Origin of the sequence: Amycolatopsis endophytica (genome assembly GCF_013410405.1) — a bacterium.
GTDB lineage: Bacteria > Actinomycetota > Actinomycetes > Mycobacteriales > Pseudonocardiaceae > Amycolatopsis_E > Amycolatopsis_E endophytica.
Genome location: NZ_JACCFK010000001.1, coordinates 3,553,658 through 4,462,710 on the forward strand (window position 1 = coordinate 3,553,658; position 909,053 = coordinate 4,462,710).

At 71.2% G+C, this 909,053-nt stretch carries 881 protein-coding genes, 3 tRNA genes, 7 pseudogenes and 1 riboswitch (2 of these 892 running past the window's edge); of the genes and pseudogenes, 504 read left to right on the top strand and 387 right to left on the bottom strand.

The annotated features are described in order from the left end of the window. The 3 genes in view from paaC to paaE are tightly spaced (at most 1 nt apart) and all read left to right on the top strand, a layout consistent with a single transcriptional unit that may run on beyond the window. Positions 1-334, top strand: partial view of a 1,2-phenylacetyl-CoA epoxidase subunit PaaC gene (gene paaC / locus HNR02_RS17600; protein ID WP_179774232.1) — the 3' end only. The gene continues 551 nt to the left of window position 1, outside the view; 334 of the gene's 885 nt are visible here — the last part of the coding sequence; its start codon lies beyond the left edge, outside the window; its stop codon occupies positions 332-334. After that, complete coding sequence (paaD, locus tag HNR02_RS17605) at positions 328-819, top strand: 1,2-phenylacetyl-CoA epoxidase subunit PaaD (protein ID WP_179774233.1); 492 nt, start codon at positions 328-330, stop codon at positions 817-819. The genes paaC and paaD overlap by 7 nt, the downstream gene beginning before the upstream one ends. A 1-nt stretch (position 820) precedes the next feature. Continuing rightward, positions 821-1,903: a 1,2-phenylacetyl-CoA epoxidase subunit PaaE gene (gene paaE / locus HNR02_RS17610; RefSeq protein WP_179774234.1), complete on the top strand. Its 1,083-nt coding sequence runs from the start codon at positions 821-823 to the stop codon at positions 1,901-1,903. On the opposite strand, the gene HNR02_RS17615 is transcribed toward paaE, so the two are convergent. Next, entirely contained in the window at positions 1,881-2,099 is a 219-nt protein-coding gene (locus tag HNR02_RS17615) for a hypothetical protein (protein ID WP_179774235.1), read from the bottom strand. The two genes, paaE and HNR02_RS17615, sit on opposite strands and share 23 nt — an antisense overlap. A 168-nt stretch (positions 2,100-2,267) precedes the next feature. Here HNR02_RS17615 and HNR02_RS17620 point away from each other — a divergent pair, with 168 nt between their 5' ends. Together HNR02_RS17620 and HNR02_RS17625 are read left to right on the top strand one after the other, a co-directional pair. Beyond that, a complete protein-coding gene (locus tag HNR02_RS17620) occupies positions 2,268-3,566 on the top strand; it encodes an MFS transporter (RefSeq protein WP_179774236.1) in 1,299 nt (432 codons plus the stop codon). Between the two features lie 2 nt (positions 3,567-3,568). Beyond that, on the top strand, positions 3,569-3,934 hold the full coding sequence (locus HNR02_RS17625; protein WP_179774237.1) for an Hsp15 family ribosome-associated heat shock protein: 366 nt from the start codon (positions 3,569-3,571) through the stop codon (positions 3,932-3,934). A 21-nt stretch (positions 3,935-3,955) separates the two neighbouring features. Here HNR02_RS17625 and HNR02_RS17630 read toward each other — a convergent pair whose 3' ends face one another. Further along, a complete protein-coding gene (locus HNR02_RS17630) occupies positions 3,956-4,354 on the bottom strand; it encodes a DnaJ family domain-containing protein (protein WP_179774238.1) in 399 nt (132 codons plus the stop codon). A 74-nt stretch (positions 4,355-4,428) separates the two neighbouring features. On the opposite strand from HNR02_RS17630, the gene HNR02_RS17635 reads away from it, so the two are divergent. After that, entirely contained in the window at positions 4,429-5,232 is an 804-nt protein-coding gene (locus HNR02_RS17635) for an acyl-CoA thioesterase (RefSeq protein ID WP_179774239.1), read from the top strand. A 74-nt stretch (positions 5,233-5,306) separates the two neighbouring features. On the opposite strand, the gene HNR02_RS17640 is transcribed toward HNR02_RS17635, so the two are convergent. The 6 genes from HNR02_RS17640 to HNR02_RS36490 all read right to left on the bottom strand — a co-directional run bounded on the left by HNR02_RS17640 (position 5,307) and on the right by HNR02_RS36490 (position 11,681). Further along, entirely contained in the window at positions 5,307-5,480 is a 174-nt protein-coding gene (locus HNR02_RS17640; protein WP_179774240.1) for a hypothetical protein, read from the bottom strand. A gap of 138 nt (positions 5,481-5,618) precedes the next feature. Continuing rightward, positions 5,619-5,951, bottom strand: a complete 333-nt coding sequence (locus HNR02_RS17645; protein WP_179774241.1) for a YnfA family protein — start codon at positions 5,949-5,951, stop codon at positions 5,619-5,621. 176 nt (positions 5,952-6,127) lie between these two features. Beyond that, complete coding sequence (locus HNR02_RS17650; RefSeq protein ID WP_179774242.1) at positions 6,128-7,861, bottom strand: pyruvate dehydrogenase; 1,734 nt, start codon at positions 7,859-7,861, stop codon at positions 6,128-6,130. Between the two features lie 133 nt (positions 7,862-7,994). Then, on the bottom strand, positions 7,995-8,669 hold the full coding sequence (locus tag HNR02_RS17655) for a FadR/GntR family transcriptional regulator (protein ID WP_179774243.1): 675 nt from the start codon (positions 8,667-8,669) through the stop codon (positions 7,995-7,997). Between the two features lie 64 nt (positions 8,670-8,733). After that, positions 8,734-9,372, bottom strand: coding sequence for a DUF6226 family protein (locus HNR02_RS17660; RefSeq protein ID WP_312861042.1), 639 nt, complete (start codon positions 9,370-9,372; stop codon positions 8,734-8,736). Between the two features lie 23 nt (positions 9,373-9,395). Continuing rightward, a complete protein-coding gene (locus HNR02_RS36490) occupies positions 9,396-11,681 on the bottom strand; it encodes an ATP-binding protein (protein WP_179774244.1) in 2,286 nt (761 codons plus the stop codon). Positions 11,682-11,803: 122 nt separating this feature from the next. Between HNR02_RS36490 and ku the strand changes: the two genes are divergently transcribed. After that, positions 11,804-12,661 carry a non-homologous end joining protein Ku gene (gene ku, locus HNR02_RS17670; RefSeq protein WP_179774245.1) on the top strand — a complete coding sequence of 286 codons (858 nt, stop codon included), beginning with the start codon at positions 11,804-11,806 and terminating at the stop codon, positions 12,659-12,661. Positions 12,662-12,755: 94 nt separating this feature from the next. Beyond that, the gene (locus HNR02_RS17675; protein ID WP_179774246.1) at positions 12,756-12,959 is read left to right on the top strand and encodes a hypothetical protein; all 204 of its coding nucleotides are present in this window, start codon (positions 12,756-12,758) and stop codon (positions 12,957-12,959) included. Here the strand turns inward: HNR02_RS17675 and HNR02_RS17680 are convergent, their stop codons facing one another. Both HNR02_RS17680 and HNR02_RS17685 read right to left on the bottom strand, forming a co-directional pair. Further along, positions 12,960-13,850, bottom strand: coding sequence for a 2-hydroxyacid dehydrogenase (locus tag HNR02_RS17680; RefSeq protein ID WP_179774247.1), 891 nt, complete (start codon positions 13,848-13,850; stop codon positions 12,960-12,962). Further along, positions 13,847-15,136, bottom strand: coding sequence for an MFS transporter (locus HNR02_RS17685; RefSeq protein WP_179774248.1), 1,290 nt, complete (start codon positions 15,134-15,136; stop codon positions 13,847-13,849). The genes HNR02_RS17680 and HNR02_RS17685 overlap by 4 nt, the downstream gene beginning before the upstream one ends. Positions 15,137-15,231: 95 nt before the next feature. Here HNR02_RS17685 and HNR02_RS17690 point away from each other — a divergent pair, with 95 nt between their 5' ends. Then, positions 15,232-15,972: an IclR family transcriptional regulator gene (locus HNR02_RS17690; RefSeq protein WP_179774249.1), complete on the top strand. Its 741-nt coding sequence runs from the start codon at positions 15,232-15,234 to the stop codon at positions 15,970-15,972. A 198-nt stretch (positions 15,973-16,170) separates the two neighbouring features. Then, positions 16,171-17,919, top strand: a complete 1,749-nt coding sequence (locus HNR02_RS17695) for a proline--tRNA ligase (protein ID WP_179774250.1) — start codon at positions 16,171-16,173, stop codon at positions 17,917-17,919. A 15-nt stretch (positions 17,920-17,934) separates the two neighbouring features. Here HNR02_RS17695 and HNR02_RS17700 read toward each other — a convergent pair whose 3' ends face one another. Beyond that, positions 17,935-18,636 carry an HAD family hydrolase gene (locus HNR02_RS17700; RefSeq protein ID WP_179774251.1) on the bottom strand — a complete coding sequence of 234 codons (702 nt, stop codon included), beginning with the start codon at positions 18,634-18,636 and terminating at the stop codon, positions 17,935-17,937. Between the two features lie 108 nt (positions 18,637-18,744). Here HNR02_RS17700 and HNR02_RS17705 point away from each other — a divergent pair, with 108 nt between their 5' ends. After that, on the top strand, positions 18,745-19,794 hold the full coding sequence (locus HNR02_RS17705; RefSeq protein ID WP_179774252.1) for an ABC transporter permease: 1,050 nt from the start codon (positions 18,745-18,747) through the stop codon (positions 19,792-19,794). Here the strand turns inward: HNR02_RS17705 and HNR02_RS17710 are convergent. After that, a complete protein-coding gene (locus HNR02_RS17710; protein ID WP_179774253.1) occupies positions 19,775-20,185 on the bottom strand; it encodes a secondary thiamine-phosphate synthase enzyme YjbQ in 411 nt (136 codons plus the stop codon). The genes HNR02_RS17705 and HNR02_RS17710 overlap by 20 nt on opposite strands. 89 nt (positions 20,186-20,274) lie before the next feature. Between HNR02_RS17710 and HNR02_RS17715 the strand changes: the two genes are divergently transcribed. After that, positions 20,275-21,369 (top strand): LLM class flavin-dependent oxidoreductase, encoded by a 1,095-nt coding sequence (locus HNR02_RS17715; RefSeq protein ID WP_179774254.1) that lies wholly within the window; start codon positions 20,275-20,277, stop codon positions 21,367-21,369. Beyond that, the gene (locus HNR02_RS17720) at positions 21,366-22,727 is read left to right on the top strand and encodes an NtaA/DmoA family FMN-dependent monooxygenase (protein ID WP_179774255.1); all 1,362 of its coding nucleotides are present in this window, start codon (positions 21,366-21,368) and stop codon (positions 22,725-22,727) included. Before HNR02_RS17715 ends, HNR02_RS17720 begins: the two co-directional genes overlap by 4 nt. Here HNR02_RS17720 and HNR02_RS35505 read toward each other — a convergent pair. Beyond that, on the bottom strand, positions 22,724-23,587 hold the full coding sequence (locus HNR02_RS35505) for a histone-like nucleoid-structuring protein Lsr2 (protein WP_179774256.1): 864 nt from the start codon (positions 23,585-23,587) through the stop codon (positions 22,724-22,726). The genes HNR02_RS17720 and HNR02_RS35505 overlap by 4 nt on opposite strands. 83 nt (positions 23,588-23,670) lie before the next feature. Here HNR02_RS35505 and HNR02_RS17730 point away from each other — a divergent pair, with 83 nt between their 5' ends. Continuing rightward, on the top strand, positions 23,671-25,065 hold the full coding sequence (locus HNR02_RS17730) for a dihydrolipoyl dehydrogenase family protein (RefSeq protein ID WP_179774257.1): 1,395 nt from the start codon (positions 23,671-23,673) through the stop codon (positions 25,063-25,065). Here HNR02_RS17730 and HNR02_RS17735 read toward each other — a convergent pair. Further along, complete coding sequence (locus tag HNR02_RS17735) at positions 25,062-26,411, bottom strand: hypothetical protein (RefSeq protein WP_179774258.1); 1,350 nt, start codon at positions 26,409-26,411, stop codon at positions 25,062-25,064. The genes HNR02_RS17730 and HNR02_RS17735 overlap by 4 nt on opposite strands. Before the next feature lie 310 nt (positions 26,412-26,721). On the opposite strand from HNR02_RS17735, the gene HNR02_RS17740 reads away from it, so the two are divergent. Further along, the gene (locus tag HNR02_RS17740; RefSeq protein WP_179774259.1) at positions 26,722-27,213 is read left to right on the top strand and encodes a DUF3145 domain-containing protein; all 492 of its coding nucleotides are present in this window, start codon (positions 26,722-26,724) and stop codon (positions 27,211-27,213) included. A 141-nt stretch (positions 27,214-27,354) separates the two neighbouring features. Then, positions 27,355-27,939: a hypothetical protein gene (locus HNR02_RS17745; RefSeq protein ID WP_179775979.1), complete on the top strand. Its 585-nt coding sequence runs from the start codon at positions 27,355-27,357 to the stop codon at positions 27,937-27,939. Positions 27,940-27,990: 51 nt separating this feature from the next. Here the strand turns inward: HNR02_RS17745 and HNR02_RS17750 are convergent, their stop codons facing one another. From HNR02_RS17750 to HNR02_RS17770, 5 genes are all read right to left on the bottom strand, one after another. Continuing rightward, positions 27,991-29,238 (bottom strand): beta-ketoacyl-[acyl-carrier-protein] synthase family protein, encoded by a 1,248-nt coding sequence (locus HNR02_RS17750; protein ID WP_179774260.1) that lies wholly within the window; start codon positions 29,236-29,238, stop codon positions 27,991-27,993. A gap of 44 nt (positions 29,239-29,282) precedes the next feature. Beyond that, positions 29,283-29,528: an acyl carrier protein gene (locus HNR02_RS17755; protein WP_179774261.1), complete on the bottom strand. Its 246-nt coding sequence runs from the start codon at positions 29,526-29,528 to the stop codon at positions 29,283-29,285. A 62-nt stretch (positions 29,529-29,590) separates the two neighbouring features. After that, the gene (locus tag HNR02_RS17760) at positions 29,591-30,568 is read right to left on the bottom strand and encodes a beta-ketoacyl-ACP synthase III (RefSeq protein WP_179774262.1); all 978 of its coding nucleotides are present in this window, start codon (positions 30,566-30,568) and stop codon (positions 29,591-29,593) included. Then, entirely contained in the window at positions 30,565-31,425 is an 861-nt protein-coding gene (locus tag HNR02_RS17765; RefSeq protein ID WP_218913948.1) for an ACP S-malonyltransferase, read from the bottom strand. Before HNR02_RS17765 ends, HNR02_RS17760 begins: the two co-directional genes overlap by 4 nt. Before the next feature lie 201 nt (positions 31,426-31,626). After that, complete coding sequence (locus tag HNR02_RS17770; protein ID WP_179774264.1) at positions 31,627-32,838, bottom strand: PucR family transcriptional regulator; 1,212 nt, start codon at positions 32,836-32,838, stop codon at positions 31,627-31,629. Positions 32,839-33,304: 466 nt separating this feature from the next. Between HNR02_RS17770 and HNR02_RS17775 the strand changes: the two genes are divergently transcribed. Beyond that, the gene (locus HNR02_RS17775) at positions 33,305-33,934 is read left to right on the top strand and encodes a nicotinamide mononucleotide transporter family protein (RefSeq protein WP_179774265.1); all 630 of its coding nucleotides are present in this window, start codon (positions 33,305-33,307) and stop codon (positions 33,932-33,934) included. Here the strand turns inward: HNR02_RS17775 and HNR02_RS17780 are convergent. Both HNR02_RS17780 and aceE read right to left on the bottom strand, forming a co-directional pair. Continuing rightward, on the bottom strand, positions 33,915-35,528 hold the full coding sequence (locus tag HNR02_RS17780) for an L-lactate permease (RefSeq protein WP_179774266.1): 1,614 nt from the start codon (positions 35,526-35,528) through the stop codon (positions 33,915-33,917). The genes HNR02_RS17775 and HNR02_RS17780 overlap by 20 nt on opposite strands. 638 nt (positions 35,529-36,166) lie before the next feature. After that, entirely contained in the window at positions 36,167-38,977 is a 2,811-nt protein-coding gene (gene aceE / locus HNR02_RS17785; protein ID WP_179774267.1) for a pyruvate dehydrogenase (acetyl-transferring), homodimeric type, read from the bottom strand. A 370-nt stretch (positions 38,978-39,347) separates the two neighbouring features. Here aceE and HNR02_RS17790 point away from each other — a divergent pair, with 370 nt between their 5' ends. The 5 genes from HNR02_RS17790 (at position 39,348) to HNR02_RS17810 (ending at position 42,426) form a co-directional block, all read left to right on the top strand. Continuing rightward, entirely contained in the window at positions 39,348-39,779 is a 432-nt protein-coding gene (locus HNR02_RS17790) for a DUF3052 domain-containing protein (RefSeq protein WP_179774268.1), read from the top strand. A gap of 61 nt (positions 39,780-39,840) precedes the next feature. Beyond that, positions 39,841-40,305: a peroxiredoxin gene (locus HNR02_RS17795; protein ID WP_179774269.1), complete on the top strand. Its 465-nt coding sequence runs from the start codon at positions 39,841-39,843 to the stop codon at positions 40,303-40,305. 41 nt (positions 40,306-40,346) lie between these two features. Next, a tRNA-Val gene (locus HNR02_RS17800) sits at positions 40,347-40,418 on the top strand. A gap of 300 nt (positions 40,419-40,718) precedes the next feature. Next, complete coding sequence (locus HNR02_RS17805; RefSeq protein ID WP_179774270.1) at positions 40,719-41,480, top strand: SAM-dependent methyltransferase; 762 nt, start codon at positions 40,719-40,721, stop codon at positions 41,478-41,480. A gap of 16 nt (positions 41,481-41,496) precedes the next feature. Then, positions 41,497-42,426, top strand: a complete 930-nt coding sequence (locus tag HNR02_RS17810; RefSeq protein ID WP_179774271.1) for an ADP-ribosylglycohydrolase family protein — start codon at positions 41,497-41,499, stop codon at positions 42,424-42,426. Here HNR02_RS17810 and HNR02_RS17815 read toward each other — a convergent pair. The 6 genes from HNR02_RS17815 to HNR02_RS17840 all read right to left on the bottom strand — a co-directional run bounded on the left by HNR02_RS17815 (position 42,365) and on the right by HNR02_RS17840 (position 48,494). Beyond that, complete coding sequence (locus tag HNR02_RS17815) at positions 42,365-43,213, bottom strand: alpha/beta fold hydrolase (RefSeq protein ID WP_312861043.1); 849 nt, start codon at positions 43,211-43,213, stop codon at positions 42,365-42,367. The genes HNR02_RS17810 and HNR02_RS17815 overlap by 62 nt on opposite strands. After that, entirely contained in the window at positions 43,210-44,367 is a 1,158-nt protein-coding gene (locus HNR02_RS17820; protein ID WP_179774272.1) for a macrolide family glycosyltransferase, read from the bottom strand. The genes HNR02_RS17815 and HNR02_RS17820 overlap by 4 nt, the downstream gene beginning before the upstream one ends. Continuing rightward, positions 44,364-45,257: an alpha/beta fold hydrolase gene (locus HNR02_RS17825; RefSeq protein ID WP_179774273.1), complete on the bottom strand. Its 894-nt coding sequence runs from the start codon at positions 45,255-45,257 to the stop codon at positions 44,364-44,366. Before HNR02_RS17825 ends, HNR02_RS17820 begins: the two co-directional genes overlap by 4 nt. A gap of 206 nt (positions 45,258-45,463) precedes the next feature. After that, positions 45,464-46,279, bottom strand: a complete 816-nt coding sequence (locus tag HNR02_RS17830) for a carbohydrate ABC transporter permease (RefSeq protein WP_179774274.1) — start codon at positions 46,277-46,279, stop codon at positions 45,464-45,466. Next, entirely contained in the window at positions 46,279-47,211 is a 933-nt protein-coding gene (locus HNR02_RS17835) for a carbohydrate ABC transporter permease (protein ID WP_179774275.1), read from the bottom strand. The genes HNR02_RS17830 and HNR02_RS17835 overlap by 1 nt, the downstream gene beginning before the upstream one ends. Beyond that, positions 47,208-48,494: an extracellular solute-binding protein gene (locus tag HNR02_RS17840; protein WP_179774276.1), complete on the bottom strand. Its 1,287-nt coding sequence runs from the start codon at positions 48,492-48,494 to the stop codon at positions 47,208-47,210. Before HNR02_RS17840 ends, HNR02_RS17835 begins: the two co-directional genes overlap by 4 nt. A 142-nt stretch (positions 48,495-48,636) precedes the next feature. Between HNR02_RS17840 and HNR02_RS17845 the strand changes: the two genes are divergently transcribed. Both HNR02_RS17845 and HNR02_RS17850 read left to right on the top strand, forming a co-directional pair. Beyond that, the gene (locus HNR02_RS17845; RefSeq protein WP_179774277.1) at positions 48,637-49,671 is read left to right on the top strand and encodes a LacI family DNA-binding transcriptional regulator; all 1,035 of its coding nucleotides are present in this window, start codon (positions 48,637-48,639) and stop codon (positions 49,669-49,671) included. Beyond that, positions 49,668-51,962, top strand: coding sequence for a beta-xylosidase/alpha-l-arabinosidase (locus HNR02_RS17850; RefSeq protein WP_179774278.1), 2,295 nt, complete (start codon positions 49,668-49,670; stop codon positions 51,960-51,962). Before HNR02_RS17845 ends, HNR02_RS17850 begins: the two co-directional genes overlap by 4 nt. A 184-nt stretch (positions 51,963-52,146) precedes the next feature. Here the strand turns inward: HNR02_RS17850 and HNR02_RS17855 are convergent, their stop codons facing one another. The 6 genes and pseudogenes from HNR02_RS17855 to HNR02_RS17875 form a co-directional block, all read right to left on the bottom strand. Then, the gene (locus HNR02_RS17855; protein ID WP_312861044.1) at positions 52,147-52,404 is read right to left on the bottom strand and encodes a hypothetical protein; all 258 of its coding nucleotides are present in this window, start codon (positions 52,402-52,404) and stop codon (positions 52,147-52,149) included. Positions 52,405-52,426: 22 nt separating this feature from the next. Continuing rightward, positions 52,427-52,537, bottom strand: a pseudogene (locus tag HNR02_RS36495) (histidine kinase); the annotation flags it as partial. A gap of 29 nt (positions 52,538-52,566) precedes the next feature. Further along, positions 52,567-53,745, bottom strand: a complete 1,179-nt coding sequence (locus HNR02_RS17860) for an aminotransferase class V-fold PLP-dependent enzyme (protein WP_179775981.1) — start codon at positions 53,743-53,745, stop codon at positions 52,567-52,569. Positions 53,746-53,750: 5 nt separating this feature from the next. Continuing rightward, positions 53,751-54,662, bottom strand: coding sequence for an asparaginase (locus HNR02_RS17865; protein ID WP_179775982.1), 912 nt, complete (start codon positions 54,660-54,662; stop codon positions 53,751-53,753). A 57-nt stretch (positions 54,663-54,719) separates the two neighbouring features. Continuing rightward, positions 54,720-55,481 carry an SDR family oxidoreductase gene (locus HNR02_RS17870; protein ID WP_179774279.1) on the bottom strand — a complete coding sequence of 254 codons (762 nt, stop codon included), beginning with the start codon at positions 55,479-55,481 and terminating at the stop codon, positions 54,720-54,722. 58 nt (positions 55,482-55,539) lie between these two features. Beyond that, positions 55,540-56,112, bottom strand: coding sequence for a TetR/AcrR family transcriptional regulator (locus HNR02_RS17875; RefSeq protein ID WP_179774280.1), 573 nt, complete (start codon positions 56,110-56,112; stop codon positions 55,540-55,542). 147 nt (positions 56,113-56,259) lie between these two features. On the opposite strand from HNR02_RS17875, the gene dnaE reads away from it, so the two are divergent. Further along, the gene (gene dnaE, locus HNR02_RS17880) at positions 56,260-59,835 is read left to right on the top strand and encodes a DNA polymerase III subunit alpha (RefSeq protein WP_179774281.1); all 3,576 of its coding nucleotides are present in this window, start codon (positions 56,260-56,262) and stop codon (positions 59,833-59,835) included. Between the two features lie 764 nt (positions 59,836-60,599). Beyond that, entirely contained in the window at positions 60,600-61,778 is a 1,179-nt protein-coding gene (locus tag HNR02_RS17885) for a low temperature requirement protein A (RefSeq protein WP_179774282.1), read from the top strand. On the opposite strand, the gene HNR02_RS17890 is transcribed toward HNR02_RS17885, so the two are convergent. From HNR02_RS17890 to HNR02_RS17900, 3 genes are all read right to left on the bottom strand, one after another. Continuing rightward, entirely contained in the window at positions 61,768-62,523 is a 756-nt protein-coding gene (locus HNR02_RS17890) for an SIR2 family NAD-dependent protein deacylase (RefSeq protein ID WP_179774283.1), read from the bottom strand. The two genes, HNR02_RS17885 and HNR02_RS17890, sit on opposite strands and share 11 nt — an antisense overlap. A 40-nt stretch (positions 62,524-62,563) precedes the next feature. Further along, complete coding sequence (locus HNR02_RS17895; protein ID WP_179774284.1) at positions 62,564-63,787, bottom strand: L,D-transpeptidase; 1,224 nt, start codon at positions 63,785-63,787, stop codon at positions 62,564-62,566. A gap of 124 nt (positions 63,788-63,911) precedes the next feature. Then, positions 63,912-64,781, bottom strand: coding sequence for a patatin-like phospholipase family protein (locus HNR02_RS17900; protein WP_179774285.1), 870 nt, complete (start codon positions 64,779-64,781; stop codon positions 63,912-63,914). Between the two features lie 154 nt (positions 64,782-64,935). Here HNR02_RS17900 and HNR02_RS17905 point away from each other — a divergent pair, with 154 nt between their 5' ends. Both HNR02_RS17905 and HNR02_RS17910 read left to right on the top strand, forming a co-directional pair. Beyond that, positions 64,936-66,858 carry an acyl-CoA dehydrogenase family protein gene (locus HNR02_RS17905; RefSeq protein ID WP_179774286.1) on the top strand — a complete coding sequence of 641 codons (1,923 nt, stop codon included), beginning with the start codon at positions 64,936-64,938 and terminating at the stop codon, positions 66,856-66,858. A gap of 19 nt (positions 66,859-66,877) precedes the next feature. Further along, entirely contained in the window at positions 66,878-67,585 is a 708-nt protein-coding gene (locus HNR02_RS17910; protein ID WP_179774287.1) for a copper homeostasis protein CutC, read from the top strand. A gap of 49 nt (positions 67,586-67,634) precedes the next feature. On the opposite strand, the gene HNR02_RS17915 is transcribed toward HNR02_RS17910, so the two are convergent. The 4 genes from HNR02_RS17915 to HNR02_RS17930 form a co-directional block, all read right to left on the bottom strand. Then, positions 67,635-68,300, bottom strand: a complete 666-nt coding sequence (locus HNR02_RS17915) for a DedA family protein (protein ID WP_179774288.1) — start codon at positions 68,298-68,300, stop codon at positions 67,635-67,637. Between the two features lie 101 nt (positions 68,301-68,401). Beyond that, positions 68,402-69,403, bottom strand: a complete 1,002-nt coding sequence (lipA, locus tag HNR02_RS17920) for a lipoyl synthase (protein WP_179774289.1) — start codon at positions 69,401-69,403, stop codon at positions 68,402-68,404. 36 nt (positions 69,404-69,439) lie between these two features. After that, a complete protein-coding gene (locus tag HNR02_RS17925) occupies positions 69,440-70,384 on the bottom strand; it encodes an oxidoreductase (RefSeq protein WP_179774290.1) in 945 nt (314 codons plus the stop codon). A gap of 20 nt (positions 70,385-70,404) precedes the next feature. After that, positions 70,405-70,899: a TetR/AcrR family transcriptional regulator gene (locus HNR02_RS17930; protein WP_179774291.1), complete on the bottom strand. Its 495-nt coding sequence runs from the start codon at positions 70,897-70,899 to the stop codon at positions 70,405-70,407. Between the two features lie 128 nt (positions 70,900-71,027). On the opposite strand from HNR02_RS17930, the gene HNR02_RS17935 reads away from it, so the two are divergent. Together HNR02_RS17935 and HNR02_RS17940 are read left to right on the top strand one after the other, a co-directional pair. Further along, positions 71,028-71,621 (top strand): TetR/AcrR family transcriptional regulator, encoded by a 594-nt coding sequence (locus tag HNR02_RS17935; RefSeq protein WP_179774292.1) that lies wholly within the window; start codon positions 71,028-71,030, stop codon positions 71,619-71,621. A 13-nt stretch (positions 71,622-71,634) separates the two neighbouring features. Then, entirely contained in the window at positions 71,635-72,567 is a 933-nt protein-coding gene (locus HNR02_RS17940; protein WP_179774293.1) for an LLM class F420-dependent oxidoreductase, read from the top strand. 22 nt (positions 72,568-72,589) lie between these two features. Here HNR02_RS17940 and lipB read toward each other — a convergent pair whose 3' ends face one another. The 5 genes from lipB to lpdA form a co-directional block, all read right to left on the bottom strand. Further along, positions 72,590-73,333, bottom strand: a complete 744-nt coding sequence (lipB, locus tag HNR02_RS17945) for a lipoyl(octanoyl) transferase LipB (RefSeq protein ID WP_376772878.1) — start codon at positions 73,331-73,333, stop codon at positions 72,590-72,592. A gap of 10 nt (positions 73,334-73,343) precedes the next feature. Next, positions 73,344-73,976, bottom strand: a complete 633-nt coding sequence (locus HNR02_RS17950; protein ID WP_179774295.1) for a phosphatase PAP2 family protein — start codon at positions 73,974-73,976, stop codon at positions 73,344-73,346. After that, positions 73,973-74,854, bottom strand: coding sequence for a TIGR01777 family oxidoreductase (locus HNR02_RS17955; protein ID WP_179774296.1), 882 nt, complete (start codon positions 74,852-74,854; stop codon positions 73,973-73,975). The genes HNR02_RS17950 and HNR02_RS17955 overlap by 4 nt, the downstream gene beginning before the upstream one ends. A 101-nt stretch (positions 74,855-74,955) precedes the next feature. Then, positions 74,956-76,704 carry a 2-oxoglutarate dehydrogenase, E2 component, dihydrolipoamide succinyltransferase gene (gene sucB / locus HNR02_RS17960; protein ID WP_179774297.1) on the bottom strand — a complete coding sequence of 583 codons (1,749 nt, stop codon included), beginning with the start codon at positions 76,702-76,704 and terminating at the stop codon, positions 74,956-74,958. 40 nt (positions 76,705-76,744) lie between these two features. After that, positions 76,745-78,118 (bottom strand): dihydrolipoyl dehydrogenase, encoded by a 1,374-nt coding sequence (gene lpdA / locus HNR02_RS17965; protein WP_179774298.1) that lies wholly within the window; start codon positions 78,116-78,118, stop codon positions 76,745-76,747. Positions 78,119-78,256: 138 nt separating this feature from the next. Here lpdA and HNR02_RS17970 point away from each other — a divergent pair, with 138 nt between their 5' ends. Next, the gene (locus HNR02_RS17970; protein WP_179774299.1) at positions 78,257-78,598 is read left to right on the top strand and encodes an oxidoreductase; all 342 of its coding nucleotides are present in this window, start codon (positions 78,257-78,259) and stop codon (positions 78,596-78,598) included. A gap of 4 nt (positions 78,599-78,602) precedes the next feature. Here the strand turns inward: HNR02_RS17970 and HNR02_RS17975 are convergent, their stop codons facing one another. Beyond that, positions 78,603-79,628: an NAD(P)-dependent alcohol dehydrogenase gene (locus HNR02_RS17975; protein WP_179774300.1), complete on the bottom strand. Its 1,026-nt coding sequence runs from the start codon at positions 79,626-79,628 to the stop codon at positions 78,603-78,605. 76 nt (positions 79,629-79,704) lie between these two features. Between HNR02_RS17975 and HNR02_RS17980 the strand changes: the two genes are divergently transcribed. Further along, positions 79,705-80,286 carry a TetR/AcrR family transcriptional regulator gene (locus HNR02_RS17980; protein ID WP_179774301.1) on the top strand — a complete coding sequence of 194 codons (582 nt, stop codon included), beginning with the start codon at positions 79,705-79,707 and terminating at the stop codon, positions 80,284-80,286. A gap of 80 nt (positions 80,287-80,366) precedes the next feature. Here the strand turns inward: HNR02_RS17980 and HNR02_RS17985 are convergent, their stop codons facing one another. Beyond that, complete coding sequence (locus tag HNR02_RS17985; RefSeq protein WP_179774302.1) at positions 80,367-81,872, bottom strand: leucyl aminopeptidase; 1,506 nt, start codon at positions 81,870-81,872, stop codon at positions 80,367-80,369. 100 nt (positions 81,873-81,972) lie between these two features. Here HNR02_RS17985 and HNR02_RS17990 point away from each other — a divergent pair, with 100 nt between their 5' ends. Beyond that, entirely contained in the window at positions 81,973-82,950 is a 978-nt protein-coding gene (locus HNR02_RS17990) for a hypothetical protein (protein ID WP_179774303.1), read from the top strand. Here the strand turns inward: HNR02_RS17990 and HNR02_RS17995 are convergent. Continuing rightward, positions 82,919-83,227, bottom strand: a complete 309-nt coding sequence (locus HNR02_RS17995; protein ID WP_376772879.1) for a hypothetical protein — start codon at positions 83,225-83,227, stop codon at positions 82,919-82,921. The genes HNR02_RS17990 and HNR02_RS17995 overlap by 32 nt on opposite strands. Positions 83,228-83,287: 60 nt before the next feature. Between HNR02_RS17995 and HNR02_RS18000 the strand changes: the two genes are divergently transcribed. Further along, positions 83,288-84,391, top strand: a complete 1,104-nt coding sequence (locus tag HNR02_RS18000) for a branched-chain amino acid aminotransferase (protein ID WP_179774304.1) — start codon at positions 83,288-83,290, stop codon at positions 84,389-84,391. Positions 84,392-84,445: 54 nt separating this feature from the next. On the opposite strand, the gene HNR02_RS18005 is transcribed toward HNR02_RS18000, so the two are convergent. The 4 genes from HNR02_RS18005 to HNR02_RS18020 all read right to left on the bottom strand — a co-directional run bounded on the left by HNR02_RS18005 (position 84,446) and on the right by HNR02_RS18020 (position 88,028). After that, entirely contained in the window at positions 84,446-85,171 is a 726-nt protein-coding gene (locus HNR02_RS18005) for a MerR family transcriptional regulator (protein WP_179774305.1), read from the bottom strand. Between the two features lie 72 nt (positions 85,172-85,243). Then, positions 85,244-86,287, bottom strand: a complete 1,044-nt coding sequence (gene cobT, locus HNR02_RS18010) for a nicotinate-nucleotide--dimethylbenzimidazole phosphoribosyltransferase (protein ID WP_179774306.1) — start codon at positions 86,285-86,287, stop codon at positions 85,244-85,246. A gap of 23 nt (positions 86,288-86,310) precedes the next feature. Beyond that, positions 86,311-87,300: an aldo/keto reductase family protein gene (locus HNR02_RS18015; protein WP_179774307.1), complete on the bottom strand. Its 990-nt coding sequence runs from the start codon at positions 87,298-87,300 to the stop codon at positions 86,311-86,313. A gap of 71 nt (positions 87,301-87,371) precedes the next feature. Then, positions 87,372-88,028, bottom strand: a complete 657-nt coding sequence (locus HNR02_RS18020) for a DUF3043 domain-containing protein (RefSeq protein WP_179774308.1) — start codon at positions 88,026-88,028, stop codon at positions 87,372-87,374. Between the two features lie 173 nt (positions 88,029-88,201). Between HNR02_RS18020 and HNR02_RS18025 the strand changes: the two genes are divergently transcribed. Continuing rightward, positions 88,202-88,576: a HesB/IscA family protein gene (locus tag HNR02_RS18025; RefSeq protein WP_179774309.1), complete on the top strand. Its 375-nt coding sequence runs from the start codon at positions 88,202-88,204 to the stop codon at positions 88,574-88,576. Positions 88,577-88,640: 64 nt separating this feature from the next. Here the strand turns inward: HNR02_RS18025 and HNR02_RS18030 are convergent, their stop codons facing one another. Further along, positions 88,641-88,811, bottom strand: coding sequence for a hypothetical protein (locus HNR02_RS18030; RefSeq protein ID WP_179774310.1), 171 nt, complete (start codon positions 88,809-88,811; stop codon positions 88,641-88,643). 138 nt (positions 88,812-88,949) lie between these two features. On the opposite strand from HNR02_RS18030, the gene HNR02_RS18035 reads away from it, so the two are divergent. Beyond that, positions 88,950-89,939: a carbohydrate kinase family protein gene (locus HNR02_RS18035; protein ID WP_179774311.1), complete on the top strand. Its 990-nt coding sequence runs from the start codon at positions 88,950-88,952 to the stop codon at positions 89,937-89,939. 597 nt (positions 89,940-90,536) lie between these two features. Here HNR02_RS18035 and HNR02_RS18040 read toward each other — a convergent pair. From HNR02_RS18040 to asnB, 4 genes are all read right to left on the bottom strand, one after another. Further along, on the bottom strand, positions 90,537-90,935 hold the full coding sequence (locus HNR02_RS18040; RefSeq protein WP_179774312.1) for an Rv0361 family membrane protein: 399 nt from the start codon (positions 90,933-90,935) through the stop codon (positions 90,537-90,539). After that, the gene (locus HNR02_RS18045) at positions 90,932-91,624 is read right to left on the bottom strand and encodes a hypothetical protein (RefSeq protein ID WP_179774313.1); all 693 of its coding nucleotides are present in this window, start codon (positions 91,622-91,624) and stop codon (positions 90,932-90,934) included. Before HNR02_RS18045 ends, HNR02_RS18040 begins: the two co-directional genes overlap by 4 nt. A 9-nt stretch (positions 91,625-91,633) precedes the next feature. Continuing rightward, positions 91,634-92,575 carry a hypothetical protein gene (locus HNR02_RS18050; RefSeq protein ID WP_179774314.1) on the bottom strand — a complete coding sequence of 314 codons (942 nt, stop codon included), beginning with the start codon at positions 92,573-92,575 and terminating at the stop codon, positions 91,634-91,636. Positions 92,576-92,679: 104 nt separating this feature from the next. After that, on the bottom strand, positions 92,680-94,614 hold the full coding sequence (gene asnB, locus HNR02_RS18055) for an asparagine synthase (glutamine-hydrolyzing) (protein WP_179774315.1): 1,935 nt from the start codon (positions 94,612-94,614) through the stop codon (positions 92,680-92,682). Between the two features lie 166 nt (positions 94,615-94,780). Here asnB and ctaC point away from each other — a divergent pair, with 166 nt between their 5' ends. Together ctaC and HNR02_RS18065 are read left to right on the top strand one after the other, a co-directional pair. Continuing rightward, complete coding sequence (gene ctaC, locus HNR02_RS18060; protein WP_179774316.1) at positions 94,781-95,722, top strand: aa3-type cytochrome oxidase subunit II; 942 nt, start codon at positions 94,781-94,783, stop codon at positions 95,720-95,722. 55 nt (positions 95,723-95,777) lie between these two features. Then, complete coding sequence (locus HNR02_RS18065; protein WP_179774317.1) at positions 95,778-96,197, top strand: cytochrome c oxidase subunit 4; 420 nt, start codon at positions 95,778-95,780, stop codon at positions 96,195-96,197. Between the two features lie 62 nt (positions 96,198-96,259). Here the strand turns inward: HNR02_RS18065 and trpD are convergent, their stop codons facing one another. The 3 genes from trpD to HNR02_RS18080 are packed head-to-tail and all read right to left on the bottom strand — an operon-like array spanning position 96,260 to position 98,225. Then, on the bottom strand, positions 96,260-97,285 hold the full coding sequence (trpD, locus tag HNR02_RS18070) for an anthranilate phosphoribosyltransferase (RefSeq protein ID WP_179774318.1): 1,026 nt from the start codon (positions 97,283-97,285) through the stop codon (positions 96,260-96,262). Between the two features lie 56 nt (positions 97,286-97,341). After that, a complete protein-coding gene (locus HNR02_RS18075; protein WP_179774319.1) occupies positions 97,342-97,752 on the bottom strand; it encodes a response regulator in 411 nt (136 codons plus the stop codon). A gap of 41 nt (positions 97,753-97,793) precedes the next feature. Next, positions 97,794-98,225: a hypothetical protein gene (locus HNR02_RS18080; RefSeq protein WP_179774320.1), complete on the bottom strand. Its 432-nt coding sequence runs from the start codon at positions 98,223-98,225 to the stop codon at positions 97,794-97,796. Positions 98,226-98,321: 96 nt separating this feature from the next. Between HNR02_RS18080 and ctaE the strand changes: the two genes are divergently transcribed. Genes ctaE through qcrB form a run of 4 tightly spaced genes read left to right on the top strand, consistent with a single transcriptional unit; the run spans position 98,322 to position 102,636 of the window. Continuing rightward, entirely contained in the window at positions 98,322-98,951 is a 630-nt protein-coding gene (gene ctaE / locus HNR02_RS18085; RefSeq protein WP_179774321.1) for an aa3-type cytochrome oxidase subunit III, read from the top strand. A 42-nt stretch (positions 98,952-98,993) separates the two neighbouring features. Beyond that, the gene (gene qcrC, locus HNR02_RS18090; RefSeq protein ID WP_179774322.1) at positions 98,994-99,812 is read left to right on the top strand and encodes a cytochrome bc1 complex diheme cytochrome c subunit; all 819 of its coding nucleotides are present in this window, start codon (positions 98,994-98,996) and stop codon (positions 99,810-99,812) included. Continuing rightward, positions 99,809-100,966, top strand: a complete 1,158-nt coding sequence (gene qcrA / locus HNR02_RS18095; RefSeq protein ID WP_179774323.1) for a cytochrome bc1 complex Rieske iron-sulfur subunit — start codon at positions 99,809-99,811, stop codon at positions 100,964-100,966. Before qcrC ends, qcrA begins: the two co-directional genes overlap by 4 nt. After that, positions 100,963-102,636 carry a cytochrome bc1 complex cytochrome b subunit gene (gene qcrB / locus HNR02_RS18100; RefSeq protein WP_179774324.1) on the top strand — a complete coding sequence of 558 codons (1,674 nt, stop codon included), beginning with the start codon at positions 100,963-100,965 and terminating at the stop codon, positions 102,634-102,636. Before qcrA ends, qcrB begins: the two co-directional genes overlap by 4 nt. A gap of 58 nt (positions 102,637-102,694) precedes the next feature. Here qcrB and HNR02_RS18105 read toward each other — a convergent pair whose 3' ends face one another. Together HNR02_RS18105 and HNR02_RS18110 are read right to left on the bottom strand one after the other, a co-directional pair. Then, positions 102,695-102,982 carry an Lrp/AsnC family transcriptional regulator gene (locus tag HNR02_RS18105; RefSeq protein WP_179774325.1) on the bottom strand — a complete coding sequence of 96 codons (288 nt, stop codon included), beginning with the start codon at positions 102,980-102,982 and terminating at the stop codon, positions 102,695-102,697. Positions 102,983-103,035: 53 nt separating this feature from the next. After that, positions 103,036-104,745 (bottom strand): DEDD exonuclease domain-containing protein, encoded by a 1,710-nt coding sequence (locus tag HNR02_RS18110; protein ID WP_179774326.1) that lies wholly within the window; start codon positions 104,743-104,745, stop codon positions 103,036-103,038. A gap of 81 nt (positions 104,746-104,826) precedes the next feature. Here HNR02_RS18110 and HNR02_RS18115 point away from each other — a divergent pair, with 81 nt between their 5' ends. The 4 genes from HNR02_RS18115 to HNR02_RS18130 all read left to right on the top strand — a co-directional run bounded on the left by HNR02_RS18115 (position 104,827) and on the right by HNR02_RS18130 (position 109,601). After that, positions 104,827-106,197, top strand: coding sequence for an NYN domain-containing protein (locus HNR02_RS18115; protein WP_179774327.1), 1,371 nt, complete (start codon positions 104,827-104,829; stop codon positions 106,195-106,197). Positions 106,198-106,343: 146 nt separating this feature from the next. After that, complete coding sequence (locus HNR02_RS18120) at positions 106,344-106,574, top strand: hypothetical protein (RefSeq protein ID WP_179774328.1); 231 nt, start codon at positions 106,344-106,346, stop codon at positions 106,572-106,574. Between the two features lie 507 nt (positions 106,575-107,081). Next, positions 107,082-108,137: a C40 family peptidase gene (locus tag HNR02_RS18125; RefSeq protein ID WP_179774329.1), complete on the top strand. Its 1,056-nt coding sequence runs from the start codon at positions 107,082-107,084 to the stop codon at positions 108,135-108,137. A 309-nt stretch (positions 108,138-108,446) separates the two neighbouring features. Next, entirely contained in the window at positions 108,447-109,601 is a 1,155-nt protein-coding gene (locus tag HNR02_RS18130) for a glycosyltransferase family 4 protein (RefSeq protein ID WP_179774330.1), read from the top strand. Here the strand turns inward: HNR02_RS18130 and HNR02_RS18135 are convergent. Then, positions 109,588-110,217 carry a nucleoside/nucleotide kinase family protein gene (locus tag HNR02_RS18135; protein WP_179774331.1) on the bottom strand — a complete coding sequence of 210 codons (630 nt, stop codon included), beginning with the start codon at positions 110,215-110,217 and terminating at the stop codon, positions 109,588-109,590. The genes HNR02_RS18130 and HNR02_RS18135 overlap by 14 nt on opposite strands. Before the next feature lie 87 nt (positions 110,218-110,304). Here HNR02_RS18135 and HNR02_RS18140 point away from each other — a divergent pair, with 87 nt between their 5' ends. From HNR02_RS18140 to HNR02_RS18170, 8 genes are all read left to right on the top strand, one after another. Further along, complete coding sequence (locus HNR02_RS18140; RefSeq protein WP_179774332.1) at positions 110,305-111,525, top strand: cytochrome P450 family protein; 1,221 nt, start codon at positions 110,305-110,307, stop codon at positions 111,523-111,525. Between the two features lie 58 nt (positions 111,526-111,583). Then, positions 111,584-112,165: a MerR family transcriptional regulator gene (locus tag HNR02_RS18145; RefSeq protein WP_179774333.1), complete on the top strand. Its 582-nt coding sequence runs from the start codon at positions 111,584-111,586 to the stop codon at positions 112,163-112,165. 45 nt (positions 112,166-112,210) lie between these two features. Then, positions 112,211-113,491 (top strand): adenosylmethionine--8-amino-7-oxononanoate transaminase, encoded by a 1,281-nt coding sequence (locus tag HNR02_RS18150; RefSeq protein ID WP_179774334.1) that lies wholly within the window; start codon positions 112,211-112,213, stop codon positions 113,489-113,491. Between the two features lie 315 nt (positions 113,492-113,806). Continuing rightward, complete coding sequence (locus HNR02_RS18155; protein WP_179774335.1) at positions 113,807-116,110, top strand: SulP family inorganic anion transporter; 2,304 nt, start codon at positions 113,807-113,809, stop codon at positions 116,108-116,110. Between the two features lie 50 nt (positions 116,111-116,160). Beyond that, positions 116,161-116,877 carry a dethiobiotin synthase gene (bioD, locus tag HNR02_RS18160; protein WP_179774336.1) on the top strand — a complete coding sequence of 239 codons (717 nt, stop codon included), beginning with the start codon at positions 116,161-116,163 and terminating at the stop codon, positions 116,875-116,877. A gap of 75 nt (positions 116,878-116,952) precedes the next feature. Beyond that, entirely contained in the window at positions 116,953-117,969 is a 1,017-nt protein-coding gene (gene bioB, locus HNR02_RS18165; RefSeq protein ID WP_179775984.1) for a biotin synthase BioB, read from the top strand. Further along, positions 117,966-118,166, top strand: coding sequence for a biotin synthase auxiliary protein BsaP (gene bsaP / locus HNR02_RS35510; RefSeq protein ID WP_312861045.1), 201 nt, complete (start codon positions 117,966-117,968; stop codon positions 118,164-118,166). The genes bioB and bsaP overlap by 4 nt, the downstream gene beginning before the upstream one ends. A gap of 40 nt (positions 118,167-118,206) precedes the next feature. Next, positions 118,207-118,803 carry a DUF2567 domain-containing protein gene (locus tag HNR02_RS18170; protein ID WP_179774337.1) on the top strand — a complete coding sequence of 199 codons (597 nt, stop codon included), beginning with the start codon at positions 118,207-118,209 and terminating at the stop codon, positions 118,801-118,803. A 73-nt stretch (positions 118,804-118,876) separates the two neighbouring features. Here HNR02_RS18170 and HNR02_RS18175 read toward each other — a convergent pair whose 3' ends face one another. The 3 genes from HNR02_RS18175 to HNR02_RS18185 form a co-directional block, all read right to left on the bottom strand. Next, a complete protein-coding gene (locus HNR02_RS18175; RefSeq protein WP_218902951.1) occupies positions 118,877-119,140 on the bottom strand; it encodes a WhiB family transcriptional regulator in 264 nt (87 codons plus the stop codon). Between the two features lie 242 nt (positions 119,141-119,382). Then, on the bottom strand, positions 119,383-120,096 hold the full coding sequence (locus HNR02_RS18180; protein ID WP_179774338.1) for an LON peptidase substrate-binding domain-containing protein: 714 nt from the start codon (positions 120,094-120,096) through the stop codon (positions 119,383-119,385). Between the two features lie 44 nt (positions 120,097-120,140). Beyond that, positions 120,141-120,812: an NUDIX hydrolase gene (locus HNR02_RS18185; RefSeq protein WP_218913969.1), complete on the bottom strand. Its 672-nt coding sequence runs from the start codon at positions 120,810-120,812 to the stop codon at positions 120,141-120,143. Positions 120,813-120,889: 77 nt separating this feature from the next. Between HNR02_RS18185 and nadA the strand changes: the two genes are divergently transcribed. From nadA to HNR02_RS18205, 4 genes are read left to right on the top strand one after another with little or no spacing between them, the layout of a single operon-like run. After that, positions 120,890-121,900, top strand: coding sequence for a quinolinate synthase NadA (nadA, locus tag HNR02_RS18190; RefSeq protein ID WP_179774340.1), 1,011 nt, complete (start codon positions 120,890-120,892; stop codon positions 121,898-121,900). After that, positions 121,897-123,534 carry an L-aspartate oxidase gene (locus HNR02_RS18195; RefSeq protein ID WP_179774341.1) on the top strand — a complete coding sequence of 546 codons (1,638 nt, stop codon included), beginning with the start codon at positions 121,897-121,899 and terminating at the stop codon, positions 123,532-123,534. Before nadA ends, HNR02_RS18195 begins: the two co-directional genes overlap by 4 nt. Beyond that, positions 123,531-124,379, top strand: a complete 849-nt coding sequence (gene nadC / locus HNR02_RS18200) for a carboxylating nicotinate-nucleotide diphosphorylase (protein ID WP_179774342.1) — start codon at positions 123,531-123,533, stop codon at positions 124,377-124,379. Before HNR02_RS18195 ends, nadC begins: the two co-directional genes overlap by 4 nt. 26 nt (positions 124,380-124,405) lie before the next feature. Next, entirely contained in the window at positions 124,406-125,686 is a 1,281-nt protein-coding gene (locus HNR02_RS18205; protein ID WP_179774343.1) for a sensor histidine kinase, read from the top strand. Positions 125,687-125,769: 83 nt separating this feature from the next. On the opposite strand, the gene HNR02_RS18210 is transcribed toward HNR02_RS18205, so the two are convergent. After that, on the bottom strand, positions 125,770-126,837 hold the full coding sequence (locus HNR02_RS18210; protein WP_179774344.1) for a dihydrofolate reductase family protein: 1,068 nt from the start codon (positions 126,835-126,837) through the stop codon (positions 125,770-125,772). A gap of 96 nt (positions 126,838-126,933) precedes the next feature. On the opposite strand from HNR02_RS18210, the gene HNR02_RS18215 reads away from it, so the two are divergent. Beyond that, positions 126,934-127,974: an ROK family transcriptional regulator gene (locus tag HNR02_RS18215; RefSeq protein ID WP_179774345.1), complete on the top strand. Its 1,041-nt coding sequence runs from the start codon at positions 126,934-126,936 to the stop codon at positions 127,972-127,974. Here HNR02_RS18215 and HNR02_RS18220 read toward each other — a convergent pair. Next, positions 127,971-128,669 (bottom strand): S1 family peptidase, encoded by a 699-nt coding sequence (locus HNR02_RS18220; protein ID WP_179774346.1) that lies wholly within the window; start codon positions 128,667-128,669, stop codon positions 127,971-127,973. The genes HNR02_RS18215 and HNR02_RS18220 overlap by 4 nt on opposite strands. Before the next feature lie 166 nt (positions 128,670-128,835). After that, the gene (locus HNR02_RS18225) at positions 128,836-129,912 is read right to left on the bottom strand and encodes a type VII secretion protein EccE (RefSeq protein WP_179774347.1); all 1,077 of its coding nucleotides are present in this window, start codon (positions 129,910-129,912) and stop codon (positions 128,836-128,838) included. Between the two features lie 84 nt (positions 129,913-129,996). Here HNR02_RS18225 and HNR02_RS18230 point away from each other — a divergent pair, with 84 nt between their 5' ends. Continuing rightward, positions 129,997-130,632 (top strand): LuxR C-terminal-related transcriptional regulator, encoded by a 636-nt coding sequence (locus HNR02_RS18230; RefSeq protein ID WP_179774348.1) that lies wholly within the window; start codon positions 129,997-129,999, stop codon positions 130,630-130,632. On the opposite strand, the gene HNR02_RS18235 is transcribed toward HNR02_RS18230, so the two are convergent. Continuing rightward, a complete protein-coding gene (locus HNR02_RS18235; RefSeq protein WP_179774349.1) occupies positions 130,629-131,423 on the bottom strand; it encodes a carbon-nitrogen hydrolase family protein in 795 nt (264 codons plus the stop codon). The two genes, HNR02_RS18230 and HNR02_RS18235, sit on opposite strands and share 4 nt — an antisense overlap. Positions 131,424-131,472: 49 nt before the next feature. Here HNR02_RS18235 and hisD point away from each other — a divergent pair, with 49 nt between their 5' ends. The 4 genes from hisD to HNR02_RS18255 are packed head-to-tail and all read left to right on the top strand — an operon-like array spanning position 131,473 to position 134,643. Further along, on the top strand, positions 131,473-132,798 hold the full coding sequence (gene hisD / locus HNR02_RS18240; protein ID WP_179774350.1) for a histidinol dehydrogenase: 1,326 nt from the start codon (positions 131,473-131,475) through the stop codon (positions 132,796-132,798). Further along, the gene (locus HNR02_RS18245; RefSeq protein ID WP_179774351.1) at positions 132,795-133,892 is read left to right on the top strand and encodes a histidinol-phosphate transaminase; all 1,098 of its coding nucleotides are present in this window, start codon (positions 132,795-132,797) and stop codon (positions 133,890-133,892) included. The genes hisD and HNR02_RS18245 overlap by 4 nt, the downstream gene beginning before the upstream one ends. Continuing rightward, a complete protein-coding gene (gene hisB, locus HNR02_RS18250; RefSeq protein ID WP_179774352.1) occupies positions 133,889-134,488 on the top strand; it encodes an imidazoleglycerol-phosphate dehydratase HisB in 600 nt (199 codons plus the stop codon). Before HNR02_RS18245 ends, hisB begins: the two co-directional genes overlap by 4 nt. Next, the gene (locus tag HNR02_RS18255; protein ID WP_179774353.1) at positions 134,485-134,643 is read left to right on the top strand and encodes a CG2302 family histidine operon protein; all 159 of its coding nucleotides are present in this window, start codon (positions 134,485-134,487) and stop codon (positions 134,641-134,643) included. The genes hisB and HNR02_RS18255 overlap by 4 nt, the downstream gene beginning before the upstream one ends. Positions 134,644-134,807: 164 nt before the next feature. On the opposite strand, the gene HNR02_RS18260 is transcribed toward HNR02_RS18255, so the two are convergent. Further along, positions 134,808-136,985, bottom strand: a complete 2,178-nt coding sequence (locus HNR02_RS18260; protein ID WP_179774354.1) for an MMPL family transporter — start codon at positions 136,983-136,985, stop codon at positions 134,808-134,810. A gap of 184 nt (positions 136,986-137,169) precedes the next feature. Between HNR02_RS18260 and HNR02_RS18265 the strand changes: the two genes are divergently transcribed. After that, on the top strand, positions 137,170-137,754 hold the full coding sequence (locus tag HNR02_RS18265) for a TetR/AcrR family transcriptional regulator (protein ID WP_179774355.1): 585 nt from the start codon (positions 137,170-137,172) through the stop codon (positions 137,752-137,754). A 112-nt stretch (positions 137,755-137,866) separates the two neighbouring features. Here the strand turns inward: HNR02_RS18265 and HNR02_RS18270 are convergent, their stop codons facing one another. Further along, a complete protein-coding gene (locus HNR02_RS18270; protein ID WP_179774356.1) occupies positions 137,867-138,286 on the bottom strand; it encodes a GNAT family N-acetyltransferase in 420 nt (139 codons plus the stop codon). Positions 138,287-138,457: 171 nt separating this feature from the next. Between HNR02_RS18270 and HNR02_RS18275 the strand changes: the two genes are divergently transcribed. Next, positions 138,458-138,868 carry a DUF2695 domain-containing protein gene (locus tag HNR02_RS18275; protein WP_179774357.1) on the top strand — a complete coding sequence of 137 codons (411 nt, stop codon included), beginning with the start codon at positions 138,458-138,460 and terminating at the stop codon, positions 138,866-138,868. A 78-nt stretch (positions 138,869-138,946) separates the two neighbouring features. On the opposite strand, the gene soxR is transcribed toward HNR02_RS18275, so the two are convergent. After that, a complete protein-coding gene (gene soxR, locus HNR02_RS18280) occupies positions 138,947-139,408 on the bottom strand; it encodes a redox-sensitive transcriptional activator SoxR (protein WP_179774358.1) in 462 nt (153 codons plus the stop codon). Positions 139,409-139,681: 273 nt separating this feature from the next. Then, positions 139,682-139,996 (bottom strand): hypothetical protein, encoded by a 315-nt coding sequence (locus tag HNR02_RS18285; RefSeq protein WP_246338593.1) that lies wholly within the window; start codon positions 139,994-139,996, stop codon positions 139,682-139,684. 227 nt (positions 139,997-140,223) lie between these two features. On the opposite strand from HNR02_RS18285, the gene hisH reads away from it, so the two are divergent. Both hisH and priA read left to right on the top strand, forming a co-directional pair. Further along, positions 140,224-140,853: an imidazole glycerol phosphate synthase subunit HisH gene (hisH, locus tag HNR02_RS18290; protein WP_179774359.1), complete on the top strand. Its 630-nt coding sequence runs from the start codon at positions 140,224-140,226 to the stop codon at positions 140,851-140,853. A 35-nt stretch (positions 140,854-140,888) separates the two neighbouring features. Beyond that, positions 140,889-141,629 (top strand): bifunctional 1-(5-phosphoribosyl)-5-((5-phosphoribosylamino)methylideneamino)imidazole-4-carboxamide isomerase/phosphoribosylanthranilate isomerase PriA, encoded by a 741-nt coding sequence (gene priA / locus HNR02_RS18295; protein ID WP_179774360.1) that lies wholly within the window; start codon positions 140,889-140,891, stop codon positions 141,627-141,629. Here the strand turns inward: priA and HNR02_RS18300 are convergent. Then, positions 141,613-141,993, bottom strand: a complete 381-nt coding sequence (locus HNR02_RS18300; RefSeq protein WP_179774361.1) for a PPOX class F420-dependent oxidoreductase — start codon at positions 141,991-141,993, stop codon at positions 141,613-141,615. The genes priA and HNR02_RS18300 overlap by 17 nt on opposite strands. Before the next feature lie 19 nt (positions 141,994-142,012). Then, positions 142,013-142,870: a DMT family transporter gene (locus HNR02_RS18305; RefSeq protein ID WP_179774362.1), complete on the bottom strand. Its 858-nt coding sequence runs from the start codon at positions 142,868-142,870 to the stop codon at positions 142,013-142,015. A gap of 43 nt (positions 142,871-142,913) precedes the next feature. On the opposite strand from HNR02_RS18305, the gene hisF reads away from it, so the two are divergent. Together hisF and hisI are read left to right on the top strand one after the other, a co-directional pair. Continuing rightward, complete coding sequence (hisF, locus tag HNR02_RS18310; RefSeq protein WP_179774363.1) at positions 142,914-143,687, top strand: imidazole glycerol phosphate synthase subunit HisF; 774 nt, start codon at positions 142,914-142,916, stop codon at positions 143,685-143,687. Then, a complete protein-coding gene (gene hisI, locus HNR02_RS18315; RefSeq protein WP_179774364.1) occupies positions 143,684-144,037 on the top strand; it encodes a phosphoribosyl-AMP cyclohydrolase in 354 nt (117 codons plus the stop codon). The genes hisF and hisI overlap by 4 nt, the downstream gene beginning before the upstream one ends. Here the strand turns inward: hisI and HNR02_RS18320 are convergent. Further along, on the bottom strand, positions 144,034-144,648 hold the full coding sequence (locus HNR02_RS18320) for a TetR/AcrR family transcriptional regulator (RefSeq protein ID WP_179774365.1): 615 nt from the start codon (positions 144,646-144,648) through the stop codon (positions 144,034-144,036). The genes hisI and HNR02_RS18320 overlap by 4 nt on opposite strands. Positions 144,649-144,743: 95 nt before the next feature. Here HNR02_RS18320 and HNR02_RS18325 point away from each other — a divergent pair, with 95 nt between their 5' ends. From HNR02_RS18325 to HNR02_RS18375, 11 genes are all read left to right on the top strand, one after another. Beyond that, positions 144,744-146,306: an anthranilate synthase component I gene (locus tag HNR02_RS18325; protein WP_179774366.1), complete on the top strand. Its 1,563-nt coding sequence runs from the start codon at positions 144,744-144,746 to the stop codon at positions 146,304-146,306. Continuing rightward, on the top strand, positions 146,284-146,835 hold the full coding sequence (locus HNR02_RS18330) for a Trp biosynthesis-associated membrane protein (RefSeq protein ID WP_179774367.1): 552 nt from the start codon (positions 146,284-146,286) through the stop codon (positions 146,833-146,835). Before HNR02_RS18325 ends, HNR02_RS18330 begins: the two co-directional genes overlap by 23 nt. A 148-nt stretch (positions 146,836-146,983) precedes the next feature. After that, the gene (gene trpC / locus HNR02_RS18335) at positions 146,984-147,793 is read left to right on the top strand and encodes an indole-3-glycerol phosphate synthase TrpC (RefSeq protein ID WP_179774368.1); all 810 of its coding nucleotides are present in this window, start codon (positions 146,984-146,986) and stop codon (positions 147,791-147,793) included. Then, positions 147,790-149,010, top strand: coding sequence for a tryptophan synthase subunit beta (trpB, locus tag HNR02_RS18340; RefSeq protein ID WP_218902958.1), 1,221 nt, complete (start codon positions 147,790-147,792; stop codon positions 149,008-149,010). Before trpC ends, trpB begins: the two co-directional genes overlap by 4 nt. Then, positions 149,007-149,795, top strand: a complete 789-nt coding sequence (gene trpA, locus HNR02_RS18345) for a tryptophan synthase subunit alpha (RefSeq protein ID WP_179774370.1) — start codon at positions 149,007-149,009, stop codon at positions 149,793-149,795. The genes trpB and trpA overlap by 4 nt, the downstream gene beginning before the upstream one ends. Before the next feature lie 92 nt (positions 149,796-149,887). After that, the gene (locus HNR02_RS18350; protein WP_179774371.1) at positions 149,888-150,223 is read left to right on the top strand and encodes a hypothetical protein; all 336 of its coding nucleotides are present in this window, start codon (positions 149,888-149,890) and stop codon (positions 150,221-150,223) included. A gap of 175 nt (positions 150,224-150,398) precedes the next feature. Then, positions 150,399-151,076: an MOSC domain-containing protein gene (locus HNR02_RS18355; RefSeq protein WP_179775987.1), complete on the top strand. Its 678-nt coding sequence runs from the start codon at positions 150,399-150,401 to the stop codon at positions 151,074-151,076. A gap of 104 nt (positions 151,077-151,180) precedes the next feature. Beyond that, on the top strand, positions 151,181-151,741 hold the full coding sequence (locus tag HNR02_RS18360) for a Uma2 family endonuclease (RefSeq protein WP_179774372.1): 561 nt from the start codon (positions 151,181-151,183) through the stop codon (positions 151,739-151,741). A gap of 22 nt (positions 151,742-151,763) precedes the next feature. Next, positions 151,764-151,931: a hypothetical protein gene (locus tag HNR02_RS18365; protein ID WP_179774373.1), complete on the top strand. Its 168-nt coding sequence runs from the start codon at positions 151,764-151,766 to the stop codon at positions 151,929-151,931. Between the two features lie 37 nt (positions 151,932-151,968). After that, positions 151,969-152,910 (top strand): prolipoprotein diacylglyceryl transferase, encoded by a 942-nt coding sequence (gene lgt / locus HNR02_RS18370; protein WP_312861046.1) that lies wholly within the window; start codon positions 151,969-151,971, stop codon positions 152,908-152,910. A gap of 26 nt (positions 152,911-152,936) precedes the next feature. After that, entirely contained in the window at positions 152,937-153,206 is a 270-nt protein-coding gene (locus HNR02_RS18375; RefSeq protein ID WP_179774374.1) for a hypothetical protein, read from the top strand. Here HNR02_RS18375 and HNR02_RS18380 read toward each other — a convergent pair. Genes HNR02_RS18380 through HNR02_RS18400 form a run of 5 tightly spaced genes read right to left on the bottom strand, consistent with a single transcriptional unit; the run spans position 153,199 to position 157,786 of the window. Further along, positions 153,199-154,266 carry an NAD(P)H-dependent amine dehydrogenase family protein gene (locus tag HNR02_RS18380; protein WP_179774375.1) on the bottom strand — a complete coding sequence of 356 codons (1,068 nt, stop codon included), beginning with the start codon at positions 154,264-154,266 and terminating at the stop codon, positions 153,199-153,201. The two genes, HNR02_RS18375 and HNR02_RS18380, sit on opposite strands and share 8 nt — an antisense overlap. Further along, complete coding sequence (locus HNR02_RS18385) at positions 154,263-155,045, bottom strand: SDR family oxidoreductase (RefSeq protein ID WP_179774376.1); 783 nt, start codon at positions 155,043-155,045, stop codon at positions 154,263-154,265. Before HNR02_RS18385 ends, HNR02_RS18380 begins: the two co-directional genes overlap by 4 nt. Positions 155,046-155,065: 20 nt before the next feature. Beyond that, a complete protein-coding gene (locus HNR02_RS18390) occupies positions 155,066-155,842 on the bottom strand; it encodes an ABC transporter ATP-binding protein (protein WP_179774377.1) in 777 nt (258 codons plus the stop codon). After that, positions 155,839-156,870 (bottom strand): FecCD family ABC transporter permease, encoded by a 1,032-nt coding sequence (locus HNR02_RS18395; protein WP_179774378.1) that lies wholly within the window; start codon positions 156,868-156,870, stop codon positions 155,839-155,841. The genes HNR02_RS18390 and HNR02_RS18395 overlap by 4 nt, the downstream gene beginning before the upstream one ends. Continuing rightward, positions 156,863-157,786 (bottom strand): ABC transporter substrate-binding protein, encoded by a 924-nt coding sequence (locus tag HNR02_RS18400; protein WP_179774379.1) that lies wholly within the window; start codon positions 157,784-157,786, stop codon positions 156,863-156,865. Before HNR02_RS18400 ends, HNR02_RS18395 begins: the two co-directional genes overlap by 8 nt. Before the next feature lie 532 nt (positions 157,787-158,318). Here HNR02_RS18400 and gltB point away from each other — a divergent pair. The 5 genes from gltB to HNR02_RS18425 all read left to right on the top strand — a co-directional run bounded on the left by gltB (position 158,319) and on the right by HNR02_RS18425 (position 169,187). Further along, positions 158,319-162,893 (top strand): glutamate synthase large subunit, encoded by a 4,575-nt coding sequence (gltB, locus tag HNR02_RS18405; RefSeq protein ID WP_179774380.1) that lies wholly within the window; start codon positions 158,319-158,321, stop codon positions 162,891-162,893. Further along, the gene (locus HNR02_RS18410) at positions 162,886-164,394 is read left to right on the top strand and encodes a glutamate synthase subunit beta (protein ID WP_179774381.1); all 1,509 of its coding nucleotides are present in this window, start codon (positions 162,886-162,888) and stop codon (positions 164,392-164,394) included. Before gltB ends, HNR02_RS18410 begins: the two co-directional genes overlap by 8 nt. A gap of 114 nt (positions 164,395-164,508) precedes the next feature. Then, positions 164,509-165,438: a trypsin-like serine peptidase gene (locus HNR02_RS18415; RefSeq protein ID WP_179774382.1), complete on the top strand. Its 930-nt coding sequence runs from the start codon at positions 164,509-164,511 to the stop codon at positions 165,436-165,438. A gap of 125 nt (positions 165,439-165,563) precedes the next feature. Continuing rightward, positions 165,564-167,726 (top strand): MMPL family transporter, encoded by a 2,163-nt coding sequence (locus HNR02_RS18420; protein ID WP_179774383.1) that lies wholly within the window; start codon positions 165,564-165,566, stop codon positions 167,724-167,726. Between the two features lie 69 nt (positions 167,727-167,795). Then, the gene (locus tag HNR02_RS18425; protein ID WP_179774384.1) at positions 167,796-169,187 is read left to right on the top strand and encodes a class II 3-deoxy-7-phosphoheptulonate synthase; all 1,392 of its coding nucleotides are present in this window, start codon (positions 167,796-167,798) and stop codon (positions 169,185-169,187) included. 540 nt (positions 169,188-169,727) lie between these two features. On the opposite strand, the gene HNR02_RS18430 is transcribed toward HNR02_RS18425, so the two are convergent. The 3 genes from HNR02_RS18430 to pknB all read right to left on the bottom strand — a co-directional run bounded on the left by HNR02_RS18430 (position 169,728) and on the right by pknB (position 173,822). Beyond that, complete coding sequence (locus tag HNR02_RS18430) at positions 169,728-170,318, bottom strand: 2'-5' RNA ligase family protein (protein WP_179774385.1); 591 nt, start codon at positions 170,316-170,318, stop codon at positions 169,728-169,730. A gap of 32 nt (positions 170,319-170,350) precedes the next feature. Next, positions 170,351-171,670: a wax ester/triacylglycerol synthase family O-acyltransferase gene (locus tag HNR02_RS18435; protein WP_179774386.1), complete on the bottom strand. Its 1,320-nt coding sequence runs from the start codon at positions 171,668-171,670 to the stop codon at positions 170,351-170,353. Between the two features lie 166 nt (positions 171,671-171,836). Further along, positions 171,837-173,822 (bottom strand): Stk1 family PASTA domain-containing Ser/Thr kinase, encoded by a 1,986-nt coding sequence (gene pknB, locus HNR02_RS18440; protein WP_179774387.1) that lies wholly within the window; start codon positions 173,820-173,822, stop codon positions 171,837-171,839. Between the two features lie 124 nt (positions 173,823-173,946). On the opposite strand from pknB, the gene HNR02_RS18445 reads away from it, so the two are divergent. Further along, entirely contained in the window at positions 173,947-174,315 is a 369-nt protein-coding gene (locus HNR02_RS18445; RefSeq protein WP_179774388.1) for an Rv2175c family DNA-binding protein, read from the top strand. Positions 174,316-174,348: 33 nt separating this feature from the next. Here HNR02_RS18445 and HNR02_RS18450 read toward each other — a convergent pair whose 3' ends face one another. Further along, positions 174,349-175,128: an LLM class F420-dependent oxidoreductase gene (locus tag HNR02_RS18450; RefSeq protein WP_179774389.1), complete on the bottom strand. Its 780-nt coding sequence runs from the start codon at positions 175,126-175,128 to the stop codon at positions 174,349-174,351. A 108-nt stretch (positions 175,129-175,236) separates the two neighbouring features. Beyond that, positions 175,237-176,307, bottom strand: a complete 1,071-nt coding sequence (locus HNR02_RS18455) for a polyprenyl synthetase family protein (protein ID WP_179774390.1) — start codon at positions 176,305-176,307, stop codon at positions 175,237-175,239. Positions 176,308-176,386: 79 nt separating this feature from the next. Here HNR02_RS18455 and HNR02_RS18460 point away from each other — a divergent pair, with 79 nt between their 5' ends. Together HNR02_RS18460 and HNR02_RS18465 are read left to right on the top strand one after the other, a co-directional pair. Further along, positions 176,387-177,181, top strand: a complete 795-nt coding sequence (locus HNR02_RS18460) for a PIG-L family deacetylase (RefSeq protein ID WP_179774391.1) — start codon at positions 176,387-176,389, stop codon at positions 177,179-177,181. Between the two features lie 3 nt (positions 177,182-177,184). After that, on the top strand, positions 177,185-177,910 hold the full coding sequence (locus HNR02_RS18465) for a helix-turn-helix transcriptional regulator (protein ID WP_179774392.1): 726 nt from the start codon (positions 177,185-177,187) through the stop codon (positions 177,908-177,910). Here the strand turns inward: HNR02_RS18465 and HNR02_RS18470 are convergent. Next, on the bottom strand, positions 177,907-178,464 hold the full coding sequence (locus HNR02_RS18470; protein WP_179774393.1) for a helix-turn-helix domain-containing protein: 558 nt from the start codon (positions 178,462-178,464) through the stop codon (positions 177,907-177,909). The genes HNR02_RS18465 and HNR02_RS18470 overlap by 4 nt on opposite strands. 70 nt (positions 178,465-178,534) lie before the next feature. Between HNR02_RS18470 and HNR02_RS18475 the strand changes: the two genes are divergently transcribed. Continuing rightward, complete coding sequence (locus HNR02_RS18475) at positions 178,535-179,197, top strand: AzlC family ABC transporter permease (RefSeq protein ID WP_179774394.1); 663 nt, start codon at positions 178,535-178,537, stop codon at positions 179,195-179,197. Further along, positions 179,194-179,511, top strand: a complete 318-nt coding sequence (locus HNR02_RS18480) for a branched-chain amino acid transport AzlD family protein (protein ID WP_179774395.1) — start codon at positions 179,194-179,196, stop codon at positions 179,509-179,511. The genes HNR02_RS18475 and HNR02_RS18480 overlap by 4 nt, the downstream gene beginning before the upstream one ends. Here HNR02_RS18480 and HNR02_RS36500 read toward each other — a convergent pair. After that, the gene (locus HNR02_RS36500) at positions 179,508-180,260 is read right to left on the bottom strand and encodes a group II truncated hemoglobin (RefSeq protein ID WP_179774396.1); all 753 of its coding nucleotides are present in this window, start codon (positions 180,258-180,260) and stop codon (positions 179,508-179,510) included. The genes HNR02_RS18480 and HNR02_RS36500 overlap by 4 nt on opposite strands. A 53-nt stretch (positions 180,261-180,313) precedes the next feature. Here HNR02_RS36500 and HNR02_RS18490 point away from each other — a divergent pair, with 53 nt between their 5' ends. Then, a complete protein-coding gene (locus tag HNR02_RS18490) occupies positions 180,314-180,658 on the top strand; it encodes a winged helix-turn-helix transcriptional regulator (protein WP_179774397.1) in 345 nt (114 codons plus the stop codon). On the opposite strand, the gene HNR02_RS18495 is transcribed toward HNR02_RS18490, so the two are convergent. Continuing rightward, the gene (locus HNR02_RS18495) at positions 180,655-181,506 is read right to left on the bottom strand and encodes a LysR family transcriptional regulator (protein ID WP_179775989.1); all 852 of its coding nucleotides are present in this window, start codon (positions 181,504-181,506) and stop codon (positions 180,655-180,657) included. The genes HNR02_RS18490 and HNR02_RS18495 overlap by 4 nt on opposite strands. 81 nt (positions 181,507-181,587) lie before the next feature. Between HNR02_RS18495 and HNR02_RS18500 the strand changes: the two genes are divergently transcribed. The 4 genes from HNR02_RS18500 (at position 181,588) to HNR02_RS18515 (ending at position 186,427) form a co-directional block, all read left to right on the top strand. Continuing rightward, positions 181,588-182,589, top strand: a complete 1,002-nt coding sequence (locus tag HNR02_RS18500; protein ID WP_179774398.1) for a bile acid:sodium symporter family protein — start codon at positions 181,588-181,590, stop codon at positions 182,587-182,589. Positions 182,590-182,649: 60 nt separating this feature from the next. Then, the gene (locus HNR02_RS18505; RefSeq protein WP_179774399.1) at positions 182,650-183,534 is read left to right on the top strand and encodes a methylenetetrahydrofolate reductase; all 885 of its coding nucleotides are present in this window, start codon (positions 182,650-182,652) and stop codon (positions 183,532-183,534) included. Positions 183,535-183,564: 30 nt separating this feature from the next. After that, positions 183,565-185,226 carry a DUF885 domain-containing protein gene (locus HNR02_RS18510; RefSeq protein WP_179774400.1) on the top strand — a complete coding sequence of 554 codons (1,662 nt, stop codon included), beginning with the start codon at positions 183,565-183,567 and terminating at the stop codon, positions 185,224-185,226. A 307-nt stretch (positions 185,227-185,533) separates the two neighbouring features. Next, positions 185,534-186,427, top strand: a complete 894-nt coding sequence (locus HNR02_RS18515) for a DMT family transporter (protein WP_179774401.1) — start codon at positions 185,534-185,536, stop codon at positions 186,425-186,427. On the opposite strand, the gene HNR02_RS18520 is transcribed toward HNR02_RS18515, so the two are convergent. Both HNR02_RS18520 and HNR02_RS18525 read right to left on the bottom strand, forming a co-directional pair. After that, entirely contained in the window at positions 186,412-186,981 is a 570-nt protein-coding gene (locus tag HNR02_RS18520; RefSeq protein WP_179774402.1) for a GNAT family N-acetyltransferase, read from the bottom strand. The two genes, HNR02_RS18515 and HNR02_RS18520, sit on opposite strands and share 16 nt — an antisense overlap. Then, entirely contained in the window at positions 186,978-187,478 is a 501-nt protein-coding gene (locus HNR02_RS18525) for a YbaK/EbsC family protein (protein ID WP_179774403.1), read from the bottom strand. The genes HNR02_RS18520 and HNR02_RS18525 overlap by 4 nt, the downstream gene beginning before the upstream one ends. A 157-nt stretch (positions 187,479-187,635) precedes the next feature. On the opposite strand from HNR02_RS18525, the gene HNR02_RS18530 reads away from it, so the two are divergent. From HNR02_RS18530 to HNR02_RS18550, 5 genes are all read left to right on the top strand, one after another. Then, positions 187,636-188,217, top strand: a complete 582-nt coding sequence (locus tag HNR02_RS18530) for a DUF5134 domain-containing protein (RefSeq protein ID WP_179774404.1) — start codon at positions 187,636-187,638, stop codon at positions 188,215-188,217. A gap of 554 nt (positions 188,218-188,771) precedes the next feature. After that, the gene (locus HNR02_RS18535; protein WP_179774405.1) at positions 188,772-189,278 is read left to right on the top strand and encodes an SAV_6107 family HEPN domain-containing protein; all 507 of its coding nucleotides are present in this window, start codon (positions 188,772-188,774) and stop codon (positions 189,276-189,278) included. Beyond that, positions 189,278-190,042 (top strand): maleylpyruvate isomerase N-terminal domain-containing protein, encoded by a 765-nt coding sequence (locus tag HNR02_RS18540; RefSeq protein WP_179774406.1) that lies wholly within the window; start codon positions 189,278-189,280, stop codon positions 190,040-190,042. The genes HNR02_RS18535 and HNR02_RS18540 overlap by 1 nt, the downstream gene beginning before the upstream one ends. 39 nt (positions 190,043-190,081) lie before the next feature. Then, positions 190,082-190,816: a VOC family protein gene (locus tag HNR02_RS18545; protein WP_179774407.1), complete on the top strand. Its 735-nt coding sequence runs from the start codon at positions 190,082-190,084 to the stop codon at positions 190,814-190,816. Positions 190,817-190,910: 94 nt separating this feature from the next. Then, a complete protein-coding gene (locus tag HNR02_RS18550) occupies positions 190,911-192,014 on the top strand; it encodes a GNAT family N-acetyltransferase (protein WP_179774408.1) in 1,104 nt (367 codons plus the stop codon). A gap of 285 nt (positions 192,015-192,299) precedes the next feature. Here the strand turns inward: HNR02_RS18550 and def are convergent, their stop codons facing one another. Continuing rightward, on the bottom strand, positions 192,300-192,800 hold the full coding sequence (def, locus tag HNR02_RS18555) for a peptide deformylase (RefSeq protein WP_179774409.1): 501 nt from the start codon (positions 192,798-192,800) through the stop codon (positions 192,300-192,302). Positions 192,801-192,869: 69 nt separating this feature from the next. Beyond that, positions 192,870-197,489 carry an ATP-dependent helicase gene (locus HNR02_RS18560; RefSeq protein ID WP_179774410.1) on the bottom strand — a complete coding sequence of 1,540 codons (4,620 nt, stop codon included), beginning with the start codon at positions 197,487-197,489 and terminating at the stop codon, positions 192,870-192,872. Between the two features lie 111 nt (positions 197,490-197,600). Here HNR02_RS18560 and HNR02_RS18565 point away from each other — a divergent pair, with 111 nt between their 5' ends. Then, positions 197,601-199,454 carry an Hsp70 family protein gene (locus tag HNR02_RS18565; protein WP_179774411.1) on the top strand — a complete coding sequence of 618 codons (1,854 nt, stop codon included), beginning with the start codon at positions 197,601-197,603 and terminating at the stop codon, positions 199,452-199,454. Here the strand turns inward: HNR02_RS18565 and HNR02_RS36155 are convergent, their stop codons facing one another. Further along, on the bottom strand, positions 199,455-199,580 hold the full coding sequence (locus HNR02_RS36155; protein ID WP_281377242.1) for a hypothetical protein: 126 nt from the start codon (positions 199,578-199,580) through the stop codon (positions 199,455-199,457). Positions 199,581-199,622: 42 nt separating this feature from the next. Between HNR02_RS36155 and HNR02_RS18570 the strand changes: the two genes are divergently transcribed. From HNR02_RS18570 to HNR02_RS18585, 4 genes are all read left to right on the top strand, one after another. Further along, a complete protein-coding gene (locus tag HNR02_RS18570; RefSeq protein ID WP_179774412.1) occupies positions 199,623-199,817 on the top strand; it encodes a DUF3046 domain-containing protein in 195 nt (64 codons plus the stop codon). Positions 199,818-200,024: 207 nt separating this feature from the next. Beyond that, positions 200,025-201,065: a recombinase RecA gene (gene recA, locus HNR02_RS18575; RefSeq protein WP_179774413.1), complete on the top strand. Its 1,041-nt coding sequence runs from the start codon at positions 200,025-200,027 to the stop codon at positions 201,063-201,065. Between the two features lie 3 nt (positions 201,066-201,068). Next, positions 201,069-201,605, top strand: coding sequence for a regulatory protein RecX (locus tag HNR02_RS18580; protein WP_179774414.1), 537 nt, complete (start codon positions 201,069-201,071; stop codon positions 201,603-201,605). 631 nt (positions 201,606-202,236) lie between these two features. Next, positions 202,237-202,530 (top strand): hypothetical protein, encoded by a 294-nt coding sequence (locus tag HNR02_RS18585; RefSeq protein ID WP_179774415.1) that lies wholly within the window; start codon positions 202,237-202,239, stop codon positions 202,528-202,530. 260 nt (positions 202,531-202,790) lie between these two features. Here the strand turns inward: HNR02_RS18585 and eda are convergent, their stop codons facing one another. Beyond that, on the bottom strand, positions 202,791-203,414 hold the full coding sequence (eda, locus tag HNR02_RS18590) for a bifunctional 4-hydroxy-2-oxoglutarate aldolase/2-dehydro-3-deoxy-phosphogluconate aldolase (protein WP_179774416.1): 624 nt from the start codon (positions 203,412-203,414) through the stop codon (positions 202,791-202,793). 8 nt (positions 203,415-203,422) lie between these two features. After that, the gene (gene edd, locus HNR02_RS18595) at positions 203,423-205,291 is read right to left on the bottom strand and encodes a phosphogluconate dehydratase (protein WP_179774417.1); all 1,869 of its coding nucleotides are present in this window, start codon (positions 205,289-205,291) and stop codon (positions 203,423-203,425) included. Positions 205,292-205,527: 236 nt separating this feature from the next. On the opposite strand from edd, the gene HNR02_RS18600 reads away from it, so the two are divergent. Genes HNR02_RS18600 through HNR02_RS18615 form a run of 4 tightly spaced genes read left to right on the top strand, consistent with a single transcriptional unit; the run spans position 205,528 to position 209,300 of the window. Then, positions 205,528-205,818 carry an Rv0250c family protein gene (locus tag HNR02_RS18600; RefSeq protein ID WP_179774418.1) on the top strand — a complete coding sequence of 97 codons (291 nt, stop codon included), beginning with the start codon at positions 205,528-205,530 and terminating at the stop codon, positions 205,816-205,818. Then, the gene (sdhC, locus tag HNR02_RS18605) at positions 205,815-206,615 is read left to right on the top strand and encodes a succinate dehydrogenase subunit SdhC (RefSeq protein WP_179774419.1); all 801 of its coding nucleotides are present in this window, start codon (positions 205,815-205,817) and stop codon (positions 206,613-206,615) included. Before HNR02_RS18600 ends, sdhC begins: the two co-directional genes overlap by 4 nt. A 19-nt stretch (positions 206,616-206,634) precedes the next feature. Then, on the top strand, positions 206,635-208,548 hold the full coding sequence (locus tag HNR02_RS18610) for a fumarate reductase/succinate dehydrogenase flavoprotein subunit (RefSeq protein ID WP_179774420.1): 1,914 nt from the start codon (positions 206,635-206,637) through the stop codon (positions 208,546-208,548). Beyond that, entirely contained in the window at positions 208,545-209,300 is a 756-nt protein-coding gene (locus HNR02_RS18615; protein ID WP_179774421.1) for a succinate dehydrogenase/fumarate reductase iron-sulfur subunit, read from the top strand. Before HNR02_RS18610 ends, HNR02_RS18615 begins: the two co-directional genes overlap by 4 nt. Here HNR02_RS18615 and HNR02_RS18620 read toward each other — a convergent pair. Continuing rightward, a complete protein-coding gene (locus HNR02_RS18620) occupies positions 209,197-210,462 on the bottom strand; it encodes an ROK family transcriptional regulator (protein WP_179774422.1) in 1,266 nt (421 codons plus the stop codon). The two genes, HNR02_RS18615 and HNR02_RS18620, sit on opposite strands and share 104 nt — an antisense overlap. A gap of 77 nt (positions 210,463-210,539) precedes the next feature. Here HNR02_RS18620 and HNR02_RS18625 point away from each other — a divergent pair, with 77 nt between their 5' ends. From HNR02_RS18625 to ggh, 5 genes are read left to right on the top strand one after another with little or no spacing between them, the layout of a single operon-like run. Continuing rightward, entirely contained in the window at positions 210,540-211,859 is a 1,320-nt protein-coding gene (locus HNR02_RS18625) for an ABC transporter substrate-binding protein (RefSeq protein WP_179774423.1), read from the top strand. Between the two features lies 1 nt (position 211,860). Further along, complete coding sequence (locus tag HNR02_RS18630) at positions 211,861-212,727, top strand: carbohydrate ABC transporter permease (protein ID WP_179774424.1); 867 nt, start codon at positions 211,861-211,863, stop codon at positions 212,725-212,727. Then, positions 212,724-213,569 (top strand): carbohydrate ABC transporter permease, encoded by an 846-nt coding sequence (locus HNR02_RS18635; RefSeq protein WP_179774425.1) that lies wholly within the window; start codon positions 212,724-212,726, stop codon positions 213,567-213,569. The genes HNR02_RS18630 and HNR02_RS18635 overlap by 4 nt, the downstream gene beginning before the upstream one ends. A gap of 9 nt (positions 213,570-213,578) precedes the next feature. After that, on the top strand, positions 213,579-214,646 hold the full coding sequence (locus tag HNR02_RS18640; RefSeq protein WP_179774426.1) for an ABC transporter ATP-binding protein: 1,068 nt from the start codon (positions 213,579-213,581) through the stop codon (positions 214,644-214,646). Continuing rightward, the gene (ggh, locus tag HNR02_RS18645) at positions 214,647-216,026 is read left to right on the top strand and encodes a glucosylglycerate hydrolase (protein WP_179774427.1); all 1,380 of its coding nucleotides are present in this window, start codon (positions 214,647-214,649) and stop codon (positions 216,024-216,026) included. Positions 216,027-216,084: 58 nt separating this feature from the next. Here ggh and HNR02_RS18650 read toward each other — a convergent pair whose 3' ends face one another. The 4 genes from HNR02_RS18650 to HNR02_RS18665 form a co-directional block, all read right to left on the bottom strand. Then, on the bottom strand, positions 216,085-216,945 hold the full coding sequence (locus tag HNR02_RS18650; RefSeq protein ID WP_179774428.1) for an amino acid ABC transporter permease: 861 nt from the start codon (positions 216,943-216,945) through the stop codon (positions 216,085-216,087). Next, entirely contained in the window at positions 216,942-217,589 is a 648-nt protein-coding gene (locus HNR02_RS18655) for an amino acid ABC transporter permease (RefSeq protein ID WP_179774429.1), read from the bottom strand. The genes HNR02_RS18650 and HNR02_RS18655 overlap by 4 nt, the downstream gene beginning before the upstream one ends. 85 nt (positions 217,590-217,674) lie before the next feature. Continuing rightward, positions 217,675-218,586, bottom strand: a complete 912-nt coding sequence (locus HNR02_RS18660) for a glutamate ABC transporter substrate-binding protein (protein ID WP_179774430.1) — start codon at positions 218,584-218,586, stop codon at positions 217,675-217,677. 54 nt (positions 218,587-218,640) lie between these two features. Next, on the bottom strand, positions 218,641-219,369 hold the full coding sequence (locus tag HNR02_RS18665) for an amino acid ABC transporter ATP-binding protein (RefSeq protein WP_179775990.1): 729 nt from the start codon (positions 219,367-219,369) through the stop codon (positions 218,641-218,643). Between the two features lie 254 nt (positions 219,370-219,623). Between HNR02_RS18665 and HNR02_RS18670 the strand changes: the two genes are divergently transcribed. The 3 genes from HNR02_RS18670 to HNR02_RS18680 all read left to right on the top strand — a co-directional run bounded on the left by HNR02_RS18670 (position 219,624) and on the right by HNR02_RS18680 (position 221,875). Beyond that, a complete protein-coding gene (locus tag HNR02_RS18670; protein ID WP_179774431.1) occupies positions 219,624-219,860 on the top strand; it encodes a hypothetical protein in 237 nt (78 codons plus the stop codon). A gap of 78 nt (positions 219,861-219,938) precedes the next feature. Continuing rightward, positions 219,939-221,423, top strand: coding sequence for a tRNA (N6-isopentenyl adenosine(37)-C2)-methylthiotransferase MiaB (gene miaB / locus HNR02_RS18675; RefSeq protein WP_179774432.1), 1,485 nt, complete (start codon positions 219,939-219,941; stop codon positions 221,421-221,423). Further along, positions 221,420-221,875: an Rv2732c family membrane protein gene (locus tag HNR02_RS18680; protein ID WP_312861047.1), complete on the top strand. Its 456-nt coding sequence runs from the start codon at positions 221,420-221,422 to the stop codon at positions 221,873-221,875. Before miaB ends, HNR02_RS18680 begins: the two co-directional genes overlap by 4 nt. Here HNR02_RS18680 and HNR02_RS18685 read toward each other — a convergent pair. Further along, on the bottom strand, positions 221,762-222,754 hold the full coding sequence (locus tag HNR02_RS18685; RefSeq protein WP_179774434.1) for a LysR family transcriptional regulator: 993 nt from the start codon (positions 222,752-222,754) through the stop codon (positions 221,762-221,764). The genes HNR02_RS18680 and HNR02_RS18685 overlap by 114 nt on opposite strands. Before the next feature lie 260 nt (positions 222,755-223,014). Here HNR02_RS18685 and HNR02_RS18690 point away from each other — a divergent pair, with 260 nt between their 5' ends. After that, positions 223,015-224,217 (top strand): MFS transporter, encoded by a 1,203-nt coding sequence (locus HNR02_RS18690; protein ID WP_218902973.1) that lies wholly within the window; start codon positions 223,015-223,017, stop codon positions 224,215-224,217. A gap of 143 nt (positions 224,218-224,360) precedes the next feature. After that, positions 224,361-224,723 carry a DinB family protein gene (locus HNR02_RS18695; protein WP_179774435.1) on the top strand — a complete coding sequence of 121 codons (363 nt, stop codon included), beginning with the start codon at positions 224,361-224,363 and terminating at the stop codon, positions 224,721-224,723. Between the two features lie 41 nt (positions 224,724-224,764). On the opposite strand, the gene HNR02_RS18700 is transcribed toward HNR02_RS18695, so the two are convergent. Then, positions 224,765-226,072, bottom strand: a complete 1,308-nt coding sequence (locus HNR02_RS18700) for a DUF349 domain-containing protein (protein ID WP_179774436.1) — start codon at positions 226,070-226,072, stop codon at positions 224,765-224,767. Positions 226,073-226,319: 247 nt separating this feature from the next. Between HNR02_RS18700 and HNR02_RS18705 the strand changes: the two genes are divergently transcribed. Genes HNR02_RS18705 through dapF form a run of 3 tightly spaced genes read left to right on the top strand, consistent with a single transcriptional unit; the run spans position 226,320 to position 228,727 of the window. Beyond that, a complete protein-coding gene (locus HNR02_RS18705) occupies positions 226,320-227,000 on the top strand; it encodes a class III extradiol ring-cleavage dioxygenase family protein (RefSeq protein ID WP_179774437.1) in 681 nt (226 codons plus the stop codon). Beyond that, complete coding sequence (gene miaA / locus HNR02_RS18710; protein WP_179774438.1) at positions 226,997-227,896, top strand: tRNA (adenosine(37)-N6)-dimethylallyltransferase MiaA; 900 nt, start codon at positions 226,997-226,999, stop codon at positions 227,894-227,896. The genes HNR02_RS18705 and miaA overlap by 4 nt, the downstream gene beginning before the upstream one ends. Before the next feature lie 9 nt (positions 227,897-227,905). Then, positions 227,906-228,727 carry a diaminopimelate epimerase gene (gene dapF / locus HNR02_RS18715; RefSeq protein WP_179774439.1) on the top strand — a complete coding sequence of 274 codons (822 nt, stop codon included), beginning with the start codon at positions 227,906-227,908 and terminating at the stop codon, positions 228,725-228,727. On the opposite strand, the gene HNR02_RS18720 is transcribed toward dapF, so the two are convergent. Then, on the bottom strand, positions 228,633-229,952 hold the full coding sequence (locus tag HNR02_RS18720) for an MFS transporter (protein ID WP_179774440.1): 1,320 nt from the start codon (positions 229,950-229,952) through the stop codon (positions 228,633-228,635). The two genes, dapF and HNR02_RS18720, sit on opposite strands and share 95 nt — an antisense overlap. Positions 229,953-230,054: 102 nt before the next feature. Between HNR02_RS18720 and HNR02_RS18725 the strand changes: the two genes are divergently transcribed. From HNR02_RS18725 to HNR02_RS18735, 3 genes are read left to right on the top strand one after another with little or no spacing between them, the layout of a single operon-like run. Beyond that, complete coding sequence (locus tag HNR02_RS18725) at positions 230,055-230,510, top strand: ArsR/SmtB family transcription factor (RefSeq protein ID WP_179775992.1); 456 nt, start codon at positions 230,055-230,057, stop codon at positions 230,508-230,510. Between the two features lie 43 nt (positions 230,511-230,553). Next, positions 230,554-231,993 carry a GTPase HflX gene (hflX, locus tag HNR02_RS18730; RefSeq protein ID WP_179774441.1) on the top strand — a complete coding sequence of 480 codons (1,440 nt, stop codon included), beginning with the start codon at positions 230,554-230,556 and terminating at the stop codon, positions 231,991-231,993. A gap of 19 nt (positions 231,994-232,012) precedes the next feature. Then, entirely contained in the window at positions 232,013-233,029 is a 1,017-nt protein-coding gene (locus HNR02_RS18735; RefSeq protein WP_376772882.1) for an SdiA-regulated/phytase-like domain-containing protein, read from the top strand. A gap of 95 nt (positions 233,030-233,124) precedes the next feature. On the opposite strand, the gene lexA is transcribed toward HNR02_RS18735, so the two are convergent. After that, positions 233,125-233,826 (bottom strand): transcriptional repressor LexA, encoded by a 702-nt coding sequence (gene lexA / locus HNR02_RS18740; RefSeq protein ID WP_312861048.1) that lies wholly within the window; start codon positions 233,824-233,826, stop codon positions 233,125-233,127. 242 nt (positions 233,827-234,068) lie between these two features. Here lexA and HNR02_RS18745 point away from each other — a divergent pair, with 242 nt between their 5' ends. From HNR02_RS18745 to HNR02_RS18755, 3 genes are all read left to right on the top strand, one after another. Continuing rightward, positions 234,069-234,533 carry a LysM peptidoglycan-binding domain-containing protein gene (locus HNR02_RS18745; RefSeq protein WP_179774442.1) on the top strand — a complete coding sequence of 155 codons (465 nt, stop codon included), beginning with the start codon at positions 234,069-234,071 and terminating at the stop codon, positions 234,531-234,533. A 259-nt stretch (positions 234,534-234,792) separates the two neighbouring features. Next, entirely contained in the window at positions 234,793-235,275 is a 483-nt protein-coding gene (gene nrdR, locus HNR02_RS18750; protein ID WP_179774443.1) for a transcriptional regulator NrdR, read from the top strand. 29 nt (positions 235,276-235,304) lie between these two features. Then, positions 235,305-238,124 carry a vitamin B12-dependent ribonucleotide reductase gene (locus tag HNR02_RS18755; RefSeq protein ID WP_179774444.1) on the top strand — a complete coding sequence of 940 codons (2,820 nt, stop codon included), beginning with the start codon at positions 235,305-235,307 and terminating at the stop codon, positions 238,122-238,124. On the opposite strand, the gene HNR02_RS18760 is transcribed toward HNR02_RS18755, so the two are convergent. Together HNR02_RS18760 and HNR02_RS18765 are read right to left on the bottom strand one after the other, a co-directional pair. Next, positions 238,082-238,945 (bottom strand): saccharopine dehydrogenase family protein, encoded by an 864-nt coding sequence (locus HNR02_RS18760; RefSeq protein WP_179774445.1) that lies wholly within the window; start codon positions 238,943-238,945, stop codon positions 238,082-238,084. The two genes, HNR02_RS18755 and HNR02_RS18760, sit on opposite strands and share 43 nt — an antisense overlap. Continuing rightward, positions 238,911-239,225 carry an NAD(P)H-binding protein gene (locus tag HNR02_RS18765; RefSeq protein WP_179774446.1) on the bottom strand — a complete coding sequence of 105 codons (315 nt, stop codon included), beginning with the start codon at positions 239,223-239,225 and terminating at the stop codon, positions 238,911-238,913. The genes HNR02_RS18760 and HNR02_RS18765 overlap by 35 nt, the downstream gene beginning before the upstream one ends. 101 nt (positions 239,226-239,326) lie before the next feature. On the opposite strand from HNR02_RS18765, the gene HNR02_RS18770 reads away from it, so the two are divergent. Next, positions 239,327-240,265: an AraC family transcriptional regulator gene (locus HNR02_RS18770; RefSeq protein WP_179774447.1), complete on the top strand. Its 939-nt coding sequence runs from the start codon at positions 239,327-239,329 to the stop codon at positions 240,263-240,265. 454 nt (positions 240,266-240,719) lie between these two features. Then, positions 240,720-241,478, top strand: coding sequence for an SDR family oxidoreductase (locus HNR02_RS18775; protein WP_179775995.1), 759 nt, complete (start codon positions 240,720-240,722; stop codon positions 241,476-241,478). A gap of 59 nt (positions 241,479-241,537) precedes the next feature. Here HNR02_RS18775 and HNR02_RS18780 read toward each other — a convergent pair whose 3' ends face one another. After that, entirely contained in the window at positions 241,538-242,137 is a 600-nt protein-coding gene (locus HNR02_RS18780; RefSeq protein ID WP_376772883.1) for a LysR substrate-binding domain-containing protein, read from the bottom strand. A gap of 56 nt (positions 242,138-242,193) precedes the next feature. Here HNR02_RS18780 and HNR02_RS18785 point away from each other — a divergent pair, with 56 nt between their 5' ends. Beyond that, complete coding sequence (locus tag HNR02_RS18785; RefSeq protein ID WP_179774448.1) at positions 242,194-242,616, top strand: hypothetical protein; 423 nt, start codon at positions 242,194-242,196, stop codon at positions 242,614-242,616. On the opposite strand, the gene HNR02_RS18790 is transcribed toward HNR02_RS18785, so the two are convergent. After that, positions 242,565-244,571, bottom strand: coding sequence for a prolyl oligopeptidase family serine peptidase (locus HNR02_RS18790; protein ID WP_179774449.1), 2,007 nt, complete (start codon positions 244,569-244,571; stop codon positions 242,565-242,567). The two genes, HNR02_RS18785 and HNR02_RS18790, sit on opposite strands and share 52 nt — an antisense overlap. A gap of 120 nt (positions 244,572-244,691) precedes the next feature. On the opposite strand from HNR02_RS18790, the gene HNR02_RS18795 reads away from it, so the two are divergent. After that, complete coding sequence (locus HNR02_RS18795; RefSeq protein ID WP_179774450.1) at positions 244,692-245,120, top strand: CBS domain-containing protein; 429 nt, start codon at positions 244,692-244,694, stop codon at positions 245,118-245,120. Here HNR02_RS18795 and HNR02_RS18800 read toward each other — a convergent pair. Beyond that, positions 245,111-246,160 carry a DUF2293 domain-containing protein gene (locus HNR02_RS18800; protein WP_179774451.1) on the bottom strand — a complete coding sequence of 350 codons (1,050 nt, stop codon included), beginning with the start codon at positions 246,158-246,160 and terminating at the stop codon, positions 245,111-245,113. The two genes, HNR02_RS18795 and HNR02_RS18800, sit on opposite strands and share 10 nt — an antisense overlap. 43 nt (positions 246,161-246,203) lie before the next feature. After that, positions 246,204-247,133, bottom strand: a complete 930-nt coding sequence (locus HNR02_RS18805; RefSeq protein ID WP_179774452.1) for a serine hydrolase — start codon at positions 247,131-247,133, stop codon at positions 246,204-246,206. 262 nt (positions 247,134-247,395) lie between these two features. Between HNR02_RS18805 and HNR02_RS18810 the strand changes: the two genes are divergently transcribed. Continuing rightward, complete coding sequence (locus HNR02_RS18810) at positions 247,396-248,469, top strand: DUF4192 domain-containing protein (RefSeq protein WP_179774453.1); 1,074 nt, start codon at positions 247,396-247,398, stop codon at positions 248,467-248,469. A gap of 487 nt (positions 248,470-248,956) precedes the next feature. Here the strand turns inward: HNR02_RS18810 and galE are convergent, their stop codons facing one another. From galE to HNR02_RS18825, 3 genes are all read right to left on the bottom strand, one after another. After that, complete coding sequence (gene galE / locus HNR02_RS18815) at positions 248,957-249,946, bottom strand: UDP-glucose 4-epimerase GalE (protein ID WP_179774454.1); 990 nt, start codon at positions 249,944-249,946, stop codon at positions 248,957-248,959. Between the two features lie 94 nt (positions 249,947-250,040). Continuing rightward, positions 250,041-251,213 (bottom strand): galactokinase, encoded by a 1,173-nt coding sequence (galK, locus tag HNR02_RS18820; protein ID WP_179774455.1) that lies wholly within the window; start codon positions 251,211-251,213, stop codon positions 250,041-250,043. After that, a complete protein-coding gene (locus HNR02_RS18825; RefSeq protein ID WP_179774456.1) occupies positions 251,210-251,905 on the bottom strand; it encodes an iron-dependent transcriptional repressor DtxR in 696 nt (231 codons plus the stop codon). Before HNR02_RS18825 ends, galK begins: the two co-directional genes overlap by 4 nt. A gap of 104 nt (positions 251,906-252,009) precedes the next feature. Between HNR02_RS18825 and HNR02_RS18830 the strand changes: the two genes are divergently transcribed. Together HNR02_RS18830 and HNR02_RS18835 are read left to right on the top strand one after the other, a co-directional pair. Beyond that, positions 252,010-253,179, top strand: a complete 1,170-nt coding sequence (locus tag HNR02_RS18830; protein ID WP_179774457.1) for an acetoin utilization protein AcuC — start codon at positions 252,010-252,012, stop codon at positions 253,177-253,179. A 29-nt stretch (positions 253,180-253,208) separates the two neighbouring features. Next, complete coding sequence (locus tag HNR02_RS18835) at positions 253,209-256,133, top strand: bifunctional acetate--CoA ligase family protein/GNAT family N-acetyltransferase (protein WP_246338594.1); 2,925 nt, start codon at positions 253,209-253,211, stop codon at positions 256,131-256,133. 137 nt (positions 256,134-256,270) lie between these two features. Here the strand turns inward: HNR02_RS18835 and HNR02_RS18840 are convergent, their stop codons facing one another. Genes HNR02_RS18840 through HNR02_RS18850 form a run of 3 tightly spaced genes read right to left on the bottom strand, consistent with a single transcriptional unit; the run spans position 256,271 to position 260,026 of the window. Beyond that, on the bottom strand, positions 256,271-257,791 hold the full coding sequence (locus tag HNR02_RS18840) for a long-chain-fatty-acid--CoA ligase (protein ID WP_179774458.1): 1,521 nt from the start codon (positions 257,789-257,791) through the stop codon (positions 256,271-256,273). Continuing rightward, the gene (locus HNR02_RS18845) at positions 257,788-258,834 is read right to left on the bottom strand and encodes an acyl-CoA dehydrogenase family protein (protein WP_179774459.1); all 1,047 of its coding nucleotides are present in this window, start codon (positions 258,832-258,834) and stop codon (positions 257,788-257,790) included. The genes HNR02_RS18840 and HNR02_RS18845 overlap by 4 nt, the downstream gene beginning before the upstream one ends. Positions 258,835-258,844: 10 nt before the next feature. Beyond that, complete coding sequence (locus tag HNR02_RS18850; protein WP_179774460.1) at positions 258,845-260,026, bottom strand: acyl-CoA dehydrogenase family protein; 1,182 nt, start codon at positions 260,024-260,026, stop codon at positions 258,845-258,847. Between the two features lie 104 nt (positions 260,027-260,130). Here HNR02_RS18850 and HNR02_RS18855 point away from each other — a divergent pair, with 104 nt between their 5' ends. The 14 genes from HNR02_RS18855 (at position 260,131) to HNR02_RS18920 (ending at position 273,313) form a co-directional block, all read left to right on the top strand. Next, the gene (locus tag HNR02_RS18855; RefSeq protein ID WP_179774461.1) at positions 260,131-260,322 is read left to right on the top strand and encodes a ferredoxin; all 192 of its coding nucleotides are present in this window, start codon (positions 260,131-260,133) and stop codon (positions 260,320-260,322) included. Between the two features lie 53 nt (positions 260,323-260,375). Further along, positions 260,376-261,266: a 3-oxoacyl-ACP reductase gene (locus HNR02_RS18860; protein WP_179774462.1), complete on the top strand. Its 891-nt coding sequence runs from the start codon at positions 260,376-260,378 to the stop codon at positions 261,264-261,266. After that, complete coding sequence (locus HNR02_RS18865; RefSeq protein WP_179774463.1) at positions 261,263-262,777, top strand: aldehyde dehydrogenase family protein; 1,515 nt, start codon at positions 261,263-261,265, stop codon at positions 262,775-262,777. The genes HNR02_RS18860 and HNR02_RS18865 overlap by 4 nt, the downstream gene beginning before the upstream one ends. After that, entirely contained in the window at positions 262,777-263,532 is a 756-nt protein-coding gene (locus HNR02_RS18870) for a glucose 1-dehydrogenase (RefSeq protein ID WP_179774464.1), read from the top strand. The genes HNR02_RS18865 and HNR02_RS18870 overlap by 1 nt, the downstream gene beginning before the upstream one ends. Before the next feature lie 160 nt (positions 263,533-263,692). Then, on the top strand, positions 263,693-264,487 hold the full coding sequence (locus HNR02_RS18875) for an MlaE family ABC transporter permease (RefSeq protein WP_179774465.1): 795 nt from the start codon (positions 263,693-263,695) through the stop codon (positions 264,485-264,487). Beyond that, positions 264,487-265,353: an MlaE family ABC transporter permease gene (locus tag HNR02_RS18880; RefSeq protein ID WP_179774466.1), complete on the top strand. Its 867-nt coding sequence runs from the start codon at positions 264,487-264,489 to the stop codon at positions 265,351-265,353. The genes HNR02_RS18875 and HNR02_RS18880 overlap by 1 nt, the downstream gene beginning before the upstream one ends. Continuing rightward, positions 265,350-266,672: an MCE family protein gene (locus HNR02_RS18885; RefSeq protein WP_179774467.1), complete on the top strand. Its 1,323-nt coding sequence runs from the start codon at positions 265,350-265,352 to the stop codon at positions 266,670-266,672. The genes HNR02_RS18880 and HNR02_RS18885 overlap by 4 nt, the downstream gene beginning before the upstream one ends. Next, entirely contained in the window at positions 266,669-267,712 is a 1,044-nt protein-coding gene (locus tag HNR02_RS18890; protein WP_179774468.1) for an MCE family protein, read from the top strand. The genes HNR02_RS18885 and HNR02_RS18890 overlap by 4 nt, the downstream gene beginning before the upstream one ends. After that, positions 267,709-268,740: an MCE family protein gene (locus HNR02_RS18895; protein ID WP_179774469.1), complete on the top strand. Its 1,032-nt coding sequence runs from the start codon at positions 267,709-267,711 to the stop codon at positions 268,738-268,740. The genes HNR02_RS18890 and HNR02_RS18895 overlap by 4 nt, the downstream gene beginning before the upstream one ends. After that, positions 268,737-269,924 (top strand): MCE family protein, encoded by a 1,188-nt coding sequence (locus HNR02_RS18900; protein WP_179774470.1) that lies wholly within the window; start codon positions 268,737-268,739, stop codon positions 269,922-269,924. Before HNR02_RS18895 ends, HNR02_RS18900 begins: the two co-directional genes overlap by 4 nt. Beyond that, entirely contained in the window at positions 269,921-271,096 is a 1,176-nt protein-coding gene (locus HNR02_RS18905; RefSeq protein ID WP_179774471.1) for an MCE family protein, read from the top strand. The genes HNR02_RS18900 and HNR02_RS18905 overlap by 4 nt, the downstream gene beginning before the upstream one ends. Beyond that, positions 271,093-272,334, top strand: a complete 1,242-nt coding sequence (locus tag HNR02_RS18910; RefSeq protein ID WP_179774472.1) for an MCE family protein — start codon at positions 271,093-271,095, stop codon at positions 272,332-272,334. Before HNR02_RS18905 ends, HNR02_RS18910 begins: the two co-directional genes overlap by 4 nt. Then, a complete protein-coding gene (locus tag HNR02_RS18915) occupies positions 272,331-272,816 on the top strand; it encodes a hypothetical protein (RefSeq protein WP_179774473.1) in 486 nt (161 codons plus the stop codon). Before HNR02_RS18910 ends, HNR02_RS18915 begins: the two co-directional genes overlap by 4 nt. After that, on the top strand, positions 272,813-273,313 hold the full coding sequence (locus HNR02_RS18920; protein ID WP_179774474.1) for a hypothetical protein: 501 nt from the start codon (positions 272,813-272,815) through the stop codon (positions 273,311-273,313). The genes HNR02_RS18915 and HNR02_RS18920 overlap by 4 nt, the downstream gene beginning before the upstream one ends. Positions 273,314-274,103: 790 nt before the next feature. On the opposite strand, the gene HNR02_RS18925 is transcribed toward HNR02_RS18920, so the two are convergent. The 3 genes from HNR02_RS18925 to HNR02_RS18935 are packed head-to-tail and all read right to left on the bottom strand — an operon-like array spanning position 274,104 to position 277,702. Continuing rightward, positions 274,104-275,030, bottom strand: a complete 927-nt coding sequence (locus HNR02_RS18925; RefSeq protein ID WP_179774475.1) for an anti-sigma factor RsbA family regulatory protein — start codon at positions 275,028-275,030, stop codon at positions 274,104-274,106. Then, the gene (locus tag HNR02_RS18930) at positions 275,027-275,872 is read right to left on the bottom strand and encodes an MEDS domain-containing protein (RefSeq protein WP_179774476.1); all 846 of its coding nucleotides are present in this window, start codon (positions 275,870-275,872) and stop codon (positions 275,027-275,029) included. The genes HNR02_RS18925 and HNR02_RS18930 overlap by 4 nt, the downstream gene beginning before the upstream one ends. A gap of 33 nt (positions 275,873-275,905) precedes the next feature. Further along, positions 275,906-277,702: an AMP-dependent synthetase/ligase gene (locus HNR02_RS18935; protein WP_179774477.1), complete on the bottom strand. Its 1,797-nt coding sequence runs from the start codon at positions 277,700-277,702 to the stop codon at positions 275,906-275,908. Between the two features lie 113 nt (positions 277,703-277,815). Between HNR02_RS18935 and HNR02_RS18940 the strand changes: the two genes are divergently transcribed. Genes HNR02_RS18940 through HNR02_RS18970 form a run of 7 tightly spaced genes read left to right on the top strand, consistent with a single transcriptional unit; the run spans position 277,816 to position 282,880 of the window. After that, entirely contained in the window at positions 277,816-278,217 is a 402-nt protein-coding gene (locus HNR02_RS18940) for a polyketide cyclase / dehydrase and lipid transport (protein ID WP_179774478.1), read from the top strand. Between the two features lie 20 nt (positions 278,218-278,237). Continuing rightward, positions 278,238-279,029 carry a metallophosphoesterase family protein gene (locus HNR02_RS18945; protein ID WP_179774479.1) on the top strand — a complete coding sequence of 264 codons (792 nt, stop codon included), beginning with the start codon at positions 278,238-278,240 and terminating at the stop codon, positions 279,027-279,029. Between the two features lie 39 nt (positions 279,030-279,068). Continuing rightward, a complete protein-coding gene (locus HNR02_RS18950; RefSeq protein ID WP_179774480.1) occupies positions 279,069-279,512 on the top strand; it encodes an SRPBCC family protein in 444 nt (147 codons plus the stop codon). Positions 279,513-279,525: 13 nt separating this feature from the next. Further along, the gene (locus HNR02_RS18955) at positions 279,526-280,668 is read left to right on the top strand and encodes an ArsA family ATPase (RefSeq protein WP_179774481.1); all 1,143 of its coding nucleotides are present in this window, start codon (positions 279,526-279,528) and stop codon (positions 280,666-280,668) included. Beyond that, entirely contained in the window at positions 280,665-281,048 is a 384-nt protein-coding gene (locus HNR02_RS18960; RefSeq protein WP_179774482.1) for a hypothetical protein, read from the top strand. Before HNR02_RS18955 ends, HNR02_RS18960 begins: the two co-directional genes overlap by 4 nt. A 14-nt stretch (positions 281,049-281,062) precedes the next feature. Then, positions 281,063-281,998: an ROK family protein gene (locus tag HNR02_RS18965; RefSeq protein ID WP_179775998.1), complete on the top strand. Its 936-nt coding sequence runs from the start codon at positions 281,063-281,065 to the stop codon at positions 281,996-281,998. Between the two features lie 12 nt (positions 281,999-282,010). After that, on the top strand, positions 282,011-282,880 hold the full coding sequence (locus HNR02_RS18970; RefSeq protein ID WP_179774483.1) for an NUDIX hydrolase: 870 nt from the start codon (positions 282,011-282,013) through the stop codon (positions 282,878-282,880). 84 nt (positions 282,881-282,964) lie between these two features. On the opposite strand, the gene HNR02_RS36505 is transcribed toward HNR02_RS18970, so the two are convergent. After that, the gene (locus HNR02_RS36505) at positions 282,965-283,735 is read right to left on the bottom strand and encodes an IclR family transcriptional regulator (RefSeq protein ID WP_179774484.1); all 771 of its coding nucleotides are present in this window, start codon (positions 283,733-283,735) and stop codon (positions 282,965-282,967) included. Between the two features lie 102 nt (positions 283,736-283,837). On the opposite strand from HNR02_RS36505, the gene HNR02_RS18980 reads away from it, so the two are divergent. Further along, complete coding sequence (locus tag HNR02_RS18980; RefSeq protein ID WP_179774485.1) at positions 283,838-285,385, top strand: SLC13 family permease; 1,548 nt, start codon at positions 283,838-283,840, stop codon at positions 285,383-285,385. Between the two features lie 14 nt (positions 285,386-285,399). Then, positions 285,400-287,217, top strand: coding sequence for an MmgE/PrpD family protein (locus tag HNR02_RS18985; protein WP_179774486.1), 1,818 nt, complete (start codon positions 285,400-285,402; stop codon positions 287,215-287,217). Positions 287,218-287,297: 80 nt separating this feature from the next. On the opposite strand, the gene mftR is transcribed toward HNR02_RS18985, so the two are convergent. Continuing rightward, positions 287,298-287,894 carry a mycofactocin system transcriptional regulator MftR gene (mftR, locus tag HNR02_RS18990; RefSeq protein WP_179774487.1) on the bottom strand — a complete coding sequence of 199 codons (597 nt, stop codon included), beginning with the start codon at positions 287,892-287,894 and terminating at the stop codon, positions 287,298-287,300. A gap of 87 nt (positions 287,895-287,981) precedes the next feature. Here mftR and mftA point away from each other — a divergent pair, with 87 nt between their 5' ends. From mftA to HNR02_RS19035, 9 genes are read left to right on the top strand one after another with little or no spacing between them, the layout of a single operon-like run. Continuing rightward, positions 287,982-288,086: a mycofactocin precursor MftA gene (mftA, locus tag HNR02_RS18995; RefSeq protein WP_179774488.1), complete on the top strand. Its 105-nt coding sequence runs from the start codon at positions 287,982-287,984 to the stop codon at positions 288,084-288,086. Beyond that, the gene (gene mftB / locus HNR02_RS19000) at positions 288,071-288,355 is read left to right on the top strand and encodes a mycofactocin biosynthesis chaperone MftB (protein ID WP_179774489.1); all 285 of its coding nucleotides are present in this window, start codon (positions 288,071-288,073) and stop codon (positions 288,353-288,355) included. Before mftA ends, mftB begins: the two co-directional genes overlap by 16 nt. 21 nt (positions 288,356-288,376) lie before the next feature. Continuing rightward, the gene (gene mftC / locus HNR02_RS19005; protein WP_179774490.1) at positions 288,377-289,579 is read left to right on the top strand and encodes a mycofactocin radical SAM maturase; all 1,203 of its coding nucleotides are present in this window, start codon (positions 288,377-288,379) and stop codon (positions 289,577-289,579) included. Next, complete coding sequence (locus tag HNR02_RS19010; protein ID WP_179774491.1) at positions 289,576-291,384, top strand: mycofactocin system FadH/OYE family oxidoreductase 1; 1,809 nt, start codon at positions 289,576-289,578, stop codon at positions 291,382-291,384. Before mftC ends, HNR02_RS19010 begins: the two co-directional genes overlap by 4 nt. Beyond that, positions 291,381-293,309, top strand: coding sequence for a mycofactocin system FadH/OYE family oxidoreductase 2 (locus HNR02_RS19015; RefSeq protein WP_179774492.1), 1,929 nt, complete (start codon positions 291,381-291,383; stop codon positions 293,307-293,309). The genes HNR02_RS19010 and HNR02_RS19015 overlap by 4 nt, the downstream gene beginning before the upstream one ends. A gap of 38 nt (positions 293,310-293,347) precedes the next feature. Further along, positions 293,348-294,133 carry a mycofactocin-coupled SDR family oxidoreductase gene (locus HNR02_RS19020; protein ID WP_179774493.1) on the top strand — a complete coding sequence of 262 codons (786 nt, stop codon included), beginning with the start codon at positions 293,348-293,350 and terminating at the stop codon, positions 294,131-294,133. Further along, positions 294,130-295,491 (top strand): mycofactocin biosynthesis glycosyltransferase MftF, encoded by a 1,362-nt coding sequence (mftF, locus tag HNR02_RS19025; RefSeq protein WP_179774494.1) that lies wholly within the window; start codon positions 294,130-294,132, stop codon positions 295,489-295,491. Before HNR02_RS19020 ends, mftF begins: the two co-directional genes overlap by 4 nt. Next, complete coding sequence (mftE, locus tag HNR02_RS19030; protein ID WP_179774495.1) at positions 295,488-296,165, top strand: mycofactocin biosynthesis peptidyl-dipeptidase MftE; 678 nt, start codon at positions 295,488-295,490, stop codon at positions 296,163-296,165. The genes mftF and mftE overlap by 4 nt, the downstream gene beginning before the upstream one ends. A gap of 41 nt (positions 296,166-296,206) precedes the next feature. Then, complete coding sequence (locus HNR02_RS19035; RefSeq protein WP_179774496.1) at positions 296,207-297,319, top strand: NDMA-dependent alcohol dehydrogenase; 1,113 nt, start codon at positions 296,207-296,209, stop codon at positions 297,317-297,319. Between the two features lie 36 nt (positions 297,320-297,355). Here the strand turns inward: HNR02_RS19035 and HNR02_RS19040 are convergent, their stop codons facing one another. Then, positions 297,356-298,732, bottom strand: coding sequence for a tetratricopeptide repeat protein (locus tag HNR02_RS19040; RefSeq protein WP_179774497.1), 1,377 nt, complete (start codon positions 298,730-298,732; stop codon positions 297,356-297,358). A 233-nt stretch (positions 298,733-298,965) separates the two neighbouring features. On the opposite strand from HNR02_RS19040, the gene HNR02_RS19045 reads away from it, so the two are divergent. The 3 genes from HNR02_RS19045 (at position 298,966) to HNR02_RS19055 (ending at position 303,083) form a co-directional block, all read left to right on the top strand. After that, positions 298,966-301,290 carry a molybdopterin cofactor-binding domain-containing protein gene (locus HNR02_RS19045; RefSeq protein ID WP_179774498.1) on the top strand — a complete coding sequence of 775 codons (2,325 nt, stop codon included), beginning with the start codon at positions 298,966-298,968 and terminating at the stop codon, positions 301,288-301,290. 10 nt (positions 301,291-301,300) lie between these two features. Next, on the top strand, positions 301,301-301,777 hold the full coding sequence (locus HNR02_RS19050; RefSeq protein WP_179774499.1) for a (2Fe-2S)-binding protein: 477 nt from the start codon (positions 301,301-301,303) through the stop codon (positions 301,775-301,777). A gap of 112 nt (positions 301,778-301,889) precedes the next feature. Beyond that, a complete protein-coding gene (locus HNR02_RS19055) occupies positions 301,890-303,083 on the top strand; it encodes a PucR family transcriptional regulator (RefSeq protein WP_179774500.1) in 1,194 nt (397 codons plus the stop codon). On the opposite strand, the gene HNR02_RS19060 is transcribed toward HNR02_RS19055, so the two are convergent. Continuing rightward, a complete protein-coding gene (locus HNR02_RS19060; RefSeq protein WP_179774501.1) occupies positions 303,080-303,340 on the bottom strand; it encodes a DUF4235 domain-containing protein in 261 nt (86 codons plus the stop codon). The two genes, HNR02_RS19055 and HNR02_RS19060, sit on opposite strands and share 4 nt — an antisense overlap. 135 nt (positions 303,341-303,475) lie before the next feature. Here HNR02_RS19060 and HNR02_RS19065 point away from each other — a divergent pair, with 135 nt between their 5' ends. From HNR02_RS19065 to HNR02_RS19085, 5 genes are all read left to right on the top strand, one after another. Next, the gene (locus HNR02_RS19065) at positions 303,476-303,838 is read left to right on the top strand and encodes a cold-shock protein (protein ID WP_179774502.1); all 363 of its coding nucleotides are present in this window, start codon (positions 303,476-303,478) and stop codon (positions 303,836-303,838) included. A 37-nt stretch (positions 303,839-303,875) separates the two neighbouring features. Further along, positions 303,876-305,066, top strand: a complete 1,191-nt coding sequence (locus HNR02_RS19070; protein WP_179774503.1) for a zinc-dependent alcohol dehydrogenase — start codon at positions 303,876-303,878, stop codon at positions 305,064-305,066. Positions 305,067-305,203: 137 nt separating this feature from the next. Further along, positions 305,204-305,881: a PAS and ANTAR domain-containing protein gene (locus tag HNR02_RS19075; protein WP_179774504.1), complete on the top strand. Its 678-nt coding sequence runs from the start codon at positions 305,204-305,206 to the stop codon at positions 305,879-305,881. A gap of 54 nt (positions 305,882-305,935) precedes the next feature. Continuing rightward, the gene (locus HNR02_RS19080) at positions 305,936-306,400 is read left to right on the top strand and encodes an SRPBCC family protein (RefSeq protein WP_179774505.1); all 465 of its coding nucleotides are present in this window, start codon (positions 305,936-305,938) and stop codon (positions 306,398-306,400) included. After that, a complete protein-coding gene (locus tag HNR02_RS19085) occupies positions 306,400-307,032 on the top strand; it encodes a UdgX family uracil-DNA binding protein (protein ID WP_179774506.1) in 633 nt (210 codons plus the stop codon). The genes HNR02_RS19080 and HNR02_RS19085 overlap by 1 nt, the downstream gene beginning before the upstream one ends. 545 nt (positions 307,033-307,577) lie before the next feature. Here the strand turns inward: HNR02_RS19085 and HNR02_RS19090 are convergent. From HNR02_RS19090 to HNR02_RS19110, 5 genes are read right to left on the bottom strand one after another with little or no spacing between them, the layout of a single operon-like run. Next, the gene (locus HNR02_RS19090) at positions 307,578-308,141 is read right to left on the bottom strand and encodes a hemerythrin domain-containing protein (protein ID WP_179774507.1); all 564 of its coding nucleotides are present in this window, start codon (positions 308,139-308,141) and stop codon (positions 307,578-307,580) included. Positions 308,142-308,175: 34 nt separating this feature from the next. After that, a complete protein-coding gene (locus HNR02_RS19095; RefSeq protein WP_179774508.1) occupies positions 308,176-309,453 on the bottom strand; it encodes a cytochrome P450 in 1,278 nt (425 codons plus the stop codon). Next, positions 309,450-310,352: an alpha/beta hydrolase gene (locus HNR02_RS19100; RefSeq protein WP_179774509.1), complete on the bottom strand. Its 903-nt coding sequence runs from the start codon at positions 310,350-310,352 to the stop codon at positions 309,450-309,452. Before HNR02_RS19100 ends, HNR02_RS19095 begins: the two co-directional genes overlap by 4 nt. A 35-nt stretch (positions 310,353-310,387) precedes the next feature. Further along, entirely contained in the window at positions 310,388-312,412 is a 2,025-nt protein-coding gene (locus HNR02_RS19105; RefSeq protein ID WP_179774510.1) for a CocE/NonD family hydrolase, read from the bottom strand. 6 nt (positions 312,413-312,418) lie between these two features. Further along, complete coding sequence (locus tag HNR02_RS19110) at positions 312,419-313,702, bottom strand: ATP-grasp domain-containing protein (RefSeq protein ID WP_179774511.1); 1,284 nt, start codon at positions 313,700-313,702, stop codon at positions 312,419-312,421. A 65-nt stretch (positions 313,703-313,767) separates the two neighbouring features. Between HNR02_RS19110 and HNR02_RS19115 the strand changes: the two genes are divergently transcribed. The 4 genes from HNR02_RS19115 to HNR02_RS19130 all read left to right on the top strand — a co-directional run bounded on the left by HNR02_RS19115 (position 313,768) and on the right by HNR02_RS19130 (position 318,653). After that, positions 313,768-314,823, top strand: a complete 1,056-nt coding sequence (locus HNR02_RS19115; protein ID WP_179774512.1) for a DNA polymerase ligase N-terminal domain-containing protein — start codon at positions 313,768-313,770, stop codon at positions 314,821-314,823. A gap of 242 nt (positions 314,824-315,065) precedes the next feature. Beyond that, a complete protein-coding gene (locus tag HNR02_RS19120) occupies positions 315,066-316,556 on the top strand; it encodes an FAD-dependent oxidoreductase (RefSeq protein WP_179774513.1) in 1,491 nt (496 codons plus the stop codon). Then, positions 316,481-317,626: a carboxylate-amine ligase gene (locus HNR02_RS19125; RefSeq protein ID WP_179774514.1), complete on the top strand. Its 1,146-nt coding sequence runs from the start codon at positions 316,481-316,483 to the stop codon at positions 317,624-317,626. Before HNR02_RS19120 ends, HNR02_RS19125 begins: the two co-directional genes overlap by 76 nt. Positions 317,627-317,666: 40 nt before the next feature. Continuing rightward, positions 317,667-318,653, top strand: a complete 987-nt coding sequence (locus HNR02_RS19130; protein WP_179775999.1) for an iron-containing redox enzyme family protein — start codon at positions 317,667-317,669, stop codon at positions 318,651-318,653. Here the strand turns inward: HNR02_RS19130 and HNR02_RS19135 are convergent. The 4 genes from HNR02_RS19135 to HNR02_RS19150 are packed head-to-tail and all read right to left on the bottom strand — an operon-like array spanning position 318,643 to position 320,722. Beyond that, positions 318,643-318,846, bottom strand: a complete 204-nt coding sequence (locus HNR02_RS19135; RefSeq protein ID WP_312861049.1) for a CDGSH iron-sulfur domain-containing protein — start codon at positions 318,844-318,846, stop codon at positions 318,643-318,645. The genes HNR02_RS19130 and HNR02_RS19135 overlap by 11 nt on opposite strands. Then, positions 318,824-319,474: a HemK2/MTQ2 family protein methyltransferase gene (locus HNR02_RS19140; RefSeq protein WP_218914013.1), complete on the bottom strand. Its 651-nt coding sequence runs from the start codon at positions 319,472-319,474 to the stop codon at positions 318,824-318,826. Before HNR02_RS19140 ends, HNR02_RS19135 begins: the two co-directional genes overlap by 23 nt. A 37-nt stretch (positions 319,475-319,511) precedes the next feature. After that, a complete protein-coding gene (locus tag HNR02_RS19145; protein WP_179774515.1) occupies positions 319,512-320,522 on the bottom strand; it encodes a DNA topoisomerase IB in 1,011 nt (336 codons plus the stop codon). Positions 320,523-320,527: 5 nt separating this feature from the next. Next, positions 320,528-320,722, bottom strand: a complete 195-nt coding sequence (locus tag HNR02_RS19150) for a DUF2795 domain-containing protein (protein ID WP_179774516.1) — start codon at positions 320,720-320,722, stop codon at positions 320,528-320,530. Between the two features lie 85 nt (positions 320,723-320,807). Here HNR02_RS19150 and HNR02_RS19155 point away from each other — a divergent pair, with 85 nt between their 5' ends. The 3 genes from HNR02_RS19155 to HNR02_RS19165 are packed head-to-tail and all read left to right on the top strand — an operon-like array spanning position 320,808 to position 322,896. After that, complete coding sequence (locus HNR02_RS19155; protein ID WP_179774517.1) at positions 320,808-321,383, top strand: TetR/AcrR family transcriptional regulator; 576 nt, start codon at positions 320,808-320,810, stop codon at positions 321,381-321,383. A 28-nt stretch (positions 321,384-321,411) separates the two neighbouring features. After that, the gene (locus HNR02_RS19160) at positions 321,412-322,167 is read left to right on the top strand and encodes a DUF427 domain-containing protein (protein WP_179774518.1); all 756 of its coding nucleotides are present in this window, start codon (positions 321,412-321,414) and stop codon (positions 322,165-322,167) included. An 18-nt stretch (positions 322,168-322,185) separates the two neighbouring features. Further along, the gene (locus tag HNR02_RS19165) at positions 322,186-322,896 is read left to right on the top strand and encodes an MBL fold metallo-hydrolase (RefSeq protein ID WP_179774519.1); all 711 of its coding nucleotides are present in this window, start codon (positions 322,186-322,188) and stop codon (positions 322,894-322,896) included. Here HNR02_RS19165 and HNR02_RS19170 read toward each other — a convergent pair. From HNR02_RS19170 to HNR02_RS19180, 3 genes are read right to left on the bottom strand one after another with little or no spacing between them, the layout of a single operon-like run. Further along, the gene (locus HNR02_RS19170) at positions 322,893-324,005 is read right to left on the bottom strand and encodes a glycerate kinase (protein WP_179774520.1); all 1,113 of its coding nucleotides are present in this window, start codon (positions 324,003-324,005) and stop codon (positions 322,893-322,895) included. The two genes, HNR02_RS19165 and HNR02_RS19170, sit on opposite strands and share 4 nt — an antisense overlap. Continuing rightward, a complete protein-coding gene (locus HNR02_RS19175) occupies positions 324,002-324,484 on the bottom strand; it encodes a hypothetical protein (protein WP_179774521.1) in 483 nt (160 codons plus the stop codon). Before HNR02_RS19175 ends, HNR02_RS19170 begins: the two co-directional genes overlap by 4 nt. Further along, positions 324,481-325,251 carry an alpha/beta hydrolase gene (locus HNR02_RS19180; RefSeq protein WP_179774522.1) on the bottom strand — a complete coding sequence of 257 codons (771 nt, stop codon included), beginning with the start codon at positions 325,249-325,251 and terminating at the stop codon, positions 324,481-324,483. The genes HNR02_RS19175 and HNR02_RS19180 overlap by 4 nt, the downstream gene beginning before the upstream one ends. Positions 325,252-325,447: 196 nt before the next feature. On the opposite strand from HNR02_RS19180, the gene HNR02_RS19185 reads away from it, so the two are divergent. Together HNR02_RS19185 and HNR02_RS19190 are read left to right on the top strand one after the other, a co-directional pair. Then, complete coding sequence (locus HNR02_RS19185; protein ID WP_179774523.1) at positions 325,448-326,209, top strand: lysophospholipid acyltransferase family protein; 762 nt, start codon at positions 325,448-325,450, stop codon at positions 326,207-326,209. A gap of 57 nt (positions 326,210-326,266) precedes the next feature. Beyond that, entirely contained in the window at positions 326,267-326,767 is a 501-nt protein-coding gene (locus tag HNR02_RS19190; protein WP_179774524.1) for a polyadenylate-specific 3'-exoribonuclease AS, read from the top strand. Positions 326,768-327,227: 460 nt separating this feature from the next. On the opposite strand, the gene HNR02_RS19195 is transcribed toward HNR02_RS19190, so the two are convergent. Next, a complete protein-coding gene (locus tag HNR02_RS19195) occupies positions 327,228-328,313 on the bottom strand; it encodes a 3-deoxy-7-phosphoheptulonate synthase (protein WP_179774525.1) in 1,086 nt (361 codons plus the stop codon). A gap of 256 nt (positions 328,314-328,569) precedes the next feature. Between HNR02_RS19195 and HNR02_RS19200 the strand changes: the two genes are divergently transcribed. The 5 genes from HNR02_RS19200 (at position 328,570) to tesB (ending at position 334,226) form a co-directional block, all read left to right on the top strand. Continuing rightward, positions 328,570-329,595, top strand: a complete 1,026-nt coding sequence (locus tag HNR02_RS19200; protein ID WP_179774526.1) for a 6-phosphofructokinase — start codon at positions 328,570-328,572, stop codon at positions 329,593-329,595. Between the two features lie 137 nt (positions 329,596-329,732). Continuing rightward, positions 329,733-330,926, top strand: coding sequence for a glycoside hydrolase family 18 protein (locus tag HNR02_RS19205; RefSeq protein WP_179774527.1), 1,194 nt, complete (start codon positions 329,733-329,735; stop codon positions 330,924-330,926). Positions 330,927-330,997: 71 nt separating this feature from the next. After that, entirely contained in the window at positions 330,998-331,666 is a 669-nt protein-coding gene (locus HNR02_RS19210; protein ID WP_179774528.1) for a DUF2461 domain-containing protein, read from the top strand. Between the two features lie 171 nt (positions 331,667-331,837). Further along, positions 331,838-333,262 carry a pyruvate kinase gene (gene pyk, locus HNR02_RS19215; protein WP_179774529.1) on the top strand — a complete coding sequence of 475 codons (1,425 nt, stop codon included), beginning with the start codon at positions 331,838-331,840 and terminating at the stop codon, positions 333,260-333,262. A 46-nt stretch (positions 333,263-333,308) separates the two neighbouring features. Next, on the top strand, positions 333,309-334,226 hold the full coding sequence (gene tesB / locus HNR02_RS19220; RefSeq protein WP_179774530.1) for an acyl-CoA thioesterase II: 918 nt from the start codon (positions 333,309-333,311) through the stop codon (positions 334,224-334,226). Positions 334,227-334,274: 48 nt separating this feature from the next. On the opposite strand, the gene HNR02_RS19225 is transcribed toward tesB, so the two are convergent. Next, positions 334,275-334,640: a hypothetical protein gene (locus HNR02_RS19225; RefSeq protein ID WP_179774531.1), complete on the bottom strand. Its 366-nt coding sequence runs from the start codon at positions 334,638-334,640 to the stop codon at positions 334,275-334,277. Positions 334,641-334,835: 195 nt separating this feature from the next. Between HNR02_RS19225 and HNR02_RS19230 the strand changes: the two genes are divergently transcribed. The 4 genes from HNR02_RS19230 (at position 334,836) to HNR02_RS19245 (ending at position 339,367) form a co-directional block, all read left to right on the top strand. Next, positions 334,836-335,687, top strand: coding sequence for a helix-turn-helix domain-containing protein (locus HNR02_RS19230; RefSeq protein WP_179774532.1), 852 nt, complete (start codon positions 334,836-334,838; stop codon positions 335,685-335,687). 55 nt (positions 335,688-335,742) lie between these two features. Then, complete coding sequence (locus tag HNR02_RS19235) at positions 335,743-335,943, top strand: DUF397 domain-containing protein (protein ID WP_179774533.1); 201 nt, start codon at positions 335,743-335,745, stop codon at positions 335,941-335,943. Between the two features lie 158 nt (positions 335,944-336,101). Then, a complete protein-coding gene (locus HNR02_RS19240) occupies positions 336,102-336,272 on the top strand; it encodes a hypothetical protein (protein ID WP_179774534.1) in 171 nt (56 codons plus the stop codon). 62 nt (positions 336,273-336,334) lie between these two features. Next, positions 336,335-339,367, top strand: a complete 3,033-nt coding sequence (locus HNR02_RS19245; protein WP_179774535.1) for a helix-turn-helix transcriptional regulator — start codon at positions 336,335-336,337, stop codon at positions 339,365-339,367. Positions 339,368-339,640: 273 nt separating this feature from the next. Here the strand turns inward: HNR02_RS19245 and HNR02_RS19250 are convergent, their stop codons facing one another. Then, positions 339,641-341,251: a succinic semialdehyde dehydrogenase gene (locus HNR02_RS19250; RefSeq protein WP_179774536.1), complete on the bottom strand. Its 1,611-nt coding sequence runs from the start codon at positions 341,249-341,251 to the stop codon at positions 339,641-339,643. A 374-nt stretch (positions 341,252-341,625) separates the two neighbouring features. Continuing rightward, a complete protein-coding gene (locus tag HNR02_RS19255) occupies positions 341,626-342,225 on the bottom strand; it encodes a TetR/AcrR family transcriptional regulator (protein ID WP_179774537.1) in 600 nt (199 codons plus the stop codon). Positions 342,226-342,317: 92 nt separating this feature from the next. On the opposite strand from HNR02_RS19255, the gene HNR02_RS19260 reads away from it, so the two are divergent. From HNR02_RS19260 to HNR02_RS19290, 7 genes are all read left to right on the top strand, one after another. After that, entirely contained in the window at positions 342,318-343,463 is a 1,146-nt protein-coding gene (locus HNR02_RS19260; RefSeq protein WP_179774538.1) for an acyl-CoA dehydrogenase family protein, read from the top strand. Then, complete coding sequence (locus HNR02_RS19265) at positions 343,463-344,605, top strand: CaiB/BaiF CoA transferase family protein (RefSeq protein ID WP_179774539.1); 1,143 nt, start codon at positions 343,463-343,465, stop codon at positions 344,603-344,605. Before HNR02_RS19260 ends, HNR02_RS19265 begins: the two co-directional genes overlap by 1 nt. A gap of 272 nt (positions 344,606-344,877) precedes the next feature. Beyond that, positions 344,878-345,045 carry a hypothetical protein gene (locus HNR02_RS19270; protein WP_179774540.1) on the top strand — a complete coding sequence of 56 codons (168 nt, stop codon included), beginning with the start codon at positions 344,878-344,880 and terminating at the stop codon, positions 345,043-345,045. A gap of 301 nt (positions 345,046-345,346) precedes the next feature. Then, entirely contained in the window at positions 345,347-345,829 is a 483-nt protein-coding gene (locus HNR02_RS19275; RefSeq protein WP_179774541.1) for a helix-turn-helix transcriptional regulator, read from the top strand. Positions 345,830-345,965: 136 nt separating this feature from the next. Next, the gene (locus HNR02_RS19280; RefSeq protein ID WP_179774542.1) at positions 345,966-346,847 is read left to right on the top strand and encodes a lysozyme family protein; all 882 of its coding nucleotides are present in this window, start codon (positions 345,966-345,968) and stop codon (positions 346,845-346,847) included. A gap of 23 nt (positions 346,848-346,870) precedes the next feature. Beyond that, the gene (locus HNR02_RS19285) at positions 346,871-347,257 is read left to right on the top strand and encodes a hypothetical protein (protein ID WP_179774543.1); all 387 of its coding nucleotides are present in this window, start codon (positions 346,871-346,873) and stop codon (positions 347,255-347,257) included. A 13-nt stretch (positions 347,258-347,270) separates the two neighbouring features. Next, the gene (locus HNR02_RS19290) at positions 347,271-347,627 is read left to right on the top strand and encodes a DUF3817 domain-containing protein (protein ID WP_179774544.1); all 357 of its coding nucleotides are present in this window, start codon (positions 347,271-347,273) and stop codon (positions 347,625-347,627) included. A gap of 169 nt (positions 347,628-347,796) precedes the next feature. On the opposite strand, the gene HNR02_RS19295 is transcribed toward HNR02_RS19290, so the two are convergent. The 5 genes from HNR02_RS19295 to HNR02_RS19315 are packed head-to-tail and all read right to left on the bottom strand — an operon-like array spanning position 347,797 to position 352,166. After that, positions 347,797-348,636 carry a spermidine synthase gene (locus HNR02_RS19295; protein ID WP_218902979.1) on the bottom strand — a complete coding sequence of 280 codons (840 nt, stop codon included), beginning with the start codon at positions 348,634-348,636 and terminating at the stop codon, positions 347,797-347,799. Continuing rightward, a complete protein-coding gene (gene speD, locus HNR02_RS19300; RefSeq protein ID WP_179774545.1) occupies positions 348,617-348,997 on the bottom strand; it encodes an adenosylmethionine decarboxylase in 381 nt (126 codons plus the stop codon). The genes HNR02_RS19295 and speD overlap by 20 nt, the downstream gene beginning before the upstream one ends. Then, positions 348,987-350,135 (bottom strand): type III PLP-dependent enzyme, encoded by a 1,149-nt coding sequence (locus HNR02_RS19305; RefSeq protein ID WP_179774546.1) that lies wholly within the window; start codon positions 350,133-350,135, stop codon positions 348,987-348,989. The genes speD and HNR02_RS19305 overlap by 11 nt, the downstream gene beginning before the upstream one ends. A 12-nt stretch (positions 350,136-350,147) precedes the next feature. Then, on the bottom strand, positions 350,148-351,746 hold the full coding sequence (locus tag HNR02_RS19310; protein WP_179774547.1) for a monocarboxylic acid transporter: 1,599 nt from the start codon (positions 351,744-351,746) through the stop codon (positions 350,148-350,150). Between the two features lie 3 nt (positions 351,747-351,749). Beyond that, positions 351,750-352,166, bottom strand: coding sequence for a DUF485 domain-containing protein (locus HNR02_RS19315; protein ID WP_179774548.1), 417 nt, complete (start codon positions 352,164-352,166; stop codon positions 351,750-351,752). Positions 352,167-353,095: 929 nt separating this feature from the next. Between HNR02_RS19315 and HNR02_RS19320 the strand changes: the two genes are divergently transcribed. From HNR02_RS19320 to HNR02_RS19355, 8 genes are all read left to right on the top strand, one after another. Then, on the top strand, positions 353,096-357,226 hold the full coding sequence (locus HNR02_RS19320) for a sensor histidine kinase (protein WP_218914019.1): 4,131 nt from the start codon (positions 353,096-353,098) through the stop codon (positions 357,224-357,226). Beyond that, entirely contained in the window at positions 357,223-357,663 is a 441-nt protein-coding gene (locus HNR02_RS19325) for a roadblock/LC7 domain-containing protein (RefSeq protein WP_179774549.1), read from the top strand. Before HNR02_RS19320 ends, HNR02_RS19325 begins: the two co-directional genes overlap by 4 nt. Before the next feature lie 7 nt (positions 357,664-357,670). Then, positions 357,671-358,357: a DUF742 domain-containing protein gene (locus tag HNR02_RS19330; protein ID WP_179774550.1), complete on the top strand. Its 687-nt coding sequence runs from the start codon at positions 357,671-357,673 to the stop codon at positions 358,355-358,357. After that, positions 358,338-358,949 (top strand): GTP-binding protein, encoded by a 612-nt coding sequence (locus HNR02_RS19335; protein WP_179774551.1) that lies wholly within the window; start codon positions 358,338-358,340, stop codon positions 358,947-358,949. Before HNR02_RS19330 ends, HNR02_RS19335 begins: the two co-directional genes overlap by 20 nt. Before the next feature lie 166 nt (positions 358,950-359,115). Further along, positions 359,116-362,352, top strand: coding sequence for a fused isobutyryl-CoA mutase/GTPase IcmF (icmF, locus tag HNR02_RS19340; RefSeq protein WP_179774552.1), 3,237 nt, complete (start codon positions 359,116-359,118; stop codon positions 362,350-362,352). A gap of 65 nt (positions 362,353-362,417) precedes the next feature. Further along, positions 362,418-362,951: a hypothetical protein gene (locus tag HNR02_RS19345; protein ID WP_179774553.1), complete on the top strand. Its 534-nt coding sequence runs from the start codon at positions 362,418-362,420 to the stop codon at positions 362,949-362,951. Positions 362,952-362,981: 30 nt separating this feature from the next. Beyond that, positions 362,982-363,812, top strand: a complete 831-nt coding sequence (locus HNR02_RS19350; RefSeq protein WP_179774554.1) for an LLM class F420-dependent oxidoreductase — start codon at positions 362,982-362,984, stop codon at positions 363,810-363,812. After that, positions 363,809-364,621: an LLM class F420-dependent oxidoreductase gene (locus HNR02_RS19355; RefSeq protein WP_179774555.1), complete on the top strand. Its 813-nt coding sequence runs from the start codon at positions 363,809-363,811 to the stop codon at positions 364,619-364,621. Before HNR02_RS19350 ends, HNR02_RS19355 begins: the two co-directional genes overlap by 4 nt. On the opposite strand, the gene HNR02_RS19360 is transcribed toward HNR02_RS19355, so the two are convergent. Next, positions 364,611-365,525, bottom strand: a complete 915-nt coding sequence (locus HNR02_RS19360) for a serine hydrolase (protein WP_246338595.1) — start codon at positions 365,523-365,525, stop codon at positions 364,611-364,613. The genes HNR02_RS19355 and HNR02_RS19360 overlap by 11 nt on opposite strands. Before the next feature lie 128 nt (positions 365,526-365,653). Further along, positions 365,654-366,289 carry a cholesterol catabolism transcriptional regulator KstR gene (gene kstR, locus HNR02_RS19365; protein ID WP_179774556.1) on the bottom strand — a complete coding sequence of 212 codons (636 nt, stop codon included), beginning with the start codon at positions 366,287-366,289 and terminating at the stop codon, positions 365,654-365,656. Between the two features lie 117 nt (positions 366,290-366,406). Here kstR and HNR02_RS19370 point away from each other — a divergent pair, with 117 nt between their 5' ends. Genes HNR02_RS19370 through HNR02_RS19380 form a run of 3 tightly spaced genes read left to right on the top strand, consistent with a single transcriptional unit; the run spans position 366,407 to position 372,304 of the window. Then, positions 366,407-368,392, top strand: coding sequence for an acyl-CoA dehydrogenase family protein (locus HNR02_RS19370; RefSeq protein ID WP_179774557.1), 1,986 nt, complete (start codon positions 366,407-366,409; stop codon positions 368,390-368,392). Positions 368,393-368,423: 31 nt separating this feature from the next. Beyond that, the gene (locus tag HNR02_RS19375; RefSeq protein ID WP_179774558.1) at positions 368,424-371,162 is read left to right on the top strand and encodes an SCO1167/SCO6262 family helicase; all 2,739 of its coding nucleotides are present in this window, start codon (positions 368,424-368,426) and stop codon (positions 371,160-371,162) included. Then, the gene (locus tag HNR02_RS19380) at positions 371,159-372,304 is read left to right on the top strand and encodes an SWIM zinc finger family protein (protein WP_179774559.1); all 1,146 of its coding nucleotides are present in this window, start codon (positions 371,159-371,161) and stop codon (positions 372,302-372,304) included. The genes HNR02_RS19375 and HNR02_RS19380 overlap by 4 nt, the downstream gene beginning before the upstream one ends. 15 nt (positions 372,305-372,319) lie before the next feature. Here the strand turns inward: HNR02_RS19380 and HNR02_RS19385 are convergent, their stop codons facing one another. Next, positions 372,320-373,561, bottom strand: coding sequence for an alpha/beta hydrolase (locus tag HNR02_RS19385; protein ID WP_179774560.1), 1,242 nt, complete (start codon positions 373,559-373,561; stop codon positions 372,320-372,322). A gap of 38 nt (positions 373,562-373,599) precedes the next feature. On the opposite strand from HNR02_RS19385, the gene HNR02_RS19390 reads away from it, so the two are divergent. From HNR02_RS19390 to HNR02_RS19420, 7 genes are all read left to right on the top strand, one after another. Beyond that, on the top strand, positions 373,600-374,997 hold the full coding sequence (locus HNR02_RS19390; RefSeq protein ID WP_179774561.1) for a WS/DGAT/MGAT family O-acyltransferase: 1,398 nt from the start codon (positions 373,600-373,602) through the stop codon (positions 374,995-374,997). Positions 374,998-375,054: 57 nt separating this feature from the next. Then, positions 375,055-376,080 carry an acyl-CoA dehydrogenase family protein gene (locus HNR02_RS19395; protein WP_179774562.1) on the top strand — a complete coding sequence of 342 codons (1,026 nt, stop codon included), beginning with the start codon at positions 375,055-375,057 and terminating at the stop codon, positions 376,078-376,080. Beyond that, positions 376,080-377,222, top strand: coding sequence for an acyl-CoA dehydrogenase family protein (locus HNR02_RS19400; protein WP_179774563.1), 1,143 nt, complete (start codon positions 376,080-376,082; stop codon positions 377,220-377,222). Before HNR02_RS19395 ends, HNR02_RS19400 begins: the two co-directional genes overlap by 1 nt. Beyond that, positions 377,219-378,085 (top strand): bifunctional MaoC family dehydratase N-terminal/OB-fold nucleic acid binding domain-containing protein, encoded by an 867-nt coding sequence (locus HNR02_RS19405; protein ID WP_179774564.1) that lies wholly within the window; start codon positions 377,219-377,221, stop codon positions 378,083-378,085. Before HNR02_RS19400 ends, HNR02_RS19405 begins: the two co-directional genes overlap by 4 nt. Next, positions 378,082-378,468, top strand: coding sequence for a MaoC family dehydratase (locus tag HNR02_RS19410; RefSeq protein ID WP_179774565.1), 387 nt, complete (start codon positions 378,082-378,084; stop codon positions 378,466-378,468). Before HNR02_RS19405 ends, HNR02_RS19410 begins: the two co-directional genes overlap by 4 nt. Beyond that, positions 378,465-379,634, top strand: a complete 1,170-nt coding sequence (locus tag HNR02_RS19415; protein ID WP_179774566.1) for a lipid-transfer protein — start codon at positions 378,465-378,467, stop codon at positions 379,632-379,634. The genes HNR02_RS19410 and HNR02_RS19415 overlap by 4 nt, the downstream gene beginning before the upstream one ends. Positions 379,635-379,918: 284 nt before the next feature. Beyond that, entirely contained in the window at positions 379,919-380,467 is a 549-nt protein-coding gene (locus tag HNR02_RS19420; RefSeq protein ID WP_179774567.1) for a DUF5134 domain-containing protein, read from the top strand. Here HNR02_RS19420 and chsH3 read toward each other — a convergent pair. From chsH3 to kstD, 5 genes are read right to left on the bottom strand one after another with little or no spacing between them, the layout of a single operon-like run. Then, positions 380,454-381,317 carry an enoyl-CoA hydratase ChsH3 gene (gene chsH3, locus HNR02_RS19425; protein WP_179774568.1) on the bottom strand — a complete coding sequence of 288 codons (864 nt, stop codon included), beginning with the start codon at positions 381,315-381,317 and terminating at the stop codon, positions 380,454-380,456. The genes HNR02_RS19420 and chsH3 overlap by 14 nt on opposite strands. An 11-nt stretch (positions 381,318-381,328) precedes the next feature. Then, complete coding sequence (locus HNR02_RS19430) at positions 381,329-382,342, bottom strand: ferredoxin--NADP reductase (protein ID WP_179774569.1); 1,014 nt, start codon at positions 382,340-382,342, stop codon at positions 381,329-381,331. Beyond that, the gene (locus tag HNR02_RS19435; RefSeq protein WP_179774570.1) at positions 382,332-382,598 is read right to left on the bottom strand and encodes a hypothetical protein; all 267 of its coding nucleotides are present in this window, start codon (positions 382,596-382,598) and stop codon (positions 382,332-382,334) included. The genes HNR02_RS19430 and HNR02_RS19435 overlap by 11 nt, the downstream gene beginning before the upstream one ends. After that, positions 382,595-383,731, bottom strand: coding sequence for a 3-ketosteroid-9-alpha-monooxygenase, oxygenase component (locus HNR02_RS19440; RefSeq protein ID WP_376772887.1), 1,137 nt, complete (start codon positions 383,729-383,731; stop codon positions 382,595-382,597). The genes HNR02_RS19435 and HNR02_RS19440 overlap by 4 nt, the downstream gene beginning before the upstream one ends. Next, a complete protein-coding gene (kstD, locus tag HNR02_RS19445) occupies positions 383,728-385,395 on the bottom strand; it encodes a 3-oxosteroid 1-dehydrogenase (protein WP_179774571.1) in 1,668 nt (555 codons plus the stop codon). Before kstD ends, HNR02_RS19440 begins: the two co-directional genes overlap by 4 nt. Positions 385,396-385,495: 100 nt before the next feature. On the opposite strand from kstD, the pseudogene HNR02_RS19450 reads away from it, so the two are divergent. The 5 genes and pseudogenes from HNR02_RS19450 (at position 385,496) to hsaB (ending at position 390,607) form a co-directional block, all read left to right on the top strand. Beyond that, positions 385,496-387,104: pseudogene (locus HNR02_RS19450) on the top strand (FAD-binding protein). 43 nt (positions 387,105-387,147) lie between these two features. After that, positions 387,148-388,326 carry a 3-hydroxy-9,10-secoandrosta-1,3,5(10)-triene-9,17-dione monooxygenase oxygenase subunit gene (gene hsaA, locus HNR02_RS19455; protein ID WP_179774573.1) on the top strand — a complete coding sequence of 393 codons (1,179 nt, stop codon included), beginning with the start codon at positions 387,148-387,150 and terminating at the stop codon, positions 388,324-388,326. A gap of 1 nt (position 388,327) precedes the next feature. Further along, entirely contained in the window at positions 388,328-389,173 is an 846-nt protein-coding gene (hsaD, locus tag HNR02_RS19460) for a 4,5:9,10-diseco-3-hydroxy-5,9,17-trioxoandrosta-1(10),2-diene-4-oate hydrolase (RefSeq protein WP_179774574.1), read from the top strand. 1 nt (position 389,174) lies between these two features. After that, a complete protein-coding gene (hsaC, locus tag HNR02_RS19465; RefSeq protein WP_179774575.1) occupies positions 389,175-390,080 on the top strand; it encodes an iron-dependent extradiol dioxygenase HsaC in 906 nt (301 codons plus the stop codon). After that, positions 390,077-390,607: a 3-hydroxy-9,10-secoandrosta-1,3,5(10)-triene-9,17-dione monooxygenase reductase subunit gene (hsaB, locus tag HNR02_RS19470; RefSeq protein WP_179774576.1), complete on the top strand. Its 531-nt coding sequence runs from the start codon at positions 390,077-390,079 to the stop codon at positions 390,605-390,607. The genes hsaC and hsaB overlap by 4 nt, the downstream gene beginning before the upstream one ends. Here the strand turns inward: hsaB and HNR02_RS19475 are convergent. Further along, positions 390,576-391,958: an MFS transporter gene (locus tag HNR02_RS19475; RefSeq protein ID WP_179774577.1), complete on the bottom strand. Its 1,383-nt coding sequence runs from the start codon at positions 391,956-391,958 to the stop codon at positions 390,576-390,578. The two genes, hsaB and HNR02_RS19475, sit on opposite strands and share 32 nt — an antisense overlap. 128 nt (positions 391,959-392,086) lie before the next feature. On the opposite strand from HNR02_RS19475, the gene HNR02_RS19480 reads away from it, so the two are divergent. Genes HNR02_RS19480 through HNR02_RS19490 form a run of 3 tightly spaced genes read left to right on the top strand, consistent with a single transcriptional unit; the run spans position 392,087 to position 394,930 of the window. Further along, complete coding sequence (locus HNR02_RS19480) at positions 392,087-392,476, top strand: RidA family protein (RefSeq protein ID WP_179774578.1); 390 nt, start codon at positions 392,087-392,089, stop codon at positions 392,474-392,476. Positions 392,477-392,513: 37 nt separating this feature from the next. Beyond that, positions 392,514-393,713: a M20 metallopeptidase family protein gene (locus HNR02_RS19485; RefSeq protein ID WP_179774579.1), complete on the top strand. Its 1,200-nt coding sequence runs from the start codon at positions 392,514-392,516 to the stop codon at positions 393,711-393,713. Next, positions 393,710-394,930 carry a metal-dependent hydrolase family protein gene (locus HNR02_RS19490; RefSeq protein WP_179774580.1) on the top strand — a complete coding sequence of 407 codons (1,221 nt, stop codon included), beginning with the start codon at positions 393,710-393,712 and terminating at the stop codon, positions 394,928-394,930. Before HNR02_RS19485 ends, HNR02_RS19490 begins: the two co-directional genes overlap by 4 nt. A 224-nt stretch (positions 394,931-395,154) precedes the next feature. On the opposite strand, the gene HNR02_RS19495 is transcribed toward HNR02_RS19490, so the two are convergent. Then, entirely contained in the window at positions 395,155-395,958 is an 804-nt protein-coding gene (locus HNR02_RS19495; RefSeq protein ID WP_179774581.1) for an alpha/beta fold hydrolase, read from the bottom strand. Positions 395,959-396,186: 228 nt separating this feature from the next. Next, positions 396,187-397,032 carry an SDR family oxidoreductase gene (locus HNR02_RS19500; RefSeq protein WP_179774582.1) on the bottom strand — a complete coding sequence of 282 codons (846 nt, stop codon included), beginning with the start codon at positions 397,030-397,032 and terminating at the stop codon, positions 396,187-396,189. A gap of 82 nt (positions 397,033-397,114) precedes the next feature. Here HNR02_RS19500 and HNR02_RS19505 point away from each other — a divergent pair, with 82 nt between their 5' ends. Beyond that, positions 397,115-397,522, top strand: a complete 408-nt coding sequence (locus HNR02_RS19505; RefSeq protein WP_179774583.1) for a winged helix-turn-helix transcriptional regulator — start codon at positions 397,115-397,117, stop codon at positions 397,520-397,522. Between the two features lie 11 nt (positions 397,523-397,533). Here HNR02_RS19505 and HNR02_RS19510 read toward each other — a convergent pair whose 3' ends face one another. Next, complete coding sequence (locus HNR02_RS19510) at positions 397,534-398,394, bottom strand: LysR family transcriptional regulator (protein WP_179774584.1); 861 nt, start codon at positions 398,392-398,394, stop codon at positions 397,534-397,536. Between the two features lie 90 nt (positions 398,395-398,484). On the opposite strand from HNR02_RS19510, the gene HNR02_RS19515 reads away from it, so the two are divergent. Then, on the top strand, positions 398,485-399,330 hold the full coding sequence (locus tag HNR02_RS19515) for a TIGR03620 family F420-dependent LLM class oxidoreductase (RefSeq protein ID WP_179774585.1): 846 nt from the start codon (positions 398,485-398,487) through the stop codon (positions 399,328-399,330). Here the strand turns inward: HNR02_RS19515 and HNR02_RS19520 are convergent. Both HNR02_RS19520 and HNR02_RS19525 read right to left on the bottom strand, forming a co-directional pair. Then, complete coding sequence (locus HNR02_RS19520) at positions 399,327-400,052, bottom strand: class I SAM-dependent methyltransferase (RefSeq protein ID WP_179774586.1); 726 nt, start codon at positions 400,050-400,052, stop codon at positions 399,327-399,329. The genes HNR02_RS19515 and HNR02_RS19520 overlap by 4 nt on opposite strands. Positions 400,053-400,410: 358 nt before the next feature. Continuing rightward, positions 400,411-401,574 (bottom strand): steroid 3-ketoacyl-CoA thiolase, encoded by a 1,164-nt coding sequence (locus HNR02_RS19525; protein ID WP_179774587.1) that lies wholly within the window; start codon positions 401,572-401,574, stop codon positions 400,411-400,413. Positions 401,575-401,814: 240 nt separating this feature from the next. On the opposite strand from HNR02_RS19525, the gene HNR02_RS19530 reads away from it, so the two are divergent. Next, a complete protein-coding gene (locus HNR02_RS19530) occupies positions 401,815-403,041 on the top strand; it encodes a cytochrome P450 (protein ID WP_179774588.1) in 1,227 nt (408 codons plus the stop codon). 640 nt (positions 403,042-403,681) lie between these two features. Here HNR02_RS19530 and HNR02_RS19535 read toward each other — a convergent pair. Genes HNR02_RS19535 through HNR02_RS19545 form a run of 3 tightly spaced genes read right to left on the bottom strand, consistent with a single transcriptional unit; the run spans position 403,682 to position 406,864 of the window. Next, complete coding sequence (locus tag HNR02_RS19535; RefSeq protein ID WP_179774589.1) at positions 403,682-404,842, bottom strand: thiolase family protein; 1,161 nt, start codon at positions 404,840-404,842, stop codon at positions 403,682-403,684. Next, the gene (locus HNR02_RS19540) at positions 404,843-405,892 is read right to left on the bottom strand and encodes a thiolase family protein (RefSeq protein WP_179774590.1); all 1,050 of its coding nucleotides are present in this window, start codon (positions 405,890-405,892) and stop codon (positions 404,843-404,845) included. A gap of 12 nt (positions 405,893-405,904) precedes the next feature. Beyond that, the gene (locus HNR02_RS19545; RefSeq protein WP_179776006.1) at positions 405,905-406,864 is read right to left on the bottom strand and encodes a Zn-ribbon domain-containing OB-fold protein; all 960 of its coding nucleotides are present in this window, start codon (positions 406,862-406,864) and stop codon (positions 405,905-405,907) included. 87 nt (positions 406,865-406,951) lie between these two features. Here HNR02_RS19545 and HNR02_RS19550 point away from each other — a divergent pair, with 87 nt between their 5' ends. Further along, positions 406,952-408,505, top strand: a complete 1,554-nt coding sequence (locus HNR02_RS19550; protein WP_179774591.1) for an acyl-CoA synthetase — start codon at positions 406,952-406,954, stop codon at positions 408,503-408,505. 60 nt (positions 408,506-408,565) lie between these two features. Here HNR02_RS19550 and HNR02_RS19555 read toward each other — a convergent pair whose 3' ends face one another. After that, complete coding sequence (locus tag HNR02_RS19555) at positions 408,566-409,354, bottom strand: crotonase/enoyl-CoA hydratase family protein (protein WP_179774592.1); 789 nt, start codon at positions 409,352-409,354, stop codon at positions 408,566-408,568. A gap of 67 nt (positions 409,355-409,421) precedes the next feature. Between HNR02_RS19555 and HNR02_RS19560 the strand changes: the two genes are divergently transcribed. Next, on the top strand, positions 409,422-411,038 hold the full coding sequence (locus HNR02_RS19560; RefSeq protein ID WP_179774593.1) for an acyl-CoA synthetase: 1,617 nt from the start codon (positions 409,422-409,424) through the stop codon (positions 411,036-411,038). An 11-nt stretch (positions 411,039-411,049) separates the two neighbouring features. After that, the gene (locus HNR02_RS19565; RefSeq protein ID WP_179774594.1) at positions 411,050-412,156 is read left to right on the top strand and encodes an NAD(P)H-dependent flavin oxidoreductase; all 1,107 of its coding nucleotides are present in this window, start codon (positions 411,050-411,052) and stop codon (positions 412,154-412,156) included. On the opposite strand, the gene HNR02_RS19570 is transcribed toward HNR02_RS19565, so the two are convergent. Genes HNR02_RS19570 through HNR02_RS19580 form a run of 3 tightly spaced genes read right to left on the bottom strand, consistent with a single transcriptional unit; the run spans position 412,117 to position 415,451 of the window. Then, entirely contained in the window at positions 412,117-413,361 is a 1,245-nt protein-coding gene (locus tag HNR02_RS19570) for an APC family permease (RefSeq protein ID WP_179774595.1), read from the bottom strand. The genes HNR02_RS19565 and HNR02_RS19570 overlap by 40 nt on opposite strands. A gap of 10 nt (positions 413,362-413,371) precedes the next feature. Continuing rightward, positions 413,372-413,887, bottom strand: coding sequence for a RipA family octameric membrane protein (locus HNR02_RS19575; RefSeq protein ID WP_179774596.1), 516 nt, complete (start codon positions 413,885-413,887; stop codon positions 413,372-413,374). Positions 413,888-413,894: 7 nt separating this feature from the next. Then, the gene (locus HNR02_RS19580; protein ID WP_179774597.1) at positions 413,895-415,451 is read right to left on the bottom strand and encodes a hypothetical protein; all 1,557 of its coding nucleotides are present in this window, start codon (positions 415,449-415,451) and stop codon (positions 413,895-413,897) included. A gap of 59 nt (positions 415,452-415,510) precedes the next feature. Here HNR02_RS19580 and HNR02_RS19585 point away from each other — a divergent pair, with 59 nt between their 5' ends. Further along, positions 415,511-416,026 (top strand): hypothetical protein, encoded by a 516-nt coding sequence (locus HNR02_RS19585; protein ID WP_246338596.1) that lies wholly within the window; start codon positions 415,511-415,513, stop codon positions 416,024-416,026. Positions 416,027-416,043: 17 nt separating this feature from the next. Further along, positions 416,044-416,481 (top strand): SRPBCC family protein, encoded by a 438-nt coding sequence (locus tag HNR02_RS19590; RefSeq protein WP_179774598.1) that lies wholly within the window; start codon positions 416,044-416,046, stop codon positions 416,479-416,481. 38 nt (positions 416,482-416,519) lie between these two features. On the opposite strand, the gene HNR02_RS19595 is transcribed toward HNR02_RS19590, so the two are convergent. The 4 genes from HNR02_RS19595 to HNR02_RS19610 form a co-directional block, all read right to left on the bottom strand. Continuing rightward, the gene (locus HNR02_RS19595) at positions 416,520-418,181 is read right to left on the bottom strand and encodes a fumarate hydratase (protein ID WP_179774599.1); all 1,662 of its coding nucleotides are present in this window, start codon (positions 418,179-418,181) and stop codon (positions 416,520-416,522) included. Positions 418,182-418,699: 518 nt separating this feature from the next. Then, positions 418,700-419,728 carry a sigma-70 family RNA polymerase sigma factor gene (locus HNR02_RS19600; protein WP_179774600.1) on the bottom strand — a complete coding sequence of 343 codons (1,029 nt, stop codon included), beginning with the start codon at positions 419,726-419,728 and terminating at the stop codon, positions 418,700-418,702. A 242-nt stretch (positions 419,729-419,970) separates the two neighbouring features. Continuing rightward, on the bottom strand, positions 419,971-420,396 hold the full coding sequence (dtd, locus tag HNR02_RS19605) for a D-aminoacyl-tRNA deacylase (protein ID WP_179774601.1): 426 nt from the start codon (positions 420,394-420,396) through the stop codon (positions 419,971-419,973). Next, positions 420,393-421,874, bottom strand: coding sequence for a DUF7782 domain-containing protein (locus HNR02_RS19610; protein WP_376772889.1), 1,482 nt, complete (start codon positions 421,872-421,874; stop codon positions 420,393-420,395). Before HNR02_RS19610 ends, dtd begins: the two co-directional genes overlap by 4 nt. A 49-nt stretch (positions 421,875-421,923) precedes the next feature. Between HNR02_RS19610 and HNR02_RS19615 the strand changes: the two genes are divergently transcribed. The 4 genes from HNR02_RS19615 to HNR02_RS19630 all read left to right on the top strand — a co-directional run bounded on the left by HNR02_RS19615 (position 421,924) and on the right by HNR02_RS19630 (position 425,259). Next, positions 421,924-423,207: an amidohydrolase gene (locus tag HNR02_RS19615; RefSeq protein WP_179774603.1), complete on the top strand. Its 1,284-nt coding sequence runs from the start codon at positions 421,924-421,926 to the stop codon at positions 423,205-423,207. Next, positions 423,204-423,749, top strand: a complete 546-nt coding sequence (locus HNR02_RS19620; protein ID WP_179774604.1) for a DinB family protein — start codon at positions 423,204-423,206, stop codon at positions 423,747-423,749. The genes HNR02_RS19615 and HNR02_RS19620 overlap by 4 nt, the downstream gene beginning before the upstream one ends. A 14-nt stretch (positions 423,750-423,763) precedes the next feature. Then, entirely contained in the window at positions 423,764-424,870 is a 1,107-nt protein-coding gene (locus HNR02_RS19625) for a M20 family metallopeptidase (protein ID WP_179774605.1), read from the top strand. A 62-nt stretch (positions 424,871-424,932) separates the two neighbouring features. After that, on the top strand, positions 424,933-425,259 hold the full coding sequence (locus HNR02_RS19630) for a DUF3099 domain-containing protein (protein WP_179774606.1): 327 nt from the start codon (positions 424,933-424,935) through the stop codon (positions 425,257-425,259). Between the two features lie 619 nt (positions 425,260-425,878). On the opposite strand, the gene HNR02_RS19635 is transcribed toward HNR02_RS19630, so the two are convergent. The 4 genes and pseudogenes from HNR02_RS19635 to HNR02_RS36510 form a co-directional block, all read right to left on the bottom strand. Then, complete coding sequence (locus HNR02_RS19635; protein WP_179774607.1) at positions 425,879-426,739, bottom strand: carbohydrate kinase family protein; 861 nt, start codon at positions 426,737-426,739, stop codon at positions 425,879-425,881. Then, positions 426,736-427,641 (bottom strand): pseudouridine-5'-phosphate glycosidase, encoded by a 906-nt coding sequence (locus HNR02_RS19640; RefSeq protein WP_179774608.1) that lies wholly within the window; start codon positions 427,639-427,641, stop codon positions 426,736-426,738. The genes HNR02_RS19635 and HNR02_RS19640 overlap by 4 nt, the downstream gene beginning before the upstream one ends. Before the next feature lie 24 nt (positions 427,642-427,665). After that, the gene (locus tag HNR02_RS19645; RefSeq protein WP_179774609.1) at positions 427,666-428,163 is read right to left on the bottom strand and encodes a nitroreductase/quinone reductase family protein; all 498 of its coding nucleotides are present in this window, start codon (positions 428,161-428,163) and stop codon (positions 427,666-427,668) included. A gap of 273 nt (positions 428,164-428,436) precedes the next feature. Then, positions 428,437-428,637 (bottom strand): annotated as a pseudogene (locus HNR02_RS36510) (tautomerase family protein); the annotation flags it as partial. Here HNR02_RS36510 and HNR02_RS19655 point away from each other — a divergent pair. After that, positions 428,628-428,882, top strand: coding sequence for a DUF3039 domain-containing protein (locus tag HNR02_RS19655; protein ID WP_179774610.1), 255 nt, complete (start codon positions 428,628-428,630; stop codon positions 428,880-428,882). The pseudogene HNR02_RS36510 and the gene HNR02_RS19655 overlap by 10 nt on opposite strands. Here HNR02_RS19655 and HNR02_RS19660 read toward each other — a convergent pair. After that, positions 428,843-429,946, bottom strand: coding sequence for a YihY/virulence factor BrkB family protein (locus HNR02_RS19660; RefSeq protein WP_179774611.1), 1,104 nt, complete (start codon positions 429,944-429,946; stop codon positions 428,843-428,845). The two genes, HNR02_RS19655 and HNR02_RS19660, sit on opposite strands and share 40 nt — an antisense overlap. Positions 429,947-430,158: 212 nt before the next feature. Between HNR02_RS19660 and HNR02_RS19665 the strand changes: the two genes are divergently transcribed. Further along, positions 430,159-431,922, top strand: coding sequence for a DEAD/DEAH box helicase (locus HNR02_RS19665; protein WP_179774612.1), 1,764 nt, complete (start codon positions 430,159-430,161; stop codon positions 431,920-431,922). Here the strand turns inward: HNR02_RS19665 and HNR02_RS19670 are convergent. Further along, complete coding sequence (locus HNR02_RS19670) at positions 431,903-433,228, bottom strand: PepSY-associated TM helix domain-containing protein (protein WP_179774613.1); 1,326 nt, start codon at positions 433,226-433,228, stop codon at positions 431,903-431,905. The genes HNR02_RS19665 and HNR02_RS19670 overlap by 20 nt on opposite strands. 145 nt (positions 433,229-433,373) lie before the next feature. After that, entirely contained in the window at positions 433,374-433,556 is a 183-nt protein-coding gene (locus tag HNR02_RS19675; RefSeq protein ID WP_017983718.1) for a DUF7455 domain-containing protein, read from the bottom strand. 413 nt (positions 433,557-433,969) lie between these two features. Between HNR02_RS19675 and HNR02_RS19680 the strand changes: the two genes are divergently transcribed. Both HNR02_RS19680 and HNR02_RS19685 read left to right on the top strand, forming a co-directional pair. After that, complete coding sequence (locus HNR02_RS19680; protein ID WP_179774614.1) at positions 433,970-434,125, top strand: hypothetical protein; 156 nt, start codon at positions 433,970-433,972, stop codon at positions 434,123-434,125. After that, positions 434,113-434,760 carry a DUF6885 family protein gene (locus HNR02_RS19685; RefSeq protein WP_312861053.1) on the top strand — a complete coding sequence of 216 codons (648 nt, stop codon included), beginning with the start codon at positions 434,113-434,115 and terminating at the stop codon, positions 434,758-434,760. The genes HNR02_RS19680 and HNR02_RS19685 overlap by 13 nt, the downstream gene beginning before the upstream one ends. Here HNR02_RS19685 and HNR02_RS19690 read toward each other — a convergent pair. From HNR02_RS19690 to ppgK, 3 genes are all read right to left on the bottom strand, one after another. Continuing rightward, the gene (locus tag HNR02_RS19690; RefSeq protein ID WP_179774615.1) at positions 434,750-436,189 is read right to left on the bottom strand and encodes an amino acid permease; all 1,440 of its coding nucleotides are present in this window, start codon (positions 436,187-436,189) and stop codon (positions 434,750-434,752) included. The two genes, HNR02_RS19685 and HNR02_RS19690, sit on opposite strands and share 11 nt — an antisense overlap. A 241-nt stretch (positions 436,190-436,430) precedes the next feature. Then, entirely contained in the window at positions 436,431-437,840 is a 1,410-nt protein-coding gene (locus HNR02_RS35535; RefSeq protein WP_376772892.1) for an RNA polymerase sigma factor, read from the bottom strand. A 188-nt stretch (positions 437,841-438,028) separates the two neighbouring features. Further along, positions 438,029-438,790 (bottom strand): polyphosphate--glucose phosphotransferase, encoded by a 762-nt coding sequence (gene ppgK / locus HNR02_RS19700; protein WP_179774617.1) that lies wholly within the window; start codon positions 438,788-438,790, stop codon positions 438,029-438,031. Between the two features lie 64 nt (positions 438,791-438,854). Here ppgK and HNR02_RS19705 point away from each other — a divergent pair, with 64 nt between their 5' ends. Next, complete coding sequence (locus HNR02_RS19705; protein ID WP_179774618.1) at positions 438,855-439,673, top strand: inositol monophosphatase family protein; 819 nt, start codon at positions 438,855-438,857, stop codon at positions 439,671-439,673. A gap of 142 nt (positions 439,674-439,815) precedes the next feature. On the opposite strand, the gene cei is transcribed toward HNR02_RS19705, so the two are convergent. Beyond that, on the bottom strand, positions 439,816-440,493 hold the full coding sequence (cei, locus tag HNR02_RS19710) for an envelope integrity protein Cei (RefSeq protein WP_179774619.1): 678 nt from the start codon (positions 440,491-440,493) through the stop codon (positions 439,816-439,818). Between the two features lie 392 nt (positions 440,494-440,885). On the opposite strand from cei, the gene HNR02_RS19715 reads away from it, so the two are divergent. Then, positions 440,886-441,194 (top strand): DUF4193 domain-containing protein, encoded by a 309-nt coding sequence (locus HNR02_RS19715; protein WP_179774620.1) that lies wholly within the window; start codon positions 440,886-440,888, stop codon positions 441,192-441,194. Positions 441,195-441,210: 16 nt separating this feature from the next. On the opposite strand, the gene HNR02_RS19720 is transcribed toward HNR02_RS19715, so the two are convergent. After that, entirely contained in the window at positions 441,211-441,711 is a 501-nt protein-coding gene (locus HNR02_RS19720) for a DUF3093 domain-containing protein (protein ID WP_179774621.1), read from the bottom strand. 24 nt (positions 441,712-441,735) lie between these two features. Between HNR02_RS19720 and dut the strand changes: the two genes are divergently transcribed. Next, complete coding sequence (gene dut / locus HNR02_RS19725) at positions 441,736-442,218, top strand: dUTP diphosphatase (RefSeq protein ID WP_179774622.1); 483 nt, start codon at positions 441,736-441,738, stop codon at positions 442,216-442,218. After that, a complete protein-coding gene (locus HNR02_RS19730) occupies positions 442,218-442,865 on the top strand; it encodes a DUF3710 domain-containing protein (RefSeq protein WP_179774623.1) in 648 nt (215 codons plus the stop codon). The genes dut and HNR02_RS19730 overlap by 1 nt, the downstream gene beginning before the upstream one ends. Before the next feature lie 51 nt (positions 442,866-442,916). Here the strand turns inward: HNR02_RS19730 and HNR02_RS19735 are convergent, their stop codons facing one another. Then, positions 442,917-443,636, bottom strand: a complete 720-nt coding sequence (locus HNR02_RS19735) for an alpha/beta fold hydrolase (RefSeq protein WP_179776009.1) — start codon at positions 443,634-443,636, stop codon at positions 442,917-442,919. 115 nt (positions 443,637-443,751) lie between these two features. Between HNR02_RS19735 and HNR02_RS19740 the strand changes: the two genes are divergently transcribed. Beyond that, positions 443,752-444,129, top strand: a complete 378-nt coding sequence (locus HNR02_RS19740) for an OB-fold nucleic acid binding domain-containing protein (protein ID WP_179774624.1) — start codon at positions 443,752-443,754, stop codon at positions 444,127-444,129. A gap of 12 nt (positions 444,130-444,141) precedes the next feature. Then, the gene (locus HNR02_RS19745) at positions 444,142-444,903 is read left to right on the top strand and encodes a DUF3159 domain-containing protein (RefSeq protein ID WP_376772893.1); all 762 of its coding nucleotides are present in this window, start codon (positions 444,142-444,144) and stop codon (positions 444,901-444,903) included. A 538-nt stretch (positions 444,904-445,441) separates the two neighbouring features. Here the strand turns inward: HNR02_RS19745 and HNR02_RS19750 are convergent. Further along, a complete protein-coding gene (locus HNR02_RS19750; RefSeq protein WP_179774625.1) occupies positions 445,442-446,098 on the bottom strand; it encodes a potassium channel family protein in 657 nt (218 codons plus the stop codon). Beyond that, entirely contained in the window at positions 446,098-446,763 is a 666-nt protein-coding gene (locus HNR02_RS19755; RefSeq protein WP_179776011.1) for a potassium channel family protein, read from the bottom strand. The genes HNR02_RS19750 and HNR02_RS19755 overlap by 1 nt, the downstream gene beginning before the upstream one ends. A gap of 104 nt (positions 446,764-446,867) precedes the next feature. On the opposite strand from HNR02_RS19755, the gene HNR02_RS19760 reads away from it, so the two are divergent. The 4 genes from HNR02_RS19760 to dxs all read left to right on the top strand — a co-directional run bounded on the left by HNR02_RS19760 (position 446,868) and on the right by dxs (position 453,480). Then, complete coding sequence (locus tag HNR02_RS19760) at positions 446,868-448,898, top strand: APC family permease (RefSeq protein WP_179774626.1); 2,031 nt, start codon at positions 446,868-446,870, stop codon at positions 448,896-448,898. Then, positions 448,895-450,085 carry a class I SAM-dependent RNA methyltransferase gene (locus tag HNR02_RS19765; RefSeq protein WP_179774627.1) on the top strand — a complete coding sequence of 397 codons (1,191 nt, stop codon included), beginning with the start codon at positions 448,895-448,897 and terminating at the stop codon, positions 450,083-450,085. Before HNR02_RS19760 ends, HNR02_RS19765 begins: the two co-directional genes overlap by 4 nt. A gap of 40 nt (positions 450,086-450,125) precedes the next feature. Further along, positions 450,126-451,286, top strand: coding sequence for a DUF2786 domain-containing protein (locus HNR02_RS19770; RefSeq protein WP_179774628.1), 1,161 nt, complete (start codon positions 450,126-450,128; stop codon positions 451,284-451,286). 283 nt (positions 451,287-451,569) lie between these two features. Continuing rightward, positions 451,570-453,480: a 1-deoxy-D-xylulose-5-phosphate synthase gene (dxs, locus tag HNR02_RS19775; RefSeq protein ID WP_179774629.1), complete on the top strand. Its 1,911-nt coding sequence runs from the start codon at positions 451,570-451,572 to the stop codon at positions 453,478-453,480. A gap of 319 nt (positions 453,481-453,799) precedes the next feature. On the opposite strand, the gene HNR02_RS19780 is transcribed toward dxs, so the two are convergent. Together HNR02_RS19780 and HNR02_RS19785 are read right to left on the bottom strand one after the other, a co-directional pair. Beyond that, positions 453,800-454,435: a formylglycine-generating enzyme family protein gene (locus tag HNR02_RS19780; protein WP_312861054.1), complete on the bottom strand. Its 636-nt coding sequence runs from the start codon at positions 454,433-454,435 to the stop codon at positions 453,800-453,802. A gap of 11 nt (positions 454,436-454,446) precedes the next feature. Then, complete coding sequence (locus tag HNR02_RS19785; RefSeq protein WP_179774630.1) at positions 454,447-455,331, bottom strand: NAD(P)H-binding protein; 885 nt, start codon at positions 455,329-455,331, stop codon at positions 454,447-454,449. A 69-nt stretch (positions 455,332-455,400) separates the two neighbouring features. On the opposite strand from HNR02_RS19785, the gene HNR02_RS19790 reads away from it, so the two are divergent. Continuing rightward, a complete protein-coding gene (locus tag HNR02_RS19790) occupies positions 455,401-456,210 on the top strand; it encodes a LysR family transcriptional regulator (protein WP_179774631.1) in 810 nt (269 codons plus the stop codon). Here the strand turns inward: HNR02_RS19790 and HNR02_RS19795 are convergent. The 6 genes from HNR02_RS19795 to HNR02_RS19820 all read right to left on the bottom strand — a co-directional run bounded on the left by HNR02_RS19795 (position 456,197) and on the right by HNR02_RS19820 (position 461,142). Next, entirely contained in the window at positions 456,197-457,819 is a 1,623-nt protein-coding gene (locus HNR02_RS19795) for a purine-cytosine permease family protein (RefSeq protein ID WP_179774632.1), read from the bottom strand. The genes HNR02_RS19790 and HNR02_RS19795 overlap by 14 nt on opposite strands. Positions 457,820-457,877: 58 nt before the next feature. After that, positions 457,878-459,101 carry an NAD(P)/FAD-dependent oxidoreductase gene (locus tag HNR02_RS19800; RefSeq protein ID WP_179774633.1) on the bottom strand — a complete coding sequence of 408 codons (1,224 nt, stop codon included), beginning with the start codon at positions 459,099-459,101 and terminating at the stop codon, positions 457,878-457,880. After that, positions 459,094-459,312 (bottom strand): ferredoxin, encoded by a 219-nt coding sequence (locus HNR02_RS19805; protein WP_179774634.1) that lies wholly within the window; start codon positions 459,310-459,312, stop codon positions 459,094-459,096. Before HNR02_RS19805 ends, HNR02_RS19800 begins: the two co-directional genes overlap by 8 nt. Continuing rightward, the gene (locus HNR02_RS19810) at positions 459,309-459,881 is read right to left on the bottom strand and encodes a ferric reductase-like transmembrane domain-containing protein (protein ID WP_179776013.1); all 573 of its coding nucleotides are present in this window, start codon (positions 459,879-459,881) and stop codon (positions 459,309-459,311) included. The genes HNR02_RS19805 and HNR02_RS19810 overlap by 4 nt, the downstream gene beginning before the upstream one ends. A 36-nt stretch (positions 459,882-459,917) precedes the next feature. Further along, on the bottom strand, positions 459,918-460,568 hold the full coding sequence (locus HNR02_RS19815) for a DUF4142 domain-containing protein (RefSeq protein ID WP_246338599.1): 651 nt from the start codon (positions 460,566-460,568) through the stop codon (positions 459,918-459,920). 61 nt (positions 460,569-460,629) lie between these two features. Next, on the bottom strand, positions 460,630-461,142 hold the full coding sequence (locus HNR02_RS19820) for a hypothetical protein (protein ID WP_179774635.1): 513 nt from the start codon (positions 461,140-461,142) through the stop codon (positions 460,630-460,632). Positions 461,143-461,301: 159 nt separating this feature from the next. Here HNR02_RS19820 and HNR02_RS19825 point away from each other — a divergent pair, with 159 nt between their 5' ends. The 9 genes from HNR02_RS19825 (at position 461,302) to HNR02_RS19865 (ending at position 469,765) form a co-directional block, all read left to right on the top strand. Further along, on the top strand, positions 461,302-461,853 hold the full coding sequence (locus HNR02_RS19825) for a sigma-70 family RNA polymerase sigma factor (protein WP_179774636.1): 552 nt from the start codon (positions 461,302-461,304) through the stop codon (positions 461,851-461,853). Next, positions 461,850-462,548 (top strand): anti-sigma factor family protein, encoded by a 699-nt coding sequence (locus HNR02_RS19830; protein WP_179774637.1) that lies wholly within the window; start codon positions 461,850-461,852, stop codon positions 462,546-462,548. Before HNR02_RS19825 ends, HNR02_RS19830 begins: the two co-directional genes overlap by 4 nt. A 136-nt stretch (positions 462,549-462,684) precedes the next feature. Further along, a complete protein-coding gene (locus HNR02_RS19835) occupies positions 462,685-464,094 on the top strand; it encodes a DUF1996 domain-containing protein (protein WP_179774638.1) in 1,410 nt (469 codons plus the stop codon). A gap of 74 nt (positions 464,095-464,168) precedes the next feature. Beyond that, complete coding sequence (locus tag HNR02_RS19840; protein ID WP_179774639.1) at positions 464,169-465,074, top strand: SCO0930 family lipoprotein; 906 nt, start codon at positions 464,169-464,171, stop codon at positions 465,072-465,074. Positions 465,075-465,099: 25 nt separating this feature from the next. Next, positions 465,100-465,651 carry a sigma-70 family RNA polymerase sigma factor gene (locus tag HNR02_RS19845; protein WP_179774640.1) on the top strand — a complete coding sequence of 184 codons (552 nt, stop codon included), beginning with the start codon at positions 465,100-465,102 and terminating at the stop codon, positions 465,649-465,651. After that, positions 465,648-466,325, top strand: a complete 678-nt coding sequence (locus HNR02_RS19850) for an anti-sigma factor family protein (RefSeq protein ID WP_179774641.1) — start codon at positions 465,648-465,650, stop codon at positions 466,323-466,325. The genes HNR02_RS19845 and HNR02_RS19850 overlap by 4 nt, the downstream gene beginning before the upstream one ends. A gap of 796 nt (positions 466,326-467,121) precedes the next feature. Further along, positions 467,122-467,799, top strand: a complete 678-nt coding sequence (locus tag HNR02_RS19855) for a response regulator transcription factor (protein WP_179774642.1) — start codon at positions 467,122-467,124, stop codon at positions 467,797-467,799. Then, positions 467,796-468,938, top strand: a complete 1,143-nt coding sequence (locus HNR02_RS19860; protein ID WP_179774643.1) for a sensor histidine kinase — start codon at positions 467,796-467,798, stop codon at positions 468,936-468,938. The genes HNR02_RS19855 and HNR02_RS19860 overlap by 4 nt, the downstream gene beginning before the upstream one ends. A gap of 14 nt (positions 468,939-468,952) precedes the next feature. After that, the gene (locus HNR02_RS19865; protein ID WP_179774644.1) at positions 468,953-469,765 is read left to right on the top strand and encodes an aldo/keto reductase; all 813 of its coding nucleotides are present in this window, start codon (positions 468,953-468,955) and stop codon (positions 469,763-469,765) included. Between the two features lie 6 nt (positions 469,766-469,771). On the opposite strand, the gene HNR02_RS19870 is transcribed toward HNR02_RS19865, so the two are convergent. The 6 genes from HNR02_RS19870 to HNR02_RS19895 form a co-directional block, all read right to left on the bottom strand. Further along, positions 469,772-470,080: a hypothetical protein gene (locus HNR02_RS19870; RefSeq protein WP_179774645.1), complete on the bottom strand. Its 309-nt coding sequence runs from the start codon at positions 470,078-470,080 to the stop codon at positions 469,772-469,774. Positions 470,081-470,150: 70 nt separating this feature from the next. Further along, positions 470,151-472,259, bottom strand: coding sequence for a 3-hydroxyacyl-CoA dehydrogenase NAD-binding domain-containing protein (locus HNR02_RS19875; RefSeq protein ID WP_179774646.1), 2,109 nt, complete (start codon positions 472,257-472,259; stop codon positions 470,151-470,153). Then, on the bottom strand, positions 472,256-473,446 hold the full coding sequence (locus HNR02_RS19880) for a thiolase family protein (protein ID WP_179776015.1): 1,191 nt from the start codon (positions 473,444-473,446) through the stop codon (positions 472,256-472,258). The genes HNR02_RS19875 and HNR02_RS19880 overlap by 4 nt, the downstream gene beginning before the upstream one ends. Positions 473,447-474,244: 798 nt before the next feature. Continuing rightward, a complete protein-coding gene (locus HNR02_RS19885; protein ID WP_179774647.1) occupies positions 474,245-475,468 on the bottom strand; it encodes a ribonuclease D in 1,224 nt (407 codons plus the stop codon). A gap of 89 nt (positions 475,469-475,557) precedes the next feature. Further along, positions 475,558-476,211, bottom strand: a complete 654-nt coding sequence (locus tag HNR02_RS19890; RefSeq protein WP_017983672.1) for a response regulator — start codon at positions 476,209-476,211, stop codon at positions 475,558-475,560. Positions 476,212-476,764: 553 nt separating this feature from the next. After that, complete coding sequence (locus HNR02_RS19895; protein ID WP_179774648.1) at positions 476,765-477,328, bottom strand: DUF3000 domain-containing protein; 564 nt, start codon at positions 477,326-477,328, stop codon at positions 476,765-476,767. 87 nt (positions 477,329-477,415) lie between these two features. Between HNR02_RS19895 and hemE the strand changes: the two genes are divergently transcribed. The 4 genes from hemE to HNR02_RS19915 are packed head-to-tail and all read left to right on the top strand — an operon-like array spanning position 477,416 to position 481,923. Further along, complete coding sequence (gene hemE / locus HNR02_RS19900; protein WP_179774649.1) at positions 477,416-478,495, top strand: uroporphyrinogen decarboxylase; 1,080 nt, start codon at positions 477,416-477,418, stop codon at positions 478,493-478,495. Then, on the top strand, positions 478,495-479,862 hold the full coding sequence (gene hemG, locus HNR02_RS19905) for a protoporphyrinogen oxidase (RefSeq protein ID WP_179774650.1): 1,368 nt from the start codon (positions 478,495-478,497) through the stop codon (positions 479,860-479,862). The genes hemE and hemG overlap by 1 nt, the downstream gene beginning before the upstream one ends. A 33-nt stretch (positions 479,863-479,895) precedes the next feature. Further along, complete coding sequence (hemQ, locus tag HNR02_RS19910; RefSeq protein WP_179774651.1) at positions 479,896-480,588, top strand: hydrogen peroxide-dependent heme synthase; 693 nt, start codon at positions 479,896-479,898, stop codon at positions 480,586-480,588. Beyond that, positions 480,589-481,923 carry a CoA transferase gene (locus HNR02_RS19915; protein WP_179774652.1) on the top strand — a complete coding sequence of 445 codons (1,335 nt, stop codon included), beginning with the start codon at positions 480,589-480,591 and terminating at the stop codon, positions 481,921-481,923. Positions 481,924-482,327: 404 nt separating this feature from the next. On the opposite strand, the gene msrB is transcribed toward HNR02_RS19915, so the two are convergent. From msrB to HNR02_RS19935, 4 genes are read right to left on the bottom strand one after another with little or no spacing between them, the layout of a single operon-like run. Next, positions 482,328-482,750, bottom strand: a complete 423-nt coding sequence (gene msrB, locus HNR02_RS19920) for a peptide-methionine (R)-S-oxide reductase MsrB (protein WP_179774653.1) — start codon at positions 482,748-482,750, stop codon at positions 482,328-482,330. 22 nt (positions 482,751-482,772) lie between these two features. Beyond that, complete coding sequence (locus HNR02_RS19925; protein WP_179774654.1) at positions 482,773-483,063, bottom strand: hypothetical protein; 291 nt, start codon at positions 483,061-483,063, stop codon at positions 482,773-482,775. Positions 483,064-483,078: 15 nt separating this feature from the next. After that, positions 483,079-484,638 (bottom strand): serine/threonine-protein kinase, encoded by a 1,560-nt coding sequence (locus HNR02_RS19930; protein ID WP_179776016.1) that lies wholly within the window; start codon positions 484,636-484,638, stop codon positions 483,079-483,081. 19 nt (positions 484,639-484,657) lie between these two features. Next, complete coding sequence (locus tag HNR02_RS19935; RefSeq protein ID WP_312861055.1) at positions 484,658-485,386, bottom strand: TVP38/TMEM64 family protein; 729 nt, start codon at positions 485,384-485,386, stop codon at positions 484,658-484,660. Positions 485,387-485,440: 54 nt separating this feature from the next. Between HNR02_RS19935 and ligD the strand changes: the two genes are divergently transcribed. Together ligD and HNR02_RS19945 are read left to right on the top strand one after the other, a co-directional pair. After that, the gene (gene ligD, locus HNR02_RS19940) at positions 485,441-486,448 is read left to right on the top strand and encodes a non-homologous end-joining DNA ligase (protein WP_179774656.1); all 1,008 of its coding nucleotides are present in this window, start codon (positions 485,441-485,443) and stop codon (positions 486,446-486,448) included. Positions 486,449-486,484: 36 nt separating this feature from the next. Next, positions 486,485-487,477 carry an LLM class flavin-dependent oxidoreductase gene (locus HNR02_RS19945; RefSeq protein WP_179774657.1) on the top strand — a complete coding sequence of 331 codons (993 nt, stop codon included), beginning with the start codon at positions 486,485-486,487 and terminating at the stop codon, positions 487,475-487,477. 104 nt (positions 487,478-487,581) lie between these two features. Here the strand turns inward: HNR02_RS19945 and HNR02_RS19950 are convergent, their stop codons facing one another. The 5 genes from HNR02_RS19950 to HNR02_RS19970 form a co-directional block, all read right to left on the bottom strand. Further along, positions 487,582-488,766: a glycosyltransferase 87 family protein gene (locus HNR02_RS19950; RefSeq protein WP_312861056.1), complete on the bottom strand. Its 1,185-nt coding sequence runs from the start codon at positions 488,764-488,766 to the stop codon at positions 487,582-487,584. Positions 488,767-488,930: 164 nt separating this feature from the next. Further along, complete coding sequence (locus tag HNR02_RS19955) at positions 488,931-490,448, bottom strand: alpha/beta fold hydrolase (RefSeq protein WP_179774658.1); 1,518 nt, start codon at positions 490,446-490,448, stop codon at positions 488,931-488,933. A 74-nt stretch (positions 490,449-490,522) separates the two neighbouring features. Continuing rightward, complete coding sequence (locus HNR02_RS19960; protein ID WP_179774659.1) at positions 490,523-491,200, bottom strand: hypothetical protein; 678 nt, start codon at positions 491,198-491,200, stop codon at positions 490,523-490,525. A 21-nt stretch (positions 491,201-491,221) separates the two neighbouring features. Continuing rightward, entirely contained in the window at positions 491,222-492,295 is a 1,074-nt protein-coding gene (locus HNR02_RS19965; RefSeq protein ID WP_179774660.1) for an ATP-dependent DNA ligase, read from the bottom strand. Further along, on the bottom strand, positions 492,295-493,062 hold the full coding sequence (locus HNR02_RS19970; protein WP_179774661.1) for a pyrimidine reductase family protein: 768 nt from the start codon (positions 493,060-493,062) through the stop codon (positions 492,295-492,297). Before HNR02_RS19970 ends, HNR02_RS19965 begins: the two co-directional genes overlap by 1 nt. A gap of 109 nt (positions 493,063-493,171) precedes the next feature. On the opposite strand from HNR02_RS19970, the gene zapE reads away from it, so the two are divergent. Beyond that, a complete protein-coding gene (zapE, locus tag HNR02_RS19975) occupies positions 493,172-494,200 on the top strand; it encodes a cell division protein ZapE (protein ID WP_179774662.1) in 1,029 nt (342 codons plus the stop codon). Here the strand turns inward: zapE and HNR02_RS19980 are convergent. The 3 genes from HNR02_RS19980 to rocD form a co-directional block, all read right to left on the bottom strand. Then, entirely contained in the window at positions 494,103-494,738 is a 636-nt protein-coding gene (locus HNR02_RS19980) for a phosphatase PAP2 family protein (protein WP_179774663.1), read from the bottom strand. The two genes, zapE and HNR02_RS19980, sit on opposite strands and share 98 nt — an antisense overlap. A 3-nt stretch (positions 494,739-494,741) precedes the next feature. Beyond that, on the bottom strand, positions 494,742-496,115 hold the full coding sequence (locus tag HNR02_RS19985) for a DUF2252 domain-containing protein (protein WP_179774664.1): 1,374 nt from the start codon (positions 496,113-496,115) through the stop codon (positions 494,742-494,744). A gap of 211 nt (positions 496,116-496,326) precedes the next feature. Next, positions 496,327-497,532: an ornithine--oxo-acid transaminase gene (gene rocD, locus HNR02_RS19990; RefSeq protein ID WP_179774665.1), complete on the bottom strand. Its 1,206-nt coding sequence runs from the start codon at positions 497,530-497,532 to the stop codon at positions 496,327-496,329. Between the two features lie 122 nt (positions 497,533-497,654). Here rocD and HNR02_RS19995 point away from each other — a divergent pair, with 122 nt between their 5' ends. The 6 genes from HNR02_RS19995 to HNR02_RS20020 all read left to right on the top strand — a co-directional run bounded on the left by HNR02_RS19995 (position 497,655) and on the right by HNR02_RS20020 (position 506,723). Next, positions 497,655-499,781, top strand: coding sequence for a S9 family peptidase (locus HNR02_RS19995; protein WP_179774666.1), 2,127 nt, complete (start codon positions 497,655-497,657; stop codon positions 499,779-499,781). Further along, a complete protein-coding gene (locus HNR02_RS20000; RefSeq protein ID WP_179774667.1) occupies positions 499,778-500,728 on the top strand; it encodes an LLM class F420-dependent oxidoreductase in 951 nt (316 codons plus the stop codon). Before HNR02_RS19995 ends, HNR02_RS20000 begins: the two co-directional genes overlap by 4 nt. 178 nt (positions 500,729-500,906) lie before the next feature. Then, positions 500,907-502,358 (top strand): pyridoxal-dependent decarboxylase, encoded by a 1,452-nt coding sequence (locus HNR02_RS20005; RefSeq protein ID WP_312861057.1) that lies wholly within the window; start codon positions 500,907-500,909, stop codon positions 502,356-502,358. After that, positions 502,355-503,635 carry a lysine N(6)-hydroxylase/L-ornithine N(5)-oxygenase family protein gene (locus tag HNR02_RS20010; RefSeq protein ID WP_179774668.1) on the top strand — a complete coding sequence of 427 codons (1,281 nt, stop codon included), beginning with the start codon at positions 502,355-502,357 and terminating at the stop codon, positions 503,633-503,635. The genes HNR02_RS20005 and HNR02_RS20010 overlap by 4 nt, the downstream gene beginning before the upstream one ends. A 53-nt stretch (positions 503,636-503,688) precedes the next feature. Further along, on the top strand, positions 503,689-505,401 hold the full coding sequence (locus HNR02_RS20015; protein WP_218914051.1) for an IucA/IucC family protein: 1,713 nt from the start codon (positions 503,689-503,691) through the stop codon (positions 505,399-505,401). Further along, complete coding sequence (locus tag HNR02_RS20020; RefSeq protein ID WP_312861058.1) at positions 505,395-506,723, top strand: type I glutamate--ammonia ligase; 1,329 nt, start codon at positions 505,395-505,397, stop codon at positions 506,721-506,723. The genes HNR02_RS20015 and HNR02_RS20020 overlap by 7 nt, the downstream gene beginning before the upstream one ends. On the opposite strand, the gene HNR02_RS20025 is transcribed toward HNR02_RS20020, so the two are convergent. The 3 genes from HNR02_RS20025 to HNR02_RS20035 form a co-directional block, all read right to left on the bottom strand. Further along, positions 506,683-507,921, bottom strand: coding sequence for a glycosyltransferase family 87 protein (locus HNR02_RS20025; protein ID WP_179774671.1), 1,239 nt, complete (start codon positions 507,919-507,921; stop codon positions 506,683-506,685). The two genes, HNR02_RS20020 and HNR02_RS20025, sit on opposite strands and share 41 nt — an antisense overlap. A gap of 252 nt (positions 507,922-508,173) precedes the next feature. Further along, a tRNA-Ser gene (locus HNR02_RS20030) sits at positions 508,174-508,248 on the bottom strand. A 123-nt stretch (positions 508,249-508,371) separates the two neighbouring features. Further along, the gene (locus HNR02_RS20035; protein ID WP_179774672.1) at positions 508,372-509,265 is read right to left on the bottom strand and encodes an MBL fold metallo-hydrolase; all 894 of its coding nucleotides are present in this window, start codon (positions 509,263-509,265) and stop codon (positions 508,372-508,374) included. A gap of 145 nt (positions 509,266-509,410) precedes the next feature. On the opposite strand from HNR02_RS20035, the gene HNR02_RS20040 reads away from it, so the two are divergent. The 8 genes from HNR02_RS20040 to HNR02_RS20075 are packed head-to-tail and all read left to right on the top strand — an operon-like array spanning position 509,411 to position 517,085. Next, positions 509,411-510,766: an MFS transporter gene (locus HNR02_RS20040; protein WP_179774673.1), complete on the top strand. Its 1,356-nt coding sequence runs from the start codon at positions 509,411-509,413 to the stop codon at positions 510,764-510,766. Beyond that, positions 510,763-511,299 (top strand): VOC family protein, encoded by a 537-nt coding sequence (locus tag HNR02_RS20045; RefSeq protein ID WP_179774674.1) that lies wholly within the window; start codon positions 510,763-510,765, stop codon positions 511,297-511,299. The genes HNR02_RS20040 and HNR02_RS20045 overlap by 4 nt, the downstream gene beginning before the upstream one ends. After that, positions 511,296-512,066, top strand: a complete 771-nt coding sequence (locus HNR02_RS20050; protein ID WP_179774675.1) for an SDR family NAD(P)-dependent oxidoreductase — start codon at positions 511,296-511,298, stop codon at positions 512,064-512,066. Before HNR02_RS20045 ends, HNR02_RS20050 begins: the two co-directional genes overlap by 4 nt. Continuing rightward, positions 512,063-513,349, top strand: coding sequence for a beta-keto acid cleavage family enzyme (locus HNR02_RS35085; protein WP_218903002.1), 1,287 nt, complete (start codon positions 512,063-512,065; stop codon positions 513,347-513,349). The genes HNR02_RS20050 and HNR02_RS35085 overlap by 4 nt, the downstream gene beginning before the upstream one ends. Further along, a complete protein-coding gene (locus HNR02_RS20065) occupies positions 513,343-513,744 on the top strand; it encodes a hypothetical protein (RefSeq protein WP_179774676.1) in 402 nt (133 codons plus the stop codon). Before HNR02_RS35085 ends, HNR02_RS20065 begins: the two co-directional genes overlap by 7 nt. Continuing rightward, a complete protein-coding gene (locus HNR02_RS35090; RefSeq protein ID WP_218903004.1) occupies positions 513,741-514,628 on the top strand; it encodes a beta-keto acid cleavage family enzyme in 888 nt (295 codons plus the stop codon). The genes HNR02_RS20065 and HNR02_RS35090 overlap by 4 nt, the downstream gene beginning before the upstream one ends. Further along, complete coding sequence (locus tag HNR02_RS20070) at positions 514,625-516,328, top strand: IlvD/Edd family dehydratase (RefSeq protein ID WP_376772895.1); 1,704 nt, start codon at positions 514,625-514,627, stop codon at positions 516,326-516,328. The genes HNR02_RS35090 and HNR02_RS20070 overlap by 4 nt, the downstream gene beginning before the upstream one ends. 13 nt (positions 516,329-516,341) lie before the next feature. Then, positions 516,342-517,085 carry an SDR family oxidoreductase gene (locus tag HNR02_RS20075; RefSeq protein WP_179774678.1) on the top strand — a complete coding sequence of 248 codons (744 nt, stop codon included), beginning with the start codon at positions 516,342-516,344 and terminating at the stop codon, positions 517,083-517,085. Here HNR02_RS20075 and HNR02_RS20080 read toward each other — a convergent pair. Then, positions 517,082-517,864, bottom strand: coding sequence for an IclR family transcriptional regulator (locus tag HNR02_RS20080; RefSeq protein ID WP_179774679.1), 783 nt, complete (start codon positions 517,862-517,864; stop codon positions 517,082-517,084). The two genes, HNR02_RS20075 and HNR02_RS20080, sit on opposite strands and share 4 nt — an antisense overlap. 64 nt (positions 517,865-517,928) lie before the next feature. Between HNR02_RS20080 and HNR02_RS20085 the strand changes: the two genes are divergently transcribed. The 3 genes from HNR02_RS20085 to HNR02_RS20095 all read left to right on the top strand — a co-directional run bounded on the left by HNR02_RS20085 (position 517,929) and on the right by HNR02_RS20095 (position 521,476). After that, positions 517,929-518,807 (top strand): acetaldehyde dehydrogenase (acetylating), encoded by an 879-nt coding sequence (locus HNR02_RS20085; protein ID WP_179774680.1) that lies wholly within the window; start codon positions 517,929-517,931, stop codon positions 518,805-518,807. Continuing rightward, positions 518,804-519,814, top strand: coding sequence for a 4-hydroxy-2-oxovalerate aldolase (dmpG, locus tag HNR02_RS20090; RefSeq protein ID WP_179774681.1), 1,011 nt, complete (start codon positions 518,804-518,806; stop codon positions 519,812-519,814). Before HNR02_RS20085 ends, dmpG begins: the two co-directional genes overlap by 4 nt. 555 nt (positions 519,815-520,369) lie before the next feature. Then, positions 520,370-521,476, top strand: a complete 1,107-nt coding sequence (locus HNR02_RS20095) for an alpha/beta hydrolase (RefSeq protein WP_179774682.1) — start codon at positions 520,370-520,372, stop codon at positions 521,474-521,476. Between the two features lie 13 nt (positions 521,477-521,489). Here HNR02_RS20095 and HNR02_RS20100 read toward each other — a convergent pair whose 3' ends face one another. The 6 genes from HNR02_RS20100 to hxlA all read right to left on the bottom strand — a co-directional run bounded on the left by HNR02_RS20100 (position 521,490) and on the right by hxlA (position 526,568). Continuing rightward, entirely contained in the window at positions 521,490-522,065 is a 576-nt protein-coding gene (locus tag HNR02_RS20100) for a TetR/AcrR family transcriptional regulator (RefSeq protein WP_179774683.1), read from the bottom strand. A 1,272-nt stretch (positions 522,066-523,337) separates the two neighbouring features. Next, positions 523,338-523,796 carry a hypothetical protein gene (locus tag HNR02_RS20105; RefSeq protein WP_179774684.1) on the bottom strand — a complete coding sequence of 153 codons (459 nt, stop codon included), beginning with the start codon at positions 523,794-523,796 and terminating at the stop codon, positions 523,338-523,340. 484 nt (positions 523,797-524,280) lie between these two features. Then, a tRNA-Pro gene (locus HNR02_RS20110) sits at positions 524,281-524,354 on the bottom strand. 378 nt (positions 524,355-524,732) lie between these two features. After that, the gene (locus HNR02_RS20115; protein ID WP_179774685.1) at positions 524,733-525,347 is read right to left on the bottom strand and encodes a GPR1/FUN34/YaaH family transporter; all 615 of its coding nucleotides are present in this window, start codon (positions 525,345-525,347) and stop codon (positions 524,733-524,735) included. Positions 525,348-525,526: 179 nt separating this feature from the next. After that, a complete protein-coding gene (locus HNR02_RS20120) occupies positions 525,527-525,820 on the bottom strand; it encodes a hypothetical protein (protein WP_179774686.1) in 294 nt (97 codons plus the stop codon). A gap of 118 nt (positions 525,821-525,938) precedes the next feature. Beyond that, a complete protein-coding gene (hxlA, locus tag HNR02_RS20125; RefSeq protein ID WP_312861059.1) occupies positions 525,939-526,568 on the bottom strand; it encodes a 3-hexulose-6-phosphate synthase in 630 nt (209 codons plus the stop codon). Positions 526,569-527,081: 513 nt separating this feature from the next. Between hxlA and pqqB the strand changes: the two genes are divergently transcribed. From pqqB to HNR02_RS20165, 8 genes are all read left to right on the top strand, one after another. Further along, positions 527,082-528,065, top strand: a complete 984-nt coding sequence (gene pqqB / locus HNR02_RS20130) for a pyrroloquinoline quinone biosynthesis protein PqqB (protein WP_218903006.1) — start codon at positions 527,082-527,084, stop codon at positions 528,063-528,065. Then, on the top strand, positions 528,062-528,757 hold the full coding sequence (gene pqqC, locus HNR02_RS20135; RefSeq protein ID WP_179774688.1) for a pyrroloquinoline-quinone synthase PqqC: 696 nt from the start codon (positions 528,062-528,064) through the stop codon (positions 528,755-528,757). Before pqqB ends, pqqC begins: the two co-directional genes overlap by 4 nt. Further along, complete coding sequence (gene pqqD, locus HNR02_RS20140) at positions 528,757-529,032, top strand: pyrroloquinoline quinone biosynthesis peptide chaperone PqqD (RefSeq protein WP_179774689.1); 276 nt, start codon at positions 528,757-528,759, stop codon at positions 529,030-529,032. Before pqqC ends, pqqD begins: the two co-directional genes overlap by 1 nt. A 5-nt stretch (positions 529,033-529,037) precedes the next feature. After that, on the top strand, positions 529,038-530,150 hold the full coding sequence (pqqE, locus tag HNR02_RS20145; protein ID WP_179776021.1) for a pyrroloquinoline quinone biosynthesis protein PqqE: 1,113 nt from the start codon (positions 529,038-529,040) through the stop codon (positions 530,148-530,150). A gap of 25 nt (positions 530,151-530,175) precedes the next feature. After that, positions 530,176-532,689, top strand: coding sequence for an aminopeptidase N (gene pepN, locus HNR02_RS20150; protein WP_246338603.1), 2,514 nt, complete (start codon positions 530,176-530,178; stop codon positions 532,687-532,689). Between the two features lie 478 nt (positions 532,690-533,167). Next, positions 533,168-534,205, top strand: coding sequence for a LysR substrate-binding domain-containing protein (locus HNR02_RS20155; RefSeq protein ID WP_312861060.1), 1,038 nt, complete (start codon positions 533,168-533,170; stop codon positions 534,203-534,205). Between the two features lie 63 nt (positions 534,206-534,268). Beyond that, entirely contained in the window at positions 534,269-535,246 is a 978-nt protein-coding gene (locus tag HNR02_RS20160; RefSeq protein ID WP_179774691.1) for a class I fructose-bisphosphate aldolase, read from the top strand. 132 nt (positions 535,247-535,378) lie between these two features. Then, positions 535,379-536,422 (top strand): fructose-bisphosphatase class II, encoded by a 1,044-nt coding sequence (locus HNR02_RS20165; RefSeq protein ID WP_179774692.1) that lies wholly within the window; start codon positions 535,379-535,381, stop codon positions 536,420-536,422. A 65-nt stretch (positions 536,423-536,487) separates the two neighbouring features. Here the strand turns inward: HNR02_RS20165 and HNR02_RS20170 are convergent, their stop codons facing one another. Next, positions 536,488-536,955, bottom strand: a complete 468-nt coding sequence (locus HNR02_RS20170) for a ribose-5-phosphate isomerase (protein WP_179774693.1) — start codon at positions 536,953-536,955, stop codon at positions 536,488-536,490. A gap of 469 nt (positions 536,956-537,424) precedes the next feature. Between HNR02_RS20170 and HNR02_RS37005 the strand changes: the two genes are divergently transcribed. From HNR02_RS37005 to HNR02_RS20195, 6 genes are all read left to right on the top strand, one after another. After that, positions 537,425-537,499: a pyrroloquinoline quinone precursor peptide PqqA gene (locus tag HNR02_RS37005; RefSeq protein ID WP_491307209.1), complete on the top strand. Its 75-nt coding sequence runs from the start codon at positions 537,425-537,427 to the stop codon at positions 537,497-537,499. A gap of 199 nt (positions 537,500-537,698) precedes the next feature. Beyond that, entirely contained in the window at positions 537,699-538,250 is a 552-nt protein-coding gene (locus tag HNR02_RS20175) for a manganese efflux pump MntP (protein WP_312861061.1), read from the top strand. A 56-nt stretch (positions 538,251-538,306) separates the two neighbouring features. Continuing rightward, a complete protein-coding gene (gene katG / locus HNR02_RS20180; RefSeq protein WP_179774694.1) occupies positions 538,307-540,529 on the top strand; it encodes a catalase/peroxidase HPI in 2,223 nt (740 codons plus the stop codon). 296 nt (positions 540,530-540,825) lie between these two features. Further along, positions 540,826-541,281, top strand: a complete 456-nt coding sequence (locus tag HNR02_RS20185; RefSeq protein ID WP_179774695.1) for an MSMEG_3727 family PQQ-associated protein — start codon at positions 540,826-540,828, stop codon at positions 541,279-541,281. A 16-nt stretch (positions 541,282-541,297) separates the two neighbouring features. Further along, entirely contained in the window at positions 541,298-542,980 is a 1,683-nt protein-coding gene (locus HNR02_RS20190) for a PQQ-dependent dehydrogenase, methanol/ethanol family (protein WP_179774696.1), read from the top strand. Between the two features lie 219 nt (positions 542,981-543,199). Further along, a complete protein-coding gene (locus HNR02_RS20195) occupies positions 543,200-543,406 on the top strand; it encodes a recombination activating protein 1 (protein WP_179774697.1) in 207 nt (68 codons plus the stop codon). 58 nt (positions 543,407-543,464) lie between these two features. Here the strand turns inward: HNR02_RS20195 and HNR02_RS20200 are convergent, their stop codons facing one another. Further along, positions 543,465-544,859 (bottom strand): DNA-binding protein, encoded by a 1,395-nt coding sequence (locus HNR02_RS20200; protein WP_179774698.1) that lies wholly within the window; start codon positions 544,857-544,859, stop codon positions 543,465-543,467. Positions 544,860-545,271: 412 nt separating this feature from the next. On the opposite strand from HNR02_RS20200, the gene HNR02_RS20205 reads away from it, so the two are divergent. Further along, positions 545,272-546,711: a DNA-binding protein gene (locus HNR02_RS20205; RefSeq protein WP_179774699.1), complete on the top strand. Its 1,440-nt coding sequence runs from the start codon at positions 545,272-545,274 to the stop codon at positions 546,709-546,711. A 51-nt stretch (positions 546,712-546,762) separates the two neighbouring features. Here HNR02_RS20205 and rpe read toward each other — a convergent pair whose 3' ends face one another. After that, on the bottom strand, positions 546,763-547,443 hold the full coding sequence (gene rpe / locus HNR02_RS20210; RefSeq protein WP_179776024.1) for a ribulose-phosphate 3-epimerase: 681 nt from the start codon (positions 547,441-547,443) through the stop codon (positions 546,763-546,765). 173 nt (positions 547,444-547,616) lie between these two features. Between rpe and HNR02_RS20215 the strand changes: the two genes are divergently transcribed. The 8 genes from HNR02_RS20215 to HNR02_RS20250 all read left to right on the top strand — a co-directional run bounded on the left by HNR02_RS20215 (position 547,617) and on the right by HNR02_RS20250 (position 555,098). After that, entirely contained in the window at positions 547,617-547,748 is a 132-nt protein-coding gene (locus HNR02_RS20215; RefSeq protein WP_246338604.1) for an orotidine 5'-phosphate decarboxylase / HUMPS family protein, read from the top strand. 32 nt (positions 547,749-547,780) lie between these two features. Further along, the gene (locus tag HNR02_RS20220) at positions 547,781-548,071 is read left to right on the top strand and encodes a transposase (RefSeq protein WP_179774700.1); all 291 of its coding nucleotides are present in this window, start codon (positions 547,781-547,783) and stop codon (positions 548,069-548,071) included. Positions 548,072-548,079: 8 nt separating this feature from the next. Continuing rightward, entirely contained in the window at positions 548,080-548,961 is an 882-nt protein-coding gene (locus HNR02_RS20225; protein WP_179776025.1) for an IS3 family transposase, read from the top strand. A 51-nt stretch (positions 548,962-549,012) separates the two neighbouring features. Further along, positions 549,013-549,537 (top strand): orotidine 5'-phosphate decarboxylase / HUMPS family protein, encoded by a 525-nt coding sequence (locus HNR02_RS20230; protein WP_312861063.1) that lies wholly within the window; start codon positions 549,013-549,015, stop codon positions 549,535-549,537. Between the two features lie 102 nt (positions 549,538-549,639). Next, positions 549,640-551,757, top strand: coding sequence for a transketolase (tkt, locus tag HNR02_RS20235; RefSeq protein ID WP_218903008.1), 2,118 nt, complete (start codon positions 549,640-549,642; stop codon positions 551,755-551,757). A gap of 264 nt (positions 551,758-552,021) precedes the next feature. After that, complete coding sequence (gene hxlB / locus HNR02_RS20240) at positions 552,022-552,609, top strand: 6-phospho-3-hexuloisomerase (RefSeq protein ID WP_179774703.1); 588 nt, start codon at positions 552,022-552,024, stop codon at positions 552,607-552,609. A gap of 71 nt (positions 552,610-552,680) precedes the next feature. Further along, complete coding sequence (locus HNR02_RS20245) at positions 552,681-553,661, top strand: fructose-bisphosphatase class II family protein (RefSeq protein ID WP_179774704.1); 981 nt, start codon at positions 552,681-552,683, stop codon at positions 553,659-553,661. 54 nt (positions 553,662-553,715) lie between these two features. Beyond that, positions 553,716-555,098, top strand: a complete 1,383-nt coding sequence (locus HNR02_RS20250; RefSeq protein ID WP_179774705.1) for an ATP-dependent 6-phosphofructokinase — start codon at positions 553,716-553,718, stop codon at positions 555,096-555,098. Between the two features lie 60 nt (positions 555,099-555,158). Here HNR02_RS20250 and HNR02_RS20255 read toward each other — a convergent pair whose 3' ends face one another. The 4 genes from HNR02_RS20255 to HNR02_RS35545 all read right to left on the bottom strand — a co-directional run bounded on the left by HNR02_RS20255 (position 555,159) and on the right by HNR02_RS35545 (position 558,187). After that, on the bottom strand, positions 555,159-555,662 hold the full coding sequence (locus tag HNR02_RS20255) for an HD domain-containing protein (RefSeq protein ID WP_312861064.1): 504 nt from the start codon (positions 555,660-555,662) through the stop codon (positions 555,159-555,161). A gap of 145 nt (positions 555,663-555,807) precedes the next feature. Further along, entirely contained in the window at positions 555,808-556,695 is an 888-nt protein-coding gene (locus tag HNR02_RS20260; RefSeq protein ID WP_179774706.1) for a helix-turn-helix transcriptional regulator, read from the bottom strand. Between the two features lie 62 nt (positions 556,696-556,757). Then, positions 556,758-557,561 carry an SDR family oxidoreductase gene (locus tag HNR02_RS20265; protein WP_179774707.1) on the bottom strand — a complete coding sequence of 268 codons (804 nt, stop codon included), beginning with the start codon at positions 557,559-557,561 and terminating at the stop codon, positions 556,758-556,760. Positions 557,562-557,695: 134 nt separating this feature from the next. Further along, positions 557,696-558,187, bottom strand: a complete 492-nt coding sequence (locus tag HNR02_RS35545) for a GNAT family N-acetyltransferase (RefSeq protein WP_179774708.1) — start codon at positions 558,185-558,187, stop codon at positions 557,696-557,698. A 171-nt stretch (positions 558,188-558,358) separates the two neighbouring features. On the opposite strand from HNR02_RS35545, the gene HNR02_RS20275 reads away from it, so the two are divergent. Next, the gene (locus HNR02_RS20275) at positions 558,359-558,934 is read left to right on the top strand and encodes a GNAT family N-acetyltransferase (protein ID WP_179774709.1); all 576 of its coding nucleotides are present in this window, start codon (positions 558,359-558,361) and stop codon (positions 558,932-558,934) included. A 20-nt stretch (positions 558,935-558,954) separates the two neighbouring features. On the opposite strand, the gene HNR02_RS20280 is transcribed toward HNR02_RS20275, so the two are convergent. Together HNR02_RS20280 and HNR02_RS20285 are read right to left on the bottom strand one after the other, a co-directional pair. After that, positions 558,955-559,866, bottom strand: a complete 912-nt coding sequence (locus HNR02_RS20280; protein WP_312861065.1) for an aldo/keto reductase — start codon at positions 559,864-559,866, stop codon at positions 558,955-558,957. A 19-nt stretch (positions 559,867-559,885) separates the two neighbouring features. Beyond that, positions 559,886-560,731, bottom strand: coding sequence for a helix-turn-helix domain-containing protein (locus HNR02_RS20285; protein WP_179774710.1), 846 nt, complete (start codon positions 560,729-560,731; stop codon positions 559,886-559,888). 87 nt (positions 560,732-560,818) lie between these two features. Here HNR02_RS20285 and HNR02_RS20290 point away from each other — a divergent pair, with 87 nt between their 5' ends. The 10 genes from HNR02_RS20290 to HNR02_RS20335 all read left to right on the top strand — a co-directional run bounded on the left by HNR02_RS20290 (position 560,819) and on the right by HNR02_RS20335 (position 571,494). After that, positions 560,819-561,625, top strand: a complete 807-nt coding sequence (locus HNR02_RS20290) for an SDR family NAD(P)-dependent oxidoreductase (RefSeq protein WP_179774711.1) — start codon at positions 560,819-560,821, stop codon at positions 561,623-561,625. Positions 561,626-561,672: 47 nt separating this feature from the next. Next, positions 561,673-562,692, top strand: a complete 1,020-nt coding sequence (locus HNR02_RS20295) for a LacI family DNA-binding transcriptional regulator (RefSeq protein ID WP_179774712.1) — start codon at positions 561,673-561,675, stop codon at positions 562,690-562,692. Between the two features lie 94 nt (positions 562,693-562,786). Next, positions 562,787-563,572 carry a cyclase family protein gene (locus HNR02_RS20300; protein ID WP_179774713.1) on the top strand — a complete coding sequence of 262 codons (786 nt, stop codon included), beginning with the start codon at positions 562,787-562,789 and terminating at the stop codon, positions 563,570-563,572. Then, on the top strand, positions 563,572-564,378 hold the full coding sequence (locus tag HNR02_RS20305) for an enoyl-CoA hydratase/isomerase family protein (RefSeq protein ID WP_218903011.1): 807 nt from the start codon (positions 563,572-563,574) through the stop codon (positions 564,376-564,378). The genes HNR02_RS20300 and HNR02_RS20305 overlap by 1 nt, the downstream gene beginning before the upstream one ends. 33 nt (positions 564,379-564,411) lie before the next feature. Continuing rightward, positions 564,412-566,739: a xanthine dehydrogenase family protein molybdopterin-binding subunit gene (locus HNR02_RS20310; protein ID WP_179774714.1), complete on the top strand. Its 2,328-nt coding sequence runs from the start codon at positions 564,412-564,414 to the stop codon at positions 566,737-566,739. Beyond that, positions 566,736-567,563, top strand: coding sequence for an FAD binding domain-containing protein (locus HNR02_RS20315; RefSeq protein ID WP_179774715.1), 828 nt, complete (start codon positions 566,736-566,738; stop codon positions 567,561-567,563). The genes HNR02_RS20310 and HNR02_RS20315 overlap by 4 nt, the downstream gene beginning before the upstream one ends. Continuing rightward, on the top strand, positions 567,560-568,036 hold the full coding sequence (locus HNR02_RS20320; protein ID WP_312861066.1) for a (2Fe-2S)-binding protein: 477 nt from the start codon (positions 567,560-567,562) through the stop codon (positions 568,034-568,036). Before HNR02_RS20315 ends, HNR02_RS20320 begins: the two co-directional genes overlap by 4 nt. A gap of 68 nt (positions 568,037-568,104) precedes the next feature. Beyond that, on the top strand, positions 568,105-569,424 hold the full coding sequence (locus tag HNR02_RS20325) for an MFS transporter (RefSeq protein ID WP_179774717.1): 1,320 nt from the start codon (positions 568,105-568,107) through the stop codon (positions 569,422-569,424). Positions 569,425-569,519: 95 nt separating this feature from the next. Beyond that, positions 569,520-570,077, top strand: coding sequence for a hypothetical protein (locus HNR02_RS20330; protein ID WP_179774718.1), 558 nt, complete (start codon positions 569,520-569,522; stop codon positions 570,075-570,077). A 1-nt stretch (position 570,078) separates the two neighbouring features. Then, positions 570,079-571,494, top strand: a complete 1,416-nt coding sequence (locus HNR02_RS20335) for a dihydrolipoyl dehydrogenase family protein (RefSeq protein WP_179774719.1) — start codon at positions 570,079-570,081, stop codon at positions 571,492-571,494. Positions 571,495-571,560: 66 nt separating this feature from the next. Here the strand turns inward: HNR02_RS20335 and HNR02_RS20340 are convergent, their stop codons facing one another. Continuing rightward, the gene (locus tag HNR02_RS20340) at positions 571,561-573,864 is read right to left on the bottom strand and encodes a hydantoinase B/oxoprolinase family protein (protein ID WP_179774720.1); all 2,304 of its coding nucleotides are present in this window, start codon (positions 573,862-573,864) and stop codon (positions 571,561-571,563) included. Then, entirely contained in the window at positions 573,861-575,978 is a 2,118-nt protein-coding gene (locus HNR02_RS20345; protein ID WP_179774721.1) for a hydantoinase/oxoprolinase family protein, read from the bottom strand. Before HNR02_RS20345 ends, HNR02_RS20340 begins: the two co-directional genes overlap by 4 nt. A gap of 198 nt (positions 575,979-576,176) precedes the next feature. Here HNR02_RS20345 and HNR02_RS20350 point away from each other — a divergent pair, with 198 nt between their 5' ends. The 13 genes from HNR02_RS20350 to HNR02_RS20410 all read left to right on the top strand — a co-directional run bounded on the left by HNR02_RS20350 (position 576,177) and on the right by HNR02_RS20410 (position 590,425). Further along, positions 576,177-577,715 (top strand): FAD-dependent monooxygenase, encoded by a 1,539-nt coding sequence (locus HNR02_RS20350; RefSeq protein ID WP_179774722.1) that lies wholly within the window; start codon positions 576,177-576,179, stop codon positions 577,713-577,715. Next, positions 577,712-579,430, top strand: a complete 1,719-nt coding sequence (locus HNR02_RS20355) for a (2,3-dihydroxybenzoyl)adenylate synthase (RefSeq protein ID WP_179774723.1) — start codon at positions 577,712-577,714, stop codon at positions 579,428-579,430. The genes HNR02_RS20350 and HNR02_RS20355 overlap by 4 nt, the downstream gene beginning before the upstream one ends. Next, positions 579,427-580,185 (top strand): maleate cis-trans isomerase family protein, encoded by a 759-nt coding sequence (locus HNR02_RS20360; RefSeq protein ID WP_179774724.1) that lies wholly within the window; start codon positions 579,427-579,429, stop codon positions 580,183-580,185. The genes HNR02_RS20355 and HNR02_RS20360 overlap by 4 nt, the downstream gene beginning before the upstream one ends. 37 nt (positions 580,186-580,222) lie before the next feature. Beyond that, entirely contained in the window at positions 580,223-581,002 is a 780-nt protein-coding gene (locus tag HNR02_RS20365; RefSeq protein WP_312861067.1) for a TetR/AcrR family transcriptional regulator, read from the top strand. Between the two features lie 173 nt (positions 581,003-581,175). Next, the gene (locus HNR02_RS20370; protein WP_179774726.1) at positions 581,176-581,817 is read left to right on the top strand and encodes a VOC family protein; all 642 of its coding nucleotides are present in this window, start codon (positions 581,176-581,178) and stop codon (positions 581,815-581,817) included. Then, positions 581,814-582,062, top strand: coding sequence for a hypothetical protein (locus tag HNR02_RS20375; RefSeq protein ID WP_179774727.1), 249 nt, complete (start codon positions 581,814-581,816; stop codon positions 582,060-582,062). Before HNR02_RS20370 ends, HNR02_RS20375 begins: the two co-directional genes overlap by 4 nt. Then, positions 582,059-583,309: an alpha/beta hydrolase gene (locus HNR02_RS20380; RefSeq protein WP_179774728.1), complete on the top strand. Its 1,251-nt coding sequence runs from the start codon at positions 582,059-582,061 to the stop codon at positions 583,307-583,309. The genes HNR02_RS20375 and HNR02_RS20380 overlap by 4 nt, the downstream gene beginning before the upstream one ends. Positions 583,310-583,494: 185 nt before the next feature. Beyond that, positions 583,495-584,940 (top strand): amidohydrolase family protein, encoded by a 1,446-nt coding sequence (locus HNR02_RS20385; RefSeq protein WP_179774729.1) that lies wholly within the window; start codon positions 583,495-583,497, stop codon positions 584,938-584,940. 25 nt (positions 584,941-584,965) lie between these two features. Beyond that, complete coding sequence (locus tag HNR02_RS36515; protein WP_179774730.1) at positions 584,966-586,171, top strand: PucR family transcriptional regulator; 1,206 nt, start codon at positions 584,966-584,968, stop codon at positions 586,169-586,171. Between the two features lie 113 nt (positions 586,172-586,284). Then, on the top strand, positions 586,285-587,322 hold the full coding sequence (locus tag HNR02_RS20395; protein ID WP_218903012.1) for a dipeptidase: 1,038 nt from the start codon (positions 586,285-586,287) through the stop codon (positions 587,320-587,322). Beyond that, positions 587,315-588,592 carry an NAD(P)/FAD-dependent oxidoreductase gene (locus tag HNR02_RS20400; RefSeq protein WP_179774732.1) on the top strand — a complete coding sequence of 426 codons (1,278 nt, stop codon included), beginning with the start codon at positions 587,315-587,317 and terminating at the stop codon, positions 588,590-588,592. Before HNR02_RS20395 ends, HNR02_RS20400 begins: the two co-directional genes overlap by 8 nt. Continuing rightward, positions 588,582-588,980 (top strand): RidA family protein, encoded by a 399-nt coding sequence (locus HNR02_RS20405; protein WP_179774733.1) that lies wholly within the window; start codon positions 588,582-588,584, stop codon positions 588,978-588,980. The genes HNR02_RS20400 and HNR02_RS20405 overlap by 11 nt, the downstream gene beginning before the upstream one ends. Before the next feature lie 11 nt (positions 588,981-588,991). Next, the gene (locus HNR02_RS20410; RefSeq protein ID WP_179774734.1) at positions 588,992-590,425 is read left to right on the top strand and encodes a serine hydrolase domain-containing protein; all 1,434 of its coding nucleotides are present in this window, start codon (positions 588,992-588,994) and stop codon (positions 590,423-590,425) included. A 57-nt stretch (positions 590,426-590,482) separates the two neighbouring features. Here HNR02_RS20410 and HNR02_RS20415 read toward each other — a convergent pair whose 3' ends face one another. Further along, positions 590,483-590,764 (bottom strand): hypothetical protein, encoded by a 282-nt coding sequence (locus tag HNR02_RS20415; protein WP_179774735.1) that lies wholly within the window; start codon positions 590,762-590,764, stop codon positions 590,483-590,485. A gap of 236 nt (positions 590,765-591,000) precedes the next feature. Between HNR02_RS20415 and HNR02_RS20420 the strand changes: the two genes are divergently transcribed. Together HNR02_RS20420 and HNR02_RS20425 are read left to right on the top strand one after the other, a co-directional pair. Continuing rightward, positions 591,001-592,581 carry a linalool dehydratase/isomerase domain-containing protein gene (locus HNR02_RS20420; RefSeq protein WP_179774736.1) on the top strand — a complete coding sequence of 527 codons (1,581 nt, stop codon included), beginning with the start codon at positions 591,001-591,003 and terminating at the stop codon, positions 592,579-592,581. A 17-nt stretch (positions 592,582-592,598) separates the two neighbouring features. Then, positions 592,599-593,141, top strand: a complete 543-nt coding sequence (locus HNR02_RS20425) for an SCO family protein (RefSeq protein ID WP_179774737.1) — start codon at positions 592,599-592,601, stop codon at positions 593,139-593,141. On the opposite strand, the gene HNR02_RS20430 is transcribed toward HNR02_RS20425, so the two are convergent. The 6 genes from HNR02_RS20430 to HNR02_RS20455 form a co-directional block, all read right to left on the bottom strand. Further along, positions 593,107-594,327 (bottom strand): MFS transporter, encoded by a 1,221-nt coding sequence (locus tag HNR02_RS20430; protein WP_179774738.1) that lies wholly within the window; start codon positions 594,325-594,327, stop codon positions 593,107-593,109. The genes HNR02_RS20425 and HNR02_RS20430 overlap by 35 nt on opposite strands. Continuing rightward, positions 594,317-595,546, bottom strand: coding sequence for an ATP-grasp domain-containing protein (locus HNR02_RS20435; protein WP_179774739.1), 1,230 nt, complete (start codon positions 595,544-595,546; stop codon positions 594,317-594,319). The genes HNR02_RS20430 and HNR02_RS20435 overlap by 11 nt, the downstream gene beginning before the upstream one ends. Positions 595,547-595,595: 49 nt before the next feature. Beyond that, complete coding sequence (locus HNR02_RS20440; protein WP_179774740.1) at positions 595,596-595,985, bottom strand: hypothetical protein; 390 nt, start codon at positions 595,983-595,985, stop codon at positions 595,596-595,598. A 126-nt stretch (positions 595,986-596,111) separates the two neighbouring features. Continuing rightward, positions 596,112-596,366 carry a ferritin family protein gene (locus HNR02_RS35095; protein WP_218903013.1) on the bottom strand — a complete coding sequence of 85 codons (255 nt, stop codon included), beginning with the start codon at positions 596,364-596,366 and terminating at the stop codon, positions 596,112-596,114. A 40-nt stretch (positions 596,367-596,406) separates the two neighbouring features. Then, a complete protein-coding gene (locus HNR02_RS20450; RefSeq protein WP_179774741.1) occupies positions 596,407-597,363 on the bottom strand; it encodes an SDR family oxidoreductase in 957 nt (318 codons plus the stop codon). Between the two features lie 13 nt (positions 597,364-597,376). Beyond that, positions 597,377-598,576 (bottom strand): oxygenase MpaB family protein, encoded by a 1,200-nt coding sequence (locus tag HNR02_RS20455; protein WP_179774742.1) that lies wholly within the window; start codon positions 598,574-598,576, stop codon positions 597,377-597,379. Positions 598,577-598,690: 114 nt separating this feature from the next. On the opposite strand from HNR02_RS20455, the gene HNR02_RS20460 reads away from it, so the two are divergent. Continuing rightward, positions 598,691-599,350 carry a TetR/AcrR family transcriptional regulator gene (locus HNR02_RS20460; RefSeq protein ID WP_179774743.1) on the top strand — a complete coding sequence of 220 codons (660 nt, stop codon included), beginning with the start codon at positions 598,691-598,693 and terminating at the stop codon, positions 599,348-599,350. Here the strand turns inward: HNR02_RS20460 and HNR02_RS20465 are convergent. The 6 genes and pseudogenes from HNR02_RS20465 to pdhA form a co-directional block, all read right to left on the bottom strand. Next, on the bottom strand, positions 599,319-600,671 hold the full coding sequence (locus HNR02_RS20465) for an MFS transporter (protein WP_246338605.1): 1,353 nt from the start codon (positions 600,669-600,671) through the stop codon (positions 599,319-599,321). The genes HNR02_RS20460 and HNR02_RS20465 overlap by 32 nt on opposite strands. Beyond that, a complete protein-coding gene (gene thiD, locus HNR02_RS20470) occupies positions 600,668-602,140 on the bottom strand; it encodes a bifunctional hydroxymethylpyrimidine kinase/phosphomethylpyrimidine kinase (RefSeq protein WP_179774744.1) in 1,473 nt (490 codons plus the stop codon). Before thiD ends, HNR02_RS20465 begins: the two co-directional genes overlap by 4 nt. 23 nt (positions 602,141-602,163) lie before the next feature. Further along, positions 602,164-603,072, bottom strand: a pseudogene (lipA, locus tag HNR02_RS20475) (lipoyl synthase); the annotation flags it as partial. Between the two features lie 85 nt (positions 603,073-603,157). Beyond that, on the bottom strand, positions 603,158-604,300 hold the full coding sequence (locus HNR02_RS20480) for a dihydrolipoamide acetyltransferase family protein (protein WP_179774746.1): 1,143 nt from the start codon (positions 604,298-604,300) through the stop codon (positions 603,158-603,160). A 10-nt stretch (positions 604,301-604,310) separates the two neighbouring features. Beyond that, on the bottom strand, positions 604,311-605,303 hold the full coding sequence (locus HNR02_RS20485; protein WP_179774747.1) for an alpha-ketoacid dehydrogenase subunit beta: 993 nt from the start codon (positions 605,301-605,303) through the stop codon (positions 604,311-604,313). Further along, positions 605,300-606,361: a pyruvate dehydrogenase (acetyl-transferring) E1 component subunit alpha gene (gene pdhA / locus HNR02_RS20490; RefSeq protein ID WP_179774748.1), complete on the bottom strand. Its 1,062-nt coding sequence runs from the start codon at positions 606,359-606,361 to the stop codon at positions 605,300-605,302. The genes HNR02_RS20485 and pdhA overlap by 4 nt, the downstream gene beginning before the upstream one ends. Positions 606,362-606,444: 83 nt before the next feature. Here pdhA and HNR02_RS20495 point away from each other — a divergent pair, with 83 nt between their 5' ends. Next, a complete protein-coding gene (locus HNR02_RS20495) occupies positions 606,445-607,032 on the top strand; it encodes a TetR/AcrR family transcriptional regulator (RefSeq protein ID WP_179774749.1) in 588 nt (195 codons plus the stop codon). Positions 607,033-607,083: 51 nt separating this feature from the next. Here HNR02_RS20495 and HNR02_RS20500 read toward each other — a convergent pair whose 3' ends face one another. Both HNR02_RS20500 and HNR02_RS20505 read right to left on the bottom strand, forming a co-directional pair. Next, on the bottom strand, positions 607,084-609,012 hold the full coding sequence (locus tag HNR02_RS20500; protein WP_179774750.1) for a LamG-like jellyroll fold domain-containing protein: 1,929 nt from the start codon (positions 609,010-609,012) through the stop codon (positions 607,084-607,086). A gap of 136 nt (positions 609,013-609,148) precedes the next feature. Continuing rightward, on the bottom strand, positions 609,149-609,529 hold the full coding sequence (locus tag HNR02_RS20505) for a hypothetical protein (RefSeq protein WP_179774751.1): 381 nt from the start codon (positions 609,527-609,529) through the stop codon (positions 609,149-609,151). A 190-nt stretch (positions 609,530-609,719) separates the two neighbouring features. Between HNR02_RS20505 and HNR02_RS20510 the strand changes: the two genes are divergently transcribed. Further along, positions 609,720-610,298 carry a TetR family transcriptional regulator gene (locus HNR02_RS20510; protein ID WP_179774752.1) on the top strand — a complete coding sequence of 193 codons (579 nt, stop codon included), beginning with the start codon at positions 609,720-609,722 and terminating at the stop codon, positions 610,296-610,298. A 4-nt stretch (positions 610,299-610,302) separates the two neighbouring features. On the opposite strand, the gene HNR02_RS20515 is transcribed toward HNR02_RS20510, so the two are convergent. The 5 genes from HNR02_RS20515 to HNR02_RS20535 form a co-directional block, all read right to left on the bottom strand. After that, the gene (locus tag HNR02_RS20515; protein WP_179774753.1) at positions 610,303-611,373 is read right to left on the bottom strand and encodes a saccharopine dehydrogenase NADP-binding domain-containing protein; all 1,071 of its coding nucleotides are present in this window, start codon (positions 611,371-611,373) and stop codon (positions 610,303-610,305) included. 106 nt (positions 611,374-611,479) lie between these two features. Beyond that, a complete protein-coding gene (locus HNR02_RS20520) occupies positions 611,480-612,100 on the bottom strand; it encodes a PIN domain-containing protein (protein ID WP_179774754.1) in 621 nt (206 codons plus the stop codon). Then, entirely contained in the window at positions 612,097-612,939 is an 843-nt protein-coding gene (locus HNR02_RS20525) for an ImmA/IrrE family metallo-endopeptidase (RefSeq protein WP_179774755.1), read from the bottom strand. Before HNR02_RS20525 ends, HNR02_RS20520 begins: the two co-directional genes overlap by 4 nt. Continuing rightward, a complete protein-coding gene (locus HNR02_RS20530; RefSeq protein ID WP_179774756.1) occupies positions 612,936-613,292 on the bottom strand; it encodes a helix-turn-helix domain-containing protein in 357 nt (118 codons plus the stop codon). The genes HNR02_RS20525 and HNR02_RS20530 overlap by 4 nt, the downstream gene beginning before the upstream one ends. 111 nt (positions 613,293-613,403) lie before the next feature. Then, positions 613,404-614,318, bottom strand: coding sequence for a LysR family transcriptional regulator (locus HNR02_RS20535; protein WP_179774757.1), 915 nt, complete (start codon positions 614,316-614,318; stop codon positions 613,404-613,406). Between the two features lie 108 nt (positions 614,319-614,426). Between HNR02_RS20535 and HNR02_RS20540 the strand changes: the two genes are divergently transcribed. Genes HNR02_RS20540 through HNR02_RS20555 form a run of 5 tightly spaced genes read left to right on the top strand, consistent with a single transcriptional unit; the run spans position 614,427 to position 620,498 of the window. After that, positions 614,427-615,746, top strand: coding sequence for an MFS transporter (locus tag HNR02_RS20540; RefSeq protein ID WP_179774758.1), 1,320 nt, complete (start codon positions 614,427-614,429; stop codon positions 615,744-615,746). An 11-nt stretch (positions 615,747-615,757) separates the two neighbouring features. Then, entirely contained in the window at positions 615,758-617,407 is a 1,650-nt protein-coding gene (locus HNR02_RS20545; RefSeq protein ID WP_179774759.1) for an amidohydrolase, read from the top strand. A 53-nt stretch (positions 617,408-617,460) separates the two neighbouring features. After that, a complete protein-coding gene (locus tag HNR02_RS35100) occupies positions 617,461-617,967 on the top strand; it encodes a PadR family transcriptional regulator (RefSeq protein WP_218903015.1) in 507 nt (168 codons plus the stop codon). Continuing rightward, positions 617,964-618,698, top strand: a complete 735-nt coding sequence (locus tag HNR02_RS35105; RefSeq protein ID WP_312861068.1) for an ABC transporter ATP-binding protein — start codon at positions 617,964-617,966, stop codon at positions 618,696-618,698. Before HNR02_RS35100 ends, HNR02_RS35105 begins: the two co-directional genes overlap by 4 nt. 3 nt (positions 618,699-618,701) lie before the next feature. Beyond that, a complete protein-coding gene (locus HNR02_RS20555; RefSeq protein WP_179774761.1) occupies positions 618,702-620,498 on the top strand; it encodes an FtsX-like permease family protein in 1,797 nt (598 codons plus the stop codon). Positions 620,499-620,506: 8 nt separating this feature from the next. Here the strand turns inward: HNR02_RS20555 and HNR02_RS20560 are convergent, their stop codons facing one another. From HNR02_RS20560 to HNR02_RS20570, 3 genes are all read right to left on the bottom strand, one after another. Next, the gene (locus HNR02_RS20560; protein ID WP_179774762.1) at positions 620,507-621,154 is read right to left on the bottom strand and encodes a DUF4097 family beta strand repeat-containing protein; all 648 of its coding nucleotides are present in this window, start codon (positions 621,152-621,154) and stop codon (positions 620,507-620,509) included. 97 nt (positions 621,155-621,251) lie between these two features. Next, positions 621,252-622,286 carry an aldo/keto reductase gene (locus tag HNR02_RS20565; protein WP_179774763.1) on the bottom strand — a complete coding sequence of 345 codons (1,035 nt, stop codon included), beginning with the start codon at positions 622,284-622,286 and terminating at the stop codon, positions 621,252-621,254. Between the two features lie 59 nt (positions 622,287-622,345). Then, a complete protein-coding gene (locus tag HNR02_RS20570) occupies positions 622,346-622,768 on the bottom strand; it encodes a VOC family protein (RefSeq protein WP_179774764.1) in 423 nt (140 codons plus the stop codon). A 90-nt stretch (positions 622,769-622,858) separates the two neighbouring features. Between HNR02_RS20570 and HNR02_RS20575 the strand changes: the two genes are divergently transcribed. After that, positions 622,859-623,794 (top strand): helix-turn-helix transcriptional regulator, encoded by a 936-nt coding sequence (locus tag HNR02_RS20575; RefSeq protein ID WP_179774765.1) that lies wholly within the window; start codon positions 622,859-622,861, stop codon positions 623,792-623,794. Here HNR02_RS20575 and HNR02_RS20580 read toward each other — a convergent pair. Genes HNR02_RS20580 through HNR02_RS20590 form a run of 3 tightly spaced genes read right to left on the bottom strand, consistent with a single transcriptional unit; the run spans position 623,788 to position 627,099 of the window. Then, the gene (locus tag HNR02_RS20580) at positions 623,788-625,464 is read right to left on the bottom strand and encodes a CocE/NonD family hydrolase (protein WP_312861069.1); all 1,677 of its coding nucleotides are present in this window, start codon (positions 625,462-625,464) and stop codon (positions 623,788-623,790) included. The genes HNR02_RS20575 and HNR02_RS20580 overlap by 7 nt on opposite strands. A gap of 17 nt (positions 625,465-625,481) precedes the next feature. Then, positions 625,482-626,201 carry an ABC transporter permease gene (locus HNR02_RS20585; protein WP_179774766.1) on the bottom strand — a complete coding sequence of 240 codons (720 nt, stop codon included), beginning with the start codon at positions 626,199-626,201 and terminating at the stop codon, positions 625,482-625,484. A gap of 22 nt (positions 626,202-626,223) precedes the next feature. After that, on the bottom strand, positions 626,224-627,099 hold the full coding sequence (locus HNR02_RS20590; protein ID WP_179774767.1) for an ABC transporter ATP-binding protein: 876 nt from the start codon (positions 627,097-627,099) through the stop codon (positions 626,224-626,226). Positions 627,100-627,267: 168 nt separating this feature from the next. Here HNR02_RS20590 and HNR02_RS20595 point away from each other — a divergent pair, with 168 nt between their 5' ends. Together HNR02_RS20595 and HNR02_RS20600 are read left to right on the top strand one after the other, a co-directional pair. After that, positions 627,268-628,371, top strand: a complete 1,104-nt coding sequence (locus HNR02_RS20595; RefSeq protein WP_179776031.1) for a sensor histidine kinase — start codon at positions 627,268-627,270, stop codon at positions 628,369-628,371. Then, positions 628,368-628,970 (top strand): response regulator transcription factor, encoded by a 603-nt coding sequence (locus HNR02_RS20600; protein ID WP_179774768.1) that lies wholly within the window; start codon positions 628,368-628,370, stop codon positions 628,968-628,970. Before HNR02_RS20595 ends, HNR02_RS20600 begins: the two co-directional genes overlap by 4 nt. A gap of 5 nt (positions 628,971-628,975) precedes the next feature. Here the strand turns inward: HNR02_RS20600 and HNR02_RS20605 are convergent, their stop codons facing one another. The 4 genes from HNR02_RS20605 to HNR02_RS20620 form a co-directional block, all read right to left on the bottom strand. Continuing rightward, on the bottom strand, positions 628,976-630,514 hold the full coding sequence (locus tag HNR02_RS20605; protein ID WP_312861070.1) for an AfsR/SARP family transcriptional regulator: 1,539 nt from the start codon (positions 630,512-630,514) through the stop codon (positions 628,976-628,978). A 150-nt stretch (positions 630,515-630,664) separates the two neighbouring features. Next, positions 630,665-631,051 carry a hypothetical protein gene (locus tag HNR02_RS20610; RefSeq protein WP_179774769.1) on the bottom strand — a complete coding sequence of 129 codons (387 nt, stop codon included), beginning with the start codon at positions 631,049-631,051 and terminating at the stop codon, positions 630,665-630,667. Between the two features lie 92 nt (positions 631,052-631,143). After that, positions 631,144-631,812 carry a DNA alkylation repair protein gene (locus HNR02_RS20615; protein ID WP_179774770.1) on the bottom strand — a complete coding sequence of 223 codons (669 nt, stop codon included), beginning with the start codon at positions 631,810-631,812 and terminating at the stop codon, positions 631,144-631,146. Between the two features lie 676 nt (positions 631,813-632,488). Then, entirely contained in the window at positions 632,489-633,505 is a 1,017-nt protein-coding gene (locus tag HNR02_RS20620) for an NAD(P)-dependent alcohol dehydrogenase (protein ID WP_179774771.1), read from the bottom strand. A 105-nt stretch (positions 633,506-633,610) separates the two neighbouring features. Here HNR02_RS20620 and HNR02_RS20625 point away from each other — a divergent pair, with 105 nt between their 5' ends. Together HNR02_RS20625 and rho are read left to right on the top strand one after the other, a co-directional pair. Then, on the top strand, positions 633,611-634,189 hold the full coding sequence (locus HNR02_RS20625; RefSeq protein ID WP_312861071.1) for a TetR family transcriptional regulator: 579 nt from the start codon (positions 633,611-633,613) through the stop codon (positions 634,187-634,189). Positions 634,190-634,392: 203 nt separating this feature from the next. Then, the gene (rho, locus tag HNR02_RS20630) at positions 634,393-635,460 is read left to right on the top strand and encodes a transcription termination factor Rho (protein WP_179774772.1); all 1,068 of its coding nucleotides are present in this window, start codon (positions 634,393-634,395) and stop codon (positions 635,458-635,460) included. Between the two features lie 9 nt (positions 635,461-635,469). Here rho and HNR02_RS20635 read toward each other — a convergent pair whose 3' ends face one another. From HNR02_RS20635 to HNR02_RS20645, 3 genes are read right to left on the bottom strand one after another with little or no spacing between them, the layout of a single operon-like run. Continuing rightward, entirely contained in the window at positions 635,470-636,372 is a 903-nt protein-coding gene (locus HNR02_RS20635) for an alpha/beta fold hydrolase (RefSeq protein WP_179774773.1), read from the bottom strand. Continuing rightward, positions 636,359-637,741 carry a flavin monoamine oxidase family protein gene (locus tag HNR02_RS20640; protein ID WP_179774774.1) on the bottom strand — a complete coding sequence of 461 codons (1,383 nt, stop codon included), beginning with the start codon at positions 637,739-637,741 and terminating at the stop codon, positions 636,359-636,361. The genes HNR02_RS20635 and HNR02_RS20640 overlap by 14 nt, the downstream gene beginning before the upstream one ends. Then, a complete protein-coding gene (locus HNR02_RS20645) occupies positions 637,738-638,175 on the bottom strand; it encodes a nuclear transport factor 2 family protein (protein WP_179774775.1) in 438 nt (145 codons plus the stop codon). Before HNR02_RS20645 ends, HNR02_RS20640 begins: the two co-directional genes overlap by 4 nt. 157 nt (positions 638,176-638,332) lie before the next feature. Here HNR02_RS20645 and HNR02_RS20650 point away from each other — a divergent pair, with 157 nt between their 5' ends. Then, a complete protein-coding gene (locus HNR02_RS20650) occupies positions 638,333-638,965 on the top strand; it encodes a TetR/AcrR family transcriptional regulator (protein ID WP_179774776.1) in 633 nt (210 codons plus the stop codon). On the opposite strand, the gene HNR02_RS20655 is transcribed toward HNR02_RS20650, so the two are convergent. The 4 genes from HNR02_RS20655 to HNR02_RS20670 form a co-directional block, all read right to left on the bottom strand. Beyond that, the gene (locus tag HNR02_RS20655) at positions 638,921-639,343 is read right to left on the bottom strand and encodes a hypothetical protein (protein ID WP_179774777.1); all 423 of its coding nucleotides are present in this window, start codon (positions 639,341-639,343) and stop codon (positions 638,921-638,923) included. The two genes, HNR02_RS20650 and HNR02_RS20655, sit on opposite strands and share 45 nt — an antisense overlap. 89 nt (positions 639,344-639,432) lie before the next feature. Next, a complete protein-coding gene (locus HNR02_RS20660) occupies positions 639,433-639,867 on the bottom strand; it encodes an MmcQ/YjbR family DNA-binding protein (RefSeq protein ID WP_179774778.1) in 435 nt (144 codons plus the stop codon). A 29-nt stretch (positions 639,868-639,896) separates the two neighbouring features. Continuing rightward, positions 639,897-640,286: a VOC family protein gene (locus tag HNR02_RS20665; protein WP_179774779.1), complete on the bottom strand. Its 390-nt coding sequence runs from the start codon at positions 640,284-640,286 to the stop codon at positions 639,897-639,899. 307 nt (positions 640,287-640,593) lie between these two features. Then, positions 640,594-641,490 (bottom strand): LysR family transcriptional regulator, encoded by an 897-nt coding sequence (locus HNR02_RS20670; RefSeq protein WP_179774780.1) that lies wholly within the window; start codon positions 641,488-641,490, stop codon positions 640,594-640,596. 138 nt (positions 641,491-641,628) lie between these two features. On the opposite strand from HNR02_RS20670, the gene HNR02_RS20675 reads away from it, so the two are divergent. Beyond that, a complete protein-coding gene (locus tag HNR02_RS20675; RefSeq protein WP_179776034.1) occupies positions 641,629-643,044 on the top strand; it encodes an MFS transporter in 1,416 nt (471 codons plus the stop codon). 4 nt (positions 643,045-643,048) lie between these two features. Here the strand turns inward: HNR02_RS20675 and HNR02_RS20680 are convergent, their stop codons facing one another. Both HNR02_RS20680 and HNR02_RS20685 read right to left on the bottom strand, forming a co-directional pair. After that, positions 643,049-644,131 carry a winged helix DNA-binding domain-containing protein gene (locus HNR02_RS20680; protein WP_179774781.1) on the bottom strand — a complete coding sequence of 361 codons (1,083 nt, stop codon included), beginning with the start codon at positions 644,129-644,131 and terminating at the stop codon, positions 643,049-643,051. Between the two features lie 41 nt (positions 644,132-644,172). Then, complete coding sequence (locus tag HNR02_RS20685; RefSeq protein WP_179774782.1) at positions 644,173-644,706, bottom strand: permease-like cell division protein FtsX; 534 nt, start codon at positions 644,704-644,706, stop codon at positions 644,173-644,175. Between the two features lie 202 nt (positions 644,707-644,908). Between HNR02_RS20685 and HNR02_RS20690 the strand changes: the two genes are divergently transcribed. The 13 genes and pseudogenes from HNR02_RS20690 to HNR02_RS20750 all read left to right on the top strand — a co-directional run bounded on the left by HNR02_RS20690 (position 644,909) and on the right by HNR02_RS20750 (position 656,376). Further along, on the top strand, positions 644,909-645,235 hold the full coding sequence (locus HNR02_RS20690; RefSeq protein WP_179774783.1) for a hypothetical protein: 327 nt from the start codon (positions 644,909-644,911) through the stop codon (positions 645,233-645,235). Positions 645,236-645,439: 204 nt separating this feature from the next. Next, a pseudogene (locus tag HNR02_RS20695) lies at positions 645,440-645,765 on the top strand (iron chelate uptake ABC transporter family permease subunit); the annotation flags it as partial. 572 nt (positions 645,766-646,337) lie between these two features. Further along, positions 646,338-647,318: a substrate-binding domain-containing protein gene (locus HNR02_RS20700; protein ID WP_179774784.1), complete on the top strand. Its 981-nt coding sequence runs from the start codon at positions 646,338-646,340 to the stop codon at positions 647,316-647,318. Positions 647,319-647,359: 41 nt separating this feature from the next. Then, the gene (locus tag HNR02_RS20705; RefSeq protein WP_312861072.1) at positions 647,360-648,841 is read left to right on the top strand and encodes a sugar ABC transporter ATP-binding protein; all 1,482 of its coding nucleotides are present in this window, start codon (positions 647,360-647,362) and stop codon (positions 648,839-648,841) included. Between the two features lie 17 nt (positions 648,842-648,858). Then, positions 648,859-649,857 (top strand): ABC transporter permease, encoded by a 999-nt coding sequence (locus tag HNR02_RS20710; RefSeq protein ID WP_179774786.1) that lies wholly within the window; start codon positions 648,859-648,861, stop codon positions 649,855-649,857. After that, positions 649,857-650,900 carry a zinc-dependent alcohol dehydrogenase family protein gene (locus tag HNR02_RS20715; protein ID WP_179774787.1) on the top strand — a complete coding sequence of 348 codons (1,044 nt, stop codon included), beginning with the start codon at positions 649,857-649,859 and terminating at the stop codon, positions 650,898-650,900. The genes HNR02_RS20710 and HNR02_RS20715 overlap by 1 nt, the downstream gene beginning before the upstream one ends. Then, a complete protein-coding gene (locus HNR02_RS20720) occupies positions 650,897-651,784 on the top strand; it encodes a DUF4380 domain-containing protein (RefSeq protein ID WP_179774788.1) in 888 nt (295 codons plus the stop codon). Before HNR02_RS20715 ends, HNR02_RS20720 begins: the two co-directional genes overlap by 4 nt. Then, the gene (locus tag HNR02_RS20725; protein ID WP_179774789.1) at positions 651,781-652,500 is read left to right on the top strand and encodes an SDR family NAD(P)-dependent oxidoreductase; all 720 of its coding nucleotides are present in this window, start codon (positions 651,781-651,783) and stop codon (positions 652,498-652,500) included. Before HNR02_RS20720 ends, HNR02_RS20725 begins: the two co-directional genes overlap by 4 nt. 16 nt (positions 652,501-652,516) lie before the next feature. Then, positions 652,517-653,230, top strand: coding sequence for a FadR/GntR family transcriptional regulator (locus HNR02_RS20730; RefSeq protein WP_179774790.1), 714 nt, complete (start codon positions 652,517-652,519; stop codon positions 653,228-653,230). Then, positions 653,227-654,372: a galactonate dehydratase gene (dgoD, locus tag HNR02_RS20735; RefSeq protein ID WP_179774791.1), complete on the top strand. Its 1,146-nt coding sequence runs from the start codon at positions 653,227-653,229 to the stop codon at positions 654,370-654,372. Before HNR02_RS20730 ends, dgoD begins: the two co-directional genes overlap by 4 nt. Beyond that, the gene (locus tag HNR02_RS20740; RefSeq protein WP_179774792.1) at positions 654,366-655,181 is read left to right on the top strand and encodes an SMP-30/gluconolactonase/LRE family protein; all 816 of its coding nucleotides are present in this window, start codon (positions 654,366-654,368) and stop codon (positions 655,179-655,181) included. The genes dgoD and HNR02_RS20740 overlap by 7 nt, the downstream gene beginning before the upstream one ends. A 336-nt stretch (positions 655,182-655,517) precedes the next feature. Next, entirely contained in the window at positions 655,518-655,958 is a 441-nt protein-coding gene (locus tag HNR02_RS20745) for a helix-turn-helix transcriptional regulator (protein ID WP_179774793.1), read from the top strand. A 10-nt stretch (positions 655,959-655,968) separates the two neighbouring features. Then, complete coding sequence (locus tag HNR02_RS20750; RefSeq protein ID WP_179774794.1) at positions 655,969-656,376, top strand: VOC family protein; 408 nt, start codon at positions 655,969-655,971, stop codon at positions 656,374-656,376. A gap of 208 nt (positions 656,377-656,584) precedes the next feature. Here HNR02_RS20750 and msrA read toward each other — a convergent pair whose 3' ends face one another. Then, positions 656,585-657,106: a peptide-methionine (S)-S-oxide reductase MsrA gene (msrA, locus tag HNR02_RS20755; protein WP_179774795.1), complete on the bottom strand. Its 522-nt coding sequence runs from the start codon at positions 657,104-657,106 to the stop codon at positions 656,585-656,587. A 489-nt stretch (positions 657,107-657,595) separates the two neighbouring features. Here msrA and HNR02_RS20760 point away from each other — a divergent pair, with 489 nt between their 5' ends. Genes HNR02_RS20760 through HNR02_RS20785 form a run of 6 tightly spaced genes read left to right on the top strand, consistent with a single transcriptional unit; the run spans position 657,596 to position 662,623 of the window. Continuing rightward, positions 657,596-658,363 (top strand): SDR family oxidoreductase, encoded by a 768-nt coding sequence (locus HNR02_RS20760; RefSeq protein ID WP_179774796.1) that lies wholly within the window; start codon positions 657,596-657,598, stop codon positions 658,361-658,363. Continuing rightward, positions 658,360-659,268, top strand: a complete 909-nt coding sequence (locus tag HNR02_RS20765) for an SDR family oxidoreductase (protein ID WP_179774797.1) — start codon at positions 658,360-658,362, stop codon at positions 659,266-659,268. Before HNR02_RS20760 ends, HNR02_RS20765 begins: the two co-directional genes overlap by 4 nt. Beyond that, positions 659,268-660,008: an enoyl-CoA hydratase family protein gene (locus tag HNR02_RS20770; RefSeq protein ID WP_179774798.1), complete on the top strand. Its 741-nt coding sequence runs from the start codon at positions 659,268-659,270 to the stop codon at positions 660,006-660,008. The genes HNR02_RS20765 and HNR02_RS20770 overlap by 1 nt, the downstream gene beginning before the upstream one ends. Then, positions 659,998-660,855 (top strand): CoA transferase subunit A, encoded by an 858-nt coding sequence (locus HNR02_RS20775; RefSeq protein WP_179774799.1) that lies wholly within the window; start codon positions 659,998-660,000, stop codon positions 660,853-660,855. Before HNR02_RS20770 ends, HNR02_RS20775 begins: the two co-directional genes overlap by 11 nt. After that, positions 660,852-661,574 (top strand): CoA-transferase subunit beta, encoded by a 723-nt coding sequence (locus HNR02_RS20780; RefSeq protein WP_179774800.1) that lies wholly within the window; start codon positions 660,852-660,854, stop codon positions 661,572-661,574. Before HNR02_RS20775 ends, HNR02_RS20780 begins: the two co-directional genes overlap by 4 nt. A 2-nt stretch (positions 661,575-661,576) precedes the next feature. Further along, on the top strand, positions 661,577-662,623 hold the full coding sequence (locus HNR02_RS20785) for an NAD(P)H-dependent flavin oxidoreductase (protein ID WP_179776035.1): 1,047 nt from the start codon (positions 661,577-661,579) through the stop codon (positions 662,621-662,623). Here the strand turns inward: HNR02_RS20785 and HNR02_RS20790 are convergent, their stop codons facing one another. The 3 genes from HNR02_RS20790 to HNR02_RS20800 form a co-directional block, all read right to left on the bottom strand. After that, complete coding sequence (locus HNR02_RS20790) at positions 662,624-663,775, bottom strand: acetyl-CoA C-acetyltransferase (protein WP_179774801.1); 1,152 nt, start codon at positions 663,773-663,775, stop codon at positions 662,624-662,626. Between the two features lie 115 nt (positions 663,776-663,890). Continuing rightward, on the bottom strand, positions 663,891-664,661 hold the full coding sequence (locus HNR02_RS20795) for an SDR family oxidoreductase (protein WP_312861073.1): 771 nt from the start codon (positions 664,659-664,661) through the stop codon (positions 663,891-663,893). Continuing rightward, positions 664,658-665,800 (bottom strand): acyl-CoA dehydrogenase family protein, encoded by a 1,143-nt coding sequence (locus tag HNR02_RS20800; protein ID WP_179774803.1) that lies wholly within the window; start codon positions 665,798-665,800, stop codon positions 664,658-664,660. The genes HNR02_RS20795 and HNR02_RS20800 overlap by 4 nt, the downstream gene beginning before the upstream one ends. Positions 665,801-665,882: 82 nt before the next feature. Here HNR02_RS20800 and HNR02_RS20805 point away from each other — a divergent pair, with 82 nt between their 5' ends. The 12 genes from HNR02_RS20805 to HNR02_RS20860 all read left to right on the top strand — a co-directional run bounded on the left by HNR02_RS20805 (position 665,883) and on the right by HNR02_RS20860 (position 679,344). Then, positions 665,883-667,415, top strand: coding sequence for a FadD3 family acyl-CoA ligase (locus HNR02_RS20805; RefSeq protein WP_179774804.1), 1,533 nt, complete (start codon positions 665,883-665,885; stop codon positions 667,413-667,415). After that, positions 667,408-668,250, top strand: a complete 843-nt coding sequence (locus tag HNR02_RS20810; RefSeq protein WP_179774805.1) for an enoyl-CoA hydratase — start codon at positions 667,408-667,410, stop codon at positions 668,248-668,250. The genes HNR02_RS20805 and HNR02_RS20810 overlap by 8 nt, the downstream gene beginning before the upstream one ends. Then, a complete protein-coding gene (locus tag HNR02_RS20815) occupies positions 668,250-669,380 on the top strand; it encodes an acyl-CoA dehydrogenase family protein (RefSeq protein ID WP_179774806.1) in 1,131 nt (376 codons plus the stop codon). Before HNR02_RS20810 ends, HNR02_RS20815 begins: the two co-directional genes overlap by 1 nt. Further along, positions 669,377-670,282 carry an acyl-CoA dehydrogenase family protein gene (locus HNR02_RS20820; protein ID WP_179774807.1) on the top strand — a complete coding sequence of 302 codons (906 nt, stop codon included), beginning with the start codon at positions 669,377-669,379 and terminating at the stop codon, positions 670,280-670,282. Before HNR02_RS20815 ends, HNR02_RS20820 begins: the two co-directional genes overlap by 4 nt. 14 nt (positions 670,283-670,296) lie before the next feature. Beyond that, positions 670,297-671,292 (top strand): acyl-CoA dehydrogenase family protein, encoded by a 996-nt coding sequence (locus tag HNR02_RS20825; RefSeq protein WP_246338606.1) that lies wholly within the window; start codon positions 670,297-670,299, stop codon positions 671,290-671,292. A gap of 123 nt (positions 671,293-671,415) precedes the next feature. Next, on the top strand, positions 671,416-672,333 hold the full coding sequence (locus tag HNR02_RS20830; RefSeq protein WP_179774809.1) for an AurF N-oxygenase family protein: 918 nt from the start codon (positions 671,416-671,418) through the stop codon (positions 672,331-672,333). Positions 672,334-672,336: 3 nt separating this feature from the next. Next, a complete protein-coding gene (locus HNR02_RS20835) occupies positions 672,337-673,815 on the top strand; it encodes an FAD-dependent oxidoreductase (protein WP_179774810.1) in 1,479 nt (492 codons plus the stop codon). 77 nt (positions 673,816-673,892) lie between these two features. Further along, positions 673,893-674,315 carry a hypothetical protein gene (locus HNR02_RS20840; protein ID WP_179774811.1) on the top strand — a complete coding sequence of 141 codons (423 nt, stop codon included), beginning with the start codon at positions 673,893-673,895 and terminating at the stop codon, positions 674,313-674,315. A gap of 106 nt (positions 674,316-674,421) precedes the next feature. Continuing rightward, positions 674,422-675,285: an SAM-dependent methyltransferase gene (locus HNR02_RS20845; RefSeq protein WP_179774812.1), complete on the top strand. Its 864-nt coding sequence runs from the start codon at positions 674,422-674,424 to the stop codon at positions 675,283-675,285. A gap of 234 nt (positions 675,286-675,519) precedes the next feature. Beyond that, a complete protein-coding gene (locus HNR02_RS20850) occupies positions 675,520-678,087 on the top strand; it encodes an ABC transporter permease family protein (protein ID WP_312861074.1) in 2,568 nt (855 codons plus the stop codon). Continuing rightward, positions 678,074-678,745, top strand: a complete 672-nt coding sequence (locus HNR02_RS20855; RefSeq protein ID WP_179774813.1) for an ABC transporter ATP-binding protein — start codon at positions 678,074-678,076, stop codon at positions 678,743-678,745. Before HNR02_RS20850 ends, HNR02_RS20855 begins: the two co-directional genes overlap by 14 nt. Next, positions 678,745-679,344 (top strand): ATP-binding cassette domain-containing protein, encoded by a 600-nt coding sequence (locus HNR02_RS20860; RefSeq protein ID WP_179774814.1) that lies wholly within the window; start codon positions 678,745-678,747, stop codon positions 679,342-679,344. Before HNR02_RS20855 ends, HNR02_RS20860 begins: the two co-directional genes overlap by 1 nt. Here HNR02_RS20860 and HNR02_RS20865 read toward each other — a convergent pair whose 3' ends face one another. Next, on the bottom strand, positions 679,345-680,172 hold the full coding sequence (locus tag HNR02_RS20865; protein ID WP_179774815.1) for an LLM class flavin-dependent oxidoreductase: 828 nt from the start codon (positions 680,170-680,172) through the stop codon (positions 679,345-679,347). 9 nt (positions 680,173-680,181) lie between these two features. After that, positions 680,182-681,078 (bottom strand): SDR family oxidoreductase, encoded by an 897-nt coding sequence (locus HNR02_RS20870; protein WP_179774816.1) that lies wholly within the window; start codon positions 681,076-681,078, stop codon positions 680,182-680,184. 123 nt (positions 681,079-681,201) lie between these two features. Here HNR02_RS20870 and HNR02_RS20875 point away from each other — a divergent pair, with 123 nt between their 5' ends. Continuing rightward, complete coding sequence (locus HNR02_RS20875) at positions 681,202-682,098, top strand: LysR family transcriptional regulator (protein ID WP_179774817.1); 897 nt, start codon at positions 681,202-681,204, stop codon at positions 682,096-682,098. A 4-nt stretch (positions 682,099-682,102) separates the two neighbouring features. On the opposite strand, the gene HNR02_RS20880 is transcribed toward HNR02_RS20875, so the two are convergent. After that, entirely contained in the window at positions 682,103-683,104 is a 1,002-nt protein-coding gene (locus HNR02_RS20880) for an LLM class flavin-dependent oxidoreductase (protein WP_179774818.1), read from the bottom strand. A gap of 45 nt (positions 683,105-683,149) precedes the next feature. Next, positions 683,150-683,530 (bottom strand): STAS domain-containing protein, encoded by a 381-nt coding sequence (locus tag HNR02_RS20885; protein ID WP_246338607.1) that lies wholly within the window; start codon positions 683,528-683,530, stop codon positions 683,150-683,152. A gap of 254 nt (positions 683,531-683,784) precedes the next feature. On the opposite strand from HNR02_RS20885, the gene HNR02_RS20890 reads away from it, so the two are divergent. The 3 genes from HNR02_RS20890 to HNR02_RS20900 all read left to right on the top strand — a co-directional run bounded on the left by HNR02_RS20890 (position 683,785) and on the right by HNR02_RS20900 (position 687,613). Further along, entirely contained in the window at positions 683,785-685,599 is a 1,815-nt protein-coding gene (locus HNR02_RS20890; RefSeq protein ID WP_179774819.1) for a helix-turn-helix domain-containing protein, read from the top strand. A 66-nt stretch (positions 685,600-685,665) separates the two neighbouring features. Continuing rightward, complete coding sequence (locus tag HNR02_RS20895; RefSeq protein WP_179774820.1) at positions 685,666-686,589, top strand: hydroxymethylglutaryl-CoA lyase; 924 nt, start codon at positions 685,666-685,668, stop codon at positions 686,587-686,589. 34 nt (positions 686,590-686,623) lie between these two features. Continuing rightward, a complete protein-coding gene (locus HNR02_RS20900; RefSeq protein WP_179774821.1) occupies positions 686,624-687,613 on the top strand; it encodes an SDR family NAD(P)-dependent oxidoreductase in 990 nt (329 codons plus the stop codon). A 677-nt stretch (positions 687,614-688,290) separates the two neighbouring features. Here the strand turns inward: HNR02_RS20900 and HNR02_RS20905 are convergent. Continuing rightward, entirely contained in the window at positions 688,291-690,108 is a 1,818-nt protein-coding gene (locus tag HNR02_RS20905; protein ID WP_179774822.1) for a flavin-containing monooxygenase, read from the bottom strand. A gap of 151 nt (positions 690,109-690,259) precedes the next feature. Here HNR02_RS20905 and HNR02_RS20910 point away from each other — a divergent pair, with 151 nt between their 5' ends. Together HNR02_RS20910 and HNR02_RS20915 are read left to right on the top strand one after the other, a co-directional pair. Further along, on the top strand, positions 690,260-691,432 hold the full coding sequence (locus tag HNR02_RS20910) for a helix-turn-helix domain-containing protein (protein ID WP_179774823.1): 1,173 nt from the start codon (positions 690,260-690,262) through the stop codon (positions 691,430-691,432). 69 nt (positions 691,433-691,501) lie between these two features. Then, positions 691,502-692,239, top strand: a complete 738-nt coding sequence (locus HNR02_RS20915; protein ID WP_179774824.1) for a class I SAM-dependent DNA methyltransferase — start codon at positions 691,502-691,504, stop codon at positions 692,237-692,239. A 1-nt stretch (position 692,240) separates the two neighbouring features. On the opposite strand, the gene HNR02_RS20920 is transcribed toward HNR02_RS20915, so the two are convergent. After that, entirely contained in the window at positions 692,241-692,465 is a 225-nt protein-coding gene (locus HNR02_RS20920; RefSeq protein WP_179774825.1) for a hypothetical protein, read from the bottom strand. Positions 692,466-692,646: 181 nt separating this feature from the next. Here HNR02_RS20920 and HNR02_RS20925 point away from each other — a divergent pair, with 181 nt between their 5' ends. Continuing rightward, on the top strand, positions 692,647-693,513 hold the full coding sequence (locus tag HNR02_RS20925; RefSeq protein ID WP_179774826.1) for an SMP-30/gluconolactonase/LRE family protein: 867 nt from the start codon (positions 692,647-692,649) through the stop codon (positions 693,511-693,513). Positions 693,514-693,818: 305 nt separating this feature from the next. After that, complete coding sequence (locus HNR02_RS20930) at positions 693,819-694,544, top strand: TSUP family transporter (RefSeq protein ID WP_179774827.1); 726 nt, start codon at positions 693,819-693,821, stop codon at positions 694,542-694,544. Positions 694,545-694,569: 25 nt separating this feature from the next. Here the strand turns inward: HNR02_RS20930 and HNR02_RS20935 are convergent, their stop codons facing one another. After that, a complete protein-coding gene (locus HNR02_RS20935; RefSeq protein ID WP_179774828.1) occupies positions 694,570-694,983 on the bottom strand; it encodes an SRPBCC family protein in 414 nt (137 codons plus the stop codon). 33 nt (positions 694,984-695,016) lie between these two features. Beyond that, on the bottom strand, positions 695,017-695,385 hold the full coding sequence (locus HNR02_RS20940) for a YchJ family protein (RefSeq protein WP_179774829.1): 369 nt from the start codon (positions 695,383-695,385) through the stop codon (positions 695,017-695,019). Positions 695,386-695,510: 125 nt separating this feature from the next. Here HNR02_RS20940 and HNR02_RS20945 point away from each other — a divergent pair, with 125 nt between their 5' ends. The 3 genes from HNR02_RS20945 to fcs all read left to right on the top strand — a co-directional run bounded on the left by HNR02_RS20945 (position 695,511) and on the right by fcs (position 699,218). Beyond that, positions 695,511-696,710 (top strand): cytochrome P450, encoded by a 1,200-nt coding sequence (locus tag HNR02_RS20945; RefSeq protein WP_312861075.1) that lies wholly within the window; start codon positions 695,511-695,513, stop codon positions 696,708-696,710. 176 nt (positions 696,711-696,886) lie between these two features. Next, the gene (locus HNR02_RS20950) at positions 696,887-697,750 is read left to right on the top strand and encodes a p-hydroxycinnamoyl CoA hydratase/lyase (protein WP_179774830.1); all 864 of its coding nucleotides are present in this window, start codon (positions 696,887-696,889) and stop codon (positions 697,748-697,750) included. Positions 697,751-697,754: 4 nt separating this feature from the next. Next, entirely contained in the window at positions 697,755-699,218 is a 1,464-nt protein-coding gene (gene fcs, locus HNR02_RS20955; protein ID WP_179774831.1) for a feruloyl-CoA synthase, read from the top strand. Here the strand turns inward: fcs and HNR02_RS20960 are convergent. Beyond that, positions 699,209-699,676, bottom strand: coding sequence for a MarR family winged helix-turn-helix transcriptional regulator (locus HNR02_RS20960; RefSeq protein WP_312861076.1), 468 nt, complete (start codon positions 699,674-699,676; stop codon positions 699,209-699,211). The genes fcs and HNR02_RS20960 overlap by 10 nt on opposite strands. 448 nt (positions 699,677-700,124) lie before the next feature. Between HNR02_RS20960 and HNR02_RS20965 the strand changes: the two genes are divergently transcribed. Continuing rightward, positions 700,125-701,219, top strand: a complete 1,095-nt coding sequence (locus HNR02_RS20965; protein ID WP_312861077.1) for a tryptophan dimethylallyltransferase family protein — start codon at positions 700,125-700,127, stop codon at positions 701,217-701,219. Positions 701,220-701,238: 19 nt separating this feature from the next. Then, on the top strand, positions 701,239-702,624 hold the full coding sequence (locus HNR02_RS20970) for a tryptophanase (protein ID WP_179774832.1): 1,386 nt from the start codon (positions 701,239-701,241) through the stop codon (positions 702,622-702,624). A gap of 359 nt (positions 702,625-702,983) precedes the next feature. On the opposite strand, the gene HNR02_RS20975 is transcribed toward HNR02_RS20970, so the two are convergent. The 5 genes from HNR02_RS20975 to HNR02_RS20995 form a co-directional block, all read right to left on the bottom strand. Further along, positions 702,984-703,583: a GTP-binding protein gene (locus HNR02_RS20975; RefSeq protein WP_179774833.1), complete on the bottom strand. Its 600-nt coding sequence runs from the start codon at positions 703,581-703,583 to the stop codon at positions 702,984-702,986. Next, positions 703,564-703,929 (bottom strand): DUF742 domain-containing protein, encoded by a 366-nt coding sequence (locus HNR02_RS20980; RefSeq protein ID WP_179774834.1) that lies wholly within the window; start codon positions 703,927-703,929, stop codon positions 703,564-703,566. Before HNR02_RS20980 ends, HNR02_RS20975 begins: the two co-directional genes overlap by 20 nt. Further along, entirely contained in the window at positions 703,929-704,354 is a 426-nt protein-coding gene (locus HNR02_RS20985; RefSeq protein ID WP_179774835.1) for a roadblock/LC7 domain-containing protein, read from the bottom strand. Before HNR02_RS20985 ends, HNR02_RS20980 begins: the two co-directional genes overlap by 1 nt. 21 nt (positions 704,355-704,375) lie before the next feature. Then, positions 704,376-706,811, bottom strand: coding sequence for a sensor histidine kinase (locus tag HNR02_RS20990; protein WP_179774836.1), 2,436 nt, complete (start codon positions 706,809-706,811; stop codon positions 704,376-704,378). Positions 706,812-707,232: 421 nt separating this feature from the next. Next, positions 707,233-709,200, bottom strand: coding sequence for a phosphocholine-specific phospholipase C (locus tag HNR02_RS20995; protein ID WP_179774837.1), 1,968 nt, complete (start codon positions 709,198-709,200; stop codon positions 707,233-707,235). A 118-nt stretch (positions 709,201-709,318) separates the two neighbouring features. Here HNR02_RS20995 and HNR02_RS21000 point away from each other — a divergent pair, with 118 nt between their 5' ends. Beyond that, positions 709,319-710,032 carry a siderophore-interacting protein gene (locus HNR02_RS21000; RefSeq protein ID WP_179774838.1) on the top strand — a complete coding sequence of 238 codons (714 nt, stop codon included), beginning with the start codon at positions 709,319-709,321 and terminating at the stop codon, positions 710,030-710,032. Between the two features lie 170 nt (positions 710,033-710,202). On the opposite strand, the gene HNR02_RS21005 is transcribed toward HNR02_RS21000, so the two are convergent. The 5 genes from HNR02_RS21005 to HNR02_RS21025 form a co-directional block, all read right to left on the bottom strand. After that, positions 710,203-710,958: a hydroxypyruvate isomerase family protein gene (locus HNR02_RS21005; RefSeq protein WP_179774839.1), complete on the bottom strand. Its 756-nt coding sequence runs from the start codon at positions 710,956-710,958 to the stop codon at positions 710,203-710,205. Positions 710,959-710,961: 3 nt separating this feature from the next. Next, complete coding sequence (locus HNR02_RS21010) at positions 710,962-712,485, bottom strand: long-chain-fatty-acid--CoA ligase (protein WP_179774840.1); 1,524 nt, start codon at positions 712,483-712,485, stop codon at positions 710,962-710,964. A 158-nt stretch (positions 712,486-712,643) separates the two neighbouring features. Next, complete coding sequence (locus tag HNR02_RS21015) at positions 712,644-713,189, bottom strand: GNAT family N-acetyltransferase (protein ID WP_179774841.1); 546 nt, start codon at positions 713,187-713,189, stop codon at positions 712,644-712,646. Continuing rightward, positions 713,149-713,601 (bottom strand): hypothetical protein, encoded by a 453-nt coding sequence (locus HNR02_RS21020; RefSeq protein WP_179774842.1) that lies wholly within the window; start codon positions 713,599-713,601, stop codon positions 713,149-713,151. The genes HNR02_RS21015 and HNR02_RS21020 overlap by 41 nt, the downstream gene beginning before the upstream one ends. A gap of 110 nt (positions 713,602-713,711) precedes the next feature. Next, entirely contained in the window at positions 713,712-714,161 is a 450-nt protein-coding gene (locus HNR02_RS21025) for a MarR family winged helix-turn-helix transcriptional regulator (RefSeq protein WP_179774843.1), read from the bottom strand. A gap of 75 nt (positions 714,162-714,236) precedes the next feature. Here HNR02_RS21025 and HNR02_RS21030 point away from each other — a divergent pair, with 75 nt between their 5' ends. Next, on the top strand, positions 714,237-715,322 hold the full coding sequence (locus HNR02_RS21030; RefSeq protein ID WP_179774844.1) for an epoxide hydrolase family protein: 1,086 nt from the start codon (positions 714,237-714,239) through the stop codon (positions 715,320-715,322). Between the two features lie 309 nt (positions 715,323-715,631). Continuing rightward, positions 715,632-716,663, top strand: coding sequence for a phosphotransferase family protein (locus HNR02_RS21035; RefSeq protein ID WP_179774845.1), 1,032 nt, complete (start codon positions 715,632-715,634; stop codon positions 716,661-716,663). A 103-nt stretch (positions 716,664-716,766) separates the two neighbouring features. Here the strand turns inward: HNR02_RS21035 and HNR02_RS21040 are convergent, their stop codons facing one another. Further along, positions 716,767-717,270 carry a universal stress protein gene (locus HNR02_RS21040; protein ID WP_312861078.1) on the bottom strand — a complete coding sequence of 168 codons (504 nt, stop codon included), beginning with the start codon at positions 717,268-717,270 and terminating at the stop codon, positions 716,767-716,769. 132 nt (positions 717,271-717,402) lie between these two features. Between HNR02_RS21040 and ilvA the strand changes: the two genes are divergently transcribed. Further along, a complete protein-coding gene (gene ilvA, locus HNR02_RS21045) occupies positions 717,403-718,620 on the top strand; it encodes a threonine ammonia-lyase IlvA (RefSeq protein WP_218914081.1) in 1,218 nt (405 codons plus the stop codon). Here the strand turns inward: ilvA and HNR02_RS21050 are convergent. Then, entirely contained in the window at positions 718,604-719,455 is an 852-nt protein-coding gene (locus tag HNR02_RS21050) for an SDR family oxidoreductase (protein WP_179774846.1), read from the bottom strand. The genes ilvA and HNR02_RS21050 overlap by 17 nt on opposite strands. A 146-nt stretch (positions 719,456-719,601) precedes the next feature. Between HNR02_RS21050 and HNR02_RS21055 the strand changes: the two genes are divergently transcribed. After that, a complete protein-coding gene (locus tag HNR02_RS21055; protein ID WP_218914082.1) occupies positions 719,602-720,129 on the top strand; it encodes a TetR/AcrR family transcriptional regulator in 528 nt (175 codons plus the stop codon). Between the two features lie 197 nt (positions 720,130-720,326). On the opposite strand, the gene HNR02_RS21060 is transcribed toward HNR02_RS21055, so the two are convergent. Further along, on the bottom strand, positions 720,327-720,956 hold the full coding sequence (locus HNR02_RS21060; protein WP_179774848.1) for a TetR/AcrR family transcriptional regulator: 630 nt from the start codon (positions 720,954-720,956) through the stop codon (positions 720,327-720,329). Between the two features lie 39 nt (positions 720,957-720,995). Further along, positions 720,996-721,547 carry a TetR/AcrR family transcriptional regulator gene (locus HNR02_RS21065; protein ID WP_179774849.1) on the bottom strand — a complete coding sequence of 184 codons (552 nt, stop codon included), beginning with the start codon at positions 721,545-721,547 and terminating at the stop codon, positions 720,996-720,998. 78 nt (positions 721,548-721,625) lie between these two features. On the opposite strand from HNR02_RS21065, the gene HNR02_RS21070 reads away from it, so the two are divergent. Genes HNR02_RS21070 through HNR02_RS21080 form a run of 3 tightly spaced genes read left to right on the top strand, consistent with a single transcriptional unit; the run spans position 721,626 to position 724,136 of the window. Continuing rightward, positions 721,626-722,852, top strand: coding sequence for an MFS transporter (locus tag HNR02_RS21070; RefSeq protein ID WP_179774850.1), 1,227 nt, complete (start codon positions 721,626-721,628; stop codon positions 722,850-722,852). An 8-nt stretch (positions 722,853-722,860) separates the two neighbouring features. Further along, positions 722,861-723,304: a DUF4396 domain-containing protein gene (locus HNR02_RS21075; protein WP_312861079.1), complete on the top strand. Its 444-nt coding sequence runs from the start codon at positions 722,861-722,863 to the stop codon at positions 723,302-723,304. Between the two features lie 25 nt (positions 723,305-723,329). Beyond that, the gene (locus HNR02_RS21080; RefSeq protein WP_179774852.1) at positions 723,330-724,136 is read left to right on the top strand and encodes a methyltransferase domain-containing protein; all 807 of its coding nucleotides are present in this window, start codon (positions 723,330-723,332) and stop codon (positions 724,134-724,136) included. 35 nt (positions 724,137-724,171) lie between these two features. Here HNR02_RS21080 and HNR02_RS21085 read toward each other — a convergent pair whose 3' ends face one another. Further along, a complete protein-coding gene (locus HNR02_RS21085) occupies positions 724,172-724,969 on the bottom strand; it encodes a hypothetical protein (RefSeq protein ID WP_179774853.1) in 798 nt (265 codons plus the stop codon). 169 nt (positions 724,970-725,138) lie between these two features. Here HNR02_RS21085 and HNR02_RS21090 point away from each other — a divergent pair, with 169 nt between their 5' ends. The 5 genes from HNR02_RS21090 to HNR02_RS21110 all read left to right on the top strand — a co-directional run bounded on the left by HNR02_RS21090 (position 725,139) and on the right by HNR02_RS21110 (position 730,131). Then, entirely contained in the window at positions 725,139-725,876 is a 738-nt protein-coding gene (locus HNR02_RS21090) for a polyprenol monophosphomannose synthase (RefSeq protein ID WP_179774854.1), read from the top strand. Between the two features lie 80 nt (positions 725,877-725,956). Next, a complete protein-coding gene (locus HNR02_RS21095) occupies positions 725,957-726,472 on the top strand; it encodes a hypothetical protein (protein WP_179774855.1) in 516 nt (171 codons plus the stop codon). Positions 726,473-726,609: 137 nt separating this feature from the next. Further along, on the top strand, positions 726,610-728,646 hold the full coding sequence (locus tag HNR02_RS21100) for a S9 family peptidase (RefSeq protein WP_179774856.1): 2,037 nt from the start codon (positions 726,610-726,612) through the stop codon (positions 728,644-728,646). Between the two features lie 64 nt (positions 728,647-728,710). Further along, positions 728,711-729,727, top strand: a complete 1,017-nt coding sequence (locus HNR02_RS21105; protein ID WP_179774857.1) for a manganese catalase — start codon at positions 728,711-728,713, stop codon at positions 729,725-729,727. A gap of 152 nt (positions 729,728-729,879) precedes the next feature. Continuing rightward, complete coding sequence (locus HNR02_RS21110) at positions 729,880-730,131, top strand: hypothetical protein (protein WP_179774858.1); 252 nt, start codon at positions 729,880-729,882, stop codon at positions 730,129-730,131. Between the two features lie 57 nt (positions 730,132-730,188). Here the strand turns inward: HNR02_RS21110 and HNR02_RS21115 are convergent, their stop codons facing one another. After that, positions 730,189-730,932: an ANTAR domain-containing response regulator gene (locus HNR02_RS21115; protein ID WP_179774859.1), complete on the bottom strand. Its 744-nt coding sequence runs from the start codon at positions 730,930-730,932 to the stop codon at positions 730,189-730,191. Next, entirely contained in the window at positions 730,929-731,903 is a 975-nt protein-coding gene (locus HNR02_RS21120; protein WP_179776043.1) for a class I SAM-dependent methyltransferase, read from the bottom strand. Before HNR02_RS21120 ends, HNR02_RS21115 begins: the two co-directional genes overlap by 4 nt. Before the next feature lie 45 nt (positions 731,904-731,948). Here HNR02_RS21120 and HNR02_RS21125 point away from each other — a divergent pair, with 45 nt between their 5' ends. Next, entirely contained in the window at positions 731,949-732,539 is a 591-nt protein-coding gene (locus HNR02_RS21125) for a phosphoribosylanthranilate isomerase (RefSeq protein WP_179774860.1), read from the top strand. A 19-nt stretch (positions 732,540-732,558) separates the two neighbouring features. Here HNR02_RS21125 and HNR02_RS21130 read toward each other — a convergent pair whose 3' ends face one another. From HNR02_RS21130 to HNR02_RS21165, 8 genes are all read right to left on the bottom strand, one after another. Next, entirely contained in the window at positions 732,559-732,849 is a 291-nt protein-coding gene (locus HNR02_RS21130; RefSeq protein ID WP_179774861.1) for a hypothetical protein, read from the bottom strand. A gap of 83 nt (positions 732,850-732,932) precedes the next feature. Next, the gene (locus HNR02_RS21135) at positions 732,933-733,133 is read right to left on the bottom strand and encodes a PspC domain-containing protein (protein WP_179774862.1); all 201 of its coding nucleotides are present in this window, start codon (positions 733,131-733,133) and stop codon (positions 732,933-732,935) included. Positions 733,134-733,232: 99 nt separating this feature from the next. Continuing rightward, on the bottom strand, positions 733,233-733,613 hold the full coding sequence (locus tag HNR02_RS21140) for a hypothetical protein (RefSeq protein WP_179774863.1): 381 nt from the start codon (positions 733,611-733,613) through the stop codon (positions 733,233-733,235). A 39-nt stretch (positions 733,614-733,652) separates the two neighbouring features. Continuing rightward, positions 733,653-734,456 (bottom strand): MHYT domain-containing protein, encoded by an 804-nt coding sequence (locus tag HNR02_RS21145; RefSeq protein ID WP_179774864.1) that lies wholly within the window; start codon positions 734,454-734,456, stop codon positions 733,653-733,655. Beyond that, positions 734,453-735,055, bottom strand: coding sequence for a GTP-binding protein (locus tag HNR02_RS21150; RefSeq protein WP_312861080.1), 603 nt, complete (start codon positions 735,053-735,055; stop codon positions 734,453-734,455). The genes HNR02_RS21145 and HNR02_RS21150 overlap by 4 nt, the downstream gene beginning before the upstream one ends. Further along, entirely contained in the window at positions 735,036-735,422 is a 387-nt protein-coding gene (locus HNR02_RS21155) for a DUF742 domain-containing protein (protein ID WP_179774865.1), read from the bottom strand. Before HNR02_RS21155 ends, HNR02_RS21150 begins: the two co-directional genes overlap by 20 nt. Continuing rightward, entirely contained in the window at positions 735,419-735,826 is a 408-nt protein-coding gene (locus HNR02_RS21160; protein WP_179774866.1) for a roadblock/LC7 domain-containing protein, read from the bottom strand. The genes HNR02_RS21155 and HNR02_RS21160 overlap by 4 nt, the downstream gene beginning before the upstream one ends. Beyond that, entirely contained in the window at positions 735,823-738,132 is a 2,310-nt protein-coding gene (locus HNR02_RS21165) for a sensor histidine kinase (protein ID WP_246338608.1), read from the bottom strand. The genes HNR02_RS21160 and HNR02_RS21165 overlap by 4 nt, the downstream gene beginning before the upstream one ends. A 366-nt stretch (positions 738,133-738,498) precedes the next feature. Between HNR02_RS21165 and HNR02_RS21170 the strand changes: the two genes are divergently transcribed. Continuing rightward, positions 738,499-740,016 (top strand): carboxylesterase/lipase family protein, encoded by a 1,518-nt coding sequence (locus HNR02_RS21170; protein WP_179774867.1) that lies wholly within the window; start codon positions 738,499-738,501, stop codon positions 740,014-740,016. 63 nt (positions 740,017-740,079) lie between these two features. Here HNR02_RS21170 and HNR02_RS21175 read toward each other — a convergent pair whose 3' ends face one another. Continuing rightward, positions 740,080-741,324 (bottom strand): DUF6801 domain-containing protein, encoded by a 1,245-nt coding sequence (locus HNR02_RS21175; RefSeq protein WP_246338609.1) that lies wholly within the window; start codon positions 741,322-741,324, stop codon positions 740,080-740,082. 333 nt (positions 741,325-741,657) lie between these two features. On the opposite strand from HNR02_RS21175, the gene HNR02_RS21180 reads away from it, so the two are divergent. The 11 genes from HNR02_RS21180 (at position 741,658) to HNR02_RS21230 (ending at position 753,488) form a co-directional block, all read left to right on the top strand. After that, complete coding sequence (locus HNR02_RS21180; protein ID WP_179774869.1) at positions 741,658-743,721, top strand: AMP-binding protein; 2,064 nt, start codon at positions 741,658-741,660, stop codon at positions 743,719-743,721. Between the two features lie 144 nt (positions 743,722-743,865). Beyond that, positions 743,866-745,062: a DUF6801 domain-containing protein gene (locus tag HNR02_RS21185; RefSeq protein WP_179774870.1), complete on the top strand. Its 1,197-nt coding sequence runs from the start codon at positions 743,866-743,868 to the stop codon at positions 745,060-745,062. Then, a complete protein-coding gene (locus HNR02_RS21190) occupies positions 745,062-745,844 on the top strand; it encodes an MlaE family ABC transporter permease (protein ID WP_179774871.1) in 783 nt (260 codons plus the stop codon). The genes HNR02_RS21185 and HNR02_RS21190 overlap by 1 nt, the downstream gene beginning before the upstream one ends. A 52-nt stretch (positions 745,845-745,896) precedes the next feature. Continuing rightward, entirely contained in the window at positions 745,897-746,691 is a 795-nt protein-coding gene (locus HNR02_RS21195) for an MlaE family ABC transporter permease (RefSeq protein WP_179776046.1), read from the top strand. Continuing rightward, complete coding sequence (locus HNR02_RS21200) at positions 746,688-747,869, top strand: MCE family protein (RefSeq protein WP_179774872.1); 1,182 nt, start codon at positions 746,688-746,690, stop codon at positions 747,867-747,869. Before HNR02_RS21195 ends, HNR02_RS21200 begins: the two co-directional genes overlap by 4 nt. Next, complete coding sequence (locus tag HNR02_RS21205) at positions 747,866-748,870, top strand: MCE family protein (protein ID WP_179774873.1); 1,005 nt, start codon at positions 747,866-747,868, stop codon at positions 748,868-748,870. Before HNR02_RS21200 ends, HNR02_RS21205 begins: the two co-directional genes overlap by 4 nt. After that, entirely contained in the window at positions 748,867-749,859 is a 993-nt protein-coding gene (locus tag HNR02_RS21210; RefSeq protein WP_179774874.1) for an MCE family protein, read from the top strand. The genes HNR02_RS21205 and HNR02_RS21210 overlap by 4 nt, the downstream gene beginning before the upstream one ends. Then, the gene (locus tag HNR02_RS21215; protein ID WP_179774875.1) at positions 749,859-750,857 is read left to right on the top strand and encodes an MCE family protein; all 999 of its coding nucleotides are present in this window, start codon (positions 749,859-749,861) and stop codon (positions 750,855-750,857) included. Before HNR02_RS21210 ends, HNR02_RS21215 begins: the two co-directional genes overlap by 1 nt. Then, positions 750,857-751,879, top strand: coding sequence for an MCE family protein (locus HNR02_RS21220; RefSeq protein ID WP_179774876.1), 1,023 nt, complete (start codon positions 750,857-750,859; stop codon positions 751,877-751,879). Before HNR02_RS21215 ends, HNR02_RS21220 begins: the two co-directional genes overlap by 1 nt. Continuing rightward, complete coding sequence (locus tag HNR02_RS21225) at positions 751,880-752,932, top strand: MCE family protein (RefSeq protein ID WP_179774877.1); 1,053 nt, start codon at positions 751,880-751,882, stop codon at positions 752,930-752,932. A 10-nt stretch (positions 752,933-752,942) separates the two neighbouring features. Beyond that, a complete protein-coding gene (locus HNR02_RS21230; RefSeq protein ID WP_179774878.1) occupies positions 752,943-753,488 on the top strand; it encodes a hypothetical protein in 546 nt (181 codons plus the stop codon). A 569-nt stretch (positions 753,489-754,057) separates the two neighbouring features. Here HNR02_RS21230 and HNR02_RS21235 read toward each other — a convergent pair. The 9 genes from HNR02_RS21235 to dinB all read right to left on the bottom strand — a co-directional run bounded on the left by HNR02_RS21235 (position 754,058) and on the right by dinB (position 764,338). Next, a complete protein-coding gene (locus tag HNR02_RS21235) occupies positions 754,058-755,365 on the bottom strand; it encodes a PucR family transcriptional regulator (protein ID WP_179774879.1) in 1,308 nt (435 codons plus the stop codon). A gap of 189 nt (positions 755,366-755,554) precedes the next feature. After that, positions 755,555-756,751 carry a PucR family transcriptional regulator gene (locus HNR02_RS21240; protein ID WP_179776047.1) on the bottom strand — a complete coding sequence of 399 codons (1,197 nt, stop codon included), beginning with the start codon at positions 756,749-756,751 and terminating at the stop codon, positions 755,555-755,557. A 257-nt stretch (positions 756,752-757,008) separates the two neighbouring features. After that, entirely contained in the window at positions 757,009-758,724 is a 1,716-nt protein-coding gene (locus tag HNR02_RS21245) for an aminotransferase class V-fold PLP-dependent enzyme (protein WP_179774880.1), read from the bottom strand. After that, complete coding sequence (locus HNR02_RS21250) at positions 758,724-759,488, bottom strand: amino acid ABC transporter ATP-binding protein (RefSeq protein ID WP_179774881.1); 765 nt, start codon at positions 759,486-759,488, stop codon at positions 758,724-758,726. Before HNR02_RS21250 ends, HNR02_RS21245 begins: the two co-directional genes overlap by 1 nt. 1 nt (position 759,489) lies before the next feature. After that, on the bottom strand, positions 759,490-760,401 hold the full coding sequence (locus HNR02_RS21255) for an amino acid ABC transporter permease (protein WP_179774882.1): 912 nt from the start codon (positions 760,399-760,401) through the stop codon (positions 759,490-759,492). Continuing rightward, complete coding sequence (locus tag HNR02_RS21260; protein WP_179774883.1) at positions 760,388-761,332, bottom strand: ABC transporter substrate-binding protein; 945 nt, start codon at positions 761,330-761,332, stop codon at positions 760,388-760,390. Before HNR02_RS21260 ends, HNR02_RS21255 begins: the two co-directional genes overlap by 14 nt. Positions 761,333-761,411: 79 nt before the next feature. Then, positions 761,412-762,197: a polysaccharide deacetylase family protein gene (locus HNR02_RS21265; RefSeq protein ID WP_179774884.1), complete on the bottom strand. Its 786-nt coding sequence runs from the start codon at positions 762,195-762,197 to the stop codon at positions 761,412-761,414. A 108-nt stretch (positions 762,198-762,305) separates the two neighbouring features. After that, entirely contained in the window at positions 762,306-763,079 is a 774-nt protein-coding gene (locus HNR02_RS21270; RefSeq protein ID WP_179774885.1) for a phosphotransferase, read from the bottom strand. Between the two features lie 62 nt (positions 763,080-763,141). Further along, positions 763,142-764,338, bottom strand: a complete 1,197-nt coding sequence (gene dinB / locus HNR02_RS21275) for a DNA polymerase IV (RefSeq protein ID WP_179774886.1) — start codon at positions 764,336-764,338, stop codon at positions 763,142-763,144. Between the two features lie 51 nt (positions 764,339-764,389). Here dinB and HNR02_RS21280 point away from each other — a divergent pair, with 51 nt between their 5' ends. The 3 genes from HNR02_RS21280 to trxA are packed head-to-tail and all read left to right on the top strand — an operon-like array spanning position 764,390 to position 765,734. Further along, the gene (locus HNR02_RS21280; protein ID WP_179774887.1) at positions 764,390-764,962 is read left to right on the top strand and encodes a DinB family protein; all 573 of its coding nucleotides are present in this window, start codon (positions 764,390-764,392) and stop codon (positions 764,960-764,962) included. Between the two features lie 29 nt (positions 764,963-764,991). Further along, on the top strand, positions 764,992-765,387 hold the full coding sequence (locus HNR02_RS21285) for a MerR family transcriptional regulator (protein ID WP_179774888.1): 396 nt from the start codon (positions 764,992-764,994) through the stop codon (positions 765,385-765,387). Then, positions 765,387-765,734, top strand: a complete 348-nt coding sequence (trxA, locus tag HNR02_RS21290; RefSeq protein ID WP_179774889.1) for a thioredoxin — start codon at positions 765,387-765,389, stop codon at positions 765,732-765,734. Before HNR02_RS21285 ends, trxA begins: the two co-directional genes overlap by 1 nt. Before the next feature lie 130 nt (positions 765,735-765,864). Here trxA and HNR02_RS21295 read toward each other — a convergent pair whose 3' ends face one another. Beyond that, positions 765,865-766,299, bottom strand: a complete 435-nt coding sequence (locus HNR02_RS21295) for a limonene-1,2-epoxide hydrolase family protein (protein WP_179774890.1) — start codon at positions 766,297-766,299, stop codon at positions 765,865-765,867. 16 nt (positions 766,300-766,315) lie between these two features. After that, positions 766,316-767,248, bottom strand: a complete 933-nt coding sequence (locus HNR02_RS21300; protein WP_179774891.1) for a TauD/TfdA dioxygenase family protein — start codon at positions 767,246-767,248, stop codon at positions 766,316-766,318. A gap of 205 nt (positions 767,249-767,453) precedes the next feature. On the opposite strand from HNR02_RS21300, the gene HNR02_RS21305 reads away from it, so the two are divergent. From HNR02_RS21305 to HNR02_RS21320, 4 genes are all read left to right on the top strand, one after another. Next, positions 767,454-769,112 (top strand): NAD(P)/FAD-dependent oxidoreductase, encoded by a 1,659-nt coding sequence (locus HNR02_RS21305; protein ID WP_179774892.1) that lies wholly within the window; start codon positions 767,454-767,456, stop codon positions 769,110-769,112. Further along, a complete protein-coding gene (locus tag HNR02_RS21310) occupies positions 769,109-770,533 on the top strand; it encodes an ATP-binding protein (RefSeq protein ID WP_179774893.1) in 1,425 nt (474 codons plus the stop codon). The genes HNR02_RS21305 and HNR02_RS21310 overlap by 4 nt, the downstream gene beginning before the upstream one ends. Positions 770,534-770,790: 257 nt before the next feature. Then, positions 770,791-772,032 carry a sensor histidine kinase gene (locus tag HNR02_RS21315; protein WP_179774894.1) on the top strand — a complete coding sequence of 414 codons (1,242 nt, stop codon included), beginning with the start codon at positions 770,791-770,793 and terminating at the stop codon, positions 772,030-772,032. Then, positions 772,017-772,664: a response regulator transcription factor gene (locus HNR02_RS21320; RefSeq protein ID WP_179774895.1), complete on the top strand. Its 648-nt coding sequence runs from the start codon at positions 772,017-772,019 to the stop codon at positions 772,662-772,664. The genes HNR02_RS21315 and HNR02_RS21320 overlap by 16 nt, the downstream gene beginning before the upstream one ends. A gap of 88 nt (positions 772,665-772,752) precedes the next feature. Here the strand turns inward: HNR02_RS21320 and HNR02_RS21325 are convergent, their stop codons facing one another. The 4 genes from HNR02_RS21325 to HNR02_RS21340 all read right to left on the bottom strand — a co-directional run bounded on the left by HNR02_RS21325 (position 772,753) and on the right by HNR02_RS21340 (position 777,071). Then, a complete protein-coding gene (locus tag HNR02_RS21325) occupies positions 772,753-773,196 on the bottom strand; it encodes an ATP-binding protein (protein ID WP_179774896.1) in 444 nt (147 codons plus the stop codon). An 83-nt stretch (positions 773,197-773,279) separates the two neighbouring features. Further along, a complete protein-coding gene (locus HNR02_RS21330) occupies positions 773,280-775,439 on the bottom strand; it encodes an ATP-binding SpoIIE family protein phosphatase (RefSeq protein WP_179774897.1) in 2,160 nt (719 codons plus the stop codon). An 85-nt stretch (positions 775,440-775,524) separates the two neighbouring features. Further along, positions 775,525-776,559, bottom strand: a complete 1,035-nt coding sequence (locus HNR02_RS21335) for an LCP family protein (RefSeq protein ID WP_179774898.1) — start codon at positions 776,557-776,559, stop codon at positions 775,525-775,527. Next, positions 776,556-777,071: a SigE family RNA polymerase sigma factor gene (locus HNR02_RS21340; protein ID WP_179774899.1), complete on the bottom strand. Its 516-nt coding sequence runs from the start codon at positions 777,069-777,071 to the stop codon at positions 776,556-776,558. Before HNR02_RS21340 ends, HNR02_RS21335 begins: the two co-directional genes overlap by 4 nt. 103 nt (positions 777,072-777,174) lie before the next feature. On the opposite strand from HNR02_RS21340, the gene HNR02_RS21345 reads away from it, so the two are divergent. After that, entirely contained in the window at positions 777,175-777,939 is a 765-nt protein-coding gene (locus tag HNR02_RS21345; RefSeq protein WP_179774900.1) for a metallophosphoesterase, read from the top strand. A gap of 23 nt (positions 777,940-777,962) precedes the next feature. Here HNR02_RS21345 and HNR02_RS21350 read toward each other — a convergent pair whose 3' ends face one another. Next, positions 777,963-778,190 (bottom strand): hypothetical protein, encoded by a 228-nt coding sequence (locus tag HNR02_RS21350; protein WP_179774901.1) that lies wholly within the window; start codon positions 778,188-778,190, stop codon positions 777,963-777,965. Between the two features lie 167 nt (positions 778,191-778,357). Between HNR02_RS21350 and HNR02_RS21355 the strand changes: the two genes are divergently transcribed. From HNR02_RS21355 to HNR02_RS21365, 3 genes are read left to right on the top strand one after another with little or no spacing between them, the layout of a single operon-like run. Beyond that, positions 778,358-780,595: a xanthine dehydrogenase family protein molybdopterin-binding subunit gene (locus HNR02_RS21355; protein ID WP_179774902.1), complete on the top strand. Its 2,238-nt coding sequence runs from the start codon at positions 778,358-778,360 to the stop codon at positions 780,593-780,595. 1 nt (position 780,596) lies between these two features. Next, positions 780,597-781,067: a (2Fe-2S)-binding protein gene (locus HNR02_RS21360; RefSeq protein ID WP_179774903.1), complete on the top strand. Its 471-nt coding sequence runs from the start codon at positions 780,597-780,599 to the stop codon at positions 781,065-781,067. Further along, positions 781,064-781,879 (top strand): FAD binding domain-containing protein, encoded by an 816-nt coding sequence (locus HNR02_RS21365; protein ID WP_179776048.1) that lies wholly within the window; start codon positions 781,064-781,066, stop codon positions 781,877-781,879. The genes HNR02_RS21360 and HNR02_RS21365 overlap by 4 nt, the downstream gene beginning before the upstream one ends. A gap of 211 nt (positions 781,880-782,090) precedes the next feature. Here HNR02_RS21365 and rraA read toward each other — a convergent pair whose 3' ends face one another. Both rraA and HNR02_RS35560 read right to left on the bottom strand, forming a co-directional pair. Next, on the bottom strand, positions 782,091-782,558 hold the full coding sequence (gene rraA / locus HNR02_RS21370) for a ribonuclease E activity regulator RraA (RefSeq protein ID WP_179774904.1): 468 nt from the start codon (positions 782,556-782,558) through the stop codon (positions 782,091-782,093). Beyond that, positions 782,555-782,854 carry an ArsR/SmtB family transcription factor gene (locus tag HNR02_RS35560; protein WP_179774905.1) on the bottom strand — a complete coding sequence of 100 codons (300 nt, stop codon included), beginning with the start codon at positions 782,852-782,854 and terminating at the stop codon, positions 782,555-782,557. The genes rraA and HNR02_RS35560 overlap by 4 nt, the downstream gene beginning before the upstream one ends. Before the next feature lie 48 nt (positions 782,855-782,902). Here HNR02_RS35560 and HNR02_RS21380 point away from each other — a divergent pair, with 48 nt between their 5' ends. Next, on the top strand, positions 782,903-783,502 hold the full coding sequence (locus HNR02_RS21380) for an HAD family hydrolase (RefSeq protein ID WP_179774906.1): 600 nt from the start codon (positions 782,903-782,905) through the stop codon (positions 783,500-783,502). A 163-nt stretch (positions 783,503-783,665) separates the two neighbouring features. Next, positions 783,666-784,343 (top strand): annotated as a pseudogene (locus HNR02_RS36520) (TCP-1/cpn60 chaperonin family protein); the annotation flags it as partial. Between the two features lie 192 nt (positions 784,344-784,535). Here HNR02_RS36520 and HNR02_RS21390 read toward each other — a convergent pair. Together HNR02_RS21390 and HNR02_RS21395 are read right to left on the bottom strand one after the other, a co-directional pair. After that, positions 784,536-785,267: a ferredoxin reductase gene (locus HNR02_RS21390; RefSeq protein WP_179774907.1), complete on the bottom strand. Its 732-nt coding sequence runs from the start codon at positions 785,265-785,267 to the stop codon at positions 784,536-784,538. Between the two features lie 4 nt (positions 785,268-785,271). After that, entirely contained in the window at positions 785,272-785,871 is a 600-nt protein-coding gene (locus HNR02_RS21395) for a sulfite oxidase-like oxidoreductase (RefSeq protein ID WP_179774908.1), read from the bottom strand. Between the two features lie 88 nt (positions 785,872-785,959). On the opposite strand from HNR02_RS21395, the gene HNR02_RS21400 reads away from it, so the two are divergent. Further along, positions 785,960-786,802, top strand: coding sequence for an LLM class F420-dependent oxidoreductase (locus HNR02_RS21400; protein ID WP_179774909.1), 843 nt, complete (start codon positions 785,960-785,962; stop codon positions 786,800-786,802). A 29-nt stretch (positions 786,803-786,831) separates the two neighbouring features. Here HNR02_RS21400 and HNR02_RS21405 read toward each other — a convergent pair whose 3' ends face one another. Beyond that, on the bottom strand, positions 786,832-787,341 hold the full coding sequence (locus HNR02_RS21405; protein WP_179774910.1) for a CGNR zinc finger domain-containing protein: 510 nt from the start codon (positions 787,339-787,341) through the stop codon (positions 786,832-786,834). Positions 787,342-787,400: 59 nt separating this feature from the next. On the opposite strand from HNR02_RS21405, the gene HNR02_RS21410 reads away from it, so the two are divergent. After that, positions 787,401-788,594: an MFS transporter gene (locus tag HNR02_RS21410; RefSeq protein ID WP_179774911.1), complete on the top strand. Its 1,194-nt coding sequence runs from the start codon at positions 787,401-787,403 to the stop codon at positions 788,592-788,594. A gap of 11 nt (positions 788,595-788,605) precedes the next feature. Continuing rightward, complete coding sequence (locus HNR02_RS21415) at positions 788,606-789,382, top strand: sulfite exporter TauE/SafE family protein (RefSeq protein ID WP_179774912.1); 777 nt, start codon at positions 788,606-788,608, stop codon at positions 789,380-789,382. A 6-nt stretch (positions 789,383-789,388) separates the two neighbouring features. Here the strand turns inward: HNR02_RS21415 and HNR02_RS21420 are convergent, their stop codons facing one another. After that, positions 789,389-790,672, bottom strand: coding sequence for an Nramp family divalent metal transporter (locus tag HNR02_RS21420; RefSeq protein WP_179774913.1), 1,284 nt, complete (start codon positions 790,670-790,672; stop codon positions 789,389-789,391). A 384-nt stretch (positions 790,673-791,056) separates the two neighbouring features. Further along, positions 791,057-791,237: riboswitch (cobalamin riboswitch) on the top strand. 50 nt (positions 791,238-791,287) lie between these two features. Between HNR02_RS21420 and HNR02_RS21425 the strand changes: the two genes are divergently transcribed. Both HNR02_RS21425 and HNR02_RS21430 read left to right on the top strand, forming a co-directional pair. Then, complete coding sequence (locus HNR02_RS21425; RefSeq protein WP_312861082.1) at positions 791,288-792,286, top strand: ABC transporter substrate-binding protein; 999 nt, start codon at positions 791,288-791,290, stop codon at positions 792,284-792,286. Continuing rightward, on the top strand, positions 792,283-793,311 hold the full coding sequence (locus HNR02_RS21430; RefSeq protein WP_179774914.1) for a FecCD family ABC transporter permease: 1,029 nt from the start codon (positions 792,283-792,285) through the stop codon (positions 793,309-793,311). The genes HNR02_RS21425 and HNR02_RS21430 overlap by 4 nt, the downstream gene beginning before the upstream one ends. A gap of 4 nt (positions 793,312-793,315) precedes the next feature. Here the strand turns inward: HNR02_RS21430 and HNR02_RS21435 are convergent, their stop codons facing one another. The 5 genes from HNR02_RS21435 to HNR02_RS21455 form a co-directional block, all read right to left on the bottom strand. Next, positions 793,316-793,549 (bottom strand): hypothetical protein, encoded by a 234-nt coding sequence (locus HNR02_RS21435; RefSeq protein WP_179774915.1) that lies wholly within the window; start codon positions 793,547-793,549, stop codon positions 793,316-793,318. Positions 793,550-793,909: 360 nt separating this feature from the next. Beyond that, entirely contained in the window at positions 793,910-794,866 is a 957-nt protein-coding gene (locus tag HNR02_RS21440) for a hypothetical protein (protein WP_179774916.1), read from the bottom strand. A gap of 91 nt (positions 794,867-794,957) precedes the next feature. Beyond that, positions 794,958-796,343 (bottom strand): vWA domain-containing protein, encoded by a 1,386-nt coding sequence (locus HNR02_RS21445; RefSeq protein WP_179774917.1) that lies wholly within the window; start codon positions 796,341-796,343, stop codon positions 794,958-794,960. Beyond that, positions 796,340-797,215 carry an AAA family ATPase gene (locus tag HNR02_RS21450; protein WP_179774918.1) on the bottom strand — a complete coding sequence of 292 codons (876 nt, stop codon included), beginning with the start codon at positions 797,213-797,215 and terminating at the stop codon, positions 796,340-796,342. Before HNR02_RS21450 ends, HNR02_RS21445 begins: the two co-directional genes overlap by 4 nt. A gap of 100 nt (positions 797,216-797,315) precedes the next feature. Beyond that, positions 797,316-798,080 carry a maleylpyruvate isomerase family mycothiol-dependent enzyme gene (locus tag HNR02_RS21455; protein ID WP_179774919.1) on the bottom strand — a complete coding sequence of 255 codons (765 nt, stop codon included), beginning with the start codon at positions 798,078-798,080 and terminating at the stop codon, positions 797,316-797,318. A 390-nt stretch (positions 798,081-798,470) separates the two neighbouring features. Between HNR02_RS21455 and HNR02_RS21460 the strand changes: the two genes are divergently transcribed. Next, positions 798,471-798,857, top strand: coding sequence for an STAS domain-containing protein (locus HNR02_RS21460; RefSeq protein WP_179774920.1), 387 nt, complete (start codon positions 798,471-798,473; stop codon positions 798,855-798,857). An 18-nt stretch (positions 798,858-798,875) separates the two neighbouring features. On the opposite strand, the gene HNR02_RS21465 is transcribed toward HNR02_RS21460, so the two are convergent. Then, positions 798,876-799,595, bottom strand: a complete 720-nt coding sequence (locus tag HNR02_RS21465) for a TetR/AcrR family transcriptional regulator (RefSeq protein ID WP_179774921.1) — start codon at positions 799,593-799,595, stop codon at positions 798,876-798,878. Positions 799,596-799,668: 73 nt separating this feature from the next. Between HNR02_RS21465 and HNR02_RS21470 the strand changes: the two genes are divergently transcribed. Then, entirely contained in the window at positions 799,669-801,162 is a 1,494-nt protein-coding gene (locus HNR02_RS21470) for an FAD-dependent monooxygenase (RefSeq protein ID WP_179774922.1), read from the top strand. A gap of 24 nt (positions 801,163-801,186) precedes the next feature. Continuing rightward, entirely contained in the window at positions 801,187-801,756 is a 570-nt protein-coding gene (locus tag HNR02_RS21475; protein ID WP_312861083.1) for a hypothetical protein, read from the top strand. Here the strand turns inward: HNR02_RS21475 and HNR02_RS35110 are convergent. The 6 genes from HNR02_RS35110 to HNR02_RS21500 are packed head-to-tail and all read right to left on the bottom strand — an operon-like array spanning position 801,721 to position 807,873. Further along, complete coding sequence (locus HNR02_RS35110) at positions 801,721-802,935, bottom strand: M20 family metallopeptidase (RefSeq protein WP_312861084.1); 1,215 nt, start codon at positions 802,933-802,935, stop codon at positions 801,721-801,723. The two genes, HNR02_RS21475 and HNR02_RS35110, sit on opposite strands and share 36 nt — an antisense overlap. Further along, positions 802,932-803,939, bottom strand: coding sequence for a ketopantoate reductase family protein (locus HNR02_RS35115; RefSeq protein ID WP_218903022.1), 1,008 nt, complete (start codon positions 803,937-803,939; stop codon positions 802,932-802,934). The genes HNR02_RS35110 and HNR02_RS35115 overlap by 4 nt, the downstream gene beginning before the upstream one ends. Continuing rightward, positions 803,926-804,690 (bottom strand): SDR family NAD(P)-dependent oxidoreductase, encoded by a 765-nt coding sequence (locus HNR02_RS21485; protein WP_179774923.1) that lies wholly within the window; start codon positions 804,688-804,690, stop codon positions 803,926-803,928. Before HNR02_RS21485 ends, HNR02_RS35115 begins: the two co-directional genes overlap by 14 nt. After that, positions 804,690-805,976: an MFS transporter gene (locus HNR02_RS21490; RefSeq protein WP_179774924.1), complete on the bottom strand. Its 1,287-nt coding sequence runs from the start codon at positions 805,974-805,976 to the stop codon at positions 804,690-804,692. The genes HNR02_RS21485 and HNR02_RS21490 overlap by 1 nt, the downstream gene beginning before the upstream one ends. Next, on the bottom strand, positions 805,973-806,869 hold the full coding sequence (locus tag HNR02_RS21495) for a polysaccharide deacetylase family protein (RefSeq protein WP_179774925.1): 897 nt from the start codon (positions 806,867-806,869) through the stop codon (positions 805,973-805,975). Before HNR02_RS21495 ends, HNR02_RS21490 begins: the two co-directional genes overlap by 4 nt. Then, positions 806,866-807,873, bottom strand: a complete 1,008-nt coding sequence (locus HNR02_RS21500) for an Lrp/AsnC family transcriptional regulator (protein ID WP_179774926.1) — start codon at positions 807,871-807,873, stop codon at positions 806,866-806,868. Before HNR02_RS21500 ends, HNR02_RS21495 begins: the two co-directional genes overlap by 4 nt. A gap of 200 nt (positions 807,874-808,073) precedes the next feature. Here HNR02_RS21500 and HNR02_RS21505 point away from each other — a divergent pair, with 200 nt between their 5' ends. The 4 genes from HNR02_RS21505 (at position 808,074) to bdeA (ending at position 812,921) form a co-directional block, all read left to right on the top strand. Continuing rightward, complete coding sequence (locus HNR02_RS21505) at positions 808,074-808,454, top strand: anti-sigma factor antagonist (RefSeq protein WP_179774927.1); 381 nt, start codon at positions 808,074-808,076, stop codon at positions 808,452-808,454. A gap of 73 nt (positions 808,455-808,527) precedes the next feature. After that, complete coding sequence (locus HNR02_RS21510; protein ID WP_179774928.1) at positions 808,528-809,370, top strand: SAM-dependent methyltransferase; 843 nt, start codon at positions 808,528-808,530, stop codon at positions 809,368-809,370. A gap of 103 nt (positions 809,371-809,473) precedes the next feature. Further along, on the top strand, positions 809,474-811,969 hold the full coding sequence (locus HNR02_RS21515) for a helix-turn-helix transcriptional regulator (RefSeq protein ID WP_179774929.1): 2,496 nt from the start codon (positions 809,474-809,476) through the stop codon (positions 811,967-811,969). A gap of 82 nt (positions 811,970-812,051) precedes the next feature. Next, positions 812,052-812,921 (top strand): bis(hydroxyethyl) terephthalate hydrolase, encoded by an 870-nt coding sequence (bdeA, locus tag HNR02_RS21520; protein ID WP_179774930.1) that lies wholly within the window; start codon positions 812,052-812,054, stop codon positions 812,919-812,921. A gap of 20 nt (positions 812,922-812,941) precedes the next feature. On the opposite strand, the gene HNR02_RS21525 is transcribed toward bdeA, so the two are convergent. Both HNR02_RS21525 and HNR02_RS36525 read right to left on the bottom strand, forming a co-directional pair. Next, positions 812,942-813,103: a hypothetical protein gene (locus tag HNR02_RS21525; RefSeq protein ID WP_179774931.1), complete on the bottom strand. Its 162-nt coding sequence runs from the start codon at positions 813,101-813,103 to the stop codon at positions 812,942-812,944. A 28-nt stretch (positions 813,104-813,131) separates the two neighbouring features. Further along, positions 813,132-813,872, bottom strand: a complete 741-nt coding sequence (locus HNR02_RS36525) for an IclR family transcriptional regulator (protein WP_179774932.1) — start codon at positions 813,870-813,872, stop codon at positions 813,132-813,134. 88 nt (positions 813,873-813,960) lie between these two features. Between HNR02_RS36525 and HNR02_RS21535 the strand changes: the two genes are divergently transcribed. Both HNR02_RS21535 and dhaL read left to right on the top strand, forming a co-directional pair. Then, a complete protein-coding gene (locus HNR02_RS21535) occupies positions 813,961-814,959 on the top strand; it encodes a dihydroxyacetone kinase subunit DhaK (RefSeq protein WP_179774933.1) in 999 nt (332 codons plus the stop codon). A gap of 11 nt (positions 814,960-814,970) precedes the next feature. After that, on the top strand, positions 814,971-815,567 hold the full coding sequence (gene dhaL / locus HNR02_RS21540) for a dihydroxyacetone kinase subunit DhaL (RefSeq protein ID WP_179774934.1): 597 nt from the start codon (positions 814,971-814,973) through the stop codon (positions 815,565-815,567). Positions 815,568-815,578: 11 nt separating this feature from the next. Here dhaL and HNR02_RS21545 read toward each other — a convergent pair whose 3' ends face one another. The 3 genes from HNR02_RS21545 to HNR02_RS21555 all read right to left on the bottom strand — a co-directional run bounded on the left by HNR02_RS21545 (position 815,579) and on the right by HNR02_RS21555 (position 818,007). Further along, a complete protein-coding gene (locus HNR02_RS21545; protein WP_179774935.1) occupies positions 815,579-816,676 on the bottom strand; it encodes an MAB_1171c family putative transporter in 1,098 nt (365 codons plus the stop codon). 271 nt (positions 816,677-816,947) lie between these two features. Continuing rightward, complete coding sequence (locus HNR02_RS21550; protein WP_179774936.1) at positions 816,948-817,442, bottom strand: hypothetical protein; 495 nt, start codon at positions 817,440-817,442, stop codon at positions 816,948-816,950. Between the two features lie 103 nt (positions 817,443-817,545). Continuing rightward, positions 817,546-818,007: a hypothetical protein gene (locus tag HNR02_RS21555; protein WP_179774937.1), complete on the bottom strand. Its 462-nt coding sequence runs from the start codon at positions 818,005-818,007 to the stop codon at positions 817,546-817,548. 345 nt (positions 818,008-818,352) lie between these two features. Between HNR02_RS21555 and HNR02_RS21560 the strand changes: the two genes are divergently transcribed. Beyond that, positions 818,353-819,450: a Gfo/Idh/MocA family protein gene (locus HNR02_RS21560; RefSeq protein ID WP_312861085.1), complete on the top strand. Its 1,098-nt coding sequence runs from the start codon at positions 818,353-818,355 to the stop codon at positions 819,448-819,450. 49 nt (positions 819,451-819,499) lie between these two features. Continuing rightward, the gene (locus tag HNR02_RS21565; RefSeq protein ID WP_179774938.1) at positions 819,500-820,756 is read left to right on the top strand and encodes an ROK family protein; all 1,257 of its coding nucleotides are present in this window, start codon (positions 819,500-819,502) and stop codon (positions 820,754-820,756) included. Between the two features lie 58 nt (positions 820,757-820,814). On the opposite strand, the gene HNR02_RS21570 is transcribed toward HNR02_RS21565, so the two are convergent. Beyond that, positions 820,815-821,015: a cold-shock protein gene (locus HNR02_RS21570; RefSeq protein WP_179774939.1), complete on the bottom strand. Its 201-nt coding sequence runs from the start codon at positions 821,013-821,015 to the stop codon at positions 820,815-820,817. 32 nt (positions 821,016-821,047) lie between these two features. Beyond that, positions 821,048-821,251: a hypothetical protein gene (locus HNR02_RS21575; RefSeq protein ID WP_179774940.1), complete on the bottom strand. Its 204-nt coding sequence runs from the start codon at positions 821,249-821,251 to the stop codon at positions 821,048-821,050. A gap of 501 nt (positions 821,252-821,752) precedes the next feature. Here HNR02_RS21575 and HNR02_RS21580 point away from each other — a divergent pair. Together HNR02_RS21580 and HNR02_RS21585 are read left to right on the top strand one after the other, a co-directional pair. Continuing rightward, positions 821,753-821,995, top strand: a complete 243-nt coding sequence (locus HNR02_RS21580; protein ID WP_179774941.1) for a DUF2630 family protein — start codon at positions 821,753-821,755, stop codon at positions 821,993-821,995. Between the two features lie 71 nt (positions 821,996-822,066). Then, positions 822,067-822,678: an FMN reductase gene (locus HNR02_RS21585; RefSeq protein WP_179774942.1), complete on the top strand. Its 612-nt coding sequence runs from the start codon at positions 822,067-822,069 to the stop codon at positions 822,676-822,678. Here the strand turns inward: HNR02_RS21585 and HNR02_RS21590 are convergent. The 4 genes from HNR02_RS21590 to HNR02_RS21605 are packed head-to-tail and all read right to left on the bottom strand — an operon-like array spanning position 822,662 to position 827,015. After that, positions 822,662-823,822: an acyl-CoA dehydrogenase family protein gene (locus HNR02_RS21590; RefSeq protein ID WP_179774943.1), complete on the bottom strand. Its 1,161-nt coding sequence runs from the start codon at positions 823,820-823,822 to the stop codon at positions 822,662-822,664. The genes HNR02_RS21585 and HNR02_RS21590 overlap by 17 nt on opposite strands. 13 nt (positions 823,823-823,835) lie before the next feature. Then, positions 823,836-825,329, bottom strand: a complete 1,494-nt coding sequence (locus HNR02_RS21595; RefSeq protein WP_179774944.1) for a 3-hydroxyacyl-CoA dehydrogenase — start codon at positions 825,327-825,329, stop codon at positions 823,836-823,838. After that, positions 825,326-826,081 carry a CoA-transferase subunit beta gene (locus HNR02_RS21600; protein ID WP_179774945.1) on the bottom strand — a complete coding sequence of 252 codons (756 nt, stop codon included), beginning with the start codon at positions 826,079-826,081 and terminating at the stop codon, positions 825,326-825,328. Before HNR02_RS21600 ends, HNR02_RS21595 begins: the two co-directional genes overlap by 4 nt. 1 nt (position 826,082) lies before the next feature. Next, complete coding sequence (locus tag HNR02_RS21605; protein ID WP_179774946.1) at positions 826,083-827,015, bottom strand: CoA transferase subunit A; 933 nt, start codon at positions 827,013-827,015, stop codon at positions 826,083-826,085. Between the two features lie 106 nt (positions 827,016-827,121). Between HNR02_RS21605 and HNR02_RS21610 the strand changes: the two genes are divergently transcribed. From HNR02_RS21610 to HNR02_RS21630, 5 genes are all read left to right on the top strand, one after another. Next, the gene (locus HNR02_RS21610; RefSeq protein WP_179774947.1) at positions 827,122-828,018 is read left to right on the top strand and encodes a LysR substrate-binding domain-containing protein; all 897 of its coding nucleotides are present in this window, start codon (positions 827,122-827,124) and stop codon (positions 828,016-828,018) included. 380 nt (positions 828,019-828,398) lie between these two features. After that, positions 828,399-829,706, top strand: coding sequence for an MFS transporter (locus tag HNR02_RS21615; protein ID WP_179774948.1), 1,308 nt, complete (start codon positions 828,399-828,401; stop codon positions 829,704-829,706). 14 nt (positions 829,707-829,720) lie between these two features. Further along, positions 829,721-830,179: a MaoC family dehydratase gene (locus tag HNR02_RS21620; protein WP_179774949.1), complete on the top strand. Its 459-nt coding sequence runs from the start codon at positions 829,721-829,723 to the stop codon at positions 830,177-830,179. A gap of 18 nt (positions 830,180-830,197) precedes the next feature. Beyond that, positions 830,198-830,653 (top strand): GNAT family N-acetyltransferase, encoded by a 456-nt coding sequence (locus tag HNR02_RS21625; protein WP_179774950.1) that lies wholly within the window; start codon positions 830,198-830,200, stop codon positions 830,651-830,653. A 123-nt stretch (positions 830,654-830,776) separates the two neighbouring features. Continuing rightward, positions 830,777-831,292, top strand: coding sequence for a lytic polysaccharide monooxygenase auxiliary activity family 9 protein (locus HNR02_RS21630; protein WP_179774951.1), 516 nt, complete (start codon positions 830,777-830,779; stop codon positions 831,290-831,292). Between the two features lie 49 nt (positions 831,293-831,341). On the opposite strand, the gene HNR02_RS21635 is transcribed toward HNR02_RS21630, so the two are convergent. Together HNR02_RS21635 and HNR02_RS21640 are read right to left on the bottom strand one after the other, a co-directional pair. Beyond that, positions 831,342-832,637 carry an enolase C-terminal domain-like protein gene (locus tag HNR02_RS21635; RefSeq protein ID WP_179774952.1) on the bottom strand — a complete coding sequence of 432 codons (1,296 nt, stop codon included), beginning with the start codon at positions 832,635-832,637 and terminating at the stop codon, positions 831,342-831,344. 101 nt (positions 832,638-832,738) lie between these two features. Beyond that, entirely contained in the window at positions 832,739-833,305 is a 567-nt protein-coding gene (locus HNR02_RS21640; protein ID WP_246338613.1) for a TetR/AcrR family transcriptional regulator, read from the bottom strand. Positions 833,306-833,375: 70 nt separating this feature from the next. Here HNR02_RS21640 and HNR02_RS21645 point away from each other — a divergent pair, with 70 nt between their 5' ends. After that, positions 833,376-833,837 carry a cupin domain-containing protein gene (locus HNR02_RS21645; protein ID WP_179774954.1) on the top strand — a complete coding sequence of 154 codons (462 nt, stop codon included), beginning with the start codon at positions 833,376-833,378 and terminating at the stop codon, positions 833,835-833,837. On the opposite strand, the gene HNR02_RS35120 is transcribed toward HNR02_RS21645, so the two are convergent. Beyond that, on the bottom strand, positions 833,830-834,177 hold the full coding sequence (locus HNR02_RS35120; RefSeq protein ID WP_218903024.1) for a Rossmann-fold NAD(P)-binding domain-containing protein: 348 nt from the start codon (positions 834,175-834,177) through the stop codon (positions 833,830-833,832). The genes HNR02_RS21645 and HNR02_RS35120 overlap by 8 nt on opposite strands. Next, positions 834,168-834,578, bottom strand: a complete 411-nt coding sequence (locus HNR02_RS35125) for an SDR family NAD(P)-dependent oxidoreductase (RefSeq protein WP_218903026.1) — start codon at positions 834,576-834,578, stop codon at positions 834,168-834,170. Before HNR02_RS35125 ends, HNR02_RS35120 begins: the two co-directional genes overlap by 10 nt. Before the next feature lie 23 nt (positions 834,579-834,601). On the opposite strand from HNR02_RS35125, the pseudogene HNR02_RS21655 reads away from it, so the two are divergent. Continuing rightward, positions 834,602-835,108: pseudogene (locus HNR02_RS21655) on the top strand (TetR family transcriptional regulator); the annotation flags it as partial. A 50-nt stretch (positions 835,109-835,158) separates the two neighbouring features. Here the strand turns inward: HNR02_RS21655 and HNR02_RS21660 are convergent. Then, a complete protein-coding gene (locus HNR02_RS21660; protein WP_179774955.1) occupies positions 835,159-835,893 on the bottom strand; it encodes an IclR family transcriptional regulator in 735 nt (244 codons plus the stop codon). A 139-nt stretch (positions 835,894-836,032) separates the two neighbouring features. Between HNR02_RS21660 and HNR02_RS21665 the strand changes: the two genes are divergently transcribed. From HNR02_RS21665 to HNR02_RS21710, 10 genes are all read left to right on the top strand, one after another. Beyond that, positions 836,033-836,326, top strand: coding sequence for an MSMEG_0570 family nitrogen starvation response protein (locus tag HNR02_RS21665; RefSeq protein WP_218903029.1), 294 nt, complete (start codon positions 836,033-836,035; stop codon positions 836,324-836,326). Beyond that, positions 836,323-837,636, top strand: a complete 1,314-nt coding sequence (locus HNR02_RS21670; protein ID WP_179774957.1) for an MSMEG_0569 family flavin-dependent oxidoreductase — start codon at positions 836,323-836,325, stop codon at positions 837,634-837,636. The genes HNR02_RS21665 and HNR02_RS21670 overlap by 4 nt, the downstream gene beginning before the upstream one ends. Then, positions 837,636-838,454: an amidohydrolase family protein gene (locus HNR02_RS21675; protein WP_179774958.1), complete on the top strand. Its 819-nt coding sequence runs from the start codon at positions 837,636-837,638 to the stop codon at positions 838,452-838,454. The genes HNR02_RS21670 and HNR02_RS21675 overlap by 1 nt, the downstream gene beginning before the upstream one ends. Positions 838,455-838,496: 42 nt before the next feature. Then, positions 838,497-839,009, top strand: coding sequence for an MSMEG_0572/Sll0783 family nitrogen starvation response protein (locus tag HNR02_RS21680; RefSeq protein WP_179774959.1), 513 nt, complete (start codon positions 838,497-838,499; stop codon positions 839,007-839,009). A gap of 31 nt (positions 839,010-839,040) precedes the next feature. Further along, positions 839,041-840,102 (top strand): MSMEG_0568 family radical SAM protein, encoded by a 1,062-nt coding sequence (locus HNR02_RS21685; protein ID WP_312861086.1) that lies wholly within the window; start codon positions 839,041-839,043, stop codon positions 840,100-840,102. Positions 840,103-840,106: 4 nt separating this feature from the next. Then, complete coding sequence (locus tag HNR02_RS21690) at positions 840,107-841,474, top strand: MSMEG_0567/sll0787 family protein (protein ID WP_179774961.1); 1,368 nt, start codon at positions 840,107-840,109, stop codon at positions 841,472-841,474. After that, a complete protein-coding gene (locus HNR02_RS21695) occupies positions 841,471-842,331 on the top strand; it encodes a carbon-nitrogen hydrolase family protein (RefSeq protein ID WP_179774962.1) in 861 nt (286 codons plus the stop codon). The genes HNR02_RS21690 and HNR02_RS21695 overlap by 4 nt, the downstream gene beginning before the upstream one ends. A gap of 4 nt (positions 842,332-842,335) precedes the next feature. Continuing rightward, on the top strand, positions 842,336-843,169 hold the full coding sequence (locus HNR02_RS21700) for a carbon-nitrogen hydrolase family protein (RefSeq protein ID WP_179774963.1): 834 nt from the start codon (positions 842,336-842,338) through the stop codon (positions 843,167-843,169). Then, on the top strand, positions 843,166-844,227 hold the full coding sequence (locus HNR02_RS21705; protein WP_179774964.1) for an MSMEG_0565 family glycosyltransferase: 1,062 nt from the start codon (positions 843,166-843,168) through the stop codon (positions 844,225-844,227). Before HNR02_RS21700 ends, HNR02_RS21705 begins: the two co-directional genes overlap by 4 nt. A gap of 204 nt (positions 844,228-844,431) precedes the next feature. Continuing rightward, entirely contained in the window at positions 844,432-849,918 is a 5,487-nt protein-coding gene (locus tag HNR02_RS21710) for an ATP-binding protein (protein ID WP_179774965.1), read from the top strand. A 55-nt stretch (positions 849,919-849,973) separates the two neighbouring features. On the opposite strand, the gene HNR02_RS21715 is transcribed toward HNR02_RS21710, so the two are convergent. Then, the gene (locus HNR02_RS21715) at positions 849,974-851,224 is read right to left on the bottom strand and encodes an alpha/beta fold hydrolase (protein WP_312861087.1); all 1,251 of its coding nucleotides are present in this window, start codon (positions 851,222-851,224) and stop codon (positions 849,974-849,976) included. A gap of 347 nt (positions 851,225-851,571) precedes the next feature. Between HNR02_RS21715 and HNR02_RS21720 the strand changes: the two genes are divergently transcribed. After that, a complete protein-coding gene (locus tag HNR02_RS21720) occupies positions 851,572-851,994 on the top strand; it encodes a hypothetical protein (RefSeq protein ID WP_179774966.1) in 423 nt (140 codons plus the stop codon). Positions 851,995-852,063: 69 nt separating this feature from the next. On the opposite strand, the gene HNR02_RS21725 is transcribed toward HNR02_RS21720, so the two are convergent. Both HNR02_RS21725 and HNR02_RS21730 read right to left on the bottom strand, forming a co-directional pair. Next, entirely contained in the window at positions 852,064-852,360 is a 297-nt protein-coding gene (locus tag HNR02_RS21725; protein ID WP_179774967.1) for a MoaD/ThiS family protein, read from the bottom strand. Continuing rightward, a complete protein-coding gene (locus HNR02_RS21730; RefSeq protein WP_179774968.1) occupies positions 852,357-853,472 on the bottom strand; it encodes a WD40/YVTN/BNR-like repeat-containing protein in 1,116 nt (371 codons plus the stop codon). The genes HNR02_RS21725 and HNR02_RS21730 overlap by 4 nt, the downstream gene beginning before the upstream one ends. A 125-nt stretch (positions 853,473-853,597) precedes the next feature. Here HNR02_RS21730 and HNR02_RS21735 point away from each other — a divergent pair, with 125 nt between their 5' ends. Then, positions 853,598-853,888: a 4a-hydroxytetrahydrobiopterin dehydratase gene (locus HNR02_RS21735; protein ID WP_179774969.1), complete on the top strand. Its 291-nt coding sequence runs from the start codon at positions 853,598-853,600 to the stop codon at positions 853,886-853,888. Positions 853,889-853,890: 2 nt separating this feature from the next. Here HNR02_RS21735 and HNR02_RS21740 read toward each other — a convergent pair whose 3' ends face one another. Further along, positions 853,891-854,718 carry an SDR family oxidoreductase gene (locus tag HNR02_RS21740; RefSeq protein ID WP_179774970.1) on the bottom strand — a complete coding sequence of 276 codons (828 nt, stop codon included), beginning with the start codon at positions 854,716-854,718 and terminating at the stop codon, positions 853,891-853,893. 29 nt (positions 854,719-854,747) lie between these two features. Continuing rightward, on the bottom strand, positions 854,748-855,917 hold the full coding sequence (locus HNR02_RS21745) for a S1C family serine protease (protein WP_179774971.1): 1,170 nt from the start codon (positions 855,915-855,917) through the stop codon (positions 854,748-854,750). A gap of 119 nt (positions 855,918-856,036) precedes the next feature. Between HNR02_RS21745 and HNR02_RS21750 the strand changes: the two genes are divergently transcribed. The 4 genes from HNR02_RS21750 to HNR02_RS21765 are packed head-to-tail and all read left to right on the top strand — an operon-like array spanning position 856,037 to position 858,378. Then, complete coding sequence (locus HNR02_RS21750; RefSeq protein ID WP_179774972.1) at positions 856,037-856,468, top strand: MltG/YceG/YrrL family protein; 432 nt, start codon at positions 856,037-856,039, stop codon at positions 856,466-856,468. Further along, positions 856,465-857,697 carry an NRAMP family divalent metal transporter gene (locus tag HNR02_RS21755; RefSeq protein WP_179774973.1) on the top strand — a complete coding sequence of 411 codons (1,233 nt, stop codon included), beginning with the start codon at positions 856,465-856,467 and terminating at the stop codon, positions 857,695-857,697. The genes HNR02_RS21750 and HNR02_RS21755 overlap by 4 nt, the downstream gene beginning before the upstream one ends. After that, entirely contained in the window at positions 857,694-858,089 is a 396-nt protein-coding gene (locus HNR02_RS21760; RefSeq protein WP_179774974.1) for a hypothetical protein, read from the top strand. Before HNR02_RS21755 ends, HNR02_RS21760 begins: the two co-directional genes overlap by 4 nt. Continuing rightward, positions 858,076-858,378 (top strand): PRC-barrel domain-containing protein, encoded by a 303-nt coding sequence (locus tag HNR02_RS21765; protein WP_179774975.1) that lies wholly within the window; start codon positions 858,076-858,078, stop codon positions 858,376-858,378. Before HNR02_RS21760 ends, HNR02_RS21765 begins: the two co-directional genes overlap by 14 nt. A gap of 412 nt (positions 858,379-858,790) precedes the next feature. Here HNR02_RS21765 and HNR02_RS21770 read toward each other — a convergent pair whose 3' ends face one another. The 7 genes from HNR02_RS21770 to HNR02_RS21800 all read right to left on the bottom strand — a co-directional run bounded on the left by HNR02_RS21770 (position 858,791) and on the right by HNR02_RS21800 (position 866,142). After that, complete coding sequence (locus HNR02_RS21770) at positions 858,791-860,020, bottom strand: styrene monooxygenase/indole monooxygenase family protein (protein ID WP_179774976.1); 1,230 nt, start codon at positions 860,018-860,020, stop codon at positions 858,791-858,793. Continuing rightward, positions 860,013-860,627, bottom strand: a complete 615-nt coding sequence (locus HNR02_RS21775; RefSeq protein ID WP_179774977.1) for a GTP-binding protein — start codon at positions 860,625-860,627, stop codon at positions 860,013-860,015. Before HNR02_RS21775 ends, HNR02_RS21770 begins: the two co-directional genes overlap by 8 nt. Next, on the bottom strand, positions 860,602-860,982 hold the full coding sequence (locus HNR02_RS21780; protein ID WP_179774978.1) for a DUF742 domain-containing protein: 381 nt from the start codon (positions 860,980-860,982) through the stop codon (positions 860,602-860,604). Before HNR02_RS21780 ends, HNR02_RS21775 begins: the two co-directional genes overlap by 26 nt. Before the next feature lie 25 nt (positions 860,983-861,007). Further along, a complete protein-coding gene (locus tag HNR02_RS21785) occupies positions 861,008-861,439 on the bottom strand; it encodes a roadblock/LC7 domain-containing protein (RefSeq protein WP_179774979.1) in 432 nt (143 codons plus the stop codon). Continuing rightward, the gene (locus HNR02_RS21790) at positions 861,436-862,665 is read right to left on the bottom strand and encodes a sensor histidine kinase (RefSeq protein ID WP_179774980.1); all 1,230 of its coding nucleotides are present in this window, start codon (positions 862,663-862,665) and stop codon (positions 861,436-861,438) included. Before HNR02_RS21790 ends, HNR02_RS21785 begins: the two co-directional genes overlap by 4 nt. Before the next feature lie 229 nt (positions 862,666-862,894). After that, positions 862,895-863,677, bottom strand: a complete 783-nt coding sequence (locus HNR02_RS21795; RefSeq protein ID WP_179774981.1) for an MSCRAMM family protein — start codon at positions 863,675-863,677, stop codon at positions 862,895-862,897. Further along, entirely contained in the window at positions 863,674-866,142 is a 2,469-nt protein-coding gene (locus HNR02_RS21800) for an MFS transporter (protein ID WP_312861154.1), read from the bottom strand. Before HNR02_RS21800 ends, HNR02_RS21795 begins: the two co-directional genes overlap by 4 nt. 712 nt (positions 866,143-866,854) lie before the next feature. Here HNR02_RS21800 and HNR02_RS21805 point away from each other — a divergent pair. After that, a complete protein-coding gene (locus tag HNR02_RS21805) occupies positions 866,855-867,643 on the top strand; it encodes an isocitrate lyase/PEP mutase family protein (RefSeq protein ID WP_179774982.1) in 789 nt (262 codons plus the stop codon). Here the strand turns inward: HNR02_RS21805 and HNR02_RS21810 are convergent. Next, on the bottom strand, positions 867,600-868,805 hold the full coding sequence (locus HNR02_RS21810; protein ID WP_179774983.1) for an MFS transporter: 1,206 nt from the start codon (positions 868,803-868,805) through the stop codon (positions 867,600-867,602). The two genes, HNR02_RS21805 and HNR02_RS21810, sit on opposite strands and share 44 nt — an antisense overlap. Positions 868,806-868,894: 89 nt before the next feature. On the opposite strand from HNR02_RS21810, the gene HNR02_RS21815 reads away from it, so the two are divergent. Further along, positions 868,895-869,791, top strand: a complete 897-nt coding sequence (locus HNR02_RS21815; protein WP_179774984.1) for a LysR family transcriptional regulator — start codon at positions 868,895-868,897, stop codon at positions 869,789-869,791. Between the two features lie 101 nt (positions 869,792-869,892). On the opposite strand, the gene HNR02_RS21820 is transcribed toward HNR02_RS21815, so the two are convergent. The 5 genes from HNR02_RS21820 to HNR02_RS21840 form a co-directional block, all read right to left on the bottom strand. Further along, entirely contained in the window at positions 869,893-870,168 is a 276-nt protein-coding gene (locus tag HNR02_RS21820) for a hypothetical protein (protein ID WP_179774985.1), read from the bottom strand. Positions 870,169-870,258: 90 nt separating this feature from the next. After that, positions 870,259-872,193, bottom strand: coding sequence for an aconitate hydratase (locus HNR02_RS21825; RefSeq protein ID WP_179774986.1), 1,935 nt, complete (start codon positions 872,191-872,193; stop codon positions 870,259-870,261). Between the two features lie 10 nt (positions 872,194-872,203). Then, positions 872,204-873,508 (bottom strand): NAD(P)/FAD-dependent oxidoreductase, encoded by a 1,305-nt coding sequence (locus HNR02_RS21830; RefSeq protein ID WP_179774987.1) that lies wholly within the window; start codon positions 873,506-873,508, stop codon positions 872,204-872,206. After that, positions 873,501-873,725: a hypothetical protein gene (locus HNR02_RS21835; protein ID WP_179774988.1), complete on the bottom strand. Its 225-nt coding sequence runs from the start codon at positions 873,723-873,725 to the stop codon at positions 873,501-873,503. Before HNR02_RS21835 ends, HNR02_RS21830 begins: the two co-directional genes overlap by 8 nt. Before the next feature lie 4 nt (positions 873,726-873,729). Next, complete coding sequence (locus HNR02_RS21840) at positions 873,730-874,284, bottom strand: hypothetical protein (protein ID WP_179774989.1); 555 nt, start codon at positions 874,282-874,284, stop codon at positions 873,730-873,732. A gap of 78 nt (positions 874,285-874,362) precedes the next feature. On the opposite strand from HNR02_RS21840, the gene HNR02_RS21845 reads away from it, so the two are divergent. Both HNR02_RS21845 and HNR02_RS21850 read left to right on the top strand, forming a co-directional pair. Next, a complete protein-coding gene (locus tag HNR02_RS21845; protein ID WP_179774990.1) occupies positions 874,363-874,572 on the top strand; it encodes a hypothetical protein in 210 nt (69 codons plus the stop codon). A 99-nt stretch (positions 874,573-874,671) separates the two neighbouring features. Further along, complete coding sequence (locus HNR02_RS21850; RefSeq protein WP_179774991.1) at positions 874,672-875,163, top strand: glutathione peroxidase; 492 nt, start codon at positions 874,672-874,674, stop codon at positions 875,161-875,163. A gap of 367 nt (positions 875,164-875,530) precedes the next feature. Here the strand turns inward: HNR02_RS21850 and HNR02_RS21855 are convergent, their stop codons facing one another. Continuing rightward, positions 875,531-876,070, bottom strand: a complete 540-nt coding sequence (locus tag HNR02_RS21855) for a MarR family winged helix-turn-helix transcriptional regulator (protein WP_179774992.1) — start codon at positions 876,068-876,070, stop codon at positions 875,531-875,533. 148 nt (positions 876,071-876,218) lie between these two features. Between HNR02_RS21855 and HNR02_RS21860 the strand changes: the two genes are divergently transcribed. From HNR02_RS21860 to HNR02_RS21880, 5 genes are all read left to right on the top strand, one after another. Next, positions 876,219-877,181 (top strand): MBL fold metallo-hydrolase, encoded by a 963-nt coding sequence (locus HNR02_RS21860; protein ID WP_179774993.1) that lies wholly within the window; start codon positions 876,219-876,221, stop codon positions 877,179-877,181. A 13-nt stretch (positions 877,182-877,194) separates the two neighbouring features. Continuing rightward, positions 877,195-878,787 carry an FAD-dependent monooxygenase gene (locus HNR02_RS21865; protein WP_246339146.1) on the top strand — a complete coding sequence of 531 codons (1,593 nt, stop codon included), beginning with the start codon at positions 877,195-877,197 and terminating at the stop codon, positions 878,785-878,787. An 11-nt stretch (positions 878,788-878,798) separates the two neighbouring features. Further along, positions 878,799-879,647: an SDR family oxidoreductase gene (locus HNR02_RS21870; RefSeq protein WP_179774995.1), complete on the top strand. Its 849-nt coding sequence runs from the start codon at positions 878,799-878,801 to the stop codon at positions 879,645-879,647. Between the two features lie 107 nt (positions 879,648-879,754). Beyond that, on the top strand, positions 879,755-880,027 hold the full coding sequence (locus HNR02_RS21875) for a helix-turn-helix domain-containing protein (protein ID WP_179774996.1): 273 nt from the start codon (positions 879,755-879,757) through the stop codon (positions 880,025-880,027). Then, positions 880,027-881,877 (top strand): Na+/H+ antiporter, encoded by a 1,851-nt coding sequence (locus tag HNR02_RS21880; RefSeq protein ID WP_179774997.1) that lies wholly within the window; start codon positions 880,027-880,029, stop codon positions 881,875-881,877. The genes HNR02_RS21875 and HNR02_RS21880 overlap by 1 nt, the downstream gene beginning before the upstream one ends. 9 nt (positions 881,878-881,886) lie before the next feature. Here HNR02_RS21880 and HNR02_RS21885 read toward each other — a convergent pair whose 3' ends face one another. Further along, on the bottom strand, positions 881,887-883,347 hold the full coding sequence (locus HNR02_RS21885; RefSeq protein WP_179774998.1) for a benzaldehyde dehydrogenase: 1,461 nt from the start codon (positions 883,345-883,347) through the stop codon (positions 881,887-881,889). A 253-nt stretch (positions 883,348-883,600) separates the two neighbouring features. Beyond that, on the bottom strand, positions 883,601-884,395 hold the full coding sequence (locus HNR02_RS21890) for an ArsR/SmtB family transcription factor (RefSeq protein ID WP_179774999.1): 795 nt from the start codon (positions 884,393-884,395) through the stop codon (positions 883,601-883,603). 121 nt (positions 884,396-884,516) lie between these two features. On the opposite strand from HNR02_RS21890, the gene HNR02_RS21895 reads away from it, so the two are divergent. From HNR02_RS21895 to HNR02_RS21960, 14 genes are all read left to right on the top strand, one after another. Continuing rightward, positions 884,517-886,274: an intein-containing Rv2578c family radical SAM protein gene (locus HNR02_RS21895; protein ID WP_179775000.1), complete on the top strand. Its 1,758-nt coding sequence runs from the start codon at positions 884,517-884,519 to the stop codon at positions 886,272-886,274. A 107-nt stretch (positions 886,275-886,381) separates the two neighbouring features. Next, positions 886,382-888,151 (top strand): aspartate--tRNA ligase, encoded by a 1,770-nt coding sequence (gene aspS / locus HNR02_RS21900; protein ID WP_179775001.1) that lies wholly within the window; start codon positions 886,382-886,384, stop codon positions 888,149-888,151. Between the two features lie 3 nt (positions 888,152-888,154). Next, positions 888,155-889,108, top strand: coding sequence for a DUF389 domain-containing protein (locus tag HNR02_RS21905; protein WP_179775002.1), 954 nt, complete (start codon positions 888,155-888,157; stop codon positions 889,106-889,108). 32 nt (positions 889,109-889,140) lie between these two features. After that, positions 889,141-890,337, top strand: coding sequence for a phosphotransferase (locus HNR02_RS21910; protein WP_179775003.1), 1,197 nt, complete (start codon positions 889,141-889,143; stop codon positions 890,335-890,337). 92 nt (positions 890,338-890,429) lie between these two features. Beyond that, positions 890,430-891,293, top strand: a complete 864-nt coding sequence (locus HNR02_RS21915; RefSeq protein WP_376772904.1) for an SGNH/GDSL hydrolase family protein — start codon at positions 890,430-890,432, stop codon at positions 891,291-891,293. A 445-nt stretch (positions 891,294-891,738) separates the two neighbouring features. Beyond that, positions 891,739-893,103: a replication-associated recombination protein A gene (locus HNR02_RS21920; RefSeq protein ID WP_179775004.1), complete on the top strand. Its 1,365-nt coding sequence runs from the start codon at positions 891,739-891,741 to the stop codon at positions 893,101-893,103. A gap of 18 nt (positions 893,104-893,121) precedes the next feature. After that, positions 893,122-893,985: an NAD(P)-dependent oxidoreductase gene (locus HNR02_RS21925; RefSeq protein ID WP_179775005.1), complete on the top strand. Its 864-nt coding sequence runs from the start codon at positions 893,122-893,124 to the stop codon at positions 893,983-893,985. A gap of 56 nt (positions 893,986-894,041) precedes the next feature. Continuing rightward, positions 894,042-894,440, top strand: coding sequence for a DUF948 domain-containing protein (locus HNR02_RS21930; RefSeq protein WP_179775006.1), 399 nt, complete (start codon positions 894,042-894,044; stop codon positions 894,438-894,440). Continuing rightward, the gene (locus tag HNR02_RS21935; RefSeq protein WP_179775007.1) at positions 894,437-894,736 is read left to right on the top strand and encodes a hypothetical protein; all 300 of its coding nucleotides are present in this window, start codon (positions 894,437-894,439) and stop codon (positions 894,734-894,736) included. Before HNR02_RS21930 ends, HNR02_RS21935 begins: the two co-directional genes overlap by 4 nt. 92 nt (positions 894,737-894,828) lie before the next feature. Continuing rightward, positions 894,829-897,489: an alanine--tRNA ligase gene (gene alaS / locus HNR02_RS21940; RefSeq protein WP_179775008.1), complete on the top strand. Its 2,661-nt coding sequence runs from the start codon at positions 894,829-894,831 to the stop codon at positions 897,487-897,489. Next, positions 897,486-897,977: a Holliday junction resolvase RuvX gene (ruvX, locus tag HNR02_RS21945; protein WP_179775009.1), complete on the top strand. Its 492-nt coding sequence runs from the start codon at positions 897,486-897,488 to the stop codon at positions 897,975-897,977. Before alaS ends, ruvX begins: the two co-directional genes overlap by 4 nt. Further along, on the top strand, positions 897,974-899,740 hold the full coding sequence (gene mltG, locus HNR02_RS21950; RefSeq protein WP_312861088.1) for an endolytic transglycosylase MltG: 1,767 nt from the start codon (positions 897,974-897,976) through the stop codon (positions 899,738-899,740). The genes ruvX and mltG overlap by 4 nt, the downstream gene beginning before the upstream one ends. Further along, positions 899,730-900,578, top strand: coding sequence for a shikimate dehydrogenase (locus HNR02_RS21955; protein WP_179775010.1), 849 nt, complete (start codon positions 899,730-899,732; stop codon positions 900,576-900,578). The genes mltG and HNR02_RS21955 overlap by 11 nt, the downstream gene beginning before the upstream one ends. 10 nt (positions 900,579-900,588) lie before the next feature. Continuing rightward, entirely contained in the window at positions 900,589-901,530 is a 942-nt protein-coding gene (locus HNR02_RS21960; protein ID WP_179775011.1) for a D-2-hydroxyacid dehydrogenase family protein, read from the top strand. Between the two features lie 120 nt (positions 901,531-901,650). Here the strand turns inward: HNR02_RS21960 and HNR02_RS21965 are convergent, their stop codons facing one another. The 4 genes from HNR02_RS21965 to HNR02_RS21980 are packed head-to-tail and all read right to left on the bottom strand — an operon-like array spanning position 901,651 to position 904,795. Next, positions 901,651-902,466 carry a serine hydrolase domain-containing protein gene (locus HNR02_RS21965; RefSeq protein ID WP_179775012.1) on the bottom strand — a complete coding sequence of 272 codons (816 nt, stop codon included), beginning with the start codon at positions 902,464-902,466 and terminating at the stop codon, positions 901,651-901,653. 52 nt (positions 902,467-902,518) lie between these two features. Continuing rightward, positions 902,519-902,785: an HPr family phosphocarrier protein gene (locus HNR02_RS21970; RefSeq protein ID WP_179775013.1), complete on the bottom strand. Its 267-nt coding sequence runs from the start codon at positions 902,783-902,785 to the stop codon at positions 902,519-902,521. A gap of 13 nt (positions 902,786-902,798) precedes the next feature. Further along, positions 902,799-903,986: a PTS transporter subunit EIIC gene (locus HNR02_RS21975; RefSeq protein ID WP_179776056.1), complete on the bottom strand. Its 1,188-nt coding sequence runs from the start codon at positions 903,984-903,986 to the stop codon at positions 902,799-902,801. A 41-nt stretch (positions 903,987-904,027) separates the two neighbouring features. After that, positions 904,028-904,795, bottom strand: coding sequence for a GntR family transcriptional regulator (locus HNR02_RS21980; protein WP_179775014.1), 768 nt, complete (start codon positions 904,793-904,795; stop codon positions 904,028-904,030). Positions 904,796-904,959: 164 nt separating this feature from the next. Between HNR02_RS21980 and HNR02_RS21985 the strand changes: the two genes are divergently transcribed. Next, complete coding sequence (locus HNR02_RS21985; RefSeq protein WP_179775015.1) at positions 904,960-905,196, top strand: PTS sugar transporter subunit IIB; 237 nt, start codon at positions 904,960-904,962, stop codon at positions 905,194-905,196. Beyond that, positions 905,193-905,645 carry a PTS sugar transporter subunit IIA gene (locus HNR02_RS21990; RefSeq protein ID WP_179775016.1) on the top strand — a complete coding sequence of 151 codons (453 nt, stop codon included), beginning with the start codon at positions 905,193-905,195 and terminating at the stop codon, positions 905,643-905,645. Before HNR02_RS21985 ends, HNR02_RS21990 begins: the two co-directional genes overlap by 4 nt. Positions 905,646-905,690: 45 nt before the next feature. Here the strand turns inward: HNR02_RS21990 and HNR02_RS21995 are convergent, their stop codons facing one another. Next, positions 905,691-906,119 carry a Rieske (2Fe-2S) protein gene (locus HNR02_RS21995; protein WP_179775017.1) on the bottom strand — a complete coding sequence of 143 codons (429 nt, stop codon included), beginning with the start codon at positions 906,117-906,119 and terminating at the stop codon, positions 905,691-905,693. A gap of 115 nt (positions 906,120-906,234) precedes the next feature. Here HNR02_RS21995 and HNR02_RS22000 point away from each other — a divergent pair, with 115 nt between their 5' ends. The 4 genes from HNR02_RS22000 to HNR02_RS22015 form a co-directional block, all read left to right on the top strand. Then, positions 906,235-906,624 (top strand): hypothetical protein, encoded by a 390-nt coding sequence (locus HNR02_RS22000; RefSeq protein ID WP_179775018.1) that lies wholly within the window; start codon positions 906,235-906,237, stop codon positions 906,622-906,624. After that, a complete protein-coding gene (locus HNR02_RS22005) occupies positions 906,621-907,133 on the top strand; it encodes a sigma-70 family RNA polymerase sigma factor (RefSeq protein ID WP_179775019.1) in 513 nt (170 codons plus the stop codon). The genes HNR02_RS22000 and HNR02_RS22005 overlap by 4 nt, the downstream gene beginning before the upstream one ends. Beyond that, complete coding sequence (locus tag HNR02_RS22010; RefSeq protein WP_376772906.1) at positions 907,130-907,765, top strand: anti-sigma factor family protein; 636 nt, start codon at positions 907,130-907,132, stop codon at positions 907,763-907,765. Before HNR02_RS22005 ends, HNR02_RS22010 begins: the two co-directional genes overlap by 4 nt. A 736-nt stretch (positions 907,766-908,501) precedes the next feature. Next, on the top strand, positions 908,502-909,053 hold the 5' portion of the coding sequence (locus HNR02_RS22015) for a prepilin peptidase (RefSeq protein ID WP_179775020.1). Its footprint extends 24 nt past the window's final position; the window shows 552 of its 576 coding nt (coding positions 1-552); it begins with the start codon at positions 908,502-908,504; its stop codon lies beyond the right edge, outside the window.

The window sequence follows — 909,053 nt, forward strand, 5'->3', positions numbered from 1 at the left end:
GCGGCTCGGCGACGGCACCGCGTTCTCGCATGAGCGGATGCAGGCCGGGCTGGATGGCATCTGGCCGTTCGTGGCCGAGCTGTTCGTGCCGCACGAGATCGAATCGCGGCTGGTCACGGCGGGTGTCGCGGTGGATCCGAGCGCGGTGCGCGAGGAGTTCGACGGCGTGCTGGAGCAGGTGTTCACCGCCGGAACCCTGACGCGGCCGGAGATCGCCGGGAAGGCCGGGGTGAACGGGCAGACCGGGCGCGGCGGCAGGCACACCGAAGCCATGGGGTACCTGCTGGCCGAACTGCAAAGCGTTGCGCGCGCGCACCCGGAGGCGACGTGGTGAGCGCCCGAGCCGTCGCGGAAACCGTCCGCGATCCCGAGCTGCCGATGCTGACGCTGGCCGACCTCGGAGTGCTGCGTGAGGTGTCCGAATCCGACGGTGCGGTGACAGTGTCGATCACGCCCACCTACACCGGCTGCCCGGCGATGGACACCATGCGCGACGACCTGGTGCACGCGTTGCGGGGCGCCGGGTACCGGCGGGTCGAGGTCCGCACCGTGCTGCACCCCGCCTGGAGCACCGACTGGATCAGCGAGCGGGGCCGCCGGGCGCTGGCCGAAGCCGGGATCGCGCCGCCCGGCAGCGCGCCGCGGCAGGAGTCCGGGCCGATCCCGTTGACGCTGGGCCCGACGGTGCGGCGGGTGACCTGCCCGCGCTGCGGATCGGCGGACACCGAGCTGGTGTCGCGGTTCGGCGCCACTGCCTGCAAGTCGCTGCGGCGGTGCGCTTCCTGCGACGAACCCTTCGAGCACGTCAAGGAGATCTGAGGTGACCGCGAGCACCAAATCCCGGCTGCGGGGCGACTTCCACACGCTCACCGTGGCCGAGGTGACGCCCCTGTGCGACGACGCCGTCGCGGTCACCTTCGCCGTGCCGGACGAGCTGGCCGACTCGTACGCGTTCCGGGCCGGGCAGTCGCTGACGCTGCGCCGCACGATCGACGGGCGTGAGGAGCGCCGGTCGTACTCGATCTGCTCACCCGAGGGCAGCGCGCCCCGCATCGGCGTGCGCGAGGTGCCGGACGGGTTGTTCTCGTCGTGGCTCGTGCGGGACGTCCGGCCCGGTGACGAGATCGAGGTCGGGACCCCTGCCGGGAACTTCACGCCGGACCCGTCGGCGGCCGGGCACCACGTGCTGATCGCCGCGGGCTCCGGGATCACGCCGGTGCTGTCGATCGCGTCGACGGTCCTGCGCGACCCGGATGCGGCGGTCACCGTGCTCTACGGCAACCGCCGCACGGACACCGTGATGTTCGCCGACGAGCTGGCCGACCTCAAGGACCGTTACCCGGCGCGGCTCGAACTGGTGCACGTGCTGTCCCGCGAGCCGCGCGAGGCCGAGCTGTTCACCGGGCGGCTCGACGGCGACAAACTCACGGCGCTGCTGGCCCTGTTCCCGGACGTGTCCGCGATCGGGCACTGGTGGCTGTGCGGTCCGTTCGGGATGGTCACGGTCGCCCAGGAACGGCTGCGGGCCGCCGGGGTGACCGCCGAGCGGATCCACCAGGAGCTGTTCTATGTGGACGACGTGCCGCCGGAACCGGTGCGGCACGAGGAGAAGGCGCTCGACGGGGTCCTCAGCCAGGCGACGATCGTCCTCGACGGACGGTCCACGACCCTCGCCGTGCCGCGTGACGCGCCGGTCCTCGACAGCGCCCAGAAGGCACGGCCGGACCTGCCGTTCGCGTGCAAGGGCGGCGTATGCGGCACCTGCCGCGCGAAGGTCACCAGCGGCAAGGTCGACATGCGGCGCAACTTCGCGCTGGAGGAGAGCGAGGTCGAACAGGGATTCGTGCTGACCTGTCAGTCGTTGCCGGTGTCGGACGAGCTCATGGTCGACTTCGACGTGTGATCGGCATCGCCTTCGTCGCGGCGGCCAGTGAGCCGGCCGCGGCGAAGGCGAGCACGATCGCGAGCACGCCGGACAACCACACCGACATCGCGACGGCCAGGTACACCTGGACCGCCGCGGTCACCGCGAACACCGCCGTCAGGACGAGCCAGAGCGGACGGTCGGTGACCGGTGTCTTGGACTGTCCGAAACCCACTGCGAAACCCCTCCCGCGTACTTCGGATACCCCTGGTATCGCCTTCGGAGTCCCGCGGGTTACCGCCGGATGGATTCCGTGAGCTTGTCAACATTTGCCAGTTGGCATTCGTGACGCCGTTCACCCGGCCGGGCGGAGTGGTTCACCCGGCTCGTGCAGAATCATGCCGTGACTGTCACCGCCGAAGCATCGCCGGGTGCGCGCAAAGCCGTGCTGAGCTGGGCGTTGTGGGACTGGGGAGCGTCCGCGTTCAGCGCCGTCATCCTCACCTTCGTCTTCACCGTCTACCTCACCGACGGTGTCGCTTCCGACACGGAAAGCGGATCGCAAGCGCTTGGCGTCGCGTTGACGATCGCGGGTGTCGCGGTCGCGTTGCTGGCGCCGGTCACCGGACAGCGCAGTGACGTCGGCGGCAGGCGGAAGCTGTGGCTCGGCGTGCACAGCGCGATCGCGATCGTCTGCACGGCGGGACTCTTCTTCGTCAAGGACGAGCCCTCCTACCTGCTCGCCGGACTGGTCCTGCTCGCGGTCGGCAGCGTGTTCTTCGAGTTCGCCGAGGTCAACTACAACGCGATGCTCGTGCAGGTGTCGACGCCGAAGACGATGGGCCGCGTGTCCGGGTTCGGCTGGGGCATGGGCTACTTCGGCAGCGTCATCGCGCTGGCGATCGTGTTGTTCGCGTTCGTGCAGCCCGACGTCGGCCTGTTCGGGGTGACTGGCGAGGGCGGACTGAACATCCGCGCGGTGGCGTTGTTCGTGGCGGTGTGGTTCGCCGTGTTCGCGCTCCCGGTGCTGCTGTTCGTGCCGGAGAATCCGCCGGTAAGGCAGCGGGAGAAGTCCAGCTTCTTCAGCGGCTACGCCGTGCTGGCCCGCAGGCTGGTGACCTTGTGGCGCACCGACCGGCGGACGCTGTGGTTCCTCGCCGCGAGCGCCCTCTACCGCGACGGGCTGACCGCGATCTTCACCTTCGGCGGCGTGGTCGCGGCCGGGACGTTCGGGTTCAGCCAGACCGAGGTGGTGCTGTTCGCCATCGCGGCGAACGTGACGGCCGGGATCGGCGCGGTGAGCGGCGGACGCCTCGACGACAAGCTGGGCCCGAAAACGGTGATCGTGACGTCGCTGGCCGCGCTGGTGGTGATCGGGGTGGCGTTGTGCGCGCTGCCCGGCAAGGCGACGTTCTGGGTGTGCGGGCTGTGCCTGTCGGTGTTCCTGGGGCCGGCGCAGGCGGCGAGCCGTACCTTCCTGGCGCGGATCGTCGAACCGGAACGTGAGGGCGAGGCGTTCGGCCTGTACGCCACGACGGGCCGCGCGGTCAGCTTCCTGGGGCCGCTGGCGTTCAGCGGGTTCATCGCGATCTTCGACAGCCAGCGCGCGGGCATGGCCGGGATCGTGCTGATCCTGGCCGCCGGGCTGGCCGCGATCCTGCCGGTCAAGGCGCCGGAGCGCTCGGCCGGGCATGATGGATGACCATGGAGTCCACGCGCGTGGACCGCTGGCTGTGGGCGGTCCGGCTGACGAAGACCCGCTCCGACGCGGCGGCCGTGTGCCGGGGCGGGCACGTCCGGGTCAACGACCGGCCCGCGAAGCCCGCGACGAGCGTCCACCCCGGTGACACGGTCCGGGCCCGGGTGCACGACCGGACGCGGATCGTCGAGGTGGTGCGGGTGATCCAGAAACGGGTCGGCGCCGCCGACGCCGCGACGTGCTACATCGACCGGACGCCGGCGCCACCCCCGGAAGCCGCGGTCCCGGTCGCCCGGCGCGAGCGCGGAGCGGGCCGGCCGACGAAACGGGACCGGCGCATGCTGGACCGGCTGCGCGAGCAGGGCTGGTGACCGTCCGGAGTGGAACGCGGGTCAGGACCGGGCCTCGCGCCACTCGCGGACGATGTGCTCCACGTCGAACGGAGCGAGGTTCAGCGGCGGGCCGGGTGGGGGACGGCGGATAGCGGCCACGATCTCGGCGTTGATGTCGTCCAGGATGCGCCGCACCTCGGTTTCGGTGGCGGCTTCGGCGGCCGCCGCGCGCGCCTCGGTGGCCTTCTTGCGCAGGGCCAGCGACGGCGGCAGGTACCTGACGTTCTCGCGCGCCAGCTTGTCCCGCAACCAGGCGTTGTCGTCATGCGGCTTCTGCAGCCACTTCAGTGGTTTCCCCGCGCCGGGCAGGTTCTCGAACTCGCCGCGTTCGGCCGCCTCGCGGATCTGCTTGTCGACCCAGGTTTCGAAGCTCACGCCAGTGGGCTTGCGCTCGGTCACGGCGGACCTCCTCCCGCTGTGATACCTGTCTACCACCGCCTGCTCCCGGGCACTTCCTGTACTACCGTGCGGTAATGCACGCCGTCACGGACGAACCGGTGGACGAGCCCACGCTGGCCGACCTGCTCGACCTCGAAGAGATCGACCGCGACCTCTACCGCGCCAACGTGGTCTTCGACGACCCCCTCCCGCTCTACGGCGGCCAGGTCGCCGCGCAGGCGCTCGCGGCCGCCGGCCGGACCGTCCCCGAGGAACGGCTGCCGCACTCACTGCACGGCTACTTCCTCCGCCCGGGCGACGCGACGCGGCCGACGATCTTCCACGTCGACCGCGACCGCGACGGCGGTTCCTACTCCGCCCGCCGGGTCGTCGCCGTGCAGAACGGCGAGGTCATCTTCAACATGTCGGCCTCCTTCCACCGGCGGGAGGAGGGCGTGGACCGCGAGGCCCACCCCGAGCGCCCCGAGGGCGACCCGGAGGCGTTGCCGCGCGGAGGCATGCCGCGACTGTTCTCGATGGAGGGCAGCCTGCCCGAGCAGCCCTACCCGGGTGGTGAGTGGCCGACGCGGTTCTGGGGGCGCTGCACACTGAAACTGCCCGACGACCCGCTGACGCACGCCTGCGTGCTGACCTACCTGTCGGACATCTCCTCCGGCGTCGCCGCCTTCGGCACCGAGGACGCCGGATCCGGGTCGAGCCTCGACCACGCCGTGTGGTTCCACCGCACCGGGCGCCTGGACGAGTGGGTGCAGCTGGACCTGGTGCCGCAGACGGTCGCGGGCGGCCGTGGCTGGTACACCGGCACGCTGCGGACGCGCGACGGGATGCTGCTCGCGAGCATCGCTCAGGAATGCCTGTTCCGGAACCGGAGGCGGTGACCAGAGTCCGGCCCCGGCTGCCCGCCCGGAAGCGCCCCCCATGCGGCATTGATGGCGTCTGACGCTACGGCGCGTCAGGAGGGGGAGAAGTGGTCGTCGTCCTCCTGGTGGGGCGGGTGTTCGGTCGGGGCACCCTCCTGCTCGGCCTGTTCGGCCGGCCTGGTGAGCTTGGCGTCGCGTGCGGCTTCCTTCGCCTCGGCGAGAGCCTGCTTCGATTCGGCCAGCGGATCGTTCCTGTCGTCCGGCACGGGGGCCTCCCTTCGCTGCGGTCCGGTCCCGGCTACCACTTCCCGCGAGGGGCAAACCCGTTCCGCGGCGGCCGTGGGCGCTCGATGGGGCCGGGCGGCGTTGTGCCGTGAGCGGGTCGCCGGAGACGGTCAGCTTCGTCAGCCGCGCGGGGCGTACATGATCACCGCGACACCCGCGAGGCAGATGAGGGCGCCGATGACGTCGAACCGGTCGGGCCGGTAGCCGTCCGCGACCATGCCCCAGGCCAGCGACCCGGCGACGAACACGCCCCCGTACGCGGCGAGGATGCGCCCGAAGTTCGCGTCCGGCTGCAGGGTGGCGACGAACCCGTACAGCCCGAGCGCGATCACCCCGGCGCCGATCCAGATCCACCCGCGGTGCTCACGGACCCCCTGCCAGACGAGCCACGCCCCACCGATCTCGGCGATCGCCGCCAGCACGAACAGCCCGATCGAACGCAGAACCAGCACGGCCCGACCCTACGTTGGTCCGGGGCCGGAGGGGGTGTCGTGGGTGGAGTGGGGCGGGGCTGCGTTGCCCTGATCCTGCGGTGGCCGGGGCCAGTCGACTTCCGTGAACCCAGGCGCGGACGCGGTGCAGTGGAGCGAGGCGAGGCACCCGTGCCGTGACCGTGGGGCCGGGCGGGTCAGGGCCGGGGGATGTTGCGGAGGTTGCTGCGGGCCAGCTCCACCATCTTGCCGACGCCGCCGTTCAGCACCGTCTTGCTCGCGGCCAGCGCGAAGCCCCGGAGCATCTCGCTGGTGATCTTGGGTGGGATGGACATCGCGTTCGGGTCGGTGGTCAACTCGACCAGCGCCGGGCCCGGTTGCTCGAACGCCTTGGTCAGGGCGGCGCGGATCTCGGCCGGATGGTCGACCCGGGTCGCGGGGATCCCGCACGCCGCGGCGATCGCGCTGAAATCGACCGGCGTGTGGTCCGTGCCGTAGGAGGGCAGGCCGTCCACCAGCATCTCCAGCTTCACCATGCCCAGCGAGGCGTTGTTGAACAACACGACCTTCACCGGCACGTCGTAGAGCGACAACGTCAGCAGATCACCCATCAGCATGGCCAGTCCGCCGTCGCCGGAGAGGGCGACCACCTGGCGGCCAGGGGAGGACAGGGCGGCGCCGATCGCGTGCGGCAGCGCGTTGGCCATGCTGCCGTGGCGGAATGAGCCGATCACGCGCCGCCGTCCGTTCGGGGTCAGGTACCGGGCGGCCCACACGTTGCCCATCCCGGTGTCCACAGTGAACACCGCGTCGTCCGAGGCGACCTCGTCGAGCACCGCCGCGGCGTACTCCGGATGGATCGGGGTGTGCCGCTCGATGTCACGCGTGTAGGCGTCGACCACCTTTTCCAGGCTCCGCGCGTGCTCGCGCAACATGCGGTCCACAAAGGACCTGTCGGTGCGCTGCCGCAGCCGGGGGAGCACCGCGGCCAGTGTCTCCTTCACCGAGCCGTGCACGGCCAGGTCGAGCGGCGTCCGGCGACCCAGGTGCGCCGGGTTCGTGTCGATCTGGACCGTGTGTGCCTGTGGCAGGAAACCGTCGTAGGGGAAATCGGTGCCCAGCAGCACCACCAGGTCCGCCTCGTGCATCGCGTCGTAGCACGCCCCGTACCCGAGCAACCCGCTCATCCCGACGTCGTAGGGGTTGTCGAACTGGATCCACTCCTTGCCGCCCAGCGAATGGCCCACCGGCGCGTGCAGCCGCGCGGCCAGCGCCATCACCTCGTCGTGGGCGTCCCGGCACCCCGCCCCGGCGAACAACATCACCTTCTCGCCGCTGTCGAGCACGTCGGCCAGCTCGGCGATCCGCGCCTCCCGCGGCACCACCGGAGACGGCTCGACCAGGTGCACGGTCTCCACCCCGGACCCGGTGGCACGCCGCTCCGACACGTCACCCGGGATGCTCAGCACCGACACGCCGCCCCGCCCGACCGCGGTCTGCATCGCGATCCGCAGCAGCCTCGGCATCTGGTCGGCCTGCGACACCAGTTCGCTGAAATGGCTGCACTCGGCGAACAGCTGCTCCGGGTGCGTCTCCTGGAAGAACCCGGTGCCGATCTGGGCCGACGGGATGTGCGAGGCGATCGCGAGTACCGGCGCGCCGCTGCGGTGCGCGTCGTACAGCCCGTTGATCAGGTGCAGGTTGCCCGGCCCGCAACTGCCCGCGCACACCGCGAGCCGCCCGGTGATCTGTGCCTCCGCGGCCGCGGCGAACGCCGCCGTCTCCTCGTGGCGCACGTGCACCCACTCGATGCCCGGTGTGCGCCGCACCGCGTCCACGACCGGGTTCAGGCTGTCGCCGACGATCCCGTAGATGCGCCGCACGCCGCAGTCCCGCAGGATCCGCACCATCTGCTCGGCCACCGTCGCCATGTCCCCACCCCTTCTCCGTCTCGGTCCCAGCGTCCTCTCGGATCGGCCCGCACGTCCACCCGACTTCACTCGTTACGGGCAGAAATCGCGTTTCTCACAAATGGTGGAACTCGGCCACTCGTGTGATTCCGGCTCAGCCATCCGGTTCCAGGCGGCCGCGAACCTCGTCGAAGTGGCGGCGCACGGCGTCGGCGATCACCGCGGGATCGCCCGCGGCGAGTGCGTCCACGATCAGCTGGTGCTTGGCCACCAGCGCGTCCGCCGGAGTCCGCGGAGCGCCGATCAGGACCTCGGTCTGCCGGTACACGGCCCAGAACAGGCGGATCAGCTCGGCGGCCAGCTCGTTGCCCGCGGCGGTGCACAGCAGCTCGTGGAACTCGCCGTCGGCCGCGGCGGAGACGGCCGGATCGGCCATCCGGCGTACGCAGTCGGCGAGACGGTCCAGGAGCGCGTCGTCCCGCTGCCGCGCGAGCTTGCACGTCAGCTCGGTTTCCAGGATCTGGCGGACCTCCAGCAGGTCACGCAGCCCGCGCAGGTCCTCGCGCGAGCGGGCGCGCGTGCGGAACAGCAGCGACGGGCTGAGCGCGGTCATGCTCGCCGCGCCGACGAACGTGCCGTAGCCGTGGCGGATCTCCACGATGCCCAGCGCCTGCAGGGTGCGCAGCGCCTCGCGCAGCGAGTTGCGGGCCACGTCGAACTCCTCCACCAGCCGCGGCTCCGGCGGCAGGGGATCGCCCGGTTCGAGCCCGCGGCGCTCGATCAGCTCGACGATGGAGTCGGCCAGCTCCTGGCCGCGTGGTGTTCGCACTCCTGCCACCCTCCGAAGTCCTGAGACCGTCGAGCATACGACGTCCGACGTCGGACGATGTGGCTCAGCGCAGCCAGGACCTTCCCGCGAACACCTCGGTGTGCCCGGGCAACCGCACCTCCTCACCGGCGGCGAGACGACGGCACGACTCCATCACCGAGCGGTGGTTCCGGCTGTTCGAGCTGCTGCCGCCGTCCGGGTGCCACTGCGCGTTCCAGCCGTCCCCTCGCAGCACCACGAACGGCCCACCGACCACGGCCGCGATCTTCCCGTCGATCGCTCCGAGCAGACCGGCCGAGCCGTGGTCGCAGGCGTCGCACACGCAGTCCTGCCGGAACACCACCACATCCGGCCGCACGACGCTGACCTGCAGCAGCGCGACCGTCCCCTCCTGTGCGGACAACGGCGCGTCCTGCTGGAGAAGCAGCAGGGGCAGCGTTCCCGGCCGGTCCGAGGTGATCCGGACGCCGCGGTCGAACTCGCCGTAGCGCTCGTCGCGGTCCAGCGGCGCCGGCGCGAGCGGGTCCACCTCGACTCCCGGCAGCCCGCGAAGCTGCTCGGTCCACGCGTGCGCGCGGGCGTGCACGATGTCGTAGCGCTCGGGAGACGTGACCCGCGAGTACTCCTCGTCCCTGACCTCGCCCATCCCACCGTGCGGATCCGGCCACGACGGCATGCCGAGGCGGCCGTCGGCCGCCGCCACCCCGGCCCGCAGTTCCGCCGTGGTCAGGTCTCGTTCGCGGTGACCCAGGCCGCGATCTGGCTGCGGGAGGTGAACCCCATCTTGGCGAGGATGTGCTCGACGTGTGTTTCCGCCGTGCGCTGGGAGATCACGAGCTGACCGGCGATCTGCCGGTTGCTCAGCCCCTTCGCCACGAGACCGGCGATCTCCGACTCGCGGGCGGTGAGCGGGTGGCGTGCCCCGGTCTCCGGCGCGGGTTGTGCCCGCCGCTCGTCCAGGGCGAACGCCACCGCCTTCTCGAAGCTCATCGCCGCGCCGCGCGCGTGTTCCTGTTCGAACGCGGCCCGGCCCAGTGCCTCGCGCGCGGGGAGCGCGGCGCGCGTTTCGGAAACCTGCTGCAACGCGGGTTCGATACGTCCCGCGCCGGACAGCCGCCACGCGGTCGCGGCGGCGCCAAGCAGCCGTGCGGCGTGGTTGAACCGCCGTTCCGCGGTCGCGCACCAGGCGAGCGTTTCCAGGCTCAGCGCGATCCCGGAGGGGTCCCCGGCCGGTTCGCGCAGGCGGATCGCGTCGCGTTGCAGGCGTTTCGCGCGCTGAAGGTCGCCGCGCTGCCACACGGCCAGCCCCAGCACCCACAGCGCGAGCGCGGTGTACCAGGGTGGGTTGCCGTGCGCCGCGCACAGTTCGACCGCCTGCTCGCCCGCCTTCTCGGCGTCCGGCTGGCCGACCACGAACCGGGCCAGCGCGAGGTAGGGCAGGATCTGCAGGGCGAGCCCGTCGTCACCGAGTCCGCCGCACGCGTCGTGAGCCTGTTCGAGCAGTTCGCAGGCCCGTTCCGGATCGCCGAGGAAGTAGCGGCTGACACCCTCGCACACCAGCAGCTCGGCGTCGATCACCGGATCCCCGAGCGCGGCGGCGATCGTGCGGTACTCCCGCAGCCGCCCCGCGAACCCGCGGCGCACGCCCAGCCAGGTGCTGGTGAGCAGCGAGGCGTGCAGCGCGCGGGCCCGTTCCGCCGACGGTTTCCCGTTCCGCGCGAGCACCCGGTTCAGCCAGCGGCTGCCCTCCACGAGGTGGCCGCCCGCGATCCAGAACACCGACAGGTTCCCGGCGATTTCCAGCGCGGGACGCGGATCGGGTTCCTCGAGCCAGGATTCCAGCGCGGCCCGCAGGTTCGGGTGTTCGGCCTGCAGCCGCGTGATCCAGTCCTGCTGCCGCCCGGTGATCTTCTCCTCGGCGAAGCGCCGGGCGAGATCGCGGTAGTAGTCCCGGTGCCTGCGGGCGGGTTCGTCCGGTGCCCGGTCGGCGGCGAGCCTGGCCGTGCCGAACTCCGCCAGCGTCTCCAGCATCCGGTAGCGGGCACTGTGGCCGTAGGTTTCCCGGTCCCGCACCAGAACCGATTTGTCGACCAGACCGGCGAGCAGGCCCAGCACCTCCTCGGCCTCGATGCCGTCGCCGGCGCACACGTACTCCGCGGCGGGCAGGTCGAACCCGCCGCGGAACGTCGAAAGCCGCTCCCACAACCGCTGTTCGGCGGGCAGGCACAGCTGGTAACTCCAGTCGACCAGCGCCTCCAGGCCCTGCTGGCGAGGCGGCGCGGTGCGGGATGCCTCGGCGAGCAGCGCGAAGCGGTCGGCGAGGCGGTCGTTCAGGTCGGTCAGCGACAGCGTCCGCAACCACACCGCCGCCAGTTCGATCGCCAGCGGCAGCCCTTCGATGCGACGGCAGATGGTGCCGATCAGCGATTCGTTGCCCGCGTTGAGCTCGAACCCCGGCGACACCGCGGCGGCCCGGTCGGCGAACAGCGACATCGCGTCCCAGCCGTTCGACCCCTCGGCGGCCCCCGGCCGCTCGGGCAGGGTGAGCGGTTCCACCGGCAGCAGGTGCTCGCCCTCGACGGACAGGCGCTGACGGCTGGTGGCCAGCACCCGCAGCCCGCTCGTCGCCGCGAGCAGCTTGCCGAGCAGGGTCGCGCACGCGTCGGTGAGGTGCTCGCAGTTGTCCAGCACCAGCAGCACCTGCCGGTCGCCGAGGAACTGGGCGAGCCGGTCGGCGGGTTCGACGGCCTCGTCGCGCAGACCGAGCGCGGTGGCGACGGTCTGCGGCAACAGCACCGGATCGTCCAGCGCGGCCAGCTCGGCGAACCGCACCCCGTCCGGGAAAGCGCGTTTCAGCCCCACCGCCGCCCGCACCGCGAGGCGCGTCTTGCCGACCCCGCCGAGCCCGGTGAGCGTCACCAGGCGCGCGGTGGACAACAACCGCCGGATGTCCGAGAGCTCCTGTCGGCGGCCGACGAAACTCGTGAGCTCGTTCGGAAGGGTGCCCGCCACCGGAACAGCGTAGTTCGCTTCGCCGGTGATCGGGTGCGGCCAGTTGGCCGCCTGGTGGCGGGCCCTGTTCTCGCGTAACGTCTGACCTGCGGTTATGTCGGCAGGAGCGGAGGGCCCCGGCGATGCGATCGATGTGGAAGGGCTCGGTGTCGTTCGGGCTGGTCACGATCCCGATCAGCCTCTACGCGGCCACCGAGAACAAGAACGTGTCCCTGCGCCAGGTACACGTCAGCGACGGCGGCCGCATTCAGTACAAGCGGTTCTGCACGATCGACGGCGAAGAGGTGCCCTACGCCGACATCGCGAAGGGCTACGAGACCGGCGACGGCGAGATGGTCGTGCTGACCGACGAGGACCTCAAGGACCTGCCGCTGTCCAGCTCCAACGTCATCGACGTGCTGGAGTTCGTGCCGCTGGAGGCCATCGACCCGCTGCACTTCGACCGCCACTACTACCTGGAGCCGCAGAAGGCCGCGGTCAAGCCCTACGTCCTGCTGCGCGACGCGCTGCACAAGTCCGGCAACGTGGCCATCGCCAAGGTCGCCCTGCGCCAGCGGGAGACGCTCGCCCTGCTGCGCGTGCACGCCGACGTCATGGTGATGACCACGATGCTGTGGCCGGACGAGGTGCGCACCCCCGACTTCGGCTTCCTCGGCGACGAGCTGCCGCAGGTCCGGCCGCAGGAGCTGAGCATGGCCGGGTCCCTCATCGATTCGCTGACCGAGCCGGTGTTCGACCCGGGCAAGTACACCGACTCCTACCGCGAGGCGCTGGAGTCCGTCATCGACGCCAAGATCGCGGGCAGGAAGACCACGAAACCGAAGGGCCGCTCGCCCCAGAGCGACGTCGTCGATCTGATGGCGGCGCTGGAAGCGAGCGTCAGCGAGGCGAAGAAGGCCCGCAAACCCGCCAAGGGCGCGGCGGCCAGGAAACCGGCCGGGACCTCGGCGCGGAGCCGCCGCCCGACCAAGAGCGCCTGAGCTCACACCGACACGCCGGGGACCTCCTCCCACGTTCCGGTGAAGCGCGGTGGTACCAAGGTGCCGCAACGCGAATCTTCGGAAGGTGTCAGACATGGAGTGCCCCACCTGCGCACTGGATCTCGACCACTGCCACGGCACCCTCGTCCTGCACGTGAACTCGCTGGCCGAGTGCACCGAACCGGACTGCGCCGACACCGATCTGGTGCGGCACAGCCTCACGGTCCGGTGCGAGGAGGTCGACGGCGGCTGCGTCTGCACGGCCGACTACGTCGTCGAGTACGCGCAGGCGTCCTGATCAACGCACCACGTTGACCAGCGGTTCGCCACGGATGAAGCGCGCCAGCTGCTCTCCGGCCAGCCGTACCGCCCGCGGGTGGAACGAGTTCGATCCGCCCGCCACGTGCGGCGTGATGATCGCCCCCGGCAGGCGCCACAGCGGGTGTCCCGGCGGCAACGGCTCCGGGTCCACCACGTCGAGGGCGGCCCGCAGGCGGCCGTCCGCGACCTCCTTCGTGAGCGCCGCGGTGTCGATCGCCGTGCCGCGTCCGACGTTCACCACCAGCGCGTCGTTCGGCAGCGCGGCGAGTTCGCGCGCGCCGATCAGACCGCGCGTAGCCGGGTTGTCCGGCAGGACCAGCACGACGATGCTCGCACCGGGCAGCAGGCCGGGCAGCTCGTCGATCCCGTGCACGCCTTCCCGTGCGGTGCTCGCCACGCGCACCACGTCGGCTTCCCCGGCCTCCAGGTACCGCTCGACGGCCCGGCCGATCGAGCCGTAACCGACCAGCAGGACGCGTTCGTCGGCGAGCGAGCGGGTGTGCACGCGGTCCCAGGATCCGGCGCGCTGCTGCCCGATCCAGCGGGGCAGATCGCGTTGCGCGGCCAGGATCAGCGCGAGCGCGTGCTCGGCGACGCTGAGATCGTGCAGGCCGCGTCCGCTGGCCAGCGTGACGCCGTCCGGGATCAGCGGCAGCAGACTGTCCACGCCCGCGGACAGCGACTGCACCGCCTTGAGCGACGGCATCTTCGCGATGAGCCGCGGTGGTTCGGGGCCGCGGTCGTAGGGCAGGACGTAGAACTCGACCGCGGAGACGTCCGGCGGGGTGCCGGTGCCGTCGTAGAACGCGGCCTCCACACCGTCCGGGACGGCGATGTCGGACCAGGGCAGCAGTACTCGGGGTGTCATGGGGTCTTCTTCTCCGGAGGACGGACGGCGAACAGGACGACCGCCGAGGCGGCCATCGTGCCCGCCAGCATCAGGAACGCCGCGGCGTCGGTGCCGGTGGCGGTGCGCAACCAGCCCACCAGATAGGTGCCGAGGAAGCCACCGAGCGCGCCGGCCGCGTTGACCAGCGCCACCGCGACGCTCGCGGTGCGGCGCGGCAGCAGCTCCGGGATCATCGCGAAGAACGGGCCGTACGGCGCGTACATCGCGATGCCGGCGAGCACCAGCAGCGCGAACGACAGCCAGAACGCGTCGTGCCCGGCCAGGTAGGAGCCGTAGAAGGTGACCGCCCCGGCGAGCAGCCAGGGCCACACGTAGCGAATGCGCCGGTTCGCGCGGTCCGAGCCACGCGAGTTGAGCAGCATCGCGACCACGGCGAACGCGTAGGGGACCGCGGACAGCAGCCCGGTCGCGCCGATCCCGGCCGACAAGCCCGCCTTCACGATCGAGGGCAGCCAGAACACGAACCCGTAGACGCCGATGCTCCACAGCAGGTACTGCGCGGACAGGACCAGCACGTCACGGGACCGCAGCGCGTCGAGCAGCGGGTGCCGCGTACCGGTCGGCGGGGCCAGTCCGGCCTGCTCGGCGGCGATCGCGGTGTCCACGGCGTTGCGTTCGGCCGGTGCGAGCCAGGGTGCGTCGGCGGGCCGGTCGCGGACCTGCGCACGGAAGTAGAACGCCCAGATCAGCGCGGGAACGCCCTCGATGATGAACATGCCGCGCCAGCTGGTCGCCTCGATCAGGTAGCCGGACGCCGCGGACAGCCACATGACGGTGACCGGGTTGCCGAGGATGAGGAAGGCGTTGGCGCGACCGCGCTCGGCTTTGGTGAACCAGCGGGCGAGCAGGACCACGAGCGCGGGCAGCACCGCCGCCTCGACCGCGCCGAGCAGGAAGCGGACCACGATCAGCAGCGGAACGGAGCTGAGCAGCCCCTGCAGCGTCGCGAGCGCGCCCCAGGCGAGCACCGACCAGAAGATCAGGTCGCGCACGCTGCGGCGGTCGGCGTAGAGCACACCCGGCACCTGCAGCAGGAAGTACCCGGCGAAGAACGAGGCCGCGATGAGTCCCGATGTCGAACTCGTGATGCCGAGGTCTTCGGACATGCCGCCCGCCGCTGCGATCGAGAAGTTCGAGCGGTCGAGGTAGGCGAGGCTGTAGGTGACGAAGACGATGGGGATCAGGCGCATCCAGCGCTGTCTGCCCAGGGTCGCCGCCGTCCCGGTCACTGGCGGGCTCTCCATCGCGGCCTCCTTGCCGTTCTTTCCGTCATGTGGAAAGATTTTCCGTATCGTGGTCGAGTGTGGAGGGTTCACCGGGAGGCGTCAAGAGGCCGTGGATGGCTGACATGGTGGGCAAGGCTTTGCGGGTGCTGTCCCTGCTCGGGGAGCACCCGGACGGTGTCGGGCTGTCCGAGCTGGCGCGGCGCGCGGGCTACCCGGTGAGCACGACGCACCGGCTGCTGAGTTCCTTGCAGGAGCAGGGTTTCGCGCGCAGCGACCCGGATTCGAAGCGGTACGCGCTGGGGGTGCGGCTGTTCGAGCTGGGGCAGCGGGTGTCGCATGCGCGCGGGTTCGCCGGGGTCGCGTTGCCGGTGCTGCGGGTGCTGACGGAGCAGACCGGCGAACCGACGCTGATGGCGGTGCTCGACGGGCACGAGCAGGTGTACGTGCATTCGGTGCACGGGCCGCGGCAGATCCAGATCCGCGGCGAACCGGGCAGGCGCGGGCCGCTGCACTGCACGTCGATGGGCAAATGCCTGGTGGCGTTCGGGCCGTCGCGGCAGGCGCTGGTGGAGTCGCTGGAGCTGACCGCGCTCGCGCCGCGGACGATCACCTCCCGCGCGGAGTTCGCGCGGGAGATCGACACGGTGCGCGCTCGCGGCTACGCGGTGGCCGACGAGGAGCACGAAACCGGCATCCGGGCGGTCGGGGTGCCCGTGCTGGGACCGGACGGCGTCGCGATCGCCGCGTTGTCGACCGCCGCCCCGGCTTACCGGATCTCCGTGGCCGAACTGGAGTCCTTCGTGCCCGCCCTCCGTGCGGCGGCCCGCGAACTGGGCGCGGTCCTCCCGCGCTGACCCCGCGCGAACGTGGGACTCGCGCGCGGGAACGTGGGACTCGCCGGCGCAGAACTGGTTGTCCTTGTCGTCCTCAGTGCCGAGGGCGCCGCCGACGGTTCCGGGCTCCGCGATAACCGGTTGAAGGTCCAGCCACCCCGTTGACTACCCTGGTCACACCGTGTACCGGCGAACTCGCCCACTTCGAGGAGCACCCCAGTGATCACCAGGATGTCGTCGTTGTTCCTTCGCACCCTGCGTGAGGATCCGGCCGACGCCGAGGTTCCCAGCCACAAGCTCCTGGTGCGGGCGGGCTACGTCCGCCGGGTCGCACCGGGCGGCTACTCGTGGCTGCCGCTGGGCCTGCGGGTGCTGCGCAACATCGAGAACGTCGTGCGCGAGGAGATGGCCGCGATCGGCGGGCAGGAGATCCTGTTCCCCGCGCTGCTGCCGAAGGAGCCCTACGAGGAGACCGGCCGCTGGACCGAGTACGGCGACGGCCTGTTCCGCCTCAAGGACCGCAAGGGCGGCGACTACCTGCTCGGCCCGACGCACGAGGAGCTGTTCGCCCTCACCGTCAAGGGCGAGTACAGCTCGTACAAGGACTTCCCGGTCATCCTGTTCCAGGTCCAGACCAAGTACCGCGACGAGGCGCGTCCCCGCGCCGGAATCCTGCGCGGCCGCGAGTTCGTCATGAAGGACTCCTACTCCTTCGATCTCGACGACGAGGGCCTGGCGCGCTCCTACCAGCTGCACCGCGACGCCTATATCAAGATCTTCGACCGCCTCGGCCTGAAGTACGTGATCGTCGCGGCCACCTCCGGCGCGATGGGCGGTTCGGCGTCCGAGGAGTTCCTCGCCGTCGCCGCGACCGGTGAGGACACCTACGTCCGCAGCACCGGTTCGAACTACGCCGCGAACGTCGAGGCCGTCGTCACCCCGGCGCCGCCCGCGCGGTCCGTCGAGGATCAGCCCGCCGCGCAGGTGCACCACACGCCGGACACGCCGACGATCCAGACGCTGGTCGACTTCCTCAACAACACGGACTCCGGCCGCACCTTCACCGCCGCGGACACGCTCAAGAACGTGATGGTGAAGACCCGTGGGCCGGGCGAGAAGGAGTGGCGGATCCTCGGCATCGGGCTGCCGGGTGACCGCGAGGTCGACGAGAAACGCCTGGAGGCCGCGCTGGAGCCGGCCGAGGTCGCGCTGCTCGACGAGGCCGACTTCGCCGCCAACCCGTTCCTCGTCAAGGGCTACATCGGCCCGAAGGCGTTGCTGGACAACGGGGTTCGCTACCTCGTCGACCCGCGCGTGGTCACCGGCACGGCCTGGGTCACCGGCGCCGACAAAGCCGACCACCACGTCGTCGACCTCGTCGCGGGCCGCGACTTCCAGCCGGACGGCACCATCGAGGCCGCCGAGGTGCGCGAGGGCGACGCGTCCCCGGACGGTCAGGGCACCCTGGTCGCCGCGCGCGGCATCGAGATCGGTCACATCTTCCAGCTGGGCCGCAAGTACACCGACACCTTCGAGGTCGACGCGCTGGGCGCCGACTCGAAGCCGGTCCGCGTCACCATGGGCTCCTACGGCATCGGGGTGTCCCGCCTGGTCGCGGCCATCGCCGAGCAGAGCCACGACGAGCTGGGCCTGGTGTGGCCACGCGAGGTGACGCCGTTCGACGTGCACGTCGTGATCGCGGGCAAGGACGAGTCGATCGCGGCGGGCGCCGAGAAGCTGGCCGCGGACCTCGACGCCGCCGGGGTGAGCGTGCTGCTGGACGACCGCAAGTCCACCCCGGGCGTCAAGTTCGCCGACGCGGAACTGGTCGGCGTGCCGACGATTCTGGTCGTCGGGCGCGGGCTGGCGAAGGGCGTGGTCGAGGTCAAGGACCGCCGCTCGGGTGACCGCGAGGAAATCGCGGTGGACGCGGTGGTCGACCACCTGGTGAAGCTCGTCCGCGGCTGATCAGCCGAACACTGATCAACCGAAAACGGCGGAGAGCACGAGATCCGTGTCGCTGAGGTCGCGCAGCACCACCTGTGCCCCGGCGTCGCGGAGGGCTTCTTCGTCGAAGCGGCCCGTCGCGACGCCGACCGCGACGGCGTCGTGGGCGCGCGCCGCGTCGATGTCGTGTGGCGTGTCGCCGATGACGATCACCGACGTGGGCTCGAACGGGCTGCCGTGTGCGGCGTGCGCGCGGTCCACCGCGAACGCGACCAGGTCCGGCCGGTACGCGGACAGGTTGCCGTAGCCGCCGATCTCGAAATCCAGGTGCGTGTGCAGCCCGAACGCGGACAGCTTGTGCCACGCGACCTCGCGCAGGTTCCCGGTCACGAGTGACTGCAGCGCTCCGCCCGCGGTCGCCACGCCCGCCAGTGCCGCCGCGGCGCCGGGCAACGCCAGTCCCCGCTTGCCGAGTTCCGGCAGCGCCGTCTCCGACACCGCGGTCAGCGCTGTCCACATCCGCTGGATCAGTTCCTCGGTCGGCTCGATCCCGTGCAGCGTCAGCACTTCCGCGGTGATCGCGCGCTCGGTGCGGCCGAAGAAGTCCGGCATCTCCGTCATCGCCAGACCGGTCACCTCGGCGAGCACCTGCCGGTACCAGCCGCGGCCCGCGCCGCGCAGGTCGATCAGTGTCTGGTCGATGTCCCACAGCACCAGCCGGTGCGCGCTGTCCGTCACGTCCGCGACGCTACCAAGACCATTATTCATCAATCGTTGACTTCGAGCGCCGCGCGGCGCTACCGTGACCCCTGAATTCAACATTGGAAGAATTTCTGGGAGGCCCCCATGTCCGGCGCGACATCCCCACGACTGCCGGTAGCCGGGCTCGCCGCGCTGGCCGGCGCGCTGATCGCGGTGGTGCTCGGACTGCTCACCGTCGGTGTCCAGGCGTCGGTCGAGCCGGACGGGCTGCCCGTCGCGGTCACGGTGCCCGGCAACGCCCCGCCCCAGCTGCGGTCCGTCGCCGAGCAGGTGTCCGGCCAGGGCGGCGAGGCGTTGAGTTGGCAGGTCACCTCACCCGGGGAAGCCAGACGGCTCCTGGCGGACAAGGACGTCTACGGCGTACTGGAACTCGCGCCGGGACGGGTCGGTGTCGTCGTGTCGGGCGCGATCAACCCGAGCGGAACCCAGATCGTGCAGCAGGCCCTGACCGGGGCCGGGCAGGCGGTCGCGACCGCGATGGCCCGGGCGAGTGGCACCCCCGCCGCACCGGTGGGCGTGGAGACACTCCACCCGGCGAGCCCCGCCGGGCGCACCGCACCGCTCGCGATGAGCATCATCGCGTGGATCGGCAGCCTGGCCGCCGGTGCGCTGCTGGTACTGCTCGCCGGGCGCACCGGCCGACGGCTCGGCGCGGCGGCCCGCCTCGCGCAGGTGGCCGCGACCGCGGTGCTGATGACCGCCGTCGCGGCGGGGTTCGTGGCGCTGTGGGAGTCGTCGCTGCCGCTGGGCTGGGACGTGCTCGGCTACCTGATGCTGATCGTGGCGGCGTTCGCCTCGGTGCAGGCCGCGTTGCTGCGGCTGATGGGCATCCGGGCGATGGCGATCCTCGCACCGCTGTACCTGCTCGCCCCCGCCGTGGCCGGGCAGGTACCGGAGTTGCTGAACCCGGCCTACCGGACGCTGCTCTGGTCGTGGACGCCGTTCCGGTTCTCCACCGAGGGCATGCGCAGCCTGCTGCAGGGCACACCGGGCGCACCGGACGTGACCACCGGTCTGTGGGTGCTGAGCGCGATGCTCGTGGCGGGCCTGGTGGTGCTGCTCTGGCCGGGCCGCCGTCAGCGGCCTGCCGCGGTACCCCCCCCGCGCCGGAGCTTCAGCCGGCCAGGTAGCTGAAGCGGACGTGCCGGACCGGGTTGTCGATGTTGGTGTCCACCAGGCAGACCGACTGCCAGGTGCCCAGCGCCGGTGCCCCGTCCAGCACCGGCACGCTCGCGTACGGCGGGACCAGCCCCGGCAGCACGTGGTCGCGTCCGTGGCCCTTGCTGCCGTGCTGGTGCCGCCACCGGTCGTCCCGCGGCAGCAGCTCGTCCAGCGCCGTGAGCAGGTCGTCGTCGCTGCCCGCGCCGGTCTCCAGGATCGCCAGGCCCGCCGTGGCGTGCGGCACGAAGACGTGCAGCAGCCCGTCGGCCGCCTCCGCCTCGGCCAGGAACTCCTGGATCTGGCTGGTCAGGTCGTGCACGACGGCGCGGCCGCCGGTCTTCACCTCGATCTCCGTGGAGTACATGCGTCCACCGTAAGCGTCCCAACGGGTGGTACGCGAAATAGCGCGCGCCACCCGGTCGCTGGAGAAGGTGGAGCCGAAAGGAGCGAGGCATGGTTCATCTCGCGGTGGCACTCGACGGCGCGGGCTGGCACCCGGCGGCGTGGCGGGAGCCCGATGCGCGTCCGGACGAGCTGTTCCACCCCCGGTACTGGGGCGACCTGGCAACGGAAGCCGAACGCGGCCTGCTGGACTTCGTGACGATCGAGGACTCGTTCGGGCCGGGGCCCGACCGCACCGACCGGGTGCGGGGGCGGCTGGACGCGGTGCTGATCGCCTCCCGCGTCGCGCCCCTGACCCGGCACCTCGGGTTCGTGCCCACGGCGATCGCCACGCACACCGAGCCGTTCCACCTGTCCAAGGCGATCGCCACCCTCGACTACGTGTCGCAGGGCCGCGCCGGGGTGCGGGTCCGCATCGCGAGCGACCCCGCGGACGCGCGGCACTTCGGCCGCCGCGAGTTCCCCGTCCCGCTGCCCGACCTGGCCGAGGAGGCGGGCGACTGGGTCGAGGTCGTGCGGCGCCTGTGGGACAGCTGGGAGGACGACGCCGAGATCCGCGACGCCGCCACCGGCCGGTTCGTCGACCGCGACAAGCTGCACTACATCGACTTCACGGGGCGGTTCTTCGGCGTCAAGGGCCCGTCGATCACCCCGCGCCCGCCGCAGGGCCAGCCCCCGGTCGCGGTGCTTTCGCACGTGCCCGAGATCCACCGGCTCGCCGCCCGCGCGGCCGATCTGGTGTTCCTCACCCCGCACGACACCGGTCAGGCGGGCGCGCTCGCCAGGGAACTCGGTGATCTGCTCGTGTTCGCCGATGTCGAGGTCGTCCTCGACGAGACCGAGCAGGCCGCCCGCGACCGCCGGGCCCGCCTGGACGACCTCGCCGAGCATAGCTCGGACGCGCTGGTCTTCACCGGGACACCGGCGCAGCTGGCCGATCACCTGCTCGCCTGGCGCGACGCGGGCCTGTCCGGCTTCCGGCTGCGGCCCGCCGCGCTGCCGCACGACCTGACCGCGATCACCCGTGCCCTCGTGCCGGAACTGCAACAGCGCGGCGCGTTCCGCCGTGAGTACGAGTCCACCACGCTGCGGGGCCTGCTCGGCCTCGACCGTCCCGTGAGCCGTTACGCAGGAGCGACGCGATGAAGCAGATCCACCTCGCCGCGCACTTCCCCGGCGTCAACAACACCACCGTCTGGAGCGACCCGCGGGCGGGCAGCCACATCGAGTTCTCCTCGTTCGTGCACCTGGCACGGACCGCGGAGCGCGCCAAGTTCGATTTCTTCTTCCTCGCCGAGGGCCTGCGGCTGCGCGAGCACGCTGGCCGGATCTACGACCTCGACGTGGTCGGCCGTCCGGACACGTTCACCGTGCTGGCCGCGCTCGCCGCCGTCACCGGCCGCCTGGGCCTCACCGGCACCATCAACTCGACCTTCAACGAGCCCTACGAGGTGGCCCGCCAGTTCGCGAGCCTCGACCACCTGTCCGAGGGTCGCGCCGGGTGGAACGTGGTGACCTCGTGGGACGCCTTCACCGGGGAGAACTTCCGCCGCGGCGGCTACCTGCCCGAGGACCAGCGCTACCAGCGGGCGAAACTGTTCCTGCAGGCGGCTTCCGAGCTGTTCGATTCCTGGGACGGCGGCGCTGTGGTGGCGGACAAGCCGTCGGGAACGTTCCTGCGCGATGCACGGGCGGGCGCCTTCGAGCACCACGACGCGCAGTTCGACATCGCGGGCCGCTTCACCGTGCCGCGCTCGCCGCAGGGCAGGCCGGTGATCCTGCAAGCCGGTGACTCCGAGGAGGGCCGTGAGTTCGCCGCCGCCACCGCGGACGCGATCTTCACCCGACACGGCACGCTCGACGCGGGGCGCAAGTTCTACGCCGACGTGAAGCGGCGCCTGCCCGCCTACGGCCGCGAGCCGCACCAGCTGCTGGTCCTGCCCGCGGCGACGTTCGTGCTCGGCGACACCGACGCCGAGGCCGAGGAACTGGCCGGAATCGTGCGCTACCAGCAGGTCAGCGGGCAGACGGCGATCAAGTTCCTGGAACAGGTGTGGAACCGGGACCTGTCGGGCTTCGACCCGGAGGGCCCGCTGCCCGACGTCGAGCCGGTGACCGGGACCCAGCTCGCGAAGGGCCGCGCGCAGACCCGCATGTACCGCGACCCGGTGGAGACCGTGCGGCAGTGGCGGGAACTGGCCGAGGCGAAGAACCTCTCGATCCGTGACCTGGTGGTCGAGGTCAGCGGACGGCAGACCTTCGTCGGCTCGCCGTCGTCAGTCGCCGAGGCGATCAACACCTACGTGCAGGAGGACGCGAGCGACGGGTTCATCCTCGTCCCGCACATCACGCCGGGCGGGCTCGACGAGTTCGCCGACAAGGTGGTGCCGCTGCTGCAGGACCGGGGCGTCTTCCGGACCGAGTACAGCGGCACCACCCTGCGCGACCACCTCGGGATCGACCGATCCGCGGATGTGGCGGCGGCGGAACGGAAAGCGCGCTAGTTCCCGGCCGCGGAGAACACCACCGGCGGCGCCTTGCGCACCGATTTGCGGGGCGCCTTCTCCGCCGGGGCGGCCTTCCTCGCGGCCGGTTTGCCGGTGGGCTCGTCAGCCGCGGACTTGGCGCGCGACGGCTTCGACGCGGGCTTGGTGGTCTTGCTCGAGGGTTTGGCGCCGGTGGTCCCGGCCGCCGTGGTGCCCGCGGCTTTGGTGGCACCGGATTTGGCGGCGGCCTTGGCGGAACCGGACTTCGCGGCGCCGGAGGCAGCCCGCTTGGCGGGGCCGGCCTTCACTGCGCCGGACTTGGTCGCGGCGGACTTGCCGGTCCGGGCCTTGGCGGCGGTCTTGGTCGTGCCGGCCTTGGTGGCGGCCGCCGACTTCGCGGGCTTGCCGGAGGTCCGCTTCGCGGGCGCCGGCTTCGCCGTGGCCCTGGCGGCCGCGGCGGGCTTGGCCACCTTCCCGGCCGCGCCGGATTTGGCGGTCTTGGCCGTGCCGGTGGCCTTCGCCGTGGCCTTCGCCCGGGTGGTCTTCCCGCCCGCCGCGGGCTTCGCGGCGGTGGTGGCCCTGGCCGCCGTGCCCTTGGCCCCGGCCGACTTCGCCTTGCCCGCCGCCGGTTTCGCCGTCGCGGTGGCGGAAGGGCGGCGTGTCCGCTTCGGCGGGGTGAGGCGCCGCGGCGGGCGCTTGCGGCCACCGGTGCGGCGGCCCGCCCCGGCGTAGGTACCCAGCAGCTCCCGCAGGCCGTCCGCGTTGGAGTCGGAGAGGTCGATGTCGTACTCGACGCCGTCCAGGCCGAACCGCACCGTCTCCGCGGCCGGCTCGCCGTTCAGGTCGTCCAGTAGTTGCACCGCGGTGTTCTTCGCCACCGATAACCTCCAGTACCTCAGATTTGCCGCCGAGAATACCTGTCCCACTTGCGCGGGGCGCCGGGCTGGTGTGCGCTGTGCGCATGTCCGAAGAGACTTTTGACGTCATCGTGATCGGTGGCGGACCGGTGGGGGAGAACGCGGCGGACCGGGCCGTCCGGGGAGGTCTGTCCGCGGCGCTGGTGGAGCAGGAACTGTTCGGCGGCGAGTGCTCCTACTGGGCCTGCGTGCCGAGCAAAGCCTTGCTGCGACCGGGAAACGCGCTCGCCGCGGCCCGGCGGCTGCCCGGTGTCCCGGTGGGGGATGCCCTCGACCCGAAGGCGGTGTTCGAGCGACGTGACGCGTTCACTGGCAAGGGTGACGACAGCGGCCAGGTCGAGTGGGCACGGGGTGCGGGCATCGAGACCGTCCGCGGTCGCGGTCGCATCACGGGTGAGCGCGAGATCACTGTGGACGGCGGCCGGGTGCTGCGCGCGCGGCACGCGGTCGTGGTCTGTACCGGCAGCGTGCCGAAGACGCCGCCGATCCCGGGGCTGGACGAGGTGCCGGTCTGGGGATCGCGCGAGGCCACGTCGAGCAGCACCGTGCCGGGACGGCTGGCGATCGTCGGCGGCGGTGTGGTCGGGGTCGAGATGGCGCAGACCTACGCCCGGCTCGGTGCGCGGGTCGACCTGATCCTCACCGGCCCGCGACCGCTGCCGCGGTACCCGGACTTCGCCGGTGACGCCGTCGCCGAGGGGCTGCGGGCCGACGGGGTGCGGCTGCACGCCGGTTCGGGTCTCGAACGTGCCTCCGAAGTGGACGGAGCGGCCCGGCTGGAGCTGCGTGGCGGCGAGGTCGTCACAGCGGACAAGGTGCTGGTCGCGACCGGGCGGCGGCCCGCGACCGACGACATCGGCCTGGAGGTCGTCGGGCTCGCCCCCGGCAAGCCGCTCACCGTGGACGACAGTGGTCTGGTGTCCGAAGTGGACGGCGAATGGCTGTACGCGGCGGGCGACGTCACCGGCCGCGCGCTGCTGACGCACCAGGGCAAGTACGCGGCACGCGTGGTGGGCGACGTGATCGCCGCCCGCGCGGGCGGCACACCCGTCGACACCCGGCCGTGGGGCAAGCACAGCAGCACCGCCGACCACGTCGCGGTGCCGCAGGTCGTGTTCACCGACCCGGAGGTCGCCTCGGTCGGGCTGACCGAACCCGAGCAGGGCGCGCCGCACCGCGTCGTCGACATCGACATCGCCGTCGCGGGGTCGTCGCTGCACGCGGACGGGTACCGGGGCAAGGCCAGGATGATCGTCGACACCGACCGGGAGGTGCTGGTCGGCGTCACGTTCGTCGGCCAGGACATCGCGGAGCTGCTGCACTCGGCGACGATCGCCGTCGTGGGCGAGGTGCACCTCGGGCGCCTGTGGCACGCGGTCCCGTCGTTCCCGACGATCAGCGAGGTGTGGCTGCGCCTGCTGGAGGAGTACGGACTCTAGGAAATCCGCACACCCAGCGCGGCGCCCGCGGCGCGGAGCAGGGTGGGGTCGTCCGGCGCGGAGGGGCCGTCGAGGTGGGCGGCCAGGACGAGCCGCACGGCCGCGCCCGAGATCGCGCTCTGGTAGGCGGCCCCGTCGACGTCCGGTTCGCGCGGCCACTGGTGGGTTTCGGTCGCGAGATCGCTGATCCCGCCGCTGCCGGGGGTGTCGGCGAGCTGCTTGAACGCGGTGGCCTGCTCGTCGCTGGCGAAGGTCAGGACCGCGACCGACACGGCGACGGGACGGCCGTCCACCGTCGCCTCGAAGCTGCCGCGTTCCATTCCGGCGCAGCCGGTGACCTGGAGTTGTGCCTGCAGGTCACCGTAGGCGCGGGCCGCGCAGGTGCGTTCGGAGCCGGACGCGCGCTTGGTGAACTGGACCCCCGCCACGGCCTGCGGCACGGGCGTGGCCGCGGTGGTGGTCGGCGGCGCGGAGACCGATTCGTCGTCCCCGCCGCCGACCGACAGCACCACCACGGCGACGATCAGCACGAACACCACGGCGATCGCCGTGACCGGGCGCCAGGGGATGGACGTCGACGCCGGAACCGGCGCGGCCAGGGCGGGTGCGGCCGCCGAGATCCTGGGGACCGGCATGGTCATCTCGGCGGGCGGCACGATCGGCGGCACCGTGACCGGTGTGGCCGGGCGGTGCCTGCGCGGCCGTGGTTTCACCGGCGGGAGCTTCACCGTTGCCGACTCCTCGGTGGCGGTGAACCCTTCCGCGGCCAGCAGGTCGCCGGTGAGGTGCGCGTCCGGGGCGAGCATGCCGATCAGCGCGTGTGCCTGGGCCGGGCTGCACGGCCACGGAGCGGGCGTCAGCGAGGCGATCGCCGCGAGGAGGTTGTTCTGCGTCGGGAACAGGACGCGGACGTGACCGGCGAGGTCGGCCGGTGGCTGCTCGATCTCCTCGACGAACGGGCCGACGGCGATGACCGTGGCGATCGGCAGGTGCTCGGGCACGTCCGGGCGCAGCCGTTCGGTGACGGCCTCGGCCAGGGCGAGGGCTTCGGTCGCGGGGTTGACGGTGGTTCCGTCGGCGACGAGCGGCCAGCCGTCCGCCTTCCACTGCCCGGTCAGGGGCGCTTCGAGCCGGATCGCCGGGTCGGGCAGGTCGACGCCGATGACGACCAGGACGAGCTTCGGCAGCACGACGACCGCCTCGACCGGCGGACGGCCCGGTAGGGGACGGGCACCGGCGAGCGCGACACCGCCCGCGAACTCGTCCCCGCGACCCAGTGCGGCCAGCGCGGCCCGCACGTCCTCGGCCACGCGCGAGGGCTGTGGTTCCAGCCGGATCAGCCGCACCCCGCACCTTCCCAGTCGTGTCCGCGTTGCGGCCATACGCTAGCGTGCCGCCCCTCCATCGTGTGAAAATCTCCCGCGATTCGTGTGCACGCGGTGATCGATCGTGATCACCACCACGCGTCGGCATGACCTCGTCGGGCCTGCCGGGTCAAGGGAACGCGCCGATCACCGGTGAAACTTCTGAGGTTCCTGTGGCGAAACAGCACGGTCGGGGTGCACAATGTGGTCACGTCATGGAGGCGCACGGCAGGGACCGGTGCTCGCGAGGTCGTAGGGGAAGACGCCCCTCGTCGAGTAGCGGAGGTCAGCAGTGAGCACCCGTGGCGTGGTTTACGTCCACTCGTCGCCGTCTGCGGTGTGCCCGCACGTCGAGTGGGCGATTTCGGGCACCCTGGGTACCCGAGTGGATCTGAAGTGGACGGCGCAACCCGCCGCCCCGGGGCAGCTCCGCGCCGAGTGCACGTGGAGCGCGCCCGCCGGAACCGGCGCCAAGCTGGCGGCCGGTCTGAAGGCGTGGCCGATGCTGCGCTTCGAGGTGACCGAAGAGCCGAGCACCGGCGTCGACGGCGAACGGTACTGCTACGTGCCCGGACTGGGCCTCTGGCACGGCCGCACGAGCGCCAACGGAGACATCGTCGTGGGCGAGGACCAGCTGCGCACGCTCGTCGCCACGTGCCGCGCGGGGGAGCAGCTGGCGCACAAGCTGGACGAACTGCTGGCCGCCAGCTGGGACGAGGCACTGGAACCGTTCCGGCACGCGGGCGATGGCGCGCCGGTGACGTGGCTGCACCGGGTGGGCTGAGCTCGCGCCGGGGCGCGGTGCCGGAACCCGTCGCCGCTCTGGCGCGGCCCCCGGAGCGCTCCCGCCGAGCACCCGGCCCGCCCGCGTGGACCGCCCCGGGCGAGCCGTAACGATCACTACTACGCTGCCGATGTGACAGCCATGTCGCCGCCTCCCGTGGTCCGGCCGCGATGGCTCGCGCCGGTCGTCATCGTGGTGGTGTCGATCATGGTCGGTGGCGGGCTGCTCGCCCGTGAGCTCTACCGGCTGCCCGAATCCGCGCCGGACGCGATTCTGGCGCAGTCCGCCGCGCCGCGTCCGATCGAGCAGCAGCCAGGTCCGGGCACGGTCGAGTTGACGCCGGACGCCGCGGCACACCCGCAGAACACCGCGGTCCGCGCGGTGATGCAGGCATACTTCGATTCCATCAACAACCGCGACTACGACCTCTGGAAAACCGCCGTCACCCGCGAGCGCCAGCAGGCCAAGCCGGAAAGCACCTGGCTCAAGGACTACGACAGCACCCGCGACGGCAGCATCCTCGTCTACCGGATCGACGCCGTCCCGGACAAGCAGCTGCGGGTCCTCGTCGGCTTCACCAGCACCCAGGACCCGGCGGACGCGCCGCCCGAACTGCCCGAAGCCTGCGTGCACTGGCGACTCGTCCTGCCGCTGACCCTCGAATCCTCGGCGTGGAAGGTCGACGCCGCCAGCGGGTCCACCACCCCCGAACTGTCCCGCTGCTGACCACAAAAAAAGAACCCCGGCCGGAGCCGGGGTCCGTCACGAGAAATCAACTCACGCGGCGGTGAACAGCAGCGCGGTGTTGTGCCCGCCGAAACCGAACGAGTTGCTCAGCGCCGCGGTCAGCTCCACCTTGCGCGGCTCACCGGCCACCACGTCGAGCCCGACCTTCGGGTCGAGGTTCTCCAGGTTCAGCGTCGGCGGCACCAGCCCGTGGTGGATCGCGAGCAGCGTCAGGATGCCCTCGACCGCCCCCGCCCCACCGACGAGGTGACCCATGGCCGACTTCGGCGCGGTCACCACCGGGTGCTCACCCACGGCCTTGCGGATCGCCGCGGCCTCGCCGATGTCGCCGACGACCGTCGACGTTGCGTGCGCGTTGACGTGCCCGACGTCGGCCGACGTCAGGCCCGCCATCGTCATCGCGTTGGCCATCGCGGCGATCTGCCCGATGCCCTCCGGGTGGTTGCCGGTGATGTGGTGCGCGTCCGAGGTGATGCCGTAACCGGCCAGACGACCGTAGATCCTGGCGCCGCGGGCCTTCGCCCGGTCGGCCCGCTCCAGCACGACCACGCCCGAGCCCTCACCGAGCACGAACCCGTCGCGGTCGGCGTCGAACGGCCGCGACGCGCGCTCCGGCTCGTCGTTGCGCGTCGACACCGTCCGGGCCTGCGCGAACCCGGCCACGGTGATCGGGTGGATGCACGATTCGGCACCACCCGCCACCACGACGTCGGCCCGGCCGTTCTGGATCATCTGGTAGCCGTTGGCGATGCCCTCGGCACCGGAGGCACACGCCGAAGCAGGCGAGTGCACCCCGGCCCTGGCCTTGAGGTCGATGCCCACGTGCGCGGCGGGACCGTTCGGCATGAGCATCGGCACGGTCAGCGGCGACACCTTCCGGATGCCGTGCTCCTCGAGCAGATCGTCCATCGCCAGCAGCGTCAGCGGCCCGCCGATGCCGGTGCCGATGGACACGCCGAGCCGTTCCGGATCGACGTCGGTGTGCTCGTCGCTGGGCTGCTCGAAACCGGCGTCCGCCCACGCCTGCCGGGCGGCGATGAGCGCGATCTGCTCACACCGGTCCAGCCTGCGTGCCTGCACGCGCGGCAGCACCTCCGCCGGATCCTCGGCGAGCGTGGCGCCGATCTTGACCGGCAGGTCGAACTTCTCGACCCAGTCGGCCTCGATCCGCCGGATGCCGCTGCGACCGGCGAGAATGCCCTCCCACGTGGACGCGACGTCCCCGCCGAGAGGCGTCGTCGCGCCGATCCCGGTGATCACGACGTCGATGTTGCTCATGAGGAGTCTCCCCGAGGTTCAGACGAAGGTGTTCGGGCTTCTGCTTACTTGGCGTTGGCCGCGACGTAGTCCACGGCGTCGCCGACGGTCTTGAGGTTGGCCAGCTCGTCGTCCGGGATCTTGACCCCGAACTTGTCCTCGGCCTGCACGGCGATCTCCACCATCGACAGCGAGTCGATGTCCAGGTCGTCGACGAAGGACTTCTCCGAGCTCACGTCGTCCTGCGCGACACCCGCGACCTCCTCGACGATCTCCGCGAGGCCGCTGAGGATCTCCTGCTTGTCCGCCACGATGGTTGTTCCCTTCTGGTGGTTGGTACCGGCAGGCTCCGCGCCTGCCGGCGATAGTGGTATCACGGGCAGATGACGACCTGTCCGGCGTAGGACAGGCCCGCGCCGAATCCGACCATCAGCACCACGTCACCGGAGTTGACGGTGCCCGCTTTCCGCATGTGGTCCAGCGCCATCGGGATGGACGCCGACGAGGTGTTGCCGGAGAACACGATGTCGTCGGCGACGACGAGGTCTTCCCTGGCGCCCTTGGCCTTGAGGCGCTTGGCGATCGCGTCCACGATGCGCAGGTTGGCCTGATGCGGGATGAGCACGTCGATGTCCGACAGCTCCAGCCCGGCCAGTTCGACCGCCTGCATCGCGATCGGCGCGATCCGCGTGGTCGCCCACCGGAAGACCGACTGGCCCTCCTGGTAGATGAACTTGTGGTCGCGCATGTAGATCGTGTCGGCCAGATCGCCCGCGCTGCCCCACGCGACGGGGCCGATCCCGGGTTCCGCGGACGGGCCGACCACCGCCGCGCCCGCGCCGTCGGCGAAGATGATCGCGTTCGCCCGGTCCACCGGGTCGACCACGTCGGTCAGCTTCTCCGCGCCGATCACCAGCACCTTGCCCGCCGAACCGGAGCGGATCAGGTCGGAGGCGACGCCGAGGCCGTAGCAGAACCCGGCGCATGCCGCGTTGATGTCGAACGCGCCAGCCGCCTTCACGCCGATCCGGTCGGCGACCTGGCCCGCCGCGTTCGGGATGGGCGAGGGCATCGTGCAGTTCGGCACGACCACGGTGTCCACTTCGGTCGGATCGAGGCCGGCGTCGGCCAGCGCCGCGGTGCCCGCCTTGACGGCCATGTCGACCAGCAGCTCGTCCTTCTCGGCGAAGCGGCGCTCGACGATGCCGACCCGCTCGCGGATCCACTGGTCGTTGGTGTCCATGATCTGGGACAGATCGTCGTTGGTGACCACGCGGTCCGGCTGGTAGCTGCCGACGCCCAGCACTCGCGTGGCAGCCGGACCCTGCTTCTGGCGCAACACCTTGGTCACAGGATCTCCTTCGCGGCAGGCAGGTCTGCGGGGGTCTTGAGCGCGACGGTCCGGGTGACGGAGCCCTTGAGCTGGCGCTTGACCAGACCGGTGAGCGTGCCCGCCGGCGGCAGTTCAACCGTTTCGGTGACGCCGAGCGCCACGAGCCCGTCCATCGTCAGATCCCAGCGGACGGGGCTGGTGACCTGCCGGACCAGCCGCTCCAGGTACTCGGTGCCGCTGGTGACGACCGCGCCGTCGGCGTTGGACAGCAGCGGGCGCACCGGGTCCTTCGGCGTGATCGACGCGGCGTGCGCGCGCAGGGCCTCCTCGGCGGGGGCCATGTAGCGGGTGTGGAAGGCGCCCGCGACCTTCAGTGCCCGGACCTTCGTGCCTTCCAGCGGTTCGGCCACGATGCGCTCGATGGCGTCCTTCGCGCCGGAGGCGACGATCTGGCCCGCACCGTTGCGGTTGGCCGCGGTCAGGCCCTGGCCCTCCAGCCACGAGACCACGTCGTCCGGGTCGCCCAGCATCACCGCGGCCATGCTGGTCGGCTCGATCGCGCACGCCTTCGCCATCTCGGCGCCGCGCACCGCGGCCAGCGCCACGGCGTCCTCGGGGGTGAGCACCCCGGCCGCCGCGGCGGCTGCCAGCTCACCGACGGAGTGCCCGGCGACCGGCGTGTCCGCGGGCAGATCGCCGAGTTCGTCGAAGGCCAGCAGCGAGAGCGCGACGATCAGCGGTTGCGTGATCGCGGTGTCCTGGATGGTCTCGGCGTCGGCCTCGGTCCCGAGATGGACCAGGTCGAGCCCGGTGCGCTCGGACCAGCGCGCGAGCTTGTCGCGGGTGCCGTCGAGTTCGAGCCACGGGGAGAACATGCCGGGCGCTTGGGAGCCCTGTCCGGGAGCGAGCACTGCTGTCACGCCCTCTAGGGAACATGCTGCTCCGGCGTGGCCGGGATGTTGCTGTTCACCAAGTCCGAGCGGTGATCTTGTAGGTGGTCTACAAAAATGACGCCCGCAAGCCCGCGTACAGCGCTGATGTGTTGTCGGTTCCGGGCAGCCGCGAAGTGAAACCGGTCACCACAGGCCGCGGGCACGGGCCAGACGGCCGACGGTCAGAGCCACGCGCAGCACCAGCGCGTCGCGGGGCTCGGTCGCGTTGCGGCCGGTCAGCTCCGCCGCCCGGCGCAGCCGGTACCGCACGGTGTTGGGGTGCACGAACAGCTTCTTCGCGCACGTCTCCAGCACACCGCCGGACTCCAGGTACTCGTCGACCGTCTGCAGCATCGTCGGCCCGGCGGTCTCCAGCGGCTGGGCGATCTCCTCGATCAGCAGCCGCTCGGCCTCGGCGTCGCCGGAGAGGGCGCGTTCGGGGAGCAGGTCCGAAGAGCGGACCGGACGGGGCGCGCCGGGCCAGCCGACGACCGCGCGCAGTCCGGACAGCGCTTCGGCCGCGCTGCGGTGCGCCTCGGCCAGGCCGTGCACCGTCGGCCCGGCCACGACCGGTCCCTCGCCGAACGCGCCGGCCAGTTTGCCGAGCACGTCCTTCTCCTTGGCGTCGCCGTCCGTCGGGCCGCCCGCGACCACGATCAGCCGGGACCCCTGGACGCTCAGCAGCACCGGACGGCTCAGCCGCGCGGCCAGCCGCCGCACCTCGAACACGACCGTCGGCGGGTCGTCCGAGGGCGGGGCACCGGCCAGCACCGTCGCCATCGCGGAGGGCTCCCACCCCAGCGCCGCGGCACGGGACAGCACGGCCTCCTCGGCGTCCCCGCGCACGATGCCGTCCACGACGAGCGCCTCCAGCCGCGCGTCCCACGCGCCGCGCGCCTCGGCGGCGGCCGCGTAGGAGTTGGCCGTGGCGAAGGCGATCTCGCGGCCGTAGCGCAGAATGCCCTCGATCAGCGCGGCCTGCTCGGCGTCGGTGACCGCGAACTCCGGCAGCTGCTCCTCGAACACCTCGATCGCCAGCCGCACCAGGCCGACGGCCTGGCGGAGGCTGATCCAGCGCGACAGGTCCTCCGGCGCGCCGCGGAAGGCGTCGGTGGTGAGCTTGAGAGCTTCCTGCGAATCGCGCAGCCAGTCGACGAACCCGGCCGCGCCGGTCTGGGTGATGAGCAGGATGCTCGCCCGCTGCTCGGCGGGCAGTCTCCCGAACCAGGGCAGCCGCTGCTCCATCGCGGCGACGCTCGCCGAGGCGAGCCGTCCCGAGGCGCGCTCCAGCCTGCGCAGCGTCTTCGCCGAAAGGCCGTGGTGCTTGGCAGGCCGCCTGCCGCTCGTCGTCGTCATCGCGGCCTTGACTGTAGAGACTGTTTCGGAATCGGCTGGCGTGGCGGTGCGAGTAGCAGAACCTGAGACAGCCCCTCGCTGTGGGATCGCCTCCTCATGAACGCCAGTTCACCACGTCGGCGCTGTCCTCGCGAGGAAACTGCCCACCCGTCGCCCGCCGCCACCCTCAACGGACGCGCTCCGCGCGACTCCGCCGATGGAAACCTGCGGCGGTGCGAGCTGGGTGCGTGGCGCAAGAGCCTTGAGTAAACGCGAGGCCGCCCGGCGCATCGCGGTTCTCGCAGCGCCGGGCGGCCTCATCTCCCCGGTCCCCACCGGTACGTCCACTATGGACCTTGTGGATCTTTTTCCGCCAGTGTTCTCACCCGATCGTGCAAGCAATGTCCGGGAGGTGTAGCGGGTCTCACTGCGGGTGAAGGAATGGGACTCGCGTCTGGCAGGTTGTGTCGTCAGACGGGAGGGCGCCATGCACGTTCTGTTGCAGCACGGTTTGTCCGTTTTCGGACAGTGGATCTCCATCGCGGAGCTGGTCGGGCAGCTGTGCGCGCTGGCCGTGGTGTTTCTGGCGCAGCGGCGCACGCTGTGGACGTGGCCGGTGCAGGTCGGTGCGACGGTCCTGCTGTTCGCCGTCTACGCCTCCGCTCATCTGGGCGGCCTCGCGGCCCGGCAGGTCGCGATCCTGCTGATCTCGGTCTACGGCTGGTGGTCCTGGACGCGGCGCCGCGATCCGGTGTACGGCGTCGTGGTGCGGGGCGGCCGGACGGTCGAGCGGATCATGATGGCCGCGGCCTTGGTCGCCGGCACCGTGGCGATGGCCCTGGTGCTCGACGCGCTGGGCGCGTCCTGGGCGCCGTGGCCGGACGCGGCGATTTTCGTCGGCACGCTCGTGGCCTTCGCCGCGCAGGGGCGCGGCCTGGTCGAGTTCTGGCTGGTGTGGCTGGTGGTCGACGCGATCGGCGTGCCGCTGCAGATCTCCTCGGGCCTGTACTTCTCCGCGGCGATCTACCTCGTGTTCGCCGTCCTGGTGGTGCACGGCTGGTGGAGCTGGCACCGTGCCGCCGTCGCGCGCCCGGAACTCACGGCAGCATCCCGCTGAGGAAGCTCGCCTGCGCGGCCACGATCAGGCACATCACGAACAGCAGACCCAGACTCCACGGCAGCACCTTCCGCAACAGCGTGCCTTCTTCACCGGGCAGCATCGCGGCGGCGCAGGCGATGCTGAGGTTCTGCGGCGAGATCATCTTGCCGAGGACGCCGCCCGAGGAGTTGGCCGCCGCGAGCAGTTCGGCCGGCAGGCCCGCCTGGTGTGCCGCGGTCACCTGGAGCGCGCCGAACAGGGCGTTGGCCGAGGTGTCGGATCCGGACACGGCCACGCCGAACCAGCCGAGCACCGGCGACAGGAACGCCAGGCCCGCACCGGCCCCGGCGATGAAGTAGCCGATCGTCGTCGCCTGACCGGACAGGTTCATCACGTACGCCAGCGCGAGCACGCTCGTGACGGTGAGGATCGCGAAGCGCAACTCGTGCACCGTGCCGCCCCATTCGCGAACCGCGTCGCGGGCCTTGAACCTGAGGAAGATCGCCGTGAGGATGCCCGCGATGAGCACGAGCGTCCCGCCGGTGTTGAGGAACGGCAGCGAGAAGGTGTTGCCGGACACCGGTTTGCCCGAGGAGCTCGCGACCGACAGCGCGGGCCAGTCGAACTTCCAGGTGGCGGCGTCCAGCAGGCGCTTGACCGGCGGGAGCTGGCCGAGCGAGAAGATGACGATGATCAGCCCGTAGGGCAGGTAGGCGCGGAAGACCTCGCCGCGGTCCTCGGGCCGGTCCATCGTTTCGGTGGCGACGCCGGTGAGCACGGAGGCCCGGACCTCTTCGCGGGCTGGTTTGCGTGCCGCCGGCAGCGCGACGAGCGCGGCGGCACCGGCGAGCGCCGCACCGATGTCGGCGAGCTGGGCCGAGACGAAGTTGGCGGCGGCGAACTGCACCACCCCGAACGCCGCCCCGCACACCAGCGCGGGCATCCAGGTCTCCCGCAGCCCGCGGCGCCCGTCGACGATGATGACCAGCAGCAGCGGCACGAACAACGCGAGGATCGGCGTCTGACGTCCCACGATCGACGACACGGTGTCCAGCGGAAGCCCGGTGACCTGGGCGAGGGTCACGACCGGCGTCCCCATGGCGCCGAACGCGACGGGCGCCGTGTTCGCGACGAGTGCCACGACCGCGGCCCGGACCGGGGTGAAGCCGAGCGCCACCAGCATCACCGAGCTGATCGCCACGGGCGCGCCGAACCCCGCCAGTGCTTCCATGAGGGCACCGAAGCAGAACGCGATGATCAACGCCTGGATGCGCGGATCGTCCGACACCCGGCCGAATGATCGCCGCAGCACGTCGAAATGTCCCGTGCGCACCGTGATGCGATAGATCCAGAGTGCGTTGACGACGATCCACATGATGGGGAAGAGACCGAACGCCGCGCCCTGGAACCCGCTGGAGATCGCCTGGCCGACGGGCATCCCGTAGACCGCGACGGCCACGATGAGGGCGACGAGTAGGCCGATCAGCCCGGCTTGGTGTGCCTTCATGCGGACGACGCCGAGCAGGACGAGAACGGTCGCCAGAGGAAGCGCGGCGAACAGGGCGGACAAGCCGAGTGACCCGGCGAGCGGGGCGAGTTCCTGCACGAACATGCCGACCTCGATTCCACATCGCGGAAGTCATCTTCCGCCCGAGTGGGGAGGGATGATCCACTTCCAGCTCACGCAGGTCAAGCGCCCCGTTCCACTGATCGAGACACCCCGCCCCGCGCCCGCGCCCGCCAACACGCCGCCCGGAGCGGCCAACACGCCGCCCGGAGCGGCCAACACGCCGCCCGGAGCGGCCAACACGCCGCGGCGCGCGGCGTGTTGGCCGCTCCCGCTGGCGTGTTGGCCCTTCCGGTCACCGTGTTTGCCCCTCCGGGACAGCACCCGGCAACGCCACGCAACCCACCAGCCGCCCAGTCCTCCCCCGCACCCCGATCCCCAGCCCAGTTCTGCGGCCGATCAGGCGGTGTCAAGGCACGCTTTCCCGCCTTGACACCGCCTGCTCGGCCGGAGAAACAATGAAAAATCGGGGCGGCCCCAATCGACTGCGAGCTTGCGAGCCCGGCGCTTGAGAAACGCGCGCAGCGCAAAAACCCGCGTAGCGCCTACCGAACCGCCCGCCCCCCAACGCCGGTGCGCGGTTCGACGGCCCGGCGCACAACGCGCACCCACACCCACGCCCGATGACCATGCGCGAAGGCCACCCGCGCGAAACACGCGGGTGGCCTTCGGAACCGCTCGGATCAGGCGTTGCCGGCGTCGCTCAGCTGCGGGCCTGCCGCGGACACGTCGTCGATCCGGTACTTCCGCGCCGCTTCCACGACCTTGTCCTGCGGCACCTCGCCGCGCTTGGCGAGCGCCGCCAGCGTGGCGACCGTGATGGACTCGGCGTCCACCAGGAAGTGCCGTCGCGCCGCGGGACGCGTGTCGGAGAACCCGAACCCGTCCGTGCCCAGGGTGAGCATGTCGGATGGCACCCACGGGCGGATCAGGTCCGGCACCGCGCGCATCCAGTCCGACACCGCCACGACCGGGCCGGTCGCGCCGGACAGGGCCTCCGTGACGTACGGGACGCGCGGCGAGTCGGCCGGGTGCAGCAGGTTGTCCCGGTCGATCTCCACCGCCTCGCGGCGCAGCTCCGACCACGACGTCGCCGACCACACGGCCGCGCGCACGCCCCACTCCTCGGCCAGCATCGTCTGCGCCTTGAGCGCGTCCGGCATCGTGACGCCGGAGACCAGGATCTGCGCCTCCGGCCCATTGCCCGAGGGGGCCTCGGCGTACCGGTACAGGCCCTTGAGCAGCCCGTTCACGTCGAGGTTCGCCGGCTCGGCCGGCTGCCGGTACGGCTCGTTGTAGATCGTCAGGTAGTAGAAGACGTTCTCGCCGTTGCCGTCCGGGCCGCCTTCGCCGTACATCCGGCGCAGGCCGTCGCGGACGATGTGCGCGATCTCGAACGACCACGCCGGGTCGTAGGCCACCACGGCCGGGTTGGTGTGCGCCAGCAGCAGCGAATGCCCGTCGGCGTGCTGCAGGCCCTCACCGGTCAGCGTGGTGCGGCCCGCGGTGGCGCCCAGCACGAACCCGCGCGCCATCTGGTCGGCCGCCGCGTACAGGCCGTCGCCGGTGCGCTGGAACCCGAACATCGAGTAGAAGATGTACATCGGGATCATCGGCTCGCCGTGCGTGGCGTAGGACGTGCCCACCGCCGTGAACGACGCCGTCGACCCGGCCTCGTTGATGCCCTCGTGCAGCAGCTGCCCGTGCTCGGACTCCTTGTACGCCAGCATCAGGTTGGCGTCCACCGACGTGTAGCTCTGCCCGTGCGGGTTGTAGATCTTCGCCGTCGGGAACATCGAGTCCAGGCCGAACGTGCGGGCCTCGTCCGGGATGATCGGCACGATCCGGTTGCCGATCTCGGAGTCCTTGGCCAGCTCGCGCACCAGCCGGACGAACGCCATGGTGGTGGCGACCTCTTGCTTGCCCGAGCCCTTGCGGACGGCCTCGTACACCTTGTCGCCGGGCAGCACGAGCGGCTTGGCGCGGTTGGCGCGCCGCTCCGGCAGGAACCCGCCCAGCGCGCGACGGCGGCCGATCAGGTACTCGATCTCCGGCGAGTTCGCGCCCGGGTGGTAGTACGGCGGCAGCTTCGGGTCGCGCTCCAGCTCCTCGTCGCTGATCGGGATGCGCTGCGCGTCCCGGAACAGCTTCAGGTCGTCGAGGGTGAGCTTCTTCATCTGGTGCGTGGCGTTGCGGCCCTCGAACGCCGGGCCCAGGCCGTAACCCTTGATGGTGTGGGCCAGGATGACCGTCGGCTGGCCGTGGTGCTCCATCGCCGCCTTGTAGGCCGCGTACACCTTGCGGTAGTCGTGCCCGCCGCGCTTGAGGTTCCAGATGTCGGCGTCGGTGAGGTCCTTGACCAGCTCCTTCGTGCGCGGGTCGCGGCCGAAGAAGTGCTCGCGCACGAAGGCCCCGTCGTTGGCCTTGTACGTCTGGTAGTCGCCGTCCGGCGTGACGTTCATCAGGTTGACCAGCGCGCCGTCGCGGTCGGCGTGCAGCAGCGAGTCCCACTCGCGGCCCCAGATGACCTTGATCACGTTCCAGCCCGCGCCGCGGAAGTAGGCTTCGAGCTCCTGGATGATCTTGCCGTTGCCGCGCACCGGCCCGTCCAGCCGCTGCAGGTTGCAGTTGATGACGAAGGTGAGGTTGTCCAGCCCCTCACCGGCGGCCACGTGGATGAGGCCACGCGATTCGGCCTCGTCCATCTCGCCGTCGCCGAGGAACGCCCACACGTGCTGGTCGCTGGTGTCCTTGATGCCGCGGTCGCGCAGGTACCGGTTGAACCGGGCCTGGTAGATCGCGTTCATCGGGCCGAGGCCCATCGACACGGTCGGGTTCTCCCAGAACTCCGGCATCAGCCGCGGGTGCGGGTACGACGGCAGGCCGCCGCCCTCGCCCGCGTGCGACAGCTCCTGGCGGAACCCGTCCATCTGCTGCTCGGACAGCCTGCCCTCGAGGTAGGCGCGGGCGTACATGCCGGGGGAGGCGTGGCCCTGGAAGAAGACCTGGTCACCGCCGCCGGAGTGGTCCTTGCCGCGGAAGAAGTGGTTGAACCCGACCTCGTAGAGCGCGGCGGAGGACGCGTAGGTGGAGATGTGCCCGCCGACGCTCACTCCGGGACGCTGGGCCCGGTGCACCATGATGGCCGCGTTCCACCGGATGTAGGCCCGGTAGCGGCGCTCGATCTCCTCGTCGCCGGGGAACCACGGCTCGTTCTCGGTGGGGATGGTGTTGACGAAGTCCGTCGCGGTCAGCGGCGGGACACCGACGTTGCGCTCACGGGCGCGCTCCAGGATCCGCAGCATCAGGTAGCGGGCGCGCTGCTGGCCACCACGGGCGAGTGCCTCGTCGAAGGAGTCCAGCCATTCGGAGGTCTCCTCGGGGTCGATGTCGGGCAGGTGCGCCGCCAGCCCGTCACGGATGACGCGGACCCGGGCCGGGGCCCGATCGGTGCCGGCACCGGTGCCTGCGGTCTGGTCGTTCTGGGGGGCCAAGGGATCTCCTCGCCGTTCTCACTTCGCGTGCGGGACACGGATGCCTCTGGGTCGCCGTGCCCTCTCTGTCATGGTCGTCCTGTCGGGGGCTTCCCGTCATCGCTACTGAGCGGTAACGTTCACCTCTGTCCGCGCGCGCGTGCGCGCGCGTAATGCCCACCCTAGGCCAGACGGGCTCGCGCGGGTGCCGCCGAGGGTCGGTTTGCGGTCGCGAACACCTGCCGCCGGGCCCTACGCTGCGCTACGAGTTGACAGAGATCCGGTGTGGACGGTTGCGCCGGAGGCTCCGGGCGTGTTCGCTAGCCCCATCCGTATGTCGAGAGCGCGCGGCACCCTGCCGTTCGCGTCGTGAGTTGGAGGAGTGACTGCAGTGGTCGCCGCTGGAGACGCTGAGTACAGCAGCGTCGCCGAGAGGCTTGGCATCAAGCCGGACATGACGGTTCAGGAGATCGGCTGGGACGAGGACGTCGACGACGACCTGCGTGCCGCGGTCGAAGAACATATCGGCGGCGATCTCCTCGACGAGGACGCCGACGAGGTCATCGACGTCGTCCTGCTGTGGTGGCGGGAGGACGACGGAGACCTGGTCGACGCGATCATGGACGCGCGGTCGCCGCTCGACGAGAACGGCATCATCTGGGTCCTGACCCCCAAGACCGGGCAGCCCGGGCACGTGGAGCCCAGTGAGATCGCCGAGGCCGTGCCCACGGTCGGGCTCGCGCAGACCTCCAACATCAGCGTCGGCGCCAACTGGGCCGGCACGAAGCTGGTGCCGCCGAAGTCGAAGTCGAAGCAGCGCTGACCGGCCGCACGATAGGGTGGGCTGGGGACAAGCAAACGTGGCGATGCGGAAAGGTGCTTCGATGGCGGTCGAGGTCGGTTCAGCTGCACCGGATTTCACCCTGAACGACTACAACAAGCAGCCGGTGAAGCTGTCGTCCTTCCAGGGTGACAAGCCGGTCCTGCTGGTGTTCTACCCGTTCGCGTTCAGCGGGATCTGCCAGGGCGAGCTGTGCCAGCTGCGCGACGAGTTCGCCGAGTACGACGGCCAGGGCGTCCAGGTGCTCGGTGTGTCCGTCGACACACCGTTCTCGCTCAAGGCGTGGGCCGAGCAGCAGGGCTACCAGTTCCCGCTGCTGTCGGACTTCTGGCCGCACGGTGAGGTCGCCAAGCTCTACGGCGTCTTCAACGAGGGCGCCGGGCTGGCCAACCGCGGCACCTTCCTGATCGACAAGACCGGCGTGGTGCGCTACGCCGAGGTCAACCAGCCGGGCGAACCGCGTGACCAGCTCGCCTGGAAGCGCGCGGTGGCCGAGCTGCCGCAGTGATCTCTTCGGCCGGTGGTGGCCCTCGTGCCGCCACCGGCTGAGGGCGCATAGCTCAGCGGAAGAGCACCTCCCTTACAAGGAGGGGGTCGCAGGTTCGAACCCTGCTGCGCCCACCCGTGTCATCGCGTCCCGTGGAAGGACGTTGGGCGTTCGGACGAGTTCGCGCGCGGCTCGTCGTGGGAACGTGAGGAACGTGCCGTCCGAGCCTGGTCCGTTCGATCCGCATCCCGTGCGCAGGGCGCGGCTCGAAGCGATCCTGTGGACCGCCGTCGGTCACCGGGCTGGTCGCCGCGGCGTTGTGGGTGCGCTATCTCCGCGTTCTGCGCCGGAGTCCGGGGCGTTCCGGTACCGTGCGACGACGCTCGTCACGGAAATCACGTGCGTTCGCGGGCGAAAATCGACAGGCTCACGTCGTGAACCGTGACCTGATCTCGCGCCTCGCCCATGCCGACCATCCCATCGCCGCGCCGCTCGGTGATGAGGCGGTCGCCGCCCTGCTCGACCGGGCTCTGCCGCGCGACGGCGCGACCATGCTGGATCTCGGGTGCGGCGGTGGGGAGTGGCTGCTCCGCGCCCTCGCCGTCCGGCCGGAGGCGCGGGCCGAAGGTGTCGACCTCGCCGAGCCCGCCCTCGATCATGCCCGTCGCGAAGCCGGCAGGCGAGGCGTGGGCGACCGGCTCGTCCTCCACCGGCAGGACGTCTCCGCCTTCACCGCCGCCGAACCGTTCGACCTGGTGCTCTGCGTCGGCTCCACGCACGCGTTCGGCGGTCTGCTCCCGGCCCTCGCCGCGGCACGACGGCTGCTCGCGCCGGGCGGGCGGGTGATCGTCGGCGACGGGTACTGGGAATGTGAGCCGTCCCCGGAGGCGGTCGAGATGCTCGGCGACTTCGCCGACCTGGCCACGACCGTCGACGCGCTCACCACCGACGGCTGGATCCCGCTCTACGGGCACCTCAGCACCCGCCAGGAACTCGACGACTACGAGTGGTCCTGGACCGGCTCGCTCGCCGCGCAAGCACTCGACCAGCCCGACGTGCTCGCCGTCGCGACCGAGCACCGGAACGGCTGGCTGCGCGGCTACCGCGACTGCTTCGGGTTCCTCACCCTGACCCTCGCCGACGGGTCGCGATCCCCGGAAGCCGCACCCGGCCGGCTGGACGCGCCGCTCCCGTGAATGAGATCGTGTCACCGTGCGGGAACGAGTGCTGTCGACCTTGGCGGGCCTGGCGATCGGCGACGCATTGGGCATGCCCACCGAGGGCAAGGCGCCACACGACATCACCCCGGTCACGAACTTCCAGGCCGCGCGGGGAATGCCGGCAGGAGGAGTGACCGACGACACGCAACAGGCCGTGATCATGGCCCGCCTCCTGATCGGCAACGACGGGCGCATCGACCCGCGCCGCCTCGCGGACGAACTCCTCGACTGGGAGCGGGACCTGCGAAGCCGCGGGATCCGGGGACTGCTGGGCCCGTCGACACGGGCCGCGGTGACCGCGGTGGCGGCAGGTGAACCGTTGGAGAAGGCCGGTCGCCACGGAACCACGAACGGCGCCGCCATGCGCATCGCGCCGGTGGGCATCGTGAACCCACCCGAGCTGCCGCTGCTCGTCGACCGGGTGGTGGAGGCCAGCTGGGTCACGCACAACACCGGCGTCGCGCTCGCGGGGGCGGCCGCGGTCGCCGCGGCGGTGAGCGCGGGGATCGGCGGAGCGAGCCGGGAGGAGGCGACGGACTGCGCCATCGAGGCCGCGGAACTGGCGGCGCGGAGGGGAAACTGGGTCGCCGCGGGGGACGTCGCCGCGCGGATCAGGTGGGCGCGCACGATGAACCCGGCCGACATCGCGAGTCTGATCGGAACCAGCGTCGCCACCCAGGAGTCGGTGCCCGCCGCCTTCGCGGTGCTCGCGCACAATCCCGACCCGTGGGAAGCGTGCCGCGTCGCGGCGAGCCTCGGTGGGGACACCGACACGATCGCGTCCATGGCGGGCGCGATCGCCGGGGCGTGTCACGGCGCGGGGGCGTTTCCGGAGGAGGCGGTCCGGACCGTGACCGAGGTCAACGAGCTTCCGCTGCCGGAGCTGGCCGACGGGTTGCTGAAACTTCGCGCCAGAAACTGACGAGCGCCTCGGCCGTCTCGTGTGGACGGTCGAGTTGCACGCAGTGACCGGCGCCCGCGATCCCGGCCGCGTCCCGGCCGAAGCGTCTGGCCAGCCGCTGGTACTGCTCGTGCGAGCCGGTGAAGGCGTCGTCCATGCCGTGCACGAACAGCAGCGGCACACCGGAACCGGCCAGCTCCCCGAGACCCGTCCGCGGCCCGCACAGCATCCGCGGGAAACCGATGAGATGACCGGTGCGCGTCGTCGACAGCCGCGTGGTCATCAGGTCCAGCCGCTCCGGTTGCTCCCGGGCCCAGTGCTCGATGAGGTTGCCGAGCCCGGCCGCGCCCCCGGCGGACACCGCCTCCGCGCACCAGGTGAGGAAAGCGGTTTCTTTGTCCGATCCGGACAACAGGCTGCCCAGCGGCGCAAGGCTGTGCACGGCCCGTGGGTCGATCACGGCAGCGGTGTGTGCGACCGCGGCTCCCGCGCAGTGCGCGACGACGTGCGCCGGCTCGCCTTCGCCGATTTCGCCGATCACCGCGAGCAGGTCGTGGGCCATCGCGGACAGTGTGTAGGCGCTCGGATCGTCGGAGCCGGGGCTTTCGTGCTGGCCGTGGTGATCCACCGCCCAGGCCGCGTACCCGGCGTCGGCGAGCAGCGGCAGCAGCGGCGCGAAGTCCTCTTTGGACCCCAGGTACCCGGCGACGAGGACCACCGGCTCGCCGGTCCCGGCCCGGTGGGCGGCGAACCGGCCCCGGTCGGTCTCCAGCATGACAGTCCCGGCCGTGAAGGACGCGGTGGTCACAGCGGCGCCCCTTCCCGGATCGCGGCCTTCTCGATGACGTCGGCGGCCTCCACCGCACCACCGCAGGCCCGCACGGTCTCCCTCATGGCCTGGACGTTCGCCTCGATGCCGGGATCGGACGACACCGCCAGCACCGCGTTGTGCAGCGTCTGGGCGGTCACCTCCGCGCGGTCGAGCGTGACGCCCAGCCCCAGTTCGGTGAGCCGCGCCGCGTTGAGCCGCTGCTCGGCCATCTGCGGGACCGCGACCATCGGCACGCCGTGGTACAGCGACTCCAGCAGGCTGCCCATCCCGGCGTGCGTGACGAACGCCGACGCCGACGCGAGCACGTCGAGCTGCGGCACCATGGGGGCGACCTCGACGCCGTCCGGAACCGGCCCGAGCGCGGCCGGGTCGACGTGCCGTCCGATCGCCAGCACCGTGTGCCAGCCCAGGCCCGCGGTCATGTCCAGGCAGGCGCGGAAGAAGTCCGGCTGGTCGGTGAAGCACGAGCCGAGCGAGATCAGCAGCACCGGTTTGCCCGACGGCGGCCGCCACGTGCCCTGGAACGCCCGGTCGCCCAGTGCGGGACCGGCGAACGTGTGTTCCGCGCCGAGCAGCTCCGGGGACATCTGGAACGCCCGCGGCACGAACACGACCTTCGGATCGGTCGTCCCCTGGAAGTCCTCGACCGTGCAGCCAAGGCCGTTGGCGTCGAGGAACCGCTGGAACCGCTGGTACACCGGCAGTTCCGCCACCGTCTCCACGCCGAACGCGACACGTTCCCAGCCGGGGAACAAGGCGTGTGTCGGGGACAGCTGCACCATCGGCAGGCCGAGCTTGCGGGCCAGGATCTTTCCGGCGAAGGCGACGAAATCGTAGGCCACGACGTCCGGTGGGTCATCGGCGAACGCGGCTTCCAGCACCGGGAGGGCGGCCTCGGCGTCCCGGTGGTACATCTCCACACCCGCCATCAGGTCCTCCGGCGGCGGTCCGGCGTCGCGAACTCCGGGCAGCACAACGGGTTCCGCCCCGGCCGCGCGCACCTGCGGTGCGAAATCCTCGCCCACCGCGTAGCTGACGCGACAGCCGCGGGACACCAGCTCGGTCACCACGGCGAGCGTGGGGTTGACGTGCCCGTGGTCCGGGGCGTTGACGAACAGGACGTGACTCATCGCGCCACCCCGCACACGACGTGCTCGACCGGCCCGCAGTACGGCAGGCCGGACAGCGGCCGCCCCCCGAAGAAGCGCAAGGCCAGGTCGACGACCTCGGTGGGCCGCTCCAGGTGCACCAGGTGGTCCGCGCCGTAGATCGTGGTGAACCGCGCGTCGGCGCACCGGGCCGCGGCCTCGCGGCTCAGCCGTGGCGTGGTCAGCGGATCGTGCTCACCGGTCGTCACCAGCACCGGGACCGGCAGGACGGCGGCGTCGTCACCGGGGTGGTCCAGCAGGCGCCGCGTGTTGTCCAGGTACTTGCCGACGTCGGCCTCGCTCATCGTCTCGACCAGGCCGCGCAGGCACCGCCGGACCGCGGCCTGACGGCGCACGCCGGGCTCGCGGCTCAGCATCAGGTCCAGCACTTCGGCGGTGAACTCCTCGTGCCGTCCCTGCTCGGCCAGTTCGACGCTGCGGGCGATGCGGGTGCGCAGGCGGCCGGTCACGTGGGTCATCGTGCCCACCAGCATGAGGCGGCTGATCCGGTCCGGCCGCAGCTGGGCCCACCGGTGCGCGACGCCGCTGCCGTAGGAGGCGCCGACCATGTGCACCGGTCCGGGCGCGACCTGGTCGAGCAGGTGGTCCAGCGCGCCGGCGAGGAAGTCGACCCCGTACTCCGGCGGCAGCCGGTCCGCGGCGCCCCAGCCGGGCAGGTCGACGGTGATCACGTCGGTCTCGGCGAGCAGGTCGCGTTCGATGCGGCCCCACGCGTCCATGTGCTGGAAAGCGCCGCCCACCAGGACGATCGGCTCTTCTCTGACGCCCGGTCCGCGGACGATCCGCCCCTGGAAGGCGAACCCCCCGAAAGTGAGCGGGACGATCTCGTGCCGGGTGGTCGTTGCCGTCACAGCGAAGGTTCCTCGGGGTGTGGGGGTTTGGGGCCCGCCACGTAACCACGTCGCCGCCCGTGGGCGCGCCACGGAAACTCCATCGAGCCAAGATCTCCACACGCCCGAGTGACCATCGCCGGGAGCGGCCAACACGGTGACCGGGACGGCCAACACGGTGCCCGGAGCGGCCAACACGGTGCCCGGAGCGGCCGACACGCCGTCGGCTACTTGCCGAAACCTGCCGTCAGGCCGCTGACCAGCTGGCGGCGGCCGAGGATGTACAGCGCCAGCACCGGCAGCGTCGACAGCACGACCGCCGCCAGCACGGCCGGGATGTTGACCCGGAACTGGCCCTGGAACGACCACAGCGCGAGCGGCAGCACGCGCTGGTCCGCGCTCTGCGTGAGGATCAGCGGGAACAGGAACCCGTTCCACACGTTGAGCCCGTCGTACACCGCGACCGTCACCACGGCGGGGCGGGTCATCGGCAGCACGAGGCTGAACAGCATCCGCCAGTCGCCCGCGCCGTCCACCCGCATGGACTCGAACAGTTCGTTCGGCACGTCGCGCAGGAAGTTCGCCAGGATCACCACCGACAGCGGGATCGCGAACGCGACCGACGGCAGGATGATCGCCAGCAGCGTGTCGTACAGCTTGGCACGTGTGATCAGGTAGTAGATGGGGATGATGGTGGCCTGCAGGGGGATCGCCAGTCCCAGCAGAAAACCGCGGTACGTCAGCCGGGAGAACCAGGAAGTCCCGCGCACCACGTAGTAGGCCGCCATGAGCGACACCGCGACCGCGATCGCCACGGTCGCCGTCGTCACCACGACGCTGTTGAGGAAATAGCGCCAGAAGTCGTTGGCCAGCACCCGTTCGTAGGCGCTCGCGGTCGGCGCCGGTATCGACAGCGGGTTCGCGTCGTAGAACCCGCGCTGGTTGCGCAGGCTCGTGACCACCACGTAGTAGACCGGCACCAGCACGATCGCCAGCCACACGATCCCGGCCAGGCCGCCCGCGTAGTTGGGACGCGTCCGCATCAGGCTCCCTCCAGCTGACTGCCCCGCCGGAAACTGGACAGCTTCGACAGTCCCAGTGACAACGCGAGCCCGGCCACCACCAGCAGCACGGCCAGCGTGCTCGCCCGCCCCATGTCGTTGCCGGAGAACCCGGACAGGTACATGTCCAGCGGCAGCAGGCGGGTCGCGTCGCCCGGACCGCCGCCGGTGAGCACGAACACGAGGTCGAAGTAGGTCAGCGAACCGACCGTCATCAGCGTCGACGACGTGATGATCGTGTACCGCAGCTGCGGCAGTGTGATGTGGAAGAACTGCCGCACCGGCCCGGCGCCGTCCAGCTGTGCCGCCTCGTACAGCGACACCGGGATCTGCCGCACACCGCCCTGGTAGAGCAGCGTGTGGAACGGCACGAACTGCCAGGCGATCACGAAGATCACGACATACAGCGCGAGCGTCGGATCGCCGAGCCAGTCCTGCGACAGGACGTCGAGGCCGAACGCGCGGCTCATCCCGAAGTTCGGGTCCAGCAGCGCCTTGAACGCGATCGCGATGGCCGCCGCGGACAGCAGCATCGGCAGGAAGTACAGCACCCCGAGCACCGCGCGGAACCGGCCGCGCCGCGCGATCAGCACGCCGAGCAACAGCGAGATCGGCGTCTGCACCAGCCAGCTGAGCACCATGACCTGCACCGACAGCCAGATCGCGTGGTAGGTGGCCGGATCGGCGAGCGCGAGCGCCCAGTTGTCCAGGCCCGTCCACGACGGGTCGCCGATGCCGTCCCACTCCATGAAGCTCAGCACCGCGACCCCGCCGAGCGGCACGATCGCGAACACCGCGAAGAACGCCAGCGCGGGTACCGCCATCAGCGGGCTCGGCCCGGAGCGGCGACGCGGACGGCCGGGCGCCGGCGTGCGTGCCGGCGCCCGGTCCCGCGCCTGAAGGACGGTGCTCACTGCCCGATCGTCGCGTTCATGTTGGCGGAGAACTGTTCCGGCGTGATCTGCTTGAGGAACAGCTGCTCCAGGTTGGTCAGCAGCGTGTCGGCCTGGCCGGGGGACAGGGCCTGGTCCCAGGACAGCTGGAAGTTCGGCGCGCCGCTGGCCATCTCGTAGATCGAGGTCAGGTACTCCGGGTCCTCGGTCCGGGCGATCTTGTCCTCGATGCCGGTCAGCGGGGGCACCGAACCGCCGGCGAGCAGCGAGTCGACGTAGGTGTCGTTCATCAGGTCCTCGCGCAGGTACCGCAGCGCGGCCTGCTTCTGCTCGTCGCTCGCGGTGGCCGAAACCGACCAGTAGTTGGCGGGGTTGCCGACGATGTTCGCCGGGTCGCCCTTGCCGCCGGTGACGGTGGGGAAGCTGGTCCAGCCGAGCTTGCCGCCGGTGATGAACTCCGGATCGGCCTGCTTGATCGTCGGGAACGCCCACGACCCCATCAGGTACATGGCGGCCTTGCCGGTGAACAGCAGCGCGGTGTCGGCGTTGCTGTCGGTGGCGATCGAGTTGAAGCCGTGCACGAACCCGCCCGCGTCGACGAGCTGCTGGATCATCGTGTTGGCCTGGATGATCGCCGGATCCGACCACGCGCCGGGCTTGTTCTCGGCGACGGCGTTGAACACCTCCGGCCCGCCGAGCCGGTCGACGAGGTACTCCTCCCACATCAGCTGCGGCCACTTGCTCTGCCCGCCCATGGAGAACGGTGCGATTCCGGCGGCGTTGAACCGCGGCACCAGTGCCATCAGGTCGTCCCAGGTCTTCGGCGGCTGCGCGCCGATCTGGTCGAACAGTTCCTTGTTGTAGAACAGGACGACCGGCTGCATGCCGTTGTTCGGGACGGCGTAGGTCTTGCCGTCGAGCACGCCGGTGCGCGCCACCGAGGGCAGGAACCGGTTCACGAAGGCCGGGTCGTTCGCGGCCTCCTGGGACAGGTCCATGATCTTGCCGGAGTCCACCCAGGACTGGAGCAGGCCGCCGCTCCAGCTGAAGACCAGGGTGGGGGCCTCGCCCGCGCCGATCGCGGTGCGGATCTTCTGCTTGTACGCGTCGTTGCCGAAGTACTGGGCCTCGATCCCGGCCGAGTCGAACGACGTGCGGAACGTCTGCTCGTCGCCGCCGGTGAGCGACCACGCCGTGGCGCCGCCGCCACCGGTGGGACCGCTGGACCCGCAGGCGGTGGTGAAGGAGAGAACCGCGGCCAGTCCGGCCGCGATCACGGCCGTGCGCCGCTTGACCAGTGTCATGATGCGCCTTCCCCATCGAAGGTCCGAAAATTTTCGGAAACACTCTGGTGTGTGTCGGAAGATATGCTGCGGCGACACCCAGGTCAAGAGGTGTTTTCATAGCTTTGACCGGGTTATAGTCGGCTGAAACTTTTCGGCAAAGATGGTGGAGGTTTCGGTGTCGGCGGGTTCTCAGCGGGCGACGCTCGCGATGGTGGCGGAGGCCGCCGGGGTTTCGATGCCGACCGTTTCCAAGGTGCTCAACGGCCGCGGTGACGTGGCGGCGGCGACCCGCGAGCGGGTGCAGGACGTCATCAGGGAGCTGGGCTACCTCCCGCAGCCCGGCCGACGGCCGGTCACCCCGGCGCGCGTGGTGGACCTGGTGTTCGACGATCTGGTCAGCCCGTACTCGCTCGAAGTGCTGCGTGGCGTCACCGAGGCGGGTGTCGAAACCGCGGTCGACGTGGTGGTCGGGCGCCTGCCGGACCACGGCGACGACGACTGGGCCCGCCGCCTGCGCGTCGCGGGCCGCGAGGGCCTGATCGTGGTCACTTCGGAGCTGACCCGCGCCCAGGTGGAGGGCTTCGCCCGCGCCGGGCTGCCGCTCGTGGTGATCGATCCGCTGAACCTGCCGCGCGTCGAGGTCACCAGTGTCGGCGCGACCAACTGGAACGGCGGGGTCGCCGCGACCGAGCACCTGCTGCGGCTGGGACACCGCCGCATCGCCTACGCCGGCGGGCCGGTGCAAGCCTCGTGCAGCCAGGCCCGTCAGCACGGGTACCGCGCGGCGCTGGAGAACGCCGGGATCGCGGTGGATCCGGAGCTGATCCTGCACGGCGCGTTCGGTTACCCGGACGGCCTGGAGATGGGCGGGCGCCTGCTCGACCTGCGGCAGCCGCCGACCGCCGTGTTCGCCGGAAGCGACGCGACCGCGCTCGGGGTCATGGAGGCGGCGCGGCGGCGCGGGCTGCGCGTGCCCGAGGACCTGTCGGTGGTCGGCTTCGACGACACGATGCTGGCCGAGCTGGCCACCCCGGCGCTGACCACCGTACGGCAACCGTTGCAGGACATGGGCCGCGTCGCCCTGCGGACCCTGTTGCGGCTGGCCGCGGGCGAAACCCTCGACTCACATCACGTGGAGCTGGCCACCCATCTGGTGGTGCGCGATTCGACGACGAACCTGCAAGGAGCACCATGACGCACCCGACCTGGCATGACCGCGCCCTGCCCGCCGAGCGACGGGCCGCGGCCCTGCTGGCGGAGATGACACTCGACGAGAAGGTGGCGCAGCTGGGCAGCGCGTGGCCGGGCAACGAGCAGCTCAACGGCAACGTCGCGCCGATGCAGGACGTGTTCGCGCGGGGCGCGGTCGCCTTCGCGCAGGCGCGGGAAAACGGGATCGGCCACCTGACCAGGGTGTTCGGCACGACGCCGGTCAGCGCGGAAGAGGGCGCGGCCCGCATCGTGGCGTTGCAGCGGGAGATCGTGGAGGAGACCCGGCTGGGAATTCCCGCGCTGGTGCACGAGGAATGCCTGACCGGCTTCACCACCTACGGCGCCACGGTCTACCCGGCGGCGCTGGCGTGGGCCGCGACGTTCGACGAGGACCTGGTCGAGCGGATGGCGTCGGCGATCGCGGACGACATGCGGGCGGTCGGCGTGCACCAGGGTCTGTCGCCGGTGCTGGACGTCGTGCGGGACTACCGGTGGGGCCGGGTCGAGGAGACCCTGGGTGAGGATCCGTATCTCGTCTCGATGCTCGGCGCCGCGTATGTGAAGGGCTTGGAGCGCAACGGAATCGTCGCCACGCTCAAGCACTTCGCCGGGTATTCGGCGTCGCGGGCGGCGCGTAACCACGCGCCGGTGTCGATCGGTCCGCGTGAGCTGCGGGACGTGATCCTGCCGCCGTTCGAGACCGCGATCCGTGAGGGCGGGGCGCGGGCGGTGATGAACGCCTACGTCGACGTCGACGGGGTGCCCGCGGCCGCGAACCCGGCTCTGCTGACCGGAATCCTGCGTGACGAGTGGGGTTTCGAAGGCGTGGTGGTGTCCGACTACTGGGCCATCGCGTTCCTCAAGAGCATGCACCGGGTCGCCGACGGGACCGGCCACGCCGGGGCGCTGGCCCTGGCCGCCGGCGTCGACGTCGAGCTGCCGGACACCCTCTGCTACGGCAAGGAACTCGTCGAACTGGTGCGGTCGGGCGAGGTACCGGAGTCCCTGGTGGACCGTGCGGTGGGACGGCTGCTGCGGCAGAAGGCCGAGCTGGGCCTGCTCGACGCGGACTGGGCGCCGCGGGCGGATCCGGTGGACCTGGACTCGCCGCGCAACCGGGCGATCGCGCGGGAGGTGGCGGAGAAGTCGGTGGTGCTGCTGAGCAACGACGGCACGCTTCCGCTGGCGGCGCGGCGGATCGCGGTGGTCGGGCCGTGCGCGGACGATCCGCTGGCGTTCATGGGCTGCTACTCCTACCCCAACCACGTCCTGCCGCGGTACCCGGAGTTCGGGATCGGTGTCGAGGCGCCGTCGCTGGTGGCTTCGTTGCGGGACGAACTGCCGGACGCCGTGATCACCTCGGCCGCCGGGTGCCCGATTCGCGACGAGGACCGGTCCGGGTTCGCCGAAGCGGTCGACGCCGCGCGTGGCGCCGACGTGTGCGTCGCGGTGGTCGGCGACCGGGCGGGCCTGTTCGGCGAGGGCACGTCCGGCGAGGGATGTGACGCGCCGGACCTGCGGCTGCCGGGCGTGCAGGACGAACTGCTGGCTTCGTTGCTGGAGACGGGAACACCGGTGGTGGTCGTCGTGGTGTCGGGGCGGCCGTACGCGCTGGGGGACCACGCCGGGGCGGCGGCCCTGGTGCAGGCGTTCATGCCGGGTGAGGAGGGCGGTCCCGCGCTGGCGGGTGTCCTTTCCGGACGGACGAACCCGGGCGGCCGCCTTCCGGTGCAGGTGCCGCGGATGGCCGGCGCGCAGCCGAGCACCTACCTGCACCCGCCGCTGGGCGGCAACAGCGAGGGGATCAGCAACCTCGACCCGAGCCCGCTGTTCCCGTTCGGGCACGGCATTTCCTACACGAGCTTCGACTACACGGACCTGACGCTGAGCGCGGAGGAGATCCCGACCGACGGCTCGGTGGAGATTTCGGTGCGCGTGCGCAATGCCGGGGGACGCGCGGGCGACGAGGTGGTGCAGCTGTACGTCAACGACGTGCAGGCGCAGGTGACCCGCCCGGTGAAGCAGCTGGCCGGGTTCGCCCGGGTGACGCTCGAACCGGACGAGGCGACCACGGTGACCTTCACGCTGCACGCCGACCGGCTCGCGTTCACCGGAATCGAACTGCGGCGGATCGTCGAACCGGGCACGATCGAGGTCTTCGTGGGCCGCTCCGCGGACGACCTGCCGTGCCGGGGCGCGTTCGAGCTGACCGGCCCGGTGCGGGAGGCAGGTCGCGACCGGGTGCTGACCACTCCGGTCAGCCTCCAGGCGTGACCAACCGCGACGGCGCCAGCAGTGCGTTGCCGGTGTCGGCCAGGCGCACCGCGGCGACCAGGTGCCCGGGGTGACGTCCTTGAGCAGGAACCCAATGGCACCGGCGGGATCTTCGCCCGCACCCGGAACCCGTCGCCGTGCTTGAGCGCGTGGGTGAGCGCCTCCTGGATGATCCGCTACGCCGTCAGGTCCACGCTGGAGGGTAGCGGCCGGGGCTCGCCGAAACCCGGAGCTCCACCGGCAGCCCGGAGAACGCGATCCGGTCGATCAGCGGGCTCAGCCTGCTCAGGCGGGGCTGCGGCGACAGGTCCGCCTGCTCGTCACCGTCGGCCGGTGGCGCGAGCACGTCGAGCAGGTTCCGCAGCTCGGTCATGGTGTCCCGGCCCGCCGTCTCGATCGTCTCCAGCGCCGTCGCCGCCTGCCCGGGTTCCGTCGCGAGCACCCCGCGGGCGGCCCCGGACCACCATCACGCTCACGTTGTGGCTGACGATGTCGTGCAGCTCCCGCGCGATCCTGGCGCGCTCGGCATGACCCCGCGGCAGGTCACGGTGCTGCCCGGAGCGCGGCGCGGACACCGATCGCGACGGTGCTGCACAACGAGTAGCTACGCCAGCTTCTCCACGACGTCCACGAGCGCGCGCAGCTCGTCCTCGGTGTTGTAGTAGTGCACGGACGACCGCACCATGTCCGGCAGGTGCCGCACCTCCTGGTCGTACTGGTAGGAGGTGCGGTGCGACACCGAGGTGTTGATCCGGGACGCGGACAGGCGGTTCCTGACGTCTGTCGCGTCCGCCCCGGCGACGCTGAACGTGACGATCCCGCACTTGCGCTCGCCCTGGTCGTGCACGGTGACACCGGGGATCCGCGCCAGGTCCGCGCGCAGCCGGGCGGCGAGCGTGGTCACCCGCTCCTCGATCGCGGGCAGCCCGATCGCCAGGGCGTAGTCGACCGCGGCGCCGAGGCCGAGCACGAGACCGTGGTTGCGTTCCCACGTCTCGAACCGGCGGCCGTCGGGCGCCACTTCGTAGGCGTCCGGAGCGGTCCAGGTGGCCGAGTGCAGATCGAGCATCGCGGGCTCGATCCGCTCACGCAGCCTCGGGTGGGTGTAGAGGAAACCGGTGCCGCGCGGGCCGCGCACGTACTTGCGGCCGGTGCCGGAAAGCGCGTCACAGCGCAAGCGCCGCACGTCCAGGTCCAGCTGGCCCGCCGACTGGCAGGCGTCGAGCAGGAACGGGATCCCGGCCCGCTCGGCGATCGCGCCCACCTCCTCGGCGGGATTGACCAGCCCACCCTGTGTCGGCACATGCGTGATCGCGATCAGCCTGACGGTGCCGTCCAGGCGGCGTTCCAGATCGGCGACGTCCAGCTGCCCGCTCTCGTCGTCCCCGACGACCTCGACCACGGCACCGGTCCGACGCGCGATCTGCAGGTAGGCGATCGCGTTGCTGGCGTACTCCGAGCGGCAGGTCAGGATCTTCTCGCCGGGGGAGAACCGCAGCGCGTAGAACACCGCCTGCCAGGAGCGGGTGGCGCTGTCGGTCACCGAGATGTCCCCGGCTTCGGCACCGAGGAACCGGGCGACCGAGTGGTACACACCCTGTATGCGGTCCGTGTGCGCGGCCGCGGTCTCGTAACCGCCCCGCCGCGACTCTTCGCGGAGGTAGTCCAGTACGGCATCGGTGACCTGGGCCGGGGGCAGGGCCGAGCCGGCGTTGTTGAGGTGGATGACCTCGCCCGTGCCCGGCGTGTCGCGGCGGAACCTCTCGACGTCTTCTTCGCGCAGTGTCGTCACAGACCGACCATATGGGGCACGTTCAGGGCAGGACACCGCTTTACGACCTCGTCCCAGTCGTGCCCGTGCGCCGCGCGGCGCAGTGCCGCGAGCGTGGCGGGCATGCGGGCGCGCGCGGAGCCGTCGGCGATCTTGAGCGCGACCGTGGTGCCGTCGGGCAGGACCGCGATCTGCACGGCCTCGGCGCCGTCCTTCGCGATCAGCCCGGGCACGGCCCGCATGAGCTGGGTGACGTCGCGGTTCGGGCCCGCCAGCATCTCCGGATGCTTGCGGATCGCTTCCGCCACGCGGTGTTCCGGGGTCCCGTGCGGCGCGGTGGCCACCCGCCGCACGGCACGGGCCAGGCCACGCAGGGAGATCGCGAACAGCGGCGCGCCGCACCCGTCGACCGCGGTGTGCGCGACCGGTTCCCCGGCCAGTTCCGCGACGGTCGCGGCGAGCGCCTGCTGCAGGGGATGGGCCGGATCGCGGTAGTCGTGGGTGGACCAGCCGTTGAGCTTCGCGGTCGCCAGCATCGCCGCGTGCTTGCCGGAGCAGCAGTGCGCCAGACGGCGCGGGGCGCGGCCCTCGGCGATCCAGACGTCGTGCAGCACCGGGTCGTGCGGGAGGTGCGCCGGGCACTGCAGGTCGTCCTCGGAGAGGTCGCCGAGGATCGCGCGAGCCCCGGCGAGGTGGAATTCCTCGGCGGAATGGCTCGCGGCGGCCAGCGCTAGCAGATCGGGGGGCAGATCGAGGCCGAGCCGGACCATGCCGGCGGCCTGCATGAGCTTCGCCGTCGAGCGCGGGTAGCCCGGCTCGTCGACCTCGCCGCCCGCTTCGAGCACCTCGCCGTCGGGGCCGAGCACGACCCGCGATCCGAAGTGGACGCTTTCGACGAGCCCGTCGCGGACAACCTGCACCAGGGGGATCACCACGCTCCCGAGGCTCGCCGCGTGGGTTCCGCCCTGTCAACCGGACGCTCGTCACTACACCGTTTTGATTACCCCGCCGTCGGCGAGGTAATCGGCGCCGGTGAGGTTGCCCGAGCGGGGTGAGGCCAGGAAGGTCACCAGCGCGGCCGTCTCCTCGGGCTCGGTCAGCCGCCCGGTCGTGATGCCCATCGCGGCGGGCACCTCGGCGAGGAACTCCGTCAGCGGCAGCCCCGCCGCCGCGGCCAGTTCGCCCGCGTAGCCGTCCTTGTCGCGCCAGTTCTGCGTTCGGGTCGGGCCAGGGGAGACCGTCAGCGCGCGCAGGCCCCGCGAGCCGAACTCCTCTGCCAGCGCCTTGGTGAGGTTCGTCAGCGCGGCCTTCGCCGTGCCGTAGTCGACCGGCTGGAAGGCCGCGCGGGCTCCGATCGACGAGATGTTGATCACCACGCCCCGTCGGCGCAGCAGGCCGGGCAGCAGGGCACGCGTGACCCGCACGGTGGAGAACAGGTTGACTTCGTAGGTGTGCCGCCACGCTTCGTCGTCGACTTCCAGGAATCCTGCGGCGCGCATGCTGCTCTGCGCCACTCCGCCGAGGTTGTTGACCAGGATGTCCACCTCCCCGGCGCGCTCGGCCAGCAGTGCCACTCCTTCGGGTGTCGTGAGGTCGGTCGCGACGCCGATTCCGGGCCCGTCGTGCACGGTGCGTGCCGCCGCGAACACGGTGACGCCCTCGGCGGTCAGCGCTTCGGTGATCGCCCGCCCGATCCCCTTGCTCGCCCCGGTGACGACGGCGGTCTTCCCACTCAGCTGCAGGTCCATGTGACCAGCCTTTCTTGAATCAGAGTTACAAAATTAGAGCAGCGCAAAGCGCCGCGGATCAGAGTGTGCGCAAAGCGGTGCCGGCCAGAGTGGCGAGCCGCCCCGGATCCGGGTCGGCCTTCGCGAGCACCCGGATGCCGTTGAGCGTGGCGAGGAGGAAGGACGCCAGTGCCGCGGCGTCGGCCGATCGGTCGATCTCCCCCGCGCGCTGACCCTCCTCGATGGTGCCGCGCAGCGCCGCCTCCTGTCGCTCGAAGGTGCGACGGACCAGGTGGTTGACCGCCTCGTCGGCGTCGCCGAACTCGGTGGCGGCATTGGCGATCATGCAGCCACGCCCGTCTTTCCGCGCCGAATCGACGACCAGTTCGATCGCGGTCCGCAGGCGTTCGACGGCCGGGCCCGGCCCGTCCAGGACCTCGATCAGGCGGACCGTCTCCCGCTCGTAGTAGCGCCGCAGCGCCCGCTCGTAGAGGGCGTGCTTGCTGGTGAACGCGTTGTACAGGCTGCCGCGTCCGATGCCCATCGCGTCGACCAGCCGCTGCGGCGTGGTGTTCGCGAACCCGTGGGTCCAGAACACCTCCATCGCCCTGTCCACCGCCACGTCGACGTCGAAGGTCTTCGTCCTCGCCATGCCGCGACCGTAGCGCATACTGGAACTGGAGATCAAATAAACCTCGCTCGGCACGCCTGCGTTTTTCTGTCGGTGCCGCGAGTTAGGCTGACCCTCCAGGCCGGGAGTCCGCGCGCGGACTGTGCGCAACAGGGGAGGTTTTTGCTGGTGTCGAACGATTCCTTCGTCCACCTGCATGTGCACACCGAGTACTCGATGCTCGATGGTGCGGCGAAGATCGCTCCGTTGTTCGCGGAGGCGGCGCGTCTGGAGATGCCCGCGGTCGGGATGACCGACCACGGGAACATGTACGGCGCGGACGAGTTCTACCAGCAGTCGCGCAAGGCGGGCCTGAAACCGATCATCGGCATCGAGGCCTACATCGCGCCGGAGTCGCGGTTCCACAAGAAGCCGGTGTTCTGGGGGCAGGCGTCCCAGCGGGGCAGTGACGAGTTCGGTGAGGGTGGCGACGTCTCGGGTGGTGGCGCCTACACCCACATGACGATGTTGGCGGAGAACGCGACGGGGTTGCGGAACCTGTTCAAGCTGTCGTCGCTGGCGAGCACGCAGGGTTACTACCGCAAGCCGCGGATGGACCGCGAGATCATCGCGGAGAACGCGGAGGGCATCATCGCCACCACGGGCTGCCCGTCGGGTGAGGTGCAGACCCGGCTGCGGCTGGGGCAGAAGGCCGAGGCGATCCAGGCGGCGTCGGACTACAAGGACATCTTCGGGGCGGACAACTTCTTCCTGGAGCTGATGGACCACGGCCTGCCGATCGAGCGGTCGGTGCGCGAGGGCCTGCTGGAGATCGGCAAGCTGCTCGGGTTGAAGCCGTTGGCGACCAACGACTCGCACTACGTGACCAAGGATCAGGCGGATTCGCATTCGGCGTTGCTGTGTGTGCAGTCGGGCAAGACGCTGAACGACCCGAACCGGTTCAAGTTCGACGGGAACGGTTATTACCTGAAATCGGCCGCGGAGATGCGGGAGTACTGGGACACCGAGGTGCCCGGGGCCGCGGACTCCACCCTGCTGATCGCGGAGCGGGTCGAATCGTACGAGGACGTCTACACCCACAAGGACCGGATGCCGGTCTTCACGGTGCCGGACGGTCATGACGAGGCGTCCTGGCTGCGTGCCGAGGTCGACCGCGGCCTGGCCTGGCGGTTCCCGGAGGGCGCGCCGGAGGGCTACCGCGAGCGGCTCGACATGGAGCTCGAGGTCATCATCGGCAAGGGCTTCCCGGCCTACTTCCTCGTCGTCGCCGACCTCATCAACTACGCCCGCAAGGTCGGCATCCGCGTCGGCCCCGGCCGTGGTTCCGCGGCGGGTTCGCTGGTCGCCTACGTCCTCGGTATCACGAACCTGGACCCGATCCCGCAGAAGCTGCTGTTCGAGCGGTTCCTCAACCCCGAGCGCGTCTCGATGCCCGACATCGACATCGACTTCGACGACCGCCGCCGCGGCGAGATGATCCGCTACGTCACCGACAAGTACGGCGCGGACAAGGTCGCCCAGGTCATCACCTTCGGCACGATCAAGACGAAGGCGGCGATCAAGGACTCGGCGCGCGTGCACTTCGGCCAGCCGGGGTACGCGATCGCGGACAAGATCTCCAAGGCGCTGCCCCCGCCGATCATGGCCAAGGACATCCCGCTGTCGGGCATCGTGGACCCGCAGCACGAGCGCTACGGCGAGGCGGCCGAGGTCCGCACGCTGGTGGAGACCGACGAAGAGGTCTCGACGATCTTCACCACCGCCCGTGGCCTGGAGGGCCTGATCCGCAACGCGGGTGTGCACGCGTGCGCGGTCATCATGTCCAGCGAGCCGCTGATGGAAGCGATCCCGTTGTGGCAGCGGGACGACGGGTCGATCATCACCGGATGGGACTACCCGTCCTGTGAGGCCATCGGCCTGTTGAAGATGGACTTCCTCGGTCTGCGCAACCTCACCGTCATCGGTGACGCGATCGACAACATCAAGGCCAACCGTGGCGTCGACATCGACCTCGACACCCTCGGCGTGGACGATCCGGAGACCTACAAACTGCTCGCCCGCGGTGACACGCTCGGCGTGTTCCAGCTGGACGGCGGGCCGATGCGTGACCTGCTGCGGCGTATGCAGCCCACGGTGTTCGACGACATCGTCGCGGTCGGCGCGCTCTACCGCCCCGGCCCGATGGGCATGAACGCGCACAACGACTACGCCGACCGGAAGAACAACCGGCAGCAGGTCAAGCCGATCCACCCGGAGCTCGAAGATCCCCTGAAGGAGATCCTGGCCGACACCTACGGCCTGATCGTCTACCAGGAACAGATCATGCACATCGGCCAGAAGGTCGCCGGCTACTCGATGGGCCGGGCCGACGTGCTGCGCCGCGCGATGGGCAAGAAGAAGAAGGAGGTCCTCGACAAGGAGTTCGAGGGCTTCCACGGTGGCATGAAGGAGAACGGGTTCTCCGACGAGGCGATCCAGGCGCTGTGGGACACGATCCTCCCGTTCGCCGGGTACGCGTTCAACAAGAGCCACGCGGCCGCCTACGGTCTGGTGTCGTACTGGACGGCGTACCTCAAGGCGAACTACACCGCGGAGTACATGGCCGCGTTGCTGACGTCGGTCGGTGACAACAAGGACAAGTCGGCGGTGTACCTGTCGGAGTGCCGCCGGCTGGGGATCAAGGTGCTGCCGCCGGACGTGAACGAGTCGGGCCAGCGGTTCGCCGCGGTCGGCAACGACATCCGCTTCGGGATGGGCGCGGTCCGCAACGTGGGCGCGAACGTGGTGGAGTCGATCATCAAGACCCGCCAGGAGAAGGGCAAGTACTCCTCGTTCACCGATTTCCTGGACAAGTCCGAGCTGGTGGCCTGCAACAAGCGGGTCATCGAATCGCTGATCAAGGCGGGCGGTTTCGACTCGCTGGGCAACACCCGTCTGTCGCTGATCCAGGTGCACGAAGACGCGGTGGATGCGGTGGTGCCGCTCAAGCGCCAGGAGGCGATGGGGCAGTTCGACCTGTTCGGCGCGTTCGGCGGGGAGGACGAGGCCGCGGAGGCCGCGCCGTCGTCGTCGCCGCTGGCGCATTTGAAGTTCGGTGAGGAGGAGTGGCCGCGCAAGCAGCTGCTCGCCTACGAGCGGGAGATGCTGGGCCTGTACGTGTCGGCGCACCCGCTGGACGGGGCCGAGCGGATCCTGCGCAAGCACGCGCCGCGCCCGATCGCGGCGATCCTGGACAACCCGCCCAAGGAGGGCGAGCTGATCGTGTCCGGGTTGATCACGTCGCTGGAGCGGCGGGTCAACAAGAAGGGCGAGCCCTGGGCGATTTGTACCGTGGAGGACATGGACGCTTCCCTGGAGGTGTTGTTCTTCCCCAAGTCCTATGCCATGTTCCAGGCTGATTTGATCGAGGACAACGCTGTGCTGGTCAAGGGCAGGGTCAACTGGCGCGAAGACAAGATGTCCGTCTTCGGCGGCGGCCTGGTACCGCTGGATCTCTCCGAAATCGGCAACGGCGAGGACGAGCCGCCGCTGGTGTTGAAGTGCACGGCGGAGCGCCTGGACAAGAGCGTGGTCGGCGAGCTGAAATCGACGCTGCTCGCCCACCGCGGCGACACCCCGGTGCGCCTGAAGCTGGTCGGCACCAAGCGCGAAACGACGTTCGCCCTCTACGACTACCCGGTCAAGGTCAGCTCCATGCTGATGGGTGAACTCAAAGGCATCCCCGGCATCACCGCCGGCACCTAACTCCCACCCGCGCCCGGAACGTGGAACTACGCTCCGGACGCCGAGTCCCCTCACGCATCGCGCTCCGCGCGGCGCGCCTCCCGGCACACACCCGCCACCCGGCAACGAAAGCCCCCGCCTCCCGAACCACATCCCTCCCGCAACGCCGGGGCGCGCCAGCGCCCACGGCCCAGGGCGTAGCGAAGCGAAGCCCGGCGCCCTCAGCCGCGCGCAGCGCAAACACCCGCGTAGCGAGAACCCCCGCGAGCGTGGAACTCGCGCGCGGGAACGCAGAACTCGCGTGCAAGCCGAGCGCAACAAGCCCTCACCGGAGAGCATGAACAAGTGACACGGGCGTGGCGCGGTGGGTCGTGTCGGGTATGGCCTCACCGTCGGCGTCAGGATCACCGACGCGCGTGCCCGGCGAGCACGCGCGTCGAACGATCAACTACTCAGTGCGACAACTACTGCTCCATACGAGTGAGAGTTTTGCGCAGGAGCTGGATCTACGCAGAGCGACCGGGTAAACCTTGTCTTGCCTTCACGGCGCGGTATCAGCTACGGACAGTGGCGATGCGGAGCGGGTTCCGGGGATGGGGACCGTGCTCCGGGCTCTCGAGAACGGACACTCAGGGTCACTCTCGCGCTGGTGTCGTCGGCGTCCGCGGGGGATCGTGCGGCGGCAGGGAGGCACCACGCGGTGGGCCCGGACGAGGGGGAGCCGGGCCCATCCGCCGTATGTGCTGGGATGGGGCGGGCAGCAGCCGAGTGGGAGGGGATGCGGCATGTCCGTGGCGCCGTCGGACCGCCGGTACCGGGTCTGGTACCGGCCGATGCTCTCACGCGACCGTGATGAGCGGCATCGCGTGGCGACGCCGCTGGAGTTGTTGTTCGACCTGTGTTTCGTCGTCGCAGTGGGGCAGGCGGCGTCCGAACTGCACCACCAGCTGGCGGAGAACCACGTCGGCCACGGTGTGCTGAGTTTCCTGCTGGTGTTCTTCGCGATCTGGTGGGGCTGGGTCAACTTCACCTGGTTCGCGTCCGCGTTCGACACCGACGACGGCCCGTACCGCCTGCTCACGCTGGTGCAGATCGGCGGCGCGCTGGTGGTCGCCGCGGGCATCGGCAAGGCGTTCCACGACGATTTCACCGTCATCGTGATCGGCTACGTGCTGATGCGGCTGGCGATGGTCGCGCAGTGGCTGCGTGCCGCGGTCACGGCACCGGAGCACCGGCCGACGGCGCGGCGCTACGCGCTCGGCATCACGGTCGTCCAGGTGTGCTGGATCGCGTGGCTCGCGCTGCCGGAATCGTGGTTCCTGGTGGGTTTCCTCGTGCTCGCGGTGGCCGAGATCGCGGTGCCGGTCTGGGCCGAGGTGCCGACGCCGACGAACTGGCACCGGCACCACATCGCCGAGCGGTACGGGTTGTTCACGCTGATCGTGCTCGGCGAGACGGTGCTCGGCGCCACCACCGCGGTCAAGGAGGCGATCGACTCCGGGCACGACGTGCTGAACCTGGTCTTCGTCGCGGCGGCGGGCCTGGTGCTCGTGTTCGCGATGTGGTGGCTGTACTTCGACCAGCCGGGCCACGAGCGGCTGGCGCAGTTCCGGTACGGGTACGTGTGGGGTTTCGGCCACTACCTGATCTTCACGTCGGCGGCGGCCGTCGGGGTCGGTATCGAGGTGGCGATCGACCACGAGATCCACGCGGGGCATGCACCGGACCTGGTGGCCGCGCTCGCCACGACGCTGCCGGTGGCCGTCTTCCTGCTCTCCGTGTGGCTCCTGCACGTCGGCCCGCGCAACGAATGCCGCCCGATCGCCGTCGGTTTCCCGCTCGCCGCACTGCTGGTACTGGCGTCCTCGTTCACGCCCGTGCCGGTCTACGTGACGGCGCTGCTCGCGGCGGCCCTGGTGGCCACGACCGTGATCGCGGGCCACGGCGAACCGGTCAGCGACTGACCAGCGACGGCAGCACCTCGCCCAGCGGATCGCGCACCACCACCGTGGCCAGGTCGTCGTAGGGCGTCTCGGAGGCGTTGGCGATGATCACCGGCGCTCCGGCGCCCGCCGCGATCTCCACCAGCCCCGCGGCCGGGTGCACGGTCAGGGAACTGCCCAGCGCCAGCATCAGATCGCAGGACACGGCCGCCGCCTGGGCCCGCTCGATCACCACCGGGTCGAGCATCTGCCCGAACGACACGGTGGCCGACTTGAGGATCCCGCCGCAGATCTCGCATTCCGGATCGGACTCACCGGCCCGCACCCGGTCGAGTGTTTCCTGCATGTCGCGCCGGTCGTCGCAGGACAGGCAGAGCGTGTCGGCCATGGTGCCGTGCAGCTCCACCACCCGGTGCTCGCCGGAGCCGGCCTTCTGGTGCAGTCCGTCGATGTTCTGCGTGAGGATCGCTTCGAGCCTGCCCTGCCGCTCCAGTTCGACCAGCGCCAGGTGCGCGGAGTTCGGGTGCGCCCACCACCCGGGGTGGTCCAGCCGCGCCTGCCAGGACAGTTCACGCACCTCGCGGCTGGCCACGTAGTCGTCGATGTGCGACAGCTTCTCCGCGGCCGGGTTCTTCGTCCACACCCCCTGCGGCCCCCGGAAGTCCGGGATGCCCGACTCGGTGGAGATGCCGGCGCCGGTGAGCGCGACGATCCGGGACGCGCCGTCCACGAGCCGTCGCGCGTGATCGAGTTCCGGGGCAGTCATGACACCATCATCGTGCCCCGGAACCGCGATCACCACACCGTCACTTCAGCGCGCTGCCCTGCTGCCACTTGTCCCAGGACAGCGCCCAGTCGCCGTAGAGGTCCCACACCGGCAGCTGCTGGCCGCCCGAGTTGGTCACCTCGACGACGTCGCCGAGACCCATGTTCTTGAAGAACCACTCGGCGTTGGCCGCGTTGAGGTTGATGCAGCCGTGCGACACGTTCGAACTGCCCTGCGCGCCGACGCTGTTCGGGTTCTCGTGCACGAACTCGCCGTCGTTGGAGATGCGCGCCGACCACTTCTCCTCGGAGCGGTACCAGTTCGGATCGCCCTGGCAGACACCGTAGGTGCAGGAGTCCATGGTGTAGTTCTCGTCCTTGAACGAGATGACGTGCGGGCCGAGGTGCGTCGGTGTGGAGTCCTTGCCCATCGAGATCGGCATGGTCTTCACCACCGAGCCGTTGTGGTAGATGTCCATCTGCTCGGTGTTGCCGTCGGCCTTGGCGATCCAGGAATCGTGCACGTGGTAGGTCTCCGTGCGGTCTTCCGCGCCGTAGACGCCGTTGCCGAAATCGACGCCGTAGATCTTCGCGGAAACGGTCAGCGTGGTGCCCGGCTGCCAGTACTCCTTGGGCCGGTAATGCACGTTCTTGTCGTCGATCCAGTACCAGCTGCCCTGCTGCGGCGGATTCGACGTCACCGACAGCTGCTTTTCCACGTCCGCCTTGTTCTTCACCGCGTAGGTGAACTGGAAGACGATCGGCTGGCCGACTCCGACACCGGTCTGGGCGACCGCGGACGGCGCCGGGATCATGTTCGGGTTGGCCTGCTTGGACGGCGAGAGCGTGGTGACCTCGCCCTGCTGGTCGACGGTCTTGCCGCCGCTGTCGGCGCCGTGCGCGTCGACCGAGTAGGTGCTGCCGTAGCCCAGCGGCTCCGACGAGGTCCAGGTGGTCCTGTCGGCCGAGAAGTCGCCCTTGACCGTGGTGTGCTTGGCGGTGTTCTGCACCGTCACGTCGGTCAGGGTGCCGTTGCTCGCCTTGACGACGATCGGCGTGGCGGGGCTGATGTTCCGGGCGTTCGCGGGATCGATCGAGACGGTCACGGCGGGTGCCTGGCTGGAACCCGCCGCGCGCGCCGTGTCGCTGTTGTTCGAATTGCCCGAATCGCCGGAACTGCACGCCGGGAGAAAGAGTGCCACGGCGAGCAGTCCGGCCGCGATCGGCGCTCTGCGGGACGAACGGAAAGTCTTTTTGACTGTCATGTGGTCTCTTTGTCGGAAATCGTCTGGGCGAGGGGGAAGGATCAAAACTACCGCGCCCGGATAGACGTGGTGCCACCCGGTTTGTTGTCCGGAAGTGGTCGGCGTCACCACTGTTTTCCCCGCGTCACACGACCTTCACGCCGGGGCCGCCGTACAGGCCGGGCCCGTCGACCGCCAGCGTGGCGAGGTAGGTCCGCGCCGCCTCGTAGGAGGAGTTCGTCAGCTCTTCCGTGCGGCTGAAGTCCAGCGGGCTCAGGCGGACCGGGCGCGGTCCGGGCAGGTAGACCACCGGGACCTCGGCGGCCGCGAACGGGGCCTCCAGCACGGCCTGGTTCCGCATGCTCACCATCGCCGTGTACATCAGCACCTCGGCGAACGTGCGCGGTGGCGACGGGATCTGGCCGGGGAACGCGCAGTCCAGCACCACCAGCGAGTTCGCGCCGAGCGCGAGCGCCTGCCGCATCGGCACGTTCGCGACCAGCCCGCCGTCGTAGAGCAGGTGACCCTCGTGCTCGATCGGTGGGTAGATCCCCGGGATCGCCGCGCTGGCCAGCAGCGGCGGTCGCAGGTCGCCGGAGGTGAACAGGCGTGCTTCGGCCGTGTCGACGTCGGTCGCGACGACACCCAGCGGCAGCGCGAGGTCTTCGAACTTCGTGCCGGGACCGAGGTGCTCGTCGACGATCGCGGCCAGGCCGGAATTGGGGAACAGGTGGGTCTTGGCGTGCCGCAGCGTGCGGACCTGGCTGAGCACGCCGCCCGGGAAGGCCTCGTGCCGGGTCAGGTGCGTCCACGTCTTGCGCAGCCGCTCGCCGGCGTCGTCCGGGTCGAGCGCGAGCACGGCGCCGTTGAGCGAACCCACGGACGTGCCCGTCACGACGCCGGGCCGGATCCCGGCCTCGCCGAGCGCGCGCAGCATGCCGACCTGCATCGCGCCGAGACTGCCGCCCCCGCCGAGCACGAACCCGACCGGCTCCGGAAGGTCCACCCCGCCCATCGGACCACCTCCACTCGCATGGTGCTCCGCGCCGCGGGGCGCCGCCATCGGAAACACCGGTGGCATTCACCACCCCGGACGAGGGGGTTCCCTTCGCGCTACCGGTGAGTAACACTGGTCACAATGACTTGACGTCGCACCGTGGAGGTGTTCGGTGGTTGATCAGCCGAAGGTGACGGAGAAGGAAGCACGAGCGGTCGCCGAGGAGGCCAGGGAGAGCGGCTGGCGCAAGCCGTCGTTCGCCAAGGAGCTCTACCTCGGCCGCTTCTCCCTCGACCTCATCCACCCCCACCCGCGAGCCGAACCGGCGGCAGACGCGAAGGCCGAGCAGTTCCTCACCCGCCTGCGCGAGTACGCCGAAACGCTCGACGGCACCGTCATCGAGCGTGAGGCACGCATCCCCGACGAGTACGTCAAGGGACTGACCGAGCTGGGCTGCTTCGGGATCAAAATCCCCGTCGAGTACGGCGGGCTCGGGCTGACGCAGGTGGCCTACAACCGCGCGCTGGCGCTGCTCGGCTCGGTGCACCCGACGCTCGGCGTGCTGCTGTCCGCGCACCAGTCGATCGGCGTGCCCGAACCGCTCAAACTGGCCGGCACGCCCGAGCAGAAGGCGAAGTTCCTGCCGCGCTGCGCGAAGGGCGCGGTCACCGCGTTCCTGCTCACCGAGCCCGACGTCGGCTCCGACCCGGCGCGCCTGGCGACCACGGCGACACCCACCGAGGACGGCTACCTGCTCGACGGCGTGAAGCTGTGGACCACCAACGGTGTCGTGGCCGAACTGGTCGTGGTGATGGCCCGGGTGCCGGGCGGCGAGGGGCGCCGCGGCGGGATCACCGCCTTCATCGTCGAGATGGATTCACCCGGCATCACCGTCGAACGCCGCAACTCGTTCATGGGGCTGCGCGGGATCGAGAACGGGGTCACCCGGTTCCACCAGGTCAAGGTGCCCGCCGACGCGGTCGTCGGCGGTGAGGGCAAGGGTCTCAAGATCGCGCTCGCGACGCTGAACACCGGGCGGCTGTCCATCCCGTCGATGTGCGCGGGCGCGGGCAAGTGGTGCCTCAAGATCGCGCGCGAGTGGTCCGCGGCGCGGGTGCAGTGGGGCAAGCCGATCGCCGGGCACGAGGCCGTGGCGAACAAGATGTCGTTCATCGCCGCGACGACGTACGCCCTGGAGAGCGTGCAGGAGCTGTCCGGGCACATGAGCGACGAGGGCCGCAACGACATCCGCATCGAGGCCGCGCTCGCGAAGCTGTGGGCCAGCGAAATGTCCTGCCGGATCGCCGACGAGCTGATGCAGATCCGCGGCGGCCGCGGCTACGAGACCGCCCAGTCGCTGGCGGCGCGCGGCGAGCGGGCGGTCGGCGTCGAACAACTGGTGCGGGACCTGCGGATCAACCGCATCTTCGAAGGCTCGACCGAAATCATGCACCTGCTCATCGCGCGCGAGGCGGTCGACGCGCACCTGGCCGCCGCCGGGGCGCTCGCGGACCTGGAGGCGGACCTGCCCGCCAAGGCGAAAGCGGCCGCGAAGGCCAGCGGGTTCTACGCGAAGTGGCTCCCGCAGCTGGTGACCGGGCGCGGCCAGGTGCCGACGTCGTTCGGCGAGTTCGGGGCGCTCGCCCCGCATCTGCGCTACGTCGAGCGCACGGCCCGCAAGCTGGCGCGGTCGACGTTCTACGGCATGGCGCGGTGGCAGGCCGGGCTGGAGCGGCGGCAGGGGTTCCTGGGCCGGATCGTCGACATCGGCGCCGAGCTGTTCGCGATGTCCGCCGCGTGCGTGCGCGCGGAGATGCAGCGCGAGGACGACCCGTACGAGGGTGCGGCCGCCTACGAGCTGGCCGACGTGTTCTGCCGCCAGGCGCGGGTGCGGATCGAGATGCTGTTCGACGGCCTGTGGCGCAACACCGACGACGCCGACCGCCGGATCACCGGCCGCATCATGGACGGTGCCTACACCTGGCTGGAGGAGGGCGTCCTGGACCCGAGCGAGGGCACCGGGCCGTGGATCGCGGACTGGCGGGCGGGCGCGTCCACGGAGGACGACGTCGCACGGCGGTACGCGACGGGCTGAGCCGTGGTACCACTGGGCGGTGACCTTCGTGGAGCTGAGCACGGACACTGTGGACGGTGCGATCGCGGCGGACCGGCTCGGCGCGGACCGCGTCGAGCTGTGCGCCGCGGGAGCGCTGGGCGGGTTGACTCCGGGGCCTGGCCTGCTCGCCGCGACCCTGGCGCGCTGCACGCGCGCCGGGGTGCACGTGCTGATCCGCCCGCGGGACGGCGGTTTCCGCTACGCGCCTGCCGAAGTGGACGCCATGCTCGCCGACGTCCGGCACGCCGTCGCGGCCGGGGCGGCGGGTGTGGTGGCCGGGGCGCTCACCGGTGCGGGCACGGTGGACCGGGTCGTGGTGGGCGAGCTGGTGGCGGCGGCTTCCGGACGTGAGGTGACCTTCCACCGCGCGATCGACGTGTGCGCGGACCCGCTGGAGGCGGTGGAGGAGCTGGCCTCGCTGGGCGTGCGGCGGGTGCTGACTTCCGGCCGGGCGCCCACGGCGCTGGAAGGCGCCCCGGTGCTCTCGCGGCTGCGGGAGGCGGCCGGTGACCGCCTGACGATCATGGCGTGCGGCGGGATCCGGCCGCACAACGTGCGGGAGGTGCTGGAGGCGACGGGCGTGCGGGACGTGCACGCGGCGCCCCGCCGCCCGGCCGAGCGGGTCGCCGCCGGCCCGGTGGACTTCGGCGGGCACGCGACCCTGGACGTGGAGGCGGCCAAGGAGCTGATCGCCGCCACCCGCTGACCGCGCGAGTCCCACGTTCCCGAGCGCGAGTTCCCCGTTCCGGCTCGGGCTACTCGGCGTTGCTCGCCTCGGAGGGTTCCTGCGCAACCTCGGCGGTCTTGCCCATGGTCTTCTTGCGCTTCCACCGCAGCAGGAAGAACAGCCCCACCGCGACCAGCACCCCGATCACGATCAGGCCGCCGGTGTTGAGGATCCCCTCGATGCGCTTGGCCGCCTCACCGAGTGCGGCGCCCAGGCTGATGTGCAGCAGCGACCAGCTGATCGCCCCGGCCGCCGCCGCGGGCAGGAACTTCCGGAACTCCAGACCGGACGTCCCGGCCGCCGCGGGAGTCAGTGTCCGGATCACCGGCAGGAACCGGGCGAAGAACACCGCCCACGCGCCACGCCGGTGCAGCACGTCGGTCGCCTTGTCCCACGCTTCCGTGCCGTACTTCTGGATCAGCTTGGTCTCGCGCAGCCGTGGCCCGAACCTTCGCCCGATCGCGTAGCCCAGCGAGTCGCCGAGCGTGGCGCACACCGCCACCACCGCCCACAGGATCAGGAACCGCGGCGCGGTGTTCGCGGTGGTGGCGGCCACCAGCAGACCCGACTCGCCGGGCGCGATGAACCCCAGCCCGATGGTGCACTCGGCGAACACGAGCGCGCCGGTCGCGCCGACCAGTGCCGGCTGCGGCAGTGCTTGCAGCCACTCCAGGATGTCGGTTACCAGCGCCACGTGCGAATCCCCTTGTCCGTTATGCCCCTGCTGACCCCTTCAAACTACCGTGCACGGTATCGGGCCCGCGGTGCACTTTCGTCAGGGGAATTCCCCGACTTTCAGCGCGTCAGCAGGCTGCTCGCCTCCTGCGCGGCGGGCCCGGCCTCGGCCAGGTGCGACAGGTTCTCCGGCAGCGCCTCGCCGCGGTGCCGCTTCGTCTGCGCGTACAGGCGGCCGGCGCGGTAGGACGAACGGACCAGCGGCCCGGCCATCACCCCGGCGAAACCGAGGGCCTCGGCGGCCTTCGAGTGCTCGACGAACTCCTCCGGCTTGACCCACCGGTCCACCGGGTGGTGGCGCACCGACGGGCGCAGGTACTGGGTGATCGTGAGGATCTCGCAGCCCGCGTCCACCAGGTCGCGCATCGCGGGCTCGACCTCCTCGGGGGTTTCCCCCATGCCGAGGATCAGGTTCGACTTGGTGACCAGCCCGGCCTCGCGGGCACGGGTGATGACCTCCAGCGACCGCGCGTAGCGGAAGCCGGGGCGGATGCGCTTGAAGATCCGCGGCACGGTCTCCACGTTGTGCGCGAGCACCTCGGGCGCGGAGCCGAACACCTCGGCCAGCTGGGCGGGGTCGGCGTTGAAGTCCGGGATCAGCAGCTCGACGCCGGTGCCCGGGTTCATCGCGTGGATCTGGCGGACGGTCTCGGCGTACAGCCAGGCGCCGCCGTCTTCGAGGTCGTCACGGGCGACGCCGGTGACGGTCGAGTAACGCAGGCCCATCGCCTGGACACTCTCCGCGACGCGGCGCGGTTCCGCACGGTCCAGGTCGGCGGGCTTGCCGGTGTCGATCTGGCAGAAGTCGCAGCGGCGGGTGCACTGGTCACCGCCGATGAGGAACGTCGCCTCGCGGTCCTCCCAGCATTCGTAGATGTTGGGGCAGCCCGCCTCTTCGCAGACCGTGTGCAGGCCCTCCCGGCGCACCAGGCCCTTGAGTTCCGTGAACTCCGGCCCCATCTTCGCGCGGGTCTTGATCCAGGACGGCTTCTTCTCGATCGGGGTTTCACTGTTGCGGACCTCGAGCCGCAGCAGCTTCCGACCTTCAGGCACAACAGTCACGCGCCCCACACTACGCCCCCGAAAAGGGCAAACGACCTACGCGGGGTCGGGGGTCACACCGGTCATCTTGGCCGCCAGCTCCCACAGCTTCCGGCCCGTTTCGCGGTCCAGCGCCGGGCGCAGTGGCGGCACCACGGTGGGGTTGCCGCGCACCCCGGCGAAGTGGCGCGGCCCGATGTAGTCGCCGCCGTTCACGCCGGATGCGGTGGCCGCGACCAGCGACGGCAGCGCACCTGTCCGGACGCCCTGCGCGATGAGCAGATCGCCGAGGAAGGTCACGCCGCCGACGATGCCGCGCACGACGGCGTTGCGCTGGTTGCGGGCCATGGTCGGGTTCAGGTTCGTGGACGTGTAGCCGGGGTGGGCGGCCACGCTGATCACGTCCGCACCGGCCGCCCGCAGACGCCGGTCCAGTTCGAGCGCGAAGATCTGGTTGGCGATCTTCGACTGACCGTACGCGACCGCCGGGTTGTAGCGGCGGTGCTCGAAGTTCGGGTCGTCGAAGTCGACGCGGGCGCCGATGGCGGCGAGGCTGGACAGCGTCACGACGCGGGCGTCCGTGCCGCGGCGCAGCGCGGGCATCAGCAGCCAGGTCAGCGCCGCGTGGCCGAGGAAGTTCGTGCCGAACTGCAACTCGAAGCCGTCCGCCGTGCGGGACTCCGGGGCGGCCATCAGGCCGGCGTTGTTGATCAGGACGTCGAGCGTGCCGCCGGTGACCGCCTCGGCGCGTGCCACCGCCGCGCGCACGGAGGTGAGGTCGGCGAGGTCCAGTGAAATCAGCTCGGGGGCGGTGGCCGCCCGCGCGGACACGGTGCGCAGCGCCTGCTCGCCACGTTCGGGATCGCGGCACGCGATGAGCACACGCGCGCCCCGGCCCGCGAGCACGAGCGCGGTTTGCAGACCGAGGCCGGAGTTCGCGCCGGTGACCAGCACCGTGCGGCCCGTCTGATCGGGAATGTCGGCCTCGGTCCAGTTTTTCATGTTCGCGATATTAGGGAGGGTCAGGCGCTCGGGGCCAGCATCCGCAGCAGACGGTTGATCGGCCGTTCCGGACGCAGGCGCGGCCCGTCCGTCAACAGCGCCTCGAACGCGGCGCCGACCTTGGTGATCTCCCCGGACGGCTCGCCGGGCTCGGCCAGCCCCGCCGAGACGGCGAGCATCGCCTGCTCGGCGCGGTGCGCGGCCCTCAGCGCCGGGTACTCGTCCCGGTGCGCGGAGACCACCTCGTAGAGGACGCGGTTGCGCCGGACGGCAGCGGTGAAGGCCCGCTTGACGGCGTCGACGTGGTCGTCACCCTCGGCCTCGGCCCGCAGATGCCCGCTCAGCGTCCGGGTCCAGTTGTAGTGCAGGGCGAGCACGACGTTCTCACGCGTTCCGAAGACTTCCGCGGCTCCGGCGATGCTCTCGAAGGGCAGCGGTCCCCGCGGATCGCGGGCCGCCGCGGTCAGGACGGCGTCCAGGATGTCGCGCCGTCGGTAGAAGTCGTTCCAGCTCATGGGTCCTCCCCACTTGTGACCCTGGCCATACTCCGAGTTTGCAGCATACCGTCGGTATGGCGCCGACACGACGAACATACCACGGGTATGGAAAGGTGAACCGGCGTACGCTTGTGAGCGTGGTGACAATGCGGTCCAGGCGTCTCGACTATTCGGAATCCACCCGGTCGGCCCTGGTGAACAGTGCGGTGGACCTGTTCACCAAACGGGGCTACGCGAGCACTTCGCTGGACGAGATCGCCAAGCGCGCGCGGGTCACCAAGGGTGCGCTCTATCACCATTTCACTGGAAAACAGGCGTTGTTCGAGGCGGCCTTCGAGAAGGTCGAGAGCCAGGTCTTCGGGCGCCTGGAAGAGATCATGGGCGGCAGCGGCACGCCGTGGGACCGCGCGCTGGCCGGGCTGCGCGAGTTCATCTCCAGCTGCCTCGACCCGGCCTACCAGCGGATCGCGATCCACGAGGCGCCGGTGGTGATGGGCTGGGAGCGCTGGCGCGAGGCCGAGGACAGGGCGAGCTTCGGGCTGATCCGCCTCAGCCTGGAGGACCTCATCGAGGCGGGCGAGCTGGACGAGGTGCCGGTCGAGATCACCGCGCGGCTGCTGTTCGGGGCCCTGCACAGCGCGGCCACCGAGATCGCCGGCTCACCGGACCCGAAGAAGGTCGGCTCGCAGATCGAAGCGGTGATCGTGCAGCTCCTGCACCGGGTTCGGCGCACGCCATAGCTAGGCTGGTCCTGTGGACTTGAGGATCTTCACCGAACCCCAGCAGGGCGCGAGCTACGACGACCTCCTCCGCGTCGCCAAGGCGACCGAGGACAACGGCTTCGACGCCTTCTTCCGTTCCGACCACTTCCTGAGCATGGGCTCCGCCTCCGGGCTGCCCGGCCCGACCGACGCCTGGGTCACCCTGGGCGCGCTGGCCCGCGAGACCTCCCGCATCCGGCTCGGCACCCTGGTGACCGCCGCGACGTTCCGGCACCCGTCGGTCCTGGCGATCTCGGTCGCGCAGGTCGACCAGATGTCCGGCGGCCGCGTGGACTTCGGTCTCGGCTCCGGCTGGTACGACGCCGAGCACCGCGCCTACGGCATCCCGATGCCGGAGATCAAGGAGCGCTTCGACCTCTACGCCGAGCAGCTGGCGGTCATCACCGGCCTGTGGGAGACCCCCGAGGGCGAGAAGTTCTCCTTCGACGGCAAGCACTACCAGCTCGCCGAGGCGCCCGCGCTGCCCAAGCCGGCCCAGTCCCCGCGCCCGCCGGTGATCATCGGCGGGGCCGGAAAGAAGCGCACCCCGGCGCTGGCGGCGCGCTTCGCCAACGAGTTCAACCTGCCGTTCACCGACGCGGCCACCGCGTCCGCGCAGTTCGAGCGCGTCGCGGACGCGTGCCGGGAGATCGGGCGCGAGCCGGGCGAGATCGTCCGGTCGGTCGCCCAGGTGGTCGCGATCGGCAAGGACGAGGCCGAGTTCGCGCGCCGTGCCGAGGCGATCGGCCGCGAGCCGTCCGAGGTCCGCGAGAACGGCCTGGCAGGCACGCCCGCCGAGGTGGTCGACAAGATCGGCCGCTACCGCGAGGCCACCGGCATCACCCGGCTGTACCTGCAGGTGCTGGACCTGTCCGATCTGGACCACCTGGAGCTGATCGCCTCCGAGATCGCCCCGCAGCTGTGACCGCGCGCCCTCCGGCTCTGGTTCAGGGCCGGAGGGCGAAGGTCACGCCGGGCGCGGACGGCGTGGCGTCCTCGCGGCGCAGCCAGCGGTCCTCGGAGACCGGCAGCTCCCCGTCCAGCGCGGCCAGGACGGCGTCGCGGGCCAGCGGCAGCGCTTCGGCGACCGGCACGTCCCGGTCCAGCTCCTGGGACAGCGAAGTCGTGCCGACGTCCCGGATACCGCACGGGATGATCTTGTCGAACGCCGACAGGTCGGCGTTGCAGTTCAGCTCGAAGCCGTGCATGGTCACGCCGCGCTGCACGCGGATGCCGATGGCGGCGATCTTGCGCTCGGGCCCGCGTTCGTCGGCGGGCACCCACACGCCGCTGCGGCCCTCGACCCGTCCGGTGTAGACGCCGAACTGGTCGCACACCTTGATCAGCGCCTCCTCCAGCCGCCGCACGTAGTGCACGACGTCGATCGGGTCGCCCAGCTTGACGATCGGGTAGCCGACCAGCTGACCGGGGCCGTGCCAGGTGATCTTGCCGCCGCGGTCGACGTCGACGACCGGCGTGCCGTCGGTGGGCCGGTCGTCGTCCTCGGTGCGCTTGCCCGCCGTGTACACCGACGGGTGCTCCAGCAGCAGCAGTGTGTCCGGCGCCTCCGAGCAGTCCGCCCGCGCGTTCACCAGCTCCCGCTGCAACTCCCAGGCTTGCAGGTAGTCGATGGTCCCGACGTTCTTGACGCTGACGGGACTGCTGGTGGCGCGGCAGGACTGTGGACTCACGACTGGCACACTACGCCGACCGCGGCGCCGAAGGCACGGGCTGTGGCGGGAGCAACCGCACCGCCCACGCCGTGAGAAAACCCACCCCCAGCACGCCGAGGACGGCGCCGACGGTGTCGCTGACCCAGTGCACCCCGAGCACCACGCGGCTCGCCGCGCACAGCACGGTCGCGACCGAGAAGAACGCCACGACCCACTTCGTCAGCTTCGGCGCCAGCCACACGCACAGCAGCGCCGCCGCGAGCCCGGTGCTGGAAATCGACACGACGTGCCCGCTCGGATAGCTGAACTCCGGGTACTCGCGTGGCCGGTCGCGCACGAACAGCGGCTTGAACACGACGCTCACCAGCCGGGTCATCGCCAGCACCGCCAGCACTCGCAGCGTGACCCCGGCCTGGAACCGCAGCCCGCGGCGCCAGCACACGACGATCGCGACGGCCAGTGCGATCGCGAACGCCGCCGGGACCACCGGGCCGAAAACGTCGCTGACGACCTGCGCGATCTCACCCGGCGTGTGCCGCCACCAGCCCTGCACCATCCCGGCGACGGCCAGGTCGACGGCGAACGGCGGCCGGGCCACGGCCACGCCCAGTCCGATGAACAGGACGAACAACGCGCCGCCGAGCGGGATCCACCGGGTCAAAGGGCGACCGCCAGCGCGCCGTCGAGATCGGTGTGGACGAACGTGAACCCGGCCTTCTCCAGCACGGCGGGCACCGCGCGCTGCGAGATCAGCGCCATCTCGTCGGCCACCTCACCGAGCGCGGCCCGCAGCGCGAAGCCGGGCACCCACCACGGTGCGGGCCGCCGCAGGACCCGGCCGAGCGCCTTCGTGAACTCGGCGTTGGTGGCCGGTTCCGGCGCGCACAGGTTGACCGGACCGGACAGCGTTTCGTGCTCGACGAGGAACCGCACCGCGGAAATGTGATCACGCAGGCTGATCCACGGCATGTACTGCCTGCCGTCGCCCAGCCTGCCACCGAGGCCCAGTGAAAAGAGCGGCTTGAGCGGGCCGAGCAGCCCGCCCCGGCCGCTGAGCACCAGGCCGGTGCGCAGGTTCACCACGCGCAGCCCGGCCTCCGCCGCGGGCGCGGTCGCGTCCTCCCACGAGCCGCACAGGCCGGCCAGGAACCCGTTGCCCCGCGGCGCGGACTCGGTGACGACCTCGTCGCCGGTGTCGCCGTAGTAGGTGATCCCGGAGGCGTTGACGAGGCTGGGGATGCGGTACTCGGCGACCGCCTCGGCGAGCACCTCGGTCGGTTCGACGCGGCTGTCGCGGATCATCTGCTTGCGGGCCGCGCTCCACCGCAGACCCATCGGCGAACCACACAGGTTGACCACAACGGAGACGTCCTCGAACGCGCGGTCGTCGATCCGGCCCGCCGGCGGATCCCACGAGTGCTCGTCCGCGGCACGGGCGTCGCGGCGCACGAGACGGCGCACGTCGTGCCCCGAGTCGCGCAGCGCGGCGACGAGCGCCGAGCCGAGGAGCCCGCTGGAACCGGCGATCAGTACACGCATACCCCGATCGTTGCTCACGCCGCCGGATCGCGCACGCTGCCCCCGCCGAACACGCGAGTGCCCCGCCTCCAGGACGGAGGCGGGGCACCCGGGCCGGCTTCTTACAGACCCAGCTCGTCCTCGAAGTGGCCCTCTTCCAGGCGGTTCTTGATGGTGGTCAGGAACCGGCCCGCGTCGGCGCCGTCGATCAGGCGGTGGTCGTAGGTCAGCGCCAGGTAGGCCATCGACCGGATGGCGATGGTGTCCTGCCCCTCGGCGTCGGTGACCACGACCGGCCGCTTCACCACCGCGCCGACGCCCAGGATCCCGGACTGCGGCTGGTTGATGATCGGCGTGTCGAACAGGGCGCCGTTGCTGCCCAGGTTGGTCACCGTGAAGGTGCCGCCCGACAGCTCGTCCGGCTTGATCTTGTTCGCGCGGGTGCGGCCCGCGACATCCGCGATCGCCCTGGCGAGACCGGCCAGGTTCAGCTCACCGGCCTTGTGGATGACCGGCGAGAGCAGGCCACGGTCGGTGTCCACCGCGACGGCGAGGTGCTCTTCGCCGAAGTAGGTGATCTCCTTGGACTCCTCGTTGAGGTAGGCGTTGATGTTCGGGTGCGCCTTGAGCGCCTCCACCGTCGCCTTGGCGAAGAACGGCAGGAACGTGAGCTTGACGCCCTCACGCTCGGCGAACGCGCCCTTGGCCTGCTGGCGGAGCCGGGCGACCTTGGTGACGTCGACCTCGAACACCTGCGTGAGCTGCGCCGAACCCTGCAGCGACTCGCGCGTGCGCTGCGCGATGACCTGGCGGATCCGCGTCGCCTTCTGCGTCGTGCCACGCAGCGCGGCCAGCTCCGGCGACGGGGCCGCGGGGGCCTTGGCGGCGCTCGGGGCCGCGGCGGCCGGGGCCTGGGCCGCGGGAGCCTGGGCGGCCGGGGCGCTCTGCTTCTGCTTCGCCTCGGCCGCCGCCAGCACGTCCTGCTTGCGGATGCGGCCACCGACACCGCTGCCGGTCACCGACGCCAGGTCGATGCCGTGCTCGCTGGCGAGCTTGCGCACCAGCGGGGTGACGTAGGGACCGCTGCCGTTGCCGTCGCCCGCGGGCTGCGCCTCGGGCTGCTTCGGAGCCGGGGCCTGCGCGGCCGGAGCCGGGGCGGGCTCGGGCTTCGGTTCCGGCTTCGGCTCGGGCTTGGGCTCCGGGGCCTTCTGCTGCTCCGGCTGCGGGGCCGGCTGCTGTGGCGCGGGCGCCGGTGCCGCGCTCGCGTCACCGATCACGGCCAGCGTGCCGCCGACCTCGACGGTCTCGTCCTCCTGCGCGCTGATCTCCAGCAGCGTGCCCGCGATCGGCGAGGGAACCTCGGTGTCGACCTTGTCGGTCGAGATCTCCAGCAGCGGCTCGTCCACCTCGACCTTGTCGCCCACGGCCTTGAGCCAGCGGGTGACGGTGCCCTCGGTGACGCTCTCGCCCAGTTCCGGCAGCGTGACCGGCGTGCCCTGGGCGGATCCGCTGGGCGCGGGCTGCGCCTCCTGCTGCGGCGCGGCCTGCTGCTGCTGCGGCTCGGGCTGCGGCTCCGGCTGGGACTGCTGCGCGGGCTCCTCGGCGGGCGCGGGCGCGGCGGAACCCCCGCCCGAACCGTCGTCGATCACGGCGAGTTCGCCGCCGACCTCGACGGTCTCGTCCTCCTGTGCCGTGATCTTCTGCAGCGTGCCCGCGACCGGCGACGGTACCTCGGTGTCGACCTTGTCGGTCGAAATCTCCAGCAAAGGCTCGTCGACCGCGACCGTGTCGCCTTCCTGCTTCAGCCACCGGGTGACGGTGCCCTCGGTAACGCTCTCCCCGAGCTCCGGCAGTGTGACGGAGAAGGCCATCGTGAATTGACTCCCTTGAATCTTGTCGGCTGCGGTCCGGTCAGCTGTGCACGTGCAGTGGCTTGCCGGCCAGGGCAAGGTGTGCTTCGCCGAGGGCCTCGGTCTGGGTCGGGTGGGCGTGGATCAGCGGAGCGACATCCTCCGGGAAGGCTTCCCAGTTGTAGATCAGCTGGGCCTCGCCGATCAGTTCGCCGACCCGGTCGCCGACCAGGTGCAGGCCCACCACCGGCCCGTCCGGCGCCTTGATCACCTTGATCGCGCCGGAAGTCTTGAGAATCTGGCTCTTGCCGTTGCCCGCGAGGTCGTAGGTGACCGTCTGCACGTCGTTGCCGTGGCGCTCCTTCGCCGCCGCCTCGGTCAGGCCGACGGAGGCGACCTCCGGGTGGCTGTAGGTGACGCGCGGGATGCCGGCCTCGTCGATCGCCTTCGGGTGCAGCCCGGCGATCTCCTCGGCCACGAAGATGCCCTGCTGGAAACCGCGGTGCGCGAGCTGCAGGCCGGGCACGATGTCGCCGACCGCGTACACGTTCGGGAGGTTGGTGCGCAGGCGCTCGTCGGTGAGGACGAAACCGCGCTCCATCCGCACGCCGGACTCCTCGTAGCCGTGGCCGGCGGTGTTGGGGCCGCGGCCGACGGCGACCAGCAGCAGGTCCGCCTCCAGCGTCTCGCCCGACTCCAGTGCGACGCTGACGCCGTTGTCGTCCTGCTTGGCGCCGGTGAACTTCACGCCGGTCTTGAAGCCGATCTTGCGGCGCCGGAACGCGCGCTCCAGCTGCTTCGAGGCGAACTCGTCCTCGTTCGGCACGAGCCGCGGCAGCGCCTCGACGATCGTGACGTCGACGCCGAAGGAGGCCCACACGCTGGCGAACTCGACGCCGATGACGCCGCCGCCGAGCACGACGACCTTCTCCGGGATCCAGTCGAGGCTCAGCGCCTCGTCGCTGGCGATGATCCGGCCGCCCAGTTCGAGGCCGGGCAGGGTCCTGGAGTAGGAACCGGTGGCCAGGATCAGGTTCTTGCCCGTGTAGCGGGTGCCGTCGACCTCGACCGTGGTGCCGCCGACGAACGTGCCGGTGCCCTCGACGAGCGTGACCTTGTGGGCCTTCGCCAGGCCCTGCAGTCCCTTGTAGAGGCGGCTGACGACGCCGTCCTTGTACTTGTGGACGCCGGCGATGTCGACGCCCTCCAGCGTGGTCTTCACGCCGAACTGCTCACCGTCGCGGGCGCTGTCGGCGACCTCCGCGGCGTGGAGCAGGGCCTTCGTCGGGATGCAGCCGCGGTGCAGGCACGTCCCGCCCAGCTTGTCCTTCTCGATCAGGATGACGGACTGGCCCAGCTCCGCGGCGCGGAAAGCCGCGGCGTAGCCGCCGGATCCGCCACCGAGGATCACCAGGTCGGCGCCAGCGTCGCTCACGTCACTTACTCCTCGTTTTACGTCCAAACCCTCATCATCTTGTCACTAAGGAGTCAGGCCCTGCGAGGTAGCCGGGTGTGTTAATCGGCGCACTTCTGATCGCCGGGATAATGGCGGGGGAGGGCAGGACGGGATGAGGTGGTCGAGGTGGGATTGTTCGACGGTCTGAAGCGCAGACGCGGTGCCGGGAAGCCCGGCACGCTGCGCAGTGCCAGTGACGCCGACCTGCGGCATCTGGAGGGCTGGGCGGCCGCGCGACGCGGCGTCGAGGCGTTCGTCGAGCCACGCACGACGGTCACCGAGACCACCGTCGTCCTGATCGCGCACGACGGCGAATGGACCCGCCGCCGGATCGGCAGCCTGGACGCCGCGCAGCAGTTCGGGCGCAAGCAGTCGATCCCGGTTTACGAGGTCGCGAAAGTCGGTTACCCCCAGCGCATGCGCGAATACACGCAGCGCCGGAAGCGGCAGCAGAGCTGACTGCTCAGTCCAGATCGGACAGGTCGAGGACGAAGCGGTGGTGGACGTCGCCCCGGTCGAGTCGTTCCAGCGCGCCGGTCACCCGCGCCGAGGGCAGGACCTCGACGTCGGCGGTGATGCCGTGCGCGGCGCAGAAGGCGAGCATAGCGGCGGTCGCGGGACGGCCGCCACTGCCGGCGGAGCTGAGCTTCTTGCGCCCCACCAGCAGGTCGAGGGTGTTCACGGTGACCGGTCCGAGGTGCCCGAGATGGCTGAGCGTCCCGTCCATCGCGACCAGCCGGAGGTAGGGGCCGAGGTCGTGGGGCGCGGAGATGGTGTCGATCACGACGTCGAACTTCTCCCGCGCGCCCGCCATCCCCTCCGCGCCGGTGGAGACGATCAGATCGTGCGCGCCGAGCAGGCGGGCGTCGGCCGCCTTGTCCGCCGACCGGCTGATCACCGTGGTCTCGGCGCCGAGCGCCACCGCGAACTTGACCGCGAGGTGGCCCAGCCCGCCCAGTCCCGCCACCGCGACCCGGCTGCCCGGCCCGGCGCCCAGTGCACGCAGGGGTTCCCAGACGGTGATCCCGGCGCACAGCAGTGGTGCCGCCCCCGCGGGGTCGAGGCCGCGGGGGAGCGGGTAGGCGAACCGGTCGCGGACGACGTATTCGCGGGAGTAAGCGCCCAACGTCGTCGAGCCGTCGTGGCGGTCGGTGCCGCCGTAGGTGAGGGTCGGGAACTCGTGGCAGAAGTTCTCCTGGCCCGCCAGGCACATGGCGCACGCGCCGCAGGAGTCGACGATGTTGCCCACCGCGACCGGGTCCCCGATCGCGAAACCGGTGACCTCGGGGCCGGTCTCGGTCACCACGCCGGTGAACTCGTGCCCCGGCACCAGTGGAGCGTCGGCTGAGCGGATGGCGTGCAGGTCGGTGTGGCACACGCCGCAGTAGTCCACCCGGATCGCGAGATCGTCCGGACGCAGCGCCCGCCGTTCGAGCGGTGCCCGCCGTAGCTCCCCGCCGACCGCTTGCCATCCCGTCGTCGTGCGCATGACGCCTCCTTCAAACAGACTGTTCGGTTTGTTTCGACGGTAACAGACCGAACAGTCTGTTTGCTAGAGTTCGGCCATGGCTGAGCTGACGTCCCGCGGTGTCGCGACCCGGCAGCGCATCCTCGACGAGGCGACACGGGAGTTCGCCGAACACGGGATAGCCGGCGCGCGCGTCGAGCGGATCGTGGCGGCGGCACGCACCAACAAGGCCCAGCTCTACGCCTACTTCGGCAGCAAGGACGGGCTGTTCGACGCGATCTTCTCCGCGTCACTGGAGCGGATCGTCAACGTCGTCCCGATCGACGCGGGCGACCTCGCCGACTGGGCCGTGCGGCTCTACGACGAGTACCTCCGCCGCCCCGACCTCATCCGGCTCGCGACCTGGGCGCGCCTGGAGCGCCGCCCGGCGGGCCACCTCGTCGGCGACGCCGACCGCCTCGACGACCACAAACTGCGCGTCATCGCCGAAGCGCAGGCCGCGGGCACGGTGATCCCGGGCGAGCCGTTCGACGTCATGGCGCTGGTGATCGCCCTGTCCATGGCGTGGTCGCCGGTGAGCAACGTCTACGCCGCGACGGCCGACGAACCCGGCGACGTCCACGACCGCCGCCGGGCTCTCCTCCGCGACACCGTCCGCCGCGCCGTGACTCCCGCTTAGTACCCGGACGTTCCCCAATGTGGCATTGGTGGCGTTCAACGCTACGAACGCCACATTGGGGAAGTCGGCTCAGGCCCGGCTCAGCCGTGGTCGGCGATGTCCGCCAGGACGGCGGCGATGGTGCGGACCGGGACGCCGGTGCCGCCCTTGCCGGTGTAACCCCACGGGCCGCCGGTGTTGAACGACGGGCCCGCGATGTCGATGTGCGCCCACGGCAGGCCCTCGGCGACGAACTCGCGCAGGAAGATGCCCGCGGCGAGCATGCCGCCCCAGCGGTGCCCGGTCACGTTGGCCAAATCGGCCAGGCGTGAGTCGAGGTCGCCGCGCAGCTCGTCCGGCAGCGGCATCGCCCAGCCGCCCTCGCCGGTCGCTCGCGCGATCTCCGCGACCCGGTCGCGGAAGGCGTCGGAGCCCATGATCCCGGCGGTCCGGTTGCCCAGCGCCACGACCTGCGCGCCGGTGAGCGTCGAGGTCTCGATCAGGTAGTCCGGGCCGTCCTCGGCCGCGCGCACCATCGCGTCGGCCAGCACCAGGCGGCCCTCGGCGTCGGTGTTGAGCACCTCGACGGTCTTGCCGCCGTACATGCTCAGCACATCACCCGGCCGGTACGAGGTGCCCGAGGGCAGGTTCTCGGCGAGCGGGATGCTGGCGGTCACCTCGAGCGGGTACTTGAGCTTCGCCGCCAGCACGACCGACGCGAGCACCGCGGCCGCGCCGGACATGTCCGAGGTCATGTGGTCCATGTTCGCGGCGGGCTTGATCGAGATGCCGCCCGAGTCGAACGTGATGCCCTTGCCCACCAGCGCGATCTTCTTCGACGCCTTCGGGCCCCGGTACGACACGCGCACCAGCCGCGGCGGGCGCGACGAGCCGCCGCCGACGCCGAGGATGCCGCCGAAGCCCTTGCGCTTGAGCTGCTTCTCGTCCAGTACCTCGAAGTCGAGGTCGTGCGCCTCGGCCAGCTTGCGGGCCCGCTCGGCGAAGGAAGCCGGGAACAGGTCGTTCGGCGGGGTGTTGATCAGGTCGCGCGCGGTGATCACGGCCTCGGCGATCGCGGTGGCGGCCTTCATCGTGGCGGTGTGGGCGCGCTTGGTGCCCGCCGGCGGGATGGCGAAGTCGACCGCGGCCAGCGGCGCGTCACCCGGCTCCGACTTGTACTCGGTGAACTTGTAGGCGCCCAGCGCGGTGCCCTCCACCGCGGCCTGCAGGTCCACAGCGGACAGTGTGGACACCGCCCGCGCGGTGCCGGCCAGCGCGCGGCCCGCGGCACCCGCGGCGCGGCGCACCTGCTCGGCGGTCACGGTGCCGTCCTCGGCCGCCTTGCCCAGTCCGACCGCCAGCACCACGCCGGCGTTGAGCTTGCCCAGCGTGGGCAGCTTCACGATCTCCTCGGCCTTGCCGCTCGCGCCCAGAGTCGCCAGCACGTCGGCCAGCGTGCCGTCGAAGACCTCGTCGACGGCCTCGGCGCCCGGCGCCAGCGACACCGCCTTGTCGCCCTGCAGCGTCCCGACCACGACGACCTCCGCGCGGCTCTTGCCGAGCGCGGCGCCGGTGTTTTCGATCAGGGCGAACTTCGGCACGGTCACTGGTGGCTCCTCGCGCATCTGTCGGTCGTTCCCGCCGGGTCGAGTACCCGGCCGGTTCGTGAGCCATGCTAATGACGATCGGACCCGGCAGGAGAGGCAGGTGGTGGGCGTGCGGCTGGCGGCGGGGCTGCTGATCGCGCTGGCCGTGGGTGCGCGGGCGGGCGGCTGGTGGCTGCTCGGCGGCGCCGCGGTGGCGGGGCTGCTGGCGTGGTGCGCGCCGGAGACCCCCGCGCTGCGGCCGAACCCGGCCCGGCTCGCGGCGGCGACGCGGCTGGTGTCGCGCCTGGCGCTGGTACCGCTGTGCGGGTCGGTGTTCGCCGCCTACCTGTTCCCGCGGCAGCCGCTCGTGGCCGCCGCCGTGGTGCTGGTGATCACCGCCGCCGACGCCGCGGGCCTGCGGCTCGCGCGCTACGCCCGCGCGTGGCTGCTCGGCATCCTGCTGGTGGCCGGGGCCGGGTTCGTTGCGCTGTGCTTCGCGATCGAACCGGCCCAGCCGGTCACGGCACCGCAGTTCACGATCGGCGGCCTGTTCGCGGCGGCCGCGGTCGTGTTCCCGGTGCTGCCGCGGGGAAAACCGCCGTGGCTCGCGGGCGCGGTGGCGGCGGTGCTGGCCGTCGGGGCGGGCGCGCTGTACCAGCTCGGCCCGGCCCGGCTGGCGCTGTCCGGGGTGCCCGTCCGTGACGCGCTGGCCGCGCTGGACGGGCAGGTCCTGGACCCACTGCTGGGCGGTGTGGTCGTGCTGTCCACGGTGCCCGCGGCGCTCCTCGCGCTGCGCGCCGGCCGCGAGGAGCCGGCCCGGCCGCGCGCGTCCCTCGCTTGTGGACTGGTCGCGGCCGCGGCGGCCGCGGTGCTCGACCCGGAGCAGGCGCTGCTGCTGGCCGCCGCCGCCGCGCTGACGGAGGTGCTGGTGATGGCGGTGCTGTCGATGATCGGCGCCCTCACTGCGCGCGGGGTGATCACCGCGGTGCTGGCCGTGACGCTGCTGGCCTGGCTGCCGCCGGTCTACCTCCTGGGCACGGTGGCCGCGGGCGCGGCGGCCGTGCTGGTCACGCGACGACCAGGAACGCCACCAGCGTGATGACGGCGGTCGCCACCGCGAGGGCGACCACCGACTTGGCCGGCAGGTCGCGCGGGAAGGCCTTGCCGTCGTGGATGTTGCGCCACCACACGATGCCGAAACCGGCCCCCACCAGGCCGATGATGGCGCCGAACACGCCCAGCAGCGCGTAGCAGAGGAGCAACAACTCACCGGCGGCGAAGGTCAGCAGGAGCGCGGTGACGAAAGTGCGGACGTCGGAGGCGGGGCCTGCGGACACCGAGTTCGCGCTCGCGCGCTGCGGCATGTTGGCGGTCACCCGGCCATGGTAGGGGAGATGGCGATTCTCGGACGTCCGACTAACGGTTATCCTGGTCCGATGACGACCACGTTGCCCTTCACCCGTACCCCGCACCCGTCTCCCGCTTCGGCGGAGCGTGTAGCCGAGGTACTGGCGAAGCCGGGCTTCGGGAAGTTCTTCACCGACCACATGGTCGCGATCAAGTACAGCACGGAGCGGGGCTGGCACGACGCCAAGGTCGGCCCCTACGAGCCGATCACGCTCGACCCCGCCACGTCGGTGCTGCACTACGCGCAGGCGATCTTCGAGGGGCTCAAGGCCTACCGGCAGCCGGACGGGTCGATCGCGGCCTTTCGCCCGGACGCCAACGCGGCCCGGTTCCGCCGCTCGGCGGCCCGGATCGCGATGCCGGAGCTGCCGGACGAGCTGTTCCTCGGCTCACTGCACGAGCTGCTCACCGTCGACGAGCGCTGGGTGCCCACCAACCCCGGTGACGCGCTGTACCTGCGCCCGTTCATGATCTCCAGCTCGGTGGGGCTGGGCGTGAACGCGCCGGCCAGCGAGTACCTGTACCTGGCCATCGCCTCGCCCGCGGGCTCGTACTTCACCGGCGGCGTGAAGCCGGTGAGCGTGTGGCTGTCCACCCAGTACGTGCGGGCCGCGCCCGGCGGCACCGGCGCGGCGAAGTTCGCCGGCAACTACGCGGCGTCCTTCGTGGCCCAGTCGCAGGCCGTCGAGCAGGGCTGCGACCAGGTGGTGTGGCTCGACGCGGTGGAGCGCCGCTACGTCGAGGAGATGGGCGGCATGAACCTGTTCTTCGTGTACGGATCGGGTGCCGGCGCCCGGATCGTCACCCCGGAACTGTCCGGTTCGCTGCTGCCCGGCGTCACGCGCGACTCGCTCATCCAGCTGGCCGCCGACCACGGCCTGTCCATCGAGGAGCGCCGTATCTCCACCGACGAGTGGGAGAAGGCGGCCGCCTCGGGTGAGCTGACCGAGGTGTTCGCGTGTGGCACCGCGGCGGTCATCACGCCGGTCGGGCGGGTCAAGCACGCGGGCGGCGAGTTCACCATCGCGGGCGGCGAGCCCGGTGAGGTGACGATGAAGCTGCGCGCCGACCTGACCGGCATCCAGGAGGGCAGCCGCCCCGACCCGCACGGCTGGATGCACAAGCTGTCCTGATCCGTTGTCCGAACGGGCCCCCGCGCCGGTTTCCCGGTGCGGGGGCCCGTTCCGTCAGCGCTGCGTCGCGCGCCGGATGAAGTCCAGCTGCTCCGGCGACGGGCCGCCGTGCTGCTGCTGGATCTCGGCGGAGTTCTCCGCCTGCATCCGGTAGAGCGAGTCCCGTAACCCCGAGTCGCCGCCGTGGAAGGACTCCAGCAGCGCCATCCACTCGCGGCCGAGTTCCCGCCCCGCCGTCGCAGTCGGGTCCGTCCCGGCCTCGACGGCCTGTTGCACACGGGGGATCAGGTCCTGCCACCGGCGCTGGACGTCCTCGATCGCCTGTTCACCGAGCCGCGTGCGCCGCTCGGCCAGCTCCGCCAGCTGGGTCTCGCTGAAGTACCGCTTCACCGTCTCGTCCACGGTGGTCACCTCCCTGATGAGCGCCAGGAAGTCGGTGACACCGGTCTGCTCTCCGGGAATTCGGGCCAGCATGGTGGTGAGGTGCGCGCGCAACGTGCGCATCGCCACCAGTTGCCGGTCCAGGTGGTCCCGGTGCCGGGCGAGCAGCTCGGCCAGCCCGGTCGTGCCCGCCAGGGCCGCGCTGATGCCCTCCAGCGGGAGCCCCAGCTGCCGCAGCGCCAGCACCTCGTACAACCGCCGGACATCGGACTCGTCGTAGAGCCGGTGCCCCGAGGCCGTGCGCCCGGAGGGACGGACCAGGCCCACGTGGTCGTAGTGGTGGAGCGCCCGGACCGTCAGACCGGTGGCCTTCGCCAGCTCGCCGACCTTGTAGAACATGCCGTGTCACCTGCTTCCACCAGCGCCTGTGCGCCGGTGCGGACGACGCTATGACCTGACGTGACGTCAGGTTCAAGCGTTCGGCGCGGAAACACCCGCCTCGGCGTGCGTGGGCAGGTCGGTCAGCAGCCGGGAGGCCGTGATCAGCAGCGGGAGCGCCGTGGCGGCGCCGGTGCCGTCGCCGAGCCGGAGGCCCAGGTCCACGATCGGCTTGAGGTCGAGGTGTTCCAGGACCATCCGGTGCGCGGGTTCGGCGTCGGCGTGCGCGGCCTGCCACCAGGAGCGCGCACCCGGCGCCAGTTCCTCCGCCACCAGCGCGGCGGCCGCCACGGCGAGCCCGTCCAGCAGCACCGGCGTGCGGCGCACCGCGGCCTGCGCGAGGAACCCGGTCAGCGCCGCCAGGTCCGCCCCGCCCGCGGTGCGCAGCAGCGCGACCGGGTCGGGCAACACCGCGCGGGCCCGGCGCAGCGCGTCCCGCACCGCGAGGGTCTTGCGCATCCACCCGTCGTCGTCGATGCCGGAGCCGCGGCCCACCACGGCGACCGGCTCGGCCCCGGTCAGCGCGGCGACCAGCACCGCGGCCGGTGTGCTCGCCCCGACGCCGACACTGCCCGCCACCAGCAGGTCGGCGCCCTCGTCGACCTCCGCGTCGGCGATCGCCGCACCGGCCCGCAGCGCGGCGTTCACCTCGTCTTCGGTGAGCGCGTCCTCGACGTCGATCGAACCGGAGCCCGCGCGGACCCGGTACTCGGCGACCGGGGTTTCGCCGGTGACCGCGATGTCGACCACCCGCAGTCCGGCGTCGGCCACCGAAGCCGCCACCGCGACCGGGCCGACGCCCTTGAGCAGGTGGTCCACCAGCTGGCCGGTGACCTCGGGGCGGTAGGCCGACACGCCCTTCGCGGCGATCCCGTGGTCCCCGGCGAACACGATCACCCGCGGCCGCTGGAACCGCCGAGGCGGCACCGCACCCTGGCACGCGGCGACCCACTCGCCGAGCCCCTCCAGCTCGCCCAGCGATCCGGCCGGTTTGAGCAGCTCCTCGTGCCGCCGTACGGCTTCCGCTCGGGAAGCTTCGTCGGGACCCGGGACATCGGCGAACGACACGTCAGTCACCGCGTCAACCTATCGGGTGCGGCTCAGCCCGCGCGCTCGGTGAGGCGCGGATCGTCCTCCACAACGCCGAGCAGGACCGCGTCGATCTCGGTCAGCAGGTCCGCGTCGAGCTTCACGCCGGACGCCTTGACGTTCTCGTGCACCTGCTCCGGACGGGAGGCGCCGACGATCGCCGCGGCGACGTTCGGGTTCTGCAGTACCCACGCGACCGCCAGCTGAGCCAGTGTCAGCCCGGCCTGCCGGGCCAGCGGCTCCAGCCGCGCCACGCGCTCCAGCACGTCGTCCCGCATGAGACGCTGCACCGCGCGGGACGTGGTGGGATCAGCGGCCCGCGACCCCTCCGGCGGCGGCTGTCCCGGCTTGTACTTGCCGGTCAGGATGCCCTGCTGGATCGGCGACCAGACGATCTGGCTCAGCCCCTCGCGCTCGCTGGCGGGAATCACCTGCGGCTCGATGACGCGCCACAGCATGTTGTACTTCGGCTGGTTCGACACGAACGGGATCCGCAGCTCACGGGCCAGTTCCGCGCCGCGTGTGATCTCCTCGGCGTTCCATTCGGACACCCCGATATAGAGGACCTTGCCCTGGCGGACGAGGTCCGCGAAGGCCGTCATGGTCTCCTCCAGCGGCACCGTGGGGTCGAACCGGTGTGCCTGGTAGAGGTCGATGTGGTCGGTCTGCAGGCGCTGCAGCGACGCGTTCGCCGACTCCATGATGTGCTTGCGGCCGAGCCCGCGGTCGTTGGGTCCCTGGGGGCCGGTCGGCCAGAACACCTTGGTGCAGATCTCCAGGCTCTCCCGCCGCTGACCGGCGAGACCGCGGCCGAGCACCGACTCGGCGGCGGTGTTCGCGTAGACGTCGGCGGTGTCGAAGGTGGTGATGCCCGCGTCGAGCGCGGCCTTGATACAGGCTTGGGCCTGCTCTTCCTCGATCTGCGAACCGTGGGTGAGCCAGTTCCCGTAGGCGATCTCACTGACGGTCAGGCCGCTGCGGCCGAGACGGCGAAACTCCATGACGACAGCCTACCCGGAACTCTTCGCCTTGCTAACGAGTTGCGACGGGCGCGGGCGTGTCTGGCGTGCGTTCAGGAGACGGCTTCGCCGACCTTCACCCGCGGCTTCGGCATGCGGAGCTTGCGGATCTGGCTCGCCCGCACGAACGCGTACCAGCCGAGTGAGCGGCCGCTGATGTTTTCCTTCGGGAACTTCTCGCGGGCGAGCCGGGCGATGCGGCGGCCGTTGAAGTAGCCCTCGATGGCCATCACGGCGAGGGCGACCATGCACAGCAGGGTCACGTACTGCTGGATCACCGGGTACGGGACCAGCAGGACGATGAACACGAGGATCGCCAGCGGCATGAACGCGCCCAGGAAGTGACGGCGCGAGTCCACCAGGTCCCGCACGTACGCCTTGACCGGGCCCTTGTCGCGGGGCAGCAGGTAACGGTCGTCGCCTGCGGCCATGCGCTCCTGGCGCTCCTTGGCGGCCCGGCGCCGGTCTTCCTTGCTGGTCGGGTTCGATTTGCGCAGCTCGCGGTTGCGCTTCATCGCCTCCCGCATGGTTCGCGGCGGGGGCGCGACGGGGCCGCGGCGCTTGCCCTCGGCCTCCTTGCGCTTCGGCGTCGGCCTCCCCTTGGCCGGGGTGTAGCCCCGGGTGTGAGATTCGACGCTTTCGGCCACCTCGGCGGCCTCGATACCGGGGCTGTCTTCGGTGGTCGTGCTGGTACGACGGAGGAACCTCACCCGACCAGCTTATTCCAGGCACCCGCGTTCGTGTTCAACCCCCTGGCGGATGTGCCACCATGGTCGAAAGCGCCATGGCGGGAACCAGCCCGGAACAGATCGGGTGACTCCGGTGTTCCACCAGGGAGGAGCACCCCCCCACCCGGTGCACGGCAAGACCCCGAGGGAGAGCTATGACTACCGCTGAGCAGACCGGCACGCAGGCCGAAGCTGGCGAGGCCACCCACGGCGTGACGTTGAGCGACGCCGCGGCCGGCAAGGCCAAGGCCCTGCTGGAGCAGGAGGGCCGCGACGACATGCACCTGCGCATCGCGGTTCAGCCCGGTGGTTGCGCGGGCCTGCGCTACCAGCTGTTCTTCGACGAGCGCACGCTCGACGGCGACCTGTTCCGCGACTTCGACGGGCTCCGCGTGGCCGTCGACCGGATGAGCGCGCCGTACGTCGAAGGCGCCGTGATCGACTTCGTCGACTCGATCGAGAAGCAGGGCTTCACCATCGAGAACCCGAACGCCACGGGTTCCTGCGCCTGCGGCGACTCGTTCCACTGAGTCAGCACACGGAAACGGGCTCCGGTCGACATCGACCGGAGCCCGTTTCCGTGTGTCCGCGTAACTAATAGTCCTCCAGGCCGACTACCTGGGCGTGGCAGGTGTCGTCGACGGACCAGGCCCGCGGTGCCGGTGGGCGCGGCGCGCTGGCCTGCGCGGCACGCAGTTCGGTGGGAAAGTCGGCGCAGTCGTCGATCAGGTCGGCGATCGTTTCCGGTTCGGTCACGGTGCTCACGGGCCGACGCTAGGGCGAAGGTGACCACGCCGGACAGGTCTACCAACTAGTAGTGTCGGTCAGCGGGTCGGTTTTCGCTCCGACGGGGTATTTCCCGTCGGTAACTTGAGTTCGAGTCAGGCAGAGGCAGGAGCACCGGTGGCCATCAACGCCCGCATCGCCGTTTCCGGCAGCATCGCAACGGACCATCTCATGCACTTCCCGGGCCGGTTCGCCGAGCAGCTCGTGACGGAGCAGCTGCACCGCATCTCGCTGAGCTTCCTGGCCGACGACCTCGTGGTGCGCCGTGGCGGGATCGGCGCCAACATCGCCTTCGGGCTGGGTGTGCTGGGTGCGAGCCCGGTGCTGGTGGGCGCGGCCGGCGCGGATTTCGCCGACTACCGGTCCTGGCTGGAGCGCCACGGCGTGGACACGGCCGGTGTGCTGATCTCCGAGCTGGCGCACACGGCCCGGTTCGTGTGCACCACCGACGACGACCTGAACCAGATCGCCACCTTCTACGCGGGCGCCATGGCCGAAGCCCGCAACATCGAGCTGGCCCCGATCGCGGACCGCGTCGGCGGTCTCGGCCTGATGCTCATCAGCCCCGACGACCCGGACGGCATGCTGCGGCACGCGGCGGAGTGCCGTCAGCGCGGGTACACGTTCGCGGTGGACCCGTCCCAGCAACTGGCCCGCATGTCGGGAGAGCAGGCACGGCAGTTCGTCGCCGGCGCGAAGTACCTGTTCACCAACGACTACGAGTGGGAACTGCTGCTCCAGAAAACGGCCTGGTCCGAGGCCGACGTGCTGGATCACGTGGGTGTGCGGATCACCACGCTGGGGGAGAAGGGGGTGGAGATCGTCGGCAAGGGCGGTCTCGCCCTTGAGGTCGGCGCGGTGCCAGAGTCGACCAAGGCCGACCCGACGGGTGTCGGCGACGGCTTCCGGGCAGGCTTCCTGGCGGGTTTGAACGCCGACCTGAGCCTGGAACGTGCAGCCCAGCTCGGCTCGATGATCGCCGTCCTCGTGCTGGAAACCGTCGGCACGCAGGAATGGACGCTGGACAGGACATCGGCACTCTCCCGGATCGGCGACGCCTTCGGCCCCGACGCGGCGACCGAGATCGCCCCCGCCCTCCCCGCCTGACCCCCCCCGGCTAGGAACCGCAGCCCGCGACGGATGCCGAACCCCGACCTGCCCGGCCCCCCAGCCCGCGCACGTCGTTCTCCGCCACACCCGCCGCCCGACAACGCAACCCGAACCAAGACCGGCCCGGACCTCCCCCGCCCCTCATCCCCAGCCCGCCTTGGTCGCTGATCAGCGGGGTCAAGGTACTCTTTCCCGCCTTGACGCCGCTGCTCAGCGACTGACACCATCCGCAAGAAGGGGCGGGGGAGGTCGAACCTGAGGCGACCGACTACCGGCCGCCCAAGCAACCAGCGGTCACCTCGTCCACCGGAAGCACGGCTCTAAAGATCAAGAGCGTCCTCGCCGGACAGGCAGACTCCGGGATGACCAGGGCTCCCGCGGTCCGGCCCACCTCAGGCAGGTGGTCCCGCTGTGTGGTCATCCCGTCGCCTGATCTGAGGCCTATCACTGTGAGCCAGGCCCGCACGCTGTGGTCTTTCGTCTCACGACCCGCCGCAGGGTGCGGGCCTGGCTCACAGTGATCGAGACGGCCTCAGGCGACGGGATGACCACCCAGCGGGGTGCAGGGCACGGCGCTGCCGCAACCCCCGGACCTCACCGCACCAACTTCCCCTGCGCCGAAGCGCAGACCTTCCACACCCCGTTCTCCCGCAGCAGGTACAGGGTCGACGCCTCCTGGTCCGGCCGTGTCAGTCGCACCGAAGCCGCGTCCCCGGAGATCCGGACGTCGTCGAGGCTCCGCGCGCGGGCGAAACCCGAGGTGTACCCGTCATAAGCGGGGTCGTAGTCGTCATCACCGGTGACGGCGGCGGCTTCGGACGCGCACAGCAGCTCGACCATCGTCCGCTGGTCCTGCGTGTCCACCGCCGTGACGAACCGGTCGGCCACGTCCTCGACCCGGTCCTCCTCCGTGGTGCGCAGCAGCAGGAACAGCACCCCGCCGACGACCACCACCAGCACGACGGCCCCGATCACCCACCAGCGGCGTCTCACGACGAGAACCGTTGCGCCATCAGATCGTCGAGCGCGGGGGCGAACTCCGTGACGTCGATGTTGCCCTCGTACACCCGCGCGATCTGCCCCGGATCGAGGTCCGGGGAGGTGCAGTAGTGCAGGAAACCGCCGTCCTTGGCGACGAAGACCAGGCGCTCCGACGAGATCCGCCCGTCGCTGCCGTCCCAGCCGGGGACGGGGCCCTCGAAACCGGACCACGCGGCGAACGTCATCATGCTCGCCGGCTGCACCGGGCCGAACGACTGCCAGTCCGTGGCCGTGAACCCGGCGTGGACCTCGCGCAGGAAGCGTTGCAGCGGAACGGGAAGCCGGTCCCACAGCGGAGGACGCTCACCGAATGTCGACGGGTCCCATCCGACCCACACGGTGTACGGCGGCCGGGCCGGGCGGGCGAGGTAGAGCAGCACCCAGTCACCACGCAGCCGGGCGACCCGGACATCGACCAGATCGTCCCGCAGCGCACGCGCGAAACGCGGGACCAGGCCGAGAAAATCCTCGTTCCACAACGTCAGCGCGGCATCACGGCGGACGGCGGGATCGGCGGAGGCCGCCACCTCCCGCCATCGAAACGGCGTGCGGGACACGTCGTCCGAACCGGGTTCGACGAGCAGGACCGGTTCCTCGTCGTCGAGTTGTGCGGCGATTGCGTCGAGATCGAACTCGTCCACGTGATCAGCCTATCCCCCGTTGGCCAGCAACCGGTCGATGATGTCCTGCAACCGCGTGAGGGTCTGCTTCTCCAGCGCCACCTGGCTCCGCGCCCACACCGGGTCCGCTTTCGGCACGTCGGCGATGCTCTTCGAACTCTTCGCGGAGTTCGCGAGCCGCGACATCCACTGCAGGTTCACCGGCGAGTTCGCGACCGCGATCATGTTCTCCGGGCTCAGCCGCGTGTACCCGCGCAGGTACATCATCCGGGCGATCGGGACGATGTGGTCGGGTGAGACGTTGGGCCCGCCACGCGGCCCCGGCGCGCGCCCGATCACGCCGCCGCCGTAGCCGGAGGGATCGGGATCGCCGATCCGCGGACGTGCCGCTCCCTGCAACCGGACGTTCGGGAACGGCCACTCCGGCGTCGTCGCGCGGACCGCGTCGTAGAGCGGCTTCAACGGACTGCCGGGTGGCACCTCCCACTGCCTCGTGGCCGGGTTGGGCCCGGTCGACGGCGACGGCCGCCGGCCGGCGCCGGTGAGCCCGTTCCACGCGTCCCGGACCGCCCGGACCTTCGCCGGATCGACCGGTCCGGGCGTGTAGTCGCTGTTCGCCCTGTCCAGCAGGTCGTCGAGCGCGCGCTGCCGCTCCTGCTCCATCGCCTGCACGCGCTGGCGGCACGCCTGCAGGTTCTGGATCGCGGTCGTCTGGGCCGCGTTGAGCTGGGCGGCTTCGGCGTCGTAGGCGGCGAGCGCGGCCGCCTGCCGCGGCAGCTCGAACCGGTGCGGTTTGGCGTTGTGCGCGTCGATCTGGCTGTGGACCGACGCCAGCGCCGCCTGCTCGGCCGAACAGTCGGTGGCCACGGACTGCGCGGCAGCCACCGGCGGCCAGATGAACGCCAGCAGCGCGACCAGTACCGCCACCAGCATCGCCGGCAGCGACCGTCCGGACCTGCCCGTCCGCGTCATGCGAACCCCCTCGGCGGCGTGATCACCCGCGAGGAGTTGTAGCGCTCAACCGGCCACAACGCCCCCGACTTCGGGGCAGTTCACCGGAACGGCCCAACAGGGCCTCAGATGCGCACGGGGTAGACGGGCTCCGGGATCTGCGGCTTGATGCGGTGCTCGATGAAGATGCCGTGCCAGATCATGAACACCAGCAGCGCCCAGATGCGGCGGCTGTGGTCCAGAGTGCCCGCCTTGTGCTCGTCCAGCAGGCGCTGCACGGCCTGCTTGTCCAGCAGCTCGTCGGTACGGGCATCGGCGATGATGCCGCGCGCCCAGTCGTACATCTCGTCGCGCAGCCACAGCCGGATCGGCACCGGGAAGCCCAGCTTGCGGCGGTTGAGCACGTGCGCGGGAACGATGCCGTCGAGTGCGCGGCGCAGCGCGTACTTCGTGGTCTCCCTGGTGATCTTCTGATCCAGCGGGATGCCTGCCGCGACCTTGAACACCTCGGCGTCCAGGAACGGCACCCGCAGCTCCAGCGAGTTCGCCATGGTCATCTTGTCGGCCTTGACCAGGATGTCGCCGCGCAGCCAGGTGAACAGGTCGACGTGCTGCATCCGGGCGACCGGGTCCCAGTTCGCCGACGTGCGGTAGTGCTCGGCGGTGACGTCGCGGTGCCCGACGCCCTCGGTGTACGTCCTGAGCACCCCGCGCAGCTGGTCGTCGCGGAAGATGCGGGCGTTGCCGTAGTAGCGCTCCTCCAGCGGGAGCGCCCCGCGGCGCAGCAGGTCCTTGCCGCGCGTGCCCTCCGGGATCCGCTCCGAAACCTTCCCGATCACCCTGCGCAGGCCGCCCGGCACCTTCTCGAACGGCGCCAGCGACAGCGGCTCGTTGTAGATCGTGTAACCGCCGAACAGCTCGTCGGAGCCCTCACCGGACAGCACGGCCTTGACGTGCTTGCGTGCTTCCCGTGCGATGAACCACAGCGGCACCAGCGCCGGATCGGCCACCGGATCGTCCAGGTACCAGACGATGAGCGGCAGGGCGTCCATCATCTCCTCCGCCGACACCGTGCGGATGACGTGCTTCACGCCGATCGCCGCCGCCGACTCGGCCGCCACGTCGACCTCGGAGTAGCCCTCGCGCTCGAACCCGGTGGTGAACGCGATCAGGTTCGGGTTGTGCTCCTTGGCCAGCGCCGCGATGGCGGTCGAGTCGATGCCGCCGGACAGGAACGTGCCGACCGTGATGTCCGGGTCGGCGATCATGTGCTTGCCGACCGAATCGCGCATCACGTCGCGGATGCGTTCGTGCAGCAGCGTCGCCTCGGCCTCGCCCCGCACCGGCTTGGCGGCGAACTCGGGAAAGAAGTAGCGCTCGATCTTCGGCGTGCCGCCGGGGGACACCGTGAATGACGTGCCCGACTCGACGCGGCGGACGCGCGTGTGCAGCGTCTCCGGCTCCGGCACGTACTGCAGCGTCAGGTAGTGCTGCAGGGCCGTCCGGTCCAGCTCCTTGGTGATCCCCAGCACGCCGGACAGCTCCAGCAGCGACTTCTTCTCGCTGGAAAACGCCGTGCCGCCGGGCCCGTGCGTGTAGAACAGCGGCTTGATGCCGAACGGGTCACGTGCGCCGAAGATCACCTTCTCGTCCGCGTCCCAGATCAGGAACGCGAACATGCCCCGCAGTTTCGCCACCGCGGCACGGCCCCAGTAGTGGTAGGCCGCGACGATCGCCTCGCCGTCGCCCTCTGTGGCGAACTTCGCACCGTGCTCCGCGGTCAGCTGGTCCCGCAGCTCGCGGTAGTTGTAGATCTCGCCGTTGAAGTTCAGCGTGTAGCGCCGCGGCGATTCGGGCGGACCCCAGGTCAGCGGCTGGTGGGCGTGCTCGACGTCGATGAACGCGAGCCGGTTGAAGCCGTAGACGACCTCGGCGTCGGTCCAGGTGTCGCGCTCGTCGGGGCCGCGGTGCCGCTGGCAGCGCATGGCCTCGCCGACGGCCTCACGCGCGTTGACCGCGTCGTTCTCAGTGGCACACACCAGTCCAAGCAGGCCGCACACGGATATTCACACCTCGAGGTCGTGGCCGGATGTCGAGCGCCCAGTATGCCCGCAGCCCCCGCCACGAACGGTCACCCCTTGGGCTGCGGATCGTGGTAGCTCGGCTAGGCTCCCGCTGGTAAGCCAGAAATCGTCAAGGAGGCCTGGGTTGAAAGGGCGCTGCGCAGTGGGCAGGGATGAGCGCACTCCGGCATCACGTTCGGCGAAAGTGGGTAAGGTCGCCGCGCTGGCCGGGCTCGTCGCGCTCCTGGCGACCGGGTGCTCCGGTGACGAGGTGCTGCGGTTCGGGTGGCCCGTCGGTGTGACCAAGGAGTCCGAGGACATGCGCGTCCTCTGGACCTGGTCGGTCATCGCGGCGCTCGTCGTCGGTGTGATCGTGTGGGGCCTGATCTTCTGGACGATCGCCTTCCACCGGAAGAAGAAGACCGACCAGCCGGGCGACCTGCCGCGGCAGTTCCAGTACAACGTGCCGCTCGAACTGTTCTGCGTCGTGCTGCCGCTGGTCATGGTCTGCGTGCTGTTCTTCTTCACCGCCACCACCGAGAGCAAGGTGCTGGCCGAGGAGCCGGACCCGGACGTCACGGTCGACGTGATCGCCTTCCAGTGGAACTGGGAGTTCGACTACCCGAACGAGGCCAAGGACGCCAACGGCCAGGTCATCAAGACCGTCGGCAGCTCGAGCGAGATCCCGATCCTGGTGCTGCCGACCGGCAAGACGATCCAGTACAACCTGCGCTCGGCCGACGTCATCCACTCCTTCTGGGTGCCGGAGTTCCACTTCAAGCGCGATGTCTTCCCGGACCCGGAGAAGAACAACCAGGACCCGTCGTTCCAGAACACGATCGACCGGTCGGGCGCGTTCGTGGGCCGCTGCGCCGAGCTGTGCGGCACCTACCACTCCGGCATGAACTTCGAGGTCCGCGCACTGCCGGACAACCTGTACACGCAGTACATTCAGCTGCGGACCCAGGTCAACCCGGCCACCGGGCAGCCCAACACCACCGCGGAGGCGCTGGCCGCCATGAACTGCGGCGAGCTGTGCGCCCCGCAGGCGACCACGACGAAGCCGTTCAACACCGACCGCACCCTGCGGTCGCAGTCCGGCTGAGCCGGCCGCTCGCGCTGGTGGGTTCTTCAACGATGTTCACAGTGAGGACAGCTTCATGAAGGTCGAAGCCCGGATTTTCGACTTGGTCACGGCTTTCGCGTTCTTCATCGCGATCGTCTACGGCGTGTGGACCGGCCTCGCCACCGACTACGGTGTCGAGCCGGTCGGCCTGGTCGCCCTGATCCTGACCGGCGGGCTCTCCCTCCTCGCGGGCAGCTACATGCGGTTCGTGGGCCGTCGCATCGAGCCGCGCCCGGAGGACCGGGACGACGCCGAGATCAGCGACGGCGCGGGCGAAATGGGCTTTTTCAGCCCGGGCAGCTACTGGCCGATCGGCCTGGCCGCCTCGGCCGCGACCGTGGGCCTCGGCCTGGCGTTCTTCCACATCTGGCTGATCATCTTGGGCGGATGCCTGATCCTGCTCACCGTGGGCGGCCTGGTGTTCGAGTACCACACCGGCCCCAACCACGAATAGGCTCCGGACACGAGAAAAGGGCCCGTCGGCGTTTCGATGCCGGCGGGCCCTTTTCTCGTGTGTCAGCGGAAGGCGGCCCAGCGGGCGAGCAGGTCGGCGGCCGCGCCCGAATCGACCGCCTCGGCGGCCCTGGCCAGGCCCGCCGACAGGTCGCCGGTGAGCGATTCGGTGAGCCCGGCGTGCGCGGCCAGCGCGCCCGCGGCGTTGAGCAGCACCGCGTCCCGCACCGGGCCCGGCTTGCCCGCGACCAGCTCCCGCACGACCTCGGCGTTGACCGCCGGATCGCCGCCACGCAGGTCCTCCGCGGTGGCCCGCGGGATGCCCAGCGCGACCGGGTCGAGGCCCTCGGCCCGCACCTGACCGTTCGAAACCACCCACACCGAGCTGGTGGTGGTGGTGGTCAGCTCGTCCAGCCCGTCGTCGCCGCGCACCACGAGCGTCGAGGTGCCGCGCCCGGCGAACACCCGGGCCAGCACCTCGGTCTTGTCCGGGAAGGCGCACCCGATCAGCCCCGCCGACGGCTGGGCGGGGTTGGTCAGCGGTCCGAGCAGGTTGAACGCCGTCGGCACGCCCAGTTCCCGCCGCGGCGCACCGGCGTGCCGGAACCCGGGGTGGAACACCGGCGCGAAGCAGAAGCCGATGCCCAGCTCGGACACGCACCGCTGGACACCCTCGGGCGGCAGGTCGATCGCCACGCCCAGCGCCTCCAGCACGTCCGCCGTGCCGGACTTCGACGACGCCGCGCGGTTGCCGTGCTTGACCACCGGCACCCCGGCAGCGGCGGTGACCAGCGAGGCCATCGTCGAGATGTTCACCGAACCGGACCGGTCGCCGCCGGTGCCGACGATGTCCACCGCGGCGCGGTCGATGGTGACCCGGCGGGCGTGGGCGATCATCGCGTCGGCGAGGCCGGTGATCTCGGCGGGCGTCTCACCCTTCGCGCGCAGGGCGACCAGGAAGCCCCCGACCTGCGCGGGCGTGGCCTCCCCGGACATCACCTGGTCCATCGCCCACGCGGTGTCCTCCGCGGAGAGGTCGGCGCCGGCGATCAGCTGGTTGAGCAGCGTGGGCCAGTTCTGCGTGCCCATGGTCACCTTTCTTGCGACCGGTCGGAGGAGACCGGCCCTGAGTTCGCCGCGGCGCGTCAGCCCCGGACGACCGGGACCCGGCGGGCCCGCAGCACGTCCGCGACCGTCTCCGCCGCGGTCAGCGGGTCGAGTGGGTGGACCAGGACGGCGTCGGCCTGGGACCAGGTGGCCAGCCAGCGGTCGTCCTTGCGCCGCACCGCGATCACGATCGGCGGGCAATCGTCGATCTCGTTCTTCAACTGCCTGCACAGGCCGATGCCGCCGGTGGGCTGGGCTTCGCCGTCCAGGATCGCCAGATCGACGTCACCCGCGTCCATTTCCGCCAGCACGTCCGCCACTCCGGCGGCCTCGACGTAGTCGACCCTGGCCAAATCGGTGGCCGGCCTGCGGCCGATCGCCGAGACGATCGACTCCCGGACTTCGGGGCGGTGGCTGAACACCAGAATCCGCGTGGACTGTTCGGACAAGTCGACCCTCCGGCTCCGTCGCTGTACTGGTCGGGTTGATGCTAGCCGTCCCGCCCGCTTCCCCCCAGGCCCATCGGCTGTAACGCGTCCCAGCCGAGCCAGTCGCCGTCCAGCCGCTGCGCGAGCCCGGCCATCCGCGCGCGCTCCTGGGCGCAGTGCAGCGCGTCGAGCTTCTGCACCCGCAGCGCGTGCACCCGAACGGGTCCCCCGGAATCCGGTCCGGGGCGCAGTTCCCACCCGTCCTGGGCGAGGATCGACGCGGCCTCGGTGACCCGATCCGGTGGCAGTACGAGGTGATGGCGCAGAATCGCCGGTTCGTCCTCCCGCCAGTTCTGTGATCTCCCCAGCACAGTGGAGTCGGCCTCGGCGACGTCGAACGCCTCGGCGACCACGACGACACCCTCGGTGTCCGGGGTCAGCTCCGGCCCGCCACGCTTTCGCAGCAGGTCACGCACCCGATCGAAGAAACTCACGCCCTGATCCTCACCCTCCGCGTTCGTCGCTGTGACCAACACCCCCGGCGTGGCGTGCCGGACCCGACCAAGCAGGTCGCTTCGCAGGGAGACATAATGCGACCCGTGACAACGGCAGCTCCCACCATCAGCCAGCGGGTGCACTCGCTGAACCGGCCGAACATGGTCAGTGTCGGCACGATCGTGTGGCTCTCCAGCGAGCTCATGTTCTTCGCCGGGCTGTTCGCGATGTTCTTCACGGTCAAGGCGCAGAACGACACCGGGATCTGGCCGCCGATCAACCCGGCGACCGACGAGCCCATCCACCTCAACATCCCGTACGCGCTGCCCTTCACCATCATCCTGGTGGCGTCGTCGTTCACCTGCCAGCTCGGCGTGTTCGCCGCCGAGCGCGGTGACGTCTACGGGTTGCGCCGCTGGTACGTCATCACCCTGATCATGGGTGCGATCTTCGTCGGCGGTCAGGTCGGCGAGTACGTGAACCTGATCCACGAGGGCGTGACCATCCCGTCCGGGTCGTGGGGCACCGTGTTCTTCTTGGCGACCGGCTTCCACGGTCTGCACGTGGTGGGTGGTCTGGTCGCCTTCGTCTTCTTGCTCATCCGCACCAAGCTGAGCAAGTTCACCCCCGCGCAGGCGACCTCGGCGATCGTCGTGTCCTACTACTGGCACTTCGTCGACATCGTGTGGATCGGCCTGTTCGCGGTCATCTACATCATCCCGTGACCGCGCCCAGCGGCCTGAACTGACAGCAAGGGTTGCCGAAGAATGACCACCAGCAAGAATTCCTCCAGGCGCCGCTTCGGTGCCCGCACCAAGCTGCGCCGCCGCCTCGCGGGCGCGCTGGCGCTCGGTGTGGCGCTGGTCGGCGCCGGACTGGGCTACGCGCTCCTGGTGCCGCAGCCGCAGACCGCGCAGGCGCAGGACGAGCCCGCGCAGCTGCGCCTGGGCCAGCAGGTCTACAACAACAGCTGCATCAGCTGCCACGGGTCGAACCTGCAGGGCGTGGAGGACCGCGGGCCGAGCCTGATCGGCGTCGGCGACGCGGCCGTGTACTTCCAGACCTCGTCCGGCCGGATGCCCGCCGTGCGCCAGGAGGCCCAGGCCGAGCGGAAGCCGCCGAAGCTGACCCCGGAGGAGATCGACGCCGTCGGCGCCTACGTCCAGGCCAACGGCGGCGGCCCGGAGCGGCCCGCCGAGTCCGGTGAGGCGCTGCGCGGGGACAACCCGGCGCGCGGTGGCGAGCTGTTCCGCCTCAACTGCGCGTCGTGCCACAACTTCACCGGCCAGGGCGGCGCCCTCTCGGCCGGGAAGTTCGCGCCGGAGCTGGGACCGGCCAGCGAGGAGCAGATCTACACCGCGATGCTCACTGGTCCGCAGAACATGCCGAAATTCTCCGACCGGCAGCTCACGCCGGAGGAGAAGGAGGACATCGTCGCCTACGTCAAGTCCGTGTCCGACGGGAACAACAACCCGGGCGGTCTGGGCCTGGGCGGGCTCGGCCCGGCCTCCGAGGCGCTCGTCGCGTGGATCGTCGGCATCGGCGCGATCGTCGGCGTGACTTTGTGGATTGGATCGAGGGCATGAGCAGCGCAGACACCCCGGGGCGCGAAACCGCGCAGCCGTCCGAGGCCGAACTGGCCGAGATGGACCGTGACCAGCTGGTCCAGCTGGGCACCAAGCTCGACGGCGTCGAGATCGTCGACTACCCGGAACCGTGGCCCGTCAAGGGCACCCGCGCCGAGAAGCGCGCCGAGCGCGTCATCGCGCTGTGGTTCACCATCGCCGCGCTGGCCGGACTGGGCTTCCTGGTCACCATCTGCTGGCCGGAGTGGTGGGAGTACAGGGCTCCGGACACCGGTGAGTACGAGAAGTACGCGCTCTACACCCCGGTGCTGGGCTTCACGCTCGGCCTGTCGATCCTCGCGCTGGGCATCGGCGTGCTGCTCTACACCAAGCGGTTCATCCCGAGTGAGCTCGCGGTGCAGGAGCGGCACGACGGCGACGGCAAGGGCTCGGCCGAGATCGACCGCAAGACGATCGTCGCGCAGCTCGCCGACGCGGGCAACCGCAGCACGATCGCCCGCCGCTCGCTGGTCAAGCGCACCGCGGGCCTCGGCGCCGGTGTGATGGGGCTGGGCCTGGTCGCACTCCCGGTCGCCTCGTTCATCAAGAACCCGTGGGCGGACCCGGACTCGAAGGACAACCTGGCCCACACCCCGTGGAAGCCGGAGCACCCCGGTGAGGTCGTCTACCTGCGCCGCTACACCGGCAAGTCGGACGAGGTCGTCCTGCTCCGCCCGGAGGACCTGGACGCGGGCGGCATGGAGACGGTCTACCCGTTCCGCGAGACCGACCGCGAGGACCACGAGGCGCTGGCCGGGATCTTCATGCGGGCGGACAGCCCGGTCATGCTGATCCGCCTGCGGCCGGAGGACGCCCAGCGGGTGGTCAAGCGCGAGGGCCAGGAAGACTTCAACTTCGGCGACTACTACGCCTACACGAAGATCTGCAGCCACGTCGGCTGCCCGACCTCGCTGTACGAGCAGCGGACCAACCGGATCCTCTGCCCGTGCCACCAGTCGCAGTTCGACGCCCTGCACTACGCGAAGCCCATCTTCGGCCCGGCGACGCGGGCACTTGCACAGTTGCCCATCACGGTCAACGATGAGGGATACTTCGTGGCGCGGGGCGACTTCATCGAGCCCGTCGGCCCCGCTTACTGGGAGCGCAAGTCATGAGTTCACTGACCACGCCGACGAGGGGTTCCAACCTCCTGGAACGGCAGGCCGCCGAGGCCGCGAACAACGCCGACCAGCGGTACCGCCTGGCCAAGGGCCTGCGGCACCAGATGAACAAGGTCTTCCCGACCCACTGGTCGTTCCTGCTCGGTGAGATCGCGCTCTACAGCTTCATCGTCGTGCTCATCACGGGTGTCTACCTGACCCTGTTCTTCGATCCGTCGATGACCGAGGTCGTCTACAACGGGCCGTTCAAGAACCTGCAGGGCGTCGAGATGTCCCGCGCGTTCCAGACGACCCTGGAGATCTCGTTCGAGGTCCGCGGTGGTCTCTTCGTCCGCCAGCTGCACCACTGGGCCGCGCTGGTGTTCGTCGCGGCGATGATGGTGCACATGTTCCGGATCTTCTTCACCGGAGCGTTCCGCCGCCCGCGCGAGGCCAACTGGATCGTCGGCGCGCTGCTGCTGATCCTGGGCATGTTCGAGGGCTTCTTCGGCTACTCGCTGCCGGACGACCTGCTCTCCGGCACCGGTATCCGCGCCACCCTGTCGGGGATCGTGCTCTCGGTGCCGGTCATGGGCACCTGGCTGCACTGGGCGCTGTTCGGCGGGGAGTTCCCCGGCGACGAGATCGTGCCGCGCATGTACACGCTGCACATCCTGCTGCTGCCGGGCATCATGCTGGCGCTGGTCGGTGTGCACCTGGCGCTGGTCTGGTACCAGAAGCACACCCAGTTCCCGGGTGTGCGGCGCAAGGAGACCAACGTCGTCGGCGTCCGGATCGTGCCGGTGTTCGCCGCGAAGGCCGGGGCGTTCTTCGTCATCGTCACCGGTGTCCTGGCGATCATGGCGGGTGTCTTCCAGATCAACCCGATCTGGAACCTGGGGCCGTACAACCCGGGGCAGGTGTCCGCGGGTTCGCAGCCGGACTGGTACCTGGCGTGGGCGGACGGTCTGCTGCGGATCTTCCCCGCGTGGGAGCTCTACCTGGGCAACTACACGGTCCCGGCGGTGTTCTTCGCCGGTGCGGTCTGGATGCCGGTGCTGTTCGCCCTGCTCATCGGGTACCCGTTCCTCGAACGGAAGCTGTCCGGCGACACCGCTCACCACAACCTGCTCCAGCGCCCGCGTGACGCGCCGGTCCGTACCTCGATCGGCATGATGGCGCTGTCGTTCTTCATGATCATCGAGCTGTCCGGGTTCAACGACATCATCGCGGACAAGTTCATGATCTCGCTGAACGCGACGACGTGGGCGGGCCGGATCGGGATCCTGGTGGTGCCGCCGCTGGCGTACTTCATCACCTACCGGATCTGCCTCGGCCTCCAGCGGGCCGACCGTGAGGTGCTGGAGCACGGCATCGAGACGGGCATCATCAAGCGCCTGCCGCACGGTGAGTTCATCGAGATCCACCAGCCGCTGGGCGGGGTGGACAGCCACGGCCACGCCGTTCCGCTGGAGTACCAGGGTTCGGCGGTGCCGAAGAAGATGAACAAGCTCGGCGCGGCCGGACGCGCGGTGCCGGGCACGATGCTGGCGCCGGACCCGGCCGAGGAGACCGCGGCGCTCGACCGCGCCCGCGGCGATGGCCACCACGGCAACGGGCACGGCAACGGCGAGGTCCCGTCCAAGGGCGAGGTGCCTGCGGGCTGGACGACGCCCGACCAGTAGTCACACGATCACGGCGAAGGGCCCCGGCGCGATTCCGGGGCCCTTCGCCGTGCGTGGGTCAGTCGGCGTCCTCGACACCGATCGCGAACGCCGATTCGGTGTCGGCGGTCGAATAGGACCGGAACGCGATGTGCGTGTCGGTGTCGATCACCCCGGTGACCTTGCCGATCTTCGCCGGGATGAGGTCGGCGAGTTCCTCGTGGGCGTGCACGCGCACGATCGCAATCAGATCGACGTCGCCGGCGCACGAGTACACCTCCGCCACACCGTCGATGTCGGCGATCGCCTGCGCTGTCTCCGGGATGCTGTCCGCCACGGCGTGAACCAGCACGATCGCGGTGATCACTCGCGTCCTCCTCGCGTGAATGGGTAGCGCGGCGATCGTAGCTCCCCGCGCGATCAGACGGCCTGTTCGAGCGAAACCGCGGTGGTGACCTGCTCCAGCCACCCGCGCCACGGCCCCGCGCCGCGGGCGGGCTCGGACCACGGCACCGCCGTCCGGACCAGCCGGACGCCGGGCCGCGTGAGCCAGCGCAGCAGGATCGAGGTCTCCTCAGCGGGCGCCCCGTACAGCGGGCCAGGCCCCGGCTCGACGGTTTCGGCCGCGGCCACCAGCTGCTCGACCACCGGCATCGGTGGCACTCCGCGCCGCGCCACGCCAGCCGAGGCGAGCCGGCCGTGCCGGATCACCGCGAACTCCCAGCCCCGGTCGCCGTCCGGGGAGGCCGCGACCATCTCGGGGATCGCGGCGAGCGCGGACAGCCGGTGCGCGCGGTCGACCGCGCGCACGAGGACAGCCAGCTCGTCCCGCCGCCGGGCCGCCTGTTCGAAGTGCTCGGCACCGGACAGCTCGTCGAGCTGGCGTCGCGCCGAGTCCAGCGGACCGGTGCCCCGCCCCGAGACCAGGTCGACGATCGCGTCCACGCTCGGGAAGTACTCTTCGACGCTCTGCCGTCCCGCGCACGGCGCCCCGCAGCGGCCCAGCTCCGCCAGCGCGCACGGTCTGCCGGATGGCGCGTGCGCGGAGATCCGTTGCGTGCAGGTGCGCAGGCCGGTGGCGCTCGCCAGGGCGTCCGCGGCGATCTTGGCCGTCATCTGCGACGAGAACGGACCGAGCGCGCCGTCCTTGGGCAGCCGCACCACCGACAGGCGCGGGAACGCCTCGTCGGTCAGCACGATCCACCACGACTTGCGCGGGTTCTTCGAACGCCGGTTGTACGACGGTCGGTGCGCCGCCAGCAGCCGCAGCTCACGGATCTGGGCCTCCAGCGCGTGGCTGCACTCGATGCCGTCCACCCGGTCGGCGAGCGCGACCATCTCCCGGATGCGGCCGCGGCTCTCGGAACCGGTGAAGTACTGCCGCACCCGGCGGCGCAGGTTGCGGGCCGTGCCGACGTAGAGCACCTCGTCGCCGGGGCCGCGGAACAGGTACACGCCCGGCCGCTCCGGCAGGTCGGCCGCCATCCCGCGTTTGCGCCGTTGCGCCGGCGTCACCTCGGGCAGGTAGTCGAGCAGCTCCTCCAGCGACTGCACGCCCACGTTGCCGACGCGCTCCAGCAGTGCGTGCAGCACGTGGACGGTGGCGCGGGCGTCCTCCAGCGCGCGGTGGTTCGGCGTGACCGGCGACCCGAACAGGGCGGCCAGCGCGGACAGCCGGAAGCTCGGGCTGTCCTGCCGCGTCAGCACCCGGCGCGCGAGCCGCACCGTGCACACGACGGCCGGTTTCGGCCAGGGATAGCCGTGGTGCAGGCACGCCGCGCGCAGGAACGACGTGTCGAACGGCGCGTTGTGGGCGACCAGCACGGCGCCTGCCGCGAACTCGAGGAAAGCGGGCAGCACCCGGTCGATGCGGGGCGCGTCGTGCAGCATCGTCGTGGTGATGCCGGTGAGGGCGACGATCTGCGGTGGGATCGGCGCGCCGGGGTCGACGAGGGTGGCGAACTCACCCAGCACCTCACCGCCGCGCACCTTGACCGCCCCGATCTCGGTGATCCCGTCCTGGCCCGGCTTGGTGCCGGTGGTCTCCAGGTCGAACACCACGAACGTGGCCTCCCGTAGCGGCGTGCCGAGCTCGTCGAAGGTCAGTTGCGCGCGGTCCGCCAGTTGCATGATCGGCACCTTAGGGAGGGGGACCGACAATCCCGGGCGGCGCGACCGGTGATCGTTACCGAAGCGGACTACCCTGGATGGATGTTCCCCTCAGTGCACGCCGAAGAGCCCGAAGACCCCGGTCTCCGGGCCGCCTCGGCGGGCACGGGCGCGGAAGCGGACGGGAAGTCCGTGACCTGGCGCGAACTGCCCGAGCCGGTGCGCGCGCGGCTCGCCGAGCTGGCGGCGGAGGCACTGGGGAAGATCCCGCGCATCGACATCCCGCAGCAGTTGCGGCCCGTGGCGAAGTTCGCGCCGGCGAAACGGGCCAAGCTCGGCGGTGCGGCGTTGCTCACGACACTGGAGGACTCCACCGCGTTCCGCACCGCCGTCCTGGAGTGGGTGCGCGAGTACCGGCCCGACGCGCTCGACCCCAACGTCCCGGACCCGGTCGCCGCGGCGGTGGCGGCGGTCCTGCTGGGGGAGTCGAGTGCCGCCACCCGGGTGCGGCTGGTGGTCAAGAACGCGGCGGAGACGGCGCTGCGGGCCGAGCGGGACGCGGCGGTGGCGCGCAGCCAGCGTCTGGAGGCCGAGCTGGCCCGCGTGCGCGACGAGCTGGCCGAGGCGCTGGCGGCGGTCGAGGGGGCGCGGCAGGAACGCGAGGACGAGCTGACCAAGCTCCGCAACCGGCTCCGCGAGCAGGGCACGCAGCTGCGGACGGCCAAGGACATGGCTGAGCAGGCGCGTGAACGGCTCGCGGGCGCCGACGTGAAGCGTGCCGAGGAGGTCGCCGCCGTGACCGCTCAGCTGGAGCGTGAGCGCCAGCGAGCCGCGGCCGAGCGGACCAGGGCCGAGCGCGCGACGGCGGACGCGGAGATCGCGCGCCAGTCCGCGAAGGAGGCACGCGAGGCGGACGAGGTCCGGCTTTCGCTGCTCGTGGACACCCTGCAGGGTGCGGTCTCGGGCCTGCGACGGGAACTGTCGCTGGACACCAGCTCCCGGCGGCCCGCGGACTCCGTGCACGGCGCCACGCCGGGCACCGGCGCGGGACGGCAGGTGCGGGACCCGGCGGTGCTGGACAGGTTGCTCGCGCTGCCCAGCGTCCACCTGATCGTCGACGGCTACAACGTCACCAAGACCGGCTACCCGGAGCTGACGCTGGCGGATCAGCGCAACCGGCTGGTCCAGCAGCTCGGCGCGCTCGCGGCGCGGACGGGCGCGGAGGTCACGGTCGTGTTCGACGGGGCGGAGGTGTTGTCGGTGCCGACGGTGAGCGCGCGTGGCGTGCGCGTGCTGTTCTCCGACCCCGGGGTGATCGCGGACGACGTCATCCGGTCGCTGGTCGGTGCCGAGCCCGAGGGACGGCCGCTGGTGGTCGCCTCGACCGACCGCGGGGTGGCGGATTCGGTGCGCCGGTCCGGGGCGCATCCGGTGGCCTCGGCGGTGTTGCTGGCCCGTCTGGGACGGGTCTGAAGAACTTTTTTCTGGCACGTTTTCGCTGGTCAGCGGGTTTTTACTGCGTCATTGGTCCATTCGTTCGATACACGATCCCGAAATTGTCGGTGGTCACTCGTACCGTGCATCCCAGCAAGATCGGACGGACTGCGAGGAGCCGGAAAATGCACGACAACACCGTGATCATCGACTGCAACCGCTGCGCGCTGCGTGGCCGGGCGTGCGGGGAGTGCGTGCTGAGCGCCGTGGTCGACCCGCCGCCGGTGGTCGAACTCGACGATCAGGAACTCGCCGCGGTCGAGTTGCTCGCCGACGCCGGGCTGGTGCCGCCGGTGCGGCTGGCGACCCGGGGGCGGCGGCCGCACGTCCGCCTGCCCGAGCGGCGGGCGGGCTGACGCGGGTCTTCACCCGGGAGGTACGGCGGGTGGTGGCCGGAGTGGCCGGGAGTCCCGCGCGGAAAGGGCGACACGCCGAACGCGACAAGCGGTCGCTTTCGTCGACAAACGGTCAGTAGTCATGACCCTGCTGGTTGTTGCGCTGGTCACACTCGTGAGGGAACTGCTGGTCCGAACGGGGTCGGAGGTGGTTACGGAAAGTTTTTACCCGGTGCCTGGTGGACGCGGAGGCGGTGGTTTCGTAACCTGGCCGAGATCTCGCGCCCGGCAGCCGTCGCACCCGTGGCGGCGACGCGAGATTGCCGCCGGAACCAGCTTGTCGGGGAGCTGTGCCGGACCCGCGTACGCACCCAGATGCATTACCCCCTGCCTCTGGACGTGCCGGGTCACCGCCGTAGGCCGGCTCGGGTGTTTGTGTCCACCCGTGCCCGGTTCCGCGTGGAGGGTCCCCCGACCTCCCGCGCTGCGGCAGGCAGGCGGCATGAGTGCAAAGGAGACACGCGCGGCGTGCAGTCGCAACCCATCAAGCGCGTGGTCGCAGGAGCCCTGGCCGCCGCCGCGGTACTCGCGGTCGGAGGTCTCCCCACGGCTCCGGCCGGCGCGGTCCCCATCCCCGCCCCCCAGCAGCCCACCACCTCCGCGGACGCCCTGGCGCAGTACCGGCAGCTCGCCGCTCAGGCCGAGCAGCTGAACCAGGAGGCCATGCAGGCGCAGGCCGACCTCGACGCCAAGCAGGCCGATCTCGACCGGGCCAACAACGACCTGGCGGTCGCCACCACGGCCGGTCAGCAGGCGCTGACCGCCAAGGACCAGTACCAGGGTGTCGTCGACCAGTTCGCGGACGCCTCGTTCGTCGGCGGCATGCAGTTCAACAAGCTGTCCGCGTTGCTGAACGGCACCTCGGCGCAGGACTTCCTGGAGCGCTCCTCCGCTCTGGAGGTGCTCGCCGACGAGAAGAACAAGGCGCTGTCGGAGTACAACAACGCGATCCAGGCCGCCGCCTCCGCTCAGACGGCGGCCGCCGACGCGCAGGCGCGGTCGCAGGCCGCCACCGACGCGGCGGCGAAACTGCTGAACGACCTGCACGCGCGGCAGGACGCTCTGAACACCCAGCTCGACCAGCTGAACGAGGTCCGTCAGCGGCTGTCCGCGTCCGAGCGGGCGTCGCAGAAGGACACCGGTGGCTCGGCGCCGAACGTGCCCGCCCCGACGGCGGCCGCCCAGAAGGCGATCGACGTCGCGCTGAGCAAGCTCGGCAGCGCGTACGGGTGGGGCGACACGGGCCCCAGCACGTTCGACTGCTCGGGCCTGACGCTGTACGCGTACAAGGCCGCGGGGATCACGTTGCCCCGCACCAGCCAGTCGCAGGCGTCGGCAGGCGTCGCGGTCTCGCGGTCCCAGCTGCAGCCCGGTGACCTGGTGTTCTTCGGTTCGCCGATCCACCACGTCGGGCTCTACCTCGGCGACGGCAAGATGGTCCACGCCCCCGAGACCGGGGACGTCGTGAAGATCTCGCCGCTGCAGAACAACTACGTGTCCGCACGGCGCGTGGCTGTCAGCTGATCTCACACAGCACCCTCGTCAGGGGCGGTACCGGTTCGCCGGTGCCGCCCCTGCCGCTTTCCCGGCCAGAATCGCCGGGAGCGGCCAACTCGCCGCCGGGAGCGGCCAACACGGCGCCGGGAGTGGCCAACTCGCCGCCGGGAGCGGCCAACTCGCCGCCGAGAGCGGCCAACACGGCCGCTCGGCGTGTTGGCCGTTGGGGGCGGTGTGTTGGCTGTTGGGGGCGCCGTGTTGGCCCGTGGTGGTGCGGCGTTGGGTGGGCCGAGGCTGGGGCCTCAGCCGCGCCGGGGGTCCAGTAGTCTCCAGCGCGTGCTTCGGACGCTGCTGGTCACCAACGACTTCCCGCCGCGGCCCGGGGGAATCCAGAACTACCTGAACTCCTTCGCGCGCCTGCTGCCGTCGGACCAGCTCGTCGTCTACGCGCCGTCCTGGGAGAAGCCGTCCGGATCGCATCCGGAGTTCGACGCCGCCGCGCCGTTCGAGGTGGTGCGCCACCCGACGTCGCTCATGCTGCCCACCCCGGACGTGCTGGGCCGCGCGAAGGACATCATGCGCGCCCACGACTGCCAGGCCGTATGGTTCGGCGCCGCCGCGCCGCTGGCGCTGCTCGCGCAGCCGCTGCGGGCCGCCGGGGCGGAATGGGTCGTCGCGAGCACCCACGGTCACGAGGTGGGCTGGTCGATGCTGCCGGTGGCGCGTCAGGCGCTGCGTCGCATCGGGGACACCACCGACGTGATCACCTACGTCAGCAAGTACACCCGCGGCCGGTTCGCCTCCGCGTTCGGCCCGTCCGCCGGGCTGGAGCTGCTGCCGCCCGGCGTCGACCCGGACGTGTTCAAGCCCGATGACGCGGCGCGCGACGAGATCCGCGCCCGGCACGGGCTCGGGGACCGCCCGACCGTCGTGTGCGTGTCCCGTCTGGTGCCGCGCAAGGGCCAGGACATGCTCATCCACGCCCTGCCCGAGCTGCGCCGCCGCGTCCCCGACGTCGCGCTGCTGCTGGTCGGCGGTGGCCCGTACCGGAAGTCGCTCGAAAAGCTCGCCGACGAACTGGGCGTGGCGGCCGACGTCGTCTTCACCGGCTCGGTGCCGTGGCCGGAACTGCCGGCGCACTACGCGGCGGGCGACGTCTTCGCGATGCCCGCGCGCACCCGCGGCAAGGGCCTCGACGTGGAGGGGCTCGGGATCGTCTACCTGGAGGCGTCGGCCACCGGGCTGCCGGTCGTCGCGGGCAACTCGGGCGGGGCGCCGGAGACGGTGCTGGACGAGGTGACCGGCCACGTCGTCGACGGCCGCGACGTGCACCAGCTCGCGGAAACGCTCGTTCCGCTGCTCACCGACCCGGCGCGGGCGCGCAAGATGGGCGCCGCCGGCCGGGAGTGGGCGACCGGGCACTGGCGCTGGGACCTGCTGGGCGCCCGTCTGCGCACGTTCCTCGGCGGCGAACCCGTCACGGCTTCCTGACCCGTTCGAGCACGGCGGGGTGGCGCGGATCGTCGGCGCGCACCACGACGTCGGCGAAGTCCGCGGGCCGCACCTCCTCCTCGTACCGCTCGAACGCCTCCAGCGCCCAGTGCTCGTCCTCCGGCAGGCGCCGCCGCAGCGCGCCCGGTGACAGCTGCAGGTGCACGGTCAGCTCGAACGGCAGACCACGCCCGAGCAACATCTCGCCGTCGGCGATCAGCACTCCCGGCGCGGGCAGCTCGACCCGCTCGCTGCGCGTGGCCCGGTCCCGCTCCGCGTCCCACAGCGCGGGCAGAACCTTGCCGCTCCCGTTGTGTCCCAGCGGGTCCAGCACCTCACGGCGCAGCGCGCCTTCGTCGAGCCAGGACCAGTAGCGGGAGTCCGGGTTCTCACGGCCGTACTCGAACCGCAGCGACGCCGGGCGCAGGAAATCCACAGTGGACACCCGTTGGACCGCGCGGCCACCCACGCGCAACGGGCCGACCAGGGCGTCGGCAGGCCCGGCGGTGTCCACCGGCCCGTCGACGGCGACGCGCACCCACGGCTGGGGCATCGCGAGCACCCGTTCGGTCAGCTCGGCCGCGAGGCGTTCGAAGGTGATGGGCCGGTAACGCACGATTCCCATCCTGCCCGACCGGGCACCAATCGCGTTCGTGATCCGTTGACGAGGTGTCAGAGGACGCCGTCACTGGGAGGACCACGAATGCGCGTGGTGGACGAACCCATCAGCCTCGACGAGGACATCATGCAGGACCCGCACGCCCTCTACCGCAAGCTGCGGGAGGACGGGCCGGTGCGTCCGGCGATCATGCCGCACGGCCAGCGCGTGTGGCTGGTCTCGGGCTACACCGAGGCCAAGGCGCTGCTCGCCGACCCACGGCTGAGCAAGGACGCCAACCGGATCCAGGAGCTGTTCCAGGCCCGCATCACGGCGATCGGCGGCGACGCCGGACCGGACCCGTCGGGAGCTTTGTTGCGCTACCACATGCTCAACAGCGACCCGCCGGACCACACGCGGTTGCGGAAGCTGGTCAACAAGGCGTTCACCGCGCGCACCGTGGCCCGGATGCGCTCGCGCATCGAGGAGATCACCGACGAGCTGCTGGACGCCCTGTCCGGGCAGGGCAGGGCCGACCTGCTGGACGCGTTCGCCTATCCGCTGCCGATCACGGTGATCTGCGAGCTGCTCGGCATCCCCGAGTCCGAGCGCGGCGAGTTCCGCGAGTGGTCGAACACGCTGCTCAACTCGGGGCCGCAGGAGGACTTCCACGGCGCGGCCCGCTCGATGGCGAAGTACCTCACGGACCTGGTCGAGGCCAAGCGAGCCGCGCCGACGCAGGACCTGCTGTCCGATCTGGTGCACGTCTCGGATGAGGGCGACCAGCTCTCGCACGAGGAGCTCGTCGCGATGGCGTTCCTGCTGCTGGTGGCCGGTCACGAGACGACGGTGAACCTGATCGGCAACAGCGTGCTGGCGCTGCTGCGGCATCCGGACCAGCTCGCCGCGCTGCGCGCGGACCCGTCGCTGCTTCCCGGCGCGGTCGAGGAGTTCCTGCGGTTCGAGGGGCCGATCAACATCGCGACCCTGCGGTTCACCGCCGAACCGGTGGCGATCGGGGAGGTGGAGATCCCGGCGAACGAGTTCGTGATGGTGTCGCTGGTCGGCGCCAACCGGGACGGCGACCGTTTCGACGACCCGGACCGCCTCGACGTGACCCGTCCGGCGGGCGGGCATCTGGCCTTCGGGCACGGCATCCACTACTGCGTGGGCGCGCCGCTGGCCCGGCTGGAAGCCGAGGTGGCCCTGGGCCGCCTGCTGGACCGCTTCCCGGTGATCGAGCTGGACGGCGATCCGGATGAGTTGCGCTGGCGCGAGAGCACGCTGGTGCACGGTCTGAACACGCTGCCGGTGGTCCTCGGCTGAGGCGAAGTGGGTAGTTGCACTATCCGCCAGGAGGTGTGCCCACCGAAAGGAACGCCGGATGCGGATGGCGGAGCTGAGCCGGGAGTCGGGTGTTCCGGTCGCGACGATCAAGTACTACCAGCGCGAAGGACTGCTTCCGCCCGGCGAGCTGACCAGCCCGAACCAGGCGCGTTACAGCGCGGTGCATGTGCGGCGGCCGAAGCTGGTGCGGGCGCTGCTGGAGATCGGCGACCCAGGCACCTCGACGCACGACATCCTCGGCCTGGCCCAGCACGGTCTGCCGATGGTCACGCAGGAGGTGACCGAGGAGGACCGCGCGTGGGCGCTGGGCCGGATCGAGGAGGTCGCCCGTAAGCGGGGCTGGGAGGTGCACCCGGGTTCGCGGGTGGTGGAGTCGCTGGTCGGCGTGCTGTGCGCGCTGCGCCGGGTCGGGCACGAGTGGGTGCTCGACGCGCTGGACTCCTATGCCGAGTCCGCGGACGCCGTCGCCGAGGCGGATGTGACGGCGGTGGCGAAGCTGGGCGCCACGGAGGTGGTGGCCGAGGGCGCCGTGGTGGGCACGGTGCTGGGTGACGCGTTGCAGGCGGCGCTCCGGCGGCTGGCGCACGCGCAGGCGTCGCAGCGGGTGTTCACGGTGTAGCGCAGGCCACCTCCACCGCCGCCGGGGTCGGCCTACCGTGAGCCCGTGGACCCGGCAGAGTTGCTCGCCCTCGACGGGCGGCACGTGTGGCACCCGTACGGCCCGATGCCGGGTCGAGTGCCGCCCCTGCTGGTCGAAGAGGCCGCCGGGGTTCGCCTGAAGCTGCACGACGGCCGCGAGCTGATCGACGGCATGTCGTCCTGGTGGGCAGCCATTCACGGCTACCGCCACCCGGCGCTCGACGCCGCGCTCGCGGCTCAGGCGAGCCGGATGAGTCACGTCATGTTCGGCGGCCTCACCCACGAGCCCGCGGTCCGGCTCGCCACGAAGCTGGTCGAGCTGACCCCGCCCGGGCTGGAACACGTCTTCCTGTGCGACTCCGGCTCGGTCTCGGTCGAGATCGCGATCAAGACGGCCGTCCAGTACTGGCGCTCGGCGGGCCGTCCGGCGAAACGCCGCCTGCTGACCTGGCGCGGCGGCTACCACGGCGACACCTTCCACCCGATGAGCGTGTGCGACCCCGACGGCGGCATGCACTCGCTGTGGCGAGGGATCCTCCCGGAGCAGGTGTTCGTGCCCGCGCCACCGTCCGGATTCGGCACCCCGCCGCGGCGGTCCTATCTGGACACGCTGGCCGCGGCGATCGAACGGCACGCCGGTGAGCTGGCCGCGGTGATCGTCGAACCCGTCGTGCAGGGCGCCGGCGGTATGCGCTTCCACCATCCCGGCTACCTGCGGGCGCTGCGCGAGCTGACCGAGGTCCACGACGTCCTGCTGATCTTCGACGAGATCGCGACCGGCTTCGGCCGCACCGGTGCGTTGTTCGCCGCGGACCACGCACAGGTGACCCCGGACGTGCTGTGCCTCGGCAAGGCGCTCACCGGCGGTTACCTCACGATGGCGGCGACCCTGTGCACGCCACGGGTCGCCGAAGGCATCTCGCGGGGCGCGGTTCCGGTGCTCGCGCACGGCCCGACGTTCATGGGCAACCCGCTCGCGGCGGCGGTCGCGGGAGCGTCGGTCGACCTGCTGCTCAGCCGGGACTGGCGGGCCGAGGTGCGTGGTATCGAGGCGGGCCTGCGGGCCGGGCTCGCTCCCGCGTCGCGGATCGAGGCCGTCACCGATGTCCGGGTGCTGGGCGCGATCGGCGTGATCCAGCTGGACCACGCGGTGGATATGGCGAAGGCGACCGCGGCGGCGGTCGAAGCCGGGGTGTGGCTGCGGCCGTTTCGCGATCTGGTCTACGCGATGCCGCCGTACCCCTGCTCGGCGGCGGAGATCGGGGCGGTCGCCGAGGCGATGATCGCCGTCGCGCGGGTGGCCTGAGAGTCAGATAGCCGCCACCGTGAATATTTCACCCGATCCGGTGTGAGCGAAGCCACTGCGCGCACGCCTGACTACCGTTGGTCGTCTTTCCGGTCGCTCTTCCGACGTTGTGGTGACCTGGGTCACGCACACTGATGGAACGTTTTTGTCACATGATCACGCATCTGTGATGACCCTTTGTGAACAAGACGTGAGAATTTCTTTGCATACCGGACATTTGCGGCACTCTTCGGTATCTCTGGAGCTACGGGCCGTCACTGGGGCCGGTCCTGCCCGCTGCATCCCTCACTTGCTGGCACCTCACCGGAGGCGTGAATGATTGACAACTCTGCCCAGGAGCGTGAGCACGCTCCGCCCCGCTCGTGGCGGTCCGCGCTGGACAACCTCCGCCACGACGTCCCGGCCTCGCTGGTCGTCTTCCTGGTCGCGATCCCGCTGTCGCTGGGCATCGCGCTCGCCTCGGGCGCGCCCATCGTCGCCGGCCTGATCGCCGCGATCGTCGGTGGCATCGTCGCGGGTGCGCTCGGCGGGTCCGCGCTGCAGGTCAGTGGCCCCGCGGCCGGGCTGACCGTGATCATGGCGGAGACGATCAACGAGTTCGGCTGGGCCGCCACCTGTGCCATCACCGTGCTGGCAGGCGGGCTGCAGATCCTGCTCGGGCTGAGCCGGATCGCGCGCGCCGCGCTGGCCCTGTCGCCCGCCATCGTGCACGGCATGCTGGCGGGTATCGGTGTCACGATCGTGCTGGCGCAGCTCCACATCGTCCTCGGCGGCAGCGCGCAGAGCTCGCCGGTCGACAACCTGCTGCAGCTGCCCGCGCAGATCCTCGACCCGCACGGTCCCGCCACGCTGATCGGCCTGATCACCATCGGCATCCTGCTGGCGTGGGGCAAGCTGCCCGCCGCGGTGCGCAAGGTGCCCGGTCCGCTGGCCGCGATCGTGGCCGTCACCGTGCTGTCGCTGGTGCTGGACATGAACGTGTCCAGGGTGGACGTTCCGGGCAACGTGCTGGACCTGGGCTTCGTGCCGGACTTCCCGGATACCGGCTGGTTCGACTTCGGCGTCGCGGTCGTCACCATCGCGCTGGTCGCGAGCGTCGAGAGCCTGCTCTCCGCCGTGGCCGTGGACAAGATGCACACCGGCCGCCGTGCCAACCTCAACCGCGAACTGATCGGCCAGGGCTCGGCGAACATGGTCTCGGGTTCGCTGGGCGGTCTGCCGGTCACCGGCGTGATCGTGCGCAGCTCCACCAACGTCCAAAGTGGAGCCCGCACGCGTGCCTCCGCGGTGCTGCACGGACTGTGGGTGCTGCTGTTCGTCGCCGTGCTGGCCGGGCTGCTGCGCAACATCCCGCTCGCCGCGCTCGCCGGCCTGCTCGTGCACGTCGGCGCGAAACTGGTCAACCTCAACCACATCAAGCAGGTGCTCAAGCACGGTGACCTGCCCGTCTACCTGGTCACCCTGACCGGTGTCGTGGCGATCGACCTGCTCTCCGGTGTCCTGATCGGTGTCGCGGTGGCGGCGCTGATGATGCTGCGCAGGCTGCTGTGGTCCGGCATCCACGCCGAACGGGATGGCGACAAGTGGCGCGTCGTCGTGGAGGGTGCGTTGTCCGCGCTCTCGATCCCGCGCCTGACCACGGTTCTCGGCGGCATCCCGCGGGGGACGACGGTGACGCTCGAACTCGTCGTGGACTACCTCGACCACGCCGCGTTCGACACGCTGTCGGCCTGGCAGCACTCCCACGAGGAAGCCGGTGGTCAGGTGATCGTGGACGAGATCGGGCACCCGTGGTTCGAGCGCGGCAAGGCCGGTGAGCCGACCGTGCACAAGGGCAGGGCCCAGCGGATCGTGCCGCGCTGGTTCGCGCCGTGGTCGGACTGGCAGCGGGCATCGGAGGAGACCCCGGCCGAGGTGCCCGAGCAGCGCGCGCCACGGGACAGCTCCATGCGCAGGGGCATGGTGGAGTTCGAGCGCCGCACCTCGGAGCTGGTCCGGCCGATCCTGGGCAAGCTGGCCGACACGCAGAACCCGGAGACGCTGTTCATCACCTGCGGTGACGCGCGGATCGTGCCGAACCTGATCACCAGCAGCGGGCCGGGCGACCTGTTCACGGTGCGCAACATCGGCAATCTGGTGCCCGACCACGCGACCTGCGCGGACGGTTCGGACACCTCGATCGGCGCCGCGGTCGAGTTCGCGGTCGACGTGCTCAAGGTGCGCGAGATCGTGGTGTGCGGGCATTCCTCGTGTGGCGCGATGAAGGCGCTCCTGGGCGGTGCGCCGGAGGGTGCGCCCGCCTTGCGGTCCTGGCTCAGGCATGCGGAGCCGAGCCTGGCGCGGGCCGAGTCGCACGCGCCGATCCGGATCGGGGAGTCGCTGCCCGCCTCGGAGGCCGACCAGCTGGCGCTGCACAACGTGCTGGAGCAGCTGGACCGGTTGCGGGAGTACCCGTCGGTCGCGGCCGCCGAGGCACGCGGCGAGCTCGACCTGGTGGGCATGTACTTCCAGGTGGGCGACGCGCGGGTGCACCTCTACGACCCGGAGGCGGACGCGTTCGTGTCGGCCGGCGGGACCGTGGCCGTGCGGCAGGAGGGCAACCGGATCGTGACTCCCTAGTCAGACGCCGGAAAGCCGGTCAGCCGGCGCCGGTATTACTGTCGGATCCCGTGAGCGTGCTGGTGGTGACCGGGACCGGAACCGGCGTCGGCAAGACCGCGGTGACAGCGGCCGTCGTCGCGCTCGCGCGCGACGACGGTCAGCGGGTCGCGGTGCTGAAACCCGCGCAGACCGGCGTGGGGCCGGACGAGCCGGGTGACGTGGCCGAGGTGGTTCGCCTGGCAGGCGATGTCACGACGCGCGAGCTGCGCCGGTACCCCGACCCGCTCGCGCCCGACGTCGCCGCGCGGCGCAGCGGGATCGCGCCGGTGGGGCCGGTGGAGGCCGCGCGGGCGGCGAGCGAGCTGGACCAGACCCACGATCTGGTGGTCGTCGAGGGCGCGGGCGGCCTGCTGGTCCGGTTCGACGCCGACGGCGCCACCCTGGCCGACGTCGCGTGGGCGTTGTCCGCTCCGCTGCTCGTGGTCGCGGAGGCCGGGCTCGGCACCTTGAACGCGACGGCACTGACCGCCGAGGTGGCGACCGCGCGCGGGCTGAACGTGCTCGGCGTGGTGATCGGCTCGTGGCCGGAGAAACCCGGCCTCGCCGCGCTGTGCAACGTCTCCGACCTGCCCGTCGCCGCCGGGGCACCGCTGCTCGGCGCGCTGCCGGCCGGCGCGGGAAGCCTGGACCGGGCCGCGTTCCTGGAGACGGCCAGGGCCGCCGTGTCGCCCTGGTTCGGCGGCGACTTCGACGCGGACCGGTTCGAGAAGGGCCTGTCCACGTAGACGTGACGTGCGTCGCATCGCGGACGGTCGCACTCCGGCACCATGAGCGCCGACCACCACGAGGAGGAGACCGCGATGACCGCAGCCCCCGGACGGACCGGCGTCCTCGCGCAGGCGCGCGAGCAGGTGCTCGACCGCGGCGAGGGACTGTCGCAGGAGCAGGTGCTGGCCGTGCTGCGGCTGCCGGACGAGCACCTGCCGGATCTGCTCGCCCTCGCCCACGAGGTGCGGATGCGCTGGTGCGGGCCGGAGGTGGAGGTCGAGGGCATCGTCAGCCTGAAGACCGGCGGCTGCCCCGAGGACTGTCACTTCTGTTCGCAGTCCGGCCGGTTCCCCTCGCCGGTGCGTTCCGCGTGGCTGGACATCCCGGGCCTGGTCAAGGCGGCGCGGCAGACCGTGGAGACCGGGGCGACCGAGTTCTGCATCGTCGCCGCGGTGCGCGGCCCGGACTCCCGCCTGCTGTCCCAGGTGCGCGAGGGCATCGACGCCATCCGCGCCGACGGCAACGACATCCGGATCGCCTGCTCGCTGGGCATGCTGACGCGGGAGCAGGTCGACGAGCTGGTCGCGATGGGTGTGCACCGGTACAACCACAACCTGGAGACCGCGCGTTCGCACTTCCCGGCGGTCGTCACCACGCACTCGTGGGAGGAGCGGTGGGAGACGTTGCGGATGGTGGCCGCGGCGGGCATGGAGGTGTGCTGTGGCGGCATCATCGGGATGGGCGAGACCGTCGAGCAGCGCGCCGAGTTCGCCGTGCAGCTCGCCGAGCTCCGCCCGCACGAAGTGCCGGTGAACTTCCTCATCCCGCAGCCGGGCACCCCCTACGAGGACTTCGACATCGTCGAGGGTCGCGACGCATTGCGGACCGTGGCGGCGTTCCGCCTCGCGATGCCGCGGACGATGCTGCGCTTCGCGGGCGGGCGCGAGCTGACGCTCGGCGACCTCGGCGCCGAGCAGGGCATGCTCGGCGGTATCAACGCGATCATCGTCGGCAATTACCTGACCAACCTCGGCCGCCCGGCGCGGCAGGACCTGGACATGCTGCGTGACCTGCGGATGCCGGTGAAGGCGCTGAGCGAGACGTTGTGACCGCGCCGTTCTGCGTCCACTGTGGCCGTGCCGCGGACGACGGCGAGCACGCGCCCTGCCGCACCTCGCGCACGGCGCTGGAACCGCCTCGGTTCTGCGCCGCCTGCGCCCGCCGGATGGTCGTCCAGGTGACCCCGATGGGCTGGGACGCGCGATGCAGCCGACACGGTGCGTACACGAGTGAGGAGACCGGCTAACCTCGGTCCGTTGCGATCACGCGGAACGGAAGGGGGCGCGGTGGCCGACTCGTCGCCCGTGCGGACCACACCGGGAGCACGCGGCCCGGAGCTGCCTGCCGTCCTGTTCACGCGCAGGCCCCCGCGCCCGCGCGTCATCGTGAAGGCCGACCTGCTGCCCGCGGTCAGCGTGCTGTCGCTGATCGGTGTGGTCGGCATCCCACTGGGGTGGCTCTGGTCGCGCCTCGCGCCCGCCGAGCACGTGCGCGTGTTCGACGCCGGGCAGCTCATCCCACTGCAGCTGGAGAGCTGGCACCGCTTCGACGGTCTGGCGGTCTACGCGCTGCTGGGTTTCGCCGCGGGCCTGGTCACGGGCGTCGGGGTCTGGATGCTGCGGGAGCGGCGAGGACCGGTGGTGCTGGTCGCCGCCGTGCTGGGCGGGCTGCTCGCCGCGTGGCTCGGCACCCAGATCGGCGTCGCGTTCGCCAATAGCCACTACGCCGTCACCACCACACCCGCCGTCGGTGACGTGATCGCGCGTGCTCCGCGCATCGAGTCGATGTGGGTCCTGGTGACGCAGCCGCTGGCCACGGCGCTGGTGTACGGCCTGCTCGCGGGCTGGAACGGCCGTGACGACCTGGGCCGCCGACTGGGCTGAGCACACTTCGGGCAAACACGCGAAACGGCCGGGACCCTCGCGGGGTCCCGGCCGTTTCCGTGGTTCAGGTGTCTCAGGCCACCTCGGCGCGCCGGCGGGACTGGCGGATCAGGCTCCGCCGCTCCTGCTCGGTGGTGCCGCCGAAGATGCCGTTGTCGAGACCGGCGTCCAGTGCGTAGGCCAGGCATTCGGCGCGCACCGGACAGCTTGCGCACACCGCCTTGGCCCGTGCGACCTGCCGGGCGCCCGGGCCCATCTCGGACACGGGGAAGAACAGTTCAGGGTCCTCGTCCCGGCAGGCGGCACGAGCGTGCCAGTTGATCGCGTCACGGCTCATGGCGTGCCGCCTCCTTCCTTCGTTTGCGTGTTGTCGCCGGCGCTCCAGGCACCGGCAAGGGGATGAGCGCGCAGAAGTGCCCATCTGGTTCTTGCCGCTTGTCTGGGGTTGCCACGCCGGGCTCGGATCACACGCGTTGATCCGGCGGGCTGGTGGCAGGGGCTGTTGCCAGCGCCGAAGGTCCAACGATACCAGGAAGATCGATGTTCCCGGCGACCTGCGGAAACGTTGTGGCCAGCGTCTCAGTTCAGACTGGCGGGCAGTCCCAGCTGGATCAGCTCGGGTGGGGGAGCGGGCACGGCACGCAGCTTGCTGAGGAAGCCCGCCTCCCGCCGCAGCACCCGGCTCACCATCCGCAGGCGGCGCAGCGGCTGCGTCTCCTCCAGCAGCCGCTGCCGGTCGCCCAGCGGCAGCAGGCAGTCGGCGGCCAGGAGGTAGGACAGCGGTCCGGGGCCGGTCTCCGGACCGGGGACCGGCCAGCTGTCGCGGTGCCACGCGGCGTCGCAGTACGCGGCGTGCGCGGAGAGCGCCGCGTCGCGCAGGCCCTCCACGGCGCGTCCGGCGCCGTCCGGCAACGGGGCGTCGTCGACCCATTGGACGGTGCCGACGAGGTACGGGGCGCGGCCGTTGTCGATTTCGAGCAGGCGGAAGCGCCGCTCGCCGCGGGTGACGATGTCGAAGCGGCCGTCGGGCAGCCGTTCGCTGTCGCCGAGCAGGGCCGTGCAGCCGATCGCGTGCACGTGGTCGGGGGACTCGACCTCACGCACGCCGGAGGACCTCATCGCGATGATCCCGAACCGCCGGTCCGGCACCGTGCCGGTCATCAGGTCGACCGCGAGCTGGCGGTAGCGCGGCTCGAACAGGTGCAGTGGCAACGTCGCGCCGGGCAGCAGAACGGTCTGCAGCGGGAAGAGGGGAATGGTCTCTGTCACGCTTTCCTGCCGCTCCGCATCCACGGATACACGGTACGTCGATCCGGTGGTTCTCGCTCTCCGTCGGTTCAGCGTCGCCGGGGCGGCGGGCGGAACACCGCGAACGGGTCCGTCACTTCGATGCCGTTCCCGGTGAAGGAGAACAGCGCGGCGGGGCGCCCTCCGGTGCGGCCGGACGGCGCGGTGTCGCCGGTGGGGGACAGCAGTCCGCGCCGGGACAGCACGCGCTGCAGGTTCGTGGCGTCGACCTTGTAGCCCAGCGCCGCGGAGTACAGCTCGCGCAGGGCCGAGATCGTGAATTCGCGGGGCGCGAGCGCGAAGCCGACGTTGGTGTAGGACAGCTTGGAGCGCAGGCGATCGCGGGCGCGCACCACGATGTCGTGGTGGTCGAACGCGGTACGCGGCAGGTCGGCGACCGGGTGCCAGCGGGTGTCCTCGGGCACTTCCGGGTCGACACCGGAGGGGACCAGCCCGAGGAAGGCGGTGGCGACCACGCGTGGTCCGGGCACGCGGTCGGGTGCGCTGAACACGGCCAGCTGTTCGACGTGGGTCAGCTGGCGGATGTCGACCTTTTCCGCGAGCTGGCGGCGGATCGAGGTTTCCACGTCCTCGTCCGGCCGGAGCCGCCCGCCGGGCAGCGACCAGCGTCCGACGTGCGGATCCAGCGCGCGGCGCCACAGCAGGACCTGCAGTGTGGCGGAACGCACTTGAAGTACCGCCGCCAAAACCTCGTGTGCCAGTGGGGCGCTGCTGTTAATATGGCTTCGCACGGTTTTCGATTATAAGGCGAAAACCAGCGACGGGTCCAGGAGGGCCGATGACTGCAGCAACTGTGCAGGACCTGACCCCGTTCGGCGGTGTCGAGCCGGACGAGGCGTGGGCGGAAGAGGTGCGCACGCTGGCGCGGGAGCGGGATGCCGTGCTGCTGGCGCACAACTACCAGGCGCCGGCGATCCAGGACATCGCCGACCACACCGGGGACTCCCTCGCGCTGTCCCGGATCGCCGCCGCCAGTGACGCGTCGACCATCGTGTTCTGCGGCGTGCACTTCATGGCCGAGACGGCGAAGATCCTGGCGCCGGAGAAGACGGTGCTGATCCCCGACGCACGGGCGGGCTGCTCGCTGGCCGACTCCATCACGGGCGCTCAGTTGCGCGAGTGGAAGGCGCAGCACCCCGGCGCGGTGGTGGTGTCCTATGTGAACACCACGGCCGAGGTCAAGGCGGAGACCGACATCTGCTGTACGTCGTCCAACGCGGTCGACGTGGTGGCCTCGATCCCGGCCGACCGTGAGGTTCTGTTCTGCCCGGACCAGTTCCTCGGCGCGCACGTCAAGCGCAAGACGGGGCGGGAAAACCTGCGCATCTGGGCGGGCGAATGCCACGTGCACGCCGGGATCAACGGCCCGGAGCTGGCCGATCGCGCCGCCGCGAACCCGGACGCGGACCTGTTCATCCACCCCGAGTGCGGCTGTGCCACTTCGGCGCTCTACCTCGCGGGCGAGGGCACGCTGCCCGCGGACCGGGTGAAGATCCTGTCCACCGGCGACATGGTGCACGAAGCCCGCGCCACCAAGGCGAAGTCGGTACTGGTGGCCACCGAGGTGGGCATGCTGCACCAGCTGCGCAAGGCCGCGCCGGGCATCGACTTCCGCGCGGTCAACGACCGGGCGTCGTGCACCTACATGAAAATGATCACGCCCGCCGCGCTGCTGCGCGGGTTGCGGGAAGGCGCCGACGAGGTGCACGTGGATCCGGAAACCGCCGCCAGGGCCCGTGCCTCGGTGCGGCGGATGATCGAGATCGGGCAGCCGGGCGGCGGCGAATGACGGTTACCGACGATCAGACGAAAACCTGGTACTGGGAAGCGGCAGCGGATCTGGTCGTGGTCGGCACCGGAGTGGCCGGGCTGACCGCGGCGATCCGGGCGCGGGAACTCGGCCTGCGCGTCCTGGTCGTCACGAAGGCGGCGGTCGGGGACGGCAACACGCGCTGGGCCCAGGGCGGTGTGGCGGTGGTGCTCGACGGCGAGCACGACGAGGGTGATTCCGTCGCACGGCACGTCGACGACACGCTGCTCGCGGGCGCCGGACTGTGCGACGCCGGCGCGGTGGCGGCCATCCTGGCCGGCGGCCCCGGCGCGGTGTCCTGGCTGCGGTCGGCCGGTGCGGCGTTCGATCCCGGCGCGGACGGGCTGGCCCGCGCCCGCGAGGGCGGGCACAGCGCGTTCCGGGTCATCCACGCCGGCGGGGACGCGACCGGCGCCGAGGTCGAGCGGGCGCTCGTCGCGGAGGCCACCGGCCGTCGCCTGCCCGTACTGGAGCGGCACATCGCGGTCGACGCCCTGCGCACGCCCCGGGGTGACGTGGCCGGGGTGACCGTCCTCGATCCGGAGGGGCGCCGCGGTGTGCTGCGGGCGCCCGCGGTGCTGCTCGCCACCGGCGGAATGGGCCAGCTGTACCAGGCCACGTCGAATCCGGAGATCGCGACGGGCGACGGTGTCGCGCTCGCATTGCGGGCCGGTGCGGTTGCCGCGGACCTGGAGTTCGTGCAGTTCCACCCGACCGTGCTCTACACGCCGGGCGCCCGCGGCCGGTGCCCGCTGGTCACCGAAGCGGTTCGTGGTGAGGGAGCGGTGCTCGTCGACGGGGCGGGGGCGTCGGTGATGCAGGGCGTGCACCCGCTGGGCGACCTCGCGCCGCGCGACGTCGTGTCCGGTGCGATCACGCGCCGCCTCGCGTCGGCGCCGGGCGGGATCGACGACCACGTGTTCCTCGACGCGACCTCGGTTCCCGGGTTCGCCCGCCGGTTCCCGACGGTCTTCGCGGCCTGCCGCGCGATCGGGGTGGACCCGGCCCGCGATCCCATCCCGGTCAGCCCGGCCGCGCACTTCGCGTGCGGCGGGATCGTGGCGGGCGCGGACGGCCGCACCGGGGTCGCCGGGCTGTACGCGGCGGGCGAGGTCGCGCGGACCGGTTTGCACGGCGCGAACCGGCTGGCGTCCAACAGCCTGCTGGAGGGGCTGGTCACCGGACGCGCGGCGGCCGGGGCCGTGGCCGCGGATCTCGCCGCGGACCGGCTCGGCGACCCGAAGCAGGCGGTCGCACCCGCGTGGGGGCGGGTGCGGATCGCCGAGCGGGACGCGGTGCAGCGCGCGATGAGCCGGTACGCCGCGATCGGCCGGGACGCCGAAGGTCTTGCCGTGGCCGGTTCCGTGCTCGATCTGTCGACATCGGACCGTCCACTGCGGATGCACGCCGACGTCGAGGACGCGGCGCTCACCCTGGTGGCGCAGGCACTCCTGGCCGCGGCGGCCCACCGCGCCGAGTCCCGCGGCTGCCACGTGCGCGCCGACCACCCCGCACGCGACGACGTGCGGTGGCAGCGCAGCCAGCTCATCCGGCTGAACCCCTCGGGGCAGCCGGTGCTCGCCGACCCTGTGGTGACGGAGGAAGTGGCATGACCCTGGACCTGGAGGACGTCCGCCGCGTCGTGGAGACCGCGCTGGGCGAGGACCTGCGGTACGGGCCGGACGCGACGACGGCCGCCACGGTCCCGGCCGGGGCGAGCGCGGTCGCCGAGCTGACCCCGCGCGCCGACGGCACGCTCGCCGGCGGTCCGGTGGCGCTCGCGGTGTTCGACGCCGTGCTGGGCACCGGATACGAGGTGATCAGCCTGCTGGAGGACGGCGCCCGGCTCGTCGCGGGGCAGCCCGCGCTCGTCGTGCGCGGGCCGGTGCGAGGTCTGCTCACCGCCGAGCGGACCGCGCTGAACCTGCTCTGCCACCTGTCGGGGGTGGCGACGGCGACGAACGCATGGGTGTCCGCTGTGGACGGTACCGGGTGCGGGATCCGCGATTCCCGCAAGACGTTGCCGGGTCTGCGGCTGCTGGAGAAGTACGCGGTGCGGTGTGGCGGCGGGGTGAACCACCGGATGGGCCTCGGCGACGCCGTGCTCATCAAGGACAACCACGTGGTCGCCGCGGGATCGGTCACCGCCGCGCTGGCGGCCGCCCGTGAGCACGCGCCGGAGCTCGCGTGCGAGGTCGAGGTGGACACGCTGGACCAGCTCGCCGAGGCCCTCGACGCGGGTGCCGACGAGGTCCTGCTGGACAACTTCACGCCGGAGCAGTGCGCGGAAGCCGTGCGGCGCAAGGACGAGCTGTCACCCAAGACCCGGCTGGAGGCATCCGGAGGGTTGCGGTTGGCGAACGCCCGTCCCTACGCCGAGACCGGCGTGGACTTCCTGGCGGTCGGCGCGCTGACCCACTCCGCACCCGCGCTCGACCTCGGAATGGATCTTCGCTGAGCCCTGTCCCGGCCTAGGATCGGGGCATGGCGGCCGATTTCCTGATCACCCTGCTGCGCAAGGGGGCGGGGGTGCTCGCGTCGACGCCTCGTGAGCTGCCGGGCGAAATCGACGACCCGGAGCCGGTGTCCGCGATCAAGCGGATGAGCGCGGTCGCGGCGAGCAGCACCGACGGACCGCGCGAATCGCTGATGGTACGCGCCACGCGGTATGCCGTGCTGCTGCCGCTGGTGTACCGGATCGGGACACTGCCGATCGCGTGGGCGTGGCTGGTGACCGCGCACGGCACGGTTCCGGTGGTGACGGCGGTGACCTGGTTCGCCGTCCTGGCGAACCTGGCCGGGCTGGCGTGGGTGCTGCGGGTGCCCGACCGCAGCGGGCGGATGACGGCGGTGCTGCTGGCCGCCGACCTGGTGTTCGCGGTCGTGGCCGGGGTGGCGGTGAGCGCGGCCGCCCCGGCCCCGTTGTACTGGCCGGCGTCGTGGGTGCCGTTCCTGAACTGGACGGGCACGGTCGGGCTGTGGACGATGTGCCGCGGTGTGCCCGCCGGGCTGGCCCTGGTGGTGCTCGGGGTGCCGGTGCAGGTGGGGTTGCTTGCGCTCGGCGGGCAGCTGTCGATGTGGGTTCCGGCGCTGGTCAGCGGCTCCGGCACGATGCTGGTCGCGGTGGTGGTGGCCGCCGGGACGCTGGTGCTGCTGGGGGTCGCGACGCGGCTGGCGCTGGCGATCGGGATGCGGCTCGGGGTGGCGGGCGAACGGTCGCGGACCGAGCGGGCACTGCACGACACGGTGCTGCAGACGCTCGAAGCGATGGCGATGCGCCGTCCGGGTGACTCGGCTGCTCAATTGGAGCAGGTGCGCGCGCAGGCCCGGGCGCAGGCCAGTGAGCTGCGCCGGGGACTGGGCACGCCGGGCAGCACACCGGACAGCCTGGCCACCGAACTGACCGGGTTGGCGACGGAGATGGCGCGGGAAGGCTTGCGCGCGCAACTGGCGCTGTCCGACCTGGCCGACGACACGTTGAGCGAGGCCCGCCGGGCGGCGGTCCGCGATGCGACGCGTGAGGCGTTGCGCAACACACTCAAGCACGCCGGGACGCGCGAGGTGGTGATGCGCCTGGCCGAGCACGACGGGGGAATCGCGGTGGTGGTGCGTGACCACGGCGTCGGATACGACGCAGGGGCGCGGCCGGCCGGGTTCGGCGTGAGCGAGTCGATGAGGGCGCGCTTGACCGAGGCGGGCGGCTGGTGCCGGATCGATTCGGAGCCGGGGCGGGGGACTCGGGTCACCTTGTGGGTGCCGCGCTAGGCAGTGACAACGGTGGATGCTGCTCCGCCTTCGGGGGGGGAGACCGGTGTCGCGCAGTGCGTCGTTCCCCCAGCTCAACCGCGCTAGAACGGCAGGTGCGCGTTCGTCTCCTTGACCAGCTCCGCCAGTTCCGGCAGCTCCCGCACCTCGCGCCCGGCCGCACGCAGGGTTTCGGCTCCCACGCAGTCCACGAAGACGCTCGGCTCGCGCCAGGCGAACACCACCCGTGGGATGCCGGCGTCGAGGATGTGCTGGGTGCACGTGACCGGCCGCGAAGACCGTGCGCTGCACGGCTCCAGCGACGAGTAGATCGTCGCGGCCCGGGGTTTGGCCGGGCCCAGCTTGGCGATCGCGACCTCTTCCGCGTGGTCGTGCGGGTCCGTTTCGCCCGAGTAGCCGGTCGCCAGCACCTGGTCGTGCGCGTCCACGACGATCGCGCCGACCCGGAACGTCGTCGAGGGCGGGCAGTTGTCCGCGAGCGCGATAGCCTCCCGCAGCCGCCGCTGATCCCGCGCCGCCTGGCCCAGGTGGTAGCGCATGAACACGACGTCGCCGATCCGGCGGGTCTCGGTCAGCTGCAGCCGTCCCGGCGGAAACCGGCCGGGGCCGACGAACCTCGGCGCCGCGGCCTCGCCCACGAACACCGGCGCGACCGCCAGGTGCAGCTCATCCACCACGCCCGCGGTGAGGAACAGCGTGTGCACCGCTCCGCCGCCCTCGACCATCAGCCGCTCCACACCGCGCCCGGCCAGGTCGGCCAGCACGCGATGCAGGTCGAGCGGGTCACCGCCGTCGACGACCGTCGCCACCGGCCCGAGCCGCGCCCGCGCTGACGGGACCGCCGCGGCGGAGGTGTAGACCAGCTTGTCCACGTCGCCGGTGGTGAAGAACCTCGCCGACGGGTCGAGATCGCCGCTCTCGGTGATCGTGACCTTCGCCGGGTTCCCGCCCCCCGACCGCACCAGCAGTCGCGGATCGTCGGTGCGGATCGTGCCCGCGCCGACCAGGATCGCGTCCACCCCCGCGCGCACGTCGTCCACGCGCGCGAAGTCCTCCTCATTGGACAGCAGGAGACGCTGGTCGCTGGTGTCGTCGAGGTAGCCGTCGAGGGAGACCGCCGCGGAGGCGACGACGTAGGGGCGCTTGCTCACTTCCCGAGTCTGCCATCCCGGATTCCGGACCGCGTTGACACGGAAGCCGCTGGGCACTTTCGTGCGGAGTGGAACTCATCGCACCGGGGGTCTGTTGTGTCGAACGCCGCCGCGGTACTCGCCGCCATCCGCCGCGAGGGGCCCCTGTCCCGCGCCGCGATCGCGGAGCTGACGTCGCTGAGCATGCCGACGGTCAGCCGCCAGGTGACCGCGCTCGCCGAAGCACGGCTGGTGCGGGACGTGCCGGACCTGTCCCGGTCGGGCGCGGTCGGCCGTCCGCGCGTCCCGGTCGACCTCGACGACAGCGTGCTCGCCGCGTGCGGCGTGCACATCGGGGTCCGCACGACCACGTTCGGCATGGTCGACCTGCGGGGCGGTTTGGTCGGCAGTGAAAAAATCCCCACGCCACGGGGTGGTGCGGAGGATGGGCTCGCGTTCCTCGTCGCGAAGGTCCGCGCGTTCCTGCGCCGCTGGCGGGACCGCCGGATCGTCGGGCTCGGGCTCGCCACCGGCGGACAGGTCGATATCGCCCGCGGACTGGTCACGCACGAGCGGCTGGGCTGGCACCGGGTCCCGGCCGGCGCCGCACTGGCGCGGGGGACCGGGCTGCCGGTGCACGTCGACGGGCACGTGCCCGCGATGGCGCACGCCGAACTGCTGTTCGGCGAGGGCAAGCAGTACCCGAGCCTGCTCTACTTCTACGCGCGGCAGGTCGTCGGCACGGCGATCGTCGTCGACGGCGTCCTGCACCGCGGCCCCGGTCAGGCAGGCACGGTCGCGCACCTGCCGGTCGGCGGCGACGTGCGCTGCCCGTGCGGGCGCACCGGCTGCCTCGAAGCGACCGTCAACGCCCAGACCGACCGGGGCGCCTTCGCCGAGCGGGCGGCGACGATGGGCCGCGCGGTGGCGTTGCTGCGCGACGTCGTCAACCCGGACCAGGTCGTCCTCGGCGGCCAGAACATCACCGACGCGCCCGAGCACCTGGCCACCCTGCTGCACACCTTCGCGGCGACGACCGCGCTGCCCGGAACCGACCTGGTGACGGTCACCAGGTTCGGCCCGGACGTGCAGGCCGTCGCCGCCTGCACCGGCGCGCTGGCCGCCGTGTTCGCCGACCCGACACCGCTGATGGGTTAGACGCCCGCGGTGCCGCGGATCCAGTCGCGGTTGGCGGCCACGCTGGCGTAGTTCTGCGTGCCGTTGATGTCCGAACCGGAGTTCTCGCCGGTCGAGCACACGCCCACCTGCTTGCCGTCGGCGAGCTGCGGGCCCCCCGAGTCGCCGTGCCAGGACGAGCCGTCGACGCCGCGGCTGGCGATCGCCTCACCGTTGTAGGCGTCCGAGCTCGTGCCGGTCACCTCGACCGTCGCGGTCTTGAGCGTGTCCGACGGCGGGCTGTCGTTCTCGGTGCGGCCCCAGCCGTAGATCTCGTTGGTGTCGCCCGGCGACGGCGCCGCGTCGGCCAGCTCCATGTACGTGGTGTCGACCGAGCTGGTCAGGTGCAGCAGCGCCATGTCCCCGTCCGGCGAGGCGACCTGCCGGTCGACATCGGCCCCGGTGCCCTCGCCGAGTGCCACATCCCCGACCTTCACGTGCATTCCGGGCTCGTTCAGACAATGCTGCGCGGTCAACACCCACTGCGGTGCGATAATCGTGCCGGAGCATTCGAAACCGTCGAAAGCGGTCGCGTCGTCCCAGTAGATCTGCGCGCCCCACGGTGCGGAGGAAACCGTGCTGCCCCCGATGATCAGGGGTGTCGCGGCCTCCGCTGTGGCCAGTCCGGACGTGGCGAGTGCGGCCGCCGCCGCGATCGTCGCGATCGATTTGCGCATGACGAATTTCCCTCCCGCGCATTGTGGTGATTCCCCGGTGACAACGAAGAACCTATTTCTCGGACAGCGGCGCGGGGAACCTACGGAAGTTGGTGATTTCCCGACATCAGCTCCATGCGGGTCGCCGGTGGCGTCAAGCGCCACGACTGCCGCATGGGGCCAGGTTCTAGCCGGGCAGGGCGAGCGGCAGGGTGCGGCGCACCGCGGAGGCGTGCCGTCCGTAGAGCGGCACGACCGGCACTCCGAGGTCCCGCGTGCGGGGCGGGCGCCGGGAGCCGGCGTAGCGCGCCAGTCGCAGCGTCACCTCGTCCGTGAGTCGCCCGAAACGGTTGCGCCGCAAGGTGTACGAGGTGACCGTCAGTGCCGCGCCGTCGGAGGTCGTGGTCAGCAGCACGGGCACGTCTTCGCGGGTCAGCGGCGCGAACCCGGCCTGCGTGACGCCCCCGGCCGACCACGACCGCCACCCGTCGGTGATCGGGGTGCGGGAGGGGAAGTCGGTGCCGAGGCTGGCGCGCAGTTCGGTCGCGAGTTCGCCGGCCTCCAGCAGCGTGCTGCCGTACCCGGCCTTGGCGAGGGCGCCCATCAGTGCCAGCGCGGCCCTCGTGGTCGCGCGCAGCTCGCCGGGCTCACCGCCGCCGCGGGCCAGCGCGGCCAGCGGCGCGTCGTGCTCGCGGAAGCGCACGGCCACCAGGTACGTCCGCTCACCGAAACTGGTGCGCACCAGCAGTTGCGCGCCCGACAACGGGATCTCCGGGTTCTCGCAGGCGGCCCGCAGGAGGTCGAGGACCCGCGCCACGTCCGGCTCGACGCCCGCACGCAGCCGGATGACCGCGGTCCAGCCGTCGCCGACCCCGGCCACGCCGAACCGGTTCCCGGCGCGGTCGACGTGCTGCCGCAACCGGAAGTCGTGCGCGAGCACCCGCAGCGGATCGGCGGCCTGGCGGCGTTCGTCGTGCTGGAGCAGCCGGTAGGACACCCACGTCAGCGCCCAGCCGGCCAGGTGCCGTCCCGCGAACCGCACCGACGTGCCGGCGACGACCACGAGCGCCAGCGCGGTGACGACGAGCTTCGCGGGCAGCACGCCCTGGACGGCGAGGAGGACCGCGATCAGCGCGCACTCCCAGACCGCGATCTGCGCGAAGGAGATCGGCAGCACGAACGGCGCCACGGTGATCCGGCGGGTCCGGGGTGCTCGGGGGCCGGTCCCGCCACCGGCGGAGACCCCCGCGTCGGCAGCGGTCAACTCGCTTCTCCTTGCTCCTGGTACAGAATAAACGCGGAACCGGTATCCGCTGCCGGGAAAAATGCCCACAGGGAGTGAGGTCCCATGGCCGCGAACGAGGGCGGGCCCATCCGGGTCGGCGTCATCGAGGACCACCCGCTGTACCGCTACGCGGTGGCGAACGTGCTGTCCGCCGCGCCCGACGTCGAGCTGGGCCCCGTCGCGGAATCGGTCGCCGACTTCGCCACCGCCCAGGAGCCCGGCGGCTGCGTGGTGGTGCTCGACCTCAAATTGCGCGGCGTGACGGACTCGCAGGCGGTGCAGGAGGTGGTGCGGATGGGGCACAAGGTGCTGGTGGTCTCCGCGCATGCCGGCCAGGACGAGGTGCTCGGCGCGATCTCCGCGGGCGCCCGCGGATACCTGTCGAAGGACGCCGACGGTGACGACATCCTCCACGCGATCCGCGAAATCGCCGCGGGCAACTCCTACGTGTCGCCGACGCTCGCGTCCTACCTGCTGGACTCCACCCGGCCGCGCGCCGGTGTGAAAAGCGTCCTGTCCGACCGCGAACGCCAGGTGCTGTCCCTGGTCGCCGCGGGCGAACGGGACGCCGACATCGCCGAGACGATGTCGATCAGCGTCCGCACCGTGCGCTCCTACCTCGACCGCATCCGCGACAAGACGGGCCGTCGCCGCCGCCCCGAACTCACCCGGCTGGCCATCGAAGAGGGGATGGCCTAAAGCCGCCGGTTGGCCAGTGCGCCCGTCGCGTTGCGGGCCTTGTCCGTGACCTCCGGGTCCACGTCCACGACCACCGATTCCGGCCCCGCGCCCAGCTGGGCGCGCACGCGCCCGAACCCGTCGGCCACGGTCGAGTACCCGATGCCCGTCGGCGCCTTCGGGTTCACCTCGACGCCCGCGGCCACCGGATCCGCCTGCCCGCAGCCCAGCACCCAGCAGCCGGAGTCGAGCGCCCGCGCCCGCACCAGCACCTCCCACTGGTCGCGCTTGCCCTCGCCCGCACCCCACGACGTGGGCAGCACGACCGCGGACGCGCCCCGGTCGGCCAGCGCGCGGAACAGCTCCGGGAACCGCACGTCGTAGCAGGTGGCGAAGCCCAGCGTGACGCCGTCGACCTGGACCGTCACCGGCTCTCCGCCCGGCGCGACCGTGTCGGACTCGCGGAAGCCGAACGCGTCGTAGAGGTGGATCTTGTGGTAGCCGGTGTGGTGCCCCAGCCCGGTGATGAGCAGTGTGTTGCGCACCCGGCCGTCCTCGTGCGGGGTGAACATGCCCGCCACCACCAGCACACCGTGCTCGTCCGCGATCGAGGCCACCGACTTGGCCCACGGCCCGTCCAGCGGCTCAGCGACCGGCCCGAGCGGCACCCCGAACCGCGCCATCGCGGCCTCCGGGAACACGACGACCCTGGCGCCCTCGCCCGCCGCGCGCGCCACGCCCTCGCGTATCGGGGCCAGGTTCTCCGCGGGCTCGGCACTCGATGTGAGCTGGCACAAGCCGATCCGGAGCACGGGCTACCTCCCTGGTCGTCGTCAAGGTTCCAACTCGTACCCTAGACCCATGTTGAACCGTATCGACCTGCGCGGACGCGTGCCCTCCGCCACCGAACTCCGAGCCACGCTCCCGCGTGCCGAGATCGACGTGGACGCGGCGCTGCATCAGGTCCGCCCGGTGGTCGACGCGGTTCGCGAGCGCGGGGTCGAGGCGGTGCTGGAGTACACCGAGAAGTTCGACAGGGTGCGCCCGTCGAGCGTCCGCGTGCCGCGCGAGGAGATCCAGTCGGCGCTGACCAGGCTCGACCCTGCCGTGCGCGCCGCGCTGGAGGAGTCGATCGCCCGCGCCCGCACGGTGCACGCCGACCAGCGCCGCGCCGACGTGACCACCACGGTCGTCGAGGGCGGCACGGTCACCGAGCGCTGGGTGCCGGTCGAGCGCGTCGGCCTGTACGCGCCCGGCGGCCTGGCCGTGTACCCGTCGAGCGTGGTGATGAACGTCGTCCCGGCGCAGGTCGCGGGCGTCGGCTCGCTGGTGCTGTGCTCGCCGCCGCAGGCCGAGTTCGGCGGGCTCCCGCACCCGACCACCCTGGCCGCCGCCGCGCTGCTGGGTGTCGACGAGGTGTGGGCGGCAGGCGGCGCGCAGGCCGTGGCGCTGCTGGCCTACGGCGGCACCGACACCGACGGCGCCGAGATGGTCCCGGTCGACCTGGTCACCGGGCCGGGCAACATCTACCTGACCGCCGCCAAGCGCCTGCTGCGCGGCCTGATCGGCATCGACTCCGAGGCGGGCCCGACCGAGATCGCGATTCTGGCCGACGAGAGCGCCGATCCGGTGCACGTGGCCGCCGACCTGGTGAGCCAGGCCGAGCACGACCCGCTCGCCGCGAGCGTGCTGGTCACCACGTCGGAGGAGCTGGCCGACGCGGTCGACCGCGAGCTGGACCAGCGCGTCGCCGCCACGAAGCACACCGAGCGCATCGGTGACGCGTTGCGCGGCAGGCAGTCCGGCACCGTGCTGGTGTCCACTGTGGATGACGGGTTGCGGGTCGTGGACGCCTACGCGGCCGAGCACCTGGAGATCCAGACGGCCGACTCGCGCGCGGTCGCGGCGCGGGTGCGCAACGCGGGCGCGGTGTTCGTCGGCGCGTACGCCCCGGTGTCCCTCGGGGACTACTGCGCGGGCTCGAACCACGTGCTGCCCACCGGCGGCTACGCGCGGCACTCCTCGGGCCTGTCCGTGCAGAGCTTCCTGCGCGGCATCCACGTCATCGACTACAGCGAAGCGGCGCTGCGCGAGGTGGCCGGCAAGGTCGTCTCGCTCGCCAACGCCGAAGACCTGCCCGCGCACGGGGAAGCCGTGACGGCGCGCTTCCCGGGAGGAGCCGAGTGAGTTCCGACGACATCCGACTGGAAGACCTGCCGCTGCGCGAGGACCTGCGGGGCCGCAGCCCCTACGGCGCGCCGCAGCTGGACGTCCCGGTCCGGCTCAACACCAACGAAAACCCGTACCCGCCGCCGCGGGCCCTGGTCGACGACGTCACCGAGGCCGTGCGCGAGGTGGCCGCTGGCCTGCACCGCTACCCGGACCGCGACGCGATCGCGCTGCGCCAGGACCTCGCCGCATACCTGTCCGGCGCGACGGGCGTGCCGCTGACCGAGCGGAACCTGTGGGCCGCCAACGGGTCCAACGAGGTGCTGCAGCAGATCCTGCAGGCGTTCGGCGGTCCCGGCCGCAGCGCGCTGGGTTTCGAGCCGTCGTATTCGATGCACCCGATCATCGCGGCGGGCACCCGCACCGACTGGGTCGCGACGCCGCGCCGGGACGACTTCACGCTCGACACCGGCGCGGCGGCGAAGATCGTCGCCGAGCGCGGGCCCGACGTCGTGTTCGTGACCAGCCCGAACAACCCGACCGGCGGGTCGATCCCGTTCGACGAGCTGGAACCGGTGCTGCGCGCCGCGCCGGGCATCGTCGTGGTGGACGAGGCGTACGCGGAGTTCTCGTCGCAGCGCAGCGCGGTCGAGCTGATCGAGACCTACCCGGCGCAGCTGATCGTGTCGCGCACGATGAGCAAGGCGTTCGCGTTCGCCGGCGGCCGCCTCGGCTATCTCGCGGCCGCCCCGGCGGTGATCGACGCGTTGCAGCTGGTGCGCCTGCCCTACCACCTGTCGCTGCTGACGCAGGCGGCCGCGCGGGCGGCGCTGCGGCACGCGGACGAGACGCTGGCGACGGTCGCCAAGCTGGCCGCCGAGCGCGAGCGCGTCGTCGAAGGGCTGCTGGGCCTGGGCTTCACGCCGGTGCCCAGCGACGCGAACTTCATCCTGTTCGGCCGCTTCGCCGACGCGAAGGCGAGCTGGCAGGCCTATGTGGACAACGGGGTGCTGATCCGCGACGTCGGCATCGAGGGGCACCTGCGGGTGACCGTCGGCACCCCGGAGGAGAACGACGCCTTTCTGGCGGCGAGCAAGGAGGTCCCGCGGTGAGCCGGGTCGGCAAGGTTTCCAGGACCACCAAGGAGTCCTCGATCACCGTGGTGGTCGACCTCGACGGCACCGGGCAGGTGGAGGTGTCCACCGGCGTGCCGTTCTACGACCACATGCTCAACTCGTTCGGCGTGCACGGGTCGCTCGACCTGAAGATCGACGCGACGGGTGACATCGAGATCGACGCGCACCACACGGTCGAGGACACCGCGATCGTGCTGGGGCAGGCGATCCGCCAGGCCCTGGGCGACAAGGCGGGCATCCGCCGCTTCGGCGACGCGTGGATCCCGATGGACGAGACGCTGGCCCACGCCGCGATCGATGTGTCCGGTCGCCCGTACTGCGTCCACGTGGGGGAGCCGGAGCAGTTCACCACGTTCACCATCGGCGGCAACTACCCGTTCGTGCTGACCCGCCACGTGTTCGACTCGCTGTCGTTCCACGCGCAGATCGCGCTGCACGTGCGGGTCATCCACGGCCGCGACCCGCACCACATCGCCGAGGCCCAGTACAAGGCCGTCGCCCGCGCACTGCGGGCCGCGACCGAGCCGGACCCGCGCGCGGGCGGCATCCCGTCCACGAAGGGTGTCCTGTGAGCAAGGAGCTCGTGGCCGTTCTCCTGCTGGCGCTGGGCGGGTTCCTCGTCGGCGGCGTCTACAGCACGTGGAAGACGGCCAAGGTGCTGGCGGGCTTGTTGCTCGTCGCAGCACTCCTGGCCGTCGGTGGCGCCATCGCCTGGCTGGTGTCCTAGAACTGTTTCGGAAGTGGCTTGCGTGGCGGTGCGGGTGGCGGCCCCTCCCGCCTGCCCGCCACCGCCCTCAACGGACGCGCTCCGCGCGACCCCGCAGAATCAAACCCGCGGCGGTGCAAGTTGACGGCCCACCTCAAGCGGCTCCGCCGCTGAGGAAACACTCCTTAGCTCCGCGCTTCTTCCAGCTCGCGCCGGTCGTCGAGGTGCTTTTTCAGGCCCTCGCCCTCGACATCGACGTTCGGCAGCACCCGCTGCAGCCACTTCGGCAGCCACCACGCGTGCTTGCCGAGCAGTGACATCACCGCGGGCACGATCGACATCCGCACCACGAACGCGTCCACCAGGACGCCGAACGCGAGCGCGAACCCGATCGACTGGATCAGCGACAGCTCGGCCGCGACGAACCCGGCGAACACGCTGATCATGATCAGCGCGGCGGCGACCACGACGCGGGCGCCGTGCCGGAAGCCGCTGACCACGGCGTCGCGGGCGTCGGCGCCGTGCACGTAGTCCTCGCGCATCCGCGTCACCAGGAAAACCTGGTAGTCCATCGCGAGGCCGAAGAGCACACCGATCAGCAGGATCGGCAGCATGCTCATGATCGGGCCGGTCGACTCCACACCGAGCAGATCGTTGAGCCAGCCCCACTGGAACACCGCGACCACCGCGCCGAAGGTCGCCACGACCGAGCCGAGGAAGCCCAGCGTCGCCTTCAACGGCACGATGATCGAGCGGAAGACCAGCATCAGCAGCAGGAACGCGAGCCCGACGATGAGGCTGAGGTAGGGCACCATCGCGCCCGCCATCTTCTCGGACACGTCGATCTGCAGCGCCGTCTGCCCGGTCACCGACAGCTTCGCGCCGGTGGCGCCGGACAACCGGTCGGACTGGTCGCGGATGCTCGCGACGAGGTTCTCGGTGTCCTCGCTGCTCGGGCCGCTCTTCGGGATGACGGTGAGCAGCGCCGTGTCGCCCTCGGCGTTGAACTGCGCCTGGGTCACCGCGGCGACGTCGGGCAACCGGGAGATCGAGTCGGTGGCTTCCGTCGCGGCCAGGCGCGGATCGGGCGCCTCCGCGGAATCGATGACGACGATGAGCGGTCCGTTGGTGCCCTCGCCGAAGCCCTCGCTGATCAGGTCGTAGGCCTTGCGCTGCGTCGAGTCCGGGGCGGCGGTGGCGTCGGTGGGCAGGCCGAGCTGCATGCTCAGCGCCGGGATCGCGACGACGACCAGCCCCAGCACGGCGGTGACCAGCACCGGAACGCGGTGACGGCCGACGTGGCGCGCCCAGCGCTCGCCGAGCGCGGGCTTGCCGTTGTGCTTCGGGCGTGCCCGCTTGCCGACCACCTTGCGCCCGGCGAACCCGAGCAGCGCGGGCAGCAGGGTGAGCGCGATGAGGACCGCGATGGCCACGGTCACGGCGGCCGCGATGCCCATCTGGCCGAGGATCGGGATGCCGACGACGGTCAGCCCGACCAGCGCGATGATCACGGTGAGACCGGCGAACACCACGGCGGACCCGGCGGTGCCGACCGAGCGGCCGGCGGCCTGCTCGAAATCGTGCCCTTCGGCGAGTTCGTGCCGGTACCGGGAGACGATGAACAGGGCGTAGTCGATGCCGACGGCCAGGCCCAGCATCAGCGCCAGGATCGGGGTGTTGGAGTTCAGGTCGACGAACCCGGACACCGTCATGACGCCCGCCATGCCCACGCCGACGCCGATGAGGGCGGTCAGCAGCGGCAGGCCCGCCGCGACGACCGAGCCGAACGTGATCGCCAGGACGATCGCCGCGACGATGACCCCGACGCCTTCGGTGGCCTCGGTGGCGGGCACTCCCTGGATCGCGTCGCCACCGAACTCGACGGTGAAACCGGCGCCCTTGGCGGCGTTGGCCGCGGATTTGAGCGCTTCGCGGTCACTGTCCGTGACGTCTGTCGCGGGGACGTTGTAGCTCACCTGGGCCATCGCGATGTTCCCGTCCGCGGAGACGGTCTTCGCCTGGTACGGGTCGGCGACCATCGTGACGCCCGGCGCCGTCTTGACCTTGGCGAGCATCTCCTCGACGGTCGCCTGCGCGGCCGGGTCGGTCAGCTTCTGCCCGTCCGGCGCCTCGATGGCCACGCGCGCCGTGGCGTTCCCAGCTGCGGCCTGCGGAAACTTGTCTTTCAGGTGATCGATGGCCTGCTGGGCCTCCGTGCCCGGAATGGTCACGGTATTGGACATCTGGCCGGACAGCGTCAGCGCGCCGCCGCCCAGGGCGAGCAGGATCGCCGTCCAGACACTCGCGACGAGCCAGCGCCGTCGGAAGGAAAACCGGGCGAGGCGGTAGAGCAGGGTGGCCACGGGTCGGCTCCAATTCATATTCGGGTGACATCCGATCCGGTGATATCGAAGCTAGCCGATCGGCAAGTGCGCTACAAGCCGATCGGCTAGTGTGTGACTAGCCGCACGGCTAGGCTCCCAAACGTTTGCCGGGAAGATCCGGGTCGCGTACTCTTCGGCTGCCGACGAGGAGGTTCGACAGTCGATGGCAGCCGTGGCCGGTCACGAGGACACCCGTACGCGCCTGCTCGCCACGGCTCTGCGGTTGTTCACCGAGCACGGTGTCGAGGGCACGTCGCTGCAGATGATCGCGGACGCACTGGGCGTCACCAAGGCGGCGGTGTACTACCACTTCAAGGCGAAGGACGAGATCACCGAGGCCGTGGTCGAGCCCGCACTGCGCGAGCTGGAATCGATCGTCGGGGAGGCGGCCCGCGAGCGCAGGCCAGGCGCGCGGATCGACCACCTGCTCGACGGTTTCGTCGACATCGTGGTGCGGCACCGGGCGCTGGTGGCGCTGTTTTCGAGCGACCCGGGCGTGTCGCGGGCGCTGGAGAAGCACTTCTTCGGCAAGGAAAGCGCGATGGTCGGGATGATGTCCATCCTGACGGGTCCCGACCCCGACCCGGCACGCGACGTGGCCGCCCACGCGGCCCTCGCGGGCATCGCACTGGCGGGCGGATCACCCGAACTGGCGCACTACGGAGACGACACCCTGCGCGAGGCCCTTCTCGACGTCGGCCGCAAACTGCTCGGCCGCCCCCGCCCCCGCCGCACCCCCGAGCGCTGACCCCGCCCCGGCCCGCGCGAGTCCCACGTTCCCGTCGGCGAGTCCCACGTTCCCGCGGGCGCGCCTTCGTGCTCGCGGCGCCGTACCGTCTCCCGGCGGCCCGGGAGCGGGTTCAGGTCAGTGGCAACGTCAGGCAGGCGGCGGTCTCGGTGAACCCCCGTCGCACGTAGTACCCCCGCGCGGTCCGCGTCGCGACCGTCACCTCCACGGCGCCACCGCGCCGCGCCCGGCGGATGATCGCGTCCACCAGTAGTCCGCCTGCGCCTCGTCCGCGGTGCGCGGGCGCGACCACCAGCTCCAGCAGCTGGCTGACCGGCCCGTTCGCGGAGAGCGACAGCATCCGTGCGGCCAGCGCGTACCCGGCGACCTCGCCGTCGGCGTCCGCGACCAGGAGATCGGCGCCGTCGTAGGTCATCGCGGCGATGAGTTCTTCGTAGTTGTGGTCGAAGGCGGACCGGCTGGCACCGTGGGACGCGTCGAGGATGGCGAACACCGCTTCGGCGTCGGTGACATCGGCTGGCCTGATTCGCACCTCCTCATTGTGCTCATTCAGTGACGACCGAGGTACTTCGGAGGCGCCCGCTCGGGTGAGTCGGACGTCGTTCGGGCAACGACGAACGCCGCGTCACGCTCGACGGAAGCGAGCCTGGATTGTCGGTGGCCCCTGGTAAGCAAGAAGCACGAACCGAAGGGGATGATCTCCATGCTCCACACCGCCACCGGCCTCCTCGACCTGTGGACCGAGCCGCAGGAACGGGAATGCCTGTCCTGCTACGTGACCCGTATGCTGGCCGACTTCGGCTGCGACGGGACATTGCGCTGGACCGGGCTCTGGCGCGGCATCCGCGCGCCCGGGTTCAAGGCGCTCGACCACGCACTGCGGACCACACCGTGCGACTGCGGTGTGCCGTCCGCTCTCGGAGCGGCGCCGATGACGGAACGGCACGCCGCCGCGCCACGGGCTTCGAGCGGCACCGAGCCGGATCCGCCGCCACCCTGCCCCGGTGTCCGCCGCGGCTCGATTCGGCCCTGTTCCGCCTGGGAGCGACCGCCGCCCGACCCCGGCCGGGGTGACTGCCGCTCGCCCAGCCCCGCTTCGCCCATGAGCCGGTGACTGGCGGTCGACCGGCCGCGAGATCGTACCGCGGAGGAGCGGGTGACCCGCGGAACCGCCGCCGCAGCGCGGCTGCGCCTACGCGCCGCCCTCGGCTGCCGGCTTGAGACCGCGCGCGCCCGGCCCGTACTGCGCCATCCGGTCGTCGGTGTTGTAGAGCCCGCACACGCGCAGCGAAAGGCACCCGCAGCCGACGCACCCGGTGAGCCGGTCACGCAGCCGCTGGAGCGCGTCGATCCGGGCGTCTAGTTCGTCCTGCCAACCGCGGGACAGCCGGGCCCAGTCGGCCTTCGTCGGAGCGTGATCGTGTGGCAGGGTGGACAGGGCGTCGTGGATCTCTTCGAGGCTCAGTCCCACCCGCTGCGCGGCACGGATGAACGCGATCCGGCGCAGCACCGACCGCGGATAGCGGCGCTGGTTCCCGGCCGAGCGCTCCGACGAGATCAGGCCACGGTCCTCGTAGAAGCGCAATGCGGTGTGCGGCACGCCGCTGCGGTCCGCGACCTGGCCGATGGTCAGGTGGTCGGCAAGCTTGGTCACGGCGCCAGCCTAGCCTTGACTTCAACTTAAGTCGAGGTTGCGTCGTTCGGGTGCGGGGGACGGGAAGCATTCCGGGCCCGGGGTCCACAGTAGAGGTGCCGTGGCTCCCCGTATGTCTACAGTGGAATGGAGAGCCGGGAGGTGGCCGGCCACGACCTCGCCTCGCCCACCGCCTCGACGCGGTGCACCCGCCGTCCGCCACCACACTCCGCGCACGAGGATGCGCCCTCCGGCAGCGGAGGCGATTTTCGCCTCAGGTCCCGTCGCGGCCCCTCACGGCGTGTGGGGCAGGAGGCGGCACAGGGCCTCGGCGCCGACCGCCAGGTCCTCGGCCGCCGCGGCGGACTGCTCCAGCTTGCTGTGGATCGTCTGGTAGGCGAGCAGGCCCAGCTCGTGCTCCCGCGTCCGCAGCGCCGGGCAGGCGCGCAGGTCATCGAGGAGGCGGGTCACCGCGCTCGCCATCGTGGCCAGCCCTTCGAGCAGGTCGCGCACCTCGTCCCGGTCCAGGCGGGCGCCCTCCAGACCGTCCAGCGACTTGGCCAGCTCCCCGGCCAGATCGGCGATCCGCACTTCGCTCTGCGACGACATCGTCACTCCCTCGCGCGGCATCCCGGCGCCGCATGCCCCCTCCACCCGACATCCAACGCCTCGGAGTCGCTCGACGGAACCGCCAGTCCGGCCACCACCCGGACGCCCCGCGTGCCCGAAGCCGCCCGGGGCCGTCCGTCCCGGCGGAGCCGCTTCCGCCCGGCACGACAAAGCCCGCGCGCGGCCGCCCGGCGGAACAACCGTCGCGGAGCCTCTAGACTGGTCAGGTGGCTCGCGTCGTGATTCTGGACTACGGATCGGGGAACCTGCGCTCCGCCGAGCGCGCTGTCCGGCGCGCCGGCGCCGAGGTCGAGGTGACCGCCGATCCGCACGCCGCCCTCGAAGCCGACGGGCTCGTGGTCCCGGGGGTGGGGGCCTACGCCGCCTGCATGGCTGGCCTGCTCTCCGTCGGCGGCGAGAAGATCATCGGCAGCCGTCTCGCCGGGGGGCGTCCGGTGCTGGGCATCTGCGTCGGCATGCAGATCCTGTTCGAGCGGGGCGTCGAGCACGGCGTCGAGACCCAGGGCACCGGCGAGTGGCCCGGCACGGTCGAGCGCCTGCACGCCGACGTCGTCCCCCACATGGGCTGGAACACCGTTCGCGCGCCGGGGGACTCGCAGCTGTTCGCCGGCCTCGACGCGAGCACCCGGTTCTACTTCGTGCACTCCTACGCCGCCCGCCGCTGGGAGCTGGACTCCGGCCTGCCCGGCCAGCAGCCCAAGGTGACCTGGTCACACCACGGCGAGGACTTCGTCGCGGCCGCCGAGAACGGACCGCTGTGGGCGACCCAGTTCCACCCGGAGAAGTCCGGCGACGCGGGCGCGCACCTGCTGGAGAACTGGCTCCGCACCCTCTGACCAGGACGGCGCCACGGCCTCCTTATAGTGGCCGCGTGACGTTCACCCTGCTTCCCGCCGTCGATGTGGCCGATGGCCAGGCCGTGCGTCTCGTCCAGGGCGAGGCGGGCACGGAAACCTCCTACGGCAGCCCGCTGGAGGCGGCGCTGGCTTGGCAGCGGGACGGCGCGGAGTGGATCCACCTCGTCGACCTCGACGCCGCGTTCGGCAAGGGCTCCAACAAGGAGCTGATCTCCCGCGTCGTCGGTGAGCTGGACGTGCAGGTCGAGCTGTCCGGCGGCATCCGGGACGACGCGTCGCTGGAGGCCGCGCTGGCCACCGGCGCCCGCCGCGTCAACCTGGGCACCGCGGTGCTCGAAGATCCGGAGTGGACGGCCAAGGTCGTCGCCACGCACGGTGACCGTGTCGCCATCGGTCTCGACGTGCGCATCACCGAGCAGGGCCACCGCCTCAAGGGCCGCGGCTGGACCAGCGACGGCGGTGACCTGTGGGAGGTACTGGAACGCCTGGACCGCGACGGCGCCTGCCGCTATGTCGTCACCGACGTCAGCAAGGACGGCACCCTCCAGGGTCCCAACCTCGACCTGCTCACCGAGGTCGCCGCCCGCACCGACGCGCCGGTGATCGCCTCCGGCGGAGTGTCCAGTTTGGACGACGTGCGGGCGCTCGCCGGCCTCGCGTGCGACGGTGTCGAGGGCGCGATCATCGGCAAGGCGCTCTACGCCGGCGCGTTCACGCTGCCGCAGGCTCTCGACGCGGTCACTCCGCGAGCTTGATCGCCAGCCCGATCGTCTTCTGACGGCCCCGCAGCCTGCTGAAAAACATCGTCACCTGCCCGACGATCCCGTACTTGCGCGCGATCGCCGTCCGCGCCCGCTCGGTGGCTTCGTCGTCCAGCAGCCGCGCCCGGCCGGTCACCACGGGCCCGTGGGTCTGGTTGCCGCGGAGGTCGCAGCCCTGCACCGTGACCTCGGGGTTGTTGCGGACCCGCTTGACCTTGCCAGCCTGCCGGTCGCTCCAGACCACCACCTCGCCGTCGTGGCCCGCCGCCCAGACCGGGGTCGGCACCGGGGTGCCGTTCTTGCGGAACGTGGTCAGCAGGAGGTACTTCTCGGCGGCGATCGGCTCGAAGGACGACATGCCGCCACTGTAGCGCGGATCACGCCACGCCGTGCCGCTCGTCGCTCCCTTGTGGACTGTCGATCTCGCCGAACCGGGCCAGCGCCAGCGCCGCCGCGACCGCGAGGACGAACCCGGCCACCGCCACCGGAGCGAACCCGGGCCGCGTCGAATCGCCCAGCACGAGCACACCGATCAGCGACGGCACCACGGTCTCGCCGACCACCATGAGCGCGGTGGCCGTCGTGACGCTGCCCCGCTGCAGGGCGGAGGTGTAGAACAGCATCGCGAGCACACCCGCCGCCGCGACCGCGTAGGCCGCGGGATCGGTCAGCAGGGCCACGACGCCGGAGACCTCCAGGACCCGTCCGGCCAGCGCCACGACACCGAAGCACAGACCGGAGACCAGTCCGAGCGCGGGCGTGCGGACGCGTTCCGTGGCGCGCCCGGTGATCCAGCCCGCCGCGGCCAGCGCCGCGGTGACCAGCAGGAGCCCGACGCGGAACCCGGTGCCCACCGGGTCCGATCCCTCACTCGCGGCGGCGAAGCCGAGCACGGCCAGTCCCGCGCACACCAGCGCGACCGCGGTCCACTCCCGGCCGGACAGCCGGGCGCCCAGCCGCAGCGCGGCCACCGCCGTCACCGCGAGGCTCGCCGCGAGCGTCGCCTGCACCAGGAACAACGGCAGCACCCGCAATGCGGCCAGTTGCGCCGCGAACCCGGCCACGTCCAGCCCGACGCCGAGCACGAACCGCCACTGCCGCAGCACGCGCACCAGCAGCCGCGGATCCACACCGGACGTGCCCTCGTCCACCGCGCGAGCCGCGACGGCCTGGAAGACGGACGCCGTCCCGTACGCCACCGCGGCGGCCACCGCGCACAGCAACCCCCACCACACTCCGACCACTCTAGGCTCGGAACCGGTCATCTACCCTGGTGGCATGGGTGTAGCGGTGAGGGTGATCCCGTGTCTGGACGTCGACGCGGGCCGGGTGGTGAAGGGCGTCAACTTCGCCGACCTCAGGGACGCCGGCGATCCGGTCGAGCTGGCCCGCGCCTACGACGCGGAGGGTGCGGACGAGCTGACCTTCCTCGACGTCACCGCGTCCTCGGGCAACCGCGAGACGACCTTCGACGTGGTGCGCCGCACCGCCGAGCAGGTGTTCATCCCGCTGACCGTCGGTGGTGGCGTACGGGCGTGCGACGACGTCGACCGGCTGCTGCGCGCGGGCGCGGACAAGGTGAGCATCAACACCGCCGCGATCGCCCGCCCGGAGCTGCTGCGCGAGGCGTCGCGCCGGTTCGGGGCGCAGTGCGTCGTGCTGTCGGTGGACGCGCGCCGCGTGCCGGAGGGCGAGGAGCCCACGCCGTCCGGGTTCGAGGTGACCACCCATGGCGGCCGCCGCGGCACCGGCATCGACGCGGTGGAGTGGGCCGCCCGCGGTGAGGAGCTGGGCGTCGGTGAGATCCTGCTCAACTCGATGGACGCCGACGGCACCAAGGCCGGATTCGACCTGGAGCTGATCGGCATGACGCGCAAGGTGGTGACGGTGCCGGTGATCGCCAGCGGCGGCGCGGGCTCGGTGGAGCACTTCCTGCCCGCGGTCGAGGCCGGTGCCGATGCGGTGCTCGCGGCCAGTGTGTTCCACTTCGGACAGTTGAAGATCGGTGCGGTCAAGGACGCCCTGCGCTCCGGTGGGGTCGAGGTCCGGTGAGCCTGGCACCCGAACTGGCCCAGCGGCTCAAGCGCAACGCCGACGGTCTGGTCTGCGCCGTCGTGGTCGACCACGCGACCTCGGACGTGCTGATGGTGGCGTGGATGAACGACGAGGCGCTGGAGCGCACGCTGACCACGCGGCGCGGCACGTACTTCTCGCGCAGCCGCCGGGAGCTGTGGGTCAAGGGGGAGACGTCGGGGCACGTGCAGCACGTCCGGGAGGTCCGCCTCGACTGCGACGCCGACACGCTGCTGGTGCGTGTCGACCAGACCGGCCCGGCCTGCCACACCGGCACCCGCACCTGCTTCGACGGCGGCGAGCGGCTGCTGCTGGCCGACGATCGCTAGCCGATGTCGCCGGTGAGGTAGCGCTGCAGCGTGGGGCCGATCGCCGCCGCGAGGGTCTCCACGTCCGTCGTGGAGAACGGTTCGAACTTCGCCACGTAACGGCCCATGCCGACACCCACCATCTGCGACGCGCACAGCGACGCGCGCAGTTCCGGCCGGTCCGGCGACACCCGCTTGACGACGTTTTCCAGTACGTGCCGGATCAGGAAGTCCCTGAGGCTCAGAGCCGCCAGCTCGTGGCTGGCGATGCTGCGCACGAGCGCCGGGAACGCGCCGCCGTCGGTCGCGTCCCACACGGTCAGAAACCGCCGCACGATGCGTTCCCCGAGGTCGCCCACCGGCCCGTCCATCAGCTGGCCGAGCAGCTCGGCCGGGTCGAACGGCAACTGCAGCACGGCCTGGCCGAACAACGCTTCCTTGCCGCCGAACCAGTGGTTCACCATGGCGGCGTCGACACCGGCCCGCGCGGCGATCGCGCGCACCGTGGCGCCTTCGTAGCCGCTTTCGCTGAAAATCTGGCGCGCGGCGTCCAGGAGCGCGGCACGGGTGTCCTGGCCGCCTGGCCGTCGGCCGCGTCGTTTGCCGGGCGTAGGCTGTTCCGCGGTGCTCACTCCTCCATCATGGCTCCGGCGCGGCCAAAATTCAACGTAGCTTGAATTAATGGCCCGGTGCGAAGACTGTCGGTGCCGAGCGGCACAATGGCCCCATGGTCAGTGCGAATCCCACCGACGGCGGTCTCGGATCGGTGAGCCCCGCGCGCGACGAGTTCCGCGCCCTCGCCGAGGGTCGTCGCGTGATCCCGGTGGTCCGGCGGCTGCTCGCCGACGGCGAGACGCCCGTCGGGCTCTACCGCAAGCTCGCGGCCGACCGCCCGGGCACGTTCCTGTTCGAATCGGCCGAGAACGGGCAGTCCTGGTCGCGCTGGTCGTTCATCGGGGTGCGCAGCCCGGCCGCGCTGACCGTGCGTGACGGCAAGGCGGTCTGGGAGGGCACGCCGCCCGCCGGCCTGCCGCGCGAGGGTGACCCGCTGACCGTGCTGCGCGAGACCGTCGCCGCGCTGCACACCGAACCGCTGCCCGGCATGCCCCCGCTGACCGGCGGCATGGTCGGTTACCTCGGCTACGACGCCGTCCGCTGGCTGGAGAAGCTGCCGGAGCTGGCCGAGAAGGACATCGACATCCCCGAGCTGACCATGCTCCTGGCGACCGATCTGGCCGCGTTCGACCACCACGAGGGCACGGTCACGCTCATCGCCAACGCGGTCAACTGGGACGACAGCCCGGAGCGGGTCGACGCGGCCTACGACGACGCGGTCCGCCGACTGGAGGACATGACCGGGCGGCTCGGTGCCGCCGCACCCGCGACGGCGGCCGTCTTCGACCGCCCGGCGCCCGAGTTCGAGCGCCGCCGCACCCAGGCCGACTACTTCGCCGCGGTGGACAAGGCGGTCGAGGCGATCAAGGCCGGTGAAGCGTTCCAGGTCGTGCCCTCGCAACGGTTCGAGATCCCGACACAGGCCGACGCGCTGGACATCTACCGCGTCCTGCGCACCTCCAACCCGAGCCCGTACATGTACCTGCTGCGGCTGGAGGGTTTCGACATCGTCGGGTCCAGCCCGGAGTCGCTGGTCACGGTGCGGGACGGCCGCGCGACCACGCACCCGATCGCGGGCACCCGCTGGCGCGGCGCGGACCCGGAGGAGGACGCCCAGCTGGCGAAGGACCTCCTGGCCGACGAGAAGGAGCGCGCCGAGCACCTGATGCTGGTCGACCTTGGCCGCAACGACCTGGGCAAGGTCTGCCGCCCGGGCACGGTACGGGTGGTCGACTTCTTCACCATCGAGCGCTACAGCCACGTGATGCACATCGTGTCGACGGTGACCGGTGAGCTGGCCGAGGACAAGACCGCGTTCGACGCCGTCGCCGCGTGCTTCCCGGCGGGCACGCTCTCCGGGGCCCCGAAGGTGCGCGCGATGGAGCTGATCGAGGAGCTGGAGCCGACCCGCCGCGGCCTCTACGGCGGCGTCGTCGGCTACCTCGACTTCGCCGGTGACGCGGACACGGCCATCGCCATCCGCACCGCCCTGATCCGGGACGGGATCGCGTACGTGCAGGCGGGCGGCGGCGTCGTCGCCGACTCGGTGCCGGAGTACGAGGACAACGAATGCCTGAACAAGGCCCGCACGGTGCTCTCCGCGGTCGCCGCCGCGCAGACCATGGCACCGCCGCGGAAGCTGGACCCCGCCGATGACGTCGCCAGCGTCCAGTAAGCGTCCACTGTGGATCGTCGCGGTCGCGTTGCTGCTGGCCGCGGCGGCGCTGTGGGGCTCGTCGAAGCTGGTCTGGTTCGCCGAACTCCGTGACGCGGGCGTGCGCGGCATGGTGCTGGACAAGCACACCGGCGCGCAGGAGTCGGGCGCGCTCGTGCCGCTGGCGGTGCTCGCCGTGGCGGGGGTCGCGGGGCTCGTCGCCGCGGGCGGGGTGCTGCGGCGCGTGCTCGGTGTGGTCGTCGCGCTGGCCGGGGTCGCCGCGGGCTGGATCGCGATCGACGGCTGGCGCTTCGGTGGATTCCCCGACGGCGCGCCCACCGGGCAGATCTTCGCCGGGCGCGGACTCGCGTTGCTGGCGGGAATTCTGATGCTGGTGGCCGGGTTGTTCGCCATCAGGGGCGCCGGCCGCATGGCGAAGATGGGTGCCCGGTACGAGGCCCCGGCCGGCCGGAAGAAGGCCGTGAAGGATCCCGACACCGAGCTGTGGGAGGCGCTTTCGGAGGGCGAAGATCCGACTACCGACCGGTAGGCGCGCGGCGAAATCGCTGCCGGACAAGGCAAGTCCGACCCGGAACCGGTCCGCACAGGTGGGCGGGTTAGCATCTTTTCTGCGGGAAGGGGAAGGTGTTTGTGAGCCAGCTTTCGAGTGAATGTGCGACAACCGGTGAGGTTGTGCCGTGACCGTTCTCGAAGACATCGTCGCCGGCGTCCGGGAGGATCTCGCCGAGCGTGAGAAGGCGCTCCCGTTCGACGAGTTGAAGCGTCTCGCCGCGCAGGCGCCGCCGCCCCGCGACGGCGTGTCGGCACTGCGGGATTCGTCGATCGGCGTCATCGCCGAGGTCAAGCGGCGCAGCCCGTCCAAGGGCGAGCTGGCCGACATCCCCGATCCGGCCTCGCTCGCGAAGGACTACGCGGCCGCGGGCGCGCGCGTCATCAGCGTGCTGACGGAGCAGCGCCGGTTCGGCGGTTCGCTGGCCGATCTGGACGCCGTCCGCGCGGTGGTCGACGTCCCGATCCTGCGCAAGGACTTCGTCGTCAGCCCGTACCAGGTGCACGAGGCCCGCGCGCACGGCGCCGACCTGGTGCTGCTGATCGTCGCCGCGCTGGAGCAGAACGCGCTGATCGCCCTTCTCGACCGAGTCGAGTCGCTGGGCATGACCGCGCTGGTCGAGGTGCACAACGCCGAGGAGGCCGACCGCGCGCTCGAGGCCGGGGCCAAGGTCATCGGCATCAACGCCCGCAATCTGCACACCCTCGAAGTCGACCGGGACGTCTTCGGCCGCCTCGCGCCGGGTCTGCCGTTCGACACCGTGAAGGTCGCCGAGTCCGGTGTCCGCGGTCCGGGTGACCTGATGGCCTACGCCGGGCACGGTGCCGACGCGGTGCTGGTCGGCGAGGGGCTGGTGGCGTCCGGTGACCCGAAGGGCGCGCTGATGAAGCTGGTCACCGCCGGTTCGCATCCCGCGTGCCCGAGGCCGAGCCGATGAGCGAGCACGAGCAGCACGGCGCGCACGACCCCGACGAGCGTGGGTACTGGGGCCCCTACGGCGGCCGGTTCATGCCGGAGGCCCTGGTCGGCGTCGTCGACGAGGTGTCCGCCGAGTACGACAAGGCGCGCCTGGACCCGGACTTCGAGGCCGAGTTCAAGCGCCTGCTGCGCGACTACGCCGGCCGTCCGTCGCTGCTCACCGAGGCGGAGCGCTTCGCCGAGCACGCGGGCGGCGCGCGGATCTTCCTCAAGCGCGAGGACCTCAACCACACCGGGTCCCACAAGATCAACAACGTGCTGGGCCAGGCGCTGCTCACCAAGCGGATGGGCAAGAAGCGGGTCATCGCCGAAACCGGCGCGGGCCAGCACGGCGTCGCCACCGCCACCGCATGCGCCCTGATGGGCCTCGAATGCGTGGTGTACATGGGCGAGGTCGACACCGAGCGGCAGGCGCTGAACGTGGCCCGGATGCGGCTGCTCGGCGCTCAGGTCGTTCCCGTCAAGTCCGGTTCGCGCACGCTCAAGGACGCGATCAACGAGACGCTGCGCGACTGGGTCACCAACTCCGGCACCACGCACTACATTTTCGGCACCGCCGCGGGCCCGTACCCGTTCCCGGTGATGGTGCGCAACTTCCACAAGATCATCGGCGAGGAGGCGCGCGCGCAGATCCTCGAACAGACCGGGCGGCTGCCGGACGCGGTCGCGGCCTGTGTCGGCGGCGGGTCCAACGCGATCGGCATCTTCCACGGCTTCATCGACGATCCGGACGTGCGCCTGGTCGGCCTGGAGCCCGGCGGCGAGGGCCTCGACGGCACCCGTCACGGCGCGACCCTGACCAAGGGCACCCCGGGCAACCTGCACGGCGCGGTGTCCTACCTGCTGCAGGACGAGGACGGCCAGACCGTCGAGTCGCACTCGATCTCCGCCGGCCTGGACTACCCGGGCGTCGGCCCCGAGCACTCCTGGCTCAAGGACAGCGGCCGCGCCGAGTACCGACCGGTCACCGACGCCGAGGCGATGGACGCGTTCGCGCTGCTGTCCCGCACGGAGGGCATCATCCCGGCGATCGAGTCGGCGCACGCGCTGGCCGGGGCGATCCAGCTCGGCCAGGAGCTGGGCCGCGACGGGCTCATCGTGGTCAACCTGTCGGGCCGCGGCGACAAGGACATGGACACCGCCGCGAAGTACTTCGGATTGGTGGACGAGTCGTGAGCCTGTCGGAGCTGTTCGCCGGGACGAAGAGCGAGGGCCGGGCGGCGCTGGTCGGCTACCTGCCCGCGGGCTACCCGACCGTGCCGGGCTCGAAGGACCTGTTCGCCGCCATGCTGGACGCCGGCGCGGACCTCGTCGAGGTGGGCGTTCCCTACTCCGATCCGGTGATGGACGGCCCGACTATCCAGCTCGCCGCGGACGCCGCGCTGAAGAACGGTTTCCGGCTGCGCGACACCTTCGAGGTCGTGGAGTCGGTGGCGGCCCGCGGTGGCCGCGCGGTCGTGATGACGTACTGGAACCCGGTGCGCAGGTACGGGGTCGAGGCGTTCGCGCGCGATCTGGCCGCTGCCGGTGGCCTGGGCATGATCACGCCGGATCTGGTGCCGGACGAGGCGGCCGAATGGACGACCGCATCCGAGAAGCACGGTCTGGACCGGATCTTCCTGGTGGCGCCGTCGTCGTCGGAGGAGCGGATCGATCTGACGGCGCGGGCGTGTTCTGGGTTCGTCTACGCCGCCGCGGTCATGGGTGTCACGGGTGCCCGTGACCAGGTGAGCAGCGATGCTTCCGAGCTGGTGCGCCGCACTCGGGCCCACACCGATCTGCCGGTGGGCGTCGGGCTGGGGGTGCGCTCGCGCGAGCAGGCGGCCGAGATCGGCGGGTTCGCGGACGCCGTGATCGTGGGGTCGGCGCTGGTGTCGGCCGCGGCGGGCGGAACCGGACCGGTGCACGCGCTGACCGGCGAGCTGGCCGAGGGCGTCCGCCAGACGGTCGCCACGGCCTGATCCTTCTTCGCGCAGGGCCGCGTTTCCTCCGGGAGACGCGGCCCTTGACGTGTCTCCGCCTGCTTCGACAGCTTTGCTTGCACAGCAAAGTTGTGGGAAATGACGATCCTTGTCACTGGTGCGCGCGCCCGCACGGCCTGGACGAGTTCGCGAAGGCGGCGCTCGCGGCGGGCGTCGACCGCGTCGTGCTGCTGTCCTCGTCCGCGGTCGTCGAGTCCAGCGCCGAGTCGGCCGTGTACACGCCGTTCCCGGACGCGCGGGTCGGCGCGATCCACGAGGCGGACATCCTCGGGGACGTGCTCGGGCAGCGGATCGCCGTCCGGGAACTGACCCCGGACGAGGCCAGGGAGCGCACCCGATCCCGGCGCCGGTGTACGACGCGATCCTGCGCGCGTGGGAATCGCGGCTCAGCGAACCGGCACCGCTGACGGGCACCGTCGAGGCCGTGACCGGGCATGCGCCGCGCACCTTCCGGCAGTGGGCGCGGGACCACCGGGGCGACTTCGTCCACAACACGTAGCTTCCGGCCCGGCTGATCGGCAGACTGGCCGTATGGACCATGAACTCGCGCAGGTGAACATCGACCGACCGGTTCCGCCGGAGATGAGCGCGGGGAAGGTGCTCTCGGTCAACATCGGCGCGGAACGGGCGCTGGCGGAGGCCGACCTCGGGGTCACCGGTATCGACAAACGTCCCGTCGACGGGCCGGTGGCGGTGGCCGCGCCGGGAGCGCGGGGAACCGGCGGAAGCGGCGTGGCCGGCGACCGGATCTGCGACCTGCGCAACCACGGCGGCGACGACCAGGCGGTGTACGCGTACGCGCGGGAAGACCTCGACGCGTGGGCCGCGGAACTGGGCCGCGATCTGCCGCCGGGCGTGTTCGGCGAAAACCTGACCACGACCGGCCTCGACCTGACCGGTGCGGTGATCGGCGAGCGGTGGCGGGTCGGCGAGTCGCTGGTGCTGGAGGTGTCCTGCCCGCGCATCCCGTGCCGGACGTTCGCCGGCTGGCTCGGTGAACGTGGCTGGGTCAAGACCTTCACCCGCCGCGCGGTGCCCGGCGCGTATTTCCGGGTGCTGGAACCCGGCCCGGTGCAGGCCGGGAATTCCGTCGAGGTGCTGTCACGACCCGGCCACGGCGTCACGATCGGGACGGTGTTCCGGGCGTTCACCACGGAGCCGGACCTCCTGCCGGAGCTGACGGTGGCGGAAGCCCTGCCGGAGCACGACATGCGCAAGGTGCACCGCACCCTGGAACGCCGCGCCGCGTCCGCGGGATAGGACTGTCGCACCCGGTCGGGAGACTGCTCTCGCAGTGCGAGTGAACCGGGGGACGATCTGCCGCACTGGCCGGAGAGGGCCTGCGGCGGGAACGGAGGTGAGCCGTGGCAGCACCAGCTGAACCGGTCAAACCGGACTGTCTCGTGCCGTGGCACGACGATCCATGGACCGTCGAGGAAGCGCTCGAACTGCCCGAGGAACGCGGCAGTCGCATCGAGCTGGTCGACGGAGCGCTGCTCGTGAGCCCGGCGCCGAAGTCGGGTCACCAACGGATCCTGCAGCGGCTCCAGATCGCGCTGCTGCCGGTGCTGCCGTCCGGAACCGAGCTGTTGCCCGGGATCAACGTCCGGCTGCCCGGGCAGCGGTTGCTGATTCCGGATCTGGCCGTGGTCACGACGCCGGACCTGGACACGGTCTATTACCGGGCGCGGGATGTCCTGCTGGCGGCGGAGATCGTGTCGCCGTCGAGCCGGATGCTGGATCGGGTGCTGAAACGCCAGCTCTACGCGGAGGCCGGCGTGCCCTTCTACCTGGTCGTCGATCCGGCGGGGCAGGCGGTCCTGTTCGAGCTGGCCGAGGGCGAGTACCGCGAAAGCGCGCGCGGGGAGGACGGCAGGCTCAGCTTCACCGAACCCTTCGAGGCCACCCTCGACTTCACGCGCTGAACCCGCGTGGCAGGCTGGGGTCGTGGCCAGGCCGTCTCCCCTTCAAGTGCGCAATCTCGTCGTCGCCGTGCTGGCTGCTCTGATCGCCGTCTGGAACGTGACCCGGGGCGGCCCGTGGTACCTCACCGCGATCTTCGGGCTGGGCTGCGTCCTCGCGCTCGGCTCGGCCGCGCTCAACCGCCCGGGCTGAGACACGCACCGCACACCGCGCACGTTACGGTGACCACGTGAATTCCGCCTCGGCTGTGTTCCTCGCGACGATTCCGAGCCCGGACCGTGGCGTCTGGCACCTCGGACCGATCCCGATCCGCGCCTACGCGCTGTGCATCATCGCGGGCATCGTCCTCGCGATCTGGTGGGGTGACCGGCGCTGGGTGCAGCGCGGCGGCACGAAGGGCACGGTCGTCGACATCGCCGTGTGGGCGGTGCCGTTCGGCCTCGTCGGCGGGCGCCTCTACCACGTCATCACCGACTGGTGGCGCTACTTCGGCGAGGGCAAGGACCCGGTCAAGGCCCTCTACATCTGGGACGGCGGCCTCGGCATCTGGGGCGCGATCGCTCTCGGCGCGGTCGGTGCGTGGGTCGGCTGCCGCCGCAAGGGTGTGCCGCTGCCGGCGATGGCCGACGCGATCGCACCCGGAATCGTGGCCGCGCAGGCGATCGGCCGTCTGGGCAACTACTTCAACCAGGAACTCTACGGCGCGCACACCACACTGCCCTGGGGTCTGGAGATCTACCAGCGTTTCGACCCGAACAACCCGACGATCCCCGACCAGGGACCCAACGGCATCGCGTTCGGGAACATCCCGCTGGCCGACAGCCCGGTGCACCCGACGTTCCTGTACGAGCTGATCTGGAACCTGCTCATCGCGGCACTGGTCGTCTACGCCGACCGCAGGCTCAAGCTGGGTCACGGCCGCGCGTTCGCGCTCTACGTCGCCGGGTACACCCTCGGCCGTTTCTGGGTCGAGCTGCTGCGCACCGACGACGCGACGCATGTCCTCGGGCTGCGGGTCAACACCTGGGTGTCGGGCCTGGTCTTCCTCGGCGCGATGGTCTACTTCTTCCTCGCCCGGCGCCGCGGGCCGCGCGAGGAGCCGGAACGCCTGCGCGGCAGGGACGACGAACCCGCCGCCGACGACGGCAAAGTCGGCGACCGGCAGGAGTGACCGGCCTGGGCCGGCCGAAGCCCAGGATGGCGCTCCTGGGTTTCGCGCTGGCGACCGGGCTGCTGGCCGTCGTCGCGCTCGTCACCTACGAGGACTACCTCGGGTGGCGCCCGCCGGAGTACGCGAACGTCTTCATCGGCGTCACCTTCGCCGCACTCGTCACCGGCTGGCTCCTGAAACACACCACCTGGCGTTCCTTCGGCACCGGCCTGCTCGCGGCGAGCGTATTCGGGCTGGTCACGATCGCCGTGATCGGCACGATGATCGGCATCGGGATCGCCGAATCGTTCAACTGACCAGCCCGCGGCCGGTGACCAGCGGCAGGTCCAGCGCCGTCAGCAGCCCGGGCGGTGCCGCCACCACCGCGGGGATCGCGTTCACCAGGCGCATCGCCGTGGCCTTGAGGCCAGCCGTGTTGTGGTCGCCGTCCGTGCCGACCAGCCGCAGGTCCATCGTGTAGTTCGGTTCGCCCGTCACCTGCACCCGGTAGCAGCCCCGGCCGGACGGCTGTGGCCAGTCCGGTCCCAGATCCGGGTGCAGCCGTGTCACGTGTTCCAGCACGCACACCGGGCGGCCGCCCCGCATGCCGCGCACCTCGAACCGCAGCGCGGCGGCCGTGCCCTCGCGGATCGTGCCGCTCGGGATCTCGAACGTCGAACGCGCGGGGAGCCGCTCGAAGCTTTCCTCCACCGAGTCCAGTTCGACGCCCAGCCCGGCCGCCAGCTGACGCACGACGCTGCCCCACGCCAGCGACAGCACACCCGGCTGCAGCAGCATCGGCGTCTCGTCGAGTGAGCCGCCGAAACCCATGATGTCGAAGACGACCTTGCGGTTGTCGTAGGTCGAGTAGTCGAGGATCTCGAAGCAGCGCACCTCGTCGATCCGTTCACACACACCGGTCAGCACCAGCGGGAGCCAGTCGTTGGCGAAACCCGGGTCCACGCCGTTGACCCACAGCGACGCGCCACCCTCGGCGGCCGCGGCGCGCACCGGTCCGGACACCTCCCCGGGCACCACGCCGTCCGGGAACTGCAGGAAGACCGGGCTGCTGGACACGACGTCCACCCCCGCCCGCAGGATCCGCTGCAAGTCGGCCAGCGCTTCCCCCAACCGGTCGTCCGCCATCGCCGTGTACACGACGCAGTCCGGTTTCAGGGCCAGCAACGCGTCGGCGTCGGTGGTCGCCTCGACGCCGAGCGACCGGCCCAGCCCGGCCAGCTCACCCGCGTCCTTCCCGGCCTTGTCCGGGTTCGACACCCAGACCCCGGCCAGTTCCAGCTCCGGATGCGCGTCGATGCCCGCGATGGCGTGCCGCCCCACGTTGCCGGTGCTCCACTGCACCACCCGGTACGTCATAGGTCCGGCAGCCCGAGTTCGAGGTTGGGCGCCTGCAGTCCACCGTCCACTTCCAGCACCTTTCCCGTGACGAACGAACCGGCGGGCGAGGCCAGGTAGACGATCGCCGCGGCGACGTCGGTGACCTCGCCGAGCCGGCGCAGCGGCGTGTCGCCCTCCATCTTGGCCTTGATCTCCGGGTTGTCCACCACGACTGCCAGCGCCGAGGTCGCCACCGACCCGACGGCGATCGCGTTGACCCGGATCCGCGGCGCGAGGTCGTAGGCGGCCAGGCGCGTGTAGTGCGCGAGCGCGGCCTTGGCGGTGCCGTAGGCGGCGAACCCGCGCCCCGCGACACGGCCCATGTTCGAGGAGATGTTCACGACCGCACCGCCGTCGGTCATCAGGGAGGCGGCCGCGCTGGTGAGGGCGTGGGCGGTCGAGACGTTGAACCGGAACGCCTCCTCCAGGAAGTCCGGGGTGGTCTCCAGCAGCGGGCGGGGATAGGTTCCGCCGACGTTGTTCACCACGATGTCGATGCGGCCGAACTCGCCGACCGCGGCCTGCGCGAGCGCGGCCGCGGCCGCCGGATCGCTGAGATCGGCGGGCACGACGTGCGCCCGCCTGCCGGTCGCGGCGACCCGTCCGGCGACGGTGTCGAGGTCGGATTTCGTGCGGGAGGAGATCACCACGTCCGCGCCGGCTTCGGCGAGCGCGACGGCTGCGCCCGCGCCGATCCCGCGCCCGGCGCCGGTGACGACGGCGACCCTGCCGTTCACCCGGAAACGCTCGAGGATCATGCGCCCGACTGTAACAGGTTCTACTTCTTTCCGGGGCGGGTCGGAAGCACGGCCAGTTCCCCGCGCTCCGTCGTGCTCACCTCCGCCGTCGCGCCGTAGTAGCGGGCCAGCGCTGCGGCGGTGAGCACTTCGGCGGGCGGGCCGGTGGCGACCGCGTGGCCGCCGTCGAGCAGCAGGACCTGGTCGGCGTACTGCGCGGCGAACGTCAGGTCGTGCAGGGTCGACACCACCGTGATGCCGTCCTCGCGCCGCAACCGGTCGATCAGTTCCAGCAGTGCCTGCGCGTGCCCGAGGTCGAGGCCGGTGGTCGGCTCGTCGAGCAGCAGCAGGCTCGCCCGTTGCGCCAGCACGCGGGCCAGCACCGCGCGCTGCCGTTCGCCACCGGAGAGCATGTCCATCCGGCGTCCGGCCAGCTCCGACAGGTCCAGGCGCGTCAGCACCTCTTCCACAATGGACAGATCGCGCCGGCTCTCCCGTGCCAGCAGGCCCAGATGGGGGGTCCGGCCGAGCAGCACGTAGTCCGTCACGGTCAGGCCCACCGGCAGCGAAGGGTCCTGCGGCGCGTACCCGACGATGCGCGAAAGGTCCTTTCGCGACAGACGTGACCGGCCGTCGACGAGCACTTCGCCCCCGGCGGGCAGGAGACCGGCCACCGTTTTGAGCACAGTGGACTTCCCGGCACCGTTCGGCCCGACGATCGCCAGCCAGCCGCCGGCAGGCACCTCGGCCGAAACCCCGTGCACGACAGGACAATCGCCGTAGCCGGAGCGCAGCGCACGCAACGACAGCGCCGTCATGACACCCTCCGTCGCGACGAACGCAGGATCCACGCGAAGAACGGCGCCCCGGTGAACGCCGTGACCACCCCGAGCGGCAGTTCGCCGGGCATGATCGTGCGCGCCACCTGATCGGCCAGCACCAGGAACGCCGCGCCGCCGATCAGCGACAACGGGATGACCACGCGATGACTCGCGCCGGCGAGCATGCGCACGACGTGCGGCACCACGATCCCGACGAACCCGATCAGCCCGCTCACCGACACCGCCGCCGCGGTCGCCAGCGACGCCGCCGCCAGCACCACCAGCCGGATCCGGCCCGGCCGCAAGCCGAGCGACGCCGCCTCCGCGTCGCCGAGCGTGAGCACGTCCAGCAGTCGCGCGGACAGGCACAGCACCACCGCCGCGACCGCGACGTACGGCACCGCGATCGCGACCTCGCGCCAGCCACTGACGCTCAGCCCGCCCAGCATCCACGTGTAGACCTGCCGCAGCGTCTGGGTGTTGAGCTGCTGCGTGAACGTCTGGATCGCGGTGAGGAAGGACGCGACCGCGACCCCGGCCAGCAGCAGCGTGCTCGTGCCCCCGCCGCCCGCCGAGCGCCCCACCAGCCAGCTCAGCCCGACCCCGCCGATCGCCCCGGCGAACGCGGCCAGCGGCAGCGGGCCCACCACCCAGCCGGTGACCGACGGGGCGAGCACGACGACGAGCGTGGCCGCCATGCCCGCGCCCGCCGCGGCGCCCAGCAGGTACGGGTCGGCGAGCGGGTTGCGGAACACGCCCTGGAAGGTCGCCCCGGACACCGCGAGCGCCGCGCCGACCACGGCCGCCAGCAGTACGCGCGGCACCCGCAGTTGCCACACGATCGCCGCCTCCCGGGCGGACAGCGGTGACTGCCCGCCGGTGACCTGGGCCCAGAACTCGGCGAGCACCCGCTGCCAGCCCAGATCGCTCGCGCCGGCGAGCACCGCGGAGACGAGGACGGCCACGAGCACCAGGATCCCGGTGACCAGGACCGGTGCCCGCAGCCGCGTCCGGGTGTCAGGCACCGGCCTTGTCGATCGCGTCGGCGACCGTCCGGGCGAGATCGACGATGCGCGGGCTCCAGCGCGAGGCGATGTCATCGTCCAGCGCGACCACCTGGTCGCGTTGAACCGCGGTCAAGGTGTTCCAGCCAGGGCGCGCGGCCACGGTCCGCGCGCTCTGGCCGCAGCACTTGCTGTCGGCCAGGAAGATCAGATCGGGGTCGGACTGCAGGACGCGTTCGGCCGACAGCTGCGGGTAGCCGCCGGAGGCGTCCGGATCGGTGCCGTCGGCGATGTTGGTCAGCCCGAACCGCGACAGCACCTGTCCGACGAACGTCGCCGACGTCACGCTGTAGTACGTCTGGTCCAGCTCCCAGTAGTAGGACAGTGACCGCTTCGGGGTGTCCGCGACGATCTTGTCGATGTCGTCCTTCGCCTGGCGCGCCAGGCTTTCGCCCTCGGCCTGGTGCCCGGTCGCCTTGCCCAGCGCGACGAACTGCGCGTAGGCGTCGTCGAGCGTCTTGGCGTCGGGCATCTGCAGCGTCTTCGTGCCGGTCTTCGCCAGCGCGTCCGCCAGTCCGGTGGTGTCGGCGTAGACGATGACGAGATCGGGCTGGTACGCGGCGATCGCCTCGGGGTCCGGGCTCAGGCCGGACAACGCGGTTCTCGGTGCCTGCTCGGGATAGGTGGACGCCGAGTCGACGGCGACGACCTGCGGGCCCGCGCCGAGGGCGAACAGTGTCTCGGTGGCCGACGGGGACAGCGAGACGATCCGCCGCGGCTGGGCGTCGACTGTGACCGCGGGTGCGCCGGGAGCGGAGACGGTGACGGGGAACGTGCCCGGAGTTTCGGGCGGTGACGCGGAGTCCTCGGACGGGCGCGTGGCACAGCCGGTCAGGACGAGAAGCACCGCCAGGAACGGTGCGAAACGACGGAACACAGGAAAACCTCGGGTTTCCGTCCGGCGTCACGGGGCCCCGTCCCGCACCCAGGCGTAACGGACGCCGCACCCCTGAGCCGGGGGCAAAGGCGTCGGCGCGGCGACGGTCGACCTGGCTCGACCGGGTGTGCACGGAGCGCACCCGGGTCATCACAGTTGCGGCACAGCACCGGGTTCCCACCGGTTTCGCCACCGTCACGCCACTGGCCGGCAAGCCGCTGACCAGCGTGAGGAACGCTACCACCGGCGAATCTGGTCTTCTCCCGCCGTGTTCACGTAACCTTGATGGGATCGCGCGCCGACTCGGCCCGCGTAGACTCGGCACAGCGCGCCGAACGCAGCCCATCAAGAACGATGTCGTTCCTCGCAGCCAGATCGTTACCGATCGGATGAGAAAATCCACACTCCGAGAGGGTGCTGTCATGTTTCCTGGGTGTTAAGGTCGCGCTAATCCAAGGGCCATCGTCGTCCCTGCCGCAGTACCGGGGGAACTTTCCGAACTGAGCAAAGAGACGACGAAGGAGGTCCCCGCATGATCTTCTCCGCCAACCCGGGCAAGCAGGGCCTGTACGACCCTGCTCAGGAGCAGGACTCCTGCGGTGTGGCGATGGTGGCCGACATCCAGGGCCGCCGCACCCACGCCATCGTGACGGACGGGCTGACGGCGCTGATCAACCTGGACCACCGGGGCGCCGCGGGCGCCGAACCGACCTCCGGCGACGGCGCCGGGATCCTCGTGCAGCTGCCCGACCGGCTGCTCCGCGAGGAGGCCGGTTTCGAGCTGCCCGAACCCGACGCGCGGGGCCACCACCGCTATGCCGCCGGCATCGCGTTCCTGCCCGCCGAAGAAGAGGCGCGCGGCAAGGCCGTCGCCCTGATCGAGCGCCTCGCCGACGAGGAAAGCCTCGAAGTGCTGGGCTGGCGCGAGGTCCCGGTCGACGCGGACGCGGCGGACATCGGCCCCACCGCACGTTCGGTCATGCCGCACTTCGCGATGCTCTTCGTGGCGGGCAAACCCGACGCCGAGGGCGTCCGCCCGTCCGGTGTGGAACTGGACCGGCTCACCTTCTGCCTGCGCAAGCGCAGCGAGCACGACACGGTGGTCGCCGAATGCGGCACGTACTTCCCGTCGCTGTCCTCGCGCACCATGGTCTACAAGGGAATGCTCACGCCCGAGCAGCTCCCGGCGTTCTTCGGCGACCTCCGCGACACGCGGATGACCAGTGCGATCGCGTTGGTGCACAGCCGGTTTTCCACCAACACGTTCCCGTCGTGGCCGCTGGCGCACCCGTTCCGGTTCGTCGCGCACAACGGTGAGATCAACACGATCCGCGGCAACCGCAACCGCATGCGGGCCCGCGAGGCGCTGCTCGACTCGGGTGTCATCCCCGGGGACCTGACCCGCCTGTACCCGGTGTGCTCGCCGGACGCGTCGGACTCGGCGTCCTTCGACGAGGTGCTGGAGCTGCTGCACCTGGGCGGCCGTAGCCTGCCGCACGCCGTGCTGATGATGATCCCGGAGGCGTGGGAGAACCACGCCACCATGGACGACCGGCGGCGCGCGTTCTACCAGTTCCACGCGAGCCTCATGGAGCCGTGGGACGGCCCGGCGTGCGTCACCTTCACCGACGGCACGCTCGTCGGCGCGGTGCTGGACCGCAACGGCCTGCGCCCGTGCCGGTGGTGGCGTACCGCCGACGACCGCGTCGTGCTGGCCAGCGAGGCCGGTGTGCTGGACGTGCCGCCGGACCAGGTCGTGGCCAAGGGCCGCCTCAAGCCGGGCCGCATGTTCCTCGTGGACACCGAAGGCGGCCGCATCGTCGCCGACAACGAGGTCAAGGCGCACCTGGCCGCGCAGCACCCGTACGAGGAGTGGCTGCACGCCGGACTGCTGCAGCTGGCCGACCTGACCGACCGCGACCACGTGACGCAGAGTCATGACTCGGTGCTGCGCCGTCAGCTGGCCTTCGGCTACAGCGAGGAGGAGCTCAAGATCCTGCTGGCGCCGATGGCGGAGAAGGGCGCCGAGCCGCTCGGCTCGATGGGCACCGACACGCCGCCGGCGCCGCTGTCCAAGCGCTCGCGCCAGCTCTACGACTACTTCAAGCAGAACTTCGCGCAGGTGACCAACCCGCCGCTGGACGCGATCCGCGAAGAGCTGGTCACGTCGATGAGCCGGATCATGGGCCCGGAGCGCAACCTGCTCGACCCCGGTCCGGCGTCCTGCCGCCACATCCAGCTGCCGTACCCGGTCATCGACAACGACGAGCTGGCCAAGCTCATCCACATCAACGACGACGGCGATCTGCCCGGCTTCGCCTGCACCGTCCTGTCCGGACTGTTCGAAGTGGACGGCGGCGGCAAGGCGCTGGCGGAGGCGGTCGAGCGGGTGCGCCGCGAGGCGTCCGAGGCGATCGCGGCCGGCGCCCGCACGCTCGTGCTGTCCGACCGGGACTCCGACCACAAGATGGCGCCGATCCCGTCGCTGCTGCTGGTCTCCGCGGTGCACCACCACCTGGTGCGCACCAAGGAGCGGCTGCGCGTCGCGCTCGTCGTGGAGACCGGCGACGCCCGCGAGGTGCACCACATCGCGCTGCTGCTCGGCTACGGCGCGGCGGCGGTGAACCCGTACCTGGCCTTCGAAACGATCGAGGACATGATCGGCCAGGGCGCGATCTCCGGGATCGAGCCGCGCGAGGCCGTGCGCAACTACGTCGGCGCGCTCGTCAAGGGCGTCCTCAAGATCATGTCGAAGATGGGCATCTCGACCGTCGGCGCCTACACCGCGGCGCAGGTGTTCGAATCCTTCGGGCTGTCGCAGGAACTGCTCGACGAGTACTTCACCGGCACGGTGTCCAAGCTCGGCGGCGTCGGCCTCGACGTGCTCGCCGAGGAGGTCGCCGTCCGGCACCGCCGCGCGTACCCGGACAACCCGACCGACCGGGTGCACCGCCGCCTGGACTCCGGTGGCGAGTACGCCTACCGCCGCGAGGGCGAGCTGCACCTGTTCACGCCGGAGACGGTGTTCCTGTTGCAGCACGCGGGCAAGACGCGCCGCGACGAGGTCTACCGCCGCTACTCCGACGAGGTGCAGCGCCTGTCCCGCGAGGGTGGCGCGCTGCGCGGACTGTTCAAGTTCCGTGCAAAGGCGTCCCGAGCTGTGCCCATTGAAGAGGTCGAGTCGATCGAGTCGATCTGCAAGCGGTTCAACACCGGTGCCATGTCCTACGGCTCGATCTCCGCCGAGGCGCACCAGACGCTGGCGATCGCGATGAACCGCATCGGCGGCCGCTCCAACACCGGTGAGGGCGGCGAGGACCCGGAGCGGCTCTACGACCCCGAGCGCCGCAGCGCGATCAAGCAGGTCGCGAGTGGACGGTTCGGCGTGACGAGCGAGTACCTGGTCAACGCCGACGACATCCAGATCAAGATGGCGCAGGGCGCGAAGCCCGGCGAGGGCGGTCAGCTGCCGCCGAACAAGGTGTACCCGTGGATCGCGCGCACCCGGCACTCCACGCCGGGCGTCGGCCTGATTTCCCCGCCGCCGCACCACGACATCTACTCGATCGAGGATCTGGCGCAGCTCATCCACGACCTGAAAAACGCCAACGAGCAGGCTCGTGTCCACGTCAAGCTGGTCAGCTCCCTCGGCGTCGGCACGGTCGCGGCGGGGGTGTCCAAGGCGCATGCGGACGTCGTGCTGATCTCCGGTCACGACGGCGGCACCGGGGCCTCGCCGCTGAACTCGCTCAAGCACGCGGGAACGCCGTGGGAGATCGGCCTGGCCGAGACCCAGCAGACACTGATGCTCAACGGGTTGCGCGACCGCATCACCGTGCAGGTCGACGGCGCGATGAAGACCGGGCGGGACGTCGTGGTCGCGGCGCTGCTCGGCGCCGAGGAGTACGGCTTCGCCACCGCGCCGCTGATCGTGGCGGGTTGCATCATGATGCGCGTGTGCCACCTGGACACGTGTCCGGTCGGCGTCGCCACCCAGAGCCCGGAGCTGCGCAAACGCTACACCGGGCAGGCCGAGCACGTGGTGAACTACTTCCGGTTCGTCGCGCAGGAGGTCCGGGAACTGCTGGCGGAACTGGGTTTCCGCACCCTGGACGAGGCGATCGGCCGCGCCGACATGCTCGACACCGACGACGCGGTCGAACACTGGAAGGCCAGCGGCCTGGACCTGTCGCCGATCTTCCAAATGGCGACGGATACTCCCTACGGCGGCGCGCGGCGCAAGATCCGCGAGCAGGACCACGGCCTCGAGCACGCCCTGGACCGCACGCTCATCCAGCTGTCCGAGGCGGCGCTGGAGGACGCCCACCCGGTTCGGCTGGAGCTGCCGGTGCGCAACGTGAACCGCACCGTCGGCACGCTGCTGGGCTCGGAGATCACCCGCCGCTACGGCGGCGAGGGCCTGCCCGACGGGACCATCCACATCCGGCTCGTGGGCTCGGCGGGACAGTCGCTGGGCGCGTTCCTGCCGCGCGGCGTCACGCTGGAGATGGTCGGCGACGCCAACGACTACGTCGGCAAGGGCCTGTCCGGCGGACGGATCGTCGTGCGCCCGCATCCGGACGCGACGTTCGCCGCCGAACGTCAGGTCATCGCGGGCAACACGCTGGCCTACGGCGCCACCGCGGGGGAGATGTTCCTGCGCGGGCACGTCGGCGAGCGTTTCTGCGTACGCAACTCGGGCGCCACCGTCGTCGCCGAGGGCGTGGGCGACCACGCCTTCGAATACATGACCGGTGGCCGCGCGGTGGTGCTCGGACCGACCGGCCGCAACCTCGCCGCCGGCATGTCCGGCGGTATCGGCTACGTCCTCGACCTCGACCGGGGCAGTGTCAACCGCGACATGGTCGACCTGCTCGCGCTCGAACCCGAGGATCTGAACTGGTTGAAGGACATCGTGACCCGACACCACGAGCTCACCCGCTCCGCGGTCGCCGCGTCGCTGCTCGGCGACTGGCCGCGCCGCTCGGCGAGCTTCACCAAGGTCATGCCGCGCGACTACAAGCGTGTGCTGGAGGCGACCAGGGCCGCCAAGGCGGCGGGCCGGGACGTCGACGAGGCGATCATGGAGGTGGCGTCTCGTGGCTGACCCCAAGGGCTTCCTCAAGTACGAGCGGGTCGAGCCGTCCAAGCGCCCGCTGGCCGACCGCGCCGAGGACTGGCGCGAGGTCTATGCCGACATCGAGGCGGCCGAGCGCGACCAGCAGGTCCGCACCCAGGCCACCCGGTGCATGGACTGCGGCATCCCGTTCTGCCACTCGGCGGGTTCCGGCTGCCCGCTGGGCAACCTGATCCCGGAGTGGAACGACCTGGTGCGCCGCGGCGACTGGGCCGCGGCGAGCGACCGGCTGCACGCGACCAACAACTTCCCCGAGTTCACCGGGAAGCTCTGCCCGGCGCCGTGCGAGGCGGGCTGCACGCTGTCCATCTCGCCGCTGTCCGGCGGGCCGGTCGCGATCAAGCGCGTCGAGGCCACGATCGCGGAGAAGTCCTGGGAGCTGGGCCTGGCCCAGCCGCAGGTCGCCGAGGTCGCCTCGGGGCAGCGGGTCGCCGTGGTCGGGTCCGGTCCGGCCGGGCTCGCCGCCGCGCAGCAGCTCACCCGCGCCGGCCACGACGTCACCATCTTCGAGCGGGACGACCGGCTCGGCGGGCTGCTCCGCTACGGCATCCCCGAGTTCAAGATGGAGAAGAAGCACCTCGACCAGCGCCTGGCGCAATTGAAGAAGGAAGGCACTCAGTTCGTCACGGGCTGCGAGGTCGGCGTCGACATCACGGTCGAGGAGCTGCGGGCGCGCTACGACGCGGTCGTGCTCGCCGTCGGCGCGCTGCGTGGTCGCGACGACACCACCACGCCGGGCCGCGAGCTCGACGGCATCCACCTGGCGATGGAGCACCTGGTGCCGGCCAACAAGCAGTGCGAGGGCGACGGGCCGTCGCCGGTGCACGCGCGGGGCAAGCACGTCGTGATCATCGGCGGCGGCGACACCGGCGCCGACTCCTACGGCACCGCGGTCCGCCAGGGCGCGGCGTCGGTCACCCAGCTGGACCAGTACCCGATGCCGCCGACCACGCGTGACGACGAGCGTTCGCCGTGGCCGACGTGGCCGTACGTGCTGCGCACCTACCCGGCGCACGAGGAGGGCGGCGAGCGGAAGTTCGGCGTCGCCGTGCGGCGGTTCGTGGGCGACGAGAACGGGCGCGTGCGGGCGATCGAGCTGCAGCAGGTCAAGGTCACCAAGGACCCGGAGACCGGGCGCCGCGAGGTTGTCCCGCTGACCGGCGAGGTCGAGGAGATCCCGGCCGATCTGGTGCTGTTCGCGATCGGGTTCGAGGGCGTGGAGCACATGCGGCTGCTCGACGACCTGGGCATCTCGCTGACCCGCCGCGGCACCATCTCGTGTGGCGCCGACTGGCAGACCGAGGCGCCGGGCGTCTTCGTCTGCGGCGACGCGCACCGGGGCGCCTCGCTCGTGGTGTGGGCGATCGCGGAGGGCCGCTCGGTGGCCAACGCGGTCGACGCCTACCTGACCGGCGCCTCCGACCTTCCCGCGCCCGTTCACCCCACCGCGTTGCCGCTCGCCGTCGTCTGATCACCCGTCCGTATCGGCCGTTCGGGCTCACCCCGGGTCCGAACGGCCGATTGTTCACCCAGTCGTGGCCGCCTTACTTTCAGTGGGGCAACGACTACGGACGGGGTGGGCGTCATGACACGTACGGGCCTCCGGGCAGGCATCCTCGCGGCGGTCGCCGCACTCGCGACAGCGGTTCTGTCCACTCCGGCCACCGCGGCCCCCGGACCGGCGGTGCATCCGCTCGGGGGAGGCGCGGCCGAGTACTGGACGCCCGACAAGATGCGCTCGGCCACGCCACTCGACGGCCTGGTCGCCGACGCGCAGCAGCTGACCGGCGACGTCAAGGCGGCCCTGCCGCGGCTGCTCCCGTCGCGCGCGTCGAAGGTGAGCACCGGTGACCCGTGGACCGGCGGCGGCGACGTCACCCACACGGCGGGCCGGGTCTTCTTCACCTTCAACGGATCCCCGGCCTCGTGCAGCGGGGACGCCGTCACCAGCGCCAACTCGAGCGTCGTGATCACCGCCGGGCACTGCGTCAAGTACCAGGGCAGCTGGCACACCGACTGGATCTTCGTGCCGGGCTACGACAACGGCAACGCGCCCTACGGCGAATGGCCCGCGACGGCGACACTGACGACGCCGCAGTGGGAAGCGAACGAGGACCTCAACTACGACGTCGGTGCCGCCGTCGTGGCGCCGCAGGGCGGGCAGTACCTCACGGATGTGGTCGGTTCGCAGGGCATCGCGTTCAACCAGGCCCGCGGCCAGGCGATGTACAGCTTCGGCTATCCCGCGGAGCCGCCCTACGACGGCAGTGAGCTGACCTACTGCGCCGGCAACACCTTCAACGACGCGTTCGGCAGCAACGACCTGGGCATGCGGTGCGACATGACCGGCGGATCCAGTGGCGGGCCGTGGTTCCAGAACTTCGACGAGGCGACCGGCACCGGCGTGCAGAACTCGGTGAACAGCTTCGGCTACACGTTCCTGCCCGGCGTGATGTTCGGCCCGTACTTCGGCGCCGACGCGGAAGCCCTCTACGACGCGGCTTCGGCACGGTAAGCAATCGACGAGGGCCAGGGGCCCGGAACCGGCGCTCGGCACTGAAACCCGGCGAGACGCTGGCGGACGCGCCGCGACAGGGGGACCGGAGGAGGGTTCTCAGCTTCGCGGTTGCAGGATGAGCCATGACCTCCGCGAGGCAAGAACCCGTCATCGAACGTGGCGCCTTCGCCCGGCTGGGGCGGCTGGTCGTCCATCGCCCCTGGTGGGTGATCGGCGCCTGGATCGTCCTGGCCGTGGTGGTGATCGCCAGTGCGCCGGCGTTGCCGCGCAGCACCGACGAAAGCGACGCGCTGCCGCGGGACTACGAGTCCATCCAGGCCATGACCCTGGGCCAGGAGGCATTCCCGACCGCGTTCACCCCGTCGATGCTGGTCGTCTTCTACCGCGGCGACGACGCGCCGCTGACCGCGGCCGACACGCAGAAGACCGGCGAAGTGGTGGCCGGGCTGACGGCCAAGGGCCTGCGCGATGTCGAGCTGATCTCGCCGCCGACCCCGGCGCCGAACAACGTCGTGCAGATCTCCGCCGTGAAGATGCCGCAACTGTCGTCGGGCAACGCCCAGCAGCTCACCGAGTCGGCGAAACAGTTCCGCACCGAACTCCGGGCGCTGCTGGGAAGCAGTGACCTCAAGGCGGCGACCACCGGCAGCGTCGCGCAACAGCTCGATGTGCAGGAGGCTTCCGGCAGCGCGGACGCGGTGGTCGGCATCGCGACGGTGTTGCTGATCCTGTTGCTGCTGCTGGTGATCTTCCGCAGTCCGGTGATCGCGCTGCTGCCGATCATCCTGATCGGGATCGTGTCGCAGATCGCGAACGGCTTGATCGCCTGGGTGGTGAAGCTGTTCGGCATGCAGACCGACGCCTCGATCTCCTCGATCCTCATCGTGGTGCTGTTCGGCGTCGGCACGGACTACATCCTGTTCCTGATGTTCCGGTTCCGGGAACGGCTGCGAGCCGGGGACGAACCGAAACAGGCCATGGTGACGGCCGTCAGCCGGGTGGGGGAGGCGATCACGTCCGCGGCGGCGGTGGTGATCATCGCGTTCCTGTCGATGGCGTTGTCGTTGTTCGGGTTCTTCCGGTCGATGGGCCCGTCGCTGGCGATCGCGGTCGCGGTGACGCTGCTGGCCGGGCTGACCCTGGTGCCCGCCGTGGTGTCCCTGCTGGGCGCCAGGGTGTTCTGGCCGTCGAAGTCGTGGCGGTCCGAGCCCACGGGCGCCCGGTTCGCGGCGATCGGCCGCGGTCTGGGGCGCAAACCGGCGGTGTTCGCGGCGGTGTCCGGGATCGTGATGGCCGCGCTGGCGTCCGGTCTGGCCGGTTTCAACCCGACGTTCGATCTGGCGTCGGGCTCGATGCCGGACAGCGCCGAATCGCAGGTCGGCCTGCGGCAGCTGGAGCGCGGGCTGCCGCCGGGCACGACGTCGCCGACGAACGTCTACCTGCACAGCGACAGCGGTGCGCTGGACGCGTCGGCTCTGCCGTCGTTCGGCGAGCGGCTGCGGACGGTGCCGGGCGTCGGGCAGGTCGGGCAGCCGCAGGTCAGCGCGGACGGCGCGACGGCCAACTTCGCGGTCACGCTGACCGACGACCCCAGCTCCGACGCGGCGATCGACACCGTGGCGGGCCCGCTGCGGACGGCCGCGCACGATGCCGCCCCGCCGGGTGCGAAGGCGCTGGTCGGCGGTGAGACGGCGGTGTACGTCGACATCCAGGACACGATGAACCGCGACTACCGGGTGGTGTTCCCGGTGGCGGCGGTGCTGATCATGCTGGTGCTGGCGGTGCTGCTGCGGAGCGTGGTGTCGCCGTGGTACGTGATGGCGTCGGTGGGCCTCGGCTTCGCCGCGACGCTGGGCGCGACGACGCTGTTGTTCCAGGTCGTGATCGGCGAGAACGGCCTGATCTTCATGATCCCGCTGATCATCTACATGTTCGTGGTGGCGCTCGGGACGGACTACAACATCCTGATGATGGCGCGGCTGCGCGAGGAGGCGAAGAACGGGCACACCCCGCGTGAGGCGGCGGCACTGGCGGTGCGTCACACGGGCCCGACAATCGCCGCGGCGGGCGTCATCCTCGCGGGTTCGCTGGGCGCGCTGATGCTGGCGGGCAACTCGCTGCTGGCCGAGATGGGGTTCGCCCTGTCATTCGGGATCCTGGTGGCGGCGTTCGTCATGGCGATGTTCTTCGTGCCGAGCCTGACGGCGCTCATCGGCCGCGCCGCGTGGTGGCCCGGCCACGGTGACCGCGCGGAGCCGGAGCCCGAGCGCGTGCGGCAGGGCTGAGGCTTCCGCCGCGGGTGGCCCCTGCCACCTCGGGGCGGATCGTCGCAGCGCACCCCATATCCTGGGGTGGTGAACTGGACCGTGGACGTGCCCGTCGACACACTGCCCGAGCTGCCGCCCCTGCCGCCGGAACTGCGTGCCAAGCTGGACGACGCCCTGTCCCGTCCGGCCGCCCAGCAGCCGGAATGGCCCGACGCCGACGCGGTCGGGCGGGTCCGTCACCTGCTCGAAGCCGTGCCGCCGATCACGGTGCCCGCCGAGATCGACCGGCTGCAGAGCCGTCTCGCGATGGTCGCCCGCGGGGAGGCGTTCCTGCTCCAGGGCGGCGACTGCGCCGAGACGTTCGAGTCGAACACCGAGCCGCACATCCGTGCCAACCTGCGCACGCTGCTGCAGATGGCCGTCGTTCTCACCTACGGCGCCAGCCTGCCCGTGGTCAAGGTCGGCCGCATCGCCGGCCAGTACGCCAAGCCGCGGTCCAACAGCACCGACGCGCTCGGCCTGCCCGTCTACCGCGGCGATGTCGTCAACTCGCTCGTCGCCAAGCCCGAGCTGCGGGTGCCCGATCCGGGCCGCATGATCCGCGCCTACGCCAACTCCGGCGCGGCGATGAACCTGGTCCGCGCCCTCACCGGGGCGGGCATGGCCGACCTGGCCCAGGTGCACGACTGGAACAAGGACTTCGTGCGCACCTCGCCCGCGGGGGAGCGGTACGAAGCCCTGGCCGGCGAGATCGACCGCGGCCTGCGGTTCATGTCCGCATGCGGCGTCACCGACACCTCGCTGCACTCCACCGAGATCTTCGCCAGCCACGAGGCCCTGCTGCTCGACTACGAGCGCGCCATGCTGCGGATGGACAACGCCAACGCGGCCAACCCGAAGCTCTACAACCTCTCGTCGCACTTCCTGTGGATCGGCGAACGCACCCGTCAGCTCGACGGCGCCCACATCGCCCTCGCCGAGCTGCTGGCGAACCCGATCGGCGTCAAGATCGGCCCCACCACCACCCCCGACCAGGCGGTGGAGTACGTCGAACGCCTCGACCCGCGCAACGAGCCCGGCCGCATCACCCTGATTTCGCGGATGGGCAACGGCAAGGTCCGCGAGGTGCTGCCGCACATCGTGGAGAAGGTCGAAGCCACCGGTCACAAGGTGATCTGGCAGTGCGACCCCATGCACGGCAACACGCACGAGTCCTCCAGTGGCTACAAGACCCGCCACTTCGACCGCATCATCGACGAGGTCCAGGGCTTTTTCGAGGTGCACCACCAGCTGGGCAGCTACCCGGGCGGCATCCACATCGAGCTGACCGGTGAGGACGTGACCGAATGCCTGGGCGGTGCGCAGGAGATTTCGGACGCGGACCTGGCAGGCCGCTACGAGACCGCTTGCGATCCGCGGCTGAACACGCAGCAGTCGCTGGAGCTGGCCTTCCTGGTGGCGGAGATGCTGCGCGGTTGATGTTGTAGCCGCTGCGGGTGTGGGCGTTACGGATGTAGCCGCTGCGCCGGGCGTTTGGCGCCGCGCGCGTTGTTGCGCTGCGCGCGGCTTCAGGCGCCGGCTTCGCAAGCTACGCCCCGGCGCCTGGGCGCTGCGCGCCCGGCGTCGTGGCCCTCCCGTACCCGATCTTTCAGTGTTTTGGCGGCCGAGTAGACGCGTCAAGGCGGGAAAGAGTACCTTGACCCGCCTGATCGACCGCCAAAGCTGGCTGGGGATCGGGTTGCGGGACAGGGCTGGTTCGGGAGGTGGGTTGCGTTCCGTTGCCGGGCGCCGGTCCCGGAGCAGCAAACACGGCGCCCCCAACGGCAAACACGGCGCCCGGAGCGGCAAACACGGCGCCCGGAGCGGCAAACACGGCGCGTGGGCGCCGTGTTTGCCGCTCCCGCTGGCGTGTTGGCTGTTCGCGGCGCCGTGTTGGCCGTTCGCGGCAGCACAACCGCCGCCCGGCCCTCTCCCACACCCCGATCCGCAGAAACAAATCAAAAATCGGGGCGGCCCCAATCAACTGCGAGCTTGCGAGCCCGGCGCTTGAGCCACGCGCGTAGCGCCAGCCACGGCGGACCGCGCCGGCGCAGGCAACTCGAACTCCGCCACCGTCCGCCAGGGCCCCTCCGCATCGTCCCCGGCCACCAGGCGCACCCGCGAAATCCGGGCCGCGATCGGGAGTGCCTCAGCCAGGACGGCGGCCGCCTGTCGCCGGGTGTGCGGATCGCTCGTGCGGTGGTCGGCCACGGTCAGGTGCGGCACCGTGTCCGGGTGCTCGCCGCCGTAGGGCGGGTGCGCGGGGAAACGCTCGCACACCGCCTGCGTCAGCATCCGGAAGTGCTCGTCCGGCTCCGGCGCCAGCCACACCACATCCTGCCCGAACCAGCCGACCTGCGAGAACGCGCAGTCGAACGATTCGATCCCGACCAGCGCGGCCTCCAGGTCCGCGACCGTTCCCGCGTCGATGCTGGCCGGCGGCACGAACGGGTACAGCACCGTCACGTGTGCGGGCACGGAATGCCGGACCAGGTGGTCGGTCTCCGGAACGGGGACGACGATGGCACTCTTCGTGGCACGGCGAAGCCACTGCGCGTCGGGGACCGGCATGGCTTCATCATGACGGAAACCGCCGTGATCGCCTAGATCGACCGCTCGTACAGAGCAGCGGCCGATTTCAGCACGGCGTCGCGCAGTGAACCGGTGTCCGGCGCCGCGTCACCGTTCAACTGTAGTCCGATGTGGACGTGGTCGGCGTACGTCGCGGCCGCGATGCCGACCGCGTGCCGTGACGCCAACGGGACGAACGGGTAGATCTCGCTCAACCGGGCCCCGTCCAGGGTGAGGTCCAGCTTCGGCAACGGCACGTTCGTGATCACCGTGTCGAACAGGACACCCGCCGCGCGTCCGGCGACCTTCGTCGCCATCCGGTGCAGCCCCGGCGGGAGCCGGTCGGCCAGCACCGGCAGCGCACCGGCCCCGCGCTGCGGCCCCGACGCCTTGTTCCGGTTCATCGACCACCGGATCTCCCGCAGCCGCCGCACCGGATCGTCCAGGTGAACCGGCAGATCGCACAGGTACCCGGACAGCTGGTTGGACCCCCAGCCACCCGCACGCGCCCGCATGCTGACCGGGATCAGCGCGCGCAACGTGCGGGCGTTCGGACGCTGCCCGCGGTTGATCATCCACTCGCGCAGCGCGCCCGCCAGCACCGCGAGGACTACGTCGTTCGGCGTACCGCCGTGGGCACTTCGGACGGTGCGGATGTCCGACACCGGCAACCGGACGAACCCGAGCCGCCTGCTGGCGGACTGCGGTGCGCCCAACGGCGAGGTCGGGTACGGGCGCGCGGCCCGCAGGACCGCCGACGCGATCGCCGCGTTCTCGCCCGCCTGGCTGATCGCCCCGGTCACCCCGTCCCGCAACGCCTCCAGCGGCGAACGCGGATCGACGGGCCGGTCGGCGGCGTCGATGAGTGCCCGCGTGATCGGCAGTTCGTCCAGCAGCCCCGCGGCGACGGCGAACGCGCCCGCGCCGTCGGTGAACGCGTGGTGCAGTTTCAGCAGCAAGGCGAAACGGTTTTCCGGAAGTCCGGTGACCAGGTGAAGATCCCACAACGGACGGCCCATTGGCAGCGGCTGTTCGATCCATTCCGCCGCATATGCGGCGAGAGGATCATCGGCGTAGAACTCCGTGAGCCGGTGCACGTGCACGTGCCGGTGCGGATCGAATTCCGGATCCTCGGCCCACGTCGCGCCTCCCGGCGGCAACAGCGCCGGGCGGACCCGCTGCCGCAGGCGCGGGATCCGGGCCGCCCGCCGCACCAGCAGTCCGGCCATTGCACGGGGATCGATCGGTCCGTCCGGTTGGAGAATCACCGCGGCCCCCATGTGCATGGGGGTGGATTCCCCTTCCAGGCAAAGGAAAGCGACGTCCAGCCCACTGAGCTGACGACCAGCCATAGACTGCCCCTCTACGGTCGGTGGCACGGGATTGCCTGCTACTTGAGCAAACGGACGTGACGAAACGGTAGTCCATTTGTTTCGGCAGCGCTAACGGCTCCCATTTCTCACTCGAATGGGGTATCGGTCCTTTATGGACGTAACGCTCGCGGGTTCACCTTGTTGATCAAGGGAAAATCTCGAGCTTCACCTTCTTGCCGCGCTCGACCCGTTCGCCCGGTTCCGGGTCCTGGCCGATCACGATCGAGAAATTGCGCGTCTTGCCTTCGACGTCGGCCTGCAGGCCCGCGTCCGAGAGCAGCTGGATCGCGTCCTGCACCGGGCGCCCGACGACGGTCGGGACGTCCACCGCGTTGTTCGTGTAGACGCCGACCCTCAGGTCGCTCTGGCCCTCGATGGTGCTTCCGGCTGCCGGAGTGGTGCGGGTGACGCTGCCGCTCGGCACGTCGTCGGAAAATTCGGTGCCGGCATCGTAGGGCTCGAATCCGGCGCTCTTCAACCGCTGGAAGGCGTCATCCCGGCTCAACCCGGCCACACTGGGCACCGGCGTCGGCGGCGCGCCCTTGGACAGGGCGATTTTCACCGCGGACCCGATGGGCAGTTGCGTTCCGGGCTGCGGGTTCACCGAGAGCACCTTGCCCTCGGGCACCGAAGCGCTGTAGGCGTCGGCGCTCGCGTCCCGCTGCGGGGTCAGCCCGGCGTCCCTGATGGCCGTCTCCGCCTGCTCCAGCCCGGTGCCCTGGCTGATGTCGGGGACGGTCGGGCGGCCCGAGGACAGCGTGACGGTGACGGTGCTGCCCTTCTCCGCCGACGCGCCCGCGATCGGATCGGTGCCGATGACCTGGCCTGCCGGGACGGAGTTGTGCCGCTCCCGCACGATCGTCGACGCCAGTCCGGCGTCGTGCAGGGTCTTCTCGGCGGTGGCCTGATCCATGCCGGTCAGCGTCGGGACGGCGACGGCCTGCGCGGCGTCCTGGCCGACGGTGAACCACCAGACGCCGGTGCCCAGCACCGCGGCGATGAGCACGGCGATGACGGTCCAGAGCACGACCGGGCGGCGCCGGACCATGGTGGGCGGTTCTTGGCCCGGCGGAGCCTGCGGGGGAGGCGGCGCGCTGTGCGGTCGCATCAGGGCCTGCGTGCCGCGCGGGCCGGTGACCGGTCCCGTCGCGGCGACCGGCGAGAACGCGGGCACGGTCTTCTCCGGATCGGCGGGCGGCGGCGCCACGGGTGGCGCGGGGAGCTGCTTGGCGGGCAGCACCGGAATCGGCGCGGGCGCGATGCCCAGCGCCGCCCGCACGCGCCGCAGCTCCTGCAGGAACGCGCCGGCGTCCGCGGGCCGGGCCTCCGGATCGCGTCGCGTGGCGCGCAGCACCAGGTCGTCCAGCACCGCGGGGATACCCGGCTCGACCGTGCTGGGGGCCGGGACGTCGTCGTTCACGTGCCGGTAGGCGACCGAGATGGCGGTGTCGCCGGTGTAGGGGACCTTGCCGGTGAGCATCTCGTAGAACACGATCCCGGCCGAGTAGACGTCGCCCGGTTCGTCGGCGGCACCGGTGGTGACCTGCTCGGGCGCCAGATAGGAGACGGTGCCGAGGATGATGCTGGAGCTGGTGGTGCCCGCGCTGGCCACGGCGCGCACGAGACCGAAGTCGGCGACCTTGACCACCCCGGCCGGTGGGTGGCCGGTGTGCCCGATCAGCACGTTCTCGGGCTTCACGTCGCGGTGCACGAGCCCGGCCTGATGCGCGGCCGACAACGCGGAGAGCATCTGCTCGGCCACGCTCAGTGCCAGTGGGACGTCGAGCTTGCCCCGCTGCTCCAGCAGGTCCCGCAGGGTGCCGCCGTCGACCAGTTCCATCACCAGGAACACGTGCGACCGGTCACCGGCCACGTCGACGCCCTGGTCGTGCACCGTGACCACGTTCGGGTGGTGCAGCTTCGCCGCGAGACGCGCCTCGCGCTCGAACCGGTCGACGAACGACCGGTCGTCGGCGAACCGCGGGTCCATGATCTTGATCGCGACCGGACGGTCCAGCCTCGTGTCCGACCCCCGGTAGACGGCCGACATGCCGCCTCGCGCGAGGAGGCCGTCGACCCGGTAACGCCGCTCCAGGAGCGCTCCGGCCAGGCTGGTTTCCGTGCTCGTCACGCGCCCGATCGTACGGACATCGGCGGAGGGTGTGGACCCGCCCCGGCGGCGCGCGGTTGAGGTTTCGTTACGCCGTTCGCGCGACATTGCGGACAACCAGGCCAGATGTGGCACCCTGTTCTGCGTGAGTGCGATCCCAGTCGCTGATGACATCCTCGGCCCCGACGTCGCTGTGCTGTCGCTGACGGAAGTGGCCCAGCAGATCGGCCTGTCGGTGAACAAGGTCCGGCAGTTGCTGCGTGACGGCCACCTGCTCGCGGTGCGCCGCGACGGCGACCTGATGGTCCCGGCCGATTTCCTCGTCGACGGCCAGGCCGTCAAGGGCCTCACCGGCCTGCTGACGGTGCTCTCCGACGCAGGCTTCAGCCGCACGGAGATGCTGCGCTGGCTCTACGAGGCCGACGAGTCGCTGCCCGGCACCACGCCGGTCAACGCCCTGCGCACCAACCACGGCACCGAAGTCAAGCGCCGCGCCCAAGCCATGGCCTTCTGAGGGATGGGGGCGGCGCGCCGCCCCCATCGTCGCTCAGCCGTTCTGGGCGTCGCGCCAGGAGATCCATTTCTTGAGCAGGTCGAGGTCGTAGTCGGGGCCGCCCACGCCGACCGTGAAGGTGCTCACGCCCAGCTCGCGCAGCTTCGGGCCGACCTCGTCCGGCTCGCCCTGCACGCCGGTGGAGATCTCGATCTCCGAGGCGTCCCGGCCGACGTCGGCGCAGTGCTGCTTGAGGATGCCGACCTTGCGCTCGACGGTCTCCGCGTCCCCGAAGCCGTGCCAGATGTCGGCGTGTTTCGCGACGAGCTTGAGCGTCTTCTTCTCGCCGCCACCGCCGATCAGCACCGGGATCTTGCGGGTGGGCGCGGGGTTCAGCTTGCCCAGCCGCGATTCGATGCGCGGCAGCGCCTCGGCCAGGTCGTCCAGCCGTCCGCCCGCGGTGCCGAACTCGTAGCCGTACTCGTCGTAGTCCTTCTCGAACCAGCCGGAGCCGATGCCCAGGATCAGGCGGCCGTCGCTGATGTGGTCCACGGTGCGGGCCATGTCGGCGAGCAGCTCCGGGTTGCGGTAGCTGTTGCAGGTGACCAGCGCGCCGATCTCGACCCGCGAGGTGGATTCGGCCCACGCGCCGAGCATCGTCCAGCACTCGAAGTGCAGGCCGTCGGGGTCGCCGTAGAGCGGGTAAAAATGATCCCAGTTGAAGATGATGTCCACGCCGAGGTTTTCGGCGGCGGACGCGGTGTTGCGGATGGTCTTGTAATCGGCGTGCTGCGGCTGCAGCTGCAGGCCGATGCGGATCGGTGTGGTGGTCATGGCGCCAGCCTATCCACAGTCGACGGAAGCGTGCAGCGCGTGGAAGGCTTGCCGCGTAGGGACTTGCACTCGGGATCGCACTCCACGCGAAAGTCCACTGTGTACCGTTCAGGAGGTGCGCTGGGTGGCCAGCTCGGCGAGTTCGGCCAGCCGGGTCGCCGCCGGTTCGGCCAGCCCGGCCCGTTCGAGCGCGTCCAGCGCGGTCGCGGTGAGCGCGGTGATGCGGTCCTCGACCGCGTCGACGGCGCCGACCTCGGTCAGCGTCCGCCGCACGGTGTCGACCTCGTCGTCGCCGAGGTCGGCACCGATCGCGTCGGCGATCAGCTTGTGCTGCTCCGGGTCCGCGGCCAGTTGCAGGCCGAGCGCGACGAGCAGCGTGCGCTTGCCCTCGCGCAGGTCGTCGCCCGCGGGTTTGCCGGTGACCGACGGGTCGCCGAACACGCCGAGGAGGTCGTCGCGCAGCTGGAACGCCACGCCCAGCTCGTCGCCGAACTCACGCAGCGTCGCGATCCGCCGGGCGTCCGCGCCGGCCAGTGCGGCGCCCAGGTGCAGCGGCCGCTGGACCGTGTAGGCGGCGGTCTTGAGGCGGCACACCTGCAGCGCGGCCTCGGGCGAGGTGTCGCCGGTCGCCTGCGTGCGCACGTCGAGGTACTGGCCGGCCAGTACCTCGGTCCGCATCGCCCGCCACGCCGGGCGCGCGGCGTCCAGGGTCGCGGCGGGCAGCGGGGCGCTGCCGAACATGTCGTCGGCCCAGGCCAGCGCGAGATCGCCGATGAGGACGGCGGCGGCCAGCCCGAACGTTTCCGGCGCGCCGAGCCAGCCGTTCGCGCGGTGTTCGCGCGCGTAGGAGACGTGCACCGTGGGGCGGCCGCGGCGGGAGTCGGACGAGTCGATGAGGTCGTCGTGGATCAGCGCGCACGCCTGCACCAGTTCCAGGCTCGCGACTGCCTGCAGGACCCCTTCCGCGTCCGCGCCGTCCGGATCGCCGCCCGCGCCGCGCCAGGCCCACCACGCGAACGTCGGCCGCAGCCGCTTGCCGCCACCGAGGACGAACCCGGTGAGCGAGTCGACGCCCGGCCCGAACGCGGGCTCGTCCGCCCGGACGGCCGCGCCCGCCTCGGCGAGGAACGCGGCCAGGTGCCGCTCGAGGTGCTGGGGCAGGCCGGCGTCGAAGTCCATGCGCCTATCGTCGGTGACAGCGGCCCGGCGCGCCGGGCGGGGTGGCCGCGATGTGATCGGCGCCCGTAGGCTCGGAGGGGTGGCGACCCTGGTGACGTTCCATGCCCATCCCGACGACGAGTGCATCGCCTGCGGCGGTGTCATGCGCAAGGCGTTCGAGGAGGGGCACCGTGTGGTGCTCGTCGTCGCGACCCGCGGTGAGCACGGCGAGATCCCGCCCGGTTTCCTGGCCGACGGCGAACCGCTGTGGCAGCGCCGGGTCGCGGAGACCGAGGCGGCGGCGGAGATCCTCGGCGCGAAACGCCTGGAGTTCCTGGGCTACACCGACTCCGGGATGATGGGCACGCCGGAAAACGACCTGCCCGGCTCGTTCTGGCAGGCGCCGGTCGAGGAGGCCGCGCAGCGGCTCGCGGCGATCCTGCGCGAGGAACGGGCCGACGTGCTGACCGTGTACGACGACTTCGGCACCTACGGCCACCCGGACCACATCCAGGTGCACCGCGTCGGCCTGCGTGCCGCCGAGCTGGCGGGCACGCCGCGGGTCTACCAGAACACCAGCAACCGCGACCACCTGCACGCCGGGCTCGATCTGTTCGCCGCGCAGGCCGCCGAGACCGGGGCGGAGATTCCCGGTCTCGAGGGGATGGACGAGCTGGGCAAGCCCGCCGCGGAGATCACCGCCGCGGTCGACGTGACGCCGTGGCTGGACGTCAAGCGCGCGGCGATGCGCGCGCACGGCAGCCAGATCAGTGCAGAGTCGATGTTCCTCGCGATGTCGGACGAGGCGTTCGCCTACACCTTCGGCACCGAGTGGTTCATCCGTGCCGGGCAGGGGCCGGGCATCACCGAAACCGACCTGCTGGCCGGGCTGTAGGAGATGGCCGCCGCGCCGGTCTACCGCGAACGGCCGGGTGCCGGCGCCGTCCGCTGCTGGTGGACGCAGCGCGTGCCGGGTGGCCGGGTGCAGCGGGTGGTGCCGGACGCGGCGGCGGACGTGATCGTGGCGGCGACCGGTGCGGCGTACCTGGTGGGGCCGACGCTGCGGCCCGCGCTGCACTCTTTGCCGCCTGGGACGGAACTGCGCGGGCTGCGGTTGCGCACCGAGGCCGTGGCGGCGGTGCTGCGCCTGCCGGGACACGAGGTACGGGACGCGGTCGTGCCGTTGTCCGCGGTGCTGACAGACGCGCAGGCCCGGACGGTCGCGGAATCGGTGTGGCGCGGGAAGTTCCCGCGCGCGCTCAGGACCGGGCCGGGGGAGGACCGGGTCCGGTACGCGGTGAGGCGCCTTGGGGACGGCGCGCCGCTCGACACGGTTTCGGCGGAGGTCGCGGTCACCGGCCGCCAGCTGCGCCGGCTGTTCACCGAGCAGACCGGCCTCGGCCCGAAGGCGTTGCAGCGCGTCGCCCGGTTCCAGCGGTTCGTACGGCGCGCCGACGCGGGTCCGGTGCCGCTCGCGGAGGCGGCGATGACGGCCGGGTACGCGGACCAGGCGCATCTGACGCGGGAGGTGCGTGAGCTGGCGGGAGTGACGCCCGCGGTACTGGTGCGGGAACGGCGTGGGCTGGTGGCGCCGGATCGCGCGGGGGCGTCGGCGTTGTTCTAGCTGTGCTCGGAGACGAGCACCGCGCGGGTGCCGGGTTCGAGGGCCTGGAAGATGTGCGGCACGTCGCCGGGGTAGGCGATGTAGTCGCCGGGCGCGAGTTCGACCGGTTCGTCGGTCAGGCCGACCAGCGCGCGGCCCGCGCTCAGCACCACGTGTTCGACCACGCCGGGCATGTGCGGGTCGGAGGCTCGCGGCGGGCCGGGTTCGGCGGCGACCCGGAACAGGTCGCGGCGCGTGTTCGGCGGGCAGGACGCCACGAGCGTCGCCACGTAGTCCGAGCGTTCCGAGTAGAACGTGGGGCCCTCGTCGGCGCGGATCACCTGCACCCGGGGCCGCGTGGGTTCGACGAGCCGGGCGAACGGCACGTCGAGGACCACGCTCAGCGCCCACAGCGTTTCCACACTCGGGTTGCCGGTGCCGGCTTCCAGCTGGGACAGGGTCGACTTGGCGATACCGGCCCGCTTCGCCAGTTCGGTGAGGGACAACCCGATGCGGGCGCGCTCGCGCCGCAGCGAGGCCGCGATCAGGTCGAGGGGTGCACCGCGATCGGCCATGCTTGTTCGCTCCAGAAGTCCGGTTGTTCGGCTTGACGAACGCTCGCGTTCCTGTTCAGTATAGAAGGCGATGCGTACGATTTACCGAACACTCGATCGCGACCTGCTGCGGGACGTCGCGCTTGTGGCGCTGGCCGACGGCCTCGTCGGCGTCTCCTACGGCGCGATCAGCACCGGTTCCGGCTTCGGCACCTGGCTGCCGGTGGTGCTGTCACTGGTGGTTTTCGCCAGTGCCGCCCAGTTCCTGTTCGTCGGGGTGGTCGCCGCGGGTGGCAGCCCGTTCGCCGCGGCGGTCGCCGGGCTGCTGGTCAACAGCAGGCACCTGCCGTTCGGGATGGCGGTCGCCGACGTCCTCGGCCGCCGGGGGCGCGTCCTCGGCAGTCACCTGATGACCGACGAGAACGTGGCGTTCGCGATGGCGCAGGACACCGCCGAGCGCCGTCGCGCCGCGTACTGGGCCTGCGGGATCGCGATCTTCGTGTGCTGGAACGTCGGCGTCGTGGCCGGCGCGTTCGCCGGCACGGTCATCGGCGACACCGACGCGTTCGGCCTGGACGCCGCCTTCCCGGCCGTGTTGCTCGCGCTCGTGCTGCCGTCGCTGAAGGACCGCGAGACGCGCAACGCGGCACTGGCCGGAGCGGCGGTCGCGCTCGTGGCGACGCCGTTCCTGCCCGCGGGCCTGCCCGTGTTGCTCGCACTGACCGGGCTGCTCGTCCTGGTGGTGCGGCGATGACAGGGCAGCTGCTGATCGCGATCGCGGTCCTGGCCGCAGGCACGTTCGCGTTCCGGTTCGCCGGGCCCTCGTTGCGGACCCGGATGCAGGTGCCGGAGCGGGTGCGGAAGCTCAGCGTGATCGGCGCGGCGGTCCTGCTCAGCGCGGTGGTCGCGACCAACGCGCTGATGGACGGCCACTCCTTCGCCGGGTACGCGAAGCCGCTCGGGGTGGCGGTCGCGGGCGTGCTGGCGTGGCGGAAGGCGCCGTTCCTGGTGGTCGTCGTGTCGGCCGCGCTGGTCACCGCACTGCTGCGGCTGGCGGGCCTGCCCTAACCCTGCCAGGGGCGCACCGAACCCCAGCCCCACACCGGCATCGGCTCGTCCGCGGCGGGCTCCGCGCCCGGCCGCGAGAAGAGCACCGCCAGCCGCGTGCCCCACTCCAGGTAGGCGACGAACGCCGAGCGGAACTCCGGATCCGCGGGCAGGCCGACGTCGTCGGCGGTTTCCTGCAGCAGCGTGACCCAGCGGCGGCGCTGCTGCTCGGTGATCGCCCTGCCGAGGTGCTTCGACACCATGTGGCGGTGGCCGCCGCGCTTCTCGCTGTAGGTCTTCGGGCCCCCGAACACTTCGCCGACCCACACCGCGACGTGCCGCGCGTGCTCGGGATCCATGCCCGCGAACAGCGGCGCCAGCAGCTCGTCCTCGGGAACCCGCTGGTAGAAGGTGTGGAACAGCTTCTCCAGCGCGTCGGCGCCGCCGGCCCACTCGTACAGGCTCGGCACCGGACTGCCGATGTCGACCGGCTCGTAGTGGCGCATCTCCTCGATGGCGTCGACGAACCCGCGGACCTCCGCGAAGAACGGCGGGAAGTGCGGCCCCGTGCGGAAGCCGGTCAGATGCGCGTCGGCGGAGGTCCAGGTCAGCCGGACGACGTAGCATTCGGGTTCGTCGATGCAGCGGGTCATCTCGAAGTCGTGGCATTCGGGAGCCGCCGCGAGGTGCACGGCCGCGCGCCGGTACGCCTCCTCGAACTCCGCGCCCTGCCCGGCGGGAACCCGGTACCGGATGTATTCGGTGAGCACGCGATCAGTCGAGCACCTGCCGCGCGCCGCGGCAAGTACGTACTTTGTGGTGCGTGAGCGTACGCAGAACCCGCTACCACTGCCCGGTCGAGCTGGCGGTCGACGTGATCGGCGGCAAGTGGGCGGTGGTGATCCTGGCCCATCTGAAGGAAAGCGAGCACCGGTACGGCGAACTGCGCCGCCGCCTGCCCGGTATCAGCGAGAAGATGCTGACCACGCGGCTGCGCGAGCTGGAGGCCGCCGGGCTGGTCGAGCGGATCGCGGCGGAGGGAAAGGTGCCGGCGGTGACCTACCGGCTGGCGCCGGAGGGCCGGGAGCTGGCACCGGCTCTGCAGATCCTCTACGACTGGGGCGAGCGGCGCGCGAAGCGTGAGGGGGTGCCGATCGAACCGGTTTAGCCGTGCAACCGGCTGGCCTCGGCGCGGATCGCGTCCGACAGGGCCGCCGTCGGGCCCCTGGGCGTCGTCGAGCGGGTGGTCAGCAGGAACTGCACCTCGCCGGGATCGGGCAGGCCGTGACCGGGCGGGAGTTCTGCCAGGCCGGCCGGGATCAGGCTCCGCGCGAACACCACGACACCCAGCCCGGCCAGCGCCGCGGCGCGCAGGCCGTTGAGGCTGCCGCTCGTGCACACCACCCGCCACGGTTTCCCGTTGTCGTGCAACGATTCCAGCGCACGGGCACGGGTGATGCTCGGCGGCGGGTAGGCGATCAGCGGCACCGGGCCGTCGTCCACGGTGAACCCTTCGCGGCCCACCCACACCAGCGGGTCAGTCCACAGCGGACTGCCCGTTTCGTCGCCCGCGCGGCGCTTGCCCAGCACCAGGTCCAGCTCACCCGCGCGCAGTTTCTCGTGCAGCACACCGGAAAGGTCGACCGTCAGCTCCAGATCGACCAGCGGGTGCAGGCGGCGGAACTCACGCAGGATCTCCGGCAACGGGCCCACCACGAAGTCCTCCGACGCGCCGAACCGCACCCGGCCCCGCAGCTCCGGCCCTGTGAAGTACGCCAGCGCGCGTTCGATGTCCTCCAGGATCGTGGACGCGAAACCGATCATCGCCTCGCCGTCCGGCGTCAGCTCGACCGAGTGCGTGTCGCGCGACAACAACTGCTGCGACGTGGCCTCTTCCAGTTTGCGGACGTGCTGGCTGACCGTCGACTGCCGCAACCCGAGCCGCTGCCCGGCGCGGGTGAAACTGCGCGTCTCGGCGACGGTGAGGAACGTCCGCAGCCATACGGGATTCAGCACGACCCTCATCGCAATCCGTGATAGCAGTTATGTTGCTCATCATACTTCACAATCGGCCCGGCCGGGCGCACGATCGGTGAGGTGATGAGTCCCTTCGCGCTGCTGGCCAAGCTCAGGATCGACCCGTTCATCGTCGGCATCCTCGCCGCGGTCGGGGTCGCCTGCCTGGTCCCGGCCCGCGGTCAGGGTGCCGAGATCGCCTCCTGGGTGACCACGATCGGCGTCGGCGCGCTGTTCTTCCTCTACGGCGCGCGGCTGTCCACGGCCGAGGCGGTGGCCGGGCTCAAGCACTGGCGGCTGCACGTGGTGATCCTGCTCGCCACCTTCGTGCTGTTCCCGCTGCTCGGGCTCGCCTCGAAACTGCTGGTGCCGTCCGTGCTCACCCCGGCGCTGGCCGCAGGCGTCATCTTCCTGTGCACGCTGCCCTCGACGGTCAACTCGTCGATCGCGTTCACCTCGATCGCCAAGGGCAACGTGGCCGCCGCGATCTGCGCCGCGTCCTTCTCCAGCCTGCTGGGCATCGTGATCACGCCGCTGCTGGTCGGGCTGCTGCTGCGGACCACCGGGCACGGGTTCTCACTCGACGCGGTCACCTCGATCGTGCTGCAGCTGCTGGTGCCGTTCGTCGCGGGCCAGATCGCGCGGCGCTGGATCGGCGGGTTCATCACGCGCCACAAGAAGATCCTCGGCCGTGCCGACCGCACCGTGATCCTGGCCGTCGTCTACACGGCCTTCAGCGAGGGCGTCGTCGCCGGCATCTGGCACCAGCTGACCCCGCTCGCGCTCGGCGGTCTCGTCGTGGTCAACCTCGCGCTGTTCTACGTGGTGTTCTGGATCCTCAAACTCGGCACGCGCAAACTGGGCTTCGACCGCGCGGACCGCGTCGCGATCATCTTCGCCGGGTCCAAGAAGAGCCTGGCCAGCGGTCTGCCGATGGCCGCGGTGCTGTTCCCGGCCCAGACGGTCGGCCTGATCGTGCTGCCGCTGATGCTGTTCCACCAGGCCCAGCTCATGATCTGCGCCGTGCTCGCCCGGCGGTGGGGTGCACGGGCGGAGGTGGCCCAGCCCGCGCGCGTCGGATAGGCCCGTCCCAGGTCGCGGACCTCACATCCCACGTTTCGGACACCGGCTACGATTGTTCCCATGACGTCGGTGATCGAGCGCCTGCGAGGGGAGACCACGGCGTTCTCCATTGAGTTCTTCCCGCCCCGCGACACCGCCGACGAAGCGGTGCTGTGGCGGTCGGTGCGGGAACTGGAGCCGTTGGACCCCGCGTACATGTCGATCACCTACGGCGCGGGCGGATCGAGCCGGGACGGCACGATCCGCAATATCGCGCGGGTGGCCACCGAGACGACGCTGACGCCGATGGCGCACCTCACCGCGGTCGACCACTCCGTCGCCGAGCTGCGCAACGTCATCGGCTGGTACGCCGCGGTCGGCGTGCGCAACATCCTCGCGCTGCGCGGCGACCCGCCGGGCGACCCGTACGGCGACTGGGTGCCGCACCCGCAGGGCCTGCGCTACGCCGAGGAACTGGTGTCGCTGGTCCGTTCGCTCGGCGACTTCTGCGTCGGCGTGTCCGCGTTCCCCTACGGCCACCCGCGCTCGCCGGACCTGGACAGCGACACGAAGTACCTGGTGCGCAAGTTCAACGCCGGAGCGGACTTCGGCATCGCGCAACTGTTCTTCCAGCCCGAGGACTTCCTCCGGCTGCGTGACCGGGTCGCCGCGGCGGGCTGCGACGCGCTGGTCATCCCCGGCGTGATGCCGCTGACCACGCCCCGCACCCTGCACACCACGATCCGGCTGTCCGGGGCCGAGGCCCCGCAGGGGTTGCTGGACCGGCTGGAGCCGCTGGCAGGCGATCCCAAGGCGTTCCGCGCCGAGGGCCTGGACGTGGTCACCGAACTGTGTGAGCGGCTCATCGCCGAAGGTGTACCGGACCTGCACTTCTACACGTTCAACCGATCCAAGGCCACGCGCGAGGTGGTCCGCAGGCTCGGTCTGGTGCCCGCGCGCGCGTAATTGCGTTGCCGCGTTCGGTAGGTTGCGTGCATGGGCGTGCACCAGATCTGTGACCAGTTCGTCGAGGACTTCGCCGCCGCGCACCCGGTCGCCGCGACCGAGATGGGCATTCCGGGGTACGAGGACCAGCTGACCGACTATTCGCCGGAGGGTCACGCCGCGCGTGCCGCGATCGCCCGGCGCGCGCTGGACGCGGTCGCCGCGGCGGAGCCTGCCGACGCCGGTGAGCGCGCCGCGAAGGCCGTGTTCACCGAGCGGACCGGTCTGGACCTGGAACTCCACGAGGCCGGCCAGGACGTGGCGGCGTTCAACGTCATCGCGGGCCCGGTGCAGGACCTGCGCATGGTGTTCGACCTGATGCCCACGGACACGCCGGAAGACTGGGCGAACATCGCGAAGCGCCTGGCCAAGGTGCCGGACGCGGTCGACGGTATCCGCGCCTCGCTGCTGGCCGCGGTCGAGGCGGGCAACGCACCGGCGCTGCGGCAGGTGACGAAGGTCGCGGGGCAGGCGGAGACGTGGGCCGGGCTTTCCGGGGAGACGGGCTACTTCGAGAACCTGGTCTCGGGCGCGCCGGAGGGGGCCCCGCGCGGGGACCTCGACCGCGGCGCCCGCGCGGCCCAGGAGTCCTACGCCGAGCTGGCCGGGTTCCTCCGCGCCGAGCTGGCGCCGAAGGCCCGTGCCAAGGACGCCGTCGGCGAGGACGTCTACCGGCTCTGGTCGCGGTACTTCATCGGCGCGAAGCTCGACCCGCGCGAGTCCTACGAATGGGGCTGGGCCGAGTTCCTGCGGCTGGAGGCGGAGATGAAGGCCGTCGCCGAGCGCATCGCGCCGGGCGGCACTCTCGCCGACGCGGCCGCGGCACTCGACGCGAACCCGCGATACCGCGTGCAGGGCCGCGACGCGTTCCAGCGGTGGATGCAGGAACTGTCCGACACCGCGCTGGCCGACCTGCGCGGCAGGCACTTCGACATCCCCGACGCACTGATGGCGCTGGACTGCCGGATCGCGCCCCCGGGCGGCGGCGCGGGTGCCTACTACACCGGCCCGAACGAGGACTTCACCCGCCCCGGCACGATGTGGTTCTCGCTGCCGCCGGGCCGTGACGAGTTCTCCACGTGGCGCGAGGTCAGCACCGTCTACCACGAGGGTGTGCCAGGGCACCACCTGCAGATCGCGACGGCGGTGTACCAGAGTTCGCTCAACCGGTACCAGCGGCTGCTGGCGTTCACGTCCGGTCACGGCGAGGGCTGGGCCCTCTACGCCGAACGGCTGATGCAGGACCTGGGCTATCTCGCCGACGACGGTGACCTGCTCGGCATGCTGTCCGAGCAGCTGTTCCGCGCCGCGCGGGTGGTGGTGGACTTCGGTATGCACCTGGAGCTGGAAATCCCGTCCGGCACCGGATTCCACGAGGGCGAGCGGTGGACCCCCGACCTCGGCCTGGAGTTCATGCTGACCCGCACCATCACCGACGAGCCACTGGTGCGCGACGAGATCGACCGCTACCTCGGCTGGCCCGGGCAGGCCCCGGCGTACAAGCTGGGGGAGCGCCTGTGGATCGAGGCGCGCGAGGACGCCCGCAAGCGCCAGGGCGACGCCTTCGACCTCAAGGACTTCCACACCCGCGCCCTGCGCCTCGGCGGCATGGGCCTGGACACGCTGCGCGAGCAGCTCACCGAGCTCGACTGAGAGGTACTCAGATGCACCGGGTATTCCTGGTCACCCCACCGCCCCCGGCCTAGCGGGGCGGATCCACCCCAGACACACCCACCACCGCCGCGAGCGGCCAACACGCTGCCGCGAGCGGCCAACACGGTGGCGGTTGCCGTGTTTGCCGTTCCGGGCAGCGTGTTTGCCGTTGCGGGCGGTGTGTTTGCTGTTCGCGGCGGGCCGCTGGGGTGGTTGTGGTGGTCTGGTCATCGCTGTGCGTGCGCACGGCATCGCATCGCCCCGCGTCTTCGGTCTCTGTCCACAGTTGACGCTGGAGCGGTTTCCCATGTCTGTTTCCCTCGGCGCGTCGAGGCGCGTCCGATCGTCGTTCACCTTGTTGCTGGCCGGGGTCCTCTGGGGCACCGGCGGCCTGTCCGGTTCCCTGCTCGGCAGCCGCGGCGGTCTGCACCCGATTTCCGTTGCCGCGTACCGGTTGTTGCTCGGTGGTGCCGCGGTCGTGCTGTTCGTGTGGTTGTCCGGCGGCCTCCGCCGCATGATCTGGACCAAACCGGTGATGTGCCGGATCGTGGCGGCGGGTGGGCTGCTCGGCTCGTTCCAGGCCGCGTACTTCGCCGCGGTCGGGCTGACCTCGGTCGGCACCGCGACCATGGTGACCATCGGCAGCGTGCCGGTGTTCGTCACCGCCGCCACTGCCGTCCGGACGCGACGGATGCCCTCGCGGGTCACCCTGGTGTCGGTCGTCCTGGCGGTGGCCGGTCTGGTGCTGCTGTCCGCCGCACCGGGCGGCGGTGGCGGGCAGCTGTTCGGCGGGGTCGCCTTCGCCCTGGCCGCCGGCGCCGGGTTCGCCACGCTGACGCTGATGATGCGCCGTCCCGTCGAGGGTCTGGATTACCAGCGCACGACCGCGTTCGGCCTGCTCACCGGCGGTGTCGTGCTGCTGCCTGCCGGGCTGGTCCTCGGGATGGCGCTGCCGCCGCGGCTCGACGTCCTCGCGGTCGCGCTCTACTTCGGTGTCGTCCCGACGGGGCTCGGCTACGCGGCCTACTTCCGCGTGCTGAGGGTCACCCACCCGGTGATCGCGGCGCTGGCGACCCTGCTGGAACCACTCACCGCCGCGCTCCTGTCCGCCGTCCTCTTCCACGAGGGGCTCGGCGTGCAGGGGTGGTGCGGCGCCGCGCTGCTGGCCGCCGGGCTGCTGGTGGGCTACTCGCGGACCTGAGGCTCCAGGGGCAGGGTGCGGCCGAGGATCGCGAACGGGCGCGGGTCACCGGCGAAGTGGTAGTCGCGCAGCGCGTCGACGAACCCCACGCGCCGGTACAGCTTCCACGCCCGGCTCGGCCCCTCCGGCGTCGACAACAGCACGCGCCGGTTGGGCACGCCATCGAGCAGGCGGCGCAGCAGGTCCTCGCCGATCCCGCGGGCCTGGCTCGCGGGGCGGACGTGGATCTCGGTCAGTTCGAAGTAGTCGGTGAGCCACTCCTGCGCGAGCTGTTCGCCACCGGAGGACGCCAGCCCGCGCCGCACCTGCTCGTGCCACCACTGGCCGGGCGCGCCCCGATAGCCGTACGCGACGCCGAGCATCGTGCCCTCGGCGTCCAGCGCCGCGATGCAGCGCCAGCCCTCCCGCAGCGCATGGGTGAGCCACATCGGCGCGCGTTGTTCCGCGGTACCCGGTGGGTAGCGCATCGCGTCGACGTAGATCGCGAGCGCTTCCCGCAACCGGGTGCGGAAATCGTCGGGGGACAGCCGCGCGTAGTGCAGGGCGGTGGTCACGACGCCACGTCCGCGGGTTTGCCGCCGGTGACGGCGACGAGGTCGGCGAACGTGGTCGGGAAGACCGACTTGGCGTGCCCGGCCGCTGCCCACACCGTGTCGTGGGCGCGCAGCGCGGTGTCGACGAGGGTGAGCACCGGCTCCGGGTGCCCGAGCGGGGCGACACCGCCGATGGCCTGGCCGGTGTGCTCCCGCACGAACGCCGGGTCGGCCTTCTCGACCGACTCCGCGCCGACGAGTGCCGCGAGCGTGTCCGTGCTGGCCCGGTGCGCGCCCGAGGTCAGTGCCAGCAGCGGCGCGATCCGGTCGGCGAAGACCGCGCGGAAGACGAGGCTGTTGGCGATCGCGCCCACCTCGACGCCGAGCGCTTCGGCGGCCAGCGCGGCGGTGCGTGCCTCGCCCGGCAGGATGCGGATGCCGGCAGCGGCTTCGTGGCGGCCCGCCTCGGCGAGCGCGGCAGCGACCTTGGCCACCGCCGGATGGTCCAGGCTGCTCATACCGATATGAGATCACGGCTGCCGCGGGCGGGCGACGCGCGTCCCCGCTGAGTCGTCGGAACGGCCCCCGGAGTTCCCCGCGCGAAGCAGAAGCAATCCTTCTCACGCGTGCCCGCCACGGGGTCTTTTCCTTGCCCGTCAACAGTATCGTGAGCGAATGTTCGCCTCGCCCGCCTGGCTCGGCTGGTCGCTCGCCGCCCTGTTCGTGGTGCTCGCGGTCTACTCGCTGTGGCTGGCGCTGACGTCCGGCACGAGGTGCGCCGACGGCGTGACCGGCGACCGGTCCTCCGGTCTGGCGCACGCCGTGATGTCCGTGGGCATGGCCGTGATGTTCGCGCCCTGGGGCTCCGCCGTGCCCGCGCTGGTGTGGAACACGGTGTTCGTGGCGATGGCCGCCTGGTTCGCGGCGGCCCTGTTCCGCGCCGCGCCCGGTGAGCCGCGGTGGCGCTCGGCCGCGACGCACCACGTGCTGGGCGCGGTCGCGATGCTCGCGATGGTCAGCGCGATGAGCGGCGCCCCGGCGGCGGGTGGCGACCACGCCGGTCACGCCGGCCACTCCGCGGCTTCGGGCGGGTTCCTCCTGCCCGTCCTGCTGACCGGTCTGGTGGTCTACTTCGCGGCCGACTTCGGCCTGTCCGGCTGGCGCGCGGTGCGTGGCGGCCCCGGCGGGCGTGCCTCCGGCGCCGCACGCGCCGTGATGGGTGCCGGTATGGCGGCGATGCTGGTCCCGATGCTCTAGGAACCGCCTCCCGCGGAGCGCGAAGGCGGCGGTGAGCGCCACCGCGATGGTGATCCAGCCCCAGACGGGAAGGCCGCCAGCCGACGGGGCGGACGACGAGACGCTGATCCGCCCGCTCACGGCGCGGCCGTCCACGGGGACGTTCCGATCGGTGAGGACGGCAACCGAGCCAGCGGCACGGCGAGACGCCAGAAGACCATGGACGTTCCTTTCATCAGGCATGGGAACCGTTTCCCGGATCGTTGTACCGGAGGGGTGTGACAATCGGGAGGCGGTCTTGGCGGGCCTGACCCCGTGCAGGTGGGCGGGTCACCGGAAAGTGTGCCCAGCGCAGTCGCGATACCAGTCGATCGTGTGATCGAAGTCGTGGAAGTGCGGCACACCACGTCATTCGAGGACTTGAACGAACACGTGTTCGAAGCTACTCTGGAACACGATCGAACAAGAGTTCGACATCCGGTGAGTGCTCGCCGGTCAGGTCATCCGGTGCCGGGGCGGGGGAAGCGCCTCGGCACCGGATGCCGCCACCGCACGTTGTCCGCAAGGGAGGGGCAATGTCCATTGCCGTCGCGTCCCGCGCCGAGGAGCAGCAGCCCTCGCTGCCGTTCCCGGTCCGTCCTCCGGCGGCGCCCGCCGCCACGGCCCTGCTCGCCGACGCCAGGCGGGGCATCGCCGAAGCCCGGCACGCGGCCCAGCCCGCGCCCAGGTTCATCGCGGCCTACCTGGCGGCGCTCCGCGCGGGTGCCGCGGTGCTCGCCGCCAGCGGTCGCCCGCACCGCGGCCGGGCCCGTCCGGCCAGCGTGTGGGTGCTGCTCGAAGCGGCGGCGCCCGAGCTGAGCGAGTGGACGGCCTACTTCGCCGCGCACTCGGCCGCGCGGGCCGCGGCCCAGGCAGGCAACACCCGCCGCGTCACCGCGGCCAGGGCCGACGAGCTGCTGAGCCAGTCCGCGCTGTTCGTCGAGCTCGCGCGTGACTTCGTCCACGGCCGCCCGTCCGGGCAGCCGAGCCGGGTGCGGCAGTGCGACGCGCCGCCGACCCTGGGGAAGGCGCCACGAAGGTAATGGCCGGGCAAGCACTCATCGACCACGGGCGCCTGCTGGACGTGCTGGGCATCGAGGTCGAGCTGATGATGTCGACCGCGCTGTCGGCGCCGGCGGACACCCCGGTGCCGACCACGCCCGGTCTCACGATCGGCGAGGTCATCCGCCATGTCGGCGGCGTCTACCGGGTCGCCACGGGCTGGATGACCGAGGGGCACCGGCCCCGGGGCTGGCAGGAGAACCCGGCGCCCGGCCAGAGCGGCGAGGAGTACCTGCGGGAGGGGCTGGCGTCGCTGCACCGCGAACTGACCTCGCACGATCCGGCCGAGTACGCGGCGGGCTGGTGGCCCGCGGACCGCACCTACGGGTTCTGGTGCCGCCGCATGGCGCACGAGACCACCGTGCACCGGATCGACCTCCAGAACGCGGCGAACCGGATCGTCGACGAGGTCGCCGAGGACGTCGCGCTCGACGGCATCGACGAGATCCTGGCGCTGTGGTTCGCCCAGCGGCTGCCGATGCTCGGGCTGTCCGGCACGTCGACGGGCACCGTGGGCATCCGCACTGGTGGGCACAACTGGATCGCCAGGGCCGGTCCCGGCGAGACCATCGCCTGGCACTGCTCGGCGGAGGAGGCCGGCCGGGCCGACGGCCTGGTCACCGGATCGCCGATGGCGGTCTACGAGTGGCTGTGGGGCCGCCGCGGGCACGACGCCGTGACCTGGCAGCACAGCGACGACGCGATCGGCCAGTTCTGGGCTCTGCTGCGACTGGCGACGAGATAATCCGGGACGTGGGGAAGCGTTGCCGGATATCGTCGCCTCATGACGAGCCGACTGGTCAGCCTCGTGATCGACGCGAACCGCCCGCGGGAGCTCGCGGAGTTCTGGGCCGCGCTGCTGGACTGGACGATCACGTTCGAGGACCACGAGGAGGTCGACGTCGAGCCGCCCGAGGAGGACGGCAGCGACCTCGAATTCGTCTTCGGCACGGTGCCCGAGGCCAAGGATCCCGGCCGGAAGAACCGGGTGCACCTCGACCTGCCCAGCACCTCGCTCGAAGACCAGGCCGCGAAGGTGGACCGGGCCCTGTCCCTGGGCGCGCGCAAGCGTGACATCGGACAGGGCACGGTCCCCTGGGTGGTGCTCGCGGACCCGGAGGGCAACGAGTTCTGCGTGCTCGAACCCCGGCCCGGCTACACGACGACGGAAGCCGTGGCCGCGATCGTCGTGGACACGCACGACCCGCTCGCGTTGGCCACCTTCTGGGCGGAGGCCGCGGGCTGGCGGATCGGGAACCAGGAACCGGTGATCGTCGGACTGCGTGCCCCGACCGGCCGCGGTCCGTGGCTGGAGTTCCTGCGCGCCGGGGACACCAAGACGATCAAGAACCGCCTGCACCTCGACGTGGCACCGTTCGCGGACGGCGACACGGCCGCGGAGTCCGCGCGGTTGTGCGGGCTCGGTGCCCACCGCATCGACATCGGGCAGCGCGACGTCCCGTGGGAGGTGCTCGCGGACCCGGAGGGCAACGAGTTCTGCGTCCTCTCGCCGCGCTGAGTGTTTCGGTGCGGTTGCGGTCGGCGCGGGCGCCCTGACACGGGCGAAACGCGGGCGTCCACGACCGGCAACAACCGCGCGCGATCGTGGCCGCATGGAGCTTCGTACTCGAAGAACGCAGACGTTGCCGCGCCTGGCAGCGGACAGTGCGGAGTCGGTCGTCTGGCGGGTTCGCATCCGCATGCGCGACCACCCCGGCATGCTCGCCAGGATCGCGATCCGGATGGCCGACCTGGAGTGCAACATCCTGGGACTGAACGTGCTCCCGGTGCCCGGCGGCGTCCTCGACGAGGTCGTGATCCGGCCCGCGACCGGCCTGACCAAGCAACACCTGGTGCGGGCGATCCGGGCCGAGGGCTGCGACGGCACCGTCCTGACCGACGCCGATCTGCGTGAGCTGGTGGACGCCTCCACCGCGACGCTCACTGCCGCCGCCCGCGCGGTCGACGATCCGGCCCGCCGCGCCGAGGTGCTGCGCGAGGTGCTCACCGCGGATCTGGTGACGGTCGTGCCCCGCGCCGAAGCCAACCCGGCCCGCGTCGAGGGCGGTCACCGCGTGGTGTTCGCCGTGGACGGGGAAACCGCGCTGGTGGCGCGTCGTCGCTGGGCGCCGTTCGTGCAGCTGGAACTGGCCCGCGCGGAAGCGCTGCTGGGACTGCTCGACCGCGCCTGCAGCACGGTGTCCGGTCCGGCGGCCGCGACCTGCGCAGACGGTGCCGCGATCGTGCTACGGGAGGGCAGGCCGGCTGACGCGGAGGCGCTGTCCGCACTGCACACCCGATGCTCACCGGACACGCTCTTCGCCCGATATCACACCGGAATGCGCACGATGCCGCGCCGTCGGCTGCACCGGGTGCTGGTGCCGCCGCGCGGGATGAGCCTGCTGGCGATGTGCGGGCGCGACACCGTCGGCGTGGGACAACTCATCCCCGGCGCGACGGGAGAGATCGCCGAGATCTCGCTCCTGGTCGAGGACGCCTGGCAGCGCAACGGCGTCGGCACCGCGCTACTGGCCAGGCTCGCCCGCATCGCCGGCTCGCGGGGCGCCCACCGTCTGGTGGCGATGTCCCTGCCCGGGCGGGACGCGGTCTACCGCACGGCCGTGCGTGCGGGTTTGGCGCCCGAACCGCCGGAGGAGGAGGGGCTGCTGCGCATCGGCCTTCCGCGGACGGCGCCGCATGTGCTCAGCGAACTCTGACCGGGCGATTCGCGCCGTGGGCAGTGGGTTCGGGCTGGGGTTAGCGGTTGCAGAGCCGGTTCTTGTCCCTGGTCTGCTTCAGTGTCTCCCGTTTGCGGTCCGTGTCTAGCCGGTGGAGGTAGGGCGTGGAGTGCGTGCGGGTTTGGTGCGCGAGTCGCTGGAGGGCCGGCTTTCGGCGGACGGGGGCCGATGACCTCGAACTGGTGCCGGTCGACCCGGACGCGGGGGCGCATGTGCTCAGCGAACTGGATGATTCGCGCCGTGGGCAGCGGGTTCGGGCCGGAGTCAGCGGTTCCAGAACCAGTCCTTGTCCCTGGCCTGCTTCAGCGCCTCCCGCTTGCGGTCCTTCTCCAGCCGGTCGAGGTAGAGCGTGCCGTCGAGGTGGTCGGTCTCGTGCTGGAGGCACTGCGCCATCACGCCTTCGCCCTCGACCGTCACCGGCTCGTTGCGCAGGTCGACGCCGCGAACCACTGCGCGCGTCGCCCGGCGGGTCGGGAACCACAGCTCCGGAACGGACAGGCAGCCCTCGTTGATCTCGTGTGTCTCCTCGGACAGCTCGACGATCTCCGGGTTGATCACGTACCCGAACAGGTTGTCCACCTCGTAGCTGAACACCCGCAGGCTCACCCCGATCTGTGGCGCCGCCAGCCCGGCGCGCCCGGCCGGGCGCACGGTGTCCAGCAGGTCGGTCACCAGCTGGTCGAGGGTGTTGTCGAACCTGGTCACGGGATCACAGACCGTCTTGAGCACCGGGTCGCCGAAGTACCGCAGCTCCCGCAACGCCATCAGGTCGTCCTCTCACTCGTTCGGGCTACGAAGAGTAAACCGTGTGCCGATCGAGTGGGTTCATCAAGGTCACGCTCGCAGCCTCAGCCCCTTCGGCGTCGCACGGAAGCCCGCGTCACGCAGGACGTCGGCCAGCGCCGAGGTCAATGCCTGTTCACCATCGGCGCGCTGGACCGCCAGCTGCCCCAGCCAGCCCTCCCGCACCGCGCGGGACAGGGCGTGCGCGGCTGCCTTCAACGACGGCTTGTCCTCGGTGAAGGACAGCAGCGACCGCCCGCCCCGTTCGACGTACAGCGCGGGCACACCGTCGACCAGCACCACGAGCGCACCCGCCTTGCGTGCCGGACGGTGCTTGGTGTCACCCAGCGCCGCCGGCCACGACAACGCCGCGCCGTAGGGCTGGGCCGGATCACTGGCCGCGAGCACGACCGCGTCGGTGAGCGTGTCCGGCCGCCGGGTGCCGCCCGGATCGGACAGCGCCCGCAACCGGTCCACCGCTCCGCGCGCGGCGAACTGCGCGGCTCCCAGGCCCTCCACGACGTAGCCGCGGATCACCTGCCCCGAGTCTTCCATAGCCCGCAGCACCTTGTAGATCCCGGAGAACCCACCGGTGACCCGCTCGGTCTCCAGCGCGCCCCGCGTGAGCACACCGTGCCGCTCCAGGAACGCCTCGGTGCGCGCGTGGGTGCGCCGCGTCGGATCGGACTCGCGGGCCGGCGCCAGCGCCCACCGCCCGGCCACCGTCGGCGGCCCGGTGCGGGACGGCATCGCGGGCCGCCCCGCCCGCATCCGCCCGTACCGGCTGCGCGGCGTGGCCTGGCGTGGTTTGTGCGCCGCGCCCTTGCCCGACACCAGCGCCCGCAGCGGTGCCAGTGTGTCGCCGGTGACCGTGCCCGCCCACACCAGGTCCCACACCGCGCCCACCACGTCCGCGTCGCCCGGCGCGGCCTCGACCAGCGGCGTCACCCGGTCGACCAGCTGGCGGAAGAACAACGCGCCACCGTCGAGCGCCGCGACGACCGCCTCGTGCAGCGGACTCGTCGGCGCCTCCTCGTCGGCCTCCGGCAGCAGCAGATCGGCCACGTCGGCGGGCGCCAGCGATATCCACCCGTCGCCCCCGGCCAGCGCTCCCGCACCGCACCAGACGACCTCGCCCGCGGTCATCAGCTCGTCCATCAGCGCCGGGTAGTAGCCGGGCAGACGGCTCGGCAGGATCAGCGATTCGAGCGCGCTCGCCGGCAGCGGGGCGCCCGCCAGCTGCTCCACCACCGACAGCACGTCGTCGATGGTCGGCGCGGCCCGCATCCGCGCCCCGATCCCGTGCCACGACGGCAGGAACCGGCCCAGGGCCGCGGGTTCCACGGGCTCGACCTCGGCCCGCAGCCGGGCCAGCGACGCCCGGCGCAACCGCCGCAGCACACCGGCGTCGCAGTACTCCGTGCCCGCGCCGTGGGTCTCCGGATGACCGACCGGCCGCAGCTCGCCCCGCACCAGCCGCCCCTCGGCGGTGAGCCTGTCGAGCACCCCGGTGACCACGGCGGGCCCGAGCCCGAACCGGTTCGCGGCCTCGTGCGCGGAGAACGGCCCGCGGGACCGGGCGTAGCGGGACAGCAGATCGCCGAGCGGATCGGCCACCGGCTCGGTGAACGCCTCCGGCACCCCGATCGGCAGTGCCACGCCCAGCGCGTCCCGCACCCGGCCCGCGTCCTCGATGGACAGGTTGCGGTCCTCACCCGCGATCCGCACCCGGATGACCCGCCGCTGCGCGATCAGATCGGTGAGCCACTCCGGTTCGACGCCACGGGCCGCGGCCTCGTCGTCGGACAGATCACCCAGGAACCGCAACAGATCCGCGGTCTCCTCGGCGTTGCGGGCATGCCGGTCGGGTTCGAGCCGTTGCAGCGACCGCTCGACCTCGTCGACCACCTCGGCGTCCAGCAGCTCCCGGATCGCCTCGGTGCCCAGCAGTTCCGCGAGCAGCGTGGAATCCAGCGCCAGCGCCGCCGCGCGCCGTTCCGCCAGCGGGGCGTCCGTCTCGTACAGGAACATACCGACGTAGCCGAACATCAGGCTGCGCGCGAACGGCGACGGCTGCGGGGTCTCGACCTCCGCGACCTTGACGCGGCGAGCCCGCACGTCGGCCATCAGCTCCCGCAGCCCGCCCACGTCGTAGACGTCCTGCAGGCACTCCCGCATCGCCTCCAGCACCACCGGGAACCGCTCGTACTTCGCCGCCACCGCGAGCAGCTGCGAGGCCCGCTGACGCTGCTGCCACAACGGGGTGCGCCGCCGCGGATCGCGCCGGGGCAGCAGCAGCGACCGGGCCGCGCACTCCCGGAACCGCGCGGCGAACAGGGCCGAACCGCCGACCTCGCCGACGATGACCTGCTCGACCTCCTCCGGTTCGATCAGCACGTCGTCGGCGCCGATCGTCACCTCGGCGCCCTCGCTGTCCAGCGCCTCGGGCAGGCGCAGCACGATCCCGTCGTCGGAGTGCATCACCTGGGCGTCCACCCCGCGCTGCTCGCGCAGCCGCGCCGCGATCGCCAGTGCCCACGGCGCGTTGACCTGCGCCCCGAACGGCGAATGCAGCACCACCCGCCAGTCGCCGAGCTCGTCGCGGAAGCGTTCGAGCAGGATCGTGCGGTCGTTGGGCACGTGCCGCGTCGCCGACTTCTGCTCGGACAGGTAGGTCAGCAGGTTGTCGCACGCCTTCTCGTCCAGACCCGCCCGCGCGGCCCGCGTACGCGCCCTGTCATCGTCCGAACCGGACAGTTCACGGACGAACGCGCCCAGCGCCCTGCCCAGCTCCAGCGGGCGGCCCGGCGCGTCGCCCTTCCAGAACGGCATCCGCGCCGGCTCACCCGGCGCCGGGACCACGATGACGCGGTCGTGCGTGATGTCGGTGATCCGCCACGACGACGTGCCCAGCAGGATCGTGTCGCCCACCCGCGACTCGTAGACCATCTCCTCGTCCAGCTCGCCCACACGGGAACCGGGGCTGCCCTCGCCGCCCGGCGTCATCACGGTGAACAGGCCGCGGTCGGGGATCGTGCCGCCGGAGGTGACGGCCAGCCGCTGCGACCCCGGCCGCCCGCGCAGCTCACCCGCCACCCGGTCCCATGTGATGCGCGGCCGCAGCTCGCCGAACTCCTCGCTCGGGTACCGCCCGGCCAGCATGTCCAGCACCGCCAGCAGCGCGTCGTCGGGCAGCGCGGTGAACGGCGCCGCGCGGCGGACCGTCGCCGCCAGGTCCTCCACCGACCACGGCTCCAGCGCGACCATCGACACGACGTGCTGCGCCAGCACGTCGAGCGGATTGCGCGGGTACCGGACCGCCTCGATCGCCCCCGCCGTCATCCGCTCCGACACCACCGCGCACGAAACCAGGTCGCCGCGGAACTTCGGGAACATCACCCCGGTGGACACCGCGCCCACGTGGTGACCGGCGCGGCCCACCCGCTGCAGCCCGGAGGCGACCGTCGGCGGCGCCTCGATCTGCACCACCAGGTCGACCGCGCCCATGTCGATGCCCAGCTCCAGCGACGAGGTCGCGACCACGCACGGCAGGAGCCCGGACTTGAGCTCCTCCTCAACCCGGGTGCGCTGCTCGCGCGACATCGACCCGTGGTGCGCCTTCGCGACGGTGGCCTCGGCGCCCGTGGTGAGCCCCGACTCGCCGATGGCCTCTGCCGGGAAGCGCTGGTCGGCGGTCAGTTCGGTCTGCTCGGCCGCCAGCTCGTTCAGCCGCGCCGTCATCCGCTCGGCCAGCCGCCGCGAGTTGGCGAACACGATGGTGGAGCGGTGCTGCCGGATCAGCTCCAGCACCCGCTGCTCGACCGACGGCCAGATCGACGGCCTGCGGACGGCCGCGGGTTCGTCCGGCGGGCCGTCGTCGGAGGGCAGCAGCGAGTCGAGCCGCTCCAGCGGGCTCGGCGCCGGGCCGTCCAGGTTCGCCATGTCCTCGACCGGGACCTCGACCCGCACCTCGACCGTCTTGGGCGTCTTCGGCTGCACGATCCGCACCGGGCGGCCACCGGTGAGGAACGAGCCCACCTCGTCGATCGGCCGCACGGTGGCGGACAGGCCGATGCGCTGTGCCGGCTCCGGCAGCAGCGCGTCCAGCCGCTCCAGCGACAGCGCCAGATGGGCGCCGCGCTTGCCGCCCGCCACCGCGTGCACCTCGTCCAGGATCACCGTCTCGACGCCCCGCAGGGACTCCCGCGCCGACGAGGTGAGGATGAGGAACAGCGACTCCGGCGTGGTCACCAGGATGTCCGGCGGCGACTTGAGGAACGTGCGGCGCTCGGCCGCGGACGTGTCACCCGTGCGCATGCCCACCGTGATCTCCGGCGGCGTCCGCCCGAGACGGTGGCTGGCCTGCCGGATCCCGGCCAGCGGCGCGCGCAGGTTGCGTTGCACGTCGACCGCCAGCGCCTTCAACGGCGAGACGTAGAGGACGCGGCAGCGGCGCTGCTTCTCGGCGGCGGGCGGCTCCACCGCGAGCCGGTCCAGCGCCCACAGGAACGCGGCCAGCGTCTTGCCCGAGCCGGTGGGCGCCACGACCAGCGCGTGCTCACCCGCCTGCGCCGCCTCCCACGCGCCGGCCTGCGCCTCGGTGGGCGCGGCGAAAGCACCCGCGAACCAGTCGCGGGTGGCGGGCGAGAACAGGTCGAGCACTTCGGTCACGAGTCCATGATGACCGGGGGGTACGACAATTTCTCGCGGGTGCGCACGCGCGGCCACGGGACGCGTGGCAGCATCACGTCCTGGCCTGGGTGGTTCGTGAGGGGAAGAGCTGTGCGCATCCTGTCGGTGGATCTCGGTACGTCCAACACCGTGGCGGTACTGTCCGCGCACGGACGGCCGCCGAGAGTGGTCGAGGTGGACGGCTCCGCCACCATGCCCTCGGCCGTGTTCGCGGAGGAGAACGGCACCCTCGTCGTCGGCCGCGACGCCGAGCGCCGCGCCCGCCTGGACCCCACCCGCTTCGAACCCAACCCGAAGCGCCGCGTCGACGAGCAGACGCTGCTGCTCGGCCAGGACATCGTGCCGGTCAACGAGGCGCTGGCCGGCGTGCTGCGGCGCGTGCTCGACGAGACCACCCGCCAGCTCGGCGGCGAGATGCCCGACGAGATCCGCCTCACCCACCCCGCGCAGTGGGGCCCGACCCGCCGCAACGTGCTGCTGTCGGCGGCCCGGCTGGCCGGGCTGACCGGCCCGCTGCTGCTCGTGCCCGAACCCGTCGCGGCGGCCGCGCACTTCGCGTCACTGGCGGGCCGCGCGCCCGCCCCCGGCCAGGCGCTCGCGGTCTACGACCTGGGTGCGGGCACGTTCGACGTCGCGGTCGTCGGCGCCACCCGGAACGGGTTCGGCGTGCTCGCCGAGGACGGCCTGCCCGATCTCGGCGGGCTCGACGTCGACCAGGCGCTGATGGTGCACGTCGGTCGCGAGGTCTCGCACTCCGACCCGCAGCGCTGGCAGCGGCTGCTGCGCCCGGAGTCCACCGCCGACCGGCGCACCCGCCGGGCGCTGCAGGAGGACGTCAAGGCCGCGAAGGAGGCCCTGTCCCGGCTGCCGCAGACCGAAGTGCCGATGCCCGAGCCATTCAGCGACGTCCTGGTGACGCGCGGCGAGCTGGAGGCGCTGGTCCGGCCGGCGCTGCTGCGCAGTGTCGAGCTGCTGGGCCGCACGATCGCCGCGGCCGGGCTGTCCCCGGACCGGCTGGCCGGGATCTACCTGGTCGGCGGGTCGAGCAGGCTGCCGCTGGTCGGATCGATGATCTCGGAGAAGCTCGGGGTCGTGCCCTCCAGCCTCGACCAGCCGGAGACCGCGGTCGCGCTCGGCGCGCACCACGTGGCCCGCGACGGCATCAACATGCGCACCCAGAACGTCGAGGGGCAGACCGCGGCCACCGGCATCCCGCCCGGGTTCCCGCCGCCCCCGGTCGCGGCCGTGCCCGCCACGCCGCCCGGCGGCTACCCCGGCGCCTCGCCCTATCCGCAGGCCGGGTTCCAGCCCGCGCCGACGAACTTCCCGGCACTGCCGCCGTCCCGGCCGGAACCGCCGAAGAACCGGAAGAAGCTGTTCGCGGGCATCGCCGCGGCCGTCGTCGTGCTGCTGGCCGCGGGCGCGACCTACCTGTTCTGGCCCTCGTCCAGCTCGTCGGCCACCACATTCAGCGCCGCCGAGTGCCAGCAGCCCGGCGCCGCCGACCCGCAGGGCTTCACCGGCTGCCTGCGCCAGCTGGCCGGCAAGATCGCCGAGACCGGCTGCTCGGCCGGTGCGGGCACCGGGGACATCGCGCCGCCGGAGAGCGAGGACATCGGCGTGCTGGCCACCTGCCCGGCACCCGCGCTGGCCGGTGCCCAGGTCACCTACCTGCACGGTGTGACGACGGACAAGGTCAAGGACTACGCCGAGCGGCTGCTCGGCTCGGTCGGCGGCGACCAGGTCCAGGCACCGTGGAAGGGCAACGGCCTGGACGGCAGCTATTCGGCGGCGTCCGGGCGGACCTCGGCGGTGCTGGTGTTCACCGTCGCCGACCGGCCGCTGGCCGGCGTGGTCTACCAGAAGGCGGGCAACGGGCAGACCCCGCTGACGGCGGCGCGGATGGCCGACTACTTCGAGCAGAACGTGCAGCCGGGGGAGTAACTACTTCCGGTTGCGCAGATGCCAGAGGGCGCGGAGCGCGACCACGATGACCGCGACCAGCGCGGCGATCGCGGCCACGGTCATCAGGGCCGGGCCCCAGGAGGGCATTCCCTGGGCGGACAACATGCCGTCACGGTACCCGGGGCGCGGGTCGCTACGCTGGGTCCGATGCGCATCACCGTGTTCCGCAACCTGATGGCCGAGGAGTTCGGGCCCGGCAGGTCCGAGATGCTGGCGAAGGATCACGTGTTCAGCGGCCTGGGCGGGCGCACCGTCGAGCAGGCGCTCGAGCAGGGGGTCCCGGCGAAGGAGATCTGGCGGCAGGTCTGCGCCGAGTTCGACGTGCCGCCGGAACGACGGTGACCCCGCTTCGCGGAAAGTTCCCCGGCCGGGGCGTGTCGCTGCTTGCCTCGAACAGGTGTTCGGCTATTGTGGTGTCCACATCGGGGTCAGCGATCCACAGCTTCGTCTCCGCGCCCGGAATTGTCGGACCCCGCCCGTAGTGTCGGGCCACAGCGAACAAACCCGAATACGGCCTCCACAGGCTCCCGAACGACGAGGTGGATTTCCATGCCAGCAGCACCCGACAAGGACAAGGCGCTCGAGCTCGCCCTGGCCCAGATCGACAAGCAGTACGGCAAGGGCTCGGTCATGCGCCTGGGCGAGGACACGCGCCCGCCCATCGCCGTGATCCCGACCGGCGCCATCGCGCTCGACATCGCACTGGGCATCGGCGGCCTGCCGCGCGGCCGGGTCGTCGAGATCTACGGCCCGGAGTCCTCCGGTAAGACGACGGTCGCCCTGCACGCGGTCGCCAACGCGCAGAAGAACGGCGGTATCGCGGCGTTCGTCGACGCCGAGCACGCGCTCGACCCGGAGTACGCCAAGGCGCTGGGCGTCGACACCGACGCGCTGCTGGTGTCCCAGCCGGACACCGGTGAGCAGGCGCTGGAGATCGCGGACATGCTGATCCGGTCCGGCGCGCTCGACATCCTGGTCATCGACTCGGTGGCCGCGCTCGTGCCGCGCGCCGAGATCGAGGGCGAGATGGGTGACTCGCACGTGGGTCTGCAGGCCCGGCTGATGAGCCAGGCGCTGCGCAAGATCACCGGTGCGCTGTCCAACTCCGGCACCACCGCGATCTTCATCAACCAGCTGCGCGAGAAGGTCGGCGTCATGTTCGGTTCGCCGGAGACCACCACCGGTGGCAAGGCGCTCAAGTTCTACGCCTCCGTCCGGCTCGACGTGCGCCGCATCGAGACGCTCAAGGACAGCGGCGAGGCGGTCGGCAACCGCACCCGCGTCAAGGTCGTGAAGAACAAGGTCGCGCCGCCGTTCAAGCAGGCCGAGTTCGACATCCTCTACGGCCAGGGCGTGTCCCGTGAGGGTTCGCTCATCGACATGGGTGTCGACCAAGGCATCCTGCGCAAGTCCGGTGCCTGGTACACCTACGAGGGCGACCAGCTCGGCCAGGGCAAGGAGAACGCGCGGAAGTTCCTGCGCGACAACCCGGACATCGCCAACGAGATCGAGAAGCGGATCAAGGAGAAGCTCGGCATCGGGCCGCAGCTCGACGCCGAGGCCGCCGAACCGGCCCCGGTCGACTTCTGATCGATGCCCAGGTTCGACCCGGCGGAGCTGTCCAGGGACGAGGCGTGGAAGAAGGCCAAGGAGATCTGTTTCGATCTCCTGGCCATCCGCGCCCGCACCAAGGACGAACTCCGGCAGACCTTGCGCCGCAAGGGCTTCGACGACGAGATCCGCGAGCAGCTGCTCGGCAAGCTCGACGACGCCGGCCTGATCGACGACGCCGCGTTCGCCGAGCAGTGGGTGCGCTCGCGCCACGCCTACCAGGGGCTGGCGCGCACCGCGCTGGTCGCCGAGCTGAAGCGCAAGGGCGTCGACGCGGACGTGGCGGCGCAGGCGGCGGGGGAGATCGACCGCGAGTCCGAGGAACAGCGGGCGCGTGAGCTAGTGCGCAAGCGCCTGCGTTCGATGACGTCCCTGGACGAGCAGACCGCGACCCGTCGCCTGCTCGGCACGCTCGCGCGCAAGGGCTACCCGCAGGGCCTGTCCTACACCGTGGTGCGCGACGAACTCCACAACGCCGGCGCCGACGCCACCCCCCTGGACGACGCCACCCTCGACTGACCCCCCGCGAGCCCCGGAGTTCGCCGCGCACGAGCACCCGCTCGCCCCGCGCGAGTCCCCCGTTCCGGCGGGCGAGTCCCCCGTTCCGGTGGGCGAGTCCCCCGTTCCCGACCGCGAGTTCCGCGTTCGGGGCCGCGAGTTCTGCGTTGCCGACCCCGAGTTCCGCGTTCGCGCGCGGGAGCTCCCGCGAAGCGCGCGGGCGTCCGCCCCACGGCGCAGCGTGCTTACGGGCGTAGCGTCTCCCATCAGGGCCAGCGCTTCGGGCGGCCGGGGGATCGGTTCGTGGCGATGGTGAGAGGCGCACGCAACAAAACGCCCCACCGTCCGCCGGATCCAGGACACCCGCGGCGAATGCCGCTCCACGCCCGTCGTGATCAGCACCTCGTCCGCGGACGCTCCGAGCCGCGCGCCCCGCAATTCGCGGTCACCGGCCGAAGTGTCCTACGCCAAGGGAACTTCACCAGCCGCTCCACGTCGGCCAGGTCGTACCGGAGAACCTGATCCAGCAGGCTCGTCGTCGCGCTCGGCGGAAATTTCGCATGCGGCGTCCTTGACTCCCCGATAGTCCGCCCACGCCAGCCGCCGCACGGCTTCGGACAGCGCATCTCGCGGCAGTGCGAACGGGAACCTGATGCGTTCACCGCTGGACTCGTGGGCAGCCAGCGAGGTGCCCTCCAGCAACGCCACGCCGTACCACGAACGTGAACCGGCGCGAGCCGACGCCCGGCAGCCGGATCCACAACCTCCGCCCGCCCGACGGGACGCGGAACTCCCACGACGGCAGCGCCGCCCGGAGGTCGGACACCGTCTGGTCGTGGCTCTCGCGCAGCTCCCGCTGCCGGTCGAGGCGCAGCGACCCGAGCCCGATCGCCTGCGCGACCACGTCCGTCCCGAGGTCGGCGACGGACGTGGTCTCGCCAGGTAGGCCGCCGTCCGCGGATCCGCTCTGATCCAGCCGATCCGCACCCCGCCCCAGATCAGCTCGACCGCGAGCGCCCGCTCGGTCGGGAGCCGCCCGTCGGCGGGGATCTCACCGCGCTCGATCAGCGACTCCAGCCGTCCGGTCAGTTCAGGTAGAGGGCGTCACCGCCGCTGGATTACCGCCCGAGCAGCTTCGCGAGCCGGTGCGGGTACAGGGCGGCCGCGGTCATGCGGCCATCCTGACACCGCCCGCCCCGGCACGTCTCAGCGCAGGGCGGCGGCCTCGCGCGCCAGCTGCTCGATGCGGGCGAAGTCACCGGAGGCGATCGCGTCCGCGGGGGTCAGCCACGAGCCGCCGACGCAGCCCACAGTGGACAGTGCCAGGTACTTCGGCGCGTTCTCCGTCGAGATGCCGCCGGTGGGGCAGAACCGCAGGTGCGGCAACGGTCCCGCGAGCGCCTTCAAGTACGGCACGCCGCCGCTGGCCTCGGCGGGGAAGAACTTCAGCGCGGTGATCCCGCGCTCGGCCGCGCGCATCGCCTCCGACACCGTGCTCGCGCCCGGCAGGAACGGCAGCCCGGTGCCCGTCACGGCCTCCAGCAGCCGGTCCGTGCAGCCCGGTGTGACGAGGAACGCCGATCCCGCGTCCGCGGCCTGGCGGGCCTGCTCCGGACTGACCACGGTGCCCGCGCCGACCACGATCTCCGGCACCTCCGCCGCCACCCGCTCGATCGCGGCCAGCCCGGCCGGCGTGCGCAGCGTCAGCTCGATCGCCCGGATCCCGCCCGCGACCAGCGCCCGCGCCAGCGGCACCGCGACGGCGGCGTCGTCCACCACGACCACCGGCAGCACCGGCGACAACTCGAGCACGTCATGCCCTGTCTTCACGTCTCTCCTCACACTCGGACCGTGGCACCGAAGTGCCCCGGGGTCATCGGGCCGAACACGCCGGCGCCCTGGTCGGCCGGCCCGACCGCGCGGCGCAGCGCGGTGAACAGTTCGCGGCCGGTCCCGGTCCAGGATGCCTCATCCGGCGGTGCGTCCTCCACCGGCCGGGCAGCCAGCAAAGCCGCGTCGACCAGCACGTTCAGCCGTCCGGCCACCGCGTCGACCTCGACGAGATCGCCATCCCGGACCCGCGCGAGCGGACCACCCGTGGCGGCCTCGGGGGTCACCTGGATCGCGGCCGGGATCTTGCCCGACGCCCCGGACATCCGGCCGTCGGTGACCAGCGCGACGCGGTGCCCGCGGTCCATCAGCACACCCAGCGCCGGGGTAAGGCCGTGCAGTTCCGGCATCCCGTTGGCCTGCGGCCCCTGGTTGCGGATCACCACGACCACGTCCCGGTCCAGCTCACCGGCACGGAACGCCGAAGTGAACCCCTCCTGCGACGTGAAGACCCGCGCGGGTGCCCGGACCACGCGATGCTCCGGCGCGACCGCCGACACCTTGATCACGGCCCGGCCGAGCGAGCCGGACAGCATCCGCAGCCCGCCGTCGGCGGCGAACGGGTTGTGCGCGGGCCGAAGCACGTCCTCGTCGAGGCTGCGTGCCGGGACCTCGCGCCAGGTCAGCACGCCGTCCTCCAGGATCGGCTCGGACCGGTAGTGCGACAGCCCGTTCCCGGCCACCGTGCGGACGTCCTCGTGCAGCAGCCCGGCGTCCAGCAGCGTGCCGACGAGGACCTGCACGCCACCGGCGGCGTGGAAGTGGTTGATGTCCGCGCTGCCGTTGGGGTAGACGCTGGCCAGCAGCGGCACCACCGCCGACAGATCGGAGAAGTCGTCCCAGGTCAGCTGGATGCCCGCGCCCGCGGCGATGGCCACCAGGTGCATGGTGTGGTTGGTCGACCCACCGGTGGCGAGCAGCGACACCACAGCGTTGACCACCGAGCGCTCGCTGACCACCTCGGCCAGCGGCGTGTAGGAGTCGTCACGGGACAACGCGACGGCGCGCCTGGCCGCTTCTTCCGTCAGCGCCTTCCGCAGCGGCGTTCCCGGGTGGACGAAGCTCGCGCCGGGCAGGTGCAGTCCCATGACCTCGACGACCAGCTGGTTGGAATTGGCGGTGCCGTAGAACGTGCAGGTGCCCGCCGAGTGGTACGACGCCGACTCGGCCGCCAGCAGGTCCTCCCGGGTCGCGCGGCCCTCGGCGTAGAGCTGCCGCACGCGCGCCTTCTCCTTGTTCGGCAGCCCCGACGTCATCGGCCCGGCCGGGACCAGGATCGCGGGCAGGTGTCCGAAGGCCAGCGCGCCGATCAGCAGGCCGGGCACGATCTTGTCGCACACGCCGAGCAGCAGCGCGCCGTCGAACATCTCGTGCGACAGGGCGATGCCGGTGGCCATCGCGATGACCTCGCGGCTGAACAGGGACAGCTCCATCCCGGCGCGCCCCTGGGTGATGCCGTCGCACATCGCGGGCACGCCACCGGCGAACTGCGCGACGCCGCCGGCCTCGCGCGCCGCGTCCTTGATCCACGCGGGGAACTCGTCCAGCGGCTGGTGCGCGGACAGCAGGTCGTTGTAGGCGGACACGATCGCGACACCGGGCTTGCGCAGCCCGCGCAGCGCGATGCGGTCTTCGCCGCCGCACGCGGCGAAGCCGTGGGCGAGGTTGCTGCACGCGAGGCCGGCCCTGGCGGGCCCTTCGGCGCGGGCGGCGGCCATCCGTGCCAGGTAGGCGCTGCGGGTGGCGGCACTGCGCGCGGCGATGCGCTCGGTGACTTCCTCGACGACGGAGTGGACGGGTGTTCGGGCTTTTCGCACGGGAGAACCACCTGGAACTCGTCGGCTGGTCCGGCTGACGACTTCGCTGGCGTCGCACGGTCGTGACAGTGAGCACAGTAGCCGCTGTATCGCTCGGATCAAAATCGATTAAGAAGATCGTTTCAGGTGACCCCGATCACAACATCAACCTAGGGTGTGCTACTTGTCACATTGCATGCGGAACGGCAGAGTCGGTAGCAGCCCCGGCTCGCCGCCGAACTGACCCGGAGGTAGCAATGACCACCACCGAACTCGCCGAACTCCGCCGCACGATCGGCCAGCTCAAGCAATGCGTCGGAGCCCTGCGATCGCGCTACGGTGACGCCTCCGCGGTCCGCCGCCTCGCCAACGACGTCGACCGGCTCGACATCGACGCGGCCGATCTGGACCAGCCCAGCGTGCCGGCCCAGCCCAAGCCGCTCGACCCGTCGGCCGTCGTGAAGATCCCCGACGGACCGTACGACCCCGCCCTGTGGCAGGGGGCCGACGACGAAGGGGTCGGCGGATACCACCGTGACCAGCGGTGAGCGCGCCCGCCACCGAAGCCGGCCGCGCCCGGATCAGCGGGCGGACCCTGCGCACCGACCGCTGGTGGGTCCCCCCGCTGATCACCACGCTCGGGCTGGCCACGTTCGTGATCTACGCCGGCATCCGCTCGTTCGTCCGCGCCGCGTACTACGTGCCGGAGTACCACTACCTGACGCCGTTCTACTCGCCGTGCCTGAGCGATTCGTGCGTGCCCGGGTCGAGCCACTTCGGCACGCCGTTCGGTGAGCTGCCGGGCTGGATCCCGCTGGCGTTCCTGTCGCTGCCGTTCCTGCTCGGCTTCCGGCTGACCTGCTACTACTACCGCAAGGCCTACTACCGGTCGGTGTGGTTCTCCCCGCCCGCCTGCGCGGTCACCGAACCGCACGGGCGCTACACCGGGGAAACCCGCCTGCCGCTGATCCTGCAGAACGCGCACCGCTATTTCTTCTACGTGGCGGTCCTCATCTCCGTCGTCAACACCTACGACGCGATCGTGGCGTTCCACGGGGAGACCGGCGGGTTCGGGTTCGGGCTGGGGAACCTGGTCCTGCTCGGCAACGTGATCATGCTCTGGGCCTACACCGTGTCCTGCCACTCGTGCCGTCACGTGGTCGGCGGCAGGCTCAAGCACTTCTCCCGCCATCCGGTCCGGTACTGGATGTGGACCCAGGTGACCAGGCTCAACAACCGGCACATGATGCTCGCGTGGATCACCCTCGGCACCCTGGTGATCACCGATCTCTACGTGATGCTGGTGGCGAGCGACACGATTCCCGATCTGCGCTTCGTGGACTGAGCGCGTTAGGTGGCGATGGATGACCGAGGTCGAGCGGCACAGCTATGACGTGGTGGTGATCGGCGCGGGTGGCGCCGGCCTGCGAGCGGTGATCGAGGCGCGGCAGCGCGGGCTGTCGGTGGCGGTGGTGTGCAAGTCGCTGTTCGGCAAGGCGCACACGGTCATGGCCGAGGGCGGGTGCGCCGCCGCGATGGGCAACGCCAACGAGCGGGACAGCTGGCAGGTGCACTTCCGGGACACCATGCGCGGCGGGAAGTTCCTCAACAACTGGCGAATGGCGGAGCTGCACGCGAAGGAGGCGCCGGACCGCGTCTGGGAGCTGGAGACCTACGGCGCGCTGTTCGACCGCACCAAGGACGGCCGCATCAGCCAGCGCAACTTCGGCGGGCACACCTACCCCCGCCTGGCGCACGTCGGCGACCGCACCGGGCTCGAGCTGATCCGCACGATGCAGCAGAAGATCGTGTCGCTGCAACAGGAGGACCTGCGCGACCACGGCGACTACGAGGCCAAGCTCAAGGTGTTCGCCGAGTGCACGATCACCGAGCTGCTCAAGGACGGCGACCGCATCGCCGGCGCGTTCGGGTACTGGCGGGAAAGCGGCCGGTTCATCCTGTTCGAGGCGCCGGCCGTGGTGCTCGCGACCGGCGGAATCGGCAAGTCGTTCAAGGTCACGTCGAACTCGTGGGAGTACACCGGCGACGGGCACGCGCTCGCGCTGCGTGCCGGGGCGGACCTGATCAACATGGAGTTCGTCCAGTTCCACCCGACCGGTATGGTCTGGCCGCCGAGCGTCAAGGGCATCCTCGTCACCGAGGGCGTGCGCGGTGACGGTGGCGTGCTCAAGAACTCCGAGGACAAGCGGTTCATGTTCGACTACGTGCCGGACGTGTTCAAGGGTCAGTACGCCGACTCCGAGGAGGAGGCCGACCGCTGGTACACCGACCAGGAGGCCAACCGCCGGACGCCGGACCTGCTGCCGCGTGACGAGGTGGCGCGGGCGATCAACTCGGAGGTCAAGGAGGGGCGCGGATCGCCGCACGGCGGCGTGTTCCTGGACATCGCCAGCAGGCTGACGCCGGAGGAGATCCGCAGGCGGCTGCCGTCGATGTACCACCAGTTCAAGGAACTGGCCGATGTGGACATCACGGCCGAGGCGATGGAGGTCGGGCCGACCTGCCACTACGTGATGGGCGGCATCGAGGTCGACCCGGACACCGCGGCTTCCAGTGTGCGCGGGCTGTTCGCGGCCGGTGAGTGTTCCGGCGGGATGCACGGGTCGAACCGGCTGGGCGGCAACTCGCTGTCGGACCTGCTGGTGTTCGGCCGTCGCGCCGGACTCGGCGCTTCGTCCTATGTGGAGGGTCTGGAGACCCGTCCGTCGGTGGCGCAGGCCGACATCGACAACGCGGCGCGCACCGCGCTCGTCCCGTTCGACCCGCCCGCCGAGGGTGTCGAGGAGAATCCGTACACGCTGCACAGCGAGCTGCAGCAGTCGATGAACGACCTCGTCGGCATCATCCGCAAGGCCGAGGAGATCGAGCAGGCGCTGGCGAAGCTGGAGGAGATCAAGAAGCGCATCCGCAACGTCACCGTCGAGGGGCACCGGCAGTTCAACCCGGGCTGGCACCTGGCCGTGGACCTGCGCAACATGCTGCTGGTCAGCGAGTGCGTGGCGCGGGCGGCACTGCTGCGCACCGAAAGCCGCGGCGGGCACACCCGCGACGACTACCCGCAGATGGATTCGGTGTGGCGCAACAGGTTGCTGGTGTGCAGCGCCTCCGGTGAGGATCCGCTGGCGCTGGAGGTCGACGTCACGCCGAAGGACCAGGAGCCGATGCGCGCCGAGCTGCTGGAGCTGTTCGAGCTGTCGGAGCTGGAGAAGTACTACACCGACGACGAGCTGGCCGGGCACCCGGGGAGGCAATCGTGAGTTACAAGGCGTCTTTCCGGGTCTGGCGCGGGGATTCGGCGGGCGGTGGGCTGCAGGACTTCACCGTGGAGGTCAACGAGGGTGAGGTCGTGCTCGACATCATCCACCGGTTGCAGGCCACGCAAGCCTCGGACCTGGCCGTGCGGTGGAACTGCAAGGCGGGCAAGTGCGGTTCGTGCTCGGCGGAGATCAACGGCCGCCCGCGGCTGCTGTGCATGACGCGGATGTCGGTGTTCGACGAGGACGAGGTCATCACCGTGACGCCGATGCGGACGTTCCCGGTGATCCGCGACCTGGTCACGGACGTCTCCTACAACTACACCAAGGCGCGCGAAATCCCCGCGTTCACGCCGCCGGCGGACCTGAAACCGGGCGAGTACCGGATGAAGCAGGTCGACGTGGAGCGCTCGCAGGAGTTCCGCAAGTGCATCGAGTGCTACCTGTGCCAGAACACCTGCCACGTGATCCGCGACCACGACGAGAACAAGGAGAACTTCGCCGGGCCGCGCTACCTGATGCGGATCGCGGAGCTGGAAATGCACCCGCTCGACGTGGCCGACCGGCGGCACGCCGCCCAGGACGAGCACGGGCTCGGGTACTGCAACATCACGAAGTGCTGCACGGAGGTCTGCCCGGAGGGCATCCACATCACGGACAACGCGCTGATCCCGATGAAGGAGCGCGTGGCGGACCGCCGCTACGATCCGGTGGTCTGGCTGGGCAGCAAGATCTTCCGCCGCACGAGCGACTGAGCTGACCCGTCATCGCGTCCACGGTGGCCGGGGACAGGATCTCGTCCGCGACCAGCCCCGCGATGCCCGTCAGGGTGGTGTTGACGCCGACCGCGCACGGGCCGATGTCGAGGCTGTCCAGTGAGCTGGTGTGCGCGTTCGACAGCACCACCTCGCGCAGGCCCTCCAGGAACGGCGGCAGCACGCCGATCGCGCCGCCGACCCGCAGGAACCGGGGGTTGACGATGGTCACGACGGTCGCCAGCACGGTGCCGACCAACCGCCCCGCCTCGCGCGTCACCCGCAGCGCCTCCGGGTGACCGGCCCGCACCCGGCGCAGCACGTCGTCCGCCGTGCGCACCCCGGACGGCCGCAGTGAGCGGATCACCGCCTGTCCGCTCGCGATCGCCGACACGCAGCCGCGCCGCCCGCAGTCGCAGCGCAGGTCGGAGCCCTCGATGCGGATGTGCCCGACCTCGCCCGCGCATCCGGTCTCACCGCGGTGCACCCGGCCCGAGATGACCATCCCGGCGCCGATCCCGGTGCCGACCTTGACCCCGACCAGTGCGGCCCGCGGACGCCCCATCTCGCAGAACGCCCCGAAGGCCAGTGCGTTCGCGTCGTTCTCCAGGAACACCGGCACCGACAACGCGTCGGCGAACGTGTCGCGCAGCCGGACGCCCAGCCATTCCGCCATCGACGGCGGCGCGATCGTCGTGCCCGCGTCGTGGTCGATCTGCCCGGGCACGCTGAGGCCGACCGCGCACAGGCTGTCCGCCCGCCCGGCCCCGGCCAGCAGTTCGCGCCCGGTCGCCAGCAGGAACGACAGCGTCTCCGCCGGATGGTGTCCCGCGGGCAACGGCCGGTGCACCTGACCGAACACGGTGCCGCGCAGGTCGGCCACGGCGATCGTGGCGTGCCGCTGGCCGATGTCGGCCACCAGCGCGGTGCGGCCGGTGTCGTCGGCGGCCAGTACCTCCGCCGGACGGCCGCCGCTGGACGCGCGATGTCCTTCCTGCCGCAGCAGCCGCAGGCGGTGCAGCACGTCGAGCCGCTCGACCATCGTCGCGCGGGACAGGCCGGTGCGGTCCTGCAGCTGCTGCCGGGTGAGCGGACCTTCGGCACGCAGGATCGCCAGGATGTGGCCGGCCGAGGTGGGTGAGCCGGGGTGGGCCGGGGGCATGTTGACAGGGTCTCCCACGGGGACTTATGTTCAATGACCTGACAGAAGTGTAGACGCCGACCTCGGGATGGAACTGGATGCGCGCGGCCCGCCTGCCCGGCAGCGGCCCCTCCCGTCGTACCGTCCTCAAGGGCGCTTTCCTCGCCGGTGCCGCCTCGATGGCCGCCGGGTGCGTCGGGTTCACCACGACCGGCGGCAACGGGATGGTCTTCCTGTCGACCCAGTTCCGGCCGGTCGCGGAGGCCGAGCGATTCCGCGGAACTCTGGCGAAGACTTTCCCGGGCGCGGTGAGCTACGTCACGATCGAGGAGGGGCCCTTCGCCAGTCAGGTGCAGAGCCAGGTCGGCGCCGGGCGCACCCAGGTCGCCCTGCTCGGCGGTTCGCACAGCGATCTCGCACCGCTCGCGGGCGAGTACCTGGAGGACGTCTCGGGCGTCCTCGCGGGCAGCGGGTACCCCGAGGAGTTCCTGACGCTGGCCAAGGCCGGCACCCAGCAGTCGTGGTACGTGCCGTGGGCGCAGGCCAGCTTCGTGCTCGCCGCGCACGAGGACGCGTTGGCGCACCTGCCTCCCGGCGCGGACCCGGACTCGTTGACCTACGACCAGTTCCTCGACTGGGCCATCGCCGCCCGCCGCGCGGGCGGCAACCAGCCCGCGCTCGGCCTGCCGTGCGGACCGAAGGGCCTGATCCACCGGTTCCTGCAGGGCTATCTGCTGCCCTCGTTCACCGGCGGCCAGATCACCACCTTCCGCTCGCCCGAGGCCGTGACGGCGTGGCAGTACCTCAAGGAACTGTGGGCCAACACCAGCCCGTCCAGCACCACCTACGACTTCATGCAGGAGTCGCTGCGGTCCGGCGCCGTGCGGATCGGCTGGGACCACGTGGCGCGGCTGGTGGACGCGCCCGGCGACGCGCCGAAGCGGTGGCGCATGCTGCCCGCGCCCCGCGGCGACAAGGGCCTTGGCTACATGGCCGTCGTGCTCGGGCTCGCGATTCCGCAGGGCAGCACCGACCGGCAGCAGGCCGAGCAGGTCATCCGGGCGCTGTCGACCCCGGAGGCGCAGATCGAAACGCTGCGCTCGAACGGTTTCTTCCCGGTGGTGGACGCGAAGATCCCGGACGACCTGCCGCCCGCGCTGCAACTGGAAGCCGGTGCCGTGCAGCGCCAGCGGGACGCGCCGGGCGCGATCCTGTCGTTGCTGCCGGTCGGCCTCGGCACCCGCGAAGGCGAGGTGACCAAGGCGTTCAAGGATTCCTTCCAGGCGATCGTGCTCGACGGCGCCGACATCCGGTCCACCCTGGACAGTCAGGCGCAGGTGCTGGAGAAGGTGTTCGACGATCTGGAGGTGCCGTGCTGGGCGCCCGATCCGCCCGCCGCCCGCTGCGAGGTGGCCTGACGTGACCGCTGTCGGAACACCGGTGAAGCGCCGTCCGGCCGGCTCACCGTGGCTGCTGCTCGCGCCGTCGATCGTGTTCATGCTGGCGCTGTTCGGCTGGCCGGTCGTGCAGGCACTCATCTCGGCGTTCACCGACGACTCCGGGGTCAGCCTGGCGGCGTGGGAACGGCTCTTCGGCGATCCGTACTTCGTCAAGGCACTGCGCAACACGCTGCTGCTGATCGTCATCGTGGTGCCGGTCCAGCTGGTGCTCGCGGTGGCGATGGCGTTGCTCGTGCAGGCGCGGCCGCGGTTCCTGTCCGGCCACTTCTACCTGTGGACCATCCCGCTCGCGGTGTCCGAGCTGGCCGCGGGCCTGGTGTGGCTGTCGGTGTTCGACAGTCGTGGCTACCTCAACTCGTTGCTGGTGTCGTGGGGCTTCTCCGACACCGGCGTGCAGTGGCTGAGTTACACCAACACCGGCACCATGCTGCTGGCCGTGGTGATCGCGGAGATCTGGCGCGCCACGTCGCTGGTGTTCGTCATCGTCGTCGCCGGGATCCAGATGGTGCCGAAGGACTTCGACGAGGCCGCGCAGGTGTTCGGCGCGAGCGCGTGGCAGCGGCTGTGGCACGTGACGCTGCCGCAGCTCAAACCGAGCCTGCAGGTCGCCCTGATCCTGCGCACGATCCTGGCGCTGCAGGCGTTCGCGGTCGCCCAGGCGCTGACCGGGCGCGACTTCCCGCTGCTCGTCGGCGAGACCTACCAGTGGTACGTCAATCTGCAGAACCCGGCCGTGGCGAGCGCCGCGGCCCTCGTCGTCCTCGTGCTGTCCCTGGCCACCGCGTTGTTCTACCTGCGCACGATGCGGCAGCGGGAGGCACGATGACGACGTTGCCGCCGGTCGACCGGGCGCCCCTGCGCCGCCGTCGCCGCCGGGCGATCGCCGTCCAGATCGCGTGCGTGCTGGTCAGCCTGTTCATGGCCGTGCCGATGATCCTGATCGGGCTCGCCGCCGTGTCATCACGGGACGCGCTGCTGGAGTTCCCGAAACCGCTCATCCCGAGCAGCTTCTCGGCCGACACGCTGCTGGCGTTCGTCCAGGCCACCGGCACGATCCCGGCGCTGGGCAACTCGCTGCTCGCCGGCGTCTACACCGTCGTGCTGTCGCTGCTGGTCGGCGCGCCCGCCGGATACGCGCTGGCGCGCCAGGTGTTCCGCGGCAAGGACGCCTACCAGGTGTTCATGCTGCTGGCGCGGGCGCTGCCGATCGTCGTGCTGTCCGTGCCGCTGGCCACGATGTTCCTCGGTTTCGGCGTCTACGACACGGTGTTCTCGGTGACGTTGCTGCACACCACACTCGCGATGCCGACCACCGTGCTGATCAGCGCGAGCATCTTCGTGTCGGTGCCCGCCGATGTCGAAGAGGCGGCGCGCGTGTTCGGCTGCAGCCGCTTCGAGGCGGCGCGCCGGGTCGTGTTCCCGATGGCGCTGCCCGGGCTGGCGGCGTCCTCGATCTTCACGTTCGTGTTGTCCTGGAACGAGATCCTCGGCGCCGCCGTGATCACGCTCGGGCACCGGACGCTGCCGGCCCAGGTGCTGGCCTCGCTCGGGGAGGCGCCGCAGGCCTACCGGTTCGCCGGCGGGTTCGCGCTGATCCTGCCCGCGCTGGTGTTCATCCTCGTGATGCGCCGGTACCTGGTGAACATGTGGGGGACGACGTTGCGATGAGGGGGCGAAATGGCTGAGGTCGTCTTGCACGAGCTCGTGAAGACCTACCCTGGCGGCACCGCGCGGGCCACCGACGAGGTGTCGCTCGAAGTCGCCGACGGCGAGTTCATGGTCCTGCTCGGCCCGAGCGGCTGCGGCAAGACCACGCTGCTGCGCATGGTCGCCGGTCTCGAGACGCCCGACTCGGGGCAGATCGTCATCGGCGGCCGTGACGTCACCTACCTGGAACCGCGGCGGCGCAACCTGTCCATGGTCTTCCAGTCCTACGCGGTGTTCCCGAACAAGAAGGTCGCCGACAACATCGGATTCGGACTGCGGGTGCACGGCGTGCCCGCGGACGAGGTGCGCCGCAAGGTCGACTGGGCCGCGGACCTGCTGCAGCTGACCCCCTACCTGGACCGGTATCCGGCGAAGCTGTCCGGCGGCCAGCGGCAGCGCGTCGCCGTGGCGCGCGCGATCGTGATGGACGCCGACGTACTGCTGATGGACGAGCCACTGTCCAACCTGGACGCGCTGCTGCGCCTGTCCTTCCGCGCCGAGCTGAAGAAGCTGGTCAACGAGATCGGCGTGACGACGCTGTACGTGACGCACGATCAGGTCGAGGCGCTGTCGCTGGGGGACCGGGTCGCGGTGATGCGCGAGGGCCGGATCGCGCAGTGCGGCGATCCGGTGGCCGTCTACACCGAGCCCGCCGACCAGTTCGTCGGCGGTTTCCTGGGCAGCCCGCCGATGAACTTCCTCACCGGATCGGTCACCAGCGACGGCACGCGGATCGACCTCGGCGGGCAGACGCTGCCGCTCCCGCGTGCCCTGGAATCCTTCCGGGACTCCGAGCTCCGGCTCGGCATCCGCCCGGAGGCGATCACCATCGGCGACGGCCTGCGCTGCGAGGTGCAGGTGTTCGAGCCACTGGGGTCGTCGACCCTGCTCACCACGAAGCTGTGCGGGCAGGTGCTGAAGGTTCAGGCACCGGCGAGCTTCCGCGCCGAACCCGGCCAGACCCTGCGGCTGAGGCTGCCGCCGGAGCAGTGCCGGTGGTACGACCCCGAAACCCAGCTCCTGGTGGAGGCGAAGTAGATGACCGTGGACGTGACGCGCCCGCCCGGCGACGGACGCCCGGTCCGCTACGCCAGGGCCGCCCTGGCCGCGCGGGCCGCCCGGGTGCTGCGCGACAACGACACCGGTTCCGTGATCACCGCGGCGCCACGGCTCTATCCGCACATGTGGAGCTGGGATGCCGCGTTCATCTCGATCGGGCTGGCGCGCCTGGACCTGCCCCGCGCGGTCACCGAGCTGGAAACCCTGTTCAAAGCGCAGTGGCGCAACGGCATGGTGCCGCACATCGTCTTCACCGACGACGACGCGTACTTCCCCGGTCCGGACCGGTGGGGCACCGACTCCGCGGTCGACGGGCCGCACGGTGTGCGCACCTCGGGTATCTGCCAGCCGCCGGTGCACGCCATCGCGGTGCAGCGCATGCTGGAGATCGCCCGCACCTCGTCCCCGGAGGAGCGGGGCGACGCCGAACGGTTCGCCCGGTCCATCTGGCCCGCGCTGTACTCGTGGCACCGCTGGCTCGTCGAGTACCGCACACCGGGGTCGAGCGGGCTCGTCGCGATCGTGCACGGCTGGGAGTCCGGAATGGACAACTCGCCGCGCTGGGACGTGCCCTACGCCGCGGTGAACCCCGGCGACGAGCTGCCGCCGTACGTGCGCAAGGACGTGCGCATCGTCGGCGATCCGAGCGAGCGGCCGACCGACAAGGAGTACGACCGCTACCTGTGGCTCATCGAGGAGATGCGCCGCGCGGGCTACGACCAGCGGGAGATCGTCCGCACGTCGAGTTTCCTGGTCGGCGACGTGTTCATCACCGCGTTGTTCGCGGTCTCCTGCGACGTGCTGGTCGAGCTGGGCACCGAGTTCGGAATGCCGGCCGATCGGCTGGCGGACCTGGCGGAGTGGGCCGCGCGGGCGCGTGCCGCGGTGGCCGGCAGCTGCCACTCGGTGTCCGGCATGGCCCGTGACCGCGATCTGCGGGCCAACCGGTGGCTGGACACCCAGACCATCGCCGGGTTCTCGCCGCTGCTGTGCGGGGGAGCGCCGGACGAGGTCCAGTTGCGCCTGCTGTCCCTGCTGGACAGCGATCGCTGGTGCGGGCACCCGGACCTGCTCGCCCCGGTGCCGCCGTCGGTCTCGCCGATGCGCCCCGGCTTCACCCCGCGACAGTACTGGCGGGGTCCACAGTGGCCGGTGGTGAACTGGCTGTTCGGGTGGGCCTTCGAGCGCCGCGGCTGGTACGAGCGGGCTCGCGAACTGCGGGCGGCGGGCCTGCGCCTCACCGACGACGGCGCGTTCGGCGAGTACTACGAGCCCTTCACCGGCGAACCACTGGGCAGCACCGACCAGTCCTGGACGGCGGCCGTCGTGCTGGACTGGCTCTGCGACGACGCTGACTGAGCACACGAAAGAGGGGCGTGACGGCCGATGCCGTCACGCCCCTCTTGTCGTTGGTGGCTCAGGCCACGCCCACGACATCCTCGGTCATCGGCGGACGCTGGATTTCCAGGTGCTTCTTGTTGCGCCGCTGGCGCTTCTCGATGAAGTTGGCCAGCGCGGTGAGCAGCAGGCACAGTGCGATGTAGATCGCGGCGATCACGATGGTCGAGGGGACGATCGGTCGTCCGAAGTCGCCCTGGGAGCCGATGTAGCGGGCGTAGTAGAGCAGCTCGGGGTAGGTGACCAGGAAGCCGAGTGCGGTGTCCTTGAGCAGGACCACGAGCTGGCTGATGATGGTCGGCAGCATCGACCGGATCGCCTGCGGGATCAGGACGAGGGTCATCACCTGGGTTTTGCGCATGCCCAGCGCGTAGGCGGCTTCGCTCTGCCCCTTGGGCAGGGCCTGGATGCCGGCGCGGAACACCTCCGCCAGTACCGAGCCGTTGTAGAGGGTCAGGCCCAGTACCACGGCGGTCAGTGGTGGCAGGGAGATTCCGACGGCGGGGCCGCCGTAGTAGAACAGGAACATCAGGATCAGCAGTGGGATGGCGCGGAAGAACTCGACGATGAACGTCGAGATGCCGCGCAGCCATGCATGATCCGAGAGCCGTCCCGCAGCGAAGATCGCGCCGAAGATCAGCGCGAGCACGGCCCCGAGCGCGAACGCCTCCAGCGTGGCCAGCAGTGCGTTGGCGAGGTCGGTCTGGACCTGGGTGTACTGCAGCCACTCCCACTTGCGCGCGGTGAACTGGCCGCTGTCGATGAAGCGGTAGACGATGTAGGCGAGGATGGCGGCGACGACCAGGATGCCGAGCACCGCCATGGCCCGGTGCCGGGCGCGCGCCTTCGGCCCGGGAACGTCGAACAGCACATTGCTCATCGCGCCACGCTCCAGCGCTTCTCGAGGGACCGCTGGATCAGCGACAGGACGGCCACCAGGATGATGAAGCCCAGCGCGACCCACAGCAGGCCGATCAGCTGGTTGTCACCGCGTTCGGACAGGTACTGCCGGATCGCGCCTGCCTCGGCGACGGAAAACCCGGCCGCGATGGTGGTGTTCTTCAACAGCGCGATGAGCATGCTCATCAGCGGCGGCACCACCGAGCGGATCGCCTGCGGCAGCACGATCTGGCCGAGGATCTGACCGAAGCCGAGTCCGAGCGCGCGGGCGGCTTCGGCCTGCCCGACGGGCACGGTGTTGATGCCCGAGCGCACGACCTCGCAGATGAACGCCGAGGTGTACAGCGTCAGCGCGACGACGGCGGCGACGAAGTAGGACAGCTCGAGGATCTCGAGCAATGGGTAGGCGAACACCAGGAACACGAACACCAGGGTCAACGGCGTGTTGCGCAGCAGCGTCACATAGGCGGTGCCGACCGCCCGGAACACCGGGACCGGGCTGACCCGCAGGCCCGCCAGGAACGTGCCGAAGATCAGGCTGGCCACCGCCGAGATCAGGAACAGCTTGATCGTGGTCCAGAAGAACGGACCGTAGAGGTCCAGATTGTCGAGCAGGACGTCCATCGGGCCTTCCCCGCCGCGGTTGAGGGACTAGTGGAAAGGGAGTGGCCGGTGAGCGCGGGTCACGCTCACCGGCCACGGAGGAGGATCAGTAGCGCTGGATCGCGGGCGGCTGCGCGGCCGAACCCGACTTGCCCAGGGTGGCGTCGTAGATCTTCTGCCACGTGCCGTCGTCGATCGCGGCCTGCAGCAGGTCGTCGACCTTGTTGCGCAGGGCGGAGTCGTTGAGGTTCAGGCCGATGCCGTAGGGCTCCTGCGAGAACGTCTTGCCGACGACCTTGAGGTTGTCCGGGTCCTGCGCGGCGAAGCCCTTGAGGATCGCGTCGTCGGTGGTGACGGCGTCGACCTCCTTGGTGAGGAGCTTGTCGACGCACTGCGAGTACTTCTGGAACTCGACGATGTTCTCCGGCTCGGTGAGCTGCTGGTCACGCACCCGCTGGATCGGGGTGGAACCGGTGACCGAGCAGACCTTCTTGCCCTTCAGCGTCTCCGGGCCGGCGATCGAGGTGTCGTCGGCGCGCACGAGGAGGTCCTGACCGGCCATGAAGTACGGGCCGGCGAAGGAGACCTGGGTCTTGCGCTTGTCGGTGATCGTGTAGGTACCGACGTAGTAGTCGACGTTGCCGTTGGTGATCGCGGCCTCACGCGCGGCCGAGTCGACCGTGGTGAAGGTGATCTGGCTCTTGTCGAAACCGAGGCCCGCGGCGACCAGCTTGGCGATCTCGATGTCGAAGCCCTCGAACTCGCCGTTCGTCGCGTTCTTCGAGCCCAGACCGGGCTGGTCGTCCTTGACACCGATCGTGAGCTTGCCCGCGCCCTTGATCTTGGCGAAGGTCGCCGAGCCGGGCACGTCCACGTTCTGCGCCACGGTGTAGGTGGGCAGGGCGGCCGCGTTCGCGCCGGTGTCCCCGGCGCTGTCCGCGGGCGTGCCCTCCTTGCCGCATGCGGTCAGCGTCAGCGCGCCGACCAGCAGCCCCGCTGCCAGGGTGCGGATCTTCATCTGAATTCCTGTTCTCCTGGGTCGAGCGGCGCCGAGCGACGCCGCGGGAACTGATTAGTGCGTCAGGATCTTGCCGAGGAAGTCCTTGGCCCGGTCCGACTTCGGCTTCGTGAAGAACTCGTCCGGCGAGGCGTCCTCGACGATTTCCCCGTCGGACATGAACACGACGCGGTTGGCCGCGCGGCGGGCGAAGCCCATCTCGTGCGTGACCACGAGCATCGTCATGCCGTCCTTGGCCAGCCCGGTCATGGTGTCCAGCACCTCCTGGACCATTTCCGGGTCCAGCGCCGAGGTGGGTTCGTCGAACAGCATCACCTTCGGCTTCATCGCCAGTGCACGCGCGATCGCCGCACGCTGCTGCTGGCCGCCGGAGAGCTGCGCCGGGTACTTCTGTGCCTGGTTGGCGATGCCCACCCGCTCCAGCAGTTCCATCGCCGTCCTGCGCGCCTCGTCCTGGCCCAGCTTGCGGACCTTGACCGGCGCGAGCATGACGTTCTCGACGATGGTCTTGTGCGCGAACAGGTTGAACGACTGGAACACCATGCCCACCTCGGCGCGCAGCGCGGCCAGCGCCTTGCCCTCGGCGGGCAGCGGCTGCCCGTCCACCGAGATCTCGCCGGAGTTGATCGGCTCCAGCCGGTTGATCGCGCGGCACAGCGTGGACTTGCCCGACCCCGACGGCCCGAGCACGACCACCACCTGGCCCCTGGGCACCTCGAGGTTGATGTCCTTGAGCACGTGCAGGTCACCGAAGAACTTGTTCACGCCCGCAGCCTTGATCATCGCTGGTGACGTAGGTGTGCTCATCTGCCCTCCATTGCCCGGCTCACTCGGCGATCTAACACCGTGACGCGGCCCCGCGCCCGTAAATCGAATCAAACGCAACCTAGGTGTCATCCGTTCTGCCCGTTCTCGACGGACGGTGACCCCGGGTGCCGGTTACTGTAGTCAGGCGGTCGGCCCAGCTCGGACGGGGTCGCTTCCCTCGAAAGGGGCATACCGCTGCGCTCGGGGTCATCACAGCCGATACTCGGCTCGTGACCGTACGCAACCTCCGCACCGTCGCCGCCGGGCTCGCGCTGGGCGCGGCGCTGTGCACACTCGCCGCTCCCGCCGCCCACGCCGACGGGGTGAGCCTCAAAGCCGGCCCCTATCCGACGCAGGCGGACTGCCAGTCGCAACTGCCGTCCTGGCCGGGGCACATCTGCACGTTCATCCCGGATCTCCTCCCCGGCCCGATCCCGGAGGGCTGGTACGTCGCGCAGCAGACCTGACGCGCGCGAAGGCGGGCAACCTCGAAGAGCTACGCTGGGAGCCGTCATGGCTTGTCTTACCAGCGAACACGGTGCCCGATGAACGGTGGCAAAAGTTACCAGATCCGTACGTTCGGCTGCCAGATGAACGTGCACGACTCCGAGCGCCTCGCGGGGCAGCTGGAGGCGGCGGGCTACGTTCCGGCGGCCGCGGACGACGCGCCCGACCTCGTCGTGTTCAACACGTGCGCGGTGCGGGAGAACGCGGACAACAAGCTCTACGGCACCCTCGGGCACCTCCGCCCGGCCAAGGACGCCAACCCCGGTATGCAGATCGCGGTCGGCGGCTGCCTGGCGCAGAAGGACCGCGGCGAGATCGTCAAGCGCGCGCCGTGGGTCGACGTCGTGTTCGGCACCCACAACCTGGGTGCGCTGCCGGTGCTGCTGGAGCGAGCGCGGCACAACGCCGAGGCCGAGGTGGAGATCCTCGAATCGCTCGAGACGTTCCCCTCGACGCTGCCCGCCCGGCGCGAGTCGGCGTATTCCGGTTGGGTCTCGATTTCCGTGGGCTGCAACAACACCTGCACGTTCTGCATCGTGCCCTCGCTGCGGGGCAAGGAACGCGACCGGCGGCCCGGTGAGATCCTGTCCGAGGTCGAGGCGCTCGTCGCCGAGGGCGTGCTGGAAGTGACGTTGCTGGGTCAGAACGTCAACTCCTACGGCGTCGAGTTCGGTGAGCGGGACGCGTTCTCCCAGCTGCTGCGGGCCTGCGGCACGATCGACGGACTGGAGCGGGTCCGGTTCACCTCACCGCACCCGGCCGCGTTCACCGACGACGTCATCGACGCGATGGCCGACACTCCGAACGTCTGCCCGCAGCTGCACATGCCGCTGCAGTCCGGTTCCGACCGGGTGCTGCGCGAAATGCGCCGCTCCTACCGGTCCGCCCGGTTCCTGTCCATTCTGGACAAGGTGCGCGCGCGGATCCCGGACGCCGCCATCACCACCGACATCATCGTCGGGTTCCCCGGCGAGACCGAAGAGGACTTCCAGGCCACCCTCGACGTCGTGCGTGCGGCCCGGTTCTCCAGCGCGTTCACCTTCCAGTACTCGAAGCGCCCCGGCACACCGGCCGCGGAGCTGCCGGACCAGCTGCCCAAGCAGGTCGTGCAGGAGCGCTACGACCGGCTGGTCGAGCTGGTCAACGAGATCGCCTGGGACGAGAACAAGAAGCTGGTGGGGCGCAAGGTCGAGCTGCTCGTCGCCGAGGGCGAGGGCCGCAAGGACTCCGAGACGCGGCGGATGAGCGGGCGGGCCCGCGACGGCCGTCTCGTGCACTTCACCCCCGCCGGGAGCGCGATCGACCGCGCGGTGCGGCCGGGCGACATCGTCGAAACCGTGATCACCTACGGCGCGCCGCACCATCTGGTCGCCGACGGTGAGCTGTTGTCACACCGGCGCACGCGAGCCGGCGACAACGTGGAGGCGGGACGACGGCCCAGGACCGACGGGGTGAGCCTCGGGCTGCCCTCGTTCGGTGCCCCGGCGCCCCAGCCGGTGACGACGGGCGGGTGCGGACGGTGAGCGAGTACGAGCAGCTGGGCTCCGACGTCGATGAGGTCGTGACGAAGGCATCCCGGACAGTCGAGCTGGGCAGGCGCGGCTTCGTCATCGCCGTGCTGGTGTTCGTGCTGCTCGTGGGACAGCTGCTGCCGTGGGTCGGCGATCACGTCGGCTGGCAGGTGCTGCTCGGGCAGGGTGGCGGTATCCCGCAGCTGTTCGCGGTCACCTCCAGCGGGATCGGCGTGCTGGCCTCGGCGCTGACCCTGATGACCCGGCGCTGGTGGCTGTCGTGGGTGTGCGCGATGGGCGGCTGGTTCGCCTCCGTCGACGGGCTGCTGGCGATCTGGTCGCAGCAGTCGTCAGTGGCCAACGGCGCGACCGGCGGCGGCCCCGGCATCGGCATGGTCATCGCCCTGGTCGCGATGATCCTGCTCGCCGCCCAGTGGATGCGCACCGCCTGGTCCCGCACCTGACGCGAACCGCGGCGCCAGTGCCCGCGCGAGCCTGCGGAACAGGGTGACGTGCGGGTTGCGGTCCCCGGCCCTGGTCGCGAGCACGCTGTGCTCCCACGACGCGTCCACGACCGGCACGCACACCGTGCCCGGCCAGCGGTAGAAGCGCGCGAACGAGCTGAGCGCCGAGCCCGCGCCGCGCCCGGCGGCCGCGCTCATCAGGACCTCCTGCGGCGTCACCGCGTGGTCGGGTCCCGGCCGCGGCGCCTCGCCGCCGCGCGCCTCGGTGAAGTACAGGTAGTCGCTGAACGGCTGTGGCGTGTGCGACGGCAAGGCGACGAACGGCAGGTCCAGGACGTCGGCCAGCCGCAGCTCGGGCGCCGTGGCCAGGTCGGAACGCGCCCCGATGACCACGATGCGGGCCTCGGTCGTCAGCACGTCGACGGTGACCCGCTCGTCGGTCACCGCGGGGCGCACGAAGGCGACGTCGACCCGGTGCTCCAGCAGGGCGCTCGTGTGCTGGGTGAAGGTGAGCGCCTCCAGCCTGAGGTCGACGTGCGGGCGCAGGTGCCGGAACGCGGCGATCACGGCCGGGGTCAGCTCGGCCGAACCGTGCCCCATCACGCCGATGCGCAGGGTGTTCTCGTCGGTGAGGGTGGCCAGGTCCTCGATCGCGGCGTTGGCGGCGTCGACCAGGCCACGCGCGTGCCCCAGGAAGCGCTGGCCCGCCGGGGTGAGCCGCACGGGGGAGCGCTCGAACAGCGGGACGCCCAGCTCGCGTTCCAGCTGCTGGACGTGGGCGGTCACCGCGGGCGGGGACAGGAACAGGCGCGCCGCGGCCCGGCCGAAGTGCCCTTCCTCGGCCACCGCCAGGAAGGACGAAAGGCGGCGCAGATCCACCCCCCGACGGTAAGCCGCCACCCCCGCTCCCGCCAAGGTGATCTCGCCCGGCCCACCGTGTTGGCCGCCCCGGTCGCCGTGTTGGCCGTTCCCGGCGTCGTGTTGGCCGCCCCGGTCGTCGTGTTGGCCGTTGCGGTCGCCGTGTTGGCCGCTCCGGGCGCCGTGTTGGCCGTTCCGGGTGGTGGCCGGGGCCGGGCACCGGCGTTCGGGAATCGTGAACGGGCCGGTTCGCGCGCGCCCGTGCGGGTTAGAACCTGGGCATGACCGAGAGTGCCGTGCTGCCCGCGACCCGGCGGGCGTGGCCGAGGGCGGCCTGGCTGATCACCGCCGCGGGCTGGGGCGCCAACCAGTTCTCGCCGCTGCTGGGTGCCTACCGCCGGGAGATGGGCCTGTCCGCGGCGACGGTGACGGGGTTGTTCGCGATCTACGTCGTCGGGCTGGTGCCCGGCCTGCTGATGGGCGGCCCTGGCGCGGACCGCTACGGGCGGCGGCCGGTCGTGATCGGCGCGGTGGTCCTGTCGGTGCTGGCGACCGGCGCGCTGCTGCTGGGCGAGGTCGGCACGGTATGGCTGGGGGTGGGCCGGTTCGCGTCCGGCTTCGCGATGGGTGCGGTGCTGGCCGCCGGCAGCGCGTGGGTGAAGGAGCTGTCCCACCCGCCGCATGACGATGCCGTCGAGGGGACGGGCGCGCGGCGGGCCAGTCTGTTCCTGTCCGGCGGGTTCGGGATCGGCGGCCTGGTCGCGGCGCTGATCGCGCAGTGGGCGCCCCTGGACCTGGCCTACCTGCCGCACCTCGTGTTGTCCGTGGTCGCGGTGGTGGCGGCGCTGCGTGTGCCCGAGACCGCGCCGTCGGTGGTGGCGGGGAAACGGGAAACCGGAATCCGGGACCCCCGGTTCCGGCGGATGGTCGTGCCGGTGGCGCCGTGGGTTTTCGCCGCGCCCGCCACCGGGTTCGCCATCCTGCCGTCGGTGGTCGAGTCACGTCTCGGGGATGCCGAGACCGTGTTCGCCGGCGTCGCGATCGCCGTGGTGCTGGGTTTCGGACTGCTGGTCCAGCCGGTCGGCAGGCAGCTCGCGGCACGGTCGATCCTGCTTCCGGCGCTGGCCGGGCTGGCCGCGACCGGAACGGGGATGCTGATCGGCGTCGCGGCGGCGGTGACCGAGCAGCCGGTGCTCGCGCTGGTCGCGGACGCCGCGCTGGGCTGCGGCTACGGCCTGTGCGTCACGTTCGGGCTCACCGAGATCGCGCGGATCGCTCCACCCGGCGGCCTGGCCCGGCTCGCGTCGGTGTTCTGGGCGCTGACCTACATCGGGTTCTGCGCGCCGTACATCTTCGCGCTCCTGACGCAGGTCACGACGCCGCCGGTGATCCTGGGGTGCGCCGCGGCACTGGCGTTCCTGACCGGCGCGGGTGTGGCGCTGCGCCACCGGAGCGCCACTACAGAACGCACCAACCGCGGGTGACCCGGACCGAGGAACCCGGAACCGTGCCGCTCGGAAGACACGCACCGCGGTGGCCTTCCGGGGAATATGCCCACCGCCGAGGCACTGTGGGCATTGACGATTCGTGCGCGCTCGGCAGTTGCCCGTGGAGATGCGCACGGAGATTGCTGTTCGCGACGGACGCGTGGGCGAGCCGGACGGTCCTCGACGAGCCGATGCCGTACCACCGCTGGGGTCTGACACAGACGTCGTACCCGGACCCCGGCTCGCTCGGCATCGACGTCGACGCCCGTCCCTCGCTCGACGAGGTGCTGGAAGCCCGCGCCGGCCGGATGTCCGTGGTACGCCGGATCGTCGGCACCCTGACCGACGCCGAACTGTCCCGCCTCTGCGCGCGACCACCGGCGCCCGGCTACCCCGGACAACCGCGTCCGGTGTCCCGCTGCCTGCGCGTGGTGATGAACGAGGAGTGCGAGCACCGCCGCTACGCCGAACGCGACCTCGCCGTCCTCGCAGCCCGCTCATGACAACGGCCCCTCCAGCGGGAGGGGCCGTCATCACCACGAAATCAGCGGTCCGCGACCGCCTGCTCGGCGGCCTGCATCCACTCCCGCCACTGGGCCGCCTGCTCGTCGGCCTTCTTCGCGCGTCGCTCGTCCCCGGCGGCCCTGGCCTTCGCGGCCTGCGCCTCGAACTGCTCGACCCGCTCCCGGAACTGGGCGGCGCGTGCCTGGGCTTCCGGGTCGGTCCGGCGCCACTGGCTCTCCTCGACCTCGCGGATCCGGTCCTGCACCGACTTCAACCTGCCGTCCAGCTCGCGGATCCGTTCCCGCGGCACCTTGCCGATCTCGTCCCACTGCTCCTGGATCCGCCGCAGCTGCGCCTTCGCCCCGTCGAGGTTGGTGCCGGGGTCGATCTTCTCCGCCTCGACGAGCAGTTCCTCCTTGCGGGTCGCGTTCGTGGCGAACTCGGCGTCGCGCTCGGAGAAGGTCGCCGAGCGGCGGGAGAAGAACGCGTCCTGCGCGGCGCGGAACCGCTGCCACAGCGCGTCGTCGGCCTCCTTGGGCGCGCGGCCCGCGGCCTTCCACTCCGTCATGAGATCCTTGTAGCGCCCGGCGGTGGGGCCCCAGTCCGTCGAGTCCGACAGCGCCTCGGCCTCGGCGATCAGCTCCTCCTTGCGGACCTTCGCCGCCGCGCGCTGTTTGTCCAGCTCCGCGAAGTGGGAGCCACGGCGGCGGTTGAACGCCTCGCGGGCCTTGGAAAAGCGCTTCCACAGCTCGTCGTCGGTCTTGCGGTCGACGCCCTTGATCGTCTTCCACTCGTCGAGGATGGCGCGCAACCGGTCACCCGCGGCCTTCCACTGCAGCGACTCGGCGGCGATCTGCTCGGCCTCTTCGGCGAGCCCCTGCTTGCGCCCGACCGCGGCCGCACGGGCCGTCTCGCGCTCCTGCTTCGCCGATGCCAGAGCCTTCTCCGCGTGCGCCACGATCTGCTCGATCCGCGACGAGAGCGCCGCCAGGTCACCGACGACCGCCGCGGTCGGCAGGCTCTCCCGCAGCTGCGTCGCGGTGGACAACGCGTGCTTGGGATCGCCCGCCCCGGACGAGAGGCGGGTGCCGAGCAGTTCGACCTCGGTGCGCAGGTCGTCGAAGCGCCGCGCGTAGTGCAGCAGCCCCTCCTCGGGCGAACCGGCCTGCCACACACCGACGGAGCGTTCCCCCTCGGCCGTCCGGACGTAGACGTTGCCCTCGTCGTCGACCCGGCCCCAGCGGGAGGGGTGCGGCTCGGCGGGCGGGACCGGCGCGCCGTGACCGGCGGGCGTGTGGCCGTGGGGCACCTGGTGGGGTGCCGGGGTGCCGGGGTTCTCGTCGGACATCGCAGGCTCCTTATCGCCTGTCGGCCCGCCGGGTGGCGGGCGCCCCGCGGGTGCGCGGGGCCGGGTCATGCGGGTATCGATCCCTCTGGCCGCATTCAAGCAGTTCAGCGCCGCTCGTGGTACTCGGTTGGGGAGTCGGAGCGGGTGATTCTACTTCCGGGCGGCGTGGGATCGCTGTGATCGTCGGTCTCGCTGCTCTCCGTGTCCACGGTCTGCCCGAGAGTGGCTGCCGGTAACCTCGACGGGTGTGATCGTGCAAGCCGTGGTGGTACCGCAGCCCCCGTTGCTCCTGCCGGCCTTGTCGCCGGGCGCGAACGCCGAGCTGGAGGCGTTGCGAGCGGCCTGCGTCCGCGCGGTCCGGGGTCTCGCCGCTGTCACCCGGGAGTGGGTCGCGGTCGGCGCCGGTGACCACGAACGGGTCATCGAAGGTGTCTGCGGGACGTTCCGCGGATACGGAGCGGACGTGCCGGTGCGCCTTTCGCGTGACGCCGTCACTCCCGAAGTCCTCCCGTTGCCCGCGCTCGTCGCGGGCTGGTTGCGTGAGCAGGCGGGCGCGGAATCCGTGCGCGTGCACCTGGCCGACGGCGATCCGGCCGACTGCGAGCGCCTGGGCAAACGCCTGGCCCACGGTGAGTGCACCGGCCTGCTCGTCCTCGCCGACGGCTCGAACCGGCACGGCCCGAAATCGCCTGGCAGCGAGGACGAACGAGCCCCCGGCTTCGACGACGCCATCGCCCGTGCGCTGGAGAACGCCGACACCGCCGCGCTGCGGGCGCTGGACCCGGCGCTCGCCACGGAGCTGGGCGCGGGCGGCCGGGCGCCGTGGCAGGCACTGGCCGGTACGGGCGATGACTGGCGCGGCGGACTGCTCTACTCCGCCGCCCCGTTCGGCGTCGGCTACCACGTCGCGGTGTGGGAGCGCGGGTGAGGCCGATCGCCGTCGTCGGCCCCACCGCGACCGGGAAGTCCGACCTCGCCATCACGATCGCCCGCGCGGTCGGCGGTGAGGTCGTCAACGCCGACGCCCTGCAGCTCTACCGCGGCATGGACATCGGGACCGCCAAGGTCCCCGAGCACGAGCGCCAAAGCGTCCCGCACCACCTGCTCGACGTACTGGACGTCACCGAGACCGCCTCCGTCGCGGCCTACCAGCGCGACGCCCGCGCCGTCATCGAGCGCCTGCTGGAGCGCGGCACGGTGCCGGTGCTGACCGGCGGGTCCGGCCTCTACGTGCAGGCCGTGCTGGACGACCTGCGCTTCCCCGGCACCGATCCGGCGGTGCGGGCGAGACTGGAAACCGAGGCGGCCGAGGCGGGCACCGGCGCCCTGTACAGCCGCCTGAGCACGCTCGACCCGGTCGCGGCCACGGCGATCCTGCCGACCAACACGCGCCGGATCGTGCGGGCGCTGGAGGTCATCGAGATCACCGGAGAGCCGTTCTCCGCGAACATGCCCAAGCCCGGCCCGGCGCGCTACGGCACCGTGCTGGTCGGCGTCGACCGGGAGACCGCGGACCTCGACCGGCGGGTCGAGGTCCGCGTGGACCGCATGTTCGCCGCCGGTCTCGTCGGCGAGGTCGAGACACTCGTGGAGCGCGGGCTGCGCGAGGGCAGGACGGCTTCGCGGGCGCTGGGTTACCAGCAGGTGCTCGACGAGCTGGACGGCGAACGGGATTTCCCCGCCGCGGCCGGCGCGACTAAGCAGGCGACGCGGCGATTCGTTCGCAGGCAACGATCCTGGTTCCGCCGGGACGCCCGGATCCGCTGGTTCGACGGCGCTGATCTCGACCTGGCCGAGCGGGTGCTCGCCGCGGCGGCCCAGTAGTCTGATCGGGTGGCAATCGAGTTCCTCAAGGGGCATGGCACCCAGAACGACTTCGTGGTGCTCCCCGACCCCGACGGCCGGCTGGACCTGACGGCCGGCCGGGTCGCGGCGTTGTGCGACCGGCAGCGCGGGCTCGGTGCCGACGGCGTCCTGCGGGTGGTCCGTACCGAGGCGATCGGCCTTGCCGGTGACGGCGAATGGTTCATGGACTACCGCAACGCCGACGGGTCCATCGCCGAGATGTGCGGCAACGGCACGCGGGTGTTCGCGCGGTACCTCGTCGACAACGGCCTGGTGCCGGCCCGCGAGTTCGTGATCGGTACCCGCGCGGGTGACCGGCCGGTGGTGGTGCACCCCGATCTGTCGGTGACGGTGCAGATGGGGCCCGCCACGATCACCGGCGCGTCCGTGGCGATCGTGGATGGGCGCAACTTCTCCGGCGTGGCCGTCGACGTGGGCAACCCGCACCTGGTGTCCGTTGTGGACGAAGACGTCGACGCGCTGGACCTGACCCGCGCGCCGCGCTACGACAACGACTTCTTCCCCGAGGGCGTGAACCTGGAGTTCATCAACCCGCTCGGCGAGCAGCGCCTCAAGATGCGGGTGTACGAACGGGGAGTGGGCGAGACCCGCGCGTGCGGCACCGGCACGGTCGCGGCGGTCGCGGCCGCGCTGCACCTGGCGGGCACCGACACCGGGAAGTCCGCTGTGGACATTCCCGGCGGCAGGGTCGAGGTCACCGTGGAGCGGGGGGCATCGACGCTGACGGGTCCGGCGGAGTTCGTGGCGCGGGGTGAGCTGGATCCGGCGTGGTGGGAGAAGGCGGGCTGACCGGCAGGTCCCGCATCTTCCGCAACGGCGAGGCCAGCACCGGCAGCATCGTCACCGACATCAGCGCGCATCCGGTCCACACGGTGGCGCGGACGCCGATCAGCTCACCGAGCGCGCCGCCGGCCAGTCCGCCCAGCGGCATCGTGCCCCACACCACGAACCGGACGGTCGCGTTCATGCGCCCGAGCAGCCGTTCGGGGCAGATCGCCTGCCGGTAGCTGACCTGCGCGACGTTGTAGATGATGATGCCGTACCCGCTGGCGGCCAGGCCCAGCACGCCGAGCGTCACCGGCCAGCCGGGTTGCGACAGGGGCAGCAGGAGCTGCAGCGGCCAGGTCACCAGCGGCACCAGCCAGATCGCCCTGGCCTGGCCGATCATCCGCGTCCAGAACCCGGCGGTGAGCGCGCCGAGGACGGCGCCGGCGCCGCCGGCCGCGAGGACCAGGCCCACCGCGGACGGGCTCAGGCGCAGGTCCCTGGTGAGGAACAGGACCTGCATCGAGATCACGATCGTCCCGGCGAAGTTGCCGGTCGCCGTGCACAGCGTGATGGCCCGCAGCGTGGGGTTGCCGAACACGAACCGCAGACCCTCCGCGATCTGGGCCCGCAGCGGGGAGCCGTCGTGCGGTGCGGGTTCCGGTTCGGGGGTCCGGATGCGCAGCAGGAACAGCCCCGACGCGAGGTAGCCGAGCCCGGTCGCGAGCACCGCGTTCGCGGCGCCGGCCAGCTGCACCAGCCCACCCGCGATCCCCGGGCCGGTGACCTGTGCGACGGACTGGCTGGACTGCAGCTTCGCGTTGCCCTCCAGCAGGTGTTCCCGGCCGACCAGCGACGGCAGGTAGGACTGGTAGGAGATGTCGAAGAACACCGTGCCGACGCTGACCAGCAGCGCGATGACGACCAGGTGCGCCAGCGTGAGCGCCCCGGCCCACCAGGCCACCGGGATGGTCAGCAGCAGCGCGGCGCGGGCGAAGTCGGCGCGCAGCATCAGCGGGCGGCGCTTCACGCGGTCCACCCAGACCCCGGCGGGCAGGCCGATCAGCAGGAACGCGGCGTTCTCGGCCGCGGTGAGCAGGCCCATCTCGCCCGGGGTGGCGGCCAGGACGGTCGCGGCGAGCAGCGGGAGGACGGTCTGCCCGATGAAGTTGCCCGCCTGGCTGATCGTGTCACCGGCCCACAACAGCCGGAAGCCGGAGTGGAACCACAGGGAGTCTCTGCGAGGCACCACGACAGAGTGAACTAGTGATTGGAATCCGTCAATCACTGTTCGTCGTAAGCTGACGCCGTGCGAGAACAGCGACCCGCCACCGAGGCCGAAGCGAACGCCCTGGCCTCCGGAATACGTCTGCGCATCATCCGGTTGACCTATGCGGAAGCGCTGACCAACAAGGAGATCGCGCAGCGCCTGCGGCGGGACCCGGCCACCACGCTGCACCATGTGCGCAAGCTGGTCGACACCGGTTTCCTGGCCCCGCAGCCGGTTCGCCGGGGCAACCGGGGCGCGAAGGAGATCCCGTACCTGTCCACCGGACTGTCCTGGAATCTCTGCGGCGGGCACGGCCGGGCGCTGTCCGAGGCGATGCTGGAGGCATACCTGGCCGAAATCGCCGAGGTCGGCGACGGCGAGCTGGACCAGACCCGCCTGGTGGTCCGCGTCGGCAGGGACGAGCGGACCGAGTTCGAGCGGCGCCTGTACGGCCTGCTGGAGGAATTCCGGGAACGCTCCACCCCGGAGGGCAGCGAACAGTTCGCGATCTACCTGGCGACCTACCCCAGCCGGTAAAGGATTCGGACATTGCCGCGAACCGTGGGACCATGGAAGGACGATGACAGAACTGACCTACACCGACCTCGAAGACTTCGCCGCCGACCCGTCGGCCGGTGAACTGGAACTCTCCGAACGCGCTTCGCTGCGCCGTGTCGCGGGGCTGTCCACGGAACTGTCGGACATCACCGAGGTCGAGTACCGGAAACTTCGCCTCGAACGCGTGGTGCTGGTCGGCGTGTGGACCGAAGGCACCGCGGCACAGTCCGAAGCCTCCCTCGCCGAACTCGCCGCGCTCGCCGAAACCGCGGGCTCCGAAGTGCTCGAAGGTCTCGTGCAGCGCCGTTCCAAGCCCGACCCGGCCACCTACATCGGTTCGGGCAAGGTGCGTGAGCTGTTCGACATCGTCGTCGCCACCGGGGCCGACACGGTCATCTGCGACGGTGAACTCTCGCCCGGCCAGCTGCGTCAGCTGGAGGAGCGGCTCAAGGTCAAGGTGATCGACCGGACCGCGCTGATCCTCGACATCTTCGCCCAGCACGCGCGCTCGCGCGAAGGCAAGGCGCAGGTCGAGCTGGCCCAGCTGCAGTACCTCATCCCGCGGCTGCGCGGCTGGGGTGAGTCGCTGTCCCGGCAGGCCGGTGGCCGTGCCGGCGGTGCGAACGGCGGTGTCGGCCTGCGTGGTCCCGGTGAGACGAAGCTGGAGACCGACCGGCGCCGCATCAACAAGCGCGTGGCGAAGCTGCGCCGCGAGATCGCGTCGATGGACACGATCCGCACGACCAAGCGCGGGCGCCGCGTGGCCAACGAGGTGCCCAGCGTCGCGATCGTCGGCTACACCAACGCGGGCAAGTCCAGCCTGCTCAACGCCATCACCGGCGCCGGTGTCCTGGTGGAGGACGCGTTGTTCGCCACCCTGGACCCGACCACGCGCCGGGCGGCCACGCCGGACGGGCGCACGTTCACGCTGACCGACACCGTCGGGTTCGTGCGGCACCTGCCGCACCAGCTGGTCGACGCGTTCCGCTCGACGCTGGACGAGACGGCCGACGCCGACCTGCTCATGCACGTCGTGGACGGGTCCGATCCGGCCCCGGAGGAGCAGGTCAACGCGGTGCGCCAGGTGCTGGGGGAGATCACCCAGAGCCACGACGGCACGCTGCCGCCGGAGCTGATCGTGATCAACAAGGCGGATGCGGCCGACGAGCTGGCGCTGGTCCGGCTCCGGCACCTGCTGCCGGGCGCGATCGTGGTGTCGGCCAAGACCGGCGAGGGCGTGGACGAGCTGGTCGGGGCGCTCGCGGAGCGGCTGCCGCGGCCCGACGTGGTGGTCGAGGCCTTGGTGCCCTACACCCGCGGCGAGCTGGTGTCCCGGGTGCACGCCGAGGGCGAGGTCCTGGGCGAGGAGCACCTGCCCGAGGGCACCCGTCTGAGTGCACGCGTTCGCCCGGACGTGGCTTCCGCGCTGGAGGCGTACGCCGTCAACGGCTCGCGCGCCTGAGATCGGTACCTTGGCTCGTGTGAGCCTTGGTCGTCTGGCGGTGCCGGTCCTCGTCGTCCTGCTCGTACTCGGGCTGGGGGGACCGGCCGCCGCGGCCGAGGTGCCGTCGCCGGAGCCGGTGTGCTCGGTGACGGACGAGCGGATCACCGAGCTGTCCGGGCTCGTCAGCGACGGCGAGCACTGGTACGCGATCAACGACGGCGGCACGAAGGTGCAGATCTTCGTGCTGGGTCGGGACTGTGCCGTGCAGAAGGTGATCTCCGGGTCGACGGACCCCTATGACGTCGAGGACCTGGCGCGCGCCGCGGACGGCACGTTCTGGCTCTCCGACACCGGGGACAACCGCAAGCAACGCGACACGGTGGCGCTGCTGGCCGTCACGCCGCAGGGCAAGGTGACGCTGTACCGGCTGACCTATCCGGACGGGCAGCACGACGCGGAGGCACTGTTGCTCGACGCGTCGGGCACGCCGTACCTGGTGACGAAGAACCCGCTGGGGGAGGCCGGGATCTACCGTCCGGTGCAGGAGCTGAGCAGCCCCGGCCCCACACCGCTGGAGCGGGTCGGCTCGCTGAACATCAAGTCCACGGACACGCCCGGCGGGCCGGTGGCCGGGTTCGGTTCCGTGCTGGTGACCGGTGGGGCGGTGAGCGCGGACGGCACGGTCGTGGCGTTGCGGACCTACACCGACGCCTACCTGTTCCCCGCGCCCGACCAGGACGTGGCGGCCGCGCTGCGGCGCGAGCCGGTGCGGGTGCCGCTGCCCGACGAGCAGCAGGGGGAGGCGATCGCCTTCGAACCCGATGGCACGTTGCTGTCGGCGTCCGAGGGCTCGGGCCCGATCCGCGCGGTGCACGGCGCGACCTCGCTGGTGCAGAGCTCGCCGGAGGGCGGCGAGGCGGCCGGCGGGGAGGCTTCGGGCGGCTCGTCCGGCACGGGCGGCGTCGACACCGTGCCCGGACTGCTGCTCGCGGTGGTGGTCGCGGGCGGCGTGGTGTTCGCCTGGACGAAGCTGCGGAGCCGCTCGCGCCGCTGATCGTTTCGAACGGACGACCGATTGCCCTGGCTGTTGCGGGCGGTCAGATTGCGCCCGCCACTGGCTCTGCTACGCAGGTTTCACGACGCAGAGTTTCAGAGGCGGCGGATGACGGCGACGACCTTGCCGAGAATGGTGGCCTCGTCGCCGGGGATGGGGTCGTACGCCTCGTTGTGCGGCATCAGCCAGACGTGGCCGTCCCTCTGCTTGAACGTCTTGACGGTCGCCTCGCCGTCGATCATCGCGGCCACGATCTCGCCGTTGTTGGCCGTCGGCTGCTGGCGCACGACCACGAAGTCGCCGTCGGTGATCGCGGCGTCGACCATCGAGTCACCGGTGACGCTGAGCAGGAAGACCTCGCCCTCGCCGACGATGTCCTTCGGCAGCGGGAAGACCTCTTCGATGGACTGCTCGGCCAGCACGGGCCCGCCCGCGGCGATGCGGCCGACCAGCGGCACGTACGCCGGCTTGGGCATGGTCGCGGTCTCGGCCTCGGCCTGCGCGGTCAGCACACCCACCGCGCGCGGGCGGTTGGCGTCGCGGCGCAGGTATCCCTTGCGCTGCAGAGTGCGCAACTGGTGTGACACGGACGAGGTGGACGTCAGCCCGACCGCCTCGCCGATCTCCCGCACGCTGGGCGGGTAACCGAAGCGCTCGATCCAGGCCTTGATGACCTCGAGGATCTGCTGCTGACGAGGGCTCAGGCCCTCCTCGACGTCCTCGGGTTCGGGCAGGGGATGCACATCCCCGAACCGGCCCCCTGGCCTGCGGATCGACTCGCCCGTCTCCTGCGACACCGTGCTGCCTCCCAGCTCTGCCCTGCCGGGGCGCGCACCCGCGCGAACCGGCGCTGTCCGCCTCTGCTGGTCACCCACAGTAGTTCACCGGACCGCAAACATCAAACAACTGTTCGACGACACGCCGGGGCGCGCTCGATTTTGTCGTACCCGGGTGGTACACATTCGCACTGAGGTTCGATAGAACGGTTGTTCGACCGGCGGCCCTGCTCGCCGGCCGGGATCTGCGAGGAGGTTCCGCCATGTCGGTTCTGACGCACGACCAGCGGGTGGTCCGGCGAGCGCCGGAGCAGGCCGCGACCGCGCCCATGCCGCTGCGGCCACGACGGCCGGAGGTCCGCCGCCCGCCGACACGGGCACGTGTGGTCGCCGGCCGCCGTCCCGGTCCGGTCGCCGCGTGCCGGCGCCGCGTGCCGCCGCGCTGGCCGTGGCTCACCGCGGTCGGGGTCGCGGTCGCGCTCGCCGTCACCGGGTTGGGTGTTCTCGCCGGGGCGCTCGCGCCCGGGGTCCCGGAGCGCACGGCCACTGTGGCGGTCGCGCCGGGGGAGACGCTGTGGGATCTGGCGAAGCAGTACGCGCCCGGCAGTGACACGGCGGCCGTGGTCGACCGCATCGAGGAGCTGAACCACCTGCCCGCGGAGTCGGTCGTGCCCGGTCTGTTGCTCACCGTGCCGGTCGGGTCCGGGTCGGTGACGGCCGGGCCGTGAGCCCGGGGAGACCGGCGTGTCACCCAGCCGGGTCGCTTGCGCCCCGCCCGCGTGCGATCTAGTCTCCACCGCTATATCTAGTAGTTACATGGCTGTAGTTGGTCCACAAGTTGGGGTAGACTGAGGACGAGTTGTCCACAGGCGATGGGCGTTCACCCACCGGATATCCACATGTTGATCACCATCCCCTGGCCGTAGCGTGGCGGCCGCGGGGTGATTGGATGTGCGGCCGAGCGACGAGAAGGGAAGGTGTCCGGCGATGCGATGCCCGTTCTGCCGGCACGCCGACTCCCGGGTCGTCGACTCACGGGAGGTGGAGGAGGGGCAGGCCATCCGCCGCAGGCGGTCCTGCTCGGCCTGCGGGCGCCGGTTCACCACGTCCGAGACGATGGTGCTGGCGGTCGTGAAGCGGTCCGGGGTCACCGAGCAGTTCAGCCGGGACAAGGTGGTCCGGGGCGTGCGCCGCGCGTGCCAGGGCAGGCCGGTCGACGACGACGCCCTGCAGCAGCTCGCCCAGCGGGTCGAGGAGTCGATCCGCGCAGCCGGTGTCGCCGAGATCCCGAGCCACGAGGTCGGCCTGGCCATCCTCGGGCCGCTCCGGGAGCTCGACGAGGTCGCCTACCTCCGGTTCGCCAGCGTCTACCGCTCCTTCTCCTCCGTGGAGGACTTCGAAAAGGAGATCGCGGACCTGCGGAAAGCCATGTCGGACAAGCTCGGCGACGAGAGCGCGCACGGGGAGTGACCCCGGCGCGTGGCGGGAGGGACGAATCGATGACCGAGACCGTGGGTGCGAACACGGCGAGGGCCAAGCGGGGGAAGCGCGGCGGCCTCAAGATCAACCGGGTGTTCACGACCGAGGGCGTGCACCCCTACGACGAGGTCACCTGGGAGCAGCGTGACGTCGTCATGACCAACTGGCGTGACGGGTCGGTCAACTTCGAGCAGCGGGGCGTCGAGTTCCCCGAGTTCTGGTCGGTCAACGCGACCAACATCGTCACCAGCAAGTACTTCCGCGGCGCGGTCGGCAGCCCGCAGCGCGAGCGCGGCCTCAAGCAGCTGATCGACCGCGTGGTGCGCGCCTACGTCACCTCCGGCACCGAGAACGGCTACTTCGCGACCCCCGCCGACGCCGAGATCTTCGAGCACGAGCTCACCTGGATGCTGCTGCACCAGGTGTTCAGCTTCAACTCGCCGGTGTGGTTCAACGTCGGCACGACCTCCAAGCAGCAGGTGTCCGCCTGCTTCATCCTCGCGGTCGACGACACGATGGAATCGATCCTCGACTGGTACAAGGAAGAGGGGATGATCTTCCGCGGCGGGTCCGGCGCGGGCATCAACCTCTCCCGCATCCGGTCCTCCAAGGAGCTGCTGTCCTCCGGCGGCACCGCGTCCGGCCCGGTGTCGTTCATGCGCGGTGCCGACGCCTCCGCGGGCACCATCAAGTCCGGTGGGGCCACCCGCCGCGCCGCGAAGATGGTCGTTCTCGACGTCGACCACCCGGACATCGAGGAGTTCATCGCGACGAAGGCGCGCGAGGAGGAGAAGATCCGCGTCCTGCGCGACGCCGGCTTCGACATGGACCTCTCCGGCGCCGACATCACGTCGGTGCAGTACCAGAACGCGAACAACTCGGTGCGGGTCAGCGACGAGTTCATGCGCGCCGTCGAGTCGAACAGCGAGTTCGGCCTGCGTGCCCGCCTGACCGGCGAGGTCATCGACACCACCGACGCGAGGAAGCTGTTCCGGTCGATGGCGCAGGCCGCCTGGGAGTGCGCCGACCCCGGCTTGCAGTACGACGACACGATCAACGACTGGCACACCTGCCCCGAATCGGGCCGGATCACCGCGTCGAACCCGTGCAGCGAGTACATGCACCTGGACAACTCCAGCTGCAACCTGGCCTCGCTGAACCTGTTGAAGTTCCTGAACGACGACGGCACGTTCGACGGTGAGCGGTTCGTCAAGGCGGTCGAGTTCGTCATCACCGCCATGGACATCTCGATCTGCTTCGCGGACTTCCCGACCGAGGCGATCGGCGACACCACCCGCAAGTTCCGCCAGCTCGGCATCGGCTACGCAAACCTGGGCGCCCTGCTGATGGCCACCGGGCACGCCTACGACTCCGACGGCGGCCGCGCGCTCGCCGCGAGCATCACGTCGCTGATGACCGGCACGTCCTACCGCCGTTCCGCCGAGATGGCGGGTGTGGTCGGCGCGTACGAGGGCTACAGCCGCAACGCCGAGGCGCACCAGCGCGTCATGCGCAAGCACGCCGCGGCCAACGACGCGATCCGCACGATGCACACCAACGACGTCGCGATCCGCGATCTGGCCACTCGCGAGTGGCAGCGCGGCATCGAGATCGGCGCGAAGAACGGCTGGCGCAACGCGCAGGCCAGCGTGCTCGCGCCGACCGGCACCATCGGCTTCATGATGGACTGCGACACCACCGGGATCGAGCCGGACTTCTCGCTGGTGAAGTTCAAGAAGCTCGTCGGCGGCGGGTCGATGCAGATCGTGAACCAGACCATCCCGCGTTCGCTGAAGACCCTGGGCTACCAGGACGAGCAGATCGAGGCGATCGTCGAGTACATCGCCGAGCACGGCCACGTCGTCGACGCTCCTGGTCTGCGCCCGGAGCACTACGAGGTGTACGACTGCGCCATCGGTGAGCGTTCCATCAAGCCGATGGGCCACGTGCAGATGATGGCCGCGGTGCAGCCGTTCCTGTCGGGCGCGATCTCGAAGACGGTCAACATGCCGGAGGCGGCCACCGTCGAGGAGATCGAGGAGATCTACTTCCAGGGCTGGAAGCTGGGCCTCAAGGCGCTGGCGATCTACCGCGACAACTGCAAGGTCGGGCAGCCGCTCTCCAGCGGCAAGAAGAAGGCCGAGACCGCCGAGACCGTCGAGCCGGAAAAGGTCGTCGAGTACAAGCCGATCCGCAAGCGGCTGCCGAAGAAGCGCCCGAGCCAGACGCTGTCGTTCACGGTCGGCGGCGCCGAGGGCTACCTGCACGCGGGCTCGTACCCGGACGACGGGCTGGGCGAGATCTTCGTCAAGCTCGGCAAGCAGGGTTCGACGCTGGCGGGTGTCATGGACGCCTTCTCGATGTCGATCTCGGTGGGTCTGCAGTACGGCATCCCGCTGGAGTTCTACGTCTCCAAGTTCTCCAACCTGCGGTTCGAGCCGGCGGGCATGACCGACGACCCGGACATCCGGATCGCCACGAGCGTGCTGGACTACCTGTTCCGCCGCCTCGCGCTGGACTACCTGCCGTTCGAGAAGCGGTCCGAGCTGGGCATCTTCACCGCCGCCGAGCGCGCCGCGCAGGTCGAGACTGGATACGGCGCACAGCCCGCGGAGCAGGAGAACGTCGACCTGGAGACGCTGCGCAGCACCGTCGACTCGGGCCCGAGCAAGTCCGAGACCGAGCAGCCCCACACGGCGCACAGCACGGCCGAGCTGATGGACCTGCACCTGGGCAAGGCCGCCGACGCCCCGCTGTGCATGACGTGCGGCACCAAGATGCGGCCCGCGGGTTCGTGCTACGCCTGCGAGGGCTGCGGCGCGACCTCCGGCTGCAGCTGATCAGTAGGGCGCGGACGGAGATGAATCGACGGTGCAGGGGGATGTCGGCGATCTTGCTGGCATCCCCCTGCACCCCTCGGTGACGCGTGCGGTTGCGTGTGATGCAACAGAGCGATGTGCACTCGAGGCGCCTCGGGGTTGTTACCGCCGAGCTGCCATGACCTCATGGACCAGGTCACCCCGAACGGGGACAGGAAGTCGAGGAAGCCGGCCGGGTCGAACGCCTGCGATGGGGCCAGAACGCCGGGCTTCGCCCCGTCCACTATGAGGCGGTGCACCCCCTCAACCGCGATCACCGCGGTCATCCCATAGCCGTCGACGCCCTTGGCAACCCCCACGGCCCGTCGCCCGCTACCGGTGGCCTCGGCCAGCATCATCCATCGCCCGGCCTTGCGAACGTCCTCGTCTGGACCCTCGGGAATGCTGTCGATCATTTCTGGACTGATGCCGGTGAAGGCCTCGGCGAGCTCGGCGCGGAGCGCGCTGGTGACCCTCTGCGCCCGGGTGTGCCGGGGAACGGTTACCACCCCTGGCAGGGCGAACCCGACCACCGGGATCGACTCGGGTTCTCCGGGAGCGTTGATCGACGAGCGGCTCGCCGGGACGGCCGGACCCCATTCGCCGTTGTGGTAGGCAAGACCGTCGCCTTGGAACGCGGTGACCATCGACCGAGCGGTGCCGCGGCTCGCCTGGGATCTGATCCGTAGGTCGGCAATCGTGACCTCGTCGACCTGCACGGGGCATTCGGCTGTGAGGTGCGCGATGAGGTCGCCCGGCCCGCCGTCATCAGCCAGGTCCGGGATCACCGTGACGCGGGCCATGCTCGGCGTCTGCCGACACGGAGTCGAAGATCTGTTTGAGGTATGCCTGCTCGCCTGTTGTGTCGACGTAGTGCGAGCCTGCGGCCAGCGCGGCGGGGTCGTCGAGTCCGGCAAGGCGCAGGTCGGGGGTGGAGACTCCAGCCCGGTCCGCGGCCTGCCCGAGCCGGTCGACGTTGCGTCCAACCAGGACCATGGGGATGTCGCGCCGGGCCAGCTCGGCGACCACCAGCCTGCCCGTATGGCCGCTGGCTCCATAGACGGCGATCTTGTCATCAGTCATGCCCTGATCATAGGGAGCGCTGACGAGACGAGCCATGTCTGCTGGGCTATAATGTATGTCCGATCGTCTCGCACCGGTGGTCGTGTCGATACGATGACGTGATGGATGTGCTCAGTGACGTGATCTCGGCGATGCGGGTCGGCAAGCCGCACTCCTCGCGCACCTGCAAGCGAGCCCCCTGGGGGATGCGCTTCGATGCGTTCGACGGGGCGGGCTTTCACGTGGTGCTCCAGGGCTCGTGCTGGCTGTTTCCGTCCGTCGGCGACCCGGTCGCGCTGGGAGTCGGCGATGTGGTGTTCCTACCGCGCGCAGGGGTACACGGAATGGCCGACAGTCGCACCACCTCGCTCGCCGACACCAGCGCACGGTCCTTGCCGGACTTCGAGGCCGAACCCACCCCGGATCGGCCGGGCGCCCCAACACTCCTGCTGTGCGGCGCCTACCTGCTGGATCAGGGGCGGATGCACCCGCTGCTGGCCGAGCTTCCCGAGGTCGTCCACCTGCCGGCCAGAGTGGGCAGCCATCCGTCCCTGCGGGCCGCGCTGGACCTGCTCGGGAACGAACTGGAAGAGCCTCGGCAGGGCACCGGCGCCGTTGTCCCGGCACTGCTGGACATGTTGCTGCTCTACATCCTCCGCGCCTGGCTGGACGAGCAGACCGGACACGCACACACGGGCTGGGCGGCCGCGCTCGGCGACCCGGCGATCGCCGCGGCCTTGCGAAGCATTCATCGCGAGCCGGAACGCCAGTGGACGGTGGAGACGCTGGGCGCGCTGGCGGGGCTGTCCAGGGCGGCCTTCGCCCGACGGTTCGCGACGCTGCTCGGCCACGCGCCGGTGGCCTACCTGACGTGGTGGCGGATGACCATGGCGGCACGCCTGCTGCAGGAATCCGACGCGCCACTGGGCACCGTGGCGACGCGGGTCGGGTACACCTCCCAGTTCGCCTTCGCCAAAGCGTTCAAGCGCGAGTTCGGCGTGGCCCCTGGCGGCTACCGGCGAAGCGGTACTCACCCCGGGAATAGCGAACCCTGCGAATAGGTCCCCTGCGCCAGTATGCCCGCGCGACTGACTGATCAGAGCCGGGGCGATCGTTGTCGTCCCCTGGGTAAGGATCACCGGGAGGCTGAGAGGCGCGCGTACATCTGAAAGACCTCGGCAGGGCTTGTGGAAAGACATCCTGCGCGATCAGCTCGAGGTCGACGAACCGGTGTTCTGGTCCTGCGTCCAGGAGGGTGTGCAGCCGCCTCGCGGGACGCCCGAGATACCGGCGCGGGCGCTGCCGGTCGCTCTCGTGTCCCTGCTGGTCTCGCATGTCGGCCTCGACGAGGCCGAGGTGGCCGCGATGAGCAAGGACGAGGCGATCGCCCGGCTGCAGCGCTACTGGACCGAGGACACCCGAACTCAGACCGCCAAGCAGGTGCCCGGCCCGCCGCGTCGGCGGGATCACAATCGAGCGTTGTCACATTCCGGCGTCCCGTCCGGTCACCCCCGTATGACTGAAACCATTCTCGTCACCGGTGGCACCGGCGTGCTGGGCCGGGAGGCCGCCCGCCGTCTCCTCGGTCCGGACCGGGAGATCCGTGTCCTCAGCCGTCGCGACGCCCCCGCAGGCACGCCGTACGCCTGGCGAACCGGGGATCTGCGCACCGGCGAAGGGATCGACGCGGCGGTGGCGGGGGCGGACGTGATCGTGCACTGCGCCACGACGCTCGGCAGCAAGGACGTCACCGCGACGAACACGCTCATCGAGGCGGCTCGCCGCGCCGGCACGCCGCACCTGGTCTACATCTCGATCGTCGGCGTCGACCGGATCCCGTTTCCGTACTACCGGGCCAAGCTCGCCGCGGAGGAGGCCGTCATCGCCTCCGGTCTGCCGTGGACGATCCTGCGGGCCACGCAGTTCCACGACCTGCTGCGCCTGCTCGTCGACGTGCAGCGCCGTCTGCCGGTGCTCTTCCGGCCCGCCGGGTTCCGCTTCCAGCCGGTCGACGCCGGAGAGGTCGCGCAACGCCTGGCCGACCTCTCGCTCGGCGAGCCCGCCGGGCGCGCACCCGACTTCGGCGGCCCGGAGGTCCGCGATTTCACCGACCTGGCCCGCACCCGCCTGCGCGCCGCCAACCGCCGCCGCCCGATGATTCCGGTCCCCGTCCCCGGCGCCTCCGGCCGCGGCTACCGGGCAGGCCACCACCTCACCCCGAACGCGACGGGCACCATCACGTTCGAGCAGTACCTCGCGGCCCGCGGAGACTAGACGGCGCTTCCGGGGCAGTGGCGCCGCTCGCCGTGCACGCGGCCCGCTCCGCGCCCGGCTTAGGCGGCCATGGCGTAGAGCACGTCGCGGAGATCGTTGTCCCGGTCCGTGCGCCATGCGACGCGCATCGCCAGCTCGCCGGACTCCTTCGGCAGTGCCACGAGCGTCCCCGCGGCGAGGTCGCCACTGACGACGAAGTCCGGCAGCAGCGCGACGCCCAGCCCCTGCGTCGCCCAGGCCCGGATGGTCGAGACGCTGTCGAACTCGAGCCGCCGCCGGCTCGTGCCCAGCAGGCGCTCGGCCGCCATCCGGAACGAGCACCCCTTCGGCGTCACCAGCAGGGGGTCCGGCACGGGGCCCGGCCGTGCCACGAGGAACAGCCGCACGCTCTCGATGTCCACAAACGACAGATCACCGCCGTCGAAACCGAGCGTTCCCAGCACTGGCCCGGTGTCCAGCAGCAGTCCCGCGTCCAGTTCGCCGTCGGCCACCGCCCGCAGCATCGGCTGCCGCATCAGGGACCGCACCGCCAGGTCGAGCAGCCGCCGCGCCTCGTGCAGCAGCAACCGCCCGCGCTCACCGAGCGTCATGCCGGTCGAGGTCCGCGAGAACAGCTCGACGCCGAGCGACGTCTCCAGCGACCGCACATGCTCCGACACGGTCGCGGGGGACAGCTCCAGCCGCTGCGCCGCACGCCGTCCTGCTGGACACCACCGTGCTCACCGTCGCCCTGCCCGACCTCCGTGCCGACCTCGGCGGATCGGTTGCCGGGCAGCAGTGGGTGGTCAACGGCTCCACCGTCTCGTTCGCCGCGTTCCTGCTCGGTGGCGGCGCGCTCGCCGACCGGTTCGGGTCGCTGCGCGTGTTCCGCTGGGGGGTGGCGAGTTTCGGTGTGCTCTCGCTGGTCGCGGCCAGGGGGTCGCGGCTCCCCGTCGTCACCGGCCTCGCGGTACTCACCGCGGGTGCCCTCGTCCTGGCCGCCGCGACGCACGCCCCGTACCCGGTGCTCGCGTGCGGGCTCCTGCTGCTCGGGATCGGCGTCTCGCTGTCGCTGCCCGCGCTCGCCGCCGGAGTGGCGGCGGCCGCTCAGGCGGTCAGCTTCTGCCAGAGGAACTCGAACAGCAGCGCCCACTTGTAGGCGAGCTGCTCGTTGTCGGCGGCGGCGCCGTGCCCGCCCTCGATGTTCTCGTAGTACCGCACGTCGTGACCCTGTTCGGCCATGCGCGCCATCATCTTGCGCGCGTGCGCCGGGTGCACGCGGTCGTCGCGGGTGGACGTCATGAACAGCGTGGGCGGGTAGGTCCCTCCCTGGTGGACGTTCTGGTACGGCGAGTACTTCCCGAGGTAGTCCCATTCCGCCGGATCGTCGGGGTCGCCGTACTCGGCCATCCACGACGCGCCGGCCAGCAGGAGGTGGTAGCGCTTCATGTCCAGCAGCGGAACCTGGCTGACGATCGCGCCGAACAGCTCGGGGTAGCGGGTCAGCATGACACCCATGAGCAGGCCGCCATTGCTGCCGCCGTGGATGCCCAGCCGCTGCGGCGTGGTGATGCCGCGCTCGGTGAGATCGGCGGCGACCGCCGCGAAGTCCTCGTAGACCAGGTACCGGTTCTCCTTGATGGCGCCGGTGTGCCAGTCCGGGCCGTATTCGCCGCCGCCGCGGATGTTGGCCAGCACGTAGGTACCGCCGCGCGCGAGCCATCCGCGGCCCGTGACGCCGCTGTAGGCGGGCAGCCGGGACACCTCGAACCCGCCGTAGCCGGTGAGCATCGTCGGACCGTCCCCGTTGCGCGGCCGCACCACGAAGTACGGGATCCGGGTTCCGTCGCGTGAGGTCGCGAAGTGCTGCTCGACGGTGACGTCGGTGGCGTCGAAGCGTGCCGGCGCCTGCTTGAGGACCTCGGTGCCGCCGCCGACGTGCCCGTACGCCAGAGTCGAGGGCTGTGTGAACCCGCTGGTGTTGAGCAGGTATTCGTCGCTGTGGTCGGGATCGGTGTCCACGATCTCCGCCGTGCCCAGCTCCGGCGCACCCGCCAGCGGCTCCCGCCGCCAGCCGTCGTCCGGGGTGAGGACGTGCAGCTCGGTGTGCACGTCGGCGAGCGTCGTGAGCAGCAGGTGGTTGCGCGTCCAGTCCCAGGACTCCAGCGAGGTCCGGCCGTCCGGCTCGAACAGAACCGTCAGGTCGCGGCCGCCTGCGAGGTAGTCGTCGAAGCGCGCGGCCAGCAGCGTGCCCGGTGCGTACTCGCGGCCCTCGACGCTCCACGCCGTCCGCGTGCGGATCAGCAGCCACTCCTGGTGGGCGCTGGTCTGCGCGTCCTCCGGCACGTCGAGTTTCACCAGGCCGCCGGGCGTGCGGAGAAACTTCTCGGTGCGGTAGAAGTCGATGGCGCGGCCGACGAAGTCGCGCTCGAAGCCGGGCGTCGGATCGTGGTAGGCGAACACGGCCACGTCGTCGGGCTTGCCCTCGAACACGGTGACGGCCTCGTCCAGTGGCGTCCCGCGCCGCCATTCCTTCATGATCCGCGGGTAGCCGGACGCCGTCATCGACCCGGGGCCGAAATCGGTGCCGACGTAGATCGAATCCTCGTCGATCCAGCCGACGCGGCTCTTGGCCTCGGGCAGCTGGAACCCGCCGACGACGAACTCGCGTGTCCGCAGGTCGAACTCGCGCACCACGGCCGCGTCCGCGCCGCCACGGGAAAGCTCGGCCAGCGCGCGCCGGTACTCCGGCTTCAGCACCGCCGCGCCCTGCCAGACCCAGTTCTCACCCTCGGCCCTGGCGAGCGCGTCGATATCGAGCAGGATGTCCCAGTTCGGGTGCTCGCGGCGGTAGGAGTCGAGCGTCGTGCGCCGCCACAGGCCGCGCGGGTGGGCCGCGTCCTGCCAGAAGTTGTAGAAGTACTCGCCGCGCCGCCGGATGTAGGGGATCCGGTCGTCGGCGTCGAGCACCTCGCGGGCCTCGTCGCGCAGCTGCTCGAACCTGGCGCCGCCGGTGAGCTCGCCGACCGATTCGGCGTTGCGCCGCCGGACCCAGTCGAGCGCGCGATCACCGGTCACGTCCTCCAGCCAGAGGTACGGGTCTTCGTCAACCATGTGCCCATCCTGCCAGGTGAGGATGGTTTCCAACGGCAGGTGGGAGCCGCGGGCTTTCGCGGACAGCGACCGGGCTCTAACCTGATGTGAGCCGGGTCACGTCCAGCTGGGAGGCTGCCGATGCGGATCGCCGACTTACTGCGGAACAAGGGCAACTGGGTCGCCACGGTGCGGCCCGAATCGACCATCACCGATCTGCTCGCCGGACTGGCCGAGCACAACGTGGGCGCGATGGTCGTGGCCGGGGAGGACGGCATCGCGGGCATCGTCTCCGAGCGCGACGTGGTGCGGAGACTGCACGAGCACGGTCCGGCGCTGCTGGAGCGGCCGGTGTCGGAGATCATGACGAGAGTGGTCGCCACCTGCACGCCCCGCGACTCGGTCGACGACATCAGTGTCGTGATGACCCAGCGGCGGGTCCGGCACGTGCCCGTCGTCGACGACGGACGGCTCACCGGGATCGTCAGCATCGGCGACGTCGTGAAAAGCCGGATCGAGGAGCTGGAGGCGACGCAGCAGCAGCTGGCGGCCTACATCGCTCAGGGCTGACCCCAGCGCTCCAGCACGCGGTCGAGGTCCGCGCGGATCTGCTCGCGGGCCTCCATACGGGGCATGCCGTCCATGAGCAGGCGGTCGTAGTCCGTGTCGAGGTGGCGGACCGAGGCGACCACCGCCAGCCGCACCGCCTCCTCGTCCAGGGCGCGCCCCGCCGCGGACCTGCCGACCCGTCCGCTGCCGCGCGTTCCGGCGTGCTCGGCGATGGCCTGCGCGCGGTCGGTGGGGCAGCCCGGGTAGAGCTCCCGGATGGTGGTGGCGAACGCGGCCTGGAAGTCGACGTCCTGCACGGCCCGGCGTTCCGCGTCCCGCTCCCGCCGCCGGGCGCGGACGTCCTCGTCCGCGAGACACTGCTGCTCCGCACGCTCCAGCGCGGCCGGCTCGACGAGGATCCCCTGGCGCTCATGCCGTTTGCGGCGCCGGTTGAAGCGCAGGACCAGCGCGCAGAGACTGCTTTCCTGCTTGGCGCGGCGGGACAGCGCGGCGTTGCCCGCGGGCAGGAAGACCAGGTGGTCGAAGTCCGCGCAGTCCAGGCACAGGAACCCGTCGCCCTCGGGCAGGCGCAGCTCACCGGCCTCACCCCGCGCCGCGCACCCGGCGCACGTCCACGCGGTGCCCGCGGTGAACACGGCCAGGTCGGGCGCCTTGTTCTGCCGCTCGGTGAGGCGGGTCCGCTGCTTCTCGGACAGTCCGGGCGCCAGCCAGTGCGTGCGGCAGAGCCGGTCGAGGGCGTCGTCGCCGGTGAAGCGCAGGTCGCGGCGGTCGCGGGTGCCCGCGATGTAGTCGGTGTCGGCGGAGGTCAGCCCGTTCTCGCGCGCCCATTCGCCGAGAATGCGCAGCGCCTCGGCGACACGGGTGTCGTCGACCGGCAGCAGCTGGGAGAGCGGGCTGAAACGACCCCGCCGCCATTGCTCGACGTTGACGGGACTCACCCAGCCGAGCCCCGTCAGCACATCCACCGGGGCGACGTACTGGTGTTCGGCGAGCGCCGTCGCGGCCACCTTCGCGACCCGGCTGTGCAGTTTCGCGACCATCGGGGAAGAAGTCTAGCCAGCCGCGATCGCCCTTTCCCCCGGGTCAGGGCAGGCCCGTCACCGTCGGCCGCAACGCGCCGATCCCGGCCGTGAGCGCGGTGCGCCCGCTCGCGTAGCTGGTTCCCAGCGGCAGTTCGGTGAGCAGCACCGCGATGTAGCGGTAGTTCTCGCCCGCGAGGCCGGTCGTGTTCAGCACCACGGTCCTGTCGATTTCCATCCAGCCCTGCTTCACCGCGCGCGGCAGCCCCGGCAAGCCGTCCGGGATGCCGAAGTACTGGGGGAAACCGTCCGCGGCCGGGGTCCTGATCGCGGCCAGCCCGTCGAGGATCGGCTGGCGGGCCCCGGGCGGGACTTCGGTGGTCAGGTAGCGGTAGATGGCCACGAGGTCGTTCGGCGTGGTCCTGGTCATCTCCCACTGGTCGGGAATGCGTGGCGGCTGGGTGTTCCGGAGGTTCATCAGGTCGGCCATGCGGGTGATGATCGATCCGCGACCGCCCGAGTCCCAGTACGAGTCGGCGTCGCCGTCGTGGCTCAGCGACAGCATTTCGACGATGCGAGCCCGCTGGGCCTCGCCCGGCGCGTGCCAGCCGCCGGCGTGCAGGACGTCGAGCGCCATCAGGAGCTTGACGACGGAAGCGGTGTAGAACTGCCGGTCACCGTTGCTCGAGGCCAGCAGTTCGCCGGTGGAGGTGTCGTAGAGGGCCAAACCGACGGTCGTGCCGGGCACCTTCTCGTCCACCGCGTCGGCAGCGGCGTCGGCGAGGCGGCCGCGCTCGTCCTCGTTCAGCGTCGAATGGGCTGTGCCGACCGGCGTGCCCGAGGTCGTGGTGACGGTGGTGCCCGCCGCGGGGAGCGCGCTCGGCGCCGAGACGGACACGGTGTCGGTGTCCGCCTTGCCGGCGGTCAATGAGGCGACGACGACCGCGGTCACCACTCCCGCGCTCACTCCAGCGAGCACGACACGCCATTTCATGCTTGGCACAACGTCCATTTCAGCGGAATCGTGCCCCGATCGGGGTAAACGTACGGTAAACCACTCGATTTCGTGTGGATCTTCGTCACTTTCCCGCGGAATCTACTGTGGACTCGTGAGAAGGGTGCGCATCCTAGCGTTCATCTCCGACAAAAACGCTCCGGCTGCTCGTGGGGCCGGTCAGTTGTCCACATCGTCCTGAACCATCCACAGAATTCCGTTCTGTTTCCCGGTGCTCTGTTTTCTGCCGCATAGTGGATTCATGACTTCGACAACCACCGGCACCGACGGCCGCACCATTGTCCGTCTCTCCGATCCCGGCGAACTGATCGCGGCGGTGCCGCACCTGCTCTCGTTCCGGCCGGGATCCTCCGTCGTGCTGCTGAACCACAGTGGTGGCGGCCATCGGCGCATCGTCCCCGTGATCCGCGCGGACCTTCCCGACGAGAGCTTCGAACCGGAGGCGGTGCGTGAGCTCGTGCGTGCTGTGCTCCGACATCCCGGCGGCGGCGTGACGGTCGTGGTGGTCGGCAGCGGTCCCGGGCACCGGGCGCCGCCGGGGGACGTGCCGCACCGTCGACTGGTGCGGCGGTTGATCAGCGCGTTGAAGGATGACCGGCCGGTCGACCACGTGCTGTGGGTGCCGGAAATCCGCGGTGGGGCGCGGTGGAGGTGTTACCACGGGGACTGCGGTCCGGGGGTCGTGCCGGACGACCGGGACACGGTGATGGCCGCGACGATGGCGGCGCGCGGCTGGGTGCCCTACGCCAGCCGCGAGGAGCTGGAGCGGCAACTCGAACCGGACGACTCCGCCGCGATCACGCGCAGGCGGCACATGCTGGAGGCGGCTCTCGACGAGCTGGACGACCGGTCGCGCACACCGGGCCGGTTCGACGACGAGAAGTCGGCGGAGCACCTGTCCGCGGTCCGCGCCGCCCTGGCTCGCGCGGTCGCCGGCGACTTCACCCTGAGCGACGGGGACGTCGTGTCCCTCGCGCTGGCCCTGTCCGACGGCCGGGTGCGCGACCGCTGCCTCACGACGGCGGACGAACCGGACGAGGCGGCGTCGAGGGCCGCCGAACGACTGTGGCTCGAACTGGTGCGCCGAACCCCGCCCCCGGAACGCGCCGGTCCGGCCACCCTGCTCGCCTACGCGGCCTACCGCCGGGGCGACTGCGTTCTGGCGTCACTGGCGCTCGACAACGCACTCACCGCCCATCCCGGCCACGGCCTCGCGGAACCCCTCAAGCAGGCCCTGGAGCACCACATCACCCCCGACGCCCTCCGGCGCGTGACCGAGTTCCAGGAAGGTGGTCTCATGTCCCGAGACCCGTAGTTGTGAAAGCGCTCTCCGCACGTGGCCGCTCGCCGGTTTCGCGGGATCGGTGCCACCCCGCTGAGGGCTTCGCCGCGGCTCAGCCACCCCTGCCCAGTCACCTTTGCCCGGGCCCGAGCACCGGCGGACGCTCGGCCACACCCGCCGACGTTGCCGGTGCCTCTCGGACTTGCCGGACGCCGACGGTGGGGGTGCAAGCGCAACGGGCGTTGCCGGAGGATGACCTGACCACGCCGGTTGCCCGCCCGGCTGCGCCGGTGGTCACCGGGTCACACCGGGTGTCCACCGGTGACGCGGTTGCCCGTCGGTTGCGCGGCGGGCGTCGGGCCGCGCGAGGCGTCCACCGGGCGTCACGCGAGGTGTCGCCGGGTGTCGCGCGAGGTGCCCTGCGGTCGCGCGGGGGCGCCTGTGCGGGCCACGCAGGGTGCCGACCTGTCGGCAAGGGCCGCCCACCAGCCACGGCGGCCCGCCCACCGGGCGCCGGAGGTCAGCCGCCGAGGGCTTTGCGTTCCTGCGTGAACCGCCACGCGTCGTCGACGATGACGTTCAGGTCGGCGCGTTCGGGCTTCCAGCCGAGTTCCTCGCGGGCGCGGTCGCTGGCCGCCACGAGCACCGCGGGGTCGCCGGCGCGGCGGGGCGCCACCTCGGCTGGGACGGGGTGCCCGGTGACGGCCCGGCAGGCCTCGATGACCTGGCGCACGGAGAACCCGGTGCCGTTGCCCAGGTTGTAGATGCGGTGCTCCCCGGCGCGGGCGTGGGTGAGGGCGAGCAGGTGCGCGTCGGCGAGGTCGGCGACGTGGATGTAGTCGCGGACCGCGGTGCCGTCGTCGGTGGGGTAGTCCTCGCCGAAGATGCTGATCTGCGGGCGGTCGCCGGTGGCGACCTGCAGGACCAGCGGGATGAGGTGCGTCTCGGTGGTGTGCCGCTCCCCGAAGCGGCCGTAGGCGCCGGCGACGTTGAAGTACCGCAGGCTCACGGCGGCCAGCCCGTGGGCCCGCGCGTAGCTGGTGATCGCGTGGTCGATGGCCAGCTTCGAGGCGCCGTAGGTGTTGGTCGGCAGCGTGGGCGCGGTCTCCGGGATCGGGCTCCGCTCCGGCTCGCCGTAGGTCGCCGCCGTGGAGGAGAACACCAGGCGAGACGTGCCGTGGGCACGCATCGCGTCGAGCAGGCGGATGGAGGTGATCACGTTCCCGTGCCAGTACTTGGCCGGGTCCTGCATCGACTCGCCGACGAGGGACTTCGCCGCGAAGTGCAGCACGCCGTCGAAGCCCTCGCCGAGCAGGGACGCCGTCGCGTCGGCGGCGTCGCCCTCGACGAAGCGCGCACCGTCGGGGACGGCGTCCGCGTGGCCCGTGGACAGGTCGTCGACGACGACGACCTCGTGCCCCGCTTCCAGCAGACGGGCCGTGCAGACACTGCCGACGTAGCCGGCACCACCCGTGACGATCAGCTTGAGGCGCGAGGAGTCGGAAGCCATGGTTTCGTCGAAAGCCTTTCTCGGAAGACGAAGGAGGTGTCCGCCAGTGTGGACCATCAACCTGTGAGCCACGCACGGGTCCGGCCCCGCCGACCTACAGCTCGTCCCGCCGCGCGCCGGGGGACGGGACCGCCACGAAGGCGCGCGGCGCGCGGTAGCCCGCGCGGCCGAATGCCTCCGTGACCGCCGCTCCGACAGTGTCCACAGCGGACTCCGGAACGAGTGCGATCGCGGTGCCGCCGAAGCCACCACCGGTCATCCGCGCGCCGAGGGCACCGGCCTCCTTGGCCACGTCCACGGCCAGGTCCAGTTCCGGGCAGGAGATGCGGTAGTCGTCGCGCATGCTGGTGTGTGAGGCGTCGAGCAGCGGGCCGATGTCGCCGATGCGGCCATCACGCAGCAGGGTGACCACGTCGAGCACGCGCTGGTTCTCCGTCACGATGTGGCGGACGAGCGGGCCGAGTTCGCCGGGGAGCCGCGCGAGCGCGCCGTCCAGGTCGCCCGGGCTCACGTCCCGCAGGGCCTTCACGCCGAGCAGGTCGGCCGCGCGTTCGGTGCCGCGGCGGCGTTCGCCGTAGCCGCTTTCGCTGTGGGCGTGCTTGACCCGGGTGTCGATGGCCAGGATGCGCAGGCCCGCGGCGGCCGCGTCGAAGGGCACCTGTTCCATCTCGCCGGAGCGCACGTCGAGGAACAGGACATGGCCGTCCGCGCAGCACAGCGACGCGGTCTGGTCGAGCACACCGGTGGGGGCCCCGACGAAGTCGTTCTCGGCGCGCTGGGCCCAGCGGGCGATTTCGGCGCGGCGGGCGAGGCCGGGTTCCTCCTGTCCGGCCAGCCCGAGCAGGGCCAGCGCGACCGCGCACTCCAGCGCGGCCGACGAGGACAGCCCGGCGCCGGTGGGCACGTCACCGGCCAGGACGAGATCGGCACCGCCGTCGATGCCCTGATCGCGCAGCACCCAGGCGACGCCGGCCGGGTAGGCGGCCCAGCCCTCGACCCCGCCGGGTCGCAGATCCGGGATGACGAGCGGCTCGGTGTCCTGGATGCGCCCGTCGGAACCGAGGGTGGCGACGGTGAGCACCTGGTCCGTGCGCGGGGACGCGGCGGCGGCCAGACGGTGCGGCAGGGCGAACGGCAGCACGAAACCGTCGTTGTAGTCGGTGTGCTCGCCGATGAGGTTGACGCGGCCCGGCGCCGACCACACCCCGGCCGGGGGCCGGCCGTGCACCGACCGGAACGCCTCCGCCGCGTCGCTCGCGGAACTCACTTGGCCTGCGCCAGGACCGCGTGCAGCACCGACATGGGCACCTGGACCGCGCCGAGCCCGCCGGTCAGCTCCGCCGTGCCACCGCCGTCGGCGCGCCGCACCGACACGACACTGCCGGGAGCGACTCCCGCCTTCTTGAGGTCGACCATCAGCTTCTCGTCGAGCTGGATGTGCTCGGCCAGCCGGCGGATCTCGGCCTTGCCGCCGCCGGAGCGCGCGAAGTCGTCCAGCCGCACCAGGTCGGCCTCGGCGGGCGGCGCGGGCTCCCCACCCTCGCCCAGCTTGTCCAGACCAGGGATCGGGTTGCCGTAGGGCGAGGTGGTCGGGTGGTCGAGCAGCCGGACCAGCTTGCGCTCCACCGCCTCGCTCATGACGTGCTCCCAGTGGCACGCCTCGGTGTGCACGTGTTCCCACTCGAGACCGATCACATCGAGCAGCAGCCGCTCGGCGAGGCGGTGCTTGCGCATGACGGCGATCGCGAGCTCCCGGCCGTGGTCGGTCAGCTGCAGGTGGCGGTCGTCGGCCACGCGCACCAGTCCGTCGCGCTCCATGCGGGCCACCGTCTGGCTGACTGTCGGACCGCTCTGCTGCAGCCGCTCGGCGATACGGGCGCGCAGCGGTACGACACCTTCCTCTTCGAGTTCGAAGATGGTCTTCAAGTACATCTCTGTGGTGTCGATGAGATCGTTCACGATGTCCCCTTCGTCCGCGACAATCCATGGTAGTCGTTCCGGGCGACGGTCACCCCAGGTGACCGGGAGGATAATCCCCGTCCTCACGGCTACCATCGGACCTCATGCAGCCCGCCGTCGTCTGGGATCCCGCTCTGCTCGGTTACGACCTCGGCGGAGAGCACCCCTTCAACCCGGTCCGGCTCGATCTCACCGTGCGGCTCGCCACGGAGCTCGGGGTCCTCGACGGCGTGGAGCTGCTCGTGCCCGAGCCCGCCACCGACACCGAGTTGTACCGCATCCACGCTGAGGAGTACCTGGCGGCGGTCAAGCTGGCCCCGACGGCGGGCTGGGACGTCGGTCACGGCCTCGGCACCGACGACAACCCGGTGTTCACCGGCATGCACGACGCCTCGGCCCTGGTCGTCGGCTCGACCCTGCTGGCCGCCCGCAAGATCGCCGACGGCGAGGCCCGCCGCGCGGTCAACATCGCCGGTGGCCTGCACCACGCGATGCGCGACCACGCCGCCGGGTTCTGCGTCTACAACGATTGCGCGGTCGCGATTTCGTGGCTGCTCGACCACGGTTTCGACCGCATCGCCTACGTCGACACCGACGTCCACCACGGCGACGGTGTGCAGAGCGCCTTCTACGCCGACCCGCGCGTGCTGACCGTGTCCCTGCACCAGCACCCCTTCACCCTCTGGCCCGGCACCGGCTACAGCGCCGAGACCGGCGCCGGGAAGGCCGAGGGCACCGCGGTGAACGTCCCGCTGCCGCCCGGCACCCGCGATCCGGGCTGGCTGCGTGCGTTCCACGCCGTCGTGCCGTCCCTGCTGGAGGCGTTCCGCCCGCAGATCCTGGTCACCCAGTGTGGTGTCGATTCGCACGAGGAGGACCCGCTGGCGGATCTGTCGCTCTCGGTCGACGGACATCGCGCGATCTATGCCACTCTCCGTGACCTCGCGGAGCGTCACACCGAGGGCCGGTGGCTCGCCGTCGGTGGTGGCGGCTACCAGTTGATCCGGGTCGTGCCACGCTCGTGGACGCATCTGCTGGCCACGGTGCTCGACCGCGACGTGAAGCCCGAGACGCCGCTGCCGCCGGACTGGGTGGGGACGGTCCTGCGGGCCGCGCCCAGCGCCGAGCTGCCGCCGGAGATGACCGACGGCCGTGACACGACCTACCGACCCTGGGGCGACGGCGTGGACGACCCGGTCGACGTCGCGGTCCGCGACACCCGCCGCGCACTGTTCCCGCTGCACGGCCTGGACCCGGACGACCCGCGGGACTGACCCGAGACGACCCGAGGAATCGACGTGAGATGAGCACGACCGACAGGCCCGGCGAGGCGCACGAGAACAACCACGGCGAACCGCGACCGACGGACGCCCGCTCCGCTCCCTCCGACGTGCCGTGTGACGTCGATGGCGCGGGGCGGCATGCGCCGGATGAGGTGCGTGGGGCCACTGGTGCCGGGGAGGGCGGGACCGGCGTGGCCCGTGAGGCCGACGAGACCCGCTCCCGTGAGTCCGGCGAGGCACAGCCGCCCGGGACGGACGAGGCACGGCACGGCGCGCGTGATCCCTACGACTACCCGCGTCACTGGGAGGCCGACGTGCTGCTCAGCGATGGCGGCACCGTCCATTTGCGACCGATCGTGCCGAGTGACGCCGAAGCGCTGGTTTCCTTCCACGGCAAGCTGTCCGAGCGTACCCGGTACCTGCGTTACTTCGGCGCCTATCCGCGGATCCCGCAGCGCGATCTCGAACGGTTCTCCGTCGTGGACCACCACGACCGGGTCGCGTTCGTCGCCCTGCTCGGGGACGACATCATTGCCGTGGGGCGTTATGAGCGGCTCGGTGGTGGGCCGTCGGCGGAGGTGGCGTTCGTCGTCGACGACGGGCACCAGGGGCGGGGGGTCGGGTCGATCCTGCTGGAGCACCTGGCCGCGGCGGCGTCCGAAAGCGGGTTGCGCCGGTTCGTCGCCGAGGTCCTCGCCGAGAACGCCGCCATGGTGCGGGTCTTCCGCGACGCGGGGTACCAGGTCAGCCGCGCCATCGAGGAGGGCGTGCTGCACCTGGAGTTCGACATCGATCCCACCGAGGAATCGCTCGCCGTCGCACGGGCGCGCGAGCAGGCCGCCGAGGCCCGCAGCGTCCACAACCTGCTGCACCCGCGGTCGGTCGCGGTCATCGGCGCCTCCGCGGACCCCACCAAGGTCGGCTATTCGGTCCTGTCGAACCTGCTCGCCGCCGACTTCGCCGGCACCGTCTACCCGGTCAACCCCGAACACCGTTCGGTGCGCGGCGTGCGCGCCTATCCCTCCGTCCTGGACATCCCGGATCCGGTCGACCTCGCGGTGGTCGCGGTCCCGGCCGACCAGGTCGAGTCCGTGCTTGACGGTGCGCTCGCCAAGGGCGTCAAGACGCTGCTCATCGTCACGGCGGGCTTCGGCGAGGCCGGCCCGCACGGTCTGCACGCCGAACTGCGCCTGGTCGGCGAGGCGCGGGCGCACGGCATGCGCGTCGTCGGTCCGAACGCGCTCGGCGTGCTCAACACCGACCCGGCCATCCGTCTCAACGCGACACTCGCGCCGCGCCTGCCTCAACGCGGACGCGCGGGGTTCTTCTGCCAGTCCGGCGCACTCGGCACCGCGATCCTCGCCGACGCCGAAGCGCGCGGCCTTGGCCTGTCGACGTTCGTCTCCGCCGGTAACCGCGCCGACGTCTCCGGCAACGACCTGCTGCAGTTCTGGGAGACCGATCCGAACACCGATCTCGTCCTGCTCTACCTCGAATCGTTCGGCAACCCGCGCAAGTTCGCCCGCCTCGCGCGGCGGCTGGGCCGCAGCAAGCCGATCGTGGCGGTGAAGTCGGGGCGGCACGCGGTCCGGCCGCAGCTGGCCGCGACGTCCGCCGAGGTCGACGAGTCGAGCGTGCAGGCCCTGTTCGAGCAGGCGGGCGTGGTCCGGGTCGAGACGCTGGCGCAGCTGTTCGACACCGCGCTGGTGTTCGCGCACCAGCCGTTGCCCGCCGGGCCGCGGATCGGCATCGTCGGCAACTCCAGCGCGATCGGGCTGCTGGCCGCCGACACGGCCAGGGCGCAGGGGTTACGGCTGGCGTTCGACCCGGTCGACGTCGGGCCGCAGGCGGGCCCGGACGACTTCGCCGCCGCGGTGCGGGAGGCGCTCAACGATCCGGAGACCGACGCGCTGGTCGCGGTGTTCGTGCCGCCGCTGTCGATCCCGGGCAGCACCTACGCGCGCGCGTTGCGTGAGGCTGCGCAGGAGCTGGACCAGCGCAAACCGATCGTCTCGACGTTCCTGGCCGCGGAGGGCGTGCCCGACGAGCTGGCCGTGCCGGGGCCGGGCGGTGGACCGGGGCCCGGGTCGATCCCGTCGTTCCCCAGTCCCGAGCGGGCCGTGAACGCGCTGGCGAAGGTCGTGCGGTACGCGGCGTGGCGGCAGCGGCCGCAGGGCACGCTGGTGCGTCCCGACGGGCTGCACGTCGAGCAGGCCGAGCAGGTCGTGCGGGAGATCCTGGACGGCGGCGACAAGAACGTCGTGCTCGAGGACAGCGACGTGGTGCGGCTGCTCGGGTGTTACGGCATCGAGGTGGTGCCGTTCCGGGTGGTGTCGAGCGCGGAGGGTGCGGTCGAGGCCGCCGGGGAGCTGGGCTACCCGGTGACGGTCAAGGCCGTGGACGAGCGGTTGCGGGGACGGCCGGACCTCGCGGGCGTGCGGTTGGACCTGGCCTCGCCCGACGCGGTGCGGCGCGGGTACGAGGACCTGAGCGCGGTGTCCGGTGAGCAGGACGTGTACGTGCAGAGAATGACGCCGAAGGGCATTTCGTGCCTGATCGGCCTGCAGGACGACCCGTCGTTCGGCAGCCTGCTTTCGTTCGGGTTGTCCGGATTGGTGAGCACGCTGCTGGGCGACCGGGCCTACCGGGCGGTGCCCCTGACCGACGTGGATGCCGCGACGCTCGTCCGGGAGCCGAAGAGCGCCCCGCTGCTGACCGGCTACCGCGGCGACGAGCCCGCGGACCTCGCGGCGCTGCAGGACATGGTGTTGCGGGTCGCGGCGCTGGCGGAGGACCACCCCGAGGTGCGGGCGCTCACGCTGGACCCGGTGATGGCCTCGCCGGAGGGCGCGTACGTGGCGAACGCGCGCATCGTGCTGGGCCCGCCACCCGCCCGGCCGGACACGGGACCCCGTCGGCTGCGGCCGATCACCGCGAGCTTCTGACCTGCCCCGGCTGGTTGCCCGGACCCGCTTGGAAAGCGGGTTCCATGACCTCCGCGGCACAACACGCCGTCACGAACGGGGAACTCGCGTGCGGGAGCGTGGAACTCGCGCGCGGGAAGGTGGGACTCGCGTGCCGGTCACTCTGTGATGTGTTCCTCCTCGTAGGAACACTCCTTGCCCGGCCGCGACCACACCGGTCCCCGCACGCCTTCGGCCACCAGGTGTCGCTTCACGATTTTGTACGTCGAGGTGCGGGGGAGCTCGGGAACCACTCGCACGAAACGGGGGAGCTGTTTCGGGCCCAGATCGGTCTGCCGTGCGAGGAACTTCCCGAACGACTCCGGCGAAAGCGGCTCCGCGAGCACGAGCGCGGCCACCACCTGGTCGCCGACGGCGGGATCCGGTACCGCGTACACCGCCGCCTCGGCGATCGCCGGATGACGCAGCAGGATGCGTTCGATCGGGGCCGTGCCCAGGTTTTCGCCGTCCACCCGCAACCAATCGCCGAGCCGCCCGGCGAAGAAGCAGAACCCGTTCTCGTCGACGTAAGCCAGGTCGCCCGTGTGGTACCGGCCGTCGCGCAGGCGTTCCGCGTCCGCCGCCGGGTTCTTGTAGTACCCGGCGAACGCGCCCGGCCCGCTCGTGTTCACCAGCTCGCCCACGACGTGCGGGGCGCACTCCTGCCCGGTCTCCGGATCGAGAATCGCCACGTCCGGCGGCAGTGTGCCCAGTGACCCCGGTGGCGTGTCGACCGTCCGGGCGAAACCGATCCCGCCCTCGGTCGAGCCGAACGCGTCCACCACGTGGCAACCGAACCGGCGGCCGAACTCCGCCAGGTCCGCCTCCGCGCCCTCGTTGCCGTACACGATCCGCAGCGGGTTGTCGGCGTCGTCCGGCAACTTCGGAGTAGCCAGCACGTACGACAACGGCTTCCCGACGTAGTTCGCATACGTGACACCGAACCGCCGCACGTCGGGCAGGAATCCCGACGCCGAGAACCGCCGCCGCAGCGCCAGGGCAGCTCCCGCCGCGAGCCCGACCGACCAGCCCGCCATGATGGCGTTCGAGTGGAACATCGGCATCGACAGGTAGACACAGTCCGAAGAGGACAGATCGAACCGCGAAGCCAGCATGCGTCCCGGCCAGGCGATCTTGTCCTGCGTACAGCGCACCGCCTTGGGATCACCACTGGTGCCGGAGGTGAAGATGAGCATCAGCAGGTCATCCGCCGACGCGGGCACCGGCGACAACGGTGATCCCGCACCGGAAGCCAGCAACGACGCCCACTCCGGCCCGTCCAGGTCCAGCACCCGGACATCCATCCCGTCCAGCAGACAGGCGTGCCGTCCCTCGGTCAGCACCAGCTGACAGTCGGCGAGGCGGATGTCCCGCTCCAGCGCGGCCCCGCGCCGTGTCGGGTTCAGCCCCACCAGCACCGAACCCGCGAACGCGCACCCGCCGAGCAGGAACGAGAACGACGGCACGTTGTCCGCCAGCACACCCACGTGCTTCACCGGCCCGGTCAGCAGCGAATCCAGCACTGCGGCGTGGTCGGCGCACTGCCGAACGTGCTCCCGCCACGTCCACGACGAGTCCTCGAACAGCAGACCCGTGCTGTCGTCCTCGGCCCGCGCCAGCAGCAGCTCGGTGACCGTCATGACACCGCGAGCAGGTCGCCCAGCACCCGCAGCTGCGCCGTCGCCCCGCCCAGGGTGAACTCCAGGCGCTTGGCCGCCACGAAGTACCGGTGCAGGTCGTGGTCGGTGTCGATGCCGACGCCGCCGTGGATGTGCACGGCGGTGTGCGCGACGCGGTGCCCGGCCTCCGCGGTCCAGTACTTCGCCGTCGCGACCTCTTCGGCCGCGGGCAGGCCCTCGGACAGACGCCACGCGGCCTGCCACAACGTCAGCCGTACGGCTTCGACGTCGATGTAGGCGTCCGCGAGCCGGTGCCGCACCGCCTGGAAGGCGCCGATGGCGTGCCCGAACTGTTCCCGCTGCCGCGCGTACTCCGCCGTGCGGTGCAACGCGCTCTCCAGGATGCCGAGCTGCTGCGCGCACACCCCGACCGTCGTGTGCTCCAGCAGTGACGCCTCCGGAATTCGCGTGCCCGGAACGCCGCTCAGCTCGACGAGTCCCGCGTCGGCGTGGTCGATCACGCTCTGCGATTCGATCTCCGCGTGCTCGGCGTCGACCACGAACACCGCCGTCCCCTCGCCAATCTGTCCCCGGACGACCAGCGCATCCGCGAACGAGGCGAAGGGCACCGCGGTCTGCGAACCCGACAACCGCCAGCCGTCGCCGTCCGTTTCGGCGGTGAATCCGGTCGGCGCGCCGGCGTCCGGCAACGCCGGCGCCAGGACGGCCTGGCCGCGCACCGCGGGCACCACCCAGCGCTCCACCAGCCGTCCGTCGCCGGAGCTTGCGATCGCGGAAGCGGCCACCACGGTCGGCAGGTAGGGCACCTCGGCGACCGCGCGTCCGAGCTCGATCAGCACAGCGCACTGCCCGAGCAGCCCGAGCCCGCCACCGCCGACCGACGACGGCAGCGCCGCGTCGATCACCCCGGCGCGCGCCAGCTCCTGCCAGAGGTCGCGGTCGAAGCCACCCTCGCCGTGCGGGCTCGCCGAGGACCGCTCAGCCACGACGCGCCGCACCAGCGCGGCCAGCTCGGTGACGTCCTCACTCAGCGCGAAGTCCACGGATTCCTCCTCAGCGGGTGACGGGCAGGGACAGGGCGGTGGCGGCGATCAGGTCGCGCTGGATCTCGTTCGTGCCGCCGCCGAAGGTGAGGATCAGCGCCGACCGGTGGGCGCGCTCCAGACGGCCACGCAGGACCGCGCCCGGCGATCCGGCCCGGACCACCGCGCCGGGGCCGACGACCTCCATCAGCAGCCGGTACGCCTCGATCGCCAGCTCGGTGCCGAACACCTTCGTCGCCGACGCCTCCGCCGCGCCCAGGTCACCGGACTCCGCGGCCCACGCGATCCGCCAGTTGCGCAGCTTGAGGTACTCGGCGTGGGCGTGCACGCGGGCCAGGTGCATCCGGACCCACTCCGCGTCGATGACGCGGCTGCCGTCCGGCTGCTTCGTTTCCAGCGCCCACGCCCGCACCTCGGCCAGCGCCGCGATGATCGGGGCGGCCGAGGTCAGGGCCACGCGTTCGTGGTTGAGCTGGTTGGTGATCAGGGGCCAGCCGGCGTTTTCGTCGGCGATGCGCGCGCTGACCGGGACCCGCACGTCGTCGTAGTAGGTGGCGCTCGTGCCGGGCCCGGCGACCGTGCGGACCTTCGTCCAGGAGAACCCCGGCGCGTCGGTCGGTACCACCAGGATGCTCAGCCCCTTGTGCCGCCGCGCGTCCGGATCGGTGCGCGCGGCCAGCCACACGTAGTCCGCGTACTCGATCAGGCTGGTCCACATCTTCTGCCCGTTGACCACGTAGTCGTCGCCGTCGCGGACCGCCCGGGTCCGCAGCGATGCGAGGTCGGTGCCCGCTTCCGGTTCGGAGTAGCCGATCGAGAAGTGCAGCTGCCCGCCCGCGATACGCGGCAGGTAGAACGCCTTCTGCTCCGGGGTGCCGAACCGCATGATCGTCGGCCCGATCGTGTTGACGGTCAGGAACGGCACGGGCACCCCGGCGACCGCCGCCTCATCGGTGAAGACGAGCTGGTCGAGCATCGGCCTGGCCTGCCCGCCCCACTCCTGCGGCCACCCGATCGCGAGCCACCCGTCCCGGCCGAGTTCCCGCACGGTCTCCTTGTATGCCTTGCCATCCCCGTACTCGCCACCGTCACCGGCCAGCGCCTCGCGGCGCTCCGGGGTCATCAGGCGGGCGAAGTAGTCGCGCAGTTCGCCGCGCAGCTTCTCCTGCCCTGGCGTGTAGCTGATCCGCATGCCGTCACCTCCGGCCCGGCCGGTCGTTGCTGGAAGCAGACCGGACCCGGCGCTAGTCTAGAACACGTTCTATTTCTATCAGCTGTACCGCCGAGGAGGAAGTCATGCAGGTCGGGGTCGACCGGTCGCTGTGCGAGGCGAACGAGGTGTGCATCGGGTTCGCGCCCGCCGTCTTCGAGCTGGACGACGACGAGGAGTTGCGGATCGTGCAGCCGAACGTGCCCGATTCGGAAGTAGAACGTGTTTCGCAAGCGATCGCGGCGTGTCCGAAGAATGCGCTGTTCACCGTCGAGTAAACGCCGGAGACTAGGGCTTGTTTGTGGCGAGAACAGATTCTAGTCTGACCGTCGTGGAAGGTGAGACGGAACCGCGTGTGGCCATCGTGACGGGCGCCGGGGCGGGACTGGGCCGGGCGGAGGCGCTCGCGCTCGCCCGGTCGGGCGCCGCGGTCGTGCTCAACGACGTGTCCGAGGTCGCCAAGACGGTCGTGGACGAGATCGAGTCCGAGGGCGGCCGCGCGCTGCTCGTCACCGGGGACGTGGGCGAGCGCGCCACCGCCGACGCCCTCGTCGAAGCCGCGTGCGAGCACTTCGGCGGCCTGCACGTCGTCGTCAACAACGCGGGCGTGCTGCGGGACCGGATGGTCTTCTCGATGTCCGACGAGGAGTGGGACACCGTGATCCGCGTGCACCTGCGGGGTCACTTCCTGTTGTCCCGCAACGCGACCGCGCACTGGCGCGCGCAGTCCAAGGCCCAAGGTGGCCCGGTGTTCGCACGCATCGTCAACACCGCGTCCGAGGCGTTCCTCGTCGGTTCCGCCGGTCAGCCCAACTACGCGGCCGCCAAGGCGGGCATCGTCGGCCTCACCGTCGCCACCGCCCGCGGCGCGGCGCGCTACGGCGTGCGCGCCAACGCCATCTGCCCCCGCGCCCGCACCGCGATGACCGCCGAGGTCTTCGGCGACGCCCCGGCCGAGGGCGTGGACCCGCTGTCGGTCGAGCACGTCGCCCCGCTCGTCGCCTTCCTCGCCTCGGAAAAGGCGGAGCGGATCAACGGACAGGTGTTCGTCGTGCACGGCGGCATGGTCGCGCTGCTGCGCCCGCCCGCCGTCGAACAGCGCTTCGACACCGCGGGTCCGCTGTGGACCGGTGACCAGCTGGAAACCACCGTGGGCGCCTACTTCGAAGACCGAGACAACGAGACGATGTTCGCCGCCACCGAGATCCTGGAGCTCCCATGACACTCACCGTGCAGCCGCACCGCGAAGCCGTCGGCCTCAAGACCGGTCAGCTCTACCTCGACGGCCAGTGGGGCCCGGGAACCGGCAGCGGGACCTGGACCCACCGGCATCCGGCCTCCGGCGAGGAGATCGGCGAGTTCGCCATCGCCACCGCGGCCGACGTGGACGCCGCGGTCGCCTCCGCGCGCGACGCCTTCGAGTCCGGGACCTGGTCCAACTCCCGCGCGAGCACCCGGGTCGCGGTTCTGCACCGCTACGCCGATCTGCTGCGTGAGCACGCGGAGGAGCTGCGGGGACTGCAGGCGCTGGACAACTCGGTGCCGCTGTCGTTCAGCAGCACGATCTACGCGACCTCGGTCGGTGCGGCCGCGGACGTGTTCGACCACCACGCGGGCTGGGTCGACAAGCTCGGCGGCGAGACCCTGGCGCCGTACCAGGGCGGCGACCATCTGGCGATGACCTTCCGCGAGCCGATCGGCGTGGTCGCGGCGATCCTGCCATGGAACGCGCCGTTCCTGCTGTTCGCGCAGAAGGTCGCGCCCGCGCTGGCGGCCGGATGCACCATCGTGCTCAAACCTTCGGAGTACTGCACGTTCACCGTGTTGCGCATGGCCGAGCTGCTCGCCGAGGCGGGCCTGCCCGCGGGCACGCTCAACGTCGTCACCGGCCCCGGCGATCCGGTCGGCGAAGCGCTGATCACGCATCCCGGGGTGGACAAGGTCAGCTTCACCGGCAGCCGCGCGGTGGGCCGGCACATCGTCGAAGCCTCCGCGGGCACGCTCAAGCGGGTTTCGCTGGAACTGGGTGGCAAGAGCCCGGCGCTGGTGTTCGCCGACGCGCCGAACGTCGCGCTGGCCGCCGCGACCGTCGTCGGCGCCGTCACGATGGGCCTGTCCGGTCAGGCGTGCGTCGCCAACACGCGGGCGCTGGTGCACCGCGACGTCTACGACGAGTTCCTCGGCGCCGCGCAGGGCATGGCGCAGGCGATGACCTACGGCGACCCGTTCGACCCCGGCGTGACGGCCAGCCCGCTGATCAACGAGAAACAGCTGACCCGGGTGCTCGGCTACATCGAGAAGGGCAAGTCCGAGGGCGCCCGCCTGGTGTTCGGGGGCGAACGGCTGGGCGGTGACCTGGAGAACGGCAACTTCGTCGGCCCGACGATCTTCGCCGACGTGGACAACAACGCCACCATCGCGCAGGAGGAGATCTTCGGCCCGGTGCTGGCGGTGGTCCCGTTCAGCGACGAGGAGGAGGCGGTGCGGATGGCCAACGACACCGAGTACGGCCTGGGCGCGGGCGTGTTCAGCGCCGACGTGCAGCGTGCGTTCCGCGTGTCGCGGAAGCTGCGGGCGGGCACGATCGGCGTCAACGGCTTCCAGGTCGAGCCGCACCTGCCCTTCGGCGGGTTCAAGCAGTCCGGGCTGGGCCGGGAGGGTGGCAAGTCCTCGATCGAGGCGTACACCGAGCTGAAATCGGTGTTCCTGCCGCTGACCGACGAGATGATGTGATGGGACGCCTCGACGGGAAGGCCGCGATCGTCACCGGCGCGGCCAGGGGACAGGGCGCCGCCGCGGCCCGGCGGTTCACCGACGAAGGCGCGAAGGTGATGATCGCCGACGTGTCCGACGACGAGGGCAAGGCGCTCGCCGACGAGATCGGCGCGCTCTACCAGCACCTCGACGTCTCCAGCGAGGACGACTGGGCCGCCGCGGTGCGGCGCGCCGAGGACGAGTTCGGCGTGCTGAACGTGCTGATGAACAACGCCGGAATCCTGCACTTCTCCGAGCTGGCCGACACGAAGCTGGCCGACTACGAACGCGTCATCCGGATCAACCAGATCGGTGCGTTTCTCGGGATGCGCTCGGTCGTTGAACCGATGACGCGGGCCGGTGGCGGCTCGATCATCAACGTGTCCTCTGTGGAGGGTCTGGCCGGCATGCCGTTCCTCGTCGCCTACACCGCGAGCAAGTTCGCGATCCGCGGGATGACGAAGGTCGCGGCGCTGGAGCTGGGCCGCAGGGGGATCCGGGTCAACTCGGTGCATCCGGGGATGATCGATACGAAGATGGTGTCCGACGCGGCGGGCGGGGCGGAGATCGACATGTCCTGGGTGGGCAAGAAGATCCCGCTGGGACGCGCCGGGCAGCCGGGGGAGATCGCGCAGCTCGCGGTGTTCCTGGCCTCCGACGAGAGTTCGTACTCGACCGGTTCGGAGTTCGTCGCGGATGGTGGGGCGACCGCGACCCATGCGCTGAAACTGTGAAAAGGGCAGCGACGCGCGGCGTCTCCGTTGAGGGCGGTGGCGGGCCGGCGGGCGGGGGTGATCGACTTCACGGGAATACGAAGTAAACACCGCTAACGCAAAGCGGTTTCCCGCAAGGGAGTAAGACTCAGAGCAACGAGGCTGGGGTCGCGGAGGTGTGATGGGGTCACGCACGGGAACGGTCACCATACCGGGCACCGCCGCGCTCACCCAGGTAGGCCGCTTGTCCACACTGGCCTGGGAGGTGCTGCGGGCGCTGCCGCGCCGGCCGTTCCAGTTCCGCGAGTGGATCCTGCAGTGCTGGTTCTTCGCCAGCGTCACGATCCTGCCGACCGCGCTCGTCGCGATCCCGTTCGGCGCGGTGATCGCGTTGCAGCTCGGCTCGCTGACGCAGCAGATCGGCGCGCAGTCGTTCACCGGTGCGGCCAGCGCGCTCGCGATCGTGCAGCAGGCGGCCCCGCTGATCACCGCTCTCCTCGTCGCCGGCGCCGGAGGGAGCGCCGTCTGCGCCGACATCGGCGCGCGCAAGATCCGCGAGGAGATCGACGCGATGGAGGTGCTCGGGGTCAACCCGATCCAGCGCCTCATCGTGCCGCGCGTGCTCGCCGCGATGGTCGTGTCGGTGCTGCTCAACGGCCTGGTCAGCGTGGTCGGGGTGCTCGGCGGCTACTTCTTCAACGTCGTCATGCAGGGCGGCACCCCGGGCGCGTACCTGGCGAGCTTCAACGCACTGGCGCAGCTGCCCGACCTCTACGTCAGCGAGATCAAGGCGGTGCTCTACGGGTTCGTCGCCGGGGTGGTGGCCGCCTACCGCGGGCTCAACCCGTCCGGCGGGCCGAAGGGCGTCGGCGACGCGGTGAACCAGGCCGTGGTCATCACGTTCCTGCTGCTGTTCCTGATCAACGTCGTGCTGACCGCCATCTACCTGCGGATCGTTCCGCCGAAGGCGCTGTGATGACCGCCGACACCCTGGAACGACGGGAACCCGGAGTGTCCGACCGGACGCTCGAAGCGATCGCGCGCCCCGGCGCGATCCTCGAAGGACTGGGCGGTCAGCTCTCCTTCTACGTCCGCGCGCTCGCGTGGGCACCGCGCACGCTTCGCCGCTACAGCAGGGAAACGCTGCGGCTGCTGACCGAGGTCTGTTTCGGCACCGGCGGTCTCGCCGTGATCGGCGGGACACTCGGCGTGATGATCGGCATGACGTTGTTCACCGGTCTCATCGTCGGCCTGCAGGGCTACGCGGCGCTCAACCAGCTCGGCACCGCGGCGCTCACCGGGTTCATCTCGGCCTACTTCAACACGCGTGAGGTCGCGCCGCTGGCCGCCGGGCTCGCGTTGTCGGCCACCGTCGGCTGCGGGTTCACCGCCCAGCTCGGGGCGATGCGCATCTCCGAGGAGATCGACGCGCTCGAAGTGATGGCGGTGCCCAGCCTGCCCTACCTGGTGACCACGCGGGTGCTCGCCGGGCTGGGCGCGGTGATCCCGCTGTACGCGGTCGGGCTGCTGTCGTCCTACCTGGCGTCGCGGCAGGTCACGGTGTGGCTCTACGGCCAGTCCGCGGGCACCTACGACCACTACTTCGGGTTGTTCCTGCCGCCCGAGGACGTGCTGTGGTCGTTCGGCAAGGTGATCGTGTTCAGCGTGCTGGTGATCCTGTCGCACTGCTACTACGGCTACACCGCCAGTGGCGGTCCGGCCGGGGTCGGCGTCGCGGTGGGCCGTGCGGTGCGGACGTCGATCGTGCTGATCTCGGTGCTGGACTTCTTCCTCAGCCTCGCGATCTGGGGCGCCACCACGACGGTGAGGATCGCGGGATGAGACGGGCGGTACTGCTGCGGCGGCTCTGGTACCAGGTGCTCGGCCTGGTGTTCCTCGTCGTGTGCGGGCTGTTCTTCGCCACCACCGTCGCCGCCTACAACAAGGAGTTCACCCCGGTCGCGATGGTGCGGCTGGAGACCGACCACGTCGGCAACCAGCTGCGGAAGGGCTCGGACGTCAAGATCCGCGGCGTGGTGGTCGGCGAGGTGCGCTCGATCGACGCGCTCGGCGACCACGCGGCGCTGGAACTGGCGCTGGACCCGGAGCGGCTGGGCCAGATCCCGGCCAACGTGTCGGCGCGGTTACTGCCCAAGACCCTGTTCGGCGAACGTTATGTGGCGCTGCAGATCCCGGCCGATCCGGCCGCGCGGCACATCGCGGCGGGCGATGTCATCACCCAGGACCGCAGCAGTTCCGCGATCGAGCTGGAACAGGTGCTCGACGACGTCATGCCGCTGCTGCAGGCCGTCCAGCCGCAGAAACTGGCCAGCACGCTCAGCGCGGTGTCCACCGCGCTCGACGGCCGTGGTGAGCAGCTCGGCTCGACGCTGGTCGGCCTGTCCGAGTACCTGGCCGGGCTGAACCCGTCGCTGCCCGACATCAAGGCCGACATCACCGGGCTGGCCGACCTCGCCGACACCTACGACCGGGCCGCGCCGGACTTCCTGCAGGCACTGTCCGATCTCACCACCACGACGAAGACGCTGGTGGACAAGCAGCAGGGGCTGGCGCAGATGTACGCGTCGGTGACGAACCTGAGCACCAACCTGGACAGCTTCCTGCGCGTCAACCAGCAGAACCTGATCAACCTCACGGTCACCGCGCAGTCCACTCTCGATGTGCTCGCGAAGTACGCGCCCGAGTACCCGTGCCTGCTGCAACAGCTGGCCGAAGCCGTGCCGCGCGCGTACGAGGCATTCGGCGCGGGCACCGACAAGATGAACCACGTGACGATCCGGTTCGTCGCCGACCGCACCAAGTACGAGCCGGGCAAGGACGAACCGGAGTACCTGGACAAGCGCGGGCCGCGCTGCTACCCGATGGTGCTGCCGCCGGGCCGCTGGCCGCAGTACCCGCCGGGAGGGCCGATCCAGGACGGGTCGACGCACCCGCCCGCCGGCCCCGGCGCGAGCGTTCCGTTGCCCAGCAACGGGATCATCGACGGCGGATCGTCCACGACCGCTTCGGTGGCGAACTCGCCCGCCGAGCAGGACCTGATCGCGGCGCTCGTCGAACCGGCCGCGCCGCAGGACGTGCCGGAGTGGGCGAGCCTGCTCGTCGGACCGCTCTACCGCGGGGCGGAGGTGCAGGTCCAGTGAACCGGTTCGTCCCGTCGCTGATCAAGATCGTCATCTTCGCCGCGGTCACGGTGCTGCTGACCGGGATCCTCGGCGCCACCATCGCGAACACGAACTTCGGCGTCACCTCCGCCTACACCGCGCGCTTCACCGACGCCTCCGGCCTGCACGAAGGCGACGACGTGCGGATCGTCGGCGTCAAGGTGGGACAGGTGGACACCATCACCGTCGAGCAGGACGGCGACGACAGCTACGCCGACGTGCACTTCACCGTCCAGTCGGCCTACCGGCTGCCCGCGGCGGTCACCGCGACCGTCAAGTACCGCAACCTGGTCGGGCAGCGGTACCTGTCGCTCGGGACCACTGTGGACGGTGACGGTCAGCTGGCGGCCGGGGACATGATCCCGCCGGAGCGCACCCAGCCCGCGCTCAACCTGACGGTGCTGTTCAACGGGTTCAAACCGCTGTTCCAGGCGCTCGATCCGCAGCAGGTCAACCAGCTCTCCTACGAGATCATCCAGGTGTTCCAGGGCGAGGGCGGCACGATCGAGAGCCTGCTGTCGCACACCGCGTCGCTCACGCGGACCATCGCCGACCGCGACCAGGTGATCGGCCAGGTCATCGGCAACCTCAACAACGTCCTGACCACGGTCAACGACCGCGGCCCGCAGCTGTCCACCCTGATCGAGGCGACCCAGCAGCTGGTGACCGGCCTGGCGGAGCAGCGCGGGCCGATCGGGGACGCGGTGTCGGCGATGGGTGAGCTGACCGACGCCACCGCCGGCCTGCTCGCCGAGGCCCGACCGCCGCTCAAGGACGACATCGCCGCACTCGGCGCGTTGTCCGGCAATCTCGCCGACGCCGGGCCGCTGCTCGACGAGCTGCTCAAGAAGCTGCCCGGCAACCTGGACAAGTTCACCAGGACCCTGAGCTACGGCAGCTGGTACAACTACTACCTCTGCGGGCTGACCGGAACGATCGGCATCACGTCGCTGAACATCACGCTGCCGCTGCTCCCCCTTCCGGCGACCGAGCTTCCGGAGAGGTGCAAGACGTCATGAAGCCGCTCAAGGACCGCAACCAGGCGAGCGTCGGCGCGGTCACGCTCGTGCTCGTCGTCCTGGTGACGCTGGTGTCCTACTTCTCCGACGAACTGCCGCTGCTGGGCACCGGCACCACCTACCAGGCCTACTTCGCCGAGTCCGCCGGTCTGGCGCCGGACAACGAGGTGCAGGTGGCGGGCGTGAAGGTCGGCCAGGTCACCGACGTGTCGCTGGCCGGGAAGAAGGTGCTGGTCAAGTTCCAGGTGGAGAACACCCGCGTCGGCGCCGAATCCACCGCGTCGATCGAGATCAAGACGCTGCTGGGGGAGAAGTACCTGGCGCTCGAGCCGAAGGGCGAGGGCGCGCAGAGCCCGGACGACCCGATCCCGGTCGAGCGCACGAGCACACCGTTTCAGCTGCAGGACGCGTTCGGCCAGTTGAGCGACACGGTCGGGCAGATCGACACGAACCAGCTGGCGCGGAGCTTCGACGTGGTCGCCGAAACGCTCAAGGACACCCCGCAGCCCCTGCGCGACACGCTGTCCGGGCTGTCGGCGTTGTCCCGCACGGTGTCCTCGCGTGACCAGGAGCTGCAGAACCTGCTGGCCAACACCAGTCAGGTGTCGCAGACGCTGGCCGACCGCAACGCCCAGCTGACCGCGATCATCAACGACGGCAACCTGTTGCTCGGCGAGCTGCAGCGCCGCCGGGACGCGATCAGCGCGCTGCTCACCGGCACGCGTCAGCTGGCCACGCAGCTCGCCGGTCTGGTCGCCGACAACCGGGCGCAGCTGCGGCCGACGCTGGAACGCCTCGGCCAGGTCACCGACATCCTGCAGAACAACCAGGACAACCTCAGCCGCAGCCTGGAACTGCTCGCGCCGTTCACCCGCGTCGGCGCGAACGCGACCGGCAACGGGCGCTGGTTCGAGGGCTACATCTGCGGTCTGCTGCCGCCGGTGATCAAGGCGGGCGGCCTGTCCATCAACCCGGAGGGCTGCACCCCGCCGATCTCGGCGCCGGACCAGGGAGTGGGGGGCGGATGACGCTCGACACGAAGGCGTCGCGGAGTGTGTACCGCTGGGTCGCCACCGGATGCGTGCTCGCGCTGCTCGTGACCGCCGGGCTGTTCCTGGTGTTCCGGGACGGCGGCGGCACGAAGATCTCCGCGTTGTTCGACCGCACCGTCGGCCTCTACGCCGGATCGTCGGTGCGCGTGCTCGGCGTGCAGGTCGGGCAGATCACCGACGTCACCCCGGAGGGCGCGAACGTGCGGGTCGACATGACGGTCGACGGCGACGTGCAGATCCCCGCCGACGCCGGTGCCGTCGTGGTCGCGCCCAGCCTGGTCAGCGACCGGTACGTGCAGCTCACCCCGGCCTACGACAGCGGGCCGGTGATGGCCTCGGGCACGCTCATTCCGCAGGACCGCACCGCGACGCCGATGGAGCTGGACGACCTCTACGGCACGCTGGACAAGCTGTCCACCAGCCTGGGTCCGAGCGGCGCCAACGCCAACGGCGCGCTGTCCGACCTGCTGGACACCGCGGCGGCCAACCTCGACGGCAACGGCCAGAACCTCAACACCACGGTCACCGATCTGGCGAACCTCTCGCGCACGCTGGACAACTCCAAGGACGACCTGTTCTCCACCGTGCGCAACCTGCAGTCGTTCACCACGACCCTGGCGGACAGCGACGCGCAGCTCAACGAGTTCTACCAGCGGCTCGGGGACGTGACCGGGTTCCTCGCCGACGACTCCGACGACGTCGCCGCGGCGTTGTCCGCGCTCGGGAACTCACTCGGCGACGTGCAGTCGTTCGTCGCGGAGAACAAGGACCTGCTGACATCCAATGTGGACAAGCTGGCGAGCGTGACGCAGGTGCTGGTGGACCAGCGGGCGGCGCTGGCCGAGGTGCTCGACGTCGGCCCGACCGGCATGACGAACTTCATCAACTCCTACGACGCGGCCTCGGGCAGCATCGCGATCCGCTACAACGCCAACGAGTTCACCAACCCGCTGATCACCACACTGTGCCGGCTGATCAAGGCGTCCACGCCGGTCGGGCTGCCGACGACGGTGAGCGACGTGTGCGAGGCCATCGCGCCGGTGGTCGAGGGGATCGCGAAGATCCCGTCGATCCCGCAACTGCTCGCGGACATCACCAGCGGCAAGCTGCCGCCGCTGCCCCTGCTGCCGCTGGTCGACATCCCGGAGGCGGGGTCATGAGGCGCCTGACCGGGGTGCTGTGCGGGGTGCTGCTGCTCGTGGCGGGTTGCGGATCGGCCGGGTTCTCCGGGCTGTACAACACCCCACTGCCGGGCGGCGCGGACCTCGGTGACCACCCGTACCGCATCACCGCGCAGTTCGCCGACGTGCTCGACCTGGTGCCGCAGGCCGCGGTGAAGGTCAACGACGTGCCGATCGGGCGTGTGGACAGCGTCGAGCTGGCGCCGGACACGAAGTCGGCCATCGTGCACATGAGCGTCAACGGCGACCTCACGATGCCGGAGAACTCCTTCGCCCAGCTGCGCCAGTCGAGTCTGCTGGGGGAGAAGTTCGTGCAGCTCGCCGAGCCCGCCGGGGAGCCTGCCGCGGGTTCGCTGCGCGAGGGGTCGGCGATCCCGCTGTCCCGCACCAACCGCAACCCCGAGGTCGAAGAAGTCCTCGGTGCGCTGTCGCTGCTGCTCAACGGTGGCGGCGTGAACCAGCTGGCCGACATCACCCGCGAGCTGAACCACGCGCTCACCGGCAACGAGGCCGAGATCCGCGCGATGCTCGCGCGGGTGGACCAGCTGGCCACCGAGCTGGACGGGCAGAAATCGGAGATCATCCGTGCCATCGACGGGCTCAACCGGCTCTCCGGCACGCTCGTCGCGCAGACCCAGAACCTGACCACCGCGCTGGATGATCTCGCGCCCGGGATGGCGGTGGTGACCCAGCAGCGCGACCAGCTCGTCGGGATGCTCCAGTCGCTCGACCAGCTCTCCGGCGTCGCCGTAGACACCATCAACGCGAGCCGCGATTCGCTGGTGGAGAACCTGCGGGCGCTGCAGCCGACACTGTCCAAACTGGCGGAAGCGGGAGCGGATCTGCCGGAGGCGTTGAAGATCCTGCCCACCTACCCGCTGCCGGACGTCGCCGGTGACGTGGTCAAGGGCGACTACGCCAACGTGACCGCCCGGGTCGACCTCAACCTGGACTCGATCTTCCAGAACATCGCCAACTCCGGGAAGCTCCTCCCGTCGATCCAGCTGCCGAGCAACAACAGCACGTCCACGCAGACCGCGGACGTCCCGCTGCCGCTCACCGCGCCGGGCACATCGGGGACGCAGCCGCAGACCGGATTGCTGCCCGGGATCACCGGCCTGCTCGGCAGCCTGCTGGGAGGGACCCCGTGATCACCCGCAAGCACCGGATCCAGCTGCTCGCGTTCCTGCTGATCGCGCTCGCGTCGGTCGGCTACGCGGGCGGCAAGTATGCCGGGCTGGACCGGCTGTTCGGCACCAGCGGATACCTGGTGACGGCCAACCTGACCGAATCGGGCGGGATCTTCGAGGGGGCCGAGGTCACCTACCGCGGCGTCGCCGTCGGGCGGGTGACGAAGCTGCACCTCACCGGCGAGGGTGTCTCGGTCGACCTGGACATCACCTCCGGCGAGAAGATCCCGGCCGACACCAAGGCCGTGGTCGCGACCCGGTCGGCGGTCGGGGAGCAATATGTCGATTTGCGACCCCAGCACGAGGACGGGCCGTACCTGGAGAACGGGTCGGTCATCACCAGTGACCGCACGGCCATCCCGCTCTCGCCGGACACCGTGCTGGCGAACCTGGACCAGCTGGTGTCCAGTGTGGACACGCAGTCGCTCGAGACCGTGGTGGACGAAACCTACGACGCGTTCGCCGGCAGCGGGCCCGATCTGCAGCAGCTGCTCGACACCGCAAACGCTTTCACCAGCACCGCCACGGAGAACCTGCCGCAGACCAGGCAGCTGCTCTCCGACGGGCGGACCGTGCTGGACACGCAGCGGCGGCAGTCCGACACGATCACCTCGATGGCCACGCAGCTGCGCACGATCGCCGGGCAGCTCAAGGGCGCCGACCCCGACCTGCGCAAGGTGATCGACTCCACGCCGGGGCTCGCGCAGGACATCGACAACATCCTCGCGACGGCGGGCACCGATCTCGGGGTGCTGACGGCGAACCTGCTGACCACCGCGCAGATCACGTCGGTCCGCACGGACGCGGTCGAGGAGCTGCTGGTCGCCTTCCCGGTGATCTCGGCGTTCACGCGGTCGGTGTGGTCGAACGGTGAGGGGCACCTGGGGCTGGTGCTGAACTTCTTCGACCCGCACTCCTGCACGAAGGGGTACGAGACGACGGAGCAGCGCCCGGCGAACGACACGAGCGAGATCCCGGCGAACGAGCAGGCATACTGCGCCGAACCGCCGGGCAGCGAGACCGGGGTGCGGGGCGCGCAGAACGCGCCTTACGCGGGGAAGCCGGTCAACCCGGCGAAACCGTCCACGGACACGGCTACCGCGCCGCCTGTGCAGGCTTCGCAGCAGTTGCCGGGTGTGCTCGGGCTCGTGAGTGGAACGGTGGGGTCGCTCGGGCAGTTGCTGGGGCTGCCGGGATGACGCGGCTGCCGCGCGTCCTGGGCGCGCTGGCCGTGGTGGCGGTGCTCGCCGCGGCGTGGTTCGGGTGGAGCTGGTGGCAGGCGGCGACCGACGACGGTCTGGTGCGGGCGCGGGACCGGGACGCGGTGCTGGCGGCGGCGGGCGACGCGCTGGTCACGCTGAACACGATCGACTACCGGGACGGGTCGGCGGCGATCGACCGGTGGCTGGCCGTGACGAGCGGGCAGCTGGGCACCTCGCTGAGCGGCGACCGGCAGGCGCAGCTCGACCGGGCCACGTCGGCGCAGATCGTGGCGACGGCCTCGGTGCGGCAGATCGCGGTAGTGTCCCTGGACGGTGATGCGGCGCAGGTGATCGCGGTGCTGGACGTCTCGATCGCGTCCGGTGGCGGTGCGCCTTCGCCGGGCCGGAGCCAGGTGCTCGCGGACGTGGCGCGGGCCGACGGGGCTTGGAAGATCACGTCAGTGCAGGCGGCGACATGACCCGGCGCGTGGCGATGTGGGTGTCGGTGCTGACGGCGATAATCGTGCTGGCGGGCGGGTTCGCCGGATGGGCCGCGGTGCAGACCGGGCAGTGGCAGACCGCCAACGACGCACTTGCTGACCAGGCGGCCACCGGGGAGGTGGCGGACCAGGTCGGTGCCGCGTTGAAGGCCGTGTTCTCGTACGACTACGGAAACCTGGCGCGCACCGAGCGTGCCGCGGCTTCGGTGCTGGTCGACGATGCGGTGGGCCAGTACAACGCGACGTTCGCCGCAGTGCGACAGCAAGCCGAAAGCCAGAAGCTGATCCGGACCACGGCGGTGAGCTCGCTGGGAGTTCAGGAGCTGCACGGCGGCACGGCGCGGGTGCTGGCGTTCCTGGATCAGCAGACGTTGAACACGGTGAGCGGGGAGCAGACCTCTTCGTCGGCGGCCCTGTCGGTGGTGGCGCGATTGTCCGATGGATCTTGGAAGATCTCCGTCCTCACTCCTTTGTGAGTGTGCCGCCACGCGGGTTCCCGCGCTGCGCGCGGCTGGACTGGGCTGTGGCCGCCCCAATTTTTGATTGTTTCTGCGGCCGATCAGGCGGGGTCAAGGCGGGAAAGAGTACCTTGACCCCGCCTGATCGTCCGCGGAACCGGGCTTCGGATCGGGGTGCGGGGGGAGTGCTGGGCGGCTGGTGGGCTGGTTGGCGTTGCCGGGCGGCGATTCGGTAGGTGGGCGGCGTCCCGGAGGAGCAAACACGCTGCCGCGAACGGCCAACACGCTGCCCGGAGGGGCAAACACGCCAGCGGGAGCGGCAAACACGGCGCCGACGCGCCGTGTTTGCCGCTCCGGGCGCCGTGTTTGCCGTTGGGGGCGCTGTGTTTGCTGCTCCGGGCGGCGTGTTGGCTGCTCCGGGACCGGTGCCCGGCAACGGAACGCAACCCACCTCCCGAACCAGCCCTGTCCCGCAACCCGATCCCCAGTCAGCTTTGGCGGTCGATCAGGCGGGTCAAGGTACTCTTTCCCGCCTTGACGCGTCTGCTCGGCCGCTAAAGACACTGAAAGATCGGGTTCGGGAGGGCCAGGACGCCGGGCGCGCAGCGCCCAGGCGCCGGGGCGTAGCTTGCGAAGCCGGCGCCTGAAGCCGCGCGCAGCGCAAAGCGCGCGCAGCGGGAGAAACCCGCGCAGCGCAGAAACCCGCGTAGCGCGAAGGAACCCGCGTAGCGCAGAAACCCGCGTAGCGCGAAGGAACCCGCGCAGCGCAGGAACCGGCGCAGCGCAAAACCCGCCCAGTGACCAAGAACTAAGAAGCCAGCCGCAGCAAGGCGTATTGCGTCGTGCTGCCCGCCACCGTGTGGGTTCGCACCAGATCGGCGAGCTGGTGCACCAGCAGCAGGCCCCGACCGCCTCGGGCGCGCGGGTCAGCGGGGTACCGGCCTGCCAGCGGGTCGGTCACGTGACCACCGTCGTGCACCGCGCAGAACAGGTGTTCGTGGTCGTGCCAGAGCGCGATCCGGCAGGAGCCGGTGGCGTGGCGGAGGCTGTTGGTCGCCAGCTCGGTGACGATCAGCTCCAGGTCGGGCACCCGTTCCTCGTCGAGGCCGAAGCGGGCCGCCTGCTCCGCGGCCCAGTGGCGGGCGCGGCGGACGTCCCGCTCGGCGGTGACGGCCAGTTCGGTGAAGGCCGGTACCTCGGCCAAGGGGCGGTTGTACCGCGCCAGCACCGAGTCGGGCGCGTACCGGTCGCTGGCGTAGCGCCGGTCCGCTTCCCACACCTCCGGGTGGGTGGCGCGGGCGTCCTCGACGACGTCCGGCTCCAGCGTGGCAGCGTCGTACGGGCAGACAATGGTGACTCCGCGGCCGGTGAAGGCGCGGTTGATCAGTGCCTCGTGCTGGGCGCACGCCGGGTACTCCGTGGCACTGCGGCCCGCCCAGATCGGTTCCCCGACGATGCGCACGTGCCGTCCGGGATGCGCGTCGGCGAACCGGCGCAACACCGACGGGATGATGCGCCCGGGGTTGCGGCCGACCTCGTTCATGTCGAGCCACACCACGCGATCCGCGTCGACGGCCGGGCGCAGCACCCGCAACCGGTCACCGGGCACGGCGACCGCGACCGGCTCGTCCCGCGCGAGACCGTCGGTGACGAACGGGATCAGCGCCTCCAGGTACTCGGCGTCGGAGCGGTAGAAGAAGGCGGGATGGACGAAATCGCCGGTGGCAGCCGTCACGCGATCGCCTCCACCCGCACCGACGGCAGGTCCAGCAGCCCGGCCAGCCGGGTGGCCCCCGGCCACGAGGTGCGCAGCACGAGCGTCGCCTCCCGCGCGCGGGCGAAGGTGTCGAGCCGGACCAGGCTCTTGTGGTCCAGGAACCGCAGCCCGCTCGCGTCGACCATCAGGTGACCGCCCACCGGCCGTGGGTCCGCCCGCTCCAAAGCGGCCGCCAGCCGTGCGCCGGTGGCCAGGTCCAGTTCGCCCGCGAGACCGGCGGCGTATCTGGCCGATCCGAACAGCCGGAAACCCGGGTCCACCGAGGTGTTGCCGGCGGGGTGCATGCACGCCACCTGCGCGACCACGTCGTTGCCGACCCGCCGCCGGTCGTAGGCGCACATCGCCGAGAACGGCCGCAACGCCATGTACTGGTCCATCACGTGCTCGTACCGGGCGAACGCGGCCAGCTGCTCCGGCGTCACGACCAGCGGGGTGCAGTCCGCGGCCACCCGCAACCCGGTGTACCCGGACGCCAGAGCGTTCTCGGTCGCCTCGGCGTAACCGCGGGCCTGCGTCTCCGGATCGACCACGGTGCCGACGGGGTAGGCGCCGTCGGCGGAGACCAGGCGCGCGGCGCCGGTGCGCAGCGCCTCGTCCACGCCCTCCATACCGCGCAGGTGCCCCGCCAGTGTCGCGGTGTCCCCGGCCGCGACGTACCAGACCTGGTGGCCGCGGGAGAGCCCTTCGGCCAGGAACTCCCGCGCGCGGGCGCGGAACTCGGTGTGCTCGTCGAAAGCCCAGCACACATGCCCCTGGGGCCCCAGCCCCAGGGGACGGTCGACCGGACCCGCCGCGCGCATGCACCCAGCGTACGGCACGGCGGGAAGGCCACCCTACTTCTGGTAAAGCCCCTCGATCGAGGTCGCGTGGTTCTTGGTGACGACGTTGCGCTTGAGCTTCATGCTCGGCGTGATCTCGCCGCCGGCCTCGGTGAAGTCCTGGGCCAGGATGACGAATTTCTTGATCGACTCGGCGTGCGAGACCAGCTTGTTGGCCTCGTCGACGGCGCCCTGCACGGCCGCGACGAGGTCCGCGTCCTGCGCCAGGTCGGCCACCGAGGCGTCCGCGGGCTTGCCGTTCTGCGACTTCCAGGCCGGGAAGAACTCCTCGTCGATCGTCACCAGCGCGGCGATGAACGGGCGCTGGTCGCCGACCACCATCGCCTGGCTGATCAACGGGTGCGCGCGCATGGTGTCTTCGAGACCGGACGGGGCGACGTTCTTGCCGCCCGCCGTCACGATGATCTCCTTCTTGCGCCCGGTGATCTTCAGGAAACCGTCGTCGTCCAGCTCGCCGAGGTCGCCGGTGTGGAACCAGCCGTCCTCCAGCGACTCCTTGGTCGCGGTTTCGTTGTTGAAGTAGGCCCCGAACACGACGCCGCCCTTGAGCAGGACCTCACCGTCGTCGGCGATCCGCACCGAGGTGCCCGCCACCGGACGGCCCACGGTGCCGACGCGGAACGCGTCCTGCGTGTTCACGTTGGCCGCGGCGGAGGTCTCGGTCAGTCCGTAGCCCTCGAACACCGGGACGCCGATGCCGCGGAAGAAGTGCGCGAGCCGCGCGCCCAGCGGAGCGCCACCGGACACCGCCGCGATGCACCGGCCGCCCAGGGCGGCACGCAGCTTGCCGTAGACGAGCTTGTCGAACAGGAAGTGCTGCGCCTTGAGGCCCAGCCCGGCGCCGCCGGAGTCCTGCGCTTCGCTGTAGGACACGGCGGTCTGCTCGGCGGCGTCGAAGATCTTGCCCTTGCCCTCGCTGTGGGCCTTCTGCTTGGCGCCGTTGTAGACCTTCTCGAACACGCGCGGCACGGCCACCACGAACGTCGGCCGGAAGGTGCCCAGGTCGGCGACGAGGTTCTTGATGTCCGGGGTGTGGCCGAGCGTGACGCGCGCGGTGAGGGCCGTGACGGCGATCGCGCGGGCCAGGATGTGCGCCAGCGGCAGGAAGCACAGCAGCGAGTTGCCCTGCTCCATCAGCTGCGGGAACGCGGCGATGTCGGCGCGGATCTCGGCCAGCAGGTTGCTGTGGGTCAGCTCGACACCCTTGGGCCTGCCGGTGGTGCCGGACGTGTAGACGATGGTCGCCAGGTCACCGGCCCCCACCGCGCGACGCCGCTCGTGCACGGTGTCGTCGGCGACTTCGGCACCCAGGGTGGTCAGCTCGTCCACGGCGGGGCGTCCGGCCTCGATCTGCCAGGTGTAGCTCAGCGCGGGCAGCTGGTCGCGGACCTCGTCGACGGCGGCCAGGTGCTCGCCGGTCTCGACGAACACGCCCTTGGCGCCGGAGTCGGACAGGATCCAGGCGACCTGATCGGGTGAGGACGTCTCGTAGATCGGCACCGTGACCGCGCCCGCGGCCCAGATCGCGAAGTCGAGCAGCGTCCACTCGTAGCGGGTCTTGGACATCAGGCCGACCCGGTCGCCGCGCTCGATCCCGGCCTCGACCAGGCCCTTGGCGACCGCGATGACCTGGGCGGCGAACTCGCGGGCGGTGACGTCCAGCCAGGAGCCGTCCACCTGGCGCCGGAAGCTGATGGCGTCCGGGAAGCGCTCGGCGTTCGCCCACACGATGTCGGCGAGGTTCTCGTCGTCGGCAACCGGCTGCACTGCCGGGGCGCTGTACTCGCGCACGGTGGACCTCCGTGGTTCAAGGGTGTTACTCGCCAGTCACAACTTAGCGTCGGTGACACCTTACGACCAAGGGGGCGGACCCCCGGTCACACGGGCATGACATTCTCACTCGCGTGAGCACGCTCAATGGTGCGCCGCCCGGCATCGACATCGTCGACGAGACCTTCCTCGCGGTGCCTCCCGGCACGGTCGCGGCGGCGTTCGCGGACCCGGCCGCGTGGCGCAGGTACTGGCCCGACCTCGTGCTCGACGTCTACACCGATCGTGGGGACGAGGGGTTGCGCTGGACCGTGCGGGGCGCGCTGGTGGGCACCATGGAGGTGTGGCTGGAGAGCACGCTCGACGGCACCCTGCTGCACTACTTCCTGCGCGCCACCCCGCGGACGCCGATGACGCCGCGGCAGCTGCGCCGCGAGTTCGACCACCGCGCCCGTGCGGCGAAGGCCGTGGCGCTGGGGTTGAAGGAGATCCTGGAGGATGGACGCGAGCCCGGGATTCCCCCACGGAGTTCTTAGCATCGCTAAACTGGGGAATCATGCGCGTTCATGTGGTGTCGGACGTCCACGGCAACACCGAAGCCCTGGCCAGGGCGGGGGACGGTGCCGATGCGCTGATCGTGCTCGGCGACCTGCTGGATTTCGTCGACTACCACCAGCACGACCAGGGCATTCTCGGCACGCTGTTCGGTGCGGAGAAGGTCGCCACGTTCGCCCGCCTGCGCCGCGAGGGCACCCGTGAGGAGTCGATCGCGTTCTCCCGGTCCCTGTGGTCGAGCCTCGACGACCCCGCCGCCGCGGTGGCCGACGCCGTCCGCGAGCAGTACTCCGCCCTGTTCGGCGCGATGACGGCCCCGACCTACGCGATCGCGGGCAACGTGGATTCGCCGGATCTGTGGCCGGAGTTCGCCGGGGGCGATGTGCGCCTCGTCGAGGGTGAGGTCGTCGAGATCGGCGGTCTCAGGTTCGGGTTCGCGGGCGGGGTGGTGCTGCCCGCGGGTGCCACGATCCGCCGGTCGAACCCGGTGTGGCGGCCGTTCCTGCGGACGCAGGAGGAGTTCGACGAGGCTGTCGGCAAGCTCACCGACATCGACGTGCTGTGCACGCACCAGCCGCCCGCGCTGCCGGAACTGACCTACGACGTGGTCGCGCGGCGGCACGAGCTGGGCTCGTCGGCCCTGCGCGGGCTCATCTACGCGGAGCAGCCGAGGTGGTCGTTGTTCGGTCACGTGCACCAGCCGCTGTCGACGCGGCTGCGGGTGGGCCGGACGGAGTGCCGCAACGTCGGTCACTTCAAGGTCACCGAGCGGCCCCACGTGCTGCGGTGGTGACTGCGGTGCGGGAGGCGACCAGGCGGTAACCTCTCCGCCATGGCCGAGCAGTCCACGCAGTCCATCGAGGTCGAGGCGCCGCCCGAGCGGGTCATGGCGGTGATCGCGGACTTCGGATCGTACCCGGAATGGGCCAAGCAGGTCCGGGAGACCGAGGTGCTCGCCACCGACGAGCAGGACCGCCCGAGGCAGGTCAAGCTGACGCTGGACGCCGGGCCGATCAAGGACGTCTACACGCTGGAGTACGACTGGGCCGCCGACGGCCGCTCGGTGAGCTGGCACCTGGTGCGCGGCCAGATGCAGAAGGCGCAGGACGGCCGGTACGAGCTGGAGACCACCGGCGAGGGGCGCACCCGTGTCACCTACACCCTGTCGGTCGAGCTGGTGCTGCCGATGATCGGGCTGCTGCGCCGCAAGGCGGAGAAGATGGTGATGGACACCGCGCTCAAGGAGCTGAAGCGCCGCGTCGAGGACCTCGCCTGAGGGCGGGACCGCCATGACGCGGCTGCTGCTGTTCACCGGCAAGGGGGGCGTGGGCAAGACGACGCTCGCCGCGGCGACGGCCGCCGGGCTCGCCGCGCGCGGCTACAAGACGCTGGTCGTGTCCACCGATCCCGCGCATTCGCTGGGCGACGCGTTCGGCAAACGGCTGGGCCGTGAACCGTCCGACGTGGACACCCGGCTGCACGGCGCGCAGGTCGATTCGCGCGGTCTGGTCGACGACATCTGGCAGGACCTGCGCGGCAAGCTGCGCGGTGCGCTCGCGGGCGCCGGGGTGGACGCGCTGGACGCCGAGGAGCTCAGCGTCCTGCCCGGCGTGGACGAGCTGCTCGCGCTCACCGAGGTGCAGCGCCTGGCCGAGGCGGGCCGCTGGGACGTCGTGGTGGTCGACTGCGGGCCGACCGCGGAAACGCTGCGGCTGCTCGCGCTTCCCGAGGCCGTTTCCGGGTACCTGGACAAGGTGTTCGGCTGGCAGCTCACGCTCACCGGGTCCCGCGCCGTGGTGAAGTCCGTCCGTGAACTGGCCGCGCACGTCACGGCACTGCGGGAGCTGCTGACCGATCCGGCGGTCACCACGGTGCGGCTGGTGCTGACGCCGGAGCGGGTCGTGGTCGCCGAGGCGCGGCGCACGCTCAGCTCGCTCGCGCTGCGCGGGATCCGGGTCGACGGGCTGATCGCCAACCGGCTCATGCCGGCGCCCGGGGTGTGGCGCGGCGCGGCGGCGTCGTGGATGCGCACGCGGCGGAGGTCGCAGGATCGCGTGCTGGGCGAGCTGACGTGGGAGCTGTCCCGCGTGGAGTTCCGCGCGGAGGAACCGGTCGGGCTGCCCGCGCTGCGTGAGATCGCCACGGAGCTCTACGGTGAGACGGATCCGTTGACGGGCAACGGTTCTGATGTCGCGCCCCTGCTGACCGTGACCGAAGTGGACGGTGGGTACCGGTTGCGGCTGGCGCTGCCACTGGAGCGCGACGCCGACCTCGACCTGGCGCGCGTCGACGACGATCTGGCGGTCACGGTCGACGGCTTCCGCCGGCTGGTGGCGTTGCCGGAGTCGTTGCGTCCCTGCGTGATCACCGGTGCGGAGTCCGATGCGGACGGTCTCGTCGTCTCGCTGACCAAACCCGGGGAGGACGCATGACCACCGGTGAAGGGGTGACCGCGGCGCGGCTGGCCGAGGAGATCCGGCTGCTCGTGGAGATGGTCGTGGAACGCGCGGCGCCCTGGCTGGACGGGGTGGTCGCCGCGGGGCACGGGCCGGACGACGAGAAACCCGAGAGCGGCGCAGACTGCGGCTGGTGCCCGGTGTGCGCGGTGGTCGCCGTCGCGCGCGGGGAGAAGCCGGAGTTCGTGGCGCGGGTGCTGGAGCAGGCCGCGCAGGTCATCGCGTTGCTGCGGGCCGTGCTGGCGGACCGGTGGGAACCGCAGGAGGGCGTGCACATGCCCGGCTTCCAGCCGCCGCGGCCGCAGCCGGATTCGGGGCGGGTGCAGCGCATTCCGGTCCAGTGGCGGGAGCAGTAGTGCTCGCGATCGGTCTGGACGTCGGTGGCACGAGTGTCCGCGCCGGGGTGGTGGACGGGCGGGGCTCGATCCTGGACACCGCGCGGGCGGGCACCCCCGGCACGCAGGACGCGCTGGAGGACGCGATCACCGGCGTGATCGACGAGCTGCGCAACCGCCACGACGGGGTGGAGGGTGTCGGGCTGGCGGTGGCCGGGTTCATCGCCAACGACCGCCGCACGGTGATGTTCGCCCCGCACCTGGCGTGGCGGCACGCGCCGGTCGCGGACCGGATCAGCAAGCGCGTCGGCCTGCCGGTGACGCTGGAGCACGACGCGAACGCGGCGGCCGTCGGGGAGCACCGGTTCGGTGCCGCGCGCGGGGCCGGGGTGGCGGCGCTGGTGGCGATCGGCACCGGGATCGGCGCCGGGCTGCTGCTCGACGGCGAGCTGTACCGCGGCGCGAACGGGGTCGCGCCGGAGCTGGGGCATCTGACGGTGGTGCCGGACGGGCGCGCGTGCCCGTGCGGGAAGTACGGCTGCTGGGAGCGCTACTGCAGCGGGACGGCGCTGGCCGCGACGGCGATCGAGCTGCTGGCCCGCTACCCGGGCAGCTCGACGATCCTGGCGCGGGAGATCGCGCTCGACCCCGGCGCGCTGACCGGCCGCCGCGTGGCCGGTGCCGCGCGCGACGGCGATCCGATCGCGCAGCGGGCCGTGGCCGAGCTGGCGAAGTGGCTCGGTGAGGGGCTGGCGCTGGTCGCGGACGTGTTCGATCCGGAGATCGTGGTGATCGCGGGCGGGGTGTCGGAGTCGGCGCCGCTGTTCCTCGACGAGGCGCGCGAGCACTACGCGGCGGCTGTCACGGGCGGGCGGCATCGTCCGCTGGCGCGGATCCGGACCGCGCAGCTGGGCGATGACGCCGCGCTGGTCGGGGCCGCCGCGCTCGCTCTGGAAGCCGGAGCGGTGTGACAAGCTGAACGGATGACCCCTGATGACGGCGACGGCTTCGTGTACTGCGAACGCGGCCATCGGCACTGGGGCCTCTACGGTGCCGCCGGTCTGCTGCTGACCGATCCGGCGCGGGGTGTGCTGCTGCAGCACCGGGCCTGGTGGACGCACCACGGCGAGACCTGGGCACTGCCCGGCGGCGCCCGCCGCGGCCACGAGTCCGCCTGCCAGGCGGCGACGCGCGAAGCCGGGGAGGAGGCCGCCGTGCCGGTGAGCGCGGTGCGGCCGACGGCCGAATCGGTGGCCGACCACGGCGGCTGGACCTACACGACGGTGCTGGCCACCACGCGGCACCCGGTGCGGGAGCGGGTCGTCAACGAGGAGAGCGCCGAGCTGCGGTGGGTGCCGCCGGGTGAGGTCGCCTCCTTCCCGCTGCACCGCGATTTCGCCGTCGCCTGGCCGGCACTGCTGGAGCAGCTGGACCGCGAACTGGTGCTGGTGGTCGACGCGGCGAACGTGGTCGGCTCGCGACCGGACGGCTGGTGGCGCGACCGGGCCGGCGCGGCGGAACGCCTGCGGGACCGGCTGTCCGGGCTGGTACACACGGGCGTCCGCGGCCCCGACGTCGGTCTCGGTGACGCCGGCTGGTCATGGTGGCCGCGGGTGCAGATGGTCGTCGAGGGGCAGGCGCGGGACGTCACTCCCGCGGACGACGTCGAGGTCGTTTCCGCGGTGCGGGACGGGGATTCGCAGATCGTGGAGAGCGTGCGCAAGGCGCGGGACGCGCGGCCGGAGGACCACGTCGTGGTGGTGACGGCGGACCGCGAGCTGCGCTCCCGCGTCGAGGCCGAGGGCGCGGGCGTGCTGGGCCCCTCGACACTGCTGAACCTGGTCGAGGGCTGACCGCAAGACTCGCGCGCCGGAGCGTGGAACTCGTGGCGTCGGCGAGTTCCACGTTCCCGTCGGCGAGTTCTGCGTTCGCGAGCGTCAGTCGGCGTGGCCGAGGCGGGCGGAGAGCGTGGCGGCGGCTTTGCGCACCGTGGGTGTCAGGGCGACCAGCTCGTCGCGGCCCGCGCGGACCGCGGGGATCGACACCGACAGTGCCGCGCTGACCGAGCCCGTGTGATCGCGCACCGGCACCGCGACCGCCACCACGCCGCGCACGCGTTCCTCCAGTGAGATCGCGTACCCGTCGGCGCGGACGCGGGCCAGCTCGTCGGCGAGCCGGACATCCGCACCGGGAAGCCGGGCGAGCACGGCGTCGATCACGTCCGCGGGGGCGTGGGCCAGCAGGACCTTGCCGGGCGCGCCCTGGTGCGGCGGCTTCGCGGCGCCGAGGTCGGTGTAGGTGCGGCGCAGCGCCTGCAGTGACTCGACCTGCGCGATGGTCCGCCTGCTGGGTGCGGCGTCCAGGATGTGCAGGCCCACGGTCTCGTCGGTCTGGTCACGCAGCCACGTCATCACCGGCCGGGCCTGCACGTCCAGGGACAGCTGGTCCCGCGCCGCCTCGGAGAGGCCGAGCAGCCGTGGCCCGAGCGAGTAGGCGCTGGAACCGGGGACCTGCGCGAGCATGCCGTGCGAGGCCAGCGCGCTGACCAGGCGGTGCGTGGTGCCGCGGGACAGCCCGGTGTGTTTGGCGAGTTCGCTGATCCCGACCACCGGCCGGGCACGGGAGAAGGCGGTCAGGATCGCCACGGCGCGGTCGATCGACTGCACCCCGGACGGCCGTTCGGCCGCCTCGCCGTCCCCTGTTGTCACGGCCTCAGCCTATCGGCGCCCCTTGCCATGTCCGTGCCCTGCCTCCTACAGTGCCCGCTATACGGAACACGGTATCGCATTACGGGCACTCCCGGAGGATGCATGGAAACCCAGGTCCGCAACGAAGCGGAACCGGCCGTCACACATCCCAGTCGTCAAGAACGCTTCGACACCATCCGCGGCCGCGTCGGTCTCGTGCTCGGCCCGCTGGTCTTCGCGGTCGTGCTGCTGGCCGCGGGCGGCCTGCCCTGGTCACAACGGGCCCTGGCCGCGGTGCTCGTGCTGGTCGTCGTCTGGTGGGTCACCGAGGCCGTCCCGCTCGCCGTGACCGCCGTCTTCGCGATCGTGCTGTGCGTCTTCCTCGGCGTCGCCGACGAGGACACGGTGTTCGGCGCGTTCGGCAACGACACGATCTTCACGTTCCTCGGCGGGTTCGTGATCGCCCGCGCGATGACGGTGCACGGCCTCGACCGGCGCATCGCGTTGCGCGTGCTGTCGATCGGCGCGGTGGTGAAATCGCCCGCCCGCACGGTGATCGCGTTCGGCGCGATGGCGGTGGTGATCTCGGCGTTCATCTCGAACACGGCCACGGTCGCGATGCTGTTCCCGATCGGCATCGGCATCGTCGGCGCCGTCAACGCGATCAACGTCGAGAAGGGCGGCCGGGACCTGAAGTTCTCGCGCTGGTCCACCGCGCTGATGCTGATGATCGCCTACGGCGCCTCGATCGGCGGGCTGCTCACCCCGATCGGCGCGCCGCACCAGCTCATCGGCCGTGACCTGGTCGAGGAGCAGACCGGGCGCACGATCAACTTCGTGGAGTGGGTGCTGACCTTCGCGCCGATCGTGCTGGTCATGTTCGTCGTGTTGTGCGTGGTTCTGTTGTGGCTCAACCGGCCCGAGGTCGGCAGGCTGGACGGCGCGGCCGAGTACGTCGCGGCCCAGCGCGCGCAGCTCGGCGGGTTCTCGCGCGGCGAGGCGAACACGTGCGTGGCGTTCGCGCTCGCGGTCGTGCTGTGGACCGCGCCGGGCGTCGGCAGCCTGATCCTGGGCGACGACAACGGTTTCGTCGACCTGATGCACGAACATCTCACCGAGGGCGTCGCGGCGATCTTCGCGGCGACCGCGTTGTTCCTGCTGCCGCTGCGGCGTTCGGCGGGCCGCCGGGAGGCGACACTGTCCTGGTCCGAGGCGGTGAAGATCGACTGGGGTGTGATCCTGCTGTTCGGCGCCGGGACGGTGATCGGCTCGCTGTCCTCGGAGACCGGCCTGGCCAAGACGCTCGGGTCCGCGCTCGCCGAGCACCTCGGGGTGTCGTCGCTGACCGCGATCACCATCCTCGCCGCGGTGACCGGCCTGATCATCTCCGAGACCACCAGCAACACCGCCAGCGCGGGCATCGTCGTGCCGATCGTGGTGCCGATCGCCGTCGCGGTCGGGGTCAACCCGCTGGTGCCCGGGCTCGTGGCGACGGCCGCCGCGGGGTACGGGTTCATGCTGCCCGTCTCGACTCCGCCGAACGCCATCGTCTACGGCTCCGGGATGGTGCCGATGACGCGGATGATCCGCAGCGGCGCGGTGTTCGACGTCCTCGGTGTGGCGGTCCTCGTCACCGGAGTCCTGCTCATGTCCAACCTCGTCGGTTTCTGACACCAAGGAGATCCATGTCCCCGCTCGACCAGTTCGCCCGGCTCATCGCCACCCACCGCGAGCAGCCGCTGCCCGCCGAGGCGTCCGAGGCGGCACGGCGCACGCTCTACAACGCGCTCGCCACCGCCGTCGGCGCCGCACGTGAGCCCGCGATGGACGTCGTGACGGCCGCGCTGGCGGAGTTCGGCGAGGGCAAGGGCGTGCTGCCCGGCCGCGTCGAGCGCCTGAACCCGCTCGACGCGGCCTTCGCCACGGGTGTCGCCGCGCACCTCGACGACTACGACGACACCCACCTCGTCACGGTCATCCATCCGGGTGCGGTGTGCGTGGCGGCGCTCGTCGGGCTGCAGGACGAAATCGCCGACTTCTCCGGCGCCGAGGTGCTGAACGCGTTCGCGTGGGGTGTCGAGGCGCAGCTCCGGCTCGGGGTGTCGGTGTCGCCGGAACACTACGACGCCGGGTGGCACATCACCGGCACGTGTGGCGCGGTGGGTGCGGCGGTGACCGCTTCGGTGTTGCTGGGACTGGATTCGACGCAACTGCGGGTCGCGCTCGAATGGGCCGTCGAGGGCGGGCTCGGCAACCGCGAGGGGTTCGGGTCGATGACGAAACCGTTCCACCCCGGCAAGGCGGCGGTGCGCGGGGTGCGGGCGGCCCTCGACGCGGCGGCCGGTCGCCCCGGCCCGGGGGACACGCTGACCGGTCCGTCCGGGTTCGTGGCCCGGCTGGCCGGCGGGAAGTTCGACGCGGACGCGCTGCTCGGAGACTTCGCGCGGCGGTGGGAGCTGCTGGACAACACCTTCAAGCCCTATCCGTGTGGCATCGTCACGCACCCGGCGATCGAGGCGGCCGAGGAGGTGCGTGCCGCGGTGGCCGAACACGGCGGGCCCTCGGCGGTGACCGCGATCCGGCTGGTGTGCCATCCGCTGGTGCCGGAGCTGACCGGGCGGGTGCAGCCCGCGGACGGCCTGCAGGCCCGGTTCTCGACGGCGCACGGGGTCGCGGCCGGGTTGCTGCTGCCGCGAGTGGATCTCGGCGGGTACGCGACGGAGGTCGTGGTGTCCCCGGAGGCGCGCCGGCTGCGTTCACTGGTCGAGTTCGACGCGACGCCGTCGTGCGCGCGCGATGCCGCGCGGCTGTTCGTGACGATGGCCGACGGGACGGTGTTGTCGCAGGAGGTCGAGCACGCTCGGGGCAGCCTCGAACGGCCGCTGACCGGCGCGGAGTTGCGGGTCAAGGCCGAGGGCCTGGTGGACCGGATCGTGCCCGGTGGCGCGGCGGCACTGGATGCCGCGTCCCGGCACGAGGGGCCCGGTTACGTGCGTGGTCTCCTCGACGCCTGCGCGGTGGAGGACAGCGAGGATCAGGCGCTGGCCAGGCTGCTCGGCGCGACCACGGTGGATTCCGGGGACGCGCGCGAGCGGGCGGCAGCCGAGGCGGGCCGGTTGGTGCGGGCCGGGCACGACGCGCTGTCCGCCGTGGTGGAGGCGTGCGGCGGTGGCTCCGTCGAGGTGGTGTCCCGGGTGGCGGCGCGGCTGGGGGTGCCTGCCGACCGGCTCCTGACCTTCGCGGCGACCGTCTCGGCGGCCCGTGGACTGCCTGCCGTCGCGGTGCTGAGGGCGCTGGGCTTGGCGGCGACGCAGACGACGACGGTCACCGGAACGGCCGAGTCGGTGGACGTCTCGGCGGTACGGGCCGGGCACGCGGCGGCCGACGGCGTCGAGGCGGCGGTGCTGGCCGCACACGGCTTCACCGCACCCGACCGCCCGCTCACCGGCCGCCGCGGCCTGCTGAGCCTGCTCGCCACCCGCGCCGAGCCCCGCCTCGCCTGACCGGAGCGTGGGACTCGCGCACCGGAGCGCAGAACTCGCGCGGACCGCGAGTTCTGCGTTCCCGTGCGTGAGATCCGCGGTCAGAGCAGGGCGGTGCTCAGTTCGTCGGTGCCGGAGGCCAGTAGCGAGCCGAGGTCGGCGGCCGGGTCGCGGAGCCACTGTTCGTAGGCCGCGAGTGCGATGCCCAGTGCCGTGTAGGCGACGGTCTGCGCGGCGAGCGAGTCCACGGCCACGCCGAGGCGGGCGGCGGCGAACTCGGCGATGACCTGACGCCAGTCGGCGTAGCGCAGTGTCGAATGCGCTTGCAGGGCGGGTGTGGTGAGGATCAGTTCCATCCGCCGCCGGTGCAGCGCCGCCTGGTCCTCCTCGACGCGGTTGAAGTCGACCAGCGCCTCGCGGATCACGCCGAGCAGCGGCCGGTCCGGGGGGTACGACGCGAGCTGCGCGCGCATCCGGTCCAGCTGGCCGTCGAAGTCGCCCCAGGCCACGTCGTTCTTCGACGGGAAGTAGCGGAAGAACGTGCGCCGCCCGATGCCGGCCGCCTTCGCGATGTCGTCGATCGTCGTGCGGTCGAAGCCCCGGGTGGCGAACAGCTCGAACGCCGCGTGCTCGACCTCCACCCGCGACGTGATCGGCTTGCGCCCCGCGCGGGGCGCCGCATCCACCTTTTCGGTCATGCCTCTTCCATTCGGCACTCGGTGCCATTATCGTCCAGGGAGCGCGGCCGCAGCGAAGCGGCCGGTTCGCGTGAGGAGGAGCATCCCATGTCCGAGGCCCGCAACGTCGCCCCCGCCGTGGAAGACACGCTCGTCGAAGAGGACCTGCTCGTCGAAGAGGTCTCCATCGACGGTATGTGCGGCGTCTACTGACCGTCGTGTTCGATCCCGACCTGGCCTACCGGTGCTCCCCGCGGGTCGCGTTGCGGCCGGAACCGTTCGGGGCGCTCGCCTACGACTTCGGCACCCGGAGGCTTTCGTTCCTCAAGACGAAGATCCTGGTCGAGGTGGTGCGCACGCTCGGGGATCAGCCCGACGTGCACACCACCCTCGATGCCGCGGGGGTCCCCGACGAGCAGCGCCCGAGCTACCTCAAAGCGCTCGCGGGACTCGCCGACAACGGCACGATCGAACCGCGCTGAACCACCACGGAAGGGCGTGCGATGAAGCTCGTCGAACACTTCAAGCAGGGGCTGAACTCGCCCATCTGCCTGACCTGGGAACTGACCTACGCCTGCAACCTGTCGTGCGTGCACTGCCTGTCCTCGTCGGGCCGCCGTGACCCGCGCGAGCTGAGCACGGAGGAGTGCAAGGCCGTCATCGACGAGCTGCAGCGCATGCAGGTCTTCTACGTCAACATCGGAGGTGGCGAACCGACCGTGCGCTCCGACTTCTGGGAGCTCGTCGAATACGCCGTGAACCACCAGGTGGGTGTCAAGTTCTCCACCAACGGCGTCAAGCTCACCCCGGAGCGGGCGCGGTGGCTGGCCGCGACCGACTACGTGGACGTGCAGATCTCGCTCGACGGCGCGACCGCCGAGGTCAACGACCACGTCCGCGGCCCCGGCTCCTACGACACCGCCATCCGGGCGATGCGCAACCTCTCCGACGCCGGTTTCCGCGACTTCAAGCTCAGCGTCGTGATGACTCGCCACAACGTCGGTCAGCTCGACGACTTCAAGGCCATCGCGGATGAATACGGCGCCCAGCTGCGGATCACGCGGCTGCGCCCGTCCGGCCGCGGCGCCGACTCGTGGGACGAGCTGCACCCGACCGCCGACCAGCAGCTGGAGCTGTACGACTGGCTGGTGGCAGGCGGCGAAAAGGTTCTCACCGGCGATTCGTTCTTCCACCTCAACGCGCTCGGTTCGGACCCGCTGCCCGGTCTGAACCTGTGCGGCGCGGGCCGGGTGGTGTGCCTGATCGACCCGGTCGGCGACGTGTACGCCTGCCCGTTCGCGATTCACGAGGAGTTCCTCGCGGGCAACGTCCGCGAAGAGGGCGGTTTCGCGGGCGTGTGGAACACCTCGGAGCTGTTCGAGCGGTTGCGTGGCCCGCAGACCGGCGGCGCGTGCACGTCGTGCTCTGCTTACGACGCCTGCCAGGGCGGGTGCATGGCCGCGAAGTTCTTCACCGGTCTGCCGCTGGACGGGCCGGACCCCGAGTGCGTCAAGGGGCACGGCGAACTGGCGCTGCAGAGCGTGGGTGCCCCGCCACCGCGGTCGCACATCGACCATTCGCACTCGAAGACCCGCCAGAGCCGCAAGGTTGCCGTGAGCATCGGCTTCGGCCCGCCCGAGGGCGGTGCCCGGCCCGACCGGGCGTGCGACACCAGTCCGCTCGCGGGGTTCCAGCCCGCGCGATGAGCAGGCTCGCCGGCCCCGTCCGGGTCGGCGGGCGCACGGCCCCGAGCCGGGTCCTCTTCGGTCCGCACGAAACGAACCTGGCCCGGGGCCGTCGGCTCGCCGACCGGCATGTCGCCTACTACCGGCGGCGGGCCGAGGGCGGTGCCGGGATCGTCGTCACCGAAACGGCGAGCGTGCACGAATCCGACTGGCCGTACGAACGCGCGCCGCTGGCCGCTGAGTGCGGTCCGGGGTGGTCGTCCGTCGTGGACGCCTGCCGTCCATACGGGACGCTCGTGCTCGCCTCACTCGGGCACGCTGGTGCGCAGGGGAGTTCGGCCTACCATCAGCGTGCGTTGTGGGCCGCGTCGCGGGTTCCGGATCCGGTGAGCCGTGAACTGCCGATGGAGATGGAAACCGCCGAGATCGAGGCGCTGATCATCGGGTTCCGCGACTCCGCGGCGCTGGCGGTCAGGTCCGGTGTGGACGGTGTCGAGATCGACGTCGGGCAGTATTCGCTGCTGCGGCAGTTCTGTTCCGGGCTGACCAACCACCGCACTGACGACTACGGTGACCGGGGCCGTCTGCTGTGCGAGGTGCTGGCCGCGGTGCGGGAGGCGATCGGGGACGGGGTCCTCGGGCTGCGGCTGGCGTGCGACGAGGGCGCGCCGTGGGGCGGCATCACGCCGGAGACCGCGCCCGTTCCCGGCGGGATCGACTACCTGGTGCCGGTGCGTGGGTCGGCCTACGCCCAGTCCCGGCCGGATCTGCGGACGGAACCGGGCTTCAACACCGACCTGTGCCGCAGGTTCCGCGACGTGACGACGGTGTTCCAGGGCAGCGTCGTCGATCCCGTGCACGCGGAGCGCGCACTGGAGTTCGCCGGGCTGGTCGAGATGACGCGCGCGCAGATCGCGGACCCGGACCTCGTCGGGCATCTGCGCGCCGGGACGACACCGCGGCCCTGTGTGCTGTCCAACCAGAACTGCCGGGTGCGGGACCCGCGCAACCCGGTCGTGAGTTGTCTCGGCGAGCCCCGCAGCGGGCACGAGACCGAGGATCCGTTGCCGTCGCCGGGATCCGGCCAGGCGCTGGTCGTCGGCGGGGGACCGGCTGGGCTGGAAGCCGCGCGGGTCCTGGCGCTGCGCGGGTTCGGCGTCGAACTGGCCGAGCGCTCCGGGCGGCTCGGCGGCATGGTGCGGGTCGCGGCGAAGGTGCCCGGGCGGGACAGGCTCGGGCGGCTCGTCGACTGGCTGGAGTCCGAGGTCCGGCGCCTGGGAGTGACGATCTCGACCGGCGCGGAGGCCACCGCGGCGGACGGCCGGCCGGTGATCGTGGCCACCGGAAGCGTTGCCGGGCCTCGTGATTACGCCGTCGCGGGCGGGCACGTGGTCGACGTGGTGGACGTGCTGGAGAATCCTTCGGCGCTGCCCGAGGGACCGGTCGTGGTGCACGATCCGCTCGGCGACCGGGTCGGCGCCGGGGTCGCGGAACTGCTCGCCGGGAAGCATCCGGCCGCGATCGTCAGCCCGGATGCGGTGATCGCCACGCGGGCGCCCGACCTCGCCGAGGTCAACGCACGGTTGCAGCGGGCCGGGGTGACCCTGGCGAAGCGGTCCCGGCTGCGGTCGGTGCACGCGGACCACGTGACCATCGAGGACGTGTACACCGGCGAACGCGGCGAGCTTCCGTGTGCCGCACTGATCCACTGTGGACACCGCCTGCCGAGCGCCGCGCGATCCGGGATCGTCGTCGGAGACGCCGTCGCGCCGCGGACGATTCACGAGGCCATTCTGGGCGGTCGCCGGGCGGCGGAGGCGTTGTGAGCCTGTTGTTCGAGCCGTTGCGGCTGGGGCCGGTCGAGGTGCGCAACCGGATCGTGTTCGCCGCGCACCTGACCAACTACGCGACCGACGGTCTGCCCACCGAACAACACGCGGCCTACTACGCGGCACGCGCGGCGGGGGGCACCGGGCTGATCGTGTCCGAGGAGCACGTCGTCCACCCGTCCGACCGGCCCTACGAAAAGGTGATCCGCGGGTACCGGCCTGAGGTCGTGCCGGGCTACCGGCGGATCACCGACGCGGTGCACGCGCACGGCGTGCCGATCTTCGCGCAGCTCAACCACAACGGCGGGCAGGCGTCCTCGATGTACACCCGGCGGGCGGTGTGGGCGCCGTCGCCGGTGCCGGACTCGCTGTTCCGCGAGGTGCCCAAGGCGATGAGCACCGCGGAGATCGCGGAGGTGGTCGACGGCTTCGGCCGGGTCGCCCGGCACTGCGCCGAGGGCGGTTTCGACGGCGTCGAGATCCAGTGCTCCCAGTCTTCGCTCGTGCGCGGATTCCTGGCCCCGGCGACGAATCTGCGTACCGACGGCTACGGCGGTCCGCTGGTGAACCGGACGCGGATCCTGCGCGAGATCATCGCGACCGCGCGGGCGGCGATCGGCCCGGACCGGGCGCTGGGCGTGCGGTTGTCCGGCGACGATCTGGTCGAGGGCGGCGTCACGCTCGACGAGGCGGTCGAGGTGGCGCGGATGATCGGAAGCAGTATCGACTACCTCAACACCTCGATCGGCGTGGCCACCTCGACGTTGTACATGGTCGAGGCGTCGATGGCGGTGCCGCGCGGGTACGCCCTCCCGGTGGCCGGGGCGCTGCGGCGCGCGGTGCCGGTACCGGTGGTGGGGGTCGGGCGGATCAAGTCGGCGGAGGAGGCCGAGCGCGCGCTGGCCGAGGGGCGCTGCGATCTGGTCGGCGTGGTGCGCGGGCAGATCGCCGATCCGTCGTTCGCCGCGAAGGCCCGTGACGGGCACGAGGTGCGCACCTGCCTGTCGTGCAACCAGGAGTGCGTCGGGCGGGTGGGGCTGAACCGCTGGCTCGGCTGTGTGGAGAACCCACGTGCCGGGCGTGAGGCGGTGCCGCTGCCCGCGCCGGGGCCGCGGCCGAAGCGCGTGCTGGTCGTCGGCGCGGGCCCGGCAGGTCTGCAGGCGGCGGCGACCGCGGCGCAGCGCGGCCACCACGTGACGGTGTTCGAGCGCGGCGAGGTGGGCGGGCAGATCGTGCTGGCCGCGACCGCGCCGGGGCGGGCCGAGCTGGGCGATCTGGTGCGCGACCTCGCGGCCGAGTGCCGTCGCGCCGGGGTGGGCGTGAAGACCGGCGTCGAGGCCACGGCCGCGTTCCTGCGCGGCGAGGCGCCGGATGCCGTGGTGCTGGCGACCGGGGCCCGGCCTCGTCTCCCGGAGTGGGCCGCGGGCCTCCGGCGGGTCGTGCACGCGCGCGAGGTGCTGGGTGGCGTGGAGCCGTGGGGTGAGGTCGTGGTGATCGACGAGGTCGGCTTCCACCCGGCGACGTCGGTCGCGGAGCTGCTGGCGCGGCGCGGCTGCCGGGTGGCGTTGTCGACCCCCGCGATGGTCGTCGGGCAGGACCTGGGGATCACGCTGGACCGGGAGCTCTTCGCCCGGCGCGCGCACGGGCTCGGGATCGCCGAGCGGACGGACGAGATGGTGCTCGGCGCCACCGCGACGGAGGATGGGGGTGTGGCGATGCGGGTTCTGACGCACACGACCGGCGAGACCAGGGAGGTCCGCTGTGACTGGGTGGTGTGCGCGGTGCACCAGGAGCCCGAGGACGGCCTGTGGCACGAGCTGCGCGACGCGCCGTTCGAGGTGCACCGGGTGGGCGACTGCCTGACCCCGCGCCGGGCGCACGCCGCCGTGGTGGAGGGGCACCGGGCAGGGGTGTCGTTGTGAGCGGAGCCGTGGCACGCTCCGGGCGTGGTGATGATCAAGTGACCGGGCGGGTGGCGGTCGTGACCGGCGCGGCACGCGGGATCGGCGCGGCGGTGGTGCACCGGCTCGCGGGGGAGGGCTGGCGGGTGGTCGCGGTCGATGTGGGGGCGGACCTGCCGGCCGTCGGGTACCGGCTCGGGCAGCGGGAGCAGCTCGCCGAGGTCGCCGCGAAGTGGCCGGGTCAGGTGATCGACGTGATCGCCGACGTGCGGGACCAGCGGGCGCTCGACGAGGCCGTCGCGACCGCCGAGCGCGAGTTCGGTGGCCTGGACGCCGCCGTCGCCGCCGCCGCGGTCATGGCAGGCGGGCGGCCGCTGTGGGAGACCACCGATTCCGAATGGGAATCGTTGTTCGGGGCCGGTGTGGACGGTGTCTTCCACCTCGCCCGCGCGGCGGTCCCGGCCCTGCTCCGGCGACCCGTGCCACGCTCCGGACGGTTCGTCGCGCTCGCCTCGGCCGCCGCCCACACCGGGCTGTGGCACCTCGCCGGGTACAACGCCGCCAAGCACGCGGTGGTCGGCCTGATCCGCGGCCTGGCCACGGACCTGCGTGGCACGGGCGTCACCGCCACGGCCGTCTCACCCGGCTCGACGCGCACCAGCATGCTGGAGGCCACGGCCGCGCTCTACGAGCTGGACGACGTCGAGGAGTTCGCCCGGCACCAGCTCGCCGAGCGGCTGCTGGAGCCGGAGGAAGTGGCCGCCGCCGTGTGCTGGCTGTGTGGTCCGGACGCGAGCGCGATCACCGGGACGGTGGTTCACGCGGACGGGGGCTTCACGGCATGACCACCCTGCGGCCCGATCCGTCCACGAAGGCCCTCAACGGCGGGCGCGTCCTCATCGGCGGGGCGCCCCTGCGGATCATCAAGCTCTCCGCGACCGGCGCGCGCCTCTTCGCTGCCTGGTGCGCGGGCGCCGAGGTCGGCGACAAGCCGCACCACCAGCGGCTCGCCGAGAAGCTGGTGCTCGCCGGCATGGTCCACCCCGCCTATCCCGGCGCGAAGCTGTCACCGCGGGACGTGACCGTCGTCGTCCCGGTGCGGGATCACGCCGACCGCCTCGCGGGGCTCCTGCCGCACCTCACCGACGTCCGCGAGACGCTCGTCGTCGACGACGGGTCCGCCGTTCCCGTTCCGCACGCCGTCGACCGGCACCCGATCGCACGCGGCCCGGCCGCGGCACGCAACACCGGCTGGCGCAAGGTCACCACCGAGCTGGTCGCCTTCCTCGACGCCGACACCCGCCCCGAACCGGGCTGGCTCGAACCGCTGCTGGCCCAGTTCGAGGACCCCGCCGTGGTGGCCGTCGCGCCGCGCGTGCGCAGCGAACCCGGGGACGGCACGCTCTCCCGCTACGAACGGCTGCGGTCCTCTTTGGACATGGGCGGGACTCCGGCGCAGGTCCGCCCGCGTGGCCGGATCACCTATCTGCCGACCGCCGCGCTGGTGGTGCGGATCTCGGCGCTGCAGGCGATCCGCGGCTTCGACGAGGATCTGCGCTTCGGCGAGGACGTCGACCTGATCTGGCGCCTCGTCGACGACGGCGGCTCGGTGCGGTACGAGCCGCGGTCCGAAGTGGTCCATTCACCGCGCACGACGTGGCGCGCCTGGCTGAAACAACGCTACAGCTACGGCACCTCCGCCGCTCCGCTCGCGAAACGGCACGGCCGCAAGACCCTGGCGCCGGTCCGGGTCTCCGGCTGGACGGCGCTGGCGTGGCTCGGTGTCGCTCTTGGCCGCCCGAGGACCGGGGCCGTGATCGCTCTCGTGACCGCCGCGCTGTTGCCGCGCAAGCTCGAACCGCTGGACGTGCCGCCGAAGGAAGCACTGGTCATCGCGCTGCGCGGGCACGTCGCCGCGGGCCGTTACCTCGCCGACGCCCTCACCGGGGCATGGGGACCGGTCGCGGTCCCGCTGCTGGCGCTGTCCCGGCGTGGCCGCCGGATCCTCGCCCTCGCCTATGCCCGTCACCTGCTCGACTGGGCCCGGATCCGGCCGGACGTCGATCCGCTGCGGTGGCTGCTGGCCCGCGCCGCCGACGGCCTCGCCTACGGAACCGGTGTGTGGAGCGGCTGCCTGCGGGAGGACGAGCCAGGCCCGTTGATCCCGGATCTCTCGACGTGGCCGGGTAAGCGCGGCCTGTGAACCTCGCCGATCTCGCCTGGCCCGAGCTGGGCGCGCGCCGCCTGCTCGCCGTTCCGCTGGGCGCGGTCGAACAGCACGGCCCGCACCTGCCGTACACGGTGGACACCGAGATCGCCACCGAACTGTGCCGCCGGCTCGGGCACCAGCGGCCGGAGATCGTCGTCGCACCCGGGCTGCCCTACGGCTCCAGCGGTGAACACGCCGGTTTTCCGGGAACGCTGTCGATCGGTCAGGAAGCAACGGAACTCGTCGTGACCGAACTGGTGCGCTCCGCCGACGACTTCGCGGGCGTCCTGCTGGTGTCCGCGCACGGCGGCAACGCCCTTCCCGTGCACCGCGCCGTGCGGCGACTGCGGTACGAGGGCCGCAACGTTCGCGTGTGGAGCCCGGACGGTCCGGCCGGCGACACGCACGCCGGTCACCTGGAGACGTCGGTGATGCTCGCCCTGCGCCCGGAATCCGTGCGCACGCACCGGTTCCAGGCGGGCAACACCGAACCGCTGCCCGGGCTGATCGACCGGCTGCGCGCGGAAGGCGTGCGCGGCGTCAGCCCGAACGGCGTGCTGGGCGATCCACACGGAGCGAGCGCGGAAACCGGGCACGCCACACTCCGCCGTTGGACGGAAGCTCTACTTGAAGTGGCTGCGACGCTGGCCGAAGATGGCATCATGTAGCGGTCGGTGCATGAGACCCCTGTCACAAAGAGGTGATCGGCGTGAAGACCAAGGCTGCCGTCCTGCACTCCGCGGGCAAACCGTTCGAGATCGAGGAACTCGAACTCGACGGACCCCGCGAAGGTGAAGTCCTCATCAAGTACACGGCCGCCGGGCTGTGCCACTCCGACCTCCACCTGATCGACAACGACCTGGTGCCCCGCTTCCCGATCGTGGGCGGCCACGAGGGCTCGGGAATCATCGAAGACGTCGGGCCCGGTGTCACCAAGGTCAAGCCGGGTGACCACGTCGTCTGCAGCTTCATCCCGAACTGCGGCACCTGCCGTTACTGCGCCACCGGCCGCTCCAACCTGTGCGACATGGGCGCCACGATCCTCGACGGGCACATGCCCGACGGCAGCTTCCGCTTCCACCGCGGCGGCACCGACTACGGCGGCATGTGCATGCTGGGCACCTTCGCCGAGCGGGCCACGATTTCGCAGCACTCGGTGGTCAAGGTCGACGACTGGCTGCCGCTGGAGACCGCGGTGCTCGTCGGCTGCGGTGTGCCGACCGGCTGGGCCACCGCCAACTACTCCGGCGGCGTGCGCGCGGGCGACACGACGGTGGTCTACGGCATCGGTGGCATCGGCATCAACGCGGTCCAGGGCGCGGCGCACGCCGGCGCGGCCAACGTGATCGCGGTCGACCCGGTGGCGTTCAAGCGCGAGAAGGCACTCGAACTCGGCGCCACGCACGCCTTCGCCACCGCCGCCGAAGCGGCCGAGAAGGTCGCGGAGCTGACCTGGGGCCAGATGGCCGACCAGGCGCTGATCACCGTCGGCACGGTCGAGGAAGAGGTCGTCACCGAGGCGTTCAACGTGGTCGGCAAGGGCGGCACGGTCGTCATCACCGGCCTGGCCAACCCGGAGAAGCTGACCGTGCACCTCTCCGGCGGCGTGATGACCCTGTTCGAGAAGACGGTCAAGGGCACGCTGTTCGGTTCGGCCAATCCGCAGTACGACATCCTCCGCCTGCTGCGGCTCTATCAGACCGGGCACGTCAAGCTCGACGAGCTGGTCACCAAGCGCTACACGCTGGAGGAGGTCAACGAGGGCTACCAGGACCTTCGCGACGGTAAGAACATCCGCGGCGTCATCACCCACGCGAGCTGACCGGTTGGGGGCGGAGACGGCGTGTCTGCGCCCCTGTCACGGGTCGATCAGCGGCTGGAACGCGACGCGGATGTCGCCGTCGGAGGGAGTGACGTACACCTGCGACGGCGGGCCGATCGGGGTCAGGTAACTGCTGTGGCGCAGCACCTCCGGGCACGAGCCGCCGCTGATTTCGATCCGCGTGTCGCTCACCAGGCGGCCCGTTTTCAGCTCGTAGACGCGCACCGGCAGCGCGATCCGGTGGAACGTGGTGTCCCCGACGATCGCCGCCGCGGTCTGGGATCGGTAGGTACACGTCTCCACCGGCACGCCGTAGTCGGACTCGCCGACGCAGACGATCGCGACGGCGTCCTCGGGGCCGCCCGCCCGCCACTCGCCGGGGAACCGGTCCAGGGTGTCGTCGTCGCCGAAGACGAGCGCGCGGTTCGGGCCGTCGCCGTAGGGGGCCGCGAAGCTGTAGGGCGCCGGGCTGTCGCAGTACTCCGGCTCCCCGCCCGAGTACGAGACGTCCAGCAGGTCACGCACGTTCGCCAGCTCGATCTCCCGGGTGGCGCGGTCGGCGCCCTCGGTGGCCCTGGCCGCCAGCTCGTGCCCGGGGTAGGCGGCCACGAGCTGCCGGTAGCGGTCCCGGGCCTCGGGCCAGTCATCGCTCTGCATCAGCATGTCCGCGCACAGCAGAAGGGCACCCGGCGCGACCCGCGGCACCACGGCGGCGGCCTGGTCCAGCACCGGACCGCGCGCGTACTGCCGGAGCCAGTCGGTGATCGCCGCCGTGTCGCAGCCGCCGCCCGGTGACAGGTGGCTGGTGAAGCGGTCCAGCACCTCCCGGATCCGCTGGTCCTGGCCGTCGATCCGGCGCACCGCGGTCAGTGTCGCGAACCCGTGCTCCAGGGGTTCGACATCACCGCCGAGGGACTGGTCCAGCTGCTCTTCGGCCGCCAGCAGGAGACGGCAGGCGCGTGTGGTCTGCTCGGCGCGCACCGTCAGCGGGGCGTCGGCGACGTGGTGGCCCGCCCACAGACCGTCCAGCTCGGCCAGCGTCGCGGGGCAGTCGCCACGCCCGTGTGTTTCAGCAGCATTGGCGTCGATGCGCGCCGCGTCGAAGCGGAGGAGCCCGAAGACCAGCAGGACCGGCATGGTGAACGCGAGCGCGATCAGCCGCTGCCGCCGGGATCCCCCGCCGCCGCGTGACAGGAACAAGCCGTGCGCGACCATCGCCGCCCACCACCCGAACACGACGAACTCGAACCACAGCGTCCGCACGATCATGGCGAGCACGGACACGAGCGTGATCGTGACGACGCCCGTGCCGAACGCGAGCTTGCGGCGGCCGAGCATCACGTACCCGGCGCTGAGGAGGGACGCGTTCGCGAGCGCGACGGCCAGGGGATCGGCCTGCTTCGACGTGACCATGACCCCGAGTCTGGGGAGAAGATCCCGCGCGCGGGAGTTCCCGGCACGAAGCTGCCAATGGGCCATCCGGGTCAATGGGATAAGACGTTCGGCTGTGTCCGCGTCACAGTTCTGTCGTACGAGACTGTCATCCCGTCACAGAGATGCGCCGACGCGGCTACGGATCGTTGACCCTGCCTCGCCGGAATTCCTATCGTGACCGCGATCAACGTGGATCTCGGAAGGACTTCTCCATGGCGCCTCAACGGCGATCGCCCGCGCCCGGTGACGGGGCCCCGGCCCTGGAACGGCGCCGCTTCCTCGGTTACCTCCTCGCCGCGCCGACCCTCGCCGTCGCCGCACGGCTCGGCGGCGACCTCGCCTCCCCGGCTCCCGCCGACGCCGCGATCCCCGGCCTGCCCGGCCCCGCGGACATCCTCGACCTCGGCGACGCGCTGAGCCTGGCGGCGGCACCGACCTCCGGTCTCATCGCGATCCAGGTCAACCGCGACGACACGGTGTCCTTCGCGGTGCCGCGCGCCGAGGTCGGCCAGGGCATCACGACGACCGTCGCGATGCTCATCGCCGAAGAGATGGACCTGCCACTGAGCAAGGTGGGCGTCAACCTCGCCGACGCCCGGCCCGAACTGGTCTTCAACCAGCTCACCGGCGGTTCGAACTCGGTGCGCTCGCTCTACACCCCGGTGCGGACCGCGGCGGCGATCGCCCGTTCCCGGCTGCTGTCCACGGCCGCCGCGCTGTGGAAGACCGACGTGTCAGCACTTTCCGTGCGCGACGGCGTGATCCGCTCCCGCTCGGGAGCCACCGCGACCTTCGGCTCGCTCGCCGGGGCCGCCGCGTCCGCGCGCACCGAAGAAACCGGTGCGACGCTGAAAAGGACGTCGGAGTTCCGGATCATCGGCAAGCCGACCGGCCGCATCGACGCGCTCGACGCGGTCACCGGGCGCAAGCAGTTCACGATGGACCTGCAGGTTCCGGACGCGAAACCGACGATGATCTGCCGTCCGCCGACGATCAACGGCACCGTGAGGTCCGTGCGGAACTCCGCCGAGGTCAAGGCGATGCCGGGCGTCACCGACGTGGTCACCGTGTCCTCCGGTGTCGCGGTGCGCGCCGAGACCTTCGGGCAGTGCATCGACGCCGTGCGCGCGCTCAAGGTCAACTGGGGACCGGGCACTGTGGACGGTGAGTCGGACGCCACCGTCGAGGCGAAGCTGCGCGCCGCGGCGCTCCCGCTCGCGGTGCCGCCGGTGCTGACGCAGTCGATCGACGCCGAATTCGTGTTCGCCTTCGCCAGCAACAGCGCGCTGGAAACCAACTGCGCCATCGCCGACGTGCGCGCCGACCGCGCCGAGATCTGGTCCGGGCTCAAGTCGCCGATCGTGGCGCAGGAACAGATCGCGACGATGCTGGGCCTGCCGATCCCGGCGGTCAAGGTGCACGTGGTCACCGGCGGCGGTTCCTTCGGCCGCAAGCTGTTCGGCGATGCCGCGCTGGAGGCCGCGGAGGTGTCGAAGAAGATCGGCAAACCGGTCAAGCTGATGTGGCACCGCGCCGACGATTCGCGCCACGGCCGCACCCACCCGGCGTGCATCTCCCGTGTCCGGGTCAACCACGCGCTCGGCAACGTCGTCAGCTACGAGCAGCGGCACACCAGCGTCACCACCGACTTCGGGCACGGCCTCGGCGAGATCCTCACCGCGGTCGCGGCGAAGCTGCCGGTCGGCGACGTCGGCTTCTCCCAGACGGTGTTCCTGCTGTCCACGTCCATGCCCTACGACTTCGGCGTCACCACGCAGCTGCTCAACGAGGTGCCGCTGAAGTTCCACACCGCCAGCATGCGCAACGTCTACTCGCCCAACGTGGTCTGCGCGCGGGAGCTGATCGTCGACCAGCTGGCCGCGAAGATGGGGCAGGACCCGCTGGCGTTCCGACGCGGTTTCCTCAAGGACGACCGGATGCGCGCCGTCCTGGACAAGGTCGCCGAGGTCGGCAACTGGGGCCGGAAGATGCCCGCCGGCACGGCGCAGGGCATCGCGCTGCACCACGAGTACAAGAGCGTGAGCGCGGTCCTGATGGAGATCGACTGCCGCCCGGAGACGGTGAACCGCAAGATCCGCGACGCCGTCGCCGGTCCGCGCATCACCAAGGCCGTGGCGGTCGTGGACGCCGGGCTGCCGATCAACCCGGCCGGACTGGAGGCACAGACCATCGGCTGCGTCAACGACGGCATCGCGATGGCGCTCACCTCCAGCCTGCACGTCGACAAGGGTCTGCCGCTGGAAGCGAGCTGGGACAACTACTTCTACACCCGGCAGTGGAACACGCCGCCGGAGATGGAGGTCGTCGTCATGCCCGCCACCACCGGCGAACCCGGTGGCGCGGGGGAACTCGCGGTCGCCAGTTCGTTCGCCGCGGCCGCCTGCGCGTACGGACGCGCGATGGGGAAGATGCCGACCCGCTTCCCGATCAACCACGGCACGCTGAGCTTCGAGCCGAAGCCGAAGGTGCCGCCGGTGCCCGAATCGCCGGTCGACGGCCTGTCCTACACGTACTGAGGAGCCCGCGTTGTCCCAACACACTTTCACCGTCAACGGCAAGCGGGTCACCGTCGACGCCGACGACAAGGTCCGGCTGCTGTGGGTACTGCGTGACCTGCTCGGCATCACCGGCCCCAAGTACGGCTGCGGCATCAACGTCTGCAAGGCGTGCACCAGCCACATCAACGGCAAGGCGTTCAACCCCTGCTCGGTGCCGGTGTCGGCGATCGGGCCGGACGACGAGATCACGACGATCGAAGGCGTCGCCGACCCGGAGACCGGTGAGCTGCACCCGATGCAGCAGGCGTGGCTCGACCGGGACGTCGCGCAGTGCGGTTACTGCCAGCCGGGGCAGATCATGGCGGCCATCGCGAAGGTCAAGCAGGCCCGCGCCGCGGGCAGGGAGATCAGCGACGCCGACTTCGACGAGATCCGCAACATCTGCCGCTGCGGTACCTACTCACGGATCCGCGAAGCCGTGCGGGGTGCCGCGGCCCAGATGTAGCGCATGTGCGGTGAAAAGCCTCGCAATCCTCCGCGATTGCGGGGCTTTTTCGCCCGGTAGAAACTTTCGTGTTAGATGTTCGCGAGCCCTCGACGGGGAGGACGGACATCTCATGCGATACACGGGCGCCGAACCCGCGGTGGCCGAGCTGGCCCGCCGCGCCCTGCCGCGGCTGCGGGAGATGACCACGGCGACCTACGGGCAGATCGTCGAAGAGATGACCGTCTACCGCGACGAGCGATTCGTGTCGCATGCGGACCTGCACACCTCGTGCCGGGACAACCTGCAGTTCCTCCTGCGGGCGCTGTCCACCTCCGGCGCCCCCGACCTGTCCCAGGCCCGCGCGACCGGGCGGGAACGCGCACTGATGGGCGCGCCGCTGCCGGAACTGCTGCGCGCGTTCCGCATCGGGTTCACGCAGGTGTGGCAGTGTTTCGTCGGGCTGACCGCGCAGGACGTCGACACCCTCGTCGCGGCGACGACGGCCATCTGGACCCTCATGGACGACTACACCGAGGCGCTGACCTCGACCTACCGCGCGACGATGGCCGAGATCAGCCGTACGCGGCAGAACCGCAGGCTGGCGTTGGTGGAGGCGTTGTTCGCGGGCGGCAGCACCGGCGACGGCACGCTGTGGGACATCGCGCGGATGCTGGACCTCCCGCTGGAGGGCATGTTCGTCGTCGTCGCCGCGGAGACGCCCGGCCTGGGGCAGGAAGCGCTGCCGTTGGTCGAGGTCCGGTTGCGGGAGGCCCACCACGTCTCGGCCTGGCGGCTCACGCCGGAGCTGCAGATCGGGGTGGTGTCGCTGCGCGAGGTGGAACCGGTGCTGGACCTGCTGCGCGACGACTGCCGTGGCCGGGCCGGGATGAGCCCCGTGTTCCGCGGCCTCGGCGAGACCGCCCGCGCCCTGCACCTCGCGCGCGTGGCACTGGGCAGCCTCCCGGCGGGGGCGAAGGACGTGGCGCGGTTCAACGAGTCCCCGCTGGCCGGGCTGGTCGCGAGCGACCCGGAGGCGTCGGCGCAGCTGGCCGGTCAGGTGCTGCGGCCGATCCTGGAGTTGCCGGGCGATGAGGGCAACGTGCTGTTGCTGACCCTGCGGGCGTGGTTCGAATGCGGGGGGAACACCAAACAGGTCGCCGAACGGGTCTACTGCCACCCGAACACCGTGCGGCACCGGCTGAAACGGATCACGGACGTGCTGGGCCGTTCGATGAGCGACCCGTCGGACATCGCGGAACTCGGCACGGCGCTGCGCGCGCTGTCCATGTTCGGCGACAGTGCCCGCCGCGCCGTGAAAAGCTAGTCGTCGAGCTTTTTGCCCGTCGCCTTGGTGAACGCCTTCGCGCCTGCCCGGTCGACCGCCGCTTTGACGCCGCCGAAGATCGCGCCCTGCAGCACCGCCGCGAGGAGCACTTCCTTGGTCGAGTAGTCCGACGACGTGGCGTCCGGTGCGTCGTCCTCGCCGGTGGACGCCTTCCACGCCTGCTTGAACAGCATCCCGGCGAGCACCCCGCCGAGCGCGCTCACGGCCAGGCTCAGCGGTTTGTACATCAGTTTCATCCCGTCACCTCTCCACAGTGGACCCGGCTCCGCCACGCCGGGTACCCGCGGTTTCCGGCGTTCACACGGGGCCGTTGTGCGTGGGCGGTGAGGGGCGTACCTTGGCGCGATACTTCGCCGGGAGGGTTTGGGCTGGTGGTCAGGGGCAAGGTCGTCCGGTTCGACGAGTTGCGCGGGTACGGGTTCGTGGCGCCGGAGGGAGGTGGCGAGGACGTCTTCATGCACGTCAACGATCTCGACGTGGACAAACGCCTGATCACCCCCGGTGTGGTCGTCGAGTTCACGGTCGAGGACGGTGAGCGCGGGCTCAAGGCGTCGGGCATCCGTCTGGTACGCCAGGCCGGTGACGGCGACGACCCGAACCCGGCGCACGACTTCCGCGAGGAACTGACCGAGGCGCTGCTCACCGGGGTCCCCACGTTGACGGCCGAGGAGGTCCTCCGGGTCCGCCGCTGCGTCCTCGAACTCGTCCGTGACCACGGGTGGCTCGGCGGCTGAATGTTTCGGGCCCCTGGTCGCGGGCACACGAACGGGTATGAAGGCTGTTACCTGGCACGGCAAGCGTGACGTCCGCGTCGACGAGGTCCCGGACCCGCGGATCGAGGAGCCCACGGACGCGATCGTGCGCATCACCTCGACCGGCATCTGCGGCTCCGACCTGCACCTGTACGAGGTGCTCGGGCCGTTCATGGGCGAAGGTGACATCCTCGGGCACGAACCGATGGGCATCGTGGAGGAGGCCGGCCCGGGGGTGCCGAACCTCAGGGCGGGCGACCGGGTCGTGGTGCCGTTCAACATCTCGTGCGGTCACTGCTACATGTGCGACCACGGCCTGCAGTCGCAGTGCGAGACCACCCAGGTCACCGAGAAGGGCAAGGGCGGCGCCCTGTTCGGCTACACGAAGCTCTACGGCCAGGTCCCCGGCGGCCAGGCCGAGTACCTGCGGGTCCCGCAGGCGCAGTACGGCCCCGTCAAGGTGCCCGACGGCCCCTCCGACGAACGGTTCCTCTACCTCTCCGACGTGGTGCCCACCGCCTGGCAGGCCGTCGACTACGCCCAGGTCCCGGCCGAGGGCAGCGTCGTCGTGTTCGGGCTGGGGCCGATCGGGCAGATGTGCTGCCGCATCGCCCGGCACCGGGGCGCGGGCAAGGTCATCGGCGTGGACCTCGTGCCCGAGCGGCTCGCGCTGGCCGCCCGCTACGGCGTCACCACGGTCGACGCACGCGCCGAGAAGGACGTGCCGGGCGCGATCCGCGACCTGACCGACGGCCGTGGCGCCGATTCGGTGATCGACGCGGTCGGCATGGAAGCCCACGGCGCGCCGCTGGGCAAGCTCGCGCACCAGATGGTCGGGCTGCTGCCGGACCGGGTGGCCGCCCCGCTGATGGAGAAGGGCGGGGTGGACCGGCTCGCGGTGCTGCACCAGGCCATCGACACCGTGCGCCGCGGCGGCACCATCTCGCTGTCCGGGGTCTACGGCGGCATGCTCGATCCGCTGCCGATGATGGAGCTGTTCGACAAGCAGATCCAGTTGCGGATGGGCCAGGCCAACGTGCGGCACTGGATCGACGACGTGCTGCCGCTGGTCAGCGATGAGTCGGATCCGCTCGGTGTGGAGGACCTCGCGACCCACAAGCTGCCGCTGGACAAGGCGCCGGAGGCGTACCGGATGTTCCAGCAGAAGCAGGACGGGGCGATCAAGATCCTGCTTCAGCCTTCGGTGTGACGGAGGCGGCACGACAGGATTTCCGGACAGCGGAGCGTAGCCCCGGATGATCGCCCGGCTATGATCTGGCTCCCTGGGATTGTCCAGCAGCGTGGCACCCGTGTTCGCAGCAACTCCACTGCAGGAGCCGTTCACGCATGTCCACGTCCCGGAAGCCGGACCCGTTGTCCGACCTGCCCGCAGGCCAGCGCGCCGATCAGGTCGGGATGTACCACTGGGACACCCGTGCCGCGAGGTGGACGTGGTCTTCGGAGATCTTCCAGATGTATGGCTACCAGGCGGGTGCCGTCGAGCCGGGCCTGGAGCTGGTCACGAAGCACGGTCACCCGACCGACCGGCGCCAGCTGGCCGCCGTGTTCGACGAAGCGCGCCGCACTGGTGAGCCGTTCAGCGCGCAGCAGCGCATCCTGGCCGCCGACGAGAGCACCCGCGCGGTCGTCGTGGTCGGCGATGTCGAGGTCGAGGCCGGTGAGACCATCGGCGTCCACGGCTACTACGTCGACCTGACCACCGCCCGCGTCCGGGAGGCCGAGCAGTTGTCGGAGCTGGCCGGTGAGGCCGCCGGGCTGCAGCGCGCGATGGCCTCGCGTGCCACGATCGAGCAGGCCAAGGGCATGATCATGCTCGCCTACGGCCACGATTCGGCGGCCGCGTTCGAGTTGCTCATCCGCGTTTCGCAGCAGAGCAACACGAAGCTGCGTGACCTCGCCGACCGGCTGGTCGAAGCGGTGCACGCCGCGGGCAGGCCGCCCGAGCAGGCCCGTGCCTACCTCGAAACGGTTTTGGCACGATTGTCGGGTCCGGAGGACGTGTAACCCCGGTGGGCCGAGGTACCCGGACCGTGACCGGGAGAAAGGAGACCCACCGCGATGAGCACGATCACCGAGTCCGTTGACGTCGATGTGGATGTCAGCACCGCCTACAACCAGTGGACGCAGTTCGAGTCGTTCCCCGAGTTCATGGAGGGCGTCGAGCAGATCCGCCAGCTCGATGACACCCATATGCACTGGGTGACGAAGGTCGGCGGTGCGACCCGCGAGTTCGACGCGACCATCACCGAGCAGCACCCCGACGAGCGGGTGGCGTGGACGTCCGATTCGGGGCCGAACCACGCCGGTGTCATCACCTTCCACCGCCTCGGCGACAACCGGACGCGGGTGACCGCGCAGATGGACATCGACCCGGATGGTTTCGCCGAGCAGGCCGGCGACAAGCTGGGGATCCTGGACCGCCGGGTACACGGCGACATGGAACGCTTCAAGGCGTTCATCGAGAAGCGTGGCGGGCGGGAAACCGGCGCGTGGCGGGGCGACGTGGAGCGCCCGGGCAGCTGATGGCGACCCGCACGCGGGGTGACGCCGCCGAGTTCGTGCCGGACAGCCATTCGCTGACCCGGCTCCGCTCGGCGGCGCGGGACTGTCACGGTTGCGATCTCTACCGGGACGCCACGCACACTGTTTTCGGGGACGGCCCGGCACCGGCGAAGGTCCTGATGCTCGGGGAGCAGCCGGGGGACCGCGAAGATGTCGAAGGCGCCCCTTTCGTCGGCCCCGCCGGACGTGTGCTCGACCGCGCCCTGGAGGAAGCGGGCGTCGACCGTTCCCAGGTATACGTGACGAACGCTGTGAAACACTTCAAGTTCGTGCCCTCGGAGCGGGGCAAGCAGCGCATCCACAAGAAGCCGTCCCGCGGGGAGATCGTCGCCTGCCGGCCCTGGCTCCTCGCGGAACTCGACGCGGTCCGGCCGGAGACCGTGGTACTCCTCGGTGCCACGGCGGCTTCTTCGTTGATGGGACCGTCCTTCCGGGTCACCGCGCACCGTGGCGAGTTGCTCCCCGCGCCGGACGAGTTCGACGGCCACCCGGAGCAGGTGCTGCCGACGGTGCACCCGTCATCGGTACTGCGGGCACCCGACCGAGCCGACGCCTACGCGGCACTGGTCGCGGACCTACGGGCCGTACCGTAGGCGAGCGCCAGCGAGCCGCAGTAACACCCGAGCTGGGTGGTCATCCCGTCGCCTGACCCTGGACGATCACCTTGAGCCAGGGCCGCAACATCCGTGCTCGCGTGAGGTTTCATGCCAACCTTGCGGCCCTGGCTCAAGGTGATAGGCACAAACCGGAAGGCGACGGGACGACCACCCAGCGACCACCTCGTTGAGGTGAGCCGGACTCGAAAACCCCTGGTCATCCCGGAGCCAGCCCGTCCGGCGAGGACTATCCCTTGATCTTTGAACCCTCGCGTGGGGCAGGCGAGCCGCTGGGCGCGTCGCCGTCGAGTAGTCGGTCACCACAGACCGCCCCCGCCCCTCCTCGCGGATGGTTTCGGTCGCCGAGCAGGCGGGTCAAGGCGGGAAAGCGTGCCTTGACCCGCCTGATCGGCGACCGAAGCGGGCTTGGGATGAGGGGCGGGGGAGGTCCGGGCACGTCTTGGTTGGCTTGCGTTCCCGGGTGTTGGAAAAGAAAGAAAGCCCCTTCGCTGCGCGCGAAGGGGCCCCTTGTAAGGCTGTGATCAGGTGTGGCGCTTGCTCAGGCCGTCCCGGATCTTGTCGATGAAGCCTGCTCCGGGGTCCAGGATGAGGTTCATCGGCGGGCGGTCCGGGGCGCTGGGGTGGGGGCGCGTCGGGGCCATTTTCTTGGCGCGTTCGACTTTTTCACCGAGGTCGCGTAGCTCGTCGGCCGAGCAGGCGGCCTGGAGTTTCGGCAGGAGGTCCTGTTCCTCGTCCTCGATGTGGTGCCGGATGTCGTCCATGAGCTGGCGCATCAGCTCGTCGAAGCGCGGTTCGGTCGCCGGGATGTCTTCCAGCTGCTTCATGACCTGTTCGGCTTCGGCGTGTTCTTCGATCTCGTGGTCGGCCAGCTCGTCGCCCTTTTCCAGGTACTTGCGGGCCGCCGGGTACATGAACTGTTCCTCGGCGACCGAGTGGCGCACCAGTTCGGCGATGACGTGATCGGCCAGGTTGCGGCGGTGCTCGGGGGTTCCGGTGCCCGACTCCAGCTCCGTGAAGACCCGTTCGACGTGGCGGTGGTCGGAGATGATGACCGAGATCAGGTCCGGTGATTCTGCGGCAGTCATGACGACGCGATACCCGCGGAATGCCGACCTCAATCTAGGGATGTGCGGTCAGGCGCAGCGAAAAATTGTCGAAAGTCGCGGGAAGAGGACGGCCGGGAGCGGGGCGCGGTGTCGAATCCACCGTGTAGTCCCGGTCCCGGATCAACGTCGACAACATCACGGAAGTCGTGAACAGCACCAGATTCCGCGCGGGGCACTCGCCGGGACCGGCGCTGAACGGAACCAGGGCGGGCTCCTTCCGCGCACGCCCGTCGAGCCAGATTTCCGGGACGAAACTGTGCGCGAAGGGCAACCGTGAATCGTCGCGGTGGAACAACGGGGTGAAGATCAGCAGGCCCGTACCGGACGGCACCCGGTGGCCGTCCCAGTCGAGATCACGCGTCGTGTCGCGCAGGATCGCGGGCGTCGTCGGCCACAGGCGGATGGTGTCCAGCACGCAGGCGCGCAGATAGTCCGGATCCGGGCCGGCAGCGATGTCCTGACGCGCCTTCTGCCGTTGCGCCGGATGCGTGGCCAGCAGCCCCAGCGTCCGGAACGCCACCATGGCAGCCGCGTCGAACGCGAACAACCAGTGCCCGATCTGGCTCGCCACATCGTCGTCAGCGGAAAGGCTACCGGCCAAGGAATCCGGCGGCGCCTGCGCCAGCAGCGAGCGCACCCGGCCCAGGAACTCCTCCCGCGACGCCCGGCGGCGTGGCAACAGGTACGCCCAGTTGCCCGCCAGCCGCAACTTCCCCAGCAGATCCGTCGTCACGTGGTCGTCGCGCGCATGATCACCGAACACCACGCGCCGCACCGCCCGCCAGAACACCGGCGCGAACGCGTCCCAGTCCAGCGGCCCCGGGCCCAGCGCGGCGAACTCCTCGGCGACCTTCGCCTCCACCGACGGCGCCAGGTGATGGGTCGGGCGGTCCGTCTCCAGCACGCGTTCGTTCCACTCCCGGCGCCGGGCCCGCTCCGGCTCACGGGAGATCAGCACGCCGTGCGGCTGGAACTGCGACAACGCCGCCCGCTTCTCCAGGTTCGCCGGCGTGAACGGCTCCGGCGACCCGGCCAGCACCCGCCCCACGTCCTCGGGGGAGAGCACCAGTGCGAACGACCGCCCGGGCACCGCCAGCCGCAGCAGCCCCTCGCCGTGCCGGCCCCGCAGTCGCTGCATCACCCGCACCGCGGACGCGTCCGCCTGCATCTTCTCCAGTGCCGACATGACCCGCGGGCGCCGCTTGATCACGCCGCCCGCGAGCGTGGGGCCCACCACCCCGGCGAACACCTTCGCCGTCTCCGCCACGGACGCCCTCGGCAGCCCGCTCACCGGGACACCAGCTCCGCGATCCGGTCCGTCGCGTGCTTCGCCTCCGGGATGTTCGCGATCATCCACGCGTGGAACATGCCGCCGTACTCCCAGTACTCCAGCGGCACGCCCTGCTCCCGCGCCTTGTCGTAGAGGTTGCGGGCGTCGGCCAGCAGCACGTCCCGCGTCCCGATGAAGCAGCTCAGCTCACCCAGCCCCCGCAGGTCGCCGTTGATCGGGCTGACCAGCTCGCTGGCCAGGTCCAGCCCGCCCGCGTAGAGGCGCCCGGCCTCCCGCAGCCCGGCGATGCCCAGGTACGGGTCGTGCCGGTCGTACTCCGGCGCCGCCGGATCGTCCATCGTGACGTCCAGCCACGGCGACAGCAACACGATCTCCTTGGGCTGCGGCCGTCCCTGGTCACGCAGCGACCGCGCGAGCACCAGCGACAACCCGCCACCCGCCGAATCGCCCATCAGGATCTGGTCCCCCGGCGCGACCTGGTCCATCTTCTCCTTGTAGGTCGCCTGGACCATCGACAACGTGTCGTCGTAGTGGCTGCCGGGCGCCAGCGGATACAGCGGCGCGGTGACCGTGCAGCCGGTGCGGGCGATCAACCGCGCGAAGAACCGCCAGTGGTCGTCCTGGATCTGGTGCACGTACGCGCCACCGTGGAAGTACAGGACGTGACGGGACGTCGCGTTCGCCCGCGGCCGCACCGTGTACACCGGGTGACCGTGCACCTCGCTGCGGTCCAGGTCGACCTGCCCGCGCACGGCCGGAGGCGGCAGCGCGTTCTCCCGCTGCTGCCGCGGCCCCATGCTCCTGTGCAGGGCGTCGACGTCGCTGAACGTGCGCTTGCGCCAGGTCAGCAGCATCTGCGCGATGAGCAGTTTCGCGTGCAGACTGGTTTTCCCGATCACCGGTCCGGGTTACCCGTGCTCCTCCTTCGTGAAACTCAGACCAGTTTTCGGGGGAATGTCCGGTTCCAGTTGCGGGAGAACACCCGGTGCGCGCCCTCGTACGCGTCGACGGTCGCGTGCAGCACGAACTCCCTGTCCGTGCAGGACAACACCGTGTGCGTCTCGGTGCGTGCTTCCCAGTCACCGCGCGCGAACGTCATGCTCCACTTCGTCTCGCCGCGCACCGAAGCGAAGTCGTCGGCGACCGAGCTGTAACGCTCGTAGGCCCGCCGCGACACGTCCAGTCCGATGTCGTCGAGCCGCATCGTGCCGGAGTCCTTCACGATCTCCAGCGCCGATTCGTACTCGACGAGGTCTCGCGACACCGTCCAGCGCTGCTCGCCCGGCCGCACCTGGGTGGTGGGGATCGGCGCCGCGCCCTCCGGCTCGCCGAACACCGACCCGCTCACCTCGTCGGACTCGCGGATCGGCCGCACCGGCAGGCACACCGAACTGCCCCGGGTGTAGACGGTCAGGCGGGCCGGTTCGGGTGCGGGCCACGCCAGCGGCCAGTACGAAGTGGACAGTGACAGCCGGATCCGATGTCCCGGCGGGAAAGCCTGGGCGACACCGTTGAGTTCGATTTCCACCTGGTACCGCTTGCCCGGCTCCAGCGGCTGCGGGTCGTCGTGCCCGTCGCGGTGGGTCAGGTTCAGCAGCCCGTAGGTCACGCGCGTCGCGCGGCCGTCCGGCTGGACATCGGACAGCCGCGCCGCGACCATCGCCACCGGCTTGTCCACCGACAGTTCGAGCCGCACCTTGGGCGCACCGAGGATCTCGGCCGTCTCGGTCAGCTCGTCACCGTCGAACACGAGCGATCCGCCGTCCTCCTCGCGCTGGTCGTAGGGCAGGTCCGGCGGCGCGTTGTAGGAGGCCCACTTGCCCGCGAACTGGCCCACCGACAACGGCGATTCCACATGCAGGGCCGTGTCCGGGATGTCCTCTTCCCGGAGCGCGATCCGGTGCTGCGCCAGCGGGTAGGTGCGCCAGTCGATGTGCGGCGAGGGCAGCTGCGGCTCACCGACCCACCGGCCAGGACGCTCCTGATAGGACGTGGAGGGCGGCACGCTGTCCTGCATCCAGGCCAGCAGCATCGGCCCGTCCATCGCGCCGTTGTCGCGGTCCTTGAGCCAGTGGTCCCACCAGCGCACGACCTCCTGCAGGTACCCGACCGCCGGGCCGGGCTCACCGAGGTGCGGGTACTTGTGCGACCACGGCCCGATCAGGCCCTTGCGTGGCACGGACAGGTGCGACAGCAGGCGTGTCACGGCGTTGGAGTAGCCGTCGGCCCACCCGCTGGAGGCGAGTACGGGCACGCCGACGTCGCTGTAGTTCTCGCACACCGACGCATGGCGCCAGTAGTCGTCGCGGTGCTGGTGCTCCAGCCAGGTGTCCACCCACGGCCCGACGCCCTCGACTCGCTCGCGCCACATGTCGCGCCAGCGGTCGCCGACCAGCGCCGGATCCGGCGGCAGGGTGCTGTAGGCGAACATGGTCCCGGCCTCGCCGAGGTTGTCCGACAGCATGCAGCCGCCCATGTAGTGGAAGTCGTCGGAGTAGCGGTCGTCGGTGAACGACGAGATGACGATGGCCCGCAGGCTCGGCGGTTTCCGCGCCGCCACCTGCAACGCGGCGAACCCGCCCCAGGAGATGCCCATCATGCCGGTGCGGCCGTCGCACCACGGCTGCCCGGCGAGCCAGGCGAGGACGTCCTCGGCGTCGAGCTGTTCCTGCTCGACGTACTCGTCGGTGAGGACCCCTTCCGACTCGCCCGTGCCGCGCAGGTCCACGCGCACGCAGGCGTAGCCGTGCCCGGCGAGGTAGGGGTGGTGGACCGAGTCCCGGACCGCGGTGAGGTCACGCTTGCGGTACGGGATGTACTCACAGATCCCCGGCACCGGTTCGTCGTCGGACGACACCGGCCGCCAGATCTTCGCGGCCAGGCGAGTGCCGTCGGCGACCGGGATCCGGACGTGCTCCTCCTGAGTGATCTCGTACGGCAGGGAGCGGACCTCCCGCATATCCGATCAGACCTCCTCGAACTCGAAGTTCAGCGCGTCGGTGGTGCGCTGGTACTTGTCCTTCACTTCGGCTTCGCTGTCGGCGCCGGTGTAGACGAACGCCAGCTCGTAGCTGTAGCTGTCCTGTGCGTCCATTTCGGACAGACGCTGTCCTTCGGCGGGCACGATGTCGACGTCGATCCCCGGGATCTCCTGCTGCAGTTGCTCGATCTCCGCGCGGGTGGGCACCCGGCGCACGATACCGTCTTCGAAGCGCCGGTAGTACCACTTGGCCGCGATCTTGTACTTGCCCTTGTCGTCGGGCATCCGCGGACGGCGGCCGAGTCCCAGCTCGATCATGTTGTAGTGGTCGGGCACGCCGTCCACGTTCTCGAACATCTCCGCGTGCGACTGCGAGTGCCGTGGGTTGATTTCGAGCACCTTGACATCCCCGGTGTCCGGCCGGCAGAAGAACTCGACGGAGAACGTGGAGTTGTTCAGCCCGATCTGCTCGATGATCTTCTTGGAGACGTCGAGCATCTTCTCCACCACCGGCTCGGGCAGCTGCGACGGGTACTGGTGACGCAGGAACGACGAGCTGTCCGGGTAGTTGATGGAGTCGAGCGCGCCGTAGACGACGACCTCGCCGTCGTAGACGTAGCCTTCGGTGGCCGCCTGCAGGCCGGTCATCTCCTCTTCGGCGAGCGCGGCGAGCGCGCCGGAGCCGGCGACCTCGGGCGGGATGTCGATGCCGGTCACCTGGTCCAGGATGTACTGGAACGGTTTGCCGACGCGCCCGATGCCGTCCCGGATCTCCTCGACGGCTTCGGTGAACTCCTTCTCGTCCTTGACGTGGAAGGCCAGCTCGGACGAGAACGACTTGACCGGTTTGAGCCACATGGGGAACGACAGGCCCTCCGGCGGTTTCGGTTCGCCGTCGAGGTCGACGAGCGCGAACTTCGGGTGCGCGTCGGTGACCTTCTGCTGTTCGAGGCGGCTCCAGTACTTGTGCTCGCACTTGAGCACGCCTTCGAGGTTGGGGGTGGGGAGCCCGTAGCGGCGCCCGAGGATGGGCACCATGGTGGTGACGGGGAAGTCCCAGTAGCCGACGACCGCGCCGATTTCGCCGTCGAAGGCGTCCAGTTCGGCCGTGGCCCGTTCGATCAGGTCGGCGATCTGGATGTCACCTTCCTGTACGTCGGCCTGGGTCAGCAATCCGTGGTACCGGTAGTTCTCGGCTCCCGGTACGCGGCGGAGGGTCCGCAGGTTGGCGTCGTCGAGGCCCAGCACGAAGATGTCGGTTTCACTCACCCCTGGTTCATCCCCGCTGTTCGAGGGCGGTAAACACCAGCGGGTGACGGGGTACCGTCGGCGACGTGGCCGATCTGAGTGAGTACCGGCGGAAGCGCGACCCGCGCCGGACGCCGGAACCGATGCCCGACCACGTGGTCCCACGGGGGAACGACGACGTGTTCGTGATCCAGGAACACCACGCCCGGCGCCTGCACTGGGATGTCCGTTTCGAGCGGGAGGGTGTCCTGGTCTCCTGGGCGGTGCCGAAGGGTCTGCCGCCCCGTCCCGGGCCTCCTCGCCTCGCCGTGCACACCGAGGACCATCCGCTGGAGTACGCGACCTTCGAGGGCGAGATCCCGAAGGGGGAGTACGGGGGCGGAACGATGACGATCTGGGACAGGGGCACGTACGAAGTGCACCACTGGAACCCCCACAAGGTGGACGTGGTGCTGACCGGTTCGCGGGTCTCGGGCCGTTTCGTGTTCGTCAACAGCCACAAGGACGACTCCCGCGACTGGCTGGTGAAACGCGTCGACAGCGGTTCCGGCGAAGAGCTGCCCGACTTCGTGAAGCCGATGCAGGCCCGGCCCGGCTCACTCCCGGACGAGGACGGATGGGCGTACGAATTCCGCTGGCAGGGCGAACGTGCCCAGGTCCGGGTGGAAGGCGGACGCGTCGCGGTGCGCGACCGGACGGGGACGGACGTCACCGAGCGGTACCCCGAGTTGCGCGCCCTGGGCGAGGAGCTGGGCTCGACGGAGGTCCTGCTGGACGGCGAGATCATCGTGCTGGAAGAGGGCCGCCCCAGCCGGAAAGCGCTCAAGTCCCGCGTCGAGGCCGATGCACGGACGGCCAAACGCCTGTCCCAGCGCACACCGGTGCTCTACCTGCCCTTCGACGTCCTCCACGCCGAGGGGAAGTCGCTGTTGAACCAGCCCTATCGCAAACGCCGGGCGGCGCTGCGCAAACTCGAGCTGGCGGGCGAGTACTGGCGCACCCCGGACTCCTACGACAAGGACGGCGCGGACGTCCTCGCGGCAAGCCTGGCCAACGGACTCGGCGGAGTGACGGCCAAACGCCTCGACGCACCTTACGAACCAGGCAAACGCAGCGAAGCATGGCGAACAGTGAGCAAGTAGCACCACTCGGTGGGAGCTTTCCGCCACCCGCACCGGAAGCCCGCACACGACCGGCCCAGACCTCCCCCGCCCCTCATCCCCAGCCATCCGAGAGGAGGGGCGGGGGGCGGTCGAACCCAAGCCGACCGATCACCGGCCGCCCAAGTGACCAGCGGTCGCCTCACCACTCCAAGGCGACCACCCAGCTTCCTGGTACTGCAGCTCCCGCGTTTCGCCGTCGTTGCCTGGGGCAATTCTGTGCCGTGAGCATCGAGCTGCCTGAACCGAGGTCTCTGTGGGTGGAGACGGCCCCGGCGCCTGATCGATCCGGTCATGAGCTGCCCGGGGAAGCCGACGTGGTCGTCATCGGGGCCGGGATCGCCGGTCTCACCGCCGCCTACGGGCTCGCGAAGGCCGGTAAATCGGTCGTCGTCGTCGAGGCGGCTGAGGTGGCGTCGGGGGTGTCCGGGAACACCACGGCCAAGTTGTCCGCCCAGCACGCCCTCAAGTACGCGACCCTGACCTCCCGCAAGGGTGCGGAAGGCGCCACCCGCTACGGGCGCACGCAGCTCGACGCCGTGGAGTGGGTGGCCGCCACCGCTGCCGAGCTGGGCATCGAGTGCGGCCTCGCCCGCCGGGACAGCTTCGTCTACTCCACCGACACGTCCCAGTTGAGCAAGCTGCAGGAGGAGGCCGACGCGGCAGCGTCGGCGGGCCTTCCGGCGGACTTCGTCGAGCAGGTCGACCTGCCGGTGACGACCGTCGGCGCCGTCCGGTTCGTCGACCAGGCCCAGTTTCACCCGCGCAAGTGGCTGCTGGGGCTCGCCGAGCACATCGAGCGGCTCGGTGGGCGGATCGTCGAACGGGCGCGGGCCCACACACTCGACGAACGGCCCTCGCCCATCGTGCACACCGAACGCGGGCAGATCAGGGCACGGGACGTCGTCGTGGCGACCCATTATCCGATCTTCGACCGCGGGCTGTACTTCGCCCGCCTCGACATCACCCGTGACCTCGTCGTGGCGGGCGAAGGGGACGCGCCGACCGGGATGTACCTCGACGCCGTCACCCACCGCTCCCTCCGCGGCCACACCGAGGGCGACCGCCGGTATCTCCTCGTCGGCGGCGACCACTACCGCACCGGCGAACCCGTCGACGTCGAGGCCCGCTACCGGAAGCTCGCCGAAGCGGCCACCACGTTCGGCCTCACCAAGGCCACCCACCGCTGGTCCGCCCACGACATGAGCACCCTCGACGGCGTGCCCTACGTCGGCCGCTACCACCCGGCCACCCACCATGTGTGGGTCGCGACCGGCTTCGGCCAGTGGGGCATGAGCGGCGGGACCAGCGCCGGGCTGCTGCTGACCGACCTCATCACCGGCGACGGGCATCCCGCGGCCGGCCTGTACGACCCCAACCGCTTCGACCTGCACTCCTCCGTCACGCTCGCCGAGGACGGCGTGAAGGTCGGCAAACAGTACGTCACCGGCTACACCCGCGCGCTCACCGCCACCCCGGACGACCTCGCACCCGGCGCCGCGCAGGTCGCGCGCCGCGGGAAGGACGTCGTCGCCTCCTACCGAGGCGAGGACGGGAAACTGCGGCAGGTCAGCGCCCGCTGCACCCACCTGGGCTGTGTGGTCGCGTTCAACAACGCCGAGAAGACCTGGGACTGCGCATGCCACGGATCGCGATTCGGCACGGACGGCTCGGTGATCCAGGGCCCGGCGACCCGCCCGCTTCCGCCGGTCTGACGTTCGGGGTCGAGGAGGAATTCCTGCTCCTCGACCCCGCCACCGGCGCGACCCTGCCCCGCGCGGCCGCGATCCTCGCCGCCGACCCGCCCCTGCCACCCGGCGCCACACTGCACCGCGAACTGCGAGCCACCCAGGTCGAGACCGCGACCGGCGTCTGCACCGGGGCGCGGCAGCTGCGTGACCAGCTCGTCCGCAACCGCAAGGCGCTCGCCGACGCGGCCAGGTGGCACGGCGCGGTGGTCGCCTCCGCGGGCACCCCTGTCCTGTCCGGACCGTCCACATCGGAAAACCAGGGCGGCCGCTTCGGTGACATCGACCGGCTCTACCGCGGTATGGTCACCGACTACGAGGCGTGCGGCTGCCATGTACACGTCGGCATTCCCGACGTGGAGACCGCCGTCGCGGTGATGAACCACCTGCGCCCGTGGCTGCCGTCGCTGCTGGCGCTGTCGGTCAACTCGCCGTTCGACCACGGCCGCGACACCGGGTACGGCAGCTGGCGCGCGGTGCAGCAGTCCCGCTTCCCCGGCGCGGGAATACCGCCGTACTTTCCCGACTCCGGCGCCTACCGCGCCGAGGTGCGGCGGCTGGTGGAGTGCGGTGCACTGGTGGACGAGTCGATGTCGTTCTGGCTCCTGAGACCGTCGACGTCGTTTCCCACACTGGAGTTCCGCGTCGCCGACGTGGCGTCCACGGTAGACGAAGCGGTGTTGCAGGCGGTGTTGTCCCGTGCCCTGGTGCGCCGCGCGCTGGCCGAGCTCGCCGAGGGCGTCGCGCCGCCCGAGCTGTCCGGGCAGGTGGCGGCTGCCGCGCTGTGGGCCGCGGCCCGTGACGGGATCGACGGCGACGGTGTGCATCCCGTGCGAGCCCGCCGCTTGCCGGCGTGGCAGCTCGTGGACGAACTCGTCACGCACGTCGCACCCGCGCTGGACGACACCGGCGACCGCGACCTCGTCGCGATCCTGCTCGAACGGCTGCGCCGCGACGGCAGCGGCGCACGGCGGCAGCGCAAAGCCGTCACGGCAGGACTGCCCGCGCTGCTCGCGACCCTCACCCACCGGGCTTAACGTGGCCGCGCGGGGGTAACCGGCTGTCGTGACGACTGCCATGATGCTCGCTCTTCCGGAGGCCAGGGGACCGCTGTCCGAAGCCGTGACCGAGGCACTGGGCCGCGACGAACGCGGCGACTTCCCGGAACTCCCGGTGACCGCGGACACCGACCCGTTCGGCGACGACCTGCAGCTGGCTCTGCACCTGTGCTACGAGCTGCACTACCAGGGGTTCGCCGGGGTCGACCCGGACTGGGAGTGGGACCCGGACCTGCTGCGCCTGCGCGCGGCGATGGAGCGCGTGTTCCTGGCCGCGCTGCGCGCGCACACCGCTGGTGGCGACAACGTCGAGGATGCGCTGGCGCCGCTACTGGTCGAACCGGTCAACGGCAGCGGGCTCTCGCACTTCCTGGCGGCCGAGGGCACCTGGCAGCAGATGTGCGAGTACTTCGCGCTGCGCTCGGTCTACCACCACAAGGAGGCCGACCCGCACGCGTGGGCGATCCCGCGGCTGCGGGGCAGGCCGAAGGCGGCGCTGGTGGCCGTGGAGTTCGACGAGTACGGTGGCGGCCGGGCCGACCAGGTGCACGCGCAGTTGTACGCGGACCTGCTCGACGGCGCCGGGCTGGACTCCGGCTACCTGGCCTACCTGGAGCACGCGCCGGCGTGCATGCTCGCGGTGGTCAACATGATGTCGGTGTTCGGGCTGCACCGCCGGTTCCGCGCGGCGCTGGCCGGACACTTCGCCGCTGCCGAGATCACCACGGCACCGAGCGCGCAGCGCATGGACAAAGCGTTGCGGCGCCTGGGCGCCGACGAACGGTGCCGGTACTTCTACACCGAGCACATCGAGGCCGACGCCGTCCACGAGCAGGTCATGCGCCGCGACGTGATCGGGGGCCTGCTGGAGACCGAGCCGGAACTGGCGGGCGACATCGTGTTCGGCATCCAGGCGACGGACGTGGTGGAGCAGCGCTTCGCCGACCACGTGCTGAGCGCCTGGCAGGCAGGCGAAAGCGCGCTGCGGAAACCGTTCAGTCCCTGACGCGCTTGCGGTGGCTGGTGTCGCAGAAGGGGTAGCGTTTGCTGCGACGGCACGCGCACACGGCCACCAGAAAGCGGTCCGAACGCGCGATCGTCCCGTCGGGCATCTCCAGCTCGACGGGACCCTCGACGAGCATCGGCCCGCCCTCGACGAGCGTGACCCTACGGGCGTCAGCGTTCGGTCCGGTCGGCACGGATCACCACCAGCTCTTCGTGGCGCTGCCCCGGCGCGATGAGCCCGGCGCGTTCCAGGAAGTCGACGCGGCCGCGCAGCACCGGCCCGAACGGCTCGATCGCCCGCGCCACCACGGATGTCTTGAGCCCGTTGTCGCGCAGGGACGCCACTGTCCGGCGGATCCCGCACAGCGACGAATGCACGACGAGCATCGTCCCACCGGGACTGAGCAGCTCGAAAGCCCTGTCGCACAGGCAGTCCAGGTGCCTGCGCCCGTCGGCGCCCGCGTCCCAGGCCATCGCCGCGCCTCCCGCGTCGTGAGAGGACTCGCACGGCACGTAGGGCGGGTTCGCCAGCACGACGTCGAACGGCGCGCCGTCGATGGCCTGGGAGAGATCGCCGTGCCGGACCTCCACGGGATACCGCCGTGTGTTGAACCGTGCGCTCAGCACCGCGGGCAGGTACCGGTCCACCGCGGTTACGCTCCCGGCTCCACCGCGGACCGCGGCGATCGCCAGCGCGCCGGTGCCGGTGCACACCTCGAGAACCCTCGCGCCGTCCGGGAGTCGCGCCTCCCGCATCGCCCGCGTCATCAGCCAGGTGTCGGCCTGCGGCCGGTACACCCCGGGAAGTCTCAGCAGTCTCAGCAGTCTCACCTGGTGCAGGTACCACCAGGACAGTCGGTCAAACCCCGGACAGCAGCCGGATCACGGCCCGCTCCAGCACCTCGCGGTCCTCGTCGCGGCGGATTCCCGCCCGCCCGATGCGCCGCACGGCCGGGGCGATCGTTCTGCCCTTTTCGTGGGCCCGCACCACGCGTGGGTCCACATAGGACTTCCGGCAGACGGCCGGGGTGTTGCCCAGCTCTTCGGATACCTCGCGCATGACAGCCGCCTGCGCGCGTTTCAGTCCACGCTGGGACGTGACCGGATCGGCCACGGCGAACGCCGTCGCGGCCAGGACGGTGGCGTTCCACGTTCGCAGGTCCTTGGCGGTGAACCCGTCACCGGCGATCTCCTTGAACCGCTCGTTGATGTCGTCGGCGTGCACCTCGTGCCAGCCCTCGCGGGTGCGGTAGGCGAGCAGCCGGTCACTGCCCGTCCGCGCCCGGCGCAGCGCCTTGACCGCCGCGGCCAGCTCGGGATCGGTGATCGTGATGTCGCGCTGGATGCCGCCCTTCGCGGGGTAGCAAAAGGTGAGCACGTCCCGCTTGACGGTCACGTGCTCCTGCAGCAGTGTGGCCGCGCCGTAGGTGCCGTGCTCCTCGGTGTACTCCTCGCTGCCGGTGCGGAAGACACCGCGGTCGAGCATGCGCAGCGCGGTGGCCAGCACCCGGTCGCGCCCCAGGCCCGGCCGGGCCAGGTCCCCGGCGACGCGGCGGCGCCACTTCGGCATCCGTTTGGCCAGTTCCAGGACGCGGTCATGCTTCTCCTCGTCGCGCGCCTGCCGCCACTGGTCGTGGTAGCGGTACTGGCGGCGGCCCGCGTCGTCGACGCCGATCGCCTGGATGTGGCCGTTGGGGTGCGGGCAGATCCACACCTCCCGCCACGCCGGGGGCACGGCGAGGTTCTTGACGCGCCGCAGCGTCTCCTCGTCGCGCAGCGGCTCCCCCTCAGGGGTGAAATACCGGAAACCGCGCCCGCTCCGCCGACGCCGGATACCGGGCTCGTCGAGCCTGCTCTTGCGCAGCCGCATCGGCGTCAGGTGATCTCGCCGCAGGCAGTGGTCACCGAGTCGAGATCGCGGTAGGTGGAGTCCGGGATCGCGCCCAGGTGTCCGAGAACGCTGTCGTCCGCACCGTGGGCCGTGGCCTGACGGATCAGCTCGGACCGCTCGCATGGAAAGTCCACTTCGGACAGCAGTGCGCGCAGCCGGTCGGGGTCGGGCGTGGTCATACCGCCGGATACCCCGCGCCCGACCCGGCAAACGGGCGCACGGCCGGTGTTGAATCGCGTTCATCCGGGTTACCATCGGCGCGCCATGACGCCCGAAAGCCCTGCCGGAGCCCGTGAGCGGATCCTGGAGACCGCCTACGAGCTGTTCTCGCGACGCGGCGTCCGCGCGGTCGGCGTGGACGAGGTGATCGCGCGCTCCCGCGTGGCCAAGGCGACCCTCTACCGCCACTTCCCGTCCAAGAACGATCTCGTACTGGCCTTCCTCGACCGGCGCGAGCAGCGGTGGACCTTCGGCCTGATCGACGAGCAGGCGCGGGCCCGCGGGCGCACCGCCGTGGAGCGGCTGCTGGCCGTCTTCGACGTGCTCGACGACTGGTTCCGCGCACCCGGATCGTTCGACGGCTGCGCGTTCACCACGGTGCTGCTCGAAATGGGCGCCGACCACCCGCTCGGCCAGGCCGGCATCCGGCACCTGGACACCCTCCGCGGCATTCTCGCCGATCTCGCGAGCGAGGCGGGGATGACCGACCCGGACGGGTTCGCCCGCTCATGCCACCTGCTGGTCAAGGGCGCCATCATCTCCGCGGCGGCGGGTGACGCCGACGCGGCGGCGCGGGCCAAGGAGATGACCCGCGACCTGCTGGACCGGTACCGGAAATAACCTCGCGTCCGGCGTGGTTGTGAGCGGCATGACAACCGATGGTCGTGGCCGGGTCCGGACCGAGCCGGGCACCAAGCGCGTACGGGCGGTCTTCGGCGGGCAGGTCGTCGCCGACACGCTGCGCCCGCTCATGGTGTGGGAGGTCCCGTACTACCCGACCTACTACGTGCCGCGGGACGACGTCCGCGGCGAGTACCTGGTCGCCACCGGCAAGACGGCGCATTCGCCGAGCCGGGGCGACGGCGAGGTGTTCACCGTGCGGGTGGGCGAGCGGGAAGCGCCCGAAGCCGCGCTGGAGTACCGGGACTCGCCACTGGAGGCGCTCAAGGGACACGTGCGGCTCGACTTCGCGGCGATGGACTCGTGGTTCGAGGAGGACGAGGAGATCTTCGTGCACCCGCGCGACCCGCGCACGCGCGTGGACATCCTCGCCAGCTCACGGCACGTCCGCATCGAGATCGACGGCGTGACGGTGGCCGACACGCACAGCCCGCGTCTGTTGTTCGAGACCGGCCTGCCCACCCGCTACTACCTGCCCAAGACCGACGTGCGGCTCGATCTCCTCGAACCCAGCGACACCATCACCCGCTGCCCGTACAAGGGCGAGGCCGAGTACTACTCGGTGCGGGCGGGGGACGAGCTGCACCGCGACGTCGTCTGGTACTACCGGATGCCGCTGCCGGAGAGCCAGAAGGTGCAGGGCCTGGTCTGCTTCTACGACGAGAAGGTCGACGTGTACCTGGACGGCGTCAAGCAGGAGCGTCCGAAGACGAAGTTCGCCTGAGTCCGTAGTCTGCGGGGCATGTCCGACCGCCTGTACTTCCGTCAGCTGCTGTCCGGCCGCGACTTCGCCGTGGGCGATCCGGTGGCCACCCAGATGGTCAACTTCGCCTACCTGATCGGCGACCGGGAGACCAGGGAGGCCCTGGTCGTCGACCCCGCGTACGCCGTCGGGGACCTGCTGGACGTGCTGGCCGCCGACGACATGCGGCTGGCCGGGGTGCTGGCCACGCACCACCACCCCGACCACGTCGGCGGCAGCATGATGGGCTTCACGCTGGCCGGGCTGCCGGAACTGCTGGCGCGCGAGAGCGTTCCGGTGCACGTCAACGGCAACGAGACGGAGTGGGTCCAGCGCGTCACCGGGGTGTCGGCAGGCGAGCTGACCGGGCACGACCACGACGACGTCGTCGAGGTCGGGGCCATCCCGGTCCGGCTGCTGCACACACCCGGTCACACGCCCGGCAGTCAGTGCTTCCTGGTCGACGGCAAACTCGTCGCGGGGGACACGCTGTTCCTCGAGGGCTGCGGCCGCACGGACTTCCCCGGCGGCGACGCCGACGCGATGTACCGCAGCCTGCGGTGGCTCGCGGACCTGCCGGGCGACCCGGTGGTCTACCCCGGGCACCAGTACTCGGCCGAGCCGTCGGCTTCGCTGTCCTCGGTCAAGGAGAACAACTTCGTCTACCGCCCGCGCAACCTCGACGAGTGGCGCACGATGTTCGGCGGCTAGAGGTGATCGCGCGCGACCTGCTCCGCGAGGCGCTCCAGCAGCGGCGCGGGTTCGGCGAGACAGCGCCGCACGTCCGGCTCGACGTCGGTGAGTGCGTACGCGGCGGTGAAGCCCGCCGCCGAGAGCGCGTCGGTACCCAGCGTGGTGCGCCCGGCCAGCGCGACCACCGGGATCCCGCGTTCGGCCGCGGCCGACGCGATCCCCGCCGGGCCCTTGCCGCGCAGGGTCTGCTCGTCCAGCGAGCCCTCCCCGGTGATCACCAGGTCCGCGCCCGGCAGCTTGCCGTCCAGGCCGGTCAGCTCCAGCACCACCTCGATGCCCGGCCGGAACGCAGCCCCGAGCATCGCCAGCGCGTACCCCGTTCCGCCTGCGGCACCCGTGCCCGGCACCTCCGCGACGTCCACCCCGGTTGCCCGCACGACCTCCGCCAGATGCCGCAGCGCCGACTCCAGCCGCCCGACGTCCTCGGCCGACGCGCCCTTCTGCGGCCCGTACACCGCGGCGGCGCCGTGCGGGCCCAGCAGCGGGTTGTCCACGTCGCTCGCCACGAGCAGTTCGACCCCGGCCAGCCGCGGGTCCAGAGCGTCGAGGCCGACCTCCGCCAGCTCCGCCAGCGCTGCCCCGCCCAGCGGCAGCTCCGCACCCGCGGAGTCCGGCAACCGCGCACCAAGGCCCCGCAGCAAGCCGGTCCCGCCGTCGGTGCTCGAACTGCCGCCCAATCCGAGCACCAGTCGCGTCGCACCGGCGTCCAGCGCCGCCCGCATCAGCTCCCCGACGCCCAGCGTCGTCGCGGTCAGCGGCGCCGGCGGGGACACCATCGCCAGCCCGGACACCGCGGCCAGCTCGATCACGGCGGTGCCGCCGCGGCGCGCGTACCCCGTGTCGACCGGCTCGCCGACCGGTCCGCTCGCCCGGGCGGGCACGAACTCGAACCCCGCGGCCACGGCGGCGGCGACCGTCCCGTCCCCGCCGTCGGCGACCGGGCACTCCAGCACCTCGACCCCCGGCCGCCCGCGGCGCAGCCCGGCGGCGATCGCGGCGGCCACCTGGTCGGCGGGAAGGGTGCCCTTGAACTTGTCGGGAGCGACGACCACCCTGGCAGCGGTCACACCTGCGCCCCGTCGCCGTCCGGCGGGCCCTGCTTGACCCGCAGGAGCAGCAACGCGATCGCGGTGGCGAGCGCCAGGATCCCCAGCGGTGTGGCGACGGTGGTGCTGATCCCGACCACACCGGGCACGATCAGCAACAGCAGCCCCGCGACGAAGAACAGCAGCACCACGAACGCGCCCTTGCCCGGCCGGGGCAACGGCGGCGGCTCCGGCGGCACGTAGTGCTCTTCGTCGCCGGCGGGCTCGGGCGACGGGTCGTCGCCCAGCACGGTGTCCTCCCACGCGGTCCCGCCACCGCGCCAGCTCGCCTCGGCGGAGGGCTTCTCCGGTTCCGCGGGCTTCTCCGACTCGGGACGCGCGGGCGTCCGTTCCGTCTCGACGTCGTCGCCGATCAGGCCGACCCCCTCGGCCCGGAGGTCCGCGACGATCGCTGCGAACGTCGCGTCGACGTCCTCGGGGTCGGGCACGCGTGCGCTCATCGGGCCCCCACCTGTCCCGGGTCACGGACCGCATCCACGAACTCGACACTACGCCGGAACACCAGCGGTGCGTCATGGTCCAGGGTCGCCACGTGGAAACTCTTCTCCAGCAGCACTTCCGTCACGTCCCGGCTGCGCACGCCGTCGAGCACGATGCGGGCGTTCTCGGGTTCCACCACGTGGTCGACGACCGAGTGCAGCAGGAGAAGCGGCTGCGTCACCCGCGGCAGATCCGCCCGGGTCAGCTTCCACAGCCGGGCCAGGCTCGCCGCCGCTCGCACCGGGACCCGGTCATAGGCCAGTTCGGTGACACCCGGCTTGGCGATGTCGTTCGCGACGCCCCGCGACCACGGGACCACCCGCGACAGGACCGGCAGCAGCTTGGTGTCCCAGCTCAGCCGCGTCACCGACGGGTTGACCAGCACCAGCCCGGCAACCGTGTCCCCGTGCTGCTGGGCCAGCCGCAGCGCCAGCGTCCCGCCCATCGACTGGCCGAACACGAACACCGACTCGCAGCGTTCCCGCAGCTCCAGCAGCTCACGCTCGACCGTGCCGTACCACTCGGGCCAGCCGGTCCGGTTCATCTCCTGCCACGTCGTGCCGTGACCGGGCAGCCGCGGCAGCCGCACCGTGAAATCGCGCGCGGCCAGGTGCTCGGCCCAGCCGCGCAGGCTCTGCGGCGTGCCCGTGAAACCATGACACAGCAGCACCCCGGCCTCGGCCGAACCGGTGTGCGCGAACGGTTCCGCACCGGCGAGCACGGGCATGGCGGGACCACCCTTCTCCTCTGCCGAACGCGGTCCCATCGTCGCATGCCGGAGGCCGCCGGGGGACCGCCCCGGCGCACCCCGTCCCCCGGCTGTGACCTCCCGCCCACTGGGAGCCCGGGCGTTGTGCCGGGTCACGGTGACTCCTACCCTGGATCCGGCAGGCAGGTTCGGGCAGGTAGGAGGGGCGTGCCGAGTGCTGTACCGGTTGCTGAAGTACGTGCTGCTCGGGCCGTTGCTCAAGCTGCTGTGGCCGACGAAGGTGACCGGGGCGGACAACGTCCCGGATCGCGGCGGCGTCATCCTCGCCAGCAACCACCTGGCCGTCGCCGATTCGTTCTTCATGCCGCTGCGGGTCAAGCGCCGCGTCACCTTCCCGGCGAAGCAGGAGTACTTCACCGAGAAGGGCGTCAAGGGCACCCTCAAGAAGTGGTTCTTCACCGGCGCCGGCCAGATCCCGATCGACCGCTCGGGCGGTTCGGCCGCGCAGGCGGCGCTGGACACCGCCATCCGGCTGCTGCGTGAGGGCAACGTGCTCGGCATCTACCCGGAGGGCACCCGCTCGCCCGACGGCCGCCTCTACAAGGGCAAGACCGGCATCGCCCGTATCGCGCTGGAGGCCGGTGTCCCGGTGGTGCCGGTGGCGATGGTCGGCACGGACGAGGTCAACCCGATCGGCTCCAAGATGTGGTACCCGCGCCGCCTGGAGATCCGCTTCGGCAGGCCGCTGGACTTCTCCCGCTACGAGGGCCTGTCCGGCGACCGGTTCGTCGAGCGGTCGATCACCGACGAGATCATGTACGCCCTGATGGAGCTGTCCGGCCAGGAGTACGTCGACATCTACGCCGCCCGCGCGAAGGAACTGCAGGCCGCCGACGCCGCCGGCGTCCGCGCGGTCGTGCCCGCGCAGAGCGGCCTCGCCGACGCCGACCGGGTACCGGAGACCAAAGCGGGCTGACGCCCGCCCACCACCCCTGATCGAGGCGCTGCGCGCCGCGGTGCTTAGGGTGCCGTGGTGCGATTTTTCTACGACACCGAATTCATCGAGGACGGCGTGACGATCGACCTGGTGTCGATCGGTGTCGTGGACGAACGAGGACGCGAGTTCTACGCGGTCTCCACGGAGTTCGACCCCGCCAAAGCCGGGCCCTGGGTCCGCGAGAACGTCCTGCCGAAACTGCCTTCACCGGGCGACAGGTCGTGGCGGAGCCGCAGCCAGATCCGCGCCGATCTGCTGGAGTTCCTCGGCCGCCCACCCGGCGGGATCGAACTGTGGGCCTGGTTCGCCGCCTACGACCACGTGGCGCTCGCCCAGCTGTGGGGCACGATGCCCGAACTGCCCCGCCAACTGCCCCGGTTCACACGCGACCTGCGGCAGCGGTGGGAGGACGTCGGGAAGCCGAAGCTGCCCCTGCCCCCGACGAACGCCCATGACGCGCTGGCGGATGCCCGGTTCAACCTGGAGCGGTGGCGGCTGATCGACGAGGTCCGGCGGCGCAAGGGTTTTCCTGTTTGACCGGTGGTTGCCTGCTTGGGTGGCCGCTACGCGGGTTTTGCGCTGCGCGCGGCTGAGAGGACCGGCTTCGCTTCGCTACGCCCCGAGATGGGCCGCCCCGATTTCCGAGTGTTTCAACGGCCGAGCAGGGGCTGTCAAGGCGGGCAAGAATACCTCGACAGCCCCCGATCGTCCGCAGAACCGGGCTGAGGATCGGGGCGCGGGGGAGGACCGGGCGGCTGGTGGGCCGCCTCACGTTGTCCGGTCCCGCTACGCCGCCGCGCGGCCAACACGCTGACGCGAGCGGCAAACACGCCAGCGCGAGCGGCAAACACGCCAGCGCGAGCGGCAAACACGCCAGCGCGAGCGGCAAACACGCCGGTGGCGCGCCGTGTTTGCCGTTCCGGGCGCCGTGTTTGCCGTTGCGGGTGGCGTGTTGGCCGTTCCGGGCGGTGTGTTGGCGCTCGGGAGGAGGGCAGCGCTACCGCCGCGTGGCCACCGCCGCTGCCAGCCGGTCCAGCAGGTCCGCCGTTCCGGGCCAGTCCAGGCAGGCGTCGGTGATCGACTGGCCGTAGGTCAGCTCCTCGCCGCGCCCCAGCACCAGGTCCTGCCGTCCGGCTTCGAGGAAGCTCTCCAGCATGATCCCGGCGATGCCCCGTTCCCCGGCGGCGATGCGGTCCGCGATCTCCCCTGCCACGACACCCTGGCGGACATGGTCCTTACCGCTGTTCCCATGGCTCGCGTCGATGATCACCCGCTCCGGCAAGCCCGCTTCGGCCTGCCGCGCCAGGGTCTCCGCGACCGTCGCGGCGTCGTAGTTCGGGCCCGCCGAGCCCCCGCGCAGGATCACGTGGCAGTCCGGGTTGCCCGCGGTGGTGAACAGCGCCGCGAGACCGTCGTTGTTGATCCCGGCGAACACGTGGCTCGCCGCAGCGGCACGCGTCGCATCCACCGCCACCTGCACGTCGCCTTCCGTCGAGTTCTTGATCCCGACCGGCATCGACAACGCGCTGCACAGCTGGCGGTGCACCTGGCTCGCCGCGGTACGGGCGCCGATCGACCCCCAGCTCACGGTGTCGGCGATGAACTGCGGCGTGATCGGATCGAGGAACTCGCACCCCACCGGCAGTCCCAGCGCGGAGATGTCCAGCAGCAGCTTGCGCGCCATCCGCAGGCCCTTGTTGACGGCGTAGCTGCCGTCCAGGTCCGGATCGTTGATCAGGCCCTTCCAGCCCAGCGTGGTGCGCGGCTTTTCGAAGTACACACGCATGATCACGTGCAGCTCGTCCCGCACCGTGGCGGCCTTCTCGGCCAGGCGGCGGGCGTAGTCGAGCGCGGCCTCGGGATCGTGCACCGAGCACGGGCCGACCACGACGATCAGCCGGTCCTCGTCGCCGTTCAGCACGTCGACGGCCGTCGACCGGCCCTGCTCGACCGTCTTCGCGATCGCGGCGTCCACCGGCAGCTCCTGCCGCAGCAGCGCGGGTGAGATCAGCGGGCTGACACCGAGCGTGCGCTGGCTGTCGAGGCCATCGGCGGTGTCCGCGGGGCCTGCGCTGAGAGTCATGGCGGGGGTCTTCCTTTCGGTGACCGGCCCGCGCGAATCCCTGCCGAGCCGGTCGATCATCCGGCTCCAGGGTGGAAGGTCAGCGCGCAGCAAGGCCGCCGGCTGGCCCACCCAGGGCCGGCCCGCTAAACCAGAAATAGCGCTGCACGGAAGCGACCCTAGCATCCCCTCCCGCCGCTAAACCGATCAAGGGTGACTAGCGCTACGCTGGCGCTCGCCAGGTGTGACCAGCACAACTTTTCGGAGGTCTGATCAGATGCGTGTCGGCGTGCTGACCGGTGGCGGCGACTGCCCCGGGCTCAACGCGGTGATCCGCGCGGTGGTCCGCAAGGGCATCGAGGTGCACGGCTGGGAGTTCGTGGGCTTCCGCTCCGGCTGGCGCGGGCCGCTGACCGGCGACAGCCGCCCGCTCGGGCTCGCCGACGTCGAGGAGATCCTCATCCGTGGCGGCACCATCCTCGGCTCCTCGCGGACCAACCCGTACAAGGAGGAGGGCGGCGTCGAAAAGATCCGCGGCGTCCTGGCCGAACAGGGGGTCGACGCGCTCATCGCGATCGGCGGCGAGGACACCCTCGGTGTCGCGAAGAAGCTGACCGACGACGGCATCGGCGTGGTCGGCGTGCCCAAGACGATCGACAACGACCTCGCGGCCACCGACTACACGTTCGGCTTCGACACCGCGGTGCACATCGCCACCGAGTCCATCGACCGGCTGCGCACCACCGCCGAATCGCACTACCGCGCGATGGTCGTCGAGGTCATGGGGCGTCACGCGGGCTGGATCGCACTGCACTCCGGTCTCGCCGGCGGCGCCAACGTGATCCTGGTGCCGGAGCGGCCGTTCTCCGTCGAGCAGGTCGTCGAGTGGGTCGAGCGCCGGTTCGAGAAGATGTACGCGCCGATCATCGTCGTCGCCGAGGGCGCGGTGCCGGAGGGTGGTGCCGAGGTGCTCAAGACCGGCGCCAAGGACGCGTTCGGGCACGTGCAGCTCGGTGGTGTCGGCACGTGGCTGGCGGACGAGATCGCCGCCCGCACCGGCAAGGAGTCCCGCGCGGTGGTGCTCGGCCACACCCAGCGCGGCGGCACCCCGACGGCCTACGACCGGGTGCTGGCGACGCGCTTCGGCCTGCACGCGGTGGACGCGGTCGCGGACGGCGACTTCGGCACCATGGTCGCGTTGCGCGGCACCGACATCGTCCGGGTCAAGCTCGCCGAGGCGACCGCGGAGCTGAAGACCGTGCCGCCGGAGCGCTACGAGGAGGCCGAAGTCTTCTTCGGCTGAACCCCGCGGATTGCGAGGGGCGCAACGGTGCCACTGTTGCGCCCCTACTTTCGTCGGATTGATTGGTCTGAACCATTGTCTGAGTGGTCCAGTCCTCTTACCGTGCGGATGTCCCCTCCGTCCCCCAGGGAGGCATCATGCGCAGACTCGGTCTCGCTCTCGGCGGCCTGTTCGCCGCCGTGCTCATGACGATCACCACCGCACCACCCGCGGCCACCGCGGCGCCCGTCGGAAAACTGCTCGGCTACTTCGCCGAGTGGGGCGTCTACGACCGGGCGTACTACGTGAAGAACATCGAAACCAGCGGGTCGGCGGACAAGCTGACCCACATCAACTACTCGTTCGGCAACGTCACGAACGGCCAGTGCGCCGTCGGCGACAGCTACGACGCCTACGACCAGGCCTACCCGGCCGAAAACAGCGTCGACGGCGTCGCCGACACCTGGGACGCCGGCGCCCTGCGCGGCAACTTCGGCCAGCTCCGGCGGCTCAAGGAGATGCACCCGGACCTGAAGGTGCTGTGGTCCTTCGGCGGCTGGAGCTGGTCCGGCGGGTTCACGCAGGCCGCGCAGAACCCGGCCGCGTTCGCCGAGTCCTGCTACAACCTGGTCAACGACCCGCGCTGGGCCGGTGTGTTCGACGGCATCGACATCGACTGGGAGTACCCGAACGCCTGCGGGCTCTCGTGCGACTCCAGTGGCGCGGCCGCGTTCGGCAACCTGATGTCGGCGCTGCGGTCGAAGTTCGGCGACCAGCTGGTGACCGCCGCGATCACCGCGGACGGCTCCGACGGCGGCAAGATCGACGCGGCCGACTACGGCGGGGCCGCGCAGTACGTCGACTGGTACAACGTGATGACCTACGACTACTTCGGCGCGTTCACCCCCACCGGCCCGACCGCCCCGCACTCGCCGCTGACCTCCTACGACGGCATTCCGGCTGCCGGGTTCAACTCCGACGCAGCCATCCAGAAACTCAAATCCCAGGGTGTCCCGTCGAGCAAGTTGCTGTTGGGCATCGGGTTCTACGGCCGCGGCTGGACCGGCGTCACCCAGGACGCCCCGGGCGGCAGCGCCACCGGCGCGGCACCGGGCAAGTACGAGGCGGGCATCGACGACTACAAGGTCCTCAAGACCCGCTGCCCGGCGACCGGCACGATCGCCGGTACCGCGTACGCCAGGTGCGGATCGGAGTGGTGGAGCTACGACACCCCGTCGACCGTCACCGGGAAGATGAGCTACGCCAAGGAACAGGGCCTGGGCGGCGCGTTCTTCTGGGAACTGTCCGGCGACACCGCCGACGGCGAGCTGATCACCGCGATGAACTCCTAGCCCGTGGTGGACTCCGCCCGGCGCGGCTCTCCGGGCGGAGTCCGTTCCACGCCCCGCTCTATCGTGGGGCGGTGACGAAGTTCGCGGGATTCGGAGAGTACGCCGTCGAGTTCTACGACGGTCTGGGCGCCGACAATTCGAAGCCGTACTGGGAGGACCACGTCGCGACCTATCGCTCCGACGTGCGCGCTCCGATGGAGGCGCTGCTCGCGGAGCTGACGCCGGAGTTCGGGCCCGGTTTCGGCGAGGGCAAGGTGTTCCGCCCCTACCGCGACGTGCGGTTCTCCCGCGACAAGACCCCGTACAAGACCCACTGCGGCGGCGTCGTCGAGCAGGGTCGCGGCGGCGGCGCCTACTACGTGGAGCTGTCCTCGGCGGGGTTGCGCGTCGGCGGCGGGTGCTTCCACCTGCAGTCCGACCAGCTGGCCCGGTTCCGGCAGGCGGTCGACACCGACATCCACGGCAAGGCGCTGGAGGGTGTGCTCGCCGAACTGCGCCGCGCGGGCTGGACCATCACGGGCGATGCGCTGAAGACCAAACCACGCGGCTACCCGGTCGACCATCCGCGCCTGGAGCTGCTCAAACACCGCTCCCTGTACGCGATCCGGGCCTGGGACCCCGACGACACCCTGCACGAGCGCGCATGCCTGGACCGGGTGCGCAAGGCCTGGCGGCAGGTCCGCGCGTTCAACGAGTGGGCCCGCGACCACGTCGGCGTCAGCGAGAAGCCCCGCCGCTGACGCCGAACTCCAGCTGCTCACCCGGCCGGGTGAGGTAAGGGATGAACCGCCGATCGGGTGGACGACAGTGCGGCTGACCTGTCCCTCGGTGACCTGGCTGGTGAACGTTTCCTGAACCGTTCGAGAGATCGGTACAGACGTGCGCGGGGTGAGCGACTACGCTATTGGAACGTGAGCCGACGCGCGAAGATCGTTTGTACTATGGGCCCCGCGACCGCCACCGCGGACAAGGTGCGTGCCCTTGTCGACGCCGGGATGGACGTGGCGCGGCTGAACTTCAGCCACGGCAGCCACGGCGACCACAAGCAGGTGTACGACCTGATCCGCGAAGCCGCCGCCGAGACGGGGCGTGCGGTCGGCATTCTCGCCGACCTGCAGGGGCCGAAGATCCGGCTCGGCACGTTCGCCGGTGGTCCCGTCGAGTGGCGCACCGGTGACGTCGTGCGCATCACCGTGGAGGACGTGGCCGGCACCCACGACAGGGTCTCGACCACCTACAAGGGCCTGGCCAAGGACGCCAAGCCGGGTGACCGCCTGCTCGTCGACGACGGCAAGGTGGGCCTGGTCGTCCAGGGCGTCGAGGGCCCCGACGTGGTCTGCGAGGTCACCGAAGGTGGCCCGGTCAGCAACAACAAGGGCGTCTCGCTGCCCGGCATGGACGTGTCCGTCCCGGCACTGTCGGAGAAGGACATCGAGGACCTGGAGTTCGCCCTCGAACTGGGCGCGGACTTCATCGCGCTGTCCTTTGTCCGCTCGCCGGCCGACATCGACCTGGTCCACCAGGTGATGGACCGTGTGGGCAAGGGCCGCCGCCCGGTGATCGCGAAGCTGGAGAAGCCCGAGGCCGTCTACAACCTCGAGGCCATCGTGCTCGCCTTCGACGGCGTCATGGTCGCCCGCGGTGACCTCGGTGTGGAGCTGCCGCTGGAGCAGGTACCGCTGGTGCAGAAGCGCGCGATCCAGATCGCGCGGGAGAACGCCAAGCCGGTCATCGTCGCCACCCAGATGCTCGACTCGATGATCAACAACTCGCGCCCGACCCGTGCCGAGGCATCGGACGTGGCCAACGCGGTGCTCGACGGCGCGGACGCCGTCATGCTCTCCGGTGAGACCAGCGTGGGCCGCTACCCGGTCGAGACGGTCGAGACCATGGCCCGGATCGTGGAGGCCGTCGAGGCCGACACCCCGGCCGTGCCGCCGCTGTCCCACGTGCCGCGCACCAAGCGCGGCGTCATCTCCTACGCGGCCAAGGACATCGGCGAGCGGCTCAACGCCAAGGCGCTGGTGGCGTTCACGCAGTCCGGTGACACGGTGCGCCGCCTCGCGCGACTGCACACGCGGCTGCCGCTGCTGGCGTTCACGCCGGAGGAGAGCGTCCGCAGCCAGCTGTCGCTGACCTGGGGCACCCACACCGAGCTGGTGGCGTTCGTGGACTCGACCGACCGCATGATCAAGCAGGTCGACCGCGCGATGCTGGAGACGGGTCGCTATCAGGACGGCGACCTGGTCGTCATCGTGGCGGGCTCGCCGCCGGGCACGGTCGGGTCGACGAACCTGATCCGGGTGCACAAGCTCGGTGAGGACGACCACGCCTGACCCCGTTCGCGCCATCGCGCACCACCGCGCCCCTTAAGGTCGTTCCATGACCGAGATGGCGAGGGGCGCGGCGGCCGGGCTGGACGCGCAGGAGGGTGCCGGCGGGCAGGCGGTGCTCGACAACCTCGTGGCGCTGCTGGACCTGGAGCGCATCGAAGAGGACATCTTCCGCGGGGTGAGCCCTGCGCACTCGCCGGTGCGCGTGTTCGGTGGTCAGGTCGCCGGTCAGGCCCTGGTGGCGGCGGGACGAACCGTGCCGCCGGAACGTCACGTGCACTCGCTGCACGCGTACTTCATCCGCGGCGGCGATCCGCGGGTCCCGATCGTCTACGAGGTCGACCGCATCCGCGACGGCCGCTCGTTCACGACCCGGCGCGTCACCGCGGTCCAGCACGGCAAGGCGATCTTCGCGTTGTCGGCGTCGTTCCAGAAGACCGAGCCGGGCCTGGAGCACGCCGACGAGATGCCCGACGTGCCGGGCCCGGAGACGCTGCCGACGTACCCCGAGCGGTTGCGGGACTTCCCGCGGCGGGCGCCGGACGCCCGGCAGCGCCCGCGTCCGATCGACCTCCGGTACGTCAACGACCCGCCGTGGGTGACCCGGCAGACGGGTGAGCGGCCGGACCGCAACCAGGTGTGGATGCGGGCGGACGGCGTGCTGCCCGACGATCCGCTGCTGCACGTGTGCGTGCTGACCTACGCCTCGGACATGACGCTGCTCGACTCGCCGCTGGCGCGGCACGGCGTGTACTGGGACCTGGACCGGGTGCTGGGCGCCAGCCTGGACCACGCGCTGTGGTTCCACCGCCCGTTCCGGGCCGACGAGTGGTTCCTCTACGACTGCGAGTCGCCGTCGGCCTCCGGCGGGCGCGGACTGGCGACCGGCCGTTTCTTCAGCCAGGACGGCCGCCTGCTCGCCACCGTCGTGCAGGAGGGCCTGCTCCGGGTCATCCCGCAGGACTGATGGCGGGCCCCCGACGTGGCATTGGTGGCGTCTGACGCTCCGAACGGCTCAGCCGAGCGGGCTCAGTGAGGCGGTGCGGCGGCGGCGCAGGTGCTTGGTCCGCTGTGTCACCACGTCTTCGATCGCCGGGCCGAGGCTGAGCTGGGCGGCGAGGTAGGCGCGGCACGGCGTCCGCCCGCGGCGGCGGAACAGGAACCGCGACATCCGGCTGCGGCAGACGGGGCAGTGGCCCCGTGCATCCGGGGCGTGCGTGGCCAGCGTGGCGCGCAGGGCTTCTACCAGGAGAGGGATCTCACGCTCGGCGAGATCGGCGGCGCGGTCGCGGTCGGCGATGTCCACCGAACGGCTGAGATCGTCCAGCCGGCGCTGCACGGAGGTCTGTAGGGGACCGACGATGGTGTCGCGGTCGAACACGCCGCCTCCTGGGGATGGATCAGTTCGCGAAGGCAACACTACCCCGGCAATCTGCAATTTGCAGACCGGTAATGGCGGAAGATACCTCATGGGGGTGAGCCGCCCGGGCTCCGATTTCGGATTCGGCTGGTTAGATGGAACGCGTTGTCCACGAGCCGCCGGGGGGAATGCGCGGGCCGGAGTGGAGGAGCGGAGATGAGCCGGGGTCAGGGCCCAACGATTCGCCGACGGCGACTGGCGAGCGAACTGCGGCGGTTGCGTGAAACGGCCGATCTCACGATCGACGAGGTGGCCGAGAAACTCGAGTGTTCCGCGTCGAAGATCAGCCGCATCGAAACCGGGCACGTCGGTGTCACGCCGCGCGACGCGCGGGACATGCTGGAGCTGTACGGTCAGGCCGGTGACGAGCGCGAGGCGCTGGTCCAGCTGGCACGCGAAGCCCGGAAGCCGGGCTGGTGGCAGGCCTACAAGGAGGTCTTCACCGGGACGTTCGTCGGTCTGGAGGCCGACGCCAGCTCGCTGCGGGCGTTCCAGGCGCTGCTCGTGCCGGGCCTGCTGCAGACCGAGCCGTACGCCCGCGCGGTCATCCGCGCCATGCGGCCGGACGCCGACGAGTCCGATATCCAGCGCCGGGTCGCCGCGCGCACCGCGCGCCAGGAGCTGCTGACCGATCCCAACCCACCGGAGTACTGGGCCGTCATCGACGAGGCGGTGCTGCACCGTGTGGTCGGCGGCCCCGAGGTGATGGCCCACCAGTCCGATCGCCTGCTCACCATGGCCCAGTTGCCGCACGTCACCATTCAGGTCGTCCCGTTCGGCACCGGTGCCCATCCGGGCATGGAGGGACCGTTCCTGATCCTCGGTTTCCCGGAGCAGGCCGACCCCGATGTGGTGTATGTGGACAGCACTTCGGGTGGTTTTTTCCTGGAGCTGCCCCCCGATGTGCGCCGCTATATCCTCATGTTCGATCATTTGCGTGCGACGGCTCTGAAACCGGACGACTCGGTCGATGTGATCGCCGCGGCCGCCGAGCGTTTCAACGGATAACGGTTGCCCGGGTGAGCCGTACCCAACGTGAGCCTGGGAAGTGAGGTGGGGAGAAATGTCCCATGTGGAGCGATCTGTCCCGGTGTGGCGCAAGAGCAGCCACAGCGGCGGCGGGAACGACTGCGTCGAGGTCGCGATGATCGCCGGGGGTGTCGGCGTGCGCGACTCCAAGAACCCCGGCGGGGGCGAGCTGCACGTCTCCGCCGAGAGCTGGCGCGGTCTGCTCCGCGCCGTGGGTGCGGTCGACCGCGCCTGAGCAGCCGATCGGGCGACCCCTTACGCCGCCACCCAGGGGATGAGGCGGGGTAAGGGGTCGTTTCGTCTTCCGGACGAGGTGATCGTCCGATGCCGGGGAACCGCCCTCAGGCCGACTCTTGGGTTCACAGGGGAATCGAGAGCGGAAGAGGGACTCCCATGCGTAACGAGTTGATGTTCGACGCGGTGATGGCCGAGGTGGCGTACCGCCGTGAGCAGCTGGAGAAGGCGGGACGGCCAGGGCGCCGCTGGTTCGGGCGCCGCAGCGTCGAGGTCCGCGTACCGGAGCAGCGCCGACCCAGTACGGACGAGCTGGTCCGGGCGGGGTAAGGGGCAGGCGTGGTCCGCCTGTGGCGAAAACCGTGCCGGAAATGTCGGTGGGGTGCGACAGAATGATGCTCGTGCCCCGCCTCGGTTCCGGAATCCCCTTGGTCGCCCGCGCTGACGAGATGCGACAGCTGCGTGCTGCGTTCTCCAGCGCCGAGCGGGGGGAGGCGTGCGCGGTCCTCGTCTCGGGTGACGCCGGGGTGGGCAAGACCCGGTTGCTGACCGAGCTGTCCGAGCATGCCGCCTCCCGTGGCGCGCTCGTCCTCACGGGGCGGTGTCTCGACGTCCGGGAGGGTGGTCTGCCGTATCTGCCCTTCGCCGAGGCGCTGGCGCCGCTGAGCCTCGACGAGGATCCCGTCGTCGCGGAGGCGGTGCTGGTTCGGCCGGCGCTGGCACGGCTGCTGCCGCAGGGGGTCATGCCGCCCTCGCCCGCCGGTGAGCATCTGGTGCCGGACACCTCCGCCGAGCGCGACGTGCCGTACCGGGTGCGCCCGGAGCAGGATCTCGGGCAGCTGCAGCTGTTCGACGCGGTGCTGGGTGTGCTGACCCAGGTCGCCGTGCACCGGCCGGTCGTGCTCGTGCTCGAGGATCTGCACTGGGCCGACTCGTCGAGCCGGAACCTGCTGTCGTTCCTGCTCAACCGCCTGCGGGGGAAGCGGTTGCTCGTGGTTGCCAGCTACCGTGACGAGGACGTGTACCGGCGGCACCCGCTGCGGGCGCTGCTCGTCGAGATGGTGCGGCTGCCGGTGGTGACGCAGGTCGAGCTGCGGCCGTTCGGCGCGGCGGAGGCACGGGCGTTCGTCGAGGCCCTGGCCGACGCACCGGTGCCAGCGGAAGTCCTCGCCGGGGTCGCGGAGCGGTCGGAGGGCAACCCGTTCTTTGCCGAGGAGCTGATGGCCGCCGGAGTGGAGTGCGAGGACCTGCCTGCCGGGCTGGCCGAGGTGCTGTTGTCCCGGCTGGAACGGCTCTCGCCGGAGGCGCGCCGGGTGGTCCGGACCATCTCCGCGGCCGGTGACTCGGTGTCGCACGCGGCGCTGGCCGAGGTCACCGGGCTGGACGAGCTGGAGCTGGACGAGGCGTTGCGCGAAGCGGTGCATCACCATGTGCTGGTCATCGAGCGCGGTGCCTACACCTTCCGGCACGCGCTGCTGCAGGAGGCGGTGTACGGGGACCTGTTGCCGGGGGAACGGGTCCGCATGCACGCGGCCTACGCGGCGCGCATCGGCCGCACCCCGCAGGGGCGGGGCCACGACGCGAAGCTGGCCTACCACAGTCTGCGCAGCCGGGACCTGAGGACGGCGTTGCCCGCGCTGCTGCGGGCGGCGGACGAGGCCGAGCGGCTGGGTGCCCCGGGCGCGGCGCTGCGGCACATCGAACAGGCGCTGGAGATCTGGGACGCGGTACCGGAGGCCGACCGGCCCGAGCGCATCGACGAGCTGAAGCTGCTGCAGGAGGCGTCCTACTTCGCGGCCACCTCGGGTGAGCCGGAACGGGCCATCGCGTTCGGCCGCTCCGCCGTGCATGCCCTGAACCGGGGCGTGCCGCGCGAGACGGCGGCGAAGGTGTGGCGCCGGCTGGCCGAGGTCCTGCTCAACGCCGAGGGCACGCTGCACGAGGCGCTGAACGCGATCAACCGGGCGTGGGAGCTGGTCGCCGACAGTGAGCCGAGCAAGACGCGGGCGTGGGTGCTGGCCACGCGGGCCGCGATCCTGCGCAACGCGGGCCGGTACGAGGACTCGAACTGGAACGCACGCACCGCGGTCGCCGACGCCAAGGCCGTCGGTGCCACCGGTGCCGAAGCCGCCGCGCTGGTCACGCTCGGCGCGCTGGCCGACGCAGCCGACGATCCGGCCGAGGCTCGCGCGCGCCTGCGGGAGGCCGAGAACAAGGCCCTCGAATCCGGATCACTGAACGTCGGGCTGCGCGCGGTGTGCTTCCTGGGGATGAGCCACGAGGACCTGGGCGAGTACGACGCGGCGATCGACATCTACCGCCGGGGCGTCGAGCGCGCGGAGGAGACCGGGCTGACGTGGAGCATCTACGGGCTGGAGATGCGGGCGCGGTACGTCAGCTTGCGTTACCTGAGCGGTGACTGGCCCGCGATGGCGAGCACGAACGCGCCCGCCCGCGGGGTGTCGAGCATGCTCGCCGCGCGGATGACGTCGTCGTGGTTGCCCTTCGCCGTCGCGCGGGGGCGGGTCGCCACCGCGGAGAAGCATCTGGCGGAGCTGCGGCCGCACTGGCGGGCGGAGCCGTTGACGGCGATCGTGAGCGGGGCGACGGGGGCCGAGCTCGCGTTCTGGCAGGGCGAGTACGAGATGGCCGTGGCACGGGTGTGGAAGGTCATCGAGTTCCTGTTGTCCTTCGACGAGGGTTATCTGCTCGCCACCGTCCGCCTCGGCGCGCTGGGAGTCGAGGCCGCCGCGGTCTGGGCGGCGGGTGCCCGTCTGCGTGGTGACGAGGGCGCGGCCGGCCAGGCCGCCGCCGCGGGCCGGAAGCTGGTCGACCACGTCCGGCACGCGGGTGCGAACGGCACGCCGCGAGCCAGCACACTCGGTCCGGAAGCCCGTGCCTGGCTCGCCAGGGCGGAAGCCTCCGCGAGCGGTCTGGATGGTCTGCCCGACCCGTCCCTGTGGGCGAGGGCGGTGGAGGGTTTCGGCTACGGCGCGGTCTACGAACAGGCCATCTGCCGCTGGCACCACGCTCAGTCACTCTTGGCCACGCAGGAGAACGCCGACCTGGCGGCGAAGGAGTTGGTGGCCGCACACGAGGTCGCGGACCGCCTCGACGCAGCTTTCCTGCGCGACGCCGTCCGCGAACTCGCGCGCCGGGCGCGCGTCGAAATCCCCGGCGTCACCCCGAAACCGCTCGCCCGCCCCACGATCGACCCGCTGACCGAACGCGAGCGCGCCGTGCTGGAACGCGTGGCGCTGGGCCGCACGAACAAGCAGGTCGGTGAGGAGCTCTACATCAGCGAGAAAACGGTCAGCGTGCACCTTTCGAGAGTCATGGCCAAACTCGGCGCCAGCCGGCGCGCGGAGGCGGTGGCCATCGCCTACGACCGGGGTTTACTGGCCCAAGGCGCCCAAACGCCATAGCAGGGCGAGCGTCAGCGACCCTTCGTCAAGGTAACCCGGGCCGCAAAACCCCTGGTCATCCCGGGGTCAGCCCGTCCGGCGAGGACTCCTTGGATCTTCACAGCCGGGCGCTGCGCGCAAAAGATGACCTGGGCTTTCCCCCGACGCCTGATCGTGGGGAGCTGTGTATCGGGGGCGGGGAAGGTGCGGGTGAGGTGGTGGTCCTTTTTGGTGCCAGGCCGCCGGTTCAGCGCACGGGCGGCCGCACCGGCTCCCGCGTCAGAAAAAGGACCTTCACCGTCGAGGAAGCTTGCCCAGCAACCGAATTCCGGTGGTCATCGCTCGCGCCCAGACCTTTCCCGGCACCACACGAGGCGGCCGCAACCGCACTCCGCGCTGCACCGCGATCGACTGCGCCTCCGTGTACTTCAGCAAACCGTCCCGTCCGTTGCGTCGTCCGACGCCGGATTCCTTCATGCCTCCCATGGGCAGCCCGACGGTGCCGAACGTCGCCGCGTAGCCCTCGTTCACGTTGACCGTTCCGGCCTTCAACCGTGTGGCCACCGCCCACCCAGCCGCCGCGCTGCCGGACCACACGCTCGCGTTCAGGCCGTACTCGGTGTCGTTCGCGCGCTCGATGGCCTCGTCCAGGTCCGTGTACCCGTAGATCGCCACGACCGGGCCGAACGTCTCCTCCCGGAACAGCGCCACATCCTCGGTCACGTCGGTCAGCACGGTCGGCTCGTAGAACAGCGGCCCGAGGTCGGGACGTGCCCGGCCGCCGGTCAGGATCGTGGCTCCCTTGGCACGGGCGTCGTCCACGTGGGCGGTCACCGCGGCGAGCTGATCGGCGTTGGTGAGTGAACCCATGCCGGCGCCGTAACCCAGATCGGTGCCCAGCTTGAGCGCCCGCGTCTTCGCCACGAAGGCCTTCGTGAACTCCTCGCGGACGTTCTCGTGCACGTAGATCCGCTCGACCGACACGCAGAGCTGCCCGGCGGAGGAGAAGCACGCCGTCACCGCGCCGGCAGCGGCCTTCGACACCGGCGCGTCGGGCAGGACGATCATCGGGTTCTTGCCGCCCAGCTCCAGGGAATATCCGGTCAGCCGTCCCGCGACCTTCTCCGCGAGCGACTTGCCCGTCGGCGTCGAGCCGGTGAAACACAGGTAATCCGACTCCTCGACCAATGCGTCCCCGATGCGCGAACCCCGCCCGAGCACGATCCGCCACACCCCCGCGGGCAACCCGGCCTCGGCCGCCAGCTCGTGCAGCCACAGCGCGGACAACGCGGTCTGGTTGTCCGGCTTCTGCACGACCGCGTTGCCTGCCGCGAGCGCGGGCAGCACGTCCATCGCCGTCAGCGCGAGCGGGTAGTTCCACGGTGAGATCACCCCGACGACGCCCTTCGGGTGCCGGATCTCGCCTGCCTTCGTCGCGACCGGAATGACTCCCGCGACGCGGCGGGCGCCCAGGAACTTCGCGCTGTGCTCGCCGTAGTAGCCCGCGACCAGTGCGGTGGCGCTGACCTCGTCGAACGCGTCGAGACGCGCCTTACCGGCTTCGAGCTGCACCAGGTTCAGGATCTCTTCCTGGTGACGCAGGATGAGCTGCCCGAGCCGCTTGAGCACGCGCTGCCGCTCGGTCGCCGGGCGCGCGGCCCACTCACGTTGCGCCATCCGGGCCTCACCGAACACGGCGCGCACCTCGGCGTCGGTCGCCTGCGGCAGCGCCGCCGTGGGCAGGCCGGTGAACGGCGCGGTGATCTCGACCGGGGCGGAATCCTGGCCGCCTTCCGCGCGGCGGGCGAGCTGAGCGGCCCGGGCGGCGGTCGGCGCGCCGGCGATCCCGCCCACGGTGTTCGGCTCCGTCGAAGCCTCGCCCGTGGACGCGGTGGTGCTGGTCATCGGCCCTCCTGACGCTGGTCGGCAACGTTACCGGCGAGTACAGCATACCGCCGGTATGCCCATGAGTGCTTCCCGTTCGCGAACGTCACAATCGGCCGTTCGTGCGTCTCACCGTTGAGCGGCCGGCGCGAGCGAGGGCCGGGCCGGCCGCTCGACCGAGACCTGCGGCGCCCACCTTCGCGCCGGACGCGCCGATCTCATGCAGCCAACACGCCACCGGCGCGAGCCGACTCACCACGGACCGAGCACCCGCTGTCCGGATCGGCCAACGCGGTGCCCGGAGTGGCCAACACGGCGACGGGAGCGGCCAACACGGTGCCCGGAGTGGCCAACACGGTGCCCGGAGTGGCCAACACGGTGGCGGGAGGGTGGGGTCAGGCCCGGTAGGCGGCCATCGCGAGCTGCTTCCACTCCTCCAGCAGTTGCTTCCGGCGGGCGGGCGCGCCGCCCAGTTCGGCGTCCAGGGCCAAGCCTCGCGTGAAGTTCACGGTCAGCCAGAACAACGTCTCCACCCGCTCGCGGGGCAGCCCGGGCGCGATGTTCGCGAGCTGGGCCAGCGTTTCCCGGCCCAGCGCGCGGTCGACCGGCCGGATCGCGGCTCGGAGCGCGGGGTCCGTGCGCGCCGCGATCCACAGTTCCGTCGCCGCGGTCGCCAGCGTTCCCGAATACCCGGCCCACAGCAGGTCGATCGCCGCGGGAATGGCCTGCTCACCCGGCGGCAGGTTCGCGAAGGACGAAGACAGCGCCTCCATCCGCCGCGTCGTGAGGTGCGCGACGGCGGCCGCCATCAGGTCCGCCTTGTCGGTGAAGTGGTGTTGCGCCGCGCCCTTCGACACCCCCGCCCTGGCGCAGATCTCCTGCACCGACGTGCGGGCGTACCCGAGTTCGATCAGGCACTCGATCGTCGCGTCGAGCAGGGCGGTCCGGGTCTGTTCCCGGCGCTGCGCCTGCGTGCGGTGCCCCCGCTCGGTCACGTCGCCTCCCTTTACCGGCGCTCGCGCCGGATGTACATTCCGAACGGAACTTACATTCTGCCCGTCATGTTTTCCACCGCTGGAGGTCACCGATGCCGTTGCCCGCACCGAACAGTTCCTGGGCGAAGGACCTGAGCGAGTTCCGCGAGCTCGCCAGGACGTTCTGCCAGAAGGAGCTCGTGCCGCACCAGGAGCGGTGGAGCGAGCAGAAGTCCGTCGACCGCGAGCTGTGGACCAAGGCGGGCGAGGTCGGGCTGCTCGCGATCTCCATCCCGGAGGAGTACGGCGGCGGGGGCGGCACCTTCGCCCACGAAGCGGTGCTCTACGAGGAGCAGGCGCGCAGCGGCGACGGCGCGTGGGGCGTCTCCGTGCACAACGGGATCGTGGCGCACTACCTGCTCAACTACGCCACCGAAGAGAAGAAGAAGGAGTGGCTGCCCAAGCTCGCCAGTGGCGAATGGATCGCCGCGATCGGCATGACCGAGCCGGGCACCGGCTCCGACCTGCAAGGCATCAAGACCCGCGCGGTGCGTGAAGGCGACGAGTACGTCATCAACGGCGCCAAGACCTTCATCAGCAACGGTGGCATGGCCGACCTCGTCGTGCTGGCCTGCAAGACCGATCCGGACGCGGGCGCGGCCGGCGTGTCGCTGATCGTCGTCGAGACCAGCCGCGAAGGCTTTCGTCGCGGCCGTGTGCTGGACAAGGTCGGCCTCAAGGGGCAGGACACCGCTGAGCTGTTCTTCGACGACGTCCGCGTGCCCGCCGCGAACCTGCTCGGCGAGGAAGGCCAGGGCTTCATCCAGATGATGCAGCAGCTCCCGCAGGAGCGGCTGATCATCGCGGTGACCGCCGTCGCCGGGATGGAAGCGGCGATCGACCTCACCATCGAATACACCAAGGGCCGCACCGCGTTCGGGCGCCCGGTCTACAACTTCCAGAACAGCAAGTTCACACTCGCCGACGCGGCCACCGAGGCGGCCGTCGCGCGCGCGTTCCTCGACCAGTGCATCGAGCGGCACCTCAGGGGCGAGCTGGATGTCCAGGGCGCCGCGATGGTCAAGCTGTGGACCACCGAGCGGGCCAACAAGATCGTCGACGACTGCGTGCAGCTGCACGGTGGCTACGGCTACATGACCGAGTACCCGATCGCCCGCGCGTGGACGGATCTGCGCATCTCCCGCATCTTCGGCGGGACCAGCGAGATCATGCGCGAAGTCATCTCGCGGACGCTCTGATGGCGGGACCACTGACCGGACTGCGCGTCGTCGAGCTGGCGGGCCTGGCGCCGGCGCCGTTCGCGGGCACCCTGCTGGCCGACCTCGGCGCCGATGTCGTGCGGGTCGACCGGGCCAAGCCGGGGGCCGACGTCCTCGGTGTCCCGGCCGATCCGCTGATGCGCGGGCGCCGGACGATCGGCGTGGACACGAAGAACCCGGACGGCGTCGAGATCGTGCTGCGGCTGGCCGAGCGGGCGGACGTGTTCGTCGAGGGTTTCCGGCCGGGCGTCGCGGAGCGCATGGGGCTGGGGCCGGAGCACGTTCAGGCACGCAACCCCCGCATCGTCTACGGGCGCGTGACCGGCTGGGGCCAGGACGGGCCGCTGGCGACGGCGGCCGGGCACGACATCAACTACCTCAGCGTCGCGGGCGCGCTCGAACCGGTCGGGCGGGCGGGGGAGCGGCCGGTGCCGCCGCTCAACCTGGTCGGCGATTTCGCGGGCGGTGGCATGCTGCTGGCGCTGGGCATCCTCGCCGCGCTGCATGAGCGCACCACGTCCGGCCGCGGTCAGGTGGTGGACGCGGCGATGGTCGACGGCGCGGCCCTGCTGATGACGCAGCTGTTCGGGATGCGGTCGGCCGGGATGTGGCCGAACGAGCGCGGCGGCAACGTCCTCGACGGTGGTGCACCGTTCTACGACACCTACGAGACCGCGGACGGCAAGTACGTGGCCCTCGGGGCGATCGAGATGCGGTTCTGGGGCGATCTGGTGCGGGTGCTCGAACTCGATCCCGCGGAGCTGCCGATGCACCTCGACGGGACCCAGTGGCCCCGGCTGCGGGAGATCCTCGCCGCGGCGATCGGCAAGTTCACGCGTGACGAGCTGGTGGCGCGGGCGGAGGGTACCGACGCGTGCCTGACGCCGGTACTGAGCCCGTGGGAGGCGGCGTCGCACCCGCACAACGCGGCACGAGGCACCTTCGTCGAGATCGGCGGCGTCGTCCAGCCCGCGCCGGCGCCGCGCTTCGACCGCACGCCGCCCGTCACTCCGGAGGCGCCGCACGAGAAGGGCGCCGACACGGTCGACGTGCTCACCGAACTCGGCTACGACGCCGGGACAGTCGACGGGTGGCGTGCGTCCGGGGTGATCGCCTCCTGACGGCGCATGGCGGTACCGGATCGGGGTAGGACAGGCGGATGACGACACGCCACACGCGCGAGTGCGATCGCCTCCTGCCGTGCGTCGCGTCGATCGTTTAGAGTGGGACCGAGTCCGAGCTGAGCACGCAGTGTCACCGCGTCCAGCCATCCGTGTGAAGGGGTGTGCAAAACGTCCCGGTGACGGCAGGATTGCCGGTGACCGGGGGGATCTGTGGGGTGTACGGGTTCGCGGTACACCGCGGACGCACTGGAGCGAGGGGAAAGCAGGCCATGTCGGCGAACACCAAGAAGATCGTCATCGTGGCCGTCGTCGCCCTCGTCCTCTTCTTCCTGATCACGCGTCCGAACGAGTCGGCGGCCGTGGTCAAGGACGCCCTCGGCTGGCTCCGTGACGGCGCGGAAGCCATCGTGACGTTCGTGCGCAGCCTCTTCTCCTGACCCCATCCGGCCGCGGCCGGCACCGTCGCGCACGGTGCCGGCCGTCGTTGCGCGCATTCCCAGGGGAACCACGGAAAGTCACGATTCTCGGCATCTGAACGCCCCCGTTCCACCATCCGAGTGGATTGACGTGGTTAACGCGCTGGTCGCTGAATTCCTTTCCGGGAACCTCTGGCGCGGCGGCCCGACTTCGCCCTACGGTGCTCACATTGCGTGACCAGCCGGTTCTCGCCGGCGAAACGGTCAATCGCTTCGATCATCGCCGTTCGATGGCTTTCAGTTGGGGCACAAGGAGGCAGGGATGACCGGAGATCCCGGGGTGGATGCGGTGATTCGCCAGTGGGCGTCCGAGCTCGAGCAGACGCCCGAGGAAAGGGAGGCCGACCGGATCGCCTCGGCCTGGCTCGCCGAACTGCCGCAACAACCACCAGGGATTCCCGGCCAGCGCGAGCGTGCGGGCACCCGGACTTGGAAGCCGCTCGAATCGGCCGACCCGGACTACCTCGACGCCATGCGCGAGCGGCTGCCGGAAGTGCCGGACGATCTGCTGGTCGCCGCCGCCGGATGGTGGCAGATGATCGGTGACATCGAAGAGGCCAAGGCCTGGTGGGACGCCGGGATCAGCCCGATCGACCAGCGCGCGCTGGACTACCGGCTGGCGGGGCTCACCCCGTCCGATCTGTCCCGCCGCCTCGGGCCGATGACCGTCCTGCAGCACCTGCGCCGCGGCAGCGCCCCGGCGTGGTGCGTGGCCCGGCTCGCGAGGCAGCAGCGCGCCAGCTGACCGTCGTGGCCGCGTAACGTCAGGAAACGCGGCCTCGTTGGTCAGGTGAGGCACGGTTAGCGCTCGCTTGACGCCCACGCACCTATCGTCGGCGCCGCAGGATCAGGCGCGCGGACGTCGGTGGGAGGCACGGTTCTTGGACACGGAGCAGATCGAGCACGACCCTGCGGACGTGTCCACCGAGGAGGACGCCGTCGACGGCACTAACCGCCGACGGGCCGTCCCGGCGGTGCTCGGCAGGCTCCTGGTCGTGACGGTGGTACTGGCGGCCGCCGTCGGCGGGATCTGGGTGACCACCGCGGTCACCCGGCCAGGGCCGAGCGAGACCACCACCGAGATCCCGGACCTGGAGAACGCGGCGGCGCCGGTCGCACCCGGCTCGGTGGCCCCGGTCAACGCGACCCTCGAAGGCGCCCCGCAGACCCAGCCGCAGGAACAGCAGCCGCAGTCCAGCGGTGCGGACCTGCTCACCCGCTGGGCGGACAAGGTGGCCGAGGTCACCGGGATCCCGGCCCGCGCGCTCGTCGCGTACGGCAACGCCGAGCTGGAGCTGCGCGCCACCCAGCCGAAATGCCGGGTGTCGTGGGCGACGCTCGCGGGCATCGGGCGGATCGAGTCCAACCACGGCCGGTACGGCGGCGCGGTCCTGCGGGACAACGGACTGCCGTCGAAGGCGATCATCGGTGTTCCGCTGGACGGCTCGCCCGGCATCAGGGCCATCGGCGACAGCGACGGTGGCCGGTTCGACGGCGACCCGAACTACGACCGGGCGGTCGGGCCGATGCAGTTCCTGCCCTCGACCTGGGCGAAGTGGGGTGGCGGTTACAACCCGCAGCAGATCGACGCCGCCGCGCTCGCCGCGGCCAAGTACCTGTGCGCCGGCGGCCGCGACATGGCCGCCGCCGGCGGCTGGTGGTCCGGGATCCTGTCGTACAACAACTCCGTCGACTACGGCCAGAAGGTGTTCGGCCTGGCCGACGCCTACGCCAAGGCCGCCCAGGTCGTCAAGGTCTCCTGACCCGGGAGTGCTAGCGTCGTGGGGTGCCCACGGGTCTGTTCACGCCGCGCCGCATCGGGATCGGTGTGCTGTGCGTCGCCGCGTTCGCGGTGTGCTGCGCGCTGGCCTGGTGGCAGTGGAACCGGTTCGAATCGGCGAGCGGCACGTTCCAGAACCTGGGTTACGTGCTGCAGTGGCCGCTGTTCGGGGTCTTCCCGGCGTTCATGGTGTGGCGGATCTGGAAGCTGCGCCGGCAGGCGGCCGAGGAGGACGCCGCCGAACCGGCCCGCTCCGAGTGGGGCCGCAAGCCGGTCAGCGAGGTTCCGGCGCCCCGCACCCGGCGGATCCCGGTCGACGACGGTGACGACGAACTCGCCGCCTACAACCGGTACCTGGCCGAGCTGCACGCTCGTGACCAGCGCGAGAGCTAGAAAGGCAGAGTCGATGGTGGACACCGACGAACGCGAAGGCGCCCCGGCCACGAAGGCCGCGCCCGCCCTGCGGGGGCCGCTGCTGCGCTACCGCGTGCTGGCCTACACCACCGGTATCGCGTTGCTGCTGCTGACGGCGGCGTTCATCCTCAAGTACGGGTTCGACTCGGCGGGGATGATGAGCTGGGCCGGCGTCACCCACGGCGTGTTCTACATGGTGTACCTGGTGTTCGCCGTGGACCTCGCGCTGAAGGCCCGGTGGTCCATCAAGGGGACGATCCTGGTGCTGCTGGCCGGGACGATCCCGTTCCTGTCGTTCGTCGCCGAGCGCTCGGTGACGCACCGCGTGCACGCTGGCCGCAAGCTCTGAAACCACCCCCGACGGGAGCGGCCAACACGCCGCCGGGAGCAGCAAACACGCGGACGGGAGCGGCCAACACGCCGTAGCCTCGGCGTGTTGGCCGTTCCGGGTGCCGTGTTTGCCCTTCCGGGTGCCGTGTTTGCTCTTCCGGGCGGTGTGTTTGCTCTTCCGGGGATGATCACCCCCGGAGGCTGTGCGGCACCACCGTCGAGCCTCGCAGCGTCTCCGCGTCCAGCGTCTCCGGCGTGAAGCCGGCCAGGTGCGCGGTCATCGCCTCCACCGGGTCGGCCACCTCGTCCCTGCGGCCGGACAGGAAGGCCCATTCGTGCTCGTCCGAGCCGAAGTACACCGGGGTGGCGAACACGTCGCGGAAGCGGGACCACGCGGTGCGCAGCGTGTCGTTGCGCCACAGCGTCGGGCAGCCGCCCTGGCAGCACACGACACCGCCGGGTGTGAGAAGCGCGGCGCACTGCCGAAGGAACGAAGCTCCGTACAGGCGGTTGTGCTGCGCGTCGGCGTCGGAGTTCTCGTCGGGCAGGTCGATGACCACCACGTCGTAACCGCCCTCCGAGGCCGCCACGAACGAGAAGCCGTCCGTGTAGTGCACGCGCACCGGGCCCTCGCCGCGCTCCGCCGCCTCCAGTTCGGCCGTCGTGTAGCCGTAGGGCAGCAGCGCGGCGCACGTCCGCACCGCCACCTCGTCGATGTCCACGTGATCGACCCGCGAAGCACCGAACGACACCGCCAGCTGACTCGCGACCCCCTCGCTCGACCCGATGATCAGCACGCGCCGCACCTGCGCGGCCAACAGCATCGCGGGCACCATCAGCGCCTCGTGGTAGACGAGCTGGCTCGCCTCCGTGCTCTGCCGCTCGTCGTCGCAGAAGAGCGACACGCCCTGCGCCGTGCGGCCGATCAGCATCCGCTGGAACCCGGTGTGCTCGTCGAACAGCACCTCGGACACGTCCCACACCCGCGTCAGCCCGGCGCCCATGGGCTCAACGATCTGCCGTGACATGCTTCTCCCCACGCTCGACCACCGACATCTCCACCGACGACGTCCGCAGCGCCGCCGCCAGCAACCGCACCGCCACCTCGGGGTCCGCCTGGTCACCGCAGGTGAACACGTCGGCGAACAACGCCCCGATCTCCGGGTAGGTGTGCACCGAAGCGTGCGATTCGGCCAGCAGCGCCAGCACGGTCACCCCCTGCGGTTCGAACCGGTGCGCGACCACCTCGCACACCGTCGCCCCGGCCTCGCTCACGCAGTTCCGCAGCACGTCCCGCAGGAACGCCGGGTCGTCCAGCAACGTGGGGTCGATGTCCCTCAGTTCGGCCAGCACGTGGCGGCCGGCGAAGGCGCCGATCTCACGGGTCATCGGCGAGCCGTCCTCCTTCCAGGCAGTGGGTGCGCAGGGGCGGGATCCCGTTGAACGCCACCGACGAGTAGCTCGCGGTGTAGGCGCCGGCGTCGAGGATGTCGACCCGGTCGCCGGCCCGCAGCGACAGCGGCAGCTCGTACGGGGTGCGCTGGTACAGCACGTCGTCACCATCGCAGGTCGGTCCGGCGAGCACGACGGGGCCCCGCGCGCCGTCGCGGTCCGGCACCTCGAACCGGTAGGGGATGGCCTCGTTCTCGGTCTCGGCCAGCCCGTTGTAACGCCCGACGTCCAGGTAGACCCAGCGCCGCCCGAACCGGGTCGACACCAGCACGACCTCGGTGCGGATCAACCCGGCCCCGGCCACGACGGCGCGGCCCGGTTCGAGCAGGATTTCCGGTTCGTCCGGGAAGTGGGCGCGTACCGCCGCCCGGATCTCGCGCCCGTACTCGGCGGGTGAGGGCACGGCGGACCGGTAGGTGATGCCGAAGCCGCCGCCGATGTTCAGCCGCCGCAACGAAACCCCTCGGGTGGCGCACTCGGCGAAGATCTTGGCCGCCGCCGCGATGCCGGGTTCCCACGCGCCCGGGTCGGGCTGCTGGGAGCCGACGTGGAAGGCGATCCCGGCCGCGTCCAGGCCCAGCCGGTCCGCCTCGGCGAGCAGCGCCGCGGCCTGCGCCGGCTCGCAGCCGAACTTCTGCCCGAACGGAGTCGCCGACGCCGGGCCGTCCACCAGGATCCGCACGGACACCGAAGCGCCCGGCGCGTGCGCGGCCAGGTGGGCCAGGTCACCGGGCGCGTCAGTGGTGAAGTCACGCACGCCCCGCGACCACGCGAACGCGATGTCGGCCGGTTTCTTGATCGTGTTGCCGTAGGACAGCGCGGCGGGCGAGGCACCGGCGTCCAGGCACGCGGCGATCTCGGCCGGGCTCGCGACGTCGAATCCGCCGCCCGCGGCCAGCACCGCCCGCAGCACCGCGGGCTCCGGGTTCGCCTTGACCGCGTAGCGCAACCGCGCGTGCGGGAACTCGTCACGGAGCTCCCGCACGCGCGTCGCGACGGTGTCGGTGTCGACGACCAGGCACGGCGTGCCGGGGTCGGCCTCGCTCAGGAACCGCCTGATTCGTTCAACGCTCACCCGTGCAGCGTCTCAGGAACCGATCCCGGTGAGCGAACGGACCTCCATCTCGGCGTGCTTGCGCGGATCGGCCTTGTCCTTGCCGACCAGCGTGCCCACGAACCCGCACAGGAACGAGAACGGGATCGAGACCAGGCCCGGGTTCTTCAGCGGGAACCAGTGGAAGTCCACGCCCTTGATGATCGAGTCCGCCGCCCCGGACACCACCGGCGAGAAGATCACCAGCACCAGGCAGGCGCCGAGGCCGCCGTAGATCGCCCACAGCGTGCCCGTGGTGTTGAACCGCTTCCAGAACAGCGAGTACAGCAGCGTCGACAGGTTCGCCGAGGCCGCGACCGCGAACGCGAGCGCGACCAGGAAGGCGATGTTCTGCCCGTTGGCGAGGACGCCGCCGATGATCGCCAGCACCCCGATCCCGACCGCGGCCAGGCGGGCGACCCGCACCTCGTCGACCGGATCGGCGTGCCCACGCTTGAAGATGTTGGCGTACACGTCGTGGGCGAAGGACGCCGACGCGGTCAGGGTCAGGCCGGCCACGACCGCGAGGATCGTCGCGAACGCGACCGCCGCGATGATCCCCAGCAGCAGCGTCCCGCCGATGTGCAGGGCCAGCAGCGGCGCCGCGGAGTTCTCGCCGCCGGGTGCGGCCTTGATCTCGTCGGTGCCGACCAGCGCGGCCGCGCCGAAGCCGATCACCAGCGTGCACAGATAGAACACGAACATGCAGGCGGTGGCCCAGACGACCGAGCGTCGTGCCTCCTGCGAGTTCGGCACGGTGTAGAAGCGCATCAGGACGTGCGGCAGCGCGGCCGCACCCAGGATCAGCGCGACGGCCAGCGACACGAAGTCGAGCTTGGTGGTGCCGTTCGCGCCGTACTGGCCACCCGGTTCGAGCAGTTTCTCGCCCATCGGGCTGTGGTAGGCCGCCGAGGACAGCAGGTTGGACAGGCTGAACCCGAACTTGCCGAACAGGAACACCGTCATCAGCACCGCGGCGAGAATCAGGATGCTGGCCTTGATGATCTGGACGTACGTGGTGCCCTTCATGCCGCCGACCAGCACGTACAGCACCATGACGATGCCGACGACGGCGATGATCAGCGCCTGTCCGAACCCGCCGTGGATGTCGAGCAGCAGCGCGATCAGGCCGCCGGCGCCCGCCATCTGGGCCAGCATGTAGAACAGTGAGATCACCAGCGTGGACGTCGCGGCGGCGGCGCGCACCGGGCGCTGCTTCATCCGGAAGCTCAGCACGTCGCCCATGGTGAAGCGGCCGGTGTTGCGCAGCAGCTCGGCGATGAGCAGCAGGTCCACCAGCCACGCGACGAGGAAGCCGATCGAGTAGAGGAACCCGTCGTAGCCGTGCACCGCGATGGCGCCGGCGATCCCGAGGAACGACGCGGCCGAGAGGAAGTCGCCGGAGAGCGCGATGCCGTTCTGCCGTCCGGTGAAAGCGCTGCCCGCCGCGTAGTAGTCGGAGCGGGAGGAGTTCCGGCTGCTCACGCGGTACACCACGAACAGCGTGATGGCGACGAAGAGCGCGAAGACGGCCGTGTTCAGGATCGGGTTGCTGGCCGCGGTCGAGGTTTCCGCGGCGAGAACGTGGTTCATCGGTTACTGCACTCCTGCCTGCCTGCGGACCTGGTCCACCTCGGGGTCGATCCGGCGCCGCGCGAACCGCAGGTACGCGGCGGTGAACAGGGCCGTCGAGACGAACTGGAGGATCCCCAGCAGCATCGCGACGTTGACCTCGCCGACCAGTTTGATGCTCATGAAGTCGTGCGCGTAGGCCGCGAGCAGCACGTACGCCAGGTACCAGAGGACGAACGCGAGGCTCGTCGGGAACACGAACCGCCGGAAGCGGCTTCGCAGCCCGGAGAACTCCTCGCTGCGCTGGATGGCCACGAAGTCCGGGCCTTCCGGACGTCGCGGACGGGCCGGTTGTTCGACGGGGTTGCCGAACAGCGGCCGCATCTCACCCGTGTCTTCCACGGGGTTGCGCGTCGCGGGGGTGGGAGCGACGTTCTGCATCTCTGCCTCCCGGCATGCGTGCGAACTCGGCGAAACTTTTTCGGCGGCGCACATGCTAGCCACGGCGACCTGGGCCTCCGACAGCGGAGGACCCCTTCAGAGTGAAGCGGTGTTGCGACACCCGGATGGGTTAATACGCCAATCGAGCGAAAGGCCGGAGCCATTCCGCCAATGCACGTAACCCGGGGTTAGTGACGCGGGGTGCCGTCCCTGAGTGGGGTGAGGCGCGCGTCATCGCGGCACACCGCGTCGGAGGTGGAAAATTGCTGTTCACGAACGCGGTCGGGCGAGAATCCACGGCTCGCCAAATCCCACAAGATCGGGGGGTATTAGGCCCTCAAGCCCCACGGTGTCCGCACGGTCGGTACCGGTTTTCCGCTTTGTCCCAGGCTTGTCTGGGCTAAGTGGGTGACGAGCCCGCGGTGCGGGTGGGGGCCGCGCGTAACCAAACCGGGAGGTGGCAGGGCTCTGACGAGCGGTTTCGCGTAAACCCCTTGTGACAACGGGTATTTCCGCAGGTCAGCACACGCGGGTTCGCCGGGCTTCGGGTCAGCCCGTTTGGTGTACGCTTCCTGGGCCACGCTGACTCGCTGTGACTGAGCGTAAACCGGTGTTGTGTGGGGCATCGTGCACACCGCATGATGCACGGCACCGCCGCCGGGGCTCGTCCGGTGAGGCGGCGGGGCGGCCGGGACAGCGCCGTCGGCTGGGGCTGCAGGAGAAGCGACGAGTTCACCCGTGACGAGGAGAGCCATGCGGTTGAGGCCACGCGGCGAATCCGTACGCTCCGGCACGGGTCCGGCCCGCGGACGCGAACACCAAACGCCGGACAGGGAGTCACCTTCGTGACCGTTGCAGGACAGGGCCAAGTGCCTGTGGGACAGCTCCTCGGTCAGCAACCGCCGGAGCCGTCGAAGTGGGCCACGCTCATGAGCTGGCGGGACTGGCGGCTGTCGGCCAAGCTCGCCGCGGTGTCCCTGGTGCCGATCATGATCGCCCTGGTGCTGGGCGGCATCACCATTGGCAACCAGGTCGAGCGTTCCGGCAACTACGAGCGGATGAACCGGCTCGTCGAGCTGAACGGCACGGTCCGCACGCTCGTCGGCGCGCTGCAGCAGGAACGCACCCAGACCACCGCGCTGCTCACCCAGGGCACCGTCGGCAGCTCGCCGCAGCTCGACGCCGCCCGCCAGGTGGTGGACGCGGCGACCGGCCCGGTCACGAGCGCCGCCGCCCACGCGGCCGACGCCGACGGCGGCATCCGCGGGCCCGCCGAGGCCGCGACCGCCGCGGTGAGCCGCCTCGGCGAGGTGCGCGGCCAGGTCGGCGAGGGCCGTCTCGACGCGGTGCAGGCACTGGCCGCCTACAGCGAGATGACCGATTCGCTGATCGGGCTGGACACCGCGCTGGTCGCGGGCATCGGTGACGACGCCATCGGCGGCACCCCGAGCGCGCTGCACGACCTGATGGTGGTCAAGGAGGAGACCTCGACCGCCCAGTCGCTGCTCGGCTACGGCATCGCGCGCGGCGCGCTGACCCCGACGCAGCTCAACGACCTGCGCACCGCCGAACTCCGGCTCGCCGACCGTCTCGTCGACTTCCGCGCCGCGTCCGACTCCGCGCAGGAGTCCCAGTTCGACCGCACCGTGATGGGGCAGGACTTCAACACCCGCAGCCGGTTGGTCAACGGGGTGCTCGCGGCGGAGGGGTCGTCGGTGCCCAGCGCACTGCGCGGCGTCTCGGCCGAACAGTGGACCGCGGTGTCGGCGTCGGTGATCGCCGCGCTGGACACGGTCGGCGACAGCCTCGGCGACCAGCTGGAGACCACCTCGGCCGACCTCGCGGACGACGCGGGCACCGACGCCGGCCTGCTCGCGGTGCTGCTGTTCGCGGCGCTCGTGGTCACCGCCGCGGTCGTCATCCTGATCACCCGCCAGTTGCTGCACTCGCTGCGGGTGCTGCGGGCGGGCGCGCTCGACATCGCGGACCGGCAGCTGCCCGCCGCGGTGCGCAACATCCAGGAGGGCCGCGAGCAGAGCACCGACGTCCAGCCGGTGCAGGTCGGCACGAAGGACGAGATCGGTGAGGTGGCCAAGGCGTTCGACGAGGTGCACAGCCAGGCGCTGCGCCTCGCGGTCGAGCAGGCCAACATGCGCACCGGGTACAGCAGCGTGTTCGTCAACCTCTCGCGCCGCAGCCAGAGCCTCGTGCAGCGGCAGCTGCAGCTGATCGAGCGGCTGGAGCGGGACGAGGAGGACGCCGACCAGCTGGCGACGCTGTTCCAGCTCGACCACCTCGCCACGCGGATGCGGCGCAACAACGAGAACCTGATGGTGCTCTCCGGCGCCGAACCGGGCCGCCGCTCCGGTCAGCCGGTCTCCACCTCCGACGTCCTGCGCGCCGCGGTGTCGGAGATCGAGCAGTACCAGCGGGTCGTGGTGCAGACGCCGCCGGAGGCGCGGATCGTCGGGTTCGCCTCCAGCGACCTGATGCGCCTCGTCGCGGAGCTGCTGGACAACGCGACCGCGTTCTCCGCGCCCGAGACGCAGGTGACGGTGACGACCCGGGCTTCGGACCACCGTGGCCTGGTCATCGACATCATCGACAAGGGCATCGGCATGAACGAGGCCGAGGTCGCCGAGGCGAACGTCCGGCTGACCGAGGCGGGCACGGTCGATCTGGCGACCTCGCGCCGGATGGGCCTGTTCGTGGTCGGCCGCCTCGCCGGACGCCACAACATCGGTGTGGTCCTGCACGGTGGCAAGGACATCGTGGGTGTGCGCGCGACCGTGACGGTTCCCGCGGACCTGGTGATGGACCTGCCCGCGCCCGCTCCGGCCCCCGCGCTGCCGCAGCCGGAACCGGGCCTGCCGCGGCGGCGCACGGTCAACGGTGCCGGGCGCCCGGGTGGCATCGCGGGCTTCGGTGACCTGCCGACGCCGGGTGACGGCGCGAACGCCCCGTCGTCGTGGGCGCAGAACGGGCACTCCGGGGTGCTGCCCCCGCGGCCGCCGTCGGACCTGGAGATCTCTGGTACGGCGCTGTTCACGCCGTTGCCGTCGGAGGAGGGGGAGCCGCCGTCGCAGCCGCTGCCCGAGGCGCCCGTTCCCGAGGCGCCCGCTCCCGAGGATCCCGCCGCGGAGGTCGCTGACACTGAGTCAGCTGAGTCCGGTGAGCTGCCCAGTGGCAAGGCGTTGTTCACGGCCAACAGCAGCCCGTTGTCGGACTGGTGGAGCTCGGCCGCGAACGAGCCGAAGCCGGCCACTCCGCCGCCGTCGCGTCGCGAGACGACGCCGATCTTCGACGAGACTCTGTCGGCGTGGTTCCGCAGCGACGACCCGCCCCCCGCGAAGACGACCGGTTCGTCGTCGGAGTCCACTTCGGACGAGACGGCGGGCGGCAAGGCCACCAGCGGCTGGGACTTCGCGGCCGACGAGAGCTTCCGCGCTGTCCAGGCCAGGTCGCAGGTGGAGCCGAAGAGCTTCACCGACGCCGGCCTGCCCAAGCGCCGCCGTGGCGAGCAGTTGCTGCCCGGCAGCGCGAATGGCGACGCCGCGGCGCCCGCCCCGAAGCGGGAGCTGCCCACCCGCGACCCGGCTGATGTCCGTGGCCGCCTGAGCAGCTTCCAGCACGGGGTGAACCGGGCCCGGCACGCCAAGCGCGCCGAGACCGCGCCCGAGGGAGCCGCCGCACAGCCCGGTGCTTCGAGTGCTGAGGTGCCGGAAAGCGCTTCGCGGGCGGAGAGCGCGCCTCAGGCTCAGCCGGAAGCCGCTTCCCGGACGGAGAGCGGCCTGCCCCGGCGCCAGCCGCGGCCCGGTGCGGAGAGTGCCGCGCGGTCCGCTGGCGAAAGCGCTCCGCAGGGCGAGGACTTGCCGCAGCGGGAGCCGTCGGTGCAGGGTGCGGCCGAAGGCGCCGAGCAGGCCAAGGAGGTCGGCGAGAGCGCTGCGCAGGGCGAGGGCTTGCCCCGGCGGCAAGCTCGGCCCGGTGCGGAGAGTGCCGCGCAGGCCGCTGGCGAAAGCGCTGCGCGGAGTGAGGGCCTGCCGCAGCGGCAGCCGCGGCCCGGTGCGGAGAGTGCTGCGCAGGCCAAGGAGGGCGCTGCGCGGAGTGAGGGTCTGCCGCAGCGGCAGCCGCGCTCTGGAGCGGAAGGTGCTGCCCCGGCTGCGTCCTCGGAGTCCGGTTTGCCGCAGCGTCGGCCTGCCGCCGAGGCTCCGCAACTGGACAGTGGGCTCCCGCAGCGTCGTCCGAAGCCGTCCGCGGGGGCGCAGCCCGAGGGCGGTCTGCCTCAGCCTTCGCCGCGGACCGCGGATGCCTCTTCGGACAGCGGCCTGCCCCGGCGCCGTCCGAAGGCCGAGGGCGCGCAGCCGGAATCGGGTCTGCCGCAGCGGCAGCCGAAGGGTGCGCGGCCGGAAGAACCCGGCCCGCGTCAGCCGGAGGCGGGCGAACAGCCTTCCACCCAGCCGCAAGCCGCCCAGGCCGAGCCCACTCAACCACAGCCCGAGCCCACCTCGCCGCAGGCGGAGACCGCGCTGCCCCGTCGCGAGCCGGAATCCGGCCTGCCCCAGCGGCGGCCCCGCCCCGAGACCGCTGCCGGTCTGCCCCAGCGGCAGGCCAGGCCCGCGGCCGAGACCGGTGCCGGGTTGTTCCAGCACGCCGCGCCGGAGCCGGGCACTGGCCTGTTCGCGCGGCCGGGCGCGGACCAGCGTCCGGCGCGTCCACAGCCGGACCAGGAGACCCCGCAGCCCCGCCGCGAACCGGCGGAAGGGGAGGGGGCCTGGTCGTTCGCCACGGACGAGAGCTGGGCCGCCGTCCAGACCGTGTCCTCGTCGTCCCCGTCGAGCTTCACGTCCGCGGGGCTGCCCAAACGGCGCCGCGGCGAGCAACTGCTGCCCGGCAGCGCCCTGTCGCCCCAGAACGCCGCCACCCCGGCGGCGCCCAGGACACGGCGTGACCCGCAGGATGTGCGCGGCAGGCTGAGCAGTTTCCAGCAAGGTGTTCAGCGTGGAAGGCACCGGACCGCTCAGTCCGCCGATCCCGAACAAGGAACCATGGAGGGTGAATGACCACGCCGCAGCCACAGAACCAGTTCGGATGGCTGGTCAATGATTTCGCCGAGCGTGTGCCTGGGGTGGCGCACGCGGTGGTCGTTTCGGCCGACGGCCTGCTGCTCACCGCGTCGAACCGGTTGCCGCTCGACCGCGCCGACCAGCTCGCCGCGGTCGCTTCCGGGCTCGTCAGCCTGACCCAGGGCGCGGCGCGGTGCTTCGAGGCGGGCGCGGTCAACGAGACCGTCGTGGAGATGGAACTCGGGATCATGGTCCTGATGTCCATCAGCGATGGGTCGTGCCTCGCCGTCCTCGCCGCCCCGAACTGCGACATCGGCCAGGTCGCCTATGAGATGACCATGCTGGTCGACCGGGTGGGCCAGATCCTCACCCCCGAACTGCGGGCTCAGCTGCAGGGTGCCGCCGGTGCCCTGATCGGCGAACCGGTGGGATGATGCCGACATGACCACGGGACCCGAGAGTGGCTCCCCGTCCGGCGGCGAACCGGAGCCGACGTTCGCCGACGTGATGAACAGCTTCAGCCTGGACTCCGGGCGGGGCCGCCGGAAGCGCAAGAAGTCGCGCGAACCGGAACCCGAGACCCCGGCGGCCGAAGCTGACCAGGCACCGGCCCCGCAGCCCCCGCCGTCACCGTCGCCCGCTCCACCGCAGGCGCGGCCGGGCGGCCTGTTCGACTCCTCGCCGGGCAGCGGGTTCTTCGACCCCGTGCAGCCCGCGCAACCGCCCCGGCCCATGCCGTCGCGGCGCGAGGAGCCCGAGACCCACCCCGCCGAGGAAACCTCCGTGGTGCGCCCCTACGCGCTCACCGGCGGCCGCACCAAGGCACGGGTCTCCCTGGAACTCGAGACGCTGATCTCGGTCCAGGACGCCGTCCTCGCCCGGCTCGACGCCGGAGCGCTGACGGTGCAGTTCGAGCACCGCTCGATCATGGAAGAATGTCGGACACCGCGGTCGGTCGCGGAGATCGCAGCGCTGCTGCGGGTCCCGATCGGCGTGGCCAGAGTCCTGATCAGCGATGCCGCGGATGCCGGCCTGGTCACCGTGCACCGCACGATGTCGACCAACGACGACGCCGAGGCGCATCTGATGTTGATGGAAAGGGTGTTGAGTGGACTCCGTCGGCTTTAAGGCACCGCGGCAGACCGCGCCGCAGACCATGACCTCGGCGAAGATCGTCGTCGCCGGTGGTTTCGGTGCCGGCAAGACCACCTTCGTCGGCTCGGTCTCCGAGATCGTGCCGCTCACCACCGAGGCGATGATGACCGACGCGAGCCGCGGCATCGACAACCTCGACCAGACACCCAACAAGGCCACCACGACCGTGGCCATGGACTTCGGCCGCGTGTCCCTGGACAGCGACCTGATCCTGTACCTGTTCGGTACGCCGGGGCAGCAGCGGTTCTGGTTCATGTGGGACGACCTGGTGAAGGGCGCGATCGGCGCCGTGGTGCTCGCGGACACGCGGCGGCTGGCGGACTCGTTCGCGCCGGTCGACTTCTTCGAGGACCGCAGGCTGCCCTACATCATCGGCGTGAACACGTTCGACGGTGAGGTGCACCACGAGCTCGGCGACGTGCGTGAAGCGCTCGCGATCGACGAGAGCATCCCGATCGTGCGCTGCGACGCACGTGACCGCGAGTCGACCAAGCAGACGCTGATCACGCTGGTCGAGTACGCGATGCGGCAGTGGATCGCCATGCGGTCCGCCAACGCGCGCTGACGAGGTAGTTCGAAGGGAGTGCCGGACGGGGGCCCGGCACCACACGATCGGCCGACGCTCCCTTTGTGCTGCCCGCGCAGCGTCTGAATCGTTACCGTCCCATGGTGGATGTCGCCGCGGTCATACTTGGGTTTGCAATAGTAGGAAGCCCAAGTATTTTTGAGGGATGAACGCCTCACTGCACCGCCCCGTGCACCCCGTGCGGTTCGTGACCGCGTCGAGCCTGTTCGACGGGCACGACGCCTCGATCAACATCATGCGGCGCATCCTGCAGTCCCAGGGTGCGGAGGTCGTCCACCTCGGGCACAACCGGTCGGTGGACGAGGTCGTCACGGCCGCGATCAGCGAGGACGCCCACGGCGTCGCGATCAGCGCCTACCAGGGCGGTCACGTCGAGTACTTCAGCTACCTCGTCGAGCTGCTGAACGAGCGCGGCGCCGGGCACATCAAGGTGTACGGCGGCGGGGGCGGCGTCATCGTGCGCGAGGAGATCGAGCTGCTGCACTCGCGCGGGGTCGCCCGGATCTTCTCCCCGGACGACGGCCTCCAGCTGGGGCTGCCCGGGATGATCAACCTGATGATCTCCGAGTGCGACTACGACCTGGCGGAGGTGTCCGCGGGGCCGGACGAGAAGCTCCTGTCCGGTGACGTGCCCGCGCTGGCGCGGTTCATCACGCAGCTGCAGGCGGGCAGCGTGTCCGAGGACCGCCTGGCCCGCGTCACCGAGGCGGCCAAGGCGCGCCCGGTGCCGGTCCTGGGCATCACCGGCACCGGTGGTTCGGGCAAATCGTCGCTGACCGACGAGCTGCTCCGGCGGTTCCGGCTGGACCAGGAGGACAAGCTGCGGATCGCCGTCCTCGCGGTCGACCCGACGCGGCGGCGGGGCGGCGGCGCGCTGCTGGGCGACCGGATCCGGATGAACGGCCTGGACGGGGCGCAGGTCTACTTCCGGTCGATGGCCACTCGCGGGGCGAGCGGGGAGGTGCCGGAGGGCCTGGACGAGGCCGTGCTGGCGTGCCGGGCCGCTGGCTACGACCTGGTGGTCGTCGAGACGCCGGGCATCGGGCAGGGTGACGCCGGGATCGTGGACCACGTCGACTACTCGCTGTACGTGATGACGCCGGAGTTCGGTGCCGCGTCGCAGCTGGAGAAGATCGACATGCTCGACTTCGCCGACGCGGTGGCGATCAACAAGTTCGAGCGCCGCGGCGCCGAGGACGCCCGTCGCGACGTGGCCCGGCAGCTGGTGCGCAACCGCGAGGAGTTCGGGGCCTCGCCGGAGGACATGCCGGTGTTCGGGACGAGCGCGGCGCGTTTCAACGACGACGGTGTGACCGCGCTGTACCAGTTCCTGCGTGACGAGCTGGCCGAGCGCGGCCTGTCGGTGTCGGCTGGCCAGCTGCCGAAGGCCGACACGAAGACGTCCACGGGCGCGTCGGTCGTCATCCCGGCCGCGCGTGAGCGCTACCTGGCCGACATCGCCGCCACCGTGCGCGGCTACCACGAGAAGACGCGCGAGCAGGTCGCTGCGGTCCGCAAGGTGGACCACTTCCGCGCCGCGAAGGACGCTCTGGCCGCGGAAGGCGCGGACACGCAGGCGATCGAGAGTCTGCTGACGACGGCTGAGTCCGAAGTGGACTCCTCGGTGGCCGGTCTGCTGGAGCGCTGGGCGGAACTGTCCGAGTCCTACCGGCAGGAGGAACTGGTCGTCCGCATCCGGGACAAGGAGCTGCGCACCCAGCTGTGGCGGGAAACCCTGTCCGGCAACCGGATACCGCGGGTGGCGCTGCCACGGTACGGCGACCGCGGCGAGCTGTTGTCGTTCCTGCGCCGTGAGCACCTGCCCGGCTACTTCCCCTACACCGCGGGCGTTTTCCCGTTCAAGCGGGAGGGTGAGGACCCGGCGCGCATGTTCGCCGGCGAGGGTGACGCGTTCCGCACCAACCGCCGGTTCAAGTACCTGTCGTCCGATTCGGACGCCAAACGGCTGTCCACCGCGTTCGACTCGGTGACGCTGTACGGTCACGATCCGGCGACGCGCCCGGACATCTACGGCAAGGTCGGCACCTCCGGGGTGTCGATCGCGACGCTGGAGGACATGCGGGCGCTCTACGACGGGTTCGACCTCACGTCACCGTCCACTTCGGTCTCCATGACAATCAACGGCCCCGCGCCGACGCTCCTGGCGTTCTTCCTCAACACCGCGATCGACCAGCGGATGGAGGCGTTCCGCGCGGAGAAGGGCCGCGAGCCGACGGCGGAGGAGGCCCACGACCTGCGTGAGTGGACGCTGCGCAACGTGCGTGGCACGGTGCAGGCCGACATCCTCAAGGAGGACCAGGGCCAGAACACCTGCATCTTCTCCACCGAGTTCAGCCTGCGCATGATGGCCGACATCCAGGAGTGGTTCATCGAGCACGGGGTGCGCAACTTCTACTCGGTGTCGATCTCCGGCTACCACATCGCCGAGGCCGGGGCGAACCCGATCTCGCAGCTGGCGTTCACGCTGGCCAACGGGTTCACCTACGTCGAGTCCTACCTCAACCGCGGTATGGACGTCGACGACTTCGCGCCCAACCTGTCGTTCTTCTTCTCCAACGGGATGGACGCGGAGTACTCGGTGCTGGGCCGCGTCGCGCGGCGCATCTGGGCGGTGGCGATGAAGGAGCGCTACGGGGCCAACGAGCGGTCGCAGAAGCTCAAGTACCACGTGCAGACCTCTGGCCGGTCGCTGCACGCGCAGGAGATGAGCTTCAACGACATCCGCACCACGCTACAGGCACTGTGCGCGCTGTACGACAACGCGAACTCGTTGCACACCAACGCTTTCGACGAGGCCATTACGACGCCGACGGAGAGTTCGGTGCGCCGCGCGATGGCCATCCAGATGATCATCAACAAGGAGTGGGGCCTGTCGAAGAACGAGAACCCGTTGCAGGGCTCGTTCGTCATCGACGAGCTGACCGATCTGGTGGAGGAGGCCGTACTGGCCGAGTTCGACCGGATGGCCGAGCGCGGCGGCGTGCTGGGCGCGATGGAAACCGGGTACCAGCGCGGCAAGATCCAGGACGAGTCGATGCTGTACGAGCGGCTCAAGCACGACGGCTCGCTGCCGATCGTCGGGGTGAACACGTTCCGCAATCCGCACCCCGAGGAGGACGAGGTCGAGGTCGAGCTGGCGCGCGCGACGGAGGACGAGAAGCAGTCGCAGCTGACGCGCCTGGCCGACTTCCAGCAGCGCCACAACCACGACGCCGAGGAAGCCCTCCAGGCGCTTCGTGAAGCCGCCACCCGCGGCGAGAACCTGTTCGGAGTGCTGATGGATGCCGCCCGAGTGTGCTCGCTCGGCCAGATCACCGAGGCATTCTTCGAGGTCGGCGGCCAGTACCGGCGCAACATCTGAGGCGGGGGCCGGATTTCCCGCGGAATCCGGCCCCCCGCGCGGTCCGGTTGCGGGATGATCATCCGGTGTCTCCCGATTCCGACGCCGTGCAGTGGATCGTCGTCGTCGCCACCCTGGTGCAAACCGTCGCGACGGTGGTGCAGGCCCGCCAGAGCGGCGCGGCGCGCCCCGCCATGGCAGTCACCGTCCCGTTCAAGCTCGGTCTGCTGGCCTCGCTGCTCAGCGTGCTGTGGCTGGCGGCGTTCAACTACATGTACGACCGCCGCGTGTTGTCCGGGTTCGCCTACTACGCGACCCGGGACGAGCTCGAGGACGCCACGATCCTGCAGCTCTTCCTCGTGGCCGGCGACCTGGCCATCCCCGCGCTGGGGTGTGCCGCGGTCGCGGCGCTGCTCAGGGGGCTGATCGCCGGGGGGCCAGGGATGTCCGAGTGGCTCGTGCACGTCGTGACGCTGGCGGCCACCGCGGTGTCGTTGTTCTTCGCCGTCGCCCAGATGTACGCCTTCGGCACCAAGATCTTCTGGATCGGCCTCGTGACGGGCACCGTGGCGGGGCTCACGGTGGACCCCGGCCCCGCGAAATCCGCCGGGCGGGAATAGCGCGCCCGGGTCCGGCGGTTACGCGGAAGCATGAAGTTCGGGATCTCCACGTTCGTCACCGACGAAGGCATCCGCCCTGGCCCGCTCGGCCGTGCCCTGGAAGAGCGCGGGTTCGATTCGCTCCTGCTCGCCGAGCATTCGCACATCCCGGTCAGCCGGGAGAGCCCCTACCCCGGCGGCGGGGAGCTGCCGCGGGTCTACTCCCGCACGCTCGACCCGTTCGTCGCGCTGACCGCGGCGGCGGCCGAGACCACCGAGCTGCACCTCGTGACCGGTGTCGCGCTGCTGATCCAGCGTGACGTCATCCACACCGCCAAGGAGGTCGCGACCCTCGACCTCCTCTCCGGCGGCCGGGTGGGGCTGGGGGTCGGCGTCGGGTGGAACCGCGAGGAGATGGCCAACCACGGCACCGACCCGCGCACTCGCGGCGCGCTGATCGACGAGCAGATCGAGGCGCTCAAGACGATCTGGACGCGGGACGAGGCCGAGTTCCACGGCAAGCACGTGGACTTCGACCCGATCTGGCAGTGGCCCAAGCCGGTGCAGCGGCCGCACCCGCCGATCTACGTGGGCGGCGAGAGCGAGGCCGCCCTGAACCGTCTCGCCCGGCACGCCGACGCGTGGATGCCGCGGGCCCACACCCCGCCGGAGGAGATCAAGCGCGTGCGCGCGTGGCTGGCCGAGCAGGGCCGCCCCGACGTGCCGTTCACCGTCTTCGGCGCGGGCCGTGACGAGGAGGCGCTGGCCGGGTACGCCGAGGCCGGCGTCGAACGGGTGACGTTCCTGCTGGACACCCGCCCCGAAGCCGAGACGCTGACGAAGCTCGACGAGCTGGCGGCCCTCGCGGACGGCTACCGGTGAAGCTCGGGATCACCGCCTTCGTCACGGACGAGAGCGCGCACCCCGCGGTGCTGGCGAAGGCGATCGAGGAGCGCGGGTTCGACGCCTTGTTCCTGGCCGAGCACTCGCACATCCCGGTCAGCCGGGAGACGCCCTACCCGCGCGGCGGTGAGATGGCGCGCGCCTACTACCGGGCGCTCGACCCGTTCGTGGCGTTGACGGCGGCCGCGGCGGCGACCTCGACCCTGAAACTGGGCACCGGGATCGCACTGCTGATCCAGCGGGACGTGCTGCACACCGCGAAGTCCGTCGCCAGCCTGCACCTGCTGTCCGGTGGGCGGTTCCTGTTCGGGGTCGGCGTCGGCTGGAACCGCGAGGAGATGCGCAACCACGGGACCGATCCGCGCACCCGCGGCGCGTTGCTGGACGAGCAGATCCAGGCGCTGCGGACACTGTGGACATCCGACGAGGCGGAGTTCCACGGCGTGCACGTGGACTTCGACGCGGTGTGGCAGTGGCCCAAACCGCCGTCGCCGGTGCCGGTCTACATCGGAGGCAACAGCACCGCCGCGCTCGACCGCGCGAAACGGCTCGGCGCAGGCTGGCTGCCCAACGTGCTGCCCGACCCGGAAGCGGCGGCCGCGCAGATCGCGCAGGCAGGCTCGGTCCCGGTGACGGCGACCTCCGCGCCACCGGATCCGGCGTTGCTGGACGCCTATGCCGAGGCCGGTGCCGAACGCGTCACGCTGGCGTTGCCGGCGGGCTCGGAGGGCGACACGCTCCGGAAGCTGGACGCCCTGGCGGCGCTGGTGGCCCGCGTCAGCCGGTGACCAGTTCGGACAGGGCACGGGTGCCGGTGGTGAGCGCCACGGGCATCGTGCGGTAGTAGCGGGACGGCGCGCTGGTCAGCACGACCACCACGTACCGCGCGTCGTCGCCGATCAGGCCCGTCGTGTTGTAGACGGCCTGCGAGCCGCTGGTGCCCCAGCCCTGTTTGATCGCCCATGTGGTGCGGGGCAGCGCGTCCGGGATGCCGAAGTACTGGTTCGTGCCGTCCGCGCCGGATTCGGTCGCGTGGTACATCGCGTCGTAGAGCAGCTTGCGGTCGTCGTCGGGCAGGTCGTCCTCGATGTAGTTGTAGATCCTGACGACGTCGGCGGCGGTCAGCTTCGTCGAGCCCCACTGCCCGGCCGACGACGGCGGTTCGGTGCCGGTCAGCCCGATCAGGTCGGCCATGCGGGTGACGATCGAAGTGCCGCCCTGCTGGACCCACAGGCTGCTGGCGATGGTGTCGTCGCTGGTGCTGATCATGCGGCTCAGGCTGCTCCGCCCGGTGCCCCCGGAGCGCAGCACGTCCAGCGCGATCAGCAGCTTGACCACGGACATCGAGGAGAACTGCCGCTCGGCGTCGACCTGCGTCAGCACGACCCCGGTCTGCCGGTCGTACACCTCGACCCCGACCGCCGCGCTCGCGATCTTCGCCTGCACTGCCTCGCGGACCCGCAGGGCGACGGTGTCGTCCTCAGCCGGAACCGGATCGGGCGTGGGCGCCGGGCTGACGGTGTCGCCCGGCGTCGCGGAGACGGACGTCCGGGAGGTGGTCGGCAGGCTCACCTGCGCGACCGTGCCCGCCGTCGGCGTGACCTGATGGCGCTCGGCGGTGAAGACGAGCATGACGACCGCGCCGAAGACCGCGGCGGGGAGCACGATCCGGCCGGCCGTCCTTCGTTTCATGCCCACCCAAACGCGGGCATGATCGGGATTTGTTGCAGTCAGCCGCCGGGAATCCGGGATGTACAGGGAATTCCCAGGTTGCTGACAGCGAACTCCCAGTCTTCGTCACGGTTCGCGTCGGAACGGCTTCAGCGTGTGTTGTCCAGCAACAGGTGCACCGACAGCTCCAGCCGGTTCGCGACGTCCGCGGCGGAGGCGCGGCGCGTGACCCAGGCCACCAGGTTCGCCATCCACACGTCGGCGATGAGGTGGAAGACCGCGCGGTCGTGCTCGGTCGGGTCCTCGATGCCCATCGCGCGCGCGAACATGCTCTCCAGCAGCCGTCCGACCTGCTCGACCTCGGCCGCGGCCGTCGTGTCGGCGAACATGAACGCCCGCACCATCGCCTCGGTGAGGTGCGGGTCGCGCTGCATCAGCCGGGTGTTGCGGCTGAGCACGAAGATGAGCCGCTCGGTGGGCGTGTCGCCGGGGATGCTGGAGCGCTGCAGCTTCTCGTGGGCGCGTTCGAACTCCCGCGCCAGACCGGACACCAGCAGGTGGATCTTGGAGGGGAAGTAACGGTAGAGCGTGCCCAGTGCGACATCGGCCTTCTCCGCCACCGCCCGCATCTGGACGGCGTCGTAGCCGCCCTTGGCCGCCAGGGTCAGTGTCGCGTCGATGATGCGCTTGCGACGGTCGCGCTGGGCGGCGGAACCGAGCTCGTCGCTGGACAACGCGCTCATCCCGTTCTTGGGTTGGGTGGACGTCTTCGCTTTCCCGGCCATCGGCACCTGCTCCGGAACTTGTTTCAGTTTCACTCCGCAGTTTACCGGTTGGTCGCCTGATCTCGCGCCCGGAGTGGATCTGGCCACAAAACTGAAACACGTTCTATAGTGACCCGCATGTCCCTCCTCACCGCCGAACAGCGGGCCCTGGCCGAAACCATCCGCTCCGACGGCAGGACGCGAGCCGATCTGGCCGCGATGGGCGTGTTCGGCATCGGCGTGCCGGAGGAGCTGGGCGGCGCGGGCGGGACGGTCCTCGACGCCGCGGTGGCCGTCGAGGAGGCAGCCGCCGCGCTGGTGCCCGGACCGGTCTTCGGCACGGTGCTCGCGGCGCAGCTGCTCGCCCGTCACGGTGGGTCGCCGACCGCGAAGGAGCTGCTCCCGGCGTTCGCGGACGGGTCGGCGAGCGCCGGGGTGGCGCTGTCGCCCGGCGGGCCGGTGCTCGACGCCGACGCGACCCACGTGCTGGTCTCGGACGGTGACCGTTGGTTTCTGCGGGAGTCCGGCGCCGTGCCGGGGGAGTCGTTCGACCCGTCCCGCGCTTTCGGAACGGTTTCCGCGGGTGAAGGCGCGGTGTTCGGCGGCTCCGTCCGGACGTTCGCGGCGACGCTGGCCGCGGCCGAGGCCGCGGGAATCGCGCGGTGGTGCGTCCGTACCGCGGCCGACTACGCCAAGGTCCGGGAGCAGTTCGGCCGTCCGATCGGGGCGTTCCAGGCGGTCAAGCACCTGTGCGCGGAGATGCTGTGCCGGTCGGAGTCGGCCGCGGCGCTGGCGTGGGACGCGGCCAGGGCCGCCGGCGAGTCGCCCGAGCAGCACGCGTTCGCCGCGGCGGTCGCCGCGGCCGGGGCGCTGGACGCGGCGGTGGACACGGCGAAGGACTGCATCCAGGTCCTCGGTGGAATCGGTTTCACCTGGGAGCATGACGCGCACCGCTATCTGCGTCGCGCGGTGTCACTGCGGCAGTGGCTCGGTGGTTCGGCCGGGTGGCGGCGCGAGGCGGCATCCCTCGCCCTGTCGGGTGTCCGGCGCTCGTTGACGGTGGACGTGGACACGGATCCGCAGGTGCGGGCGACCGCCGGGGAAATCGCCGCGCTGCCCGAGGGTGAGCGGCGGGAACGGCTGGTCACCTCCGGTTACCTGATGCCGCACTGGCCCGCGCCGTACGGCGTGGACGCGACACCCGCCCAGCAGCTGGTGATCGACGCCGAACTCGCGCGGGCGGGCGTGACCCGGCCCGATCTGGTGATCGGCGCCTGGGCCGTGCCCACCCTGCTGGAGCACGGCACGGACGGGCAGCGGGAGCGGTTCGCGATGCCCACCCTGCGGGGCGAGCTGACCTGGTGCCAGCTGTTCAGCGAGCCGGGCGCGGGCTCGGACCTCGCTTCGCTGCGCACGCGAGCGACCAAAGTGGACGGTGGATTCATGTTGTCCGGGCAGAAGGTCTGGACGTCACTGGCGCGCGAGGCCGACTGGGGCATCTGCCTGGCGCGGACCGATCCGGACGCGCCGAAGCACCGTGGTATCACCTACTTTCTGGTCGACATGTCCTCACCCGGCATCGAGGTGCGGCCGCTGCGGGAGATCACCGGGGTGGAGCGGTTCAACGAGGTCTTCCTGGACGAGGTGTTCGTCCCGGACGAGAACGTGGTGGGCGAGGTGAACGGCGGCTGGCGCCTGGCGCGCACGACGCTGGCCAACGAGCGCGTCGCGATGAGCGGCGGTTCGTCGGTCGGCGAGGCGGTGGAGGAACTGCTGGCCTCGGTGCCCGATCCGCATCCGGCGGTGCTGGAGCGCCTGGGCGCGCTGGTGGCCGAGGGGTCGGCGTGCGCGCTGCTCGACCTGCGCGCCACGCTGCGGCGGCTGGCCGGGCAGGACCCCGGCGCGGAGTCGAGCGTGCGGAAGCTGATCGGCGTCCGGCACCGGCAGGCCGCGGCCGAAACCGCGCTGGAGTTGCTGGGGGAGGCCGGTGTCCTGGTGACCGACGCGACGAGCGCCGCCCAGCACGAGTTCCTGCTCACCCGGTGCCTGAGCATCGCCGGCGGCACGGAGCAGATCCTGCTGTCCGTCGCGGCGGAACGCCTGCTGGGGTTGCCTCGGTCCTGAACCGTCGGTGGTGGCGCCTATCGTGAGCGCCGTGGAATGGGATGCGACCTCCGAGGCGATCTTCGTGCCCTCGGACCCGCCGCGTGACGGCGTGCTCGCCCTGTGGGGCGGCGAACCGGGGCCGACACCGGTCGAACTCGTGCTGCCCGCGGGCAAGTCCTTCCGCCGCACCAAGGTCGACGCCCACGTCCTCCCGCTGTCCGAAGCGATCCCGCGGCTGCTCGGCCTGACCGAGGCGAGCCCGTCGCTGCGGGTGTGGTCGGCCGCGGTCGCCGCGGGGCTGAACCTGATCTCCCGCGGGCGGGTCCTGCCCGCGGCCACGCGGGCGAATCTGGACGCGTGGCGCGTCGGGCCGCTCGACGGCGCCGACGAGGAACTCCTGCGCGATCTGGCCGCCGCCCTGCCGCCCGAAGCACACGCGTTGCCGCTGTCCGGTCTCAAACGCGTCCGCCTGCACTCGCCCGAAACGCTGGTCCGCGCCCTGTGGGACGCGACAGCCGACGTCCTGGTCCGCACTCCGGCGGCCCGTGTCGTGGCCGGCGGGCCCGCGTTCGCGGCGCCGGAGCCGACCCTGCTGGGCGAGGAGAGCGTCGCCTGGCTCGCCGACCTGGCCGCCGAACAGGAGGCCGGTGCGCACCTCCAGCTGCGGGTGGAGGTGACCGAAACGGAGGACGACTTCGCGTTCACCGGCGTCCTCGCCCTGCGCAGCCGCGCCGATCCGAGCCTCGTCGTCGACGCGGCGACGCTGTGGGACGCGCCGGACGCGGTCCTGTCCCGCTTCGGTGGGCAGGTCGAAGCGCAGCTGCTCATCGGCCTGCGGCGAGGTGCCCGAGCCTGGGCGCCGCTCGGCCGGATGCTGGAGGCGGCGGCGCCGGGGGAGCTGGCCCTGGACGACGACGAGATCGTGGATCTGCTCGACGGCGGGCGGGACGGGTTGTCCGCCGCCGGTATCGAGGTCCTGTGGCCGCGCGGCCTGTTCAGCGAATCCGTGCGCGCGAAGGCGAGCGTGACGCCGTCGCCGGGCAGTGAAGGGCAGGCGGCGTTCCGGCTGACCGACCTGCTGCGGTTCAAGTGGCAGCTCAGCCTGGGCGGCGCCGCGCTGTCCGACGAGGAGGTCACCGCGCTCGCGGAGGCCAAGCGCCCGCTGGTGCGGCTGCGCGGGCAGTGGGTGCGCGTCGATTCACAGCTGCTCGCGCGGCTCCGGCAGCCGCGCGGCACCCTTACCGGCGCGCAGGCACTCGCCGCCGCCCTCACCGGTGAGCTCCGGCTCGACGACGAGGAGCTGGAGTTCGCGGCCCCGCCGGTGCTCGACGGCCTGGCCGGGCGGTTGCGGGAGCCCGGTTCGCCGGTCGAGCCGCATCCGGACCTGCAGGCCACGCTGCGGCCCTACCAGCTCGCCGGGTTGTCCTGGCTGTCCCGCATGACCGAACTGGGGCTGGGCGGGATCCTCGCCGACGACATGGGCCTGGGCAAGACGATCCAGCTCATCGCACTGCACCTGCACCGCCGCGCGCCCGGTTCCGGGCCGACGCTCGTGCTGTGCCCGACGTCCCTGCTGGGCAACTGGGAACGCGAGTTCGCCCGCTTCGCGCCGAAGGTTCCGGTGCGGCGGTTCCACGGCGGGCGGCGCCACCTCGACGACCTCGAACCGGATTCGGTGGTCCTCGCCACCTACGGCGTCCTGCGGCGCGACCGCGCGGTGCTGTCCGAAGTGGACTGGGGATTGGTCGCGGCGGACGAGGCGCAGCACGTGAAGAACCCGCTGTCGGTCACGGCCGAGGAACTCCGGAAGATCCCCGCCGCCGCGCGCATCGCCCTGACCGGAACGCCGATGGAAAACCGGCTGACCGAGCTGTGGTCCATCCTGGACTGGACGACGCCCGGCCTGCTCGGCACGCTGGAACACTTCCGCCGGACCATCGCCCGCCCGGTCGAGCGCGACCGCGACGCGGGCAGCATCGAACGGCTCGCGTCGACGGTGCGGCCGTTCCTGTTGCGGCGCCGCAAGTCCGACCCCGACATCGCGCCGGAACTCCCGCGCAAGACCGAGACCGACCGGTACGTGCCGCTGACGACCGAGCAGGCCACCCTGTACGAGGCGGTGGTGCGGGAGAACCTGGCCGTGATCCGCGAGTCGAAGGGCGTGCAGCGGCGCGGGCAGGTGCTCAAGCTGCTCACCGAGCTGAAGCAGATCTGCAACCACCCGGCGCAGTACCTCAAGGAGAAGGGGCCGGTCACCGGGCGCTCGGGCAAGCTGGCCGCGTTCGAGGAACTGCTCGACGTGATCCTCGACGAGGGCGAGAGCGTCCTGGTGTTCAGCCAGTACGTGCAGCTGTGCCGTCTGCTCGAAACCCGCCTGACCGAGCGTGGTCTGCCCGTGCAGGTGCTGTCCGGGGCGAACTCGGCGCGGCAACGCGAGGAGATGGTGTCCCGTTTCCAGGGCGGCGACGTGCCGGTGTTCCTGCTGTCGTTGAAGGCGGGCGGCGTCGGGCTGAACCTGACCCGCGCGACGCACGTCATCCACTACGACCGGTGGTGGAACCCGGCGGTCGAGGACCAGGCGACCGACCGCGCGTACCGGATCGGGCAGGACCGGCCGGTGCAGGTCCACCGCCTCATCGCGGAGGGCACGCTGGAGGAGCGCGTCGCCGGGGTCCTCGCCGAGAAGCGGGGCCTGGCCGAGAGCGTCATCGGTGCGGGCGAGGACTGGATCACCGAACTGTCCGACGATGAGCTGACCGATCTGGTGCGGCTCGGGGAGCCGGGATGAGCAGGCGGACGTTCGGCGGCACCTGGTGGGGCCGGGCGTGGGTGCAGGCGCTGGAGGGCCGTGCCAAGCTCGACCCGAACCGGCTGCCGCGCGGGCGCACGTACGCGCGCAAGGGTTTCGTGGAGTCGCTCGAGGTCGGGCCGGGGCAGATCCGCGCCGCGGTGTGGGGTTCGCGGCCGTCACCCTACCGCGTGACCATCCGGACGCAGCAGTTCACCACGGCGCAGTGGGACGCGTTGCTGACCACGATCGGCCGCCAGGTCGGGTACACGGCGGCGCTGCTCGACGGTGAGCTGCCACCGGATCTGGCCGAGCACGCCCGCGCCGCGGGAGCGGACCTGCTGCCCGGGCCGGGTGACCTCAAGCCGCGGTGCTCGTGCCCGGACCACGCCGACCCGTGCAAGCACTCCGCCGCCGTGTGTTATCTGGTGGCGGACGAGGTCGACGAGGACCCGTTCACGCTGTTCCTGGTGCGGGGCAAGGATCGCGCGGAGCTGCTGGCCGAGTTGCGGAGCCGCCGCCCGGCCCCGAAGCGCCCGAAGCTGCCGAAGCGGACGGAGCAGGGGATCGCGCCTGCCGACGCGTTCGCCCGTGAGCCCGCGGCGGTTCCGTCGCTGCCGTCGCCGCCCGCCGCGCCGGGACGGCCCGCCGAGCTGGCGTTGCCGCCGCCGCCCGCGAGTGGCGTGCGGGCGGAGGCGCTGGCGGCACTGGCGGCGGACGCCGCGGCGCGAGCCTGGCAGCTGGTCACCGGTGGCGGGCTCGCGGACCTGTCCGTGGACGAGGACCTGGCGCGCCGCGCGGCGAGCGCTCCGCACGGCGGTGTCGCCCCGCTGGCCGCGGAAGCCGGTATGTCGAGCCGCGAGCTGACGCGGTGGGCGATCGCGTGGCGTGAGGCGGGCCGTGGCGGTCTCGCCGCGTTGCGGGAGGTCTGGCAGCCACCGGCCGGGAAGTTCTACGAGGTGCTGGCCGAACTGGACGAGTCCGGCCTGCCCGGCGAGACGAAGATCTGGCGCAACCGCATCACCCGGGGCCCGTTGCAGCTGCGCCTGGGCCGGGACGGGCGCTGGTACCGCTTCACGCGCTCGTTCCAGGACTGGCTCCCCGACGCCCCCGGCTCCGCGCACCCCCTCGACCTGCTGTAGCCGCGCGAGTTCCAGTCAGGTGTGGTCGCGCAGCCAGCGCAAGTACGTCCAGTCCAGGAAGCGCTCCACGCCGCGTACCACGTGTGCCGACCGGATGGACGGGAACACGTCGAACGCGTGCTGCGCCCCCGGCAGCTCGGCGTAGGCCACCGGCTGTTCCGACGTCTCCCGCAGCCGCTGGACGAAACCACGTGCCTCGCGGACCGGGACCAGGGAGTCGTTCGCTCCGTGGATCACGAAGAACGGCGGCGCCTTCTCGGTGATGCGGTCCAGCGGGGACGCGGCGATGTAGTCGTCCAGGAAGCGGGCCGGGTCCTTGCCCACCACGTACCGCGCCAGCAGGCCCTCCATCCGCGCCTTGCTGGCCCGCGAACCGCTCGTCGCGGCGAAGTCGTAGACGCCGTAGTGCGGGGCGCACGCCTGCACGGTCGTGTCGGCGTCTTCGAAGCCCGGCTGCAACCCGGCATCGTTCGGGGTCAGGGCGAGCAACGCTGCCAGGTGGCCGCCCGCCGAACCACCCGTCGCGGCCAGGAACGACGGGTCGCCACCGTAGTCACCGATGTGCTCGCGGATCCACGCCACCGCCCGCTTGACGCCGACGACGTGGTCCGGCCAGTGTGCCTTGGGGGAGAGCGGGTAGTTGACCGCCACGCAGACCCATCCCCGCTGCGCCATGTGCAGCATCAGCGGGATGCCCTGGTGGTCCTTGCTGTCGATCATCCAGGCGCCGCCGTGGATCTGCAGCAGCACCGGGCGCCCCTCGACCGGCTCACGCGGCCGGTAGACGTCCATCAGGAACCGCTTCCCACCCGGCGCGTAGGCCAGGTTGCGGTCACGCCGCACCTCCGGGTTGCGCATCCGGAACGGCAGCACCAGCTGCCCCCACGGCGTCGCCAGGTCCTTCGGGTCCAGCGGGCGCGACAGGTCCTCCGCGTACTTCGGCCCCAGGGCCTCGGCCAGCGCCTGGTCGACCACGCCCTTCGCCTTCTGCGACGTCGCGATCAGCGAGCCCAGCCCGGCGGCCGAGGCCGCGGCCATGCCCAGCGCCACCCGGTCCGCGGCCGAGCGCGCGCCGTGGCGGGCGAGGTGCGCCGCGGTGTCGGCCGCGGTGAGCGCGAGCAGGTGCGGCGCCAGCTCCCCGGTCAGCCAGCCGGCGAAGAACGACGGCACCGAGGCGCGCGTCCCGGGTACCGGCCGGAGCGCGTTCGCGGTCAGGGCGAGCTGGATCGCCCGGCGGGTGAGGAAACGGGGTCGCATGGCAGGAGATCGTAGTCAATCCCGCTTATCCTCGAAGGGTGCAACCGCTCAGTGGTCTCGACGCCAGTTTCCTCTACCTGGAAACGTCTTCGCAGGTCCTGCACGTCTGTGGGCTGCTCACCCTGGACGGCTCCACCATTCCCGGTGGATATCGCTTCGCCGAGTTCAAACGGATGCTCGCCGAGCGCATCGAGGCGATCCCGGAGTTCCGGCGGAAACTGCACAATTCGCCGCTGAACCTCCTGCACCCGGTGTGGGTCGAGGACGAGACCTTCGACATCGACCACCACCTGCACCGCGTCGGCGTGCCCGCGCCGGGCGACCGCGAGACGCTGGCCGAGCTGTGCGCCCACTTCGCCGGGCAGCCGCTCAACCGCAGCCGCCCGCTGTGGGAGATGTACGTCATCGAGGGCCTGCCCGGCGACGGCGTCGCGGTGATGTTCAAGATGCACCACGCGACGGTCGACGGCGTCGGTGGGGCGAGCCTGATCGCCTACCTGGCGGGCACCGAACCGGGTGAACTTCCGCCGCTGCCCGCGCCCGGGTCCAACCCCGAGCCGCCCTCCCACCTCGAACTGCTGCGGAGCAGCGTGCAGGAGCTGGCGCGCCGCCCGGTCGAGCTGGCGAAGCTGCTGCCGGGACTGGCCGGGATGGCGCCGCGCTGGATCGGCCGCGCCCTGCGCCGCCAGGGCATGCCGGTGCCGTTCACGGCGCCGCGCACGTCGTTCAACGCCACGATCACCGGCGTCCGCGGCATCGCCTACACCACCGTCGACCTGGACGACGTGAAGACGGTGAAGAACGCGTTCGGCGTGAAGGTCAACGACGTCGTGCTCGCCCTGTGCGCGGGCGGGCTGCGCCGCTACTTCGAAGGACGCGGCGAGCTGCCCAAGGACCCGCTGGTCGCGACGGTTCCGGTCTCGACCGAGGACCGCACGAGCCGCGACGACGCGAGCAACAACAAGGTGTCCGCCTTCTTCGTGACCCTGCCGACGCACCTGCCGGAAGCCGCGGCCAGGGTGTACGCGCTCGCGGAGAGCAACCGGCAGGCGAAGGAGCACCACCACGAGATCGACGCGGACATGCTGCGGGACTGGGCGCAGTTCGCCGCGCCCGGCCTGTTCGGGCTCGCGGTGCGGGCCTATTCGGCGCTGCGGCTGGCCGACCGGCATCCGGTGGTGCACAACCTGGTCGTCTCCAATGTGCCAGGGCCGCCGGTGCCGCTGTACTTCGTCGGCGCGCGCGTCACGGCGTTCTACCCGCTCGGGCCGGTCTTTCACGGCGCGGGCCTGAACGTGACCGTGTTGTCCTATGCCGGCAAGGTCGACATCGGGCTGCTCGCTGCACGAGAACTCGTTCCAGATCTGTGGTCGCTGACCGACGCGGTGCGGGAAGAGATGAGGGAACTGCTGGAGGCCGCCTCGGCCCTTGCCTAGCCGTCGCTCCTCGACTAAGACTAGAACAGGTTTCAGTCTTGCAGTCGAGGAGCCGGTGTGGACTTCACCCTGGATGCGACCCAGGCCGACATCGCCGCGCTGACCGCGGAGGTGCTGGCCAGGGAACCCGAGCACGCGTGGCCGGCACTGGCGAAGGCCGGGCTGCTCGCCCTTGCCGTGCCCGCCGAGCTGGACGGGGACGGGCTCGGTCCCGCCGAGGTCGCGGTGGTGCTCACCGAGGTCGGCCGCGCCGGTGCCGAGGTGCCGGCGCTGGCCGCGCTGGCGCTGGGGGTGCTGCCGCTCAACCGGCACGGCAGCCCCGAGCAGCGGGCCCGCTGGCTGCCCGAGATCGCCTCCGGCGAGGTGGTGGTCACCGCCGCCGTGCACGAGCCGTCCGCGCCCCTGCCCGCGGAGCCGTCCACGCAGGCGGCCGCCGTCGACGGCGGATGGGCGCTGACCGGCACGAAGACCCGGGTGCCGTCACTGCCGGACGCGCGCTGCGTGCTGGTTCCGGCCACCCTGCCGTGGGGCACCGGGGTGTTCCTCGTCGACCCGCGGGCCGAGGGCGCGCAGGTGCACGGCACGACGTTGCGCCTGGACGGGGTCCGGGTCGGGGAAGCAGACCTGGTGCGCGACGCCGCGCCCGCCGACCTGCACCGGCTCGCGCTCGCGGGCGCGGTCGCGCTCGGCGACGGAGCCGTGGCCGGGGCGCTCGCGCTGACCACCGGGCACGTGCGGCAGCGTGAGCAGTTCGGCCGTCCACTCGCGACATTCCAGGCCGTGGCCCAGCAGATCGCCGACGTCTACATCGCCTCCCGCACGCTGCATCTCGCGGCGCTGTCGGCGGTGTGGCGGCTCGCGGAAGGGCTCGACCCGGACGAAGACCTCGCGGTCGCCGCGTACTGGCTGGCCGAGGAGGCCCCGAAGGCGCTGGCGCTGTGCCACCACCTGCACGGCGGCCTCGGCGTGGACATCACCTATCCGCTGCACCGCCACTACGGGCTGGTCAAGGAGCTGGCCGCGTTCACCGGCGGGGCGGGTGACCGGCTGGACCGGCTCGGCGATCTGGTGGAGGAGGGCTGATGCACATCGAACTGACCGCGCCGCAACGGAAACTACGCGACGAGCTGCGCGACTACTTCGCCGGGCTGGTCACGCAAGAGGAGCGGCAGGCGCTGCTGCGGGAACGGCACGGCGAGGTCTATCGGCGCATCGTGCGGCGCATGGGCACCGACGGCCGCCTCGGCGCCGGGTGGCCGGAGGAGTTCGGCGGCGGCGGGCTCGGCGTCCTCGAACAGCACCTCTTCGCCGACGAAGCCGCGCGCGCCGACGTGCAGCTGCCGTCGGTGACGTTGCAGACCGTCGGGCCGACGCTGCAGGAGTACGGCACGCCGGAGCAGAAGGCGTGCTTCCTGCCGAAAATCCTCGCCGGTGACGTGCACTTCGCGATCGGCTACACCGAACCGGACGCGGGTACCGACCTGGCCTCGTTGCGCACCACCGCGGTGCGCGACGGCGACTCCTACGTGGTCAACGGGCAGAAGATCTTCACCACCGGCGGGCACGACGCGGACTACATCTGGCTGGCCGTGCGCACCGACCCGGACGCGCCCAAGCACAAGGGCATCTCGATCCTCATCGTCGACACCACCGACCCCGGCTATTCGTGGACGCCGATCATCACCTGCGACGGCGCCCACCACGTCAACGCCACCTACTACTCCGACGTGCGGGTGCCCGCGTCGATGCTGGTCGGCGAGGAGAACCGGGGCTGGAAGCTGATCACCACGCAGCTCAACCACGAGCGCGTGATGCTCGGCCCGGCCGGGCGGATCGGCGGGCTGTACGACCGGGTCCGGGCCTGGGCCGCCGAACGTGGCCTGCTCGGCGAGCCCGACGTGCGGCGCGCGCTGGGCGAGACGCTGGCGGTGACGCGGATCAACGAACTGCTGAACTGGCAGGTGGCCGCCGCCGAACTGGACGTCGCGGACGCGTCGGCGACGAAGGTGTTCTCCTCCGACCGCATCCAGCGGGTGGCGCGGCTGATGGAGGAAATCGTGGCACGGCATGGGGATCTGTCCGATCCGGACACGGCCGGACTGGCGGAATGGCTGGACGTCCTGGCACGGCGCAACATCGTGCTCACCTTCGGCGGGGGCGTGAACGAGATCCAGCGCGAGCTGATCGCGACGGCCGGGCTGAAACTGCCGAGGGTGCCGCGATGAGCGTCGAGGAGGCCGCCGCCCGCATCGCCGCGCGGGGCGAGTCGTCGAAGCGGTTCGCGCGTGACCCGGTCAACCAGGCGATGATCAACAACTGGACCGAGGCGATCGGGGACACCGACCCGCGCTACGCCGAGGGCATCGCGCCGCCCGCGATGGCGCAGGTGTGGACGATGAACGGCCTGCACGGGCAGCGCGCCGAGGACGATCCGCTGGGCGCGATGATGACCGTGCTCGACGAAGCCGGGTTCACCTCGGTGGTCGCGACGAACTCCGAGCAGAACTACCACCGCCACCTGCGGGTCGGCGAGCACGTCGCGGCGACGACCGAGCTGGAGTCCGTGGTCGGGCCGAAGCGGACCGCGCTGGGTGAGGGCTGGTTCGTCACCACGCGCACATCGTGGTGGGTCGGCGACGAACTGGTCGCCGACATGCTGTTCCGGGTGCTCAAGTTCGCGCCGCCGCCCTCGTCTCCGGGCGCGTTGCGGCCGGTGATCAGCCGCGACACCGAGTTCTTCTGGGAGGGCACGAAAGCCGGTGAGCTGCGGATCCAGCGCTGGGGCGAGACGCTGCGGCATCCGCCGGGGCCGATGCCGCCGGACGGCGACCTGGACGCGAAGCCGGACTGGGTGGTCGCGAGCGGGCGCGGCACGGTCCACAGCTTCGTCGTGCACCACCGGCCCGCGGTGCCGGGCAAGAAGCTGCCGTTCGTGATCGCGCTGGTCGAACTGGAGGAGGGCGTGCGGATGCTGGGCGAGCTGATCGGCGCCGATCCGGCGGAGGTCCACATCGGGCAGCCGGTCACCGCGACATTCGTGAGGGTGGACGACGACCTGACCCTGCCCGCCTGGAAGGTGGCGCGATGACCGCCGTCGGGACCGAGCTGCCGGAGCTGGCCTTCGACGTCACGCCGACGTTCGTGATCAGCACCGCGCTGGCCACCCGCGACTTCCAGGACGTGCACCACGACCGGGACGCCGCGATCGCGCGCGGCTCGAAGGACATCTTCCTCAACATCCTGACCGACACCGGGCTCGTGCAGCGGTTCGTCACCGACTGGGCCGGACCGGACGCGTTCGTGCGGTCGATCAAGATCAAGCTCGGCGTGCCGTGCTACGCCGGGGACAAGCTGGTGTTCACCGGCCGGGTGGCGTCGCTGGAGGGCCGGGTCGCGGTCGTCGAGGTGACCGGGACCGGGCAGCTGGGCGCGCACGTGAGCGGGACGGTGACCGTGGAGCTGGGATCATGACCCTGTCGGGCAAGGCGGCGATCGCCGGGATCGGCGCGACCGAGTTCTCGAAGGACTCCGGGCGCAGTGAGCTGCGGCTGGCGGCGGAGGCGGTGCGCGCCGCACTGGACGACGCCGGGCTGACTCCGTCCGATGTGGACGGTTTGGTGTCGTTCACGATGGACGGCAACGCCGAGATCGCGGTCGCGCGGGAGCTGGGCATCCCGGAGCTGACGTTCTTCAGCCGCATCCACTACGGCGGCGGCGCGGCGGCGGCCACGGTCCAGCAGGCGGCGATGGCGGTCGCGACCGGGGTGGCCGAGGTGGTGGTCGCGTACCGGGCGTTCAACGAGCGGTCCGGGCACCGGTTCGGCCAGGTCTCCAGCGCGGCGGCGGGACAGGTGAACTCCTCAGGGGTGGACAACGCGTTCCACTACCCGATGGGCATCGCGACCCCGGCGGCGACCGTGGCCATGGTGGCGCAGCGGTACCTGCACGAGTTCGGCGCGACGACCGAGGACTTCGGCCGGGTCGCGGTGCTGGACCGCAAGCACGCGGCGACCAACCCCAGCGCGTGGTTCCACGGCAAGCCGATCACCCTGGAGGAACACCAGTCGTCGAGGTGGATCGCCGAACCGTTGCGGCTGCTGGACTGCTGCCAGGAGTCCGACGGCGGCGTCGCGCTGGTGGTCACGAGCGCGACGCGGGCGCGGGACCTGCGGCAGACGCCCGCCGTGATCGCGGCGGCCGCCCAGGGCAGCGGACCGGACCAGTACGTCATGACCAGCTACTACCGGGACGAGCTCGCGGGACTGCCGGAGATGGGTGTGGTCGCGCGGCAGCTGTGGGCCCAGTCGGGCGCGGGACCGTCGGACATGGACGTGGCGGTGCTCTACGACCACTTCACGCCGTACGTCCTGATGCAGCTGGAGGAACTGGGGTTCTGCGGCCGCGGGGAGGCACCCGGGTTCGTCGCGTCCGGTGCGCTGGAACTGGACGGCTCCCTGCCGCTCAACCCGCACGGCGGGCAGCTCGGCGAGGCATACATCCATGGGATGAACGGCATCGCGGAGGGTGTCCGGCAGATCCGGGGTACTTCGGTCAACCAGGTGGCCGCGCCGTCACACGTGCTGGTGACGGCGGGCACGGGCGTACCGACGAGCGGGCTGGTGCTGGCTCAGTCGTAACCGCGGATGAGGTGGCTCTCGTCGTCGACCAGCACGGTCTCGGGGGTGGTGTCCTCGTCGTTCGCGATGAGGGTGTCGGTGATCGGTTCGGTGGCCGGCATCGTCCTTGTCCTTTCCTGACGTCGCCTACGGTCTGTGGTTCCCGTCACAATACGCAGTCAAACACCGGCGATTTTCAGTCACCCGCCCTTCGCGCATCGCACACGAACTACGCCGTCGGGAGGTGCCGGATTCACCTCGATGACCGCTAGCTTTGCCCGCCCCCATGGGCGACTTTGGTACCCATGAACCTGCCTGCCGTCCTCGCGTGGAGCCTCACGGTGGCGTTCGCGCTGCTGGCGGTACCCAGCGTGGTCCGGCTGGTGCGCCTGGACGCCACCACCACGGCGGACACGCGGCAGATGGACCTCGCCGAGTTGCTGATGGTCCTGGCGATGCTCGCGATGGTCTCACCGCTCGGCGGGCCCGTTCCGGCCGCCGGGTGGCAGGCGATCCTCGTGCTCACGGCGGGCTGGTTCTTCGTCGCCGCGGTGCGGGGGCGCCGCTGTTGCGCGGTGCACCACCTGGTCTCCGCCGCGGCGATGCTGTACCTGATCACCGCGATGCCCGGTCACCCCGACGGGCCGTGGTTGTCGATGCCGGGTGGCAAGCTCGCCTGGCCCGTGCTCGCGCTGGCCGCGCTCGCCTACTTCGCCGTCGACATCGTCCGCTCCGGCATCGTCGGTGCGCGGTGGGCGCGCACGGAAAGCCTGCGCGACCACCGCGCGGTGCGGCAGGTGTGCCGGGCCCTGATGGGCGCCGGAATGGTCTCCATGCTGGTCAGCGGTCTGTAAACACCAGCACGGCGTCCGCCAGCACGGGGGCGTCCCGCTCCACGGCCGTGGTCGTCAGCACCAGGCCGTCGTCCGTGCGCCACACCTTCGTCCGCAGCGTTTCGCCGGGCAGCACGATTCCGGCGAAGCGTGCGGAGAACGAACCCACCCGGGTGACATCGGCGTCCAGCAACGCATCCGTCACGGCCTTCGCGACCACACCGTACGTGCACAGCCCGTGCAGGATCGGCACGTCGAAGCCCGCCGATCGGGCGAACTCCGGGTCGATGTGCAGCGGGTTCCGGTCGCCGCACAGCCGGTACAGCAGCGCCTGCTGCGGCAGCGTCGGCGTGTCGATCACCGCGTCCGGCTCGCGGTCCGGCAGCTCGACGCGCGACGACGAGCCCCGCGGACCGCCGAACCCGCCCTCGCCGCGGGCGAAGATGCTCGACCGGGCCGTCCACAACGGCGAACCGTCCGACGAAACCACCGACGTCTCGTTGACGATCACCGCCGCCTTGCCCTTGTCCTGGATGTCCACGATCCGGGTCCGCGCGGTCGCCTCGCCCTCGACCGGGATCGGCCGGTGCACGGTGACCGCCTGCGTCCCGTGCACGACCTTCGCCAGATCGATCTCGATGCCGGGAAAAGACACCACCGGGGGATCGAACACACGCAGGTTCGCCGCCACCGTCGCGAACGTCGGCAGCACGCGAAGGTCCCGCTCGTAGGTGTAGCGCAGCTCCCGCGGATCCGTCGGCTTGGCACCCGCGCCCAGCGCCAGGTGGTAGAGCAGCACGTCGGAGGACGTCCAGGCGAAGGTCAGCTCGTCGAGTTCGGCGCCGAGGGCGACGTCGGGATCGATGGGCAACGCGGGAACTCCTACTCGTAGGTGACCGAAACCTCGTCGGTCAACGGTACCGACTGACACGCCAGCACGATGCCGTCGTCGATGTCCTCGGAATCCAGGATCTCGTTGTTCAGCATCTTCACCTCACCGGAGACGATCCGGCACGCGCACGCGCTGCACTGTCCCTCGCGGCACGAGTACGGCGCGTCCAGCCCGCGGGCCAGCAGGAAGTCCAGCAGCTTCTCCTGGCGAGGCCAGGAAAACGAGTGCTGCGAGCCGTCCAGGTCCACGGACAGCTCGGTCGTTCCGGCCTCGTCGGAAGCCGCCGCGGAAGCCCGGTCCTCGAACGGGTTCCCGCCCAGCGACACGAACCGCTCCAGGTGGATCCGCTTGCGCGGCATCCCGAGGTCTTTCAACGCCTGCTTCCCGGCGGTCATGAACGCCTCCGGACCGCACAGGAACGCGTCGAACTCCGCGTAGGGCCGCGCCAGCTCGCGCAGCTGCGTCACCGACGGCAGCCCCTGCACGCTTTCCAGCCAGTGCACCAGCACCAGCCGCTCCGGATGCTCCCGCGCCATCGCGGCCAGCTCGGACGCGAAGATCACCGAAGTCTCGTCCCGGTTCGCGTACACCAGCACGATCCGCCCCGACCCGTGACGCAGCGCCGATTTCAGGATGGCCATCACCGGTGTGATCCCGCTGCCACCCGCGAACAACAGCAGATCGGCGTCCAGCGATTCCGGCGTGAACACCCCGGAAGGTGGCAGCACGTCCACACTGGACCCAGCGGAGACGTTGTCGCACAACCAGTTCGACCCGTACCCGCCCTCGGTGCGCTTGACCGTCACCTTGAGCCGCGAACCCTCGTGCGGCGCGCTGGACAACGAGTAGCAGCGCGCCACCTCGCCCGCCCGCAGCGTCAGGAACTGGCCTGGCCGGTAACGGAACACCGAGACGTGCTCCTCGGGCACGTCGAACACGATCGAGGATGCCTCGGCCGTTTCCGCGATCACCTCGGCGACGGTCAGCGCGTAGCTATCCGGCATCGAGAACCCCGAACTCCCCGTCCCGTACCGCCGCGCCGATGCTGTCCACCAGCTTCGGGCACGTGTCGAGCAACGCCGTGTTCTCCCCGGCCTCGGCCTGTTCGGCGAACACCGGGCAGCTTCCCGCGTCCGTCGTCCACTGGATGCTGGTGTGCTTGACGCTGTTCTTCTTCACCAGCACCCGGGTGCCGCAGGACGCGCAGGCATGCGGCCGCAGCCCGCCGGAGAGGAACTCGGTGCGCTCGGCGGTGGTCATCCCGCGACCCCCGCCTCCTGCTGGCGGGCCAGGTTCTCGGCGACCTCCTGGGCCCACACCTCGTTGGCCTTGGTGGTGTCCACCTCGAACTCGAACCGCCGCGTCATGTCCTCGGTGACGTCCTCGACGTCGGTGTAGAACTGCTCGTACCAGCGGCGCAGCTGGTAGACCGGGCCGTCCTCCTCGCACAGCAGCGGGTTGTCGATGCGGGACTTGTTGCGCCAGATCTCCACGTCCTGCAGGAACCCGACCCCGATGCCCTTGGCGAACTTGCCCGCGATCTTGTCGGCCTGCTCGTCGTCCACACCGGGCAGCTTCTTCACGCTGACGCCCCACTGGAGCACGAACGACGTCGGCGTGACCGGGTAGTGGCAGTTGATCAGGACGTTCTCGATCTCGAAGCCCTTGTACGTGTTCAGCAGCGTGTTGATCATGTACGACGGGCCGAAGTAGGACGCCTCCGAGCGCAGCAGGTTGTCCTCGCCGCCGTAGTTGGACGCCATGCCGACATCCGGGCGGCCCTTGGTGTTGAGGTACTGCGTCGCGATGTGGCCCTCGAACACGTTCTTGAAGTAGGTCGGGAAGGCGTAGTGGATGTAGAAGAAGTGCGCCATGTCGACCATGTTGTCGATGATCTCGCGGCAGTTGGAGCCCTCGATCAGCACCGAATCCCAGGTCCAGTTGCTCCACTCGCCGCTGAAAATGCCGTCGATGCGCGGGATCACGACGTCCTCGGGCGGCGGATTGCCCTGCGGGTCGTGCCACACGAACAGCTGCTTGTTCTCTTCCAGCGTGAGCCACGAGCGCGTGCGGGCACGCAGCGGAACCCGTTTGGCGTAGGGGATCGAGGCACATTTGCCGTTGCCGCTCCAGCGCCAGTCGTGGAACGGGCAGGCCACCTCGTTGCCTTTGACACTGCCCTGGCTCAGATCGCCGCCCATGTGGCGGCAGTAGGCGTCCAGGACGTTGAGTGTGCCGTCCTCGCCCGCGAACACCACGAGTTTGGTGCCGAACGCCTCGATGGCGTGGGGTTTCCCGTCGCGGAAGGTGTCGGCCAGCCCCAGGCAGTGCCAGCCACGGGCGAACCGCGCCGGCGGCGCACCCGCGTCGATCGTGCGGATCTCAGTCATCATCGACCTCCAGTGCGATTCTGGGTGGCCAGGTGGCGTGAGGCAAGGAACCCGAAGACCATCGCCGGCCCGATGGTGGCGCCCGGCCCGGCGTAGGTGTGTCCCATGACCGCGGCGCTGCTGTTCCCGGCCGCGTACAACCCGGGGATGACAGACCCGTCCTCGCGCAGCACGCGCGCGTGGGTGTCGGTGCGCAGCCCGCCCTTCGTGCCCAGGTCACCGGGCACGATCTTGACCGCGTAGAACGGGGCTTTGTCCAGCGGGCCGAGGCTGGGGTTGGGTTTCTGGCGCGGGTCGCCGTAGTAGTGGTCGTAGGCGCTGCGCCCGCGCCGGAAGTCCTCGTCGGTGCCGGTGCGGGCGAAGCCGTTGAAGCGCTCGACGGTCGCCTCCAGCGCCGCGCCCGGCACCTCGATGCGCGCCGCGAGTTCGGCCAGCGTGGGCGCTTTGGCCACGATGCCCGCTTTGAACCAGCGGCCGGGCAGCTTCTGCCGTGGGCCCACGCCGGTGAACATGTACCGGTCACGGTAACGCTGGTCGAAGATCAGCCAGGTCGGGATGTTCTTCCCGGGCCCGTCGCCCTCGCCGTACATGGCGTGGACGGCCTCGACGTAGGGCGCCGACTCGTTGACGAACCGCTCGCCGCGCGTGTTGACCAGGATGCAGCCGGGCCGCGACCGTTCGGCGAGGGCGAACCACGGGCCGCCGGTGAGCGGGATCGTCGGGCCCCACCACGCGTCGTCCATCAGGGCGACGGACGCGCCGAGCTTGAGCCCGGCGGTGATCCCGTCGCCGGTGTTGGCCTTCGCGCCCACGGTCCACTCGGTGCCGATGGGGCTGCGCTGGTACTTCGCGCGCATCTCCTCGTTGTGCTCGAAGCCGCCCGCCGCGAGCACGACCCCCAGGCGCGCCCGCACGGTCTGCTCGCGCCCGTTCCGCCGGACCACCACACCGGTGACCCGCTCGTCCTCGGTCACCAGATCGAGCAGGGGAGTGTCCAGCCACACCGGCACGCCGGCGCGGAGCAGGCCCGCGCGCAGCCCGGCGGCCAGCGCCTGGCCCATGGACAGCAGTCGCTGCCGCCGCACGAGCCCGGTCAGCCAGCGGGCGCCGAGCCGCAGCACGCGCAGCGCGCCCTTGGGGTGCCGGGCGAGCAGGCTCAGCCAGCGGTAGTCCGCCTGGGTGATCGGCACCCCCATCGGTGCCCCGCTGTAGGGCGGTTCGAGGTTCGCCAGTTCGCTGCCGAGCAGGGCGCCGTCGAACGGCTTCGGCTCGACCGACCGCCCGCCGGGCCGTCCGCCGGGCGCCTCGGGGTGGTAGTCCGAGTAGCCCGGCACCCACTGCAGCCGCAACGGCGTCTTGGCGTGCACGAACGACACCACCTCGGGCCCGTGGTCGAGGAAGGCCCGGCGCATTTCGGCCGGGACGACATCCCCGACGATCGCTTCGAGGTAGGCCCGCGCCCGCTCCGGCGTGTCCTCGATGCCGGCCGCGCGCAGCGCCTCGTTGTCCGGGATCCACACCCCGCCTCCCGATCGGGCCGTGGATCCGCCGAACTTCGCCGCCTTCTCGATCACCACGACGGACAGGCCGGCGTCGGCGGCCGCGAGTGCGGCGGTCATGCCGGCGGCTCCGCTGCCGACGACCACGACGTCGAACTCGTCGGTCATCCCACCTCCAGCTATAACACGTTCCACTTCACTGAGCGCCTGTTCGCCGCCTCGTCTGTCACGATAGACGAGAACGTGTTTCAGTTCTAGGGTAGCGAGTGTGAACCAGACGGCGGATGTGATCGTGATCGGGTTCGGGGCGGCAGGCGCCTGTGCGGCGATCGAAGCCGCCGACGCTGGTGCCGACGTACTCGTGCTGGACCGCTTCGGCGGCGGCGGGGCGACCGCGCTGAGCGGCGGGATCGTCTACGCGGGCGGCGGCACGGCCCAGCAGCGTGAAGCAGGTGTCGACGATTCGGCCGACGCGATGTACGACTACCTGCGGCTCGAAGTCGGCGACGCGGTGTCGGAGGAGACGCTGCGGCGTTTCTGCGACGAGAGTCCGGCGATGATCGAGTGGCTGGAGCGCAACGGCGTGCCCTTCGAGGGCAGCCTGTGCCCGTACAAGACCTCCTACCCCAACGACGACTACTACCTGTACTACTCCGGCAGCGAGTCCGCGGGCGGGTTCCGCGATCTGGCGAAACCGGCGGCTCGCGGTCACCGCACGAAGGGGCCGGGCACGTCCGGGAAGCTGCTGTTCGCGCGGTTGGCCGAGGCGGTGCGCCGCCGGACGGTGCGGGTCCTGCCCGGTACGCGGGCGGAATCGCTGATCGTCGAGGACGGCGTCGTGACGGGCGTGCGCGTGCGCACTCTGCGGAACGCGCCGCGCCGGATTCGCGCCAGGCATGCCCGCATGGCGCGGTACGCCGCGAAGCCGGGCATCTACGTTCCCAGCGTGCGCAAGGCGCTGCAGCACCGGATCGAACGACTGGAGCGGCGGTACGCGCGCGAGGAGGAGATCACTGCCCGGCGCGGGGTGGTGATCTCGGCGGGAGGATTCATCTTCAACCGGGCGCTCGTGCGCGAGCACGCCCCGGCGTACCGCGGGGGACTGGCGCTGGGCACGATCGCCGACGACGGGTCGGGCATCGGGCTCGGCACCGCGGCCGGCGGCGCGACGGGCGAGATGCACCGGATCTCGGCGTGGCGGTTCGTCACGCCGCCCAGCGCGATGCTCAAAGGTGTGCTGGTCGATTCCGGCGGACGGCGGATCATCGACGAATCCCGCTACGGCGCCGCGGTCGGCGAGATCATGATCGGCAAGCACGAAGGCAAAGGCTGGTTGCTCGCGGACGCCGAGACCGTCGCCGAGGCGCGGCGCACCGCGCGCCGGGAAAGCCAGTGGTTCCAGTGGTTGCAGGCCCGCTACCTGCTGCGGCGCGGCCGGGTGTCGGCGGACTCGCTGGACGAGGTCGCACGCAGGGCGGGGGTCGACGCGGATGGGCTGAAAGCCACGGTGGAGGCGTACAACGCGGCCGCCGACTCCGGTGCGGCCGATCCGGCGGGCAAACCGGCCGAGTACGTGCGGCCGGTGCGCACGGCGCCCTTCTCACTCATCGACGTCGCGATCAAGCCCAGCCTGGGTTTCCCGTGCCCGATGCTCACGCTCGGCGGGCTCGTGGTCGACGAGTCGACCGGTGCGGTGCGCACTTCCGATGGTGCGCCGATCGCCGGTCTCTACGCGGCGGGCCGGTCCGCGGTGGGAATCTGTTCTGAGTCCTACGTGAGCGGCCTGTCGCTCGCGGACTGCGTTTTTTCCGGGCGCAGGGCGGGAATCTCCGCAGCTCGGCGAGGTGGCTGATGACAAAAACGAGAACGTGTTCTAGTCTTGGGGACGACAGTGACAGACGTGACGGACGGGGCGTGCAGATGACCGATCAGGATGGTCGCGGGGTGCTGGCCGGGGTCCGGGACCTGCTTCCCGTTCTGCGGGAACGGGCCCAGGAGACCGAGGACGCGCGGCGCATTCCCGACGAGTCGATCAAGGCACTGCAGGAGACCGGGTTCTTCAAGCTGCTGCAGCCGAAGACCTTCGGCGGCTACGAGGCCGACCCGGTGACCTTCTACACCGCGGTGAAACTGCTGGCAGGCGCGTGCGGATCGACCGGATGGGTCGCCTCGATCCTCGGTGTGCACCCGTGGCACCTCGGCCTGTTCGAGGCGCAGGCGCAGCAGGACGTGTGGGGCGAGGACGTCGACGTGCGGATCTCGTCGTCGTACGCGCCGATGGGCAAGGCGACCGTGGTCGAGGGCGGGTACCGGCTGACCGGCCGGTGGAGCTTTTCCTCCGGCTGCGACCACGCGACCTGGGTGTTCCTGGGCGGGCCCGCGTTCGACGCCGACGGCAAACCGGTCGACTTCTGCACCTACCTGCTGCCGATCGGCGATTACACGATCGAGGACGTCTGGGACACCGTGGGCCTGTCCGGCACCGGCAGCAACGACATCGTCGTGGACGACGCGTTCATCCCCGCGCACCGCGCGCTGAGCTTCCAGGCCACCTCGAAGTGCCGCACGCCGGGGCAGAAGATCAACCCGGGGCCACTGTACCGGCTGCCCTACGGTTCGGTGCACCCCTCGACGATCACCGCGCCGATCATCGGCATGGCGCAGGGCGCTTACGACGCGCACGTCGAGCACCAGCGCAACCGCGTGCGCGCCGCGTACATGGGCGAGCAGTCCAAAGAGGACCCGTTCGCCAAGGTGCGCGTCGCCGAGGCGGCCAGCGAGATCGACGCGGCGTGGCTGCAGCTGACCCACAACATCGACGAGCTGTACCAGCTGGCCTGCCGCGGGGAGAAGCTGCCGTTCGCCACACGCCTGCGCGTGCGGCGGGACCAGGTGCGCGGCACCGAGCGCGCGATCGCCGCGGTGGACCGGCTCTTCGAGAACTCCGGTGGCCGGGCGCTCAAGCGCGGCACGCCGATCCAGCGGTTCTGGCGCGACGCCCACGCCGGGCGCGTGCACGCGGCGAACGACCCCGAGCGCGCCTACATCATGTACGGCAACGGCGAGTTCGGTGTCCCCGTCGAGAATGCGATGGTGTGAGATGACCGAGGGCAAGTACGCCGACGTCGGCGACGGCTTGCGGTTGCACTACCACGAGTCCGGGGCCGAGCACGCGGAAACCGTGGTGCTGCTGCACGGCGGCGGACCCGGCGCCTCGGCGTGGAGCAACTTCGGCCGCAACGTCCCGGTGTTCGCGAAGTCGTTCCGCGTCCTCGCGGTCGATCAGCCCGGGTTCGGGAAGTCCAGCAAGCCCACCGAGCACCCGCAGTACTTCACGCACAGTGCGAAGGCGGTCGCCGGACTGCTCGACGCGCTCGGGATCGACAAGGCCCACCTGGTCGGCAATTCGCTCGGCGGCGGCACCGCGGTGCGGTTCGCGTTGGACAACCCGCGCCGCGCCGGGCGGTTGGTGCTGATGGGCCCGGGCGGGCTGAGCACGAACCTGTTCGCGCCGGACCCGACCGAGGGGGTCAAGGCGCTCGGCCGGTTCGCCGCACCGCCCGGACCGAGCAAGGAAAAGCTTGCCGCGTTCCTGCGGTTGATGGTGTTCGATCCGTCGCTGATCACCGACGAGCTGGTCGAGGAGCGCTACGCCAACGCGAGTACACCCGAGTCGCTGGCGGCGATGAAGGCGATGGGCGCGTCCTTCGGCGGGCCGGACTATGAGCAGGGCATGCTCTGGCGCGACGCCTACCAGCTGCGGCAACGCGTGTTGCTGATCTGGGGCCGCGAAGACCGGGTGAACCCGCTCGACGGCGCGCTGGTGGCCTTGAAGACGATTCCGCGTGCGCAGTTGCACGTGTTCGGCCGGTGCGGGCACTGGGCCCAGCTGGAGCGCTTCGACGAGTTCAACCGACTGGCCCTGGATTTCCTGCGAGGTGAATGACATGGGCATCCGATCGCTGGCCTACCTGCGTATCGAGGCGACCGACATGGCCGCCTGGCGCGAGTACGGCCTCAAGGTCCTCGGCATGGTCGAGGGCAAGGGCGCGCACCCGGACGCGCTGTACCTGCGCATGGACGACTTCCCGGCGCGGCTGGTGATCGTTCCGGGGGAGGCCGACCGGCTCGCCGTCGCCGGCTGGGAGTGCGCGAACGCGGCCGAGCTGGACGAGGTGCGGGCGAGGCTGGACGCGAACGGCGTGCCGTACAAGGAAGGCAGCGCCGAGACGCTCGCCGAGCGGTGCGTCACCGAGCTGATCGGCTTCGACGATCCGTCCGGCAACACCCTGGAGGTGTTCCACGGTGTCGCGTTGCAGCACCGGCGCGTGGTGAGCCCGTACGGGCACCGGTTCGTCACCGGCGAGCAGGGCCTCGGCCACGTCGTGCTGTCCACGCACGACGACGAAGCGGCGCTGCGGTTCTACCGCGACGTGCTCGGGTTCCGGCTGCGTGACTCGATGCGCCTGCCGCCGCAGATGGTCGGCCGCCCTGCCGACGGGGCGCCGGCGTGGCTGCGGTTCTTCGGCTGCAACCCGCGGCACCACAGCCTGGCGTTCCTGCCGATGCCGACGCCGAGCGGGATCGTGCACCTCATGGTCGAGGTGGAGAACACCGACGACGTCGGGCTGGCGCTGGACCGCGCGAAGCGGCGGAACGTGCCGATGTCGGCGACACTCGGGCGGCACGTCAATGACCTGATGCTGTCCTTCTACATGAAGACCCCCGGCGGGTTCGACGTCGAGTTCGGCTGCGAGGGCCGCCAGGTCGACGACGACGCGTGGATCGCGCGGGAGAGCACGGCGGTGAGCCTGTGGGGCCACGATTTCAGCGTGGGGATGAAGCAGCAGTGACGCTCGCCGCGATCGAACCCGCCCGCTTCCGCCAGGTGCTGGGGCACTTCGCCACCGGGGTCACGATCGTGACCACCCTGGACGGCGACACCCCCGCCGGGTTCGCGTGCCAGTCGTTCGCGGCGCTGTCGCTGGACCCGCCGCTGGTGCTGTTCTGCCCGGCCCGCCATTCCCGGACCTGGCCGGTGATCGAGCGCAGCGGCCGGTTCGCGGTGAACGTGCTGGCCGAGGGGCAGCACCGGCTCAGCACGGTGTTCGGCGCACGCGGGGCGGACAAGTTCGCCACCGTCGAGTGGGAGCCCGCGCCGTCCGGCTCCCCGGTGCTGGAGGACGCGCTGACCTGGGTGGACTGCGCGATCGAGACGGTGTTCGAGGCGGGCGACCACTTCGTCGTGGTCGGCCGGGTCACCGCGCTGGGCGAGGCGTCCAACGGGCGGCCGCTGCTGTTCTACCGCGGCCAGTATACCGGCGCGGCGCCGGTCAAGGCCGACGTGCTCAGCTGGGCCGGTCCGGACGACTGGGTGTGACCGCGCCTTCCGCGGCGGCGATGTCGTCGACCGAGCGGCCGGTGGTGCGCGGGCCGAACACCGCGGTGATCAGGATGAGCAGCACCATCGCCAGCGCCACGACCACGAACACGGCCGTGGCGCCGCGTGCCTCCAGCAGCGGCAGCAGCAGGTAGGGCATCGCCGCCGTCATCAGGCGGGACAGCGAGTAGGACGAGCCCGCCGCGGTCGCACGCAGGCTCGTCGGGAAGATCTCGGCCTGGTAGGCGTGGTAGGCGTTGGAGAACACGTTGCTGACGGCGGTGTAGCAGAAGCCGAGGACCACGATCGCGGCGCCGCTCGTGGAGAAGCCGAAGGCGAGACCGAACACCGCCATGCCCGCGGCGGCCGCGACGATCAGCCACTTGCGCTGGACGCGTTCCATGAGCGGGATCGACAGCGCCGAGCCGATCGGGTAGCCGAGGAAGGACAGCGCGCTGAAAGTCAGCGAGTGCGCGATGTCGAATCCCTTGGCGGTGAGGATGATCGGCACCAGCGAGCCGAACCCGTAGTAGCCGAACACCTGCAGGATCTGGAACGCGGCCAGCATCAGGCTGCGGGTGCGCCACGGCTTGCGGAAGAGGGTCGAAAAACGTTGCGGCCGGGCCTCCTCCCGGTGCGGTGCTTCGGGGACCTCGGGCAGGCTGCCCGCGGACTTCTCCAGGCGCCGGATGACTTTCTCGGCCTCGTCGTGGCGTCCCTGAGCGATCAGCCATCGGGGCGATTCGGGCAAACCGGTCCGCATCGCCCACACGATGGCCGCACCGAGAGCGCCGATCACGAACAGCCAGCGCCAGCCCTCGATGCCCAGCGGTGCCTCGCCGACCAGTCCGCGCGCGAGGAAACCCGCGGCGGGCACGCCGCAGAACCCGATGGTGTAGGCCCAGGCGGTCGCCCTGCCGCGGGCGTGCGCGGGCAGCAGGTCGGCGAGATAGGCGTCGGCCAGCGGCAGTTCCGCGCCGATCCCGATCCCCGCGATGAACCGGCAGATCACCAGCATCCACACGTCGGTCGAGAACGCGCCGAGCAGCGTGAACAGCGAGTAGACGCTGAGGGTGAGCAGGAACGCGCGCCGCCGCCCGATGCGGTCGGCGAGCCTGCCGAGCGCGACGGAGCCGACGAACGCCCCGAGGAACGCCGACGCGAGCAGCGGCTTGGTCTCGGCGCCGGACACGCCGAACTCCTTCGCCAGCACCGTGCTCACGGTGCTGGCCAGGAAGAGGTCGTAGAGGTCGAAGAACGTCGCCACCCCGACGACGGCGATCAGCAGGCGGTGGAAGCGGGTCACCGGAAGCCGGTCCAGCCGGGCGGTCATCGTCGAGGAGGTGGTCATGTCGGAAAGTTATCCCCCGTCCGTCGATCTTGACAACGAGCCCTCGGCGATCACGGATGCGGCGGGTCCACAATGTGTGGATTGACGGAATATCGCCGCGATTCGTGGCGCCGCAGCGAAGGAGCGAGATGTCGCACGAGGTCGTCAACCCAGCCGGTCTGTCGGACCCGGTGCCCTACGGGTACAGCCACCTCACCCGCACGCCGGGCGGGCTGGTCTTCGTGGCCGGGCAGTACGCGGCCGACGAATCCGGACAGCTGGTCTCCGGCGACTTCGCCGGGCAGGTGCGGCAGTCGTTCGCCAACCTGCGCACCGCGCTCGCCGCGGCCGGCCTCGACTTCTCGTCGGTGCTGCGGCTGGGCACGTTCGTGGTCGACCACGACACCGACAAGCTGGCGATCCTCGGCCAGCAGATCGAGGAAATCTGGGGGCAGCGGCCGCCCGCCCAGACCCTGTCCGGCGTCGCCCGGCTCGCGCTTCCCGGAATGCTCTTCGAGGTCGACGCGATCGCGGCGTGATCTGCCGCGCGGCGCCGCCCGGTCCTAAAGTCGGGTGATGGATCTCAAGCACGACGCGCGCGAGCTGTCCGACGACCTCGTGGCACTCCGGCGCGCGCTCCACCAGATACCCGAACTCGGGCTCGAACTGCCGCGCACCCAGGAGAAAGTCCTCGAAGCCCTGGACGGTCTCCCGCTGGAGATCACCACCGGCACCGGACTGTCCTCGGTCACCGCCGTGCTGCGCGGACAGGGCGGGGACGGGGACGTAGTGCTGCTGCGCGGCGACATGGACGCGCTGCCGGTCACCGAGAACACCGGGGCCCGGTTCAGCTCGCGGCACGAGGGACGGATGCACGCGTGCGGGCACGACCTGCACACGGCCGGTCTCGTCGGCGCCGCCCGGCTGCTGTCCGCGCATCGCGACAGCCTGGCCGGTGACGTGGTGTTCATGTTCCAGCCCGGCGAGGAGGGGCACGACGGCGCCGGGCACATGATCGCCGAGGGGGTGCTGGAGGCGGCCGGTCGCCCGGTCGCCGAGGCGTACGGGCTGCACGTGCTGTCGGCCGCGATCCCGCGCGGGCGGTTCATGTCCCGGCCGGGACCGCTGATGGCCGCGGCGGACGGGTTGTTCGTGCGCGTGATCGGCGCGGGCGGGCACGGCTCCCGGCCGCACACGGCGCTCGACCCGGTTCCGGTCGCGTGCGAGATGGTGACCGCGCTGCAGGCGATGGTCACCCGCCGCTTCAACGTGTTCGACCCGGTCGTGGTCACCGTCGGCACCTTCCACGCCGGCACCCAGCGCAACATCATCCCGCCGGACGCGCGGTTCGAGGCGACCATCCGCAGCTTCTCGAAGGAGGCCCGCGAGCGGGTCGCGGAGCTGGCCGTTCCGCTGTGCCAGGACATCGCGTCCGCGCACGGGGCCGAGGTCGAGATCACCTACCAGGGCGAGTACGGCGTGACCGCCAACGATCCGGACCGCCAGGAGTTCGTCGCCGGCACCGTGCGCGAGGTGTTCGGCGAGGAGCGGTTCACCACGCTGCCCGATCCGCTCACCGGATCCGAGGACTTCTCCCGGGTGCTCGACCGCGTGCCCGGCGCGTTCACCTTCCTCGGGGCGACCTTCGCCGACGAACCGGATTCCGTGGCCTACAACCATTCCCCCGAGGCATCGTTCGACGACAGTGTGCTCGCCGACGGTGCGCTGCTGCTCGCCGAGCTGGCCGCCCGGCGCCTGGCGAAGGAGCGTGCGTGACCAGGACCCTGTTCGCGGGCGGCCGGGTGTTCGACGGCACCGGTGCCGATCCCTTCGACGCCGACCTCGTGGTGGAGGACGGCCGCATCGCCGAGATCGGGACCGGCCTGGACGGCGACGAGGTCGTCGACTGCGCCGGCGCCACCGTGATCCCGGGAATGTTCGACTGCCACGTGCACGTCACCGTGTCCGACATCAGCCTGGTCAAGCTGGTCCAGAAACCGTTTTCCTACCAGTTCTACGAGGCCGCGCGGAACCTGCGCGACACGCTGGAACTGGGCATCACGACGGTGCGCGACGCGGGCGGCGCGGATCTGGGCATCAAGAAGGCCCAGGCGGACGGGCTGATCTCCGGACCGCGGATGCAGATCTCGATCGGGGTCATCAGCCAGACCGGCGGGCACGGCGACGACTGGATGCCGTCCGGGCACTGCGTTCCGCTGATGCTTCCGCACCCGGGCCGCCCCTCGACGGTCGTCGACGGCCCGGACGAGGTGCGGCGGGCGGCGCGGGAGCTGCTGCGTGCCGGGGCCGACGTGCTGAAGGTGTGCACGACCGGCGGTGTGCTGTCGCCGGGTGACGATCCGCGGCACACCCAGTTCACGCCGGGGGAGCTGGACGTGCTGGTCGCCGAGGCGGCGATGCAGGGCAAGCCGGTGATGGCGCACGCGCAGGGCACCGAGGGCATCAAGAACGCGGTGCGGGCGGGAATCCGCTCCATCGAGCACGGCATCTACCTCGACGACGAGGCGATCGAGCTGATGCTGGCCCACGGCACGTGGCTGGTGCCGACGCTGATCGCGCCGATCGCGGTCGTCCGCGCGGCACGGGCGGGTGCCGCGCTGACCGACGAGATGGTCCGCAAGGCCGAGGACGTGGTGGAGGTGCACGCCGCGTCGATGCGCCGGGCGGTCGGGGCCGGGGTGAAGATCGCGATGGGCACGGACTCCGGGGTCGGCCCGCACGGCACGAACCTCGAGGAGCTGCCGCTGATGGAGGCGGCGGGCATGCGCCCGGGCGAGGTGCTGGCCGCGGCCACGTCGTCGGCGGCCGATCTGCTCGGCTGCGGCGACGAACTGGGCCGTCTGGCGCCGGGGTTCCGCGCCGATCTGGTGGTGGTGTCCGGTGATGCCTACGACCTGGCCGCGTTGCCGGGGCGGGTGCGTGAGGTGTGGCAGGACGGTGTGCGGGTGGTGGCGCCCGGCTCGGCGAAGTGAGAAGACCCCCGGACCGCGCCGAACTGGGGGAGGAAGGCGCGGCCCGGGGGCCTCGCCCCAGCGCCCGAGGGGGAGGTAAGCGCCGGAGCCACCGGCCGGCGGGAAACTGGGGAGGATACCGCCGACCGTGTGCGTTCAGGATAGCGCGCGTTTCGCGCCGTGGACCGTTTTCACAGGAACTGGACAGGTTCCTCCGTCAACCGATCCGGTGACGCCTGCCGCTTTCAGAGGACGAGGTCGGTGAGCACGTCGGTCAGTGCTCCGGCGAAGACTTTGGCGTCGCGCTGCGGCGCCAGGTGCGCACCGGGCAGTTCGACGAACGGCAGCCCCAGTTCGAGGGCGAGCGCCCGCGCCGGGCGGTAGTGGTAGTAGCCGCGGCTGCCCTCGCCCGCGGTGAGCACGACCGGCACCGAACCGCGGCGCAGCGCGCCGAGATCGGGCAGGTACTCGTAGAAGCCGACCAGTTCGCGGTCGAACAGCAGGCGCCACTCGTGTTCGTTCGGCAGCCGGACGGCTTTCAACGGGGGCAGCCCGGCGCCCGCGATCGAGCCGATGAACGCCGAGAAGGCGCCGAACAGGTCCCCTCCCGCGCTGCGGCTCGCCTGTTCGCGAGCGAACTCGATCCATTCGTCGGCGTCCGGCAGCAGGCGCACGGCCGGCGGCTCGTGCACGACGAGCCCGCTGACCACGTCCGGATGCCGGATGGCCAGCTCCAGCCCGATGTTCCCGCCCGCGCTGCTGCCGAACACGAGCGCCTTGCCGTACCCGAAGTGCTCGATGACGGCCCGCGCGTCATCCGCGTGCCGCGCGACGGTCAACGGACCGGTCGTGGCGTCCGTGCTGCCGAAATGCCCGCGCCGGTCGTACCCGAGGACGGTGTGGTTCTCCGCGAGCCGCCGTGCGAGAGCCCGGTAGGAGGCGGCCGCCCCGGTCCCCCCGGAGATCAGGAGGAGCGCGGGCCCGGCCCCGCTCCGTTCGACGCGCAACTCCCCGTCCGGCACCGGGCACGACCCACTCTCCGAGCTCATGGCGGCAGTCAAGCACACCCCCGCCCCCGCGCTGACCGCTCCCGCCCCCACGCTGACCGCTCCGGTCACCGTGTTGGCCGTTCCGGTCACCGTGTTGGCTGTTCCCGGCGCCGTGTTGGCCGCTCCGGTCACCGTGTTCGCCATCCCCGGCGCCATATCGACCCTCGCGGCACCGCCGTCGTGCCCATCAACATTCCACAGTGGACGAATGTCGGAACCTCCGGACGATCAGGCGTCCTTGAGCGCCGCCGCCAGTCCTTCCCGCAACGGGGTGGTCGGCCGTCCGATCAGCGCTGCCAGGTCCCCGGTCGCGTCGGCCAGAGTGCCCTCCGCGATGTTCCGGTCGAGCGCGACGGCGAACCCGGCCGACTCCGCCGGCACTCCCGCCGCGATCAGTGCCTCGCGGTGTTCGTCCGTGCTCACGTTGCGGTAGGGGATCGTCCGCCCGGCGAGCGCGGAGATTTCGGCGGCGAGGTCGTCGAAGGTCCACGCGACGTCGCCGCTCAGCTCGTACACCTTGCCCTCGTGGCCGGTACCGGTGAGTACCGCGACGGCGCCCGCCGCGAAGTCGGCCCGCGTGGCGCTGGCGACCCGTCCGGAACCGGCGCTGCCGATCAGTTCCCCTGCGGCGATGGCTTGGTGGGCGGCAGGCGCGTAGTTCTCGGTGTACCAGTTGTTGCGCAGGATCGTGAACGGCACGCCCGACGCGCGGATGATCTCCTCGGTCGCCTTGTGCTCGGGCGCGAGCACCAGCGGCGTGTCGTCCGCGTGCGGCGCGCTCGTGTAGACGAGGTGGTGCACGCCCGCCTTCTGGGCGGCCTCGACGACCGCCTGGTGCTGCGGCACCCGGCTGCCCACGGCGTCCCCGGAGATCAGCAGCACCTTGCCGGCTCCCGCGAACGCGGCGTCGAGGGTTTCGGGCCGGTCGTAGTCGGCTTCGCGGACTTCGACGCCCAGGCCAGCGGCCTTTTCGGGGTTTCGCACCGCGGCGACGACCGTTCCGGCGTTCTCGCGCAGGCCGGCGACGACGTGACGGCCCAGGCGGCCGGTGGCTCCGGTGATGACGATGGTCATGGACAGGCTCCTTCTCAACTGGCTGCACTCTTAGGTTAGTACTAACTCAGAGAAAGTGCCAACCATGAGATAGTATGGACACATGAACGGATCCCGTGCCGAGGCCGCGCACCACCAGCTGGTCGCCGACGTCTTCGCGCGCGCGTGCGCGTCGCGAGGTGTACTGGAGCACGTGACCGGTCGCTGGGGCACGCTCGCGCTGGCCGCGCTCGCCGAGGGCCCGTTCCGGTTCAACGCGTTGCGCCGCAAGGTGGACGGCGTCAGCGAGAAGATGCTGGCCCAGACGCTGCAGGCGCTGGAACGCGACGGTTTCGTGCACCGCGAGGCCGAGCCGACCATCCCGCCGCGCGTCGAGTACAGCCTGACGGCGCTGGGCGCCGAGGTGGCCGGCCGCCTGCGGGAGCTGATCGAGCTGGTCGAGGGCCGGGTGCAGGAGGTCGAGGCCGCGCGCCGGGCCTACGACGAGGCGAAGTCGGCGGTCGCGCGCTAGACGTCCTGGGATCAGGCGGCCGTGGCGTCGCCGAAGGCCGTCACGTGGGCCGCCGCGCAGGAGCACGGGAGGTCCTCCGGCACGACGACGCTGCCCGTGATCGTCGTTCGCGGCTCGAGCGGGATCGCGCGCACCCGGGTGGAGCGGATCTCGGTCACCTGGTCGGCGGGCAACACGGTCCAGCTGCGTGGATCGGAGCCGACCTCGACGATCGTGTCCTGCACCGTCCCCGCGCGGTGCGCCGGTGGTCCCTGGAGTCCGACGTCCGGCAGCGCGCCGAGCACCGACAGATCGTGGTCCTCGGAGGTCTTCAGGGGACCGGTGGCCAGTTCCGCAACGCCGACGGCCGCGCGCCCGGCGGCGGGGTGCCGGGTGGACACGACCGCGAACAGGGACTCGGTCCAGCTCGGCAACACCCGCAGCCCGGGCGCCGAACGCACTTCCCTCGCCAGGGCCAGGTCGATCTCCCCCTGCCGCAGAGCGTTCAAACGTGCGGTCAGGGGCAGGTCGACGAGCACGACATCGAATCCCGGGGCCTTCTCCCGCAACGCGTCGATCCCGCGTTCCAGCCGCGCGGTGAACTGCCCCGCGCCGGTCCCGATGCGCATGACACCCGCCCGCTCGCGCGCCGCGACCCGAACCCGATCGGCGGCCGCGAGCGCCTCCCGCGCGACGGCGAGCACCCGGTGTCCCGCCTCGGTCAGCCGGACCAGGCGCGGTGAACGGTCGAAGAGGCGGACCCCCAGCTCCCGCTCCAGTGCCGCGATCTGCCTGCTGACCGCCGGCTGGGCGATGTGCAGCCGCTCGGCGGCCCGGCCGAAGTGCAGCTCGTCGGCGACTGTGACGAAGTACCGCAACGCCCGTAGTTCCACCCGGTCTCCTCTGCGACGATGCTTCGAGGTTATCGCTGTGCGGCAGCCTTGGTTCTGGTTCCCGGCGAGCCCTGGTGGTGGAGTCGGGACATGGACATCGATCTCGGCCTGCTCGGCGCGCACCTGCGCGAGCACGAAGTGAACCCGGACCGCGCGGTCGAGGTGGAGCGCGCCGGCTACGGCACGCTCTGGCTGGACGCCTCGCCTCCGGCGGACCTCACCCTCGCGGAGGAGCTGCTCGACGCGACCACCCGGCTGACCGTCGGCACGAGCGTGGTGAACGTCTGGACCGCCGACGCGGACACCTACCACCGGATCGAAGCCAGGCACCCCGGGCGCTTCCTGCTCGGCGTCGGAATCGGCCACCGCGAAGTGCACGCCGAATACGCCTCCCCGTACGACACACTGGTGTCCTACCTGGACCGGCTCGCCAGTGCGGGCGTGCCGTCCGGCCGGATCGTGGTGGCCGCGCTCGGGCCGCGGATGCTGCGCATGGCAGGGGAGCGCACCGCCGGAGCCATTCCCGGTATGGTCACCCCGGAGCACACCCGGCAAGCCCGCTCGATCCTCGGCCCCGGGAAGCTGCTGTTGCCCGGGCATTTCGCCCTCGTCGAGCCGGACGTGAACCGGGCCCGCGCCGTTGCCCGGTCCGCGCCGCCCGGAACCGCGCTGGAGGTGCACAACTACGCGAGCAACCTCCTGCGTCTCGGCTTCACCGAGGACGATCTCTCCGGCGCGGGCAGCGACCGGCTCATCGACGCACTCGTCGCACACGGCGACCCGGCCACGACGGCGGCCCGGCTGCTGGCCCATCGAGCTGCGGGCGCGGACCACGTCGGCGTCTACCCCCTCGGCGACGACCCGATCGCCACGCTCGTCGAAATCGCGGAGGCGGTGCAGGTCAGTGGTGAACGGGGGCTGCGGTGCCAGAACTAGTCCCGCTGGACCAGGAACACGAACTCCCTGCCGGGCCGGTCCGGGGCGTCCCGCACGTCGGCCACGCGGAACCCGTGTGCGGTGAGGCTTTTCTCGACCTCGTCGCGCTCGCGGAACCGCAGCGTCGAGTCCGATGTGACCACTTCGCCGTCGGCCAGGAACCGGTACGTGAAGCGGAACGACACCAGCGGCAGGCTGACGTCCGTGACCTCCATGCGGCGCTCCACGCGGCCGGTGCCGGGCGCGTCGAGCACCAGCGGGACGGTCGCCGCGGTCCAGTCCTCCCAGGCGCGCCGCTCCGGGCGGCGCGTCTCGAACACGAAGTGGCCGCCGGGGCGCAGCGCGGTCCGGATGCCCGCGAGGGTCCGGCCCCAGTCTTCGTCGGTGAGGAACACCTGCGCGACGTTCCCCGTCATGGCAGCGAGATCACCGGCGGCCGGGGGCAGATCCGTGGCGTCGCCGTGGATCCAGGTGATGTTCCCGTCCGGGTCCTTCGTCCGGGCGACCGCCAGTGACGCCTCCGCCGGGTCGACGCCGACGACCGTGCGTCCCTTCGCGGCGAGGAGCACGGCCAGGCTGCCCGTGCCGCAACCGACGTCCAGCACGCGTTCGGCCTTGAGCTCGTCGGCGATCGACAGGTACAGGTCGAGGTCGTCGCGCTCGCCGTCGAAGGTGTCGTAGACCTGGGCGAGGCGCGGGTGCGCGAAGATGGCGTCGGGCACGGCACGCACATTAGCCGGGCGGCGGGCGGCTGGCGGTTTGGAACAGGCGGTGCTGACGACGGTCGCAGGCGACAAGCTGGTGGCGACCACCTGGTGGCCGTGCCGGGAGGTGGTGCGTTTCGAGCGCACGTGGGACCAGGTACGAGGACACCCCGCACGCGGCCGACGTGAGGGTTGGCGTGATGCCCGTGGGCGGCCGTGCCGGTGGTGCACCGTCAGCCTCTCCCGCGCCGGGGACGTGCGACTGCTGCGGGATGCGGGTCAGGGCGAGCGTTGCCTCTGGAGCCCGTGCCCGCGCTACAGCGGCCCCGGGCTGGTTGTCATGGCGACCACTCCGTCGGTTCGGCTCGCGGGTGCCCTACAACCGCTCCAGGATGGTCGCCGTCGACAGCGCTCCGCCCGCGCACATCGTCACCAGCGCGGTCGTGCCGTCGCGGCGTTCCAGCTCGTGCAGGGCCGTCGTCAACAGGCGCGCGCCGGTGCTGCCCACCGGGTGCCCCAGCGCGATGGCGCCGCCGTTGACGTTCACCCGCTCGGGATCCGGCTCGTGCACCTGCTGCCACGACAGCACCACCGAGGCGAACGCTTCGTTGACCTCGAACACATCGAGATCACCGACCGCCATCCCGGCGCGCGACAGCACCCGGGACGTCGCCTGCACCGGGCCGTCCAGGTGGTAGTACGGCTCGGCCCCGACCAGTGCCTGGGCCCGGATTCGCGCGCGGGGGCGCAGGCCGAGTGCCTCGGCGCGGGCCGAGTCCATGATCAGCACCGCGGCCGCGCCGTCGGAGATCTGGGACGACGTGCCGGCGGTGTGCACGCCACCGTCGAGCACCGGCTTCAACCGGGCCAGCCCCTCCAGCGTGGTGTCGCGCAGGCCCTGGTCCCGCGCGACCAGCCGGGACTCGCCGGTCGGCTGTCCCGACTCGTCGAGAACCGGGGCCTTCACCGGCGCCACCTCGCGGTCGAACCGGCCCTGCGCCCACGCCGTCGCCGCCTTCGCCTGCGACGCCAGCCCGAAGCGGTCGACGTCCTCGCGGGTGATGCCGCGCCGCTCGGCGATACGCTCCGCCGCGCCGTACTGGTTGGGCATGTCGATCGCCCACGAGGCGGGTTTCGGCGCGCCCGCGTCCACACCGCGGTTCGCGCCCAGCGGGATGCGGCTCATCGCCTCCACCCCGCACGCGATGCCGACCTCGATCGCGTCTGCCGCGATCAACCCGGCCACCAGGTGCGCGGCCTGCTGGGCCGACCCGCACTGGGCGTCGATCGTCGTCGCGCCCGTCGTCTCGGGCAGGCCGGCGTGCAGCCACGCCGTGCGGGTCACGTTGCCCGACTGCTCACCCGCCTGTGTCACGCAGCCGCCGATAACCTGTTCCACGATCGCCGCGTCCGGACCCGCCCGCTCGATCAGCGCGCGCTGCGCCGCGCCCAGCAACTCGGCCGCATGCAACCCGGCCAGCCAGCCGCGCCGCTTCCCGATCGGTGTCCGCACGGCTTCCACGACGACGGGGTCACCCACGACAGCTCTCCTTCGCTCGACTCGCCCTAAAGTAGAACTTGTTTCATAAATCAGCAAGTGTGACCCAGGTCAACCGCCATCTGGTGACCTTTCGCAGTCGCTGCGACTACCAGCGGTTTCATGATCATGGCCGGCGGAGTAAACGGGTTTCACTGAATCTCTCGACTTAGTTAACACCGTATGCTTCAATCGGGTCTAGAACGTGTTCCACGACGACGTGAGGCACCTCGGGAGGTAGCCGTGGCCACGCCCCTGATCCCCGCCGGCTTTGATTTCACCGACCCCGATCTGATCGCGGCGGGGCTTCCGCTGCAGGAGTTCGCGGAGTTGCGCAAGACCGCGCCGGTCTGGTGGAACGCTCAGCCGCACAACCGCGCGGGCTTCCGCGACGACGGCTACTGGGTGGTGACCCGGCACGAGGACGTCAAGACCGTCTCGAAGGACAGCGAGCTGTTCTCCTCGCAGGAAAAACTCGCCATCATCCGCTTCGACGAGCAGATGACCGACGAAGGTCTCGACGCGAACCGCCTCGTCCTGCTCAACATGGACGCCCCGCAGCACACCAAGCTGCGTCGCATCGTGTCGAAGGGCTTCACGCCGCGGTCGATCGCGCGACTGGAGGAGACGCTGCGTGACCGCGCCGCGCGCATCGTGCACGAAGCGAAGAAGAAGGGCTCCGGCGACTTCGTCGAGGAGGTCGCGTGCGAGCTGCCCCTGCAGGCGATCGCGGAGCTGATCGGCGTGCCGCAGGAGGACCGCCGCAAGATCTTCGACTGGTCCAACCAGATGATCGGCTACGATGACCCGGAGTACGACGTCGATCCGCTGTCGGCCTCGGCGGAGCTCGTCGGCTACGCGTGGAACATGGCCGAGGACCGCCGCAAGTGCCCGATGGACGACATCGTCACCAAGCTCGTCCAGGCCGATGTGGACGGTGAATCGCTCAGCTCGGAGGAGTTCGGCTTCTTCGTCATCCTGCTGTCCGTGGCGGGCAACGAAACCACGCGCAACGCGATCACGCACGGGATGAAGGCGATGCTCGACCACCCGGACCAGTGGGAGCTCTACCGCGAGCAGCGTCCCAAGACCGCCCCGGACGAAATCGTCCGCTGGGCGACTCCGGTGATCGCGTTCCAGCGCACCGCCACCGCCGACACCGAGCTGGGCGGCCAGCCGATCCGCAGGGGCGAGCGCGTCGGCATGTTCTACAGCTCGGCCAACTTCGACCCCGAGGTGTTCGACGAGCCGGAGCGCTTCGACGTCCTGCGCGATCCGAACCCGCACGTGGGCTTCGGCGGCACCGGTTCGCACTACTGCATCGGGGCGAACCTGGCGCGCCTGGAGATCGACCTGATCTTCAACGCCATCGCCGAGGAGATGCCCGGGATCCGCGAGCTGGCCGAGCCGGAGCGGCTGCGCTCCGGCTGGCTCAACGGCATCAAGCACTACCGGGTCGCCTACGAATAACCTCGCCGCCATACGCGAGATGAAAGCGTTCGCCGGTCTCATGGAGGGCAATCCGCCGCCCGCGCCACGTGCCCCGCACCTTGCCGCTCGACAAACCGGTGCCCGGCAACGGGAATCAGCACACGACCTGCCCGGTCCTGCGCCCGCCCGGCAACGGAAGCCGACCTGACGTCCCCGGACCTCCCCCGCCCCTCATCCCCAGCCTGCTTTGGTCGCCGATCAGGCGGGTCAAGGTACTCTTTCCCGCCTTGACGCGTCTGCTCGGCGACTGAAACCATCCGTGAGGAGGGGCGGGGGAGGTCGAGCCTGAGGCGACCGACTACCGGCCGCCCAAGTAACCAGCGGTCACCTCGCCACGCGAAGCGCGGCTTTAAAGATCAAGGGATAGTCCTCGCCGGACGGGCTGGCTCCGGGATGACCAGGGGTTTTCGAGTCCGGCTCACCTTGGCATGGGGGTCGCTGGGTGGTCATCCCGTCGCCTTCCGGTTTGTGCGTATCACCTTGAGCCAGGGCCGCAAGGTGTTGTTTTTCGGCTGCCCGAGAGAGCCCGGGTTGCGGCCCTGGCTCAAGGTGATCGTCCGGTGTCAGGCGACGGGATGACCACCCAGCTCTGGGTGTTACTGCAGCTCGCGGGCGCTCGCTAGGGTTTGCCTGCTCCGACGACCCACATCGCGTAGTACTGGGAACCGCCGCCGTAGGCGTGGCCCAAGGCGCGTCGTGCGCCGTCGACCTGGTAGTCGCCTGCCCGGCCCATCACCTGCTTGGCCGCTTCGGAGAACCGGAGCATCCCGGACGCGCCGATCGGGTTCGACGACAGCACCCCGCCGGACGGGTTGACCGGCAGACGGCCGCCCAGCGCGGTGTCGCCCGCCTCCGTCAGTTTCCAGCCCTCGCCCTCCGGCATGAATCCCAGGTTCTCCAGCCACATCGGCTCGAACCAGGAGAACGGCACGTAGATCTCGGCGGCGTCTATTTCGGACAGCGGGTCGGTGATCCCGGCGTCGCGCCACAGCGCGGCCGCAGCGTCGCGCCCGGCCTGCGGGTTGACCTGGTCGCGGCCGGCGAAGGTCGTCGGCTCGGTGCGCATCGCTGTCGAGTGGATCCACGCCGCGCCGCCCTCGACCGCGTCACCGGCCTTCTCGTCACCGATCACCATCGCGCAGGCGCCGTCCGACGACGGGCAGGTCTCGTCGTAGCGGATCGGGTCCCACAGCATCTGGGAAGCGCGGACCTTGTCGACCGTGATGTCGGCCTGCCGCAGGTGCGCGTACGGGTTCAGCGCCCCGTTGCGCCGGTCCTTCGCCGCGACGATCGCGCCGGTGTGCTCGGGCGCGCCCGACCGCCTGATGTACGACCGTACGTGTGGCGCGAAGTACCCGCCCGCACCGGCGCCGACGGGCATCGTGAACGGCGGCGTGATCGACAGCGCCCACATCGCGTTGGACTCGGACTGCTTCTCGAATGCCACCGTGAGCACGCGCCGGTGGATGCCGGACTGCACCAGGCTCGCCGCGACCAGTGCCGTCGATCCCCCGACGGAACCGGCGGTGTGCACGCGCAGCAACGGTTTCCCGGTCGCGCCCAGCGCGTCGGCCAGGAACAGCTCGGGCATCATCACGCCCTCGAACAGGTCCGGCGCCTTGCCGATGACCACCGCGTCGATCTCCGGCCACCCGACCCGCGCGTCGGCCATCGCGCGGTCGATCGCCTCGCGCAGCAGGCCCGGCATCGACACGTCGGTCCGCTTGGCGCGGTGGTGGGTCTGCCCGGTGCCGAGCACCGCGGCGAGCTGCTTCGCCATTCATGCCTCCAGGACGGCGACGAGGTTCTGCTGCAGGGCCGGGCCGCTCGTCGCGTGCGCGAGCACCTTGCCCGCCCGGCCGGTGAGGATCTGGTCGGCGGCTTCGCCGATGCGTGCCAGCCCGGCCGAGAACATCGGGTTCCCGGTGAGGGCGCCGCCCGAAGGGTTGACACGCACATCGTCGCCGAGGCCGAGCGCGGTCCGCAGGATCAGTTCCTGGTGCGTGAACGGTGCGTGCAGCTCGGCGACCTCCACGTCGCCGGTGCCGACCGCGCGGCCCGCGGACTCGGTGGAGGGGGAGCGGGTCAGGTCGCGGGCGCCGAGCACGGGCGTGTCGACGCGGTGCTCGATACCGGTGATGACCGCGGGCCGCTCGGCGAACTCGGTCGCCCGTTCGGCGGCGGCGAGGATGATCACCGCGGCACCGTCGGTCACCGGTGCGATGTCGTGTACCCGCAACGGATCGGCGACGTAGGGCGCGTCCAGCAGGTCGGCGACCTCGGTGCTGCCGGACACCTGCGCGTGCGGATTGCGGGCGGCGTCGGCACGGCTGCGGGCGGCGACCTCGGCGAGGTCCTTCTCGCTCCACAACCCCGCGTCCAGGCCGAGCCGGGCCTGCAGGCCGGCGATGCTCACCGAATCCGGCCACAGCGGGGCGACGGTGTACGGGTCCAGCTGCAGCGCCATCACGCGCCGCAGGTTCCCCGCCGAGGACTTGCCGAAGCCGTACACCAGCGCCGTGTCGACCTCGCCGGTGCGGATCTTCAACCACGCCTCGTACAGCGCCCACGCCGCGTCCATCTCGACGTGCGACTCGTGGATCGGCGGGAACGCACCGATCGCGTCCACCGCGGAGATGAACGAGAACGCGCGGCCGGCCAGGTAGTCCGACGAACCGGAACACCAGAAACCGATATCGGACTTGGACAGCCCGGTCTGCTCGTAGACCTGGGCGAAGATGGGCACGAGCATTTCCACGCCGTTCGTGGTGCCCGGCGTCTCGCGCACGTTCGGGGCCTGGGCGAACCCGACCACCGCGACGTCTCGCATGGCAGTTCCCCTCTACAGGTGGTGGGCGAAGGACTCGTAGGGCGCGTCCGGCTCGCCGGTCGGCTCGAAATGGCTGATGTTTTCCAGGCTGGTCCACCACTCGTCGCGGGGTTTCCAGTTCGCCCGCACGCGCATCCCCATCCGCACCTCGGCGGCGTCGCAGCCGAGGACGAGGTGCAGGAACGCGATGTCGGCGCCGTCGAGCAGGATGTAGGCGGCGACGTAGGGCGGTTGGATCTTCTGCCCGAGGAACGGCACGTTGACGATGCAGAACGTGGTGACGGTCCCGGTGTCCGGCAGCTCCACCTCGTCCACCGTGGGCACCCCGTCGGTCGGGCAGGCGCCGCGCGGCGGGATGTAGACCTTCTCGCACTTCGGGCAGCGCTGGGCGATCAGCCTGCCCTCGGCGAGCCCGCGCAGGTAACGGCTTTCCTCCGGGGAAGCGGAGTGCTCGTAGTGCAGCTTAATCGGCGTGACCACCACACCGTCCTTTTCGGACTTCGGTGGTGGCGCGGGCGACGGCCCGTCCTCGGCGCCGACAGGCACGAAGTAGGCGATGTCCCGGATGTGCCCGGCGGGGTCGTCGGTCCAGCGCACCCGCACGCGCATCCCGGTGCGCATGTCGGCCGGGCCCGCGACGTGCACGGCGTGCAGCATGGCGGTGTCGGCGCCGTCGAGCCGGATCAGGGCCCAGGCGAACGGCGTGGTCAGTGGCTGGCCGTCGAGCGGTTCGGGGATCCATGACCAGGTCAGCACGGTGCCCTCGTCGGACACCGGCACGAACTCGGTGAGCGGCGCGGCGTCGACCGGGTCGTACTCCACCGGGGGCACGTGCACGCGGCCGTCCGAGCCGCGGACGCCCTCGATGCGACGCTCGCGCAACCCGGCGGTGAACCGGCCGAGCACGGGCCCGAGGGAGCGGGTGTAGTCGAAGGCCAAATCCAGCGGTGCGGACAGCGGTGTACTCACGATTCGAAGTGAAACACGTTCTCGATCTCGCGGCAAGACGCTCCGCCCGACGGTTGCGAGTCGAGTGGAACAAGTTCTAGATTTGCGGGTATGACCACTGCACTGGAGACGATCGGCCTGTGGAACATCGCGTCCGCGCAGCCGGACCGGACGGCGATCGTGAACCCCGACGGCAGCGAGGTCGGCTACGGCGCCCTCGCCGACAAGGCCAACGCCTACGCGCGCGGTCTGCGCGAGCTGGGCCTGGACACCGGCGACGCCGTGGTGGTGCTCCAGCCCAACAGCGACGAGCTCCTCGCGGTGTACTTCGCCGCGCTGCAGACCGGGCTGTACGTCGTGATGGTCAACTGGCACCTGGTCGGGCCCGAGGTCGCCTACATCCTGTCCGATTCGGGGGCGAAGGCGTTCGTCGCGCACGAACGGTTCGCCGACGTCGCGATCGCGGCGGCGGATGAGGCGGGGCTGCCCGCCTCGGGGCGGTTCGCGGTGGGCCGGATCGACGGCTTCCGCGACGTGGGCGAGCTGGGTGCCGGCGGCAGGGGCCGGCCGGAGGTGCTGACCGCCGGATCGCCGATGCTCTACACCTCCGGGACGACGGGGCGGCCCAAGGGCGTGCGGCGCCCGCTCAGTGGCGCCGACCCGGACAGCGTGCCCGGCGCATCGACGTGGTTCTTCGGCATTTTCGGGCTGAAACCGTTCGACGACCACGTGCACCTGTGCGGCTCGCCGCTCTACCACACGGCGGTGCTGAACTTCGCGTCGATCTCGATCCAGCTGGGGCACACGGCCGTGCTGATGGACCGGTGGGACCCGGAGGAGATGCTGCGGCTGATCGAACGCCACCGGGTCACGCACAGCCACATGGTGCCGACGCAGTTCCGGCGCCTGCTGGCCCTGCCTGACGAAGTGCGCGCGAAGTACGACCTGTCCTCGCTGCGGAACATGATCCACGGCGCCGCGCCCTGCCCGCCCGAGGTCAAGCGGCGGATGCTGGAATGGTGGGGCCCGGTGGTGACCGACTACTACGCCGCGACCGAGGGCGGCGGCACGATGATCACCGGCGAGGAATGGCTGCGCAAACCGGGCTCGGTGGGGCTGCCGTGGCCAGGGTCCGTGGTCAAGATCCTCGACGACGACGGCAACGAGCTGCCCGCGGGGGAGCCGGGCGCGGTGTACATGCAGATGGGGTCTTCGACGTTCGAATACCACAAGGACGCGGAGAAGACCCGCAAGGCGCGGGTCGGGAACCTCTTCACGCTGGGCGACGTGGGATACCTGGACGAGGACGGCTACCTGTTCCTGCACGACCGCAAGAACGACATGATCATCTCGGGTGGGGTGAACATCTACCCGGCGGAGATCGAGAACGAGATGGTCATGCACCCCAAGGTCGTGGATGTGGCCGTGTTCGGCGTGCCGCACGAGGACTGGGGTGAGGAGATCAAGGCCGTGGTGCAGCCCGCGCCCGGAGTCACGCCGGACCAGAGCCTCACCGATGAGCTGCTGGAGTGGGTGCGGGGGCGGCTGGCGAAGTTCAAGCTGCCGCGCAGCATCGACTACGCCGAGGAACTCCCTCGCGACCCGAACGGCAAGTTGTACAAGCGAAAGCTGCGGGATCCCTATTGGACGGACCGCAAGATCTGACCCGCACGTCCCCCGATGTGGCATTGGTGGCGTTGAGCGCTACCAATGCCACATCGGGGGCTACCGCCCTTCGAAGCGTGGCTTCCGTTTCTCGGTGAAGGCCCGGGGGCCTTCCTTGGCATCCGCCGACTGGAAAACCTTCAACCCGTACTGCGCCTCGACTTTGAAGGCATCTTCCTCGTGCATCCCTTCCGTGTCACGGATCGTGCGGAGGATCGCCTGCACCGCGAGCGGGCCGTTCGCGGCGATCATCTCCGCCAGTTCCAGCGCGCGGTCCAGTGCCGTGCCGTCCGGGACGACGCTGCCGATCAGGCCGATCTCCTTGGCTTCCGCGGCCGACAGGTGACGTCCGGTCAGCAGGATCTCCGCGGCGAGCGTGTACGGGATCTGCCGCGGCAGGCGCACCGCCGAACCGCCCATCGGGAACAGGCCCCAGCGGGCCTCGGACACGCCGAACCGGGCACTCTCGCCCGCCACGCGGATGTCGGTGGCCTGCAGGATCTCCGTGCCACCGGCGATCGCGGCGCCTTCGACCGCGGCGATGAGCGGCTTGGTCAGCCTGCGGCCCTTGAGCAGGCCCTCGATCCTGCTCGGATCGAACGTGCCCTTCTCGTAGGAGTCCGCGGGCGAGTTGCGGCTCATCGACTTCAGATCGGCCCCGGCGCAGAACGCGCCACCCGCGCCGGTGAGCACGCACGACCGGATTTCCGGATCGTTGTCCACCCGGTCCCATGCCTCGACCAGGATCGCCATCATCTCGCCGCTGATCGCGTTGCGGACTTCCGGGCGGTTCATCGTCACCACGAGCGTGTGCGCGCGTTGGTCAACCAGGGCGTGCGGCTGTGTCATCGGTACCTCCAGTCCGGTGCAGTCCGGCGCCATTGCCCAAAACGATAACATGTTCTACTTTGGCTGAGTGGCATACAACATCGCGGATCTGCTCGAGCACGCCGTCGACGCCGTGCCGGATCGCCCCGCGGTCGTCTGCGGGCAGCGGCGCCTGACCTACGCCCAGCTGGAGGATCGGGCCAACCGGCTGGCGCACCACCTCGCCGCGCAGGGAGTCGGACCCGGCTCCCACGTCGGCGTCTATTCCCGCAACTCCGTCGAAACGATCGAGGCGATGTTCGCCGCGTACAAGCTGCGCGCCATCGCGGTCAACGTGAACTACCGGTACGTCGAGGGCGAGCTGGAGTACCTGTTCACCAACGCCGACCTCGTCGCGCTGGTGCACGAGCGCAAGTACGCCGACAAGGTCGCCGCCGTCCTCCCCAAGACCCCGAAACTGAAACACGTACTAGTGGTCGACGACGACAGTGGAGCGGACTTTTCCGGCTACGGCGGCGTCGACTACGAGCAGGCGCTGGCGGCCCAGTCTCCCGACCGGGACTTCGGCGAACGCAGCCCGGACGACATCTACATCGTCTACACCGGCGGCACCACCGGTTACCCGAAAGGCGTCATGTGGCGCCACGAGGACGTGTGGCGCGCGCTCGGCGGCGGCATCGACTTCGTCACCGGCGAGTACGTGCCGGACGAGTGGACGATGGCCGAGCAGGGCAAACAGGGTGCGATGGTGCGGCTGCCCGCCGCGCCGCTCATCCACGGCGCCGCCCAGTGGGCCGCGTTCGGGGCGATGTTCGCCGGTGGCACGGTCGTGTTCGTCCCGCAGTTCGATCCGCACGAGATCTGGCGCGAGATCGAGCGGCACCAGGTGCACGTGCTGACGATCGTCGGTGACGCGATGGCGCGCCCGCTGCTCGACGCCTACCACGAGGGCGGCTACGACGCGTCCTCGCTGGTCGCGGTGTCCAGCCACGCGGCGCTGTTCTCCCAGCCGGTCAAGCAGGAGTACCTGAGCAACTTCCCGAACCTGGTGCTCACCGACGCGATCGGCTCGTCGGAGAGCGGCTTCACCGGCATCGGCATGGTCGCCAAGGACGCCGACCACTCGGCGGGCCCGCGCGTGAACTTCGGCAAGGACGCCGTCCTGATCGACGACGACAACCGGCTCGTCGAGCGCGCGCCAGGGTCGACCGGGCGGATCGCGCGCCGCGGGCACGTGCCGCTGGGCTACTACAAGGACCCCGCCAAGTCCGAGACGATCTTCGTCGAGATCGACGGCAAACGCTACGTCGTGCCCGGTGACTGGGCCCGCTACGAGGAGGACGGCACGGTCACCCTCCTCGGCCGCGGCTCGCAGTGCGTCAACACCGGTGGCGAGAAGGTGTTCCCGGAAGAGGTCGAAACCGCGCTGAAATCGCATCCGGACGTGTTCGACGCGATCGTCGTCGGCGTGCCGGACGAGCGGCTCGGACAGCGCGTCGGCGCGATCGTCCAGCCCCGCGCGGGTGTCACGCCCGACCTCGGCGCCATCGAGGCGCACGTGCGCACCCGGGTCGCCGGCTACAAGGTGCCGCGCAGCGTGTGGCTGGTCGGCGAGATCGGCCGCCTGCCCACCGGCAAACCCGACTACCCGTGGGCCGCGCGGCACGCCGCCGATCACGAGCCCACCGAACCGCAGAAGGCCTGAGGAGACAGTAGATGCGCACCGCGCTGTGCGAAACGTTCGGCATCCGCTACCCGATCATCGGGTTCACTCCGTCGGAGCACGTGGCCGCGGCGATCAGCAAGGCCGGTGGACTGGGCGTGCTCGGCTGCGTCCGGTTCAACGACGCGGCGGAACTTGACCGGATACTGGACTGGATGGACGCGAACACCGACGGCAAGCCCTACGGGGTCGACATCGTCATGCCCGCGAAGATTCCCACCGAGGGTGCCGCGGTCGACCTGTCGAAGATGATCCCGGACGAGCACGTCGCGTTCGTCGAACGGACCCTGCGTGACCTGGGTGTGCCCGAACTGCCGGAGGACACCGAGGAACGCGCCGGGGTGCTCGGCTGGCTGCACTCGGTGGCCCGTTCGCACGTCGAGGTCGCGCTGAAACACCCGATCAAGCTGATCGCCAACGCGCTCGGCTCGCCGCCGGTCGACGTGATCGAGCAGGTCCACGAGCACGGGGTGCCGGTCGCGGCGCTCGCGGGCAAGGCCGGGCACGCGGTGCGGCACGTCGACAACGGCGTGGACTTCGTGGTGGCGCAGGGGCACGAGGCCGGCGGGCACACCGGCGAGATCGCCTCGATGGTGCTGCTGCCCGAGATCGTCGACGCGGTCGGTGACCGGGCGCCGGTGCTCGCGGCGGGCGGGATCGGCTCCGGCAGGCAGGTCGCGGCGGCGCTCGCGCTCGGCGCGTCGGGCGCGTGGACGGGCTCGATCTGGCTGGCCACCGAGGAGTACCTGCACACGATGCCCGAATCGGCCGCGATGCAGGAAGCGCTGGTCAGCGCGTCGTCGTCGGATACCGTGCGGACCCGCATCTACACCGGAAAGCCCGCGCGGCTGCTCAAGACCCGCTGGACCGAGGCGTGGTCGGCCCCCGAGGCGCCGGAGCCGCTGCCGATGCCGCTGCAGAACCTGCTGGTCAGCAAGGCACACAACCGCATCCACGCGGCGAACGACCCCACGGTCGTCTCGATGCCGGCGGGTCAGATCATCGGCCGGATCGACCGGGTGCGGCCGGTCGCGGAGATCATCGCCGAGATGGTCACCGGCTACGAGGAGACGTTGTCCCGCCTGGACAAGACGAGGTAGGCGAGCGCGCCGACCGCCAGCACCACGACACCGCTGATCACCGACGACAGCGGCAGGCTGAACGCGAGCACGACGCACCCGGCGAGGCCCACCGCGGGCACCACCCGCCGGGTGCGCAGCGTCCAGGCGCTCGCGTTCGCGACGGCGTAGTAGGTCAGCACCGCGAACGAGGAGAACCCGATCGCGCCACGCAGGTCCGTCACCAGCACCAGCGCGGCGACCACGATCCCGACGGTGACCTCCGCCCGGTGCGGCACGGCGAACCGCGGGTGCACGGCCGCCAGTGCGGCGGGCAGGTGACGGTCACGGGCCATCGCGAACGTCGTGCGTGACACGCCGAGCACCAGCGCCAGCAGCGAACCCAGCGCGGCCAGCGCCGCCCCGGTCCGGACCACCGGGGTCAGCGCGGACCACGACGTCCCGCTCAGCGCGGCCGCGACCGGGTCCGAAGTGGACGCCAACCCGTCCGGGCCCAGTTGCAGCAGCAGGAAAACCGCCACCACCGCGTAGACGATGAGCGTGATGCCGAGCGCGACGGGAATCGCCAGCGGGATGGTGCGCGCGGGGTCGCGCACCTCCTCGCCGAGCGTGGCGATCCGCGCGTATCCCGCGAAGGCGAAGAACAACAACCCGGCCGACTGCAGGATCCCGCCCGCGTCCCCGCCGAGCACGAGCCGGTCCGGCGACGGGTCACCGGTCACCGCGATCCCCAGCACCGACCCGGCGAGCACGACGAGCGTGATCGTCACGATGACCTTCGTGACCGTCACCGACCGCTGCACGCCGCGGTAGTTCAGGGCCGTCAACGCCAGGACGGCGGCCGCCGCGATCAGCGACTGCCCGAACCGTCCCGCACCCGGCGCGGTGTAGGTGGCGACGGTCAGCGCCATCGCCGCGCAGCTCGCCGTCTTTCCGGTGACGAACCCCCAGCCGGCGAGGTAGCCCCAGAACTCGCCGAGCCGTTCGCGCCCGTACACGTAGGTGCCGCCGGAGGCCGGGTGGCGCGCGGCGAGCCGGGCCGACGAGGTCGCGTTGCAGTAGGCGACGACGGCGGCCAGCGCCAGCCCGATCAGCAGCCCCGAACCGGCGGCCCGCGCGGCGGGCGCGAACACCGCGAACACGCCGGCCCCGATCATCGATCCCAGCCCGATGACCACCGCGTCGCCGGTACCCAGCCGCCGTTTCAGCTCTGTCACAGCGGTCATCCTGCCTGATTCAGGACACGGCGAGCGCGATCACCACGAGAACGTAGGTCAACGCGAAGATGACGGGAATCCACTGCTCGACGTGGGAGAGCGGGACGTACCGGCGCCAGTCCCTGCCCTCGCCGAGCGCCGTCCACTCGGCGCGGGAGTAGGCGTAGGCGGGCAGGCGCTCCTCCATCGCCCCGATGACCGCGTACTTGGCGGAGTTCAGCTGGCGGTAGGACCGCACGATGAGCAGCCACGCCGCACACTCGCCGAGCAGGATCACCAGCCCCACCAGCAGGACCCACACGGAGACGTCGGTGAGCTTCGCCCCGCCCGCGAGACCGACGAACGCGGCGCCGACCGCGGTGTTGACGGTCAGGAAGAACGTGTTCGTGAGGTTGCGCCGGGCGCTGACCCGGTCAGCCATCTCGACGCAGATCTTGTACTGCTCCAGCACCGCGTTCTGGTACTTCTCACCCTCGGGCGCGTAGTCCCGCGGACGCACGGCCTCGTTCCACAGCTTCGCGCTGAGATCGGTCATGCCCCGATCATCGTGGCTGCGGGTCCACCGCGTCCAGGCGGGCCCGCGTCCGGGGCAGCCGCGAAACGGCAGGTTCGAGAGCCGCCTCCCGCAGTCGCTCGACCAGCCGCATCAGCAGCGGGGTGTCGCGCACGGTCCGTCCTTCGAGTGTGGTGCCGTCGAGGCGGTGCGGGAAGTCCGCCAGGACGGGGTGATCGGGCGTGAGCGGCTCGCCGGCCCGGCGCGGCAGGTAGATCTGCGCGAACGGGTCGCGGTTCGCCTCCTCCATCAGGATGAGCGTGTCGTCACACCGGCCGCGGGCGGTCAGCTCGCCGAGCTCGCGGGCAAGCGAGGGCGTCAGTTCGTCGGCCCACACGATGATCTGGTCGGCCACCGCGATCAGGCTGCGCACGGTGTCGAACCACGACGCGGTGGGCAGGTACAGCCGGTGGGGCGCGACGAACCCGCCGTACCAGTTGTTGACCTCGAGCTCGCCCGCGGTCGTGCTCGCCACCTGCACCAGCGGCACCCCGCCCGCCAGCTCGGTCAGGACCCCCTCGGACTTGCGGTGGGTGAGGATCTGCACGTGGTCCCCGCCCTCCTCGCCCCGGACGAACTCGGAGTCGGAGATCCCGGACCGTTCGGTGAGTTCGAAGTTGCGCAGCAGCAGCACGAACGGCTGCCCGGAACACACCCAGGCGCGCACCGCCCCGGCCGAGTTCACGTGCGCCTGGCGGGCCGCCTCGACGAGGATCTCCATCCGGTCGCCGGGGTGGAAGTGGCGCTGGCGCTCCAGGTAGGCGAGCTGGAACTCCGGATCGCCGATGTGCAAGCCGTCGAGCAGGCCGGGTGCGTTCCCGGCCACCGCCAGCCAGCGCTCCAGCTCGGACCCCGCTGCCGGACGGTCGTCACCGAAACGGCGCACGATCTCGGCGTACGCCTCGCGGGCGGCGGCCTCGTCGCCGCTCTGCAGGGCCGCGGCGGCAGTGTTCGTCCAGCCCTGCGCGGCCCGCTCACGCAGCTCCGGATCCGCACTCGCCGACCAGCGCTCCGCGATCTCCCGCCACAGCCGCCGCACGTCGACGATCTTGTTTTCGCGCGGCCCGGCGGTCTCCCCGCGCAGGTGGGCGACGTGGACGAGCGCCTGGCACACCGCGCGCTCGACCTCGGCGGGCGCGTCCGGCGCGGCCTGGTCGACCACCGCGCGCAGGACCTCGCGTGCGAGCTCGTTGTCGGCGGTGTTGCGCACGCCCAGCGCGAAGCAGTCCTCCGTGAGCGTCGAGACCATCCGGCGGACCACCCCCGGGTCCGGATGCCGGATGTAGGTCTCGCCCAGCCAGCGCAGGAGGACGAACGCCTCCGTGGTCATCTCACGCTCGGCCATGCCCAGCGCCATCTCGAACACGAACAGGGCGTGCCCGTCGGCGTCCGAGGCCCCGGTGAGTTCCGGGCCGAACAGCCAGCCGTGGAATCGCCGGTCACCCTCCGCCGGTGACACGCCCTCGCGGAACCCCAGCCACCGCTGGAGCACCGACTCCGTCAACCCGGCCCGGTCGAATCCGGTGCCCGCCCAGTGATCCCCCATGGCCGATCACTATCCCACGCCGATGCAACCCCGTGGCGGCTTCGTTCCGTCTCGTGACCATGAGGTGGAAAGCAACGATGTGCGGGCTGGGCCTCGTCCTCGTGGCGGCCACGGCCTGCGGCGAGCAGACCGACAGCGTCCAGCCGGGGGCCGGGGGAGGACAGCCCACCAGCAGCGAGGCCGCCCCCACCGCGCCGGGCGTCCCGGCGACCGAGCTGCCCCCGGTGATGCCCGGCGGGCCACGGCAGATGCAGCCGCCGGACGGCGCCGAGCAGGTGCCCGCCGCCCGCGTCGACGCGACGGTCCTGCCCGCCGACTTCCCGCGCGAGGTGTTCGTCAGCGCCGACGGCAGGCAGGTCTTCATCCGGGCCGAAGAGGGCGGATGCGGGCGCGCCGCCGCCGAGGTCACCGAGCAGACGGACACGCGGGTCGTGATCAACCTGGTGGAGAACAAGACCCAGCAGGCGGGCCAGATGTGCACCATGGACATCCGCTACCCGGTGGTGTCGGCGACCCTGTCCGAGCCCCTGACCGAGCGGACCGTCGTGCTCGAGTCGGCGAAACGTGGTTACTGACCGGTAGTATCCGGCGCATGAAGAAACGCCAGGTCTGCGCCACACGTACGGTCGCCGCGCCGCCGGAGAAGATCTTCGAGCTGCTCGCGGACCCGTCGAAGCACCCGCTGATCGACGGGTCCGGTTCGGTCCTCGCCGCGCAGAGCGGCGGGCCGGAGCGGCTGACGCTCGGAGCGCGCTTCGGCATGGACATGAAGATGGGCGCGTCCTACAAGATCCTCAACACGGTGGTCGAGTTCGAGGAGAACCGGCTGATCGCGTGGCGCCACTTCAACGGCCACCGCTGGCGCTGGCAGCTGCGGCCGATCGAGGACGGGGCCACCGAGGTCACCGAGACCTTCGACTGGTCGACCGCGCGCATCCCGGTCCTGATCGACCTGAGCTTCTTCCCGCGCAAGAACAAGCAGGCCATCGACAAGACGCTCGACCGGCTCACCAAGTTGTTCCAGGCGTGAGAAAGGGGCGCCACCCGCGTGGGTGGCGCCCCTTCGCGTCAGGAGCGGAAACTGATCTGCAGCACCGGTTCCGAGGTCTCGGCGAAGAAGTCGTTGCCCTTGTCGTCGATCACGATGAAGGCGGGGAAGTCCTCGACCTCGATCTTCCACACGGCTTCCATCCCCAGCTCGGGGTACTCCAGGACCTCGACCTTCTTGATGCAGTCCTGCGCCAGCCGCGCCGCCGGGCCGCCGATCGAGCCCAGGTAGAAGCCACCGTGCTCCTGGCAGGACGCCGTGACCTGCTTGGACCGGTTGCCCTTGGCCAGCATCACGAACGACCCGCCCGCGGCCTGGAACTGCGCCACGTAGGAGTCCATCCGGCCCGCCGTCGTCGGCCCGAAGGACCCCGACGCGTAACCGTCCGGGGTCTTCGCCGGGCCCGCGTAGTACACCGGGTGGTCACGCAGGTACTGCGGCATCTCCTCGCCGGCCTCCAGCCGCTCCGCGATCTTCGCGTGCGCGATGTCGCGTGCCACGACCAGCGGGCCGGTCAGCGACAGCCGGGTCTTGACCGGCAGCGACGCCAGCTGCGCGCGGATCTCGTCCATCGGCCGGTTCAGGTCGACCTGCACCACCTCGTCGGACAGATCCTCGGTGGTCACCTCCGGCAGGAAACGGGCCGGATCGCGCTCCAGCTGCTCGATGAACACGCCGTCGGCGGTGATCTTCGCCTTGGCCTGGCGGTCCGCCGAGCAGGACACCGCGATGCCGACCGGGCACGACGCGCCGTGCCGGGGGAGCCGGATCACCCGCACGTCGTGGCAGAAGTACTTGCCGCCGAACTGCGCGCCGATCCCGAACTGCCGGGTCATCTCCAGCACCTGCTGTTCCAGGTCGGTGTCCCGGAAGCCGTGGCCCAGCGCCGAGCCCTCCTGCGGCAGGTTGTCCAGGTAACGGGCCGAGGCGAGCTTGGCGACCTTGAGGTTGTACTCGGCCGACGTGCCGCCCACGACGATCGCCAGGTGGTAGGGCGGGCAGGCCGCCGTACCCAGGCCGCGCAGCTTCTCGTCCAGGAACTTCGCCAGCCGCTTCGGATTCAGGACGGCCTTGGTCTCCTGGTAGAGGAACGTCTTGTTGGCCGAGCCACCGCCCTTGGCCATGAACAGGAACTCGTAGACCGGGTCGCCGGTGCCATCCTTGTGGAACAGCTCGATCTGCGCGGGCAGGTTCGTGCCGGTGTTCTTCTCGTCCCAGAAGTTCACCGGCGCCATCTGCGAGTAACGCAGGTTGAGCTCCTGGTAGGCGTCGAAGATCCCGCGGGCCAGCGCCTCCTCGTCGTTGCCGCCGGTCAGCACACCCTGGCTGCGCTTGCCCATGACGATCGCGGTGCCGGTGTCCTGGCACATCGGCAGCACACCGCCAGCCGAGATCGCCGCGTTGCGCAGCAGGTCCATCGCGACGAACCGGTCGTTGCCGCTGGCCTCGGGATCGTCGACGATCGCACGCAGCTGCGCCAGATGCGACGAGCGCAGCAGGTGCTGGATGTCGGTGATGGCGGTGCGGGCCAGCTTCGTCAGCGCGCCGGGGTCGACCTCCAGGAACTTCCGTCCGGCGGCCTCGACTACCCGGACACCCTCGTCCGTCACGAGGCGGTACTCGGTCTCGTGATCCGGACCGAGCGGCAGCACATCGGTGTACTGGAAGGTGGTGGTGGTCACTCGGGCTCCCTTGCAGGCAATTCGGGGCCCTTGACGTTACCGCCTGCGCGTGCTTGCCCACGGTGCGGTGTGGCGGTTACCTCTTCTGTTGGGGCTTCTGTCGCCGCTACACGTGTTCTTGCGCTGCGCGCGGCTGGGCAACCGATGAGGCTGGGGATCGGGTTGCGGGAGAGGTGTGGTTCGGGGGGTGGGTTGCGTTGCGTTGCCGGGTGGCGGCCGCGCAGCGCGAGTTCCACGTTTCCGTGCGTGAGTTCTTCGGTCGCGATCGAAGCCAGAAAGTCGGAAGGCCGGGCCCACCCCGACGGACCCGACCTTCCGGGGAAAGCGGAAGGGAGCACAGGGCACCCACCGCGAAGTCACCGTCCGAAGGACGTAAGAAACTCACGAAACGTTGCTTCCACGGTGACGTGACCTACGTCTCACGTCAACAGGGCCGATCGAGTTGTTCGGCAAACGCAAGCAGGGCCACCCCGCGTAGTCGCGGAATGGCCCTGCGTCCCCTGCTTCGATCCGGCCCGTCAGCTGGCGTAGGCGCGCAGGCGCTCGGCCCGCTCGCCCTGGCGCAGCTTCGACATGACCTCGCGCTCGATCTGGCGGACCCGCTCGCGGGACAGCCCGAAGTGCTTGCCGATCTGGTCGAGGGTGCGCGGCTGGCCGTCGTCGAGGCCGTAGCGCATCCGGATCACGTGCTGCTCCCGCTCGTCGAGCGTGGCCAGGACCCGGCGCAGGTCGTCCTGCAGCAGGCCCGAGATGACGGCGCTCTCGGCGTCGGTGGCCTCGGAGTCCTCGATGAAGTCGCCCAGCGGGGCGTCCTCGTCGGTGCCCACCGGCATGTCCAGGCTCACCGGGTCGCGGGCGTGGTCGAGCAGGTCGGCGACCTTCTCGGCCGCGATACCCGACTCGGCGGCCAGCTCCTCGTTGGTGGCCTCACGGCCGAGCTGCTGGTGCAGGTCACGCTTGATGCGGGCCAGCTTGTTGACCTGCTCCACCAGGTGCACGGGCAGCCGGATGGTGCGGCCCTGGTCGGCCATGCCGCGGGTGATGGCCTGGCGGATCCACCACGTGGCGTACGTCGAGAACTTGAACCCCTTGGAGTAGTCGAACTTCTCCACGGCGCGGATCAGGCCCAGGTTCCCCTCCTGGATCAGGTCGAGCAGCGGCATCCCCCGCCCCGTGTAGCGCTTGGCCAGCGACACGACCAGCCGGAGGTTGGCCTCCAGCAGGTGGTTCTTGGCGCGGTGGCCGTCGCGCACGAGCGCCTGCAGCTCCTTGCGGCGCTGCGGGCTCAGCTTCGCCGCGGTGTCGAGCATGTGCTGCGCGAACACCCCGGCCTCGATGCGCTTGGCGAGCTCGACCTCGTCGGCGGCCGACAGCAGCGCGGTCTTGCCGATCCCGTTGAGGTAGACCCGCACGAGGTCCGCGGCCGGGCCCTGTGCGTCGAGATCCGCGTCGAGGTTCGGCGAAGGGCGTACGCTGGTCTCGACGGCGGGCTCGGTGTCGGGCTCGGGGACCTCACGAGTCGGGCGCTCGAGAGTCTGTACTGACATGTTCTGCCTCCCCGGTCACGGGCGGACACGTTCGGTGCGTCACACCGGCTCCTCGCCGCGTGGGTGGATCCTGTGGAGTGCTCCACTCACGCGAGTCCAGCTCGTCGGCTGGACAATGGTTCCAACGCCGGTCGTTGCCAAAACGTTCCCGCCTTCTCCACATGAGGACGGCGGATTACCGGACCGGGTTGCTCCACCAAAGCTGAGGTTTTGCTGAGAACCCCGGGTCCGGTACGGGTGGTCTAGACCTCGACGAGGACGGTGAACGGTCCGTCGTTCACGCTGTGCACCGCCATCGTGGCGCCGAATTTCCCGGTCGCCACACGGGCTCCGCGCCCGCGCAGCTCCGCGACGACGCGGTCGAACAGCGCCAGCGCGGCCTCCGGGCGGGCGGCCTGGGTCCACGATGGACGGCGACCCTTGCGGGTGTCTCCGTAGAGCGTGAATTGGCTCACCACCAGCAGTGGGGCGTCCGCTGTGGCGCACGACTCCTCGTCGCGCAGGACGCGCAGTTGGTGCAGCTTGCGCGCCATGGTGACCGCTTTGTCTTCGGTGTCCGAAACGTGGATGCCCAGCAGGACCAGCAGTCCCGGCTCCCGGATCGCGCCGACGACCTCGCCGTCGACCGTGACGCCCGCCTCGGTCACGCGCGCCGCGACGGCCCTCACACGGCCTCCAGGAAGCCGTGCCGGACCAGCTCGCGCACCAGCGGCAGCACCCCCGCGGTCAGCGCCTCCTCGTCCAGCCCGTGCCCGGCCGCCAGCAGCGACACCAGGTCCGACAGCGGCAGCGCGCCGCGGCACCCGGCCAGCAACGCGGCCACCGGCTCGTCGATCTCGTGCTGCCAGCCGGGCCCGTCCGAGCGGTGCAGGCGCAGCACTGTGGTGTCCCAGCCCTCGTCGGACGGCGCGGACACGCGCTCCAGCAGCACCGACGACGGCACCCGGAACCGCGTGTCCAGCAGCTCGGAACCGTGGTCCCGCAGCCAGTCCACGCGGTCCAGCCACGCACCCGCCTCCGGGCCCAGCGGATCGTCGTAGGCCTGGCGCAGGTCCTCGCACACCACCGTCGGGTGGGCGGCGTCCGTGCGGCGCAGCGTCACGAACCCGAAGCCGATGCCCTGCACCTTGTTCTCCGCGAACCAGTCGAGCCAGTCCGCGGCCTTGGCGCGCCCACGATCGGAGCGGGGATCGATGCCCGCGTCGCGCAGCCAGGTGCCGACGTAGAGGCCGGGATCGGCTACGTCGCGTTGCACGAACCACGCGTCCGTGGCGGGCGGAAGCCACCGGCTCACCCGGTCGGCCCAGTCCTCGCCGTCGACGTGCAACCAGGAGGCGAGCAGCTGACCGGTGCCGCCCTCGGTCAGGAACCCGGGCAGCTGCCGCACGACCAGGGCACTCGCGTCGTCGCCACCGAGCCCGGAGTCACGGTAGGTGTAGTCCACGCGCGGCGGGCCCACCACGAACGGGGGATTGCACACGATCTGGTCGAAGCGGCGCCGCGCCACGGGCGCGAACCACTCGCCCCGCGCCAGCTCCACGTCCAGCTCGTTGAGCCGGAAGGTCGCCCCCGCCAGCGCCAGCGCCCGCTCCGACACGTCGGTCGCCGTCACCCGCCGCGCGTGCCGGGTCGCGTGCAGGGCCTGCACCCCGTTGCCGGTGCCCAGGTCCAGCAGGCTGCCCACGGGCCGCCGCGTCGTCGCGCGGATCAGGCTCAGCGACGCATGCCCGACGCCGAGCACGTGCTCGGGCGGTACCTCCGCGCCGAGCGCGTCGGAGTCCAGGTCCGACACGACCCACCACGACCCCTGCTCGTCGCCGTGCGGCCGCACGTCCAGGCCCGCGCGCACCTGGTCACCGCCGTGCACGAGACCGGCCTCCCGCGCGTCGCCCGGCGAGAGCGGGGCCAGCGCCGCGCGCACGGCCGCCTCCGGTTCCGCGGCGCCGAGCAGGAACAGGCGGATGAGCGTGCCGAGTTCGCCGGCGTCCGCGCTGGCGCGGAAGGCCAGTTCGGGTTCGCCGCGGCCCAGCGCCGCGTGTGCCGCGCCGCCGAGTGCGCCGACCACTCCGTCGGCGTCGTAACCCGTGCGGCGGAAGGCCTCGCGCAGGCGGGCCAGGAAGTCGTCCGAGAAGCGGGGGATGCTCACGGTGGGTAATCCTCCCACGCGGGTGCCGGAGCTGTGTTGTGATGGCTGCATGACGACCACCGACCGGGCGTCGGCGCTCGCGGGACTCGACGCGATGCTGCCGGAGCTGGAGGAGCTGTACGTCGACCTGCACCGGCACCCCGAGCTGTCGTTCGCCGAGCACCGGACGGCCGAGGCGCTCGCGGCGCGGCTGCGCGCGTCCGGGTACGAGGTGCACACCGGAATCGGCGGAACGGGCGTGGCCGGGGTGCTGCGCAACGGTCCCGGTCCGGTCGTGATGCTGCGCGCCGACATCGACGCGCTGCCGGTCGCGGAGAAGACCGGCCTGCCGTACGCGAGCGAGGCCCGCGCGGCGAACGCGCAGGGCGACGAGGTGCCGGTGATGCACGCGTGCGGGCACGACATGCACGCCACCTGGCTCGACGGCGCCGCCCGCGTGCTCGCCGGGCACCGGACGGCGTGGCAGGGCACGCTCGCCGTGGTGTTCCAGCCCGGCGAGGAGAAGGGCTCGGGCGCCGAGGCGATGGTGCGGGACGGGTTGTTCGACCGCACCGGCACGCCCGAGGTGGTGCTCGGCCAGCACGTCGCGCCCGGCCCGGCGGGCTGGGTCCTGACCCGGCCGGGTGTGCTGATGGCGGCGACCGACGCGCTGCGGATCGTGTTGCACGGCCGCGGCGGGCACGGCTCGCGCCCGGAGACGACCGTCGATCCGGCGGTGCTGGCCGCGTCGGTGGTGATGCGGTTGCAGACGATCGTGTCGCGGGAGGTCGCGGCGACCGAGCAGGCCGTGGTCACGGTGGGATCGATGCACGTCGGATCCGCGCACAACGTCATCGCCGACGAAGCGGTGCTGGAGGTCAACATCCGGACCTTCGACGAGCAGGTCCGCCGTCGCGTGCTCGCCGCGGTCGAGCGCATCGTCAGGGGTGAGGCGGAGGTGGCGGCCGCGCCCCGGCCGCCGGAGATCACGCCGGTCGCGTCCTTCCCGGTGACCACCAACGACGAGCCCGCGAACGGGACTCTCACCGACGCGTTCAAGGGATACTTCGGCGCCGAGCGAGTAATGGACGCGCCGCTGGTCACCGGCAGCGAGGACTTCGGCGAGTTCGGCCGCGCGGCAGGTGCCCGCTCGGTGTTCTGGCTGGTCGGCGGGCTGGACCAGGAGAAAGTGCTGCGGGCGATCACGGCCGGGCGGTTCGAACAGGACGTTCCGTCCAACCACTCGCCGTACTTCGCGCCGGTCCTCCATCCGACTCTGCGGACCGGGGTGGAGACCCTCGTCGTGGGCGCGCTCACGTTTTTGTCGGTGGGTGGTGGCACGCTCGGCGCATGACCGAGATACCCGTCGCGAACTTCGCCCAGCTGTGGGCCGAGGACATCCGCGAACCCCTGCCCAAGACCGGTGACGAGCGCAAGATCCTCAGTGCCTACCTCGACTGGCACCGGCAGACGTTCGAACTGAAATGCGGCGGTGTGCCGCCGCATCGCCTGTCCGAGAAGCCGATCCCGCCGTCGGGGCTGTCCCTGCACGGGCTGTTGCGGCACCTCGCCGGGGTCGAGCGGTGGTGGTTCCGCATCCAGTTCCGCGGGGAGGACGTGCCGCTCCTGTACTACTCGGACGACGATCCGGAGCAGGACTTCGAGCGGCTGGACGGCGATCCGGCGGAAGCGCTGGCCGTGTGGCGCGCCGAATGCGAGGAGTCGCGGCGGATCGTGGCCGACGCGCCGTCGCTGGAGGTGACGGGCGTGCACGCCGCCTCTGGTGAACCGGTGTCACTACGGCGGATCATGGTGAACCTGCTCGCCGAGTACGCCCGCCACAGCGGGCACGCCGACCTGCTGCGGGAACGGATCGACGGCAGGACGGGGTACTGAGTCTGGAGGGACCGATGACCGACGCACTCGCTCTCACCCGCGCGCTGACAGCGGTGGACACGGTGGGGCACGCGGAGACGGCCGCGCTGGAGGTCGTCGCGCCGCTGCTGGCGGACGCGGGGTTCCGCACCGAGGTGTTCGAGCACGAACCCGGCCGCGGCACGCTCGTCGCCGAGTGGGAGACCGGGCACGACACGCCACCGCTGTGCCTGTCGGGGCACGTGGACACGGTGCCGCTGGGCGGGGCGCGGTGGCAGCGTGACCCGTTCGCCGGTGAGACCGACGGCGACCGGCTGTACGGGCGCGGCGTGAGCGATATGAAGGCCGGAGTCGCGGCCATCGTGACGGCGGCGGTGACGGTCGCGCGGTCCCGTTCGCGGCGGTCGGGGCTGCGGCTCGTGCTGACCGCGGCGGAGGAGACCGGTTCGCAGGGCGCACGGTTCGTCGCCGGGCGGCTGGGGCGCAGCGGCCCACTGGTCATCGCCGAGCCGACGGCCAATGTCGCGTTCCACGGGCACAAGGGCGCGCTGTGGCTGGAGGCGCTCGCGACCGGCGTGACGGCGCACGGGTCGATGCCGCACCTGGGGGACAACGCGGTCGTCAAGCTGGCCGGGGCGGTGTCCCGGCTTGCCGGTCACCGGTTCGACGTCGAACCGCATCCGGTGATGGGGCCGCCGACGCTCAACGTCGGCACGTTCACCGGCGGCCTGAACACGAACTCGGTGCCCGACCGGGCGGTGGCGACGGCCGACGTGCGCACGGTCGCCGGGCAGGACCACGGCGAGTTGCTGCGGGCGCTGGCGGCGGTCGCGGGCGAGGGGGTCGCGGTCACGCCGCTGATCGACCTGCCGCCGGTCTGGACCGACCCCGGCGACGAGTGGGCGGCCTCGGCGTCGGCGATCGCCCGGCAGGTCACCGGCGCGGGCGAGGAGGTGGCGACGGCGACGTACTTCACCGACGCCTCCGTGCTGACCCCCGCGCTGGGCGGCGTGCCGACGCTGATCTGCGGGCCGGGGCAGCCGGAGCAGGCCCACGTCACCGACGAGTGGTGCTCGATCACCCGGCTGGCGGAGTCGGTGGAGATCCTGACCCGGATCGGCGCGGAGTGGTGCGGGATTTAACGCCCACCCGAGTATCGCCGGTGCGGGGGAAGTGGCAGCATGGAGGGACAGGAGGTGGTCGCGTGAACAGGTCCCCACGGGGTACCGGAGACGAGGACGCCCCCGTTCTCATCACCGAAGCCGCCCCGTCGTACGAGGACGAGCACGCCGCCCGCAAGCGCAAGTACATGCTGATGATGGGCATGCGGTTCCCGTGCCTGGTGCTGGCCGGGATCTTCTACCACACGTGGTGGCTCGCGCTGCTGTTCATCGTCATCTCGATCCCGCTGCCGTGGATCGCGGTCCTGATCGCCAACGACGGTCCTCCGCGCAAGCGGGAGAACGTCAGCCGGTACCAGGCCGAGGCGAAGGCCCTTGAGCAGCGGGAACACCGGATCATCGACGGCTGACTCGTAGCCGCTACGCGCGTGTCTCCAGCGCCGGCTTCGCTTCGCTACGCCCCGATTGTGGCCGCCCCGATTTTTCATTGTTTCTCCGGCCGAGCAGGCGGCGTCAAGGCGGGAAAGAGTACCTTGACCCCGCCTGATCGTCCGCAGAACTGGGCTGTGGATCGGGGTGCGGGGGAGCGCTGGGCGGCTGGTGGCTGGGTTTCGTCGCCGGGCGCCGGTTGTGTAGGTGGTGGGCGTCCCGGAACGGCAAACACGCCGCCCGGAACGGCAAACACGCCAACCGGAGCGGCAAACACGCCAGCGCGAGCGGCCAACACGCCGCGCGCCGCGCCGTGTTTGCCGCTCCGGGCACCGTGTTTGCTGCTCCGGGCGCCGTGTTGGCTGCTCCGGGGCGCGAACTCGACGTTCGCGGCTGGCGCCCGGCAATGGGAGGCGACCCGGCGCCTTGCCTACCGGGCTTTCCTCTCCCACAACCGATCCCCGGCCTGCTTGAGTGGTCGATCAGGACGTCCCTGCTCGATCGCTCAAACACTGAAGGATCGGGTCCGGGAGGGGCGAATCCATTGCGAGCTTGCGAGCACGGCGCTTGAGAAACCCGCGTAGCGGCTACGCAACCCAATCAGGGCTGAGCCCCGACCTTGGTCACCGCCCGAGCCCCCAGCCGCACCCCCGCCCGCAGCGCCTCCACAATGGACTCACCCCGTACCCACGCCGCCAGAACCCCCGCATCGAACGCGTCACCGGCCCCGGTGGAGTCCACGCACTCCGCCTCTTCCGCGGGCACGCTCACCACGCCATCCGGTGAAACCCACGTCGCACCATCGAGACCGGATGTCACGGCCACCGCGCCGACCGTGTCCAGCAAGGTTTTCGCCACGAGAGGATCGTCGGATCCGGTCAGTGCCAGCAGTTCCGCCGTGTTGGGCAGCAACAGATCCGTGCCGTGCACGTCATCGAGGAACGTGTCGGTGATCAACGCGGCCGCCTGCGGGTCGACCGACGTGGTCAGCCCCGCCTCCTTCGCGGCCGCCAGCGCGGCCAGGCCCGCGGGCCGGGACGACGGGTCCAGCAGCACGTACCCGGACAGGTGCAGGTGATCGGCTCCCGCCAGCACCGCCGGCTCGATGTCCGAAGGCGAGAACCGGGCGATCGCGCCCCGGTCGGGCAGCATGCTGCGTTGTCCGGAACCGTCCACCAGCACCACGACGCAGCACGTCGGGGCTTCCGGGTCCACGGCGAACGCGCACGACACACCCGCCGACTCCAGTTCGGCCCGCACCAGCCGTCCGCCCGCGTCGTCCCCGACCCGGGCGATCAACGTCGTCTGGGCGCCGGCGTGCGCCAGCCACACCGCGGTGTTCGCACCCGCGCCGCCGCCGGTCAAGCGCACCTGTGAGCGCGAGTCGCCGCCGTACACGACCGGACCCTCGTGCCGGGCCACCACGTCCAGCCCGGCGTCCCCGACCACGACGATCTTCACGCCAGCTCCACCGCGACCTCGGCGGCCACCCGCGCGTTGGACACCACCAGCTCCTCGTTGGCGTCCAGGCTCACCCCGCCACTGGCGGTGTGGAAGTGCTCCAGCAGCACCGGCGTCACCTCCTTGCCGTGCACCCCGCGCGAGTCCAGCAGCGCCAGCCCCTCGGCCAGCAGCCGGTCGTGCAGCTCCGCGGACATCTCCGCCGTCGCCGGGATCGGATTCGCCAGCAGCACGCCCGACGACGCGACCCGCCGGTGGGCCGCGACGACGGCGGCGGCCGAAGCGGCATCGTCCACTCGCCACGGCACCTCGAACCCGGACGAGCGCCGGTAGAACGCGGGGAATTCGCCGGTCGCGTACCCGAGCACCGGCACCGAATTCGTCTCCAGCACCTCGAGCGTCGCGGCGATGTCGAGCACGGACTTCACACCCGAGCACACCACCAGCACCGGCACGCGCGCCAGTACACCGAGGTCGGCCGAGACGTCCCACGACTCGCCCGCCCCGAGGTGCACACCGCCCAGCCCGCCGGTCGCGAACACCCCGATCCCGGCCGCGTGCGCCAGCGCGGACGTGCTCGCCACCGTCGTCGCGCCGGAGCGGCCGAGCCCGATCGCGGGACCGAGGTCGCGCAGGGACAGCTTGTCCAGACCGGCGTCGGCCGCGCACACGCGCTCCAGCTGCGCCCGGGAGAGCCCGGCGTGCGCGACGCCGTCGAGCACGGCGATGGTGGCGGGCACCGCTCCGGCCGCCCGCACGGTTTCCTCCAGCCGGTTCGCGACCGCGAGGTTGCGGCCGGGCGGCAGACCGTGGGACAGGATCGTGCTTTCGAGTGCGACGATCGCGCGTCCGCTGTGCACGGCGTCGGCTACCTCGTCGGAGAGGGTGATCGGAGTTGTCACGAGGAACCATCTTCACCGACGCGATCAGGTGAAGTCCCAGCGGGTGGGCGAGCCGCCGAAGTCGCTTTCGTCGAGCCCGAACACCCACCGCGGCCGCACCCGCACGGTCGCGGTGTCGTCGGTGTTCAGGAAGTCCAGGTCGTAGCTCGTGCGGTACTTCGCGTTGACCACGTCCAGGAACGCCTGGCGGGACACCGAATCCCGCACCACCCCGGCGACGCCCTCGGCCACCACGGGGTTGAGGGCGTCGCCGGTGGAGACGGTCACCGCGGGGTTCGCCTCCAGGTTGCGCACCTTCCGGGCGCCGCGCGACGAGGAGAACCACAGCGCCTCGTCGTGCCACACGGCCCAGACCGGCATCAGGTGCGGGCGGCTGTCCGGCCACACGGTCGCCACCCAGTAGTCGTGGGAGTCCGTCAGGCGTTTCAGCGCCCAGGACCAGGGCAGCAGGCCGGTGCCCTGGTCGGCGGGCAGGGTGCCGTAGCCGGGCATGTGCGGGCGGGTTACGCGGGGAACGGTCATCGGCGATCACTCCCTTCACTCCAGATACTGCGCCACCCCCTCCCCGAAGGACCAGTCCACTGGCTGGTTCTCGGTGACGCACACCAGCGTTGCGCGGCTCGATCCCGGCCCGTTCCGCCGCCAGCTCCGCGATGCGCGCGTACAGCGCCTTCTTCTGCGCATAACTGCGCCCGGCCCGCATGGTGATGCCGACGAACACGACGCCGTGGTCCCGGCGCGGATCCCCGGGTAGGTGCCATGGCGCAACAGCCCGGTCGAGGTGATGACCTGGAACAGGTCGTCCTCGGGGAACCCGATCGTCCCGGTCATCGCCTGGTGGACCGCGTCGCCGAGGGCCTCCAGCGTGCTGTCGTCGTGGGTGGGCAGTGCGTCGATGCGGACGAGAGGCATGCAGACACTGTACATACCAGTAGGTACAGAAGCCGGAGTGTCGGCCGCCCGGGGACCTGCGGCAAAATGGGGGCATGAGCACATCGACGCTGCCCGAGGTCGACACCCGCCCGGAGTCCACCGAGGAGACCGACAGCGATCAGCCGAAGGTCTTCCACTACGTGCGCAAGGACAAGATCGCCGAGAGCGCGGTCATGGGCACGTACGTGGTGGCGCTGTGCGGCGAGGTCTTCCCCGTCACCCGTTCACCCAAGCCCGGCTCACCCGTGTGCCCGGCCTGCAAGGAGATCTACGAGGGGTTGCGTCCCGGCCCCAAGGGCGACGACTGATCCGCGAGGTCGTCGGAGTCCCCGCTCTCCGCCTCGGCGGGCGGGTCCTCCTGCTTGCGCGGCTTCCGCAGCGGCTGCGTCGTGCGCTCCCACAGTGACGGCTGCTCGTCGCGCATGCGTTCCTGCGCGCGCTCCATCTCCAGCCGGCGCCACCGGCGGCGCTGGCGCCGGGTCATCTTCGCGGGCCACAGCTCCTGGATCGCGGAGTTGAAGTAGGCGCCGCCGACGATGGCCATCCCGATGAAGTACGTGAACAGCAGGAACGCGATCGGCGTGGCCAGCGCGCCGTAGGTGTAGCCGGTGCTGGTGATCCACGACAGGTAGATCCGCAGCCCGATGCTGGCCAGCAGGAAGATCACCATCGCCAGCACCGCGCCGGGCAGCCCGCGATGCCATGGCAGCCGCCGCGGCAGCGCCAGCTTGTACAGCGTCGCCACCGCGAGCACCAGCAGCAGGCCGATCACCGGGTAGTACAGCCAGCTGATCCACGTCGAGATCGTCGGCGCCCAGCTGTCCGGCAGGAAGTCGATCAGGACGTCCGGCCCGATCGCGATGACCGGCAGGCCGACCACCAGCAGCACCAGGCTGGCCAGGTACAGCAGCAGCGCGAAGATCCGCTGCCAGACCTCGTTGCGCACGCCGTACTGGTCGTGCGCGACCGTGATCGCGTCGACGAACGACGACATCGCCGACGAACCCGCCCACAGCGAGATCAGGAACCCGACCGACACGATCTCGCCCTTGCCGATGGTCAGGATGTCGTCGACCGTGGGCTCGATGATCTGGTCGACAACGCTGGAACTGAAGATCTTCTCGGTGAACGTGATGATCCGGTCGTGGACCGTGGTCACGAACCCCTGGCCGAACCAGTCGCCCATGAAGCCGAGGCTGCCCAGCAGGCCCAGGAGCAGCGGCGGCAGCGACAGCGTCTGCCAGAACGCCGCCTCCGCCGACTCGGAGAAGATGTTTCCATCCCACGCCTTGTTGAGGGTGCGCCCGAGCAGGCGCGCGGGGCCCTTGCGGCGGGCAGCCCCCTCGGAACTTTCACTGGACGGTGAACTCATGGCAGCCTCAAGCATGGCGGAACGGGCCGGATTTGGCTTGTCAAGACGTGTGGCGTGTTCAACTCCGCCGTGCCGTTCGCGGCTTCTGTCGGTGGGTGCGGGTAACCTCCGATGAGCCGCCCTCACCTCCGTCCGGCATCGCGGCCGGGCACTTCCGTGGGGGCATTCGCATGTCGCGTTCCATCGTCGGCGAGAGGAGGGGGAGGAATCCCTTGTCGGACACGGCCCAGGGTAATCGGACCGGTCAGGGCTTCGTCGCACCCGAGCCCCAGCACGACTCCACCGCCCGCCCGCTGCGGGCGTGGCAGCGCCGCGCGCTGACGAAGTACCTGAGCACGAAGCCACAGGACTTCCTCGCGGTCGCGACCCCCGGCGCGGGGAAGACGGTGTTCGGCCTGCGCATCGCCGCCGAGCTGCTGTCCGACCGGACGATCGAGGCGGTCACCATCGTGACCCCGACCGAGCACCTCAAGCACCAGTGGGCCGCCTCCGCGGCGCTGGCGGGCATCCCGATCGACTCGAACTACCGCAACGGCCAGGGCGCCGTCGCGGCCGACTACCGCGGCGTGGCGCTGACCTACGCGCAGGTGGCTGCGCACCCGACGCTGCACCGGGTGCGCACCGAGGGCCGTAAGACGCTGGTCATCCTGGACGAGGTCCACCACGGTGGTGACGCGAAGAGCTGGGGCGACGCGATCCGCGAGGCGTTCACCCCCGCCGTGCGGCGGGTGGCGCTCACCGGGACCCCGTTCCGCAGCGACGACTCGCCGATCCCGTTCGTCACCTACGAGCCGGACGGTGACGGGTCGCTGCGCAGCAAGGCAGACCACGCCTACAACTACTCCGACGCGCTCGCCGACGGCGTCGTGCGGCCCGTCGTGTTCCTCGCCTACAGCGGCGAGGCGTCCTGGCGCACCAGCGCGGGGGAGGAGTTCACCGCGCGCCTGGGCGAGCCGTTGACGGCCGAGCAGACCGCCCGCGCGTGGCGCACGGCGCTCGACCCCGGCGGCGAGTGGGTCCCGTCGGTCCTGCAGGCCGCGGACACGCGCCTGCAGCAGCTGCGCGGCGGCGGCATCCCGGACGCGGGAGGTCTGGTCATCGCCACCGACCAGGAGTCCGCGCGGGCCTACGCGAAGATCCTCACCCGGATCACCGGCGACGAGCCCACGGTCGTGCTCTCCGACGATCCGAAGGCGACCGCGCGGATCGGCGAGTTCTCCGAGTCCACCGACCGGTGGCTGGTCGCGGTGCGGATGGTGTCCGAAGGCGTCGACGTGCCGCGCCTGGCGGTCGGCGTGTACGCCACGAGCGCCTCGACGCCGCTGTTCTTCGCCCAGGCCATCGGCCGGTTCGTGCGGGCCAGGCAGAAGGGCGAGACGGCGAGCGTGTTCCTGCCGAGCGTCCCGGTGCTGCTGGAGCTGGCCAGCGAGCTGGAGGCGCAGCGCGACCACGTGCTCGGCAAACCGCACCGCGAGAAGGACGGCTGGGACGACGAGCTGCTGGCGCAGGCCAACCGCACCGAGGACGAGCCCGGTGAGGAGGAGAAGGCGTTCACCTCGCTGGGCGCCTCCGCCGAGCTGGACCAGGTGATCTACGACGGCAACTCCTTCGGCACGGCGGTGTTCTCCGGCACCGAAGAGGAGCAGGAGTACCTCGGGCTGCCGGGCCTGCTGGAGCCGGACCAGGTGCGGGCGCTGCTGCGCAAGCGGCAGGAGGAGCAGCTGGCCGACGCCGGCCGCCGCAAGCCCGCCACCGAGCAGGTGCCGCCGCCCGCGCCGAAGCCGCAGAGCGTCAACGAGCGGATGGCCTCGCTGCGCAAGGAGCTGAACACCCTGGTGGGCATGTACCACCACCGCACGCGCAAACCACACGGCGCGATCCACAGCGAGCTGCGCAAGACCTGCGGCGGCCCGCCGACCGCGATGGCGTCGATGGAACAGCTGGAGGAGCGGATCGCTACGCTGCGGTCCTGGTGACCCGGTCGGCCCGCCAGGCCAGGAAGGCGTCCAGCAGCAGGAAAGCCAGCAGGGACAGGCCGAAGACCGGCAGGAACCAGCCGATCACGATCCCGGCCGCCACCAGTGGCACCAGCACCTTCATCGGCAGGCGGCGCAGCGAACCGCGTGCGAACGGGCGGCCGACCGCGCGTCCGGTGGGCCGTCGCTGCCACCACATGCGGTAGCCCCAGATGATCAGCGCGATCAGGCCGATCATGACCAGCGCCAGCACGATCTGGTTCGGCAGACCGAACAGCAGGCCCATGTGCGCGTCGATGCCCCAGCTGGCGAGTTTCGCGGCCAGCGGCCAGTCGCCGAAGCGCAGGACGTCGACGATCGCGCCGGTCCGGGGGTCGATCGAGACGGCGTCCTGGCGGTGCGGCCAGGGGCGCTCGACCTGCTTGACCACGAAGGCCGTCTCGGTCGTCGCGGGGGTGATCTCGACCGGGCCGCCCAGCCCGGCGGACCGTGCCGTGGCCAGCACCGCGTCGAGGCTCTGTGGCGGAGCCGCCGCGGCGGGCGCGGGCAGGGTCGAGGTCACCGAGGGTGTCTCCCAGCTCAGTGTGCTGCGCAGCTCGGAGATGTTCTGCCCGGCGAACTGTGACCAGGTCAGGCCGGTCGCGGACAGGAAGAGCAGGACCAGCGCCACCCAGGTGCCGGTGGTGGCGTGCCAGGTCAGCGTGCGGGCCCGCCCGGACGTGGCCCCGCGGCGGCGGCGACGGCCCCACCACAGCACCAGCCCGCCCGCCACCACGACCCACAGCCAGCTGGCCGCCAGCTCGCTGTAGACGCGGCCGAAGTCGCCGAGGTGGAGGTTGCGGTGCAGGTTGTCCAGCCAGCCGCGCACCGGCATGGCCTGGCCGGAGCCGTAGGTGTCGAGCACGCCCCGGATCTCGCCGTCGTAGGGGTTGACGAAGGCGGTGCGGTAGAAGCTCTCCGGCAGTCCGGGGGCGGTGAAGATGACCTGCGTCGTGTCGGTCGCCGTGGTGCCGGGGCGGATGCTCCGGAGCGTGCCCTCCGGCACGGCGGTCTCCGCCCGGCTCACCTGGTCGGCCAGCGGCACCGTGCCGACCCCGGCGGGGACGTGCAGCTGGTGGTCGTTGACGACCTGTTCGAGCTGCGGCGCGAAGATGTAGAGCAGACCGGAGATCGCGGCCACCAGCAGGAACGGGCCGACGAGGATGCCGGCGTAGAAGTGCAGGCGGAGCAGGAGCGGGCGCAGTGACGTGCGGGGCTTGCCGGTGTCCGGCCGTTGAGCGGTCTCCAGCAGATCGTCCGTCGTCATGGTGCTCCTTGGCGGGAGGGACCGGTCTTCCCTCCAGGTCGCCGGGAGCGACGAGATGGTTCCCGCTGTGACGGCGGGCACACCCAGGATGCAGAACGAGCGCCGAGGAAGGTCTCCCTGGCGCCCGCTCCGTCAGTCCGGGTTCTCAGCCTCGCTGGATCTCCGCAGCGATCTCCTTGAGCTTCGACTCGTACTCGCGGGCGTGGTGGCCGCAGAAGAGCAGCTCGCCACCACTGGAGAGGATGGCTCGTACCTGTGCTGCGGCGCCGCACCGGTCACAACGGTCGGCTGCGGTCAACTCGGGGCGGGTGAGCGTCGGTGATGTCATTGGAGTCTCCCTCCGTCCCGGCATCGGCTGCCCGATGCCATCGATCCAGCGGCGACCACTTCGGCCCTGCGGTTGCCCGTCGGCTCCGCGGTGTTCGCTGGCCTCCACTCTTGCAGACGCTGAGCGCCTGGCAAGTGTTCCCGGCTGTGTGGGATGTGTGTCACGCAGAATTACCCCGGATGTCGTAGATCAATCCCGCCATTCAGGACGCAGAACCCCATCGGAACCCCATTTTCCGTGGTCAGGGCCAGTGTGGAGAAGTGGAATTCGGCCCGGGGGAAGCCATGTCAAGCGGCCGCGCGGTCAGGCTTGTTCGTTCTCAGCGGAATTTCGGGCCTGGTTCCGAGGCGAGATCGTGATCAGGCCGTCCGCGAAACCATCCCCCGCGCGGGGCACGTGCGACACTCCGTGTCATGGCGAAGCAGGCGTCGGCGGTCCGCGTTCCCGTCACGTTCTGTCACCCCGGCCCAGCGGCGGGTTCCGGTGACGTGTGGTTCCGGTGGCTCTCCGTGTCCGCACGGGCCGTCGTGGTGTGCGTCATGCCCGGCACCCACCTGTGGCGGTACTGATGGCCCTGCTCGACGAGGTGCGCTGGTTCCCCGGTGCCGAGCGTCTCGTCGCACTCGCGCGGGCCGAGATGCCGCAGCAGAAAAGCGAGTCGGCCGCCTTCGCCACGCTGGTTTCCCTGCGGGCGCACGCGATTGCGGTCGAAAGCCAGGACGACACCGCGTCGGCCGGTTCGTCCCCGGCGACCGCGTCGGCGGCGATCGGGGAGCTGTCCGGCGGGCGGCTGACGGCGGTGACCGCGGAGGGCACGTGGACCGCGAAGGCGCTCAACGCGGTCTTCGCCGGGGTGCCCGAACTGCCCGACCTGTCGCTGCTGGCCTTTGTGGACACCAGCGGATTCGGCGCGCCGGACACCCCGGACCGCGCCCTGCGCGACTACCTGGAGGGCGGGCTGCCACCGTTCTGGAGTTCCCGTTGGCGTGCCAGGCATTTCGTGATCCTCGGCGGCACGCTGACGGGCCCCGGCGGCACGCTCGTGGCCATTGTGGACGGCTACCGTCCGGTCGGCCGCGACGGCGTGCACCTGCAACTGCTCGACAGGGTCGTCGCGGCCCTGCGCGGACTGCTGCTGGTGGTGCCCTCCGCCGACGCGCCCACGGCCCGCGCGCTGGTCGCGCGGGCCGGCCTCACTCCTTAGACGCGAGCCGCGAATGGCGCCGGCCGTAAGCGAAGTAGAGGACCAGGCCCAGCGCGAGCCAGACGGCGAACCGGATCCACGTCAGCACGTCCAGGTTCAGCATCAGGTAGAAGCACGCCAGCGCGGCGACGACCGGCAGCACCGGCGACAGCGGGACCTTGAAGGGACGGTTGAGGTCCGGGCGCTTGCGGCGCAGCACGGGCACCGCGATCGCGACGATCGCCATCGCCGACAACGCGCCGATCGAGACCATGTCGGACAGTTCGGTGATCGGCACGAACGCCGCCAGCAGCGCGATCACCACGGCACCACCGATCGTCATGCGGTGCGGCGTGCCCCAGCGCGGGTGCGTGGTGCCGATCGGCTTCGGCAGCAGGCCGTCGCGCCCCATCGCGAAACCGATGCGGCCGATCGTGACCAGTTCGACCATCATCACCGAGGTCAGCCCGGTGACCGCGCCGAGCGAGATCAGGGCGCTCACCCAGTGCTGGCCGACCGAGTCGAACGCCGCCGCCAGCGGAGCACCTTCGTCGATGTCGGTGAAGGGCACCATCCCGGTCAGCACCAGGGAGACACCGACGTAGAGCAACGCGCAGATGCCGAGCGCGCCGAGGATGCCGATCCGCAGATCCTTGCGCGGGTTGCGGGTTTCCTCACCGAGGTTGGCCAGCGCCTCGAAACCGGTGTAGGCGAAGAACACGATCGCCGCGGCGGAGATGACCCCACCGATGCCGAACACGGACTGTTCGAGCCCGAGCCCCGCCTGCACGACCGGCTGGTGCAGCACCCCGGCCCCACCTTCGCTCGGCTGGGCCGGCGGGATGAACGGGGTCAGGTTGGCGCCCTTGATGAAGAACACGCCCACGGCGACGATCAGCACGCACACCGCGACCTTCACGAGCACCAGGATGTTGGTCAGGCGGGCCGATTCGCGGATACCCAGCACGGCGATCACCGTGAGGATCGCGATGATCGCCACCGCACCCACGTTCACCGTCGCGTCCTCGCCGAACCACTGCTGCGGCAGGCCCAGCAGGTTCGCCAGGTAACCGGACCAGCCCCGGGACACCACGGCCGCGCCGAGGGCGAATTCGAGGAGCAGGTCCCAGCCGATGATCCACGCGAACACCTCGCCCAGCGTCGCGAACGCGTAGGTGTAGGCACTCCCCGCGGTGGGCACGCTCGACGCCAGCTCGGCGTAACAGAGGGCCGCGAACCCGGCCACGACGGCGCCGATGACGAAGGACAACGTCACAGCCGGCCCGGCGTGCGTCTTCGCCTCCACGCCCGCGAGCGTGAAGATGCCGGTACCGATGATGATCCCGACCCCGAAGCCCACCAGATCCCTGGCGCGCAGGCGGCGCTTCAGCTCACCGGACTCCTGCCGGGCGAGGACTTCGTTGACGTCAAGCGTTCGGGTGATGCCCATGGAGGAACGTTAGAAGATCACGGGCGGGTTCGCAGGGTTGGGTGGGGAAAACCCCTTACAGCGTCGGAAAGGTCACCTTGGGGTCGCCCCCCGCCTCGCTGATGGCTTCGGTGGCTGGGGATGAGGGGCGGGGGAGGTCTGGGGCGGTCGTTTCGGGCTTGCGTTGCCGGGTGGCGTTGTGCTGTGGTGCCAAGAAAAAAGGCGCCCTCCGTGATCGGGAGGACGCCTTTTTCGTTTGTGCCTAGTCCAGGTAGTCGCGGAGGACCTGGCTGCGGCTGGGGTGGCGCAGCTTGGACATGGTCTTCGATTCGATCTGCCGGATGCGCTCGCGCGTGACGCCGTAGACCTGGCCGATTTCGTCTAAAGTCCTCGGCTGGCCGTCGGTCAGGCCGAAGCGCAGGCGGACCACGCCGGCTTCGCGCTCGGACAGGGTCTGCAGCACCGACTGGAGCTGGTCCTGCAGCAGCGTGAACGACACCGCGTCCACCGCGACGACCGCTTCGGAGTCCTCGATGAAGTCGCCCAGCTGCGAGTCGCCCTCGTCGCCGATCGTCTGGTCCAGCGAGATCGGCTCGCGGGCGTACTGCTGGATCTCCAGGACCTTCTCCGGCGAGATGTCCATCTCCTTGGCGAGCTCTTCCGGCGTCGGCTCACGGCCGAGGTCCTGGAGTAGCTCGCGCTGGATGCGGCCCAGCTTGTTGATGACCTCGACCATGTGCACCGGAATACGGATCGTCCGGGCCTGGTCGGCCATCGCGCGCGTGATCGCCTGCCGGATCCACCACGTCGCGTAGGTGGAGAACTTGTAGCCCTTGGTGTAGTCGAACTTCTCGACCGCACGGATCAGGCCCAGGTTGCCCTCCTGGATCAGGTCCAGGAACGCCATGCCGCGGCCGGTGTAGCGCTTCGCCAGCGAGACGACCAGACGGAGGTTCGCCTCCAGCAGGTGGTTCTTGGCGCGCTCCCCGTCCCGGATGATCCAGCGCAGATCGCGGCGCATCTGGGTGGCGAGCTTCTCGCCCTCCTCCTCCGCGACACGCAGGCGCTCCGCCGCGTAGAGGCCGGCCTCGATCCGCTTCGCGAGCTCGACCTCCTCCTCGGCGTTGAGCAGCGCGACCTTGCCGATCTGCTTCAGGTACGCACGTACCGAGTCCGCCGACGCGGTGAGCTCGGCGTCCTTGCGGGCCTGCCGCAGAGCCTCCGACTCCTCCTCGTCCCAGACGAAGTCACGGTCGGTGGCCTTGGCGTTGCCCTGCTGCTGCTTGGCGGCGGCGGGGGTGGCCTTCTCGTCCGGCTCGTCCTCGTCGAGGTCGTCGGCCGCGTCGGTGACGGTCGCGTCGACGACATCGACCTCCACCTCGCTTTCGAGGTCGGCGAGATCGGCGTCGAGATCGACGTCCTCCACGTCCTCGCCGGGGCCGTCCGGCTCCCCGTCCTCGGTCTTGCCGCCCTTGCGGGTGGCGCGGCCCTTCGCCGGGGCCTTCTTCGGGCCCTTGCCGGCGGCGGGCTTCCGGGGGGTCGCCGACTTCTTCGTGGCGCCCGAGGCCTCGGCCTCGGTCACGTCTTCACGGCCCGCGTCGGGTTCCGCGCTCACGTCGGCGGCGCTCGTTGTCTTCGTGCCGCTTCGGGTAGCGGTTTTTGCGGCTGCCACGTACGCCCTTTCGCAGCGGTCGATCACGGCGAACCGAGATTGGTGGCTCCCGGCTGCCTCAGATTCGGGGAACGTCCCGCGGCCTGCGGTTTTGTCCTCCGCGACCGTGGGCCGTGTTCCATTGTAACGACGATACGCCGGTGCGTTGCGGCCGATCATCGTTCAACCCCGGCCCGGCGTCGCGGGGCTCAGTGTTCGAGGCCCTCCGCGGCGGCCAGCGCCGCACCCACGATCCCGGCGTTGTTCTGCAGAGATGCGACCAGGACCGGTGTCCTGATGTCGAGCAGCGGCACCCACTTCTCGGCCTTCTTGCTGACCCCGCCGCCCACGATGAACAGATCCGGCCAGATCAGGTTCTCCAGCACGGTCAGGTAACGGTTCACGCGCACGGCCCATTCCGGGTAGGACAGGCCCTCGTTGTCCTTGACGGAGGCGGCCGCCTTCTTTTCGGCGTCGTGCCCGTCGACCTCGAGGTGACCGAACTCGGTGTTCGGCATCAGGGTGCCGTGCTGGAACAGCGCGCTGCCGATCCCGGTGCCGAACGTCAGCAGCGTGGTGACGCCCTCGTGCGCCCGCGGATCGCCGTAGCGGATCTCGGCCATGCCGGCGGCGTCGGCGTCGTTGAGCATCGCGATGTCGTCCTCGTGGCGGTCCAGCCGCTTGGCGAACAACGCGTCCGCGTCCGTGCCGATCCAGCTGGGGTCGATGTTCGCCGCGGTCTGCGCGACGCCCTTCTTGATGACCGCGGGCAGCGTGATGCCCACCGGGCCGTCCCAGCCGAAGTGCGCGACCACCTCGGCCACCACGTCCGCGACGGCTTCGGGCGTCGCGGGGCGCGGGGTGTCGATCCGGAACCGGTCGCCGATCAGTGCGCCCTTTTCCAGGTCGACAAGGGCGCCCTTGATACCGCTGCCGCCGATGTCGATTCCGAAACCTCGGGTCGCCGTCATTGGCGCCGTCCCTTCTCGTTCGATTCAGAAACCTGTGCCGGAGACTTTAACCGGGTGTGGTCCCATGGTGGACGTGGGAGCTGCCGAAGCAGAGTTGAGGGATGTCGCCGTCCGGGTCGCGACCGAGGCCGCCGAGCTGGCCAGCCGGGCCCGTGACGCCATGGTCGCAGGTCAGCCCGTGCAGGTCGAGACCAAGTCGACCGACACCGACGTGGTCACCGCGGTCGACCGCGCCGCCGAGCAGCTGGTGCGCGACCGGCTCGCCGAACTGCGGCCGGGGGACCACGTCCTGGGGGAGGAGGCGGGCGGCACGGCCGGTGACGGCGTCACGTGGGTGGTCGACCCGATCGACGGCACCGTGAACTTCCTCTACGGCGCGCCCCTGTTCGCGGTGTCGCTGGCCGCGCAGGTCGACGGCGTGTCGGTGGCCGGGGCGGTCGTGGAACCCGTCAGCGGGCGGTGCTGGACGGCCGTGCGCGGCGAGGGCGCGTGGCTCGACGGGCGGCGGCTGGCCGTGTCGTCACCCTCGCGGCTGGAGCTGAGCCTCGTCGGCACCGGTTTCGCGTACTCGGCGCAGCGGCGGGCGCGGCAGGCCCGGTTCGTCGCGGACCTGGTGACGCGGGTGCGCGATGTGCGCCGGGCCGGGGTGGCGTCGCTGGACCTGTGCGCGGTGGCCGCGGGGTGGCTGGACGGGTATGTGGAGCACGGCCTGAACCGGTGGGACTGGGCTGCCGGGGCGCTGGTCGCGTCCGAGGCGGGTGCCGTGGTGCATCTGCCGGGGGAGGATGCCGCGCTGGGGGCGGATGCGACTTTTGCCGCGGCGCCGTCGGTGGCGGGGGCGCTGTATGACGCGGTTGTGGAGTGTGGCGCCGAAGGTGTGTAGCCGGAGGCGGCTTGTCTGCTGGGGGCTGGCTTCGAGATGACTGCCCGGCCTGGTTCCGTGCAGGCTCGCTGGCGCTCGCCACCGCACGGCGCCGGCGCGCCGTTGGTGGCGGGGGCCGGCAGGTGGGACTGACGGGCTGGGGTCAGCAGGTGCCGGGGCGGGCGGCTTGCAGCAGTGCGTCGTCGATCGGCGGGGGAGTGGCCGTGGACTGCTCGCCGCCGTCGTCGCCCTGGGTTGCCGACCACGCCTGCAGCTGCGCGAGCACGTCGCGCGCCGCCTGGGTCGGGAACACGTCGCCGAAGGCGCTGCCGATCGCGAGGTCCACGCTCGCGTCCTGGCGGTCGTCCCGCACCATCTCCACGCACGGCACCACGAGACCCACCGTGCGCGCCGCGGAACTCCCGGCCTCACCGAAGCGCAACTGACCGCGGCAGGCCGCCTCCTCCTCCGCGTACGCCGGGTCGTTCTCCGGCTCCGCGATCCGGGTGAAACCCAGCTGCCGCAGGGCTTCCGTGGTGATCGCCGCCTGCCCGCGCTTCTCGCTGGCGTTGAGGACCTTGAGCACGACCCGGTCGGCGGGAATCGGCCCCGTCTCGTCGAGCGCGTTGTAGCCGAGGTTGGTGTAGGTCATGCCCGGCGGGGGAGTGGGCGGCGGATCACACCGCAGCGCCTCGTCGATGTCGGCCTTGCTGGTGATGGCGCGCACCCAGATGAACATCGCGACGAGGCCGAGCACCCCGATCACGATGAGCGCGGGCAGGGGACGGTGTCTCCGGTAGGGACGTGATCTCCGGTTGCCGTACCCGCTCCCCGACGACACCTGCCCCACCCCTTCGGCCGAAGTCCCGAACACCCGCTTGCCCGAACCGTCGTTCCTGATCAGCGTAGGCGTTACAGTGCACCAGAGTCGTCACCCGTCCGAAGCCGGGGTCCGTGTCGCACGGTCCCACGGACCGCATCAGGTTGTGTTCCCCCTGTTGGGTGACGTATGTCCTGCTTCGAATGACACTCTGCGCGTTCGGGTAAAGCGTGAGCTACCCTCTGCGGGCTCCGCCGGTGGATCAGGACTCCGGACACGTTGCCGAAGAGAGACCTGGCTCACGACGGGGGCGGGCACAAACAGGGGCGCTGGAACGTTGTCCAGCGGCACGAAGGCATGCGAACAGTGTGCTTGAACAGTGATGACGATGCTGATCGCAGGGGTGAGGGACAATGGCGACCGACTACGACGCTCCGCGCCGCAGCGAAGCCGACGAGCTCGCCGAGGACTCGTTGGAGGAGCTGAAGGCTCGCCGGAACGAGAACCAGTCCGGCGTGGTGGACGTGGACGAGGACGCGAGCGCGGAGAACTTCGAACTCCCGGGCGCGGACCTGTCCGGGCTGTCGGGTGAGGACCTGACGGTGAAGGTGGTGCCGAAGCAGGCGGACGAGTTCACCTGCTCCGTGTGCTTCCTGGTGCACCACCGCAGCAGGCTGGCCGAGGAGAGCGGCGGGCAGATGATCTGCCGCGACTGCGCCTGAGGCGCGCGGGGCCGGGCTACTTCCCTGAGCGGAGCAGCTCGGCCAGCGCCTCCGGCCTGCGGGTGCTGAACACCCAGTAGGGAGTCGGGTCCGCGGGATCGGTCAGGTGCACACGCAGCAGCGAACCGACCCAGCCGCGATGCGTCACGTGTGCGGCGGGGTCGAGTTCCGGCCCCATCGCCTTCCGCTTCCCGTCCTTGCCGACGACCTCGACCTCCCCGACGAACCGCAACGGCAGATGAGCGTCCCCGACCCAGAGTTCGTCGCCGGTGACCCGGATCCGGACCCGGCCCATCGTCACCAGCCACGCCACCATCAACGGCACCAGCACCACGAACGGCAGCCACACCGGCACCGCCGGATAGCCGAGGTGGATCTCGTAGGCCAGCAGTCCCGCCGCGACCAGCGGCAGCGGCCAGCCCCACCACGACAGGTAGAGCCGTTCGGAATACCGCGTACGGCTTTCGGCCGTGGTCGTCTCGCTCACCGCGGCGGCCGCACTCGCTTCCTCACCCATGCCCTCAGGGTAGTCTCGCCGCCCGTGTCCCCCGTGCAGGTCCTGCTGACCCGGCTCGATCCGGGTGTCCCGCTCCCGTCCTACGCCCGGCCCGGCGACGCCGGCGCCGACCTCGTGACGACCACGGACGTCGTCATCGACCCCGGTGAGCGGGTACTGGTCGGGACCGGGGTGGCGATCGCGCTGCCGCCCGGCTACGCCGGATTCGTGCACCCGCGGTCGGGGCTGGCCGCGCGCACCGGACTGTCGATCGTGAACACGCCGGGCACCATCGACTCCGGCTACCGCGGGGAGATCCGGATATGCCTGGTCAACCACGACCCGCGCGAGCCGATCGTGCTGGCGCGGGGCGACCGGATCGCGCAGCTGGTGATCCAGCGCGTGGAGACCGCCGAGTTCGTCGAGGTCGCGGAACTGGCGTCCAGCGAGCGCGGGGCGGGCGGCTACGGCTCGACCGGCGGGCATGCGACGCTGAGCGGAAACACTGGGGAAGGAACGAGGAAGTAGTGGGCATCTTCGGACGCAAGAAGCGGGGCCGCCACGCGATGGCCGACCCCGGTGACGTCTGGGAAGACGACATCACCGAGGAGCCGGAAGACGAGCCGGGGCCCGACGGCGCGGGCGGGCCGTTCGACATCACCGAGGCGCCCGAGGACGGCCGCCCGCGGATCGACCTCGGCTCGGTGCGCGTCCCGGTGCCCGACGGCACCCAGGTGCAGGTCGAGATGGACCAGCAGGCCGGTGGCGTGCGGGCGGTGCACGTCGTGACGGCGCACGGGCAGGTCACCGTGAGCGCCTACGCCGCGCCGCGGTCGGGCGGGCTGTGGCACGAGGTGGTCGCCGAGCTGACCGAGCAGCTGCGGGGCGACGGCGCCAAGGTGGCGCCGGGCAACGGCGAGTGGGGCCCGGAGCTGTCGGCGCTGATCGGTGACGTCGCGCTGCGGTTCGTCGGTGTCGACGGCCCGCGGTGGATGCTGCGCGGCGTGATCGCCGGCCCGCAGTCGATGGCCGCCGAAGCGCCCGCGGTCCTGCGCGACATCGTCCGCGGCACGATCGTCGACCGCGGCGACGCGCCGATGCCGGTGCGCACGCCGTTGCCGATCACCCTGCCCGAGGCGGTTCAGCAGCACATCGCACAGCAGCAGGGCCAGTAGCGGCGCGGCCGGACCCGGCGCCCCCCGATGTGGCATCGGTGGCGTCTGACGCTACGAATGTGGCCCGGGGGGAGCGGTCGCGTTCGCTTGGAGCCAGCTCTGCAGTGTCGCCCGGCCGAGCGATTCGCGGTCGGCGCCCAGCGCCTCCAGCGTCGTCTCACGGACCACCGCGCGGGGCAACGCGCGTGCCCACGCGTGGGCGACCGCGACCGGGTGCACGGGATCGTCGGTGCAGGCGGCGATCCCGACCGGGATGTCCAGCGAAGCCAGCTCGTCGAGCGTCGGCGCGGGATGGCCGGACGCGGCCCGCAGGCTCGCCGCCAGTCCGGTCCCGTGCCGCCGCCACGCGCGGGTCAGCTCGGCGGCCAGCCACGGTGGCACACCGTCGGTCGCGATCCGCAAGGCGTTCTCCAGGCCGTGTTCGTCCACCAGGTCCGCGGAGGCACGCGCCGCGAGCGAGGCCGGGGCGTCCGACGGCGGCCCGGACCACGCAGGCAGCGCGAGCAGCAGACCGGCGCAGCGGCCGGGGTTGCGCACCGCCCATTCGGCGGCCAGATGGGCGCCCAGCGAGATGCCCCCGGCGAGCACCGGGCCGTCCTCGGCGGCCTCGTCCAGTGACGTGAGCGACCCGGCCGTCACGGCGCTTCCGGACGGCGGTGCGGGGGTGTGCGTCCTGATCCCGGACGCATGCAGCGGACCTGCGAAAACAGACCGCACGAAGACCTCGTCGGAGCCCGTTCCCGGGAGCAGGACAGCGGGTGGTTTCGGCATTGCGGACGTCACGTTGCGATCTTGGCGCAAACCGGCTGTGCTGGCCCCCGCAAGGTTAGGCTGGACGACATACGGGCCGTTCAAGTCGGGGGCCCCGGAACAGGAGCAGTGGCCTATGTCCGCCAAAGACGGCGGCTATTTCAGCCGGCTGGTGCGCAAGCTCACCAGCGACGTCGAGGATCTCGACGCCGACGATCTGTCCGAAAAATCCGAGGCCGGCGGTGCGCGGCGTGCCTGCGACTGCCGGTCGGGCGAAGAGGTGACCGTTCTGGGCCGGTTACGCAGCGTCGAGCTGTGTCCCACGAAAGAGGCGGCGACACTGCGGGCCGAGTTGTTCGACGGGACCGAGGGCGTGACGCTAGTCTGGCTGGGACGGCGCCGTATCCCGGGTATCGAACCGGGCCGGACCATCAAGGTCCGCGGACGCATGGCCGAACGGGACGGCCAGAAGGTGCTGTACAACCCGTTCTACGAGCTGCAGACGACCTCCTGAATTGGTAGCCGCGTGACTGAACCCGCCCGTCCAGGCGAGAAGACCGACGAAAGCCCCGCCGGCGAGACCGGGGCCGAACCTGGGCGGGCGGGTGACAAACCGCAGCCCACGATGCTCGAGCAGATGGGCGGCGTGTCCGGGCTCGTCTACTCGTCCCTGCCGATCGTCGTGTTCGTGCTGGCGAACTCGTTCTTCGGGTTGACCGTCGGCATCTGGAGCGCGATCGGCAGCGCCGTGGCGATCACGATTCTGCGGCTCGTGCGCCGTGAACCGCTGCAGCCCGCGATCTCCGGTTTCTTCGGGGTCGCGATCGCGGCGTTCATCGCCTACCGCACCGGGTCCGCGAAGGGTTTCTTCCTGTTCGGGATCTGGGCGAGCCTCGTCTACGGCGGGGTGTTCGTGCTGTCCGTGCTGGTCCGCTGGCCGCTGGCGGGCGTGGTGTGGAACTTCCTCAACGGCACGGGACACGCCTGGCGCCGCGACAAGCCCTCGCGCCTGGGCTACGACATCGCGACCCTCGCGCTGGCCGCCGTCTTCTTCGCGCGCTTCGTCGTGCAGCGGTGGCTCTACGAGGCCGACTACACGGGCTGGCTGGCCTTCGCCAAGATCGCGATGGGCTACCCGCTGTACGGCTTGGCCCTGCTGGTGGTCGTCTGGGCCGTGCGTCGTTCCGACAAACGCCTCAAGGCCCTCGAAGAGGCCAAGGCGGCGGAGGAAGAGGACGTCGAGGCCCGCTTGCGGCTCAAGTACGGCCAGCCGCCCCAGGAAGCCTGACGGCCGGGGCCGACTCAGACCTCCCCGCTCACCACAGCAAACCACCGCCCGGCAACGCAAGCCAGCACACGACCGGCCCGGACCTCCCCCGCCCCTCATCCCAAGCCTGTTTGGTCGCTGATCAGCGGGGTCAAGGTAGTCTTTCCCGCCTTGACGCCGCTGCTCAGCGACTGAAACCCTCCGCAAGGAGGGGCGGGGGAGGTCGAACCCAAGCCGACCGACTACCGGCCGCCCACGCGCCCAGCGGTCACCGAGCCAGCCGAAGCGCGGGTTCAAAGATCAAGAGCGTCCTCGCCGGACAGGCAGGCTCCGGGATGACCAGGGGTTTTCGAGTCCGGCTCACCTCAACGAGGTGGTCCGCTGTGCGGTCATCCCGTCGCCTTCCTGTTTGTGCATATCACTGTGAGCCAGGCCCGCAAGGTTGGCATGTCAACTCACGCGAGCACGAAGGTTGCGGGCCTGGCTCACAGTGATCGTCCGGTTTCAGGCGACGGGATGACCACCCAGCTCCGGGTTTCAAGCAGCTCGCTGGCGCGCGCTAGTAGCCGAGTGCTTTGCGGATGTCGGCTTCGACCTCTGACGAGGCGACGAACAGCAGCTCGTCGCCCGGTTCGAGTGGGTCTTCCGGCTGGGGCACGATCACCCGGTCGCCGCGCAGGATCGTCACCAGTGCGGCGTCCCGGGGCAGCGCCAGGTCGCTCACCGGGCGGCCCGCCAGCGGGGTGTGCTCGGGCAGGGTCAGCTCGACCAGGTTGGCCTGTCCCTGCCGGAACGTCATCAGCCGCACCAGGTCGCCGACGCTGACGGCCTCCTCGACCATCGCGGCCAGGATCCGCGGCGTCGACACGGCGACGTCCACGCCCCACGCGTCGGTGTAGAGCCACTCGTTGGACGGGTTGTTGACCCGCGCCACGACGCGCCGTACCGCGAACTCGGTCTTCGCCAAGAGTGACACGACCAGGTTGACCTTGTCATCGCCCGTCGCGGCGATCACCACGTCGCAGCGCTCGATACCGGACTCCTCCAGCGTGGACACCTCACACGCGTCCCCGAGCACCCAGTCCGCCTGCTCGACCGTCTCCGGCTCGAACTGCCCGGACTGCCGCTCGATCAGCATGACCTGGTGGCCGCCGTCGATCAGCTCCTTGGCGATCGACCGGCCCACCGCGCCCGCCCCCGCGATCGCGACCCGCATCAGGCCTCCTCTTCCGGAGCACGGGCCGCCGTGCTCGTCACGTCGCCCACGGTCCCGGACCGCGCCGCGACGTAGACCAGGTCATCCGCCTGCAGGACCGTCTTGGAATCGGGCAGGACGGGGGTTCCGAACCGCATGATGAACGCCACGCGCGAGCCGGTCGACTCCTGCAGCTCGTTGACGCTGCGCCCGACCCAGCCCTCGTGCAGCGGCAGCTGCAGCACCGCGACGTTGCCGCTCGGATCGCGCCACGCCGAGGCCACCCCGTCGGGCAGCAGGGTGCGCAGGAACCGGTCGGTCGTCCACGGCACGGTCGCCACGGTCGGGATGCCCAGCCGCTCGTAGACGGCCGCGCGCTTGGGGTCGTAGATCCGCGCGACGACGTGCTCCACGCCGAAGTTCTCCCGCGCCACCCGCGCGGAGATGATGTTGGAGTTGTCCCCGTTGGACACCGCGGCGAACGCGCCCGCCTTCTCGATGCCCGCATCGATCAGCACCTGCCGGTCGAATCCCATGCCCAGCACCTGCTGGCCGTGGAAGTCGCTGCCCAGCCTGCGGAACGCCTCCCGCGTCTTGTCGATCACCGCGACCTCGTGCCCGAGGCGTTCGAGGGCCGCGGCCAGGGATGCGCCGACCCGGCCGCACCCCATGATCACCACGTGCACGTCCTGCCTCCTCATGCGTCACCCGATCGGCGGCTACCCGGTAGATGCCGTCGCAGAACCTACCTTGTCCGGCCCCTTCGCGGACCCGCCCGTACCCTTCTGACGTGTCGAAGATTGCGACCGCCACGAAACGGCTGCTCGTGGGCCGTCCGTTCCGCTCGGACCGGTTGTCCCACACTCTGCTCCCCAAGCGGATCGCGCTGCCGATTTTCGCCTCCGACGCGCTGTCGAGCGTGGCCTACGCACCCGAGGAAATCTTCCTCACGCTGAGCGTCGCCGGACTGTCCGCGTACGCGTACGCGCCGTGGATCGGCATCGCCGTCGCGGTGGTCATGCTGGTCGTGGTGGCCTCCTACCGCCAGAACGTGCACGCCTACCCCAGCGGCGGCGGCGACTACGAGGTCGCCAGCACCAACCTGGGTGGCAAGTTCGGCCTGACGGTGGCGAGCGCGCTGCTCGTCGACTACGTCCTCACGGTGGCGGTGTCGACGTCCTCCGGGGTGGCCAACATCGGGTCGGCGATCCCGTTCGTCGCCGAGCACAAGGTGCTGACCGCGGTGGTGATCGTGGTCGTGCTCACCTCGATGAACCTGCGGGGTGTGCGCGAATCGGGCAAGACCTTCGCGATCCCGACCTACGGTTTCATCGTCGGCATCCTCGGCATGGTCGCGTGGGGCCTGTTCGAGGCGGTGCGGGGTACGCCGATGAAGGCCGAGAGCGCCGGGTTCGAGCTGCACGAGGAAGCCTCGCTCACCGGGTTCGCGTTCTTCTTCCTGATCCTGCGGTCGTTCTCCTCCGGCGCCGCCGCGCTGACCGGCGTCGAGGCGATCAGCAACGGCGTGCCCGCGTTCCGCAAGCCGAAGTCGAAGAACGCGGCGACGACGCTGCTGATGATGGGCGTGCTCGCGGTGACGATGCTGGTCGGCATCATCACGCTGGCGATCCTCACCGACGTGAAGTTCGCCGAGAACCCGGCGACGCAGCTGGTCGGCGCCCCGGAGGGCTACCAGCAGAAGACGATCGTGACCCAGATCGCGCACGCGGTCTTCTCCGGTTTCTCGCCCGCGTTCTACTACATCTCGTTCGTCACCGGCATCATCCTGCTGCTGGCCGCGAACACCGCGTTCAACGGTTTCCCGGTGCTCGCGTCGATCCTCGCGCAGGACCGCTACCTGCCGCGGCAGCTGCACACGCGTGGTGACCGGCTCACCTTCTCCAACGGCATCCTGTTCCTGGCCGCGTTCGCGCTGATCCTGATCATCGCGTTCGACGCCGAGGTCACGAAGCTGATCCAGCTCTACATCGTGGGCGTGTTCGTGTCGTTCACGGTCAGCCAGGCCGGCATGCTGCGGCACTGGCACCGGCTCCTGGCCACCGAAACCGATCCGGGTGTCCGGCGGCGGATGCGGCGCTCGCAGACGGTCAACGCGATCGGTCTGACGATGACCGGGGCGGTGCTGGTGATCGTGCTGATCACCAAGTTCCTGCTCGGCGCGTGGATCGCGATCGCCGCGATGGTGGCGATCTACCTGCTGATGACGGCGATCCGGCGGCACTACGACCGGGTGTCGGAGGAGCTGTCCGCGCTGGACGGCGCCAACCCGACCGTGCTGCCCTCCCGCAACCACGCCATCGTGCTGGTGTCCAAACTCCACCTGCCGACCATGCGCGCGCTGGCCTATGCCAAGGCGATGCGGCCGGACGTGCTGGAGGCGGTGACGGTCAACGTCGACGACGCCGAGACGCGTCAGCTCACCGCCGAGTGGGAGGGCAAGGGCTTCAAGGTGCCGTTGAAGGTGATCGAGTCGCCCTACCGCGAAATCACGCGCCCGGTGCTCGACTACGTCAAGCGCGTGCGTGGCGACAACCCGCGGGACGTGGTGACGGTGCTGATCCCGGAGTACGTGGTCGGGCGCTGGTGGGAACAGTTGCTGCACAACCAGAGCGCGCTGCGGCTCAAGGGCCGGCTGCTGTTCCAGCCGGGTGTGATGGTCACCAGCGTGCCGTGGCAGCTGGAGTCCTCGGCCAAGGCGCTGCGGCGCGCGGCCCGTGCCCGCATCCGGCCCGCGGCCGGTGACGTGCGGCGCGGGTACGTCCCCGAGCGTCCCGGAACGGGTAAGGACGGCGGGAAGTGACGGACTGGACCGGGCGGACCCTGGAACTCGAAGTGGGTCCCGTGGCGCACGGCGGGCACTGCGTGTCCCGTGTGGACGGTCGTGTCGTGTTCGTGCGGCACGCGTTGCCCGGTGAGCTGGTGCGCGCGGAGGTGACCGAGGACAAGGGCGGTTCGTTCTGCCGTGCCGACGCCGTCGAGGTGCTCACACCGGTACCGGAGCGCGTCGATCCGCCGTGCCCGCTGGCGGTGCCCGGGCAGTGCGGTGGCTGCGACTGGCAGCACGCGGCGCCGGAGTTCCAGCGCGAGCTCAAGGCGCGGGTGGTGGCCGAGCAGCTGCGGCGGCTGGCCGGGATCGAGTGGCCGGTCGAGGTCGAGGCGCTGCCCGGGGATGTGCTGGGCTGGCGGTCACGCGTGCGGCTGGTGGCCGGGCGGGACGGGCGCGCCGGGCTGCGGGCGCACCGCAGCCACCGCGTGATCCCGCTGGAGAAGTGCCCGATCGCGGTGCCGGGTGCGCTCGACCAGGCGCTGGGCCGGCGCTGGCGGCCGGGCACCGAGATTGAGAACACCATCGACGGGGACGGCCGGGTCCACGCCCGCGAACTGGCGACCGTGCGCGGCAAGCGGCGGGCCCGTCAGCTGACCGGCGGGGAGGCGGTGCAGCACGCGGCCGGCCGCGACTGGCGCCTGCAGGCACACGGGTTCTGGCAGGTGCACCCGGCCGCGGCGGACACGTTCGCCGAGGTGGTGCGCGAGTGGGCGCGGGCTTCGCCGGGCGCGCTGGCCTGGGACCTCTACGCCGGGGTCGGGCTGTTCGCGTCGGTGCTCGCCGCGCAGGTCGGTCCCTCGGGCCAGGTCGTGGCGGTGGAGTCGGGGCGGCGGGCGGTCACCGACGGCGAGCGCAACCTCGCGGACCTGCCGCAGGTGGGCTGGCGGGCGGGCCGGACCGAGGACGTGCTGCGGAAGCTGTCCGGTCGGCCGGAGGTGGTCGTGCTGGACCCGCCGCGCTCCGGCGCGGGACGCGAGGTGGTCGAGACGCTGGCCGCGGCGTCGCCGTCGCGGGTGGTGTATGTCGCGTGCGATCCGGCGGCGCTGGCCCGTGACGTCGCGACTTTTGCCGAGGCGGGGTACCGGCTGGAGCGGTTGCGGGCGTTCGACGCGTTCCCGATGACGCACCACGTGGAGTGCGTGGCGCTGCTGACGCGCTGAGGCGCCGAAAACTGTCGGTGGTGTCCGGCAGGATGTCCCCATGGCCGAGTCCACTGTGGAAAGCTACGCCGTGCTGCTGTGCGATGCCGCGCAGCGGCGGCTGGGTGACGTCGCGGCGCGGGAGCTGGCCGGCCCGCGCTACGGGGAACGGGTGATCGACCGGGCGGCGGAGCTGGCGCTGCGTGAGGTGCTGGCCCGGCTGTGGCGCAGTGGCTGGGAGCCGCGGGACGTGCACCAGATCGCGCTGCGCCGCCTGGACCGGCGGGCGGTGGCGCTGACCGTGGACGTGCTCGCCGCGGAGGCCGCCGTGCGTTCGGCCGCCGCGGTGCCGCCACGCTGGCGGGAGCAGCTCGACGGCATCGGCGCGACGGTCTGGTGGGCGGGGGACAGCCCGTTGCTGGGGCAGTGGGCGCGCAGGCACGCAACGCAGCGCGTGGCGGCGTTGCGGTCTGTGCTCGCGGTCCTGGAGGCGCTGCTGCCGTTGCCGCGGTTGCCGGAGATGCCTGATCCATCCGGCTCGGTGAGCGGGGTCGACGGGAAGGTGCTGGCGCGCATCAGGGCGCTGCTGGCGAAGGCGGAGTCGACGGCGTTCCCGGAGGAGGCCGAGGCACTGTCGGCGAAGGCACAGGAGCTGATGAGCCGGTACTCGTTCGAGCAGGCGCTGGTGGGCTCGCCCGGCGCGCGGACCGGGTCGGCGCGCCGGTTCTGGCTCGATCAGCCTTACCTGGGCCCCAAATCGTCGCTGGTGACGGCGGTGGCGTCGGCCAACCGGTGCCGGGCCGCGTTCTACGCCAAGCTCGGGTTCGTCGCGCTGGTCGGGCACGAGGTCGACCTGGACCTGGTGGAGCTGCTGTCGACGTCGCTGCTGGTGCAGGCGGGCGAGGCGATGCTGGCCGCCGGGCGCCGGTCCCGCACCCGCTCCTTCCGCCATGCGTTCCTGCTGGCCTACGCCGGCCGTGTCGGCGAGCGGCTGGCCGACGCCGACCGTGCCGCGGGCGAGCGGTTCACCGACGAGCGCCTGCTGCCGGCACTGGCCGAGCGGAGCCGGGAGGTGGACAGGCTCTTCGCCGAGTTGTTCCCGCGCACGGTGCCCCGCACGACCACCGTGAGCAACGGCGAGGGCTGGGCCGAGGGCCGCGCGGCCGCCGACCGCGCGCGGCTCACGGTCGAGCGGTCCCGGATCGGCGGAGGTGGTGCATGACAGGTTTTCCACCATCGTGGCCTTGACCGATACACCAGCCCGGTGGACCGAGGGGTGTCACGCACAGTCGTACGTGGTCTCACCGCCTGTCACCGCCCACGGGCGGCGCTGCGCCCTGCCGGTGAGCCCGTGTTCACACGGTTGCGGCACAGGTGGCGCGGCCCTCACCCGGCGATCACGTGACGCGGGGCGTGCGGGGCGGCCGGAGCGCCACGGTTCTCCGTAGACTGGCTGGACGCGCCCTGGAGGGCAGGGTGGGTAATCGACGCGGGTGAGGTGGAAAGTGACGCTGCTGGAGTCCGTGCACGGACCGGCCGACCTGAAGCGCATGGGACACGGCCAGCTCGAGCACCTGGCGGGGGAGATCCGCGACTTCCTGGTCGACAAGGTCCGCCGCTCCGGCGGTCACCTCGGCCCCAATCTCGGTGTGGTCGAGCTGACGCTGGCGCTGCACCGGGTCTTCGACTCGCCCAGCGACGCGATCGTCTGGGACGTCGGTCACCAGTGCTACGTGCACAAGATGGTCACCGGCAGGCACGCGGAGTTCGACCTGCTGCGCCAGCAGGGCGGCCCGTCCGGCTACCCGAACCGGGCCGAGAGCGAGCACGACCTGGTGGAGAACAGCCACGCCTCCACCGCCCTGTCCTACGCGGACGGGCTGTCGAAGGCGTTCGAGCTGGCCGGTGGCGGTCGTCACGCGGTCGCGGTCGTCGGGGACGGCGCGCTCACCGGCGGCATGTGCTGGGAGGCGCTGAACAACATCGCCGCCGAGCCGGGACGTCCGGTGGTGATCGTGGTCAACGACAACGGCCGGTCCTACTCGCCGACCATCGGCGGGTTCGCCGAGCACCTGGCGTCGCTGCGGCTGCAGCCGGGCTACGAGCGGATGCTCGACGGCGGCCGTGACCTGCTGCTGTCCACGCCGGTGGTGGGCAAGCCGATCTACGCGGCGCTGCACGCGGCGAAGGCGGGCATCAAGGACGCGCTGAGCCCGCAGGAGATGTTCTCCGACCTCGGGCTCAAGTACTTCGGGCCGGTCGACGGCCACGACATCGCCGCGCTGGAGAAGGCGTTCCAGGCGGCGAAGGCGTTCGGCGGCCCGGTCGTCGTGCACGCGGTCACCGAGAAGGGCCACGGTTATCCGCCCGCGGTGAACCACGAGGCCGACCAGATGCACCAGACCGACCCGATCGACCCGGAAACCGGCCTGCCCAAGCCGAAGGGCCTGAGCTGGACCGCGGTCATGGGCGACGAGCTGGCGAAGATCGGTGAGGAGCGCGAGGACGTCGTGGCGATCACCGCCGCGATGCTGCGCTCGACGGGCCTGCACAAGTTCGCCGAACGGCACCCGGACCGCTGGTTCGACGTCGGCATCGCCGAGCAGCACGCCATGACGTCGGCGGCGGGGCTCGCGATGGGCGGGATGCACCCGGTGGTCGCGGTGTACTCCACGTTCCTCAACCGCGCGTTCGACCAGCTGCTGATGGACGTGGCGCTGCACCGCCAGCCGGTCACGCTCGTCCTCGACCGCGCGGGCATCACCGGCCCGGACGGCCCGAGCCACCACGGCATGTGGGACCTGTCGCTGCTGGGCATGGTGCCCGGCATGCGGGTCGCCGCGCCGCGCGACGCGCGGACGCTGCGGGAGGAGCTGCGCGAGGCGGTGGCGGTGTCGGACGGGCCGACGGCGCTGCGGTTTTCCAAGGGCAGCGTCACCGAGTCGGTGCCCGCGGTCCGGCGTGTGGGTGCGGTCGACGTGTTGCGCGAGCCGCGCGAGGGTGCGGGCACGGACGTGCTGCTGGTCGCCGTCGGCGCGTTCGCGCCGCTCGGCCTCGCCGCCGCGGAACGGCTCGCCGACCAGGGCATCGGGGTGACGGTCGTGGACCCCCGCTGGGTGCTGCCCGTGCCGCGCGAGCTGGCCGGCCTGGCGCGGGAGCACCGATTGGTCGTGACGGTCGAGGACAGTGGCCGCCACGGGGGGTTCGGCAGCGCGCTGTCGGCGGTGATGCGGGACGCGGAGTGCGACGTGCCGCTGCGGGATCTCGCGGTGCCGCAACGTTTCCTGGAGCACGGCTCGCGCGAGGAGGTACTGGCCGAGGTGGGCCTGACGGCGCAGGACGTGGCGCGCCGGGTGACGGAGTGGGCCTCGAACCTGATCCGCGAGGCGCAGCCCGCGGCGGCTCCCCAGGACTGACGCGCGCACCCGGCCGGGTCCGCGTGCGCGGGGCTTGCACCGCGCACGCGGGTGGGTCTGGATGCGCGAGGCGCGTTGTGCACGGCGCGCCTGGGCGGGTCTGGGCGCACGGCGGTTTGCCCGACGGCGGGGGTTGCTCGCCCGGCCGGGGAGGTGGGGGCGGCTGAGTGGTCGGTTTGCGTTGCCGGGCAGCGTTTTTGTAGGTGGTCGGCGGCGCGGTGCGCGAATGCAGAACTCGAGTGCGAGAGCGTGGGACTCGCCCGGCGGAACGTGGGACTCGCCGACGTCCCCGCGAGTTCCACGTTCCGGTGCGCGACTGTCAGGCGGAGCGCACCACGCGGAAGCCGACGTCGTCGGTGCGGAAGGTGGGGTGGCTGCGGCGCCGGACGGAGGCGCGGCAGCTCCAGTGCTCGTCGAACCAGCCGCCGCCGCGCAGGACGCGGTACTCGCCGTACACCTCGGCGTCGTAGACGTCCCAGCACCAGTCCCACGCGTTGCCGAGCATGTCGTGCAGGCCCCACGCGTTCGGCCGTTTCCCGCCGACCTCGTGGATCCGTTCCCCGGAATTGCCGCGGTACCAGGCGATCTCGTCGAGTTCGCCGTAGCGGGGGCCGGTGGTTCCGGCGCGGCAGGCGTGTTCCCATTCGGCTTCGGTGGGCAGCCGGTAACCGTCGGCGGCCGGGTTCCACTCCCCGGCCGCCGAGTACGCGGGCGTCAGTCCTTCGTGGACGGACAGTGCCACGCAGAACCGGACGGCGTCCTCGAACGACACGCTTTCCACCGGCAGCTGCGCGCCGTCGGACGCGCTCGGCCGCTCACCGGTCACCGCCGCGTACTGTTCCTGCGTCACCGGGACGGCGCCGATCCGGAACGGCCCGACGTCGACCGGCCAGCTGCGCCGCGTCCGCCGGTCCGACAGCACCACGCGCCCCGGCGGCACGGCGATCATCTCCACGAACGCGGAATCTACCCCGCCGCGCGGACGGCCGGTGCGAGCACCTCCTGGCAGAACTGCCGGAACGTGGTGGGCGTGGTCGCCTCCGGGGTGCGTGGTTCGGCGTTGTCGAGGCCGTCGTTCTTGGCCGCCATCATCGCGGCCATACCCTGCGCCATCGCCTCCGACCAGCCCTGCTCCAGCAGACGGGCCCGGAACACCGGAACGGCAACCTCCTGGTAGCGCACCGGTTTGCTCAGCACCTCGGACAGGATGACGGCCATTTCCTCCTGGGACAGGTCTTCCGGCCCGAGCACCGGGACCTCGCCACGCCCGCGCCACGAATCGTCGAGCAGCAGCCGGGCGGCCGCGGCGGCGATGTCCTTCGTCGCGCAGGTAGGCCGTTTGTGGTCACCGGGAGCGGTCCCGAAGAACACGCCGTCGTGAGCCAGCGACGGCGCCTGCTCGAGCACGTTGTCCATGAACGACGGCATCGTCAGCGCACGGTAGGCCACCCCGGACCCGGCGATCAAATCGTCCATCGCCAGCGACATCGACACCAGGCCGTGGTCGCCGGGGATGCCCCGGCCCAGTGACGAAATCCCGACCACCCGCGCCACTCCGTGGCGCACGAACGCGTCACACGCCGTGCGGGTGAAGTCGAGGTAGGCGGATTCGAGGCTCGGTGCGCGGATATCCGGGGGACGCAACCAGAGGACGGCGTCGGCGCCCGCGAACGCCTCGTCGACGACCGCGCGGTCGCCGTGCGAACCGGTCACGATCTCGATCCGTTCCCGGACCTCCGGCGCGATCCGGGAGGGGTCGCGAGCGATCACGCGGACGGGTGCGCCCGCGTCGAGGAGTGCGGTGACGAGCTGGCGGCCGATGCGGCCGGTGGGTGTGGTGACGACGATCATGTGTCCACCATCCGCCCTGGCACCGCGGATCGTCCAATACCTCTTCCCGTCGATTGATACCCTGGTGGCATGGATCTGGACCTGCGGAAGCTGCGGTACTTCACCGCGGTCGCCGAGCACGGGCACTTCGGCCGGGCGGCCGAGAAACTGCACATCGCCCAGCCCGTCCTGAGCAGGCAGATCCGTGCGCTGGAACGGGAACTGGGCTGCGAGCTGCTGGAGCGCACGACCCGTTCAGTGCGGCTGACACCGGCGGGCGAGCAGCTGTACGAGGACGCGCCGGGCGTGCTCGCGACCGCCGTCGCCGCCACGCGGCGGGCCTCCGGGGCGGCCCGGGGCGCCGACCGTCTCACCGTCGGCTTCGCTCCTGGGCTCAGTATCTCCGCTGCGGTGCGGGAGTTCGCGAAGACTCGTCCCGGCGTCGAGGTCGAACTGGTGCGCCTCGACTGGTTCGAGGAGGCCGAGGCGCTGCGGGACGGCCGCGCGGACCTCGGATGCCTGCGGAGGCCGTTCGACGACACCGGTATCCGCACGATCGCCGTGGGCACCGAACCGAAGGTCGCGTGCCTGCCCGCCACGCATCCGCTGGCGTCCCGGCGACGGCTGACCCAGGCCGACATCGACGGCGAGCCGGTGCTGCACGCCCAGCGCCGCCGTATCACCACGATCGAGGAGAAGCTCGAACTGGTCGCGGCCGGACGGGGGATCGCGATGGTGCCGCGCAGCGTCGCCCGCTACTACGCCCGGCCGGACCTGGTGCACCGGCCCATCGCCGGCGCCGATCCGTTCGAGATCTGCCTCGCCGTGGCGGACGGGCATCACCGCCCGCACACGGCGGAGTTCCTGCGCGTCGCCGAGCGGGTGCTCAAGCGCCGCTGACCGGCAGCACGTGCGATCCGGTGCGGTCGGTGCTCAGGCACAGCGAGCAGATCGTCCCGCCTGCCGCGCTCGCGGTCATGTCCGGGCGCTCGTACGGCTCGCCGCACACCACGCAGTCGTACCGGGTGCCGCTGGGGTTGCCGTCCGCGTCGAGCAACGGCTCCCTGATCCCGTCTCCGGTGCGGCGCAGGTAGAACCGGCCGCGGGTGAGGATCGCCATCAGCGGCGTCAGCACCACCGCGATCGCCACGGCCACCAGCGGCGAGTACGGCTGGATCCGGTCGCCGAACAGTCCGAAGTAGACGGCGATCGACAGCACTGACGAAGCCGCGAACGACACGACCCCGACGGGGTTCACCGCGTACAGCATGCCGCGCCGGAACTCCGGCTGCCTCGGTGACAGCTTCAGCAGGTACTTGTTCACCCCGATGTCCGTGGCGACCGTGACCACCCACGCCATCGCGCAGTTGGAGTAGAAGCTCAGCACGGTGTTGAGGAAGCTGAACATGTTCGCCTCCATCAGCACCAGCGCGATGGCGAGGTTCACCAGCACGAACACCAGCCGCCCCGGGTAGTGCTTCGTGACGCGCGTGAACGAGTTCGTCCACGCCAGCGAACCGGAGTAGGCGTTGGTCACGTTGATCTTCACCTGGCTCAGCACGACCAGCACCAGTGCCAGCGGGACCACCAGCCACGGCGGCATCATCCGCTCGAACACCCCGGTGAACTGCTCGATCGGCTCGACCGCGGCGGCCGCGCCGACGGCGCCAAGGACGTAGACGGCCATGAACACCCCGATCGCCTGCTTGACCGCGCCGAACAGCACCCATCCCGGACCGGCCAGCACCACCGCCGTCCACCACGCCCGCCGGTTGCCCGCCGTCCGCGGCGGCATGAACCGCAGGTAGTCGATCTGCTCGCCGATCTGGCCCATCAACGACAGGCATACGCCCGCCCCGAGCATCACCGCGGCCGTGCTCAGCCCGGTGCCTTCGCTTCCTTCGTAGGACAGCCAGTCCGCCACCGACTCCGGCTCGGTGGCGACGAGGAACACCAGCGGCGCCACCATCAGCAGCAGCCACAACGGATTCGTCCAGCTCTGCAGTTTCGCGAGCGCCTTCATCCCGTAGACCACGAGCGGGATGATGACCACGGTGGACAGCAGGTATCCCAGCCACAGCGGCAGTCCCAGCGCGAATCGCAGTCCCTGCGCCATGATCGAGCCCTCGGTGGCGAAGAAGATGAACGTGAAGCTGGCGAAGATGACGCTGGTGATCACCGAACCGTAGTAGCCGAACCCGGAGCCGCGCGTGATCAGGTCGAGGTCGATGTTGTACCGGGCGCCGTAGTAGGCCAGCGGGAAGCCGGTGACGAAGATGACCACCGCCGCGACCCCGATCGCCAGCAGGGCGTTGCCGGTGCCGTGGGTCAGGCCGATTCCGGCGCCGATCGAGAAGTCCGCCATGTAGGCGATGCCGCCCAGCGCGGACGCCCCGACGACCGCCGGCGTCCACCGGCGGTACGTGCGGGGTGCGAAGCGGAGGGTGTAGTCCTCCAGCGTTTCCGTGGTCGCCCGCGCCGGGGCGGGTGCAGCCGTGGTCGCGTCCATGGGCTGCGACGGTAGGAACCACCTGTTGTGATCGCGTGTCCGCGGGATTGTCCTCGTGTTAAGCCAGCAGGTCGGCGAAGTCCGGTTCCGCGGCCGGCACCGGGACGGGGACGGGTTCCGGGGCGGGCAGCCGCCGGTGCAGTTCCTCGGTCCAATGCAGCATCGCGCGCGGCCGGTCCCAGCCCGCCGCGCCGACGAGCTGCCCGCCGCGCACGAACCCGGTGATCCCGGGCGCGAGCTGCACCGTGTCCTCGGCGAGCGAGGGCATGCCGACCATCTGCAGCCGCGCGTCGTAGAGGCTGGACCAGGCTCGCGGCATCGGCGTGAACGGTTGCGCGCCGAGGCGGCCGTTCATGAGGTTTTCCGCTGCGGCGCGGCCGGATTCGACCGCGTTGAGCCAGTGTTCGACCCGCCGTGGCACCTCGTCGAAGCGCAGGTTGGGCCAGCACGCGACGTCACCGGCGACCACGACATCGTCCGCGCCCTCGGCGAACAGCGTCGCCTCGCACAGCACGCCGTCCTCGATCACCAAACCGGATCCGCGCAGCCAGTCCACCGCGGGCACGCTGCCGATCGCCAGCACGACGCAGCTGGCCACGACGAGCTTGTTGTTCGTCAGGTGCAGGCCGAACGCGTCCTTCGTGCTGATCCAGTGCCGCACCTCCGACCGCATCGCCAGGTGCGCACGGTGCCGCAGCTGGATGTCGCTGACGGATTCGGCGATGCGGGTGCCGAACCGGTGCAGCGGCGCGCGGGCGTGCCCGACGAGCGTCACGTCGCGGCCCATCTGCCGCATGCTCGCGGCGAACTCGCAGCCGATCAGCCCGCTGCCGATCACCACCGCCGGTTTGCTGCTGGCCGCCAGCGCCTTGCGGATCGCGGCCGCGTCCTCCACGGTGCGCAGCACGCGCACGCGCGGGTCGTGCCGCGGGGAGCCGGGCAGGTGGCGGGGCACCACGCCGGTCGCGACGACCAGCCCGTCGTACCACAGCTCCTCGCCGCCGGGCAGGTGCACGACCCGCTGCAGCGTGTCCAGGTGCGTGGCGCGCGTGCCCAGCCGCCAGTGCGCGTCGAGGTCGGTGTAGGCCTGCAACGTCGCGTCGGGTGGCCGGATCGTGCCCATCGTCAGCTGCTTGGACACCATCGGCCGGTGGTAGGGCCTGCGCGCCTCGTCGCCGACGATCACCAGTTCACCGTCGAAACCCAGTTCCCGCAGGCGTTCCGCGGCACGCAGCCCGGCCACGCCCGCCCCGACGATCACGATCCGGTCGCCGTCACTCATCGAAGACCCCCTTGATCTGGATGGCCTGCATGGGGCAGCTCCGGGCCGCCGCGACGGCGGGTTCCCAGTCCTCCTCGGTGATCCGCGGCCGGTAGCGCAGGCGCCCGTTGCGTTCCAGCTCGAAGACCTCCGGCGCCTCCCACTGGCAGGTGCCGAACAGTTCGCACCGCTCGTTGTCCACGCTCACGCGTGGTCCCTTGCGCAGTTTCACACGAGCTCCTCGACCAGGCCGATGCGTTCGAGCACCCGCGCGGGCAGGAAGCGCAGCACGGCCAGCGTCACGGTCGGCACGAGCAGCGTGATCCCGCCCAGCCACAGCAACGCGAGATGACCGTTGGCGATCGCCCCGAAGAACGAGTGCAGCGCGGTCAGCGCGACCGCGGGATAGGCGAGCCGGTGCACCCACAGCCAGCGGCGGTAGGCGGTGTAGCGCTGCAGGCCGGCGGTGAGCGCGACGGCGAACATCAGCTCCAGGCCGATGATCCCGAAACTGTGCCGCGCCAGCCCGTTGAACGGCACGGTCAGCTGCACCACGGTGAACGCGTCGCTGGTCAGGAACAGGAACGAGAACGCGTGCACCACGCCGAAGGCCAGCGCCAGCGTGGCGAGGGCGACGTGCCCGCTGCGCAGCGCCTTGCGGCCGGTGACGTTGCGGACCCATCCGGTGGCGGTGAGGACGCCCCAGCACAGGGTCAGGCACAGGAACGCGTACGCCAGCCGCGCGGAGAACGCCGCGACACCACGCAAACCGGTGTCCGCCGTCTGCTGCGCGAGCGGCATCAGGGAGTCGAGGGCCGGGGTCACGGGCACCGCCGGTCAGGTTTCACTCGCGGGGACATGCTTTTCTCCTGGTCTTCTTCGCTTGGCGGGATGGCGGATCAGCCACAGCACGAGCACCGTCGCTCCGCACAGCAGCGCGGCCAGTACGACGGTGGCGAGGATGTCGGTGGCCGCCAGGTCGAGTGCCGCTCCGGCGGAGGCGGACGCGGTGCCGCTCACCGGCTCGGGGAGCTGGGTGTAGTCGACCAGCCCGGTGCTCTCCAGCAACGTGATGTGCCGGAGCACCACCTGGTTCGCCGAGGCGGCGAACGCGCGGATCTCGTCGTCGCGGGTGTTCGCCCGCACCTGCGCGATGATGCCGAAGATGACGCCGTGCGCGGCGCGCAGGCGGTTGACGAAGACACGTTCGAACTCGGCGGGCGAGGGCGCGTCCCGCATCTCGGCGAGCCAGCGCTGCTGGTCGGCCGTCGGCTGATCGGGCAGGGTCACGCCGCGACGCTGCGCCAGCGCGCGCGTGGCCACGTCGAGACGCCCGTGGTCGACCATCAGCGTCATGCCGACGTCCTTCACGTGCTGGTCCCGCGCGCGCGTGCGCGCCCAGTCGCCCGCGGGCATCTCCCACAGCCCGGCCTGCCGCACCCGGATGATCAGATCGCGTTCGGCCGTACCCGGTTCGGTCTGCGCCATCACATTCCGTGGTACGGCCAATTGGACGAACGACACGATGAAAAGGAGCGCGAGGAGGCGTTTACGGACCGAAGGCATCGGATTGTCCCGGATCCGCGGTCACCCGCACTGTGTTCCCGTCGGGGGTGACGGGAAACCACGCGCCGCCCGCGCCGAGGCCGCCCGTTTCGCCGGGCATTTCGTCGGCCCGGTAACGGTAGAGCGGGAAACCGGCGAGCGTCACCTGGTCCGTTCCGTCGGAGCGCGTCATCGAACCGGCGAGCGCCGGGTCGATGCCGTGCAACTGCCGCGCCGCGGCGGCGGGCACGGGCTGCCACGCCCGGGTGCACGCGCTGTCACACGCGGACCGGGGCGGATCGGCATCGTCCTTGTCGTAGCGGTACAAAGTCAGTCCCGCACCGTCGACCACGATCTGGCCGAGGTCGAAGGCGCGCACGGCGTTCAGCGCCGGTGCCGCCTCCGGTGCGGACATCGACCGGGGCGGCAACGGCGCGGGGGAGCCGGTGTCGCACGCGGTGAGCACCACGAGCGCCGCGACGGCGGCGAGCGGTGTCAGCGCAGGGGGTCGGGGCACGTCGGTAAGCCTTTCTGTGGATCCACAGTGGACAAAAAGGTCGCGGTACGGGGGAAACCGTCAGCGAGGGATACGACCGGGGCGTGGACCCGGTTCAAAGAATCTCGCGAAAAATTTCGTACTGGACTCACCAGCCGGAATGACGCAAAGATGTGCGCCGTGGGCCGCCACAGCCGAATTCTCCGTTCCGTGGTCGTCCCTGTGCCCGATCCGGTACAGGACGACGATCTCGCCACGGCGTTGTACCGGGAGTTCGGCCGCCCGCTGCTCGCGTTCGTGATCACCCTGACCGGGGGTGACCGGCTGTGGGCCGAGGACGTCGTGCAGGAAACCCTGATCAGGGCCTGGCGCAACGCCGACAAGCTCGACCGGGAGCCGGAGATGCTGCGTGCCTGGTTGCACACCGTGGCCCGCCGCATCGTCATCGACGGCTGGCGCAGCCGCCGCGCGCGGCCGCAGGAGGTCGAGGAACCCGACGCGAACTTGGTCGGGGTGCCGGACGAATCGGACAGGACTCTGGCCGCGATGATGCTCTACGAAGCACTGCAGACTCTGTCCGCGGAGCACCGTGAGGCGGTTCTGCAGACCTACCTGCAGGACCGCACGGTCAACGAGGCGGCCGCGAAGCTCGGTGTGCCGCCGGGCACGGTGAAGTCCCGGATCTACCACGCGGTCCGGGCGTTGCGCCGCGCGCTGAAGGAGCGGGGATGAGCGGCGTGGGCAAGGTGACGCACACCGACATCGCCGCCTACGTCCTCGGCGTGCTCGACGACGCCGACAACGCGGCGTTCGAAGCGCACCTGCTGGACTGCCCCAACTGCCAGCTCGACCTCCTGGAACTACACGGCCTGCCGGACATCCTGAACGACGTCCGCCGGTACTGGCCGGAGCCGCCGGTGCCCGCGCCGCGGGTGCTCGCGCCGATGCTCGACGAGGTCGCCGACATCCGGCGGCGCCGCACGCTGGTGCGCCGCCTGGTGGCCGTCGCGGCCCTGCTGCTGATCATCGCGGGCCCACTGGTGACGCTGGCCGTCACGCCGTCGCAGGCCCCGGCGCCCGCCGTGGCGAGCGGGCCCCCGCCGCCCCCGCCCCCGCCGACGACGGGCGGGAGCCGCTTCACCGGCAGCGAAACCGGTCAGGCACTGCGCTCCGAGGTGTTCGTGATGCCGACCGAGTGGGGCGCGGCGGTGCGGCTCGACCTGTCCGGCGTCAGCGGGCCGCTGCGCTGCCACCTCGTCGCGGTCGACTGGGCCGGGCGGCAGGAGACGGTGGCGAGCTGGACCGTGCCCGCCGTGAAGACCGAGCCGATGCTCATCTCCGGCGGCACCGCGTTCGAGCCACAGGACATCGAGAAGTTCCAGATCCGCACGGAGTCCGGTGCGGTCGTCGCCAGCATCGAGCGCTGAACAGGAAGTATAACGACAAGATAACGGCAAGGTCGCGTTCTGAACTCGGCCGGACGTTGGTCCGTATCCCTCTGTGGCGGGCTCGGGGGAGCCGTTCCGTCCCACATCCCCACCCACATCCGAGGTGAGCACACCCATGGCCCGAAACGAAGGCAGGCACCGCGTCCCGCGCCGGACCAAGATCGCGACACTGGCGCTCGGCATGGCGCTCGCGGCCGCCGGCGTCACGTTCGCCACCACCGCCGGTGACCCCGGCCAGGCCGGTGCCGACGAGGTCGACCCCGCGTTCTTCGTCGACATCACCACCGTCGCCCCGAACGTGACCGAGGTGCGGCCGAACCGCCGTGCCTCCACCGGCACGTTCACGGTCGACTGCGGCCGCAACGAGAACGGCCACTTCAACCCGGACAACTTCATCGCCCAGCCCGGCGTGCGCAACGGCGCCCAGCACCTGCACGACTACGTCGGCAACCTCTCCACCAACGCCGACTCGACCAACGAAAGCCTGCTGCGCGCCGGGACCACGTGCCGCAACGGGGACAAGTCGACCTACTTCTGGCCGGTGCTGCGCATCGACCGCGAGGACGAGGAGGAGGCCAACGAGCCGGAAGACGCCGCCGGACTGGCGGCCCAGCGCGCCGCGGCCGAGGAAACCGAGGACGTCACGCAGGTCGAATGCCCGGACGTGGCCAGCCAGCTCGAAGAGGTCCCGGACGCGGCGATGGAGGCCGTGGACGCCGAACTGGAGGCGCTGGACCAGCAGGAGGCCACCGCCGACGAGCAGATCGCCGCGGACCCCACCCAGGAGGCCGCGGTGCTGGAACCGTTGCGGCAGCAGCGGTCGGCCAGCATGGAGCGCATCAGCCAGGCCACCGGGCAGCAGCTCGACCAGGCGCAGGCCGGGTGCGCGATCGAGGACGCCCAGCGCCGTGGCATTCCCGACGGCGACGAGAACGGTGAAGGCGACGACGCCGAAGAGCCGCCCGCGGACGACAACAGCGAGATCGGCGGCAACGACGGTGAGATCCAGCGGCCGGAGTCGGTGAACCTGACCTTCCGCGGCAGCCCGGTCGGGCCGGTGCGGGCGATGCCGAAGTTCCTCCGCGTGCTCTACGGCGACGCCAAGCAGGGCACCAACGGGCCGAAGAACGCCCGCGCCAGCTGGACGTGCACCGGCTTCGAGGACCGGCTGATCGATCAGTACCCGATCTGCCCGGAAGGCAGCAAGGTCGAGCGCATCCACGACTTCCCGAGCTGCTGGGACGGCCGCAACATCGACAGCGCCAACCACCGCGACCACATCGTCTTCCCCGAGGCCGACGGCCGGTGCCAGCGCGGGTTCCGGGCGGTGCCGCAGCTGCGCGTCACCCTGGTCTACGACGTGCCGCGCGACGTCCAGGTCGCCGGTCAGTACAAAGTGGACTCATTCCCGGAGGAGAGCCACAACCCGAAGTCCGACCACGACGACTTCGCCAACGTGATGTCGCAGCGGATCATGAACCGGCTCGTCTGGTGCGTCAACCGGGATCGCACGTGCAGCGAGTGAAAGAAGCCTGAACCGGCGGGCGGCGGCGGACGTGTTCAGGGCGCCGGAGATGCCCAGACACGCAAGGAGACGACATGAGTCCGCGTTTCGTCCTTCCCGCCGCCGCCCTCGCCGGACTCGCGCTCCTCGGTGCCTGCGGGTACGGCGAGCCCGAGCTCGCGGCGCCGGTCGTGATCCAGCAGGCGGCGGCCGAGTCCGCGGTCGGCGTGGTCGCGTCCGACGTCAGCGGGCTCGGGCCAGTGCTGACCGACGCCAACGGGATGACGCTGTACCGGTTCGATTCCGACACCGCGAAGCCACCCAAGTCCGCCTGCGAGGGCGAGTGCGCCACCACGTGGCCGCCGCTCGTCGCGGACGGTGCGGTCGACGTGCGCGGCGTGGACTCGCGGCTCGTCGGCACGGTCACCCGCGCCGATGGCACCCAGCAGGTGACGGTCGGCGGCTGGCCGGTCTACCGCTACGCCAAGGACACCGTGCGCGGTGAGGCCAAGGGCCAGGGCGTCGGCGGCACCTGGGCGGCGATCACGCCGACCGGCGCCAAGGCCGCCACGCCGGAGACCGCGATCCGCACCACGAACATCCCCGGCCTGGACACCGTCCTCACCGACGGCGAGGGCCGCACGATCTACCTGTTCACCAAGGATGCGAAGAACCCGCCGAAGACCACCTGCGAAGCCGAATGCGCCACCGCCTGGCCGCCCGTCGTCGCCCGCGGCGAGACGCGGATCGAGGGCCTGGACCCGAAGCTGGTCGGCACGGTCACCCGGCCCGACGGGACCGAGCAGGTCACCGTCGGCGGCTGGCCCGTCTACACCTACGCCAAGGACACCGCGCCCGGTCAGGCCACCGGCCACACCGTGGGCGGCGTCTGGTTCGCGCTCGAAGCAGGCGGCTGCAAGATCTCCGCGGACAAGAAGCCTCTCGCCACCACCGCCACGCCGGGCACGGCGCCGAGCAGCTCCGGTGGCTACGACTACTGACCCCACCAGCGAGGAGTGAGTGCGGATGCCGGTGCTACGGGCCGCGAAACGCGCGGCGGTCGCCGACGAAGCCCTGATCCGGGCGCTGTACGAGGAGCACGGGCGCGCCTTGCTCGCCTACGCCACCCGCCTGACTGGTGACCACGCCGCCGCCGAGGACGCCGTGCAGGAGACGCTGGTGCGGGCGTGGCGGCATCCGGACACCCTCGTCAACGGCAAGGGGTCGGTGCGTGGATGGTTGCTGACCGTGACGCGCAACATCATCGCCGACCGCTACCGCGCGAAGGCGGCCCGGCCCGCGGAGGTGGCGGAAGTGCCCGCGGCGCCACCGGTCGCGGCCGATCATTCCGACGCCGTGGTCGACTCGATGGTCGTGCTCGACGCGATGGAAGCGCTTTCGGCCGAGCACCGCGACGTGCTGAGGGAGATCTACTTCCGCGGCCGGAGCGTCGCCGAGGCCGCGGAAACTCTCGGGGTTCCGCCGGGCACGGTGAAGTCCCGGTCGTACTACGCGCTCAGAGCGATGCGCCAGACGTTCGGCGGCCGTCGCGCCGTGGTCGGAGAGGTGGCCGGATGACGACGAGTCACGATCCCGGAGCGCTCGCCGCGTGGCTGCTCGGAGCCCTCGAGCCGGAGGAGATGCGCGCGATGGAGCAGCACCTGTCCTCGTGCCGGCGGTGCCAGGCCGAGGTGGCGTCACTGCGGATGGCGCGCGATGCACTGCAGGTCGTCCCCCCGGAAGCGATGCTCGACGGTCCTCCGGAGGGCAGCGATCTCTTGTTGCGGCGCACCCTGAACCAGGTGCGGTCCGAACGCGCGTCCCGGGTGCGCCGCAACCGTCTGGTGACAGCCGCGGCGGCGGTGGCGGTCGCGATCGCGGTGGCGGCCGGGGGAGCGGTGATCGGCCGCACCACGGCGCCGTCGTCCGTGACGGCGCAGGAGCCCGGCACGCGGAACGTGTCGGCCACCGATGCCGCAACGGGCGCCTCGATGTCGGTGGCGGTGCGCCCAGCGGCGGGCTGGGTCCGGTTGTCGGCCTCGGTCGAGGGCATCCCGCAGGGCCAGAAGTGCCGCCTGGTGGTGTTCTCCCGCGACGGCTCGCGTGTGGAAGCAGGCAGCTGGCTGGTGTCGGCCGCCGGGGCACGGGAAGGCACCGCGCTGGACGGTTTCGCCCTGGTGTCGCCCGCGGACGTGGCCTCGGTGGCGGTGGAGAACCTCGACGGACGGCGATTCGTGGAGGTGCGGGTGTAGCGAGGGTGAGCGCCAGCGAGCTGCTTGAACCCCGGAGCTGGGTGATCATCCCGTCGCCTGATACCGGACGATCACCTTGAGCCAGGGCCGCAACCTCCGTGCTCGCGTGAGTTGACACTTTTGATCTTTGAAGCCGTGCCTTCGGCTGGCTCGGTGACGGCTGGGCGCGCTGGCGGCCGGTAGTCGGTCGGCTTGGGTTCGACCTCCCCCGCCCCTCCGTGTGGATGGTTTTGGTCGCTGATCAGCGGCGTCAAGGCGGGAAAGATTACCTTGACCCCGCTGATCAGCGACCAAAGCAGGCTCAGGATGAGGGGCGGGGGAGGTCTGGGTACGTCGTGGTCCGGCTTGCGTTGCCGGGCTCCGGTACCGCTTCGGCCAACACGCCGCCCGGAAGGGCCAACACGCCGCCCGGAGCGGCCAACACGCGCGTGTTGGCCGCTCCGGGCAGCGTGTTGGCTGCTCCGGGCGTCGAGTTGGCTGCTCCGGGCGATGGAGGTCCGGGCAGGTCGGAGTCCGGCTTGCTTGCGGGGCGACGTTGCTGGCTTGCCGCCGGGCGGCGCCGGTGCTGCCGTGAGCAGGTGGCTCGCGTTCCGCGCACCGCTTCCCACTGCGTCAGGCGCTACCAATGCCACAGTGGGGAACGTCCGGCTCAGGCGCCCGCGCCGCCGTCCACCGGGACGATTCAACATTCTGGCCCCGGTCACCCGACCCTGGTGCAGACCAGGTCGAATCCACCCAGAACGGCCCGCGAAGTCCATTGAGGTAACTCTCAGGAATGTGTGGCACCGTGGTCGCCGTGCGAATTCTGGTAGTCGAGGACGAGGCGCCGCTGGCCGACGCGATCGCGCGGGGCCTGCGCCGGGAGGGGATGGCGGTCGACGTCGCGCTCACCGGTGACGAGGGCCATGAGAAGGCGAGCATCACCCGGTACGACGTGGTGCTGCTGGACCGGGACCTGCCCGGCATGTCGGGTGACGAGCTGTGCCGTCAGATCGTGTCCTCCGAGGAGCTGACCCGCGTCCTGATGCTGACCGCGAGCGGCACGGTCAGCGACCGCGTCGAGGGTCTGTCCCTCGGCGCCGACGACTACCTGGCCAAGCCCTTCGCCTTCCCCGAGCTGGTCGCCCGCGTGCGCGCGCTGGGCCGCCGCGCCACCCCGGCCGCGCCGCCGCTGCTCACGGTCGGCGACGTCGAGCTGGACCCGGCCAAGCGCAGCGTCCGCCGCGCGAACGGGCCGGTCGAGCTGACCCGCAAGGAGTTCGGCGTGCTCGAGGTGCTGATGTCCGCCAAGGGTGGCGTGGTCAGCAGCGAGGAGCTGCTGGAGCGGGTGTGGGACGAGAACGCCGACCCGTTCACCACGACGGTGCGGGTGACGGTGATGACCTTGCGCAAGAAGCTGGGCGAACCTGGGATCATCGAGACCGTGGTGGGATCCGGGTACCGGGCACGCGACACCGGCCCCGCGAAGGGGTGAGTTCGCGGCCGGCACGCACGCCGGTACGCAGCCTGCGGGCGCGCATCACGCTGCTCGCGACCGGGCTCGCGGCCGGCGTGAGCCTCGTGCTGCTCTGGCTCGCCTGGACGCTCGTCGGCGACGCGGTGGCCGCCGTGCCGCAGATGCCGCCGGGCACGGTCGTGCGCGTCGACGGCGTGGACGTCGACGCTGCCGCGCTCGCCCAGCACCTGCGTGACCACGCGCGCGACAAGATGCTGCTGGCGGGCACGATCGCGTTCTGCTGCGTGGTGCTGGCCACCGCGATCCTGGCGTGGACGTTCACCTCCCGCGTGCTGCGGCCGCTGCGGGAGATCACCGGTACGGCGCGGCGGCTGTCGGTCGAGTCGTTCGGTGAGCGCATCGGCGAGGTCGACGCCCGCGGCGAGCTGGCCGAACTGGCCCACACCTTCGACGCGATGCTCGACCGCCTCCAGTCGGCGTTCGACGCGCAACGCCACTTCGTCGCCAACGCCAGCCACGAGCTGCGCACCCCGCTGTCGGTGATCCGTACCGAACTGGACGTCACGCTCGCCGACGACCGGGCCGACACGGCCGAGCTGCGCCGCATGGCCGGGGTGGTGCGGGACGCGACCGAGCGCGCCAACCAGCTCGTCGGCTCGCTGTTGCTGCTCGCCCGCACCGACGGCGCGGGACTGGTGGTGACCGAACCGGTCGATCTCGCCGCCGTCGCCGCCAGCGCGTGGCGCGCGGTGTCCGGGGAGGCCGACCAGCGTGGCATCACAGCGACCTTCCACACCGAACCCGCGTGGTGCACGGGCGATCCGGCGCTGCTGGAACGGATCGCGGGCAACCTCGTGGAGAACGCGGTGCGGCACAACGTCGACGGCGGCTGGATCGAGGTCACCACGCACGGCGGCGCGCAGTGGTCGACGGTGCGGGTGCGGTCCTCGGGTGGCCTGATCGACCCCGAGACGGTGGGGGAGCTGTTCGAACCGTTCCGCCGCGCGGGCGTGGCGCGCACAGCCCGTCACGGCGCGGGACTCGGCCTGTCGATCGTCCGGGCGGCGGTCGAGGCGCACGACGGGCAGGTCGCGGCGGAACCGGTGGTCGGCGGGGGACTGGCCGTCACCGTCCGCCTGCCCGCCACACCCGTCTGAGTTACGGTTCTGGCATGGTGCCTTCGATCCGGTTGAACAACGACGTCGAGCTGCCCGCACTCGGGTTCGGGGTCTACAAGCTGCCCGACGACGAGGTCGGATCCGCGATGCACGTCGCCATGGAAGCCGGGTACCGCAGTTTCGACACCGCCACCCTGTACGGCAACGAGCGCGGGGTCGGCGAGGCGATCCGCTCGTCCGGGCTGCCGCGCGAGGAGCTGTTCGTCACCACCAAACTGTGGAACACCGAGCACGGCTACGACTCGGCATTGAAGGCGTTCGACGGCAGCCGGAAGCTCCTCGGACTCGACTACGTGGACCTGTACCTGATCCACTGGCCGGTCCCGGGCCAGGACCGCTACGTCGACACGTGGCGCGCGCTGGAAAAGATCCTCGCCGACGGCGGCGCCCGCGCGATCGGCGTGTCGAACTTCCAGGTCCCGCACCTGGAGCGGCTGATGAACGAGACCGAGATCGTGCCGGCCGTCAACCAGATCGAGCTGCACCCCGGCCTGCAGCAGCCGGAGCTGCGCGGGTTCCACGAGGAGCACGACATCGTCACCGAGGCGTGGAGTCCGCTGGCGCGCGGGCGGCAGCTGGACAGCGAGGTCGTGCGGACGGTCGCGCACAAGCACGGCAAGACCCCGGCGCAGGTGGTGCTGCGGTGGCACATCGAGATGGGCCACATGGTCATCCCGAAATCGGCGACACCCAGCCGCATCCGGGAGAACATCGACCTCTTCGACTTCGAACTGGACTCCCAGGACATCGCCGGTTTCGCGACGCTGGAGAGCGGTGACCGCCAGGGCCCGCACCCGGAGGGCTGACGGCGGCTACGCGGACCGCACGAGGAAGGGGACCACCAGCAGCACGACCGCCATCGGCCAGTGGATCCGTCCGTCCACCCGCGACTTCCGGATCACCAGCACGTTGAGGCCGAGGAACAGCGGCAGCAGGATGATCCACGACCCGGCGGCGAGCATCACGATCGGGGTGAGCCCGTCGTCCACGAGCGCCGGGTCGATCGACGCCCAACCCAGCCGGTCCAGGACAGCCCAGCCCAGGGTGACCAGGAACCCCACGGGCCAGACCGCGAGCACACCGAGGCCCGCGTTCAGCACCACACCCACGATCCAGCCCAAGTCGTACCTCGCAGACGTGAAAGCCCCCTCGCGTGACAGGACGCGCGAGGGGGCTTCCAGGTTCAGTGGGCTATGCGGGAACGGATGCCACACCCGGCGCCAGGAACGGCTTCCCGGTCACCTTCCGCGACACCCCGGTCCGGTCCAGGTACGGCGTGATGCCGCCCAGCCAGAACGGCCAGCCCGCGCCGAGGATCAGGCACAGGTCGATGTCCTGCGCTTCGGCGACCACACCCTCGTCGAGCATGATCCGGATCTCCTCGGCGATCGCGGACAGCGCCCGCTCACGCAGCTCCTCGGCCGTCGAGGGCTTGTCGCCCTGCTGCCACAGCGCGGCGACCTCCGGGTCGACCGACGGGGTGCCCTTGTCGTCCCACTGCCACACCGCGGTCTTGCCCGAGGACACGAACTTCTTGAGGTTCTCGCTCACCACGAAGCGGTCCGGGAACGCGCCGTGCAGCGTCTCGCCCACGTGCAGCGCGATCGCCGGGCCGACCAGCTGCATCAACGTCAGCGGCGACATCGGCAGGCCCAGTGGCTCCAGCGCGCGGTCGGCCACGTCGAACGGCGTGCCCTCGTCGACGGCGGTCAGCACCTCGCCGAGGAAACGCAGCAGCAGCCGGTTCACCACGAACGCCGGCGCGTCCTTGACCAGCACGCTGGACTTCTTCAACTGCTTGCCCACGGCGAACGCGGTCGCCAGCGCCGCGTCGTCGGTCTGCTCGCCGCGCACGATCTCCAGCAGCGGCAGCACGGCCACCGGGTTGAAGAAGTGGAACCCGACGACCCGCTCCGGGTGCCGCAGCTTCGAGGCCATCTCCGACACCGACAGCGACGAGGTGTTGGTGGCCAGAATCGCCTCGGGCTTGACGTGGTTCTCCAGGTCGCCGAACACCTGCTGCTTGACGCCCATCTCCTCGAACACGGCCTCGATCACGAAGTCCGCGTCCGCGAAGGCGGCCTTGTCCAGCGAACCGGACACCAGCGCCTTCAGGCGGTTCGCCTCGTCCGGCGAAATCCGCTTCTTGCCCAGCAACTTGTCGATCTCGGCGTGCACGTAGGACACACCCTTGTCGATGCGCCCCTGGTCCACGTCGGTCAGCACGACCGGGACTTTCAGGCGCCGCACGAACAGCAGCGCCAGCTGGCTGGCCATCAGGCCCGCGCCGACCACGCCGACCTTGGTCACCTTGCGCGCCAGCGATTTGTCCGGCGCGCCGGCCGGACGCTTGGCCCGCTTGTTGACCAGGTTGAACGAGTACAGCCCGGCGCGCAGGGTGTCGTCCACCAGCAGCTGCGCCAGCGCCTGCGTCTCGGCGGCGTAACCCGCGTCGAGATCGGCCGTGCGGGCCAGTTCCAGCAGTTCGACGGCCTTGGTCGCGCCCGGCGACGCGCCCTTGGTCTTACCGTCCACAATGGCCTTAGCGCGGCCGATCGCGGCGTCCCAGCCCGCGCCGCGGTCGATCTCGCGGCGGCTCGGAGCGACCTCGCCGTTGACCACTGTGGACAGCCACAGCAGCGACTGTTCGAGGAAGTCCGCGCTGCCCAGCAGTTCGTCGACGATGCCCAGGTCGGCGGCCTGCTGCGGCTTGAGCATCTTGTTCTGGTTCAGCGCGTTCTCGATGATCACCGTGACCGCGGCGTCCGGCCCGATCAGGTTCGGCAGCAACTGCGTGCCGCCCCAGCCAGGGAACAGGCCGAGGAACACCTCGGGGAACGAGATCGCCGCGGCCGACTCCGACAGCGTGCGGTAGTGGCAGGACAGGGCCAGCTCGAGGCCACCGCCCATGACCGCGCCGTTGACGAAGGCGAAGGTGGGGATCTTCGAGTCGGTCAGGCGGCGGAACACCGCATGGCCGGTCTCGGCGATCTCGTGCGCGAGGTTCGGGTCCGAGATCGCCTCGACACCGGACAGGTCGGCGCCGACCGCGAAGATGAACGGCTTGCCGGTCACCGCGATCGCGGCGGGCCCGGCGGCGAACGCCTCGTCGAGGGCGGCGTTCAGGCTCACCAGGCCCTGCGGGCCGAACGTGGACGGACGGGTGTGGTCGTGCCCGTTGTCCAGCGTGATCAGGGCGACCTGCCCGTCCAGGCCGGGGACCGTGATCAGGCGCGTGGTCGCCGTCGTGACGACCTCGTCCGGGAACGCGGCCTTGGCCTGCTCAACCGTGAAAGTCACTTGTCGCCTCCGTCGTAAGCGGGGTTCTCCCAGAGCACGGTGCCGCCCATGCCGAGGCCGATGCACATCGTGGTGAGGCCGTAGCGCACCTCGGGATGCTCGGCGAACTGGCGGGACAGCTGGGTCATCAGCCGGACGCCGGAGGAGGCCAGCGGGTGCCCGCAGGCGATCGCGCCGCCCCAGGCGTTGACGCGCGGGTCGGTCTGCTCGATGCCGAAGTGGTCGAGGAAGGCCAGCACCTGCACGGCGAATGCCTCGTTGATCTCGAACAGCCCGATGTCTTCGATGGACAGACCGGATCGCTTGAGCAGTTTCTCGGTGGCCGGGACCGGTCCGACGCCCATCACCTCGGGGTCGACGCCGGCGAAGGAGTAGCCGACCATCCGCATGCCGACGGGCAGGCCCAGCTCGCGGGCCGTCTCCTCATCGGCAAGAAGGGCACCGGTCGCGCCGTCGTTCAAGCCCGCGGCGTTTCCCGCGGTGACACGGCCGTGCGGGCGGAACGGGGTCTTGAGGGCCGCGAGGGTCTCGACGGTCGTGCCGGGGCGGGGCGGCTCGTCCTCGGTGGCCAGGCCCCAGCCCAGCTCGGAGCGGGTCGCGACCGGCACCAGCTCGGGGCCGATCCTGCCGGTCTTGACCGCCTCGGCGAACCGTTCCTGGCTCTGGGCGGCATACTCGTCGGCGCGGAGCTTGGTGATCGCCGGGAAGCGGTCGTGCAGGTTCTCCGCGGTCTGGCCCATGACCAGCGCGGACGGGTCGACGAGCTTGTCGGCGACAATGCGCGGGTTGGGATCGACGCCCTCGCCCATCGGGTGGCGGCCCATGTGCTCGACCCCGCCCGCGATGGCGACGTCGTAGGCACCGAAGCCGATCCCGCCCGCCACGGTGGTGACGGCGGTCATCGCGCCGGCGCACATGCGGTCGATCGCGTAGCCAGGGACGGAACGCGGCAGCCCGGCGAGCAGCGCGGCCGTGCGGCCGATCGTGAGACCTTGATCGCCGGTCTGGGTCGTCGCGGCGATCGCCACGTCGTCCACCCGCTCCGGCGGCAGCTCCGGATGGCGGCGCAGCAGCTCGCGGATGACCTTGACGACGAGGTCGTCGGCCCTGGTGTTGGCGTAGATGCCCTTGTCACCCGCCTTGCCGAACGGGGTGCGGACCCCCTCGACGAAGGCCACGGTGCGCACCGCCCGCGCGGTCGGCGCCAGGGGTGTTGCGGCCACGGTGTACTCCCTCTGGTCGGACTGGGACGGCCGGTTACCCGGCAGTACTGACCGCACTCTAGCCCCGGTTACCCGTCGGTAACCACCGTGGTGGCCTGCATGAGTGGGTGACGCCACCTTTTCGGGTAGGAGAGGGCTGAGCCGCCTTGGGCGAGCGGCAGCGAGCTGGAGTAAATCCGGAGCTGGGTGGTCATCCCGTCGCCTGACACCGGACGATCACCTTGAGCCAGGCATGCCAACCTTGCGGCCCCACGCCAAAGTGATATGCCCAAACAGGAAGGCGACGGGATGACCGCACAGCGACCCCCTGCCCGAGGTGAGCCGGACTCGAAACCCCTGGTCATCCCGGAGCCTGCCTGTCCGGCGAGGACGCTTTTGATCTTGAGAGCCTCGCTTCGGCTGGCGAGGTGACCGCTGGTTGCGTGGGCGGCCGGTAGTCGGTCGGCTCAGGTTCGGCCTCCCCCGCCCCTCCTTGCGGAGGGTTTCAGTCGCTGAGCAGCGGCGTCAAGGCGGGAAAGAGTACCTTGACCCCGCTGATCAGCGACCAAAGCAGGCTGGGGATGAGGGGCGGGGGCGGTCTGGGCCGGTCTTGGTTCGGCTTGCGTTGCCGGGCTCCGGTACCGCTTCGGCCAACACGCTGCCCGGGGCGGCCAACACGCTGCCCGGAGCGAAACACGCGCGTGTTTGCCGCTCGCGCTGCTGTGTTTGCCGTTCCGGGCGCTGTGTTGGCCGCTCCGGGCGCGACTGGCGCTCGTGCGGGGGCTAGGCGGTGGCTTGCAGCGCTTCCGTCAGGACGGGGGAGGCCAGCTCGACCTGCCACGGCCGTGCGCCACCGGCGGCGAGGGCCGCGGACACGCCCGGCAGGCTCCTGTCCTCGGGTGGGCGCCAGCAGGTGCGGCGCAACAGGTCGGGCAGCAGGAGGTTCTCCACCGGCAACTGGTGGTGCTCGGCGATTTTCGCCAGGCCAGCGCGTGCCGCCGCCAGGCGGGCTGCCGCGTCGGGGTCCTTGTCGGCCCAGCGGTTCGCCGGTGGGGGGCCGTCATGGGGCTGCGCGGGGTTCGGCAGCCGGTCCCGCGGCAGCTGCCGCGCGGACTGGAGATGCCGGAACCAGTTCCCGGTGTACCGGCGCTGCACCCGCCCACCGAACACCGGCAGCGCCTGCAGCTCCGCCACCGTCTTCGGCTCGGCCAGCACGGCGTTGACGATCGCGCTGTCGGGCAGCACCCGGCTCGGGGCGCGGTCGCGCTTGCGGGCCAGCTCGTCCCTCGCCTCCCACAGTGCACGGACCGCGGCCAGGCCACGGGCGGTGCGCACCTTGTGGATGCCCGACGTGCGGCGCCACGGCTCGCTCCGCGGGGCGGGCTGCGGGGCCGTGCGAACAGCTTCGAATTCCTGCCGCGCCCAGTCCAGCTTGCCCTGGGCGTCCAGCTCCGCTTCGAGCTTCTCCCGCAGCGGGATCAGCAGCTCGACGTCCAGAGCCGCGTAGTTGAGCCAGTCCACCGGCAACGGCCGCTTCGACCAGTCGGCGGCGCTGTGGCCCTTCTCCAAGTGGTAACCGAGCAACCGCTCGACGAGCGTGCCCAGCGCGACCCGGTCGTAGCCGGCCAGCCTGCCCGCCAGTTCGGTGTCGAACAGACTGCCCGGAACCAGATCCAGCTCGGCGAGGCACGGAAGATCCTGCGACGCCGCGTGCAGCACCCATTCCTGGCCGTTCAGCACGTCCTGGAGCGGCCCCAGCCTGCCCTCGACAGCGATCGGGTCCACCAGGACCGTCCCGGAACCCTCCCGGCGCAGCTGCACCAGATATGCCTTCGGCCAATAGCGGTAGCCGGAAGCGCGCTCGGTGTCCACCGCGATCGCACCGGTGCCCGCCGCCAGCCGTTCGCAGGCGCGCGCCAGCTCCGGCTCGTCCGCCACCACGTCCGGCGTCCCGTCGGACGGCTCCTTGAGCGTGACCGGGACAGCCGTCTCACTGGCATCAGGCACTTGATCTGCGGTTTCCACGTCGGTCAACCCTACGGGACGGGCGCACCGTCACCGGTACGCCCGTCCGTTGGGGTCCATTTCGTCTTCGATCAGCGGATGACGCCCGCGCGCATCGCCAGCGCCACCATCTGCGCCCGGTCGCCGGTGCCGAGCTTGCGCCCGATCCGGGACAGGTGCGATTTGACGGTGAGCGCGGAGAGGCTGAGCTCCTCGCCGATCTCCTTGTTGGACTGGCCGTCGGCGACCAGCTGCAGCACCTCCACCTCGCGCGCGGACAGCTCCCGCGGCGTGTTGTCGGTGCCCGGAACCCGGGTGCCGGTCGCGAGGACCGGAGCCACGCTCGGATCCGCGTACACTCCACCGTCCAGCACCCGGCGCACCCCGTCGGTCACCACCATGGGCGAAGCCGACTTGAGCAGATACGCCTGGGCGCCGGCCTGGAAGGCCGAGCGTACGGCATACGGGTCGTCGGACGAGGCGAGCACCACGATGCGGGGCCAGCCCTGGCTACGGAGCTCCGTGACCAGGTCGATCCCGCTCCCGTCCGGCAGGCCCAGGTCGAGGATGGCCAGGTCGCACGGACCCGTCGCGGTCGCCCGCGCCCTCGCCTCGGCTACCGAGGCAGCCTCGTGTACGGTGCCCGCACCCATCTGTGCGAGTCGTGCGGCAATAGCCTCCCTTAACAGCGGATGGTCGTCGACCACCAGCACGCTAAACAGCTCTTCCCGCGGATGCGGAACCATGCTCGCCGGCAAAGCACCGGCTGGCGTGGATCTGACGGCCTGCGATAAGCCGACGGCAGCCACGTCACTACCTCCCTGGAGTCGGTCGTGCCCCCCGACCGGCACCGGGTACTTTCGGCCGATCAGCCGCGCCAGCTCTAGACCGAAAGTGGTGTCGTCGAAGGCACTCTAGCCGCCCATCGCCCTCAGCGGGGGGATCGAACGGGTATCTATCTCGATCGGGTAGTTACTAGCTGGCATCGATGTAACACGATCGGACTAATACACGCCGAGTGGCTAACACCTCGCGGAGCGCCAGCGATAACACCTGACTGGGGACACGTTGGTGCGCGTGCATACACACCGTGCATCTGCTCACGCGCGGTTCCGGCCCGCGCCCACCGGTTGGGGTAGCGACGTCATCAGGTCGACGTAAGCGGACTGTTCGCGCAGCGTGTGGAGCCGGAACCAGGCTTCGAGGGTGGCCGGGCCGAGGACCCCGAGGCGGTCGGGGGCCGCGCAAGCGAACTCTATCGGCGCGATTCCCGGCGCGGTGCTGAGGTCTGCGTCACACTCAGCCGCTCTGCCGGTGCCCGAACAGCGACACGCCGACCGGGGGAAGCCCCGCCACACTCGACATCAGCTGGCAGAACGCCTCGCCGTGCGGGAGCAGCTGCTCGTCCGCCGGTGTCCAGGACGCCCGCAGCTCCAGGTCGTCGGAGCGGGCGGGCCCGCTGATGTCGCCGAAGCGCGCCGACGACGTCTCCGTGACCGTGCCGCCCAGCGCGGTGTAGGGCGCGCCGGAGTTCTCCAGCGCGTCGGTCAGCCAGGACCACCCGACCGCGGGCAGGAACGGGTCGCTGGCCAGTTCGCGGTCGATTTCCGCGCGCACGTAGACCACCATCCGCAGAACCCCGTCCCACGCCTCCGGGGCGTCCGGATCGTGCAGCAGCACCAGACGCCCGGTGGCCGTCACGTCCGCGGGACCGGCCGCGTCGCAGCTGAGCGCGTAGGACCAGGGAGCGAGGCGCTGCGGTGCGCGGACGGGTTCGAGGGTCATCTCCGGCCGGGGCCGGAGGGCCTGCAGCGCCGCGACAGCTTCACGGAACATCTCGGGCGCATGCGTCATCGCGGTCACCAGCCGACTGTAGGACGGCGAGCGGGCGCGGGGCGGCAGACGCGCCGAGGTAAGGGCATGGCGGGCCGCGTGGCACCATGGTTGACGATGTCTACTACCGCGCAGTCGCGCCCGCGACCGGCCCACCGGGACCTCGCCGGCTCTCCCTTCCTCGCCGCCGCCCGTGGCCGCCGTCCGTCGCGGCTGCCCGTCTGGTTCATGCGCCAGGCGGGCCGTTCGCTGCCCGAGTACCGGGCGCTGCGCGAGGGCGTGCCGATGCTCACGGCCTGCTTCGACGCCGAGATGATCGCCGAGATCACGCTCCAGCCGGTGCGGCGGCACGGCGTGGACGCCGCCATCTTCTTCTCCGACATCGTGGTGCCGCTGGTCGCGGCCGGGATCGACGTCGACATCGTGCCCGGCACCGGTCCCGTGGTGGCCGAGCCGGTGCGGGACGCGGCCGCGGTCCGCCGCCTGCCCGAACTGGACCCGGCGCGGATCGAACCGGTACTGGAGGGCACCCGGCTGCTGGTCGAGCGCCTCGGCGGGACGCCGCTGATCGGGTTCGCGGGCGCGCCGTTCACGCTCGCCTCCTACCTCATCGAGGGCGGTCCGAGCCGCAGCTTCGAGCGCACCAAGGCGCTCATGCACTCCGAGCCCGCCGTGTGGCACGAGCTCGCGGGCAGGCTCGCCGAGATCGCGGTGACCTTCCTGCGCGGTCAGGTCGAGGCCGGTGCCGACGCGGTGCAGCTGTTCGACTCCTGGGCCGGCGCGCTGACGCTGCGCGAGTACCGCGAGTTCGTGCAGCCGCACTCGACGCGGGTGCTGGGCGCGGTCGCCGACCTCGACGTGCCGCGCATCCACTTCGGGGTGGGCACCGGCGAGATCCTGCCCGCCATGCGCGAGGCCGGTGCCGACGTGGTCGGCGTCGACTGGCGCGTCCCGCTGGACGAGGCCGTCCGGCGGCTGACCGCGCAGGGCGAGCCGGTGCCGGTCGTGCAGGGCAACCTGGACCCGGCGCTGCTGCAGGCGTCCTGGCCGGTGGTGGAGGCCGAGGTGCGGCGCATCGGCGCGGAGGGCCGTGCCGCCGCGGGCCACATCTTCAACCTGGGTCACGGTGTGCCGCCGGGCACCGACCCGGACGTGCTGACCCGCGTCGTCGAGCTCGTCCACAGCCTGGAGTCCTGATGCACGTCGCGGTGGTCGGCGGCGGGGTTTCGGGCGCCGTCGCGGCCTACCGCCTGCGTGCCGCGCTCGGCGACGGCGCCACGATCACGATCTTCGAGGCGACGGACTTGCTCGGTGGCAAGCTCCGCGCGGCCGAGGTCGGCGGGGTGCGCTACGACGTGGGTGCGGAAGCGTTCCTCGCGCGCCGTCCGGAAGGCGTCGCGCTGGCCGCCGAGCTGGGGCTGGAGCTGGTGCACCCGACCGGGGCGAAGTCGACCGTGCGCGCGGGCGGGCGTCTCACGCGGCTGCCCGGCGGGACCCTGATGGGTATCCCGGGCTCGCCGGACGCGGTCGCGGACGTGCTTTCCCCCGGCGCGCGGGCCCGCGTCGCCGCCGAACCCGACCTGCCTCCGCTCACGCTGAACGACGACATCGCCCTGGGTGCCCTGCTGCGCGAGCGGTTCGGTGACGAGCTCGTGGACCGCCTCGTCGACCCGCTGCTCGGCGGTGTCTACGCGGGCGGCGCGGACGGGCTCGGGCTGCGCGCGACCGTGCCCGCGCTGGCTGCCGCGCTCGACCGCGGCGCCACCTCACTGACCGCGGCCGCCGCGGGACTGATCCCGGACAAGCCCAGTTCGGCTCCGGTGTTCGGCACCTTGCCCGGCGGTCTCGGGACGCTGGTCGAGCGGCTCGTCGAGCTGGCCAAGCCGGACGTGCGGACCGGCGCGCCGGTCACCGGGCTGCAGCGGCGGGAGGAGGGCTGGCGGCTCGGGGTCGGCGCCGAGGTGGTCGACGTCGACGCCGTGCTGCTCGCGGTGCCCGCTCCCGCGGCGCGCAGGCTGCTCGACGGCGTCGTGCCCGCCGCGTCGGCCGCGCTCGGCGAGATCGACCTGGCGTCGATGGCGGTGGTCGCGATGGCCCTGCCACCCGGTACCGAACTGCCGGACGCCTCCGGCGTGCTGATCGGAGCCCGTGAGCGGCGTGCGAGTGGCCAGCCGTTCGCGGCCAAGGCGTTCACGTTCTCCTCGCGGAAGTGGTCGCACCTGGACGCCGGGCCGGTGCTGGTGCGCGGCTCGGTCGGCCGGTTCCGCGAGCCCGGCGCGCTGCACCGGGACGACGACGAGCTGGTGCGTCTGGTGCGCGCCGACCTGGCCGAGCTCACCGGCATCACCGTGGAACCGGTCGACGTGGCGGTGCAACGGTGGGGTGGCGGGCTGCCGCAGTACGGGCCCGGTCACCTCGACCTCGTCGACCGCGCCGAGCGGGCCGTCGCGGACGTGCCCGGCCTCGCGTTGGCGGGGGCCGCGCTGCACGGTGTCGGGGTGCCGGCGTGCATCGCGACCGCCACCGCGGCAGCGGCGCGCGTCACCTCACACCTGGTGCCCTAGCAGCCGGTTTCGCCGCGGTGCCAAGATGGGTGCATGGCGCGGCTGAACTTCCAGGAACTCAACGACAGCATCCGCTACACCGCCTGGTCGGTGTTCCGGGTCGAGCCGGGGCGGCTCCCCGAGGACCGCGGCCAGGCCGCGGCGGAAACCACCGAGTACCTCGACGCGCTCGAGGGCAAAGGGGTGGTGGTGCGCGGCGTGTACGACGTCGCCGGGCTGCGGGCCGACGCCGACTACCTGATCTGGTGGCACGCCGAGACGGCCGAGCAGGTGCAGGCCGCCTACACCGGCTTCCGCCGCACGCCGCTGGGCCGTGTGTCGGTGCCGGTGTGGAGCCAGTTCGCGTTGCACCGGCCCGCCGAGTTCAACAAGAGCCACATCCCGGCGTTCCTGGCCGGGGAGGAGGCGCGGAAGTACCTCTGCGTGTACCCGTTCGTCCGCTCCTACGAGTGGTATCTGCTGCCCGACGACGAGCGCCGCAAGATGCTCGCCGACCACGGCAAGGAGGCCCGGGACTACCCGGACGTGCGCGCCAACACCGTCGCCTCGTTCGCGTTGGGCGACTACGAGTGGATCCTCGCGTTCGAGGCCGACGAGCTGCACCGCATCGTCGACCTGATGCGTCACCTGCGTGGCACCGAAGCGCGGCTGCACGTGCGCGAGGAAACCCCGTTCTACACCGGGACGCGGGTGCCTCCCGCCGAGCTGATCGCCAACCTGCCGTAGGTGTTCGACGCGCTGTGGCGCGACCTGACCGGTGACGCGCCCGGCCCGGTCGGGATCACCGGCGCGGAGACCGTGCTGCCCGGCCCGTTCCGGGTGGCGGCGGCCGCGTCCGCGAGCGTCGCGGCGGCCACCCTTGCCGCGGCTGATCTGTTGCGGTTGCGCGGCATCGAGCCGGGTGTGGTCAGGGTGGATACGCGTCATGCCGCGGCGGCCTTCCGCAGCGAAAAGCTCGTACGCGTGGACGGCGAACCGCCCGGCGATGTCTGGGCCGTGCTGTCCGGCGACTACCGGGCGACCGACGGCTGGGTGAAGCTGCACTGCAACTACCCCCACCACGCGGCCGCTGTCCGCCGGGCGCTCGGGGTGCCGGAGGACCGGGACGCGGTGGCCGTCGCCGTCGGGGAGCGGGATGCGTGGGACGTGCAGGAGTCCGTGGTCGCCGACGGCGGCGCCGCCGCGGCGATGCGGACCCGGGAGCAGTGGCTCGGCAGCCCGATGGGGCGGGCGCTGGACGGGGCGCCGCTGGTGGCCTTCGAGGCCATCGGCCCGGCTTCGGTGCGTCCGCTGCCGGAGTCGCCGCGGCCGCTGGGCGGGATGCGGGTGCTGGACCTGACGCATGTCATCGCCGGGCCGGTGGCGGGACGGGTGCTGGCGGCGCACGGGGCGGACGTGCTGCACGTCGGCGCCGCCCATCTGCCGACGGTGCACCCGCTGGTGGTCGACACCGGCATGGGCAAACGGTCGGCGCACCTGGACCTGCGGACCGCGGACGGCAGGGCGGCGTTGTGGCGGCTGATCGGCGAGGCCGACGTGCTCCTGCAGTCGTTCCGGCCGGGCGCGCTCGCCGGGCTCGGGTTCACGGCCGACCGGCTGGCGTGGGCGCGGCCCGGGATCGTGCTGGTCGAGCTGAACGCGTGGGGCTGGCACGGGCCGTGGCGGCAGCGGCGCGGTTTCGACAGCCTGGTGCAGATGGCGTCCGGAATCGCGTGGGGTGACGACGGGCCGCGGCCGCTCCCGGTGCAGGCGCTGGACCACGCGACGGGATGGCTGGCGGCCGCGGCGGCGATGATCGCGTTGCGGCGGCGGGCCACCGAAGGCGGGAGCTTACGGGCCCGGCTGGCGCTCGCGCGGACGGGACGGTGGCTGGACTCGCTCGGCCGCTGCACGGAGGCGGGAGCCACGGTGGACGTCTCAGGCTTCCTGGCGGAGACGGACAGCGGCTTCGGGCGACTGCGGTACGTGACGATGCCGGGTTCGGTGCCGGGGGCGGAACCGGGATGGTCACGGCCGTCGCCGGTGCCGGGGAGTTCACCCGCGGAGTGGCTTCGCGGGTGAGCTTGCCGGCGGTGGCCCGCGGCGTTCCGGCGGTGCCGCGGGTGTGGCCGGGTGGTTCAGCGCTGAGCGTGCCGGAGGCGGAATGCGCGCCGGCGCCGGAACAGGTCGCCGAGAGCTGCAGCAGATCGGCGACGATGGCACGGCGTCTGGCGCGCAGGGCCCGCACCTCGGTCGCCACGCGGTCCGCGTCGAATCCCGCCGGAGGCGCGCCACCCGCCGGTGCGGTCCGCCGCCGCGCCGCTTGGGCAGTAGCGGCCCGGTCAGGCGCACCACGACGGGCAGCAGCACCAGCACGGCGTAGATGACGAGGAACGTCGGGAACGGCAGGCCCAGGTAGGCATCGTCACCGCTCCTGACGGTCACCAAACCGGCTCCCGCAACCACCGGTGCGGGAGACCAGGCGGCTACTCGGCGGGCACCAGGCGCAGGGAGATCGAGTTGATGCAGTACCGCTGGTCGGTCGGGGTGGGGTAGCCCTCGCCCTCGAAGAGGTGCCCGAGGTGGCTGTGGCAGGTCGCGCACAGCACCTCGGTGCGCACCATGCCCATCGTCCGGTCCTCACGCAGCAGCACCGAGTCCGACCCGCTCGGGTCGAAGAACGACGGCCAGCCGCAGTGGCTCTCGAACTTGGTGTCGCTGCGGAAGAGTTCCGCACCGCACGCGCGGCACTCGTAGACGCCGGTGGTCTTGGTGTCGGTGTACTCGCCGGTGAACGGCCGCTCCGTCGCCGCCTGGCGCAGCACCGCGTACTCCTCGGGGGAGAGCTGCTCGCGCCATTCCTGGTCCGGCTTGACCACCTTCGGGGTGGCTCCCACGACAGGTTCCATGCGAGGTTTCATATCTTTCAGGCTACTCGGCGAGCCACTCCAGGGCCCGTACCACGATGTCCCACGAGGCGACGATCACGCCCAGCACCAGCAGCACCACCACGGTAGCCGCGATCCACCACCGCAGACCGCCCACGCGGCTGCTGGACGCGGCGAACTCCTCCACGTTGTGCAGGGTTCCCTCGACGGTGAACCCCGGCTCGCACCGCTGCATCCGGTCCAGGTGCCTGGCGAACGCCTGGGCCTCCGGATCGTCGGGGTCGAGACCGATCAGGTCGTCGTCGAAGCGCGGGTTGCGGCCGCTTTCGGTCATACCGCCCAGGGTAGGTCAACCGATCCTGGTGTCGGCGTCGATGAGCAGACCGCCGCCGGTGTCGACGACCCGCCAGCCCACCCGGCCGACCCCGTTGATGGAGACGAACATGGTGGCCGAACCGTCGGAGTTGGCGCCCTGGTCCGCGCGGATCGAGCTGTAGCCCTGGATCTCGTGCTCCGACCAGTACTGCTGGAACGCCTGCTGGCTGCCGAACAGCGACTGCGCGGCGGGGGTCAGCAGCGTCCACGCCGCGGCCGAGCCCTTGCCGTCCAGGTAAGCCTTCACGATCTGGCCGGCGGACCCGAAGTCCACCGATCCGGTGCTCGCCGTCTTGCCCAGGTCGGCCGGCGGCAGCGCGCTGCTGGACGGGCTCGACGGCGCCGACGTCGGCGCGGTGGTGCCGCCGCCCGAGTTGGCCTGCGTCGCGCCGTCGTTCGCCGAGTCGTCGCCGTTGAGGGCCACGATCAGCACGGCGGCGATCACGGCGACCACCACGGCCGCAGCTCCGATCAGCACACCCTTGCGCTTGACCGGCGACGGCTTGGCGGCCTGTGGCGGCTTCGGCGGCGGGATGAACGCGGCCGTCGGGGTACGGGGGCTGCGCTGCGGCGGAGCGGCTGAGGGCGGGGCGGCCGGGGGCGCGGCGGTGGCGGCACCGGTGCGCTGCCACGGCGGCCGCTCCGCGGGCGGGTCGACCGGCATCGCCGCGGGCTGGCGGCCCCCGTTGTACAGCGGCGGCGACACCATGGTGGCGGCCTTGGTGTCCTTCTCGCCGTTGGCGAGCGCGGCCAGCCGGTCGCGGGCCTCCAGCATGGTCGGCCGCTCCTCCGGCTCGACCCGCAGCAGGCTCATCAGCAGCGCGGTCGCCTTGCCGGACTGGCGTGGCGGCACGACCTGCCCGTTCGCCGCGGTGTAGAGCAGGGCCAGCTGGTTGGAGCTGTTGCCGTAGGGCGGCTGGCCCTCCAGCGCGTGGTAGAGCGTGGCGCCGAGGGAGAAGACGTCGGAGGCGGGCGCCGGGTCCGAGCCGCGCGCCAGCTCGGGCGCCAGGTAGGCCGGGGTGCCGCCGATCAGGCCGGTCTGGGTGAGCGTCAGGTCACCCGCCGCGCGCGAGATGCCGAAGTCGGTGATCTTGGCCGTGCCGTGCTCGTCGATCAGGATGTTGGCGGGCTTGATGTCGCGGTGCACGATGCCGGCGCGGTGCGCGACGACGAGCGCGGAGGCGACCTGGTGCCCGATGCGGGCGACCTCGGCCAGCGCCATCGTGCCCTGCTCGGCGATGACCGCCGACAGGCTCTTCGAGGGCAGGTACTCCATGACGAGGCACGGATCCCCGCTGTGCTCGGCGATGTCGAACACCACGATGGCGTTGGGGTGCTGGAACCGGGCCGCGTTCTTCGCCTCGCGCATCGCGCGCTGGCGCATGCTGCTGCGTTCCGCCTCGGACATGCCCGGCTGGGCGAGGATCTGCTTCACCGCGACCGAACGTTCGAGGCGCTCGTCCACCGCGCGCCACACGACGCCCATGGCGCCGCTGCCGATGTGCTCAACGAGGCGATAGTGCCCTGCGATCAGTTGACCGGTGTCGATGGGACTACTCCTCGGAAACTCTCCGCATGTGCTGGCTTGGCTCAGCGCGAACGATCTCCTCGCGCACCGGGTCGAGTGTAGCGGGCTGCTTCGTGCGCCCGGCGTAAGCTGTCCCGCGGGCGATTCGGGCCAGTCCAACGGCCCCGGCGAGTGCGAAGGCACCGTAGCAGACCAGCAGAGCCGGGGGCGTGCCGCCGGTGAGCGCGTCACCCAGCACCACCACCGCGATCGTGCCGGGCAGGCTGCCGAGGACGGTCCCGGCCAGGTACGGGCCGAACCGCACGGACAGGATGCCGCAGCAGTAACCCAGTGGTGCGAAGGGAACCAGCGGGATCAGCCGCAGCGACGCGACCGCGAGCACACCGCCGCCTGCCAGCCGCTCGTCCACCGCGCGCACCACTGTCCGTTCCAGGTGACGGGCCACGAGATCGCGCCCGGCCCACCGGGCCAGCCCGAACCCGAGCGCGCCGGAGATCGCGGTGGCGGTGATGGCGACCACGATGCCGAGGGCGTCCCCGAGGAGCAGGCCCGCCGCGAGGTTGAACACGGTGCGGGGTATGGGGGCCACGGTGAGTACCGAATAGGCGGCCAGGAACAGGAACGCGGTGACCGGGCCCGCAGCGCCGGCCCAGTCGCGCAGTTCCGCGGGGCTGGGCACGGGAAGTGTGAACGCCGCCACGACCGCCCCGGCGAGCAGGACGAGAGCGAGGACCAGTTTCACGCGGCGGGTCACGACCTCCACGGTAAGGCACGCGCGGAACCACGCGTGCGCGGCTACGGTGAGCCGGTGGCAGGTGCAGCGATCGAATACCAGGTGGGCGCGCGCACGGTGCGGGTGTCCAATCCGGACAAGGTGTACTTCCCCGAGCGGGGCATCACCAAGCGGCAGGTCGTGGAGTACTACCTCGCGGTCGCCGAGCCGTTGCTGCGCGCGATCGGCGAGCGCCCGACGACGCTGAAACGGTTCCCCGACGGCGTTTCCGGTGAACCGTTCTACGCCAAACGGCTGCCCAAGGGCGCGCCCGAGTGGGTGCAGACCGCGCGGATCACGTTCCCGTCCGGCCGTACCGCCGACGAGGTCTGCCCGACCGAGGCCGCGGTGTTCGCGTGGGCGGCCAACCTCGGCACGCTCGACTTCCACCCCTGGCCGGTGCGGCGGCCCGACGTCGACCACCCGGACGAACTGCGGATCGACGTCGACCCCTCGGACAGCTCCGGTTTCGACGACGCGGTCCGGGTCGCGCTGGTGGTGCGTGAGGTGCTGGCCGACGCCGGGCTGACCGGGTATCCGAAGACGTCCGGCGGGCGCGGGGTGCACGTGCTGGCGCGGATCCGGCCGGAGTGGGACTTCGTCGCGGTGCGGCACGCGGTGATCGCGCTGGGCCGGGAGGTGGAACGGCGCCTCCCCGATCTGGCGACGATCGCGTGGTGGAAGGAGGAACGCGGCGGGCGCGTGTTCCTCGACTACAACCAGGCCGCGCGGGACCGGACGGTCGCCTCGTCGTGGTCGGTGCGCGGCACGGCGCGGGCGACGGTGTCGACGCCGCTGACCTGGGCGCAGCTGCCCGAGGTGCACCCGGACGACTTCGACGTGCTGACGGTGCCGGACTGGCTGTCCGCGCACGGTGACCCGCACGCGGGCATGGACGACGAGCCGTTCGGCCTGGAGACCGCGCTGGAGTGGTACGCCCGCGACGAGCGCGACCACGGCTTGGGGGAGATGCCCTATCCACCGGATTATCCCAAAATGCCGGGCGAGCCGAAGCGGGTGCAGCCCAGCCGGGCGCGGGACTGACGGAACACCCGCCGCGCGCCGGTTGTTGACCAAGGCGTGAAACTGTCCGTGCTCGACCGGTCCCGCACCCGCGAAGGTGGCACCCACGCCGAAGCGCTGCGGGAGACCGTGGCGTTCGCGCGGCAGGCCGAAGGACTGGGCTACCACCGGTTCTGGGTGTCGGAGCACCACAGCGTCCCTGGCGTCGCCGGGTCCGCGCCGACCGTGCTGGCGGCCGCCGTGGCGGACGCGACCGAGCGCATCCGCGTCGGCACCGGGGGCGTGATGCTGCCCAACCACCAGCCGCTGGTGGTCGCGGAGCAGTTCGGGGTGCTGGAGGCGCTGCATCCGGGCCGGATCGACATGGGGCTCGGCCGCTCGGTCGGCTTCACCGGCGGCGTGCGGCGCGCGCTCGGCCACGGCAAGGACGACGCCGACCGCTTCGGTGAGCAGGTACGGCTCCTGCTCGGCTACCTCGACGACACCCAGTCGGAGCATCCCGGCGTGCACGCGTTCCCGGCCGAAGGGCAGCCGATCCCGGCGTTCCTGCTGGCCACCGGCGCGGGTGCGGACCTCGCCGCTTCGCTGGGGCTGCCGCTGGTCATCGGCGCGATCCGCGGCGAGGCACGCATGACCGAGGCGATCCGCCGCTACCGGGAGGGGTTCGTCCCGTCGTCCCGCTGCCCGGTGCCGTACGTGATCGTCTCGGCGACGGTCGCGGTCGCCGGGACCAGGGAGGCCGCGGAACGGCTGCTCGTGCCGGAAGCGTGGGCGTCGGCCTGGTCACGGACCCACGGAGTGTTCCCGCCGCTGCGCTCCGCCGGGGAGATCCTGGCCCTGGACATGACGCCCCGCGAACGCACGCTGTTCGACGAGGCCCGGCGGGGTCACATCGCGGGCGCCCCCGACGAGGCGGCCGCGGCGCTGACCGGACTGGCCGACCGCACCGGCGCCGACGAGATCCTGGTGACCACGAGCACCTACGACCGCGCCGAGATGCTCGACTCCTACCGGCTGCTGGCCGGGGCCCTCGCACCGGTTCCCGCCTGACTCTGCCGCCGGGAGGGGCCAACACGGTGCCCGGAAGGGCCAACACGCGAGCGGGAAGGGCCAACACGGTGCCCGGAGCGGCCAACACGCGAGCGGGAGGGGCGTCAGGCTGGCCGGGTGGTGTCCGCGGGCAGTGCGGCGGGGTCCTTCGGGGTCCGGTAGTACAGCGCGACCGCGAGGAACACCGCGTAGGTGAGCCAGAGGTAGCCGTTCTGGAAGAGCCACTCCAGGCCCGCCGGTTTGAAGTCCAGCACCGTGCCCGCATCGAAACCGAGCAGCTCCAGCACGCCGCCGGAGGTCACGAGCCCGGCGCCGAGCAGGCCGATCCAGCCCAGCACCGACCCGCGCAGCGCGAGGTTGCCCAGGCAGAGCAGCAGCATCGCCAGCCACACCCAGTGATGCACCCAGCTGTACGGCGACACCGCGGTCATCCCCATCCCGCACAGGGTCACCGCGATCAGTTCCTCACCGCGCGCGGCGAGGCGGCGGGCGAGCAGCAGGCACACCACGGCGGTCGCGACGGCGGCCAGCGCCCACACGATCTGCATCCCGCCCGTGACGTCGATCGTCCGCGCGAAGAACCCGCGCAGCGACTCGTTCGACGGGTTCTCCGGCACACCGACCCGGGTGGGGTCGAAGAACGCGCCGGACCAGAACGTCGCCGAGTCGTGCCACAGGAAGGCGAACCCGACGGCCACGGTCACCACGAACGCGACGCCCGAGACGATCGCGGCCCGGTAGCGGCGCGTGACCAGCAGGTACAGCACGAAGAACGCCGGGGTCAGCTTGATCCCGGCCGCGATGCCGATCAGGACGCCCTTGACCTTCGACGAATCGGGCAGCGCCACGTCCAGCAGCACCAGCGTCATGAGCAGGATGTTGACCTGGCCGAACGCCATCGTCTCGCGGATCGGTTCGCACCACATGAGCAGCGCGGCGACCGGCAGGCTGAACAGCACGAGCCGCAGATCGCGCCGGAACCGCAGCAGCGACAGGGCCGCCCACACGCCGACGACCAGCATCGCATAGTCACCCAGCGCGCCCACCCACGTGAACGAATCACCCTTCAGCGGGGCGAGCGGCGTGAACAGCAGCGCGGAGAACGGCGTGTAGACGAACTCCCACTCACCGCGGACGTTGCCCAGCAGCGGGGTGTCGTAGACGGACACGCCGTGCAGGACGCGTTCGCCCGCGATGCGGTACACGCCGAGGTCCAGCAGGTGCATCAGCACCGGTAGCTGGGCGAGCACCTGTTTGACGTAGAAGAACCCGGCCACCGCGCCGAGCACCGTGACGGGCCAGAAGGCGGGCCAGGGAATCGGTCGCCGAACGCTGCCCCGGGGCGCCGGCCGCACAGCCGGCGTCTCGACCGCGGATGACGGCACAGTTACTCCCAGTACTCAGTGGTCCGGCGGATGGAGGACAAGCCTAGTCGGAAGCCGTGACGGCTCCCCTAAGCGGGGCAGAGGGTGCCGTCCGCGGGGATGTCGCCGTCGACGAGGAAGGCCCGGACCGCTTCGGCCGCGCACGGCGATGTCAGCGCTCCGTGCCCGGCGCCCTGCCACGCGACCCGGACCGCGCTGGGGATCTGCTGCACCGCGCGGACCGTGCCGGTTTCCGGGGTGACCGGATCGGTCAGCGTGCTGGTGACCAGGATCGGCGGCAGACCGGACGTGCTCAGCGTGGGCAGCGACTCGGTGCGCGCCGGCCACGGCAGGCACCATGCCAGCTGCTGCGTCACCAGCCCGCCGAACACCGGGTAGCGGCCGCGCAGCTGCGCGGTCAGCCCGGCGATCTGGTCGGCGGGCATGCGCTCCACCGTGTCGTTGCACTCGGTCGCCAGTGCCCCGTCCAGGCGGGAGGGCGAGACGTCCGAGCCGTTCATCATCGGTGACACGAATTCGGCCAGCCCGCTGACGTCCCCGGACCGTCCGGCTTCGAGCGCCTGCGCCAGCTGGGGCCACCGGGCACGGTCGGCGAGCCCGGTGACCACGGCCCGCAGTGCCGTGCCCGCCCCGAACAGGCCGCCGCCGGGCAGGACCCGCGGCGCCGGGCGGAGGAGATCCAGCACCGCGTTCACCGTGGCCGCCGCGTCCTGGCCGACCGCCTTCCCGTAGGCGTCGAGCGTGGCCTCCTGCGCGGCGGCGAGGTCGCCGAGCACCGTCACCGTGTCGCTCGACGGGTCCGGCACGCCGTCCATCACGAAGCGCCCGACCCGGTCCGGGAACCGCGCCGCGTAGGAGATCAGCACCTGCGAGCCCTCGCCGTGCGCGAGTGCGTGCAGCTTCGGCACGCCGAGCCTGCCGCGGATCTCCTCCAGATCGCCCGCCGTGCGCCAGCTGTCGAACGCCTGCTGGGCGCCGCCGAGGTCGATCGCGCACTGCTGTCCGGCCTTGCGGGCGGCGTCGAGCAGCGGTTCGAGGTCGTCGTCGGCCGGGTCCTGGCCCATCAGCTGACTGCGGGTGTCCTCGGGGACACACGAGAGGGGGTCCGATTCGCCGGTGCCGCGCCGGTCGACCCCGATCAGCGAGTACCGCTGCAGCAGCGCGGGCGGCAGGGTCGCCGCGATCCGGGCCGCGTAGAGGGTGCCCGGTTCGCCGTCGACGTCGTTGACCACGACGAGCGGGATGGCCCCGTTGCCCGCCTTGAGCACGGACACGCGGGTCCGGATGCGCCCGGGCAGGGCCGGATCGTCCAGTGTGGACAGCACGGTCGCGCAGCTGAACCGCAGGTAGGCCGGCGACTCGGCGCCGAGCCGGGTGCGGGTCTGCTGGTCGCAGTCGGTCCAGTCCACACCGGGGGAGCGGGGCTCGGTCAGCGGGGGCAGCGGCACCTCGGCCGTCGTGCTGGTGGGCGCGGCGGAGGCCGGCTGGTCGTTCTCCACGACCGGCGGTCGTTTCGACGGCCCCGCCGTGCAGCCGGCGATCAGGGCCGGCAGCAGTACAGCGAGCACGACACCACGGCGCGCCACGACGTTCCTCTTTCCCCTCTGGTGCTTGTCCTCGTCGAGGTTCGCACGAACCCGGTGTGCCCGTGGTGAGCGGGTCACCGGCTCGCGTCGACGAACGGCCGGAGCCGGCTTTCCAGGGCCGCGGAGTCCGGCCTCTGCACGATCGACACCGGCCACACGTCGTCGGCCACCGAGACGGTGAACGCGCAGGGGCCGGCGCTGCCGAGCGTGAACTCGTCCAGCAGCGTTCCGGTCCGCGCCTCGTACAGGCGGTAGTGGTATTCGGCGTTTTCCAGCGCGATGCTGTGCTGCACCGTCCGCGGCTGGTCCGTGGTGGTCAGCAGCGATCCGGACAGCGAGCCGGGCCCGTAGTCGCACCGGTCGATGCCCTGGCCCAGCCGGGTGCCGTACTCGCACAGCACCAGCGGCACCTGCGCTTCGAGCGTGCTGCCGTCGGGGGGCTGCCACTCCGGGGGCAGCGCCGCCTCGTCCCACCACGGCCCGCCCGGCCCGCCACTGGTCTCGTGCTGCGAGACGACGAGGACCTGGTGCGGTCCCGGACCGGTGTAGGGCCGCGCGGTCCCGGCGAGCTGGTTCGGCACCACGGCCGCCGCGACGGCGGAATCCGTCGCGCAGGGATGAGCAGGCGGGTCGGGTGACGCGCGCGGGCGCGGCTCGAACCCGCCGTAGACCCACAGCACCAGCGCCCCGAGTCCGCTGATGACCGCGAGCGGCACGAAGAACGGCCACGTCCGGCGCCAGAACCGGCCCACGGAAATCCCCCTGTCCCGGTTTCAGCGGGTGCGCTTGACCTCGCCGTGGAAGACGGCACCGAGGTCGTACCGCGCGACCTCGTCGAGCTGAGCGTAGTCGCACGAACCCGGTTCGCGGTCCGGGCGCCAGCGCACGAACTGCGCGGTGTGCCGGAACCGCGACGGGTGCCCGCCCTCGGTGTGCTCGTAGGCGACCTCGACCACCCGCTCGGGCCGCAGCGGCACCCACGGCTGTTCGGTGGAGCGCCACCGCGTGATGCCGCCGGGCAGGCGCTGGCCCTCGACGGTGCCCTCCAGCCACGGGTGCCCGGTCCCGTCGGTGATCAGCCCGGCGAACTCTTCGGCCAGCTCCCGGCGCCGCTTCGCCGGGAACGACCCGACGACGCCGGGGTGGTGCAGCACGCCGTTCTCGTCGTAGAGCCCCAGCAGCAGCGATCCGACGGCCTCGCCCGGCGTGGAGTCCTTGTGCCAGCGCAGCCCGGCCACCACGCAGTCGGCGGTGCGCGAGTGCTTGTACTTGATCATGATCCGCTTGCCCGGCTCGTACCCGGCGTCCAGCGGTTTGCCGATGACACCGTCCAGCCCGGCGCCCTCGAACAGCTCGAACCAGTGCCGGGCGGTCTCCGGATCGGTGGTCGCGGGAGTGATGTTGAGGCCGTTGCCCGCCAGGTCCGCCAGCCGGTCCCGGCGCGCCTTCGTCGGCTCGTCCAGGAACGCGTCGTCGCCGAGCGCGAGCAGGTCGAACGCGACGAACGTGGCCGGGGTCCGCTCCGCGAGCAGCCGGACGCGGGATTCGGCGGGGTGAATCCGCTCGGTCAGCGCGTCGAAGTCGAGGTGCCCCTCGCGGCCGACGACGAGTTCGCCGTCCAGCACGACGCGCTCGGGCAGCAGCTCCGGCAACCGCGCCAGGACCTCCGGGAAGTACCGGTCGAGCGGTTTCCCGGCACGTGACTGGAGGGTCAGCTCGTCGCCGTCGCGGAAGACGAGACAGCGGAACCCGTCCCACTTCGGCTCGAACAGCAGCTCGTCGGAGTCCGGGATCGACTTCGCCGGTTTCGCCAGCATCGGCTGGATCGGCGGGGTCAGCGGCAGCATCAGCTCACCCTAGAGACGCGACGGCGATACCGCAGCATCGTGAAACCGTCTTCGACCAGGATCGATGCCAGATCCATCTCGCGGGCCCCGCTCGCCATCCGGCCGATCGCGATGCGGTCCGCGCCGCCGCCCGCGAGCAGCGGCGCGACCGTCACGCACAGCTGGTCGACCAGGTCCTCGGCCACCAGCTCGCCGAACAGGTGCGGCCCGCCCTCGCAGTTGACCCGCTTGAGACCGCGCTCGGCCAGCCCGTCCAGCGCCCGCCGCAGGTCGATGGTCTCCTCGCCGGCCAGCAGGAGGTCCGCGCCCGCTTCGGCGAGTGCCGTCCGGCGGTCGGCGGGCGCGTGCTCGGTGGTGATGATGATCGGCGGCACCTGGGTGTCGGTGAACAGCGGCGCTTCCGGGTCCAGGCGCGCGCTGCCGGTGACGACGGCGATCGGCGGGATTTCGGCGAGGCCGAGCCGCTCGCGGGTTTCGCGGCGCTCCGGAGACGTTCGGGCGCCGCGGTAGTTCTCGGCGCGCACGGTGCCCGCGCCGGCGAGCACGACATCGGCCAGCAGACGGCCGTGGAAGAAGATCCGCTTGTCCGCGGGGCCGGACAGGCCCTCGGAGCGGCCTTTTACTGTGGAGGCGCCGTCGGCGGAGGAGGTGAAGTTCGCCTGGACGAACGGCCGGTCGAGGTTGTCCGGGTAGCCGTAGATCCGGTCCAGGTCGTCGTCGGTCACGTCGTCGAGGGTTTCGGGCCACAGGCTGCGCACGATCTCCATCACATCACGCGGCCGCCACCGGGGCCGATCGTGGCGTCACCGATACGCCCACCCGTCGCCCACCACCACCCTCAACGGTGGCGCTGCGCGCCGCGGTTACTCTTCTGAGATGCCCGCGCACCTCACCGACCGGCAGCCCGAGCTGGGAGCGGACGAGCTGATCGCCGCGCTCGTGCCGCCGCCGCGCTTCGGCGCCGTGCGGTTCTCCACGTACGTGCCGAACCCGGACGAGCCGAGCCAGTCCCGCGCCGTCGAGGAGTGCTCGGCGTTCGCGGCGCGCATCGAGGACAGCGTGCCGAAGAAGTCGAAGCTGCGGTCGCTGTTCGGCGGCGGTTCCGCGCCCGAACCGGGCAAGCAGGGTCTCTACCTGGACGGCGGGTTCGGTGTCGGCAAGACCCACCTGCTCGCCTCGACCTGGCACGATGCGCCCTCACCCAAGGCGTACGGCACGTTCGTCGAGCTGACCCACCTGGTCGGCGCGCTCGGGTTCGGCGAGGCGGTGCGGCGGCTGTCGGAGCACCGGCTGCTGGCGATCGACGAGTTCGAGCTCGACGACCCCGGCGACACGATGCTGGTCACGCGGCTGCTGCGGGAGCTGACCGACGCGGGCGTGTACGTCGCGGCCACCTCGAACACGTTGCCGGACAAGCTCGGCGAAGGCCGGTTCGCGGCCGAGGACTTCCTGCGTGAGATCCAGTCGCTGTCGTCGCGGTTCGCCGTGGTGCGGGTCGACGGGCCGGACTACCGGCACCGCGGCCTGCCGGACGCGCCGCCACCGGTGGACGAGCAGACGCTGGTCGAGTCCGCGGACACGCGCGAGGGCTCGACCCTGGACGACTTCGGCGCGCTGTGCGAGCACCTGGCGAAGCTGCACCCGTCCCGCTACGGGCGCCTGGTCGACGGGGTTTCCGTGGTGCACATCCGTGACGTTCGCCCGGCGCCGGACCAGAACGTGGCGCTGCGGCTGGTCGCCTTCGCCGACCGGCTCTACGACCGGGCCATCCCGGTGGTCGTCTCCGGTGAGCCGCTGTCCGCGCTGTTCACCGACGAGATGATGCAGGGGGGCTACCGGAAGAAGTACCTGCGGGCGGTGAGCCGTCTGACGGCGCTGGCGCGAGACGCCGCGTCGGTGAGCTGAGCGCCAGCACCACCGCGACCGCGAAGCAGGCGCCGCCCAGCACGTCGGTGGGGTAGTGGTAGCCCGAGCCGACCAGCCCGGTCCCGGCGATCACGAGAATTGCCGTGCTCAGGGCGGCGGTGACGGTTTTCGCCGTACCGGGGCGGGCGAGCAGGACGAGCACGGTGAGCGTGGCGACCATGCTGACGGTGTGCCCGCTCGGGTAGGCGAGGTAGCCGGACTTCATCCGGTCGAACAGCGGCTTGAGGACCCAGGTGTTGAGCGCGACCGGCACCGCCACGCCCAGCACCGCGAGCGCGACGCCGTCCCAGCGGCGGCCGAGCACGCAGGCGCCCACGACGATCGCGAGCAGCGGCAACAGCACGACCGGTTCGGTGGGCAGCACCATCAACCGCAGCAGCGCCGCCCGGCCGCCCAGGACCTGGTCGATCCAGCCGGTGATCGTCGCGTCGATCCCGCTCGCCGTCCTGTCCCCGGCGAAGGGGACGCCGACGGCGACGGCGATCACCAGGCAGGCCGCCGCGACGGCCCACTTCACGCGTCACTCCGTATTCGCGGGGAAGCGGCCGTTCTTGACCGCCGTGACCAGTTCGGCGTGGTCGGACTCGGTCTGGTCGGCGTAGCGCACCGCGTAGCGGCCGATGGCCTCGTCGAGCTGGTCGTCACCGTCGAAGTATCCCGCCAGCAGCCGCGGGTGGACCGAGCGGATGTGCGCGCGGGCGAGCAGCGCGCCGGCGAGGCGGCCGTAGTCGTCGAGGTCCTTGCCGCCCAGTTCGGTCGGCTCGATGGCGCCCTTCATGTTGCGGAACTGGCGCACGATGAACGGACGGCCGCCGATGGTGGTCCAGCCGAGCAGGATGTCGGTCTCGGCCTGCACGAGCCGGGCGCCGTGCACGATCCGCTGTCCTTCGTGCTCGCCGCGGTGCCCCGGCACGAACGGGGTGAGCGCGGAGGGCCGGGCCTCTTTGACGTGCAGCACCAGGTCTTCGTCGGTGTTGCCGTGCAGCAGCACGACGTAGCTGCGCAGGCCGACGCTGCCCGTGCCGACGACGCGGAAGGCGATGTCGGCGATCCGGTAGCGGGCGATCAGGGTGCGCCGCGACTCGCGCAGGGTGTGCACATAGGACACCAGCCCGTCGGCGACGGCGTTCGCGGTCGCTTCGTCGACATGGCGCAGCACCGGCGGGTCCTCGACGAACCGGTGGTGACTCAGGCCGGTGGAGTGGTCGTCGATGCGTTCGGTCCACTTGGCGGAGACGCGGGCGCTGGTGTTGCGGCGCGCCTTTTCGGCGGCTTCGCCGAACTCGTCGGAGAGGTCGTCGGCCTTGACCTTCGACAGCGAGTCCTCGTCGCCGAGCGCGTTCCACGACCGCAGGAACGACGCCTCCCCGAGCCGCCGCACCACGCGCCGGTACGACTTCACCGCGTCCTCGGCAGCGTCCCGGCAGTCCTCTTCGGACACGCCACCCTCGCGCCCGGCCAGCACCAGGCTCGCGGCCAGGCGCTTGAGATCCCACTCCCAGGGGCCGCGGACGGTCTCGTCGAAATCGTTGATGTCCATCACGATCTGCCCGTCCGGCGTACCGTACAGGCCGAAGTTGGCGGCGTGCGCGTCACCGCAGATCTGCGCGGACAGTCCACTGTGCGGGGTCCCGTCGAGGTCCGCGGCCATCAGCCCGGCCGCCCCGCGGAAGAACGAGAACGGCGACGCCACCATGCGCCCGATCCGCAGGGGGATGAGCTCCTGGAGGCGCCCCTCGTTGCTGGCCTCGACGAACTCGGTGACCGACGGCCGGCGCTCGTTCCTCGCGGCGTGGCCGTGTGCACTCGGCGGTGTGCGTTCGCCCAGCTCACGGCCCTTCTGGTGGAGTTCGTCCGGGTCGCTCAGCTCGCCCGGTACCAGTGCGCGTTCCATCCCCTGCTCCCTCCGTTGCCTGCTCAACGTACGGGAGGCTGTGGTGGTTTCTCGGGGTTGGCGCTACGCGGGTTTTCGCGCTGCGCGCGTGGCTGGGCGGCCCCCACCTGCCCCTCTTCTCATCGAGCTGGCCTGGGGATCGGGTCGGGGTGTGGTTGGTACGTGGGCGGCTTGCGTTGCCGGGTGCCGGCTGGCGTGCTGGGGAGCTCCGTCAGCGGGTCAGGACCTCGGCCAGGATGTCGAGGCCGTGGTCCAGATCCGCCTCCGAGATCGTCAGCGGCGGTGCCAAGCGGAGCGTCGCGCCGTGGGTTTCTTTGGCCAGCAAGCCCTTGGCTGCCAGCGCCTCGCACGCTTCGCGGCCGCTGAGGCCGCCGGGGGTGATGTCGATGCCCGCCCACAGACCGCGCCCCCGGACCTCCGCGAGGCCGTGGCCCACGAGCGAACCCAGCCGCGCGTGCATCCGGGCCCCCAGCTCCACCGATCGTGCCTGGAACTCGCCCGTCGACAGCAGCTTGATCACGGCCCGGCCGACCGCGCAGGCCAGCGGGTTGCCGCCGAAGGTGGAGCCGTGCTCGCCCGGCTTCAGGACTCCCAGCACATCCTGCCGCCCGACCACGGCCGACAGCGGCAGGATCCCGCCGCCCAGCGCCTTGCCCAGCGTGTACAGGTCCGCGCGCACCCCGGTCGGCTCCAGCGCCAGCAGCGTGCCGGTGCGGCCGAGGCCGGACTGGATCTCGTCGGCGATCAGCAGCGCCCCGGCCTCGTCGCACAGCCGGCGCGCCTCGGCCAGGTAGCCCTCCGGGGGCATGAGCACCCCGGCCTCACCCTGGATCGGCTCCAGCAGGACCGCAGCGGTGTGCTCGGTGATCGCGTCGCGCAGGGCCGCGGCGTCGCCGTACTTCACGACCGTGAAACCCGGCGTGTAGGGGCCGAACCCGGCGCGCGCGGATTCGTCGGTGGAGAACGAGATGATCGTCGTGGTGCGGCCGTGGAAGTTCGACCCGGCGACCACGATCTCGGCACGCCCGTCCGGCACCCCCTTGACCTCGTAGGCCCACCTCCGCGCGATCTTCAACGCCGACTCCACCGCCTCGGCGCCGGAGTTCATCGGCAGCACCATCTCGGTGCCGGTCAGCTCGGCCAGTTCCCGGCAGAACGGGCCCAGCTGGTCGTGGTGGAACGCGCGTGAGGTCAACGTCACCCGGTCCAGCTGGTCACGCGCCGCGGCGACCAGGGCCGGGTGCCGGTGGCCGAAGTTGAGCGCCGAGTACGCCGACAGGAAGTCCAGGTACCGGTTGCCCTCGACGTCGATCACCCAGGAGCCTTCGGCTTCGGCGATCACGACGGGCAGCGGGTGGTAGTTGTGCGTGCTCCAGCGCTCGTCGAGCGCGATGAACTCGGCCGCGGAGGTCGTCATGCCTCCAGGCTAAGGGCAGTCCGAGGCCAGAATCATCCGCTGATCATTGCTGCGACGGGCGAATCGTTGCGGGCTTGCTCGTTCTTTCGGTGGTTCGTTGCGCCGGGAGCGCGGCCGCTTCGATGGCTCGCCAAGAGTGGTGCTGGTTTGACAGAGTGCGAGGCGTGACCGACGAGCTCTCCTTCCTTCGCCAGCAGGCCCGCACCCAGCGCTTCACCCTCGGCACCCCACGCGAGTTCCGGGTTTCGCCGGACGGGACGCGCCTGCTGTTCCTGCGTGCGGAGTCCGGCACCGACCGGCGCAACAGCCTGTGGGAACTGGACCTGGGGAAGGGGACCGAGACCAAGATCGTCGACGCGGCCGAGTTGCTGCCCGGCGAGGAGGAGCTGCCGCCGGAAGAGCGGGCCCGCCGGGAGCGCGCGCGGGAGAGCGCGGGCGGCGTGGTCGGCTACGCCGTCGACGACGAGTTCCGCCTGGCCGCGTTCTCCCTGTCCGGCAAGCTTTACACCGTCGACCTGGCCACGCGCGAGGTGACCGAACGCGTCGGCACCTCCGTCGTCGACCCCCGGCCCAACCCGGCCGGCACGCACGTCGCCTACGTCCGGGACCGCAGGCTGCGCGTCATCGACCTCGCCAGTGGCACCGACGAGGTCCTCATCGGCGAGGACGGCGACGACATCGCCTGGGGACTCGCGGAGTTCATCGCGGCCGAGGAACTGGGCCGTGCCCGCGGCTACTGGTGGTCGCCGGAGGGCACGAGCGTGCTCGTCGAGCGCACCGACCGCTCCGGCGTGCCGCGCTGGACGATCTCCGACCCCGCGCACCCGGACGCGGCCCCCACCACGGTCGCCTATCCGGCCGCGGGCACCACGAACGTCGGCGTTTCGCTGTCGCTCGTCGGTCTCGACGGGCTGCGCGTGGACGTCGAGCGTGACGACTGGGAGTACCTCGTCGCGGTGCACTGGTCGGCGGGCGGCCCGCCGCTGATCGCCGTGCAGCCGCGTGACCAGCGTGAACTCGCGATCTACGCGATCGACCCCGTGGACGGCTCCACGAAACTCCTGCACACCGAGACCGACGAGCACTGGGTCGAGGTCGTCCAGGGCGTGCCCGCCTGGACGAGCGACGGCCGGCTCGTGCACGTCAGCGCGGCCGACGGCAGCCACCGGCTGGTGATCGACGGTGAGCCCGTCACCGGCTCGGGCCTGCAGGTGCGCTCGGTGCTGCACGTCGGCGCCGAGGTGCTGTTCAGCGCCTCCGCGGACGACCCGACGCAGATCCACGTCTACCGCACCGGCGCCGGGGGCGTGACCCGGCTGTCCGCGACCGACGGCGTGCACATCGGCGCGGGCACCGCCGAGGTCACCGTGCTGTCGTCGTGGAGCCTGCGTCACGCCGGCCCGAAGGTCAGCGTGCTGCGTGACGGTGAACCGGTCGCGACGGTCGAGTCCTACCCGGCCGACCCGGGCCTCGAACCCGCTCCGGAATGGCTGACGGTCGGCGAGCGCGGGCTGCGCGCCGCGTTGCTGTTGCCCACCGGGTACCGGCCGGAAGACGGCAAGCTGCCCGTCCTGCTCGACCCCTATGGCGGTCCGCACGCGCAGCGGGTCCTGCAGAGCCGCAACGCGTTCCTCACCTCGCAGTGGCTGGCCGACCAGGGGTTCGCGGTCCTGGTCGCGGACGGCCGTGGCACCCCGGGCCGGGGTCCGGCGTGGGAGAAGGCGATCGTGCGCGAACTGGCCGAGGTGACGTTGACGGACCAGGTGGACGCGCTGCACGCGGTCGCCGCCGAGCATCCCGAGCTGGACCTGGGCCGGGTCGCGATCCGCGGCTGGTCCTACGGCGGGTACCTGTCCGCGCTGGCGGTGCTGCGCCGCCCGGACGTGTTCCACGCGGCGGTCGCGGGCGCGCCGGTCACCGACTGGTCTCTCTACGACACCCACTACACCGAGCGCTACCTGGGCGTTCCCGGCGAGGAGCCGGAGTCCTACGAGCGCAACTCGCTGATCGCGAGCGCGCCGGAGCTGCGCCGGGCGTTGCTCATCGTGCACGGCCTGGCCGACGACAACGTGTTCGTGGCGCACGCGCTGCGGTTGTCCTCCGAGCTGCTGGCCGCGGGGCGCCCGCACGTGTTCCTGCCCCTGGCCGGGGCGACGCACATGACACCGCAGGCCGAAGAGGTCGCGGAGAACCTGATGAAGGTCCAGATCGGCTGGATCAAACGAGAGCTGGAGGCTGCTGCGCGATGAAGCGCTGGGGTATCACGATTCCGCTGACCGGGGTGCCGCTGATCGCGCACCGTGAGCTGATCGAGCGGCTGCCCGCGCTCGGCTACACCGACGCGTGGTCGGCCGAAACGACGGGCACGGACGCGTTCTCGCCGCTGCTGCTGGCTTCGCAGTGGGCGCCCGAGCTGCGGCTGGGCACGGCGATCGTGCCCGTTTACACGCGGGGGCCGGGTCTGCTGGCGATGTCGGCGGCGACGCTGGCCGAGGCCGCGCCGGGCCGGTTCGTGCTCGGGATCGGCGCGTCCTCGCCGGTGATCGTCGGGAACTGGAACGCCGCCGAGTTCACCAAACCCTTCGCCCGCACCCGCGACACGCTGCGGTTCCTGCGGGCGGCGCTGGCGGGGGAGAAGGTGACCGAGACCTACGAGACGTTCTCGGTCAGCAAGTTCCGTCTGGAACGCGCCCCGCAACCCGCGCCGCCGATCATGCTCGCCGCGTTGCGGCCCGGGATGCTCAAGCTCGCCGCGAAGGAGGCCGACGGCGCCATCACGAACTGGCTTTCCCCGGACGACGTGCGTCAGGTGCGCGCCGAAATCGGTCCGGACACCGAGCTGGCTGCGCGGATCTTCGTCTGCCCGACAACCGACCGCGACGCGGCGCGTGGTCTGGGGCGGATGCTGATCAGCAGTTATCTGACCGTGCCGGTCTATGCGGCGTTCCACGACTGGCTCGGCCGCGGCGAGGCGCTCGCGCCGATGCACGAAGCGTGGGCGGCGGGCGACCGGAAGCGGGCCAACGAGGTCATCCCGGACGAGGTCGTGGACGCCCTGATCGTGCACGGCAGTGCCGACGAGTGCCGGGAGAAGGTCCAGTCCTATGTGGACAACGGTCTCACCACGCCGGTGATCTCGGTGCTGCCCACGGGCGACGACCCGGTCCGGCAGGTGGAGGCGCTGGCGCCGCACTGATCCTCCGGTCGGCCACGCTTCCCCAACGTGGCGTTGGTGGCGTAGAACGCCACCGTTTGGCGGCGTGACTTGAGCTCCCCGGGCAGGCACTTTGGGAGGAACGTGCCCGCCGGGGGTGTGCCTGCGGCGTGCGGTGTCCGTATCGTGGCTTAGCGTAGGCATACCTAAGGAGCGGTGAGTGCGCGAAGAGATACGGGGAGTGGCCGGCCTGGCCGGCGGGCGGGCCGGCCACCGGCGGCTGGCCGAGCTGATCCCGTTGGTCCTCAACGGGTTGGCGGAGGGCACGGTGGAACGCGGCGCTGCGGGCCCGGCGGGTGGACCGGCCGCCGTCGCGGCTGGGGTCGCCGCCCTGACCGGAACGGATCCGCTCGCGGGGCCCACCGGCGTCGGAGCCGAGCAAGCGCTTTCCGAACTCTCCCGGCTGCTCGCCGCGGGCTCGGTCGATCCGGCCGATCCGGCGTGCGCGGCGCACCTGCACTGCCCGCCGCTCGCGGTGGCCGTCGCCGCCGACGTCGTCGCCGGTGCGCTCAACCCGTCGATGGACTCGTGGGACCAGGCACCCGTCGCCAGCGAGCTGGAACGCGAGCTGGTCACCCTGATCGCCCGCCTGTGCTACCCGCAGGCCCCCGCCCCGGACGCGGTCGTCACCACCGGCGGCACCGAATCCAACCTCCTCGGCCTGCTGCTCGCGCGCGAACCGGCTCCCACGGTGCGGCCGGTGTGCGGGCGCAACGCCCACCACAGCGTCGCCCGCGCGGCGTGGCTGCTCGGATTGCCCGCACCGGTCCTCGTCGACTGCGATGGCGGACGCCTGCGGCCCGCCCCACTCGAAGAGACCCTGCGCACCCTCGGCGCGCCCGCCGTCGTGGTCGCCACCGCGGGCACCACCGACACCGGCGAGATCGACCCGCTGCGCGACCTCGCCGACGTGTGCCGTCGTCACGGCGCCCGCCTGCACGTCGACGCCTCCTACGGCGGTCTCGCTCTGTGCAGCGCGAAGCTCAAACCCCTCCTCGACGGGCTCGACGAGGCCGACTCGATCGCGCTCGACGCCCACAAGTTCGGCTGGCAGCCGATCTCCGCGGGCCTGCTCGCCGTCGGCCGCTCCAGCGATCTCGCGGCGCTGTCGGTGCGCGCCGAGTACCTCAACGCCGGCGACGACACCGAAGCCGGCCTGCCCGACCTGCTGGGGCGTTCCATCCGCACGTCCCGCCGCCCGGACGCCTTCCGCATGGCCGTCACGTTCCGCGCGCTCGGCATCGACGGCATGGGCGCGCTGGTCGAACACTGCTGCGCCACGGCGGCCGACGTCGCGTCAGCGATCGAGGCGGACCCGTCGTTGCGGCTGTGGGGCGCGCCGACGCTGTCCACGGTGCTGTTCCGGCCCGCCCGCGCCGACGAGCTGCCCGCCGCGACCGGAGACGAACTGGTCGCGCGCGTGCGCCGGACCCTGCTGGAGGCCGGCACCGCGATCGTCGGCAGGGCCACGATGGCCGACGGCGTGTGGCTCAAGCTGACCCTGCTGCACCCGCACGCCACGGTCGAGGACTACCGGCCGCTGCTGGGCTCGGTGGTGACGACCGCGAACGCGCTGGCGGCCGAGGTGGCCGGAAGCGCGGTGCCGGGGTGAGCCCGGTCGACCTCGCCGGGGCCGGGATCGGCCCGGTCAACCTGTCGCTGGCCGCGCTCGCCGAGCCGGTCGCGGACCTCACCGTCGCGCTGTACGAGCGCGGCCCGGAGTTCCGCTGGCATCCCGGTCTGCTGCTCGACGGCGTGACCCTGCAGGTGCCCTTCCTCGCCGACCTGGTGACGCTGGTCGATCCGACCAGCGCGCTGTCCTTCCTGAACTACCTGCGGGAGGAGGACCGGCTCTTCCGGTTCTACTTCGCCGAACGCTTCCACGTCCCGCGCGCCGAGTACGACGGCTACTGCCGGTGGGTCAGCCGACGACTGGCGTCCTGTGTGTTCGGCACCGAGATCACCGGGATCGAGTGGCGCGACGGCCTGTTCCGCCTGCGGGCGGCGTCCGAAGTGGTCAGTGCGCGCAACCTGGTACTGGGCATCGGAACCGAACCGCGACTGCCGGAACCCTTGCGGCGCCTCGCGCACGATCCGGGCGTGCCCGTGCTCCACTCGGCCGAATACCTGTCGCACCGCGAGCGGCTGCTCGCGCTGCCCGCGGTCACGGTGGTCGGCTCGGGCCAGTCCGGCGCCGAGGTCTTCCTGGATCTGCTGCGCCACCGCAAACGACCGGAGGGCCTGCGATGGGTGACGCGCACGGTGTCCTTCGCCCCGATGGAGTACTCCAAACTCGGGCTGGAGCAGTTCACCCCCGATTACACGCGGTATTTCCACGCGCTGCCCGAACCCGAGCGTGACCGGCTGCTGCCCGAGCAATGGCAGTTGTACAAGGGAATCGACAGCGGGACCATCGCCGAGATCCACGACGAGCTGTACCGCCGCTCGGTCGGCGGCGGCTGGCCCGGCGTCACGCTCACGCCCGGCGTGGAGGTCGTCGCCGCGCGCCGGGACGGTGACCGGATCGCGCTCGGCCTGCGGCACCGGCAGCAGGGCAGCGCCGCGACCTGGATGACCGACGCGGTCGTCGCCGCCACCGGATACGCGGAACGGTCGCTCGACGCGCTTCTCGGGCCCCTGGCCGACCTCGTCGCGCGGGACGGAAGCGGACGCCCGGTCGTCGAACACGACTACCGGTTGCGGCTCCCACCGGAGATCGGCGGCGCGATCTTCGTCCAGAACGCCGAAAGTCACACCCACGGCGTCGGTGCGCCCGATCTCGGCCTGGCCGCGTGGCGCGCGGCCTCGATCATCAACGCGGTCTGTGGCCGCACCGTCTACCGGCTGCCGTCGCGCACGGCGTTCACCCGGTTCGGGTTGGAGGAGTGAACGTGGATTCCGCTGAGGCGTGGCGCGCGGCCGGCACGCTGGTCGTGCACAAGATGCTCGGCGAACTGTCCTACGAGGGGCTGTTCTCGCCGGATCCGGTCGGTGCGGAAGAGCCGGGGGAACACCGGTTGTGGCGCCTGGGACTGCCTGGTGCGGTGTATGAATTCCGGGCGCGCCGTGGTGCTTTCGAGTCGTGGACCGTCTCCCCGGGCTCCGCGACCCGCAACGGCGAGCCCGCCCTCGATCCGCGGATCCTCGTGGTGGACGCGCGCAAGAGCCTCGGGCTGACCGGTCTGCGCCTCGCTGACGTCCTGGCCGAGCTGACCGCCACGGTGACCAACGAGGCCGCCCGCCTGCACCGGGCGCCGAGCGCGCCTGAACTGTCCACGATGGACTACAACCTGGCCGACGGGCATCTGACCGGGCATCCACGGCTGGTGCTGAACAAGGGGCGGGTCGGGTTCTCCGCCGGTGACCGCGCCCGGTACGCGCCGGAAGCCGGGGTGGACGTGCGGCTGAGGTGGTTCGCGGTGCACCGCGACCATGCCCGCTTCCGGTGCGTGGACGAGCTTTCCGCGGAGAAGTTGCTCGCCGAGGAGCTGGATTCCGGGCAGTACGCCGAATTCGCCCGGCTGGCTGACCCCGCGAAGTATGTGTGGCTGCCGGTGCATCCTTGGCAGGCCGACGAAATCCTCGGCACCCTCTACGCCGGTGAACTGGCGACCGGGCTCGTCGTCGACCTCGGCGAATCGCGGGACGCCTACCGTCCACACCAGACAGTGCGGACGCTGGCCAACGTGTCCCGGCCGGACCGGCGGGATGTCAAGACCGCGGTGTCGGTGCGCAACACGCTCGTCTACCGCGGCCTGGCGGCGGGCGCGACGCTGGCCGGGCCCGCCGTGACGAGCTGGCTCCAGCGGATCGGTGCGGACGATCCGCTGCTCGCCGGGAAGTACCGGTTCGAACTGCTCGGCGAGGTGGCGAGCGTGTCCGTGGAACACCCGGTGCTCGGCACGGTCGAGGAGCTGCCCTACCGGTTCCACGAGACGCTGGGGGCGCTGTGGCGGGAACCGTTGCTGTCCCGGCTTTCCGAAGGCGAGCAGGCGATCTCGTTCGCCGCGTTGCCCTACCGCGATCCGGACGGCCGTGCGGTCCTCACCGAACTGATCGAGCGCTCGGGCTGGGGTGCGCAACGCTGGTGTGACACGGTGTTCGACCTGCTGCTCACGCCGTTGCTGCACTGGCTGTTGCGGTACGGCGTCGGGTTCTGCCCGCACGGCCAGAACCTGATCCTGGTGGTCGACGACCGCGGCCGCCCGCTGCGGGTCGCGATCAAGGATTTCGCGCAGGGCGTCGACCTGCTCGACGAGGACCTGGACTGCTACCGGCTGCTCGCGCCGGAGGCCGGGGGCGAGATGCTGCGCTGGCCCGCGCACCTGCTCGCGCAGTCGTTGTTCAGTTCGGTGTTCTCCGGGCAGCTGCGGTTCTGGGCGGAGATCCTGCTCGACGACCTGGCGTTGCCGCGGGCGCGGTTCTGGGAGCTGGTGCGGGAGGTCGTCGGCCGGTACCGCGAGGAAAACCCCGATGTGGCGGCCCGGTTCGACGCGTGCCTGCTGTTCGCGCCGGACGTCGAGCGGGTGACCCTGAACCGCGAGCACCTGGCGGGACAGGGGTTCGACAAGGTCGACCGGGACGACGAGTTCGACGTGCGGTGGGGGCGCGTGCCGAATCCGCTGCACGCGCCGGATCCGGCGGGGGCGTGGTGAGATCGCCGCGCCCGGTCGGGCCGCGCACGCTCGCTGGACGCGCCGCGGCCGCCCGTGGCACGCGCGCGGCCGTCGCGCGGGGCGATCTGTCGCGGGTGGTGCTGCTGGTGCCCGACCCGCACGCCCGGTTCGCCGCGGTCGAGCTGTCCGGGCGGTTCTTCGCCGAGGAGGTGCTCGGCTCCGGCTACGGGATCTGCACGTACGTGTTCGCCTGGGACATCGAGCGCGAGGCGTTGCCTGCCGGTCCGGAAAGCCCGCTCGCGCCGTATGTCCGCGGCTTCGGCGATCTGCGGATGCGCCCGGACCTCGCGACGCTCACCGCGTTGCCGGACGGGTTGTGCGGGGTCGTGTGCGACGTCGAATGGCCCGATGGCGAGCCCGCGAGAGCCGCGCCGCGGCAGGCGCTGACCGAGCAGCTGCTCGCCCTGGAGGCTCTGGGGTACGTGCCCTCGGTGGGCCTGGAGCACGAGATGGTGTTCTCGGACGCCGACGGGCCGTTGACCGCGCACGGCGTGGACTACGCGCTCGGTGGAACCGAACGGCTGCGGCCGCTGCTGCGGGACCTGCGCTCGGCGCTGGACCGCTCGGGTCTGGGAGTGGAGTCGGCGCGCGCCGAATGCCATCCGGGGCAGTACGAGATCGTGCTGCGCCACCGGGACGCGCTGGCCGCGTGCGACGACGCGTTGCTGCAGCAGCTCGTCGTGCGCACGGTGGCCGCGGAGCACGGTGTGCGGGCGAGCTATCTCGCGGCGCCCGAGGCCGGGCAGGGCAATTCGTGCCACGTCCACCTGTCACTCGCGTCCGCGGCGGGGGAGCCCGCGCCGGGTGCCGGCACGACGCTGTCCCCGGTGATGGCGTCGTTCTTGGCCGGGGTCCTCCGTGACGCGGCGGCGCTGGCTCCGGTCTGGGCGCCGACGTGGAACAGCTACGTCCGCCTGCGCAGCGCCCCGTTCTCGCCGCGCGCGCTGCGGTGGGGGGTCGACGACCGGACGTCGTCGGTGCGCGTGGCCGGGCGCGACGAGTCGCTGCGGCTGGAGTTCCGCTTCGCGGGCGCGGACGCCCAGCCGCATCTGGTGGTGGCGGCGCTGCTGGCCGCGGGCCGGGCGGGCGTCGAGGAATGCCTGACGCCACCACCGGCAGGTGCGGAAGTGGGCTCGCTGCCCGGCGCTCCGTGGGAGGCCCTGTCCGGTCTGGACCGGCTCACGAAGTTGCTGGGTGACGAGGTCGCGGCTCAGCAGGAGGCCCTGCTGCGGGCGGAGCTGGCAGCCGGGTGTGAGGCCGTCACGGAGTGGCAGCACCGGCGGGGCGGCCTACGGGCATGACTGGTTCGAGGGGTGGTCGCGGGTGCCGCCGGCGGGGGATCGCGAACGCCAGCAGCAGCGCCACGACCACCAGGACGTAGGTCGCCGCGGACAGTTGTTCCGGGAACGTCCAGTCGCGGTGCACCACCGGGAAGTCGGTCTCCGGCAGCTTGTGGAACGGCGCCAGGATGAAGAACACCGCCGTCAGCGCGCCCCACGCCAGCCACGCGGCGGCGGCCCACGACCGCTCCTCGGCGCGCCGGATCGTGATGCCCAGCATCACCAGCAGGGCCGGGACCACCCACACGTAGTAGTGCGACCACGACGTGGGTGAGACGAGCAGCGCGAGCCCGGCGTTGGCCATCAGCGCGAGCGCCGGCTCGGCGCGGCGCATGGCGTTCGCGACCAGCCCCAGCAACCCGAGCACCAGGACGATCCACACGGCCTTCTCGGCCGCGCCGGTCAGGCCGGTCCGGACGATGACGGCCTCGATGGCCTGGTTCGTCGCGAAGGCCGTGCCGCTGACCCCGCCGCCGCTGAGGCCGCCCTGGAACCAGTAGGTGACCGAGCCGCCGAAGTCCGCGATGAACCCGATCACCGACGCGACGGCGAACGTGATGCCCGCCGTGATCGCGCTGCGGAAGTCCCGGCGGATCAGGAAGTACAGGATGAACGCGGCGGGTGTCAGTTTGATGGCCGCGGCCAGCCCGATGCCGAACCCGCGCGGCCACACCGTGCGCCCGGCGAGGCAGTCCACCGTGACCAGGGCCATCATGATGATGCTGACCTGCCCGAAGCCGAACGTCTGGCTCACCGGCTCCAGGAACACGCTGGCGGGCAGCCCGATCGACGCGACCGCGACGCCCCCCGCCCGTCCCAGCGACGGCCGCACCGTGCGCGCGACCAGGTAGAGCGTGACGCCCAGCGCGAGGCCGTTGAGGATGTACAGCGTCACCACGGAGGCGTCCCACGGCAGCATCGCCAGCGGCGACAACAGCACCGCCGCGAACGGCGGGTACACGAACGGCAGCTCGGCGCCGTTGGCGACCTCCGGCAGCGTGCCGTACATGTCCTTGCCGTCCCACCACGCCTGGACGCCGTAGCGGTACACCTCGAGGTCGATCTGGGGCCTCGTGGGCAGGTAGTGCATCATCCCCTGCACCGCGAAGAACAGCCAGACCGCACACGGCACCGGGACGAGCCACAGGTATTTGCGCATCGCGCCCTACTGTAGAGATTCGATAACGACGGCTCGCGTCGCGGTCCGCTGGCCGCGCCTGACTCAGCACATGCTCCGCCACACCGCCGCTCCGCTCGCGATCGCGCGCGGTGGGGCCGTCACGGTGCTCCAGCAGGGCGAACAACGAGAGAATGGCCCCTGTGGCACGCATGTATGTGGCATGCCCCGGGGCGGTTCTCGCGTGGAAAGACGAAAGCGGCCCGTCCACCTGCGTAAACGGACCGCTGCCGGTCGGGCTGACAGGATTTGAACCTGCGACCCCGTGACCTCCAGTCGCGGAACGGCTGAGCGGCGTGCCACGGCCTGTTCTTCCAGGTCACCTTCAACTGTGACCGGCCGAGAAAGTTTCGCGAGTTGATCCGACGAACCAACGGGCGAACCCGGCCAGCGCCTCCGGGACGACGTCGGACGGCTCGTTGACCAGCGCGGTCATGCCACCACCTCCACTCCACGCCAGGTCAGCGCACCGGAGGTGTCCCGCTCGAGGGACACCGGCCCCCCACCGGGGAAGTGCGCGGGCAGCAGCGTGATGCCCTCGTCGGCGCAGCGCGCCAGCAGGGCCGCGCGCGTCCGGCGGGCCTGCGAGCGGTCGCTGTCGCCGGCCTGGCTGAGGTCCGGCAGCTCCAGCTGGACCGGGTGGTGGATGACGTCGCCGCTGATCACGGCCCGTTCCCGGCCCCGGATCTCGATGACGCAGTGTCCCGGGGTGTGGCCGGGCGCCGCGACCGCCACGACCTCCGTACCGTCCCACGAAGCCAGCACCTGCTCCGAGGCCAGCGACAGACGGCGGGCGCGGCCGAGGACCGGCTGGACGCTGTCTTCGTAGAGCGCCGGGAAATCGCTCACCCCCTGCGCGGCCAGCGACTCCACGAACGCGAGCTCCTCGTCGAAGAACACGTGCGTCGCGTTCGGGAAGGTCGGCACCCACCGGCCGTCCACGAGCGTCGTGTTCCAGCCGCAGTGGTCGGGATGCAGGTGGGTGCTCACCACCAGGCCGACCTCCGCGGGGTCGAAACCGGCGGCGGCGAACCGGTCCGGGTAGTCGGTCGCGAAGTGGTGGTGCGCCGGCAGGTTCGGGCGCTCCTTGTGGTTGCCGTTGCCGGGATCCACGACGATGACCTGCCCGCCGAGCCGGATCACGTACGTGTGGATCGCCAGCACGAGTTCGCCGCTCGAGGGATCCACGGAGGTGGGCGCGTACCGCGACCGCGTCCTCCCGGCTTCGGCCTCGGTGATCTCCGGGAACAGCTCCGTGGGCGCGAACGCCCAGTGTTCCCGCTCGGTGATCCGTGTGATGGCGGCGGCGCCGACCCGCATCTGCATACCCCGACTCTGCTCCCCGCCCCCGCGAGGCACAACGGCGCAGTCTCGATCAATGGGACTTCCTCCTTGCGGCCGGCCCGCCGACCGGCTGAACTGCGGGCACGCTGCAGCGTGTTCGCAACGACGCGCACGAAAGGAGCGGTGGATGACCACTGCCGACACCGCCATCGAAGCCAGTGTGATCCGCAAGCTGACCTGGCGTTTCCTGCCCTTCCTCGGGCTGTGCTACATCGTCTTGTACATGGACCGCCTCAACATCGGGGTGGCGGCGCTGACGATGAACGCCGACCTGGGGCTGTCCGCCACGGCGTTCGGTCTCGCCGCGGGCATCTACTTCTGGAGCTACACGGTCTGCGAGGTGCCGAGCAACCTCGTCCTCGCCAAGGTCGGCGCCCGACGCTGGATCCCGCGCATCATGATCACCTGGGGCCTGGTCACGATCGGCACGGCGTTCGTCCAGGGCGCGGGCAGCCTCTCGGTCGCCCGCGTGCTGCTCGGCATCGCCGAAGCCGGCTTCTCCCCGGGTGCCCTGTACTTCGTCACGCGCTGGTTCCCCTACCGCGCCCGCGCGCGGGCGATGGGCTGGATCATCACCTGCATCTGCCTGTCCGGCGTCACCGCGCCGATCTCCGCCCACCTGCTGGAGCTCGACGGTCTGGCCGGGCTCGCGGGCTGGCGGTGGCTGTTCGTCATCACCGGTATCCCGGCAGTCATCATGGGTTTCCTGTGCTACCGCGTGCTCAGGGACCGGCCCGCCGACGCGAAGTGGCTCACCCCCGAGGAACGCACGTGGCTCGAACGGACGATGGACGCCGAACACCGCCGCAACGAGCAGCGGCACTCGATGTCGATCCTGCGCGGCCTCACCGACGTGCGTGTCCTCGTGCTCTGCCTGGTGTTCCTGACCGTCACGTTCGGGCTCAACGGGTACAGCATCTGGATGCCGCAGATCCTCGCCACGTTCGGCTGGGACAAGCTCGCGATCGGCTGGATCGGGGCGATCCCGCCGCTGCTGGCGATCGTGCCGATGCTGCTGTGGACCCGCCGCTCCGACCGGCGCCGGGAACGCGTGTGGCACTTCGCGATCCCGATGCTCGTCTCCGCGGCCGGGTTCCTCTACGCCGCGGCGAACCTGCACACGCCGCTCGCCGCGATGGCCGGTTTCAGTCTCGCCGCCATCGGCCTCTACGCCGCGATGTCGATCTTCTTCCTGCTGCCGAGCGCCATGCTCAGCGGGGTCGCGGCCGCGGCCGGCCTGGCACTGATCAACGGCCTGGGCAACCTCGGCGGGTTCTTCGGCCCGCAGGTCACCGGCATCATCAAGGACGCCACTGGCAGCTTCGTCTGGGCGGTGATCGCGTTCGGCCTCGTGCTCGCCCTCGGCGCCGCACTCGCGGTGGCGCTCAGCCGCAACCGGGCCATGCGCGAGGCGCTCAGCGACCACTGGCAGGACCAGGAAGCCGCCGCGCTGGCGGCCGGGACACCCGGAGGGGGCAAGTGAGCAGGCTGTTCGGGCCGATCAGGCAGAACGGGTACGTCGTGCGCGACGTTCGCAAGGCCATGGAGCACTGGATCGAGGTGATGGGCGTCGGGCCGTTCTTCTTCGTCGAACGCCTTCCCGTGCAGCGGTTGCGCTACCGCGACGAGCCCAGTTCCGCGGCGATCAGCGTCGCGCTCGCGCAGAGCGGCGGGGTGCAGATCGAGTTGATCCAGCAACTCGACGACGAGCCGTCCGCGTTCCGCGATTTCCGCGCCGACCACGGCGAGGGCCTGCATCACGTCGCGTTCTGGACGACCGACTTCGACACCGACCTCACGCGCGCCGAGCGCGGCGGGCTCACCGTCGTCCAGTCAGGACGGTCGGGCAAGGGCGGCCCGGATGAGCGGTTCGTGTACTTCGACACGACCGGACATTCGGGCACCATGATCGAACTGTCGGAGATCAGCGGCGACAAGGGCCGCGTGTTCGGCAAGGTGGCCGACGCCGCCGTCGGCTGGGACGGCTCCGACCCGATCCGGGAGATGAACTCATGACACGCACGGTCATCGTGTCCGGCGGTGCCTCCGGCATCGGGCTGGCGACGGTGGAGCGCCTGCTCGACGACGGCTGGCGCGCGGTGGTCGCCGACCGCGGCACCGCCGCACTGGACCAGGCGCGGGCCCGGCTGGCCGGCCACGCGGACGTCCGGTTCGAGCAGCTCGACGTCACCGACGAGGACGCGGTCGAAGCCGCGGTCGCCCGGGTCGACGAGGACTTCGGGCCGGTTCGCGGCGTCGTCACCGCCGCCGGGATCGGCTCGGCCACCTCGTTCCTGGACAGCAGCCCGCAGCTGTTCCGGCAGGTGCTCGAGGTGAACCTCACGGGCACGTTCCTGCTGGCCAGGGCTGCGGCCCGGAGCATGGTCCGCACCGGCGGCGGGGCGATCGTGACGATCTCCTCGGTGTCCGGGACACGCGGAAGCCCCGGCCGGGCGGCCTACAGCGCGTCCAAGGGCGGGGTCATCACCATGACCAAGGTGATGGCACTGGAACTCGGGCCGCTCGGCGTCCGCGCCAACTGCGTCGCCCCCGGCGCCACCGAGACGCCCCTGGTGACCGAGGTGCACACACCGGAGGTCCGGGCCGCGATCCTGCCCGCCATCCCGCTCGGCCGGTACGCGCAGCCGCGCGAGACCGCCGAGGCCATCGCGTTCCTGCTCGACGAGCGCTCCGCCTTCGTGACCGGGCAGACGCTGACCGTCGACGGGGGACAGACCGCGGGCGCCGGCTGGAGCCTGCCCCGCACGGAGGTGGCCTCGTGAAGAAACTGATCATCGGCGTGCACCCGAACGAGAACGCCATGCGGACCGAGAACCCGAACATCCCCTGGAGCGCCGGGGAAATCGCCCGCGACGCGGCCGCCGCCCGTGCCGCGGGCGCGGCGGTGATGCACTTTCACGCGCGCACCCCCGACGGCGGCGCCGACCACAGCGCCGCCGCGTACGCCGCGGCCATGCGCACCATCCGCGAGCGCACCGACATCCTGCTGGCGCCCTCGCTCGCGAACGCGCCCGGGGCCACGATCGACGAACGGCTCGCCAACGTCGTGGACAACGCCGGTGACCCGATGACGCGTGCGGACTTCCTCGCCGTCGACGCCGGCTGCGCGAACCTCGACCGGTACGACTGGGCGGCGCACGAGTTCACGAGCACCGGCAAGGTGTTCGTCAACGACACCGCCGGGATCCAGCAGGTCCTGCGCACCGCCCGCGAGATCGGCATGAAGCCGTTGCTGGCCTCGTTCAACGTCAGCTGGACCCGCGGCATCGCGGCGCTGCTCGACTCCGGCGCGATCGACGAACCGGCGTTCCTGCTGCTGGTACTGGGCGGACCGGAGTTCGTCGCCGCCCACCCCGGCACCAGGGCCGGGCTCGAAGCGCAGCTCGCGTTCCTGCCCGAAGATCGGCGCATCGAGTGGGCGGTGAGCGTGCACGCGGGCAACGTCCTCGACGTCGCGGGCTTCGCGATCGACCGCGGCGGGCACGTCGCGATCGGGCTCGGCGACCACCCCCACCTCGAACTCGGTGCGCCGACCAACGCCGACCTCGTCGCCAGGGTCGCCGACCTCGCCCGCGAACGCGGCCGGGACGTCGCCACACCCGCGGAAGCCGCGGAGATGCTGGGAATGCCGCCGGCGCGGCCGCGGATCGTGCTCAACGGCGGCGGTCCCCGGGTGAGCGTGATGGACTCCGTGTCCTACGCCTCCACCGCCGACGCCGGCCACGTCATCGTCACCGGATCGCACGGCGGCACCAGCGCGGGCGAGTACGCGCGCCAGTTCGGCGTGTCCTGCCTGGTCGCCAACGACGCCGGGTTCGGCAAGAACGACGCCGGAATCGCCGGACTGAAGGAGATCGACGCCGCGGGCATCGCCGGAATCGCCGTCGGCCACGACACCGCCCGCATCGGTGACGGCACCGACGTGTGGGAACACGGCGTGATCACCTTCGTCAACGACACCGCGCGCCGCCAGGGGTTCCGCGTCGGCGCGCGCCTGCGGGACGACATCGTCCGCATCACCCGAGGGGAGCCACGCGCATGCTGAGGAAGGTCGTGCACACCGGTCCGCGGCGGTCCGTCATCGTCATGGACAGCCTGTCCCAAGTGGAGGACGCCGACCGGGACCAGGTCGTGGTCGCCGCGTCGAACGGGGGAGCGGCCTCCGGCGCGGCCGCGCGCCGCGTCGGCCTCGGTTGCGTCGTGCTCAACGACGCCGGGATCGGCAAGGACCGGGCCGGCATCGCCGGGGTCGTCTCGCTCGATGACGCCGGCATCCCCGCGGTCGCGGTCAGCCACACCTCCGCCGAAATCAGCAACGGGATCGACACGTGGGAAAACGGGGTGGTCTCGTTCGTCAACGGGACCGCCGCACGGGCCGGGTTCGCCGTCGGTGACCGGGTCCGCGACGCGGTGATGCGGTTCGTCGAGGCCGGGCGATGAGCGGGCGCAAGGTCATCATCACCGTCGCCCCCACCGGCGGACTGGCCACGAAACGCGACAACCCCCACCTCCCCACCCAGCCCGAAGCGATCGCCGCGGATGTCCGCCGGTGCTACGAGGCGGGCGCGAGCATCGCCGCCCTGCACGCCCGCCGCCCCGACGACGAGGCGACCTGCGACCCGACCGTGTACCGGAAGATCAACGACCTGATCCGGGAACGCTGCGACATCGTGCTCAACAACTCCACCGGCGGTGGGATCAACGGCGACCTGGTCGCGTGGAACGACGCCGGCTACCACGAGGTCAGCTGGCCCGAGCGGCTGCGCGGCCTCGACGGGGGCGCCGAGATGTGCACGCTCGACGCGATGACCTGTTTCGCCTCCGTCGCCGGACGCGAGACGCTGCTCGCGACGCCGCCCTCGCGCGGACGCGAACTCGCCCGGCTGATGCGCGAGAAGGGCATCAAACCCGAATGGGAGGCGTTCAGCCCCACCCACCTCGTGCAGGAGGTGGCCACGCTCATCGGCGAGGGCTACGACCGGCCGCCCTACTTCGTCAACCTCGTGCTCGGTCTGCACACCGTGTTCCAGGGCGCCATGCCCTACTCGCCGAAAGCGGTGCAGGACATGGTGAACCTGCTGCCCGAGCACAGCATCTTCACCGTGAGCGCGGCCGGCGACTGCCAGACCGAGGCGCTCACCCAGGCCCTGTTGCTGGGCGGGCACGTGCGCGTCGGGCTCGAGGACAACCTGTGGCTCGAGCCCGGCGAGCCCGGCACCAACCTCGCCTTCGTCGAACGGATCGTGCGCATCGTGCGCGAACTGGGCATGGAACCGGCGACGGCGGCCGAAGCGCGCGCGATGCTCGGGCTGGGGCGGCCGTGAGCGCCGGGCTGCGGTCGCGGGACTGGTTCGGGCCGCGCGACGTCAACGGCTTCGCCGCCCGGTCCTGGATGAAGAACCAGGGCCTCCCGCCACGGATGTTCGACGGCAGGCCGGTGATCGGGATCTGCAACACCTGGTCCGAGCTGACCCCGTGCAACGCCCACCTGCGCGACCTCGCCGAGCACGTCAAGCGCGGCGTGTACGAGGCGGGCGGCTTCCCCGTCGAGTTCCCGGTGATGTCGCTGGGGGAGACGCTGCTGAGGCCGACGAGCATGCTGTTCCGCAACCTGGTCAGCATGGACGTCGAGGAGTCGATCCGCGCCAACCCGCTCGACGGGGTGGTGCTGCTGTGCGGGTGCGACAAGACGACCCCGGCGCTGCTCATGGGCGCGGCCAGCTGCGACCTGCCCGCGCTCGTGGTGTCCGGCGGGCCGATGCTCACCGGGCGGTTCCGGGGACGGCAGCTCGGTTCCGGCACCGCGGTGTTCGCCATGTCGGAGGAGGTCCGTGCGGGCCGGATGCCGGCCGCGGGCTTCGCCGAGGCCGAGTCATGCATGTCCCGTTCGGCCGGGCACTGCAACACGATGGGGACGGCGTCGACCATGGCCGCGCTCGTCGAAGCGCTCGGGATGGGGTTGCCCGGCAACGCCGCCATCCCGGCGGTCGACTCCCGGCGGCGCGTGCTCGCCCAGGACGCCGGGGTGCGGATCGTGCAGATGGTGCACGAGGACCTGCGGATGTCGCGCGTGCTGACGCGGGCGGCCTTCGAGAACGCGATCCGCGCCAACGCCGCGATCGGCGGCTCCACCAACGCAGTGATCCACCTGCTCGCGCTCGCCGGCCGGGCCGAGGTGCCGCTGGAGCTGGCCGACTTCGACCGGCTCGGGCACGACGTCCCGCTGTTCACCGACCTGCTCCCGTCCGGCCGCTTCCTCATGGAGGACTTCTTCGAGGCCGGCGGCATGCCTGCCGTGCTGCGCGCGATGGGTGACCTGCTCGACGGCAGCGCGCTGACCGTCACCGGCCGGACGCTGGGGGAGAACATCGCCGGCGCGCCGTGCTGGAACCCGGAGGTGATCCGTGAGGTGAAACCGGCGGCGGGGATCGCCGTGCTGCGCGGCAACCTCGCGCCGGACGGCGCCGTGATCAAACCGTCGGCCGCCTCGCCCGAGCTGCTCCGGCACCGCGGGCGGGCCGTGGTGTTCGACAGCGTCGAGGAGCTGGCCGACCGGATCGACGATCCGGACCTCGACGTCGACGAAACGAGTGTGCTGGTCCTGCGGGGCGCCGGACCGCGCGGGTACCCGGGGATGCCCGAGGTGGGCAACCTGCCGCTGCCGAAACGCTTGCTGGCCAAGGGGATCACGGACATGGTGCGGATCTCCGACGCCCGGATGAGCGGCACGGCCTACGGCACCGTGGTGCTGCACGTCGCCCCGGAGTCCGCTGCCGGCGGGCCGCTCGCGTTGGTCCGGACCGGCGACTTCATCGAACTCGACGTGCCGGGGCGCAGGCTCCACCTCGACCTCGGCGACGACGAACTGGCCGCACGACGGGCGGCGTGGTCACCGCCACCGCCCGTCGTGGACGGTGGCTACCAGCGGCTCTACGTCGACCACGTCCAGCAGGCCGACCGCGGCGCCGATCTGGACATCCTCACCGGCCGCCGGGGCGCGGTGGTGCGGCGCGACAACCACTGAAGCGGAGGACCCTGTGAGTACACGCATCGCCGTCGTGACCGGCGCGGGATCCGGCCTCGGCCGGGCGATCAGCCACGCCCTGTCCGCCGACGGGTGGACCGTCGTGCTCGCCGGCCGCCGCGCCGGCGCCCTGCGGGACACAGCGGCGGCCAGTGGCGGCACGGCGGTTGCCGTGCCCGCCGACGTCAGCGACCCAGGCTCGGTCCGTGCGCTGTTCGACGAGGTCGGCCGCCGGTTCGGGCGGATCGACCTGCTGGTCAACAACGCCGGCACCACCGGCGCCGCCGTCTCGCTCGAAGACCTCCCGCTCAGCACGTGGCAGTCCTGTGTGGACACCAACCTGACCGGATCCTTCCTCTGCGCCCAGGCGGCCTTCCGCATGATGCGCGACCAGCGGCCGCGGGGCGGGCGCATCATCAACAACGGCTCGATCTCGGCGCACAGCCCGCGGCCGCACAGCATCGCCTACACGGCGACGAAACACGCGATCACCGGGCTGACGAAATCGCTGTCGCTGGACGGGCGGCCGCACGGCATCGCCTGCGGCCAGATCGACATCGGCAACGCCGCGACCGACATGACGAGCGGCATGAGCGGCGGCGTCCCCCAGGCCGACGGCTCGGTGCGCCCGGAACCCACGATGGACGCCCGCCACGTCGCCGGCGCCGTCGTGCACATGGCGAACCTCCCGCTGGACGCGAACATCCAGTTCCTCACCGTCATGGCAACGACGATGCCCTTCATCGGCCGCGGCTAACGTCGCTCGCGGAGGCCGGTGTGGGCGCGGGAAAGCTCGCGGGACACCGCCAGCGCCCCCGCGCGCACCGCGGCGTCGACCCGCGCCAGGTTGATCCGGCCGGCCAGCCCCGAAACGCTGAGCGCGCCGGCGACCTCGCCGTCCGGGCCCAGCACTGGTGAGGCGACCGCCATCACGCCGGGAAAGGACTCCTGCCGGTCGTAGGCGACGCCGCGCTGGCGGATGCGCGCCAGCTCCTCCCGCAGCGCCTCCGGCTCGGTGATCGTGTTCTCCGTCAGCCTGGTCAGCCCGTCCGCGACCACGGCTTCGACCACGTCGGCCCCGGCGAACGCCAGGATCGCCTTCCCGCTGCAACTCGCGTGCGCCGGCCAGCGCCCGCCGATCCGCGACGGCACCCGCGGCCCGTCCTTGCCGCGCAGGACCTCGACGTACAGCACCTCCCGGTCGACGAGCACCGCCGTGCCGACGTTCTGGCGCGTCGCCTCGCGCAAGTCCGACATGTACGGCCGGGCGGCGTCGGCCAGGCCGCGCGGTCGCGGCACCAGCTGCCCGAGTTCGAAGAACATCAGGCCCAGCCGCAACGCCCTCCCGTCCCGCTCCAGGTAACCGCACCGCACCAGTTCGGCGACCAGCCGGTGCGCGGTCGACCGCGGCAGCCCGGTGCGCTCGATGAGCTCCCGCGTGGTCAGGATCCCCGTGGAGCCTTGGAAAGCGTTGAGCAGAACCCCGGCCCTGCCGATCCCCGAGATCTCGCCGGCGTCTCGATGAGTGGGACTCACACGTTGCATCCTTCCCCGTCCGGTGGAGGAATGTCCAGGAGCAAGACTGGAAGGAGAAGCCGGAATGCCGAAGGCCACCGCCGCGATCGTCGGATCGGGCAACATCGGTACGGATCTGCTCTGCAAACTGCGCCGGTCCGGGGCCGTCGAAGCGCGGTACATGGTCGGGATCGACCCCGCGAGCGAGGGCCTCGCACGTGCCCGCGCGTTCGGGCTGGAGACCTCCGCCGACGGCGTCGACTGGCTGCTGTCCCGGCCCGAACCGCCGGACCTGGTCTTCGAAGCCACCTCCGCCAAGGTGCACGCCCTCGCCGCGCCGCGCTATGCCGAAGCCGGGATCCGCGCAATCGACCTCACGCCCGCGTCGGTCGGTCCCTACGTGGTGCCCGCGGTCAACCTCGACGAGCACCTCGATGCCCCCAACGTCAACATGGTCAGCTGCGCCGGACAGGCCACCATCCCGATCCTCGCGGCGATCAACACGGCCGCGGACGTCTCCTACGGCGAGATCGTCGCGGCGATCGCCAGCGCGAGCGCGGGCCCGGGCACGCGGCAGAACCTCAGCGAGTTCAGCGAGAAGACCAGCCGCGCGCTGGCCGCCGTCGCCGGAGCCGACCGCGCCAAGGCGATCTCGGTGATCAACCCCGCGGAGCCGCCGATGCTGATGCGCGACACCGTGTACGCGCGGGTGCGGCGGCCGGACGCCGCGCGGACCGAGCAGGCGGTGCGGGACATGGTGGCCCGGGTGCAGCAGTACGTGCCCGGCTACCGGCTCCGGTTCTTCGAAGCCGAGGGCGACCTGGTCACCGTCATGCTCGAAGTGGAAGGCGCGGGCGACTTCCTGCCCGCCTACGCCGGGAACCTGGACATCATCACCGCCGCGGCCGTCCAGGTCGCGGAAGCCGTGGCCGGCAAGCTCGCCGGGGAAGGAGCAGCCGCATGAACGCGGTGCGGGTCAACCTGGTCGACACGAGCCTGCGGGACGGGATGAGCAGCGTCTCGCACCAGTTCACCACCGAGCAGGTGGCCGCGGTGGCGCGCGGGCTCGACAAGGCGGGCGTCGGCACCATCGAGGTCGCGCACGGCATCGGGCTCGGCGCGTCGTCGATCCAGTACGGTTTCGCCGCCGCCACGGACGCCGAGTACGTGCGCGCCGCGGTGGACGCTGTGCGCAGCGCCGACATCGCCGTCCTCTACGTGCCCGGCATCGCCACGCTCGGCGAGCTGGACCAGGCGCGCGACGCCGGTGCGGGCACGGTGCGCGTCGCGGTGCACTGCACCGAAGCCGACTGCGCCGAGCAGCCCATCGCCTGGGCCCGCGACCGCGGCATGCGGGTGATGAGCTTCCTGATGATGAGCCACAAACTGGGACCGGCGGAGCTCGCCGAGCAGGCGCGGAAGCTGGAAAGCTACGGCGCACAGGTGATCTACGTGGTCGACTCCGCCGGTGCCCTCGTGCCCCGCGGCGCGTCCGACCGCGTCGCCGCGCTGCGCGAAGCCGTCGGTGTTGATCTCGGTTTCCACGCGCACAACAACCTGGGCGTGGGCATCGGCAACGCGCTCGCGGCCGTCGACAGCGGGGCCCACTACATCGATGGCTCGTTGCGCGGTCTCGGCGCCAGCGCGGGCAACGCGCAGACCGAGGTGCTGGCCGCGGCGCTGGAACGGGCCGGGCACGAGACGGGGGTCGACCTGTTCGCCCTGGCCGACACCGCCGAACGCACGATGGCGCCGCTGATGAAGGAACCGCAGATCATCGACGAAACCGCGCTCATCCTGGGCTACGCCGGTGTCTACTCGACCTTCTTCCACCCGGCCAAGCGCGCGGCGCGGAAGTACGGCGTCCCGGCGCGGGAGATCCTGCTGGAACTGGGCAGGCGCGGCGTCATCGGCGGCCAGGAGGACATGATCATCGAGGTGGCGTCGGAGCTGGCGAAAACCGCTGGTTGACCCTGCCGGGGGCGTCAGGCTGGCGTCACCCGGTTCCTGAAGCGGCTTCGACCATCATCGGCCGGATCTGGTCTCGGTAGACCAACGGCCATAAACAAGATCTTCCGGGCATAGTCACCCAGTCAGTCACTCGCGACGCCGGGCCGGGGTTCCGGCGGCGACCGCCGGTGAGGAGAAACCGACCTGGAAAAGCGCCCTGACCTGGGTTTCTCCTAGATCAGGGGCGCTCTCGTGCCGGTCGGGCTGACAGGATTCGAACCTGCGACCCCAGTCTTCAGATCTGACTCCTTCGCCCGGCCAACCTCGATCGCCCGCGGGTGACTGGGAGCTCGATGGTGTGGTGGGTTCCGGTGGTGGTCACGAGGCGCGGACCACGTTGTGGATGCACCGCCGCGGGGCGTCGAGAAAGGGGGACTCCGCGGCGGTGCCGATGAGCTGCGGCGGCACAACATCAGGCCTCGTTTCTTGACTTCCAATCAAGAGCGTCATAGCGTTCGCGTCAACCAGATCTTGATCGCAAGTCAAGAGCGGCAGGCGAGCTGAACAAGGTAGGCGATGGAAACTTCGGCTGAGAAGGACAGCAACACTGTGCCGGTGCGGCGGGACGTGTGGTTTGAGTCCGGGGGCGTGCGGTGTGCGGCGTGGCTGTACATGCCGGCCGCGGAAGGCGGGCCTCGGCCGTTGGTGGTCATGGCGCACGGGTTGGGCGCGGTGCGGGAGTGGCGGCTGGACGCGTTCGCGGAGCGGTTCGCCGCGCAAGGGTGGATGGTGCTGGTGTTCGACTACCGGCACCTGGGCGCCAGCGAGGGATCTCCACGGCAGTTGCTCGACATCGGCGACCAGCTCGACGACTGGCGGGCGGCGCTGGCCTACGGCCGGTCCCTGCCGGGGGTCGACCCGGACCGGATCGCGGTGTGGGGGACCTCGTTCGGCGGCGGGCACGTGCTGCGGATCGCCAGCGAGGACCACGGCGTGGCCGCGGTGGTGGCCCAGTGTCCGTTCACCGACGGTCCCGCGTCGTTGCTCTCCCGGTTCCGGTCCAGCCCGTTGAGCATGGCCGGGCTCGTCATCGCCGCCGTGCTCGATGTCGTCGGGTCGCTGTTCGGCGCGAAGCCCGTGCTGGCTCCGGTGGTCGGGGTGTGGTGGATGCCCGCCTTCCTGGTGTCGCCGACCGCGATCGCCGCAGCGTCCAAGCTGATACCGGCGGGGTCCCGGCTCTCGCCTCGCACCGCCGGGGTCCTTGCCCGGATTCCAGCCGTGGGCAAGGGGCTGTCTCCGACCGTCGAGACGGGCGGACAGCCGTTCCGTCCTGGCGACACCGCTGTCGGCCGCGACACGATCTGGGGTGTCATGATGGGGCCGGACGGTGGCGGCGACAGCGCCAACGCGATCGCGGCCCGGCTTGCGTTGCGGTTGCCGCTGTACCGGCCGGGCAAGGACATCCGCAAGACCGCCGCGGCGACCCTGCTGTGCGTGTGCGACGACGACCGCGCCGCCCCGGCGCGCACCACGGCTCGCCTTGCGGCCGGGCAGGATCACGTCCAGGTCACCCACTACGACGGTGACCACTTCGACATCTACGTCGGTGACCTGTTCGAGCGTGCCGTCGCAGACCAGATCCAGTTCCTCGCAGCCCGGTTCACGGCCGTGGCGGGCCGATAGCGGGCCCGCTCCATCACTTGGAGTCGGGGGAGCCCGGCACGGCGGCGATGCCGCGGGCACTGTGCACCAACGTCTCGACGATGGCGCGATCGCCCGCGGCATCGCCTGCGTGTGTCAGCATCCCTTCGACGACGAACACCCCGATCCGGGTCATCGCGTCCTGTGCGGTCTCCGGCACGCCCAACGCGGCCAGATGCCAGCGCAGGATCGCCTCCACCTGCGCGTGGAAGCCGTTGTGCCAAACCCGCAGTGACTCCGATGTCACGACCCTGGCGTGCACTGTCGTGATCAGTCGGTCGACCCGCCGCAACTCGGTGACTGCCCACAACAACTGCTCGACCGGCGGTTCGGCCGAGCGTTCCGCCACCCCGGCCAGGAACTGCGCGAACAGCGCGTCCAGAACAGCGACCAGTACCTCGTCCTTGTCCTTGAAGTACCAGTAGACGGTGTTGGAGGTTACCCCCGCCGCACGCCCGATTCGCGCCACCGTCGTAGGGTCGTAGCCTTCTTCCACGAACAACCGTGTGGCCGCGGCGACGATCTCACCGCGCTTCTCTTCCCGGTCCTGCGGGCGTCGGTTACGCGGCATCTCTCACCTGGTCAGATCGGTCACGCTGGAACCCACTGTAAGGGACACGGCGCCACAGACGATCTCGGCCCAGCACGGCCGCACCGGACACTCTTCGCACCCGGACTGGATCTGCCATCGGCCCAGCCTTGCCGCGCGCCCCGGCCACCGACCGCGAACCCTGACCGGCGTGCCGCCAAACCGGTCGACGTTCCTGGACAGAGCACCAGGAAGCGTGAACCTGCGCGAGGCAGCCGGAAAGCAGGCGTCACACCCACTGGTTCTGCGTTCGCCATCACGTTCGGTGACCGCTGGCCGGGAGCTGAAATCTACTGACCAACAACGCCGGTAACACCGATCACGAGATAGGCCAACGTCGTCTTCCTGGCGCCGATTGTCGTCGGAGTGATCGTGTCGGGCGGAGCGGCGCTCTACGCAAACTGGGTGGCCCAGCAGTATTTCGCAGGAGCACGTGTCTTCTCGTGGCAAGGGCCGGGTGGCTCTGTCGCCACAAAGAGCAAGGTCTGGGGCTCGATCAAATCCCGTTTCAGGTACGACGATCCTTATTTTCCCGGCCTGTCTGAGGGAGGTTCGCCGATTCCGCCGGGTGGATGCGGAGGCTGCGGAGCTTCGCCGAAGAACAATCCGTATGGCTACGTCAAGGGAAGGGCGCTGGCGGGTATTACTACACGAACAATGCGGCTGCTGCGGCGGCCGCAGCCAGAGAAGCTGCACGTCAACGTCGTGTGGAGGAAGATGCGCGGACGTGGCACGACCGGCCCGTCACCGCGCCCACCGTGGCGCAAAGCATCGAGAGCCTTATCCGGGATGGCACGTCGCAGCGTGGTCGAAGGTGCAGTGTGCGCATCGAACGTGGAAGCCACAGCAGCAGCGGAAGTTCATTGAGGACTCGCCCGGGCGGCGAGCGCCCCAGTCGCACTGGGCGAGAAGCGACCCGCGGTGATCGCTACCGGTCCGCTCGGACGTGCCACTCTGCACGCGCGAGCAGCTCGTCGAAGGTGATGATCTCGGGTTCGTAGGATTGCGCCGGTACAACTCGAAGGACTGGTACTTTTGGCGGTGCACACCCCCAGATCCGCGGAACTCGGCGTCCTCGTGCGCGGCCGTGCGCGAGGGCCCGACCACCGTTTCGGCCGCTGTTGGTGCTGCGGGCGCTGGCCTCCCCGCCAGACGGCACGTTAGGCGGTTCTCGGTTACCTGTTTCACTGTCCGTGGCCAGAAGTGGCCGTCCAGTCACAGGAAGGACGGCCACCTCCGGGCCTGGTCTCTGTGTCAACTCGTCGTGGGGATTGGCGATACCGGGCGCGCCAGCCAGGCCATGCCGGCCAGTACCGGGATCGTCGCGGCCATGGCTGTTGTCGGCGCGACGGTAGCCACCGCTACCAGCGGGCCCGCCAGAAGCACCAGCAGGCGCAATGTGGCTGCCCATCCAGTCAGGACGACCACGCCTACCAATCCCAGCCGTACATCCGCGGCATCTTGCCGGTGTCGTCCGGGCTGGGCGTGTGTGCGTGCCTGGCCGACCCGCTGGGACAACTCGTTCACGCTCACCGCACCAGCCGACCGTCCGCGGTGCCGCCCTGCCGGACATCTTGTTTCCGGCTGTGACGCCGGTAGTGTCGTCACTGTTCTCTCCGATCGTTTCGCGACGAGGTCGAGGTGGACATTTGCGCGGGCCTCCTGCGTCACCAGGAGGCCCGCGCCCTTCTGTGTTCCGCCGGTGTCGATCATCCGGGCGGACCACTCACATCCTGTCGTTTGCGCGGACCTGTTTCGGCGTGATCCGCCGCTCGGAGGACGAACGGTCGTGCTGCGCGCCTAGCGGTCAACTCTGATCGGCCCGGCACCCTGCCATTCGGGTGATTGACCATAAGAGCGGCTGTTTGACCACGTCAGTGCGCTACAGCGCATGCTTCCGACACATGTTCTACGGTCGCGGCAGCCGGTCCAGGAGGGGAAGCTCCCGGACCGGCGCCAGGTTCCCCTGGGCACGACCCGACCTACTGGGCAGGGCACCGAAGAAGGTTGCGCGCCGTACCCACGGCTGACAAGACGGAACCCCCAACCCGGTGCTCTGGGTTGTAGGGCCGGGGGTTCCTCGCGCGCCTTTGTCTGCCCTCGCGGTCAGGGGCGGCGTGCTCGACCTCGAAGAACTCACCAAGATCACAAAAAGAGGGTCCTCGCAGTATCTGACCTGCGAGGACCCTCTTGCCGGTCGGGCTGACAGGATTTGAACCTGCGACCCCTTGACCCCCAGTCAAGTGCGCTACCAAACTGCGCCACAGCCCGGCCATCGCCACCGCAGTGGCGATGGGACATAGCTTATTACGGCCCGCACACGGACCGGCAGCCGGGTGCCCGCAATGGTCTGACCTGGGGAAACGACGGGCTGGGTCGGCACGCGACGGTTCGGTGCCGCTCTCCCGAGCAGGGCCATCAGGACCGACGGCGCCTCCGGCGGGGCCGCTCAGTGGTGCCCACCTCGTTGCGCAGGCCGGTGACCCGTGTCCGCGCAGGTGAGCGGTGGTGGGCGTGCCGGGCGCGCGTGCGAAACCCGGTCGAGCACGATGCGGGACGAGGCCGCTGTACTTACTGGCCTGCCACGGCCAAGGCCGGGCGGAGCTCACCGGGTGGGCGCGAAGGCCCGGCACCCACCCGGCCGTCACATCAGTTCAGCACGGGGCGGCCCAGGGGCAGGGGCTTGCCACCGGTGGCGGCGGACACGGCGCCGGCGAACAGGTACACGCCGACCGCCGTGAAGGCGAACACGGCGTAGCCGCCCGCGGTGGTGGCCGCCGTGGAGCCGGCCACCGTGCCGTACAGCACGAGCGCGAGCGCGAGGTCGACCAGGACGAACAGCAGGGTGAACGCGGCGGGCAGCCGCAGGGTGGTCAGCGTCAGCAGGCCGATCGTGACCAGCCAGGCGATCAGGAACAGTCCCTGTGTGGCGACCGCCGCGTCGGCGGAGATCCCGAACCAGCCGTGGATCAGGCCGAGCACCAGCGCCGCGTAGCTGAGCCAGAAACCGGCGAACACCCCGAACACCGCGGCGACAGCGCTTTCACCCAGTGCGGCCGCCCACAGCGCGGCGACGAGCTGGCCCACGCCGGTCGCGGGCAGGATGATCGCGATCGAGGCGCCCACGGCGTCGGCCGGGACGTACCCGGTCAGCACCAGGCCGAGCGCGGTCGCGCCGACGATGAAGGTGGGCACGCCGATCAGGGCGGGATCGCCCACGGGCGCGGATCGGGCGGGGGCTTCGGTGGCAACGGCAGTGGTCATCGTGTACTCCTCGTTGAGCTGCGAATGATCCTCGGGTGGGGACGGGCTGGGCGGTGAGCCGGAATCGGCCGGGCTCGGCGGAAGCGAGAGGAGCGCGGGCACCACCCGCTGTCCGCGCCCGGCCCGGTCACCGGCACCAGGGCATCAATCAGGGACCTCGGCCGCGGCTCCCGGGCCGCCTACCGGATCCCGGGCCACAACAGGGAGAGCTCGGGGTGGTCGTCGTCGATCAGGCGATGCGCCAACGCGATCGCCTCCTTCGGATCGATCTGGTCGAAGGCGGGGTCTCCCTTGGCGATGCTCTCGAAGACGTTCGCCAGCTCGTTCGCCGCGGCCGGGGACAGGCTGGTGTCCTGGCTGCACTCCACGTACCGCAACCGCAGCACACCGGCGGCCTGCACCATCAGGGAGCAGTAGGTGTCGTGGACAGCGGGTGGCCCGCCGGGTCGCGTGCTCTTCTCTTGGGCTTCCACGCCGTTTCCCTTTCTCTCCGTTCCCGTCCGCCGGCGGGCCGGGCGCTGGTGGGCTGGTCGCGCTCGAACGCCCCGGACCGCCGGCGGATTGGTGTTCTTCGCCTGGGGTGGCCGGGTGTCAGCGGGTGGCGCGTTTTTTGAGTTCGGCGGCGGCGGCGCCGGGGTCGGGGGCGTTGTAGATCGCGCCACCGGCCACGGCGACCTTCGCGCCCGCTTCGCGCACCGAGGCGATGGTGTCGACCTTGATCCCGCCCGCGATCGAGAACGGCACCCCGGCCTCACGACCGTCCTGCAGCAACGTGGCGATGCTGTAACCAGGACGGGCCTGCTCGTCCAGACCCGCATGAATCTCCACGAACGACACCCCCAGCTTCGCCACCTCACGAATCCGCGCCACCCGGCCCTCCACCACCGTGATCATGTCCGCGACCACGTCCTTGCCGTACTTACGGCCCGCCGCGACCGCACCCCGCACCGTGTCATCATCAGCAGCCCCCATCACCGTCACCAGATCCGCACCAGCCTCGAACGCCAGCGTCGCCTCCAGCTCACCCGCATCCGCGGTCTTGAGATCCACGAACACCAACTTGTCCGGATGCGCCGCCTTGATCGCGCTCACCGCACCGATACCCGCCGACTTCACCAACGGCGTCCCCAACTCCAAAATATCCACATGCTCCGACACCTGATCCGCCAACGTCAACGCCGCCGGCAAATCCAGCACATCCAACGCCACCTGCAACTGCACAACAAACTCCTCACACATCCGAAACCGAAAAAACCAGTCCCACCACCATCACCCACCCACCCAAAACCCGGCAACACCCCACCACATCCAAAAACACAATCCCCCAATGCACACAACAAATAACCACCGGGTACCGCGGATCGGGCGGGGCGGCGTCGGGGGCCGGTGACGGGTGCCGCTTCCGGTCCTCGGGGTCGTGCTCCGCGAACGCGAGGCGGTCCGAGACGGGAAACCGCAGGCCAGGAGGCTTTTCTGGACCCGGTGCGCGGGGTGCCGGGGACCGCGGTCCGCTCGTGGCGGCGCGGCGCCCGTTCGTCCGTGATTCGGTGCCGGTCGTTCGCGATCGGTTGCCACGCCGGACACGGACGAAGAAGCTGAAGAAAGACAAGCCGAGTTCAGGGCGACCATAGCCGACGGCCGCCCTGGCCGAACCCTCGACGGGCAATGGCGCCTGCTTTTGTACGGCCGTTGTCAGGGTCGAATTGAGGGAGGACGCCATGAGGTGGAAAACGCTTGATTTCGCGGCGGCCGAAGGGCGCGCCGCAGCCCGCGATCACCTGCACCGGCGTTGACGGGCCCTGCACCGTGTTCATTCATTGTCTCGGGGCCGCGGCGGGCGGCGGCTATCCACAGTGGAACTGCGCGTGCGCCGGTTGCCGCCGGGCCCGTGCCAAACCGGACGTCGCGACCAAGCACGCCGGGATCGCGGTTTCCGGTGACGGCGAGCGGTGGTTCCTGCTGAACGCGACCCCGGACGTGCACCACCAGATAGCGGCGGATCCCGCGTTGCACCCGGGGCCGGGAACCCGGGCGACGCCGGTCGCCGGTGTGTTGCTGACGGACGCGGAGTTCGATCACACGATCGGCCTGCTGATGCTGCGGGAGGAGTCGTCGCTGACGGTGTATGGGACCTCCCCGGTGCTCGAGGCGCTGAACTCGTGGTTCCCGGTCCGGGAGTTGCTCAGCGACTACGCGGACCTCACCTGGTCGCTGATCGAGATCGGCAAGCCGCTGGACCTGGACGACCGGTTGCGGGTGACCGCCTTCCTGACCGGCTCGAAGGCGCCCCGCTACATCGGGCGTGGGCGGCGGTCGCGGCTCGGCGACCCGTCCTCGGAGTGGGAGGTGGGCTTCCGCTTGGAGGACACGGTGACGGGCGGGACAGCGGTGTACGCGCCGACGCTGCCGCGGTGGGACGCGGACTTCGCCGGGCAGGTGGAATCGGCTGACTGCGTCTTCGTCGACGGGACGTTCTGGACGGACGACGAGATGTCGCGTCAGGGCGCGGGAAGCCGGACCGGACGGTCCATGGGGCACATGCCGGTCAGCGGTGACGACGGGTCCGCCCGTGCTCTGGCGGCGCTTCCCGCGAAGCGGAAGATCTACACGCACATCAACAACACGAACCCGATTCTCGACGAAGGGTCCGCGGAGCGGCGGTGGCTGACGGACCTGGGCATCGAGATCGGCCGAGCCGGTCTGGAGGTGGAAGTATGAACACGTGGTCCCCTGAGGAGTTCGAAGCGCAGCTGCGCTCGATCGGCGAGAAGCGGTACCACCACCTGCACCCGTTCAACGAGCGGATGCATTCGGGCGAGCTGTCCGAGGAGGAGTTCCGCGGGTGGGTGCGCAACCGCTTCTACTACCAGGTGAACCTGCCCGTGAAGGACGCGTTCATCCTGACCAAACTCCCCGGCCGCGAGGACCGCCGCCGGTGGATCCAGCGCATCATCGACCACGACGGGCGGACCGGGGACGAAGGCGGCATCGAGAAGTGGGTTCGCCTCGGCGAAGCCGTCGGGCTGAGCCGCGAGGAGCTGTTCGACGACGACACGGTGCTGCCCGGCGTGCGCTTCGCCGTGGACGCCTACGTGGATTTCTGCCGCCGGAAGCCGTGGCTGGAGTCGGTGGCCTCGGCTCTGACCGAGCTGTTCGCACCGGACCTGCTCAGCAGGCGGATCACCGACGTCCGGCAGCACTACCCGTGGATCGCCACGGAGGGCCTGGAGTACTTCCGGGCGCGGCTCACCCAGCAGCCCAAGGACATCGCGCACCTGCTCGAACTGGTGATCAACCACGCGAAGTCCCGGGAACAGCAGGACGCGTGCGCGCGAGCGCTGGAGTTCAAGTGCGACGTCCTGTGGAGCCTGCTGGACGCCGTGCAGGCCGCCTACAGCAAGAGTTCGTGATGGACACCAGCGATCTGACCGCCACCCCGCGGCTGGCGACCAAGGCGATGCTCAAGCACGACCACGTCCGGGACGTGGAGTTGCTCCTGTTGCCCGAGCGGGTCGTCCTCCTGAACAAGTCCGGGGCGGCGATCCTGGGGTTGTGTGACGGCAGCAGGACCGTGCGGCAGGTGGTCGATCAGCTCGAACACGATTTCGAGGCCACCGACCTCGCGAACGACGTGATGACGTTCCTGCGGGATGCGTCCGGAAGGGGTTGGGTGGTGGTCACGTGAACGGGATGCCGCAGCCGTACGGCCTGCTGGCCGAGGTGACGCACCAGTGCCCGTTGCACTGCGTCTACTGCTCGAACCCGGTGGAACTGCGTGGTCGGCAGGACGAGCTCGGCACCGACGACTGGGTGCGGGTGATCCGTGCGGCGGCCGCGCTCGGTGTCGTGCAGGTCCACTTCTCCGGCGGTGAACCCCTCGTCCGCGGTGACCTGGAGACCCTGATCGCCGAGTGCCGCGGCCTCGGCTTGTACACGAACCTGATCACCAGCGGCCTCGGGCTCACGGAGGCCCGGGCGCATTCGCTGGTCGCGGCGGGGCTCAACAGCGCGCAGCTGAGCATCCAGGGCGACGCCGCCGAGTCGACGAACCTGGTCGCGGCGAGCAAACGCTTCGACAAGAAGGAGGCCGCCGCGCGCATCATCCGCGACGCCGGACTGCCGTTGAACATGAACGTGGTGCTGCACCGGGTGAACCTGGACCGCCTGGACGCGATCATCGACGTCTGCGTGTCGTGGGGCGCCGAGCGGCTGGAGCTCGCGAACGCCCAGTACTACGGGTGGGCCCTGCGCAACCGCGAGCTGTTGATGCCGACCAAGGCCCAGCTGGACGAGGCGGTCAGTGTCTACGAACGCCGCAAGGCCGAGCTGGCGGAGCGGATGGAGCTGCTCTGGATCCTCCCGGACTACTACGAGCCCTATCCGAAGCCGTGCATGGGCGGATGGGCGCAGACGGCACTGACCGTCGCACCGGACGGCGTGGTGTACCCGTGCCCGGTGGCCGCGGAGATCACGACGATGGAGTTCGCCTCGGTGCGCGACCACGACCTCGAGTGGATCTGGTCGAAGTCCGCCGCGTTCGAGGCGTTCCGCGGAACCGCGTGGATGCCCGACCCGTGCCGCAGCTGTCCCCGCAAGGAGATGGACTTCGGCGGATGCCGGTGTCAGGCCTTCGCGCTGACCGGCGACGCGGCACGCACCGATCCGGTCTGCATGCACTCACCCGACCACCACCTGGTGCAGGACGCCCTCGACCGGGCCAACCAGGAGGACACGGCCGGCGGCGAAACGATCCGGGAAAGGCTGGTCTACCGGCGACCGACGGTGTCGGCGCGAGGACGATGACCGTATGGCGGCCGACAGTCGTGTCATGGCGCGCAACGCACTGACCCGGGACGAGGCGACGGCGCGTTCGGCGGAGGTCTCCGACGTCGGTTACGCGGTGGATCTCGACCTGACGGGCGGTGCACGGGAGTTCGGGACGACCACGGTCGTCCGCTTCCGTGCCCGTACCGGGGACGCGTCCGTCTTCCTCGACTTCGCCGGAGACGTCCGCACGGTCGAGTGCAACGGCCGTGCGCTGGGGCCGGAGGCGTACGACGGGGCGCGTGTCCGCCTGGACGTGCGAGCCGGCGCGAACACGGTCCGCGTGGCGGGCACCGCCACGTATTCGCGTACCGGCGAGGGGCTGCACCGGTTCCACGACCCGCTCGATGGGCAGGTGTACCTGCACACCAAGTTCGAGCCGTTCGCGGCGCACAAGGTGTTCGCCTGTTTCGACCAGCCCGATCTGAAGGCCACGGTCGACCTGACCGTCACCGCCGAGGACGGGTGGGTGGTGGTCGCCAACACCGACCCCGCCGAGTCCGCGCCCGCGTCCGGGGGGCGTTCGAGGTGGCGCTTTCGACCCACGCCACCGCTGCCGCCGTACCTGGTGGCCTTCGCCGCGGGCCCGTTCCGCAGGCTGAGTTCCAGCCACCGCGGAGTGCCGATGGCGCTGTACGCGCGGGATTCGCTGCTCGACTCGCTCGCCGCCGACGCGTCCGAGCTCTTCGAAGTGGTCGGACGCGGTCTCGACTTCTACGGCCGGTTGTTCGACCTCCCGTACCCGTTCGCCAAGTACGACCACGTCTTCGCGCCCGAGTACGCGTTCGGGGGAATGGAACACCCGGGTTGCGTGACGCTCAACGAGCGGTTCCTGTTCCGGCACCGGGTCACCGAGGACAAGCGGCGACGACGGGCCGAGGTGCTGATGCACGAAATGGCGCACATGTGGTTCGGCGACTACGTGACGATGCGCTGGTGGGACGACCTGTGGCTGAACGAGGCGTTCGCGGAGATGATGTCGGTCGTCGCGCAGCCCGAAGTGACGCGGTACGGGGAAGGCTGGACCGGGTACGCGCACCACGCCCTGCCAGTGGCCCGGCACGCCGACCAGTTGCCCACGAGTCACGCGATCCGCGTCGAAACCGCCGACACCGGCGCCGCGCGGGTGAACTTCGGGCCGATCGTCTACAAGAAGGGGGCGGCGGTCCTCCGCGACCTCGCCGAGCGCCTGGGCTGGGACTCCTTCATCGACGGTGTGCGCGCTTACCTGCGGGCACACGCGTGGGGCAACGCCACCCTCGAAGACTTCGTGGCCGCGTTGCGGCGGGTGCCGGACGAGGACGTGGATCGCTGGGTGGACGAGTGGCTGCTGCACCGCGGTGTCAACACCGTCGAGGTCTCCCGCGGCGAAGCAGGCGATCGCCTGGTGCAGCTCGCCGATCCGGACGTCCGCCCGCGGCACCTGAACCTGAGCGTCGCCGCGTTCGACGACCACGACGGCAAGTTGGTGCTGCGGCGGCGCGTGCACGTGCCGCTCACTCCCCACCGGCAGGAGAACGACCTGACCGGGTTCGGCGACCCGAGCCCGGACCTGCTGGTGCCCAACGACGATTCGGTGTGCCACGTCAAGGTCAGGCTCGATCCGCGATCCCGGCGGGCGGCCTTGCGAACCCTGTCCACACTGGACGACCCACGCGCGCGGGCGGTCGTGTGGGGAGCGCTGTGGGACGACGTGCTCGACGCACGACTTCCCGCGCGCGGTTACGCGGCGGCCGTGCTCACGGAGGGCGTGCTGGAGTGCGACGCCGGTGTGCTCGAAGCGCTCTTGGAGCGCGCGGTGCAGGCGGTGGAGGTCTACGGGGACCCGGCGGAGCGAAGCCGGATGCTCGAAGTCCTGGCGCGTCAGGTGCGCGATCAGCTGGCCGGCGCGGCCCTGGGCAGTGACCGCCAGCTGGTGTTCGCCCGCACGCTCGTCGGTGTGGTCCAAGCCGAGGGGCACGGTCTGCTCAACGAGCTGGTCCGCGGACGGACCCCCTGGGTGCATCTCGCGGTGGACCCCGACCTCCGGTGGCGGGCGGTGCTCCGCCTCGCGTCGACCGGAGGCGACATCGGTGATCTTCTGGACATCGCGGTGGAAGCCGATCCGGGGGACAGCGGTCGCCGGAACGCCTTGACGGCCGAGGCCGCGCGCCCCACCGTTGCCGCCAAGGAAGAAGCGTGGACGCGGTTGTTCGGCGACGGGTTCTCGCTCGCGGAGAAAAAGGCCATCATGGCGGGGCTGCGGCAACCGGGGCAGGAAGCGTTGCTCACGCCGTACGCGGACCGCTATCTGCGGACGCTGGAGACCATGGCGGAAACCGCCCAGCCCGAATTCCTGCTCGCCTTCGCGCGTGCGCTCTATCCCCGCTTCACCACTGTCGAGGATCGCGTACTGGCGGACACGGACGCGCTGATCGGCAGTGAACGGCTCTCCGAAGGCGTGCGGAAGGTCGTCGTGGAAGAGCGGACCGAGCTCGCCATCATGCGGGCGGCACGAGCGTGTGACGCCGCGCGCTGACCGCGATTTCCGTTGGAGGGCGCAAGACCCCGGTGCTTCGTGCAGTCCGGGGCCTTGCGCTGGCGGGAGTCCCGTTACGGGTATCGCTCGGCATCCCACCCGGTGGTGGAATCCGGCCGTTGCCGCCAACGGTCGTCGATGCGTTCCGGTTGCGGCAAGCCCGCTCGTACTGGCGACAGTGGATCGCGGACGAACGGTACCGGTGTTGCCACGAAAGGGTTCCTGACCTCCTCGAAGACCGTCACGAGGTCATCGCCGCCGCCGGATTTCCGGGAGGGGCCGCAGGTGGCCCGGTGAGCACCGTTCATACCCCTACGGCACGCGTTCGTGTCCAACGGATTGACCACGTTCGCCGGTACCGGTCAGGCTCGTCCTGCACCGCGAGTCGCAGGGGCAGCCCGCGACTGCTGCCGGTGGCCGTCACACGCCGGGTCTTCCGAGTGACAGCACCACGATGTCTGGAGCGAGAGGTGAAACCGTGGTTCTTCCGTCAAAGATGCCTCAGCTCGCCGATCTCGATCTGCTGCTGTCCGTCGAAAGCTACGGCAGCGTGGGAAAGGCCGCTCAAGCACACAGTCTTTCGCAGCCGGCCGCCAGCATCAGGATCAGCGCGATGGAACGTCGCCTCGGTCTTCGACTGCTGGAACGCTCTCCCGCCGGTTCGAAGCTCACCGAGGAAGGAGAGATGCTGGCGAAGTACGCCCGTAACGTCATGCAGGCAGCGCGTGAGTTGCTGGAATTCGGTTCCGGTGCCCGGACCGCCGAGTCGAAGCGGCTGCGGGTCGCGGGAAGCCCGGGGATTTCCGGGCACCTGATCCCCGAGTGGTTGAACCGTTCCGGGTTCTCGTTCGGTGAGGCACGGGTCGAAGTGCAGGCCGGAGACCTCGATGAGCTTCGCCGCCTGCTCCGTGCGGGCCACGTCGACCTCGCGTTCATCGACGGCTGGTGCCAGGCCGGCGGCGAGGTGGAGAAGCAGGTGCCCGGTGACCTGGTCACCCGGTACATCTGCGACGACAAGCTGGCCGTGGTGGTCGGCTCGAAGCACCCGTGGGCCACCAGGACGAGTCCCCTGACGGTGCAGGAGCTGGCAGCCGCCCCGCTCGTCCTGCGTGAGCGTGGTTCGGGGATCCGGGAGTTCACGGACGAACTGCTGGCTGCCGCGGATGCCCCGCGCAGCTACGTCGAATTCCCGTCCAACGCCGCGATCAAGCAGGCGGTCGCGACGAGCAAGCGCGTGACGGTGCTGAACGTCTCCACCGTGCGGCCCGAACTCGCCGAGGGCAGGCTGCACCTGGTGACCGTCGACCAGGAAATGCCGGCGAAGCCGATCTACGCGGCTTGGCACGAGCGCCGTGGGCTTCCGGAGTACGCGCGGGAACTGGTGGAGATCGCGGCGACGAAGGGCAGCCCGGTGCCGGTTGCCGTGCCCGGACAGAAACCGAGAGCCGTGAGCGCGCGGCGTACACCACCCCGGAAAACCAGTACAGCGATCGACGTACACAAGTCGATGACCTGATCGTCGAACCAAATCGGACCACGCCACACCGTCCGGTGTGGAGCACAGGAGGATCAACCCGAGATGTCAGCTCTGAACAAGATTGCGCGGACGATGGTCTCCGGCAGGCGCGGTATTCTCGCCGCCGACGAGAGCATCGGGACGATGTCGTCGCGGCTCGAGAAGGTGGGGGTCGAGCCGACGGAAGAGAACCGCCGGGTGTACCGGGAGCTGATCGTCACGACCCCGCAGCTTTCGGAGTCGATCAGCGGCGTCATCCTCGCGGACGAGACGTTCCGCCAGAAGCTGAGCGACGGCCGCACGTTCCCGCGGTTCCTCGACGACATCGGCGTTCTCGCCGGGATCAAGGTCGACACCGGCGCGAAGCCGCTGGCGGGAGCCCCGGACGAGAAGATCACCGAGGGACTCGACGGGCTGCGCGAGCGAGTGGCCGAATACGTGCGGCTCGGCGGGACTTTCGCCAAGTGGCGCGCGGTCATCACGATCGGCGACGGCATGCCGTCGGACCGTGCGGTGCGCGCGAACGTGCACGCGCTGGCGCGCTACGCCGGTCTGTGCCAGGAAGGCGGCCTGGTGCCCATCGTGGAGCCCGAGGTGCTGATGGACGGTGACCACTCGCTGGCGAAGTGCCGTCAGGTGACGACCGCCGTGCTGGAGGTGCTGTTCGAGGAGCTCGACCTGATGCAGGTGCAGCTCGACGGCATCGTCCTCAAGCCCAACATGGTGGTCGCCGGGACCGGCAGCCCGGAGCAGCCCTCGGTGGCCGACGTCGCCAAGGCCACGGTGGAGACCCTGCGGGAGACGGTCCCGGCGTCCGTGCCGGGCATCGCCTTCCTGTCCGGTGGCCAGAGCCCGGAGCTGGCGACGAAGCACCTCGGGGCGATGCAGGGCCTCGACCCGCTTCCGTGGGAGCTCACCTACTCGTTCGGGCGGGCGCTGGTCGGCCCGGCGCTGGAGACCTGGCGGGGCGACAACGACAACTGGGCTGCGGCCCAGAAGGCGCTCTCCGAGCGCGCCGTCGCCAACGCGGCCGCGCGATGAGGCGGCTCGTGTCGCGATGACGGGACGACCGGACCGGCCGCGTGTGCGCCGGTCCGGTCGTTGCCGTTGCGGCGTTCATCGTCCCGGTGGCCGCGCTCTCGTGCCACCGTCCGTCCGAGGGGATCGAGGTTCATGAGTACTCAGGAATGGGGCACCACCGTGGTTTCCGGCCATCGCCGCGCCGAGGGACGGGAAGCGGTTGCCGCCGTCGATCCCGGCGGACCGGATCACACTCTGGCTCTCGAACTCGTGCGTGTCACCGAGGCCGCCGCGATCGCGGCGGGCAGGTGGGCCGGACGGGGTGAGCGGGGCAGCGGCAGGCTCGCCGCCACCGGCGCGATGCGGGAACTCATCATGTCGGTGCCGATGCGCGGCGTCGTCGTGGTCGGCGAGCAGGAAGCCACGCCCGCCCTGGCCAAGGGGGAGGGCGTCGGGTACGGGGACGGCCCGGCGTGCGACGTCGGGATCGGTGTCGGCGATGCCGCGCTTTCGTCGGCGCGGGACGTGCCGCACTCGCTCGCGGCGATCGCGGTGGCCGAGCGCGGGGCGTTGTTCGACCCGTCGGCGGTGCGGTCCATGCAGAAACTGGCTGTCGGCCCCGACTGCGCCGGCGTCGTCGACATCCGCCTGCCGGTGGTGGAGAACCTGCGAGCGGTCGCGACGGCCAAGGACGTTCCGGTGACCGATGTCGTCGTCGGCGTGCTCAACCGGCCGTGGCACGCCGATCTCGTGCACGAGATCCGCCGTGCCGGCGCACGGGTCCACCCGCTCGAGGGCGGGGACCTCGCGGGTGCGGTCGCCGTGGCGCGGCCGGAGAGCCGGGTGGACGTGGTGGTGGGCACCGGAGGCGCCGCGGAGGGTGTCCTCGCGGCGGCCGCCCTGTCCTGCCTGGGCGGGTCGCTGCAGGTCCGGCTGCGGCCCGAAGGCGCAGGGCGAGGCGACCGCGGCGAGGTTCTGCACACCGGCGATCTCGTGCGCGGGGGGAGTGTCCTGTTCTGCGCCACCGGCGTGACCGGCAGCGAGCTGCTCACCGGCGTCGAGCACCGTCCCGGTCGCATCGCCACACAGTCCATTGTGCTGTGTTCGCGCCCGCGGTCGGTGCGGATGGTCAGGTCCGAGCGCGCGGACACCGGGTGGCGCGAGCAACGGGCTGAGCCGACTCGCGCTTCGTCCTGAGTGGAGCCGCGCTCGCGGTGGTCGACGACCACCGCGAGCGCGGCGCGTCGCGGTACGGACGGTGGTCACACCGGCAGAGCGGGCGGTTCGCCGGTGCGCTCGTAGTCCGACAGCTGGTCGATCCTGCGCTGGTGGCGCCCGCCCTCGAACTCCGTGGCGAGGAACGCGTCCACGATGCGCTCGGCCTCCTCGACCGCGTGCATCCGGGCGCCGATGCCGGCCAGCAGCGCGTTGTTGTGCTGACGCGCCAGGCGGGCGGTGGCCACGTTCCACGTGAGCGCGGCTCGGGCACCGGGCACCTTGTTGGCGGCGATCTGCTCCCCGTTCCCGGAGCCGCCGATGACGATGCCGAGGCTGCCCTCGTCCGCGACGACGAGCCGCGCCGCCTCGACGCAGAACGGCGGGTAGTCGTCGTTCGCGTCGTAACCGGCGGGGCCGACGTCGATCACCTCGTGACCGAGGCCGGAAAGCCTCTTGACGAAGTGGTTCTTGAGTTCGAGTCCGGCGTGATCGGAGCCAAGATAGATTCGCACTCCGGCATTCTAGGCCGGCTTTCGCGGCATAGCGGGCCGGAATTCGAACGGCGGACATTGAAAAGCGTTATAGCCGCGGTGATCCGAGCGGGTGCCGCGCGGGTTGCCATTGACGGCGTCTCGTGCGCGGTCGTAGCGTTGACTCTGTGGTGTGCCCAGGTGCCCCCGGCTCTCGGGTGCGGCCGTCCCGGCATCGGGGAGCCTCCCGCGCCACGTCTTCCTGCTGGTGATCTGCCCGGTTGACCTGCCGCGACCGTCCGTGGGCACCCCCTCCCCACTCGTGGGCTCCGGGGCGCCGTTCGGCACCGGTTGTCCACCACTGGTTCACGGTCGGTTGCGACCACTGCGTTAAATCGGCGATGCTCTTTGGTGAACACGCGATTTCGTGAGGTTTCCCGCGAAATCGCGTGGCTCACGAATGTCCGGTCTTCGCCCAGTCGCCGGGCGTAGTCAACAGTAGGAGGTAATGATGAAGTGGGAAACTCCGGAGTACACCGTCGTCGAGGTGTGCGCTGAGGCCACCGGCTACTTCTACCGGGGCTGACAGCCGGGCCCCCGCGGCCCGTATCACTCGATTTCTCGTAGTCGCGGCAGGCGGCTAGGTCCGCGACGGGACTACGTCTGCGTTGGCGCAGGGCCCCCGGATCGCCGGTCGATCTCGCAGGGGCCTTGCGTCACTCGCTGAAGAAGGATTCAGCTGCGCCGCGCCCAGTCGGCCCTGATTATTCTTCGAGGTGGTTCAGGTGAATCTCGAATTCCTTCCGCTGATCGCGTTGGCTTTCGGTCTCAGTCTCGACAACTTCCGCTCGTCGATCGCGATCGGAACCATTCCCTTCGGCTGGCGCCGCGCCGTCCAGGTGGCCCTCGTCTTCGGGCTGTGGGACGCGGTGAGTCCGCTGCTGGGGGGCCTGGTCGGGCACTTCCTCGGGGAAACCCTGGGGGAGTGGGCCGACTACGTCGGCGCGGTCGCGCTGGGGTTGTACGGCATCTACTTCATCATCGGCGCCATCCGGAAGCCCGAGCCGGACGAACTCGACCACCCGTGGGTGACGCTGTTCGGCATGCCGCTCTCATTGAGCATCGACAACTTCGTCGCGGGCGCCGGCCTCGGCATCGCCGGGTTCTCCCTCGTCGCGCCGATGCTGGTGTTCGGCGTCGCCACGGCGATCATGTCCTTCGCCGGCCTGTTCGTCGGTCAGATGGCCGCCAAGGTCGTCCGGATCCGGTCCGACCTGTTCAGCGGTATCTCCCTCCTCGGCGCCGCGATCTTCCTACCCCTCGTCTTCGGCACGTAGAACGCGTTTGGACAGAGACCGGCAATCTCAGGATCGGCACAACCTGGGAGGACACCATGCCCGAGAATCCCGATACCCACGTCTACCGCACCTACGACAAGGTCCTGGGTGGGACGCCTTCGGCTCGGCGGGCGGGTGGCAAGGTCAACGACTGGTGGCCGGAGCGGGTCGATCTGGCGGCATTGCGCCGGAACCCGCCCGCGGGCGACCCGCTCGGCGCGGACTTCGACTACGCCGAACAGTTCAAGACGGTGGATCTCGAGGAACTGGCGCGTGACGTCGACGAGGTGCTGACGACTTCGCAGGACTGGTGGCCCGCCGACTTCGGGCACTACGGCCCCCTGGTGCTGCGCATGGCCTGGCACGCCGCGGGGACCTACCGGGTCTTCGACGGGCGAGGCGGTGCCAGTGCCGGGATGCAACGGTTCGCCCCGTTGAACAGCTGGCCGGACAACCGCAACCTGGACAAGGCCCGCCGGTTGCTCTGGCCGGTGAAACAGAAGTACGGCCGCCGGATCTCCTGGGCGGACCTGATGGTCTTCGCGGGCAACCGGGCACTGGAGTCGATGGGTTTCCGGACCTTCGGGTTCGGTGGCGGCCGCACGGACGTGTGGGAGCCCGACGAGACGTACTGGGGCCCGGAGAGCAAGTGGCTGGCCGAGGACCGGTACAGCGGCCTGCGCGAGCTCGACGAGCCGCTGGCGGCCACCGAGATGGGGCTGATCTACGTCGACCCGCAGGGCCCGGCCACCAACCCCGACCCGGTGCTCGCGGCCCGCGACATCCGCGAGACCTTCAAGCGGATGGGGCTCGACGACGAGGAAACGGTGGCGCTCATCGGGGGTGGTCACACTTTCGGCAAGACCCACGGCGTGGCGGACCCGAACCTGACCGGCGGCCCCGAGCCCGAGGCAGCGCCGCTCACCGCGCAGGGCCTGGGCTGGCTCGGCGGGCAGGGCGCGGGCAACGCGAGGGACACGGTCACCAGTGGGCTGGAAGGCATGTGGACACGCACCCCCGTCCGGTGGGACCACACGTTCTTCGAAACGCTGTACGAGTACAAGTGGGACGTCGAGCTCAGCCCGGCCGGACTGTGGCAGTGGATCCCGAGCGACGGCCAGGGCGAAGGCACCGTGCCCGACCCCTTCGAGCCGGACGTGAAACACCACCCGGTCATGCTCACCACCGACCTGTCGTTGCAGGAGGACCGGCGCTACGACGCGATCGCGCGGCGGTTCCTGGAGCACCCGGACCAGTTCGAGGACGCCTTCGCGCGGGCCTGGTTCAAGCTGACCCACCTCGACATGGGCCCGATCGAGCGTTACCTCGGCCCGCTCGTCCCGGCCGAACGGCTGATCTGGCAGGACCCGGTGCCCGAACGCGACCACGAACTCGTGGACGGGGACGACGTCGCCGCACTCAAGCGCGAGATACTCGAATCGGGCCTGACGGTCGCACAGCTCGTCGCCACGGCGTGGGCGTCGGCTTCGACGTACCGCGACAGCGACAAGCGTGGCGGGGCCAACGGGGCGCGGATCCGGCTCGAACCGCAGCGCGGCTGGCCGGTCAACGAACCCGAGCAGCTCGGCGTCGTGCTGCCCGCGCTGGAGGCGATCCAGAAGCGGTTCAACGCCGCACAGCAGGGGGACAAACGGATCTCGATGGCCGACCTGATCGTGCTCGGCGGGTGTGCCGCGGTGGAACACGCCGCGGCCGCCGCCGGCCACGAGGTCGGTGTTCCGTTCCGCCCCGGGCGCACCGACGCGACCCAGGAATGGACCGACGTCGAGTGGTTCGGCTCGTTGCAGCCCGTCGCGGACGGCTTCCGGAACTACCTGGGCAACGGCTTCCGGATGCCGCCGGAGCACCTGCTGGTCGACCGGGCGAGTCTGCTGACCCTGACCGCGCCCGAGATGACCGTGCTGCTCGGCGGGCTGCGGGTGCTCGGAGCCAACTTCCGGCGGTCCCCGTCGGGTGTGCTGACCTCGGCACCGGGGACGTTGACGAACGACTTCTTCGTCAACCTGCTGGACATGGCGACGCAGTGGGTGCCGAGGCGGGGCGGCCACATCTGGACGACGACCTACGAGGGCCGGGACCGGGGCACCGGCGAGGTGAAGTGGGTCGCCAGCCGGGTCGACCTCCTCTTCGGTTCGAACTCCGAGCTGAGGGCGCTTTCGGAGGTCTACGCGAGCGCGGACGCGGGCGAGAAGTTCGTCCGGGACTTCGTCTCCGCCTGGGTGAAGGTCATGGAGCTCGGCCGGTTCGACCGGCGCTGACCCTCGCATCAAAAGCCTTGGCGGGTAAGCAAGTATGCCGATGGAGCGCCAGCTATTTTCGCTGTGTCAACGGTTTTCGGATGCTTGGGCGTCGTGGCCAACGGGCGCGCGCGAGGTTGACGAACGGTACCTCGTGCCGGGGGAACGGCGGGACCGGGCTGGTCGGTGGCGAGGTGTTTCGAAACCGCTTGCCGGGGTGTAACGTCCAAACTCGTTACAGGGCAAGGAAAACAGCACTCGGGTTTCCGCGAAATCTGGCAGGAAGTTCATTTTTTCTGACGAGGAGGTGAAGTCCGATGACGGCTATCCAGGATCGCGAGGATCTCCTGGCCGAGCTCGGCGGACAGAACAGGGCGACCATCGGTGCCGTGCTCGGGACCGGCTCAATCGGCAAGGCGACCGAGCGGGCGGACGGGACCATGGAAGCGACCATCCGGATTCCGGAGGACGCGATGCAGTGGGAGCCGGCGGTGCTGATCCTGCCGCATGGCGGCAAGGTCGAACTGACGATCATCAACGACGACAAGAACACCCACGCCTGCCTGCTGCCCAGCAACGGCGACCGGCAGTTCATCGGCCTGCTGAACCACTCGAAGGGCCGCGCCACGATCGAACTGGACGGTCCCGGCTGCTACTGGTACGGCTCGCCCGCCGGCAACGACGAGGGCAGGGGCCTGACCGCCGCCATCGTCGTGACCGGTGAAGTGCCGCCGGAAGCCAAGCTCGACCGACCCGCCCAGCCGCGGCCGTAGAAGGGGAAGACCAACCATGACCGTGGAATACGTTGACGCCGGTGAAGCCTTCAACCACAGCCGGCTCTCCAACCTCCCGCACAGCGCCCCGGACGTGACGCGCGGCATCAACTACGAGCGTATCCTCCAGGCGCGCAGCGAATCGCACAACTGGATCACCTATTACGGCGACTACGACGGCAAGCGGCACAGTCTGCTCGACCAGATCAACGCCGACAACGTCAAGAACCTGAAGGTCGCCTGGATCCACCAGGCGAGCGCGACCGGTCTGATCGCCTCCACCTCGACCTACGCCTTCGAAGCCTGCCCGCTGGTCGTGGACGGCGTCATGTTCGTCACCGGCTGGGACGGCTGGCTGTGGGCGCTCGACGCCAAGACCGGCGAGCAGCTGTGGCGCTACAAGCACGCGATCCCGTTCGACGTGACCCTGTGCTGCGCCAACGTCAACCGCGGCTGCGCGGTGGCCAACGGCAAGGTCTACATGGTGACCCAGAACGCCCAGCTGGTGGCGCTGGACGCCACCAACGGCCGGAAGATCTGGCAGAAGACCATCGGTGACGTACGCGCGGGTGAGAGCGCGTCGATCGCCCCGCTGGTCATCAAGGACACGCTCATCACCGGTTCCGCCGGTGGCGAGTACGGCGTCCGCGGCCACATCGACTGCTGGGACCTGGAGACCGGCGAGCAGCGCTGGCGCACCTACACCGTGCCGAAGCCGGGCGAGCCCGGCTCGGAGACCTGGCCCGCCGACGGTGAGGCCTGGCAGCGCGGTGGCGCGAACCACTGGGTCACCGGAACCTACGACCCGGAGCTGAACCTCTACTACGCGGGCACCGGGAACCCGGCGCCGGACTTCGACGGCGAGGTGCGGGAGGGCGACAACCTCTACACCGACAGCGTGGTCGCGGTGGACGTCGACACCGGCGAGATCAAGTGGCACTACCAGTTCACCCCGCACGACCTGTGGGACTACGACTCCACCATGGAGATGACCCTGTTCGAGCGGGACGGCAAGAAGCTGCTGGCCCACTTCGACAAGAACGGGTACATGTTCGTCCTCGACCGGACCAACGGCGAGCTGCAGCACGTCACGCCGTTCGTCGACCGGATCGACTGGGGTGTGATCACCCGCGACGGCAAGGTGATGCCGCGCAAGTACCCGGACAAGGAAGGCGAGCCCTGCCACTTCTTCCCCGGCCCCGCCGGTGCGAAGGAATGGACCCACGCGTCGTACAACCCGGAGCACGACCTGTTCTACGTTCCGGTGGCCGACGTGGGCGCCACCGCCACCCGGCGTCGCCGCGAGTTCAAGGAGGGCATGCCCTACTGGGGCGCCGCCGTCGAAGTCGACATCGACAACATGGCCGGGTCGGTCAGCGCGTTCGATTCCCACGGTGAGGAGAAGTGGCGCTACCGGCTGAACAACATGCCGATGGCCGCCTCGACCCTGAGCACCGCGGGGAACGTGGTGTTCGCCGGCACGCCCGAGGGCGAGTTCCTGGCGCTGCACGCCGAGACCGGCGAGAAGCTCTGGAGCTTCCAGTGCGGCAGCGGTCACCACAGCAGCCCGAGCACCTACGTCGTCGACGGCAAGCAGTACATCACGGTGCCGGTCGGCTGGGGTGGCTGGCTCGAGGGCATCGTCCCCGGCCTGTCCGGTCAGGGTCACGGTGCCGCGGTGGTCACGTTCTCCCTGTGACGGGGAGGCGCCACTGAGGTGGCGCTGACGGGTTCCCCGCACCCGCCCGGTGATCAGCTGTCCCGTCGACAGCCCGGTCACCGGGCGGGTGCTTCGCGTTACCCGGAAGAGGAGAGCGGGAGCGCGAAGTCCCGCCGCTGGTGGGATTTCCGCTCCCACCCTGGTACTTTTTTCAGGCATGCCAGGGGAAACACAGCGACGGAGACGAAGGTGATGTGAGTGAACCAGTCGTCGGTGCCCCGCCAGGACAAGCAACACGAGCACCTGCCGTGCCTGTACTGCGGGGAGGCATACGGGCCGGACGAGGTCGCGCGGCACACCGAACCGGTGCACTGTGGACCGTGCATCACGTGCGTCGACAAGCCCGCGTGCTTCAGTTGCCGTCTCATGTACTGCGTGTGTGACGTGCACCGGTACCGTGGCTGAACAGCCCCGCGTCGTCCCACGAGGCCGGTTCCGCCGGTTCGGCTCCGGAGGGGGCGGGTCAGATTTCCAGCGCCCGGCGCACTGCCGGTGCGTTCCGCCGCGAGACCGGCACCATCGTCTTCTCCTGGTCGTCCATGACCAGGAACAGTTCACCCTTGAAGCGGCGCTCGACCTCGCGAATGCGGCTGAGGTTCACCACGTACTGGCGGTGCACCCGCAGGAAACCGGAATCGCCCAGCTCGGTTTCGAGCTTGTCCAGACCCGGCGAGGCCGATCGCAACCGTCCCTGGTCGGTGGACAGCCACACGTCGTTGCCGTCCGACTGCGCGACGGCGACCTCGGGGAGCCGCAGCAGGACCATGCGGTTGTCGCGCGTCGCGACCATGCGGTGCGGTTGTGCCCGCAGCGGGTTGTCGCCACCCGTTCGGGGCAGCGGATCCCCTTCGGACACTCCGAACGCGACGAGGTTGCCGATCAGGTGCCCGGACAGGAACACGGGCCGGAAACTGATCGACGTCGGTTCGTTGGCGAGCCGGGTGAAGATCTGCGTCGAGCCGAGCCAGCCGGGGTTGCGCGTCGCCTGCTTGGCGGCGTACTTCGCGGCCTGGATGAATTCCGGCAGTTCCGGTTTCCACCGCACCGCGGGCTCGGGTGCCGGGGTCGAACCCGGAATACCGAGGAGCACTCCGGCCGTGTCGTCGGCGAGCACCACCCGGCCCGCGGCGTCCACGGCCGCGAGCGGAGCGCTGGAGCGCGACCTGGCGTGGTTGAAGGCGGCCATCAGTTCGGCGCCGTCGTCCTGGGCACGCCGGCGCAGGATGCGCTGGGTCATCGTCGCGGCGTTGGCGAGCCAGGCTCCCGCGGCCCCGGGGAGCTCGCCGCGCCAGCACGAGATGTTGAGTACCGCGACCGGCTCCCTGGTCACCACGTCCCGGATCGCCACGCCGGCGCAGCTCCATTCGTGGAAGGCCTGGCACCAGTGTTCGGCACCGCGGATCACCACGGGGGTGTAGGACATCAGCGCGGTGCCCATGCCGTTCGTCCCGGTGGCGCCTTCGGACCAGCAGTACCACGGCGCCAGGTTGGCGTCGGCGGCGACGGCGCGCGTCGCCTGGTCACCCCACTGGGCCAGTACCCGTCCGGTGGCGTCGGTGATCGTCACGATGCCGCCGACGGCGCTGACCTCGTGGGTCAGCGAGGCGGCGCGGAAGCCGAGTTCGGCGAACACCACGTCGTGCTCCAGCGCGTGGTCGACTTCGGCGACGGCCACCGGGGCTTCGGCGAGGCACGGGTCGACGCGGTACTGGTCCCGGCAGCGGTGCCAGGAGATCGCTATCTCGGGCCGGACGCCACGGAGGTCGTCCTCGCCCTTCACGAACCGCTCCCACGCGCCGTACACCGTTGCCTCGCCGCGGCTGCGGGAGGTCTGCTCGATCCGGCGTTCGTGTGCCATAGAAGACCGCCTTTGGTCTGGGGCCAGCGCGGACGGTACACGTCACGTGACCCGCCCGACGCAAGCTAAACTCTTCGTCGACCCGAGGGCAAGCAGGGTGGGATGACTGCGGGCGCAGGACTTACGAACGGTCGTGCGGCGTCGATTACCGGCGGCGATCCGCCCACCAGCGGTCGCCCCACCTCCGCGCGATGATCGTGAACCGCTTGGCGGGCAACGATCTTTCGCCGCACCGGGTGACGGTTGGCACCGATGTCCGGATGTCAACGGTCTGATCGGGTTATTCTACGACGAGTGTGCGCAGCGGCACGAACATGTCTTGAAATGCCGCGCGGCCTCGGGTTACTTTGTAACTTCTGTCACCGCCGGGGCGGCCGCATGCCCCGGCGCGCCAGGCGACAAGGAGGTCGCGATGACCGGGACAGTGCCGCCGCTGGCGATCGCACCGAGCCGACCCAGCGGACGTGGCCAGAGCTCTCTGGTGACTACCTCATCGGCGAGAGAAGTAGCTCGCGCTTGGGAAAGGTTCGCCGCGGGCGACGACGTGGAGACGGGCGTCCGGCCCGAGATCCTGGCTTCGTGGTACCGGTGCCGGGACCGGTACGAGGTGGACCGGACACTGGACGTCGCGCCGGGAGCGCGGGGCGACGGACAGCGCGTCGACAACGACGTCATCTTCACGGCGCTCGGTGGCCTCGGTGCGCTGGCGGGCCGGGAGGTGGAGCGGGACGGCGCCGTCGTCACCGTGACGGACGGCGACGGGCGCGTCCTCGGCGCGTGGGGCGACCCCACCGCGCAGCGGCGCGCCGAGCTGCACAACCTCGCTCCGTGGTCGTCCTGGTCGGAGGAGTGCACCGGCACGAACGGGATGGGCACCTCGCTCGAGGTGTCCGGCCCGGTGACCGTGACGGGGCCGGAGCACTGGTGCGAAGCGTTCCACCAGTGGGCCTGCGCCGGGATCTCCATCCGCGACGTGGTCACCGGCTCGCCGGTCGCCTCGATCAACATCTCCCGCTGGAACGCGTCGTTGTCGGAGTTCGTGCCGGCGTGGCTGACGAAGGCGGTCGCCTGCGTCGGGCAGGAGATCTACCGTCGCGCCATCTACGAGGCCGACAAGGTGATCTCCGAGTTCAACCGGAAGTGCGGCCAGACCAGTGGTCCGTTCATGGCGATGGACCGCGGGGGAAACGTGATAGCCGCGAACGAAGCGGCCGTCACGCTGCTCCGCATGGGCGGCGAAACGCCCATCCTCACGGGTGCGAGCGAACCCGCGCAGCGCTGGATCCCGGACATCTCGGGGCTGTCCGAGGTGGTGCGGTGGGCCAAGGACCGGGCGCAGGAGAACGCGCAGTGGAGCGGGTACGCGCGGCTGCCGGTGTGCCCGGAGGAGGACGCCACCCCGCTGACCATGCGACCGGTGATCGACTCGAACCACGTGGTCGGCATGTTGTGCGCGTTCGGGGTGCAGGAGGGCGAGGCGTACCAGAGCAATTCACCGGACGCGGTCGGTTCGCTGCCCCGCCGCATCATCGGGATGCGCAACGAGCGGCTGGTCCTGCTCGCCCCGTCGGAGATCCGGTACGCCGAGGCGGACCGGAACATCGTCTGGCTGATCACCGAACGAGGGCGGATCCAAGCCGCGACCCGCGGCCTGGACAACGTCGAGCGATCGCTGACGCCCTACGGGTTCCGCCGGGTGCACCGGCGGTTCCTGGTCAACCTTCGCCGCGTGGCGGAACTGGAGCGGGGCATCAAGGGTGAGCTCTTCCTGATCATGGATTCCCGTTCCCACGAGTTCGTTCCCGTTTCGCGGCGGCACGCCCCCGATCTCCGGCGCATGCTCGGCGTGTGAGCGCCCGCCGGGGCACGGGAGCGTCCCGTGCCCCGGCGCCACCACGGCCCGTCACCCTTGGTGGCGGGTGGAAAGCCCCTCCACCTGACTGCGCAGCCCCTCCACGGCACGCGCCGGGTCCTGCGCGGCGTACACGGCCGAACCGGCCACGAAGCAGTCGACGCCGGCCTCGGCCGCCTGCTCGATCGTGTCGGAGTTGATGCCGCCGTCGATCTCCACGACCAGATCCAGGTGGCCGGTGTCGACCATCGTCCTCGCCGTGCGCACCTTGCCGAGGACGTCGGCGATGAACTTCTGGCCCCCGAACCCGGGCTCCACCGACATCACCAGCAGGGTGTCGTAGTGCTTGAGCACGTCGACGTAGGGCTCCAGAGGTGTGCCCGGTTTGATCGCCAGCCCCGCCTTCGCTCCCGCGGCCCGCAGGTCCTTCGCGAGCATGATCGGATCGCCCGCGGCTTCCACGTGCACGGTGACGTTGTAGGCACCCGCTTCCGCGTAGCCGATCGCCCAGCGATCGGGGTTCTCGATCATCAGGTGACAGTCCAGTGGTAGGTCGGTGGTTGCCAGCAGCGACCGCACGACCGGCAGCCCCAGGGTCAGGTTCGGCACGAAATGCGCGTCCATGACATCCACGTGCAGCCAGTCCGCACCACGGCCTGGCCCTCCTCGCACGGCGGCCACTTCGTCGGCGAGCCGGGCGAAGTCGGCGGAGAGGATGGACGGAGCGATCATCGGCTGATTCGACACGACCCGAGCGTAAAGCAGCCGGGGGCAGCGGGTGGTTATTTGTTGTGTGCATTGGGGGATTGTGTTTTTGGATGTGGTGGGGTGTTGCCGGGTTTTGGGTGGGTGGGTGATGGTGGTGGGACTGGTTTTTTCGGTTTCGGATGTGTGAGGAGTTTGTTGTGCAGTTGCAGGTGGCGTTGGATGTGCTGGATTTGCCGGCGGCGTTGACGTTGGCGGATCAGGTGTCGGAGCATGTGGATATTTTGGAGTTGGGGATGAACTTGTCCCCGCAGCTCGGACACCTGCCCTGAGGTGGCCTTGGGTCACCAGGAAGGATGTCTCGGTGCCTGCACCACACCCACCTGAGTTTCGTCGTCGTGCCGTCGAGTTGGCCCGTCAGGGCTCCAAACCGGTGGCCGAGCTGGCCAAAGAACTGGGGATCAGCGAGTCGTGCCTGAGGAACTGGATGGCCCAGGCCGATGCCGATGAGAACGGCTCAGCGAGTCGTTTGACGAGCGCGGAGAAGAAAGAACTGGCCGAGCTGCGAAAGAAAACCCGCCAGCTCGAGATGGAAAATGAGATTCTCAAGCGCGCTGCTGCGTACTTCGCACGGGAGAACGTCCTCCCAAAGTAACCTACCCGCTGGTCCGCGAACTCGCCGCCGACGGTTTCGACGTCGCGGTGGCCTGTCGGGTACTGAAGGTGTCGCGGTCGGGCTATTACGACTGGCGCGACCGCCCGCCCTCGTCCAGGGAGCAGGACAATAAATTGTTACTCAAACACATCGAGGCAATCCACGCCGAATCCCGCGGCACTTATGGGTGGCCCCGCGTGCACGCTGAACTTGTGCTCGGAATGGGCGTGAACGTCAACCACAAGCGGGTGGCCCGGCTCATGCGCGAGGCCGGCATCCAGGGCCTCTACCGACGTCGACGCCGAGGCTGCACCGTCCGCAACTCAGCCGAAGAACCCGCCGAAGACCTGGTCAACCGCAAGTTCACCGTCGAGAGCCCGAACCTCCTGTGGCTGACAGACATCACTGAACATCCCACGAAGGAAGGAAAAGTATATTGCGCCGCTGTCATGGACGCCTATTCCCGGCGCATCATCGGATGGTCCATCGACAATCACATGCGCACCGAGCTGGTGATCGACGCACTGGGCATGGCCACCCTCCGCCGCAAACCCGAATCCGGCAACACCGTCCTGCACTCCGACCACGGATCGCAATTCACAGCCTGGGCGTTCGGGCAACGGCTCCGTGCCGCCGGAATCCTACCCTCCATGGGCAGCGTGGGCGATTGTTACGACAATTCCATGATGGAATCCTTCTGGGGAACTCTCCAACTCGAAGTGCTCGACACAAAAGCATGGGCGACCCGCGACGAGCTTGCCTCCGCGATCTTCGAATGGATAGAATGCTGGTACAATCCGGAACGGCGACACTCCGGCAACGGAATGCTCAGTCCCGCCGAGTTTGAAGCCCGCAACCCCCAGCGGCCTTCGCCACACCACGATCGCTGACGCCACACCCAACGTGTCCGGCGAACGGGGACAAGCTCAGGGACGCCGTTGGTGAAGTCGGCGGGTATCGGTGCGGTGAGCGCGATCAAGGCGGCGCATCCGGACAAGTTGGTGTTCGTGGATCTCAAGACCGCGGATGCGGGTGAGCTGGAGGCGACGCTGGCGTTCGAGGCTGGTGCGGATCTGGTGACGGTGATGGGGGCTGCTGATGATGACACGGTGCGGGGTGCGGTCGCGGCGGGCCGTAAGTACGGCAAGGACGTGGTCGCGGACATGATCACGGTGGTGGAGGGCCGGGTGGCGCGGATTCGTGAGGTGGCGAAGCTGGGGGTGTCGTTCGTGGAGATTCATGCGGGTCTGGACGAGCAGGCCCGTCCTGGTTACAGCATCGCCACGTTGCTGCAGGACGGTCGTGAGGCCGGGGTGCCGTTCTCGATCGCGGGCGGGATCAAGGTCGACACCATCGCCTCGGTGCGCGAAGCGGGCGCGAAGGTCGCCGTGGCCGGTGGCGCGATCTACAACGCGCCGGACCCCGGCGCCGCCGCCGCCGAACTCAAAAAACGCGCCACCCGCTGACACCCGGCCACCCCAGGCGAAAACGAAGAATCGGCGTCCTCGGTGCGCTGACCGCGGCGGCGGAAATTCGCGAAGGACCGAAACCATCAGGAGTGCGCGTTCATGGCAGCAAAGGAATCGATTTCCGCATCAACTGACCAGGTTGTCCGCTTGACGACCGAGCGACTTCCCGCGGACTGGACCGAGCTGGACCGGCGCGCGGTGGACACCGCACGCGTGCTGGCCGCCGACGCGGTCGAGCACTGCGGGAGCGGGCATCCCGGCACGGCCATGAGTCTCGCGCCCGTCGCCTACGCGTTGTTCCAGCGCGTCATGCGGCACGACCCCGCCGATTCGCGGTGGATCGGGCGGGACCGGTTCGTCCTGTCCGCCGGGCACTCGAGCCTCACCCTCTACATCCAGCTGTTCCTCTCCGGCTACGGTCTGGAGGTCGAGGACCTGAGGTCCCTGCGCAAGTGGGGTTCGCTGACGCCGGGGCACCCGGAGTACGGGCACACCGAGGGCGTGGAGACGACCACCGGCCCGCTCGGCCAGGGCCTGGCGAACGCCGTCGGGATGGCGATGGCGGCCCGCCGCGAGCGTGGCCTGTTCGATCCGGACGCCGAACAGGGCAAGAGCGTGTTCGACCACCAGATCTACGTGATCGCCTCGGACGGCGACATCGAAGAGGGTGTCACGTCCGAGGCGTCGTCGCTGGCCGGAACCCAGCAGCTCGGCAACCTCACGGTGATCTACGACAGCAACGAGATCTCCATCGAGGACGACACCCGCATCGCGCTGACGGAGGACACCGCGAAGCGCTACGAATCCTACGGCTGGCACGTCCTCACGGTGCACGGCGGCGAGGACGTGGCCGGGTTCCTGGAGGCGGTCGAGCAGGCCAGGGCGGAGACCACGCGCCCGACCCTGATCGTGCTGCGCACCGTGATCGGTTACCCGGCACCGACCAAGATGAACTCCGGCAAGGTGCACGGCGCCGCGCTGGGTGCCGAGGAGCTCGCCGCGGTCAAGCGGGCCGTCGGGTTCGACCCGGAGCGGAGTTTCCAGGTCGACGACGAGGTCCTGCGCCACGCCCGCGAGGTGGCCGAACGCGGGCGGGCCGACCGGGAGAAGTGGCAGGTCGAGTTCGACGCGTGGGCACAGGCCAACCCGGAGCGCAAGGCGCTGCTGGACCGCCTGGCCGCCCGCGAGCTGCCCGCGGGCTGGGCCGATGACCTGCCGTCCTGGGAGACCGACGGCCAGGGTGTGGCCACCCGGAAGGCGTCCGCCGCCGTGCTGGCCAAGCTCGGCGAGGTGCTGCCCGAGCTCTGGGGCGGGTCGGCCGACCTGGCCGAGAGCAACAACACCACGATCAAGGGCGCCGACTCCTTCGGCCCCGCCGGGATCTCCACGAGCACCTGGACCGCCCAGCCCTACGGGCGCACCCTGCACTTCGGGATCCGCGAGCACGCGATGGGCTCGATCCTCAACGGTATCGCGTTGCACGGCGGGACCCGTCCCTACGGCGGCACGTTCCTCATCTTCAGCGACTACATGCGCCCGGCGGTGCGCCTGGCCGCGCTGATGCAGCTGCCGACCGTGTACGTGTGGACGCACGACTCGATCGGCCTCGGTGAGGACGGACCGACCCACCAGCCCGTCGAGCAGCTGGCCTCGCTGCGCGCCATCCCCGGCCTGTCCGTGGTGCGCCCGGCCGACGCGAACGAGACCGCGCACGCCTGGAAGGCGGTGCTGGAGGACACCAGCGGTCCGGCCGGGCTGGCGCTCACCCGGCAGAACGTGCCGACCCTGGAAGGCACTTCCGCCGAGGGAGTGGCCCGCGGTGGGTACGTGCTCGCCGAGGCGTCCTCGGGCAGTCCGCAGGTCGTGCTCGTCGGCACCGGTTCCGAGGTCCAGCTGGCGGTGGAGGCCAGGAAGGTTCTCGAAGCCGAAGGGGTGGCCACCCGGGTGGTGTCGATGCCGTGCGTGGAGTGGTTCGACCGGCAGGAGCAGTCCTACCGCGATCGCGTGCTGCCGCCGTCGGTGCGTGCCCGGGTGGTCGTCGAAGCGGGCACGGCGCAGCCGTGGCACCGGTTCGCCGGAGACGCCGGCGAAATCGTCTCGCTGGAGCACTTCGGTGCGTCGGCGGATTTCAAGACCCTGTTCACCCAGTTCGGCATCACCACCGAGGCCGTCGTCGACGCGGCCCGGCGGAGCGTGCGCTCCGTGCAGCAGGGTTGATGCCCGCCCGCGGACGGCAGCGCCGTCCGCACCCGGGCGGCCCCGGCGAACCGCCGGGGCCGCCCCCTGCGCAGTCTCGCCGACCCGCACCGGTCCCGATCAGCATTCGTTCTGGTGATTGCGGGATAGCGTTTCCCAATGTCTGAGTACCTTGCTGGTCACCGCGCGGGTGGGCAATCATTTTCTGAGCAGTTCGCCCGTGTCCGTTGCAGTGCGACCGGCCGGTGAAATGCCGTCCGCCCCCACGAGTGGAGGAAGATTTCGGTGACGAAGTCGATTTCGAAGAAACTTGATGCCAACCATTTCCTGGACGCGACGCGCGCTGTTGTCGAGGAGGTGGACAAGGTACGGGCCGGCGTGCATTCGCCCGCCTGGATGCGGGCGGGGGCGTTGCTGCTCGAGGCACCGACGGTGTTCACCATCGGCACCGGGCGCAGCGGGCTCGCCCTGCAGATGGCCGCGATGCGGTTCATGCACCTCGGACTCCGCACGCACGTCGTCGGTGAGGTGACCGCGCCGGCGATCGGTGCGCGTGACGTCCTGGTGGCGGCATCGGGCTCCGGGTCGACGGGCCGCGTGGTGCGTGCCGCGCAGACCGCTCGTGACCAGGGCGCGGACGTGATCGCGCTGACCACGGCAGCCGACTCGCCGCTGGCCAAGATCGCGACCGAGGTGCTGATCGTCCCGGCCGCGGACAAGCAGGACTTCGACGGCAACACCTCCATCCAGTACGCGGGCAGCCTGTTCGAACAGTCCGTCCTGCTGATCACCGACGCGCTGTTCCACGCGCTGTGGAAGTCCGGTGGGAGCCAGGCCCGCGAACTGTGGCGCCTGCACGCGAATCTCGAGTGACCGCCAGAGGCCAGACGAGTCCAGGCGCCGCAAGAGCGTCCTGATGCGACGGACAAGAACAGGAGCTCGAGATGCAGCGCCAGAACGAGACCGCCACGCGAACCGGCGGCGACATCCACACCCTGGAGGCGGTGGCGCTGGCCGCCACCCGCGCCGCGGCGGTGGCCAGCTACGCCTGGGTGGGCAGGCACGACCAGAAGGCCGCCGACGCGGCGGCCACCGCGGCCATGCGGGAGGCACTGGCCGGCGCGCCGGGGCGGGGAACGGTCGTCATCGGGGAGGGGGAGAAGGACGACGCCCCGATGCTGTTCAACGGTGAAGTCGTGGGCACCGGAAACGGGCCGGACTTCGACATCGCCGTCGATCCCCTCGAGGGAACCTCGTTCTGCGCCAGGGACCTGCCGGGGGCGCTGGCCACGATCGCGTTCGGCGCACCGGGATCCTTCTGGTCGCCGGGGCCCGGGTTCTACATGGACAAGATCGTGGTGCCCCCGCGCGCGAAGGACGTCATCGACCTCGACGACCCGCCCGAGCGCACCCTGGCCAAGGTCGCCCAGGCGCTCGGCAAGCAGGTCGGTGAACTCCGCGTCGTCATCATGGACAAGCCGCGGCACAAGGAGCTGATCGCACGGGTGGCGCGGGCGGGCGCGGCCGTGCAGACACCGGCGGGTGGCGATGTCGGGGGGAGCCTGGCGGTGCTCCTGCCGACACTCGACGTCGACCTGCTCATCGGGGTCGGCGGCACGCCGGAGGGAGTGATGACCGCCGCGGCTGTCCGCGCGCTGGGGGGTGGAATGCTGGGCCGCCTGGCGCCCCAGCGCCCGGAGGAGGCGGAGGCCATCCGCGCGGCCGGCATGTCCCTCGACCGCGTCTACGACTGTGACGAGCTCGTGGGCGGCGATGCCTTCTTCGTCGCCACCGGTGTCAGCGGAGGCCCGCTCGCCGGGCGGCCACGGGAATCCGATGGCACGACGATCGCCGAATCGCTCCTGATCTCCAGGGGGGAGATCCGCCACATCACGCACACCACCTTCGACAAGATTTCCGGATAGCGGCAGTCCCGCCCGAGCGGGAACCGCGCACACCACCACGACCAAGGAGATTCGGTGACGTTGCACCTGGACAGCCTCCGCGTTCGCCGGCTCGGCGAGTGCCGTTACGATTCGCCGTTCTCCGAGATGCTTTCCACGAAACAGACCTCTCCGCACTACGTCGCGGAAGGCGACCGGGTGCTGCTCGAGGACACCGTTTCGATGCTCGCCGAACACAGTCTCCCCTCGGTCCAGGCGCCGAGCTTCGAAGCCGCCGGACCGCGCCGCAAGATCTACTTCGACCCGGCGCGCGTCACCGCCGGTATCGTCACCTGCGGTGGGCTGTGTCCCGGTCTCAACAACGTCATCCGCGGTCTCGTCCAGGAGCTCGCCGTGCACTACCAGGTCAAGCGGATCCTGGGCTTTCGCAACGGTCTCCAGGGACTGACGGCCGAAAACCGCGACACCGCCGTCGAACTGACGCCCGAGCGTGTCCGCGAAATCCACAACGTCGGCGGCACGATCCTGGGCAGCTCACGCGGCGGACAGGATGCGGACGAAATGGTCGACACTCTCGTCATGCGCGGTATCGACATCATGTTCGTCATCGGTGGCGACGGGGGGATGCGCGCCGCGACGTTCCTCAGCGAGGCGATCCGGGCCCGTGGTCTGGACATCGCGGTCATCGGGGTGCCGAAGACGATCGACAACGATCTGCCCTTCACCGACCAGTCGTTCGGGTTCCAGAGCGCGTTCGCGCGGGCCACCGACTTCATTTCCGCGGTCGCCGTGGAAGCTTCCGCCAGCCCGAACGGCGTCGGGATCGTGAAGCTGATGGGACGGCACTCCGGGTTCATCGCCAGCTACGCGGCGTTGGCCGCCAACGCCGCCGACATCGTCCTGATCCCCGAGGTCCCGTTCGCGCTCGACGGGCCGGACGGACTGCTGGCCCACATCGAGAACCATGTGCGAGCCAAGGGCTTCGTGGTCATCGTGGTCGCCGAGGGGGCGGGGCAGGACCTCTTCGACCGGCACGGCCTGCCCCAGCTCAACGGGCGCGGCACCGACGCGTCGGGCAACCTCAAACTCGGCAACATCGGGGAGTTGCTCAAGGAGAGCATTTCGGCCCACCTGACCGCGGCCGGTCTTGCTCCCACGATGCGTTACATCGACCCGAGCTACGCGGTTCGCAGCGTCGCGGCCAACGCCTATGACAGTGTCTATTGCCTGCGGCTGGCCCACGCCGCGGTGCACGCCGCCATGGCCGGCCGTACCGAAGCCGCTGTCGCCCGCTGGCGGCGCCGGTTCGTGCACGTTCCGTTCTCACTGATGACGAGCCGGCGCAACCAGGTCGACCCCGACGGTGACCTGTGGATGTCGGTGCTCGAAACCACCTGCCAGCCTGCCGAGTTCGGCTGGGTGCCGGACCGGGAGCGGGTTCCCACCGGGTTCTGTTGACGCTTCGAGCCTGCCCCGCGTGGTCGCAGGTCCTCTCGTCGGGTTCTCGGTCGGCTCGCCCTACCGGTCTCGCCAGGCGAGGGGTGACAGGGCGACTGCTGCTTCGGCGACGCGTCGGGCGGTTTCGGTGGTGAGGCCCTTGAGCGCGCTGTCGATCCAGCCCTGGACGCGTTGGACGCCGATCTCGCGGTACTCGACCGCTTGGAGGAGCATCTCGAGCTTGTCGGCATCGCGGGCGCACCGGGCTTCAATGGTCGAGGCGGCTTCGTACTCGTCGACGGCGTTCCGGACGGAGGTGCGGGCGGCGTCGGGCCGCCCGGCGGTTTGGTCGGCGGTGATCTGGTTGGGGTCGGGTTTGGTGAGGTAGGGCTTGACGGTGTGGGGGAGGTCGCCGGTGCGGGTTTCCTGGGTGTCGTGCCAGAGCGCGAGGTAGGCGGCGCGAGCTGGATCGGCGCCTTCTTCGGCGGCCAGCAGTCCGGCGAGCTGGGCGACGCGCAGGGAGTGCTCGGGCAGGATTCCGGTGATCGGCCAGGTGATCAGGTTCGTCAGCGACCGGCGATGCACGTTGCCGGTCAGTCAGCGCACGCTCCAACCGCACGTCATGAGACACCTGATTCTCGCGAACGATGGAGGCACCGAGCTGTCGCCTCACGGCCGCTACCGTCGTGGCGGGGTGAAAAACCGGAGCTGCTCGTTCCGGCCGGGGGTATCAGCCGAGTGCTCGGCTCTCGGTCGCCAGGCTCTCCTGGTTGGCCGCCCACGACGCCAGCAGGGTCAGCCCGTCGGCGGTCGCCGTGTCGGCGGGTGCGGTGTAGACGTTCAGGATCAGGCCGGGGTCGGCGGGCAGATCCATCGACTCGACGTCCAGGTCGAGCCGGCCCACTACCGGATGGTGCACACGCTTGCGTCCGGACCGGTGAAGCCGGACATCCCGAGATGCCCACCGCTGCCGAAACAGTTCACTGCTCGTCGCCAGTTCACCGATCAGGGCGACCAGCTCCTCGTCGTGCGGATTGCGGCCGGCTTCCAGGCGCAGTTTCGCGGCCACGTCGCCGGCGATCCGGTCATAGTCGACGAAGAACGTTTCCGCCTCGGGATTCAGATACACGAACCGCGCGGTGTTGGCCGGCCGTCGCGGGTCGGCCAGCGCCGGTGAATACAGCGCGCGGGCGAGGTGATTCATGGCCAGCACGTCATAACGGCCGTTGCAGATCCACGCCGGCGCATCGGTGAGGGCGTCGAGCACCTGCCCCAGCGCCGGACGCACCGTCACGGCGGCCCGGCGGCGGCGTGCACCGCCGGGCGCCCTGGACTGCCGCGCCAGGTGGAACAGGTGATCGCGTTCGGCCTCGTCGAGGTGCAAGGCCGAGGCCACCGCGTCGAGCACCCCGTCGGAGGCGCCGGCGAGGCTGCCGCGCTCCATCCGCACGTAGTAGTCGACCGACACGCCTGCCAGCAGGGCCACCTCTTCGCGACGCAGACCTTTGACCCGGCGGTTGCCGCCGTAGGCGGGCAGTCCGGCCCGCTCGGGCGTGATCCGCGCGCGACGCGAGCTCAGGAACTCCTTGATCTCAGTGCGCAGATCGATCGTGGCCACCCCTTCACCGTAGGCCCCGCGCGCAGGCGGAGGGAGGTTCTACCGGTACCCCCACCAGATGCCTAGGTGCCTGATGCGGTCGTGGCGATGCCGCCGTCCACCGGAATGACGGTGCCCGTCAGGTATGAACCGGCGCGACCGGCGAGGAACACGGCGATCCCTGCCATGTCGTCGTCACGGCCGAGCCGGCGCAGAGGAGCCTTCGCCGCGATCGTGTCGCCGATGGCGTCGAGCGTGGACGCCATCATCTGCGACGGGAACGGTCCGGGGGCCACCGCGTTCACCGTGACATGCTGGGGGCCCAGTTCTCTGGCCAGCACCCGGGTGAGTTGGTGGAGTGCCGCTTTGCTGCCGGCGTAGGAGTAGTTGGGCGACCCGGCGACGTGGATCGCGGCGATACTGCCGATGTTGATGATCCGCGCGGGATCATCGGCGGTGCCGGCCCGGCGAAGCGCGGGGAGAAGCGCCTGCACCAGCCAGAACGGCGACTTGAGGTTGAGGTCGAGCACCGTGTCCCAGGCTTCGTCCGGGAACGTCTCCAGCGGCTCGCGCCACATCGCTCCCGCGTTGTTGACGAGAATGTCCAGGCGTTCCGAGTCGGCCTTGACGAGATCGGCGAGACGCTGACACTCGTCGTGCCTGGACAGGTCGGCGGGGATTGCTTGCACGTCGCCGAATTCCGACAGCAGACGTTGTGCCTCCGCGCACGTGTCCGCCTTGCGTGAGCTGACGATGACTCGGGCACCCGCCTGCAGAAGGCCACGCGCGATCATCATCCCGATGCCCCTGGTGCCGCCGGTGACGAGTGCGTACTTCCCACTCAGGTCGAAAAGGTCCGCGTGCGTGGTGAACTGGTTGCCCGCCATAGGTTTTCGTTCCTTCTGTCGTGGAAGCGTGTGCTGACCACGGTGGCAGGCGTCCCGGATCTCCGGGAGCTCCCGGTGATACGGGTACTGGGCGTGCCCCCTTGTCCGATGTGCTGAATCCGGCTGGCGCGGCCTCAGCCGAGGTCGTACTGGAACCAGTGCTCGTCCCGGAAGTCGCCCGGCGCGATCTGCAGTGCGGCGGGGAAGCGGCCGACCTCGGTCCAGCCCGCCCGCCGGTAGTACTCCGGCAGGTGGGTGCCGCCGCGGGTGGACAGCCGTAGCTGGCGCAGGCCGAGCGCTCGCGCCCGGCCGATCGCCCGGTCCAGGAGGCGCCTGCCCGTACCGGAGCGCTGGTGGCCCGGGTGGACCATCAGTTTGCTCAGTTCGGCGCGGTGTTCGAACACGGCGCCCGCACCTGGCCGCAGCACCACGATTCCCGTGAGGACACCGTCGGTGCGTTCGCCGAGCAGATGGGCGTGTCCGGCGCCCACGTCCGCGAGCAGCGCGTCGGCAGCGGCTGTGACGTGCTTCGACGGCGCGTCCGCCGGAAAGCCGGCAGCGCCGCCGGACCGTGTCACGGCCAGCCAGAGCCGCGCCACCTCGATGGCAGTCGCCGGGTGTTCCACGAGTGGGCCTCCTCTTGGTCCTTGACTGATCACTCTCCCCGATCCTGAGCACGTGCTGCCCGCCGAGTTGCGTGACGGCCCGGCCGACGTGCTCCGGCGAATCGGCGGTGTCCTCGTGCCACCGGGACACGTGCTGGGCTGAGCCAGGGGCGGCGGGATACGGTCGCGATCATGAGTACGGACGCGACCGGCAGCGGGACCGTTGAGCCGGTCATCCTGGACGCGATGGAGCTGACCTCCGATCCCGGCCTCCGCGAACGGTTCGCGGAGTCCGCGCACCAGATCCTGGCGGGCCTGGTGCGCGGAGGTGCCGCGCTCGGCTGGGTCGGGCCACCCCCGTTCGATGAGGTGGCGGAACTTCTCGGGCACGTGATCAGCGCGGTGCGGGCCGGGGATGGAGCCCTGCGTGCCGCCTACCTCGACCGTCGGCTGGTCGGGCTGGGCTACTGGCTGCGCTACTCCCGGCCGACCCACCGGCCACACGCCGATCTGGAAAAGATCGCGGTGAGCCCGGCTGCCCAGGGCCGTGGCGTCGGCCGGTCCCTGACCGCCGCGTTGATCGCGGACGCCCGCCGGGCCGGGATCGAGGTCCTCACTCTGGACGCTCGCGGCGACAACGGCAACGCCCTGCGCCTCTACCGGTCGCTGGGCTTCAGCGAGTACGGTCGGCTGCCCGGCTTCGTCGCTGTCGGCGAACGTCGCTACGACAAGGTCTTCTGCATGCTGGACCTTCGCCGGCAGGGCTGACTCCGCGCGCTCGCCCACACCTACCGCGCCGGTTCCGTCGAGATCGCGCCCGACAGGCGGGTGAGGTCGTGGCCGGACAGGCGGATGTCCGCGGCGCCGAGGTTCTCGTCGAGGTGAACCAGCTGCGACGTCCCGGGGATGGGCAGCATCACCGGGGAACTCGCCAGCAGCCAGGCGATCGCGATCTGCGCCACCGAGGCCCGGTGTTCCCGTGCCACGTCCGTGAGGACGGCGGCCGTCAGCCGGCCCTGCGCCACCGGGGCCCACGGGATGAACCCGATACTGTCCCGCTCGCAGATGGCCAGGACTTCCCCGGCCCCGCGCTCCAGCACGTTGTAGCGGTTCTGCACCGTGGCGATCTCGGTGATCGCGCGCGCCTCGGCCAGCTGGGCGGCGCTCACCTCCGACAGCCCGATCGCGACGACCTTGCCCTCTTCCCGCAGTTGCGCGAGTTCGCCCACCTGGTCGGCCAGCGGAACGCGAGGATCGACGCGGTGCAGCTGGAACAGGTCCAGCTGCTCCTGGCCCAGTCTGCGCAAGCTCATCAACGCCTGCTGGCGCAGGTACTCCGGCCGCCCGAGTGGCGGCCAGGCCGCGGAGCCGATCCGCTTCGGCCCCCGTGGGGTGTCGACCACGTCCGGGCCGTTGCGCGTCAAACCCGCCTTCGTCGCGATCACGACCTCGTCCGGGTAGGGGTGGATCGCCGCACGGATGATCTCCTCGGCCACGAACGGCCCGTAGGAGTCGGCGGTGTCGATGAACCGCACACCCCGTTCGACGGCCCGGCGCACGACCGCGACGCACTCGTCCCGGTCCGCCGGCTCGCCCCAGACGCCGCGGCCGGTCAGGCGCATCGAGCCGAATCCCAGCCGCGGCACCTTCTTGCCCGCGACCTCGAACACTCCGGCCCGGACGGCCAGTTCGTTCACCACGGTTCCTCCCTCTGCGGTTTCAGGATTCCCGCGCGTTGCTCGCCGTTTGCCGCGCGTCGGCGAGGCGGCGCAGGAGGACGAAAGCGTCCTGTGCGGAACTGCCCGGCTCGGCGGTGTAGACGGAGAGGTGCTGACCGGGTGAGCTCGTCACCGCCAGTGCCTCGTAGTGCACCCGCAGCTCGCCGATCCGCGGGTGCCGGAAGACCTTGTCCTCGTGCGTGCGCGGCCGCACCTCGTACCGCGCCCACAGGGACGCGAACACCGGGCTGCGGGCGCTGATCTCGCCCAGCACCGCTTCGATCCGCCGGTCGCCGGGGAACCGGGCGGACGAGGCACGCAGGTTGCCGACGGCGACCTCGGCGGCCTTGTCCCAGTCGCGGTAGAACTCCCGCGCGAAGGGGTCCAGGAAGATCATCCGCAGCAGGTTGTCGAACCGGGTGAAACCGGAGTAGAGCGCGTCGGCCATCCCGTTGGCGGCCAGCACATCCTGTGCGGACCCGACCACGAATGCCGGCACGTCCCGCATCCCGTCCATCAACGTCACCAGTTCCCGGCTCACCGTGGTGACCGGCTCGGCCGTCAGCGACGGCACCGGCATGCCGAGGCGGAACAGGTGGGTGGCGGCCGCGTCGTCCAGGCGCAGAGCCCGCGCGATCGCGGCCAGCACCTGTTCGGAGGGGTGCCGTTCGCGTCCCTGCTCCAGTCGCGTGTAGTAGTCCGTGCTCACGCCCGCCAGCAACGCGACCTCGTCGCGCCGCAACCCGGGGACCCGCCGCGCACCGTCGTCGGGTAACCCGGCCACCGCCGGCGGCACCGCGTCGCGGCGCGACTTCAGGTAGCGGCCGAATTCGTTCTCACCGTCCACGGGAACAACGCTAACCACGTTTCCCGGCGGCGGCGGGGGTGCGGTGCACCCTCCCGGGTCCCGCCGGCGGTTCCTAACGTCGGGGACATGAACCAACCACCTGTCGCGGTCGCCGCCACCGTCAGCGCCGAAGCATTCCGGCTCACCGGCACCGCGGCGCTGATCACCGGTGCGAGCAGCGGTATCGGCGCCGCCACGGCGCGACGGCTCGCGAGCCAGGGTGCGGCGGTCGCGCTGGTCGCCCGGCGCACCGGCCGCCTCGAAGCGCTGGCGGGCGACATCACCCGCCTGGGGGGCCATGCGCTGGTCGTCACCGCCGACGTCGCGGACGAGGACCAGGTCCGGAGGGCGGTCGAGCGGACCGTCGAGCGGTTCGGCAGGCTCGACATCGCCGTCGCCAACGCCGGCGTCATGCTGCTCGGCCCGCTCGACGGCGCCGACACCGCCGAGTGGCGGCGCATGATCGAGCTCAACACCCTCGGCACGATGTACACCGCCCGCGCGGCCGTTCCGCACCTCCGGGCCGCGGCGGGCACCGGCCCTCGGCACGTCGCCGATCTGGTGCTGATGAGCAGCACCGCGGGACGTCAGGTCCGCGAGACCAACGGCGTCTACAGCGCGGGCAAACACGCCGTCGGAGCCTTCGGCGAAGCGCTGCGCCGGGAGCTGACCGCGGAGCACATCCGGACCGCTCTCCTCGAGCCCGGCGCCGTCGACACCGAACTGCCGTGGCACAACCGGCCCGAGGTCCAGGAGGCGATGCGCGAGCGCTTCGCCCGCATGCGGCGGCTGCACGCCGACGACGTGGCGCGCACCGTCGAATACATCGTCACCCGCCCTCGTCACGTCGCGGTCAACGAACTGCTGGTGCGCCCCACCGAACAGCAGATCTGAACCCGCGCTGGCCAGGCTGGTGATCCGGGCGAGTTACGGAGCGAGCAGTGGGCGGAGCAGGTCCGCGGCGGCGGGCCACCCTGGCCGATGTGGCGGCACGGGCCGGTGTGCACCCGAGCCTGGTGTCGCGGGTGCTGCGCAACGACCCGAGCGGGTACGCCTCGTCCGACACGCGCGAGCGGATCCGCCGCGCCGCGCTCGAACTCGGCTACCGGGCCAACGACGCGGCCCGCGGCCTGCGCAGTTCGCGGATGATGGCGCTCGGGCTGCTGCTGCCCGGATTCTCCAGCCCCGTGTACTCCGCGATCGCGCACGGCGTGGAGGAACGCGCCGACGAGCGCGGCTACGGGCTGGTGATCGGCACGCACGCCGCCGGTGATCCGCACGAGGCGATCACCGACATGGTCATGCGCGGCCGGGTCGACGCCCTGCTCGTCGCGTCCGGGCGGATCGAGGACCAGGCCCTCCGCAGGCTGGTCCGCCGGCTGCCCGAGTCGCTGGTACTGGTGAACCGGCAGGTCAAGGGCGTGGCGGCGAGCGTGGTCCTGCGCGACTCCGACGCCGCCGCGCTCGCGGTGCGGCACCTCGCCGAGCTGGGGCACCGCCGGATCGGCGCGGTGTTCGGTCCCCGCACGCTCGACACGATGGTGCGCAGGCGCCGTGGCTTCGTCCATGAGTGCACCCGGCTCGGGCTCGAACCCGTGGTGACCGAGATGGACGGCCGCGACCACGGTGCCGGGTTCCGCGGTGCGCTGCGGCTGCTCGACGCGGCCGGGCCACCCACGGCGGTGGTGGCGGCGACCTTCCCGGTGGCCGTCGGCATGCTCTCGGCCTTCCACGAGCGCGGGGTCGCGGTTCCCGCCGGGATGTCGGTGGTGTCGCTCCACGACGACGCTGTCGCGGACTACCTGGTTCCCCGGCTCACCACCGTGATGCTCCCGGCGGCCAGGCTCGGCGCGGAGGCCGTGGATCTGGCCCTGTCGCTGATCGACGGCGCCGCGCCGCGCCGCGTCGTCGTCCCGGACCCGCCCCGCCTGATCTCCCGGAACTCGACCACCGCGCTTTGATATCAAACGTTTGACCCTCGACGCCCGCACTCGTAGCTTGGCGAGCAGTTCACCGCCTCCGGGCCGTTCAGTTTCGTTGTGGAGATCAGCACCGATGACACGATTCGTCGACATTTCGATGTCGCTGGAAAACGGCGTACCGTCCGATCCTCCGGGATACGAATTCCGGATCGACTACACCTCGCACCAGGAAACCCTTGCCGTGCTGCAGAAGCGCTACGCGGGGCTGCAGCCGGAGGAGCTGCCGAATTCGGAGGCGTTCGCGCTCGAAACGGTTCGGTTGTCCACGCACAACGGAACGCATGTGGACGCGCCGTGGCACTATTCCTCGCTGATGGAGGACGGCAGCAAGCCGCTCACCATCGACGAAATGCCCCTCGACTGGTTCATGCGCCCCGGCGTCAAACTCGATTTCCGCCACTTCGACGACGGCTACGTCGCCACCGCCGCGGATGTGGAAGCCGAGCTGGACCGGATCGGGCACGACCTGCGGCCGCTCGACATCGTCGTGGTCAACACCTCCGCCGCCGCGCGCTTCGGCACGCCGGAGTACGCCTCCAGCGGATGCGGCATCGGCCGCGAGGCCACGCTGTGGCTGTGTGATCGCGGCGTGCGGGTGGTCGGCACGGACGCCTGGAGCTGGGACGCCCCCTTCGCCTACGTCGCCGAGCGTTATGCCAGGGACAAGGACGCCTCGATCATCTGGGAAGGGCACAAAGCGGGCCGCCGCACCGGGTACTGCCAGATCGAAAAACTGCGGCACCTGGACCAGCTGCCCGCACACGGGTTCACCGTCGTCTGCTTCCCCTTCAAGATCCACGCCGCTTCGGCGGGGTGGACCCGCGCCGTCGCGATCCTCGACGAGAACGGAGCCGCCTGATGGCATCCGCCGACCACGCTGCCGCCATGTCGCGAGTGGACCGCGGCCCGTCGAACTTCCCGGCGTACCGGGACCGGTACCGGACCATCCGGATGGACCGGACCGACGGGATCCTCGAAGTGCACTTCCACACCGACGGCGGCCCGTTGCAGTGGAGCCTGCTGGCCCACCACGAGTTCGAGGACGCGTTCCTGGAGATCGGTCGCGACCGGGACAACGATGTCGTCATCCTCACCGGCACCGGGGAGGCGTTCAGCGGCCCGGCGATCGAACCGGGCAAGCACCCGAACCGCCGGACGATGACGCCGGAGAGCTACGACCCGATCCAGTGGGAGGGCAGGCAGCTGCTGCCGAACCTGCTGGCGATCGAGGCTCCGGTGATCGCGGCGATCAACGGCCCGGCGGTGCGCCACGCGGAGATCCCCCTGGTGTCCGACATCGTCCTCGCCTCGGCGGACACCTATTTCCAGGACACCGCGCACTTCCCGGGCGGCATGGTGCCGGGGGACGGGATGCACGTCGTGATGCCGCTGCTGATGGGGCCGACCCGCGGCCGCTACTTCCTCTTCACCGGGCAGAAGCTCGCCGCCGCCGAAGCGCGGGACATCGGGCTGGTGAACGAGGTACTGCCCCGCGAGGAGCTGCTGCCCCGCGCCCGCGAGCTCGCGGAACTGCTGTTGCGGCAGCCGCGTCTGGTGCGCCGCTACAGCCGCACCGTGCTGACCGAAGAGCTGCGGCAGCGGTTGCACGGGCTGCTCGGCTACGGGCTCGCCCTGGAGGGCCTCGCCCGGATGAAGACCACCTGAATCCTGTTCCTGTCGAACTCGATGAGGAGTGCGATGACGGCGCCCGCACAGTGGCCGCGGACGGATGCGTTCGCGTTCGCCGGTGGCACGGCCACCTACGTCGACGACCTCCGTCCACCCGGATTGCTGCACATGGCGGTCGTGCGCGGCACTCGTGCGCATGCCAGGATCCTCGGCGTCGACACGCGTGCCGCCGAATCGGTGCCCGGTGTCGCGCGGGTGCTGACGGGGCAGGAGGCCGCCCGGCACCTGCGCGCACTGCCGTACCAGTTCGGTGAGCCGGAGCTGATCGGTGGCCGCCGGAGCACCCTGCCCGCGCTCCCGGTCGACGAGGTCCGCTACGCCGGTGAGCCGATCGCGGTGGTGGCGGGGGAGAACCCGCGCGCGGCCCAGGCCGGGGCAGCCGCGGTCCGGGTGTCCTATCAGGACCTTCCGGCGCTGCTGGACGCGCGGCCGTTCCTCACTCCCGAGGTGCTCGGCGCCGGGGACCGGTCCCGCCTCGTCGCCGAGCACCGGATCGACCGTGGCGACGCGCAAGCCGTTCTCGACGGCGCGCCGTACACGCTGGAGCAGGAGTTCTCGCTCGGCCGCAGCACCACCGCCCCGCTGGAACCACGTGGTTACGTCGCGGCGTGGGACCGGGCCACCGGCTCGCTGACCGTGCACGCCTCGCACCAGCAGCCGTTCCAGCTTCGGGACATGCTGGCCGAGGTGCTGAACCTGCCCGCGGACCGGGTCCGGGTGGTGGTGCCCCACATCGGCGGATCGTTCGGCCTCAAGATGAGCGGGCAGGCCGAAGAACCGTTGGTGGCCCTGCTGAGCATGCTGTGCGAGCGTCCGGTGAAGTGGATCGAGAGCCGGGCCGAATGCTTCCTGGGCGGCGGCCGGGAGCAGGTGCACCGGGTGCGGGTCGCGTTCGACCGGAGTGGCCGCATCCACGCGCTGCGGGACCACGCGGTGCTGCCGGTGGGTGCCGAATCGGTGTCCCCGGGGTGGCGGCAGTCCTATGTCAGTGCCGCGGTGTTCCCGACCGCGTACGCCATCGACAACGTCTCGATCTGCTCCCGGGTGGTGGCCACGAACCTGCCGCCGTGGCACTCCTGCCGCGGGTTCGGCAAGGAAGCCCCGGTGTTCGTGATGGAGCGGATCATGGATCTCGTCGCCCGCCGCGTGGGCCTCGAACCGGCCGAGGTGCGGCGGCGCAACCTCCTGACCCCGGACGCGCTGCCCCATCGCATGCCCTCCGGTTACCGCATCGACAGCGGTGATTTCCCGGCCCTGCTGGAGAAGGTGCTCGACCTGGCGGGCCCGGGCGGTCCGGAACCCGGCGAGGAGCCCGGCGGAACGGGAATCGCCCTCGAAGTGACCCCGGAGGGCGGCGGGCACGCCTCCGGCCGGGTCGTCCCCGGCGAACCGGAGATCACCGCGGCGCCGGAGAGCGCGACGGTGTCACTGGACGACCACGGCACGGTCACCGTCCTCAGTGGCGTGACCGATCCCGGCGGCGGGAACACCACGGCGCTGGCCGGCCTCGCGGCCGGGGAACTCGGCGTCGGCCGCGACCAGGTCACCGTCGTGCAGGGCGACACCGCACTGTGCCCTCCCGGAACGGGAAGCGCGAGCAGCCGTGGCGCCGCGGTGGGCGGAGCCGCCGTCGTCCTCGCCGCTCGCGATCTCGCCCGGCGGTTGCGGCGGGCCGCCGCCGTGCTCACCGCGACGCCCGAGGAACACATCGTGCTCTCCGGCGGCGCGGCACACGCCGGGCGGGCCGGCGCGATCGCGTTCGACGTGCTGGCCCGCGAGATCCGGCGAGGGGCTGGACCGGACGGCACGGTGGCGCGCACCCGCGGCTACCGGCCGGAACCGCCGCACGATCCGGCCTTCCGGTACAGCTATCCGTACTTCTCCAGCGGCGCCTACGTCGCACGCGTTGCGCTCGACCCGCTCACCGGCGTGGTCAGGCTGCGCAGCCTGGTCGCCGTGCACGACTGCGGACGCGTGATCGAACCCGTGCTGGTCGAGGGCCAGTTGCAGGGTGCACTCGCCATGGGAGCGGGCCTGGCCCTCACCGAGGAGAGCCGCTTCGACCCGCGGGGCGCGCCCACCACCCGGTCCTTCAAGGAGTACCTGGCGCCACGCGCGAACGATCTGCCCGATTTCGTGATCGGCCACCACGAAACCCGGGCACCCGGAACCCTCCTCGGCGCCAAGGGCGCGGGCGAGGCCGGGGTGGGTGGCGCGCTGGCCGCCATCGCCAACGCGGTCGACGACGCGCTGCACCGCCTCGGGGCCGCTCCGGTGACCGCGGTGCCCCTCACCGCGCCGGTGGTCACCGGCCTGCTCGATGCCGGTGCGCGATGAGCACGTTCCGCACGAGCTTTCCGCGCAGCGCCGACGAAGCCGCCGACGCGCTGCGCCGCGTCCTGGCGGCGAACGGAACCCCGTTGGTGGTCGGCGGTGGCACGCTGGCGGTGCCGTCGCTCTCCCGTGGCGAGCTGACGCCCACCGATGTCGTCGACCTCGGCCGCACCGGGCTGGACCGGATCGAACTGACCACGCATGCGGTCGAAATCGGCGCGCAGGTGAACTACCAGCAGCTGCTGGATTCACCGGTGGTCACCGCCCGCCTCCCGCTGCTGCACCAGTTGTGCGCCGGGATCACCGGCGGCATCCAGATCCGGCACCAGGGCACGGTCGCCGGCGCACTCTGCGCGGCCCGGCCCTTCTCGGACGCACCCGCCGCACTCGTCGCGCTCGACGCGCAGGTGTTCGTCCGGTCCGCGGACGCGTCCCGGATCGTGCCGGCCGAGAAGTTCCTGCGCGGGGCGGAAGAGAACGATCTCGGGCCGGGCGAATTCGTCGCGGGGATCCGGCTGCCGCTGGGGGAGCGCCGGGCCGGGTACGTGAAGCTCAAGTTCGCGGAGTCGTCGTGGCCCATCATGACCGCCGCCGCGATGCTGCCCGGGCTGGTCGTACTCGGCGGGGTCGCCCGGGTGCCGGTCCGGGTGGTCCTGCCGCCACGGGCCACCGCCGCGGACGTGCGCGCCGCGGTCGCCGCCTCGCTCGAGTCGGTGCCGTCCGGGCACCGCTGGTCCGATCTGCGGGCGGGATGGGACTACCGCAGACGGGTCGCGCCGGAGATCGCGGTCCGCGCGTTCATCAGAGCGGAAGGAACACCGGCGTGAACGACGAAACCCTCAGCGTCGAACTCGAGGTCGACGGCCGCACCGGCGTGGTCACCGTCGAGCAGGACACCACTCTCGTCGACGTCCTGCGTGAGGAGTTCGGCAGCACCGCCGTGCGGGCGGGCTGCCGCAATGGCGACTGCGGGACCTGCACGGCGCTCGTCGACGGCCGGTGCGTGAAGACCTGCCTCGTGCTCGCCGGACGCGCCGACGGCGCGTCGGTCACCACGATCGCGAGCCTCGGCACCGCGGAACACCCGAGCCGGGTCCAGCGCGCGTTCATGGAGGAGTACGCCTTCCAGTGCGGGTTCTGCCTGCCGGGCATGCTGCTGGCCGCCGAGGTCCTGCTGGCGCGCGAAGACGACCCGTCCGACGCGCAGATCCGCGATGCGCTCAGCGGCAACCTCTGCCGTTGCACCGGCTACGTGAACGCGGTGCGCGCCGTCCGCCGCGCGGCGGAACTCCGCGACTGACCGGCACCCCACCACTCCGCCACGGCGACTCCGCCCGGCGGCGATCACACCTGCCCGAAGGAGGGCCCGTGTCCGTTCCCAGCCACACCCCGGCCAATGCCACCGGTCGCGCGGTATCCGGGCCGCCGGTGCTGCGGACGTTGTTCGGAGCCGGTATCGGCAACGCGCTCGAATGGTACGACTGGAGCGTCTACGCCATCTTCGCGCCGTTCTTCGCCGCGCAGTTCTTCGTCCAGGACGGGGCCACCGCGGCGCTGCTGTCGGCGCTCGCGGTCTTCGCCGTCGGCTTCGTGATGCGCCCGATCGGCGGGTTCCTGTTCGGGTGGCTCGCGGACCGGCGGGGCCGCCGGTTCTCGATGACCACCTCGATGATCCTCATGGCCGCGGGCAGCCTCCTCATCGGGCTGGCACCCACCCACGCCGCCATCGGCCTGTGGGCGGCGGTCATCCTGGTGTTCGCGCGGCTGGCGCAGGGCCTCGCGCACGGCGGCGAAATCGCCGCGTCCTACACCTACATCGCCGAGATCGCCCCGCGCGCACGCCGCGGACTGTGGTCGACCAGCCTCTACGTGTCGGTCACGGCGGGAATCGTGCTGGCGTCGGTGATCGGCGCCGCGGCGAGCAGCGCGCTCGGCGAGGAGGCCCTGCGCGCGTGGGCCTGGCGCATCCCCTTCCTGATCGGCGGCCTGCTCGGGTTCGCGGGTCTGTACCTGCGCCGCACGCTGCCCGAGACCGAGGCGTTCGAGCGCCACGACGAGGATGCCGGTACCGCCCGGCGGGCCGGGATCCGTGACCTGGTGCGCGGTCTCGCCGCGAACAAGCGCAGCCTGGCCCGGATGCTCGGGTTCAGCCTCGCCAGCACCGTCGTCTACTACACCTGGGCGATCGGGGCGTCCGGGTTCGCGATCACCACGCGCGGAGTGCCGACGGCCGCCGGACTGTGGACGAGCGTGGCGGCCAACGTCGTGTTCATGGTGACCCTCCCGCTGTGGGGGAAGCTGTCCGACCGCTTCGGCCGGAAGCCGGTGTTCACCACCTACTCCGTCGCCTTCGCCGTGCTGTCGTTCCCGCTCCTGCTGCTCATCGACGACTCCGCGGTCCGGCTCTTCGTGATCATGGTCGTCGCGCTGTTCTTCCTGGGTGCCTTCGTCGGGATCATGCCCGCCTACTTCGCCGAACTCTTCCCGACCGCCGTCCGCGCTTCCGGGATCGGCGTGCCCTACTCCTTCGTCGTCGCGGTCTTCGGCGGCACGGCGCCCTACCTGCTCACCTGGTTGTCGGAGCACGGCCTGGAATGGGTGTTCGCGCTGTACATGGTGGTGCTGGTGCTGATCGGACTGCTCACGACCGTGCTCAGCCCGGAGACCCGGGGACGTGATCTCAGCTAGAACGTTCTGTCTTGACAAGGCGCGGCGGAGTGGCCATGCTGATGGAGATAGAACGTTCGGTCTTCCGAGGGCTGGGCTCTCGTGCTGAAGGGATCATGGTGACTACTGTCGACTCGCCCGCCGTAGCCGGGTTCGCACCGGCTCTTCGCCGGCTGTATTTCGTGCGCTTCGCCTTCGCCATCGTGTGGGCGGTGCTGGTGTTCCTGACGACCAAGTCGGGCCTGGGGGCGGCCGGTGTCGTCCTGGTCGTCATCTACCCGCTGTTCGACGTCGGCGCGGCCATGGTGGACGCCCGGTCGGCGAAGGGCTCCGGGTCGGTTCGCGGGCTGTATGTGAACATGGCGATCAGTGTGCTTGCCACCATCGGCGTGGGTGTGGCGGCGGCGTCGGGTGTTCCGGCGGTGCTGCGGGTGTGGGGTGCCTGGGCGATCGTGGCCGGGCTGGTCCAGCTGATCGTGGCGGTCGTGCGCCGGAGGATGGGTGGCCAGTGGCCGATGATCCTCAGTGGCGGCATCTCGGTGCTGGCCGGCGGCAACTTCGTCATCAGCGCCTCCGGTGCGGATCCGTCGCTGTCCGCGGTGGCCGGTTACGCCGTGCTGGGCGGCATCTTCTTCCTGGTGTCGGCGATCCGCCTCGGTGTGAAGGCGAACTGACGTGACCACCTACGACGTCATCGTCATCGGGGCGGGACCGGTCGGGGAGAACGTGGCCGACCGGGTCGTCCAGGGCGGGCTGACCGCCGCGATCGTGGAGCGGGAACTGGTCGGGGGCGAGTGCTCCTACTGGGCCTGCATGCCGACCAAGGCGCTGCTGCGCGGTGGCGCGGCGCTGCGGGCCGCCCGGCGGGTGCCGGGAGCGCGGGAGGCGGTGACCGGCGAACTCGACGTGGCCGCCGTGCTCCGCCGCCGTGACTCCTTCGCGTCGAACTGGCGGGACGAGGGCCAGGTGTCCTGGCTCGAGTCGGCGGGCATCACGCTGTATCGGGGGCACGGCCGGATCACCGCCGAGCGGGTCGTGGAGGTGAGCGGTGCCGACGGCGCCGCGACGACGCTGACCGCACGGCACGCGGTCGTCGTCGCCACCGGGAGCGGCGCGCTGATCCCGGATGTCGAAGGTCTGCGCGCCGCGTCCCCGTGGACCAGCCGGGAGGCGGTCGCGGCGAAGGAGGTACCGGGCAGGCTGGCCGTGATCGGCGGCGGGGTGGTGGCCTCGGAGATGGCGACCGCGTTCAGCGAGCTGGGGTCGTCGGTGACGGTGCTGGCCCGCGATGGTGTCTTGCACCTCAACGAGCCGTTCGCCGGTGAGCTCGTCACGGAGTCGTTGCGGGACAAGGGTGTCGCGGTGCGTATCGGTGCCGAGGCGGGATCGGTCAAACGCAACGCCGACGGCACGGTGTCGATCACGCTCACCGACGGCGAGCAGATCCACGCCGACGAACTCCTCGTCGCGACCGGCCGTACGCCGAACACCGGTGACCTCGGCCTGGAGTCGGTCGGCCTCACACCGGGCGCCTGGCTCACCGTGGACGCCACGATGCGGGTCGCCGGGGCGGAGGGCTGGCTCTACGCCGTCGGCGATGTGAACCGGCGGGTCCTGCTCACGCACCAGGGCAAGTACCAGGCGCGGGCGGCAGGTGAGGTCATCGTGGCCCGCGCGAAGGGCGAGCCGGTCGACGATGGCGAGTGGGGCCGGCACGCGGCCACCGCCGACGAGCGCGCGGTCCCGCAGGTGGTCTTCACCGACCCGGAGATCGCGTCGGTGGGCATGACCGCGGCCGGGGCCGAGGCCGCCGGGACGCGGATCCGGGTCGTCGACCACGATCTGGGCGCCGTGGCCGGGGCTGCCCTGCACGCCGAGGGGTACCGGGGGCGCGCCCGGATGGTCGTCGACGAGGACCGCGGGGTGATCGTCGGGTTCACCGCGGTCGGCCCGGATGTCGCGGAACTGCTGCACGCCGCCACGATCGCCGTGGCGGGCGAGGTGCCGCTGGACCGGCTCTGGCATGCGGTCCCGGCGTTCCCCACCGTCAGCGAGGTGTGGTTGCGGCTGCTCGAATCCCACGGCCGATGATCCCCCGCACGGGAGCGGGAAAGCTCCGGGTGGGCGGGCCGGTTTCGGCCCACCCACCCGGTCTTCTCACGCTGCCGTGGTGACCCTGCCCAGGGGTGGTGCGGGGTGGTCGGCGGGGACGACCGCGGAGTACAGCGCGGTCCAGCAGGACGGGCAGCAGTACTGCCGGAAGACCACTTCGGCGTCCACGTAATCGGCCGCGACGGCGATGATCTGCGGGCCGGCTTCGGTGGCGGGTCCGTCGTGGACGGCGAGCGCGAGTCCGTCGCTGTCGCCGAGGTCTTCCGCGCAGTGGCGGCAGGCCACCGCGCTCCGTGTCCCGTCGGTGATCTCGACCAGGTTGTCGTCGAGGCGCTTGCCCGACGACAGATCGGCTTTGCGCCCGGACGGTGCCCGCGACACGACGGAGCGGTGCCGGCGCTCTGCCCGCCGCCGGTCGCGTTCGGCCGTGGTCGCGGCTTCATCGACCGCGCCGTCGGCCACGATCACCCCGTACACGGCCCTCGCCGCGTCGGCGGTGATCTTCTCCTCGCGCAGGTCCCTGGCCACCGCGCCGGGATCGCGGATGAGGGGATCGCCGTAACCGCCGCCGCCCTGCCAGGTCATGACGAACACTTCGCCCGGCGCCAGGTAGCTGGAGGCGTAGTTCTGCGCGGGCTCCAGCGTCCCGTCGATCTCCGACAGGCTCGCGGGAATCCGCCCGGAGGCGAGGACGTCGGTGATGGCACTGTCGCGGGCCAGGACGTCGAGACCGGTGTTGCCCGGGTGCCCGCCCGCCAGGCCGCTGTTCTGCGAGACCGCCTTGCCGTTGGAGGCGAGGACGAGACCCATCGGGACGCTGGTGCCGTGCGGGGTGATGGCGATCGAGGCCCCGACGCCGCCGCGGTGCCGCCCGGGGCCGCCGGAGTCGGGCACCTCGCGCCGCCACAGCGTCAGGACCGGGTAGAGGAACTCGGTCATCTCCACGTCGGGGATGCGGCCCATGGGGATGCAGAACAGGCCACCGGTGTCGATGCCGTCGGTGTGCGGGCGCGCCCCGTACCCGCCGGACATCGGCTCCATGATGATGTTGAGGAACGGGGACGGGTGCTCGCCGCGTTCGTCGAGTCCGGCCATGACGGCGGTGTCCCAGGTACCGCAGCAGGTGGCCTGCACGTTCTTGCCGAGTTCGAGGTCGCGGTCGAGCATCTGGGCCAGGCATTCGGCGACCAGGTTGCCGGTGAGCCAGGCCGGGCCGATCGGCCCGCGACCCACCGCGGCGGGGTAGGTGGCGTTGTTCAGCGTGCCCTCTTCGGTGACGAGGTCGAAGCACCGCATGAGCCCGCCGGCCGACCACGGGATGTCACCGGCCAGGATCGGCAGGAGTGCGAGCATGACGCCGCCGCGCAGGCCGGCGTAGGTGCAGTTGACCACACCGGACTGGGGGTCGGTCCCGGTGAAGTCGAAGGTGAGGTGGTCGCCGGTCTTGGTGGTGGTGACGGTGATCTTGTGCAGGCCGCGGTCGCCCTCGTGGGACTGGTCCTGGTATCCGGTGGCGCTCCAGCTGCCGTCGGGCAGGCCGGCGAGCTTGCCGCGCAGCCGGGTTTCGGCGTCGGTCATCATGCGCTTCATGACGGCCTTGACGGTGTCGGCGCCGTACTGCTCGATCAGCGCGTGCAGGCGTTCCCGCCCCACGTTGTTGGCCCCGATCTTGGCGCGCAGGTCGAGCGCGACCAGCATGGGCACCCGGGACCGCCGGACCCACACGTCGGCGACGTCGCGCTGGAGCTGGAAGTCGCGCACCACCTTCACGGGCGGGGTGGGCAGCGATTCGGAGAACACGTCCTGCGCCGCGGGCGCGAAGGAGCCGAGCCCGACGCCGCCGAGGTCCGGTTCGTGGCAGATCGCGCTCGTCCAGGCGAACAGCTCGCCGTTGTGGAAGACCGGCTGGTAGACCATGACGTCGTTCTGGTGCAGCCCGCCGCCGACCCACGGGTCGTTGGTGAGGAACATGTCCCCGTCGGTGATCCCCGGATTGGTGGCGCGGTTGCGCAGCGTCCAGTAGATGGCCAGGTCGACGGCTCCGACCAGCATGGTGTTGTAGAGGCCGACCTGGACCTCCTGGCCGAGTTCGTCGGAGATGGCGAAGTCGAAGTCGTTGGCGTCGGTCACGATGGGGGAACCGGACATGCGTTTGAGCGCTTCGCCCATCTCGTCGGTCACCGACCACAGGCGGTGGCGCACCACCTCGTAGGTGAGCGGGTCGAGCGCGTCCACCTGCTCCTGGGTGACGGAGTGGACCGGCAGTGCGGTGGGCAGCGAGCGCCGCAACTCGGCCGGATCGACGGGGCGGCTGGAGAAGGTCTCGGAACCCAGGATGGGCATGCTCATGAGGTGCTCCCGGCGGTGCGGCGGATGATCAGGTTGCCGAGCGAATCCACCACGCCGGTGGTGCCACTCGGGACGACGACGGTGGTCGTGGGGACCTCGACGATGGCCGGGCCGGTGAGCTCGTGCCCGGCGCGCAGCTCGCGGTAGTCGTAGACGGGGGTGTCGACGTAGCCGGTGGCGGCGTCGAGGCACACCGGCCGCCGTCCCGCGAGCGCACTGGCCGGATCCGGTGAGTCCGCGGCCGGCACCGTGGGCAGCTCGGGCGAGAACGGGAGCACGCCGATGCCCCGTACCCGGAAGGTGATGGCCTGGATGCCTGCTTCGCGGAAGCCCGCGTCCTTGCCGTAGAGCGCGGCGTAGCGCTCCTCGAACGCCTCCGCGGCCTCCTCGATCGCGGGCGCGTCCAGCGGACCGCTCACCACCGGCGTGGTGACCTCCGCGAGCTGCATCGAGTAGCGCATGTCGATCTCGCGGTGCAGCTCGACGGTCTTGAACCGCACGCCCTGGCGGTCGAGCCCCTCGCGGACCTGCTTCTCCAGATCGGCGAAGTTCCGTTCGGCCCGGGCCGGATCGAACGGCACGATCGTCGGATCGGACAGCTCGGCCGCCAGCGCGATGTCCGAGGATGCCAGGCCGTAGGCGGAGAAGGCGGACGCCACCGGGCCCAGCGGGACCACGACCTCGTCGACCCCGACCTCGGCGGCGTAGCCGGCGCAGTGCGCGGGCCCGGCGCCGCCGAACGCGTAGAGCACGAATTCGCGCGGGTCGTGCCCGGCCTCGACGACGGTCTTGCGCAACAGGTCGCCGGTCTGGGCGTTCTGCACCGTGTAGATGGCGGCGGCCGCCTCCTCGACCGAGAGGCCGAGTGGTTTCGCGATCTGCGTGTCGATCGCCTGGCGCGCCAGGTCGAGTGACAGCGGTTTGCGACCACCGAGCAGACCGCGCTCGGGCAGGATGCCGAGCACGAGGTTGGCGTCGGTGTTGGTCGGCTCGGTGCCGCCGTTGCCGTAGCAGGCGGGGCCTGGCACGGCCTGCGCGCTGCGCGGGCCGATGCGCAGGTTCCCGCCCGCGTCGAGCCAGGCGATCGCGCCGCCGCCGGAACCGATCGCGTCGACCCGCAGGGTGGGCACGTTGATCGGGTGGTGGTTGATCACGGTGGTGGTGTCGCGGACCGGTTCGCCGTCCACGACCAGCCCGGCCAGGAACGTGGTGCCGCCGACGTCGGTGGAGATGATGTTGCGGTGGCCCAGCTGACGTCCCAGCGCCACCGACCCGATCACCCCGCCCGTCAGGACGGACCCGACCGTGCTGATCGCGGTGGCAGGCGCTTCCTTGGCCGCGACGGCACCGCCGTTGCTCTGCATCACCAGCAGCGGGCCGGACAGCCGGTTCTCGTGGAGTGTGTTCTCCAGGGTGGTGAGGTAGTCGCGCAGGCCAGGGCCGATCTGGGTGCTCATGATCGTGGTGGCGTTGCGGGCGAACTCGCGGATGCGGGGGCTGACCTCGCTGGAGAGCGCGACGAAGACATCCGGGTCCTGCTCGGCGACCAGTTCGCGGAGCCGTCGTTCGTGGGCGGGGTTGCGGAACGACCACAGCAGTGACACGGCGATGGCGCGCACGCCGTCGTCGAGCAGTGCCCGGATGGCGGCGCGGGCCGCGGTCTCGTCGAGGGGGACCACGACGCGGCCGTCGCGGTCGATCCGTTCGGTCACTTCGAGCGCGTGGCGTTTCGGCAGCAGGGTGTGGTCCTTGGCCTGGCCGAGCACGTTCTGCAGCTCGTGCGGCGAACGGCCGAGGTAGCGGCCTTCGACGTTCATGATGAAGATCGAGTCGCGGTGGCCCCTGGTGGTCAGGAATCCGACCGGGGGCACGTTGCCCATCACCAGCGCGTTGAGCGAGGACGTCGTGCCGTGCGCGATGTGGTGGGTGTCGGCCAGCATCTCCGGCAGCGGCCTGCCCAGCTGCTCGGCCAGCAGCTCCAGGACGTCGAGGACGCCACGGGAGTAGTCCGGCGGGGTGGACGGGGACTTGGCGGCGAGAACCGTCCCCGCGTCGTCGTCGAGAACGGCGTCGGTGAACGTGCCGCCCACGTCCACGCCGATGACATACGCCATGACTCACGCTCCTTTGCGTGGAGGCGGCTGCGGGGCGCCCACGGGGCGCGTCCGGAGGCCACGAGTGGTTACGGATATGTAGAGTATTAAACGTATGTGTTTGACGTCAAGCGCCCCGGTCCTTGACTCTTCTTCGTCTATGTCTAATCATTTACGTTGTCGTCAATCGATGAGTGAGCCGTGAAAGTGGAGGTCAGGATGCAAGTACGCCGCGCCGCCGTCCTCGGCGGAGGCCCCGGCGGTCTGTACGCCGCGCGCCTGCTGAAGCTGGCCCAGCCGTCCTGTGAGGTCGTCGTGCACGAGCAGGGCGATCCGGACACAACGTTCGGTTTCGGCGTGGGCCTGGCGGCGGGCACCCAGCGCAAACTCGAAGCCGCCGATCCGGACACGCTCCGGGACCTGGTGGTCGCGGGATGCCGCCACGACATGACGATGTCGGTGGGCGGCCGGATGACGCGCGTGCGCAACGACCGGTTGATCGGCATCGCACGGACCGAACTGCTCGCCGTACTGCAACGGCACGCCGAAAAGGCCGGGGTCCGCATCGAATACGGAACACGGCGCGGCACCGGCGAGTTCGACGCGGACGTCGTCATCGCCGCCGACGGCGTCAGCAGCGCCACGAGGGCCGCGGGTGACTTCGGCGAGACCATCGACGTCGGACGCGGGCTCTACCTGTGGTGCGGCGCCGACTTCGCGTTGCCCGACGCGTTGTTCGCCCCGGTCGAAACCGGGCACGGCGTGTTCGTGACCCATGCCTATCCCTACTCGGGCGGGCGCAGCACGTTCCTGATCGAGACGGACGAGGAGACCTGGCGGCGTGCCGGGTTCGACCGCACGACCGACGCGACCCCGCCCGACGCCTCCGACGCCACCTCCCTGCGTTACCTCGAAGAGGTGTTCGCCGGGGAACTGCGCGGACATCCGCTGATCGGCAACCGGACCCGCTGGACCCGGTTCCGGACCGTGCGGTGCGCGCGCTGGTCCGACGGGCGGACGGTCCTGCTCGGGGACGCGGCGCACACCGCGCACTTTTCCGTCGGCTCGGGCACGAAGCTCGCGATGGAGGACGCGATCGCGCTGGTCGAAGCGCTGGACCAGGAGCCGGACGTGGGTTCGGCGTATGCGCGGTACGAGGCCACGCGCCGCCCGGCCGTCGAGCGGCTGCAGGAGCTGGCGCGGCGCAGCCGGCTGTGGTGGGAATCGTTCCCGTCGCGTCTGCACCTCCCGGTCGAACAGCTCATGGTCGCCTACATGACCAGGGCGGGCAACGTCCCGCTCGACCGCTTCGCCGAGGGCAACCCGGACGTCGTCACCGCCGCCGCCGAGCAGTACGCGAAGGCCCCGCCCCCGGCGGGGGACCTCGTCGACTGGGTGCTGGACCAACCACTGCGGCACGGGGAAACCGAGTTCCCCCACCGGGTTCTGCCCGCCGTGCCGGACGGTCTGACCGTCACCGAGTTCGCCGATGTCGTCACCGACCCCTGGAACAAGACCGGAGACGACGTCGTCGCGCGGGCGCGGCAGGCCCGCCGGGACGGAGCCGACGGGTTCCGGTTCGCCGGACCCGCGGACCGCCTCGCGGTGCTGACCAGGCTGGACCTGGCCGAACGGGTGCGGACCGAAGTCGGCGGGCTCATCATCGTGGACGGTCCGGCGAGCGCGCGGGCGGATCTGGCGGCCGGCCTGATCAGCGGGCGTTGTGACCTGGTCTCGTTCACGGAGGAGGAGGCATGAACACCGGCAGGTGGGGTTCGCGGCTGGTCGCCTACCCCGAAGACGCGGTGCGCCGTTACCGGCAGGCAGGGCTGTGGGGCACGCGCACCATCGCGGACGAACTGCACGCGGTCGCGACCGGTCATCCGGACCGCGACGCCGTCGTCGCGGTCGACGGGCGGATGACCTTCCGGGAACTGGACGAGCGCACCGATCGCCTGGCGGCCGGCCTGGTGGGGCTGGGACTCGTCCCGGGCGACCCGGTGCTGTTCCAGGTGACCAACCGGCTGGGGGTCATCCTCGCCTGGTACGGGGTGCTCAAGGCCGGGCTGGTCCCGGTGTGCACCCTGGCCGCCCATCGTGGCCACGAGATCGGCGAGATCAGCCGCCGGGTCGGCGCCGTCGCCCACCTCGTCGAGGCGGGCACACGCGGATTCGACCTCGTCGGCTTCGCCGTCGAGCACCGGCGGGACCACCCGTCGCTACGGCACGTGCTGGTGCTGGGCGGGACCACGGACACGGGCGTGACCGCGATCGAATCCCTCGGTGCGGGCATCGACCCGCGGACCGCGCGCGCGACCGTCGAGGAGGTCCAGCGCGGCATCGGCCCCGACGACGTCGCGGTCTTCCAGCTCTCCGGGGGGACCACCGGCGTGCCCAAGGTGATCCCGCGGTTGCACGCCGAATACTGGTACAACGCCGCGGAGTACGCGCGGTCGTGGGGGTGGGACGCCGATACCCGCGTCGCGCACCTGATTCCCGTCATCCACAACGCGGGGATCGTGTGCGCGGTTCACGGCCCGCACAGCGTGGGTGCGTGCCTGGTGCTCGGCACCGCCGATCCGGACGTCTCGTTGCCGTTGATGGCCAGGGAAGGCGTCACGCACGCGCTGCTCGGCCACGGGCATTTCAAGACGGTCGGCCTGCCCGGTTTCGCGGCCGCCACGGCGTCGGCGAACCAGGTGGTGCTCTCCGGCACCAAAGTGCCCGCCGAGCTTTTCGGGGAACTCGAACGCCGTGGACTGTGGTCCGGGCAGCTGTTCGGCATGGGGGAGGGGTTGTTCCTCACGACCCGTCCCGGCGCCCCCCGTGAGGCGCGCGCGGAGACGGTCGGAACTCCCTTGTCCACATTGGATGAAGTGCGTGTTCTCGTGCCGGGGGAGGAGACCGAGGTCGCCGACGGGGAGATCGGCGAACTGTGCTGCCGCGGCCCCTACACCCTCCGCGGCTACTTCGACGCACCCGAGCACAACGGGACGGCGTTCACTTCGGACGGCTTCTACCGGACCGGGGATCTCGCCGCGATCCGGCGGATCGACGGGGAACGGTACGTCACCATCGAGGGCCGGATCAAGGACCTGATCAACAGGGGCGGGGAGAAGATCAACGCCGAGGAGGTGGAATCGTTGTTGCTGCGCCACCCGCGGGTGGTCGGTGCCGCCGTGGTCGCCATGCCCGATTCCCGGCTCGGCGAGCGCGCCTGCGCCTACGTCGTGGTGGAGGGTGAACCACTCACCCTGCATCAGGTGCAGCAGCATTTCGCGGCGCTGCAGGTGGCGAAGTTCAAATGGCCCGAACGCATCGAACCGCTTCCCGAGATCCCCCGCACCCTGGTCGGGAAAATGGACAAGAAGCGCCTGCACGCCGACATCGTCCGGAAGATCGCGGCCGAGCGCGCCGCGGCCGAAGGGCAGGAAAGCGCAGTCACGGCACCCACTTCAGGAGGAACCCGGTGACCACTCACCGCATCGGACTCGTCGTCCCCAGCTCCAACGTCACGGTCGAGACGGAGGTTCCCGCGCTGCTGGGCCGCCACGACGGCGGCCGGTTTTCCTTCCACTCCAGCCGGATGCGGATGCACCAGGTGTCCCCGGAGGAGCTGCGGGCCATGAACGCGCAGCGGGAACGGTGCGTTGACGAACTCGTCGACGCGGGTGTGGACGCGGTGCTCTACGCGTGCCTGGTCGCGCTGATGGCCCAGGGACCCGGTGAGCACCAGCGCACCGAGGCCGCGGTGACCGCGCAGTTCGCGAGCGCGGGCCAGCGGCCGGCGGTGCTCTCCAGCGCCGGGGCGCTCGTCGAAGGGCTCGCCGCTCTCGGCGCCCGCCGCATCGCACTGGTCACCCCCTACCTGCGCCCGCTGGCGGAACAGGTCGTCGCCTACCTCGAGTCGGAGGGCATCACCGTGCTCGACTGGGCCGCACTCGAAGTGGGTGACAACGCGGAGGTCGGCTGCATCCCGGGTGACCGGGTGATGCGGGCGGCTCGTGGGCTCGATCTTTCCGGTGCCGACGCGCTCGTCATCTCCGCGTGCGTGCAGATGCCGTCGCTGGACCTGATCGAACCCGCCGAGGCCGAATTCGGCATTCCCGTCCTCTCGGCCGCCACGGCCGGTGCGTTCACCCTGCTGCGTCACCTCGGCCTGCCCCCGGTGTTGCCGGGAGCCGGACGGCTCCTGTCCGCGGACCGGGCATCCGTGGCGACACAGTGAAGCGTGCCCCCACCCCTGCCCCACTATCATGGTCACCATGACCGGCAGCTCGCGGCGAAAGTCCGCACCGCGGAAGGCTGAGACGTCGTCTCCGCGGGCCGGCGGCACCGACGCGGCGAACGGTGACAAGCCGGCCCGCGTCACGACCGCCCGCCGCGAGCTCGTCGAGAACGAGATGTACGAGCAGGCCACCCGGCTGTTCGCCGAACGCGGATTCGCCGGTACGAGCCTGCAGGACATCGCGGACGCGATCGGCATCACCCGGCCCGCTCTGTACTACTACGTCAAGAGCAAGGACGAGTTGCTCGCCAAGCTGGTCACCGAGGTCACCGACGGTCCGCTGGTCGAGCTCAAGGAGCTGCTGGCGCACACGGCCCTCGATCCGGTGGCGCAGCTGCGCGCGATCGTGGAGGTCATCGTGCGGCGCCGGGTGACCCAGCCGGCCAGGTTCCGCCTCCTCATCCGGTCCGAAGCCGAGCTCCCGGACGAGCTGACCGCGGCCTACGACGAGAGCAGGCGCGTGGTGCTGAAGACGGTCGCCCAGGTCGTCGAGGACGGGATCAGGGCAGGCCAGTTCCGGCCGGTCGACGCCCGGATCGCCGCGCTGGGCGTGCTGGGACTGTGCAACTGGGTGGCGTGGTGGTTCCAGCCCGGCGGCCGGGACAGCGAAGACAGCGTCACCGAGCAGCTCGCCGACATGGCGATCGCCGCGTTGCGCAGGGCGGATCATCACCTCCTCGACGGCGAGGGGCCGGAAGCCGCGTTGAAGATGCTGCGGCAGGACCTCGACCACCTCGAACGCATCATCAAGAACTGACCCGCACGCCGACGAGCTCCCCACCCCGCACCGGGAGGGGAGCTCGTCGGCGTGCGCCCACGGACCATCCCGGTCACCCTGCTTTTATCTCACTCGTCAAACTGTTGACTCATCCGTAGACGCGTCGTAGCGTTGCGGACAGCACGGCATTCGAAGCAGGCAGGAGGATGGCCATGACAGAGCTGGACCACCGGGTGCGCGGAGTCGACCACGTCGCGTTCCCGACGTTCGACCCGGCCGCGACGGTGCGGTTCTACCGCGACGTGCTCGGGTTCCCGGTCGTGCACTCGATCTGCGCGGCCGGATGGGGACCCGAGGACCACCCGGACTTCATCCACTTCTTCTTCGACATCGGCAACGAGGACCGCATCGCGTTCTTCTACTACTTCGGCGCGAGCGAGGACATCGGCGGCGCGAAGGGGGCGAGGGGCGACGTCTACGCCCGGTTCGGCGCCGATGTCCCGGAGTTCTTCGTGCGGTCGCGGCACCTGGCGATCCACGTGGAGAACGAGGAGGATCTGCTGGAGTACCGGCGGCGCCTGGACGCCAGCGACTGGCCGGTGGAGATGCAGGTCCAGCACGAGACCATCGAGTCGATCTACACCCACGACCCGAACGGCTACATGTTCGAGATCACCAGGGCCATGCGGCCGGTCACGCCCCAGGAGGACCTGGACGCCAACCTCACCATCGACGCGTTGCTCGACGTGGTCGGCGAGCCGGAGCCGACGTTCGGCAAACTGCTGGCGCGCAAGGCGGAACTGATCGTCGAGCGGGCCGCTGACTGGGAACTGGCGCAGGGGAGCGGGCGGTGAGCACGCTCTACGTCCTGGACGTCCCGGAGAACACGCCGGTCGCCAAGGTGGCTGCCGAGGACCCCGCGGTGACCGTCGGGCGCATCGGCCCCTACTTCGAGATCAGTGCGGCGGGCACGATCGTGATCGACCGCCGGGCCACCGGGTGCCGCCACGCGGTGTGGTACTCGGCCGTCGGCGGGGTCGCCAGGGACAGCCGCATCACCCAGCACGACAAGGACGCGCTGCGGGTGGAGCCGGCGTGACCGGCGGCGCGTCCCGCCTCGGCGCCGGACGTTATCTCCCGTCCGGCAGCCGTCCGGGGAACACCACGACCACGGTGCACGAGCTGACCACCGCCGACGGAGCGACCGTGCGAGGTGTCCTCACGACGCTGCCGGGCGCCACGACGGTTGTCTGCCTCATGCACCCGCGTCAGGACGTCACCCACCACCCGATCGTGCCCCTGCTGCTCCAGGCGGGTGCGGCGGTGTGGACGCAGCACACCCGGTCGGTCAACAACGACCTCAACCTGGTGCACGAGCAGGCGTTGCTCGACGTCGCCGCGGGCCTGGTGTTCCTGCGGGAACGGGGTTTCGCCTCCATCGTCACCCTCGGGCACTCCGGCGGCGGCACGCTCTACGCCTTCTACCTGGAGCAGGCCGGCCTGCCCGCCTCCCGCCGCATCACCGCCACCCCGGGAGGCAGACCGGTCCCGCTGGCCGATGCGGAGATGCCCCTCGCGGACGGCGCCGTCTTCCTCGCCCCGCACCCCGGGCAGGGAAAGCTGCTGCTCGCGTGCATCGATCCGTCGGTGGCCGACGAACGGAACCCGATGTCCGTGGTGCCCGACCTCGACCCGTTCGACCCCGCGAACGGTTTCGCGGAGCCGCCCGCGAGCTCGTCCTACACACCCGAGTTCCTGGCGCGTTACCGTGCGGCGCAACGTGATCGGGTCGCCCGGATCGACGCCGCCGCGCGCGAGCATCTGGCGCGCGCCGCGGAGGCGCGTGCGGCCTTCAAGGCCGGTGGCGACCCGGTCCACCGGCGCCGCTCGCTCGCGCCGCGGATCATCACGGTGTTCCGGACCGATGCCGATCCGCGGAACGTCGACTTGTCCCTCGATCCCAGCGAACGCCCGTACGGGTCGTTGTTCGGCGCCCGGCCCGACCTCATCAACTACGGCCAAGTCGGCTTCGGGCGGCTCACCACGCCGGAAGCGTGGCTGTCCACGTGGTCCGGGCTCAGCTCCAACGCCGACTTCGTGCGCTGCGCCCACGGGGTCACCGTGCCGTCCCTGTTCGTCGAGCTGACCGGTGACCAGGCCGCCTTCCCCGGCGATACCGGCCGCATGGCAGGCGCGCTCGCGGCGGACGACCTCAGCACGGCCACGGTCCGCGGCCTGCACTTCGGTGGCCCCATCGCCGCGGGCGAGCCGACCGGGAACGAGCTGGCCGCCGCGGAAATCGTCCGCTGGCTGGACAAACGCTACGAACTCGCCGCGCGGCCCTGACCGTGACCCGGCGAGTGGTCCTACGACAGCTGTCGTATCCGAGGTGGCAGGATTCGACCGCTGTCCCTAGGCCGGGGCCGCTGTGGCGGCGACACTGATGCCTCGACGGCGGGGACCGGCACGAGGGAGTGCCGGCGCCGGGCGGCGGCGGCCGGGTGCTGCCGAGGCGACCACGGGAGGACCACATGCCCCAGCTGCTGACCGGCGCGACCATCATCGACGGCGTTGCCGACCAGGGCGTCGATGGCCGGGCCATCCTCATCGACGAGGGCCGGATCGCGGCGATCGGCCGGGAAGCGGACCTTCGCGTCCCCGCGGACGTCGAGACCGTCGACTTCGGTGGGAAGTACCTCATCCCCGGGCTGATGAACGCGAACGTGCATCTGCTGATGAGCGTCTTCCTCGAAACCCTCGTCCGCTACGAGGACCGCTACGAGGATCTGATCACCGAAGCCGCGCAGATCGCGCTGAAAAGCGGGATGACGACGGTGTTCGACACGTGGGGTCCGCGTCGTGCGCTGACGTCCGTCCGCGACCGGATCGACCGGGGCGAGATCGTGGCCAGCCGCATCCGCTGTGCCGGCAACATCGTCGGGTTCGACGGGCCGTTCTCCGGTGATTTCGACGGGCGGATCAGCGGGGTCGGCAGCTCCTACTTCGTCGACCGGATCAACGCGATGTGGGTGGAGAACACCGGGCGGCACCTGATGTGGCTGACGCCCGAGGCGGTCGGCGAGGAGGTCCGGGACTACATCGGGCGCGGCATCGACTTCGTCAAGTTCGCGTCGAATGAGCACGGCGCGACCGCGGCCGGTGCCTTCCTCCAGTTCTCGGGCCGCACGCAGCGGGTCATCGCCGACGAAGCCCACCGTGCCGGGCTGACCGCGCAGTCGCACGTTTCGTCGGTCGAAGGGCTCCGGCTCTCGCTGGAAGCGGGCTGTGACCTCATCCAGCACTGCAACGTCACGGGGCCGACCGAAATCCCGCGGGAGACGCTTGACCTGTTCGGGGAGCGGGGCTGTGGTGCCGTCCTGTTCCCGTTGACCGACAACGGGCTCTCGGTGCTGAAGGAGTCCGTTTCGGACTTCGAATGGACGATGTGGAAGGCCGCCGACACCAACTGCCGCAACCTCGTCGGCTCCGGTGCCACGATCCTCATGGCCAACGACGGGGGGATCATCGCCCCGGAGGTCATGCGCGAGCCGATGATCAAGAACACCTGGAACGGCCTGCCCGAAGGCGAAGCTCTCGGACGGCTCGCGACAGGTCACTTCGTCTGGCTGCGGGCGATGGAGGAGAAGGGCATGTCGCCGATGGAGCTGCTGCGTGCCGCGACCCGCAACGTGGCCGAGGCATACCGGGTCGACGACGACCTCGGCACGATCGAGACGGGCAAGATCGCCGACCTGGTGGTGCTCGACGCGGATCCATTGCAGGGCGCCAAAAACTACGAGAGCATCCACGCGGTCATCAAGGGCGGCGCACGGGTGGACCTCGGCGCGCTTCCCGAGCGGCCGCTGCTGACCGCGGACCTTCCCGGCCCGGCCGAGGAGGAGAGCCGGTACCACCGGTTCCTCCACCACGGTGCTCGCCTGCCGGGATGCCCGTCCTGTCTGCCCGGACCGCGGTGACGACAGCCGGGATACATTCACCGGCGTGAGCGAAGACCTCCAGCGGGTGGTGGACACGCTGGCCCGGCAGCTGGGCCGGGCGGTCGCGGTCGACGACGTCCATTTCCGGCTGCTCGCCTACAGCGCGCAGGCCGGCCTGATCGACGACATGCGGGCGCGGGTGGTGCTGACCCGGGAGGCTCCGCCGGAAGCGGTCGCCTGGTTGCGGCGGTTCCGGCTTTCCCGCGCTGACGGGCCGGTCCGCCTTCCCGCCGCCGCGGAACTCGACCTGCTGCCGCGGGTCGCCATCCCGATCCGGTTCCAGGGCGTCCAGTTCGGCTACCTGTGGCTCATCGACGCCGACGAGCCGGTGGACGATGCCGGGCTCGCTCTCGCCCGCACCGCGGCGGGCGAAGCCGCGGAGGTGCTGTTCCGTGAGCGGGCGCTGGGCGAGCTGCACGACGCGCGTGTCGGCGAGTACCTGCGGGACCTGATGTCCGAGGACGAGGTGGCCCGCGCACTCGCCGCCGACGGGCTCGTCGAATCGGATCTGTTCGCGGCGCGCGGGGATGTCGTCGCCGTCGTCGTCGCGCCGTTGCCGGTGGCCGGTCAGCAGGTCGACGAGGGTGACCGGCTGGCGCTCGGAGCGGCGCTGCGCGCGGCGGCCGGCGCGATGCCGTTCCGCGAGAGTATGGTGCTGGTCCGCCCTGACCACGGGCTGCTCGTCGTGACGCGGCGCGCGATGGAGCGCGTTCCCCGGCTCGCGGACGAGCTGTGCTCGTCGGCGGTGCGGCGGCTCGGGCGTGCCGACCGCTGGCGGGCCGTGGTCGCCGGGGTGGGCCGTGCGACGGCGCGGCTGGCCGACGCCGCGACCTCCTACCGGCAGGCTCTCGACGCGATCCGGGTCGCCGACGTGATCCCGGTGTTCCGGCCCGTCGCCCGTCACGACGCGCTCGGGATCTACGCCTTGCTGGCCGCCCAGCCGCGCGACCAGCTCCGGAGCATCGGGGTCGCGCAGGCGATCACCGCGCTCCTCGACACCGATCCCGCGCTCCTCGTCACCGCGGAGACCTTCCTCGACCGCGCGGGTGACTCCCGTGCGGCGGCCGAGCAGCTCGGTGTGCACCGGGCGACGATCTACCACCGGCTCCGCCGCGTCGGGGAACTGACCGGCTTCGACCTGAGCGACGGGGAACGCCGTCTGGTCCTGCATCTGGGCATCAAGGCGGCGCGGCTCCTCGGCGACATCTGACGCGACAGGTGTCGAACCGAACCCGCCGTGGTTCGACGTTGTGCGCACCCGCGCGGGCGTGAGGGCCATTACGCTGGCGAGATCCCAGAGGATCCGCAACCCCCAGGATGGTCATGTCTCTGCACCAGGACGCCGTGGTGGTGGACTGCCACAACGACCTCATCCTGCTGGTCGACCACTTCGACCAGCGCGATCGGCCCGGTCACTTCAAGGACTTCTGGCTGCCCGAACTGCGGGCCGGGGGAGTCGACGTCCAGATCCTGCCCATCTGCCTCGAACCGGCCTTCCAGTCCGAGGGCGGTCTGCGCCGCACGCTGTTGCTGGTGGAGCGCATCCACCGCCTCGCCGCCGAGCACAGCGAAGACGTGGCGGTGTGCCTGACCGGCGGCGAGATCGACGCGGCGGTCGCCGCGGGCAAGATCGCCCTCGTCATCGCGCTCGAAGGCGCGCACGGGATCGGGCAGGACGTCGCGCTCGTCCGCACCCTGCACCGGGTGGGCGTCCGGGTCGTGTCCATGGCCCACTTCGGCCGCACGTTCCTCGCCGACGGCAGTGGCCTCGACACGACTTCACGGAGCCGCCTCACGCCGCAAGGCATCGAGGCACTGCGTGAGATGGAAGAGCTCGGCATCGTCTTCGACATCAGCCACCTCGGCCTCGGTGGTGTCGACCACGTGCTCGAACTCGCCACGCGGCCGTTCCTGGCGACCCATTCGGCCTGCCTCGGCATCACCGACGTCCACCGCAACCTGCACGACGACCACATCAGGCAGATCGCCCGGCTCGGCGGTGTCATCGGGGTGGCCGCGGCGATCCCGTTCTTCATCGACGCCCGGCATCCGACGGCCGACCGGGTCGTCGACCACATCGAGCGGATCGCCGAGGTGGCAGGCATCGACCACGTCGGTCTCGGCCCCGACTTCATCGACGACTACTACCAGCAGGTCTTCGGCGGCTGGATCATCCCGCCCGATCTGGTGACCACCGCCGGGCACGCCGAGGTCGCCCGCCCCTCGGACCTGCCGAGGATCACCGAGGCGCTGGTGCGGCGCGGGTTCGCCGAATCCGACATCCGCAAGGTCCTGGGCGAGAACGTGCTGCGCGTGCTCCGGGACGTCATGACGGCACCGGCCGGAGGGTCCCGTGGCTGACGGTGAGCGGGTCGTCATCGTGGGCGGCGGGGCCATCGGCCTCGCGGCGGGCTACTTCCTGCAGCGCGCGGGTGCCGAGGTCGTCGTCCTGGAACGCGGCCACGTCGGCGACGGCGCCTCGCGGGGCAACGCCGGGTGGGTCACGCCCATGCTGTCCGCGCCCATCCCGGCGCCGTGGGTCCGGCGGTACGCGCTGCGAAACATCGCCAAGCCGAGTTCGCCGCTGTTCATCCCGCCCCGGCTCGATCCGGCACTGGCGCTGTGGCTGTGGCGTTTCTGGCGGTACTGCAACCGGCGCGACCACGCGGCGGGCCTCGCGGCGATGGCGGAACTCAACCGCAGGACGATGCCGCTGTTCGACGAACTCCGCGCGGACGGTGTGGAGTTCGACATGTGGAAGAAGGGCCTGCTGTTCGCGTTCCTGACCGAACAGGGCGCGGCGCACGAACTCGCGTCGCTGCGGGAACTGGCGAGGTTCGGCTACGAGGTTCCGCACGTCCCGCTCGATTCGTCCGCGATGCGACGGCTCGAGCCGGCTCTGTCCCCGCGGGTGTCGGCGGGTTTCCTGCTCGCCGGCGAACGGCACGTGGACCCGCGGACGCTCACCCGCGGGCTGGCCGACCGGCTGCTCGACCGTGGTGCGGTCATCCGCGAGCGACTGGAGGTCACGGGTTTCGAGACGAGGGGCGACCGGGTGACCGCCGCGATCTCCCACGGGGAGCGCATCGAAGCCGACCGCGTCCTGCTCGCCGCGGGGGCCTGGACGAAGCCGCTGGCCCGCAAGCTCGGCGTGGACGTGCCGGTCCAGGGCGGCAAGGGGTACAGCTTCACGGTGCGGACGGAGAACCCGCCCGCCCACCCCCTGTATTTCGGCGACACGAAGGTCGGGGTCAGCTCCTACGCCGACGGCCGTACCCGCATCGCCGGGACCATGGAACTCGGCGGTCTCGACGAAAAGATCCGCCAGGGCCGGGTCGGGGCCATCGCCGAACAGGCCCGGACCTACCTGGGCGACTGGGCAGGCGGGCCGATCGAGGACGTCTGGGGCGGGATGCGCCCGCTCACCTACGACGGTCTGCCCGTCATCGGCCGGTCGAGCCGCTACGCCAACGTCTACGTGTCCACCGGGCACGCCATGCTCGGCATCACCCTCGCGCCGGCCACGGGTGAAACGCTAGCCGAGCTGATCACCACGGGCAGCTCTCCCGGTGTCCTGCGCCCGTTCACCCCCGAGCGGTTCCGGAAGGGACGCAAGCACGATGAGCACTGAACTGATCCGCCTCGGCAACGCGCTGGACCACGGGAACCTGCCCCTGTCGGCGGCGGTCCGCATGGGCGGGACGGTGCACACCGCCGGTATCCTGCCGATCGACCCGTCCACCGGCGAGGTGGTCGGCGAGACGATCGAGGAGCAGGCGCGGATCGCACTGTCCAACCTGGACACCATCCTGCGCGGCGCGGGCTCGTCACTGGACCGGGTCGGGATCGTGCGCGTCTACCTGGCCGACATCGTGGCCGATCTCGACGGGTTCAACAGCGTCTACGCGGAGTTCTTCGCCCGGCACCACCCGGCGCGCTACGCCCTCGGTGTCGCACTCGCCTTTCCCAGCCTGAAAGTCGAGCTGCAGGCCGTCGCCTCCAGCGATTCACAGCAGTAGGAGGAACACCCGTGGCAGTTCTGGATTCCCTGCGCGACCGGATCGCCGGCATCCTCGGCGCCCAGTCGCCCGCGACGGGTGTCGCCGGGGCGGTGATCGGCGTCGCGGTGGGCGGCGACCGGTTCGCCCTGGCGCACGGCTGCGCGAACCTCAACACGGGCCAGGAGTTCTCGACGGACACCGGGTGGCTGCTCGGCTCGGTCACGAAGGTGCTGACCACGACGGCCCTGCTGCGGCTGGTCGACGTCGGCGTGGTCGACCTGGACGCGCCCGCGCGCCGCTACGTCCCCGAGTTCACCCTCGCCGACGCGGACGCGGCCGAGGCCATCACCGTGCGGATGCTTCTCAACCACACCAACGGTATCGACGCCGACGACCTGATGCCCGCCTCGGTGCGCGGACGGGACGCGACCCGCTCGTACGTTTCGGAGCTGGCCGGCTTCGGCTGCGTCTTCGAGCCCGGTGCCGGTGTGCACTACTCCAATCCCGGGTTCGTCCTCGCGGCGCGGATCATCGAGAACCACACCGGACTGCCGTACGAGCGGGCGATCCAGAGCGAACTGTTCGACCCGTGCGGCATGACCGACGCGACCGCGGTGCAGACCCAGGCTTTCCTGCGTCCCACCGCGATCGGCGCGTTCTCCTCCGGCGAGCCGGGGAAACTGCGGGCGACCTCGCTGTTCAGCCTGCCCGAGTCGGCCGCCGGTGCCGGTGCGACACCGATCGTGACCGTCGACGACATGATCGCGTTCGGCCGCATGCACCTGGCCGGTGGCTTGGCCCCCGACGGTACGCGGGTGCTGTCGGAGCGGCTGGTCACGCGGATGCGGACCCCGAGCGCCGACCTCGGACTGCCGCAGGCGCCGCCGATGGGGCTCGGCTGGTGGCTGGTCCCCATCGCCGGAACGACCGCGGCCTGGCACGGCGGCGGGTCCCCGGGTGGCACGTCGAGTTTCTGCATCGTCCCGGAGCACGACGCCGTCGTCGTCACCTTCGTCAGCGGCCCCGCCACGGCACTCAACGACACGCTGCACACCACGGTGATCGAGCACCTCACCGGCAGGCGGGCCGCACTCCCGTTCACCCCGGCCCCGGCGTCGGCCGACCCGGATGTGGCCGGTGAGTACGCCGCCTTCCACCGGTCCGTGACCACCAGCGTCCAGGACGGGGATCTGCTCGTGCGGACGACCACCCCGCCCTACACCGCCGACGACGACCTGGACCGCATCCTGGCCGCGTACGGAACGCCCAGTTCGTCGACGGACATCTACACCTCCGTGGCGCCCGGTCTGTTCCTGCGCCAAGGCGCCGACCTGCGGGACACCACCGGGTTCTACGGCCGGACCAGCCTCCTCGCCGACCTCCCGGCGGCGCCCGGACGATCCCGTGGCCTCCACACCGGGCTCCGCTTCACCCCCAGGACCGACCGGAGCACCGGCACCTGACCCGCCGGGCGAGCGGCGGTGTGACCGGCCCACCCGGGACCGGTCACACCGCGCGCGTCAGCCCACCATCCGGAGTTCGAGCAGCCAGCTGGGGCTGTCCCAGGTGCAGCGGTAGTCGACGACCGCGCCGACCCCGATCATGTCGCGGCCGGCCTGCCGGCAGCTCTCGTAGCTCGAGTAGACCTTCCACGCGATCCACACGTCCTGGGCGGTCGCCGTGCCGGTGTCCGACGGCGGTGGGGTGGCGCCGGCCACGGCCGCGGTCGCGGTCCAGCCGGTGACGGTGACCGCGACCGCCAGTGCCGAGGTCGCGAAGAGTCTTGCCAGTTTTCGTTGCACGAGGAACCTCCGAGGGTGGTCGTGAAACTGCGGCGAACTCCGGTGCGGAGCAGCCACCAGCATCGTCGGACGACCGCCTGACAGAGCACTGGCGGATACCGGCGCGGTCGTGCCGGGTGGATGTCTCCGCTACTGATCGACTACGGGTTCCACGATCGTGCACGAAACTTGACAGACGTCGGCATCGAGTTAATCTGACAACTGTCAGGGAAGGTGGAACTTCGGGAGGAGGCACCGTGATCTCCGTGACGGGCGATCCGGCGGCAGGCATCGATCTCGACCGGGTTCCGGCCCTCGACGACCTCCAGCTCGGCCACCTGCGCCACATCGAAAACCTCGTGCACCAGGTGCCGGGTGACTGGTCGAAGATGGGCGGCGTCGATCCGGGACAGGAGCTGTTCGACGCCTACCGCTACCAGCTCGCGTACTTCGCCTACACGCTCGGCCTCGCGCACTACCACTGGCTGCCCGCCGCGCCCTCGGCGGTCAAACCGGCCTTCGAGAAGGCGGTCGAGAAGATGCTGCGCCGCGACGTCTGGGGCTACTGGAAGGAAACCAGCCGCGGCGCCAGGGTTCTCGACCCGGACATCGAGGAGCTGCGCGAACCCTGGACCGATCCGGTGGTCAGGGAGAACATCATGTACAGCGGTCACCTGTACGCGATGACCGCGCTGCACGCGGTGCTGTTCGACGACGACCGCTACGACCGCCCCGGTGCGCTGACGTTCGAGTGGAACCCGGTCTTCCAGGGCCTGGCCCCGGAAAGCCACGTCTACCGGCGGTCGAGCCTGGGGGAGGCCATCTACTGGCAGATGGTGGAGAACGGGTGGCTGGGGGTGGCCTGCGAACCCAACTGCATCTTCATCGTCTGCAACCAGTTCCCGATGCTGGGTTTCCGGTTCGAGGACGTCCGCGACGGCACGGCCCGCGCCGAGGAGGCGACGAGTGCCTACGCGGCGGCCTGGGAGCGCCGGGGCCTCTACGCCGGCAACGGTTCCTACCACCCGTTCCTGATGGTGCGGCAGAACCAGCTGGTCCCGCCACGGGGCATCACGAACGACGCGTGGGTGGCCTCGGTGATGAACACCTGGAACCGCGACCTGGTCCGGGAACTCTTCCCCCGGCAGGTGCGGGGCACGCTGAAAACCGGACCGGACGGCACGATCTCGCCCTACGCGCCCTCCGTCGTCCCGAAGGTCCGCGCCGCCCTCGACGCGGGTGAGCCCGCGGACCTGCCCCAGGACACCACCGAAGCGGTGGTGGACCCGACGTTCGGCTTTGTCGCGGCCGCGTTGTCCGAACTGGGGGACGAACGGCTGCGCGGACTGCTGGCCCACGCCGACCGCTTCCTGAACCCCACCTGGGACAACGGCGGCCTGTACTACCCGCGCAACGACCGGTCCTGGGACTCCGAGGGCAACCGGATCCAGGTCGACGCCATGACCGGCAACGCCCTGCTCGGCTACTCCCGGCTCAACGTGCCGGACGGTCTCTGGTCCCTCTACCAGCGGCCGTGGACCGCCGAGCACTTCGCCGAGCCGCACGTGTCCACTCAGGACGGTGACTTCGACCTGCGGCGCGCCTACTACCACCACGACAGCCGCACACTGCTGCTCACCGCGCGCCCGCGCGACGGGCAGCGCGGCGACATCTCGCTGACCATCGCCAACGCACCGTCCCGGCCGTGGACGCTCCGGTTCGACGGGGTCGTCGTCGCCGACAGCGACAATCCGGATCGCGTTGCCGTGGCAGGACGAACGCTGTGCATCACCACGGCGCTGGACGCCGAGACGACACTCACCCTGCACTGGTCGTGACCAAGGAGAACGCCGACATGTCTTCCAGCCGCGCCCGCGTCGGCGGGCATTTCGACCTCACCGACCACCTGGGCGCGCGGGTCACGCCCGGCACCTACCGCGGCCGGTTCATGCTCGTCTTCTTCGGCTTCACCCACTGCGGGCAGATCTGCCCCGCGGTGCTGGGCCGCAACAGCCGCGCACTCGAATTGCTGGGGCCGGACGCCGACGAAATCCAGCCGCTGTACATCACCGTGGACCCCGACCGCGATTCGCCCGAGGTGCTGGCCGCGTACCTGCGCGACCGGCACCCCCGCTACACCGGGCTCACCGGCACCACGGCGGAAATCGAGGCGGCCGAGCGCGCGTACCACGTCTTCGCCCGCCGGGCGGACGAACTCGACGACTACCGCGTGCCGCACACCTCGTTCACCTTCCTCATGGATCCCGGCGGCGACTACGTGAGCCACTACGCGGAGACCCGCACGGCGGACGAACTCGCCGGCGCTCTCGCCCGCGAGATCGACCGTTACCGCGGGGGCGGCGTCAGGACGGCAACCGCCGCAGACGGGAGAAGCTGAACAGCGTCACGGCGACACAGGCGAGCACGCACGCGGCCATCAACAGCGGCACGTTCCCCAGCGGGGTGGCCGCGAGGAGGACGCCCGCGATCGGGTACGGGACCTGCACGAGGAGCACCACCGCGGAGACCGTGACCCCGAACTCGGCCACCGGGATCACCCGCGCCCGCGCGATGCGCAGGAAACAGGCGAACGCGCCCTCGGCGCCGAGGAACACACACGTCCACACCAGGAACGGCGCGAAGCCCGGTGACAGGCCAGCCGCCACCGCCCCCGCGCACGCCAGCAACCCGCTGACCAGCCCGACCCGGACGATGTCCAGCCGTGCGGCGAGCCGGGTCATCACGAGGATCACCGCGAGCGAGGCGGCGGCGCCCGCGGTGCGCACGATGCTCGACGACGAGGCGGTCAGGCCGAACCGGTCCTCCACGTAGGCGGGCGTCATGCCCAGGATCAGCCCGGCCAGCAGGTTGAACGCCGCGGTGGACAGGACGATGTGGACGAGCGCCGGATTGCGCCGGACACCGCGCACCCCGGCGGTCAGCTCCTCCCACGCGGACCGCCGCGACCGCGGGCCGGACTCCTGCTCCGGCAGCCTGCGGCACAACACCATGCTGATCAGCACCAGGACCAGCATCGCGGCCAGCGTCCACACCGGGCCCCACACGACGAGGACCCCGGCGACGAACGGTCCGGCGACCATCGCCGTCTGGTCGATCCCGGCCTGCACCGACTGGGTCCAGGCGATCGGCTTGGAGCCGTTGATCTGCACCCCGAGCTTTTCCACCGCGATGTAGGAGGCCTGGCCGAACGCCCCGATGGCGAGTGCGAGGAGCACGAGGACCAGCCACGCGGCGGGCACGAGCAGCACACCGGCGAGCGCGCCGAGCAGCAGCATCACCCGCGCGATCTCGGCGATCACCAGACACCGGCGCGCGCCGTAGCGGTCCACCAGGGGTCCGGCGGCGGGGATTCCGGCCAGCCGCGGCAGCCACTCCAGCGCCAGTGTCAGACCGGACCAGGCCAGGCTCTGGGTGGCGCTGTAGATCAGCAGCGGGATCGCGAAGGTGAGCGTCTCGGTGGCGAGGCGGTTGGCCGCGCGCGCCACCACGGACACGTACAGCGTGCGGGGCGAGTCCGCCCCGGGCGCGGCGACGGGCGCCGTGAGCGCCGGGTCAGCCGACAACTCTGATCGTCTCCTCGAGCTTCCGCCGCAACGCCACGGCCTCGTCGTAGGAGCCGGCTTCGAACATCACGTGGGCGATCCGCGACCGCATGTCCGGCCGGTCCGGGATCGGCTGACCGGCCGGGATGTCGATCCCGCCACGCCGCACGCCGGGGAGGGCGAGTGCCTCGTCCCAGCCCTCCAGCGCGCGGTAGGTGGCGCCGAAGCGCGCCGGATCGATGACGTAGTGGATCCCGGCCGCCGACGCCGTGGGGGTGCCCGGGGCGGGGACCTCGACGCCCGCGGCCGTCGCGATCGCCGCCTGCGCCAGGGACAGCCCGGTGACGGTTTCGACCATCGCCGCGATCTGGTCGCCGCCCATCCGGCCCGCGATCTCGACCAGCGTCGGTCCTTCCGCGGTCAGGCGGTACTCGGCGTGGAAGGGGCCGGTCGTCAGGCCGAGCGCCCGGGTGACCTGATCGAGGTAAGCGGTGACGTCCTCGTGGCCGGGGACCTGCGCGGCCGGGCGGACGATGTGGCCCTGCTGCTGGAAGTGCGGTTCGCGGCCCAGCCACTTCTCCGTGATGGCCAGTACCGTGGCCCGCCCCCGTTCGACGTACCCTTCGGCGGAGAACTCCTTGCCCCGCAGGTACTGCTCGACCACCACGGTGGCGCCGGGAAGCCTGTCGCCCATCGGCACCGTCTCGCCGATGATGTCCGCGTAACCCGCGACCAGGTCGTCGCGGCCGTCGGCCCGCCGGACGCCGATCGTGCCCAGCATCCCGACCGGCTTGATGACGCAGGGGAAGCCCACGACCTCACCCGCGTCGGCGGCCTCCCGCGACGAGGAGGCCACGACGAACGCCGGGGCCCGCACACCCGCCTCGTGCAGCCGCGCCCGCATCTCGGACTTCTCGCGCACCACCAGCGCGTCGGCCGGGTCGATCCCCGGGATCCCCAGCTCCGCGGCGACCTCCGCGGCGATCGGCACGGTGAACTCCACCCCGGCGACGACCGCGTGGACCGGTTCGCGGCGGTGGATCTCCCTGGCTGCTTCCCGGATCTCCGCGGGCGAGAGCGTGCCGACCGGGCACACCTCGTCGATGAACTCCCGGATGTGGTCGCCGAGCCGGTAGAAGCCCTGGTTGTTGGTGATCACCGTGGTGCGGATGCCCATGCGGCGCCCGGCTTCGGGGTACAGTTGCCCGGCCGAGGCCGGCATGAGGATCAGTACGTGCATTGAGTTGTCCAAGTCTTCTGCTCTGGGGAACCTGAGCCGATCGTACTGATCATCTGGCCGGAAACATGACCGGAACGTGAAAAGATTTTAACTGATCGGCAGTGTCGCGCGGTCGCTTCGTCACGGTGCGTGAGCAGTTGGCAGGCAACCCTGCCCCATGGTCACCCGTCCTGACATCGAAGCGATCGGGAGGGGGCTGGTGCCGGAGTTCAGCGGATGGGTGGCGGAATTCGAGGAGGCCGCGCGGGCGCGCCGCGCCGATGGTGATCCGGACTGGGCACGCGGCGCCCGGCTCGGTCCCGCCGTGGTGCGCAGCCTGCAACGGTTCCAGGTCGGCGAATCCGGCGACGGCGCGAACCTCGTCCGGGCCGCGGAACGGACCGGTGATCCCGCCTACGCGGCGGCGGTGCGGTTGTTCGTCGCCGAGGAGCAGAACCACGCACGGCTGCTCGCGTGCCTGCTGGAGGCCGCCGGGGCGCCGACGATCCCGCGTCGCTGGAGCGACACGGTGTCGCGGTGCGCACGAGCCACCGCGCCGGGCGGGGCATCGCGCGGACGTCGGCGCTCAGTCGGTGCCCTGGAAGGGCGCGTGCCGGTCCTCGTCGGCGAGCGCGCGGGCGGCGACGTCGCGGGTGAGGGCGTCGCCGGAACCGTCGCGCAGGACCCGGTACCACGGCGCCGCGCTGCGCGCACTCGGCCTCCGGCGGCGTGCCTTCGTGGCCGGGCAGGCGCGCCTGTTCGGCGGTTTCCTCGCCGGGTTACCGCACGCCGACCGCCCACCACGCCGCTGGGAGAAGACGTGAAGTCCGGCCAGGCCCATCCGGCTCCGTCAGCTGACTCCGGCCGCGGCTCCGGAGGCGTCAGGCGGGTTCGTGCACGGCCGGGAAGCTCACTCCCGTCAGGTCCTCCGAAATGGTCCACATCCGGCGGGCCTCCTCCGCGCTGCGCAGCCGTGAATAGATCTTCTGCTCGGCAGGCGGGCCGGAGAGGTGCCGGAAACCGTTGGGCCCGTAGAGGCACCCGCCTTCGGCGTTGGGTGAGGTGGCGGCGTACAGCGCGGGCAGCAGGGCCGACTCGACCTTTCCGAACAGGATGCCGCGGGCGGCCAGTGCACGGATGATCCGGCCCAGCGGGGTGGCGCGCCCGCGGCCGACTTCCGGTCGTGCGGCGAGCAGGTTCGTCGGCGACACGCCGGGGTGCGAGAGGTTGCTGGTGATGCCCCAGCCGCCGGCCTGGCTGCGCCGCTGGAGTTCGAGCCCGAACAGGCCGAACGCGATCTTGGACTGGCTGTACGCGCCGTTGCCGTTGTACCGGCGTTCCCACTGGAGGTCGTCCCAGTTGATGGAGCGCTGGTTGGCGGCGATGCTGACCTGCGAGGTGACCCGCGCGTTGCCGGCGCGCAGCAGCGGCAGCAGCCGGGCCACCAGGGCGAAATGCCCGAGGTGGTTGGTGCCGAACTGCAGCTCGAACCCGTCGGCGGTGGTCTGCCGGTCGGGCGGGGTCATCACCCCGGCGTTGTTGATCAGGATGTGGACCGGCCGTCCGTCCCGGTTCAGCTCATCCGCCACCGCGGCGACAGAGTCCAAAGAGGACAAGTCCAGGTTCCGCAGGGACAGCACGGCATCGGGGTGCTGACGGCGGATCTTCGCGATCGCGGCCTCGCCCTTGCGCGGGTTGCGGACCGGCATGACGACCTCGGCGCCCGCCGCGGCGAGCCGGGTGGTCAGGCCGAGGCCGACGCCGTCACTGGCTCCGGTGACCACCGCGAGCTTGCCGGACAGGTCGGGCACCTCGATGTCCGGTGTGGACTTCGGCATGGGTTTTTTCCTTTCAGAGTTCGAGACCGGGCCGGGTCGCGTGTTCGTAGGTCTGGTGCTCACCGGTTTCCCCGGTCAGCTCCCGCGTGGCCTCGATGTGGGTCAGCTGTGCCCTCCGCCGGGCGGCGGGATCGCGGCGCATCCGGGCGTGCCGGGTCCGGACGGCCTGGAAGGCGGGGGAGAGCAGGGCGTTCGCGACGGCGCTGCGGGGCAGTCCGAGTTCGTCCATCGCGGCGTCGCCGTGGAACCGGCGGGCGAGCGCGTGCAGGGCCTGCCGAGCCAGGCCGTGCGGGACGTGCGTCATTTCGTTCAGCGTTCCCGCGATGGCCTCCAGCGTCGCCGCGGCGAGCCGCGCCGTCTCGGGGATGGCCGGCCCGGTGACCGCCTGGAGGAGATCGTCGACCCGCTGGGCGTCGTCGTGACCGGCGATGCCTTCGATGAGCCGCGGGTCCACTCCGAGCAGGTGCCCGACGTACCACCAGTACCGGTAGAGCGACGTGAGTTCCGCGGGGGTGAGCGGGAACCCCATGACCTCTTCGGCGCGGTAGCTGACCAGGGTGAAGTCCATCCAGGTGCGGACGAGATCGACCTGGTTGATCGGCGCGCCGTAGGCATTCTCGTCGTAGCCGCGGGTGCGCGCGAGTCTGCGCATGTGCGCGTGCATCATCCGTACCTGCAGTGTGGCGACATATCCACTGCGGCCGGGACGCAGCGAGCCGGGAAGCATCGCGGTGTTCACCCAGCGCCCGGTCTCCCGCAGGCGCCGCGGGACCGCGTCCACCAAGCGGCCGGTCATCGCGAGGACGGTCGCGATCGACGGCGACTGGTAGGTGCGCACCAGCGCCGCGGCGGCCAGGCTGATGATGTGCACCGGCGCGGGAGCGTTGAAGAAGGGGAGCGAGCCTTCGTCCAGCAGCGCGTCGTCGACGTAGGCGGGTGCGGCTTCGGTCTGTTCGAGCAATGCGGCGACGCCGGGCGGAGCGTTGTCGACGCCGGCGAGCCCGTGCTCGATGCCGTCGTGCAGCTTCGCGCGCACGTCACGGCCACCGGCGTGGATCTCTTCGACGACCGCGTCCGCGAGGGGGTCTCCCGTGGTGAGCGCCCAGCCCACGAGAGCGGCGCGACCATCGCCGAACTGCGCGACGATGCCTGGTTTCGAGTTGCGGGCGGCCGGCCATTCCGGCGGTTTCGCGCCGAGGGTTGCCCTCGCCATGACAGCTCCATCCGAAGGTTTGCTGACAACCGTCAGATTAGCGGTATTCTGACGGGTGTCAAGTTTTGTCCCCCGACCGTGGGGCCCGGTTCGAGTCGTGGGGAGAATGCACGCATGGCGACAGAGGAGCCGGTGACCGCGCGAAGGCCGGGGCGCCCCGGGGCCGGCGCGCCCCCGGTGCCCGGCGAGGCCGAGATCCTGCGGCGGGGGATGGAGGCATTCGCCGAGCTCGGCTACGACCGGACCTCGGCGAGAGAGCTGGCGAGGCGCCTCGGCGTCAGCCACAACTTCATCAACGACCGCTACGGGTCGAAGGCCGGGTTCTGGCGCGCCGTGGTCGATTCACTGCTCGAAGCCGACCAGCGGGAACGCGAGCGCCTGCTCGGCACCGGCGCCGACGACGCCGAGCGGGTCCGCGCCGTGATCACCCACTTCTACCAGTCCGCCGTCGAGGCGCCGCTGCTCGCCCGCCTGCTGGCCGACGAGTTCGGGCAAGAGTCGGAGCGCCTGGACTACCTGTACGAGAAGTACGTGACGCCGACGCTGGGCCCGCTGGTCCCGGCCGTCGAGCGCCTCATGGCGGCGGGCCGGATGCCTGCGGTGCCGATGGACGTCCTCTTCTTCGCCGTGATCAGCCCCGTCGCGGGCCTGGTGCAGCTACCGCTGGCGCACCGGCTCGGCCGGGCCCGGCCGGTCACGAGGGAAAGCCAGGCGCGCACCGCGCACGAACTCGCTAGCCTCGTCACGGACGGCCTGCTCGGCCGGCGCCCGTGACAACCGCGGCGAGGGCGAGACCACCGACGGCGAGCACGCAACTGGTGACGAACGGGTCGGTCCACGCGGCGCCGGCCCCGAAGCCGATGCCGGTGTAGAGCGCGATGCCGGTGGCGCCGCCGAGCTGGTCGGCGGCTCGCTGCACCCCGGAGGCGGTTCCGGCGTCCTCGTCGGACACGTCGTGCACCGCGGCGTACTGGAGGCCCACGAGTCCGAAGCCCATCCCGGTGGCGATCAGGATCATCGCGAGGATCGCGAACCCGGTGCCGCCGTCCCCGGCGGCGACGGCGATCGCGGCCATGCCGAGTGCGGTGAGCGCGATGCCGGTGAGCGAGCACGCCCGGAATCCCCACCGTCCCAGCAGGCGCGGGACCAGCGTCGCCGCGAGGACGAGGGTCACGGCCAGCGGCAGGAGCGCCACCCCGGTCTCCAGCGGATCGTGGCCGGCGCGCTGCTGGAGGTGGAAGGTGAGCAGGAGGAACGACGTCGACAATGCCGCGCTGAGCAGGGCGGTGGCGACGTTCGCCGTCACCCGGATGCGGTTGCGGAAGAAGGCGGGCGGGATCAGCGGATGCGCCGCCCGGCGCTCCACGAGGACGAACGCCACGGCGGCCAGGAGCGCGGCGGCGAGCGCGATCACCTGCCACGGGCCGCGCGCGCCGCTGACCCCGGTGACGAACAGCAGCGGGGCCGCGGTCAGCAGCACCGAACCGGACAGGTCGAGCGGTTCCCGCCGCTGCGGCCGGTCGCGGGGCAGGAAGGCCGGGACGCCACCGAGGACGACCACGACGAACGGGACGGTGACCAGGAAGGCCGACCGCCAGCCCAGCAGTTCGGTCAGCACGCCGGAGAGCACGAAGCCCAGCACGAGCCCGCTGCTCGCGACGGCGGCCCAGATGCTCAGTGCCCTCGCGCGGCGCGGCCCCTCGGGGAACAGCAGCACGATCGCGGCCATGGCGGCAGGCAACGCGAGCGCCTCACCCGCGCCCTGCAACAGCCGCGCCACCACCAGGACGCCGAACGAGGGCGCCAGCCCGGCCAGCAGCGAGGCGGCCCCGAAGAGCGAGGTCCCGGCCAGCAGCGCGCGACGGCGGCCCAGCACGTCACCGAGCCGCCCGCCCAGCATGAGCAGGCCACCGCCGGTGACGCTGTAGGCGACGACCACCCAGGTCAGTTCCGGGGGCGCGACCCCGAAATCGGCGCCGATCGAGGGCAGGGCCACGTTGACGACGGTCACGTCGACCGCGATCAGGAACTGCAGCAGTGACAGCGCGCCGAGAACCCACCAGCTCCGCAGTGCGGTGTCCGCATGACCGTTCATGCGGCGCTCGCCTGGGTCGGTGCGCGGAAGAAGGCCAGTTCGTGCTCGGCGGAGGTCCGGAAGACCGCTTGCATCGCCGTCCGTCGCGCATCGGAGGCGGAGGCGGCGTGTGTCGTGGCGATGTCGATGGCTTGCTCCGTCATCCGTTCGACTCCGGGGTCCTGGTAGGAGCGGATCCAGTCCGCGAACGGGTTGCCCGCCACAGTGGACAGTCCCAGGCGGTGCCCGACGTCGTGGTAGATCCAAAGACACGGCAGCACGGCGGCGACGGCCGTCGCGTAGTCCCCGCGCGTGGTCACCGCGAGCAGGTGGTCGGTGTAGCGCGTGGTGGCCGGCGCGGGCGCGGCCGTGAATCGGTGTCGCGGCTCGATCCACCGCGTGTGCACCTCCGTCTCGCCGACGAGGGCGTCCCGGGAGCATCCGGCCCAGAAGACCTGTTCCTCCGGCGTGGGGGCCAGCGCGGCGGTCCGGGACAGCACCCGGGCGAACTCGCGGAGGTACACGAGGTCCTGCGCGAGGAACCACGCGAACGCCCGCGGGTCCAGCGTGCCCTGCCCGAGCCCGGTGACGAACGCGGTGTCGTGGATTCGCGCGCGCAGGTCCGCGATGCCGTTCCACCACGTCGTGCGGACGGTCGCGGGATCGGGGGCGTGCACCCCGCCGCGGTCCCACAGGACGGCCAGAGGGGAGACCGGACCGCGCCCGGTGCCGACGTCGAGGTCCGCGCCCGCCGCGAGGCTCGCACTGAGCCACTGCTTGGCGCGCGGGATCGCCGCCTCCCAGCTGTCCGTCCTGGCGCGGTGGGTCGCCAGCGAAGCCGACAGCGAGCATCCGGTCCCGTGCGTGTGGACGGTGTCCACCCGTGGTGCGGAGAAGATCCGCACCTCGCCGCCGGGACCGGCGAGCGCGTCGCGGGCGTCGTCCGAGGCGAGGTGGCCGCCCTTGGCCAGCACCCGGACCCCGTGCCGCGCGGCCAGCCGTGTGGCCTGTCCGATCAGCTCGGGCCAGGACACCGCGGCCGGTTCGCCCAGCAGGATCCCGAGTTCGGCGACGTTGGGGGTGACCAGATCGGTCAGCGGGATCACCTCGGCGAGCGCGGATTCGAGACCGTCACCGGACAGGCGGTCGCCGCTGGTGGCGACCAGCACCGGGTCCAGTACGACGTGCGGCGGGCGGGTCGCGGCGAGCCAGTCCCGCACGGTGCGGGCGATCCCGGCGTCGAAGAGCATCCCGATCTTCACCGCGTCCAGCGTGACGTCGTCGCTCACCGCGTTCAGCTGGCCAGCCAGGAAACCGGTGTCCGGCCGGTGGATCGCCCGGACCCCGGTGGTGTTCTGCGCGACCAGCGCGGTGACGACGGCCATGCCGTACCCGCCGGCGGCCGCGATGCTCTTCAGATCGGCCTGAATCCCGGCGCCACCGGTCGGGTCGGTCCCGGCGACGCTGAGCACCCGGGGCACGGCGCCCATCAGGCGCCCTTCCCGGCGGTGCGGGCCAGCACGTCGGCGTAGAGGCGGCCCGCCCGGTAGGACGAGCGCACCAGCGGTCCGGCCAGGACTCCCGCGAACCCGATCTCCTCGGCCGCCGCCGCGTGCTCGGCGAACTCGCCGGGCCTGACCCAGCGTTCGACCGGGTGGTGGCGCGCGGAGGGGCGCAGGTACTGGGACAGCGTGATGATCTCGCACCCGGCCTCGTGCAGATCGCGCAGCGCTGCGGTCACCTCGTCCGGGGTCTCGCCCATGCCGAGCATCAGGTTCGACTTCGTCACGAGCCCGGCCGCGCGCGCCTTGGTCAGGATCCCGAGTGAGGTGTCGTAGCGGAACGCGGGCCGGATCCGCCGGAACAACCGGGCGACGGTGTCCAGGTTGTGCGCCAGCACCTCGGGACGGGACCCGAACACCGGTGCGAGCAGGTCGTCGCGGGAATGGAAGTCCGGGATCAGCAGTTCGACGCCGGTGCCCGGGTTGAGGGCGTGGATCTGCCGGACGGTTTCGGCGTAGAGCCAGGAGCCGCCGTCGTCGAGGTCGTCGCGGGCGACACCGGTGACGGTCGAGTAACGCAAACCCATGGTGCGCACGGATTCCGCGACCCGGCGGGGCTCGCCGCGGTCCACCGCGGTGGGCCTGCCGGTGTCGATCTGGCAGAAGTCGCAGCGGCGGGTGCACTGCCCGCCGCCGATCAGGAAGGTGGCCTCGCGGTCCTCCCAGCACTCGTAGATGTTGGGACAGCCCGCTTCCTCGCACACGGTGTGCAGACCGCGTGAGCGGACCAGCGACTTGAGTTCGGTGTACTCCGGTCCGGTGTGGACCCGTGTGCGGATCCACGGCGGTTTGCGCTCGACCGGGGTTTCGCTGTTGCGGACTTCCAGGCGGAGCAGTTTGCGCCCGTCGGGTTCGATCATGGTCAGGTGTGTCCTTCCCCGTGGTGGGTGGCGAGGTCGGCGCGTTCCAGCGGCGGGAAGGCCGTCCGTGGCATGTCGGGCTCCTTCACGCGATGGCGCGCAGCGGGTGTTCGAGCAGGCCGGTGAGCGTGGCCAGGAACTGGCCGGCGAGCGCGCCGTCGATGATGCGGTGGTCGGCGGTGAGGGTGTACCGCATGCGGCGCGGCTCGCCGAGCGCGGCACCGACCGCGAGGATGGCACCCTGGGGCGGGTTGATGATCGCGGTGAACTGCTCGACCCCGAACATGCCGAGGTTGCTGACCGTGCACGTTCCGCCGGCCATGTCCGCCGGGCTCAGTGTCCGGTCGGCGGCCCGGCCGGCGAGTTCGCGGGTCCGCACCGCGATGGCCGTGACCGGGGACCGGTCGGCGTCGCGGACCACCGGCACCACCAGGCCGCTCGGCGACGACACGGCGATCCCGACATGGATCCCTTCGTGCAGCACGGTTGCGCCGCGGCCCTCGGGCGAGTACGAGGCGTTGATCCCCGGGTGCGCCCGCAGCGCGAGCGCGACGGCCCGGACGACGAGATCGTTGACGGTCACCTTCGCGGAGGCCGGCGCTTCGTTGATCTGCGCGCGCAGGGTGAGCAGGGCGTCCACGTCGGCGGAGGCGGTCGCGGTGAACGTCGGGATGGTGGCGCTGTCGGCGAGCCGCGTCGCGACGGCGTGGCGGACGGCGTCGAAGGGCACCCGTGTCGCTCCTGCGGCGGCGGGTTCGGCGGGTTCGGCCGGCGCGGGATCGGTGCGAAGAGCGTCCTCGATGTCCGCCCGCACGATGCGGCCCCGCGGCCCGCTGCCGGTGATCCCGGCCAGGTCGATCCCGTGCTCGCGGGCGAGCCGCCGCACGAGGGGAGTGGCCGCCAGACGGCCGTTTCCCTCCTGTGGCAGGGGCGGTGCGGCGGGCACCGGTTCCGCCGCGGGAGCCTCACGCGCGGGCTCGGGAGCGTCGCCGCTGCCGTCGTCGAGGCGGGCGATCGGGGCGCCGATGGGCACCGCGCTGCCCGCGGGCACGAGGATCTCGGTGAGCGTGCCGTCCTGGTACGCCTCGAACTCCATGATCGCCTTGTCGGTTTCGATCTCGGCGAGGACCTGCCCGGTGGTGACGTGGTCGCCGGGCCCGAAGTGCCACGAGGAGATCACGCCCTCCTCCATGGTGTCGGACAGGCGCGGCATCAGGATGTCGATCATCGTGCTCCCGTCAGCGACGCCGGGCGACGGCGTCGAGGGTCTGGCGAATCGCCGTGGTGGCGTCGTCGATGCTGGGCAGGGCCGCGGTTTCCAGCGGCTTGGAGTAGGGCAGCGGGACCTCGGCCATCGCGACGCGCCGGACCGGGGCGTCGAGCCAGTCGAACGCGCCGTCGGAGATGCTGGCCGCGACCTCGGCGCCGATGCCGTAGGTGAGCCAGTCGTCTTCGAGAACGACGGCGCAGTTGGTCTTGCGCACCGAGGCGATCACCGTGTCCCGGTCCAGCGGCCGCAGGCTCCGCAGATCGACGACCTCCACGTCGATCCCTTCGCGCGCCAGCTCTTCGGCGGCCCGGAGCGCGACCGTGGCCATGCGCGAGTAGGCGATGACGGTGATGTCGGCCCCTTCGCGGGTGACGGACGCGACGCCGATCTCGGCGGGCACGTCGTCGTCGGGCACCTCGCCCTTGGTGTTGTAGAGAGCCAGGTTCTCCAGGACCAGCACCGGATCGTCGTCGCGGATCGCGGCCAGCATGAGCGCCTTCGCATCGGCCGGTGTGGACGGTGCCACCACCTTCATCCCTGGCACGAAGGCGTAGTACAGCTCGATGTTCTGCGAATGCGTCGCGCCCAGCTGCTGCCCGCCGCCACCGGGGGTCCGAATCACCATCGGCGCGCGCGCCTGCCCGCCGAACATCCCATAGATCTTCGCGGCGTGGTTGACGATCTGGTCCAGTGCCAGCAGCGAGAAGTTGATCGTCATGATCTCCACGACCGGCCGCAGGCCGAGCATCGCGGCACCGATCGCGGCGCCGGTGAACCCCTCCTCGGCGATCGGGGTGTCGCGGACCCGCCGTGCGCCGAACTCCTCCAGCAGCCCGGCGGTGATCTTGTAGGAGCCTTCGAAGCGGCCGATCTCCTCGCCGATCAGGAACACGTCCTCGTCGCGCAGCATCTCCGACCGCAGCGTGTCGTGCAGGGCCTGCCGGTAGCTGATCACGCTCACGCCGGAACACCGGCCTGCGCGAACAGCGGCTGTCCCGGCAGACGGCGCGAATCGTTGCGCACGGGGGTGGCGTAGGTGTGATCGAACAGCGTCGACACCTCCGGCAGCGGGCTCGCTTCGGCGAAGGCGGCGGCCGCCTCGACGGCGGCGGCGATTTCGGCCTCGATCCCGGCGGACAGGTCGTCGTTCAGGAGACCACGCTCGCGCAGGTGCGCGGCGAACCCGAGGACCGGATCGGCGGCACGGAGCGCCTCGATCTCGGCCTGGTCGCGGTACTTCGCCGGGTCGACCACGGAATGGCCCTTCAACCGCCCGGACACCGTTTCCAGCAGGTAGGGCTGTCCGGAACGGGCCGAGCGCAACGCTTCCAGCGCCGCTTCGTGAACGGCCGCGGGATCGTTGCCGTCGACCCGGCTCGACGGCATCCGGTAGGACGACGCGCGCCGGTACAGGTCGGGCTCGGCGGAGGACTCCTCGACGGTGGTGCCCATGCCGCGGCCGTTGTTGACCACGACGTACACGATCGGCAGGTGCCACAGCGCGGCCAGGTTGAGCGATTCGTGGAAGGCGCCGATGTTGGTCGTCCCGTCGCCCATCAGGCACATCACGGCCTCCTGCCCCGCCCGGTAGTCGATGGCCAGCGCCGCGCCGGTCGCGAGGGGGACCTGACCGCCGACGATGCCGTAGCCGCCCATCAGCCGGGACTCGACGTCGAACAGGTGCATCGACCCGCCCCAGCCACGGGACACCCCGTCGCGGCGGCCGTACAGCTCGGCCATCACACGGCCGGGGTCGATGCCGCGGGCGATCGCGTAACCGTGTTCGCGGTAGTTGGTGAACAGGTAGTCGGTGTCGGCGAGCGCGGCCATGAGGCCGGCGACGGTGGCTTCCTCACCGAGGTTGAGGTGGCAGTACCCGCCGACCTTCGCCTCGGTGTAGGCGCGGGCGGCGCGTTCCTCGAACCGGCGGATCAGCAGCATCTGCCGGTAGAACCGGAGCGCCTGCTCGTCGTCGAGGCAGCCGGTGGCCGGGGCTGCCGTCCCTGCGGGGCTGGGCATTCGGGGGTCTCCTCTCGCCACGGGGTGTCCGCGGCTAAATGATACTAGATCAGTGTCATTAATGACGGTGAGAGGATGGGGCGATGGACCAGCGGGCGGGGCGCAAGCGCGGCAGGCCGACCAGCGAGGAACGCGAGCGACGGCAGGAGGAGATCCTGGACGCGGCGGTCGGGTTGTTCGTGTCCCGCGGCTTCCGCGCCGTCGCGCTCGACGACATCGCCGCGGCGGCGCACGTCACGAAGCGCACGCTCTACACCTACTTCGGCGACAAGACCGAGATCTTCGTCGCCGCGGTCGCGCGGCTCCGGCGCCGGGCCCTCGAACTGACCGGCCGCCGCTGCGACACCCTGGCGCGGCTGTCGACCGAGATCGTGGCCGCGTTGCATTCGGACGAAGCGATCGGCCTGCACCGGTTGATGATCACGGAGGCGGCTTCGTTCCCCGACCTCGCCGACCGGTTCTACGCGGAGGGGCCGCGGGCCTACATCACGGCGCTCGGCCGGCTCCTGCCCGCACCGGAGCACGCCCGCGCGACGCAGCTGTTTTCCTTGCTGCTGGGCGAACCCCACCGGCGGCGGCTGCTGGGCCTGGACACCGCGCCGACCCGCGCCCAGGCCCGCGCACACGCGGCCGGGGCGCTGAGCGCGCTCGGACTGGCCGAGCCGGGGTGAGCTGAGGCGAGCCCCCCGTCCGGCGGGGCGGACGGGAGGGCCCGTGCGGACTTACTCGCCGATCAGGAAGTCGCGGACGGGCAGCGCCCGGTCCACGATGCGGACGTCGCCGATCCAGCCGTGGAAGACCTGATCGAGACTGCCACCGTAGTCACGCCCGCCGAGCATCCAGGGCAGGCCGAGCGTGGTGATGCCGTTCGAGTTCGTCGACGGGTTGTCGACCACCGGGCAGCCGTCGACGTAAAGCATCGTGTGCCTGCCGTCGTTGACCACCGCCAGGTGCCACCACGCGTCCTCCACCAGGCCGTGACCCCAGTTCGTGGTCGGGTAGGTCTGGTTGAGCGGGTAGCAGTTGAACTGCGGCTCGCGGCCGTTGTTGGAGATCGCGAGCTGCATGACCGGTTCCCGCGGATCGGTGTTGCGGTCGTGCTTGCCCGCCTTGCCTGCCTCGCCCCAGCGGCTGAGCGCGGCCATCCAGCCGTTGTTGGTGGCGTCCCAGTCCAGCGGCATCTTCACGAACGCCTCGATCGTGTAGCCACGCGGGAACGTCTCGGCGTTCAGCGGGGCCCGCGCACCGGTGGTCAGGTAGGCGCCGTGCAGCGGGTTCTTGCCGCCCGCGAACCGCAGGCTCGCGTGGCCCGGCTGGTCGGGGTGGTGGTCGTCGGACCAGGTGAGCGCGTCGGCCGCACTGCCCGGCACGGTGACCAGCGTGAGGTCGTTGCCGCGCCCGGACAGGTCGCGCACCGGCTCGGTGACCGGGGTGCCCGCCGCGCCGCCCCCGTCGAAGCGCCAGTAGGCCAGGGTGCCCGGCACCAGCACCTTGTTCGCGGGCCGCGCCGGGCGGGTCGTCACCGGGATGAAGCCGGAGAATCGCTCCTCGAAGTCGATGGCCATGGAGAAGTTGTCGACCGGTGTCGTGAGCCGCGCTTCGAGTGCCGCCAGCCGGTTCCGCTTCTCCGGGTCCTGGGCCAGGATCCACGGCGACAACGTTTCGACGTCGATCGTGTTGCGCACCAGGTCGAAGTGGTAGAGCCGGAGCATGCCGGCGCCGCCGAAGTAGCGGTTCTGGTAGTTCGTGATGTGCAGGTGGACGTCGTGACCCGCGGCGTTGCGGCGCGTCGTGCGCCCCGGCGGCCAGAAGTGGCCGTTGAGAGTCAGGAAGATCTGGTCGTTGTCGTTGATCAGCTCGTCCCACACCTGCTGGCCGTACTCGGAGAAGGTGGCGTTGTTCTCCGGGTCGCCGGACTCGTACGGGTAGACGTTGTCGTCGTAGACCGAGCCGACGATGTCGTGCGCGGTGAGGATCACCGGCAGTTTCGGGTGGTCCCTGATGAACTGGTTGGCCCAGGCGAAACCCTGCGCCGAGGTGCGCCAGTCCATGGCCAGCAGCAGCCAGTCCCGGCCGGCGGCCTGGAAGATGTGCGCGGTGTTGTAGCCGCTGGGGTCGGAGCCGGCGAAGGTCTTCGAGCGCCGGAACCGCTGCGGGCCCATGGTCTGCAGGTACGGGGTGGAGCCGCGGGTGTCGTCGCCGCTGACGTCGTGGTTCCCGGCCAGCACGCTGTAGGCGACGCCGCGCGAGTCCAGCGTCTCGAACGCCCGGCCGACCTCCCGGAACGAGGACGCGTCACCGTCCTGCGTCAGATCGCCGAGGTGGGCCATGAAGACGATGTTGTCGTCGGAGGAGTCACCGCTGTTGTCGATGACGTAGCGGAACGACTCGATCACCGGTTCGGAGTTGATGCTGTTCTGGCTGCCCCAGTACAGGAACTGGGTGTCGGGCATGACGGCGAGGGTGAACTGGAGACCGGCCGGATCGGGCTGCCACCGGCCGGAGTTGCCGCCAGAATGCGCGGACGCGGGCGCGGCGCCGAGCGGGCCGAGCGTCGCCGCGCCCGCGCCGGCGAGTCCCGCGGTGAGCAGGAAGGATCTCCGGTTGTGACCGGATTCGACCGGTGTGTCGCGCTGGTGGTCAGGACACATGTTTTCCCCTTTTGGGATAACGGAAATCAGCGTCCGGACGCTATCCGGGAACGATCAAGGCGACACGAACGTCAGATGACGGCCCGCGATCCAGTGCGTGACCGGTAGTGCCAGACCGCGGGCCGGCTCACTCGGGTCAGTGGTCGTTGTACCACTGCGCGGTGTCCTGGTAGGCGTACGCGGTGCCGCTCTTGTAGAGGTAGATCCGGAAGTTGACGTAGGCGTTCTCCGGGATGTCGTGGGTGTTCGCGTCGGTCGACTTGCAGTTGCCGTTCCCGCCCGCCTTGAGGGTGTAGCTGCCTCCGTTCCAGTACACGTCGACGCCGACGGCCCACCCGTCGGCTTCGATGTCGCACACCTTGACCACGTCACCGTGCTCGGTGAAGTAGGCGACACCGCCCGGGTCGGCGTCGTTGGTCTTGACGCTGTGGTCGGCCGCGGCGGCTTCCGGGGCGCCCAGCAGTGCGACCGCGGTGAGGAGGCCGGCGATGCCGGTGAACTTGTGTGAGCGTTTCATCGCACCTTCAAGGTTGGTGGAGGGTGATCGTTGAACGATCTTGACATCCGGGGCGCGCGCGGAGCGGACGTTCCGCTGATGCCCGTGCAGGTCGTCCGGCCGCGTCGGCGGGCTGGGTGCGGTCGGGGTGCGGCTCCGGTACGGCGTTCGCCGCCGGATGTCCCACTGGGTCGTCGGTTAGGGTTGGGGGATGCCTCGCTGGATACCCCGGGCGGAAGAGCGGCTCCGGGATGCCGCGGTGGAGCTGTTCGCCGAGCGCGGGTTCGAGAACGTGACAGTCGCCGACATCACCGAACGCGCGGGCCTGACCAGGCGCACGTTCTCCCGCTACTTCACCGACAAGCGGGACGTGCTCTTCGCCGGTTCCGAGCAGCTCGCGGATGCCGTTCGCGACGCGGTGGCCGGGGCCGACGAGGCCCTGCCCCCGTGGCAGGCCACGGCAACCGCCTTGCGGCACGTGGGCGATCAGCTGGTCCGGACCGTCCCCACGGCCGGTCCGCGCCGTGTGGTGATCCGGGCCAGTCCGGAGCTCCAGGAACGGGAGCGCACCAAGTTCGCGCTGGTCGCCTCCGCGATCGCGGACGCACTGCGCGAGCGGGGCGCGTCCGGGCCGGTGGCCGCGATGCTCGCCGAGGTCAGCGTGGCCGCGCTGCGGGCCGCGTTCGACCGCTGGCTCGACGACACCGCGGGGACGGCGTTCTCGTCCCTGTTCGACGACGTCACCGCGGAACTTCTCGCGGAGCTGGAGCCCGCCCGGTCGGTGCGGTGAGTCCTCACAGGAGGAAGGTGCCACCGGCCGCGGTCGCGAGTTCGGGCCCGAGCGCGGCGGCCGGGGTGTGGGCGCCGGGTTTGCCTTCGCCCCGCGCGAGCCGGGCGGCGGCCTCGGCGGCGACGGCGGCGGTGTAGTCCATGCCGTCACCGGCGCGCAGCCAGCCTTCGCGCGTGGTGCCGTCCGGCCAGGTGACCACCGCGTGCCCCCAGGAATGCCGGCGCGGCCGCGGGGCGGCCTTCGTCCGTGCGGCGGCGAGCCGGCGAACGGCGAAGCGCCGCACCATGGGGACGGACAGCAGTCGCCCGGCCAGGGGTAGCAGGGCGCGCGCGACCGGTGAGGTGGGCGCCATCGCGGAGCCGACGGACACCTGGGGCGCGCCGCTGGCCTGCTGCGCCGCGAACAGCTCGCCCGACGGAACGGTCGCGGATTTCACGGTTTCGCCGTCGGGAAGGGCGAGTTCCCGCGGCTCGGCGCCGAGCCGCGCCGCGACCAGGCGGCCGTCGCGGTAGTGGCGCCCGCCGGTGGTCAGCACGTCGACGAGGGAGGCGGCGAGCGGTTCGCCCACCACGCCGTCGTCGGTGGACACGGACGCCAGCGCGTCGGCCCGCACCCGGTCCGGGGTGGGGCGGCCTTCGCACAGTTTCGCCACCACGGCTTCCGTGGCCAGGACACCGAAGCCGGCGCCGGTCACCAGGGTGCTGCCCGCCGCGGCCGCCTCGTCGTGCAGCGCGAGCAGCCCGCGCACGGCGGTCAGGTCGTTGGCCAGGTCCAGGTAGTGCCCGCCGGGCAGGCACGCCCGCGCCACCGGCCCGGCGGTCGTGGCGTACTGGCCGATGGTGTTGACGACCACGGCGGGCCGCCGCCGGGCGATCTCGGCAGCGGTGCGATCCACCCCCTCGGCGACGATGACCCGCACGTCCGCGCCCAGGTCCGCGGCGGCCGCGCGCAGGCGTTCTTCATTGCGCCCCACCAGCACGGGCGCAATGCCGTCCGCCACCAGCCGCGACGCGACCGCGCGCCCGATCCGTCCGGTGGCCCCGAGGATCCACACCTCACCAAGCTGGGTCGTCATCGCTGCTCCTTTTCCACTGAGGCGGACCGCCAGTGATGTCTCATTGTGTCATCAGCCAGCGTAGCAGGTGATGACACAGTGGGACATTGGGTGCTGGGGGGCGGGGTCAGCAATCACTCCAGAACTCGGCCGAGAGCAGATTTGTGTGGTCGATGGGCGGGAGTCCCTCGTCGAGGCCGCGGAGGCGTTGGTACAGCTCGCGCATCTCACCCCGATCCGCGACGAGACGGGTGCGGGCGGCTCGCTGGAGGACAGCGACCGTCCCTGCCAGGCGAAGGGTTCCCGCGGTGCGACCGGCCCCCCGCAACCGCAGGAGCCGTTCGATCTCCCCGGCCGCCGACCGCTGTCCCGCCCCGTCGTCGATCAGAACGATCACGTCCGCACCGGCTTCGGCAGCGACGACCGCATGAGCGATCACCATGAGCTCGCCGAGGTCCCGGGGAGCTTGGCGGCGTTCGGGCAGGTATCTGCCGGTGAGGCGATGGACCACGGCACTGAGTTGGGGAGTGGTGTCGTCGGGGAGGATCTCCAGCAGTCTCGAGGGAAGTTTGTTCAGGACGGTTCGCGCGGAGGCGAAGCGCCTGTCGCTGCATGCTTTGCCGAGTATCTCCCGGTGCACGGTTTCGGGCATGCTCAACGGACCGAGAACGGTGAAGAGCAGACGCTCCTTGTTGATGGAGAAGAAGTTGAGGCCGGGACCGGCGTCGATGATGGGGCGATGGCTCATTCCCGGGCGGTCCCTGACCCGTCGGGAGGTCCCTCGTCCAGTTCGCCGAGGTCGACCGCCACGGTGGGCAGGTCGTCCGGATCCGCGAAGGTGACCGAGAGGGGTGCGGCGGTGATGCCGGCGTCCCGGAGTTCCTGCTCGACCTCCGCGAGCGGGGCGCCGCGCAGAGTCGCGATGGTCTGGGCGGAGACCACGCCCGCCTGAAAGCCGCTGATCGCGCGGGCCAGCAGGCGTTGCGGTGCACGCCTGCGCTGGGAGTCGGCCTGCAGGATCCGGTAGTGATCGCTCCACCCGTACCGGGTCGCGAGCTGGGGTGTCGACAGAGCCATCCACTGGTTCCGGAGACCGCGGTCGACGTATCCGTTCCGGTGCAACGCGACCGCGGCGACCGCCGGGGACACCACGAACCGCTGCACGATCGCGGACAGGTCCGCGAGGCCGGGGCCGGGCCGGGCCGCCATGAACTCGCGCAGGCCCTGATCCGGCACGAGCAAGTGCCGGGCGAACGCCCGCGCGCGCTCCTCCTGTGGCGTGGGCTCACTCCAGTCGCGGGGATGTGTGCCGGTCCAGTCGGCGAACACGACATGGCCCAGCTCGTGCCCGAGGGTGCTGCGCTGCCGCATGGGGTTCGGCGTGCGGGCCACCCCGATGATCACCGAGCCACGCAGGGGGTCGTGCACCGTGAGACCGTGCTCGTCGGGGCCGGCATCGAGGACCGCGACGTCGTGACCGGTGCATTCTTCGATGATGGTGATCAGGTCCCCCAGCGGCTGTACACCGAGTTTGTGCTCTTCGCGGAACCGCTCGGCGGCGGCGCGGCCCTCGTCTTCGGGGTTCATCCGGCCCTGGCGCTCGTCGTGGGGGCGGGAATGGCCTGGTCGTCGAGGTAGTCGTCGAGTTCCAGGAACCGCAGCAGCTTGTCCCGCATGACGGCCATGTCCGTGCCGTTGGTGGCACGCGCGGCATACCGCACTCGCTCGCCGACCGACGCGGTGCCGGTCAGTTGCGCCATCGTGTGGCCGGTCGCCCTGGCGATCGCGATCAGCTCCGGAACTTTCGCGGGTCGTTGACCGGTGATGATGCGCGACAACGTGGACTGCGAGACGCCACTGGCCTCGGCCAGGGCTCGCTGGCTCAGCGCCGCGTCCTCGCGAGCGCGTTCGATGCGCGCACCGACGTCGGCTGTGGTCACGGCAACCCTCCTCGAACTGGCTGAATCAGTGTTCCTCTAGGTGATTCAGTATAGGGGATCGCGCCACGATCCGCTGTGCCGGGGAGCCACGCGGTGCCGCAACGCGATGGCTCAGCCGGGGGCCGCCGGGCCGGGTGGGTCGTCGACGTGCACGGCGTCCGGGATGTGCTGCAGCCATCCGGCGAAATCGTCGATCCAGCGCGAGATTGGGCCGGTGGCGTAGTGGCTCGGGTCCCAGCCGGCGTGCAGGGTGAGCCGGATCTGGGCCCCGTCGAGCATGATGCGCACCGCGTGCAGGCCGAAGGCCGGGGCGTTGGTCAGCACCGCGGCGCCGCGTCCGCCCGCGGCCAGGCCCTGCGCCATGAACGACGAACTCATCTCGATCGCCTCGGGCAGGTCGACGCCCGCCGTCGCCACCGCCTCGTCGAAGGCCAGCCGGGCCATGTTGGTGCGGTCCATCAGCACCAGCGGGTGCCGTGCCAGTTCGGTGATCTCCACGTCGGACCGGCCCGCCAGCGGGTGATCGCCGGACACGTGCGCGGTGATCCCGACGTCGACGAGCCGCCGGGAGGCCCAGTCCGCGGGCGGCGCGACAGTGGAGATCCCCAGGTCGGCGTTCACCATCCGGGTGCGCTCGAACACCGCGACCGGCTCGCATTCGAGCGCGTCGATCACCGGGTGGTCCGCGCCGCGTTCGGCGGTGAACGGCGCCAGCGAACGGATGATCGTCGTGAACGGGGCCACCGCCGTCAGCCGCGTCCCGCGGATCCGGTCCAGGCCCACGGCGTTGCGCGCCATCTGCTCGCGCAGCACCAGATCCCGTGCCGCATCCAGAAACCGCCTGCCCGCGTGCGTCAGGCTCAGCGCGCCGTGGCCGCGCCGGAACAGGTCGACGCCGAGCTCCTGCTCCAGCGCGCGGAGCTGGCGCGACACCGACGGCTGGGTGACGTGCAGGCGCCGAGAGCCCTCCGTGATCGACCCCGCCTCCGCGACGGCGAGGAAGTACTTGAGCACCCGCATCTCCATGGCGCATGCCTCCCGAGCATGAAGTTCGTGCCGAATCGGTATTCGACAGCATGGCAGAGTGCCGCTGAGAATTCCTGACACGTTCACCCGCGGCACACCGGAGGCGCCATGTCCACCAGCACCGGGCCTGACGACGAGACGGCCTCGCGGCAGGGGAGACGTGCCCGCATCGCCGCCTTCGTGGGGACGGCGGTCGAGTGGTACGACTTCTACATCTTCGGGACCGCCGCGGCGATCGCGTTCGGGCCCGTGTTCTTCCCGACCTTCGACACCTCCTCGGCGCTGCTGGCGTCGTTCGCGACGTTCTGGGCCGGGTTCCTCGCGCGGCCGGTGGGCGGCATCGTGTTCGGCCACCTCGGTGACCGGCTGGGGCGGAAGAACACCCTCGTCGCCACCCTGTTGATCATGGGGCTGGCCACCTTCGGCATCGGCGTGCTGCCGGGCTACTCCACGATCGGCGTCGCCGCGCCGGTCCTGCTCGTCCTGCTGCGGGCGCTGCAGGGTTTCGCCGTCGGCGGGGAGTGGGGCGGCGCCGTCCTGCTGGCGACCGAAAGCGGGCCTCGGGAACGCACCCTGCGGGGCGGGATGTTCGTGCAGCAGGGATCCCCGGCAGGCAACATCCTGGCGACCCTGGTCATGACGCTCGCCGCGCTGCTGCCGGACGACGACTTCGCGGCGTGGGGCTGGCGGATCCCGTTCCTGCTGTCGGCCGTGCTCGTCGTGATCGGGCTGGTGACCCGCCTGAAACTCGAAGAGTCGCGGGAGTTCGCCCAGCGCGCCGCGACGGCCGCGCCGGTGAAGCTGCCGATCGCCGAACTGCTCGCCCACCACTGGCGGCGGGTGGTGGCGGCGGTCTTCGCGAGCGCGCTCGGCATCGGCATGGCCTACTTCGTCAGCACGTTCATGCTCGCCTACGCGACGGCGAACCTCGGTGTCGGCCGTCAGGTGATGCTGAACCTGCTGCTCGTCAACGCCGTCCTGCAGTTCGTGTGGCAGCCCCTCGCCACGCGCCTCGCGGAGCGGTTCGGCGCGGTCCGGTTCATGATCGGCACGCTGACCGCCACCGCCGTGCTGGCGGTCCCGATGTTCCTCCTCGTCGGCACCGGCAACCCCGCGCTCATCCTGCTCGGCATCGGTCTCAGCACGATCGCGGGCGCCGGGTACTACGCGGTGCTCGCCGGGTTCCTGGCCCAGGCATTCCCCGTCGCGGTGCGCTACACCGGCATCTCGTTCGCCTACCAGCTCTGCTCGACGGTCATCGGCGGCACGACCCCGTTGCTCGCCCAGCTCTTCCTCAACCTCGGCGGCGGGCACTGGGCCGGGGTGGCGGTGTTCTACGTCGTCCTCATCGGACTCACCGCCGGTGGCGTCGTCACGCTGGCCGCACTCACCAGGCGTTCCGCCGCGACCGCTCCCGTCACCGTCTGAAAAGGACCGTCATGCGCATCGACACCATCCTCACCGGCGCCCGCGTCACCACGCTCGACCCGGCACGGCCGCGGGCGCACTCGATCGGCATCCTGCACGGCAGGGTCGTCGGCTTCGACGAGGAACTCGACGGCGTCACCGCCGACGAGCGGCACGACCTCGGCGGCGCCCCGGTCGTGCCCGGGTTCAACGACGCCCACCTGCACTTCTCCATGCTGGGCAAGGAGATGACGCAGCTCGACCTGTCCGCCGAGGCCGCGCCGACGCTCGACGCGCTCTACCGCCGGGTCGAGGAGTGGGCCGCGGGCAAACCCGACGGCGCCTGGGTCATCGGCAACGGCTACGACCAGAACAAGATCGGGGAGCACCCGGACAGGCAGGTGCTCGACCGCATCGCCGGCGGCCGCCCGGTCTACCTGGTGCACACCTCCAACCACATGGCGGTCGCCAACACGGAGGCGTTCCGGCGCGCCGGGCACCCCGATCCGGACCGGGTGCAGGCGCCGCCCGGCGGCAGCGTCGTGTTCCGCGACGGCTCGAACACCGGTCTGCTGCAGGAACAGGCCGCGACCCTGGTCAGCCACGTGCTCAAACCGGTGCCGCAGGAAGACCTCGTGGCCGCGCTGGAGGCCGCGTCCGCGTGGGCGCTGCGCCACGGCCTGACCAGCGTGACCGAACCGGGGATCGGCGGACGGCTGGTCGGTCACGGACCGGCCGACGCCCGCGCCTTCCAGACCGCCTACGAGCGCGGCAACCTCCGGACGCGCGTCACGGCCATGCCGTACACCGACGCGCTGCACGAACTCGGCCCGGTCGACACCGGACTGGCGGGCTGGGGGCTGGACCTCGGGCTGCGCACCGGCATCGGGGACGAGTGGTTCCGGCTGGGACCGGTGAAGATCGTGTCCGACGGCTCGCTGATCGGCCGGACCGCGGCGATGTGCTGCGACTACCGTGACAGCCCCGGCAACCGCGGTTTCCTGCTCGCCGAGGCCGAAGCGCTGCGGGAGAACATTCTGCGCGGCCACGAAAACGGCTGGCAGATCGCGACGCACGCGATCGGCGACCACGCGCTCGACGTCGTGCTCGGCGCCTACGAGGAGGCCCAGAAGCGCCTGCCGCGACCGGGCGTCCGGCACCGTATCGAACACGTGGGGATCTCCTCGGACGACCAGGTCGCCCGTATCGTGTCGGCGGGCGTGATCCCGGTGCCGCAGGGCAGGTTCCTCTCCGCGCTCGGGGACGGTTTCCTCGCGGCGCTGGGTTCCGAACGCGTGGAACACGCCTACCGGATGCGCAGTTTCGTCGACGCCGGTGTCGAACTGCCGGGCTCGACCGACGCGCCGGTCGTGCCGGGGGAGCCGCTGCTGAGCATCCACGACATGGTCAACCGCCGGTCCGCGTCGGGCGCGCCGATCGCGCCGGACGAAGCGCTCACCCCGGCGCAGGCCCTGCGGGCCTACACGATCGGCTCGGCCCACGCCGTGCACGAGGAGACGCGGAAGGGCTCGCTGGGCAGGGGCAAGGTGGCCGACCTCACGGTGCTGTCCGACGATCTGCTGAGCGTGGCGCCGGAGCGGATCGGTGAGCTGGAGGTGCGGGCCACGATGGTGGGCGGCGTCTTCGGCTACGACGCGGAAGGCGTCCTGACCCTCGGTTGACAACCCGGTGTCCCGGCCGATATTCATGTCCCTAACAGTTAGGGGGTCGGTCGGTGCGGGACGTGGTGCTCGCCTTGCTGGCGAAGGAGCCCGCGCACGGCTACCAGCTGGACACGCGGCTGCGTGCGGCGCTCGGGCCGCTGGGCGAGTCGCTCAACGCCGGGCAGGTGTACGTGACGCTGGGCAGGCTGGAGAAGGCCGGTCTGGTCTCGGTGGAGAGCGCGCCGGACCGCAAGACCTACGCGCTGACCCCGGCCGGGCAGCGTCGCGTCGCGGAGTGGGTGGCCGAGGTGAGCTGGCCCAGACCGGACCTGACGGAGTTCCACCTCAAGCTGGTGGCCGCCGCGGCGGCGCGGCTCGCGGACCCGCTCGCGGTGATCGACGCGCAGCGCCGCGAACTGCTGCGCCGCCTCGGGGACGCGCAACGAGCGGCGCTGGACGAGCCCGACGAGTCGGTCGCCGGGTTGCTGCTGGAGGGCGTCGTCCTGCGGCTGCGGGCCGATCTGGGCTGGCTGGAGGCGTGCGAACGGATGTGGACGCCCCGGGGGAGGAACACGTGAGTCGGTTCGCGGTGCAGGCGCGACGGTTGTGCAAGAAGCACGGCGACGGGCCCGCGCTGGTGCGCGCCGTCGACGAGGTCAACCTGGACGTGCCGGCGGGACAGACACTGGCGATCATGGGGCCCAGCGGGTGCGGCAAGTCGACATTGCTGCACCTGCTCGGCGGGCTGGAACGGGCCAGCGCCGGGAAACTGTGGCTGGACGGCAGGCGGATCGACGGGCTCGGCGAACGGGCGCTGGCCCGGATGCGGCGCCGCTCCGTGGGGTTCGTGTTCCAGGCATTCCATCTCGCCGACGAACTGACCGCGGTGCAGAACGTCGAACTGCCCGCGCTGCTGGCCGGTGTGCCGCCGCGGGCGGCACGGCGGCGGGCGGGTGAACTGCTCGACCGCGTCGGGCTGACGGACCGCGCCGGGCACCTGCCCTCGGCGATGTCGGGCGGCGAGCGCCAGCGGGTGGCGGTCGCGCGTGCCCTGGTCAACGAACCGCTGGTGCTGCTGGCCGACGAGCCGACCGGCAACCTGGACAGTGCCGCCACCCGCGCGGTGCTGCGGTTGTTCGGGGACCTGCGCGCCGGCGGGCAGACGCTGGTGATCGTGACGCACGACGAACGCATCGCGGCACTGGCCGACCGCCTGATCACCATGCGCGACGGCGCGTTCGTCGACGACGTGCGCATGCCCGCCGCGCGGCCGGGCAGCCTCGGCGGACTCCTGAACCTCGGCGGCTGACCCGTGGGACAACTGCTGCTGGTGTGCCGTCTGATCCTCGCCGACCTGCGCCGCCGCCCGGTGCAGGCGGCCGTCTTCCTGCTCACGGTCGGCACCGCCGCCACGGCGCTCGCGGTGGGCCTGTCCGTGGCCGGGGTGACCGACGCCCGCTACGGCGAGACCCGCGCGGCCACCGCGGGCCCGGATGTCGTGGCGCAGACGGAGGAAGACGACCCGTCCGCCCTCGAAGAACTCGAAGCCCTCGCGCACAGCCCGGACGTGAGCGTCCGGAGTGGACCGTATCCGATCCGGTACGCGTCGGTGACGGTTCGTGGGCAGCAGGCCAGGGTGGTGGTCGAAGGCCGCGATGCCGCCCCCGCGGCCCTCGACCGGCCGCTGGTGACTTCGGGAACCTGGCTCAGCGACGGCGCCGTGGTCGTCGAACGGGGCTTCGCCGAGGCGCTCGGCGTGCGTGCGGGCGACCGGATCACCGTCGCGGGCCGCGAGTTCCCGGTGTCCGGCATCGCCGTGACCGCCGCGCACAGCGCCTTCCCCGGCGCACAGGGGACCGGTCCGCACGGCGGCCCGAGCGACTACAGCGGTCTGGTGTGGCTGACCCAGACGGACACGCGCGCGCTGTCCGCCCCTCAGTCGGCGCCCGCGTACACGATGCACCTGCGGCTGGCCGATCCCGGCGGCGCACCGGAATTCACGCGCGACTTCCCGCACCACGACGACGTGCGGCTGCACCTCCACGCCTGGCAGGACACCGCCACCCGGGACTCGAAGGTGTTCCGGGACACCGAACCGGCGCTCCTCGTCGGCGGCTGGCTGCTCGCGGTGTCCGCGGTCGCGGGGGCGGCCGTGCTGGCCGCGGTGCGGGCGGCCGAACAGACCCGCCGCGTCGGCCTGCTCAAGGCTGTCGGCGCGACACCCGGCATGGTCATGACGGTCCTGCTCGCGCAATACCTGGTCCTCGCGCTGGCCGCGGCCGGCCTCGGGCTGGTCGCGGGGGTCCTCCTGACGCCCGTGCTGGCCGGGCCCAGTGCCAGCCTGCTGGACGCCGCCGTCCCGGTCACGGCCGGGGTGGTGCTGCCGGTGCTGGTGCTGGCCGTGCTGGTCGCGGTGGCGAGCACGGCTGGGCCGACCGTGCGCGCCGCGCGCACCCCCACGGTGCCCGCACTGTCCACTGTGTCCGGTGCGGTGAGCCCGGTGGATCCGTCGGCCGGGCTCACCGCGCTGGCGGGGAAGTTGCCCGTGCCGTTGTTGCTCGGGCTGCGCCTGGTCGCCCGCAGGCCCTCCCGCGTCGTCGTCGGCGCCGCCGGTATCGCGACCGTCGGCGTCGCGGTCAGCGCGGCGCTCATGGTGCGGGCCCAGCCACCGCAGGTCTACGACCTCGGGGGGACCGTCCTGAGGAACCTGCGTGGTGAGCAGACCGACCGCACGATACTGGCCGTCACCGCGGCGCTGCTCGTGCTGGCCGTCGTCAACACGATCATCATCACCTGGTCCACGGCCCTGGACGCGCGGCGGACGCTGGCCGTGGCGCGGGCGTTCGGCGCGACCCCGGGCCAGGTCACCGCGGCGCTGGCGGTCGCCCAGCTCCCGTCCGCGCTGGGTGGTGCCGTCGCGGGCGTGCCACTCGGCCTCGGGCTGCTGCGGGTGCTCTCCGTCGGCCCGGGTGCGGCCCCGCCCCCGGCCGGATGGCTGACGGCCGCGGCGGCCGGCCTGGTGGTGCTGGTCGCCGCGATCGCCACGGTGCCCGCCGCCCTCGACGCGCGCCGCCCGGTCACGCCCGTGCTCAAGGCCGAGACCGCGTAACGGGGCGGTCAGCGGGCGCTGATGTCGCCGTGGCCGGTGGTGGCCCGGATGGCGAGGCCGGCGCTGCCGGTGTTGGTGAGTGCGTTGCGGATGCGGCCGGTGCCGGTGCCGGCGTCGAGCGTGGCCGAAACCTCCGCCGCGGTGCCGATCTCGATGTCGCCGTACTGGGTGTGCAGGACGACCTTGCCGCTCATCGCCTCGGTGACGCGGATGTCGCCGCGGGCGGTGCTGATGTCGGCGTCGCCGTGGAGGCGCCGGACCCGGATGTCGCCGTCGGTGGCGGTGAGGTGGACGGTGTCGGCCTCGTCGATCTCGACGTGGCGGTAGGCGCCCTCGAAGGTGAGGTCGCCCAGGTGGCCGGTGGTGCGGAGCTCGGCGGCGGCGGTCCTGGCCGTCACCCGGGAACCGGCGGGCAGCCCGACGGCGATGTCGAGGGACCCGGTGCCGCGGGTGGGTTCGGGAGCGGTGATCCGCAGGACACCGTCGGCGAAGGTGACCGTGGTCTCCTCGGCGGTACGGACGTCGCGGCCCTTGGCGGGGTTGGCGGGCAGCACCTCGACGGTGGTGTCCGCGTGCTCGGTGGCGGCGAGGTGGACGCGCCCGGCGGGGACGGCCAGTGCGACGGTGACCGGGGCGGTGGTGGCGAAGGTGCGCATCGTGTTCTCCCTGTTGTGGTGTCTGACGGGAACCACGATCGCCCGCCCGGCTGACACCACACCGCCATCGCGCTGACACGTCCCCTGCCAGGGCGGGTCACGCCGCCCGGCGGTCCTCCACGGGGCGACGGCGCAGTGCCGGGTCTTCGAGCGCAGGGGGCACGTAGGCCACGTCGAGCGGGCCGAGGTCCGTTCCGGGCGCGACGATGTCGTCGATCCGGTCGAGCACGTCGTCGCCGAGCGTGACCGGGGCGCCGGCCAGCAGGTCGTCGAGATGGGACAGGGTGCGCGGGCCGATGATGGCCGACGTGACACCGGGGTGGGCGACGGCGAAGGCCATCGCCAGGTGCGTCAGCGGAAGACCCGCCTCCGCCGCCACCGCGAGCAGCGCCTCCACCGCGTCGAGTTTGCGCTCGTCGGTCATGTGCGCGGGGACCCAGCGCATCCGCCGTGGGTTGTCCACGGCCGCGCCCTTGCGGTAGCGGCCGGTGAGCAGGCCCATCGACAGCGGGCTCCAGACCAGGACGCCCATGCCGTAGTGCCGGCACACGGGCAGGACCTCGCGTTCGATACCACGGTTGAGGATCGAGTACGTGGGCTGCTCGGTGCGGAATCGCTGCAGCCCGGCCCTCTCGGCGGTCCACTGCGCCTCGACGATCTCCGCCGCCGGGAGGTTGGAGGTGCCGATGGCGCGGACCTTGCCGGCGCGGACGAGATCGGTCAGCGCGGACAGGGTTTCCTCGATGTCGGTGTGCGGATCGGGGTGGTGGACCTGGTAGAGATCGATGTGGTCGGTGCGCAGCCGCCGCAGCGAGTCCTCGACCGCGGTGACGATCCAGCGTCGCGAACCGCCGCGGCGGTTGGGGTCCTCGCCCATCGGGCCGGTGAATTTGGTGGCCAGCACCACGTCGTCGCGACGGCCGGCGAGCGCGGCGCCCACGAACTCCTCCGACATGCCGTGCGGTCCGTAGACGTCGGCGGTGTCGATGAAGTTGATCCCGGCGTCCAGTGCGCGGTGGACGATCCGGGCGCAGTCGTCGCGGTCGGGGTTCCCCGCCTGGCCGAACATCATGGTGCCGAGGCAGTAGGGGCTGACCCGGATTCCGGTGCGGCCGAGTGGGCGCATCCTCATCGTGCGTATGTCCAATCAGGAGGGTGGGGCGGGAACGCGTCCCGCCCCCACGGGGGTTCTCAGGCGCTGTGCCCGCTGACGACGTCGAGGACCCAGACGACACCGAAGCGGTCGCGCAGCATCCCGTAGGCCGCGGCCCAGCCCGCCGGGCCGAGCGGGACCACGACGGCCGATCCCTTGGTGAGCTTCTCCCAGTAGCCGGTGATCTCCTCGACGGTCTCGCCGCGCACGGAGACGAAGAACGAGTTCTCACCCTGCTGGTAGCCCAGGCTCGCGGGCACGTCGTAGGCCATCACGTGGAAGCCGCCGGCGGCGAGCACCTGGCCCCACATCACCTGGCCGGCTTCGGACTCCTCCTGGACGGCCCCGGCGTCTTCGTACGTGACGACGGCGAGGTCGCCGCCGAACACGGACTGGTAGAACTCCAGCGCCGCACGGGCATCGCCGCGGAAGTTCAGGTGGGTCGTGGTGGTGACGGACAAGGTCGCTCCTCGGTGTCGTGGTGACTGTGCGTCCACGGTCGCAGAGGAAGTGGCCAGGTTGTGTCCTCTACTTCGGGCAGGATGGGAACCATGCCGAAAACTTCCGCCCGGCTGCTCGCACTGCTGTCACTGCTGCAGGCACGCCGCGACTGGCCGGGGGCGCTGCTGGCCGAACGCCTGGAGGTCAGTCCGCGCACCGTGCGCCGCGACGTCGACCGCCTGCGTGAGCTCGGCTACCCCATCGAGACCACCAAGGGCCCGGACGGCGGTTACCGGCTCGGCGCGGGCACGCAACTGCCGCCGCTGCTGTTCGACGACGAGCAGGCCGTCGCACTGGCCGTCGCGCTGCGGATCGCGACCACGTCCGGCGCCGGTATCGCGGAAGCCGCGGTGCGTGCGCTGAACACGGTCCGGCAGGTCATGCCCGCGCGGCTGCGTCACCGCATCGACACCGTCCGGATCACCGCCGTCGAGCGGCCCGGGGCGCCCGCGGCCGACTCTGCCGTGCTGACGGCGATCAGTGGTGCCGTCCACGCCCGCGAAGTGCTGCGCTTCGACTACGCCGGCACGGGCCCGCCGCGCCGGGTGGAGCCGCACCACCTCGTCGTCAGGGGTGGCCGCTGGTACCTCGTCGCGTGGGACCTCGATCGCCGCGACTGGCGCACCTTCCGCGCCGACCGGATCAGCCCGCGCACCCCTGCCGGCCCGCGTTTCACCCCACGTGACCTGCCCGGCGGCGACGTGGCCGCGTTCGTCGCGGACAGGTTCTCCGGCGGCGCGCCCTGCCGTGGCGAGGTGATCCTCCACCTGCCCGCGGCCGAGGTGTCACCGTTCGTGGCGGACGGGATCGTCGAGGAACTCGGCCCGGACCGCTGCCTGCTCGTTCTGACCTCGTGGTCCTGGACGGCACTGGCCGCCGCACTCGGCCGGTTCGACACCGACATCGAGGTCGTCGGACCGGCCGAGCTGCGGGACGCCTTCGCGGTGCTGGCGCGGCGCTACGCCAGGACCGCCCGGGGTCAGTGACCGGATGTGGGCAGGGTGAACGACGGCGGTCCGATGGGCAGCTCCGACGTGGAGAACTGGCGGTAGAGGTCCAGGTAGGGGGCCGCCCCGCCATCCGTGGGGAGGTCGTCGGCCGGATCGTCCAGGGCCAGGTTCAGCGCGGCGTCGGTGATCTCCATCGTCTCGCCCGACGGGGTGTCGATCCAGTCGCTGAGCGGGCCCGCCTGGATGGTGCCGATCTCGACGACCAGGCGGTGTCCCGCGGCGAGGGTCCATTCGGCCGACTTGAGGTCGAGTGCCGTGGCGCCCGGGCGCAGCAACGCGACCTGCTCGTCGAAGGCGACGGCGGTCCCGTCGGGGGCAACGTCGTGCAGTTCGACCATCACGTTGCCGTGCGCGGCACTGGTCAGGGCGAGCCGGGGAGTTCCCGTCACGCGGATGTCCCGGTCGACCGGCGCGGAACACCGCAGGAAACTCGCGGCCGTAGCCGACTCGCCGCCGTGGTCCACATAGGACCCGCTGCCGAGGTCGACGGTCGTGGGCGCGCCCGCCTCGGGCCAGGTGTCCTGGGCACGCCAGGTGCCGGTGTTGTCCTGCACCGCGTAGGCCGGGTAGGCCGTCCGCGGACCGATGCCCTTGAGGTACTGGTCGTAGAAGGACAGGGTCTCGGCGAACCAGCCCGCACGGCCCATCTCGAGGCGCCCGTCCTCGGTGCGGTCGTTGCCGCGCACGTGGTCCCACGGGCCGATCCAGCCCCGCTCCGGTCCCTGGTGGTTGTCGAGGAACTCCTGCATCGCCTCGGGTTCGGTGTTCCATTCGAGCGTGCCCTGGGTGAAGAACAACGGCGTGCCGGTGCCCTTGGCCTGCGCGGCGTAGTCGCGATCGGCCCAGAACTCCGTGCGCGGATCGGTGGTCTGGTAGGCGAGTGTGTTCGCCAGCGGGCATTCCGGGTGCGCCTTCTCGTATTCCGCGTTGGCCCGGTACCGGGCGTCGTCGTCCGGCAGCTGCGGCAGCGTGGCGATGAGGTTGTAGGTGTTGGGGACGTTGACGATCGTCGAGCGCGGCACGCCGTCAGACCGGGTGTTGCGGTAGTAGTCCCAGACCGGTTCCTGCGCGACCACGGCCCTGAGCGCGTCGTGGCCGAGGTTGTTCCCGATCAGGCCGGTGATGGCGTCGAACGATTTGCCGTACATGCCGACCGCGCCGGTGGACCACGGCTGGCTCGCGGCCCAGTCGAGCGCGGCCTTCACGTCGGCGCGGTCACCGGCACCGCCGGCGTCCAGACAGCCGGTGGAACCGCCGAAACCGCGCAGGTCCACCATGACGAACGCGTAGCCGCGCTCGAACAGGTCCGTGCCCTCGATGAAGTCGTCGAAGCGGTCCGACGGGCCGGTGCGCTGCCTGCCCTCCAGGTTCATCTGGCCGGAATGCCCGAAGTACGGGCCCACGGACAGGATCACCGGCACCTGCTCGCCCTCGGCCAGTCCCTCCGGCAGCAGCACGTCGGCGTGCAGCTCCACACCGGACCCGTCCGAGGACGGGAAGTAGTGCTGTGTCCAGGCCGCACCGGCCGGAACGTGGTCGTTCTCCTCGTGCGTGACCGGATCGGCGGCCGCCGGTGAGGTCAGGGCGGTGAGCGTTCCGGCGAGGACGACGGTGGCGGCTGTGACGGCCGTGCGGATGCGGTTCACGGTTTCCTCCGGTGTTTTCAGCGGCGCGGTTCCCAGCGGAAGAGCCGCGCCGCCAGCGACACGGCGACGACGACCCACGCCAGGGTGGGGGCGAGCAGGAGCAGCGAATCGGTGAGCGCGACGCCGCCGTTCCAGGCGCCGACGACGAGTTCGGTGGCCGCCCCGCCCGGGAGCAGGCGCTTGAGCAGGGCGAGGTCCCCGGTGCCGGTGATGCCGACCCAGCTGGCGACGGCGATGACGCCGAGACTGACCGGCAGCGTGGTGACCTGGGCGTGCTCGGGCGAGTTGGTCAGCCCGGCGGTGGCCAGGCCCAGGCCGATCATCATGGCGACGGTGGCCAGCACGGCGACCACCAGCAGCCCGAGGTCGCCCGGCGCGCCGGTGACGACCCCGAGCACGGTCAGGATCGCCGCCACCTGCACCAGCGCGATCACGGTGACCGGCAGCACCAGCCCGGCCAGGATCCGGGAGTCGCCCGCCGCCGTGGAGCGCAGCCGCTTGAGGAACAGGTTCTGCCTGCGCGAGGCCAGTGTGGTCACCGCGCTGGCGTAGAGCCCGAACCCGCACACGGTGAACATCACGATCGCCGCGATGTAGCCGAGGCTGCCGATCTCGGCGAACAGTTCGTGCCGGTAGAGGAAGAACGCGCTGACCGCCAGTGGCATCACGAAACTGGTGACCAGCACGGCCCGGTTGCGGAAGATCTGGATCAGCTCGCTGCGAGCGAGGGCGAACATGGGGGGTCCTTTCTGGACTCGGTCAGTCTTGGATGGCGCGGAACACGTCGTCGAGGCGGGTGGGCCCGGCTTCGAGGTCCATGAGTTCCACCGCGTGCTCCTCGGCCCACCGCAGCAGGGTGAACAGGTCCTTCTGCAGCTGGTGGGTCTCGACGAGGAACTTCGCGTCGCTCTCCCGTGTGCCGCGCAACGGCAGCGCGGGCGCCGACGGCGGCAGGCCGAAGCGGATGACAGCGGGCAGGGTACGGGTCAGCTCGGCGACCGTGCCCTCGCGGTGGAACGTGCCGCGGTGCATCAGGCCGATGCGGTCGGCGCGCTGCTGCGCCTCCTCCAGGTAGTGCGTGGTGAGCACGACCGTGGAGCCGTTCTCCCGCAGCTCGTCGACCGCGTCCCACAGCGCGTCCCTGGACTGGATGTCGAGGCCGGTCGTCGGCTCGTCCAGGAACACCAGCTCGGGGCCGCCGTAGACCGCGGTGGCGAAGTCCAGCCGCCGCTTCTCGCCGCCGGAGAGCTGCGAGACCTTGGTGCCCGCCTTGCGGGTGAGGTCCACGACGCCCAGCACCCGCTCCACGCGGTCTTCGCGCCGCGTGAGCGTGCCGAGCAGCCGCACCGTCTCGCGCACCGTCAGGTCCGGGGAGAATCCGCTCTCCTGCAACATCACGCCCATGCGCGGCCGCACCGCGGCGCGGTCGGCCGGGTCGTGCCCGAGCACCCGCACGGTGCCCGAGGTGGGCGGCCGGTGTCCCTCGACGGTCTCCAGAGTCGAGGTCTTGCCCGCCCCGTTCGTGCCGAGCAGCGCGTACAGCTCCCCGCGCCGCACCTGGAAGGACAGGTCCCGCACGGCGTGGAAACCGCCGTAGCTGACGTTGAGGCCGTCGACTTCGATCACTGGTGTCATGGCTTCGATTCCACCGGCCGGGGCGGGTGCGCGGCAGTGTGCTCGTGTCACCGGTGGGCCATGACATTTTCCCGGTGCGGACATGACACGGTGTCACTGTCGGACCCGCGCCGCGCGAGGCGATACTGGGGGGGCGAGGTCGTGGGGAGGCACGCATTGTCCGAGGAAATGGAGCCGGCGCGGGAACGGCTGCGCAGGCTCAACATCACCATGTTCCTCCCCGTGCTGGCGATCGCCGGGACGATGGCGGTGGCCAAGGACGCGCGGACCTGGTGGGCGGCCATCGTGCTGAGCGCCGGGGTGATCGCGTCCATGGTGGCGTTCACGCGGTGGGCCGCGGGCGAGGTGCTGCGGGTCGCGGTGCCCTGCCTGGCCGTCACCGCGCTGGTGTGGCCCTTCGGGGTGGCGGTCGGCAGCAGCACGGCGTTCTTCGGCATCATGAGCGTGGGCTCGCACGTCGTCCCGCAGCTGCCGCGTCACCGGGTCGTGGCGGCGATCGGGCTCGTCGTGTTCGTCGCGTTGGCGGGGGCGTCGCGGCTGCTGCTGTCCGGTGAGGACGTCGGCGACGTGCTGTTCCGGTGGGTCCTCGTCCCCGCGGGCACCACCGTGGTGCTGACCGGGCTCATGTTCCCCAACAAGCGGTTCTACGACCTCGTCGCCGAGCTGGAGGAGGCGCGGGAGCGGGCGGCGGAGCTGGCGGTGATCCGCGAGCGGGTCCGGTTCGCCGGCGACCTGCACGACATCCAGGGCCACACCCTGCACGTGGTGAAGTTGAAGGCCGCGCTCGCCCGGAAACTGGTGGACAGCGACACCGAACGCGCCAAGCAGGAACTGGGGGAGATCCACGCGCTCGTGGCCGACACCATCACCCAGACCAAGGAGCTGGCCTACGCGCAGCGGCGGCTGAACCTTTCCGCGGAGCTGGAGAACGCGCGGAACCTGTTCGAGGCCGCGGACATCCGGGTGCGCGTCAACCGCGAAGCCGATGTCGACCCGGGCGCGGGTGAACTGCTCGGCCAGGTGCTGCGCGAGACGACGACCAACATCCTGCGTCACGCCCAGGCGACGCGGGTGCGGATCACACTGGGGGAGACGAGCATCAGCATCGTCAACGACGGCGCGGCGGGCGGGCCGCTGCCGCGGCTGCGTGGTCTGGCGGCCCTCGAACAGCGCGTCACCGCAGGGGGTGGTGCACTGGAGGTCGGCCAGGACGACGGACAGTTCCGGACGGCGGCGGTGTTCCCGCTCCCCGGACGGCAGGAGGCCCGATGACCACCGTGGTGCTCGCCGACGACGAGGCATTGCTGCGCAAGGCGATGGCCGCGCTGCTGCCGATGGAGGGCGAGATCATCGTCCTCGCCGAAGCGGGTGACGGCGCGGAAGCCGTGCGGGCCACGCTGGAGCACGAGCCCGACGTGCTCGTCATCGACCTCGAAATGCCCGGCGTCGACGGTCTGGGCGCCGTCGCCGAGGTCCGCCGGGCGCGGCCGAACCAGGTGACGCTGATGCTGACGCGTCACGCCAGGCCGGGCGTGCTCCGCAAAGCGCTCAAGCTCGGTGTGCAGGGTTTCGTGAGCAAGTCGGCCGAACCGGCCCACATCGCCTCGGTCATCACCACCCTGCACGAGGGCAGGCGCTGGATCGACCCGGATGTCTCGGCGCTCGCCGTCGTCGACGACTGCCCCCTGACCGACCGCGAGATCGACGTCCTGCGCGCGACCGGCCACGGCTACTCGGTGGCCGACATCGCCGGGCAGCTCCACCTGGCCGAGGGCACGGTGCGCAACTACCTCTCCAACGCCATGCAGAAGACCCAGACGCAAACCCGCCACGCGGCGGCCCGATACGCCCGCGAACACGACTGGCTGTAGGGCGCTCAGGTGGCGGCGGCGTGGCGCTGGACGAGGTCGTGCAGGGCGTAGCGGCCCGTCAGGTCCTGCTCGATCAGCGAGGCGTGCACCAGCGCGCGGAGCCCGGGACCGCGGATCTCGGCGACGAGCGCCGCCAGCGTCGCCGTGGGCCGGGTCAGTGCGTGTCCCGCGACGACACCCAGCGCGAGGGGGAAACCGCCGCACAACCGGACGAACTCACCGACGGCCTCCGGTTCGGCGCCGGTGCGTGCCCGGCCGAGTTTGCCGGTCAGCAGAACGCGGGCGTCGGCGTCGTCGAGCACGTGCACCGGAATGTGCCGCGCCGCGTGCCCGGCGAGCAGGCCGGGAAGCACGTTGCGGCTCGTCACGACGACCGTGCACGACCCGCTGCCCGGAAGTAGCGGGACCACCTGGGCGGTGTCGGCGGCGTCGTCCAGCAGGAGCAGCACGCGGTGGCCCGCGACCAGGCTGCGGAACAGCACGGCCCGGGCGTGCAGATCGGACGGGACCTGGTCGTGTTCGACGCCGAGTGCGTCCAGGACACCACGCAGCGCCGCGCTGGGTTCCATGGCGGCGCCGGGTCCCGAACCACGGAGGTCGACGAACAGCTGGCCGTCCGGGAAGCGGTCGATCCGCTGGTGTGCCCAGTGCAGGGCCAGTGCCGTCTTGCCGATTCCGCCCGCCCCGGCCACGGCGGACACCGTCGTGCTCGTGGCGTCCAGCTCGTCCAGCAGCTCGCCGCGGCCCACGAAGGGTGCGGGTGCGGCGGGCAGCTGCCGTGGAGTCACGACGCGCCGGGCGGCCCGGGGCCGGACGGTGAGCGCGGGGCCGGGCGTGAGGATCCGCCGGTGCAGGTCCTGCAGAGCCGCGCCCGGATCGGTACCGAGGTCGTCCACGAGCCGGTCGCGCACCAGCCGGAAGTGGGCGAGCGCGTCGGCGGTGCGGCCGGCGCGGTGCAGCGCCAGCATGTACTGGCCCGCGGCCCGCTCGTCCAGCGGATGCCCCGCCGCCCGCACGGCGAGTCCGGCGACCAGGTCCTCACCGTGTCCGAGGTCGAGCAACGCGTCCGTGAGGTCCCATTCGGCGTCCTGCCGCTCCTGGTGCAGCTGGTCGCGTTCGGTCGTGGCCCAGTCGCCGGTCAGACCGGTCAGTGCTTCGCCGTGCCACAGCGCGGTCGCCTGCTCCAGCAGACCGGCCGCGGTCCGGCCGGTCTCCGCGCGGGCCCGCGAACACAGCCGGCGGAAGCGGTGGATGTCGACGGCCAACGGGTCGGCCCGCAGCGCGTAGGCGCCAGGGCGCCGCGCGATGGTGGCACCGCCCGCGGCGAGCACCCGGCGCAGCCGCGAGACGTAGTTGACGAGCGTCTCCCTGGCCCGCAGCGGGGGATCGCCGCCCCACACGCGCTGGATCAACCGGTCACGGGAGACGTCCTGGTCGACGTCGACGGCGAGCGCGGCGAGCACACACCGCTGCCGCGCCGGCCCCGGATCGGCGACGACGCCGTCCACGACCAGAGCGACCGTGCCCAGGAAACGGAACTCCACCACCACACCGGCCCCCTCCCGATGGTCCCCGGGCCTGGATACCGCCGCGGGCATCATGATCGGGCGGAAACGCGGGAAGTTGGGCCGAACGGGCGCCGGGGTGGTGGCGGAACGGCCCCTGCACCGCGCCGGTGCAGGGGCCGGTCCAGGTCAGTTGTAGGCGGTGCAGCCGATGGAGCCGGTGCTGATGTCCTTGCCGCAGGCGCGCCACGGCGAACCGTAGGTTCCGACCGTGCCGCTGTTCATCGACGTCGCGCCGGTCGGTACGGTGCGCCAGCCGGTGACCCGGCCCGAGGCGTTGGTCACCCAGATCTCGTCACCGGGGGTGGCGCCGGTGATCTGACCGTGCCAGCCGTTGTCGCAGCGGAAGAGGTGGATCGTGGTCGCTCCGGCGCGGACCGGGTTCACCGGCTGGACACAGGCGAGCGGGACGGCGGGCGCGGCCTGCGACGCGGTCGCCGGCGCCGCGACGCCCAGCAGGCCCGCGGCCACCGCGCCGGTCACCACGGCGACGTGACGGATTCTCGATGTGTGCATGGGTCAGCTCCCTTGACAGTGGTAGCGCCGGACGCGACCCATCGTGGGCGGCTCGCTGTACGAAAGAGCCGCGCAATTCCACAACGCACAGGTCAGGCGTGCTGCCGCCGCACCATCTCGGTGATCCACACGGGCGCGAACGGCGACGTGCAGCCCGGGGGAGCCGGGTAGTCCTTGAGCACCTGCAGACGCTCCCCGATGTCCAGCGCGCGCTCGCGGTGCCCGGCGTGGTCGATGCCGATCTGGGCCAGGCAGTGGTTCATCGCCCACTGCAGGCGCTCCGGGGCGTCCTTCATCCGCGCCTCGACGATGTCCAGCAGCCCCGCGAGGTCCAGGCCCTCGGGCTTCTTCGCCACGCGTTCGGTGGTCAGCGCCCAGCCCGCGCTCGCGACCACCGGGTCCGGATCGGCGAACCACGCCTGACGCAGCTCTTCGGCGTGCGGGCTCTTCTTGACCACGTAGTTCACGAGCCAGTCGTGCACCTTCGGGGTGCGGGCTTCGCGCAGCATGACGTCCAGCTCGTCCCGCTCGAAGGTCTTCGGACGGCAGATCAGCAGCGCCAGCAGCTTCGCCGCGGTGTCGCCGGTCGCCCACAGCTCCCGCGCGAGGTCCTGCTGCGTCTTCAACCGCTTCGCGATCGCCCGCAGCTTGCCGAGGTTCACCCCGTGGTCGTCACCGTGCCGCTCGTTCACCGCACGCGCCTTCGGATCCTCGAGCGCGGCCAGTTCGGCCATCAGTTCGGCTACCGTCGTCTCGGGCATCTCGGCCTCCTTCGCTGCCGTGAGGCTCCAGCCTACGGGCCGTCCGCAGGGGTTCCGCTACGCGTGTTTTGCGTGGGCCGTTACGGGGGTTCTTGCGCTGCGCGGGCTGTGCGCTGCGCGCGGCTGCAGGCGCCGGCTTCGCTTCGCTACGCCCCGGCGCCTGGGCGCTGGCGCGCCCGGCGGTGTGGCCCTCCCGTACCCGATCTTTCAGTGTCTTTGGCGTCCGAGCAGGCGGGGGATCGGGTTGCGGGACAGGTCTGGTTCGGGAGGAGGGTTGCGTCCCGTTGCCGGGCGCCGGTTCGCGAGCGTGACGTGGACGTCCCGGAGCGGCCAACACGGCGCCGACGCGGCGTGTTGGCCGCTCCGGTTGGCGTGTTGGCCGTTCCGGGCAGCGTGTTTGCTCCTCCGGGACGCCACCACACCCACACAACCGGCGCCCGGCGGACGTGAACCAGCCACCAGCCGCCCAGCCCTCCCCCGCACCCGACACACAGCCCAGTTCTGCGGACGATCAGGCGGGGTCAAGGTACTCTTTCCCGCCTTGACGCCGCCTGCTCGGCCGTAGAAACAATCAAAAATCGGGGCGGCCACAATCCGGGCGTAGCGAAGCGAAGCCGACGCTTTCAGCCGCGCGCAGCGCGAAAATCCGCGTAGCGGCCACGCGAACCAACCACGATCAGAACTCGACGACAGCGCGGTACCGGGCGTTGCCCCGCCGCACCCGCTCCACCGCGGCCTCGATCTCGGCGGCCGGGAACAGCTCCACTTCCGGCCGGATCCCGTGATGGGCGGCGAAGTCGAGCATCTGCCGGGTCTGCGTGGCCGAGCCCGCGATGCCGCCGGTGATCGTCTTCGCTCCGGGGACCAGGCTCAGCGGTCCGAACGTGACGGGCCGCGCCGGGACACCGGCCAGGCACAGCCGGCCCTGCGGACGCAGGATGGCAAGGTAATCGTCCCACGGCAGGTCCGCGGGCACGGTCGACAGGACGAAGTCGAACGAACCCGCGGCCTCGCGCAGCACCCCGGGCTCACCGGAGGCGATGAAGCCGGTGGCGCCGAAGCGCTCGGCGTCGGCCCGTTTGGCCGACGTGGTCGAGATCGCGGTGACCGCGCAGCCCCACTTCGCGAGGAACTGAATGGCCAGGTGCCCCAGACCGCCGATCCCGACCACCGCGACCCGGTGCGTCGGCAGGACCTGGTTGTCCAGCATGGGCGAGAACACCGTCGTGCCGGCGCAGAGCAACGGGGCCGCGTGCTCGGACCGCATCCCGTCGGGGATCGGCTGGACGTGCCGCCAGTCGCCCGCCCGCACGTGACCGGCGAACCCGCCGCGGTCACCGCGCAGGACCGGCCAGTCCTGGTGGGGGCACAGGTTGGTCCGGCCGCTGAGGCACCATTCGCAGCGGAAACAGGATCCCGCGATCGCGCCGACGCCGACCCGTCGCCCCACCGGCAGCACGCTCGCGTCCACCGCGTCGCCGACGGCCGCCACCACACCGATCGCCTCGTGCCCGGCCACCACGGGGTACCGGGAGAGCCCCCACGCGTCGTCGATCACGTCGATGTCGGTGTGGCAGATCCCGCCGTGTGTGACGCGCACCTCGACCTCGTGCGGTCCCAGCGGCCCCGCCTCGTACTCGTGCGGCCGCAGCGGCCCGCCCGGCTCGTGCGCCGCATACGCCTGGACCTTCACGCGCTCACGTCCCTCCGGTAAAACAAACTAGTTAGTTACTTCCCGGTCCACCGTAGGCACGCGGCGGCCTGGCTGTCAAACCAACTGGTTGGTTACACTGCTGAGGTGGTGAAGGACGGACAAGCGACGCGACGCCGCCTGCTCGACGCGGCGGCCGCCGAGTTCGCGGCGTACGGCATCGCGGGCGCCCGCGTCGACCGGATCTCGGCCAGCGCCAAGGCCAACAAGGCGCAGCTCTACGCCTACTTCGGCGACAAGGAACGCCTGTTCGACGCGGTATTCCAGGAGCATGCCGCCGCGATCGGCGATTCGGTGCCGCTGACCGCCGAAGACCTGCCCGCCTACGCCCTCGGCATCTACGACGCCTGCCTCGCCAAGCCCGAGCTGATCCGGCTGGCCACCTGGGCCCGGCTGGAGCGCATCCCGGCGGGCGGGCTGATCACCGGCATGACCGAGGAGCACGACCGGAAGCTGACGGCCATCGCCGAGGCCCAGCGCGCGGGCCACATCGACCCGGAACTCGCGCCGGACGACGTCCTGGCGATGGTGTCGATGATGGCGCTCACCTGGTCGCCGGCGAGCCTGTTCCACGCGGCGAGCGGCACCGATCCGAAGGCCGACCACGACCGCAGGCGCCGTGCCCTCGCCGCGACGGTCCGCCGCGCGTTCAAGCCGTCCGCGTAGGTCGTCCACTTCGGACACGACGGCCACCTCCTCCGGGGCGGTGTTGCGGTCCGAGGCGTCCGTGCGCTACCTTGTGCGTGAACCTCGTGGATGTCGGCCCTGCCGCCCCGAGGTCTCTTCCCGGGACCCGTCAGTCGGCCCGTCTCGTTTCCCGGCGATCCGCCCGTCGCGTCGATCGCCCATTCCCGCACAGGAGTACACCCATGCTACAAACAGGAATTCTCGATGTTCACGGCAAAACCGCCTCGCTCGGCTACGGTCCCGGCGGCCCGTCCGTCCCGATTGGACTCCTCCGCGCGCACGGCTTGCGCCGGGGCGACGAAATCGTGATCGAGGACGGTGAACTGGTCGCCGTCAACGGCGCGTTCCCGGCGGCGCACCGCCCGGAGTTCGAACGGCTCACGCCCGTGCACCCCGACCAGCGGCTGGTCCTCGAAACCGGACGGCACCAGCTCACCACGCGCGTGCTCGACCTCGTCGCCCCGCTGGGCAAGGGGCAGCGCGCGCTGATCGTCGCGCCGCCGCGTACGGGGAAAACCTCGGTGCTGGAGGCGATCGCGCACGCGGTGGCGGTCAACCACCCCGAAGCGCACCTCATGGTGCTGCTCGCCGACGAACGCCCGGAGGAGGTGACCGCGATCCGCCGCACCGTGCGCGGCGAGGTGGTGGCGTCCACTTTCGACCGTCAACCCGCCGAGCACACCGCCGTCGCCGAACTCGCCGTGGAACGCGCGAAACGGCTCGTGGAAACCGGTCGCGACGTGGTGCTGCTGCTGGATTCGCTGACCCGTCTCGGCCGCGCCTACAATCTCGCCGCGCGCCCGTCGGGCCGCGTGCTGTCCGGTGGCGTCGACGCCGGCGCGCTGATGCCGATGAAGCGAATCCTCGGCGCCGCACGCAACATCGAAGACGGCGGTTCACTGACCATCGTCGCGACGGCCCTGGTCGGCACCGGTTCCCTGGCGGACACGGTGTTCTTCGAAGAGCTCAAGAGCACCGGCAACTCCGAACTCCGCCTCGACCGCACCCTCGCCGACAACCGCGTGTTCCCGGCCGTGGACCTCTCGGGCTCCGGCACCCGCCGCGACGAACTGCTGGTGCCCGCCACCGAACTGGCCGTGATGACCGAAGTCCGCCGCGCACTGGCCGGGCAGGAGCCGCGCCGCGCCGCGGAGCAGTTCCTGGAGCAGGTGCGCACCACGGCCTCCAACGCGGAGTTCGTCGCCCGTGTCAACGCTTCCCTCGCGGTGCCCGCCGCGCGAGCGGCTTGACGACCACGATCAGTCGGTCGAAGCGCCCAGCGTGTCCTCGCTCGCGGAGTGCCGTGGGGTACGCGTCAGGAGGTGCCGCAGCGCGGCGAGCACCGGCTCCGGCGCGTCCTCCATCACGAAGTGCCCGGCGTCGTCGATCAGGGTGAGTTCGGCGCCGGGGATCGCGGAGGCCAGTTCCCTGGCGATGGTGGTGCGGAGGTAGACGTCCGTGGTGCCCCAGACGATCGCCGTGGGGCAGCCGATCGTGCCCAGGCCCGCGCCGAGTTCCGGGCGCGCCGGGACGCGGTATTCGCTGAAGTAGTGCAGCACCCAGCGCGCACCCTCCGTCGTGGACATCCAGCCGACGTAGTCGTCGAGGATTTCCCGGTCGATGACGCCCGCGTGCAGCGCTCCGCGCAGGCCGGCCCGGTTGATGCCCGCCAGTGGCAGCACCTTGGCCAGCGCACCGGCGAACCGGCTGCGGCCGAGGATTCCCACGAGCGAGAAGACGGCGTACCAGGCGGGAACGAACGTCCGGTGGGCCCGGCTGTTCAGGATCGCCAGCCGTCGCACACGATCGGGATGCCGCTGGGCGAGACCGAGTGCGAGGAAACCGCCGTAGTCGTGCCCGAACAGGTTGCACTCGCCGACGTCCAGCGCGTCCAGCACCCTGGCGAGGCGGTCGACCTCGGTGTCGTAGTCGAACCGCAGATCGGTGCGCCGCTCCGAGGCGCCCCAGCCGGGCAGGTCCGGCGCGAGGACGCGGTGGTTCTCCGCGAGCGCCGCGGCCTGGTGACGCCACGACCGGTGGTTGGCCGGGTAGCCGTGCAGCAGCACGACCGGTTCGGCGGACGGGTCGCCGGACTCCCGGTAGGCCAGCCGGGCGCCGTCGACGCGCACCTCGCGCATCGCGCCCGGTTCAGGCTGTGGCATGGGTTTCCTCCTGTGCGGTCGGTGCCTCGCGGGGCAGCCGGGCCAGTACTTCGTCCGCGGCGCGCTCGCCGGCGCGCACCGCTCCGTCCATGGTGGCCTGGGATGTGGTCGCGGTCTCGGTGCCGGCCCAGTGCAGCCGTCCGGCCGGTTCCCTGAGCACGGCGCCGAAATCGGTCCAGCCGCCGGGGCCGAAGTAGCCGGCGTAGCAGCCGCGGGTCCACGGTTCGCTCGCCCAGTCCTGTTCGACGAACTGCCGCGGCCGGGCGGCGCGGGGCCCGAACAGGGCGCCGAGCCTGCCGAGCACGGCGGCGGTCCGCTCGTCTTCCGGACGCCCCGCGAGCCGCCGCGCGTCGCGGGCGAGGACGAAGGCGACCAGCGCGCCGAACGCGCCGTCGGGCGGCGAGTTGTCGAAGACGACCTTCACCGGGCCGTCCAGTGACGTCGCGTGACCGGACAACCCGGCGGCCCGCCAGAACGGCTCGTCGTAGATCGCGGTGCACTTGACGACGGTCCCGGCCGGCATGCGCTGCGCGAGCTGCTGCCGCGCGCCCGGCAGGGGCGGATCGAACTCGATCGCGGCGGTGAGTGCCGGCGGGATCGCGAGCACGGCGAGCGCCGCGTCGACGACACCGGTGTCCGTGGTCAGCCGCACCCGGTCGCCGTGCTGGTCGATCCGCCGCACCGGCGAACCCGGCCGCACGTCGAGCTCGGCGGCGACCCGGACCGCGATCTCCTGCGAACCGCCGGTGAACCGGTCCTGCTGGTACCCGCCCCGCGTGCGGATCAGCGGATCCAGTCCGCCCGCCGCGCGGATGTAGAAAACCCAGTGCAGCAACGAGATTTCGGCGGCGTCGACCGCGAGCACGGCTTCCAGCGACAGCCGCATCAGCTCCCGTCCGGCGCGGGTGCGCATGCGGCGGGAGATCCACGATTCGAGGGTTTCGGCGTCCCAGCGGGCCGCGCGCGGATCGCGGGCGGGCTGGTCCAGGTCGACCAGGCGCGCCATCCGTTCCAGGCGGAACTGCGCGAGCCGGAAGTCGGCGAATCCGGCGAGGTCGCGGTTCGGGACGTCGGAGCGGTAGCGGGTCACGCGGTCGCGCCGCGAGTAGAGGTGCTCCCCGGTGATGTGGGTGGGGAAGGTGCCGACGCCGACCTCGGCCGCCAGCGCCTTGACGCGGTCGTGCGACGGGCCGACCCACTGCCCGCCGATCTCGACGACCCCGCCTCCGACCGGTTCGTTGAGCGTGCGGCCGCCGACCCGGTCGCGGGCCTCCAGCACCGCGACACGCGTCCCGGCCCGCGTCAGCCGCCGGGCGCAGGCGAGGCCGGAGAGGCCGGCACCGACGACGGCCACGTCGACGCTCGTCATGGCCGCCCCGCCGTGAGCATGCGGTGCATCGCCAGCGTGTCCAGGTAGGTGTCCTTGGTGCGCACCAGCCCGTCGACGACGGTGATCACGTCGACGCCGTCGACCACGACCCGGCCGCCGGGGTCGACCGCCTCGCCGTGCAGGGGGAAGGGCTGCACGAGGGTGGCGTGGAACCGGTACTGGTTGATGAACAACTCGTCGCCGACGCTCAGTTCGGTCGTCTCGAAGTGCATGTCCGCCCAAGCCCTGAAGAAGTAGGCGAACTGCCAGCGGACGGCCTCGGCGCCCACGGCGGGTTCGAAACCCGCGGCGTGCAGCCGGAACACCATGTCCGTGCCCTGCAGCGCCATGATCGCGTCGAGGTCGTGGGCGTTCCAGGCGGCGCCGTAGCGTTCCGCGACGGTTGCGGTGCCGGGAATCTCCGTTGATTCCATGTGTGTCTCCCTCAGCCGAGCTTCCACGAAATGTCTCGCGTCGAAGCGGTCGTCACGCGTTCACCTCCGGAGTTCTTGTAACCGTTGCAACAGTGACCCGACCGTAGCAGGAGGCGGAGTTTCTTACAACGGATGCAGGAGTAGGTAGGGTGACCCCATGGCCACTGGTGACGCGAAGGCACTCGATCCGCGGAAGCAGCGGACGATCGACGCCCTGCTCAAGGCTGCCGAGAAGGTCTTCGCGCGCCGTCCGGTGGAAGAGGTGACGGTCGAGGAGATCGCCGAACGGGCGGGTGTGGCGGTCGGCTCGATCTACAACAACTTCGGCTCGAAGGCGGGCCTGCACGCGGCGGTCGTCGACCGGGCGCTCGACGTCGACCGCGAGTACATGGACCGCGCGTACACGCCGGATCGCTCGCCGATCGAGCAGCTGGAGGCCGCGGCGGAGCAGTACCTGCGGTTCTACCTCGAACAGCCCGAGTTCTTCCGGATGCTCGCCTTCCCCGCGCCGCTGGGCGGTTACTCCGCGGCCGCCGAAACCGCCGCGCGGCTGGCGCGGCGGGTGGACGAGCAGAACGCCCGGATGATCGACGCGCTCGAACGGGGCATCGCCGACGGCACGATCCGCCCCGTGGACGCCCGCAAGGCCGCGAAGGTCCTGTGGTCGGGCTGGAACGGAGTGATCAGCCTCGCCTGGCGGCCCGACGAGCTGCGCGAGGACGAGCGCGGCCTGGCCGAGCTCCTGTCACTCGCCGGGAACCTGGTGAGCTGGGGGCTGCGGCGGGTGTGAGCCGGCCCGGGCGCTGAGCCGGGCGAGCGCGACGAGAACCACCGTCAGCACGACGAGCGCGGCGGCTTCGAGCGGGCCGACCAGCGCCGGATCGGAGTTCGCGATGTCGGCGACGTGGGACAGCGCGTGCAGGCCGGTCCACAGCGCGGTCGTCACCAGCACCGGTGTCCGCCAGGCGGGCCGTCCGGCGGCGATCACCAGCCCGGTGCCGAAGGTGGCCGCGCATGCCGCGAAGTCGCGGACGAGGTGGGCGTCGTAGGGCCCGAAGTCGGCCAGCACGGCGTGGAAGGACCGTGGGCTCACCGCGGCCCACGCGGCGAGCACGAGGTGTGCGACGCCGAGAACGCCGAGGGTCGATCGCCAGCGCCGCTCGGTCATGTCAGCTCCCCGGATTTCGTGCAAGGCGGGCAAGAGGTGGCCCGAAGGTAGCGTGGGCGGCGATTTCTTGCAAGCATTGCAAGAGAGCGTCAGCGGTCCTCAGTGGACGGGAGCCCGTGCGCGGCGAGCCACGCCGCGGCCCGGCGGTGCGACGCGCGCGCCAGCCACGCGTCCTGCACGACCTCGGCCAGCTCGTCGCGGTCCAGCTCGCCGATGTGCGCCTCGCGCAGCAGCACCGACGGATGCCCGTCGAAGTGGGCCGTGGTGAAGAACGGCGACCGCTCGTCGGTGACCAGCGCCTGCTTGTCGGCGTCCGAACCCACCCAGAACACGATCACGTCCGGATACCGTTCGCCGGTCTCCGGGTCCGCCGCGTCCGGGCGCGGATTGCGGAAGAACACGAACGAGCGGCCCCCGACCTGGTAGACGGGCCTGCCCCGCGAACCCGGCACCCGCTCGACGTGGGGCATCGCCAGCGCCAGGTCGTGCACGTCCTGGACGCGGGCCTTCCGGCTTGGCGTCATCACCCCAGCGTAGGTCCGCGCAGGTGGTGTCAGCCCCGCGGCAGGTTCTCCCACAGACCCATGACATTGCCCTCGGTGTCGGTGAAATAAGCGTAGAACCCCATCTGCGGGATTTCCGTGCGGCCGACCAGCTTCGCCCCGCCGTGCTGTTCGATCTTCTCCAGCGCCGCGTCGATGCTCGCCACGTCGACCGTGATCACCGGGCCCTTCGGCGCGGCGTCCGAGCGGTCGAACATGCCGCCGTTGATGAAGCCCGGCTCGGCCGGCATGCCCTGCTCCGACGTCGGACCGGTGGTCACGCCCGTGTAGTTCATCCCGGGAATCGCGGTGAGGTTCCAGCCGAACGCCTCGCGGTAGAAACCGCGGGCCCGCTCACCGTCGTCGAAGGGGATCTCGAAGTGGACAATCCTGCCGCTCATCGTCGTCTCCTGCCGCCGGATGCTGTCGAGGGCACCGACGTTAGGCGGAGCACTTCACGGCGAACAGGGCACTTGGTCCCTACCGGACCTCACCCAGCCTCGCCGGCAGCGCGCCCCTGTTCTTCACCTACTCCGGCCTCAACACCGACTTCGGCCTGCTGGTGCTGCTGTTCGCGGTGGGCGCGATCGCGGGCAAGTTCGGAGCCTGCCGGGTCGCCGCACGCTTGGCGGGCGAACCGAACGGCATCGCCCTGCGCGTCGGGACGCTCATGAACGCACGCGGGCTGATGCAGCTGATCGCGATCCGTCAGGCGAGTGCTTCGCGGATCGTGTCGCGGAGCCAGCGTTGCGCGGGGTCGGCGTCGAGGCGGGCGTGCCACTGCAGGCGGACTTCGAGTTCCGGCAGGGGCGCCGCGATGGGGAACCAGCGGATGCCGAGCGCCGGGCCGTGTTGCTCGGCCAGCCGCTGCGGGAGCAGCCCGACGTAGTGGCTCGTGGAGACCAGCAGCGCGGCGACGGCGAAGGTGGGCACGACGGCGGCGACGTGGCGTCGTAGCCCGGCCTCGTCGAGGGCGTCGTCGAGCGGGCCGCGGGCGCGCCCGCGGCGGGAGGCCGACACGTGCGGGTGCTGGCACAGCTGCGCCAGCGTCGGACGGCGGTGACGGCCCAGCGGGCTGTCCGCGCGAACGATGCCGACCAGCCGTTCCCGGTACAGCGCGGCGGAGAAGATGTCCGGCGCGGCGGGCGCGCCCGCGCCGATGTCCAAATCGACCGAGCCGTCGCGGAGGGCTTCGGGGTTTTCGCTGCCCTCCGCGACGAACCGCAGGACCACACCCGGCGCGGCGGCGGCCGTTGCTTCTACCGCCGCCGTCGCCAGCGTCGCCGCGACACCGTCGTTGATGCGGATCGTGAAGATGCGTTCCAGTTCGGCGACCGTGATCTCGCGGTCGGCGCTGATCAGGGCCGACGCCTCGTCGAGCAGCGACCGCACCCGCGGCGCGGTCCGCAGCGCGAACGGCGTGGGAGCCAGGCCGCGCCCGGCACGGACCAGGATCGGATCGCCCATCGCCCGGCGCAGCCGCGCCAGCGCGCGGCTGGTCGCCGGGATGGACAGGTGCAGCCGTTCGGACGCCGCGGTGACACTGCCGTCCCGCATCAGGGCGTCGAACACGCGCAGGAGGTTCAGGTCGAGCTGGTCGGACACGGTTGCATCGTACGCAAATATGTGTTGTGAAAGTTGCGTGGCACGAGCATCCCCGCTCTTCCTACGGTCGGTGCCATGCCTTCTGATGTTCTGATCCGCACGCAGCGGCCGGTGTCGCAACGCGGTCTGCTCGCGGTCATGTGCGCCTGCGTCGTGCTGGTCGTGGGGATGGTCGCCGCGATCAACCTCGCCGTCCCGATGCTCGCCGCGAGCGCGCTGCACCCGTCCGCGTCGGCGCTCGTCTGGATCGTCGACACCTACGTCGTCTTCTTCGCCTGCCTGGTGATCCCCGGCGGCGCCGCGGGCGATCGCTTCGGCCGGAAGGGCGTTCTGCTGGCCGGGCTTGCGTTGTTCGCGGCGGGCGCGCTGGTGTCGGCGGTCGCGCCGGACGTGGCCGTGCTCCTCGCCGGTCGCGCGGTCACCGGCATCGGCGCCGCCGCCGTGCTGCCCAACACCCTCGCCGTCCTGCTGCACGCGGTCCCCGCCGAACGCCGGGGCGCGACGATCGCGACCTGGGCGTCGATGACGGGGATCGGCGGGGTCATCGGCAACGTCGGTGGCGGCGCGGTGCTCTCCGGCGGGTCGTGGCGCTGGCTGTTCGCCGTCGGGGTGCCGCTCGCGCTGGTCCTCGCGGCGGTCGTGGCCAGGGTCGCGCCGGTGTCGCCGCGGCACGACCGCCGTCTCGATCCCCTGGGCGCGGTGTTGTTCGTCGGCGCGTCGGTGGCGTTGCTGCTCGGCATCGTGCAGGGCCCGGAGGCGGGCTGGGGCAGTCCGGTCGTGGTCGCCGGGTTCGCCTGCGCCGCCGTGTTGTTCGCGGTGTGGGTGTTCGCCGAGCTGAGGGTCGGGCACCCGCTGCTGGATCCCCGCCTGTTCCGCATCGCCGGCCTGCGCAGCGCCTGCCTCGGCATGACAGCGGTCTTCATCGGGATGTTCGCGCTGTTCTACGTCAACGCGTCCGTCCTGCAGTACGGCATGGGGTTCGGCGTGCTGCTGACCGGGCTCGGGGTCATCCCGCTGACGGTGCCGCTCATCCTCGGCGGCCGGTACGTCGGCGACCTCGTCCGGCGCATCGGTCTCGACGCGACCCTCGCGCTCGCGTTCGTGTTCGTCGGCGGCGGGCTGCTCGGACTGTCCACCACCGGCACGCACACCTCCTACGCGTGGTACGCGATCTGGCTGGTCGTGACCGGCATCGGCGTGACGCTGGCACTGCCGACGCTGTCCGGCGTCATCGCGGGTTCGCTGCCGCACGCGCAGGCCGGGGTCGGCACCGGGCTGCAGGCCACCACCCGCGAGTTCGGCAGCGCACTCGGTGTCGCCGTGGTCGGGACGGTGCTCACCGGGCAGTTCGTCAGCGCGCTGCCCGCGGATCTGCGGTCCGGCGATCCGCACACGGTGGCCCAGGCGCTCGCCGCCGCCCCGCCCGGCCGCGCCGACGACGTGATCACCGCGTTCGTTTCCGGCGCCGACGCCGGATTGCGCGTGATCGGCGTGATCGTGCTCGTCCTCGGCGCCTTGGTGGTGCTGGAGTCCCGGCTGTCCCGGCGACGCTGATCGTCTACGCGGTCGGTTGATCGTCCCCGCCGGAGAGGAACGCCGTCAGTTTCCGCTCCTCTCCGGCGACGGCTGCTTCTTCGGCGCGGGTGAACTTCCGCAGCGGAGTGGTGGCCACGACGCCGTCCCGGACGGTCCAGGTCGCGGACACCCGCCCGTCGACCAGCACGACGCGCTCACCGGCGACCGACAGGCCGCGGTGTTCGTCGTCGATGATCCGGCCGCGGTCGTGGTAGCCGAGGATCGCGTTGTCGAACGCGGGCAGGAACCGCACCGGTGCCGGAGTGTCCGGGTCCGGGCGGGGCGCGCCGGGGAGGTCGAGCAGTTCACGGCCGCGCTCGTCGCGGAAGGAGACCAGCTCGTCGCGGATCGCGGCGACCGCGGCGGGCAACCCGGCCAGCCCGCTCCAGGCACGCAGATCGGCCGTGGCCGCGGGCCCGTACGCCGCCAGGTAGCGGCGCACCAGCGTCTCGCCGACCGGGTCACCGTCCGGGGCAGGCGGGTCGGGTTCCCGGCCCAGCCACGACGAGACCGGGACGTTGCGCACGCCCGCCTTCACGCGCCACACCCCGCGCGGGGGCAGCTGCACCATCGGGATCAGGGCCGCGACCAGCATCTCGCCCAGCGCCCGGACGCCCGGTTCCGGCCATCGCCCGGCGACGGCCCGCGCCAGCTCCGGCATCGAACGCGGTTCCCCGTCGGCCATCACGGCCCGGCCCGCCGCCGCCAGTTCGCCGAGATCGACGCCGTCGAGTTCGGTGCGGTAAACCCCGAGCACGCGCTGCCGCAGCATCGCGTCGTGGCGGGTGCGCCAGGCGAGCAGGTCGTCGCTGGTGACCAGGTGCACGGTGCGGCGCATGAGATGCGTTCGCACGACGCGCCGCCCGGTCAGCAGGTCCGACAGCGCCGCCGGATCGAACGCGCGCAGCCGCGACCAGAGTCCGACGAACGGTTCCTGGGGTTCCTGTGCCTGCAACCCGCACAGGTGGGTGACGGCGTCGAGGACCGGCAGATCGGCGCGGTCGAGGAGCAGCTGGCGGGCGAGGGTGGCGCGGTTGAGCGCGCGGGCGTCGAGAACTTCGGGCACGGGGTGACGATCTCAGGAGAAGCGGCCAGGAAGTGACCGCTTCATTCCCATTCGCCCCCGGCGGGGCAGGGCGCGGGGGCTTCGGTGCCGTAGCTCGGCGGAAGGCCGGCCAGCACCTCGGACCTGATCATCGGGCGCACCGAGGTGGCCTCGGGAAACGTCGCGGTCAGCTCGGCTGCCCAGGCATGCAGATCGACGTCACCGGCCGCGGTCACGGTCACCGAGAAGGGCAGCGCCTCCGCCCTCGCGTGCGCGAGCAAGTCGGGCTGGTCCTTGAAGAGGTCCTTGAACCGCGCGAACGCCTCGTCCCGGGTTTCGGTGTAGACCTTGCGCGCGCGGGGATCGGCGCGCACCGCGTTCGCGATCCGGGACATCTCCGCGTCGGTGTCCGTGTTGATCATGATGTTGTCGGCGCAGACCTGGTGCCCGGTGCGCGGAATGACCGGGGCCGGGCCCAGGACGGGCTTTTCGTCGCCCGGCCAGAGCAGGACTGCCGCGACGGCGATGGCGGCCAGCACCACGGCGAGGAGTGCGAGCGGCAGGACAACGCGGCGCCCGCTGGTTTCAGGTCTCATCGGTCAGCGCCTTCCGCTCGTGGGTGCGACGGCATCGGTCGCGCACGAGGTGGAGCCTAGCGCCGGGGACCGGCACGATCCGTAGCGGTGCACGGAAAAGTGGCCCCGCGTGGGCGGTGCGTGCGCCCCTGTCGTGGCGGTTGCCGCGGCGGGACGCGGGCATCCGGTTCCCGTCCTGCCCGTCGACGAAGGGAACCGTCTCGTGTCCACGATCCGCCGAATGGTGGTCACCGGTGCGCTCGCCGTGCCGCTCGTGCTGGGGGCCGCCGGAGTGGCCTCCGCCGACACCTACCACCACGGCCTGATGAGCAGCGCCGACGAGAACGGCGTCTCCTACTACGAACACACCGACAGCACCGGAGAAGACGGCGCGGTCAGCGACACGGTGTCCGCGCACGCCAGACCGGGCGAGGCCGGGTACTACCGCGTGACAGCCGCCGCCGGTGACGAGGGCGCCAGCTTCACGGTGACCGGCGCCGAAGCGGGGCGCTCGCACACCGGACTGCTGGGCGGCCTGCTCGGCTGGTGACCGGGGTGGGGTGCGGGGTGTGGTCGAGGGGCGGCACCCCGCACTTCCGTCGAGACCGGAGGCCAGTGCCTCTTCCGGTGCCGCCCCGGTGTATCGCCGTACTCGGCGCTGAACGCGGCCACGGAGGACGATGGTGAGGAGTACCCGACCTGGTGCACCGGAGGAAACTGCAGCAGAGCAGGCGCCGCCCTGTCGCGCGATGCCCACCAGGCGGCGCTGGGCGACGAGGTGGCGGTGACGACCGGGGTGCGGCTCGGGCGGTTGCAGCTGCTGCTGGTGCTGGCGGGAACGGGCGGCACGGCGACGGTCACCGCGACGACCGGCCCGATCGCCTTCATCGCGCTGACGGCCCGTACATCGGGCGTCGCCTGCCTCGTTCCGGCGGAGCCGGTCTGCTGCCCGCGGCCCTGACCGGCGGCGCGGCGCTGCTGCTCGCGGCGGGCCTCGCGCTACCCGTGGGCGTGGTGACGACAGCCGTCGGGGGCGGCCACCTGCTGTGGCTGCTGGCCCGCGAGGTGCGCCGCTCCTGAGCCCGCTTTCCCTCATGTGGCGTTGACCGCAGTGCTTTGCTCGGGCTGGGTGGGCGCTACGCGGGGTTCTGCGCTGCGCGCGCTGATAGCGCCGGGCTCGCAAGCTCGCAATGGATTGGGCCGCCCCGATTTCTCATTGTTTCTCCGGCCGATCAGGCGGGGGAGGTCTGGGCGGCTTTCGTGCCGCGAGTTCCACGTTCGCGGCCGGCATCCGGCAACGGAAGGTGACCCCGGCACGTCGTCTACCGGACTTTCTCTCCCGTAGCCGATCGCCAAAACACTGAAGGATCGGGTCCGGGAGGGGCGATCGGTTGCGAGCTTGCGAGCCCGGCGCAGCCGCGCAAGCCCCAGGCCCAGCCCCGGCCGGGCTCAGCCCCGAGGCGGTCTCGGCGCGAGTCGATCGAACTGAGCCGGGCTCGGACTGCGCCGAACCCACCCGAACAGCCCCCAGCCTGCTCCACCGGCACCCGTCAATATTAATTACTAATTAATATTGACAGCGTCCCTCGCCCGGGCAACACTGTCTCCATCCGGCCAGCGGGCGCCGGCGCAAGCGCAGAGGGAGAACGTGAATGGGCGCAACGGCGCGTCGGAGCTGGCTGACGCTCGTGGTGGTCGCCGTACTGGGGCTCATCACCGCTTGCAGCGGAAAGGTCGGCGAGAACGGGCGCTTCGGGGTCGTCTACATGGACGCGCAGGGCTTCTACGCCGGGGTCAAGGCCGGTATGCGGCAGGAGTCGGAGGCGCTCGGGCGTGCCCCGCAGTTGCTGCAGCTCAACGCGCAGGGTGACGCGTCGAAGGAGAGCACGTTCGTCGACCAGGTCAGCGCCGCCAAGGTGGACGCGCTGATCCTGTCACCCGCCTCCGCCACGGCCTCGGTCCCGGCGATCAAGCTCGCCCACGACAGCGGCATCCCGGTCATTTGCTACAACACCTGCATCGCCGAGGACAAGGCCCGCGAGTACGTCTCGGCCTACGTCCTGGGTGACCCGGTCAAGTTCGGCGCGCTGCTGGGCGATCAGGCGGGCGACTACTTCCGTTCCATCGACAACTCCGCACCGACGATCGCCGTCGTCAACTGTGAGTTCGTCGAGGTGTGCATCCAGCGCAGGCAGGGTTTCGAGCAGGCTCTCAAGGCCAAGGTGCCCGACGCCACGATCGTCGCGAACCAGGAAGGCGCCACGATCGACGAGGCGATCGACGTCGCCGAGCGCATCCTCACCGCGCACCCCGACGTGGACGCCTTCTACGGCGAGGCCGGTGGCGCCACCATGGGCGCCGTCCGCGCGGTGCAGGCCCGCGGCAAGAAGACCGTCGTGTTCGGCAGCGATATGTCGACCGAAGCCGCGCAGGCGCTGGCGGACAACACGATCCTCAAGGGCGTCGTCGACATCTCCGGTATCGCGGTGGGCAAGCTCGCCGCCCGCGCCGCCGACCAGGTCCGCCGCGGCGAGCTGACGACCTACACCGTCGTGCCCGCCCCGATCGATCTCTACGGCAAGCCGGAGCAGGGCCGGGAATGGCTGACCATGCACCCGGACGGCGTCCCGTGACCGCACCCGCATCGACGAACCCCTGCGACGAAGGAGGAACCGTGATCGCGGTCGAGGGCCTCACCAAGCATTACCCCGGTGTGCGGGCGATGACCGGCGCGAGCCTGGAGATCGGCAAGGGCGAGGTCCGTGCCCTGCTGGGCCGCAACGGCGCGGGCAAGTCGACGCTGATCCGCGTACTGTCCGGAGTGGAGCGTGCCGACGCCGGAACCGTGACCGTCGCCGGTGAGCAGCTCGGCGACGGTGGTGTGCGCCGCGCGGCCGAACTCGGCATCAGCACCGTGCACCAGGAGCTGAGCCTGGTGGCCGAGCTCAGCGTGGCCGAGAACCTCTACTTGGGACGGTGGCCGCGCCGCGGCGGCGGGATCGACTACGCCGCCATGCGTGACGGGGCGGCGAAGGTCTTCGCGCGGCTCGGCCTGGACATCGATCCGTCGGCGCCGGTCGGTGCGCTGTCCCTGGCGCACCGGCAGCTCGTCGAGATCTGCCGCGCCGTACGGGAACAGCCGCGCCTCCTGATTCTGGACGAGCCGACCAGCGCGCTGGCCGCCGCCGAGGTCGACATCGTGCTGGACACGGTCACCCGGATCGCGGCGGACGGCGTCGCGGTGCTCTACGTCAGCCACCGGCTCGAAGAGATCCGCCGCATCGCGCACACCGCCACCGTGATGCGCGACGGCCTCGTCGTGGAGACGGTCGATATCGCCGAGGCCGACACCTCGCGCATCGTGTCGCTGATGCTCGGCGAGACCACCGAGGCGGCCCGGAAACCGCAGTCACGCCAAGTGGACACCTCGGAAACACCGCTGCTGTCCGTGCGCGGGCTTTCGGTCCCGCCCAAGGTCACCGACGTGTCGTTCGACGTCCACGCCGGCGAGGTCGTGGGACTCGGCGGGCTCATGGGCTCGGGACGCACCGAGGTGCTGCGCGCCATCGCCGGATTCGACCCGGCGGCCGCCGGAACCATCGTCGTCGAGGGCCGGGAGATCGCCCGTCCCACCGCCGCGGCGATGAAACGGCTCGGCGTCGGCATGACCCCGGAGGACCGCAAGGACGAGGGCGTCGTCCCGCTGCTCGGTGTCGACGAGAACCTGGTGCTGTCCAAGTGGGACAGTGTCAGTTCGGGCGCGACCGTCCGGCCTGGACTGGTCCGGCGCGCCGCGACCCGGCTCATCGAGCGGCTGTCCATCGCGACCGCCGCGCCGCGCACCCCGATCGTCAACCTCAGTGGCGGCAACCAGCAGAAGGCGGTCATCGGCCGCTGGCTGCACGCGGGCAGCCGCATCCTGCTGCTGGACGAGCCGACGCGGGGCGTCGACGTGCACGCCAAGGCCGAGATCTACCGCCTGGTGCGGGAACTGGCCGGCACCGGCGCCGCCATCGTGTTCGTCTCCGGCGAGCTGGAGGAGCTGCCGCTGGTGTGCGACCGGGTGCTGGCCCTGCGCGAGGGCCGCATCGCCGGTGAACTCTCCGGCGCGCAGCTGACCACCGAATCCGTGCTCTCCGCCGCCATGGCGGCCTGAGAAGACCGAGGATGACAATGACCGTTTTGGACACCACGCCGGAGCAGCGTCGCGGCAGCGTGGGCAGGATCTTCCGCGGGCGTTCGCTCAACGAGATCGGCCTGGTCGCCGCTATCGTGGTGCTCTACATCGCGCTCGGCAGCACCGCGGCCGGGTTCCTGAGCCTGGACAACCAGCTCGGCATGCTGCGCGACGCCGCGACGGTCGGCATCGCCGCGTGGGGCGTCACGCTGGTGATCATCGCGGGTGAGATCGACATCAGCATCGGGCCCGCCGTGGCGTTCTCCTCCGTGCTCGCCGCGAAGTTCGCGACCGGGATGGGCTTGGTGCCCGCGATCCTGCTGACCCTGGTCGCCGGTGCGGCCTGGGGTGCGCTCGCCGGCTGGCTGCGGGCGCGGTTCGACGTGCCGTCGTTCATCGCCACCCTCGGGGTGTGGAGCGCGCTGGGCGGCCTCGGGCTCTACCTGACCGACGCGCTGCCGGTGGTCCTGCCGGAAAGCGGTCTCGCGACCGTGCTCGGCGGGTCGGTGCTCGGCATCCCGACACCGGTGATCGTGATGGTGGTGCTGTTCTTCGTGTTCGCCTACGTCGCCCGCTACACCGCCTACGGCCGCTCGGTCTACGCGGTCGGCGGCAACGCGCCCGCCGCGCGCATGGCGGGAATCAACCTGTCCCGCATCCGGGTGCTGCTGTTCCTCACCACCGGCGTGCTGTCGGCCATCACCGGAGTGCTGCTGGCCGCGCGCCTGGGTTCGGGCAACGGCGGGGCGGCCTCCGGGCTGGAGTTCGACGTGATCGCCGCCGTCGTGATCGGCGGCACGGCGCTCGCCGGCGGCCGGGGGACGATGCTCGGCACCCTGCTCGGGGTCGTGTTCATCACCGTGATCAGCAACGGCCTGGTGCTGCTCGGGGTGGACTCGTTCCTGCAGAACGTGGTGCGGGGCGTGATCATCGTGGTGGCGGTGCTGGTCAACGTCGTCATCACCAAGCGAGCACGAGCGACGAGGGAGAGCTGATGAGCGCGACGATGGCCGGGGTGTACCTGCCCGGCGATTCGACGGCGGTACTGCGGGAGCTGGCGGTGCCCGCACCGGGACCGGGTCAGGTGCTCGTCGAGGTCGGCGCGTCCGGCATCTGCGGCTCCGACATCGGCTACATCTACCACGAGCACAAGGGGCACCGCGGTGTCGACGGCCCCGCCTACCGCGGTGTCGTCGCCGGGCACGAGCCCTCCGGGCGGATCGTCGCGGTGGGGCCGGGATGTCGCCGCTTCGGCGAGGGCGACCGCGTGATCGTCTACCACATCGCCGGGTGCGGGCTGTGCGACAACTGCCGCCGCGGCTACTTCATCAGCTGCATCGCTCCGGAGCGGCAGGCCTACGGCTGGCAGCGTGACGGCGGGCACGCGCACTACGTGCTCGCCGAGGAGTCCACGTGTGTGCCGCTGCCCGCCGAACTGTCCTACGTGGACGGTGCGTTGATCGCGTGCGGCTTCGGCACCGCCTACGAGGGTCTGCGCCGGATCGGCGTGAACGGTGACGGCGACCTGCTGGTGGTCGGGCTCGGTCCGGTGGGCCTCGCGGCCGGGATGATCGGCCGCGGCATGGGTGCCCGCCGGGTTGTCGGGGTCGAACCGTCGCCGCGGCGCCGGGAATGGGCCGACGAGCTGGGTGTCTTCGACGCGACGATGGGCCCCGACGAGGAGATCGCGCCGGAGTTCGCGACCACGATCGACTGTTCGGGTTCGCGGGCCGGTCGCGCCACCGCGATCGGCGGTGCGGCCGAATGGGGCCGGGTCTCGCTGGTCGGCGAGGGCGGCACGCTGGAGACCGAGGTGTCGGACGCGTTGCTGCACAAGCAGTTGACGCTCTACGCCTCCTGGGTCACCTCCCTGACGGCGATGACCGAGCTGGCCGTGAACCTCGTTCGCTGGGGCCTGCGACCGGAGCTGGTGGTCAGCGACCGGTTCCCGATCGAGGAGGCGGGCAAGGCCTACGAGCTGGCCGCGGGCGCGAGCCGGGGCAAGGTGGTCCTGCTGCCGTCACCGGAGCTGACGTGACCGAGGTCGTGTGGCTGGACAACGGCCTGCTCCGCCTCGGGCTGGTGCCCGCGCTCGGCGGACGGCTGCTGTCACTGTCCGGAGCGGATGGACGAGAAGTGCTGTGGCGCAACGACAAGCTGCTGACCGATGAGTTGCAGCTGCGCCGGGAACACCGCCCGGTGTCCGGGAGCCTCGGCGACTGGGTGAACTACGGCGGTGACAAGACCTGGCCCGCGCCGCAGGGCTGGGACCACGACGGGCAGTGGGCGGGACCGCCGGATCCGGTCCTGGACTCCGGCCCGTACTCGGCCGAGGTGTCCGCTGAGGTGGCCACGCTGACCAGCGGCGACGATCCGCGAACCGGCCTGCGGCTGACCCGCCGGTTCGAGCTGCGCCCGGGCCGCGGCGCCTACCGGTTGAGGCTGACCGCGCGGAACACGAGTGACCGCACCGTGCGGTGGGCGCTGTGGAACGTCACGCAGCTCGCGGCCGACGGTGACGGCGGCACCTACGTCGGCGGTCCGCCGGAGGTCACGGAGTTGCTCTCCGGTACCGGTTTCCCGCGCTGGGAAGCGAACCGCGGCGTGTACATCCCGCACCAGGACGTCGTCGGCAAGCTCGGTTTCCCCGCGGCCACCGGCTGGCTGGCACATACCGGTGGCGGCGTCACCTACACCCAGCGGTTCACTGTCGACGCCGACGCCGAATACCCCGACGAGGGGTCCCGCGTGGAGGTGTGGATGGAGTACCCGCTGCCGTCGCCGTTGGCGGAACTGGGCGATCTCGACCCGCCCGCCCGCATCGTCGAGATCGAGGTGCTGGGGCCGCTGACCACGCTCGAACCGGGTGCGACGGCCACACTGGAACTCGACTGCACGGTCACCGCGGAGGAGGTCTCATGAAGGTCGCGGTGGTGACGGGAGCTGCGCAGGGCATCGGTGCGGCGACCGCGCGGCGGCTGGCCGCCGACGGCGCCGCGGTGGCACTGCTGGACATCGACGACAGCAGCGAGGTCGCGGCGGGCACCGGCGGTCTCGCGATCCGGTGTGACGTCAGCTCGGAGGAGAGCTGGGCGGAGGCGATCGCCCGCGTGCACGCGGAACTCGGGCCGGTCGACGTGCTGGTCAGCAACGCCTACACCGTCGAGGTCAAGGCCGCGCACGAAACCACGCTGGAGTCGTGGAACCGGCAGCTGTCGGTCAACCTCACCGGCACGTTCCTCGGGTTCCGCGCCTGTCTGGACGACCTGTCCCGCAACGGCACCGGCGCGGTGGTGCTGACCTCGTCGGTGCACGCGCTGGTCGGCCTGCCCGGTCGTCCCGCCTACGCCGCGACCAAGGCGGCGCTGACCGGTCTGGCGCGGCAGCTCGCCGTCGAGTACGGCACGGTGCTGCGGGTCAACGCGGTGCTGCCCGGTCCGGTGCTGACCGCCGCGTGGGACGGTATCGGCGAGGACGACAGGCGGCGCAGTGCCGAGGAGACCGCCGTGAAAAGGTTGGGCAGGCCGGAGGAAGTCGCCGCGGCGATCGCGTTCCTGGCCGGCGAGGACGCCTCGTTCGTCACCGGCGCCGCGCTGACCGTCGACGGCGGCTGGAGCGTCTACAAGATGTCGTCGTGAGGGGGAGGAACGACACATGAGTGCCTACAGCGGCCGCGGCGTGCACGGCCAGACGGTGGCCACGCTCGGCGCGCGCATCGTGTCGGGGGAGATCCCCCAGGGGGCGGTGATCGACCTCGGTGATCTGGGCCGGGACCTCGACGTCAGCCTGACCGCGCTGCGGGAGGCGCTGAAGGTGCTGGCGGCCAAGGGACTGGTCGAGGCGCGCCAGAAGCGGGGCACGTCGGTGCGGGCGCGCGAACACTGGAACCTGCTCGACAGCGACGTCATCCGCTGGCGCAGCGAAGCGGGGGACACCGCGGCGGTGTTGCGTGATCTCGCCGAAGTGCGGTCCGTGGTGGAGCCCTCCGCCGCGTCGATGGCCGCGCTGCGCCGTACCGAGGAGGACCTCGCCGAGCTGGACGCGGCGCTCGCGGAGATGCGCGCGGCGCGCGGCGCGGCCGCCGAGGTCGCGGCCGACCTACGCTGGCACCGTGCGCTGTTGCAGGCCACGCACAACGAAATGCTCGCCCGGATGGACGTGTTCATCGAACCGGCACTGAGCCTGCGCGACGCGCTCGTGCACGAAACGCACGCCGACGATCCGGTGCCCAGCCACGCCGTCGTGGTGGAGGCGATCCGCCGCGGTGACCCGGAGGCCGCCGCGTCCGCGGTGACCTCCTTGCTGGACAAAGCTTCCGAAGACGTCGCCGCTGTCGCGGGTGTCCTCGGGGATGGGAACAACGCGTGAAGATCATTTCCGTCGAGACTTTCCTCGTGCCGCCGCGGTGGTTGTTCTGCCGGGTGGCGACCGACGAGGGGATCGTCGGCTGGGGTGAGCCGGTCGTCGAGGGGCGGGCGGAGACGGTCCGGGCGGCGGTCGACGAGTTGTCCGACCTGCTGGTCGGCCGCGATCCGCGCCGGGTCGAGGACCTGTGGCAGCTCATGACGAAGGCCGCGTTCTACCGCGGCGGGCCGGTGTTGTCGAGCGCGGTCGCCGGGCTGGACCAGGCGCTGTGGGACATCCTCGGCAAATCGCTCGGCGCGCCGGTGCACCAGCTGCTGGGCGGTGCGGTCCGGGACGAGGTCCGGGTGTACGGCTGGATCGGCGGTGACGAGCCGTCGCAGGTCGCCGAGGCCGCGGCCGCGCAGATGGCGGCCGGGCTGACCGCGGTGAAGATGAACGCCTCGGGGCGGACCGGCCGGATGCCCAGCCGCGCCGAGGTGGGTGAGGTGGTGTCGCGCGTGGCCGCGGTGCGGGAGGTGGTCGGCGACGCGCGGGACATCGCGGTGGACTTCCACGGCCGGTTCGGGGTCGCCGCGGCCCGCCGGGTGATCCCGGAGCTGGCCCCGCTGCACCCGTTGTTCGTCGAGGAGCCGGTGCTGCCGGAGTTTTCGCACCGGCTGGGGGACGTGGTGTCGGCGTCTGTCGTTCCGGTGGCGTGTGGCGAGCGGTTGTACTCGCGGACGGATTTCCTGCCCGCGTTGCAGGCCGGGATCGCGGTGGCGCAACCGGACCTGGCGCACGCGGGCGGGATCTCGGAGGTGCGGCGGATCGCGTCGCTGGCCGAGACGTTCGACGCGCTGCTGGCCCCGCACTGCCCGCTGGGCCCGCTCGCGCTGGCGGCGAGCCTGCAGGTCGCGCTCGCGACGCCCAATTTCCTGATCCAGGAGCAGAGCATCGGTATCCATTACAACAAGGACGCCGAGCTGCTGGACTACGTGCTCGACCGCGCGCCGTTCGCCTTCCCCGGCGGCGCGATCCGCCGGTGGGACGCGCCGGGGCTGGGCATCGAGATCGACGAGGACGCGGTACGGTCGGCGGACCGGACGGGGCACCGGTGGCGGAACCCGGTGTGGCGGCACGAGGACGGATCGTTCGCGGAATGGTGACGTGGAGCGCGTGGCCGGGGGAGAGGTTCGAGCTCGGCGAGGGCCTGCGGAGTGTCGGTGGCCGCCTGGTGATGGTGGACATCCTGACCGGCCGCCTGCTTGACTTGCCCGACGGCGAGCCGCCCCGTGTCTTGGCCACCGTGGACGGTCCACTGGGGGCGGTCGCACCGCTGGGTTCCGGTTGGATCGCGGCGGCGGGCGAGGGGATCTCGGTGCTGGGCGGCCGGGTGCTGGCCAGGTTGCTCGACGGCCGGATGCGCATGAACGACGGCGTGGCGGATCCGCGGGGCCGGTTCTGGGCGGGCTCGATGGCCTACGACAACACCCCCGGTGCCGGTTCGGTCTACCGGGTGGACACGGATGGCACGGTCACCGAGGTGCTGCGCGGTTACACGGTCCCCAACGGCCCTGCTTTCGATGCCACGGGTTCGACGATGTACCTGGCGGACAGCGCGGCGGGCGAGATCCACCGCTACTCCATGTCGCCGGACGGCGATCCGGGTCCCCGATCGTCGTTCGCGCGAGTGCACGAAGGCAGTCCCGACGGCATGACCGTCGACGACGAGGGCCACCTGTGGTCGGCGATCTGGGGCGCGGGCGAGATCCGCCGCTACGCCCCCGACGGCAGCCTGACCCAGGTCCTCGAAGTACCCGCCCGGCAACCGACGAGCGTCTGCCTCCATCGTGGTCGGTTGATCGTCACCACCGCCACACACGGCTTACCCACCCCAGGCCCACTGGACGGCGCGGTCCTTGCCACCCCGATCGACGTGACGGCCCCACCGGCCCGATCCGCACACCTCACCTGACGCCGCCCGCGAAACTCACGCACGGGAACGCAGAACTGCCGAACCAGCCCTCTCCCGCAACCCGATCCGCCAAGACACTGAAAGATCGGGTTCGGCAGGGCCAATCCGCCGGGCGCGCCAGCGCCCAGGCGCCGGGGCGTCGCTTGCGAAGCCGGCGCCCCGAGCCGCGCGCAGCGCAACCACCCGCGTAGCACCCCCGACGCAGAACTCGCGCGCGGGAACGTGGGACCCGCGCGCGGACAACGGATCGCGTGCATCCGTTCACCACCCGTCACCGCCATCTCCCATCCGGTAGCGGTTTCCCCGAACAGCGCCCGGCATGGCACGATTTCGTACGTGACCGGCAGAACCGATCCCACCCAACGTCTCCAGGACCTGGCGCGGCTGCGCAAAGTCCGCGACCGCATCGACCGCGAGTACCAGCAGCCGCTGGACGTGGAGGCGCTCGCGCGGGGGGTGCACATGTCGGCAGGGCATCTCAGCCGGGCCTTCAAGGCCGCCTATGGGGAGTCGCCCTACGGGTATCTGATGACGCGGCGCATCGAGCGTGCGATGGCCCTGCTGCGCCGGGGTGATCTGAGCGTCACCGAGGTGTGCTTCGAGGTCGGCTGCTCGTCGCTGGGCACGTTCAGCACCCGGTTCACCGAGCTGGTCGGGGTGCCGCCCAGCGTGTACCGGCGGGACCCGGAGGCCACCGACGGTATGCCGTCGTGCGTGTCCAGGCAGGTGACGCGACCGATCAGGAATCGAGAAGCGCAGGCGAGCGCGGCTGGCTAGCGTCTTCGCCATGGACATCATCATTCAGCAGGCCTACCTGCCGCAGGACGATCCGGACGCGGCGATCGCCTTCTACCGGGACATCCTCGGCTTCGAGGTGCGCAACGACGTCGGCTACAACGGTCTGCACTGGATCACGGTCGGGCCTCCGGGCCAGCCCGTCTCCCTCGTGCTGCACCCGCCCGCGGTCGACCCGGGCATCACCGACGACGAGCGCCGTGTCATCACCGAGATGATGGCCAAGGGCACCTACGCCGCCATCAACCTCGGCACCAAGGACCTTGACGGCACGTTCGAGAAACTGCAGGCCAAGGGTGCCGACATCGTGCAGGAACCCACCGACCAGCCCTACGGCGTGCGTGACGCCGCCGTGCGTGACCCGGCGGGCAACCTCATCCGCATCGCGCAGATGCAGTGAGACGACGGCCGCGCGGCTGGACAGGCTCCGGCCGCGCGGCCGCTCTGTGCCGATGACGTCGACCCGAGTTTCCGGTTTCGTTCGGGCACCACGCGAGCGGGTCTACCAGGCGTTCATCGATGCCGACGCGATCGCCGCCTGGCGGGTGCCCGCACCGACACCTACCCCGCATGGCGCTCGCCAAACTGGCCCGGCTCGTCGACGGGCGTCAGATCACGTACTGAGCGAAGGACTTGCGCACCTTGTTGACCTTCGGCACCGCCACCGCCATGCAGTAGCCCTGCCCGGGGTTCTTGGCGAAGAAGTCCTGGTGGTACTCCTCGGCGTCGAAGAACTCGCCGAGTGGTTCCAGCGTCGTCACGATCTCGCCGTCCCACCAGTCGCTCGCGCGCTTGATGGCCGCCTCGAACTCGGCCCGCTGCGCGTCGTCGGCGTAGAACATCGCCGACCGGTACTGGGTGCCGACGTCGGCGCCCTGCCGGTTGAGCTGGCGCGGGTCGTGCAGCGTGAAGAAGACGTCGAGGATGACCTCCGCCGGGATGACCGACTCGTCGAACGTCACCGCGACCGCCTCCGCGTGCCCGGTCCGGCCCGTGCACACCTGCTCGTAGGTGGGCCCGGCCGTGTCGCCACCGGTGTAGCCGGACACGACGTCCTGCACGCCGCGCAGCGTCCGGTAGACCGCGTCCAGGCACCAGAAGCACCCGCCGGCCAGCACGAACGTCCGCATCTCACATCACCTCACACCGAGTGGACTGTTGCATCCGGGCCAACCCCGGGCACGTCCCCAGTATTCCTGGTCCATGGCTACCCGAACCCGGGCAGAAGCTCACCAGGGCAATGTCGTCGCGGTTTCGCCAGCTGGTTGCCCAGCCGCGCCGGGGTGGGCGAGCAGTTGCAGCACGGTCAGCCGGATCGGCGGGTCAGCTCGCGCGCCAGGCCGGTCACGGTCACCACCACCGGGTGCTCGGTGCTGGTCCATCCGAAGCGGTACTGACGCGAGCAGATCCCTCCGAAAGGCCCCTTTCGGGTGACGGCGATGGGTGTGCTCGTCACCAGGGCTGTCCGGGCCGGTCGTCGGCGTCGGTTTGACGGCCGCCGGGGGAGCGGCCTGCTCGCGGCGACACCGGTGGGCCGCTCGCCGACCGTGGCGGCGGCGGTCCGCACCCGGGTCACCAGCGCGCTTGTCCACGACGAGAACATGTTCTAGTTTTGAGGCGTGACGGATCTGGGCCTGACCGGTGCGGTGGTGCTGGTGACCGGTGGTGTGCGTGGCGTGGGCCGCGGGATCAGCCGGGTGTTCCTCGACCACGGTGCCCGCGTGATCACCTGCGCGCGGCACGAGCCGGAGGTCTCGACGGGCACCTTCGTGCGCTGCGACGTGCGGGACGCCGACCAGGTCGAGGCGATGACCGGCCGGATCGTGGACGAGCACGGCCGCCTGGACGTGGTGGTCAACAACGCCGGCGGCAGTCCGTTCGTGCCCGCGGCGGAGGCGTCGCCGAACTTCTCCGCCAAGATCGTGCAGCTCAACCTGCTGGCCCCGCTCCTGGTCGCGCAACACGCCAACGCCGTGATGCAGCGGCAGGACGGCGGCGGGTCGATCGTGATGATCTCCAGCGTGAGCGGGACCCGTCCGTCGCCCGGCACCGCGGCCTACGGGGCGGCGAAGGCCGGGCTGGACAACCTCACCGCGAGCCTCGCGGTCGAGTGGGCGCCGCGGGTACGGGTCAACGCGCTGGACGTCGGCATGGTCCGCACCGAGCAGGCGCACCTGCACTACGGCAGCGAGGCGGCGGTGGCGGCGGTGGGCAAGACGGTACCGCTGGGACGGCTGGCCGAGCCGGAGGAAGTCGGCGCGTGCGCGGCTTTCCTGGCGTCGGGCCTGGCTTCCTACGTGTCGGGGGCGACGTTGCGCGTGCACGGCGGCGGGGAGCTGCCCGCCTTCCACGCCTCGGCTGATGTCAACTACCGGGAGGGTCAGTGAGCAGGTTGTGCCAGGACCGCGTGGTCGTCGTGACCGGGGCGGGGCGCGGCATCGGGCGGGCGCACGCGCTGGCGTTCGCGGCGGAGGGCGCGCGCGTCGTCGTCAATGACGTGGGTGTGGCGCTCGACGGCTCGTCCACCGGCGACGGTCCGGCCGCGCAGGTCGTCGCGGAAATCGAGGCGCTGGGCGGGAAAGCGGTCGCGAACACCGACGACGTCGCCGACTGGGCCGGTGCGCGCACCCTCGTGCACACCGCCATCGAGAACTTCGGCCGGCTGGACGTGCTGGTCAACAACGCCGGATTCGTGCGGGACCGGATGCTGGTCAACCTCGCCGAGGACGAGTGGGACGCGGTGATCCGCGTGCACCTCAAGGGGCATTTCGCGCCGTTGCGGCACGCCGCGGAGTACTGGCGGGCCGAGTCGAAGGCCGGGCGGACGCCGAGTGCGCGGGTGATCAACACCAGCTCGGGCGCGGGCCTGCTGGGCAGTGTCGGGCAGTCCAACTATTCCGCGGCGAAGGCGGGAATCGCCGGGCTGACGGTGGTGGCGGCGGCCGAGCTTCGGCGCTACGGGGTGACGGTCAACGCGATCGCCCCGTCGGCGCGGACCCGGATGACCGAGGACGTGTTCGCCGGGATGATGGCCCGGCCCGACGAGGGTTTCGACGCGATGGCGCCGGAGAACGTGTCGCCGCTGGTGGTGTGGCTGGGCAGCACCGAGTCCGCCCAGGTCACCGGCCGCGTGTTCGAAGTGGAGGGTGGCCGGGTGTCGCTGGCGCAGGCGTGGCGGCACGGGCCGGAGGCGCACAAGAGCGGCCGCTGGGAGCCGGGCGAGCTGGGGCCCGTGATGGAGAAACTGATCGCCGAAGCGCCCGCGCCCGAACCCGTGTACGGAGCGAGCTGATGAGCATCACGACCAAACGCGACAGTCACATCGAGACGGTCACGGTGGATTTCCCGCCGGTGAACGCGGTGCCGGTGCAGGGCTGGTTCGACCTCGCCACCGCGATCCGCGAGGCGGGCGAGGACCCGGACGTGCACGTGGTGGTGCTGCGCGCGGAGGGCCGCGGGTTCAACGCCGGGGTGGACATCAAGGAGATCCAGCGCAGCAGCGGTTACGACGCCCTGGTGGGTGCGAACAAGGGCTGTTATGCGGCGTTCGGCGCGGTCTACGACTGCGCGGTGCCGGTGGTGGCCGCGGTGCACGGGTTCTGCCTGGGCGGCGGGATCGGCCTCGTGGGCAATGCCGACGTGGTGGTGGCGTCGGAGGACGCCACGTTCGGCGTGCCCGAAGTGGAGCGCGGTGCGCTGGGCGCGGCCACGCACCTGGCTCGGCTGGTGCCGCAGCACCTGATGCGCACCCTGTACTTCACCGCCCGCACGATCACCGCCGCCGAGCTGCACCAGCACGGGTCGGTGTACCAGGTGGTGCCGCGCGCAGAGCTGGACGAGGCCGCATTGGCGGTGGCGCGGGATATCGCCGCCAAGGACCCTCGCGTGATCCGGGCGGCCAAGGAAGCGTTGAACGGCATCGACACCCAGCACGTGCACCGCAGCTACCGGTTCGAGCAGGGTTTCACCTTCGAGCTGAACCTGCTGGGTGCGTCCGACGAGGCCCGCGAGGAGTTCCTGAATGGCCGATAAGCGCATGACCGCCGACGAGGTGGCCGCCGAGGTCCGCGACGGCATGACGGTCGGCATCGGCGGATGGGGTTCCCGGCGCAAGCCGATGGCCCTGGTGCGGGCCCTGCTGCGGACGCCGGTGAAGGACCTGACGGTGGTGTCCTACGGCGGCCCGGACGTCGGTCTGCTGTGCGCGGCGGGCAAGGTCAAGCGCGTCGTCTTCGGGTTCGTCACGCTCGATTCGATCCCGTTCGACCCGTGGTTCGGGCGCGCGCGGGAAACCGGCGCGATCGAGGTGACCGAGTACGACGAGGGCATGTTCGGTGCGGCCCTGTCCGCCGCGGCGCAACGGCTGCCGTTCCTGCCGTCGCGGGCCGGGCTGGGCTCGGAGGTCATGCGGGCCAACCCGGAACTGCGCACGGTCCGGTCGCCCTACGCCGACGGTGAGGAGCTGGTCGCGGTCCCGGCGCGGGAGCTGGATGTGGCGCTGGTGCACCTCAACCGTGCCGATGCCCGGGGCAACGCCCAGTACCTCGGGCCGGACCCGTACTTCGACGACGTGTTCTGCCTGGCTGCGAAGAAGCGGTTCGTCTCGGTCGAAAAGGTGGTGGGGACGGCGGACCTGACCGGGCCGGTGCAGTCGTTGCTGCTCAACCGCGGTTCGGTCGACGGGGTGGTGGAAGCGCCGCGGGGCGCGCACTTCACGACGGCGGTCCCCGACTACGGCCGCGACGAGCGGTTCCAGAAGCACTACGCGGCCTGCGCAAAGGATCTGGACGCGTGGCCCGGGTTCGTCGACCGGTTCCTCTCCGGCGACGAGTCGCGGTATCTGTCCGAAGTGGATCGTTTCGAGGCGGAGGCGGCATGAGCGCGACCAGGGCCGAGATCGCCGTCGTGGCGGTGGCCGAGCTGTTCCGTGGCGACGGGGAGATCGTGGCCAGCCCGATGGGCCTCATCCCGTCGATCGGGGCGAAGCTCGCGCGGCTGACGTTCGAACCGGACCTGCTGCTCTCCGACGGCGAGGCGTATCTCGTGAACACCGACGGCGTCGTGGAGGGCTGGCAGCCGTTCCGCAAGATGCTCGACACGATCGTCCCGCACGGACGCCGCCACGTCGTGATGGGCGCCAACCAGGTCGACAAGTTCGGCAACCAGAACATCTCCGCGATCGGCGACCACGCCCGCCCGACGAAGCAACTGCTCGGGGTGCGGGGCGCGCCGGGCAACACGGCCAACCACCGCACCAGCTACTGGGTTCCCCGGCACAGCAAGCGGGTCTTCGTCGACGCCGTCGACATCGTGTCCGGCGTGGGGTACGACAACGCCGCCAAGGCGGGATTGAAGTTCCACGACGTGCACCGCGTGGTGACGAACCTGGGCGTGTTCGACTTCGCGACCCCGGACCACTCGATGCGCGCGCTCTCGCTGCACCCCGGGGTGACCCCCGAGGAAGTCGCGGAGGCCACGTCGTTCGACCTCGACTGCACCGCCGGGGACGCATCCCGTGAGCCGACCGAGGAGGAGCTGCGGCTGATCCGAGAGGTGCTGGACCCGAAGGGCCTGCGGGACAAGGAAGTGCCGTCATGACGCTGGACACCGCGCTGACCCGGCTCGTCGGGGTCCGGCATCCCGTGGTGCAGACGGGGATGGGCTGGGTCGCCGGGCCGCGGCTGGTGTCGGCCACCGCCGAAGCCGGCGGACTCGGCATTCTCGCTTCGGCCACCATGACCTACCCCGAGCTGGAATCGGCTATCGCGGAGGTCAAGAAACGCACCGACCAGCCCTTCGGGGTCAACCTGCGTGCCGACGCGGCGGACGCGGGCGAGCGGGTCGACCTGCTGGTCCGGGAGGGCGTCAAGGTTGCCTCCTTCGCGCTGGCGCCGCGCAAGGAGATGATCGCCAAGCTGCGTGATCACGGGATCGTGGTGATCCCGTCGATCGGCGCGGCCCGGCACGCGGAGAAGGTCGCCTCCTGGGGCGCGGACGCGGTGATCGTGCAGGGCGGTGAAGGCGGCGGGCACACCGGGGGAGTGGCCACGACGCTGCTGCTGCCCTCGGTCCTGGACGCCGTCGACATCCCCGTGGTCGCGGCCGGTGGCTTCTTCGACGGCCGTGGCCTGGCCGCGGCACTGGCCTACGGCGCGGCGGGGGTGGCGATGGGGACGCGGTTCCTGCTGAGCAAGGAAAGCACGGTGCCGGAGGAGGTCAAGCGCGTCTACCTGACGCAGGGATTGACCGGGACCGTCGTGACGAAGCGCGTGGACGGCATGCCGCACCGGGTGCTGCGGACCGAACTGGTGGACAAGCTGGAGTCGACGGGCCGGGTGCGCGGGGTCGTGCAGGCCGCGCGCAACGCCCTGCGGTTCCGGCGCATCACGGGGCTTTCGCTGCCCGCCGTGGTGCGTGAGGGCCTGGCGATGAAGCACGGCAACGACCTGACGTGGAGCCAGATCGTGATGGCGGCCAACACGCCGATGCTCCTGCGCGCCGGCTTGGTCGAGGGCCGCACCGACGCGGGCGTCCTGGCCTCCGGCCAGGTCGTCGGCATGATCGAGGACCTGCCGACGGTGGCCGAGATCGTCGACGGCACGGTCGCCCGGGCGGAGGAGATTCTCCGCCGCCTGGGCGGGGTGTGATCAGAGACGTTCGATGATGGTGACGTTGGCGGTGCCGCCGCCTTCGCACATCGTCTGCAGGCCGTAGCGGCCGCCGCGGCGCTCCAGTTCGTGCAGGAGCGTCGCGAACAGCTTGGTGCCGGTGGCGCCGATCGGGTGGCCGAGGGCGATTCCGCCGCCGTTGACGTTGACCCGCGCGGGGTCGGCGCCCGTTTCGTCGAGCCAGGCCAGTACGACGCTCGCGAACGCCTCGTTGACCTCGAACAGGTCGATGTCGTCCACGGTGAGGCCGGTTTTCTTGAGCGCGTGCGCGGTCGCGGGGATCGGTCCGGTCAGCATCCACACCGGATCGGCCGCGCGGACGGAGACGTGGTGGATGCGGGCTCGGGGGGTGAGTTCGTGCTCGCGCACGAAGGGCTCCGAGGCGATCAGCGTGGCGCTGGCGCCGTCGGAGATCTGGCTCGCCACCGCCGCCGTCAGCCGGGAGCCCTCGCTGAGTGGCTTCAGACCCCGCATGCGCTCCAGGCTGGTGTCGCGGCGCGGGCCTTCATCCACGGAGAAGCCCTCCACCGGCGCGATTTCCGCCGAGAACCGGCCGGAGTCGATGGCCGCGAGCGCGCGCTGGTGGCTGCTCAGCGCGTAGGCCTCCATCGCCTCGCGGGTGAGGTCCCAGTGCTCGGCGATCATGTCGGCGCTGCGGAACTGTGACACCTCCACCCTGCCGTAGCGGTCCTGCCAGCCCTGCGAACCGGAGAACGGGTCGTCGAAGCCGTACTCGCGGCCGGCGAGCATCGCGGCGCTGATCGGGATGCGGCTCATGTTCTGCACCCCGCCCGCCAGCACCAGGTCCTGCGTCCCGGACAGCACCGCCTGCGCCGCGAAGTGCACCGCCTGCTGGCTCGATCCGCACTGCCGGTCGATCGTCACGCCGGGCACGTGATCGGGAAGCCCCGCCGCGAGCCACGCGGTGCGGGCGAGGTTGCCGGACTGCGGGCCGAGGGTGTCGGTGCAGCCCAGGATCACGTCGTCGACCAGGGCCGGGTCCACCCCGCACCGCCGGATCAGCGCGGCGATCACGTGCGCGCCCAGATCGGCGGAGTGCCACCCGGACAAGGCGCCACCACGGCGGCCGACCGGCGTGCGCACGGCGTCGAGGACAAATGCTTCGGGCACAGGGACTCCTAGGTTCTGTTACGTAAGCGGCGGAGCCGCTTGCTGTGGGCCGTGCGCTGGCACCGCCTCAGGTTCCGCCACCCGCACCGCCACGCAAGCCAATTCGAAACGCTCCTTAAGGATGCTGGCTGGACACGGAAACGACTTCACCGGTCAGATACGACGCGTAGTCGCTGGCGAGGAAGACCATCACGTTGGCGACCTCCCACGGTTCGGCCGCGCGGCCGAACGCTTCCCGGCCCTCCAGTTCGCGCAGCAGCTCGTCGCTGGTGACCTTGGCGAGGAACGGGTGCATGGCCAGGCTCGGGGCGACGGCGTTGATCCGCACGCCGTGGTCGGCGGCATCCAGCGCGGAGCAGCGGGTCAGCGCCATCACCCCGGCCTTCGCGGCGGCGTAGTGCGCCTGTCCCTTTTGGGCGCGCCACCCGATCACCGACGCGTTGTTCACGATCGCGCCCCCGCCGCCCTGCTCGACGAACCGCCGCAGCGCCGCGCGGGTGCAGCGGAACGTGCCGGTCAGGGTGATGTCCAGGACGCGGGACCATTCGTCGTCGGTCATCTCCAGCACCGAGCGGGTGCCGCCGAGCCCGGCGTTGTTGATCATCACGTCGATCCGGCCGAACTGGCCCACCGCGCCCGCCACCACAGCCTGGACCTGGGATTCGTCGGTGACATCGCAGGTGATCGCGTGCACCTTGCCCAGCTCGGACAGCTCGGCGGCCTTCTCCGCGAGCCGGCGTTCGTGCCAGTCGCTGATCACCACGCTCGCGCCTTCTTCCAGGCAGCGCCGGGCGACGGCGGAGCCGATGCCGGTGCCCGCCGCGGCGGTGACGACCACGACTTTTCCGGCGAGCAGGTCGTGACCGGGTGGGTACTGGGGAATCACGGGCGGGCCTCCCTGGGCAGGCCGAGCACGCGCTCGGCGATGATGGTGCGTTCGATTTCGTCCGAGCCGCCGTAGATGGTGTCGGCGCGGGTGAACAGGAACAGCCGCTGCCATTCGTCCAGCTCGCCGTCAGCGACCAGCGAGCGCGCGCCCCGCGCCCGCACCGCCAGTTCGCCGAGCCCGCGGTGCCACTGCGCCCACATCAGCTTCCCGACCGCCACCTCCGGGCCCGCGTCCTGGCCCAGGGTGCGCAGGGCGTGGGCACGCAGCACCCGCAGGCCCATCCGGGCGCGGTCCAGGTCGGCGCGCAGCAGCGGATCGTCCCAGGTACCCAGCCGTTTCGCCTCGGCCACGATGCCGTCCAGCTCGCGCCGGAACCCGATCTGCTGGCCCAGCGTGGACACCCCGCGTTCGAACCCGAGGGTCGCCATCGCGATCCGCCACCCGTCGCCCGGCTCGCCGACCACCATCGAGGCGGGGGTGCGGGCGTCGTCGAAGAACACCTCGTTGAACTCCGAGGTGCCGGTCAGCTGCTGGATCGGCCGCACCGTCACGCCGTCCTGCCCGAGCGGAACCAGCAGGTAGGACAGGCCGCGGTGCCGCTTCGAGCCCTGCTCGGTGCGGGCGAGAACGAAGCACCAGTCCGCGACGTGCGCGAGCGAGGTCCAGATCTTCTGCCCATTGACCACCCATTCGCCGCCGCGAAGCTCCGCCGACGTCGACACCGCGGCCAGGTCGGACCCGGCGCCCGGCTCGGAGTAGCCCTGGCACCACAGCTCCTCGACCGCGACGATCTTCGGCAGGAACCGCTCCCGCTGCTCCGGCGTGCCGAACGCGATCAGCGTCGGGCCGAGCAGCTGCTCGCCGATGTGGTTGACCCGCGCCGGGGCGCCCGAGGCCGCGTACTCCTCGTGGAAGACGACCTGCTCGTCGAGTGACAGCCCGCGCCCGCCGAACTCGGCCGGCCAGCCCACGCACGTCCACCCCGCCGCCGCGAGATGCCGCTCCCACGCCAGCCGCAGGTCGAACGCCTCGTGCTCCCGTCCCGGGCCGCCCAGGCCCCGCACCGCGGCGAACTCGCCGGTCAGGTTGTCCGCGAGCCAGTCCGCGATCTCGCGGCGGAATCGCGTCTCCTCCACCTACGCCTCCTTGCTGCCGGGCACCACGGGCACCTAGGGTAATGAGAACACGTTCTAGTTTCTCGGTCCAGGGGAAGGTGCGATGGGACAGACCACTATCCCGGCCGTTGTCCGCGACGCCGCAGCGAAGTTCGGCGAGTCCGAGGCGCTGGTCGACGGCGATCTGCGCCTGGACTACCGCACGGTTCTGGAACGTGTTCGAACCGTCGCGCGGGCCTTTCTCGCGCGTGGGATCGCGCCCGGCGACCGGATCGCGATCAACCTGCCCAACACCCACCACTGGGTCCTCACGGCACTCGGCGCGCTGTACGCGGGTGCGACGCTGGTGCCGGTCAACACGCGCTTCACCGGCGCGGAAACCGTGGACCTGCTGGTGCGCAGCCGCGCCAGGGCGCTGGTCGTGGCCGCCGACTTCCTCGGTGCCGACCGCTGGTCCGCGATCCGCGCGACCGGCACGGACCTGCCCGGCCTCACCGCGATCGTCCGGGTCCCGCTGGAACAACCGCACGAGCCGGTGACGGGCACGCTCGGCTGGGACGAGTTCCTGACCGGCGCCGAGCGGGTGCCCGAAGCCGACGCCGAAGCGCGGGCCGACGCCGTCAGCCCGGACGACATCAGCGACATCCTGTTCACCTCCGGCACCACCGGCCGCTCCAAGGGGGTGCTCTCGGCGCACCGCCAGGTGGTCGACGTCGCCGCGGCGTGGGCGGAGTGCGGTCAGGTCACCGGCGCCGACCGCTACCTGGTGATCAACCCGTTCTTCCACAGCTTCGGCTACAAGGCAGGCATCGTGGTGGGCCTGCTGACCGGCGCGACCCTCGTCCCGCAGGCCGTGTTCGACGTGCGGGCGACCCTGGAGGTGATCGAGCGGGAGCGCATCTCGGTGCTGCCCGGCGCGCCGACCGTGTTCCGGTCGCTGCTGCACGAGCCGGATCGGGGGAACACCTCGTCGTTGCGGCTCGCGGTCACCGGCGCGGCGACGGTACCGGCGTCGCTGGTCCGGAAGATGCGCTCGGAGCTGGGTTTCGAGACCGTGCTGACCGCCTATGGACTCACCGAGGCGGTCGTGGTGACCATGTGCCGTCCGGGTGACGACGCCGAGCTGGTCGCGAGCACTTCGGGACGGCCGACGGCGGGGTTCGACGTGGCGATCCGCGACGGCGAGATCCTGGTGCGCGGACCGAACGTGATGCTCGGCTATCTCGACGACCCGGAGGCGACCGCGAAGGCGATCGAGGGGGACGGCTGGCTGCACACCGGTGACGTCGGTGTCCTCGACGACGGCGGCAACCTCACGATCACCGGCCGCCTCAAGGACATGTACATCTGCGGCGGATTCAACGTCTACCCGGCCGAGGTGGAGCACGCCCTCACCGAGCTGGACGGAGTCCGCGACGTCGCGGTCGTCGGCGTGCCGGACGAGCGGATGGGCGAGGTGGGCAAGGCGTACGTCGTCGGCGCCGGGCTCGACGCGGAGGTGGTCGTCGCTTTCTGTCGCGAACGTCTCGCCAACTACAAGGTCCCGCGGTTCGTCGAGTTCGTCGACGAACTGCCCCGCAACGCTTCCGGCAAGGTGCTGAAGCGGCAGCTGAGGCGAGGAGAAACGCATGAGTGAACCGGTGGTCCGCTACGAACGCCGGGGCGCGGTCGCGCTGGTGACGATGAACCGCCCCGACTACCGCAACGCGCAGAACTCGGCGATGACCTACGCGCTCGACGACGCGTTCACCCGCGCCGTGGACGACGCCGAGGTGAAGGTGATCGTGCTGGCGGGGGAGGGCAGGCACTTCTCGGCCGGGCACGACATCGGCACGCCAGGGCGCGATGTGGACCAGCCGTTCGACCGGCGCGCGGTGGTCTGGTGGGACCACACCACGCGGAAGGGCGGGGACCAGCGGTTCGCCCGCGAGTCCGAGGTGTACCTGGGGATGTGCCGCCGGTGGCGGGAGATCCCGAAGCCGATGATCGCCTCGGTGCAGGGCGCGTGCATCGCGGGCGGGCTGATGCTGGCCTGGATCTGCGATCTGATCGTGGCCTCGGACGACGCGTTCTTCGCCGATCCGGTGGTGCGCATGGGGATTCCGGGTGTGGAGTACTTCGCGCACCCGTGGGTGCTCGGATCCCGTGCGGCCAAGGAAGTCCTGTTCACCGGCGAGCGGTTCACGGTGCAGCAGGCCCGGGAATGGGGGATGATCAACCGGATCGTGCCGCGCGCCGAGCTGGCGGAGCGGACCTTCGAGCTGGCGGACCGGATCGCCGAGATGCCCCAGTTCGGGCTCGCGCTGGCCAAGAAGGCCGTCAACCAGGCCGAGGACCTGATGGGCATGCGGTCCGGAATGGACTCGGTGTTCGGCCTGCACCACTTCGCCCACGCGCACAACGCCGAGACCTCGACCGACTCGCTCGGCGGGCAGGACGCGCGGTCGATGCGGGACGGAGCGAAACGCTGATGGACCTCGACATCGATGCGGAGTCGGCGGCCTTCCGCGACGAGGTGCGGGAGTGGCTGGCTTCGCAGGTGCGTGCGTTGCCGTCGATGGACACCGCGGAGGGCTTCGCCGCGCACCGGGAGTGGGAAGCGCAGCTGGCGGAGGCCCGGTTGTCGGTGGTGTCCTGGCCGCGCGAGTACGGGGGCCGGGACGCCTCGCTGCTGCAGTGGGTGCTGTTCGAGGAGGAGTACTACGCGGCGGGCGCGCCCGGCCGGGTCTCGCAGAACGGGATCTTCATGCTGGGCCCCACGCTGTTCGCGCACGGCACGCGGGAGCAGCGGGACCGCATCCTGCCGCCGATGGCGCGTGGCGACCAGGTGTGGGCGCAGGCGTGGTCCGAACCCGAGGCGGGCAGTGACATCGCCGCGTTGCGCAGCAGTGCCGTGCGGACCGACGGCGGATGGTTGCTGTCCGGGCAGAAGACGTGGTCTTCGCGGGCGGCGTTCGCGGACCGTGCGTTCGGGTTGTTCCGGACCGATCCGGCGGAACACCGGCATCGCGGGCTGACCTACTTCATGGTCGACCTGCGGGCCGAAGGGGTGTCCGTGCGGCCGATTCCGCAGCTCGACGGCGAGCCGGGGTTCGCCGAGATCTTCCTCGACAACGTCTTCGTGCCCGATGAAGACGTGATCGGAGAGCCGGGGCAGGGCTGGCGGGTCGCGATGACGACGGCCAACAACGAGCGTGGGCTTTCGCTGCGCAGCCCCGGCCGGTTCCTCGCCGCCGCGGACCGGCTCGTCAAACTGTGGCGCGACAAGGACGAGCCCGCCGCTGTCCGTGACCGCGTGGCCGACGCGTGGATCGGGGCCCGCGCCTACCAGCTCTACACGTTCGGCACCGTGTCCCGGCTGGCCGAGGGCGGCGATCTCGGGCCGGAGTCCAGTGTGAACAAGCTGTTCTGGTCCCATCTGGACGTCGACCTGCACGAGACGGCACTCGACCTGCTCGGCCCGGACGGCGAGACCGACCGCGGCTGGGTGGACGGCTACCTGTTCTCGCTCGCCGGGTCGATTTACGGCGGTACGGACCAGATCCAGCGCAACACCATCGCCGAACGACTGCTGCGACTGCCGAGGGAGGCCCGCCGATGAGGTTCGCGTTGTCCGCGGAGCACCGGGATTTCGCGGCGAGCATGCACGATTTCCTGGACGGCGCCGACACCGCCGGTGCGGCCCGGACCTGGGCGAAGGGACGGCACGAGGCCGGGCTGACCGTCCTGCGTGGACTCGCCCAGCTGGGCGTGCCCGCGCTGCTCGTCGACGAGCGCCACGGCGGGCTCGGTGCGGATCCGGTCGACCTCGTGGTGGCGTTCGAGTCGCTCGGCTACCACGTGGTGCCCGGGCCGCTCGCCGAAACGGTGGCCGTCGCACCCGCCGCGCTGACCGGCGAGACCGGCGAGCGCTGGCTGCCGTTGCTGGCCGAGGGGAAAGCGCTGGCGACGGTGCCGGTGCCGCTCGCGCTGGACGCCGACATCGCGGATGTCGTCGTGGGTGCGGACGCGGTGGGGGACGCCGAGTTCGTGCGCTCGATCGACCCGGCCCGCCGCCTGTTCCGGATCCCGGACGCGACCCCGCTGAGCGGGGGACGGGCGTTCGATCTCGGGGTGCTGGCCGTGTCCGCGCAGCTCCTCGGCGCGGGACAGTGGCTGCTGGACGCCTCTGTCGCCTACGCGAAGCAGCGCGCCCAGTACGGCAGGCTCATCGGCGAATACCAGGCGGTCAAGCATCTGCTCGCCGACGTCGTCACCCACCTCGAACTGGCCCGCCCGCTGGTGCACGGCGCTGCCGTGACCGGGGACCCGCGGGACGTCTCGGCGGCCAAGGTCAAGGCGGGCGACGCGGCCTACCTCGCCGCGCGCACCGCGCTGCAGGTGCACGGCGCGATCGGCTACACCGCCGAACACGACCTCGGGCTGCGGCTGACGAAGGTGCGGGCGCTGCTGGGCGCATGGGGCGACGGCGGGTTCCACCGGGAGCGGGTGCTGGCCCGGTGAACCGCGAAGATCCATTGTGGACTGATGAGGCGCGGGCGTTGCGCGAGTCGGTGCGGACGCTGCTGGCCCGGCGCTCGGACGTGCGTGCCGCGATGGCCGCACCGCTGGGCTACGACGACAAGCTGTGGTCCACGATGTGCGAGCAGATCGGCGTCGCGGCGCTGGCGATCCCCGAGGAGTACGACGGCGCGGGCGCGACACTGGCCGAGGCGTGCGTGGTGCTGGAGGAGCTGGGCCGGACCCTGACGCCGGTGCCGATGCTCGGGTCGTCGGTCCTGTGTGGACAGGCGGTGCTGCTGACCGGTGATGACGAGGCGTGCCGTCGTCTGCTGCCGGGTATCGCCGCGGGCACCACACTGGCCGCGCTGGCCTGGTCAGGTGTGGACGGTGGGGTGGCGTGCGTTCTCGCCGACGGCCGGATCGACGGCACCGCGCACTACGTGCTCGACGGTGACCTCGCGGACGTGCTCCTCGTGGTGGCACGCACCCCGGACGGCCTCGGTCTGTTCGAGGCCGCGCCGTCCGGCGTGCGCCGGGAGCAGGTCACGACACTGGACCCGACGCGACGGCTCGCGGTCGTCTCGTTCGACGGCGCGCCCGCCCGCCGGCTCGGCTCCGGCGGGTTCGACGTGGAGCGGTTGCGGCAGGTGGCGGTCGTGGCGCTGGCCGCCGAGCAGGTCGGCGGGGCGGCGAGGGCGCTGGAGCTGACGGTGGAGTACACGAAGCAGCGCCACCAGTTCGGCAGGCCGATCGGCAGCTTCCAGGCGCTCAAGCACCGGATGGCCGACGTGCACGTGCGGGTCGAGATGGCGCGTTCGGCGCTGTTCGCCGCCCTGACCGGCGACGAGCCCGCCGAGGACGCGGTCACGGCGAAGACCGTCTGCTCCGAGGCGTTCCGGCACGCCGCCGCCGAGATGGTGCAACTGCACGGCGGCCTCGCGATCACCTGGGAACACGACGCGCACCTGTACTTCAAACGCGCCCACGGAAGCGCCCTGCTGTTCGACTGAGGGCTACCCGCGGTTATTCCGGATCCACCCAGGTCGGCGCGGGGTCTTGCGCGCGCGCCGATGTGTGTTACCTTAGGTAACAGTAAACCGAGGTAACAGGCAAAAGGTGTCAGGGAGGGTGCCATGACCAGCGTCGGTGCGCACGAGCACGCGGACACTGCGCAGCCTGACCGCCAGTCGGTCGCGCAGAGGTTGCTGGACTCGTCCGAGACGTTGTCCTACGACCCCGTCAAGGAGGTCGACTGGGAGACGCCGCTGGACACGAGTTACCACGGCGCGAGCCCGGAGTGGAGCACGCTCTATGGCACCTCGTACTGGGCCGAGATGACCCCCGAGCAGCAGCGCGAGCTGACCCGCCAGGAGGCGGCGTCGGTCGCGAGCACCGGGATCTGGTTCGAGATGATCCTGCAGCAGATGGTGCTGCGCGACTTCTACGCCAAAGATCCGACCGATCCGGCCTTCCAGTGGGCGCTCACCGAGATCGCCGACGAATGCCGCCACTCGATCATGTTCGCCCGCGGCGCGGCGAAGCTCGGGGCCCCGGCCTACCGCCCGCGCCGTCTCGCGGTCGAGCTGGGCCGCTTCTTCAAGACCACCGCGACCGGCGAGGCCGCCTACGCCGCCATCCTGGTCGCCGAAGAGGTCCTCGACGTCATGCAGCGCGACTGGATGCGCGACGAGCGCGTGGTCCCGTTCGTGCGCACCATCAACAACATCCACGTGGTCGAGGAATCGCGGCACATGAAGTTCGCCCGCGAGGAGACCCGCGAGCGGCTGGAGGGGGCCGGCCGCCTGCGCCGCCAGTACAACGCGCTGGTCGTGTCCATCGCGGCGTACTTCATCGTCAGCAGCATGGTCAACGAGAAGGTCTACGCCAACGCCGGACTCGACAGCAAGCGCGCGATCCGCGAGGCGCGGTCCAACGAGCACCACAAGGCGATGCTGCGCTCCAGCTGCGCCGGCCTGATGGAGTTCCTCGACTCCGCCGGGCTGCTCACCAAGGCCGCGACCGTGTTCTACAAGCGCGCCAACCTGATCTGAGCCATGGCCTACGCGATCACCCAGACCTGCTGCAACGACGCCTCGTGCGTGTCGGTGTGCCCGGTCAACTGCATCCACCCGACGCCGGACGAGCCGGACTTCGGCACCACCGAGATGCTCTACATCGACCCGGGCACCTGCATCGACTGCGGCGCCTGCGCGGACGCCTGCCCGGTCGACGCGATCTTCCCGGTGGACGCGCTGGCCGCGTCGATGCAGCCCTACGCCGGGATCAACGCCGACCACTACCTCGGGCGTGAACCGGCCGCGGCCGACCCCGCGCCGAACTTCCACGCGTGGGGCCCGCCGCTGTTCACCCGCACCATCCCGAGCGACTTCCCGGCGCTGGACGTCGCCGTGGTCGGCTCCGGTCCGGCGGGCATGTACGCGGTCGAGGACCTGTTGCTGCACACCAGTTCCCGGGTGACGCTGATCGACCGGCTGGAGACGGCGGGCGGTCTGGTGCGCTACGGGGTGGCGCCGGACCACCCGTCCACGAAGAAGATCGGCGAGACGTTCGCGCGCTACCACCACCACCCGCGGCTGCGGATGCGGCTCGGTACCGAGGTGGGCCGTGACGTGGCCGTGGACGAGCTGGCGCGGCGGTACGACGCGGTGATCTACGCGGTCGGCGCGTCCTCGGCGAAGCGGCTCGGCATCCCGGGCGAGGACCTGGACGGCAGCGTCGCGGCGACGACCGTGGTCGCCTGGTACAACGGCCACCCGGACGTGCCCGCGGACGCCGTCGACCTGTCCTCGGAACGGATCGTCGTGGTGGGCACCGGCAACGTGGCACTGGACGTGGCGCGGATCCTGACGACGGACCCGGCCTCGCTGGAGGGCACGTCGATCTCGCCCGCGGCACTGGAACGGCTCAAGGCGAGCCGGGTGCGGGAGGTCGTGGTGCTCGGGCGGCGCGGTCCGGAATCCGCCGCGTACACGACGCCGGAACTGCTGGCGCTCACGCGGCACGAGGACATCGACCTGGTCGTCGACGCGCACGACCCGCGCGTCATCGAGGCGATCGACGCCGGCGGGAAGGCCGCGCTGCTGCGCGACCTCAAGCAGGAGAGCATCGACTGGACCGCGCCGGTGCCGCCCGGGAAGCGCCGCATCGTGCTGCGCTTCCACTCCGCACCGCTGGAGGTGCTGGGCTCCGATGCGGTGCGCGCGCTGCGGGTTGCGGGCGACGTGGAGATCCCGGCGGGGAACGTGGTGCGCGCCGTGGGGTACCGCGGCGTGCCGGTGCCGGGCCTGCCGTTCGACGAGGACACCGGCACCATCCCCAACGACGGCGGACGCGTGACGCCGGGGACCTACGTGGTGGGCTGGATCAAGCGCGGCCCCTCGGGCGGGATCGGCGCGAACAGGGCGTGCGCGCAGGAGACGGTGGGCCGCCTCCTCGACGACGCCGTGGCCGGGAAGCTGCGGGTTTCCGGACGGCGGAAGGGGCTGGCCGCCCGGCTGGCGCGGCGGTCCTGACCGCTTCCGGCCAGCACACCCACCCCGGGTTCGCACCTCACTAGCTTCGGTTCCGGAGCGGAACCAGGGAGGTAGTGGTGGCAGCGAAACCGTACGGGAAGAGCCGGGTGTCGACCGTGCTCGCCGTCGTGTTCGGGTTCCTGACCGGGTTCCTCTGCCTGCTGCGGTTCGCCGCCGCGATCGCCGTGCTGCCCGCGGCCGAGCACCGGGTGGCGGCGTTGCTGCTGCTCGGGCTGCTCTACGGCGCGGGCATGGTGCTGTCGCTCGCCGGCACCGGATTGCTGCTCGCCCGCAACGCCGCGGCGGTCACCTGGCTGACCCTGGGCTGCGTGACCGCGTTCGTCATCGTGCTCACCGAACTCGCGCTGCACGCGCTGCCCCGTAACGTCAGCGTCCCGCAGGACCCCTACCTGAGCTGGATGTTCCTGTTCGCCCTGATGACGCTGGTCCAGGTGCGCCGGAAAAACACCAAGCACCGCCTGGCCGCCGGGAAGAGCTGACGGCGGTCCGGCCACCGGACCCGTCGAGTGAGGTGTTCCCGCCCGGGCTCGTTGGCGGCCCGCTAGTATTCGCGCGAACACCCTCCGCGGCGGAAAGCAGGCAGGAATGGCGAAGTCCCGGTTCGAGCAGTTCCCGATGGAAGGCGTCGACCTGGATCACCCGAACGTGGCCCGGGTGTACGACTACTACCTCGGCGGCAAGGCGAACTACGCGGTCGACCGCGTGTTCGCGGAGAAGGCGCTGGCCTCGTTCCCGTTCGTGCGCCCGGCGGCGAAGTCGAACCGGCTGTTCCTGCACCGCGCGGTGCGGTACCTGGTCAAGCAGGGGGTGCGCCAGTTCATCGACATCGGGTCCGGTGTGCCGACGATGGGCAGCACCCACCAGGTCGCCGACGAGCTGGACACCGGCACGCGCGTGGTCTACATCGACAACGAGCCGGTCGCGGTCGCGCATTCGCAGATGCTGCTGGAGAAGGAAGGCGACCTCGCCCGGCACGGCGTGATCCAGGCCGATCTGCGCGATCCGGACCTGTTGTGGCGCAAGGTCGGCGAGTCGGAGGTCATCGACCTGACCCAGCCGGTCGCGTTGCTGCTGATCGCGGTCCTGCACGTCACCCAGCCGGGGCCGGACGGCACCGACGTCGGCCCCGCCGCGGTCGCGCGCTACCGCGAGCTGCTCGGCCAGGGCTCGTACCTGGTGCTGTCCCACGGCACGGCCGACGGGGTACCGGAAAGCCGGGCCCGTGAGATGGCCGAGTTCGGCTCGATGTACGACGCCACCGCGACCCCGGTGATCTGGCGCCCGCGCGGTGAGATCGAGGAACTGTTCGGCGACCTGGAGATGGTCGAGCCCGGCGCGACCTGGACCCCGCTCTGGCACCCCGAGGAAAACGGCGAGAACGCCCCCGAGATCGAGTTCGACGCCCCCAACGACTCGGTCGTGTGGGCAGGCGTGGCCCGCAAACCCTGACCGCCCAACACACCGCCCTGACCGCCCAACACACCGCCCTGAGCGGCAAACACGCCGCCCTGAGCGGCAAACACGCCGCCGTCCGGCGTGTTGGCTGTTGCGGGCACCGTGTTTGCCCTTCCGGGCACCGTGTTGGCTGTTGCGGGCGCCGTGTTGGTCTGCCGGGGACCCGACCGTCCGGCGGGCCCGTCGAAAACCGGTGATCTCCCGGCCTTCTCGTGCAAGACTGCGCTGGTGAAGCGCTGGGGGTTGCCGTCGCCGTGGGCGCGCGCGCCGTGGATGCTGCTGCGCCGTCCCGCCATCTCCGTCGCGGTGGCCGCGGCCGCGTTCCTCGTCGCCCTGCCCGCGGCGGCCGCGGCATTGTTCCTGTCCGCGGCGGGCAACGCGAGCCTGCGCGACCAGACCGCCGACGCCTGCCCCGCCTTCACCGGCGCCCACGTCGAGGCGTCGCTGGAGTTCACCGGCGCGTCCGGGGCACGGCAACTCGACCGGCGGGTCCGCGCGCTGACCGAGGCCGGGGCACCCGTGCCGCGCCTGTCCGGACCGGTCGTGACCCTGACCAGCCGCGCCACCGTCGGCACCGGCACCGTCTCACTGGTCGCCCGCGACGGTTTCGCGGACAACGTCACCGTGCTCGACGGCGGCAGCGGGCCCGGCCTGTGGTTGCCGGACGGGTTCGCCGGCGCGCAGGGGATACGCGTCGGCGACCAGGTGCCCGTCGCGCTGACCGGGCGGACCGCGATGATGCCCGTCGCGGCGGTCTACGCGGACCTGCGCTCGCAACCCGACCGGCCGTACTGGTGCGGCCTCGTCGACCTCTACCGCGGCAAGCCGCTGGGCGAGGTCGCGATCTACCCGCTCGCGCTCGTGTCCAGGGACGACTTCCTCGCGCTCGCCGACGGCACCGGGTCCGTGGCCGGTACCACGGTGGAACTGGCCGTCAACACGGACGGCCTCACCACGGCGAACGTCCACCCCGTTCTCGACGGCCTGCAGCGGCTTCGCGACGACACCAACCAGGCCGTGGACCGCTATCCCGGCGGCGTCCGGTTCAGTTCGGGTCTGCCCGCGATGGCCGAGCGGGCGGATCTCGTCGTCGGCGCGCTCACCGGCACCGTGGTGCCGCTCGCCGCGGCCGCCACCCTCGCCGGGCTGGTCGTCGCGGGCGCGGCGGGCGGGTTCTGGGTCGACCGGCGCCGCGCCGAACTGACCGTGCTGTCCGCCCGCGGCGCCGGACCCGTCGCGCTGGCGGGCAAGGCCGTGCTGGAGGTCGCGCTCGTCGTCGCGGCGGGTGCGGTGGGCGGGTGGTTCGCCGCCCGCGCGCTCGTCGGGTCGGCCGGGCCCATCGCCCTGTTCACCCCTGCCGCGCGCGCCGGGTCGGTGTGGGCGACGGCCGGTGCGTTCGTGGTGACGCTGGGCGCGATCGCCCTGGTCGCCGCTCGCCGCACGGCCCATCTGTTCGACGTGCCCCCGGTGCGCGCCCACCGCCGGAGCCGGATGCCGTGGGAGGTACTGCCGCTGGCCGGTGCGGTGGTCAGCTGGTTCGTCCTCGGCGACGACGTGCAGACCGGGTCGGCCGGCGCGGGCACCGTCGCGCACGTGCCGCCCCGGCTGGTGGTCGCGCCGATCCTGCTGGTCATCGCCCTCGCGCTGGGTGTGGCGAGGCTGACCCGGTGGATGCTGGCGCGGGCCCGCGCCCGCGGCGGGCCCGCGCACGCCGGGCTGTTCCTGGCGACCCGCCGGGTGCTGGCCGGACCGGTCGCGGCGGCGGTGCTGATCGGCGCGACCGCGGTGCCGGTGGCGCTCGCCGTGTACGGGGCGTCGGTGACCGGCTCGGTCGAGCGGACCCTGCACGCGGAGGGACAGCTGATCGTCGGCACCGACGTGGTGTTCTCCCTGGAGGGGCCGGCCCCGGTCCCGCCCGCGCTCGTGGACAGCGCGAGCGCGGTGTCCTACTACAACAACGCCCGCGTCGGCGGCACGACCGTCGAGGTGATCGGCGTGGACCCGGCGACGTTCGGCCGCGCCGCCTTCTGGGATCCCGCGCTGCCCGGACCCTCGTTGGACGATCTGCTCGGGCGTCTCGCGAGCGGGGAGAAGATCGCCGTACTCGCCGGAGCGACCCGTGGCGCGTCCACTGTGGACATCGGTGGGCGGGCGATGCCGCTGACCGTGGTCGGGGTTCCGCAGCTGCCGGGGAAGAAGTCGGGCAATCCGCTGCTGATGGTGCGGCAGGACGTCCTGGACGGGCTCGGGCTGGTGACCCGGCCGCAGCTGTGGGTCCGGGGCGATCCGGACCGGATCCTGCCCGCGGTCGCCGGCCTGCCGGTGCGGACCTACGCCGAGGCGGCCAGCGTCACCGCCGCGGGTGTCTACTCGCCGATCACCTACACGTTCGGCTTCCTGGCGGCGGTTTCGCTGCTGTGCGGCGCGATCATCATCGTCGGGCTCCTGCTGTACCTGACGGCGAAGGCGCGGGCACGGCGCAGCGCGTACGTGCTCCTGAAACGGATGTCGGTGTCGGCGGCCGACCACTGGCGGTCGCTGTTTTTCGAGGTGGGTGGTCTGCTGCTGGCCGGGTTCGTCGCGGGGCTGGCGCTGGCGGCTGTCGCCGTCGCATTCACTTACGGCGCCTACGATCTCAACCCCGCGACGGTGCCCGGCACGGTGCTGGACGTGCCGTGGGGGCTGGTCGGCGGGCTGGCCGCCGCGGCGGTGGTCACGACGATGCTCGCGGCGGCCGTCGCGCAACGCGCGGTGTCCCGCGCCCGGCCGGCGGAGGTGCTGCGTGACTCACGATGAGCGGGTTCTGTGGTGTGAGGGTGTCGAGTACGGCTACCCGACGCGCGGCGAGTCGGTGCGAGCGCTGTCAGGAGTCGCGTTGTCGGTACCGCGGGGCGCGATCACCGCGGTCGTGGGCCCGTCCGGATCGGGCAAGTCGACCCTGCTGAAGATCCTGGCCTGCCTGGAACGGCCGGAGGACGGTCGCGTGTGGATAGACGGCACGGAGGTCACCGGCCTGTCCGCGCGGACGCGCCGTGCGATGCGCCGGTCGCGGATCGGGTACGTGTTCCAGGATCCGGCGGACAACCTGCTCGACTACCTGACGGTGTCCGGGCACCTGGCGCTCGCGGCGCGGTTGCGCGGGCGGGACACGGGCGCGGACGCGCTGGTGGACGTGCTCGGGCTGGCGCACCGCGCCGGGCACGTGCCGCGACGGCTCTCCGGTGGTGAGCAGCAGCGGGTGGCGCTGGCGTTCGCCGCGGTGGGTTCGCCGTCGGTGGTGGTCGCGGACGAGCCGACCGCGCAGCTGGACCGCTCGTCGGCCGCACGGGTGGTCGAGGCGTTGCGGGGACTGGCCGACCGCGGGCAGGCGATCCTGCTCGCCACGCACGATCCGTCGGTGAGCCGGGTCGCGGACCGGATCGTGGAGCTGGTGGACGGCCGGGTGGAGGGCTGATGCTGGCGTTGCGCGGGGTGCGCAAGAACTACGGCCCGACCGAAGCGCTGCGGCCGGTGGACCTGGACCTGACCGGCGGGGAGCTGGTCGTGCTGACCGGGCCGTCCGGATCGGGCAAGTCGACGTTGCTGATGATCGCGGGTGGATGGGAGACCCCGGACGGTGGTGAGGTCGTGCCGGGCGCGCCGCTGCCGGATCTGCCTGTGGCGCGGATGTCCTGGGCGGACGTGGGGTTCGTGCCGCAGTCGATCAGCCTGTTCGAGGAACTGACGCTCGCCGACAACCTGGCGCTGGCCCGTGGTGGTCCGGGCGGCGACGAGCTGCTGGCGGCACTCGACCTGACCCGGCTCGCGTCGCGGCGGCCCGGTGAGGTGTCGCGGGGTGAGCAGCAGCGGGCGGCGGTGGCGCGGGCGCTGGTGGCCTCCCCGTCACTCGTGATCGCCGACGAGCCGACCTCGCACCAGGACCACCAGCGGGCGTTGAAGGTGCTGGCCGCGCTGCGTGCGGCGGCCGACCGGGGCGCGGCTGTGCTGATCGCCAGCCACGACCCGGTCGCCGTGGGGTATGCGGATCGCGAGGTCCGCCTGGGCGCGGGCTGATCAGGCCAGCACCGCGGGGGCCAGCGCCTCCAGGTGCTCCAGCGATGCCGCGAAGTCGGCGCCGGCCGGAGGCAAGAGGGCGACGTGGTCGGCGCCCGCGGCCAGGTGGTCGCGCACCCTGGCCGCCACCGCCGCCGGGTCACCGTGGGCGACGAGCGCGTCCACCAGCCGGTCGCTTCCTTCCGCATACCCCAGCTCGGCCATCGCACGCGCGAAGGCCGGCTGGTTCATCGCGCCCGCCACCTGTTCGGCGGCCGCGGCGCGGTCCGGCACCACGGACAGCCCGGCGACCAGCAGCTTGCCCGGTCCGAGCGTCCGCCGGACCTGGGCCGTGCCCTCGGGCGGGAGCATCGCGGGGAAGGCCCCGTCGGCGATCTCGCCCGCCAGCGCCTGCATCTTCGGGCCGTTCGCGCCGAGGATCCGCGGGTACGGGCCCTCGCCCATCCGGTCCACGTAGCGGCGCACCGTCGCGAGCGGCCTGCCGAACTCCCGCCCGGCGGCGGCCGCCTGCTCCGGGTACCCGACACCCAGCCCGAGCACCAGCCGCCCCGGATGCGCACGCGCGAGGAAGTCCGCCGCCGCGTGGGCGGTCTCCGGTTCACGAGCCCAGATGTTCGCGATGCCGGTGCCGAACGCGATCCGGCTCGTCGCGCCGAGCAGCACGGCGAGCTGCACGAGCGCGTCCTTGCCGGGGACCTCGTTGGTCCAGGCCGCGTGGTAGCCCGCGCGTTCCAGGCGCGTCGCGGCGTCGCGCAGCACGTCCGGTTCCACACTGGTGAACGACACCGGCAGGAACGCCCCCACCGGGCCGAGTTCCGTCATGCCCATCGAGACCCCTCAATCCTTGAAGTAGTGGCCCTGTTCGAGGTCCTCGATCAGCCCGTGCCGCGTGGGCTGCCAGTCCAGCTCCCGCCGGGTGCGCTCGTTCGACGCGGGGGTGTCCTGCATGAGCACGCCGCCGACGTACCCGAGCCGCTCCCTCGCCTCCTCCGGCGTGACGGCCGTGACGGGCGTCCCCAGATGCCTCCCGACGACCTCGGCGATGTCGCGGACCCGCACACCCTCCTCGCCGACACCGTGCAGGCGCGCACCCGCGGGCGCCTTCTCCACGGCGAGGCGGAACAGCCGCGCCGCGTCGAGCCGGTGGACGGCGGCCCAGCGGTTCGACCCGTCGCCGCAGTAGACCGAAGTCCCGGTCCTGCGGGCGCCGTCGATCATCGACGCGACGAACCCGCGGTCGCCTTCGCCGTGCACCGACGGCGGAAGCCGCACCACGGAGGGACGGACACCGAGCGCGGCGTAGGACACCGCGACGCCCTCGTTCGCGAAGCGAAGCGACGAGAACGCCCCGGCCGGGGGCACGCTCTCCTCGGTCGCCACCTCGCCGGGGACGAGCCCGGACGTGCCGGAGGTGACGACCAGCGGCCGTCCGGAACCGGCGAGCGCGTCGCCGAGCGTCTCGATGGCACGCCGGTCGGTCTTCACCGCGGCGGGGAAGTCGGTGAAGTCGTGGACGAACGCGGTGTGGATGACGCCGTCCGCGGCTTCCGCACCGGTGCGCAGGCTGTCCAGATCGTCGAGACCGCCGCGGTGCACCTCCGCGCCGGTTTCCGCCAGCACCGACGCCGAGGCGTCGGAGCGGGCGAGGCCGAGCACCTGGTGGCCCGCCTCCAGCAGATCGCGGACCACGGCACTGCCGATGAAGCCGGTCGCTCCAGTGACGAAGACACGCATATGAACCCCTTTCCCCTGTGTTCGATCCCGATTCCCAGCCTGCTCGGGCAGACGGCCGGGAGTCCAACGCCTGTTCCGAATCACGTAATACGATCGGGGCATCACCACAGGTAGACTGGGGTGATGCCCTCGTCCCCGGATCTTGATCTCCGCCTCGTGCGGTACTTTACCGCCGTAGCCGAGCACCAGCACTTCGGTCACGCGGCCGCTGCACTGCACGTCACCCAGCCGTCGCTGAGCAGACAGATCCGCGCACTCGAACAGCAGCTGGGTGCGCGCCTGTTCGACCGCACCCCGCAGGGAACGCGGCTCACCCGGCCCGGTGAGGTCTTCCTCCCGCTCGCGAAGGCGCTGCTGCGCTCGGCGACGCAGGCGGCGATGCGCACCCGCGCGGCCGCCGAGCCCAGCCGCTTCACCGTCGGCCACAGCGCGCTGGTGGTCATCACGCCCGCGGTGCGGGCGATGCGGTACCAGCACCCGGACGCCGACGTGCACACCCAGCACGTGCCGTGGAACGGGGTGCGGGACGCGCTGGCGGAACACCGCGTGGACGTCGTGGTGGGCCGGTTGCCGTTCCCGACGGACGGGCTGCACGTGACCGTGCTCTACGACCAGCCGCGCGTGCTGCTGGTACCGCGCGACCACCGGCTGGCGGGCAAGGAATCGGTCGGGCTGGACGACATCGCCGACGAGCCGATGCCTCGCGTGCCCGGCGAGCCGGAGTGGGAGGCGTTCTGGCGCATCGACCCCCGCCCCGACGGGCGCCCGGCTCCCGGCGGACCGCTCATGGAAACCATCGAGGACAAGTTCGAACTGATCGCGGGCGGGAAGGCGGTGGCGATCGTCCCGGCGGACACCCGGATGGGGAGTCTGCGGGCCGATCTCACCACGGTGCCGCTGGAGGGCGTCGAGCCGTGCCAGGTCGTGCTGGCCACGCGCGCGGGCGACACGAACCGGCTGGTGGCGGCGTTCCGCCGGATCGCGAACGCGGTGCTGACCGGCGAACCGGCGACGGTGTGAGGCGTCAGGCGGGGCGCCAGCCCAGCTCGGGCCCCAGTTTGGTGGCCATGTCGGTCAGGATCTGCACGTAGTCGGCGTGCTCGAAGGTGAACGGGAGCGCGAAGGCGACCTCGTCGATCTCCGCGAAGGCGGCGTCGGCGTGCAGCCGCCCGGCGATCTCCGCGGACGTGCCGACCAGGTCGCGGGCGAACACGAGCCGCGCCGGGCCCTGGGGAGCGGTGGTGCGGGGTGTGCGGGCCGCGGCGAACGAGGTGTACTTGGCGCGCTGCTCGGGGGTCGCGGAATCCGTCGGGATCACCACCAGGCCCTGTGACACGCGGGCGCGATCCCCGTCGGGGTGGGCGGCGCGGAACGCGCGCACGTGCGAGAGCTGGATGTCCGCGAAGTCCTCCGACTCCTCGGCCTTGACCACGCTGCTGGTCAGGAAGTTCATGCCGTTCTCGCCGGCCCACCGCGCCGAGCGGAGGCTGCCACCGCCGTACCAGAGGCGGCGGCCCAGGCCGGGGGAGTGGGGCTGCACGCGGTCGGAGTACACCTCGAAACCCTCGGTGCCGCGGAAGGTGGTGACCGGTTCACCGCGGACGGCATCCAGGAACCGCCGCACCCGCTGGTGACTGAAGTCCTCGACGTCGGCGCTGTCCGGGTAGAGGGCGTCCTTGACGTGCTCCCAGTGCGTCGGCGGTCCCACGGACAGGCCGGGGTTCAGCCGTCCGCCGGAGAGGATGTCGACCGTGGCGAGGTCTTCGGCCAGGCGCAGCGGGTTCTCCCAGCCGAGCGGGATGACGGCGGTGCCCAGCTCGATGCGCCGGGTGCGCTGTGAGGCGGCGGCGAGCACCGCCACCGGCGAGGAGATCCCGTGCTGCAGGTGGCGATGGCGCACCCACGCGCTGTCGAACCCCAGCTGTTCACCCAGCTCGATGACGTCGAGGGTGGCCTCGTGGCCGGCCCGCGGCTCGCTCTCGTCGAACAACCCGATGGTGAGAAAACCCAGCTTCCGCAGCGACACACCGTCGATCCTGCCAGGTGATCGGGGCGCCGTGGGGGCCACTCGTCAACTTGCGAGCGCTTCCTCCAGCGAGGTGTGCACGGTGAGCATGTCCAGCAGATCGGTGACGGACAGCAGCCTGCGCACGACGGTGCCCGCCACCACGCGCAGCTGGGCTGGCGCCGTTTCGCGGTGTGTGCTGGCCAGCAGGCCGAGCCCGCTGGAGTTGATGAACCGCAGTTGCGACAGGTCCAGCACGAGGCGCCGCGGCTGGTCGACGAGCGCGAGCCGGATGAGGCGGCTGAGTTTGGGCGAAGTCGACTGGTCCAGTTCGCCGGTCGCGGTGAGGACCACATCGCGACCGTGGTGCTCGGCCGACACCGTCATCGTGCGGACGGGTGCGGCGTCGGCCGGAAGTCCCGGCCGGGAACGGTCGCGTGGTGCCATCCGCCCATCATGCACACGCGCACGGGATCCAGCAGCACAACGGTTTTCCGCGCGGGTGAGCCGTGTTTGCCGCCTGATCACCGGGGTACGAGCGTGGCGGATTCCTGCCCGGACAACGACATTCGCGGCGCTCCGACGTCCGCTTCCCGTCCGGGCGCCCTGACCACCGTGGTGCTGGTGCACGAGGCAGGTGTGTACCGTGGATCCATCCGATCCGGGCCGCTGTGGCCCGTTGGTCCACGAGGTGAGTGTGCATGGGTCTGCCCGTCGAGGTCGTGGCCGGCCTGCTGGACGCGGCCGCCGCAGAGCAGGACACCGACCTCACACACCTCCTTGCCGACCTCGAACCGGCCGACGCCGCGCGCGTCACGGCAGGGGTGCGGCGGTTGCGGGCCACCTCCGACCGGCTTCGCCGCCGGGGTCAGGAGCTCGCGGCTCTGTTCTCCTCGGCACGGGAGCTCGCGCAGCTCCGGGACGTGGACGAGCTGCTGGCCCGGCTGGTCGAACGGGCCCATGACCTCGTCGGGACCGACGTGACCTACCTGTCGGAGTTCGACGTGGGCAGTCGCGAGCTGCGGGTCCGCACGACGCTCGGCACGGTCGCCCCGACGTTTCCCGGCTTGCGGGTGCCTGCCGGGATGGGCCTGGCGAGCCAGGTCGTCGAGAGCCGCCGTCCGTGCTGGACGGCGCGGTACTCCGCCATGACGCAGGCGCCGCACGACCAGGGAATCGACGAGACCGTCGCCGCGGAGGGGCTCATCTCGCTGCTCGGCGTGCCCCTGCTCGCCGGGGACGAGGTCATCGGCGTGCTGTTCGCCGCGAACCGGGTCGAACACGCGTTCTCGCCGGAGGAAATCTCGCTGCTGTCGGCCTTCGCCGACCACGCGGCCGTCGTGCTGCAGACCGCCCGCCTGCTGGCCCGCGCCAACGCCGCCGCCGACGAAACCCGCCGCGCCTACGGCGAGCTGGCCCGTCACGTCGAGGCGATGGAACGGGCCAGCGAGGTCCACGGCGACCTCACCGCGCTCGTCCTGCAGGGTGGCGACGCGGCGGATGTGGCGAGCGCGCTCGGTCGTGCGCTCCGCTGTCGCGTCACGTTGCTCGACACCGCACGGCTCGACGGTGCCGTGCGGGAGGCCGTGGAGCAGAGCCGCCGCAGCGGGCGGTGCGTGGCCGCCGGTGCTGGGGCCTTCGCGGTCGCCGTACTGGCCGGGCCGGCCCTGCTCGGCGCGTTGCTGCTGGAACAGGGCACCGTCGAGTTCGGGCCGGTCGAGATCCGCACGGCCGAACGCGCCGCCCAGATCACCGCCCTGCTCAGCCTCAAACAGGACGCGATGATCGAGGCCGAGCAGCGCGTGCGCGGCGATCTGCTGGCCGACCTGCTTTCCACCGACCAGGACCGTCGCGACGGAGCCGGCGCCCGCGCCCGTGCCCGGGGCATCCGGTTGGACGAGCTGCACTCGGTCGTGGTGGCCGCGGTCCCGGCGGAGCTGCGCCGCGACGCCGTGCGCGCGCTGCGGCGTGCCGGTGGGCTGGTCGGCGAGCACGCGGACCGCGTCGTCATGCTGACCGGCGAGGAGGACCCGGCGGCCGCGGCCCGTGCCGTGCACGCGGACCTGAACCGGGCGCTCGCCGCCCCGGTCCTGACGGTGGGGGCCGCGCGGGAGGCGGATCTGCGCGATCAGGCCGAGGCCGCCGGGGCGTGCGCCCGCATCCTGCCCGCGCTCGGCGTCACCGACGCCGCTGTCACGACCGACGAGTACCTGCCCTACACGGCCCTGTTCGGGCCGGGCGAGGCCCGTGTGGCGAGGTTCGTGCGCAGCGTCGTCGGTCCCGTCCTGGACTGGGACGCCGAGCACGCCGGCACCCTGCTGCCCACGCTCGCCGCCTACCTCGACCACCGGATGAGCCCGGTCAACACGGCCCGCGCCCTCCACCTGCACAAGAACACCGTGTTGCAGCGGCTGGACCGCATCGGCGAACTGCTGGGGGAGGGCTGGCAGAACCCGGACCGGCTGTTCCGCGTCACTGTCGCCGTCCGCCTCGCCCGCCTGGCCGACAGCCCATAACGCGGCGTCCAGCCGTGGATGGTCGGTCCATTCACCGTGGCCGCCGGCGCGGATAACGTGCCGCGCATGACCGTCGACACCCTGCCCGGCCTGCCATCGGCCGTGACGATCTGCGAGGTCGGGCCGCGCGACGGGCTGCAGAACGAGTCCGCGGTCGTGCCCGCCGCGGTCAAGGCCGAGTTCGTGGAACGGCTCGCCGACGCCGGGCACACCGTGATCGAGACGACGAGCATGGTGCATCCGAAGTGGGTGCCGCAGCTCGCCGACGCCGAGGAGGTGCTGCGGCTGGTCGAGCGGCGTCCCGGCGTGCGTTATCCGGTGCTGGTCCCCAACGCTCGCGGACTGGCGCGGGCGCTGGACCTCGGGGCCACCGACATCGCGGTGTTCGCGGCCGCCACCGAGAGTTTCGCCAAGGCCAACCTCAACCGCACGGTGAGCGAGTCCCTGGAGATGTTCGCGCCGGTGGTCGCCCGCGCGCGGGAGGCGGGGCTGGGTGTGCGGGGCTACCTGTCGATGTGCTGGGGCGACCCGTGGGCGGGCACGGTCCCGTTGCCGCAGGTCACCGCGGTCGCGACCCGGCTGTTCGCGCTGGGCTGCACCGAACTGAGCCTGGGCGACACGATCGGCGTCGCCACGCCGGGCCGGGTCGTCGCGCTGCTCGACGCGCTCGTCGCGGCCGGGATCCCGCTCGCGCGGATCGCGGTGCACTTCCACGACACCTACGGCCAGGGCCTCGCCAACACCCTCGCCGCGCTGCACCACGGAGTGACCACAGTGGACGCTTCCGCCGGTGGCCTCGGCGGCTGCCCCTACGCGAAGAGCGCCACCGGCAACCTCGCCACCGAAGACCTGCTGTGGCAGTTGAACGGGCTCGGCATCCACACCGGTGTCGACCTGGCCAAGCTCGCCGAGACCAGCGTGTGGCTGGCCGGGCACCTGGGCCGTCCCAGCCCGTCGCGGGCGCTGCGCGCGCTGTCCGGCGCGGGTTGACCTGGAGCGCGCTCCAGCACCTAACTTCGCTGACATGACCACGGCACAGCACAGGATCGGTTCCGGTTTCGGCGCGACCACCACCGCGGCCGATGTTCTCGAAGGCCGCGACCTGTCCGGCACACTCGCGGTCGTCACCGGCGGCTACTCGGGGCTCGGCCTCGAAACCACCCGCGCGCTGGCGGGCGCGGGCGCTCGGGTCGTGGTCCCGGCTCGACGACCGGAGGTGGCGAAGGCCGCGCTCGGCGGCCTCGCCGAGGTGGACGAGCTGGACCTCGGTGACCTGGACAGCGTGCGCGGGTTCGCCGAGCGGTTCCGGGAATCGGGGCGGCGCATCGATTTCCTGATCGGCAGCGCGGCGATCATGGCGTGCCCGGAGGCGCGGGTCGGGCCCGGCTGGGAAGCCCAGTTCGCGACGAACCACCTCGGCCACTTCGCGCTGGTGAACCGGCTGTGGCCGTCGATCGCGCCCGGCGCACGGGTGGTCTCGGTTTCCTCGCGGGGCCACCACTTCTCCGGAATCCGCTGGGACGACCTCTGGTTCGAGCAGGGCTACGACAAGTGGCAGGCTTATGGACAGGCCAAAACCGCGAACGCGTTGTTCGCGCTACGGTTGGACGAGCTCGGCGGACCGTTCGGTGTGCGATCGTTCTCGGTGCACCCCGGCAGCATCCTGACCCCGCTGCAGCGGCACCTCTCACTCGAGGAAAAGATCGCGAACGGCTGGGTCGACGAACGCGGCGAGCCGATCGCCGACTGGTTCAAGAGCCCGCAACAGGGCGCGGCGACGCAGGTCTGGGCGGCGACTTCCCCGGCACTCGATGGGATGGGCGGGGTGTACTGCGAGGACTGCGACATCGCCGAGCCCGCGTCCGGCGAGCCGCTCCCCTCCGGGCCAGGGCGTCCCGCGATGTACACGGGAGTCCGTGACTGGGCGGTGGACCGGGCGCAGGCCGCGAGGTTGTGGGAGCTGTCGGCGGGTTTGACCGGGGTGGATGCTTTTTCTCCGGCTCCGCTTCGGTAGCCCGCTACGCGGGTTTTTGCGCTGCGCGCGCTGCAAGCACCGGCTTCGCTTCGCTACGCCCCGATTGTGGCCGCCCCGATTTTTGATTGTTTCTCCGGCCGAGCAGGCGGGGTCAAGGCGGGAAAGAGTACCTTGACCCCGCCTGATCGTCCGCAGAACTGGGCTGTGTGTCGGGTGCGGGGGAGGGCTGGGCGGCTGGTGGCTGGTTCACGTCCGCCGGGCGCCGGTTGTGTGGGTGTGGTGGCGTCCCGGAGGAGCAAACACGCTGCCCGGAACGGCAAACACGCCAACGGGAGCGGCAAACACGGCGCGCCGGCGCCGTGTTTGCCGCTCCGGGCGCCGTGTTGGCCGTTCGGGGCGCCGTGTTGGCCGTTCCGGGACGTGCACGTCACGCTCGCGAACCGGCGCCCGGCAACGGAACGCAACCCTCCTCCCGAACCAGACCTGTCCCGCAACCCGATCCCCAGCCTGCTTTGGCGGCCGATCAGGCGGGTCAAGGCACGCTTTCCCGCCTTGACGCGTCTGCTCGGCCGCCAAAGACGCTGAAAGATCGGGTACGGGAGGGCCACACCGCCGGGCGCGCAGCGCCCAGGCGCCGGGGCGCAGCGAAGCGAAGCCGGCGCCTGCAGCCGCGCGCAGCGCACAAGCCCGCGCAGCGCACAGCCCGCGCAACCAGCTCAAGAAAGGTGGTGCACCTCCTGCAGCCCGTACACCTCGGTCGGCACCCCCTCGTACCGCGCCTTCAACTGCAGTGCCAGGTACAGCGAGTAGTGCCGCGACTGGTGCAGGTTCCCGCCGTGGAACCACAAACCGGGCTGCTGCGTGGGTTTCCACATGTTGCGCTGCTCGCCCTCCCACGGCCCGGGGTCCTTGGTCGTCGCCGAACCGAGTCCCCAGCACTTGCCCACGCGGTCGGCCATCTCCTGGCCCGCGAGGTCGGCGACCCAGCCGTTCATCGAGCCGTATCCCGTCGCGTACACCACGAGGTCGGCTTCCAGTTTGGTGCCGTCGGCGAGGACAACGCCGTCGGCGACCAGGTGGTCGACCTGCCCCTGCACCAGCTTGATTTTCCCGTCCGCCACCAGTTCCGCGGCCCCGACATCGATGTAGTATCCCGAACCGCGTCGCAGGTACTTCATGAACAGGCCGGATTCGTCGTCACCCCAGTCGTGCCGGAAACCGGCCTTTTCCAGGCGCTCGTAGAAGTCCGCGTCGTGTTCCTTGATTTTGGCGTACACCGGGATCTGGAACTGGTGCATGATCCGGTAGGGCAGCGACGCGAACACCATGTCGGCCTTGTCGGTGGTCATCCCGGCCGCCACCGCGCGCTCGGAGTACAGGTCGCCGAGCCCGAACTCCATCAGTGAATCGGACTTCACGATGTGCGTCGACGACCGCTGCACCATCGTCACGTCCGCGTCGTGCTCCCACAGCGCCGCGCAGATGTCGTGCGCGGAGTTGTTCGAGCCGACCACCACGACCTTCTTGCCGGTGTAGGCGTCCGGGCCGGGATGCTGCGAAGAGTGGTGCTGCTCGCCCTCGAAATCATCCATCCCGGGGAACGACGGGATGTTCGGTTTCCCCGACATGCCGGTGGCGAACACGAGCTGTTTCGGTGTCAGCACCACGGTTTCCCCGTCCCGGTCAACGGTGACCGTCCACTGCGCGGTGTTCTCGTCGTAGGACGCGGACTTGACCTCCGACCGCGTCCAGTACGGCACGTCCATCACCCGCGTGTACATCTCCAGCCAGTCCGCGATCTTGTCCTTCGGCGCGAACACCGGCCAGTTCTCCGGGAACGGCAGGTAGGGCAGGTGGTCGTACCAGACCGGGTCGTGCAGGCAGAGGCTCTTGTACCGCTTGCGCCACGAGTCGCCGGGCCGGTCGTGGCGTTCCAGCACCAGCGCGGGCACCCCGAGTTGCCGCAGCCGCGCGCCGAGGGCGATACCACCCTGGCCGCCGCCGATGACCACGACGTAGGGTTGCCGGTCGCGGCCCAGCTCCTTCGTTTCGAGCTCGCGTTCCTCGGCCCACGACCGGCGCCCCTCGATCGCGCCGTGGTGCACGCCCTTGGGGCGGCGTTCGCGTTGCGGTTCCTCGAACCCCTTCAGCTCGCGCAGGCTGGTCAGCAGCGTCCAGGCGCCCTCGTCGGTGAGCCGGAGATGACCCTTGCCGCGGCCGGTCGCGGTCTCGAACTCCAGCCACGCCTCGGTCACGCCGTCGGCTTCGGTGGGGGTCTCGGTGGTGCGGAAGCCCGACGGGTCGGTGCCGTCCAGGCAGGCGGAGAGCAGGTCGGCGACGCCTTCGCGGCCTTCGACGGTCTTGAGGTTCCAGGTGAACGCCACCAGATCGCGCCAGAAACTGTCGACCGCGAACAGGCCGGCCGCCGCCGCGACGTCACGGGCCGCCAGCGCGCTTTCGAACTGCCGCAGCCAGTCGTCCACGCGGGCCTGCGGGGAACGCGACGGCGCTTCCCTGTCGATGGTCTGTGTCATCGCCACTCCTCGTCCTCGCCGTTGAAGATGTAACTCCGATCACAGCCGGTCCGTCACCGGCCGGCAACGGTTGCAGCGAGTTGCACGTCTTGGCCCCGGTCGGGGACGGCACCTATGCTCGATCGGCGACGCACTGGTGCGGAGGTGGACCGTGAGCATGCCCGGCGCAGTCCCGCCCGGCTGCAGCCTGCCCGCCTACGCCCGCGATCTGGTGCGCATGCACGACGCCGTCATCGGCGGCGGCAGGCCCGCGCTGCGGCCGCGGGAGGTCGTGTCCCGGTCCTGGTCGCGGGTGCTCGGGCTGGGGTTGAAAGCCGACGGGCTGAACGCGCGTGACTGGCTCGGCGAGGACGAGCTGGCCCGGCGGCGGGAGACGTCGCCGCTACGGACCGCGGTCGCCGACCTGCGGCAGGTGCTCGGCGGGATGTCCCACGTGCTGCTGGTCGTCACCGACGCGGACGGCGCGATCCTGTGGCGCGAGGGCCCTCCCGCGGTCCGGCGGCGCGCGGACGACCTGGGGTTCTTCGAGGGCGCGGAGTGGACCGAGGAGCGGGTCGGCACCAACGCGATCGGGACCGCGATCGCCGAGGCCGCGCCGGTCGAGCTGCTGGCAGGGGAGCATTTCGAGCAGGGCCAGCACCCCTGGTACTGCACGGCGTCGCCGGTGCACGATCCGCGGACGGGCGAGCTGCTCGGCGTGATCGACGTGAGCGGCCCCGCGCTGACCCTGCACCCGGCCATCGGGGCGCTTGTCGAGACCGGCCGCAGGCTCGCGGAGTCGCAGCTGTGGCGCTGGCACCAGCAGCGTCTGGACCGGCTGCGCCAGGCGGGTGAACCGCTGCTGACGGCGGGCCCCGCCGTCGTGGTCGACGACAACGGCTGGGTGGCCTCCAGCGCGGGCGTGTCGGTCGGCGACCGGATCACGGCCCCGGCCGACGGTGAGCCCATCGCGGTGCCGGGGCTGGGTGCGTGCCTGCCCGAGCGGCTGGCGGAGGGCTGGCTGATCCGCCCCGCGAGCACCGACCGCCGGGTGGCGCTGGACCTCGACCTCACCCGCACACCTCTGCTGACGCTCCAGGGCGGCACCGCCGCGTGGCGCCGCCCGGTGACCCGCCGCCACGCGGACATCCTGACGCTGCTGCACTGCGCCGGCCCCGCGGGTCTCTCGGCCGAAGCGCTGAGCCGCGCGCTGTACGGGGATGCCGAGCACGTCGTCACGGTGCGCGCGGAGGTGTCACGCCTGCGCCGCCTGCTGGGCGCCCTGGTCGACACGAGGCCGTACCGCCTGGCGGACGGGGTGCGGATGACGGTGCGCGAGACCTGACCCGGTCGTGACCGGCGCGCGCCGGAAAAGGACGGGCTTTCCCGCGCGCGGGCGCGCTACCGTGCGGCGGTGGATGATCCGGACGGCTACTTCGGCGAGACCATCGCGGCGGGCTATGACGAGTCGTCGGCGGGGATGTTCGAGCCCGGGGTGGTGGAGCCCGCGGTCGGGTTCCTGGCCGGGCTCGCGCACGGCGGCCGCGCCCTCGAACTGGGCATCGGCACGGGGCGGATCGCGCTGCCGCTGGCCGCCCGCGGCGTCGAGGTGCACGGCATCGATCTGTCCCGCGCCATGATCGCCCGGCTGCGGGCCAAACCTGGCGGCGACGCGATTCCCGTGACCATCGGCGACTTCGCCACCACCACCGTGCCCGCGACCTTCTCCGTCGCCTACCTCGTCTACAACACGATCGCCAATGTGACCACGCAGGCCGGGCAGGTGGCGTGCTTCCGCACCGTCGCGGCCCACCTCGAACCCGGCGGCTGTTTCGTGATCGAGGTGGGCGTGCCCGACCTGCGGCGGCTCCCGCCAGGGCAGAACGTCCTGCCGTTCCGGGTGAGCCCGACGGGGTGGGCCTACGACGTGTACGACGTCGCCACGCAGGCGATGAGTTCGAACTACGTCGACGTCGCGGACGGCCGCGGGACGTTCTGGTCGGTCCCGTTCCGCTACGTGTGGCCCGCCGAACTCGACCTGATGGCGCAGCTGGCCGGTCTCCGTCTGCGGGAGCGGTGGGACGGCTGGACGCGCGAACCCTTCACCGGCGAGAGCCGGCAGCACGTTTCGGTGTGGGAGAAGCCGTTCTGAGTCACTCGCCGCGCATCGAGCGGCGGATTTCCTCCAATTTGTCCTTCGCGGCGCGGTCGCGGTCGGCCATCTTCTCCTCGAAGTCGCTCGCCTCCGGGGTTTCGCCTGCCAGTTCGGTGGAGCCGAGGGACGTCGCGTAGCGGTTTTCGATCCGGTCGCGCACGAAGTCGAAGCTGGGCACGCCGGACTCGGTGTAGTCGCCTTCCGGCGGGGTCGTCTCGGACATCAGGTCCCCTCTCGTCGGTTCGCCACCATTGTGCGCCCGGAAACTGTCGGGATCGCGGAGGCGGTCCACCACGGCGGTTGACCCCCGGTGGATCCCGTCGCCACGCCTTGAACGAGGGTCTAGCGCGACTCGCGAATTGAGATAAGCTCTTCGGCTAGTGAAACCTACCGAAGCAGGGGTCATGATCAGTTCCGAGCGGAGCCCAGTCCTGAACGAGGCCGAGGCGGTCACCAGCGCGGTCAGCGAGCTCGGCGAATCACCGCTGTGGGATCCGGCGGGAGTCCTGTACTGGGTCGACATCCCTGGGCAGCGGCTGCACAGCGTGACCCCGTCGGGATCCGGGGTTTCGGTCGAACTCGACGCGCGGGTGAGCGCGGTCGAGCTCGGGACCGGCGACGAGCTGCTGGCGGTCACCGAACGCGGACTTGCCCGGCTCGACCCGCGGTCGGGCCGCACCACGCCGATCATCGAGCTGCCACTGGAACCGGGCGCGCGCATGAACGACGCCGCGATCGATCCGCGTGGCCGGTGCTGGGCGGGCTCGGCCACCCACGACGACAGCCGCATCGGCGCCCTGTTCTGCGTCGCCGGGCGCAGCGTCGCGGTGCCGGTGCGTGGGCTGGGCATGTCCAACGGGCTGGACTGGTCCCCGGACGGCCTCGTCCTCTACCACGTCGACACCGCGGCAGGGGAGGTCTCGCAGTGGCGCTACCGGCCCGCGACCGGCGAGGTGTCGGGGCGCCGGGTCCTGCGTCATGTCCCGGCGAACGTGGGCCTGCCGGACGGGCTGACCGTCGACGCCGAGGGCTGCCTGTGGGTGGCGATCTGGGGAACGGGTCAGGTCTGGCGCCTCGACCCTGGCTCCGGGGAGCGGATTTCGACGGTCGACGTGCCCGCGGCGTGCCCGACGAGCTGTGCTTTCGGGGGCGAGCACCTGGACCGGCTGTACGTGACGAGCGCCCAGTGGGATGGCGACGGTGGACTGCTCTACCGCGCCGACGTGGGTGTCCGTGGCCTGCCTCCGCGCCGGTTCGTCGAGGGGTTCTGAGCCCGGGGCCCGGACGGCGGCGACGACACTCGGGGAGGTGTCGCGGCCAGGGACGGGAGCAGGGCGGTGGCGGCGGTCGAGACGGGGTCGCCGCCACCGTCGTGGCAGAACAGGGATCGAGCACCCGCACGGTTTCTCCACAATGGACCGGGCGCCCTCGCCGCAGGTCTGCCGTCGGTGATCGACGACGCGCGGGCGCGTAGTGTCGGGGTCATGGTCGACGAGGCGGTCGCCGCGGGCGCGAACAGCACCGAGCTCGCACCCGGCATCACCGGGTGCCACGAGGCCGCCGACCCGAAGTACGCGTGAGCACCGGCGCGACGATCCTGGTGGTGTGCGCCGTCCTGGCCGGAGCGCTCACGCAGCGGGCGACCGGTCTGGGGTTCGCGCTGGTGGCGGCCCCCTTCCTGGTCGTGATCGCGGGACCGGAGACCGGGGTGTCGCTCGGCAACACGCTCTCGGCGATGCTGTGCGCGGTCGTCCTGGCCCGCACCTGGCGGCACACCTGGTGGCGGCAGGCCGCCGCATTGGCGGTTCCCGCCGCGATCGCCGTTCCGCTGGGCGCGCTCGTCGTGCATTCCCTGCCCGCCGGACCGCTGCTCGTCCTGGTGGGGGCGATGGGCATGGCCGCGGTCGCGATGGTGGTGGTGAGCGGGCGGCGGTCCCCGCTGCGGGGTCGCGCCGGGCTGGTCACCGCCGGTTCGCTGTCCGGGTTCATGAACGTGACCGCCGGTGTGGGCGGCCCGATGGTGACCGCCTACGCGCTGTCCCAGGGCTGGTCGCGTGAGGTCTTCGTGCCGACCGTGCAGGTCTACCTGCTGTTCCTGAACGTGGTGTCGGTGGCGACGAAGGGACTGCCCGTGCTGGCGCCGGGCGAGTGGGCTCTGTGTTCCGGCGCGCTGCTCGTCGGCGTGGTCGCCGGGGAGCTGGTCAACCGCCGCCTGACCCCCGAAGCCGGGCGGCGGTTCATCATCGCGGTCGCGCTCGCCGGTGGCGCGGCGGCCGTCATCCGCGGCGCCGTCGAATGGTGAGCCGAACGGCCCGTCCCCGCGCCGCTCAGCCCGCGGACACCAGGTTCGCCAGCTTGGACAGCGACTCGTCCAACCGGTGTTCGACGTCCTCCGCGGCGGCGCCGCCGTGGTTGGCTGGCTGGTCGCCGTGAAAGGACAGGTGCAGCGTGGCGTAGCTGGCGCCGCCATCGGCGGAGGACACCTGCAACCATCCGCTGTAGTCGGCGCTGCCGCGGCGGCCCCACTCGAGCCGCAGCTGTTCACGGCGCGCGCCCAGCACGCCGGGTGCCTCGTACTCGCCCGCGGGATCGTGCACGTCGACGTCCATGCCCTCCGGCTCGTCCGGGTGCACGGTGATCACGCCGGGCAGCCACTCGCCGAGCCTGCCGGTGTCGGCCGCCACGGCGAACACCCGCTCGGCCGGTGCGGGCATTTCACGTTCGCGTTCGAACTCGGTCATGCCCCGCGGGCTACCCGTCGCGGACCGATCTACTCACCGCGCCCCGGTGTACACCCACTGTCCGTCCAGGCGGGTGAACTCGCTGTCCTCGTGCAGCGAGCCCGGGCCGTCGGGAGTCCGGTAGTGCGCCCGGAACTCCACGGTGCCGGTCGTGTGGAACGGGCTCCCGCCGGTCGTGGCGAGCACGTCCAGTCGCGTCCAGCGCTGCCGCGGATCGAGCCGAACCACGGGCGGGCGCGTGTCCGGGTGCCAGCTGCGCAGCAGGTAGTCCTCGTCGCCCACGGCGAACGCGCTGAACCTCGACCGCATCAACCGTTCGGCCGTCGGTGCCGGGGACTCACCCCGGTGCAGCGGCGCGCAGCAGTTCTCGTACGTCTCACCCGATCCGCAGGGACACCTCATGTCCCCGATTCTCCCCGTCCCGTTCCACGGCGGCGACGCTAGGCCGGACGGAGGCATTTCCTTGTGCCGACCTGGAAGTTGTGGACTCATAGGATCGCGTGGAACCCCGTCCGTTGAGGAGTGCCGTGAGCCAGGAAACCATGAGCTCGGCGCGCGAACGCGCCCGCAGCTTCGATCACCTCGATCCCGCCGTGGCCGACACGGTGCACGAGGCGCTGGGGGAGTTCCGGCGGGGATGCCCGGTGGCGCACAGCGAGGCGCACGGCGGAATGTTCGTGGTGACCCGGTACGACGACCTCAGGCACGTCGCCGAGAACGGGCAGATCTTCTCCTCCGCCGCGGAGGTCGGCGCGGTGGTGGTCGCCCCGGAAACCGGCGGGGTGATCGCGCCGCTGTTCGAGCAGGACCTGGCCGAGCACGCGGCCTGGCGGAAGCACCTGCAGTCGTTCTTCACGCCCCGGGCCGCGGCCCGGCACACCGGCTACGTGCGGCGGGTCGCGGCCGAGGTGGTGGCCGAGCTGCGGCCGCGTGGCCGGGCCGATCTCGTACCGGACCTGTGCGCGCGGATCCCGCCGCTCGTGATCGCCTCGCTGATGGGCATCCCGGAGCCGGAACGGCCCGTGCTCGCCTCGCTCGTGCGCCGCCTGGCCGGTGCGGAGAGCGAGGAGGAGGCCGCCCCGGTGGGCCAGGAGTACACCGGTTTCCTGCTCGACCAGATCCGTTCCCGGCGCGGCGCCGACGGTGACGACGTGCTGACCTCGGTGGTCAACAGCGAGATCGGCGGGAAGCCCGCCGGGGACTACGAACTGCTCAAGTTCGCGTTCCTGCTGGTGGCCGCGGGCAATCTGACCACGACCGACCAGCTGGCCAGCATCCTGCTCGAACTGGCGCGGGACGGCGAGCTGCGCGCCCGCGTGGTGGCCGATCGCGGCCTGATCCCGCAACTGGTGGAGGAAAGCGTCCGGCACGAGTCCGCGGTGGCGGCCACCGGCCGGACCGTGGTCGCCGAAACCGAGCTGGCCGGGGTGCCGCTGCAACCGGGCGACCGCATGCTGCTGACCTGGGGTTCGGGCAACCGCGACGAGCGCCATTTCCCGGACGGCGACGAGTTCCGGCTGGGCAGGCCACGGCGGCCGCACCTGGGCTGGGGAGCCGGCGCGCACCGGTGCCTCGGCCTGCACGTGGCACGGGTCGAGCTGCGGGTGATCCTCGAGGAACTGCTGGCCGCCATCCCGGACTTCACGCTGCCGGACGGATTCGTGCCGCGCCGCACCTACGGCGTGATCCGCGGCGTCCGCGCGCTCCCGGTGACCTGGCCGGTGTGAGCGAACGCGCCACCCGGCACCGCGAGCCGAGCCAAGACCGGCCCAGACCTCCCCCGCCCCTCATCCTCAGCGACTGAAACCCTCCACGGGGAGGGGCGGAGTGGTCGCTGCCGCTTGACTCCGTCGCTGCGCGCTTGCTATTCCTATATCAGGAACCCTGATATAAAGGAGTGTGGATGAGCACGGTGGCCGGCAATGGGCGGGTTCGTACCGAGCCCTGGGGTGACACGGTGCTGGTGGAGTTCGACGAGGGCATCGCCTGGGTCACGCTCAACCGGCCGGACAAGCGCAATGCCATGAACCCGGCCCTGAACGACGAGATGGTGCGTGTGCTGGACCACCTGGAGGGCGACGATCGCTGCCGGGTGCTGGTGCTCACCGGCGCGGGCGAGTCGTTCTCGGCGGGCATGGACCTCAAGGAGTACTTCCGCGAGGTCGACGCCACCGGCAGCACCGCGGTGCAGATCAGGGTGCGCCGGGCCAGCGCGGAGTGGCAGTGGAAGCGCCTCGCGAACTGGAGCAAGCCGACGATCGCGATGGTCAACGGCTGGTGTTTCGGCGGTGCGTTCACTCCGCTGGTCGCCTGCGATCTGGCCTTCGCCGACGAGGCGGCACAGTTCGGGTTGTCCGAGGTGAACTGGGGCATCCCGCCGGGCGGCGTGGTCAGCCGGGCGCTCGCGGCGACCGTGCCGCAGCGGGACGCGCTGTTTCACATCATGACCGGTGAGCCGTTCGACGGTCGTCGTGCGGCGCAGATGCGGCTGGTGAACGAGGCGCTGCCGGCGGCACGGCTGCGGGAGCGCACGCGCGAGGTCGCGCTGAAGCTGGCCTCGATGAACCAGGTGATCCTGCACGCGGCCAAGACCGGGTACAAGATCGCCCAGGAGATGCCGTGGGAGCAGGCCGAGGACTACCTCTACGCCAAACTCGACCAGTCCCAGTTCGCGGACAAGGCGGGCGCCCGCGCCAAGGGGCTGACCCAGTTCCTCGACGACAAGACCTACCGTCCCGGCCTGAGCGCGTTCGATCCGGAGAAGTAGCGGCGTGCGCAACCAGGGGCTGGGCTCCTGGCCGGTGCGCCGCGCCAGGATGAGCCCGCACGCGATCGCGGTCCGGCACGACGGGACCGCGCTGACGTATGCGGAACTGTCGCGGCGGGTGGCGCGGCTGGCGCACGGGCTGCGCGGCGCCGGGATCCGTCCCGGCGACCGCGTCGCCTACCTCGGGCCGAACCATCCGGCGTACCTGGAGACCCTGTTCGCGTGCGGGCAGGCGGGCGCGGTGTTCGTGCCGCTCAACTTCCGGCTCGGCGTACCGGAACTGGATTACGCGCTGGCCGACTCCGGCGCGACGGTGCTGATCCACACGCCGGAGTACGCCGAAACCGCCGCGGCCGTCTCGGCGCGGTTGCGGCGCGTACCGGCGGGTGAGCTGGACGCGACCGACGACGAACCGCTCGACCTGCCCGTCGGCCGCGACGACGTGTGCCTGCTGATGTACACCTCGGGCAGTACGGGACGGCCCAAGGCCGCGATGCTGACCCACGGGAACCTGACGTGGAACAGCATCAACGTCCTGGTCGAGACCGACCTCGCGGGCGACGAACGGGCCCTGGTCGCGGCGCCGCTGTTCCACGCCGCCGCGCTCGGCATGATCTGCCTGCCGACCCTGCTCAAGGGCGGCACGGTCATCCTGCACTCGTCGTTCGACCCCGGCGCCGTGTTGTCCACTGTGGAGCACGAGCGGGTGACGCTGGTGTTCGGCGTGCCCACGATGTACCAGGCGATCGCGGCGCATCCCTCGTGGGAGACGGCTGACCTGTCGAGCATACGGACCCTGCTGTGCGGCGGGGCGCCGGTGCCCGCGGACACGATCCGCCGCTACCTCGACCGCGGTCTTGCCTTCGTGCAGGGCTACGGCATGACCGAGGCCGCGCCGGGCGTGCTGTTCCTGGACCGGGCCCACGCCGGGGAGAAGGTGGGCTCGGCCGGGGTACCGTCGTTCTTCACCGATGTCCGGGTGGTCGGACCCGGCGGCGAACCAGTGCCGGCGGGGGAGGAGGGCGAGATCGTCGTCAGCGGGCCCAACGTCATGACGGGCTACTGGAACCGGCCGGACGCGACGGCCGACGTTCTGCGGGACGGCTGGTTCCACTCCGGCGACGTGGCCACGGTGGACGATGACGGCTACTACCACGTCGTCGACCGGCTCAAGGACATGATCATCTCCGGTGGCGAGAACATCTACCCCGCCGAGGTGGAGAACGAGCTGTACGCGCACCCCGCCGTGCGGGCCTGCGCGGTGATCGGCGTGCCGGACCGGAAATGGGGCGAGGTCGGCAAGGCGATCGTGGTCGCCGACGGGGTCACCGGGGACGAGCTGCTGGCCTACCTGCGGACGCGACTGGCCTCCTACAAGATCCCGAAGTCGGTCGAGTTCACCGACCACCTCCCCGCGACCGGTTCCGGGAAGATCCGCAAGGCGGAGGTCCGCCGCCGTTACGGCTGACTCGTGCGGCGCGCCTGCGAGAGGGCCGCGAGCGCGGCGACACCGCGCTCCAGGCCCTCCCGGAAGGTGTTCTGCTCCGACGGGCCGAGACCGGCCAGCAGCTCGTGCTCCAGCTCCCGCACGGCGGGCGCGCACCTGTCGAGCAGCTCCTCGCCCGCCTCGGTCAGGGTCGCCACCAGCACCCGCTTGTTGCCCTCCTGTGCCTGGCGCTCGATCAGGCCGCGCTTCTCCAGCGCCAGCACCATCTCGTGCATCGTCTGCGGCCGCAGGAACGACCGGCGGGCCAGCTGCGCCGAGGACAGGCCACCCCGGCCACGCAACACGCTCAGCGCCGTGTACTGCAGAGTAGTGAGCCCGAGCGGGCGCAGCGCGTCGTCCATCAACGCGCGGATCACCAGCTCCAGCCGTTTGACCAGGTAGAGGGTCAGTGGCCGGGCGTCCTCGGGCTCGCTGCTCACGCCGTCATGATGGCACGCGCGTTCACCGGGCTCCGGGGGGAGCGGTCCGGAGGCTGTTCCCGGGCTCCCGTGACACTCCGCTGAACAGGTGAACAGCGTTCTACCCGGCTGGGCGCTTCCGGCCCCCCGCCGAACGGCGGTTCCCGCGATGCTCCTTCGGGTCTACTGTGGACACTCTGGCGGGGATCTCCGCGGTGGCGGCACGGTAAGCGTTTTCGCAGCTAGTGCCGCACGTGGTTCGCCGTGGCGGCGGTCGTTTCCGCATGCATCGATCGTGAAAATCCGTGGGGGAGAAGCGTTTTCCGGTGTCGCGCCACCCCTGACGGGGCGTGCGGCCAAGATCACCCCGACAGCGGTACGTCTCGCGGGAAAGATGACGTTATGTTGGTCGGCGGTCTGCCCCCCGCCTAGTCGAGCTGTGACCGCTCGCCAGACCGTCGGAGTGAGCGTGAACGTCCCTGTGACCCTTTTCGACCATGCCCGTGATCAGCTCAGAAATCTGTGCCAGGTGGCGGGTTTCGCCGACGAAGACGAAGCCCCCGCCACCGTCCTGCGCGAACTCCTCGGCGCGGCGGGCCGCCGCCCGCTGACCGCGCCACCAGTGTGGCTTTCGGACGTCGCCGACGACGCGACGCCCGTGGAGTTCTCGCTCGCCTTCGACGCCAGTGGCGAGCGCGCGGTGCGGATCCTCGGTGAGACTATCCCGGAAAACCCCGGTCCCGCAGCCAACATCGAGGCCGCGAAGCGCTTTCTCACCCACATGGCGCAGCGCTACGCCGTGAACCTCGATCGTTTCCGCGCGGTCGAGGATCTGTTCCTCACCGAACGTCCACAGGGGAAGTTCGCACTGTGGTTCTCGCTGATCCTGCGCCCCGGACGTGTGCCCGCCCTGAAGGTCTACTTCAACCCGCTCGTACGTGGCGACCAGGCCGCGCGGGGACTGGTCGCGGAAGCGCTGCGCCGACTGGGGTTGCGTGACGCCTACGACACGGTCGAGCGTTACGCGCTGTGCCGAGGCGCCGCGGACAAGTTCTCGTTCTTCGCGCTGGACCTCGACGACGGTCCGCTGTCGAGGGTCAAGCTCTACGTCTCCCACGACTCCGGCGACTCATCCACGGTCGAACGCGCCGCGACCGCGGTGGACGGCGTGGACCCGCTGGCGCTGCGGGAGTTCCTCACGCTCGCGGGTGGCGGCACCGGCCCGTTCGCGGGCAGACCGCTGGTGTCGAGCTACTCGTTCGTCGAGGCGGACTCCGGCCGGCCCGGCAACTACAGCCTCTACCTCCCGGTCCGCGACTACGTCCCGGACGACGAGGTGGCGCGTGCGCAGGCGCTGGCCCACCTGGAACGGGCCGGAGTGCCCGCCGCGGAACTGGACCGGGCCATCGGTGCGATGACGAGCCGCCCGCTGAGCGAGGGGGTGGGCCTGGTCGCGCACCTGTCGCTGCGTCTCGGCCGGTTCGGGTCCGGGACCACGGTATATCTTTCGTCGGAGGCATACGGCGTGACACCGTCACGGGCGAGGGCCGCCGCCGCGTTGTGAGCAGGAGGAAGAGGAGCAGATGAAGTCGTTCCCGCCGTACCGGGTCCAGGTTGTCAAGGAGATACCGATCACCACCCGGCAGGAGCGGGAGGAAGCGCTTTCCCTGGCCGGGTACAACATGTTCGATCTGCCCGCGAACAAGGTCACCATCGACCTGCTGACCGACTCGGGCACCGGCGCGGTGAGCGCGGCACAGGAGGCGGGCGCGGCCGCGGCCGACCGGTCCTACGCCGGATCCGATTCCTGGTACCGGTTCCGGCAGGCCCTGGAGGACGTGACCTCGTTCCCGCATCTGTTCCCCGTCCACCAGGGACGCGCGGCGGAGCGGGTCCTGTTCACCACGGCGTTGAAGCCGGGGCAGATCTCGCTGTCCAACACGCACTTCGACACGACTCGCGCGAACGTCGAACTCGCCGGCGCCGAGGCACGGGACCTGCCGTGCGCCGAGGCCGCCGACCTGGACAGCCGGGAGCCGTTCAAGGGTGACATCGACCTCGCCGCGCTCGAAGACACGCTGGCGGGCCCGGACGGCCCGCGGGTCGGCCAGGTGCTCATCACGATCACCAACAACGGTGGCGGTGGGCAGCCGGTGTCGATGGCCAACCTCAAGGCCGTGCGGGCGTTGTGCGACCGGTTCCGCGTACCGTTCTTCCTGGACGCGGCCCGGTTCGCGGAGAACTCGTGGCTGGTGACGCAGCGGGAAGAGGGCTACGCGGACAAGACGCCCACGCAGGTCGCGCAGGAGACGTTCGCGCTCGCCGACGGTTTCGTGGCCAGCCTCAAGAAGGACGCGATCTCCCCGATGGGCGCGGCGATCGGCGTGCGCGACACCCGCCTGGCCAAGCAGGTCGAGGCGATCCTCATCGCGACCGAGGGTTTCCGCACCTACGGCGGCATGGGCGCGCACGACCTGGAACGCGTCGCCCAGGGCCTGCGGGAGGTCCTGGACCCGCACTACCTGCGCAACCGCGCGGAGGAGACGGCGCACTTCGCCCGGCTGATCAACGAGGCCGGAGTGGACATCGTGCAGCCGGCCGGTGTCCACGGCCTCTACCTGAACGCCGGGCGCCTGCTCCCGCACCTGCCCCCGCGCGGTTTCCCCGGCCACGCGCTCGCGTGCGAACTGTACCTGGCGGGCGGCATCCGGTGCGCCGAACTGGGGTCCCTGTACCTGGGCACGTTCGACGAGTCGCATGAGCTGGTGAGCCCGGCGCCGTTCGAGCTGGTCCGGCTGGCGATTCCGCGACGGACGTATACGCTGGCGCACCTGGAGTATGTGGCGGATGTGCTCGGGGCGATTGCGAAGAATCCGGAGCGGGTGCCGGAGTACCGGGTGACCTACGCGCCGGAGTTGTTGCGGCACTTCAACCTGAAGCTGCGGCAGGTGCCCCGGTCGGGTTCGTAGCCGCTACGCGGGTTTCCCAGGCGTCGGCTTCGCTTCGCTACGCCCCGATGGGGCCGCCCCGATTTGTGATCGTTTCTCCGGCCGAGCAGGCGGTGTCAAGGCGGGAAAGAGTGCCTTGACTCCGCCTGATCGTCCGCAGAACTGGGCTGGGGATCGGGGTGCGGGGGAGGGCTGGGCGGCCCGGTGGCTGGGATGCGTTGCCGGGTTTCGGTGTGGGTGGGGCGGCGGGTGCGCGAATGCAGCACGCGCTTGCGGGCGAGTCCCACCTTCCGGGCCGCGAGTTCTGCGTTCGCGTTGGCGAGTTCTGCAAAAGGGCCACCTCGCGTGCGAGGTGGCCCATGCTGGCAAACGGCGGGATATCAGGCCCGCGTCAGCTCCGGCTCGGCGGGGAGCTTGCTCATCGCGTAGCGCACGAGGCGGATGAGCGCCAGCTTGCTCGACTCACGGGAACGTGCGTCGAAGAACATCACCGGGATGCCGGGGGAGATGGCGAGCGCCTTGCGGATCTCGTCCTCGTCGTAGTCGTCGGAGTCCTCGAAACAGTTCACCGCCACGATGAACGGGATCTTGCGTCGTTCGAAGAAGTCGATCGCCGCGAAGCTGGAGTCCAGCCGGCGCGTGTCGACGAGCACGACGGTGCCGATGGCGCCGAGCGCGAGCTCGTCCCACATGAACCAGAACCGGTCCTGCCCCGGCGTGCCGAACAAGTACAGCACGGTCTGCGGCGAGATGGTGATGCGGCCGAAGTCCAGCGCGACCGTCGTGGTGGTCTTGCGTTCGACACCGGTGAGATCGTCCACGCCGGTGCTGGCCTCCGTCATCACCTCCTCGGTGGACAGCGGGACGATCTCGGACACCGACGCGACCATGGTGGTCTTGCCGGCGCCGAAACCGCCCGCGATCACGATCTTGACCGGCGTCGGGATGACAGCCTGGTCTTCAGAGCCTGTTGAGGCCATCGAGCACCGCCTGGAGTAGTTCGCGATCGGGGGCCACGGTCTGCTGGGTGGGCGAACGGACGATGACGGCGCCCCGTTCGATCAGATCGCTGCACAGCACCTTGACCACGGCGAGGGGGACCTTGACGTACACGGCAATTTCGGCGACCGACAGCGGCCGCTGGCACAGCTCGAGGATCGTCAGGTGTTCCGGGGTGAGGCCGATCGGATCGTGCTTGCCCCGGATCACCATCACCTGCGTGGCGACGTCGAGCTTGATGTCGACCGACGGGATCCGGCCGCGCGTGATGGCGTACGGCCGGATCAGCGGCCCGGCTGCTTCGTCGTACCACTGGTCGTCCGCCATCAGTTGTGCTCCGGAACGAACCTCGCGGCATCCCGGGGAGCCGAGGTCATGTAGTCGCCGACGCGCTTGACCAGACGGCTCATCTCGTACGCGATCATCTCCACGTCGACGGTCTCCTCGGCGAGAATCGCCAGGCACGCGCCCTGGCCGGCCGCGCACACGAAGAGGTAGCCCTCCGCCATCTCGATGAGGGTCTGCAGGACCGGGCCGCGCCGGAAGTGCTTGCTGGCGCCCTTGGCCAGGCTCTGCAGGCTGGACGCGATCGCCGACAGCTGGTCCGAATCGTCCTTCGACAGGTTCGCGGACTTGCCCATCAGCAGCCCGTCGGCCGAGAGCACCACGGCGTGCTGCGCCCCGACGACCCGGTCAACGGTGTCGTCGAGCAGCCAGTTCAGGTCGACCTTGGAATTCTCGTTCTCGTTCATCGATGAGGTTCGACTTCCCTCTCAGTCGGTGGTGGGCCGGGGGGTTTCCGGGGTGTCCGCGTCGCGCCCGCGGCGGGTTCCCTTGTGGAACGCCGAAAGCGTGCTGCGGGTACGTCCGGAGAACTCGTGGTAGTCGGTGGCGTCGGACTCGGGGTCGTCGCGGAGCTGGGCGACGAGGTTCTGCTGCGGTTCGCGCTGCGGCAGCGGTGCCCGTGGTCGCTTGGGACGCGGCGACGGCGCCGGGGCGGGCACGTCGTCGGGCTCCACGACGGAGATCGTCTGCACACCGGTGACCTCGTTGGCCGTCTCCGGTTCGGGTTCGGCGTGCCTGCCCGACGGGATCTCCGCCGGGGCGCGCCGCACTGGTTCGGGGGAACCGTTGTTGTCGTGTCGTCGTCCCATACCGTTCGTGCCGGCCGTGCGGCCGGTCTCCTCCAGCTCGTGCGAGTCGTCCCCGGACATCGCGCCGGCACCGGGGAACTCCGGATCGGCGTTCTCGGCGACCTGGTCCCCGGTGGCGAGCAGGGTCGTCGGTATCAGGATGGTGGCGCGGGTGCCACCGTAGCGCGACGAGTCGAACATGACCTTGAGCCCGAGCCGCGCCGCCAGGCGCGCGACCACGAACAGGCCCAGGCTGGAGTCGGCCTTGAGCGCCATCGCGTCGAACTCGGGTGGCTCCGACATCATCCGGTTGGCCCACTCGCGCACGTCGTCCTTCATGCCCAGCCCCTGGTCGGCGACGTCGACGACGACACCGCGGGCGACCAGGGTGGAGGTCATGTGGACCTGCGACCCGGGCGGGGAGAACGTCGTGGCGTTGTCCACCAGCTCGGCGACCAGGTGGATCGTGTCGGCGACCGCGGACCCGATGATCGCGACCTGCGGAACGTTTTCCACCTCGACGCGGGAGTAGTGCTCGGTCTCCGACACCGCGGCCCGCAGCACGTCCATCAGCCACACCGGCTTGCGCCAGCGGCGGCCCGGCTGCTTGCCGCCGAGGATGATCAGGTTCTCGGTGGTGCGGCGGGCGCGGGTGGCGAGGTGGTCGAGCTGGAACAGGCCCTTGAGCTGCTCCGGGTTCTCCTCGCGGCTCTCCATCCGGTCCAGGATCTGCAGCTGGCGGTGCACCAGGCCCTGGTTGCGGTGGGCGATACCGAGGAACACGTTGTTGACACCGCTGCGGGCCTTGGCCTCGCTCGCGGCGGCCTGGACGGCGGTCAGCTGAGCGATGTTGAACGCCTCGGCCACCTGCCCGATCTCGTCCTTGCCGTGGTCCAGCCGGGGCAGCTCGCCGCCGATGTCGACGGAGTCCCCTTCCTTGAGGCGGCCGACGATACTGGGCAGCCGGGTGCGTGCCAGCTCCAGCGAGTCGTTGCGCAGGCGTTCGAGGCGGGTCATCAGGGTCCGGTCGACCAGCGTGCGGGACACACGGATGGCCACCCAGATCGAGGCGACGGCCGCGAGCAGGGCGACCACACTGCCGATGATCACGGTCCACAGGTTGACGTTGCCCTTGTCCAGCGCCGCGCCGGAGGCCAGTTCGGACTGCTCGACGGTGAGGCCGATCAGCTGGGTCGACACCTGCGTGGTGAGATCGCGCCAGTCGTTCTCCTGCACGGTCAGGCCGCCGGAGTTCTCGCGGAAGGTGCCCGGCCCGTGCGAGATGATCACGTTTTCGGCGGCGGCGAGCCGCTGCCACTCGTCGCTCGTGGTGAGCGCGCGGTAGCGTTCACCGGCCTCGGGGGCCATGTAGCTGGCGATCTTCGCGAGCTGGGTGCGGTAGCTGCCGACGAGCTGCGCGAACTGCAGGTGGTCGTTCGGGGCCATCTGGCCCGCGGCGAAGGCACTGGAGACCAGCGAGGCCGCCCGCGACATCTGGTCGGAGGCGCGGAAGATGTCCACCGACGTCATACCGCCCTGGGTGGACTCGGCGTCCGGCACCAGCCGGGCCTGCGAGTCGAACAGGTCGGTCGAGGTGTCCAGCAGCCGGTTGTAGAAGTCGTTGACCTGCTCCTTGGAGATGGTGCGCAGGTTGATCTCCGCGCGGATCACCGGGAGCTGGTCGAGGCTCGACTCCACCTGGTTCATCCGCTGCCCGATCTCGTCGGGTACGAGGCTCTTCACGTCGGTCAGCGCGGCGCGCAGGCCGGTCAGCGACTTGTCGATCGACTGCTGCTGCGCCTGCAGGTCACGCAGGCCCACCTGGGGGCGTTCGAGGTAGACCAGGGACAGCTGGCGTTCCTGCTGGACGGCGCCGAGCGCGGTGACGGCGGGGATCGAGACGTCCTGCACGGAGGAGGCCACGGTGCGGACGTAGATCGCGTCGACCAGGAAGTAGCCGGAACCCGCGATCCACATCACCAGCAGTGCGATACTGGGGATCAGAACGGTTCCGGTCAGGCGCTTTCGGATCGACTGGTGGTGGCCTTCGCCTGACTTCTCTTCTTTGTTTTTCACGACGCTCCACGAAATCCTGGGGACCGGGACGAAGACGGCGACGGCACCGCAGAGCAGTACTCAACCACCCCTGTCAAGCGCTGGAAGCCGACGGATGCCGACCCGGCGGCTCGCGGGTTCTTCTCACGCTGCGTCACAGTCGCCGATCACTCGATAGATGCTCTGGTCGAAGTGAAATCATGGCCTACGCCGTTGCTCCGCGGCCCGCGACCCCCCGGTTACTGTGCGCAAACGCCGCTCCCGCAGGTTGCGGCGACGGCCTGGCCCCCGAAAGCGCTTTCCTCGCTGCGGCGGCGACACGCAGCGAAATCCCGTGCGGAACTCACCCGGAAGGCGTGACGCGGCCGGGTTCTCCGACATCACGACGAAGCCGCTCCACGGGCGCGAGGAAGAACGCCCCTGGAGCGGCTCGTGAACGGGGTCAGACGCCCAGCGCGGGGTCGGTCCGCGTGATCCGGCCGGTCTCCACGTGCCCGGCCAGCTGCCGGACGACGCCGTCGCCGGTGACCGTCACGTCGTACCAGCCGTCGGTGGTCCTCGCGTGGTGCACGGTGGACGCGCCCGCCCGCAGCCGGTAGGTCTTCTCGCGGTCGCCGTAGGCGCTGGTGACGGTCAGCCGCACCGCGGACTTGGCGGTGAGGACCAGCTCGACCTGGCCGCCGGCGGTACGGGCGGACACCTCGGCCGCGTCACCGGCGAAGCGGCGGAAGAACCCGTTCGGTCCGTGGACCGCGACCTCCGACGACACCGGCCACTCGTCGGTCAGCCGTTTCCCGGCGCCGACCGTGTAGCCGCGGGGCCCGTCGGCGGAGGTGACGTGGAAGTGCGCGCCCGCCTCGCCGTGGTTGGCGAAGGTCAGCCGCAGCGCACCGCCGGAGGCCGAGCCGTCCACCGTCAGGTCGTAGGGCAGCGGCAGGGCGGCGCGCTGCCCGCGCTCCTGGGACGGCAGGGCGGGATCGGCCGGGGGAACGGGCACGTAGTCGGGGTGCCGGTCGCGGTCGGGCGGGTAGTAGCCTGCCGTACCGGGCAGTCCGGGCACCGCGTGGTCGGGCCGGGAGAAGTCGAACGCCGCGGTCAGATCACCGCAGACCTCGCGGCGCCACGGCGAGATGTTGGGCTCCCCGACCCCGAACCGCCGTTCCAGGAACCGCACGATCGAGGTGTGGTCGAACACCTGCGAGCACACCCGGCCGCCCGTGCTCCACGGCGACACCACCAGCATCGGCACGCGCTGGCCCAGACCGTAGGGCTCGCCGTCCAGCAGCTCGCCGCCGGTGTCCACAGTGGATTTGCCGGGCAGGCCGGTGGCAGGCGGGGACGGGGGCACCAGGTGGTCGAAGAACCCGTCGTTCTCGTCGTAGGTGATGAACAGCGCGGTCCTGCTCCACACGTCCGGGTCCGCGGTGAGCGCGTCCAGGACCTGCGCGATGTACCAGGCGCCGTAGTTGGCAGGCCAGTTCGGGTGCTCGGTGAAGGCTTCGGGGGCGCAGATCCACGACACAGCGGGCAGGTTGCCCGCCTTGACGTCGGCGGTGAGGACGTCGAACAACCCGTCACCGTTCTTGGCGTTCGTGCCGGTGCGCGCCTTTTCGTAGAGCGGGTCGCCCGGTTGTGCGTTGCGGTAGTTGTCGAAGTACAGCAACGAGTTGTCGCCGTAGTTGCCGCGGTAGGCGTCCTCGATCCAGCCCCAGCTGTGCGCGGCGTCGAGCCCGTCGCCGACGTCCTGGTAGATCTTCCACGACACGCCGGCCTTCTCCAGCCGCTCGGGGTAGGTCGTCCAGCCGTACCCGGCTTCGTCGTTGTCGATGACCGGCCCGCCGCCGGTGCCGTCGTTGCCCGTGTAGCCGCTCCACATGTAGTAGCGGTTCGGGTCGGTGGGACCGACGAGCGAGCAGTGGTACGCGTCGCAGATCGTGAACGCGTCAGCAAGCGCGTAGTGGAAGGGGATGTCCTCGCGCGTCAGGTACGCCATCGTGGTCGAGGTCTTCGCCGGGATCCAGCCGTCGTAGCGGCCCTGGTGCCAGGCCCGGTGACCGCCGTCCCAGCTGTGGTCGAGGTCCTGCAGGAACTGCAGCCCCAGATCGCGCACTTCGGGCCGGAACGGCAGCACCTCGCGCGCGCCGTCCGGCTGGTGCCACACGGATTTCCCGCTCGGCAACGTCACCGGGTGCGGATCGCCGAACCCGCGCACCCCGCGCAGCGCGCCGAAGTAGTGGTCGAACGACCGGTTCTCCTGCATGAGGACGACGACGTGCTCGACGTCGCGCAGGGTGCCGGTGCGGTGGTTCGCGGGAATGGCCGCGGCGCGGGCGATGCTCGGGGCGAGCGCGGACAGGGCGGCGGATCCGCCCGCCAGCTGCAGGAACCCGCGACGGTTCAGGGCTGTCATGCCGGCCAGTCTGATCTCGCCCAGGGGACGGGAAGCGTCGCCACGGCGACCAGACGGCGAACACTTGACTCCCCGAGCAGTACGAGGTAAGCCTTACCTAACTAACGGGAGGTGGGCTTTGAGCCGCTTCGAGAAGATCGTCCTGAATGCCTTGCGGGCGCCCACGTACCGGCTCGAAGTGAGCAAGGTGGACGACGTCGGCTCGCGCTACCGGAGCATCCGGTTCAGCGCCCCCGAGTTGCTCGCCGCGCAGGAGACCCCGCCGACGTTCTGGTTGCGACTGTGGATTCCCGTGGACGGCGAGGAGTACCAGCGCGCCTACACGGTGACGGAGGTGCGGCGCGACGAGGGTACGTTCGCGTGCCTGTTCAAACTGCACGACGGCGACGGGGTCGCGGTGGAGTGGGCGCGGGCGGCGGAACCGGGCCAGGCCCTGCGCGCGACGGTGTACGGCCCGAAGCGCTTCGCGGTCCCCGCACCGGCGCCGGCCGGGTACCTGCTGGTCGGCGACCCGTGCTCGCTCCCCGCGATCAACGACATCCTCCGCACGCTGCCGGATTCCGTGCCGGCGAAGGTGGTCCTCGTCGAGGACCACGACGGCCTGTCCGTGGCGGGCGGCGAGGTGCACTGGTGCGCGACCCCGGCCGAGGTCACCGCGGCGCTGGGCGAGCTGGGCCGCCTGGAGGGCTGGCACGCCTGGGTGGCGACCGAGAGCGGTTTGACACGCGAGGTGCGTGGCGTGGTGCAGGAGGCTTTGGGGGTGCGCAAACAGGACATCACCGCGCAGGGGTACTGGACCAGGGGCCGGGCGATGGGCCGCGCCCGCCGCTGACCCCCCGCTCCCGGCAAACACGCCGCCCGGAGCAGCAAACACGCCGCCCGGAGCGGCCAACTCGCCGCCCGGAGCGGCAAACACGGCGGTGCGTCGGCGTGTTTGCTGTCTGGGGCGGCGTGTTGGCCGTCGGGGGCACTGTGTTGGCTGTTGGTGCACGCTCGGCGGGGTCAGTGTGCGGGGAGCCAGCCGAAACTGTCCGCGCTGGAGCCGGTGGGCGAGTACTCCAGCCCGACCCACCCGTCGTACCCGGTGGCGGCGAGGCGGTCCAGCCACCCCGCCACATCGAGCGTCCCCGTGCCCGGTTGGTGGCGGCCGGGCGCGTCGGCCACCTGCACGTGCCCGATCCGCTCCAGGAGCGGTGACCTGAGGAGCGCGCCGAGATCGTCGCCGTTGACGCCGAGGTGATAGACGTCCGCGAGAAGCGCGATGTCGCCCGCGCCGACCTCGTCAGCCAGCGCCAGGGCGTCGGCGGCGCGCAGCAGCGGGTAGTCCGGCGCGCCGGACAGCGGTTCGAGCAGCACGGTGTCCAGGCGCTGCGCGGCGTAGGCGAGGTTGTCCAGCAGAACCTCCCGCGAAGCGCCGGTCCGGTTGCCGGGCAGCACGTTGAACAACCGGCACCCCAGCCGTGCCGCGACCCCCGCCGCGACGTCCACCCCGTCCCGGAACTCCTGCGTCCGCCCGGCGAACCCGGCCAGGCCCCGCTCGCCCGCGGCCAGGTCCCCGTGCGGAACGTTCAGCGACACCAGTTCCACTCCGGCGTCGGCGACCGAGCGGACGAACCGCTCGACCTCGCGATCACCCGGCACGCCCGCGAACGGCCACCACGACTCGACACCCGTGAAGCCCGCCGAGGCGGCCGCCGCGGGACGGCGTTCCGGCTCCAGCTCGGTGAACAGGATCGAGATGTTGACGTCGAATCGCACGCCTCATCCTCGCAGACGGGCGCGCAGCTCCAGTTTGGCGATCTTGCCCGTGGCACCCTTCGGCAGCTCGTCGACGATCCGCACGCGCCGCGGGTACTTGTAGGCCGCGATGCGTTCCTTCGCCCACGCGACGATCTCCTCCGGCTCGGCCGACGCGCCGGGCTTGAGCGACACCACCGCGACGACCTCCTCGCCGAGCCGCTCGTCCGGCTCCCCGATCACGGCCGCCTCGCCGATCGCCGGGTGCCGGTAGAGCAGCTCCTCGACCTCCCGCGGGTAGACGTTGAACCCGCCTCGGATCACCAGGTCCTTCTTGCGGTCGACGACGAACACGAACCCGTCGGCGTCGACGTAGCCGAGATCGCCGGTGTGGAACCAGCCGCCGCGGAAGGCTTCCGCCGTCTCCCGCGGCCGCTTGTAGTAGCCCTTGGTGATGTTGTGCCCGCGCAGGACGATTTCGCCGACCTGCCCGGACGGCAGCGGCTGGTCCGTTTCGTCGACGATCCGCAACTGCACGCCCCAGAGGGGCTTGCCGATCGAGAGGATCTTGCGGTTGTCCGCGCCCGGGTTGACCGTCGTGGTCGACGCCGACTCGGACAGGCCGTAGCCCTCAAGAACCGGGATCCCGTACTTGTCCTCGAACCGCCGCAGCACCTCCTCGGGGATCGCCGCGCCACCCGAGCTGCCGATCCGGAGGCTGCTGGTGTCGTAGCCGGTGGTGTCGGCGTAGGCCAGCGCGTGGTACATCGTCGGCACGCCTGCCATGATCGTGACCCGGTCGCGCTGGATCGCCTCCAGCACCGCGGGCACCTCGAACCGCGGCACCACCGAGACGGTGCGGCCGTGCCGGGCGGAGGCGTTGAGGATGCTGGACAGCCCGTAGACGTGGAAGAACGGCAGCACGGCGAGCGCGACGTCCTCGGGTTCCGCGCCGAAGCGCTCGCTGCCGAGCGTGCACGTCATGTAGAGCTGGAAGTGCGACAGCTCGGCACCCTTCGGGCGGCCGGTGGTGCCGCTGGTGTAGAGGAGCACGGCCGTGTCGTCGGCGGCGCCCGGGAAGAGATCGCGGTCGTCCGCGGGCTCCAGCAGCGCCGGGAACGCCAGCGTCCCCTCCGGCCAGGCGCCGGTGTCGAGGTCTCCGACGACCACCGCGTGCACGCCGGTCAGCTCCTTGAGCGCGGCGGACACCTCGACGGCGCCCGCGGCATGGGCGATGATCATCCGCGCGTCGGAGTCGTCCAGGTGGTAGGCGATCTCACCCGCCTTGAGCAGCGGGTTCAGCGGCACCATCGTCAGGCCCGCCTTGAGGATCCCGAAGTAGGCCACGACGAACTCGGGCACGTTGGCGAGCTGCACGGCGACCTTGTCCCCGGGATGCAGGCCGCGTTTCCGCAGCGCGACGGCGACCCGGCCGGATCGCTCGTCCACCTCGGCGTAGGTCATCGCCCCCGACGGGAACCGCAGGAAGTCCTTGCCCGGCGTTGCCGTCGCGGACTCCCGCAGCATGATCGCCAGGTTGAAGCTCATCCCTGTCCGCCCTTCCGAACGTGGTTCTGCCTTTCGGGTCCGGACCGTGCTGAAATGCCCGGTTTTCCCGTGGGTCGATATGCGACACAACAGAATCCCGTTCGGTTTTGCGGCGACGTCGACCCGTCAGCCAGTTAAGCGCGTGCTTACCTGACCGGTCAAGCCCCCGACGGGTCCGCGAGGTCGCCCGGGCGGATGCGGTAGACCTGCAGGCGCAGGTCGTAATACTTGGTCGTCTCGCCGACCCACTGCATGCCCAGCCGCTGCGCCGTCGCGATGGCCCGGAGGTTGTTCGGCCGCGCGACGGCGAACAGTTCGTCGGTGTCCTGGGTGAACGCCCACTCGATCAGCGCCTGGCTGCCTTCGGTGGCGTACCCCTCACCCCACGCGCCAGGGTGCAGCTGCCAGCTCAGCTCGAGGTCCTCGTCGAACGGCGGGAGCAGGCGGATGCCCAGACCGCCGATCACCTGACCGTCCTCCCGGCGCTCCATGGCCCAGCGGCCGCGCGGGGGCGGGAGGTTCGGCTGGGCCTCGTGCCACGCCTGCAACACCGAGCGCATCGCGGCTTCGTCGCCGACCCGGTCCATGGCCGGGGTCAGCCAGTGTGTGACCTCTTCCGCGCCGTAGATCGCGAGCGCGGCCTCGGCGTCGTCAACCGTCCAGTCACGGATGACCAGCCGGTCGGTGATCAGGGGCGACTCCATGGGTAGACGCTACGTGAAGTGCGGCCGGAGCGGCAGCCGTCAGCGGCAGATGCGCCCAGAGGGCTGCATTCCCGCCGTCACCGCTACGCCCCCAGAGCGCCGCGCAGGTGGTCAGGACGTGCAGGCCGGTGCCGAAGCCGGTGTCCGCGGCGGGCAGCTCGATTCCGGGGGCGGACAGTGAGACGCGGAGCCAGTCCGCCCGCGTGCCCTCGCGCAGGAGGCGGATCGTGGCGGGCAGGCGTCCCTGGTCGTGGGCCGCGCTGGCCAGGGCGTCGGCGACGAGGAGGGCGTCGGTGATCGTCGCCACGTCACAGTCGTGCAGGAAGGCCGCCGCGGACACCCTGAGGGTGCGGACGTCCCACGGGTGGGACAGCACTCTCTGCAGTGCGGTGTCGGTCCAGAAGTCGGTCACGCGGGCTCCTTCCGCTGTCTGCTCAACGGTCGGGAAGGACTACCCCGGCGCACGGTGCGCAAACCGGACCTGCTGTGACAGTGGTCGCAGCACGCGGCTTCGCTGTCCGGTCACGCGCCCTGGTGGTGACGCAGGACCCGTTCGAGCAGGGTGGTCAGCTGTTCCCGCTCGGCGGTGCTGAGGGGGGCGAGCAGGTCGTCCTGGATGCGGTCGATCTGCCTGCCGAGCTTCTTGAGCTGGCGACGGCCGGCCGGGGTGATCGTGATGATGTTGCGCCGCCGGTCGTCCGGGTCGGGCGTCCGGCTCACCAGGTCGTGCTCGGCCAGCTCGTTAATCGCCGCCACCAGATCGGAGAGGTGGATCGCGCTGCGGCGCCCGAGCGTGGCCTGGCTCGCCGGACCGGATTCGTCGAGCGCGGCCAGCAGGCGGTAGTGGTGGCCGCGGCCGCCGATCTCCGCGAGGCGTTCGCTGACGAGCCGGTGCGCATGCTGCGCGGTCTGGGTGATCAGCCAGCTGGGCAGCGTCCGGAGACGCTGCGGTCCCGCGGTCGTCTTGTCCATGCACGGAGTGTAGCCGATCCGTTCGGTCATCGAATCATTTGACGAACTAACGTTTGTCCGACTAACGTTTAGGGCATGACCGAGAAGCCTTTCCGCATCGACACCCCCCAGGCGGCCCTGGACGACCTCGCCGCCCGGCTGGACCGCGTCCGCTGGCCTGACGAGCTGCCCGGAGCCGGGTGGGACTACGGCATTCCGCTGGCCCGGGTCCAGGAACTGGCGCGGCGCTGGCGCGACGGGTTCGACTGGCGGGCGCAGGAGTCCGCGCTCAACGCCCTCCCGCAGTTCACCGACGAGATCGACGGCCAGACGGTGCACTATGTGCACGTGCGCTCGTCGTCGGCGGACGCCCTGCCGCTGGTGCTGACCCACGGGTGGCCGGGGTCCTTCCTGGAGTTCCTCGACGTGGTCGAACCGCTGTCCCGGGATTTCCACCTGGTGATCCCGTCCATCCCCGGCTTCGGGTTCTCCGGCCGCACCACCGAGCGGGGCTGGGACATCGCTCGGGTGGCGCGGGCGTGGGCCGAGCTGATGCACCGCCTCGGCTACGAGCGCTACGGCGCCCAGGGCGGTGACTTCGGGTCGGGGATCGCGCGGATGGTCGGCCAGGTCGCGCCGGAACACGTCGTCGGCGTGCACCTGAACTACCTGCCCACGCTGCCCCCGCCGGGCGGCATCGACGGACTGTCCGAAGAGGACCAGGACCGGCTCGACCGCACGGTCGCCTTCGCCGCGCAGCGGCCCGGGTACCAGGTTCTGCAGAGCACCACTCCCCAGACCATCGCCTACGCCCTCACCGATTCGCCGACCGGGCAGCTGGCCTGGATCGCCGAGAGGTTCGCGAAGTGGACCGACCCGGCTTCGCGAATCCCCGACGACCGGTTGCTGACCGACGTGACGCTGTACTGGCTCACGGGCACGGCGGGCTCCTCGGCGCGGCTGGCGAAGGAAAGCTCCTACGGCGGCTTCCAGCGCTGCCCGGTGCCTGCCGGAGTGGCGGTGTTCGCGCACGACATCCTGCAATCGGTGCGCCCGGTCGCCGAAGGATTCCTCGACATCCGCCACTGGAGCGAGTTCGACCGCGGAGGCCACTTCGCGGCGATGGAGGTGCCGGACCTGTTCGCGGAGGACGTGCGGAAGTTCTTCAGCGCGGTGGGCTGATTCCGGGGGTGCCGGTGAGGGGCGCTGTTGGCGGGGGAGTGTACTGGATCCGCGGTGTGAGGCTGGGGTTGTCAGCATCGGGGTGGGTGCAGGGTTCAAGACTCGGGGCGGAACCCGTTTGCGGAGCGGCTGAACGGTCTTGGGGCCGGTACCGGATGGCGCGTGGGGCTTGCTGGTCCACGGTTGCGCGTGTCGTGGCCGGTCGTCGAAGGGGCCGTCCAGTCGCGAGTTCCTCCGCGTGGTGGGCGGAGTCTTCCGTTGCCGCGGGTGCTTCTGCCATGTTGCCTTCGGCAGGAAGGAGGGCCCCGGATGCTGTCGTCGGGCGAGCTGGAGGCCCTGGGCGCGTGGATGGACGCACAGGGACTGCCGGGCGGGCCGATCGAGGACCTGGTGCCGCTGGCCGGTGGCACCCAGAACGTGATGCTCTCCTTCCGTCGCGGCGGACGCGCGTTCGTCCTGCGCAGCGGGCCGCGGCACCGGCGGGCACGCAGCAACGACGTGCTGCGTCGGGAGATGCGGGTGCTGGACGCGCTGTCCGGCACCGCGGTTCCGCACCCGGCGCTGATCGCGGCGTGCCCGGGGGAGTCGGTCCTGCCCGGTGCGGTGTTCTACCTCATGGAGCCCGTCGACGGCTTCAACGCCACCGTCGAGCTGCCCGAACCGCACGCGTCGCGGCCCGGTTTGCGGCACGCCATGGGTCTCGCGATGGCCGACGCGCTCGCGACGCTGGCGGAGGTCGATCACGAGGCGGTCGGTCTCGGCGATTTCGGGCGGCCACAGGGTTTCCTGGAGCGCCAGGTGCCGCGGTGGCTCGCGGAACTGGACTCCTACGCCGGCCACGACGGCTATCCCGGACCGGATATCCCGGGCGTGGAGGCGGTCGCCGACTGGCTGGGCGAGCACGTCCCGGCCCGGTGGTCCCCTGGCATCCTCCACGGGGACTACCACCTGGCGAACGTGATGTTCTCCCGGTCGAACGCCACCGTCGCCGCGATCGTGGACTGGGAGATGAGCACGATCGGTGACCCGCTCCTCGACCTCGGCTGGCTGCTCGCCACGTGGCCGGGCACCCGGCCGATGCTCGGGTGGGGCGGCCTGGCGACCGCGGGCGGCCTCGCCCGCGAGGACGAGATCGTGGCCCGCTACGCGTCACGCTCCGGCCGCGACACCTCGTCGATCACCTGGTACGCGGTGCTGGCGTGCTTCAAACTCGGCATCGTGCTGGAGGGCACCCATGCCCGGGCGCGCGCGGGCCAGGCGCCCCGGAACGTCGGGAACCGCCTCCATGCCGCGACGCTGAGCCTGTTCGAGCAGGCGCTGGACCGTATCGCGCGGGCGTGAGGGCGCGGGGCCGGGTTCGGCTCGGCCTCGGGGCTGAGGCTGGGTTCGGGGGTGGGGGCTCCTGGGTGGGTCGGGCTGTCGCGCGGGCAGGCGCGGGTGGCGTTCAGGGCACGACGGTCACCGGCCAGAGGCCCGCCTTCATGAGGCGGTTCGCGACCGAGCCGACGATCCGGTGCCCCTTGCTTTCCGACGTGCCGACCACCACGAGGTCGGCGTGCAGCTCGACCGCCGCGCGACGGAGTTCGGCGTAGGCGTCCCCGCGGCGGACGATGAACGTGACCGGCATCTGCGCCTCGTCCGCGAGTGCACGGATCGGCTTGCGCATCTCGTCGATGATCGCCTCGTAGGACTGCTCCTGCGCGGCGGCGAGGTAACCCGTCGCGATGCCCGTCCACGCCGACGGCGCCAGCACGTAGACCAGTACCAGCCTCGACCGCTGCCGTCGCGCGAGCCCGGCCGCGTACGCGCCCGCCCGCAACGCGCTGGGCGAGCCGTCGACTCCCGCCAGCACCACGTGCGGCCCGTCGGTGCCCCGCTCGAACCGTCCCGGCGACCAAGCCGGACCGTACTCCTCCACCAGTTGCCCGCTGGCCCGCTCCGCACCCACGAACCGCATTATGTGGCACCGGCCGCTCCGGGTGCGGGCGCCCGCCGCGACTTTGGTACGAATGACGTCTACGCCGACAGGAGGAACGAAGTCGTGGGCAAGCCCGACCCCGTGCGCGCGGCCGACGTGGCGATGGCTGCCGCCCGGTTCGCCGGGGTGATCCAGCCGACACCCCTGCACCGCAACGAACGGCTTTCGCTGCGGCACGGCGTCGATGTCCGGCTCAAGCGTGAAGACCTGAGCACGGTCCGGTCCTACAAGGGCCGCGGCGCCTACAACCTGGTGAGCCAGCTCTCGCCGGACGAGCGCGCACGCGGCGTCGTCTGTGCGAGCGCGGGCAACCACGCGCAGGGCGTCGCCTTCGCCTCCGCCGCTCTCGGCGTCGTCGCCCGGGTCTACCTGCCCCGCACGACCCCTCGCCAGAAACGGGACCGCGTCGCACGACTCGGCGGTGAGCACGTCCAGATCGTGATGCACGGTGACACCTACGACGACGCGGCCGACGCGGCCCGCCAGTACGCCACGAGCACCGGCACGACGATGATCCCGGCGTTCGACGATCCGCGCACCATCGCCGGCCAGGGCACCGTCGTCAAGGAAGCCATCGAGCAGCTGGGCAGGGCACCCGACGTGGTGGTCGTGCCGGTGGGCGGTGGCGGTCTGCTCGCCGGGACGATCGCCTGGCTGCGGGAGACCCACCCCGAGGTCCGCGTGATCGGCGCGGAGCCGCAGGGCGCGCCCAGCATGGCCCTGGCGCTCGAGCACGGTGGCCCGGTCGCGATGGAGACCATCGACCCCTTCGTCGACGGCGCCGCGGTGCGCCTGGTCGGCGAGCACACCTTCGCTCTCGCCGCCGAGCGCCGTCCCGACATGGTCGCCGTGCCCGAGGGCAAGATCTGCGTCGAGATGCTCGACCTCTACCAGTCCGACGGCGTCATCGCCGAGCCGGCCGGCGCGCTCTCACCCGCGGCCCTCGGACCGGACCTCGGCCTGGAACCGGGATCCACGGTGCTGTGCATCCTCTCCGGTGGCAACAACGACGTCAGCCGCTACGCCGAGATCGTCGAGCGGGCCCTGATCTTCGAGGGACGCAAGCACTACTTCCTCGTCGAGTTCCCGCAGGAACCCGGCGCGCTGCGCCGCTTCCTCGACGACGTCCTCGGACCGGACGACGACATCACCCTCTTCGAGTACGTCAAGCGCAACAACCGTGAAACCGGCCCCGCGCTGGTCGGCGTCGAACTGGGCGCGCCGGAGAACCTCGAACCGATGATGAAGCGCATGACGGCCGGCCCGCACCGCGTCGAGCGTGTCTCACCCGACAGCCCGCTGTTCACGTTCCTCGTGTGACCGGCGCCGGGATGGCGTGCTCGGCCGCGCGGCTCACCTCCTCCCACCTCGCCCAGTCGTCCAGGCGCTGCCGGGTGAGGTCGCGCGCCAGGTCGTAGACCATGCTGCCGAGCAGCAGGCGCCGCGGCGGGTCGGGGTCGTCGACCAGTTTCAGCACCGCCTCGGCGGCCAGCGCCGGGTCGCTGTCGACCGAACCGCCCGCCCACATCCGCTCCATCTCCTCGCGCAGCGGGGTGTAGTCCTCCAGCGGGGTGGTCATCGCGGGGGAGCTGTAGAGGTCGGTCCAGTACCCGCCCGGCTGGACGATGGTGACTTTGACGCCGAACCCCACGGCTTCGGCGGCCAGCGCCTCGCTCATCCCCTCCAGCGCGAACTTGCTCGCGCTGTACAGGCCGGTCATCGGGAAACCGCCGAGCGCGGAGATGCTCGACACCTGCAGGATGCGGCCGGCACCTTGGCGGCGCAGCACGGGCAGGACGGCCTGGCTCACCCAGAGCGCCCCGAAGAAGTTCGTCTCCATCTGGGCGCGGGCCTGCTCCTCGGTGAACTCCTCGATCATGCCCATGGACAGGTTGCCTGCGTTGTTGACCACGACGTCGATGCGACCGAAATGCTCCACCGCCCGGTCGACGGCGGCGAAAACGTCCTCGCGTCGCGTGACGTCGAGTGAGATGGTCAGCAGGTCGTCCTGACCGCCCGCCGGTGGGTTCATCCCGCGGGACACGGCGACGACCCGGTCGCCTTTCGCCAGCGCGGCCTCGGTGAACGCGCGGCCCAGGCCCTTGCTCGCCCCGGTGATGAACCAGACGCGGCGCTGGCCGGTGGTGGTGGTCATGTTCGCAACTCCTTCTGTCGTCGATGAGACGAACCGTAGCGTCTCGCCATCCGCCCCGTCAAGACGGCCCGTCTCGTCTCATTCGATGGTAGGATCGGGTGGTGCCGGATTCGAGTCGCCGCAACGAGAGTTCGCGTCGTGCGATCCTGACCGCCGCCTTCGATCTGGTGGGGGAGATCGGGTACGCGAAGCTGAGCATCGAGGGGATCGCCGCGCGGGCGGGCGTCGGCAAGCAGACGATCTACCGCTGGTGGCCGTCCAAGGGTGCGGTGTTGTTCGACGCGTTTCTGATGATGTCCGAGGGGGAGGCGGGGGAGCTGCCCGACACCGGCGACCTGGAAGCCGACCTGAAAGCGGTGCTGCGGGCGACGATCGCGGAGCTGCGCGACGAGCGCTACGACCTGCCGATGCGGGCCCTGAACTCGGAGATGATGCACGACGCCGAGCTGGCGCGGACCTACGCCGAGCGTCTCGACGTGCCGATGCGGGAGATGAAGAAGGCCAGGCTGCGCAAGGCCGTCGAGGCCGGGCAACTGTCCGATGTGGACCTCGACCTGGCCGTGGACGTGATCTGGTCGCCGGTCACGGTCCGGTGGATGAACCGCAGCGGGCCGCTCACGGAAGAGTTCGCGGACACCGTGGTGGAGACGGCGCTGGCCGGGCTGCGCCCCTGACGCTCGCTCCGGCGAGGTCGCGGATTCGTGCGCGGGCCGCGAGCCGGGCCCGTGGAGGGTGCCCGCGGACGCGGAACACGGGGTGAGTGGGGGCTGCCGTGGCCGCGGGCTTCTGGTGGCGGGATGAGACTCCACTCGCGGGCCCGAACGTGGGACCCGCGTGCGGGAGGGTGGGACTCGCGTGCGGTGCGAGTCTCTCAGTGCTTCGCGGCGACGGCCTGTTCGAAGAAGTCGGCGAGCTGGCGTCCGTAGGTGTCCAGGTCCAGACCGGGGTTTTCGGCGTGGGCCTGGATCGCGCCGTCGATGCTCTGGGCGATCGTGCGGGCCGCGATCTCCGGTGCGAAGTCGCCGAAGGTGCCCTCCTTCTGGCCCTGCGTCAGCAGTCGCTCGATGCGGCCCGTCCGGAAGCCGCTCAGGAGGGGGGCGGCGACGGGCCAGCCGTCCGTGTCGTCGGCGTTCGCGGCCACCTCGCGCAGCACCCGGACGCATTCGGGGTGGTCGCGAACGAACGTGACCTCCGTTTCGATCGTCGCGCGCAGCATCTCCACGCGGTCGGTGGTGTCGCCGGCGCGGTCCTCCAGGTAGCGGTCCCTGATGCTCATCGCCGTGGTGACGACCGCCTGGATCAGCGCGGCCTTCGTGCCGAAGTGGTAGCCGATGAGCCGCGTGCTGCTCAGCCCGGCCCGCTCCTTGATCCGCGCGTAGGACGTCTTGCGGTACCCCAGTTCCGACATCGTGGCCATGGTCGCCGCGATGATCTGCGCCCGCCGCGCCTCCTCGGTGACGCTCAGGCCCAGATCGGGCTGCACATCCTTGATTACCTGCATGAGTAAAAAGTTACTCGGTCAGGTAAGGGTGTGCAACCCCTATTTGAGCAGGGTGTCGACCAGTTGCCCGGTCCAGCCGGGATCGGCGGGCTCGTCCGTGAAGATGGCCCGGTAGTAGAGCGGTCCGAGCAGCATGTCCGCGGCGTGCGGGGTTTCCGGTGCGGCGCCGCCGCGGGCGCGTTCCCGGTCGAGCATGGCCGTGAGCTGGTCGTGCCGGTCCGCGGTGCAGGCGCAGCCGCCCTCCGCGCTGGAGCCGATCGACGCGCGGATCACGGCGAGGGTGTCCGGGTCGGCCAGGTCGGTCGCCACGTCGGACGCCCACCGTCGCAGGTCTTCGCGCAGGGAGCCGGTGTCCGGCACGACGATGTCCCCGCTGAACCGGCTGCTCGCGACGTCGGCCATCAGGTCCGCGACCGACCCCCATCGCCGGTACAGCGTGGTGGGGTGCACGCCCGCGCGTGTGGCGATCAGGGGCAGGGTCAGCCCCTCGGCGGGGTTGTCGGCGAGGAACTCTTCGACGGCGCGGTGCACGGCGGCGCGCACCCGTGCGGACCGGCCACCGGGACGGGTTGACGTTGTTGCGGCGGACATGGAGAAATTATCGCATCGATCGCTGCGTTTGCGCTATCGTCGTGTTAACGCATTGATCTTTGCTTTTGAGGAGTGCTGATGTCCGGTTCCCCCGTCGTCGCCGCTGAGCCGGCCCGTCCGAGAACCCGGCGCCTGCCGCATCCGGTCGCGTTCACGGCGGTCGCGGTGATCTTCGTGCTGTTCATGGCGGCGTCGAGCGTGCCGTCCCCGCTCTACGTCGTCTACCAGCAGGCGTGGGGTTTCTCGTCGATGACGCTCACCGTCGTCTTCGCGGTGTACGTCCTGGGCCTGATCGTGTCACTGCTGGTCGTCGGCGCGCTGTCGGACCATGTCGGGCGAAGGCCGGTGCTGGCCGCCGCGATCGTGGGTGAGGCCGTCTCGCTCGTGTTGTTCCTCGTGGCCGGTGATGTCGGCGCGCTCTTCGCCGCGCGGCTCGTGCAGGGCATCGCGACGGGTGCGGCGATGTCGGTGCTCGGCGCGACCCTCGTCGACCTCAACCCGCCGCACGCTCCCGGTCGTGCCGGAGTGATCAGCAGCGTCGCGCCCACCAGCGGGCTCGCGCTGGGCGCGCTGGGCTGCGGCGCGCTCGTCCAGTTCGCACCCGCCCCGACGCACCTGGTCTACGCGCTCCTGCTCGCCGGGATGGTCGTCGCGCTGGCGCTGACCGCCGGTCTCCCGGAGACCTCGGCCCGTCGTCCCGGCGCGCTGGCTTCACTGACGCCGCGGCTCGGTGTTCCGGCGCGGTTGCGGCCCGATCTGTTCGCCCTGGTGCCGATCCTGATCTCCAGCTGGGCACTCGGCGGGCTCTACCTTTCGCTCGGGCCGTCGGTGGCGGCCGGGCTGTTCGGGCTGACCAACCACCTCGTCGGCGGGCTCGTCGTCACCCTGCTGTGTGGTACGGGTGCGCTGACCTCGCTCGTGCTGCGCTCCGCGCCGGTCGGGACGGTGCTGCAGACCGGCGCCGTGCTGCTGGCGGCCGGGATGGGCGTCACACTCGTGGGCATGGTGGGTGACCTCATCGCGGTGGCGGTGGCCGGGACAGTCGTCGCCGGCGTCGGTTTCGGCGCCTCGGCTCTGGCGAGCTTCGGCACGCTGGCCCGGCTCGCGGCGCCGGCCGAACGCGGGGAACTGTTCGCCGTCGTCTACGTGCTCTCCTACCTGTCGTTCAGCGTTCCCGCTGTCATCGCCGGGTTCGCGGCCAACTCGGCCGGGCTGCGGCTGACGGCCGTCGTCTACGGGTTCGCCGTCGCGGGCTTGGCCGTGGTCGCGGTGATCGCCCAGTCGGCGCGCGCCGCCCGGAGGTGAGGGCCGGAGTGGAAACAGCGAGCTGGGCGACCGCCGCACAGGCCACACTGCACTGCCTCACCGGCTGCGCCATCGGGGAAGTGCTCGGCATGGTCGTCGGCACCGCGTTCGGGCTGGGCAACTTCGCCACGGTGGTGCTCGCCGTCGCGCTGGCCTTCGTCTTCGGCTACGCGCTCACCATGCGCGGCGTGCTGCGGGCCGGTGTTCCGTTGCGCGGTGCGCTGAAGGTCGCGCTGGCCGCCGACACCGTGTCGATCGCGGTGATGGAGATCGTCGACAACGTGGTCGTCGTGACCATCCCCGGGGCGATGGACGCGGGCCTGGGCAACTGGCTGTTCTGGGCCGCTCTGGCCGGATCGCTGGCGGTGGCGTTCGTGCTGACCACTCCGGTCAACAAGTGGATGATCTCGCGCGGTAAGGGGCACGCGGTCGTTCACCGGTACCACCACTGACCGCGCCGGCGCTAGCATCGCGTCCGTGGTGGACTCCCAGACTTCGTTCCGGTCCGGCAACGTCGACCCCGCCGTCATCACCTACCTGGCCGGGGTCCTCGACGCGCAAGCTTCGACGCCGGGTGTGCGGCGGCTGCGGGCGTGGGCGCACGACGCGCTGGCCGTCCGGGCGGGGGAGCGGGTGCTGGAGATCGGCTGCGGCACCGGGTCCGAGGTCCAGGTGCTGGCCGCGGCCGCCGGAGGAGACGGCGAGGCCGTCGGGCTGGACCGGAACGAGGAAATGCTCGCTCTGGCATCGGACCGCGCGCGGACCGCCGGGTCGGCGGCGAGGTTCGTGCCCGGCGACGTCCACGCGATCCCGTTCGCCGACGCGAGTTTCGACGCCGTGCTGTGCGAGCGCGTCTTCCAGCACCTGACCGATCCGGTCGCGGCGGTCACCGAGATCGCGCGGGTGGTGCGCCCTGGCGGTCGCGTCGTGCTGGTCGACACCGACTGGGCGACCAGCATCCTGCACCCCGGGGATCCGGAGACCGTGGCGGCGATGCTGCGCGGCATGGTCACCCGCAGTGCCGACGCGGCCGCGGGACGCAAGCTCGCCGGCTGGCTGAGCGGAGCGGGCCTGACGGTCGCCGACCACGGGTCGCAGGCGCTGATCTCGGAGTACGAATCGGTCCGGGACACGATGCTGCCGATGCTGATCGAGAACGCGACCGGAACGGGCGAGATCAGCCAGGAGCAGGGCCACCGGTTGCTCGCCGATCTCGCCGAGGGCGCCGCGCGCGGCGACTTCCACATGTCCGTCACGATGTTCGGGGTGCTCGCTCGGCGGTAGCGTTGAACCCCACCGAAGCGGCGTGGGGAAGCGCGCTACCCGGTGCCTGCCCGGTGGAGGCTGAGCACGCCGTCGCGGGGGCCGCTGCCGGTCCAGGCGCCTGAATCGGCGGTCCAGGTCACGCCGTCGAAGGTGACGCCGTCCAATCCGAACCGGGTGGCGTTCGCGACCAGCCAGGTGGCGAACGCCCAGCCCTCGGCCGTTTCGTGCGGGCCACTCAGCACCGCGGTGCCCAGTTCGGCGTTCGCGACCGGGACGATATCCGTCCCCGGCGCGTCCACGGTCAGGTTTTCGCAGGTCAGACCGCCTTCGTTGCCGCCGGTCAGCGCCACGGCCGCGGCTCGTGCCTCCGGTTCCCACCGCGCGTAGGCTTCCGGCAGCGCCGAGCGCTGGACGAGCTGCGCGGCCTGGGTGACCGTCAGCTCCGCCCAGCCCGGCTGGTCACGGAGCCGCTCGTAGAATGCCGCCGCCGCGTACAGCGGGTCGGTCACCTGCTCGTAGGTGCCCCAGCCCTGGCTCGGCCGCTGCTGGAACAGTCCCGCCGAGTCACGGTCACCGCCGGGCAGGTTCCGCAGCCCGGACTCCTGCATCGCGGTGGCGAGGGCGACGGTCACGGCGTGGTCGGGCATGCCGAGGCGCCGTCCCACGGCGGCGATCGTGGCGGAGTTGCGCGCCTGTTCGACGGTGAGGCCGTAACTCTCGCCGTCCGAAGCGGTGACCGTGCACCCCGGACGCGGCTTCGGCTTGCCCGCGAGCACGAGCCCTCCCACGACGGCCACGGCCACCACGACGGCGAGGACGAGGGCCAGCAGCGGCCCGCGACTGTTCCGCATGCTCCCCCTCCCTCTCGCGGTACCTTCCCGTCAGACGTCCGGCGTCGCCCGTGGTTGTCCGTACCCGCCGGACGTGCCCGGAAACGGTGTCCCCGTTACCCGGACGAGGTGCGAAACCGGGTGCGATACCGTTCGTGCCGAACCTCCACCGCGCACGAAGGATTTGATCATGGGAGAGAGCTCCCCGAAGGTCACGGTCGTCGTCCCGACCTACAACGAGCGGGACAACCTGCCCCGTCTCGTCGGCCAGCTCACCGACCTCGGCCTGCCCGATCTGCACGTGCTCGTGGTGGACGACAACTCGCCGGACGGCACCGGCGACATCGCCGACAAGCTCGCGACCGAGGACCCCGGCCGCATCGGCGTGCTGCACCGGACCGAAAAGGACGGACTCGGCCGCGCCTACATCGCCGGGATCACCCGCGCGCTGGACGAGGACGCCGACATCGTCATCCAGATGGATGCCGACCTGTCCCATCCGGCCGAGGCGGTCCCGCGGATGATCGACGTACTGTCCACCTCGGACGCCGCCGTCGTGCTCGGTTCCCGCTACGTGGCGGGCGGATCGCTGGCCGGGGAGTGGGGCTGGCACCGCAAGGCGCTGTCGGCGTGGGCGAACTTCTACGTCAACGCGATCCTGCGGCTGCACGTGAAGGACGCGACCGCCGGGTTCAAGGCGTGGCGCGCGGAGACGTTGCGGCGCATCGACATCGCCACGATCCGCAGCAACGGGTACGCGTTCCAGGTCGAGATGAACCACCGCACGGTCAAGCAGGGGCTGCGGATCGCCGAAATCCCCATCCGGTTCGAAGAGCGCGCCGACGGTGTGTCGAAAATGAGCCTGGCGGTGCAGCTGGAGTCGGCGCTCATGCCGTGGAAGCTGTTGTTCGGCCGCAAGCTCGGCTGAACCTACGCACCTCGGCGTAGGTCCAGGCCGCGCTTCCCGGCGGATGCCGCGACGCGGCCCGCTCCGCGACAGTGGGGCGCATGAAACTGAGGGCGCGGGGACGCAAGGCCTGGCTGGCGACGCACATCGTGTCCGCGGGCGCGTGGATCGGTATCGACGTGGTGCTGGCGGTGCTGGTGTTCACGGCGCTGCTGGCCAGCGACCCGTCGCTGGCCGCCGTGTGCTATCAGGCGCTGCGGGTGTTCGCGGTGTGGCCGCTGCTGGTGACCGGCCTGGTGTGCCTCGGCAGCGGCGTCGCGCTCGGGCTGGGCACGAAGTACGGCTTGGTGCGGTACTGGTGGGTCGCCGCGAAACTGGCGCTCAACATCGTGCTGACCGTGCTGGGACTGGTGGCACTGCGGCCGGGCCTCGACGAGGCGGCGGTCTACGGGCAGTCGTTGCTGGCGGGAGTGCCCGGGGCGGAGCCGAACCTGATCTTCCCGCCGATCGTGTCGCCCGCCTGCCTGCTGATCGCGGTGCTGCTGTCGGTGTACAAGCCGGGTGGCCGCGCCCGGCGCCGCGACAGGACCGGCGAAGCAGCTCGTGCCGGGAAGTGAGCGGTGGCGGGCTTTTCCCTCGGTGCCGGTGGCGCTCCCGCCCGCGGCAGGGGGACGACCGGCTCTACGGCCAGTGAGCCCGGCCAACCGCGGGCGAAACGGCCACCGAGGCCGGGTGACGGTGGTAAGAAGGCGAAATGATCAGCGATGCCTTCTCCGACCTCGGCGCCTACGTCCGTCTGCCGCGACTGTCCGGTCTGGTGCTTTCCCCCGACGGCCGTCGTCTCGTCGTCGGTGTGGCGACGCCCGATGAGAAGAAGAACCGGTACACCACGGCGCTCTGGGAGGTGGACCCGGCGGGCGAGCGGGTGGCGCGGCGGTTGACCCGCAGTGCCGAGGGGGAGTCCGGTGCCGCCTTCACCCCTGGTGGTGACCTGCTGTTCGTCTCGGCCCGGCCGGATTCCGCTGCTGACGGTGAGGATGCGCCGAAGAGCGCGCTGTGGCTCCAGCCCGCGGGCGGCGGGGACGCGCGTGTCGTGGCGGCTCCGGCCGGGGGCGTGCGCAACGTCGTCGTCGCCGCGGAGGCCGGGACCGTCGTGGCGGGGGCGCCGATGATGCCGTCGGCGACGGACCTCGACCACGACGCCGAGGTCCGCAAGAGCCGCAAGGACGCCGGGGTCTCCGCGATCCTGCACGAGGGTTACCCGGTGCGCTTCTGGGACCACGACCTCGGCCCGGACCGCACCCGGCTGGTCGCCGCCGACGGTGTCCCGGACGGGGAGGACCGTCTCGCGCTGCGGGATCTGACCGGCCACTGCGGGCGGGCGCTGGACGACGAGGCGTCCTGGGACCTCTCGCCCGACGGCCGCACCGTCGTCACCACCTGGATGGTGCCCGAGGCGGGTGGCTCGCAGCGGTCGACGGTCGTCGCGATCGACGTGGCCAGCGGGCAGCGCCGGGTCCTCGCCGACGATGCCGACCACGAGTACGAGACGCCCCGGATCTCGCCCGACGGCACGCAGGTCGCGATCGCCGTCTACCAGCGCTCCACCCCGCACGACCCGGGCGACTACTGGATGTCGCTGGTCCCGCTCACCGGCGGCGACCCGCGGCCGGTCACCAGGGACTGGGACCGCTGGCCGCACCCGGCGCGGTGGCTGCCCGACGGCTCGGCGTTCGTCGTCGCGGCCGACGACCTCGGCCGGTCGCCGCTGTGGCTGGTCGACGCCACAAGCGGGGACGTCCGGCGGCTGACCGCGGACGACGGCGCCTACAGCGACCCGCGCGTCTCGCCCGACGGGCAGCAGGTCTACGCGCTGCGTTCCGCCGTCGACCACCCGCCGGCGCCGGTGCGCGTCCCGCTCGACGGCTCCGGCTTCGTGCCACTGCCCGGTCCGGCCGAGGCCCTCGGTCTGGACGCCGAGATCCCCGGACGCCTCGAAGAAGTCCTCACCACCGCAGAGGACGGCACCCCGCTGCGAGCGTGGCTGGCGCTGCCGAAGGACGCCGGCCCGGACGCGCAGGCGCCGCTGCTGTTGTGGATCCACGGTGGACCGCTCGGTTCGTGGAACGCGTGGCAGTGGCGCTGGAACCCGTGGCTCGCCGTCGCCAAGGGGTACGCGGTCGTGCTGCCCGACCCCGGGATCTCGACCGGGTACGGACGCGACTTCATCGCACGCGGCTGGGGCGCGTGGGGCGCCGAGCCCTACACCGACCTGATGGCGGTCGCCGACGAGGCGGAGCGGCACCCGGGCGTCGACGCGACGCGGACCGCGGCGATGGGCGGCTCGTTCGGCGGCTACATGGCCAACTGGGTAGCCGGGCACACCGGCCGCTTCAAGGCGATCGTCACGCACGCCTCGCTGTGGGCGCTGGACCAGTTCGGGCCGACGACCGACGCGACCTACTACTGGCGCCGCGAGCTGACCCCGGAGATGGCCGAGGCGAACTCGCCGCACCGCTTCGCCGACGACATCACCAGCCCGATGCTCGTGATCCACGGCGACAAGGACTACCGCGTCCCGGTCGGCGAGGGACTGCGGCTGTGGTGGGACCTGGTGTCCCGCTCGGCGGGAGAGGACGGCTCGACGCCGCACAAGTTCCTCTACTTCCCGGACGAGAACCACTGGATCCTCACCCCGCACCACGCGAAGGTCTGGTACTCCACGGTGTTCGCGTTCCTCGCGCAGCACGTGCTGGGCCAGGACTGGGAGCGGCCCGGCCTGCTGGGCTGAGGGTTGAACCGCACGGAAGTGGGAAAGCCCTTCCTCGTCATCGTCACCGGCGAGGGAGGGGCCCGTGTTCCGTCATACGAAGATGTTGCAGTTCGAGGCGAAGCCGGCGGGGCCGGATCCGTTGTACGCGCGCAAGCTGCAGGAGTTGATCGGGGGTGCCTACGGTGAGATGACGGTGACGATGCAGTACCTGTTCCAGGGCTGGAACTGTCGTATCGAGGGCAAGTACAAGGATCTGATCATGGACACCGCGACCGAGGAGATCGGTCACGTCGAAATGCTGGCCACCATGGTCGCCCGCCTGCTCGAGGGTGCTCCGGCCACCGCGACGGCCGAGGCGGCGAAGGATCCGGTGATGGCGGCGGTGCTGGGCGGGATGGACCCGCAGCAGGCGATCGTCAGCGGCGGTGGGGCGGTACCGGCCGATTCCAACGGCACCCCGTGGAACGGTAAGTACATCGTGGCCTCCGGTAACCTGCTGGCCGATTTCCGGGCCAACGCCGCCGCCGAGGCGCAGGGCCGGTTGCAGACCGCCCGGCTGTACAACATGACCGACGATCCGGGCGTGAAGGACATGCTCAAGTTCAACCTCGCCCGCGACACCGTGCACCAGAAACAGTGGCTGCGCGCCATCGAAGAACTCCAGGCCGACGGCCTGGAATCCGACATCGCCCCCAACGACCTGTTCGACGTGGAAGACCAGACCCACAACAACACCATCTGGCACCTCTCCGACGGACCCGACGGCAACAAAGGCGGCTGGGCCACCGGAGAAGACCGCATCGAATACCTCATGGACCCCGAAGCCCTCGGCGGCCCCGGCACCGCACCCGAACCCGACCCCGCCCTCTACGCCACCCACGCCGACGGAACGCGTCCGGCGGAGGGCGACGTCGAGACCTACTACGCCGATGGCCGGTGGAAGAACCAGGTGGTCGGCAACAGCCGCGCGTCCAGCACCGGCGAGAAGAAGGCCGAAGCCCAGGCCCAGGGGCGTGAACTGGCCCGCAAACGAGGCGTCACCCACGTCGTGCGGCGAAAGGACGGCGAGATCGCGGAGAAGCACGACTACGGGAAGTGACTCCCCGGACCGCAAGCCGGAATGCCTCGATGGAATGTATTTTCGGCGGTAACCACTCGGACGGGTGGCGAGGTCCGTGCTTTTCCCAGCGGAAATGGCTAAGTTTCGGCGTCTCGTTCGAAGAAGCATTTCCCGAGGGAAGGAAACCCCCAGTGTCGCGCACACTTCGTGCTGGTCTCGTCGGTCTCGCGGCCGCCTCGGCGGTCCTGTCGGCGACGGGCGCCGCGCACGCGGACGCTTCGCTTCCGCAGCTCAAGGCCGTCGGCATGACTCTCAACGGCCTGATGGGCGCGGGTGGCACGCCCAGCCCGCTCACCGCCGTGACCGGCGGGGAAAGCGCGCTGTCCCCGCTCACCGGCGGTAACCCCCTCTCGCCGGTGACCGGCAAGCTGCCGATCGGCTGAGCACGACCGCCTCGGGCGCGCCACGGAAACCCGTTTCCGTGGCGCGCCTTTTCCGTGTCAGCGCCGCAGGGAATCGAGCAGTTTCCGGGCCACCACGGCGAGTTTGGTGTTCGTCCGCTGCGATTCTTCGACCAGCCGGGCGAACGCCTCATCCGCGGTGCAGCCGTGGATCGCCATCAGCACACCCTTCGCCTGGTCGATGTCCGCCCGCGAGGTCAGCGCCGTCTCCAGCTGGCCGATCTTGCGGTTGGTCGCCTCCCAGCGGCGGGCGTTGGCGAAGGCGTCGCACGCGGCGGTGACGAACAGGCGCATCATCTGCTCGTCGTAGGGGTCGAAGGCCCGCGCGGTGAAGCTGTACATGTCGAGTCCGCCCACGACCTCGTCATCACCGTCGGCGGGACCGCCGGGTACCAGCAGCGGCACGGACAGGTAGGTGTTGACCCCGGCCGCCTTCGCCGACGCGGTGAACTCCGGCCACTCCTCTTCGTGCTCGCCGATGACGGCGCGCACGGGGTGCCGACGGGTAGCAGCCTCGACACAGGGCCCGCGGTGGGTCTTGTACTGGTCCTCGTCGATGCCCACGACCCGTTGGTCGGTGGTCGCGAGCAGGTACGGCAGACCGTTGTCGTCGAGCGCGGTGATGGTGGCGGCGTCGGCGTCCGGAAGGGTCGCGACGGCGCCCTCGGCGATGCCCCGCACGGCGTCCTCCAGAGACTGGCCCGCCGCCTGGACGCACAGATCCTCCAGCGCCTCCGTGACGTGGTCGAGGCGGGCGAAGTGGTCGTCGCTGCCGTCGCTCATAGCGCGCGGATACCCGGCGCTCCTGTTCCGTAACCGGAGGTCTTGCGCAGCCAGATGTTGCCCCCCGGGTTGCGCGCCATGTCCGGAACCGCCGTTTCCAGACGCTCGCGGTGCCGCGCCCACAGGTACCGCTGGAACCACCGGATTTCGAAACGCGGGTTGTCCATGAGGAACGCGCGCAGCAGGTAGACCTCCTGCCAGGCGCGCCCCTCGGTGACCCAGTCGAGCGGGTACTCGAACGGGAAGAACACGTCGTGCAGGTGGATCCAGACGCCGTCGGCGAGCCGGGGCAGCACCTCGAAGAACAGGTGGTTGACGTCGGAACCCGCCTTCACCACGTGGGTGGAGTCGATGAACAGCACGTCGCCGGATTCCAGCGCGAGGAACGGGTCCAGCGGCACGTCCTGCACCGGCTGCTCGTGCACGGTCACGCGCTGTGCATCGCCTGGGCGCAGCACCGACTCCAGCCGCTGCGGGTACGGCTCGACGAACGTCAGGTCGACCGAGCCGTCCAGCCAGTGTTCCACGGTGTTCAGCGTCATCGCCGAGGAGTGGCCGGAGCCGATCTCCACGAACCGCCGCGGGCGCAGGTGCCGCAACATCGCGTGCAGGACCAGGGCGTCGGACCAGGAGTACTCGGGGTTGTCCGGGAAGTAGCGGTACTCCGGTGACCGCTCCGCGGGAACAGGGTGATCCGTGAGCAGCTCGGCGAGCACCGGGAGCAGGGCGAGCTGTTCGTCTTCGCGCAGGTCGATGCCCAGCGGGTCGCGGCTGGGGTCGAACAGCTCCGCGGACCGGGCCACGACCTGGGCCGGATCGGGCTGGGGCGAGTAGAAGTGGCCCGGCGGCACCCACGTGCGGTAGGCCGCCAGCTCGGCTTCGAGGGCCGCGTGCCGTGCCAGCAGGCCGTCGTGGGTCCGGCGCGACACCGCGTACCGCCTGGCCAGCCCGCGTAACGGCGCACCGATCATGGGCACGGCGGCAGTGTAGACGGAGGCGGCGCCTACCCTGGTGTGGTGTTCGTGAAGATCTGCGGCCTGCGCACCGAGGCCGATGTGGAGTGCGCGGTGACGGCCGGGGCCGACGCGGTCGGGTTCGTGCTGACCGCCAGCCCGCGGCAGATCACCGCTGAGGAAACCGCGCGCCTGGTGTCCTTGGTGCCGCCGGAGGTGCTCACCGTCGGGGTGTTCCTGGGCATGCCCGTCGCCGAGGTGCGCGACGTCGCGGTCAAGACCGGGCTGGGCGCGGTCCAGCTGCACGGCCGCGGGTACACCGCCGATGACTTCGGCGCGCTCGCCGGCCTGGGCATCCGGTTGGTGCGGGCCACCTCGACCGACGGTGAGCCGGTCGAGGTCGGCGCGTTCGGCGAGGACATGCTGATCCTCGACTCGCCGCGCGCCGGATCGGGTGAGCAGTGGAGCTGGTCCGCGCTGCGCGGGCAGACCGGCCGGTGGCTGCTCGCCGGCGGACTGCGGCCGGACACCGTCAGCGAGGCGGTCGAGGCCGTGCGCCCCTGGGGTCTCGACGTCTCCAGCGGTGTGGAATCCACGCGGGGGACGAAAGACCACGGCCTGATCCGCGAATTCCTCGCCGCCGCGCGTTCCTGACGGCGGGAGGAAACCCGCGTCAGCGGAGCAGGCGTGCGATGAGTCCGGTCACGACGAGCCAGAAGACCGCCGCCAGCCCGTAGTTGACGAGTACGTTCAGGTCCGGGTTCCCCACCGGGAACAATCCGGGGAAGAACAACGCGAGCGGTTGCGCGATCGAATCGATGAACCGGAAGAAGGCGTTCGCCGCGTTGGCGCCCGCCAGGACCAGGACGATGTAGATCGCCTCGACGAGCGCGAAGAGCGCCCCGATCCCGGTGACCACTCCGACGGCGGTGCCGCGTCCCCGGTATGTTCCCGTTCTGGCCATACGAAGGAATGGCCCTTGTCGGGAACTTCAAACCCGTTCGGGTGATATCTGCCCGTTTGCCGCAGCGTCCGCCGCCGATCGGCTCAGCGGCGTTCCTTCGGGATGATGACCCACAGCACCAGGTAGACGAGGAACTGCGGGCCGGGCAGCAGGCAGGACAGCACGAACAGCCAGCGCATGGTGCGGGGCTGCCAGCCCACCCGCCGGGCGAGGCCGGCGCACACCCCGGCGATCACACGGTCGTGGCGGGACCTCGTCAGGGTTGTCGTCGTTGTCGTCGTCATGTCCCCACGATGCCTCCGCCGGGCGCGGTGCGCATCAGTGCGAACCCCCATTTCGTCCCTGGTGCCAGCCCCACCTCCGGGGAGCGGAGACTCATGCCGTCACAGGGCGGCGCAGGCGGCTTTGGCCTCGCTCAGCGCCGTCTCGAACTCGGGGCCGTCCGCGGCGAAGGTGCTCTGCACGACCAGTACCGGCTTGTCGAGCGCGTCGGCGAGGGCCTGGCGGCTCGGGTCCTGCTCGGCGGCGGCCTTGGCGAGCTGGGCGGCCGCGCCCCAGCGGAGGTACTGCGCGTAGTCGGTCGCCGGGTCGAGGGTGGTCGTCCTGCCGACGATCTCGCACGCCGTCGCCACGTCCGAGCGGGCCGGTGTGGAACCCAGCCAGGTCAGCCCCACCGCTCCGCCGCCGATGACGAGCCCCGCCACCAGTGCGACGACGGGAACTCGCCAGCGGCGAACGGGCGTAGCGGTCTGCGGTTGCGTCATGGTGAGTCCGACGCGCGCGCGCCCGTTCCGGTTCCGCGCTCAGGCGGGCCCCGGGGACGAGCCCGCGAACACGCGCGGCTCCTCGTCCGTCCCGACCTCGTCCGCGGGCGGTTCCGGTGGGGCCTGTGCCATCAGTACCGCGCAGACCGGCACGGCCAGCGCGATCGCGGCGAGCACGAACACCGGGAACAGGAACGAGAACACCTCGCTGCCGGACGGATCCGGGGCCGTCACGTCGACCTGCACCCGCACCGCGGCCATACCGGTGTAGTGCATACCGGTGACCGCCGCGCCCATCACGAGCCCCGCCAGCAGCCGCCACTGCAGCTTGTCCAGCGTGGCGGTGAACCAGAGCGCCGCGGTCGCCGCCACCACGGCGATCGCGACGGACAGCGCCACCAGGCCGGACTGGTAACCGATCGTGCCCTTGATCTGCACCGCCCACATCCCGGTGTAGTGCATGACGTTCACCGCGATCCCGGTGAGCAGCCCGGCCAGCAGCAGCCGCCACCACTGGAACCGTTCCCGCACACCGAAGACCAGCAGCCCGGCGAACACCGCGACGACCGCCAGCACGGCGGACAGGATCGTGCGCGGGATGTCGTAGCGCACCGGCATGCCGGGCGTGGCGAAGCCGAGCATCGCGATGAAGTGCATGACCCAGATGCCGACACCACCGATCGATACCGCCGCCAGTGCCAGCCACGCCATGCGGGCGCGCGAGGTGACCGCGGTGCGCGCCTGGAGCGTGCAGGCCAGGCCGAGCGCGCACCCGGCGACCGAGGTCAGGTAGGCCAGGGCCATGACCCAGGTCCCCATTTCGAAGTGGTGCACGTGGTTCATCGGACACTCCTCTGGCGGCGCAGCCGCGCGCGCAGCTGGGACATGGCGTGCTCGCTCGTGGTGATCAACGTCTGCTTGGTCGATTCGGTGGAGCGGGCGTCGCAGTGGACGATCGGGACCTCGGGCGCCACCGAGAGCGCTTCCCGCACAGCTGCGGACGAATGGCGGCGCGCGCCGGGGAACTCGTTGAGCGCCACCACGAACGGCAGGCGGCGGGTCTCGAAGAAGTCGATCGCGGGGAAGCAGTCGGCCAGCCGCCGCGTGTCGACCAGCACCACCGCGCCGATCGCGCCCTTGACGAGGTCGTCCCACATGAACCAGAACCGGTGCTGGCCCGGCGTGCCGAACAGGTACAGCACCAGGTCCCGGGCCAGTGTGATGCGGCCGAAGTCCATGGCGACCGTGGTCGCCGCCTTGCCGGGGATCCCGCCGACCTCGTCGACACCGACCGAGGCGGCGGTCATCACGGCTTCGGTGCGCAGCGGGATGATCTCGGAGATCGACCCGACGAACGTCGTCTTGCCGACGCCGAAGCCACCCGCCACCACGATCTTCGCCGAGGTGATGCGGTTGAGCGTCTCAGAGCGTGCGTAGTCCACTCAGGACCCTTTCCAGGAGGTCGTGTCGTTCGTCCCAGGTGGCGTTGTCACCGAGGGTGTCCCGCACGGTCACCAGCCCGGTGCCGAGCAGGTCGCTCACGATCACCTTCGCCACGCCCAGCGGGACGCCCAGGTGCGCCGCGATCTCGGCGACCGACCGCGGCCGCAGGCACAGCTGCGTCACCACCGACGGCGCGCTCGCGCGGTTGTAGGGCAGGGTCCGGCCGTCCGGTGTGGTCTGGACCAGTGCTTCGATGGCCATCTCCACCGCGGGTTGCGTGCGCCCCTCGGTCCAGGCGTAGGGACGGGCCAGGGACGGCGAGCGGGAGTTCGCCTGCCGTACCCCGTTCAGGTCGGGCTCACTCACGGCCTGGCCCGGTACGCGACCTGGCGCGCCGGTGTCTCGACCATGCGGCCGACACGGTCGACCAGGAGCGTCATCTCGTAGCCGACCAGACCGATGTCGCAGCCGGGGCTGGCGAGCACGACCAGGTTCGACCCGTCCCCGACGCTCATCAGGAGCAGGAACCCGTCCTCCATCTCGATGACGGACTGCACCACGCGGCCGGCGGTGAACAGTTCCGCCGTGCCCACGGCGAGGCTCGCGAGACCGGAGGCGATCGCGGAGAGCTGGTCGGCCCGGTCCTTGGGCAGGCTCTCGTTCGCGGCGACCAGCAGCCCGTCGGCGGACACCAGCGCGGCGTGCGCGACACCGGCGACCTCCTGGGTGAACGCCTGCACCAGCCAGCCCGGGCCGTGCTCTTCGGTCATCGTGGTTCCGCCTTCCCCTCAGCTGCCTGCCCGTTCCCGTTCCCCGTGCGCGCGCGGGCGGCTCGCATTCCGTTGTAGTGCCTGGCCAGGTTGTTCCGGACCGCGTTCGGATCGCGGAAATCGGCGGGTTCGGGCGCCGCGGGACGCCGCGGCAGTGCCGCGCCCGGCGCGAGTTGAGCACCGGGACGCCGCGTGGGCAGCCCGGCGCTGGTGACCGGCACCGCGACCGGCTGTTCGGTCGCGATTTCGGCGGCCCGCCAGGTTTCGTCGACAGGGCTGCGGAAGTCGGGCGAGGGCGCTTCGGTGAACCAGCCGGACACGACTCCGTCGAAGATGGGCGTGCGCACGGGTTCGGGCGCGGGGCGGGCCTGCGCCGGAACCGGCTCGCGGGGGACCATCGCGGGTTGCGGGGCGGCGACCCCGTCGGCCAGCACCAGCGATCCGGGCACGTGCACGCTGGCGGTGATCCCGCTGTGCTTCGTGCCCGGGTGGGTGGGGCGCAGCCGCACGGTGACGCCGAGGGGCGCGGCCAGGCGGCCGACCACGAACAGGCCCATGCGGCGGGTGGTCTCCGGGCTGACCGTGTCCCCGGAAGCCAGGCGGGCGTTGGCGGCGGCCAGGTCGTCCGGCTGCATGCCCAGTCCGCTGTCCACCACCTCGACCAGGAGCCCGCCGTCGGCGCCGCGGTCGGCGGTGAGCACGACCTTCTGCTCGGGCGGGGAGAACCGGATGGCGTTCTCCAGCAGCTCGGCGAGGATGTGCATGACGTCGCTGGCCGCGTGCGAGCGCAGGGAACCGTTGGGGGCGTTGGCAATGGCGACCCGGCGGTAGTCCTTGACCTCGGAGGTCGCGGCGCGCAGCAGTTCGGCGGTGGAGACCGGGCCGTGGTCGCGGCGGGCCGGGCTGCCGCCGGCGAGGACCTGGAGGTTCTCGCCGTTGCGGCGCAGGCGGGTCGCCATGTGGTCGAGGCGGAACAGCTCCTCCAGGCGCTGCGGGTCGCGTTCGTCGGCTTCGAGGTCCTCGATGAGCGTGAGCTGCTGTTCGACCAGCGACTGGTTGCGCCGGGCCAGCGTCATGAACATCTCACTGACCTGGCGCCGCAGCTCGGCCTGGTCGGCGGCCAGGCGCACCGCCTGCCGGTGCATGTCCCCGAAGGCCCGCGCCAGCTGCCCGATCTCCTCGTCGCCGTCGACCGGGACCGGTTCGATCGACTCCCACGACACGGGTTCGCCCGCGCGGACCTTCTCGATGGTCTCCGGCAGTTCGCGGTTCGCGGCCGTGAGCGCGGCGGCGTGCAGGCGCCGCACCGGGGTGACCAGTGAGCGTGCGACGAGCAGCGCGATGGCGAGCGCGCCGAGCAGCGCGCCGAGCACCAGCGCGGTGTCGCGCAAAGCGTCGGCACGGGATTCGTCGGTGCGCTCGGTGACCGTGGCGGACAGGTCGAGGACGAGCCCGGCGAGCACGTCGGACAACGCGGCGGACTCGGTCGCCAGCGGGGTGAGCAGTGCCGTCAGCCTGCTGGTGTTCCCGGTGGTCAGCGCGTCCTGCAGGGTGGCCTGCCGGTCGCTGTTGCTGGCCGTGATGGACCGGAACCGGCCGAGCGAACCCTGCGGCAGTCCGCGCTCGACCTGGCTGCCCAGCACGCCTTCCTCGGCGGCGGCACGGGCGGACGCGGCGAGCACGGTGTCGTTGGCGGAGTCGCCGGCCGAGCGGATCAGCGCCTCTTCCACCGCGCGGGTGGTGCGCAGCTGCATGAGCGAACCGGCGGTGGCGGCGGTGGTGTCCATCTGGCTGCTGCCCGCCGCCGCGATGGCCTCGGGCAGGATCCGGCTCAGGTCCACCGCGATGTCGTGGTACCCGGCGGTCATCGCGACCGTCGCGGACCCGGTCGCGACGCCGGCCATCCGCAGACCGGCGAGCCGTCCGAGCACGGTGTCGAGTGTGCGCGAGGTGGCGGAGGGCAGCTTCGCGAACTGGGCGGCCTGCTGCACGCTCGCCGTCTTCGAGTCGACCGCGGCGATCTGCCTGCTCAGCTCGGCACTGCCCGGCGAGGACGCGGCCAGCACCATCTCTTCCTCGACGAGCCCGGCGAGGTCCAGGGTCGACTGCAGCGCCGGCAGCTGGTCGCGCACCGCGCTCAGTTTGCTCGCCTCGGCCAGTTCCGCCCGGACGCGCGTACCGGCCAGCGCCAGCGCGACCACCACCGGCAGCAGCAGCACGACCGAGATCTTCGTGCGCAGGCTCCAGCCACGCGGGTGCCAGGCTCCCTCGCTGTGCCGGCCCTGCCCGGAGCCCGCAGTATCCATTTCTTCCAGTCCGCTCAGATTCGTGTGCTGTCCCGTTTCCGCGCGGGATCGCGGCGAAACGGGATGCGGTGATTAGCGTCCCCAAGTGATCGGTGAGAGGAGAAAACAACAGCCGACCGACCTTGTCAACCCTGCACTTCACCCACGATGAACGACGTTCGGCCGAATGTCGTAACAGCTCGTCGTGGTGGTGAATAACCGCTGAATGTGTCACGTCCGGATGTGGATGGACGCGGTGTGGAAATGACTGTCGTACCATTTCCGGGCGCGGTCGGTGAAACATTTACCGACCGTCGCCGGAGTCCATAACCGACCCCGGGCGCGCACGGTCTAGGCTGCCCCGGTGACGACGAGACCGGCCCGCCCGTGAAGCGCTGCGTTCTCCTGCTCGCCTTCGTGCTCGTGGCCTGCGGTGCGCCCGCGCCCGAGCCCGTTGCGTCCGCGGACGTCGTGTCCCTGAGCGACGGACGGGTCCGTGGCAGCGCCGGTGCGGGTGCCCGGCTTTTCGAGGGAATTCCGTACGCCGCGGCGCCGGTCGGTGACCTGCGGTGGCGGCCGCCGCAGCCGGTGCGGGCGTGGAGCGGGGTGCGGGACGCGACCGCGCCGGGCGCGCGCTGCCCCCAGCCGGGCGCGAAGGGCAGCGAGGACTGCCTGTTCCTCAACGTCACCACGCCCGCCGCCGCGGGCGGAGGACGTCCCGTGCTGGTCTGGCTGCACGGTGGCGCGTTCCTCGGCGGCAGCGGCGACGAGTACGACGCGCGGGAACTGGCCACGCGCGGGGACCTGGTGGTGGTCACCCTCAACTACCGCCTCGGTGCGCTGGGCTGGCTGGCGCACCCCGCGCTCGCGCACGAGGGCGGGGCCGGTAATTTCGGGCTGCTCGACCAGCAGGCGGCGCTGCAGTGGGTGCGCGACAACATCGCCGCGTTCGGGGGCGATCCGGCGCGGGTCACGCTCGCCGGCGAGTCCGCCGGCGCGATGTCGGTGTGCGACCACCTCGTCGCACCCGGCTCGGCGGGGCTGTTCCGTGCCGCGATCATCCAAAGTGGACCGTGTCAGGCACACGCGAGCGCCGGGGCCGCGGTGGCGGCCAGTACCGCGTACGCGGCGAACCTCGGCTGTGGCGATCCGGCCGCCGTGGCGGAATGCCTGCGTGACCTGCCGTTCGCGGCACTGCTCACCGCACCGCGGTACTACGACCTCGCCGGGGTGCCGGTCGCGGGGCCGGTGACCGGCGGCGCGCTGCTGCCCGCGAACCCGCTGGACGCCATGGAAACCGGTGCGGCGACACGGGTTCCGGTGCTGCTCGGGGTGACCAGGGACGAGTTCACGCTGTTCCTGGCCCAGCAGTACGCGGCCACCGGGAAGACGGTGACCGCCGCGGACTACCCGTCGTCGCTGGCGGAGGTGTTCGGGGCGCGGGCCCCGGAGGTGTCCGCGGAGTACCCGCTGGCGGCGCACGACGACTCGGCGCCGCGCGCGCTGGCGGCGGCGCTCACCGACGCCTTCTTCGCCTGCACGGCCAGGGACATGGCGGATTCGCTGTCCCGGACCGGGCCGGTGTACGCCTACGAGTTCGACGACCCGCAGGCGCCGGTGCCGGATTCGCTGTCCAGCACCCCGTTCCCGCTGGGCGCCGCGCACAGCCTCGAACTGTCCTACCTCTTCGGCGACGGCGGCTCCTTCGACGAGGGCCAGCGGCGGCTGTCGGCGGAGATGGTGGCCGATTGGACGTCCTTCGTCCGCACCGGCGCGCCCACCGCGGGCTGGCCGCGCTACGACCCGGTGCACGAACAGGTCCGCGCCCTGCTGCCCGGTGGTGCCGCGATGCAGGAGGATTTCGCGGCCATCCACCACTGCGCTTTCTGGGCGGCCCGTCAGTGAACCCGAAAACAGGGAACGGCCCTGCCCCCCGGCGGAGGGGCAGGGCCGTTCGTCTGGAGGGGGTCACTGCTCCTTCGGCGACAGGCTGACGTCGATGGTGTTGCCGGGACCGGTGGCCAGCGGGCTGATCAGGCCGGTCAGCGGGCCGCAGTCCTGCAGTTCGGCGATGTCGTAGGTGCCCGACAGGTCACCGCCCGCCAGCGGGTCGAACCCGGGACCGGAGGTCAGGTTGATCTCCGAGGGCTCCGAGGTCCGGCACTGCGGCGACTCGCTGATCGGGAAGCCGAAGAGCTTGACGGTGGGCAGCTTGATGGTGGTGTGGCTGGTGGAGCTGAGCACACCACCGGACAGGGTGCCGGTCGTCTGGCCCTCCTGCGCGAAGTCGACGTTCGCGGTGACCGGGATGAAGCCGAACAGCTTGGCCTGCAGGCTGGTCGGGTCCAGTTGCAGGTCGGCGGTGAAGTTCCCGGTCGCCAGGTCGAGGTTCGCGTCGATCCCGCCGGACAGCGGTGCCGTCGCGCCGAGCTTCTTGATCACCGAATCGCCTTCGAGGGCATAGCCGTAGTCGATGCCGGTCGGCGGATTGGTCGTGGTGGTGGTCGGCTCGGTGGTGGTCGTGTCCGTGGGTTCGGTCGGTTCCGTGGTCGTCGGCTCGGTCGTCTCCGTCGGTTCCGTCGGCTCGGTGGTCGTCGGTTCCGTCGTCTCCGTCGGCTCACTGCCACCGTTGATGGTGATGTTCGCCAGCACGTTGTCCTGGCCGGCGACCTGCGTGCACTGCGAATCGAAGACGCCGAGGCCGGTGTCGGTGCCGTCGGCGCGCTTCGGGTGCAGCGTCAGCAGGATGTCGCCCACCGTGATCTCCGCCTGCCCGGCCTGCGTGAAGGTCAGCGACGGCGCGTCACCGGTGGCGACGGTGTCGAACGAGCCCGAGGCCGGCACCGGGGTCACGGGGATCGTCGCGGGCACGGTCACCGGGATGGTGGCCTCCGGTGCGGTGACCGTCGAGTTCGCCGCGGCGGAACCCTCCACCGTCGCCGCCCCGACGAGGGTCAGGCCCTGCGTCGCGGTCGGGGGAACGGTGGCCACGGCCTGCACCTGGAAGGCCGGGGTCGGCTCGCCGACGTTCACGGTCGTCGGGATGTCCGCGCTGATCACGATCTGCAGCGTCTGGGTACCGATCAGCGGGAACGGGCAGCTGTAGTTCAGCGTCAGCGAGACCGGGTCGGCCGAGCTGGTACCGGCCCCGGCCAGCACGGCCGTCAGCGCCGCGCCGGTCGCGACGGTCGCCGACGCCGCCGCCGCGACCATCCTTCTCATTCTGGTTCTTGTTGGCACGCCTATCCTCCGGTGTATCGGCAGTGATACGAAAACCGTGTGGAACTGGTAGGAAACGGGTTGCTACCGATGGGTAAAGTAGGCACCGCGCTCCCGCGTTGGCAACATGTGCGCGAAGAAACTCCTTGTGTGCCAAGGAAGTTGTCACCAGCCGCTACGAGTGCGCGTGGCCGACCCGTACGGCGGGGACAAGGTTGTGGCCGACACTCACCCGCGTGACAAGAATGGGAACACCGGTGTGTACGAACGTGCCAACAACGCGCGCGCGGGTTGACCCGCCGAACGGCCGCGCTTAGTTTCCGGCGAATGCCCGACTGCGTGACGTTCGACCTGTTTTGCGACCAGCCGCGCGCCGCGCTCTGGACGGTGCTCGGGTCGCCGGAACTGTACCCCCGCTTCTTCCGGGGCGTCGGGTCGGTGGACCGGCTGGGCACGCGCGGCCGCCACGCCCGCTACCGCCTCCGGCTCACCCTGAGCGGACCTCCGGTCGGGCACGAGATGCGGGTACTGCTCAACCGTCCGGAGGAACAGCTCGTGCTGGAGACGGTGCCGGACACCGGCGGCTGCCTGTCGGTGCGGTTGAGCGACACCTCCGCGGGCGGCACCCGGCTCAAGTTCATCTACTTCCGGCCCGCGCTGCCGAGTCCCGGCCGCGCGCCGTCGGCCAACGACCTCGAACTGTGGGCGCAGGACGGGCTCGACCGGGTCCGCCGTCACCTCACCGGCTCCGCGGCGCCGCTGCCACCCGACCGTGCCCCGTCGACGCGGCAGATCGCCAACACCCTGATCGCGGCCGGGATCCTGACCCCCGCGCGGCCCGACCGCGTGGTGCGGCAGCTGCGCGCATTGGCGCAGTGGGGCGCGACGCTGGCCGGCGGGTACACCGCCGCCGCGGCCCGGTCACCGCGCGGGATCGCGGTGATCGACGAGGACGGGACGGAGACGACCTTCGCCGGGCTGCGGGCCGAGGCGAACCGGCTCGCGGCGTCGTTGCGGACGGTCGGCGTCGGCCCCGGCGGCACGGTCGCGGTCATGGCGCGCAACCACAGCGCGATGGTGAAGACGTTGCTCGCGTGCGCCTACCTCGGCGCGGGTTCGGTGCTGCTCAACACCGGTCTCGCGCGGCCCCAGATCGGGGACGCGATCCGCAGGCACGCGGTGCGGGTACTGGTGGCCGACGGGGAGTTCGCGGAGCAGGTCGCGGGGATGCCGTTGAAAGCGGTCGTGCTCACCGGCGCCGACGACGGGCCGCCTGGCCAGCCGACGCTGGGCGAGATCATCGCGGAGGCGCCGGAGGCCGAGTTCGGCCCGCCCCGGCGGCCCGCCCGCATCGTCGTGCTGACCTCGGGAACGACGGGTGCGCCGAAGGGCGCGCGACGGCCGACGCCGAAGGGGCTGGGTTCCGCGGTGGCGCTGCTGTCGCGGATCCCGCTGCACACGGGGGACCGGATGCTGATGGCGGCTCCGCTGTTCCACAGCTGGGGCCTGTCCGCGTTGCAGGTCGGCATGCCGCTGCGCGCGACACTGGTGCTGCAGCGGCGGTTCGACCCGGAGGCGTGCCTGCGGGCGATCCAGGAACACCGGTGCACCACGATGTTCGCGGTGCCGGTGATGCTGCAGCGCATCATGGCGCTGCCCGAGCAGGTGCGCCGCCGCTACGACACGAGCAGTCTGCGGGTCGTGGCCAGCAGCGGTTCGGCGCTGCCCGCTTCGCTCGTGACGGAGTTCATGGACGCCTTCGGCGACGTGCTCTACAACTTCTACGGCTCGACCGAGGTGTCCGCGGCGTCCGTGGCCACCCCGCAGGACCTGCGCGCCGCCCCGTCGACGGCAGGCTACCCGCCGCTGGGCACGCGGCTCGCGGTGCTCGGGCCGACCGGTGAGCCGGTTCCGCCCGGCGCGGTCGGCGGCATCTTCGTGGGCAACGATCTGCTGTTCGACGGCTACACCGACGGGACCAGCCGCGTGACACGCGATGAGCTGATGGACACCGGTGACCGCGGCTACCTCGACGCGGACGGCCGCCTGTTCGTCGCGGGCCGGGACGACGACATGATCGTGTCCGGCGGGGAGAACGTGTTCCCGCGCCCGGTGGAGGAGGCGCTGACCGAGCTGCCCGGCGTGGCCGACGTGGCCGTGCTCGGGGTGCCCGACGACGAGTTCGGTCAGCGGCTCGTCGCGTTCGTGACGGTCGAACCGGGCGCACGGCTCGACCCCGATCTCGTCCGCGACTACCTCCGGCGCCGGGTCGCCCGGTTCGCGGTCCCGCGTGAGGTGGTGTTCGTCGACGAACTGCCCCGCACGCCGACGGGCAAGGTCATCAAGCGGGTGCTGCTGGAGGACGAGTGGGCCGGCCGCGCCGCCCCGTGACAGGTGACCGGACGATATTTCGTCGTTGCGTGACAAGAAAACACACGGTTGCGAAAGATCGAACGCAAGCGTTGTGACGCTGGTTGACCCGCCGGTAACGTCCTCGCGGTCCACTGCGGAGAAACCTCAGGCAGGAAACCGTTCATGACGCAAGCCCGGTCACGTCGCGCCGCTGTCGCCGCGCTGGGACTGGCCCTCGCGGCCGCCGCCCTGGTGCCCGCGACCGCGGCCGTCGCCACGGCGGCGACCCGCGCCGGCACGAGCACGTGCCAGGCGGGCGGCTCGGTCGGCGTCCCCGTTTCGTTCCGGGCGACCTTCGGCGAAACCGTGGCGCAGGGCGCGAACGTGCCCGTCACGGACGCGGCCGTCACGTTCGTCGTGCCCCCCGATGCGGTCGACGCGCTGCGTGACTCCGGCGGTGCCACGGTCGACGCGTCGGCCGCCGTGGAGCTGAGCGTCGCGCAGCCGCGGGGCACCCAGAAGCTGACCGTCACCGGACTGTCCACATCGGAGATCCCGCTCCCTGCCGACGGCGAGCTGCGGATCACGCTGCCGGGCCACGTTCCGCCGATCGTGGCAGGCGCCGGTCCGGTGACGGTCTCCCTCACCTCGCTCGCGCCCCGGCTCGTCGTGCACGGCGAGACGCTGAACGCGGACCTGGGATGCACCACCGATCCCGCCGCGAACGGGGAGCTCGCGCAGGTGCGTGTGTCGGCACCGACGGCGTCCCCCGTGCCGTCGGTGCCGGACGCGACCGAGATCGCCGCCGCGGTGGAGGACACACCGCTGCTGACGGCGAAGTTCCTCGTGGACGGAACTTCGCGCATCGCGAAGATGGGCTCGGACCTGGTGCTGCAACAGGGCACGTTCGACGCGGGCCTGTTCACCGGGGACGTGCCGAACACGATCCGGATCGAGGGCGACCTGAACCTGCCGAAATCGGAAAGCTACTTCGTGGCCTTCCGGTTCATGCCGGTCACCAGTGACGTGCGCCTGCCGCAGGCGGAGAAGGCGACCGGCACCGCGGACATCAGCGGCGGTCTGTTCACCCCGACGATCGACATGACGGTTCGCGTGAACCTGTTGGTGAGCAACGTGAAGCAGGACGGCGTGCCCCTCGCGGTGGGGGAGAACTGCCGCACGGTGTCGCCGCTGGTGATCCCGATGAAGGGGCAGACCTCGCTGGTGCCGGGCAGCCAGTCGACCATCGAGTCGTCCTACGAGATCCCGCCGTTCACCGGATGCGGTGTGACCGAGGACCTCGACCCGCTGCTGACGGGCCTGATCTCCGGCCCCGGCAACACCATGCGCACCACGCTGACCGCGCAGGGGATCGGCTGATGACCGCCCCGGTGACCGCCGCCCGCAACGCCGTCGGCGAGTTCGGCAAGCTCTTCGGCCTGGCGCTGGACATCGTCGTCGCGATGTTCAAGCGGCCCTTCCAGTTCCGCGAGTTCGTGCAGCAGTTCTGGTTCGTGGCCAGCGTGTCCATCCTGCCCGCCGCGCTCGTGAGCATCCCCTTCGGCGCCGTCATCACACTCCAGCTCGGCGGACTGACCAGCCAGCTCGGCGCCGAATCGTTCAACGGCGCGGCCAGCGTGCTCGCCGTGATCCAGCAGGCGAGCCCGATCGTCACCACCCTCGTCGTCGCCGGCGCGGGCGGCAGCGCGATCTGCGCGGAACTCGGATCGCGCACCATCCGCGAGGAGATCGACGCCATGGAGGTGCTGGGCGTCTCGCCGATCCAGCGGCTCGTGGTGCCGCGGGTGCTCGCCGCGATGGCCGTCGCCATCCTGCTCAACGGGATGGTCAGCTTCGTCGGCGTCACCGGCGGCTACGTGTTCAACGTGCTGGTGCAGGGCGGCACGCCGGGTGCGTTCCTGTCCAGCTTCTCCGCGCTGGCCCAGCTGCCCGACCTGTGGGTGGGCGAGGTCAAGGCGGTGATCTTCGGGTTCCTCGCCGGGCTCGTCGCCTCCTACCGCGGTCTCAACCCGAAGGGCGGCGCGAAGGGCGTCGGCGACGTCGTCAACCAGTCCGTCGTGATCACGTTCCTGCTGCTGTTCTTCGTGAACTTCGTGATCAGCGTGATCTACCTACGCGTCGTGCCTGCGAAGGGAGCGTGAGCCCGTGACCACCGTCGGCGGCCGTCACCGGCTGTTCAACCCCGAGCGCGGCATGAACGGCCTGGTTCGCCTGGGCGATCAGCTCGCGTTCTACCTCCGCGCGCTGGCCTGGACCCCGCGCACCCTCACGCGCTACGGCCGCGAAGTGGTGCGCCTGCTGGCCGAGGTCGCGTTCGGCAGCGGTGCGCTCGCCGTCATCGGCGGCACGATCGGCGTGATGGTCGGCATGTGCGTGTTCACCGGCACCGTCGTGGGCCTGCAAGGCTTCTCCGCGCTCGACCAGCTGGGCACCTCCGCCTTCGCCGGGTTCCTGTCGGCCTACTTCAACACCCGCGAGATCGCCCCGCTGGTCGCCGCGCTCGCGCTGTCGAGCACCGTCGGGTCCGGGTTCACCGCGCAGCTGGGCGCGATGCGCATCTCCGAGGAGATCGACGCGCTCGAAGTGATGGCCGTGCGCAGCATGCCCTACCTGGTGACCACCCGGATCATCGCCGGGTTCATCGCGATCATCCCGCTGTACGTGGTGGGGCTGCTGACCTCCTACCTCGCCGCCCGCACGATCACCGTGGTCGTCTACGGCCAGTCCGGCGGCACCTACGACCACTATTTCAGCCTGTTCCTCCCGCCCGAGGACGTGGTGTGGTCGTTCGCGAAGGTGATGGTGTTCAGCATCGCGATCATCCTCACCCACTGCTTCTACGGCTACCGCGCCGGGGGCGGACCGGCCGGGGTCGGCGTCGCGGTGGGCCGCTCGGTGCGGACCTCGATCGTCGTGGTCAGCGTGCTCGACTTCTTCCTCAGCCTGGCGATCTGGGGCGCCACGACGACCGTGCGGGTGGCGGGATGAGCGAGCAACGCAGACGGATGCTGTTCGGTGCGCTCGGGCTGGTGTTCCTCGCGCTGCTCGGCGCGATGGGCTGGTTCGCGGTCGCCATCTACGACAAGGCGTTCACCTCGTATGTGCCCGTGGTCCTCAAGGCCGAGCGCGCGGGCACGCAGCTCAAGGAGAACGCCGACGTCAAGGTGCGCGGGGTGCTCGTCGGTTCGGTGCGCAGGATCGACGTGCGGCCCGGCGGGGTCGAGGTCGAGCTGGCGATGGACCCGGACCGGATCGGCGCGGTACCGTCCAATGTGTCCGCCCGGCTGTTGCCGAAGACGTTGTTCGGACAGCGGTACGTGAGCCTGGTGATCCCGGAAAATCCGGCACCGCAAGCGCTTTCCTCCGGCGCGGTGATCGAGGAGGACCGCAGCACCCAGGCCGTCGAGGTCGAGCAGGCGCTGCGGGACCTGCTGCCGGTGCTGCAGGCCGTCCAGCCGCAGAAGCTCGCGAGCACACTCGGCGCGGTGTCGCACGCCCTCGAAGGACGCGGCCCCGAACTGGGCACGACGCTGGTGACGCTCGGCGACTACCTGGGACGGCTCAATCCCGAGGTGCCCGACCTGCGGACGGCGATCACCAAACTCGCCGACACGGTGGACACCTACCAGACCGCCGCCCCGGACCTCGTCGACGCCATGGCCGACCTGCGCACCACCGCGACGACGCTGACCCGCCAGCAGGAGGACCTCGCCGCCCTGTTCGGCACGGTCACCGCGGCGGGCAACGACGCCGTCGCCTTCCTCGACGCCAACGACGACACCCTGGTCGACCTGTCCGCGGACAGCCGGCCGGTGCTGGACCTGCTCGCGGAGTACTCACCGGAGATCCCGTGCGTCGCGGACGCGGCCGCGCGGTTGAAGCCGGTCGTCGAGCGGGCCCTGGGGGTGGGCACGGCCGAACCCGGCCTGCACGTGGACCTCACGGTCCGTCCACCGCGGCAGGGCGGGTCCCCGCCGCCGTCGGCGGACGGACCGCGGTGTCCCACGGCCGGGTCGGCCGCGCCCGGGGCGAACACCCCGGCGGAACAGCAGTTCCTGTCCGAACTGCTCGCCCCGGTGCTCGGTGAGCAGCCCGCCGGGATCCCGGGCTGGAGCGGGCTGCTGATGGGGCCGCTGCTGCGTGGCGCGGAGGTGACGCTGAGATGATCCGCCCGCTGATCAAGGGAGTGGTCTTCGCGGTCGTGACCGTGCTGGCCACCGGGCTGCTCGCGATCACCATCGCCAACCGCGGCGACGGCGACACCGTCACCTACCGCGCCCGGTTCAGCGACGTCACCTCGCTCAACTCCGGTGACGACATCCGGATGTCCGGTGTGCGCATCGGGCAGGTCACCGGCATCGAGATCGTGGACCGGCGCATCGCCGAGGTGTCGTTCTCGGTCGACAAGGACCGCGCGCTCACCCCGACGGTCACGGCGTCGGTCAAGTACCGCAACCTGATCGGCCAGCGCTACATCGCGCTCGACCAGGGCACCGGCACCGGACGGCTGGACCCGGGCGCGCTGATCCCGCTGGAGCGCACCCGGCCCGCGCTGGACCTGACCGCGGTGTTCAACGGGTTCAAGCCGCTGTTCCAGGCGCTGTCCCCGCAGGACGTCAACCAGCTCGCCGGCGAGATAGTCCAGGTGCTGCAGGGTGAGGGCGGCACGGTCGCGGACCTGTTGCGGCACACCGCTTCGCTGACTTCGTCACTGGCCGACCAGGACCAGGTGATCGGGCAGGTGATCACCAACCTGAACCAGGTGCTGGACCGTTTCACCGCACGCGACGGGCAGCTCGGACAGCTGCTCGACGCGACCCAGCAGCTGGTGTCCGGGCTCGCCGCGAACGCCGGGCCGATCGGCGAGGCGATCGACGGCATCGGCGACCTGACCACCGCCACCGCCGGGCTGGTCCAGGACGGCAGGCAACCGCTGCGCGCCGACATCGGGGCGCTCGAACAGCTGGCCAGGACGCTGGGCGACAACACACCGGAGTTCGAGAAGTTCCTGAACAACCTGCCGGTCAAGTACGAGGCCATCGGCCGCATCGCCTCCTACGGCTCCTGGCTCAACTTCTACCTGTGCTCGGTGCACTCCGACGCGACGCCGGCGCCCGGCGGCGGCCCGGTCGGTGTGCCCGTGACCGAGGCGAGGTGCAGGCGATGAAGTCGTTCCGGTCACGCAACTCCTTCCGGCTGGGCATGGCCGGGCTGGTCGTGATGCTCGTCCTCGGCGCGCTGACGCTGTTCTGGGACCGGCTGCCCGCGCTCGGCGGCACCACCTACACCGCCGAGTTCACCGAGGCCGCCGGTCTGAAGGACGGCGACGAGGTGCGCGTCGCGGGCGCGAAGGTCGGTGAGGTCACCGGCGTTTCGCTGGAGGGCGACCACGTCAAGGTCACCTTCCGCGTCACCGACGCCTGGGTCGGCGACGAAAGCACGGTCTCGGTGCGCATCAAGACGTTGCTGGGCGCCAAGAACCTGGCGCTCGACCCGCGCGGCGAGCACGAGCAGGACCCGGACCAGGCGATCCCGCGCACCCGCACCGTGACGCCCTACGACGTCAACGACGCCTTCGCCGACCTGGCGCGCACGACCGGCGAGCTGGACACCGACCAGCTGGCGGAGAGCTTCCGCACGCTGGCGCAGACCTTCGACGCCGCCACCCCGCAGGACGTCCGGTCTGCTTTGGACGGTCTGTCCGCGTTGTCGAGGACCATTTCCTCGCGCGACACCCAGCTCAAGCAACTGCTGGGCAACACCGCCGAGCTGAGCGGCACCGTCGCCGAACGCACCGACCAGTTGTCCCGGCTCATCACCGACGGCAACGTGCTGCTCACCGAGTTCGACCAGCGGCGCTCGGCGCTCGACCAACTGCTGCGCGGCACCCGGGACCTCTCGCAGCAGGTCCGCGGGCTGATCGACGAGAACAACGGACAGCTCGGACCCGCGCTGGAACAGCTCGACCGCGTCACCGATGTCCTGCAACGCAACCAGGGCAACCTCGACCGCAGCCTCAGCCTGTCCGGCCCGTTCTACCGCCTGCTGGGCGACGCGCTGGGCAACGGCGCCTGGATCGACACCTACCTGTGCGGGTTGATCGCGACGACGGACGGAAGTCCCTGCATGCCACCGAAACCGGGAGGGAACGGCTGATGGCGGTCGGACGTCTGGGCAGGTGGCTGCGCTGGGGCGCGCTCGTCGTGATCCTGGCGACGCTGGCCACCGCGATCGTGGTCGTGGTGCGTGACGCCGGGCGCGGCAAGCACCTCACCGCCTACTTCACCGCGGCCGTCGGGATCTACCCCGGTTCGGAGGTGCGGATCCTCGGCGTGCCGGTGGGGACCGTCGACACGGTCGAACCGCAGGGGCAGCAGGTCAAGGTCGGGTTCTCGGTGGACCACGGCATCCACGTGCCCGCCGACGCCGCGGCGCTCGTCGTCACGCCGAGCCTGGTCAGCGACCGCTACGTGCAGCTCGCCCCGGTCTATCGCGGCGGACCGGAGATCGCCGACGGCACGGTCATCCCGGTCGGCCGCACCGCGGTGCCGGTCGAGCTGGACCAGCTGTTCGCGAGCCTGGACCGGCTGACCACCGCGCTGGGACCGCAGGGCGCCAACGGCGACGGCGCGCTGTCCGACCTGCTCAGCAGCGCGTCGGAGGACCTGACCGGCAACGGTGCCCAGCTCGGCGAAATGATCCGCCGGCTCGGCCAGGCGGCCACCACGCTGAGCGGGTCACGCGACGACCTGTTCGCCACCGTCGACAACCTGCAGCGGTTCACCACCATGCTGGCGGACAACGATTCCCAGGTGGACAGGCTGGCCGACCTGCTCGCCCAGGTGTCGTCGTTCCTGGCCTCCGAACGGGATGCGTTCAGCGGCGCGCTGCCCGAGCTGGCCCCCGCGCTCGGGCAGATCCAGCAGTTCGTGCAGGACAACCGCGGCCGCATCAAGTCCAACGTGGACAAGCTGATGGGCACCACGCAGATGCTCGCCAACCAGCGCGCGTCGCTGACCGAGGCGCTGAACACCGCGCCGGACGCGCTCGACCGGTTGCTCGCCGCGTACGACCCGGCGCACTCGACGATCTACAGCCGCGCCGACCTCAACGAGTTCAGCATGGGCCCGGCCCTGCCGCTGGGAGGCAGCTGATGACGCGCGCACCCCTCGGTGCCGTCCTGGCCGCCGTGCTGGCACTGCTGGCGGGCTGCTCGTTCGGTGGGCTCTACGACACCCCGTTGCCCGGCGGCGCCGACCTCGGCGACCACCCGTACCGGGTCACCGTCGGGTTCCGCGACGTGCTGGACCTGGTGCCGCAGTCGTCCGTGCAGGTCGACGACGTTCCGGTCGGGCGGGTCGAGCGGATCGACCTGTCCGCCGACGGCCGCACCGCGCAGGTCACGGTGCTGCTCGACGGATCGGTCAAGCTGCCCGCGAACGCGGAGGCGTGGCTGCGGCAGAGCAGCCTGCTGGGGGAGAAGTTCGTCGAGCTGGGGCCGCCCGCGGTGGGATCGCCGCAGGGCAGTCTCGCCGACGGCGCGACCATCCCGGTCGAGCGGACCAACCGCAACCCGCAGGTCGAAGAGGTGCTCGGGGCGCTGTCGTTGCTGCTCAACGGTGGGGGCGTCGGTCAGCTCCAGCAGATCAGCCGCGAGCTGAACGCCGCCCTCGGCGGCAACGAGGCGGAGATCCGCGACCTGCTGACCGAGGTGAACACGTTCGTCACCGGGCTGGACCACCACCGCGACGAGATCACCCGCGCGCTGACCAGCATCGACCGGCTGTCCGGTTCCCTGGCCACGCGGAGTGATCAGATCACTGGTGTCCTCGACGATCTCGGACCGGGAATCGACGTGCTGGCCCGGCAACGGGACCAGCTGGTCACCATGCTGACCTCGCTCGACACGCTCTCCGGTGTCGCCGTCGACACGGTCAACCGCAGCAAGGACGACCTGGTCGCGGACCTGCGCGCGCTGGAGCCGACGCTGCGGCGGCTGACCGAGGCCGGGCAGCAGTTGCCGGAGGCGATGGAGATGCTGCTGACCTTCCCGTTCCCGGACGCCGCGCTGGACGCGATCAAGGGCGACTACCTCAACCTGTACCTGAACTTCGACGCGCGGACCTCGGGTCCGAGCCCACAGTCCGCGCTGCTGCCGCTGGGCGGGGGAGCCTAGATGCTGACGCGCAAGGTGCGGATCCAGGTCATCGTGTTCGCGTTGATCGCGCTGGCCGGGATCACCTACGTCGGCGCCCGCTACGTCGGGCTGGACCGCCTCTTCGGCGGCGGCGGGTACGTGGTGCGGGTCGAGCTGGCCGACTCCGGCGGGATCTTCAGCAACGCCGAGGTCACCTACAACGGCGTGCCGATCGGACGGGTCGCCGAGCTGCGCCTCACCGACGCCGGGCTGGAGGCCGATCTGCACATCGACGACGGCACACCCCCGGTGCCGGCGGACGTCGAAGCGGTGGTGACGAACCGGTCGGCGGTGGGGGAGCAGTACGTCGACCTGCGGCCGCGCAGTTCGGGCGGCCCGTCGCTGACCGAGGGCTCGGTGATCGCCGAACCGCGCACCCGGCTGCCGCTGCCGAACGAGCAGCTGGTGCTCAACCTCGACCAGCTCGTGGCGTCGGTGCCGCGCGACGACCTGCGGTCGGTGGTCGACGAGCTGTACGACGCGACGCTGAACACCGGCCCCAGCCTGCAGGCCCTGCTCGACGCCACGTCGGGTTTCACCCAGTCGGCGTCGGACCACCTGCCGCGGACGATCCAGCTGATCAACGACGCGGACACCGTCCTGTCGACACAGATCGAGAACGCGCAGGCCATCTCGTCGTTCGGCTCGGACGCCAAGCGGATCGCCGAGATGCTGCGCACCTCCGACCCGGACCTGCGGACGATCCTGTCGTCGGCGCCCCCGGCGGCGGAGCAGATCAGCGGTCTGCTGCGGGAGACCGGACCGAACCTGACGACGCTGCTGGCCAACCTGCTCACCACGACGCAGGTGCTGCTCGCGGAACGGGACGGTGTGGAACAGCTGCTGGTCGCCGCACCGTCGGCCATCGAGGCGGGCAGCACCGTCATCACCGGCGATTCGGCGGGTTTCGGGCTGGCCACGACGTTCTTCGATCCGCTGCCGTGCACCGCCGGGTACGAAGGCACCCGGTACCGCAACGGCCTCGACACCACCCCCGCGCCGCTGAACACGGCGGCCGGGTGCCGACGCTGAGGAGACACTGGTGAGAGCTGCACTGATCGCCGGAGCGCTGGCCGGAATGGCCGTGCTGGCCGGCTGTGGCCAGGACAGAGCCGCGCACGAGGAGAACGCGGCCGCGATCACCTGGTCGGAGCACGTGTGCGCGGTCGTGCGGGACGGCGGCGCGAAGTTGTCGCAGGTGCCCGGGGTGGACGCTTCGGACGTCACCCGGGCACGGGAAGGCCTGGTGACCTACCTGGCTTCGTTGTCGCAGGCCCTGACCGACCTGGGCAACGGCATCACTCGCGAGGGGCCACCACCGGTGACCGACGGCCAGGCGACGGTCGACCGGGCGATGAACACGCTCAACTCCACGAAAGCCTCGGTGGACGAGGCCCGGACCGCACTGGCCTCGGCACCGGTGACCGACCAGGCGACTTTCGAGCAGGCTGTCCGCGGGGCGAGCGATGCCTTCGCCAAGCTGGGAAACTCGACCGAGGGACCGACGAAGGACCTCACGAACAACCCGGAGCTGGCGAAGGCGTTCGCGAAGGCACCTTCCTGTCAGAGTCTGGAGGGGGCGGCGTAGTTCCGTAGCCGCTACGCGGTTTCTTGCGCTGCGCGTGGCTGAAAGCACCGGCTTAGCTTCGCTACGCCTCGATCAGCCCCTCCCGACCCCGATCTTTCAGTGTCTTTGGCGGCCGATCAAGCTGGGGATCGGTTGTGGGACAGACTGGCCCGGCCTCTGGCCACGTCCCGTCGCCGGACGCCGGTCCCGCAGCGGCAAACACGGCGCCCCGAACGGCCAACACGGCGCCCGGAGCGGCAAACACGGCGCCGACGCGGCGTGTTGGCCGCTCCCGCTGGCGTGTTTGCCGCTCCGGGCAGCGTGTTTGCTCCTCCGGGACGCCGCCCACGCACCGAACCGCCGCCCGGCAACGCAAACCAGCCACCAGCCGCCCAGCCCTCCCCGCACCCCGATCCGAAGCCCAGTTCTGCGGACGATCAGGCGGAGTCAAGGCACTCTTTCCCGCCTTGACACCGCCTGCTCGGCCGCAGAAACAATCAAAAATCGGGGCGGCCCAATCGGGGGTAGCGAAGCGAAGCCGGCGCTTTCAGCCGCGCGCAGCGCAAAAACCCGCGTAGCGGCTACAAAACTCAACCCAGAAGAGCCTGAGCCCGCAGAGCGATCTCCAGATCCGACCGGCTTTCCGGATCGTTCAACCGCTCCCCGAACAGCTCCTCCAGTTGCCGCATCCGGTAGCGCACCGTCTGCGGGTGCACTCCGAGCCGGTCGGCCATGTCGGGGGCCGTGCCGCTGGACTGCAGCCACGCCAGCAGCGTCTGCCCGAGGCGCGTGCGCTGCTTGTCCGTCAGGCCGCTCAGCGGGGCCAGGCACCGCTGGATCAGCTCCTTCACCAGGAACTCGTCCGACAGCAGCCACAGCGTCGCCAGGTGATCGGTGGCCCGCACGAGCGGGGGTGCGTCGATCACTCCGCGTCGCACCAGGTCCACGGTGCGACGGGCCCAGCGCAGGGACACCGCCGCGTCACCGAGCTTGACCTCGGGGCCGATCGCGGCGCGCCAGCCCGCCAGCGCGGTCTCCAGCGAACCGGCGGCGACCAGTTCCGGGGCGGCCAGCAGGCAGGGTTGCGGTCCCTCCAGGTCCATCAGTACCTCGCTGTCCAGCGAAGGTGGTTCACGGTGATGCTGATCGGCCCGCGGTTCCAGCGCGACCGCGACCACCCGGTCCGGCAACCGCCAGCCCGCCGTCGCCGCGAGCCGCGCGATCGCCTTCGGTGAGGCGGGCGGATCGGCGAGGATCAGTTCCAGCAGTTGCCGCCGCTGCCGCGCGCGGGTCCCCGCGGCGCGTTTCTGCGCGGCGGCATACCCCTGCAGCGACAACGCGGAAATCTCGTCCACATAGGCGAAGATCGCCTCCGCCCCGACGCACAGGAAGTCCGTGGACAGTCCCAGCGACTGGCTCACGGTCGCGACGTACCGCCACGCGACCCGGCCACCGACCCGGTAGGCGGTCTGCAGCTGGTCCAGGGTCCGGCCCTCGCTGAACTCGACCTTGCCGAGGTGCCGGAACACGCCCTTCCACGCCTCCTGCGGCGCGGCCGGGTTGCCGAGGTTGTCCATGCAATGCCGCACGGCCTGCTGGATGCTGCGCACGATCGTGTGCCCGAACGGGCCCTCCAGCGGCCGCGCGTACTCCGGCACGGCGAGCTGGATCTCGCGCAGGATCTCGGCTGTCATGGCATCGGCGTGCGGCCGGAACGCCTTCGCCAGTTCCCGCGGCAGCGAGGCCCACAGCCTGCTGGCCCGCCCGATGCCCGCGGTGAACTCGGGGGCGTTCTGGCGCTGGCGCAGGGGGACGCCCGGCGCGGGCACTCGAGGTGGTCTTCGGGAAACGTTCTTCCGCACGGTGTTCCCGTGCCGGTAACCGGCATCGGTCGTCATGATTACCTCTGATCGCAACGAAACTTGGCGGCGCTGCCGTCGCAGCCGATCAACTCACTTCGGTGAGGGACAAACAACATCGCACCACGATCCCGCGTTGGCAAGGATCTCGCGCGGGTGCGGGAAATCGGCCGGGCATGCTCAGCCGAACGGCCGACACCCGGGCGGGTCTTCGCTGTCCTGACGCGTTCACGGCAGCTCACCCCGCGCGGCGAGCCGCTGTGCGCGCAACGCCAGGTGCATGCTGAACCGGTCCTCGCTGTCGTCCAGGCGGTCGCCGAACAACTCCCGCAACTGGTGCATCCGCGCCCGCACGGTCTGCGGGTGCACCTGCAGGCGTTTCGCGATCTCCGGTGCGCCACCACGGGTTTCCAGCCACGCGAGCAGTGTCTCGCCGAGACGCTCGCGCTGCTTGCCGCCGAGTTCGTCCAGCGGCCGCAACGCCTGCCGCGCGACCTCGGCGGCGAGGAAGTCCTTACCCAGCAGCCACAACGCCGACAGCTGGTCGAGGCACCACGTGATCGGTTCGGCGCCGGGATCCGGGCTCAGCAGTCCGAGCGCGCGGCGCGCCGTGCGGTGCGCGGCCGGGATGTCGGCGAGCGCGACCGTGGGCGAAACCGCGGCGCGCCAGCCGTTCCAGCGCCCGGTCAGCGGGAAGAGGTGGCGTTTCGGGTGTGTCGTGAGCAGGCACGGCTGGGTGCTTTCCAGATCGACCAGCACCTCGTCGTCCAGCAGCTCCACCGGGAAGTCCGCGGTGCCCTCGGCGCGTTCCAGCGCGACGATCGCGGCCTTCTCCGGCAGCGCCCACCCGGCGCCCTTCGACATGTTCGCGAGCGTTTCCGGGCCGGCCGGGCGACCGGACAGGATGAGGTCGAGCAGCTGCCTCCGCCGTCGCTCGATCGTGCCGCCCGAACTCGACTGCGCCTCGTGGAACCCGTCGAGCGCCGTGGCCGACAGATCTTCCACGTAGGCGAAGATGATTTCCGCCGCGTGGGCCAGCACCTGCGGCGACGCGCCGGCCTTGCGCAGCACGGGCGCGACGTACTGCCACGCCACTCTGGCGCCGATGCGGGCGGCGGCCTGCAGCGCGTCGAGGCTGCGGCCGTCGGCGAACTCCTGCCTGCCGCGCTCGCGGAACAGTTCGATCCAGTCGTGGTGCTTGATGGCGGGGTTGCCGATGCTTTCGATGACGTGCAGGACGGCCTGTTCGATGCCCTCGGTGAAGACCCGCCCGAAGGCGCCGGTGAGCGGGCGCGCGTACACCGGCACCGATCGTTGGACCTCCCGCATGATCGCGGCCGCGATCCGTCCGGCGTGGGGTCGCAGTTCGACGGCGACCCAGCGCGGCCCGGAGGCGAGCAGCTCGGCGTTGCGGTTCTCGACCAGAGCGGACGACCCCCTTTCGTGACCTCGGGCCGTTCATGTTACGGCGGATCACAGGTAACGCCAGGAGTCGAACGTCATTCGGTCGTCGTGGACCGGTTTTTGTCATCCGGCGACGACTTCCGTGGTTCAAAAGGTTTTCCCGCGTGCGAAGCGGATTCTGTTCGTGGATTCCAGCGCTGGGAGGTCTGCGCGAGAAAGTGACTTCACTGTACCCAAGTGTCACACGGCGATCCCGAGCGGGGAACTCACGCGTCCGTTCACCCGCGGATTTCGTTCAGGTAGTTGTAGATCGTGTAGCGGGTGACCTCCAGCTCGCCCGCGAGGAAGTCCACCGCGTCCTTGATGAGGAAGAACCCGGCCTCGTCGAGCTCGCGCACCACGGCCGCCTTGTGCTTCTTCTTCATCAGCCCGACCGGGATCCCGGCCTGTGCCACGGCCCGGTCCACCAGGAACCGCTGCAGGCTGTCGACGTCGGGCGGGAAGCTCTCCGCCCGCACCTCGGCCGCCGCGCCCTGCGTGACCTCGCTGTTCACGCACAGGCAGCCGACCGCCACGCCGTCCGGGTCGCGCAGGAAGATCGTCGAGGAGCGGATCGGCCTGCCGTCGGGGCCGTGGGTCTCGTAGTTGGTCAGATCGTGCGTCGTGCCGCGGCGCACCAGCCCGAGCAGCAGATCCGTCATCGGCCCGCCGGGGGTGCGGCCCGTGATGCCGCCGGCGATCGCGACGATCGAGTCGGGCAGTCTGGACAGGTCGTGCAGCACCACCTCGTTGCCGGGCCCGAGCATCGCCGCCAGCCCGTCGACCGCCGGGACCAGCGCGGACAGCACGGAATCGGTGGCCTGCGTGGCGGGGCCGGGACGAGACGGCAGCGGACGCGACAGGTACTCCAGCGCGGTGCGGACCGCCTCGACGGTGGAGGCGGGCGTGGATGCGTGGGGCGACAACCGCACGTGTTCCGCGCGCACGGTCGCCGCGATGCCCTCGGCCGCCAGTACCGCCCCGACCCGCTCCGCCGGGTGCCCGGGCAGGCTGAACGCGAGGATCCCCGCGCGCCGGTCGACGGCCGACACGATCTCCGCGCCGGCCGAGCGCAGCATCTCGTCCAGCTCGCCGACCCGCTCGGCGATGCGCGATTCGATGGCCGCGACCCCGGCCTCCTCGACCAGTTCCAGCGCCGCCGCGAAGGCCCCGGAGGTGACCGGGCTGAGGTTGCTCACCGACCACGACGCGGCGAACTCGGCAGGCGGGTGGATCTCGTCGTCGAACAGGCCCGCGTCGTGGGCGCCGGTCCAGCCGGACAGCAGCGGCCGCATCCGCTCCAGCGCGCGGTCGGACAGCACCGCGAATCCGGTGCCCCATCCGGCGCGCAGCCACTTCTGCCCGCCGACGACCAGCACGTCGGCCGTGTCCCACGGTGCTTCGGTCACGCCGAACCCCTGGATGCCGTCGACCACCAGCAACCGGTCGCCGACCGTCTCCCGCAGTGCCGCGAGGTCGGCGCGGTAGCCGGTGCGGAAGTCGACCGCGCTGACCGACACCAGCGCGGTATCGGGCCCCAGTTCCTTCGCCACGACCTCGGGCGTCACCGGACCGCACCGCATCCGCCGCAGCGTGATCCGGCCCGCTTCTTCGGCACGGGCCCACGGGTAGGTGTTGGCGGGGAACTCGGCGGCCGACACCAGCACCTCGCCGGGCGGGGCGTTGAAGGCGGCCTGGAACAGGCCCTGGCTCGTGTTGGGCAGCAGCACCACGTGGTCGGTGTCGGTGCCGCACAACCGGGCGACGGCGGCCTTCGCGCGGACCTCCTGCCGCATCAGGTCGTCCACGGTGGAGGGGCCGGCTTTCGCCGAGGCGTCCAGCAGCCGCGCGGTGGTGTCGACGACGGCGTGCGAGGGCGGGCCGTAGCGGGCGAAGTCAAGGTAACCCGCGGGTTCGCCGAACTGGAGCAGGTAGCCGGGTGCGATCCTGGCCATCAGAGGATGCGCGCCAGGAACTGCCGGGTGCGCTCGTGCTCCGGCGCGCCGAGGACCCGCGCGGGCGGTCCGGTTTCGACGACCGCGCCGTCGGCCATGAAGACGACCTCGTCGGCCACCTCCCGCGCGAACCCCATCTCGTGTGTCACGACCACCATTGTCATCCCTTCGGCGGCGAGCGAGGTCATCACCTCGAGGACCTCGCCGACCAGTTCCGGGTCCAGCGCCGAGGTCGGCTCGTCGAACAGCATCAGCTTCGGTTTCATCGCCAGCGCCCGCGCGATCGCGACCCGCTGCTGCTGGCCGCCGGAGAGCTGGGCGGGGTAGGCGTCCGCGCGGTGCGCCAGGCCGACCCGGTCCAGCAGGTCGAGAGCGGTCCGTTTCGCTTCGGACGCGCTCAGCCCGAGTACCCGGACCGGCCCTTCGATGATGTTGCCCAGCACGGTGTGGTGCGCGAACAGGTTGAACCGCTGGAACACCATACCGATGTCCCGCCGCTGCCGGGCGACCTCCCGCTCGCGCAGCTCGTGCAGTTTTCCCCCGCGCAGGCGGAACCCGATGGGCTCGCCGTCCACCCACACCTGCCCGCCGTCGATGGTCTCCAGGTGGTTGACGCAGCGCAGGAACGTGCTCTTGCCCGCGCCGGACGGCCCGAGCAGGCACACCACTTGTCCCTTGTGGACGGACAGGTCGATCCCGCGCAGCACCTCGGTGCCAGCGAAGTGCTTGCGCACGCCGACCGCGCGCAGCAACGGTTCGGTCATGTCAGGCCCTCCGCCACGTCGTCAGCGTGCGGCCGACCCGCGACCACGGCCGGGGCGCGGCCGAGTCACCGGCGAACGCGCGCTCCAGGTAGTGCTGCCCGACGCTCGCGACGGTCACCACGACCATGTACCAGATCGCCGCGGCCAGCAGCGTTTCCATCACCAGCAGGTTGTTCGACGAGATGTTGTTCGCCGCGTGGATCAGCTCGGTCACCCCGATCACCGATGCCATCGACGTGCCCTTGAGCATGTTGATGAAGTCGTTGCCGGTGGGCGGGATGATGACCCGCATCGCCTGCGGCAGCACGATCCGGCGCAGTGTCGTCGCCGGCGTCATGCCGACCGACTTCGCCGCCTCCGTCTGCCCGCGGTCCACGCTGTTCAGGCCGGCGCGCACGATTTCGGCCATGTAGGCGCTCTCGTTGAGGGCGAGGCCGAGCAGCGCGGCGACGAACGCGCTGACGATGACGTTGGTCGGCTCGTGGATCAGGTAGCCGCCGGTGAAGGGCAGCGGGATCGACACGAACTCGAACACCAGCGCCAGGTTGAACCAGATCAGGATCTGCAGCAGCACCGGCAGCCCGCGGAACAGCCAGATGTAGACGGCGGCGACGACGCGGGCCACCGGATTGGCCGAACGGCGCATCAGCGCGATCACGACACCGATGACGATCGCCACGGCCTGCGCGATGACGGCCAGCAGCACGGTGTTGAGCAGGCCGACCGCCATCACGTGGTACCACAGGAACTCGGGCACCGTGTCGTAGAAGATCTTCGCCTGCGCCAGCACGATCCCGAGCCCGGCCAGCAACGCCAGGATGATCACCGCGGAGACCCAGCGACCCCAGTGGCGCAGGCGCACGATGGGCAGCTCGGTGTCCGGCGCTCGTGTGGTCAGGTCAGCTTCCGGCATTGACCGTCACCTTCGTGATCGCGCCCTGCCGCACGCCCCACGCGTCGAGGATCTTGCCGTAGGTGCCGTCGGCCACTAGCGCGGACAGGGCCTTCTCGACGGCGTCGCGCAGCTGCGGATCGGCCTTGTCGACCCCGATGCCGTATGGCCCGCCGTTGATCGGCTCACCCGGCACGACCTCGAAGAACTCGCCGCCGCCCGCCGTCCTGGAGACGTAGGCCGCGGTCGGCAGGTCGTTGAGGATCGCGGCGACGCGGCCGGTGCGCAGCTGGTTCTGGTTCTGCGAGTCGCTGTCGGTGGCCGTCGTGGTCACCTCGGGCTTGCCGCCCTGGACGCACTTCGCGCTCTGCTCGGCGGCGAAGGTCTGGTGGCTGGTGCCCTGCACGACGGCGACGGTCTTGCCGCACAGCGAGTCCGGGCCGGTGATGCCGTCCGGGTTGCCCTTGCGGATCATGATCGTGATGCCCGAGGTGAAGTAGTCCACGAAGTCGATCTGCGCCTGCCGGGCCCGCGTGTCGTTCATCCCGGCCATCGTCAGGTCGAGCCTGCCGGACTGCAGGCTGGTGATCAGCGAGCCGAACGCCATGTCGGTGTGGTTCGCGGTCAGGCCCAGCTTGGCCGCGACGGCCTTCGCGATGTCCACTTCGAACCCGACCGGCGTCTTGCCGTCGGAGGAGTAGAAGTTGTTGGGCGCCGACTGCATGTTCGAGCCGATGTTGAGCGCTCCGGCCCGGGCGATGTCGGCGGGCAGCGTGGCGGCGAGCTGCGGGTCCTTCGTGACGGCCTGCAGGATCGCCGCGGTGTCCGGAACGTCCGAACCGGTCGCGCTGTCGCCCCCGGCGCCGTCGGGACCGCCCCCGCAGGCCGCCGTGAGCAGCAGGCAGCCGACGGTCAGCCCACCCCAGCGCGTCACTCGTGACCTCGCAGACATCGCATCTCCTCACCCGAACGAATGAATGAGGAGGGACGCTACAACTGCTTGTTGAAGACGTCAACCACGAGTTGAAATTTCAGGTCGCCGGGAAGTCGAACTGGTAGCCCTGCGCGACCAGCCAGGGCAGCAGCTCCGTGAGCGCGGCGACCGTCTGCTTGCGCTGGCCGCCGCCGTCGTGCAGGAGGATCACCGCCCCCGGCTGGACGGCCTGCCGCACCGTCGCCACGATCGCCGGCGTGCCGGGCAGGGTCCAATCACGGGAATCCACCGACCAGCCCAACGACGTCATCCCTTCGCGGGAAGCGATCGCGGTGATCGTTTCCGACCAGTTTCCCCCTGGCGCGCGGAAATAGGGAATGGAAACGTCGCCGTCGGCGGCGAGACGCAGATCCGCCTGCGTGCCGGTGATCTCCGCGGAAATGCGCGCCTCGTTGCGCCGGGCCAGTTCTTCGTCGTGGCTGACGGTGTGATCGCACAACCGCATTCCGCGTTCCACGACCTGCGCGACCAGTTCCGGATGGCGCCGCACCTGGGTGCCGACCATGCAGAACGTGGCCACCGCGCCGTGCTGCTCCAGCAGGTCCAGTACCTGCGGCGTGTAGGTGGGATCAGGGCCGTCGTCGAAGGTCAGCGCGACGAACCGGCCCGGGCGCGCGGCGGTGCGGACGGGCCCGGCCGCGGCGGGTGCGGCGGCCGGCTCCGGTGTCGTCGAGGCTCGTGCCCGCTGGGGCGGGGATGCGGTTTCGGATCCTTGCGCGCCGGACCAGGACAGCGAAATGATCAACGAAGTGGTCACGAGCACCACGGAGATCAGGACGGCCCACCGGTAGCAGTACGGCGGGCGCAGCACCTGATAACGCATCGGCACCTCCACGAATCGCGGCGTCGCCCGCGCACGATAGAGTGAAAAGGGGCTCGATCGGGGGAATTCGGCGCGTGTCCGGGACCGCGAATCAGGAGAAGTGCGGCGTCAGTCGAGCAGTGCGCGTTCCCAATCCTGACGGCGTCGCCCGATGTAGGCGGCGTCGGCTTCCCACACCCTGCCGTGGCCCTCGTGCCACAGTCGTGCCCAGGGCTGCTTTCCCGCAGCCGCCTGTGCGCCGAGAAAAGTGTGCATGGCTTGGGCGCGCGGTGCCAGCAGAGTGATGAGGTCGCGCCGTTGAGTCTCGTCCAAGCCGTAGGCGTCGACGAAAACCCGCAGGCGGTGCCCGGCATCCACCCGGCTCCACCGCGCATCGGCCGACAACGGCACGAAGCCGTGGAGCGCGTAGGCGACATCCCACAAGCGGGTGCCCGGCGCGGCGACGTCCCAGTCGATGAACGCCCAGTGCGGATCACCGAGGATCAGGTTCCAGGGGGCGAGATCGTGGTGGGCGATGATGTCGGACCCGTCCGCCGGGACGAGGACTTGCCACTGCGCGTCCGGCGGCGGAACGAAGCCGGCGACCGCGTCGTGGAAGTCGCGGACGAGCCGGGCGACCCGGGCGAGGTGCACGTCGGGGTCGAGCAGGGCGAAGTGGTCCGGCCAGGCCACGCGGCCGGGGATGAAGGTCAGCACTTCCCGGTTCTGCTCATCGACGCCCAACGGCTTGGGGGCACCGGTGAAACCGGCCGTGTGCAGGTGGGCGAGCAGGGCGTGGACGGCGGGGGTCCAGGGACCGGCCGGACGGCGCACGGTCCGGCCGACCTGCACCACCCCGGTGCTGACGTTGCCACCGCGGAGGGGGATCTCGGTGTGGTCCATGGTGACGAGCCTGGCATCCCGGACCGCCACCGCTCGCACGGGATTCGTCCGCTGCCCGCTCGTCAGTCGGGCAGCAGGGGCACCGTCGGGCCGTCGTCCCGGCCGAGGAGCATCGCGCGGGTGACGGCTTTCGAGCCGTAGCGGTCCCGTACCTCGTCCAGCGCCGCGTCGAGCGCGCCGGGTGGTTGATCGTCGAAGGGCAGCTCCAGTTGCAGTGGGGTGTCGTCATCCAGATTGGACAGGGCGAGGCCGATGAGCGTGATCCCGTGCTCGCGGATGTCCGGCATCGCGGCGGCGAGCAGTGCGCGCGCGGTCGCGAGGATGTCCTCCGTGTGCGCCGTCGGGTGCGATACGGTCCGCGATCTGGTCGCGCGGCTGAAATCGGCGAACCGCAGGCGCAGCACCACCGTCCGGCACACGCGGTGCGCGGCCCGCAACCGCCGCGCCAGCCGGTCGGCCAGTGCGGCGACGATCTCGTCGAGCTCCGTGGGCGAACGCGGCCGGCGTCCCAGGGCGCGCTGGGCTCCCATGGACCGCCGCCGCCTGCCGGCCACCACCGGGCGCGGATCCCGGTTGTGCGCGAGCGCGAACAGGTGCCGCCCGCCGGCCCGGCCGAGCAGCGCCACCAGCTCCGCCTCGCCACGCTCGGCGACCTGCCCCACCGTGCGGATGCCCTTCGCACGCAGCTTCCCGGCCGTCACCGTGCCCACGCCCCATAACCGCTCGACCGGCAACGGGTGCAGGAACTCCAGCTCCTCGTCGTGCGGCACGACGAGCAGCCCGTCCGGTTTCGCCACCCCGCTGGCGACCTTGGCGAGGAACTTCGTGCGCGCGACGCCGACCGTGATCGGCAGCCCCACCCGCTCGGCGACCGCGCGCCGCAGGCCAGCAGCGATCCGGCTCGGCGTGCCCGCGATCCGGGCGAGGCCACCGACGTCGAGGAACGCCTCGTCGATCGAGAGCCCCTCGACCAGCGGCGTGGTGTCCTCGAACACGGCGAACACGGCCTTGCTCGCCGCGCTGTAGGCCGACATCCGCGGCGGTACCACGACGGCCGACGGGCACAGCCGCAGGGCCTGAGCACACCCCATCGCCGTGCGGACCCCGCGTGCCTTGGCCTCGTAACTTGCCGCGAGCACCACTCCGCCGCCCACGACGACCGGCCTGCCACGCAACGACGCGTCGTCACGCTGCTCGACCGACGCGTAGAACGCGTCCAGGTCGGCATGCAGGATCGGGCCCTCGTTCGTCACGAACACAGGTTCGCATCCACCCCCGACAATTCCGGACGAAGCGCGAAACTGAGGCGCATGAGCGCGAAGGACGATCTGCACTCCTGCCTGCGGGCGGCCCGCGAAACGGTGCTGTGGAAACTCGACGGGCTGCCGGAGTACGACAGGCGCCGTCCGCTGACACCGACGGGCACGAACCTGCTCGGTCTGGTCAAGCACCTCACCGGCTGCGAGGCGGGCTACTTCGGTGCGCCGTTCGGCAGGCCGTTCGAGCGCGAGCTGCCGTGGCTGGCCGATACCGAGCCGAACGCGGACATGTGGGCGCGCCCCACCGAGTCCAGCGCGGAGATCGTCGCGCTCTACCGCGAAGCCTGCGCGCACGCGGACGTCACCATCGAGGCGTTCGACCTCGACGCGCCCGGTCACATTCCGCAGTGGGGCGGCGACGGCGAGGTCACCCTCCACCGGATCCTCGTGCACATGACCGCCGAAACCCAGCGCCATGCCGGGCACGCCGATATCGTGCGCGAGCTCGTCGACGGAGCCACCGGGTTGCGGCCGAGCCACCGCGACCTGCCCGACGCCGGCGAGCAGTGGTGGAGCGGGTACCGGGAGCGAGTGGAGCGGGCGGCGCGCGAAGCCTTGCCTTGACGTCAACGGCAAGCTTTAGGCTTCCGATCATGCGAATCGGGGAGCTGGCGCAGCGGACCGGGACGACCACACGGGCGTTGCGGTTCTACGAGTCACAGGGACTGCTGTCCGCGCGGCGCGCCGCCAACGGCTACCGCGAGTACGGCGAGGACGACTTCCGGCTCGTCCGGGAGATCCAGACGCTGCAGGCGGTCGGGTTCAGCCTGGACGACACGCGTCCCTTCGTCGAATGCCTGCGGGCCGGCCACGAGACCGGGGATTCGTGCGCGGATTCGATCGAGGTCTACGCGCGCAAGCTCGCCGAGGTCGAGGCCATGGTGGAGCGGTTGCACGCGGTGCGGGAGGACCTGCGCGCCAAGCTCGCCGAAGCGCTCGACCGAGAACCCGGCCCGTGCCGGGTCACCAGCGGAACCGAGGAGTCCTGATGACGACTGCCGACACCACCGGCGCCGTGTTCGCCGTGACCGACGAGACCTTCGAGGCGGAGGTGCTGCGCCACGACGGGCCCGTGCTGGTCGACTTCTGGGCGCAGTGGTGCCCGCCGTGCCACATGATCGCGCCGGTGCTGGCCGAGATCGCCGCGGAGCGTGCCGGGTCACTGGCCATCCGCAAGATCAACTCCGACGAGAACCCCCGCACCGCGCGGGATCACCAGGTCATGTCGCTGCCGACGCTGATGCTGTTCCGGGACGGCAAGCCGGTGGCGCAGTGGGTGGGCGCGCGGCCGAAGGCCAGGCTGCTCGCCGACCTCGACGCGGCGCTGAGCGCCTGAGCCGCGCGCGACCGGGCAGACCGCGTCCCGGCGGTGCCGCGTTCGCACCGCTTCTCCGGCAGGTCCATTCCGGATACCGGGCCCGCGCCCGCGGGGAAGCGCCGTCCGGTCGCGCTCGCGCCGCGGGACGTCAGTCGCGCAGGCGGGCGCGGGCGAGCGCCGTGGACACGCCGGTCACGACGGCCCGCCCCGCGCCGCGCACGCTGGAGGCGAGCACCGTGGTCCAGTCGAAGTAGTCCCGCCACAGCACGATCCGCCCGTCACGCACCTCGAAGGTGCCGCAGACCCAGAACCGGGCGTCCCAGGATCCGGCACGCAGCACGTCGGTCCGTTCGGTCAGCACGATCGGGCCGTCGGCGGCGATGTGGTGCACGCGCGCCTCGAAGCCGATGCGGTAGCGGCTGAGCATGCGCAGCTGCTTCTCCACGGCCTCGACGCCGCGCGCCGGGGGCAACGGCACGTTCTGGTACACGACCTCCGCGTGGACGAAGGACAGGGCGCCGTCGAGGTCGTCGTGTTCGAGGGCCGTCAGGAACGAAGTGACCGTGCTCTTCGGGTCCGCCATGTTCCCAGGCTAATGGTCAGAAGGGGCGGTCACCGGCGATCGCGACGCGCTCGGCGATCCGCGGATGCGGGTGGTAGTCGTTGACGGCGTAGTGCTGGGTGGCGCGGTTGTCCCAGAACGCGACGGAGTTCGGGCGCCAGTGGAACCGCACCTGGTACTCCGGCACGTGCGCCTGCGCGAACAGGAACCGGAGCAGCCGGTCGCTTTCCGCGCGGTCCAGGCCGGCGATGCACGTGGTGAAGGCCTGGTTGACGAACAGGGTCCGCCGCCCGGTCTCCGGGTGCACGCGCACCACCGGATGCTCGACCGGCGGGAAGCGGTCCTGCCAGCGTTCCAGCAGCCCGGGATCGGCGAACCGGGCGAACCCGGGCACGAAGTCGTGGATCGCGCGCAGGCCGTCGACGCGCTCGCGCACCTCGTCGGGCAGGTTGTCGTAGGCGGCGGCCATATCGGCCCAGAGCGTGTCACCGCCTCGCGGTGGCACCTCGACCAGGCGCAGCACCGAGCCGAGCGCGGGTTCCGGCCGCCACGTCACGTCGGTGTGCCAGATGTTTTCGAACCCGGGCATCCCGGCGTTTCGCGCGAAGCGGGTCACCTCGGCGGAGTCCCCGGCCGGGAGGAACGGGTTGGTCTCCAGCGGACCCCAGTTCCGCGCGAACGCCCGCTGCTGCGCCGGGCTGATGTCCTGGTCGCGGAAGAAGAGCACCTTCCACTCCAGCAGCGCGCGGTTCAGCTCCGCCCGGAGGTCCGCGGTCAGGGGTGCGCGGAGGTCCACGCCGGCGATCTCGGCACCGATCAGCGGTCCCAGAGGCCGCAAGTGGAACCTCTCGTAGGTTCGCGGCTGGGCATTCTCGTGCAGGCGCGAGAGGCGGCGAGGACCTTCCGGGATGCCGTCGGCCGGAACCTCGGCCGAGCGCAGGCGAACACCCGCGGGCAGTGCGGTGGACATGGCGCGAACCTCCCGGAAATGCCTGGTGGCAAAGGAAAACGGGCATGGGTGCGAGGCCCGGGACGACCGCGGCTCCCCCGGGACGGCAGGCACATCTCAGAGATCACCAGGACTGCCCGGAAGCGGCAAGATACGTCCAGTATGTGGTCCGCTCGTGCGGGAAAGGACTGACCGCGAGACCCTGTCAGGCCGTAGTGTTTGCGTCGTGAGCCTGCCCATCCTGATGACCGTCGACGACGACCCGGCCGTATCCCGGTCGGTCGCCCGTGACCTGCGCCGCCGCTACGGCCAGGACTACCGCGTCGTCCGCGCCGCCTCCGGCGCGGACGCGCTCGACGCGCTGCGCGAGATCAAACTGCGCGGGGACGCGGTCGCCGCGATCCTCGCCGACTACCGGATGCCCCAGATGGACGGCATCTCGTTCCTGGAACAGGCCATGGACCTGTTTCCCGCCGCCCGGCGAGCCCTCCTGACCGCCTACGCCGACACCGACGCCGCCATCCAGGCCATCAACGTCGTCGACGTCGACCACTACCTGCTCAAACCGTGGGACCCGCCCGAGGAGAAGCTCTACCCGGTGGTCGACGCGCTCGTGGACGCGTGGCGCGCGGCCGGTGACCGGTCGGTCGGGGAGACGAAGGTGATCGGGCACCGCTGGTCGTCGCCGTCCTTCAAGGTGCGTGACTTCCTGGCGCGCAACTCCGTGCCCTACCGCTGGTACTCGGTCGACGAGCCGGAGGCCTGCCGCCTGCTCGACGCCGCGGAGTGCGCGGCCGAGGACATCCCGGTGCTGATCACGCCGGACGGCACGGTGCTGCGCAAGCCCGGGGGTGAGCAGATCGCCGACGCGGTCGGCCTGTCCACCCGCCCGGCATCGGAGTTCTACGACCTGATCGTCGTCGGCGGCGGGCCCGCGGGGCTCGGCGCCGCCGTCTACGGCGCCTCCGAAGGGCTGCGGACCGTGCTGGTCGAGCGGCGGGCCACCGGGGGACAGGCGGGGCAGAGTTCCCGCATCGAGAACTACCTCGGCTTCCCCGACGGCGTGTCCGGGGCGCAGCTGACCGACCGGGCCCGCCGCCAGGCCCAGAAGTTCGGCGCCGAGGTGCTGACCACCCGTGACGTCACGGGGCTGGAGGCGCGGGGGTCGGCGCGCGTCGTGAAGTTCGGTGACGGCAGCGAGATCGCCGCGCACGCCGTGGTGCTCTCCACCGGGGTCTCCTACCGCGCGCTGGAGGCCGAGGGCGTGGCCGGGCTGACCGGCCGCGGCGTGTTCTACGGCTCGGCCTCCACCGAGGCGCCGGACTGCGCGGACGAGCACGTCTACATCGTCGGGGGCGCCAACTCCGCCGGGCAGGCCGCGGTGTTCTTCTCCCGCCATGCCAAGGAGGTTTCGATCCTGGTGCGCGGCCCGTCGTTGCAGGCGTCGATGTCGCACTACCTGATCGAGCAGATCGAAGCCATCGGCAACATCCACGTCCGCACCCGCACCACCGTCGAGCGGGCGCACGGCACCGATCACCTCGAGGAGCTCACGTTGTCCGACCGGGAGCGGGGCCTGACCGAGACCGTTCCCACCGGGCACCTGTTCGTGTTCATCGGCGCGGCGCCGCGCACCGAATGGCTGGGTGACGAGGTTTTGCGCGACGAGCACGGATTCGTCCGCACGGGCCCGGATCTCGTCGTCGAGGGCAGGCGGCCGCCGGGATGGGATCTCGACCGCGACCCGCTCCACCTGGAGTCGTCCATCCCCGGTGTGTTCGTGGCGGGGGACGTCCGCGCGCAGTCGGTGAAGCGGGTGGCGTCCGCGGTCGGCGAGGGCGCCATGGCCGTCACGCTCGTGCACCGCTACCTGGAGGCACGATGACCGAGCCACAGCTGACCCGCGACTTCCTGCGTGAACTGTTCCTGTTCACCGACCTCGACGACGGCCAGCTCGACTGGATCCTCGACCACGCCCAGCTGGAGCGGTACCCGGCCGAGACCGCCATCATCAGCGAGGGCGATCCGGCGACGTGCTTCTACGTGCTGCTGTCCGGTGCACTGAGGATGACGCGGCTGGTCGGTGGCAGCGAGGTGGAGACCGTGCGATCCGACCAGCGCGGCGCCTACTGCGGGGCGACGCAGTTCTTCTACGGGCAACACCAGCAGCGCTACGGCGCGTCGGTGTACGCGGTCACCGACCTGATGTTCCTCACGTTGCCAGCCAAGGAGTTCGCGGAGATGTTCCGCAGCTGGTTCCCGATGGCCACGCACCTGCTGGAGGGCTCCTACCTGGGGTGGCGCAACACCGACGCGCTCATCGGGCAGCGACGGCGGCTGCTCGCGCTGGGGGAGATGTCGGCCGGGCTGACGCATGAGCTGAACAACCCGGCGGCGGCCGCTGTGCGAGCCACCGCGGCGCTGCGGGAGCGGGTCGCGGGCATGCGGCACAAGCTGGCGGTGCTGGCGAAGCGGGACATCGAGCCCGACCTGCTCGAACTGCTGCTCGACGTGCAGGAACGGCTGGTGAAGCAGGTGGCCGACGCGCCACCGCTGACGGCGATGCAGCAGGCCGACCGCGAGGACGAGATCGGTGACTGGCTCGACGAGCGCGACATCGAGCAGGGCTGGGACCTGGCCTCGATCTTCGTCGCGGCCGGACTCACCGCGGACAGCCTGGATCACGTGCTGGACTCGGTCGGGGACGCGTTACTGGACGGAGCGCTGCGGTGGCTGGCGTACGCGCTGGAGACCGAGATGCTGATGGGGGAGATCGAGGACTCGACCACCCGCATCTCGGCGCTGGTGGGTGCGGCCAAGCAGTACTCGCAGATGGACCGGGCGCCGCACCAGTGGATCGACGTGCACGACGGCCTCGACTCGACGCTGGTGATGCTGGGCGGCAAGATCGGCACCGGTATCGAGGTGGTCAAGCACTACGACCGCGAGCTGCCGACGGTCCCCGCCTACGCCGGTGAGCTGAACCAGGTGTGGACCAACATCATCGACAACGCGGTGAGCGCCATGGGCGGCTCGGGAACCCTGACCCTGCGCACCTCTCGCGAAGGTGACCGGGTGGTGGTCGAAATCGGCGACACCGGACCGGGCATCTCGGCGGAGACCAAGCAGCGGATCTTCGAACCGTTCTTCACCACGAAGCCGGTCGGTGAGGGCACGGGGCTGGGCCTGGACATCTCGTGGCGCATCGTGGTGGACCGGCACCGCGGCGACATCCGGGTGGAGTCCCAGCCCGGCAGCACCCGGTTCCACGTCTACCTGCCGACGACCGAGCAGGCTTCGGAGTAGGCGGAAGGAGGGAGCCATTCGACAGCAGCCCGGCGAGCTGCCGCGCCGACCGTCGGCACGACGACGTCCAAGATCGTTCTCCCCGGCACCGGGAAGCCCGTTCCCGCGCTGTCCACCAGAAACCGGCGCTTCGGTGGAAGGCGTGGGCCTGGACGCACAGGTGGGTGGGCCCAGCCCCACTTTCGCCGCTGTCCGCTGGGCACCGGGCATCGCGCTGGGCACAGTGGGACCACGACGAGGGGACGTGGAGGAGGATCATGGGGCGGATGGTGTCGTGGTGCGCCGAGGCCGGGCGGGGGTTCTGGCGTGCGTGCGTGGTGATGGTCGTGAGCATGCTGGTCCCGGCCGTCTGGGGCGCCGCGGTCGCGTTGACGGTCTGGTGGGGCAATCCGTGGGCCGGTATGGCGCCGTTCGTGTTCGCGTGCCTCGGGACGTTCGCGCTGTCCCGTCCGGTGTGCCAGGTTTTCCGCGGTCTCGTGCGGCGGTGGACGGGAACCGTCGTGCCCGCGGGGTACCGGGAAGCCGGGCCGGTGACGCGGATGTCGACCGGCTACTGGTGGAACGGCGTCTCCTACGCCCGCACCGCGGAAGAAGCCCGCGAGGACCAGGAGCTGCGGAACCGGTGGACCGATCCCGCCACCTGGCGGGATCTCCGGTTCACCGCGATCGTGCCGGTCACCGCGGGGCTGGTCGCGGCCGTGCCCGCCGCGGGGCTCGTCGTCGCGGGCGTCGGGTTCGCCAGGGCCACACCGGTCGCGGCGCTCGGTCTGGTCGTGGCCGTCGCCGCCGCGCCCTACGCCTGGCGTCCGGTCGTGCCGGTCACGGTCCGGTTCCTGGGCGCCTCGCCGTCGATGCGGCTCGCCGACCGGGTGGACGAGCTGACGGCGCAGCGCGCGGACACCACGATCGCGCAGGCCGCCGAGATCCGCCGGATCGAACGGGACCTGCACGACGGGGCGCAGGCCCGGCTCGTCGCGCTCGGCATGTCGCTGGCGACCGCGGAAAAGCTGATGGACACCGACCCCGGGCAGGCGAAAACCCTCCTCCGGGAGGCCCGCGCGGGCGCCACCACCTCGCTGGCCGAACTGCGTGACCTGGTCCGTGGCATCAGCCCGCCGGTGCTCACCGAGCGCGGCCTTGTCGACGCCGTCCGCGCGATGGCCCTGGACAGCCCGCTCTCGGTGACCGTCGAGGCGGGCGCGCCGCCGCGGCTGGATCCGCCGATCGAGTCGGCCGTGTACTTCGGCGTCGCCGAACTGCTGACCAACGCCGCCAAACACGCGCACGCCACCGCCGTCCGGATCTCCCTGGCCCACGACGGCGCCGCGCTCGTCGCCGAGGTCGAGGACGACGGCCGTGGTGGAGCGGGCGTCCGGCCGGGCGGGGGGCTGGAGGGACTGCGCCGTCGTCTCGCGGTCTTCGACGGCACCCTGGAGATCAGCAGCCCGGCGGACGGCCCGACCCTGGCGAGGATGATGGTGCCGTGCGAATCGTCGTAGCCGAGGACCTCTACCTGCTGCGCGACGGCATGGTCCGCCTCCTCGAGTCCTTCGGGCACGAAGTGGTGGCCACGGCGGCCACCGGCCCGGAGACGCTCGACGCGCTGCTGAAACTGCGGCCGGACGTGTCCGTCGTGGACGTCCGGATGCCACCGACCCAGTCCGACGAGGGCTTGCGGGCCGCACTCGCGGCACGGCGCGAGGTGCCCGGGCTGCCGGTCCTGATCCTGTCCCAGCACGTCGAACAGCTTTACGCGCGCGAGCTGCTGGCGGACGGCTCCGGCGGAATCGGCTACCTGCTCAAGGACAGCGTGTTCGACGCAGGCCAGTTCGTCGACGCACTGGGCCGGGTGGCAGGCGGCGGCACCGCGATGGACCCGGCCGTCATCGCCAAACTGCTGGCGGGCGGTACCACGAACCGTCGGCTCGACCGGCTCTCCGAACGGGAACACTCGGTGCTCGGCCTGATGGCCGAGGGACTGTCCAACCAGGCCATCGCCCGGCGGCTCTTCCTCAGCGACAGCGCCATCAGCAAGTACACGACCTCGCTGTTCGGCAAACTCGGCATCACCGACGACGACAACAGCAACCGCCGCGTGCTCGCCGTCCTCGCCTACCTGAACGACGGCTGAGGCACGTCCGCAAGGACCGGCGTGGCGGTGCGGGTGCCGGTGACTCGCGACGAAGCGCGGGTAGCGGTACCCAGCGCGCGGCCGCGGTCTAACTGCACCGGGCCGCGTCGCGCAGGCGGCCCGGTGCACCCGGGCTCGGGAGCGCCGGCCAGCGCATCCGCACCGTCGTGCCACCCGGCCCGGGCGCGACCTCGGCCCGGTCGGACAGCGCGTGGATCAGCGGCAGCCCCCTGCCGTGCAACGGGCCCGGGTCTTCCGCGGGCGGCAGCCAGCGTCCCCGGTCGCTCACCGTCACGTCCACGGCGTTCCCGCGCAGCTCGGCGGACAGCTCCAGCGAGCCGTCCGCACGCGCGGGATAGGCGTGGGTGACGACGTTGACCATGGCCTCGTACGTCGCGAGTGCCATGGCTTCGGCGGTGTCGTCCGGCAACTTCACCTCGTGCGCCCAGCGGGTGAGCGCATGTCTCAGGCTCGTCGCGTTGTGCGACCGGGCCGGCACGAGTCGGTGCAGGCGATGGTCTCCGGCGTGCATCGAAGTCCCCTCGGCGTGTGGTGAACCGGCTGGGGGTTACCCACGGTGTCCGGATTACACACGGGGAATTCGCCGGAACCGGTCTACCCGGTCGTCAGCTCCGCCCACACGATCTTGCCCTCGGGGGTCGCGCGCGTGCCCCACCGGGCCGACGCCGACTCGACCACCCGCAGCCCGCGATGGTCGTTCCCGCCCGCCGCCAGGAGGTGCGGCAGCGCGCCGGTGCGGTCCGCGACGCCCACCGTGAGGCTGCGGCCGTCGTGGAACAACCGCAGCGTCAGTGGCGCCGACGAGTGCTGCATCGCGTTCGCCACCAGCTCGGAGGCGATTTTCAGCGCGGAAGCGACCACCTCGCCGCCGAGATCCCACTCCGCCAGCCGCGCACGGACGAACTCACGCACCACCGCGAGGTCGACCTCCCGCGTCAGAGACATCGACGCGACCCGCCGGTGCGCGCCGCGGTGGTCGACGTACAGCAGCGCCACGTCGTCGTCGTGGCCGTGCCCGGTCATCCGTTCGATCATCGCGTCGCAGCCGGCTTCGAGATCGCCGTCCTCCGGCAGGGCGCGCAGCTCGGCCAGCAGCTCGTCGATCCCGGCGCCCAGATCCCGCGTGCGGCTCTCCACCAGACCGTCGGTGTACAGCACGAGCCGCATCCCCGGCGGGAACGGCGTCTGCTCCTGCGGGTACTGCTCGCCCACGCCCAGCGGCATGCCCAGCGCCTCCGCGATCTGCCGCGCCGAGCCGTCGGCGCCGATCAGGATCGCGGGAAGGTGACCGGCGTTGGCGAAGGTCAGCGACTCGTCGATCGGATCGTGCACCGCGTACAGGCAGGTGATGAACTTGGCGCCGGGGGTGGTCCGCGCCAGCTGCGACACGTTGTGCAGCACGTCGGACGGCGGCAGGTCCAGCAGCGCGTAGGACCGGATCGCGGTGCGCATCTGCCCCATCACCGCGGCCGCCGGGACCCCGCGCCCCACCACGTCGCCCACCACGAACGCGGTCCGGCCGCCGGGCAGCTGGATCACGTCGAACCAGTCGCCGCCCACCTCCGATCCGGCCGCGGCGGGCAGATAGCGCGAGACGATCCGCAGTCCGGGAATGTCCGGCACCGCGGGCAGCATGCTGCGCGCCAGTTCGGTGGCCATCGACCGGTGCCGGGCGAACAGGCGCGCGTTGTCGAGCGCGATCGCGGCGTACCCGGCGATGCCTGCCGCGATCTGCTCGTGCCGCTCGGTGAACCGGCCGGGCTCGGGGTGGGCGAAGAAGAACCCGCCGAGCACCTCCCGCGTGGTCGGGGTGATCACCGGGACGGCCAGGTAGCTGCGCACCGGCAGGTGGCCTTCGGGCATCCCGTGGTACGGCGCGTTGTGGCCGTAGCGCGGGTCCTGCGTGATGTCGGCGCTGCGCACGATGCCGCTGCCGGAAAACGTCGCCGCGAACACCTGCGTGTTGCGGGGCATCGGAAAGCCGTCGAAGGTCTCCTTCGGGATCCCGGACAGCGTGTAGAGGGTGTAGGACTCGCCGTACTCGTCGATGAGGTTGTAGAAGAACGCCCCGAACGCGGCGGCGGTGCCGCGGGTGGCCGCGTCGGTGGCGTCCTGCACCAGGGTGTCGATGTCGAGCTGGGCGGTCAGCCGCCGCCCGACCGTCTGAAGGGTGTCCACGAGCTCGACCTCGGCGCCCGCGCGGTCGGCGGCCTGTTCCAGTTCCGCGCCCCGCACCCGCGAGACGTCCTCCAGCATCACGAGGTACTCGCGGAGCGCATCCTCGCGTTCCGCGGCTGTTCCGCGGGCCAGCAGCCCGGCGCGGACGCTGACGGCGATCGCGCGGGCGGCCCGCTCCGGCAGCTCGGTCGGAGCGGGCAGCACGAGCCAGAAGGACCGGCCCCCGGACAGCGGGCCGCCGAAGGCCAGCACGCCCGCCGTCCGGACCACGGGAAAACGCTCACCCGGCGGCCGGGAGGCGATGGCCTCGGCCAGTGCGCCCCGCGACCACGCCCTTCCGTCCGCGGCGAGCAGGACGGGTGGCGAACCCTCGTCCACGGTGAACAGCTCCGCCAGCACGCGTCCGGCGAAGCCGTCCCGCAACCGCCGGATGACCGCCTGTGCCGCGGTGGGCAGATCCGGCGCGTTCTCGGCTTCGGCGCGCAGCATCGAGGCGACCCGGATGGTCTCCGACAGGCCGAAGACCGCGGGGTCGAACGTCCCCGCGGCCCCGCTGTCGGCCTGCCGCCCGGTCATCGGTCCCCTCCACGTCGGCGGCTGTCAGCCTAACCCCGTGGCCGCGGGAGGACACCGCTCCGGGCGGTGACGAACCGATCGGTGCTCAGTTCACGCACTCCTCCGGCGCTGTCGGGGGCGCGGCGGGCAGGTCCGCCACGAACGTGCGCACCTGGTCCGGTTCGAGGCCGATCGTGCCCGTCCGGTCGCGCTCCGGTTCGGCGATGGGCACGGTCGCCAGCCGCACGTCGTCGCCGCGGATTTCGCCGAGCAGCGCGGCGAAGGAGAGCAGGTCCCACCCCGGATCGACCCGGACGGCGTCGCGCGCGGTCTGGACCAGCGAGTTCACGAACCGCGGGTCGGCGAGCATGTTCCCGTCGAGCACCTTCTCCGCCGCGGCACGCAGGAACGCCTGGAGCCGCACGACGCGGTCGAGGTCCCCGTTGGGCAGGCCGTGGCGTTGCCGGAGGAAGGCCGGCACCGACGGCCCGGTCAGGACCTGTGGCCCGGCCGGGAACGACGCACCGGTCACCGTGTCGTGGGTGGCGGCGCGCAGGCAGACCGGCACTCCCTGGAGCGCGGTGGCGAGGTCGGCGAACCCCGGCAGCCCGACCAGGCCGTAGTGGTCGATATGGGTGCCGGTGAGCTGCTGGACCGTGTCGACGAGCGTGCGCGTACCGGCCTCGGCCGCGGCCTTTTCGTCCAGGCCCTGCTGCAGGGCGGCCTGTTTGCCGCTGGCGTAGGCGCCGCTCAGCCTGCCCTCGCCGAATCCGGGGATGTCGACCCACGAGTCGCGGGGGATGGAGGCGAGCGCGGCGGTGCCGTTCCGCCGGAACTGGCCGAGCACGATGGAGTCGGCGTAGTCGTGGTCGTCGAAACCGACGAGCAGCACGTTCTGGTCGGGGGCGGGCGGCGTGCCCACCACCGGTTCGCTCCGCTGGAACATCCGCGGCACGAGTACCGCGGCGACGGCCACGACCACGACGGCCGCGGCGGCCGCGATCAGGATCGGGGTCCGGTTGTGGCGCGGCTCGGCGCGGCGGCGTTCGAGTCCGGCGAGCACGGTGCGAGGGTCCGGGCGCCGCGCGGCTTCGGCGGCCAGTGCGGCGCGGACCAGCTGGTCGGTGCGGTCGGGGGTCATGACAGTGCCTCCGTCACGGGTCGGCGCCGTCCACGCTCGTCGGTTCGCAGCGTGCTCAGGGCGCGGGAGATGTGGCTGCGGACCGTGCCCGCCGAGCAGCCGAGCGCTTCGGCGATCTCGGCGTCGGTGCAGTCCTCGTAGAAGCGGAGCACGATCGCGGCGCGCTGCTTGCGCGGCAGGGCGGCGATGCGGGTGCGCATGGCGTCGCGTTCCGCGAAGTGGTCGGCCGGGTCGGCGGTGGGCGCCGCGAGTGCTTCCAGCGTGCTGTTCGCCGCGGCCACGTTGCGGGAGGCCTTCCGCCGCCGCCACGACAGGTACTCGTTGGTGATCATCTTGCGCACGTAGCTCTCGGGGGCCCGGAGCCCGGCGATGCGTGCCCAGCGTTGCTGGGCACGCAGCAGGGTCTCCTGCACCACGTCCTGTGCGAGGTGGGGGTCGCAGGTCAGGGCCGTGGCGTAGCGGAGCAGGCGGTCGAGGCGCTCGGCCACGAAGTCGTCGAAGCGGTCCCGCACCGGCGTTCCTTTCGGTTCTTCGGGTTGTGCGTCTCCAACGCGCCGGGGACCCCGAGTTGTTGAATCCCGCCGGAAAATTCTCGCAGCCGGTTAGGGTCGCGCCATGACGGTCCTCGCGCACCTGTCCGACCTCCACCTCGACGGCGGCGAACGCAACGCCGCGCGCGCGGCCCGCGTGGTGCGCTACCTGGCCGGACTGCCCCTCCCCGTGGACGCCGTGCTGGTGACCGGCGACCTGGCCGATCACGGCGAACCCGGCGAGTACGCGGAGGTCGCCGAGCTGCTGGCCGGCCTGCCGTACCCGGTGTTCCACTGCCCTGGCAACCACGACAGGCGGCCCGCCTACCGTTCGGTCCTGCTCGGGGAGGCGGAGTCGGCGGGCCCGGTCGACCGGACCGGCCACGCGGCGGGCGCGGTGTTCGCGATGTGTGACAGCAGCATCCCCGGCAGTGGCGCGGGCCACCTCGCGGACGAGACGCTGGAGTGGCTGGACGGCGTGCTGACCGAGGAGGCCGGGCGGCCGGCGTTCGTCGCGTTCCACCACCCGCCGGTGGTGCTGCACCACCCCCTGCTCGACGAGATCCGTCAGCACGAGGCGCGGCGGCTGGCCGAGGTGATCGCGCGGCACCCGGACGTGGTGGCGCTGTTCTGCGGGCACGCGCACACACCCGCGGTGAGCACGTTCGCCGGGCGGCCGCTGGTGGTGGCGCCCGGGGTGGTCTCGACGCTGTCGCTGCCGTGGGAACCCGGCGGCGACGCCGGATGGGCGGACGGCGGCCCCCTCGACCACGACCGGCCACCTGCCCTGGCGTTCCACGTGGTCGACGAGGAGCGGCGCCTCACCACCCACTTCCGGCTGTGCCCCTGACGACACCCCCGCGCGGAGTCGTCCTAACGCGCGTCCACGCGGGCCCGGTGGACGCCGGGGCACCAGCCGGAGCGGGTCGTGCTGTGGCGGCCCGGTGGTGGCACGACGGTTCCGTGCAGTTCGGCGTCGAGCGACCAGTGCAGGAAATCCTCCTCCCACGGCCGGTTCCGCAGTTCCTGGCGTTCGGTGAGCTCGGCGTGCGTCGCGGCGAACTCACGCAACCCGATGAGGATTCGGCTCAACAGTCCCATACCTGGAGCGTGCTCCAGCAAGCACTGTCCCACGAGTGGCAGGACTGCGGATGTTCGGCAAAATACTGCCATCGAGGTTTTCCGCTTCGCGGAAGGAATCTCCCCGCGCGTGACTTCGCTCGCACCGGCAGGCATGATCGCGGAGTATCCGTAGTGGGAGGCCAGTTTTGAGCATCGTCGGCACCAGGGTGGTCCGGATCGAGGACCACCAGCTGATCACGCGGGGCGGGACCTACGTCGAGGATCTGCGGGTGGAGGCGCTGACCGGTGCGGTGCACGCGATGTTCGTGCGCAGCCCGGTCGCGCACGCGCGCGTCACCGTCGACGCCTCCGCCGCGCTCGACGCGCCGGGCGTCGTCGCGGTCTACACGGCCGCCGACCTCGACCTCGCGCCGCACAAGGCCGGTCCGGTCGTCGAACCGTGGCTCGCCGACGGCGTCGTGCGCTACGTCGGCGAGCCGGTCGCGCTCGTGCTCACCGAGGAGCGCTACCAGCTCGCGGACGCCGCCGAGCTGGTCGACGTCGATTACGACCCGCTGGACGTCGTCGCGAGCATCGACGCGGCACTGACCGGCGAGACCGTCCTGTTTCCCGACCAGGGCACCAATGTCCTCCAGGCCGGCGACGGCGAGTTCGACGACGCGGCCTTCGCCGGCTGCGAGGTCGTGCTGTCGCACACGATCCTGAACCAGCGGGTCGCGCCGGCGCCGCTGGAGGTGCGCGGCGCGGCCTGCGCATGGGGCGAAGACGGCCGGTTGACGTTGTGGCTGTCGACGCAGAACGCGCAGATCTCGCGCGCCACCGTGGCGAAGGGACTCGGCGTCGAGGCGGCGGACGTCCGCGTGGTCACGCCCGACGTCGGCGGCGGGTTCGGCGCGAAGATCGGCACCGATCCGGAGTCGGTGGTGCTGGGCTGGGCGTCGAAGCGCTCCGGCCGCGCGATCCGCTGGGTGGAGACCCGCAGCGAAAACCTGGTCTCGATGACGCACGGCCGCGCGCAGCAGAACACCGTCACCATCGGCGGGCGCCGCGACGGCACCGTGCTCGCGTTCCGGCTGGAGGTCGTGCAGGACGCCGGCGCCTACCCGCGCACGATGTTCCTGCCCACGCTCACCGAGCTGATGGCCACCGGCGTCTACCACTTCCCGAAGGTGGAGACGAGCAACCGCGCCGTCGTCACCAACACCACGCCCATCGCGGCGTACCGGGGCGCCGGGCGACCGGAGGCCACGGCGGCGATCGAGCGCGCGATGGACCTCTTCGCCGCCGAGATCGGCATGGACCCGGCCGAGGTCCGGCGCGTCAACTTCATCCGGCCCGACGAGTTTCCCTACTCCTCGCCGACCGGTGCCACCTACGACACCGGCGAGTACGCGAAGGCGCTGGACCAGGTCCTGGAGGCCGCGGGCTACGCGGATCTGCGCGCCGAGCAGGCCCGGCGACGCGAGGCGGGCGATCCGGTGGCGCTCGGGCTCGGGCTGGCCACCTACGTCGAGATCACCGGTGGTGACTCGGGCGGCGAGAGCGGGAAGATCACCGTCAACCCGGACGGCTCGGTCACCGCGTGGACCGGTTCCTCACCGCACGGGCAGGGCCTGGACAGCACGCTGGCGATGCTGTTGTCCGACCAGCTCGGCGTGCCGATGGACCGCATCACGATCCGGCACGGCGACACCGACGAGGTGCCCAGGGCGATCGGCACGTTCGGGTCGCGGTCGCTGCAGCTGGGCGGTTCCGCGCTGCGTCAGGCCGCCGACCAGGTGATCGAGCAGGCCCGCGCGCTGGCCGCCGACCGGCTGGAGGCCAGCCCGGACGACCTGGAGCTGTCCGAAGGTGTCTTCGGGGTGCGGGGCGCACCGGCGAGCGGCGGGGTCACCTGGGCGCAGATCGCCGAGCAGACCGACCTGACGGCCGACGTGTGGTTCGGCGACGGTTCTCCCACCTTCCCGTTCGGCGCCCACCTGGCCGTCGTCGAGGTCGACACGCTCACCGGGAAGGTCGTGCTGAAGCGGATCATCGCCTGCGACGACGCCGGACCCGTCGTGAACCCGCTCGCCTTCCAGGGGCAGCGGCACGGCGGGCTCGGCCAGGGCGCGGCGCAGGCGCTGCTGGAGGTCATGAACTACGACGCCGACGGCAACCCGACCACGGCGACACTGGCGGACTACTCGTTCATCTCCGCGCCCGAGCTGCCGGACTTCGAACTGGTCGATTCCGAGACGCCCACGACGCGGAACCTGCTGGGTGTCAAGGGAATCGGGGAGGCCGCGACGATCGGCTCGACACCCGCGGTGCACAACGCGGTCGTCGACGCGCTGTCCCACCTGGGCGTGCGTCATCTCGACATGCCCACCACCCCGCTGCGGGTCTGGCAGGCGCTCACCGAAGCGAGGAAGGCGAACTGACGTGAAGGTCTCGATCGAGATCAACGGCACGACGGTCTCCGAGGAGGTCGAGGACCGGACCCTGCTGGTCCACTTCGTGCGTGAGCAGGCAGGCCTGACGGCGACGAACATCGGGTGCGACACCACGTCGTGCGGGGCGTGCACGGTGCTGCTCGACGGCGAGTCCGTCAAGTCGTGCACGGTGCTGGCCGCGCAGGCCGACGGTCATGCGGTGACGACGCTGGAGGGACTGCACGGCGACGAGGGCGATCTGCATCCGCTGCAGCGGGCCTTCCGCGAGGAACACGGTCTGCAGTGCGGGTTCTGCACGCCCGGCATGATCATGGCCTCGGTCTCGTTGCTGGAGGGCAACCCGAAGCCGACGCGGCAGGAGGTGCGTGACGGTCTGGAGGGGAACCTGTGCCGCTGCACGGGTTACCACAACATCGTCAACGCGGTGATGAACGCCTCGGGTCAGGAGGTCCAGCGGTGATCCCGGCCCGGTTCACCTACCAGCGAGCGTCCTCTGTGGACGAAGCGCTCGCGGCGGTCGCCGAGCACGGCGACGACGCGAAGCTCCTCGCCGGCGGGCAGTCGTTGCTACCGTTGATGAAGCTGCGGTTCGCCGCACCCGAACTGATCGTCGACATCGGACCGCTCGACGAGCTACGGTACGTGCGGTTGGATGGTGACGAGCTCGCCGTCGGAGCCATGACGCGCCACCACGACCTGCAGCACGACGCGGTACTGGCCGAACATGCACCGGTGCTCGCGCAGGTTGCGGCATCGGTGGGAGACCCGCAGATCCGCCACCGCGGCACGATCGGCGGTTCCCTGGTGCACGCGGACCCGGCCGCTGATCTTCCCGCGGCCGTCCTGGCGCTCGACGGGACGCTGATCGCGCGCGGTCCTTCGGGCGAGCGCCGGATCCCGGCCGCCGAGTTCTTCCAGGGCCCGTTCGAAACCCCGTTGGCGCCGGAGGAGTTGCTGACCGAGATCCGTGTGCCGGTGCAGGACGGTCTCGGGTGGGGGTTCGAGAAGTTCACCCGCCGTGCCCTGGACTGGGCGATCGTCGGCGTGGTGGTCGCCGGACGGTCGGTGGCGCTGGTCAACATGGGCGGGACACCCTTGCGGGCTTCTGCGGTGGAGGCGGCGTTGGCTCGCGGTGCTTCGGCTGCGGAGGCGGCTTCGGTTGCGGCTGAGGGGACTTCGCCTGCCGATGAGCCTCATGCGACGGTTGAGTACCGGGAGCATTTGGCGCGTGTGCTGACCGAGCGGGCTTTGGTTTCCGCTGGGGTTTCTTGAGGGGGCGCCACGCGGGTTTCTCAAGCGTCGGCTTCGGTTCGCTACGCCCCGATTGTGGCCGCCGATCAGGCGGGGTCAAGGCGGAAAGAGTACCTTGACCCCGCCTGATCGTCCGCAGAACCGGACTGTGGATCGGGTCCGGGAGGGGCGGATCAACTGCGAGCCTGCGAGCCCGGCGCTTGAGGTACCCGCGTAGCGCGCCGCGGACCGGCTACGAAAGCAGAACAACCCCGTCATCATCCGCGTACAGCGAATCGCCGGGAACGAACGTCACCCCGCCGAATCCGACCGGCACATCCACGGCCCCATTCCCGGCCTTGCTGGATTTCCGCGGATTGGTCCCCAAAGCCTTGATCCCCAGGGCCAATCCGGCAAGCACCGCCGAATCGCGCACCGCGCCGTTGATCACCAGCCCGGCCCAGCCGTTCTCGACCGCCGACGCCGCGATCAGGTCGCCGGTCAACGCCGTGTGCAGGGAACCCCGTCCGTCGACGACCAGCACGGCACCGTCGCCGGGTGTGCGGAGCAATTCACGGACCAGGCCGTTGTCCTGGTAGCACGACACAGTCCGGACCCGTCCGGAGAACGTGCGGTGTGCTCCGAACTGGCGGAACTGCGTGTCGCACACCCGGAGGTCGTCGCCGTGCTCGTCGACCAGGTCGGCGGTGGAGAAGGTCACCCGGATCGCCTTTCGTCGTGGTGAGCTTGCCGGATCGAGTCCAGCAAGCCGGGGAAGCGCGCGCTGACCTCGGCCCGGCGCAGGGTCACGAAACTGCCGTTGCCCGCGTCCCGCTGCCGGATCAGCCCCGCCTGCCGCAGCACCCGCCAGTGGTGGGTACGAGTCGACTTGGCGACCGGCAGATCGAACGACGCGCACGCGTGCTCGCCGTCCGTGCGGTCCAGCAGGTCGACGACCACCCCGCGCCGGTGCGGATCGGCCAGCGCCGACAGCACGGTGCCCAGATCGAGGTCCATCGCGCTTCCCCTTGTCGTAGGTACGAAGACGATAGTACCTTCTGGAGCATGCTGCTCGTCTTCGACATCAACGAAACCCTGCTCGACCTCGCGCCCCTGGACGAGGTCCTCGGCGGGACCGAGGTCCGGACCCGCTGGTTCGACCTGGTCATCCGCACCGCGCTGGTGGTCACCGCGAGCGGCCGGTACCAGGACTTCGCCGAGATCGCCGGGGCCTGCGCCCGCACCGTGGCACCCGAGGCGGACGTGCCCGCGCTCGGCCGGACCCTGCGGTCGCTGCCCCCGCACCCGGACGTCGTGCCCGCGCTGACGGAGCTGCGCGAACAGGGGCACCGGCTGGTCGCGCTCGGCAACTCGCCGCAGGCCGTGGTGGAGTCGCAGGTCGCCGACCTCGGGTTCGACGCGGTGTACTCGGCCGAGGCGGCCGGGGCGCTCAAACCATCGCCGAAAGCGTATGCGCTGGTCGAGCACGGCGGCGAGCCCCCGGTGATGATCGCCGCGCACGACTGGGACATCGCCGGAGCGCAGGCCGCCGGGATGCGCACGGCCTTCGTCACCCGCGACGGCCGTCTCCCGCTGCCCGCCCACCCGAGTCCGGAGTGGACGGTCACTGACCTGGCCGTGTGGGCCCGCTCCCTCCGCCCCTGACCCCGCGTCCCGCACCGGCCAACACGGTGACCCGAGCGGCCAACACGGTGACCCGAGCGGCCAACACGGTGACCGGAGCGGCCAACACGGTGACCGGGGCGGCCAACACGGTGACCGGGGCGGCACTCGGCGCACTGGCCGATCTGGACGCGGGCCGCGCGCGTGCAGTGAGAAGATCACCACGGTGCGGCAGCTGATGCCGTTGCTGGACAAGGTGATGCGGGCGCCGCGGCCGCTCGTGGTCATCGCCGAGACCGTCGAGGGCACGGCGCTGAACATGCTCGTGCACAACCACGTCAACGGCACCTTTCAGGCGTGCGCGATCCGCGCGCGGGTTCGGCGACCGCCGCCTGCACAAGCTGGAGGACCTCGCCGCGGTCGCCGGGGTCACCGAGAACACGACGACGATCGTCGGCGGGGCGGCGCTGCTGCACGCCGAGAAGGTCCTCACCGACACCGGCCTGTCCGGCGACTACGCCACAGGGGCGGAAATCGTGCGGCGGGCACTGGCCGAACCGGCGTCGCTCATCGCGGCCAACGCCGGCTACCCGGCCGACGAGGTCGTCGCGCGCACCCGCGAACTCGGCGACGACGACGGGGTCGACGCACTGCTCGGCCGGTGTGGCGACATGATCGAGATGGGGATCATCGACCCCTGCGGGTGTGCCGGTCGGCGCTGCGGAACGGCGCTTCGGTCGCCGGGCTGCTGCTCACGACCAACTCACTGATCGGCGAGGAGCAGACCCCGTGGGGTGGCAGCCCGGCGCTGATGACCGAGTTCGGTCCGCTGGACGAGGGGCTGCACCAGCCCTCGCCCGGGATGGGCCCGTCCGTGGGCTGATCCCGTGATCGTTCGTCAGGTGGAACGTCACGACAGAGACACCAACGCAGCAGAGCACGTCAGTACATCCGGAAACCGTTCCGGCGGACCGGGACCTGCGGGCCATCCGGCCGGGATAGTGGTGGACGCGAGCGGGGATCCGCTGATCCTCGCCCTGCCGCACGGCACGGCCGCCGTGCCGGCTGTTCCGGGTCAGCTCCCGCTGGGACCGAAGCGTTCGGTTTTGACGCGTCGCGGATCGTGGCCGAGCGCGACGAGGACGTTGGCGACCGTCTCGACGAACCCGGTCGGCCCGCACACGAAACACTGCGGGGAGAACTCGGCGGGCCAGCCCGCGGTGTTCACGTCCGCGACCGCGATCCGGTGCGGTTCGCCCGGCCACCCGTCCGGGGCCTTGCGCGTGTACAGGACAGTCACGTCCAGACCGGGTTCCGGGCGCCGCAGCTCGTCGGCGTAGTACACGTCCTCCGGGGTTCGCACCGAGTACAGCAGCTTGAACGGCGCGCGACCACCCACCTGCCGCCGGGCGCGGATCATCGCCATCACGGGCACGATCCCCGCGCCACCCGCGATCAGCAACACCGGATCGGGTGAGGCGGGCCGCCATACGAACCACCCGCCCACCGGGCCCCGCAGCTCGACGGGGTCACCGACCGTGAACACTTCGGTCAGGAACGGTGACACCTCACCGTCGGGCACGCGCTGCACGGTGATCTCGATGCGCTCGCCGTCTGTCGGCGACGCCAGCGAGTACGTGCGGGTGGTGCTGTAGCCGTCCTCGGCGGTGAGCCGGATGTCGACGTGCTGCCCGGCGAGGTGCCCCGGCCAGCCCGGCACGTCGAGCACGAGCGTGCGGGCGGTGGGTGTCTCGTCGCGGCCCTCGGCCAGGCGACCCACGCGCCAGGCCAGCTTTCCCCGGACCACGCGCTCAGTCCCCCTGGTAGCGCTGTTCGCGCCAGGGGTCGCCGTAGTCGTGGTAGCCCGCCGCCTCCCAGAAACCGGGCTCGTCGTCGAGCATCAGCCGCAGGCCCTTGACCCACTTGGCGGACTTCCAGAAGTACAGGTGCGGCACCAGCAGACGCGCGGGCCCGCCGTGCTCCGAGGTCAGGTCCTCGCCGTCGAACTCGAACGCGATCCACGCCTGGCCGTCGAGCAGGTCCTCCAGCGGCAGGTTCGTGGTGTAGCCGCCGTGGGCCTGCACCATCGCGTAGTCCGCCGCGGTGTCCACGTCCTCCAGCAGGGTGTCCAGCGAGACACCACGCCACGTCGTGTCCAGCTTCGACCAGCGGGTCACGCAGTGGATGTCCACGGTGGGCGTCTCGGACGGCAACGCCAGCAGGTCGGACCACGACCACTCGTGCCGCAGGCCCGACTCGGTCGTCACGGTGAAGGTCCAGTTCTCCGTCCGGATCCGCGGTGTCGGCCCGGCGGACAGGACGGGGAAGTCCTCCACCAGGTACTGCCCGGGCGGCAGCCGCTCGTCCGCCGACCTCGCCCGTCCCCGGAATCCCGGTGTCACGATGCCCATGCCGGAAGTCTAAGCAACCGGGGTTGCCACCACCCCACTAGAACATGTTCTAATCGAGGCCGGTGTCGTCGGAGACGGGAGGCCGTCCGTGCGGTATGGGGTCGTGCTGTTCACGAGTGACCGGGGGATCACGCCCGCCGCGGCGGCGCGGGCGGCGGAACACGCGGGTTTCGACTCCTTCGCCGTGCCCGAGCACACCCACATCCCGGTCAAGCGCGAGGCCGCCCACCCCGGCACCGGCACGGCCGAGCTGCCCGACGACCGCTACCTGCGCACGCTCGACCCGTGGGTCGCGCTCGCGACGGCGTCCTCGGTGACCAGCCGCATCACGTTGTCGACCGCCGTCGCGCTGCCCGCCGAGCACGACGTGATCACCCTGGCCAAGACGATCGCCTCGCTGGACCACCTCTCCGGCGGCCGCGTCGTGCTCGGCGCGGGCTTCGGCTGGAACGTGGACGAGCTGACCGACCACGGCGTCCCGGCGGGGAAACGGCGCACCGTCACGCGCGAGTACCTGGAAGCGATGCGCGCGCTGTGGACGGCCGACGAGGCGGAGTACCGGGGCGAGTTCGTCCGGTTCGGACCGTCCTGGGCGTACCCGAAACCGTCCGGGACGGTCCCGGTGGTGATCGGCGCGGGCGGCACCGAGCGGACCTTCGCATGGATCGCCCGCTCCGCGGACGGCTGGCTGACCACGCCTCGGGACCGCGAACTGGACGACAAGGTCCGCCTGCTGCGCAAGATCTGGCAGGACGCCGGCCGCGACGGCGACCCGCGGGTGATCGCGCTGGCGGGCAAGCCGGATCCGGACGTGCTGGCGCACTGGCGGTCGCTCGGTGTGACCGAGGTGCTGTTCGGCCTTCCGGACCGGGCCGCCGACGAGGTCTCCGCCTACATCGCCAAGCTGGGGGAGCGGCTCGGCCTCGGCTGAGCCCCGCGCGAGTTCGGCGTGCGCGCGCGTCAGTGGCGTGAGCGGTACGTGCGCATCTTGTGCCGCGCCCCGCAGATGTCCATGGTGCACCACACGCTGTTCCCCGCGGGGGAGCGGTCGTAGAACAGCCACCGGCACTCCGGCGCCCGGCACGGCTTGAGCCTGCGTGCCCGGCCCGTCACCTCCGCCCGGAACAGGGCGTCCAGCAGGCGCGCGATCAGGCCGTCCACGCCTGACCGCGCGGACACCAGCGCGGGCCCGTCCGCCGACCAGCGTGGCCCGGTCCCGGTCGCGAACTCGTTGAGCGCGTCCGTCACGTCCAGGCCGTCGAGGTGGTCTCGCAGCGTCTCGCGGAACCGCACCAGACGCTCCAGTTCCGCCGGGTCCGGGGTGAATTCGCCCAGGTCGTGCGCGGCCAGCCAGCGGGCGGCGGCGTCCGGCCCGGTCAGATCGTCCTCGTCGTAGAGGAACCGCGCGGAGTTGCCGAACTCCTGGAGCGGGCGCAGCTCGTCCGGGGCCGCGGGTCGCGAGGGGGCCATGACCTCAGGTTACCGGGCGAACCCTGCAAGCGGTAACGGGTCAAGTTGCCTTCAAATGTATGGAGACGGTAACCGAAGGGAGGGTGGCCGTGGCCGGGATGTCCGCGATCGGCGTGGGGTACGGCTTCGCCCGCTACGGCTACGGCCTGTTCCTGCCGCGGCTCGAAGCGGAATTCTCGTTGTCGGTCGCGCAGACCGGCCTCATCGGGAGCCTCACCTACGCCGGCTATCTCGCCGCGCTGGCCGCGGTCGGCGCGCTCGTCGCGAAGGTCGGGCCGCGGCCGTTGATCCTGACCGGCGGCGTGACGGCCGCGGCGGGCCTGGCCCTGGCCGCGGTCGCGCGTGGACCGGTCCTGCTCATCTGCGGTCTGGCGCTGGCCGGAACCAGTCCGGCGTTCCTCTGGTCGCCGTACGCGGACGCGATCGGCGACCTGGTGCGGCCGGGACGACGGGAGCGGATGCTCGCGTTGATCCCGTGCGGTACCGCGTTCGCGGTCGCCGTCGCCGGACCGCTGGCCCTGCTCGTGCCCGGCTGGCGCGTGGTCTGGCTGGTCTTCGCCGTGCTGGCCCTCGCGACCACCGTCTACAACGGACTACTGCTCCCGCGTGGCGCAGTGGTGCCCGCGCGGGGAAGGCTGTCTCCGGGCTGGTTCACCCGCCGCCGGGCCCTTCCGCTGGATGCGACCGCGCTGTCCTACGGCCTGCTCGGCTCCGTCTACTGGACGTACGCGGTCGCGGCCGTCCGCGCCATCCCCGGCCCGCTGTTCTGGACAGTGGTGGGACTGTCCGGCACCGCCGGAGTGATGACCGCGCGCCTGCTGTCCCGGCTCGGGCCCTCCACCGGCCATCTGGTCCTGCTGCTCGCGCAGGCCGCCGCGCTCGCGCTGCTCGGGGTGGCGCCGGGGGTGCCTGCCGCCGCGGTCGGCTCGGCCCTGCTGTACGGGTTCGGTTTCCTGGCGTTCGGCGGGCTGATGGCGGTGTGGGCCTACCGGGTGTTCCCGGAACAGCGCGCCACCGGCTTGAGCGCCACGTTCCTCATGATCGGCGCCGGTTCGGTCGCCGGGCCGGCGGTCCTCGGCGCGGTCGCCGCGCACCACGGGCTCGGCGCCGCCTTCCTGGTCACGGCCGCCTCCAGGGCCCTCACCACGCTCGCCCGGCCCCGTCGTGCGGTGCCCGGCCTCGCCGTTCCTGATTCCACAGTGGAGGAGTGGGGTTCGTCTCGGACGCCGGGAGGACCGCGGCCGCTGCGGTAATTTGGGCCATCGTGCCCGCTGATGCCCTCTCCAGTCTCGGCCCGTGGCAGCTGGCGTTCCTCGTGGTCGCCGGTGTCGGCGCGGGCCTGACCGGATCGATCGCCGGGCTCGCGTCGCTGGTGTCGTATCCGGCGCTGCTGGCGGTGGGTGTCCCGCCGGTCAGCGCGAACGTGACGAACACGGTGGCGCTCATGGGCAACACGGTCGGCGCCGCGGCCGGTTCACGCCCCGAGCTGCGCGGGCAGCGGAGCCGGTTGCTGCGGCTGTGCGCGATCACCGCGGTCGGTGGCGCGGCGGGCAGCGCGCTGCTGCTGCTCACCCCCGACGGCACGTTCGCCTACGTCGTCCCGTTCCTCATCGCCGGCGCCTCGGTGCTGCTGTTGTTCTCCCCGCGACTCGCGGAGCGGGCCGGCCGCGGTGACGGCGGGGTGACGGCCGGGACCGCGACGGGCGCGTTCCTCGTCGCCATCTACGGCGGCTACTTCGGTGCCGCGGCCGGGGTCGTCATGCTCGCGCTGCTGTCCGCCGCGTGGACGCAGCCGCTGGCGCGCACGAACGCGGCGAAGAACATCGTGACCGGGGCCGCCAACATGGTGGCGGCGGTGGTGTTCGCCTTCACCGGTCCCGTCTTGTGGCCGGCGGCGGTCGCGTTGTGCGTGGGGTTGGTCGCGGGGTCGTTCGTCGGGCCCGCCGTGGTCCGGCGGGTGCCCGCAGCGCCGTTGCGGGTCGTGATCGCGCTCGCGGGGCTCGGGCTCGCCGCGACGCTGGGGTGGCAGGCCTGGGCCTGAACCCGGTCAGTCGAACAGGCCGGTGATCTCGTTGTAGGCGAGGTAGACGAACAGCGCCAGGCACAGCCCGAGCAGTGCGTTGGACAGCCAGCTGGAGCGGCCCTCGCGCGGGGTGCGGCTGGTGTTGAGCATGACCAGCAGGGTGCCGGCGAGGAACGGCATGAACAGCGCACCGAGTGCGCCGTAGACGACGGTCAGCTGGAACGGCCGGTCGAGGAACACCAGCGCCATCGGCGGGAACGTCAGCCACAGCGCGTAGACCCGGAACGCCGGGCTGCGCCGCCCGATGCGGCGGTCGTCGGCGTCGAGTTCCTCCACTGGCGTGTCGCGCGGCAGGCGGAGGGTGCGCCACCAGTCGGCGAACAGGAGGCTGACGCCGTTCCAGACGCCCAGCAGCGAGGTGAAGGACACCGCGAAGAAGCCGACGAGGAACGGGATGCGTGCCCACTGGCCGTAGTCGGCGGCGAGGGTGTCGCCGAGGACGAGCAGGCCGCGGTCGCCGCTGGTGACCGGGTGACCGAGGAGCAGTTCCGCGCCCACGATGAGCATGGCGATGACGAACACGCCGGTCGTGATGTAGCCGACCGCGTTGTCGGTGCGCATCATCGGCAGCCACCGCGGGGAGCGCCAGCCCTTGGCGAGGGTCCAGTAGCCGTAGGCGGCCATGGTGATGGTCCCGCCGACGCCGCCCACCAGGCCGAGGACGTACACGAGCGACCCGGACGGCAGCCGCGGCACCAGCCCGCCCGCGAGGTCCAGCAGGTTCGGGGTGACGAGCACCGCCGTGCCGACGACGGTCACGAACATGATGCCGGTGAGGACCGTCATGAGCTTCTCGATGACGCCGTAGTGGCCGAACCACACCAGGACCAGGCCGGCCAGCGCGCACAGGATCGCCCAGTACCGGACGGACATGACGGGGAACAACGCGTTGAGCGGCAGTCCCGACGCCGACATCGCCGTCGCCCCGTACACGAATCCCCAGACGACCGCGTACGCGCCGAAGTACAGCAACGTCCACCGGCCGAGCGTGCGCCATCCCGCGAGGATCGTCTGACCCGAGACGAGGTGCCACCGTCCCACCGCTTCGGCCAGCGCCAGCTTGAACACGGTGCCTATCACCGCCGCCCACAGCAACACGTAGCCGTAGCGCGAACCGGCGACCATGGTGGCGACGAGATCCCCGGCCCCCACCCCGGTCGCCGCGGCCATGATGCCCGGCCCGATCTGCCTGAGCCGCGCCCGCCAGCCCACCGGGATCTCTGGGGTGGTGCCGATCTCTCCCGCCATGGCGGCAACCTAACGCCGGTGACGAAGGACCGCCACGGTCGGAAAAGAACGATCCGGTCACGCTTGCGGTGCCCCAGGTGACGCACGGTGCAGGTTTTTCACGCCCCGAAGCGCCAACCCGCCGCCCGGAGCGGCCAACACGCCGCCCGGAGCGGCCAACACGCCGCCCGGAGCGGCCAACACGCCGCGCGCCGGCGTGTTGGCCCTTCCGGTCACCGTGTTGGCCCTTCCGGTCACCGAGTTGGCCGGTCGCGACACCTGCCACCCGTCAGCGCGAACCGGCGGGCCCGAACCGGCGCGCCGGGACGGTGCGGCTGGTCCACAGTGGAGCCCGCAACGCTGTCCACCGGGGATCGACGGGTGAGCGTCGCCGCGGAGGCACCGTGGTAGCGTGAAACGGCCAGTCGTGCCCATCGAGGGCCAGGGAATCCGGTGCGAATCCGGAGCTGACGCGCAGCGGTGAGCGGCGACGGGCGGGACAACGGCCACTGGACGAAGGCGTCCGGGAAGGCGTTCCGTCCGGTTGACCCCGAGTCCGAAGACCTGCTGGCCACCCCGTGAGGGGACACCGTTGGACCGGGCTCCGCGCATGAGCCCTCGACGCAAGGGGCCAGTGTGCGATCTCTCCGCCTGCCAGCCGTTCTGCTCGCCGCCGTCCTGGCGCTCTCCGCCTGCGCGAGCGCCGCCCCCGCGGACGGCGCCGCGCGGACGATCGAGAACTGCGGGCACGAGGTCCGGGTGACCAAGCCCCCGCAGCGGGCGGTGGCGCTGAACCAGGGTTCCGCGGAGATCATGCTGTCCCTCGGCCTCGCCGACCGCATGGCCGGCACCGCCACCTGGACCGACCCGGTGCTGCCCGACCTCGCCGCGGACAACGCGAAGGTGCCGCGGCTGGCCGAGAACAACCCGTCGTTCGAAACCGTCCTGGCCACCGAGCCGGACTTCGTCGCCGCCTCGTTCGGGAGCACCCTCGGCAGGGGCGGCGTCGCCACGCGCGAGCAGTTCGAACAGCTCGGCGTGCCGACCTACCTGGCGCCGGCCGACTGCGCACTGGACACCAGCGGTGGCGGCGACGGCAAGCGCACCGAAACCCTCACCATGGACCCGGTCTACACCGAGATCCGCGATCTCGCGAGGATCTTCGAGGTCGAGGACCGCGGGGAACAGCTGGTCGCGAGCCTGCAGGAGCGGATGCGCGCCGCGGCGGGCACCGACGCGTCGAACGTGAGCCTGATGTACTGGTTCGCCAACTCCGAAGCGCCCTATCTCGCCGGGTGCTGCGGTTCGCCCGGCATCATGACCGCCACCCTGCACGCGCGCAACGTCTTCGACGACACCCACGACGAGTGGCCGCAGATCAACTGGGAGACCGTCGCCGCGCGCAACCCCGACGTGATCGTCCTCGGCGACCTGACCCGGCGCTCCCAGACCGCGGAGACCGCACAGGCGAAGATCGCCTTTCTCGAATCGCACCCGGTGACGCGGGACCTGGCCGCGGTGCGGAACAAGCGCTACGTGCTGCTGTCCGGGCAGGCGATGAACCCGACACTGCGCACCGTCGACGGCACCGAGCAGGTCGCCGCCGCGCTGCGCGGGTTCGGTCTCGCCGGGTGAGGCGCAGCGCGCGCGTCGTTCCGCTGTGCGCCGGGGGCCTCGCGCTGCTCGTCGTGTCGATCGCGGTCGCGGTGACGATCGGCCCGGCGGGCATCGGGGTCGGCGACGTCTACTCGACCGTGCTCGCGCACCTCGGCCTCGGTGACGCGGTGCTGACGCCGATCCGCGACGGCATCGTGTGGCACCTGCGGATCCCGCGGGCCCTGCTCGCCGCGGTGTGCGGGGCGGGGCTGGCGGTGTGTGGCGCGGTCATGCAGTCGTTGCTGCGCAACCCGCTCGCCGATCCGTTCGTGCTCGGCGTGTCCTCCGGCGCGTCGACCGGCGCGGTGCTGGTGGTGGTGCTCGGGGTCGGTGGCGGCGTGGTGTCGCTGTCGGTGGGCGCGTTCGCCGGTGCCGTGCTGTCGTTCGGGCTCGTGCTGCTGCTGAGCCAGACCCTCGGCGGCACCACCGAGCGTGTGGTGCTTTCCGGGGTCGCCGCGATGCAGCTGTTCTCCGCGCTGACCTCGTTCGTCGTGCTGACCGCGGGCGACGCGCAGACCACGCAGGGCGTGCTGTTCTGGCTGCTGGGCTCGTTCAGCAGCGCGTCCTGGCCGGAAGTGGCGATGTGTTTCGCGGTGCTGGTGATCGCGCTGCTGGTGTGCTTCGGCCACTCCCGCACGCTCGACGTGCTCGCCTACGGCCAGGATCTGGCCGCGGCGCTGGGTGTCTCACTCGCCCGCACACGACTCGTGCTGTTGTGCACGACCGCGTTGATGACCGCCGCGCTGGTGAGCGCGTGCGGTGCCGTCGGGTTCGTCGGGCTGGTGCTCCCGCACGCGGCCCGCGCGCTCGTCGGACCGGGCCATGGACGGCTCCTGCCGGTCACCGCGGTGGCGGGCGCGGTGCTGCTGGTGTGGGTCGACACGCTGGCGCGCACCGTGCTCGACCCGCAGGAGATCCCGGTCGGTGTGGTCACGTCGATCATCGGGGTGCCCGCGTTCGTCGCCGTGCTCTACCGCAGCCGTCCACAGTGGACGCGCGGCTGAGGCGTCAGAGCAGGGCTTCGCGGCCGGCGTCGGTGAGCCGGGCGGGGATGCGGGCGCCGGTGCCGGGGACCCGCCGGACCAGGCCGGCGTGGATCAGCAGGCGGGCGCCGAACTGGTCGCAGCAGGAGAGACCGTCGACGTAGACGTGCGGTTCGCTGCTCGCGGTGAGTTCGACGCGGCCATCGGCAACCGCTTTCAGGAACTCGGCGTCGCGGTGGGTCAGGGTGGACGCGGTCATCGGGGCACCTTTCCGAACGGGTGTGATGCGCCACAGAGTAGAGGATTGTTGAACGATCGAGCAACCCTGTTGACGGATCGTTCAACGATCGCTAGTGTTCCGGGTCATGCGAGCCACCTCACACGACCAGCGCCTCGGTAGCCGGCCCGACGACATCTCCTGGATTTCCTGAAAACTGTTGAAGACCTGCCAGTAACGCGCCCTGCTTCTGCCTCGATTCACTGGTATGGCCCGCGCGGAGGGTGGGCGCGACACCTCCGGCACCGCCGTCTTGCCCGGCGCTCGAACTCCCCCTCGGAGCGACGTGGCAGGCGAGTGGCCCCCGAGTGCGGACTCCCAACTGCCCCGCGCTCGGGGGCCCTATTCGTAGACCACGTACACGGGTTCCGGGTTCAGCGCGAGCACCTCTTCGGGTTGCATCAGCGCCTGCCCACCACGCGTGTCCTCCTGGTAGAAGAGCTTGAAGCCCGCGTTCACGTGCGGCGGCCTGCGCTTCATCACCATGTCCCAGGTCGCCTTCTTCGCCCCGGCGCTGCCGATGCCGTCGACCACGTTGACCACGGCGACGCCACTGTGTCGTTTCAGGCCCGCGATGTCCTCGACCACGGACACCGCGACCTGGTGGTACACCATGATCTTCTCCGGCAGCCCGTGCCGCGCGACCAGCGACGCGAGGTAGGTGGCCACGCCGTCCAGTTCCTCGCCGGTGGTGCGCCCGAACTCCTCGCCCGGCTCGACACCCGGTTCGACGGCCCACTCCGGATCCAGTGCCACCCCGACGTCCGGTTCGGTCAGCCACCGCTCGAACGCCTGCACCTCGGGCAGGAAGTCCGCCCGGCCGGGCTGGATGTCGAGCAGCAGCTGACCGTCCATCGCCCGCGCCGCCTCCAGGTACCGGCGGATCGTGTCGTCGCTCGCCCGGCTGCGGTACATGCCGTCCGGGCCGGGGGCCGAGTTCACCGTCGTGGCGATCAGCTCGACCACCGGCACGACCGGCCGGCCCCGCGGGTAGGTGGCGATCAGCTCACGTAGCTGCGCGGAGGCCGCCTGGAGGTCACCGGTCATACGGCCCAGCGCGGGGCTTCCCGGCGCGCCGCAGTAGCCGACCAGCAGGTGGTCGTCGAGGACGCTGTGCGCCGCGACCTGCGCGGGGAACGAGCGCAGCCCGGCCGCCGGCCCGTCCAGCGGTGGCGGCTGGTTCGGGGGCAGCCGGGAAAGCCTTGGTGGGGAAAAGAACGGTTCCCCACTGCCACACGCCGTCGTCGCCGCACCCGCGAGTATCGCGGTGAGAAACGCCCGCCTGCCCACTCCCGCCATGCGGTCCGGTTTCCCGGAAGTTCACCGCTTACACGCGGCAGCAGGAGAATTACTTCCCGCGAGACGACTTCGTTACTCCTCCCGCGCGGACTCAGCCGGGCAGCAGCTCGGTCACCAGGTGCGTGAGCTGCCGCAGGTTGCGGCACTCGTGCATCGGCACCACCCGGCCGTACTCCAGCGCGGCGGAATCGCCGGTGCCCCAGGCTGATCGCGCTTCCGGGTTGAGCCAGTGCACGTGCTTGGCCCGGCCGGCGATGCGGCGCACCGCCTCCAGGTTCGGGTCACCGCCGTTGGTGCGCCCGTCGCCGAGGATCAGCACCGACGTGCGCGGACCGACCGCATCGGCCCAGCCGTCGACGAAACTGGCCAGCGAACCGCCGTAGTCACTGCTCATGCCCCAGCGCGTGAGCTTCGCCTGCGTCAGGATCCGCCGCGCGAGGCCCTCCGGATCGGCGGAGCCCGCGGTGACCAGGCCGGTGATCTCGTCGGTCAGCTCGACGAACGCGAACGTGCGGATCTTGCTGAACTGGTCGGACAGCGCCTGCACCAGCAGCAGCGTGAACTGCGCGAACCCGGCCACCGAACCGGACATGTCGCACAGCAGCACCAGCTCCGGACGGCCCGGGCGGCGATCGCGCATCGCCGGGCGCATCGGCACCCCGCCGGTGGCCAGCGACCGGCGCAGCGTGCGGCGCAGGTCGATCTGCCCGCGCCGCGCGCGACGGCGGCGGGTCGCCAGGCGTGTCGCCAGCTTGCGGGACAACGGCTGGATCGTGCGGCGCAGTTCGGCCAGCTGGGCGCGGGTCGCGTTGGTGAAACTGACCAGATCGGTCTGCGGCGGCACCGCGTAGTGCGCGATGCGCTCGCGGCCACGCAGCTCGGCTGTGCGGCGGCGGGCCTCGGCCTGCACCGCCTCGCGGTAACGCGTGATGCGGGAACGGGCCTCGGTGCGGGCGACCGCCTCGGCGAAAGCGCCGTCGTCGGCGCGGATCGTGGTGAGCACCCGGTTCAGCAGCGCGTCCGGCCGCACGCGGTCCAGGGCCTGGTAGGCGGACCAGCCGCGCATCCCGCCCGCTCCGCCGCCCGAACCGCCGTCGCCGAAGGATCCGTAGCGCCCGAACTCCTCGACCGCCGCCGAGGCCAGGGACCGCAACCGCGCCTCGTCGCCCTCGGCCAGCGCGGCGACCAGCGCCTCCCGCAGCTCGGCCGCGTCCGCGGGCGGTGGTCCCGCCGATTCGGCGGAACCGACCGCGACCGGGAAGTACAGGTCGAACAAGGAGTCGAAGGTCGCCCGCTGACCCGACCGGCGCAGCACGGTCGCGGCGAGCGCGGCCCGCAGCTGCTCGCGGTCGGCCAGCCCCAGCACGTCGACCGCGGCCGCCGCGTCGACGGTCTCGCCGGGCCCGACGGCGATCCCGTGCTCGCGCAGCGAGCCGACGAACTCGACGAGCCGCTCGGGCAGGGCGGAGGCGCTCATGACAGGAGCGTGTCGAGCCGCAGCTCGGCGGCGGCCTTCCGGTGGTCGCTCTGGTACTTGAGGATCACACCCAGACTGGTCTCGACCACCTGCTCGTCGAGCGTGTCCGCGCCCAGCGCGAGCAGCGTGCGGGCCCAGTCGACGGTCTCCGCGATCGAGGGCGCCTTGCGCAGCTCCATCGACCGCAGCGCGCCGACCACCCGCACCACCGAGTCGGTCAGGCGCGCGTCCAGGCCCGGCACCTTGAGCGTGACGATGTCGCGTTCCAGCTCCGGCGCCGGGAAGTCCAGGTGCAGGAACAGGCACCGCCGCTTGAGCGCCTCGGACAGCTCGCGCGTGGCGTTGGAGGTGAGCAGCACGAACGGGCGGCGCCGCGCGCTGATCGTGCCCAGCTCCGGCACGGTCACCTGGAAATCGCCGAGGACCTCCAGCAGCAGGCCCTCCATCTCGACGTCGGCCTTGTCGGTCTCGTCGATCAGCAGGACGGTCGGGTCCGGGTTGCGGATCGCCTTGAGCAGCGGGCGGGGGAGCAGGAACTCCTCGCTGAACACCTCGTCGCGGGCCTGCTCCCAGCCCTCGTCGCGGCCCGCGGTGATGCGCAGCAGCTGCTTGGCGTGGTTCCACTCGTAGAGCGCACGGGCCTCATCGATGCCCTCGTAGCACTGCAGGCGGATCAGGTCACTGCCGGTGGCCCGCGCCAGCGCGTTGGCCAGCTCGGTCTTGCCGACCCCGGCGGGCCCTTCGACCAGCAGTGGCTTGCCGAGACGGTCGGCGAGGAAGACAGTGGTGGCGACGGCCGTGGACGCCAGGTACCCCGCACCGGCCAGGCGCTCGACGACCTCGTCCACCGAGTCGAACAACGGCTCCTGCATCGGGCCCTCCCCACTCGTCGCGCAATCCACCCATTCTGGGCCTTCGCCGAGCATCAGGGGGTCCTCTCGTGCGCAAGGTCACCGGCCGTCTTCGGGCGATTCAATCAGCCGGGTAGCGCGTGCACGACTCCACAGTGCGCCGGAGCGCGGACACATCGCCGGACACGGTCAGCGCATCCAGGGAACCGCGTCCCCACAACCAGAGATCGACATCCGTGGCTTCCCCCGACACCCGGCCGTCCGCGGCTGCCGCGGCTTCGGGGCGGATCACCGGATTGCCGTCACCCGAAGGCATCGTGACCGTCCACACGCGACCCGGACAGTGGACCTCGAACACCTCGCCCCGCCCCGGCACGGTGATCGTCGGCTCGGGGGCGGGGCGGTTCGGCTCCGCCAGCCAGAGCGTCAGCACCTCGTCCACGCCGTCGGCGGCCAGCGCCGGATCGATCACGGGCGGAAAGCCGAGCGCCTGTTCCAGGTCGACGCGGTGCACGGTGAACTCGTGGGCCATGCGCCTGCGCCAGAAGCCGAACGTGCGGTCGGCGGGGAACCAGGTCTGGCACGGGAAGCTCGGCGGACGGCTCGCGAGGCTGCGGAACAGGCCGTCGGCCGCGGCGCGGAACCACTCCAGCGCGTCCTGCCCGTCCGGCGGCTCGCGTTCCCAGTCCAGCGGCAGTGTCTGCGTGTCGACCCAGTCCGTGACCCGGTGCGCGACACCGCCCAGGTGCCGGATCAGCCTGCCGACGGTCCACCCCGGACACGCCGGAACGGGGAGATCCGGGTCGGCCGGCGCGGCGAGGACCCCGATCCCGTGGATCTCGGCGCGCAGTGTGTCGAGCAGGAACGGTTGATCGGGTGTTGTCATGACAGCGCCGAACATACCGGGTCGGTGATCGTCACGGGGGCCGGATCGGTTCCGAAGTGGACATAGGGACGCCTTCTGTCACAGCTCCATCGCGCGGGCGGGTGGCGCATTCACGCGAGTAGCCACGTCAGGTGACCGATGGAGGCGCATCCGGGTGGCGGGAGGCCGGCCGGGTTCACCGTACCGGGCCCTCGGATGCTCGGCAGGGTCCGGGTTCCGGGGGCGCCCGGATGCTGGGCGCCGCTCTCCGGAGGTGCGGGCGCGGACAGTCGTTGGCGTGATGGTGCCTGGTGGTGTGGCCGGCGCCGGGTCGACTACGCTGGTTGGACGCGGTTCAGCAGGCAGCCGCTCGATCATGCTGTCGCGACCCGGAGGGTAGGCGAGCGCGCAATGACCCGGGCTTCGCACGTTCCCGAGGAGCCGGCTGGCGTTCCCCAGTCGGCACCACTCTCCGTCGGCTCCCGGTGGCCGGGCAGCGATGTCGCCGTTCTCGCCGTCAGCGGTGAACTCGACCTGGCCACCGCGCCCCGGCTGGAGGCCGCTTTCCGCCGTCTCGCCGCGCGGCGGCCGCGACTCGTCGTCATCGATCTCAGCGGTGTCGAGTTCCTGGGCTCGTCCGGGCTCGCGGTGCTCACCTCCGCGGGCACCGCGGGCACCGCGGGCATCGTGCTGCGCATCGTGGCCCCGGGCTCGCTGAGGCGGATCTTCACCATGACGGGGCTGGACAAGGTGCTCGACCTGCACGACACCGTCGAAGAGGCGCTCGCGGCGGGCTGACCCGGGATCCGCCCGCGGTCAGGGTCCGCGCAGTGCCGCTTCGAGGCCGGTGAGCAGGCAGTCCAGCCCGAACTCGAACCGCGCGTCGAAGTCCGGGTCGGCGGCCTCGAGAACCCGGCGGTTGAAGTGCGGGTACCGCCCGGACTCGACGACCTGCCGGACGTAGGCACCGACCCAGCCGCGCCACTCGCCCTCGGTCATGCCCGTGCTGCGCTGCGTCTCCAGCTCGGCCAGTTCGGCGGAGACCGCGCCCAGCACGTGTGTGTTGAGCGTGGTCACGACCAGTGACGCGAGGGTCGGGTCGTTCGTCATCCGGGAGACCACGCCCAGTTCGTGATCGGCGCGCGCGATGACGTTGGGGCCGAGCGTGGGCCACCGGGCCGCCTGTTGCGCGAGCCAGGGGTGCCGCAGCAGCACGACGCGGGACCTGCGTGCGAGGCCGGCCAGTTCGTCGCGCCAGTCCTCGTCCGGGGAGGGCGGTGGAGCCGCCTCCTCGCCGTGGATCGCGTCCACCATCAGCTCGATCAGCTCGTCCTTGCTCGCCACGTGCCGGTACAGCGAGGTGGTGCCGGAGCCCATCTCGCTCGCGATCCGGCGCATGGACAGGGCGTCGAGGCCCTCGGCGTCGGCGATGGCGATGGCCGTCCGCACGATCTTGTCCTCGGTGACGACCGGCCGGGTCCGCGTGCTCCGGTCGCGCATCCAGACCGCGGTCGGCGGGTTCTTCGGCGAGGGCATGGGAACAGCGTACCTGTCGGGTACAGTGTGCCCATAAGTGGGAACACTGTTCCCAGTCGAAGGGAGAAACAGCATGTCGGACGTAGTGGTGGCCGGTGGCGGGTCGGTCGGTCTGGCCACTGCCGTGTTTCTCGCCCACCACGGGGTGCGGGTGCACGTCGTGGAGCGCCGGGCGGAGCTGTCGGTGCACCCGAGGGCGCTCGGGATCAGCCCGCGCACGTTGGAGTTCTTCCGCGAGGTGGGGTTGGGGCCCGCGCTCGAAGCCGTGGCGGTCCGATCGACCGCGCTGTGGAAGGCCGACGCGCGCACGGTGGCGGAGATCGATCGCGACCGGGCGCCGTACCCGGTGTCCGCGGTCTCCCCGGAGAGTCCGCGCGGGCACTACCCGCAGGACCGGCTGGACGCGGCCCTCCTGCCCGCGGCGCTCGACCGCGGCGTGACGGTGGAATTCGGCGCCGCCGTCACCGGCCTGGACCAGGACGGCGACGGGGTGTCCGTCGCGTTGTCCGGCGGTCGGGTGCTGCGGACCCGCTACCTCGTCGGCGCGGACGGGGTGAACACCGCCGTCCGGCCCGCGCTCGGGATCGGCGCCACCGGGCCCGGTGAGGTCGGGGCCCCGACGTTGAACATCCTGTTCGAGGCGGACCTCAACGGCCACTTCGGGCCGATGCCGACCATGGCCGAGATCGAGCACCCCGAGGTGCGGGGGATGCTGTTGAGCGTGGGGGAGCGGCGGTGGGTGCTGCACACCGCCGCGCCGGGCACGCCGGAGGACCTGGTGCGCACAGCGCTCGGAGAAGACGTGCCGGTCACCGTGATCGCGGCGAAGTGGTGGCGCGCGACGCTGCGGATGGCCGAGCGGTTCCGGGCGGGGCGGGCGTTTTTGGCCGGAGACGCGGCGCGGGCGATCTCCCCGCTGGGGGCGTTCGGGCTCAACACCGGTCTGGCCGACGCGCACAACCTGGCCTGGAAGCTGGCGATGGTGCTGTCCGGGCGCGCGGGCGACGGGTTGCTGGACACCTACCACGACGAGCGGCACGCCGTGGCGGAGTTCGTGACGCGGCAGGCGGCGCTGCGGTGGGAGAACCCGCGGATCCACTGGGACGCCTCCGCGGTCGCCGAGCGCGCGGCGGTGGGGGCGTGGAACGCGCCGATGGTGACGATGGGCTACCGGTACGATTCGTCGGCCGTGATCGGCGCCGTGGTCGAGCCACCGTCCACCGAGGACGTCGTGGCCGCGCTGGACGGGGCGCCGGGATCCCGGTTGCCGCACCGGTGGGTCTCCTCCGGCGTGTCCACACTGGATCTTGTGGGGTCACGGTTGACGGTGTTCTCGTCGGACTCGCTCTGGGCCGAAGCGGCGGGCAAGGCCGGCGCCCGGCTGGGGCTCGACGTGGGAAGCGCGGTCCTGCCGGACACCGGATGGCGCGAGGCCGTGGGCCTGGCGGAGGGTGGTGCGTTGCTGGTGCGCCCCGACGGTTTCATCGCGTGGCGCTCGACGACGCGGACACCGGACCCGGCCGGGATGCTGGAATCCGTGTTGACGCGGGTGCTCAGCCGACGTTGACGAGGCTGCCACGACGGATTCGGCGTGGCAGACTGGGGCATGCTCTTCGACCGCAGGGCGATCGAGGGACTGGCCGACGGCAGCATCACGCTGGCGTTCCGCCGGTGGGACGCGCCGTGCGTGCGGCCCGGCTCGCGGATGCGCACCGCGGCCGGGGTGGTCGAGGTGACCTCGGTGGAGGAGGTCACCTCGGTGAGCGACGCCGACGCCCGTGCCGCGGGCTTCACCTCCCCGTCGGAGGTCACCGGTCGCGGGGAGGGGACGCTGTACCGCATCGGGCTGCGGATGGCCGGCCCGGACCCGCGCGTGGCGCTCCGCGGAACCGCCGGCCTGAGCGACGACGACCGCGCCGCGATCGGCGCCGCCCTGTGGCGGATGGACCGCGTGGCGGAGGTGCCCTGGACGGGCGCGTTCCTGCGGCTGATCGCGGGCAACGAGGCCGTGCGGGCGGTCGAACTGGCCGAGCGGGTGGGTTTGCCGAGGGACGTCTTCAAGCGCCGCGTCCGGTGGCTCAAGGAACTGGGCCTGACGGAAAGCCTGGAGAAGGGCTACCGCCTCTCACCGCGGGGACGCGCCTTCCTCGCCGGCGGCTGACCAACCCCCGGCGTTCCCCCGTGCGGCATTGGGGAAGGCCAGCGCGTGCAGTACGGCGGCGGCCAGCGCGCTGCGTTCCAGCATGCCCTCCACGCTGATGTGTTCGTGCCGGGCGTGGGCGCCGTCGCCGAGTGCGCCGAAGCCGTCGAGCACCGGCAGGCCCATCGCGGCCACGAAGTTGCCGTCGCTGGCTCCGCCGACCGCGCATTCCCGCAGCGTCACGCCCAGCTCGGCGGCCAGGCCCTGTGCCAGCGAGAACAGCGACGCGATGCCCTCGCTGCGTTCCATCACCGGGCGGTTCCACCCGCCCTCGACCGAGACGGAGGCGCGGACGTCGTGCGCCGTCAGCCCGGTCAGCGCCGCCTCGATGCGTGCCGCCTCCGCCGCGCTCGACACGCGCACGTCGACCTCGCCGGAAGCGGAACCGGCGATCACGTTGCCCCGCGAACCACCGGACACCACGCCGACGTTCACCGTCGTCCCGGCCTGCAGATCCGTCAGCCCGTGCAGCGCCAGCACCATTCGCGCGATCTCGTCGACCGCGCTCGCGCCCTTGCCCGGATCGAGTCCGGCGTGCGCCTCCACCCCGGTCGCGGTGATCCGGTAGATGCCGACGCCCTTGCGTGCCGTCTTCACGGCGCCGTCGGCGGCGGCTTCGAAGACCAGCGCCGCCTGGACGCCGGACGCGGCGTCCTCGATCACCGGGCGTGAGACCGGGCTGCCGATCTCCTCGTCGCCGTTGAGCACCAGCCGCACCGGCGGACGCGGCAGTCCCGCCGCCTCCAGCGCCCGCAACGCCCATACGACCTGGACCAGCCCGGCCTTCATGTCGAACACACCCGGCCCCGTCGCCCGGTCACCGTCCACGGTGAACGGCCACCCGGCCAGTGTCCCCTGTGGCCATACGGTGTCGTAGTGGCACAGCAGCAGCACCGGATCCGCGCCGGAACCCGCGTAGTCGTAGACGTGCACGTCACCGAAGTCCCCGCCGTGGGTCACCCGCACCGACGACGGTTCACCGAGCCGCGCCCGCAGCCATCCGTCCAACCAGGACAGTCCGGCATCGAGCAGCGGCCGGTCGGTGCTCGGCGTCTCCAGGCCGACGTAGCGGCCCAGATCGTCGACCAGCTCGTCACGGTGTGCGCGCACCCACTCGTGCAGCGCCCGAACGTCCCTCACAGCATCCGCTCCAGTTCGCCCAGGTGATCCTCCGACATGAGCCTGCGACCGCTTTCGACGTCCCGCAAGAGGGCGAGCATCGCCGTCAGCAACGGCACCTCCACACCCCGCTCCGCGGCCTCGGCCAGCACCGGCCCGTAGTGGTGGTGCACCTCGACCGGCCGGTGCCGCACCGCGATGTCGCGCCAGATGCCGCTGCGGTCCTTCGGCTGGGTGCGCAGCCACGTCACCAGCCGGCCGGTGGCCGCTTCCCGCTCACCGGCGGACGCCGACGGCAGGTACGCGGCCGGGTCGAACTGGTCGAACGGTTCCAGCACCCGCTCACCCGCGACCGCCAGCACCTCCGCCGTGACGGCCGCCATCAGCGGCCGGTGCCGGTCGATGAGGTCGGCCATCGGCGCGTCCGCGAGCGCGGTGGTGGTCAGCATCGCACCGAAACCCAGCTTCGACCACAGGAAACCCTCGACGTTCGCCGTCGCCTTGGCCGGGCCCCACGCCTGCAGGTCGGCGACGATCCGCTCGACCCGTGGCGTGATCCGCCCGTCCGGTTCGCCGACGACGAGCGCGCCCTGGCCACCGTCCCGGATCACGCCGGGCTCGACGACGTCGGCGAACAGGTTCACGAACGCCCCGACGGTCCGCTCCGCGCCGACGGCCGCCGCGATCGCCTGCTCGTTCAGCCCGTTCTGCAGGGACACCACGAACCCGTCCGGCGCCAGCCGCGGCGCGAGCCACGGCAGCACGTGCTCGGTCGCCTGCGCCTTCACCGCGAGCAGCACTCGCGTCAGCCGGGCGGGCGCGTCGTCGGGGGAAAACGCTTCCACCGCCACCGACGAGTCACCCTCCGGTCGGCGCAGCACCAGTCCGCCACGCCGGATCGCGGTGACGTGCGCGGCGTCGGTGTCCACGATCCGGACCGGGTGCCCGGCCCTGGCCAGGTGGAACGCCAGTGTGCCGCCGATCGCCCCGCCGCCGACGACCGTGTACTCCTCAGACATGTTCATCGCCCTCCTGAACGGCTGTCGCGCCGTTCCAGTGCAGCGGCAGCCCCGGCGCGCCCGCGGTCGAGCCGCCGTCCACGCGCAGCACGGCGCCGGTGATCCACGAAGCCTGCTCGCCCGCCAGCCAGTGCACCGCCTCGGCGATGTCACCGGGCAGACCGCGCCGCCCGAGCGGGTTCACCGACACCGCGGCCGCGTACTCCTCGGTGACCGGATTGGCCGTGCTGTCCACGGTCACGAAGCCCGGGCTCACCGCGTTCACCCGGATCCGTTGTGGACCCAGCTCGACCGCGCACGCCTTGGTCAGCATTTCCAGCGCGGCCTTCGATGTCGCGTAGTGGGCGGCACCCGGGCGCGCGCGGGTCGCCGCGCCGGAGGAGATGTTCACGACCACGCCGGGCTTCCCGGCCGCGGCGCACTGCCGTCCGAACGCGACAGTCGTCAGCATCGCCGCGCGCACATTGACGTCCTGCACCCGGTCCCACGCTGCCGCCGTCATCTCCAGCAGGGGAGTGGCCGGGTAGATCCCGGCGGCGTTGACGAGCACGTCGACGTCTCCGGCGGAGTCCACAAGCGACGAAGCGAAGCCCGCATCGGCCAGGTCTCCCGCGAACGACGCGGCCTCCAGCGCACGCGCTCGCGCGGCCAGCCGCTCCGCATCGAGGTCGGCCAGGGTCAGCCGGTCGCCGCGGAACCGCGCCGCGATCGCGGCCCCGATCCCGCTCGCGGCGCCGGTGACGAGCACGTGCCGCACTACAGCTCCTTTCCCTTGGTCTCCGGCATCGTCGTGTAAACGCCGACGCCGATCAGCGCCGCGATCGCCACGTACAGCCACACCAGGTGACCGAGGCCGCCGGTGTTCATCCAGGTCGTCACGTAGGGCGCGGTGCCGCCGAAGAGCGCCACGGCCAGCGCGTAGGGCAGCCCGATGCCGGTCGTGCGGACCTCGGCGGGGAACTGCTCGGCCATGATCACGGCGCAGTTGGCCGAGTAACCGATGATCAGCACCATACCCACGATCTCGATGACCAGCAGTGTCCAGAAGCTGTCGGCCAGGAAGTGGAACGCGGGCCAGGAGAACAGCAGGAACCCGACGGCGAAGGCGGCCATGGTCGGTTTGCGGCCGATCCGGTCGGACAGCAGTCCGCCGAAGGGCAACAGGACCAGGAACACCACGATCGCGAGGGTGTTGGCCAGCAGCGCCTCGCTCAGCGGGATCCCGGTCGCGAGGTGGGCGTAGGTGGGCATGTAGGTGACCCACACGTAGTAGATGAGCGTGCCGGCGATGGTCACCCCGGCCACCCGCAGCGCGGCCTTCGGATGGTCGCGGAACATCGCCGTCAGGGGGTTGCCCCGCGGCCGGTCCTTGATACGGGTGAACGCCTCCGTCTCGTGCACCGAGCGGCGCAGCCACAGCCCGACCAGGCCGAGCATCCCGGCGATGGCGAACGCCAGGCGCCAGCCCCAGCTCTGCAACTGCGGCTCCGACAGCGTCGAGTTCAGCACCGTGCCCAGCAGCGACGCGATCAGCGCGCCCGCGCCGACCGAAACCTGCTGCCACGAACCCGCGAAGGCGCGGCGGCCGTCCGCGGCCGACTCGATCAGGAACGCCGAGGACGACCCGAACTCGCCACCCGCCGAGAAACCCTGCACCAGGCGCGCGAGCAGCAGCACCAGCGGCGCGAGCACGCCGACCTTCTCATACGTCGGGCACACCGCGATCACCAGCGACGCGCCCGCCATGAGCGAAATGGTGAGCGTGAGGCCCTTCTTGCGGCCGTGCCGGTCGGCGTAGGCGCCGAGCACCGCGCCACCGATCGGCCGCATGACGAACCCGACCGCGAAGACGGCCAAAGTGGACAGCAATGCGGTGGTTTCGTTGCCCGGCGTGAAGAACTGCCCGGCGAACACCGGGGCGAACGTGGCGTAGACGGCCCAGTCGACCCATTCGACGGTGTTGCCGACCGCGCCGGCGACGATCGCCTTGCGCTGGGCGGGAGTGAGCCGGTGCTCCTGCCCGGTGGCGGCCCGGGTGGTCATGGTGTCTCCTGCTCGGCGAGGACGTGGGCGACGACCTGGGCGTGCGTGGCGAACCAGACGTCGTGACCGCCGATGTGCTCCAGCAGCTCGGCGAGGACGGCCATCCGCGAGCGGTGGCCGATGATGTGCGGGTGCAGGGTGAGCTGGAACAGCCCGCCCTCGGCATGGGCGGCGTCGAACTCGTCACGCCAGATCGGCAGGACCCCGCGCGGCGGTGTGTACGGGCGCAGCGACGCGAACCGGTCCATCATGAAATACGGTGCGTCGTCGCGGATCCACTCCACCGGCAGCTCGACGACCCCGGTGGGTTCGCCGTCGGCCAGCAGTTCGTAGCAGTCGTCGTCGGCCATCAGCGACGAGTCGTAGGCAAGTCCCAGTTCGCGCGTGATCTCCAGGGTGTGCGCGGAGAAGTCCCACGACGGCGTGCGGATGCCCACCGGACGGGTGCCTGCCAGCCGCTCCAGCGTGTCGGCCGCGCGGAAGGCGAGGTCCCGTTCGGTCTCCGGGGGCAGCGAGGTGTTGCGCTCGTGGATCCAGCCGTGCAGCGCGACCTCATGCCCGCCATCCACGTAGGACTTCACCTCGCCGTCGTGCAGCAGCGCCGACACGGCGGGCATGAAGAACGTGGCCGGCGCGGAGAAGGAATCCAGCAGGCGCAGGATGCGCGGCACGCCGACCCGCGCGCCGTACTCGCCCTGGGCGAGCTTGCCGGGCAGCACCTCACCGTCGCGCAGGGCGGGTGTTTCGTGGTCGGAGTCGAACGACAACGCCACCGCGACGCGTGCGCCACCCGGCCACGACGACGGCCGCAGCGACCGCCCGGCCCGCACGCGCTCGACATGGCCCCGCCACGTGGGTTCGTCCCACTGCCACGGGGAAAGCTGCTCGGTCACGCGTCCTCCAGAACGGTTCGGGGAGTGGGGGTCCAGGCGCGCTTGAGGGTGGAGACCTGCAGCGTGACGTCCGCGGCCCGCAGGCCGGGCAGCGCGCCCACGACATCGGTGGTGTGGCGGTAGAGCTCGCCGTAGTGGCGCAGCACGACCTGGCCGACCAGGTTGAACCGGCCGGTGGTCGCGGACAGGTAGCGCGTGCCCGGATGGGCCGCCAGCTGCTGCCCGGCCGCGTCCAGGTGGGCGGGCAGCACCGACAGCCACAGCATGAACTCGACGGTGTAGCCGAGGATCTCCGGTTCGGCCAGGGTCCGGAAGCGCAGGCAGCCGCGCTTGACGAGGCTGTCCACCCGCCGCGCCGCGGTCGACTCGCTGCCGCCGACCTGCCGGGACAGCTCCTTGAACGACATCCGGCCGTCCTCGCCGAGCGCGGCGATGATCGCCAGGTCCAGCTCGTCCGGCTGCTCCGGCGGCCGCTCCCACAGCTGCTCCTCGAACGGCCGCACCTCCCGTCCGCGCAGGCCCGCGACGGCGTCCGCGCCGAGCACGCCGGAGTCCCAGTCGTGGTTGGAGGTGAAGGTGCGCATGACGGCGAGCGTTTCGGTCTCCAGGACGTCGTCGCCGCCGGGCAGTCCGTCGGACTGGATGCGCGCGATGTCGGAGTGCGTGGGCAGCACCAGTTCGGCGGTGAGGTCGGCGCTGCCGGTCAGCACGCTCGCGTAGCGCGTTTCCGGACGGGCCGCGACAGCCTCGGCGACCGCGCCCGCGGTGCCCGGGCGGCAGCGGAACCGCACCAGCACCGGCACGCCGAGCCCGCACCGCAGCACGTCGACGACGCCGATCACGCGCAGTTGCCCGCTCTCGGTGAGCTGGCCCGCCCGGCGCAGCACCGTGGACTCGCTGGTGCCGGTGTGCCGGGCGATCGCGCCCCAGGACGCCCGGCCGTTGAGCTGCAGTGCCGCCACGATACGGCGATCCAGCTCGCGTGTTTTGACGTCCTTAGGCATGACACGGATCGTCGATGCAGGAAAACGTCATGTCAAGAGCTTGAATGCAGGAAACTTGCGTGCAACAGGATCGTCATGCCGCGACCCGACGAGGCCGACGAGGACAGATCACCTGGTCAGGGCGGTCGGCAGGTGGACAGTCCCCAGGTCGCGTGATAGGACAAACCGCACCGGGCACGGGCGCAGGGGAGGGCAGCGGCATGTCGGTCAGCTCCTCTCCCGATGGCCTGATCACGGTCGCGCGCGAGGTACGCGGTCAGGCGGTGATCGTGCGGGTCGCCGGCGAGGTGGATTTCAGTTCACTCGTGCACCTCCAGGACGAGCTCAGCGCCGCGGTCGCCGATGCCGCACCGCCCGGGCCCGTCGTGCTGGACCTGGAGGAGGTCGGCTTCTTCGGCTGGTGCGGGCTGACCCTGCTGGTCAACCAGGACGACCGGTGCACCCGCAGCCACACGCCGCTGCGGGTGGTCGCCACGACCGGGACGGTGCTGCAGCCCCTGCGTCTGGCCGGCCTGGGCGAGGTGCTGCCGGTCTACCCCGATGTGGCCTCTGCCCTGGCGGAAGAAGCGCCCGTAGGCTGAACGGACGGGTGGTTTCACTCCACGGACGTGTACCACTACCCTGTGTGGACCCCGCTCCGAGGAAGGTGTGCGTATGTCTTCGTCACCCAGTCAGGTGCCGGTCGGCGTCGATCCCACGCGGCCCAGCATCGCCCGCGTCTACGACGGGTTCCTCGGCGGCAAGGACCACTACGAGGTCGACCGCGCGGTCATGCAGAAGATCAACCAGGCGGTGCCCGAGGCAGTCGACATCGCCCGCGGCAACCGCGGTTTCCTCAACCGCGCCTGCCGTTTCCTGGCCACGCAGACGGGGGTGACCCAGTACCTCGACTGCGGTTCCGGCCTGCCCACAGCGGAGAACACGCACCAGATCGTGCAGCGCGCCAAGCCCGAGACGACGGTCGTGTACGTCGACAACGACCCGGTCGTCCTCGCGCACGGCCGCGCGCTGCTGGAGGAGAACGACTTCGTCCACATGATCGAGGGCGACATCTTCGTTCCGTCGGCGGTGCTGGGACACGAGGTCGTGCGGCGGCACCTCGACTTCACCCAGCCGCTGGCGCTCCTGCACGTCGGCACCCTGCACCACTACGAGGGCGATGGTGCGGTGGACATCATGCGCGCCTACATCGACGCGCTGCCCTCCGGGTCCTACGTCGTGTTCTCGCATTTCTTCGACCCCGAGGTGCCGCAGCTGACCGAGGTCGCGAAGCGGATCGAGGACATCCTCGTCAACGGGCCGATGGGCGCCGGCCGGTTCCGCACGCGCGAGGAGATCCTCGCGATGCTGCCCGGCCTGGAACTGATCAGGCCGAACGCCCTGTCCGAGCCGGGCGCGCTGGCGCCGTGCGACGCGTGGTGGCCGGACGGTCCGCGCCTCAACCCGCTCAGTGACGCGGGCCAGTGCATCGTCGGCGTGGTGGGCCGCAAGCCGTAACTTGTCACGGGCGTGCGTGTTCCTGGCGCAAAAACCGGTGAGCGGGTGAGTTTCCGGTCTCGATCCCTTCCCGGCCGTGGCGCGCGTCGGTCACGATGACGGCATGGGCGCCGATGCTGTCGGCCAGGTGGCTCTGCGCGGACGTGACCGCGAACTGACGGTCCTGCGCCGCGCGCTCGGGGATGCCCGGGACGGGCGCGGCGGCGGTCTCGTGGTCCTCGGTGGCCCCGGTTCCGGCCGGTCCGCCCTGCTCGCGGCGGCACGGGCCGAGGCGTCCGGGTTCACCGTCCGCGCCGCGCGGGGAGTCGAGTCCGAGCGGGGCTTGCCGCACTGCGGTCTGCTCCAGCTCCTGCCCGGCCAGGCGGATCCGCCCACGGACCCATTGCGGCTCGGGCACACGGTGCACGCGGCCATCGCCCAGGTCCCTGCTCCGCTGTTGTGCCTGGTCGACGACGCCGACCTGCTCGATCCCGAGTCCCGCGAAGCGCTGGCGTTCGCGGCGCGGCGCCTGTCCGCGCTGCCCGTGCTCGTGCTGTTCTCGGCCACCGGGCCGATCGACGGGCTGCCCGGGCTGTGGCTCGATCCGCTCGACCGCGAGGCGAGCGCGCGGGTGGTGGCCGACCACGGCGTCGCCGACCCTGCCCCGGACCTGCTCGACCTGGCCTCGGGCAACCCGCTCGCCCTCACCGAACTGGCCGCCACCGGACACATCCCGCCGCACAGCCGCCTGCGCGCGTCCGTCCGCGCACGGCTCGCCGGACTCGGGCCCGGCGCACGCGACCTCGTGCTGATGGCCGCGCTCGACGACTGGCTCGACGTGGACACCATGGTCCGCGCCGCCGGGCGGTCCGGTGTGGACCTCCGATCCCTGGAGGACGCGCGCGAAGCCGGGTTCGTGCGGCTCGACGGTGACCACGTCGTCGCCGCCAGCCCGCTGCTGCAGACCCTGCTGCGGGAAGAGGCACCGCTGGCGGACCGGCGCGCCGTGCACGCCCTGCTGCTGTCGGTACTGGACCCCGTGCGGCACCGGCTGCGGTGCACCTGGCACCGGGCCGCGCTCGCCGGTGGCGCCGAACCGGAGCTCGCGGGGGAACTGCTCGAATCGGCGGCGGAGTTCTGGCTCGCCGGACGGCCCCGCCGGGCGCGGGCGCTGTTGCGACAGGCCCGGCCGCTCGCTCGCGGCACGTCCGTTCGCGGCATCGCCGACCTGGTGCAGGGCAGTCTGGAAATGCGCGAAGGCACGCCCGCGGTGGCCAGCGAAACCCTGCTGGTCGCCGCGAACCAGCTGTCCGGATCGCAGCGGGATCTCGCGGTCACCGCGCTGATGCTCGCCGGGGAGGCGAGCTGCGTGGCCGGCGACTACGTGCGGTACTACGCGATCGCCGACCGGGCGCGGCGGTTGCACCGTCCCGACGACTCCGCGCGGATCCGGCTCGTGCTCGACCACTTCGCCGGCATGAGCGACGCCTACCGCGGACGGCACGACCGCGCGGCCGGGCCGCTGCGCCGGGTCGTCGGCCTCGGCGAGATGCTCGACGAACCGGCGACCAAGATCTGGGCGAGCCAGGCCGCCTACACCCTCGGCGACGCCGCGCGGGCCCACGAGCTGGCGGTGGCCGCAGTCACCGGCGCGAGCAGCCGCGGCACCGCCGCGCTCGTCCCGTGGGCCCTGGTGTACGTCGCGCTCTCCGAACTGTTGCTGGACCGGCATTCGAGCGCGTTGTCCAACGCGCTCGAAGGTCTGCGGATGGCGCGGGCCATCGGCCAGCCCAACTCGGCCGTCGACCACCTGACGATCCTCGCGCTGGAGGCGGCGCTGCGCGGCGACCGGGACACCACCCGGACCCGCCTGGCCGCGGCGTCACACGAGGTCGCCACCCGCGGTCTGGGCAGGCCGGGCGCGTTCAGCACCTGGGCGTCGGCGTGCGTGGACCTGGCCGACGACCGGCCGGAGGACGCGCTGGACCGGTTCCGGCTGATGGCCGCCGGGACCGGGCGGGTACACCCTGGCGTGCGCGCGATGGCGACGCCGCACTTCGTGGAGGCCGCGGCGCGCTGCGGTCAGCAGGCCAAGGCAGCCGCGGCGCTGGCACCGTTCGAGGACTGGGCCCGCAGCACCGGCAGCGACGTGCGGCTGGCCCTGTCCCACCGTTGCCGCGCTCTGCTCGGCGACGCCGACGCCGACGACCACTTCGAAACCGCGATCGGCCTGCACCGCTCCAGCCAGACCGCGCTGGAACTGGCGAAGACCGAGCTGTTCTACGCGCACCGCCTGCGCCGCAACCGCAAGGCCCGTGCCGCGCGAGAACTTTTGCGCGAGGCCTTGAAGATCTTCCAGCGCTACGACGCGCCGCACTGGGCCGAGCGCACCACCGCGGAGCTGCGGGCGGCGGGGGAGTCGGTGGGGGGCTGCGGGAAGACCGCGGAACTGACGCCGCAGCAGCTGCAGATCGCCCGGCTGGTCGCCGGCGGCGCGACCAACCGCGAGATCGCCGCGCAGCTCGTCATCAGCCACCGCACGGTCGACCACCACCTGCGCAACATCTTCGCGCGGATGGGCCTGCGCTCGCGCGTCGAGCTCGCCGCCCGCTTCCGCTGACTGGCGATTTCACCGATGCGCGCACCGGCGGGAGCCTGCCAGATTTGCGTGGTTCCCCTCTCACGGAAAGGGAGTTCCAGCAGTGCGACGTTCACCAAGACATCTGGCCGGGCTCGTCACGGCGCTGGCGCTGGTCGCGGGCACCGCGGCCGCGACGGTTCCCGCCCAGGCCGCGGACAACCCCTACGAGCGCGGCCCCGACCCGACCGAGTCGAGCATCGAAGCCTCCCGAGGCTCGTTCGCCGTGTCGCAGACCCGCGTGTCCTCGCTGGTCGTGACCGGCTTCGGCGGCGGCACCATCTACTATCCGACCGACACCAGCCAGGGCACGTTCGGCGCGGTCGCGATCTCGCCCGGCTTCACCGCCGACCAGTCCAGCATCGCCTGGATCGGCCCGCGCCTGGCGTCCCAGGGCTTCGTGGTGTTCACCATCGACACCATCACCCGCTACGACCAGCCCGCCAGCCGCGGCGACCAGCTGCTGGCCGCACTGGACTACCTGACGCAGCGCAGCTCGGTACGCACCCGGATCGACACCAGCCGCCTCGGCGTCGCCGGGCACTCGATGGGTGGCGGCGGCACGCTCGAAGCCGCGAACGACCGGCCCGCGCTGCAGGCCGCGGTGCCGCTCGCGCCGTGGGACCTGAACAAGAACTTCTCCGGGGTGCGGGTCCCGACGTTCATCATCGGCGGCGAGGCCGACACGGTCGCGCCCGTGTCGTCGCATTCCCAGCCGTTCTACTCGACGCTGCCCGGGACGCTCGACAAGGCCTACATGGAGCTGGACAACGCGTCGCACTTCTTCCCGAACCTGCCGAACACCACGATGGCCAAGTACATGATCTCGTGGTTCAAGCGGTTCATCGACGACGACACCCGCTACGACCAGTTCCTCTGCCCGGTGCCGAACGATTCGGATATCAGCGAGTACCGCTCCACCTGCCCGTACTGATCCCGTCCGGTTGCGGCGGATTAGGAGTCTTCGCGCTCCTGGTCCGCCGGGTCTTCGTTCTCCGGGTCTTCGCCGCGGGCGCCGAACCCGGGGGCCGGTTCCGGCGCCCCGGTGCCTGCGTCCGCGGCGGCGATGCGCTCTTCGCCCAGGTAGGGGTCGGGTTCGAAGGGTGAGGTCGTCATGGGCGGCGGGTACCCGCGCGGCGGGTGATCATGCCTGCGGTGGCCAGGCCGGTGCGCCCAGCTCGCGGGAGACCGCCCGCGCCGCCTCGCGGACCGCTCCGGGCACCGTCGGTCCGGCAGGCCAGTCCGTCATCGGCACCACGACCCCGATCGCCCCGGCGACGTCTCCCGCGGCGTCGAAGATCGGCGCGGCGACACCGCATTCGCCGATCACCGCCTCCTCCACCTCGGTCGCCAGCGCCTCGTCGCGGATCCGCGCCAGGTGCGCGGCCAGCTCGCCCGGATCGGTCACGGTGTCCCGGGTCATGCTGCGCGGCTCCTCCGGCGCGAGGTCCGGCGACCAGGCCAGCATCGCCTTGCCCAGCGCGCACGCGTGGGCCGGGATGACGATCCCGACCTCCGGCATCTGACGTGACCCGTCCGGGCGCGGCTCGTGGTGCACGATCATCACCTCGCCCGGCAGCAACACCCCGGTCCGCACCGCGGACCCGGTCGTGCGGGCCAGTTCCGCGGCCCAGGTCAGGGCGCGGGAGCGGAGTTCGAGGGTGTCCAGGTAGACGTTGCCGAGCTTGAGCACGGCCGGGCCCAGCCGGTAGCGAGCGGACTCGCGGTCCTGCAGCACCAGGCCGTGGCTCTGCAGGGTCTTGATGATGCCGTGCACTGTGGACGGTGCCAGCCCGAGCCGGGCGGCGATCTCGGACAGGCTCAGCCGCCGTTCCGCCTGCAGCACGGCGAGCACGCGGACCGCCCGGTCGACGGACTGGATCACCGCCGCACTTTACAACAGGCCCCGGTCGTTCTATGTTCATCCGCATTCGACGATGTCGAATGTCAGTCGACGATGACGGAGGGGCGGTATGGCGGTACGCCAGCTCGTGAACGATCCGGACGATTTCGTGCGTGAGGCGCTGGAGGGGCTCCAGCGCGCGCACCCGGATCTCGTCCGCTGCCACGACGACCCGGCCTACGTGGTCCGGGCGCGGCAGGCGGACAAGGTCGCGCTGGTTTCCGGCGGCGGCTCCGGGCACGAGCCGCTGCACACCGGTTTCGTGGGCACCGGCATGCTGGACGCGGCCGTTCCGGGCGCGGTGTTCGCCAGCCCGACGGCGTTCCAGATCCGCGCCGCCATCGGGGCGGCCGATCGCGGGCGCGGCGTGCTGTTGATCGTCAAGAACTACACCGGCGACGTGCTCAACTTCCGCATCGCCGCCGAACTGGCCGCCGACGACGGGATCGACGTGCGCACCGTGCTGGTCGACGACGACCTGGCCACGGACGGCCAGGAGGACGGCGCACCCGGACGGCGCGGTACGGCGGCCGTGGTGGCGGTGGAAAAGATCTGCGGCGCGGCGGCGGAGAACGGCGCTTCGCTGGACGAGGTCGCCGCGCTGGGGGACCGGATCGTGTCCTCGGCGCGCACGATGGCACTGGCGCTGGCGGCGTGCACCCAGCCGGGGCAGGACCGGCCGTCGTTCGACCTGCCCGACGGTGAGATCGAGTTCGGCGTCGGCATCCACGGCGAGCACGGGGTCGGGCGACGGCCGTTCGCGCCGGCGCGGGAACTGGTTGCCGAGCTGGCGAAACCGCTCGTCGCGGCGCTCGGACTGGGCCGGGGTGACCAGGTGATCACCATTGTCAACGGGCTGGGCGCCACGCACGGGCTGGAACTGTCGGTGGTGCACCGCGAGCTGGCCGGTTTCCTCGACGGGCTCGGTGTGCGGCTTTCGCGTTCGCTGGTCGGAGCGTACGTGACCGCGCTGGACATGCGCGGCTGCTCGATCACGCTGCTGCGCGCCGACGACGAACTGACCGCCCTGTGGGACGCCCCGGTGCGCACCCCCGCCCTGACCTGGTGAAGGAGACCACTATGGACACTCGAGCCTGGATCGGCCGGTTCGCCGCCGTGATCGACGAGCGTGGCGCCGAACTCACCGAACTCGACCGCCTGGCAGGCGACGGTGACTACGGCACGAACCTGCGTTCGGCTCTCGGCCGGGTGCGCGCCAACCTCTCCGCGGAGAATCCCAGCACACCGGGCGCCGTGTTCACCGCGGTGTCCAACGCCTTCCTCAACACGGGCGGCACGAGCGGTCCGCTGTTCGGCATGTGGTTCCGCGAGTTCGCGAAGGGACTCGGCGACGAGGTGACGACGCGATCACTGGCCACGGCGGCGACCGAGGCGGAAGGGACGGTCCGCCGGCTCGGCGGCGCCGAAGTCGGGCACAAAACCATGGTCGACGCCATGGTCCCCGCTGCTCGTGCGTTGTCCGACGCGGCGGAGCGGGGTGCTCCCGTGGAGACGGCGTTGAAGGAGGCCGCCGCCGCGGCCGATACCGGGGCGCGGTCGACCGAGGCGTTGCTGGCGAAGCGGGGGCGGGCCAGTTACGTGGGGGAGCACGCTCGCGGGGTCGTCGATCCGGGCGCGTTGACCGTCGCCTGGTTCTTCGCCGCCGCTGTTTCGTAGGCGCTACCCCGTCATCCGGACCGCGCGGATCCGCCGGTGAAGTGCCGGACCGCGGACGAGTTCTGGTGCTCGGCGAGCCGGAGCGCGAAGCCGACTTCCCCGGCCCAGTCGTCCGGTTCGTCGCTTGGCGCCGGGGCCGGGTGCGGGGCGGCGCCGCGTGCTTGTGCCGCTTCGGCGAAGGGGAGCCAGCAGGCGGTGGCCACGGCGTCGTCGCGCGCGTGCACGTGGGCGGCTTCGACGATGTCCGGGCCCGCGTAGTCGCGCAGGACGACGACGGCGTCACGGATCTCGATGACCCGGCGGTAGAGCCTCAGGTCGCTGGTCCACCGGCCGTGCTCGGGCAGGCGGACCTGCGGGACGGCCGTGGTGAGGCGCCGCCACAACGGTTCCAGGCGGCGCAGTGTCCGGCGGTCGCCCGCCGCGTGGTGCAGGCGCAGCAGCTGCGGCAGGGCGATGCCGAGCGCCATCACCCAGGCGGTGACGCCGATGTTGAGCGGGAACGCACTGGGCAGCCACGGGGCGCGGGTGATGAGGAAGCCGGGTACGACGAGCGCCCAGAACACGGTCGACGACACGAACCCGGTGACGAGCACGGACAGCCCGGCGCGCAGCGGGAGGTTCGTCGCCCGGCGGGCGTAGCGGGCGCACAGAAGCGCCGACGGCCCCGTGCCCAGCACGTGGGTGAGGCAGAGGAGGCACCAGAACAGCGCGAACCGCGACCCGTCCGCGGACGTCACGCAGGTGCCCGTGTTGAGCGCCAGGAGCGCGACGCCGACCGTCGCGGCCGCCGAATAGACGAGCACCGGACGCCGGCGCGACGTGGCGGCCAGGACGAAGTCGAGGATGAGCGCCGAGCTGAGGACACCCCACACGTTCATCACGACGCCGCACCGGGTGCCGAGGTGGAGCGCGTGGTGCACCAGCGAACGGACCGGCTCGACGTAGATGGTGATCGACGCGGCCAACCCGGCGACCGCGAGGAACATCCGCCGCCGCGGCGCCGAGCCCCGGACCGCCGCCGCTGCCCTGACGAGCAGCGCACCCCACAGGGCGACGACCCCCGGCACGAGCACGGCCGTCCCGATCGTGTGCAGGACGTCCCCGGTCACCCGCGCACCCCCGCCGGAACGCTGCCACCCCGCGCCGCGCCGGCCCCCGCCACTCCGGCCCCCGCCACTCCGGCCCCCGCCACTCCGGCCGCCACCACGCGCTCGGGAGGGGCCAACACGCCGCCGGGAGCGGCCAACACGGCGCCGGGAGCGGCAAACACGGTCGCGGCGGTGTGTTTGCCGCCGGGGGCGGTGTGTTGGCCGTTGCGGGCATCGATTTTGCCCGCGAGGGCGGTGTGTTGGCCGTTGCGGGACGGGGGCCGGGTGAGGGTCACTGCCAACTGCCCCGCAGGCCGAGCGCCGTCTCGAATTCGCCGAGCACCCCGCTCGTCCAGCTGCGCTGGGCGCGGGCGGCGGTGCGGATGAGGCTCGCGATCAGCTCCGCCTCCTGTTCCTCGTCGGTGGTGTAGGCCGTGCGGGTGAGGAGGCGTTCGATCAGCTCGGGGGACAGATCCGGCAGGACGCGGGCCAGCGGGTGCGCCCCGCCGGGGCCGGGGTGGTCGCGGAGAAGGTGCCCGATCTCGTGGAGCACGATGTGGTCGCGGTGCAGGCGGCTGGTCTTCTCTTCGACGTAGATGACGTCGTCCGCGGGCAACCGGATCCACACCCCGCACACGTCGGCGCCCGTCGGCAGGGCCCGGACGTGGATCGGGCGCCCCCGCTGCCGGGCGAGAGCCTCGACCAGCTCCGGCACCGAAAACGGACGGGGCATCGGAAGGCCGGCCACCAGGGCGCGGCACTCCCGGAGCGTGCGCCGGGTCAGCACGGTGCCTCCGCCCGGGTCTCGTCCGGCGGCTCCACGGCGCGGGGCGGACGCGGGGCGCTCGCCGTGTGGCGCAGCGTGGGTCGGGTCAGCACGGCACCTCCGCTCAACGCTTCCCGCAGCGGCCCTCCGCGCCCGGCTCGTCGTCCGGCGGGGCGAGTCGCTCGGATTCGCGGGCCTCGGTGACCATGGCCAGCAGGGCGTCCAGCGTAGCGTCGGACAGGCCGTCCGCGCGCAGGGCGATCGAGCGGACCTTCTGGTTGCGCAGGGCCTTCGCCAGTTCCAGCTGCGCGTCGACCCGGGAGGTCATCGCGTCGTCCAGGAAGTAGTCGGCCGGGACGCCGAAGAACGCGGCGAGCGTGCCCAGCGTCTCCTGCGTCAGGTTGCGTTTGCGTCCGCTCGCCAGCTCCCACAGGTACGTGCTGGACAGCGTCGCTCCGGTGCGTTCACGGATCTGCGCCGCCAGACGCGCGTACCCGGGCCTGCCATCGGGGTACAGGGTGGCGATCAGATGGGTGATTTTGGCGGCGAGGGGTCCGCCCTCCCGTACACCCCGGTCCGGGTCCATCGCGATCCTCGTGCTCGAACGGTGCCCGCCGCGATCAGCGGCCGGGCCGGTGGTCAGGCGGCCATTCTCGTCCCCGCGCCGACCCGTTGACACGGTAACCCGCCCTGCACCTATTCTGGCCCACGTCATCCGCTGAAGCGGATGCGCGGCCGAGGAGACCTGGGGGCTCCTCGGCCCTTGTCGTGCCCGGACCGGTTCGGCATGCGCGTTCCGCGGAGAAGCGGCTATCATGGTGGAGGCGTCGTTCTCCCAGTGACCCCCAGGCTGGTCGAGAACGACGCCCCTTTTTTGCGACTTGACTTATGTTCACCATATGCATTAGATGATTGAAGCAGTGCAGAAGACGTGCCGACAGGGGGCGAAGTGGCGAACGAGCCGTTGCGGGCGGGAATCATCGGTGCCGGGTTCATCGGGGCCGTGCACGCCCGCGCGGTGCGGACCCTCGGGCAGGACCTGGCCGCGGTCGCCGCGTCGACGCCCGCACGCTCGCGCGAGGCCGCGTCGGCTCTCGGCGCCGGTACCGCGATCGACACGGCGGAGGAGCTGGCCGCCGCCCCGGACGTCGACGTCGTCCACATCTGCACGCCGAACGCGCTGCACGCACCGCTGACCCGCCTCGCGCTGGCCGCGGGCAAGCACGTCGTGCTGGAGAAACCGGTCGGCATGAGCGTTACCGAGGTGGCCGATCTGACGCGGCGGTGGCGCGACACCGACCGCGTCGTGGCCGTCCCCTTCGCCTACCGCTTCTACCCGGTCGTGCGCGAGGTGCGGGAGCGGGTCCGTGGCGCGCGGGTGCGGCTGATCCACGGCTCCTACCTGCAGGACTGGCTCTCCCGCGACACCGACACGAACTGGCGTGTCCGGTCCGCGCTCGGCGGCCCGTCGCGGGCGTTCGGCGACATCGGCGTGCACTGGTGCGATCTCGCGGAGTTCGTGAGCGGGCAACGGATCGCGCGCCTGCACGCGGTCCTGCCCCGGGTCGTGCCGGAACGGGCGGGCACGCCGGTGGACACCGAGGACGCGGCGCTGGTCCAGTTCGAGACCGAGCAGGGCGTGTTCGGGTCGGCGGTGATCAGCCAGATCTCGCCCGGCCGCCGCAACGAGCTGCAGCTGCGGATCGACACCGCGGACGCCGAGTTCGTCTTCGACCACCGGGAACCGGAGATCCTCTGGATGGGCGGGCGGGCCGAAACGCGGATCCTGCACCGCGGCGACCCCGGCCTCGGCCCCGACGCGGCGTCCCGCGATCTCGTCCCGGCCGGTCACCCGCAGGGCTACCTGGACAGCTTCACCGGCTTCATCGCCGACGCCTACGCCGCGATGCGCGGCGAAAAACCCGACGGCCTGCCGACACTGGCGGACGGCGCCCGCGCCGCGGCGATCACCGGCGCGGTGCTGGACTCCGCCCGGCGCCGCGACTGGGTGGACGTTACGCCGAGCTGACCCCGGCGACTGGTACGAATTTCCGGGTAGTGCGAGCGAAGGGACCGCCGTGACCGCAACCATCCCGTCCGACCAGCTCGACGATCTGGTCCTGGTGCTCGACCTGGTGCGCTCCGGTGCCGCACGGACGCGGCCGGAGCTGGGCAGGCGCTCGGGGCTGGGGCGCACGGTCATCAGCCAGCGGGTCGGTCACCTGATGCGCGCCGGGCTGCTCGAGGACGGCGAACTGGGTCCCTCCAGCGGCGGGCGGGCCCCGCGTGAGCTGCGGTTCCGCTCGGATGCCGGGGTCATCCTCACCGCCGAGCTGGGCGCGACCAGCATCAGCGCCGGCCTCACCGATCTCGCCGGGACCCTGCTCGGGCAGCGGACCGAACCCTCCGACGTCGCCCGCGGGCCGGAACCCGTGCTCGCCCAGGTCGGGGCGCTCTTCGACGAGCTGCTGGCCACCCGGCCGGACGCGCCGGTGTGGGGTGTCGGCATCGGGCTGCCCGGTCCGGTCGAGTTCGCCACCGGACGGCCGAGCGCGCCGCCGATCATGCCGGGCTGGGACGGCTACCCCGTGCGCGACCACTTCGCCCGGCGGCACGACGCGCCGGTGTGGGTGGACAACGAGGTCAACACCATGACGCTGGGGGAGTTCCGGGCGGGCGCCGCCGCGGGGGTGCGCGACTACCTGTACGTGAAGATCGGCACCGGCATCGGCGCGGGCCTGATCTCGGGCGGGCACCTGCACCGCGGCAGCCAGGGCTGCGCCGGCGACATCGGGCACACCGCGGCCCGCACCGACACGACGGTCGTGTGTCGCTGCGGCAACATCGGCTGCCTGGAAGCCCTCGCCGGTGGCGCGGCGCTGGCGCGGGACGGGGAAACCGCGGCCAAGGACGGCGGCAGCCCCGTCCTGGCCGCCCGCCTCACCGAGAACGGCGTCATCACCGCCGAAGACGTCACCTGGGCGGCGCAGAACGGCGACCGCGCGGCACTCGAACTGATCCAGCACGCCGGCCGCCTGATCGGGGACCAGCTGGCGATGCTGATCAGCTTCTTCAACCCGTCACTGCTGCTGATCGGCGGCGGGGTGGCCGGCGCGGGTGACCACCTGCTGGCCGTGATCCGCGAGGTGATCTACGGCCGTTCCCTCCCGCTGGCCACGCGTGACCTGCGGATCGTGCGGTCGGTCCTGGGCGATCAGGCCGGTGTGGTGGGTGCGGCGTTCATGGTGCTGGACGAGCTGTTCACCCGCGACCGGCTGGCGCGCTGGATCGACGCGGGCAGCCCGGCGGGACTGCCGGACCTCACCGCGGCGTGAACGACAACGGGCCCGGCCCCCGCGAAGGGAACCGGGCCCGCCGAAGCCGAACGGGTCGTCAGAGGATGGTGACGCGGCTCGCCTGCGGGCCCTTCTGGCCCTGCGTGATCTCGAAGCTCACCTGCTGGTTCTCTTCGAGGCTACGGAAGCCGGAGCCGTCGATCTCCGAGTAGTGGACGAAGACGTCGGGGCCGCTTTCCTGGGCGATGAAGCCGAAGCCCTTCTCCGCGTTGAACCACTTGACGGTGCCCTGTGCCATGCGTTTTCTCCTTGATATTTCTTCTTTACGGGTCAGAGCGCGCCTGTCGCGCCCTTGGTGGTCAGTCCGAGCATGTCGAGCAGCTCGCGGCAGTCCTGGACATCGAGCGCGTGGTCGGCGACCGTGCGCGCCGCGCGGTGGTTCGCGATCGCCTCACCCTCCGCCATCCGCGCGCGGGCCTCGGCGATCGGACCGCTGTCGGGTGCCGCCGGGGAAGCGTGCCGGGCCCAGGTCATGGTGTTCCCTTCGATCGACGAGTGACTTCTGCGGGGGAAGAACCATCCACAGTGGTCCGGTTTCCGGGCATGCCGCCGCGGGGCGCGGAAGATCCGAAGTGGACGGTGGCCGCCGCGCGGACGACCTCGGTCATCGACGCGCTGTGGGGCGGCGTGGGCTCGGTCGCGGGAGATGCCGCGGAAGCCGTGGAACTCAAAAAGGAACTTCTCTCGTGGGGGACCAGCAGCCCGGTGTTCGTCGTTCTCCCTGTCGAGCGCCAGCTCGAGGTTGTGGGACTGAAGGGAACGAAGCCGGCCCGGCTGCCAGCATGCGAGATACTCCCGACGCGAATAACCCTACCGTACGGGACCGGGCTCGTCACGGTTCCGGCGGGGTGGGTCTTCGGCCAGCTTACCCCTCATGATCATCATCGTGTGCGGGGGCCCGCTTCCGGCGCGCCGGAAGCGGGGCTGATCGCGAGCGCGTAAGTTCGGACGCGGACGCCGAACGAGGAGAGCACCATGTCTGACCAGGACATCATCGGCAACATCGACCAGCTGATCGCCGAGGAGCACGAGCTGCGGTCGCGTTCGGTCGGCGACGGCCTGAGCGACGAGGACCGCACCCGCATGCGCCGCGTCGAGGAGCAGCTGGACCAGTGCTGGGATCTGCTCCGTCAGCGCCGCGCGGCCCGCGAGTTCGGCGAGAACCCGGACACCGCGCAGGCCCGCCCGGTGAGCGAGGTCGAGTCCTACCGCCAGTGAGGAATACCCGTCCTGCCCGGGTCGTTGTGCCCTGTAGTTGAACGCACAACTACCTGAGCAGGGTGAGGTCCATGTCCCGCACACTCGTGGTCGTCTCGGCCGGTCTGAGCAGTCCTTCGTCGACGCGGCTGCTGGGTGACCGGCTCGCGCAGGCCACTACCCGCGAGATCGACGCCGCGATCGAGGTCGTCGAACTGCGCGACCTGGCCACCGACATCGCGCACAACCTGGTCACGGGCTTCCCGAGCCCCAAGCTGGGCGACGCGATCGAGACCGTGACCCGCGCGGACGGGCTGATCGTCGTCACGCCGATCTTCAACGCCTCCTACAGCGGTCTGTTCAAGTCGTTCTTCGACGTGATCGAGACCGGGGCGCTGGAGGGCAAACCGGTCCTGCTCGCCGCCACCGCGGGCACCGCGCGGCACTCGCTCGCCCTGGAGTTCGCGCTGCGGCCGCTGTTCGCCTACCTGCGTGCGGACGTCGTGCCGACAGCCGTGTTCGCCGCCTCCGAAGACTGGGGTGCGGCCGACGGGCCGGAGGGCGACCTCACGGCCCGCATCGACCGTGCCGCCGGTGAGCTGGCGTCCGTGCTCGGCGGACGGCCCGGCGAGCCCGTCGCCGAAGAGGAATTCGTCCCCTTCGAGCAGCAGCTCGCCCGCCTGGGCATCACGTCATCGCGTTGACGCCGGTCAGGTCCCTGCCGATGATCAGTTTCTGCACCTGGCTGGTGCCTTCGTAGAGGGTCAGGACGCGGGCGTCGCGGACGTACTTGCCGACCGGGTACTCGTCGATGAACCCGTAACCGCCGAACACCTGCAGGCAGTTGTTGGTCACCCGCACCGCGGTCTCGCTCGCGTGGTACTTCGCCGCCGAAGCGTCCGTCGCGTACTCCTTGGGCTTCATCCCGGCGTCGGCCATGCGGGCGACCTGGTGCGTGAGCAGCCGTGATGCCTGCACGTCCACGGCGGCGTCCGCGATCAGCTCCTGCACCAGCTGGAACGACGCGATCGGCTTGCCGAACTGCTCGCGTTCGCCCGCGTAGCGGGTGGCCGCGTCCAGTGCCGCCTGCGCGACGCCGACCGCCCCCGCGGCCACCGAAATGCGGCCGCGGGACAGCGTGCCGAGCGCGATGCCCAGTCCCTTGTCGACCTCCCCGAGCCGCGCCGAGTCGGGTACGCGCACGTTGTCGTAGGTCAGTTCCGCGGTCGCCTGGCCGCGCAGGCCGAGCTTGCCCTTGATCTCCTTCGCGGTGAAGCCGGGGGAGTCGGTGGGCACGAGGAACGCGGTGATGCCGCGGTCACTCGTCCGGGCGAAGGTCAGCGCGACTTTGGCCCAGGTGCCGTTGGTGATGAACATCTTGCCGCCGTTGAGGACCCAGTCCGAGCCGTCGCGCTTGGCGCGGGTGCTCAGCGATCCGGCGTCGGACCCGGTGCCCGGTTCGGTGAGCCCGAAACAGCCCAGCGCCTCGCCGCTGATCAGCCGCGGCAGCCACTCCTGCCTCTGCTCGTCGGTGCCGTGCGCGGCGATCGTCTTCGCCACCAGCCCGAGCGACACCGACACGATCCCCCGGACCGCAGAATCGCCGCGGCCCAGCTCCTCGGTGACCAGCACGTAGGACAACATGTCGGCGTCCACGCCGCCGTAGCGCTCATCCAGTGTCAGGCCGAGGAAACCCAGCTCACCGAGCCGCCGCACCACGGACTGGTCGACGTGCTCGGCGCGGTCCCACTCGCGGGCGTGCGGCGCGATCTCGGCGTCCACGAACTCAGCCGCCATCGTGCGGAAGTCGCGCTGGGTCTCGGTGAGCCCGAAATCCCGTGCCAGCATGGGCTTCTCCTTCTCAGACGTCGGCGGGCGCGGTGCTCAGGGGCAGGCGCAGCTGGGCGCGTTCGGTCAGCCAGCGCGTCGGCCGATAGCGGGGGTCACCGGTGGCTTCGTGCAGGGCGCGCTGCAGCGTGAGCAGCCGGGCCGGGCCGATGTCGTCGCCCCAGGCCAGCGGGCCCTTCGGGTAGCCGAGGCCCAGACGCACGCCGAGGTCGATGTCCTCCGGCGCGGCGATGCCCTGCTCGGCGATCGACGCCGCCACCGACACGATCGAGGACACGAGCCGCTGCGCGACCCCGCCCTCGACGTCCCGCACCACCGACACTGCCTTGTCGCCGCGCGCGAGCACCGCACGGGCGTCCCGCGCCGCGGCCGGGTCGGCGGCCGGGGTGATCGCCAGGACGCGCCGTCCGGTGCGGACCGACAGCGGGTCGACGCCGAAGGACCGCTCCGGCGGCAGGCCCTGCGCGGCGATCGCGGTCGCGACCGTCGTGCCCCAGGTCGTGACCAGTGCGATCGCGTCATCGGCCAGCGTGTCGGCGACCTTCGCTCCGACCTCGGTCAGCACCGTGCGCAGCTCGTCGTCGTCCGTCCACACCGGACGGTCCGCGTCACCCGTGACGGGCTTCTCGGCGGGCTTTTCCGCCCCGTCGGCGTAGTCGAACCAGCCTTCCCGCGTCTTGCGGCCGTGCAGCCCCGCGGCGACGCGATTCGGTGTCAGGAAGGACGCCCGCAACCGGTCGGAGTAGCGGAAACCGGCCCAGATCGACTCGATCACGGTGGCGGTGACGTCGAGCCCGGTGAGGTCCATCAGCTCGAACGGGCCCATTTTCAGGCCCAGCACGTCACGCGCGATCCGGTCCAGCTCGGCCGGTCCGGCGGCCTGCTGTTCCAGCAGCGCCAGCGCCTCGGTGACCAGGCCGCGGCCGGCGTGGTTGATCAGGAAACCCGGCGTGTCCGACACGACCACCGCGTGATGACCGGTTTCGCGGACCAGCGCGGACACCGACTCCACCACGTCGGGCCGGGTCCGGGCGCCGGGGATGACCTCGACGATCTTCATCAGCGGCGCCGGGTTGAAGAAGTGCAGGCCGACCAGCCGCGCCGGATCCCTCAGCCGCGCGGCGATCTGCGTGACCGGCAGCGACGAGGTGTTGGTGGCGAAGACGGCCGATTCGGGCAGCGCCTTCTCCAGCTCGGTGAAGAGCGCGGCCTTGGTGTCCAGATCCTCCCGGATCGCCTCGATCACCAGGTCCGCCTCGCCCGGCTGGGCGGGGGAGTCCAGCGGCACCAGGCGATCCGCGATCGCGGCGGCCTCTTCGGCCGTGCTGCGGCCCTTCTCGACGGCCCGGTCGAGCATGCCGCGGATGAACTCCACGGCCTCGCCGACCGACTCCGGCCGGGCGTCGGCCAGCTCCACGGTGTGCCCGGCGGTCGCGGCCCACTGGGCGATCCCGCGGCCCATCACCCCGGTTCCGACGATCCTGATGCGCACGGTCCTCTCCTTCATCGCAGATACACCCGCTCCGGGTCGACATCCTCGCGCAGCAACCGTAGTTCTGCCTCGCTGGGCGGTTCGATCACCGGCACCTCGTCGGCGACCTTCAGCGGCCAGCCGGTCGCCTCGCGCGCCTGCTCGACCGTGACGCCGGGGCGCAGCGCGGCCAGCCGCAGCTCTTCGCCGGGGCCGCCGCGCGCGAGGATGCCCAGCTCGGTGATCACCTTGGTGACGCCGAGGCCGAACGGGGTGACGCCGTCGGCGAGCGCGCGGTCCGGTCCCGGCGAGGTGCAGAAGTCCAGCTCGTCCACAAAGGACCACGGATCGTGGCGGCGCATCACCACGAACACCTCGCGCGAGTTCGCCATGACCTCCATCGCACCACCCGATCCGGGCAGGCGCACGGTGGGCCCGTGCCAGTCGCCGATGACCGAGGAGTTCAGGTTGCCCCACCGGTCGATCTGCGCGGCGCCGAGGAACCCGACATCGATGTGCCCGCCCTGCAGGACGTAGCCGAAGAGCGCCGGCATCGACAGCACGGCCTCGGCGCCGGTGATGAGCACCGCGTCGGCGATGGTCTCCGGCAGGTGCGACGGGTGCGCCCCGCACACGCCGGATTCGTAGACGATCTCCAGGTCCGGTGCGACGGTCAGGTGCGCCAGCGACGCGGCCAGCGTGGGCAGGCCGATCCCGGCGAACACGGTTCGCCTTCCCGCCAGCTCGCGGGAGGCGATCACGGACAGGACTTCCGAGGATGTGGACATGTCAGAGCCTCCGCCCGTAGTTCACCGGTTCGCTCAGCGCCTCGCCGACGGCCAGTCCCGCCCAGAAGTCGTCGCCGAGCTTGGCGACGTACTCGGCGTGGTCGGCGGTGCCGTGGATCCATTCCGCCATCCAGGCGGCCAGTTTTTCCTTGTCCCTGCTGATGCCGGACCACGCGCGGTAGAAGGCGTTGTCGCGGTCGTAGTAGCCCTGCGCGAACGAGGGGTGCGCGCCACGCGGCACCTCGACCACGGCGTCGATCGCGTGCGCGGGCACGACCGTCCGGTTCGGGTCGGAGCGGACCACCTCGTCGGCCACGACTTCCTCGACCACGACGATCGCCTTCGCCGCCGCGAACACCGCCTCGGCCTGCACACCGGTCAGGCCCCAGATCTGGGTGTTGCCCGCCCGGTCGGCGCGCTGGGCGTGGATGATCGTCACGTCCGGGTTGAGCGGTGGCACCACGTAGATCTGCTCGCCGTCGCCGTAGGGTGAGGTGACCTTGCGGATGTCCGGGTTGACGGCAGGCAGGTCGCTGCCGGCGTAGGAGTGCAGCGGGTAGAACGGCAGGCGCTGTGCCCCGGCGAGGTAGCGGCAGATCAGGCCGTAGTGGCTGTACTCCACGAACTCCAGCGGTGCCGGGTCCGCGTGCTCGACACGTCGGCGCAGCTCGCCCAGCGACCCGGCCGAGGAGTTGCCGACGAACGACGACACCAGCTTGCGCACGCATCCGCCCGCGAGCATCTGGTCGACGACGATGTCCGCGGTCATCCGGACGACGGTCAGGTCGCGGCGGCCCTGCCGGATGATCTCGTGCCCGGCCGCGGTCGGGATGAGGTGCGTGAACCCTTCGAGCGCCACGGTGTCCCCGTCGTGCACGAAGGCCGCGATCGCCGCGCGCAGGCTCATCGTCTTGTCCGGGCTCGGACGGGGCATCGTCGCTCCTGGTGTGGTTCGCGGATGGGGCGGTTCTCACCGTGCCAGGCAGATTGATTAGTGTCCAATACCGAATCAGAGTCAGATCAAGACGGAGCTGGTAATAGTGGAGCTGCGCTACCTGACGTCGTTCCTGGCCGTGGCCGAGGAACTGCACTTCGGCCGGGCGGCCAAGCGCCTGCAGATGGCGCAGCCGCCGCTGTCCCAGCAGATCCGGCAGCTGGAGAAGGAGCTGGGTGTTCAGCTGTTCGAGCGCAACACGCGCTCGGTGCGGCTGACCAGCGCGGGCGAGTCGTTCCTGGAGCCGGTGCGGCAGGTGATGGAGGACCTCGACATCGCGACGAAGGCCGCCCGTGCCGCCGGTCGTGGCGAGTACGGGCGCGTGACGGTGGGCTTCGCGGGTGCGTCGAGCCACGAAAGCCTGCCGTTGCTGACCCGGGCGGTGCGGGCCGCGCATCCCGGGCTGGAGCTGGTGATGCGCGGCCAGACGTACGCGAACGTGGCTCTGGCGCGGGTCGCGGACGGGTCGCTGGACCTGGGGTTCGTGCGGTTGCCGGTCACCCAGCCCGGTGTGTCGGCGCGGGTGATCGACGAGGAGGAGATGATCTGCGCGATGCCCTCGGACCACCCGTTGGCGCGCCTGGATTCCGTTCCGGTCGAGGCGCTGGCGGAGGAGCCGTTCGTGAGTTTTCCGGCCAACGCGGGGTCGACCGTGCGCGATGCGACGGTGCGGGTTTGCGTGTCGGCCGGGTTCAATCCGCGGGTGGTGCAGGAGGCGCCGGACTCGTACACGATCCTCGCCCTGGTCGCGGCCGGGGTCGGGGTGACGCTGACCTTGTCGTCGTGTCAGCACATTCAGCAGACCGGACTGGCTTACCGGCCGCTGGCGGGGGAGGTTGTGCGGTTGCAGGCTGCGCTGGCCTGGCGGCCGGACAATCCTTCGGCGGCTTTGCGGACCGTGCTGGGGATTGCTGAGGTTGCTTTGCCTACTCCGGTTTCGTAGCCGCTACGCGGGTTGTTGCGCTGCGCGCGGCTTGCCGCTACGCGGGTTTCTCAAGCGCCGGGCTCGCAAGCTCGCAGTTGATCGGGGTGCGGGGGAGGGCTGGGCGGCCTGGTGGGTCGCCTTCCGTTGCCGGGTGGCGGTTCGGCCGCCGGGAGCGGCCAACACGCCGCCGGGAGCGGCCAACACGGTGACGCGAGCGGCAAACACGCGCGTGTTTGCCACTCCGGGTGCCGTGTTGGCCGTTCCCGGGCATGGGCTGGCGGGATTGAGACGGAGAGGGTCTTGCTGGGGCGGGGATTTGGTATTGGACGGCTCTAGGTTGCGTTTGGCACGGTGTCCCGGAAGCACACCGGCGTCTCAACGGGGAGAAGAAAACACTGATGAGCACGGCCAAGGCGGCCAGACGAGCGGGTATCGGGTCGTTCATCGGCTCGACCATCGAATGGTTCGACTTCTACATCTACGGCACCGCCTCGGCGCTGGTGTTCGACAAGGTCTTTTTTCCCGAACTGGAGGGCGCGCTCGGGACACTCGTCGCCTTCGCGACGTTCTGGGTGGGCTTTCTCGCCCGGCCGCTCGGCGGGATCATCTTCGGGCACTACGGTGACCGGCTCGGGCGCAAGAAGACGCTGGTCATCACGCTGCTGATGATGGGTATCTCGACGACGCTGATCGGCGTACTGCCGTCCTACGCCCAGATCGGTGTCGCGGCTCCGCTGCTGCTCATCGTGATCCGCATGGTGCAGGGCATCGGCCTGGGCGGCGAGTGGGGCGGCTCCGTTCTCATCGCCTCGGAACACGCCCCGAAGGGCAAGTCCATTCTCTACGGCGCGTTCGCCCAGCAGGGATCGCCGGTGGGCAACACGCTGAGCACCGTGAGTTTCCTGGCGATCAGTCGGCTGCCGGACGACGCGTTCACCTCGTGGGGGTGGCGGGTGCCGTTCCTGTTCTCCGCGCTGCTGGTGATCGTGGGCCTGTTCATCCGGTTGCGCGTCGCCGAATCGCCCGCGATGGCGAACCTGATCGAGAAGAAGGCCGTCGCCAAGCTGCCGTTCACCGAAGTCATCCGCACGCAGCCGCTGCTGATCGTGCTCGGCATCGGCGCCTGCACCATCGGGCTGTCGGCGACCTACTTCAAGTCGACGTTCGCGCTGTCCTGGGCCACGTCGGACCTGAGCTTCGACAAGAGCTCGTTCCTGACGATCATCCTCGTCGCGAACATCACGCAGATCCTGGTGCAGCCGTGGGGCGCCTGGATCGCGACGAAGATGCGCAGCTGGTCGCGCGCCGTGATCGTGATGCTGGTGCCGGAAATCCTGCTGATGCCGCTGATGTTCCTGTTCATCGGCACCGAGAACTACACGCTGGCGATGATCGGCACGGTCGTCGCGACCGTGCCGCACTGCCTGTACTACGCGGCACTGGCCGGGATGCTCGCCAGCCGCTTCCCCGCGCACGTCCGGTACACCGGGATCTCCCTGTGCTACCAGCTGTGCGGGACACTGCTCGGCGGCACCACGCCGATCGTGGGCCAGTTCCTGCTGAGCCAGACCGGATCGATCGTCGCGGTGATCGTGTACGCGGTGTTCCAGGTGCTGCTGACGATGGGCTGCATGCTGGCGCTGCTGCGCAAACCCAACCACGACGAGCGGTCCGAAGAGCCGAGCACACAGGCCGTCGCGGCCTGAGGGAAGGAGCCGGCATGCCGGTGGTGGCGAACGGGATCCCGGAGATCCTGGCGCTCAAGGGCCGCGACCTCGGGTACTCGTCGTGGCGTGAGATCACCCAGGACCTGATCGACGCCTTCGCCGAGGTGTCCGGGGATCACCAGTGGATCCACACGGACCCCGCCCGCGCGGCGGACGGACCGTTCGGGCGGACGATCGCGCACGGCTACCTGACGCTGAGCTGGGGCATCCCGCTCGTCGCCGAACTGCTGCAGGTGACCGGCGTCGGGATGGCGTTGAACTACGGCGTCAACAAGGTCCGCTTCCCGGCGCCCGTCCCGGTCGGCAGCAGGGTCCGGCTGCGCGCCGAAATCGCCGACGTGGAAGGGGTCAGCCGCGGCGGGGTGCAGGTGACCCGGCTGTTCACGTTCGAGATCGAGGGCTCGGAGAAGCCGGCCTGCGTGGCGGAGTCGGTGACGCGCTACTACCCCTGAGAAGCGCAGGATGGGCGCATGCCGGACATCGAGATCCGACCCGCGCGCGCCCACGAACTCGGGGAAGTGGCCGCGCTGCGGTGGCGTTGGGTGGCCGAGCGGGACGGGCTGCCCGGCGCCCGCCGCGGGGAGTTCGTGCGCGCGTTCGTGGCGTGGGCGGAAGAAAACGCGGTCACGCACCGTTGCCTGGTCCTTCTGCTGGACGACCGGATCGCGGGCATGGCGTTCCTCGCGATCACCGCGCGCGTTCCGTCCCCGCACGCGTTCGGCCGCGCCTCCGGGGACGTGCAGTCCGTCTACGTGATCCCCGGAGCCCGCGGCGGCGGCCTCGGCGGCAGGCTGATCGACGCCGTCCTGGACCTGGCCGCGGAGCTGGGGCTGGAGCACGTCACCGTGCGCTCGTCGGACCGCGCGGTGTCCGCCTACGAGCGGCACGGTTTCGCCGTCTCCCCGCGGCTGCTGGTGTCCGGCTGACGGCTCGCGGCGCTGCCGGGCCTTTTCCGACCGGCGGGATTGACCGTGAAGGAACTTCACGTTATGGTCCATACCACGTGGTCTAGACCAAAACGTCATCCAGGTCCCACCCGAGGAGCCGACATGACCTTCAGACGACGTATCGCGACCATCGCCGCCGGGGCGGCTCTCGTCCCGGTCGCCCTCGTGGCCCTGCCGGGCACAGCCAGCGCCCACGGCTACGTCAACTCGCCCGCCAGCAGGCAGGCCCAGTGTGCCCAGGGAACCGTGCCCTGTGGCGACATCAAGTACGAACCGCAGAGCGTGGAAGGCCCCAAGGGCCTGCGCAGCTGCAGCGGCGGCAACACGCGCTTCGCCGAGCTGGACGACGACAGTTTGGGCTGGCAGGCGACACCGGTGGGCAGCACGGCGCAGTTCACCTGGACGCTCACCGTCCAGCACCGCACCAGCACGTGGGAGTACTACATCGGCGACACCCAGGTCGCCGTGATCGACGACGGTGGCGCGCAGCCCGGCGCGACCGTCACGCACGACGTCGACCTGAGCGGGTTCTCCGGGCGGCAGAAGGTGCTGGCGGTCTGGAACATCGCCGACACGTCCAACGCCTTCTACGCCTGCATCGACCTGCAGATCGGCTGACGCCGCGCGCGGGTCCCGTCCTCCCGGCGGGACCCGCGCCGTGCGCTGGTCACGTGCGCCACGCCTCGCCGTCCGGGAAGGCGAACCGCCGCACCGGGTCGGGGTGCATCTCGGCACTGTATCCGGGCAGTTCCGGGACGAGATACCGCGAACCCCGCATCCGCACCGGGTCCACGAAGTGCTCGTGCAGGTGGTCGACGTACTCGACGACACGGTTCTCCATCGACCCGCTCACCGCCACGTAGTCGAACATCGACAGGTGCCGCACCAGCTCGCACAGGCCGACCCCGCCCGCGTGCGGGCACACCGGCACGCCCTTCGTCGCGGCGAGAAGGAGCGCGGCGACGGCCTCGTTGACCCCGCCGAGCCGGCACGCGTCGATCTGGCAGATACCGATCGCGTCCGCCGCGAGGAACTGCTTGAACATCACGGCGTTGTGGGCGTGTTCCCCGGTCGCGACCTTGATCGGCGCGATCTCCGCGGCGATCGCGGCGTGGCCGAGAACGTCGTCCGGGCTGGTCGGTTCCTCGAACCACCAGATGCCGGACTCGCCGAGCGCCCGCGCCCAGCGGATCGCGTCCGGCACGCCGAGTGTCTGGTTCGCGTCGATCATCAGGCGGCGGTGCGGGCCGAGGATTTCGCGGGCGATGCGGCAGCGGCGGATGTCGTCGTCGAGGTTGCCGCCGACCTTGAGCTTGACCGCGTCCCAGCCCTGCTCGACGGCCTCACGGCACAGGCGCGCGAGCTTCCCGTCGTCGTAGCCGAGCCATCCGGCGCTGGTCGTGTAGGCCGGGTAGCCGTGCTCGCGCAGGTACGCCTCGCGCTCCGCGCGGCCCGGCTCCTGGCGTTGCAGCATCTCCAGTGCCTGGTCGGGCGTGAGGGCGTCGGTGAGGTAGCGCCAGTCGACGAGATCGACGAGCTGCCGCGGGCTCATGTCCGCCAGCAGCTTCCACACCGGTTTGCCCGCGAGCTTCGCCGCGAGGTCCCACGCCGCGTTGACGACCGCCGCGGTGCCGAGGTGGATGGTGCCCTTGTCCGGGCCGAGCCACCGGAGCTGGCTGTCCGCGGCGACGTGCCGGGCGAAACCGCCGAGGTCGTGCACCACGTCGTCGACCGCCAGACCGACGGCGCGCTCGCCGATCACCCGCGCCGCGGCCACCGCCAGCTCGTTGCCTCGGCCGATGGTGAAGGTGAAGCCGTGCCCGGCGTGCCCGTCGTCGGTGTGCAGCACGAGGTAGGCGGCGGAGTAGTCGGGCGCCTCGTTCATCGCGTCCGACCCGTCCAGCTCCCGCGAGGTGGGGAAGCGGACGTCGAACGTCTCCAGCCCGGTGATGCGTGCGCCCATGCGTTTCCTCCGCGAGACATCGGATCTCCGGACGGTAAGGCTCGGGTGTCGGCGCGGCAAGGTCACCGTGGGGTGCGAGATCGCCGGGGTGAGCAGGCTGGTCACTCCGGTGCGGACAGGCGGGGGCGCAGGCCGTCGAAGGCGAGGTCCAGGAAGCGCCGCCAGTCGCCGCTGCCGGTGCGGATCACCGACGACAGGCAGCCGGCGAGCAGGTAGACGTCGCCGATCGTGCAGTCGTCACGCACCTCGCCCTCGGCGCGGGACTGCGCCAGCAGCTCGGCGACCACCGCCTCCAGGTCCGCGCGCGCCGCGTCGCGCGGCGCGCTTCCAGCGGTGCCACGGACGTTTTCGACCGCGGCCGACAGGCCCCGGTCGCTGTCCAGGACTTCACCGACGTGCCGCAGGTACCGGGCGAGCGCGGCGGGACGGCCGAGGCAGTCCTCGCGCGCGAACCGGGCGATCTCCGCGAACCGCGTGTCGGCCGCGGCTTCGATCAGATCGCGGCGAGTGGGGAAGTGGCGGTACACGGTGCCGACCCCGACGCCGGCGGCGCGCGCGATCTCCGGCAGCTGAACCTCGTCCCCGCGCTCGGCGAGCAGCCGGCGCGCGGCGGTCAGCACGCGGTCACGGTTGCGCTCGGCGTCGGCGCGTCGTTTCGGTGTTGCCAAGGCGGGACCTCCTCGGGCAGGATCCAAGCGGAAGCGGAGTCCGTTTCCATATCCTATCAGGAGGTGCATGATGTCCGCCGATCGTCTGCTCGTGCTCGGACCCGGTGAGGCCCGGCCGGGCCGCGTTCCCCTGCCACCCGCCTTCGCGGTGAAGGCGGCCACCGCCGACACGGAGGGCCGGTTTTCGCTGATCGAGGTGACACTCGCCCGCGCCATCCCGCGGCACGTCCACACCGTCGCGGACGAGGCGATCTACGTGCTGGAGGGAGTGCTGGGCGTCGACTTCGACGACCGGTCCTTCGACGCGCCGCGAGGCACGTTCGTGCTGCTGCCGCACGGAATCCCGCACGCCCTGCGCCCCGCGTCGGACCCGGCGCCGCGGATGCTGCAGATCTCCTCGCCCGGCGGGTGGGAGCACTACCTGGAGGACCTGTTCGAAGCGGGCCCGACAGTGTTCACCGACGGCCGTCTCGATCCGGCGAAGGTCAACCCGGTCGCCGCGCCGCACCACATCTCCTACGAGGTCAGGTGAGCTGTTCGCACAGGCGCCAGACGTGCGTGTGGTTGCGCTCGTCGAGCGCGGCGGGCGGCCACGGTGCCCGGCGCGCCTTGCTGGTGAAGTAGGCGCCGTGCACACGGTCCACTTCGGAGCTTGAGGCGAGGTGGACACTGGACCGCGAGGCGCGGGCGATGCTGCCGTAGAGCACCGGCATCACGAGCCTCAGCAGCGGCACGGCCGGGCGGGCGACGGGCGGGTAGGTGCCGGTGGCGAGGCCGCGGTTCATGGCGGTGTAGGCGTGGCCGGGGTAGGCCACGTTCAGCGTCACGCCGGTGCCGTCCAGTTCCCGCGCGAACCGGTGGCTCATCGCCATCTGCGCGAGCTTGCACTGGTTGTAGACCTGCAGCCGACGAACGAGCGCTCGCCCTGCAGGTTGTCCAGGTCCAGACCGCCCTTCGGCACGCCGCCGGTGATGTTGACGACGCGCGCGCCCGGCGCCAGCGCGGGGCGGAGGAGCCGGGTCAGCAGGTAGGGCGCGACGACGTTCCCGGCGAACGTGGCCTCGACGCCGTCCTCGGTCAGCTCGCGCCGGGACCGGGTCACGCCGGCGTTGTTGATGAGCACGTGCAACGGTTCGCGTGCGACGCGGTCGGCGAGCTGCCCGAGGTCACGCTGGCGGGTCACGTCCGCGGTGAGGGCTTCGATCCGCGGGTTGCCGGTGTCCCGGCTCAATTCCGCCGCGGCGGCCTCGGCCCGCTTCGGATCGCGGCCCACGAGCAGGACGCGGGCGCCACGGCGTGCGGGCGGAGCTGGCCGGGATCGCGCTCGGCCTGTTCGCGGAGCACGGCTTCGACGGGACGACGGTCGACGACATCGCGCGCGCCGCCGGGATGACCAAGCGCAGTTTCTTCCGCTACTTCCCCGTGAAGGAGGACGCCGTCTTCGCGGGGGTGGACGCGCTCGGCGAGGACGTGGTGGGTGATCTGCGCGAACGGCCCCCGGGGGAGGATCCGTGGGAGAGCCTGCGCACCGTGCTGGGCCGGTGGCAGGAGCGGATCCACGGCTCGGAGCGCGAGCTGGCCGGGCTGCGCCTGATCGAGTCGACGCCGGTGCTGCGCGCGCGGCTGCACCAGAAGCGGGAGGAGTGGCGGGCCTCGGTGGCCGCCGTCCTGCGGGAGCGGGCGGAACTGGACGAGTTCGGCGCGGACCTGGTGGTCAACGCCGCCGTCGCGGCACTGGACACGGCGGCCGCGGAGTGGCTGCGCTCCGGCGAGCGCGGGAACCGGGGCGCGTTGCTGGACCGGGCGTTCGAGGTCTGCGGCCGCGCTGACCCGCGTCGAGCCCGCGAAAAACCTCAGCCCAGCTCGTGCCTGATCGCCGTCGCCGTGGCGGACAGGGCGCCGACCCACGTCGGCAGCAGGTCGTGGTCGAAGCGGGCCGAGGGCAGGGCCAGTGACAACGCCGCCGCGGGTTCGGCGCCCGACGGCCACGGGACGGCGAACCCGACGGCGGTCAGGCCGGTCTCCGTGGCCTGGTCGTTGACCGCGAAGCCCCGGCGCCGGACCAGGCCCAGTTCACGTCGCAACCGGGTCAGGTTCACCGCCGAACCGGCGTAGCGGCGGGTCAGCTCGGCGGGCGGCAGCGCGGCCAGTAGCGCCTTCCCGCCGGACACCAGGTGCGCCGGCAGCACCCGGCCCGCCCGGTCGCCGACCCGCAGGACCTGATCGCACTCGACCGTCGCCAGGAACCGCACCTCCGTGCCCGCCAGCACCTGCAGGTTCACCGTTTCCCGCGTCCGCGCGACCAGCGCCCGCAGGTGCGGCATCGCCGCCTGCCGCAGCAACGCCACCGGCGCGCCCACCGGATCGGCGGGCCGCAGCACGGGCCCGGCCTGATAGCGCCGGTCGTCGCCCTGCTCGGCGAAATCGCGGTAGACCAGCATCGCCAGCAACCGGTGCGCGGTGGAGCGGGAGACACCGAGCCGGGCGGCGGCCTCCGACACGCCCAGCGGCCCTTCCTGCTGCAACAGCGTCGCCAGGTGCAGGGCGTGGTCGACCGACTCGATGGCGTACGGCGGCTTGTTCTTCACCACGGAATGGTAGGTCCCCGCCACCGGAACCGAACTCCGATACCTCCCGGAAACAGGAGGCCGGGTGCCTTAACCAGCCGGTGTTCCGGAGGAAACGGTCCGGACATCGCGGGCCTGTGGACTACTCCCATCGCCGCAGATGGGGAGGAAACCCGTGCCGGAGATTCTCTTTCGCGTTCGGTGGCCCGATGCCTCCGTCCAGCGATGCTACTCGCCCTCCACGGTGGTGGAGGAAGTCTTCGCTCCCGGGGACAGCTACCCGGTCGCCGAGTTCGCCGACCGCAGCCGCGCGGCGCTGACCCGGGCTTCCGAGCGCGTGCGCCGCATCCACGGGTTCGGCTGCGCGCGGGCCGCCGCGCAGCTCGCCGACATCGAAGCCCGCGCGAAGTCCTTCGCGGACGGCCGGGTCGTCATCGAAGGGTTCGAACCGTGACCAGCCACCACGCCGTCATCGTGGTCGGCGGCGGCCAGGCCGGCCTGTCGATGAGCCACTGCCTGTCCGCCCGCGGCGTCGACCACGTCGTGCTCGAACGCGACACCGCGGGCCACGAGTGGGCCGACCGCCGCTGGGACTCGTTCTGCCTGGTCACCCCGAACTGGCAGTGCCGCCTGCCCGGTTTCCCCTACCCCGGCGACGATCCGGACGGGTTCATGGTGCGCGACGACATCGTCGCCTACCTGCGCGCCTACCTGGCGGCCTTCGACTTCCCCCTCGTCGAGGGCGTCGAGGTGACCCGGCTGCGCCGCGGCGGCCGCGGGTTCCTGCTGTCCACAACGGACGGTGCGCGCACCGCCGACAACGTCGTGCTCGCCACCGGCCCGTACCAGGTGCCGCTGGTCCCGCGGATGGCCGAACGGCTGCCCGAGGACCTGGCGCAGGTGCACTCCGCGGACTACCGCAACCCGGCGCAGCTGCCGCCGGGTGAGGTGCTCGTCGTCGGCACCGGCCAGTCCGGCTGCCAGATCGCCGAGGACCTGCACCTGGCCGGCCGCCGCGTGCACCTGGCCGTCGGCAGCGCGCCGCGGGTGGCCCGACGGTACCGCGGCCGGGACGTGGTCGCCTGGCTGGACGACATGGGCTACTACCGCCGCGGCATCGACGAGTTCGCCGACGCCGACGCCGTGCGCTTCCGCGCCAACCACTACGTCACCGGCCGCGACGGCGGGCGCGACATCGACCTGCGTGCCTTCGCCCGTGACGGCATGCGCCTCTACGGCCGCCTCACCGGCATCCGCGGCGGGCGGCTGACCTTCGCCCAGGATCTTCGCCACAACCTCGACGCCGCGGACGCCGTGTCCGAGGGCATCAAGGACTCCGTCGACACCTGGATCACCGCCCGTGGCCTCGACGCGCCACACGAGGACCGCTACGTTCCGGTGTGGCAACCGGATACCGGACCGTCCGAACTGGACCTGGCGGGCAGTGGCATCAGCTCGGTGGTGTGGAGCACCGGTTTCGGCCGTGACCACCGCTGGATCGAGGTGCCGGTTTTCGACGGCCGCGGCTACCCGACGCACGAGCGCGGCGTCACCAGCTGCCCCGGCCTGTACTTCCTCGGCCTGCCCTGGCAGCACACCTGGGGTTCCGGGCGGTTCTGCGGCGTCGCCGACGACGCGGAGTACCTGGCCGCGCACATCGCCTCCGCCGGCCGCCGTTCCGACGGGCTGCACTGGATCGCGGGCACCCCGGAGAGCACGTACCCGGCCGACGAGTACTGGACCGCACCCCGGACGGTGGCCTGATGCCGGTCAACGACGCGCACCGCCACCTCGGCGTGCTGCCCGCGTACCCGTTCTACGGCGGCCCGGCCGTCCGCCCCGATCTCGGCGCCCGCGGCACGATCGACGAGCTGCTCGCCGACCTCGACGCCGAAGGCACCGAACGCGCGCTGGTCATCCCGAACTACGGCGTGCCGGACCCGGAGATCGCCTTTTCCTTCAACGAACTCTGCGTCGAAGCCGCGCAACGCGACGACCGGATCCGCGCCGGGCTGTGGGTGTCCCCTTTGGACCGCGATGCCGCGCGCACCGCGCAGGCGCTGAGCCTGGCCGCCGAACCGGGCGTGCGGGCGCTGAAGCTGAGCTTCCTGCTCGGCGGGCGCCCCACCGACCCGGCGTGCCGTCCCGGCCTGGACCGGATCTTCGCCGCCGCCCGCGAACACGACCTCGTCGTCCACGTGCACACCTCGCCCGGCGCGGCCTCGGACATCGACGAGGTCGGCGCCCTCGTCGAGGACTACGGCGACGACGTCAAGGTGCACCTCGTGCACTTCGGCGGCGGTATGAGCGGCCACATCAAACTGGTCGGCAGCCGGTTCTTCGACTGGATCGCGGCGGGCAAGCAGGTCTACACCGACCTGTCCTGGGCGATCGGCTTCGCGCCGCGCTGGCTGGCCGCCGAGGTCGACCGCCGTGGCCTCGGCGGCGACCGCATCCTCTTCGCCAGCGACGAGCCGTGGGGCGACCAGGCCGGCGAGTACGCCCGGCTGGCCGCCGCGGCCGGCGACGGCCGGCTCGCGGAACTGGTGTTCCGCGGCACCTTCGACAAGCTCTACGGGTGACCCGCACCCGTGGCAACCCCCGCAACAACAAGGAGATTCATCGTGTCCGAGCTGACCGAGACCGAGCAGCAGAGCCTCGCCGAGATTCCGCACCCGTCACTGCCGGAGGGCTCCAGCATCTACGGCGGGACCAAGGTGTTCCCGGACTACCAGGCCGAGCCCGGCCAGGCGTACTTCACGCTCGTGCACGGCATCGCGCACGAGTCGTCGGTGAGCTTCGTGGCGATCCTGCAGGCCACCCGCGCGCTGCGCAAGGGCTTCGAGTCCGCCATCTACTTCTACGGCCCCGGCTCGATGAACGCCATGGCCACCCGCGGTTTCCCGACCACCGGCAACTCCGCGTTCCCCGGCGAGCACAACATCAACGACCAGCTCAAGACGTTCATCAAGGAAGGCGGCAAGGTCTACTGCTGCCGCTTCGGCCTGTCCCTGCACGGGCTGCGGGAGGAGGACCTGATCGAGGGCGTCATCCCGACGCACCCGCTGGACGTGCAGGACGCGCTCATCCACTACGCCCGCAAGGGGGCGATCATCAACTCGACCTACATGTGGTGACCCCGGGCTGACGGAGGAGGAGGCAGTGCGCGTGAAGACCGACAACCTGGACGTCCGGACCGACCTCGCGGTGCACGGGGTGCGCTGGGACGCGCCCGTGCGGCGCAGCAAGGGGGCCGGACCGAGCGACGACGGGCACCTCGTCGTCGACGGTGTGAACGCGGCGCTGCCGCTGAACCCGGACAGCCCCTACACCCTGCGCGACGGCCGTGTCCACCGGGGACGGATCGACCTCGGGCTGACCGTGGAACCGGTGGCCCGCCCGAAGTTCTACGACCTGGAGACCGCGGACGGCCTGCCGTACCGCAAGATCGCGCTGCTGCACGGGCGGGACGTGCTCGCCACGACCGTCGTGCAGACGTGCATCCGCTACGCCGAGGACCAGCGGTGCCGGTTCTGCACCATCGAGGAATCGCTCAAGGCCGGGGACACCGTCGCGGCGAAGACCCCGGCGCAGCTGGCCGAGGTCGCCGAGGCCGCGGTCCGGCTCGACGGGGTGCGGCAGATGGTGATGACCACCGGCACCACGGCGGGCCCGGACCGCGGCGCGCGGCACCTCGTCCGCTGCGTCAAGGCGGTGCTCGACGCGGTGCCGGGATTGCCGGTGCAGGTGCAGATCGAACCGCCGGGCGAACTGTCGGTGATCGCCGACCTGCGTGCGGCGGGCGCGACCTCGATCGGCATCCACGTCGAGTCGCTGGACGACGAGGTCCGGCGGCGGTGGATGCCCGGCAAGGGGTCGGTGCCGCTGGCCGAGTACGAGGCCGCGTGGGACGAGGCGGTACGGGTGTTCGGCCGCAACAAGGTCTCCACGTACCTGCTGATCGGGCTCGGCGAGGACGCGGACGAGCTGGTCGACGGCGCGGCGCGGCTGATCGAGCGGGGCGTGTACCCGTTCGTGATGCCGATGCGGCCGATGGCAGGCACGCTCGCGCGGCGGGACGGGATCTCCGGCCCGCCCGCGTCACTGGTCCGCGACGTGAGCGAGCGGGTCGCGAAGTTGTTGCGGGAGGCGGACATGCGCGGCGCCGACCAGGAGGCTGGCTGCGCGGCCTGCGGGGCATGCGGCGTGCTGAGCACGGCGGGGGCCTGACGTGATGCCCGACGTGCTGGCCCTGCTCGGCGACTCCGCGACCCTGGCCCGGCGGCCCGCCTTCCACATCGAACCGGCCGACGCGGTCGCGGTGCGCGCCTACCACGCCCTGCGCACCGAGGTCTTCGTGCACGAGCAAGGGTTGTTCGAGGGGCACGACCTGGACGAGCGCGACGAAGACCCGCGCACCGTCGTCCTCGTCGCCCGCGACCGGGAGGGCACGGTCATCGGCGGTGTCCGCCTCGGCCCGGCCACCGCTGAGGACCTCGGCTGGTGGCTCGGCGGGCGGCTGGTGGTGCACCCCGCGTGCCGGGGCCGGGTCGGCCCGGCACTGGTGCGCGCCGCCTGTGCGCACGCCGAGAACGCCGGGGTGCTGCGGTTCGAGGCCACCGTGCAGGCCCGCAACGAGAGCCTGTTCGCCCGGCTGGGCTGGGACCGGGTGCGCCCGGTCGCGGTCGCCGGGACACCGCACGTGCTGATGCGGTACCCGATCGGCCGCATCGCCGCGCTGGCGCGGGCGACCAAAAGCGACCTCGGCCCGCTGCTGTCCGGGCTGACCGGCGTGCCCGGCTTCGTCGGCGACGACGGGGTTCCGGTGCCCGGCAGCGACGTGGTGGCCGCGTGTGACGCGATCCTGCCCTCCATGGTGGAGCGCGACCCGGACTGGGCGGGCTGGTGCTCGGTGCTGGTCAACGTCAACGACCTCGCCGCGATGGGCGCGGAACCGGCCGGGCTGCTGGACGCCCTCGGCGCGCGCGACGCGTCGTTCGCCAGCCGTGTGCTCGGCGGGCTGCGCCGGGCGAGCCAGGCCTACGGCGTGCCCGTGCTCGGCGGGCACACGCAGCTCGGCGTGCCCGCCTCGCTCGCGGTGACCGCGCTGGGCCGCACGGAGTTCCCGGTTCCCGGCGGTGGCGGACGGCCAGGGCAGCGGGTGCGGCTGACCGCCGACCTCGGTGGGCGGTGGCGGCCCGGGTACGCCGGGCGGCAGTGGGATTCCACCACTTCCCGGCGCACGCCGGAACTGCGCGCGATGCTCACCGCCGTCGCGCGGGCGCGTCCCCCGGCGGCGAAGGACGTGTCGATGGCGGGCATCGCCGGAACGCTCGGCATGCTCGCCGAGGCCAGCGGCTGCGGCGCGGTCCTCGACGTGGCCGCCGTGCCCCGGCCCCGCGGGGCGAGCATGGGCGACTGGCTCACCTGCTTCCCCGGCTACGCGATGCTCACCACCGGGTCCGCGGAGCTGGACGCCGGTCCCGCGACCAGTGCCGGGTGCGGTGAGCTGGTGACCGGGCGCGGCGTGGCGCTGCGCTGGCCGGACGGAGAACAGACCCCGGTCGTCGCGGCCGGGGTGACCGGATTGGGGACCTCATGAGCACCCTGCGGATGGCCGCGGTCGCGGCGCCCTTCGACCGCGACCTGGAGGGCGACTTCGAGCGCATCGCCGCCCTGATCGCCACCGCCCGCGCGGACGGCGTCGGCCTGCTCGCCCTGCCCGAGGCCTGCCTCGGCGGCTACCTGGCCAACCTCGACGGCGGCGCCGACGGGCCGCCGCCGCTGGACGTCGACGGCCCGGAGATCAAGCGCCTCGCCGCGCTCGCCGGGGACATGGTGGTGGCCGCGGGCTACTGCGAACACGACGGTGGGCGGCTCTACAACAGCGTCGTGTGCGTGACCGGTGACGGCGTGCTGGGCAACCACCGCAAGGTGCACCAGCCGCTGTCGGAGGACGCGACCTACCGCGCCGGCGACGGGTTCGCCGCGTTCGACACGCCGGCCGGGCGGCTGGGCATGCTGATCTGCTACGACAAGGCGTTCCCCGAGTCCGCGCGCGGCCTGGCGCTGGACGGCGCCGAGATCGGCGTGTGCGTGTCGGCGTGGCCGGGCAGCCGCACCAACCCGTCGGCGGACCTCGCGCGGGACCGGTGGAAGCGGCGCTTCGACCTGTTCGACCAGGCGCGGGCGCTGGAGAACCAGATCGTGTGGCTCTCGGCCAACCAGTCCGGGACGTTCGGCGACCTGCGGTTCGTCGCCAGCGCAAAGATCGTGGACCCGGGCGGCGAGGTCCTGGCAGGCACCGGTGTCGCGGACGGCATCGCGGTGGCCGAGCTGGACGTGCGGGCGGCGCTGGACACGGCCCGCCGCTCGATGGGGCACCTGCGGGACCGGCGGCCCGAGGCATACCCCGCGCCGGCCGCCGGCGGGGAGGCACTCGCCGCGGCGCGATACTGACGCGATGGGGACCATCCGCATCGGCGCCGTGGCCGCGCACTTCGGCCGCGACCTCGACTTCGACCTGCAGCGCATCGCCACGCTCATCGAGCACGGCCGCTCGTCGGGGGTGTCGCTGCTGGTGCTGCCGGACGCCGCGCTCGGCGGGTACCTCGCCGACCTGCGCGCCCCGGACCCGGACGCGCTGCCGCCCGCGCTCGAACCGGACGACGCGCACCTGCGCAAGGTCGCCGCGCTGGCCGCGGAAATGGTGGTGTGCGTCGGGTACTGCGAAGCCGACGGCGACCGGCGGTTCAACTCGGCGGTGTGCGTCACCGGCGACGGCGTGCTCGGACGGCACCGCAAGGTGCACCAGCCGCCGGGCGAGGTGGCCGCCTACTCGGCGGGCACGTCGTTCGCCGCGTTCGACTCGCCCGTGGGGCGGCTGGGCATGCTCATCGACTACGACAAGACGTTCCCCGAATCGGCGCGCAGCCTCGCGCTGGACGGCGCCGAGGTCCTGGCCTGCCTGTCGGCGTGGCCGACCAGCATCACCCACCGCGCGCCGCGCATGTCGCAGGACCGGCAGGCGCGGTTGTTCGACCTCTACGACCAGGCGCGCGCGGCGGAGAACCAGGTCGTGCTGGCCTCCTCCAACCAGACCGGCGCGCTGGGCGGGATGCGCTTTCTCGGCCAGGCCAAGGTGGTCGGGCCCGGCGGCGACATCCTGGCCCGCACCTGGAGCAAGGCCGGTATCGCGATCGCCGAGGTCGACGTCGCCTGCGAGGTGTCCACCGCCCGGCGGGTGCTGCACCACCTGGCCGAGCGCAAGCCCGACGCGTACGGGAGCCGCACATGAGGATCGCCCTGCTCAGCTACTCGACGAAACCGCGCGGCGGGGTCGTGCACACGCTCGCCCTCGCCGAAGCGCTGGCCGCCGAGGGTGCCGACGTCACCGTCTGGTCACTGGGCCGTGGCGGGGACAGCGGGTTCTTCCGCCCGGTCGACCCGGCGGTGGCGGTGCGGATCGTGCCGTTCCCGGAGATCGAGGGCGAGGGCGTGGGGCCGCGGATCCTGCGGTCGATCGAGGTGCTGCGCGCCGCGTTCGACCCGCACGGCTACGACGTCGTGCACGCGCAGGACTGCATCAGCGCCAACGCGGTGGAACGGGTCGTGCGGACCGTGCACCACATCGACCACTTCACGACACCCGAGCTGGCCGCCTGCCACGAGCGCGCGATCCGCCGTCCCTACGCGCACGTCTGCGTGTCCGCGGCGGTGGCGGGGGAGTTGCGCGAGGGCTGGGGCGTGGTGGCGGCGGTCATCCCGAACGGCGTCGACCACGACCGGTTCGCCACCGCCGAGCCCGATCCGGCGTGGTCCGGGCGGTTCGTGCTCTCGGTCGGCGGGATCGAGCCGCGCAAGGGCTCGCTGGATCTGCTGGAGGCCCACGCGCTGCTGCGCGAGACCGAGCCGGACGTGCGGTTGGTCATCGCGGGCGGACAGACCCTGTTCGACTACCGCGACTACCGCACCGCGTGGGAGAAACGGGCCGCCGAGCTGGGCGTGCAGCCCGTCGTGCTGGGCCCGGTCGCCCACGACGCGCTGCCCGCGCTGGTCGCCGCCGCTGACGTGTTCGCCTTCCCCTCGACCAAGGAGGGCTTCGGCCTGGCCGCGATGGAAGCGCTCGCCGCCGGTGTCCCGGTCGTCACCCGCGACCTGCCCGTGCTGCGCGAGGTGTTCGGCGGCGCCGCTCGCTTCGCGAGCGACCCGGCGGGACTGGCGGCGCGGATGCGGGAGGCGCTGGCGGATCCGGACGCCCTGCGCGAACCCGGGCGCGCGTTGGCCGCCTCCTACAACTGGGGCGCCGCCGCCCGGTCGCACCTGGCGCTCTACCGCGACCTGCTGAAGCAGTGACCAGGCTCTCACGTCCGGCGGTGGTGGCGGACGCGGGAGGAAGTCGCGGGTCAGAGCGGTCCTTTGGAGGGTTCCGACAAAAAACGGCGGTCGGCACGGTGCGGGGGCGACGATCACGCTACCGGTGGGTACGCGCGATGCTGGGGGAGCGGCCGGGGGAGGCCGCGCCATCCATTCGTCGGAGAACCAGTGAGGCTCGATTCGGTGTTCAGTCGTGTCGCGATCGTCAACCGGGGAGAGGCCGCGATGCGGCTCATCCACGCCGTCGGTGAACTCAACGCGGAGGGCGGGCCGCGGATCGAGACGGTGGCCCTCTACACCGACGCCGACCGCACCGCCACGTTCGTGCGGGAAGCGGACATCGCCTACGACCTGGGGCCCGCGGCGAACCGTCCCTACCTCGACATGGCCGTCCTGGAACGCGCGCTGACCGAGACGAAGGCCGACGCCGCGTGGGTCGGGTGGGGCTTCGTCGCCGAGGACCCGGCGTTCGCGGAGCTGTGCGACAAGCTCGGCGTCACCTTCGTCGGCCCGAGCCCGGACGCGATGCGCAAGCTGGGCGACAAGATCGGCGCCAAGCTGATCGCCGAAGAGGTCGGCGTGCCCGTCGCGCCGTGGAGCCGCGGCCCGGTCGAGGACCTGGACGCCGCGCTGGCCGCCGCCGAGCGCATCGGCTACCCGCTCATGCTCAAGGCGACCGCGGGCGGTGGTGGGCGGGGCATCCGCGTCATCGGCAACGCCGACGAGCTCGCGGACGCCTACGAGCGCACCAGCCAGGAGGCCGCCCGCGCCTTCGGCAGCGGTGTCGTGTTCCTGGAGCGCCTGGTCACCGGCGCCCGGCACGTCGAGGTCCAGGTGATCGCCGACGGACAGGGCACGGCGTGGGCGCTGGGGGTGCGCGACTGCTCGGTGCAGCGCCGCAACCAGAAGATCATCGAGGAGTCCTCCTCGCCGGTGCTCGCGCCCGAGCAGGTGGCCGAGCTGAAGGCGTCGGCCGAGCGGCTGGCCGTGGCGGTCGGTTACCGCGGTGCCGCGACGGTCGAGTTCCTGTACCACCCGCAGGACAAGCTGTTCGCCTTCCTGGAGGTGAACACCCGGCTGCAGGTCGAGCACCCCATCACCGAGGCCACCACCGGAGCGGACCTGGTGAAAGCGCAGCTGCACGTCGCCTCCGGCGGCAAGCTGGAGGGCACCCCGCCCGCCGAGCTGGGCCACGCCATCGAGGCGCGGCTCAACGCCGAGGACCCCGACCGCGACTTCGCGCCCGCGCCCGGCCGCATCGCGCTGCTCGACCTGCCCGCGGGCCCGGGCATCCGCGTCGACACCGGCGTCAGCGAGGGCGATTCGATTCCCGCCGACTTCGACTCGATGATCGCCAAGATCATCGCCTACGGCCGCGACCGCGACGAGGCGCTGGCCCGCCTGCGCCGCGCGATGCGCGAGACGACCGTTCTCATCGAGGGCGGCACCACGAACAAGAGCTTCGTCCTCGACCTGCTCGACCAGCCCGAGGTGATCGACGGGAGCGCCGACACCGGCTGGATCGACCGCGTCCGGGCCGAAGGCCGGCTGGTGTCGCACGCGCACTCCGGGATCGCGCTGGCCGCCGCCGCGATCGAGGCGTACCAGGACGAAAAGCAGGTCGAGCTGCAGCGGCTGCTGTCCACCGCGCACGGCGGGCGCCCGCAGGTGCAGCACGAGGTCGGCCGTCCGATCGACCTCAAGCTGCGTGGCGCGGGTTACCGGCTCACCGTCGCCCAGACCGGGCCGGGGCGCTACCGGATCGGTTTCGTCACCGGCGAGGACGTGCGGACCGTCGACGCCGAGCTGGAGCGCTTCGACTCCCACACCGGCCAGATCCACGTCAACGGCCGCCGGTTCCGCCTGGTCACCGGCACGCACGGGCCGATCCACCTGGTCGAGGTCGACGGCGTCACCCACCGCATCAGCCGTGACGAGGGCGGCGTCGTCCGTTCGCCCGCGCCCGCGCTGGTGGTCGCGACGCCGCTCGCGGTCGGCGACGAGGTCGACGCCGGCGCGCCGGTGCTGGTGCTGGAGTCGATGAAGATGGAGACCGTCCTGCGCGCGCCGTTCCGGGCGCTGCTCAAGGAATCCCTGGTCTCCGTCGGCAGCCAGGTCGAGACCGGGGCGCCGCTGCTGCGCCTGGAACCGCTGGCCGACGACGGCGCCGACGACGCCCCGGAAACCGCGGGCGTGGATCTCGACCTGCCGGCGGAGCCCAACGGGCTCTCCGCCGCGCACCGCACCGAGCGGGGGCTGGCCGACCTGCGCAGCATGCTGCTCGGTTTCGACGTCGACCCGCGCGACGGCGGCCGCACCCTGGCGGCCTACCTGGCCGCACGGGCCGAGCTGCCGCAGCGCCCGCTGGCCGCCGAGGCCGGGCTGCTGGAGGTGTTCGCCGACTTCTCCGAGCTGTCCCGCAACAAGCCCGAGGGCGAGGAGACCAAGGCCGAGACGCGGGTGCACAGCCCGCGCGAGCACTTCCACACCTACCTGCAGAGCCTCGACACCGAGCGCGCCGGGCTGTCCGAGACGTTCCAGGGCCGTCTGACCCGCGTGCTGGGCCACTACGGCGTCGAGGACACCGGCCGCACGCCCGGGCTGGAGGAGGCGGTCTTCCGGATCTTCCTCGCCCAGCAGCGCGCCGCGTCCGACGTCGCGGTGATCACCGCGCTGCTGCAGCAGTGGCTGACCGAGGCGCCGCCGCACAACGGCCTGCGCCAGACCGTCGGGCAGGCGCTGGAGCACCTGATCCGCGCCACGCAGCTGCGGTTCCCGGTGGTCGGCGACCTCGCGCGGAGCCTGGTGTTCCGCTGGTTCGCGCAGCCGCTGCTGCGCCGCACCCGCGCCGAGGTCTACACGAAGGTCCGCCGTCACCTGTCCTATCTGGACGCGAACCCGGCCGCGGCCGACCGTGCCGAGCGCATCGCCGAGATGGTCGCCAGCCCCGAGCCGCTGGTGCGGCTGCTCGGCCAGCGCATCGGCCGCGCCGGGCTCGACGCGGGGCCGCTGCTGGAGGTGCTCTGCCGCCGCTACTACCGCGAACACGGGCTGCAGGACGTGCGAACCAGCACGACCGGTGACCGCGCGTTCGTCACCGCCGGGTACGACCTGGACGGTCAGCGGCAGCGGCTGATCGCGACCGTGGCGGACTTCGCCGGGCTGCCCGAGGCGGTCCGCGCGGTCGCCGAGGCCGCCGGGCAGGCCGAGGCGGGCGGTGTGGTCGCCGACATCTACCTGACCTGGACCGGCCAGCCCGCCGACGCCGACGTCATGGCGGCGGAGCTGCGTGAGGTGCTGGCCGGGGCGGCGCTGCCGGACGATCTGCGCCGCGTCACCACCACGGTCGCCGGGCGCAGCGGTTCGGCGATGCACCACCACTTCACGTTCCGGCCGTCGTCGGCGGGCCTGACCGAGGAACGGCTGATCCGCGGTCTGCATCCGCTGATCGGGCAGCGGCTGCAACTGCGGCGCCTGCAGAACTTCGACCTCACCCGGCTGCCCTCGGCCGACGAGGACGTCTACCTGCTGCGCTGCGCGGCGCCGAAGAACCCGTCCGACGAGCGGCTGGTCGCGATGGCGCAGGTCCGCGACCTGACCCCGCTGCGCGACGACGACGGCCGCATCCTCGCCCTGCCCGCGGTCGAGGGCGCGCTCGGCGCGTGCCTCGACGCGATCCGCAAGGTGCAGGCCCAGCGCCCGGCGAAGAAGCGGCTCGACACCAACCGGATCTTCCTCTACGTGTGGCCGCCGAGCGATCTCACGGTCGAGGACCTGAACACGGTCGCGCAGCGCGTGGTGCCCACGACCGCGGGCGCCGGTGTCGAGGAGGTGCTGTTCCTCGGCCGCCAGCGCGACCGGGAGACCGGGCAGCTGCGGCCGATCGCGGTCCGGGTGTCCTACGAGGTCGCCACCGGGGTGCGGATGACGATCACCGACCCGCCGACCGAGCTGATCCAGCCGCTGGACGACTACGGCCAGAAGGTGCTGCGGGCGCGCCGCCGCGGCACGGTCTACCCGTACGAGCTGACCGGCATGCTCGGCGGTGAGGGCGGCACGTTCACCGAATACGACCTGGACGACTCCGGGCGGCTGGTGCCGGCCGAGCGGGAGAAGGGGCTCAACAAGTCCGGGATCGTCGCCGGTGTCGCGACCACGCCGACCGAGCGCTACCCCGAGGGCATGACCCGCGTGGCGCTGCTGGGCGATCCGACCAAGGCGCTCGGCGCACTGTCCGAACCGGAGTGTTCGCGGATCATCGCCGCGCTGGACCTGGCGGAGGAGCTCAAGGTCCCGGTCGAGTGGTACGCGTTGTCGGCCGGTGCGCGGATCGCGATGGACTCCGGCACCGAGAACATGGACTGGATCGCCGCGGCCCTGCGCCGGATCGTCCACTTCACCCAGGGCGGCGGTGAGATCAACATCGTCGTCGCGGGCATCAACGTCGGCGCCCAGCCGTACTGGAACGCCGAAGCCACGATGCTCATGCACACCAAGGGAATCCTGGTGATGACCCCGGATTCGGCGATGGTGCTGACCGGCAAGCAGTCACTGGACTTCTCCGGTGGCGTGTCGGCCGAGGACAACTTCGGCATCGGTGGCTACGACCGCGTGATGGGGCCGAACGGGCAGGCGCAGTACTGGGCGCCGAACCTGGGCGCCGCGCACGGCGTGCTGATGTCACACTACGACCACAGCTACGTGCTCCCGGGCGAGACCGGCCCCCGCCGGGCGGCGACCACCGACCCGGTCGACCGGGACGTGTCGGACTACCCGCACGCGATCGTCGGCAGCGACTTCACGACGGTGGGGCAGATCTTCTCGCGGGAGACCAATCCGGACCGCAAGAAGCCGTTCGACATCCGGACCGTGATGCGCGCGCTGGCCGATCAGGACCACGCGATCCTGGAGCGGTGGGCGGGCATGGCGGACGCGGAGACCGCGGTCGTGCAGGACGTGCACCTGGGCGGTCATCCGGTGTGCCTGCTGGGGATCGAGTCGCGGTCGGTGCCGCGGCGCGGTTTCCCGCCCACCGACGGCCCGGACGCCTACACCGCGGGCACGTTGTTCCCGCGCTCGTCGAAGAAGGCGGCGCGCGCGATCAACGCGGCGAGCGGCAACCGGCCGCTGGTGGTGCTGGCGAACCTGTCCGGTTTCGACGGGTCCCCGGAGTCGATGCGCAAGCTGCAGCTGGAGTACGGGGCGGAAATCGGGCGCGCGATCGTGAACTTCCGCGGGCCGATCGTGTTCTGCGTGATCTCGCGCTACCACGGTGGTGCGTTCGTGGTGTTCTCCAAGACGCTGAACCCGAACATGACGGTGCTGGCCGTGGACGGCTCCTTCGCCTCGGTGCTGGGCGGTGCGCCGGCGGCGGCCGTGGTGTTCGCGCAGGAGGTCAACTCCCGCACGGCGAACGACCCGCGGGTGTCCGAACTGGAGGCCCGGATCGCCTCGGCGGACAGCACGTCCCGGGCGGCGCTGGTGACCCGGCTGGCCGACGTGCGTGCCTCGGTGCGGGCCGAGAAGCTGGGCGAGGTCGCCGCCGAGTTCGACGGGGTGCACTCGATCCAGCGGGCACAGCGGGTCGGCTCGGTCGACGCGATCATCCGCCCGGAGGAACTGCGCCCGCAGATCATCGCCGCAGTGGAGCGCGGTCTGGCCCGCGCCTGATCTCCGCGGCCCGGCTGCCCCTGGCGGATTCCGTCCGCCGGGGGCAGCCGGGCGTTCAGGGGGCGAGGGCGCGCAGGACCTTCTTCGCCGCGCGCTCGGGTGGGCCGTCGTCCGCCACTACCGCCGTGATGCCGGGGAACCTGGTGCGCAGGTGGGCCGCTTCGGCGGGGTCGTGCAGCACCACGGCCCCGCCTTCGCCCTGCTCGGCCATCTGCCCGGCGAAGGCGCGGCCCGCGCCGTGGCCGTCGACCACCACGTCGGGGACGCCGTGCCGTTCGCGGATTTCCTTCGCGAACTGCTCGGCGTCCTCCGGCGCGGCGGCCGTCACCACTTCCGCGCCCGCGGCCTCGAACGCCGCCACCGCGGCCAGGGCGAAGCGGCTCGCTCCGGTGACCACCACCAGGTGCGCGCCGAAACCGGCCGAGCGGGCCCGGCGCAACGACCGGGTCTCCGGACCGCCCTCGGCCAGCTCCACCAGCTCGGCCGCGCACCGCGCGATCACGTCCGGCCGTTCCCGCGGGATCCAGTGCCCGCCGGGCAACCGCCGCACCCACAGCCGCGGCGCCCACCGCCCGACCTCGGTCTGCAGCGGCGGCGTGACGTACGGATCGCCCAGCGGCGCGAGCACCTGCACCGGGATCTCGGCCTCCCGCGGCTCCGGACGGGACAGCCGCGCGCCGATGTTCGCCCGGTACAGCTCCAGCCCGTGCACCGCGTCCGCGACCGCCGGCCTGCCCGCCCCGCTCCCGGACAGCTTCGCCAGCACACGGTGCCCCGCACCGGAGCGCCACCCCAGCTCGGGCACCACCGGAATCCGGAAGAACAGGATGTAGGTCGAGTGGACCAGCTGCCGCAGCGCGGGCAGCCACCCCGGCGGCCGCCGCAGCTTGCCGCGGAACCAGTGCCCGGCGTGGTCCAGCGACGGGCCGGAGATCGAGGTGAACGACGCGATCCGCCCGCGCAGCGCGCCGGAGGTGACCGCGTGCCAGCTCTGGATCGACCCCCAGTCGTGCGCCAGCAGGTGCGCCGGCCGGCCGGGGCTCACCGCGGCGAGAACGGCTTCGAGGTCTTCGGCGAGGCGGTCGAGCGCGTAGTCCTGCCGTCGCGCCGGGACGTCGGACTCGCCGGCCCCGCGCACGTCGTAGGCGACAACGTGGAACCGCCGCGCCAGCAGGGACACGACGTCGTCCCACACCGACCGGTCGTCGGGATAGCCGTGGACGCAGACCAGCGTCGGGGCGGTCCGATCGCCCGCCTCCGCGACCGCGATCCGCGTGCCGTCGCGGGAGACCACTCGCCGGACCACCGCGCCTCCTCACTGGAGCTATTACCCGAAGTAACAGTTACCGGGATGAGCATCTGTTGCCACGAGGAGCTTGTCAAGCGCCGAAAACCGGTTCAGACCACACGCGTGAGTGACGCTCCAAGGTTGGATGCCCTGTGGGGCAACGGAAATCCCCGCGCCCGCCGTGACGGTTCGGTTTCGCGGCGCCGAGCAGGAGGTCTGTGACCGAGTTGCGACACGCTGTGATCGCAACGTGACCTGCATCACAACGTTGTGCCGGATTTGCCCCCGCCGTCCCGGGCACCCGGTCCGCGAAGCCGATCACGGTTTCAGCCCGGAAATCGTTGATACGAAGGGAATTCACAACCATGAACGTTCGTCGCTTCGCGATCGCCAGCCTGCTGGCCATTCCGCTGTCGTTCGGTGCCGCGGGCATCGCTTCGGCCGACAGCTACGGCTCCTCGACCGCGAGCGCCGGCCCCGACGGCGCGGCCATCACCACGACCGCCTCGACCGCGGGTCACGGCCACGACTACGACAGCGACGGCTGGGGTCACGGCAACAACTACGCCGGCTACTACGACGCGAGCCTGGCCGCCGGCCCGGACGGGGCGGGTGGCGAGTACACCGTTTCCGGCACCAACGGCCACCAGTCCTTCTACGGCGAAGGCGAGAGCTGGGCCGGCCCCGAGGGTGCGGCGTCGAGCGACACCTGGTCCGTGGCCGGTCACCACCACCACCACGACCACGGCAACAACTGGGACGACGAGGACGAGGGCGACGACGACTGACGCACGTCCCGGCGCCTCACTCCCTGACGGTGACCCCCCGCTACGGCAGGGGGTCACCGTTTCCCGTGCTCAGCCGCCGGCCATCGCGCCCATGACGAGGAACGGCTCGGTCCCGGCGGCCACGGGCGCGGGCAGCGGTGCGTCCGGTTCCTCGTGGGACAGGTCCTCCTCGCAGGCGAAGAACCGCACGAACGCCCGGCGCTTGCCCGTGCCGTGCTCGCGGATCGTGCCGCGCAGCACGGGATAACGCTCCTCCAGCGCGTCGAGCACGGCGCGCTGCGTGACCGTGCCGTCGAGGTCCAGTTCGACCTCGCCGTCGATGTGCGCGATGGTCCGCAGGTGCGCGGGCAGATGGACGCGGATCATGGCAGTGTCTGGACCTCCACCGACAGCACCGACGGCAGGTCGCGCACGATCGGCGCCCACGAGTCGCCCGAATCGGCGGAGGCGTAGACCTGCCCGCCGGTCGTTCCGAAGTAGACACCGCACTCGGGCAGCGAATCCACCGCCATCGCGTCCCGCAGCACGTTGACGTAGCAGTTTTCCTGGGGCAGGCCGTTCGTGAGCGCCTCCCAGTTGTTTCCGCCGCCGCGGCTGCGGTACACGCGCAGGCGCCCGTCCGGCGGGAAGTGGTGCTCGTCGCTCTTGATCGGCACCACGTACACCGTGTCCGGCTCGTGCGAGTGCACGTCGATGACGAAGCCGAAGTCCGTGGGCAGGTCACCGCTGATCTCGTACCAGTTGTCGCCGCCGTCGTCGCTGCGCATCACGTCCCAGTGCTTCTGCATGAACAGCACGTCGGGCCGCTCGGGATGGCGCGCGATGTGGTGCACGCAGTGGCCCACCTCGGCGTCCGGATCGGGGATCTGACCGGACTGCAGGCCGCGGTTGATCGCCTGCCAGGTCTTGCCGCCGTCCTCCGTGCGGAACGCGCCCGCCGCGGAGATCGCGATGACGAGCCGGTTGGCGTCGCGCGGGTCCTGGATGATCGTGTGCAGGCACAGCCCGCCCGCGCCCGGCTGCCACTGCGGCCCGGTGCCGTGCCCGCGCAGGCCCGGCACCTCCTGCCAGGTCGCGCCCGCGTCGTTGGACCGGAACAACGCCGCGTCCTCGACCCCGGCGTAGATGAGGTCGGGGTCGGTCAGCGACGGTTCGAGATGCCACACGCGGGCGAACTCCCACGGGTGCGGCGTCCCGTCGTACCACTGGTGGGTGCCGGGGACACCGTCGTAGGCGAACTCGTTGCCCACCGGCCGCCACGTCTTCCCGCCGTCGTCGGACCGCTGGATCAACTGGCCGAACCAGCTGGTCGACTGGGCCGCGAAGATCCGGTCCGGGTCGGCGGGGGAGCCCTTGAGGTGGTACATCTCCCAGCCGGGGAAGTGCGGTCCGCTGACCTCCCAGTCGGCGCGCCGCTCGTCGGAGGTCAGCACGAACGCACCCTTGCGTGTGCCGACCAGCACGCGTACCCCGCTCATCGCAGCTCCTTCCGCGTCAGGTGGTTAGACCGTAAGGAGCGGACAGCGGCCGCGTCTTCTCCAATCTTGCGGTTTGCGAACCGGGACCCGGGTACCCGCCGGGAAACCCGCGGACGGAGGACGCCATGCCGGAGGCGCTGACGGATACCGACATCACCCGCGCACTGGGAGGACTCGCGGACTGGCAGGGGGACGCACACCGGCTCTCGCGCACGGTGCGCATCCCGGTGCAGGCGCACGGTTCGCTGATCGGCCGCGTCCAGCGGGACGCCGCGGAACTGAGCGACCACGCCCAGTTCGAACGGCGCGCGGGGGAGCTGACTTTCACCGTCACCACGGGCTGCCCCGGCACGGTCACCGGGCCCGACCTGTGGCTGGCGGAACGCATCGAAGCCGCGATCGCCGACCTGACCTGACGTCAGGGCTCGCGCCAGTCGTTGCCGGCGAGGGCGGAGGCGCCCTGCGGGCCCATGAGGAGCATGCCGCCGTCGACGACGTAGGACGAGCCGGTCACGTAGGACGCCGCCGGCGTGGTCAGGAACGCCACCACGGCGGCGACCTCCCGCGCGTGCCCGGTGCGGCCGAGCGGGACACCGGGGCGGACCTGGTCGTGCGGGTTCGCGTCGGTCTGGCCCGTCATCGGCGTGGAGATCTCGCCCGGTGCCACCGAATTGACCGTGATGCCGTGCCCGGCCAGTTCCAGCGCGAGCACCTTCGTCAGCATCCCCAGCCCGGCCTTCGCGGCGCAGTAGGGGGCGGCGCCGACCTTCGGGGCGTGCTCGTGCACGCTGGTGATGTTGACGATCCGCCCGCCCCTGCCGCTGTCGATCATGTGCCGCGCGGCCCGCTGCGCGCACAGGAACGCGCCGTCGAGGTCGACCGACAGCACGTGCCGCCAGGTGTCGAAGTCCATGTCCATGACCCGCTGACCGGTGCCCGTCCCGGCGCAGTTCACCAGCACGTCGACACCGCCGAGTGCCCCGGCCAGATCGTCGATCGCGGCGGCCGCGGTCGGCAGGTCGCCCAGGTCGAGCTTCCGGACCTCGGCACGGGAACCGGCCTCCCGCACCTGCGCGGCCGTCTCCTCGGCGCCGTCGGAGTCGCGGTGCCAGGTGATGCCGACATCGACGCCGCCGCCACCGAGCGCGACGGCGATCGCACGCCCGATGCCGGAGTCGGATCCGGTCACGATCGCGGTGCGCGGCCGTCCGTCCTGTTCCGCGGGAAGGGGAGCTGTGTTGGTCATACCGGGCAGCTACCCGGCAGCCGGGGTCGTCAACCCACCGGCCCCTCGACCAGGGCGGCGCTGGTGCTGTGCTGCTGCCCGGACTGGTCCAGCCAGGTGACCGTCACGTGGTCGCCGGGGTGCAGCGTGTCCATCACGGCGGTCAGGTCGGTCGCCGAGCCGATCGCGCGGCCGTCGAGGCCGGTGATGACGTCACCCGCGGTCAGTCCCGCGTTGTCCGCCGGACCACCCGAGACGACCTGCTGCACCAGCGCACCCGAGCCGCCCGCGTCGCTGACCGACACGCCGATGAACGCCGACGGTCCGATGTGGACGGTATCGGACGCGGTGCCCGCCTCGATCTGGCGGGCCAGCCGCAGCGCGTCGTTGATCGGGATGGCGAACCCGCTCACATCGGCGGGCCGTCCGTTGCGGCCGAGCTGGTAACCGGTCGAGGCCGCCGTGTTCATACCGATGACCTTGCCGTCGCCGTCGGCCAGCGCACCGCCGGAATCGCCCGACTGGATGTCGGCGTCCACCTGGATGAGGCCGGTCAGCTGTTCGGAGCTGCCCGTCGATTCGTCCGTCGCGGTGATCGACTGGTTCAGCGCGGTCACCTTCCCGGGCGACACGCTCGGTTCACCGCCGTCCCCGCCCGCGTTGCCGAGTCCGACCACCGGATCCCCCACCGACACCTCGGCGGAGTCGCCGGTCGTGATGGTGTCCAGGTCCGAGGCGTTCTGCAGCCGCAGCACGGCGACGTCCGCCGAACGGCTGTACCCGGCGACCTCGGCCCGGTAGGTGCGGCCGGTGTCGACGTCGGTCACCTTGATGCTGGTGGCGCCCGCGACGACGTGGTTGTTGGTCAGGACCTGCCCGTCCGCCGTGAGCACCATGCCGGTGCCCGCCGCCTGCTGACCCGAGTAGCCCAGGGTGGAGTAGATGTCGACCAGCCCGGGCTCGACCTCGTCCGCGACCGCGTCCACGTCGAGTGTTTCGTTGCTGGTCTGCTGGTTCTCCCACGTCCGCTCGAGCGGGGACGCGGTACCGCCCGTCCGGGACGGCCGCCCCAGATCCCACGCCACGAACCCCAGCGCGACGAGCACCACCAGGCCGAGCGCACCCAGCACCACGGCCGGGCCGCGCCTGCGACGACGCGGCGGCGGTGGTGGCGGTGGTGGTGGCGCCCAGGGGTCGTACTGCGGTGGGTAGTAGGTCATGGCCGTCCCTCCTCCGCATCCAGTGAACGCCTCCTCGCTGAGATTCGCCTCCGGATGGTGTGTGAAACACCTGAGAAGACCCCGCGTTTGCCGAGTTGACCAAGGGGTAACCGGGCTCGATGCGGACGGGGACGATCTGTGCGGGCCTGGTGCTCGCGTCCACGCTCGCCGCGTGTTCCGGCAGCTCGACAGCGAGCTACGTGGACAGCGCGGTCGTCACCGCGCAGGAAGGCGTCAGCGCCGTGGGGACGCTGCACGAGATCATCCGCGCCCACGGCGAAGGCAGGCTGTTCCCGACGTTCACCACGGCCTCGGTCGACGACGTGCTCGCCACCGCCACCAAAGCGCTCGACGAACTGGAGGCCCCGACGGACCCGGAGACCCAGCAGGTCTACGACGAGCTGCACCCGCGCCTGCAGGACGCCGTCGCCCGCGCCAGCGAGGCGCGGGAGGCGCTCGACGCCGCGGACCACGGCCGCGTCGCCGCCGTGGATGCCCAGCTGGTGCGGGTGAACGACGAGTTGACGGCCTTCGTCGAAAGCCACCGATGAAGAAGGTCCTCGCCGTCACCCTGGGCATCCTGACCGCCATCGGCGGGTTCGTCGACATCGGCGATCTGGTCGCCAACGCCCAGTCCGGCGCCCGGTTCGGCATGCGGCAGGCGTGGATCGTGGTGATCGGCGTCATCGGCATCTGCGTGTTCGCCGAGATGTCCGGCCGGGTCGCGGCGGTCAGCCGGCGCCCGGTGTTCGACCTGGTGCGGGAACGCCTCGGCCCGCGGACCGCGATGACCAACCTCGTCGGGTCCTACCTGGTCACGTTGCTGACGTTGACCGCGGAGATCGGCGGAATCGCCCTGACCATCCAGCTGGCCAGCGGGCTGCCGCACATCCTGTGGGTGCCGCTGGCCGCGTTCGCCGTGTGGATCGTGCTGTGGCGGGTGAAGTTCGAGCTGATGGAGCAGATCTTCGGCGTGCTCGGGCTGGCGCTGGTGGTGTTCGTCGTCGCGCTGATCGCGCTCCACCCGCCGTGGGGGAGCTTCGCCGGCCAGCTCACGCACATCGGCCCGCCGGAGGGGGAGAACTGGGGCACCTGGGGCTACCTCGCGGTGTCGCTGTTCGCGTCGGCGCTGACGCCGTATGAGGTGTTCTTCTTCTCCTCCGGCGGGGTCGAGGAGAAGTGGACGACGAAGGACCTCGCGACCGAGCGCAGCAACACGCTGGTCGGCTTCCCGCTCGGCGGCCTGCTCGGACTGGCGATCATGGGCTGCGCCGCGGTGGTGTACGAGCCGGCCGGGATCGAGGTCGACCAGCTCAGCCAGACCGCGCTGCCGGTGGCGCTGTCCCTGGGCAAGCTCGGCCTGGTCGTGGTCATGATCGGGTTCTTCGCGGCGACGTTCGGCGCCGCGCTGGAGACCGGCCTGTCCACGGGGTATTCCATCGCCCAGTACTTCGGCTGGCAGTGGGGCAAACTGGTCCGCCCGCGCTCGGCCGCGCGGTTCCACACGGTGATGCTGGTCAGCGTGCTGCTGGGCACCGCGGCGCTGCTCACGACGATCGACCCGGTGCAGATCACCGAGCTGTCACTGCTGTTCAGCGCGGTGGTGCTGCCGCTGACCTACCTGCCGATCCTGGTGGTCGCGAACGACCGGGACTACCTCGGCGACCACGCGAACGGCCGGCTGCAGAACTTCCTCGGCGTCACGTTCCTGATCATCATCCTGATCGCCGCGGTCGCCGCGATCCCCCTCATGATCATCACCGGAATGGGGCAGTCGTGATCCTCGGACGACCGGACCCGCTGCGCGTCGAGTTCCACCTCCTCGACCGCCAGATCGTCGACGTCGAGGGGCACGCCGTCGGCAAGGTCGACGACGTCGAACTGGAGCGCAACCCGGACGGCACCTACCGGATCACCGCGCTGCTCGTCGGGCAGCACCAGCTGGGGGAGCGCATCGGCGGGCTACTCGGGCGCCTGATGAGCTGGATGGCGCGACGACTCAACGCGGGTGAGACGGCGCCACTGCGTATCACCTACGACCACGTGAAGCAGGTCAGCAGCCAGGTGACGTTGTCGCTGAGCGCGGAGGTGCTGGAGGTGCCGCCGTTGGAGCGCTGGTTGCGGGACAAACTGATCTCGCGGATCCCGGGGGCCGATCATGGTGACGACTGACGGGCCCGGTGAGGTCGTGCGTGCGAGCCGGCTGCTCGGGCGACGCGTGTACGACGTGCGAGGACGCCCCCTGGGCAAGGTGACGGACCTGATCACGCGCCTGGACCCGCTCGGACGGGAGCAGACGGTCGCGGTGCTGGTGACACCCCGGCGGCGCGGGCGGTTGCTGGGGTACGAACGCACCAGCCAGACGGGACCGTGGCTGCTGGCGTGGCTGGCGGCTGTCCTGCACCGGGGGACACACGAGGTGCCCTGGGGCGAAGTGCGATGGGAGCCGCCTCAGCCGTAGATCGCGTGATGGAGCGTCTTGTGTAGCCGCTGCGTGGGTGTCTGCGCTGCGCGCGGCTGGGGGCGCCGGGCTTCGCTTCGCTACGCCTTTGGCCGTGGGGGCTGGCGCGCCCCGGCGTTGTGGGCCTTCCGAACCCGATCTTTGAGTGTTCGGTTGCCGAGGCATCGCGTCAAGCCGGGAAAGAGTGGCTTGACGCGATGGCTCGGCAACCGAGGGGGCTGGGGATCGGGTTGCGGGAGGGGTGTGGTTCAGGGGTGGGGTGCGTTGCGTTGCCGGGTGGCGGTTCGGGTGTGGGTTCGCGGTGCGGAGTGTGGAACTCGGCGTCGGGAAGGTAGGACTCGACCGGCGGGTTGTGTCCTTCCGAACCAGCCCGCGTCGTGATCGGTGCGGGCACTGGGAGAAAGCCGGCCGGTCACACCGACGCCAGGAACTCCTCGGCCTTCGCCGGGTCGAACAGCCAGTGCTGGAAGTCCGTCGGGTTGTTGAAGCCGTTCACGAACCGCTTCGCCACCTTCGGGTTCGACTGCGCCGCCCCGAGGATCTGCTGCACGTGCGGCGGTGGCGGCTGCAGCATGGCGTTGGTGAACTTCGTGACCCACTGGGCGTGCTCCCAGTAGCGGTCGAACGTCGCCTGCATCCACGTCCGGTCGAACGGCCGGTCCTCGTTCTCCAGGATGCTCCCCAGATACGACTCCGCGCACTTGGCCGCGTTGTTCGAGCCCTGTCCGGTGATCGGATCGTTGGCCACCACCACGTCCGCCATGCCGAGCACGAACGCCCCGGACGGCAGCTCACCCACCGGGTGGCGCACGACCGGCGGGTATCCGCCGACCAGCACCGCCTTGCCGTCGGTCAGCTCCGCGTTCTTCGCCCGCTCGTACTCCCACGGGATGTACTGCCGGAACAGCTCCAGGTGCCGCCGCAGCTGTTCGGCCGCCGGGGGACGGTCGGCGAACGCGTCGAACGGGCCGCCCGGCAACCCGGCGACGAAGAAGATGTCGCACGGTCCGGACAGCGTGTAACCGGGGATGTTGATGAGCTCGCCGACGCCGGGGATGAAGTTCATCCACACGTCCGTCGTGCCGGGACGCTCCGGTCGCGCCTCCTGACCGTGCACATAGGACACCGAAAGCTTGCGCTGCGGCACGGTGTAGGGCGACCGCGACGCGTCACGGTCGAACAGCTGCACCAGCTCGCCCTTGCCCGCCGCGACGACCACCAGGTCGTACAGCTTCGCCAGGCCGTTCAGGTCGGCCGTGGTGACGCCGTGGATGACCACGTTGCCGCCGCGCTCCTCGAACAGCTCCAGCCACGTCGCCATCTTGACCCGCTGGTCGATCGACTGCGCCGGACCGCCGTCCCACGACGCGATCCAGTTCAGCGCGCGCTCGCCGTCCGGGCCGGCCATCGACAACCCTTGTCCGGCGACACGGGGAGCGACGTCGTCCCACAGGTTCAGCCCGTGCGCGCGCTCGATGGCGAGCGCGTCGGCGAACATGCACTGGGTCGAGGTGACCCAGGCCGCGCGGATCTCGTCCGGCGTGCGCGCGGACATCACGGTGACGTCGTAGCCGTGTTCCTGCAGGCTCAGCGCGAGCTGCAGGCCCGACTGACCCGAACCGACGATCAGGATCTTACGCATGAGCGCGGATCCGGCCCCCCTCCGAGACCTCGGCGAGTGAAAGTGTGTAGGACACCAGTTCCTGCAGGGTTTCCAGCACCGACGCCTTGTCCCGCGCGTCGCAGGTGATCAGCGGGACGTCCGGGCTCAGCGCAAGCGCTTCCCGCACCTCCTCGACGTCGTGTGCCAGCTCCCCGTCGAACCGGTTGATGGCGACGATGAACGGCAGGTCGGAGTCGTTCTCGAAGTAGTTGATCGCCGCGAACGACTGGTCCAGCCGCCGCGTGTCGACCAGCACGACCGCGCCCAGCGCGCCGCGGGACAGGTCGTCCCACAGGAACCAGAACCGCGCCTGCCCCGGCGTGCCGAACAGGTACAGCATCAGGTCGTCGTACAGCGAGATCCGGCCGAAGTCCATCGCGACGGTGGTGGTGGTCTTGGCGCCGTCCGGCGGCAGATCGTCCACGCCCTCGCTCGCCTCGGTCATCCACGCCTCGGTGTTGAGCGGCGGCACCTCGGACACGGACCCGACCAGGGTGGTCTTGCCCACCCCGAACCCTCCCGCGACGACGATCTTCGCCGAGATCGTCAGCAGACCCGGATCAGACGGGGAGCTGCTTGAGTCCATTGAGGATCCTCTCGAGCATGTTCCGGTCGTGTGAGTAGGCCTGGGCGGTCGGGTGGATGAACACCGCCCCCTGCCCGGCCAGGTCGCTGACCAGCACGCGGACCACCCCGAGCGGGATGGTCAGCAGTGAGGACAGCTCGGCGATCGAGACCTGGGACCGGGCCCGCTCGTACAGCGCCCGCGACTCCGGCATGAGCTTCTCCGCCAGTGCCGGATCGTACTGCGGCACCGAGATGAGCGTCTCCACGAGCAACTGGTGGCGTGCCCGGGTGCGGCCGCCGGTCAGGGTGTAGGGCCGGATCCGCTTGCTGCGCGGCTTGGCCACCTTCTCCTCCGGCCCGGTCTCCTGGGACATCGTGATCACATCCTGTCGGGACTGGCTAGGCCTGGGGCCGTCGGCCGGTGAGCACGCGGCGCAGGTCCGCGCGCATCTCGGGGGTCAGCGCGTGGCCGGCACTGGAGACGAACTGCGTCATCTCGTAGGCGACCACCTTCATGTCGCACTCCGACGTGGTCAGCACCGCAAGGCCGGCGTGGGCGTCGATGCCCATGAACAGGAAGTACCCGTGGGTCAGCCGGATGATGATCTGCTCGCAGGTGCCCTTGTCGAACAGCGAAGCGCTGTTGCGGGCGAGGCTGAGCAGGCCGCTGGCGATCGCGGCGAGCTGTTCGCGCTCCTCGGTGGACATCTCGTCGGACGCGGTCAGCGGGAACCCGTCCGAGGACATGATCAGAGCGTGTGACACGCCGTGGACCTTGCGGACGAAGTCGTTGATCAGCCAGGTGAAGTCCTGGCCGGTGTCGGCGGTCACTGCTGCTTCTCCCCGGATTCGTCGGAGCCCTGCTTCTCGCGTGCCTCGCGCTCACCGTCGGTGAAGGCGCCGAGATCGGCGAGTAGTTTCTCGTGTCCCGCCTCGCGGTCTTCCGCAGGGGGCCGCGTCGGCTCCTCCGGGGCCTGGCCGGTGGGGTTCTTGAGGCTGTGCGAGACGCGGCGCGGCAGACCGCTGGCCGTGGTGCCGCCGACCATCGAACCGGGCTGCCGCCGCTGCGGCTGCGGCGACGGCTTCGGCGGTGGCGCGGCCGGGGTGCGTTTGGGCAGGCCGCTACGCGGGCGGACGGGCGCCGCCGCCTCGGCGACCGCCGCCGTGGTGCCGCGCGGCGTCTGCGGGAAGACCACCGTCTGCTGGCCCGACCAGCTCGCTTCGGGCAGATCGGCGACGAGCCCGGCGGGCAGCAGCACCGACGCCGTGGTGCCGTGTGGCACGCGGCGGTCGAGCCAGGTGCGCATCTCGTGCCGCACCGACAGCCGCCGCACCACCGCGAGTCCCATGTGGCGCACGGCCGAGTCGTCGAGCACCGGCTCGCCGGAGAGGCGGTCGTTGAGATCGCGCAGCCGGTCCGGGGGCAGGCCGATGCCCTCGTCCTCGATGCGCACCAGCACGCTGCCCTGCTCGGTCAGGTGCGCGCTGACGCGCACGGGCGTGTTGGGCGGCGAGGACTTCGTCGCGTTGTCCAGCAGTTCGGCGAGCAGGCGGCTGAGGTCCTCGCTGGCGAAGCCGACCACGCCCAGCGACACGATGCGCCCGATGGTGACGCGCGCGTACTGGTCGATCGACGACATCGCGCCGCGCACCACGTCGACGAGCGAGGTGGTGTCGGTGGCCGCGTCACTGGCGTCGCGGCCCGCGAGCACCCGCAGGTTCTCCGCGTTGCGCCGCAACCGGGTCGCGAGGTGGTCGAGCCGGTAGAGTTCGCCGAGCCGGTCGGTGTCCTGCTCCTTGGCCTCCATCTCCTCCAGGTGGGCGAGGAGGGAGTCGACCAGGTTCAGGTCCCGCAGCGCCACGTTCGCGCACAGTGCGGCAAGCGCTTCCTCGGCGGCCCGTTCGCGCTCGGCCTGCGACGGCGACTGCACGATGACCGGCGGCCGCCGGGGCGGTGGCTGCGCGGGTGGTGGGCCGAAGAGCTGCGTGGCCGCTTCCCGGGAGCGGTCCAGCAGCGCGCGTGAGCGGATGAGCAGTTCTCGAGCCCGCGTCGCCATGTCGTCCTTACTGCCTGGGTTCTCTCACGTGCGAAGGGCCCACCGCCACGGGGAAACCTCCCCCGTGTCTGGCCGAACCCCCGCGCCGGTAAACGCTATGCAACCACTTGGACCCCGCCCGTGTCCACCACTCTCCGCGATCTTGACGCACCGTGCCCGGGGGGTCGACGCATGGTGCGGGCAGGCCGTTTCCCGTGGCGTGCCAGGGGAAACGGCCTGGTCGCAAGGCTCAGGCCAGGTGCACGTCGAGGCGGGTCCGCCCGTTCCCGACCCGCGCCGCCTGCCGTACCGGTGCGTAACTCGTAGCGACGACGGTGTAGGTGCCGGGTTCGAGGTCGTGGAAGGCGTAGCGCCCGTCCTCGCCCGCGTGCGTACTGCGGACGACGGTGCCCGACTCGTCCAGCAGGCTCACCGTGATCCGCGGCCACGGCCGGGGCAGATCGCGCACGTTGACCGAACCGCGGATGACGGCGGCGTCGGCGAGGTCGACGTCCTGTCGCACCGCCGCGTCGCTCATGGTGACCGCGACGGCGGTGGGCCGGTACCCCGGTGCGTTGACGGCGATCGTGTAGGCCCCGGCGGGCAGGGCGCCGAACGAGTACTCGCCGCCCCGGCCGGACATGCCCGAGCCGATGACCTCGCCGCGGAAGTCGGTCAACGTCACGATCGCGTCCATCACCGGGACGCCGGTGGAGCCGGCGCGCACCACGCCGCCCAGCCCGGTCGCGCCGGTCATCACGAGGTCCAGGCCGGCCGCCGCCTCGCCGATGGTCACCGTGGCGGCCTCCGGCCGGTACGCGGGCGCCGACGCGATCAGCACGTAGACGCCGCGGCCCGGCGCGGGCAGCCGGTAGCCGCCGTCGCCGCCGGTGGTGCCGCGGGCGATCTGCTGGCCGGTCGAGTCGACCAGCGTGACCGCGGCACCGGGCACCGGCACGTCCGCTTCGTCGCGCACCTGCCCGGTCACCTCGGTGCCGCCGCGGCTCTGCGGCGGGACGTGCGTGCTGGTCATGAGCGCGCCTGCTCGGGACGGCCGGACAGGAGGTCGACGTCGACGGTGGCCGGCTCGCCGCCCGCGAGGTCGACCTGGTGCACCGCCGGTTCGAACAGGCTGGTCACCACCGTGTAGTCGCCGGGAGCCAGATCGCTCAGCTCGTACTCGCCGCGCTCGTCGGTCACGGTCTCGGCGGCGAGCGCGCCCGCGCTGTCGCTGACCGTGATCTTGGCGCCCGCCACCGGGGCCCCGTCCGGGCCGGTGACGGTGCCGTGCAGCGCCCCGGCGGCCTGGACGAGCAGGTCGGCGATCGCGGGCTCGGCACCGGACACGACGACGGTGGCCGCCACCGGGCGGTGGCCGTCGAGGTGGGCGGTCACGGTGACCTCCCCGGCGGGAAGGCCGGTGAGCTGGAACGTCCCGTCGGCGAGGGTGACGGTCTGTGCGACCACCTGGCCGCTGCCGTCCGTGGCGACCACCGCCGTGTCCCCGACGCCGTCGCCGCCGGGGGAGCGGCGCACGATCCCGGTGATCGTGCCGCCGCCCGCGACGACGAAGTCGCGGACCGCGCCCGCCCCGTTGACGGTCACGGCGGCGGCCTCCGGGCGGAAGCCGTTGGCGGTGACGATGAGCGTGTAGGTGCCCGCGGACAGGCCGGACACCGAGTAGCCGCCGTCGTCCGCGGCCCTGGTGCGGCCGACCTGTCTGCCGTCGGCTCCGGTCACGGTGACCACACCACCCGCGAGAGCGTTTCCTCCCGCGGTGCGCAGGCGGCCGGCGATCTGCCCGGGCCCGGCGGTGACGGTGTCGTGTTCGCTGATGTCGACGATCTCGCCGGCGGCCGCGGCCAGTTCGGACCCGGGAGTCTCGTGGGGCAGCCCCGGCGCGGCCTTGCGGAACGGGCCGGTGAACCACGACGCGAGCGCGGCGACCACGGACGCGATGATCGCGAACCAGAACGCGGCGGTCAGGCCGTCGGCGAACGGGCCGGAGATCAGCTGCGGGAAGAAGCTGCGGCCGGTGAGGAAGGATGCCTGGTCCGGAGGAAGCGTGTTGAGGACGCCGCCGAGGAGTTGTTCGATCGGGTTGTAGCCGAGGAACGCGGCGAACAGCACGCCCACCGGTGGCAGGGACGCGATCGAGTTCGCGTCGGCGGCCGGGACGCCGTGGGCGGTCAGGCCCTGTGCCATCGCGGTCGGCAGGTGGTCGGCGAGTCCGGCGATCATCAGGCTGAAGAAGAAGCCGATGGACAGCACCATCGCCGAGTTCTGGAACGTCGCGGTCATGCCGGCGCCCGCGCCGCGCGCGTTGTTGGGCAGGCTGTTCATCACCTCGGCGCGGTTGGGCGAGGTGAACAGGCCCATGCCGAGCCCGTTGACGAGCAGGATCGCGGCGAAGGCCCAGTAGTTGAAGTTGACGGGCAGTACCTCCAGCAGCACGAAGCTCACGGCGGTGATCAGCATGCCGCCGGTGGAGAGCAGACGGCCACCGATGCGGTCGGAGATGATGCCGGAGACCGGCGCGGAGATCAGGAACCCGATCGTCAGCGGCAACATGTAGATGCCGGCCCACAGCGGGGTCTTCTCGAAGCTGTAGCCGTGCTGCGGCAGCCAGATGCCCTGCAGCCAGATGATCAGGACGAACTGCAGGCCGCCGCGGCCGAGCGAGGCGAGCAGGTTCGCCATGTTGCCGAAGGTGAACGAGCGGATCTTGAACAGCCCGAGGTTGAACAGCGGGTTGGCGACCTTGGTTTCGATCACGCAGAAGACGACGAGCACGGCGATGCCGCCGATGAGGCAGGCCAGCACGAACGGGCTCGTCCAGCCCATGGTGTGCCCGCCGTAGGGCTGGATGCCGTAGGTGATGCCGACGAGCACGGCGATGAGGCCGACCGCGAAGGTCACGTTGCCCCACCAGTCCATCTTCGCGCGGTGGCGGTCGCTGGTGTCCTTGAGCTTGAGGTAGGCCCAGATGGTGCCGAAGACGCCGAACGGGACGGAGACCAGGAACACCAGGCGCCATTCGACCGGGCCGAGCAGGCCGCCGATCACCAGGCCGAGGAAGGAGCCCGCGATCGCCGCGACACCGTTGATGCCCAGCGCCATGCCGCGCTGGTGCCTGGGGAAGGCGTCGGTGAGGATGGCGCTGGAGTTCGCCATGAGGAACGCGCCGCCGACGCCCTGCACGATGCGCCAGGCGATCATCCAGATCGCGGCCGTCGCGCCGTCCATCCAGGTGATGGCGAGGAAGATGGAGGAAACGGCGAAGACCGCGAACCCGAGGTTGTACATCCGGACCCGGCCGTACATATCGCCCAGGCGTCCGAAACCGACGACGAGGACCGCCGTGACGACGAGGAAGCCCATCATCATCCACAGCAGGTAGCTGGTGTTCGAGGGCTCCAGCGGGTTGATGTCGATGCCGCGGAAGATGTCGGGCAGTGCGATGAGCACGATCGAGGAGTTGATCGTGGCCATCAGCATGCCCAGGGTGGTGTTCGACAGTGCGATCCACTTGTAGCGGGGACCGAGGTCGTCACCCGTGGGCCCGAGCCGGTGCGTGCCCGGGGCAGGGAGCGTCTGCGAGGCAGACTGCACTTCCATCACTCCAACCAGGGAAGTTCGTCGCCGTTGACCGATGCGGGAAAAATTAGTTGACCTATGCTAACTGATTTCCACCGGTTCGAGTGATAGGGCTCGCAGAATGGGAACGCGTGATCCGGATCGCACCCGGGTGGCCTAATCCGGGGAAATGCGATTTCCGGGAGAAAAACGGACAATTCCTTGCCGGTCTCGTCGCGGCTCCCGTTCCCCCGCAGGGCCGGAGCTGTCCGGGGCCCGGCCCGCCGTCGCCGTCGTCCCCGCTCGCGAAACGGAGAACGATCGGCACGGACGACGCCGATCGGCCGGATCGGCGTGGAGCACCTGCGACGTGCACGGCTGCCCGTCGGGTCAGTGCCAGCGCGCCGCCACGCGTCAGCCGCGAGAAGGCTCCGCCTCGCCCACATTGGTGCCACGCCGGTCTTGCGGCTGCCACTGACCCCACCCAGCCGCCCGCACCTCCCCCGCACCCCGATCCGAAGCCCAGTTCTGCGGACGATCAGGCGGAGTCAAGGCACGCTTTCCCGCCTTGACACCGCCTGCTCGGCCGGCCGTATCGGCCCCGACCGACAGTTCCCGTCGTTAGCGTCGCGGCATGAGCTTCACCGATCTCCACCACGGCCCGGAACCCCTGCTGCTGCCCAACGCGTGGGACTACGCCTCGGCGGCGGTCCTCGTCGCGGAGGGGTTTCCGGCGATCGGCACGACCAGTCTCGGCGTGGCCGCCGCGGCGGGACTTCCGGACGGCACGGGCGCGACCCGGGACGAGACCGTCGCCCTCGCGCGGCGCCTGACCCGTCTGCCGTGCCACGTCACCGTCGACATCGAAGGCGGCTTCTCCGATGATCCGGGCGAAGTCGCCGCGCTCGGTGCGGAACTCGCGGCGCTCGGCGTCGCCGGGGTCAACATCGAGGACGGCCGCGACAACGTGCGGCTGGCCGACCCGGCGCAGCAGTGTGCACTGGTCGCCGCGTTGAAGTCCGCGGCGCCCGGCCTGTTCGTCAACGCCCGCACCGATACGCACTGGCTCGGCACGGGCGAGGACCCGCTCGCCCGCGTGCGCGCTTACGCCGACGCCGGAGCGGACGGGGTGTTCGTGCCCGGCCTGACCGGGGAAACGTCGATCGCCGCGGTGGTCGCGGCGGTCGACGTCCCGGTGAACGTCCTGTTCTCCCCGGCAGGCCCCGGCCTCGGACGCCTGCGGGAACTCGGCGTCCGGCGGGTCAGCTGCGGATCACTGTTGTTCCGGGCGGCGCTGGAGGCGGTGGTCCGCACGGTCGACGCCGTCGCGTCCGGGCACGAGATCCCGCCGGTACCCGCCTACGCCGACGTGCAGGCCCTCAGCTCGCCCGGAACAGCCGCCGCACCACGACCGCCAGGATGACCAGCAGCACCACGGTGAACCCGAGCAGCGCGACCCGGATGTCGACGACCCGCGTCGCCACCCCGAGCAGGAGCACCGGCACGGCGAGCCCGGTGTAGGCGGCGAGGAACAGTCCGGCCAGCGCTTCGCCACGGCTCTCCTCCGGAGCCACCCCGAGCACGATTCCGACGCTGCTCTTGAACCCGGCACCGGCACCGGCCCCGGCGAGCACGGCGCCGACGAGGAACAGCGCGAGGCTGGGCCACCACACGGCCACGGTCACCAGCACCAGCCCGGTCGTCAGCAGTCCGAGCCCCAGGCCGAGCAGCCGCGGCAAGGCGGTCCGCGCGAGGACGATCTGCGCCAGCGCCGCCGCGCCGAAGACGGCGAACACGCTCACCCCCGCCAGCGTGTGCGAATGCTGGTGCAGCGTGTTCGCCAGGAACCCCGGTGCCAGCGACGTGAACAGGCCGAACACCGCGAACTCGGCGAGCGCCGCCGCGCCGGCGGCCAGGTAGCGCGCGCGAGCCTGCGGCGGGACGGACACGCGCTGCGGGCGGTACCGCGTTCGCGTGGCTGTCACCGTTTCCGGGGTGAGCGCCACCGCGAGCGCGCCGAGCAGCATCAGCGCCTGGAACACCAGATACGGCACGTGCAGCGGGTCCGCGACGTGGTCCGCCAGCAGCCCGGCGACCAGCGGGCCGAGGCCGATGCCCCCGAGGTTGGCCGCTGTCGCGACGACGTCGGCACGGGTCCGCGAGGCGCCCGGACGTGCGGCGAGGTGCAGTTCGGTCAGGTGCGCGGTGGCGGTCGCGGTGAGCATGCCGATGCTGATGCCCGACAGGAACCGCGCCGCGAGCAGCGCCGGCACCGACGACCAGACCAGGAACACGACCCCGGCCAGCACGTTGACCAGCACCGCGGGCACCAGCACCCGGCGCCGTCCGACCCAGTCGGACACGTGCCCGGCCACGAACAGGCTGGCGATGACGCCGAGCGCGTAGGCCGCGAAGACGAGTGTGACCGTGAACGGGCCGAACCCGTCCTTGGCCTGGTACAGCACGTAGAGCGGGGCCGGGGCGGCGGAGAAGCCCATGGTCACCGCGAGGGTGTAGGCGACGAGCCAGAAGCCCGCGCCGTGGCGGCGGGATGCGGTGGGCGGAGCGACGGTCTGGGTGGTCACGACGAGGTCCTTTCGGTCTTCTCCCAGACTGCGCTCACCTCACCATCTCGTCCAACGAATGTTTCCACTAGCAGCTATCTCCGTGTTAGATGGATGAGGTGGAATTGCGTCAGCTGTCGTACTTCGTGGCGGTCGCCGAGGAGCTGAGCTTCACGCGAGCGTCCCAACGGTTGCGGGTCGTGCAGTCGGCGGTGTCGACGGCGGTGCGCGCACTGGAGCGGGAGGTCGGGGCGGAGCTGTTCGACCGGGACAGCCGACGGGTCGCGCTGACGGCGGCTGGTGAGGCGATGCTTCCCGAGGCGCGTGCCGCACTGGCCGCGGCGAGAGCGGCGGCGCAGGCCGCGGCCGGGGCGAGTGGCGAGGTGCGGGGTGTGGTCACCATGGGCTCGCTGCTCTCGACCGGCCGGGTCGACGTGCCGCGGCTGCTCGGACGGTTCTCACGCAGGCATCCGCGTGCCGCGGTGCGGTTGCAGTACTCGCCGACGGGCTCGGCCGGGCACGTGCGCGCCGTGCTGGACGGGACCATGGACCTGGCGCTGGCGTCGGTGCCCGGTCGGGCGCCCGCCGGTCTGGCGCACGAGATCGTTTCCGAGGAGGATCTGCTCCTGCTGTGCGCCCCGGACCACCCGCTGGCGGAACGTCCCGTGGTGACGCTCACCGAACTGGCCGAGGAGTCCTTTGTGGATTTCCCGGTGGGGTGGGGCAACCGGGCACTGGTGGACCGGGCGTTCGCGGGGGCGGGGCTGAGCCGGTCGGTGCCGCTGGAGGTCTCCGACTACGCCACCGCGCGGGCGCTCGTCGGCCAGGGACTGGGCGTGGGATTCGTACCGGCCCGCGCCGCGGCGGGGATGCGCGGCGTGGTGGCGGTGCCGGTGGGGCCCGAGTCGTTGCGGTGGTCGGTGTCGCTGGTGCACTCGGCGGTGCGGCCGTTGTCGCCCGCCGCGCGGGCGCTGCTGGCGGAGGTGCGTGCGGAACTGGCGGAGTGACGCGCCCGCCCGCGTGCGTGAGCCGGAATCGATCGCCCGGACGCCGGAACGAACTTCACGCGCTGAACCGCGGGCCGCGACCGCTGCGTCCGCGGGGAGGGTCAGGCCGCGCGGGCCTGCTGCGCGTGCAGCGTCGCCAAGCCGGCCTCGGTGGGCTGGACGAGCCCGTCCTCCGGCCCGGAACCGGGCGCGGTGACGATCAGTTTCCGCCAGCCGAGGCGGTCGAGCGCTTCGCATTCCCAGGGCGGCACGCGCCCGGCGGCGGTTCCGTCGGGGCCGGCCCACATGTAGCAGGTCGGGGCGCCCCAGAGGCCGTTGTGGTACAGCACCAGCCCGGCGGCGGCATCCGCCAGGGCCTGGACTTCTTGCGCGGTCATACCAGAAAGGGTGCCCGCCCGCGCGGTAGGCACACATCCGCCGAACCACCGACCGGGCTACGTATTGTCGTCCGTACGTGTGATCCGCGTTCAGTCGCGTGCCAGCAGCGGGATTCGACCGCCTGCCAGCACGGCGTCCACCTGCCGGGGCGAGAGCCGGTGCCGCAGCGCGATGTCGGTTCCCGCCGTCACGTCCGAAGCCGTGATCTCCTCACCTTCGCCCAGCTGGGCGCGCAGATCGTGCAGCGACAGCACGTGCCCCTGCCCGACGCGGTCGTAGTCGGCGGGATCGGTGAATTCCAGCGCGAGGATCCCGAAGTTGGCCAGGTTCTGCCAGTGGATCCGCGCGAACGACTTCGCGATGACGGCCCGCAGGCCGAGGTGCCGCGGCGTGATGGCGGCGTGCTCGCGGGAGGAGCCCTGCCCGTAGTTGTCGCCGCCGACCACGAAATGCCCGTTCTCCGTCTCGCGCGCCCGAGACGGGTACGTCTCGTCGACCCGCGTGAAGGTGAAGTCGGCCAGCTTCGGGATGTTCGAACGGAACGGCAGCGCCTGCGCGCCGGCGGGGGAGATCTCGTCGGTCGAGATGTTGTCGCCGACCTTGAGCAGCACGGGGGCCTCGATGTCGTCGGGCAGCGGAGGGAAGTCCGGCAGTGACGAGATGTTCGGGCCCTTGACCAGTTCCTCCTGCCCGGCCCGCTCCGGTGGCAGCGGCGGCACCAGCATCGCGCTGTTGACCGTGGCGCGCGAGGGCAGCTCCACCGCCGGGTGGCCCATGCTCAGCTCCCGCGGGTCGGTGATCACCCCGGTCAGCGCCGCCGCGGTCGCGGTTTCCGGCGAGCACAACCAGACGCGGTCTTCCTTCGTGCCGGAGCGGCCGGGGAAGTTGCGCGGGAACGTGCGCAGCGAGTTGTGCCCCACCGCGGGCGCCTGCCCCATCCCGATGCACCCCAGGCACCCGGCCTGGTGCAGACGCGCGCCCGCCGCCACCAGGTCCAGCGTCGCGCCCATCTTCGTCAGGTCTTCGAGGATCTCGCGCGAGGTCGGGTTGACGTCGAAGCTCACCGCGTCGTGGGACTGCCGTCCGCGCACCATCGCGGCGGCGATGGCGAAGTCCCGCAGTCCCGGGTTCGCCGACGATCCGATGACCACCTGGCGCACCTCGGTCCCGGCCACCTCGCGCACCGGCACCACGTTGTCCGGTGAGGACGGACACGCGATCAGAGGCTCCACAGTGGACAGGTCGATCTCGTCTTCGACGTCGTACACCGCGTCGGGATCGGCGAGTAGCTCGGTGAAGTCGTCCTCGCGGCCCTGTGCCCGCAGGAAGCCGCGCACCGCGTCGTCGGCGGGGAACACCGTCGTCGTGGCGCCCAGCTCGGCGCCCATGTTGGCGATGACGTGCCGGTCCATCGCCGACAGCGACGCCAGGCCCGGCCCGTGGTACTCCACGATCCGGTTCAGCCCGCCCTTGACGCTGTGGCGGCGCAGCATCTCCAGGATGACGTCCTTGGCCGACACCCACTCCGGCAGCTCACCGGTCAGCCGCACGCCCCAGATCTCCGGCATCCGCAGGTACAGCGGCTGGCCCGCGATCGCCATCGCGACCTCCAGCCCGCCGACCCCGATCGCGAGCATGCCGAGCGACCCGGCGGCGCACGTGTGCGAGTCCGATCCGACCATCGTCTGGCCGGGCACCCCGAACCGCTGCATGTGCGTCGGGTGCGAAACCCCGTTGCCCGGCTTGGAGAACCACAGCCCGTAGCGGCGGCACGCCGAGCGCAGGAACGCGTGGTCCTCGGCGTTCTTCTCGTCGGCCTGCAGCAGGTTGTGGTCGACGTACTGGACGCTGACCTCGGTGCGTGCCCGGTCCAGGCCCAGTGCCTCCAGCTCCTGCATCACCAGCGTGCCGGTGGCGTCCTGGGTGAGGGTCTGGTCGACCCGCAGGCCGATCTCCCTGCCCGGCACCGGTTCGCCGGACACCAGGTGGTCCTCGATCAGCTTGCGCGCGACCGGCAACCCCATGGCGACTCCCTCAGGCACGGCTGGCGCGGACGAACTGCTGCCGCGGATGCTGCTGCTCGCCGGTCGCGACGATCTGGCGCCGGAACGGCAGCGAGATCAGCCAGTCCGCGGCGATCCGCGTCTTGCGGTGCGCGGTCGGCATCGTCATCAGGTGGTAAGCGCGGTGCAGCGCCCACGCCGGCCAGCCCCGCAGCTTCACACCGTAGATCTGCGCGACGCCCTGGTACAGGCCCAGACTGGCGACCGAACCGGCGTAGGAGTGCCGGTATCCCTGCAGCGGCCCGCCGCGCAGGGCCGCCTCGATGTTCTTCGCCAGCACGCCCGCCTGCCGCGACGCGTGCTGGGCCGACGGCGCGCAGATCGCGCCCGGTTGCTTGCTCGTCACGTCCGGCACGGCCGCGGCATCACCCGCCGAGAACGCGCCGGGCGCGCCGTCGACCTCCAGCGTGGTCGCGCAGCAGACCCGGCCGGTGGGGTGCAGCGGCAGGTCGGTGTCGGCGAGCATCGGGCTCGGTTTGACGCCCGCGGTCCACACGATCGTGTCGGCGTCGAACTCGGTGTCGTCGCCCAGCACCACGTGGCAGTCCTCGCACGACTTCAATGTGGTGCCGAGGTGGATCTCGAAACCGCGCTTGGCGAGCACGTCGAGCGTGTAGCTCGCCAGCGAGGAGCTGACCTCCGGCATGATCCGGTCGGCTGCCTCGACCAGCACCCAGCGCAGCTCGGAGCGGTCGATCGCGTAGTCCTTGAGCGCGTGGCGGGCCATGTCCTCCAGCTCGGCCATCGCCTCGATGCCGGCGTAGCCACCCCCGACGAACATGAAGGTCAGCAGCTTGCGCCGCAGGTCGGGGTCCACCGTGCTGGCCGCCAGGTCGAGCCGGGACAGCACGTGGTTGCGCAGGTAGATGGCCTCTTCCAGGGTCTTGAACCCGATGCCGTGCTCGGCGAGGCCGGGGATGGGCAGCGTCTTGGACACCGAACCGGGCGCCACCACCAGCACGTCGTAGCCGATCTGCTCGACGTGCCCGTCGGCCACTTCCAGCGTCACCGACTTCGCGGCGGTGTCCACGCCGGTCGCCTCGGCCGCCATCACCTTGCAGCCGGGCAGGACCTCGCGCAGTGGCACGACCACGTGCCGTGGCTCGACCGATCCGGCCGCGGCCTCGGCGAGGAACGGCTGGTAGGTCATGTACGAGCGCGGGTCGATCACGGTCAGCTGCGCCTCGCCGTCGGTGAGCCGCTTGCGCAGCTGCCGTGCCGTGGTGGCGCCGACGTAGCCGCCGCCGATGATCACGATCCGGGCCGGGTCACTCACGAAGTGCCTCCTCGTCCGTTTCGTAGCCCACTTCCCGCTGCTGCTCCGCCACGTCGCCCGGATCGGCCTCGATCGTCACGTCGGGCGCCGAACCGGCGGGCGCGTCCATGGCCTGCCGCTGCTCCAGCGCGTCCGCGACGGGCGCCTCCGGGTCGGGCGGCAGCGGCGATTCCCGCTCGAGTGCGTCGCGCACGGATTCCTCGTCGGGCTCGGTCACTCGATCACGCTCCCAGTGAATCGATGGCGTCCGCGACCCCGGCGACCACGTCGGGGTGGCCCAGTGGCAGCGGCGCCGGGATCCGGTCGGACGCGCCGCCGGTGCTGTGGGCGATCACCCGCACCTCGACGCCGTTCTTCGTCAGTCCGTCGATCCGCTCGCGGTGGTCGTCCTCCCAGTGCTGGTCCGCGACCTCGCCGTCGCCGGGTGGCACGAACTCGTCGGCAGCCGGGTCGACCAGCAGCACCGAGCGCACCCCGCCGGCGTGTTTCTCGGCCAGCCGCAGCGCGCCGTCGGCGAACGGGCCGCTCGCGACCACGTGCACCGTCTCGCCGGGTGGGTCGGACAGGATGTCGTCGGCCTGGGTGAGGCCGCCGTCGGCGGGCAGCCGGCACCACACCACCTGCCACGCGCCCGTCTTGTCCCGCCAGGTCGCCGGAAGCCCCTCGTGCTTGGCCAGACCGGTCGGATCGAGCACCAGCACGGTCGGGCCGTCGGGGGTACCTTCGGTTACGGCGGCCGGGCCCTCGGCTCGCACCGGGTCCGGGGAGTCGTTCATCGACCGCTCCTTTCTCCGGTCCACCGGCTACCCCGGGTACCGCCGCCCTACACGGATCACGTGCAGACAGGGGATGACATGCGAGAGCACTTGCAGGAGGTCGCCGACTTCAACGTCCCGGTGACGTCGGCCGAGGACACCGAACTGATCGCGGCCCAGCGCCGCCGCGCCGTTCGCGCGGTCGCGTCGGCGTCGCGGAGCGCGGAGGACTGCGCGCTGCTGCTGGAAGCACTCGGGCTCAAACCTTCGGAGGGGATCGCGGGGGTTCCGGCCCAGCGGCTGGGCTGATCGGGTGTAACGCTGGTCACGGTCGGCGCCGCGTGGGGAACGGCCCGGCCGTGATCGCGTTGCCAGTGGTGCAGGCACTCACCACTGGCGGAGGTTTCCATGGCCCTGGCTGACATCGAGCTGCGCACGCTCGCCGGCGAACCCGCGACACTGGGCGGGCTGGGGCCCAAGGCCCTGCTCGTCGTGAACGTCGCGTCGAAGTGCGGTCTGACGCCGCAGTACGCCGCGCTGGAGCGGCTGCAGGAACGCTACGGCGACAAGGGTTTCTCCGTGGTCGGGTTCCCGTGCAACCAGTTCGCGGGCCAGGAACCGGGTACGGCGGAGGAAATCGCCACGTTCTGCTCGGCCACCTACGGCGTCACGTTCCCGATGTTCGAGAAGATCGACGTCAACGGCCCGGACCGCCACCCGGTCTACACCGAGCTGGTGGGCACCCCGGACGCGGACGGGGAAAGTGGCGACGTGCAGTGGAACTTCGAGAAGTTCCTCGTCGACGCCGAGGGCAAGGTCGTGGCCCGCTTCCGGCCGCGCACCGAGCCGGAGGCGCCGGAGGTCGTCGAGGCGATCGAGGCCGCGCTGCCCGCCGCCTGAAACGTTCAAAGGTTTGATGACCGCGGCGCGGCTGTCCCGCACCCTGGAACCGGCGCTTCGGGCCCGGCGCCGCCGCACTCGCCTCGGTCTCGCGGCGGCGCGATGATCACCGGGCCGGGGTGCGGCGCGACAGTCGTGTGGGCTGCGGACGGCTGTTGCTCACGTGGTTGCTCGGCGGGGCAGGTGGTGGCTGCGCCGCGCGGACCTGGAGGTTGCCTCGACTCGGGTCGCGGCGAAAGGTGGGCGATCCGCCCGCAAGACGACGGAGTGTCGCGGCGGCGCAGGTTGGGCGCCCGGAGTGCGTCCATCCGCCGCGGCGTCCCGTGTCAGGCGACCTCACTGGCGGCTTCGACCGCGCCGCGCGCGCTCAGAACCGGCGCTTCGCGTCCAGTGCCGCCGAACTCGTGGTCAGCTTCTCCAGCAGCCCGATCAGGATCGTCTGCTCCGGCTTGGTCAGGGCGTTGGCCCACGCCTGCTCGCGGGCGTTGTGCGCCTCGTAGGCGCTGGTGATCGCCTCGTGGCCGGCGTCGGTGAGGGTCAGCAGCACGGCGCGGCGGTCGTGCTCGGCCTGCCTGCGTGACACCAGTTCGTCCCGCTCCAGCGTGTTGACCAGTGCCGACACCGCCGCGCGGCTCATGCCGGACAGTTGCGCGACCCGCTTCGCCTCCAGTGGGCCCGCCAGCCACAGCACGAACAGCACCCGGAATCCGCCCCAGCTCCAGCCGCGCGGGCGGTGCACCGTCGACTCCCAGTCGTAGACGAGCGCGCTGGTCAGGCGGTGCAGCGTCAGTCCGAGGCGCATCGCCGTCGCGTCCACCGCGGGCAGTTCCGCCGTGGTCCTGGCGATCGCGTAGTCCACGAACGTCAGGTAGTCCAGCTCATCGGGGGCGGCCGGTTCTGCGGTCATGCGCTTCAGGCTAGGCCCCTCCGCGTCCCGCTTCCGAACAACGTGCGGGTTGCCGCCCGGTTTCGGAAGTAGTCTTCCCATAGAGGGTGACCCGGGTTACGCTGACGTCTCAAATAGTCAAAGCTTTGATTAATCGGAGGTGTCGAGAGTGGCCCAGAAGTCGTTCGCCTCGTCCGGCGACCTGACGGAGAAGGAACAGACCCTGGAGGTGCTCGACGACGGCGTCTACGCGCTCACCGCGGAAGGTGACCCGAACGTCGGTGCCATCGAGGGGGAGGACTTCCTCGTCTGCTTCGAGGCGCTGGCCACGCCGGTCGCGGCCCAGGACTGGCTCGCCACACTGCGCGAGCACACCGGCAAGCCGGTCCGGTACCTCGTGCTGTCGCACTACCACGCGGTGCGCGTGCTCGGCGCCTCCGCGTTCGACGCCGAGGTGATCGTCGCGCACGAGAACACCCGCGCGCTGGTCGCCGAGCGCGGCAAGGAGGACTGGGAGAGCGAGTTCGGCCGCATGCCGCGCCTGGCGAAGGCCGCCGACTCGGTGCCCGGCCTGACCTGGCCCACCCTCACCTTCTCCGACCGGCTCACCATCGACCTCGGCGGCGACCGCGGCGACCTCGTCCTGCAGTACTGCGGGCGCGGGCACACCGAGGGCGACATCGTGGCCTGGCTGCCCCGCCAGAAGATCCTCTTCGCCGGTGACCTGGTCGAGGCCGAGGCCGCCCTCTACACCGGCGACGCCTTCCACCGCGACTGGGCATCGTCCACTCTGGACCGCGTCAAGGAGCTGGGCGCGGAGGCTCTGATCGGCGGCCGCGGCGCCGTGAGCCGAGGCCGCGACGCCGTGGACGCCGCGATCGAGCAGACCCGCGGCTTCCTCGACGTGATGATCCGCGAGGTGGGCGCCGTGCAGCGGGCGGGCGGCACCCTCAAGGACGCCTTCGAGCGCACCCACGCCGCGCTGGCGCCGCGGTACGGGCACTGGCCGATCTTCGAGCACTGCCTGCCCTTCGACGTGTCGCGGCTGTGGGACGAGCTGTCCGGCGTCGAGCGCCCGGTGATCTGGACGGCCCAGCGGGACCGCGAGGTCTGGGACCAGCTGCAGGGCTGAGCACATGACCACGATGAGAGACCGCAGGGTGGCGGTGATCGGCAACGGCCCGGTCGGGCAGACCACCGCGCTGCTGCTCGCCCGGTGGGGCGTGCCGGTGGTGCTGCTGGACGGACGGGCCGAGCGGGACCTGGTCGGTTCCAAGGCGATCTGCCAGCAGCGTGACGTGCTCGACGTGTGGGAGGCCGTCGGCGCCGGACGGCGCATCGCCGAGGAGGGCGTCACCTGGACCACGGCCCGCACGTTCCACCGCGACCGCGAGCTGTTCGCCTACGACATGGCGGGCGCGGGCGCCTCGGCGTTCCCGCCGTTCGTCAACATCTCCCAGGCCCGCACCGAGGAGATCCTGGACGAGTGCATCGCCGCCACACCGCTGATCGACGTGCGCTGGAGCCACCGGGTGTCCGGGATCGACCAGGATTCCGGCGGCGTGACGCTCACGATCGAGGGCCGCGATCCGCTGCGTGCCGACTACGCCGTCGCGTGCGCGGGTGCCCGTGGTGACGACATCCGGCGGCAGCTGGGCGTCGGATTCGGCGGCCACTCCTTCGACGACCGGTTCCTCATCTGCGACATCCGCGCCGAGCTGCCCGGATGGGCGCAGGAGCGGCGGTTCTACTTCGACCCGGCGTGGAATCCGGGCCGCCAGGTGCTGATCCACCCGTGCCCCGGCTCGACGTTCCGCATCGACTGGCAGGTCCCCGGCGACTACGACCTGGACGCCGAGGAGACCAGTGGCGCGCTGGACGCCCGCATTCGCGCGATCATCGGGAACCGGTCCTACGAGATCGTGTGGAAGTCGGTGTACCGCTTCCATTCGCGGGTGGCCGACCGGATGCGGGTCGGCCGGGTGCTGCTCGCCGGAGACTGCGCGCACCTGGTGTCGCCCTTCGGGGCGCGCGGCCTGAACTCCGGGGTTGGTGACGCCGAGAACGCCGCGTGGAAGCTCGCGTTCGTGCTGCACGGCTGGGCGGGCGAGGAGCTGCTGGAGTCCTACCACGACGAGCGGCACGCCGCGGCGGTGGAGAACATCGCGGTCACCACGGCCACGATGGACTTCCTGGTGCCCCAGACGGCCGACCAGCACCGTCACCGGCTCTCGGTGCTGGAGGCCGCGGCGACGGACCCGGCGGTGCGGGCACGGGTGGATTCCGGCCGTCTGTCCGAGCCGTTCTGGTACGTCGATTCACCGCTGACCACGGCCGACCGTTCGCGGCCCTTCGCCGGGCGCCCGCCACGCGGTCAGGTGCCCGCGGCCGGTCCGGGGATCGTGGTGCCCGACGTGCCGGTCTCGGTGACCGGGTCGGCGTGCGGCCGCTTCCGGGAACTGGCCCGGGACGGGGTGCTGCTGCTGACCACCGAAGGGGTGAACCTCGAACCGCCGGGGGACACCAGCGCGCCGGTGCGGGTACTGCACCTGCCGGAGATCGACGTGAGCGGCGCGCTCGCCGGAGCACTCGCGGCCCGGCCGGGCGAGGTGTGGGTGATCCGCCCGGACGCCTACGTGGCGGCGGTGCTCACCGATCCCGCGGAGGTGCCCTCGGCGGTGCACCGGGCGCTCGGGCAGCCGGTCACCGAACGTATCCTGCCGGGTGCCGGAACGTGAGGAGGAGGACGATGGGCACGATCGCCGTCACGGGAGCCACTGGTCAGCTGGGGTCGCGGGTCGCCGCGCTGCTCGCCGAGCGGGGTGTCGCGCAGCGGTTGTGCGTGCGCGACCCCGCGCGGGCGCCGGAGGTCGAGGGCGCGGAGATCGTCGCCACGAGCTACGAGGACCCCGGGTTCGCCGGGGCGCTGTCCGGCGTCTCGACGCTGTTCCTGGTGTCCGGGCACGAAGGACCCGAGCGGATGGACCTGCACCGCAGCGCCGTGCGGGCCGCCGCGGAGGCCGGGGTCGACCGGATCGTCTACACGTCCTTCCTCGGGGCCGCGCCACTGGCGACGTTCACCTTCGCCCGCGAGCACGCCGAGACCGAACGGCTCATCCGCGAATCCGGGCTGCGGCTCACCGCGCTGCGCAACACCCTCTACGCGGACGTCGCGCCGCACTTCGTCGGACCCGACGGGGTGCTGCGCGGCCCCTCCGCCGACGGGCGGCTCGCCTGGGTGGCGCGGCAGGACGTGGCGCGCCTGGCGGTCGAATGCCTGCTCGACGACGGGCACGCGAACCAGGTCTACGACGTCACCGGCCCGGAGGCGATCGACCTGGACGAGACGGCGGCGCTGCTGAGCGAGGTCAGCGGGCGGAAGATCACCTACCACGCCGAAACGCCGGAGGAGGCGCGCGCCTCGCGGGCGGGCGCGCAGGAGTGGGAGATCGACGGATGGGTCGGCTCGTACGCGGCGATCGCGACGGGCGAGGTGGCGGTCACCAGCCACACCGTCGAGCACGTCACCGGCCGACGGCCGTGGACGTTCGCGGAGTTCCTCGCCGCCGAGCCGGACGCCTGGGCGCACCTGCGGTAGCGGGAAGGCCGCCAGCGGGTGCAGCGAGCCGGAGGCGGCCTTCACGGCCGGTGAGGCCGCCGACTATCATCGGAGCCCGAGACGATCATTCCCGAGAGGCCCCGCCCATGGCGTCGGACAGACCGGCTTCCCCCTCGGTCGACCGCGCGCTCACCGTGCTGGAGACCCTCGTCGACGCCGGTGAGGGCCTCACGCTCACGGCTCTGGCCCGCACCACCGAGATCCCGCTCGCCACCTGCGCCTCCATCGTCTACACGCTGGAGAGCCGCGGATACGCCCGCCGCCGCGTCGTGGGCCGCAGCCACTTCTGGCGCGCCACCACCCGGCTCTACGAACTCGCCGCGCCACTGGCGGGCGAGACGCTGTCCACGCGGTCCTGATGGGGTTCGCCGTCGAACTGACCGCGCTGATCGTGGCGGTCCTGATCGTCACCGGTATCGCGCAGCGGCTGAACTGGTCGCCACCACTGTGCCTGGTCCTGGTCGGTGTCGCCGCGTCGTTCGTCCCCGGCGTGCCCGACTACCACCTGGAACCCGAGGTCGTCCTGGTCGGGCTGCTGCCGCCGCTGCTGTACGCGACCGCGATCCGCACGCCGCTGTTCGACTTCCGCGCCAACCGGGTGCCGATCGCGGCGCTGTCGGTCGGGCTGGTCGTGTTCACCACGCTCGTCGTGGGCTGGGTCGTCTGGCTCATCGTGCCGGGGATCCCGCTGGCGGCAGGGTTCGCGCTGGGCGCGGTCGTCGCGCCACCGGACGCGGTCGCGGCCACCGCCGTCGCCCGCCGCGTCGGCATGCCCCGCCGGATCGTGCGCATCCTGGAGGGCGAGAGCCTGCTCAACGACGCCGCCGCACTGGTCGGCCTGCGCACCGCCATCGCCGCGATCGCCGGTGCGGTCAGCCTGGGGGAGGTCGGCGGCGACTTCCTGCTCGCCGCGGGCGGGGGAGCGGTCGTCGGCCTGCTGGTCGGGTGGGCCGCGAACCTGCTGCGCCGCCGTCTGACCGATCCGGTGGCCGACACCGCGTGGTCGTTCGTCATCCCGTTCGTGGCCTACCTGCCCGCCGAGGCGATCCACGGTTCCGGGGTGCTGGCGGTCGTCGTGGCCGGGGTGATCGTCGGCCACCAGATGCCGCGCATGCTGTCCGGCCCGTCCCGGCTGGCCAGCAGGCTGAACTGGCGCACCATCCAGTTCCTGCTGGAGAACGTGGTCTTCCTGCTGATCGGGCTGCAGGTGCGGCGCATCGTCGAGGAGGTCGGCGACGCGGGGCTGTCGGCCTGGTCGCTCGCGCTGATCTGCGCCGGGGTGCTGGCCGCGACCATCCTGACGCGCGTGCTGTGGGTGTTCGGGTACGGGTTCGTCAGCCGGCTGCGGCCCGGCGTCCGGACACCGTGGTCCTACTTCACGGTCATCTCGTGGGCCGGGATGCGGGGCGTGGTCACGCTCGCGGCCGCGTTCGTGCTCCCCGACGACACCCCGCAGCGCGGCGTGCTGGTGCTGGCGGCGTTCGTCGTCGTGGCCGGCACGCTGCTGCTGCACGGGATGACACTGCCCGGCCTGGTGCGCAGGCTCCGGCTGCCGCCGCCCAACCCGGCCGAGGACGCGCTGCAGGAGGCGGCGCTGCTGCACGACATGACGTCCGCGGGCCTGGCGAAACTGGAGGAGCTCCGCGGGCCGGGGGACCCACCGGAGGTCATCGACCGGTTGCGGGACAAGCAGTCCTACCGCTCGGACTCGGCGTGGGAGAACCTCGGCCGGGGCAGTGCGCTGGAGGAGACCCCGAGCGACGCGTACCGTCGGCTGCGCGCCGAAATGCTGGAGGCCGAGCGGCAGGTGCTGCTCACGGCGCGGGACCAGGGCACGGCCGACGACGAGGTGCTCCGCCGGGTCCTCGACGGGCTGGACATCGAGGAGTCGCTGCTGGAGCGACCCGACGAGGAGCCGGGCATGGAACGCGAGCTGGACACCCCCGAGGCCACCGCGGGCACGTGCGAGCACCTGGAGACGGCGGGCGCGCCGTCCGGCGACGCCGAGGGCTGCGTCGACTGCCTGCGCGAGGGCACGTCGTGGGTGCACCTGCGGCTGTGCCTGGAGTGCGGGCACGTCGGCTGCTGTGACTCCTCACCGCGCAAGCACGCGACCCAGCACTTCCACGACACCCGGCACCCGGTGATCCGCAGCTACGAGCCGGGCGAGAACTGGCGCTGGTGCTTCGTCGACGGGATCGTCGGCTGAGGCGTCCGGTCAGAACGGGTAGCCCGCGACGTCCCCGCGCATCGTCACCCAGCGGGTCTCGGTGAACGCCTCGATGTTGGCCGCCGGACCGCCGAAGCGGGAACCGGTGCCCGAGTCGGAGACGCCGCCGAACGGGGCCAGCGCCTCGTCGTTGACCGTCTGGTCGTTGATGTGCGCGATGCCGGTCGGGATCTTCTCGGCCAGCGCGAGGCCCTTCGCGACGTCGGCGGTGATGATCCCCAGCGACAGGCCGTACTCGCTCTGCGAGGCCAGCTTCGCCGCTTCGTCCATTGTGGAGAACTTCGCGACCGGGGCGACCGGTCCGAACACCTCCTGGTCGTAGGCGGGCACCGACGGTCCCGCGCCGGCGAGCACGGTGGCCCGGTAGAAGAGGTTCTCGTAGGTGCCGCCCGCGGCGACCTTCGCCCCGGCGTCCACACTGGACGTCACCAGTCCGTGGATCTTGTCGCGCTGGCCCGCGTCGATGACCGGGCCGAGCGCGACCTGGTCGGTGTGCGGGTTGCCGACCGGCAGGTGACTGGCCTTGTCGGCCAGGCGGTCGATGTACTCGTCGTAGAGCGAGGCGTGCACCAGGTGGCGTCCGGTGGTCATGCAGATCTGGCCCTGGTGGAAGAACGAGCCCCACGCGGCCGCGCTCATCGCCTGCTCCAGGTCGGCGTCGTCGAGCACGACCAGCGCCGAGTTGCCGCCCAGCTCCAGGTGCGCGCGCTTGAGGTGACGCCCGGCCGATTCGCCGACCGCCCGGCCCGCCGCGGTCGAACCGGTGAACGAGATGACGCGGACGTGCTCGTCCTCGACCAGCGCGGCGCCGACGTCCGCACCGCCGGGCAGCACGTGCAGCACACCGGCGGGCAGCCCGGCCTCCTCGAAGACCCGCGCCAGCGCGACGCCGCCGCAGACCGCGGTGCGCGGGTCCGGCTTGAGCACCACGGCGTTGCCCAGGGCCAGCGCCGGGGCGACCGAACGGATCGACAGGATCAGCGGCGCGTTGAACGGCGCGATGACGCCCACGACGCCGGCCGGGACACGGCGCGCCATGCTCAGCCGCGGCGCCTCGCTCGGCAGCACCTCGCCCGTCGGGTGCGAGGGCAGGCCGGCGGCCTCGTAGCACTCCTGCGCGGCGACGTGCAGTTCGAAATCGGCCTTGCCCGGGATGCTGCCGGACTCGCGGATGATCCAGTCCTTCAGCTCGGCGGCGTGCTGCTGCCACAGGTCACCGGCGCGGCGCAGGACGGCGGCGCGTTCCTGGTACGAGGTCGCGGCCCACGCCCGTTGCGCCTCGGCGGCCTTCGCGGCGGAGGCGGCCAGGTCCTGGGACGAGGCGATGCCGACGCGGCCGAGCTCGTCCCCGGTGGCCGGCTCGACCACCGCGGCGTCGCCGCCCGCCGCGCGCTCCCAGCTGCCGGTGAAGACACGGCCGGTCCACTTCTCGTCGTCGAGGAAGCTCACTGTCACTCCTGGTTGATGGCTCGTGCGCGGGTTTCCCGCCATCCTCCGGGGTTGTGCGGATGCCGCCAGTGGGTCTTTCACTGAGTGGAAGCAGTGCGGTTTCGGGGTGGCCGTTACGCGGGTTTCTCGAGGTTTGCGTTGCCGTGTTTGCCGCTCCGGGCGCCGTGTTTGCCGTCGGGGGCAGCGTGTTTGCCGTTCCAGGACCGTTCGGGAAGGGGCAAGTGCCGGGGCGCGCCAGCGGCCACGGCGCCGGCTACGCGTCCTCCGTCACCAGGACGTCGCCGGTCTCCAGCAGTGTCTTCAAGCCGGACAGGATCGCGGGCCAGCCACCGCTCACGGCCTTGAGCATCTCGGCATCGGGTTCGAAGTCGTCGTGCACCACGGTCAGTTTCACGGACTTCCCGGCCTCCTCCAGGGTGAAGCTGACCTTGGACCGCTTCTCCCGCACCAGTTCCGCGAACCGCGCGTCGCTCCAGCCGAACAGTTCCTGGTGCTCCGGCTGGTAGTTGTGCCAGGTGTAGGCGAGCTTCGTGTGCGGCGAGTACTCCAGCACCTGCTGGTCGAGGTCGCGGAACTCGCCGTCGCCCTCGCGCCACAGCACGGGGGAGCCCACCGTCCAGTCCGACCTCAACTCGGCGCCCCAGTAGCGCCGGGTGAACTCGGGCTCGGTCAGGGCCCGGAACAGCTTCTCGGGCGTGGTTTCGATGTAGGTGACGTAGACGAACTCGGTCTGTCCCACGGGATCCTCCTCCAGGGTGCGTTTCAGATCGGCGAGCGTGCGGGCCTTGTCGCGGTAGTAGGGGGAGATCCAGCGGTCGGCGATCTCCGTGATCGCCGCGGCGTTCAGGAAGTGCAGCTTCTCCCGGCCGCGACGCGTCGTCGCGACCAACCGGGCCGCTTCGAGGACGTTCAGGTGCTTGGTCACCGCCTGCCGGGTCAGGTCCAGCCCGGCCGACAGTTCCCGCAACGTCTGCCCGTTGCGCCGGTTCAGCGCATCGAGCAGGGCGCGGCGGGTGGGATCGGCCAGCGCCCGGAACACCTCGTCCATCGGACCCCCAACAGGCAACTGTATGGTTGCCTGTTTAAGGTTAGGCAACCACACAGTTGCCTGTCAAGGCGTTCGGTCGCGGATGTTGACAGGCGAATCGAACGCATGTTCGACTTGAGGTGTGAGGTGGGAAAATCAACGCGCCGGCCGTGAGCCGCAGCTGCCGCTGCCGGGGCTGGTCCGGTCGGTCACGTCACCGGAGTTCCAGGGTGTCACGTTCCACGAGGTCCACGCGCGGTCGGTGCTGAACAAGGTCCCCGGCCAGTCGCTGGTCCCGTTCGGCTGGACCGTGAACCCCTACCGCGGTTGCAGCCACGCCTGCACGTACTGCCTCGCCGGAGACACGCCGATCCTGATGGCGGACGGGCGCACGAGGCCGCTCGCCGAGCTGCGCGCCGGCGACGAGATCTACGGCACCGAGGAGCGCGACGGCCGTCGCCGCTACGTGCCGACGACGGTCCTGGCGCACTGGTCCACCGTCAAACCGGCGCACCGCGTCACGCTGCGGGACGGCACGGCCCTCGTCGGCAGCGGCGATCACCGGTTCCTGACCGGGCGGGGCTGGAAACACGTCAGGGACCTCTCGCCTGGCGACACCCTCCTGGGCACCGGCCGGTACGCGACCGCGCCGGTCGATTCGCCGACCTACCGCCAGGGCTACCTCGCGGGCCGGGTCCGGGGCGAGGAGCCGAGCGGAACCCGGCCGTGGCAGCAGGGTTTCCTGGCCGGGGTGTTCGACAACGCGGGCACCTTCGACCAGGGCGAGGTGCGCATCGCCGACCGCGACCCGGAAATCATGGAGGCCGCGGCTCGCGCGCTGACGGGCCTGGGCTTCCCTTTCGTGACGGGGCCCGGCGAGATCCGGCTGTGCGGTGGCCTGGCGTCGGGGCTGCGGTTCCTGCACACCGTCGACCCGGCGCTCACCCGGAAGCGGAAGATCGAGGGCGAGCCGATCGAACCCGGCCCGGAGCTGGCGGTCGTCGCGGTCGAGGAGCTGGGCGTCGAGCTGCCGCTGTTCGACATCACCACCGGAACCGGTGACTTCCTGGCCGATGGCGTGGTCAGCCACAACTGCTTCGCCCGCAACACGCACACCTACCTCGACTTCGACTCCGGCCGGGACTTCGACACGCAGGTCGTGGTGAAGGTCAACGCGCCCGAGGTGCTGGCCGCCCAGCTGCGCAAGCCGGGCTGGACGCGCGAACACGTGGCGATGGGCACCAACACCGACCCTTACCAGCGGGCCGAGGGGCGCTACCGGCTGATGCCCGGGATCATTCGCGCGCTGGCCGGTTCGGGGACACCGTTCTCCATCCTCACCAAGGGCACGGTCCTCACCCGCGACCTGCCGCTGCTCACGTCGGTGAGCGAGGACGTCGACGTCGGGATGGCGGTGTCGATCGCGCTGCTCGACCGGGAGCTGCAACGCAGCCTCGAACCCGGCACCCCGAGCCCGCGCGCCCGGCTGGACCTGGTCCGCCGCATCACCGACGCCGGACTGCCGTGCGGGGTGATGGTCGCGCCGGTCCTGCCAGGGCTGACCGACACCGAGGAGGCGCTGGACCCGCTGTTCGCCGAGATCGCCGCCGCGGGCGCCACCCGCGCCACGGTCCTGCCGCTGCACCTGCGGCCCGGCGCGCGCGAATGGTTCGCCCGGTGGCTCGGCACGCACCACCCGGACCTGACGGAGCGCTACCGCGAGATCTACGGCCGCGGCAGCTACGCGATGCCGGCCTACCGGCGCGCCCTCGCCGCACGGGTCGCGCCCTTGCTGCGACGGCACGGCCTGAACCGCTCCCAGGACGAGCCTGCCCACCGGCTGCCGGTGCAGCGCCAGCCGGAGCGCCCGCCGCAGGGCGAGCAGCTGACCCTGCTGTAAGGAAAGCCTGGTGGACCAGCTCCCGGTCGCGTTCGTTAGCCTCAACACCGGCAGTGAAACCCCTGCTGACGCCACGAGCTGAACGCCTCGCAAGGAGAACAACCGCAGTGCTTCGCACCCACGACGCCGGCACCCTGCGTGCCGAGCACGCCGGCCAGATCGTCACGCTCACCGGGTGGGTCGCCCGGCGGCGCGATCACGGCGGGGTGATCTTCATCGATCTGCGGGACGCCAGCGGGGTCGCCCAGGTCGTGTTCCGCGAGGGCGAGATGGCCGAGCGCGCCCACCAGCTGCGTTCCGAGTTCTGCGTCAAGGTCACCGGCGAGGTGTCGCAGCGGCCCGCGGGCAACGAGAACGCCGAGATCCCGACCGGCGCGATCGAGGTACTGGCCACCGAGCTGGAGGTACTGTCCGAGGCCGCCGTGCTGCCCTTCCCGATCGACGACCGGGTGGACGTCGGCGAGGAGGTCCGGCTCAAGTACCGCTACCTGGACCTGCGCCGCAGCGGCCCGGCCCAGGCGATCCGCCTGCGCAGCGAGGTCAGCCGCGCCGCGCGGGAGGTGCTGCACGCACAGAACTTCGTCGAGGTCGAGACCCCGACGATGACGCGCTCCACGCCCGAGGGTGCCCGCGACTTCCTGGTGCCCGCCCGCTTGCGCCCGGGTTCCTGGTACGCGCTGCCGCAGTCGCCGCAGCTGTTCAAGCAGCTGCTCATGGTCGGCGGCCTGGAGCGGTACTACCAGATCGCGCGCTGCTACCGGGACGAGGACTTCCGCGCCGACCGGCAGCCGGAGTTCACCCAGCTCGACATCGAGATGAGCTTCGTCGACCAGGACGACGTGATCGCGGTCGGCGAGGCCGTCGTCGCCGCGCTGTGGAAGCTGATCGGCCACGACATCCCGCGCCCGATCACCCGCATGACCTACGCCGACGCGATGGCGAAGTACGGCACCGACAAGCCGGACCTGCGCTTCGGCCTGGAGCTCACCGAGCTCACCGAGTACTTCGCCGACACCCCGTTCCGCGTGTTCCAGGCACCCTACGTCGGCGCCGTCGTCATGCCCGGCGGTGGCGACCAGCCGCGCCGCCAGCTCGACGCGTGGCAGGAGTGGGCCAAGCAGCGGGGCGCGAAGGGCCTGGCCTACGTGCTGATCGGCGAGGACGGCACCCTGTCCGGCCCGGTCGCCAAGAACATCTCCGAGTCCGAGCGCGAGGGACTGGCCGAGGCGGTCGGCGCCAAGCCCGGCGACTGCGTGTTCTTCGCGGCGAACAAGCCGCGGGAGGCGCGTGCCCTGCTCGGGGCCGCCCGCGTCGAGATCGGTCACCGGCTCGGGTTGATCGACGAGGACGAGTGGTCCTTCGTGTGGGTGGTCGACGCGCCCCTGTTCGAGGCCGCCGACGAGACCGACGACGTCGCCGTCGGTTCCGGCAAGTGGACCGCGGTGCACCACGCGTTCACCTCGCCCACCCCGGAGTGGATCGACAAGTTCGAGACCGACCCGGGCAACGCGCTGGCCTACGCCTACGACCTCGTCTGCAACGGCAACGAGATCGGCGGCGGTTCGATCCGTATCCACCGCGCCGACGTGCAGAAGCGTGTTTTCGAGGTGATGGGCCTGTCGGAGGCCGAGGCGCAGGAGAAGTTCGGCTTCCTGCTCGACGCGTTCTCCTTCGGCGCGCCGCCGCACGGCGGGATCGCGTTCGGCTGGGACCGCATCGTGATGCTGCTGGCCCGCGCCGAATCGCTGCGGGACGTCATCGCGTTCCCCAAGACCGGTGGCGGCTACGACCCGCTGACCGCGGCGCCCGCGCCGATCACCGCGCAGCAGCGCCGCGAGGCCGGCGTCGACGCGAAGCCGCCCGCCCCGAAGGGCTGACCGGTGCTGCACCTGCGGGTGATCAGCCCCGTCTCGGACACCGAGCGGGCCCTGGAGGTGCTGCGGGACGATCCGGGCACGGCGCACCTGATCGTGCACCGGGGCGCGGCGGTGTCCCCGGCCGGTGACCTCATCGAGGCGGACGTGGCGCGCGAGTCCGCCGACGACGTGCTCGAAGCGCTGTGTGAGCTGGGCCTCGACCACAGCGGGGCGATCACGCTCGAAGCGCTCGACACCGCGCTGTCCGATTCGGCGGACCGGGCCGAGGAGACCGCGCCGGGCGAGGGCGCGGACGCGGTCGTCTGGCAGGAGCTGCTGAACCGGACCGGCGAGGAGTCCCGGCTCAACGCCACGTTCCTGACGTTCCTGACGATCGCCTGCCTGCTGGCCTCGGTCGGGATCGTGACGGACTCGCCGGTCACGATCGTCGGCGCGATGGTGGTCGGGCCGGAGTTCGGGCCGCTCGCCGCGATCGCCGTCGGCCTGGTGCTGCGCCGCTGGGACCTCGTCCGCCGCGCCGCCACCGCGCTGGCGATCGGGTTCCCGGCCGCGATGCTGGTGACGGCCGGGATGACGTTGCTGACCTGGGCCGTCGGGATCCTCGACGTGAACAGCTTCCGCGACGCGCACGAGGTGGACTTCGTCTACGACGTGGGCTGGTACTCGCTGATCGTCGCGCTGCTCGCCGGTGCCGCCGGGATGTTGTCCATGACGTCGGCGAAGTCGGCGGCGCTGGTGGGGGTGTTCATCTCCGTCACGACCGTGCCCGCGGCCGGGTACGCGGTGGTCGCGGCCGTCGTGGGGGAGTGGGCGAAGGCGGCGTCGTCGTTCGGGCAGCTCGCCGTCAACCTGGTCGGGATCGTTGCGGCCGCGGCGGTGGTTCTGCTGGTGCGGCGCCGGAAACGGACTCAGATCAGCGTGCGGCCGCTGCCGGAAGTGGAAAAATCGTTGTGGTGAGCGACGTTCGCCCGCTAGTAGGGTCGAAGGCGATGACGGTGGACACTTCCCCAGGCACTGAGGACGAACACGACCCGGCCGTCACGGCACTTCCGGTCAGTGGGACCGAAGCCGTCGACGCCGCGGTCCGGGCCGCCGAAACCGTGCTGACCCGGCGTTTCGGGAGCGCCATCGGGCTGGTGGACCCGGAGGCGCTGCCCGGCAGCGGACCGGCGACGGTGGTGCGGGCCCGCATCGCCGCGTCCCCGTTCGGGCTGCCCCGCACGCTCGTGATCAAGCACTACCCGGAGGCGCCGCCACGCGGGGCGGCCGACCCGTTCGCCCAGGAAGCGGTCAGCTACCAGCTGTTCACCGCCCTGCCCGCCGAGGACCGCATGTGCCCCGAACTGCTCGCCCACGACGGGTCGCTGCGGGTGCTGGTGATCGATGATCTCGGCCGCGCGCCCACCCTGTGGGACAAGCTCCGCGGCCAGGACGCGCGCCTGGCCGAACGGGCGCTGCTGTCGTGGGCGCGCTCGCTCGGGCGGCTGCACGCGACCACCGCGGGCCGCGAAGCCGACTTCGAGGCGCTGCTGCGGCGCCTCGGCGGGTTCGTGCCGGACGACGACACCACGCCGGCGGTCGCGTGCGCGCGTCTGCCCGCGCTGCTGGCCGAGACCCTCGGCGTCACCACCCCGGACGATGTGCGTGCCTACGCCGAGTACGTGTGTGAGTCCTCCGCCGCCTCGGCCTACCGCGCGTTCAGCCCGGTCGACCTGAGCCCGGACAACAACCTGGTGACCAGCGGCGGCGTGCAGTTCCTCGACTTCGAACGCGGCGTGGTGCGCAACGCGCTGGTCGACGCCGCCCACCTGCGGGTGCCGTTCGCGGCCTGCGACGACGCGCGGGCGCTGCCGACGGGCATGAGCGAGGCGATGATCGCGGCGTGGAAGGCCGAGGTGTCCGGCGTGTGGCCGGCACTGGGCGACAACGACCTGCTCACCGCCCACCTGCTCGACCAGCAGATGCTGCTGGTGTGGGTGACCACGTGGGCCGATCTGGGCGGGGTGGCCGCGGACGTGTCGCCGGGCCGGGTCGCGGCGCTGGTGAGCTTCTGGAAGGACCTGGGCACCTACGCCGAGCGCGGCGGGAAGGACGAGGTCGCCGCGCACGCCCGCGAGGTGGCGTCGGCGCTGAACGCCCGGTTCGGACCCGGTCTGGAGCAGCCGCTGTACCCGGCGTTCCGCTGAAATCCAGACGTTCGCTGAGCCGTCCGGGACGTGTTACCCGGCGCTCACGTGGTGGGCGGGTCGGTGCCTGATGGTCTTCAGATGTGACCGCGGTGCGTGAAGAATTCACCCAGACCCCCGATCCGCTTCCCCGCCGTGCCGCCCGCCTGGCCGTGCTCGGCGACTCGACCGCCGTCGGACTCGGTGACCCCGTGCCCGGCGGTTCCTGGCGTGGCGTCGGCCCGTTCGTCGCCGAAGCGCTGGGCATCGACCCGTCCGGCTACCTGAACACGGCCTTCACCGGGGCCCGGATGCGCTGCGTGCGCACCGACCAGTTGCCGGCCGCCCTGCACCACCGTCCCGACGTCGCGGTCGTGATCGTCGGCATGAACGACACGCTGCGCTCCGATTTCGACGCCGCAGGCATGGCCCGCGACCTGGAGCACGTGGTGACCGGCCTGCGGGCCGCCGGCTCGACGGTCGTGACGATGCGCTTTCACGACCACAGCCGCGTGTTCCGCCTGCCCGGGCCGCTGCGCCGGGCGCTGACCGCGCGGATCGGCGAGCTGAACGAGATCATCGACGTGGTGGCCCGTCGTCACGGCGTCGCCTGCCTCGACCTGGGCGCGCTGCCCGGCGCGTACGACCTGACGGCGTGGAGCGTGGACCGGCTGCACCCCTCCGAGCTGGGCCACCGCCTGCTCGCGCGGGGGGTGACGGAGCTGGTCGCCGAAGCGGGGATCGCGGTGCCCGCGCCGGTGAGCCTGGTGTGCTCGGGCGGGGTCGCGCCGCGCCCGATCGATCACGTCGGCTGGCTGGTCGTCAAGGGCATCCCGTGGCTGTGGCGACGCGGCCGGGACCTGCTGCCCTACGCGGCGACGATCGTGGCCCGATCGGCGATCGAGTCCTGGCGCACTCGTCGCAGCGAGCCCCTGGAGTTGGAAGCGGCCACGGCGCCCAGGCCGCTGGAGCCGTGATCTTTGGCAAGCGTCAGCGAGCTGCTTGAAACCCACCGGGCTGGGCGGTGATCCCGGAGCCAGCCTGCTTGGCGCTTTTGATCCGTGGAGCCGCGCCTGCGGTTGGCGGGGAAGTGCCTTCGGCGCTGACCGCTGGGCGCGCCGCCGCCGGATAGTCGGTCGCCTTGACTTCGACCTCCCCCGCCCCTCCGGTGGGAGTGTTTCGGTCGCCGAGCAGGCGTGTCCGGGCCGGTCTGTTGTCGGCTTGCGTTGCCGGGCGTCGGTATCGCTTCGGCCAACACGCTGCCCGGAGCGGCCAACACGGCGCCCGGAAGGGCCAACACGGCGCCCGGAAGGGCCAACACGGTGCCCGGAGCGGCCAACACGCCCGGGAACGGGGGACTCGCCGGTGAGGGCGGGAGTGGTGCGGGGGAGGGGGTGGGGTGGGGCGCATTACGGTGGGGGAGTGCAGGACGAACTCTTCACGGTGAATCCGGACCTGGAGCCACCGCCGGAACGGGTGGCGGCGCCGCAAGGCGTGTCCGTTCCGCCGGGTTCGCCGCTCGCGGTGCGGATGCGCCCGGCATCGCTGGATGAGGTCGTCGGCCAGCAGCACCTTCTCGGTGAGGGTGCGCCGCTGCGCAGGCTGGTCGAGGGGGCCGCGCCCGCGTCGGTCCTGCTCTACGGTCCGCCCGGCACCGGGAAGACCACTCTGGCCAACCTGGTCTCCACCGCCACCGGCCGCCGGTTCGTGGCGCTGTCCGCGCTCTCCGCCGGCGTCAAGGAAGTCCGGGGCGTCATCGAGGAGGCCCGTCGGCGGCGGCAGTACAACGCCGAGAACACCGTCCTGTTCATCGACGAGGTGCACCGCTTCTCCAAGACCCAGCAGGACGCCCTCCTCGGCGCGGTCGAGGACCGGACCGTCCTCCTCGTCGCCGCGACCACCGAGAACCCGTCGTTCTCCGTCGTCTCCCCGCTGCTGTCCCGGTCACTCGTGCTGCAGCTCAAACCCCTCACCGACGACGACGTGCGGCAGCTGATCCGCCGGGCGCTGTCCGACGAGCGCGGCCTGGACGGCGAACTCGAACTCACCGAAGAAGCCGAGGACCACCTCGTGCGCCTGGCCTCCGGTGACGCCCGCCGCGCGCTCACGGCCCTCGAAGCGGCCGCCGACGCCGCCGCGGCCACCGAGCACAAGGTTGTCGACCTGGCGACCGTCGAGGCCACCGTCGACAAGGCCGCGGTCCGCTACGACCGCGACGGCGACCAGCACTACGACGTCATCAGCGCGTTCATCAAGTCGATCCGCGGCTCCGACGTGGACGCCGCGCTGCACTACCTGGCCCGCATGATCGAGGCGGGGGAGGACCCGCGGTTCCTGGCCCGACGCCTGGTGGTGCACGCCAGCGAGGACATCGGCATGGCCGACCCGACCGCCCTGCAGACCGCGATCGCCGCCGCGCACGCGGTGCAGTTCATCGGCATGCCGGAGGGCAGGCTGGCCCTGGCGCAGGCCACCATCCACCTGGCCACCGCACCGAAGTCGAACGCGGTCATCACGGGCATCGACGCCGCGCTGGGTGACGTTCGCGCCGGAAAGCTCGGCACGGTTCCACCGCACCTGCGCGACGGTCACTACGCGGGCGCGGCCAAGCTGGGCAACGCCCAGGGTTACCGCTACCCGCACAACGTGCCGGAGGGCGTGGTCGCCCAGCAGTACCCGCCGGACGAGGTGGTCGGCGTCGACTACTACCACCCGACCCAGCGTGGCGCGGAACGCACGCTGTCCGAGCGTGTCCCCCGGCTGCGGCGATCGGTGCGCGGCGACTGAAAGTGCCATGATCGGGCCATGCCCGAAACGACTGTCGCCGTACTCGGCACCGGGATCATGGGGCTGCCGATGGCCGCCAACCTCGCCGCCGCCGGTCACACCGTGCGCGCCTGGAACCGCACCCGCGACAAGGCCGAACCGCTCCGCGACCAGGGTTGCACGATCGCGGACAGCCCAGCCGAGGCCGTCGACGGCGCCGACGTCGCCGTCACCATGCTCAGCGACGGCGCCACCGTCGACGAGGTCATGCGCGCGGCGTCCGCACCCGCCGGAACACTGTGGGTGCAGACGAGCACGGTCGGTCCCGAGTGGACCACCAGGCTCGCGGAGTTCGCCGCGGGCGCGGGGCTGGACTTCGTCGACGCGCCTGTCCTGGGCACCCGCAAACCCGCGCGGGACGGCACACTCGTCGTGCTCGCTTCCGGTGCGGAGGACCTGCGCGAGCGCTGCGCACCGGTGTTCGAGGCCATCGGCGGCCGCACGATGTGGGTCGGCGAGACCGGCGCGGCCAGCAGGCTCAAGCTCGTCGCCAACGCGTGGGTGCTGGCGCTGACCAACGGCACCGCCGAAAGCATCGGGCTGGCGCGGGCGCTGGGCGTCGACCCGAAGCTGTTCCTGGAAGCCATCACCGGCGGCGCACTCGACGTGCCCTACGCCCACCTCAAGGGCGGCGCGATGATCGACGGCGAGTACCCGCTCGCCTTCGCGTCCCGGCACGCCGCGAAGGACGCGCGCCTCGTGCTGGACGCCGCGGGGGACGGGATCGACCTGGCCGGGACCCGCGCCGCGCTGGCGCATCTGGACGCCGCGATCGCCGACGGCCACGGCGACGAGGACATGGCCGCGCTGATCCACGGCGTGGAGGGCCCGTCCGGCCGGTGACGGCGACGCACGGTAACCTGACCGGCATTCACGCCGCTAGATCCCGAGGAGGGCCCGTGTCGGCAGGGCAGATCGCCGCGTTGATCGCCGCAGGAGCGTTCGTCCTGCTGGTGCTGCTGCTGGCGATCCCGTTGATCAAGCTCGGTCGCACGCTCGACGAGGCGACGATCGCCATCCGCAAGGCGCATGAGAACTCCGACCCGATCCTGATCGGCGCCAACGAGACGATCACCCACGTCAACACCCAGCTCGAACGGGTCGACGGGATCACCTCCAACGCCCAGGCCGTCAGTGGCAACGTCTCCGCGCTGTCGTCGGTGTTCACGGCGACCCTCGGCGGCCCGCTGGTCAAGACCGCCGCGCTCTCCTACGGCCTGAGCAAGGCGATTCGCTCGCGCCGCAAGAACAAGGAACTCGGCGAGGGCAAGCACAGCCGGAAGCGGAGCCGCACATGAAGCGCATCTTCTGGCTCGGCATCGGCGTGGTGACCGGGGTCGCCCTGTCCCGCAAGGCCACGCAAACCGCTCGTCAAGCGTCCCCGGCGGGGTTAGCCTCGAACCTGGGAGACGCCGTGTCCGAGCTGGCAGGCGCCCTCGGCACGTTCGGTGCGGACGTGCGCGCCGGGATGAGTGAGCGGGAACAGGAGCTGCGCGACATGGTGGAGGACCGGTCCGGGGTCAGCGCCCCGCGTCCCTCCGCGGGCCGTCACGCCGCTCCGCGCCCGGCGCGAGCTCGCCGGGCGGAGGGCTGACAGCGCGGCACCGCCGCCGCTCCCGCGCCCTCCGCCGACGCCGCTGCCCCCGACACACGCGGCGCCCGCCGCTTTCCCACGAGGACTGACCAGTGGAAACACACGAGATCAACAAGCGGTTCCTGGCGCACTTCCAGGGCAAGGACCACACCCCGGTGCCCAGCGCCTCGCTCATCCTGGACGACCCGACGCTGCTGTTCGTCAACGCGGGCATGGTCCAGTTCAAGCCGTACTTCCTCGGCGAGGTCCCGCCGCCCTACCCGCGCGCGACCAGCATCCAGAAGTGCGTGCGCACCGGTGACATCGACGAGGTCGGCAAGACGACCCGGCACAACACGTTCTTCCAGATGGCCGGCAACTTCTCCTTCGGCGACTACTTCAAGGAAGGCGCCATCGCCAATGCCTGGGAGCTGATCACCAAGTCCCAGGACGACGGCGGGTTCGGGTTCGACCCGGAGCGCATCTGGGTCACCGTCTACGAGAACGACTCGGAGGCGGCCGGCCTGTGGCAGAAGGTCGCGGGCATCCCGTCCGAGCGCATCCAGGCGCGCAACGGCCTGGACAACTACTGGGACATGGGCGTGCCCGGTCCCGGCGGCCCGTGCTCGGAGATCTACTACGACCGCGGCCCGGAGTTCGGCCGCGACGGTGGCCCCGTCGTCGACGAGGACCGCTACCTGGAGATCTGGAACCTCGTCTTCATGCAGGACGTGCGGGGTGAGCAGAGCCCGAAGTACGGTCACCCGCCCGTCGGTGAGCTGCCGAAGAAGAACATCGACACCGGCATGGGCGTCGAGCGCGTCGCCTACCTGCTGCAGGGCGTGGAGAACGTCTACGAGACCGACCTGGTGCGCCCGGTCATCGCGCGCGCCGAGGAGTTCTCCGGCCGCCGGTACGGCGCCGACCACACCGACGACGTCCGCTTCCGCGTCATCGCCGATCACGCCCGTTCCGGCGTGATGCTGATCGGTGACGGCGTCACCCCGGGCAATGAGGCGCGCGGCTATGTGCTGCGCCGCCTGCTGCGCCGCATCGTGCGCTCGGTGCGGCTGCTCGGCGTGCACGAGCCGGTGCTGACCGAGTTCGCCGCGGTGGTGCGCGACGCGATGGCGCCGTCCTACCCGGAGATCGCGCGCGACTTCGACCGCATCAGCGAGGTCATGCGGGTCGAGGAGGAGGCGTTCCTGCAGACCCTCACCAGCGGTTCGCGGATCTTCGACCTGGCCGCGGACGAGACCAAGAAGGCCGGCGGCAACGTGCTGGCCGGCGACCGCGCCTTCCAGCTGCACGACACCTACGGCTTCCCGATCGACCTGACCCTGGAGATGGCCTCCGAGCAGGGCCTCACGGTCGACGAGGACGGCTTCCGGACGCTGATGAACGAGCAGCGCCAGCGCGCGAAGGCCGACGCCGCCGCCCGCAAGAAGGGGCACGGCGACCTCTCGGTCTACCGCGAGCTGCTGGAGCGGCACGGCGAGACCGACTTCCTCGGCTACACCGACCTGCAGGCCACCGCCAAGGTCATCGGCCTGCTCAAGAACGGGCAGGGCGTGCCGGTGGCGCGCGAGGGCGACAAGGCCGAGCTGATCCTCGACCGCACCCCGTTCTACGCCGAAAGCGGTGGTCAGGTCGCCGACACCGGTGTGCTGCTGGGTTCCGGCGGCGAGGCCAAGGTCGTCGACGTGCAGAAGATCGTGCCCGGCCTGTGGGTGCACCGCGTCGAGGTGGTCGCGGGCGAGATCGCACTGGACACCGAGGTGACGGGTTCGGTGGACCAGACCCGCCGCGGCTCGATCGCGCGCTCGCACTCGGCCACCCACCTGGTGCACGCCGCGGTGCGCGGGGCCTACGGCCGCCGTGCCGCGCAGGCCGGTTCGCTGAACTCGCCGGGGCGCATGCGGTTCGACTTCACCACGCCCGGCCCGGTCTCGGCCGACGTGCTGACCGAGGTCGAGGAGGAGGTCAACGACTACCTCCAGAACGACGTCGAGGTGCAGTCCTACACCACGACCAAGGACAAGGCGCTGGAGCTGGGCGCGGTCGCGCTGTTCGGCGAGAAGTACGGCGACAACGTCCGCGTCGTGGACATGGGCGACTACTCGCGCGAGCTGTGCGGTGGCACCCACGTGGGCCGCATCGGTGAACTGGGCCTGGTGAAGCTGGTGTCGGACTCCTCGATCGGCTCCGGTGTGCACCGCGTCGAGGCGCTGGTCGGCACCGACGCGCTCAAGCACGTGCGCAAGGAACAGCTGCTGGTCTCGCAGCTGGCGAGCACCTTCAAGGTGCCCAGTGAGCAGCTGCCCTCCCGTATCGAGGACGTGCTGTCGCGCCTGCGCAACGCGGAGAAGGAGATCGCCCAGCTGCGCACCCGGCAGGTGCTCGGCTCGGCCGGATCGCTGGCGGACAAGGCGGCCGACGTCGCGGGCATCTCGCTCGTCGCGGAGAAGGTCGACGGCGACATCGACGCGGGCGCGCTGCGCTCGCTGACCCAGGAGGTCCGCAACCGGCTGGGTTCGCGGCCGGGCGTGGTCGCGCTGTTCGCGCCGCAGGGCGACAAGCTCAGCTTCGTCGTCGCCACCACGGCCGCGGCCCGCGACAGGGGCTTCGCCGCGGGCAAGCTGGTGCCCTCCTTCGCCGAGGCCGTCGGCGGGCGCGGCGGCGGCAAGCCGGACCTCGCGCAGGGCGGTGGCGGCAACCCGGCGGGCATCGAGCAGGCCATCACGGCGCTGCGTGGCGCGGTCGCGGCCGGGTGAGCCCGCGGAAACCGGACCGCCCCGGGGAGCACGATCCCGGGGCAGGCCGGCGACTGGGCGTCGACGTCGGATCTGTCCGGGTCGGCGTCGCGCTCAGCGATCCGGCGCCCGTGCTCGCCACTCCTCTGGTTACCCTGTCGCGTGATGCGCACAGCGACAGCGATCTCGAGCAGTTGGCCGCACTGGTGGCCGAACACGAGGTGGTGGAGGTGATCGTGGGACTGCCCCGCACGCTCGCCGACCGCCACGGCTCGGCCGCGCAGATCGCCGCCGGGTACGCCGACGCGCTGGCCGGGCGGATCGCGCCGGTCCCGGTGCGGCTCGCCGATGAGCGCCTCACCACGGTGAGCGCCTCCCGCATGCTGTCCCAGCGCGGCGTCAAGGGCCGCAAGCAGCGTGCCGTGGTCGACCAGGCCGCGGCCGTGGAGATCCTGCAGGGCTGGCTCGACGGCCGGGCCGCCCACCGCGCCCGGGCAGGTGAGGCGTGACCCACTCCGAGCCTCCGCGCCCCGGTTCGCCGCGGCGCCGCCCGTCCGCGCCCCCGACACCACCGCCGCCCCCGCCGCGCGGCGGGGAGCGCGCCACGCCCTCCCGCCGGGCCGGTGCGCCCCGGCACGCGCGGTCCGAACCGCCGCCGACCCCGCCGCCCGCGGCGCCGCCGACCCCGCCGCCCGCGGCGCCGCCGACCCAGCCGCCCGCGGCGCCGCCGACCCCGGTCCCGCCACGGCGCCCCGCACCGCGCTCGCAGGGCCGCCCGGTGCCGCCGGACCAGGGGATGGACCTGTTCGAGGAACCTCCGGAGCCGGTCGAGCGCCGTCGCCGCCCGCAGCCGCCGCGCCGTCCCGCGCCCGTGGAGCCGCCACCCGAAGTGAACCCGCGCGCGCGGCGACCGCCGCGTTCCCAGCGCCGTCCCGCGCCGCCGGACCACGGTCTCGACCTGTTCGAAGACCGCATCCAGCAGCCGCGGCGTCCCCGCCGTCCGCAGCCGCCGGGGGACGAGTCGCCGACCGAGATCATCCACCTCGAAGACGACTACTCCTACGACGACTACGACGACTACCCGGAGAACGCCGACGAGGAGCGCGCCGAGCCCGAGTACATCGAGCCGGACGACCCGGACGACGAGCCGCCGGTCAAGCGCGGGCGCAAACCGGTGCGCTGGCTGGTCGCGCTCGTCGTGCTGGCCCTGATCGGCGGCGGCGCGTGGTACGGCATCGACGCCGTCTTCGGGTACGAGGACTTCGAGGGTGCCGGCGAGTCCGACGTCCTGATCGAGATCAGCGCGGGCGACTCGACCGGCGCGATCGGCCAGGAGCTGGCCGGTGCCGGCGTGGTGGCCAGCGCGAAGGCGTTCGTGAAGGCCAGCGAGGACAACTCGAAGGTGCTGAGCCTGCAGCCGGGCTACTACGTCGTGAAGACGAAGATGTCCGGCGCCGCGGCCGTGGAAAAGCTGACCCAGGCCGGGTCCCGCGTCGGCGTGCTGCAGGTGCGGGCGGGCACCCAGCTGGACGACATCAACCAGCCCGACAACAGCGTCACCCCGGGCGTGTTCACGCTGCTGTCGAAGGCTTCCTGCGCCGAGCTCAACGGCCAGAGCACGTGCATCCCGGTGCAGCAGCTGCGGGACACGGCGGCTCGGGCCGACCTGGTGTCGCTGGGCGTGCCGGACTGGGCCGCGTCGGTGGCCTCCGCCTCGACCGACCCCCGCCGCATCGAAGGGCTCGTCGCTCCCGGCGTGTACGACGTCAAACCCGGGTGGTCGGCGGAGGAGCTGCTGGGTTATGTGCTCAGGACTTCGGCGACGCGGATCCAGGCGGCCGGGCTGTCGGCGGCCTCGAACTTCCAGGGCCGGACGCCGTACGAGACGCTGATCGTCGCCTCGCTCGTCGAGCGCGAGGGCGTGAAGCAGGACTTCGAGAACATCTCGCAGGTGATCTACAACCGGCTCACCCAGAACATGCGGCTGCAGCTGGACTCGACGGTGAACTACCTGCTGGACAAGCCGGTGATCACCACGACGGACGCGGACCGTGAGCGGCCCGGCCCGTACAACACCTACAAGGTCAACGGGCTGCCGCCGACGCCGATCTCCTCGCCCAGCCTGGAGGCGATCCAGGCCGCGGAGGAACCCACGCAGGGCAACTACGTGTACTTCGTGAAGTGTGAGAAGAACGGGCTGTCGTGCTTCGCGGCGGATCTCGCGGAGCACCAGGTGAACAAGAACCTGGCGAGGGAACGCGGTGCCTACTGACCGCAAGGCGGCCGTCCTGGGCAAACCGGTGGCGCATTCGCTGTCCCCGGTCCTGCACGGCGCGGCCTACGAGGCGCTGGGCCTGACCGGCTGGACCTACGAGCGGGTCGAGGTCGACGCCGCCGGGCTGCCGGTGTTCGTGCGCGGCCTCGGTCCCGAGTGGGCCGGCCTGTCGGTCACCATGCCGGGCAAGCGGGCCGCGCTGGAGTACGCGGACGAGGCGACACCGGTGGCGGTCGCCGCCGGTGCCGCGAACACGCTGGTGCGCACCGAGTCCGGCTGGCTGGCCGACTGCACCGACGTGGACGGGGTCGCCGGGGCACTGCGGTGCGCCGGCGGCTTCACCGGGGGCGACACCGGGGTCATCCTCGGCGCCGGGGGCACGGCGGCCGCCACGGTCGTGGCGTTCGCGTCGCTGGGCATCCGGCGTGCGGTGCTGGTCGTGCGGGAGCCCGCGCGGGCGCGCGAAACCGTCGATGCCGCGGGCCGGGCCGGGATCGAGGCGGACGTGCGCCGGTGGGCCGACGCGGACTTCGGCGAGCTCGCCGCGGACTCGGCCGTGCTGGTGAACACGGTGCCGCCGTCGGCGGTCGAGGACCTGGCGGCGGAGCTGGCCGGGGCGCCGTGCGTGCTCGACGTGATCTACCACCCGTGGCCGACGCCGCTGGCGGAGGCGGTCGCCGCACGCGGCGGGCAGGCCGCGACCGGGCTGGACATGTTGCTGCACCAGGCGTTCCGGCAGGTCGAGCACTTCACCGGCAGCCCGGCGCCGCGCGAGGCGATGCGGGACGCGCTGCGCGAGGCGACGGGCGGCATCCTCCCGCTGCCGCTGGGCTAGCGTTGTGCCCATGAAGATCGTGGTGCTGGACGACTATCAGGACGTCGCGCGGGGTCTCGCGGACTGGGATTCGCTGGGGGCCGAGGTCGAGGTGATCACCTCGCACCTCGGTGACCACGACGAGCTGGTCCGGCGGCTGGCCGGGGCTGAGGTCGTCGTCGCGATGCGGGAGCGGACCCGGTTCCCCGCCGCGCTGCTGGAGCAGCTGACCGATCTCAAGCTGCTGGTCAGCACCGGGCACCGGAACGCGGCGATCGACCTCAAGGCGACGGAGCGGCTGGGCATCACGGTCTGCGGCACCGGCTACCTGCCGTACCCGACGGCCGAGCACACGTGGGCGCTCATCCTCGCGGCGCACCGGCACCTGGAGACCGAGCTGGCCACGATGCGTGAGGGCACCTGGCAGTCCACCGTGGGCACCGGGTTGCACGGCAGGACGCTCGGCCTGCTCGGGCTCGGCAACCTCGGCCAGCGGGTCGCCACCGTCGGTCAGGCGTTCGGCATGGAAACCATCGCCTGGAGCCAGAACCTGACCGCCGAGCGCGCGAGCGAGCACGGGGTGACGGCGGTGTCCAAAGAGGACCTGTTCGCCCGTTCCGATGTCCTGTCCGTGCACCTGGTGCTGTCCAAGCGCACCCGCGGGCTGGTCGGGGCCGCCGAACTGGCGTCGATGAAGCGGGGCGCGCTGCTGGTGAACACCTCGCGCGGGCCCATCGTCGACGAGCAGGCGTTGCTGGAAGCGTTGCGGTCGCAGCGGATCCACGCGGCCCTGGACGTGTACGACACCGAACCGCTGCCCGCCGACCACCCGCTGCGCGCGATGCGCAACGCGACGCTGACCCCGCACCTGGGCTACGTGACGCGCGAAGTCTACGAGATCTTCTACCGCGACGCGGTCGAGGACATCGCGGCCTGGCAGGCGGGACAGCCGGTCCGGATCATGACACTCTGACGCCCCCACCTCCCGCCGGAAGCAGCAAACACGCCGCTCCGGGCGCCGTGTTTGCCGTTGCGGGCGCCGTGTTGGCTGTTGCGGGCGCCGTGTTGGCTGTTGCGGGGCGCCGCGTGGTGGTCAGCCGCGGAGTTCGGCCAGTACCGCGTCCGTGAAGGGCGGCCACGCCTCGATCGCCCACGGGCCGAAGTCGAGATCGGTCAGCACCACGCATGCGGCGCCGGCGTCGGGGTCGGCCCAGAGGAACGTGCCGGACTGCCCGAAATGCCCGAACGTGCGCGGCGAGCTGTCCGATCCGGTCCAGTGTGGGCTCTTGTGGTCGCGGATCTCGAAGCCCAGCCCCCAGTCGTTGGGCTTCTGGTGTCCCAGCCCGGGCAGCACGCCGCTCAGACCGGGGAACGCGACGGAGGTCGCGGCGGTCACGGTGGCCGGGTCGAGCAGCTTGGGCGCCTGCAGTTCCGCCGCGAACCGCATCAGATCGTCCACGGTGGACACCCCGCCCGCGCCGGGGGAGCCCTCCAGGCGGGTGGCCGACATCCCGAGCGGCGCCAGCAGCGCCTCGGACAGGTAGTCGGCGAACGGGATCCCGGAGTGCTCGGTCAGCGCGTCGGCCAGAACCGCGAACCCGGCGTTGGAGTACATGCGCCGCGTGCCGGGGCGGGCCATCACGCGGTCGGAGTCGAACCCGAGACCGGCGGTGTGCGCGAGCAGGTGCCGGACGGTCGAACCTTCCGGGCCGGCCGGCGTGTCCAGCTCGACCACGCCCTCCTCGATCGCGATCAGCGCCGAATACGCGGTGAGCAGTTTGGTCACCGACGCCAGCCGGAACGGGCGGGCGGTGTCGCCGTGGCTTCCCGCCACCGTCCCGTCCGCCCGCACCACGGCCGCCGCCGCGTGCTCGGACGGCCACTGCTCGATCTGCTCCAGACTGCGCATACCGCCACCCTAAACGGCGGCTGCCCCGAGCCAGGGACAGCCGCCGCCGGGTTCAGGCGTCCAGGTCGCTCGCGACGAGGTCGGCCACGGCGTCGACCGCCTCCTGAGCCCCGTCGCCCTCGGCCGAGATGACCACCTCGTCGCCGTGGCCCGCCGCCAGCGTCATCAGGCTGAGCAGGCTCCCGGCCGGCACCGGGGTGACGCCGTCCTTGGTGATCGTCACCGGCACCGCCTGGGCGGCCGCGGTCTTCGCGACCAGCGCGGCCGGCCGGGCGTGCAGGCCCACCTTGCTGGCCACCGTCACACGTCGTTGCGGCATGTCGTCCTTTTCCTCACTTTTCCGGGGTGCTGACGTCGGCGGCGGGCTCGGCGTCGTCCTCCCGGCCCGGCGTCCGCAGGTTCCACTTCGTGATGACCCATTTGAACAGGAAGTAGTAGATCGCCGCGTACACCAGGCCGATCGGGATCAGCAACCACGCCCGGTTCGCCGCCGGCGCGCTGAAGTTCAGCGCGAAGTCGATCGCACCGGCGGAGAACGAGAACCCGAGATGGATGTCCAGCGCGTTGCAGATCGCCAGCGAGACACCGGTCAGCACCGCGTGGATCAGGTACAGCGGCCATGCGACGAACATGAACGCGAACTCGATCGGCTCGGTGACACCGGTCAGGAACGAGGTGAACGCGGCGGCGATCATGATGCCGCCGACCACCTTGCGCTGACCCGGCCGCGCGGTCTTCCAGATCGCCAGCGCGGCCGCGGGCAGCGCGAACATGAAGATCGGGAAGAAGCCGGTGGTGAACGCACCCGCCGTCGGGATGCCATCGAAGAAGTTGTTGATGTCACCGCCGTCGAAGATGAACCACACCGGCACGTTGAGCAGCTGGTGCAGGCCGACCGGCAGCAGGAGCCGGTTGAGCACACCGTAGATGCCGCCGCCGGCCACCGCGTTGCCGGTGACGCCGTCACCGATCCACTGGATCGCGTTGTCGACCGCCGGGAACACCAGCCCGGCGATGACGCCGATCACGATCAGGACCAGCGAGTTGATGATCGGCACGAACCGGCGCCCGCCGAAGAACGCGAGGTAGGGCGGGAGCTTGATGCGGTGGAAGCGCTGCCACAGCACCGCGGTCACGAGGCCGACGATGATGCCGCCGAGCACGCTGTAGGGCCACTTGATGGGCTGCAGCCACCAGCCGTCCCCGAAGCCCTCCAGCTCGTCGATCGGCGCGAACACCTGCACGACCTTGTTGAACACCACGAACCCGACCACTGCGGCGACACCGGTCGAGCCGTCCCCCTTGCGTGCGAAGCCGACCGCGATGCCGACCGCGAACAGCAGCGGCAGCCAGTCGAACAGGCCACCGCCCGCCGCGGCGAGCACCTCGGCGACCTTGTTCCAGCCGAGCCCGTCCGGGCCGAGCAGGTCGTCCTGCCCGAGCCGGCTCAGCAGGCCTGCTGCGGGCAGCGTGGCGATGGGCAGCATGAGGCTGCGGCCGAAGCGTTGCAGCCCCGCCATCCCCCTGCGTTTTCCCTTTGTTCCGTCCGCGATGGTGGCGTTCACGGGTTACCTCCGTGTTCGGCGGGGACTGTGCGATCCAGTTGCATGGACACCTCGTACCGGTCGCCCCGGTACCACGAGGTCATGTCCTCCACCGGGACTCCGGATGCGCTGGAGACGCGGCGGAAGACCAGGAGCGGGTCGCCGCTGCGGATGCCGAGCAGCCGCGCGGTCTCCCGGTCCGCCGCTTCGGACCACACCGTCTGGCGGGCGTGGTCCAAGCGGAGGTCGTAGCGCTGTGCGAGCTGCTCGTACAGCGAAGAGGTCAGATCCAGATCGGGCAGTCCGGGCAGGTGACCGGGGTGGTACCAGCCGCGCTCGACGGCGAGCGGTGTCCCGTCCGCGCGGCGGCGGCGCACCAGCCGGTACGCCGTTTCGCGCGGGTCCAGCCCGAGCGCGCCGGCGGTTTCCGCGGGCGGCACCTCGGGGCCGCAGTGCAGCAGCTCGGTGGCGGGTTCCAGACCGCGGCGGCGCATGTCGTCGGTGAACGACATGAGGTAGATCTGCAGTTCCATCCGCCGGGTCGCGGTGAAGGTGCCCTTGCCGCGGGCGCGGGTGAGCAGCCCTTCCTCGACCAGCTTGCCGATCGCGGAGCGGACCGTCAGCCGGGACACCCGGTAGCGTTGCGCCAGCTCGCGTTCCGACGGGATCGGCGAGCCGGGGGGCAGCTCACGCTCGATCGCGCGGCGCAGGATCTCCCGCAGCTGGGCGTGTTTCGGGGTCGGCCCGTCCACCACCTGGTCAGCGGTGGTCGCGCTGCCGGCCATGCCGCCTCCAGGTTTCGAGTGGGTTTCCGGGCTCGCTTCGACGGCCTGACATTGGTACGTTCCGGTCTAGACCATTTCTTGATGGGGCAGAATGCTCCGCTACCCGCACGGGTGTCAACCACCGTTACGGGTTCGTGTTCGACTACAGGAGTGAGGAGACCGCCGTGGCGGACGAAAGGCCGGAGAAGATCCTGGCGGCACTGGGCGGCGCGGACAACGTCGTCGAGATCGAAGGCTGCATCACGCGGCTGCGCTGCGAGCTCGAGGACGGCTCGCTGGTGGACGAGGGCGCGCTCAAGGCGGCGGGCGCCCACGGCGTCATGAAGATGGGCTCGGTGGTGCAGGTCGTCGTCGGGCCGGAGGCGGACAACATCGCCAGCGACATCCAGGACCTGATGTGAGCCTGCCCGTCGTGAGCCCGGTCCCTGGCCGCGTCACGCCGATGGCGGAGGTGCCGGATCCGGTGTTCGCGCAGTCGATGGTCGGCCCCGGGGTCGCGGTGCTGCCCTCGGGCGGGCGGCAGGACGCGCTCAGCCCGGTCGACGGCACGGTGGTCACGCTGCACCCGCACGCGTTCGTGGTGGCCACCGGAGCCGGCCAGGGGGTGCTGGTGCACCTGGGCATCGACACGGTGAAGCAGAAGGGCGAGGGCTTCACGCTGCACGTCGTGAAGGGCGAGTCGGTGCGGGCCGGGCAGCCGCTGATCAGCTGGGACCCGGACGCGGTCGCCGCCGCCGGGTACTCACCGGTCGTGCCGGTGGTCGCGCTCGACGTGGAGGCCACGGCACTGTCGGGGCTGCCCGACGGCGGCGACATCGCCGCCGGCGAGCAGCTGTTCAGCTGGGATTGACGCACGGGGAGCGGCGCGGGCCGCCCGCGCCGCACCCGGGAAGTCTCAGGCGGTCACGACGTTCGAGCCGTCGACCCTGACCGCGATCGGGGACAGCCCGGAATCGGCCGGTCCCTTCTCCAGCGCGCCGGTGAGGGTGTCGAACTCCGAGCCGTGCAGCGGGCACTTGATCTTGTCGCCCTCTGGGGCCACCGTCGCGCCCTGGTGCGGGCACACCGCGCTGAAGCAGGCCGCGGTGGTCTCGGTCGGGCGCGCGACGATGGCGGGCTCGCCGTCGACCGTGACCGACTTGGCCTGGCCGACCGGGACGTCGTCGAGCGCGGTCACCGTGGTGCCCGCCGGTACCGCGCCGGTGTTCTGGCTGCTTCCGGAGCTGCCGGTGTCGCTTCCGCCGCAGGCGGCCAGGACCACGGTGCCCGCGGCGGCGACCCCGGTCGTCAGGACGGTACGGCGGGTGGGTGAGTGAGCAGTCATGCCCCGTGACACGGGAGAAGGCGCCGTCCGGTTCACGTTCGCGCCGGATTGAACCCGATCGCCGTCCGTTCCGTGGTGAACGGGTGCAAGGATCGCCGGTGGAGGAGGTCGGGTCGTGGTCGCGTGGCTGTTGCGGATCCTGGTGGTCCTCGGGCTGCTCGGATCGGCCTGGGTGCACTACGACCTGTGGGCCAACGAGGGGTTCGACGAGATCGACACGATCGGCCCGTTGTTCCTGGTCAACGTGGTCGCCGGGGTGGTGCTCGCGGTGGCGGTGCTGGTGTGGCGCCACTGGCTGCCGGTGCTGGGCGCGATCGGGTTCGGCGCGGTGACGCTCGCCGCGTACCTGGTGTCGCTGACGCCGTCCGGGCTGTTCGGGGTGCGCGAGCAGTTCGTCACCTCCGCGGAGACGTGGGGCGTGGTCACCGAGGCCGGGTGCGTGGTGTTCGGCGTGGCGTTGCTGGTCGCGCAGCGGGTGCGGCGGAAGCAGGGCGTGCTCACGTGAAGGAGGCCGCGGAAGACCAGTTGATGCGGGCGCTGCACGATGACCACGCGGCCGCACTCTGGTCCTACGCGCTGCGCCTGACCGGGGGCGACCGGGCCCGCGCCGAGGACGTCGTGCAGGAGACGCTGCTGCGGGCGTGGAAGCATCCGCGGGTGCTGGACCAGACGCAGGGGTCGGCACGGGCGTGGTTGTTCACGGTGGCTCGGCGGATCGCCATCGACGACTGGCGGTCGGCCGCGCACCGTTCGGAGGTGACCACGGACGCGCCGCCCGAAGTCCCCGCGCCGGACGACACCGACCGGGCGCTGCAGGGCTGGCTGGTCGCCGAGGGGCTGCGGGAACTGTCGGCGGCGCACCGCGAGGTGCTGCTGTTGTGCTACTTCCAGGGCTACTCGGTCGCGGACACGGCCGCGCGGCTCGGAATCTCGCCCGGGACGGTCAAGTCCCGGACGCACTACGCGTTGCGGGCGCTGAAGCTCGCGCTGGAGGAGAAGGGGGTGACCCGGTGATCGAGCGGACCGACGACTTCGTGACCTACGACGCGGCTTACGTGCTGGGCGCCCTCTCGCCCGAGGACCGGGCGGCGTTCGAGGCGCACCTGCGCACGTGCGAGAGGTGCTCGCGGGCGGTGGCGGAGCTGGCCGGTCTGCCGGGCCTGTTGGCGCAGGTGACGCCCGACATGGTCGAGGCCGAGCCGCCCCCGGACCGCTTGCTGCCCGCGCTGCTGCACCACGTCCGCCGGGCCCGGCGCCGTCGCACGCTGACGACCTTCGGGGTCGCGGTGGCCGCCGCGGCGGCCGTGCTGGTGGCGATCTTCGTGCCCCAGGCGGGCGGCGGCGCGAACGGCACCGCGATGACCCCGCTGGGCGCCTACCCGGTCCAGGCGACGGCGGCCGTGGCCGAGGTCTCGGGCGGCAGCAGGGTCGACATGTCCTGCAGCTACCGCGGCGCCTCCCGCGGCGCCGGATACCTCCTGGTGGCGATCCGGATGGACGGCTCGGAGGCCGAACTGGCGACGTGGAACGCCGACCCGGACCGCGACGCGCGTATCTCGGTGGGCACCGACGTGCCGCCGGAGCAGATCCAGGCACTGGAAATCCGGACGACGAGCGGGGAGCCGTTGCTGCGCTGGCAGCCGTGAAGTGCGCGGGGAGCGGCCCCGGTGGCGTGGGGGTGCGCGGGGGCAGCGCCGGAGGCGCCCGGCGGGCGGTTGTCGGCGGGCAGTGCCGGCAATCACACCGCCCAGCAGCGCCGATCCGCTGGAACTTCTGCGCCGAGCGAACAAGCGCAACACTTTGACGGCGGGTTCGTGCCCGCTGGCGAGGTCGAGCCGGTCGCGGAGGTTCGCCGAGCGAACCACGCGGTCGCACCAAGGGCGATTCGTGTCCTTCCTGCGGACACAGCGCCGCCGTCGGTACCCGCATGAGCAGTTGCGTCAGCAACCTGGGTCGCGGCGCCCGGCCGGTCGCCGTCGATGTCCGCGTCAAGCGATGATGCCAGCGCACCGATCGGAACCCGCCGACCCGGAGCCGATCTCTGCCGCCACGGCGCCGCCGACGGATGATCCCTGCCCTCAACGCGACCTCGGCGTCATCTGAGGCGCGTTTCGCCTTTGTACGAGTGGGCTTTTCGCGCGGTCACGGGTGGATCCGTTCGCGCGCGAGCTTCTCGTTATGCCGCCCTGTTCCGCGTTTTCCTCTCGCGACCGAACAGCGGCGGGGCCGCCGAACCACGCAGTTCAGCAGGACTCTTACCTCCCACAGCTGCCGAGGACACCGGTGCACGAAAGTCCCACTCGCGCGGTGTCCCTTGCGCGAGTGGGACTTTCGTGCGCGCTCCGATTTGGTTCCGTGGCGCTCCGTGTCCACCCTGGACTCATGAACGGGGGACTGGTGGCGGCGCTCGGCGCGGCCGGAATGTGTGTCGGTGCCGGGACGGCGATCCTGCTCGCCCGGGCGGGAGCGTCGGTGCCGCTCCGGGCCACTGCCGCGGGCACCGGGCTGGCGTGGTCGGTCGTCACGGCGTCGGTCACTTCGGTGTCGTGGCTGCCGGTGCCGCTGGTGGTGACGGCACTCGCCGTGCCGTTGGTCCTGGCGGATTTGCGTCACCGGCGGCTCCCGGACGCGCTCACCCTGCCCGCGTACCCACTGATCGTCGCGGTCGTGCCGGATCCGTGGACGGCTCTCGCCGCAGCCGCGGTCTTCGGAGGCCTGCACCTGCTCGTACACGTCATCGCACCACGCGCGATGGGTGCCGGGGACGTCAAACTCGCGGGCGCGCTCGGTGCCGCGCTGGGCAGCGTCGGCTGGTTCGCCCTGCCCGTGGCCACGGTCGTGGCGGCGTTCATCACAGCCCTGCTGGGGTTGACCGGCCGCTGGACTGAGGGGGTCCCGCACGGGCCGGGCCTGCTGACCGGTGCCGCAGCGCTC

Bases quoted from the DNA above. Each gene is read 5' to 3' on its own strand.
- HNR02_RS35115 (WP_218903022.1), bottom strand. From the start codon at position 803,939: ATGAACATGTCTGAGGAGTACACGGTCGTCGGCGGCGGGGCGATCGGC.
- HNR02_RS19180 (WP_179774522.1), bottom strand. From the start codon at position 325,251: ATGCCCGTGCTCGCCGGTGCGGAACCGTTCGCGCACACCGGTTCGGCC.
- HNR02_RS19840 (WP_179774639.1), top strand. From the start codon at position 464,169: ATGAGTCCGCGTTTCGTCCTTCCCGCCGCCGCCCTCGCCGGACTCGCG.
- HNR02_RS17795 (WP_179774269.1), top strand. From the start codon at position 39,841: ATGGCGGTCGAGGTCGGTTCAGCTGCACCGGATTTCACCCTGAACGAC.
- HNR02_RS19315 (WP_179774548.1), bottom strand. From the start codon at position 352,166: ATGCAGAACGTCGCTCCCACCCCCGCGACGCGCAACCCCGTGGAAGAC.
- HNR02_RS18855 (WP_179774461.1), top strand. From the start codon at position 260,131: ATGCAGGTCGGGGTCGACCGGTCGCTGTGCGAGGCGAACGAGGTGTGC.
- tkt (WP_218903008.1), top strand. From the start codon at position 549,640: ATGGCAGCAAAGGAATCGATTTCCGCATCAACTGACCAGGTTGTCCGC.
- HNR02_RS21935 (WP_179775007.1), top strand. From the start codon at position 894,437: ATGAAGCGCATCTTCTGGCTCGGCATCGGCGTGGTGACCGGGGTCGCC.
- HNR02_RS18970 (WP_179774483.1), top strand. From the start codon at position 282,011: ATGACCCCTGATGACGGCGACGGCTTCGTGTACTGCGAACGCGGCCAT.
- HNR02_RS21595 (WP_179774944.1), bottom strand. From the start codon at position 825,329: ATGAAGGAGAGGACCGTGCGCATCAGGATCGTCGGAACCGGGGTGATG.
- HNR02_RS18480 (WP_179774395.1), top strand. From the start codon at position 179,194: ATGACAGGGCAGCTGCTGATCGCGATCGCGGTCCTGGCCGCAGGCACG.
- HNR02_RS21890 (WP_179774999.1), bottom strand. From the start codon at position 884,395: ATGGACGAGGTGTTCCGGGCGCTGGCCGATCCCACCCGCCGCGCCCTG.
- HNR02_RS21205 (WP_179774873.1), top strand. From the start codon at position 747,866: ATGATCCGCCCGCTGATCAAGGGAGTGGTCTTCGCGGTCGTGACCGTG.
- HNR02_RS21330 (WP_179774897.1), bottom strand. From the start codon at position 775,439: ATGACCGGGCGGCAGGCCGACAGCGGGGCCGCGGGGACGTTCGACCCC.
- HNR02_RS21605 (WP_179774946.1), bottom strand. From the start codon at position 827,015: ATGCCCCGTCCGAGCCCGGACAAGACGATGAGCCTGCGCGCGGCGATC.
- HNR02_RS18380 (WP_179774375.1), bottom strand. From the start codon at position 154,266: ATGACGTACCGGGTGGTGCAGTGGAGCACCGGCAACGTGGGGCGGCAC.
- HNR02_RS18625 (WP_179774423.1), top strand. From the start codon at position 210,540: ATGCGCGCGGCCCGCCTGCCCGGCAGCGGCCCCTCCCGTCGTACCGTC.
- HNR02_RS18895 (WP_179774469.1), top strand. From the start codon at position 267,709: ATGAAGCCGCTCAAGGACCGCAACCAGGCGAGCGTCGGCGCGGTCACG.
- HNR02_RS21285 (WP_179774888.1), top strand. From the start codon at position 764,992: ATGCGAATCGGGGAGCTGGCGCAGCGGACCGGGACGACCACACGGGCG.
- HNR02_RS18900 (WP_179774470.1), top strand. From the start codon at position 268,737: ATGACGCTCGACACGAAGGCGTCGCGGAGTGTGTACCGCTGGGTCGCC.
- HNR02_RS21690 (WP_179774961.1), top strand. From the start codon at position 840,107: ATGCCCGACGTGCTGGCCCTGCTCGGCGACTCCGCGACCCTGGCCCGG.
- HNR02_RS18945 (WP_179774479.1), top strand. From the start codon at position 278,238: ATGCGCGTTCATGTGGTGTCGGACGTCCACGGCAACACCGAAGCCCTG.
- HNR02_RS21380 (WP_179774906.1), top strand. From the start codon at position 782,903: ATGCTGCTCGTCTTCGACATCAACGAAACCCTGCTCGACCTCGCGCCC.
- HNR02_RS20740 (WP_179774792.1), top strand. From the start codon at position 654,366: ATGGTGACGTGGAGCGCGTGGCCGGGGGAGAGGTTCGAGCTCGGCGAG.
- HNR02_RS20645 (WP_179774775.1), bottom strand. From the start codon at position 638,175: ATGGAATCAACGGAGATTCCCGGCACCGCAACCGTCGCGGAACGCTAC.
- HNR02_RS19145 (WP_179774515.1), bottom strand. From the start codon at position 320,522: ATGCGGCTGCGCAAGAGCAGGCTCGACGAGCCCGGTATCCGGCGTCGG.
- HNR02_RS20715 (WP_179774787.1), top strand. From the start codon at position 649,857: ATGAGCGCGACGATGGCCGGGGTGTACCTGCCCGGCGATTCGACGGCG.
- HNR02_RS20365 (WP_312861067.1), top strand. From the start codon at position 580,223: ATGACCGGCAGCTCGCGGCGAAAGTCCGCACCGCGGAAGGCTGAGACG.
- HNR02_RS20770 (WP_179774798.1), top strand. From the start codon at position 659,268: ATGAGCATCACGACCAAACGCGACAGTCACATCGAGACGGTCACGGTG.
- HNR02_RS21085 (WP_179774853.1), bottom strand. From the start codon at position 724,969: ATGCGGAACAGTCGCGGGCCGCTGCTGGCCCTCGTCCTCGCCGTCGTG.
- HNR02_RS20860 (WP_179774814.1), top strand. From the start codon at position 678,745: ATGCTGGCGTTGCGCGGGGTGCGCAAGAACTACGGCCCGACCGAAGCG.
- HNR02_RS18510 (WP_179774400.1), top strand. From the start codon at position 183,565: ATGGGCGTGCACCAGATCTGTGACCAGTTCGTCGAGGACTTCGCCGCC.
- HNR02_RS18915 (WP_179774473.1), top strand. From the start codon at position 272,331: ATGACGCGGCTGCCGCGCGTCCTGGGCGCGCTGGCCGTGGTGGCGGTG.
- HNR02_RS21235 (WP_179774879.1), bottom strand. From the start codon at position 755,365: ATGACGACCGATGCCGGTTACCGGCACGGGAACACCGTGCGGAAGAAC.
- HNR02_RS18505 (WP_179774399.1), top strand. From the start codon at position 182,650: ATGACGTCGGTGATCGAGCGCCTGCGAGGGGAGACCACGGCGTTCTCC.
- HNR02_RS17680 (WP_179774247.1), bottom strand. From the start codon at position 13,850: ATGACACCCCGAGTACTGCTGCCCTGGTCCGACATCGCCGTCCCGGAC.
- pqqE (WP_179776021.1), top strand. From the start codon at position 529,038: ATGCCGCAGCCGTACGGCCTGCTGGCCGAGGTGACGCACCAGTGCCCG.
- HNR02_RS19720 (WP_179774621.1), bottom strand. From the start codon at position 441,711: ATGGGTGAGGAAGCGAGTGCGGCCGCCGCGGTGAGCGAGACGACCACG.
- HNR02_RS17850 (WP_179774278.1), top strand. From the start codon at position 49,668: ATGACGCACCCGACCTGGCATGACCGCGCCCTGCCCGCCGAGCGACGG.
- pepN (WP_246338603.1), top strand. From the start codon at position 530,176: ATGGCGCGCAACGCACTGACCCGGGACGAGGCGACGGCGCGTTCGGCG.
- HNR02_RS20595 (WP_179776031.1), top strand. From the start codon at position 627,268: ATGGAGCCGGCGCGGGAACGGCTGCGCAGGCTCAACATCACCATGTTC.
- HNR02_RS21995 (WP_179775017.1), bottom strand. From the start codon at position 906,119: ATGACTGCTCACTCACCCACCCGCCGTACCGTCCTGACGACCGGGGTC.
- HNR02_RS17710 (WP_179774253.1), bottom strand. From the start codon at position 20,185: ATGTACTCCACGGAGATCGAGGTGAAGACCGGCGGCCGCGCCGTCGTG.
- HNR02_RS21815 (WP_179774984.1), top strand. From the start codon at position 868,895: ATGGATGAGGTGGAATTGCGTCAGCTGTCGTACTTCGTGGCGGTCGCC.
- pqqD (WP_179774689.1), top strand. From the start codon at position 528,757: ATGGACACCAGCGATCTGACCGCCACCCCGCGGCTGGCGACCAAGGCG.
- bioB (WP_179775984.1), top strand. From the start codon at position 116,953: ATGACCGCAGCCCCCGGACGGACCGGCGTCCTCGCGCAGGCGCGCGAG.
- HNR02_RS21450 (WP_179774918.1), bottom strand. From the start codon at position 797,215: ATGCAGGAGCCGTTGTTCGACTCGGTGGACGAGGTCGTCGAGCGCCTG.
- HNR02_RS20480 (WP_179774746.1), bottom strand. From the start codon at position 604,300: ATGATCGACATCCTGATGCCGCGCCTGTCCGACACCATGGAGGAGGGC.
- HNR02_RS18205 (WP_179774343.1), top strand. From the start codon at position 124,406: ATGGCGGCCGATTTCCTGATCACCCTGCTGCGCAAGGGGGCGGGGGTG.
- trpB (WP_218902958.1), top strand. From the start codon at position 147,790: ATGAGCGAGCACGAGCAGCACGGCGCGCACGACCCCGACGAGCGTGGG.
- HNR02_RS18545 (WP_179774407.1), top strand. From the start codon at position 190,082: ATGACGAGCCGACTGGTCAGCCTCGTGATCGACGCGAACCGCCCGCGG.
- HNR02_RS21420 (WP_179774913.1), bottom strand. From the start codon at position 790,672: ATGGCGGGAGAGATCGGCACCACCCCAGAGATCCCGGTGGGCTGGCGG.
- ilvA (WP_218914081.1), top strand. From the start codon at position 717,403: ATGGCTGCCGCCCGGTTCGCCGGGGTGATCCAGCCGACACCCCTGCAC.
- hsaC (WP_179774575.1), top strand. From the start codon at position 389,175: ATGGGCATCCGATCGCTGGCCTACCTGCGTATCGAGGCGACCGACATG.
- HNR02_RS18530 (WP_179774404.1), top strand. From the start codon at position 187,636: ATGTTCGCCTCGCCCGCCTGGCTCGGCTGGTCGCTCGCCGCCCTGTTC.
- HNR02_RS20730 (WP_179774790.1), top strand. From the start codon at position 652,517: ATGAGTGCCTACAGCGGCCGCGGCGTGCACGGCCAGACGGTGGCCACG.
- HNR02_RS20665 (WP_179774779.1), bottom strand. From the start codon at position 640,286: ATGAGCGGCAGGATTGTCCACTTCGAGATCCCCTTCGACGACGGTGAG.
- HNR02_RS18390 (WP_179774377.1), bottom strand. From the start codon at position 155,842: ATGACGGCGCTGTCGTTGCGTGCGCTGCGCTCCGGCTACGGCGATTGT.
- pqqC (WP_179774688.1), top strand. From the start codon at position 528,062: ATGAACACGTGGTCCCCTGAGGAGTTCGAAGCGCAGCTGCGCTCGATC.
- HNR02_RS19785 (WP_179774630.1), bottom strand. From the start codon at position 455,331: ATGATCGTCGTCACCACACCCACCGGCCGCATCGGCCGCCAGCTCGTC.
- HNR02_RS20515 (WP_179774753.1), bottom strand. From the start codon at position 611,373: ATGACGACCCAGCTTGGTGAGGTGTGGATCCTCGGGGCCACCGGACGG.
- HNR02_RS20310 (WP_179774714.1), top strand. From the start codon at position 564,412: ATGACGGCGCCCGCACAGTGGCCGCGGACGGATGCGTTCGCGTTCGCC.
- HNR02_RS18870 (WP_179774464.1), top strand. From the start codon at position 262,777: ATGGGACGCCTCGACGGGAAGGCCGCGATCGTCACCGGCGCGGCCAGG.
- HNR02_RS21465 (WP_179774921.1), bottom strand. From the start codon at position 799,595: ATGCCCTCGCCGAAGAACCCGCCGACCGCGGTCTGGATGCGCGACCGG.
- HNR02_RS19800 (WP_179774633.1), bottom strand. From the start codon at position 459,101: ATGAGTGACGGCGACCGGATCGTGATCGTCGGGGCGGGCGTGGCCGGG.
- HNR02_RS21070 (WP_179774850.1), top strand. From the start codon at position 721,626: ATGTCCGGTTCCCCCGTCGTCGCCGCTGAGCCGGCCCGTCCGAGAACC.
- HNR02_RS19735 (WP_179776009.1), bottom strand. From the start codon at position 443,636: ATGCCGAAACCACCCGCTGTCCTGCTCCCGGGAACGGGCTCCGACGAG.
- HNR02_RS18110 (WP_179774326.1), bottom strand. From the start codon at position 104,745: ATGCAACTGGCGGACCGCGCGCAACTGACCTTCGACGAGCTCGGCACG.
- HNR02_RS20300 (WP_179774713.1), top strand. From the start codon at position 562,787: ATGACACGATTCGTCGACATTTCGATGTCGCTGGAAAACGGCGTACCG.
- qcrA (WP_179774323.1), top strand. From the start codon at position 99,809: ATGAGCAGCGCAGACACCCCGGGGCGCGAAACCGCGCAGCCGTCCGAG.
- HNR02_RS21255 (WP_179774882.1), bottom strand. From the start codon at position 760,401: ATGCCGGAAGCTGACCTGACCACACGAGCGCCGGACACCGAGCTGCCC.
- HNR02_RS21015 (WP_179774841.1), bottom strand. From the start codon at position 713,189: ATGGAGTCGCCCCTGATCACCGACCGGCTGGTCATCCGTGACTGGACG.
- HNR02_RS20450 (WP_179774741.1), bottom strand. From the start codon at position 597,363: ATGCCGAAGTCCACACCGGACATCGAGGTGCCCGACCTGTCCGGCAAG.
- HNR02_RS17975 (WP_179774300.1), bottom strand. From the start codon at position 79,628: ATGCGCACGACGACGGGATGGCAAGCGGTCGGCGGGGAGCTACGGCGG.
- HNR02_RS17895 (WP_179774284.1), bottom strand. From the start codon at position 63,787: ATGACAGTCAAAAAGACTTTCCGTTCGTCCCGCAGAGCGCCGATCGCG.
- HNR02_RS18330 (WP_179774367.1), top strand. From the start codon at position 146,284: ATGACGTCGCCAGCGTCCAGTAAGCGTCCACTGTGGATCGTCGCGGTC.
- HNR02_RS18570 (WP_179774412.1), top strand. From the start codon at position 199,623: ATGCGCATCACCGTGTTCCGCAACCTGATGGCCGAGGAGTTCGGGCCC.
- HNR02_RS19240 (WP_179774534.1), top strand. From the start codon at position 336,102: ATGCGTAACGAGTTGATGTTCGACGCGGTGATGGCCGAGGTGGCGTAC.
- HNR02_RS20865 (WP_179774815.1), bottom strand. From the start codon at position 680,172: ATGGGCATGACGGAACTCGGCCCGGTGGGGGCGTTCCTGCCGGTGTCG.
- HNR02_RS18230 (WP_179774348.1), top strand. From the start codon at position 129,997: ATGGCCGCGAACGAGGGCGGGCCCATCCGGGTCGGCGTCATCGAGGAC.
- trxA (WP_179774889.1), top strand. From the start codon at position 765,387: ATGACGACTGCCGACACCACCGGCGCCGTGTTCGCCGTGACCGACGAG.
- HNR02_RS18470 (WP_179774393.1), bottom strand. From the start codon at position 178,464: ATGGCCGATCGCGGTGCACCCCTCGACCTGATCGCGGCCTCGCTGCGG.
- HNR02_RS19660 (WP_179774611.1), bottom strand. From the start codon at position 429,946: ATGAGTTCACCGTCCAGTGAAAGTTCCGAGGGGGCTGCCCGCCGCAAG.
- HNR02_RS21140 (WP_179774863.1), bottom strand. From the start codon at position 733,613: ATGACGCAACCGCAGACCGCTACGCCCGTTCGCCGCTGGCGAGTTCCC.
- HNR02_RS18385 (WP_179774376.1), bottom strand. From the start codon at position 155,045: ATGATCCTCGAGCGTTTCCGGGTGAACGGCAGGGTCGCCGTCGTCACC.
- HNR02_RS20165 (WP_179774692.1), top strand. From the start codon at position 535,379: ATGAGTACTCAGGAATGGGGCACCACCGTGGTTTCCGGCCATCGCCGC.
- HNR02_RS20885 (WP_246338607.1), bottom strand. From the start codon at position 683,530: ATGGCACCACGCGACCGTTCCCGGCCGGGACTTCCGGCCGACGCCGCA.
- HNR02_RS18300 (WP_179774361.1), bottom strand. From the start codon at position 141,993: ATGTCGTCCTTCGAGCCGATCGCCGCCGAGAAGTACCTCCTGCTGACC.
- HNR02_RS20935 (WP_179774828.1), bottom strand. From the start codon at position 694,983: ATGACCGAGTTCGAACGCGAACGTGAAATGCCCGCACCGGCCGAGCGG.
- nadC (WP_179774342.1), top strand. From the start codon at position 123,531: ATGACCCTGGACCTGGAGGACGTCCGCCGCGTCGTGGAGACCGCGCTG.
- HNR02_RS20460 (WP_179774743.1), top strand. From the start codon at position 598,691: ATGGCGACAGAGGAGCCGGTGACCGCGCGAAGGCCGGGGCGCCCCGGG.
- HNR02_RS21225 (WP_179774877.1), top strand. From the start codon at position 751,880: ATGCTGACGCGCAAGGTGCGGATCCAGGTCATCGTGTTCGCGTTGATC.
- HNR02_RS21175 (WP_246338609.1), bottom strand. From the start codon at position 741,324: ATGGTCGCGGCGGCGGCGTCGGCGACCGTCGCGACCGGCGCGGCGCTG.
- HNR02_RS18905 (WP_179774471.1), top strand. From the start codon at position 269,921: ATGAGGCGCCTGACCGGGGTGCTGTGCGGGGTGCTGCTGCTCGTGGCG.
- HNR02_RS21245 (WP_179774880.1), bottom strand. From the start codon at position 758,724: ATGGCCAGGATCGCACCCGGCTACCTGCTCCAGTTCGGCGAACCCGCG.
- hsaD (WP_179774574.1), top strand. From the start codon at position 388,328: ATGACCGAGGGCAAGTACGCCGACGTCGGCGACGGCTTGCGGTTGCAC.
- HNR02_RS19865 (WP_179774644.1), top strand. From the start codon at position 468,953: ATGGTGCCTTCGATCCGGTTGAACAACGACGTCGAGCTGCCCGCACTC.
- HNR02_RS18770 (WP_179774447.1), top strand. From the start codon at position 239,327: ATGGATGTGCTCAGTGACGTGATCTCGGCGATGCGGGTCGGCAAGCCG.
- HNR02_RS19320 (WP_218914019.1), top strand. From the start codon at position 353,096: ATGAGCTGGCGGGACTGGCGGCTGTCGGCCAAGCTCGCCGCGGTGTCC.
- HNR02_RS19505 (WP_179774583.1), top strand. From the start codon at position 397,115: ATGAACGGATCCCGTGCCGAGGCCGCGCACCACCAGCTGGTCGCCGAC.
- HNR02_RS20585 (WP_179774766.1), bottom strand. From the start codon at position 626,201: ATGTTCGCCCTCGCTCGCAGCGAGCTGATCCAGATCTTCCGCAACCGG.
- HNR02_RS19350 (WP_179774554.1), top strand. From the start codon at position 362,982: ATGAAGTTCGGGATCTCCACGTTCGTCACCGACGAAGGCATCCGCCCT.
- HNR02_RS18050 (WP_179774314.1), bottom strand. From the start codon at position 92,575: ATGACGCGGACGGGCAGGTCCGGACGGTCGCTGCCGGCGATGCTGGTG.
- HNR02_RS18920 (WP_179774474.1), top strand. From the start codon at position 272,813: ATGACCCGGCGCGTGGCGATGTGGGTGTCGGTGCTGACGGCGATAATC.
- speD (WP_179774545.1), bottom strand. From the start codon at position 348,997: ATGACCCGTGAGATCGGCGCCTTCGCCGGCCGCCACGTGCTGGCCGAA.
- HNR02_RS18880 (WP_179774466.1), top strand. From the start codon at position 264,487: ATGACCGCCGACACCCTGGAACGACGGGAACCCGGAGTGTCCGACCGG.
- HNR02_RS18175 (WP_218902951.1), bottom strand. From the start codon at position 119,140: ATGAGCCGTGACGCGATCAACTGGCACGCTCGTGCCGCCTGCCGGGAC.
- HNR02_RS20065 (WP_179774676.1), top strand. From the start codon at position 513,343: ATGCTGAGGAAGGTCGTGCACACCGGTCCGCGGCGGTCCGTCATCGTC.
- HNR02_RS19625 (WP_179774605.1), top strand. From the start codon at position 423,764: ATGACCGACGCACTCGCTCTCACCCGCGCGCTGACAGCGGTGGACACG.
- HNR02_RS20545 (WP_179774759.1), top strand. From the start codon at position 615,758: ATGCGCATCGACACCATCCTCACCGGCGCCCGCGTCACCACGCTCGAC.
- HNR02_RS20350 (WP_179774722.1), top strand. From the start codon at position 576,177: ATGCAAGTACGCCGCGCCGCCGTCCTCGGCGGAGGCCCCGGCGGTCTG.
- HNR02_RS21960 (WP_179775011.1), top strand. From the start codon at position 900,589: ATGAAGATCGTGGTGCTGGACGACTATCAGGACGTCGCGCGGGGTCTC.
- HNR02_RS18835 (WP_246338594.1), top strand. From the start codon at position 253,209: ATGAGCACGACCGACAGGCCCGGCGAGGCGCACGAGAACAACCACGGC.
- HNR02_RS18285 (WP_246338593.1), bottom strand. From the start codon at position 139,996: ATGTCGTCGCAGAGCGAAGTGCGGATCGCCGATCTGGCCGGGGAGCTG.
- HNR02_RS17690 (WP_179774249.1), top strand. From the start codon at position 15,232: ATGGCTGACATGGTGGGCAAGGCTTTGCGGGTGCTGTCCCTGCTCGGG.
- HNR02_RS17675 (WP_179774246.1), top strand. From the start codon at position 12,756: ATGGAGTGCCCCACCTGCGCACTGGATCTCGACCACTGCCACGGCACC.
- HNR02_RS19815 (WP_246338599.1), bottom strand. From the start codon at position 460,568: ATGGCGCAGACCGAACCGGGTACGGCCGAACGCGATCTGATCATCCGG.
- HNR02_RS18875 (WP_179774465.1), top strand. From the start codon at position 263,693: ATGGGGTCACGCACGGGAACGGTCACCATACCGGGCACCGCCGCGCTC.
- HNR02_RS18000 (WP_179774304.1), top strand. From the start codon at position 83,288: ATGACGACCACGTTGCCCTTCACCCGTACCCCGCACCCGTCTCCCGCT.
- HNR02_RS19080 (WP_179774505.1), top strand. From the start codon at position 305,936: ATGAGCACGATCACCGAGTCCGTTGACGTCGATGTGGATGTCAGCACC.
- HNR02_RS19325 (WP_179774549.1), top strand. From the start codon at position 357,223: ATGACCACGCCGCAGCCACAGAACCAGTTCGGATGGCTGGTCAATGAT.
- HNR02_RS20610 (WP_179774769.1), bottom strand. From the start codon at position 631,051: ATGCACACATCGAGAATCCGTCACGTCGCCGTGGTGACCGGCGCGGTG.
- hemE (WP_179774649.1), top strand. From the start codon at position 477,416: ATGTCTACTACCGCGCAGTCGCGCCCGCGACCGGCCCACCGGGACCTC.
- HNR02_RS19200 (WP_179774526.1), top strand. From the start codon at position 328,570: ATGCGTGTCGGCGTGCTGACCGGTGGCGGCGACTGCCCCGGGCTCAAC.
- HNR02_RS21725 (WP_179774967.1), bottom strand. From the start codon at position 852,360: ATGATCCGCGTCCATCTGCCCGCGCACCTGCGGACCATCGCGCACATC.
- HNR02_RS21880 (WP_179774997.1), top strand. From the start codon at position 880,027: ATGGGGTTCGCCGTCGAACTGACCGCGCTGATCGTGGCGGTCCTGATC.
- HNR02_RS19045 (WP_179774498.1), top strand. From the start codon at position 298,966: ATGGCGCCTCAACGGCGATCGCCCGCGCCCGGTGACGGGGCCCCGGCC.
- HNR02_RS20975 (WP_179774833.1), bottom strand. From the start codon at position 703,583: ATGGCCTCAACAGGCTCTGAAGACCAGGCTGTCATCCCGACGCCGGTC.
- HNR02_RS19410 (WP_179774565.1), top strand. From the start codon at position 378,082: ATGACCGCCGTCGGGACCGAGCTGCCGGAGCTGGCCTTCGACGTCACG.
- HNR02_RS19105 (WP_179774510.1), bottom strand. From the start codon at position 312,412: ATGCGGGAGGTCCGCTCCCTGCCGTACGAGATCACTCAGGAGGAGCAC.
- HNR02_RS19155 (WP_179774517.1), top strand. From the start codon at position 320,808: ATGACGCCCGAAAGCCCTGCCGGAGCCCGTGAGCGGATCCTGGAGACC.
- HNR02_RS36155 (WP_281377242.1), bottom strand. From the start codon at position 199,580: ATGTTGTCCGCCCAGGGAATGCCCTCCTGGGGCCCGGCCCTGATGACC.
- HNR02_RS20775 (WP_179774799.1), top strand. From the start codon at position 659,998: ATGGCCGATAAGCGCATGACCGCCGACGAGGTGGCCGCCGAGGTCCGC.
- HNR02_RS21780 (WP_179774978.1), bottom strand. From the start codon at position 860,982: ATGTCCCAGGAGACCGGGCCGGAGGAGAAGGTGGCCAAGCCGCGCAGC.
- HNR02_RS20660 (WP_179774778.1), bottom strand. From the start codon at position 639,867: ATGACGCCAAGCCGGAAGGCCCGCGTCCAGGACGTGCACGACCTGGCG.
- HNR02_RS19615 (WP_179774603.1), top strand. From the start codon at position 421,924: ATGACGACCACCGACCGGGCGTCGGCGCTCGCGGGACTCGACGCGATG.
- HNR02_RS18980 (WP_179774485.1), top strand. From the start codon at position 283,838: ATGGAAACCCAGGTCCGCAACGAAGCGGAACCGGCCGTCACACATCCC.
- HNR02_RS18745 (WP_179774442.1), top strand. From the start codon at position 234,069: ATGTCGGTTCTGACGCACGACCAGCGGGTGGTCCGGCGAGCGCCGGAG.
- HNR02_RS20245 (WP_179774704.1), top strand. From the start codon at position 552,681: ATGCAGCGCCAGAACGAGACCGCCACGCGAACCGGCGGCGACATCCAC.
- trpD (WP_179774318.1), bottom strand. From the start codon at position 97,285: ATGGGCACGCAGAACTGGCCCACGCTGCTCAACCAGCTGATCGCCGGC.
- HNR02_RS19770 (WP_179774628.1), top strand. From the start codon at position 450,126: ATGGCCGAGTCCACTGTGGAAAGCTACGCCGTGCTGCTGTGCGATGCC.
- HNR02_RS21445 (WP_179774917.1), bottom strand. From the start codon at position 796,343: ATGAGCGCCTCCGCCCTGCCCGAGCGGCTCGTCGAGTTCGTCGGCTCG.
- HNR02_RS21470 (WP_179774922.1), top strand. From the start codon at position 799,669: ATGTCGGACGTAGTGGTGGCCGGTGGCGGGTCGGTCGGTCTGGCCACT.
- HNR02_RS20525 (WP_179774755.1), bottom strand. From the start codon at position 612,939: ATGAACCCCGAAGACGAGGGCCGCGCCGCCGCCGAGCGGTTCCGCGAA.
- HNR02_RS20780 (WP_179774800.1), top strand. From the start codon at position 660,852: ATGAGCGCGACCAGGGCCGAGATCGCCGTCGTGGCGGTGGCCGAGCTG.
- katG (WP_179774694.1), top strand. From the start codon at position 538,307: ATGCCCGAGAATCCCGATACCCACGTCTACCGCACCTACGACAAGGTC.
- HNR02_RS20040 (WP_179774673.1), top strand. From the start codon at position 509,411: ATGACCACTGCCGACACCGCCATCGAAGCCAGTGTGATCCGCAAGCTG.
- HNR02_RS21800 (WP_312861154.1), bottom strand. From the start codon at position 866,142: ATGCTGATGGCCACGATCAACTCCTCGATCGTGCTCATCGCACTGCCC.
- HNR02_RS20500 (WP_179774750.1), bottom strand. From the start codon at position 609,012: ATGTGTCCTGACCACCAGCGCGACACACCGGTCGAATCCGGTCACAAC.
- HNR02_RS20600 (WP_179774768.1), top strand. From the start codon at position 628,368: ATGACCACCGTGGTGCTCGCCGACGACGAGGCATTGCTGCGCAAGGCG.
- HNR02_RS18120 (WP_179774328.1), top strand. From the start codon at position 106,344: ATGCACGACAACACCGTGATCATCGACTGCAACCGCTGCGCGCTGCGT.
- HNR02_RS19235 (WP_179774533.1), top strand. From the start codon at position 335,743: ATGTCCCATGTGGAGCGATCTGTCCCGGTGTGGCGCAAGAGCAGCCAC.
- HNR02_RS20655 (WP_179774777.1), bottom strand. From the start codon at position 639,343: ATGACCGAGCGGCGCTGGCGATCGACCCTCGGCGTTCTCGGCGTCGCA.
- HNR02_RS21630 (WP_179774951.1), top strand. From the start codon at position 830,777: ATGACCTTCAGACGACGTATCGCGACCATCGCCGCCGGGGCGGCTCTC.
- HNR02_RS17875 (WP_179774280.1), bottom strand. From the start codon at position 56,112: ATGGCGAGGACGAAGACCTTCGACGTCGACGTGGCGGTGGACAGGGCG.
- HNR02_RS20455 (WP_179774742.1), bottom strand. From the start codon at position 598,576: ATGGCGAGGGCAACCCTCGGCGCGAAACCGCCGGAATGGCCGGCCGCC.
- HNR02_RS21345 (WP_179774900.1), top strand. From the start codon at position 777,175: ATGACGGTCCTCGCGCACCTGTCCGACCTCCACCTCGACGGCGGCGAA.
- HNR02_RS21505 (WP_179774927.1), top strand. From the start codon at position 808,074: ATGTCGGTCAGCTCCTCTCCCGATGGCCTGATCACGGTCGCGCGCGAG.
- HNR02_RS21590 (WP_179774943.1), bottom strand. From the start codon at position 823,822: ATGCTGGCACGGGATTTCGGGCTCACCGAGACCCAGCGCGACTTCCGC.
- HNR02_RS21335 (WP_179774898.1), bottom strand. From the start codon at position 776,559: ATGACCCCCGACCGCACCGACCAGCTGGTCCGCGCCGCACTGGCCGCC.
- HNR02_RS20355 (WP_179774723.1), top strand. From the start codon at position 577,712: ATGAACACCGGCAGGTGGGGTTCGCGGCTGGTCGCCTACCCCGAAGAC.
- HNR02_RS18610 (WP_179774420.1), top strand. From the start codon at position 206,635: ATGACCGAGGTCGAGCGGCACAGCTATGACGTGGTGGTGATCGGCGCG.
- HNR02_RS21745 (WP_179774971.1), bottom strand. From the start codon at position 855,917: ATGACCTACTACCCACCGCAGTACGACCCCTGGGCGCCACCACCACCG.
- galE (WP_179774454.1), bottom strand. From the start codon at position 249,946: ATGGCTTCCGACTCCTCGCGCCTCAAGCTGATCGTCACGGGTGGTGCC.
- HNR02_RS21720 (WP_179774966.1), top strand. From the start codon at position 851,572: ATGAACGTTCGTCGCTTCGCGATCGCCAGCCTGCTGGCCATTCCGCTG.
- HNR02_RS35095 (WP_218903013.1), bottom strand. From the start codon at position 596,366: ATGGGCCTGGCCGGACTTCACGTCTTCTCCCAGCGGCGTGGTGGGCGG.
- HNR02_RS20275 (WP_179774709.1), top strand. From the start codon at position 558,359: ATGAGTACGGACGCGACCGGCAGCGGGACCGTTGAGCCGGTCATCCTG.
- HNR02_RS19400 (WP_179774563.1), top strand. From the start codon at position 376,080: ATGCACATCGAACTGACCGCGCCGCAACGGAAACTACGCGACGAGCTG.
- HNR02_RS18465 (WP_179774392.1), top strand. From the start codon at position 177,185: ATGGCCGCCGCGCCGGTCTACCGCGAACGGCCGGGTGCCGGCGCCGTC.
- HNR02_RS21200 (WP_179774872.1), top strand. From the start codon at position 746,688: ATGAGCGAGCAACGCAGACGGATGCTGTTCGGTGCGCTCGGGCTGGTG.
- mftR (WP_179774487.1), bottom strand. From the start codon at position 287,894: ATGACCGAAAAGGTGGATGCGGCGCCCCGCGCGGGGCGCAAGCCGATC.
- HNR02_RS18420 (WP_179774383.1), top strand. From the start codon at position 165,564: ATGACCTCCGCGAGGCAAGAACCCGTCATCGAACGTGGCGCCTTCGCC.
- kstR (WP_179774556.1), bottom strand. From the start codon at position 366,289: ATGGCCGGGAAAGCGAAGACGTCCACCCAACCCAAGAACGGGATGAGC.
- HNR02_RS20495 (WP_179774749.1), top strand. From the start codon at position 606,445: ATGGACCAGCGGGCGGGGCGCAAGCGCGGCAGGCCGACCAGCGAGGAA.
- HNR02_RS21460 (WP_179774920.1), top strand. From the start codon at position 798,471: ATGACCCGGGCTTCGCACGTTCCCGAGGAGCCGGCTGGCGTTCCCCAG.
- HNR02_RS21700 (WP_179774963.1), top strand. From the start codon at position 842,336: ATGGGGACCATCCGCATCGGCGCCGTGGCCGCGCACTTCGGCCGCGAC.
- HNR02_RS18635 (WP_179774425.1), top strand. From the start codon at position 212,724: ATGACGACGTTGCCGCCGGTCGACCGGGCGCCCCTGCGCCGCCGTCGC.
- HNR02_RS20105 (WP_179774684.1), bottom strand. From the start codon at position 523,796: ATGATCGACACCGGCGGAACACAGAAGGGCGCGGGCCTCCTGGTGACG.
- HNR02_RS18650 (WP_179774428.1), bottom strand. From the start codon at position 216,945: ATGAGCAATGTGCTGTTCGACGTTCCCGGGCCGAAGGCGCGCGCCCGG.
- HNR02_RS21510 (WP_179774928.1), top strand. From the start codon at position 808,528: ATGTCTTCGTCACCCAGTCAGGTGCCGGTCGGCGTCGATCCCACGCGG.
- HNR02_RS18430 (WP_179774385.1), bottom strand. From the start codon at position 170,318: ATGCCGGTCCCCGACGCGCAGTGGCTTCGCCGTGCCACGAAGAGTGCC.
- recA (WP_179774413.1), top strand. From the start codon at position 200,025: ATGCCAGCAGCACCCGACAAGGACAAGGCGCTCGAGCTCGCCCTGGCC.
- HNR02_RS18840 (WP_179774458.1), bottom strand. From the start codon at position 257,791: ATGACGGTCACCGAGCTGCTGCTGGCGCGGGCCGAGGACGACAGCACG.
- msrA (WP_179774795.1), bottom strand. From the start codon at position 657,106: ATGCGGACGTTCGTGCTGGCCGGCGGGTGCTTCTGGTGCCTGGACGCG.
- HNR02_RS19060 (WP_179774501.1), bottom strand. From the start codon at position 303,340: ATGAAACTGATGTACAAACCGCTGAGCCTGGCCGTGAGCGCGCTCGGC.
- HNR02_RS17885 (WP_179774282.1), top strand. From the start codon at position 60,600: ATGTCCGTGGCGCCGTCGGACCGCCGGTACCGGGTCTGGTACCGGCCG.
- HNR02_RS35560 (WP_179774905.1), bottom strand. From the start codon at position 782,854: ATGGACCTCGATCTGGGCACCGTGCTGTCGGCGCTGGCCGATCCGCAC.
- HNR02_RS21790 (WP_179774980.1), bottom strand. From the start codon at position 862,665: ATGGCGACGCGGGCTCGAGAACTGCTCATCCGCTCACGCGCGCTGCTG.
- HNR02_RS21695 (WP_179774962.1), top strand. From the start codon at position 841,471: ATGAGCACCCTGCGGATGGCCGCGGTCGCGGCGCCCTTCGACCGCGAC.
- HNR02_RS21575 (WP_179774940.1), bottom strand. From the start codon at position 821,251: ATGACCTGGGCCCGGCACGCTTCCCCGGCGGCACCCGACAGCGGTCCG.
- ggh (WP_179774427.1), top strand. From the start codon at position 214,647: ATGACCGTGGACGTGACGCGCCCGCCCGGCGACGGACGCCCGGTCCGC.
- HNR02_RS19125 (WP_179774514.1), top strand. From the start codon at position 316,481: ATGCCACGGATCGCGATTCGGCACGGACGGCTCGGTGATCCAGGGCCC.
- hemQ (WP_179774651.1), top strand. From the start codon at position 479,896: ATGGCGCGGCTGAACTTCCAGGAACTCAACGACAGCATCCGCTACACC.
- HNR02_RS20970 (WP_179774832.1), top strand. From the start codon at position 701,239: ATGAAGTCGTTCCCGCCGTACCGGGTCCAGGTTGTCAAGGAGATACCG.
- HNR02_RS21840 (WP_179774989.1), bottom strand. From the start codon at position 874,284: ATGAACGACTCCCCGGACCCGGTGCGAGCCGAGGGCCCGGCCGCCGTA.
- HNR02_RS19795 (WP_179774632.1), bottom strand. From the start codon at position 457,819: ATGGACGCGACCACGGCTGCACCCGCCCCGGCGCGGGCGACCACGGAA.
- HNR02_RS19575 (WP_179774596.1), bottom strand. From the start codon at position 413,887: ATGACCGATCTCAGCGCGAAGCTGTGGAACGAGGCCGTGCGTCCGCGG.
- HNR02_RS21090 (WP_179774854.1), top strand. From the start codon at position 725,139: ATGGGAGAGAGCTCCCCGAAGGTCACGGTCGTCGTCCCGACCTACAAC.
- HNR02_RS21410 (WP_179774911.1), top strand. From the start codon at position 787,401: ATGGAGACGGTAACCGAAGGGAGGGTGGCCGTGGCCGGGATGTCCGCG.
- HNR02_RS18415 (WP_179774382.1), top strand. From the start codon at position 164,509: ATGACACGTACGGGCCTCCGGGCAGGCATCCTCGCGGCGGTCGCCGCA.
- HNR02_RS19585 (WP_246338596.1), top strand. From the start codon at position 415,511: ATGAGGTGGAAAGCAACGATGTGCGGGCTGGGCCTCGTCCTCGTGGCG.
- HNR02_RS20160 (WP_179774691.1), top strand. From the start codon at position 534,269: ATGTCAGCTCTGAACAAGATTGCGCGGACGATGGTCTCCGGCAGGCGC.
- HNR02_RS20395 (WP_218903012.1), top strand. From the start codon at position 586,285: ATGTCTCTGCACCAGGACGCCGTGGTGGTGGACTGCCACAACGACCTC.
- HNR02_RS21925 (WP_179775005.1), top strand. From the start codon at position 893,122: ATGCCCGAAACGACTGTCGCCGTACTCGGCACCGGGATCATGGGGCTG.
- HNR02_RS18700 (WP_179774436.1), bottom strand. From the start codon at position 226,072: ATGTCCGACGAGAACCCCGGCACCCCGGCACCCCACCAGGTGCCCCAC.
- HNR02_RS17650 (WP_179774242.1), bottom strand. From the start codon at position 7,861: ATGGCGACGGTGGCCGAGCAGATGGTGCGGATCCTGCGGGACTGCGGC.
- tesB (WP_179774530.1), top strand. From the start codon at position 333,309: ATGACCGAGATGGCGAGGGGCGCGGCGGCCGGGCTGGACGCGCAGGAG.
- HNR02_RS20895 (WP_179774820.1), top strand. From the start codon at position 685,666: ATGACCGTCGACACCCTGCCCGGCCTGCCATCGGCCGTGACGATCTGC.
- sucB (WP_179774297.1), bottom strand. From the start codon at position 76,704: ATGGCCTTCTCCGTCACACTGCCGGAGCTCGGGGAGAGCGTTACCGAG.
- HNR02_RS21850 (WP_179774991.1), top strand. From the start codon at position 874,672: ATGGCCCTGGCTGACATCGAGCTGCGCACGCTCGCCGGCGAACCCGCG.
- HNR02_RS21280 (WP_179774887.1), top strand. From the start codon at position 764,390: ATGAGCGCGAAGGACGATCTGCACTCCTGCCTGCGGGCGGCCCGCGAA.
- HNR02_RS20095 (WP_179774682.1), top strand. From the start codon at position 520,370: ATGGAAACTTCGGCTGAGAAGGACAGCAACACTGTGCCGGTGCGGCGG.
- HNR02_RS21180 (WP_179774869.1), top strand. From the start codon at position 741,658: ATGCCCGACTGCGTGACGTTCGACCTGTTTTGCGACCAGCCGCGCGCC.
- HNR02_RS20345 (WP_179774721.1), bottom strand. From the start codon at position 575,978: ATGGCGTATGTCATCGGCGTGGACGTGGGCGGCACGTTCACCGACGCC.
- hsaA (WP_179774573.1), top strand. From the start codon at position 387,148: ATGACCGATCAGGATGGTCGCGGGGTGCTGGCCGGGGTCCGGGACCTG.
- mftA (WP_179774488.1), top strand. From the start codon at position 287,982: ATGTCCGAGGCCCGCAACGTCGCCCCCGCCGTGGAAGACACGCTCGTC.
- HNR02_RS18155 (WP_179774335.1), top strand. From the start codon at position 113,807: ATGATTGACAACTCTGCCCAGGAGCGTGAGCACGCTCCGCCCCGCTCG.
- HNR02_RS21675 (WP_179774958.1), top strand. From the start codon at position 837,636: ATGCCGGTCAACGACGCGCACCGCCACCTCGGCGTGCTGCCCGCGTAC.
- HNR02_RS20560 (WP_179774762.1), bottom strand. From the start codon at position 621,154: ATGCGCACCTTCGCCACCACCGCCCCGGTCACCGTCGCACTGGCCGTC.
- HNR02_RS21265 (WP_179774884.1), bottom strand. From the start codon at position 762,197: ATGCGTTATCAGGTGCTGCGCCCGCCGTACTGCTACCGGTGGGCCGTC.
- ctaE (WP_179774321.1), top strand. From the start codon at position 98,322: ATGCGACCCGTGACAACGGCAGCTCCCACCATCAGCCAGCGGGTGCAC.
- HNR02_RS17980 (WP_179774301.1), top strand. From the start codon at position 79,705: ATGGCTGAGCTGACGTCCCGCGGTGTCGCGACCCGGCAGCGCATCCTC.
- HNR02_RS21395 (WP_179774908.1), bottom strand. From the start codon at position 785,871: ATGGGCATCGTGACACCGGGATTCCGGGGACGGGCGAGGTCGGCGGAC.
- HNR02_RS21060 (WP_179774848.1), bottom strand. From the start codon at position 720,956: ATGCAGGTAATCAAGGATGTGCAGCCCGATCTGGGCCTGAGCGTCACC.
- HNR02_RS21025 (WP_179774843.1), bottom strand. From the start codon at position 714,161: ATGGACAAGACGACCGCGGGACCGCAGCGTCTCCGGACGCTGCCCAGC.
- HNR02_RS18195 (WP_179774341.1), top strand. From the start codon at position 121,897: ATGACGGTTACCGACGATCAGACGAAAACCTGGTACTGGGAAGCGGCA.
- HNR02_RS19590 (WP_179774598.1), top strand. From the start codon at position 416,044: ATGAAGAAACGCCAGGTCTGCGCCACACGTACGGTCGCCGCGCCGCCG.
- HNR02_RS21310 (WP_179774893.1), top strand. From the start codon at position 769,109: ATGACCGAGCCACAGCTGACCCGCGACTTCCTGCGTGAACTGTTCCTG.
- HNR02_RS35090 (WP_218903004.1), top strand. From the start codon at position 513,741: ATGAGCGGGCGCAAGGTCATCATCACCGTCGCCCCCACCGGCGGACTG.
- HNR02_RS21770 (WP_179774976.1), bottom strand. From the start codon at position 860,020: ATGCGTAAGATCCTGATCGTCGGTTCGGGTCAGTCGGGCCTGCAGCTC.
- HNR02_RS19040 (WP_179774497.1), bottom strand. From the start codon at position 298,732: ATGGTCACGTCGAAGCAGGCCGATCCCCTGGCCGTCGCGCTCGCGAAC.
- HNR02_RS20900 (WP_179774821.1), top strand. From the start codon at position 686,624: ATGACCACGGCACAGCACAGGATCGGTTCCGGTTTCGGCGCGACCACC.
- HNR02_RS35120 (WP_218903024.1), bottom strand. From the start codon at position 834,177: ATGGCGATGAGCCACCGGTTCGCGCGGGAACTGGACGGCACCGGCGTG.
- HNR02_RS19705 (WP_179774618.1), top strand. From the start codon at position 438,855: ATGGTGGACGTGGGAGCTGCCGAAGCAGAGTTGAGGGATGTCGCCGTC.
- HNR02_RS19995 (WP_179774666.1), top strand. From the start codon at position 497,655: ATGGCTCGCCAAGAGTGGTGCTGGTTTGACAGAGTGCGAGGCGTGACC.
- hemG (WP_179774650.1), top strand. From the start codon at position 478,495: ATGCACGTCGCGGTGGTCGGCGGCGGGGTTTCGGGCGCCGTCGCGGCC.
- HNR02_RS19055 (WP_179774500.1), top strand. From the start codon at position 301,890: ATGCGATACACGGGCGCCGAACCCGCGGTGGCCGAGCTGGCCCGCCGC.
- HNR02_RS21300 (WP_179774891.1), bottom strand. From the start codon at position 767,248: ATGTCCACCGCACTGCCCGCGGGTGTTCGCCTGCGCTCGGCCGAGGTT.
- HNR02_RS21965 (WP_179775012.1), bottom strand. From the start codon at position 902,466: ATGCGCAGTCTGGAGCAGATCGAGCAGTGGCCGTCCGAGCACGCGGCG.
- HNR02_RS19830 (WP_179774637.1), top strand. From the start codon at position 461,850: ATGAGCGGCGTGGGCAAGGTGACGCACACCGACATCGCCGCCTACGTC.
- HNR02_RS19360 (WP_246338595.1), bottom strand. From the start codon at position 365,525: ATGAAACGAAGGACGGCCGGCCGGATCGTGCTCCCCGCCGCGGTCTTC.
- HNR02_RS20185 (WP_179774695.1), top strand. From the start codon at position 540,826: ATGACGGCTATCCAGGATCGCGAGGATCTCCTGGCCGAGCTCGGCGGA.
- HNR02_RS21350 (WP_179774901.1), bottom strand. From the start codon at position 778,190: ATGGGACTGTTGAGCCGAATCCTCATCGGGTTGCGTGAGTTCGCCGCG.
- HNR02_RS20505 (WP_179774751.1), bottom strand. From the start codon at position 609,529: ATGAAACGCTCACACAAGTTCACCGGCATCGCCGGCCTCCTCACCGCG.
- HNR02_RS21620 (WP_179774949.1), top strand. From the start codon at position 829,721: ATGCCGGTGGTGGCGAACGGGATCCCGGAGATCCTGGCGCTCAAGGGC.
- HNR02_RS19970 (WP_179774661.1), bottom strand. From the start codon at position 493,062: ATGGAGATCGTGCGCAGCCTGTGGCCCGAAACCCTCGACGACGTGACC.
- HNR02_RS21735 (WP_179774969.1), top strand. From the start codon at position 853,598: ATGCCGGAGGCGCTGACGGATACCGACATCACCCGCGCACTGGGAGGA.
- HNR02_RS19245 (WP_179774535.1), top strand. From the start codon at position 336,335: ATGATGCTCGTGCCCCGCCTCGGTTCCGGAATCCCCTTGGTCGCCCGC.
- HNR02_RS20315 (WP_179774715.1), top strand. From the start codon at position 566,736: ATGAGCACGTTCCGCACGAGCTTTCCGCGCAGCGCCGACGAAGCCGCC.
- HNR02_RS18640 (WP_179774426.1), top strand. From the start codon at position 213,579: ATGGCTGAGGTCGTCTTGCACGAGCTCGTGAAGACCTACCCTGGCGGC.
- HNR02_RS21165 (WP_246338608.1), bottom strand. From the start codon at position 738,132: ATGGATACTGCGGGCTCCGGGCAGGGCCGGCACAGCGAGGGAGCCTGG.
- HNR02_RS18830 (WP_179774457.1), top strand. From the start codon at position 252,010: ATGCAGCCCGCCGTCGTCTGGGATCCCGCTCTGCTCGGTTACGACCTC.
- HNR02_RS20950 (WP_179774830.1), top strand. From the start codon at position 696,887: ATGAGCACGGTGGCCGGCAATGGGCGGGTTCGTACCGAGCCCTGGGGT.
- HNR02_RS18765 (WP_179774446.1), bottom strand. From the start codon at position 239,225: ATGACTGATGACAAGATCGCCGTCTATGGAGCCAGCGGCCATACGGGC.
- HNR02_RS18550 (WP_179774408.1), top strand. From the start codon at position 190,911: ATGGAGCTTCGTACTCGAAGAACGCAGACGTTGCCGCGCCTGGCAGCG.
- HNR02_RS18145 (WP_179774333.1), top strand. From the start codon at position 111,584: ATGCGGATGGCGGAGCTGAGCCGGGAGTCGGGTGTTCCGGTCGCGACG.
- HNR02_RS21870 (WP_179774995.1), top strand. From the start codon at position 878,799: ATGGGCACGATCGCCGTCACGGGAGCCACTGGTCAGCTGGGGTCGCGG.
- rho (WP_179774772.1), top strand. From the start codon at position 634,393: ATGCTACAAACAGGAATTCTCGATGTTCACGGCAAAACCGCCTCGCTC.
- zapE (WP_179774662.1), top strand. From the start codon at position 493,172: ATGCCCGCGCACCTCACCGACCGGCAGCCCGAGCTGGGAGCGGACGAG.
- HNR02_RS19270 (WP_179774540.1), top strand. From the start codon at position 344,878: ATGTCGGCGAACACCAAGAAGATCGTCATCGTGGCCGTCGTCGCCCTC.
- HNR02_RS18115 (WP_179774327.1), top strand. From the start codon at position 104,827: ATGTTCCCCTCAGTGCACGCCGAAGAGCCCGAAGACCCCGGTCTCCGG.
- HNR02_RS20535 (WP_179774757.1), bottom strand. From the start codon at position 614,318: ATGGAGATGCGGGTGCTCAAGTACTTCCTCGCCGTCGCGGAGGCGGGG.
- HNR02_RS20510 (WP_179774752.1), top strand. From the start codon at position 609,720: ATGCCTCGCTGGATACCCCGGGCGGAAGAGCGGCTCCGGGATGCCGCG.
- HNR02_RS21730 (WP_179774968.1), bottom strand. From the start codon at position 853,472: ATGAGCGGGGTACGCGTGCTGGTCGGCACACGCAAGGGTGCGTTCGTG.
- HNR02_RS18275 (WP_179774357.1), top strand. From the start codon at position 138,458: ATGCTCCACACCGCCACCGGCCTCCTCGACCTGTGGACCGAGCCGCAG.
- HNR02_RS21250 (WP_179774881.1), bottom strand. From the start codon at position 759,488: ATGACCGAACCGTTGCTGCGCGCGGTCGGCGTGCGCAAGCACTTCGCT.
- HNR02_RS20710 (WP_179774786.1), top strand. From the start codon at position 648,859: ATGACCGTTTTGGACACCACGCCGGAGCAGCGTCGCGGCAGCGTGGGC.
- HNR02_RS19675 (WP_017983718.1), bottom strand. From the start codon at position 433,556: ATGACATCACCGACGCTCACCCGCCCCGAGTTGACCGCAGCCGACCGT.
- HNR02_RS20685 (WP_179774782.1), bottom strand. From the start codon at position 644,706: ATGAGACCTGAAACCAGCGGGCGCCGCGTTGTCCTGCCGCTCGCACTC.
- HNR02_RS20035 (WP_179774672.1), bottom strand. From the start codon at position 509,265: ATGCAGATGCGGGTCGGCGCCGCCGCCATCACACGGATCACCGAGCGG.
- HNR02_RS17890 (WP_179774283.1), bottom strand. From the start codon at position 62,523: ATGACTGCCCCGGAACTCGATCACGCGCGACGGCTCGTGGACGGCGCG.
- HNR02_RS21095 (WP_179774855.1), top strand. From the start codon at position 725,957: ATGAAACTGAGGGCGCGGGGACGCAAGGCCTGGCTGGCGACGCACATC.
- HNR02_RS18805 (WP_179774452.1), bottom strand. From the start codon at position 247,133: ATGAAATGGCGTGTCGTGCTCGCTGGAGTGAGCGCGGGAGTGGTGACC.
- HNR02_RS19985 (WP_179774664.1), bottom strand. From the start codon at position 496,115: ATGGAACGCGCACTGGTACCGGGCGAGCTGAGCGACCCGGACGAACTC.
- HNR02_RS19405 (WP_179774564.1), top strand. From the start codon at position 377,219: ATGAGCGTCGAGGAGGCCGCCGCCCGCATCGCCGCGCGGGGCGAGTCG.
- HNR02_RS19275 (WP_179774541.1), top strand. From the start codon at position 345,347: ATGACCGGAGATCCCGGGGTGGATGCGGTGATTCGCCAGTGGGCGTCC.
- HNR02_RS18810 (WP_179774453.1), top strand. From the start codon at position 247,396: ATGACTTCGACAACCACCGGCACCGACGGCCGCACCATTGTCCGTCTC.
- HNR02_RS19310 (WP_179774547.1), bottom strand. From the start codon at position 351,746: ATGAACCACGTTCTCGCCGCGGAAACCTCGACCGCGGCCAGCAACCCG.
- HNR02_RS18775 (WP_179775995.1), top strand. From the start codon at position 240,720: ATGACTGAAACCATTCTCGTCACCGGTGGCACCGGCGTGCTGGGCCGG.
- HNR02_RS20015 (WP_218914051.1), top strand. From the start codon at position 503,689: ATGCTCGGCGAACTGTCCTACGAGGGGCTGTTCTCGCCGGATCCGGTC.
- HNR02_RS19845 (WP_179774640.1), top strand. From the start codon at position 465,100: ATGCCGGTGCTACGGGCCGCGAAACGCGCGGCGGTCGCCGACGAAGCC.
- HNR02_RS20370 (WP_179774726.1), top strand. From the start codon at position 581,176: ATGACAGAGCTGGACCACCGGGTGCGCGGAGTCGACCACGTCGCGTTC.
- HNR02_RS21635 (WP_179774952.1), bottom strand. From the start codon at position 832,637: ATGGGCGCACGCATCACCGGGCTGGAGACGTTCGACGTCCGCTTCCCC.
- HNR02_RS18375 (WP_179774374.1), top strand. From the start codon at position 152,937: ATGGCGCTCCTGGGTTTCGCGCTGGCGACCGGGCTGCTGGCCGTCGTC.
- HNR02_RS18355 (WP_179775987.1), top strand. From the start codon at position 150,399: ATGAGCGCGGGGAAGGTGCTCTCGGTCAACATCGGCGCGGAACGGGCG.
- HNR02_RS17685 (WP_179774248.1), bottom strand. From the start codon at position 15,136: ATGGAGAGCCCGCCAGTGACCGGGACGGCGGCGACCCTGGGCAGACAG.
- rpe (WP_179776024.1), bottom strand. From the start codon at position 547,443: ATGATCGCTCCGTCCATCCTCTCCGCCGACTTCGCCCGGCTCGCCGAC.
- HNR02_RS19750 (WP_179774625.1), bottom strand. From the start codon at position 446,098: ATGCGGGTCGCGATCGCGGGGGCGGGCGCGGTGGGCCGGTCGATCGCC.
- HNR02_RS18600 (WP_179774418.1), top strand. From the start codon at position 205,528: ATGACCACCACCGAACTCGCCGAACTCCGCCGCACGATCGGCCAGCTC.
- HNR02_RS21435 (WP_179774915.1), bottom strand. From the start codon at position 793,549: ATGACCGCGTCCACCCTGACCCACCGCGACGCCGAGTTCCTGAAAGCG.
- HNR02_RS21135 (WP_179774862.1), bottom strand. From the start codon at position 733,133: ATGACGACGACAACGACGACAACCCTGACGAGGTCCCGCCACGACCGT.
- HNR02_RS20920 (WP_179774825.1), bottom strand. From the start codon at position 692,465: ATGTCCGAGACGACCCCGCCGGAAGGCGACTACACCGAGTCCGGCGTG.
- HNR02_RS17770 (WP_179774264.1), bottom strand. From the start codon at position 32,838: ATGACGACGACGAGCGGCAGGCGGCCTGCCAAGCACCACGGCCTTTCG.
- HNR02_RS21115 (WP_179774859.1), bottom strand. From the start codon at position 730,932: ATGAGCGACGGCAGCGACGACCACTTCGCCCGCCTCGACCACGTCACG.
- dmpG (WP_179774681.1), top strand. From the start codon at position 518,804: ATGAACGCGGTGCGGGTCAACCTGGTCGACACGAGCCTGCGGGACGGG.
- HNR02_RS20085 (WP_179774680.1), top strand. From the start codon at position 517,929: ATGCCGAAGGCCACCGCCGCGATCGTCGGATCGGGCAACATCGGTACG.
- HNR02_RS17730 (WP_179774257.1), top strand. From the start codon at position 23,671: ATGTCCGAAGAGACTTTTGACGTCATCGTGATCGGTGGCGGACCGGTG.
- HNR02_RS17750 (WP_179774260.1), bottom strand. From the start codon at position 29,238: ATGAGCAACATCGACGTCGTGATCACCGGGATCGGCGCGACGACGCCT.
- HNR02_RS17830 (WP_179774274.1), bottom strand. From the start codon at position 46,279: ATGCGGACGCGTCCCAACTACGCGGGCGGCCTGGCCGGGATCGTGTGG.
- HNR02_RS20540 (WP_179774758.1), top strand. From the start codon at position 614,427: ATGTCCACCAGCACCGGGCCTGACGACGAGACGGCCTCGCGGCAGGGG.
- HNR02_RS21820 (WP_179774985.1), bottom strand. From the start codon at position 870,168: ATGACCGCGCAAGAAGTCCAGGCCCTGGCGGATGCCGCCGCCGGGCTG.
- HNR02_RS20520 (WP_179774754.1), bottom strand. From the start codon at position 612,100: ATGAGCCATCGCCCCATCATCGACGCCGGTCCCGGCCTCAACTTCTTC.
- HNR02_RS21160 (WP_179774866.1), bottom strand. From the start codon at position 735,826: ATGACCGAAGAGCACGGCCCGGGCTGGCTGGTGCAGGCGTTCACCCAG.
- HNR02_RS21500 (WP_179774926.1), bottom strand. From the start codon at position 807,873: ATGCCTAAGGACGTCAAAACACGCGAGCTGGATCGCCGTATCGTGGCG.
- HNR02_RS21210 (WP_179774874.1), top strand. From the start codon at position 748,867: ATGAAGTCGTTCCGGTCACGCAACTCCTTCCGGCTGGGCATGGCCGGG.
- HNR02_RS20425 (WP_179774737.1), top strand. From the start codon at position 592,599: ATGTCTTCCAGCCGCGCCCGCGTCGGCGGGCATTTCGACCTCACCGAC.
- HNR02_RS17870 (WP_179774279.1), bottom strand. From the start codon at position 55,481: ATGGACCTGCAGCTGAGTGGGAAGACCGCCGTCGTCACCGGGGCGAGC.
- HNR02_RS21130 (WP_179774861.1), bottom strand. From the start codon at position 732,849: ATGGCCAGAACGGGAACATACCGGGGACGCGGCACCGCCGTCGGAGTG.
- HNR02_RS21315 (WP_179774894.1), top strand. From the start codon at position 770,791: ATGGGGCGGATGGTGTCGTGGTGCGCCGAGGCCGGGCGGGGGTTCTGG.
- HNR02_RS18525 (WP_179774403.1), bottom strand. From the start codon at position 187,478: ATGAGCAGCCTGGACCATCCGGCGGTGGCCAAGGTCGCTGCCGCGCTC.
- HNR02_RS21220 (WP_179774876.1), top strand. From the start codon at position 750,857: ATGACGCGCGCACCCCTCGGTGCCGTCCTGGCCGCCGTGCTGGCACTG.
- HNR02_RS18435 (WP_179774386.1), bottom strand. From the start codon at position 171,670: ATGGCTGGTCGTCAGCTCAGTGGGCTGGACGTCGCTTTCCTTTGCCTG.
- HNR02_RS19670 (WP_179774613.1), bottom strand. From the start codon at position 433,228: ATGACGACGGACGATCTGCTGGAGACCGCTCAACGGCCGGACACCGGC.
- HNR02_RS18985 (WP_179774486.1), top strand. From the start codon at position 285,400: ATGTCCCCGCTCGACCAGTTCGCCCGGCTCATCGCCACCCACCGCGAG.
- HNR02_RS18005 (WP_179774305.1), bottom strand. From the start codon at position 85,171: ATGTTCTACAAGGTCGGCGAGCTGGCGAAGGCCACCGGTCTGACGGTC.
- HNR02_RS19580 (WP_179774597.1), bottom strand. From the start codon at position 415,451: ATGGGGGATCACTGGGCGGGCACCGGATTCGACCGGGCCGGGTTGACG.
- HNR02_RS17930 (WP_179774291.1), bottom strand. From the start codon at position 70,899: ATGAGCTGGAACGACTTCTACCGACGGCGCGACATCCTGGACGCCGTC.
- HNR02_RS19500 (WP_179774582.1), bottom strand. From the start codon at position 397,032: ATGACCATCGTCATCACCGGAGCCACCGGCCGCCTGGGCCGTCACGTC.
- HNR02_RS21555 (WP_179774937.1), bottom strand. From the start codon at position 818,007: ATGGACCCGGACCGGGGTGTACGGGAGGGCGGACCCCTCGCCGCCAAA.
- HNR02_RS20100 (WP_179774683.1), bottom strand. From the start codon at position 522,065: ATGCCGCGTAACCGACGCCCGCAGGACCGGGAAGAGAAGCGCGGTGAG.
- HNR02_RS19550 (WP_179774591.1), top strand. From the start codon at position 406,952: ATGACCACTGCACTGGAGACGATCGGCCTGTGGAACATCGCGTCCGCG.
- HNR02_RS21805 (WP_179774982.1), top strand. From the start codon at position 866,855: ATGAGCTTCACCGATCTCCACCACGGCCCGGAACCCCTGCTGCTGCCC.
- thiD (WP_179774744.1), bottom strand. From the start codon at position 602,140: ATGGGCGCCGTGCCCCGGGTGCTCAGCGTCGCCGGGACCGACCCGACC.
- HNR02_RS18580 (WP_179774414.1), top strand. From the start codon at position 201,069: ATGCCCAGGTTCGACCCGGCGGAGCTGTCCAGGGACGAGGCGTGGAAG.
- HNR02_RS20835 (WP_179774810.1), top strand. From the start codon at position 672,337: ATGGCCTACGCGATCACCCAGACCTGCTGCAACGACGCCTCGTGCGTG.
- HNR02_RS17775 (WP_179774265.1), top strand. From the start codon at position 33,305: ATGCACGTTCTGTTGCAGCACGGTTTGTCCGTTTTCGGACAGTGGATC.
- HNR02_RS21295 (WP_179774890.1), bottom strand. From the start codon at position 766,299: ATGGCGGACCCGAAGAGCACGGTCACTTCGTTCCTGACGGCCCTCGAA.
- HNR02_RS20575 (WP_179774765.1), top strand. From the start codon at position 622,859: ATGCCGAAAACTTCCGCCCGGCTGCTCGCACTGCTGTCACTGCTGCAG.
- HNR02_RS21600 (WP_179774945.1), bottom strand. From the start codon at position 826,081: ATGTCCACATCCTCGGAAGTCCTGTCCGTGATCGCCTCCCGCGAGCTG.
- HNR02_RS19420 (WP_179774567.1), top strand. From the start codon at position 379,919: ATGAACCTGCCTGCCGTCCTCGCGTGGAGCCTCACGGTGGCGTTCGCG.
- HNR02_RS20995 (WP_179774837.1), bottom strand. From the start codon at position 709,200: ATGACAGCCCTGAACCGTCGCGGGTTCCTGCAGCTGGCGGGCGGATCC.
- HNR02_RS20330 (WP_179774718.1), top strand. From the start codon at position 569,520: ATGGTGACTACTGTCGACTCGCCCGCCGTAGCCGGGTTCGCACCGGCT.
- HNR02_RS21190 (WP_179774871.1), top strand. From the start codon at position 745,062: ATGACCGCCCCGGTGACCGCCGCCCGCAACGCCGTCGGCGAGTTCGGC.
- HNR02_RS21270 (WP_179774885.1), bottom strand. From the start codon at position 763,079: ATGGACCACACCGAGATCCCCCTCCGCGGTGGCAACGTCAGCACCGGG.
- HNR02_RS18450 (WP_179774389.1), bottom strand. From the start codon at position 175,128: ATGACCACCACACCGATCCGCATCGGCCTGCAGCTGCAGCCGCAGCAC.
- HNR02_RS19380 (WP_179774559.1), top strand. From the start codon at position 371,159: ATGAGCAGGCGGACGTTCGGCGGCACCTGGTGGGGCCGGGCGTGGGTG.
- HNR02_RS18885 (WP_179774467.1), top strand. From the start codon at position 265,350: ATGAGACGGGCGGTACTGCTGCGGCGGCTCTGGTACCAGGTGCTCGGC.
- HNR02_RS19385 (WP_179774560.1), bottom strand. From the start codon at position 373,561: ATGCGACCCCGTTTCCTCACCCGCCGGGCGATCCAGCTCGCCCTGACC.
- HNR02_RS19085 (WP_179774506.1), top strand. From the start codon at position 306,400: ATGGCGACCCGCACGCGGGGTGACGCCGCCGAGTTCGTGCCGGACAGC.
- HNR02_RS20925 (WP_179774826.1), top strand. From the start codon at position 692,647: ATGATCAGTTCCGAGCGGAGCCCAGTCCTGAACGAGGCCGAGGCGGTC.
- HNR02_RS17705 (WP_179774252.1), top strand. From the start codon at position 18,745: ATGTCCGGCGCGACATCCCCACGACTGCCGGTAGCCGGGCTCGCCGCG.
- HNR02_RS21120 (WP_179776043.1), bottom strand. From the start codon at position 731,903: ATGATCGGTGCGCCGTTACGCGGGCTGGCCAGGCGGTACGCGGTGTCG.
- HNR02_RS21665 (WP_218903029.1), top strand. From the start codon at position 836,033: ATGGGGAGGAAACCCGTGCCGGAGATTCTCTTTCGCGTTCGGTGGCCC.
- HNR02_RS19290 (WP_179774544.1), top strand. From the start codon at position 347,271: ATGGTGGACACCGACGAACGCGAAGGCGCCCCGGCCACGAAGGCCGCG.
- HNR02_RS18455 (WP_179774390.1), bottom strand. From the start codon at position 176,307: ATGGACTTCGACGCCGGCCTGCCCCAGCACCTCGAGCGGCACCTGGCC.
- hisF (WP_179774363.1), top strand. From the start codon at position 142,914: ATGGGTGTAGCGGTGAGGGTGATCCCGTGTCTGGACGTCGACGCGGGC.
- HNR02_RS21970 (WP_179775013.1), bottom strand. From the start codon at position 902,785: ATGCCGCAACGACGTGTGACGGTGGCCAGCAAGGTGGGCCTGCACGCC.
- HNR02_RS19295 (WP_218902979.1), bottom strand. From the start codon at position 348,636: ATGTCACGGCAGATCGTTGAGCCCATGGGCGCCGGGCTGACGCGGGTG.
- HNR02_RS20940 (WP_179774829.1), bottom strand. From the start codon at position 695,385: ATGAGGTGTCCCTGCGGATCGGGTGAGACGTACGAGAACTGCTGCGCG.
- HNR02_RS18585 (WP_179774415.1), top strand. From the start codon at position 202,237: ATGCGTTCACCGCTGGACTCGTGGGCAGCCAGCGAGGTGCCCTCCAGC.
- HNR02_RS20830 (WP_179774809.1), top strand. From the start codon at position 671,416: ATGACCAGCGTCGGTGCGCACGAGCACGCGGACACTGCGCAGCCTGAC.
- HNR02_RS21740 (WP_179774970.1), bottom strand. From the start codon at position 854,718: ATGACCAACACAGCTCCCCTTCCCGCGGAACAGGACGGACGGCCGCGC.
- HNR02_RS19540 (WP_179774590.1), bottom strand. From the start codon at position 405,892: ATGCGAGACGTCGCGGTGGTCGGGTTCGCCCAGGCCCCGAACGTGCGC.
- HNR02_RS21185 (WP_179774870.1), top strand. From the start codon at position 743,866: ATGACGCAAGCCCGGTCACGTCGCGCCGCTGTCGCCGCGCTGGGACTG.
- HNR02_RS18655 (WP_179774429.1), bottom strand. From the start codon at position 217,589: ATGGACGTCCTGCTCGACAATCTGGACCTCTACGGTCCGTTCTTCTGG.
- HNR02_RS19165 (WP_179774519.1), top strand. From the start codon at position 322,186: ATGTCCGACCGCCTGTACTTCCGTCAGCTGCTGTCCGGCCGCGACTTC.
- HNR02_RS19480 (WP_179774578.1), top strand. From the start codon at position 392,087: ATGTCGCACGAGGTCGTCAACCCAGCCGGTCTGTCGGACCCGGTGCCC.
- HNR02_RS21065 (WP_179774849.1), bottom strand. From the start codon at position 721,547: ATGTCCGCCGCAACAACGTCAACCCGTCCCGGTGGCCGGTCCGCACGG.
- HNR02_RS21825 (WP_179774986.1), bottom strand. From the start codon at position 872,193: ATGGGGTTGCCGGTCGCGCGCAAGCTGATCGAGGACCACCTGGTGTCC.
- HNR02_RS21030 (WP_179774844.1), top strand. From the start codon at position 714,237: ATGACCGAGAAGCCTTTCCGCATCGACACCCCCCAGGCGGCCCTGGAC.
- HNR02_RS21795 (WP_179774981.1), bottom strand. From the start codon at position 863,677: ATGACCAGCACGCACGTCCCGCCGCAGAGCCGCGGCGGCACCGAGGTG.
- HNR02_RS19740 (WP_179774624.1), top strand. From the start codon at position 443,752: ATGTCCGCCAAAGACGGCGGCTATTTCAGCCGGCTGGTGCGCAAGCTC.
- HNR02_RS20205 (WP_179774699.1), top strand. From the start codon at position 545,272: ATGACCGGGACAGTGCCGCCGCTGGCGATCGCACCGAGCCGACCCAGC.
- miaB (WP_179774432.1), top strand. From the start codon at position 219,939: ATGAACGGTGGCAAAAGTTACCAGATCCGTACGTTCGGCTGCCAGATG.
- HNR02_RS21490 (WP_179774924.1), bottom strand. From the start codon at position 805,976: ATGACCACCCGGGCCGCCACCGGGCAGGAGCACCGGCTCACTCCCGCC.
- HNR02_RS21765 (WP_179774975.1), top strand. From the start codon at position 858,076: ATGGTGACGACTGACGGGCCCGGTGAGGTCGTGCGTGCGAGCCGGCTG.
- HNR02_RS19415 (WP_179774566.1), top strand. From the start codon at position 378,465: ATGACCCTGTCGGGCAAGGCGGCGATCGCCGGGATCGGCGCGACCGAG.
- HNR02_RS18795 (WP_179774450.1), top strand. From the start codon at position 244,692: ATGCGGATCGCCGACTTACTGCGGAACAAGGGCAACTGGGTCGCCACG.
- HNR02_RS18665 (WP_179775990.1), bottom strand. From the start codon at position 219,369: ATGATCAAGGCTGCGGGCGTGAACAAGTTCTTCGGTGACCTGCACGTG.
- HNR02_RS19130 (WP_179775999.1), top strand. From the start codon at position 317,667: ATGATGCTCGCTCTTCCGGAGGCCAGGGGACCGCTGTCCGAAGCCGTG.
- HNR02_RS20435 (WP_179774739.1), bottom strand. From the start codon at position 595,546: ATGCACGTACTGATCCTCATGCCGGCCTCGGCCGGGCAACTGTACCCC.
- HNR02_RS18800 (WP_179774451.1), bottom strand. From the start codon at position 246,160: ATGGTCGCGAAACTGCACAGCCGGGTCGCGAAGGTGGCCGCGACGGCG.
- HNR02_RS21705 (WP_179774964.1), top strand. From the start codon at position 843,166: ATGAGGATCGCCCTGCTCAGCTACTCGACGAAACCGCGCGGCGGGGTC.
- HNR02_RS19810 (WP_179776013.1), bottom strand. From the start codon at position 459,881: ATGCCGCTCGCGCAGCAGACGGCGGACACCGGTTTGCGTGGTGTCGCG.
- HNR02_RS21645 (WP_179774954.1), top strand. From the start codon at position 833,376: ATGTCCGCCGATCGTCTGCTCGTGCTCGGACCCGGTGAGGCCCGGCCG.
- HNR02_RS20845 (WP_179774812.1), top strand. From the start codon at position 674,422: ATGGCGAAGTCCCGGTTCGAGCAGTTCCCGATGGAAGGCGTCGACCTG.
- ppgK (WP_179774617.1), bottom strand. From the start codon at position 438,790: ATGACGGCGACCCGAGGTTTCGGAATCGACATCGGCGGCAGCGGTATC.
- HNR02_RS18025 (WP_179774309.1), top strand. From the start codon at position 88,202: ATGACTACCGCTGAGCAGACCGGCACGCAGGCCGAAGCTGGCGAGGCC.
- HNR02_RS19655 (WP_179774610.1), top strand. From the start codon at position 428,628: ATGAGCACATCGACGCTGCCCGAGGTCGACACCCGCCCGGAGTCCACC.
- HNR02_RS18220 (WP_179774346.1), bottom strand. From the start codon at position 128,669: ATGCGCAAATCGATCGCGACGATCGCGGCGGCGGCCGCACTCGCCACG.
- HNR02_RS19535 (WP_179774589.1), bottom strand. From the start codon at position 404,842: ATGGCGAAGCAGCTCGCCGCGGTGCTCGGCACCGGGCAGACCCACCAC.
- HNR02_RS19330 (WP_179774550.1), top strand. From the start codon at position 357,671: ATGACCACGGGACCCGAGAGTGGCTCCCCGTCCGGCGGCGAACCGGAG.
- HNR02_RS19195 (WP_179774525.1), bottom strand. From the start codon at position 328,313: ATGACTCTCAGCGCAGGCCCCGCGGACACCGCCGATGGCCTCGACAGC.
- HNR02_RS18620 (WP_179774422.1), bottom strand. From the start codon at position 210,462: ATGCCCCCGGCCCACCCCGGCTCACCCACCTCGGCCGGCCACATCCTG.
- HNR02_RS19565 (WP_179774594.1), top strand. From the start codon at position 411,050: ATGCGCACCGCGCTGTGCGAAACGTTCGGCATCCGCTACCCGATCATC.
- HNR02_RS18475 (WP_179774394.1), top strand. From the start codon at position 178,535: ATGCGTACGATTTACCGAACACTCGATCGCGACCTGCTGCGGGACGTC.
- HNR02_RS21910 (WP_179775003.1), top strand. From the start codon at position 889,141: ATGACGGTGGACACTTCCCCAGGCACTGAGGACGAACACGACCCGGCC.
- HNR02_RS17935 (WP_179774292.1), top strand. From the start codon at position 71,028: ATGCGGTCCAGGCGTCTCGACTATTCGGAATCCACCCGGTCGGCCCTG.
- qcrB (WP_179774324.1), top strand. From the start codon at position 100,963: ATGAGTTCACTGACCACGCCGACGAGGGGTTCCAACCTCCTGGAACGG.
- HNR02_RS17715 (WP_179774254.1), top strand. From the start codon at position 20,275: ATGGTTCATCTCGCGGTGGCACTCGACGGCGCGGGCTGGCACCCGGCG.
- HNR02_RS20190 (WP_179774696.1), top strand. From the start codon at position 541,298: ATGACCGTGGAATACGTTGACGCCGGTGAAGCCTTCAACCACAGCCGG.
- HNR02_RS20805 (WP_179774804.1), top strand. From the start codon at position 665,883: ATGGGACAGACCACTATCCCGGCCGTTGTCCGCGACGCCGCAGCGAAG.
- nadA (WP_179774340.1), top strand. From the start codon at position 120,890: ATGACTGCAGCAACTGTGCAGGACCTGACCCCGTTCGGCGGTGTCGAG.
- HNR02_RS17720 (WP_179774255.1), top strand. From the start codon at position 21,366: ATGAAGCAGATCCACCTCGCCGCGCACTTCCCCGGCGTCAACAACACC.
- msrB (WP_179774653.1), bottom strand. From the start codon at position 482,750: ATGGAACCTGTCGTGGGAGCCACCCCGAAGGTGGTCAAGCCGGACCAG.
- HNR02_RS19715 (WP_179774620.1), top strand. From the start codon at position 440,886: ATGGCGACCGACTACGACGCTCCGCGCCGCAGCGAAGCCGACGAGCTC.
- HNR02_RS19680 (WP_179774614.1), top strand. From the start codon at position 433,970: ATGGCGAAGCAGGCGTCGGCGGTCCGCGTTCCCGTCACGTTCTGTCAC.
- HNR02_RS18535 (WP_179774405.1), top strand. From the start codon at position 188,772: ATGTCCATTGCCGTCGCGTCCCGCGCCGAGGAGCAGCAGCCCTCGCTG.
- HNR02_RS18140 (WP_179774332.1), top strand. From the start codon at position 110,305: ATGCGCGTGGTGGACGAACCCATCAGCCTCGACGAGGACATCATGCAG.
- mftF (WP_179774494.1), top strand. From the start codon at position 294,130: ATGACCACCCTGCGGCCCGATCCGTCCACGAAGGCCCTCAACGGCGGG.
- HNR02_RS19790 (WP_179774631.1), top strand. From the start codon at position 455,401: ATGGATCTGGACCTGCGGAAGCTGCGGTACTTCACCGCGGTCGCCGAG.
- HNR02_RS20305 (WP_218903011.1), top strand. From the start codon at position 563,572: ATGGCATCCGCCGACCACGCTGCCGCCATGTCGCGAGTGGACCGCGGC.
- HNR02_RS19250 (WP_179774536.1), bottom strand. From the start codon at position 341,251: ATGACCAGCACCACCGCGTCCACGGGCGAGGCTTCGACGGAGCCGAAC.
- HNR02_RS19070 (WP_179774503.1), top strand. From the start codon at position 303,876: ATGAAGGCTGTTACCTGGCACGGCAAGCGTGACGTCCGCGTCGACGAG.
- HNR02_RS18865 (WP_179774463.1), top strand. From the start codon at position 261,263: ATGACACTCACCGTGCAGCCGCACCGCGAAGCCGTCGGCCTCAAGACC.
- HNR02_RS21845 (WP_179774990.1), top strand. From the start codon at position 874,363: ATGCGAGAGCACTTGCAGGAGGTCGCCGACTTCAACGTCCCGGTGACG.
- HNR02_RS20700 (WP_179774784.1), top strand. From the start codon at position 646,338: ATGGGCGCAACGGCGCGTCGGAGCTGGCTGACGCTCGTGGTGGTCGCC.
- HNR02_RS17745 (WP_179775979.1), top strand. From the start codon at position 27,355: ATGTCGCCGCCTCCCGTGGTCCGGCCGCGATGGCTCGCGCCGGTCGTC.
- HNR02_RS21145 (WP_179774864.1), bottom strand. From the start codon at position 734,456: ATGAACCACGTGCACCACTTCGAAATGGGGACCTGGGTCATGGCCCTG.
- HNR02_RS19475 (WP_179774577.1), bottom strand. From the start codon at position 391,958: ATGACCACCTCCTCGACGATGACCGCCCGGCTGGACCGGCTTCCGGTG.
- HNR02_RS19150 (WP_179774516.1), bottom strand. From the start codon at position 320,722: ATGACCACGCCCGACCCCGACCGGCTGCGCGCACTGCTGTCCGAAGTG.
- mftC (WP_179774490.1), top strand. From the start codon at position 288,377: ATGAAGCTCGTCGAACACTTCAAGCAGGGGCTGAACTCGCCCATCTGC.
- HNR02_RS18690 (WP_218902973.1), top strand. From the start codon at position 223,015: ATGACCGAGAGTGCCGTGCTGCCCGCGACCCGGCGGGCGTGGCCGAGG.
- HNR02_RS18540 (WP_179774406.1), top strand. From the start codon at position 189,278: ATGGCCGGGCAAGCACTCATCGACCACGGGCGCCTGCTGGACGTGCTG.
- HNR02_RS21585 (WP_179774942.1), top strand. From the start codon at position 822,067: ATGTCCCGCACACTCGTGGTCGTCTCGGCCGGTCTGAGCAGTCCTTCG.
- HNR02_RS18065 (WP_179774317.1), top strand. From the start codon at position 95,778: ATGAAGGTCGAAGCCCGGATTTTCGACTTGGTCACGGCTTTCGCGTTC.
- HNR02_RS20385 (WP_179774729.1), top strand. From the start codon at position 583,495: ATGCCCCAGCTGCTGACCGGCGCGACCATCATCGACGGCGTTGCCGAC.
- HNR02_RS20890 (WP_179774819.1), top strand. From the start codon at position 683,785: ATGGGTCTGCCCGTCGAGGTCGTGGCCGGCCTGCTGGACGCGGCCGCC.
- HNR02_RS17845 (WP_179774277.1), top strand. From the start codon at position 48,637: ATGGTGGAGGTTTCGGTGTCGGCGGGTTCTCAGCGGGCGACGCTCGCG.
- icmF (WP_179774552.1), top strand. From the start codon at position 359,116: ATGAACGCCTCACTGCACCGCCCCGTGCACCCCGTGCGGTTCGTGACC.
- HNR02_RS20025 (WP_179774671.1), bottom strand. From the start codon at position 507,921: ATGCGCAAATACCTGTGGCTCGTCCCGGTGCCGTGTGCGGTCTGGCTG.
- HNR02_RS20405 (WP_179774733.1), top strand. From the start codon at position 588,582: ATGAGCACTGAACTGATCCGCCTCGGCAACGCGCTGGACCACGGGAAC.
- HNR02_RS21515 (WP_179774929.1), top strand. From the start codon at position 809,474: ATGGGCGCCGATGCTGTCGGCCAGGTGGCTCTGCGCGGACGTGACCGC.
- HNR02_RS21855 (WP_179774992.1), bottom strand. From the start codon at position 876,070: ATGACCGCAGAACCGGCCGCCCCCGATGAGCTGGACTACCTGACGTTC.
- HNR02_RS21050 (WP_179774846.1), bottom strand. From the start codon at position 719,455: ATGACCACCACCACCGGCCAGCGCCGCGTCTGGTTCATCACCGGGGCG.
- HNR02_RS18660 (WP_179774430.1), bottom strand. From the start codon at position 218,586: ATGAAGATCCGCACCCTGGCAGCGGGGCTGCTGGTCGGCGCGCTGACG.
- hisD (WP_179774350.1), top strand. From the start codon at position 131,473: ATGTTGAACCGTATCGACCTGCGCGGACGCGTGCCCTCCGCCACCGAA.
- HNR02_RS17955 (WP_179774296.1), bottom strand. From the start codon at position 74,854: ATGCGTGTACTGATCGCCGGTTCCAGCGGGCTCCTCGGCTCGGCGCTC.
- HNR02_RS20000 (WP_179774667.1), top strand. From the start codon at position 499,778: ATGAAGCGCTGGGGTATCACGATTCCGCTGACCGGGGTGCCGCTGATC.
- HNR02_RS19175 (WP_179774521.1), bottom strand. From the start codon at position 324,484: ATGAGCGCACGCGTGCCCGACCCCGAGGACGTCGACGCGACGTTCGCA.
- HNR02_RS19260 (WP_179774538.1), top strand. From the start codon at position 342,318: ATGCCGTTGCCCGCACCGAACAGTTCCTGGGCGAAGGACCTGAGCGAG.
- hflX (WP_179774441.1), top strand. From the start codon at position 230,554: ATGACAGAACTGACCTACACCGACCTCGAAGACTTCGCCGCCGACCCG.
- HNR02_RS17840 (WP_179774276.1), bottom strand. From the start codon at position 48,494: ATGACACTGGTCAAGCGGCGCACGGCCGTGATCGCGGCCGGACTGGCC.
- HNR02_RS18950 (WP_179774480.1), top strand. From the start codon at position 279,069: ATGGCCGAGCAGTCCACGCAGTCCATCGAGGTCGAGGCGCCGCCCGAG.
- HNR02_RS19440 (WP_376772887.1), bottom strand. From the start codon at position 383,731: ATGATGACTGAGATCCGCACGATCGACGCGGGTGCGCCGCCGGCGCGG.
- HNR02_RS21325 (WP_179774896.1), bottom strand. From the start codon at position 773,196: ATGCACGCCGGAGACCATCGCCTGCACCGACTCGTGCCGGCCCGGTCG.
- HNR02_RS20590 (WP_179774767.1), bottom strand. From the start codon at position 627,099: ATGACACCAGTGATCGAAGTCGACGGCCTCAACGTCAGCTACGGCGGT.
- HNR02_RS20615 (WP_179774770.1), bottom strand. From the start codon at position 631,812: ATGCCCGAGACGACGGTAGCCGAACTGATGGCCGAACTGGCCGCGCTC.
- HNR02_RS21755 (WP_179774973.1), top strand. From the start codon at position 856,465: ATGAAGAAGGTCCTCGCCGTCACCCTGGGCATCCTGACCGCCATCGGC.
- HNR02_RS19600 (WP_179774600.1), bottom strand. From the start codon at position 419,728: ATGTCAGTACAGACTCTCGAGCGCCCGACTCGTGAGGTCCCCGAGCCC.
- HNR02_RS17820 (WP_179774272.1), bottom strand. From the start codon at position 44,367: ATGAGTCACGTCCTGTTCGTCAACGCCCCGGACCACGGGCACGTCAAC.
- HNR02_RS19495 (WP_179774581.1), bottom strand. From the start codon at position 395,958: ATGAGCTCGGAGAGTGGGTCGTGCCCGGTGCCGGACGGGGAGTTGCGC.
- HNR02_RS20985 (WP_179774835.1), bottom strand. From the start codon at position 704,354: ATGAACGAGAACGAGAATTCCAAGGTCGACCTGAACTGGCTGCTCGAC.
- HNR02_RS19690 (WP_179774615.1), bottom strand. From the start codon at position 436,189: ATGGGCATCACCCGAACGCTTGACGTCAACGAAGTCCTCGCCCGGCAG.
- qcrC (WP_179774322.1), top strand. From the start codon at position 98,994: ATGACCACCAGCAAGAATTCCTCCAGGCGCCGCTTCGGTGCCCGCACC.
- HNR02_RS19645 (WP_179774609.1), bottom strand. From the start codon at position 428,163: ATGACCGTTCCCCGCGTAACCCGCCCGCACATGCCCGGCTACGGCACC.
- HNR02_RS18515 (WP_179774401.1), top strand. From the start codon at position 185,534: ATGTCTGTTTCCCTCGGCGCGTCGAGGCGCGTCCGATCGTCGTTCACC.
- HNR02_RS18960 (WP_179774482.1), top strand. From the start codon at position 280,665: ATGACCACCGGTGAAGGGGTGACCGCGGCGCGGCTGGCCGAGGAGATC.
- HNR02_RS20115 (WP_179774685.1), bottom strand. From the start codon at position 525,347: ATGACCACTGCCGTTGCCACCGAAGCCCCCGCCCGATCCGCGCCCGTG.
- HNR02_RS21615 (WP_179774948.1), top strand. From the start codon at position 828,399: ATGAGCACGGCCAAGGCGGCCAGACGAGCGGGTATCGGGTCGTTCATC.
- HNR02_RS18265 (WP_179774355.1), top strand. From the start codon at position 137,170: ATGGCAGCCGTGGCCGGTCACGAGGACACCCGTACGCGCCTGCTCGCC.
- HNR02_RS17900 (WP_179774285.1), bottom strand. From the start codon at position 64,781: ATGGGCGGGGTGGACCTTCCGGAGCCGGTCGGGTTCGTGCTCGGCGGG.
- HNR02_RS21440 (WP_179774916.1), bottom strand. From the start codon at position 794,866: ATGGCGGGAGTGGGCAGGCGGGCGTTTCTCACCGCGATACTCGCGGGT.
- HNR02_RS17635 (WP_179774239.1), top strand. From the start codon at position 4,429: ATGCACGCCGTCACGGACGAACCGGTGGACGAGCCCACGCTGGCCGAC.
- HNR02_RS20875 (WP_179774817.1), top strand. From the start codon at position 681,202: ATGCCCTCGTCCCCGGATCTTGATCTCCGCCTCGTGCGGTACTTTACC.
- HNR02_RS21865 (WP_246339146.1), top strand. From the start codon at position 877,195: ATGAGAGACCGCAGGGTGGCGGTGATCGGCAACGGCCCGGTCGGGCAG.
- HNR02_RS20820 (WP_179774807.1), top strand. From the start codon at position 669,377: ATGAGGTTCGCGTTGTCCGCGGAGCACCGGGATTTCGCGGCGAGCATG.
- HNR02_RS20465 (WP_246338605.1), bottom strand. From the start codon at position 600,671: ATGAACGGTCATGCGGACACCGCACTGCGGAGCTGGTGGGTTCTCGGC.
- HNR02_RS19090 (WP_179774507.1), bottom strand. From the start codon at position 308,141: ATGACTGCCGCAGAATCACCGGACCTGATCTCGGTCATCATCTCCGAC.
- HNR02_RS19925 (WP_179774654.1), bottom strand. From the start codon at position 483,063: ATGACCGAAAGCGGCCGCAACCCGCGCTTCGACGACGACCTGATCGGT.
- HNR02_RS21535 (WP_179774933.1), top strand. From the start codon at position 813,961: ATGGCGGTACGCCAGCTCGTGAACGATCCGGACGATTTCGTGCGTGAG.
- def (WP_179774409.1), bottom strand. From the start codon at position 192,800: ATGGCGTTGCGGGAGCTGCGGTACTTCGGCGACCCGGTGCTCAAGACG.
- HNR02_RS21625 (WP_179774950.1), top strand. From the start codon at position 830,198: ATGCCGGACATCGAGATCCGACCCGCGCGCGCCCACGAACTCGGGGAA.
- HNR02_RS19570 (WP_179774595.1), bottom strand. From the start codon at position 413,361: ATGACCGCTGTGACAGAGCTGAAACGGCGGCTGGGTACCGGCGACGCG.
- HNR02_RS20725 (WP_179774789.1), top strand. From the start codon at position 651,781: ATGAAGGTCGCGGTGGTGACGGGAGCTGCGCAGGGCATCGGTGCGGCG.
- HNR02_RS21580 (WP_179774941.1), top strand. From the start codon at position 821,753: ATGTCTGACCAGGACATCATCGGCAACATCGACCAGCTGATCGCCGAG.
- HNR02_RS19265 (WP_179774539.1), top strand. From the start codon at position 343,463: ATGGCGGGACCACTGACCGGACTGCGCGTCGTCGAGCTGGCGGGCCTG.
- HNR02_RS20640 (WP_179774774.1), bottom strand. From the start codon at position 637,741: ATGACGAGCGTCGACGTGGCCGTCGTCGGTGCCGGCCTCTCCGGCCTC.
- HNR02_RS18930 (WP_179774476.1), bottom strand. From the start codon at position 275,872: ATGCGCGCGGCGGGTCCGGTCGACCGTCCCCTGGGGCTGGGGCCCCAG.
- HNR02_RS21195 (WP_179776046.1), top strand. From the start codon at position 745,897: ATGAACGGCCTGGTTCGCCTGGGCGATCAGCTCGCGTTCTACCTCCGC.
- HNR02_RS21010 (WP_179774840.1), bottom strand. From the start codon at position 712,485: ATGAGCTTCAACCTGGCGATCATGCTGCGGGAGTCCGCGACGGCAACG.
- HNR02_RS21975 (WP_179776056.1), bottom strand. From the start codon at position 903,986: ATGGCGGGGCTGCAACGCTTCGGCCGCAGCCTCATGCTGCCCATCGCC.
- HNR02_RS20750 (WP_179774794.1), top strand. From the start codon at position 655,969: ATGGACATCATCATTCAGCAGGCCTACCTGCCGCAGGACGATCCGGAC.
- HNR02_RS19965 (WP_179774660.1), bottom strand. From the start codon at position 492,295: ATGCTGCCGCTGACCCCGCCGATCCAGCCGATGCTGGCGAAACCGGCG.
- HNR02_RS19430 (WP_179774569.1), bottom strand. From the start codon at position 382,342: ATGCCGGATAGCTACGCGCTGACCGTCGCCGAGGTGATCGCGGAAACG.
- HNR02_RS19485 (WP_179774579.1), top strand. From the start codon at position 392,514: ATGGATCTCAAGCACGACGCGCGCGAGCTGTCCGACGACCTCGTGGCA.
- HNR02_RS17625 (WP_179774237.1), top strand. From the start codon at position 3,569: ATGGAGTCCACGCGCGTGGACCGCTGGCTGTGGGCGGTCCGGCTGACG.
- HNR02_RS20200 (WP_179774698.1), bottom strand. From the start codon at position 544,859: ATGGCACACGAACGCCGGATCGAGCAGACCTCCCGCAGCCGCGGCGAG.
- HNR02_RS18850 (WP_179774460.1), bottom strand. From the start codon at position 260,026: ATGCGGATCAGCTACACGCCAGGGCAGGAGAAGCTGCGCGGCGAACTG.
- HNR02_RS19555 (WP_179774592.1), bottom strand. From the start codon at position 409,354: ATGACACAGCCGCACGCCCTGGTTGACCAACGCGCGCACACGCTCGTG.
- HNR02_RS19230 (WP_179774532.1), top strand. From the start codon at position 334,836: ATGAGCCGGGGTCAGGGCCCAACGATTCGCCGACGGCGACTGGCGAGC.
- pdhA (WP_179774748.1), bottom strand. From the start codon at position 606,361: ATGCCCAGCCCCGCAGGGACGGCAGCCCCGGCCACCGGCTGCCTCGAC.
- HNR02_RS19515 (WP_179774585.1), top strand. From the start codon at position 398,485: ATGGACATCGATCTCGGCCTGCTCGGCGCGCACCTGCGCGAGCACGAA.
- HNR02_RS20265 (WP_179774707.1), bottom strand. From the start codon at position 557,561: ATGGCGGGCAACCAGTTCACCACGCACGCGGACCTTTTCGACCTGAGT.
- HNR02_RS20905 (WP_179774822.1), bottom strand. From the start codon at position 690,108: ATGACACAGACCATCGACAGGGAAGCGCCGTCGCGTTCCCCGCAGGCC.
- ku (WP_179774245.1), top strand. From the start codon at position 11,804: ATGCGATCGATGTGGAAGGGCTCGGTGTCGTTCGGGCTGGTCACGATC.
- HNR02_RS21525 (WP_179774931.1), bottom strand. From the start codon at position 813,103: ATGACGACCTCACCCTTCGAACCCGACCCCTACCTGGGCGAAGAGCGC.
- HNR02_RS18955 (WP_179774481.1), top strand. From the start codon at position 279,526: ATGACGCGGCTGCTGCTGTTCACCGGCAAGGGGGGCGTGGGCAAGACG.
- HNR02_RS19075 (WP_179774504.1), top strand. From the start codon at position 305,204: ATGTCCACGTCCCGGAAGCCGGACCCGTTGTCCGACCTGCCCGCAGGC.
- HNR02_RS20340 (WP_179774720.1), bottom strand. From the start codon at position 573,864: ATGAGCATGCCCATCCTGGGTTCCGAGACCTTCTCCAGCCGCCCCGTC.
- HNR02_RS18015 (WP_179774307.1), bottom strand. From the start codon at position 87,300: ATGGAGTTTCGCCGTCTCGGCCGCAGCGGCCTGACCGTCAGTGAGATC.
- HNR02_RS21260 (WP_179774883.1), bottom strand. From the start codon at position 761,332: ATGTCTGCGAGGTCACGAGTGACGCGCTGGGGTGGGCTGACCGTCGGC.
- HNR02_RS19890 (WP_017983672.1), bottom strand. From the start codon at position 476,211: ATGGTTCCGCATCCGCGGGAAGAGCTGTTTAGCGTGCTGGTGGTCGAC.
- HNR02_RS20650 (WP_179774776.1), top strand. From the start codon at position 638,333: ATGGCCACTGGTGACGCGAAGGCACTCGATCCGCGGAAGCAGCGGACG.
- kstD (WP_179774571.1), bottom strand. From the start codon at position 385,395: ATGACCGACGAGTTCGACGTCGTGGTCGTCGGCAGCGGAGCCGCCGGC.
- HNR02_RS21100 (WP_179774856.1), top strand. From the start codon at position 726,610: ATGATCAGCGATGCCTTCTCCGACCTCGGCGCCTACGTCCGTCTGCCG.
- HNR02_RS18325 (WP_179774366.1), top strand. From the start codon at position 144,744: ATGGTCAGTGCGAATCCCACCGACGGCGGTCTCGGATCGGTGAGCCCC.
- gltB (WP_179774380.1), top strand. From the start codon at position 158,319: ATGATCTTCTCCGCCAACCCGGGCAAGCAGGGCCTGTACGACCCTGCT.
- HNR02_RS17765 (WP_218913948.1), bottom strand. From the start codon at position 31,425: ATGTTCTCCCCGTGGCTCGAACTCGACGGCACCCGCGACAAGCTCGCG.
- HNR02_RS18790 (WP_179774449.1), bottom strand. From the start codon at position 244,571: ATGGTTGACGAAGACCCGTACCTCTGGCTGGAGGACGTGACCGGTGAT.
- HNR02_RS21215 (WP_179774875.1), top strand. From the start codon at position 749,859: ATGGCGGTCGGACGTCTGGGCAGGTGGCTGCGCTGGGGCGCGCTCGTC.
- HNR02_RS20870 (WP_179774816.1), bottom strand. From the start codon at position 681,078: ATGCGTGTCTTCGTCACTGGAGCGACCGGCTTCATCGGCAGTGCCGTG.
- HNR02_RS21775 (WP_179774977.1), bottom strand. From the start codon at position 860,627: ATGGACTCAAGCAGCTCCCCGTCTGATCCGGGTCTGCTGACGATCTCG.
- HNR02_RS21405 (WP_179774910.1), bottom strand. From the start codon at position 787,341: ATGGCCCCCTCGCGACCCGCGGCCCCGGACGAGCTGCGCCCGCTCCAG.
- HNR02_RS21570 (WP_179774939.1), bottom strand. From the start codon at position 821,015: ATGGCACAGGGCACCGTCAAGTGGTTCAACGCGGAGAAGGGCTTCGGC.
- HNR02_RS21035 (WP_179774845.1), top strand. From the start codon at position 715,632: ATGCTGTCGTCGGGCGAGCTGGAGGCCCTGGGCGCGTGGATGGACGCA.
- HNR02_RS20980 (WP_179774834.1), bottom strand. From the start codon at position 703,929: ATGGCGGACGACCAGTGGTACGACGAAGCAGCCGGGCCGCTGATCCGG.
- HNR02_RS20675 (WP_179776034.1), top strand. From the start codon at position 641,629: ATGTGCGCCTGCGTCGTGCTGGTCGTGGGGATGGTCGCCGCGATCAAC.
- HNR02_RS20815 (WP_179774806.1), top strand. From the start codon at position 668,250: ATGGACCTCGACATCGATGCGGAGTCGGCGGCCTTCCGCGACGAGGTG.
- HNR02_RS21455 (WP_179774919.1), bottom strand. From the start codon at position 798,080: ATGACAACACCCGATCAACCGTTCCTGCTCGACACACTGCGCGCCGAG.
- HNR02_RS19620 (WP_179774604.1), top strand. From the start codon at position 423,204: ATGACCGAGATACCCGTCGCGAACTTCGCCCAGCTGTGGGCCGAGGAC.
- HNR02_RS18760 (WP_179774445.1), bottom strand. From the start codon at position 238,945: ATGGCCCGCGTCACGGTGATCCCGGACCTGGCTGATGACGGCGGGCCG.
- HNR02_RS21875 (WP_179774996.1), top strand. From the start codon at position 879,755: ATGGCGTCGGACAGACCGGCTTCCCCCTCGGTCGACCGCGCGCTCACC.
- HNR02_RS17925 (WP_179774290.1), bottom strand. From the start codon at position 70,384: ATGAAAAACTGGACCGAGGCCGACATTCCCGATCAGACGGGCCGCACG.
- HNR02_RS20050 (WP_179774675.1), top strand. From the start codon at position 511,296: ATGACACGCACGGTCATCGTGTCCGGCGGTGCCTCCGGCATCGGGCTG.
- HNR02_RS20290 (WP_179774711.1), top strand. From the start codon at position 560,819: ATGAACCAACCACCTGTCGCGGTCGCCGCCACCGTCAGCGCCGAAGCA.
- HNR02_RS19850 (WP_179774641.1), top strand. From the start codon at position 465,648: ATGACGACGAGTCACGATCCCGGAGCGCTCGCCGCGTGGCTGCTCGGA.
- HNR02_RS17780 (WP_179774266.1), bottom strand. From the start codon at position 35,528: ATGTTCGTGCAGGAACTCGCCCCGCTCGCCGGGTCACTCGGCTTGTCC.
- HNR02_RS20635 (WP_179774773.1), bottom strand. From the start codon at position 636,372: ATGCCACAGCCTGAACCGGGCGCGATGCGCGAGGTGCGCGTCGACGGC.
- HNR02_RS19370 (WP_179774557.1), top strand. From the start codon at position 366,407: ATGTCCCTCCTCACCGCCGAACAGCGGGCCCTGGCCGAAACCATCCGC.
- HNR02_RS21750 (WP_179774972.1), top strand. From the start codon at position 856,037: ATGCGGACGGGGACGATCTGTGCGGGCCTGGTGCTCGCGTCCACGCTC.
- HNR02_RS19010 (WP_179774491.1), top strand. From the start codon at position 289,576: ATGAGCAGGCTCGCCGGCCCCGTCCGGGTCGGCGGGCGCACGGCCCCG.
- HNR02_RS19160 (WP_179774518.1), top strand. From the start codon at position 321,412: ATGACAACCGATGGTCGTGGCCGGGTCCGGACCGAGCCGGGCACCAAG.
- nrdR (WP_179774443.1), top strand. From the start codon at position 234,793: ATGCGATGCCCGTTCTGCCGGCACGCCGACTCCCGGGTCGTCGACTCA.
- dhaL (WP_179774934.1), top strand. From the start codon at position 814,971: ATGGACACTCGAGCCTGGATCGGCCGGTTCGCCGCCGTGATCGACGAG.
- HNR02_RS19835 (WP_179774638.1), top strand. From the start codon at position 462,685: ATGGCCCGAAACGAAGGCAGGCACCGCGTCCCGCGCCGGACCAAGATC.
- rocD (WP_179774665.1), bottom strand. From the start codon at position 497,532: ATGACGACCTCCGCGGCCGAGTTCATCGCGCTCGACGAGCGCTGGAGC.
- HNR02_RS20565 (WP_179774763.1), bottom strand. From the start codon at position 622,286: ATGAGGATGCGCCCACTCGGCCGCACCGGAATCCGGGTCAGCCCCTAC.
- HNR02_RS19435 (WP_179774570.1), bottom strand. From the start codon at position 382,598: ATGACCACCGCCGAGCGCACCGAGTTCCTCTCCGGCGGGCTGCGGCCG.
- HNR02_RS20810 (WP_179774805.1), top strand. From the start codon at position 667,408: ATGAGTGAACCGGTGGTCCGCTACGAACGCCGGGGCGCGGTCGCGCTG.
- HNR02_RS18755 (WP_179774444.1), top strand. From the start codon at position 235,305: ATGACCGAGACCGTGGGTGCGAACACGGCGAGGGCCAAGCGGGGGAAG.
- HNR02_RS21980 (WP_179775014.1), bottom strand. From the start codon at position 904,795: ATGGCCGGCAGCGCGACCACCGCTGACCAGGTGGTGGACGGGCCGACC.
- HNR02_RS19205 (WP_179774527.1), top strand. From the start codon at position 329,733: ATGCGCAGACTCGGTCTCGCTCTCGGCGGCCTGTTCGCCGCCGTGCTC.